Here is a 922,746-nt window from a genome sequence, read left to right on the forward strand (position 1 = left end):
ACGGGTCCGTCCCGTTGCCCAGGTTCACGCACTCGAAGCCGTAGAAGCAGGCGTTCCCGTCGGCGTCGAAGCGCCTCGGGGGCGGTGTGCGCCGCTCCTCGATGACGGCCCGCAGGACGTCCGGGTCGCCGCCCCGGCGTGGTTGGCGCGCCCGCAGCCGACGAGGTGGATCCGGGCGTCCTTGCCCACCACCCCGTGGCACAGCGGGCCGGGCAGGGAGTCGGTGCCTTCCCAGCAGAGGCGGACGGTGTTCTCCGTGCCGGTGGTGGCCGTGTGGTGGACGATGATTCCGTGGACCGGACCCCACGGCCCGTGGCCGGCCCGGTTGTGGGTGCGCCAGCCGGGCACCTCGACGACGGTGGAGCCCTCCGCTCGCAGGACGGCGAGCAGTGTCCCGGCGGACATGGGTGCGGCCACGGCCTGTGCTCCTCGGTGGTTCCGGTGGCGCACGCCCTGTCGTATACGCCTGAATGGCCCCGTTCTACCGAAAAGTTCGCAGGTTATCGGGGTGTTCGGATATCGTGCGAGCCGATTCGGCCGCAGGCCGGATGTCGCACGTCGGTACGGAGACAGAAAGCGCACGCCAGTGGACTACCAGGCCGTCCTCGAAGAGGTAGCCGCGTTCGCGCGCCCGCTGGTGGGCCGCGGCCAGGCCGCCCAGTACATTCCGGCCCTGGCGGGGATGGACACCGGCCAGTTCGGAATGGCGGTCGCCGACGTCTCGGGCGGCGTCTACGGCGTGGGGGACTGGGAACGGCCGTTCTCCGTGCAGTCGATCTCCAAGGCCTTCGGGCTGGCGCTCGTCCTGGCCGAGGGCGGGGACAAGATCTGGGAACGGGTCGGAACGGAACCGTCCGGAAATGCCTTCAACTCCCTCGTGCAGCTCGAATACGAGAACGGCATCCCGCGCAATCCGTTCATCAACGCGGGAGCGCTCGTCGTCACCGACCGGCTGCAGACGCTGACGGGCGACGCCAGCACCACCATGCTGGAGTTCCTCCGCGCCGAGAGCGGAAATCCGGAGGTGTCCTTCGACCCCGCCGTGGCGAGGTCGGAGTCCGAGCACGGCGACCGGAACGCGGCCCTCGCCCACTTCATGGCCAGCTACGACAACCTCGACAACCCGGTGCCCACGGTCCTGGAGCACTACTTCTGGCAGTGTTCCATCGAGATGAGCTGCCGCGACCTGGCCCTGGCGAGCGGCTTCCTGGCCCGCCACGGGCTGCGGGCCGACGGCACCCGGCTGCTGCCGCGCCGGGAGGCGAAGCAGATCAACGCCGTGATGCTGACCTGCGGCACCTACGACGCCGCCGGCGATTTCGCCTACCGGGTGGGTCTGCCGGGCAAGAGCGGGGTGGGAGGCGGCATCATCGCCGTCATACCCGGGCGCTGCACGCTGTGCGTCTGGAGCCCGGGACTGGACGCGCGCGGGAACTCGGTGGCGGGCGTCGCCGCGCTGGACCACTTCACCACGCTGACGGGCTGGTCGGTGTTCTGAGGGCGGCCCCCGGCGCCGGTGGCGCCCCTTCGGGGCCGGGCGCATCGTGGAGCACGGGGAGAACCAGGAGGAGGCCGTATGGAACACGAGTTGCGCGCCGAATACGCGGACGGCAGCTCGCCGGACGACATCGACCCCGCGGTCAGGACGTGGCACGTGGTCCGTGAAGGCGACGGCCTGACCGGGATGTGCGGCCGCGAGCTCGACCCGGGCGCGGCCATCCGCTCCGTCGACCTCTGGGGCACCGGCAAGGTTCCCATCTGCCACTCCTGTGGAGCGCTCTACCTCCGGGAATCGCCCTAGTGTCCGAAGTGCCCGACGCTTCGGCGGCCTACCGGGAGCGGCCCTCGCGGCGGCTCCCCGGGGCGGTCGTGTGGACCCGGACGGATGTGTCCGCCGAACCGGTGCGCGTCGTCCCGGACGGCTGCATGGACCTGATCTCGGTCGACGGCCGGCTGATCGTGGCGGGCCCGGACACCGGGGCGCATCTCGTCGAGGCGGTACCGGGGGCCGTGTACACCGGGGTGCGCTTCCTGCCCGGCACCGGCGCGGCCCTCCTCGGGGTGCGGGCGCACGAGCTGCGCGACCGGCGGGTCCCGCTGGACGACCTGTGGCCGGGCCGCCGGGCGCGGCTCGCCGCCCGGCGGGTGGCGGAGGCGCCCCTGCCCGGGCGCGCCCTGGAGGACGTCGTCGGCGGAGCCGCGGGACCGGACGCGTACGACCCCGTGGCGGCCGCCGTCCTGGCGTCCGCCCGGCGGGGCGAGCCGGTGTCGCTGCTCGCCGCCCGACTGGGCCTCGGTGAGCGGCAACTGCACCGGCGCTCCCTCCACGCCTTCGGGTACGGGCCGAAGACGCTCGCCCGCGTGTTGCGGGTGAACCGGGCACTGGAGCTGGCGCGGACCGGCGTCCGCTTCGCCGACACGGCCGCGACCTGCGGTTACGCGGACCAGGCCCATCTGGCGCGCGAGGTGCGGCGGTTGACCGGGACGACGCTCGGCGAGCTCGTGCGCGGGCGGTGACCTGGCGTCGCCCCGCAGTGGTGGTCCGCGTCCGTGGCGGCCGGCCGGTGACGGCTAGCCCATCGAGGCCGAAGGGGCCTCCAAGGGGGCGAACAGGTCCACCGCGTTGCCGTCCGGGTCCAGCACGATCGCGTACCGCTGTCCCCAGACCGCGTCCCACGGCGCCTTGTGCCCGGTGTACCCGGCCTTGGCCAGCTCGGCCCAGAGGGCGTCCACCCCGGCCGGGCCGTCGCACGCGAAGCCCAGGGTGACGCGGCCCGGGCCGGTGGAGAGACGGGTGTCGGGGTCGAAGGAGCGGTAGGTCGCGTCGGTGTCCCACAGCAGCCGCAGGCCGTTCGGCAGCACGTGCTCGACGTGGGGCAGGCCGTCCGCCTCCGCCGGGATGTCCAGTCCGAGGCGGCGGTAGAAGGCGAGGGAGGAGGCCATGTCGGCGACGACGATGCCGGTGCAGTCGAAACGAGGTGCCGAAGGAGGGGCCACAGGGGGTGTCGTGCGAGGTGTCATGCGAGCACCGTAGGCAGGGGCCGCGGGGCCGGTCTTGAACGGATCGGACGCCCCCGGAGGATCGCCCTCCCGCGCTGTCGCCCGGTCACGGGCAGCGGATGACCTGGCCCGCGTACGAGAGGTTGCCGCCGAAGCCGAAGAGGAGCACCGGTGCGCCGGACGGGATGGCGCCGCGTTCGACGAGCTTGGAGAGGGCGAGCGGGATGCTCGCGGCCGAGGTGTTGCCGGACTCGGTGACGTCCGTGGCGATCACGGCGTTGACGGCGCCGATGCGGCGGGCGACGGGTTCGATGATCCGCAGGTTGGCCTGGTGGAGGACGACCGCCGCCAGGTCCTCCGGGGTGACACCGGCCCGTTCGCAGACGGACCGGGCGATCGGCGGCAGCTGCGTGGTGGCCCACCGGTAGACGGACTGGCCCTCCTGCGCGAACCGGGAGGGCGTGCCCTCGATGCGCACGGCGTGCCCCATGTCCGGCACCGAGCCCCAGACCACGGGGCCGATACCGGGCTCGTCCGAGGCGGAGACCACCGCGGCGCCCGCGCCGTCGCCGACGAGGACGCACGTCGAACGGTCGGTCCAGTCGACCACGTCCGTGAACTTCTCCACCCCGACGACCAGGGCGTTCGTCGCCGCACCGGCGCGGATGGCGTGGTCGGCGGAGGCCAGGGCGTGGGTGAAGCCCGAGCAGACGACGTTGACGTCCATCACGGCCGGGGCGGTGAGCCCCAGCCGGGCCGCCACGCGGGCGGCGGTGTTCGGGCTGCGGTCGACGGCGGTGCAGGTGGCGACGAGGACGAGGTCGATCACGGCCGGGTCGAGGCCGCTCGTGGCGAGGGCCTTGGCCGCGGCCTCGCCGGCCATCGCGGCCACGGTCTCGCCGGGTCCGGCGATCCGCCGCGTGTGGATGCCCACGCGGGAACGGATCCACTCGTCGCTCGTGTCCACCATCGCCGCCAGCTCGTCGTTGGTGAGCACCTTGGCGGGCTGATAGTGACCGAGGGCGATGACGCGCGACCCGGACATCGGGGGTTCCTCCTGCGGGCGAATGATCCGAACCCCCAGTGTTGACCGCGACCGCCCCCTGAGCGATGAGCATTCCACCAACGTTCCGGCGGGATAACTGGCACAACCCACAGGAGCGCCCGTGGGGCCCGGCCTCCGGGTCCCCCCGGTCGGCCGGGCCCCACGGGCCCGGTGGTCAGCCGGCGTCCGGCCCGACGGCCGGCCCGGTGATCGGTGCGGCGGTCAGCGCAGGGAGAGCGCCGTCCGGATGGTGGTGAAGAGCTCGGTCTGGTCGGTCACGCCCAGGACGCGCTCGGCCAGCGGACCCTGGGCCGCGATGCGGACCTCGGTGCCGGTGTGCTCCTGGGACTTGCCCGGGGTGTTGGTCGAGTAGTTGACCTTGAGCTGCTGTCCCTCGTTGGTGACGAGCGTCGAGGACAGGCCGGGCGGGGTGGCCTCCAGCGGCACGATCTGGCTGGTGTGCCCGTGGTCGGCGGTGGTGACGACCAGGGTGTCGGGGTGCTGGGCCGCGTAGGCGCGGGCGACCTTCACCGCGCGGTCCAGCGCGGCCGTCTCGCCGATCTGGCCGCACGGGTCGGCCGAGTGGTCGCGCTTGTCGATCGAAGCGCCCTCGACCTGGAGGAAGAAGCCCTTCTTGCCGCGCTGCTTCTGCTCCAGGAGCTGGAGGGCCTTCTTGGTCTGCTCCTCCAGGGTGGGCGTGCCGGCGGTGCGCTCCGGGTTGTTCGTCACGCAGCGCTGCGGCGCGGTGCCGCCCTGGGCGGCGGCCTTGCCGGTCCACTCGACCGGGACGTTGCCCGGGGCGAACAGGCCGAGCACGGGCTTGCCGGACCGCGCCTTGCCGAGGCCCTTGACGTCGGTGACGACCTGGTAACCGAGCTTCCGCGCCTGCTCGGTGACGGTCAGCCCCTTGTAGCGGCCCTCGGTGATCTTCTGGTCGAAGCGCTGCTTGCCGCCGCCGAGGAGGACGTCGACCTTGTGGTCGACGCTCTGCTCCGCGATCGAGCCGGGGCCGCCCTTGGCGATCCGGTCGCTCGGGCACGCCTTCATGTCGGCCGGGCCCTGGCAGCTGCGGTCGGTGGCGTGCGAGGCGAGGACGGCCGGGGTGGCGTCGGTGAGTTCCGCGGTGGTGACGCTGCCGGTGGCGAGACCGTTGCGCTGCGCGAGTTCCAGGATCGTGGTCATCGGCTTGTCGGTGCCCGGCGTCTTGGATATCCGGCCGTTGACGGTCTTGTGGCCGGTCGCCCAGCCGGTGCCGCTCGCCGCCGAGTCGGTGACGTAGTCCGGCTTGCCGTTCTTGTCCACGGAGTAGGTGGTGTAGGCGCCGGTCATGGGGAACTTGTCCATGTTCAGCCGGCCCGCGGCGCCCACGGTGTAGTCGCGGGCGAGAGTGATCTCCGAGTCGCCCATGCCGTCACCGATGAGCAGGATGACGTTCTTGGCCTTCTTCGGGCCGTGGGCCTGGGCGGCGACGGCCGACTCGGCCGTCCGGTCCGTGCGGCCGGCGTCGGAGGCGGAGGCCGCGGCCGGCACCGCGACACCGGCGACGAGCAGTGCGGCGGCGCCCCAGGCGAGACGACGCCCGTACGGACGAGAACCCATGGTGATTTCCTTCCTCGTGGGCCGGCGGTGTGCCCGGCCGGAGGAAGCTCACCAAGCGAGGGTGTACGGCAGTGCAATACGAGGTGAAGGCGAGGTCAGCGGGAGCTTTCGACCGTGGTGGGGATAATGGGGTTCGTGTTGCCGCCCGGTGCGGGCGCGGTGGTCCCCGTGGCTTCACCGGAGGTGGAGGCGGCAGCGGCCCCGGGAGACTGGTCCTCCTTCATGGCCCTGGCCTCGCTCTTGAGGATGCGCGCGGACTTGCCGAGCGCACGCGCCATGTCGGGCAGCTTCTTGGAGCCGAAGAGCACGACGAGGACGAGCACCACGATGATGAGGTGCCAGGGTTCGAGGGCGTTGCGCAGCACGGCGGCCACCTGCTTTCTCTGCGTTCTCCGTCCCCGCGGTCGCCGGTCTTCCGCGGGCCAGTCCACTTTACTTGCAGCCTTGCGCAATCAGGCAACCAGAGGTGACTTCCGTCCGTCTTTGGGGATGAGTCTTTGGGGGACATCGGGGAAACGCCTTCGGGAGAGCAGGGCGTGGAGGGGCTGGGGGCTCGGGGATGGGCGGAGGGGGAGGCGGCCGGGAGCGGCGGCACGGCCGGACGTTCGGCGGAGCGTCGCTGGCGCTGCTGATACTGCTGCTGGCCGCGGCCGGCTGGACGTACCTGCGGCTGGACGGCAACCTCGGCGTCTTCGACGCGGACGGCATCGCCCGGGACCGGCCCGGCTCCGCCGCCGGCGACAACGTCCTCGTCATAGGCTCCGACTCGCGCGCCGGCGGCAACCGTGACCTGGGCGGCGGCACCGGCAGCGTCGGCCGCTCGGACACGGCCTTCCTGCTGCACGTGTACGGCGACGGGGACCGGGCCGCCGTCGTCTCCATCCCCCGGGACACGCTCGTCGAGATACCGCCCTGCCGCCTCCCCGACGGCAGTTGGACGGCCGCGCGCGGCGGAGCGATGTTCAATTCGGCCTTCTCGGTGGGCGGCACGGCCGGGGGCAACCCCGCCTGTACCCAGAACACCGTCGAACGGCTCACCGGACTGCGCGTCGACCACACCGTCGTCGTGGACTTCGCCGGCTTCGCCGCGCTGACCGACGCCGTGGGCGGCGTCGAGGTCTGCATGCCGCAGAACGTCTACGAGGGCGACCTCGACCCGAACCGCGGCAGCCGCGGCGACCTCCTCTTCACCAAGGGGCGGCAGACCGTGTCGGGGCGGAAGGCGCTGGACTACGTGCGGGTGCGGCACGGGCTCGGCGACGGTTCCGACATCGGGCGCATCCGCCGCCAGCAGGCGTTCGTCGCCGCCCTGATCAAGAAGGTGCGGTCCCGGGGGCTCGACCCCACGTCGCTCCTCCCGCTGGCGGACGCCGCCACCAAGTCCCTCACCGTGGACCCGGGGCTGGGCTCCGTGCAGAAGCTGGTGTCGTTCGCGCGGTCGCTCAAGGGCATCGACCAGAAGGACATCACATTCGTCACGATGCCGTGGCGGTACCAGGGCGACCGGGTGGCGGTCGTCCAGCCGGACGCGGACGCGCTGTGGGCGGCGCTGCGGGAGGACCGGGCGGTGGCGGGCGGGGGATCCGGCGGCTCCGCGGGGACGGCAAGGGCTCAGGGGACGCCAAGGGGTCGGGGAGCGGCGAGGGGGCGAAGGGCGGGGAAGGCGCGGGCGTCCGGGTCTCCCTCTCCGACGCGACGCACACCGACGGGCTGGCCGCCCGCGCCGCCGCGCTCCTCCGGCGGCACGGCTACACGGTGACCGGCACGCGTACGGCCGAGGCCGGCGACGCGGGCACCACGGTGATCGAGTTCGGCCCGGGGCAGGCGGGCCGTGCCCGTACGCTGGCCCGGCTCTTCCCCGGGGCGTTCGTGCGGGGCACCGCCGATTCCGGCATTTCCGTCACCCTGGGGCGGGACTACGGCACGGCGGCGGAAAGCACGGCGGCGCAGGCCGCGGCGGACGCGCCGCGCGTCTCCGCGGGCACGGGCATCTCCGCCGCGAGGCCGGCCGACGACAACCCCTGTCCCGATCTCTCCTACGGGTGACATCGGGGTGACATCAGAGTGCCGGAGGAGGTGCCAGGGGAACCGAGTGCCCGAATGGCCCGTTGTTTCAGTGAAACGCGGAGTAGGTTCGAGATTCCGACGAAGTGCGCCGCGTCGGCTCTCCCCCGACCCGCCGCAGGCGCCACAGACGTATACATCCGTTCCGTACGCCCCTCCGAGGAGCTCCGTCATGTCCGCCACTCCCAGGGCCTTCCACCGGCCCCTGCCGGCCCTCTTCGCGGGGCTCGTCGCGGCTCTGCTGCTGGTGGCCGGCGGCGCCGCTCTCGCCCCGCCCGCCCACGCCGCCACCGGTCTGAACGAGGTGGCCGAGGGGCTCAAGAAGAGCCCCGTCTACGTCGACCCCCGGGCGTCCTCCCAGCTCCCGTCGGCCGACGCGGACGCCCTCGCCAAGAAGATCAAGGACGCGGGCAAGCCGGTGTTCGTCGCCGTGCTGCCGAACACGCCGGAATTCCCGCAGGGAACCGTCCTGCGTGACCTGCGGACCGAGGTCGGCATCACCGGCGTCTACGCCATCCGCCTCGGCGACAAGTTCACCGCCGGCGCCGACCCGCGCGTGATGTCCGACAACGCCGTCGCCAACCTGCGCGGCTCGGTCCGCCGCAACGACAACGCCAACGCGACCACCGAGCTCAACGCGTTCGTCGACGGCGCGATCAAGAGCGCCCGAGGGCACGCCCCCGGCTCGTGGGGCGGCTCGGGCTCCGGGAGCGGCTCCACCGGGCTGATCGTCGTCGGCGCGGTCGTCGTCGCCGGCGCGGGCGGCGCCTACGCGCTCTACCGGCGCGGGAAGAAGAAGCGCGAGGAGCGCGAGCGCGCCGAACTGGACGCGCTGCGCGTCGTCGTCGACGAGGACATCACCGCGTTCGGCGAGGAGCTCGACCGCCTCGACTTCTCGCCGGGGGAGCCCGGCGCCACGGACGCCATGCGGCACGACTACGAGCAGGCCCTCGACGCCTACGAGGAGGCCAAGCGCCGGATCGCGGCGGCGACCAGGCCCCAGGAGGTCACGGCCGTGACCGAGGCCCTGGACAACGGCCGGTTCGCCCTCGCCACCCTCGCCGCCCGCCGCACCGGCGCGCCGCTCCCCGAGCGCCGGCTGCCCTGCTTCTTCGACCCGCGCCACGGCCCGTCCGTCGAGGACGTCCAGTGGGCGCCCCCGGGCGGCGCGCCGCGTACCGTCCCCGCCTGCCGGGCCGACGCTACGCGCATCGCCGACGGCGAGGACCCCATGTCCCGCACGGTCCAGACCGCCCAGGGCCCGCAGCCGTACTGGAACGCGGGACCCGCCTACGCCCCCTGGGCCGGCGGCTACTTCGGCGGCGGCATCCTGCCCGGTCTCCTCATGGGCACCATGCTCGGCACCATGCTGAGCGGCCCCGCCTACGCGTCGGACTTCGGCGGCGTTCCCACGGACACCGGCCCCGAAGGGGGCGACTTCTCCGGCAGTGACTTCAACTCCGGAGACTTCAGTGGCGGTTGGGACGACGGTGGCGGCTTCGGCGGTGGCGGGGACGGGGGTGGATTCGGGGGAGGCGACTGGTGAGCGCGCCGTCCCGGCCCCCGTACCCCGCCCCGCTCACCCTTCGGCCCGCCGCGCGTACCGGTTCCGCGCGACGGTGAGGGCCGCGCCGTACGCGGTCAGGACGGTGGCGAGGAGCGCGTACGAGACCGGTGGCAGGCCGGTCATGGCCAGGAGCGGGCCCAGCGGCGTCAGCGGCAGGAGGAGGCCCACGACCGCCAGGGCGGTGGTGGCGAGCCGGACGGCGCCGGGGGCACGGCCCTCGGCCAGGTGCCGGCCGGAGCGCAGCACGAGCATCACCATCGCCTGGGTCAGCAGGTTCTCGGTGAACCACCCGGCGTGGAACGCCTCCTGGCCGCCGTCGTCCCCCAGCGACCGCACGGCGAACGTCAGGACGCCGAACGTGGCGAGGTCGGCGGCGGCGTTGAGCAGGCCGAAGACCGTGACGAACCGCAGCAGGTCGCGCGGGCGCAGCCGGGTCGGCCGGCGCAGCGCGGCGGGCGCCGGGCGGTCGAAGGCCAGGGCGAGCTGGGCGGCGTCGAAGAAGAGGTTCTGCACCAGCACCTGGGCCGGGAGCATCGGCAGGAACGGCAGGAGCAGCCCGGCCGCCAGCATGGCGATGACGTTCCCGAAGTTGGACGAGAGCGTGATCCGCAGGTAGGCGGCGATATTGCCGGTGCTGCGCCGGCCCGCCGTCACCGCCCGGTCGAGGGCCGTGAGGTCCTTGGAGGCGAGGACGACGTCCGCCGCCTCGCGCGCGACGTCGACGCCCGCGCGGGGACAGACGCCCACGTCGGCGGCGTGCAGGGCGGCTAGGTCGTTGACCCCGTCGCCCAGGAAGCCGGTGGTGCGGCCGTTCGCGCGCAGGGCGCGGACGATACGGGCCTTGTGGTCGGGGGAGCAGCGGGCGAAGACCGTCGTCCGGGTGGCGAGCCCGGCCAGTTCCGCGTCGGTGAGGCCGTCGACGCGGTCGGCGGTCACCACCTCGCCCGGATCCAGGCCGAGGTCGCGGCAGACGCGGGCGGCCGTGCCCGGGTGGTCGCCGGTGAGGACCCGGACGGCGATGCCCCGGTCCGCGAGGACGGCCAGCGCCTCGGCGGCGGTGGGCGCGACGGCGTCGTGCAGCGCGAGGAAACCGGTGAACTCCAGGCCGTGCTCGTCGGCGGGCCCGTAGGGGCGGGGGCGGGACGGGCGTTCGGCGCGGGCCACGGCGAGCACGCGGAGCCCGTCCGCCGCCAGCTCCGCCGCCCGCCGCGTCAGGCGCGCGCGCTCGGCCGGTTCGAGGGCGCAGCGCTCCAGGACCTCCTCCGGAGCGCCCTTGACGACGAGCACGTGTACCCCCGCGAGGCCGAACCGGGGGTCGCCGGCGCGCCGGACGACGGCGGTGGACAGGGGGCGCCCGGGAGCACAGGGGAGCGCGGCGATCCCCTCGTACTCCTCCTCGGCGTCGAGCAGGGCGGCGTCGCCCGCCGCGTCGAGCAGGGCCTCGTCCAAGGCGTCGGGCGCCGGGAGTTCCGCGAGGTGCAGCGTCCACAGGGCGTTGACGGTCGCCCAGTGCAGCACCTCCTCGCCGTCGCGCCCGTGCGCGTCCTCGGTGTGGTGGAGGACGGGCCGGTCCTGGGTGAGGGTGCCCGTCTTGTCCACGCACAGCACGTCGACGGCGCCCAGGTCGTGGAGGGCGGGGAGGCGCCGGACGATCACGTCGCCGCCGCGCGCGAGGCCGGCGGCGCCGCGCGCCAGCGCCGCCGTCACGACGACGGGCAGCATCTCGGGCGTCAGCCCGACCGCCACCGCCACGGCGAACGGCAGCGTCTCCATCCCGCGTCCGCGCAGCAGCGCGCTCGCGATCAGCACCAGGGGCGCGGTCAGCAGCATGAACCGGATCAGCGTCCAGGTGATGCCGTTGACGGACCGGTCGAACGGCGTCACCCGGTGCCCGCCGCGGCCGGCCGCCGCGCCCGGGAGCGCCCCGGAGAGCCGGGTCGCGGACCCGGTCGCGACGACGACGGCGGTGGCGGTGCCGGAGAGGACGCTGCTGCCCTGGAAGCAGAGGTGGGTGGGGTCGGGGCCGTCCTGTTCGGCGCCTCGGCCGCTTCTTCGGCGGCCGTCCGCGTGTTCCGGCCCGGGGGCCGAGGAGGGGAGCCGGTGCCGAGGGAGCGCCGTCCCGTCGTCGGCCGCCGGGGCGCTCGCCTCGTCGGCCGGTACGAGCGTGAGGCGGCGCGCCGGTGACGGTGCTCTTCGGAGGCCGTCGGCCGGGCCGTCGTGGTCGTCGGCCGGGCCTCGGAAGCGGGACCGGTCGGCGGGGCCGTCCGTCCGGTCGTCGTCGCCCGTTCCGCCGACGGCGTCGTCGGAGTCCGCGTCGGCCGCGAAGACGGGGTCGGACCGGAGCGTGTCCGCCGGGTAGACGGGGTCGGGCCGGAGCGTGTCCGCCGCCAGGTCCGGGGCCCGCTTCTCCGCCGGCGTCGACTCGCCCGTCAGGACGGCCTCGTGGACCGTCAGACCGGTCGTGCGGAGGAGGCGCAGGTCGGCCGGGACGAGGTCGCCGGGGGAGAGGAGGACGACGTCCCCGGGGACGAGCTCGCCGACGGGCAGCTCCCGGTGGGCCGGGGGCGCGTCGGGCGCGGGACGGCGGCGGACGGTGACGGTGGTGGGGACGAGGTCGCGGAGCGCCGCCGCGGCACGTTCCGCGCGGTGCTCGCCGGCGGTCCGGAGCGCGCAGCTGACGGTGACGAGGACGCTGATCACACAGGCGGTGCCCCAGGAGGCGACCGCGGCGGAGACCAGGCCGAGGCAGAGGAGGACGGCGGTGAACGGATCGCGGAGGCCGTGCACGAACCGCCGGAGGGGCCCGGGCGGGCGGCGGCCGGGCAGCACGTTCTCACCGGCGTCGGCCAGCCGGCGGGCGGCCTCGTCCTCGGTCAGTCCGCGCGGGCCGCTGTCCAGCTCCCGCAGCGCGTGAAGGGTGGAGCCGGCCTGGCCGACCTCAGGCGCCCAGGCCACGGAGGCGTCCGGAACCGGCGCCGGACCGGGATCGGGGTGCGGGGTCGGCCTGGCGGTCGGAGAGCTGGTCGACCATGAGGCGGACGATGGTCACCACGTGCGGATCGTCCACCAGGTAGACGACGCGGCGCCCTTCGCGGCGGGACCGCACCAGCCCGGCGAGCTTGAGCTTCGCCAGGTGCTGGCTGATGGCGGGCAGCGCGCCGCCGACCCGTTCGGCCAGCCCGGTCACGTCGCTCTCGCCCTGGGCGAGGGCCCAGACGAGGTGCAGCCGGGCGGGGGAGGCGAGCAGCCCGAACGCGGCCGCGGCCTCGCTCAGCACGTCCGCCGACGGGTCGGCGGCGCTCCGTTCGACGGCCCCTTCGGGGCTCTCGAATCTGCCGACGCCTGCCGTCACTGTCGCTCTCCCGTCCCTGCCGGACGTCGTCACGCCCGAGAGGAACAGTCTAGGCAGAGGGACGGCCGGCTCCCCAGTAGGTTCCGGGCGGCCGGGCTCAGGACAGCTTGCCGTCGTAGTCGGGGAGCTTGACCGTGAGTTCCGCGTGACCACCCGAGAGGTCCGTGGTGTTGTTGCCGATATTGGCGATGATCTTGTAGCCCTTGGCCTCGATCTTCGCGCGCTCGGCGGTCTTGTAGGCGCTCACGTCGCGGAAGAGGTCGGGGAGGCGGCGGACGGAGAGGCCGTCCACCGGGTAGCCGACGCGCTTGAGGTTGTCCTCCGTGAGCGAGCCCAGGAGGCGGGGGCGCGCGGTGACGAAGAAGACGGCCGCACCGCGGTCGTGCGCGTACCGGACCAGCTCGCGGACGGGGGCGACGGCCGGCGTCGGGTACGTCCAGTGGAAGTCGGTCTCCAGCGAGGTGTTGTCGATGTCGAGGACCACGGCCTGCTTCTCGGTACGGGCCTGCGCGGTGCGCTCGCGGACGTACGGCGTCGCCCGGTCGACGGCTGCCTGTACGTCCCGCTGCCAGGCCGCGTAGTCGATGCCCTTGAGGCCGGCGGTGCCCGAGGTGTGCGCGGGGGACGCGGCGGACTGGGTGTCGGTCTGCGCGGGGGCGGCGGTGGCCGTCGTGGTCGTGCCCAGCGTGGCGAGGGCGGCGGCGGTCGCGGAGACGGCCACGGCCGTGCGGCGGGCCCGGATCGATGCGGTCATGCCGGGAACGATCACGTTGTTGTGTGACGGGGGAGGAACGTGAGGTTGGCCGGGGGTGAGGGTTGGGTTCCGTGCGTGGTGGGGGGGAGGGGATGGAGGCACGGGCGGGTGCGGGTGGACGTCGAGGTGGTGGCGAGGCGGAGGTAGGGGCGGGTCGGCCCGGGGTGGTGCGGTGGTGGGGAGGGGCGGGCTGGTGCGGGGCGGGCCGGTCGGGGAAGCCGCCTTGAGGCCGCGGTGCCGCCGTCCCCTCCGCGGCGGCTGCCCGCGACCTCCCCGAGGCTTCCCCTCGTGCGTCGGCCCGCAGGCCCCGGCGGGGTTCAGGCCGCCGGCGTCAGGCTTCCGCCCTCCACTGTCATGGGAACACGAGTGTTCGCCAAGTGGCGGGTGAGGCAGGAGAGTTCGTCAACTGGCGGGGGCGGTGACGTGGTCGGTGTGACGCGTGACGCCGGCGCTGGACCGGACGGACCGGGCCGGGCCGGGGCTGAACCGGGTCCGATCTGAACCGGGTCCGATCCGGACCAGGCCCGAACCGGATCCGACGCCGATCCGACGCTGGCCCAATCCGGGCCCGACCCGACGCCGAATCCGCCCGGGCTCGACCCGACGCCGAACCGGCCCGGGCTCGACCCGACGCCGAACCGGCCCGGGCCCAGCCCGACGCCCCTCAAGACGCGACACGTACGACGCCCCTCAAGACGCAACACGTACCTCGCCCCCTTCCCTCACCTCTCCCGAACCCCACCCCACGCGACCCGCGACCCCAGCGGTACCACCGCCACCAAGGCCAGCAGCCCTCCCAGCCACAGTGCGGCGGACACCGACACCGCGTCCACCGCCCGGCCGCCCAGCAGCGCGCCCAGCGCGATGGCCACGTTGAACACGGCCACGAACAGCGCGGACACCGTCTCCCCGGCCTCCGGCGCGACGGCCGACAGCCAGGTCTGAGTGCCGACCGAGACGCCCCCGTACGCGAGCCCCCACACCACGAGCAGCACGGCGGCCCCCGCCGTCCCGCCGGCCGTCAGGGACACGGCGGGGATCACCGCCCCCAGGGTCACCGCGATCACCGTCAGCACGCGGCGCGGGTGCCGTACGGCCGCCGTGCCGGCCAGGAAGTTGCCCGCCACGCCCGCGACGCCGTACGCGAGCATGAGGCCGCCGACCGTCCCCGAGCCCGTGCCCGGGATCCGTTCCAGCGCGGGGCGGACGAAGGTGTATGCGGCGAAGTGCCCGCACACCAGCAGCAGGACGACCAGCAGCGCGGCGCGCACCCGGCGGGCGCGCAGCAGCGCGGGCAGGGCGCGCGACGGCGCCGCGCCCCGGGGCGGCAGCGGCGGCAGGACGACCGCCAGGACCACCGTCACCAGGAACGCCACCGCTCCCATCACGAGGAAGGCCGCCCGCCAGCCGGCCCGGCCGCCCACCAACGTGCCTGCCGGGACGCCGAGTACGGAGGCCACGGCGATCCCGCTGAAGACGACCGAGGTGGCGCGTCCGGCGGCGCGCGACGGGACGAGGCGCCCGCCCAGCCCGGCCGCGATGGCCCACACCCCGCCGATGCACACACCCACCAGCACCCGCAGCCCCAGCAGTACCTCGATCCCCGGCGCGGCGGCGGAGAGGAGGTCGGCCGCGGTGAGCAGGCCCATCAGCGTCAACAGTAGGACGCGCCGGTCCAGCCGCCCCGCGCAGACCGTGAGGAGGGGCGCGGCCGCGGCGGCCACCAGGCCGGGGAGCGTCATGGTCAGCCCCGCCGTCCCGTCCGACACCCCCAGTCCCGCCCCGATCGGGCTGAGCAGCCCGATGGGCAGCATCTCGGTGGTGACCACCGAGAACGTGCCCGCCGCCACGGCGGCTACGGCCGGCCACCCTCCCACGTTCCTGATCTTCGCCATGCCCCAGCCTCCGCGCGGGCCCGACCGGGAACAACGGCCGGTCCCTCACCGCTCCATGAGCGGGACTCATCGATGGCGGCGGTACAAGACGGCGCCGCGCGGACCGGGGGAGACACGTGGGGGTCATGGTGGGCGGACTGGATCTGAGGGAGCTGGAGTGCTTCCTCGTCCTCGCCGAGGAACTGCACTTCGGCCGTGCGGGCGAGCGGCTGTTCGTCTCGCAGAGCAGGGTCAGCCAGCTGCTGCGCGCGCTGGAACGCCGCGTCGGCGCGCGCCTCGTCGACCGCACCAGCCGCCGCGTGGCCCTCACCCCCCTGGGCAAACGTTTCCTCGCCGACCTCCGGCCCGCCTACGACGCCCTCCGGAGCGCGGTCGGCGACGCGCGCGACGCGGCACGCGGCGTCGAGGGCGTCCTGCGCGTCGGCTTCCAGGGCGTCGCCGGCCCGACGGTCATGGCGGCCGTGCACGCCTTCCGGGAGCGCCACCCCGGCTGTGAGATCGAGATCGCGGAGATCCCGCTCGCGGACCCGTTCGGCCCGGTGCGCCGGGGCGAGGTGGACACGGCCGTCGTCCTGCTGCCGGTCGCGGAGCCCGACCTGACGCCGGGTCCGGTCTTCTCCCGCGAGCAGCAGACGCTCGCGGTGTCCGTACGGCACCCGTTCGCGTCCCGCCGCCGCCTCGACGCCGAGGAACTCGCCGACTGCCCCCTCATCGGTCCCGCCGCCCCGGCCCCCGCCTACTGGCGGGAGGCGCAGGCGCCGACCGTCACCCCGAGCGGCCGGCCGGTCCCCGCGGGCCCGGCGGTGACCACCCTCCAGGAGGGCATCACCCTGGCCGCCGCCGGCCGCGGCGGCATGCTGCTCTGCCGGCCGACCGGGACCTACCAGAGCCGCGACGACCTCGCCTTCGTCCCCGTCGACGGCCTCCCCCGTCCGCCCTCGCCCTCATCCGCCACCGCGACGCGACGACGGCCCGGCTCCGCGCCTTCGGCACGGCACTGGCGGGGGCGGCGGAGGAGACGGCGGCGACCTGACGAACGCCGGACCGGAACGCCCGCCCGCCCTAAACTGGGCGACATGACCGCCAGGGTGAGCTTCCAGATCGTCTATACGCCCGACGAGGGCGGATACAACGCGTTGGAGCCCGTCACGGGCACCACGAGCTGGGGAGCCACGCTCGACGAGGCGCGCCTGATGATCATGGAGGCGCTGGAGCTGTACTTCGCCGAGATCGCGGACGACACGGAGGCGCGGCGGGAGATCGACGCCGCCGTGCACGCGGTCACCGGTTCGGTCACCGTCAAGGTGGCGTGATGCCTCCCCTCCCGCAGGTGGACAGCACCGTGTTGATCAAGGCGCTGACCCGCCTGGGCTTCGTCGAACGGCAGGGCAAGGGCTCGCACACGGTCCTCCGGAACGGCTCGATCGTGGTGGTCGTCCCGCGCCGCGACCCCGTCCCGCGCGGGACCCTCGCCAACGTTCTCCGGCAGGCCCAGGTCACGCCCGAACAACTGCGCCGACTCCTCTGACATCACCCTCTTTTCCGCCTCACCCCTCCCACGGCCACGCCGCGTCCCGGCCCGCCTCCAGCAGCGGGATCGCGCGGAAGGCCGCGTCGTTGAGGCCGCCGAAGGTGTGGCGGCCGCCGGTGCCCGAGGGGGCGTGGGCGGTGCGGTAGCCGGCCAGGTTCCAGGTGTAGACCGGGACGTCGGGCGGGACGGCGGAGGTGGCGTCGTGGGGGCCGCCGGGGGACGTCTGTTCGTCGGTGACGATCACTACGCGGTCGTGCCCGGCGTAGTGCCGGCGGACCGCGTCCGCGGTGTCGGTGCCGCCCAGGTCGCCGAACCGTTCCGTCGCCCGCAGCACCGAGTCGCCGGGGGCCAGCGGGATCCGGCGGCTCGTCGTGCCGAACTCCACCAGGTCGGCCGAGGCCGCGCGGAGGGCGAGGGCCGTGCCGAAGACCGCCGCGCTGTCGGCCCGGTTCAGCCGCGTCCGCTCGCTGATCCCGCCGAACATCGACCCGGACCGGTCGACCAGCACCAGCGTCCGGCCGCTCAGGGAAGGGATGTTGGCGAGCGAGTGGGACAGCGCGCGCTCCAGCGCGTCCGTCCAGCGCGCGGAGCCGGTGTGCCGGTGGGCGGCCAGGTAGCGGAAGGGGAACTGCCGCGAGCGCGCCACCTCCACCGGATCGGCGATCCGCGCGGCGACGGCGGCCGCGGCCTCGTCGCCCACCCCGGCCTCGTCGAAGTTCCGCAGGTTGCGGACCAGCGCCATGGTGCCCATGGACGGGATGACGGCCTCCCAGGCCGCCCGGTCCAGCGGCCCCTGGAGCCAGCCGGCCAGCGCCTCCCACGTCATGCCCGCCGCGGCGAGCCGCTCGGCGCCGCCCGGACCGGTCAGCACGGCCCGCCGCTCCGCCACCGGGACGGCCATCAGCTCCCGGTGCGCGGTCAGCACCGGGTCCGCGGCCGGCGGTACGGCCTCCTCCGGGTGGTGCCGGCGGTCCAGCGCGTAGCGGAACAGCTCCCCCTGCCACGGCTTGGCGGGATCCGGCGCGGGGTGGACGACGTTGAGGACGTCGCCGAAGCGGAAGCCCTTGCTCGCGGTGTCGTACTTGAGCAGCGCCCTGCCGTGGTACAGCCGGCGCACCGCGTCCCCCACGCCGCGCTTGACCGGCTTCGGCACCGCCCGCCCGTACCACGACGTCCAGTAGCCCAGCATCTCGCCCGGCTCGTCCGGCCGGAGCAGGACGGACGCGACGACGCCCCGGTTGCCGTACGGGCCGGCCGCCGGCGCCGCGGCGTCGCCGGCCGCGAGCCGCGCGTGGACGAACTCGGCCGCGCCGACGAGGGACGCGGTCCGCATGCCACCGTCCGCGCGCAGCCAGCCCAGCAGCCGCGCCGTCCACTCGGGGTCCTCGGCCGCCAGCCGGCGTACGAGACCGGCGAACCGGTCGTCACGCTGCCCGCCGCCCTCGTAGAACGTGTCCTGGGCGACGGTGTTGGCGACGGCCAGCAGGAACAGCTCGCCGCGGGCCTCGCGCAGGTGCCCGGTGCCACCCTGGTGGTTGACGGTCGTGGCCCCCGTCGTGGCGACGGGCGACACGGCGGTCTCCCGGCGGCGCGCGCGGGCGTTGAAACGGGACATGAGAAGTGGATCCCCCCTGCTGAGCCGGATGACGGCTCGTGGTGTGTGGCGGTCGGAGGGAGGCCGGACGGCGGTCCGGGGCGCCCGAGATCGAGTGGCCGCGGATCGCCCGCCAGGAGTGGGCGGCACGCCGCCCGTCCCGTGCCGACGGGACGGACGTGTGCGGGAGTTGAACCCGAAGTAGCCGCGGACCGGCGCACCGGACGCCCCGGTGCCGCGCCCCCCGAGATCGGATCCGGCCACGGCGTGCTTATGTCAAAGAAGGAGCCGTGGCCCGCGCACCGGGAGGTGCGTGTGCGGTGGTGCTCGCGTCTCCCGAGATCAGAGGCGGGGACGGTACATGGTGCTCTGCCGTTGAGCTACCGGGGCCCGGAGCCCCGGACGGGATTCGAACCCGCAACCGCCCGTACCGCAAACGAAGTAACCGTCCCCTGCGCACCGGGAGATGCGTAAGCGATGTCCCTGACTCTGCCCGGGCGGCGGACGGGCCGCAACGGGTTTTCGCGCCGCGGCGCGTCCCGGACGAGTGGCGTCCCGGCCTCCGCGCTTCCGGCGGGCCGCGTGGCGAATTTCCCCGCCGGCAAGGGGAGTCGGCCGAGAGCGGAACGCCCGGGCATCCGCGCGAATGCCCGGAGCGGTCCCGAAAGCGGGGCCCGCTCCGGGATTTCCCGGAACTTCACCGAAACCGTCTCCGATATCCGGATTCCGCTTCACCGAGCCCCTTCTGCCGTGAACCCTGCCGACTCCCTCGCACCGGCGGATGCGTAAACTCGGTCGCCGTTTCCGGATTCGGATCCGGAACGGCACCACGGAACAAACGGGGGAAACCTTGCTCAGCCAGTTCGCAGATCTCACCGCCGCGGCACCCCGCCGCGCCGCGCTCACCGCGGGGGCCGTCGTCGCCGCTCTGGCGCTGACCGCCTGCGGTTCTTCCGGCGATTCATCCGACAAGGGGCATTCCGGGAAGCCCGGCGACGCCAAGGCGGACGCCGGAGCGAAGGAACTCGCCGCCGGGCAGCCCAGCCCGGAGGAACAGGAACTGGAGTCCGACAAGAAGAAGGGGAATTTCGTCGTCACCGGCCAGAAGGTGGTGATGGGCAAGCCCGAAAGCCTCCAAGGCGGTTCGGACGCCGCGAAGTTCGCCGGGAAGACCGTCGCCTTCGCCTATCTCAAGGCCAAGCTGGCCGACGGCGATTCCCCCATGAAGCCGCCCATGATGACCACCGACATCGGCACCCTGGTGGAGGGCAATGGGCCCGGAACGCCGCTGCTCACCATCGGCACGCTTCCCGGGACGCCCGACGACTGCCAGGGCCAGGACTATTCGAAGCCGTGGCAGAAGGGCGAGGAGCGCACCATCTGCCGCCCCTTCGTCGTGCCGCAGGGCAAGAAGGTCACCCACATCACCTACCGGCGGGGCTTCTACAAGGAGCCCTTGAAGTGGGTGCTCCCGAAGTAGTCGCGCACCGGGTGCGCGACCGCCGGGGCGCCCGCTCCGCGGCGCGCACCCGTTCCCGTGCCTCGCGTGAGGGCCCTGCCTCGCGTGAGGGCACTGCCCCGCACGACCGTCGTGCACCACATGACCGTCACGTCCCACACGACCGCCGTGCCCGACACGACCGCCGTGCCCCACACAGCCGTCGTATCACCGCACGATCGCCGGACGCCGGACGCCGTATGACTGTCGTACGCCCACGCCCCCCGTGCGCCCATGACACCGACGAGAGGGGCCCGGCCGGAGATCCGGCCGGGCCCCTCGGGTTCCCGAATGCCACCGCACGCCGGTGCGACGCGTCGCGCGCCCCGCCGACGGTGGACGAAGTGGGAGACCTTATGCCTTCTTGGTCTCCCAGAAGATACGGTCGATCTCGGCGATGAGCTCCAGCGCCTTCTCGCCCGTCTTCGGGTCGGTCGACGCCTTGGCGGCGCTCAGCGCCTTCAGGGTGTCATTGACCAGCTGGTGCAACTGGGGGTACTTCTCGAAGTGCGGCGCCTTGAAGTAGTCGCTCCACAGCACCGAGACGTGGTGCTTGGCGAGCTCCGCGCGCTGCTCCTTGATGATCGTGGCGCGGGCACGGAAGTGGGGGTCCTCGTTGGCCTGGTACTTCTCCTGGACGGCCTTGACCGATTCCGCCTCGATGCGGGCCTGGGCCGGGTCGTACACGCCGCAGGGCAGGTCGCAGTGGGCGCTGACCTTCACCTTGGGGGCGAACAGGCGGGAAAGCATAGTGGTGCTGTCCTTCCTCGTGATCGTCTTCTCAGGTGCGAGATTACTCGGTGCGGGAAGGCTTTTCCCGGGTACCCCGTGGGGCTTAGGACGAAAGACCGGTGTCAGGCTGGGACCGGACGGCGAAGGACGGGAGTGAGGAGCCGAGGTGCAGGAGCGACTGGACGAGCCCGGGTACGGGCTGGACCGCGAGCGTCGCGGACTGCTGCGGATCGGGCTGGCCGAGGTCTACAACCCGTCGATGGTCCCGACACTGAACCCGGGCGACCAGCTGGTGGTGCAGTACGGCGCGAGTGTGCGCCCGGGGGACGTGGTGGTGCTGCGGCACCCGTTCCGGCAGGACCTGCTGATCGTCAAGCGCGCGGTGGAGCGGCGCGACGGAGGCTGGTGGGTCACCGGGGACAACCCGCTGGTCGAGAACGACAGCCGGGAGTTCGGCGCGGTGCCGGACGAGCTCGTCGTGGCCCGCGCCTGGGTGCGGCTGCGCCCGCTGCCGCAGGCGGGTCAGCGGTCGGCGGGCGCGCTGCTCTCGTGGGCGGCCTCGGCCGTCCGGCCGGTGCGCTCCTCCGGGCTGCTGGGGCTCCCGCTCTCGCGCCGCTTGCGGGCCCGGTAGGCGGCGACGTTGGCGCGGGTGGCGCAGCGGTCGGAACAGTAGCGGCGGGAGCGGTTGGTGGAGGTGTCGAGGTAGGCGTTGCGGCAGGGCGGGGCCTGGCAGATGCCCAGCCGGTCCACGCCCGGCCCGGTGAGGTGGACGGCGAGGCCCATGCAGGCCGTCGCCGTGTAACCGGCCGCCGAGTTCGCGGCGTGGTCGGCGATGTGCAGGTGCCAGTCCGGGCGGCCGGCCTCGTCACGCTGCTGGTGGCCGGAGATCTGCGGGCTGACGGGGAACTCCATCAGCAGCGCGTTGAGCAGGTCCACGGCCCGTACCTCGTCGCCCTCGGCCGCCGCCTCGAAGACCGCCCGCAGCCGCGTCCGCACGCCGCGCAGCCGGGTGACGTCACCGTCGGTGAGCCGGCGCGCCATCTGCGAGCCGGGGCCGAACATCTCCCGGGCGCCGTCGAGCGAGGTGAGCGTGTCGGTGCCGCGCGCGGGCGCCTCGGTGTTGACCAGCCGGACGGCGTAGTCCGCGTAGGAGGCCAGTTCCACGGGGGGTCCTTCGGTGGTCGGCCCGGGGCCGAGCCCCGATGGGTAATGGATGTGGACGCAACGAGGCTATTACAGCGTACGACGGCTGGGCGGGCCGGACGCGTTTTCCGGCCACACACGCCGTAGGCGAACCGGTGTCCGCAAACGCCGGACGGCGGTCGCGCGGAACCGTGTTCCGTACGACCGCCGTCCGGCGGCGCGCATCCTCGTCCGTCCGGTGGGCGCCTCGCGGGGGAGCGGGAGGGGGCGCGTCCGGCCGGGCACGCCCCATCGGGCGTTTCCTCGCCGGCCGCTCCCCCGGAGGGCTCACAGCACCTTGGACAGGAAGGACTTCGTCCGTTCGTGCTGCGGGTTGGTGAGCACCTCGCGCGGGTCCCCGGACTCGACGACGACGCCGTTGTCCATGAAGACCAGCGAGTCGCCGACCTCCCGGGCGAAACCCATCTCGTGGGTGACCACCACCATCGTCATGCCCTCCTCGGCGAGGTCCCGCATCACGTCGAGGACGTCGCCGACCAGCTCCGGGTCGAGCGCCGACGTCGGCTCGTCGAAGAGCATCAGCTTGGGCTCCATCGCCAGCGCCCGGGCTATCGCGACCCGCTGCTGCTGGCCGCCGGAGAGCTGGGACGGGTAGTTGCCCGCCTTGTCGGCGAGGCCGACCCGGTCCAGCAGCTTCAGCGCCCGCTCCCGGGCGACGGTCTTCGTCTCGCGCTTGACCTGGACCGGTGCCTCCATGACGTTCTCCACGGCCGTCATGTGCGGGAACAGGTTGAAACGCTGGAAGACCATGCCGATGTCCCGGCGCTGGGCGGCGACCTCGCGGTCCTTCAGCTCGTAGAGCCTGTTGCCCTGCTGGCGGTAGCCGACCAGATCGCCGTCGACGTACAGCCGGCCGCCGTTGATCTTCTCCAGGTGGTTGATGCACCGCAGGAACGTCGACTTGCCGGAGCCGGAGGGGCCGATGAGGCAGAACACCTCGCGCGGGGCGACCTCCAGGTCGATGCCCTTGAGGACCTGGACGGCGCCGAAGGACTTGTGGACGCCTTCGGCCTTCACCATCGGGGTGGCGGTCATGCGGCGCCTCCGGCCTGGCGGTTGCCGAACGAGAGCATATTGGCTTTCGCGATCTTCTGTAGCGGGGTGGGCGGCAGGTTCCGGGTCGAACCGCGGGCGAACCGGCGTTCCAGGTAGTACTGGCCGATGCTCAGCACACTGGTCAGGACCAGGTACCAGGCGGCGGCGACGAAGAGCATCTCGACCGTCGCGCCCGAGGTCTGGCCGACGTTGGACGTGGCCTGGAGCAGGTCGTAGTACTGCACCGCGATCACCAGTGAGGTGGTCTTGAGCATGTTGATGAACTCGTTGCCGGTCGGCGGCACGATCACCCGCATCGCCTGCGGCAGCACCACCCGGCGCAGCGTCTTGGCGTGGCTCATGCCGAGCGCGTGCGCGGCCTCGGTCTGGCCCTCGTCCACCGACTGGAGGCCGGCGCGGCAGATCTCCGCCATGTACGCGGCCTCGTTGAGGCCGAGTCCGAGCAGGGCGGCCAGGAAGGGCGTCATGAACGACGACCAGTAGTCCTTGTAGATCGGCCCGAGGTTGATGTACTCGAAGACGAGTCCGAGGTTGAACCAGAGCAGCAGCTGGACGTAGACCGGCGTGCCCCGGAAGAACCAGATGTAGAACCAGGAGATCGAGGAGGTGACGGGGTTCTTGGAGAGCCGCATCACGGCCAGGATGACGCCGAGGACGACGCCCACCACCATGGACAGGATGGTGATGGTGATGGTGTTCCGGACGCCCCTGAGGATGTCACCGTCGAAGAAGTAGTCGGGAACGGTGCCCCAGTTGACCTTGCCCTGGGCGAACGCGTTGATCAGGAGGCCGAGGACGGCGAGGGCCAGGACGGCCGACACCCAGCGGCCGTAGTGGCGTACGGGGATGGCCTTGAGGGTCTCGGAGGCGGCGCCGGATTCCGGACGGGCGTCGCCCGGGCCCTGCGCCTTGTCGGTGTTCACGGTCACGGAGGTGGCCTTTCAGCGAGCGTGCGGTGGGTCAGGAACCGCCGTTGACCTTGGCTTCCTTGATGGCGCCCGCCGAGACGCCCCACTTGTCCATGATCTTCTGGTACTCGCCGTTCTTGACGATGGCGTCCATGGCGGCCTTGATGGCATCGCGGAGCTGGGCGTTGTCCTTGCCGACGGCGATGCCGTACGGGGCCGCCTCCACCTGATCGCCGACGATCTCGAAGTCGTTGCCGCCGCCCGAGGTCTTCACCGCGTAGGCGGCGACGGGGAAGTCGCTGGCACCGGCGTCCGCGCCGCCGCTGCGCAGCCGGGTCTGGGCCAGCACGTCGGTGTCGTACGCCTCGATGGAGATCTTGTTGTCGCCGCACTTCTCGGACTGGGCGTTGGTGAGGTCCTGCGAGACGGTGCCGCGCTGGACCACGACCTTCTTGCCGCACAGATCCTGCCAGCCCTTGATCCCCTGGGTCTTGCCCTTGGGCGTGTAGAGGGAGACGCCGGCCTGGAAGTAGTCGACGAAGTCGAGACCGTCGGAGACCTTCTTCTTGGTCTTGGGGTCGACGCCGTTCTGCCGGTCCTTGGTGTCGGTCATGGCCGACATGGCGATGTCGTAGCGCTTCGAACGGAGGCCCGCGACGAGCGAGTCGAACTTGGAGTTGTTGAACGTGAAGCGGACGCCGAGCTGCTTGCCGAGCGCGTCGGCGATGTCCGGGTCGATGCCGACGGTCTTGCCGTCCTTGACGAACTCCACCGGCGGGTAGGCGATGTCCGAGCCCACCCGGATCACCCGGGAGCCCTTGACGGACTGCGGCAGCTTGTCGAACAGCGGGGCCGAGGCGCCGGCGGACGACGAGCCGCCGTCCTTGTCCTTGTTCTTGGTCTGGTCGCCGCAACCGGTCAGCAGCAGGGCGCCGGCGACCGCGATCGCGCCGGCGGCGGCCAAACGACTCCTGGCGGCAGCCGGGCGGGGGGTGGTGCTTGCGGTCATTGCTGGTTCCTCCTGCGGGTGAGGGGATAGCCGACTCTTCACACGGATCACACGGAATGCACACGAGATGTCGCCGAGGGCGTCAGCACACTTCGCGGGCTGCCGCGACCTCGGGTGATTGGGGCATCTTGCCATCTGGACTACACCGTTCGGGGGCCAGCAATGTCAAAATCGGATAACGGGATGATCGTGTTGCTAAGGAGGGTTGTTCGGGTGGTGTGGGGTTGGCTGACCGCTTCCGTTCGTTCCGGGAGCGAGACGCATCTCACGAGCCACACGTCTCACTCCATGGACTCCGAGCCTCAGTTGACACCGATTTCCGGCCGACATCGGCGCGGCGTGGCAGAGAACGTCGTAACTCACTCGTCGGCCGTAGCGCTCATCCGGTAGAAAGGGCCCTTACCCCGCACCCGGGGCTCACGGCGCGTCGTGCAGCGCGCCCGGTGTCCGCGCTCCCCGCACGCGCCCCCGCGCGCGGGCCGACCGCACGGCGGTCGCACCCGGTCCCGGCCATCCGCCGGGACGTAGCGGACACCCGCCCGGCCGCCCCGCACTCCAGGGGACGGATATACCCTCGATGGACATCTCGACAAAGGGGTCAAGAAAGTGGCAGCGGAGATCGTCAATCCTCTCAGCGGGAGCGGTGCGGAGGAGGGTGCTCGGGAAGAGCCCTTCGATCCGGCCTTCGCGCTGCACCGCGGTGGCAAGATGGCGGTGCGGGCGACCGTGCCCGTGCGGGACAAGGACGACCTGTCCCTCGCCTACACACCGGGCGTCGCCAAGGTGTGCACCGCGATCGCGGAACAGCCCGAACTCGTCCACGACTACACCTGGAAGTCCCAGGTCGTCGCGGTGGTCACGGACGGCAGCGCCGTCCTCGGCCTCGGGGACATCGGCCCCGAGGCGTCCCTGCCCGTGATGGAGGGCAAGGCCATCCTCTTCAAGCAGTTCGGCGGCGTGGACGCGGTGCCGATCGCGCTCGACTGCCGTGAGGTGGACGAGCTCGTCGAGACCGTCGTCCGCCTCGCGCCGTCCTTCGGCGGCGTCAACCTGGAGGACATCTCCGCTCCCCGCTGCTTCGAGGTCGAGCGGCGGCTGCAGGAGCGGCTGGACATCCCGGTCTTCCACGACGACCAGCACGGCACGGCCGTCGTCACCCTGGCCGCCCTTCGCAACGCCGCGAAGCTCACCGGCCGCACCCTCGGCGACCTGCGTGCCGTGATCTCCGGCGCCGGCGCGGCCGGCGTCGCCATCGCGCGCATCCTGGTCGAGGCGGGCATCGGCGACGTGGCCGTGTGCGACCGCAAGGGCATCGTCGCCCGCGACCGCGCCGACCTGACCGACGTCAAGCGGGAACTGGCCGGGTTCACCAACAAGGCCGGGCTCGCCGGGCCCCTGGAGTCCGCCCTCGACGGCGCGGACGTCTTCATCGGCGTCTCCGGCGGCACGGTCCCCGAGGCGGCGGTCGCGAAGATGGCCGACAACGCGCTGATCTTCGCGATGGCCAACCCCAACCCGGAGATCCACCCGGACGTCGCGCACAAGTACGCGGCCGTGGTGGCCACCGGGCGCAGCGACTACCCCAACCAGATCAACAACGTGCTCGCCTTCCCGGGCATCTTCGCCGGCGCCCTCCAGGTGCGGGCCTCGCGGATCACCGAGGGCATGAAGCTTGCCGCGGCCGAGGCGCTGGCCGCCGTCGTCGCGGACGAGCTGAGCGCGGACTGCGTCATTCCGTCGCCGTTCGACGAGCGGGTCGCTCCCGCGGTGACGGCCGCTGTGGCCGCGGCGGCTCGGGCGGACGGGGTCGCGCGGCGGTAGCCCTGCGGGCGGCTGTGCCCCGGTCCCTCCCCTTCGCCGATTCCCGGGGCTCCGCCCGGACCCCGTATCGCGGCTTCGCCGCTCGTCCTCAGACGCCGGACGGGCTGAAGTGCCCGCCCGGGCGCAAATCAAGCCGGTCCGGCGTTTGAGGACAACCGCGCGGAGCGCGGTTTCGGGGGTGCGGGGGCGCAGCCCCCGCAAGAAACTGGGGGCACCTCCCAGCGGTAGCTGGGGGAGAAAGGGCGGGGTCGGGGCCCCCGTGACGCGAGCCGCGTCACACCTCGGCACGGTTCCCCGCGGCAAAGAGCCCCGCTAGGTTCGCACCATGTTCGCCGCCTATGCCGCACGCATCGACAAGGACCAGCCGCTGAACGGGCTCCAGCTGGGCGAACGCCCCGAGCCCGACGTACGCCCCGGCTGGACGACCGTCACCGTCAAGGCCGCCTCCCTCAACCACCACGACCTGTGGACCCTGCGCGGGGTGGGGATCAAGGAGGACGCCTTCCCGATGATCCTCGGCTGTGACGCGGCCGGGATCGACGAGGACGGCAACGAGGTCGTCGTCCACTCCGTCATCGGCCAGACCGGCCACGGAGTCGGTCCGGACGAGCCGCGTTCGCTGCTCACCGAGCGCTACCAGGGCACGTTCGCCGAGCGGGTCACCGTCCCGGCCTGGAACCTGCTGCCGAAGCCGAAGGAACTGTCCTTCGAAGAGGCCACCTGCCTGCCCACGGCGTGGCTGACCGCCTACCGGATGCTCTTCACCAACGCGAACGTCCGTCCCGGCCAGAGCGTCCTGGTGCAGGGCGCCGGCGGCGGCGTGGCCACCGCCGCGATCGTGCTGGGCGCGGCGGCGGGCCTGCGGGTCTTCGCGACCAGCCGGGACGAGGCCAAGCGGCGGCGCGCCGTCGAGCTGGGCGCCGAGGACGCGTTCGAGCCGGGCGCCCGGCTGCCGCACCGGGTGGACGCGGTGATCGAGACCGTGGGCGCCGCGACCTGGTCGCACTCGGTCAAATCCCTTAAGCCGGGCGGCACTCTCGTCATCTCCGGCGCCACGAGCGGTCCCAACCCGTCGGCCGTGGAGCTGACCCGGGTCTTCTTCCTGGAGCTGAGGATCGTCGGCTCGACCATGGGCAGCAAGGAGGAACTGGCGGACCTGCTGGCCTTCTGTGCGGCCACCGGCGTCCGGCCGGTGATCGACTCCGTGCTGCCGCTGGACCGGGCGCGCGAAGGGCTCGAAAGGATGGCCGAGGGCGAGCTGTTCGGGAAGGTCGTCCTGACGGTATGACCGTCGGATGCGGACGAGACGTGTGCGCCGCCCGGGGCCCGTCGTGGCCTCGGCGCTCGCGCTGCTGACAGCTGTCGCACCACTCGCCACTCCGACATCACGCGCCGAAGCCTCTCCGACAATGCGTGCCGAAGCCGCTTCGGCAACACGTGCCGAAGCCGCTTCGGCAACACGTGCCGAAGCCGCTTCGGCATTACGCGTCGAAGCCGCTCCGGCCCAGGCCCCGGCCGCGCCGGGTGACGGCATCCCCCCGTTGACCGACGACGACGGGCGGACCCTCACCCTCCGCGGCTGGAACCTCGCCGACAAGGACCACCGAGCCGACCGGGCCCTGGAGGACATCACCGAGCGCCACCTCCGGGACCTGTCGGCCCGCGGCTTCGACTTCGCCCGGCTCGCGGTGTTCTGGGACGACCTCGAACCCCGGCCCGGCCGCTACAGCGAGCGCTATCTGAGGAAGATCGAACGAATCCTGGACTGGGCGGCCCGGTACCGCGTCCGGGTGGTGATCGACGCCCACCAGGACGTCTACGGGCCCGCGTTCGGCGGCCACCGGGGCATTCCCGAGTGGGCCACCCGCACCGACGGCCTGCCCTACCGGCCGCACCCGGACGACTGGTTCGCCGAGTACTTCGAACCCGGCGTGCAGGCCGCGTTCGAGCACCTCTACGAGGACGCGGACCTGCGGCGGGCCCAGCAGCGGATGTGGCGGGTACTGGCCGGCCGGCTGGCCGGGCACCCCGCCGTGTACGGCTACGACTTGATCAACGAGCCGATGGGCCGGCTGCGTCCGGGCGAGGACCTGCCGGCGGCCGCCCGCCGCGTCGAGGCCACCCAAGTGACCCCCATGTACGACCGCCTCGTCGCGGCGATCCGTTCCGTCGACCGGAAACACCGGATCTTCGTCGAGCCCACGCCCGTCGTCGGCGAGGGCGTCCCGACCTCCCTCGGCCGCGTCGAGGACCCGGCCGGCCGGATCGTCTACACGCCGCACTTCTACGAGACCTCCATGGAGACCGGCGCCGACTACGACCCGGCGGCCCGCTGGATCGAACGCTACGAGGCCGCCGTCGTCCGCTACCCGCGCGAGCGGCGGATCCCCGTCGTGGTGGGCGAGTGGGGACCGCCCGACAGCTCCCTGCCGAACATGGGCCGCTACTACGCGGACGCGCTCGCGTCCCTGGACCGCTACGGCTCCGGCTGGGCGGGTTGGACCTGGTGCTACGGCGGCGGCTACTGCGCCCTGGACCGCGAGGGCCGGTTCCGGCGGCACAAGGAGGAGACGGCCCGGCCGTACGCACCGGCCGTGGCGGGCGACGTACGGCACACGTCGTACGACGCACGGGACGGCGTCTTCCGGCTGGAGTACACCGCCTCGGCGGCGGCCGGCGGCCGGACGGACCTGACCCTGCCGCCGGCCCCGCACGGCTGGCGCGTCACGGTCACCGGGCCGGCCCGCCCCGACGCGACGCGGGTCCGCCCCGGAGAACGCGGACGGCTGACGATCCGCGCCCGGCCCGGGGCGGTGATCGAGGTGGCGGCACGGCGGCTCGGGTCCTGACGGCGTCCGGGTCCTGACGGTGTTCGGACTGTGACGGCGCCCAAGCCCTGATGCATCCAGGCCCTGACGGCGCTCGGGCCCTCACGGCCCTCGGATCCTGACTGCGGCTCCGGCCCTGGCGCGGCGGCCGGGATCCACCGGGCGGGCCCTGGGCGGCACGGGCGGGCCGGGGCCCGCCTCCTCGACCGGGTTGGAGAGGAGGCGGGCTGCGGTCGGACACCTGGTGTTTGGTGGCCGGCTTTGTCGTGACGGGGAGCGGGCGGGCCCGTGACCTCGGCGGGCCAGGGCCCGCCTTCCTGTCCGACCGGCGGTGATCGGGTGGTCGGCCGGATCGCCCCTTGGCGATCGGCGTCGCCGCGCAGGGCAGGGGCGCGCGCCCTTCCCCCCGGCGTTCGTCGGCCGAGGTTCGTGGGCCGGGGGCCGGGGCCGAGTGCGGACGAGGTGGGGCCCGCCGGAGGCCGAGGAACAGCACGGGCCCCTACGTCACTTCCGCAACACCCCTCCCATCCGGATCGCCGCCTCGGCCAAGTGCTCCCGGCACTCGGCGAGTTGCCCGGCCGTCACTCCGTGGTCGCGCGCCGCGTCACGGATCTCGTCGCGGAAACGGTCCAGCAGGCGGTCGAGATCACGGGCCGGGTCGGTGGAGTGGGTGTAGTCCACCGACGCCCACTCGGGCGCGTCCGCGCGCTCGACGCGTACCGTCGGGGCCCCGGCTCCGGCCCCGGCCCCGGTTCCGGACTCGGGACGGCCGCCGCCGGCCAGGGTGCCGAGCTCCTTGGCGAGCGCGGTGACGCCCTCCATGAGCCCGGTCGGCCAGTCGCCGCGCCGGGCGTGCTCGCGGACCTGCTCCTGGACGCGCTCCTTGATGCGAAGCACTTCCTCGCGGGTGTGCTCCTGGGCCTGCCGCGCCTGGTGGCGGGCCTGCTGGGCCTCCTGGTGGGCCCGTCGGCTCTCCTCCTTCGCGCGGCGGGCCTGCTCCTTCCACTCCTCCTTGGCCCGGCGCAGCTCCTCCTTCATCCCGGCGAAGGGGTCGCCACCCTGGCCGCCGGCCCCCTGCGCGCCGTCGCGCAGCCGGCCGGCGGCCTCCCGCAACTCACGGCGCAGGGCGCCGGCCGCGCCGCGGACGTCCTCCTGGATGTCGGCGGCGAGGGCCGTGACGGACTCCTGGATCTCCCGTTCCAGACCGGCCAGTTCACCGGCCCGGTCGGCGAGCTCGGCGCGGCCCGCGTCGGTGATCGCGTACACCTTGCGGCCGCCCTCGGTGGTGTGGGTGACCAGGCCCTCGGCCTCCAGCTTGGCGAGGCGCGGGTAGACGGTGCCGGCGGACGGGGCGTAGAGCCCCTGGAAGCGCTCCTCCAGCAGCCGGATGATCTCGTAGCCGTGGCGCGGGGCCTCGTCCAGCAGCTTGAGCAGGTAGAGGCGGAGGCGGCCGTGGGCGAAGACGGGGGGCATCAGAGGACCTTTCCCTGGGCGGGGGCGTCGGCGGGCGCGTCGGGCGCGGTCGGTGCTTCGGGTGCGTCCGACGCGTCGGGTTCGTCGTGCCCGTCGGGGCCGTCGGTGAAGGCGTCGGCGGCCGGGGGGCGGCGCAGGACGGCGACGGCTCCCGAGACGCTGGTGGCCCGGACCAGGCCGGTGGCCCGGCCCAGCCGGCCGGTGAGGCGCCGGCCGGCCCACTCGCCGGACTGCCGGAGATCGCCGAACGCGTTGGAGACGGCGCCGGTGGCGGTGCCCACCTCCACGACGGCGTCCGTCGAGCCCGGCAGGCGCAGGGCGATGTCGCCGGAGACGGTGTTGAGTTCCAGGGAGGGTGCCGGGCCGGGTACGGCCGCGGCGGGCTCGGCGAGGTCGATGACGATGCCGCCCGTGACCGTATCCGCCTTCACCGTCTCGCTCCGGCAGTCGACGAGGGTGAGCTCGCCGGAGACGGAGTTGTGGCGCAGCGTCCCGGAGAGCGACTGGGCCTCCACATCGCCGGAGACCGTCTCGGCCCGGACCGGGCCGGTCAGACCCACCAGCGTGGCGTTCCCTGTGACGCCGCGGACGTCCGTGGCACCGGAGAGGCCCGAGACGACGGCGTGCGCCCCGACGACGCCGACCTTGACGCGGGTGCCGGTGGGGACGGCCAGCGTGACCGTGACCGAGCGGTGGCGGAGGCCGTGGGCGATCCGGCTGAGGATGTTCTTCCAGGCGAGATCCTCGTATCCGACGGTCAGCTGTCCATCCTTGTGGGTGACAAGGAGGGGCGCCCCCGAGTGCGCGGAGAGCTCCAGGCGGGCGGGGCCCGCGTCGGTGCCGACGATGTTGACGGCGCCGTTCACGAGGCGCACCTCCAGGGAGTCGACCGGCTCCTCGAAGGTCAGGTTCTCGGGTGCGGTCAGCGACCACTCCGGCGGGGTGGGCATGCGGGCCTCCTTGTGCGGCGTGGGCCGGTGGCGCCGGCGCTGGCTCGGACGCGCTCGTCACGACCCGCGGGGTGTGCGGTGACCACCCCACGGTGTATCGCGTCTTATCGCGTCTCTGGTAAACACGATATATCGCGGCTCCGTGAAGTCAAGCCCGTCCCGGTGGCATAGCGTTGGCGCATGTCCGCTACCGATCACATCCCGGCCGCGGGGCTGCTGCTGCTCTGCCGGGCCGCCCCCGACCGCGTACGCCCCGTCGCGCAGCTGCTGCGGCGGCCGATGCTGCTGGCCCCGGCGGGCGAGGGCTGGAGCGTCCTGGTTCCCGCGGCCGAGTCCTGGCGCGAGGCCGGCACCCACCTCGCCGCGGTCGCGGGGGACTGGGCGCACGCCCTGACGGTGGCCGACAACTGGCCGGTCGTCGGCCTGTGGTGGGACGCGGACGGCGCGGGGTTCGTGGTGGCGGCGGGCTTCCGCCGCACCGTCGGCCACACCTGGCTGCCGGACGGCACGCCGCTCGGCGAGGAGGAGGCGCTGACCGCCCTCCGCACCCGGCTCGGGCTCGACCCGGTGCTCGACGGGGCGGCGCTCGACCTGCTGACGCGGCCGGACGCGGAGGCGGACGGTGCCGCCCGTGTCCTCGGCCTCGCCGCCGTCCTGGCCCGGGCGGGCCTCCAGCTCGGCCCGGGCGTCGTCCCCGGACTGGCCGCCGGGCGGCTCTGCGAGGCGGCCGGGGCGCTGCCGGGCGCGGAGCCCGTGGACTGGCCCGGGTGGCGGGCGGCGGTCTGCGGAGGGCTGGGCGCGGCTGAGCGCGGGGCGCTCGGGGCGTGGACCCGGGGGCCGCGGGCCCGGGCTCTGGGTACGGCCGAAGTCGCCGCCGGCGTGGCCCTGTTGGCCTGGTCACGGGCCGGGTCCCGTGGTGGCGGCGGTGGTGGCGGTGCGTGGCCCGGGTGGCGGACGGCGGGGGTCGTGCTCGTCGCCGACGGCGCGTTGACTTTGTTGTACGACCGGTGGCGGGCGGGGCGGTCGGCTTCCTGAGGGCGGCCTTACGGCCGGGGGGTTCCCAGTCCCGCCCTTTCTCCCCCAGCTACCGCTGGGAGGTGCCCCCGGTTTCTTGCGGGGGCTCCGCCCCCGCACACCCCCGCTGCGCGCTGCGCGCTCCCCCAGAGGGGGTGCCCCCAGTCCTCAGACGCCGGACGGGCCGGCGGGGGCGGCGTCCTCAAACGCCGGACGGGCTGAACGCGTCCTACTCGTCGTCCTCGTCGTCCAGCCGCGCCAGCCACGTCGCCAGGCGCTCCACCGGTACCTCGAAGTCCGGGTTGAGGTCGACGAAGGTCCGCAGCTGCTCGGCCACCCAGCCGAGGGTGACCTCCTCCTCGCCCCGTCGGTTCTCCAGCTCCTCGATGCCGCGGTCGGTGAAGTACAACGCTCTCTCCGTCAACAGGGGGTTCGAACAACAGAGGGTTCGAAAAGGTCAGGGCCGCCCTCAGGATAGGCGGCTCCCGGCGGCTCCGGCGCGGGGCGTTGGCCACGGCCTCTCGCGCCCGTCACGTCCGAGGGCTAGCCTGCTGCATCATCGCGGTGACGACGGCGGTGACCGCGTGGTGACAGCGCGACGACGGGGGGACGCGTGATGGACGGGATCACCCAGGTGCGGCTCGACGACGGCACGGTCGTGTGGGCGCGCATCAGCGAGGCGCAGGAGCTGGGCTCGGCCGGCAGCGGCGGGTACAAGGACTCGACGGCGGCGCGCCGCGTCGCCCAGTTGGCGAGCGGGCTCGCCGACACCGTGCGCGGGGTCGTCGACTCGCTGCGCATGGGGGTGGCGGCGGCCCGGCCGCAGGAGGTGCAGGTGGAGTTCGGCATCGAACTGTCCGCCCAGTCCGGCCAGGTCGTCAGCCTGCTCACCGAGGCGGGGGGCAAGGCGACGATCAATGTGACGCTCACCTGGAAGGAGAGCGGACCGCCCGCCGGCGGCGCCCCCGGGGCGCCCACGACCCCGAGTGCTCCTTGAACCCCCATGAAGCCACCGTGCGCCGGTCCGTCGTCCGCGTCTCCGCGGCCGGCGGCGGGCAGGAACCCGACGACGACCGGTTCTGGGGCACGGGGTTCTTCATCGCCCCCGGCTGGGCCCTGACCTGCGCTCATGTGGTGGGGAACGGGGGCGGCGGCGTGCTGGACGGCACCGCGGCCCTCGACGTCACGGACGGCGACGACCGCGTCCACGAGGGCAGGGTGGTGTTCGTCCTGCCGCGCCCGGACGACCCCGAGCGCCCGCCGGACCGCTGGCCGCTGCCCGATCTGGCGCTGGTCGAGGTCGCGGACGCGCACGGCGCCGAGTGCCTCTGGATGAGCGACCGTTCGGCGGTCGTCCCGGCCGACGTGGCCGTCTACGGCTGGTCACGGGAGACCGGCGAGCTGGGCTGGCGCTACGGCACGGGCACCGCCACCGGCGGGGACGGCAGCGGCCGGGCGATGCTGCTGCGCGGCGAGATCCCCGTGGCGGGCTGCTCCGGCGGCCCGGTGGTGGACACCGGCCGGGGCGCGGTCATCGGGGTGAGCAAGGGGCGGGGGCAGAACCACGGGCTCGCGGTGCCGATCACCGCGCTGCGGCGGATCGCCAACGACCGCCCCGGGCGCGACCGCCTGCACTCCGTCGTCCGCGCGCACGACCGCTACCACCTGCGGCACTACCGCGCGGTCGGCACCGGCCGCAGCTGGACGGGCATCCAGAAGGGCCTGCGCCCGGCGGTCGAGGGCTTCACCCCGGTGCTGCGCACCCAGCTGTTCGCCCGCCTCGCCGAGCTGACCCAGCCCCGGACGCCCGGCGAGGTGATGGCCCTGGTGGACCAGGCCAAGAGCCGGGTCGTCCAGGACCCCTACCAGCCGGGCGTCGAGCACGACCCGCGCACGTGGCGCGAGGGCGTCGGCCTCCTCTACGACCTGCGGGACGGCACGGAGGGCCGCGCCGGGCGCACGGGCTGGCCGGGCGCCGGCCCGGGCCCCGGGCGGGACCTGGAGCTGGAGGCGGTCCTGCTGTACGCGGCGTGGGTGGCGGCGGCCGTCAGCAGGCTCGGCGACCCCGCCGACGCCGGCCCGCTGCGCGAGCTGGCCGGCTGGGTGACCGGCAAGGCGGACCAGGTGCAGGACGTCATCCGCAAGGAGGTCCAGCGGATCCTGCACGGCCACTGCGACCCCGGCCCCGACCGGCCGGAGCCGCCGGCCGGCGTCGTCCTGGTCAAGGACCGGCCCGGCCCGGTGGAGCCCGCCGAGGAGACCGACCTCCGGGCGCGGGCCGACGTGCTCGTCGAGGTCGACGCCCTGATGTACGGCGACCGCTACCCGTGGCGCGTCAAACTGCTCGGCCAGGACGACCGGATCACCCCGCTCCGCGACGACGCCCAGGGCGCCCGCCGGGCCGAGCTCCGCGAGGCGCTGCGCGAACCGATAGCGGAGGCGCTGCGCCAGGGCGACGTCGGCGAGCACCTGGCGGCGCTCCAACTCGTGCTGCCGCGCGAGCTGTTCGACGAGCCGGTGGCCGACTGGCGGCTGGTGCCGCCCGGGACGGAGGACGACGGCCTGGACCCGCACACCATGCCGCTCGGCCAGCGCCGCGTCGTGGTCGTCCGCGACCGCCGCCGCCGGGACCGGCGCGACTTCCCGGAGTGGCAGCGGCGGTGGAACGGCTGTACGGCCGGCCCGATGGCCGCCGTACCGCTGCGCGCGGAGGTGCCCGTTCCCGGGCACGGCGCGCGGCGGGCGGAGAGCAGGCACGCGGCGTACGCCCGGCTCTCGGACGCGGATCCGGCCGCCGTCCCGGTCTTCTGCGGGCCGGTCTCGCACGGCCCGGGCGCCATGGCGCTGGACGCGGCGCTCGCCGCCGGGCACGCGGTGGTGATCTGGCGGGGATGCGCCGGGGAGCACCTCGATTGCGCCGAATTCCACGACGAGGTCTCCCGACTGGTGTGCGAGGCGGCCACGGCCGAGGGACTCCACCGCCGGCTGCGCAACCTGCGGATTCGCTGCGCCGATCCCGAACAGCCGGACGAGGAGGCGAGCTGGGCGCGGTCGATCGCCCTGCTCCTGGACCGGCCGGAGCGCCCGCCACCGCCCGGTCCGCCGCTGTCCGCGCCGGGTATGCGCCCGGAAGGCGGGGCGTGAAGGTGTCCCGGCGGAGTGACAGGGAAGTGACAGGGAAACGACGGAGCGAGACGGACGAGACGGAAAGGCTCGGCAGGCCGCGCCCGGACCGGTACCGTCGTCCGGGGAGCGGAAGCGGCGACGGCGGACGCGTGGGGGCCCGGCCGGTGACAGCCGGGAGAGCCACGCCGGCAACGAGGAGCCCGATGTGAACGATTGGCGCATCTACCGGGGAGCCGGCCTGCCGCACGACGGCGTCCGGCGATTGCCGCCGCCGCCCCCCTGGCGCGACTTCGCCGCGGCCGGGCCCGACACCGGTGCCGGCACGGACCCGAGCGCGGCCCGCCGGCTGGGGGTGCAGCGCCGGCTGGTGGAGAACCACCACCCGCGCCCCGAGGAGGTCGAGGCGGTCAACGCCGCGCTCTATCTGCGCCGTCCGCTGCTGGTGACGGGCACGCCCGGAACCGGAAAGTCCACTCTCGCCCACGCCGTCGCCTACGAACTCAAGCTCGGTCGCGTGCTGCGCTGGCCGATCGTCAGCCGCTCCACGCTGCGTGACGGCCTCTACCACTACGACGCCATCGCCCGCCTCCAGGACGTGCAGTTGGAGCGGGCCGGCGCGGACGTCGGCGAGCGCCACTCCATCGGCTCCTACCTGCGGCTCGGCCCGCTCGGCACCGCCCTGCTCCCGGCGGAGCGGCCCCGCGTGCTGCTCATCGACGAGCTGGACAAGAGCGATCTCGACCTCCCCAACGACCTGCTGAACGTGCTGGAGGAGGGCGAGTTCCGGATCCACGAGCTGGAGCGGATCGCCGACCGCGAGCCCGAGGTCGAGGTGGGGACGGACGACGGCGGCCGGGCGGTGGTCCGCGACGGCCTGGTCCGCTGCACCACCTTCCCGCTCATCGTCCTCACCTCCAACGGCGAGCGCGACTTCCCGGCCGCCCTGCTGCGCCGCTGCATCCAGCTCGACCTCGAACCGCCGGGCGAGGAACAGCTGACCGCGATGGTCCGGGCGCACCTGGGCGACGACGCGGTGACGGACGGGAGCGAGCTGATCCAGCGGTTCCTGCGGCGCGAGCCCGGCGAGGTGGTCGCCGCCGACCAGCTGCTGAACGCCCTGTTCCTCACCCAGCACGCCCCCAGCGCGGAACGCGTCACCCGAGAACGGCTCGCCGACATGCTGATGCAACCGCTGGACCGCCCGAGGTGATGAGCGATGACGGCGCCCCCCGAGCCGTGGCTGGAGGAGCTGGTCGGCCGGTTGCGGGCCACCTCCCAGGACGTGACCGCCGAGGAGATAGCCGACGCGGTGTGGCTGGCCGGCCGGATGAACCCGGGCCCCGGGGCGCCCACCCCGCCCGGGGCGGGCGCCGAGCGGCCGGCGGCCGGTGAGACCGACGGCGGGACGGCCGGTGCCGCGGCCGGACGGCGGTCCGGGCTCACGGACCGCGCCCGGGTCCCGGACGCGCCCCGGCTGCCCTCCGCGGGCGGCGGGGAGCCGGCGCCCGAGGGTGCCGTCGGCGTGCGCGTCGACGGCCGCGGGGCGCGTGGGGCGGGTGAGACCGCTGCGGCGGGTGGCCGGGGCACGGGTCCGGCCCGCGCCGCCGACGCCGTCGAGCGGACGTTCCCCGTCCGGGTGCCCTGCGCCGCCTCCCTGCCCGGTCTGCTGGACCTGCAGCGGGCCCTGCGTCCGCTGCGCGGCTACCGGTCGCTCGCCGCGCCCCCGCGCGGGCCGCTGGACGAGGAAGCCACCGCCGACCACGCCGCCCGCACGGGCGTCGTGCACCCCGCCTACCGCCGGGGCGAACGGCAGGCGGCAGCCATGCAGTTGCTGATGGACACCTCCGCCTCCATGGTCGTCTGGGAGCGGATGCTGGACGAAATGGAGCAGACGTGTTCGCAGTTGGGCGTCTTCCGGGACGTCCGGGTGCGGTATCTGCACCGGGCGCCCGACGGCACGCCCGTGATCGCCACCTCGGCGGCCGGCGGCGCCCCCGGATCGTCCCGGCAGCGCCCGCGCCCCGCCGACCAGTTCCTCGACCCTTCCGGCCGCCGGCTCACCCTGGTCATCAGTGACTGCGTAGGCCCTCTGTGGCAGGAGGGGCGCGCCCAGCGGCTGCTGCACCGCTGGTCCGCGACCGCGCCGCTCGCCGTCGTCCAGCCGCTGCCGCCCCGGCTCTGGCCGCGTACCGCGCTGCCCGCCGAAGGCGGGACGCTCACCCGCGGCCCTCTGTCGGGCGGCCGGCTGGGCTTCGAGCCGGACGCCTTCGGCCCGCCGCCCCCGCCGGGCGCGCTGCCCGTGCCCGTCCTGCTGCCCGTCCGTGAGGCGCTGGGCGCGTGGGCCCGGCTGCTGTCCGGCCCCGGGCGGACGACCGTGCACGGCGCGGCCGGCTGGGTGCTCCCGGAGCACCCGGCGTCGGCGCCGCCGCCCCCGGAGGAACGCGAGAACCTGACGGCCGACGCCCGGCTGGCGGCGTTCCGCGCCACGGCCTCGCCCGGCGCCCTGCGCCTGGCGACGCACTTCGCCGCCGTCCCCCTGGCGTTGCCCGTGATGCAGATGGTGCAGCGGGCGATGCTGCCCGACACCGGCGCCATGGAGCTGGCCGAGGTGCTGCTCGGCGGGCTGCTCTGGCGGGTCCCCGCCCCGGCGGGCCCGGACGCGGCCACCGGCCCCTGGTACGAGTTCGCCGACGGCGTCCGGGAGTTGCTGCTCCAGTCCCTCGGCGTGGACGAGGCCACGCTGGTGCTCAAGCACTGCTCCGACTACGTGGAACGGCACTTCGGCCGGAGCGCCCGCAACTTCTCCGCCCTCGCCGTGGCGCGGCTGCGCGGCCACCCGCTGCCCGGCACCGGCGCCGACGACCCCGGCACCGCGGACTCCTCCGACCCTTCCGACCCCTCCGGCGCTTCCGGCTCCTCCGGCTCCGAACCCGAGCTGTTCGCCCGGGTCCCGGCCCGGGTCGTGCGCTGGTACCGGCCGACGCCCCCGGAGACCGGGCCGGTCGGCGAGGCGGCGGGCCTGCTCCGGCTCTGGCACGACCAGGGCGACTCCGCGCTGCTCCACGAGGCGCGCGGCCTCGTCGCCCCCCTGGCGGCGGCCCCCCTCGCCGGGCTCACCGGCGACGGCCGCGACGAGGCGGTCCGCGCCCGCTTCGTGCTCGGCGGCGTCCTGCTGGCCCTGGCCGGCACCGAGGCCGTCCGCGACGATCCGGCCGGCCGCCGCGAGCTGCTGGACCGGGCCGTCGCCCTGCTCGCCGAGGCCCACGCGCACACGCCCCCCGGCACCGGGGAACGCACCGCCGCCGGCACCGACGCGCACACCGCCACCGGCCTCGAACTCGCCGCCGCCCACTGGGCCCGCTGGCGGTCCGACCTCGACCGTGCCGAATCCGCCGACCGCGCCGACCTCGTGGCCGCCGAGACGGTCCTGCGGGCCCTGCCCGCCCGGACCGACCGCCGGCTGCGCCTGGGCCGGGTCCTGCTCGCCCTCGCCGAGTCCGGCACCGAGTCGAGGATCCCGCGCGCCGCCGAGGCCGCCGTCGAACTCCGCGCCGCCTGCGAGCTGCTGGAGGCCGAGGACGCGCCGGACGGACGGCGCTGCGCCGCCCTGCTGGACCTGGGCCGGGCCCTGCGGCTGGCCGGCGAACCCGCCACCGGCACGCTCGCCGTCCTCGACCGGGCCGCCGAGGCCGCCGCGGACGGACTCCAGTCGCTGTACGCCCACCTCGAACGCGCCCGGGTGCACACCGACGCGGGCGACGGGCCGCGGGCCGACGAGGCGTACACCGCCGCCGTCGCCCTCACCGGCCGCGACAGCCCGCGCCGCTGCCAACTGCTCACCGAGTGGGGCGAGTCGCTCCTCCGGCGGGCCGAGGCGGCCGGGCCGGCGGGGGACGCCGGGACGGTCTCCCGCGCGGAGGCGGTCCTGCGCGAGGCGTACGCCGTGAGCCCCGGGCGCTCGCCGCGCCGCCCGCGCCTCCAACTGCTGCTCGGGCGCGCCCTGGTGCTGCGCTACGGCCGGCTCGGCTTCCTGCCCGACCTCTACGAGAGCTGCCACCTGCTGGAACAGGCCGCCCGCCGGGCCGCGGACGGCGACACCCGCGCGGAGGCGTGGCTGGAGCTGGGCACCGCGCGGCTCGCCCTGCGCGAGCGCTCGCCCGGCCTGCCGCTGACCGACGCGGCCGACGCGTTCGCCGCCGCGGCCGAACAGGCGCGCCGCGGCGGCGGGGACGAGCCCGGTTCCGTCGTCGCCGCCCGCGCCTCACACCGTTACGGCGAGGCCCTGGAGCGGATGGGGCTGCGCCGGCAGGCGCTGGCCGCGTACCGGGCCGCGGCGGGGGAGTGGCGCGACCTCACCGCCCGGCTGGCGGACGTCCCCTGGGAGGAGGTCGCGGCCACCCGGGAAAGCGTCGCCCGCCTTTCCGGCGGGTGACCGCCCGCGGTCCGAACGGGTTTCCGGATTACGGCGCATGGGAAGAACCGAGCAGCCGCGAGGGGGCCGCCGACCGGACGTCCGGCGGGAGCGGCGGCAGGAACCATGGCAGGGAGGAGCAGAGGGTGCCCAAGCACAGGAACGCCACCGCGTCGGACCCCGCGCGCGGAGCGGGAGCGGCGCCGCCGCTGCCCGACCTCCGCGGCGTCGGCCTGCGCGGCCTGCGCGGCCTGCGGGATCCCGGTCTGGCCGCCGCCGTCGACAGCACGCTCCGGCGGCCCGCGGAGCTGGACGAGACCTGGTACTCCAGCGGCCACCAAGGGGGTCGCTTGCGGGAGCCGGTGGAGGAGGCGGCCGGGGCGGGCGCGTGACGAGCGGAGAACAGGCCGGGGACCCGGCGGCGGAGCCGCCGCACGGACGGCCGCCGCGCCCCGGGGGAGTTCGGGGCGCGGGGCGGGCGCGCGGGCGCCGGTGTCCGTACGGCCGTGCCCGGACGCGGCGCGGGCCGACGTCGCCCGGGCTGACGAGGCGGCTTGGGCCACCGACGTCGCCCGGCCCGACGACACCGCCCGGCCCGCCGAGACCACTCCGGCCGGCGGCGGCCGGACCCCTGACGCCGCCCGAACTCCCCACGCCACCCCGCCTTCCGGCACCCCCAGGCCCCTGACGCCGTCCCGGTCGCCGGCTCCCCCCGTCCCCCCGCCGTCATCCCTCCCGCCACCCCCCTGCCGCCCGCCGTCCGGCTCGTGGCGCCGGACGCGCTGGAGCGGCTCGCGCGCACCCGGGCCACGGACGATGACCTCGCCCTCCTCCTGCACGCCCTGCACAGCAGACGCCTCGTCCTCCTCAAGTCCCTGCTGACGCGCCTGGAACGGGATCCGCGCGCCGTGCCCGCCGCCGCGCGGGAGCGGTTCGAGGCGCACTGGAGCCTGATGGAGCGCGCGGAAGCGCGGTACGCGCCTGCGGTGCGCGACACCCTCGACTACCCCTCCGTCGGCAACTGGCTGGCCCGCGCCCTGGCCGCGCCCCAAGGCGCCCCCCTCGCCGCCGAGCTGGAGCACTTCGGGTCCGTCGCCGCCGCCGCGGCACTCCGCTCCGGCGCCGCCTTCACCGCCGAACTCGCTGCGCCCGGAGGGACGCTGGCCCTCCCCGGCATCGGCCTGCTGGAGGCAGGCGCCCCCGTCGTCCGGCTCACCGCCCGGGCCCGTACCGCCCGCCTCACCTGGCCCGGAGCGGAACACCGCCCCGGGCCGGTGCTGCTGCGCGGCGCCCGCCGGGTCACCGGCGCAGGGGCGGGCTGGCACGGCCTGCGCAGGCTGCCCGGCGGCGGTGCCGTCCTCGACGACCTCGACCCCTACCGCGCCCCCGCCGCCGGCGTGGGCCGGGCCGCCCTACCGCCCTCCGGCCGCACCGCGGGCGCCGGCCGGCCCTGGACCCGCCGCTGGCGCGCCGCCCTCGGCCTGCTGCGCGCCACCGACCCGCAGCGGGCCGCCGAGACCACCGCGCTGCTGCGCTGCCTGGTGCCCGTCGCCCGCCCGGCGGACGGCGGGGGCGCCGAGGTGAGCGCCACCGTCCGGGCGGCCCCCGGCGCCATACTGGCCACCCTGCCGCATACCGCCGCCGACCTGGCCGAGGTGCTCGTCCACGAGACCCAGCACACCAAACTGGCCGTCCTGCACGACCTCGTCCCGCTGCACGACGCCGGTCCCGCGGCCGTGCACCGGGTGGCCTGGCGGCCCGACCCCCGTCCGCTCGCCGGCGTGTTCCAGGGCACCTACGCGCACCTGGCCCTCGCCGAGTTCTGGGACCGGGCCGCCAACGGGACCGCCGTTCCCGGCGCGGTGCGCGAGGAGGCGCGGGCCCGTCGCGATTCGTACCGCCGACAGGTCGCGGAAGCGGTCCCCATCCTGCTTGAATCCAGTGAACTGACTCCCGCGGGCCGGGAGTTCGCCACGGGCATGGAACGGCTCCTCCTGAGTCTGGGACGAACCGGGCGCATGGCGTCCGGCGTCGCCGGTGCGTCATCATGTGATGACGTACAGTGATGATGCCGCCGCACCGGACCTCCGGGCGGCCGCCCGGACCACGCGGTGCGAAGGAACGAGGGACGCGCATGAACACGCAGCGGTATCAGGCCGGCACCGGTGCGCAGGACCGGGTCGGCGAGCACTTCACCATCGTCTTCGCCGGCTTCTACCGGCCCTGGGCGACCTGGATCTCCCACCGGCTGGAGAGCCACGGCCACCGGACGACCCTCCAGCGCTGGGACCCGCCCCGCGAGGTCCCCCTGGAGGCCGCGCTGGGCGACCTGCTGCTGGCCAGCGGCCGGATCCTGCTGGTGCTCAGCGACTGGTTCTTCGAGCTGGGCCCGCGCCGCGAGGACGAGTGGAACGAGGCCCTGCGCGGCGTCGTCGCCGACAACGTCGACCGGTTCGCCGCCGTCAACCTCACCAACCGGGCGCTCCTCCCCGCCACCGCCGTCCTGGAGCCGGCCGACCTCTGGGGCGTCGGCGCGCCGGAGGCCGAGCGCCGGCTCCTCGCCCGCCTCCAGCTGCCCGAGGGGCCGCCCCGGCGCCCGCTCCCGCCCGGCCCCGGCACCCGCTACCCCAACGACCCCCCGGCCGTCTGGGGCGACGTCCCCCGCCGCAACCGCCGCTTCACCGGCCGCGACGACCTGCTCAACCAGGTCCAGGAGCAGTTGATGGACGCCGACCGCGGCACCGCCGTCTGCGCCCTGGTCGGCATGTCCGGCATCGGCAAGACACAGATGGCCGCCGAGTACGCGCACCGGTTCAGCTCCGACTACGACGTCGTCTGGTGGGTCAACTCCGATACCCGCGGCACCCAGCGCGAGCGGTTCGGCGAGCTCGCCCCCGAACTGCAGCTCGACGTCGGCTCCGAGCCCGGCGAGCGCATCCGCGCGCTGCGCGAGGCGCTGCGCCGCGGCGAGCCCTACAAGAACTGGCTGATCATCTTCGACGGCTGGGACGACACCGACCTCGTCGACGAGATCCTGCCCTGGGGCCAGGGGCACGTCCTGATCACCTCGCGCAACCGCAGCTGGGACCGGTACGGCGCCACCGTCGACGTACCGGGCTTCCAGCGGCACGAGAGCACCGGCTATCTGATGCGCCGCGCCCCCCGGCTCTCCGCCGAGCAGGCGGACGCCGTCGCCTCCGAGCTCGGCGACGTGCCCATCGCCCTGGTCCAGGCCGCCGCCTGGCTCGGCGAGTCCGACATGGAGGTCTCCGACTACCTGCGGATGGTCAGGGACGGCGAGGTGGCCGGCCTGGCCGACCGCGGCGAGTACGACGGCATCCCCACCTCGATGATCACCTCCTGGTCGATACTGATCAACCGGCTCCGCGAGACCCAGCCCCACGCCGTCGAACTGCTCACCCTCTGCACGTCGTTCGGGGCCGGGCGGATCCCGATCGGTCTCATCCGCGTCATGCCGCCCGCCCAGCTGCCCGACAGCCTCGGCTGGCTCGTCTCCGACCTGCCCAGCTGGACGCGGGCGCTGGACACCCTGGTCAACTACTCGGTGTTCACCCGCGAGTCCCGCGACCTGCGCACCACCCAGGCGCACGAGCCCGGCCCCGAGCAGGAGTCGGTGCACATGCACCGGCTGGTCCACGACATCGTCGCCCGCCTCACCTCGCACGAGGAACGGCAGCTGCACCGCCGCATCGTCCGCCGCATGATCGCCGCCGCCGACCCGGGCAACCCCCAGGACAGCCGGCTCTGGCCGCGCTACGCGGAACTCCTGCCGCACCTGGAGCCCTCCGGCGCGCTCGGCAGCCACGACTACCGCGTCCAGGAGACCGTCCTCAACCTGCTGCGCTACTGCATGCACAGCGGCGAGTTCCGCACCGGTGTCGAACTGGCGGAGCAGATCCGCACCCAGTGGTCCGAGATGTTCCCGCCCGAGCACCCCGGATGGTCGAACTCACCACCCAGCAGGGCAACATCCTGCGCGCCCACGGGCTGTTCCGGGCCGCCTACGAGCTCGACCGGGAGTCCCTGGAACGGCTGCGCGCCCTCCCGGACACCGACGCCGGCAGCCTGATGACGGCCACCAGCTGCCTCGCCGCCGACCAGCGCTTCCTCGGCCAGTACACCGAGGCCCTCCAGATGCAGCGCGAAGTCCTCAACACGGCCCTCGAACTGCTCGGCCCCGACGACTACACCACCCTCCTCGCCCAGCACAACCTCGGCGTCGGCCTCCGCCTGCTCGGCCGCTACTCCGAGGCGTACGACATCGACCTGGAGACCCTGCGCGCCCGCGAGAACCAGCTCCGCGCCCGGCACGCCGCCACCCTGGTCTCCGGCATCGCCTGCGCCCGCGACCTGCGCCTGATGGGCCGCTACGGCGACGCGCTGGCCCGCCAGGAGCTCGGCATGCGGCTGCACATCCAGGTCCTCGGCGCCAACCACCCGCAGACCCTGCGCGCCCGCCACAACCTGCTCCTCTGCCAGCGCCGCGCCGGCTCACCGCAGGACCTCACCGGGGCCATGGCCAGTCTCCTCGAACAGATGGAACAGGTCCACGGCCGCCGACACTACGCCACCATGGGCCTCGTCGTGGACTTCGGCAACTACGCCCGCGAGCACGGCGACCTCCGGCAGGCCCGCGAGCTCATCGAGGAGGGCGAGAGCGGCTTCCGCACCCTCCTCGGCCCCGCCCACCCCATCAGCACCGGCATGCTCTCCAACACCGGCCTCGTCCTCCAGGCCGCCGGCGAACGCGCCGAGGCCCTCACCATGTTCGAGTCCGCCTACGCGGGCCTGGCCGCCTCCCTCGGCCCCGACCACCCCTGGGTCCTCGGCTGCGCCCTCAACGCCGCCGCCGGCCGCAACTTCACCGGCCGCCTGGAAAGCGCCACCGACCTCAGCCGCGACACCCTCCGCCGAGCCCGCACCGCCCTCGGCCACGACCACCCCTTCACCCTCTCCTGCGAAGTCGCCCTGGCGGCGGACCTGCGGGCGCTGAGGGAGCACGAGGAAGCGGAAAAGGTCGAGGAGGACGCCCTCCAACGCCTGGCCCGCACCCTGGGCGCCCAGCACCCGCACGCTCTGTCGGCCCGGCAGCGGACGCGGCCCTACTGGGACTTCGAGCCGTATCTGGGGTAGGGGGACACCGCCGGTTGCCCCAGCCGGGTGGTACTGCTGATACCGTGGATACCATGCCTGAACCCAAAGCCATGAGCCTGCGTTTCCCGGACCCCGAGCAGCGCAGGACCATCGAGGCTGCCGCCAAGGAAGCCGGCGTCAGCATGCAGGAGTACATCCTCTCGGCCGCCTACGAGCGGGCGACGGCGATCGAGGCCAGGTTCCTCGAGGCGTTCCGGGACTCGATGTCCCGGAGCGGCGACGCCTTCGCCGGGGAGCCCGCCGTGTGCGACCCCTCTCCCGAGTGGCGTTCCGCCGAAGAGGGGGCCCGGGCCGGTCTGGAGCGCACGGAGCCGGGGCGCGCGGCGTGAGCGACGAGCAGCAGCCGCTGCGGATCGACGTCCCCTTTCTGCTCCACGCGGCGGAGCTCCTGCCGGGTGATCCCCAGGTCGACGACTACGGGCCGCTGTTCGGAGCCGTCGCCCGCATGTACGCCAGAGCGATGGACCGGGACGTCTACGGCTCCCTCCACCTCAAGGCGGGCGCGCTTCTGGTGAGCCTCGTGCGGATGCCCTGCCTGGAGCATTCCAACGACCGCTTCGCCTGGCATGCCACCGAGGCCTTCCTCGCCCTCAACGGGCACAGGCTGGAGTACCGGCCCAAAGAGGCTGTCGCACTCGTCCGGGAGGCAGCCGCCGGAACAGTCGGCGTCGCCCGGGTGGCCCGAGAGCTCCGGTCCTGGACCGTTCACTGAGGTTCACCGCCCGGACCGGTCGACCCGGTGGTCCGGTTGCCGAACGGGCCGGGGCCCGTACCGCCAAGGTAAGCGGTACGGGCCCCGGCCCGTTGTGCGTCGGACGGATCCGCGGATCAGCTGTCGAAGACCTCCGCGACCAGCGCCGCCTGCTCCGCCTGGTGGCGCTTGGCCGAGCCGACCGCCGGGGAGGAGGAGTGCGGGCGGGAGACGCGGCGCAGGCGCTCGCGGGCCGGGATGTCCGCGCCGACCGCCAGGTCGAGGTGGTCGATCAGGTTCAGCGCGATGAACGGCCACGCGCCCTGGTTCGCCGGCTCCTCCTGGGCCCAGATGTACTTCTCGGCGTTGGGGAACTTGGCGATCTCCGCCTGGAGCTCGGCACCCGGCAGCGGGTACAGGCGCTCGATGCGGATGAGGGCGGTGTCCGTGGCACCGCGCTTCTGCCGCTCGGCCTCCAGGTCGTAGTAGACCTTGCCGGAGCAGAAGACGACCTTGCGGACGTCGGCCGCGTTCACCGTGGCGTCGCCGATCACCGGGCGGAAGCCGCCGGTGGTGAACTCCTCCGCCTTGGACGCCGCGGCCTTCAGGCGCAGCATCGACTTCGGGGTGAAGACGATGAGCGGCTTGTGGTGCGGGTTGTGGACCTGCCAGCGCAGGAGGTGGAAGTAGTTCGACGGCAGCGTCGGCATGGCGACCGTCATGTTGTTCTGGGCGCAGAGCTGGAGGTAGCGCTCGATCCGGGCCGAGGAGTGGTCCGGGCCCTGGCCCTCGTAGCCGTGCGGGAGGAGCAGGGTGACGCCGGACGTCTGGCCCCACTTCTGCTCGCTCGACGAGATGAACTCGTCCACGATGTTCTGCGCGCCGTTGGCGAAGTCGCCGAACTGCGCCTCCCACAGGACGAGCGCGTCCGGGCGGGCCAGCGAGTAGCCGTACTCGAAGCCCATCGCCGCGTACTCGCTGAGCAGCGAGTCGTAGACGTTGAAGCGCGCCTGGTCCTCGGAGAGGTAGAGCAGCGGGGTGTAGTCCTCGCCGGTTTCGCGGTCGACGAGCACCGCGTGGCGCTGGCCGAAGGTGCCGCGGCGGGAGTCCTGGCCGGAGAGGCGGACCGGGGTGCCCTCCATGAGGAGGGAGCCGAAGGCGAGGGTCTCGCCCATGGCCCAGTCGATCGTGCCGTCCTCGACGCTGGCCGCGCGGCGCTGCAGCTGGGGCAGCAGACGCGGGTGGACGGTGACGTTGTCCGGCAGGTTGACCTGGGACTCGGCGATCCGCTTGACGACCTCCTGGGAGATCGCGGTGTTCACCGGGACCGGGAACTCGGCCTGCGGGGCCGGGACCTCGGCCGACGCGGGCGCCGAGGTGGCCTCGCGGACCTCGGTGAAGACCTTCTCCAGCTGGCCCTGGTAGTCCTGCAGGGCCTGCTCGGCCTCCTCCAGGGTGATGTCGCCCCGGCCGATCAGCGACTCGGTGTAGAGCTTGCGCACCGAGCGCTTCTTGTCGATCAGGTCGTACATCAGCGGCTGGGTGAACGAGGGGTTGTCGGCCTCGTTGTGGCCCCGGCGCCGGTAGCAGATCAGGTCGATGACGACGTCCTTGTTGAACGCCTGGCGGAACTCGAAGGCCAGACGGGCAACGCGGACGACCGCCTCCGGGTCGTCACCGTTCACGTGGAAGATCGGCGCCTCGATCATCCGGGCGACGTCGGTGCAGTACATCGACGAGCGCGAGGACTCCGGCGGCGCGGTGAAGCCGACCTGGTTGTTGATGACGATGTGCACGGTGCCGCCGGTGCGGTAGCCGCGCAGCTGCGACATGTTGAGGGTCTCGGCCACGACGCCCTGGCCCGCGAAGGCCGCGTCGCCGTGCAGCTGGACCGGCAGGACGGTGAAGTCCGTGCCCGCCTTGCCGATGATGTCCTGCTTGGCGCGGGAGATGCCCTCGACGACCGGGTCGACCGTCTCCAGGTGGGACGGGTTGGCGGCCAGCGAGACCTTGATCTGCTCGCCGTCCAGGCCGGTGAAGGTGCCCTCGGCGCCCAGGTGGTACTTGACGTCGCCGGAGCCGTGCATCGACTTCGGGTCGAGGTTGCCCTCGAACTCCCGGAAGATCTGCGCGTAGGACTTGCCGACGATGTTGGCCAGCACGTTGAGCCGGCCGCGGTGGGCCATGCCGATGACGGCCTCGTCGAGGCGGGCCTCGGCGGCCGCGTCCAGCACCGCGTCGAGCAGCGGGATGACGGACTCGCCGCCCTCCAGCGAGAACCGCTTCTGGCCGACGTACTTGGTCTGCAGGAACGTCTCGAACGCCTCGGCCGCGTTCAGGCGGCGGAGGATCCGCAGCTGCTCCTCGCGCTCCGGCTTGGAGTGGCCGCGCTCGACCCGGTCCTGGATCCACTTGCGCTGCTTGGGGTCCTGGATGTGCATGAACTCGATGCCGGTGGTGCGGCAGTACGAGTCGCGCAGCACGCCCAGGATGTCGCGCAGCTTCATCATCGACTTGCCGGCGAAACCGCCGACCGCGAAGTCGCGCTCCAGGTCCCACAGGGTGAGGCCGTGCTCGGTGATGTCCAGGTCGGGGTGCTTGCGCTGGCGGTACTCCAGCGGGTCGGTGTCGGCCATGACGTGGCCGCGCACCCGGTACGCGTGGATCAGCTCGAAGACGCGGGCGGCCTTGGTGACGTCGTCGTCGTGCGAGGCGTCGATGTCCTTGAGCCAGCGGACCGGCTCGTAGGGGATGCGCAGCGCCTCGAAGATCTCGTCGTAGAACCCGTTCTCGCCCAGCAGCAGCTGGTTCATGATCCGGAGGAACTCGCCGGAGGCGGCGCCCTGGATCACGCGGTGGTCGTACGTCGAGGTCAGGGTCATGACCTTCGAGATGCCCATCTTGTTCAGGGCGTCCTGCGAGGTGCCCTGGAACTCGGCGGGGTAGTCCATCGCGCCCACGCCGAGGATGAGGCCCTGGCCGGGCATCAGGCGCGGCACGGAGTGCACGGTGCCGATGCCGCCGGGGTTGGTGAGCGACGCGGTGACCCCGGTGAAGTCCTCCATCGTCAGCTTGCCGACCCGGGCGCGGCGGACGATGTCCTCGTACGCCTGCCAGAACTCGAAGAAGTTGAGCGTCTCGGCCTTCTTGATGGCCGCCACCACGAGCTGGCGGTCGCCGTTCGGCTTCACCAGGTCGATCGCCAGGCCCAGGTTGACGTGCTCGGGCTTGACGAGGGTGGGCTTGCCGTCCTTCTCCGTGAAGGAGTAGTTCATCGACGGCATCAGCTTCAGCGCCTGCACCATGGCGTAGCCGATGAGGTGCGTGAAGGAGACCTTGCCACCGCGGGCGCGCTTGAGGTGGTTGTTGATGACGATGCGCTGGTCGAACAGCAGCTTCACCGGGACGGCGCGGACGGAGGTGGCCGTCGGCAGCTCCAGCGAGGCGTTCATGTTCTTGGCGACCGCGGCGGAGGGGCCGCGCAGCGTCACGTACTCCGGGCCGGCCGGAGCCTCGGTCGCGGGAGCCGCGGCGGGCTTGGCCGCGGGCTTCGCGGCGGCCGGCTTGGCGGGCGCGGACGCCGGCTTCGCGGCGGGAGCGGCCGGGGCGGCCTGCGCCGGAGCGGCCGGGGCCTGCGCGGGCGCGGCGGGCTGGGCCGCGGCGGGGGCCGCGGGCGGCTGCGGGGGAGCGGCCGGGGCGGCGGGAGCCGTACCCCCGGTCACCCCCTGCTGCACGGCCGGCGCATTAGCGTCCTTGCCCGGCTTGTAGTCGGCGAAGAAGTCCCACCAGGCTCGGTCGACCGAGTTCGGGTCCTGGAGGTACTGCTGGTAGATCTCGTCGACGAGCCACTCATTTGGACCGAACACATCAGCAGGACTCTTGCCCTGCCCGTCTTGGTCGGTCGAAGTGCTCGAGGTGTTCGGGGACTGTGGCGACACGGCGGCAACCGCCCTCTTCCGCTTCCTAAGGTGGTGGACAGCGGGAATAAAGGCTACGCCTGTCCGCTGCCCTGATGCAGGCCACCGGGGCCAGTCGTCGCGCAAGTCACACTCGCTCCCGTGTTTCAGGGCATGACTTGGCGGGAAACACCCGAGGTTTCGCACTCCCCGGCTGCCTCCGACCCCTCCGTGGGTACGCGGAATGGTGCCCCACATCCGTATGAACGTGTGCTTCCGCCTTCGACCCTACGTCAACTCGGATCACGAGGCTCGTCCTGGAAGAGTGACCCGGATCCGGCAGCCCCGGGGGATTCGGCCACGCCGATGCTGCCGCCGTGCAGGTCGACCGCCCAGCGGGCGATGGCGAGCCCCAGCCCCGTCCCCCCGTCGCTGCCCGGCCCGTGCTGCCCGGAGCCGCCCCGGTTGAACCGCTCGAAGACCCGGTGCCGCTCGGCCGGCGGGATGCCCGGGCCCTCGTCCAGCACCTCCAGGTCCAGCGACTGCGGCCCCTCGCCGCGCCGCGCCCGGACCGTCACCCTGCCGTGCGGGGGGCTGTGCCGGACGGCGTTCTCCACCAGGTTGGCGACCACCTGGTGCAGCCGCTCCGCGTCCGCGTGGGCGGTCAGGTCGGGCGGCGAGACGTCCAGGTGCAGGTGGACGTCCTTGCGGGCGGCCCGGGGCGCGGTGCCGGTGCCGCAGGCGATGCTGGTCTCCTTCAGCACCTGCGCCAGGTACGGCCAGACCTCGAAGCCGCGCGCGTGCAGCGGCACGACACCGTTGTCGAGCCGGGACAGATCGAGTAACTGCTCCACCAGCCGCCCCAGCCGTTCGGTCTGCTGGAGGGCAGCCCGCATGGTCTCCGGATCGGCGGCCGAGACGCCGTCCACCACGTTCTCCAGCACTGCCCGCAGTCCGGCGATCGGGGTGCGCAGCTCGTGCGAGACGTTGGCGACCAGCTCCTTGCGGTGGGTGTCCACCGCCTCCAGGTCGGCCGCCATCCGGTTGAAGGCGTGCGCCAGGTCGCCGAACTCGTCCCGCCGCCCGTCCCGCACCCGCCGGGTGTAGTCACCCTGCGCCATCGCCCGGGTGACCTCGGTCATCTCGTCCAGCGGCGCGGTCAGGCCGTGCGCCACGAACTGGGTGATCAGCAGCGAGGCGATGATCGAGAAGACGGTGATGACGCGGAGACCGGTCGCCGACCGGAACGCGACGAACACCAGGAACGTCGTGATCACCACGGAGCCGACCACCAGCCAGCCGAGCGCGGCCTTGACCGACCGGTAGGGATCCAGCGGGCGCAGCGCCTCCCAGGCGCGGCTCAGCAGGCCCGGCCGCGGACAGCCGGTCATCTCGCGTCCGCGTCCCTCGCGCCCGGGGCCGTGAGGCGTCCGCTCGGGGCCGTGACGCGTCCGCCCGGGGCCGTGAGGCGCCCGCCCTCGGCAGAGACGCGTCCGCCCGCGGCCATGACGTGCCCATCCGCGGACACGCGGCGGCCACCCGTGGATATGCGGCGGCCACCCGTGGACACGCTGCGGCCGCCCGCGGTCATGCCGCGTCTGCCCGTGGTCATGCCGCCGGGGTCTCCAGGGCGTACCCCACACCGTGCACCGTCCGGATCCGCTCCGCGCCGATCTTGCGCCGCAGCGCCTTGATGTGGCTGTCGACGGTCCGGGTGCCCGAGGCGTCCGCCCAGTCCCACACCTCGGCCAGCAACTGCTCCCGGGAGAGGACGGCGCGCGGGGTGTTCGCCAGGCAGACCAGCAGGTCGAACTCGGTCGGCGTCAGGTGGACGTCCCCGCCGCGCACCCGCACCCGGCGCTGCGCGTGGTCGATCTCCAGCTCGCCCAGCCGCAGGATCCCGCTGCGCGGGGTGTGCGCGGCCAGCGTCGCCCGCTCCACCCGGCGCAGCAGGACGTGCACCCGCGCCGCCAGCTCGCGCATGGAGAACGGCTTGGTCATGTAGTCGTCCGCGCCGACGCCCAGGCCGACCAGCATGTCGGTCTCGTCGTCGCGCGCGGTGAGCATCAGCACCGGCACCGGGCGGCGGGCCTGGACGCGCCGGCACACCTCCAGGCCGTCGTAGCCCGGCAGCATCACGTCCAGCACCAGCAGGTCCGGCTGCCACGCCTCGGTGGTGTCCACGGCCGCGGGTCCGTCGCCCGCGATCCGCACCTGGAACCCCTCGGCCCGCAGCCGTGCCGCGATGGCGTCGGCGATGGTCCGGTCGTCCTCGACGATCAGTACCCGCCGCTGCGCCCCGGCGGAGGCTGCGGCGCCGCTCGGGCCCGTGTGTGTCTGCTCCATGTGCCCCGCCCCTAGCCGTCGTCCCCAGCGTCTTCCGGTGCCGGTCCTCCCACTGTGGCAAGCAGGGTACGGGCAGGTGGCGGGGGACGGCTACGCGGCGAGGACGGCGAGGTGGACGACGTCGGGGACGCCTCGGGCAACGATGATCTCTTCGGTGGTTACCCCGGCGAACCCGGCATTCCGGAGGGCTTCCTCGAACCGTTCGGACGGCTGTGCGGACCACACCGCGAGCACCCCGCCGGGGCGCAGCCGGGCACGGCAGGCGGCGAGGCCGGTGGGGGAGTAGAGGCCCTTGTTGTCATCGGTGACGGTCCAGTCGGGGCCGTTGTCGATGTCGAGGCAGATCGCGTCGTAGTCGGGGGCGGGGACCGGGGCGTCCAGGTACGCGAGGAGGTCCGCCTCGACGATCCGTACGCGCGGATCGGCGAGCGCCGCGCCGGAGACGGCGGACAGCGGGCCCGCGCGGTGCCAGTCGACCACCGCCCGCTCCCGCTCCACCACTGTGATCCGGCCCCAGCGCGGCTCCGCCGCGGCGTGCGCCAGCGAGAAGCCCACGCCCAGGCCGCCGATCAGCACCGCCGGCTCCGGCCGCCCGGCCGGCAGCGCCTTCAGCGCGGCCTCCACCAGCAGCCGCTCGGAGCGGCCGTCCGAAGTGTCCATCAGGAAGCAGCCGTTCGCGATGATCTCGTACACCGGCGGCGCCCCCTCCGCCGCGCCGCGCCGCCGCAGGACGACCTCGCCGTAGGGGCCGTCGCGGCGGTCGAGGGTGGTCGCTGTGGTGGCTGTGGTCAGTGGGGCCGCGGGATCGTTCGGGACATACGGGACGGGCACGGGAGACCTCCGGAGACCGTTGATGTTCGACGGACGCATCCGAAGGTTAAGAGGTTGACAGGCGTGGCCTTGTTCACGGACCGAAGACGGGTCCGGCGGACGCCGGGGCCCGTACTGTTCTACTGCGGCCCGCCGCCGGGCGGGCCGTCCGGAGCGTCCCGGGAAGGCCCGGGCACGCCCCGGGCACGACGACGGAAGGGAGCCCGGCCGAGTGACCGCCGCTGATCCCGCCGAGGCGAGCGCCCCCGCGCCGGCCGACGGCCCCGCCGCCGGACGGCGGCCGGCGCGCCCGCTCAGAGCCCGGTTCCACGGGCTGCGGCAGCTGGTCCCCACCCCCCGGGCCACGCCCTTCACCTTCTGCTACGGCCTCGTCCTGCTCGGCACCGCGGTCTACGCCGAGCTCGGCGACGAGTCGACCGTCAACCGGCTGCTCCGCGACTCCAGCACCGACGCGGCCCACCTGGCCGACCGGCCGCTGGTCGTCCTGTTCGCCAGCGCCCTGTGGGTCGCCGGCGGGCTCTGGTCCTTCTTCGGCTGGGCGTTCGCGCCGGTGCTCGGCGCGCTGGAACGGCGGGTGGGCGGGCTGCGCACGGCCGGCGTCTTCCTACTGGGCCATGTGCTGGCGACCCTGGCGACCGAGCTGCCGGTGGCCGGCGCGGTCGCCGCGGGCCGGCTCCCGGCCGACTCGCTGCACCGGCTCGACTACGGCATCAGCTTCGGCCTGATGGCCTGCCTCGGCGCGCTGGCGACCCTCCAGCGCCCGCCCTGGAAGTGGGGGCTGCTGGGCGCCGCTTCCCTGATGTGCGCCCAGGACCTGGTCGAACTCGCGGATCCGCTGGCCAGTTGGGGACATCCGATCGCCCTGCTGGCCGGTGCCGCCTGTGAGCTGCTGCTGCGCGGCGACGTCCGCGACGCGGCACCGGCCGCGGGGGCTCCCCTCCGACCCGCACCGGCTGTCGCCGTGGCTCCGGCCGGTACCACTGTCCCGGTCGTCGCCGGTACGGGCGGCCTGGTGGGCCTTTCGACGGGCGCGGGTGTCCCGACGGGCACGGGTGTCCTGACCGTCGCAGAGGTTCCGGCGGGCGCGGGTGCCCCGACCGTCGCGGATGTCCCGACCGGCACGGGCTTCCCGACCGCCGCAGGTGCCCCGACCGGCACCGGTGTCCTATCCGGCGCGGGCCCAGCGGACGGTACGGGCTCAGGTGGTACGCGCGCCTCCTCCGGTGCGGGCTCGGCGGACGGTACACGCGCCCCGTCCCGCACGAACTCAGCGGACGCATCGGACGGTACACGCGCCCCGTCCGGCACGAACTCAGCGGACGCCGCCGTCCCAGCTCCACTCGGCGACGTGCTCCTCCCCGGGCCGCGCGATCCGTCCGGTGGCGCGGAGCAGGGCCCGGCCGGGCTCGTCCTCGTGCGGGACGCCGGGGAACAGCCGGGCGAGGGCGGGGCCGGCGAGCTCGTCCGGCGGGGTCCAGTCGACGCCCAGGCCGGCGGCGATGTCGTGGGTGTGGACGACGGTCTCCACCACGCCCATGGCGGCGAAGCCGGGCCCGTCGGAGTGGCCCCAGGGGTGCCAGGCCCGGTCCTCGGGCGCGGCGGCGCGGACGGCGGCGGTGAGGAACGACGCCGCGACGCGGATGCCCTCCAGGCGGGCTGAGACCGGGGCCCGCGGGTCGAGCGAGGCGAACAGCGTGATGTAGCGGTCCCGCGGCCTGGCGGTGAGCAGCCCCGCGTACCCGGTGACGCCCAGGGCCAGGTGGTCCAGCGTCGCGTGGCAGGACCACTCCGGCCGTCCGGCCCGCCGAGACCAGTCCGCGTCCGGGGCCAGGCCGTCGAGGAAGGCGGTGGTCCGCCCGGCGGCCTCGGTGACCAGGGCGGCCCAGTCGGGGGCGGCGGCCGTGCCCGTCGTCGTCACAGGGCTCACGCGCGTCCCTCCGCCCGGACCAGCTCGACCAGCCGGCCCCAGCTGTCGCCGCCGTGACCGGCGTCGACGCCCCGCTTGACCAGGCCCTGGAACAGCTCGGGCAGACCGGAGGCCACCCCGCGCGCCTCGCTGGTGTGCACGAGGTGCTCGATGGCCGCGAGGTGCACGTCGAGCGTGGCGTCGTCGCCCGGGTAGCCGCGGGCGTCGGCCTGCGGGGCGTACGTGTTCATGAAGAACTCGACGGCCCGCATCCAGCGGCCGGCGACCGCGGTGAAGGCGGCGGCCTCGCCCTCGCCGTCCGTCCCGACGAGCGCCACGCCGTGCGCCCAGCCGGCGAGCGTGGACCACATCAGGCCGAGCAGCGCGGTGTCGTAGAGGGAGGCCAGGGTGACGTCGGTGCCCAGGTCCACCGGGTCGCCGAGGGCGGCGAGTGTCGTGCGGTGCTCGGTGAGGGCCTCCGGGGAGCCGCTGTAGAGGAACATGAAGTCGGGGTTGCCGACACCGGGCGGCGTCGTCATGATCGCGCCGTCGAGGTAGCGGAAGCCGTGCTCACCGGCCCGGCGGGCCGCCTCGGCGGCCTGCTCCGGGGTGCCGGAGGTGAGGTTGACGACGGTCCGTCCGGCCAGGTCGCCGGCCAGCGGGTCCAGGACCTCGTGGACGGTGTCGTAGGTGGCCAGGCAGACGACCACCAGCGGGCTCGCCGCCACGGCCGCGGCGGCGTCCGGCGCCTCGGCGGCGCCCTTCTCCACCAGGGCGGCGGCCTTGCCGGCCGTGCGGTTCCAGACGGTCGTGCGGTGGCCGGCCGCCAGGAACGCACCGGCCAGCGCGGTGCCCATCGAGCCCAGACCGAGGACGGTCACCTTCGTGCTCATGGAAAAGTCACCCGTTTCATACGGAAGTGCTGGAATGCGAAAAGGATTTGGGAGGGAATCGAGAGGGACGTGAAAGGGCGTGCTCTCGTCTGGCCCCTACGTTTCCAGCACCCGCGCGGCCCCGACAGTGGCAGGACTGACCGCATCCGCAAAATTCCTGCCAGTAGGCTCCCCGGCATGAGCGCTGGTTCCGTGGCCGTGGCAGTGATCGACGACGACATCCCGTACTGGGACCTTTACGAGCTGGGGGTGGTCTGCACCGTCTTCGGCATCCCGCATCCGGACCTCGCCGACCCCTGGTACGACCTGCGCCTCTGCGCCGCCGGTCCGTCCCCGGAGCAGCCGCCGCCCGGCCCGCTCGGCTTCACCCTGCGCACTCCCTACGGGCTGGAGGGGCTGGACGGCGCCGACACCGTGATCATCCCGTCCGTCCCCGAGGCGTGCGTCGACGGGGAGCGCGAGCTGCCGGACGAACTCCTCCGCGCGCTCCGGCGCGCCGCCGACCGAGGCGCGCGCATGGTCTCCCTGTGCGCCGGAGCCTTCGCCCTGGCCGCCGCCGGAATCCTCGACGGCCGCCGGGCGACCGCCCACTGGATGCACACCGAGGCCCTGGCCCGCCGCCACCCGGAGGTGGAGGTGGACGACTCGGTGCTCTACGTGGACGACGGTTCGGTCCTCACCAGCGCCGGCGTCACGGCCGGCCTCGACCTGTGCCTCCACCTCGTCCGCCGTGACCTGGGCGCGCACGTCGCCAACCAGCTCGCCCGGCGGCTCGTCGTCCCGGCTCACCGCCCCGGCGGGCAGGCCCAGTTCGTCGAGGTCTCCGTCCCCGAGACGGGCGACGACGGTCTGGCCCCCGTCCTCCAGTGGGCCACCGAACGGCTCGACCAGCCCCTCACCGTCGACGACCTGGCCTCCCGCGCCGGCATGAGCCCCCGCACCTTCTTCCGCCGCCTCCAGGCCGCCACCGGCACCACCCCCCTCCAGTGGCTCCTCTCCCAGCGCCTGTCCCGTGCCCAGTCCCTCCTGAAGTCCACCGCCCTCCCCGTGGAACGCGTCGGCGAACTCAGCGGCCTGGGCACGGCCGCCAACCTGCGCCGCCACTTCACCCTGCACTTCGGCATCACCCCCACGGACTACCGCCGCGCCTTCCCGGGCCACGGCGGCCGAACGGCCCGCCCGGGCCGGACCGCGCGGCGGGTGGGGCACTGAGGGGGGGGCGGGCGCTCCGGGGCCAAGTCCCGCCTGATCGCTCACGGCGAACACGCCGTCGGGAACATCTCCCCGCGCAAGGACATTGAGTCCACATAGCTCAACTTGCCTGCCGAAGGGGAGATCATGGCTGCTGAGGCCGCTGACAGCAACGCCGTCACGACGCTGACCCTGCCCGTGCTGCCGCTCGACGACGAGGTGGTCCTGCCGGGAATGGTGGTCCCGTTGGACCTGACCGACTCCGAGGTGCGCGCGGCCGTCGAGGCGGCGCAGGCCGCGGCGCAGGGGAGCGGCAAGCCGCGCGTGCTGCTCGTCCCACGGGTGGACGGCACCTACGCCGGCACCGGCACCCTGGGCACGGTGGAGCAGGTCGGCCGGCTCTCCGACGGGGATCCGGGCGCGCTCATCCGCGGTGTCCGCCGGGTGCGGATCGGGGCCGGGACGACCGGGCCCGGTGCCGCGCTCTGGGTGGAGGGCACGGTCGTCGAGGAGACCGCCCCCGACCCGCTGCCGGGGGCCGTCACCGAGCTGATGAAGGAGTACAAGGCGCTCGCCACCAGCTGGCTCCGCAAGCGTGGCGCCTGGCAGGTCGTCGACCGCGTCCAGCAGATCGACGACGTCGCCCAGCTCGCCGACAACTCCGGCTACTCGCCCTTCCTCACCGTCGCCCAGCGCGTCGAGCTGCTGGAGACCGCCGACCCGGTCGCGCGGCTGAAGCTCGCCGTGAAGCGGCTCGGCGACCACCTCGCCGAGCAGGACGTCGCCGAGTCCATCGCCAAGGACGTCCAGGAGGGCGTCGACAAGCAGCAGCGCGAGTTCCTGCTCCGCCGCCAGCTGGAGGCCGTCCGCAAGGAGCTGGCCGAGCTCAACGGGGACGCGGGCGGGGAGTCCGACGACTACCGCGCCCGGGTGGAGGCCGCCGACCTGCCGGAGAAGGTCCGCGAGGCGGCCCTGAAGGAGGTCGACAAGCTGGAACGGGCCTCCGACCAGAGCCCCGAGAGCGGCTGGATCCGCACCTGGCTCGACACCGTCCTGGAGATGCCCTGGACGAAGCACACGGAGGACGCCTACGACATCCCGGGCGCCCGGGCCGTGCTCGACGCGGACCACGCGGGCCTGGACGACGTCAAGGAGCGGATCACCGAGTACCTGGCGGTGCGCAAGCGGCGCGCCGACCGGGGGCTGGGCGTGGTCGGCGGGCGGCGCGGGGGCGCGGTGCTCGCGCTCGTCGGCCCGCCCGGTGTCGGGAAGACGTCGCTCGGCGAGAGTGTCGCCAAGGCCATGGGGCGCGAGTTCGTCCGGGTGGCGCTCGGCGGCGTGCGCGACGAGGCGGAGATCCGCGGCCACCGGCGCACGTACGTCGGCGCGCTCCCCGGCCGCATCGTGCGCGCCGTCAAGGAGGCCGGCTCGATGAACCCGGTCGTCCTCCTCGACGAGATCGACAAGGTCGGCTCCGACTTCCGCGGCGACCCCGCCGCGGCCCTCCTGGAGGTCCTCGACCCCGCGCAGAACCACACCTTCCGCGACCACTACCTGGAGGTCGAACTCGACCTCTCCGACGTGGTCTTCCTCGCCACCGCCAACGTCCTGGAGGCCATCCCGCAGCCCCTGCTCGACCGGATGGAGCTCGTCCGCCTCGACGGCTACACCGAGGACGAGAAGGTCGTCATCGCCCGCGACCACCTGCTGCCCCGGCAGCTGGAGCGGGCCGGGCTGGAGCCCGGCGAGGTCACGGTGGACGACGCGGCGCTGCGCCGGCTCGCCGGCGAGTACACCCGCGAGGCGGGCGTCCGCACGCTGGAGCGGTACCTGGCGAGGCTGCTCCGCAAGGTCGCGGCCCAGCACGAACTCGGCGAGCGCGAACTGCCGTTCACGATCGGCGCCGACGAGCTGCGGCCGCTGATCGGCCGCCCGCACCACACCCCCGAGTCCGCCCAGGACCCGGCCGAGCGGCGCACGTCCGTCCCGGGCGTGGCCACCGGCCTGGCCGTCACCGGCGCGGGCGGCGACGTCCTCTTCGTCGAGGCGTCCCTCGCCGACCCGGAGACGGGCGCCGCCGGCCTGACCCTCACCGGCCAGCTCGGCGACGTCATGAAGGAGTCCGCCCAGATCGCCCTCTCCTTCCTCCGCTCGCACGGCGCGGAACTGGAGCTTCCGGTCGGCGACTTCAAGGAGCGCGGCGTCCACCTGCACGTCCCGGCCGGTGCCGTTCCCAAGGACGGCCCCAGCGCGGGCATCACCATGACGACGGCCCTGGCCTCCCTGCTCTCCGGCCGCCGGGTCCGCCCGGACGTCGCGATGACCGGCGAGGTCTCGCTGACCGGGCGCGTCCTGCCGATCGGCGGCGTCAAGCAGAAGCTGCTGGCGGCGCACCGGGCGGGCGTCACCACCGTCGTCATCCCCAAGCGCAACGAGCCCGACCTCGACGACGTCCCGGCCGAGGTCCTGGAGAAGCTGGAGGTCCACGCGGTGTCGGACGTCCGGCAGGTGCTGGAGCTGGCCCTGGAGCCGGCGGCGGCGGTCGTCGGGGGAGGAGTGCCCGTGGCCGCCTGAAGCGGCCGGAGTGACCTCCTGACGGGCCGTCGGAACGCGGGAATGCCGCGCTCCGACGGCCCGTTGTTCGCACCATGACGAACACTCGCACGCGTCTGAACAGCCCCGCCGGCCTCCGCTCCCTCCACCTCGGCGACACCAAGGTGACCTACGTGCCCGACGGCGTCGTCCAGCTGTCACCGCGAGGCTGGCTCCCGGCCACCGCGGACGAGGTGTGGGACGCCCACCCCGAATACCTCGACGCCGAGGGCTACCTGGTGGCCGGCGTGGGCGGCCTGCTGGTGGAGCACGGCGACCGCGCCCTGCTGATCGACGCCGGCTTCGGCCCGGTCACACTGCCGGCCGCGCCCGGCACCCCCGTCGGGAGGATCGAGAGCGGCGCCCTCCTCGACCACCTCACCGCCCTCGGCCGTCCGCCCGCCGCCCTGGAAGCGGTCGCGATCACGCACTTCCACCGCGACCACATCGGCTGGTCCGCCCAGTTGACCGCGGCGGGCGTGACCCACCTGGTCCCGGAGCCGGAGTGGGCGGAGCGGCACCTCGCCGTGGAGCACGGCGTGCCGGAGGAGACCCTCGCCGCCATAGCGACCGACGTGCGCACGGTCGCCGACGGCGAGGAGATCTTCCCGGGCGTCCGGGCCCTGTTCACCCCCGGCCACACGGTCGGCCACGCCGCCTACGTCATCACCGGCGGCGGCCGCGGCCTGATCGCCTTCGGCGACGCGCTGCACACCCCGCTCCAGGTCGCCCACCCCGAATGGTCCGCCGTCGTCGACCACGACCAGCGGCAGTCCGCCGCCTTCCGCCACGACCTCGTCGCCCGCCTCACCGAACCCGACACCCTCGGCTTCGGCATCCACTTCGCCGACGTCCCCTTCGGCCGCGTCCGCCGGACGGAGGACGGCGGGGTGGCGTGGGAGGCGGTGGACGAGTGAGGTGACCGAGCCACGCTGGGCCCGAGATGGCCGCTGTCAGGCCAAAAACGTTACTTGGCGGATGTAGACCCGCTGGTGACGCGGGACGACTTGGTAGACGAACATGCCGTATCCCCGGATGATCTCCTGCTCCATTCGAGGCGACGAGCCCTCGTACTTGGTCCCGTCCAGGTAGAGGGCTGCCGCCGCACGGACGAGCTCGTCAGCCCTCTCCTCGATCTTCGCGACAAAGGCGAGATGGTCAACACCGCCGATGACGTGTTCAGGGGAGGGGTCGTATTCCCAACCCCAGACGTCACTCATCGGTCACTGCGGATCGGGCCTCGTCGTGGAGGGCCAGGCAAGTGTCCATGGCGTCTCGCCACCGCGGATCGTCGCGGTCGAGGGAGTTGGCCGCGTCCAGCGCCGCCTGGTAGCGGGCTGCCAAGGAAGGTCGCCGCTCGATTTCGATCTCGGTGGCCCACTTGATCTGGAAGAACCGGATCGGCTGAAACGAGCCGTCCTGCGTGGCAGCGGTGAAGGCCATGTCACGGTCCGCTTGGAACTCGGCCAGACGGGACGGCGCTACCCGGGCGAGTGCCGCTCTCAAGGCCGGGAAGGTCATGTCCGGTCGAGGAATGAGTTCGGACGGCTGTTCGTCGTGCGCCGTGGTCATGGCTCCTCCGTCTATCCGAGCGTACTGAGAACGGTAGCGCCTTCGCGGTGCTGGGCGGGCGGCCATGCGAGAGGGTGCAGTCCCGAAAGACGAGTGACGCGTCGGCCGGCCGCAGTGTTGTACCCCACGGCCGCCCGCGCCGCGCGGCGGCGGGGGAGAGGAGCACACGGTGACCGACGGGTTGAGTCTGGACACGCTGTTCGCATGGCTTGAACGCATGCCCGTGCCCGAGGGCTGGAAGGTGGAGGTCGTCGAGGGAGCGGTCTGTTTCCGGCCGCAACGGGACAACCACTGGGACCTCACCGCCAACGTCGTCGAGCAGCTCCGCGTGAGGTACCCGCGCCGCCGGCTGTTGTCGGACGTCCGCATCGACTTCCCCGGCCACCTGAACGGTTTCGCCGCCGATGTCGTTCTCCTCAAGGAAGGTGCGGAGAAGAACGCCAAGGGTCGTTGGAAGCATCAGGACGTCGCCTTCGTCGCCGAGGTCATCTCGAAGGACACCGCACGCAACGACTACGGGCCCAAGAAGGACGCCTACGCGGCCGCCGGAGTCCCGGTCCTCCTGATCGTCGACCCGTACACGGGACTCTGCCACGTCTACACGGACCCCGAGGGCGGGACGTACCGCCTGGAGCCCGCCGTGAAGTTCGGCGATCCGGTCGACCTCGCGGGCACGGTCGTCGGACTCGTGCTGGACCGCGGAGTTCGCCCACGAGTGACCGGTGCGGCCCGGCCGCCTCAGCTCCGTGTCCGGGCCAGGAACAGCACCGACTGCGTCGTCAGGCCGACGCGTCCGCCGTGGGCGTCGACGGTTCGGGCGACTTCCGCGAGCAGGCGGCGGCGGGTGTCCTCCGGCTGGACGCGGTAGAAGGACAGGGACGTCAGCAGGGCCGTCATGCCGGTGGCGGAGCGTTCGTGCGTCGTGGAGTAGAGGCGGTGGCCGAGGTCGGTGAAGCCGGGGTCCGCGCGGAGTTCCGCGGCCACCCAGGAGCGTTCGTCGCGGATGGACTCGCCGGGTTGCTCGTCGAGGATCGAGTGCGGGGGGCGTTCGGGGAGGAAGTGGTCGTGGACGGCGACGAGTTCCTGCCGCAGGGGCTTGTCGGTGATGTACCAGTCGTTCCAGAAGAGGGCGAGCGCGCCGCCGGGGCGGAGTACGGAACGGGCGCGTGACCAGCGCACTTCCGGGTCGACCCAGTGCCACGCCTGGGCGGAGAAGAGGAGGTCGAAGCGGCGGCCGGCCGCGTCCCAGGTCTCGAACTCGCCCGGGTGCACGGTGATTCCGGGGCGGTCGGCGCGGTGCCGGGCCAGGATGGCGGCCATGCGCGGGTCCGGCTCGATCGCCGTCACCGAGACGCCGAGCGCGGCGAACGCCAGCGTCGCCTTTCCGGTGCCCGCGCCGACCTCCAGCGCCTCGACGTCCCCGTCCGTGCCCGGCCGCGCGAACTCCAGAATGTCCGCGCACAGTTGCCCGGGGTAGCCGGGCCGGGCGGCGTCGTACTCCTCGGCGGCCTCGCCGAAGACCGCCCGACGGGCGCGGTCCGGCTCGCCGGGCCGGTCGTTGTCGCTGCGCGTCATGGCGGCACTCTACGGGGCGGTCGCTAAGGGCGGTGTCAGATCAGTCGCCCGCCGCCTGTCCCGGCGCGCGGTGCACTCCTGAGCATCGCCGTGCCGCCCCGCGTGCCGACGCGGCGCGGGGCCGGCACGGCGGCCCAGACCCGGAGGGTGGCTCTCAGCGGCCTCAGAGAGCGGGGTCAGCCCGCCAAGTGCGGTAAATGACCTCGCGATAGCGCAGGTGGTCGGGGTGCCGGGTCACATGCCGGAGTGACCAACTGTGGGGCACGGTGAAATCCTCCACGCGCTCGGACGCGGCCCCGCAGGTGGCGCAACGCATCGAGAAAGTGACCGCTGATTCGGCCTCGTACTCGGGCCGGATCGTCGGACCACGTGCCCCGGCAAGGCTGTTCACTCGCCACCCCTCTCGGCCGGGAGCGCGGAGGTTGCTGGAGACCCCGGCCTTTGGACGCCCGCGACGAATGCGCTGGTGACGCGACGGGGCGCCGAAACCCTTTCACGACAGATGCACCGCGACGGGCTGCGGGGGACGATGTCGATGCCGTGTGCGGAAACCCGGACGAAGGGCGCGGTCGGGTCCTCTGTCGGCGGGATCTCGGTCCAGGCCGCTCCGGCAGTCGGGACGCGCACTTCCTGCGGCGGGCGATGGCCGTCTCCGGCGGCGCTGAGGGCCGGGCACAGCTTTTCCCATGCCCGGGAAAGCCAATGGGGGATAGCGTTGAACACGTCGACGCTCCTTCGCAGCGTGGACCGTGCCCCGGGGCGCTGGCAGGCGCCGCCGGGGTGTTATGTGCTGCGACCGTAATACCGGAACATGGAGCGGTGTAGAGCAGCGGGGAGCTATCCACTCATCCGTGTAGCGCTTCCTTGCTCTATGTTGACTGCCATGGCAGGTGAGCAGGGCGCGGCGTCCATCGACCCGACCAAAGCGGTCTACGTCTACATGCAGGTCGCGGACCACATCGCGGCCCGCATCGTCGCGGGTGAACTCAGGCCCGGCGCCAGGCTGGCGGGGGAGCGGGACCTGGCGGAGGAGTACCGCGTGGCCATCGGTACCGTTCGGCGAGCCATCCAGGAACTGCGGGAGCGGGGCTTGCTGGTGACGCTGCCCGCCAAGGGGACGTTTGTCACCGAGCCGACCGAGTAGGCCGTTCCGCCGACGTGTGGCGGGGCGCGGGTTCCGGCGTCGGCGGAGGCGGGTACCAGCCGGGCAGGGAGCCGCGCGGATCTCTGGGAGTCCCGGCGGCTGAAACTTAACCACGCCCCGGAGCCGCCGCCTCCAGTTCGTCGAGGGTGCCGGACATGATGGTCCTGACGTGCCGCGTGATGTGCTCCACCGGCCAGTCCCACCAGGCGACGTCCAGCAGCCGGGCGATGTCCTCGGGCGCGTACCGGTACCGGATGACCTTGGCCGGGTTGCCGCCGACGACGGCGAAGTCCGGCACGTCGTCGACGACGACCGATCCCGAGGCGACGATCGCCCCGTGCCCGATCCGGACTCCGGGCATCACCAGCGAGCGGTAGCCGAACCACACGTCGTTCCCGACCACGGTGTCACCGCGGCCGGGCAGTCCGGTGATCAGGTCGAAGTGGTCGGCCCAGGAGCCGCCCATGATGGGGAACGGGAACGTCGAGGGGCCGTCCATCCGGTGGTTGGCGCCGTTCATCACGAACCGCGTCCCCTCGCCCAGGGCGCAGAACTTGCCGATGACCAGCTTCTCCGGGCCGTAGTGGTAGAGCACGTTCCGGGTCTCGAACGCCGTCGGGTCGTCCGGGTCGTCGTAGTACGAGAACTCCCCGACCTCGATCAACGGCGAGGTCACCAGCGGCTTCAGCAGCACCACCCGGGGCTGCCCGGGCATCGGGTGGAGCACGGTGGGGTCGGCGGGAACGGGTGGCATCTGGGGTCATCCCTCTCACACACGGCGGACCGGGGCGCTCAATGATCACAAATCCCGGCCGGGCGCGGCCCGGTGGGGCGCGCCGGAGCGGCGTTCGTAGCCGGTCCGAGGTGTGAGCCGGCCGGAGGCCCCGGGGGCCGGCGGGGTGTCACGGGAGCGTGAGAACTGCGTCACAGGTCACCGGATCCCTTTCCCGGAGCGGATGCCTCCGCGCGAAGGTAGGGCGAGCCCGGCAGCCGCCGGGCGACAGTCGTGGTCGCGGCGGCCCCACCTGGCCGCCGGGCCGGAAAGCAGAGGTTCCCTTGTCGCGATCCATAGCCCGCCTGGCCGTCGCCGCCGCGTGCGGTGCGGTACTTGCGTCCGCCGTCGCGCCCGCGGCGGTGGCGGCGGAGCAGAGCGTCGCCGCTCGCCCGACCGTCGCGTTCGGCAAGATCCAGTACAAAGGTCCCGGGCGCGACGACCGCTCGAACCGGAGCCTGAACGCCGAGTGGGTCACCGTCACCAACACCGGCGGGAACGCCGTGGACCTCAGCCGCTGGACGCTCACCGACAACGAGCGCCACACCTACCGCTTCGGCAAGCTGCGCCTCGCCGCCCACGCCTCTGTCCGCGTGCACACCGGCACCGGCCGTGACAGCGCCGCGGACGTGTACCAGAACCGCCGCGCCTACGTCTGGAACAACGACCGGGACAAGGCCACCCTGCGCGACGCCGCCGGCCGTACCGTCGCCACCGCCTCCTGGGGCCGTCGCTGACCCCTCCGGGGAGCAGGACCCCGCTGTCGGCTTTTGGAGCCGGCGGCGGGGGTCGCGGTCAGCCCTCGACGGCCATCCGCACGCCCAGCGCCACCAGCACGCCACCCGAGGCCAGTTCCAGCCGCCTGCGCACCCGCTCCCGCGAGATGATCGCCCGCATACGGCCGACGAACCACACGTACATCCCGTAGTACCCCACCTCGAACACCGCCCAGATAGCGGCCAGTGTCACCATCGCCGGCAGGTGCGGCACCCCGTCCGGCACGAACTGCGGCAGGAACGACATCGCGAACACCGCCGCCTTCGGGTTGGCCAGGTTGCACACCAGGCCCGCCCGGTACGCGGACCAGCCGGAACGTTCCTCCTCGGGCTGCCGGGCGCCCGGCACCTCCGTCTTCCCGGTCCCGCGCCGCACCTCCAGCAGCGTCCTGACCCCGAACGTCACCAGCACCACGGCTCCGACGATCCGCATCACGTCGTACGCCACCTGGGACGCCGCCAGCAGCGCCGTCAGGCCGCACGCGGCGGCCAGGCCCCAGACGAAGACGCCGGTCTCGTTGCCGAGCACCGTCATGAACCCCGCCCGTCTGCTCTGCAGCGACTTGCGGATGATCAGCATGGTGCCCGGGCCGGGGGAGGCCGCGATCAGTGTGCATGCGCCGAGGAAGGCGATGAGGGTGGTGAGCATGGGGTTATCGTGCGCCAAGGGGCCAGGGAGACGCCAGTGGGAAATACCCTTGCTCCGCACCGCCTTCGGCGTCCGAGCCCCGGGACGCGAGACCCGACCGGTCGGTCATCTCCCGCGACAGTGCGCTGAACTGCGCCTGGACGGCCGTGAGCAGCTGCCTCCACGCCCTGCCTCCACGCCCTGGCCCCGGCCCGGGCCGAAGGCGTCACGGCCGCGCAACTCCTGCCGTACGCCCGGGGGATCGTGTCACTGCCGGGCCGGATGGTGCCGGTGTACGCGGAGCGGGCCGACGCAGGCGGTCACCCCGGCGACGTCTCGAACGTCACCTCCGTCGCGGCCGACAACGAGCGCGTCGTCCATGCCTCGGCCGCGCGCCGCGGACCGGACGCCGGCGTCCTCGACGCGACCCTCGCCGTCGCGCGCCGGGCGATCGACGAGGGGCACGGCCGGGACGACTTCTCGCGCCTCGTGGACACCGTGCGCGTGGCGTGAATCGGCGCCGGAGGCGCGCGTTTCCCTGCGGAAGGGATGGTTCCGACGGGGAAAGGCCACGGAGTCGGCAACTCCGCTGCCGGAAGCGACAGTTCCGCCCCGCCCGGCCCGGCTCCCGTACCGGCCGAAAAGTGCCCGCGGAATACCCCTCCCCATTGTCCGGCCGCCCGGCTGCCGCTTGCATGTCCCTGCCCTGAAGCAGTCCCACCGGGTCGAAGCCGCCCACCGAGTGGAGCGGTTCGACCGTCCGGCGCGTACCGAGGGGGAGACCTTGCGCAGTACCGGAGCACGTTCAGGCAGAGCCGGCAGATCGAGGACCGGCAGAGCACAGAGCGGCATATCGGGTGCGGCGGCGCTGATCGGCGCCGCCGCACTCGTCGTCTCGGCGGTCCCGGCCCACGCCGACCCGGGGAAGCCGGCGGACGGCCCCGGCCAGGTGATCCCGGGGGCAAGACCGCGACCCCGGCCCTGGTCCGGGGCATCCGCGAGCCCGCCGCCGCGAGCGGCAGCCCCGCCGACGCGGCCCGCGGCCACCTCGCGGAGAAGAAGAGCCGCTACCGCATCGCCGACCCCGGCCGCGACCTGCGACCGGTGCAGACCCTGAGCTCGGGGACGACCGAGACGGTACGGCTCCAGCAGCGGCACCGGGGCGTGGAGGTCCTGGGCGGCCAGTACGTCGTGCGGATGGAGCACAAGGACGGCAAACGCGTCGTCACCGGCACCTCCGGCAAGTACTTCACCGGGCTGAAGACCGCCACGACCCCCGACGTCGACGCCGAACTGGCCGTCGAACGGGCCGTCGGAGCCACCGAGGACCGGCTCGCCGCGCAGCGGGCGGCCGGGCCGCGCGCCGGCGCGGACGACGCCGAGAAGGCGCCCCCGCTCACCGGCACGGCCCGCGGCCTGGTCGTCCTGCCGAAGGGCGAGGGCGTCCTCACCCAGCACGTCACCGTGCGCGGCGCCGACCCGGCCACCGGCCGGCCGGTGCTGCAAGAGGTGTACATCGACGCCAAGTCCGGCTACCCGGTCCTCCAGTACAGCGCCATCAAGACGTTCGGCCCGCCGAGCGCCGACGCGGGCAAGGGCAAGGCCCCGGACGGCTCCCGCACCGCCGCGCGGCGGAGCGCGGCGGCGGACGACGGGCCGCAGGACGGCGCCACCGGCACCGGCGTCCGGCTCGACGGCAAGTCCGTCGACCTCCAGGTCACCAAGGACGCGGAGCGCAACGAGTACGTGATGCGCGACCTCTCCCGGATGCGCGACAGCACCAAGAACGAGCTGTCCACCTGGGACGCCCGCGGAAAGTCCGTCGACAACGTCTCCGGCACCTGGCCCGAGGGCATCAAGGAGTTCGGCTCCGCCGGTCCGGCGTTCGGCAAGGACGCCACCGAGTCGGGCGCGGTCGACGCGCACTGGGCCGCCGGCAAGGTCTACGACTACTACCGGACCGTGCACGGCCGGAACAGCCTCAACGGCCGCGGCATGGCCATCAAGTCCCTGGTGGGCGTGAGTTACTGGGGCATGCCGTACGTCAACGCCTTCTGGGACGGCACCAAGATGGTGTACGGCAACGGCGACGCCGAATACCGGCCGCTCTCCGCCGGCCTGGACGTCGTCGGCCACGAGATGACCCACGGCGTCGTCGAGAACTCCGCGGACCTCGTCTACGCCGGCCAGTCGGGCGCCATGAACGAGGCCATCGCCGACTACTTCGGCAACGCCATCAAGAACGACGCCCGCGGCATCGCCATGGACGACCCCGACTCGGGTCTGCTCGGCGAGTCGCTGTGCCGCACCAAGTCGCCGCGCGACTGCGCGTTCCGCGACCTCAACGACGGGAGGACCACCTCCAAGTCCTTCCTCGGCGTGGGCTTCGGCACCGACAACGGCGGCGTGCACCTCAACTCGACGATCTTCTCCGGCGCCCTGTGGGACATCCGCAAGGACCTGGACAAGACCCTCGCCGACAAGATCGTCTACAAGGCGCTCACCGAGTACATGACCCCGCTGGACGGCTTCACCGAGGGCCGGAACGCCGTGCTGGCCGCGGCCAGGGACCTCAAGGTCTCCGACGCCCAACTGCGCACGGTCGAGCGGTCCTTCAACGGCCACGGCATCGTCCCCGGCTGGGAGCTCGCCATGGGCGTGGACTCCGACCAGCTGCTGGGCCGGGTCAACACCAACGAGAGCCGCGCGGGCGCGGGCGGCGGCTGGTGGGCCGCGTCCAAGTCCAACGACGACGGCACCGAGGCGTACTCCGTCTGGGCCGGCCGCACCGACGGCACCGGCGCGCCCAAGCTGATCAGCCCCAACGACGGCCGCTTCCACGTCAATCCGGTCACCGACGGCAAGACGGTGGTCTGGATGTCGTACAAGGGACGGGACATCCAGCTGCTGGCCCGGCCGCTTGCCGGCGGGCCGGTCAAGGTGCTCGCCACCAGCCGCTACCGCTTCACCTCGCTGGCGGTCGAGGGCAAGACGGTCGCCCTCGAACTGCACGGGCGGCGCGCCTACACCGCGGCGGCGTACATCCGAATGGGCCAGGACGACGAACCGGTCCGCATCCCGCCCTCCGCGGGCACCGGCCGCTTCAACCGTACGAGTTATCCCTCGCTGCACAACGGCCGGATCGCCTTCGCCGACTCGCACCGTGTCAACCAGGCGTACCGGAACGACGTCGGGATCCTGGACGTCGCGAGCGGCGCCCGGACCGCGGTCAAGCTGACCGACGCCGCGGCCGAGGCCGGCCCGACCGCGATCACCGGCAAGCACGTCTTCTGGCTGAGCACGCCGGACTACGAGTCCGGCCTGACCGCGGTGCGCCGCGCGGACCTGGACGGCGGGAACGTCGTCGACATCAGCCCGGCGACGGGCAAGGACGCGCTGCGCGGCGTCCTGCTCACGGCCTCCGACGAGGCGGTGACCGTCCTGGCGCAGACCCCGGACACCCAGTACCGCAACGAGACGCTGTCCAAGCTGTGGCAGTTCTCGCCGGACGGGGCCCGTAAGGGCCGGGTCTCCTGCAACCGCGGCGAGCAGCTGGGCGGCGCGGCGGACTCCGGCACCCGCGTGGTGTGGATCGACGCGACCACCGGGTACACCGACCTGGTGACCCGGCACCGGCCGGCCGGCAACTGCGGCTGACGGCCGTTCGCCGACGCGTGTGAGAGCCGACGTGTGTGAGGGCCGACGCGTGTGAGAGCCGTGCCCCGGTGCCGATGTGCCGGGGGCACGGCCCGCCGTAGGGCCGCGTCGTCAGCCGTCAGCCGTCAGCCGTCAGCCGTCAGCCGTCAGCCGTCAGGCGCCGGCCGTCGGACGTCGGTCTTCACCGTCTCCCGTCTCCCGTCTCCGGTCTCCCGTCACCCGTCGGCCAGCGCCTGGAGGCGGGACTGTGAGCCGTTGAAGCGGTTGTGGTCGCCGACCACCGGCCCGGTGTCGGTGTACTGCCAGAACGTGTGGAAGCTCCAGCCGGCCGGAAGCGTCCCCGGCGAGCCGGCGTACCGCGGGATCCACAGCGGGTTGACGGCGCCGAAGCCGGCGTAGTCGCCGGTGCACCGCTGCCACCAGGCGGTGGAGGTGTAGAGGACGGCGTCGCGGCCGGTGCGCTGCCGGTAGGTGCGGAAGAAGTCGGTCATCCAGTCGACCAGGGCACCGGAGCTCATCCCGTAGCAGGTGTCGCCGTAGGGGTTGTACTCCATGTCGAGCACGCCCGGCAGCGTCCGTCCGTCGGCGGACCAGCCGCCGCCGTGGTCGGCGAAGTAGTTCGCCTGGGCGGCGCCGTCGGCGTGGTCGGGCAGCGCGAAGTGGTAGGAGCCGCGCAGCATGCCGACGTTGTACGAGCCGTCGTACTGCTGGGTGAAGTACGGGTTGGTGTAGCCGGTGCCCTCGGTGGCCTTGACGTAGGCGAAGCGGGCGCCGGAGTTCCACAGGGTGCTCCAGGCCACGTTGCCGTTGTGGCTGCTGACGTCCACGCCCTCGACGGAGGCGGTCAGCAACTGCGGCTCGGCGACGGGTTCGCCGCCCTCGTGGAGGCGGACGGTGGAGCCCATCCAGTCGCGGTCCGGGTGGCCGGGGCGGGGCGGTGCGAAGCCGCCGGCCGCGTGCGCGGTGCCGGGGAGGGCGACGAGCAGGGCGAGCGCGGCGAGCAAGGCGGTCAGGAGGGTGCGGACGGCCGCCGGCGTGGGGGGTCTGCGGCGGGCGTGGGGGCTGGTGGGGCGGGGGAGTGCGGACATGCTGCCTCCGGGACCTCGGTGGGGGAGGATCCGATCGGTGGGCGCCGATTGGCGCGGCCATGACATAGATATGCCCACTCGACAAACTACGCGGGCAGCGGTATCCGGGATAGGGCCCCGGGGTGCCGTCGTTGGTCTAATCCTGCGAAATACTGACGGAGCTGCGGCGACCCGCCGCGACCCGGGCAAAGTTTCACGTACTGGAAAGCCGGAGAGGGCCCCACGTGCACCAGACCACCACGCCGCCTCCCGAGGAGGGCGGTACGGACCAGCGGACCGCCAGTGGTGAGGACCACCCGTTCCTCGCCCTGGAACGCGAGCTCTCCGTGTTCCTGCGCCGCGCCCGCGCCTCCTCGGGGGAGATGGCGCGCGAGGTCCACCCCGAGCTCGAAGCGGCCGCCTACGGCCTGCTGGTCCGGCTGGCCGACGCCGGCCGCCAGCGGGCCACCGACCTCGCCGCGTACTTCGGTGTCGGCAAGGCCACCATGAGCCGCCAGCTGCGCGCCCTGGGCGACCTCGGCCTGGTCACCCGCACCCCCGACCCGGCGGACGGCCGCGCCTCGCTGGTCGCCCTCACCGAGGAGGGGCACGCCCGCTTCAGCCGCGTCCGCGACGCCCGCCGGGGGCAGTACATGCGCAAGCTCGCCGACTGGGACCGCGCGGAGATCGGCGAACTGGCCCGGCTGCTGCACCGGCTCAACACCACTCTGGGCGGCTGACGGCCCCGCCGGCGTCGGCCGGGGCCGCGCGAGCGGATCGTTCATCGGTCTCCCGGGGGAGCGGCGGGTACGGGACGGCGGGCGGCCGTTCCGCACGGGTACCCGCTACAACTCCGCGTACACCGCCGCCGCGTCGTCGTGCACCTTCCCCCGCCGGAACAGCCGCCGGTCCGGGTCGGCCAGTTCCGCCGCCCGCACCCGGTCGACGAGGGCGCGCGGGCCGCTCTTGGCCAGCAGGCCGGCGCAGGCGGTCCAGTCGCCTTCCGCGAAAACCTCCACCCACCGCGCCGCGCCGTCGCTGAGCGCGGCCAGGGCGCGGACCTCCGCGCGCGGCAGGACGCCCGTGACGGCCAGGCCGGCCACGGCCGGGTCGGCGGCGGCCGTGTGGAAGCCGCCCTCGGCGTTGCGGTGGGCGTCCGTCACCGGGCCGAGCGCGGCGAGCCGGGCGATCCGGTCGTCGAGCACGGGCGTCACCGCGCCGTCCGCGCCCTCCACCAGGAGGACGGAGTCCGACAGCACCAGGTACTCCACCCGCTCCTCGTCCCAGCGGGCCGCCACCACGGTGGCCTGCGGGGTGCGGCGGTGACCGAGATCACAGCCGGTCCGGTGGGCGTCCGCGGTGCGGACGATCGCGTCGGCCAGGCACTGGCGCGGCGTCAGTTCGCGCCGGGTGGCGCACAGTTCCAGCAGTGCGCCGCCCAAACGCGCCGTGAACCAGGGAACGCCGTGCTCACAGCCGTCGTCCCCGTCCGGCGGCGGCGTCACGCCGTCCAGCAGCACCAGCGCGCCGCCCCGTCCGGAAGCGGGCAGGACCGCCGACACGTAGTCCTCGTTGGGCCGGGCCGGGTCGCCCGGCCGGGTGGCCAGCTCGATGCGCATGGGGCCAGTGTGCACGAGCCGTGATTTCCGCGGCGGTTGACGCGCATCCTTCCGGCGGGCCGGGCGGTTTACCGGGTGGCGGTTGCCGGGGGCGGCGGACGCGGCGGCACGGCACTCCCACCCACGCGGCGGGGGCGGTGTGCGGCCGGTGGACGATCACGGCAACTTCCGGGACGGAACCCCACACCTTCGGGTGTGGCGGACGGATGACCGGCGCCCGCCCCGCCCCGTGCTGACAAGGTCCAGTCAGCGCCAGGGGTGGGCGGGACCCAGACCGGACGAGAGCGGATTGTGAGCACCGGTGCGGAAGAAGCGGCTTCGGGGCGGGCGACGGGAGCGACAGACCACGGGGGTGCCGGAAGGCACCGCCCGCGCCCGCAACCGGCTCGTCCTCTCCGTCGCGACCGCCTCCCTGGCGGTCCTCGGCGCGGGCGCGCTGGGCGTCGCGGACGCCTACCGCGACGCGGCGGACACCGCGCGGCTCGTCCCCACGGCCGAGGCCGCGAGCGACGCCGTGCGCCTCGCCCACGAACTGGCGGACGAACGCGACGCGGTCACCGAGTACGCGGCGGCCGGCCGCGGCCCCGTACCGGACGCCCTCGCGGCCCGGCGCGCCCGGACGGACCGGCGGCTCGGCGCCTTCCTCACCTCGGCGACGACGCGCGCCGGGCTCCCCGAGGCGGTCCGCACCCGGCTCGACGGCCTGGCGCGCGAGCGGCGCACCGTCCTCGCCGGCTCCGCCGACCCGCTGACCGTCTTCCGCACCTACACCTCCACCGTGCAGGCCCTGCACGGCGTCGCCGGCACCCTCGCCGCCCGGCTGCCCGAACGGGCCGGGACGGGCGACGGGCAGGCCGTGGCGCTGCTCGGCCGCGCGGTCGAGGAGGCGTCCGCCACCCGCGGCCTGCTCCTCGCCTCCTACGCCGCCTCGGCCGCCCACCGCGAACGGCCCGAACTGGCCGCCGCCGCCCAGCAGACCGACACCCGCGAGCGCGCCGCCCGCGCCGACTTCGCCCAGCTCGCCCCGGCCAAGGCCCGCGACGCCTACGGCCGGGAGATGAGCGGCCCGGTCGTGTCCGCCGCCGAGTCCCGGCTGCCCGCCCTGGTCGCCGGGGAGCGGGTGCAGGACGCCGGGCCGGTGCGCGCCCTGCTCACCACCCGCCTCGACCGGATGCGCGGCGTCGAGTCCGACCTCGCCGCCGCCGAGGCCGACCACCTGGCGCGGGTCCACGAGCGCGACGTGACGGCCTTCCAGGTGCGCGCCGGGCTGGTCGCGCTCTGCTTCGCCGCCGCCCTCTTCGGCGGCGTCCGGGCCACCCGCTCGCTGACCCGCCCGCTGGCCGCCCTCCGGCAGGGCGCCCGCCGGGTCTGCGCCGACCCCGGCGGCACCGAACCGGTCGCCTTCAAGGGCCGCGACGACGAGTTCGCGGAGATCGCCCGCTCGGTCAACGTCCTGCACGGCACCGTCGTCCGGCAGCGGGAGCGCATCACCCTGCTGGACGCCGAGCGCGCCCGGCTGGACGCCGCCCGCCAGGACCTCGCCGACGAGCGCGACGCGCTGCGCGCCCGCGACCGGGACCGCGAGGAACGCCTCGCCGGCCTCGCCGGACGCGCCCACACCACCTGCGCCAGCCTGTCGCTGCGCACCCTCGGGCTCGTCGAGCGGCAACTGACCGTCATCGAGGGGCTGGAGGCGCACGAGGTCGACCCCGACCGCCTCGACGTCCTCTTCAAACTCGACCACCTCGCCACCCGGATGCGCAGGCACAGCGAGAACCTGCTGGTCCTGGCCGGCTCCGAGCACGTCGGCGGGCACGCCGGGACGGTCCCGCTGCTGGACGTGCTGCGGGCCGCCGTCAGCGAGATCGAACGGTACGAGCGGGTCCGCATCCACTCCCTCCCGGCGCGCTCCCAGCTCGCCGGCTTCGCCTCGGACGACATCAGCCACCTGGTCGCCGAACTCCTGGAGAACGCCACGGCGTTCTCGCCGCCGGACGTGCCCGTGCAGGTCTCCGGCTGGCTGCTGGAGAACGGCGACGTGATGCTGTCCGTCCAGGACGAGGGCATCGGCATGGCCCCCGACCGCCTGGAGCAGATCAACTCCCTGCTGGCACAGGCCGATCCGGAACCGCCGGGTCCGGCCTCGGCGGGCGTCCCGGACGACGCCGTGATGGGCCTCGGCCTCTACGTCGTCGCCCGGCTCGCGGCCCGCCACGGCGTCCGCGTCCAGCTGCGCGAGCAGCGGCCCGGCGGCATCACGGCCGTCGTGGTGCTGCCCGCCAGGCTGCTGCCCGCGGGCCCGCCGCCCGTCGCCGAGCCGCAGGCCACGCCCCCGGCGCCGGGCGCCTCCACCGCCCCGCCCGTGCGGCTCCCGGGCGCCACCGCCGAGGCCAACTCGCACGTGCTGCCCGGGCGTTCGCGGCGGATGGCCGGGTTCGCGCCCCAGCCGGCGGCCTCCGGGCCGCCGGACGACGCGACCATCCAGCTGATCGTCCCCGAGCGGGGCGCCACCCCCGTCGTCCCGCCCGAGGTGCGTCCCCTCAGCCCGGAGGGCCGCCCCACCGTCCCCGCCCAGCCCGGCGGAAGCGGACGGCACGCCCGGCCCCCCGCCTCCGCCGCCCCGGACCCGTACCCGACGGGCGGCCCGGATCCCTACCCGGCGGGCGCGGCGGACCCGTACCCGACGGGCCCGGACGAAGGCGCCCTCACCGGCAGCGGACTGCCCAAGCGCACCCCGCGCTCGGTGCCGCAGGCGGTGGTGGTGCCACGGGGCCGGCAGGTGCGCAAGGGCGTGGACGCGGAGGCGCTGCGGGCCAAGCTCGCCGGGTTCCAGCAGGGGGCCCGGGAGGGGCGGCGCGACGTCGAGCAGGAGCTCGCGGGGCATGAGGGCGAGCGGCGCCGGGCGGCGGCGCCGCACGCAGGTGGTGACGTCGGTGATGTCGAGGAGGCACGCGGTTGACTGCATTTTCCCGGGGGCGACCCCCGTCACCCCGTCGGAACGCCCGTCGGCACCCCGGGAATCCCCGGCGGCGCCGGGCTGCCCTGCGGCGGCACCGGCTACGGGCTGAGCCACGAGGCCCGCAACCTCCAGTGGCTGCTGACCGATGTCGTCGAGGAGGTGCCCGGCGTCCGGTCGGTGGCGGTCGTCTCCTCCGACGGCCTGCTGCTGCTCTCCTCCGACCCGCGGCAGCGGCCGGACGGCGGCGGCCCCCTGGACGGACCGGGGGACGGCCCCCGGCACTCCAGCGCCGACCTGGCGACCATCGTCGCGGGACTGGGCAGCCTGACCACCGGGGCCGCGTCCCTGATGGACGGGGGCACCGTCAAACAGACCATGGTGGCCATGGAGGAGGGCAGCCTGTTCGTCATGACCATCAGCGACGGCTCGCTGCTGGGTGTCCACACCGCCCCGGACTGCGACATGAGCGTGGTCGCCTACCACATGGCGCTGTTCGTCGGCCGCGCCGGACACGTCCTGACCCCCGAACTCCGGCGCGAACTACGGCAGTCGGTGGAGGCGGTCAGGTGACCGGAGGCTGCGCCGTGCCCGTCCCGCGTCCGGTCCCCGCGCCCCCGCGCCGGGGCCGGACGGCCCGGGTCCGCCCGTACTCCGCCGCGGGCGGACGCGCTCCCTGCGGGCACGTCCTCCAGGTGGAGACGTTCGTGCAGACCCACGAGCGGCGCCCCGGCGAGCCGGGACCCGCCCGGCTGGTCCCCGAGGCGGGCGCCATCGTCGGGCTCTGCCGCGGGCTCCGGGCCGTCGCCGAGGTCTCCGCGCTGCTCAGGATGCCGCTCGGAGTGGTCCGCGTCCTCCTCGGCGACCTGGCGGACCAGGGAAGAATCCGCGTCTACGGCCCCGGTCACGGCACCGGACGGCCCGACCGCGCGCTGCTCGAAAGGGTCCAGTGTGGACTTCGCAGGATCTGAGACGGAGACGATAGCGGCCTCCGAACCCGTACGGGAGCGCCCACAGCACGCCCCGGACGGCCGCACCCGGGCCCCCGCCGCCACGAAGATCGTCATCGCGGGCGGCTTCGGCGTCGGCAAGACGACGTTCGTGGGCTCGGTCTCGGAGATCACCCCGTTGCGCACGGAGGCCGTGATGACGGTCGCCGGCGAGGAGGTGGACGACGCCGTCGCGGTCCCGGAGAAGGCCACCACCACGGTCGCCATGGACTTCGGCCGGATCACCCTCGAACCCGACCTCGTCCTCTACCTGTTCGGCACCCCCGGCCAGCAGCGGTTCTGGTTCATGTGGGACGACCTGGTACGCGGCGCCATCGGGGCCGTCGTCATGTGCGACACCCGCCGGCTGACGGACTGCTTCCCCGCCCTCGACTACTTCGAGAGCAGCGGGCTGCCGTACATCGTCGCCGTCAACCACTTCGAGGGGACGCCCCGGCACGAGCCGGAGGAGGTCCGCGAGGCGCTGTCGCTGACCGAGCACGTCCCGATCGTGATCATGGATGCGCGGAAGCGGAACACGGTCGTCGACTCGCTGCTGATCCTGGTCGGCCGCGCCCTCGACGTCACCCCCGGATGAACGGACCATGCGACGCATCCTCATAGTCGGCGCCGGTCAGTCCGGTCTCCAGCTCGCCCTCGGCCTCCAGGCGCGGGACTACGACGTGACGCTGCTCTCCAACCGCACGCCGGACGAGATGCGCGCCGGCCGGGTCATCTCCACCCAGGTCATGTTCGGCACCGCCCTGCGGCACGAACGCGAACTCGGCATCGGCTTCTGGGAGGAGCACGCCCCCGGCATCGAGGGCTTCGGCTACTCCGTGGCCGGCCCGCCGCTCCCGGTCGCGACCCCGGCCGGGACTCCGGCCCCGGCCGGACGGGTGCGGCGCATCGTCGACTGGGTCGGCCGGCTCGACGAGCCCGCCCGCTCCGTCGACCAGCGGCTCAAGATGGCCGGCTGGCTGGAGACCTTCGCGGCCCGCGGCGGCAAGCTGATCCTGCACGGCGCCACCGTCTGCGACCTGGACTTCTTCGCCAGCCGCTACGACCTGGTCCTGGTCGCCGCCGGCAAGGGCGAACTGGTCTCCCTCTTCGACCGCGACCCCGCCCGCTCCCCGTACACCGCGCCCCAGCGCTGCCTGGCCCTCGCCTATGTGCACGGCCTGGGGCCGCGCCCCGAACACCCCGAGTACGACGCGGTCCGCTGCACCCTCGTACCCGGCGTCGGCGAACTGCTCGTCATCCCCGCCCTCACCCTCTCCGGCCGCGCCGACATCCTCTTCTGGGAGGGCCTGCCCGGCGGCCCCCTCGACGTCTTCGGCGCCGGCGAGAACCCGGCGGAGCACCTGGCCCGCATGCTCGAACTGATCGAACGCTACGCACCCTGGGAGTACGGCCGCGCCACCCAGGTCGAACTCACCGACCCCGGCGCCACCCTGGCCGGCCGCTACACCCCCGTCGTCCGCGACCCCGTCGGCCGGCTCCCCTCCGGGGGCCTCGTCCTCGGCATCGGCGACGCGGTCGTCGTCGACGACCCGGTCACCGGGCAGGGCGCGAACTCGGCGGCGAAGTACGCGGCGGCGTGCCTCGCGGCGATCGTCGAGCGGGGGGACGGCCCGTTCGACGAGGCGTGGATGCGGTCGCTCTCCGACCGCCACTGGACGGCGTCCGCGCGCCACGCCACGCGCTGGACGAACGCGATGCTCGCGCCGCTGCCGCTGCACGTCCAGCGGCTGATCGGGGCGGCTGCCGGCTGCCGGCCGGTCGCGGACCGCTTCGCGAACGGGTACGACGATCCGTCGGATTTCGAGGGGTGGTTCTACGAGGAGGAGCGGGCGGAGGCGTATCTGCGGGAGGTGGGTGGGGGGTGAGCCCCGGTCCCGCCCTTTCGCCGTTTCTTGCAGGGGCTCCGCCCCCGCACCCCCGAAACCGCGCGGAGCGCGGTTTCAAGGGGTCTGGGGGCTTGCCCCAGGAAACGGTGAAAGGGCGGGACCGGGGCACCCCCACCCGGCGCCCCCAGCGCCGCCAACTCCCCGTCCGTGAGCCCGGCCAGCCCCCGCTCCACCTCGTCCAGCCCCCGCCGCGCCTCCTCCCGCCGCCGCTCCCGCCGATCCGCCAGCGTCAGCTGAGCGTCCAGTGCCACCCGTGCCCGCCGCGCGACGACCTCGGCCCGCGCCGCGGACAAGGCGAGCCGCGACAGCGCCCCCGCACGCCAAGCCGCCGCCCGCTCGATCTCGTGCCGCCGGCGAAGCGCCGCCCCCGGGTCCGCGGTGAGCAGAAAGGCGACGGCGGGAGGCAGACCGTCCGCCCCGTCCCGGTACTGCTCCCGAGCGAGCAGCCCCGCCTCGTCACGGCTCCGGACGAGCGCGGTCCGTGCCGAGGCCAGCTCCTCGGCCGTCCGGTCGGCCGACGCCCGCTCCCGCCGCAGCGCCGGCTCCGCCGCCTCGTACTCCTTCGTGGCCGCCTCGGCCTGCCGGTAGAGCGTCCGCAGCCGCGTGAGCAGGGCACCGACCGACCGGTCACCGGAAGGCGGCTCCGCCGGGCCCCCGGGCGGCGGGGCCGCCGACACGACGGCGGCGGCCAGCGCCAGAGCGCAGCAGCAGCGCACCAGCCGTCCTGACACGAGGGCTCACCTCCGGGGCGATCGTGTCACGGACCGGTCGTACTTTTAGGGCATCAGGGGCGGACCCGCCCGATCCGCACACCGTCCGGCCGACGCCCCTCACCCGGACGGCGGCGACTCCCCGGCCACGGGCCGAGGCCGAGGCCGCGACCACGGCCACCGGACCCCCTCACTCCGCCGCCCCTCCGGGTCGTACACGAACTTCCACCCCGCGGCAGCCCCAGCCGCCGCGTCACCCCGGCCTGCGCCCGCCGGTACACCAGGACGGTGGGCGGCCCGCCGGCCGCGTCCGGTACCGGGACCTCGTAGACCTTCGGCGGGTGCCCGGTCGGTCCCAGCAGCACCGGCAGCACCCGCCCGTCGAGGGGCCCGCCCTCGAAGGGCACTTCTTCGCTTCGCACCGTACGAGCGTACGTTCGCCCCGGCCGGGCCGCCCGCCCACGCCCGGAGCGGGCGCCCGGGGCTTCGGGGCGGACGCTCAGAGCAGGTGCCCGGCCTCCGCCAGCACCGGCCCCAACCGCCGTACCAGCCGGGTCACCACCCCGTCCGCCGGCTCCAGCGCGAGAGCCGCCCGCGTCACCCGCGCGGTCTGCTCGTCGCTCGCCGCCGTGGTGACGAGCAGGGCGACGAAGTGGTCGACCAGCCAGTCCCGCAGTTCCTCCACGGGCGGCCGCTTCCCCTCGTCCAGCCAGGTCAGGGACGCGCCCTCGACGGCCGCTATCCACGTCCTGACCGTCATCCGCAGCCGCACCCCGGGCTCGGGCACCTGGAGGTGGGCGAGGATGTGGCCGGCTGCGGTGCGGCGCACCTCGTCCACGATCGCGCCGGTCCGCGACGTCTCGACGACGCTGCCGCCCTGGAGCAGCGCGCCGAATCCGGCCGCGTGCCCGTCGACGAAGGCGAGGTAGCGGTCGAGGGCGGCGGCCAGCCGGACGGTCAGCGGGCCGGTCTGCGGCTCGGCGAAGCACAGCTCCAGCTCGTCCGCGGCGCTGCGCAGCGCCGCCTCGTACAACTGGGTCTTGCCGCCCGGGAAGTAGCGGTAGACCAGCGGCCGGGAGACCTGGGCGGCCGCCGCCACGTCGTCGAGGGACACGTCCTCGGGCGGTCGCCGGGCGAACAGGCCGAGCGCGGCGGTGATCAGCTGGGCGCGGCGCTGGGCGACGCCCAGCCGGCGGTAGGAGGTGGTTCCGCTGCCGGTCATGCAGGGCAGGTTACGGCAGCCGCCGTGCCGGCCGGCCGGTGCCCGCGGCCCGCTCAGGCCAGCAGGCCGGAACTGCGCCACAGCCGGCGTCCGGCCCCCCGCAGCACCCCGATCTCCCCGAGGAAGTCGGTCAGCCGTTTGGCGCCCGCCTGCATCACGTCGCGCCGGTGCCCGCTCGCCCGCACCTGGGCGACCGCCTCGCGCCGGTCGAGCCCGACATTGGTGTAGACGGCCGGGTTGACGAAGGCGACGGAGAAGACGCGGGCGGCCTCCCCGCAGCTCAGCCGGGTGAGCTGCGCCTCCCAGCGCGGACACGTCTTCATCTGGCGGCGCAGCTCCTCCCGGGCGTACCGGACGTGCCGCGCCTCCTCGACGACGTGGATCCGCGTCACGCCGCGCACCAGCGGCTGGACGCGCTCGTCGGGGAACGTCAGCCGCTGCATGTAGTCGAGGATCTCCTCGCCGAGCAGGGTGCAGGCGAACGAACCGGGGGTGGTGGAGATCGTCTTCAGGACGCGGGCGAGGTTGTGGTGCAGGCGGGCGACGGGGTACGCGGGGGCGCCGCCGTGCTGGATCATGCGCGCGAACATCTTGGAGTGCCGGCACTCGTCGGCTATCTCGGTCAGCGCGTAGCGGACGTGGGCGCTGGTCACCGGCTTGTCGTAGATGTGCCGGACGAGCAGCTGCATCAGGATGATCTCGAACCAGATGCCCAGCGAGGCGAGCGAGGCGGCCTCGTGCCGGGCGAGCTCCATCCGCTGCTCCTCGGGCATCCGCCGCCACAGCGGCGTCCCGTAGAGGGAGACGAGCTCCGGGGGCCAGTACCACTTGCCGTCCTCGGGCGGGGCGTCCCAGTCGAGCTCGGTGTCCGGGTCGAAGGAGTGTCTGGCCGAGGACTCCAGCAGGCGCTCGGCGATCCGTTCTCGGTCCTTGAGCGGCCCGAGCGCGTCACGGAGCGCGGGTCCGGCCGTGCCGGCCGGCGTCATCGGGTCTGCTGCCATGCCTGATCCCACCTCAGTCGCGGGTTACCCGGGGTTACCTGCTTATAAGACTGCGTGTCAGCAAGCCCGTCAAGACCCCCGGGGCCCCTGCCGTCCCGTACGACTCGAACCGCTCCGCCTGATTGACCCCCGGTCAAAAACCGTGTGAGCCTGCCCACAGTGGCGAGCCGCGGGGGACAGCGAGCGAAGGAAGCTAAGGAGGCGTCCGATGGCGACGCGACAGCTCTACGCGCACGAGCCCGACGAGCCGCTGTGGGAGGTCCCCGCGAGCGGCGCCGCCCGCTTCGGCTGGGAGTACGAGGAGGGCCGCGAACGGCTCCTCGCCCTCTACCGGAAGGGCAAGGACAAGCAGTGGGACGCCGCCAAGCGCATCGACTGGGACGCGGAGGTCGACCCGTACGACCCGCTCGGCGTCCCCGACGAGAACATGCTGGTGTACAACACCCCCTACTGGGACCGGATGGGCGAGGCGAACCGGCGTGACATGCGCCGCCACTACGCCGCCTGGCAGTTCAGCCAGTTCCTCCACGGCGAGCAGGGCGCGCTGGTCTGCGCGAGCCGGATCACCGAGTCGGTGCCGGACCTCGACGCCAAGTTCTACTCCGCCACCCAGGCCATGGACGAGGCCCGGCACGTGGAGGTCTACAGCCGCTTCCTGCACGAGAAGATCGGCATGCTCTACCCCGTCGACACCAGCCTGCGGGAGCTGCTCGGGGACACCCTGCGCGACTCCCGCTGGGACATGCCCTACCTCGGGATGCAGGTCCTCATCGAGGGACTCGCCCTCGCCGCGTTCGGCATGCTGCGCGACTTCACCGAGAAGCCGCTGCCGAAGCAGATCCTCACCTATGTGATGCAGGACGAGGCCCGGCACGTCGCCTTCGGCCGGCTGGCGCTGCGCGACTACTACGCGCAGCTCACCGACGCCGAGCTGCGCGAGCGCGAGGAGTTCGTGATCGAGGGCTGCCACCTGATGCGGAACCGGCTGCGCGGGGAGGTGGTCCTCACGGACTTCGGCATCCCGGCCGCCGAGGCGGTGGAGCTGAGCGAACGGTCCGACTACGTCCGGGCTTTCCGGAAGCTGCTGTTCAGCCGGATCGTCCCCTGCGTCAAGGACATCGGGCTGTGGGGCGAACGCCTCCAGCGTGCCTACGTCGATCTCGGCGTCCTGGATCTGGGTGACGCCAGCCTCGACCTGTTGATGGCCCAGGACGAGGAACTCGCCGACCAGCTCGACGCCCGGCGCTTCGCCGCCGAAGAGGCGGCCCGCGTCGCCGAAGTGGCCCGAGCGATCGCGGAGGGCGAAGCGCCGGACGTGAAGGAGGACGTCATTCCGGGAGAAGATGGCGGAGGAAGGCCGGAAGAGTGACCGCCGTACGGTGATTGAGGACGTCTCAGGCGCGTGAGCGCCTGCTTTGTCACTGTTTTGTGAGCGATACCGCATAACGGAACGGCTTGCGGTACAAGCACGTCTTCGCGGGCAGGGAACAGACAGGCGTGCGAGGGAGTGGATCGTTCATGACGCGAACTACCGGGCGGGGGCGGCACATCGCGGTGGCGGCCGGGTCGGGCCTTGCGCTCGTGGCGGTGATACTGGGCTCGGTGGCCGTCGCCAACCAGGCGTCGGACGGCGGCGGGAGCACCCACGCCGCCGTCGACGCCAAGAGCCCCTCGGCGAAGGTGCCCCGCGAGCGGGGCAAGGCGGCCGAACCCGACGCGGGCGGACCGGTGTCCGAGGAGATCTCGCACGACAGCGAGAGCTCCGGCAAGGTCGTCAACATCACCATCGACGACGGCCCCGACCCCGTCTGGACCCCCAAGGTGCTGGACCTGCTGCGCCGGAACGACGTCAAGGCGACGTTCTGCATGATAGGTCCGCGCGCCAAGGAGTACCCGTCCCTCGTCAAGAAGGTCGTCGCGGAGGGACACCGGCTCTGCGACCACTCCATGGACCACAACACGTCCATGGACAAACGCCCCGAGTCCTACCAGGCGAGCCAGATCCTGGACGCCCAGAAGCTGATAGAGGACGCCGCCGGGGACGGTGTGAAGGTGCGCTACTACCGGGCCCCCGGTGGTGCGTTCACCCCGTACAGCCGCAAGGTGGCCGCAGCGCACGGGATGCGGCCGCTCGGCTGGCAGGTCGACAGCCGCGACTGGCAGCGCCCGGGCGTCGCCCGCATCGTGGCCAACGTCAAGCGCGAGGTCCCCAGCGGCCCCACCATCCTCTTCCATGACGCCGGCGGCGACCGCAGCCAGACCATGGCCGCGATGGAAGAAACGCTTCCGTGGCTGAAGCAGCAGGGGTACGGCTTCAGCTTCCCGAAGATCTGAAGCGTGGGAAGGGGGGCGCCCTGCCGGCGCCCCCTCCCGCAGGGGAATGCGCACAGGCAGACATGCTCACAGGCAAACAAAAGAGCCCGCTTCGTCGAAACGAAGCGGGCTCTTTGCGGTGCGCTCGGCAGGATTCGAACCTGCAACCTCTTGATCCGTAGTCAAGTGCTCTATCCGTTAAGCTACGAGCGCGGGCTTGCGAGAAATACTTTACACGCCCCGCGGACCCCCGATGACCAGGTCAGGGGGTATCCGGAAAAGAAATCGCTGTGACGGTCGCCACTTTCCCTTGCGGCCCGCCGGAATTCCGGCGCCGGCACCTCACGAACGACTGTCAGTCGCGCCGCCCGCGCCCCGGGGCCGGCGCCCCGGTGGCCGGCGGTGCCGTATCGCCCTGCTCGTCGGGCCGGTACTTCCCGATCCTCGGCTCCTCGATGGTCCCGTCCGCGTTGATCTTCGGCAGGGTCTTCTGCGGTGTGGGCAGCAGCGCCTTCTTCGGGTCGACCGCACCCTTCCCGTCGACGCCGTAGAGCGCGCTGTAGATGTTCCGTACGGCGGGAGCCGAGGCGCCGGAGCCGGTGCCGCCCTGCGCGATCGTCATCACCACCGCGTAGTCGTCGCTGTACGTGGCGAACCACGAGGTGGTCTGCTTCCCGTAGACCTCCGCCGTGCCCGTCTTGGCGCGCAGCGGGATCCGGTCCTGCGGCCAGCCGCCGAAGCGCCAGGCGGCCGAGCCCCGGGTGACGACGCCCGCGAGGGCCTGGTCCATCTCGTCGCGCAGCCGCTTGGTAACGGGCAGTTTCCCGCGCGCCTTGGGGGCGAGTTCCCGCACCTTCTTCCCGTCGGGGCTGATCACCGCCTTGCCGATGGAGGGCGTGTAGAGGGTGCCGCCGTTGGCCAGGGCGGCGTAGACGCTCGCCATCTGGACGGGGGTGACGAGGGTGTCGCCCTGGCCGATGGAGTAGTTCACGGCGTCGCCGGGGCGCAGCAGGTTGCCGCCGCGGCAGTTGTCGTAGGCGATCCGCTCGGCGTAGCTCCCGTCCTTCTTGCCCTGCTTGCACCAGGCGTCCTTGTTGGCCTCCCAGTACCGCTGCTTCCACCGGCGGTCGGGGACCCGGCCCGGGACCTCGTTCGGCAGGTCGATCCCGGTGGTCCTGCCGAGGCCGTAGCGGTGGGCCGTCCGGTAGAACCAGTCGCCGGCGCCGTCCTTCGCCCGGAGCCCGCCGTCCGCGCGCCACTCGTCGTGGGCGAGCCGGTAGAAGACGGTGTCGCAGGAGACCTCCAGGGCGCGGCCCAGGGAGATCGGGCCGTGGTTCGCCGACTCGAAGTTCTTGAACACCTGGCTGCCGATGCGGTACGAGCTGGAGCAGTCGTAGGGCCCTCGTAGGAGTGGCCCGCGTCGACCGCGGCCGTGGTGGAGATCACCTTGAAGATCGAACCGGGTGCCGACTGGCCCTGGATCGCGCGGTTGAGCAGCGGGTGGTGGGAGTCCTCGCCGGTGAGCCTCCGGTAATCGGCGGCCGAGATGCCGCCCACCCAGGCGTTCGGGTCGTACGTCGGGGCGGACGCCATGGCCACCACGCGCCCCGTCCTCGCCTCCATCACCACGACCGCGCCGGAGTCCGCCTTGTAGTTCTCGCCGGTGTTGTGGTCCCACTCCTTGCGGGCGGCCTTCATGGCCTCGTTCAGCTCGTACTCGGCGACCCGCTGGACGCGGGCGTCGATGCTGGTGACGAGGTTGGAGCCGGGCACGGGCGGGTCGCTCTCGGCCGTGCCGATGACGCGTCCCAGCTTGTCGACCTCGTGCCGGGTCACGCCGGCCCTGCCGCGCAGCACCTCGTCGTACTGCCGCTCCAGCCCGGACCGGCCGATCATGTCCGAGCGCAGGTAGGGCGAGTCGGTGTCCTTGGCCCGCGCCACCTCCTCGTCGGTGACGGGGGAGAGGTAGCCGAGCACCTGCGCGGTGTTGGCCTCGCCGGGGGCCGGGTAGCGGCGCACGGCCGTGGGCTCGGCGCTGATGCCGGGGAAGTCCTCGGCGCGCTCCCGGATCTGGAGCGCCTGCCGGGTGGTGGCCTTGTCGGTGATCGGGATCGGCTGGTACGGAGAACCGTTCCAACAGGGCCGGGGCGTCTTCGCGTCGCACAGCCGGACCTTCGCCATGACCTCCTTCGGGTCCATCCCGAGCAGCCCGGCGAGCCGGGTCAGCACCGCCTTGCCGCGGTCCTTCGCCTTCGACAGCTCGGTGCGGGACGCGGAGACGACCAGGCGGCTCTCGTTGTCCGCGAGCGGCACGCCGCGCGCGTCGAGGATCGAACCGCGCACGGCGGGCTGGACGGACCGCTGGACGCGGTTGCCGGTCGCCTCGGCGGCGTACTCGTCCCCCTTGCGGATCTGGAGGTACCAGAGCCGCCCGCCCAGGGTCAGGAGCAGCGAGAACACAAGGATCTGAACGACGATCAGCCGTATGCGGATCCGCTGCGTCCGGCCACCGGTCTCCGGGATGTTGGTCACGCGCGGCATTCCCCCCACAGGAACCGAACAGTCGTACCAACAGCAGAGCTTAGGCGACGCGGGCGGGACGCGACATGCGGGGCCGGTGCCGCGCCGGGACCACCTCTTCGGTCACTGTGGGATCACCCGACCCGGGTGATCCGCGTACCGAAGGAAGGCTCCTTGAGCGCCGACTTCAACACGACGGGCACCTTCCCGGCCGCGGACCCGTCCTCGGTGGTGGCGACCAGCTCGCCGACGACGGTCCCGCGCTTGGCCGTACGGGCGAGGGCCCGGCCGCCGTCGCGGAAGGTGACGCGCACGCGCTGCCCCGGCAGGCCGACGACGGTGAGGTCCTCGGCGGCCACGACGGGCGTCCGGCCGCCGAACCCGTCGTCGACGTGGCCGACGACCTGCCCCTTGCGCACGGCGGTGCCGGTGGTCAGCCCCTTGCGCACGGCCGCGACGACCTTCTTGCTGTTCTCCAGCACCAGGGCGAGGCTGTTGGCGCCGTTCGGGTCCGGGCCGGTGACATGCTGGTCCATCATCGAGCCGAGGACCAGCCGGTCGACACCGCCGATCCTCATCCGCGCGGCCCACGACAGCGTGCCGCCGGCGGGGGTGTTGGAGCCGGTCTTGATGCCCTCGACGCCGAGACCGGCGGTGAGCAGGGGCGCGTTGTTGTTGTCGATGTGCCCGGCACCCGGGATGTCGGCGCCGACCATGGAGACGACCGAGCGGAACGCGTCCGACTTCATGACGGCGTCGGCCAGCTTGAGCTGGTCGACGGCGGTGCTGACGGTCCCGCGGTCGAGGCCGCTGGGGTCGGTGTAGGTGGTGTTCCGCATGCCGAGCGCCTTGGCGGCGTCGTTCATCTTCCGGACGAACGCGGCCTCGTTCTTGGCATGGGTGTCCCAACGGGCAAGCATCCGGGCGATGTTGTTCCCCGACGGGATCATCAGCATCCGCAGCATGTCGAGCTCGCTGAAGCTCTGCCCCTCCTGGAGCCCCTCGACCCGGGACTCGTCCTCGGCCGTCCCGTCCGTCACGGTCTTGGCGTCGATGGTGATCCGCGGCCCTCGCTCACCCTTGGCGAGAGGGTGCTCGCGAAGAATGACGTAGGCGGTCATGATCTTGGCGACACTGGCGGTCGGAACGGGCTTCTCCACCCCGAACGTCCCGACGGTCCCGCCCCCGGCGACCATGACGGCCCCCTGCCCCTTCCCGGGCCACGGAATGGCGAACCGCCCTCCCGGAACGGTGACCGTGGCAGCCGCCTTCCGCACCTCCAACTCGGGCTCGGGCAACGGCCGCACCATCTGCACGACCAGAAACACGACGACGAGCAGCGCGGCAACGCCCCCGGCAACCACACCCGGCCGCCGTACGACCGCCCGCCCACCGCCCCCGACGGGCTCGGCACCCGAACCGGCCTCCTGCGCACGGGCACCACCGTCGACCTTGCCCTTGCCCCCCGCCGGCCCGGGCGCGGGAACGACAACCTTGACCGCCCCACCACCCGCACCCTGAACATCCGCCCCGACCCGATCGCCACCGCCCGCGCTGCCGGCGTTACGGGATTCGGCCTTGGGCTTGGAAACCGCCGGAGGCTCTGCCGCGACCGCGCCCTTGCCCTGGGCGGCGCCGCCACCGTTGCCACCAGGGCTTGCCTTCCTCTCGCCCTTGCTCGCGCCGTTGGACCGAGTGGCGAGGGGTCGACCTTCGGCCCTGTGCTCCTTGCCCTCGCTGCCCGTGGTGTCGGACTCGGATTTGCCGGAGGCGCCGTCCGCCTCTGCCTCACCCTGCGACTCGACGTCGGTTTCGGCTTCGGGATCGACTTCACCCGTACTGTCGAGCTCGGGTCCGGTTCCTGTTGGCGCCTGGCCCTTGGCAGGGGGTTCTGCCCCGGCACCATCCGCGCCCTCGGTTGCGCTGCCGGCAGGGCCGGCCTTGTCCCCGGTGCCCGGCCGGCCTTCGACCGAGGCTTCCGGGTCGGTCGAGGCGCCGATTTCGGCGTCCGACTCCTTCGCATCGCCGGGCTCACCGTCGCTGTCGGACGCGGATCGGGCCTTGCCCTCGGTGCGGGAGGCAGCGGTGGCATCGGCCTCCGTCCCACTGCCCGAGCCGCCGGAACCGGACTCGGCCCGGCCCTCGGTCGTGCCGGCGGACCCGGTTGCAGGGGCAGCGGACTTGTCCTTGGCGACGGTCCCGGCTTTCCCGGACTCCCTGCCGCTTTTTGCCATGTTCATGCTGCCGGACTCGGCCCCGACCGGGGCCCGGCCCGTGGTCTTGCCCGTGGCGCCGGGTTTGGTCCGGCCTTCGGAGGAGGCAGGAGACTTGCGGTCCGCAGAAGCCGGTTCGCCTTCGGCGTTCGCGTTCCCCGCACCGCCGGGCTTGGCAGGGCTCTCCGCAAGGGGCTTGGAGCGCGGGCCGCTCTTGGGCTCGGGGCGGGGAGCGCCTTCGCCACTCGCCCCGGCCTTGTCCTCGTCCGCGGTAGTCGGCGCGGTGGGACCTCCGGCGTCGGCTGAGGCGCTGCTGTCGGGGCGGGACTTGGTTCCGGCCTCGTCCTCGCCGTGAGCGGTAGGCGCACCGTTATCGGTCGCGGCCCCGTCACCCGGTTGGAGGTCGCCCTCGGTGTCGGCGTCGGCGCCGGACATGGGCTCGGCGGTTTCGGCAGCGGAGGCGCGGTCCGCTGCCCGCTTCGCCCCGCGACTCGACTCGCCCGCGGGATCCACGGTGTCCGCATCGCCCTCGGCGGACGCGGTGCCCCGTTCACCAGCGGTGAAGAGCCCGGCCGTTCGAGAGGCATCAGAGGTCTTCACCCCAGTCGACGCGTTCGCGGCAACATCGGTATGGCCATCGACCGCCTGCCTTTCCCCACATGGAGGAGCGGCAGCGACGTCATCCACAAGCGTGTCCGTTTCGCCGCCGGCGGCTTTCTCCGCGTCCCCGCCCGAGTCGTCGACACGGGCCGCGCCCGCTTCTTGACCGTCAGGGGCATCTTTGGAAGCGCTCGGCGCGTCGGCCCGCGCCTCTTCGGAAACGTCCGAGCCCCCCGCGGAACTGCCAACGGCCGCCCCGCGCGCGTCAGGCAGGCTCGCGCCACGGCTGCTCGAGTCACGTACGTCGGAGGAGGCGTCCTTCGGCATCGGCTGCTCGTCGGGTACGTCGGGGGATCGGCCCGGCATCCATGTCTCCTACGTCGCGTGTCCTGGTGCCACGAGCCGGTGCGGTCCCTCGATGATCCGACGGCCCGCGATCCATGGCCGACACTGTCCGGTGCGCCAGAACACCCCGAGCGTGAAAGAGACGTATGGATCGTCACCGGGGCCGGGCTCCGCACCCACCCTTCCCCCAAGGGTCTGGAAGCCGTTCACCGTGTGGCGGCGCCAGCGTAACCGATCACTGTTCGACGCCGACCGGTCAGACCCGGTTGCCGTGACCGGCCGGGTGTTTCTGCCCACCGGTGCAGCGAAGGTTGCACATCCGAATGCAGATACCGGAGGCCCGCGCGCGGTCCGCCTGCACAGTCGAGGGAGCTTGTTCCACCGTCGCGACAACAGCGGCCGAAGGCGGACTGCCTACCGAGAAGGTGGTTACTCGAGCAGGATCTCCTCCGGCCGCCTGTTGGTGACGACGGTCTCCCGCCCGCTCAGGATGCGCTCGATGCAGATCGTCAGATCACCCCCATGGTCGTCCCGGGCCATGCTCTTGAGTTCCCGGGCGAGACCGAGGCCGTTGATGAGGACGATGGGGTACTGGTCTTCCACCATTTCCGTCTGCGCGGGCACGGAGTAGGCCCCGGTCGTGACGTATACGCCTATCCAGCCGCGACGAAGGCGAGCCACCACGCGAGCGATTTGTTCCGCTGTGATCAGACTGTCCGGCTTGATGCACTTGGCCTGGCCGAGTACCACCAAGCTGGTGCCTGCCAATCCGCTGCCGAAGTCCAGGCGCCCCACGAAGTCGGCCCCGCCGTCGCCGGATCTGCGTGTCAGCCAACCCTCGACGTAACTGTTGCCTGCGCCGCGGAGAACACGTGCGGCCACGGCCGAAGCGACGGCCTCGAAGTCGTGTTTCCGTCCGTCGAAGTACTTGTAGATGAGCTCGAGGTCCTTGGCCTCCGTGCTGCCCGCCTCGGGGCGCTGCTCGGCCACCTTCGTGACCTTGGCCCGGGCGACGCGCCGGCGGAGTCGAGGGAGGGCCGAATGGCCGTGTTCGACCCACTCGCGCCAGGCGTGCGGCGCAGAGACGAGCGTCTGCGCAGCGGTTGCAGATTCGTTTCTGCGAGCGTGGATCCAGGCCCAGGAGAGTCGGTCGTCCTCAGTCGTCAGATCGATGAGCGCAATGTCGTAGACGTAGTTGACGAAGTTCGTGTGTTCGCTGCCGCCCCACTGCACCAGTCGCTCGGCACGCTCGATGATGCCCAGGCCGCAGAACTCGACGTGCCCTTTGGGCTTGCCGTTGCGGGATACGGATCGGAACAACAGCAGGGGTGTGGCCGATGCCCGTTCGGTCGGTGTACGTCCCTGGTGTTCGGCGAATGATTCGAGGAGAACCGCGTTTCCCTTGGTGCTTCCGGGTGGGACGGTCATACCGGCCTTGTGGTCACCGAAGTACCGGACGTGACCGTTGTCCATGTCGAAAACGTCGTGCCACGGGGTCTGCTCCGTGCCGGCCTTCCAAGGACTCGACCGGATGAGGATGGCAGGGCGACGCTTGCCGTCCGCGGCGGCGACCTTCGCCATCCCGTTGATTCCGGCTTCCAGCAAGGCTCGCTTGAGACCCGGCGAGTGCGTCACATGATGGAAGTTCGGGTACCCGTCCAGGTCGGCGGGGGCCGGGTCCTTGCTGCTCGCATAGCGAAAAACCTGCCCGACCCGCAATCTGCCACCCATGGCGCCCCCCAGGACACTTCCGTGATTTCCGGATCGAGAATAACGGCAGCGACTGACAGTCCCGACGCCCGAATCGGCCGGTGGTCGTGACGGATCCGAGCGGACAGGTCGAGCGGTGCATTTCCTTGAGCAAACGGGCGGACGGGGGTTCGTACGGTGCCCGTCCGCGAATACAAGAAAGACCCCGCCGTCAGCGACTTGCTGATGGCGGGGTCTTCCGGCACTTCAAGTGAAGTGCCCCCGGCAGGATTCGAACCTGCGCACACGGCTCCGGAGGCCGTTGCTCTATCCCCTGAGCTACGGGGGCGTGTCTTCCGGTCGCGGTCTCGCTCGCGGCGACAGGAAGAACAGTACCAGCTCCGGGCGGGTGATCCGTAACGGGTTCCGGGGCGGGTGCCGGGAGGGCGGGTGGGGCGCTCTCGGGGGTGGAAGTGGGGAAAAGCCGGACGCGGTGCGGTGGGCGCGCCTACCCTCGGGGTGTGCCTGGCTTGCCCGGCCGGGTCCTTGTTGTCGACGACAACAGGGTCATCCGGCAGTTGATCAGGGTCAACCTCGAACTCGAAGGCTTCGAGGTCGTGACCGCGGCCGATGGTGCCGAGTGTCTGGAGATCGTGCACCGGGTGCGTCCCGACGTCGTGACCCTCGACTTCGTGATGCCCCGGCTCGACGGACTGCGGACGGCGGCGCGGCTGCGGGACGACGTGCGGACGCGGGACATACCCATCGCCATCATCAGCGCCTGCACGCAGCTCGAAGCGGAGGGCGGGCCATCCGCCGCGGTGGACGCGTTTCTGGCGAAGCCCTTCGAACCGGCGGAGCTGGTGCGGATGGTGTGGGGGCTGCTCCTGGGGCGCGGAGTGCGTGACGGGGGAGGGGGAAGGCGGGGGAGACGGCGGACGGGGACGCCGGGGCCGGGGCCGTGGTGCGGCCGGCCGGATGACCACGAGGCCGGATGACCACGAGGCCGGTTGACGATGAGCACCGCTGACGATGAGCACCGCCCATGATGAGCACCGCCGATGATGAGCGTCGCCGACCATGCGCACGGTCGGCCCCGAGAGCCGATGTAAGGGGCACGTCCGGCGAACATCGGGGAAACCGGCTGGCGGAGCGACCCGCTTCCTCCCCTAGGCTTGCCCCGTGACCCCAGCGGATCTCTCCCGTACCGTGCTGTGCGCCGTGCGTCGTGCCGTCGACGCCGGCGAGCTGCGCGTCGTGGTGCCGACCGCGGTCGGGGTCCGGGTGCCGCCGCGTCCCGGCAGCGGGGACTACGCCACCAGCATCGCCCTGCGGCTCGCCAAGGAGAGCGGCCGGCCGGCCCGCGAAGTCGCCGAGCTGCTGCGGCGCCGGCTGGTGCGGGAGCCCGGGATCGCCCGGGTCGACATCGCCGGTCCCGGGTTCCTCAACATCACGCTCGCGGGCGCTCCCCACGCGCGGCTCGTACGGGACGTCCTCGCACGGCGGGCGGAGTCCGAGCCGCTGCCCGTCCGGCCCCCCGACGAGCTCGTCCGGCGGCTCGGTGCCGACGCCGCCCGCTGGAGTCTTCTCAGCCCGTCCGGGCTCGACCGTGATCTGCTCCTGGTGCAGCGGGAGGCCAACCCCCTCTTCCGGGTGCGGTACGCCCACTCCCGTTGCCGCGCCCTCGTGCGCAACGCCCGCGACCTCGGGTTCGAGGCCGTCGTCGACGACGCCACGGACGACTTCGGTGCCGGCTCCGGGCCCCTGATAACCGCCCTCGCCGATCACCCCCGCATCGTCGAGGCCCGCGACCCCGAGCGGCTCGCGCGGGCCCTGGAGCGGCTGGCCGACGCCTTCCTCCGCTGGCAGGCGTCGTGTCCGACGCTGCCCCGGGGGACGAGAAACCCTCGGTCGTCCACCGCGCCCGCCTGGCCCTCGCCGAGGCCACGGGCACGGTGCTCGCCGACGGCCTCCACCAGCTCGGCATCACCGCACCCGCACATCTCTGAGACCCGTACATCTCCGAGACCCGCACCTCTCCGAGACCCCCGCGTCTCCGAGACCCCGGATCTCCGAGACCCCCACATCTCTGAGCACCTGAGGAGATCAGCGCCATGAGCCGCTCCGCGCACCCCGCCGGGCCCCGCTACGCCGACGTCCTGCCCGAGGGCCACCACCCGGCGCCCCCCGCCGACCTCAACGCCCTCCACCCGCGCGTCTGGTCGCGCACCGTCTCCCGGAACGAGGACGGCGTCGCCACCGTCGGCGGGCTGGACGTCAAGCGGCTGGCCGAGGAGTTCGGCACGCCCGCCTACTTCCTCGACGAGGACGACTTCCGGGCCCGCTGCCGCGCCTGGCGCGAGGCGTTCGGGCCGGACGCGGACGTCTTCTACGCGGGGAAGGCGTTCCTGTCGCGGGCCGTCGTGCGCTGGCTGACCGAGGAGGGGCTCAACCTCGACGTCTGCTCCGCCGGCGAGCTGGCCACCGCGCTCGACGCGGGCATGCCCGCCGAGCGGATCGCCCTGCACGGCAACAACAAGTCGGCCGAGGAGATCACCCGGGCCGTCGAGGCGGGCGTCGGGCGGATCGTCGTCGACTCCTTCCAGGAGATCGTGCGCGTCGCGCACACCGCCCAGCGGGCCGGGAAGCGGCAGCGGGTGCAGATCCGCGTCACGGTCGGCGTCGAGGCGCACACCCACGAGTTCATCGCCACCGCCCACGAGGACCAGAAGTTCGGGCTGCCGCTGGCCGGCGGCCAGGCGGCCGAGGCCGTCCGCCGCGCGCTCAAGCTGGACGGGCTCGAACTGATCGGCATCCACTCGCACATCGGCTCGCAGATCTTCGACACCTCCGGCTTCGAGGTCGCGGCGCACCGCGTCGTCGGCCTGCTTCGCGAGATCCGCGACGAGCACGGCGTCGAGCTGCCCGAGATCGACCTCGGCGGCGGCCTCGGCATTGCCTACACCCCGGAGGACGACCCCCGCGAGCCGCGGGAGATCGCCACCGCGCTGCGCGGCATCGTCGAGCGGGAGTGCGCGGCGGCCGGGCTCGCGGTGCCGCGCCTCTCCGTCGAGCCGGGGCGCGCGATCGTCGGTCCCACCGCCTTCACGCTGTACGAGGTGGGGACGGTCAAGGAGCTCCCCGGACTGCGGACGTACGTCAGTGTCGACGGCGGCATGTCCGACAACATCCGTACCGCGCTCTACGACGCCGACTACTCGGTGTCCCTGGTGTCGCGTACGTCGACCGCCGGGCCGATGCTCTCCCGCGTCGTCGGCAAGCACTGCGAGTCCGGTGACATCGTGGTCCGCGACGCCTTCCTGCCCGCCGACGTCGCCCCCGGCGACCTCCTCGCCGTGCCCGCGACCGGCGCCTACTGCCGCTCGATGGCCAGCAACTACAACCACGCGCTGCGGCCCCCGGTCGTGGTGGTGAAGGACGGCGAAGCCCGGGTGATCGTCCGGCGGGAGACGGAAGAGGACCTGCTCCGGCTCGACGTCGGCTGACGGAAGCGGAGAGCAGGGCCGAGGCCCCCGCAAGCTGCCCGGAAACCGGCCGGCGGATGACGGAATCTCGGATACTGGACGGGGGAGGGAAACCCTCCGACCGGTGAGTGAGACTGGTGTACCACCCAAGATGTACGAGAAACGAGGTCGGATGATGCGTACGCGTCCGCTGAAAGTGGCGCTGCTGGGCTGTGGAGTGGTCGGCTCCGAGGTGACGCGCATCATGACGACGCACGCCGACGACCTCGCGGCCCGGATCGGCGCCCCGGTCGAGCTGGCCGGCATCGCCGTGCGCCGGCCCGACCGGGTCCGGGCCGGGGTGCCCGCCGAGCTGATCACCACCGACGCGACCGCCCTGGTCAAACGGGGCGACATCGACGTCGTCGTCGAGGTCATCGGCGGCATCGAGCCGGCCCGCACCCTGATCACCACCGCCTTCGAGCACGGCGCGAGCGTCGTCTCGGCCAACAAGGCGCTGCTCGCCGAGGACGGCGCCGCCCTGCACGCCGCCGCCGGGCAGCACGGCACGGACCTCTACTACGAGGCCGCCGTCGCCGGCGCCATCCCGCTGATCCGCCCGCTGCGCGAGTCCCTCGCCGGCGACAAGGTCAACCGGGTCCTCGGCATCGTCAACGGCACCACCAACTTCATCCTCGACAAGATGGACTCCACGGGCGCCGGCTACCAGGAGGCCCTGGACGAGGCCACCGCCCTGGGCTACGCCGAGGCGGACCCCACCGCCGACGTCGAGGGCTTCGACGCCGCCGCCAAGGCCGCGATCCTGGCCGGCATCGCCTTCCACACCCGCGTGCGCCTCGACGACGTCCACCGCGAGGGGATGACGGAGGTCACGGCCGCCGACTTCGCCTCCGCGAAACAGATGGGCTGCACCATCAAGCTGCTGGCGATCTGCGAGCGCGCCGCCGACGGCCGGTCGGTCACCGCCCGCGTCCACCCCGCGATGATCCCGCTGAACCACCCGCTCGCCTCGGTCCGCGAGGCGTACAACGCGGTGTTCGTCGAGGCCGAGGCCGCCGGACAGCTGATGTTCTACGGGCCGGGCGCCGGCGGCGCGCCGACGGCCTCCGCGGTCCTCGGCGACCTGGTCGCCGTCTGCCGCAACAAGCTGGCCGGGACCACGGGCCCGGGCGAGTCGGCGTACGCGCGGCTGACCGTCAGCCCCATGGGCGAGGTCGTCACGCGCTACCACATCAGCCTCGACGTAGCCGACAAACCGGGCGTCCTCGCCCAGGTGGCCACGGTCTTCGCCGAGCACGGGGTGTCCATCGACACCGTCCGCCAGCAGGGCAAGGACGGCGAGGCGGCGCTCGTCGTCGTCACGCACCGGGCCCCCGACGCCGCCCTGTCGGCGACGGTCGAGGCGCTGCGCAGGCTGGACACGGTCCGCGGGGTCGCCAGCATCATGCGCGTCGAAGGTGAGTAGGGGAGCAAGGAAGACCATGTCTGCGAACAACGGCAACGCCGCCACCCGTCAGTGGCGCGGCATCATCGAGGAGTACCGCGACCGCCTCCCGGTCTCCGCGGACACGCCGGTGGTCACCCTGCGCGAGGGCGGCACGCCCCTGGTGCCGGCCCAGGTGCTCTCCGAGCGCACCGGCTGCGAGGTGCACCTGAAGGTGGAGGGCGCCAACCCCACCGGTTCCTTCAAGGACCGCGGGATGACGATGGCCATCACCCGGGCGAAGGAGGAGGGTGCCAAGGCCGTCATCTGCGCCTCCACGGGCAACACCTCCGCCTCCGCCGCGGCCTACGCCGTGCGCGCCGGGATGGTCTGCGCCGTCCTGGTGCCCGAGGGCAAGATCGCGCTCGGCAAGATGGGCCAGGCCCTGGTGCACGGCGCCCGCATCCTCCAGGTCGACGGCAACTTCGACGACTGCCTCGACCTGGCCCGCGCCCTGGCCGACAACTACCCGGTGGCGCTGGTCAATTCGGTCAATCCGGTGCGCATCGAGGGGCAGAAGACCGCCGCCTTCGAGATCGTGGACGCGCTCGGCGACGCCCCGGACATCCACGTCCTGCCGGTGGGCAACGCGGGCAACATCACCGCGTACTGGAAGGGGTACCGGGAGTACGCCGCCGACGGCATCGCCTCCCGCACCCCGCGCATGTGGGGCTACCAGGCGTCCGGCTCGGCGCCGATCGTGCGCGGCGAGCCGGTGAAGGAGCCGCACACCATCGCCACCGCCATCCGCATCGGCAACCCGGCCTCCTGGCGCTTCGCCGAGCAGGCGCGCGACGAGTCCGGCGGGCACATCGACGAGGTGACCGACCGCCAGATCCTCGCCGCCTACCGGCTGTTGGCCGCACAGGAGGGCGTCTTCGTCGAGCCCGCCTCGGCGGCGAGCGTCGCCGGTCTGCTGAAGGCCGCCGAGCAGGGCAAGGTCGATCCGGGCCAGCGCATCGTCTGCACGGTCACCGGCAACGGCCTCAAGGACCCCGACTGGGCGGTGGCCGGCGCCCCGCAGCCGGTGACCGTACCGGTGGACGCGGCCGCGGCGGCCGAGCGGCTCGGGCTCGCGTAGCCCGTCGCGCGGCACGCCGGTCCGACCGCGTGCCCGCACGGAGCCGGGCGCGTACGTACGGACCCGGGCGGCCGTCCCCTCGTGGGGCGGCCGCCAGGCCTCCGGAAAGGCGCGGTCGCCTGCCGGCGCCGGGCGCGACACGACGGGAGCGCCGGACACCGGTCGAAGCGGAGAGCGAAAATTCCGCCCGCCCCTTCGTAATTCGCGAATTCCCAGGTCACAACCCCGACGAAAGTCCGCCAAAATCGACACGGGGCATGGCTTGGCGTGCGACACGCATCGCGCGCCTCCTGTGCGCCCTATGTCGCCACAGAACCTTCCTTCGATAGGCTGTCCTCACTCCGCCCCGTCGCTGACCCAAGCCGCCCTCCATGCGGTACCGCCGTCGCGGCCCTTGCGGATGTCGCACGCCCTACCAAGGCCACATCAAGGAGAGTCATCGAGCGATGGCCGGTCCCGCCTTCCGCGCCGCCGCCGTCCGAGTGCGCACCCCCGCCACCAGCGCCAATCTCGGTCCCGGCTTCGACGCCCTCGGTCTGTCCCTGGGGCTCTACGACGACGTCGTGGTCCGGGTGGCCGAATCCGGGCTGCACATCGACATCGCCGGCGAGGGCGCCGATTCGCTCCCGCGCGACGAGGGTCACCTGCTCGTACGGTCCCTGCGCACCACGTTCGACCTGCTGGGCGGCCAGCCGCGCGGCCTGGAGGTGGTCTGTGCGAACCGCATCCCGCACGGCCGCGGGCTGGGCTCCTCGGCCGCCGCGATCTGCGCCGGGATCGTCGCCGCCCGGGCGGTGACCATAGGCGGGGCCGAGCGGCTCGACACCACGGCGATGCTGGAGCTGGCCACCGAGATCGAGGGCCACCCGGACAACGTCGCGGCCTGCCTGCTCGGCGGTTTCACCCTGGCCTGGATGGACGGGGGAGCGGCCCGCGCGGTGCGGATGGACCCCGCCGATTCCATCGTTCCGGTGGTCTTCGTGCCCGGCCGTCCCGTGGCGACGGAGACCGCGCGCGGCCTGCTGCCGCGCCAGGTCCCCCATGTGGACGCGGCGGCCAACGCCGGCCGGGCCGCGCTGCTCGTCGAGGCCCTGACCAGGCGCCCCGACCTGCTGCTGCCGGCCACCGAGGACCGGCTCCACCAGGAGTACCGTGCCCCGGCGATGCCGGAGAGCGTGGCCCTGGTCAACCGACTGCGGGCGGACGGCGTCCCCGCGGTCGTATCCGGCGCGGGCCCCACGGTGCTCGCGCTGGTCGAGGACAGTGCGGCGGACAAGGTCGCACGGCTGGCGGGCGAGGGGTGGGCGGCCAACCGGCTGTCCCTCGACGCCGGGGGGACGAGTGTGCTGCCGCTCGCCTGACAAGAGGCGGAACGCGGTGGTACGCCGCCGAGGAAGGCCCCGCGGAAAACGCGGTTGCCGGACTTTGAGAGGGGGAATGTTTGTGGGATCCGGTAGTGTTAACCTCAAGTCTGCACCCGAAGCCACGTCGGCTCGGTGCTCTGTGTCCCGATCAGGGACCGCTTTTCTTCCGGGAGCCTCCCAGACTGCCTGAGCAGATTCGAGCACGCTCCGGAAATCGGCGTGGGCGACATGAGTGATGCGATGCGTCTTGTCCTCACTGATTTCCCCACGTCGGCATCAACGCACTGATTCTTCCGCCGTACCGCGGCGGACCACCGCCCCGGCCCGGTCCGCAAGCAGGACCGCAGCCGGACAGCACAACCGGTCGCCGAGCCAGACAGGCCGACGCCCGCTCCAGGGAAGGACCCCTTCGTGAGCGACACCACCGATCTGATGGGCGTGAACGCCGCGGGCACCAAGGGTGCCGCAGGCAATGCCTCCGCGCCCGCCACGGACGCTCCCGCCGCGCCTGCCACCGGTGCTTCCGCCGCCCCCAAGCGGCGACGCTCGGGCACGGGCCTCGACGCCATGGTCCTGGCCGAGCTCCAGCAGCTCGCCTCCAGCCTCGGCATCAAGGGCACCGCGCGGATGCGCAAAGGCCAGCTGATCGAGGTCATCAAGGAGAGGCAGGCCGGTTCCGGCGCCTCCGCCAAGCCCGCCGCCGAGCCGGCCGCGGAGCAGCCGGCGGAGAAGCCGAAGCGCCGCGCCACCTCCCGGGCCCGTACCGGCGAGGCCGCCGAGAAGACCGCCGAGCAGGCACCCGCCGCCCAGCAGCAGATCGAGATCCCGGGCCAGCCGGGCGCCGAGGAGGCGCCGGCCGGTGAGCGTCGCCGTCGCCGTGCCACCGCCCCCGCGGGCTCCCCGGAGCCCACCGCCGAGGCGCGGACCGAGGCCCGTACCGAGGTGCTGACCTCGGAGAAGCCCGAGGCCGCGGTGGACACCGCCGAGGGCCGGGGCGCCAAGGGCGACCGCCAGGAGCGCGGCGACCGCGCCGAGCGCGGTCAGAAGGGCGACCGCCGCGAGCGCGGTGAGCGTGGCGAGCGGGGTGACCGCGGGGACCGCGGTCAGCGCGACCGCCGTGACCGCCGCGGCGACGAGGCCGGCGCCGGCCAGCAGGGCGGCGGCAACCGCCAGCAGCAGCGCGCCGGGCGCGCCGAGGCCCCGCAGGACGACTTCGACGACGAGGCGGGCGGCCGCCGCGGCCGGCGCGGCCGTTACCGCGACCGCCGGGGCCGCCGCGGCCGCGACGAGTTCGCGAACGAGCCGCAGGTGTCCGAGGACGACGTCCTGATCCCCGTCGCGGGCATCCTGGACATCCTCGACAACTACGCGTTCATCCGCACCTCCGGCTACCTGCCGGGCCCGAACGACGTCTACGTCTCCCTGGCCCAGGTCCGCAAGAACGGCCTGCGCAAGGGCGACCACGTCACCGGCGCGGTGCGGCAGCCGAAGGACGGCGAGCGGCGCGAGAAGTTCAACGCCCTCGTGCGCCTCGACTCGGTGAACGGCATGGCGCCCGAAACCGGCCGCGGCCGCCCCGAGTTCCACAAGCTGACCCCGCTCTACCCGCAGGACCGGCTGCGGTTGGAGACCGACCCGGGCGTTCTGACGACCCGTATCATCGACCTGGTCGCCCCCATCGGCAAGGGCCAGCGCGGTCTGATCGTGGCCCCGCCGAAGACCGGCAAGACCATGATCATGCAGGCGATCGCCAACGCGATCACCACCAACAACCCCGAGTGCCACCTGATGGTCGTCCTGGTCGACGAGCGTCCGGAAGAGGTCACCGACATGCAGCGGTCGGTCAAGGGCGAGGTCATCTCCTCGACCTTCGACCGCCCGGCCGAGGACCACACCACCGTCGCCGAGCTGGCCATCGAGCGCGCCAAGCGTCTCGTGGAGCTGGGTCACGACGTGGTCGTGCTGCTCGACTCCATCACCCGCCTGGGCCGCGCCTACAACCTGGCGGCGCCGGCCTCCGGCCGCATCCTGTCCGGTGGTGTCGACTCGACCGCGCTCTACCCGCCGAAGAAGTTCTTCGGTGCCGCGCGGAACATCGAGGACGGCGGCTCGCTGACCATCCTGGCCACCGCGCTGGTCGAGACCGGCTCGCGGATGGACGAGGTGATCTTCGAGGAGTTCAAGGGCACCGGCAACATGGAGCTCAAGCTCGACCGGAAGCTCGCCGACAAGCGCATCTTCCCCGCGGTGGACGTCGACCCGTCCAGCACCCGCAAGGAGGAGATCCTGCTCGGCGGCGAGGAGCTCGCCATCGTCTGGAAGCTCCGCCGGGTGCTGCACGCGCTGGACTCGCAGCAGGCCATCGAGCTGCTCCTCGACAAGATGAAGCAGACGAAGTCGAACGCCGAGTTCCTGATGCAGATCGCCAAGACGGCGCCCGCGCCGGGCAACGGCAACGACTGAGGCGACGACTGATCCGGCGGCCGCCGGCAGTTCCCGGAACCTCCCCGTCACGTCCGTGGCGGGGAGGTTCCGCGTTCCCGCCCGCGTTCTCGTCGGCGTTCCCGTCCGGTTCCCGTCCGGCATCCGTCCGCGTCCCGCCCGCGTTTCCGGAGCCCCGCGCGCCGGGTGCTCCCTTCGTGATCTTGCCGAGTCCTCACCGTGACCTTCTGAGACTTCCGCCACAGGAATCCCCGTCGAACCACGGCGAACGGACACCGACGAGACGGGTGAAAACGCAGGTGACAGCGGGTGTGGGTGGGTTTGTCACGGCGTCCCGTCCGGTCGGTTCATAAGAAGGCGCTCTCACGGCTCCGTGCAACCCTGTCGCAGACCTCGCCGTCTCAAAGTGGCGAGGCACCGCGCCTGATCGGGCGGCAGGGGGGAAGCCGAACCAGCGGAGGACTGAGGAGCGTATGGCGGACGAGACCAGGGGCAGGCAGGCGGGAGCGCGCCGTCGGCGCCCCGGCGGACCCCATGGCCGCAGGCGCAAGCCCCGTGCGCGCCGCACGGGCTGGCGAATAGTCCTCTGGACGGCCGCGGCACTGGTCGTCCTGGGCGGATCCGGGATCGGGTACGTCTACTTCAAGCTCAACGGCAACCTGCACGGCGTCGACATCAACTCCGCGCTCGGCACCGACCGCCCCGAGAACGTGGACAACGGCTCGCAGGACATCCTCGTGCTGGGCTCCGACTCGCGGGCCGGCGACAACGGCAAGTACGGCCGCGACGAGGGCAGCTCCCGCTCCGACACCGCGATGATCGTCCACGTCTACGCGGGTCACAAGCAGGCCAGTGTGGTCAGCATCCCGCGCGACACCATGGTGCCCCGGCCCGAGTGCAAGACCCTCGACGGGAAGACCAGCCCGGCCGTGCGGCGGGCGCAGTTCAACGACGCCTACTCGGTGGGCGGCGCGGTCTGCGCGGTGAAGACCGTCGAGGCCATGACCGGGATCCGGATGGACCACTACCTGGAGGTCGACTTCGCCGGCTTCCAGAAGCTCATCGACCGGCTCGGCGGCGTCGAGGTGACCACCACCAAGCCGATCCACGACAAGTGGAGCCACCTCGACCTCCCGGCCGGCAAGCACACCCTCAACGGCGAGCAGTCGCTCGGCCTGGTCCGCACCCGGCACGGCGTCGGCGACGGCAGCGACCTCGGCCGGATCAAGCTCCAGCAGGCGTTCATCAAGGCCCTGATCGACCAGGTCAAGTCCGTCGGCCTGTTCACCAGCCCGACCAAGCTCTACGGGATCGCGGACACCGCCACCAAGGCGCTCACCACCGACTCCGACCTGGCCTCGGTCCAGAAGCTGCTCTCCTTCGCCAACGGCCTCAAGGGCATCGGCTCCGGGGACATGCACATGGTGACCCTGCCCGTCACCACCGACCCGCTGGACAAGAACCGCGTGGTGCCGCTGGCGGCCGCCAAGGAGATGTGGCGGGCCCTGCACGAGGACCAGCCCATCCCCGCGTCGGCCCTCAAGGACGGCGAGGGGACGAAGACGGACGCGGACGGCGTCGTGAAGTAGTCCGCGGCCGGCCGCGTCCCCCGGAGGGAGCCCGGGAATAACGGGCCCCCGGACCCCGTTTTGGGGGATGCGGCCGGTACTGGCAGACTGGTACGTCGGCCCCGGTTCACGTACGGCAATCCCGCCGCACGACCCGGTGCCCTCCCGAACCTAGGAGAACCCTTGAAGCGCGACATCCACCCGGAGTACGTCGAGACCCAGGTCAGCTGCACCTGTGGCGCCTCGTTCACCACCCGTAGCACCGTCGCGGACGGCACCATCCGTGCCGACGTGTGCTCCGAGTGCCACCCGTTCTACACGGGCAAGCAGAAGATCCTCGACACCGGTGGCCGTGTGGCGCGGTTCGAGGCCCGCTTCGGCAAGAACGCCGGGACCGCCAAGAAGTAGCGACCCGCAGGCGCCGGTCGGCCGTCCCTCCTCGGCGGGGGACGGCCGGACCGGCGCTTTGTCGTCCGGCAGGTCCGTCACTTCCAGCAGCTCCGTCACCTTCGCTTAGGGAATCTTGATGTTCGAGGCAGTCGAGGAACTGATCGGCGAGCACGCCGACCTCGAGAAGCGGCTCGCCGACCCCTCCGTCCACGCGGACCAGGCCAACGCCCGCAAGCTCAACAAGCGCTACGCAGAGCTGACCCCGATCGTCGGTACGTACCGCTCCTGGAAGCAGACCGGGGACGACATCGAGACGGCCCGCGAGTTCGCCGCCGACGACCCCGACTTCGCCGCCGAGGTCAAGGTGCTGGAGAAGCAGCGCGAGGAGCTCACCGAGAAGCTCCGCCTGCTGCTGGTCCCGCGTGACCCCAGCGACGACAAGGACGTCATCCTGGAGATCAAGGCGGGCGCCGGCGGCGACGAGTCCGCCCTCTTCGCGGGCGACCTGCTGCGCATGTACCTGCGCTACGCCGAGCGCGTCGGCTGGAAGACCGAGATCATCGACGCCACCGAGTCCGAGCTCGGCGGCTACAAGGACGTCCAGGTCGCCGTCAAGACCAAGGGCGGCAACGGCGCCACCGAGCCCGGCCAGGGCGTCTGGGCCCGGCTGAAGTACGAGGGCGGCGTGCACCGCGTCCAGCGCGTGCCGGCCACCGAGTCCCAGGGCCGCATCCACACCTCCGCCGCCGGCGTGCTCGTCACGCCCGAGGCCGAGGAGATCGACGTCGAGATCAACCCCAACGACCTGCGGATCGACGTCTACCGCTCGTCCGGCCCCGGCGGCCAGTCCGTCAACACCACCGACTCGGCCGTCCGCATCACCCACCTGCCGACCGGCGTCGTCGCCTCCTGCCAGAACGAGAAGAGCCAGCTCCAGAACAAGGAGCAGGCCCTGCGCATCCTCCGCTCCCGGCTGCTCGCCGCGGCGCAGGAGAAGGCGGAGGCCGAGGCCGCGGACGCGCGCCGCAGCCAGGTCCGCACCGTCGACCGCTCCGAGAAGATCCGGACCTACAACTACCCGGAAAACCGGATCTCGGACCACCGGGTCGGCTTCAAGGCGTACAACTTGGACCAGGTGCTCGACGGCGAACTGGACGCGGTCATCCAGGCGTGCGTCGACGCCGACTCGGCGGCCAAGCTGGCTGCCGCACAGTAGAGATCGCGTACGGAGTTGGTCATGGAGCGCAACAGGAGGAAGGTCCAGTGAACCTGCTGCTCGCCGAGGTGGCACAGGCCACCCAGCGGCTGGCCGACGCCGGCGTGCCCTCCCCGCGCTTCGACGCGGAGGAGCTCGCGGCCTTCGTGCACGGCGTCAAACGGGGTGAGCTGCACCTGGTCGCCGACGCGGACTTCGACGCCCGCTACTGGGAGGCCGTCGCCCGCCGCGAGGCCCGCGAACCCCTCCAGCACATCACCGGGCGCGCCTTCTTCCGCTACCTGGAACTCCAGGTCGGACCCGGCGTCTTCGTCCCCCGGCCGGAGACCGAGTCGGTCGTCGGCTGGGCCATAGACGCGGTCCGCGCCATGGACGTCGTCGAACCCCTGATCGTCGACCTGTGCACCGGCTCCGGCGCCATCGCGCTGGCCCTCGCCCAGGAGGTGCCCCGGTCCCGGGTGCACGCCGTCGAACTGGACGAGGGCGCCCTGTCCTGGGCGCGGAAGAACGTCGAGGGCTCCCGCGTCCAGCTGCACCACGGGAACGCGCTCGACGCGCTCCCCGAGCTCGACGGCCAGGTCGACCTGGTCATCAGCAACCCGCCGTACATCCCGCTCACCGAGTGGGAGTACGTCGCCCCCGAGGCCCGCGACCACGACCCGCAGCTCGCGCTGTTCTCGGGCGAGGACGGCCTCGACACCATCCGCGGCCTGGAGCGCACCGCGCACCGGCTGCTGCGCCCCGGCGGCGTGGTCGTCATCGAGCACGCCGACACCCAGGGCGGCCAGGTGCCGTGGATCTTCACCGAGGAGCGGGGCTGGGCCGACGCGGCCGACCACCCGGACCTCAACAACCGGCCCCGGTTCGCCACGGCCCGGAAGGCCCTGCCGTGACCGCCACGGCACCCCAGACATCTGCCCCGTACGAGGAGGTTGGCTCAATGGCTCGGCGATACGACTGTGGCGACGCGACCGACCGCAGGACCGGTCTGCGTGAGGCGACCGCCGCGGTCCGCCGCGGCGAGTTGGTCGTGCTGCCCACCGACACCGTGTACGGCATCGGTGCGGACGCCTTCAGCCGCGACGCCGTCGGCGACCTCCTCCAGGCCAAGGGCCGCGGCCGGGGCATGCCCTCGCCGGTCCTCGTCGGCTCCCCGAACACCCTGCACGGGCTCGTCACCGACTTCTCCGAGCAGGCGTGGGAGCTCGTCGACGCCTTCTGGCCCGGCGCGCTCACCCTGGTCGCCACCCACCAGCCGTCGCTGACCTGGGACCTCGGCGAGACTCGCGGCACGGTCGCGGTGCGGATGCCGCTGCACCCCGTCGCCATCGAACTGCTCACCGAGTTCGGCCCGATGGCCGTCTCCAGCGCCAACCTCACCGGGCACCCGGCGCCGCAGACCTGCGACGCCGCCCAGGAGATGCTCGGCGACTCCGTCTCCGTCTACCTCGACGGTGGCCCCACCCCGCGGACGTGCCGTCCTCGATCGTGGACGTCACCGGCAAGGTGCCGGTGCTGCTGCGGGCCGGCGCGATCAGCGCCGAGCAGCTCCGCGAGGTGGTACCCGACCTCGAGGTGGCGAATTGATCGCCCCGCAGGGGCGTGGCATAGCGGGACCGGAGACGAGCACCGACACCTTCCGCATCCTCCACGTCAGCACCGGCAACGTCTGCCGCTCGCCCATCACCGAGCGGCTGACCCGCCATGCCCTCTCCGAGCGCCTCGGCGACCCGGACGCGGGCGGGCTGGTGGTGGAGAGCGCCGGCACCTGGGGGCACGAGGGCGCCCCCATGGAGGCCCACGCCGCCACCGTGCTGACCGACTTCGGCGCGGACCCGCACGGCTTCACCGGGCGGGAACTGCTGGACGAACACGTCATCCGGGCCGACCTGGTGCTCACCGCTACGCGTGATCACCGGGCTCAGGTCATCTCGATGGGGCACTCCGCCGGGCTGCGGACCTTCACGCTGAAGGAGTTCACCCGGCTGGTGCGGGCCATTGACCCGACGACCTTGCCCGCCCCCGATGGGGCGGGGGTGTCGTCGAGCGGGCCCGTGCGCTGGTGCAGGCCGCTGCCGCGTTGCGGGGGTGGCTGTTGGCGCCTGACGCGGAGGCGGATGAGGTGCACGATCCGTATGGGGCGCCCATTACGTTCTTCCGCTCGATTGGCGAGGAGATTCAGGTGGCGCTGGATCCTGTGGTGACGGCCCTGACCGGGGTCCCGGGGGTTTGAGGGTGCCCCGGTCCCTCCCCTTCGCCGTTTCCTGGGGCTGCGCCCCAGACCCCCTTGTTCGCGGCTTCGCCGCTCGTCCTCAAACGCCGGACGGGCTGAAAGTCAGCCCGTCCGGCGTTTGAGGACAACCGCGCGGAGCGCGGTTTCGGGGGCGCGGGGGGCGTAGCCCCTGCAAGAAACGGCGAAAGGGCGGGACCGGGGCACCCTGCACGCGCCCCCACCGGGCCTACATTTGGGGGTGAGCACACTGCTCACGCCCACCGCACGGAGCCCCCGATGCCCGTCACCGAAGCAGCGGCCGACGCGCTCACGCGTCAGGATCCAGAGATCGCCGGCATTCTCCTCGCCGAGGCGAGACGCCAGGCCACGGGACTCCAACTGATCGCGGCGGAGAACTTCGTCTCACCCGCCGTGCTGCAAGCACTCGGCTCACCGCTGGTGAACAAGTACGCCGAGGGCTACCCGGGAGCCCGGCACCACGGCGGCTGCGAGGTCGTGGACATGGCGGAGCGGGTCGCCCGGGACCGGGCCGTCGCGTTGTTCGGGGCCGAGCACGCCAATGTGCAGCCGCACTCGGGTTCGGCGGCCGTGCTGGCCGCGTACGCCGCGCTGCTGGCCCCGGGGACCGGGTGCTGGCGATGGGCCTGCGGGAGGGCGGGCACCTCACCCACGGCTCGCCGGTGAACTTCTCGGGGCGGTGGTTCGACTTCACCGGGTACGGGGTCCGCGCGGACACCGGCCGGATCGACTACGACCAGGTCCGGGACCTCGCCCGGGCGCGCCGCCCGCGGGCGGTCGTCTGCGGGTCCATCGCCTACCCGCGCCACCCGGACTACGCCCTCTTCCGGGAGATCGCCGACGAGGTGGACGCGCTGCTGATCGTGGACGCGGCGCACCCCATCGGCCTGGTCGCCGGGGGAGCGGCGCCGAACCCGGTGCCGTACGCGGACGTGGTGTGCGCCACCACGCACAAGGTGCTGCGCGGGCCGCGCGGCGGGATGCTGCTGTGCGGCGGGCGGCTCGGGGAACGGATCGACCGTGCGGTGTTCCCGTTCACACAGGGCGGCGCCCAGATGCACACGGTGGCCGCGAAGGCCGTCGCCTTCGGGGAGGCCGCGACGCCGGCGTTCGCCGGGTACGTCCGGCAAGTGGTGGCCAACGGCCGGGCGCTCGCGGCCGGTCTGGCCGAGCAGGGCCTGGCCGTCGCCACCGGCGGCACGGACACCCACCTGATCGTCGTGGACGTGACCGGGCTCGGGCTGGACGGCGTCCGGGCGCGCGGCCGGCTGGCGGCGGCCGGCATCGTCCTGGACGTCTGCGGGCTGGGCCACGGCACCGCCCGCGGCCTGCGGCTGGGCACGGCGGCGGTGACCACGCAGGGGATGCGCGAGCCGGAGATGGCCCGGGTGGCGGCGCTCGTCGGGACGGTGCTGCGGGGCGCCGGGGAGCCCGCGCGGCTCCGGGAGGCGGTCGCGGAACTGGCACTCGCGTTTCCGCCGTATCCTGCGCTGGCGTGATCGTTTACCGAGCGCTCGCAACCATCAGGGGGTGGTGAACGTCTTCTTCTGCATTCACGGATCCGGTACGGACGCGAATATGGTGTGGGGCTGTGATGGCCGGCGAAATCCCTGGGGCAGCCCGTGCGTGAATACCTGCTGACGCTCTGCGTCACCGTGGCGGTCACCTATCTGCTCACGGGCCCGGTACGGAAGTTCGCCATCGCGGCGGGCGCGATGCCGGAGATCCGGGCGCGTGACGTACACCGCGAACCGACGCCGCGGCTGGGCGGGATCGCCATGTTCGGCGGGCTGTGCGCCGGTCTGCTGGTCGCCTCGCACCTGTCCAGCCTCAAGCACGTCTTCGAGACCTCCAACGAGCCGCGCGCGCTCCTCTCGGGCGCCGGGCTGATCTGGCTGCTCGGGGTGCTGGACGACAAGTGGGGCGTGGACGCCCTGGTGAAGCTCGGCGGGCAGATGATCGCCGCGGGCGTGATGGTGCTCCAGGGACTCACGATCCTCTGGCTGCCGGTGCCCGGTGTGGGCACGGTGGCGCTGACGCCGATGCAGGGCACCCTGCTGACCGTCGCCCTGGTCGTGATCACCATCAACGCCGTGAACTTCGTCGACGGCCTCGACGGCCTCGCCTCGGGCATGGTGTGCCTGGCGGCGGCGGCGTTCTTCCTCTACGCGTACCGGCTCTGGTACGGGCACAACGTGGAGGCAGCGGCCCCGGCGACGCTGTTCGCGGCCATCCTGATGGGCATGTGCCTGGGCTTCCTGCCGCACAACATGCACCCGGCGCGGATCTTCATGGGCGACTCGGGCTCGATGCTCATCGGCCTGGTGCTGGCCGCCGGCGCGATCTCCATCACCGGCCAGGTCGACCCCGACCTGCTGGGCTCGTTCACCGGGTCGGAGAAGGCCACCGTCCAGGCCACGGTGCCGATCTACATCCCGCTGCTGCTGCCGCTGACCATCATCGCGGTGCCGGTGGCCGACCTGCTGCTGGCGATCGTGCGCCGGACGTGGAACGGCCAGTCGCCGTTCGCGGCCGACCGCGGTCATCTCCACCACCGGCTGCTGGAGATCGGCCACTCGCACAGCAGGGCGGTGCTGATCATGTACTTCTGGTCGGCGCTGATCGCGTTCGGCACGGTGGCGTACTCGGTGAACTCGGCGGGCGGCGTACTGCTGTTGATCGTCGCGCTGAGCGCCGTGGGCCTGGTGCTGCTGCTGATGCCGCGCTTCCGGCCGCGGGCGCCCCGATGGGCCGAGCACCTGGTGCCGCCCCGCTACCGGCGTCGCAAGACCGCCGCGCCCGTGCCGGCGGAGGAACGGCCGGAGGAGCCCGGGGAGGCGCTCGACGACGAGCGGGAGCCGGTTCCCGCGGGGCTGCACGGCGCGACCGCAGTGGGCGACCGCTCGCGCTTCCGTCACGCCCGCGACATCAGCGGCCGTCGCTGATCCCGGCGTTAGCAGAGGAACAAGCCGCTCGTCAGCATGACGACGGGCGGCTTGACCCTTGCGTGTGATGGGCGGCACACGATATAGGTAAAGACCTCATCAAATAGTTTGTGATACCGTTCACGAAACCCGTGGCAGAGCCGAAGGACCGTAGTGGAGCGCCCCCCGGCGGTTCCTTCGTCGCGAGGTCGCGCCCACACCCCGGGATACCCTCGTCCCCGACGAATCGTTGCTTCCGACTCCGCCGGAGAGACCCTTCATGCAGGCCAACGACGCCCGAACGCTCCTTCAGTGCGCCGTCCCGACCGCAGCCGCGGGGGTCGTCGCCGTTGCCGTCGGATTCGCCGTCGCGGGCGGCAAGGGGGCCCTCGGGGCCGCGGCGGGCATGCTGCTCGCACTGGCCAGCATGTCCGTGGGGCTGTATATGCTCCAGCGGACCGCACGACAGTGGCCGCAGGTCTTCCAGATGATGGGCCTCGCGCTGTACGCCGTGCAGTGCCTGGTGATCGTGATCCTCCTCGGCGTCCTGAAGGGCACAACGCTCTTCAGTTTCAAGAGCTTTGCCTTCTCCGTGCTTGCCGCGACCCTGGTGTGGGTCGCCGCACAGCTGCGCGCCCACCTGAAGATGAAGATCCTGTACGTCGATCCGGAGGCCGCCGCCGACGCGAAGAAGCCCGCGCCGGCGGAGTCTCCGTCATGACAGGTAGGGCCGGGATAAGCCTCTGTGTGCTCACCTGCTATCGTCCGGTGCCATCTGAGGTGCAGCGGACGCAGACGGCCGAGTCCCCGCTTCCGGCGGGAGTGAATCGGCGGTTCGCGCAGCTGATGCCCGCGATGGCTCCCGGCCTCCGGCCGACCTGCCGCACCCCTAACCGTAAGACCAGTCCAGTGCCGTTCCGTGGCAGCTTGCCGCGCCGACACAACGAGGTTGCCGTACCTATGCGCCACGCTGAAGGAGCTCGCGGTGAGTGCTGACCAGATGCTCGCCTTCGAGACCGATTGCCACATCTTCGACGGGTGCGGCTTCCCGACCCCAGGGCTCCACTCCTTTGTGTTCGAGCCGCTGTTCACCGTCGGCGGTATCGAGGTCAACAAGCCGATGCTCCTGGCCGTCCTGGGCTCGGTCATCACGATCGTGTTCCTCTGGGCCGCTTTCGGCCGGGCCAAGCTGGTCCCGGGCAAGCTCCAGATGGTCGGTGAGGCGGGCTACGACTTCATCCGCAAGGGGATCGTCTACGAGGCCCTGGGGAAGAAGGAGGGCGAGAAGTACGTCCCCCTCATGGTCTCGCTGTTCTTCTTCATCTGGATGATGAACCTCTGGTCGATCATCCCGGTCGCCCAGTTCCCGGTGACGTCGATCATCGCCTACCCGGCGGGCCTCGCGCTGCTGGTGTACCTGATCTGGGTGCCCGTGACGTTCAAGCGGCACGGCTTCATCGGCGGCATCAAGAACATCACCGGCTACAACAAGGAACTCGGCTGGGTTCTTCCGCTGGTCATGGTCCTGGAGCTGTTCTCCAACCTGCTGATCCGGCCCTTCACCCACGCCGTGCGGCTCTTCGCCAACATGTTTGCGGGCCACGTGCTGCTGCTGATCTTCACGATCGCCAGCTGGTACCTGCTGAACGGGATCGGCATCGCCTACGCCGGCGTCTCCTTCGTGATGGTCATCCTGCTGACCGTCTTCGAGATGTTCATCCAGGCCCTTCAGGCGTACGTCTTCGTCCTCCTGGCCTGCTCGTACATTCAGGGCGCTCTCGCCAAGCACCACTGAGCAGACCCTCCCCACAGACCCCCAGACGTCCGGTGGCCAACCCCCACCGGTCCGTGAAAGAGAAGGAAGAAACGGCATGTCCGCTGCTCTCCAGACCCTCGCCGAAGGCATCTCCCTCAAGGGCAACCTGGCCTCCATCGGCTACGGCCTGGCCGCCATCGGCCCCGGCGTCGGCGTCGGCATCATCTTCGGCAACGGCACCCAGGCCCTGGCCCGTCAGCCCGAGGCGGCCGGCCTGATCCGCGCCAACCAGATCCTGGGCTTCGTCCTCTGTGAGGCGCTCGCCCTGATCGGCCTCGTCATGGGCTTCGTCTACGCCAGCTGATCCGTAGACGGTTACCCATTACGCGACGAAAGGCACTGATGTGATCGCCCTGGTACAGCTGGCATCGGAGGAGACGGAACCCGCGTTCCTCCCCCCGCTGCCCGAGCTCGTCATCGGCACGCTGGCCTTCCTCATCGTCGTCCTCTACCTCGGCAAGAAGCTCCTCCCGAACCTGAACAAGGTCCTGGACGAGCGCCGGGCCGCCATCGAGGGCGGCATGGAGAAGGCCAAGGCCGCCCAGGACGAGGCTCAGCAGGTCCTCGACGCCTACCGGGCACAGCTCGCGGAGGCCCGCAACGAGGCCGCCCGGCTGCGCCAGGACGCGCAGGAGCACGGCGCCGCCATGGTCGTCGAGATGCGGACCGAGGGCGAGCGCCAGCGCGACGAGATCGTCGCCGCCGGCCGGACCCAGGTCGAGGCCGACCGTCAGGCCGCCGCGGCCTCGCTCCGCCAGGACGTCGGCAAGCTGGCCATCGACCTGGCCGACCGGATCGTCGGCGAGTCCATGAAGGACGCCGCCCGACAGGAGCGCACCATCGACCGGTTCCTCGACGCGCTCGAGGCCAAGCCGGCCGACACGACGAAGGCTGAGGTCACGCGATGAACGGAGCGAGCCGCGAGGCCCTTGCCTCGGCACGCGAAAACCTCAACGCGCTGGCGGACAGCGCCTCGGTCGACGCCGCGAAGCTGGCCGGGGACCTTGCCTCCGTCACCGCGCTGTTCGACCGCGAGGTCTCGCTGCGCCGGGTCCTCACCGACCCGGCGCAGCCCGGCCAGGCCAAGGCCGAGCTGGCCGGACGCCTGCTCGGCGGGCAGATCGGCGCCGACTGCGCCGACCTGGTCGGCGGCATGGTCCGCTCCCGCTGGTCGTCCTCGCGCGACCTGGTGGACGCCCTGGAGGAGCTCGCGGCGTCGGCCGACCTGGCCGCCGCCGAGCGCGCCGGCCGGCTGGACGACGTCGAGGACGAGCTGTTCCGCTTCGGCCGGATCGTCGACTCCAACGCCGGTCTGCGCGCCGCGCTGACCGACAAGGTCGCCGACCGCTCCGCCAAGGCCGAACTGCTGCGCAGCCTGCTGGGCGGCCGGGCGAACCCGGTCACCGAGCGGCTCGTCGTCCGCCTGGTCACCGCGCCGCGAGGCCGTAGCCTGGAGGCGGGGCTCACCGCCCTCTCCAAGCTGGCCGCCGACCGCCGCGGCCGCGTCGTCGCGGAGGTCACCTCCGCGGTGCCGCTGAACGACCGGCAGAAGCAGCGGCTGGGCGACGCTCTCGCCCGGCTGTACGGGAAGAACGTCCACCTCAACCTGGACGTCGACCCGGAGGTCCTCGGCGGCATCCAGGTACGCATCGGCGACGAGGTCATCAGCGGGACCATCGCGGACCGCCTCGCGGAGGCGGGCCGGCACCTGGCCGGCTGACGCCGGCCGGGCTGGCGGCTGACCAGCCACCAACTCAAGAGCATGACTGACGGCCCGAGTTGGGCCGACGGTGTCCCGCGGGGCAACACCCGCGGGAGAGAAATACTTCGGGCCCAACAAGGAGAGCAGGGAACCCAGATGGCGGAGCTCACGATCCGGCCGGAGGAGATCCGGGACGCGCTGGAGAACTTTGTCCAGGCGTACAAGCCGGACGCGGCCTCGCGCGAGGAGGTCGGTACGGTCAGCCTTGCCGGCGACGGCATCGCGAAGGTCGAGGGTCTTCCCTCGGCCATGGCGAACGAGCTGCTGAAGTTCGAGGACGGCACCCTCGGCCTCGCCCTCAACCTTGAGGAGCGCGAGATCGGTGCGATCGTCCTCGGCGAGTTCAGCGGCATCGAGGAGGGCCAGCCGGTGCAGCGCACCGGTGAGGTGCTCTCCGTGGGTGTGGGCGAGGGCTACCTCGGCCGCGTCGTCGACCCGCTGGGCAACCCGATCGACGGCCTCGGCGAGATCAAGACCGAGGGCCGCCGCGCCCTCGAACTGCAGGCCCCCGGCGTCATGGTCCGCAAGTCGGTCCACGAGCCGATGGAGACGGGCTACAAGGCCGTCGACGCCATGACCCCGATCGGCCGCGGTCAGCGCCAGCTGATCATCGGCGACCGCCAGACCGGCAAGACCGCCCTGGCGATCGACACGATCATCAACCAGCGTGCCAACTGGCGCACCGGCGACCCCAAGAAGCAGGTCCGCTGCATCTACGTCGCCATCGGCCAGAAGGGCTCCACCATCGCGTCCGTCCGCGGCGCGCTGGAGGAGGCCGGCGCCCTGGAGTACACGACGATCGTCGCCGCCCCGGCGTCCGACCCGGCCGGCTTCAAGTACCTCGCGCCGTACACCGGCTCCGCCATCGGCCAGCACTGGATGTACCAGGGCAAGCACGTCCTGATCGTCTTCGACGACCTGTCGAAGCAGGCCGACGCCTACCGTGCCGTCTCCCTGCTGCTGCGCCGCCCGCCGGGCCGTGAGGCCTACCCGGGTGACGTCTTCTACCTGCACTCCCGCCTGCTGGAGCGCTGCGCCAAGCTCTCCGACGAGATGGGCGCCGGCTCGATGACCGGTCTGCCGATCGTCGAGACCAAGGCCAACGACGTCTCGGCGTTCATCCCGACCAATGTCATCTCCATCACCGACGGCCAGTGCTTCCTGGAGTCCGACCTGTTCAACGCCGGCCAGCGCCCGGCCCTGAACGTCGGTATCTCGGTCTCCCGCGTCGGTGGTTCCGCCCAGCACAAGGCCATGCGCCAGGTGTCCGGCCGACTCCGCGTGGACCTCGCCCAGTACCGCGAGCTGGAGGCGTTCGCCGCCTTCGGTTCCGACCTGGACGCGGCCTCCAAGGCGGCCCTGGAGCGCGGCAAGCGCATGGTCGAGCTGCTGAAGCAGACCCAGTACGCGCCGTACGCCACCGAGGACCAGGTCGTCTCGATCTGGGCCGGCACCACCGGCAAGATGGACGACGTCCCGGTCGAGGACATCCGCCGCTTCGAGCGCGAGCTGCTGGACTACCTGCACCAGGCGCACAAGGGCCTGATGACCAGCATCGTCGAGGGCGGCAAGATGTCCGACGACACGCTGCAGGCGCTCGGCGACGCCGTCGCGTCCTTCAAGCAGCAGTTCCAGACCGCGGACGGCAAGCTGCTGGGCGAGGGCTGAGCATGGGTGCCCAGCTTCGGGTCTACAAGAGGCGGATCAAAGCCGTCTCCGCGACCAAGAAGATCACCAAGGCGATGGAGATGATCGCCGCCTCGCGCATCGTCAAGGCGCAGCGCAGGGTGGCCGCGTCGACTCCGTACGCCAGTGAGCTCACCCGGGCCGTGACCGCCGTCGCCACCGGGTCCAACACCCGGCACCCGCTGACGACCGAGGTCGAGCAGCCGACGCGGGCCGCGGTCCTGCTCGTCACGAGCGACCGCGGTCTCGCGGGCGGCTACTCCTCCAACGCCATCAAGGCGGCGGACCAGCTCACCGAGCGGCTGCGCCGTGAGGGCCGGGAGGTCGTCCACTACATCGTCGGCCGCAAGGGCGTGGGCTACTACGCCTTCCGGGAGCGCCCGGTCGCCGGGTCGTGGACGGGCTTCACGGACAACCCGACGTACGCGGACGCCAAGAAGGTGGCCGACCCGCTGATCGAGGCCGTCCTCAAGGACACGGCCGAGGGCGGCGTGGACGAGCTGTACGTCGTCTCCACGGAGTTCGTGTCGATGATGACGCAGACGCCGGTGGACAAGCGGCTGCTGCCGCTGACCCTCGAGAAGGCGGACGACGCGGACGCGGCGGCGAAGGACAAGATCCTTCCGCTGTTCGAGTTCGAGCCGTCGGACGAGGCCGTGCTCGACGCGCTGCTGCCGCGGTACGTCGAGTCCCGGGTCTACAACGCCCTGCTGCAGGCCGCGGCCTCCGAGCACGCGGCCCGGCGCCGGGCGATGAAGTCGGCGACCGACAACGCCGAAGAGCTCATCAAGTCGTTCACGCGGCTTGCCAACGCGGCCCGACAGGCCGACATCACCCAGGAAATCAGCGAGATCGTCGGTGGCGCGAGCGCCCTGGCCGACGCGACCGCGGGGAGTGACCGATAAATGACCACCACTGTTGAGACGGCCGCCGCGACGGGCCGCGTCGCCCGGGTCATCGGCCCGGTCGTCGACGTGGAGTTCCCCGTCGACGCGATGCCGGAGATCTACAACGCGCTGACCGTCGAGGTCTCCGACCCGGCCGAGGCCGGCAAGAAGAAGATCCTGACGCTCGAGGTCGCCCAGCACCTGGGCGAGGGCGTGGTGCGCGCCATCTCCATGGAGCCCACCGACGGCCTGGTCCGCCAGGCGTCCGTGACCGACACCGGCACCGGCATCACCGTTCCCGTCGGCGATGTCACCAAGGGCCGGGTGTTCAACACCCTCGGCAAGATCCTGAACGACCCCGAGGCCGAGAACGAGGTCACCGAGCGCTGGTCCATCCACCGCAAGGCCCCGGCGTTCGACCAGCTCGAGTCCAAGACCGAGATGTTCGAGACCGGCCTGAAGGTCGTCGACCTGCTGACCCCGTACGTCAAGGGCGGCAAGATCGGTCTGTTCGGTGGTGCCGGTGTCGGCAAGACCGTTCTGATCCAGGAAATGATCATGCGTGTGGCCAAGCTGCACGATGGTGTTTCCGTGTTCGCCGGTGTCGGCGAGCGCACCCGTGAGGGCAACGACCTCATCGCGGAAATGGAAGAGTCGGGCGTCCTGGACAAGACCGCGCTGGTCTTCGGCCAGATGGACGAGCCCCCGGGCACCCGTCTGCGCGTCGCGCTGGCCGGCCTCACCATGGCCGAGTACTTCCGTGACGTCCAGAAGCAGGACGTGCTGTTCTTCATCGACAACATCTTCCGCTTCACCCAGGCCGGTTCCGAGGTCTCGACCCTGCTCGGCCGCATGCCCTCCGCGGTGGGCTACCAGCCGAACCTGGCCGACGAGATGGGCCTCCTCCAGGAGCGCATCACCTCGACCCGCGGTCACTCGATCACCTCCATGCAGGCGATCTACGTCCCCGCGGACGACCTGACCGACCCGGCCCCGGCCACCACCTTCGCCCACCTCGACGCGACGACGGTGCTCTCCCGTCCGATCTCCGAGAAGGGCATCTACCCGGCCGTGGACCCGCTGGACTCCACGTCCCGGATCCTGGACCCGCGCTACATCGCGCAGGACCACTACGAGTGCGCCTCCCGCGTCAAGGGGATCCTGCAGAAGTACAAGGACCTCCAGGACATCATCAACATCCTCGGTATCGACGAGCTGGGCGAAGAGGACAAGATGGTCGTCCACCGCGCCCGTCGCGTCGAGCGCTTCCTGTCGCAGAACACCCACGCGGCGAAGCAGTTCACCGGTGTCGACGGTTCCGACGTTCCGCTGGACGAGTCCATCGCCGCGTTCAACGCGATCTGCGACGGTGAGTTCGACCACTTCCCGGAGCAGGCCTTCTTCATGTGCGGTGGTCTCGAGGACCTCAAGAAGAACGCCAAGGAGCTGGGCGTCTCCTGAGCATCGTGATGCTCGCGGTCCGGGGGCGGGGCACTCCCGCCCCCGGACCGCACGTCCCCTATTCTTTGACCCAACGCCCGCCGTGCCCGGCGGGTGGAGACCCGAGGAGCCACGTTGGCTGCTGAGCTGCACGTCGAGCTGGTCGCGGCGGACCGAAGCGTCTGGTCCGGCGAGGCCACTCTGGTCATCGCGCGTACCACATCGGGTGACATCGGCGTCATGCCCGGCCACCAGCCGCTGCTCGGTGTGCTGGAGTCCGGCCCGGTGACCATCAGGACCACCGGCGGCGGCACCGTCGTCGCCGCGGTGCACGGCGGTTTCATCTCCTTCGCGGACGACAAGCTGTCGCTGCTGGCGGAGGTCGCCGAGCTGGCGGACGAGATCGACGTCACCCGTGCGGAGCGGGCTCTGGAGCGCGCGAAGGCGGATGCCGACGGCGCCGCCGAGCGTCGCGCGGATGTCCGGCTGCGTGCGGTCGCGGGCCCTCACTAGCCCACGGCCACACTGAAGTACGTCCCTCAGCCGCGGACCGCCCTGCACCATTCGGGCCGGTCCGCGGCTGAGGCAATACAGGTGCGGTTGCTCTAGATCATGCGAGGAGGTCGGTGGTGATGGTCCTCGCTCTGCTCGTGAGCGGCATCGTCGTTCTGCTGGTACTGCTGGGACTCTTCGTCTTCGGACTGCGCAGACGGCTCATCCAGCGGTCGGGTGGCACCTTCGACTGCAGCCTCCGCTGGGACATCACCGAGCCGGCCGCCGACCCGCCCGGGAAGGGGTGGGTGTATGGCGTCTCGCGGTACAGCGGTGACCGGATCGAGTGGTTTCGGGTCTTCTCCTACGCGTATCGCCCACGGCGGGTGCTGGAGCGGGATGCGATCGAGGTTCTGGAGCGGCGGGCTCCTCATGGGGATGAGGAGTTGGCACTGTTGTCGGATGCCGTCGTCCTTCGGTGTTCTTTGCGGGGCACGCTGCTTGAGTTGGCTATGAGCGAGGACGCTCTCACCGGGTTCTTGGCTTGGCTGGAGGCGGCGCCTCCTGGGCAGCGGGTGAATGTGGCGTAGGGGGGTGTGCCCCGGACCCTCCCCTTCGCCGATTCCTGGGGGCTGCGCCCCCAGACCCCCTTTTCGCGGCTTCGCCGCTCGTCCTCAAACGCCGGACGGGCTGAGTTTTCAGCCCGTCCGGCGTTTGAGGACACCCGCGCGGAGCGCGGTTCCGGGGGCCCGGGGCCGCCGCCCCGGGCCCCCAACCGCGTCAGCGGAGACCGTTGTCCAGCGCGGTCATGAGCGTGCCGCTGTCACCGCTCATCTCCCACACCATGGCCCCGCCAAGCCTCTTCGACTTCAGCCAAGCCGTCTTCTTCCCGATCGACCAGGCGTCGTCGAACGTCCACCACTGCCCGTTGTCGCCGGTGTAGCCGTACGTCGCCACCGACGTCTCGTCGTGGTAGATGGTCAAGTTCGGTACGGAAGCGAGCAGGTTGTCGTAGCCACGCGTACCGGACTCCTCCGGGAACTGGCCCGGTGCGGCGCCGTTCGCCTTCTGCCAGACGCCGTGGACGCCGCCGTCGGTGACCTGCTGCCAGCCGCGGCCGTAGAAGGCCATGCCGAGGACGAGCTTGCGGGAGTCGACGCCGGCGTCGAGGTAGGTCTGGATGGTCTTCTCGACGCTGAACTTGGTGGTGTACGGGTCCTTGGCGTCCGGGTACAGGTTGCCCTGGTGGCCGGTGAGGTTGGGCTCCCAGCTGTTGTCGCTGCCGGAGCCGTGGAAGTCGTACCCCTGGACGTTGGCGTAGTCCATGTAGTCGAACACGCTGGGCGTGCCGTCCTTGGTGGTGATGTCCCAGCCCGCCTCGATCTTGCCCGGGTCGGCCGGGGTGAAGGCGGAGAGCAGGTACTTCTTGCCGTCGGCCGCGCCCTGCGCGTCGAGCTGCTTGCGGAACTCGGCGAAGAGGAGGGTGTTGCCGGCCTTGTCCTCCTTGGAGATGTGGTTGCCGGCGTGGCCGTCGGCGCCCGGCCACTCCCAGTCGATGTCGAAGCCGTCGAAGATCCCGGCCGCGCTGCCGTTGCCGCCGCGTCCGTTGCTGACCGGCAGGTTGCCCTTGATGTACATGTCGATACAGGACTTGACGAACTTCTGCCGGGAGGCGTCGGTCTTGACGACGTCGGAGAAGTACTTGCTGTACGTCCAGCCGCCGATCGACATCATCACCTTGAGCTTCGGGTACTTGGCCTTGAGCTGCTTCAGCTGGTTGAAGTTGCCGGCCAGCGGCTGGTCCCAGGTGTCCTGGGAGCCGTTGACGGACTCGCCGGAGCTGAAGCCCTTCTCGTAGTCGGCCCAGGAGTCACCGGCGCCGTCGCCCTGGTTGGGGTCCTGCGGGTTGGAGCCGGTGGCCTTGGTGACGCCGTTGAGGCAGGTGAGGTTGTTCGGGTCGATGTTGCTGAAGGCGTAGTTGATGTGGGTGAGCTTCGCGGCGGCGCCCGTGGTGTCCAGGGACTTCACCGTGTAGCCGCGACCGTAGATGCCCCACTGGGCGAAGTATCCGGCCTTGATCATGTCGCCGGAGGGCTGGGTGCCGCCGCCGGTGGTGCGGACGGTCAGCGGCGGGCTGGCCGGGCCGGTCTGGCCGGCGGTGTCCCGGGCGACGACGGTGTACGTGTAGTCGGTGCCGGGCTGGAGGCCGGTGTCGGTGTACGCCAGTTTGGCGACGGTCGCGGCCTTCGTCGTGCCGCGGTAGACGTCGTACTCCTTGACGCCCTTGTCGGACGTCGCCGCCGCCCACTTCAAGGCGATGGAGGTGTCCGTGACCGCGGTGGCCTGCGGGGTGCCGGGGGCGGACGGCGGCTGGTCGGAACCGCTCTTCGTGGTGCGGAAGGTGGCGGCGGGGCTCGCGGGACCCGTCTTGCCGTCCAGGTTGCGGGCCACCACCGTGTACGTGTACTCGGTGTCCGCGGTCAGGCCGGTGTCGGTGTAGGCGAGCTTGCCGACGGTCGCGACCTTGGACGTGCCGCGGTAGACGTCGTACTCCTTGATGCCCTTGGCGTCGGTGGCCGCCGCCCACTTCAGCCCGATGCTGGTGGCGGTGACGCCGGTCGACTCCGGCTTGCCGGGGGCGCTGGGCGGGGTGTCGGTGGACGAGCCGTCGCACGCGCCGCCGTTGAGCTTGCAGCCGGCCGGGGTGCCGTTGCCGGTGGCGACGAAGCCGAAGGAGACGCTGCCGCCGGGCGGTATGGAGCCGTTGTACTCCCGGTTCTTGGCGGTGTAGTGCGTGCCCGAGCCGGTGATCAGGGCGTCCCAGTAGGCGCCGACCCCGGTGCCGGAGGGGAGGTCCCACTCGACGGTCCAGCCGTCGATGGCGGTCGTCCCGGTGTTCTTGACGGTCCATTCGCCCTGGTAGCCGGAGCCCCAGTCGCCGGTCTTGGCGAACGTCGCGGTCGCGGCGGCGGCCTTGACGGGCTTGCCGGCCGCGGCCGTCGTCCCGTGGGCCGGGGCGCCGGCCGAACTCGCCGGGGCGGCGAAGCCGATGAGGGCGGCGGCGGGGAGGAGCAGCGCGCCTAGGGCGGCGACGGCTCGGGTGGCGGGCCGTCTGCGTGGGGAGTTGAGGGTGGGGTCCGTGTGATGTCGAGAGGTCTCTGTTGACAAGAGAGTGCTCCTCGATGAGGTCAGGAGATGTGGGGGGTGACGTGGGGGGTGGGGGATGGGGGGTTCCGTGACCTGTGCGCAGCGAGGTGAGCACGCGCGTGGGCGAGAGGGGACGGGCCCGGCGCAGGGGGGTGTGTATCGCGAAGGACGCTCACCACGACTGTGAGGGGAGCGTAAGAAGGTCCGTACCAATGGTCAAGAGGTCTGGACCATCCCCAACTCCTGGGCGAGAACGGCCGCTTGCACCCGGCTGCGCAGCCCCAGCTTGGCCAGCAACCGGCTGACATGGGTCTTCACCGTCGCCTCCGCCATCCCCAGGCGCCCCGCGACCTCCGCGTTGGACAGCCCGCCGCCCAGGCAGGCCAGTACCTCCCGTTCCCGGCGGGTGAGGGTGTCGACCACCGCCGCGTCCCGGTGCGCCGCCGGGTCGGGGGTGCGGCGGGCGAACTCGGAGATCAGCCGGCGGGTCACGGCGGGCGAGATCAGCCCCTCGCCGCGGGCGACGGTCCGTACCGCCGTGAGCAGGTCGGCGGCCTCGCTGTCCTTGAGCAGGAAGCCGGCCGCTCCGGCGCGCAGCGCGCCGAAGACGTACTCGTCCAGGTCGAAGGTGGTGAGGACGAGTACGTCGGCGAGGCTCTCGCCGGCGATCCGCCGGGTGGCCGAGATGCCGTCCAGGCGGGGCATCTGGACGTCCATCAGGACGAGGTCCGGGCGCAGTTCGCGGGCGAGCCGGACGGCCTCCTCGCCGTCGGCGGCCTCCCCGGCGACCTCCACGTCGGGGGCCGACCGCAGGATCAGGACCAGCCCGGACCGCACGGACGCCTGGTCCTCGGCCACGACCACGCGGATCGGCCGTTCCCGCTCGCTCATGTGTTCTTCTCCTCGTCGTCCAGGGGCAGTTCGGCCCGTACTTCCCAGCGTCGGCCGCCGTCGTCCTCGCCGGTGGCCGGCCCGGCCGTCAGCCGGCCGCCCAGCAGGGCGACGCGCTCCCGCATCCCCACCAGGCCCGCCCCGGCGCCCGGGGCACGCGGCTCCGCGGCCCTGCCGGCGCCGCCGCCGAGGGCGCTGGTCACCCGGACGGTCAGGGCCCGCTCCCGGCCGTCCGCGCCGGTCAACTCCACCGTGACCGGGCCGGGGGCCGCGTGCTTGACGGCGTTGGTCAGCGACTCCTCGACGATGCGGTACGCGGCAAGTTCGACCGGGGCGGGCAGCGGCCCGGGGCCGCGGGCGTCGCGGAGCTCCACGGTGAGGCGCCCGTCGGGCAGCGCGGCGCGGGTGCGGTCGAGGAGCGCGTCGAGGCCGTCGAGGGTGGGCGTCGCGCCCGGCTCGCCGGCGTCCTCCGCCCCGCGCAACAGGGCGATGAGACGGCGCATTTCGGCCAGACCCTGGACGCTGTTGCCGCGGATGACGCCCAGCGCCTCGCGGGACGTCTCCGGCTCGTCGATCGACAGGGCGGCCGTGGAGTGGATGGCGATGGCCGACAGGTGGCCCGCGACCACGTCGTGCAGCTCGCGGGCCATCCGCGCGCGCTCCGCGACCACCGCCTCGCGCCGGTCCATCTCGGCCAGCAGCATGGTCCGTTCGGCCGCGAGCCGGGCGGCCTCCGCCGCGTCGCGGTGGTGGCGGACGCCGACGCCCGTCCAGGCCGGGACGATGGTGACGACGGCCAGCGCGAGCCCGACGAGCACCGCCTCCGGCCGGCGGATCAGGGCGAGGGACAGCAGCGTCCCGGCCACCGTGACCGCCTCGCAGGCGCGGGGGAGCAGACGGTACGCGGCCGGAGGGCCGTAGAGCACGGCCGCGTACACCAGGTCCGTGAACATCACCGTGGTCGCGACCAGGTTGCCCGAGCACACGTCGACCGCCAGCGCGGACGTCCCCACGGCCAGCCCCACGAGGGGCCTGCGGCGGCGCAGCAGCTCGGCCGCGGCCATCACGGCCAGTGCCACGAGCGCCACCCGGCGGGGCAGCGCGGCCACCGGGTGGCTGCTCAGCCCCAGCGCGTACAGCACCAGGCCGCCGAGCAGCCCGGACGCCGCGATCAGCAGGTCGTCGCGGTGCGGGAGGGAGCGGGGCATGAGGACATCACAGCACGTGGGAGGTGGTGTCGTCGTCCGCCGTCCGACCGTGGGGCCGAGCGCGGAGTACATCGAAGGATGCAGTCGCGAATCGCCGCCCGTGAGGACGAGACGGCTCGCCGGCGCCGGGAGCCTGGAGGGGAGGGAAGGGAGAAGACGGTGGTCGTCACGCTGATCGTCGCCTGCGAGGTCGCCTTCTGGCTGCTGCTGGCCGGCGGGCTGAGCCTGCGCTACCTGCTGCGCATGCCGCGGGCCGGGGCGGCGCTGCTGCTGGTGGAACCGCTGCTGGAGCTGGTGTTGCTGGTGGTGACCGCGATGGACCTCCGCAACGGCGCGACGGCCGACTGGAAGCACGGCCTGGCGGCCGTCTACATCGGGTTCTCGATCGGCCTCGGTCACTCGACGCTGAAGTGGGCCGACCAGCGCTTCGCCCACCGGTTCGCGGGCGGTCCGCCGCCGGTGAGACCGCCGAAGTACGGGCCTGAACGGACCCGGCACGAGTGGCGGACGGCGGGCCGCTGGATCCTCTCCGCGGTGGTCGCCGCGGCGCTCCTCCAGGCGGCCGTCTGGTACGTCGGGGACGCCGGGGACACGTCCTCGCTGCGGATGTGGCAGACGCGGATGCTGTGGGTGATCGGCATCAACGTGGCCCTCGCCGGCAGCTACTCGCTGTGGCCGCGGCGCGCCCCGGGCGCTTGACGCCGCGTGGCGGCGGTGCGCGCCGGGACTCGTGGACGTCCCCGGCCCTCGGGTCCGGCGTCCGGGCGGGGAGGCCGCGTTGTTCGGTGGGCGGGCGCGGGGCTGAGCGGTTCTCGCCGGGGGCCGACGGCGCGTCCCCGGCCGCCTTGTCCGTCGTCCGCGCCGGGACGCTGCCTCGTCCGGAGCCGGCCCCCGGGCCCGCGGCGGGGTGCGGTGGTCGCGCGTGGAGCTCAGCGGTTCTCGCCCGGCACCCACAGCACGTCCCCGACCTCCTTGTTCGCCGTCCGCGCCAGGATGAACAGGAGGTCCGAGAGGCGGTTGAGGTAGGTGGCCGTCAGCGGGTTCATCGTCTCGCCGTGCGTCTCCATGGCCGCCCAGGTCGAGCGCTCGGCGCGGCGGACCACCGTGCACGCCTGGTGCAGCAGCGCGGCGCCCGGGGTGCCGCCCGGCAGGATGAAGCTGCGCAGCTTCTCCAAGCCGGCCAGGAAGCGGTCGCAGTCGGCCTCCAGGCGGTCGACGTACGACTGCTCGACGCGCAGCGGCGGGTACTTGGGGTTCTCCACGACCGGGGTGGAGAGGTCGGCGCCCACGTCGAACAGGTCGTTCTGCACCCGGACGAGCACCTGTGCGACGTCCTCGGACAGCTCGCCGAGGGCCAGGGCCACGCCGATCGCGGCGTTCGCCTCGTTGGCGTCCGCGTAGGCGGCGATGCGGGGATCGGTCTTGGCGGTGCGGCTCATGTCGCCGAGCGCGGTGGTGCCCTTGTCGCCGGTGCGGGTGTAGATGCGCGTCAGATTGACCATGCCACGAGCCTAGCCGCGGCCTTCGCCGGGGCGGCCGACACGGGTGATCCGGGGGCCGGACGGGTGTGACCCGCGGTACGGAAGTGGCTGGATTGAGCCGTGCGTCCGCACGGCCGCGGTGTCCGGTGTGATGTCCGTCATTTGGGACGTGACGCGCATCTCTCTGCCCCCACCAGCGCGGTGACGAGCGCTAAGGTCCGCAGCGGAGCCGTAAGTGAACCGCCGGTAAGCGCACAGGAATTAAAGGGGACAGCCGTGGCCAAGAAGCTCGCCGTCGTCGGAGCCGGACTGATGGGTTCCGGTATCGCCCAGGTCTCCGCCCAGGCCGGCTGGGAGGTCGTCCTGCGGGACGTCACGGACGCGGCGCTGAAGCGGGGCACCGACGGGATCCGGGCGTCGTACGACAAGTTCGTCTCCAAGGGGAAGCTGACGGCCGAGGCGGCCGACGCGGCGTTCGGGCGGATCACGGCCACCACCGACCTGGACGCGGCCGCCGACGCGGACGTCGTCGTCGAGGCGGTCTTCGAGGACGTCGACACCAAGCGCGACATCTTCCGCGCGCTGGACGGAATGGTGCGCGAGGACGCGGTGCTCGCCTCCAACACCTCCGCCATCCCGATCACCAAGATCGCCGCCGCCACCTCCCGCCCCGAGCGCGTCGTGGGCGTCCACTTCTTCTCGCCGGTGCCGCTGATGCAGCTGTGCGAGCTGGTGCGCGGTCACAAGACCAGCGACGCGACGCTCACCAAGGCCCGCGAGTTCGCCGAGGGCGTCGGCAAGACCTGCATCGTCGTCAACCGGGACGTGGCCGGTTTCGTCACCACCCGCCTGATCACCGCGCTCGTCGGCGAGGCCGTCAAGCTGTACGAGTCCGGGGTGGCCACCGCCGAGGACATCGACACCGCGTGCAAGCTCGGTTTCGGCCACGCGATGGGCCCGCTGGCCACCACCGACCTCACCGGCGTCGACATCCTGATGCACGCGATGGGGAACATCTACACGGAGAGCCAGGACGAGAAGTTCGCCCCGCCGGAGATCATGCGCCGCATGGTGGACGCGGGCGACCTCGGCCGCAAGAGCGGGCAGGGCTTCTACCAATACTGAGCCGTCCGTACAAGCCCGGTTCACCCTGCCGTGTGAATTGGGTAATGGTTCGCTAACGGACGGCAACCTTGGCGTGTGAGAGGCAGTCAGTTCTTTAGAGCCACACCCACACCACGCAGCACTCAGGGGAGCGCATATGCACATCAGGGGCGACCACGCCGAACTGGTCGTCGGGGGCCGCCTCGACGTCCGCAACGCGGCGGACGCCCGAACGGTCCTGCACTCCGCGCTCGACGCCGGCCGGGGCGACCTCGTCCTCGACCTCACCGAGCTGGACTCCTGGGACGCCACCGGACTCGGCGTCATCATGGGGGCCCACCGCCGGGCCGGGCGCACCGGCCGGCGGCTGGTGCTGCGCGGGGTTCCGGACCGGATGCAGCGCGTGCTGGTGGCCACCCGGCTGCACCGGATCCTCGCCATCGAGGACCCCGAACAGCCGGGCCGCGTCGCCCCGCTCCCGGCGTGCGAACGCGCCGGATGAGGCGGGCGTGAGCCGAGTGTCCGGATTGCCCGCACAAGGGTGACGCCCGGGGCGCCGTGGGCGCCCCCGGTCGGCGATACTGTCCCAAGGTCTGTTCGGTTTCCCGTCGCTTTCGCCTTGCAGAAGCCCGCGGGGCGCCGGACCGGTGGTCGGAAGAGCGCGGACAGGCCGGGAGGACACGACGGCACGCCACGCGACTGGGGGGCTTTGAACGATGGACCCGACCAACCGGACACCGGACGCGGCGCGGCCGGGTGAGGGCCGTACGGGCACCGACTCCCCCGGCCCCCGGGTCCCTGCGGCCTCCCCGGCCTCCGCCGCGGAGGACACGGGCCAGAGCCCGGCCCCGGTCCGGGTCGTCCGGCTCGTCGCCGGGGACTACCTGCTCACCGTCAACCCCGTGGACGGCAGCGAGATAGAGCCCTGCCCGCCCGGCCGCATGCCTCCGCCCGCCCGCCGGCACGACCCCGAGGCCCGCGCCGAGCGGGACCGCGCCGCCGTCCCGCCGCCGCCCGCCGGCGCCGCGCGGTCCGGCGCGCCGCTCATCGGCCGCGGCGAGGTCCGCGAACGGCTGGGACGGCTGCTCTCGCGCGGCCGCTCCGTCCGCCTCACCGGCCCCGCCGGTTCCGGGCGCACCGCCCTGCTGGACGTCCTCGCGGCCGACTGCGCCCGCTTGGCGCCCGACGGCGTCGTCCGGCTGAACGGCCGTCACCGCACCACCCCCGACCTCCTCCACGAGCTCTACGCCGCCGTCCACCACGCGCCGCTGCACCGGCCCGACCGGGCCGGACTGCCCGCCGCCGTACGGGAGATCGGCGCGGTCGTCGTCCTGGACGACCTGGAGTTCGGCGGCGCCGCGCTCGACGAACTCCTGGACGCCACCCCGGAGTGCGCGTTCCTCTTCGCCGCCCGGCCCGACGTCCCGGCGCCCTCCGCCGACGCGCACGTCGAGGAGGTCGTCCTCGACGGCCTCGACCGCACCGAGTGCCTGGAGCTGCTGGAGACGGCCGTCGACCGGCCGCTCACCGACGAGGAGGCCGACTGGGCGGCCGACCTGTGGGTCGAGTCGGACGGGCTGCCGCTGCGGTTCGTCCAGGCCGGCGCGCTGCTGCGGCGGCTCGACGGCGCCGCCTCCGACGCGGACGCGGCCGACGGCGAACGGCCGTTCAGCATCCCCGAGGACGGCGTTCCCGGGGGTGGCGCTCCCGGGGAGGGCGCGCCGGCCGGCCGGCGCGAGCCGCTGCCCCGGGGACCGCCCCCGCCGCGGCGCTCGCCGCCCGGCTCGGCGACTCCGCCCGCGAGACCCTGCGGTTCGCCCTCGCCCTCGGCGGCGAGGTCCCGCACCAGGCCCAACTGCCCGCGCTCGTCGGGGACGAGCACGCCGACGCCGCCGTGGGCGAACTGTTCGACGACGGGCTGATCACCGTGGTCGGCGCCCACTACCGGGTGGCCGCCGGGGTCGCCGGGCAACTGTCCGGCACGGACTGGTCCGAGGGCGCGGCCGAGCGGGTCCTGGCCGCCGCCCGGCACTACGCCTGGTGGGCCGGGCACCCCTCCGTCACCCCCGAGCGCATCGCCGCCGAGGCGGACGTCGTCCTCGCCGCGCTCGCCGCCCTGGTGACCTCCGGCGCGCCCGGCCACCCGGCCGCCGCCGTGCTGCTGGCCCGCACGGCCGCGCCGGCGTTCGCGGGCGCCCTGCACTGGAGCGCCTGGGAGCGCGGGCTCCGGCACGGGCAGGAGGCCGCCCGGCTGGCCGGCGAAGTGGGCGAAGAAGCGTATTTCCACCACGAGTTGGGCGTCCTCGCGCTGTGCACCGGGAACCTGGGCCGGGCGCGCGCCGAACTGGAGGCGTCCACCGGGCTGCGCGGGGTGCTCGCCGACAAGCGCGGCGCCGTCGCCAGCCGGCGGGCGCTCGCCCTGGTCGCCGACCGGTCCCGGCCCGCGCCGACGCCCGCCCCCGTGCCCGTCGGGCGGCCCGGCGGTCCCGCCGTACGGCCTCCGGCGCCGGCCGGCGGCCCGCGCGGCTCCGCGGGCGAGGAGGTCCCGGCGGCCCGCAGCGAACAGTCCGCGGCGCCGCCCGCCGGGCCCGTGCCCTTCACCACCGACCCGGACCGCGTCTCCACCGCGGCCATCCACCGCGTTCCCGCGCCGCGCGCCGGGGCGGGCGCCGGCGCGCCCCCGGCGGGCGGCAAGCGGCCGGGTGGACCGCAGGCGTGGGTGCAGAAGCTGATGGCCGGCGGCGGACGCCGCAATCTGGCGGCGGCCGGGGCCGGTGTGGTGCTCGCCGCCGTGCTCGGCACCGTGGTGTCGCTGGGGACGTCCGCGGGGGGTGGCGAGCAGGGGAGTGGTGATCAGGACGCGGTCAAGCCGGACCGGTCGGCGTCCCAGCAGGACGGGGAGCCCGATCTGACCGCCGAGCATCCGGCGGGGGGCGGTGGGCCCGCCCCGATGCGTGGGCGGGGCGGTGGCTCGGAGCGGCCCGGTACGCCGGGGCGGACGGGGGCGCCGTCGGGGACGCCGTCCGGCGACACGTCGCCGTCGCCGTCGGGGACCGCCTCGCCCGATGACTCGCCGTCGCCGACCCGGACGCCCGGTGGCGGGCACTCGACTGGGCCCACTCGTACCCCGGGGGCGGTGAGTCGACCAAGACTCAGCCTCCGACCACTCCGAGTGAGCCGACGGATCATCCTCCGAAGACGGATCCGCCGCCGGTGACGCAGCAGCCGACCCCGCCTGCCGGCGGGGGTGACTCGGCGGGGTCGGGGACGGTCAAGCCGAGCGGCTGACGGGGGTGGGGTGCCCCGGTCCCTCCCCCAGAGGGGGCACCCCCATTCACCGTTTCTTCCAGGGCTGCGCCCCGGACCCCGGCATCGCGGCTTCGCCGCGAGGTCCTCAAACGCCGGACGGGCTGGTTGTCGCGCCCGGGCGCGACAACCAGCCCGTCCGGCGTTTGAGGACAACCGCGCGGAGCGCGGTTTCGGGGTCTGGGGCGTCAGCCCCAGGAAGCGGCGAAGGTGGGGGCACCCCCTCTGGGGGAGGGACCGGGGCGCACCCCCCTCAGAACAGCCGAAGCTTGTCGTCCTCGATCCCCCGCAGCGCGTTGTAATCGAGCACCACGCACCCGATCCCCCGGTCCGTCGCGAGGACACGAGCCTGCGGCTTGATCTCCTGGGCGGCGAAGATGCCGCGCACCGGTGCCAGGTGGGGGTCGCGGTTGAGGAGTTCGAGGTAGCGGGTGAGCTGTTCGACGCCGTCGATCTCGCCGCGGCGCTTGAGCTCGACGGCGACCGTCTGCCCGTCGGCGTCGCGGCAGAGGATGTCGACCGGGCCGATGGCCGTCGGGTATTCGCGGCGGATCAGGGTGTAGCCCTCGCCGAGGGTCTCGATGCGGTCCGCGAGGAGCTCCTGGAGGTGTGCTTCCACGCCGTCCTTGATGAGGCCCGGGTCGACGCCGAGCTCGTGCGAGGAGTCGTGGAGGACCTCCTCCATGGTGATGATGAGCTTCTCGCCCGCCTTGTTGATCACCGTCCAGACACTGCCGTCGCCCTCCTTGAGGGTGCACGGCGGGGACATCCAGTTGAGGGGCTTGTAGGCACGGTCGTCCGCGTGGATCGAGACACTGCCGTCGGCCTTGACGAGGATGAGACGGGGGGCGGACGGCAGGTGGGCGGTGAGCCGGCCGGCGTAGTCCACGGAGCAACGGGCGATGACGAGACGCATGGTGAGCCACGCTACTCGACTCGCGGCACCGGACGCGATTCGCCCTGGATGGGCCCGTTCGCCGGTGGCCAGTTGTAGGTGCGTTCTCCTGGTGGGGCAGCAGTGGCCGGATTACCGTTGAAGCGGGCGGTCGTCGTACGGGCACAGGGCGTCGTCGTCCGCTCGCCCACCCCCAGGACCCCGCCCGGCGGGGCCCGCGAGAGGAGAACTCATGTCGCTCGACGTCTCACCGGCCCTCCTCGAACAGGCCGAGCGAGGCGAGGTCGACGAAGAGGCATTCGTCGACTGCGTCCGGAACTCCCTGCCCTACGCCTGGGAGATGATCAGCTCGCTGGTGGCCCGGCTCGAGGTCGAAGGCGGCGAGTTCGCCGACAACCGGACGCCGCCGCCGGACGAGAAGGCGCGCGGCCAGCTGCTGCGCGCCCTGGCGAGCGACGCGATCCGCGGAGCGCTCCAGCGGCACTTCGGGGTCCGGCTGGCGTTCCAGAACTGCCACCGGGTCGCCGTCTTCCCGCTCGACCCCTCGGCCGACGAGCGGCTGGCCCGCTTCACGTCGGTCCGGGGACAGCTCCTCAACCAGTCCCCGGAGCTGCGCGACTGCTGAACCGGCGCCGCTGCCGCTCCGCGCGCGGGGCGCGGGACGGTACGGGGGCGGCGGCTCCCCGGACCTGTGGCCGGGGAGCGGGGGCGGGTCACGGCGGCGCCCGCGTCGTGCCGTGCGCCGGGGTGGGACGTCACGTCGCCGGTCCGCGTCCGTGCGCCCCCGTGGGAAACGGCCAAAGACCGTCACCGCTCTCAGCGGATCAGCGGCAGTACCTCCGCGCCGAGCCGGCGCAGGTTCTCCTCGGTCGCCGCGAGGTCCCCCGATCCCTCGGCCAGCAGCGCGAATCCGCGTACCCCGGTCCGTTCCGCCGTGGCCGCGAGGCGGTCGGCGCACAGCCGGGGCGAGCCGACCGGGTGGAGGGAGCACAGCAGCTCCGTGTACGCGAGCGGGTCCCGCATCCGGCGCTCCCGGCCGTCGACGGTGACGTGCGCGCCGAGGCCCTGGCGCAGCCAGCCGGGCATCGTCTTCAGCAGAATCTCCGCCGCCTCCTGGCGGCGGTCCGCCACCTGCACCACGCCCGCCGCGACATGCCCGGCGGTCGCCACGTGCTCCGATGAACTCCCGGCTTCCAGGGCGCACTTGCGCCACAGGGACACCATTTCGGCCTTCTCCTCGTCGGTGCTGTGCATGCCGAGCAGCATCGGCAGCCCGTGCCGGGCGGCCAGCCGGACGCCGGCGGGCGAGGTGCAGGCGACCAGCACCGGCGGGCCGGGCCGGTCGAGCAGTTCGTCCGGGCGCGGCACCACCGGCACCTCGCGGAAGGAGAATCGTTTGCCCGAAGCACCGACGCGGGGTTCGCGCAGCCAGCGCATCAGCAGTTCGAGGGATTCCGGAAACGCTTCTTCGTAAGCCTGGACGCCCGCGTTGAACACTTCCAGGTCCACCCAGGGCCCACCGCGGCCCACCCCGAGGGTGAACCGGCCGCCCGAGGCGATGTGCAGCACCGCCGTCTGCTCGCCGAGGGCCACCGGGTGGGTGGTGGGCAGGACGCTCACCGCCGTGCCCACCCGGATCCGCCGGGTACGGCCCAGGAGCAGCCCGGCCAGCGTCACCGCCGAGGGGCAGACGCCGTAGGGGACGAAGTGGTGTTCGGCCAGCCAGACCGCGTCGAGCCCGGCCTCCTCGGCGACCTCGGCCGTCCGCACCGCCCGGTACAGCGCCTCTCCGTGACCCTGGCCCGGGAACTGGGCGGCCAGGACGAACGCTCCAACGCGCATCTCGTGCACCTTCCTGCGCGACCGACCCGACCCCCCGTTGGCAATAACGCCCGACACGTGCCACGAGGTACGGGCCTTCGGGAAGTTTTCATGATGATCGGAGAGGGGCGGGGGTGGTGGCCGGGCAAGGCCGCGGACATCCGGCCGGGGGCGGTGACCCTGACCCGTACCCTGGTCACAGCCCGTAGCTCGTACGACCTCCGAGGTGACCCGTGTCCCCGCGCCGAAACCGCCCCCGAGGCGGCGCCGCCAGCCAAGCCGCCGACTCCGACCGGTACGAGGGCGGCGGGACGCGCTACGGCCTGGAGCAGACGGAGAGCTGGCAGGGCGAGGACTGGTCCGTGCGCATGGTCGGCGGGAGTTCGGCGGGCAAGCGCTACCGCTGCCCCGGCTGCGACCAGGAGATCCCGCCCGGGGTGCCGCACCTGGTGGTGTGGCCGCAGTACGGCGCGGGGGTCGAGGACCGCCGGCACTGGCACAAGTCGTGCTGGAACGCGCGGGACCGCCGGAGCGCGCGGCTCCAGCGGTCCCGTAACGCGCCGCGGTACTGAGTACCGCCCGTCTCAACTGCTTCAGGCGTCCCGCTTGTTCAGCACCAGGTGGGCGCCGGCCGTGGCGGCGGCGGTCAGCGCGAGCATGATCCAGAGCGGCTCCCAGCCGGACGGGCCCCCGTCCACGTCCGCCCCGTAGAGGGTGAACAGCTGCATGGGGATCGAGTACTTGGCGAGCACCTCGCCGATGTCCTTGACGGCGTCGGCCTGGAGGAAGAGCGACAGGAGCGGCGGCAGCAGCACCAGGCCCAGCATGCCCGTGATCGCCCCGGCGGAGTGCCGCAGCAGGGTGCCGACGGCCAGCGCCAGCAGACCGGCCAGCGCGACGTAGAGGCTGACGCCGACGGTCGCCTTGAACCACTGGCCCGCGGTCGGGTCCTCGATGACCTGGTCGCTCAGCAGGGCGGCGCTGATCATGGCGACGAGGAGCGTCGCGACCAGCGTGGTCAGGAAGGTCAGGCCGCCGAAGACGATCGCCTTCGCCGTCAGCACCCGGGAACGGCTGGGGCAGGCGGTGAGGGTGGTGCGGATGAGCCCGGTGCCGTACTCGGAGGAGATGGTCAGCACGCCCAGGGTGAGCACCGGGATCGTGCCGAGCAGCACGCCGACGGCGCCCAGGCCCAGCATGTCCTCACCGTTGGCGAGCTTGTCCGAGGAGGAGGCGACCAGCGACAGCGTCAGACCGAGGCCGACGACGAGCACCAGCATCGTGCCGAGCGTCCACATCGTGGACCGCAGGCTGCGGATCTTCGTCCACTCGGCGACGACGGCGTCCCCCAGGTGCGCCGCGCGCACGGGGACCGGCGAGACGTAGCCGCCCGGCCCGCCGGGGCCCGCCTGACCGGGCCAGTACGGCTGCGCGGGGGCCTGACCGGGCTGCTGCGGCGCGCCCTGCGCGGGCACGGGGTGCTGAGGGGTCGTCGGGGTGGTCATCGGGCGTCCTCGGTGTCGCGCTTGGTCAGGTCGGCGGGTGCTGACGGGGATGAGGGGGCTGTGGGGGCCGCGGATGCCGTGGATGCCGTAGGTGCGCCGGCCGGCGGCTGCGGCGGGGCGGCGGGGGCCGCGTGGTGCTGCGGCGGCGGGGGCGTCTGCGGGGCCGGGGCCTGGGGGGCCGGGGCCTGCTGGGGCCGCGGGGCCGCCGCGGGCTGCTGCCGGGCGTACGGGTTGGGCTGCTCGCCCGGCAGCACCGGGTAGCCGGCCGGCCCGTTCCACCCCTGCGGCACCGGTGCGCCGGGCCCGCCGGGCATCGCGTAGCCGGGGGCCGCCTGCGGCTGGAAGCCGGCCCGGGCGTCGTGGGTCGACCGGTAGTCGACGGCGCCCTGCGTCATCCGCATGTACGCCTCCTCCAGGGACGCCTGGTGGGGGGAGAGCTCCCAGAGGCGGACGTCGTTGTCATGGGCGACGTCACTGATCCGGGGGAGTTCCAGACCGGTGACGCGCAGGGCGCCGTCGGGCTCCGGCAGCACCTGGCCGCCCGCCTCGACCAGCGCGGCGGTGAGCTTCTCGCGCCCCTCCGGCTCGGTGTCGGGGGTGCGGACGCGGGCGAAGCCTGCCGAGTTGGCGGCGATGAAGTCCTGGACGCTCATGTCCGCGAGCAGCTGCCCGCGGCCGATGACGATCAGGTGGTCCGCGGTCAGCGCCATCTCGCTCATCAGGTGCGAGGAGACGAACACCGTCCGGCCCTCGGCGGCCAGCCGCTTCATCAGGTTGCGGACCCACAGGATGCCCTCGGGGTCGAGGCCGTTGACGGGCTCGTCGAACAGCAGCACCTGCGGATCGCCGAGGAGCGCCGCCGCGATGCCGAGCCGCTGGCCCATGCCCAGCGAGAAGCCGCGCGAGCGCTGCTTGGCCACGCCGTGCAGACCCACCACGCCCAGCACCTCGTCCACCCGGGAGCGCGGGATGCCGGCGAGCTGGGCGAGGGACAGCAGGTGGTTGTAGGCGCTGCGCCCGCCGTGCACGGCCTTGGCGTCGATCAGCGCGCCGACCTGGCGAGCGGCGTTGGGCAGTTCCCGGTAGGGGCGGCCACCGATGGTGACCCGGCCGGCGGTCGGCGTGTCCAGGCCCAGGATCATGCGCATGGTCGTGGACTTGCCGGAACCGTTGGGGCCGAGGAAGCCGGTGACGGCACCCGGCCTCACCCGGAAGTTCAGGTTGTGCACGGCCGTCTTGGCGCCGTAGCGCTTCGTCAGGCCGACTGCCTCGATCATTCTCCGCCCCTCGCGAGATGGTCGGGGCGTGTGCCCCCGTTCGGGTTAGGAGGATAACGAGAGGCTGACGGTTCCACGGAATGCCGGGGGAGCGGGACCGCCGGTGTCAAGGGGACAAGTCGGCATGACGGAGGTCGGTCGTCCCGGAACCTGACGGAAGGTCGCCCTCCGGGCGGATCCAGCCCTCCTCGCGGAAGATCCGGGCGCCCTCCGCCCGTACCGTCTCCTCGGCGCGCGCCCGCTCGGTCCAGGCGCGCGGGTCGGGGCCGAGCAGGGTGCGCAGGCGCTTGGAGGAGCGCAGCAGCGCGGAGAGCAGCGCGCCCTGGTCCTCCGCGCCGGGGCGCGGGCGGCCGGTGGCCGGGTCCAGCAGCACGCCGTGCCGGGAGACGTAGAGGTAGGCGCCGCCCAGCGGGTCGCCCGAGGGCAGCGTCATCGGGAACGCCGCACCGGGGAGCAGGACGCGGCGGTAGTGCAGCTCGGAGGCATCCACGGCGGCCAGTTGGTCCGGGTCCAGCCAGCTCACCACCAGCCGGCGCTCGGCGGCCGGGTCGGCGTAGGGGGCCGCGGCCACGTACCCGGCGCGCCCGATGTGGGCGGAGCAGCCGACGCCGATGCCGCGGACGGTCACCGGGACCATGGGGACGGCGGCCGGCAGGCCGTGTGCGGCCAGCTTGTGGCACATCTGGGCGGGGGAGGCGTTGGAACCCACGGCCAGGACGGGGTGGCGGCGTCCGGTGACGAGCCGGCCGAGGGCGGTGAGGACGGCGTCCAGCGGGGGGCCCGCGTCGTCCGGGGCCGCGCCGTCGTCGGTGGCGCCGCCCGGACGCGGCGGCCGGCTGCCGTCGACGACGGGTGGCCCGTTCCCGTCCCCACGGGCCTCCGGCTCGGCTCCGTCGGTACGGGCCCCCGGCGGCCCGGCTCCGTCGGTGTGTGCCCTCACCCCGCGGCCGTCCGTACGCGCCCTCGCCCCGCTCCCGTCCGCAAGCGCCCCCGCGCCCCCGCCGACGACCGGCCACGTCCCGGCCGTTCCGACCGTCCCGGCCGTTCCAACCGTTCCCACCGTCCCGTCCGTCCCCACCGGCCACGCCCCCAGCGGCCGCCCCCGGACGGCGCGCAGCGGCAGCAGCTCCGCTTCCAGCAGCAGGCACGGCTCCGGGGCCGGGCGGCCCGGGTACTCCAGGGGGCGCCGGAACGGGACGGCGTCCAGTCCGAGGTCGCGCAGCGAGCGGCGGCGCATCGGCGGGCTACGCGTCGCGCTTCTTCAGCACCGCGTACCCGCCCACCAGGGCGGCCACCACCCACAGCACCATGATCGCGAAGCCTCCCCAGGGCCCGTACGGCGCGTCGTCGTCCACGAGGACGACCTGCATGATCTTCTGCCCGGCCTTGTCGGGCAGGTACTCGCCGACCTTCTTGGTGGCCGAGACGTTCGCCAGGATGCTGGAGATCAGGAAGAAGAAGGGCATCAGGACGCCGAGCGAGAGCATGGGGCTGCGCAGCATCGCCGCCACCCCCATCGAGAACATCGCGATCAGCGCCATGTAGAGCCCGCCGCCGACGACCGCGCGGAGGACGCCCGGGTCGCCCAGGTGCGCGCCGCGGTCGCCGAGCATCGCCTGTCCGACGAAGAAGGTGAGAAAGCTGGTGATCATGCCCACGACCAGCGCGAGTGCCGTCGCAATTGCGATCTTGCCGAACAGGAAGACACCGCGTTGCGGAACCGCCGCCAATGATGTGCGGATCATTCCGGTGCTGTATTCATTGGCGACCACCAATACCCCGAAAACGATCAAGGCGAGCTGGCCGAGTCCCATCCCCGCGAAACTGATGAATGTCGGGTCGAAGGTGAACCGGTCCTTCGGCGAGAGGTTTTCATAGTCGTTTTTCGCGAGTGCGCTGATCAGCGCGCCGAGTGCGACGGTGACCACCACGCCGGTGCCCAGCGTCCACACCGTGGAGCGCACGGATTTGATCTTCGTCCATTCCGACCGCAGGACCTGTGCCGTCACCGCCATGATCAGGATTCCTTCCCGCGCCAGTCCGTGCCCCAGGCCGGCCGCCCGGCCGGCGACTCGTCCGGCGCCGCCGCCTCGGGCTCCGCTTCCTGCCCGGCGCGCGCGTGGTACTCCACGGACCCGGCCGTCAGCCGCATGAACGCCTCCTCCAGCGAGGCCCGCTGGGGACTGAGCTCGTGCAGCGTGAGCCCGTGCCGCGCGGCCAGTTCGCCCAGGTGCGCGGCGTCCTCCCCGGTCACGTCCAGCCCGCCCTCCGGGCCCGGCGCGGCCGCGATCCCGGCGCCCGAGAGGACGTCCCGCAGCCGCTCGTGCTCCGGCGAGCGCATCCGTACGTACGAACGCGAGTTCTGCGCGATGAAGTCGGCCATCGAGGTGTCGGCGAGCAGCCGGCCCTGGCCGATGACGATCAAGTGCTCGGCGGTGAGCGCCATCTCGCTCATCAGGTGCGAGGAGACGAAGACCGTGCGGCCCTGTGCCGCGAGCCCCTTCATCAGCGTCCTGATCCAGTGGATGCCCTCCGGGTCCAGGCCGTTGACGGGTTCGTCGAACATCAGGATGCGCGGGTCGCCGAGCAGCGCCGCGGCGATGCCCAGCCGCTGGCCCATGCCGAGCGAGAAGCCCTTGGCTCGCTTCCGCGCCACCGACGTCAGACCGACCGTGTCCAGCACCTCGCGCACCCGCGCGGGCGGGATGCCGTTGCTCTGCGCCAGGCACAGCAGGTGGTTGTAGGCACTGCGGCCGCCGTGGATCGCCTTGGCGTCCAGCAGGGCGCCCACCGTCCGCAGGGGGTCGTGCAGTTCGCGGTAGTGCCGGCCGTCGATGCGGACCGTGCCGCTGGTGGGGTTGTCGAGGTCGAGCATCATGCGCATCGTCGTCGACTTGCCCGCGCCATTGGGGCCGAGGAAGCCGGTGACGATTCCGGGGCGCACGGTGCAGGTGAGGTGATCGACGGCGAGCTTGTCGCCGTAGCGCTTGGTCAGACCCTCCAGCTCGATCATCCATTCACGGTACGGGCGTACCGGGGGCCCCGCCACCGGAAGGACGCCGTTCGCGAGGGGCGGGGGAGGGGTACGGGCGCGCGGGACACGTCAGCGCGCCGTATGCCGCCGCCGGATCCTCGGACGGCCACGACGCGCTGAGCGCGGGATCCCCCGAACGAATGTGGTGCTGGGTACTGCTGTTGCCGCTGTGGTGCGTTGCCACTGGCTGTGCGGCTGTGGTGCGTTGCCGCTGTGGTGCGTCGCCGCTTTGGTGCCGCTCTGTACTGTCCGTGCCGCTGACGCGCGAATCCGCCGTACTGCCCTCGTGCGGGTTCCTCGCGGCGCGGTCGCCTCTCGCCGCCGGTGGACCGCCGCGGTTCAGCGGCTCTGCTGGGCCGGGACGCCGCGCGAGATCGGCTCGTCGTCACCGGGCACACCGGCCGCGGCCACCGCGGCGCCGGTCAGCGTGGCCAGCATCTCGCGGACGTTGGTGAGCTGGGCGTTGATGCTGTCGCGGCGGTTGGTCAGCGCCGCCAGCTCGCGCTCGGACTCGCTGCGGATGCGGTCCGCCTTGGCGTTGGCGTCGGCCACGATGTCCTCGGCCTGGCGCTGCGCGGTCTCCACCGTCTGGCGCGCCCGGCGCTCTGCGTCCGTCCGCAGCTTCTCGGCCTCCAGCCGCAGCTGCTCCGCGCGGTGCTCGATCTCCGCGAGCCGCTTCTCCGCCTTCGCCTGCCGCGAGGCGAGGTCCCGCTCGGACTGCTCGCGGCGCTTGGCCAGGTTGGTCTCGAAATCGGCCGCCGCCTGGGCCGCCTTGGCGCGCGTCTCCTCGAAGAGGGCGTCCGCCTCCTCGCGCTTGGACTGCGCGTCCTTCTGCGCCTCGGCCCGCAGCGTCGCCGCGTCCCCCTTGGCCTTCTCGACGATCCGGGCGCCCTCGTCCTCCGCCTTCGCCTTGCGGTCGGCGGCGAACGCCTCGGCGTCGTTGCGGACTTGCTGCGCCGCCGACTCCGCCAGCTCCCGGTGCTGCTCCGCCGCCCGGCGGGCCTCCTCGCGCAGGTCCTTGGCCTCTTCCTCGGCCAGCCGGAGGATCTTCTCGACCCGCGCCCCGAGCCCCGCGTACGACGGTTCCGCGTCATTGATCTGGGCCTGAGCGTTCTGCGTTTCGAGGTGCAACTCCTCGATGCGCTTTTCCAGAGAGGTGATCCGGGCCAGTGCGCTGTCACGGTCGGCGACGAGCTTGGTAATGCGGTCGTCCACCTGGCCGCGGTCGTATCCACGCCGCACGAGCTCGAAGCCGAAGGGGGAGGAAGTGTCGCTCATGGGGTTCCTGTCGAAAGAGACCGGTGAGGTGATAAGGGAATCCTAGGGCGGTGAGCGGCGTCGCATGGAGCAGATCCTCGTACTCGGTTGGCGGATTGGGGAATTGTCCCCTCGAATGAGTGGCTTACTTCTGACTCTGCTTGCCACCCGAACGAGTAGCGCCGGCTCCCGCCGTCGCCTTCACTCCGCCCTCCTTGGAGCCGCTTGCCCCAGGGGACTCAAATGATTCCAACGCCTCCAACACGTCCTGGACACGGGAGATCTCCGCGTTGATGTCCTCGCGACGCCGAACCAGCGCCTCCAACTCCGTCCGGCCGCCCTCGACCAGGCGCCGCGCCTCCTCCTCGGCCTCGGTGCGCAGGCGCTCCGCCTCGCGCGCCGCCTCGGTACGCAGCCGCTCGGCGTCGCGCACGGCGGCGTTCTTCTTCTGCTCGGCCTCCTTCAACAGGCCCTCGGCCTTCTTGACCGCGGCGACGCGGACCTTGTTCGCCTCGCCGCCGGCGTCGGACACCAGCTGCTTCGCCTTCGCCTCGGCCTCCGCCAACTGCTCGGTGGCGGCGGCGACGAGCTTGTCGCAGCGCTCGCCGGCCGACTGCATGGCCTCCGCGGACTCCCGCCGCGCCCGGTCGTGCAGCTCCTCGACCTCGGCCTCGATCCGCGTCCGCAGCTCCTCGGCGCGCTCCCTTATGGCGGTCGCGTCCCCGCGGGCCTCGGCCAGCAGGGTGTCCGCGTCCGTACGGGCCCGCTCCACCAGGGCGTTGCCCTCGCCGTTGGCCTCCGCGACGATCCGCTCGGCCTCCCGGCGGGCGACGCCCACCATGGTGTCCGCCTGCTCCTCGGCCGCGGCGGCGGTCTTCACCGCCTCCTCCTGGGCCTTGGCGATCAGCGCGTCCGCCTGCTCGGCCGCCTCGGTACGCCGCTGGGCCGCCGCGTCCCGCGCCTCGTCGACCGTCCGCTCGGCCTCCTCGCGGGCCTCCGCGCGCAGCCGCTCGGCCTCCAGCACCGCGTCGGCCTTGAGCTTCGCCGAGTCCGCGCGCGTGCTGTTGGCGTTCTCCTGGGCCGCGGCCAGGGCCGCCCGGGCCTCGGCGGCCATCCGCTCGGCCTCGGCCGTCGCCTCGGCGACCAGCTCGTCGGCCTGCCGCGCGGCCTCGGTACGCCGCCGCGCCGCCGCCTCCCGCGCCTCGTCCGCCGTCTCGGCGGCCTCCTGACGCGCCTGCTCCAGCGCCGCCGCCGCGTCCGCCCGCACCCGCTCGGCCTCGGCCTGGGCGTCCGCCAGCGTCCGCTCGGCCTCCGCCGCGGTCTCCGCGCGGTGCGCCTCCGCCGCCTCGCGGGCCTCCTCGACCGTGCGCGCGGCCTCGGCGGCCATCCGCTCGGCCTCGTTCGTCGCCTCGGCGACCAGCTCGTCGGCCTGCCGCGCGGCCTCCGCGCGGCGCTTGTCGGCCGCCGCGCGGGCCTCGTCCAGGATGCGGTCGGCGTCCTCCTGCGCCGAAGAGGTCAGCTCCGCCGCCTCGTTGACGATCCGTTCGGCCTCCGCACGGCCGTCCGCCCGCATCTTGTTCGCGTCCTCGCGGGCCTCGGCCCGGGCGCGCGCCGCGTCCTGCTCGGCCGACGCCAGCGCGTCCGACGCGTCGGTGCGCATCTGCTGCGCCTTCGCCGACGCGTCCGAGACCAGGCGCTCGGCCTCCGCCGTCGCCTTGGCGACCAGCTCGTCGGCCTGCTGCGCGGCCTCCACCCGGTGGGCGTCGGCCGCGTCGCGCGCCTCGTCCATGACCCGCCGGGCCTCGGCGCGCAGCGCCTCCGCGTCGGACGCCGCCTGGGCGCGCTCCGCCTCGGCGGCCTCCTCGGCCTCGTCCAGCACCCGGCCGGCGTCCGCGCGCAGCCGCTCGGCCTCGCTCGTCGCCTCCGCGATCAGCGCGTCCGCCTGCTCGGCGGCGTCCGACCGGCGCTTGTTCGCCGTCTCGCGGGCCTCCTCCAGCACCCGCGCGGCCTCCGCCTGGACGCGCTCGCCCTCGGCGATCGCCTCCTCGACCGTGCGCTCGGCCAGCTCGCGGGCCGCCTCCGAGGCCGACTGGGCCTCGGCGCGGATCCGCACCGCGTCCTCCCGGGCGCTCTCGCGCTCGGCGTACGCCTCGGAGCGGACCCGGTCCGCCTCCTGCTGCGCCTCGGTGACCGTCCGCTCGGCACTGTGCTCGGCGGCCGACCGCAGCCCGGCGATCTCCTCCTCGGCCTGCTCGTGCAGCCCCGCGACGGACTCCCGCACCTGCTGGGCCGTCTGCTCCGCCGCGGCCACCAGCTCGGCGGCCCGCGCCTCGGCCTCCTCGACCAGGCGCCGGGCCTCCTCCTGCGCCTCCGCGACCCGCTTGCGCGCCGAGGCCAGCAGCTCCTCGCTCTGCTCGCGCGCCGCCTCGCGCTCCGCCTGCGCCTCCGTACGGGCGTCGCCGAGCGTCTCCTCCGCCTCACGGCGGCGCCTCGCGGCCTCCTCCTGCGCGGCGGCCAGCTCCTCGGCGGCCTCCGTCGCCGTCCGCTCGGCGGCCGCGTTGGCCTCGGTCCGGATCCGGTCGGCGGCCTCCTGGGCCTCCGACCGCAGCCGCTCGGCCTCCTCGGCGGCCTCGGCACGCAGCCGCGACGCCGTCTCCTGGCCCTCGGCACGGGCCGCGGCCGCCTCCTCGGCGGCCTCCGCGCGCTGCCGCTCGGCGTCCTCCTCGGCCTGCGCCCGCAGCGCCCGGGCCCGCTCCGCGGCCTCGGTCCGCTGCCGCTCGGTCTCCTCGGCGGCCTCCTTGCGCAGCCGCTCGGCCTCCGTACGGGCCTCGCGCAGCGCCTCCTCGGCGGCCTCGACCCGCTCCTCGGCCTCGGTGCGCAGCCGGGCCAGCTCCTCGGCGGCGTCCTCGCGCAGCGCCTCGGCGGCCTCCTCGGCCTTCTCGCGCAGCCTCTCCGCGGCCTCGGCGGCCTCGGTGCGGGTGCGCTCGGCGTGGTCCTCGGCCTCCTCGGCCATCTCCTCGGCCTCGGCCCGGGCGCGCTCCAGCGCCTCCTCGGCCTGCTTGCGCAGCCCGGCGGCGCGCTCGGCCGCCTCGGCCCGCACCCGCTCGCCCTCGGCGGTCGCTGCCGACCGCGTCTCGGCCGCGTCGGACTTCGCCTTGGCCAGCAGCTCCTCGGCGGTCTTCGCCGCCTCCTCGATCTGCTGGAGCGCCTCGCGGCGCGCCTCGGCCCGTACCTTCTCGGCCTCGGCGACGGCGTCCGCGCGCAGCTGCTCGGCCTCGCCGCGCAGCCGCCGCGCCTCCTCCTGGAGCTCGACGGTCTTGGCGCGGTACTCCTTGGTGTCGTCCTTCGCGGCGCCCTTGAGCTGCTCGGCCGACTCCTCGGCCTGCGCCCGCAGCCGCTCCGCCTCGGCCTCCGCCTCCTTGCGGATGCGCTCGGCCTCGGCGGCGGCCGCCTTGGTGGCGGCCCGGGCGTCCTCGGACGCCTTGGACAGCATCTCCTCGGCCGTCCGCGCGGCCTTGGCGAGCTGGGCGGCCGAGTCCTCGGCGGCGGCGCTGCGCGCCTTCTCCGCCGTCTCGGCCAGCAGCCTTTCGGCCTCCGCCGCCGCGTCGTCCCGCAGCTGCTGGGCCTCGGCCCGCAGCGCCTCGGCCTCCTTGGTGGCCTCGCCGACGAGCCGGGTGATCTCGGCGCGGGCGGCGCGGGTGCGCTGCTCGTTGTCGGTCTCGGCCTCGGACAGCCGCGCCTGCGCGGCCTGCGCGGCCTCGGCGACGACCTTCTCGGCCTCGGCCCGCGCCTCGCGCAGCGCCGTCTCCGCCTCCCGCATCCGCGCCTCGGCGGCGCGGGTCAGCTCGGCGGCGGACGTCCTGGCCTGCTCGGCCTCGCCGCCGGCCTCGGTGCGCAGCCGCTCGGCGTGGTCGGTGGCCTCCTGCGCCTGCTGGGACGCGGCGGTCAGCAGCCGCTCGGCGTCCGTGCGCGCCCGGCGCAGGATCGCTTCGGCTTCCGCGCGGGCCTCCTCGGCGGCGGCGCCCAGCCGGGTGCGCGCCTGCTCGGTGAGGCGCGCGGCCTCGGCGCGGGCGGCGCTCAGCGCCTGCTCGGCCTCGGCCCGGGACTCGTCCATCAGCCGCCGGGCCTGCGCCTCCGTACGGGCGCGCAGCTGCTCGGCCCAGGCGACGTTCTCGTTGACGTGCGACTCGACGGTCGACCGGCGCTCGTTGAGCTCCTCGTCCAGCCGCTGCCGGCGGGCCACCGCCTCGGCGTGCAGCTCGGCCTCCATGCGGGCCTGCCGCTCGGCCTGCTCCTGGAGCAGCCGCTGCGTCTGGGCGCGCGCCTCCCGCAGCTCGCGCTCGGCGTCCGCGCGCAGCTGGTCGGCCTGGATCTGCGCGTTGCGCAGCAGTTGTTCGGCCTGGTAGTCGAGTCCGGCCGCGTCATAGGCGGGACGGTGCGCGAGGGTGCGCCGCGCCTCGTGCAGCTTGGCGCGCAACACCTCGACCTGGTAGCCGAGGTCGTCGGCGTGCTGGACCGCCTTCTCCCGCTCCTTCTTCAGCCGCTCCATCTCGGCCTCGAATTGCGAGAGGTGGTCGGTTTCAGCCCGCTGGCTGTCCTGGCGCTCGTAGCCCCGCACTGCGCGGTCCATCCGTCCCCTGGTCGCGTCGGTGGCCGGCCCCGTGCGTGGTGGTGGAACCCGGAGCCCGCCCTTCCGAAGAAATGGTGTCAGATCATCGGCACAGCCTGGGCCGGGCCCCACCCGTACCCCGGCCGAACCTGCACTCTACCGGCCGGGGCAGGTGTGGGTCAGTGCTCCTCGGCCGGGCGGGGCGCCGAGGTGACCAGTTCCGTCAGCACGCCGTGGCAGTCCTTGGGGTGCAGGAAGGTGATGCGCGAGCCCATGGAACCGGTGCGCGGGGTGTCGTAGAGGACGCGGACGCCCTTGTCCCGCACGGCCGCCGCGTCGGCGTCGACGTCGGCCGTGCCGAACGCGATGTGGTGCACGCCCTCGCCGTTCTTCGCCAGCCACTTGCCGACGGGGGAATCCTCCCGGATCGGCTGAAGGAGCTGGAGGTAGGAGGCGCCGCCGTCCGACGTCTCATTGATCTTCAGCATGGCCTCGCGTACGCCCTGTTCCTCGTTGACCTCCGTGTGGAACACCTCGAAGCCGTACGTGGCACGGTAGAACTCGACGGTGGCGTCGAGGTCGGAGCAGGCGATCCCGATGTGGTCGATGCGCGTCAGCATGGGTCCAGTGCACCGCCGCGCGGAGCGGTTACGCAACGTGCGCGCGATCACACCCGCCGCCCGGTGACCGACCGGTGTACCGCTCAGTACATTGACGAGAACCACCGTTAACCGCCTCCGCCGAAGGAGCACCGTCCATGTCTGGTACGAACGGTCCGACCGCCCCCACCTCCGTGATCGTCGCGGGCGCCCGGACGCCCATGGGCCGCCTCCTCGGCTCCCTGCGCTCCTTCTCCGCGGCCGAACTGGGCGGTTTCGCCATCAAGGCCGCGCTCGACCGGGCGGGCATCGGCGGTGACCAGGTGCAGTACGTGATCATGGGTCAGGTGCTGCAGGCCGGCGCCGGGCAGATCCCCGCCCGCCAGGCGGCCGTGCACGGCGGCATCCCCATGAACGTCCCGGCGCTGACCGTCAACAAGGTGTGCCTGTCCGGCCTCGACGCCATCGCGCTGGCCGACCAGCTCATCCGCGCGGGTGAGTTCGAGATCGTGGTCGCGGGCGGCCAGGAGTCGATGACCAACGCCCCGCACCTGCTGCCCAAGTCACGCGAGGGCTACAAGTACGGCGCGATCGAGATGCTCGACTCCATGGCGCACGACGGGCTCACCGACCCGTTCGAGGCCATCGCCATGGGCGAGTCGACCGAGAAGCACAACACCCGGCTGGGCATCGGCCGGGCGGCGCAGGACGAGATCGGCGCCCGCTCCCACCAGCGGGCCGCCGCCGCCCAGAAGAACGGCCTGTTCGACGCCGAGATCACCCCGGTCGCGGTGCCGCAGCGCAAGGGCGAGCCGGTGGTCTTCAGCAAGGACGAGGGCGTCCGCGGGGACACCACCGTCGAGGTGCTGGGCAAGCTGAAGCCCTCGTTCAGCAAGGACGGCACGATCACCGCCGGCACGTCGTCGCAGATCTCCGACGGCGCCGCGGCCGTGGTCGTGATGAGCAAGGCCAAGGCCGAGGAGCTGGGCCTGGAGTGGATCGCCGAGATCGGCGCCCACGGCAACGTGGCCGGCCCGGACAACTCGCTGCACTCCCAGCCGTCCAACGCGATCCTGCACGCCCTGTCCAAGGAGGGCCTGACGGTCGACGATCTGGACCTGATCGAGATCAATGAGGCTTTCGCGGCGGTTCTTGTGCAGTCAATCAAGGATCTGGGGGTATCGCCGGAAAAGGTGAACGTCAACGGCGGCGCCATCGCGCTGGGCCACCCCATCGGCATGTCCGGCGCCCGCACGGTGCTCCACCTCGCACTGGAGCTGCGCCGGCGGGGCGGCGGGGTCGGCGCCGCGGCGCTGTGCGGCGGCGGCGGCCAGGGCGACGCCCTGATCATCCGCGTGCCGGGCAAGTGACGGCACCCGCATACCGGACGAGCGACGGCCGGACCCACCGGACCCCGGCGGAAGGAGCGGCGATGGCGGACGTGACCGCGCTGGTCGAGCAGGCCCGGGCCGGCGGTCCGCGGGCCGTCGCCCGGCTGATCTCGCTGGTGGAGGGGGCGTCCCCGCAGCTGCGCGAGGTGATGGCGGCGCTGGCGCCGCTCGCCGGCGGAGCCTACGTCGTCGGGCTCACCGGCTCGCCCGGGGTCGGCAAGTCCACCTCCACCTCGGCCCTGGTCTCCGCCTACCGGCGGCGGGGCAAGCGGGTCGGGGTGCTGGCCGTCGACCCGTCGTCCCCGTTCTCCGGGGGCGCCCTGCTCGGCGACCGGGTGCGGATGTCGGAGCACGCCTCCGACCCCGGGGTGTACATCCGCTCGATGGCCACCCGCGGGCACCTGGGCGGCCTCTCCTGGGCCGCGCCGCAGGCGATCCGCGTCCTGGACGCGGCCGGCTGCGACGTGGTGCTGGTGGAGACCGTGGGCGTGGGCCAGTCCGAGGTGGACATCGCCTCCGAGGCCGACACCACGGTGGTGCTGCTGGCGCCCGGCATGGGCGACGGCATCCAGGCGGCGAAGGCCGGGATCCTGGAGATCGGCGACGTTTACGTGGTCAACAAGGCCGACCGGGACGGCGCGGACGCGACGGCCCGGGAGCTCAACCACATGCTGGGGCTGGGCGAGGCCCGCAAGCCCGGCGACTGGCGACCGCCGATCGTCAAGACGGTGGCGGCCCGCGGCGAGGGCACCGACGAGGTGGTCGAGGCGCTGGAGAAGCACCGGGCCTGGATGGAGGAGAACGGCGTCCTCGCGGAGCGCCGTGCGGCCCGGGTGGCGCATGAGATCGAGCGCATCGCGGTCACGGCGCTGCGCTCGCGCATCGGCGATCTGAGCGGCGGCCGGGACGTGGGCGTCCTGGCGGCGCGGGTGCTGGACGGGTCGCTGGACCCGTACACGGCGGCGGACGAACTGGTGGCGGGGCTGACGGCGGGGGAGTGAGGCCCGGCCGTCCGCTCCGTGAACGTGAGGCCCGGCCGTCCGCTCCGTGAACGTGAGGCCCGGCCGTCCGCTTCGTAAACGTGAGGCCCGGCCGTCCGCTTCGTAAACGTGAGGCCCGGCCGTCCGCTCCTCGAACCGGAGGAGCGGACGGCCGGGCCTCGGCGTCTTCGGCGTCCCGGGGCTCAGCCCTTGCCGCGCGCGGCGCGCAGGTGCTCCGCCACCGGCGACAGCGAGGAGCTCAGCGCCTTGAGCTCGTCCGGCGACAGCAGGTCGATGAAGTGCTGCCGGACGGACGCCACATGGTGCGGGGCCACCTTCCGCATGATCTCCCAGCCCTGGTCGGTGAGGACGGCGAACAGCCCCCGCCGGTCGGACTCGCAGTTCTCCCGGCGGACGAGACCCGCGTTCTCCATCCGCGTGATCTGGTGCGAGAGGCGGCTCTTCGACTGCAGGGTGGCGGCGGCGAGATCGCTCATCCGCATCCGGTGGTCCTTCGACTCGGAGAGGTTGACCAGGATCTCGTAGTCGTTGTTGGTCAGTCCGAACGGCTGGAGATCCCGTTCGAGCTGATGCATCAGCAGTCGGCTGACGTCCAGGTGGGCACGCCAGGTGCGCTGTTCCTCATCGCTGAGCCAACGTGTGCCGTTCTCGGTGTCCATGGTGAGATTCTACCTAAGAAAGTTGAAAAGCGAACCAATTGGAATGTGGGGGCCGGAACGGGAGGTCAGGCGTTCGATGTCACACTCCGCAGGGTACCGCTCACAGCCCGAAGCGGCGCTGGAGGTCTCCCAACTGGCCGGGCAGCCGGGGGGCGGATGGCTGATTCCCATGCGTCGACGGCGTCCCGCCCGAGGGCACGCCCGCCTCGTCCGGCGGTGCCCCCGTGGGCTGTTCGGCCATCAGCTGCTCACTGGACTGCAACAGCACCGTGCCGGCGCCCACGAACTCGAACTGGTGCTCCTCGCCCGACGTCCCGCCGAACCCGGTGAACATCCGCACCCCGCCCAGCACTCCGCGCATGTACCCGTGGTCGTAGTGGTGACACGGCGACGGGCAGTCCGCCCAGCCGACCAGCGCCTGTGGATCCACCCGGACCGGCGGCTCCACGAAGACCACGGGCCCGTTGGACGCGGCCACGAACTTCCCCGTGCCGATGAGCGTCACGAACCCCGGGATGATCGACTGCTTGAGCGCCAGGGAAGGCTCGAAGGCCAGCAGATTCCCCGACCGCACCGTCAGGTTGCCCTCCTCCAGGTCGTACGAGTTGACGTCGAACGACCGGTCCGCGAGCAGCATCCTGCCCCGCCCCTCGGCCACCACCCAGTCCGCGGCGTGCAACGGCGAGTGGAAGCTGCTCCGGATCAGCCGGTCCAACGGGCCGTGGCCGATGCCGTGGAAGCCGATCTGCCCGAAGTAGGCGATCATCTTCCCCTTCTGCAGGAACCACTGGCCGTCGAGATCCACGCTGAACGCGTAGGGATTGACGTTGTCGTTGACCGGCAGCGAGTGCGCGTCGAAGACGACCGGGCCGTTCACAGCTTCTCCTCCGACGCCTGCACGAACACCGTGCCGTTGCCCGACAGCTCGAGCTGGAACGCCTCGCCCGAACCGCGGCCGATCATCTCCCGCCAACCGATCGCCGTCGACAGCTTGTTGCGCACGTCGCCGCGGTGCGCCACATAAGCCTGCGGGTCGACGTGCACCGGCCGCTCCGGCCGGATCGGCAGCTCGATGAAGCCGCCGTGCGCCATCACCGCCACCGAGCCATGGCCCTTGAGGGTGGTGGTGAACAGACCTTGGCCCGTCACCTGGCCGCGCACCATGCCCATCACGCCGCCCTGCGACCCCATGAACATCGTGCCCTGCTGGAGCGATCCGTCGAACGCCAGCAGCCGGTCCGCCTCCACATAGAGCGTGTCACCGGTCAGTTCGATCACATGGACGTGGTGTCCGCCGTGCCCGAACATCACCGTGCCGCTGCCCTCCACCGTCATCAGCGGCGTGGCCTCGTTGGCGATCCGGCGGCCGATCATCCCCATGACGCCGCCCTGGCCGCCCGTGATGCTGGGGGTGAAGGAAACCTCCCCCTTGTACGCGAGCATCGCCCCGCGCTGGCTGAACAGCCGCTGCCCGGGCAGCACCTGGGCCTCGACCATCCGCGAGTTCAACGAACGGAACGGCATCAGACGTCACCCCCGAACGTGGTGCGCTCGCTCGGCTGCACGTACACCAGCCCGTCGCCCTCGAAACGGATCTGGAACGCGTCGCCGGACCCCTCGCCCAGGAACGTCCGGAAGTTGACGCCGGACTGGAAGTGCTGCCGGAGCCCGCCGGTGTGCGCGATGTACGCCCCCGGGTCGACCGACAGCGGCGTCTGCGGCGTCACCCGCAGCACGATCGCCGTGCCGTCCGAGAGGATCGCCGCCTGGCCGGTGCCCTCCACGGTCGTCGTGAACAGGCCGTTGCCCTGGGACGCCCCGCGCAGGCCGGTGAACGACGTGCCGGTGCGCAGCGCCGCGTCGGTGCAGAGGAGATTGCTCGCCTCCACGTACAGCGTCTCGCCCCGGAGGTCCACCAGGTTGATCTCGCTCGCCCGGTCGGCGAAGTAGCAGGTGCCGTGCCCCTTCACCTCCATGACCGTCATCTGTTCCCCCGTGAGCCGGCGGGTGACCATGCCGCGCAGGCCGTCACCGCCACCGGTCATCTTCTTGAACGTCATGTCGCCCTCGTACGCGACCATGGCCCCGTTCTTGGCCTTGACCGCGTCGCCCGCCATGTCGACGGCGAGGACTTTGCTCCCTTGGAGCCGAAACTGTGCCACGCCCCGACGCTAGCGGGCGGCGACGCCGCTCCGACAGGCCCCCGGCCCCGGAGGGACCCCGGAATCGTCCCTGATAAGACCCCTGGTATGGGCTCGAACACCACCCGGAGCCGGGGCTGTCGGCGGTAACTGCAACAATGGTCAGAACTTGTGAACGCACTCACAAGATCGCTGCAGTGCGTGACCGTCCCGCCACTCCCGACGGAAAGGGTGCCTTCCCGTGGACCTCAAGACCGCCTCCGCCCTGCGCCGACTCCGGCTGATCTCCGCGCCCGAGGCCACGTCGTTCCTGCTGCTGATCACGTGCTCGATCCTCAAGCGGACCACCGACTTCAACGCCGTCCCGGCCATGGGCATGGTGCACGGCTTCCTGTTCCTCACCTACGTGATCTTCTGGGTCGACGCCTGGAAACGGGCCAAGTGGGAGACCAAGACCGCCGTCCTCTACTTCGTCCTCTCCGTCATCCCGCTCGGCGGCTTCTTCGCCGACCGCAAGCTCCGCCGCGAGGCCGAGGCCAGCGTCATGGCCGCCCGGGCCCGCAAGGAAGGCGTGGTCGGCGCGTGATCGTCGCTTTTTCCGTCACCCCCAGCGGTGCCGGTGAGGACGTCGGCGCGTACGTCGCGGAAGCGGTGCGCGTCGTCCGCTCCTCCGGCCTGCCGAACCGCACCGACGCCATGTTCACCTCGCTGGAAGGCGAGTGGGACGAGGTCATGGACGTCGTCAAGCGCGCCGTCCAGGCCGTCGAGGCCCGCTGCGGCCGGGTCTCCCTCGTCCTGAAGGCGGACATCCGGCAGGGCGTCACCGACGGCCTCACCAGCAAGGTCGAGACGGTGGAACGCCACCTGGCGTCCTGACGCGGCGGCGGCCTCGTCCCGTATGACCGGGAAGGCCGCCGCCGCTCGCAACCCCGCCCCGGGGGCCGTCCGAAGTGCGGAACGCCGGCGCCCGCGACAAGGGCGGGCGATAGGCTCATGGCGTGTCCAAGCCGCTCAGCCTCCCCTTCGACCCCATCGCCCGCGCCGACGAACTGTGGGAGCGGCGCTGGGGCGCGGTGCCGTCCATGGCCGCGATCACCTCGATCATGCGGGCGCACCAGATCCTGCTCGGGCAGGTCGACGCCGTCGTCAAGCCGTACGGGCTGACGTTCGCGCGCTACGAGGCGCTGGTGCTGCTCACCTTCTCCAAGGCCGGCGAGCTCCCGATGTCCAAGATCGGGGAGCGGCTGATGGTGCACCCCACGTCGGTGACCAACACGGTGGACCGCCTGGTCACGGCCGGTTTCGTGGACAAGCGCCCCAACCCGAGGGACGGGCGTGGCACGCTCGCGTCGATCACCGACAAGGGGCGCGAGGTCGTCGAGGCGGCCACGCGGGACCTGATGGCGATGGACTTCGGGCTGGGCGTGTACGGCGCGGAGGAGTGCGCGGAGATCTTCCGGATCCTGCGGCCGCTGCGGGTGGCGGCCTCGGACTTCACGGAGGGCGGGTCCGCGGCCGGTTAGAGGCCGGATCCGCGGGCTGCCGAGGCCCCCGCGGGGGTCTCCGCGCGGCGGCGCGACACGCCACCACCCGTCTCACCAGGCACCCTTCACCCACGCCAGGGGTGGCGAAGATCGCCCCGGAAGGTGCCGTTACGCTCTCCCCATGAAGCGCTCCGTCCTGACCCGCTACCGTGCCCTGGCCTACATCACCGGCGTGCTGCTGGTCCTGCTGACGATCGGCGTGATCGCCAAGTACGGACTGGACATGGACGGGGTGGCCGGCCCCCTCCGGGTCGTCGCCATCGCCCACGGCTGGCTCTACGTCCTCTACCTCGTCTTCGCCTTCGACATGGGCTCCAAGGCCAAGTGGCCCTTCGGCCGGCTGGCCTGGATCCTGCTGGCGGGCACCATCCCGACGGCCGCGTTCTTCGTCGAGCGCAAGGTCACCCGCGAGCTGGAGCCCCTGTTCGCCGACGCGGAGCCCGCTCCGTCGCCCGCCGCCTGATCCCCGCCCGGCGGGGTGCACCCCCGAGAACGAACGGCCCCGGACGCCCCTTGTGTCCGGGGCCTTCTTGCGCGACGATTTAGTAGGACGTCCTAGTAGTTTCTCGTGGCTTCTAGTAGTTCGACGTCCCCGGGACGGCCCGCGACGACGGGGGCCGACCGGCGGTCGTAGGCCCGCGCGGTCGCGCGGGAGCGCGGAGAGGCGGACAGCACCACCATGGACGCAGCATCCATCGAAGCGGGACGCGGTCGCTGGCAGGCCCGTTACGACGCGGCGCGCAAGCGGGACGCGGACTTCACCACCCTGTCCGGCGACCCGGTGGACCCGGTCTACGGCCCCCGCCCCGGCGACAGCTACGAGGGCTTCGAGCGCATCGGCTGGCCCGGCGAGTACCCCTTCACCCGCGGCCTGCACCCGACCGGCTACCGGGGCCGCACGTGGACCATCCGGCAGTTCGCCGGCTTCGGCAACGCCGAGCAGACCAACGAGCGCTACAAGATGATCCTGGCGGCGGGCGGCGGCGGCCTCTCGGTCGCGTTCGACATGCCGACCCTGATGGGCCGCGACTCCGACGACCCCCGCTCGCTCGGCGAGGTCGGCCACTGCGGCGTCGCCATCGACTCGGCCGCCGACATGGAGGTCCTGTTCAAGGGCATCCCGCTCGGCGACGTCACCACCTCCATGACGATCAGCGGCCCGGCCGTGCCGGTCTTCTGCATGTACCTCGTCGCCGCCGAACGCCAGGGCGTCGACCCGGCCGTCCTCAACGGCACGCTCCAGACGGACATCTTCAAGGAGTACATCGCCCAGAAGGAGTGGCTGTTCGGCCCCGAGCCGCACCTGCGCCTGATCGGCGACCTGATGGAGCACTGCACCCGCGCCATCCCCGCCTACAAGCCGCTCTCCGTCTCCGGCTACCACATCCGCGAGGCCGGGGCCACGGCCGCGCAGGAGCTCGCGTACACCCTCGCCGACGGCTTCGGCTACGTCGAGCTGGGGCTGAGCCGCGGCCTGGACGTGGACACCTTCGCCCCCGGCCTGTCCTTCTTCTTCGACGCGCACCTCGACTTCTTCGAGGAGATCGCCAAGTTCCGTGCGGCGCGCCGGATCTGGGCCCGCTGGATGAAGGAGGTCTACGGCGCGAAGACGGACAAGGCCCAGTGGCTGCGCTTCCACACCCAGACCGCGGGCGTCTCGCTCACCGCCCAGCAGCCGTACAACAACGTCGTCCGCACGGCCGTGGAAGCCCTCGCGGCGGTCCTCGGCGGCACCAACTCCCTCCACACCAACGCCCTCGACGAGACCCTGGCGCTCCCCAGCGAGCAGGCCGCCGAGATCGCCCTGCGCACGCAGCAGGTGCTGATGGAGGAGACGGGCGTCGCCAACGTCGCGGACCCGCTGGGCGGTTCGTGGTTCGTCGAGCAGCTCACCGACCGGATCGAGGCGGACGCCGAGAAGATCTTCGAGCAGATCAGGGAGCGCGGGCTGCGCGCCCACCCGGACGGGAAGCACCCCATCGGCCCGATCACCTCCGGCATCCTGCGCGGCATCGAGGACGGCTGGTTCACCGGCGAGATCGCCGAGAGCGCCTTCCGCTACCAGCAGTCGCTGGAGAAGGGCGACAAGCGGGTCGTCGGCGTCAACTGCCACGAGGGCTCGGTCACCGGCGACCTGGAGATCCTGCGGGTCAGCCACGAGGTGGAGCGCGAGCAGGTCCGCGTCCTGGCCGACCGCAAGGCGGCCCGCGACGACGCCGCCGTCACCGCCGCCCTCAACGCCATGCTGGCCGCGGCCCGCGACGGTTCCAACATGATCGAGCCCATGCTGGAGGCGGTCCGCGCGGAGGCCACACTCGGCGAGATCTGCGACGCGCTGCGGGACGAGTGGGGGACGTATACGGAGCCGGCGGGCTTCTGACCTGCTGCAACCCCCGATAAAGCGTTAGAGGTGCCTGGTCCCCTCCGGTTAGGGTGTCCGGGCACCGCTCGTGGTGCGGACACGACTCGGGGGGAACGGCAATGCTGTACGACGGACACGTGGACGAGGGCTTCGGGGCCGTCGCGGACGCCTTCGCGCGGAACTTCGCGGAGACCACCGAGCTCGGCGCGGCCGTCACCGTCTTCCACGGCGGCCGCAAGGTCGTGGACCTGTGGGGCGGCACCGCCGACGAGCGGACCGGCCGCGCCTGGGAAGCGGACACGGCCGTTCCGGTGATGTCCGCCGCCAAGGGCGTCCTCGTCCTCTGCGTCCACCTCCTCGTCCAGCAGGGCCTGCTGGACCTCGACGCACCGGTGGCGCGCTACTGGCCCGAGTTCGCCCGGAACGGCAAGGAGGGCGTCACCACCCGCATGATCCTCGCCCACCGGGCCGGCCTCCCCGTCCTCGACGCGAGCCCGGACTTCGCGGAGATCACCGCCTGGACGCCGGTCGTCCGCGCCCTGGAGGAGCAGCAGCCGCTCTGGGAGCCGGGCACGGCGTACGAGTACCACGGCCACACCATCGGCTGGCTGGCCGGCGAGCTGATCCGGCGGATCACCGGCCTCACGCCCGGCGCGTACTTCCGCTCCGCCGTCGCCGACGACCTGGGCCTGCGCACCTGGATCGGCATCCCCGAGGACGAGTACGAGGGCCTCGCCCGCCTCGCGTACGACGGCGAGCCGCCGGCCCTCCCGGGCCCCGACCACCTCTTCACGCGCATCCTCACCATGAACGGCGCCTTCGTCTTCCCGGGCCTCGACCACCCGCGCGGCTGGAACGCCAAGGACTTCCTGACCGCCGAGATCCCCGGCACCGGCGCCGTCTCCACCGCCCGCGGCCTCGCCGCCCTGTACGCGGCGGCGGTCACCGGCGTCGACGGCACGCCCCGGCTGCTCACCGAGGACACGGTGACCGCCGCCCTGCGCCCGCAGACCTCCGGCGCCTCCTGGTCCGGCTTCCCCGACCTCGGCGTCCGCTGGGGCGTCGGCTTCCACCTCGACTCACCCCCGGTCGTCCCCATGCTCGGCCCCCGCAGCTTCGGCCACGACGGCGCGGGCGGGCATCTGGGGTTCGGGGACGACGAGTTCGGGGTCGGCTTCGGGTATGTGGCCAACCGGATGATCGGCGAGGGGGACGAGCGGGCGGGCCGGTTGGTGGCGGCGGTCAAGGAGTGCCTGAAGGGGCGTGCGGGCTCCTGAGGTACGGGCTACGCGCTTATACGGGCTACGGGCTACGGGCTACGGGCTACGGGCTCAGCGCGTACGGGCGGGGGCGAAGGGGATCCCCGAGGCCAGCCCCCGCCCGCCGACCACCAGCGACTCGCCGAGGAAGCTCGCGCCGATGGACAGTTGCAGCGGACGAGCCTCCTCGTGCATGCCCATCGCCACCGCGAGTGCGTTGAAGCCGGCCGCGACCGCCAGGGTGCCGACCAGGGTGAGGAACGTGCGGCCGTCGTACCGCTGCCACAGAAACCCGCCCTTGTCTACGAGCCGGATCGTGGCGCCGCGGAGTGCGCCGAGTGCCGCGCCGAGGACCGTGCCCGCGATGACCCAGATGAGGTCGGTGCCGGTGAGGTCCGTCTTCTTGGCGAGGGAGACGGTGCCGATCACGATCAGGATCACCGGGGCGGCGAACAGGTCGCGCACGCTGACCGGTTCGCCGATGATCCGTCTGATCACGACCGCGATCACCACGGCCGTGACGATCGCGGCGAGCAGCCAGGGGTTCACGTGGGTACCGCCCATCTTTATGGCAAGAGTGTGCTAAAAAATGCTAGCTCGATTGTGCTATAAAGCCAAGGTGCCGAAGATCGTCGATCCCGTGGCCCGCCGGAGGGCGGTGGCGCAGGCCGTCCTGTCCGTCACCGCGCGGCACGGACTGGAGCACGCGTCCCTGCGCAACGTCGCCGAGGAGGCGGGTCTCGCCGTCGGCTCGGTCCGGCACTACTTCGCCGACCACGACGAGCTGGTGACCTTCGCGATGCGCGAGCTGAGCCGCCGCATCGGCGACCGCATCCGCACCCATGCCGAGCGGCTCCTGGCCCCCGGCGGCGGCATCGACCGCCGGGCCGGAACGGAGGAGCTCCTGGCCGAGTTCCTCCCCCTGGACGAGCCCCGGCGTCAGGAGTGCGCGCTCTGGCTCGCCTTCACCGCCGCCGCGCACACCCGCCCCCGGCTGCGACCCTGCGCCGCCGAACTACAGGCCGGTCTGCACGCCTTGCTGACGCGCGTACTGGACGGAGCCCGGCGCGCCGGCGGACTGCCGGGCGGCCTGGACGTCGAACTGGAAGCCGTGAGGCTGTCCGCCCTCCTCGACGGACTCACCCTCCAGGCCGCCCTGCTGCCCGACCGCTATCCGCCCGAGCTGCTCCGCCGGGTGCTGCGAGGGCATCTGGACGCCCTCGGTGCGCAGGGCTGACCCACCGCGTCCGGCCGGGCCGGCGGTCAGGCCTGCGGCGCCGCGGCCGCCGCGGCGAGGCCCCCGATGAGCAACGCCGTGAACCCCCGGGCCCACTCCGCGTCCACCGGCTCCGCGCTCACCAGCGTCCGGTGCACCACCGCCCCGGCGATCACGTCGAAGATGAGGTCCGCGGTGCGTGCCGCGACGGCCGGCTCCTCCTCGCGGGGGAGTTCGCCGCGGGCCTGGGCGCGGGCGCGGCCTAGGAGGACCAGGCCCTTCTGACGTTCGACGATCGCGGAGCGAATGCGCTCACGCAGCACCTCATCCCGAGTCGACTCGGCGACAACAGCCATAAGAGCCGTCTTCGTCTCCGGCCGATCGAGAAGCGCCGCGAACCGAAGCACAACCCCCTCGATGTCAGCCTGCAAGCTCCCCCGATCGGGCAGCTCGAGGTGCTCGTCGAAAAGATCGGCGACGGCGTCGACGACGAGCGCGTTCTTGCCGGCCCAGCGCCGGTACAAGGTCGTCTTGGCGACCCCCGCGCGTGCGGCGACGTCGCCCATCGTCAGCTTGCCCCACCCCAGTTCGACCAGCGCGGCGCGCGTCGCGTCGAGGATCGCGCGGTCGGCCTCGGCGCTGCGGGGGCGGCCCGTGCGGCCGCTCGCGCGGTGTGCGGGGGGCTGCGGGGCGGACGTCATACGGCGACCTTACCGCCGGGTAGCCGCGCGGGTATGAGGCAGATCACGGGAGGCGCCCTGCCGTGGTGATGGAGATCCAGTTACGCTACGACTCGTAGCGAAAGAGTGAGCGACAACCACGGACGCCAGGTGGGGACCCGGCGTCGAATTCGCTGTGTACCGCTGCGTACTTTTCCGATCGCCGCGCGGAGGGGGGAGGATAGGCCCATGCAGCCACGGAACATGTCCATGAGTGGAGTGGTCGACCTCGCCGCGGTGAAGGCGGCCGGGGAAGCCAAGCAGAAGGCGGAGCAGGCGCGGGCCGAGGCGGCGCGCCAGGGCGGTGCGCCCGCGGGCGCGGTGCGCCTGGTCCTCGACGTCGACGAGGCGTCGTTCGAGCACGAGGTGCTCCAGCGTTCGGCCGAGGTGCCGGTCGTCATCGATTTCTGGGCCGACTGGTGCGAGCCCTGCAAGCAGCTCGGCCCGGTGCTGGAGCGGCTGGCCGGGGAGTACGCGGGCCGGTTCGTGCTGGCCAAGGTGGACGTCGAGGCCAACCAGCGGCTGTTCCAGCAGTTCGGCGTCCAGTCCATCCCGGCGGTCTTCGCGGTGGTGGCCGGGCAGGCGCTGCCGCTGTTCCAGGGCGCGGCGCCCGAGGCGCAGATCCGCCAGGTGCTGGACCAGCTCGTCCAGGTCGCGGAGCAGCAGTTCGGGATCGTCGGCGCGCCCGTGGCGCCGGGTGCCGGTGAGGCGGAGGTGCCGGCGCGTCCGGCCGGGCCGTACGACGCGGCGCTGGGCGCGGCCCACGACGCCCTCGACAAGGGGGACCTGGGCGGTGCCGTCCAGGCGTACAAGAACGTGCTGTCCGACGACCCGCTCAACGTCGAGGCCAAGCTGGGCCTGGCCCAGGCGGAACTCCTGCAGCGCGTCCAGGGCATGGACCCCCAGCAGGTGCGCAAGGCCGCGGCCGACGCGCCGGGCGACGTCCGCGCGCAGGTCGCGGCGGCCGACCTCGACCTGGTCGGCGGGCATGTCGAGGACGCGTTCGGCCGGCTGATCGACGTCATCCGGCGGACGGCCGGCGAGGACCGCGACGCGGCCCGCGTCCGGCTGCTGGAGCTGTTCGAGGTCATCGGCCCGGACGACCCGCGGGTGGCGGCGGCGCGGACGGCGTTGTCGCGGGCGCTGTTCTGAACGTCCCGTTCACACGCTTGTCACACACGAAACACCGGTCGCGGTATATCAAATCTTTATAAATGCGGCCGTAGTTACTTGAGGTAAGGGAAACCCGGGCTTCCGCCCGGGTTTTTCCCGTTATGCCGCCACGTATCCGGCGCGACGCCGCTCACGCCGCGTGCCCGCCCGTCGCGGCCCGGACTCCTCGGAGTCGTCCGCGCGTTACTCGCAAGTAATGAACCTCTTGTGCCCCGCCCCGGAATCGACCACGATCGGCGCAACCCGGTCCAGCACCGCGGCCCGGCATCCGGCCGGCGCCCGGCCGCTGGGTCCCCACCGGGACGACCGGCGGCTGCCCGCCGGCCGTGGGACAGGGGGGTCCCCGCCGCCAACGACGGGGCCTGTCCCGGAGGTTGCGCGCACGCGTGGCCACGTGGTTGTCGCTCGGGGGTGATCGCCGGTGTTTCGGTCGCGGCTTGGCGTTGGACGCCACCGCACGCGACGGCGCTCCGCTTCCCGAGGACGTAGCACGTCTCCCACCCCGGGCCAGAAGTCGTCGGCCCGCTCGGGGTGTACGTCCGAGAAGGAGGCAAGTCATGAAGTCCCAGGCACGCGGTGGGACCAGATGGAAGCGGTTCGCGGTCGTCATGGTCCCGAGTGTGGGCGCGGCGGCGGCGGTCACGATGGCGATCGCGCAGGGCGCGCTGGCGGCGTCGTTCCAGGTTTCCGGTCAGCAGTTCCAGGTGAGGGCCCAGCACATCTCCGGCACGGGCTTCACCCAGTACGGCGCCATGGAGGACGTGGACCCGAACGCCAAGGACCACAAGGCGGTCGCGGTCGTCGGCATGGAGAGGGCCGAGATCACGAAGCTCTGCCAGGCGGTCAACGTTCCGACGCCTTTCGGAGCGGTGGGTCTGAAGCTGCGAGCGGGCGGCGGGGACACCAAGGTCGTGGCGAAGCAGCTCTACCTCGACGCCAATCAGATGAATGTCGGGAACGCGGTGTTCAACGAAATCGACATCGGTGTTTCCTCGGACCACATGACCAAGGGTCCCGCGAAGAACCCGGGCGACGCGAAGAAGTCGGTACCGAACTCCTTCGCCCAGCAGGCCAAGTCGGTCGAGTTCGACGATGTGGACCAGAAGGCGTGGGCCACCACGGCCGGCTCGTTCACCCTGCCCGGCCTCGACATGAGCGTCAGCATGGGCGCCCAGGAGTGCAAGAAGGGCGACTGACGCACCGGCACGGCCGGGCACGGGCACCACACCGGCTCCCGTGCCCGTGCCGGCGCCGCGCGCACTCCGCCGCGAGGTAGCGGAACGGGAGCCCGGCAGGGCTCGCACAGCACCAAACCGCCAGTTCCGAGGAGCTGTACATCATGAGCGCCGACACGACGCCACCACAGCCGGCCGACAAGGGCGGCCTGCGCCGCAGGTTCCGGACCTGGCGGGGTGAGCGCCCGTTCTGGGCCGGTCTGTGGACCATGCTCGCCGGTGTGCCGATCATGTACATCCCGTACCAGACCCTGAAGTTCGGCGAGTTGAGCATCCGGCTGTCCACGACGGCGGGCGCGGGCTCACTGATCATCGGGATCCTGCTCATCGTCCTCGGTCTGACGATGTGGTTCCAGCGGCACTCCCGGGTCTTCTCGGGGATCGCGGCCATCCTGCTCGGGATCGTCTCGCTCGTCGTCTCCAACTTCGGCGCGTTCCTGCTCGGGATCATCCCGGCGATGCTGGGTGGCGCGCTCGCCGTCGCCTGGGCCCCGGCCCGGCCGCCGGCGGAGGCCGCGCGAGCCTCGGAGGAGGAGCCGCCGGACCTCCCGATCCCGTCCGGCCCGTCGCTGGTGAAGGAATGAACAGGAGCCACCGTGGCGACTGACGACGACGCGCGCGACCGCGACTGCCCGAGAGCCGGTCCGCGCCACGCCGCGCCCAGGAAACCCCTGCTGGCGCGCCTGCACATGCCCGCGGGGAAGGCCGTCGCGCTGGCGGCCATGCCCACCGCGGTGCTCATGGGCATGGGCTTCACGCCGCAGCTGGCCACGGCCAAGCCGGGGGCGCCCAGTCCGTTCGGCGACGCCTTCTGTGTGACGAAGCCGGACGGGACGCCGACGCCCGACGTACCGACGCCCGGTTCGCCGACGGCGGGTTCACCCACGGCCACGCCGAGCCCGGGCGCGGGCGGGGGCGGAGACGAGGACGCCGGCAAGGAAAAGGGCAAGGGGAAGAAGAAGGACAAGGGCAAGGACAAGGCGACGAACGCGCCTGGCGACGACGGGAAGGACGGCCCGGACGCGAACGGGAAGCGGAAGCCCGCCCCCACACCCACCGCCGACCCGACGCCGGACCCGGCCGTACCGGGCGAGGGCAAGCTGCCGGTGCCGCCCGTGCCGGACGTCCCCTCGAAGCTCCCGACGCCGGCGCCCGGTTCGACGACGTCCCCACCCCGGCCCCGACGACCACCCCGTCCCCGGGCGCGACGGGCACCACCACTCCCACCCCTCCGGTCACTCCCGCGACGCCCAAACCCGGAAATACTCCGGACGGCGCGGGAAAGAAGACGGAGGAGGCGGCCGGAAAGAAGGCGACGCGGCCCACCGCCGACCCTTCCGCCGGCCCGAAGGACGCGACCCCGGACCCGACCCCCACTGCCACCACGACCCCCGGCTCGACACCGTCGAGCACCCCGTCCCCCGGCGCGTCAGCCACGAAGACGCCGCCGCCCTGCCCGCTCACCAAACGGCAGGGGGACCAGGGGCAGGCCGCCTTCGCCGACAACCCCTGGTACCTGGAGGCGAACCGGCTCACGCTGACCGGCCTCACCTACGAGGGGGTCAAGGAGGTCGTCACGGCGGGCGGGCAGAAGAAGTCCGTCCTCAAGTTCACCGCCGACAAGCTGGCGATCGACGACCTGCACGCCCTGGTCAACGACCGGAAGCGGATCTACCACCAGTCCGGCCCGGGCAAGACCTCGACGGTCGACGGCGGCAGGGTGACGATGTACACGGAGCAGCTGAAAGGCAAGCTCCTCGGCAGCACCCTCCCGATCTTCGCCGCCGACTACACCGCCGAACACCCGCCCCCGCTCATCCCGGGCCTCAAGCTCCCCATCCCCATCTTCTTCACCGACGTAAAGATCCGCCAGGCGGGCCAGTTCGGCGGCACCCTCACCATCCCGAACATGCGCGTCTATGTGACGGACGGGGTGTACCCGTGACGTCCACCTGACGGGTCCGGGCGTACGCCCGCGGGCGCACGTTCGAGGCGAGGCCGCTCGGCGGACGGGAGGAACGGTTCCGCCGCCGTCCGCCGTGCCCCATCTGCGCCGCACCTGTGCCGGAATGAGGCGAATGGCCGGCGGACGGGCCCGTATCGGGTCCGCGCCGGAGCCCGCGGTAAACGATCACCGGTGTGCCACCGTCGGGGACGACCGGGCACCGGGAACCGGGGCTCGGGCGTCCGTTCCGGCGAGGGGAGAAGCAACAGGTGATCCGTCGATCGTGGTTCCTGTCGAGCGCCGCGGCCGCCGCCCTCGGACTGGCGTCGGCCGTACCGCCGCCCGCCGCTGCGGCGAACCCGCCGGCCGGTCGGCTCGCCGCGGTTTTCGAAGGCGGTGGCGCGCATTGCTCGGCACGGCCGGAGAACCCGCACTGGTCCTCCGGGGCCGCCGACCGCCGGATCCTGTTCAAGACGCGCGTCGCCTGCACGGGCACCTACCCGGCCGTCACCGTGCGCATCGACGGACAGTTGCTGCGCGGCCCCCTCGTGGGGCCGAAGGGCATCGCCGCCTTCAGCAGCCGGGAACAGACCGTGCGCAACGGGAAGACGGCGACCTTCTACACGCCGCTCGCCGACGCGAAACAGGTCTCCGCACCCGGCTGGTACACCGGCGTGATCCGGGGTCGGATCACCGTGCCGCAGCCGGGGAACCTCGACGACGGCCACACGCAGACCGTACGGCTGGACTGAGCGGTCCGCGATGCGCCACCGACCCTAGGGTGGGCGCATGCTGACGCGTCGCGTGGATCCCAGGGACACCGTCTGGGAAGAGGACCGGGCCGTGTACCGCGTGTACTTCTGGGACGCCGGCTCCCGGCAGTCGCACGAGTACGAGGTGACGGACGGCGACGTCGACGAGGTGCTCGGCTGGGCTCGGGAGCGTGCTGCCGGGCAGGGCTGGACGTACACCGTCTACGCGAGGGTCACCGGGCAGGGGGAGGAGCCGGGGCTGGTGCGGCTGTGCGGCGTGGCGGGCGATCCGTTCCAGTGAGCCGTGAGCCGTGAGCCGTGAGCCGTGAGCCGTGAGCCGTGAGCCATGCCCCGTGCCCGTTGCCCGGAAACGGCTGTGGCCGCCGGCCCCCGAAGGGGTGGCGGCCACAGCCGTCGGGCGTCCGGGGCGCGGGTCAGTTCGCGCGGCCCAGGTGGTGGACGCGGACCATGTTGGTCGTGCCCGGGACGCCGGGCGGGGAGCCGGCGGTGATGATCATGGTGTCGCCCTCGTTGTAGCGCTTGAGCTTGAGGAGCTCGGCGTCGACGAGGTCGACCATGGCGTCGGTGTTGTCGACGTGCGGGACGACGTACGTCTCGACGCCCCAGCTCAGGGCGAGCTGGTTGCGGGTGGCGGCGTCGGTGGTGAAGGCCAGGATCGGCTGGGCCGCGCGGTAGCGGGACAGGCGGCGGGCGGTGTCGCCGGACTGGGTGAAGGCGACGAGGGCCTTGCCGCCCAGGAAGTCGGCGATCTCTGCGGCGGCGCGGGCCACCGAACCGCCCTGGGTGCGCGGCTTCTTGCCCGGGACGAGCGGCTGGAGGCCCTTGGAGAGCAGCTCCTGCTCGGCCGCCTCGACGATGCGGGACATCGTCTTGACGGTCTCGATCGGGTAGGCGCCCACGCTCGACTCGGCGGAGAGCATGACCGCGTCCGCGCCGTCCAGGATCGCGTTCGCGACGTCGGACGCCTCGGCGCGGGTCGGGCGGGAGTTGGTGATCATCGACTCCATCATCTGGGTCGCGACGATCACCGGCTTGGCGTTGCGGCGGCACATCTCGATGAGGCGCTTCTGCACCATCGGGACGCGCTCCAGCGGGTACTCCACCGCGAGGTCGCCGCGGGCCACCATCACACCGTCGAAGGCCATGACGACCTCCTGCATGTTCTCGACGGCCTGCGGCTTCTCGACCTTGGCGATCACCGGGACGCGACGGCCGACCTCGTCCATGACCTGGTGGACGTCGAGGACGTCCTTGGCGTCGCGGACGAAGGACAGGGCGACCATGTCGCAGCCCATCGCGAGCGCGAACTTCAGGTCCTCGATGTCCTTCTCGGACAGCGCCGGGACGTTGACGGCCGCGCCGGGCAGGTTGATGCCCTTGTGGTCGGAGATGACGCCGCCCTCGATGACGATGGTCTTGACCCGCGGGCCGTCGACCTCCGTCACGCGCAGCTCGACGTTGCCGTCGTTGATCAGGATCTGGTCGCCCTTGGCGACGTCGCCCGGCAGGCCCTTGTAGGTGGTGCCGCAGATCGTCTTGTCGCCGGCGACGTCCTCCGTCGTGATGACGAACTCGTCACCGCGCACCAGCTCCACCGGGCCGTCCGCGAAGGTCTCCAGGCGGATCTTCGGGCCCTGGAGGTCGGCCAGGACGCCGACCGCGCGGCCGGTCTCCTCGGCGGCCTTGCGGAGGCGGTGGTACCGCTCCTCGTGCTCCGAGTGGCTGCCGTGGCTCATGTTGAAGCGGGCCACGTTCATGCCGGCCTCGATCAGCGTCTTCAGCTGCTCGAAGGAGTCGACGGCGGGGCCCAGGGTGCAGACGATTTTGGAACGGCGCATGGGGCAGATCCTATCGGTTTGTTTCGGAGCGGAATATTCGAGCTGTGGGAAATGACAGGGGCGGGCCGGGGGTGGAACCCCCGGTTCCATGAGGGTTCAGGCGCTGACCAGGGCGTATGCCTGGGTGGCGATCTCCAGCTCCTCGTCGGTCGGCACCACCGCGACGGCGACCCGCGCGTAGTCGGGGGAGATCAGCCGCGCCGAGTCCCCGCGCTGCGCGTTGAGCTCCGCGTCCACGGCCAGGCCCAGCTCCTCCAGGCCGGCCACGGCGGCCTCGCGCACGGGCGCCGCGTTCTCGCCCACACCCGCCGTGAAGGCGACCGCGTCGACCTTGCCCAGCACCGCGTAGTAGGCGCCGATGTACTTCTTCAGCCGGTGCACGTAGATGTCGAACGCGAGCCGCGCCGCCTCGTCGCCCTCGTCGATCCGCCGGCGGATCTCGCGCATGTCGTTGTCGCCGCACAGTCCGATCAGACCGCTCTTCTTGTTGAGGAGCGAGTCGATCTCGTCGACCGACATCCCGGCGTTGCGGGCCAGGTGGAAGATGACCGCCGGGTCGATGTCACCGGACCGGGTGCCCATGACCAGGCCCTCCAGCGGGGTCAGGCCCATGGAGGTGTCCACGCAGCGGCCGCCCTGGACGGCGGACGCCGAGGCGCCGTTGCCCAGGTGCAGGACGATCACGTTGACCTCGGACGGGTCCTTGCCCAGCAGCTTCGCCGTCTCCCGCGAGACGTACGCGTGCGAGGTGCCGTGGAAGCCGTAGCGGCGCACCCGGTGCGCGTCCGCCGTGGCCACGTCGATCGCGTAGCGCGCGGCGTGCTCCGGCATCGTCGTGTGGAAGGCGGTGTCGAAGACGGCGATCTGCGGCAGGTCCGGGCGGAGCGCCTGGGCGGTGCGGATGCCGGTGATGTTGGCCGGGTTGTGCAGCGGGGCGACCGGGATCAGCCGCTCGATCTCCGCCAGCACCTCGTCGGTGATCAGCGTCGGCTCGGTGAACTGGTTGCCGCCGTGCACCACGCGGTGGCCGATCGCGGCCAGCTCGGGGGAGTCCAGGCCGAGCCCGTCCGCGGCCAGCTCGGCGGCGACGGCCTGGAACGCGGCGGTGTGGTCCGCGATCCGCTCGGTGATCTCGCGCTTGGTGCCGCCGGTCGCCAGCGGGGTGTGGGCCAGCCGCGAGGAGTCCTCGCCGATGCGCTCGACGAGCCCGACGGCGAGCCGTGAGCCGTCGGCCATGTCTAGGAGCTGGTACTTCAGCGAGGACGAGCCGGAGTTGAGGACGAGGACGCGGGTCGCGCGGGAGGTGGCCTGGGCGTTGGCAGTCATGGGGCTTTCCGTGGTGGGGGGAACGTCGGGGAGCGGGGTCGGCGTCACGGCTCGACGCGGTCGCCGCGCTGGTCGCCCTGGGCCTGGATGGCCGTGATGGCGACGGTGTTGACGATGTCCTGGACGAGGGCGCCGCGGGACAGGTCGTTGACCGGCTTGCGCAGGCCCTGCAGCACCGGGCCGACGGCGACCGCGTGGGCCGACCGCTGCACGGCCTTGTACGTGTTGTTGCCCGTGTTCAGGTCGGGGAACACGAGGACGGTCGCCTTGCCGGCCACCTCCGAACCCGGCAGCTTGGTCGCCGCGACGGCGGCGTCCACGGCCGCGTCGTACTGGATCGGGCCCTCGACCAGCAGGTCGGGACGGCGCTCGCGGACCAGCTCGGTCGCCCGGCGGACCTTGTCGACGTCCGCGCCGGAGCCGGAGGTGCCGGTGGAGTACGACAGCATCGCGATCCGCGGCTCCACGCCGAACTGGGTCGCCGTCGCGGCGGACTGGATGGCGATGTCCGCGAGCTGCTCGGCGTTCGGGTCCGGGTTGACGGCGCAGTCGCCGTAGACGAGGACGCGGTCGGCCAGGCACATGAAGAAGACCGACGAGACGATCTGCGCGCCCGGCGCCGTCTTGATGATCTCGAAGGCGGGCCGGATGGTGGCGGCCGTGGAGTGCACGGCGCCGGAGACCATGCCGTCGGCCAGCCCCTCCTGCACCATCAGCGTGCCGAAGTACGACACGTCGGCGACGACGTCGTGGGCCAGCTCCACCGTCATGCCCTTGTGGGCGCGGGCCGCCGCGTAGATCTCGGCGAAGCGCTCGCGGAGCGGCGACTTCTGCGGGTCGATGAGCTGCGCCTCGCCCAGGTCGATGCCCAGCTCGGCGGCGCGCTTGCGGATGACGTCCTCCTCGCCCAGCAGGGTGAGGTCGCAGACGTCGCGGCGCAGCAGCACGTCGGCGGCGCGCAGCACGCGCTCCTCGGTGCCCTCGGGGAGGACGACGCGGCGGCGGGCGGAGCGGGAGCGCTCGATCAGCTCGTGCTCGAACATCATCGGGGTGACGCGGCCGGAGCGGGCGACGGCGATGCGCTCGGTGAGCTCGGCGGTGTTGACGTGCCGCTCGAACAGGCCGAGGGCGGTCTCCGCCTTGCGCGGCGACGAGCCGTCCAGCTTGCCCTCGACGGCGAACAGCTCGCCCGCGGTCGGGAAGGAGCCGCCGGGCACGGAGATCACCGGGGTGCCGGGGGCGAGCCGGTCGGCGAGGGCCAGGATGTCCGGCCCCGGCCGCTCGTCGAGGGTGAGGAGCACGCCGGCTATCGAGGGGGCGCCGGCGCTGTGCGCGGCGAGGGCGCCGACGATCAGGTCGACGCGGTCGCCGGGGGTGACCACCAGGCAGCCGTCGGTCAGGGCCGGGAGGAAGACGGGCAGCATGGCGCCGCCGAAGACGAAGTCCTTGGCGTCCCGGTTGAGCCCGGCGTCGTCGCCGAGCAGCACCTCGGCGCCCAGCTTGCGGACGATCTGCGCCACGGTCGGGGCGGAGAGGGAGGCGTCCTCGGGGAGCGCGTAGCAGGGCACCGGCAGGCTCGCCGACAGTCCCTCGGCGATGGCCTCGCGGTCGGCCGGGGCCACCCGGTTGACGACCAGGGCGACGACGTCGCAGCCCAGCGCCTCGTAGGCGCGGCAGGCGTTGCGGGCCTCGGCGCGGACGGCCTCGGCGGTCTGGCCGCCGCCGCCCACGACGGTGATCACGGAGGCGCCGAACTCGTTCGCCAGCCGCGCGTTGAGGGCCAGCTCGTCCGGCAGGTTGCTGCCGATGAAGTCGGTGCCGAGGACGAGGACGTTCTCGTACTCCCGGGAGACGGCGTGGAAGCGCTCGACGAGCCGGGAGACCAGCTCGTCCGTGCCCTTCTCGGCCTGGAGGGCGGCGGCCTCGGCGTAGCTGAGGCCGTACACGCTTTCGGGTGACTGCTCCAGCCGGTAGCGGGCGCGGAGCAGGTCGAAGAGGCGGTCCGGCCCGTCACCGTGGACGAGCGGGCGGAACACCCCGACCCGGTCCACCTGGCGGGTGAGGAGCTCCATGACTCCCAGCTCGATGACCTGGCGTCCGTCGCCGCGGTCGGTCCCGGTCACGTACACGCTGCGCGTCACGCGTGCTCTCCTTGCTCCATGGCCGTGTGCTGTTCGAGTGGCGTTTGTTCGGCTTGTGAAATTACCCGTTAGGGTGGTCTTGCCCTCTTGACAATACCTGCGACCCTGGATAAGGCGCTCGTCAGGCGAAAGGCGAGGGGCTCGGCGGAAGATCGTCAGTGTGTTGGTTAATGTGCGTTGACGGCCGCCCGTACGAGCGCGGCGCCCCCGGCAGGCCCGTGGAACAATCGGGTCCGGCTCACAGGTCCCACTAGCGACCACCAGAACCAGCAGGAGACACAGCACGATGCGCATCGGAGTCCTCACCGCGGGCGGCGACTGCCCCGGCCTGAACGCCGTCATCCGCTCGGTGGTGCACCGTGCCATCACGGAGCACGGTGACGAGGTCATCGGCTTCGAGGACGGCTTCAAGGGCCTGCTCGACGGCCGGTTCCGCAAGCTCGACCTCGACGCCGTGAGCGGCATCCTGGCCCGTGGCGGCACCATCCTGGGCTCCGCCCGGCTGGAGCGCGCCCGGCTGCGCGAGGCGTGCGAGAACGCCAAGGACTTCTCCCGTGAGCACGGCATCGACGTGCTCATTCCCATCGGCGGCGAAGGCACTCTCACCGCGGCCCGGATGCTGTCGGACGCCGGTCTCCCGGTCGTCGGCGTCCCCAAGACGATCGACAACGACATCTCCTCCACCGACCGCACCTTCGGCTTCGACACGGCCGTCGGCGTCGCCACCGAGGCCATCGACCGGCTGAAGACCACCGCCGAGTCCCACCAGCGCGTGATGGTCGTCGAGGTCATGGGCCGGCACGCCGGCTGGATCGCCCTGGAGTCCGGCATGGCCGGCGGCGCCCACGGCATCTGCCTCCCGGAGCGCGCCTTCGACCCCGCCGACCTGGTGAAGATGGTGGAGGAGCGGTTCGCCCGCGGCAAGAAGTTCGCCGTCATCTGCGTCGCCGAGGGCGCGCACCCGGCCGACGGGACGATGGACTACAAGAAGGGCGCCATAGACCAGTTCGGCCATGAGCGGTTCGCCGGCATCGGCACCAAGCTCGCGGGCGAGCTGGAGCGCCGCCTCGGCAAGGAGGCCCGCCCGGTCATCCTCGGCCACGTCCAGCGCGGCGGCACCCCGACCGCGTACGACCGCGTCCTCGCCACCCGCTTCGGCTGGCACGCGGTCGAGGCCGCCCACCGCGGCGACTTCGGCAAGATGACCGCGCTGCGCGGCACGGACATCACGATGGTGCCGCTGGCGGACGCGATCACCGAGCTGAAGCGGGTGCCGGAGGACCGGATGGACGAGGCGGAGTCGGTTTTCTGACCGGCTGAGGGGCCGAGGGGTTCGCGGGCGGAGGGCTCGTCCGGACGGCTCCGGTTCGCGGCTTTTCGCTTCCCCCGTACGGGGGTTGGCGGGTACGGCGCTTGACGCGGCGGCGTTTACGGTGTGGTGCGGGGGCGCTAGAGTGCTGGTGGCCCTGGGGAGTCCTCGGAATCCTTGGGGCCGGGGACGCCCCATGGCTTCGTCCACGAGTCTTCCTGGGCGAAGTGCTCCCTTCATTTGCAGCGAAGCACAAGAGAAAAAAGAGGCTCTCGCCCCGGAGGTCACCCGAGACGAGAGCCGACACCGCCCTCAACGGACGGCATCCTGACCGTCAGTCCTCAGCTTCTCGGAGGACTGGCGGTCAGGGAGGCGGCGCTCACCGCGTCGTCGCGGTACAACCAAAAAGAGGCTCTCGCCCCTGGGCGGCCACCCGGGACGAGAGCCGACACCGCCCTCAACGGACGGCATCCTGACCGTCAGTCCTCAGTATTCCGGAGGACTGGCGGTCACCGTTCGTTGAGCCACCTCCAGAACTCCCGGATCACTGCCGCGATCCGCTCGTGCAGAGGCCTTTTGCGGTGACGCCCCACGGCGCCCCCCTTCATCGGTTGCGGTCAGAGGACCGGTGACCGCTCCGGAGGGGGCCCGGGTTCGGACTCCCCGCCCGTGGAAGCCCGTGAAGGACCTCCCGGACGAGGACCCCGACGTGCGTGGGTCCCTCGTGAAGGGGGGCGCGTATGCGACGCTGGTCCGTACGCTATCGCAACGCGCTTGCACCCAAAGGCCGTTGAGAGGCCGTTGAGGGGGAGCGTGAAAGCGGCGTGCGGCGCCCGGAGTTCACCGGGCGCCGCACGCCGCTTCTTCGCAACCCCCTTACGCCGGGGAGCCGTTCTACTTCCGCGTCATCATCAGCTCGACGATGCTCGTGAGGTCGTCCGCCCCGTACCCCTCCGCCGTCCGCCGCACCATCAGGTCCTGGAGCGCCGTGAAGAAGACCGGGCGCACCCCCTGCTCCTCGGCGGCGGTGATGAGGTTGTCGAAACCGGCCGTCTGCATCCCGAGGTTCGAGACCACGTGCTGGGAGTGGTCGCCCGTCTCGATCTGCTCGGCGAAGCGCGGGATGCTCGTCGCCATGGCCTCCAGCCAGGAACTGAGCAGCGGGGCGAACTCCGTCGCCGGGACCCCGGCCGAGGACGTCATCGCCAGGGCGTGCATCACGCCCATGAACTGGCCGTACATGCCGCTCAGCAGCGACACGTCGTACAGCGCCCCCAGCCCGGGGTCGGTGCCGACGAAGCGGGCCGCGCCGAGCAGTTCCAGCACCGGCAGGTACGCGTCGAACGCCTCGCGGGCGCCGCTGTAGACGATGAACGCGTGCTCGGTGCCGATGCCCGGCGGGACGGCCATGATGCCGCCGTCGATGTAGGTGATGCCGTGCTCGTCCGCCCATGCCGCCATCCGGCGGGCCTGGTCGGGCGTGCCGTTGGTGAGGTTGACGAGCGTCCGGCCCTTGAGGGCGGCGGCCGCCGGCTCCAGCGTCTCCTTCACCGACGCGTAGTCCCAGATGCAGGCGATCACCAGCTCGCTCGCGCTCGCCGCCGCCACGACGTCGTCGGCGCGGACGGCGCCGAGGGCGACGAGCGGCTCGGCCTTCTCGGGGGTCCGGTTCCAGACGGTGGTCGGGTGGCCGTTGGTGAGGAAGGCGGTGGCCAGCGCCTTGCCCATGGCGCCGAGGCCGAGGACGGTGACGGGGGTGTTGCTCATGATGGGGCTGCTCCTGAAGAGGCGGGGGATTGAATGTGTTCTCGGCTGCGCGCGCCCCTTCAGCCTCGTCCAGGCGGCGGTCCCGCTCAAGTACGCACAATATGGTGGGTACTTACCTGGAGGTGGGGGCCCGCCCGCGGACGGGCCCCCACCCGAGAAGGCCCCGGTCGCCGACGGACCCCCGGTTCGCCGTGTGCCCCCTCACTGCGCCCCGATCGCCTCCAGCATGTCCAGCCGCGCCGCCCGCCGCGCCGGCCACGCCGCGGCCAGGATCCCGACCGCCAGCGCCAGCAGCAGGAACACCCCGATCCGCTCCCACGGCACGACCATCCGGTACTGCGGGAACGAGGTCTTCAGCAGATGCCCGCCGGACCAGGCGAGGAAGAGTCCCAGCCCCACGCCGAGCACCGCGCCGAACATCGCGATCATCACGGACTCCAGGCGCACCATCTGCCGGACGCCCGAGCGGGCCAGCCCGATCGCCCGGAGCATCCCGATCTCCCGGGTGCGCTCGAAGACCGACATGGCGAGGGTGTTGACCACGCCGATCACCGCGATCACCACGGCCACGCCCAGCAGCCCGTACATCAGGTACAGCACGTCGTCGATGTCGCCGGCGGCCGAGCGGCGCAGCTCGTCGCGGCTTTCGACCTTGACGGCCGGGTTGCCGCCCAGGGCCTCCCTGATCCGCGCGCGCAGCCCGTCGGCCTTCCCGGGCGCGGCCTTGACCAGCACCTCCTGGTCGCGCACCCGGTCCAGGTGCGGGTCGACGAAGGAGGGCGCGGCGAGGACGTCGCTCAGCACGTCGTTCTTGGTGTGGACGGCGACGACGCGGGCGGTGGCGCGCTTCCCGTCGTAGAACGTCATGGGCAGCGACGAGCCGACCGTGAGGTGCCGTTTGCGGGCGTAATCCTCGCTGACGGCCACGCGCGTGCCGCGCACGTCGGACAGGGAGCCCTTGAGGACCGTCAGATCGGTGACCTTCCCGACCGCCGCCACGTCCGTGCCCCGGATGCCCGCCGGGTCGCCCGCGGACTCGAAGCCGGTGACGCGGAGCGGGACCGCCGCGTCGACGCCCGGCAGCTTCGCCAGGGTCCGCGCGGTGGCGGGGGCCAGGCCCCGGCCGCCCGCGGTGTCCACCTTGTAGTCGGCCGTCAGGTCCTGGTCGCCCATGCGGTCGATGCCGCGGTCGGCGGAGACCGCCGTGACGGTCAGGCCGGTGATCAGCGTCAGGCCGATCATCAGCGCCGAGGCGGTGGCGGCCGTGCGCCGCGGGTTGCGCAGCGCGTTCCGCCGGGCCAGCCGGCCGCTCACGCCGGAGACGCGCTCCGCGAGCCGCCCGAAGAGGTGGACGACCGGCCGGGACAGCAGCGGGGCCAGCACGATGACGCCGGTGAGGGTGAGCGCCGATCCGGCCATGGGGAGGGTGAGGTCGCGGGCGTTGTCGAGGGTGCTGACGTACAGCATGATCGCGACGCCCGCGCCGGTGAGGACGGCGCCGATGGTGTTGCGTACGACGAGGCTCCGGGTGCCGGCCGGCGCGTCCACGGCGGCGAGCGCCTCCACCGGCGCGATGCGCGCCGCCTTGCGGGACGGCAGCCAGGCGGACAGGACGGTCACCAGGAAGCCGACGCCGAGGGCGGACAGCGCCGACGTGGGCGTGACGACCAGCGGCCCGTCCGGGAGTTGCGCGCCGTTGGCGCCGAGCAGCGACCGCATGCCGACGGCGACCCCGAGGCCCAGGAGGAACCCGGCCGCCGACGCGATCAGACCGAGCAGCCCGGCCTCGATCAGGACCGAGCGCACGACCTGGCGGCGCGACGCGCCCACCGCCCGCAGCAGGGCGATCTCGCGGGTGCGCTGCGCGATCAGCATGGTGAAGGTGTTGGCGACGATGAAGATGCCCACGAAGAGCGAGACCGCGGCGAAGACCAGGAACGTCTTGCGGATCGTGCCGGTCTGCTCGTCGATGGCCTTGGACTGCTCGGCCGCCAGCTCGGTGCCGCTCCTGGCCTGCGCGCCGTCGGGCAGGACGGTACGGACGCGGGCGGTCAGCGCGTTCCGGTCGGCGTGGGGGGCGGCGGTGACGACGAGTTCGTCGAACCGGCCCTTGGTGCCGAGGAGTTTCTGCGCGGTGGCCGTGTCGAACAGGGCCAGGCTGCCGCCGGCGCCGACCCGGGGGTCGTCCGTCTTCACGGTGCCGACGAGCTTCTTGGTCATCACCGGCCCGTCGACGGCCAGCCGCACCGTGCCGCCGATCCGCGCGCCGGTCTTCCCCGCCGTCCTGGTGTCGAGCGCGACCTCCCCGGCGGCGGCCGGGCCGCGGCCCTCGACGAGCGGGTAGCGGCGGTCCCTGCCGTCCGCGCCGGGTACGTAGTTGGCGCCGGTGCTGCCCCATTCGCTGCCCGCGGACTCGTTGTGGCGGTCGGCGACGATGACGGTGCCGGTGACGGAGGGGCGGACGGAGACGACGCCGGGGAGCGCGCGGATCCGGTCGGCCGTACGGGCGTCGAGCCCGGTGGCGTCGCCCGGGCCGCCGCCCGTCGAGGTCACCGAGACGGCGACGTCGTCGAGGCTGCGGGACGTCCGGTCGCGGTACGCCTTGTTCACGGAATCGCTGAAGACGAGCGTGCCGGAGACGAAGGCGGTGCCGAGGAGGACCGCGAGGGCGGTCATCAGGAGGCGGGTCCGGTGCGCCAAGAGGTTGCGCAGAGCGGTACGGAACACGTGGAGTCCTGAATTCTGGTGGTCTGGTCGGGGGCGGCGGGTCGTCGGCTGCCCGCGGGAGGGGCGGGCGCCGGGCGGTCAGCTCGTACGGCCGTGCGCCTCGAACGCCTTCATCCGGTCCAGCACCGCCGACGCGGTCGGGCGCGGCATCTCGTCCACGATCCGTCCGTCCGCGAGGAACAGCACCCGGTCCGCGTACGAGGCCGCCACCGGGTCGTGGGTGACCATGACCACCGTCTGGTCCAGGGCGCGCACCGACTCCCCGAGGAAGCCGAGGAGTTCGGCGCCGGCGCGGGAATCCAGGTTGCCGGTGGGCTCGTCGGCGAAGACGATCTCTGGGCGGGAGGTGAGCGCGCGGGCGACGGCGACGCGCTGCTGCTGCCCGCCGGAGAGCTGGTTGGGCCGGTGGGCGAGCCGTTCCGACAGCCCCAGGGCGTTGACGATCTCCCGGAGCCACTCGGGGTCGGGCCGCCGGCCCGCGATGTCCATCGGCAGGGTGATGTTCTCCTGCGCGGTCAGGGTGGGCAGCAGGTTGAACGCCTGGAAGACGAAGCCCACTTTGTCCCTGCGCAGCCGGGTGAGCTGCCGGTCGCCGAGCTCGGACAGCTCGGCGTCGCCGATCCGGACGGAACCGGAGGAGACGGTGTCCAGGCCGGCCATGCAGTGCATCAGCGTCGACTTGCCCGAACCCGACGGGCCCATAATCGCGGTGAACTCCCCCCGGCGGAAGGCGACGTCGACCGCGTCCAGGGCGGTCACCCGCGTCTCCCCGGCGCCGTACACCTTGCTCAGGCCGGTGGCGCGGGCCACTACGGCGCCGGTGCGGGGGGTGGTCGGGACGGCCGTGGGGACAAGGGGGCTCCTCGGGGACGGACGGGGTTGCCGGTGCCGCGGGGACCGGTGTGGGGGACCGGGCCGGGCGGCAATCGGAAGGGACCCGTCCAGTCTCGGCGCCGGGAGGCCGCCGGGCGTCAGCCGCGAGACCGGAAAGCGGCGTCGCACTTTCGGGAGGGGCGGGGGCGGCGTGTAGTCCTTGAGAGGGACGGCGGTCGTTCTGGGGGCGCACGAGGGTTCCGGGGGGCGTGAGAGCTTCGGGGGCTGCATGAGGGCATGGGACGCATGGGGGGCGGGGAGCGGCGGGGCTCGGGGGCGTGTGCCCTGGCTGGCTCCGGATGGGCGGACGGCCCCTCGCTCGGCCGGACGGCCCCTCGCTCGGCCGGTCGGCCCCCTCGCTCCGGCCGGTCGGCCCCCTCGCTCCGGCCGGCCGGTCAGCCCGTCCCCGTCCGCCCCCGCCCGTCCCGGCCCGTCCCCGTCCGTACGGTCAGCCCTTCACCGCCCCGCCCAGGGCGAACCCGCCGCCGAGCCGCCGGGCGACCAGGGCGTACAGCAGGACGACGGGCGTCGAGTAGAGGATCGAGAACGCGGCGAGTTGCCCATAGGCCACCTGCCCGTGGTTGCCGAAGAAGGTGAAGACGGTGACGGACGCGGGCAGTCGGTCCGGCGACAGCAGGAGCAGGAACGGAACGAAGAAGTTGCCCCACATCAGCGCGAAGCAGTAGACGGCCACGACCGCCGTGCCCGGCCCCATGAGCGGCAGGACGATCCGCACCAGCGCCGTGAACCGGCCCGCGCCGTCCGTCCAGGCCGCCTCCTCCAGCGACGTCGGGACGTCGTCCATGAAGTTCTTCATCAGCCAGACGGCGAACGGCAGTTGGGCGGCGGCCAGGAAGAGGATCGTGCCCGACATGGTGTCGATGAGGTTGATCCGGACGAACAGCCCGTAGACCGGCACCATGACCGCGGTGATCGGGAGGCAGGTCATGAACAGGATCGTCAGCAGGTACGAGTGCCCGAAGCGGGAGCGGAAGCGGGACAGCGGGTACGCGGCGAGCGCCGCGCAGGCCACGGTGAGTGCGGTGGCGGCGCCGCACAGCAGGAGGCTGTTGAGCATCGGGGTGAAGGTGATCTCGTCGGTCAGCACGGCCGAGAAGTTGTCCGCCGAGGGCGCGTCCGGGGCCCGTACGCTCAGACTCGCCCCGGGGTCGACGGACGCCAGGGCCAGCCACAGCAGCGGCACGGCGAAGGCGGCGGCGACGGCGAGCAGCGCGGCGTCGGCGGCCAGACGGCGCCGGGCGCGGCGGGTGAGCGACGGGCGCAGGGCGGGGAGCGGACGCATGGACGACCTCCGGGCGCGCGTGCTCGGAGGATAGCGGGCGGGCGACGGGGCGGACAGGGCGCGCGGAGTGCGTGCGCCCGGCGCGGGGAGCGGGCCCGGTCGCTCCGGGCCCGCTCCGCATCGACTCGTCGTCCCCCTCCGGGTCGGCTCAGGTCTGCGGCGGGGTCGCGTAGACACGCGACGCGAACGCGTGGACCTGGTCCTCGGGGAGGTTGCGGGCGACGTCCGCCTCGCTGATCATGCCGACCAGCTTCTTGTTCTCGATCACCGGGAGCCGGCGGACGTGGTGGCTGCCCATCTCCCGCACCACCTCCTCGACGCTGGCGTTGGCGTCGACCCAGCGCGGTGTGCCCTGCACCAGGTCGGCGGCGGTGCACCGGGACGCGTCATGGCCCTCGGCCACGCACTTCACCACGATGTCCCGGTCGGTGATGATGCCGCACAGGCGCTCGTTCTCGTCGCTGACGGGGAGCGCGCCGACGTGCAGGTCGCGCATCCGCCGGGCGGCGTTGAGCAGCGTCTCCGTCTTGGGGATCCACTGCGCGCCCTCGTGCATGATGTCCTTGGCGGTGGTCATGGTGATACCTCCTGACTGCGCCTTTGTGATCTCCCCCTCGCGCGTGCCCCGTCCGCGTGCGGTGACGTGTGGCGCCGTGACGCGCGCCGCGGGGCATGCGGGGCCGTCCGGCCCCCGTCCGTCCCCTTTTCCCCTCTTCCCATGCTCGCGCGGTCGCGGTGGTGCCGCACGTGGGGCGGCCCGTGCCGTACCGGGCGGCGGTCCCCGGCCGGTGCGAGACTGGGAACGGGGCAGAAGACGGGAAACGCGCCGCGCGAGTGGTACCGCGAGGGGTACGAGGAGAGACGGGGTTCACGGCCATGCTCACCACCGATTTCGTCACCGGTTCGCCCAGCTGGCTCGACCTGGGGAGCCCGGACACCGGACAGGCCGCCGATTTCTACGGGACGGTCTTCGGCTGGGAGTTCCAGTCGGCCGGGCCGGACGCGGGCGGTTACGGCTTCTTCCGCCGCGACGGCGCCACCGTGGCGGCCGTCGGCCCGCTCACCGAGGAGGGCGCCTCCTCCGCCTGGACCGTCTATTTCCGGACGCCGGACGCCGACGCCACCGCCAAGTCCGTCGAGCAGGGCGGGGGCACGGTCCGGGTCCGGCCCTTCGACGTGATGGACGCCGGCCGGATGGCCTGCTTCACCGACCCCGGCGGCGCGGAGTTCGCCGTCTGGCAGCCCGGCCGCGTCGGCGGCCTGGACCGCGCCTCGGCCGAGAACGCGCTGTGCTGGACCGAGCTGCACGTGGCCGACCCGACCGCGGCGTACGCGTTCTACCGCGGCGTCTTCGGCTGGCGGGTCGCGGACATGGAGGTCCCCGGGATGGTCTACAAGGTGCTCTCCACGGCGGAGGGCGACCAGCAGGCCGCCTCGTTCGGCGGTGTGGCCCCCTCCAGGAGGGCGACGAGCCGCGCTGGATCCCCTACTTCGCCGTCGTCGACCCGGACGCGGTGGTCGCGGCGGCGGAGCGCGGCGGCGGCTCGGCCCTGATGCCGGCCGCGGACGTGGCCGGAGTCGGCCGCATCGCCTGGCTCGCCGACCCCGCCGGGGCCCCCTTCGCCGTCATCCGCCCGGACCAGCCGGCGGCGGCCGCCTGACGGGCGCTCCCCGCCCGTTCTTCTCGTACGGCTCTCGATGCGATGCGGCGTAACGGCCGCAGACGGGCGGGTGCCATCACCGGGCTCTGCCCGGACTTCCGGGTTTCCCGGGCATTCCGCGTCTTTCCGGCTCTGCGACGACTACGGGCCCGCGGCGGTGGGGCGCTACGGGCTGGGTCCGTACTCGTACCGGGTGGGCGGGCGTCATCTGGGCGCCCGGCTCCCGTAGTGGGCGTTCACAAACCTGGCAAGGCTTGTTTTTGCCCAGTTTTTGCGTGAAGATCAGCGGCATCCCCGCTTGATCGGCGGCGTCCCCGCGGGTGGCGTCTTCCCGTGTGGGCCGGCGCTTGAGCGGGCCCCGGTGTGCGGCGGGGAATCCGGCGGATCCCGTCCGTCGGACCGCAACCCCTCACTTGTTGCGGGGCGTCTTTTCAGCCGTTGAGCACAGGGCTAACTTCGCGGAGAGCGGCGGCAGCCCCGAAGGGAGAACGTAAACCCGAACGCGGTAACTGACGCCGTATCAACTCCGCCCACTGCCGCCATTTCCCGTCGAAGGACGATCGCATGTTCCCCTCCCGTAACTGATGCATCACTCGCCGTGGACGGCGAATCGGGTTCGGTCACCCCCGTAGGTCGAACCCGAGTCTGATGATGCAGGAGAGATGCGATCATTACAGCGGTCAACTTTTCCTCCGAAAAACTCTCGGACTAAAGCGTCTTCCCTCACGCAGGGAGCCGTGGTAATGGGGGGCAGATGGACAAGGGAGCGCTTCAATGGCTGTTGCGCGAACGACGGGCGCTCATCGCCCCGGAAGAATACGGTTTGAGTAGGCCCTCCAGGCAGGGACGGCGCGCTCCCGGGCTCACGCAATCGCAGATCGATCAACTGTTGCACCGCACTCACGGAACGTACAACAGGCTGGAGACGGGTAACTACCTCAATCCTCCCGAGGACTTATTGCGGGATGTCGCCCGACTTCTGGCGTTCAACGAACACGAGTGGTCGTTGCTTTGGCTCTACACGCTTCACCGGGACCCGCCGACGCCGCTTCATCCGCGGTCCGGCACCGAAGTCCGCGGGGCGTGGCAGGACGTCATCGACGGCATCTCCCATATCGCGTACATCACCGACCAGTCATGGCGGGTGGTCACGTACAACAAGGCGTTCGCCGAGATTTTCCCGAGCGGCCGGGTGCCCACCAACACCATGCGGTGGATGCTCCTGGCACCGGAGGCACGCGAGGTCCTGATGGGCTGGGACGAGCACTGGCTCCCCATGGTGCTGCCGCAGTTGCGCGCCGCCATGGCGGCCCTGCCGCACGACGAGACGCTCGCGGGGATCGAGAAGGACGTCTTGGCGGACCCGGTCGCGGGCCCGCTGTACAAGGGCGGCGGCGGGTCGTACATCCACCCGGACGGTGACGAACGGCCGCTGCTGCACGCCCGGCTCGGACCGGGCTGGGTGTCCCTGTGCACGGCCGAGCCGCTGTCGTCACCCAGGGCCCGCCTGATGGTCATGATCTTCCGGCCAGGCGAGGAACGCCGGCACACCGGACCGGCCATCCTCCGCGCCACATGAGCCCGGACTTACCCGGCCGGGCGGCCGCCGTGCGGAGGCCGCCGCCGGGCGCAGCCCCCCGCACCGACCCCCCGTGGAGGATCCCTTGCCCGCCTACGTCGCGTGGCCCGCCATAGCGCTGCCCGAACACGTCGTCACCACCGACGAGATCTGTGACGACATCCAGTCCCACCACGGCGGCCTCCCGCGCCTGGCCGCCACCCTGCGCATCGTCAGGGCCGCCGGGGTCTCCACCCGCAGGTTCGCCCGCCCCCTCCACTCGCCGACCGTCTCCGGGAACGCCCCCGTCCTGGAACGCAACCAGGCGGCGTTCGACGACGCCTGCCGGCTCGCCGAGGAGGCCGCCCGCGGTGCCCTCGCGCACGCCGGGCTCGCGCCCTCGGACATCGACTGCCTGGTCACCAGCCACAGCACTTCGTGGGCGGTTCCCGGTCTCGACGTCCACCTGGTCCAGGCGCTCGGTCTGCGACCGGACGTCCGGCGCGTCCCGATGGCGTCCCTCGCCTGCTCGGGCGGCGCCCAGGGGCTGGTCCGCGCGGCCGACCTGATGGCCGCACGGCCGGGCAGCCGGTGCCTGGTGGCCGTCGCCGAGACCTTCAGCGCCATCTACCACCAGCAGGACACCTCGGTGGAAGCCATGATCTACAAAGGGCTGTTCGGTGACGGCGCCGGTGCCTGCGTGGTCACGGACGAGCCCCTGTCGCCGGGCCTGCGGATCGACTCCACCTGGGAGTATTTGCTCCCGCACAGCCGAGACCGCTACTGGGCCCACCTGGACGGCAGCGGCTTCCACTTCAACTCCAGCCGCAAGGCCATCGAGGCGGCGGGCGAGGCGATGCCCGCGCTCCGGAAATGGCTGGTGACCGCGGCCGAGGGGGACCGGCCCTTCCTGCCGGAGTGGATCGTCGCCCATCCCGGCGGGCCGCGCATCCTGGACAGCGTGGCCGAGGAACTGACGCTGGAACGGGAGCGGTTGCGGCACTCGTGGGACAGCCTGGCGGCCAACGGCAACCTGGGCGGCGTCGCCGTCCTGGACGTCCTCGCGCGGACCCACGCGGATCCGCCGCCGGCCGACACCCCGGGGCTGCTGCTCGCCTTCGGCCCGGGCTTCGTGGCCGCCGGCGGCGTCGGCGCCTGGCACGCGTGACCCCGTCACGGCGCGGGGACGCACGGCGGGTAGTAGCCGGCGGGGTCGTGGGTGCGCGGATCCGATTCGGGGTACTCCGGGGCGGTCCTCTCGTCCGTGCGGAACATCATCTGGAACTGCCGTAGCCCTGGGAACCCGGAGAGTTCGCTGACGCACATGGTGATGGTGCCGGGGCCGTGCTCCGGGTGGCGCCATGGCCGCATCGCCCCGTCCGGATGCGCGTGTCCGGACGGGACGCTCCGGTACCACCTGCTCAACAGCGGATCGGCCAGGCAGCGGTCCGTCAGCCACTGGAGGACGGGGTCACCCTTGTGCCGGACCTGCGCCAGCCGGAGCTGCGGGACGGCCACCGGACCCCAGCGGTTCTCCCAGTCGAGCAGCGTGGTGCGGGCGCTCTCGTCGAAAAGCATCCAGTGCATGGTGTTGTGCGGGACCCGGCGGCCGGGGAACAACCCGGCGAAACCGCGGCTGTAGGCGTGAACGTTCCAGAGACTGTCGCTGATGTAGGTGACGCCGGGGGACTCGGTGATCACCTCTCGCCAGTGGCGTGGCGTGGTGGTCCGCGAACTGTCCGCGAGAGGGAACGGCGGCTGCTCGCCCCGGGCGTATCCGTAGAGAACGACCCATTCCTGTTCGGTGAGTCCGAGAGTGTGGGCCACATCGCGCAAATACTCGGGCGCCGGATTGTCCAGGACGCCGCGCTCCAGTTTGCCGTAGGTGCCGGGGGCGCGCAGGAGTAAGTGGTCCATGTGTGCCTGCGTCAGCCCCGGGGACTTTCTGCCCCGGGGATCCATCCGTACCAGCCCCAGCCCTTCGGGACTGACGGCCGCCCGGCGTTCGGTGAGCATCTGGCGCAGCACCTCCGCGTCCAATGAACAACTCCCTTCCTACACCGGGGACCTCCGTTTTTCGAGGTGCGATCCGCACCTGTAAAGGCCGGTCGCGCCCTGATGATAGAGCCGGAGAAGTCCGTGCTCCGTCGCGGGTCGCGGAAATGGCAACAAGCGGGCACGCAAGTCCCGTCCTCGGCCGTGGGTGCCGGTTGTGTCGCCCCTGCGGTCGCGTCGCGGCTCGGCCGGATGACGGTGTGTCCGGCTTCGGTCGGCCCGCGTTCGGTCGGCCCGCGTTCGTGGAGTTCCCCGCAGCGGACGGCCGGGCCGGCCACGGCGGTGTAGGGGTTTTCCCCATCGCGGCCGGTACCGGATCTCGGCGGGCGGCTCCCGCGGTGACAAGTAGGAGGTGGTCGAGGACGACCCCCTCCGTCCAGTACCGCCTGAATCCGTCGACGGCGAACGGTGACTTCACCGTCGAGGCAGCCCGGCCGGAGCGCGTGCGCGGTCCCGGACGATCCCCCTCCGCCTTCACTCCTCCCGCAGCAGCCGCAGGTACACCAGCGAGAACAACCCCCGACGAGCAGCAGAAGCAGCGCCACCGCCGTGCCGTAGCCGATCAGGGACTTGAGGAAGGCCTGGTCGTACATGAAGACGGGGAGGGTCTCGCTGCGGTGGGCCGGGCCGCCTCGGGTCATGGACCAGATGAGGCCGAAAACCGACAGTGTCTGCAGGGTGTTGAGCATGAGGTTGGTGCCGATGGTTCGGCGGAGCATGGGGAGGGTGATGTGGCGGAAGCGGCGGAGGCCGGTGGCGCCGTCGACCAGGGCGGCCTCGGTGATGTCCTGGGGGATGCCGTCCAGCGCCGCCGAGTAGACCAGCATCGAGAACGCGGTGCCGCGCCAGACGTTGGCGAAGGAGGGTGAACAGCCAGTTCTGGGTGGGCAGATGCAGGGCGCCCAGGATGGCGTTGAGGGTGCCGCGCCGGTGGAAGAAGGTGTAGAGAAGGAACCCCGCCACGATCTCCGGGACCACCCACGCGGTGATCACGATCGTGCCGGTGACCGCGCGGACCGGCCGGGACGCGTGCCGCATCAGGGCGGCGAGCGCGAAGCCCAGGGTGTTCTGGCCGACGAGCGACGACAGGACCGTGAAGACGAGGGTGAGGGCGACCGCGTTGCGGAAGTCCCCGTCCGCGAAGGCGTGCCGGAAGTTGGCGAACCCGACCCACGACGCCGACGCCTGGCCGGTGAGCCGGGTGTCGGTGAAGGCGATCCCGACGCACCAGACGACCGGGCCGGCCAGGAAGAGGAGCAGCAGGACGGTGGCGGGCGCGAGGGGGAGCCAGCGGGCGGGCGCCGGGCGGCGGCGGGCGGTCATCGGCCGGCCCCCGCCGTGTCGGCGACGGACCGCAGCTCCTCGTCGTAACCCTTCGCCGCCCGCGCCGGCGAGGCGTCGCCCGTGGCCACCTCCTCCATCGCCTCCTGCAACGCCGAGGACACCTGCGGGTAGACGGGCAGGGCCGGGCGGTGGCGGGTGACCGCGACCAGGCCCGTGAAGAAGTCGATGCCCGGCACGTACGTCCGGTAGCGCGCGTCGGCGGCGACGTCGTCCCGGACGGCGATCTGCCCGTCGCGGACGGTCCAGTCGAGGGCGTTCGACCGGGTCTGGAGGGTCTCCAGCACCTTCCAGGCCAGGTCCGCCTTGCGGGAGCGGGCGGCGACGGACCAGGCCCAGCCGCCCGAGAGGCTGACCCGCCCGGGGGCCGCGCCGTGCCGGGTGGGGAAGGCGGCCCGGCCCAGCACCCGCGACCAGGCGGGCCACGGTCTGCTGCCGTCCGGCTGCCAGTTCTTGCCGAGCCAGTTGCCGTCCAGGGCGATGGCAAGCTTCCCCTTGGGCAGCCATTCGGCGGTGACGCGCGTGCTGACATTCGGGTCCAGGGCGTCGGTCGGATCCGGGCCGAGCTTCTCGGCGTAGACGGTGCGGACGAACTCCAGGGCGTCCACGCAGCCTTGGCGGCCGGTCAGCCACTTCTTCCGCGCCGGGTCGTACAGCGGGTCCCGTCCGGTGCCGTACAGCAGCATCTCGAACCCCTGCATGGCCGCCGCCTCCCCGGGGCCCTTGCCCGTGTAGAGGTGGAACGGGATCACCCCGGGGACCCGGTCCCGGACGGCCCGTGCCGCGTCGAGGACGTCGTCCCAGGTCCGCGGCTGCCAGTCGGCCGGCAGGCCGGCCCGCGCGAAGATCTCCTTGTTGAACCACAGCCCCGGGTGTCCGTCCCGTCCGGCACCCCGTACGTCCTGCCGTCCTCCGCCGTCACCAGCGCCTTGGCGGCCGGCAGGTACCGCTTCCAGTCCTGCCAGCCGGCCAGCTTGTCGTCCAGCGGTCTGAGGTACCCCGACTCGACGTCCGAGTCGATGAGGGAGGTGTCCTCGCGGACGAGGTCCGGCGCGGTCCGCGGCGAGCGCATCATCTGCTGCACCTTGACGGCGTAGTCGTCCTGCGCGGCCTGCACGGGGACGAGCTCCATCCTCCGGCCCGGGTGCTCCCTCTCGAACTGCCGCTTCACCCCCGCCAGATAGCCGTCCAGGATGCGGTACTTGTTGTCGGTGCTGCGCTGGTAGACGACCCGGACGGTGTTCGGATCGCCGCCCGGGGCCCCGCAGGCGGTGAGCGGGCCGGCGAGGAGAACGATGACGCTGATCAAGGTTATGCGGGCCGGGTGCACGGGCATGGTGACCTCCAACGGTCCGGAGCCTCGGTGACACTTCGTGGGCTTCCCGGCCTGTCGGGTGCTACGCATCGGCTGATGCGCATTTCCGCCCACCTTCAGCCTGGCGGCTATTCCACGCTCTGCTGGTGCCTGGAAAAACTACCGGTCGTCATGAAGATCGGTTCTTTTCATGCATAAGATGCCGTCTGCGCTTGCCGGAGCGGTGCAACGCCAAACGAAGTGCAAGATTCAAGTATTTCCGGAGGTGTGGATCTTTCTTGCGATGAAGGGCAGGAAGCCCGGTCCGCTCGGGGGTGGGTCAACTGAGCCGAGGACGCGCTTTGACAGGGGAGGGTAAGGAATGCCGACATCACGCCCATTTCGATCCGCGACAGGCAGTGACGTAGGCCAAGTCGAAGAGGGTACTTTCAACGCTGCAACTCCGCTCTATCTGAGGATCAAGGCTGACCTGGAGTGGGGGATGCAGGTGGGGGCGTTCGCCGAGGGCTCTCGTCTCCCTGCGGCTGGAGAGCTCGGGGAGAAGTACGGCGCGAATAAGAACACAGTGTTGCGCGCTCTTCGCCTGCTGAGGAGCGAAGGAATGATCGACTTCGGTCGAGGGCGACCTGCCGTGGTGATCGCCGCTGCGGCCCCCGCAACTGTCGCGGCTGTATACGAACAGCTGCGACAACTCGTCGACGTCGCCGACAGATCCGGGGTCTCGCGCATTGCGATCATCGACGCCGTACGGCGTATCCCGCTTCCCGTGCATGCTCGAACACGGGGCCGTGGGTCGGCCGTCCGTCCGTTAGCTGCTCGGTGCGGGGCGTACGCGAAGGTGCGGGTGCCAAAGGAGCCAACACAGCGCGTGACCAAAGAGCTGGGGAAGCCACATGACTTCGACAGTTCCTGTGTTCGTGGGCAAATGAGTCGGCGCATGCCGGACCAGGGGGGACACCAGTATGCGGTATCCGCTGTCACCCCGTGGATCTCTCTTCGCGCGGCGTAACCATCGTGAGTTCTCCTTGAAGTCGGCTGCTCAGCCAAGAAGGATATGAGGCGGCGGACGAGATGTATGTGGTTCGTCTGCCGAGTGATTTCGGAACGCTGAACGTCGGATGAAGGAGGGGTTCTAAGCGTGAAAAGGACGACAGGTCGCAGATTCGCGATTCTGGCGCTGTCCGGTGTGGCTCTGTTGGGAGCATCGCCAGCATTCGCCGACATCTCCGCGTACTCGCCGAACGGTAGGGCCTGGGCAGCTACGGGATACTCGGACACCCGAGTCTGGTTGCAGCAACTCTCGAGTGGATCTTCTCACGCGGATTACTACCGCGGCGACGGGTCCGAAGGTGCGTACCACTTGTGGAACAAGAGCGGTCCGGGGCAAACGACCTCGAGCGGATCCGGTCAGACTATCTACAAGCTCCGGGTCTGCGAGTGGGTTCCGAAGAACGACGACAACTGCGGTGACTGGCAGTATCGGTAACAGTCCGTACCGCCGTCACCCAGGCAGTCACGGGTGACAGCAGCCGGGGCGGGAGAAAGGCTTGATCGGCCTTTTCTCCCGCCCTGGAGGTGTGCTTTGAGAACGCACAGAAGGGACAATATGGGCGGCGACGGAGATTTCCGTGAATTTGGGTATGGCGATGCGTTGTCGGTCGACGGGCTGTGCTACGAAGTGGCTGGACGAGTGCTCCTGGACGGGGTCACTCTCCAGGTTTCCGCAGGTCATTCCGTAGCTATCGTAGGGCCAAGTGGAAGCGGGAAGAGCACTCTGCTGGGGTGCCTGCTGGGCCTGATCCGCCCGTCGGCGGGAGCTGTGCGGATTGTCGGCAGCGACATCGTCCGAATGCGCCGGCGCGCCCTCGAACGGCACAGAAGTCGCCACATGGGTGTCGTTTTCCAGTTCGGTGAGCTCTTGCCTGAGCTGTCGCCAGTGGAGAATGTGGCACTAGCTGCGTTGTTGTCAGGCGGAAAACCCGACCGCGCCTATCGCAAAGCCCAGGGGTTGCTCGACGACTTGGGTGTCCCGGAGGCGGTGACAACGGCGCAGCTTTCGGGGGGTGAGCGGCAGCGCGCCGCGGTGGCACGTGCCCTCATCAACGAGCCCACCGTGTTGTTGGCGGACGAGCCCACCGGCGCACTCGACGCGGCGACGCGCGACAGCGTCGCCGCGACGCTCTTCGCCGTGCCGCGCCGCTGGAATTGCGCACTGGTTGTCGTCACCCATGACGAAGTAATCGCACAAAATGCCGACATTTGCCTTGAATTGGTCAATTGCAAACTGAAGCCGCGTATCAACGGAGCCAACCGGTGAGGGCGGGCCGCCCAGGCTTGCGCCGACAGCTCCTCCGTATCGGGCGTTCAGCCGGGAAGCGTTCGGGCGGTGGCCGAATACGAATCGTTGCCTTGCTGCTGGCAGGCGCCGTCCTGTCACTGAGTTCGTCAGCGGCAGTCGCTGTCTATGCCGCGTATGACGGCATACACCTCCGCACGGAGAAGCGGTCTTTGCAATTCAGCCCCACGCATCCGGGCCAGCGTCCGGTGGCTCTGGCAATCGATGGCTTCGATAATGTCGGTGGTCTTCAGCACAGCGTCGTCTACCTTCGCCCGCTCTCTCAAGATGCTCCACCGCCGCCGGGTGTCAGTGCCTGGCCCGGGCCGGGGGAAGCGGTCCTCTCGCCGGCACTTGTCCGAGCCTTGCAGGACGCGGGCTCGCCGCGGCGTTTCGGCGTGGTCACCGGGGAGATTGCCGAGGAAGGCCTGGCCAGCCCGGGCGAACGGATGGGGTACGTCAACCCGACCGACCGCCAGATGACCGGCGCTTCGTTCAGGCCTGTCATGGGGTTTGGTGGCCCTCATGGGGATCAGTTCGGCGACGTCATGTTCATCAAGGAGCGAGGGCACCTTATGGATGCCTTGTATTTGCTCTTGATACCGGCCCTTGTCTTGGGTGTGGTCGCGGTCCGCATGGGTTCGGCAGCCAGGGACCAAAGGACGGCACTGGTGAGCGCGCTGGGAGGCACCTGGCGTGCCAGATTCTGGCTGAATATGGGGGAAGCCGCCCCGCCCGTGCTGGCAGGAGCAGTGCTCGGTCTGCTTCCCGGAGCGTTCGTGGCTGCCACCGGCACTGTACGACTGCCGTGGATCGGCTACCGGCTTTCCGCCGCAGACCTGCGGCGCTGGTGGTGGGGGCTGCCCCTCTCGGGAGCATTCGCCGCGGGAGTACTGCTGCTGCTTGTCTGCCTGATGCACCGAGTGAGGGGCCGCCGGAAGGCGCGGTCACCGAGGGCGGGGGTGCTCAGGACCCGAATGCTGCGCTGGGCGGCCATGGCCTGCCCGGTGCTGATCTGCGCAACTGTCTGGGGGCCTGCCCGACTCGACCCGGAGCGGTATGCGAACCTACGGGGGCAGCTGTACGACATCGGCGTCGGCGCCGTCCTGGTCACTTTGCCCTGCGTCGTGGCGCTGGGAGCCGCAGCAGCGGGCCGGAGACTCGCCGGCGCCGCCCGGCGTACCGGCGGTGCCGCCCAGGTGGTGGCGGGGCGGCACGCTGCCGCGCATCCGGGAGTGACAGCTCGCGTTGTGGCGGGAGTGGCGATCGCCTTGGTCGTCGTCAGCCAGATCCAGCTCACCAGTTCCCAGTTCAGCGAGTCGGCCGCACAGGGCAAGGCCACCATGCGAAGGGTGGGTGCCGGTCTGCTTCTGATGGAATTGCGGCCCTCCAAGGTCAGCCGGGAGAGACTCGAAGCCGTGCTCCAAGGCCTGCCCCAGGGCACCGGGACCATAGCAGTCCGCAGCGAGACCGGTTCTTCGGCTCCGCGGACACTGTTCACGGGCCCGTGCGACGCCCTGAGGACGGTACGTCTCAGCTGTTCCGAAACCCGCCACAGGGTCGCCGTGCGTGACGTGCAACTGCGAGTCGCCGAGGCCGTCCGCTGGACGAGTCCCGCGCCGGGTGAGCTGTACGTCCAAGAAGGTCCGGTGTTGTCCGACGGCCCGGTGAGTGTTCCCCCGGCAATCGTCCTGACGTCGTCCAACGGGGATGCGCTGCCTGTCGGTCGCATCAAACAGATATTGAGGGACGACCTGCCGATCGGTTCCGCGAGCGTGGACCTGCTGGGGGCGCGTTGGATCGGCGGCGCCAACCTGGCCGTTGCGCACGGAAGATGGGTGATCTTCTTCGGGGCGTCCGGTGTGTTGGTGCTGGCGCTCGCCTTGGCGCTCGCCAACCTCTCCGAGTTCGTGCGCTTCAGTGCCGTGGTGGCGCCGCTGAGCGTGCTCACCGGCAGGCGAAAGTTGTATTACGGGATGGCCGCTTGGTCGGTGTTGGCACCTTTGCTGGCGGCCATCGGAGTCAGCTTCCTCGTCTCGGTCTGGCTGGCTGCGCCGCAGGAAAGTCCCGACCGGGGCATCACCCTTTCCATGGAGATGCTCACGGGAACTGCTGTTGCCTTGACGGTGCTGTCCGCAGTGATGTGGTGGTGGGGAGCCCGTGCTGCCGTGCGGCAGTCCACACGGTGGCGGCCCTATGGCGACTGAGACCGCACGCGCGTGCTGGGCGCGGCGGCTGGGGATGGCTTGCGTGGCGCTGGCCTTCGGGCAGCAGGGGATGCTTGTTATGGGCAAAGGTGGCTGGCTGCCTGGGTGGCAGCCCTGGCCCTTGCTGCTACTGGCGGCACCTTTGCTCCTGCCGTCCGTGCGTCGATGGTCGGCTCGCGAGGGTTGGCTGGAGCGTGCTGCCAGGCGTGTGCCCGCCTCGACTTGCCTGGTCGGTGTGCTGGCCTTGGCCGCGGCTGTGTGGGCAGCGTTGCAGGACGGCGAGCAATATATGGGACACGAGGAGGCGGTGTACGCGAACAAGGCCCGCTCGTGGCTGGCTGGTACCCCTGACGCCGGATGGGGCCTCTACCGGCCGCCCGGACTGGCCATGCTCGGATATGTGGCCCTCACCGTCCACGACGATGTTGGTGCCCTTCGTGTTGTGGGCCTCGCCTTGCTCCTGTTCACTCTGACCACGACCTATGTCGTCGCCGCCCGGTGGACCACTCCCAAGTGTGCCGTCGTATGCACGCTCCTGCTGCTGAGCGGCCTCGGGTTTCTGCGTCGGGCTCCGGAGTTCCTGAACGACATCGGCAGCACAGGTTTGCTCCTCATGACGGTTCACCTGGTACTACTCAGCCGGGAACAGCCTCGTACACGAGCGCTCTGGGGGCTTCCTGCAGTGGTCCTCGCCGCGTTTTACCTTCGATATGGAGTACTGGGCAGCCTCCTGGCGATGGCGGCGGCGGGGCTGCTTGCCTATGGACCGAGAGCTTGGCGCCTGTGCGGGAGGAGACGGGCGGGAGTCGCCCTTCTGTTGCTCGTGGGTCTTGTGCCGCACGGTCTCCAGGCCATTCGGGCAACGGGGTCGCCGACAGGCATCGTGCTGTTCGCGACGTCCCAGTCCAATCGTGATTTCCTGGGAGAGGGAATCCTCTACTACGGGGCCACCTTTCCCTACCGGCTTGCCGGAGACCTGGGCGCGGTGGTGATGGTCGCGGGGGTTTGGGCCACAGTGGCTGCGGGCTCGCGGTTGTGGGCGGGGCGTCGACGGGGTGGGGGCGTGGTGTCGACCGAACGGGACCGGAGAACGGTCTTCTTCGGTGGAACGGCGATCTTCAATTTTTTCATCCTCGGCTTCACAACCCATGGAGAACCCCGGTTCGTGTACCTCTCCATGTTCCTGCTCACCATCTTGGGAGTCGAACGGCTGGCGACGCTGGCCGGTTGGGGTAGGGCCCGGCTGTTGGTGGGGACCGCCCTCTTGGCGGCGGTCACCGTGATTGGCACAACCCAGGTCATAGCCCACGGTGCCATGCCGGGACCCGGCCGGTTGAGTAAATCGACCGTACCGATCGCGCGCCTACTGGCTGATACCAAGCCCTGCCTTTTGGTCACCGCATACGAGCCGGAGATGGGGTGGTACTCGGGATGCGACGCCGTGACATTCTCCCAGTACCGTAGGCGGGAGCGAGCGCCGTCGCCGATGTCCCAGGTCACCTTCGTGCTCTACGAGCGTGGGCGTCTGCAGCCCGGGCCGGGTTCGCTTCGCAGGGAGGTGGGAGAGTGCGAGGCGACGGTACGAACGATTCCCACGCGTGGTTCGCTCGGCACCGCCACTTTGATCACACTCCCTCGAGCCCGTTCCGGATGTGATTCTCGTGCTGTCAGCCGCGTTGATGCTCCCAGCGGTACCGTAGCTCGGGGCGCCCCACGTTGCCGTACAGCGGCGCCCGTGCCGCCCGCCCGGTGTCGACCAGGTGTTCCAGGTAACGGCGGGCAGTGATGCGGGAGATGCCCACCGTGCCGCCGGCCGTCGTGGCGGAGAGGCCGTCCGGGCCGGCCGCGCGCAGGGTGTCGGTGATCGCCGCCAGGGTGTCGGTGCTCAGCCCCTTGGGCAGGATGGCGGGGCGGGAGGCGCGTAGCGTGCCGAGTGCGCGGTCCACCTCGTCCTGGCCGCTGGCCTCGCCCGTGACCGAACGGAACTCGGCGTACCGTACGAGCCGGTCGCGCAGGGTGGTGAAGGTGAACGGTTTGAGCACGTACTGCACGACGCCCAGTGACACGCCCTCCCGGACCACGGCCAGGTCGCGGGCCGAGGTGACGGCGATGACGTCCGCCGTGTGCCCGGCGGAGCGCAGTGAGCGCAGCAGCCGCAGTCCGTGGCCGTCGGGGAGGTAGAGGTCGAGGAGCAGCAGGTCGGCGGGGGAGCGCTTGAGGAACTGTGAGGCGTCGCCCACCGAGTGCGCCACCCCGGCCACGGCGAAGCCCGGGACCCGCCGGACGTAGAGGGCATGGGCGTCGGCGGCCACCGGATCGTCCTCCACGACGAGTACGCGGATCGGCGGCGCCGGTGGGGCGGGTGCCGTGGGCGGTGGTGGCGGTGCGGGCGGTGTCATGGTCGCTCACCGGCTTCACCCGGCGCCGCGGCGCTGATGCCCAGCGGCAGCCGGACCGTGAACTCCGCGCCGCCGGACGGTCCCCGGCCCGCCTCCACCGTTCCCCCGTTGCGGACCGCCGCCTGGCGGACCAGGGCGAGGCCCAGGCCGTGGCCGTGCGGGGCGTCGCCGGGGGACTTGGTGGACCAGCCGCGGCGGAACACCTCGTCGTCCGTTCCGGGGCCAGTCCCGGGCCGGTGTCGGTGACGCGCAGGAGGAGGTCGTCGCCGTCGGGGCGGACGGTCACGGTGACCCGGGCGGCGCCGGCGGGAAGGCCGTCGCCGGGGCGGGGGCCGGCCGCGTCCACCGCGTTGTCGATGAGGTTGCCGAGGACGGTGACCAGGTCGCGGGTGGGCAGGCCGGGCGGCAGCAGGCCGTCGTCCACGTGGCTGTCGGGGGAGAGCAGCAGTTCCACGCCGTGTTCGTTGGCGTGGGCGGCCTTGCCGAGCAGCAGCGCGGCGAGGACGGGTTCGGCGACGGCGGCCACCACCTGGTCGGTGAGGGCCTGGGCGAGTTCGAGTTCGGCGGTGGCGAAGCCGATGGCCTCCTCGGCGCGGCCGAGTTCGATCAGCGAGACGACGGTGTGCAGCCGGTTGGCGGCCTCGTGTGCCTGGGAGCGCAGCGCTTCGGCGAAGCCCCGGACGGAGTCCAGTTCGCCGCTGAGGGCCTGGAGTTCGGTGTGGTCCCTGAGGGTGACGACCGTGCCGCGGCGCTGACCGCCGGAGACCGGTGAGGTGTTGACGACCAGGGTCCGGTCGGCGGTCAGGTGCAGTTCGTCGACGCGCGGCTCGGGCGCCAGCAGGGCGTCGGTCAGCGAGTGGGGGAGGCCGAGGTCGGTGACGTGCCGGCCGACGGCGTCCGTCCCGCGCAGGCCGAGCAGTTCGCGGCCGCCGTCGTTGACGAGGGCCACCCTGCGCTGCCCGTCCAGCATCAGCAGCCCCTCGCGTACCGCATGCAGGGCGGCCTCGTGGTAGTCGTGCATCCGGGCCAGCTCGGTGGCGTTCATCCCGTGCGTGTGCCGTCGCAGCCGCCGGTTGAGGACGTACGTCCCGGCGCCGCCGAGCGCGAGGACGGCCGCGGCGAAGCCGAGCAGGGCGACGACCTGGCGGCGGTGGCGCGCGCTGATCGCGTCGACGGTGATGCCGGCGCTGACCAGAGCCGTGACCTTGCCGTGCCGGTCCCGGACCGGGGCGACGGCCCGGACGGACGGGCCCAGTGTGCCGGTGTACGTCTCCGCGAACACCCGTCCCGCCAGCGCCGGCCCTGTGTGTCCGAGGAACGGCTCGCCGATCCTGGCCGGGTCGGGGTGCGTCCAGCGCGTGCCGCCCGGGCTCATGATCGTCACGAAGTCCACGTCCGTGTCGCGTCGGACCCGCTCGGCGTACGGCTGGAGCGTGCGCGAGGGGTCCTTCGTCGCGGCCGCCTCGGCGACGGCGGGGGACGCGGCCACCGCCGTCGCCGTCGCGGTCACCTGCCGGCGGGCGGCCTTCTCGGCCTCGGCGCGGTCGGAGAGCCAGGCGAACGCGGCACACCCCGCCACCACCGCGGCCACCAGCACGATCTGCACGGCGAAGAGCTGGCCGGCGAGGCTGCGGGAACGTATGCGAGGTGTGCGCATGGCCGACAGTGTGCACCGCGGTTCATTCGTGAACGTAATGCACGCAAGGGTGACCGCGGTCACAGCGGCGTGCATAGTCTCCGGGACCCCCTTCGTGAGGAGCGGGCTCGTGCACGCGGAACGGGCTCCTCTCCCGAGGGGGAGCGGGACCCGCCGAGCGGACGGGCGGGATCCGCCGAAACGGATGGGCGGGGTCTGACGAAACGGACGGGCGGGGTCTGACGAAACGGACGGGCGGGCCCGCCGAAGGGACGGTCGGGACCCGTTCAACGGATTGTCGGACCCGTTCAACGGTTGGTCGGACCTGTTCAACGGACGGTCGTGCCCGTTCAACGGACGGGCGGAGTCCGCCGAAACGGACAGTCGGAGTCCGCCGAACGAACAAGCCGGGTCCGCCCGCAGGAGCCGCGACGACGAGGAGCCCCACGTGACACCCGTGACGACGACGTCACCGTCCAACCCGCCGGAACCACCGGAACCGTCGGATCCGTCGGATTCGTCGAAGCAGCCGGGACCGCCCGGCCCCCGGGAACGGCCGGTCGGGAAGCCGGCCGGGAAGCGGGACCGGACCCACTACCTCTACCTCGCCGTCATCGCGGCGGTGCTGGCCGGCATCGCGGTCGGCTTCGCCGCGCCCGGCACGGCCGTCGAACTCAAGCCGCTGGGCACGGGATTCGTCAATCTCATCAAGATGATGATCTCGCCCGTCATCTTCTGCACGATCGTGCTCGGCATCGGATCGGTCCGCAAGGCGGCCAAGGTCGGTGCGGTGGGCGGGCTGGCGCTCGGCTACTTCCTCCTGATGTCGAGCGTGGCGCTGGCCGTCGGTCTGCTGGTCGGCAACCTGCTGGAGCCCGGCAGCGGTCTGCACCTGACGGAGGCCCTCCGGCACGCCGGCGAGGCGCAGGCCAAGAGCGCGCACCAGTCGACCACCGCGTTCCTCCTGGGCATCATCCCCACCACCCTGGTGTCCGCCCTCACCGGCGGCGAGGTGCTGCAGACGCTGCTGGTCGCGCTCCTGGTGGGCTTCGGGCTGCAGGCCATGGGCGGCGCGGGGGAGCCGGTGCTGCGCGGCATCGGGCACGTCCAGAAGCTGGTCTTCCGGATCCTGTCCATGATCATGTGGATGGCGCCCGTGGGCGCCTTCGGCGCCATGGCCGCGGTGGTCGGGGCGACGGGCGTCGACGCGCTGAAGTCGCTGGCCGTCATCATGATCGGCTTCTATACGACCTGTCTGCTGTTCGTCGTGGTGATCCTGGGGACGCTGCTGCGGCTGGTGGCCGGGGTGAACATCTTCCGGCTGCTGAAGTACCTGGGCCGGGAGTTCCTGCTGATCCTCTCCACCTCGTCGTCGGAGTCGGCGCTGCCCCGGCTCATCGCGAAGATGGAACACCTGGGCGTCAGCCGGCCCGTCGTCGGCATCACCGTGCCGACCGGCTACTCGTTCAACCTCGACGGCACCGCCATCTACCTGACGATGGCCTCCCTGTTCATCGCGGAGGCGATGGGCACGCCGCTCGACCTCGGGCAGCAGGTCTCCCTGCTGCTGTTCATGATCATCGCGTCCAAGGGTGCGGCGGGCGTCACCGGCGCCGGGCTGGCCACCCTCGCGGGCGGCCTGCAGTCGCACCGGCCCGAACTCGTCGACGGCGTCGGCCTGATCGTCGGCATCGACCGCTTCATGAGCGAGGCGCGCGCCATGACCAACTTCGCGGGGAACGCGGTCGCGACGGTGCTCGTCGGCACCTGGACGAAGGAGATCGACCGGGAACGGGCGCACGAGGTCCTCGCGGGACGGCTGCCCTTCGACGAGAGCACGCTGACGGCGGAGGAGGACGGGCACGCCGGGGTACCGCCGGAGCCACGGGAGGCGGAGCGGGCGTCGGCGGGCGTCTGAAGCGGTGGCCTGAAGCGGTGGCCTGAAGCGGTCGTCTGAAGCGGTCGTCGTCCGGGGCATTCCGAGGGCGCGCCCCGAGGGGACGCGTTCCCGGGTGATGTGATCCGAGGGCGCCGGGCGGAATCGGCCCGGCGCCCTCGGTGCGTTCTCCGGACGGGCGACAGGTCCCCGCCGCGTGTGCCGTTCTCCGGACGGGTGGTGGATCGCCGGCCCGTATGTGCCCTCGTGTCCCCAAGCGTCCTGACGGCGTGTCAGGGATCCCCGCCCTCCGCCGAGATCCGTTCCACCAGCTCCGCCGCCTCGTCCGCCCGGACGCCCGCCGCCGTCAGGACCGTCACGGCGGCCGAGCGGCCCGCCCGCTCCGGCGGCAGCAGTCCGTCGTTGACGGCCTGGAGCAGCCCGAAGAGGATCTGCTCGTGCACGTAGGCGAGGGCCGCCGCGGGCAGGACGGACGTGAAGCGCCCCGCCTCCAGGCCGCGCCGCAGCAGCGCCTCGCTCTCCCGCCGGACCGGCTCCAGCCGGCGCAGGATGCCCTCCACCGTGACGCTGCGCTGCGCCATCGAGACCAGCAGCCGGTAGCCGTCCGCGATCTCCCACACCGCGAGGATCGCGCGGGCCAGCGCCTCCGCCGCGTCACCGGGGTCGCCGACGGTTCGCAGCGCCTCGGCCCGCGCCGCGCCGACCGTCTCCGCCGCGTCGTCCACCAGGGCCGCGACCAGCGCGTCGCGGCCGGGGAAGTGGCCGTACACCGTGCGCCGTACGACGCCGGCCGCCCGGGCGATCTGGTCCATGCTCGCCTCGGGGTCGCGCAGCAGTTCCGCGAGGGCGACGTCCAGGATGCGGCGGCGATTGGCCTCCGCTCTGCCGGTCATGGGTTCTCTTCTCCGTCGGGCCGTCCGGCCCGCCCAGGGCCTTCTGCCCCCTCATTTTGCACACCGCCGTCCACCCCCCTTACATTGCACACCAATGGGTAATTGCACAACCGTGTGCAAGATTGAGGAAAGGAAGGTTGCCATGCGCCTGGGGATATCGCGTCCCGTCGACGCGATGGACGGGCCGTACGCGCGACGCTGGTGGGCGCTGGGGGTGCTCTGCATCAGCCTGCTGATCATCGTCATGGCGAACACGTCCCTGACGGTGGCCGCCCCGGACATGGTCCAGAGCCTCGGCCTCGGCAGCTCCGACCTCCAGTGGGTCATCGACGGCTACACCGTCCCGTACGCCGCGCTGATGCTGATCCTGGGCGCGGTCGGTGACAAGTACAGCCGCCGCGGCGCCCTCGTCCTCGGCCTCCTCGTCTTCGCCGGGTCGTCGGTCGCGGGCTCGCTCGTGGACAGCGCGGCGGGCGTCATCGCGTCCCGCGCGGCGATGGGCGTCGGCGCCGCCATGATCATGCCGGCGACGCTGTCGCTGCTCGCCGCGACCTTCCCGCGCGCCGAGCGGGCCAAGGCCATCACCATCTGGACGGCCACCGCCGGTCTCGCCATCGCCGTCGGCCCGCTGGTCGCCGGCGCGCTGCTGGAGGACCACGGCTGGGCCTCGACGTTCCTCATCAACGTGCCGATCGCGCTGCTGGGCGCGGTGGGTGCGCTGTTCCTGGTGCCGCCGTCCAAGGCGGAGAACGTCGAGAAGATCGACTACGTCGGCGGCCTGCTGTCCGTCGTCTGGGTCGGCTCGCTGATCTACATGATCATCGAGGGGCCGCACTTCGGCTGGGGCGCCAAGGCCATCACCGCCGCGGTCGTGGCCGGCATCGGCCTCGTCTGCTTCGTGCTGTGGGAGCTGCGCCACCCGCGTCCGGTGCTGGACGTGCGCCGCTTCGCCAAGCGGGCCTTCGCGGGTTCGACGCTGGCGGTCGCGCTGTTCTTCCTCGCCGTCTTCGGCGCCTTCTACTACCTGACGCAGCACCTGCAGTTCGTCCTCGGCTACTCGCCGCTGGACACCGGCGTCCGGATGCTGCCGCTGGCCGGCGCGGTGTTCGTGGGCGGCGCGCTGACCGCGTTCCTCACGCCGCGCTTCGGCATGAAGATCACGGTCGCGCTGGGCATGACCGTGGGCACGGTCGCCATCGCGCTGCTCACCCGCGTCGACGCGTCCTCGTCCTACGACGACTTCGTGCTGCCACTGATCATCCTGGGCCTGGCCATCGGCCTGTCCCTGTCGCCGTGCACCAACGCCATCATGGGCTCGTTCCCGGAGAGCCAGCTCGGCGTCGGCGGTGCCGTCAACAGCACCTCCATCGAGCTCGGCGGCTCCCTCGGCATCGCCATCCTCGGCACGGTGCTCGCCAAGACGTACTCCTCCAACCTCGGTGACGCCGCCGCCAAGGCCGCCGCCGCGGGCGGCCCCAAGCTGCCGGAGAAGGCGCTCTCCGCCGCCCAGGACTCGGTCGGCGCGGGTCTCTACGTCGCCAAGGAGGTCGGCAAGCAGGTCACGGCCGGTGCCGCGCCCAAGGTCGGCCCGGAGAAGGCCGCCGCCCTCGGCGCCCAGCAGGCCCAGAGCGTCGTGGACGCCGTCCACAAGGCGTTCGCCGACTCGGTCGCCCACACCAGCGTCGTCGGCGCCGTGATCCTCGGCATCGGCACGGTCGTCGTCGCCCTCCTCCTCCCGCGCAAGGCTTCCCAGCCGCAGCCCGCCACGGCGGAGCGGGCGGAGGAACGGGAGTCCGAGCGGGTCTGACGGCCCTCGGCCGGCTGCCGACGGGGCGGGATCGGGACGGTGTCCCGGCCCCGCCCCGTCGGCTTGAGCGGTTCCGGGGTTTCCTTGGCTTCCCGGTCTTCCGGCCTTGCCCGTCCTCCCGGCCTTGCCGGCCTTCCGGGATGCGACAGGGCGCGTCACCGGTAACGGCGCCGCCAGAACGCGTAGGTCAGCGCCGGTACGAGCAGGCCCCAGGAGCAGACGAACAGGCCGCTGACGACCGAGGCCAGGAGCCGCCACCAACGGTTGGTCCACGGCGCGTCCGTGAAGCCGGCGATGTGGAACGTGCACACCGTCCATTCGGCGAGAAGGAAGAGCATGAGAAGGCTGAAGGCCGTCGCGGGGACGAGCACGGCCACCGGTGGGACGCGTCTCCCGCCGAGCCTCGGTACCCAGTGCGGCAGGGTCTCGCCCCACGGACTCACGAGCCCACGGCAGGCGAACGCGGCGAGTTCGGTGAGCAGGCTCAGCGTGCCGACGTAGGCCACGCCGCCGACCACGCCGAGGGGCGACGGGGCGAGATCCAGCCCCATCTGGTACCCGAAGCCGAACGGAAGCCGCCACAGGCATACCGGGAGGGCGAACAGGGGGAGGAGACGGGCGGCGCCCACCGCCCAGCGGGGGACGGGGCGTTCGGTCGTCATGGTGATGCTGGCGTCCAAGGTGCTCGAGGTGTGCAAGGGATCTCCCGTGAGAGCTGAGAACTCGGAACGGCGCCGCGCCGGCAGGAGACACCGGCGGCGGCCGGGGACGATCACGGACGGCCACGTGCCCGTGCGCCTCGCCAAAGATCCCAAGCGGCCCCGTCCGGGAGCGTCACCACGGGGGAGGAAACGGCTCCGCCGCGCGGCGGAGGGGGAGTACGCCCCGGTGGGGTTACGTCTCGGTCGGCTGGACCTGCTCACCCGCCGAGGGGGCGTGGTCGCCGTCCGTCCGGAACCGGCCCAGCGGCATACTGGCGAGCGTTGTCCACTTCGGGCATGGGGAGCCTGTGGTCGAGTTGCGGTGTGAGGCCGTGCGTCGGGTGGGCGACGAGCCGTCCCGGGGTGGGTGGAAGTGCGGGTCACGGACGCGGCGGGGCGGGCATGGTCGCTGTTCGACAAGACTTCCGCCTTCGACGCCGGGGGTGCGCTCGGCCCGGACGTGTCCTATCCGGTGGACGTCACGGTCGCCTGTGCGGTCCGTGAAGAGCGCGGCGGGGTGGTCACCGTTTCCACGGCGCCGCACGGTGTCGCGACGCCGGACGGGCGGGAGGAGTTCGTGGTGCGGTGGGAGCAGCTCGTCGGTTGATCGCGCGCTGGGGGCACGGCTCCAGGCGGTGTTCCCGGTGTGGATGAGCGGCCCGGGCGAGCGGCCTCCGGACGGGCCCGGCACCTGCGTCGCCTGCGTCGCCGCTCGTTCCGCTGAGCGTCGGCGGCCTCGCCGTCGGCCCGCGCTCTTCGTTCCTCGGCAGCGCCCCCTGACCGACGTCCACAGTAGGCGTGTTCCGCGCGCCCCGTGCCCCCGTTCCACCAGCGCTGGAGAGCCCACCCGCGCCCCATGCCCCACCTTGGCGAGGTGCGTGCCTGCCCGCTTCAGCGGTCGGTCCCTGGGCTGCGGATGCCTGCGGGGCCTTTGACGGTGTGCAGGACCAGGGAGCTCTCGGCGCTCTGGACTGCCGGAAGCCCGGAGACGGTGTCGGTCAGATACTCGTAGAACCCGGGGATGCCGGAGGTGGATATGGAGGCGTACAGATTGCGGGGGCCGGTGACGGCGGCAACGAAGGCCACCTCGGCGTGTCGGGCCAGCGCCCGGCCGGTGGTGACGAGGTCCGTGGGCGGTACCGTCAGCCACAGTTGGGTGCGGATCGGCAGCCCGAGCCGTGCGCGTTCGGTGTCGATGTCGAAGTAGAGCACGCCGCTGTCGCGCAGCTCGGTGATCCGGCGTTGCACTGTGGATGGCGCCAACCCCGTTTCGGCGGCGAGTCGGTTGAGCGGTATGCGGCCGTCGCCCCGTAGCAAGGAGAGGATCCGGTGGTCGGCGTCGTCCAGGTGGACGGGTTCGGCCGGGGCGGACGCCGGTGCGGTGGGCGGGCTGAGTCGGGCGGCCTGTTCGGGGGAGAGCGCGCCCCGTTTGGTGATCAGGCTGTCGCTGCGGCCGAAGAAGACGTGCAGCAGACAGTGGGCGCTCAAGTCGAGGATCCGCGCGCTGCGAGGCAACGCCTTCAGCAGCAGTTCGTCGGCGGGAGTGGGGGCGGAGGTCCGGCAGACCAACTCGGTGCCGCCGGACGTGCGGCTGATCCAGGAGGTGTCCGTCCGCCGGGCGAGCGCGGCCGCGACGTCGCCTGCCGAATCCGGGGTGCAGCGGATCCGCACCAGCCACTCGACGTGGCCCAGCCGGGAGGCGTCGACCAGCCCCCAGATGCGGAGGGAACCCGCCGCGCGCAGCCGGGCGTAACGCCGGGCGACGGTCTGGTCGGAGACTCCGATGACGGAGGCGACCCGGGCGAAGGGCGCCCGTGCGTCCACATGCAGAGCGTGGAGGATCTGGAGGTCGATCTCGTCGTAACGGTCGGATTCCATCGCGATCCCCCGGTGTCGTGTCGGATCCGCCGAGTCTAGGGCCGGTGAACGGACCCGAGTTCGGGCGGCGGACACGATGGAGGCCATGAACGTCGTTTCTCCGATACCAACAGAGCAGGCCACAGTGCTGATTGTGGGCGGCAGCATCGTGGGGGCCTCGGCCGCGCTCTTCCTCGCCGCCCGGGGCATCACCCCCGTGCTCGTCGAGAAGCACCCGGCGGTGTCGACCCGGCCGCGTGCCAAGGTGTTCTATCCGCGCACCATGGAGGCGTACCGCTGCGTGGGGGCCGACGAGGACGTGTACGCCGTCCAGCACGGCCTTCCGCCGGCCGATCACGCCGCGGTGGTCACCTCCCTCGCCGGGCCGGAAGTGCGGCGCTGGCGTCTGCCGGCCGCGGAGGACGCCGGCGACGCCTCGCCGTGTCCCAGCGCGTTCGTCAAGCAGGCCGACCTGGAGGAAGTGGTGCGCGCACACGCCCGCGCCGCCGGCGCCGACCTGCGTCTCGGTCACCGTTTCCGCCACCTTCGCCGGTACGACGACCACGTCGTCGCCCACCTGCTCGACGCGGCCGGCGAACCCTACGCCGTGCGAGCCGACTATGTGCTGGCCGCGGACGGGAACCGCAGCGCCATCCGGGAAGCGCTCGGCATCGGCCGCAGCGGCAAGGAGGCGGTCGCGCACGTCATGGAGATCGGCTTCACGGCCGATCTGCGCCGGGTCCTCGACGGCCGCCGGCTCGCCATGGTCTGGACCGACCTGCCCGAGCGCGCCTATATCTCGTGGAACACGTCACACGACCGCGGGACGGTGTCGGTGGCGTACGATCCCGCGGTTGTCGACCCGGCGACCGCGTTCGACGGCGAACGCTGCCGCGACGTCGTGTCGCACGCCCTCGGACTGCCCGCGTCGCGCTTCAGCGTCACCGGGACCCGGCCGTGGCGGATGGGTGGCTGGGTGGCCGATTCCTACCGCGCGGGACGGGTCTTCCTCCTCGGAGACGCGGCGCACGTCACCCCGCCGTCCGGTGGCTTCGGCGCCAACACCGGCATCCAGGACGCCTGGAACCTCACTGCCAAACTGGTCTCCGTGCTGCGCGGCGACGCCGATCCGACCATCCTGGACGACTACGAAGCCGAGCGCCACGCGGTGGGCGAACTCACGGTCGAACAGGCGCTGCTGCGCTTCGGGAACCGCACCGGAGCGCAGGCCGACAGTCCTCCGACGCTCAGCGAGGCGGCGGTGGCGAACGGCTACCGCTACCTCATGCCCGGCGACGATCCGGGGCACGGCCTGCCGGAGGCGGACGAGCCGGGCCGCTGGCACGGCGAGCCCGGCACCCGGCTGCCGCACGCCTTCCTCACCGGCCGCTACGACGGCCTGTCGACCCTCGACCTGGTCCGCGACGGCCGCCACGTGCTGCTCGTCGGACCCGAAGGGCACCCTTGGGCGCGGGCCGCGCGCGAGGTGGATCCGCCAGGCGCCTTCCTCGACGTGGCCGTGCTGCCCCGGCCTGCCGGTTCCGGAACGGCAGGGGCGGCCGTCGCCTGCGGCATCGGTGACCACGGCGCCCTGCTGGTCCGCCCCGACCATGTGATCGCCTGGCGTACCGCCCATGCCTCTCCGGACGCCACGGCATCCCTGGCCGAGGCGACGCGACGGGCCCTCCGACCCGCCCGTGGCGCAGCATGACCGGGCGCCGACGACGCGAAGCCTGTCACACCGGCCCACGCCTCGAACCGAGCCGGATCATCGCCTGGCCGGCGCTGTCCCGCAGGGTGTAGCCGCCCGCGATCACGCGTGCGTCGGGGGCCGAGGCCATGCACCTGGTGAGCATCGGCCGGCCCTTCGGGGACGGGGCCGCCAGTCCTATGCGGCTGGGGCCGGCGCCTTTCTGGGCGACGTAGAAGCTCACGCCCATGCGGGCGTGCTCGGGGAAGGTGGTGCGCCAGGGGTGGCCGGGGCTGGTGCGGGTGAGGGTGCCGGTGACGACGGCGGTGGGGCCGCCGGTGCGGAGACAGTCGACCTTGAAGTCGCCCCAGTACACCTTGGCTTGCTTTCCGGTGCCGATGGTGTGGGAGAGGCGGAAGGTGCCCCAGGAATGGGGAGTGAGGTCCGGGCGGCCCGCGGAGGTGGCGTGGGCGTCGACGGTGAGGCGGATGTCTTCCGTGGTGACCGGGTACTCCATGCGCCCCGAACCCCGTATCGCGGACGTCAGGGTGCGGCCGGCGCCCGTGGTGGTCGTCGCGGCGTCCGCCACGCCGGCCGTCGCCGTGGTCGTGAGGGCCAGGGCGAGGAGGGCGGCGGTGCGGAAGGTCTTGTGCATCGGTGCTCCGGTTCGGGAGGGAAGGAAGGAGGGAGGGGCGATGGCCGGGGAACACTGTGATCATGGCCCTGCGGTGCGTCCATGTGCCTCCGCCGCGAGGCCCGTTCCGCTCCGTCGTGCGGGTGAAGTCCGGTGCTACCTGAAGGCGATCCGTGCGGCCGACCGCGTCGGCCGTTCGTGGTGCCGCGTCATGCGGGTACGGCGCCGGCCCGCCCTGTGCTGCCGACCAGCGGGCCGATCACGAGGAGTTGGGCGGCCGCCAGGGTGACGCTGACCGTCGCGGTGCCGGTCCACAGTGCCGTGACGCCGGCGTGTTCAAGGGCCTGCGTGGCGGTGATCGGGGCGGCGACCGTGGCGATGCCCCAGCTGATGCCGTACGCGGCCAGGTAGCGGTCGGCGCCGCCGGGTGGCGCCAGGGCCGCCACGACACCGAGGATCCGGCCCAGGACGAGGACGTCGCCCAGGCTCCACAGGACCGTGGCCGCCAGGAACGCGGGCAGGCCATGTGCCGGCGCGTAGCCCGCCAGACCGGCCGCCATCAGGATGTGGCCGAGAGCGAGGGCCGCGGAGTCGGGGAGTTCGGCGAGGCGGCGGAGGCGCAGGGCGGGCTGGGCCGCGATGACGGTCACGGCCGAGGCGCCGAACAGCAGCCCGGCGTCGGATGGTTGGAGGCCGCGGTGGGGGAGGGTCAGCGGCAGCGCCATCGTGATCTGCATGGAGATGAGTGCGAAGACGGTGCCGGAGGCGAACAGGGCCCACAGCGCGCGGTCCCGCCACGGATGGACCGGGTCGGGACGTCCGCCGCGCTCGGCGGTGCGCCGGCCGGGGTGGTCGGCGGGCAGTGCGGAGCGGAGTGTCAGCGCGCAGAGCAGGCAGGTGGCCGCGTCGGCGACGAACAGCCAACGCAGGTCCCAGCGGCCCAGGGCGGCGGCGATCAGGCCGGCGCCCGTACCGCCCGCCGCGAGCGCGGCGTTGAGCAGTCCGTAGGCGCGCACCCGGTCGGCCGGACCGACCGCGTCGGCGATCATCCCCTGGCTCGGGGGTTCGTAGAGCTCGAAGGCGAGGCCGAGGAGGACCGCGAAGACCGCCACCTCGGTCAGGGAGCCGGCGGCCGCGATGCCCCACTGGGCGAGCGCGCAGCCGACGAGGCCGAGCACGATCGTGCGGCGCCGCCCGAGCCGTGTCGCCAGGTGGCCTCCGGCCAGGCGGGACGCGATTGTCGCGAGGCCGAAGGTGGCCGACAACAGCCCCGCCGTGGTGGCGCTCGCGCCGAAGTCGGTGCTGATCAGGACGGTCAGGAAGGGCAGGGAGAAGGCGCCGAGCCGGTTGACCGCCCGCGCCGCCACCAGCAGCCAGACGATGCGCGGCATCCCCGTCGTCGTCGCGCCCGTCGCCATCCCCATCCCCATCCCCCGCCGCCCCGCGTAACTGGCCAAGCCTGTAACGTCGGTTACGGACGCTAGCCTCGGAAGGAGTGACTGGTCAAGTGATGTTCGACAGTCACGTCGCGCTGCTGCTGGACCAAGCCGTAGCGCTCGTGAACACGTTGACCGACGGATCCGCGCGCGGCCGTGCCTACACCGCCCCCCGCGGCGCCGACCTCCGCACCGCGGTCGATGCCGCGATACCCCGCACCGCCTCCTCGCTGCCGCGCGACATCGACGACGAGCAGGCGGCGTACCTGGCCGACACGGCCCGGCGCATGCGGGACGTCTTCCAGGCCATGCAGGACGGGCGGCAGGACGCGGCGGCGGCGGCCGTGAACGGCCTGCTGTGCGACACCGGCGCCCGCCCGCGGCTGGACCGGGGCGCGGGCGAGCCCTGGCAGCTGCACTTCCACGGCCCCGACGACTCCTTCGCCGCGGGGACCGGTGCCGCCTGCGCCACCGCGCTCGCCCTGGCGGTGGGCGGCGGCCTCGCCGGACGGCTGGGTGTCTGCCGCGCCGACCGCTGCGACCGCGTCTACGTCGACCTCTCCCGCAACGCCGCCCGCCGGTTCTGCTCCACCGCCTGCCAGAACCGTGCCAAGGCCGCGGCCTTCCGCGCCCGGCGGGACGCCTGCGGCTGACGCGGTCCCGGCGGGTACGCCTCATGGGGCCGGCGCGCCCTCACCCCTCGGCGGTGGAATCCGCTCCACATACGGCCCGTTCGTGAGGCGGCGGCCCAGGACCGGGGCGCGGGGGCCGGGGGACGGGTCGATGCGGATGACGGTGGCCAGGCCGCGGGCGGGGAGGGGAGCGGGGGAGGCTCCTCGACGGATTGGGGCTGGGGCTGCGGGGGAATCGTGGGGCGGAGTTCGGCCAGGAGGTGGTCGGCGGCGGCGGGGGCGCCGGCCAGGCGGAGGACCTCCGCCAGGGCGCGGGCCTCGGTGCGGGGGCGTTCGCGGGCGGCGAAGCCGAGGACCCAACGGGCGTCCTCGGCACGGCCGGCCGACTCCAGCGACCGGATCAGCGGCGGTACGTCACCGAGGGCGCGCAGCCGGCCGGCGGCCATCAGGACCCGGTAGGCGTCCGAGTGCTGGCCTGCTTCCCGTAGCGCGGCCACCACCTCCAGGACCCGCTCGGCCGACTCCGCGCGGGCGACCGCGACATGGAGGTACGAGGCGTCCTGCGTCCGCCCGGCGCGGAGCAGGGCCGTGAGGACGGCGGGAACCCGGGCGGCGGGACGGGTCCGGGCCACGGCCGTGAGGACGCGCTCGGCGTCCGCCGGCTGTTCGTCGGCGTACAGCAGGGCCACCGCGCGCTGGACGAAGCCGGGGTTGCCGTCCCGGCCCAGGGCGGTGGCCAGGTGCCGGGCCGCCGTGTCCTGGCCGTGGGCGCGGGCGTCGGACAGGGCGCGTACCGCCGCCAGCGGGGAGTTGTCCGGCGGGGGAGCCGTCCGGGCGCCGTCGTGGGGAGCCGGGGACTTGTCCGGGCGCTTGCTCGGCCGGTTGTCCGGCCGGTTGTCCGGTGGTGCTGCCCGGTCCGGAGACCCGATCGCCCGGTCCGGCACCGCGGTTGTCCGGTCCGGTACCGTGGTTGTCCGGGCTGTTCCTCCGGTTGTCCGGGCCGGGTCCCCGGTTGTCCGGCCGTCCGGGCCGGACGGGGAAGCGCGGCGCAGCGCGTCCCGCTCGGCCCGGACGCAGCGCAACTCCTGTGCCAGCAGTGTTCGTCGGGCCTCGCTCCGCTGCAGGCGCCGCTGCGCCCGCCGCAGTTCCTCCGTACGCGCTCCGTCGGCCCGGCCCCGACTCCGGCCCCGGGCGCGCAGCTCGTCCAAGTCCTTCTCCAGCCGGCCGACCGTCGTGAGGAGCAGGACGGACAGCTGGAGCGCCCCGTCCCGCGCGCGCTCCGCCTGGTCGGCCCGGTCCAGCGCTGCGCGCAGCGCCTCGTCGGCCGGCCCGTCGGGGGCCGCGAGGGAAGAGCCGCCCCCGCTCCCGCCGGACCGGCCCCCGCCGGACTGTCCGTCACCGAACCGTCCCTCACCGGCCAGCCCTTCGCCGAACCGCTCCTCACCGGCCAGCCTTTCGCCGAACCGCCCTTCGCCGAACCGTCCGGCACCGGCTCGCCCCTCACCGGCCCGCCTGTCACCGAACCGCCCCGGTTGTCCGGCCCGGTGGCCCCGTTGTCCGGCCCGGTCATCGTCTTGTCCGGCCCGGCCACCGCCTTGTCCGGTCCGGTCGCCGCGCCGAGGCGGGGCCGCCCGGAAGCGCTCCCACACCGGACGCGCCTCGTCGAGCAGCCGGGAGCGCTCCGCGTCGTCCCGGGAGCAGACGTCGGCGACGGCCTCCACGAAGTCCCATCGCGGATTCGCGCCGGCAAGCCGGTCCGAGACCGTGGAGCGGGCGGGCACCCGTCCGTCCGTGAAGTGCTCGGGCTGCAGGGCGCCAGCCAGGTCCCTGACCCGCAGTCCCGCCTTGTCCAGCCAGGAGCGCTGTAGGTCGGCCAGCTCCCGGGCAGGGCCGGAGGGGCCGCGCAGCGGTCCCCAGGGTCGTGTCCGCCTCCTTCCCTCACTCAACGTCCCTCTCCTTGTGTTCGCAACGGCAATGGGTGGCAATCGATGGCAGCAGAAGAAATCGATCTTGTCCATGCTTGTCCGGCCGGACGCCCGGACCAGTGGACCAACGGATTCCGTTGGACGAACCTCGCTCTGGAGGCCCTTCCGCCGGGAGAGTTGATGGATCTCATACTGAATCACGCGTCATGCTCCCGGCGCACCGGGTGGTGGGGCGACTCCGGGTTCGATCAGGGAAAACCCCGAGATGTTTCGCACTGGTGAACGAGGCGGGAAGTGGCCGGACCGGCGCGTCCGGCGCTTCCCCGGATCAGGGGCCTGCACGTTCAGGCCCCGAACGGCGCTTGTACCCATGGAGACCACGCGTCTCCGGCGCCGCATGGGGGATGCCCGGCGTCCCCCCACTCCACACCGATACGCAGTACGGGAGAAGCAGGTGCACCAAGAGAACGCGGCGCGATGGATCGAAGTCGGAGTGGCCCTGCGGGTGTTCGGGCCGGACGTGTTCCGGCTGCTGCGCCGGATGCTCGCCGCCGGCGTCCGGATCGGCATCTCCGGTCTGGCCGGCGGCCCCCGCCACTCGGGCCCGGCGAAGACCTCCTGCAAGCACGGAGGCCGCTGTGGCTGAGGGGACGGCCGACGGGGACGGGGACGGTCCGATGGGACGCTGGCCGGACGCCGACCGGCTGTCGTTCTGGGCCTTCCACCTCGCTCGCAGACGCGACTACATGCGCTTCGCCTACGCGCAGTTGGGATCCGACGCCGACGCGGAGGAGGCGGTGGACCTCGCCTTCGAGGCCGTCATGCACAGCTGGCCCCGCATGCTGCGGATGGCCCACCTGGAGCAGTACGCCTGGACGATCCTCAAGCACCGCATCTGCGACCAGTGGCGCCGCCGCAGGCGCCGCCCCGAGCCCATGGACACCGCCGCCTTCGAGGCCGCCCTCCGCGACCAGGCCGAGGATCCCTACGAACTCCTCGCGGATTGCATACAGTTGAACACCGCCATCGGCAGTCTGAGTGAGCGCCAGCGGGACGCGGTTGTGCTCCGGTACCGCATCGGCTACACCACCTCCGAGGCGGCGGAACTGCTGGGCATCGAGGAGGCCACGGTGCGCTCGCACGTCAGCCAGGCATGCCGGCGCCTGGCCCGGCTGCTGCGGACGGGTGTCACCGGAACACCGCGCGGCGAAGGGGCCCCGGGCACCCCCGGCGTCCCGGAGGCCACGGCCGACACCGCACCGCGGGAGGAGACCCCATGACCGACGACCTCGCGCCCGCGGCCCGGGACAGAGTCGAGCGACTGCTGTCCCTGGTCCGCACCCGGGACCGCTACGCCGACTACGACGTGGCGGCGGCCGAGGCGCGCCTGCGGGCCCGGCTGTCCGCCCGCGCCCGCCGCACCGCGCCGGCCGTCTTCGTCACCTGGTCCCCGGCCTGGACGGAGTCCGCCCCCGGCGCTCCCGGCGCTCGACACATCCCCGGCACTCCCGGCGCTCAAGGCACCGCAGGCACCTCCGGCACCCCAGGTACCCCCGGCACCCCAGGCGCCCCCGACGCCGACCGCGCCTGGTGGGACCTGACGGACATGAGCCTGGCCGTGCTGCGCGCCCCGGATGCCCCCCGCGACCTCGACCGCTTCATCCGCGACCGGTGCGCGGGCCGCACCGGCGCCCGGGTCTTCGCCTGCCTGCTGCACCTGGCCGACCACGGCGACGGCGCCCGCTTCTGGTGGCAGTTCGCGGCCGGCGCGGGCGACGGCACGGCCGAGTACTGCCTGTTCCTTGACCACTCCTGCCGCGGCGAGTACCACGACGCGGCCTTCTGGTGCGGGGAACTGGTCCGGCACGGCTTCGTCCCGGACCGGGTCTGGGGCGACCGGACGGCCGCCTCCATGGCCGCGCGCCGCCTCCCCGGACCGGCCGCCGTCCACTTCAGCGAGCACCACGACCCGGACCTCGGCGCGATCCCGCTCCCCGAGCCCCCCTCGTCCAGGACCTGCGCGCCCTCGCCGCGACGGCTCCCTGAAACGGAGCCCCGCGAAACGGAGCCCCTGAGACGGAGCCCCGCGGAACAGGGCCCAGCCAAACAGAGCCCCGCGAATCAGACCCCTCACACCGGCCGGAACCACACCGTAGCCAGCGGCGGCAGCGTCGGCTCGATGCTCGCCGGGCGCCCGTGCCGACCCACCGGGAGGGCCTTGACGGGGTCCGGGTTGCCGACGCCCCCGCCGCCGTACCGCGCCGCGTCCGTGTTGAGGCACTCCTCCCAGACCGCCGTCCCGGCCGGCACCCCCAGCCGGTACCCGGCCCGGACGACGGGCGAGAAGTTGCTCACCGCCAGCAGCGGCGATCCGTCGGCGGCGAAGCGGAGGAAGGCGAGGACGTTGTCCTCCGCCGCGTCGCCGACGATCCACGAGAAGCCGTCGGGCACCGTGTCGTACTCCCACAGCGCGGGCGTGGCCCGGTAGCGGGCGTTGAGGTCGCGGACGAGGTCCCGTACGCCCCGGTGGTCGGCCCCGGCCGCGTACGTGGAGTCGAGCAGCCACCAGTCCGGCCCGTGCGTCTCCGACCACTCGGCCCCCTGGGCGAACTCCTGTCCCATGAAGAGCAGTTGCTTGCCCGGATGGGACCACATGAAGCCCAGGAACGCCCGGTGGTTGGCCCGCCGCTGCCACCAGTCGCCGGGCATCTTCGACACCAGGGACCGCTTGCCGTGGACCACCTCGTCGTGCGAGATCGGCAGTACGTAGTTCTCGCTGTACGCGTAGACCATGGCGAAGGTCATCTCGCCGTGGTGGTACTTGCGGTGCACCGGCTCCTTGGTCATGTAGTCGAGCGAGTCGTGCATCCAGCCCATGTTCCACTTCAGCCCGAAGCCCAGCCCGCCGAAGCCGCCCGGCCCCACGTGGTGGGTGGCCCGGGTGACCCCGTCCCAGGCGGTGGACTCCTCGGCCACCGTGACGACCCCCGGGCAGCGCCGGTAGACGGTGGCGTTCATCTCCTGGAGGAACGCCACCGCGTCCAGGTTCTCCCGCCCGCCGTGCTCGTTGGGCGTCCACTGGCCGGGCTCGCGCGAGTAGTCCAGGTAGAGCATCGAGGCGACGGCGTCCACCCGCAGCCCGTCGACGTGGTACTCCTCGCACCAGTAGACGGCGTTCGCCACCAGGAAGTTGCGCACCTCCGTGCGCCCGTAGTCGAACTCCAGCGTCCCCCAGTCCGGATGGGCCGCCCGCAGCGGGTCCGCCGGCTCGTACAGCGGGCGCCCGTCGAACTCCGCGAGCGCCCACGCGTCGCGCGGGAAGTGCGCCGGCACCCAGTCGACGAGCACCCCGATGCCCGCCTGGTGCAGGGTGTCCACCAGGTACTTGAACTCGTCCGGGGTGCCCAGCCGGGCGGTCGGCGCGTAGAAGCCGGTCACCTGGTAACCCCACGAGCCGCCGTACGGGTGCTCCGCCACCGGCAGGAACTCCACGTGTGTGAAGCCCAGGTCCGTGACGTACGCGCACAGTTGGTCGGCCAGCTCCCGGTAGCCCAGGCCCGGCCGCCAGGAGGGCAGGTGGACCTCGTAGACGGAGAACGGCGCCGTGTGCGCCGGCCGGTCGCCGCGCCGGGCCATCCAGGCGTCGTCGCCCCACTCGTGGTGCGAGACGTGCACGACGGACGCGGTGGCGGGCGGCGCCTCCGTGCGCCGGGCCATCGGGTCGGCCCGCAGGGTGTGCGTCCCGTCGGGCCGGGTGATGTCGAACTTGTACAACTCGCCCTCGCCGACGCCCGGGACGAACAGCTCCCACACGCCCGTCGCCCCCAGCGAGCGCATCGGATGGGCCGTGGCGTCCCACAGGTTGAAACCGCCCGCCACCCGTACCCCGAGGGCGTTCGGCGCCCACACCGTGAACCGGGTGCCCGCCACCCCCTGGTGCGTCATCGGCCACGCCCCGAGCGCCTGCCACAGCTGTTCGTGGCGCCCCTCGCCGATCAGGTAGAGGTCCAGCTCGCCGAGGGCGGGCAGGAAGCGGTACGGGTCGTCGATCTCGATCTCGTCGTCCTCGTACGTGACCTGGAGCCGGTAGTCGGGGATCTCCCGCAGGGGGAGCACCCCGCCGAAGAAGCCGTCGCCCTCCGGCAGCAGTTCCGCCCGCAGCCCCTTGGCCACCACCGTCACCGCGCGGGCGTACGGGCGGAGCACCCGGAACGCCACGCCGCCCGGGGCGTGATGGGCGCCCAGCAGGGCGTGCGGGTCGTGGTGGGCGCCGCTGAGCAGCCGTGCGCGCTCGGCCTCGTCCGGGCGTGGTGCGGGCCGCACCCCCCGCCCGCCGGCCGGCGCGGGCGGGGAGCCGGGGCGTCGGCGGCCGGGCAGGAAGGTGGCGGGGACGAACCCGTCGGGGGCTCGTAGGACGACGGTCGAGCGGTCACGGGGTCTTCCTCCCGGAGTTCGGACGTGGTGGGCGGGTGCGGTCAGGGCCGCCGGACGCCGTCCGCCCGCTCGGCGAGCCGGCGGATCGCGGACAGCGGCACGGGGAGCCAGTCCGGCCGGTGCCGGGCCTCGTACAGCACTTCGTAGACGGCCTTGTCGGTCTCCTGCGCGACCAGCAGCGGGCCGTCCTCGCGCGGGTCGCGGTGGGCGGCGGCGTACCCGTCGCAGTACGCCTCGCGGGCCCGCGGCGCCCAGTCGGTGCCGGCCGCCCGGCCGACCGCCGCCGCGTAGTCGAAGGAGCGGAGCATGCCCGCGACGTCCTGCTCGACCGGCTGCGGGCGGCGCCGATCGGCCAGCGGCCGGGCCGGCTCGCCCTCGAAGTCGATCAGCGACCAGTTCCCGTCCGGCGTCCGCAGGGCCTGCCCGAGGTGCAGGTCGCCGTGGATGCGTTGGGCGCGGCGCGGCCGGCCGGGGCCCGGCGGGCGGGTCAGTTCGTCGTAGGCGGCGCGCAGCGCGTCCCGGTACGGGCGGAGCGCGGGGACGGCCTCGGCGGTGACGTCCAGCCGGTGGCGCATGGCGGCGGCGATCCGCTCCAGCCTCGGCGGGTCCAGGTCGACGGTCGGGAGGGCGGCGGCGAGGGCGCGGTGCACCTCGGCCGTGGCCTGCCCGAGGGCGCGCGCGGCGGCGGTGAAACCGTCCCCCGCGGCCAGTGCGTCGAGGGCGAGCCGCCAGCCGTCGGCGGAACCGGGCAGGAAGGGCTGGAGGACGCCGAGGGTCACCGGCTCGGCGGCCCCCGGCGGTTCGGCCTCCAACCAGGCCGCGGGGGCGGGCACCCGGGCGCAGCCGGTACGGGCGAGGGCCCGGGGGAGTTCGAGGTCCGGGTTGACGCCGGGGCCCACGCGGCGGAAGAGCTTGAGGATGTACCGGTCGCCGTACACCACCGAGGAGTTGGACTGCTCGACCCCGAGCAGCCGGGGGACCAGGCCCGAGGGCAGCGACGCCCCCGGCTCGCGGGCGAACCGCAGCGGGCCGAGCCGCCCGGGCACCCGCAGCCGCTCCAGCAGCAGCCCGGCCGGCCGGGGGTCGGCCAGCGCCTCGTACACGGCGAGCCCGCGCAGCGGCCCGTCGTCCGGCCGGCCGACGAGCGCGGGCGCGAGGTGCGGCGGCAGTACGCGGCGGACGCCGAGCAGGAGCTGGTAGCAGTCGTCGGAGCCGGTTCCGGACTGCCGGGCGCGGACGAGGAGGTGCAGCAGGCCGGGAGCGCCCCCGGCCGGGCCGACGGGCAGCAGGTCGACGGCGGTGACCGGGGCGAGCCCGGTGACCGGGCTGCCCTTGCCGGCGAACCAGCGCTGCCGGGGCAGCCAGTCGACGAGCGACGGCGCCAGCGAGGACAGCAGCGCCTCGGCGCGGTCCGGCCCGCCCGCGGACGTGAGCGGTACGGGCGGCGGCGCGGCGGCGACGCCGGACGGTGCGGGCCCGGGGCTCGCCGCCCCCGGGGCGGTCCCCCGGCGGGGCGGTACAGCGTCCGACATGGCGTCGCGTCCTTTCCCCGGGGCACACGACGATGGGGCACAGTGTCCCGGATTGCGGCTTTGGCCAGTGTGCGGTGCGTCGGGGCGCTCCCGCCGAAGGCGGCGGGAGTGTCCGGCCAGGATCGTCCGTACGGTCAGTGCGTGCCGCGGTGGTGCCCGGTGCGGCGGCCGTCGGCGGACCGCTGTCTTCAGCGGGCCCTTCGGATCCGGGCCGGCCTGTGCGTAGTAGTGAGGGTGCCCGGGGCGGGGGCGGGAAAACCGGCTGCGGCCCGCGACCGGTCGTCTCGCCCCGCGCGACGGTCACCCCGGCTGGTGGCCCCCGGCGGGAGCGTTGCGGCGCAGCCGGAACCAGTAGAAGCCGTGTCCCGCCAGGGTCAGCAGGTACGGCAGCTCCCCGATGGCCGGGAAGCGGACGCCGCCGATCAGTTCCACCGGGTGCCGTCCGTTGAAGGTCCGCAGGTCGAGCTCGGTCGGCTGTGCGAAGCGGGAGAAGTTGTTCACGCACAGGACCAGGTCGTCCTGGTATTCCCGCAGGAAGGCCAGCACCGCCGGGTTGCTCGACTGGAGCTCGGTGTACGACCCGAGCCCGAACGCCGCGTTCTGCTTCCGGATCTCGATCATCCGGCGGGTCCAGTGCAGCAGCGACGACGGACTGCTCATCGCCGCCTCGACGTTGGTGACCTGGTACCCGTAGACCGGGTCCATGATCGTGGGGAGGAACAGCCGGCCCGGGTCGCAGGAGGAGAAGCCCGCGTTGCGGTCCGGCGTCCACTGCATCGGGGTCCGCACCCCGTCGCGGTCGCCGAGCCAGATGTTGTCGCCCATGCCGATCTCGTCCCCGTAGTAGAGGATCGGCGAGCCGGGCAGCGACAGCAGCAGCGCGGTGAACAGCTCGATCTGGTTGCGGTCGTTGTCCAGCAGCGGGGCCAGCCGGCGCCGGATGCCGATGTTGGCGCGCATCCGGGGGTCCTTGGCGTACTCCGCGTACATGTAGTCGCGTTCCTCGTCCGTCACCATCTCGAGGGTCAGCTCGTCGTGGTTGCGGAGGAAGATGCCCCACTGGCAGCGCGAGGGGATGGCCGGGGTCTTGGCCAGGACTTCGGAGACCGGGTAGCGGGACTCGCGGCGCACGGCCATGAAGATCCGTGGCATCACCGGGAAGTGGAACGCCATGTGGCACTCGTCGCCGCCCTTGGCGTAGTCGCCGAAGTAGTCGACGACGTCCTCCGGCCACTGGTTGGCCTCGGCCAGCAGCACGGTGTCCGGGTAGTGGGCGTCGATCTCGGCGCGGACCCGCTTGAGGAACGCGTGCGACTGCGGCAGGTTCTCACAGTTGGTGCCCTCCTGCGCGAACAGGTACGGCACCGCGTCCAGCCGGAACCCGTCGATGCCCAGGTCCAGCCAGAACCGCAGGGCCGCCAGGATCTCCTCCTGGACCGCCGGGTTGGCGTAGTTGAGGTCCGGCTGGTGGGAGAAGAACCGGTGCCAGTAGTACTGCTTGCGGACCGGGTCGAAGGTCCAGTTGGACGTCTCGGTGTCGATGAAGATGATCCGCGCGTCCTGGTACTGCTTGTCGTCGTCGGCCCACATGTAGTAGTCGCCGTACGGCCCGTCCGGATCGGTGCGGGACTGCTGGAACCAGTCGTGCTGATCGCTCGTATGGTTCATGACAAAGTCGATGATGACGCGCATGCCGCGCTGGTGCGCGGCGTCCACGAACTCGACGAAGTCCGCCAGGTCACCGAACTCCGGCAGGACGGAGGTGTAGTCCGAGACGTCGTAGCCGCCGTCCCGCAGCGGGGACTGGAAGAACGGCGGCAGCCAGAGGCAGTCGACGCCCAGCCACTGCAGGTAGTCCAGCTTGGCCGTCAGTCCCTTGAGGTCCCCGATGCCGTCGCCGTCGCTGTCCTGGAAGGAGCGCACGAGGACCTCGTAGAACACCGCGCGCTTGAACCAGTCGGGATCCCGGTCCTTCGCGGGGGTGTCCTCGAACGTGTCCGCTACGGGCTCGTTGACGATCATGGTGTGGGTGACCCTCCGATCGGTGAGGACGGTCGCAGCGAGAACACGTGCGCGGGCGCGATCGCGCGGCCCGGCTCAAGGCGCACATAGTTGTCCCTGCCCCAGTGGTAGGTCTCGCCGGTGAGCTCGTCGCGCACCGGGAAGGTCTCGTGCCAGTCGAGGCCGAGCTCCGGCATGTCCAACGAGACCGTGGCCTCCTGGGTGTGGTGGGGGTCGAGGTTGACGACCGTCACCACGCAGTCTCCGCCCGGGCCGTCGCAGCGCTTGGAGTAGGCGATGACGGCGTCGTTGTCGACGTGGTGGAAGCGGAGGTTGCGCAGGCGCCGCAGAGCCGGGTGCCGCCTTCGCAGCCGGTTGAGCACGGTGATCAGGGGAGCCAGGCTGCGCCCCGCGCGCTCGGCCGACTCCCAGTCCCGCGGCCGCAGTTGGTATTTCTCGGAGTCCAGGTACTCCTCGCTGCCGGGCTTGGCGGGGACGTGCTCGCACAGCTCGTAGCCGGCGTAGACGCCCCAGGACGGGGAGAGGGTGGCGGCGAGCACGGCCCGGATCTCGAACGCCGCGCGGCCGCCCTCCTGGAGGTAGGCGTGCAGGATGTCAGGGGTGTTGACGAAGAGGTTGGGGCGCATCACGGCGGCCGAGTCGCGGGAGAGCTCGGTGAGGTAATCGGTGAGCTCCTGCTTGGAGTTGCGCCAGGTGAAGTAGGTGTACGACTGCTGGAAGCCGACCGCCGCGAGGGTGCGCATCATCGCGGGCCGGGTGAACGCCTCCGCCAGGAAGATCACGTCGGGGTCGGTGCGGCCGATGTCCGCGATCACCTTCTCCCAGAAGGCGACCGGCTTGGTGTGCGGGTTGTCCACCCGGAAGATCCGCACCCCGCGGGCCATCCAGAACCGCAGCAGCCGCAGCGTCTCCCGCACCAGCCCGTCGAAGTCCGCGTCGAACGCCAGCGGGTAGATGTCCTGGTACTTCTTCGGCGGGTTCTCGGCGTACGCGATCGAGCCGTCCGCCCGGTGGTGGAACCACTCCGGGTGCTTGTCCACCCAGGGGTGGTCTGGGGAGCACTGGAGGGCGAAGTCCAGCGCCACCTCCATCCGCAGCTCGCGCGCCGTGGCCACGAAGTGGTCGAAGTCCTCGAAGGTGCCGAGTTCCGGGTGGATCGCGTCGTGCCCGCCGTCGGCCGAGCCGATCGCCCAGGGACTGCCGACGTCGTACGGGCCTGCGCTCAGCGCGTTGTTGGGGCCCTTGCGGAAGGAGGTGCCGATGGGATGGACGGGCGGCAGGTAGACGACGTCGAAGCCCATCCGGGCCACGGCCGGAAGCCGCTTGGCCGCCGTCCGGAACGTGCCGCTCACCGGTGGCCCGGCCGCCGTCACCACGGCCCCCTCCGAGCGCGGGAACAGCTCGTACCACGAGCCGAACAGCGCCCGCTCCCGTTCCACCAGCAGGGGCAGCGGCCGGGTGGAGGTGACCAGTTCGCGCAGCGGGTGCGCGGCCAGGGCGGCCGAGACGGCCGGGGCGAGCGCGGCGGCGAGCCGGTCGGCCACCGGACGGTCCGTGTCGCGCAGCGCGTCGACCGCGCCCAGCACCGCTTCCCGGCCCTCGCTCTTGGGCACGCCGCCGGCCGCCCGCTCGTACAGCCGGGCGCCCTCCTCCAGCACCAGTTCGGTGTCGATGCCCGCCGGGACCTTGATCCGGGCCGCGTGCCGCCACGTGGTCACCGGGTCGCTCCACGCCTCGACCGCGTACGTCCAGCGGCCCTCCGCGTCCGGCGTGACCTCCGCGCCCCACCGGTCCGTGCCCGGGGCGAGCTCCCGCATCGGCGTCCACGGCCCCGACCGGCCGGCCGCGTCCCGCAATACCACGTTGGCGCCCACCGCGTCATGGCCTTCGCGGAAAACCGTAGCGGTGACCTCGAAGGACTCGCCGACCACTGCCTTCGCGGGTCTGCGGCCGCAGTCCACGAGCGGGGCGAGGTCCAGGACGGGAATGCGACCGATCATGGAATCACCTGGGATCCGAGGGGAAACCGGAGAAGTGCCCGGTTGCCGGCGGGTGCTGACGGGAGGTCTGGCGCGTTCCGTTCTTTCTATCCGCTGCCCCGACGGCCGGGAGGACGCGGGCAGGGCTGCACCTGTCCGCATTCACCCGGCCGGGCGCCGGAAAACCTGCGAAAACCTGACGAGCGGGAAGTGCGGAAAAACCGAGGGGGTCGTCCTGGGGGTGAGCGGACGGGGGCGCGGGGACCCCGCACCGATGGAGCTTTCCCACCGGACCCTGGCGGACATGCCCGCACCGCCCGGCCTACCGGTGCGTAGTTCCCCTGGTACCGCCCGGGTAGGGCGGCGGGGCCTCCGTCACTCGTAGGGAGTCTCCCCGCTGGGCCGACCGTGTGCAATGTGACGACCGGGCGCCGCCGACGGCCGGATGGGGGAACGCCGCGCCCGCCCGGCCTTCGAAGGTCGTAGCGACTTCCGGCCTTCGAACGGCCGGATGTAGGCGTGGCGTATTTCCGCCTCGTACCGGAGCATCAGCGCGCGGTCGGCCCCTGGCGGTCGCGTTCCACGCGCGGGGCGACGGCGCTTTCGGGGGCCCGTGCACCGACGGGCTCCAGAGTCGTCCCCAGCAGCCGCAGCCCCGCCTCCGACGGGCTCCCCGGCTCCGCGCTGAACGTCAGCAGCGACTGCCCCGGACCGTCCGCCACCGGCACCCGCAGCAGCTCGAACGCCAGCGTCAGCGGGCCCACCAGCGGGTGGTGGAACTCCTTGGTGCCCGTGACACAGGCCCGCACCGGATGCCGGGCCCACAGGGACGCGAACTCGGAGCTCTTCATGGTCAGTTCCCCGATCAGCTCGGCCAGCGCCGGATCGTCCGGGTGCTCGCCCGCGGCCAGCCGCAGCGCCGACACCGCCCGCCGGGACTCCAGGTCCCAGCGCGGGTAGAGGTCCCGTACGTGCGGGTCGAGGAAGAGCATCCGCTGGGAGTTGGGGCGGGCGGCGGGGCGGTGCGGCCCGTCGGCGGCCAGGTGGCCGGCGGTCAGGGCGTGGCCCAGGGGGTTCCAGTCCAGCACGTCGTAGCGGTGGTTCAGGACGACGGCCGGGATCCCGTCCAGGGCCGCCACCAGCCGCCGCACCCCGGGCCGCACCCGCGCGGGCCGGGACGCGGCGGCGCGGGGCGCGGGACGGCCCGGACGCGCCAGGTTCCGCAGGTGCGCGTGCTCGTCCGGGCTCAGCCGCAGGGCCCGCGCCAGCGCGTCCAGCACCCCGTCCGAGGCGTTCACCGACTGCCCCTGCTCCAGCCGGGTGTAGTACGCCGTGCTGACCCCCGCCAGCAGCGCCAGCTCCTCGCGGCGCAGCCCGGGGACCCGGCGCTGTCCCCCGTAGGTGGTCAGTCCGACGTCCTCGGGCCGCAGCGCGGCGCGGCGGGTCCGCAGGAATTCGCCCAGGGCGGCAGGGGTGTCCATGGAGGCAAGTCAACCGCGTCCGCGCGGGCGCTGCCTGCCCCTGCCAGGGTCAGGCAGTGCCGGTGGGGTCGGCTCCCGGGAACCGGCGTCCGGCCGGGACCACGCCGACGCGCCTCCGAGGGAAGCGGTTCGAGCAGAAGGAGGCACTTGGCGTCTTGAGCCGCGACCGCGGCCCCCGCGCCGCTACCGTCGTCCCCGTGAAGGCCATTCGTCGATTCAGCGTGCGCCCCGTCCTTCCGGAGCCCCTACGACCGCTCAGCGAGCTGGCGCGCAATCTGCGCTGGTCCTGGCATCCCGAGACCCGTGAGCTGTTCCAGACCCTCGATCCCGAGGGCTGGCGGGCGGCCGGCGGCGATCCGCTGCGGCTGCTCGGCGCCGTGCCGGCCGCCCGGCTGACCGCCCTCGCCGACGACCGCCGCTTCCGCAGGCGGCTCGCCGCGGCCGCCGACGACCTGCACGACTACCTCACCGGCGCCCGGTGGTACCAGGAGCAGCCGCCCGGACTGCCCGCCGCCGTCGCCTACTTCTCACCCGAGTTCGGCATCACCGCCGCCCTCCCGCAGTACAGCGGCGGCCTCGGCATCCTCGCCGGCGACCACCTGAAGTCCGCCAGTGACCTGGGCGTCCCGCTGATCGGCGTGGGGCTGCTCTACCGGCACGGCTACTTCCGGCAGTCCCTCTCCCGCGAGGGCTGGCAGCAGGAGCACTACCCGCTGCTGGACCCCAACGAGCTCCCGCTCTCCCTCCTCCGCGAGGCCGACGGCACACCCGCCACGGTCTCCCTGGCGCTCCCCGGCGGCCGGTCGCTGCGCGCCCACGTCTGGAAGGCCGAGGTCGGCCGGGTGCCGCTGCTGCTCCTCGACTCCGACGTCGAGGAGAACGCGCCGGGCGAACGCGACGTGACCGACCGCCTCTACGGCGGCGGCAGCGAGCACCGGCTGCTCCAGGAGATGCTGCTGGGGATCGGCGGCGTCCGCGCGGTCCGCGCCTACTGCCGGCTCACCGGCCACCCCGCCCCCGAGGTGTTCCACACCAACGAGGGGCACGCCGGCTTCCTCGGCCTCGAACGCATCCGCGAACTCAGCGCGGGCGGCCTGGACTTCGACGCGGCCCTGGAGAGCGTCCGGTCCGGGGCCGTCTTCACCACCCACACCCCGGTCCCCGCCGGCATCGACCGTTTCGACCGCGAGCTCGTCGCCCGGCACTTCGCCGACGGCGCCGAGCTGCCCGGCATCGACGTCGACAGAGTGCTGCGGCTCGGCGCCGAGGACTACCCCGGCGGCGACCCGGCCCTGTTCAACATGGCCGTGATGGGGCTGCGGCTGGCCCAGCGCGCCAACGGCGTCTCCGTGCTGCACGGACAGGTCAGCCGCCGGATGTTCGCGGGCCTGTGGCCCGGGTTCGACGACACCGAGGTGCCGATCACCTCGATCACCAACGGCGTCCACGCCCCCACCTGGGTCGCCCCCGAGGTCTTCCGGCTCGGCGCCCGCCGGATCGGCATCGCCCGCGCGGAGGACGCGCTCACCCTCGGCGGCAGCGAGCGCTGGGACTCGGTGGCCGACATCTCCGACGCCGACGTCTGGGAGCTCCGCCGCACCCTGCGCGAGCAGCTGGTGGAGGAGGTCCGCGAACGGCTGCGCGCCTCCTGGCGGGAGCGCGGCGCGGGCACGGCCGAGCTCGGCTGGATCGACGGCGTCCTCGACCCGGACGTCCTGACCATCGGCTTCGCCCGCCGCGTCCCGTCGTACAAGCGGCTCACCCTGATGCTCCGGGACCGCGAGCGGCTCACCCGGCTGCTGCTCGACCCGGAGCGGCCGATCCAGATCGTCGTCGCGGGCAAGGCCCACCCGGCCGACGACGGCGGCAAGCGGCTGGTCCAGGAGCTCGTCCGGTTCGCCGACGACCCGCGCGTCCGGCACCGCGTCGTCTTCCTGCCGGACTACGGCATGGCCATGGCCCAGAAGCTGTACCCCGGCTGCGACGTCTGGCTCAACAACCCCCTCCGACCGCTGGAGGCGTGCGGCACCTCGGGCATGAAGGCGGCCCTCAACGGCTGCCTCAACCTCAGCGTCCTGGACGGCTGGTGGGACGAGTGGTACGAGCCCGACTTCGGCTGGGCCATCCCCACCGCCGACGGCTCGGCCACCGACGAGGAGCGCCGCGACGACCTGGAGGCCGCCGCCCTCTACGGCCTGCTGGAGGAGCGCGTCGCCCCGCGCTTCTACGACCGCGGGCCCGACGGGCTGCCCGGCCGCTGGATCGAGATGGTCCGCTCCACGCTGGGCTCGCTCGGGCCCAAGGTCCTCGCCGGGCGGATGGTCCGCGAGTACGTGGAGCGGCTCTACGGCCCGGCCGCCGACGCGCAGCGCGCCCTCACCCCCGACGCGGCGCGGGAACTGGCCGCCTGGAAGGCCCGGGTGCGGGCCGCCTGGCCGCAGGTGGCCGTGGACCACGTTGAGGCCGCCGCCGACGGGCCCCTCGACGGTACCGCCGAACTGGGCTCCACCGTCACCCTCCGGGTCACCGTCACCCTCGGCGACCTCGACCCGTCGGACGTCGAAGTGCAGGCCCTGGCCGGCCGGGTGGACGCGGCCGACCGGCTCACCGGCGCGGCGGCCGTGCCGCTGAAGCCGGCCGGCACCTCGGCCCTCGACGGCCGCCGCCTCTACGAGGGCCCGCTCACCTTCGACCGCACGGGCCCCTTCGGCTACACGGTCCGCATCCTCCCCAGCCACCGACTCCTCGCCGACGGCGCCGAGATGGGCCTCGTCGCCGTCCCGGCGGAGGCTTCGGGGGAGGCGGCGGGGGTGCTGATGCGGTAGCGGCCGTCCGGCTCGAACGGTCCCGGCCGGTCCCGGTCGCTCGCCGAGCCGCCGGTCCGCGGCGTGAAGAACGGCGGGTGGCCGCCCGGAGGGGAACTCCGGGCGGCCACCCGCCGTCGACGGCTACGGCACGGTGCCGCCGCCCGTTACTTGACGTTGACGCCGTCCCACGCCGCCTGGACGGTCTTGTACTGCTTGCTCTTGGTGCCGTACAGGTCCCGGGCCGCCTTCAGGGTCGCCGAACGCGCGCCCTTGTAGTCGGTGTTGGTGGTCATGTACGCGGTGAGCGCCTTGTACCAGAGCTTCTCGGCGGCGCCGCGGCCGATGCCGTTGACCTTGATGTTGCCCCAGGTCGGGCTGTTGTACTTGACGCCGTTGATGGTCTTCGCGCCGCTGCCCTCGGCGAGCAGGTAGAAGAAGTGGTTGGCCACGCCGGACGAGTAGTGCACGTCCAGGTTGCCCAGGCCCTTGCGCCAGTAGTCGGCCGAGTGGCCGTCCTTGCTGGGCTTGTCCATGTAGCGGAGCGGCTTGCCCAGCTTCTCGCCGATGAGGTAGTCGCCCTTGTCCTGGCCGTTGCGGGCGTAGAACTCGACGGCGGTGCCGAAGATGTCGGAGGTGCCCTCGTTCAGGCCGCCGGACTCGCCCTCGTAGCGGAGGCGGGCGGTGGCGGAGGTGACGCCGTGGGTCATCTCGTGGCCCGCGACGTCGAGGGAGGTCAGGGGCGCCTTGTTGCCCTTGCCGTCGCCGTAGACCATGCAGAAGCACTCGTCCGACCAGAAGGCGTTGTTGTAGCCGTTGCCGTAGTGGACGAAGGAGTTGGCGGCCTTGCCGTTGCCCCGGATGCCCTTGCGGCCCAGGACGTTCTTGTAGTAGTCCCAGGTCATCGCGGCGCCGTACTGGGCGTCCACGGCGGCGGTCTGGGCCATGCTCTGCTTGCCGTTGCCCCAGACGTCACGGTTGTTGCTGAAGGCCGGGAAGGAGTTGCCGGACTCCTTGTTCTGGGCGTGGAAGGTCGTGTGACCGCCGCGCTGGCCGTCCTTCATGTAGAACCGGCCGCCGGACTTCACCGAGTTGACCGGGACCTTGCCGTTGTACTGGCCGGTGCCCGTGCCGGTGGCGATGGCCTGGAACTCGTCCAGCTTCTTGCCGGTGGTGGCGTCGGTGACGACGTGCAGCTCGCTGGGGGTGCCGTCGTGCTGGAGGCCGCCGACGACGGTCTCGTAGGCGAGGACGGGGGTGCCCTTGGCCGCCCAGACCACCTTGCGCGGGGCCTGGTGGCTGACGAACGCGCCGGCCCCCTCGTCCGCCGACGCCAGCATCGCCTGGCGGCGGGCGACGGGGGCGGAGACCTTCGCCTTGGTGGTGGGGACCTTGATGGTGGCCTCGGTGGCCTTGTCGACGTCCTCGACCTTGCCGTGCTTGTCCTGGTGGACCACGAGGTCGCCGCCGATGACCGGCAGGCCCTCGTAGGTGCGCTCGTACCGGGTGTGGACGGTGCCGTCCTCGTCGGTGACCGTGCCGCGCGGGACCAGCCGCTCCTTGCCGCTGAGGTGCAGGGCCTTGGCGGGGTCCTCCTGGCCGGCCGCCTGGGCCGGGGCCCCGGCGAAGCCGGAGGCGAGGAGGGCCGCGGCGACGGTGGCCGCACTCGCGGCGACGGCGGGGCGACGGGACCCGGAACGGGCTATTCGGGGCGTGTGACGCACGCATGCTCCTGGCAGGTGAGAGTAGAGCGGTCCGCGAGGAACGCGGCCGAGCGTCAGTTTGGTCGAACTCGCGTGCGTCCTGCCGAGAATATCGGGGCTGCTGTGGCGCGGTTTGATAAAGATTTGTGGTTCGTTCAGGGAATTTCCGGGCGAAACGGTCGAATTGGCCATTCCGGTTGTGTTGGGGCGCGGGGCGGCCCCGGCTGAGGGGCACGACGAGAGGCGCCGCCCGGGGGAGTCGATGCTCACCCCGGGCGGCGCCCGGTCCCGCGGAGCCGGCTGCTAGAAGGTCAGCCGCCACTTGTCGATGGTGCCGGAGTCACCCGAGTACACGTCCTGGACCTTGAGCTTCCAGGTGCCGTTGGCGCTCACGGAGGAGGCGTCGACGGTGTACGTCTCGGAGACGTCCGCGGCGGAGTCCCAGGCGTCGGAGTTCTTCAGCCGCCAGGTCTTCCCGTTCGGGGCGACCAGGTCGATCGTGAGGTCACCGCGGTAGGAGTGGGTGATGTTCACGTCCACCTTGAGCGCGGAGGAGCCGTTGCCGCTCCGGGTGACGACGATCGGCGAGGTCACGGCCGCGCCCGCGTCCGGGATGGCCACCTGGGTGGTGTTCTCGAAGACGCTGCCGCCGCCGGTGGTGTTGACCGTCCACTTGAAGGACGTCGTACCGGTCTTGCCGGCGGAGTCCTTGACCGTCACCGTCACGTTGCTGGTGCCCGTGGCGGTGGGGGTGCCGGAGATCAGGCCGGTGGAGGCGTTGATCGACAGGCCGGCCGGCAGGCCGGTGGCCGAGTAGGTCAGCGCGCCGCTCGTCGAACCGGTGGCCTTGATCTGCAGGGAGACGGCCTGGTTCACGATGCTGGTCTGGTCGCCGGGGCTGGTGACCGAGACGCCGGAGGACGCGCGGGGACCGACGTTGATGGCCGCCCAGGCGTTGGCCACGTTGTTGTACGTGTCGCTGTTGACGCCGAACAGCTCGCCGGCCGCCCACAGGGTGGCGTCGCGGGCGCCCTTGTAGTCGGTGTTGGACTGCATGCGCTCGGTCAGCGCCTTGAACCAGATCTTCGCGACGTTGTCCCGGCCGATGCCGGTGACGGGCAGCCCGTCCGAGGTGGGGCTGTCGTAGTGGACGTTGTTGATGTCCTTGGGGCCGCTGCCCTCGGAGGCCAGGTAGAACCAGTGGTTGGCCGGGCCGGACGAGTAGTGCACGTCGATGCCGCCGAGGCCCGAGTACCAGGAGTCCTTGGACGAGCCGTCCCTGCTGGGCTTGTCCATGTAGCGCAGCGGGGTGCCGTCGCCGTTGATGTTGATCTTCTCGCCGATGAGGTAGTCGCCCGGGTCGGCCGGGTTGTTGGCCCAGAACTCCACGGCGGTGGCCATCATGTCCGAGGTCGCCTCGTTGAGGCCGCCGGACTCACCGCTGTAGGTGAGGTTGGCGGTGGCGGACGTGACGCCGTGGGTCATCTCGTGCGCGGCGACGTCGATCGAGGTGAGCGGGATGCCGTTGCCGTCGCCGTAGGTCATGCAGAAGCAGCTGTCGTCCCAGAAGGCGTTGACGTAGTTGTTGCCGTAGTGCACGCGGCTGTACGCGCCGACGCCGTCGCCCCGGATGCCGTTGCGGCCGTGCACGCTCTTGTAGTAGTCCCAGGTGAGCTGGGCGCCGTAGGCCGCGTCCACGCCGGCGGTCGCCGGGTCGGAGTTGGTCCCGTTGCCCCAGACGTCGTCGCTGTCGGTGAACAGGGTGCCGGTGCCCGACGAACCGTGGTTCAGGTTGTACGTCTTGTGGCCGCCGCGCGTGGTGTCGTACATCTGGTACGTACTGCCGGACTTGGTCGTACCGATGGTGACCTGGCCGCTGTGCTGGCTGTTGCCGATGCCCTGCTTGACGCCCTGGAACTCGAAGAGCTTCTTGCCGGTCTTCGCGTCCGTGATGACGTGCAGCTGACTGGGCGTGCCGTCGTCCTGGACGCCGCCCACGACGGTCTCGTAGGCGAGCACGGGCTTGCCGTTCGCCGCCCAGACGACCTTGCGCGGCGCCTTGTCGGCCTTGCCGGCCTTGGAACCCTTGGCGCGCGCGGCCTTGACGGCGTCCTTCTCGGCCGCGGAGGCGGCGAGGGACGGGGTCGTGGTGGCGACCGCGATGCGCTGCTTGGTGGCCTTCGCGGCGGTCTTGACCTGGCCGCTCTGCGTGGCGTCGACCACCAGGTCGCCGCCGAGCACCGGCAGGCCGTCGTAGGTCCGCTCGTACCGCGTGTGCAGGGTGCCGTTCTTGTCCTTGACGACGTCCTTGACGACGAGCTTCTCCTTGGCCCCGAGGCCCAGGTTCTTCGCCGTCTCCGCCTTGGTGGCGTTGGCGTCGCGTATCAGCTCGGCCCGCTGCGACGGCGACAGCTTGACCGGCTCGGCGCCCGGATCGGACTTGTGGATCGACTGCCGGGGGGCCGGCTGCGCGGCCTTGTCCTGCCCGGCACTGGCCGAGGCCGTCTGGACGCCTACGGCGAGCATCGCGGTGACGGCGACGAGTGCGCCGGTCGCTACGGCGCGTCTCTGGGGGGTGGGTCTCACGCTGACTCCTTCTGCGGCGACCACGACCGATGGGTGAGTGGCCGGATGGGCGACCGGGCGGCGTGGGGAGCCGGCCGGCAGTTCACGGCAGAACCAGTGGAGAAGAGAGGAGGAAAACGTCCGGGATACCGGGGAAAGCGGTGGGGAGAGAGATGAGGGTGAGGCTTCCGTGCGAGCCCGAGGGGTGTTCCGGGGCGGTACGGGAGCTTCGGTGCGGGTGCTTCGGAGGTGAAGCCCCGACGGGGAGGCTTCGGCGGTGAAGCCTCGATGCGGAACGTCTGTCTGTGGGGGGTTTCGCTGTGGGGGTGGGGGGTGTTCCGGCGCCGGTTGTGGTGAAGAGTGCCACCGCCCCCCGTCGTATGTCAGGGGCGCGTCAACAAGTTGGCCGGAAAATGTCCGTTGGCCAAAGATCGCTGTCCGAATAGCGGGCGGTATGCCGGGAGTTGGGTGAGGACGGGGCATCCGGGCCGCCGGGCCTGGCCGGAAGACGCCTCGCCCGAAGTCCGGAAGAGGGCGGTCCGCCACGGGCGGCGGGACGGCAGGGGGTGCCGGTGCGTGGCCGGATGTGGTGGGTGCGGGTGCCGCGGTGCGGCTTGGCGGGGTTGGGGCTGTGGTGCGGTTGCCGTCGTACGGCTCGTGCGGTGCAGCTGTTGTGGTGCGGCTCGTACGGTGTGGGTGCGGCTGTGCGGTGCGGTTGCCGCGGTACGGCCTCTGCCGGGGCGAGGGCCGGTTGCCCCGTGCCGCTGCTCCGGCCGCCGGCTTCGGGCCGGCGTGAGCGGGGTTCGGCGCGGGCCGTCCGCGACGTCGTGAGCACTGGTTCCTGCGGAAACACCGCAATCCGTGCGCGGTGAGCGAGAGTTGTGTCGGCTGAGCGTGAGCGATCCGCGTTAGCGGGTCACCGCGCGTGGTGACGATCGGTGATAGCTCTATGGGCTACCGGCTGCTTCACCGCCGGTGCGGGTGCGAGGATCACGCGCCTGACGATGCGGGCGACCTGACGGGCACCCCCGTGACCGAGTTCCCGCAGGCGCGGCGAGAGGCCGTCCGGCGCGGCGGGGCACGCCGCGAGGGCACGGAACCGTTCCGTCAGCACGGACCGCACCGCCGGCTCGCCGGAGCACTCGGCGATCTGCCGGTACACGTATGCCAGCACGACGTCCTCACCGGACGGCCGAAGTCCGTCGACCAGGGCACGGTCGATCACCGACGTCGGCCAGCCGATGACGCTTCCTCCCGGTACGCCGAAGATCTCGGCGTTGAGGATCTGGCTGAGGTTCTGCGGCGGCAGCAAGGCGGTCGGCAGGCCCATCGAGGCGGCCTGAAGGATCGTGGTGCTGCCGGGCGAGGTGAACAGCGCGTCCGCCCGCAGCAGGGCCGCCTCGAAGTCGTACGCGGAGCACGGCCCGACACGAACCGATCCGGGCAGCATGGTGGTCAGTTCGGTGCGTGCCCACTCTGGCAGGTTGCCGCAGACGGCGGCGACCCGGTGCCCGGCACTGATCAGGGCGTCGACCAGTGGGATCAGGACCGCACGCAGGTAGGCGTCGGAAGCGCCGCCGACCAGGTGGCTGTGCAGCCCGCCGACGCTGACCACCGCCCCGGCCCCGCCGCGCCTGCGCCGGGGTGGCGACACGATCGGCTCCACCCAGCGCACGTCGGCGACCCGACGCAGCGGGCTGGCCGGCGGCAGCGCACCCGCGGGGCTGCGCTGAGCGCAGTACATCGTCGCCGCGACCGGTACCTCCGAGCCGGCGGTCCACAGATACGGCAGGCTGTCGACGTAGACCACCGGCGTGCCGGAGCGGGCGATCCTGTCGGCGGACACGGGGTCGTTGATGACAAGGGCCGCAGCCGCAGCCGCCGCCGCGCCGGGGCCGTGAACGAACCGGTGCCGTCCGCCGATGACCTGGGCGGCGAGCTCGGCCGTATTCGACGCGTCGTCCATCAGGAAGTCGAGACCGTCGAGTTCGTCCAGGATCAGTCGCAACTTCCCGATGCTTCCCCAGCCGAAGTCGGTGGTCGACACCAGCAGAGGGCCAGTCGAGTGCACGGTGAGGGACCCCGTTTCCGGACGCCGGTTTCGGTTGGTGAACGAAGTCTCTTCCCGGACAGAGACGGGACGGAATCTGCCGATGAGCGCGGCAACGCCGAACGCCACGGTGGACAAGGCATCGCGCTACGTGCCGGCAACACCGCCTGATCCCGTATCCGACGACGCCACTGGTAACTCCGAGCGTCACCGGGGTTGCTCATGATCACCCGGGTTTGCTCGGACAGTGCTCACGATCCGACGACAGTGCTCATTGAATCGCGTTCCTTACACCAGTGTATCTTCGGCCTGCCCTGCTGATGCGGGGGCGACGGCGCGTGGTGGACGGACTCTCCGTAACTTCCTGGGAAGCGGCGGCGTGATGCGTCAATACTCGTCTCTGATCCCCGTTTCGGTGACCGGGGATCCGCTGATACAAGGTGGCAACGCGTGCGTCGGGGCGGCTCAGGATCGGACCGGTATCCGCTCCGGCATGGCGGCGGCGCATCGCGCTGTCTCTGGATTCCGGGCCGTCAGGCGCGTGAGTCGCCGCCCGATCGCACCGGACTCCGAACCGTCATAGGGGCGCACGTAATCACTGACGGCAGCCGGCGCCCACGGGATGGTGAAAGCATCCAATGGCTGTCCATTCCACGTGGGCAGTGGCCGTCAGGATGCGGAACCTCCACCGGCGCGCCCTCACACCAGGCTCTCCCGCCACGCCCGGTGCAGGTCCGCGAACCTCCCTGTCCCCGCCGTCAGTTCGGCCGGCGAGCCGTCCTCCACCACCCGGCCGTCGGCCATCACCAGCACCCGGTCCGCGATCTCGACGGTCGACAGCCGGTGCGCGATGACCACCGCCGTCCGGCCGCGCAGGACCGTGCGCATCGCGCGCTGGACGGCGCGCTCGCCGGGGATGTCGAGCGAGGACGTGGCCTCGTCGAGGACGACGACGGCCGGGTCGGCGAGGAGCGCCCGGGCGAAGCCGACGAGCTGCCGCTGGCCGGCGGAGATGCGCCCGCCGCGCTTGCGGACGTCGGTGTCGTAGCCGTCGGGCAGGGCGATGATGAAGTCGTGGGCGCCGATGGCCTTGGCCGCGCGCTCGATGTCCGCGCGGGAGGCGTCGGGGCGGCCGACGGCGATGTTCTCGGCGACGGTGCCGGAGAACAGGAACGCCTCCTGTGTCACCATCACGACGTGCCGGCGCAGCTCGGCACCGGAGAGGTCGGTGAGGGGGACGCCGTCCAGCAGTACGCGCCCCTCCGTCGGGTCGTAGAACCGGGCCAGCAGCTTGGCCAGGGTGGACTTGCCGGCGCCGGTGGCGCCGACGACCGCCACCGTGCGGCCGGCGGCGAGGGTGAGGTCGAAGCGGGGCAGGACCTCACCGCCGGTGCGGTAGGCGAAGCGCACGCCCTCGAAGACGACCTCGCGGCCCGGGGCGCCGGCGGGGCGCGGCGGCAGCGGGACGGGCCGTTCGGGCTCCGGGACGGTGGGCCGCTGGGCCAGCAGCCCGGCGATCTTCTCCAGCGAGGCGGCGGCGGCCTGGTACGAGTTGAGGAACATGCCGACCTGGTCGACCGGCTCGTAGAGCCGCCGCAGATACAGCACCGCCGCCGCGAGCACGCCCAGCTCCAGGCCGCCGGAGGCCACCCGGTAGGCGCTCCAGACCACGATCGCGGCCAGCGAGACGTTGCAGATCAGCCGGGAGGTCATCACATAGCGGGCCATGCTGTGCATGGCGTCCACGTTGGTCTCCCGGTGCCCGCGGTTGAGCTCGGCGAAGTGCTCCTCGTTCACGGCCTCCCGGCGGAACGCCTGCACCGGCCGGATGCCGTTCATCGTCTCCGCGAACTTCACGATGACGGCCGCGGTGGCCGTCGACTTGCGGCGGTGCACGGTCAGCGACCGGCGCCGGTACCCGCGCATGACGAGGGCGAGCGGGAGGAAGGACAGGGCCGCCGCCGCGCCCGTCCGCCAGTCCAGCCAGGCGAGGGTCGCGGAGACGAGGACGACCGACGCGGCGATGCCCATGAGCTCCTGGAGCCCGTCGTTGAGCAGTTCGCGGAGCGACTCGACGTCGGTGGTGGCCCGGGAGATCACCCGGCCCGAGGTGTAGCGCTCGTGGAAGTCGACGCTCAGCGTCTGCGCGTGCCGGAAGATGCGGCCGCGCAGGTCGAGCAGCGCGTCCTGGCCGACCCGGGCCGAGACGCGGACGAAGGCGAGCTGGAGCAGGCCCGAGGCCACCGCGCAGACCAGGTAGGCGGCGCCGACGGCGGCGAGCGGGCCGTAGTCGTCCCGGCGGACGGCAGGCACGGCCCGGTCGATGGCGACGGCGACGAGCAGCGGGCCCGCCTGCACGGCCGCCTGCTGGGCCAGCAGCAGAAGCACCGTGAGCCATACGCGTCCGCGCGCCGGTGCCAGCAGGGAGCGCAGCAGCTTCAGCGAGGCGCCCTTGGGCGCGGGCAGGACGTCCTGGGCGACGGGGTCGTCGGCGGCGGGGCCCCGCGGGCCGTCGGCGGGCCCCTCGGTATCGCTCGCGGCCGGCCGGGCGCCGGTGTCCCGCGGCCCGGAGACGGTGGAGGTCACGGTCGGTCGTCCCCTTCCTGGTTCCCCGGTGACACGGCCCGGCCGCACGGCTCCGGCCCGCCGCCGGGGGCGGACATCAGCCACGCGTACTCCCGGTTCTCGCGCAGCAGCCGGTGGTGGGTGCCGACGGCCGCGATACGGCCCTCCGACAGCAGCGCGACCCGGTCGGCGAGCAGCACGGTGGACGGGCGGTGGGCGACGACGAGCGCGGTCGTGGTGGCCAGCACCTCGCGCAGCGCCCGTTCCACCTGCGCCTCGGTGTGCACGTCGAGCGCCGAGAGCGGGTCGTCGAGGATCAGGAACCGGGGGTCGCCGATCACGGCGCGGGCCAGGGCGAGGCGCTGGCGCTGCCCGCCGGAGAGGCTGAGGCCCTGCTCGCCGACCTGGGTGGCGGCGCCCTGCGGCAGCGCGTGGACGAAGCCGTCGGCCTGCGCCACGGCCAGCGCCCGCTCCAGCTCGGCGGGTCCGGCCGCGGCCCCGCCCATCAGCACGTTCTCCCCCACGGAGGCGCTGAACAGGGTGGGTTCCTCGAACGCCACGGCCACCAGTTCCCGTAGCCGCGCGCGGGGGAGCGTGGCGATGTCCCGGCCGTCGAGGGTGATCCGGCCGGCGGTGGCCTCGTGCAGCCGGGGGATGAGCGCGGTCAGCGTCGTCTTGCCGCTGCCGGTGGCCCCGACCAGCGCCATGGTCTCCCCGGGCCGGATGTGCAGGTCGACGCCGCGCAGCACGGGCGGTGCGTCCGGCGGCGCGTCGGGATACCTGAACTCGACGCCTTCCAGGCGCAGTCCGTCCTCGGCGGCCGTTCCCTCCGGAGCGCTCACCGCTGCCGGCGCCTTCCGCGGCACCGGCGCGCTCGCGCGCACGGACGAGCCTGGCGGCACAAGCGCGCCCTCCGGCACGCAGGCGTCCCTTGGCACGGACGCGTTCCCCGGCACCGGAGCACCCGTCGCCGGAGTGTCCCCTGCTGCCGACACGCCTTCCGGCACGGACGCGCCGTCCGGCACAGGCGCACCCTCCACCGGTGACGCGCCCTCCGCTGCCGACGCGGTCTCCCCTGCGGACGCGTTGCCCCGCGCGGGCACGCTTCCCGGCGCGGACGCGCCGTCCCGCACCGGCACGCCTCCCGGCGCGGACGCGCCGCGCGGCACCGGCGCGCCCTCCGACGCGGACACGTCGTCCGGTACCCGGACGTCCAGCACCTCGAAGTAGCGGTCCGTCGCCGTGGCGGCTTCGTTGGACAGCGCCAGCAGGAAGCCGATCGACTCCACCGGCCAGCGCAGCGCCAGCGCCGTCGACAGGAAGGCCACCAGCGCCCCCGCCGTCAGGCCGCCGTCGGCGACCTCGCGGACGCCCAGCACCAGCGCGGCGCCGATCGCCACCTCGGGCAGGATCATGATGACCGCCCACAGCGCCCCGAGCAGCCGCGCCTTGTGCAGCTCCGTCGCGCGGACCCGGCCGGAGAGCGCCGCGAAGGCCCGCTGCTGCCCCCGGTGCCGGCCGAAGCCCTTGATGATCCGGATGCCGAGGACGCTCTCCTCCACCACCGTGGTCAGGTCGCCGACTTGGTCCTGCGCGGTGCGGGCGGCCAGCGAGTAGCGCGCCTCGAAGGAGCGGCAGAGGATGACCAGCGGTATGACCGGGGCGAGCAGCACCAGCCCCAGCGTCCACCGCTGGAGCAGCAGGATGACGAAGCCGATGACGATCGTCAGTCCGTTGACGACGAGGAACGTCAGCGCGAACGCGAGGAAGATGCGCAGCAGCATCAGGTCCGTGGTCGCGCGGGACAGCAACTGCCCGGACGCCCACCGGTCGTGGAAGGCGACGGGCAGCCGTTGCAGGTGCCGGTAGAGCGCGGCCCGCATGGACGCCTCGACCTCGGCGAGCGGCCGCGCCACCAGCAGCCGGCGGAGCCCGAACAGGACCGCCTCCAGTGTGCCCAGCACGAGGATCACCAGCCCGCCGAGCCAGACCCCGGACGGGTCGTGGTCCGCGATCGGGCCGTCGACGGTCCACTTGAGGGCCAGTGGGATCACCAGGCTCATGGCCGAGGCGAACACCGCCATCACCACACCGGCCAGCATCCGGCCGCGGGCCGGCCGCACGAACGGCCACAGGCGCAGCAGCGAGCGCACGGCGGAGCGGTGCGCCTCGGCTCCGGGTGCTTCACGGTTTCCGGTCATCAGTGGGGAGCCTACGACCCGCCACTGACAACGCTCACTCGGATTTCCGCCCTAGGCCGGAGGACGTGCGCCGCCCTCCGCCTCGTCCCCGGTCACCCGCCCCGGCAGTACCTTCCATACCACAACGGACCGCGCTTCCACGGTAATTGGGGCGCCCGCCGGCTGCCGCGCGCCCGGTGCGGCCTCCTGCTCCTCCCGGGCCGTGTCGACGAGCAGTTCGTACTCCTCCGCCCAGGGCGGCCCGGGCAGCGTGAACCGGATCGGCCCGTCCCCGGCGTGCAGGACGACGAGGAAACTGTCGTCCGCGACCGGCGTCCCGTCCGGGCCGCGCTGCGGGATGTCGCCGCCGGAGAGGTACATGCCGAGCGTGGCGGCGGGCGCGTACCAGTCGGACTCCGTCATCTCGGTGCCGCGCGCCGTGAACCAGGCGAGGTCCCGCAGCCCGTCCGACGACTGCGGCCGGCCGGAGTAGAAGGTGCGGCTGCGCAGCACGGGATGGGTGCGGCGGAGCGCCAGCAGCCGGGAGGTCAGGTCGGCGAGGGCGCGCCAGCCCGGGTCCTCCAGCAGCGACCAGTCGACCCAGCCGATCTCGTTGTCCTGGCAGTAGGCGTTGTTGTTGCCGCCCTGGGTGCGGCCCATCTCGTCGCCCGCGACGAGCATCGGCACCCCGGTGGAGAGCAGCAGTGTGGTCAGCAGGTTGCGCGCCTGCCGCCGGCGCAGGGCGAGCACGCCGATGTCGTCCGTCGGGCCCTCCGCGCCGCAGTTCCAGGAGCGGTTGTCGTCGCTGCCGTCCCGGTTGCCCTCCCCGTTGGCCTCGTTGTGCTTCCGCTCGTAGCTCACCAGGTCGCGCAGGGTGAACCCGTCGTGCGCGGTGACGAAGTTGACGGAGGCGTACGGCCGCCGGCCGCCCCAGGCGTAGAGGTCGCTGGAGCCGGACAGCCGGTAGCCCAGGTCCCGTACGTCAGGCAGGGCGCCGCGCCAGAAGTCCCGTACGGCGTCGCGGTAGCGGTCGTTCCACTCCGTCCACAGCGGCGGGAAGTGGCCCACCTGGTAGCCGCCGGAGCCGACGTCCCACGGTTCGGCGATCAGTTTGACCCGGCGCAGCACCGGGTCCTGGGCGATCACGGCGAGGAACGGCGAGAGCATGTCGACATCGTGCATGGACCGCGCGAGCGCCGCCGCCAGGTCGAAGCGGAAGCCGTCCACACCCATCTCCGTCACCCAGTACCGCAGCGAGTCGGTGATCAGCCGGAGGACGTTGGGCTGGACGACGTGCAGGGTGTTGCCGCAGCCGGTGTAGTCGGCGTAGCGGCGGGGGTCGTCCTGGAGCCGGTAGTAACGGCGGTTGTCGACGCCGCGCAGCGAGAGGGTGGGCCCGAGCTCGCCGCCCTCGGCGGTGTGGTTGTAGACGACGTCGAGGATGACCTCGATCCCGGCCGCGTGCAGCGCCCGGACCATCCGCTTGAACTCGCCGACCTGCTGGCCGCGGGTCCCGGTGGCGGCGTAGGCGGCGTGCGGCGCGAAGTAGCCGATGGAGTTGTAGCCCCAGTAGTTGCGCAGGCCGCGGCGGAGCAGGTGGTCCTCGTGGGCGAACTGGTGGACGGGCAGCAGCTCGACGGCCGTCACCCCGAGGCGGACCAGGTGGTCGAGGGCGGCCGGGTGCGCCAGCCCCGCGTAGGTGCCGCGCAGCGCCGGGGGCACTCCGGGGTGGCGCATGGTGAAGCCGCGGACGTGCAGTTCGTAGATGACGGTGTCGGCCCAGGCGGTCCCCGGCCGATGGGCGCCGGCCGGGACGCCGTCGGGGGCGACGACCACGCCCTTGGGGACGTACGGGGCGGAGTCCCGCTCGTCGCGGACGGTGTCGGCGACGTGCTGCTGCGGCCAGTCCCTGACGTGCCCGTACAGCTCCGGCGGCAGCGGCCCGGAGCGGCCCGGCGGGTGGCCGAAGTCGCCGTCGACGGCCCGGGCGCACGGGTCGAGCAGCAGTTTGGCGGGGTTCCAGCGGGCGCCCGTCCAGGGGTCCCAGCGCCCGTGGACGCGGAAGCCGTAGCGCTGCCCGGGAAGCACGCCGGGCAGGAAGCCGTGCCATATCTCGTGCGTCAACTCGCTCAGGAAATGGCGCGTTTCGCGCTGTCCGCCGGGGGCCTGGCCGTCGGCCTCGCCGGCGTCGTCGAACAGGCACACCTCCACCGCCTCCGCGCCCCCGGCCCACAAGGCGAAGTTCGTCCCGGCGATCCCATGGGCGCCGACGCCGAAGGAGGCCCCCAGCGGCTCGGGGGAGCCCGGCCAGACCGCCCCCTCGGCGCCGCGGACCACATGCCGTCCGTTGACGGCGGCGGCCGGCGCACCGGTCGTCGGGGCCGCCGGCCCGGCCTGGGGGCGGTGCCCCGTCTGCTGCTCCGGTGTGCTCGACACGTGTTCGCCTCCGGCGGCTCTGGACGGCGCGCACCGGGCACCCGGCGTCCCTTCCGGGGGTCCGGCGGTGCGGCCTCCGCCCCGCGTCCCGGGGCTCCTTCGGGGTTTCCTTCCCACTCCTGCCCGGTTCCGCGCATGCGCTCACACGTGTGAGCGGGCGCGGCAAGCGAGTGCCGACACGTTTCCCGTGGGGAACCGGGTCGTTGGGACGGATGTGACAGGATTTGCCCTCCCGCGCGCCCTGCGCGGACTGTGCGCCCTCGCCGCCCTCGCCATCCTCTGCGGTTGCGCCTCCGACGCCCCGCGAGCGGCGCGGCCGCACTCCGCGACGTCGTCGTCGGCGGCACCCTCGGACGATCCGCGGCCGGTCGCCGGGCTGATCCGGGTCACCCCGCGCGCCGGCGCCCGGGACGTCCGGGCCGCGGACCGGTTCGAGGTACGGGTGCGGCAGGGACGGCTGGAACGGGTGCGCGCGGTGCGGATCCGGGACGGCGTCCGCGGCCCGGCCGGCGGCCGGATCTCGGCCGACGGACGCCGCTGGCGGCCGGACGCCCGCCGGCTCGCGCTCGCCGCCCGCTACACCGTGGACGTGGTGGCCCGGGACGCGGCGGGCCACCGGGCGACCCTGCACTCGGAGTTCAGGACGTACGTCCCGGCGCACCGCTTCGTCGCGGACGTCGCTCCCGCCCCCGGCGCCACGGTCGGCACGGGCATGATCGTCTCGCTCGCCTTCGACCGGCCGGTCGTCGACCGGGCCGCGGTGGAGCGGGCCGTCCGGGTCACCGCCCGGCCGCGGACCGAGGTCGCCGGCCACTGGTTCGGCGCGTACCGGCTGGACTTCCGGCCGCGCCGGCGCTGGGCCCCCGGCTCCGAGGTCACCGTCGACCTGCGGCTGCGCGACGTCCGCGGGGCGCCCGGCGTCTACGGGCTCCAGCGCCGGAGCGTCGCGTTCCGGGTCGGCCGGGACCAGGTGAGCACCGTGGACGCCGCCACCCACACCATGACCGTGGTCCGCGGCGGCCGGACGCTGCGGACGGTGCCGGTCACCACGGGTGGCCCCGGCACCGAGACGTATTCGGGCCGGATGGTGATCAGCGAGAAGGCGCCGGTGATGCGGATGAACGGGGACACCGTCGGCTTCGGCGGCGCGTACGACATCAAGGACGTCCCGCACGCCATGCGGCTCACCGCCACGGGAACGTTCCTGCACGGCAACTACTGGGTGCCGGCCGCGACGTTCGGCGCCCGCAACGTGAGCCACGGCTGCATCGGGCTGCGGGACGCGGAACACGGCGACGCCGCGACCGCCGCCGCCACCCCGGCCGCCTGGTTCTACGGCGCCTCGCTCGTCGGCGACACCGTCGAAGTGATCAACTCCGGGCGGCGCTCGGTCCTGCCCGACAACGGGCTGGGTGGCTGGAACCTGACCTGGGCGGAGTGGCGCGCGGGCTCCGCGCTGGGCCGCACGACCCCCTCGGCAGGGGCGGATTGACCCGGTCGGCACCCTATGCACCCCCGACCGCGTGCCACTTGGAACGCAACGGTGACCTTCACGGGACCGGGCTGTCCGATCCGTATGGTTATCTATCGCCATGCGCGGAGGACGCGCTTCGGGGCGCCGCGTGGCCGCGGGCCGTGCGATGAGGAGAGACCGTAGTGAACGTGCTGCCGTTGTCCGGGAGAACCGGGACGAGGGGACGCCGCGGAGCGCTGTCCGCCCTGGTGCTGGCCGCGGTGATGACCTTGGCCACCGCGTGCGGAGGCGACGGTGACGGCGCGGACGGCAAGAAGGCGGGCAAGAAGGTCGGCGCCGAGGGCCCATCCCAGGCCGTGGTCTCGATCGCCGTCAAGGACGGCGCGACCGACGTGAAGACCAGCGGGGCGCTCAAGGTCACCGCCGAGCAGGGAAGCCTGACGTCGGTGCGGGTGACGGACGGCAAGGGCGGCCGAATAGAGGGGAAGATATCCCGTGGCGGGTCCCTCTGGGAGCCCGTCGCCCACCTGGCCGCCTCCACCAAGTACTCGGTGGACGCCATCGCCAAGGACAAGGACGGCCGCGAGTCCGCCAAGCACGCGTCGTTCACCACCCTCACCCCGCAGAACACCTTCGCCGGTTACTTCACGCCCGAGGACGGCAGCACCGTCGGCGTGGGCATGCCGGTCTCGCTCACCTTCAGTCGGGGCATCACCGACCCCAAGGCCGTGGAGCGGGCGGTCAAGGTGACCGCCGAGCCCGCCGTCGACATCAAGCCGCACTGGTTCGGCAACGACCGCCTGGACTTCCGGCCCGAGAAGTACTGGGCGGCGGGCACCAAGGTCACCCTCGAACTCGACCTCAACGGCGTCGAGGGCCGCCCCGGCGTGTATGGCACCCAGAACAAGACCGTGAAGTTCACCGTCGGCCGCTCCCAGGTGAGCACGGTGGACGCCAAGGCGCACACCATGAAGGTCGAGCGCGACGGCAAGGTCATCAAGACCGTCCCGATCTCCGCGGGCGCCCCCGGCCACTCGACCTACAACGGTCAGATGGTCATCAGCGAGAAGTACGAAGTGACCCGGATGAACGGCGACACGGTCGGCTTCGGTGGCGAGTACGACATCAAGGACGTGCCGCACGCGATGCGCCTGTCCACCTCCGGCACCTTCATCCACGGCAACTACTGGTCCGGCCACGACACCTTCGGGTCCGAGAACGCGAGCCACGGCTGCGTCGGCCTGGAGGACCAGCGCGGCGGCGGCGACTCCTCGATGCCCGGCGCCTGGTTCTTCAAGAACTCCATGATCGGCGACGTGGTCGTGGTGAAGAACTCCGACGACAAGGTGATCCAGCCGGAGAACGGCCTCAACGGCTGGAACATGCCGTGGTCGGAGTGGACCAAGAGCAGCTGACCCCCCTCCTCTCCGGTACGGCCCGGCGCACTGTGACCAAGTGCACCGGGCCGTCGCCGTTTCCCGGCGTCTAACCTGCTGCCATGACTGTGCATCTTGAGGTCGCGGAGGGCGTCGGCACCGTCCGGCTCGACCGTCCGCCGATGAACGCGCTGGACATCGCCACCCAGGACCGGCTGCGCGAGCTGGCCGAGGAGCTCACCCACCGCGCGGACGTGCGGGCCGTGGTGCTCTGGGGCGGGGAGAAGGTGTTCGCGGCCGGCGCGGACATCAAGGAGATGCGGGACATGGACCACCCGGCCATGATCGCCCGGTCCCGCTCGCTCCAGGACGCCTTCACCGCCGTCGCCCGCATCCCCAAGCCGGTGGTCGCCGCGGTCACCGGTTACGCGCTGGGCGGCGGCTGCGAGCTGGCGCTCTGCGCCGACTTCCGGATCGCCGCCGACAACGCCAAGCTCGGCCAGCCCGAGATCCTGCTCGGCCTGATCCCGGGCGCGGGCGGCACCCAGCGGCTGCCCCGGCTGATCGGCCCGTCCAAGGCCAAGGACCTCATCTTCACCGGCCGCCAGGTCAAAGCCGACGAGGCACTGGCCATCGGCCTGGTGGACCGGGTCGTCCCGGCCGCCGAGGTGTACGAGCAGGCGCACGCCTGGGCGGCCCGGCTCGCCGCCGGACCCGCCATCGCGCTGCGGGCCGCCAAGGAGTCGGTGGACACCGGCCTGGAGACCGACATCGACACCGGCCTGGCCATCGAACGCAACTGGTTCGCGGGCCTGTTCGCCACCGAGGACCGGGAGATCGGTATGCGCAGTTTTGTCGAGGACGGTCCGGGCAAGGCCAAGTTCGTCTGACGGCGGGCTGATTGACAGGGAGTGACCCCCTGGCCCGACCGTGCGTACACGGAGGATCGGGTTCCGGGGGTTGCCTCTTGTGGGGGAATTTCAAGGGCCTTGCGGACCCTTGGTGTTGACCCCGCCGGGTGCCCCCGCCGAACTTCCGCCCATCTGCGGTCGTCGCAGGTCAGTCGTGGTGCGCGGGTGGGAATGAAGCCTCTGGCATATGTCGTCGAGGGCCCTCGGAGTGGCTCCTTCCGGAAAACCGAATCCGAAGGTTCCACTCCCGGACGGCTTTTCGGCCGCCATCATGGGGGGCATGGCGGGTCTGGAGGGAACGGAGCAGCCGCGACGCGGGGTCGGTACGGCCGGGACGCGCTGGGCTCCGGCGGTTGACGACGAACTGGCGCTCAGGGCGCTCGAGCGGTACGGCGACCCTACGGTCCGTGAGATCCGGATGCCCTCCTGCCCGGAGTCCACGGTCGCCGTGCGGCGGCTCACCCGGGCGGTGATCGTCCACCACTGGGGGCTCTCCGAGCGGCTCGCCGAGCACGCGGTGCTGCTGGTCTCGGAGCTGGTCGGCAACGCGGTCCGGCACACCGGCGCCCGGCACTTCGGACTGCGGCTGGTGCGGCGCCGGGGCTGGATCCGCGCCGAGGTGCGCGACCCCTCGCGCGGGCTGCCCTGCCTGGTGCCGGTGGGGGAGCTGGACATCAGCGGACGCGGGCTGTTCCTCGTCGACCGGCTCGCCGACCGGTGGGGTGTGGACCTGCTGGCGCGGGGCAAGACGACGTGGTTCGAGATGCGGGTCGCCGACCGCTGACCGTTTTCCGACCGCGGGCCGCTTTCCGACCGCCGGCCGCTTTCCGGCCGCGGGCTTCCGGCAGCAGGCGTTGAAGCTTCCGGCCGCAGGCGTTGAAGATCGCCTTCCGTTTTCCCCGGTACGCCGAGAGGCCCCGGTCCGTCGTCCTGCGACGGGTGGGGGCCTCTTGCTGGCGCCGCGGAGAAGTGGGGTGTGTTCCGCGGCGTGATGACGACCGAGCCCGGGTCAATGGGGGTCGTGTGCTCCGACTATGGCAGACGGGGTGGTGCCCGGCCAAACCTCAATGGGGATGATATAGGCGGTTTGCGGAAGAAGTCCCATATGGCTCTGGGTAATCGAAGGTGAGTTGTGCCACTCGCCTTCTTTTTCATGAATCAATCCGCTGAGTAACTTATGTTTATACGGCTGCGCGGTTAATAGGTGCAGACCATTCCGGAAACCGGAGGGGGATCCGGGGCGCGCCGGTGCTTGCGCCCCCCGGCCGCTGCGGGTGTCATGTCCCCGTCCGACGTTCCCGCTTCGTGCCTCCTGGAGGCCCCATGGACGCTGAGCCGTTGAACGACGAGCCGTTGAACGACGAGCCGTCGAGCGACGAGCCGTTGGACGCCGTGCCGTTGGGCGGAGTGCCGGCGGACGCCTCGTCGTCGGACGACATGCCTCGGCCCACTCCCACTCCCGCTGCCGCTTCCGACTCCGTCGGCGTGCGGCGCCGCCGCGCTCTCGGCGGCGCCGCCACACTCCTCGGGGCGGCGGCCCTGGGAGCGGCCACCGCCTTCAGCATCGGCCGCCCGGCCGCGTCGGCCGCCTCCCGGCCCCCGGACTCCTACCCGCCCACCCACTGGATCCCGGCGAGCAGCGCCAATTACACGGTCTCCGGCCGCCCCGGCTCGTACCCGGTCGAGTACCTCGTGATCCATGTGACCCAGGAGACCTTCCCGGACACCGTGAAGATCTTCCAGGACCCGAAGTCCAAGGTCTCGGCGCACTACGCCGTCGCCTCGGCCGACGGCTACATCGCCCAGTTCGTCCGCGAGCGGGACATCGCCTGGCACGCCGGCAACTGGGACTACAACACCCGCAGCATCGGCATCGAGCACGAGGGCTGGATCGACCGGCCCGAATACTTCACGGACGCCCTGTACCGCGCCTCCGCCCGGCTCGCCGCCGCCGTCTGCGCGCGCTACGGCATCCCCGCCGACCGCGACCACATCATCGGGCACATCGAGGTCCCCGGCTCCACGCACACCGACCCCGGCCCGTACTGGGACTGGGACCGCTACATGGGACTCGTGACCGGTCACCTCCCGGCGGGCGGGGCCGGGGGCGCCCCGGCGGGCGGCTAATCTGTGCCGGTCAACAAGCCCGCGACGCACGGCGCGCGGCAGATTCAGGGGAGGCCCACATGGCTGACATCGACGAAGCGCGCAAGGTGTTCGCGCAGTTCGACGCCAACGGCGACGGTTTCATCACCGCCGCCGAGTACAAGAGCGCCATGGCCCGGCTCGGCGACCCGTTCGTCACCGAGACCGTCGCCCAGGCGATCATCAACTCCAAGGACCTCAACGGCGACGGCCTGATGTCCTTCGACGAGTTCTGGGCCGCCCAGAACAAGGGCTGACCGGCGCCGCGGGCCCGGCGGCCCGGGGCGGGTCAGCGCCCGCCCCGCCGCTGGGCGCCCGCCCGCCGCCGCGCGTCGTTGCACAGCAGGCAGCGGCCCCAGCCCGGGGGCAGTGGATCCTCCTCGTCCCCGTACAGCGGGTCCACCGCGCCCTTGGGATGCAGCGAGCACCCCGTCGCGCCGTGCGCGGCACCCAGGGCGCGGGCCGCGTCCAGCGCCCGGCGCAGGGCGTCGACGATCTGCCCCGCCTCCTCGGCGGTGGGCTGGGACTCCAGGGCGTACGCGATGTCCGAAGCGGTGTTGAGCGCGCTGTGGAGTTCGCGCAGGTCTGCGTAACTCATGCTCGCGAGCGTACGCGGCACCACTGACAACGGGCTCCGGCCGCCGTGCCGGCAGGGCCCCGGCCGCTCTCCCCGCCGCCGTACCGGAGCGCCCCGCCCCCGAGATACGGTCGGCCCCATGGACGACGCGACGCCCCCGCACCTCGCCGTACTCACCACGGCCCCCGACGAGGAGACCGCCCGCCGCCTCGCCAGGACCGCCGTCGAGCGCCGCCTGGCGGCCTGCGCCCAGATCGACGGTCCGGTGACCAGCGTCTACCGCTGGCAGGACGCGATCGAGACCGACGCCGAGTGGCGCGTCCTCTACAAGACGACGAGCGCCCGCTACGCGGACCTGGAGGCCCACATCCGCGCCGGACACCCGTACGACGTCCCCGAGGTGATCGCCACGCCGATCACGGCGGGCAGCGACGCCTACCTGGCGTGGCTGCACTCGGAGACGAGCGCTTCCTGACGCTCCGCCGCGGTGTCGGCGGGGCGCCGCCGCAGCACGGTCACGGCCACCGCGAGCGCCCCCAGGACGAACAGCGTGCCGACGCGGAAGGCGAGCCGGTAGCCGCCGGCGAGCGCCTCATCCGTAGCGCCGCCGCCGTCCAGGAGTCCGGCCGTCCGGGACGACGCGAGCGTGCTCAGCACCGCCAGCCCGAACACGGCGCCGACCTGCTGCGCGGTGTTGAACAGCCCGGACGCGATGCCCGAGTCGCCGGGTGCGGCGGTGGACATGGCCAGGGTCGCCAGGGACGGCATGGCCAGGGCGAAGCCGGTGCCGAGCGGGAAGAGGGCGGGCAGCACGTCCGTCGCGTACGCGCCGTGGGCCGGCACCCGGCCGAGCAGCGCGAGGCCGGCCGCGATGAGCACCAGCGCGGGTACCAGCACCCGCTCGGGACCGAAGCGGCCGATCAGCCGGGGCGCGGCCGTGAGGGACAGGGCGCCGATCACCACCGAGACCGGGAAGACGCCGAGGCCGGTGCCGACCTGGTCGAGGTGGAGCACTTCCCGCAGATAGAGCACGGTCAGGAACTGGAAGCCGAACATCCCCGCCACCATGAGGGCCTGGGCGGCCAGCGCCCCCGCGGTCCGCCGGGAGCGCAGCACGCGCGGCGGCAGCAGCGGGTCGGCCGCCCTCGCCTGCCGGACCGCGAACCCGGCGAACAGGGCGAGCGCGCCGCCAACGGACCCGAGCGTGTGCGCCGACCCCCAGCCGTGGTCCGCCGTGCCGACGATCGCGTACACCCCCAGCGTCAGCGCCGAGGTGACCAGCAGCGAGCCCAGGACGTCCGTGCGCCCGCCGGGCCCGGGTCTCCGGTCGTCCCGGAGCATCCGCACCGCGAGGACGGAGGCGACGACGCCGACCGGCAGGTTGACGAGGAAGATCCAGTGCCAGTCGAGGGCCTGCGTCAGCGCGCCGCCCGCGAGCAGCCCGGTCGAACCGCCGGCGGACTGCACGAAGCTGTACACCCCGATCGCCCTGGCGCGCTCCCGCGGTTCGGGGAACAGGGCGGTGACCATGCCCAGCGTCACCGCCGACGTCACCGCGCCGCCCACTCCCTGGAGGAAGCGCGCCGCCAGCAGCAGGCCGGGCGTCGTGGCCGCGCCGCACAGCAGCGAGGCCGCGGTGAACAGGACCAGCCCGGTGACGAACACCCTCTTCCGGCCGGCGAGGTCGCCCACCCGCCCGGCGAGCAGCAGCAGGCCCCCGAACGGGACGAGGTAGGCGTTGACCACCCAGGCGAGGCCCGAGGGGGAGTAGCCGAGGTCGGCCTGGATCGACGGCAGGGCCACACTGACGATCGTGCCGTCCAGAACGACCATCAACTGCCCGGCGCAGAGCACCGCGAGGGCTGTCCATCGGGACGGGGTTCCTGGTTGACGCACGGCGTTGACCTCCAAAGGGGCATCACTTGTTACGGGAGCCATGCTCTGTAACCATGAGGCCCTGCGGAAGGAGGCACTTTTATGTCACGCGGTCACACGGATGTGCCCGAGCCGGTCACCGAGGCGTGTCCGATCACCGAGGTGCTCGACCGCGTCGCCGGGAAGTGGAGCATCGGCATCCTGGTCGCGGCGGCCCAGGGGCCGATCCGGTTCACGGAACTGGAACGCACCGTCAAGGGCATCAGCCGCCGCATGCTCACCCTGAACCTCCGCAAGCTCGAACGCGACGGCCTCCTCACCCGCACCGTCCACCCGACCGTCCCACCCAAGGTCGAGTACGCCCTCACGCCCATGGCTCGCGAACTCCACGCCACGCTCGGCGAACTGGTCGGCTGGGCGGAACGGCACCGGTCGGCGATCGCGACGGCCCGGGCGGCGTACGACGACGCCAGGGCGGCGGACTGAGCGGGCGCACCCGCACGCCGGGCCGGGGTTCGCGGACGCGGTGGCGCCCGCACGGGGGATCGCCCCGCTGGAGGCCCCGGCCGACCGGCTCGCCCGGCTGCCGCGGGAGCACACCTGGTGCGAGGTGCGGGCGGTTCCGGCCGGCGAGGCGTACGGCCTCCGCCGGGGACGGCCGACCGGTCGTCCCCGCTGACGCCGCGTGGGCGGGCGGCCTCCACACCACCGATGTCGGACCCGGCCCTTGACGTTGTGCCGCGGGCCGCCGGGCCGTGCACGGCGCTCGTGGACCGGGACCGGCCGTTCGTCCGGGGGCGCGTCCTCCGGTAGCGGGGTGCGTCCTCCGCCAGCGGTGCGGCCCCTGTGGCGTCAGCCGTCCGACGACTCCCCTCCAGATGGTCGTCGGTCGATTGACGTGGGAACGCGAGCCGGACCCCCGTACCCGCTCGCACCCCGTTCCGCGAGGCCCTGATCGGCCGCCGGCGGACGGACAGCGTCCGTTTCCGGCCGCCGCGGCGCCCCGGCCGCTCCAGAGTGCCCAGATCGAGGTGCCCCTGCCCAGGACCGAACGTGCCACCCCCGGCACACGACGCGCCAACATGTCGGAAAATGAACCCATGGTAGAAGCGCTGACGACCCGGACGACGGGTGAGCTGGACTCCATCGTCCTGTCGAAGTTCCTCCTCACCGCGGCGGCCGCGAACGGCGCCGACCCCGACCGGATAGCCCGCGAGGCCGGGGTGCCCGACTGGGCGCTGGCCGAGGACGAGGTGACCATCCCGGCCCGCCGGACGATGCACGTCTGGGAACTGGTGGAACGGGCCCTGGACACCCCGGACTCCCCGGTGTCCATCGCCGGCCTCTACAGCCTGGGCGCCCTCGGCCTCTTCGACTACCTCTTCACCAACGCGCCGACGCTCGGTGCCGCGATGGAGACCAGCACCCGGTACCTGCACTTCATCACCACCAACGGCCGCTTCGCGCTGCACACCCAGGACGAGCGCGAGACGACGTTCTCCTTCCACTACGTGGAGGGCGAGCCCCGGCAGGTGGAACTGGCCGAGCAGTTCGCCCTGGCCGTGCTCTGCGCGCGCTCGCGGGGGGTGACGGGCACGCCCGTGCACCCGCTGCACGTCGGCTTCTCCCAGCCGGCGCCGCGCCGGCACGCCACCCTGGCCGAGGCGCTCGCCGCCGAACGCGGCGTCGACTTCGGCCAGGACCGCGCCACGGTCACCTTCCGCACCGCCGACCTCGCCCGCCCGGTCCTCGGCGCCGACCCGCGCCTGGGCGCCATCCTCGGCCGCTACGCGGCGACCCTGCCACCGCCGCCGCCCGCCGACTGGCGCGACCAGTTCCGCCAGGCCCTGGACCTCTGCCTGGCCGAAGGCCCCCCGGCCCTCGACCCCGTGGCCCGCCGGCTGGCCATGAGCCGCCGCACCCTCCAGCGCCGCCTGGCCGAGTCCGGCACCACGTGGCGCACGGAGCTGGACGCCGCCCGCCGCCGCCACGCCGACCTCGCCCGCCGCACCGGCCGCCCCACCAACGCGGCCCTCGCCGACCGCCTCGGCTACTCGGACCCGCGCTCGCTGCGGCGGGCGGTACGGCGGTGGTCGGCGGAGGAGCGCGAGGCGGGGGAGGAGTGAGGCGGGGGCAGATCGCGGCCCGGCGGAGTAGCCGCTACCGCCCGGTGCGCGTCCGCCTCGGCCGGCGGTCATCCGGGGATGTCAGTGGGGTCTGCGATGCTGCCGGCATGACCCCCTGGAGTTTCTCCGACCTCGACGCGGCCCTGCGGGCGAGCTGGTCCGCCGACACCTGCTCGCCCGACGACCGGTCCGACTGGAGCCCCGCCAACCCCGCTTGGGGGCACTGCGACATCACGGCGCTCGTCGTGAACGACGTCTTCGGCGGCGAACTGGTGGTCGGGGTGGTCCGGCTCGACGGTCGCCGGCAGGGATACCACTGGTGGAACCGGTTGCCCAGCGGCGTCGAACTCGACGTGACCCGCGAACAGTTCCGGCGGGGCCAGACGATCACCGAGGCCCGCGTCGTCGAGCGCCCGCCGGGCCCGGTCCGCCGCTGGGACGCGTACCTCCTGCTGCGCGAACGCGTCACCGGGCACCTCGGACACCTGCCGGAGCCGGCCGCTTGAGCCGGGCCGTGTGGGAAGATGGCCCCCGGGGTGAGGCTCAGCCGACCGCCTTCTCGATCGCCTCGAAGACGTCGGCGTCCGTCTCGCGCTGCCATGCCGGCAGTTCCGGCCAGTCCGCGACATAGCCCGGCTTCGGATCCGCGAAATGCCGGTACATCTGCGCGGTCCAGCAGAGGGCCACGAACCGGCCCTTCTGCTCGCGCGTCTGCCGCGCCGCGTGCCCGTCGCTGACGGCGAGGAACCGCCGCACCTGCTCGTACACCGCTCCCCATGCGGCCCTTTCCCAGTCCGGTGTGTCCTCCCACGGGGTGACGTAGCCGGGCTTGGGCTCCCCGGGAAAGTGCGCGCGCACGCCGGCGATCCACGCTTCGCGGAACAGCCGGGCGCCTTCGTTCTCGGACAAGGGGGTCCCTTTCGGTTCACGTCCCGACGAGCGCGGGGGCGAGGCGGCGCGCCCGTTCGTGGAGTTCCCTCGCGGCGCGGTTGCGCAGATGGGGGCGGAGGCGGGCGTTCAGGGCACGGACGCGGTCGTCCGCGCGGCCGGAATGGACGTCGGGGTAGTCGTCCAGGGCGAGGTGCCAGGTGCGGCAGGCTTCCTCCAAGTGGCCCAGTTCCCACTGCCGTTCGGCGAGGGTGCAGCGGTGCCGTACGCGGGCCCGCCGGAACACTCCCTGCCGCACCCGATCGGACTCCTTCAGCGCGGCCACCGAACCGGAGACGTCCCGGAGTTCGTGGCGGACCTGGCTCACGTGGTACAGCAGTGACGACGGATCGTACGAACCGAACGCCCTCGCCCGGGACTCGGCCTTCTCCATCGCCACCTCCGCCTCCCGGAGGTACGCCAGCGCACCCGCGCGGTCGCCGGTGCGGGCCGCCGCGTGCGCCTGCTGCCCGGCAAGGAAGGCGCGCATCCGAGGGCCGGCCTGCGGGGACGCGGCGGCCGCCGCGTCGGCGAGGCGCAGCGCCTCGCGCCCGTGCCCGAGGTCCACGGCCTGGACGCTCATCCCGCGCAGGGTCGTGCAGTACGTGAGGTGGTCGCCCGCCGCACCGGCCAGCTCCAGAGCCTTGACGTAGTAGCGCTGGGCCAGGCCGTGGAAGCCCTCGTCGACGGCCATGTAACCGGTCAGGTAACACAGGTCGGCGGCGGCCGACATCATCGCCTGCCGTACGGGCTCGGGGGCGTCCGCGCGGAGGTACGGCGCCACGGTGTTGACGAGGAACGCCGCCGCCATCGGCCGCGCGTGGCGCCCGCCGAAACGGTCGTCCAGCTCCGAGATCCGCTCGGTCATCGCGGACACCATGGCGACGTCCGACTCGCCGTACCGGTGCTGCTCGCCGTACCCGACCGCCTCCATGCGGCCGACCACGTCCTGCCAGTGCGGGACGGTCAGCGCGACGGAGAACAGGCCGGCTCCCAGGACGCCGCGCCGCGACGGGTCCATGTCCTGCCGGCCGAGGGCGAGCAGCCCTTCGGTGGTGCCCGCGTCCTCCGTGATCCCCTCGCCGGGAGGGGGAAACCCGGCCTCCGCGTACGCCACCGGCCGCCCCAGCCGCCGGGCCAGCGCCTCCACGACGAGCGGCCGCACGGACTCCTTGGGCAGGTGCCCGGCGAGCCATTGGTGAACCGACGGCTCGCGGTACTTGAGCGGCGTCCCGCGCTCGGTCCCGAGCCGGTTCACCTCCTGCGCGAACCGGCGCAGCGTCCAGCCCGTCTCGCGGTACAGCCTCATGAGGCATGCATTGCCCCGCGGTTCACTCACAGCACTCACGCCCTTGTGCCGGACGGTCATTTAAAGCTCTTAAGTCATGACGCCCTCCCCAACCGTACCGCCGGGGCCGCCCCGTTGGTTCTCTGTACGAGTGACCGCCATGACCCCCAATGGAGACAAATGGCAGACTTCCACGGCAGCGAAACCCCGCACGCTCCCGACCGCCCGCCACTCGTACCGCCGTCCACGGCCGCGGCGGCGCCGGTGCCGCTGGGGCGACTGGTCAAGGACATGGACACGGGAAAGCTGGGACTCGTGAGGGAGACTCAGGGCGGCAAGGTACGGCTTCTGGGAATCGGGGGTACCGGGTCCTGGTGGTGCCCGCGGTACAGGCTGAGCCTCGCGTCGCCGGACGAGCGGCGCGCCCTGGGGCTCAGCCCGGAAGGGGTGCAGGATGACCGGATCGGGTGACGTGAACACGCATGCGACGAGCCCCCGGCGGCCCGACCTGGCGATCATGCACGAGTACGTGGTCACCGTCCCGCACACATCCGGCCCGCCGCCCGTCGCCGTAGGCATGTACTCCCTCCCCGCGGTCTCCCAGCGGCCCCGCCGCCCCTGCGCCCGCTGCGCGTCGCTCCGGGACGCGCTCGCCGGCGCGGTGCGGGCGGGGGACACGGCCGCCGAAGGCCGGATCGCTGGGGAACGGGCCGGGCACTGGCGGCGGGAGCACCGGCGGGTGCACGGCTGACGGCGGTCGAACCGGGCGCGACCGCGTTGGGGGGGCTCAACAAGAGGGCCTGTTCCGGCCGTTCGAGTCCACTCGGCGGTGCGTCGCCGCCGCGTGCGCGTCGCGTCGCGCCGCGCGCCCGATTCGCGAGGGGACCAGTGGACATGCCCGTCACCCGGTAAAAGGAGTTCGATATTCCCAACCCGTCCGGACCGTTTCTTCCGGCCATAATCGGCGGCCACACCGAAAACGCGTTCTCGCGAACCACCGCCCCCTCTTGTTAAGTTGCGGCCCCAACGAGGGGAAGGGGGTGACGCATATGAACGATCACGAGATTGTCGAGTACGAGGCGCCCGAAATGCTGCCCATCGGCGAGTTCTCCGAGGTCACGATGTGGTACGGCTGGGCCAGCAACGACGGCGAGGGTACCGCGATCATCTGATCGCGGTGTACGCATTCGGTCGGCTGGGGGATTCCTTGAGCGCGTCATGGTTCATCGCTTTCCCGGAGAATGCCGATGACGCATGTCCGGTCCACCCCGGGCCGACCGAGAACGCCGAAGTGCTGACGTACGCGTCAGGCCGGACGTGGGTGATCGCGGACTGCTCCCATTCCCGCCTGATCGTCGCGGAAGCCGGCGTCAGACGCCTCGCGCTGTTCGGTGAGACGAGCATCGACGCGGGGCGTCTGGCCTGCCTGCTGGCGCGGCACGACGACGTCGTCGGCCTGATGGCCGCCGCGCACGAGATCTCCGGCAGCTTTCACATCCTCTACGCCGACGGCCGTTCGACCCACGTCCAGGGGAGCGCCTCGGGCCTGCGCCAGGTGTTCTACGCCCGGTGCCGGGACGGCTCGTACGCCGCGTCCGACTCGGTCGAACCGCTGGCCCGGCTCGGCGGCGCCACTCCGCGCATCGAGATGGCGGCCTGGGGGATGTTGCACCCCGGCTTCGACTACGGGCTGACCCACGGCACCTACTGGCACGGGGTCCACCGGCTCCCCGCCGACCGGCGGCTGCGCATGACCGCCGACCGGGCCGAGCTCACCACCTGGTGGCGCCCCCCGGCGCCGGCGCTGTCGGTGGCCGACGGCGCGCCGGGGGTACGGGCCGCACTGGAGGAGGCGGTGGCCGTCCGGCGGGCCACGGCCGGCGGCCTCTCGGCGGACCTGTCGGGCGGCATGGACTCGACGTCCCTCTGCTTCCTGCTGGCCGGCCAGGGCGCCCGCTTCCCGTGCTTCGTCGAGCGGACCGTCGACCCCAACCACGACGACGCCCACTGGGCGGCGATCGCCGCCCGGGAGATCGACCGGCAGCTGACGGTCCTCGGCCCCGAGGACGTCCCCGGCCCGTACGACGGCATCTGGGAACCCGGCCGCGGGCTCGTCGAGGACGTCCCGTACGGACTGGGCGAGCCGTACACCCTGATCCGGAACCGGGCGCGGAAGACCGCGATGGCGAAGATCTTCGCCGCCACCGGCTCGGACACGCACATCGGCGGATTCGGGGGCGACGAGCTGTTCACCGTCGCGCCGTCGCACTTCGCCGACCTCTCCGCGCACGCACCCCTGGCGGCGGTCCTAGGGATCCGCGACCTCGCGCGGCTGAGGCGCTGGAGCATGCCCTCCGTCCTGCGCGCGCTCGCCCGGCGGCAGACGTACCAGGGCTGGTTCGAGGAGCAGTTGCGCAGTGTGCACCTGCCCCGGCCGGACCTCCTCGGCCCCGGCCTGAACTGGGGTCCGCAGGTCCGCGTGCCCCCGTGGTCGACCCCCGCGGGCGTCGACGCCGTGCGCGCGGTCGCGACCGCCGCCGATGCCGGCCGGACCCCGCAGGCCGGCACCCGCTCGGTGCACACCAGCGTCGCGGGACACCGCATCGGCGGACAACGGCTGGGTCCGCTGAGAGCCCTGATGGAACACCACGGCATCACGCTGTCCCTGCCGTACATGGACGACGCGGTACTGGAGGCCGCCCTGTCGGTCTCACGTGCCGAGGCCCTGCCGGGCACCGGGTTCAAGCCCGTCCTGAAGGCCGCCATGCGCGTGGGCGCGCCGCCGGACTCCCGGGCGGGCGCGCTGTCGCGCTCCACCAAGGGCGAGTTCAGCATGTCGGTCCACCGTGGCCTGGCCCGCAACCGCCGTCCGCTCCTCGGCCTGTTCGAGGACTCGCTGCTCGCCGAGCACGGCCTGGTGGACATCGACCGGCTGCGCGCCGGCCTGCGGGACACCATGCGTCCCGAGTACGAGACCAACGCGCTGGAGACGACCGTCGCCGCCGAGGTCTGGATGCGGGCCGTCGCGCAGGCGCCCGCTCCGGCGCCCGAACGCCCCCTCACCCACCGACGACTGGCCTCACCATGCTGAAGATCTCCCCGCACGTCGTCCTCACCAAGACCGAGGACGCGGCCGTTCTCCTGGACAAGAAGTCCGGCACGTACTTCCGGGTCAACCCGACCGGGACGGCGGTCTTCGAGATGCTCGCCGCCGGATGCACACCGGACGAGGTCGTGGGCGAGCTGTGCGCACGCCACCCGGAGGCGGCCGGCCGGATACCCGGCGACGTCGCGAGGCTGATCGACACCATGCGACGCGCGAAGGTGCTGATCTGACGTGACACTCCCCATGACCCTGGAACCCCGCGCCCGGCTGCCCCTGCGCCGGCTGCCCCTGCCGGTGCTGGCCGTCGCGGTGAGCCGCCTGCTGACCCGGCTGAGCCCGCACGCGCTGGAGCGGGTGCTGCGCCTGCTCAGCCGCGGCGCCCGGCCCGCCACCCGCGCCGAGGCCCTCGCCGCGCGCGCCGACGTCGTCTCCGTCAGCCGCCGCGCCGCCGGCCCGTACTGCCTGGAGCGGTCGATCGCCGCGGCCCTGCTGGCCCGCCTGCGGGGCAGCTGGCCCGACTGGGTCTCCGGCGTCAGCCTGCTGCCCTTCGCCGCGCACGCCTGGATCGAGGTCGAGGGCCGGGCGGTCGGCGAGTCCCTGCGGCTGGACGCCTTTCACAAGAACATCGTCGTATCCCGGGCCCCCGCACCGGACGGAGCGGCAGGCCGCACGACCACCCCACCGAGAGCCGAGACGGACGGACACCATGGACACCAAGCGCATAGCGGAGCGACTGGCCGGCCGGGGATACGCGCTGGTGCCCGGCTTCCTGACCGGCGAGGCCCTCGCACGGGCGCAGGCCGCGGTCGCCACCTACTTCCCCGACCCGGAGGCGAACGGGAGCACGCCCGAGGAGGTCAACGGCCTCAAGCACGCGGTCCCGTTCCCCTTCACCAGCAACGACCTCAACCGGCACGCGCTCGACCCCCGGGTCATCGACGTCGTCGAGGAACTGCTCGGCACCACCGACCTGCGGCTGACGAGCTCCTTCATCCAGGCCAAGTACGGCACGGCGTACGGGGAGAGCCGGGACCAGACCCTGCACAACGACGCCTGGGCGGCCAGCAGCCTGGTGCACCCGCGGGCGGACGGCGTCTACCAGCGCGTGTACGGCATCCTCTACCTGACCGACGTGACCGTGGACACCGGGCCCACCTACGTCGTCGACCGCGCCGCGCACCTCGGGCTGCCCCTGCTGACCGACGCGGGCAAGGGCTCGTACGACAAAGCGGATTACCCCGAACTGTACGAGCGGGAGCGGCCGGTGGAAGCCGAGGCCGGCTCGCTCCTGCTGTTCGTCGGCGACATCGTGCACCGGGGGTCGGCCTACAACGGGCGGTACGGGCGGCGGCTGGCGCTCTTCTTCAACATGCACGCCGCGCAGGCCCGTTGGACGGACAAGCACCTGTGGTCGATGCGCCCCGCCCACCCCAACTGGCACACCCAGCACGAGCTCATGGTCGAGCTGAGCCCGCGCCAGCGCCACCTCCTGGGCTTCCCGCCGCCCGGGGACGACTACTGGACCGACGAGACGATCGCGCACCTGGAGCGGATGTACCCCGGGATCGACGCCAAGCCCTACCTGCCGCGGGTCGCCGACGCGGTCGCCCCGTGACGGCCGAGCGGCCCGGCTACGCCGGACTGGCCGTCGACGGCCTGCGCTACCTGGGAGAGGCGTTCGGCCTGGGGAGACGTTTCGACGCGGCGGCCGAGGAATCCGTACGGCACCTCTTCGACGGGTGGGGGCACCGGGTCTCGCGGGACACCGACGGCGGCGGGACCCGGCAGGACGCCGTGGCGACCGCCCCGTTCGAGTACTCCCTCGTACTCGACGGGGACCGCGCCGACGTCCGGATCTTCTTCCGGCCGCTCCCCGCGCGGGGCCCCGCCTCCGCGGCCGGGAGCTGGGAGCGCGGCCTGCGGACGCTGGACGGGCTGGAACGCCTGGGCCTCGCGCGCCCGGAGCGGGCCCGGCGGGTCGCCGGTCTGTTCCGGCCGCGCAGCGGGCGGGCGGCGTTCGGGATGTGCCTGGCGGCTTCGGTCCGCGCCTCGGGGATCGCGCGCCCCAAGGTGTACTTCGACACGCTGGCGGCGGGCACCGAGCGCAGCCGGGAGACCGTCGCGACGGCGCTCGACCGGCTCGGGCAGCGCGGCGCGTGGAGCTGGCTGCGGTGCCACGACCCGCGGGGCATGGCCCACCTGATGCCGGCCTTCTTCGCGCTCGACGTGGACGAGTCCCCGCACGCCCGGATGAAGTTCTACACGACGGTCGCGGAACGCTCGACCGCCGAACTCGAAGCCCGCCTGGCCCCGTTGGGCCCCGCCGCGGCGGCCGCCGCGACGGGCCTGGTGACGGACACCGCCCCGCCGGGCTCGAAGCCGCTCGACATGCCCGGGGTACGCCCGACGCTGTGCTGGAGCATGACGTCGCGCGACGGGACGCGGCCGGACGACGCCACGCTGTACCTGCCGTTCGACCTGTACGCCCCGCGCCGGCGCGAGCCGCACGACAGGCTGCGCGAAAGCCTCGGCCCGGCGCTCCTGGCGGGGGTCGGGCGGCTGGTGGACGACCACGCCGCCGCCGTACCGGAGCGGGCGAACCCGTTCCACTGGGTGGCGGCCAAGCTGGTCCACGGCGGGCGGGCGCTCACCCTCTACGTCTCGGCCGCGGCGGTCGAGACGGCCCGGACGGCCCGGCTCGAACACCGGCGGGTGCACGCCTGACGGCCGCAACGGCGGCGCCCCGCCCGGGAGTCCGGGCGGGGCGCTCGCGAGGTCGGGGGCTCAGCACTCGATGACGTTGACCGCCAGCCCGCCCCGGGCCGTCTCCTTGTACTTGACCTTCATGTCGGCGCCGGTCTCCTTCATGGTCTTGATGACCTTGTCGAGGGAGACGTGGTGCCGGCCGTCGCCGCGCAGGGCCATGCGGGCGGCCGTGACGGCCTTCGCCGCGGCCATGCCGTTGCGCTCGATGCAGGGGATCTGCACCAGGCCGCCGACCGGGTCGCAGGTGAGGCCGAGGTTGTGCTCCATGCCGATCTCGGCCGCGTTCTCGACCTGCTCGGGGGAGCCGCCCATGACCTCGGCGAGGCCGCCGGAGGCCATGGAGCAGGCCGAGCCGACCTCGCCCTGGCAGCCGACCTCGGCGCCGGAGATGGAGGCGTTCTCCTTGAAGAGCATGCCGATCGCGCCCGCGGCGAGCAGGAAGCGGACGACGCCCTCCTCGTCCGCGCCGGGCACGAAGTTCATGTAGTAGTGGAGGACGGCCGGGATGATGCCGGCGGCGCCGTTGGTGGGCGCGGTGACGACCCGGCCGCCGGCCGCGTTCTCCTCGTTGACCGCCATCGCGTAGACGGTGATCCACTCCATCGCGCGGGCCTGCGCGTCGCCCTCGGCACGCAGCTGGCGCGACGTGCTCGCGGCGCGGCGGCGGACCTTGAGGCCGCCGGGGAGGATGCCCTCCCGGGACATGCCGCGGCTGACGCACGCCTGCATGACGCGCCAGATCTCCAGCAGGCCGGCCCGGATCTCGTCCTCGGTGCGCCACGCCTTCTCGTTCTCCATCATCATCGCGGAGATCGACAGGCCGGATTCGCGGGACATCCGCAGCAGCTCGTCGCCGGTGCGGAAGGGGTACTTCAGGACGGTGTCGTCGGGGACGATCCGGTCGGCGCCGACCGCGTCCTCGTCCACCACGAAGCCGCCGCCGACCGAGTAGTAGGTCTTCTCCAGCAGGGGCGCGCCGCTCTCGTCGTAGGCGAAGAGGGTCATGCCGTTGGCGTGGTACGGCAGGGCGCGGCGGCGGTGCAGGATCAGCTGGGTGGAGGCGTCGAAGTCGATCTCGTGGGCCGAGCCGATCTCGGTGCCGAGGAGGCGCAGGCGCTTGGTGGTGCGGATGCGCTCCACCTCGTCGTCGGCGATCTCGACGTCGACGGTGCGCGGCGAGTGGCCCTCCAGGCCGAGCAGGACGGCCTTGGGCGTCCCGTGGCCGTGCCCGGTGGCGCCGAGGGAGCCGAAGAGCTCCGCGCGCACCGAGGCGGTCTGGGCGAGCAGGCCGTCCTTCTTCAGGCGGCCCACGAACATCCGGGCGGCGCGCATCGGGCCGACCGTGTGGGAGCTGGACGGGCCTATGCCGATCGAGAAGAGATCGAATACGGAGATGGCCACGGTGGCAGCTCCTTGGGTCGGGGGTGGTACGAGGGGGTTTACGGCTGTGCGTGACGTGGTGCGGGGCACCGCGCTCACCACCAGTGTGCGCGATGCCCCGTACAACCCGGTAAAACCGGAGGTCCGGTCCTACTTCAGGCCGGGGTACAGCGGGTGCTTGTCCGCCAGCGCGGTGACGCGGGCGCGCAGCGCCGGGGCGTCGTACTCGGGCTTCAGGGCCTCCGCGATGACGTCCGCGACCTCGCGGAAGTCCTCGGTGGTGAAGCCGCGGGTGGCCAGCGCCGGGGTGCCGATCCGCAGGCCCGAGGTGACCATCGGGGGACGCGGGTCGTTCGGGACGGCGTTGCGGTTGACCGTGATGCCGACCTCGTGGAGGCGGTCCTCGGCCTGCTGGCCGTCCAGCTGGGAGTGGCGCAGGTCGACGAGGACCAGGTGCACGTCCGTGCCGCCGGACAGGACGGAGACGCCGTGCTCCTTGACGTCGTCCTGGACCAGGCGCTCGGCCAGGATCTTCGCGCCCTCCAGCGTGCGCTGCTGGCGCTCCTTGAACTCCTCGCTGGCCGCGACCTTGAAGGAGACCGCCTTGGCCGCGATCACGTGCTCCAGCGGACCGCCCTGCTGACCGGGGAAGACCGCCGAGTTGATCTTCTTGGCGAGCTCGGCCGTGGAGAGGATCACACCGCCGCGCGGACCGCCGAGGGTCTTGTGCGTGGTGGTGGTGACGACGTGCGCGTGCGGCACCGGGGAGGGGTGCAGCCCGGCGGCGACCAGGCCCGCGAAGTGGGCCATGTCGACCATCAGGTACGCGCCGACCTCGTCGGCGATCCGGCGGAAGGCCGCGAAGTCCAGCTGCCGCGGGTAGGCGGACCAGCCGGCGATGATCAGCTTGGGGCGGTGCTCCTTGGCGAGGCGCTCGACCTCCTCCATGTCGACCAGGTTGGTCTGCTCGTCGACGTGGTAGGCGACCACGTCGTAGAGCTTGCCCGAGAAGTTGATCTTCATGCCGTGGGTCAGGTGCCCGCCGTGGGCGAGGTTCAGACCCAGGATCGTGTCGCCCGGCTTCAGCAGCGCGAACATCGCCGCGGCGTTGGCCTGGGCGCCCGAGTGCGGCTGCACGTTGGCGGCCTCGGCGCCGAACAGCGCCTTGATCCGGTCGATGGCGATCTGCTCGACGACGTCGACGTGCTCGCAGCCGCCGTAGTAGCGGCGGCCCGGGTAGCCCTCGGCGTACTTGTTGGTGAGGACCGAGCCCTGGGCCTCCATGACCGCGACCGGAGCGAAGTTCTCCGAGGCGATCATTTCCAGCGTGGACTGCTGACGGTGGAGTTCGGCGTCGACGGCGGCGGCGACGTCGGGGTCGAGCTCATGGAGGGAGCTGTTCAGAAGCGACATGAGTTCTTCCTGGCGGGAGGGGCCGGGAGGGGCCGGGGGAAGGCGGGACGCGGGGTCAGCCGGCGAAGTCCGTGTACGCGTCGGCGGTCAGCAGCTCCGCCGGCTCGTCCGTGATCTTCACCTTGAACAGCCAGCCGCCCTCGAAGGGGGCGGAGTTCACCAGCGAGGGGTCGTCCACGACGTCCTGGTTGGCCTCGACGACCTCGCCCGTGACGGGGGCGAAGAGGTCGCTGACCGACTTGGTGGACTCCAGCTCACCGCAGGTCTCGCCTGCGGTGATGGTGTCGCCGACGGCCGGGAGCTGGGCGTAGACGACGTCGCCGAGCGCGTTGGCGGCGAACTCGGTGATACCCACCGTCGCCACACCGTTCTCATCCGTGGCCGACAGCCACTCGTGCTCCTTGGTGTAGCGGAGGTGCTGGGGGTTGCTCATGGGTCGATTCTCCTGTACGCGGATGGATGCTCGTGCAAGGGGTCTTGACAGGTGAGACAGAAGACGGCGGGGACGGCGGGCGGGCTCAGTGCTCCCGCTTGTAGAACGGCAGGGCGACGACCTCGTACGGCTCGTGGCTGCCGCGGATGTCCACCGCGACCCCGGCCGTGCCGGGGGCGGCGTGGGCCGCGTCCACGTAGGCGATGGCGATCGGCTTGCCGAGCGTGGGGGAGGGGGCGCCCGAGGTGACCTCGCCGATGACCGCGCCCGAGGCGGCGTCCACCACCGGGTAGCCGGCCCGCGGCACCCGCCGCCCGGCCGCCACCAGGCCCACCAGCTTGCGCGGCGGGGCGTCCGCGGCGCGCTCGGCGGCGGCCTCCAGCGCCGCGCGCCCCACGAAGTCGCCGGGCTTGTCGAACTTGACGACGCGGCCGAGCCCGGCGTCGAACGGCGTGGTCGCGGTGGTCAGCTCGTGCCCGTACAGCGGCATGCCCGCCTCCAGGCGGAGCGTGTCCCGGCAGGACAGGCCGCACGGCACCAGACCGGCGTCCGCGCCCGCCTCGGTGAGCGCCTGCCACAGCTTCTCCGCGTCGGCGGGGGCGACGAACAGCTCGAAGCCGTCCTCGCCGGTGTAGCCGGTGCGGGCGATCAGCGCCGGGACGCCGGCGACCGTGCCGGGCAGGCCCGCGTAGTACTTCAGGCCGTCCAGGTCGGCGTCGGTGACCGACTTCAGGATGGCGGGGGAGGCCGGGCCCTGGACGGCGAGCAGCGCGTAGTTCTCGCGGTCGTCGCGCACCTCGGCCTCGAAGCCCGCGGCCCGCTCGGTGAGCGCGTCCAGCACGACCTGGGCGTTGGAGGCGTTGGCGACGACCATGTACTCCTGGTCCGCCAGCCGGTAGACGATCAGGTCGTCCAGGATGCCGCCGCGCTCGTCGCAGATCATCGTGTAGCGGGCACGGCCGGGCTTCAGCGCGGAGAGGTTGCCCACCAGGGCGTGGTCCAGGGCCTGGCCGGCCTGCGGACCCGTAAGGGTGATCTCGCCCATGTGCGAGAGGTCGAACAGACCGGCGCGGGTGCGGACGGCCACGTGCTCGTCGCGCTCGCTCCCGTAGCGGAGGGGCATGTCCCAGCCGGCGAAGTCGGTCATCGTCGCGCCCAGGGCGCGGTGCAGCGCGTCGAGCGCGGTACGACGCGGGGCGGCGGTCTCTGAGGGCTGTGAGGTCTCTGCGGCAGACATGATCAAGGCTCCCGGGCAGCGGTCGCGAGGACGCGGGGACGTCGAAGGACGGCCTCCCCATCTGTCATCGGAACCTGAGAGGTTCACCGGGAGCCCCGGAGGGCACGCGGCTTGCACCTTGGGTGGGACCGCCGGGCGGTCCGCTTTTCAGATCTGCCTCACCCTGCGCGGTACGGGGCCTGAGAGATTCAAGGGAGGAACTTGCTCCTTCGGCGCCCGGCATGCGGCGTGCCGCGGTGCGGCAGGCACATGGCCGGAACTCTCCCGCGCGGATTCGAGCGGCCGGTATGCAGTTGTACGCAGGTGCGCGTGTACGCAGGTGGTCGTGCTCTTGGCGCGCACATCATTGCACGTACGGGCGTGCGATGGACCGTTCGGAGCCCATCGCATTGGATTACTTTTCCTTTACTCCGTCCGTATGCGGGTGGGGTACACCGTGGGCACCGGGCGAGGGAGCGGCGGGGCCGCGCGGCGGCGGACGAGGACGGGGGAGCGGTGCGAACGGGCGGCCGGAGGGACGCGGCGGATGCGGCGCGGGCGGCACGGGCGGAGCGGGCCGTCGGGGCGCGGGCGCGCGACCTGCGCGGGGCGGTGCCGGCCGTGACGGAGCTGCGCTGCCGCGCCGGGGACCTGCTGGTCGTCTCCGGCCTGCCCGGCGCCGGGAAGTCCACCCTGATGCGACGGGTCGTGCCCGCCCTCGACGGCCGCGGCGACCCCGTGCGCCGCGTCGACTCGCAGGATTCCCGGGCCCGCCTGGAGCGCCGGCTGCGCGCCCTGCCCGTACGGCTCCCGTACGGCGCCTACCGCCCCCTCGCGCGCCTCGCGCACTACGCCCGCCTGTGGCGCGCCCTGCGCTCCGGCGCGAGCCTCGTCGTGCACGACTGCGGGCAGCGAGCCTGGGTCCGCCGGCTGCTGGCCCGCGAGGCGCGCCGGCGCGGGACCGCGCTGCACGTCCTGTTGCTCGCCGTCGAGCCCGGGACCGCGCTCGCCGGGCAGCGGGCCCGGGGACGGACGGTCTCCCGGGCCGCGTTCGGGCGCCACCGCCGCGCCATGGAGCGGCTGGTCGCGGCGACGGCGGCGGGCCGCTCGCCGAAGGGCGCGGCGAGCGTGTTCCTGCTCGACCGCCCGGCCGCGGCGGCCCTGCGGACGATCACCTTCGCGGGGCCGGGCGCGGCGGGACCGCCCGTCACCGAGCCCGCCCCCGCCGCCCCCCTCGCGCGGCGGCCGCCTCCTCGCCCGGCCGGTACGCCCCTCCCGCCCCCTGACGGGGAGTCGGCCGTTAAGGTGCGGGTGCGAGCGCGACGAGATCGTGGGGAGAACGGATGAGCGGCCCCGAGCTGCACGGCACAAAGCGGGTCCGGGGCGAGGCGCCCGGCTGGCCCGCCAACGAACTGGAGGAGACCCTCGCCGCCTGCGCGGGCGTCCCCGGCACCGGCGAGCGCGTCGTCGAGGCGCTCGGCCGCAGCGAGGTCTGGATACCCCTGCCCAAGGGCGGCGGCCCCGACAGCCGCGACCTCGACCTGCCCACCATCGAGCTCGGCGGCGCCGCGTTCGTGCCGGTGTTCAGCTCCGAGGAGCAGTTCCGCCGCGTCGTCGGCGACCACATGGCCCACGCGGTCGCCCCCGCCGTGGAGTTCGCCCGCGGCCTGCCCCCGCAGGTGGGCATCGTCGTCAACCCCGAGGGCACGGTCGGCGCGCCGCTGCCGCCCGCCGCCGTCGCCGAGCTCTGCCGGGCCGGCCGGCTGCGGCTGGAGGGCGAGCCCACCGGCGGCCGGGTGCGCCTGCACGAGCCCTACTGGCAGGACGAGCCCACCGCCTTCCTGGCCGCCGCGGGCCTGGAGTTCACCGCCGCCCGCGCCGTGCGCACCGCCCGCCGCGCCCTGGCGAGCGTCGAGGGCGGCCCGCCGGAGCTCTTCGTCGGCGTGGAGCTCGACCTCCCCGACGACGACAGCCGCGCCGCCGCCGTGGCCGCGCTGGGCCGCGCCCTGGGCTCCGCCCCCGTCCCCTGGCCGGTCCGCACGGTCTTCCTCGACGTCACCCGCGACCCGGTCGCCGACTGGATGCGGGACCGCGTCGCACCGTTCTACGACCGTGACCGGTGACTGCTCCCCTGCATGCCGCCCCGGCCTCGTAAGCTGGTTGGACGACCGTACGGGAGGCGCGACCGCGCCGTGAGGCAGGGGGCGGACGCGACGCGAGCGTCCGCCGGGAGAAGGGGCGGGATCAGGTGAGCGCGGGCGCGGAGAGCGGCGTGGAGCAGGTGCTGCGCCAAGTGGCGCCCGGGCGGTACGACGTCTACGAATCGCTGCTGCGCGCCGTCGCCGACGGCCGGCTGTGGATGCTGCTCTGGCACGGCCGGCCCGGCTCGCCCGACGCCCAGTACGGGAACATGGAGGTCGACGGCCTCGGCTACGCCCCGTGCGTCACCTCCGAGCGCGAGCTCGCCGCCAGCGGCTGGAACCGCGCCCACGAGGTCGTCACCGGCCGCTCCCTCGCCGCCTCCCTCTACCCCGGCCGCTGGGGCCTGTGGCTCAACCCGCACGCCCCCGGCGGCGGCGTCGGCATCCCCTGGCTCGACCTGCGCCGCATCGCCGGCGGCCTGGACCGGCTGCCCGCGGGCCCCCTCCAGATCAGCGAACCCACCGTCGACATCGCCCGGTTCTACGCCCTGCTCGCCCAGCACGCCCAGCGCACGCCGGCCGTCCGGGCACTGCGCCGCGCCTGGGTGCAGCCGGCGATCGGCGCCGCGTACCTGGCGATCGGCCTCGACCTGTACGACACCTCGCCGCCCGCCGTGGAGTCCGTCCGGGCGATGATGCAGCAGGTGGTGGCCGTGGTGCCGGAGGGGCTGCCGGTGTCCACGGTGGCGATGTCGGACGAGTTCGACCCGGTGGCCCTGTGGATGCGCGCCCACGCCCGCCCGTTCTACGGCCACGCAGCCCCGAGCGGCGCGGCGGCGCCGGGGTACGGGTACCCGCACTAGCGCACCCCGGGCACGCCTTCCCGCGACACGCGCGTCCCCCGCGACGGAATCGCACCCGGGCGCCGCGGGTGACGGACGAGGCGCCCGTCCGCTGCCGTTTCCCCTGCTGAGCGTCAACCCCCGTCCGTATAACGGAACCTCGCATCGCACATCACGGTTGCGCATCCATTGGTTGCCAGGTCTGGCGGGTGATCGTGAACGCGTTGAAGACTCCCGAGCCAAGGACCCGCAGGTCCGGTGTACGACCAGCTCCGCTTGTACTTCCCGCACCACAGCACCGCACAGCACCGCATGTGTCAGTGATGGTCGACCTGCCGCCCCCGGGCGGCCGGCGGAGGCCGGTTCCCCCGGCCGAGAGGGGTCCAGCGAACGATGACGGCACCACTCCCCGAGACGAGCGCGACCGGGACCGCGACCGTCGTCGCCGACGCGGAACTCCCGGTCCCGGGCACGACGATCGAGGGCCGCTCCCCGTGGCGCATCGCCTGGACACGGCTCAAGCGCGACAAACTGGCCCTCGCCGGCGGGATCGTGGTCCTGCTGCTCATCCTGGTCGCGATCTTCGCCCCGCTGATCGTGGACCTGCTGGGCCACCCGCCGAACGAGTACCACGAGGACCAGATCGACCCCCTCTTCGGCACCCCGAAGGGCTCATGGGGCGGCATCAACGGGGACTTCCTGTTCGGCGTCGAGCCGGTCAACGGCCGGGACGTCTTCAGCCGGGTCGTCTACGGCGCCCGGGTCTCCCTCCTCGTCGCCTTCCTCGCGGCCGTGGTCGCCGTGGTGATCGGCACCGTCCTGGGCATCATCGCCGGCTACTTCGGCGGCTGGGTGGACACCGTGGTGAGCCGGGTGATGGACGCGCTGCTGGCCTTCCCGCAGCTGCTCTTCATCATCGCGCTGATCTCCGTCGTCCCCAACGAGCTCTGGGGACTGACCGGTTCGGGCGTCCGGATGGCCGTCCTCATCGCGGTGATCGGCTTCTTCGGCTGGCCCTACGTGGGGCGCATCGTGCGCGGGCAGACGCTCTCGCTGAGAGAGCGCGAGTACGTGGAGGCGGCGCGCAGCCTGGGCGCCGGCCGGACGTACATCCTCTTCCGCGAGCTGCTGCCCAACCTGGTCGCGCCGATCACCGTCTACGCCACGCTGATGATCCCGACCAACGTCCTCACCGAGGCCGCGCTCAGCTTCCTCGGCGCCGGCGTCAAGCCGCCCACGTCGTCCTGGGGGCAGATGCTCTCCAAGGCCGTCAACACCTATGAGGGCGACCCGATGTTCATGGTGATCCCGGGCCTCGCCATCTTCGTCACCGTGCTGGCGTTCAACCTCTTCGGGGACGGCGTACGGGACGCCCTGGACCCCAAGGGCTCGCGCTAGCCGCCCCCCGCACACCCCAACACCACCTTGCGCGGAGTGACTTCACGGACGTGCGGCAGCGGAAACGTACCGCCGCCCGTCCGGTCCTCCGGCATCAGGAGTACGAGCTGAAGGAATCACCCCCATCGCGGTCCGCTCCCCGGCCCGCGACGATCACGGAGGTCGCGACATCTTGGCAACGCACTGGACTTCGAGGCGCGGAACGGCCGCTGGCGCGGCACTGGTGGTCGCGGCCCTTGTCGGGGTCACCGCCTGTGGTGGCGGAGGAAGCAAGAACGACAAGGGCGGCGGGGGCGGCGGCAAGGGCCCCGGCTTCAACGCGGGCGTCGAGAAGGTCGCCAGCCCGTCCGACAAGAAGGGCGGCGAGCTGAAGTTCATCGCCACCCAGGAGTCGGACTCCTGGGACCCCCAGCGTATGTACTACGGCTTCGCCTGGGACTTCGCCCGCTACTACGTCCGCACCCTCGTCACCCCCAAGCCCGCGCCGGGCCACGGCAGCGCCGAGCTGGTGCCGGACCTGGCCACCGACCTGGGCAAGGTCTCGGACGACAAGAAGACCTACACCTTCACCCTGAAGGACGGGATCGCCTGGGAGGACGGCAGACCGATCACCGCCCAGGACATCAAGTACGGCATCGAGCGCACCTGGGCGCAGGACAAGATCTCCGGCGGCCCCACCTGGCTGATGCAGGTCCTGGACCCCGACAAGAAGTACAAGGGCCCCTTCAAGGACGACAGCAAGGACAAGCTGGGCCTGTCCGCGATCGAGACGCCCAACGCCAAGACCATCACCTTCAAACTGGCCAAGCCCAACGGCGACTTCCTCCAGATGCTGGCGCTGCCCGCGGCCAGCCCGGTGCCCCAGGACAAGGACACCGCGGAAAAGTACAGCCTCCGGCCGTTCTCCAGCGGCCCGTACAAGTTCCAGTCGTACGACCCCAACAAGAACATGGTGCTCGTCCGCAACGACAAGTGGAACAAGGACTCCGACCAGGTCCGCAAGGCCCTGCCGGACAAGATCTCGGTCAAGTTCACCACCAACGCGGACGCGATGGACAGCGACCTGATCGCGGGCAACTACGACGTCGACCTCAACGCCACCGGCATGGGCTCCGCCGGCCGCCAGAAGGCGCTGCAGACCGCCAAGAGCAACCTGGACAACCCGCAGACCGGCTTCATCCGGTACGCGGCCTTCCCCAAGTCCGTCGCGCCGTTCGACAACGTGCACTGCCGCAAGGCGGTCATCTACGGCGCCGACCACACCTCCCTCCAGACGGCCCGCGGCGGCCCCGAGGCGGGCGGTGACATCGGCCTCAACATGATCCCGCCGGCCGTCACCGGGCACGACGGGTCCTACGACCCGTACAACCTCAAGCAGGGCGCGGCCGACCCGGCCAAGGCCAAGGAGGAGCTGAGGGCCTGCGGCAAGCCGGACGGCTTCAAGACCACCATCGCGGTGCGGAACAACAAGCCGCAGGAGATCGCCACCGCCGAGTCGCTCCAGGCGTCACTGAAGAAGATCGGCATCGAGACGCAGATCGACCAGTACGACGGCGCCCAGTCGTCGACCGTCGTCGGCGCCCCGGCGAACGTCAAGAACAAGAACTACGGGATCATCGTCTTCGGCTGGGGCGCGGACTTCCCCAGCGGCCAGGGCTTCCTCCAGCCCATCGTGGACGGCCGGTTCATCCTCGACACCGCCAACCAGAACTACCCCGAGCTCAACGACCCCGAGGTCAACAAGCTCATGGACCAGGCCATCGCGGAGAGCGACCCGAAGAAGGCGGGGGCGATCTACCAGGAGGCCGACAAGAAGGTCATGGAGGGCGCCTGGTACCTGCCCTTCACCTACGAGAAGAACATCATCTGGCGCAGCTCCCGGCTGACCAACGTCTACACGACGGACGCCTACAACGGCCGGTACGACTACCAGGCCCTGGGAGTCGTCAAGTGACCGCGCACGGGCCGCAGTCGATCGTCCATCCGCTCCTCCGGCACTCCCGCCGCTAGGCCCGAAGGGCAGGTGAGGGCCGAGTGCGGCGGTCCGGTGGACACCCCGTCCACCGGACCGCCGCCGGGCCGACCGCAGTGTTCGCTTACATCGTCAGGCGACTGTTCGCCGTCATCGTGATGCTGCTCGTGGTCACGTTGGTGACCTTCTTCATCTTCTTCACCATCCCCAAGCTCACCGGGGCCGACCCCGCCGCCATGTACGTCGGCAAGCAGGCGGACCCGCAGACGATCGAGGGCATCCGGCAGAAGCTCGGGCTGAGCGACCCGGTCCTGGTCCAGTTCTGGCACTTCATCAGCGGCATCTTCGCCGGCCGCGACTACACCGGGGGCGGCACCACCGACCACTGCGCGGCCCCCTGTTTCGGCTACTCCTTCCGCACCGAGCAGGCCGTCTGGCCGATCCTCACCGACCGGCTGCCCCCGACCCTCTCGCTCGCCGGCGGCGCCTGCGTCATCTGGCTGCTGCTCGGCGTCACCGCCGGCGTGGTCTCCGCCCTCAAGCGCGGCACCAAGATCGACCGCGGCGCGATGATGACCGCCCTGGCCGGCGTCTCGCTGCCGATCTACTTCACCGCCCTGCTGCTGCTCGCCCTGTTCAAGTACAAGCTCGGCTGGACCTCGTCCGAGTACGTGGACTTCGCCGACGACCCGGCCGGCTGGTTCGGCGGGCTGATCCTGCCCTGGGTCGCCCTCGCCTTCCTCTACGCGGCCATGTACGCCCGGCTCACCCGCGCCACCATGATGGAAGTGCTCGGCGAGGACTACATCCGCACCGCCCGCGCCAAGGGGCTCACCGAACGCGTGGTGATCGGCAAGCACGCCATGCGCTCCACCATGACCCCCATCGCCACCATCCTGGGCATGGACCTCGGCGCCCTGGTCGGCAGCGCGATCCTCACCGAGAGCGCCTTCAACCTGCCCGGTCTCGGCCAGGCCGCGGTCACCGCCATCAACAACCGCGACCTGCCGATCATCCTCGGCGTGGTGCTCATCGCCGCCACCGCCGTCGTCATCGCCAACCTCGTGGTGGACCTGCTCTACGCCGTGATCGACCCCCGTGTGAGGCTCTCATGACCACCACCCCCGAGCCGGCCGTCGAGACGGCCGCGGAACCGCCGGGTGGCGGCCGCGCCTACCTGGACGTCCGCGACCTGCGCATCCACTTCCCGACCGACGACGGCGTGGTCAAGTCGGTCGACGGGCTCTCGTTCCGGCTGGAGAAGGGCCGCACGCTCGGCATCGTCGGCGAGTCCGGCTCCGGCAAGTCCGTCAGCTCGCTCGGGATCATGGGCCTGCACACCGTCGGCCAGTACGGCCGGCGCAAGGCCCGGATCTCCGGGGAGATCTGGCTGGACGGCAAGGAACTGCTCACCGCCGACCCCGAAGAGGTCCGCCGGCTGCGCGGCCGCGAAATGGCGATGATCTTCCAGGACCCGCTGTCCGCCATGCACCCCTACTTCACCATCGGCGCGCAGATCGCCGAGGCGTACCGGACCCACCACGACACCGACAAGAAGACCGCCCGCAAACGGGCCGTCGAACTCCTCGACCGCGTCGGCATCCCGCAGCCCGACCGCCGGGTGGACGACTACCCGCACCAGTTCTCCGGCGGCATGCGGCAACGCGCCATGATCGCCATGGCGCTGGTCAACAACCCCGCCCTGCTCATCGCGGACGAACCGACGACCGCCCTCGACGTCACCGTCCAGGCGCAGATCCTCGACCTCATCCGCGACCTCCAGAAGGAGTTCGGCTCCGCCGTCATCATCATCACCCACGACCTGGGCGTGGTCGCCGAACTCGCCGACGACATCCTCGTCATGTACGGCGGCCGCTGCGTCGAACGCGGCCCGGCCGAGCAGGTCTTCTACGAGCCCCAGCACCCCTACACCTGGGGCCTGCTCGGATCCATGCCGCGCATCGACCGCGACCAGACCGAACGGCTGATCCCGGTCAAGGGCTCGCCGCCCAGCCTGATCAACGTGCCGCCGGGCTGCGCCTTCAGCCCGCGCTGCCCGTACGCCGACGTCCCGGGGGAGGACGTCACCCGGACCGTACGGCCCGAACTCCAGCCGGTGACGGGGGAGAAGAGCCGGGGCCACGTCGCCGCCTGCCACATGACGCAGGAGCAACGGACGCGGATCTGGACCGAAGAGATCGCTCCCAAGCTGTGAAGGACCGAGCTGTGCCTGAAGACAACGACGCGGTCTCCGTGGGAGCGCCGGACGAGAAGGCGCCGGCCGCCGCCTCGGACGCCGGCGCCCGGCCCCTGCTCCGGGTGGAGGGCCTGGTCAAACACTTCCCGATCACCAAGGGGCTGCTCCGCCGCCAGGTCGGCGCCGTGCACGCCGTGGACGGCATCAGCTTCGACGTCCGCCCCGGCGAGACCCTGGGCGTGGTCGGCGAGTCGGGCTGCGGCAAGTCCACCATGGGCCGGCTGGTCACCCGGCTGCTCGAACCCACCGGCGGGACCGTGGAGTTCGAGGGCCGGGACATCTCCCACCTGGGGGTGGGCGGGATGCGCCCGATGCGCCGGGACATCCAGATGATCTTCCAGGACCCGTACTCCTCGCTGAACCCCCGGCACACCGTCGGCACCATCGTCGGCGCGCCGTTCCGGCTCCAGGGCATCACGCCGGAGGGCGGGGTGAAGAAGGAAGTACAGCGGCTGCTGGGGCTGGTGGGCCTCAACCCCGAGCACTACAACCGCTACCCGCACGAGTTCTCCGGCGGCCAGCGGCAGCGCATCGGCATCGCCCGCGCGCTGGCGCTCAAGCCGAAGCTGGTGATCGCCGACGAGCCGGTCTCCGCGCTGGACGTCTCGATTCAGGCCCAGGTGGTCAACCTGCTGGACGACCTCCAGGACGAGCTCGGGCTGACGTACATCATCATCGCCCACGACCTGTCGGTGATCCGGCACGTCTCGGACCGGATCGCGGTGATGTACCTGGGCAAGATCGTGGAGCTGACCGACCGCCGCTCGCTCTACAGCACCCCCATGCACCCCTACACCAAGGCCCTCCTCTCGGCCGTGCCGGTGCCCGACCCGCGGCGGCGGGCCCAGCGGGAGCGCATCCTGCTGAAGGGCGACGTGCCGTCGCCGATCTCGCCGCCGTCGGGCTGCCGGTTCCACACCCGGTGCTGGAAGGCGACGGAGGTGTGCCGGACGCAGGAGCCGGTGCTGACCGCGCTGCGGCCCGGCCACCAGGTGGCGTGCCACCACCCGGAGCAGGTGGAGCCGGCGGAGGGGAAGGCGGAGGGGGCGGCGGCCTGAGCGGGGAGGCCGAGCGGGAGGGCGCCGCGCGGGGGATCCGCCCGGGGGAGGTGCTCAGGGGGCCGGCCCGGGGCCCCATCCCGGGAACCCCGGAGACCTCCGGGACCCTCCCTCGGGCCCCCTCCCCCGGGAACCCTCCCAGGGCGGGACAAGGGGGACACCCTGCCGACCGGTAAGAATGTCGCGTGCTCACCGATCTGTTCTCCCCCTCCGTCCAGCACTGGCTGGACGTCGTCGGGATCTTCGTCTTCGCGATCTCCGGCGCGCTGCTCGGCGTCCGCAAGAACTTCGACGTCTTCGGCATGGCGGTGCTGGCGGAGGTCACGGCACTGGGCGGAGGTCTCTTCCGGGACCTGGTCATCGGTGCCGTCCCGCCCGCCGCCTTCAGCGACCTCGGCTACTTCGTCACCCCGCTGATCGCCACGCTGATCGTCTTCTTCCTGCACCCCGAGGTGGAACGGATCACCAGCGCGGTGAATGTCTTCGACGCCGCCGGCCTCGGCCTCTTCTGCGTCACCGGGACGGTCAAGGCGTACGGGCACGGGCTCGGCCTCACCCAGTCCGCCACCCTCGGACTGGCCACGGCGGTGGGCGGGGGAGTGCTGCGCGACGTCCTCGCCCACGAAGTGCCGTCGCTGCTGCGCTGGGACCGCGACCTGTACGCCGTCCCGGCCATGGCCGGAGCCACGACGGCGGCGCTGATGCTGAAGGCCGGCGTGCTGCACGGCCCCACCAACGCCATCCCGGTGGTCGTCGGCTGCGGGCTGCGGCTGCTCGCCATGCGCTTCCACTGGCGGGCCCCGCGCGCCTGGCACCGGCGGAGCGCGGCGGCGGAGGAAGTGGCGCCCGGGGTCGGGCCGCACGTCACGCCCCGTAAGGCTACCCGTCGGTAACCTACCGGTAGTACGGTGCCCGCATGGCACTGGCAACCATCGGCAACAGCGAGTTCGACCGGGACACCGCGATCACGCCGCGCGCTCCGGGCGGCACCCCGGACGGCACCGCCGAACACGACGTCCGCATCCACCGGGGCTGGACGCTCTTCGGCGCGGCCAACGGCGGCTACCTCCTCGCCATCGCGGCCCGGGCCCTCGCGGACACCCTCCCGCACCCCGACCCGTTCACCGTCACCGCCCACTACCTGAGCGCCACCCGGCCGGGCCCGGCCGTGGTCCGCAGCAGCCGGGCGCACGCCCGCCGGTCGCTCTCGACCGGCCAGGCGAGCCTGTTCCAGACGGCCGACGACGGCACGGAGGTCGAACGGCTGCGGGTGCTCGCCACATACGGTGACCTGGACGCGCTCTCCGGCGACGTGCGCACCACCGCCAAGCCGCCGGAGCTGCCGCCACGCGAGCACTGCGTCGCCCGCGACGACCTCGGCGGCGGCGAGGGCTTCGGCGCCGCCGAGATCGTCGCCCGCCTCGACCTGGCGCTCGACCCCGCCACCGCCGGCTGGGCGACCGGCGGCCCGGCGGGGCCGGGCGAGATGCGCGGCTGGTTCGACTTCGCCGACGGCCGCGACCCGGACCCGCTCTCCCTCCTCCTGGCCGCCGACGCGCTCCCGCCCACGCCGTTCGACATGGGCGTCATCGGCTGGGTCCCGACGGTCGAACTCACCGTCCACATCCGCCGCCGGCCCGCCCCGGGCCCCCTCCGCATCGCGGTCGTCACCCGCAACCTGGCGGGCGGCTTCCTGGAGGAGGACGCGGAGATCTGGGACAGCGCGGACCGGCTGGTCGCGCAGTCGCGGCAGCTGGCGCGGCTGCTGGGCTGAGGGACCCCCGAATCAGTCCACCGAGCGGCCGGTCCGGGCCGCCAGCCGGGTGTGGACGTCCGCGCCCTCCGGAGCCGGCCGGGCGGCGTCGAAGCCGCCCGCCCTGCCCTCCGACGGCAGCGTCTCGGCCACCTTCAGGGCGAGCTCGGACAGCTCCGGGTCGAGCGCCACGTGCCGGCCGAGGGCCTCGTTGAGGTCCCAGGTGTGGACGACCGTCTCCATCACCAGGAAGCTGATCACGCTGTACCCGGGCGACTTGCCCCACGGCACGTCGTACATGGCCGTCAGCACGGACTCGTCGTCCCAGGCGGCGACGAGCCGGTCGCCGGCCTCGTCGAGCGCGGCGACCCAGCCGTCGTCCGCCACCTGCGGGGCGGCGGGCGGCCCGCTCGGCCGGTACCCGCCGCTGGAGGCGACGCCGGCCAGCGTGTGGTCGACGGCGACGACGTGTCCCAGCAGCCCCCGGACGTCGTACTCGGTACAGGGGGTCGGGTCGTCCAGCCGCTCCGGCCGCACGGCGGCGGCGACGGCGGCGAACTGCGCGACGGCCCGGCGCAGCTGCGGGCGCGGGTCGGGAACGTTCTCGGTGTCGGGCATCGGGCGGCTCTCCTCGGTGCGCTGCGGGTGGTGGTGCAGGGCGGATTCCCCCAGCAGAGCCTGCCGCCGAAGGGCTCTGCCTGCCGTGCGCTTTTCGGCCAATGTCCAGCACGGGTGCACCCGAATCAGCCCGTCCGCGCCGCTTACAGCCTGTCCGGCGTATGAGGACCGCGCGCGATGCTCACCCACCCACCCCGCTGCCCACCCACCCCGGCCCCCTCCAGCCCGTCCGGCGTTTGAGGACAACCGCGCGGAGCGCGGTCGCGGGGGTGCGGGGGCGCGGCCCCCGCAGGAAACGGCAAATGGGGGTGCCCCCTCCGGGGAGGGACTGGGCCCCCACCGAACAGCCCCGCACCGCCGGGGACGCCCACCCCCACAACTCGTAGAATCGTCCCACCATGGCCTACCTCGACCACGCAGCCACCACCCCGATGCTCCCGGAGGCGGTACGGGCGATGACCGCCCACCTCCCCGTAGCCGGGAACGCCTCGTCGCTGCACGCCGCCGGGCGGCGCGCACGCCGCACCGTCGAGGAGGCCCGCGAATCGCTCGCCGCCGCACTCGGCGCCCGCCCCAGCGAGGTCGTCTTCACGGCCGGCGGCACGGAGGCGGACAACCTCGCCGTGAAGGGCCTGTACTGGGCCCGCCGCGCGGCCGACCCCGCTCGGACCCGGGTCCTGTCCAGCCCGGTGGAGCACCACGCCGTCCTCGACGCGGTCGACTGGCTGGCGGCCCATGAGGGCGCCACCGTCGAGTACCTGCCGGTCGACGCGCACGGCAGGGTGCACCCGGAGGCGCTCCGGGAGGCGATAGCCCGCGACCCGGCGGACGTCGCCCTGATCACGGTCATGTGGGCCAACAACGAGATCGGCACGATCCAGCCGATCGCCGAACTCGCCGCCGTCGCGGCGGAGTTCGGCATCCCGATGCACGCCGACGCCGTTCAGGCGGCAGGCCAGCTGGACGTGGACTTCGCCACGTCCGGCCTGGCCGCGATGACCGTCAGCGGCCACAAGATCGGCGGCCCGTACGGGATCGGCGCGCTGCTGCTGGGCCGCAGCCACACGCCCGTCCCGCTGCTGCACGGCGGCGGCCAGGAGCGGCATGTGCGTTCGGGCACGCTGGACGTCCCCGCGATCGCCGCGTTCGCGGTGGCGGGCACGCTGGCGGCCGAGCGCCGGGAGGAGTTCGCGCGGGAGGTGGGCGCCCTCCGCGACCGCCTGATCGCGGGCGTTCTGGAGGCCGTCCCCGACGCGGTCCTCGGCGGCGACCCGGACCCGGCGGGCCGCCTCCCCGCCAACGCCCACTTCTCGTTCCCCGGCTGCGAGGGCGACTCGCTCCTGCTCCTGCTGGACGCCCAGGGCATCGAGTGCTCGACGGGCTCCGCCTGCACCGCCGGCGTCGCCCAGCCCAGCCACGTCGTCCTCGCCACCGGCACGGACCCGGAGCTGGCGCGCGGCACGCTCCGCTTCTCGCTCGGCCACACGTCGACGGAGGCGGACGTCGAGGCGGTCCTGGAGGCGATCGGGCCGGCGGTGAAACGAGCGAGAACCGCGGGCCTGAGCTAGCCGCCGCGGCCCCTACGCGGTGGCCCGCCGAATCGGGGAGGGGACGAGATCGCGCCTCCCGTACCCTGGAGACGCTATGACTGACTTCCCGGGTGCACCCGATCCCCAGGCCCCCCGCAAGGGACTCCGCGTCCTCGCCGCCATGTCCGGCGGCGTCGATTCCGCCGTCGCCGCGGCCCGCGCCGTCGAAGCGGGCCACGACGTGACCGGCGTGCACCTGGCCCTGTCGGCCAACCCGCAGTCCTTCCGCACCGGCGCCCGCGGCTGCTGCACCATCGAGGACTCCCGCGACGCCCGCCGCGCCGCCGACGTGATCGGCATCCCCTTCTACTGCTGGGACCTGGCCGAGCGCTTCCGCGAGGACGTCGTCGAGGACTTCGTCGCCGAGTACGAGGCCGGCCGCACCCCCAACCCCTGCCTGCGCTGCAACGAGAAGATCAAGTTCGCGGCGCTGCTGGACAAGGCGCTCGCCCTGGGCTTCGACGCGGTCTGCACCGGCCACTACGCGACGGTCGTCCTCAACGAGGACGGCACCCGCGAGCTGCACCGCGCCAGCGACATGGCCAAGGACCAGTCCTACGTCCTCGGTGTCCTGGACGAGCGCCAGCTCGCGCACGCGATGTTCCCCCTCGGCGACACGGTCACCACCAAGGAGGAGATCCGCGCCGAGGCCGAGCGCCGCGGCCTGGCGGTCGCCAAGAAGCCGGACAGCCACGACATCTGCTTCATCGCCGACGGCGACACCCGCGGCTTCCTGGCCAAGCGCCTCGGCACCTCCGAGGGCGACATCGTCGACGAGACCGGTGCCAAGGTCGGCACCCACGAGGGCGCCTACGGCTTCACCATCGGCCAGCGCAAGGGCCTCCGCATCGGCCACCCGGCCCCGGACGGCAAGCCGCGCTACGTCCTCGACATCTCCCCCGTGAACAACACGGTCACCGTGGGTCCCGCCGAGGCCCTGGACATCTCCGCCCTCACCGCCATCCGTCCCCGCTGGTGCGGCGTCGCCCCCACCGGCCCCGGCCGCTACACCGCCCAACTCCGCGCCCACGGCGGCGAGACCCCGGTCACGGCGGAACTCGTGGACGGCACCCTCCGGGTCGCCTTCACCACCCCCGTCCGAGGCGTGGCCCCCGGCCAGGCGATCGTCCTCTACGACGGCACCCGCGTGGTCGGCTCGGCGACGATCGCGACGACGGAACGGGCCGTCGCGGCCTGACGGGGGGCTTCCCGCTCTGGGGCAGGTGCCCATGCCGACGGCCCAAGTCGCCGTCGGCGCGCGGTGGTTCCCATGGACAGGGTCCGGAGGGGGCCGGGATGTGCCACGTCACCCCGCGGGGCCGCTCCGAGGGACGTCGAGGACGATGTCGGCGGCGCCGGCGATGACCGTGGCGCGGGTGGTGCCGGGGTGGTCGGCGGCGAGGAAGTGGCTGCCGATGGCCGTGCAGAAGGCGAGCAGGGCCCGGGCCTCGACCTCGTCCGGGTCGGCGCAGAAGGTGCCGAGCGCGTCGCGCAGGAGCTGGATGCGCTTGTTGTCGACGCGGCGCAGGCGCTCGGCGACCGTGTCGTCGCGGCGGGACCACTCGCGAACGGCCAGGTCGATGGGGAGCAGACGGTCACTGGAGAAGGTGAGCCGTCCGGCCAGACGGACCTTGTCCCGCACGTCGCCGCTCTCGCGCTCGATCCGGGCGATGACCTCGTCGACGCTCTCGCGCTCCCAGGCGTCCAGCATCGCCGTCAGCAGTGCCTCGCGGTCGGCGAAGTACCCGTAGAAGCCGCCCTTGGTCACCCCCATCGCCTTGGCGAGCGCCTCGACCCGCACCGAGTCCACCCCGCCCGAGGCCAGCGCCTGCAGCCCTGCCTCGATCCACTTCTCCCGCGGTGTGCGCAACGCGCCCATCCGTGACCCACCTCACCCGTCAACCCGATTGTACGTAGCCGTATAACGCTCTAGCTTGGCGTTATACGGTATCGTATAACCGCTGAGGAGGGGCGCCCATGGCGTTCGGATTCGTTGCCTTCCACTACCCCGCCCGCGAACACCTCGACGAGTTCGTCCGCGAGGCCCACAAGGTCGCCGACGCGGCGCGGCACCAGCCCGGGTTCCTGTCCGTCGGGGTCTGGGTCACCCCGGACGAGGACGCCGTCGTCACCACCGGCGCTTATGAATCGGAAGCCGATTTTCTGGCGGCGTCGCGAGTCGGCCGCGAAATGGGCGCGACGCCCGACGGCATCAGCGACCTGGAAATCCGGCCCCGTGAGGTCCACTTCCTCTTTTCGCGCTAGGTCCGGTCTCCTTGGCCGCTGTCGGATCGACCGCTGTCGGATACGGAGGAGTCGCGGAATGCCGAACGGGAGCGGATGCCCCGGCCCGGCGTTCCGCGACTCGATCACCCGGCGGCCCCGCGGGCGGGTCAGCCGATCGGGAGCTCCCGGAGTTCGAGCGCGGTGACCGCTCTTCTGACAAGTCCCCGCACGATTCCCCCTGTTGTCCGACCGGCGTAGGTCATTCCGCTCTTGTGAGCGGCGGCCCGCGCACACTGTAGACAGAGTTTGATCATGTGACGGCGAAGTCCCCGAAGGATTTCGGCGCCCTTGCCCCAGGAGTGGCACACAGCCTTTTCGGGCGCCGCGGACCAGCCCTTACCGGCGGTTCAACGCCGCAAACAAGGAGTGTCGATGGTTGATTCCACGCCCCGTTCGCGGGTTTCCGGCAGGGTGCGCCACGTCCCGGTGCCGCCTGCCGCCCATGCGCTCAGCACGTTGTCGCGGATCGACTACGAGAACGCCGTGCTCGCCGATCTCGGTCCGGCGCCGTACCGCACCGCCGAACAGTGGGCGCGGGCCGTCCTGGAGGACGCCGACGCCGGCACGCGGCAGGCCCTCAGAGAGGGGTGGACGTCGCTCGGCCTGGCCCTCGGCCCGGCCCGGTCCGACGGACACGTGCTCGGCTGGCCGGTGCGCCGCGACACCCCGGACGCCGTACTGCTCGCCGCCGACCCCACCCTCGGACTCCGCGGTGAACTGCTCTTCCAACGCGGCCCTGGCACACTCCTGTTGGCCTGCTTCATCCGACTGGACGACGACGCGGCGCGCGCCCTGTGGGCCTCGGCCGAGAGCCGCCACCCGCAGGTCATGCACCGGCTCCTCGAACAGGCTGTATCCCGGACGACGTGACCGGGCCGCCTCTCCCCGAGCGGGGGCGCCCGCCGGTCCGTCGCCGTCGGACATCTGTCGGCCCCGCACGCGGTCTGTCGGCGGTACGTCGGTGGAGGCTGCGAGCGTGGACGGGTCGGTACCGAGCGCTAGGAGCCCGTCATCGTGTTTTCCGCCTCCCCGAGCCGAGCCTGGGACGTCCGCCGGCTGCCCTCCGCCGAGGACAAGGTCTTCCTGGTCACCGGCGGCAACGCCGGGATCGGGTACTTCGTCGCGGAGCAGCTCGCCGCCACCGGCGCCGTCGTCCTGCTCGGCAGCCGGGACGCCGCGAAGGCCGGCGCCGCCATGGCCTCGATCGGCGCGCGCGTGGCCGGTGCGCGCGTGCGGCACCTGCCGCTGGACCTCGCCGATCTGTCGTCCCTGGCGGCCGCCGTGGACGGGTCGGACCTCGACCACCTCGACGCGGTGGTCCACAACGCGGGGGTCGCGCTCGACGACCCGCCGCGCCTGGAGACCGCGGACGGCCACGAGCTGATGTTCGGCACCAACCACCTCGGTCACTTCGCCCTCACCCGGTGGCTGGCCCCTCTGCTGTCCGCGGCGCCAGCCGGCCGCGTCGTGACGGTCGGCAGCTTCGCGGCGCGGTCCGAGCGGCTGGACCTGGACGATCCGCAGTCGACCCGGGACTACCGGCCCAAGCGCAGCTACGGCCGGTCCAAACTGGCGCAGATGTGCTTCGGTTTCGAACTCGACCGCCGCCTGCGCGCCGCCGGCAGCACGGTGCTCAGCGTGGTCGCGCACCCCGGCGGAGCGCTGGACTCCCTCACCCCGTCCCGCCCGCCGGTACACGTGACGAGCCCCGGCCAACGGCTGCGCGCCCTGCCCGCCGGACTCCTGGTGCAGGGCAAGGAAGCCGGAGCCTGGCCCATCGTCCGCGCCACCCTCGACCCGGACGTACGGGGCGGCCAGCTGTGGGGACCGCGACTCTTCGGCCTGCGCGGCCTCCCACGGCACGAGCCCGTCCCCACCCATATGGCAGACGGGGCCGTGGCCGCCCGCTTGTGGGCGGTGAGTTGTGTGCTGACCGGCACCGAATCGCACCTCGGGTTTCCGGCCCGGTAGGCACGGGGCGCAGCCTGCGCGGGCCCTGCTGCTTCCCGGGGCCGGCGGCACGATCAGGCCCGAGGGGGGGCGTTCACCCTTGGCGGAGCTATGAGCGCCCGGCGGCCCCGACCATCGGTCGCGCGGGTAGGCGCTGTGGGGAGGGGGCGCTCAGTCTTATCCGGCGGATCAGTGAGCGGAAAGCGCTCGGGCTGGTCCGTATGACCCGTTCGGGTTCGGTGTTCTCGCGCAGTGCGATGCCGCTCTTGGCGGCTGCGATCTCCAGGCAGTTGTTCCCGCCGCCCGCGCACAGGGACGAGCGTTGCCAAACGGGATGGCCCATAGAACGGCTCCTCACAGCTCACGTGCGATGGAACGGACGAGTCTCCGCGACGCGGCCGACGGAAGCGCGGTTTCTTCTCGATCCCGCGATGCGTAGGCGACTCGGCGCCGCAAGATATGCACAGGCAAGCACACCGCGTGGACAGACGCGGCAATCGGGACGCCGGCTCTTATCGCGCGTATCAGCGAGTGGAAGGCGCTCGGGCTGGTCCGTATGACCAGTTCGAGGTCGGTGCTCTCCCTTATTGCTATATCAGGCGTGTTCACGCGCACCTCTATGCAGTTGTTCCCGCCTGCGTCGGAGAACGATGACTTGAACCATATCGGCTCAGGCACGAGGCATACCTCTTACAGGTCCTTGACGATCCGATGGATGTAGTCGCGGGAATTCTCCCGACTCAACGCTGTCTGCTCGGCCATGTCCAGGCGCTTGCGGAAGTGTGCCAACTGGGTGGGGGAGTCGACGAAGACCGCCCCGGTGGGGGAGTCCATGTGGACAGTGTCCAAGTGGGCGTTCGGAGCTTCCGCGTACAAGACGGCGGAGTCGCCGAACAAGGGAAAGCCGCCCGCAGCGAAAGGAATCACCAGCAGCGTGACGTTCTCCCATTCGCTGGCTTCCAGAAGGCGGTTGAGCTGGCCCCGTGTGACATCCCTGCCACCGAGTTGCATGCGCAGGGCCGCCTCCTGGATGACTCCCACATAGGGAGTCGGGTTCGTCCCGGTGAGCACCTGCTGACGGGCGAGACGGTGTGCGACTCGGAGCTCCAGTTCCAAGCGGGGCAGCGGGGGTGTGAACAGTTCGAAGACGGCCCGCGCGTGGTCCTCCGTCTGGAACAGCCCGGGCAGATGTGCTGTCTGAACCGAGCGTAACCGCACGGCGTCATGCTCCATTTCGGAGACATCAAGGAATCCGGGAGGAATCTTGCCCCGGTATTCTTCCCACCACCCGCGCTTGCGGCCGCCTGTCATCCGGGCCAGAGCGTCGACCAGGTCTTTGTCGTCACACTCGTAGATGCTCGCCAGTCGGCGAAGACGCTCCTCACTGATACCGAAGCGGCCGGCCTCGATGTTGGAAACAACCGTCCGGGTCGTACCCAACAGATTCGCCACCGTCGGCGCGGACATGTCCGCTGCCTCGCGAAGACGGCGAAGCTCTGCGCCGAACCTGCGTTGACGGATCGTTGGGGCGTGCCTTGGTGCCACGTGCTCACTCCTCACTCGCGCCTAGTGTGCCGACGTGGGCGTACCAGGTCCACCGAGACGGCAAAGTTCACTCGTTCTGGGAAGTCGCGTAGAACTGTTATGTAGTAGCGCGCTACCGTTGTTCGGCGAGCCACCCGCTCCCCGCCCACCACGCCTCCCGGAAGCGCACCGCGCCCACCCCCGCAGCGGCACTGACACCGCGAGGCACCAGAGCTCTGGGCCCGTCCCGAAGAACCTCAACTCGCGCAACCTTCAACTCCGCGCGGCCTCAACGCCGTACAGCAGCCATCGCGCTCCGCATGGAGGTGCCCCCGTGGCCACACGCCCCCCACAGCCCGCTCCAGCCCCACAACCTCTCCCCTTCACCGCCCCCTGGGAGTACGAACTCGTCTTCCCGCACGATCCGCGCGGGCCCGGGATCGCGCGCGTCACCCTTCGCGCCGTACTGACCGTGCACGGGCTTGACGAACTGGCCGACCGGGCCGAGTTGTTGACGTCCGAGCTCACGACGAACTCCGTCCGGCACACGTGGGGGCCGGCCACGGTGCGGCTGGCGTGGGAGTACCCCGTGCTGCGGGTGAGCGTCGCGGACACCGGGCCGTACGTGCCGGCCGTGCCGCCCGATCCGTCGGCCGTGGCGCTGGACGCGATCCGGGGCAGAGGGATGCTGATCCTCGACCTCGTCGCGTACCGGTGGGGCGGCTTCCCGCTGGGCCTGCCCCCGTCGGAGTCGAAGGGGAAGATCGTCTGGTTCGAGCTGAGGCTGGACGCCGAGGCGCCGCCTCCGGGGGCCGTCCCGGCGCTGGTCGCCTGAGTGCGGTGAGCGCGGTGCAACGCAGGGCAGCGCCGCCGCCGGGCGGGGAGGGCCCCCACCCGGCGCCGGGCGCCGCGTCAGCGGGACGTGCGCGAAACGTTCGTCACCGGGCGCTCCAGTTGCAGTGTCATGGCGGGCCCTCCCCTCTGGTCCGGGTCGTCTGCCAGGTTGGCGACGTGGGCCCCGTCCTCGGCTGACGTCGTGACAACCGCGTGGGTTTCGTACAGAGGCACCGAACGATGTGAGCGTGACCGAAGAGGGGGGTTGTTGCATCAGACCACCCGCCAGGGCCGGGCAGCCGTCAGGCCGAGGCGGGCAGGACCGCGCGTACCCGGAATCCGCCGTCCACCGGACCCGCCGTGAACTCCCCGCCGAGCTGTTCGGCCCGTTCGCGCAGGCCGGTCAGGCCGTGGCCACCCGAGGGGAGGGCGGGCGGCTTCGTGCCGCCGTCCTGGGTGGCGGTGTTGGTGACCTCCACGGCGAGGGCGGTCCGGCCCGCGGCCCGGAGGATGCCGACGGAGACCGTGACGGCCGCGCCCTCGGCGTGTTTGCGGACGTTGGTCAGTGCCTCCTGCACCGTGCGGTACGCGGCCTCCTCCACCTCCGCCGGCCACTTCAGGGCGTCGAGGGCGGGCAGGTCGGCGTCCAGGCGGGCGTCGAGGCCGCTGCCGCCGACGAGGTCCGGGAGGGCGCCGAGGCGTGGGCGGAGGGCCGCGTCGCCGGGGGTGGTACGCAGGACGCCGAGCAGGCCGCGGAGTTCGCGGAGGGCGGTGGCGCCCAGGCCGCGTATCACGGAGGCGGTCTCGCGGGCGGCCGGGTCCTCCGTCGTCCGCTCCAGGGCGCCGGCCTGCACGGTCATCAGGCTGACCTGGTACGAGACGACGTCGTGCATCTCCCGGGCCAGCCGCGCCCGTTCGGCGACGACCGCCCGTTCGGCGATCAGCTCCGCCTCCCGGCGGTGGGCACGGGACAACTCCTCGATGTGGTCGGCCAGTTGCCGGCGGGCGCGGCTGAGCTGGCCCATCGCCGTCGGGCCGACCGTCATCAGGGCGGACGAGAGGACGCCGAACAGCAGCACGTCGTCCACGCGGTGCCAGGCGCCCGGTACCGCCGGCCACCAGGGGCCGAGCGCGGTGAGGAAGAACGCCAGGGACCAGCCGTAGACCGTTCGCCGCCGTTCCACGGAGCGCGAGACCTGGTACATCGCCACCATGGGGGCGATCAGCAGGTGCCCGCCGAAGGTGACGGGCAGGGCGGTCACCAGGACGGGGACGGGGAAGCGGCGCCGGACGAAGAGGGCGGCGACGGTCGCGGCGTAGAGGGCGGTCTCCGTCGGGCCGGCCACGGGGTACATGGCCGCCGTCTCGGCCGTCGCCACGGGGAGGAGGAGCAGGTCACGGCGGAAGTCCTGCCATGTCACCGATCGCTGGGGGCCGTTGAGCAGGTGCGCATCGCCGAGCCACCGCCGCCCGCTGAGCCACCGCGCATCGATGAGCCGGCGCGTACCGCTGAACCACCGCGCACCGCCGGGCCGCCGCACACCGTCGAGTCTCGCTCGGAACCGGCTCACGCCGGACCGGCCGCGTCCGGTTTCCCGCCGGGTTCCCCGTCGAGGCGGACCAGGCCGTGGTGGTGGGCGAGGACGGCCGCCTGGACGCGGTTGGCCGCGCCGAGCTTGGCCAGGATCGCGCTCACGTGGTCCTTGGCCGTGGCGGCGCCCATCAGCAGGGCGGCGCCGATCTCGGCGTTCGACTTCCCCCGGGCCAGCAGGGTCAGCACCGCGCGCTCGCGCTCGGTGAGGGAGGCCAGCCGGGCGGGCGGGGCGCCGACGCCGCCGGCGCGCAGGTAGCCGTCGATCACGCTGTCGGCGACGGCGGGCGACAGAATCGTTCCGCCGGCCGCCAGGACGCGGACGGCGCTGGCCAGTTCGTCGGGGACGGTGTCCTTCACCAGGAACCCGGCGGCACCGGCCCGCAGGGCGGGGGCGATGTGCTCGTCGCCGGAGAACGTGGTGAGCATCGCCACCACGGGCGGCTCCGGCAGCGCCAGCAGCGAACCGAGCACCGAGAGTCCGTCCACCTCGGGCATCCGGATGTCCAGCAGGACGACGTCGGGGCGGTGCGCGACCGCGAGTTCCACGGCGCGTACGCCCTCGCACGCCACCGGAACCTCGATATCAGGCTCCGCTTCCAGAATGCTGCGGATCCCCGCGCGCAACAGCTTCTCGTCGTCCACGACCATGACGCGGATCACCATCAACACTCCTGCGCTGGTACCGGTCAGGAAATATAACAACCGCCCGGTCGTTCGGTCCCCGTCGCCCCCGCCGACCGGCGGGGACGGAACCGACGGTCGGCGGGTACCGGAAGGCGCCCCCGGATCGCCACCATGAATGCGAGGGGATGCGGTCCGCGTCGCGCCGGACATTCCGGAAGCGGGCGGGCGGCCGCGCGTTCCACGGGGGGAGCGCGGCCGAGGAGCCGTACGGCCACGGGGGGAACGTACGGCTCCGGGGGCCGTCCCGACAGGGGACGGCCCCCGTCTCCGGAACGGGCCCGCCCCGGCCGCGGTGCTTTCCCGCCCCTATGGGGTCGCCGCCGCCGGGGCGCTCGACCCGCTCCGCCCGCGGGTTCCGGCCCGCGCCGCGTCCGCCGGGCGCCGGTAAGGCAAGCTGGACACATGGCAACACATGTGATCACCGGCGCCGGATCGGGCATCGGAGAGGTACTGGCCGAGCGGCTGCTCGCCCGCGGGGACGAGATCTTCCTGTTCGCGCGCGACGCCGGACGCGCCAAGGAACTGGCGGCCCGGTTCCCCGGCGCCCGCACGCTCGTCGGCGACCTCTCCAACCCCGACCGGCTCTCCTGGGCCCTTGACCACCAGACGCTCCCCGAGCGCGTCGACTCGCTGCTGCACGTGGCCGGCGTCGTGGACCTCGGCGGGGTGGGCGAGCTGACGCCGCGGACGTGGACGAACACGCTTGCGGTCAACCTCGTCGCCCCCGCGGAGCTCACCCGCCTCTTCCTGCCCCAACTGCGGGTGGCGCACGGCCACGTCGTCTTCGTCAACTCGGGCGCCGGCCTCAACGCGGGCCCCAACTGGAGCGCCTACGCGGCCAGCAAGCACGGCCTCAAGGCGCTCGCCGACTCGCTGCGCGCCGAGGAGCACGCCAACGGCGTCCGGGTGACCAGCGTCTACCCGGGCCGGACGGCCACCGCCATGCAGGCGAAGGTGCACCAGCAGGAGGGCAAGGAGTACGACGCGGCACGGTGGATCGAGGCCGGGTCGGTGGCGTCGACGGTCCTGCACGCGATCGACCTGCCGCGCGACGCGGAGATCAACGACATCTCGGTCCGGCCGGGACGCTGACGCGATGGCCCTGGGGCGCCGGGCGGTACGGACCCGCCCCCGCGCGCGGCGCACCGCCCGCGCGCCCCTCCCCGAGGCGCGTCCGCCCGTCGCGCGCCCCCGGGTGCGCCGGTCCGGGCCGGGGGAGTCTCGTACCCTTCCCGGGTGAGCGAGACGATCGAGACCAGCGAGCCCCGTGAGAACCGCCCCTGGGGGCCCGGCGCCGCGACCGGTGTCGGGTCGATGCCGGGAACGGATGCCAGGGAGGCGGCGAAGGCCGTCACCGGGTCCCTGGAGACCCTTCCGTACCTGCCGGAACTGCCGGCGCGAGGACCCGGCGCGGACATGATCGGCCGGACCGCCGGCCTCCTCGTGGAGGTCTTCGCCCATGTGGAGCCCAGCGGCTGGCGGATCTCCGACCGGCCCGGCCGCGACACCCGCCGGGCCCGCTCCTGGCTGCGCGAGGACCTGGACGCGCTGGAGGAGTTCACCCAGGGGTACGAGGGCGCCCTGAAGGTCTCCGCCGTGGGGCCCTGGACGCTGGCCGCGGCGCTGGAACTGCGCGGCGGCGAGGCCGCGCTGGGCGACCCGGGCGCCTGCCGCGACCTCACCGCCTCGCTCGCCGAGGGCCTGCGCGGCCACCTCGCCGAGCTGCGCCGCCGGGTGCCGGGCGCGACGCCCGTCCTCCAGCTCGACGAACCCTCGCTGACGGCCGTGCTCCGCGGTCAGGTCAGGACGGCCAGCGGCTACCGGACGCACCGGGCCGTCGACCGGGCCGTGGTCGAGGGCGCGCTGCGGGAGATCGCCGCGGTCGCGCGGGAGGCCGGCGCACCGCTCGTCGTGCACTCGTGCGCCCCCGGCGTTCCCTTCGCGCTGCTCCGGCGCGCCGGGGCGACCGGTGTCTCGTTCGACTTCTCGCTGCTCACCGAGCGTGAGGACGACGCGCTCGGCGAGGCCGTCGAGGGCGGAACGACGCTCTTCGCCGGCGTCGTGCCCGGCGTGGACGGCCCATTGTCCGACCCTGCCGGTAGCGTCATGGGTGTCAGGACGCTGTGGCGCAGGCTGGGGCTGTCACCTGGGACTCTCGCCGAGTCCGTGGTGGTCGCGCCCGCGTGCGGGATGGCGGGCGCGTCGCCCGCCTACGCCCGCTCGGCCCTCGCCCACTGCGTCCGGGCGGCACGATCACTCGTGGACAACCCTGAGTGACGGCGCCGGAGGGCGCACCAGAGGACAACGGGAGGACGAGACAGTGGCTGTCGAACAGCACGGCGGGCACGGTGGAAGCGGCGAGAAGCTGACCTCGGAGGCGGCGACGCCCGCGGCGGCGCGGGAGAAGCACGCCCTGCTCGCCGAGCAGGTCGAGGAGCACCGCTTCCGCTACTACGTGAAGGACGCGCCGGTCGTCAGCGACGCCGAGTTCGACCGGCTGCTGCGCGAGCTGGAGGCCCTGGAGGAGGAGCACCCCGAGCTCCGCACCCCCGAGTCGCCCACCCAGAAGGTCGCGGGCTCGTACGAGACGGAGTTCACGTCCGTCGAGCACCGCGAGCGCATGCTCTCCCTCGACAACGCCTTCGACGACGAGGAACTGGCCGCCTGGGCCGACCGCATCGCCAAGGACGTCGGCGAGGGCGCGGACTACCACTTCCTCTGCGAGCTCAAGGTGGACGGCCTCGCCGTCAACCTGACCTACGAGCACGGGCGGCTGACCCGCGCCGCCACCCGCGGCGACGGCCGCACCGGCGAGGACATCACGCCCAACATCAAGACCATCTCCGAGATCCCGCACCGCCTCAAGGGCGACCGGATCCCGGAGCTGGTCGAGGTGCGCGGCGAGGTCTACTTCCCGATGGAGAAGTTCCAGGAGCTCAACGCGCGCCTGGTGGAGGCCGGCAAGCCGCCGTTCGCCAACCCGCGGAACGCGGCGGCCGGCTCCCTCCGGCAGAAGGACCCGCGGGTCACCGCCACCCGTCCGCTGCACATGGTCGTCCACGGCGTCGGCGCCCGCGAGGGCTTCGCCATCGACTGCCAGTCGCACGCCTACGAGCTGCTGCGCGAGTGGGGCCTGCCCACCGCCGCGCACGCCGAGGTCGTCGACTCGCTGGACGGCGTGCGGAAGTTCATCGCGCACTACGGGCAGCCCAAGGTGCGGCACTCCATGGAGCACGAGATCGACGGCGTCGTCGTCAAGCTCGACGAGGTGCCGCTTCAGGGGCGGCTCGGCTCCACCGCGCGGGCGCCGCGCTGGGCCATCGCCTGGAAGTACCCGCCGGAGGAGGTCAACACCAAGCTCCTCGACATCCGCGTCGGCGTCGGCCGCACCGGGCGCGTCACCCCGCAGGCCGTCGTCGAGCCCGTCACCGTCGCCGGCTCCGAGGTCGAGTTCGCCACCCTGCACAACCAGGAGGTCGTCAAGGCCAAGGGCGTCCTCATCGGCGACACGGTCGTGCTCCGCAAGGCCGGCGACGTCATCCCCGAGATCCTCGGGCCCGTCGTCGACCTCCGGGACGGCAGCGAGCGCGAGTTCGTGATGCCGGCCGAGTGCCCCGAGTGCGGGACGGCGCTGCGCCCCATGAAGGAGGCCGACGTCGACCTCCGCTGCCCCAACGCCCGCTCCTGCCCCGGCCAGATCCGCGAGCGGATCTACTACCTCGCCGGCCGCGAGTGCCTGGACATCGAGAACTTCGGCTACGTGGCCGCATCGGCCCTCACCCAGCCGCTGGAACCGGCCACCCCGCCGCTGCTCAACGAGGGCGACCTCTTCGACCTGACCATCGAGGAACTGCTGCCCATCAAGTCCTACGTCCGCGACCCGGACACCGGGCTGCCCAAGCACGACCCCAAGACCGGCGAGGAGAAGGTCGTCACCTTCTTCGCCAACCAGAAGGGCGAGCCGAAGAAGAACGCCCTGGCCATGCTGGAGAACATCCAGGCGGCCAGGACCCGGCGGCTCGCCCGGATCGTCAACGGTCTGTCCATCCGGCACGTGGGCCCGGTCGCCGCCGCCGCGCTGGCCCGCGAGTTCGGCTCGATCGACCGGATCGCCGCCGCCACGGAGGAGGAACTGGCCGCGGTCGACGGCGTCTCCGACACCATCGCCACCGCCGTCCGCGAGTGGTTCGCCGAGGACTGGCACCGCGAGATCATCGAGAAGTGGCGGGCCGCCGGCGTCCGGATGGAGGAGGAGACGAGCGGCGACGAGGGCCCCCGTCCGCTGGCCGGCCTCACCGTCGTCGTCACCGGCACCCTCACCTCGTACACCCGCGACCAGGCCAAGGAGGCACTCCAGTCCCGCGGCGCCAAGGTGACGGGATCCGTCTCCAAGAAGACCGACTTCGTGGTCGTCGGTGACAACCCCGGCTCCAAGTACGACAAGGCCATGCAGCTCAAGGTCCCCGTACTGGAGGAGGACGGCTTCGGCGTGCTCCTCGCCGAAGGACCGGAAGCGGCGCGCGCCGCCGCCGTGCCACAGGCGCCCACCCCTGCGGAGTAATGCCCGCAGGGCCAGTGGGAATTACCCCTACAGCGCTTTCCGAACGCCACGCAGGCCGGATCCTGTTCGGGCAACCGCCGCCGATCGCTGCCCGTCGTAGCCTTCTGCGGCCTACTGTTGAGATGTGCGCCTGCCGTGGCGCGGGCACCGCCGGCTGTGAGAGGGACGGGCATGAAACCCACCGACAGCGCCGAACCGGCATCGCGGCTGCGCAGGGATCCACCACCCGCGCTGCCGGTCGTCTGTGTCCCCCTCGCGCTGCTCGTCCTCGCCCTGGGGATCGAGCGGGCCGCCGCCGCGGGCCACGCGGTGTTCCCCGGGCGGACGGTCGGCTGGTCCCTCGCCACCCTCACGGCCCTCATCGTCGCCCATCTGGTCGCCCTGGGCCGTGACCGGTGGTGGGGAGGCTCCGGCTCCGGCGCCGCCCTGACCCTGGCCGTCCTGCTGCTCCACGGCTGGATCCCGGCCGCCGTCATCGGCATCGCCGTCGTCACCTTCGTCACCACGGCCCGGCGGCACCGCTGGCGGCAGGCGTTACTCCACTGCGCCGTCGACGTCCTCGGCGTCGCGGCGGGCGGCGCCGCCCTCGGCCTGCTCGACGTGCACGCCTCCGTCGAACACCCCTGGCTGCCCAGCGGCTGGGAGCCGGCCGACGTCCCCCGGATCGCCCTCGCGGCCTTCGTCTACCTCACCGTCACCCGGGCCCTGCTCTGGCGCCATCTCGCCCCGCCACACTCCGGGTTCGCCGGCGGCCTCGCCCGGGCGGCCCTGCTCCGGCAGGCGCTCGTCGGCGGCGCGCTCCTCGGGATAGCCCCGCTGATCGCCGTCGTCGCCGAACACGCGCCGCTGCTGCTGCCGCTGTTCGCGATCCCCCTCATAGCCCTCGACTCCACCCTGTGGATAGCCCACGCCCGCGCGGAGGAGCAACTCCGCGACCCGCTCACCGGGCTCCCCAACCGGCAGTGGCTCCTCGAACGGACCTGGGCCGCCCTCGACGAGGCCGAGCAGGCCGGCGAGCGGACCGCGCTCGTCCTCATCGACCTCGACCGCTTCCGATCCGTCAACGACACCCTCGGCCACCTGGCCGGTGACCGGCTGCTGCTCCAGATAGCGGCCCGGCTCCGGGACGCCCTCCCACGCGACGCGGAGGCCGCACGCCTCGGCGGCGACGAGTTCGCCGTCCTCCTCCCCGCCGTGGACTCCCTCACCAGCGCCCAGCGCGTGGCCCGCGGCCTCGTCGCCGCCCTCGGCTCCCCCTCGACCTCGACGGCCTCACCCTCGTCCTGGAGGCCAGCGCCGGCGTCGCCGTCCACCCCGACCACGCCCTCGACGCCGAGGGGCTGCTGCGCCGCGCCGACGTGGCGATGTACCAGGCGAAACGTGACCGCAGCGGCGTCGAGGTGTACGAGGCCCGCCGGGACGGCAACACCCCCGACCGCCTCGGCCTCCTCGGCGACCTGCGCCGCGCCCTGGACGCGGGCGAGGTCGAGCTGCACTACCAGCCCAAGGTGGGCTTCGACGGGCACGTCGAGGGCCTGGAGGCGCTGGTGCGCTGGGTGCACCCGGAGCGCGGCCGGGTCTCCCCGGACGAGTTCATCGCCATCGCCGAGTCCTCCGGGCTGATGCCGCGGCTCACCGAGTACGTGCTGGAGACTGCCCTCGGCCAGGTCGCCCGCTGGCGGGCCATGGGCCTGGAGGTGCCCGTCGCCGTCAACGTCTCCCCCCGCGACGTCCACACCCCCGGCTTCGCCGGCTCCGTCGCCGCCCGCCTCGCCCGGCACGGCGTCCCGCCCGGCGCCCTCCAGCTGGAGATCACCGAACACGTCCTCCTGGAGGACCCGCAGCGCGCCGCCGACGCGCTCGCCGGGCTCACCGGGCACGGCGTGAAGATGTCCCTCGACGACTTCGGAACGGGGTACTCGTCGCTGGTCCATCTGCGCCGGCTGCCGGTGAGCGAGTTGAAGATCGACCGGTCGTTCGTGGCGCGGCTCGCCATCGACAACGAGGACGCGGAGATCGTGCGCTGCACGCTCGACCTCGCGCACTCGCTCGGGCTGCTCGTGGTGGCGGAGGGGGTCGAGGACGACGAGACGTGGGAGCGGCTGCGGGATCTGGGGTGTGACGCGGTGCAGGGGTGGTTGGTGGCGGCCGCGATGCCTCCTGAGGAGATGACGGCGTGGTTGCGGCTGCGGGAGGGCGGCTGGCGGCGGGAGGCCCCGCCGGCCGCCGCGCCGGCTCCCGCGGTGACGCCCGCGCCTGCGGCGCCCGCTCCCGCTTCCGCTCCGGCTGTCGCGGAGAAGGCGGCCGACCAGCCGGTGACGTAGGGGGTGTGCCCCGGTCCCGCCCTTTCACCGTTTCCTGGGGCTGCGCCCCAGACCCCTTGTCCTCAAGCGCCGGACGGGCTGAATAGTCAGCCCGTCCGGCGTTTGAGGACAGCGCCCGCAGGGCGCCTCGGGGGTCTGGGGGCTGGCCCCCAGGAAACGGTGAAAGGGCGGGACCGGGGCACCCCACCGCGCCAGCGGACAATCCGTTTCGCGGCGGACGCCCGCCGCGCCATAGGATTGGCCGCGAAACCTACACACTCCACCCTGAGGATCGCTGCATGCCTGGCATCACGCGCGAGGAGGTCGCCCACCTCGCCCGGCTGGCGCGCCTGGAGCTGAGGGGCGAAGAGCTCGACCACTTCGCCACTCAGCTCGACGACATCATCGGCGCGGTCGCCCGCGTCTCCGAGGTCGCCGACCAGGACGTCCCGCCGACCTCCCACCCGCTGCCGCTGACCAATGTCATGCGGCCGGACGAGGTCCGTCCGTCGCTCAGCCCGGAGGCGGCGCTCTCCGGCGCCCCCGCTCAGGAGCAGCAGCGTTTCAAGGTGCCGCAGATCCTGGGTGAGGAGTGACCACGATGACCACCGAACTGATCAAGCTGACCGCCGCGGAGATCGCCGAGAAGATCGCCGCCGGTGAGGTCACGGCCGTCGAGGTCACCGAGGCCCACCTGGCCCGGATCGAGGCCGTCGACGAGAAGGTGCACGCCTTCCTGCACGTCGACCGCGAGGGCGCGCTGAAGCAGGCGCGCGCCGTGGACGAGAAGCGCGCGCGGGGCGAGAAGCTCGGCCCGCTGGCCGGCGTCCCGCTGGCGCTGAAGGACATCTTCACCACCGAGGGCATCCCGACCACCGTCGGCTCCAAGATCCTCGAAGGCTGGATCCCGCCGTACGACGCGACGCTCACCAAGCGCCTCAAGGACGCGGACGTCGTCATCCTCGGCAAGACCAACATGGACGAGTTCGCGATGGGCTCCTCCACGGAGAACAGCGCGTACGGCCCGACCGGCAACCCCTGGGACCTGACCAAGATCCCCGGCGGCTCCGGCGGCGGCTCCAGCGCGGCCCTCGCCGCGTACGAGGCCCCGCTCGCCATCGGCACGGACACCGGCGGCTCGATCCGTCAGCCCGCCGCCGTCACCGGCACGGTCGGCGTCAAGCCGACCTACGGCGCGGTCTCCCGCTACGGCATGGTCGCGTTCTCGTCCTCCCTCGACCAGGGCGGCCCCTGCGCCCGTACGGTCCTGGACGCGGCGCTGCTGCACGAGGTCATCGCGGGCCACGACCCGCTGGACTCGACGTCCATCGACGCCCCGGTCCCGCCGGTCGTCGAGGCGGCCCGCAACGGCAGCGTCGCGGGCATGCGGGTCGGCGTCGTCAAGCAGTTCCGCGGCGAGGGCTACCAGGCGGGCGTCCTCCAGCGGTTCGACGAGTCCGTCGAGCTGCTGCGCGAGCTGGGCGCCGAGATCGTCGAGGTGGACTGCCCCTCGTTCGACCTCGCCCTGGCCGCGTACTACCTGATCGCGCCGTCCGAGTGCTCGTCGAACCTGGCCCGGTTCGACGGTCTCCGCTACGGCCTGCGCGCCGGCGACGACGGCACCCGCTCCGCCGAGGACGTCACCGCCCTCACCCGCGAGGCCGGCTTCGGCCCCGAGGTGAAGCGCCGCGTGATGCTCGGCACCTACGCGCTGAGCTCCGGCTACTACGACGCGTACTACGGCTCGGCGCAGAAGGTCCGCACCCTCATCACGCGGGACTTCGAGAAGGCGTTCGAGCAGGTGGACGTGATGGTCTCGCCGACCACGCCGACCACCGCCTTCGCGATCGGCGAGCGCGCCGACGACCCGATGGCGATGTACCTGGCGGACCTGTGCACCATCCCGACCAACCTGGCGGGCAACGCGGCCATGTCGCTGCCGTGCGGCCTCGCCCCGAGGACGGACTGCCGGTGGGGTTGCAGATCATCGCCCCGGCCATGAAGGACGACAGGCTCTACAAGGTCGGCGCCGCGGTCGAGGCCGCGTTCCGCGACCGCTGGGGCCACCCGCTGCTGGAGGAGGCACCCGCACTGTGAGCACTGCTGGCGAGAACAAGAGCAAGGGCAGCGCGCTGAAGAAGGCCAAGGGCTTCAAGAAGTCCAAGGCCGGCACGTACCTGTCCATCGGCACGACCCTGTTCGGCGCGGTCAGCGTCGTCAAGCAGGCGAAGACGGCGCGGGGTGAGCAGGACACGCTCCAGCTCGTCGACGCGGTCGTCTCGGCCGCCGCCATCGTCACCGGCGTCGCTCTGCTCGTCCGCGAGCTGCGCCGTATGAAGAGCGACGACGTCCTCGCGGGCTGAGCCGGGACTGAGAGGTAAGTTTTCCGTGACCGTCACTGAACTGGTGTCGTACGAGGACGCGTTGGCGTCCTACGACCCCGTCATGGGCCTGGAGGTCCATGTCGAGCTCGGCACCAAGACCAAGATGTTCTGCGGGTGCTCCACGGAGCTGGGCGCCGACCCGAACTCGCAGACCTGCCCCACCTGCCTCGGCATGCCCGGCGCGCTCCCGGTCGTCAACGCCGTCGGCGTCGAGTCCGCGATCAAGATCGGTCTCGCGCTCAACTGCGAGATCGCCGAGTGGTGCCGCTTCGCCCGGAAGAACTACTTCTATCCGGACATGCCGAAGAACTTCCAGACCTCCCAGTACGACGAGCCCATCGCCTTCAACGGCTACCTGGACGTCCAGCTGGAGGACGGCGAGGTCTTCCGCGTGGAGATCGAGCGCGCCCACATGGAGGAGGACACCGGCAAGTCCACGCACGTGGGCGGCGCCACCGGCCGTATCCACGGCGCGTCCCACTCCCTGCTCGACTACAACCGGGCCGGCATCCCGCTGATCGAGATCGTCACCAAGCCGATCGAGGGCGCGGGCGAGCGGGCCCCCGAGGTCGCCAAGGCGTACGTCGCCGAGCTGCGCGAGCTCATCAAGGCGCTCGGCGTCTCCGAGGCCCGCATGGAGATGGGCCAGATGCGCTGCGACGTCAACCTGTCGCTGCGCCCGAACGGCACCGAGAAGTTCGGCACCCGCTCGGAGACGAAGAACGTCAACTCGCTCCGCAGCGTCGAGCGGGCCGTCCGGTACGAGGTCATGCGGCACGCCGCCGTGTTGTCCTCGGGCGGCACGATCGTCCAGGAGACGCGCCACTTCCACGAGGAGGACGGCTCCACGACGGCCGGCCGCATCAAGGAAGAGGCCGAGGACTACCGCTACTTCCCCGAGCCGGACCTCGTTCCGGTGGCCCCCTCCCGCGAGTGGGTCGAGGAGCTGCGGGCGACCCTGCCCGAGCTGCCGCGCGTGCGCCGCAACCGCCTCCGCGAGGAGTGGGGGATCAGCGAGCACGACATGCAGTCGATCCTCAACGCGGGCGCGGTCGACCTGATCACCGCCACCGTCGAGGCCGGCGCCGACTCCGCCGCCGCCCGCAAGTGGTGGATGGGCGAGCTGGCCCGCCGCGCCAACGAGGGCGGCACCGAGCTGGCCGCCATGCCGATCACCCCGGCCCAGGTGGCCCGGGTGGCCGCGCTGGTCGCGGACGGCTCGCTCAACGACAAGCTGGCCCGCCAGGTCATCGAGGGCGTCCTCGCGGGCGAGGGCGAGCCGGACGTCGTCGTGGAGAAGCGCGGTCTGAAGGTCGTCTCCGACGAGGGCGCGCTCGGCACCGCCGTGGACGAGGCCATCGCGGCCAACGCGGCCATCGCGGACAAGATCCGCGGCGGCAAGGTCGCGGCGGCGGGCGCGCTCGTCGGCGCGGTCATGAAGGCCACGCGGGGCCAGGCGGACGCGGCGCGCGTGCGCGAGCTGATTCTTGAGCGGCTGGGCGTCGAAGGCTGACGCCCGTCTCCGGAATCAGAGGGCCGTTCCCCGGAAGGGGAGCGGCCCTCTTCCGTATCCTCCGGCGATTATTGGCTGACAAGTCGCATTTGGCCGGATTCGCTCGATCGCTTCCCCGCCCGCCGGAACGGTCCGGCATGATCCGGTGCAACGGGCCGGACCACGCGCCCGTACTCCATGGCTGGGGGTAGCAATGCGACGGTTGAGCACTGCGCTGGCCGCGCTCCTGCTGGCGGGCGCCGGGCTGGTGACGGCCACGGGGGCGATCGCGTCCGAGCCCGCGGGCGGCGGCACCACGGACGCGGCGGACTGCCGGGTCGGCTGGGGGAGCCGGCCCAGGAGCCACCCCGATTCCGAGTACCACCCGCTGACCGACATCAGAACCGGCCGCCACCGCTGTTTCGACCGGATGGTCTTCGACGTGCACACCTCGCACGGTCACCCGATCGGGTACCACGTGGGGTACGTCGACAAGCTGTATCAGGACGGTTCCGGGGACGTCGTCACCGTCGCCGGCGGTGCCCTCCTGGAGATCCGGGTGGCCGCGCCGAGCCACGACCCGGAGACCGGCGGCCCCCGCTACCCCGGGCGCGCCGGGCAGCAGCTGCCCGGGGTGGACCTCACCGGTTACCCGGCGTTCCGCGAGGCCCGCTTCGTGGGGAGCTTCGAGGGCGACACGATGGTGGGGCTGGGGCTGAAGGGGCGGCTGCCGTTCCGGGTCTTCCAGACGGGCAACCACGTGGTCGTGGACGTCGCCCATTCATGGCACACGTTCCGGTAGGGACCGCTGTGGCGCGGGCACTTCCGGGTCCTGTGGTGTGACCCACAAAAGGGACAAACGATCTCCCGGAGCTGTCAGAGTGGACGGCCGGAGGCCCGCACACTGTGGCCCGTCCGCCCCTCTCCGTCGAAGCGCTCCGAGCCGCGGCTCCCCCGGCGTGCGCGACGCGACACGACCCCCCGGGAAGCAGGGAATGACCGCACTCGCCCGGTGGTGCCTGCGCCGCCGCCTCGCCGTCGTCGTCCTGTGGCTCGTCGCCCTCGCCGGCACGGCCGGCGCGGCGGCGCTGGCCGGTTCGTCCTACTCCGAGGACTACCGCGTCCCCGGCACCGAGTCCGGCCGCGCCACCGCCCTGCTGGAACGGGACTTCCCCGGCCGCGGCGGCGGCGACACGATCGTCTGGCACACCACGTCCGGCACCGTCCGCTCCGCCGACGTCCGGCAGCGGATGTCCCACACCCTCCGCGAGATCGCCGCCCTGCCCGGCGTCGACTCGGTCGACGGCCCGTACACCGGCTCCGGCGGCCGGATCAGCCCCGACGGCCGGACCGCGTACGCCGATCTGACCTTCCGCGACGCCGACGGCGGCGGCGACCCCGACGCCGGACAGGTGCGGACGGTCGTCACCACCGCGCGGGCGGCGGCCGGGGACGGGCTGGAAGTGGCCCTCGGCGGCAGCTCCATCGGCCTCACCGAGGGCGCCAACGGCCACCTCAGCGAGCTCGTCGGCATCGTAGTCGCGGCCGTCGTCCTCTTCGTCGTCTTCGGTTCGCTCGCGGCCTGCCTGCTGCCCATCGCCACCGCGCTCGTCGGCGTCGGCACGGCCGCCGCGGGCACCGTTCTGCTGGGCCACCTCATGCCGGTCGCCGGCTTCGCGCCCATGCTGGGCACCCTCATCGGCCTCGGCGTGGGCATCGACTACGCCCTGTTCATCGTCACCCGCCACCGCAAGGGCCTGCGCCAGGGGCTGTCCGTCCCGGAAGCGGCCGAACGCGCGGTGGCGACGACCGGACGGGCCGTGGTCTTCGCCGGCGGGACCGTCTGCGCGGCGCTGCTCGGGATGCTCGTCCTCCGGCTGGACTTCCTGATCGGCGTCGCCCTCGCCGCGTCCCTCACCGTCGTCCTCACCGTGGCCGCCTCGCTGACCCTGCTGCCGGCGCTGCTGGGCCTCATGGGCCGGCGGGTGCTGGGCCGCCGCGAGCGGCGCTCGGCACTGCCCGCCGGGCCCGGCCCCGACGCCCCGACCGGCTTGGCCGCCCGCTGGTCGGCGCTGGTCGAACGGCGGCCGAAGCTGCTCGCCGCCGTCGCCGCCGCGGTGATGCTCGTCCTCGCCCTGCCCGCGTTCGCCCTCCACCTGGGCACCTCCGACCAGGGCAACAACCCCGCCTCGTCCACCACCCGGCAGGCGTACGACCTGCTCGCCGACGGCTTCGGCCCCGGCGTCAACGGCCCCCTGACGCTCGTCGCCGAACTCGACGGCGCGGGCGAGCGCCTGGCCTTCGACCGGCTGCCCGCGCGGCTGCGCGGCACGCCGGGCATCGCCTCCGTCGGCCCCGCCGCGCACGGCCGCGGCGGCGCGTCCGGCGTCATCGCCGTCGTCCCCGACAGCTCGCCGCAGTCCCGCGCCACCAGCGACCTCGTCCGCCGGCTGCGCGCCGAGACGCTGCCCCGCGCCACCGAGGGGACGGGTCTGCGGGTCCACGTCGGCGGGCCGACCGCCGCCTACGACGACTTCGCCGCCGTCATCCGCGGCAAACTGCCGCTGTTCGTCGGCACGGTGATCGGCCTCGGCTGCGTCCTGCTGCTCCTCGCGTTCCGCAGCGTCGGCATACCGCTGAAGGCCGCCGCGATGAACATCGCCGCCGTGGCCTCCTCGTTCGGCGTGATCGTCGCCGTCTTCCAGTGGGGCTGGGGCAGCGAACTCCTCGGCCTCGGACGCGCCGGGCCCATCGAGCCGTTCCTGCCCGTGGTCATGATCGCGGTCCTCTTCGGCCTCTCCATGGACTACCAGGTGTTCCTGGTGAGCCGGATGTACGAGGAGTGGCTCGCCACCCGGGACAACCGCCGCGCGGTCCGGGTCGGGCTGGCCGAGACCAGCCGCGTCATCAACTCGGCCGCGATCATCATGATCTCGGTGTTCCTGGCCTTCGTGCTGAGCGGCGACCGGGTGATCGCGATGTTCGGCATCGGGCTGGCGGCGGCCGTCGCGCTGGACGCGTTCGTGCTGCGCACGCTGCTGGTCCCGGCGCTGATGCACCTGCTCGGCGGCGCGAACTGGTGGCTGCCGGGGTGGCTGGAGCGACGGCTGCCGCGCATCAGCATCGAACCGCCGGAGCCGCGGCCGGAGACCGTTTCGCCGGCGTGGGCGGGGGCGCGGCCGGAGCGGGAGGACGTACGTCCGGTGGCGTGACGCCTTCGGGCCTGCCGGACGCCGGCGGCCCGTTACGCCGGGAACCGCTGCTCCGCCGCCGTCCGCTCTGCCGCTGCCCGTTACGCCGCCGTCCGTTACGCCGCCGTCCGTTCCGCCGCGCGCCGGACGGCGGCCTCCGCCAGGGCCCGGATCAGGGGATGGGCGCGCGTACCGTCCCCGGCCAGCTCCGGCTGGAAGAGGGTGCCGAGGAAGAACGGGTGGCCCGGCAGCTCCATGATCCGCGGCCGGCCCTCCTCGTCGGCGCCGCTGAAGCGCAGTCCGTGCGCGCGCAGCACGTCCTCGTAGGCCGGGTCGAGGGCGTACGAGCAGCGGTAGCGCTCGACCGTGCGGTCCGTGCCGAGCAGGCGCGCGGCGAGCGTGCCGGGGACGACCGTGACGGGACCCTCGTGGCCGACGAGGGAGCAGGCGAGTGGGGCGATGAGCGGACCGTCGGCCTCCGGCGCGACCTCCGCGTGCGCGGCGTCGCCGAGCCCGCACACCGAGCGCGCGTACTCCAGCAGCGCGTGCTGGAAACCGCCGCAGGTGCCGAAGAACGGCACGCCGCCCTCGCGCGCGGCGCGGACGGCGGCGATGGCGCCCGCCTCGCTGCGGTACGGGCTGCCGGGCAGCAGCCAGACGGCGTCGAACCCGTCGAGCGCGCCCGGGAGTTCGGCGTCCTCGGTGGGGACCCAGTACGGGTCGACCACGACGCCTTCGTGCCGGGCGAGGGAGGCGAGGAGGCCGGGGACGCGGACGTGGGAGCGGACGGCGGACGAACGGTCGCCGACGAGGGCGAGGCGGGCGGCGGGGGCGCTGTGCGCGGACTGCGGAAGGGTCATGCGGGAATCCTGACGCGCCGTCGTGGTTCAGCGCCAACGATGATCCCTGCACTCCGCATCAGAAATACTGATGCGCATGGACCCGCACCTGCTCCGCACCTTCGTGACCGTCGCCCGCCGCCGGTCGTTCTCGGCGGCGGCCGCCGAGCTCGGCTACACCCAGTCCGCGGTCTCGCAGCACATCGCCGCTCTGGAGGCGGACGTGTCGGCGGTGCTGCTGGGCCGCAGGCCCGTGGTCCCCACGGAGGCCGGCAGGCTGCTCCTCGCCCACGCGGGCCCGCTGTTGCTGCGGCTGGACGCGGCCCGGGCGGACATCGCCCGGCTGGTCGCGGAACCCGTGAGCCGGCTGACCTTGGGGGTCACTCCGCTCGCCCTGACGCCCGAGGTGGCGGACCGCCTCGCCGGGCTGCGGGCCGCGCACCCGCGCTGGGAGGTGACGGTCCGCGTCCTGGACCGGGACGCCGTCCCGGCGGCGGTCTCGGCGGGCGACCTCGACGCCGGCCTCACGGACGGCGTGACGGCCCCCAACGACCCGCTGCGCCACCCGGAAACGGGCCCCTTGACGTCGACCGCGGTCGCGGAACGCCCCCTTCACGTCACCCTCCCCACCACCCACCCCCTCGCCCGCCGCGCGGGCCTGCGCCTCCCCGACCTCGCCGACGCCTGCTGGCTGGACGCCCCCGCCACGGCGGCCCCCCTCGCCCACCTCCGCGCGGCATGCGCCCCCGGCACCTTCCGCGCCCGCCTCCGCTACGAGGGCACCGACGTCCACGGCCTCGCGGTGCTGATCGCCGCGGGGGAGGGGCTGGCCCTGCTGCCGGCGCTGGGCGGACCGGCCGGGGTGGCTCAAGTCCCGCTGTCCGAGCCGCGCTTGGTGCACCGCGTGGAGCTGCTGACGGGCGGGGTGGCGAGCGGCCCGGCGGCGGCCTTGCGGGAGGCGCTGGCCGGCCTTCCGGCGCGTTGAGCCGGCCTCGCCGTCAACCGCCACGATCCCGGGTGAAATCGGGCGCTGGGAGTGCGGGCGCCGGCTGCGGGCTGTCCACGGCCCGTCGCGCGGTCCCGCGCGCCCGTCGGGCGAGGTGCCGCTCCGGACTCCGCGCGAGCCCGCTCAGTGGGCGTCAGGACTGCCCGGCCGCCGGACCGGCTCCAGGAACTCGAGCCGGTTGCCCACCGGGTCCTCGGAGTAGAAGCGCTTGTGGCCCGGCAGGTCGTCGTCCCAGACGACCTGCGCGCCGTGCTCCTCCAGGCGGGCGGCGTACGCCTCGATCCCGGTGACCCGCAACCCCGGGTGGGCCTTCTTCGCGGGCCGGAAGTCCGTCTCGATGCCCAGGTGAAGCTGGACCGGGCCGACCCGGAACCAGCAGCCGCCCCGGGCGGCGAGCACGGGCGGCTTGGGGATCTCGGTCATGCCCAGGACCCCCGCGTAGTACCCGCGCAGCCGGTCCTCGCTGCCGGGCGGGGCGGCGAGCTGCACGTGGTCGACGGCAACGAGCATCGGCTCAGGTCTCCTTCTCGCCGGCGGAAAGGAAGCTGACGGCCCGGGTCACATGCCCGGGGGCGAATGTGAGGTCACCCGTGACATGGAAGGCGTTACCCGTCGACGCCGTCAACCGCTGGCCGTCGATTACGGGACCCGGGCACACGTCGCACGTCCTTCCGCGCGTCAGCCAGTGGTCACCACTCGAACAGGACGGCTCCGTGGCAGCCCTTGAGCCCCTGGCCGCCCTTCTTCCCCTGGTCGCCGCTGTCGCCGTTCTGAGCGCCGATCCGGGTGTCCGAGCCCTGGCCTCCGGAACCGCCGGCTCCGCCATCGGCACCGCGAGCCCCGGCTCCGCCGCACCCGAAGGTGCTGTGGCCTTCCGGCCCCGGCGCTCCCTTGCCTCCCCTGCCGCCCCGGCCTCCGACGTAGGAGTGCCCGCCGAAGCCCTGGTCGCGGCCGGAGCCGCCGGCCCGGCCTTCCTCTCCGTCGTCACCGCCCTTGCCCGCCGTTCCGGCGGTCCGCTTCAGCAGAACGCCTTCGCAGGAGGTCTCGTTCAGGCTGCCGCCCGCGCCACCGGAACCGCCCTTGCCGGGCCGGACCCCGGCCGCTCCCTTGCCGCGGGCACCGCTGCCGATACTGGCGTTCGTCCCGCCCTCGCCGCCGCTCCCGGCGGCACTGGCCTTCCCGCTGCCCCCGGGCCGACCCGACGCCGCCTCGGCCAGCGGCTTCCGCCAGTCGGTGGTCTCGTAAACGCGGGTCGACACGGGCTGAACCGCTGATCTCGCGTCCTGGCCACGGGTACCCGCCGTGCCGTCGGTGCCCCCGCCGAAGACGGTTCCTCCGCCTTTGCCCGCCGTGCCGCCGGAGCCCGCGCCCCCGGGAGTGCCTCCCTGTTCCGGCCGGCTCATGAAGATGACGAAGCGGCGGTCCTTCGGAACGGGCATCAGACACCTGATGAACGCGCCTCCGCCGCCCCCGCCTCCCCCTCCGGTGCCGCCTGCCGCGGCTCCGCCGCCACCTCCGCCACCGCCTCCCTCGCCACCGCCGCCACCACCACCGCCGCCGGACCCTCCGGCCGTATTGCCGCCCGTGCCGCCGGCGCCCCACAGGGAGACGGTGACGGCGTCGACTCCCGTCGGTACGCGGAATCCCGCGTAAGCCGCGGTGATTTCCTTCCTGCCGTGCGGTGCCGCCGCGCGGGCGGGGACGGGGTCGGTGAGATCGCCGGTCAGCAGGCCGGCCAGTACCAGTGCCGGTACCACCCAGGCGGCCCGGTGGGACGTGCGCCGCCGCCGGGTGACGTCTTCGGGCGGGGAGGAAACGCTCGGCATGGTGGACTCCAATACGGGTGGGAATCGAGTGGGGGAGCCGTTTTCGGCCCTGCCGGGCCGACGTCCTGGGGTCATCGGAGGCGGGGGCGCCGCTCGCGAAAGGGCGAGTGGTGAGGTGGGCAACGGTGCGACAGGGCGTTTCCCGGGGCGGACGGGCCGGGCCTCAACGGCGGTTGGGAGCGGCACGTTGCCCGGGGTGGGGTGCCTCGCCGAGGCACCTGAGAGCCATCGGTTGAGAGCTATCGGTGTGATCACCGGGAAGTCAAAACCCCGGACCATCACACCGCCGCCCGCCACTCGTACACCGTGCCCACGGCAGAACGCGAGGGCGAAGCAGGGAGCCGCCGGGGGAGGGCCGGACGGCCGGGGGCGGTCCGGGTGTCACCCCAAACCCGCCCGGCGCACCTGACAAGAGGGAACTTCTCCGGCACCGGGACGCCGGACACCCGATCGGGCGGCCCGGCCCTGTTCCCGGCCTCCACGTCCCCCCTGGGGCGTCATGGCGTTCCGGCCTTGACCGCTTCCCCTACGTGACAGCCCGCCCAACAGCGCCCGTAGTCACGCCGGTTCACCGGCAGCCGTCGGCCGGGCGAGTCCCGCGGGCGCCGGCCGGCTGAACACGGCCGCACTCGTTCCGTAAGGAGCCTGAGAGAGGACCATAAGGCGGTCGGCGCCCGGCACCCGCGAATCTAAGGCCCCCTCGGGCCCCCGATATGAGGCACTCACCCGATGTCCCGCCCCCACCTCAGAGACGAGGCTTTTCCCAGGCCGGGAAAACGAGACCGGCCGCGAAGGACCGGATCACTTGAGGGGTCAGCCATGATCGACAACCTGCTCCACCACTTCCGCCTCGTCGAGTTCGCCCGTGACGCCGCCGACCAGCGGCTGCTGGCCGAGGCCCGGATCGCCGAGCGCCTGGAGGCCGGACAGGCCGGACAGGCCGGCGGGGGAACCGGGAGGCGGGTGAGGACGCACACGCTTCTGCCGCTCGTACCGCGGCAGCGGGGCGTGGCCGGGCGGGCCGGACTGTGATCAATTCGGCCGGGCCGTTGTCAGTGGGCTGTGCCATGCTCGGCGATGTGCAGAAGACCTCCGTCAGCCCCGTGTTCGTCGGCCGGACCGAAGAACTGGGCGTACTCGCCGACGCACTCGCCCGCGCCGCCACGGGCGAGCCGCAGTCCGTGCTCGTGGGCGGCGAGGCGGGCGTCGGCAAGACCCGGCTGATCGACGAGTTCCTGGCCGCGGCCGGCGCGGCGGGGGCCGTCACCGCGCTGGGCGGCTGTGTGGAGATCGGCAGCGACGGGCTGCCGTTCGCACCGGTCTCCACCGCCCTGCGCGGCCTGCACCGGCAGCTCGGGGACGAGCTCGCGCGGGCCGCCGCCGGCCAGGAGGGCGAACTGGCCCGGCTGCTGCCGGAGCTGGGCGAGACCGCGCGGGAGTCGGAGGACGGCCGCGCCCGCCTCTTCGAGCTCACCGCCCGCCTCCTGGAGCGCCTCACCGCGGACCGCACGATCGTCCTCGCCATCGAGGACCTGCACTGGGCCGACCGCTCCACCCGCGAACTCCTCTCCTACCTCTTCCGTTCGCTGCACACCGCGCGGCTCGTCATCGTCGCCACCTACCGCTCGGACGACATCCACCGCCGCCACCCGCTGCGCCCGTTCCTCGCCGAGGCGGACCGCATGCGGGCGCTCGGCCGCGTCGAGCTCTCCCGCTTCACCCGGGACGAGGTGCACGCCCAGCTCACCGGCATCAGCGGCAGCGCGCCCGACCACTTCCTCCTCGACCGGGTCTTCGAACGCTCCGACGGCAACGCCTTCTTCGTCGAGGAACTGGCCGCGTCCATCGCCGGAGGCTGCCGTTCCGGCCTCAGCGACTCACTGCGCGAACTGCTGCTCGTCCGCATCGAGGCGCTGTGCGAGGACGCCCAGCGGGTGATCCGCGTAGCGGCCGAGGGCGGCTCGGCGGTGGAGTACGCGCTGCTGCGCGCGGTCGCCGGGCTCGACGAGGACGCCCTGCTGGAGGCGCTGCGGCAGACCGTCGGGGCCAGCGTCCTCGTCCCCACCTCCGACGGGGACGGCTACCGCTTCCGGCACTCCCTCGTCCGCGAGGCCGTCGCCGACGACCTGCTCCCCGGCGAGCGCTCCCGCCTCCACCGGCGGTACGCCGAGGCGTTGGAGGCCCAGCCCGGCCTCGTCCGCGCGGACGAGCTCCCCGCCCGGCTGGCCGCCCACTGGTACCACGCGCACGAGCCCGCCAAGGCGCTGCCCGCCGTCCTGGAGGCGTCCGTGCACGCCCGCCGGCGCTACGCCTACGCCGAGAAGCTCCGGCTGCTGGAACGCGCGCTGGAGCTGTGGGAGGACGTCCCCGAGGAGGTCCGCGCGGCCCAGCGGCCGATCGACTTCGCCGACGTCTACCCGGCGTGCGGCTGCGACGACGAGGCGCTGCACCACACCGACCTGCTGGCCGAGATCGTCGTCGCCGCCAACCTCTCCGGCGACCAGGAACGGGCGCTGGCCGTCGCCAAGAAGGCGCTGCGCAAGCCGGAGATGGACCCGCTGCGCGGGGCCTGGTTCTGGTTGCAGTGCTCCAAGCTGAAGACCGGCCTCGGGCGGGGCGACGGCCGTCCCGAGCTCGACACCGCGCTCGGACTGGTCGCGGACCGGCCGCCGTCCGCCGTGCACGCGGAGGTGCTGGCCCAGCTCGCCGGCTGGGCCGCGCTGCACGACCCCGGGCCCGAGCTGCGCCCCATGGCGGAACGGGCGGTCGAGATGGCCCGGGCCGTCGGGGCGGAGAGCACGGAGCTGAACGCCCGCCTCACCCTCGCCGGCCACCAGGTCGACACCGGTACCGACGTGGACGGCGGCCTCGCCGAGATGGCCGAGGTCTGCGCGCGCGTCGTCGCCCGGGGCGTCGTCGGCGTCGTCGGCCGCAGCCACATCAATCTGGCCTCCGCGCTCCAGGGCGCGGGGCGTTCGGCGCACGCTGCCGAGGTCGCCCGCGAGGGCATCGCCCTCGCCGACCGCTACTGCCTCGACGACGCCCGGGCCTGGGCGCGCGACAACCTGGCGTCCGCCCTCTTCGTCCTCGGTCACTGGGACGAGGCCGAGCAGGCCGCCTCGGAGGCCCGGCGCGAGGCCCGCGGTGTCAAGCCGGCCGGCTTCGCCGACATCCGGCTCGCCGCCATCGCCCTCGCCCGCGGTGATCTGGAGCGCGCGGAGCGCCTCCTCGTCGCGGGCCGTGAGCGGTTCGGCGACCACGATCCGCAGCCGCAGAGCACCCTGGTCCTCGCGCGGTACGCCATCGGGCTGAGCGCGGCCCGCGGCCGGCACGCCGAGGCCCGGGCCGAGCTGGAGCGGGTGCTGGCGGCCGGGCTGCCGAGGGGCGCCAACCGCTACGTCTGGCCGTTCCTCGCCGCGGCCGCCGCGGCCGAGGCCGACGGCCGGGAGCTGCCGGAGACGGCCGCCGGCCGGGCCGCGACCCTGGCCGGGCTCCGCGCGGCGGCCGAAGGACGGTCCCGGTCGATACCCCTCCGCCGGGCCTTCGGCCTGCTGTTCGACGCCGAACTCGCCCGCGCGGAAGGCGTGTCCGACGCCGGCCGGTGGGAGGCGGCGGTCCGTGCCTTCGAACCGCTGGACCGCCCTTTGGAGTTGGCGCGCGCCCGCCACCGCTGGGCGGAGGCGCTGCTCACGGAGGGCGGCCCGGACGCGGAGCGGGCCGCCGGGCAGCTCGCGCGGGCGCACGCGGAGGCCGTCCGGCTGGGCGCCCGGCCGCTGCGCGAGGCGACCGCGTCGCTCGCCCGCCGCGCCCGGCTGCCCCTCGACGGGGAGGCCGTACCGGACGGCCGGACGCCGGGCGCGGCCGACGGCGCCGGCGCGCCGCCCCGGCTCACGCCGCGCGAGCGCGACGTCCTCCGGCTCGTCACCCTGGGCCGGAGCAACCGCCGGATAGCCGAGGAGCTGTTCATCTCGCCGAAGACGGCCAGTGTGCACGTCTCCAACATCCTGGCGAAGCTGGGCGCCGCGGGGCGCGGCGAGGCGGCGGCGACGGCGCTCCGGCTGGGGTTGTTGGACCTCTCCGCCGCCGGTTCTTCCGCGGCCGGTTCTTCGGCGGCCGGTTCTTCGGCGGCCGGTCCCTCCGGGGTCAGCCCTTCCGCGGCCGGATGACGATTCGGCCGGAGTCGAGGTCGACCGGCCCCCTCCCGGGGTCGGCGTCCCCGACGTCGTCCAGGCACAGTTCGTGCCGGTCGCGCTCCTCCTCGGTGTGCCGGCGTCCCGGGGCGAACAAATCGCTGAGCGCGTCGAACATGACAACTCCCGTCGTCCTTGCGGATTTTCCAGTGTAAGCACACGGTTGTGCGACGCTCCGGACGCGCGGGCCTGTCTTGTCGTTGTACCTACTGGTATGTACAGTCGCGATCATGGACACCTCGGAACGCCTCATCGAGAGCACCCGCGCCCTGCTCTGGGAGCGCGGCTACGTGGGCACCAGCCCCAAGGCCATTCAGCAGCGGGCCGGGGCCGGACAGGGCAGCATGTACCACCACTTCACCGGCAAGCCCGACCTCGCCCTCGCCGCCATCCGCAGGACGGCCGAGGAGACGCGCGCCCTGGCCGAGCGGCAGTTCTCCGGGCCGGGGACGGTGCTGGAGCGGATCTCCGCCTATCTGCTGCGCGAGCGCGAGGTGCTCAAGGGCTGCCCGGTGGGCCGGCTCACCCAGGACCCGGACGTCGTCGCCGACCCGGACCTCCGGCGGCCGGTGGACGAGACCTTCGCCTGGCTCCGCGACCGGCTCGCCGGCCTCCTCGCGGAGGGCCGCGACAGCGGCGAACTGGACGCGGCCCTCGACCCCGCCGCGACGGCGTCGGCGGTCGTCGCCGTCCTCCAGGGCGGCTACGTCCTGGCCCGCGCGGCCGACTCCGACGAACCGTTCCGGGAGGCGGTGCGGGGCGTGCTCGGGCTGCTGGGGGCGCACGCCCGGTGAGCCCGGCGCGCGCTTGAGCCCGCGCCCCCGACCCGCGCCGGGACCCCGCCGGACTCGCGCACCGGAACCACACTTACGCGATCACCACACGATCAGAAAGAGCCACCCCGTGTACGCGATGCAGTACGAGGTCACCCTGCCCGCCGACTACGACATGGGCATCATCCGCCACCGCGTGGCCACTCGCGGTCACGCCCTCGACGACCGCGCGGGCCTCGGGCTCAAGGCGTACCTGATCCGCGAACGCGGTCGCGGCGGCTCGCCGGTCAACCAGTACGCGCCCTTCTACCTCTGGCGGGACAGCGGGGCGATGGCGGAGTTCCTCGTCGGAGGCGGCGGATTCCAGGGCATCGTCGCGGACTTCGGCCGGCCCGCCGTCCGGCAGTGGACGGGCGTCGCCTGCCACTCCGGGCCGGCCCGTGGTGTCGTTCCCCGTGCCGCGTCGCGCCGGCTCGGGCCGCTGCCCCTTTCCGAGGACCCGGGTGCGCTCGCCGCTCTCGTGGCCGAGGAGGCCGGCCGGCTCGCCGAGACCGCCGGGCGCGACGGCGTGCACACGGCGGCGCTCGCCTTCGATCCGTGCCGCTGGGAGTTGATGCGGTTCGTGCTGTGGGAGCACGACGTGCCGGAAGGGGAGGGTGCGGCCGAGCGGTACGAGGTGGCGCACCTGTCGGCGCCTCACCTGGACGATGTCGCCGTCGGACGGCAGTGGTGATCCCGCGGGAATGCGGGCGGCGGGGCATCGCGCTGCATCCGGTATGCGGATGGGAGACATGGTGCGGCGGACCGGGGTCGGCGAACGGCTGCTGCGGTACTACGAGGAGCAGGGGCTGCTGACGCCCGCGCGGCTGTCGAGTGGGTACCGCGTGTACGGCGAGGCCGATGTCGTCACCGTCCGGCGGATCCGGGGGCTGTTGGCGGCCGGGCTCACTACTGCCGTGATCGCTCGGGTGCTGCCGTGCCTTGACGGTGATGGTTCGCGCTTGGTGCCGATATGTCCGGATCTCGTCGCCGAGTTGTGTGGGGAGCGGGCGCGGATCACCTCGGCGATCGACGAGTTGCGGGGTGCGCGGGATGTCCTGGACGCGGTGATCGCGGCCGGGCCGCGGGGGTAGGGAGCCCCGGCCCCGCCCCTTCACCATTTCCTGGGGCTGCGCCCCAGACCCCGAAACCGCGCTCCGCGCGGTTGTCCTCAAGCGCCGGACGGGCTGGGTGTGCGCCGGACGGGCTGAACGCGTCCCTCAGTACCACGACCCCAACGCCCTCGGCAGCTCCCCTATCTCCTCCAAGTCCTTCTCCGAGAGCCGCACTTCCGTCGCCCCCGCGTTCTCCACCGCCCACCGCGCCTTCTTCGTCCCCGGTATCGGTATGACGTGCCGCCCCTGGGCCAGCACCCACGCCAGGGCGATCTGTGCCGCCGTCGCGCCGTGGCGGTCGGCGACGCGGCGGAGGCCGGCGACTATGGGCTGGTTGGCGGCCATCATCTCGGCGGTGAAGCGGGGATGCCGGGCCCGGATGTCCTCCGGTTCGAAGCCCTGGCCGGGGGTGAGGGTGCCGCTGAGGAAGCCGTTGCCCAGGGGCATCGCGGCGAGGAGGCCCACGCCGCGCGAGGCGCACCACGGCGCGAGGGCGTCGAGGGCCTCCCGGGACCAGACCGACAGTTCGGCCTGGACGCAGCTGACGGGGAAGACCTGCTGGACGCGTTCCAACTGCCGGATCGTGGCGTCGTACAGGCCACCGGAGAAACGGCGGCGGGTGCGGGCGCCTATGGCGCACCACCCCAGGGCGCGTACCTTGCCCGCCGCGACGAGGTCGGCCATCGCCCCCCAGGTCTCCTCGACGGGGACCTCGGGGTCGGGCCGGTGGAGCTGGTAGAGGTCTATGACGTCGGTCTGGAGCCGGCGCAGCGAGGCGTCGCAGGCGCGTTTCACATAGCCGGGGCGCCCGTTGGCGACGATGTGCTGTTCGCCGACGAGCAGGCCGCACTTGGTCGACACGAACGCCTCGGAGCGTCGCTCCCGCAACACCCGCCCCAGGAGCAGTTCGTTGGTGAACGGGCCGTACATGTCGGCCGTGTCCAGCAGGCTGGCGCCGGCGTCCAGGGCGGCGTGCACGGTGCGGAGCGCGGTCTCGCCGCTCTGCTGGGAGGCGGTGTAGGCCCAGTGCATGGGCATGCAGCCGAGGCCGATCGCCCCCACTTCGAGCGCCGTGGCACCGATTGTCCTGCGCTCCACCGGCCGTATCCCTCCCGTTCCCTCCTGATCGGCGCGCGTCCAACTTAACCTTTGGCGCCCGTCCGTCCGTCAGCGGGCCGCCGCGGGTCGTCGCATAACCTCGCGGCATGAGCGCAGATCACAGCGGTGCACATGCGTCCACGGCCCGGCCCCTGGCCTGGCTGCCGTTCCGCCCCGAGGAGATCGGGGGGCTGCCCGACGGGCTGGAGTACGCGTACTGGGACGGCGGCGGCGACTACCCGACCGACCCGGCCCGGGTCGCCTTCTACGGGGTCCCCTACGAGATCGACGGCAGGCTGGCCCCGGCCGAGGTGTGCCTCCGCCCGCTGCCCCTGATGCGCGGCGTCCGGGTCGTCCAGGCCCTCACGGCCGGTGTCGACCACCTCAAGTCCGCGCTGTCGCTGCTGCCCTCGGGCGCGGTGCTGTGCAACGCGCGCGGGCTGCACGACGCCAGCACCGCCGAACTGGCCCTCACCCTGACCCTGGCCTCCCTCCGGGACATCCCCGGTTTCGTCCGGGCGCAGGACGCGGGGGAGTGGCGGCAGGGCTTCCGGCCGGCGCTCGCCGACAAGGCGGTCCTCATTGTGGGTTACGGCTCGATCGGGCGTGCCATCGAGGACCGGCTTGCTCCCTTCGAGTGTGCGCGGGTGACGCGCGTCGCGCGCTCACCGCGCCACACGGAGCGCGGTCCCGTGCACCCGGTCACCGCCCTCCCGGACCTCCTGCCGGACGCCGACGTGGTGATCGTCGTGACGCCGCTCACCGACGAGACCCGGGGGCTGTTCGACGCCGGCCTGCTGGCCCGGATGAAGGACGGGGCGCTGCTCGTCAACGTGGCGCGCGGGGCCGTCGTGGACACCGGGGCGCTGGTCGCCGAGCTGGAGGGCGGCCGGCTGCGCGCCGCGCTGGACGTCACCGACCCCGAGCCGCTGCCCCCGGGCCACCCGCTGTGGACCACTCCCAACGCCCTGATCACCCCGCACGTGGGCGGCCCGTCCTCGGCCTTCCGGCCCCGCGCGGAAGCGTTGCTCCGCGGCCAACTGGCCGGATTCGTCCTGGACGAGCCTCTGCGAAACGTCGTAGCCACTGCGCTCTGAAGCCACGTACAGATACCGTCTGGCTGCACTGCGTATCCATAATCCCGTAGCTAGTTACGCTATGTATATGAGCTATGTCCCTGAGTGACCAGTCTGGTGTATCGTCCGGACCGGGGGCTGCGCCGGGCACCGTACGGGCGCAGCGAAGTACCGCACTCAAGGGGGGCGACGGGCGATGCACGGCCAATGGACGATCAACCCGACGCGGCTCACGCACCAGCGGCTCACGTGGCAGCGGTCCATGTCGTCGGCGGGGCCGGAGGCGCTCCGGGCCCCGCTCGGGACGGCGGAGCGGTGACCGCGCAGGGAGCCGCCCTGCCCCGGCACGCCGCCCCGCCGGGGGGCCGGGCGGCCGGCCCGCCGGGGCCTCGGGCGTGGTGTCGCAGCTGCTGCTCGCCCTCGTCTGCGGCGGATACGCCACGGGGGCGGCGTTCGGCTGGGGTTCCCCCGATCTCGCCAAGACCATGGGCGACTTCGGGCTCAGCGGGGCGGCGGTCCTCGCCGCCGTCTCCTGCTTCTGGTACGCGCGCACCCGTACCACCCGCTTCCGTCCCGCGTGGCTGCTCTTCGCGGTCTCCTCGGGCATGGCGGGCTTCGGGAACGCGGTCTGGGGCTGGTACGAGGTCGTGCTGCGGGAGCGCGTCCCCACCACCTCGCCCGCCGACTTCGCGTTCCTCCTGTTCGCGCCGCCCGCCATCATCGGCCTGCTGGTGCTGGCCCGCCGCCCGGTCACCCGGGCCGGCTGGGTCTGCCTGGCGCTGGACTCCTGGCTGATCGGCGGCTCGCTGCTGACGCTCTCCTGGAGCCTGGCCCTCGCCCACACGGCGCACTTCGCCGACGAGACGGTGGCGCACGCCGCGCTGTCCCTGGCGTACCCGCTGCTGGACATCGTGCTGGTCTCCATGGTGCTGGCGCTGCACTTCCGACGCTCCTCCGCCAACCGGTCCGCCGTCAACACCGCGATCGCCGCGCTCGCCCTGACGGTGCTGTGCGACGCCCTGTTCACCTCGCCGCTGCTGCGCGAGAACTACCGCTCCGGCCAGATCCTCGACGCCGGCTGGTTCGCGGGCTACATGCTGATGGCCTACGCCCCCTGGGTGACCCGGCAGCAGGAGAACGCGTCCGGCGCGGCGAGCCGCCAGGCCCAGGCCCAGCCGTCGTCCGGCCGGCCCATCGCCGGCTCCCTCGCCGCCCTCACGCCGTACCTCGCGGCGGCCGTCTGCACCCTGGGCATCCTCTACAACGTCCTGGACGGCCACCACGTCGACCGGGTCGTGCTCTTCACCGGCTGCACGGTCGTCCTGGCCCTGGTCGTCCGGCAGGGCATCATGCTGCTCGACAACATCTCCCTCACGCAGGAACTGGCCCAGACGGAGAACCACTTCCGCTCCCTGGTGCAGGGCTCCAGCGACGTCATCATGATCGCCGCGCCGACCGGCGTCCTGCGCTACGTCAGCCCCGCCGCCGCTGGCGTCTACGGGCGCGCGGCGGAGGACCTGGTCGGCTCCGAGCTCGCCTCCCTGATCCACCCCGAGGACCTGGGCCGGGTCGTCCACGAGGTGCGCCGCTTCCTCGCGGCGCCGCCCGCCGACGAGCCGACCACCCGGATCGAGTGCCGCTTCCGCTCCGGCGACGGCGGCTGGCTGAACGTCGAGTCCACCGTCAAGCGGCACCACGGCGGCCTCATCTTCAACAGCCGTGACGTGACGGAACGGGTGCGCCTCCAGGCCCAGTTGCAGCACACCGCCGAGCACGACCCGCTCACCGACCTGCCCAACCGCTCGCTGTTCACCAAGCGCGTCCAGCAGGCCCTGGCCGGCCGCAGAATGACCGACCCCGGCACGGCCGTGCTCTTCATCGACCTCGACGGCTTCAAGGCCGTCAACGACACCGTCGGCCACCAGGCCGGGGACGAGCTGCTCGTGCAGGCCGCCCGCCGGCTCCAGGAGTCCGTCCGCGCCGGGGACAGCACCGCCCGGTTCGGCGGCGACGAGTTCGCCGCGCTGATCCTCGGCGACGGCACCCGCGACCCGTCGGCCCGCGAGTTCCGCATCCTGGAGATCGCCGACCGGTTGCGGCTCACCCTCTCCGAGCCCTACGTGGTGGAGGGCGGCACCGAGGTCCGGGTGGCCGCCAGCATCGGCGTCGCGTTCGCCGAGCCCGGCATCACCCCCGGCACCCTGATGCGCAACGCCGACCTGGCCATGTACCGGGCCAAGCAGGCCGGGAAGGGCCGCGTCGAGCTGTACGAGCCCCGCCTCCAGGCCGAGGTGGTCCGCCGTGCCGAACGCACCACCCGGTGGCGCACGGCCCTGCACGACGGCGAGTTCGCGCTGCTCCACCAGCCCGTGGTGGAGCTCTCCACCGGGCGCGTCACCGCCGTCGCCGCCCAGGCCCGCTGGCGTTCGCCGCAGGGCATCCTGTTCCCGCCGGAGGAGTTCCTGCCCGGCACCGACCCGGACCGCGGCGACGAGAGCGGGCGCACCGCCGAACTCGGCCGCTGGACGCTGGAGAAGGCCCTCGAACAGGCCGAGCGGCGGCGGGCCGCGGGCCACGCGGTGCCGGTGTACGTCCGGCTGTCCGCCGCCCGCCTGGTCGACCGGGCGCTGCCGGCCAAGCACTTCGAGTCCCTGCTCCTCCGGCACGGCATGCCCGCCGGCGGGCTGGTGCTGGAGCTGACCGGCGTCGACTCCCGCGTCCCCCTGGACGAGCTGGAGCGACGGCTCACCTCGCTGCGCCGGTTCGGGGTGCGCATCGCCCTGGACGGCTTCGGCAGCGGCCACGCGGCGATGAGCGCCCTGCGGCGGCTCCCCGTCGACGTCCTCCGGCTCGACCGGGACCTCGTCGACGGCGTGGCCGATTCCGTACGGCTGCGCAAGATCACCGCAGGGCTGCTGAGGATCGCAGGCGACCTCGGCATGCAGTCCGTGGCCGAGGGCGTGGACGACGCCGAACAGGCCCGCGTGCTGCGCGCCATGGGCTGCACCCACGCCCAGGGCTTGGCCTTCTCCGGGCCGCTCGACGAGCACCGGCTGCGCCAGGCGCTCGTCCGCGGCTCCTTCCCGGTCCCCGGCGGACCCCTGGACGGCGACGGCGGCCCCGCCCCGGGCGGGCCGCTGCCGTCGCCCGTGAACAGGCTGCCGGGTGGCGGGAAGCGGGTGCTCCTCGGCGGGCCGGTGCCCGTCAACGTGTTGTTGCCGTCCGCCATCAGGGCCGGGGGCGCGGGGGCCCTGGCCCATGCTCCATTGCGCTCAAATAGTGAGACGCCCATCCCACCCACTTGACACCTCGCCCGTGACAGGGAGAGGGTCGGTCCCATGCGCACCCGAATTCTCGTACTTGGACAGCGCGTCGGCTGAAGCAGGCCGCGGTACCCCGCCTGCTGACCCACACCGGCGCGCTCCCCTCGCTTGCCTTACGGCACGAGGGGTTTTTTGTTGCACCGATACCTCCACCGAGACTCCACCGTCCGACGGGACCGCGACGAAGCGGTTCCCCAGCAGCAGCTCGCGGCGGCCCGACCGGGGCCGCGGTGGCTCCTAGCCCGTCCGAAGCAGTCCGAAGCAGTCAGAAGCGGCCGACGCAGTCGCATCGGTCCCTCGAAGCGTCCGTCCAGCAGCCGTCCAGCAGTACGAATCTCCGAGAAGAGAAGGTCGATGTCCGAGCAGGCCACCGGAGTCCCCCATCCGCAGCCGCGCACCCGAGGCGGCGCGGCGCAGCAGCAGCCCGCCATCGTCGAGCCCGGCGTCACGGGCGCGCAGTCGCTCATCCGCTCGCTGGAGGAGGTGGGCGCCGACACCGTGTTCGGCATCCCCGGCGGCGCGATCCTCCCGGCCTACGACCCGATGATGGACTCCTCGAAGGTGCGGCACATCCTCGTCCGCCACGAGCAGGGCGCCGGCCACGCCGCCACCGGGTACGCGCAGGCCACCGGCCGGGTCGGGGTCTGCATGGCGACCTCGGGACCGGGTGCCACCAACCTGGTCACCCCCATCGCCGACGCCCACATGGACTCCGTCCCGCTGGTGGCCATCACCGGCCAGGTCTCGTCCAAGTCGATCGGCACGGACGCCTTCCAGGAGGCGGACATCTGCGGCATCACCATGCCGATCACCAAGCACAACTGGCTGGTCACCGACCCCGCTGAGATCCCGCGGACCATCGCCGAGGCGTTCCACGTCGCCTCCACCGGCCGCCCCGGGCCCGTCCTGGTCGACATCGCCAAGGACGCCCTCCAGGCGCGCACCACCTTCGTCTGGCCGCCCCACACCGACCTGCCCGGCTACCGGCCCGTCACCAAGCCGCACGCCAAACAGATCCGCGAGGCCGCCAAGCTGATCACCCAGGCCAGGCGGCCGGTCCTGTACGTCGGCGGCGGGGTGCTCAAGGCGCAAGCCACCGCCGAGCTCAAGGTGTTCGCCGAGCTGACCGGCGCCCCCGTGACCACCACCCTGATGGCGCTCGGCGCCTTCCCCGACAGCCACCCGCAGCACGTCGGCATGCCGGGCATGCACGGCTCGGTCGCCGCCGTCACCGCCCTGCAGAAGGCCGACCTGATCGTCGCGCTGGGCGCCCGCTTCGACGACCGCGTCACCGGGCGGCTGGACTCCTTCGCCCCGCACGCCAAGATCGTCCACGCGGACATCGACCCCGCCGAGATCGGCAAGAACCGCGCCGCGGACGTGCCCATCGTCGGTGACGCTCGGGAGGTGCTGGCCGACCTGATCGTCGCCGTCCAGGCCGAGCACTCCGCCGGGCACACCGGCGACCACACCGCCTGGTGGACCGACATCGACCGGTGGCGCGACTCGTACCCGCTGGGCTACGACCGCCCCGAGGACGGCAGCCTCGCCCCGCAGCAGGTCATCCAGCGCATCGGGAAGCTCGCCCCCGAGGACACCGTCTACACGGCGGGCGTCGGCCAGCACCAGATGTGGGCCGCCCACTTCATCACCTACGAACGGCCCGCCACCTGGCTCAACTCGGGCGGCGCGGGCACCATGGGGTACGCCGTCCCGGCCGCCATGGGCGCCAAGGTCGGCATGCCCGACCGGACGGTGTGGGCGATCGACGGCGACGGCTGCTTCCAGATGACCAATCAGGAACTGGTCACCTGCGCCCTGAACAACATCCCGATCAAGGTCGCCGTCATCAACAACGGCTCCCTCGGCATGGTCCGCCAGTGGCAGGCCCTGTTCTACAACGAGCGCTACTCCAACACCGTGCTGCACTCCGGCCCCGAGGCCGACGGCAAGCAGCCCTGCTCCGGCACCCGCGTCCCGGACTTCGTCAAGCTCGCCGAGGCCATGGGCTGCGTGGGCCTGCGCTGCGAGGACCCGGCCGACCTGGACGCCGTCATCGCCCAGGCCAACGCCATCAACGACCGGCCGGTGGTCGTGGACTTCATCGTCCACCAGGACGCCATGGTCTGGCCGATGGTCGAGGCCGGCACGTCCAACGACCGGATCCTCGCCGCCCGCGGGGTCCGCCCCGACTTCGGCGACGTCGTCGACGACTGACACCAGGAGAGAGAAGACCGACCATGACCAAGCACACGCTCTCCGTCCTGGTGGAGAACACCCCCGGCATCCTGGCCCGGATCGCCGCCCTGTTCTCCCGCCGCGGCTTCAACATCGACTCGCTCGCCGTCGGCGTCACCGAGCACCCGGACATCTCCCGCGTCACCATCGTCGTCAACGTCGAGTCGCTGCCGCTGGAGCAGGTCACCAAGCAGCTCAACAAGCTCGTCAGCGTGCTGAAGATCGTCGAGCTGGAGGACTCCGGCGCCGTCAAGCGGCAGCTCGTCCTGGTGAAGGTGCGCGCCGACAACGAGACCCGCTCCCAGATCACCGAGATCGTCCAGCTGTTCCGCGCCAAGACGGTCGACGTCTCCCCGGAGGCCATCACCGTCGAGGCCACCGGCGGCAGTGACAAGCTCAACGCCATGCTCAAGATGCTGGAGCCGTTCGGCATCAAGGAGCTGGTGCAGTCCGGCACCATCGCCATCGGCCGCGGCGCCCGCTCGATCACCGACCGCAGCCTGCGCGCCCTGGACCGCTCGGCCTGACCCCTCTCGCGCCCCTCTTGCCGGGTCCCGGATGGCGGGACCCGGCGACATCCCGCCTTCCCGCCGTCATACGGTGGGACGCAACACCTCGCATTCAAGGAGAAACCACACGTGGCTGCCGAGCTGTTCTACGACAACGACGCCGACCTGTCCATCATCCAGCGCCGCAAGGTCGCGGTCCTCGGCTACGGCAGCCAGGGCCACGCCCACGCGCTGTCGCTGCGTGACTCGGGCGTCGACGTCCGCGTGGGTCTGCACGAGGGCTCCAAGTCCCGGCAGAAGGCCGAGGAGCAGGGCCTCCGCGTGGTCACCCCCGCCGAGGCGGCGGCCGAGGCCGACGTCATCATGATGCTCGTCCCGGACCCGGTCCAGGCCGAGGTCTACGAGCAGTCCGTCAAGGAGCACCTGAAGGACGGCGACGCGCTGTTCTTCGGCCACGGCTTCAACATCCGCTTCGGCTTCATCAAGCCCCCGGCCGGCGTCGACGTCTGCATGGTCGCCCCCAAGGGCCCCGGCCACCTGGTGCGCCGTCAGTACGAGGAGGGCCGCGGCGTCCCGTGCATCGCGGCCGTCGAGCAGGACGCCTCCGGCAAGGCGTTCGAGCTCGCCCTCTCCTACGCCAAGGCCATCGGCGGCACCCGCGCCGGCGTCATCAAGACCACCTTCACCGAGGAGACCGAGACCGATCTCTTCGGCGAGCAGGCCGTGCTCTGCGGCGGCGCCTCCGCCCTGGTCAAGGCGGGCTTCGAGACCCTCGTCGAGGCCGGCTACCAGCCCGAGATCGCGTACTTCGAGTGCCTCCACGAGCTGAAGCTGATCGTGGACCTGATGTACGAGGGCGGCCTGGAGAAGATGCGCTGGTCCGTCTCCGAGACCGCCGAGTGGGGCGACTACGTCACCGGCCCGCGCATCGTCACCGACCAGACGCGCGCCGAGATGAAGAAGGTCCTCGCCGAGATCCAGGACGGCACCTTCGCCGAGAACTGGATGAAGGAGTACAAGTCCGGCCTGCCGAAGTACAACGAGTACAAGAAGGCGGACGAGGACCACCTGCTGGCGACCACCGGCCAGAAGCTGCGCAAGCTGATGAGCTGGGTCGACGACGAGGCGTGATCCTTTAGCGATCCGGGTCCGGTGGGGCCGCTTCCGGGCGGCCCCACCGGACCCTTCCCGCCGCTCCCGGCCCGCTTGTCCACAGTGGCCGGTTCCTCCCGGGTGATCCTTGCGAATCGGAGCAGAACACCGGCCCGTCCGCCGATACACTTCTCCGCAACAAAGCGCGTCAGGCTCACAGCGTCGTGCGTCTCCAACGCGGCTGCGCCCCTTCACCGCCTGCGGCCGTCGGGACGGCCGTCATTCCCCCGTGCCCCCCACGGCACGTCCGGGAAACCCATGGACCAGTGAGGACTGAGGACTCCGTGAGCACTGCTTCGACCCGCAAACCCGTCGTACTCATCGCCGAGGAACTCTCGCCCGCCACCGTCGACGCGCTCGGCCCGGACTTCGACATCCGGCACTGCGACGGCGCCGACCGAGCCGACCTGCTGGCCTCCATCGTGGACGTCGACGCCGTCCTCGTACGCTCCGCCACGAAGATCGACGCCGAGGCGGTCGCCGCCGCCAAGCGGCTGCGGGTCGTCGCCCGCGCCGGCGTCGGCCTCGACAACGTGGACGTCTCCGCCGCCACCAAGGCCGGCGTGATGGTCGTCAACGCCCCCACCTCCAACATCGTCACCGCCGCCGAGCTCGCCTGCGGCCTGCTCATCGCCACCGCGCGCAACATCCCGCAGGCCAACGCGGCCCTGAAGAACGGCGAGTGGCAGCGGTCCAAGTACACCGGCGTCGAACTGTCGGAGAAGACGCTCGGCGTGGTCGGCCTGGGCCGCATCGGCGTGCTCGTCGCCCAGCGGATGGCCGCCTTCGGCATGAAGGTCGTCGCCTACGACCCGTACGTCCAGGCCGCCCGCGCCGCCCAGATGGGCGTCCGCCTCTGCACCCTCGACGAACTGCTGGAGACGGCCGACTTCATCACCGTCCACCTGCCCAAGACCCCCGAGACGCTCGGCCTGATCGGCGACGAGGCGCTGCGCAAGGTCAAGCCGTCGGTGCGCATCGTCAACGCCGCGCGCGGCGGCATCGTCGACGAGACCGCGCTCGCCGCGGCCCTGAAGGAGGGCCGGGTCGCCGGCGCCGGCCTGGACGTCTACGCGTCCGAGCCGTGCACGGACTCGCCCCTCTTCGAGTTCGACAGCGTCGTCGCCACCCCGCACCTGGGCGCCTCCACCGGCGAGGCCCAGGAGAAGGCGGGCATCTCCGTCGCCAAGTCGGTGCGGCTGGCCCTCGCCGGCGAACTGGTGCCGGACGCGGTCAACGTGCAGGGCGGCGTCATCGCCGAGGACGTCAAGCCGGCGCTGCCGCTCGCCGAGAGGCTGGGCCGCATCTTCACGGCGCTGGCCGGCGAGGTCGCCGTCCGCCTCGACGTCGAGGTCTACGGCGAGCTCACCCAGCACGACGTCAAGGTCCTCGAACTCTCCGCCCTCAAGGGCGTGTTCGAGGACATCGTCGACGAGACCGTCTCCTACGTGAACGCCCCCCTCTTCGCCCAGGAGCGCGGCGTCGAGGTCCGCCTCACCACCGCCTCCGAGTCCCCGGAGCACCGCAACGTCGTCACCGTCCGCGGCACCCTGTCCGGCGGCGACGAGGTCTCCATCTCCGGCACCCTCGCCGGCCCCAAGCACCTCCAGAAGATCGTCGCCGTCGGCGAGAAGGACATCGACCTCGCCCTCGCCGACCACATGGCCTTCCTCCGCTACGTCGACCGCCCCGGCGTCGTCGGCACCATCGGCCGCATCCTCGGCGAGGCGGGCATCAACATCGCCGGCATGCAGGTGTCGCGGGCGACGGAGGGCGGGGAGGCGCTGGTCGCCCTGACGGTCGACGAGTCGATCCCGCTGCCGGTGCTCGCGGAGATCGCGGACGAGATCGGGGCGGTTTCGGCTCGGGCGGTGAACCTGGCGGACTGACGTCCGGGGGGTGTCGCCCCGGTCCCGCCCTTTCACCGTTTCTTGCGGGGCCGGCCCCCGCCCCCCCCCGGACGGGCTGACTATTCAGCCCGTCCGGCGTCTGAGGACGAGCGACGGAGCCGCGACAAGCCGGGTCTGGGGCGCAGCCCCAGGAAACGGAGAAAGGGCGGGACCGGGGCACCCCACCCCGACGCCTTCCGCGGCAACGCCGCGATCCGCGCATGGAGCCCCTCCGCCGATTCCCCCAGCACCACCACGCTGATCAACAACTCCAGCGTCAGACAGTCGTGCTCGTCCCCACCACCCCGATACCGCTTCCGGTTCCGCTCCACCACGGCCGCGGTGATCCGCCGTCCCCCTCCGTCCACCGGAGCGAAGGTCGCCTGGAAGATCCCGTGCCCCGTCCAACTCCGGTACAGAGAAACGACATCGCCCTCGGCGAGGACGTCCCATCTCTCGGCCATGTCCCGGGAGCAGCGCCCGCGCCGGATGCGCTCCCAGTCCTCATCCGACCAGATCCGGCCCGGAAGGAGCGGCATCGGCCGGGGAGTGACGATCGGCTGCATGTGACCGGAAAACGAGGACCTGGTCAAGCGCTTGTCAGCGGGCATGCCGCGATCTTACGGATCGCGTCGGTCGCGATTATGTGGCCCAATCGACAGTGGCGAACGCCGGACGGCTGCTCCGGCCCGTCCGGCGTTCGAGGACACAGCGGCGAAGCCGCTTTTCAGGGGGCCCGGGGGCTCAGGCCCCGGGAATCGGTGAAGGGGCGGGGCGGGGGCTCGTCCCGGCGCGCTCCGCGCGCCCTCGCAGCAGTCGTACCGACACCGCCGCCCCGGCGAGGAGGACGAGCGCCGCCCCCACCGCGGCCACGTGCATCCCGTGCACGAACGCCTCCCGCGCGACGGAGAGCACCGCGTCCCCCGACCGTCCCGGCAGCCGGCCCGCGACCGCCGCCGCGCCGGTCAGCGTCTCGCGGACGGTGGCGAGTTCGCCGGGCGGGAGGGTGGGGGAGAGGTGGTCGGAGACGTCGTGGCGGTAGACGGCCATGCCGATGGTGCCGAACACGGCCATGCCCAGGGCTCCGCCGAACTCCTGGCCGGTCTCCAGGAGGGCGGCGGCCGAGCCGGCCTTTTCCGGGGGTGTGGCGCCGAGGGCCAGGTCGGAGACGAGCGCGGCGACGGTGACGATGCCGCAGGCGATGACCGCGCAGGAGATCAGGGTCAGGGCCAGGGAGCGGGTGCCGGTGCCGAGGAGGAGGGCGAAGCCGGCCGCGGTGACGACGAAGCCGGTGGCGATCACGTAGGCGCGGTCCACGCGTTGGGCGGCGACGGTGGCCAGCGGGCCGGCCGCGCCCACGGCGAGGGACGGGAGCGTGCCCCAGAGTGCCGCCTCCAGCGGGCCCTTGCCCAGGACCGACTGGAGGTACTGGGTGGTGAAGTACGAGGAGCCCATCATCGCGAACATCGCGAGGGTGTTGAGGCCGATGCCCGCCCCGAAGGCACGGTCGCGGAACAGCTCGCGGCTGATCATCGCGGACCGCCCGCCGCGCTGCCGCCGGACGAAGGCCACGCCGAGCGCCAGGCCGGCGAGCAGGCAGAGCAGCCGGGGGACGCTGAAGCCGTCGGCCGCCATCTCCTTGACGCCGTAGATCGTCGGCAGCACGGCGCCCGTCGACAGCACCACGCTCGGCAGGTCGAAGCGGCCGGGCCGCGGGTCCTTGAACTCCGGGACCAGCAGCGGCGCGCAGACCAGCAGCAGCACCATCGCGGGCACGTTCAGCAGGAAGACCGAACCCCACCAGAAGTGCCTGAGCATCACCCCGCCCAGCACCGAACCCAGCGCGATGCCGCCGGCCATGGCCGCGGACCAGATGCCGACCGCCTTGGCGCGCTGCGCGTCGTCGCGGAACATGTTGCGCACCAGTCCCATCGTGCTCGGCATCAGCGTCGCGCCGCCGATCCCCAGCATGAACCGCGCCGCGATCAGCATCTCCGCGCTCTGCGCGTAGGCGGCGGCCACGGAGGCCGTGCCGAAGGCGGCGGCGCCCAGCAGCAGCAGTTTGCGGCGGCCTATCCGGTCGCCCAGCGAACCCATCGTCATCAGCAGCCCGGCCAGGGCGAACGCGTAGCTGTCGAAGATCCAGAGCTGCTGGGTGCTGCTCGCGCCCAGGTCCCGGGTGATGGCGGGGACGGCGAAGAAGAGGACGGAGGTGTCCATCGAGACCAGGAGGAGGGGCAGCAGGAGGACGGCGAACGCGGTCCACTCCCTGCGCCCGGCGCGCGGCGGGCTGGGGTACGTCATGCGCTGGACTATACGGCTGTATTAAACGAGTGTCTATGACGTGCGTATAAGACGTTCGTCCATGACGGGCGTATGGGTGCCGGTTACGCTTCCGGTATGGGACATCGCGAAGACCTGCTGGAGGGCGCCAAGCGCTGCCTGCTCGACAAGGGCTGGGTGCGCACCACCGCGCGCGACATCGTGGCCGCCTCCGGCGCCAACCTGGCCTCGATCGGCTACCACTACGGCTCGAAGGACGCGCTGATGATGGCCGCGTTCCTTCAGCTCACGGAGGAGTGGGGGGAGCGGGTGGGGCGGGCGCTGGTCGCCGGCGCGCGGCCCGACGCCTCGCACGACGAGCGGATGGCGGCCTGCTGGGACTCGCTGCTCGACGGGTTCGCGAACGACCGCGCCTTCTGGGCCGCCCAGTTCGAGATGATCGGCCAGCTCCCCAACCGCCCCGAGCTGCGGGAGCGGATGGCGGCGGTGCTGCCGGACGGCCGTGAGGGCATGGTGGCGATCTTCGAGGGCGTCGAGGACGACCAGGTGCCCGCCGTCGCGTCCCGTACCGTCGGCTCCGTCATCCACGCCCTGTTCATCGGGGTGTGGGTGCAGTGGCTCATCGACCCGGCGGTCGCGCCGAGCGGCAAGGACATCGTCGAGGGGATGCGCCGCATCGTCGAGGGTCGGGCGCTCGACCCGGACGAGGCGTAGGCGGGTGCCCGATCCGGACGAGGCGCAGGCGTGAGCGCGGGGCGGGGCGTCAGCGGGGCGTCGGCGTCGGCGTGAGCGAGTCGCGGCCGTACGAGGAGGTGCGGCCGGATAGCGGTCCCGCGTGGCCGGATTCCGGTCACGCCCCATGGACGCCCCATGGACGGGGGCGGAACCCTCCGCTCTAATGGTTGCCCAAGGATACCAGTCCGCTTGTCGGAGGTCGTTCATGACCGAGACCGCGCAACCCCCGCCGTCCACCACCGACTTCACCCCGTCCGCCGCCCCGGGAGCCGAGACCCGGCCCTGGCCGCAGGACCGGGCCTGCCCCTACCACCCGCCCGCCGGCCACCTCCCGGCCCCCGAGGGCCGGCCGCTCTCCCGGGTGACGCTCTTCGACGGCCGGGAGGTCTGGTTCGTCACCGGCCACGCCGAGGTCCGGGCCCTGCTCCGGGACCGCCGCCTCTCCGCCGACCGGCAGCATCCGGACTTCCCCGTCACCGTGCCGCGCCTCGCCGAACAGGCCATCCGGCCGCTCCCGTTGCTCGGCGCCGACGATCCCCTCCACAACCGCCAGCGCCGGACCCTCATCCCGGGCTTCGGCCTCCAGCGGATCACGGCCCTCCGCCCCGCGATCCAGCAGGTCGTGGACGACCTCCTCGACCGCATGCTCGCCGCCGGCCCGGAAGCCGACCTCGTCACCGCGTTCGCCCTCCCCGTCCCGTCCACGGTGATCTGCTCCCTGCTCGGGGTCCCCTACGACGACCACGAGTTCTTCGAGACACACTCGCGGCGGCTGCTGGTCGCGGAGACCGCGGCGGAGGCCGGCGCGTCCCGCGAGGAATTACGGGCGTACTTCCGCGGACTGCTCGACCGCAAGCGCGCGGCGCCGGGCGACGGCCTCCTCGACACCCTTCTCGCGGACCCCTCCGGCACCCTGGACCGCGAGGAACTCGTCTCCATGGCGCTGCTGCTGCTGATCGCCGGCCACGAGACCACGTCCAACATGATCTCGCTCGGCACCTACACCCTGCTCCGCCACCCGGAGCAACTGGCCGCGCTGCGCGCCGATCCGGAGCTGATGCGCGGCGCGGTCGAGGAGCTGCTGCGCTACCTCTCGATCGCCGACTCGCTGGTACGGGTGGCCGTGGCGGACGTCGAGGTGGCCGGGGAGACGATCCGGGCGGGGGAGGGCGTACTGCTCGCCACCCCGGAGGCCAACCGCGACCCGGCCTCGTACGCCGACCCCGACACCCTCGACGTACGCCGCTCCGCCCGTCACCACGTGGCGTTCGGCTACGGGATCCACCAGTGCCTGGGCCAGAACCTGGCCCGCGCGGAGCTCGAAATCGCCTTCTCGTCCCTGTTCGCCCGTATCCCCACGCTGCGGCTGGCCGTTGCCCCCGATGAGGTGTCCGTCAAACCCGGCGGCACCGTGCAAGGACTGTTCGCCCTCCCGGTCACCTGGTGACCGCAGAACGGAGTACCCCCATGCGCGTCAGCATCGATTCGGACCTGTGCATCGGCTCGGGTCAGTGCGCCCTCACCGCCCCCGGCGCCTTCGACACGGACGACGACGGCTTCGGCGTCGTCCGGCCGGAGGGCGAGGGCGGCGCGGACCCGATGGTGAAGGAGGCGGTGCGGGCCTGTCCGGTCCAGGCGATCACCCTCGACGAGGGCTGAGGGCCGCCGGTTCCCGGGACGACCGGGTACGACCGGGTACGACCGGGTACGACCGGGTTCGGCCGGAAGCGGCCGGTGACGGCCGGGCGGGGATCGCGCCCGCCCGGCCGCCCCGGCGCGCCACGGCTCACGCGCCCGGCGGCATGACCTCCTGCGGGTGCGCCGGCGGAGCGATGAGCTGGGCGTGCTTCACCGCCGGGTTGACGTCGCCGTGGATGGCGCGGGCGACGGCCTGGATGGCGTCGATGCCGCCCTGCCAGGTGCGGTTGCCGTGGGTGAGGACGGACATGGTGTACGTCCGGCCGCCGACGGTGAAGGCACCGATGCTGTGCACACGCCACAGGTGGTCCCGGTCGCGCTGCAGCCAGCCGTTCTTGACGTGCACCTTGGTGCCCTTGGGGGCGCCGGCCGGGGTGCCCCAGCGCTGCGAGGAGATCACCTTGTTCATCAGGTCGAGGGCGTAGTCCCGGGACTTGTCGGTGATCAGCTTGTTGCGCGAGGTGAACAGGGCGAGGAGCCGCTGCTCGTCCCGCGCGGTGATCTGGGTGGTGCCCCAGGTCTGGTTGGGGACCGTGCGCTTCATGCCGGCGGCCTTGACGAACGACGTGATCTTCGCCGTGGTGAGGCGGTTGCGGAGCTCCGTCGTGGAGTCGTTGTCCGACTCGGTGATCATCTTGTGGGCGAGCGTCTTCTCACGCGACGTCAGCGAGCGCTTCGCCCGGTCGGCGTCCCACAGCAGGGTGCCGAGGACGATCGGCTTGAAGACGCTCGCGGAGTCGAACTGCCGGTCCGCGTCGTACGTGCAGGTCGTCTTCGTCGCCGGGTCGTCGAACGCGATGCCGGTGTGGCCGGCCCGGCCGCGCAGCGCCGCGGTGATGTCCTTGGTGAGCTTGGCGGCGAGTCCGGCCTTGCCCGAGGTGCAGACGACCTTCGGGCTCGCCGCGGCGGCGGGCTCGGCCACGGCGAGCGGCGCGGCGACGGCCGCGGCGGCCACCGCGGCGGTGAGGGCGAGACGCGGGAGGCGGCGCGGTCTCGGGGTGTCTTCGGGTATCGGGTGTGCGGTCACAACAAGTTCCCCCTGAGCTGGGCAGTGGCGGGTCGTACGTGGTGACGGCACACCGCTTGACCCGCCCTTGAATCGAATGACTGACCGATTCTCGCCCATGTCTCCCCTTGGGAGGGCGGGTGGTCGCCCACCCGCGCCGCCGGGCCGCCCGGAACGCTCTCCTCCGGTACGACGTCCGGCCGTTGGCCGACGGATGGCGGGTGATCAATACAGTTCGCGCATGACCGCGAACCCTCGGGACGAACTCCTCATCGATCTCATCAACCGCACCGACATGGAAGGCGCCGGCCCGCGCATCACGGTGATCGCCGGGGGCGTGGTGCTCGCCGGCTGCCTCGCGGCACACCGGCACTGGGCGGCCCACGTCGCCGGCCGGCTGGGCGACGGGGGCCTCCCCGAGGAGCGCTTCGCCGAGGACTTCGCCCGCGAGGCGGCCGAACTCCCGGCCTACCCACCGGAGTTCATCCACCTCCACGGCTGCCATCTGATCGCCGGTTCCAGTAGTCTGCCCGCACAGCTGGGCGAGTACTTCCGGATACCGCTGGCCGCGGTGAGCGCGTGGAGCGTCTGCTGAGCGACGTCCGCCCGCGGAACATTCGTCCAAGACGGGCCGGCCGGATTCGGCGACCGTAGGGGCATGCGCATGGACGACATGGATCCCGCCCCCTTGGACGGCAGTGCCGACGCCGGAAACGGCTGGGAGGCCGTCCTCGGCGGCACCCGCCTCCCCGGCGTCCGGATGGCGGGGTTCCGGGACCGTGCCGCCGGCGGACTGCACAAGCGGGTGCTCCCCCTGCCCGAAGTGGTCGTCGTGATAGGGCTCGGAGAGGACCCGTTCACGGTCGAGGGCGCCACCGGGCGGCAGTCCGTGCGGAGCTTCGTCGCCGCGTTGGCATCGGGACCGGCCCGCGTCGGCGGGGCACACGTCGAGTGCGTCGAGATGCGCTTGTCGCCGCCGGCCGCCTACGCGCTGCTGGGCGGTGTCTTCGCGCGTGGACCGGACGGGCCGGTGACCGGCCTCGACGAGGTGTGGGGGCGGGAGGGGGAGCGCCTGCGCGAGCGGCTGCCCGAGGCCGCGAGCTGGGAGGAACGCCTCGCGCTGGTGGACGGGTTCCTCATCCGGCGGGCCGCGCGAGCGCCCTCGATGACGCCCGAGGTCGCGGCCGCGTGGGAGCACATCGTGGCCCGCCGGGGCCGGGTGCGGGTCGGCGAACTCGCCGCGTCCTGCGGATGGAGCCGCAAGCGGCTGTGGTCCCGGTTCACCGCACAGATCGGCCTCACCCCGAAGCGCGCGGCCATGCTCGTCCGCTTCGACCACGCCGCCCGGGCCCTCCGCGCGGGCCGCGGCGCCGCCGACACCGCCCTGGCGTGCGGCTACGTCGATCAGCCGCATCTCCACCGCGACGTACTGGCGTTCGCGGGCTGCACCCCGGGCGCCCTGGCCGCCACCCACGTCGACTCACCACCCACCGCATGACGGAAGGAAGAAACCCGTGACGACCAACGAAATCGGGCCGGCGGACGCAGCCGACCGGAGCCTGATCGTCCGCACCGCCTTCGGCAGCATGGCCGCGCAGACCCTGCGCGCGGCGGTACAGCTGAGGGTGGTCGAGCTGATCGGCGACACCACGCGGCCGGCCGACGACATCGCCGCCGAGGCCGGGGCCGACCCCCGGTCCGTGCTCCGGCTGTCGCGCGCCCTGGCCGCCTTCGGCCTGCTGCGGGAACACGCCCCCGGCACCTTCTCGGTGACCCCCACGGGCATGCTCCTGGATCCCCGCCGCCCCGGCTCGCTCACCACGTTCGTGCGCGTGTTCACCGACCCGGTGGCGACGCGCGCCTGGGAGCGCCTGGACGACAGCGTCCGCACCGGCGACGTCGCGTTCGACGCGGTCTTCGGCACGGACTTCTTCGGCCACCTCGCCCGGCACCCTGAGCTGTCCGCGGCGTTCAACTCGGCGATGAGCCAGGCCACCAGGGCGGTCGCCGCCGTGCTGCCGTCCGCCTTCGACTTCGGCCGCTTCACCTCGGTCACGGACGTCGGCGGCGGGGACGGAACCCTCCTCGCCGCCGTCCTCACCGCCCACCCGGGCCTCACCGGCGCCGTCTTCGACACGGCCGAGGGCCTGGCCGGGGCACCGGCGACGCTGGAACGGCACGGGCTCACCGAACGCTGCTCCCCGCACCCCGGGGACTTCTTCGCCCCCGGATCCCTCCCGAAGGGCTCGGACCTCTACCTGATCAAGAGTGTCCTGCACAACTGGCCTGACGAGCAGGCCGTCACCATCCTGCGCCACTGCCGCGAGGCCCTGCCGCCCGGCGGCGGTCGCATCCTGATCGTGGAACCCGTCCTCCCCGACGTCGTCGGCGCGGGCCCCGGGGACAACGCCCCCGACACCGGAATCACCTATCTGAGCGACCTCAACATGCTGGTGAACGTGGGCGGCCGCGAACGCACCCGCGCGGACTTCGAGGACCTGTGCCGCCGGGCGGCCCTGTCCGTCACCTCGGTCACCCCGCTCGCGGGAGCCGCGCCGTTCTCCCTCGTCGAGGCCGCGCCCGGGGCCGCCGCCTGACCGGGGGAGAGGGAGGCGGGTCAGGGCTGCCAGGTCTCGGTGGCGTACTTCGACATCACCTCGGCGATGTCGGCCGGATTCAGGCCCTCCGGGCCCGGCTTGAGGCGCCGCAGGTCGCGGAAGTACTCGATGTACAGGTCGGGCGTGGAAGTGAACAGGATGCTCGCGTCCTGGTCCCGGTCGGGGTTGCCGAAGGTGTGCGGAGTGCCGATGGGCGCGGTGACGAGCTGACCGGGGCCGACGCGGTGGGTGTCGTGCCCGGAGGTGAAGTCGACGGTGCCGGAGAGGACGAAGAAGGTTTCCTCGTGCTCGCGGTGCAGGTGCTGGGGCGGCCCGCTGAAACCGGGGGCGAGCCAGAGTTCGGCGATGCCGAGCCGCTTGCCGGTGCGGGAGCCGTCCTCCAGGATCCGCACCCGGGTGGATCCCATGTCGAGGAGTTCGCCGTCGTCGCGGGTGACGAGGTTGATGGTCATGGCCGGGGACCTCTTTCGTGCGCGGGGAATACGCGGTGAGCCGTACGTGCACAGTTTCTGCCGGTGGGTGGCGGTTGGCGCGCTCACCGACCGTGCGGCGGTGGCGGGGCCGGGGCGGGCCGTGGCGCCGGTACCTCCACGGTAGGAGCCCGCGGAGGGCGGTTTCCCGGGCGAAAGCGGGTGGCCCGGCGGCGTGCGCGCGGGTCCGGCGGCGTGTACGCGGGTCCGGCGTGCGCGCGGGGCCGGCGACGTGCGCGTGGGTCCTGGCGGCGCGCTCGCGGGTCCCGGTCGCGCGCACGCGGGTCCCGTCACGTGTGCACAGGTCCCGTCATGTGCACGCGGGTCCCGGGGCGGGCGCGCACGCGGTCAGCCTTCGGCCCAGGCGTCTTCCTCGGCCCGTGCGGCGTCGTAGGCGCGGCGGGCGGCCTCTACGCGGGCGAGATGGTCCTCGCCCCAGGCGGTGAGGGTCCGGAAGACCGGTGTGAGGGTGTGCCCGAGGTCGCTGAGCGCGTACTCGACGCGCGGGGGGATGTCCGGGTGGTACGTCCGCTCGACCAGCCCGTCCCGTTCGAGCTGCCGCAGCCGGCTGGTGAGGATCTTGGGGGTGATCTCGGGGATCAGGCGCTGCAGGGCGTTGAAGCGCAGGGTGCCGTGGTGACCGAGCGTCCAGAGGATCGGTGTGGTCCAGCGGCTGAAGATGATGTCACCGACCGGGCTGACCGGGCAGGCCAGCACCGCCTCACTCGTCGCACGGGCGGCGTCCGAGGAGGCGCCGTCCGAGGCGGCGGCACCTGAAGAGGCGGGGGCATCCGAGGAAGCGACGGCCTCCGAGGTGGTGGGGGCGTTCGAGGCGGTGGGGGCCTTCGAGGGGGCGGCAGCCTTCGAGGGGGTGGAGGCGGGACGACGGGGCATGGCACAACTCCGGCGAGAGGACGGGACCGGGGAGCGGGTGAGCGGGGGAGTGGCGGGGGGAGGGAAGCGCGGCGGCCTCCCGGCCCTCGCGGTGGGCGGGCTCGGCACGCGCCTCCTGCGAGGGCCTGAGCCCCGCACCTGAGTCCCGCACCTGAGTCCCGGGCCTGAGTCCCGGGCCGAACCCCCGGGCCCGACCCTCCCGGCACTTCAGTTCACAGCACCCCGAAAGGCGCTTTCCCCCAGGAAACCACTATCCCGACGCAAGTAGCGTGGATGGTGCGCCGCGCGCCGGACGTCCGTCCGCGCCGGCCGCCGGGCGCCGCCGCCCCCGACCGGGTGACGGACCGTGCCGCGCCGCCGCCCCCGAGCCCCTGCGGGGCAGGCACCTCCCGAGCGGCTCCACCCCTCCCCGTCCAAGGAGTTCCTTCCCATGCCCAAGGCCATTCGTTTTTCCGAGTACGGCGACGCCGACACACTGCGGCTCACCGACGTCCCCCTCCCCGAGCCCGGTCCCGGGCAAGTGCGCGTCCGCGTCAAGGCCGTCGGCGTCAACGGCATCGACTGGAAGATCCGCAAGGGCTTCTTCGGCGACGGCGAGCCCCTGCGGTCCCCGATGGGCACCGGCAGCGAGCTGTCGGGCGTCGTCGACGCCGTCGGCCCGGGCGTGACCGCCTGGCGGGCCGGGCAGCCGGTGTTCGGCCGTTCCGCGCACCGCAGCGCGGCCGCCACCCACGACCTGGCCGCCGAGGACGACCTCATCGCCAAGCCGGACTGGCTCACCTTCGAACAGGCCGCCGCGCTGCCGATCGCGGTGGAGACCGCCCACCGCGCGCTGCGCGAACTCGGCGTCTCCGCGGGGCAGACGCTGCTGGTGCACGCCGCCGCCGGAGGCGTCGGCCTGACCGCCACCCAGTTGGCGGCCGCCCGGGGCATCACCGTCATCGGCACGGCAAGTGACCGGAACCATCCCTTCCTTCGGAAGATCGGCGCGACCCCCGTCGCCTACGGGGACGGCCTCGTCGAACGCGTCCGCGCGGCGGCACCGCAAGGCGTCGACGCCGTCCTCGACGCCTCCGGACGCGGTGTCCTGCCCGACTCCATCGCCCTCGCCGGCGGCCCGGACCATGTCCTGACCATCGCCGACGTCACCGCCGCCGAGCACGGCGTCCGCTTCTCCGCCACCCCCGGCCCCCTCACCGCCGCCTTCGAGGAGGTCCTGCCCCTCCTCCGCGAAGGCGGGCTCCACATGCCCGTCGACTCCGTCTACCCGCTGGACCGCACCGCCGACGCCCAGCGCCACAGCGAGAACGGCCACCTCCAAGGGAAGATCATCATCAAGGTCGAGGACTGAGCGGCCCACCCCGGCCGCCGTTCCACGAGTGGCGGGGGCGGGGTCCTCACCCGCGCGGGCGGCCTGGCGCCGCCTTGATGCCGAACAGGCGGACAACCGGCCGGTCCGGGCGGACATCCGGCCGGACCGGCCGCCGTCGCAGCCGCGGTTTCGCCCCCTTACGCGCGGAGACCGATGCACGCGCCCGGGCACTCCGCACACCCGGTGGCCGAATGGGCCGGCGGCCGTCGCGCATCCCGGGCACCCCGCGCGTCCCGGCCACCCCGCGCACCCCGCGCGTCGAGCACCGGCATCGCGTATCAAGCCGTGACCGCCGGCCGTGGCCCGGCCCTGACCCACCCACCCGCCCGCCCACCAACCCACCCGTCAGCCCAACCGCGCCGCCTTCAGCGTCATGTGCAGCAACAGCCGGTCCTCGCCGTTGTCCAGATCCAGGCCGGTGAGCTGTTCCACGCGGGACAGGCGGTAGTAGAGCGTCTGCCGGTGGATGCCGAGGGCGGCGGCCGCGCGGCCGGCCTGGCCGGCGCAGTCGAGGTAGACCTCGGTGGTGCGGGCCAGCTCCGTGTGGGAGCGCTCCAGGAGCGGGCGGACGGCGTGGTCGGCCGCCCGGTCGGCGGGGAGGCCGGTCAGGACGCGGTACGGGCCGATGGCCGCCCATTCGGCGAGCGGGCCGAGACGCCGTTCGGCCGCGGCCGCGCGGGCGGCGGACAGGGCCTCCGACCAGGCGTCGGTGAGCTCCGTGAGCCCCTTGCGCGGGGTGCCCAGGCCGGCGGCGGCCAGGCCCGGGCCGCCGTCCGCGCCGGCGCGCGGGGAGTGCAGCAGCCGGTCGGCGGCGGCGCGTGCGGGGGCCGGGGCGCTGAGGGCGCGCAGCCGGACCAGGGCGGCCAGGGCCGCCGAACCGTCCGGCAGGCTGTCCGGCACCGCGCAGAGCGCCGCCACGCCCGACCGGGCGGCGAACGCCGATCCGGGACGGTCGGCCTCCGTGTCGTCGGGGTCCGTCCGCCAGGGCGCCACCGCGAGCAGCGCCAGCGGTCCGTCCGCCGCCGGACCCAGGGCCTCGCGGAGGGCCAGGCGCGCCGCGTCACGGCCCGCCGGGCGGGCGGTCAGCAGGTCCCGCAGCAGTTCCCCCAGCTCGGCGCCCGCGCGGGCCTCCGCCGCCAGCAGGGCGCCGATCCGGGCGGCCGTCTCCATGGCCTGCGCCACGCGCGGGTCCGGCGCGGCGGGGCCCAGGTCGAGGCCGGCCAGGTGCGCGTCGTCCAGCAGCCAGATGTAGCCGTGCACCACGCCCCGGTGGCGTACGGGGAGGCAGATGCGGCCCTTGAACACGCCCGCAGCCGGGTCCGGCGGGATCCGCATCGGCGCCTGCGCCCGGGCGATGCCGAACGCCTCGAACCAGGCCCGGACGGCCGCCGTCGAGCGCCGCTGGAGGATCGAGCGCGTCCGCACGGGGTCCATGGAGACCTCCAGGTCGTCGTCGCCGCCGTGCGCGCCGAAGGCGATCAGGCCGAAGTCCCGGTCCTCCAGGGTCGCGGGGGCGCCGAACACCGCCGAGATCTCGTCCACGAGCTGCTGGTACTCGCCCCGCACGCGCCGCACTCCCTTTCCCCGGATGTTTCGTCCGCTTTGCCCTGTCCTCGCCGTCTCCGGGAACCATTGTCATACATGTGTCTGAGATCCCGGCCACGGATGCGTGACAGGTGTCGATGGCTCCAAGGGTGGCGCGAAACCTACGTTTCACGTCGAGTTGGTTATGCCGTCGTCCCGTGGGGGACCGGCCGTCATCGTGGAGGTGCCCGTGCTGGGTCCCGTCATCCTCGCCGCCTCGCGCAGCGACCGCATGCGTCGTTTCGTGTCGGCCGCCCCGGGCACCAAGCAGGTCGTCGACCGCTTCATCGCGGGCGAGACCGTCGGCCAGGTCATTCCGATCGTCAAGGACGCCACGGCCAAGGGCCTGGAGGTCACCCTCGACGTCGTCGGCGAGGACATCACCACCGTCGAGCAGTCGTACGCGGCCCGTGACGCCTACCTGGAGCTGATCGAGCGCCTCAAGGAGCTGGGCCTCGGCGAGCGCGCCGAGATGTCCGTCAAGCTGTCGATGTTCGGCCAGGCGCTGGAGGGCGGCCACGAGCTGGCCCTCGCCAACGTCCGTCCGGTCGTCGAGGCCGCCGCCGCCATCGGCACCACCGTCACGCTGGACGCCGAGGACCACACCACCCTCGACTCGATGTTCGCCATCCACGAGGAGCTGCGGAAGGACTTCCCGCGGACCGGCTGCGTCATCCAGGCGTACCTCTTCCGCACCGAGGACGACGCCCACCGGCTCGCCGCCGCCGGCAGCCGGGTGCGTATCGTGAAGGGTGCGTACAAGGAACCCGCCTCCGTCGCCTACCAGGACAAGGCCGAGATCGACAAGGCGTTCGTCCGCATCGTCAAGATACTGATGGCGGGCGAGGGCTACCCGATGATCGGGTCGCACGACCCGCGTCTGATCGCGATCACCCAGGAGCTGGCCCGGCAGGCGGGGCGCAAGCTCGACGAGTACGAGTTCCAGATGCTCTACGGCATCCGCGGTGACGAGCACGTCCGGCTGGCCGCCGAGGGCCACCGGATGCGGGTCTACACGGCCTACGGCACCGACTGGTACGGGTACTTCATGCGCAGGCTCGCGGAGAAGCCCGCCAACCTGCTGTTCTTCCTCCGCTCGATGATCACCAAGGGCTGAGACCCTCCAACCCCGATAAGGAAACGAGACTCATGGACGCTGTCACCCAGGTCCCCGCCCCGGTCAACGAGCCGGTGCACTCCTACGCCCCGGGCTCCCCGGAGCGCGCCCGCCTCGAGGCCAAGCTCAAGGAGCTGGCGGGCAACCCCATCGACCTGCCGATGACGATCAACGGCGAGAAGCGGATGGGCGGCGGCGAGCGCTTCGACGTCGTGCAGCCGCACAACCACCGGGCCCGCATCGGCACCTACGCCAACGCCACCGAGCAGGACGCCCAGGACGCGATCGACGCCGCCCTGGCCGCCGCCCCGGCCTGGCGCGCGATGTCCTTCGACGACCGCGCCGCGATCATCCTCCGCGCCGCCGAGCTGCTGGCCGGCCCGTGGCGCGAGACGCTGGCCGCCTCCACCATGCTCGGCCAGTCGAAGACCGCCCAGCAGGCCGAGATCGACACCCCCTGCGAGCTCGTCGACTTCTGGCGCTTCAACGTGCACTTCGCGCGCCAGATCCTCGCCGAGCAGCCGGTCGCCAACTCCGCCGGCGTGTGGAACCGCAGCGACCACCGCCCGCTGGAGGGCTTCGTCTACGCGATCACGCCGTTCAACTTCACGGCCATCGCCGGCAACCTGCCGACCGCCCCCGCCCTCATGGGCAACGTCGTCGTCTGGAAGCCGTCCCCGACGCAGACCCACGCCGCCGTGCTGCTGATGCAGCTCCTGGAGGAGGCCGGCCTCCCCAAGGGCGTCATCAACCTGGTGACCGGCGACGGCCTCGCCGTCTCCGAGGTGGCCCTGAACCACCCCGAGCTCGCGGGCATCCACTTCACCGGCTCCACCAAGACCTTCCAGTACCTCTGGAAGACCGTGGGCAACAACATCGAGAAGTACAAGGGCTACCCGCGCCTCGTCGGCGAGACCGGCGGCAAGGACTTCGTCGTCGCCCACCCGAGCGCCGACCGCGCCATCCTGAAGACCGCCCTGACCCGCGGCTCCTTCGAGTTCCAGGGCCAGAAGTGCTCGGCCTCCTCCCGCGCCTACATCCCCCGCTCCATCTGGGAGGACGGCTTCAAGGAGGAGTTCGCGGCCGAGGTCGACGGCATCACCATGGGTGACGTCACCGACCTGTCGCACTTCATCGGCGCCGTCATCGACGAGCGCGCCTTCGCCAAGAACAAGGCCGCCATCGACCGCGCCAAGGCCGACCCGACCTGCACCATCGTCGCGGGCGGCACCTACGACGACTCGGTCGGCTACTTCGTCCGCCCGACCGTCATCGAGTGCACCGACCCGTCCAACGAGGTCTTCACCACCGAGTACTTCGGTCCGATCCTCGCCGTCCACGTCTACGAGGACGGGGACTTCGACGCGATGCTCCAGCAGATGGAGTCCGTCTCGGCGTACGCCCTGACCGGCTCGGTCATCGGCCAGGACCGTGCCGCGGTGGCCGACGCGATGGAGAAGCTCCGCTTCGCCGCGGGCAACTTCTACATCAACGACAAGTCGACCGGCGCCGTCGTCGGCCAGCAGCCCTTCGGCGGCGGCCGCGCCTCCGGCACGAACGACAAGGCCGGTGCGGCCACCAACCTCCTGCGCTGGGTCTCGACCCGGTCCATCAAGGAGACCCTGGTCCCGCCGACCGACTACCGCTACCCGCACCAGGGCTGACCTGCCCCTTTTCCGGGTTCCCGCCCTCGTCCGGCTCGTGCCGGGCGGGGGCGGCGGCGTTTCCGTCCACGCGGCGTCATGGCGGCGCCACGGCGGCGTCACGGCTGCTAGGCCGCGACGGCGTACGCGGGCGAGCCGAGCCGCAGTTCGGCGAGCGTCCCGCCGCGCGCCGCGTCCAGGGCCGCCTTGACGCGGCGCGCCTGATGCGGGGAGCAGCGCTCGCCGAGCCCGCCGATGGGCACCCAGGCGTAGCCGGCCAGTTCCGGCGTCTCGGGGAGCCGCACGTCGACGTCGCCGTCGTGCGGGACGACGGCGTACACGAAGGTGATGCCGGCCTCGGCCCCGCCGCCCTTCCGTGCCCAGTCGGTGACGAGCAGCCGCGCGGGCCGGACGGTCAGACCGGTCTCCTCCGCCACGGTTCTGGCGACGGCCTCCCAGGCCGGCTCGTCCGCCGTGACCGGCCCGCCCGGCAGCCGGAAGTTGGTGCCTGGCACACCCGGGTGCGAGGGCGACACCATGAGCACGTCCCGCTCGTCCGCGCCGGCGGGGGAGGGACGGCAGATCAGCGCCCGCGCGGTCACCCGCACGCACGGCGCGGGTTCCGCGCGCGCCAGGCCGAGCGTCCGCCGGTGACCGAGCAGTTCCCGGGTGATCATCGCCAGGCTCCGGCAGTACGTGAACGCCGACTCCAGCCCGTTCCCGGGCCCGTGCACCTGGCCCGGTACGTGGCCTCGTCGGCCGCCCGCTCGGCGGCGACCCGCCGTGCGTCGTCCACCGGCAGCGACTCCCGTGCCGCGCCCTTGATCCAGGGCGCCCACTCGTTGATGAAACGGCGCAGCTCCGCCGCCGACGCCTCCATGATCTCCGCGGGCGGTGGCATGGTCGCGGTGAGCACCAGCCCGGCGACGCTCTCGATCTCCGCCTCGGCTTCGGGGCGGAGCGTCGGCGGGGCGGCGCGTCGCCCTCCGTTGGGCGGCATGGCTGTACCGGGCCAGACGGGCATGGGGGTCGGTCTCCTCCGTGGGGGGACGGCTGTCGGGAACCGATACACGCCGGCGCGAACACTGTCGTTCGCTTACGTGTGCGAGGCCGCACGGCGGGCATCACAGTGGGGTCGAACGCGGCGTCGGGCGACGGGAGTTACGTGCCCCGGTTCCGGTCTCCAGTATCCGCCTTGGCCCCTATGCTCACCCTCATCTCAGGGTTGAGTGCTCACCAAGTCGATTGGGGGATGCAACTATGGCTGGTGCTGCTCCACTTGATCCGTACCAGGCGCGCGTGGCCAAGCTTGCGGCGGCGATCCGCGAGTACCGGCTCGCGAAAGGGTGGAAACAGGCGGAGCTTGGTGACGCGGTCGCCTTGTCGAACACCGCGATTTCTCACTTCGAGAAGGGGTCACACGTGCCGAGGCGCGACGTCGCCCGCCGCATCGACGTGGTGCTGGAGGCGCGTGGCCGCATTTGGGAACTCCGTGACGAACTCGACGACAATCCCGACGCCAAGTCGATCCAACGGGCTTTCGGGTACGAGTCACGAGCGATCCGAATCCGTCATGCCAGTGGGGTCATCCCCGCTCTGCTCCAGAATCCCGAGTACGAACGGGCGATCATTGAGAAAAACAACCCGTTCTTCGGTGGCGACGTCGAAGAGAAGCTCATGTATCGGGCGCGTCGGCACGCGATTCTCAAGCGTTCCGATCCGCCCCTGTTCTCCGCGATTTTCACCGAGGCGGCCCTCTATGCGGTGATTGGCAGTGGGTCGATCATGCGGAGGCAGCTCATGGACTTGATCACCGTTTCCCAACGTCCGGGCATCGAGGTGAGGATCGCACCGTTCGACGGCAATGCCGACCTTCTGCAGTCCGTCGGAGAGTTCATGATCATGGACCTTCCCACAGGGAAAACAGTCGTGTACGCGTCGTCCGGTGTGCGCGGAGCCCTCGTCACCAAGCCGGGGGACGTGGCCGGATACGTCGGCATCTATGATCGGCTCCAAGCCGGGGTGCTCGACGCCGAAGCATCAAGGGTACTGATCGGCAAGGTAGTTAGGGAGATTTACGGTGCGCACCGAAACGTCTGACCTGTCCATAGCAGTCTGGCGTAAGAGCTCCCACAGCCAGAACAGCGCCAGCTGCATCGAGATAGCCGACCAGTTCCCCGGCATCCTCCCCATACGCGACTCCAAAACCCCCGACCGCTCCCCGATCGTCGTCCCCCGAGCCGCCTGGGCCTCCTTCGTGACCGCCGTGGCGTCCGGCGGGGGAGTGCCCGTCGATATGGGCTGAGATGCGTACGCAATCGAGCACGCCGAGCACCGCGGAGAGAGCGGTGCCGGTCGGTGCGGGTCAGCTCTCCTCGGTCCTCGCCCTGGGGCGCGAGGGGGTTATGGCTGGGGAGGCGGTGTAGCTGCCGAGGAAAAGCAGGGCCTCCTCGGCAGGACTTCCGGGCGGGGCCGTGTAGACCACAAGGAGGTGGTGAGCGGCGCCGGGGACCTGGAAGGTCTCGTAGTCGAGGGTTATGTCTCCGGCGGCGGGGTGCCGGAAGCGCTTTGATCCGTGGGTCTTCTCGTGCACATGGTGGCCGGCCCACAGCTTGCGGAAAGTTTCGCTGCCCAAGGCCAGTTCGCCGATGAGGCGCACGAGTTGCGGGTCGTGCGGCCGGCGTCCGGCTGCCATGCGCAGCATGCCGACGGTGGTACGCGCGGCTTCGTCCCAGTCGAGGTGAATCTTGGGCGCGTCCGGGTCCAGGAAGACGCGCCGGGCCATGTTCCGCTCGTCTGCCGGGAGGCGGGGGAAGTCGGCGATCAGCGCGGCTGCGAGGTGGTTCCAGGCCAGGACGTCGTTGCGGTCGTTCATGATGACGGCAGGGGCCGTGGGGATGGACTCGACGACCTGCCGCAGGGCAGAACGCAGGACGTCGCTCCGTCCGGTGATCGCTGTCGTCGCGCCGGCACGGCGGGGTGGTCGGGCCAGGTCGTACAGGTGGGCGCGTTCGGCGGGGCCGAGCATGAGTGCCCTGCCGAGTGCGTCGAGGACCTCGTCGGAGGGGTGATCGGCGCGCCCCTGTTCCAGGCGTACGTAGTAGTCGGTGCTGAGTCCGACGAGTTCCGCGACCTCTTCGCGGCGCAGCCCGGGCACGCGGCGGCGGCCGGTTGCCGGCAGGCCCACGTCCGCGGGTGATACCAGGGCTCGTCGGGCCCGGAGGTAGTCGCCGAGACTGTTGACGATCTTGTTCGTGCCGGCCATGCGCTCCAGTATGCGGGCGTGGCCGAGGGGTGCGGCGGCCGAAAGGTGGACCTGTCAGTCCCAGGGAAGCGCGGTCCCTTCATCCGCTGGTGGCCCAGGCGAAGGATCGAGTGCATGTCCACTCACTCTCGCCTCGACGGCTCACGCCGACCCGATCCGTCTCGCACATCCAGCGTCAGCGGTCCCAGGGCCGACCCGTCGCCGGGACCTGCCCCGGTCCGGCTGGGGGACGACGGCGGGCGCGGTTACCGGCCCACGGTGGTCGCGGTCGCGTCCGCCAGCATCATGCTGCCGTTCTCCGTGACCGGGGCCGCGATGGCCCTGCCGAGCATGGCGGCAGACCTGAGCTCTTCGGTCGGCGCCGCGCAGTGGATGCTGAACACCTTCAACATCACCTTCGCTGCCCTGCCGCTGGCAGCCGGCAGCATTGCGGACCGACTCGGCAGGCGCCGCGTACTGCTGACCGGCATCGCGCTGGTCGGCGGGCTGTCCCTCTTGATCACGCTGGCTCCTTCGATGGCCGTAGTCGATGTGGCCAGGGTGATCCAGGGGTGCGGGGCAGCGGCCATATTGGCCTCGGGAGCGGCGGTGCTGGCCCACTCCACCTCCGGACGCCGCCGCCGGTTGGCCTTCGGGATCCTCGGCACCTCCTTCGGCACGGGCCTGGCGATCGGACCGCCGGCCGCCGGGGCCCTGGCCGAAGCGACCGGCTGGCGGTCGGTATTCCTCCTGGTCGCGGCCATGTCCATACCCGCATGGCTGTGCGCGACCCGGGCCCCGGAATCCCGCAATCCCGACCAGCCTGCCCTCGACGTGGCGGGGCTGGTCACCTTCACCGCCGGACTGGCCTGTCTGTCCTTCGCCTTCGTCCAGGCCGGGGGCGCAGGCTGGAGCGCGCCGAGCACCCTGCTGATGCTCGCCGCGGCCGCGGCGCTGGTCGCCCTGTTCACCGTGATGGAGATCCGCCTGGCCGACCGTGCGATGTTCGATGTCCGCCTGTTCCGCAGGCCCGAGTTCGTCGCAGTGGTCTGCCAGCCCTTCACGGTCACCCTCGGCTTCGTCGTCTTGCTGGTCTACCTGCCCGCCTACCTCCAAGGCGTCGCCGGCCGCACCGTCGTGTCCAGCGGTCTGCTCCTCCTGCCGATGACCGCCCCGGTCCTGCTCCTGCCGCTGGCCGCCGGCCATCTGGCCGCGCGCACCTCCGTGCGCACCGTGCTGACCGGCGCTTCGGCACTGATCGTTGCCGGAGCCCTGCTCCTGGCGACCCTGCACGGCAACGGCTCATGGCTGGAGTTGGCCCTTCCCCTGCTTCCCTTCGGCGCGGGAGTCGGTCTGGCCTTCGGGGTCATGGACAACGCGGCCGTCAGCACTGTCCCGGTCGAGAACGCCGGAACCGCGGCAGGCATCTTCAACACCATGCGCATCACCGGCGAGTCCGTCGCCGTCTCCGGCGCCGCAGCCCTGCTCACCACCCTCACCGCCACCCGACTGAGCGGCAGCGGCCTCCCCTCCGATTCCGCCACCCGAATCGCCGGACAGGCCATCCAAGGCCAGGTGGCGGACGTGCATCGAACGGCCCTGGCCGCAGGATTCACCAGCGCATTCCACACACTCGGCCTCGTCCTCGCCGCCCTGTCCGCGCTCGGCGCGGTCCTCACCCACCTCGCACTCGCACCCCACCGAGCCGTCACGCGCCACTGAGCAGCCATAACCCGCCACACCGCACCACGCCCGCCGACCGGAAAGACACCCGTGCCCCATCGCGACGCTCCGTTGTCCGTGGAGGGACGCCGACGGCTCGTCCAGCGCTGCCAACACCGCCCGATCGCTCACGTCGCCGCCGAAACGGGAATCTCCCGTGCCCGCGCCGGCAAGTGGGTCAACCGGTATCGACAGTTCGGCGAGATCGGTCTCGAAGACCGATCCAGTGCACCGCGTCGCCGGCCCACCGCGACACCCGTCGAGGTCGTCAGCCGCATCGAGATGCTCCGTCGAGAGTCGCAAATCGACGGGTTCCCGCGCTGGTTGTGTGTTCTCCCCGACCTCGTCAGCCCTTTTCCGTCTTCCCCGGCAACGCCCGATCGAGGAGGATCTCCGCCGCCGCCCGCGCGTGCCGGCCGTAGTCCGCTTCGTCCAGGACCATGGCGCGGCTGGCCGCCCCGTCCGCGAGGATGGCCAGTTGCTCGGCGAGGGGGAGGGGTTCACGGCAGCCCAGTTCCGTCAGCACCGCGGCGATCAGCTGCACCATGCGCAGTTTCTGCTCCCGGGCGTAGGAGTGCACCGCGCTCTCCGGGTCGGGGAACTCCGCGGCGGCGTCGATGAACGGACATCCGCGTACCGGAGCCGCGTCCGCCGTCGGCTGGTCGAACAATCGGCGGATCCGCTCGCGCGGAGGGATGTCGTCGCGGGTCAGGACGCCTTCCAGAGTGGCCCCTGACTGCGCGAGGTCCCGCAGGTGGGCGATGACCAGATCGTTCTTGGTGCGGAAGTGCGCGTAGAGCGTCCGCTTGGAGACCGGTGCTTCCTCGGCGACCTGTTCCATGCCGGTCGCGCCGATGCCCTGGGCCGCGAACAGTCGGGCGGCGGCGGCCAGGATGCGCTCCCGGCCGCCGCGCCCTCGCCGCTGGGACGCCGCGGGCGGCGTGCTCACGCTCATGTTCATCCAGTAAGTATACGGGCTCGTTTACTTGCCGCGATGTGGCGCGTTAGGCTGGCGCGCATGTAAACGGAAACGTTTACTTAACGGTAAGGAGTCCCCCATGAGCACATGCGTCCCCACTGAGCTGAGCGGCTGCGCGGAGAAGCTGATACGCGGCCGCCGCGCGACCCGCGCGTTCCGTCCGGAGCCCGTACCCGAGGACACGATGCGCAGGATCTTCTCGCTGGCCGGCGCCGCGCCGTCCAACTCCAACGCGCAACCGTGGCAGGTGGAGGTGGTGAGCGGCGCGGCACGTCGGCGCCTGGCCGGTGCCCTGCGGGCGGCCCACGCCGAACGGCGCACCTCGGTGGACTTCCCGTATTCCGAAGGGATGTACGCGGGGGTGCACCATGAGCGTCGGGCGGCGTTCGGTGCCGAACTGTACGGGGCGCTGGGCATCGGCCCCGGCGATCACACGGCACGTGCGGCGTACGCCTCGGAAAGCCTGGGCTTCTACGGCGCGCCACACGCGGCCTTCCTCTTCGTCCACGGTTCCGTCCACGGTGAGGGAGCGGCCCGGTCGGCCGCGGACGTCGGCGCCTACATGCAGACGCTGCTCCTGGCGATGTCCGCGTACGGCGTGGACAGTTGCCCGCAGGGGCTCTTGAGCTTCTACGCCGACACCGTCCGCACCGAACTCGGCGTCACCGGAGGAAAGCTGCTCGTCGGCGTCTCCTTCGGGTACGCCGACGAGACGGCGCCGGTGAACCGGGTGCGGACCGAGCGGGCTCCGCTCCAGGCGACCACGGCCTTCCACGAGTAGGCGGTTCGTGCGAGCCGGCAGGCGGGGCACGGTCGTCCGGGTGGCGGTCCGGCCTGCGGACGGTCACGAGGACGGCCGTGGGGGCGGCCGCCCGCTGCGGCCTGATGCCGACGGGGCCGGCCGTCGCCGGGCGCCCCCGCGGCGGCACCCGGCACCCCCGCCCAGGCGCAGGTGCGGAACGAGGAGCACCGCCGACGCGACTCGCCGAACCAGGCCCTGCTGCCGGACGACGGCCCCACCGGTGGCTTCTTCTCCTGGGACGGAACGCCCGTGCCCTGGTGAGCGGCGCTGAGCCCAGGCGACGGCACTGACGCGCACGCCCCGAAAAACGCATTCCCACAGGCGGCGGTCCTCCGCTGGCAGGGCGCCGACGCGGGCCGGCCGTCTCAGATAGTAGGAAGCCCGAGTAAATACGGCGACAGCGCGGGAATGCTCGCTTAGCGTGGAGGAAGCCGAGCGTTCCGCTCCATCGAGCGACGGCGGACGTGGTCGGGCGCGTGAGCGCAGGTGATCCCTGCGAGCGTCCGGGCCCCCGCCCCTTCCCGGCTCACCTCTCTCACCAGACCGCATTCCTCGATTCCTCGCAGGACTTCTTCCGCAGGACTTCTTCCAGAGGAGACGTGACCCATGGCCGAGACCACCGCCGTCCGCAAGCCCCGCCGCACCCGCCGCGCCGAGCGCGACGCCGACCGCCTCAACGCCGCCGCCGCCCTCCAGCGGGCCCTCGACCGGCGCGACAACGGGGGCCCGGCGGGCCACTAGCCACAGCCGTCGCGTTCGGGGGCGGCTGCGGCGGGGTGGTCGCGGGCCTGCCGCCGCCCCGTCGCAGCCGGCTCCCGTTTCCGCGTGCGGGCGGGATCGTTCGTCAGCTCATGAACCAGCACACCGTCACCGCCGTCCGTGCCACCGGCGTCGTCCTGGCCCTCCTCGCCGGAGTCCAGGCCGTGGCGGCACCGGCGTGGGCCGGGACCGGAGGCGGTGGAACCCCTGCTCCGGTCGCCGGGGAGGACCTCCCCCTGCCCCTGCCTCTGCCCCCGCTCCGGCCCTTGTGCGCACCCGCCTCGGCCGACGCCCCGTCCCCGCCCCCGTTCCCGGCCCTGGTCAACGTGGGTGTCCAGGACATCGGCGTGCTGAGCGACATCGGTCCTCGGACGTGCACCGGCGGCCCGGTCGGCCGGTCCCTCTCGCGCGTCGCCGGCCTCCCGGTCCTGTCGGGGATCGTGCCCGCCGGCCCCTGACCCCGTCGCCGCCCCTTACCGTCCCGCCCGCACCACGTCGAAGTGGTCGACGCGCCTGCCGTTCTCCGCCAGCGCCGTGACCCGCAGCCGGGGGTGCGCTCCCGGCTCGCACTCCACCGCCAGGAAGGAGTGGCCCGTGTAGCGGACGCGCGACCACTCCACTCGTTCGGGGGACTTCACCCGGCCCTTCTTCCAGTGGTAGCTGGCGACGCTTTCGAGGTCGTGGACGTGGCCCTCGTAGCTGTCCGGGACGGGGAAGTCATAGAGGTCCGCGCCCGCGCCGCCGGCGGTGACGTAGACGGTGCCGTCGCGGGACGGGTCGACCGTCGCGCCGATGGGGACGCGGCGGCGGAGCCGGCCCGCGCGGAGGGCGTCCGTGCGTTCGTAGATGTGGTTGTGGCCGTTGATGACGAGGTCCACGCGGTGCTTGTCGAACAGGGGGAGCCACGCGTCGCGGACGCCGCCGTCCGAGGCGTGCGCCTTCGTCGTCGAGAAGGCGCAGTGGTGGAAGAAGACGATGACGAAGTCCACGTCCCGCTGGGCGCGCAGCTCGCGCAGCCGGCGGTCGAGCCAGGTGGTCTGCCGGCCGCCGCTGTAGCCGGTGTTGGCGGCGATCTCGTACGAGACGTCGTTGGCGTCGAGGGCGACGACGCCGACGTTGCCGTGGACGAAGGAGTAGGCGCCCGGCGACCTGCGCGGGTCGAAGCCGTTGGCGGGCAGCGCCCAGCGGGCGCTCTGGCCGCCGTAGCCGTTGGGGGAGTACCAGGCCTCCATGTCGTGGTTGCCGGTGGTCACCATCCACGGCACGCTCCGGGCCACGGACTCCGTCTGGGCGAGGAACTGGTCCCACACCCGCGCGTCGTACACGTCGCCGGGCCGGCCGGAGCCGCTGCTGTCGGCGTAGCAGATGTCGCCCGCGTGCAGGTGGAACGCCGGGTCCTGGCCGAGCAGCAGCTGGTCGTTGCCGAGCGCGTGGTAGCCGACGCCCTGGTCGCCGAAGGCCGTGAAGACGAACCGCTCGGGGTGCGCGGGCGCGGTGCGGAAGGAGGCGACCGTGCCCAGCCGGCGGGCGTCCGCCGGGTCGAAGCCGGTGTGCCCGACGCCGTAGTAGTACGTGGTGCCGGGCCGCAGCCCGTCCAGCGCGACGTGCAGGTAGTACTGGTCGACGGCGGGCAGCTTCCGGACCAGCGGCGGGGTGTGGAGGTGCCGCACCTCCGCCTCGACGCGGCGGCCGAGGTCCCACGGCTTCAGCCCGATCCGCAGGAACGGCTTGCGGACGGCGAAGGGCACCTGCCACGAGACGCGCATCTGGGTCTTCGGGTCGGCGCCGAAGGCGAGGTGCCGGCCGAAGGGGGCGACCAGGGAGCCGTCGACGCGGGTGGTGGCTCTCGCCGTCACGAGGGTGGGGGTGCCCAGGGCGGTGGTGGGCACCGCTCCCAGCAGGCCCGTCCCGGCGACCGCCCCGGCCGTCACCGCGCCCGTGCGCAGCAGGCCGCGCCGGGTGAGTCTGCTCCGCAGGTACTCGTGCTGCTCCGGCATGGTCATGCGCTCGGCGAGCGGACCGGGAATGCCTACGCGTGGAGTGTCCATGCCGGGAACGTGCCAGCAAAGGCCCGTCCCGTCACCCACTTCCGCCGAAATCCGCCGAACTGGCCTCAGCCGGTTACCCCTCGTCCATATGGTGGACGGAGAGTGTCATGCAGTGGGACGACGGAGTACGGTCCCGTCATGTCTCGCAGCATCCGCCTCGCAGTGATCCCCGGTGACGGCATCGGCCCCGAAGTGGTGGCCCAGGGACTCCGCGTCCTCACCACCGTCCTCCCCTCCGACGTGAAGCTGGAGACCCGGGAGTACGACCTCGGCGCCCGGCGCTGGCACGCCACCGGGGAGACCCTCCCCGACGCCGAACTGGAGTCCCTCAAGGAGCACGACGCGATCCTGCTCGGCGCGGTGGGCGACCCCTCCGTACCGTCCGGCGTGCTGGAACGCGGCCTGCTGCTCAAACTCCGATTCGCCTTCGACCACCACGTGAACCTGCGCCCCTCCCGGCTCTACCCCGGCACCACCGGCCCGCTCGCCGGCCGCCCGGACATCGACTTCGTCGTGGTCCGCGAGGGCACCGAGGGCCCGTACACCGGCAACGGCGGCACGCTGCGCACCGGCACCCCGGCCGAGGTCGCCACCGAGGTGAGCGTCAATACGGCGTACGGCGTGGAGCGCGTCGTCCGGGACGCGTACGCGCGGGCCCAGGCGCGGCCGCGGAAGAAGCTCACGCTCGTCCACAAGAACAACGTCCTGGTGTACGCGGGCCGGCTCTGGAAGTCCGTCTTCGACCGGGTCGGCCGCGAGTTCCCCGAGGTCACGACGGACTACCTGCACGTGGACGCGGCGACGATCTTCCTCGTCACCCAGCCCGAGCGGTTCGACGTGATCGTCACCGACAACCTCTTCGGCGACATCCTCACCGACCTCGCGGCGGCCGTCAGCGGCGGCATCGGGACCGCCGCCTCCGGCAACATCAACCCGGACGGTACGTTCCCGTCCATGTTCGAGCCGGTCCACGGCTCGGCCCCGGACATCGCGGGCACCGGCACGGCCGACCCCACGGCGACCGTCCTCTCCGTCGCCCTGCTGCTGCGGCACCTCGGGTACGAGGGGGAGGCGGCACGGGTGGAGGCGGCCGTCGCCGCCGATCTGGCGGGACGGGCGGGGGGCGGCGCCCGCTCGACGGAGGAGACGGGGTCCTCGCTCGTGAATCTGGTCTCCGAGGTACCGGGGGTACCCGCCTGACCCGTCCGCCCCGCGCGCGGCCGGAGTTCCCACCGTTCCACCGGGCCGCGCGCCTCCTCGGCGATCGCACAGGTATTTCGTTCACGCCCCCCTCCGAGCGATAATCGGACACGGGGCCGCGAGAAGATGGCGAAGAAGCTTGGACGTCCGCCAGAGCGGGGACGGCGTGAGCGCGGTCCGCAGCACCCGAAAGTTAAGGACACGCATCCATGACCACGCCCACGATCGAGCTCAAGCCCTCCTCGCAGCCGCTGTCCGACGCGGAACGGGAGCGCATCCTCGCGGACCCCGGGTTCGGCCGTCACTTCACCGACCACATGGTCACCATCAAGTGGGCGGACGGCGTCGGCTGGCACGACGCCCAGCTCGTGCCGTACTCGTCGCTGTCGATCGACCCGGCCAACATGACGCTCCACTACGGGCAGGCCATCTTCGAGGGCCTCAAGGCGTACCACCGCCCCGACGGCGGCGTCGCCACCTTCCGCCCGGACGAAAACGCCAAGCGCTTCCAGGCGTCCGCCCGCCGGCTGGCCATGCCCGAGCTGCCCGTCGAGACGTTCATCGAGGCGTGCGACGCGCTCGTCCGGCAGGACCGCGCCTGGGTGCCCACCTCCGGTGAAGCCTCCCTGTACCTGCGGCCGTTCATGTTCGCCACCGAGGCGGGCATGGGCGTGCGCCCGGCCAAGGAGTACCTCTTCGTCGTCATCGCCTCGCCGGCCGGCGCCTACTTCGCCGGCGGCGTCAAGCCCGTCTCCGTCTGGATCTCCGAGGAGTACGTGCGCGCCGCCCCCGGCGGCACCGGCGCCGCCAAGTGCGCGGGCAACTACGCCGCCTCCCTCGTCGCCCAGGCCCAGGCCGCCGAGAAGGGGTGCGACCAGGTGGTCTGGCTGGACGCGGTGGAGCGGCGCTGGATCGAGGAAATGGGCGGGATGAACCTGTACTTCGTGTACGGGAACCGCATCGTCACCCCCGAGCTGACCGGGTCCCTGCTGCCCGGCATCACGCGGGCCTCGCTGCTGCGGATCGCCTCGGACCTCGGGTACGAGGTCGCCGAGGGGCGGATCTCGGTGGACGACTGGCGGAGCGCGAACGAGGACGGCTCCCTGACCGAGGTGTTCGCCTGCGGCACCGCCGCTGTGATCACGCCCGTCGGGTCCGTGAAGTCCGCTCGCGGGGACTGGACGGTCGGGGACGGCGGGCCGGGGGCTGTCACGATGCGGTTGCGGCAGGCGCTGCTTGATGTGCAGACGGGGGCCGCGGAGGACACGTACGGCTGGATGCACCGGCTGGGGTGATGGGGTGGGGTGCCCCGGGCCCGCCCTTTCACCGTTTCTTGCGGGGGCGAGCCCCCGCAGCCCCGAAACCGCGCTCCGCGCGGTTGTCCTCAATCGCCGGACGGGCTGAATTCAGCCCGTCCGGCGATTGAGGACAAGGGGTCTGGGGCGCAGCCCCAGGAAACTGGGGGCACCTCCCAGCGGTAGCTGGGGGAGAAAGGGCGGGACCGGGGCACCCCCAGCCACCCGGCGACCACAACGCACGGAAGTACGCGGGATCGTTGCCAAGGGCCCCCTTGTCCGAAACCATGCCGTTCCGCCACCGTGCCCCCATGGAACAGCACTGGAAGAAGATCTGGATCGGCTCGGCCGGCAACATGGTCGAGTGGTTCGACTGGTTCGTCTACGCCAGCTTCGCGACGTACTTCGCGGGCTCCTTCTTCCCCGAGGGCAATGACACCGCCAAACTCATGAACACCGCCGGCATCTTCGCCGTCGGCTTCTTCATGCGGCCGGTCGGCGGCTGGCTGCTCGGGCGGGTGGGGGACCGGCGGGGGCGCAAGGCGGCGTTGACGCTGACCGTGACGCTGATGTCCGCCTCGGCGGTGCTGATCGCCGTCGCGCCCACCTACGGGGTGGCGGGGTACGGCGGTGTCGCCGTCCTGCTGGTGGCGCGGCTGTTGCAGGGGCTGTCGGTGGGCGGCGAGTACGCGGCCAGCGCCACGTACCTCACCGAGGCGTCCGCGCCGGGCCGCCGCGGGTTCGCGTCCAGCTTCCAGTACGTGTCCATGACGGCCGGCCAACTCCTGGGCCTGGGGCTGCTGATCGTGCTCCAGCACACCCTGACCTCCGCCCAACTGCACGAGTGGGGCTGGCGGATCCCGTTCAGCGTCGGCGCGCTCGGGGCGGCCGTCATCTTCTACCTGCGGCGCAGCATGCTGGAGACGGACACCTACCAGGAGGCGGACGACACCCCGCAGGGCGACCGCGGCACGGTCCGCGCCCTGCTGCGGCACAAGCGCGAGGCGCTGCTGGTCATCGCGCTGACCATGGGCGGCACGGTCGCGTACTACACGTACACCACGTACCTCACCAAGTACCTCTCCAACACCGCGGGTCTGCCCAAGCAGACGGCCACTCTCGTCAGCTTCTGCGCGCTGCTCGTCTTCGCCTGCCTCCAGCCGCTGGCGGGCGCGCTCTCGGACCGGATCGGCCGCCGGCCGCTGCTGATCACGTTCGCGGTGGGGTCCACCTTCCTCACCGTGCCGATCATGACGCTGCTGAAGCACGCCGGTTCGTTCTGGCCCGCGCTCGGTCTCGCGCTGCTCGCCCTGATCGTGGTCACCGGGTACACCTCCATCAACGCCTGTGTGAAGGCGGAGCTCTTCCCGACCGGCGTCCGCTCCCTCGGCGTCGCGCTGCCGTACGCGATCGCCAACGCCGCGTTCGGCGGCACGGCGGAGTACGTGGCGCTGTGGTTCAAGAAGAGCGGGATCGAGTCGGGCTTCTCCTGGTACGTGGCGGGGTGCGCGGCCGTGTCGCTGGTGGTGTACCTGACGATGCGGGAGACCCGGGACATCGACCTCAAACGGGTCGGGGACGCCCCGCCGGCCGGTCCGGCCGCGGAGCCCGGGGCGCTCGGGGGCGCCCAGGGGGCCGTGCCCGCGCCCTGACGCCCCGAACACGCATCCGGCATCCGGCCCCGCCGCCCGCATGGTGAGACGACTCCCCGGCGGCGGGGGCGGCTGTGCAAGACTCCGTCCCGTGTTCTCGCTCGCCATGATTACGGGCAGCAGGCGCGCCGGTCCGCAGTGACCGTTCCGTACGCACCTGGTACGGCACGGCCACCCTCGTCCCCGACCCGCGCGCAGACCTCTCGCACCCGCGAGGGGTTTTTTCGTTTCCGGCCCACCCTTCGCCGGGAGCGGAGCACGCGGGACCATGGAGGGACGGTGGAGCCGGTCATTCCGGTAGACCGAGATCCCGACAGGAGCTCAGCAGCATGACGGACACCCTCACGGACGCCCCCGAGGCGGCGCCGTCCGACGCGTTCCACGTCTTCGACACCACGCTTCGCGACGGCGCGCAGCGCGAGGGCATCAACCTCACGGTGGCGGACAAGCTCACCATCGCCCGGCACCTGGACGACTACGGCGTGGGCTTCATCGAGGGCGGCTGGCCGGGCGCCAACCCACGGGACACCGACTTCTTCCGGCGCGCCCGGGAGGAGATCACCTTCCGCCACGCCCGGCTCGTCGCGTTCGGCGCCACCCGCAAGCCGGGCGTCCGGGCGGAGGACGACCCGCAGGTGGCCGCGCTGCTCGCGTCCGGCGCCCCGGTCGTCACGCTGGTCGCCAAATCGCACGACCGGCACGTCGAACTGGCGCTGCGCACCACGCTGGACGAGAACCTGGCGATGGTCCGGGAGACCGTCGCCCATCTGCGGGCGCACGGCCGGCGGGTGTTCGTCGACTGCGAGCACTTCTTCGACGGCCACCGGGCCAATCCCGCGTACGCCACCGAGGTGGTCCGCGCCGCGCACGAGGCGGGCGCCGACGTGGTCGTGCTCTGCGACACCAACGGCGGCATGCTCCCCGCGCAGGTGGCGGTGACCGTCTCGGCGGTCCTCGCGGCGACCGGCGCGCGGCTCGGGATCCACGCGCAGGACGACACCGGGTGCGCGGTGGCCAACACCCTCGCCGCCGTGGACGCGGGCGCCACCCATGTGCAGTGCACGGCCAACGGCTACGGCGAACGCGTCGGCAACGCCAACCTCTTCCCCGTCGTCGCGGCCCTGGAGCTGAAGTACGACCGGCGGGTGCTGCCGCCCGGCAGACTGGCCGAGACGACCCGCGTCTCGCACGCCATCGCCGAGGTCGTCAACCTGACGCCGTCCACGCATCAGCCGTACGTGGGGGTTTCGGCCTTCGCGCACAAGGCCGGACTGCACGCCTCCGCGATCAAGGTCGATCCGGATCTCTACCAGCACATCGACCCCGAACAGGTCGGCAACACCATGCGGATGCTGGTCTCCGACATGGCCGGCCGGGCGTCGATCGAGCTCAAGGGCAAGGAACTCGGCATCGACCTGGGCGGCGACCGCGAACTCGTCGGCCGGGTCGTCTCACGCGTCAAGGAGCGGGAGGCGCAGGGCTACACGTACGAGGCGGCGGACGCCTCCTTCGAACTGCTGCTCCGCCAGGAGGTGACCGGCCGGGCGCTCCGCTACTACCGCGTCGAGTCCTGGCGCGCCATCGCCGAGGACCGCCCCGACGGCACCCACGCCAACGAGGCGACGGTGAAGCTTTGGGCCAAGGGCGAGCGGATCGTCGCCACGGCGGAGGGCAACGGCCCGGTCAACGCCCTGGACCGGGCGCTGCGTTCGGCCCTCGAACCCTTCTACCCGCAGCTCGGAGGGCTGGAGCTGACCGACTACAAGGTCCGCATCCTGGAAGGCAGCCTGGGCACCGGCTCGATCACCCGCGTCCTGGTCTCCACCAGCGACCAGGACGGGGAGTGGTCCACGGTCGGCGTCGCCGAAAACGTCATCGCCGCGTCCTGGCAGGCGCTCGACGACGCCTACGCGTACGGGCTGTGGCGCGCGGGCGTCGAACCGCGGGAGTGAGCGCGGGAATGGCCGCCGGGACGTTATGAGAGGCCACGGTGCTTCGCCCCGTTGAAGAATGGGCAGGCACCGTGGGTCAATTGGTGACTCAAGAGGAGGACAGGGCTTCTTCTACTCGGCCCACCAAATCCCGACATTTGGTTGTGTTCTTGAACAGCGGGGCCAGGTAGTTGTTAGGATAGGCTTCCTCGATAGCGGCTGTGAGTGATGCAAGGACTTCTCCGGTGACGAGGTGGACCCTGGAAAGCTCTTTGTCCCAGTTGAACCCCGGGTCGTTGATCTTTTCGAGTCTCACTTGATTGAAAACCAGCTGAAGGATCAGGCGGTTTCCGTGCATGGCGATTGCGTAATTCCGGTCGACGAGTCGGGTGCGGCGGTCCTGCAGGTCGGCTTCCACTCGGCGCATGACCTGTACACATCGCCACACTCTATGAGCGGTTGTGCCAGCGTTGAACAGGTTGGTGTACGGAGCGCGCTCGGTGTTTTCCGAGAGCCTGCCGACCGAGCTCTTGGCCATCACGCTGTAGTAAGGGTTGTTGTGCGCGCAGGCCAACGCGACCAGGGCGTCTTCGACCGTACACCCGTCGGTCTCGGCCGGCGCGTTTTCGCCACGCTTTACCGAGTACTGCTTTTGTAGAGACAGCAGCATGTCTCGCCGAATTCTTTCCTGCTGGCGGTCCAGGGCGACGAAGTCTCTGTTCTCTACGCTGTTCTGCGTATTGGTAGCCCGGGTGACGTCTGTGGCGAACCCGGGCGGGCAGCCCTCAAGGGAAATGAAGCGAACCCATACGCGGGCACCTTCCAAGGCCTCGCTGCCCTTCAGGCCTGCCCTATGGATACTGGCCACTGTCTGCGCGCCATTGACTACGCTTACGCCTTCGATGGCGAAATCGCCGTAGGTGTGCGTAGCTCCGCCTCTTGGTGTCTTTTTTATCGAATCACACAGAGCCGTAATGCCGTTGTTGAAGTACCAGAAGTGCTGCCCGTTGTGCAGGAGAGTGTCCGTCAGCCCTTCGTTCACCTCGGTGTTTCCAAGGGATTTCCGTAGGTTCTGCGAGAAAAGGCGATCGCCGTGCTTTTCGTACCAGGAGGATATCTCGGAAGCCTGGACCAGGCCGTAGTAGGCTTGGTAAGGGACATCCACCGTCCCCCATTGTTCGATGGGTACCGTCAGTTCGATTCTCGGACCGGCGGTGCCTTCGACCACCATGGAGTGGAACTCTTTCAGTCCAAGGACTTCCAAAGAGACCACAGGGTCGTTCTCGTTTACCTCGCGAAGGAAATCGCCGAAGACTGTACTTGCCTCTGTGGGTAGTTCGCTGCGGCCGGTAGTGGCGATGACTATGATGAATGTGACCGCCGGGTCGCTCAAGGCTTTGGCGATCTGGGGCTGGCGAGCCTGAAGCGCAGGGGAGAAGCGGTCGAACTTCATGTTGAACAGATCGCTACAACCGTTGCGAACCTTAAGGGCGTCGCCCTGCGAAAGGCCGGAATCGCCAGAGGAATCCCATTTTGATTGGACGATGACGATGCGGTGGTTGTCCTCATCCACGGCAAGGGCGTCGATGCCGTTGTCGCCGAAGGAATCGACTACGCAGTGCGCTGCTTCCTCGGCAGACAGACTCGTGAATCGCTGGATGGCTCGGGCGGCGAGAGCTCTGCTGAGGAACGCGGAGCGCTCCTGTTTGGTCGATCTCCCCTCGTAATCGGACAGATCGATCTTTTCTTTGAAATCCTGTGACAGTGAATCCTCGATGTGCCTGACACGCAGTGCACGCATGTCATCCCCACCCTTCGATCATTCGTTGACCACGGCAGACTACCGACCGATGGTGGGGTGGGTCACAGCTATGGGTCAATCTGGTTGCTGTGGGGGCTCGGTGCTGCTTGATCGGGCCACTTTGAAGGCGTGGCGCGGACGGCGGAGATGTCGAAGACCAGCTTCACCTTGTCGCTGATCATGACGCCGCCGGCCTCCAGGGCCGCGTTCCAGGACAGCCCCCAGTCGGAGCGCTGTATCTCGGCGCGGCCCTCGAAGCCGACGCGCTCGGCGCCGTAGGCGTCGGTGGCCGAGCCGTTGAACTCCAGGTCGATGGCGACGGGACGGGTGACGTCCTTGATGGTGAGGTCACCCGTGAGGCGGTAGCGCTCGCCGCCGAGGGCCTCGGCGGAGGTGGAGCGGAAGGTCATCAGGGGGAACCGTTCGACGTCGAAGAAGTCCTCTTTGCGGAGGTGTGCGTCGCGGTCCTTCATGCCGGTGTCCACGCTCGCGACGGTGATGTCGAGGGAGGCGGTGGAACGGGAGGGATCGGTTCCGTCGAGGTGCAGCGCGCCCTGGTGCTCGTGGAAGGAGCCACGGACGTTGGTGACCATGGCGTGGCGCACGGTGAAGCCGATGCTGCTGTGGGCGGGGTCGATGGTCCAGTCGCCGGTGAGGGCGGCCAGCGCGGGGTTCGCGGCGGCCGGGGTCTCGGGGGCGGCGGAGTCGGAGGCGGACTTGCGGGTGAAGGGGCCCATGGCGTTCTCCTCGCGGGTCGACGGCCGGCCGGGCGGGGCCGGCGGGGTGGGTCGATCGGATCGCTCGATCCGGTTCCACGGTAATGCGGAATGGTTCATCATTCAACTGAATCGGTGGGGTTCCGGGCGGGATTCTCCGCGCCCGTGCGGACGCTTCGGGAGGGCGTTTCCGGCCGGGGTGCGTGGGTGCGGGGGTGCGGGGGTGTTGGGGTGTCGGCTCGCCGGGGCGTTACGGCGTCGGGGTGCCGGGTCGCCGGGATGCCGGGCCGTGGTCCTCGGGCCCCCGGGCCCCCGGGCCCCGGGCCCGGCTCGGGGGCGGCCCGGCGCGCGGCGAGTGCCCGCCCGCCGCGTCGGTAGCGGACGGTGGCGGGCGGATGCGGTCCGGAGCGGACGGCGCGGAACGGACGGCGCCCGCGCCCGCCTCATTGCGCCGCCCGGGCTCGTCCTGGCACGGTGTGGGCCGTCCCGCGCAGCCCTCCCGCACCGTGAGGACCACCATGCCTCCACCCTGGACCCGCCGCGCCTTCCTCGCCACGGCACTCGCCACCCCCCTCGCAGGCGGCCCACTCGGCCCCGGCGCCCCCTTCACCCCCCTCCGCCACCGCTGGCGCGACCTCCTCCTCGGCACCGGCCTCGACCCGGCCGCCGAGCCGTACCGCGCGGTCCTGCGGCGCACCGGCGAGACCGCCCGTGCCCACCGCGCCCGGATGCGGTCCGCTCCCGGGTCGCTCTGGCCCGACGCCCCGTTCGACCCGCCCGCCGGGATCACCCTCAGCCACGCCCGGCTGCACGTCATGGCGCGGGCCTACGCGCAGCCCGGCACCGGGCTCACCGGCGACGCGGCGCTCGCCGCCGATGTCCTCGCCGGCCTGGACCACGTCCACCGGACCGTCTACCACCCCGGCACCGAGCGGTACGGCAACTGGTGGGAATGGCAGATCGGCACCCCGCGCCTGCTGCTCGACACGCTCACCCTGCTGTACGCCGAGGCCGGGCCCGCCCGGCGCGCCGCCGCGCTCGCGGCCGTCGACCACTTCGTCCCGGACGCGCTGCTCGGCCCGTACACCGGCACCAGCACCGGCGCCAACCGCGTCGACCTCTGCCGCGTCGTCGCCCTGCGCGGCGTCCTGGGGGAGGCGCCGGCGAAGCTCGCCCTCGCCCGCGACGCCCTCACCCCGGTCCTCGCCCATGTCGACCACGGCGATGGGCTGTACGCCGACGGATCGTTCCTCCAGCACACCGCCGTCCCCTACACCGGCACCTACGGCTGGGTGCTGCTCGACGGCCTCGCCCGGCTCCTCGCCCTGCTGCGCGGCTCCGCCTGGGACGTCGCCGGCCCCGGCCGCCGCTTCGTCCACGACGCCGTCGACCGGGCGTTCGTCCCGCTGATCCACCACGGGCTGGTGACGGACACCGTCTCCGGCCGCGCCGTCAGCCGGGGCCTGACCGACGACGGGCCGCCGCAGAGCGACCGGCAGCGCGGCCACGCCCTCGTCGCGGCCATCGCCCTGCTCGCCGAGGACGCACCCGCCGCCGCGCGCGCCCGGTGGCACGGGCTGATCAAGGGCTGGGCCGCCCGCGACCCGGCCGCCCCGCTCCTCGCCGACCCCCAGTTCGACACCGGCGACCTGGCCCGGCTCGCGGCCGTCCTCGCCGGGCCGGAACCCGCGGCGCCCGAGCCCGCCGGGCATCGGCTGTTCCCCGCCATGGACCGGGCCGTGCACCGCCGCCCCGGCTGGACCGCAGCCCTCGCCATGGCCTCCGACCGCGTCGCCCACTACGAGAACGGCAACGGCGAGAACCCGCGCGGCTGGCACACCGGCGCCGGGATGCTCCTCTGGTGGGGGCCCGGCGGCGAGGACCAGTACGGTGACGGCTTCTGGCCCACCGTCGACCCGTACCGCCTCCCCGGAACCACCGTCTCCGCCAAGCGCCTCGCCGACGACGAGGGCGGCGCCTGGGGCAAACCGAGACCCGACGCGCGCTGGGTGGGCGGCGTCTCGGACGGCACGTACGCGGTCCTCGGCCAGCACCTCAAGGGGCTCGGCTCCACCCTGGAGGCGCGCCGGATGTGGGTGTACGCGGACGACGCCGTCGTCTGCCTCACCGCCGGCGTCACCGCCCGCGACGGCACACCCGTCGAGACCGTGCTCGACAACCGGCGGATCACCGGTCCGCCCCGGCTCACCGTGGACGGCGTGTGCCGCACGGGGGACGCCTTCTTCCGCCGGGCGCACTGGATCCACCTGGAGGGGCACGGCGGCTGGGTGCTCCCCGGCGGCGCGCCCGTGCGCGTCCTGGACGAACACCGCACCGGCGCCTGGCGGGACGTCAACTCCGGCGGCTCCGCCCGCCCGCTCACCCGCCGCTACCTCACCCTGTGGCACCCGCACGGCACCGACCCCCAGGGCGCCGCCCTCGTCCACCTGCTGATGCCCGGCGCGAGCCGGGCCGCCGTCGCCGCCCGTGCCGCCGACCACGGTCGGCTGACGGTCCTCGCCAACACCGCGGACCTCCAGGCCGTGCGTCTCGCTACGCCCGCCCTCACCGCGGCTGCCTTCTGGCGCCCCGGCACTGTGGGCACCCTCACGGTGTCCGCCCCCGCCGCCGTCCTGATCCGCCGGCACGGCCGGCGCGCGACCCTCCACCTCGCCGAACCCCCGCGCACGGGTGCTCCGGTGGACCTCGCCTGGGCGCGGCCGGTGCGCCGGGTGGTGTCCCACGACCCGTCCGTACAGGTACGCGCCACCGGGGCCGGACTGCGGCTGCGGATCCGGCCGGGAACCCGGTGCCTGCCCCACCGCTGCGAGGTCGAGACCGGCTGACGCCCCGGCCCGCCCCCGGCCGGGCGGCGGTGTGTCCGAGTGGTTTTGTGGACTACCCACAGCGTGGGAAGACCAGACGAACAGGGGCAACTGGTAGGGGCGCAGTGCGATTCTGTGCTCCTTGCCCACCAAATCGAGCACTACCTTGTGCGGAGTCGACATGATGTTCCGGCATGGGTCCCACGTACCGTCTATCCATGAGCAATCTCGAAGGTGCGCCCGAAGAGGCGAGTGACGTCCGTGGGCGCGTCGCCGAGCTGCACGCCATCCGCGAGCAGGTTCGGCGTGGTCCCAGCGACCGGGCTACCCAGGCACAGAAGGCCAAGGGAAAGCTGACGGCGCGCGAGCGTATCGATCTGCTGCTGGACGAGGGCTCTTTCTCCGAGGTCGAGCCGCTGCGCCGGCACCGCGCCACGGGCTTCGGCCTGGAGGCGAAGAAGCCGTACACCGACGGGGTCGTCACCGGCTGGGGCACCGTCCACGGCCGGACCGTGTTCGTCTACGCCCATGACTTCCGGATCTTCGGCGGCGCGCTGGGCGAGGCCCACGCCACCAAGATCCACAAGATCATGGACATGGCCATCGCGGCCGGCGCGCCCCTGGTGTCGCTCAACGACGGCGCCGGCGCCCGCATCCAGGAGGGCGTCTCCGCCCTCGCCGGCTACGGCGGCATCTTCCAGCGGAACACCAAGGCGTCCGGCGTCATCCCGCAGATCTCGGTGATGCTCGGCCCGTGCGCGGGCGGCGCCGCCTACTCGCCCGCCCTGACGGACTTCGTCTTCATGGTCCGCGAGACCTCGCAGATGTTCATCACCGGCCCGGACGTGGTCCGCGCGGTGACCGGCGAGGAGATCACCCAGAACGGCCTCGGCGGCGCCGACGTGCACGCCGAGACCTCCGGCGTGGCCCACTTCGCGTACGACGACGAGGAGACCTGCCTGGAGGAGGTCCGCTACCTGCTGTCCCTCCTCCCGCAGAACAACCGCGAGAACCCGCCGCGGGTCGTCTGCGAGGACCCCGTCGACCGCACCGGCGAGGCCCTCCTGGACCTCGTCCCGGCCGACGGCAACCGCCCCTACGACATGCGCAAGGTCATCGAGGAGATCGTCGACGACGGCGAGTACCTCGAGATCCACGAACGCTGGGCCACCAACATCATCTGCGCCCTGACCCGGCTCGACGGCCAGGTCGTCGGCATCATCGCCAACCAGCCGCAGTCGCTGGCCGGCGTCCTGGACATCGAGGCGTCCGAGAAGGCGGCCCGGTTCATCCAAATGTGCGATGCGTTCAACATCCCCATCGTCACCCTCCTGGACGTCCCCGGCTTCCTGCCCGGCGTCGACCAGGAGCACGGCGGCATCATCCGGCACGGCGCCAAGCTGCTCTACGCCTACTGCAACGCCACCGTGCCGCGCATCTCGGTGATCCTCCGCAAGGCGTACGGCGGCGCCTACATCGTCATGGACTCCCAGTCCATCGGCGCCGACCTCACCTACGCCTGGCCCACCAACGAGATCGCCGTCATGGGCGCCGAGGGCGCCGCCAACGTCATCTTCCGCAAGCAGATCGCGGACGCCGACGATCCCGACGCGATGCGGGCCCGCATGGTCAAGGAGTACAAGGCCGAGCTCATGCATCCGTACTACGCGGCCGAGCGCGGCCTCGTGGACGACGTCATCGATCCGGTGGAGACGCGGCAGGTGCTGATCCGGTCGCTGGCGATGCTCGCGACGAAGCACGCCGATCTGCCGTCCCGCAAGCATGGCAATCCGCCCCAGTAACCGAAGGACTCAGCAGACATGACTGACACGCTTGTTCGCGTCGAGAAGGGGACGGCCGGGCCCGAGGAGCTGGCCGCCGTCACCGCGGTGCTGCTCGCCCGGGCGTCCGCGGGGTCCTCGGCCCCGGTGCCCGGTCCGCGGCGGTCCGCGGCGTCCTGGCGGCGCCTGGAGCGGTCCGGTGGCTTCACCGCGGCTCACAGCTGGCGGGGCTGACGCCCTGGCCCATGGAAAGGGCCCCGCACTCCGGAAGGAGTGCGGGGCCCTTTCTTCGGCTTCGCCGGGGGATGCCCCAGTCCCTCCCCCAGAGGGGGGACCCCCACTTCGCCGATTCCTGGGGCTGCGCCCCAGACCCCGAAACCGCGCTCCGCGCGGTTGTCCTCAAACGCCGGACGGGCTGAAGTGCCCGCCGAGGCGCGAAATCCAGCCCGTCCGGCGTTTGAGGACCTCGCGGCGAAGCCGCGATGCGGGGGTCTGGGGGCTCGCCCCCCAGGAATCGGCGAAGGGGAGGGACCGGGGCACAGCCCGCCGCAGGCGCTACCGCAGCCGCGCCATCAGCGCGTGCTCCACCAGCGTGATGAGCGCGCTCTTCGCCTCGTTCCGATGCCGAGCGTCCGTCGTGATGATGGGCGCGTCCGGCCCGATCTGCAGCGCCTCGCGCACCTCGTCGGGCGTGTACGGCTGGTGCCCGTCGAAGCCGTTCAACGCGATGACGAACGGCAGCCCGCTGTTCTCGAAGTAGTCGACGGCGGGGAAGCAGTCGGCGAGACGCCGCGTGTCCACCAGGACGACCGCCCCGATGGCACCGCGGACCAGGTCGTCCCACATGAACCAGAACCGGTCCTGCCCGGGGGTGCCGAACAGGTAGAGGATCAGGTCCTGGTCCAGGGTGATCCGGCCGAAGTCCATCGCCACGGTCGTCGTGGTCTTGTCCGGCGCGTGGGTGAGGTCGTCGATGCCCGCCGAGGCGGACGTCATGACGGCTTCGGTGCGCAGCGGGTTGATCTCCGAGACCGCGCCGACGAACGTGGTCTTGCCCACGCCGAAACCACCGGCCACCACGATCTTCGCGCTGGTGGTGGAGCGGGCTGCCTCGCCGCTAGAGGTTCCGAAGTCCACTGAGCACCCTTTCGAGCAGTGTCACGTCAGGCTGGCCGCCGGCGGACGCGTCGCCGCCGGGCTGATGAATGGCGACGAGCCCGGCCTCGGCCAGATCGGCCACCAGGATTCGGGCGACGCCGAGCGGGATGGAGAGGAGTGCCGAGATCTCGGCTACCGACTTGATCTCGCGGCACAGGTGGCAGATGCGCTGGTGTTCCGGCAACTGCCCTTGGAGCTGGGCCGGCTGGGCCGTGGTGTGCACCAGCGCCTCGATGGCGAGCTGGTAGCGCGGCCGGGTCCGGCCGCCGGTCATGGCGTAGGGGCGGACCAACGGGTTGCTCTTGCCACCCGACGGCGACCCCGAACGCCGGTGCTGCGGCCCCTGTCCCGCGTGCCGGCCCTGCCCCGCGGGGGCGGGACGTGGCCGGTCGGGACGTGACCGGGCGGAGCGTACCCGCCGCCGGGCACCGCGTGCGGCGGTGCCGGGGGCTGCGGGGTGTAGGGCACCTGTGAGGGGTGCTGGGCCTCCGACCGGTCCCTGGGGGTGGGCGCGGAGGGGAAGTTGAAGCGGTTCAGCGGCGGGTTCTCCTGCTGGTCATTGCCATACGGGTAACCGCCTGGGGGCGTTGCCACGGCTCCTCCTCCGACTTTCCTGTCTGCTGCTGGTCGCGCCACCGCACCTTAAGGCGCGGTGGCGCGAAACGCACTGTCTCTCTGCTAGTTGAGAAGGCTCCCCTGCAGTTCGGCGCGGAGGTCGGGCGTGAGCACGTTGCCCGCGCGGTCGACCAGCAGGGCCATCTCGTAGCCGACGAGGCCGATGTCGCACTCGGGGTGCGCCAGCACGGCCAGCGAGGAGCCGTCGGAGATGGACATGATGAAGAGGAAGCCGCGCTCCATCTCCACCACGGTCTGGTTGACGGCGCCGCCCTCGAAGATGCGCGAGGCACCCGCGGTCAGGGAGGTCAGGCCGGAGGCCACCGCCGCCAGCTGGTCCGCGCGGTCCCGCGGAAACCCTTCGGACATGGCCAGAAGGAGTCCGTCGGCGGAGACCACGACGGTGTGGGACACCCCTGGGGTGTTCTCCACGAAACTGGTGATCAACCAGTTCAGGTTCTGCGCCGCCTGGCTCATCGGGCTCACACTAACGCTCCTGCTCGTAGGTGCCGCCGGGGCCGAAGCCCTGGTCGTGTTGCTGCTGCTGCTCCTGCGCGGTGATCGCGGGGAACTCCGAGGAGTCCGTTCCCGCGCTGCGCCCCTGCTGGACACCGCGGCGCAGGTTGGCGAGCCTGCCGCGGACGTCCTCGGGTGCCCGGGATATCTGCGGGCCGCCCTGGGAGGTCTCCACCGCCTTGCCCTCGACCAGATTGGCCCTGGGCACCCGGCGCGGGAGACCGGAGGAAGTCGTTCCGTCCGCCTTCGGCACCCGGAGCCGCTCGGCGCGCTGCCAGCGCTCGTCGTTGGCCGACTGCCCGGCGGACGTGTCCCCCTCGTTCCGAGGCCGGGAGATGTCCTGCTGGGACCGGTCCGGTTCTGCGCCGCCCCTCGTGGCCTCCTCGCCCGTCTCCGGCTGCTGCCACTGCCGATCGCGGCGCGGCAGACCGGACCCGGTCAGCGAGGGAGGGCCGCTCGAAGCGGGGCCCGGACGGTCGAACTCTACGCGCTCCGGCTGCGCCGTGTCAGCGGACGGCTGAGATTCCGATTCCGCTCCGTAACCCGACGCGTACCCGTGCTGGTACGGAGTGGCCTCCGGAGCCGTCCCGCCCCACTCGCCTTGGTAGGCGGGGGCGTTGAAGTCGCCGTAGGTCTGCTGGTCGGTGAAGCCCTGTTCGCTGTAGGCGGCTTCCGTATACGGCTGCTCACCCGTGGCCTGCGGGGCGAACGGAGTCTGCTGGTCCTGGTGCGGCGAGACCCGGTCCTGTCCGGACTGCCCGGTGGTGTGCGCCCCGAGGGCGCCCTCCAGGGCGGCCCGCCGCTCCTCGCGCAGCCGCGAGCGGCCGAGCGGGTCGAGCACCGGGGCGCCGGCCGCGCCCGCCTCGTAGCGCGAGTCGTCGAAGCCCAGCTCCGCGGCGGTACGGACGCCGCCGGCCGGCCCGACGGCGCCGGCCTGCTGCTCGGGGACGATCCGGGAGACCGTGAAGTCGTCGCCCGACTGCTCGTCCTCGCCGCCGCCACCATGGGTGATGGGCTCGGGGAGCATGACCAGCGAGGTGGTGCCGGCCTGCTCGCCCGAGGGGCGGAGCTGGACGCGGATGCCGTGCCGCATGGCCAGCCGGCCGACCACGAAGAGACCCATCCGCTGGGAGACCGTGGCGTCCACGGTCGGCGGGTTGGCCAGCTTGTGGTTGATGTCCGCGAAGTCCTCGGGGGTGAGGCCGATGCCCTTGTCGTGGATCTCGACCATCACGCGGCCGTCGGGCAGACGCGTGGCGTTGACGCGGACCTTGGTGTGCGGGGAGGAGAACGTGGTCGCGTTCTCCAGCAGCTCGGCGAGGAGGTGCACGAGGTCGGTCACGGCGAGACCGTGGATCTCGGCCTCCGAGACGCCGTCCAGCTCGATGCGCTCGTACGCCTCCACCTCGGAGGAGGCCGCGCGCAACACGTCCACCAGCGGGATCGGCTGGTCCCAGCGGCGGCCGGGCTCCTCGCCCGCGAGGATGAGGAGGTTCTCGCCGTTGCGGCGCATACGGGTGGCCAGGTGGTCGAGCCGGAAGAGGTTCTCCAGCTGGTCCGGGTCGGCCTCGTTGTTCTCCAGCCCGGTGATGAGCTCCAGCTGGCCCTCGATCAGGCTCTGGTTGCGGCGGGAGAGGTTGGTGAAGATCGCGTTGACGTTGCCGCGGAGCATGGCCTGCTCGGCGGCGAGCCGGACGGCCTCCCGGTGCACCTGGTCGAAGGCGCGGGCGACCTCGCCGATCTCGTCCTTGGTGTCGATCGGGATGGGCTGCACCCGGGTGTCGATCCGGCCCGGCTCGGTGCGCGAGAGCTGGTCGACCAGGGCCGGCAGCCGCTGCTCGGCCACCTCGAAGGCGGCACCGCGCAGCCGGCGCATGCTGCGGCTCATCGAGCGGGCGATGCGCCCGGCGACGAAGAACGCGGCGAGCAGCGCGACGATCATGATCGAGGCGTTGACGATGGCGTCCTGCCGGGCGTCCGAGGCGACCTGCGACGCCTGGTCCACCGCGTGGTCGGCGAGGTGCGACTCGACGTCGCGGTAGGCGTCGAACTTCCCGGTGGCCGTGGTGTACCAGGACTCCGGGGTGATGCCCAGGGTCTTCAGCTTCTCCGGGGACTCGCCGGACATGATGGCGAGCGCCATCTTGTTCTGCTGCTCGACCTGCGCCTTCTCCTTGAAGGTGTTCTTCAGCCGGTCGATGTCCTCCTGGGTGCCACCCGTCGTGTACTCGTCGGAGGCGATGTACTCCAGGAAGTTGTACGAGGAGAAGGAGGTCAGCAGGAAGCGCCGGTCCTTGGCGGACATGTCCGGCTTGGCCAGCAGGTGCGTACCCATGGACCGCTGCAGCGACTCGGCGGCCTTGGCCAGCGAGACGGCGTAGACCATGCGGCCGTACGAGGTGACGGTGCCGGTGCCCAGGCCGAGTTCGTTGGTGAACGCCATCAGCGGACGCTGGATGGAGCCGTACGCGTCCTCGGTCTTCGCGGCCTCGGAGGCGTAGGCGGTCTTCCGGATCTGCGGCAGCTTCTTCTCCGCGTCCCGGACCGCCGCCAGCCGGCGCTGCAGGCTGGGGGTGTCGGGCATGGAGCGGACGGTGTCGTTGAAGGCGGCCTGGGCGGAATCCGTCGCCTCCCGGGCCTTCTTGACGTTCTCGTCCTCGTGCTGCTTCGCCAGCAGGGGGATGACGCTCTTGTCGCGCTCGTCGACGATCGCCTGGGCGTAGTCGGCCGCGGCCCGCACCACGCGGGCGGTGTCGGCCGCGTCCTCGGCCTCGGTCCAGGTGTCGACCGAGTTCTTGATGCCGAGACCACCGAAGACCAGGGCGACCAGCACCGGGATGAGGAGGATCGCGTTCAGCCGGGTGGCCACCCGCCAGTTGCGGGGCGAGAGCCGTCCGCCACCGCCGCTGGGTGCGCCGGGGGTACGGGGAACGTCCGAGGACTCCACCGCGGCCTGCGACGGCGGTGTGAAGTTGCCCCGCGCGTCCTTCGCCTGCTGCGCGGTGCCGGTCTTTCTTCGCCTCACTCGTCCAACAACCTCTCGGCGTCGGCACCGACGTCGGGGACGTCGTGCCGTCTTTCGGCTGGGCCACGACGGCCCAGTTCGGGAAATTCCAGCACGCCGGACCAGTGCGTTCCAAACAGTGGGCAGAACCGACGGCCGGGGGGATCCGCCCGACATAAAACGGGCATTAAGAGCGAGCGGCGCCAAAAGGCGGGCGAAACATGTGCGGAGGGGAACCGGACGGCTGCGGCCCGTGGTGGCGGGCCTGTCGCGCCCCGGTCAATTCTCTGTCGAAACGTTATGAAGCCCGGGGGCGGCCCGTGGCACATCCCACATGGCCGCCCGCTCCCGCCGGCTACTTCAGCCGCGCCATCAGGGCGTGCTCGACGAGCGTGATGAGCGCGCTCTTCGCCTCGTTCCGATGCCGCGCGTCGGTGGTGATGATGGGCGCGTCCGGCCCGATCTGCAGCGCCTCGCGCACCTCTTCGGGGGAGTAGGGCTGCTCTCCGTGGAAGCCGTTGAGGGCGATGACGAAGGGCAGGCCGCTGTTCTCGAAGTAGTCGACCGCGGGGAAGCAGTCGGCGAGGCGGCGGGTGTCGACCAGGACGACCGCGCCGATGGCGCCGCGGACCAGGTCGTCCCACATGAACCAGAACCGGTCCTGCCCGGGGGTGCCGAACAGGTACAGGATCAGGTCGTCGTCCAGCGTGATGCGGCCGAAGTCCATGGCGACGGTGGTCGTCGTCTTGTCCTGGACGTGGCTCAGATCGTCGATGCCCGCCGAAGCGGACGTCATCACGGCCTCGGTGCGCAGCGGGCTGATCTCCGAGACGGCGCCGACGAACGTGGTCTTGCCCACGCCGAAACCGCCGGCCACCACGATCTTCGCGGAGGTCGTGGCGCGACCGGTGGTCCCGCTAGAGCTTCCGAAGTCCACTGAGCACCCTTTCGAGCAGTGTCACATCCGGCGTTCCGCCGGCCTCGCCGCCGCCGCCCGGCTGATGGATCGCCACCATCCCGGCCTCCGCCAGGTCGGCCACCAGGATCCGCGCCACGCCGAGCGGCATGTTCAGCAGCGCGGAGACCTCCGCGACCGACTTCACCTCACGGCAGAGGTGGCAGATCCGCTGGTGCTCGGGCAGCAGATTGCCCAGCTGGGCCGGGTCGGCGGTCGAGCTGACCAGCGCCTCGATGGCGAGCTGGTAGCGCGGCCGGGTCCGGCCGCCCGTCATGGCGTAGGGACGGACCAGTGGCTGGTCGCCTTCACTCCCGTACGGCATGTGGTGCGAGGCGCCGTACGGGCCGGGCGAGACGGGCGGGGTCATGAATCCTCCGGGCGGGACAGCAGGAAGGCAATGATGCCGTCGAGCGGGGGCCGGTGGGAGCTTTCGGCCGTACGGTCGGACGGGGCTTGCGGTGGGTCTACGGTCAGTTCAGCAGGCTTCCCTGCAGTTCGGCGCGGAGGTCGGGCGTCAGCACGTTGCCCGCGCGGTCGACCAGCAGGGCCATCTCGTAGCCGACGAGGCCGATGTCGCACTCGGGGTGCGCCAGCACGGCCAGCGAGGAGCCGTCGGAGATGGACATGATGAAGAGGAAGCCGCGCTCCATCTCCACCACGGTCTGGTTGACGGGCCCGCCCTCGAAGATGCGCGAGGCACCGGCCGTCAGGGAGGTCAGGCCGGAGGCCACCGCCGCCAGCTGGTCCGCGCGGTCCCGGGGGAACCCCTCGGACATGGCCAGCAGCAGTCCGTCGGCGGAGACCACGACGGTGTGGGACACACCTGGGGTGCTCTCCACGAAACTGGTGATCAACCAGTTCAGATTCTGCGCCGCCTGGCTCATCGGACTCAACTAACGCTCCTGCTGGTAGGTGGGGCCACCGTGGTGGCTACCGGTGGCCGGGCTGGTGCCGGCCTGACGTCCTTGCTGGATGCCCCGACGGAGGTTGGTCAGCCGGCCGCGCACGTCGTCGGGCGCGCGGGAGACCTGCGGCCCCTCCGGCAGGGCCTGCTGCTGGGCCGTTCCCTCGACGAGGTTGGCCCGGGGCACCCGGCGGGGCAGACCCGACGAGGTGGTTCCGTCCGCCGCGGGCACCCGGACCTGCTCGGCCCGGCGCCAGCGCTCGTCGTTGGGCGACTCGCGCCAGTCCGGCAGCGGGGTCTGCGCCGTGACGTCGGGGGCGGTGGGGCCGCGGGGGCCTCCGCGCGCGGGGCCCGGCGCGGCAGGCCGCGGGGCGCCTCGGGCTCGGCCGCCGGCTCCGGCGCCCGCTCGCGGGTCTCCTGGTCCTGGAACCAGTGCGACTCCAGCTCCTGGAAGAGCGGTGTCGTCTCCTGGGTGCCGTCGTGGCGCGTGCCGCCGTCCCGCGTGTTGGACCCGACACCGTTCCGGCCGGTGTCGAACTGCCCGGTGTCGAACCGGCCCGTGTCGAACTGCCCCGTCTCGAACTGCCCGGTGTCCTGCCGTCCGGTGTCCTGCTGCCCGAAGCGGCCGGCACCGGCAGGCGGAACGATCCGCCCGGTGCCGTCGGCGTCCGGCACGGGTGCCAGCTGCGGGAAGGCGGCGGTGCTGCCCGGGTCGGCCGGGGAGGCGGTGTCACGGGAGGGCAGCGCGTGCCGTCCGGTGCTGCTGCTCTCCGGCTCGGGCACGGGCGCCAGGCGCGGGAACTGCCCGGTGTGGCCCGGACCGTCCGCGTCACCACCGGGGGCGGTGGGCAGCGCGTGGCGTCCGGTGCTGCTGTTCTCGGGCTCCGGTACGGGCGCGAGCTGCGGGAACTGCCCGGTGGCGGACGGTCCTTCGGCGCGCTCGGGGGCCTCGACGCTGTCGTGGCCGCGCGGGGTGTCCTGCGCGGCGCGCGAGGAACCGTTCGAGGCCAGCGGCCAGTCGTCCACCGGCGCGGCGGGGGAGGGGTCGTTGCCCCAGCTCGGCGCCGGACGGGCCGGCGGCTCGGCGGGGTTGGTCTTGCGGTCGCCGCGCTTGGGCAGTCCGGAGAGCGCGTTGCGCGGGGGCAGGCCGGTCGCGGCGGCGCCGCGCTGGGGCAGGCCGCCGGTGCCGGGCTTCTCCTCGCCGCCGCGGCCGGGCAGTTCGGGCAGGCCGGACGGCGTACCGGCGCCCCGGACCGGGAGCCCGCCGGGCGTGGTCGTACGGTCGCCGCGCTTGGGCAGGCCGCCCTTGCCGGCCCCGCCGGCCTCGTTCCCGCCGCGGACGGGCAGGTCCGGGCCGGTGCCCTCGCCGCGCTGCGGCGCCTGCGGGCGGCGGCCGTTGCCGACCGGCGCGATCACGGCGGGCCGCTTGCCGCGCGGCGGCAGCCCGGACCGGCCGTCGGCGCCCTTGCCGCCGGAGGAGGCGTCGTCACCCGCGCCGGCGTGCGGCGGGGCGTCGAAGAGGCTGGGGCCGCCGGTCGGCGCGCCCGCGCCCGGGGTGGCGCCGGGGACGCGCGTCGGCAGACCGCTCTGGGTCAGGCCGCCGGCCCGCGACGGATTGGCCGGCGGGCGCGGGCCCTTGGGCGGCAGCTGACCGCGGTCGCGGGCCGGCGCCTGCGGGGCACCGCCGGGACCGTTGGGCAGGCCGGGACCACCGGGCAGGCCGGGCGCGGCCTTGCCGCCGGGTATGCCCGGGGCGCCCGGGATGCCCGTGCCGGGCATGCCGCCGGGGGCGCCGCCGCCGGGCAGACCGGGGCCGCCGGGCGCGCCGGGGCCGGGCTTCTTGCCGCCCTGGGCGACGTCGACCGGCAGCATGACGAGCGCGGTGGTGCCGCCGGAGTCCGACGGGCGGAGCTGGATGCGGATGCCGTGTCGCAGGGACAGGCGGCCGACCACGAACAGGCCCATGCGCCGGGAGACGGAGACGTCCACGGTCGGCGGGCTGGCCAGCCGCTCGTTGATCGCCGCCAGGTCCTCCTGGGACAGGCCGATGCCGGTGTCGTGGATCTCGACCAGCACCCGGCCGTCGGGCAGGGCGTGGCCGGTGACCTTGACCTTGGTCTGCGGCGAGGAGAACGACGTCGCGTTCTCCAGCAGCTCGGCGAGGAGGTGCACGAGGTCGTTGACGACGCGGCCGGCGACCTCGGTCGGCGGCACACCGGTGAGTTCGATGCGCTCGTACTGCTCCACCTCGGACGCGGCGGCGCGGAGCACGTCGACGAGCGGGACGGGCCGGGTCCACCGGCGGCCGGGCTCCTCACCGGCGAGAACGAGGAGGTTCTCACCGTTACGGCGCATGCGGGTCGCGAGGTGGTCGAGCTTGAACAGCGAGGACAGCTGGTCCGGGTCGGCCTCGCGGGACTCCAGTTCGGAGATGAGCGAGAGCTGACGCTGGATGAGGCCCTGCGACCGCCGCGAGAGGTTGGTGAACATCGCGTTGACGTTGCCCCGGAGGAGGGCCTGCTCGGCGGCGAGGCGGACGGCCTCGCGGTGCACGTCGTCGAAGGCCGCGGCCACCTTGCCGATCTCGTCGCGGCTGTGCACGCCGACGGACTCCACGGAGGTGTCCACGTCCTGCGGGTCGGCCTCGGAGAGCTGCTTGACCAGCTCGGGCAGGCGTTCCTGGGCGACCTTCTGCGCGGTGTCCTGGAGCCGGCGCAGCGAGCGCACCATGGACCGGGCCACGACGAAGGCGCCGACCAGCGAGATGCCGAGGACGAGGATGATCAGCGCACCGTTGAGGTACGCCTCCTGCTGGGCGTCGTCGCGGAGTTCGAGGGCCTTCTGCTCCATCTCGTTGAGGAGCGTGGTCTCGATCTTGGACATCTCCGCGATCTTGACGCTGTCGCGGTCGAACCAGTCGCGGTAGGTGAGGCTGTCCGCGCCGCGCAGGCCGTCGCCGCGCATCAGCACGCGCTCGGCGTAGGCGTTGGCCTGCGAGATGTCGTAGGTGCCGCCGTTCAGGCCCTGGAGCAGCTCCCGGTCCGTGTCGCCGTGGACGCGGAGGAAGCGCTTGTACGCCTGGTCCTCGCCGGTGAACGCGGACTGGCCGAAGAGGCGGTCGTTCGGGGAGAGGTCGTGCGGCGAGCGGGCGAGGGCGGCGCTGATCAGCGCGCGCTGCATGGACGCGTACTCCTTGGCGGAGGAGAACGAGGCCAGGGCGCGGGTGGAGGCGATCATCTCGCTGTTGCTGGACGCCAGGGCCATGTCCTGGGAGAGCGTGATCAGCGAGCTGACGAGACCGTTGTAGGCGTTGACGGTCCGCGAGATCTGGTTCGGGTCGTCGTACGCGGTGTTGCGGTACTTCTGGATGTCCTGGAGCTGCCGGGAGATCTGCACCAGCGTGGCGTTGACGCCGATCGTGGTGTCGTCGTCCGGCTTGACCCGCTCGGTGAGCTTCTTGAACTCCTCGATCGCCTTGTCGGTCCGCTGGCGCGGGGCCACGACGTCGTCGTTCTTCGGGTCGTGGAGGATCAGCGGGGCGGCGGACCGGTCGCGCTCCTCCTGGAGCGCGTTGGCGAGGTCGGTGGCCACGCTGGTCATGTCGGTCAGCAGCTTCATGTGATCGAGCTGATCGACGTCCTGCAGCGAGCTGTCGATGCGCAGCGCGCCCAGGGTCGTCGCGGCGACGACGGGCAGGGCGAGCAGGGACACCAGACGGGTACTGATTCGCCAGTTGCGCAGGGCTATTCGTGAGCCCGGCCCGCTGGGGGCCTTCGCCTTGCCCTTCGCCTTGCTGCCGTCGGCGGATTCGCCGCCGGCCGGCGCGTCGACGGGCGTGCCGCGGTCGCCGCCTGTCGCCGCACCGTGCGGCTCCGGCTCCGCCGCAGCGCTGCCATCCCTCTTGAAACGTCCCTGCACTAGCGTCGCAACCTCTGGACCAGGCGTTCCCCCGGCGAGCGGAGGAACGGTGTCGAGTCGTGGGGGGACCGCGGTGCCCCCCTGGCGGTCCGTGGAATTCCAGCACAGTGCCGGATGCGCCAACAAGGCCGGTGCGTCCCACCGCGGATCGGTCACGGACGGTAGCTCGTGCCGTCGCTCTCCGTGGAGGGTCCACTCCTATCAATTCGGACTTACGCGGGCGAATGTTCCGCATCTCATCGCGCTGTGCGACCTGTCCCAGTCGCCATGATCAGGAGCGGAACGTCAGCTTCAGTCCGGCGATGTCCGTTTCGTACAGGCAGCGGTGGTGACGGTTATGCGACATTTATCCCAAGGTTCGTGAGGAAACTCACAGGTGACACCTCGCATCCCGCTCGGTATGGCGGGGAAAGGCGCGCCTAGCCTGGATCCTTGCGCGGACGTGACGACGACCTGCCGGCACCCGCGGACGACCCGTGAGGCCGCGGCCGGCCGCCCCGAAGCCCGCGACGACCGCGACGATGAGACCGACGACACCAGAGACAACGCGAGGCAACCGCACAGTGAAGACCACCAGCCCCTCCCGGAAGACCGCCAACCCGCGCCGCACCACGCTCGCGAACCTCGAGGATGCCAAGGCGCTCTTCGAGGCCGAGCGCCCGCAGCACGCGGTCGAGCTCCCCACGGTCACCGCCAACCCGCGCCGCACCATCCTGATGACCGCCCCCGCGCCGGTCCTCGTCGAGGACTGACGGGCCCGCGCCCCAGGAGCCCCCGAGGGGCCCGCCGGATCCGGCGGGCCCCTCGTCCGTCCCGTCCCGGCCGGATCGCCCGGCCGAACGCCGCGCACGGAGCGCGCACGGCCCCCGCGATAGCCTGAAGTGTCAGACTCCGGCCGGATCAGTGAGGGGCTCAGCTTCCCGTGCGCATCGCCAGATTCTCCATCGACGGCAACGTCGGCTACGGCGTGGTCGAGGGGGACGCCTCCACCGAGGGCGGTCCCGTCCTCGACATCATCAAGGGCATTCCCTACGGCGACTTCGAACGCTCCGGCACCAAGGTGCCGCTGAGCAAGGTCCGCCTGCTCCCGCCCGTGCTGCCCAGCAAGGTCGTGGCCATCGGCCGCAACTACGCCGAGCACGCCGCCGAGCTGGGCAACGAGGTCCCCGAGGTGCCCGTCGCCTTCTTCAAGCCGTCGACCTCCGTCGTCGGCCCGGGCGACCCCATCGCGTACCCGTCCTTCAGCAGCGACCTCCACCACGAGGCCGAGCTGGCCGTGGTCATCGGCCGCATGTGCCGCGAGGTCCCGCGCGAGCGCGTCAAGGACGTCATCCTCGGCTACACCTGCGCCAACGACGTCACCGCCCGCGACGTCCAGCAGCGCGAGAAGCAGTGGGCCCGCGCCAAGGGCTTCGACTCCTCCTGCCCGCTCGGCCCCTGGATCGAGACCGAGGTCGACCCGAGCGACCTGGCGATCACCTGCACGGTCAACGGCGAGCTGCGGCAGAGCGGCCGCACCGCCCAGATGCTGCGCTCCGTCGAGGAGCTCATCGTCCACATCACCGAGGCGATGACGCTGCTCCCCGGCGACGTCGTCCTCACCGGCACCCCCGCCGGGGTCGGACCCCTGCACGACGGCGACGAGGTCGCCGTCACCATCGAAGGCATCGGCACTCTCACCAACAAGGTGATCAAGCGTGGCTAACGCGACCCCCCGCGTACGTTTCTGTCCCTCGCCGACCGGCAACCCCCACGTGGGCCTGGTCCGCACCGCCCTCTTCAACTGGGCGTTCGCCCGCCACCACGGCGGCACCCTGGTCTTCCGCATCGAGGACACCGACGCGGCCCGCGACTCCGAGGAGTCGTACGAGCAGCTCCTCGGCGCGATGCGGTGGCTGGGCTTCGACTGGGACGAGGGCCCCGAGGTCGGCGGCCCCCACGCGCCCTACCGCCAGTCGCAGCGCATGGACATCTACCGGGATGTGGCGCGGAAGCTGCTGGACGCGGGCCACGCCTACCACTGCTACTGCACCACCGAGGAGCTCGACGCCCGCCGCGAGGCCGCCCGCGCCGCCGGCAAGCCGTCCGGCTACGACGGCAAGTGCCGGGTCGTGAGCCCCGAGCAGAAGGCCGCCTACGAGGCCGAGGGCCGCCCGTCGATCGTCCGCTTCCGGATGCCCGACGAGCCGATCACCTTCACCGACCTGGTCCGCGGCGAGCTCACCTTCACCCCGGAGAACGTGCCGGACTTCGGCATCGTCCGGGCCAACGGCGCCCCGCTGTACACGCTCGTCAACCCCGTCGACGACGCGCTGATGGAGATCACCCACGTGCTGCGCGGCGAGGACCTGCTGTCCTCCACCCCGCGGCAGATCGCCCTCTACAAGGCGCTGATGGAGCTGGGCGTCGCCAAGGGCGTCCCGGAGTTCGGCCACCTGCCGTACGTCATGGGCGAGGGCAACAAGAAGCTCTCCAAGCGCGACCCGCAGTCCTCCCTCAACCTCTACCGGGAGCGCGGCTTCCTGCCGGAGGGTCTGCTCAACTACCTCTCGCTGCTCGGCTGGTCCCTCTCGGCCGACCAGGACCTCTTCTCGATGGACGAGATGGTCGCGGCGTTCGACATCAAGGACGTCAACGCCAACCCGGCCCGCTTCGACCTCAAGAAGGCCGAGGCCATCAACGCCGACCACATCCGCCGGCTGGACGTGAAGGACTTCGTCGCGGCGTGCGAGCCGTGGCTGCGCGCCCCGCACGCCCCCTGGGCGCCTGAGGCGTTCGACGCCGCCGCCTTCGCGGAGCTGGCCCCGCTGGCCCAGACGCGCCTCACGGTCCTCTCCGACATCACGGCCAACGTGGACTTCCTCTTCCTCGACCGCCCGGTGGAGGACGAGGCGTCCTGGGCCAAGGCCATGAAGGAGGGCTCGGACGCCCTGCTCCGGACCGCCCGCGAGAAGCTGGCCGGCGCCGAGTGGAACGCCGAGGCCCTGAAGGCCGCCGTCGTCGCCGCCGGCGAGGAGCACGGCCTCAAGCTCGGCAAGGCCCAGGCCCCGGTCCGGGTGGCCGTCACCGGCCGCACGGTCGGCCTGCCACTCTTCGAGTCGCTGGAGGCCCTCGGCCGCGAGCGGACGCTGGAGCGCGTGGACGCCGCCCTGGCGAAGCTGGCCGCCTGACGGCCTCCACGCGCGCCCCGAAGGGCCCCGGAAGCCGCGCAGGCGGCCTCCGAGGCCCTTCGCCGCGTCCCGGAGGCGGCCCGGGCACCGGCCCGGGTTATCGATTTTGGTGCCCCGTCCACCTTCGGGTAATGTTCTTCCTGCGCCGCCCGGGAGGGCCGAGAGGCCGGAGCGGAGGGCGCGAGCCGAGCAAGACCCCTTCAGGGGGGTCGAGTTCTGGTGGGGTATGGTGTAATTGGCAGCACGAGTGATTCTGGTTCACTTAGTCTAGGTTCGAGTCCTGGTACCCCAGCAAGAGAAATTCACTGGAAATTCTCTGGCGAATCTACTGATAAAGTAGAAGCCGCGCGAAAGCGCAAAATGCGAAGTGCGAGCCCCCGTTGTGTAGCGGCCTAGCACGCCGCCCTCTCAAGGCGGTAGCGCCGGTTCGAATCCGGTCGGGGGTACTGATCCTGAATCCGTCACCATCCGGAGAAATTCCGGAGGCGATGTCGATGGATCGCTAGGGCCCCCGTTGTGTAGCGGCCTAGCACGCCGCCCTCTCAAGGCGGTAGCGCCGGTTCGAATCCGGTCGGGGGTACTGGTCATCACCATGGGCTATGGTGTAATTGGCAGCACGAGTGATTCTGGTTCATTTAGTCTAGGTTCGAGTCCTGGTAGCCCAGCGCAAGACTTCCGAGTCTGCAAAAGAGCAAGCCCCCGTTGTGTAGCGGCCTAGCACGCCGCCCTCTCAAGGCGGTAGCGCCGGTTCGAATCCGGTCGGGGGTACGCACACGGAAATGCCCCTCGCGATACGCGGGGGCATTTACCGTTCCCGCCCGGTTTTCCCGTTCCCACCCCGTGCGCCCTTCTCGCCCCGGGGCGCCGTCGCCATAATTCCCCGCATGGCCCTTCCCCGTGGCGCGCTCCACCGGACCCCCGTCGGCGACCTCCGGCCCGGTGACCACGCCTGTCTGCTCTTCGCCTCCGACGAGGAGCGGACCGCGGTCCTGCGGGAGTTCGTCCGCGGCGGCCTGGACGCCCAGGACAAGATCCTCTACCTGGCCGGCCGCCGGGACCCCCACGACCCCGCGGCCCTCCTCGACCGGTACCGGCTGCCGTGCCCGCGCGCCGGCGTGGAAGTGGTCCCCCTCGACGAACTCCGCACCGGAGACGGCCCGTTGGAGCCCGCCGCCCTGCGGGACCGGTTACGCGCCGCCGCCACCCGCTCCCGCGCGGAGGGCTACCGCGCCCTGCGCATCGCCGGGGAGCCCTGCCCGGCCCCGCACGACGGCCGCGACGTACGCCGGCTGCTGCGGTACGAGTCCCTGCTCGGCGAGGAGTTCGCCGCCGGCCGCGCGCTGGCCGTCTGCCAGTACGACGTCCGGCGCTGCGCCCCCGAGGCGCTCGACGCCGCCGCCTCGGCCCACACCCGCGGCGTGGGCCCCGACCCGCTGGTCAGAACCCCCGACCTGCTCGTCGTCCGCACCTACCGGCCGCCCGGCCTGCGCCTGGAGGGCCGGGTCGACGCCTCCGCCCACCGGCAGCTGCGGGACGCCCTGCGCTCGGTGGCCGCGGTCCGCGGCGACCTCCGCCTGGAGATGTCCGGCGTCGAGTTCCCCGACCTCGGCGGCCTCCGGCTGCTGATGTCCTTCGCCCGGGCCCGCGCCGCCCGCCACCGCTCCGTCGAACTCACCGGCCTCGCGCCCCGGCTGTGCGAGGTCATCACGCTCATCGGCTGGGACCGGACTCCCGGTCTCCGGCTGCCGGAGTCGGTCGGCTGAGCTCCGCGGGGCCCCCGCCCGCGCCTCCGATGCGCCGCGCCGACTCCTCCCCGTGCGCCAGGCGCCGCAGACTGAGCAGCACCGGCTCGTAGAGCACGGTGAGCGCCACCGCCGCCTCCACCTGCCCGCCCACCGTCGGTTCCGCGAACACCAGGTCCAGGTCGGTGACGGCCAGCTCCGCCGCCAGCCGCCCGTACGGCAGCAGGTGCTCCGTGCCGCACGGGTAGCCCAGCCGGGCCAGGGCGGCGACCGAGTGCAGCAGCGTCCGGTAGGCGGGGGAGACCGCCACCTCCGCCGGATCCCAGCCCAGCCGCGCGAGCAGGCCGTCCACCGCCCCACGGGCGGCCTCCACGGCCTCGTCACCGCCCTCCGGCGCCGGCACCCCCGGAAGGGTCCAGGTGGCCGCTCCCAGGCGCGTGTGGTGGTCCAGGGACGTGTCCTCCGCCGCGGCGATCACCTCCCGCGCGGCGGCCACCGAGACCCCGCCCACCTGGATCAGCGCCCGCACCAGCCGCAGCCGCCGCAGATGGCCCTCGTCGTACACGGCCTGGGTCGCCGACACCCGGTGGCCGGGCTGCAGCAGGCCCTCCCGCAGGTAGTACTTGATCGTCGCGGTGGGAACGCCACTGCGTTCGCTGAGCTCCGCCAGTCGCATGGCTCTTGCGCCCTTCCATGGATAGTGCGACTATCCAAGCATGGATAGCGCCGCTATCCAACGAGTGGTCGTGGGGGGTTGTGACATGAGTACGTCACCGATAACGGGCCGGGTCACGGCGGCGGCGGAGGGAGACGCGGTGGTCTTCCTGATCGGCATGCGGATCAACCGTTGGCGTTCCGTGCGCCACTGGGTGCCGCTGCTCGGCATGATGCGGCGGATGGTGACCGAACTCGACCGGGACCCGGACGCCGGGCTGCTGGGGTACCGGCTGCTGACCGCCGGGCCCCGGGAGTACATGGCGGTGCAGTACTGGGAATCCAGGGAGAAGCTGCTCGCCTACGCGGTCGACGGGCAACGGCTCCACCGGCCGGCGTGGGCCGCGTTCAACCGGCGGGCGCGGAACGCGGCGGGGCGGGTGGGGATCTGGCACGAGACGTACGTCGTGCCTCCGGGGTCGTACGAGACGATCTACAGCGGGATGCCGGCGTACGGGCTGGGTGCCGCGCACGGCGTCGAGCCGGTGGCCCGGCGGGGCGAGCGGGCCGCGGAGCGGCTGGCCGCGCCTGCGGCGGGCTGAGCCCCGGTCCCCCCTTCGCCGTTTGCTGGGGCTGCGCCCCAGACCCCCTCGTCCTCAAACGCCGGACGGGCTATATCAGCCCGTCCGGCGTTTGAGGACAACCGCGCGGAGCGCGGTTTCGGGGGTGCGGGCCCTCTCGCGGAAACGGTGAAAGGGCGGGACCGGGGCACCTCACCCGTTGCGCCGCAACGCCTCCGTCAGCCGCACCGCGGCATCCAGCACCGCCTGGGCATGCATACGCCCCGGATGCCGGGTGAGCCGCTCAATGGGCCCGGACACCGAAACCGCCGCCACCACCCGATTCGAAGGCCCCCGCACGGGCGCGGAGACGGACGCGACGCCAGGCTCCCGCTCCCCGATCGACTGCGCCCACCCGCGCCGCCGCACACCGGAGAGCGCCGTGGCCGTGAACCGGGCCCCCTGCAGCCCGCGGTGCAACCGCTCGGGCTCCTCCCAGGCCATCAGGACCTGGGCGGCGGAGCCGGCCTTCATGGGCAGGGTGGATCCGACCGGGACCGTGTCCCGCAGTCCGGACAGCCGTTCCGCCGCCGCGACGCAGATGCGCATGTCGCCCTGGCGCCGGTAGAGCTGGGCGCTCTCGCCCGTCACGTCCCGCAGGTGCGTGAGGACCGGGCCGGCCGTGGCCAGCAGCCGGTCCTCGCCCGCCGCGGCCGCGAGTTCGCTCAGCCGGGGGCCGAGGATGAAGCGGCCCTGCATGTCGCGCGCCACCATGCGGTGGTGTTCCAGGGCCACCGCGAGCCGGTGCGCGGTCGGGCGCGCCAGGCCGGTGGCCGTCACCAGGCCGGCGAGCGTCGCCGGACCCGACTCCAGGGCGCTCAGCACCAGGGCCGCTTTGTCGAGTACGCCCACTCCGCTCGAGGCGCCACCAGAATTGTCCATGCAACGATACTCGCGTCTCACACTATGAAACGCAAGTTCACGTTTCCCCGGAAGCCGCCAACCTGTATCCCACGGCACCCCGATCCGGAGGGACAGCGATGGGACGCACACTGGCCGAGAAGGTCTGGGAAGAGCACGTCGTGGCGCGCGCCGAGGGCGAGCCCGACCTCCTCTACATCGATCTCCACCTGCTGCACGAAGTCACCAGCCCCCAGGCGTTCGACGGACTGCGCAAGGCGGGCCGGCCGGTGCGCCGCACCGACCTGACCATCGCCACCGAGGACCACAACACCCCCACCCTCGACATCGACAAGCCCATCGCGGACCCGGTCTCGCGCGTCCAGCTGGAGACCCTCCGCCGCAACTGCGCCGAGTTCGGCGTCCGGCTGCACCCGCTGGGCGACGTGGAGCAGGGCGTCGTCCACGTAGTGGGACCGCAGCTGGGACTGACGCACCCCGGCACCACCGTGGTCTGCGGGGACAGCCACACCTCCACCCACGGCGCGTTCGGCGCCCTGGCCTTCGGCATCGGCACCAGCCAGGTCGAGCACGTGCTCGCCACCCAGACGCTGCCCATGTCGCCGTTCAGGACCATGGCCGTCACGGTCGAGGGCGAACTCCCCGAAGGGGTCACCGCGAAGGACCTGATCCTCGCGGTCATCGCGGAGATCGGCACCGGCGGCGGCCAGGGGCATGTCATCGAGTACCGCGGGTCCGCGATCGAGAAGCTCTCGATGGAGGCCCGGATGACCGTGTGCAACATGTCGATCGAGGCCGGCGCCCGGGCGGGCATGATCGCCCCGGACGAGACCACCTTCGCCTATCTGAAGGACCGGCCGCACGCCCCCCGGGGCGCCGACTGGGACGCCGCCGTCGCCCACTGGCGCACCCTGCGCACCGACGACGACGCCGTCTTCGACCGTGAGGTGGTCATCGACGCGTCGGCCCTCTCCCCGTTCGTCACCTGGGGCACCAACCCGGGGCAGGGCGCGCCGCTGTCGGCGGCCGTCCCGGACCCCGCCTCGTACCAGGACGCCTCGGAGCGCTCGGCGGCCGAACGCGCCCTGGAGTACATGGGGTTGACGGCTGGTCAGGCGCTCCGGGACATCCGGGTGGACACCGTCTTCGTGGGCTCCTGCACCAACGGCCGGATCGAGGACCTGCGGGCCGCCGCCGACGTCCTGCGCGGCCGCGCGGTCGCCGACGGAGTGCGGATGCTGGTGGTCCCGGGGTCCGTCCGGGTGGCGCTGCAGGCGGTCGACGAGGGGCTCGACGCGGTGTTCACCGCGGCGGGTGCCGAGTGGCGGCACGCCGGGTGCTCGATGTGCCTGGGCATGAACCCCGACCAACTGGCGCCGGGCGAGCGGTCGGCGTCGACCTCCAACCGCAACTTCGAGGGCAGGCAGGGCAAGGGCGGCCGGACGCACCTGGTCTCACCGCAGGTCGCCGCCGCCACCGCCGTGCTCGGCCGGCTCGCCTCGCCCGCCGATCTGCCGGCCGGTCCGGTCCTCGCCGCCTGAACGGCGCAGGGCACCCTACCCCAGCACTCCACCCAGCGAGGAAGAGCAGCTCATGGAAGCGTTCACCGCACACACCGGCCGGGCCGTGCCGCTGCGCCGCAGCAACGTGGACACCGACCAGATCATCCCGGCGCACTGGCTGAAGAAGGTCACCCGCGACGGTTTCGAGGACGGCCTCTTCGAGGCGTGGCGCAAGGACCCGGACTTCGTCCTCAACGAGCCCGCCCGCGCGGGCGCCTCGGTCCTGGTCGCCGGACCGGACTTCGGCACCGGCTCCTCCCGCGAGCACGCGGTCTGGGCGCTGCAGAACTTCGGCTTCAAAGCCGTGATCTCCGCACGGTTCGCGGACATCTTCCGGGGTAACTCGCTCAAGAACGGTCTGCTGACGGTCGTCCTGCCGCAGGAGACCGTCGAGCGGCTGTGGGAGCTGACCGAGGCCGACCCCACCGCGGAGGTCACCGTGGACCTCGTCGCCCGCCAGGTGCGGGCCGAGGGCATCACGGCCGATTTCAGCCTTGACGAGAACGCCCGGTGGCGGTTGCTGGAGGGGTTGGACGACATCGGGCTGACCCTCCGGCACGAGTCGGCCATCGCCGCCTTCGAGGCCCGCCGACCGGCCCACAAGCCGTCCACGGCCCAGGTCTGAGGCCGTTTTCGGCCCGGCCGGCAACCCGATTTCCCGCCCGTTCGGCCCAGCGCCCGGACCCCGGAGCGACCCTCGATTTCCGCTGTTCACCCCAGGTTTGGCATGATGCGCCCCCTGTCTTCGGACAGGGGGCGCACCGCGTTGTTGAGGCCCTGTGAGGCGACAACTCGCCTCAGATGGCACAATCGGTGCATGGAACGCGACAGCCAACTCGGGCTCTACCGGCTCGTCGCCGACCAACTCAAGGAAGCGCACTCCCGAGTGCGCGCACTGCAAGTCCCGGAGGGCGTACGGATGGCGCTGTCCCGGAAGCTGCTGGCCATCACGGCCGCGGCGAAGCACGATCTCTCAGGCGCGGCAATGCGCCTGGACCGGCTGATGAAGGACCTCGACGAGGGCCGTTTCCCTTCAGAGCGCGGCACCGACGGAACTCCGTGATGGGTCGGGTTCGTTGCGGCACAAGGGTGATTAGACCGTTTCGTGTTTGATTTGCGGTATATATCTGCCTAACGTGCGAAAAGGCTGGAACAAATTCCAGCAGGTGTCTCCGAAGGGGAAGACGTGAACAAGGCGCAGCTCGTTGAAGCGATTGCCGACAAGCTCGGCGGCCGTCAGCAGGCCGCTGACGCGGTCGACGCGGTACTCGACGCGATCGTCCGTGCGGTCGTCGCCGGCGACCGGGTCTCGGTCACCGGCTTCGGCTCGTTCGAGAAGGTCGACCGCCCGGCCCGTTACGCCCGCAACCCGCAGACCGGCGAGCGCGTCCGGGTCAAGAAGACCTCGGTGCCCCGCTTCCGCGCCGGTCAGGGCTTCAAGGACCTGGTGAGCGGCTCGAAGAAGCTGCCCAAGGGCGGCGAGGTCGCGGTGAAGAAGGCGCCCAAGGGCAGCCTTTCCGGTGGCAAGGCCACCACCAAGGCCGCGGCCAAGAAGGCCACCGCCAAGAAGACGGCCGCCAAGAAGGCGACCACGGCCAAGAAGGCGACCACCGCCACCAAGGCCACCACCGCCAAGAAGACGACGGCGACGGCGAAGAAGACCACCGCCAAGAAGACCGCGCCCGCCACCAAGGCGGCAGCGGCCAAGAAGGCGACGCCGGCGAAGAAGGCGACCGCCGCCGCGGCCAAGAAGGCCACGGCGAAGAAGACCGCCCCGGCGAAGAAGGCCACGGCGACCAAGGCTCCGGCGCGCAAGACCACGGCGCGCAAGACCACCGCCAAGAAGGCCGCGGCCAAGAAGAAGTAAAAAGCCGCTGACGGCGTCACGCGCCGGGCCGGGCTCCCTTCGGGGAGCCCGGCCCGCGGTGCGTTCAGGGCGGGAGCACCAGGCCGTAGCGGGCCCGTACGGGCCGCTGTACGGCCTCTGAGGCCCTCCGCGCCCGCTCCGGGGTTCCCGGATGCCGGAGGAGCCAGGGGAGTTCACACCGGCCGCCGGAGGCCGCGGGAGGGCCACGGCCCCGACGGGGGCCGCGCCGGCGTCAGAAGGTCTGCAACGTCACCAACGTCACACGCCGCCGCCCCGGCCCGCCGGTACGCCCCTCCGCCGCGTCCGCGAGCTCGATCCGCACCCGCTGCCCCGGCCGCAACAGCCGCAGACCGCCCGCGTCGAACGCCTCGGCGTCGAACGGCACCGGGGTGCCGTCGTCGAGGAGAACGCTTCCGCAGCGGGTCTCGGGGTCGTAGGTGTACGCGGTGGCCTGCATGCCCGAGAGCCTAGTCCGTCGCCGTCCCGGCGGCCCCGCGCGGCGGCCCGGCGGCCGCCCACGCCCCGGCGGCCGCGGCCGTGCGCGGCCCCACGCCCAGGGCCAGCGCGGCCCGGAGATCCGCCGGCGTGTCCACGTCCCGGCGCACGGAATCCACCCCGGGCAGGCCGATTTCCCGCGCCCCGGAAGCTTGGTGCCGGGCGCGCGAGCGGCCCTCGAACGCCGGCGCCAAAAGCATTCCGGGAGCCGCCGCCAACAGCGTCGTCCCGATTCCCTCGGCATCCGCGAGAAATGCGCGCGGGAATTCCGCCGCCGAATCGAGCACCCGCCCGAGTTCCACCGCGCGCAGCGCCGGGAGATCCGCGTTCAGCGTCGCCACACCCGCCCGCGGGCGGTGCGCCCGGACCGTCCGCGCCCCGTGCGCGAGCGCCGCGTTGAGGCCCCCGCCGCCCGCCGGTTCGGCGACGGTACGGGCACCGGCCGCCCTCAGTTCCGCCCCGGCCAGCGGGTCGTCGGTGACGACCACCACATCGCGTACCGCCGCGCAGGACAGCGCGGCCTCCACCGTGTCCAGCGCGAAGGCCAGCGCCAGCGCGGGCCGGCTCGTACCGGATCCCGCGACCGCCGCCAGCCGGCTCTTGGCCCGCGCCAGCGGCTTCAGCGGCACCACCAGCGTCCAGCGCACGGCACTCCCTCTCTCCTCCGCCCGGGGGCCACCCCGGTCCCCCCGGGCCCCGCCCGGTCGTCACCGGCCCCTGCCGGGCCCATTGTCGCCCTCGGCCGCGCGCCCCCGCCGCGGGACTCCGGCCGCTGCCGCCGGAGGGGCGCGGGGTTACGGTGTTCTCGACAGACCGGGTACCTGGCGCCACACTTGTCCGGCCCCGGGAGAGCAGCAGGCCCGTGGAAGCTTCCAGGTCCCAAGAGAAGGGTGTACGGGTGTCCCGCCACAGAATCGGCTTCTGGTACCGCTTTACGGCGGTGTTGGCGAAACCGCCGCTCGTGGTTCTGTTCAAGCGGGAGTGGCGCGGAATGGAGCACATTCCCGCCGACGGCGGCTTCATCACCGCCATCAACCACAACTCGTATCTGGACCCGCTGTCCTACGCCCACTTCCAGTACAACACCGGGCGCGTCCCCCGTTTCCTGGCCAAGGCCGGCCTCTTCCGCAACGGATTCGTCGGCACCCTGCTGCGCGGTACCGGCCAGATCCCCGTCTACCGGGAGAGCACCGACGCGGCCAACGCCTTCCGCGCCGCCGTCGACGCCATCAACAAGGGCGAGTGTGTGGCCTTCTACCCCGAGGGCACCCTGACCCGCGACCCCGACCTGTGGCCCATGGAGGGCAAGACCGGCGCCGCCCGGGTCGCCCTGCTCACCAAGGCGCCCGTCATCCCGGTCGCCCAGTGGGGCGCCCACGAGGCCATGCCGCCGTACGCCAAGGAGAAGAAGGTCCGCCTCTTCCCGCGCAAGACCCTGCGGGTGATGGCCGGCCCGCCCGTGGACCTCGCCGAGTTCCACGACAAGGAGCCGACCGCCGAGGTGCTGCGCGCGGTCACCGACAAGATCATGGCCGCGATCACCGAACTCCTCGCCGAACTCCGCGACGAGCCGGCCCCCGCCGAGCCGTACACCCTCAAGAAGGCCCGCGCGGCCGCCGCCGCCCGCCGCGCAGCCGGTACCGACCGCCAGGAGGACGGCAAGTGACGCGCTGCGCCGTCTTCGGCACCGGATCCTGGGGCACCGCCTTCGCGATGATCCTCGCGGACGCCGGCTGCGAGGTGACCATGTGGGGCCGCCGCGCCGCCGTCGTGGACGCCGTCAACAAGGGCGCCAACCCGGACTACTTCCCCGGCGTCGAACTGCCCTCCGCCGTCCGGGCCACCACCGACCCCGCCGAGGCCGCCGCCGGGGCCGCGTTCACCGTGCTCGCCGTGCCCTCCCAGACGCTCCGCGGCAACCTCGCCGCCTGGAAGCCGCTGCTGGCCGACGACACCGTGCTGGTCTCCCTGATGAAGGGCGTCGAACTCGGCACCGCCAAGCGGATGAGCGAGGTCATCGAGGAGGTCGCCGGGGTCTCGCCGGACCGCGTCGCCGTCCTCACCGGCCCCAACCTGGCCAAGGAGATCGCCGACCGGCAGCCCGCCGCCGCCGTCGTCGCCTGCCGTGACGAGGACGTCGCCAAGCGCCTCCAGGCCGCCTGCCACACCGCGTACTTCCGCCCCTACACCAACACCGACGTGGTCGGCTGCGAGCTCGGCGGCGCCGTCAAGAACGTCATCGCGCTCGCGGTCGGCATCGCCGACGGCATGGGCCTGGGCGACAACGCCAAGGCGTCCCTCATCACCCGCGGCCTCGCCGAGACCACCCGGCTCGGCCTGACGATGGGCGCCGACGCGCACACCTTCGCCGGACTCGCCGGGATGGGCGACCTCGTCGCCACCTGCTCCTCGCCGCTCTCCCGCAACAACACCTTCGGCCGCAATCTGGGCCGCGGGCTGAGCCTGGCGGAGACCATCGCCGTCACCAAGCAGACGGCGGAGGGCGTCAAGTCCTGCGAGTCCGTGCTCGATCTGGCGCGGAGGCACCATGTCGACATGCCGATCACGGAGACCGTGGTGGGCATCGTCCACGAGGGCAAGCCGCCCATGGTCGCCCTGAAGGAGCTGATGGCGCGCAGCGCCAAGCCGGAGCGGCACTGAGATCCGGCGGGGCCACCAGGTAGTCTCAACGCGATATGAGCAGCGAGAACCCCACCCAGAGCCCCGGCCGCAAGCCGCGCGTCGCGGTCGTCTTCGGCGGCCGCAGTTCCGAGCACGCCATCTCCGTGGTCACCGCCGGAGCGGTGCTGCGCGCGATCGACCGCACCACGTACGACGTGCTGCCGATCGGCATTACGCAGGACGGCCGTTGGGCGCTGACCACCGACGATCCCGAGCGGATGGCCATCTCCGGCCGCACGCTGCCCAGCGTCGACCGGCTCGCCGAGTCGCCGGAGGGCGAGGTCGTGCTGCCCGTCGCGCCCGCCAACCGCGAGGTCGTCTACACCGAGCCCGGCTCGGTGCCCAAGGCGCTCGGCGAGGTCGACGTGGTCTTCCCGGTGCTGCACGGCCCCTACGGGGAGGACGGCACCCTCCAGGGCATGCTGGAACTGGCCGGCATCCCCTACGTGGGCGCCGGCGTGCTCGCCTCGGCCGTCGGCCAGGACAAGGAGTACATGAAGCGGATCTTCATCTCCTACGGGCTGTCCGTCGGCCCCTACGAGGTGATCCGCCCGCGCGAGTGGGAGAACGACCGCGAGGCCGCCCGCCGCAAGGTGCTGGACTTCGCCGACGAGCACGGCTGGCCCCTCTTCGTGAAGCCCGCCCGTGCCGGCTCGTCCATCGGCATCAGCAAGGTGGACGACGCCTCCGGCCTGGACGAGGCCATCGAGGAGGCCCGCCGCCACGACCCCAAGATCCTCGTCGAGGCCCTGCTGCGGGGCCGCGAGATCGAGTGCGGGGTCCTGGAGTTCGAGGACGGGCCGCGCGCCAGCGTGCCCGCCGAGATCCCGCCCGTGGAGGCGCACTCCTTCTACGACTTCGAGGCCAAGTACATCGACTCGGCCGCCGGCATCGTCCCCGCGCCGCTGACCGACGAGCAGACCCGCCGCGTCCGGGAGCTGGCCGTCCAGGCGTTCGAGGCCGTCTCCTGCGAGGGCCTGGTCCGCGCGGACTTCTTCCTCACCGAGGACGGCGAGTTCGTCATCAACGAGATCAACACCATGCCGGGCTTCACGCCCATCTCCATGTACCCGCGCATGTGGCAGGAGAGCGGCGTCGAGTACCCGGAGCTGGTGGACCGCCTCCTCCAGGCCGCGCTGCGCCGCTCGACGGGCCTGCGCTAGGGGGTCTTCGGAGCGGGGGAGTCGTCCGGGTCGTCGGACGGCACCGCCTTCCGGACGGCGGCGGCGAGATCGACGAGCGCGCTCATGTCGCCGCCGCCGCCGGCCACCTCCTTCGGCAGCGTGACCTCGACGTACACCGGCCGCAGAGGGGTGGTGCAGCGGATGCTCCCGTCCGGCAGCCGCTCGGGGGACCACTTCACCCCGTCGATGTCCACGGCCTGCGTCCGTACATCGTTGAAGATCTCCGGCCGCGGCACCCCGCAGCGCAGTTCGATCCACGGGCCGTCGCCCCAGGCGGCGGTGAAGTCCGAGACGGGATCGGTGGCACGGCGCTTCAGCCCGCCCACCTCGTCCGGCAACTCCTTGTGCAGCGCCCGGCAGAGGGCCGCCTGGTGTCCGGACGGGGCGGGCACCGCGGGCCGCGGGGCGTCGTCCGCCGCCGAACAGCCGACGGCCGCGCACAGCAGGGCCGCCGCGACGGACAGGGCGGCCCGCCGGCGCGGCCGGACGGGACGGAGGTGCGGGACGAGTGGGACAGTACGGGCGAACACAGTGCTCACGGGCCGAGCATACGAGGGGCTACAGGTGGACGACCGGGCAGGTCAGGGTCCGGGTGATGCCCTCCACCTGCTGGACCTTGGCGACGACCATCCGGCCGAGCGCGTCCACGGTGTCGGCCTGGGCGCGGACGATGACGTCGTAGGGACCCGTCACGTCCTCGGCCTGGATCACGCCGGTGATCTTCGAGATGACTTCGGCCACGGTCGACGCCTTGCCGACCTCGGTCTGGATCAGGATGTACGCCTGTACCACGGAACCTCCAGGGCGGCTTCGAGGATCATGTGGGGAGAAGAGACGCCACCGTACCGCGCCGCCGCATGGCACGGGGAGACCCGCGCCACCTGCGCGGCGCGCGGTTCCTCGGGAACCGCGAGACCACAGCACCGGATACTCCGAGGAGGAGCGCAGTGAAAGGCACCGTCGGCGAGTTGGGGGAGTTCGGCCTCATCAGGGAGCTGACCTCCCGGCTCACCACCACCCCGGCCGTCCGGCTGGGACCGGGCGACGACGCCGCGGTGGTCGCAGCGCCCGACCGGAGGGTCGTGGCCAGCACGGACGTGCTCCTGGAGGGGCGGCACTTCCGCCGCGACTGGTCCACCGCCTACGACGTGGGCCGCAAGGCCGCCGCCCAGAACCTCGCCGACATCGCCGCCATGGGCGCCGTGCCCACCGCCGTACTGCTCGCCCTCGTCGTCCCGGCCGAACTCCCCGCCACCTGGCCGGTGGAGCTCATGGACGGAATCCGCGACGAATGTCAGGTCGCCGGTGCGGCGGTGGTCGGCGGGGACGTGGTGCGCGGCGAGACCATCACCGTCTCCATCACGGCCCTCGGCGACCTCCGCAACCACGAACCCGTCATGCGCTCCGGCGCCCAGCCCGGCGACGTCGTCGCGGTGACCGGCTGGCTCGGCTGGTCGGCGGCCGGACTCGCCGTCCTCTCCCGGGGCTTCCGCTCCCCCCGCGCCTTCGTCGAGGCGCACCGCCGCCCCGAACCCCCGTACCACGCGGGCCCGGCCGCCGCCTCGCTCGGCGCCACGTCCATGACCGACGTCAGCGACGGACTGATCGCCGACCTCGGGCACATCGCCGAGGCCAGCAAGGTCCGGATCGACCTGCACACGGCGGCCATCGACGTGCCCACGCAGATGTGCGACATCGGGCAGGCCGTCGGCGTCGACCCGTTGCAGTGGGTGCTCACCGGCGGCGAGGACCACGCCATCGTCGCCACCTTCCCGCCGGACGTGAAACTGCCCGCCCGCTGGAAGGTGATCGGCGAGGTGGTCAACCCGTCCGCCCTGCCCCAGGTGACCGTCGACGGCGCCCCCTGGGAGCGGGCGGGCGGCTGGGACCACTTCGGCGACGAGGACCTGCCGGAGGCCGAGGAGGACTGAGCGGCGCGTAGGTTGGTCCTCATGCCGATACCTCCGCGCGTGCTGACCGTCGCCGGCTCCGACTCCGGCGGCGGCGCCGGCATCCAGGCCGACCTCAAGACGATGCTCGCCCTGGGGACCCACGGCATGAGCGTCCTCACCGCCGTCACCGCCCAGAACTCCCGCGGCGTACAGGGCGCCTGGCCGCTGCCCGCGGAGGCGGTACGGGCCCAGTTCCGCAGCGTCGTCGACGACATCGGCGTCCAGGCCGTCAAGACCGGGATGCTGGCCTCGGCGGAGCTGGTGGAGACCGTCGCCGAGTTGCTGACGGGGGTCGGGGCGCCTGTCGTGGTCGATCCTGTGGGCGTCTCCAAGCACGGGGATCCGCTGCTGGCCGCGTCCGCGCTCGACGCGCTCCGTCTGAAACTGCTTCCTCTGGCCACGGTGGCCACGCCCAACCTCGACGAGACCGCGTGGCTCACGGGCGTCCGCGTCACGGGCGAGAACGATCTCCGGCGGGCCGCCGACGCTCTGCTGGCCTTCGGCCCGCGCTGGGTCCTCGTCAAGGGCGGCCACCTGCCCGGCGACGCGGTGGACTTGCTGACGGACGGGACGTCGGAGCACTTGCTGCGTGCTCCGCGCCACGACAACCGGCACACGCACGGGACAGGGTGCACGCTGGCGAGTGCGATCGCCTGCGGGCTGGCGAAGGGGTTGTCCGTACCGGACGCGGTGGGGGCGGCGAAGGAGTACGTCACCGGGGCGATCGCTGCCGGTTTCCCGCTGGGGGAGGGGATCGGGCCGGTGGATCACGGGTGGGCGCTGCGCTGAGGGCGCCTGCGGCGGGTTGGTGCCCCGGTCCCTCCCCTTCGCCGATTCCTGGGGGCAAGCCCCCAGACCCCCGAAGCGCGCTGCGCGCGCTGTCCTCAAGCGCCGGACGGGCTATTCAGCCCGTCCGGCGCTTGAGGACGAGCGGCGAAGCCGCGATTACGGGGTCTGGGGCAGAGCCCCAGGAAACGGCGAAGGGGAGGGACCGGGGCACAGCAAAAAGCCGGCCCCCGAAGGGACCGGCTTCAAGCAACCGGAAAGGGCTGCGCCACTGGCACAAAGCCGCTAGCGCGAGACCTTGCCGGCCTTGATGCACGAGGTGCAGACGTTGAGCCGCTTCGGCGTCGCCCCGACCTTCGCACGCACCCGCTGGATGTTGGGGTTCCAACGGCGGGAGGTACGGCGGTGCGAGTGCGAGATGTTGTTGCCGAAGCCCGGCCCCTTGCCGCAGACGTCGCAGTTGGCAGCCACGGGTTACTCCAAAGACGGGTCACCCTCGCTCACGCGAGGACGACAGGCACGTACGGTGAATCCCTGCGTGCCGAGATCTCAGAGAGTGACCGGCAGTGTCAGGGGGATGGCCTGACTCTCATCAGGCAACCGGAGCAGCATACAACGACCGCTCCAGGACAACGAAACTACCATGACCGGCCCGTATCCCGCCCGGCCGGCCCGGTGGAGCGGCCCGCACGACTACTGTGCCCACCGTCACCGCCGACCGCCACCGCCACCCACCGCCACCGCCGAGGAGGACTCCCAGGTGCCGCATCCCCTCGACGCCGCCGCGGTACGCGCCTGGTGCGCTCTGGCGCTCGACGCCCTGGGCCGGGCCCGCGAGGAGATCGACGCGATCAACGTCTATCCCGTGGCCGACGGCGACACCGGGACCAATCTCTACCTGACCGCCGAGTCCGCCGGCCGCGCCGTCGAGGCCGTCTTCGAGGCGCACGCCACCGCCGGGCCCGGGGCCCGTCCCGGGCTTTCGGAGGCGGTCCGGGCCATGGCGCACGGCGCCCTGATCGGCGCGCGCGGCAACTCGGGCACGATCCTGGCGCAGCTGTTCCGCGGCATGGCGGAAGTGCTGAAGGACAGCGGCGAGAGTGACCAGGGTCACCTGCTGGGCCGCGCGCTACGCCGCGCCGTCGACTCCGCGTACGAGGGCGTCGCCCGGCCCGTCGAGGGCACGGTCCTCACCGTGGCCGCCGCGGCGGCCGACGCCGCGGCCCGTACCGAGGGCGACGCCGCCGCCGTGGCCCGCGCGGCGCACGCCGCCGCCCGTACGGCCCTGGAGGCCACCCCCGGCCAGCTGGAGGCGCTCGGCCGGGCCGGGGTGGTCGACGCGGGCGGGAAGGGGCTGGTGGAGGTCCTGGGGGCGCTCGTGGCGGCGCTGGAGGGCGGCGCCGCGCCGGCCGGCCGGCCGGCACGGACACCTCGTGCCGCCCGGCCCGTCGACACCTGCCCCGCCGGGGCCGCGCACGGCACCGCGCCCGGCGCGGGCCCCGCCTTCGAGGTGATCTACCTGCTGGAGGCGGACGACGCCGCCGTCGCCCGGCTCCGCGCCCGGCTGGACGCGCTGGGGGAGTCGCTCGTCGTCGTCGGCGGCGACGGGCTCTGGAACGTGCACGTCCACGTGGACGACGCGGGGGCCGCCGTCGAGGCCGGCGTCGACGCCGGACGCCCGTACCGGATCCGCATCACCCACTTCGGCGCCGCCGCCGACGGGCGCCCCCGCGCCCCCGAGCCCGTCCAGCGCGCCGTCGTGGCCCTCGTCCCCGGCGAGGGGCTGGCCGCCCTGTGCGCGGAGGCCGGCGCGACGGTCGTGCCGGTCCGGCCCGGGGAGCCGCCCGCCAGCGGGGAGCTCGTCGAGGCGGTCCGGCGCGCGCACGCCCGCGAGGTCGTCCTCCTGCCGAACGACCCCGACCTGCGGCACACCGCCGCCGCGGCGGCCGAGCAGGCCCGCGCCGAGGGCGTCCGGGTCGCCCTCATCCCCACCCGCTCCCCGGTCCAGGGCGTCGCCGCCCTCGCCGTCCACGAGCCCGGCCGCCGCTTCGACGAGGACGTCGTCGCCATGACCTCCGCCGCCGGCGCCACCCGCTACGCGGAACTGACCGTCGCCGAGAGCCGATCCTGGACCATGGCGGGCGTCTGTCAGGCCGGCGACGTGCTCGGGCTGATCGACGGGGACGTCGCCGTCATCGGCGCCGACCTGGCCGCCACCGCCGCCACCGTGCTGGACCGGATGCTCGCGGCCGGCGGCGAACTGGTCACCCTCGTCGTCGCCGACGACGCCCCGGCCGGCTTCGCCGACGGACTGGAACGGCACGTCCGGGACGGCCACCTCGCCGTGGACACCGTCGTCTACCGCGGCGGCCGGCAGCCGGCGCCGCTGCTCATCGGCGTCGAGTAGGCGTCGGGCGGGGGTCGAGAAGCGGTGCTGCCCGGCGTTGTCAGTGCCGTGGTGTGCAATGGGACCGTGCCCGTATCCGACGTCCGGAGAGCCCGGAGAACACTGTGCAGCTCGATCAGCCCCTGAAGAAGATCCTCGGCGGCACCACCGCGAAGGTGATGGCCGAGCACCTCGGCCTGCACACCGCCGGCGACCTCCTGCACCACTACCCGCGCCGCTACGCCGAGCGCGGCGAGCTGACCCGCCTCGCCGACCTGCCGCTCGACGAGCACGTCACGGTCGTCGCGCAGGTCGCCAAGGCCGCGATGAAGACGTTCAACCAGGGGCGCGGGGTCCGGCTGGAGGTCGTCGTCACGGACGGCAGCGGCGCGCTGACCCTGGTGTTCTTCGGGCGCGGCGCCTACGCGCGCGAGAAGGAGCTCGTCCCGGGCCGCCGCGGCATGTTCGCCGGCAAGGTGTCGGTGTTCAACCGCGCCCGGCAGCTGCTGCACCCCGACTACGAGCTGCTCGACCGGGACAGCGGCGCGGACGCCGCCGCCGACTTCGCGGGCCGGCTGCTGCCGCTCTACCCGGCCTGCAAGCAGTTCCAGTCCTGGAAGCTCACCAAGGCCGTGGACACCCTCCTCGACCTCTTCGAGGCCGACGGCTGGCGGGGCCTCGTCGATCCCCTGCCGCCCGCGCTCCGCGAGGGCCGCGGCCTCGCCGAGCTGCCGGACGCCTTCCGCAAGGTCCACCGGCCGCGCACCAAGGCCGACATCGAGGACGCCCGCGCCCGCCTGAAGTGGGACGAGGCGTTCGTCCTCCAGGTCGCCCTCGCCCGCCGCCGGCACGCCGACACCCAGCTCCCCGCCGTCGCCCGCAAGCCCGCCCCCGGCGGCCTGCTCGACGCCTTCGACGCCAAGCTGCCGTTCACCCTCACCGACGGCCAGCGCACCGTCTCCGCCGAGATCTTCGACGACCTGGCCACCGAGCACCCCATGCACCGGCTGCTCCAGGGCGAGGTCGGGTCGGGGAAGACGATGGTCGCGCTGCGCGCCATGCTCGCCGTCGTGGACGCGGGCGGGCAGGCGGCGATGCTGGCGCCCACCGAGGTGCTGGCCCAGCAGCACCACCGGTCGATCACCGAGATGATGGGCGAGCTCGCCGAGGGCGGCATGCTCGGCGGCGCCGACCTGGGCACCAAGGTCGTCCTCCTCACCGGGTCCATGGGCGCCCCGGCCCGCCGCCGCGCCCTGCTCGACCTGGCCACCGGCGAGGCCGGGATCGTGATCGGCACCCACGCCCTGATCGAGGACAAGGTGCAGTTCCACGACCTGGGGCTGGTCGTGGTGGACGAGCAGCACCGCTTCGGCGTCGAGCAGCGGGACGCGCTGCGCGCCAAGGGCAAGCAGCCGCCGCACCTGCTGGTGATGACGGCCACACCGATCCCGCGCACGGTCGCCATGACCGTCTTCGGCGACCTGGAGACCTCCGTCCTGGACCAGCTTCCCGCCGGCCGCTCGCCCATCGCCACCCACGTCGTCCCCGCCAAGGACAAACCGCACTTCCTGGCCCGTGCCTGGGAGCGGGTGCGCGAGGAGGTCGAGGGCGGGCACCAGGCGTACGTGGTGTGCCCGCGCATCGGGGACGAGGAGGAGAACGGGAAGCAGAAGTCCGGTGAGGGGCCGGACGACCCCGAGAAGCGGCCGCCGCTCGCCGTCCTCGACGTCGCCGGGCAGCTGGCCAAGGGGCCGCTGGCGGGCCTGCGCGTGGAGGTGCTGCACGGGCGGATGCAGCCCGAGGCCAAGGACGACGTGATGCGCCGCTTCGCGGCCGGCGAGGTGGACGTCCTGGTGGCCACCACCGTGATCGAGGTGGGCGTCAACGTCCCCAACTCCACCGTCATGGTCATCATGGACGCGGACCGGTTCGGCGTCTCCCAGCTGCACCAGCTGCGCGGCCGGGTCGGCCGGGGCTCCGCCCCCGGCCTGTGCCTGCTGGTCACCGAGGCCGGCGAGGCGAGCCCCGCGCGGGCCCGGCTGGGCGCGGTCGCCGGCACCCTGGACGGCTTCGAGCTCTCCCGCATCGACCTCGAACAGCGGCGCGAGGGCGACGTCCTCGGCCAGGCCCAGTCCGGCGTCCGGTCCTCGCTGCGGATGCTCACCGTCATCGACGACGAGGAGGTCATCGCCGCCGCCCGCGACGAGGCGGCGGCCGTGGTCGCCGCCGACCCCGAGCTGGAGTCCTTCCCGGCGCTCCGCACGGCCCTGGACGCCCTGCTGGACGAGGAACGGGAGCGGTACCTGGACAAGGGGTGACGCCTGTCGGGGCGGCGTTGCCATTCGAGCAACAAAGGTTGCCCGTCCGGCCACGGCGGCCGCAGCCTGATGCCCGGTCCGAAGGGGCCGCACACCACCAGGGAGGCAGACGATGACCGTGCAGGAGAACGCCGCGACCACGCAGGGCACCGACGGGGACGCGCGGCCCAACAACCGCGTCCACCACGTCCGCGCGGGCGAGCTCGACGGCTACGCCGCCATCAGCGGCCACACCGTCGGCTCCAGGAAGCTGTGGATGGGCATGGTGGAGAACCCTCCGCTGAGCGCGACCGACAACCACCACCACGGCGCCTCGGAGGCCGGCATCTTCGTGGTCGGCGGCCACCCGGTGTTCGTCTTCCACGACGGCACGGAGGAGGTGCGGATCACCGCCCACCCCGGCGACTTCCTCCTCGTCCCGCCGTTCGTCCCGCACCGCGAGGAGAACCCCTCCGCGGACGAGACCGTGGTCGTCGTGATCGCGCGCACCACCCAGGAGCCGATCAAGGTCTCGGTCCCCGAGCTCTACCAGCTCACCGAGGTCCCGGCGGAGTAGCGCGGCGGGCGGCGCGGGGGAGAGCCCCGGGCGGGCCCCCGGGGCACGGCCTACGCTGAGGGCAGCGGCGGACCCCCGCCGCCCTCCGCCCGCACCCCGAAGGACCGCACCCCCATGACCCGCGTGATCGCCGGAACCGCCGGCGGACGCCGCCTCGCCGTACCGCCCGGCACCGGTACCCGCCCGACCTCCGACCGGGCGCGCGAGGGCCTGTTCTCCACCTGGACGGCCCTGCTGGGCCCGCTGGAGGGGGCCCGCGTCCTCGACCTCTACGGCGGCTCGGGCGCCGTCGGCCTGGAGGCGCTGTCGCGCGGCGCGGCGCACGCGCTGCTGGTGGAGGCCGACGCCCGGGCGGCGAAGGTGATCCGGGACAACGTCCGCACCGTCGGCCTGCCGGGCGCCGAGGTGCGCACAGGCCGCGCCGAGCAGATCGCGGCGGGCCCCGCCCCCGCCGCCCCCTACGACATCGTCTTCCTCGACCCGCCCTACGTGGTCACGGATGACGAACTCCGGGAGATCCTCCTCACACTGCGCACCGGCGGCTGGCTCGCCGAGGACGCGCTGGTCACCGTGGAGCGCGCCACCCGCGGCGGCGAGTTCCGCTGGCCCGAGGGCTTCGAGGGGCTGAGGGCCCGTCGCTACGGCGAGGGAACCCTTTGGTACGGTCGCGCCGCCTCGGCGTGCGGCACCGACAACGCTCCGAGCACGTCACGCACGCCATGAAAGCACCGGAGAGCGAGGAACCACCGTTGTTGCGCCGCGCCGTCTGTCCGGGGTCGTTCGATCCCGTCACCAATGGACACCTCGACATCATCGCCCGCGCTTCCAGGCTGTACGACGTCGTGCACGTGGCCGTGATGATCAACAAATCCAAGCAGGGCCTCTTCACGGTGGACGAGCGGATAGACCTGCTCCGCGAGGTCACCGCCGAGTACGGGAACGTGGAGGTGGAGTCCTTCCACGGCCTGCTGGTCGACTTCTGCAAGGACCGCGGCATCCCGGCCATCGTCAAGGGCCTGCGGGCGGTCAGCGACTTCGACTACGAGCTCCAGATGGCCCAGATGAACAACGGGATGTCGGGCGTCGAGACCTTGTTCGTCCCCACCAACCCCACCTACAGCTTCCTCTCCTCCAGCCTGGTCAAGGAGGTCGCCGCCTGGGGCGGTGACGTCTCCCACCTGGTCCCGCCGGCCGTGCTGGACGCCCTCACCGGGCGCCTCGCGCGCGACTGACCCGCCACCCGGAACTGACGACTCGTCAGTAGCTGCCGGGCGGCGGCCGACGGCCGTACAGTCGTGGCGTTCGTAGCCGTCGTCCGGGAGAGAGTGGCGATCGTCAAGGTGGACGTCCAGAAGAAGCTCGACGAGATCGTCGCGACGGTCGCCGGGGCCCGTTCGCTGCCCATGTCCGCGTCCTGCGTGGTCAACCGGGCCGAGCTGCTCGGCCTCCTGGAGGAGGTCCGGGCCGCCCTGCCGGACTCCCTCGCGCAGGCGAGGGAGCTGATCGGCGGCCGGGAGCGGATGGTCGCCGACGCCCGCGAGGAGGCCGAGCGGATCATCGAGTCCGCCCGCGCCCAGCGCGGCTCCCTGATCTCCGGCACCGAGGTCGCCCGCGAGTCCCGCGAGGAGGCCGACCGCATCCTCGCGGAGGCCCGCCGGGAGGCCGCCGAGATCCGTGCCCAGGCCGACGACTACGTCGACGGCAAGCTCGCCAACTTCGAGGTCGTCCTCACCAAGACCCGCGGCTCGGTCGAGCGCGGCCGGGAGAAGCTCCTCGGCCTCGGCGACGGCCGCGCCTTCGACGACCCCGACGACCCCGGCGCCGACGTCCCCGAGCGCAGCGGCGACCCCGCCACCCAGCGGCACAACGCCGACGCCTACGTGGACGCCAAGCTCACGGCCGTCTCCGCGGTGCTGGCGAAGACGCTGGAGGCGGTCGGCCGCGGCCGGGAGAAGCTGCTCGGTGCCCGCCCGGCGGACGAACTGGGCGCCCACCTGGCGGCCCAGGACGGCCGCCCGGCCGAGCGCCCCGCCACGGACGCCGACTTCCTCGCGGAGCTCGCCGCCCACCCGGACCCCGCTGCCGGGTCGCGCTCCGACTGGGCCCACCAGGCACCCCCCGCCCACCGGGAACCGGTCCAGGAGGCCGCCGCGTACGGCTGGCAGCCGTACGCGGGCCAGACGGACCCGTACGCGGCCGGCGGGACCGCCGACGGCCACCCCGGCCACCCCGGGCAGACGGCGGACTACGGCTGGCCGGCCCATGACGCGGGCCAGGGGTACGGGCAGGGGCACGGGTGCGGGCAGGGCTATGACCAGGGTTACGGCCAGGGGTACGGTCAGGGTCCCGCTCAGGGCTACCCGCCGGCCGACCCCGGCAGGACGCCCCGCTGGAGGGCGTGGTCGTCGTCCCGCCCCAGAGCGCCGGCGCGCTCGACGAGACCAGCTTCTTCGACACGAGCATGATCGACCTGGAACAGCTCCGGCGCTACGAAGAGGGTCGCTGAGCCCGCCCCGACCGGTCTCGTGGGCGGTCCGGGGCCGGGTCCGAAGTGGGTGCGGAAGGCACGATTGGGCCAGGGGCGGACCGTCCAGTATCCTGACTGTTCGGTCGCGCGTACATTCGCGATCCCGGCTGCCCGCGTCGTGGCGTACGAGGTTTCGTACGGCGCGTGATCACGGGCCGCCTTCGCCGCAGCGTAGAAAGCAGGAAGCCCTGAACGCCCGCCTCGATCACCGTTCCCCCCTCGTGTTCGACACGCACGAGCTGGGCCGGCGTCCCGGTGCGCAGAAGCGGCTCTCCCGCTCGATCCCGGCCCCCGCCGACCTCGGTATCGAGGTCATCGGAGTCCCCGAGGGCGCGACCGTGGAGCTCGGCCTCCGACTGGAGTCGGTCATGGAAGGGGTGCTCGTCACAGGCACCGCCCGTGCACCGCTCACCGGGGAGTGCGTAAGGTGTCTGGAGCCGCTGGAGCGAGAGCTCGAAGCGGACTTCCAGGAGATGTACTCCTACCCCGACGCCGACAGCCGGAACCGCCCCGTTGCGGAGCCCGCTGACGACGACGAGGAAGAGGAGGACACGCTCTTCCTCGAGGGCGACCTGTTCGACCTCGAACCCGTGCTGCGGGACGCGGTGGTGCTCTCACTGCCGCTGCAGCCGGTGTGCCGGGAGGACTGCCCGGGCCTGTGTTCCGAATGCGGAGCGCGGCTCGCGGACGACCCGGACCACCACCACGACGTCCACGACATTCGCTGGGCGGCACTGCAGGGACTCGCCGTATCCGACCAGGACGGCGAGATGGACAACGCACCCCGGTCCGCCGGGGATGACTCACAGGAGAAGTAGCCGTGGCTGTTCCGAAGCGGAAGATGTCGCGCAGCAACACGCGCCACCGCCGGTCGCAGTGGAAGGCTGCGGTCCCCACCCTGGTGGCGTGCGAGCGCTGCCACGAGCCGAAGCAGCAGCACATCGCGTGCCCGAGCTGCGGCACCTACAACAAGCGTCAGGTCCTCGAGGTCTGATCGGCGGGTGACAGGCTCCATGTCAGACGCCAATTCGCCGTCCCGCGGACGCGGGACAGGATCCGGACCGGCGCCACAGGACGCAGCCTCGTCTCACACGCTTCTGGAAGGGCGGCTCGGGTACAGACTCGAGACCGCCCTTCTGGTGCGTGCGCTGACCCACCGCTCCTACGCCTACGAGAACGGCGGTCTGCCCACCAACGAGCGGCTGGAGTTCCTCGGTGACTCCGTCCTCGGCCTGGTGGTCACGGACACGCTGTACCGCATCCACCCCGACCTGCCCGAAGGCCAGCTGGCCAAGCTGCGGGCCGCGGTGGTCAACTCGCGGGCGCTGGCCGAGGTGGGACGCGGTCTCGAACTGGGCTCGTTCATCCGGCTCGGCCGGGGCGAAGAGGGGACCGGCGGCCGTGACAAAGCCTCCATCCTCGCCGACACCCTGGAAGCGGTGATCGGCGCCGTCTACCTCGACCAGGGGCTCGACGCCGCCGCCGAACTGGTGCACAGGCTCTTCGACCCGCTGATCGAGAAGTCCTCGAACCTCGGCGCCGGCCTGGACTGGAAGACCAGCCTCCAGGAGCTCACGGCGACGGAGGGGCTGGGCGTGCCCGAGTACCTCGTCACCGAGACGGGTCCGGACCACGAGAAGACCTTCACGGCTGCTGCCCGCGTCGGTGGTGTCGAGTACGGCACCGGCACCGGCCGCAGCAAGAAGGAGGCCGAGCAGCAGGCGGCCGAGTCCGCCTGGCGCGCCATCCACGGCGCGGCGGAGGCCCGGGCCAAGGCCGCGGAGGCCGAACGGACCGGGAAGCCGGCGAAGGCCGAGAAGGCCGGGAAGGCGACGGCCGAGCAGCAGGACCAGGCCGTCGAGGCCGACGGGACGGCGGCACCCGCCGCGACCGGCACCGCGTCCGCGCGGGAGTCGGCCGTCGACGGGGACACCGAACCCACCACCGGCGGAGCACAGCAGCCCGCCGCGCAGTGAACACCGGCCGGCCCGGGGCGCTTTCCGCGCCCCGGGCCGGCCGTTTCACGTCCCACAGAACCCCGCCCGGAGGAGCGCCGTGCCCGAACTGCCCGAGGTCGAGGTCGTCCGGCGCGGGCTGGCCGCCTGGGTGTGCGGCCGCACCGTCGCCTCCGTCGAGGTCCGGCACCCCCGGGCCGTCCGCCGGCACCTCGCCGGCGCGGCCGACTTCGCCGCGCGGCTCACGGGGGAGCGGCTGGGCCTCGCGCGGCGCCGGGGCAAGTACCTGTGGCTGCCGCTGGAGGGGCCCTCGGGCCGTGCCGTCCTCGCGCACCTGGGCATGAGCGGCCAGCTCCTCGTCCAGCCGGAGGACGCGCCGGACGAGAAGCACCTGCGGGTGCGGCTGCGCTTCGACGACGACGCCGGCACCGAGCTGCGCTTCGTCGACCAGCGCACCTTCGGCGGGCTCTCGCTCCACGACACCGTGCCGGGCGACGACGAGGCGCTCCCCGACGTCATCTCCCACATCGCGCGCGACCCCCTGGACCCGGCCTTCGACGAGGCCGCGTTCCACGCCGCGCTGCGCCGCCGCCGCACCACGGTGAAGCGCGCCCTGCTCGACCAGTCGCTGATCAGCGGGGTCGGGAACATCTACGCCGACGAGGCGCTGTGGCGCTCGCGGCTGCACTTCGACCGTCCGACGGCCGGCCTGACCCGGCCCCGCACGGCCGAACTCCTCACCCACATCCGCGAGGTCATGAACGAGGCGCTGGCGGTCGGCGGCACCAGCTTCGACAGCCTCTACGTCAACGTGAACGGCGAATCGGGCTATTTCGACCGGTCGTTGGACGCCTACGGGCGGGAGGACGAGCCCTGCCGGCGCTGCGGCACGGCCATGCGGCGCAGCCCCTGGATGAACCGGTCCAGCTACTTCTGCCCGCGCTGCCAGCGGCCGCCGCGCGCCTGAGCCGTCAGGCCGGCCGGTGGCAGGTGTCGTACCGCTCCCGCGCGGCGTCGATGTCCGCCTGCCGGGCCTGCACCAGCTCGATCACGCCCATCAGCCGCTCGGCGACCTCTTCGCCCAGCGGCGTCAGGCTGTAGTCCACCCGCGGCGGGTTGGTCGGCTGTGCCGTGCGGTGCACCATCCCGTCCCGCTCCAGTGCCTGGAGGGTCTGCGACAGCATCTTCTCGCTGACGCCCTCGACGCGGCGGCGCAGCTCGTTGAAGCGGAGGGTGTTCTCCAGCAGGGCGGTGAGGGCGAGCGAGCCCCAGCGGCCGGTGATGTCGAAGAGGGTCTCCCGGGACGGGCAGTCGCGGGAGAAGACGTTGAAGGCGAGCGCCTCGGTACAGGTGATCTTCCTGGTCGGTGCTGCGGTGCCGTCGGCTGTCATGAAACCAGCGTACTCGCCCACAGCGCTTCCCCAGGGGTTGCGCTAACCAAAAGTTAGTGCTTTCCTTTGGTTATCGGCGCGGCCCGCAGCGGCCGGTCCGACCCCTCACTTCTGCTTCAGGAGACCCCCATGACCACGCCCGTCGTCTCGATCGCCTTCCACTCCGGCTTCGGCCACACCGCCGTCCTCGCCGAGGCCGTCCGCGCCGGCGCCGCCGAGACCGGCGCGACCGTCCACCTGATCAAGGTCGACGAGATCACCGAGGAGCAGTGGGCGCTGCTCGACGCCTCCGACGCGATCGTCTTCGGCTCGCCGACCTACATGGGCACGGCCTCCGGCGCCTTCCACGCCTTCGCCGAGGCGACCTCCAAGCGCTGGTTCACCCACGCCTGGCGCGACAAGCTGGCCGCCGGCTTCACCAACTCCGGCTCCATGAGCGGCGACAAGCTGCACACCCTGCAGTTCTTCAGCCTCCTGGCCGGCCAGCACGGCATGCACTGGGTGAGCCTCGGCCTGCACCCGGGCTGGAACACCTCCGAGGCGTCGGAGAACGACATCAACCGCCTCGGCTTCTACCTCGGCGCCGGCGCCCAGAGCAACAACGACCAGGGCCCCGAGGGCGTCCACAAGGCGGACGTCGAGACCGCCGCGCACCTCGGCAGCCGCGTCGCCGAGCAGGCCCGCGTCTTCGCGGCCGGCCGCGCCGCCCTCTGACGGCGGCGCCCCCCCACGGCGCCGACCGCTGCCCCCACACGCCGGCGGGCGGACCGCACCCCGGAGATCCGGGACGCGGTCCGCCCGCCGGCGTTCGCGGTCCTCGTCGGGCGACGGCCCCCTCAGTACCCGAAGTCCTGCGTCCACCACGGGCCGCCCGCGCCGTGCCGGACGCCCACGCCGAGGGTCCGGTAGTCGCAGTTGAGGATGTTTTGCCGGTGCCCCGCGCTGCGCATCCACGCGTCGACCACCGCGTGCGCGTCGGCGTGGCCCCGGGCGATGTTCTCCCCGCCCAGGTTCCGCACGCCGTGCCGGGCCGCCCGGTCCCAGGGGGAGCGGCCGTCCGGGTCGGTGTGGTCGAAGAAGCCGCGCCGCGCCATGTCCTCGCTCATCGACTGGGCGAGGGAGGTGAGCCGCGCCTCCGTCCGCAGCGGCCGGCAACCGGCCTTCGCCCGTTCGGCGTTGACCAGGGCGACCACCGTCCGCGCCGCGGCGCTCCGGGTGTCGGCGGCGGCCTCCGCGGACGCCCGCGCGCCCGCCTCGGCGGCATGGTCGGCCCGCAGCCGGGCGGACGCCGCCTGCTCCGCCCGCGCGGCCGCGACCGGTGCCGCGTCCTGCCGGTGCGCGTCGACCGCGATCCGGGCCGCGGCGGAGCCGGGGACGGCGACGGAGGCCGACGCGGCGGACGCGGTGGTCGCGGACGCGGCGGACGCGGTGGTGGAGGCCGTCGTGGTGTCCGCGCCGGCCGCCGGGCGCTCGGCGGGCGCGGACGTCCGGGCGACGGCCTGGACCAGCGAACGGGCACTCCCGCGGTCGTACGCCGTCCCGACCGCCGACCCCGGCCGCGCCACCGGGACGGTCGGGCCGGTGTGCCCGGCCGCCGGCGGCTGCCCGGGCCGGGCGCCGGGCGGCACCTCGATCGGGGCGTCGGCGCGGACCTGGCCGCCGGGGACCCCGCCGCGCCTGCCGCCGCTGCTGTCGCCCACGGTCAGCGGGTTGCCGGGCAGCAGGCCGGAGACCATGGCCACGGCCCTATGGCCACGGCGGCGGAGGCGCCGAGCAGGCCGGTCCGGGCGGGGGCCTTCGCCTTCTGTGCCTTCGGCGGCCGGACGGCACCGCCGCCGACGGCGCCCGCCTTCGCCGCGGCGCCCCGGCCGGGCTCCCGCCTCTCGCGCGCCGCCTTCTTCTCCTTGGGCTGTTTCTCCGGCCGGGGCGCGGACGCCTTGTCCGGCCCCTCATCCGGCCGGTACCGGCCGTTCACGGGCGTCGCGGCCCGCCGTTCCCCGCGCCCGGCCCGGCGCCGGCCGCGATGCCGGCCGGCGGCCGGACGGTGCTCGTCCGGCGCCGCCGCGCCCGGTCCGGTGCGGGCGTCACCGGTAGGGAGGGGGACCTCCACCGGCACCGCCACCGGGAGGGGCACGGTGGGCGCCTCGTCCGGGTCGTACGGCACGACGGCCGCGTGTGAGGGGGACGTCGGGGGCGATGTGACGGCCTTGGCCGGCTCGGTCGTCTCGCTCGTCAGGGGATCCCTGGATGCCCGGGGACTCGCTGTCGCTTCTTCGGAGGTCACGGGGGCAGAGCGTCGATGGCGACCCATCCGCTGCCTTCCTTGGGTGCTCGGCGTCACGGTGCGTGGGGTGTCACTCGTACGGGCTAGTCCTTTTCGAGGCGCGACTGTACGGCACGAAATCCGGGGTCGAAGTGCCGCTTGTCTAATTGGCCGGTTAGCGTGCGGACATGAACGACTGTGTCCGTCTCACCGCCTGGGTTCGTGGTCATGTGCAGGGTGTGGGCTTCCGCTGGTTCACCCGGGAGAACGCATTGCGCATCGGCGGGCTGATCGGTTTCGCCTCGAATCTCGCCGACGGCCGCGTCCAGGTGGTGGCCGAGGGCCCGCGCGCGGCGTGCGAGGGGCTGCTCGACTGGCTGCGCAACGGGGACACGCCCGGGCGTGTGGACGGCGTCACCGAGATCTGGGCCACACCGCGCGGTGGTTACGACGGCTTCGAGATGCGCTGACCGGGTACCGCCGAAAGGGCGGGAGAAGGCGGATCCGGGTAGGCCCAGAGCGCCGTTTATATGCCATTGGCATATGCGCTCAGGGAATATTGCCTGATGGTTGCCAAGACGGCGCCGCCATGGAAGGCTGCACCCCAACGGATGATCTCCCCGCCCTCCGGGCCCGGTCAGCGAAAGGCGCCGCGCATTCGACCGCCGCGCACCGCCGGGACGCCCGTCGATACGCGGTGTGATCGTGTTGACCGTCAAACCATTTGGTGAGACTCTGGAAGCCCCGCGCACCTTAGCTGTTTGGCATGGAAGACACGAGCAAGAGCGAAGGCCAAGCACCGCGGGTGCGAATCCCTCACGACCCACACCGCTTAGGTCGGTCACTCAGTGTGGAGGACCATCCATCATGGCAAAGGCGCTTCTCGGTTACGTCGGCGGCTCCGACCCCCGAGTCCTCTCCGAGATGCGACGGCTTCAGCAGCGAGTCCAGGACCTGGAATCCGAGCTCATCCGGATGCAGGCCGAGAACGACGCGCTGTCTGCCGCCGCTCACCGCGGTGACTCGCTGCTCGACAGCATCGACGTTTCCAAGGCGGAGCCTGCGCTCGCCTGACCGCAACGGCCCCGCTCCGGGGGTCCGGTCGGGCTGCACTGTCAGCCGCTCGAGAATCTGCAAGGGACGCTTCGGCGTCCCTTCGTCGTACCCGCCTCCGCCGACGGCGTCCGCCGCCCGGCCGCCCCGTTCCCCGGGCGTCCCCCGTCGTTCCTTCCGTCGTCCACCGGCGTTCGCCCCCCGTCCCGTACCGCAACTGTGCCCTGCCCGTTCCGGGGTGAAACCACGGCCCGCGGATCCCGTCGCGGCGCGCCAGCGGCCCGAGCGGGCCCGGAACGGCGCAGGACAGAACGGTAAAGTCGGTCCGCGTGCACCTCAAGAGCCTGACCCTGCGCGGGTTCAAGTCCTTCGCCTCCGCCACCACCCTGCGCTTCGAGCCCGGCATCACCTGCGTCGTGGGCCCCAACGGCTCCGGCAAGTCGAACGTCGTGGACGCCCTCTCCTGGGTCATGGGCGAGCAGGGCGCCAAGTCGCTGCGCGGCGGCAAGATGGAGGACGTCATCTTCGCCGGGACGACCGGCCGGCCGCCGCTCGGCCGCGCCGAGGTCTCGCTCACCATCGACAACTCCGACGGCGCCCTCCCCATCGAGTACGCCGAGGTCACCATCACGCGGATCATGTTCCGCAACGGCGGCAGCGAGTACCAGATCAACGGGGACACCTGCCGCCTCCTCGACATCCAGGAGCTCCTCTCCGACTCCGGCATCGGCCGGGAGATGCACGTCATCGTCGGCCAGGGCCAGCTCGACTCCGTCCTGCACGCCGACCCCGCCGGCCGCCGCGCCTTCATCGAGGAGGCCGCGGGCGTCCTCAAGCACCGCAAGCGCAAGGAGAAGGCGCTCCGCAAGCTCGACGCGATGAAGGCCAACCTCGCCCGCGTCCAGGACCTCAGCGACGAACTGCGCCGCCAGCTCAAGCCGCTGGGCCGGCAGGCCGCCGTCGCCCGCCGGGCCGCCGTCATCCAGGCCGACCTGCGCGACGCCCGGCTGCGGCTGCTGGCCGACGACCTGACGGTCCTCCGCGAGGCGCTGCACGCCGAGATCGCCGACGAGGCCGCCCTCAAGAACCGCAAGGACGCCACCGAGACCGAGCTGCGCGAGGCGGCCCGCCGGGAGGCCGAACTGGAACGGCAGGTCGGGGAGCTGGCGCCGCGGCTGGCCACGGCACAGCAGACCTGGTACGAGCTCTCCCGCCTCGCCGAGCGGGTGCGCGGCACCATCGGCCTCGCGGACGCCCGGGTCACCAGCGCCACCGCCGCCCCCGCCGAGGAGCGGCGCGGCCGCGACCCCGAGGACCTGGAGCGCGAGGCGGCCCGCGTCCGCGAGCAGGAGGCCGAGCTGGAGGCCGCCGTGGAGGCCGCGAGCCGAGCCCTGGAGGACACCTCCGCCCACCGCGCCGACCTCGAACGCCGCCTCGCCGACGAGGAGCGCCGGCTGCGCGACGCCGCCCGCGCCCTCGCCGACCGGCGCGAGCAGCTCGCCCGGCTGCAGGGCCGGGTCACCGCCGCCCGCGGCCGGGTGGCCTCCGCCGAGGCCGAGGCCGGCCGGCTGGCGACCGCCCGCGACGAGGCCCGGGAGCGCGCGGCGGCGGCCCGGGAGGAGTACGAGCTCCGGCAGGCCGAGGCGGACGGCACCGACGCCGGCGACGCCGAACTCGCCGGCCGGCTGCGGGCCGCCAAGGAGGCGCTGGCCGAGGCCGACGCCGCGCTGGCCGCCGCCCGCGAGGCCGCCACGGACGCCGAGCGCCGCCGGGCCGCCGTCACCGCCCGGCACGACGCCCTGGCCCTGGGCCTGCGCCGCAAGGACGGCACGGGCGCCCTGCTGGCGGCGGGGGAGCGGTGGGACGGGCTGCTGGGCCCGGCCGCGGAACTGCTCACCGTCGCCCCCGGGTACGAGCTCCCGGTGGCCGCCGCCCTGGGCGCCGCCGCCGACGGCGTCGCGGTCACCGGCCTCCCGGCCGCCGCCGAGGCCCTGCGGCTGCTGAAGAAGGAGGACGCGGGCCGCGCGGTCCTGCTGCTCGGCGGCGCCCCCGGTCCCGCGGGTCCGGAGCGCCCCGCGCCGCCCGTCGGCCGGTACGCCGCCGGCCTGGTCACCGGCCCCGACGAACTGCTGCCCGCCGTGCGGCGGCTGCTGGACGGCGTCGTGGTCGTCGACTCCCTGGAGGACGCCGAACGCCTGGTCGCCGGGCGGCCGGAGCTGACCGCCGTCACCGCCGAGGGCGACGTGCTCGGCGCTCACCTCGCCCAGGGCGGGTCCGAGGGCGCGCCCAGCCTGCTGGAGGTGCGGGCGGCCGTCGACGAGGCCGCCGCCGAGCGGGCCGAACTGGACGAGCGCTGCGCCGCGCTGGCCCGCGCGCAACAGGAGGCGGGGGAGGAGCGCGCCCGCCGCGCCGCCGCCGTCGAGGAGCTGGCCGCCCGGCTGAGCGCCGCCGACCGCGAGAAGTCCCGGTCCGCGCAGCTGCTCGGCGGGCTCGCCGGGCAGGCCCGCGCGGCGGCGGGCGAGGCCGAACGGGCCGCCGCCGCGGCGGCCCACGCGGAGGACGCGCTGGTCCGGGCCCGTGAGGAGGCCGAGGAGCTGGCCGCGCGGCTGGCCGCGGCCGAGGAGCTGGACGAGGACGAACTCGGCGAAACTTTTGACGAGCCCGACACCGCCGCCCGCGACCGGCTGGCCGCCGACGGCGCCAACGCCCGGCAGACCGAGATGGAGGCGCGACTCCAGCTGCGCACCCACGAGGAGCGGGTCAAGGCCCTGGCGGGACGGGCGGATTCGCTGGACCGGGCGGCGCGTGCGGAGCGGGAGGCGCGGGAGCGCGCCGAGCGGCGGCGGGCGCGGCTGCGGCACGAGGCCGAGGTCGCCACGGCCGTCGCTGCGGGTGCCCGGCAACTGCTGGCCCACGTCGAGGTGTCGCTGGTCCGCGCGGACGAGGAGCGGCGGACCGCGGAGGCGGCGAAGGCGGAGCGCGAACGCGAGCTGGTCGCCGGCCGCAACCGGGCCCGCGAGCTCAAGTCCGAGCTGGACAAGCTCACGGACTCGGTGCACCGCGGCGAGGTGCTGGGCGCCGAGAAGCGGCTGCGCATCGAGCAGTTGGAGGCGAAGGCGCTGGAGGAGTTCGGCATCGAACCGGCGGCGCTGGCCGCCGAGTACGGTCCGGACCAGCCGGTGCCGCCGTCGCCCCCGGCGGAGGGCGAGGAGCCGCGGGAGCTCGCGCCCGTCCCGTACGTCCGGGCCGAGCAGGAGAAGCGGCTGCGCGCCGCCGAGCGGGCGTACCAGCAGCTGGGGAAGGTGAATCCGCTGGCGCTGGAGGAGTTCGCGGCGCTGGAGGAGCGGCACAAGTTCCTCTCGGAGCAGCTGGAGGACCTGAAGAAGACCCGGGCCGATCTGCTCCAGGTGGTCAAGGATGTGGACCGGCGGGTGGAGGAGGTCTTCACCGAGGCGTACCGGGACACCGCCCGGGAGTTCGAGGGCGTCTTCTCGCGGCTGTTCCCCGGCGGCGAGGGCCGGCTCGTCCTCACCGACCCCGACGACATGCTGGCCACCGGCGTGGACGTGGAGGCGCGGCCGCCGGGCAAGAAGGTCAAGCGGCTGTCGCTGCTGTCGGGCGGCGAGCGGTCGCTGACCGCCGTCGCCCTGCTGGTGGCGATCTTCAAGGCGCGCCCCAGTCCGTTCTACGTGATGGACGAGGTCGAGGCGGCGCTGGACGACACCAACCTCCAGCGGCTGATCGGGATCATGCGGGAGCTCCAGGAGAGCTCGCAGCTGATCGTGATCACGCACCAGAAGCGGACGATGGAGGTCGCCGACGCGCTCTATGGCGTGTCCATGCAGGGCGACGGTGTCTCAAAGGTGATCAGCCAGCGGTTGCGCTGACCGGATCTCGCCCCTGTCGGTCGGCTGACTGGTGATCGTTCACGCCCCGAACGGCCCCACATTCCGGGCATTTTTCATGATCGCCTTCAAGTATTGAAGGCAAACTACCCCAAAGGTGGGGGATAGTTCTTCGTCACAAAGTATTGACTTCGCCAAATGAAGACATAGGGTCTGCTGCGTCGCTTATGCCTTCAACTGGTGGGCACTTGGATCATGTGACCCACTGGAAAGGCCACCCCCACACCTTTCCCGGCAATGTCGCCGAGGAACCCAGGAGTACACGTTGACCAGCACTGCGATGGCGCAGGGGGCCGAGGGCCGCAAGGCCCAGCCGGACCACCTCGGCCACGTCATCTTCATCACCGCGGCCGCGGCCATGGGTGGCTTCCTCTTCGGCTACGACAGCTCCGTGATCAACGGCGCGGTCGAGGGCATCCGCGGGAAGTACGACATCGGCTCGGCCGCCCTCGCCCAGGTCATCGCCATCGCGCTGATCGGCTGCGCCATCGGCGCCGCCACCGCGGGCCGCATCGCCGACCGGATCGGCCGCATCCGCGTGATGCAGATCTCGGCGACCCTCTTCACCATCAGCGCCGTCGGCTCCGCGCTGCCCTTCGCCCTCTGGGACCTGGCCTTCTGGCGCGTCCTCGGCGGCATCGCGATCGGCATGGCCTCGGTCATCGGCCCGGCCTACATCGCCGAGGTCTCCCCGCCCGCGTACCGCGGCCGCCTCGGCTCCTTCCAGCAGGCCGCCATCGTCGTCGGCATCGCCATCTCGCAGCTGGTCAACTGGGGCATCCTCAACATGGCCGACGGCGACCAGCGCGGCAAGGTGCTGGGCATCGAGGCCTGGCAGCTGATGCTCGGCGTCATGGTCGTCCCGGCCGTCCTCTACGGCCTGCTCTCCTTCGCCATCCCCGAGTCCCCCCGCTTCCTGATCTCCGTCGGCAAGATCGACAAGGCCAAGGCCGTCCTCGCGGACGTCGAGGGCAAGGGCGTCGACCTCGACGGCCGCGTCGCCGAGATCGAGCACGCGATGCGCAGCGAGCACAAGTCCAGCTTCAAGGACCTCCTCGGCGGCAAGGCCGGCTTCCTGCCGATCGTCTGGGTCGGCATCGGCCTCTCGGTCTTCCAGCAGCTCGTCGGCATCAACGTCGCCTTCTACTACTCGGCGACCCTGTGGCAGTCCGTGGGCATCGACCCGAGCGACTCGTTCCTCTACTCGTTCACCACGTCGATCATCAACATCGTCGGCACCGTGATCGCGATGCTCCTCGTCGACCGGATCGGCCGCAAGCCGCTCGCGATCGTCGGCTCCGCCGGTATGGCCGTCTCCCTGGCCCTGGAAGCCTGGGCCTTCTCCTCCCAGGCCGGCGACGGCTCGCTGCCGACCGCCCAGGGCACCGTCGCCCTGATCGCGGCCCACGCCTTCGTCCTCTTCTTCGCCCTCTCCTGGGGCGTGGTGGTCTGGGTGTTCCTCGGCGAGATGTTCCCCAACCGCATCCGCGCCGCGGCGCTGGGCGTGGCCGCGGCCGCCCAGTGGATCGCCAACTGGGCCATCACGGCGAGCTTCCCGAGCCTGTCGGACTGGAACCTCTCCGGCACCTACATCATCTACACGGTCTTCGCCGTGCTCTCCATCCCCTTCGTGCTCAAGTACGTCAAGGAGACCAAGGGCAAGGCGTTGGAGGAGATGGGCTGACATCCCCCCGCCGCCCATCTCCACGGACAGGCCGTCCCGGTTCGCACCGGGGCGGCCTGTCCGCTGTCTACTCTGAGACCGTGCTGTCTGTCATCGTGGCCCCTTACGGCCGCCCCCCGGTGATCGAGCGGAACGCGGACGCGGTGCACTACGCCGCGAGCACCATGAAGGTGGCCGTCCTGGCCGCCCTCCACCGCTCCGGCACCGGCCTCGACCGGCCCGTCCCGGTCGTCAACCGCTTCGCCTCCGCGGCCGGCGGCACGTACGCCATCGACCCCGCCGAGGACAGCGACCGGCTGCCCTGGCGATGGCTCGGTGAGACGGTCCCGCTGCGCCGGCTCGCCGAGCGGATGGTCACCCACTCCTCCAACCTGGCCACCAACCTCTGCCTGGCCGAGACCGGGTACGCGGCCGTGGCCGACGTCTGGCGCCGGGCCGGCGCCACCCGCAGCACCGTCACCCGCGGCATCGAGGACCACCGCGCCCGCGCGGCCGGCCTCCACAACCACGTCACCGCCCGCGACCTCGCCGCCCTCCTGAACTCCCTGGAACCCCAGGTCCTGGCCCTGCTGGAACACAACGCCCACGCCGTCGACCTCGCCGCGGGCCTGCCCCCGGGCACCCGCCTGGCCGGCAAGAACGGCTGGATCACCGGCCTCCGCCACAGCGCCGCCGTCATCCACCCGCCCGACGCCCCGCCCTACACCCTCGCCGTCTGCTACACCGGCCCCCTCGGCTCGGGCGACGACGTCGACGACCCGGCGGCACGGCTGCTGGCACGGGTCTCGGCGGGGGTGTGGGCGCGGAGGCACGAGCTGGGGCGGACGGCGGGGGACTGAGCGCCGGTCGTTACGTCGGGTGACTCAAGGCGCGGTCGTAGGACTCAAGGCGCGACCGCGTGCCTCAAGGCGCGGCTGTACGACTCAGGGCGCGATCGTCCAGCGCTGTCGCGGGCTGTCGTCGCAGGACTCGACCGTCACGTAACCCGATTCCCGCAGCGGCGCCGCCAGGCACAAGTGCGCGGCCTCGTTTCGGAAGCGGAGGGTGCCGTCGCCGTACATCTCGGCCTGCCAGCGGTGGCCCGTGCCGTCCTTCTTGGCGCGGCGGTCGGAGCAGTCGCCCAGGACGGTACGGTCGCCGGGGCGCGGCCGGCCGACGTCGACCAGGTCGACGCACCGCTTGCCGCCGCCGAGTGCCCGGAGCCGGACGAGGTTGTCGCCGAACTCGGCGTACTCGGTGTCCCACCGCTGGGTGGTGACGGCGTTCTTCCGGCGGGCGGTCAGCGGGGTGCCGCCGCGGCCGCTCCCGTTCCGCAGATCCAGGTACAGGCCGTTGAACGCGCGCAGTCGGGTCCGCCCGTCACCGACGCGCCACTCCGGCTCGGGGACGGCGCGGGAGTTGTCCCACCACTGCTGCGCGGGGCTGTCGTCGCAGGGCAGCGCCCCGACCGGGTCCCCGATCCGTCCCGCGGTCAGGCAGAGCTCCGGTCGGCGGGAGTTGCGCCAGCGCAGCGGGCCTCCGGACGCGCCCGGGTCGTCCGGCGTCCACTGCGCCTCGGGCGCGTCGCAGGACCAGGCGAGCACGGACAGCGGGATCAACGGGTTGACGCCGGGGCACAGTTCGTCGTGCGCGGCGTTCCGGGCGGGGGTGCCGGGCTTCCCGGCGAGGGCCCCGGGCGCGACGCGGGGGCTGCCGCCGCGGACCATGCGGTACCAGTGCCCCTGCGTGGTCCGCATCCGGAACCGCTGGTTGGCGTTGTACGCCTGCCGGCGGGTGGTCACCCGGCTGCCGGGACGGTCCGTGACGTCCAGCGCGGCACCGGTCGCGGCGTTCTCCAGGCCGATGGGGAAGGCGTGCACCTGCCCGTCGGGCGCGGCCGGCACGGGCGTCGGGGCCGGTTCGAACTGGACGGGGTAGTGGTCCGAGCCCCGGCCCGCGGGGACGCCCGCGTTGAACCGGGGCATGCCGCGCGTGATCGCGTAGTCGAGCTCGCCGCCCCGCTGGTGGGTGGAGCGGCGGGACCGGACCAGCCGCTCGTCGGCACGCAGGTGGAGGCTCCGCTCCCGGGCCTGCCGGTCGGTGCGGTTGCGGATGTCGAGGTTGAAGTCGCCGACCATCACCCAGTTCTCGCCGGACCGGGTGGCGGCGCGGATCCGCCGGAGCAGCGGGCCGACGTCCGCGCCGCGCGCGTGGACGTTGTAGTAGACGGTGTTGCCGAACCGCACGCCGAGGGCGCGGCGGTAGCGGTACTCGTTCCTGGGCTCGTTCCGGTTGTACAGCGGGTTCTCGATGACGCGGACCTCGTCCGCGCGGGCCTGGGTGACCATGGCGAGATTGACCCGGCCGCCGGTCCAGCGGTCCTGCCCGGTCCCGCTGTGGCGCTGCGGGTCGGTCTGGAGGAAGTACACGTGGCGTCGGTGGTGGCGGTACTCCCACTGCGTGTGGTTCACGACCCCCGGCAGCCCCGCCGGGAACGGATGGGTGATCGGGATCGACACCCCGGTCCCACGCGCCTGACTCGGCTCGGCGGGCGGCCCTGCGCCGACTTCCTGAAGGGCGACGACCTGGTGCCGCATCGACAGCGGCCCCACCTCGCCGGTCCACCGCAGCCCGTTGTCGGAGCCCTGCATGTTGTACGTGGCGAACGGCCGGTCACTGCCGGCCGACTGGCTCGCGGCCCCTTCGTCAGCCCGCGCCGGCTGCCCGTCCGTACCGGCCCCGACCAGCAGGCCGGTCGCCAGCAGCGTGGTGGAGAGGACGGCGGTCAGCCGCGGTCTCCGGGTCCCGACGGAACGGGACAGGGCCCGGGATCGGGGCTGGGGCCCGGGTAATAAGGGTGTGCTCATCGTGGTCTCCTCACGGGAGTACGGGAATGGGCAACCTCGGGAACGATCCGTTCATGTTCGGAAGGTTGGCGTCAAGGGGTGGCTGTGCCACAACTCCCGTGCTTGACAAGGGTTTCGGTCAGGGTGCGGCCTCGTGACACCCTCGCCCCACCGCCAATTGAGGGAGCCCGTCCGCCCCGAGCCTGTCCACCACGGCAAGTACCGACATACGCGTGATTGCACGCTCTACGCTTGCCGTGTCGAGCCGCGCAGAGGAGGGCATCCCATGCCGGACGAGGCCGCCCCGGGCCCGTACGCCCATCCGCTGGTCTTCGGCCAGCGGATGCGGATCCTGCGCACTCGCCGCGGAATGAGCCGTCCGGTGCTCGCCGGGCTGCTCGGGCGGTCGCCGTCGTGGGTGAAGCAGGTGAAGAACGGCGTCCTTAACACGCCGTCCCTGTCGACGATCCTGCGCATCGCCGAGATCCTGCGCGTGCGCGACCTGGGCGAACTGACCGGTGACCCGGCCATGTCGGCCGAGCTGTTCACAGGGTCGGGACACCGGCTCCTCCCCGCGGTACGGGAGGCGATCGACGCGTTTCCGGTCCGGTGCGAGCGCGAGCCGGTGTCCGTCGCGCACCTGCGGCTGCGGCTCGACCGGGCCTGGGCGGCCCGTCATTCGGCGGCCAACCACCGTGAGGCCGTGGGGGCATTGCTGCCCGGCCTGATCCGCGACGGGCAGTGCGGCGCGCGGGCCGCCGAGACGTCGGCCGAGCGGCGGGCGATGCAGGCGATCCTGTCGCAGGTGTACTCCCTGGCCCAGTTCTTCGTGGCCTACCAGCCCGACCCGGCCCTCCTCTGGCGGGTGGCCGAACGGGGCATGGTCGCCGCCCAGGAGTCCGAGGACCCGCACGCCATCGGGGTGGCCGCCTGGCTGACCGTCCAGGCCCACCGCGACGCCGGACACTTCGACGCGGCGGAGACCGTCAACGCGGAGACGCTGCGGTTCCTGGAGCCGCTGCTCCCCGACGCGAGCACCGACGTGCGTGCCATCACCGGGGCCCTGCGTTTCGAGGCGGGGTACACGGCGGCACGGCGTGGTGAGTCGGGGACCGCGTGGGGCTGGTGGGACAGGGCACGTCGGGTCGCGGAAGAGCTGCCACCCGGCTACTACCACCCCGTCACCTCGTTCTCCACCGCCGTGATGGCCGCCCACGCCGTCACCGTCGCCGTCGAGTTGCGTGCGGGCCCCGAGTCCGTCAGGCAGTCCGCTCAGGCGAACGGGGACCTGATCCCGTCCCGCCCCCCGCAGGGCGCGGCACCGCATCGAGGAAGCCCGCGCCCACCACCTCGACGGCCGGCCGGACGCCGCCCTGGCAACCCTCGCCAACGCCCACGCGACGGCACCGGAGACGGTCGCCTACAACGGCTACGCGCGGCGGATCGTGCTGGAGGAAACCGAGTCCCGGAGCCCGGAACGGCGGCGGCGCGCGGGTGAACTCGTCGCGAAACTCAGCCGGGCGGCTGCCTGAGTCCGGAAGGAATGGTTTGCCGGGCTCTTCGCGGACCCTTCCGCCTCCGCGCCGTCGGCTCAGCCGCGTAGGCTGCCTCGCGTGATCGAGGCAGTGGTATTCGACATCGGCGAAACGATCATCAAGGACGACCGGGGCTGGGCCTCTTGGGCCGACTGGCTTGCGGTGCCCCGGCACACTTTGTCCGCGCTGGTCGGCGCTGTCGTGGCACAGGGGCGGGACAACGCCGACGCGATCCGGATGTTCCGGCCGGGTGTCGACCTCGTCGCCGAGACCCGCGCCAAGGAAGCGGCGGGGTTCGGCGAACGGCTGGACGAGTCGGATCTGTACCCGGACGCCCGACCGGCGTTGCGGGCGCTCCGCTCCGCCGGCCTGCGCGTTTTTCTGGCCGGCAACCAGACCGCCCGGGCCGGTGACCTGCTGCGGACCATGGAGCTTCCCGTCGATGCCGTCGCGACCTCGGGGGAGTGGGGGGTGGCCAAGCCGGCTCCCGCCTTCTTCGCCCGCGTCGCCGAGCTGGCCGGGACGTCGCCGGAGCGTACGGTTTATGTGGGCGATCACCCTGCCAACGACTGTGTTCCCGCGGCGGCGGCCGGGTTCCGCACGGCACATCTGCGGCGAGGGCCGTTGGGGCACCTCTGGGCGGACAGCGCGGAGGCCGCTGTGGCGGACTGGCGCATCCAGTCCTTGATGGACCTTACTGGTCTCCTGGTCCGATAGGGCCTTCGCGTGATGTGGAGCCGCGTGGGTGCCGTGGCGGAACGCGTTGCGAAGAGGGGTGGGGGATGCCCACATCACACTCCGGTGTAGGGAAGTACGTCGCGTTTCAGCGTCGCCTCGCCGCTATGACGCAGCAGCAACTGGCGGCGCGGGCCGGCTTGGCTCTCGGTACCCTTCGGAAGATCGAGCGGAACGAACGCGGGGCCAGTGAGACCACCCTGGAAGCGCTCGCCGAGGCGATGGGCGTCGACCTGTCCAAACTGCTGCCGCAACCGTCCCGGGCGGACGCACGCATCCATCTGGCCATGCCGGCCCTTTCCGCGGCTCTGGCCACTTACGACATGCCCGAGGAGGGGCCGGTTCGCTCACTGTCCGAGCTGCGTGAGGCCGTGAACAGGGCGGAAGGGTGGAGGCTTGGTGCTCAATACGTCTTGATCTCCCGGGAGCTACCCGCGTTGCTCGCTGAACTGGCGCGAGCACTGCACAGTGCGAGTCACGCCGAACGAAGGGCCGTCGCGGGCCTTTTGGCCTCCGCCTATCGCACGGCGGATGCGGTGGCTTACAAGTTCGGCGCCAGGGATCTCTCGGCCCGGCTGATCGGCCTGATGGAGTGGGCGGCCGAGCAGTCCGACGATCCCCTGCTGTGTGCGACCGTCGCCTATGTGGCCGCGGAGATCCATTTCGCGGCGCACACTTACCGAGCCGGTCTGCGTCGCTTGGAAGAGGCCATTGATGTCATGCCCCGGCCTCATGACGTCGCATCCGCTGCGGCTGTCGGAGCCCTGCACATGCGTGCCGCGGTCATCGCGGGCAGAGCCGGGGACACCGAGGCAGCCGGCTCCCATCTTGCGGAGGCCGGACATCTGAGCTGCCGTATGGACGAAGGCGTTTACGGAGGCACGGCGTTCGGTCCCGACTCGGTACTCGTTCACCGAGTGTCCGTGGCCGTGAGCCTTGACGGTGAACACCTGCAAGACGCAGTTTCCGTCGCAGACCAATGGACCCCACCACTGGCCATGCCGGCAGAGCGCCGCTCCGCGTTCTACATCGAGTCGGCCCGCGCTCAGCTGTGGACGGGACGCCATGAGGCCGCCTTCGTGTCTCTCAAAACGGCGCGTCGCATCGCTCCGCAGCACACGCGCGAACACCCCTGGGTCAGGGAAGACACCGCCGTCTTGCGTCGGCTGAAGCGTGCCGATGCCCGCGAGATCAGCCTCTTCGCCGAGTGGTGCCGCGCTACCGGATAGTGACACGGCAGTACCCCTCACAGGGGTACTTGTACCGGTCATGGCGGGCCACCATCTCCATGCCGACACACCACAGCGGTGAGGAGAAGCCAGTGGCCAAGAACATTCTTGCGCGGTCGACAGGTGATCGGGCACTGCCCGTTATCCGCTGTGCCGAGCCCCAGTTGACGGCTGACTGCCATATCGGCCTTCACAGGAGTTGCGCGGGCGCTACGACAATCCGCTGGATCTCCGGTGACTCCGATCAGGACCGGAGCGAATCCCTGCTCTGCACATGTCCGTGCCATGAAACACCGCCGCGGTGAGCTCAGGATTGCCGCCCCTGACAGCCAACCCCTTGGCATTTACCTTTCGCCCCCTCAACGGAAAGCCACGCCCATGACCTCTCTCACCCGCCTCCACCCCTGGCTCGCCACCGGCCCCGCCGCCTGGCTCGTCTCGCGGGAGGTGCATCCCGGGGTGGCCCGGGAGGCGTGGGCCAAGGGGCTGCCGGCCACCTTGCGGGCCGGGATCCACTTCGACGCCGTCCACATCTCCGCCGCGCTCGTCGCGAGCCGGGTCGCGAGCCGGGAGCGCGGCGCGGTGGAGGCGTGGTTCCGGGAGGGCGGGATCACCGCGGCGGTGATCGTCTCCCGGCTGCGGGACCGGTACACCGCGCTCGTGCCGCCGGACGCCGCCGTCGGATGGGACTTGGCGCACACGCACTGCCTCGGGGCGACTCGCCACACCCCTTACCTGGCCGTCCCGGTCCCCACGCGCCGCCGGCCGCCGGGCGCCTTCTGGTTGTTGCCCGCGCCGGATGGGGAGGGCATGTTGTGCGCTCCCGACCGGCTGCGGGAGTTGCTCGGGGGTGCGTCGGCGCGCTGAGTCGCCCTGCCTGTGCGTCGGGCGCTGTCGTACATCCCCTGGATGTTCCGAAGCCCTCGCTTCGCCGGTTCGGATGGCGACTCCCGTCACGGCGGGACGCGTGCGCCCGAGCGGAGCGGGCCGGGGCTTCGGCGGCGTGTGAACGGAGACGTTTCCGTAGGGGGCCTGCTCGGGTTCCGCCCGCAGGTGCGGACGGTGAGCGGCCGTCGCGCTCGGACCGGTTGGCCGTCCGATCGTCGCAGCGGTACGCAATCGCGCCGCCGCAATCGCGCCGGCGCGTCGACCGCGGGCCTACGGCCCGGTCCGTCTCGACGCCGACCCCGAGAACCCTCCGGATCGGCAGGGGCAAAGGGGGCCCGTCAGGTTTAGCGGTCAGAAGGCGGGACTGGGGGCGTCCACGGGTGTGGACCGCGCTGGTGGCCGGAGATCGTTGCTGGCGTCCGCCAAGAGCCGTAGCGCCGCGGCGGAGGGGGAGTCGTTGTCGGCGGTGAATATCGCCATGCGTTGATCCGGGTCATGGGACAGCTCCATGAGCTCGTTGTTCAGCGTCATCGAACCCACCAGCGGGTGGCGGAAGAGGCGGGTGGGGGCGATGCACTTGTGAACGGGGTGGGCTGCCCACAGTGAGGCGAACGCCGGGCTCTTCATGGTGAGTTCGCCGACGAGTTCGGTCAGCTCCGGGTCGTCCGGGTGGCGGGCCGCGGTCATGCGCAGATCCGCGACGGTGTCGCGGGCCTTGCTTTGCCAGTCGGCGTACAGCTCGTGTGTGTGCGGGTCCAGGAAGACGAGGCGGGTGATATTGGGCCGCTGCCGGGGATGCTCGGGAGCTTGATAGGGGAGGTGCCCGGCGAGCAGGGCGTGCGCGGTACGGTTCCAGGCCAGCACGTCGGTGCGGCGACCGATGACCAAGGCGGGTACGTCGCCCAGGGCGTCGACCATCGTCTTGGTGCTCTGACGGAGTCGTTCGGTACGGGGACGGCGGCGGGTCTTCGGCTTGTGGCGAGCCAGGCTGTGCAGGTGGGAGCGTTCGGCCTCGTCGAGCCGGAGGACACGGGCGATCGCGTCGAGCACCGCGTCGGAGGCGTTGGGACTCTGGCCTTGTTCAAGGCGCGTGTAGTAGCCGGCGCTGACGCCCGCGAGCTGCGCCAGTTCCTCGCGACGCAGGCCGGGAACGCGGCGTCGGCCGCCGTAGTCGGGCAAGCCGACGTCTCCGGGCCGAAGTCCGGCCCGCCGGGTGCGCAGGAATTCGCCAAGCTGTATGCGCTGCTCCATGACCTCCAGGATGCCGCCTGCTGCCGCATCTTGCCTGGACCTGTCAGGTGTAGCCACGGCAGGGATACCCCTGGCAGAGGGGTGGGGAGCGCGCGACGCGGTGGCACAGGCTGAGGGCGCGGACGCATTCGGCACCGCGATCCCTGTGTCTGTCCATCGACTCTGTTCCCCTGGAGGCAGCCCGTGGCGGCAACCGACGCATCCCGCGCACACCCTGACGCGGATGCCGACGAACTCGGCGTCAGGGATTGGCTGATCCTGCTCACGCTGTGCGGCGCCACTTTTGTCACAGGTCTCGATTTCTCGGTCGTGACCGTTGCCCTGCCGGAGATCGGGCGCGATCTCGGTTTCACGAATACCGGGTCGCTGCAGTGGGTGGCGACGGCGTGCCTGCTGCCGACGGCGAGCCTGCTGCCGCTGTTCAGCCGGGTCTCCGATCTCGTCGGCCGCCGTCGGCTGTTCACGACGGGGATTGCCCTGTTCACAGGGTTCTCTCTGGTCGCAGGGCTGGCCGCGGGCCCTGCCGTCCTGATCGCGGCCCGCGTGGGCCAGGGTGTCTCGGCCGCCATGATCGCGCCGAGCGCCATCGCCTTGATGACGACGGTGTTTCCCGAGGGGCCCCAGCGGACCAAGGCGCTCGGCGTCAACGGCGCGGTGCTGTCCTTGGGATTCGTCCTCGGCACTCTCGGCGGCGGTGTGGTCACCGCTGGTCTGACCTGGCGTGGGAGCATGCTGATCCTGGTCGTCATCGGTGCGCTGGTACTGGCCGGCGCGATGGCCCTGCTCCCCAGGACGATCGACACACGGGTGGCGGTCCGGCTCGACATACCGGGTGCGGTCCTCGCCGGCGGCGGCCTTTTCGCCCTCGTGTACGGGATCTCGACAGGTCCTGAGGCCGGATGGGGCAGCGGATCCACGCTCGCCTCCCTCGCGGTAGCCGTGGCGGCTTTCGGCATCTTCCTCCTGGTCGAGCGAAGGCAGGCGGTCCCGCTGATCCCGTTGGGCCTGCTGAACAGGCCGACGGTCAAGTGGAGTGGGCTGATCGGTTTCATCACGCTCGGCATGTGCGGCGGTACGACGGTTCTGCTGAGCCTCTACATGCAGGACGTGCTGCACTACTCGGCCCTGGCCACCGGCGCGGGCTTTCTCGCGGAGGGCGTCACCGCGCTCATCGGGGGCATGCTCGCCGATCGGGTGATCGGTGCGCTCGGCAAGGCGGGGGCCATGGCCACCGGCCTGGTCGTGCAGGCGCTCGGCACCGGCACGATGTTCCTGCTGCCCGGGACCAACGGACTGGCGATCCTGCTGGTGACGTCGGGTGTCATGGGCTTCGGACATGTACTGACCGTGGTCTCGTTCATCGCCACCATGACGTCCGGGTTGCGGGCCGACGAGCAAGGCGTCGTAGGCGGCCTGTCACAACTGCCGCAATTCCTCGGCGCCATCGGCACCGCGGGCCTGGCGGCCATCGTCACCGCGCGCGTGAAAGCCCTCTCCACTGGTACGAGTCCGACGCTCGCGCTGCTCGGTGGTCTGCACGCGGCGATGTTCACGGCCGGCGTCGTCTGCCTCGTCGGCGCTGTGCTCGCCGTGCTGCTCCTCCGTCGTCCGGCGGCCTGAACAGCCGAAGCCGTACACCCACGCAAGCGACGAGACGCCAAACCTCTCCGCGGCGATTCGCAAGCTCAGCCGCCGGCGCGTCGGCAAGCCGCACCGCTTCATCCACATCAAGCGCTTCATCGACAAGACCGGGAGTAACCCGTGAGCACCAAGAACATGAAGATCGAGGCCCTCCAGCGCTTCTTCACCGCATACGCGGCCGATGACGTGGACGGCATCGCACAGGTGCTGTCCGAGGACATCGAGTGGACGATCCCCGGCCATCACCCGCTCGCGGGCACCAAGCACGGCATCGCGGAGGTGCGATCGTTCTTCGAACAACTCGGCAAGACCGGGTTCCGGGCGGAACCGCTCTTCCTGGAGGCCAGTGCGGAGTACGTCGTCGATGTGCACCACGGCTGGTCAACGGAAGGGATCGGCAAGGTCGAGGGTATCTGGGCGCTGATCTGGCACTTCGGCGCCGATGGCAAGGTCGACCGCGTGGTGAACCTCAGTTCCGACCAGCACCGGATGGACAGCTTCGTCTGGGCCGAATTCAGCCTGGCGGCACTGCCCGACCGTCTCGCGTGACGGCGGTGTCACCGGCTCCCGACCGCACGCGCGACGCCCCCGCACCGGAGGCCGGTGCGGGGGCGTCGTGGACACGGACGGGGGAGCCGTCAGACGGTGGCCTTCGGCCGGGCCGTCTCGTTCTCGCGCTGGGACGGGACCGGGGCGGCGCCCGTCTCGCGCGGGGTGGGGAGGACGGCCATGATGATCGCGGAGATCACGATGGTCGCGGCCCAGCCCAGGCCGTACTTGCCGATGAAGGTGGTGGCCAGCGGGCCGGTGAACCAGGCGCAGTCGGTGAAGCAGAGGCCCGCCAGCAGGGCCACGGCCCAGGACGTCATGGCCTGCCAGCAGAAGCCGCCGACGTACCAGTAACGGCTGGTGCGGCCGGTGTCCATGAGGGCCTCGGGGTCGTAGCGCACCGCACGCGTGCGGCGGCGGAACATGTCGACCGCGTAGACGCCGATCCAGGCGGAGAAGGAGACCGCGAGCAGGATCAGGAAGGTGATGAAGGAGCTCAGGAAGCTCTTCGCCACCAGCATCAGCATCAGGCCGCCGACCAGCGAGATCACCGCGTTGATGCTCACGGCCATGGCCCGCGGCAGCTTGACGCCCATGGTCTGGGCGGTGAAGCCGGCCGAGTACATCGAGAGGCTGTTGATCAGCAGCATGCCGACGATGGCGGTGATCAGGTACGGGACCGCGAGCCAGGTCGGGAGGATGTCGCCGAGGAAGGAGACCGGGTCGGCGGCGTTCGCCAGGTCCGGGGTGGAGACGGCCATCACGGCACCCATGAGCACCATCGGCACCATGACGAGACCCGCACCGGAGATCGTCGTCCCGACGATCTTCTTGCCGGAGGCCGAGTGCGGCAGGTAGCGCGCGAAGTCCGGGCCGGTGGGGACCCAGCTGATGCCGCCGGCGGCGATGGTACCGATGCCGGCGACCATCATGGCCGTCGTGCCCGCGGGCTTCGAGAAGACCTCGTGCCACTTGATGTTGGCGATCAGGTAGCCGAGGACCAGCACGCTGAAGATGCCGAACAGGTACGTCGAGTAGGTGTTGCAGACGTTGAGCGCCTTGCGGCCCATACCGCTCACCAGGAACGTGCACGCGACGAACGCGAGCAGCGTGACCACGATCAGCGCGGTGTTGCTCTTCACGCCGAAGACCAGGTCGAGGACGGTCAGCACGGCGTACGCGCCGGTGACCGCGTTGATCGTCTCCCAGCCGAAGCGGGCCACCCAGAGGATCGCGCCCGGGAAGAGGTTGCCCCGCACACCGAACGTCGCGCGGGAGAGCATCGCGCCCGGCGCGCCGCCCCACTTGCCGGAGACCGACAGGACGCCCACGAGACCGAAGGAGACCAGCGCCGCGCAGGCGGCGACGATCAGGACCTGCCAGAAGTTCAGGGAGTTGAAGACGATCAGCGCCGCGCCCATGGTGAGCAGCAGGACGCTGATGTTGGCGGCGACCCAGGTCGGGAAGAGCTCCCGGACCCGGCCGTGCCGCTCGTGGTCGGGGACAGGCTCGATGCCGCGCGTCTCGATGGCGCTCGCGACGCCGTCGGTGCTGGACACGTTGGCGCCTTCGGCAGCGTTGTCCATGGTGGGGGCCATATCGGGGGCTCCGTGCGGGGTGTGAACAGGGCGGGCCCTGAACAGCGGGGGACAGAAAGGAACAGTCGGACTCTACGCGCGTCGCGCAGCCTCGACCATCGTACTTACTTCCAACTTTGCGCAGTTAGTGCCATTGGTCCTTGTGGAAAAGCACAAGAGTGCCGCGTCGTCGGGCGTTGAGGCACCTTGACGGCAGGGTGGCCGATACTGGGTCCGTTATGGAAATCGTCATCCTTGCTGTAGTCATCGCTGTGGTCGCGCTCGGCGCGATCAGCGGGCTCGTGGTCAGCAGCCGCAAGAAGAAGCAGCTGCCCCCGGCTCCGCCGCCGAGCAGCCCGTCCGTCACCGCGCCGCCCGCCGAGCCCCACGTCGGCGAGGAGGCCGAGACCCCGCGCGAAGAGAAGCGCCGCACCGTCGAGGAGGTCGAGCTTCCGCCGGCCCGCGAAGAAGAGGCGGCCCCCGAGGCGCCCGAGGCGCCGGCGCCCGTCGCGGAACCCGAGGCGCCCGCCGTCGAGGTGCCCGAGCCCACCGCCGGCCGTCTCGTCCGGCTCCGCGCCCGCCTCTCGCGCTCGCAGAACTCCCTGGGCAAGGGGCTGCTCACGCTGCTCTCCCGGGAGCACCTCGACGAGGACACCTGGGAGGAGATCGAGGACACCCTGCTCACCGCCGACGTCGGCGTCGCGCCGACGCAGGAGCTGGTCGAGCGGCTGCGCGAGCGCGTCAGGGTGCTGGGCACCCGTACCCCCGAGGAACTGCGCGCCCTGCTCCGCGAGGAGCTGCTGAACCTCATCGGCACCGACGCCGACCGCGCCGTGCACACCGAGCCCGGCGTGGGCGCCAACGGTGAGGAGAAGCCCGGCATCGTCATGGTCGTCGGCGTCAACGGCACCGGCAAGACCACCACCACCGGCAAGCTCGCCCGCGTCCTCGTCGCCGACGGCAAGTCCGTCGTCCTCGGCGCGGCCGACACCTTCCGCGCCGCCGCCGCCGACCAGCTCCAGACCTGGGGCGAGCGCGTCGGCGCCCGTACCGTCCGCGGACCCGAGGGCGGCGACCCCGCCTCGGTCGCGTTCGACGCGGTCAAGGAGGGCATCGCGGAGAGCGCGGACGTCGTCCTCGTCGACACCGCCGGCCGCCTGCACACCAAGACCGGGCTCATGGACGAGCTCGGCAAGGTCAAGCGCGTCGTCGAGAAGCACGGCTCGGTCGACGAGGTGCTGCTCGTCCTCGACGCCACCACCGGGCAGAACGGCCTGGTCCAGGCCCGGGTGTTCGCCGAGGTCGTCAACATCACCGGCATCGTGCTCACCAAGCTCGACGGCACGGCCAAGGGCGGCATCGTCGTGGCCGTCCAGCGCGAGCTGGGCGTGCCCGTGAAGCTGGTCGGCCTGGGCGAGGGCGCGGACGACCTCGCGCCGTTCGAGCCGGAGGCGTTCGTCGACGCCCTGATCGGCGACTGACGGACGGTTCGCCAAGGCGTGGGAACGGGTTCTGCCGCGGAGACGCGCGGCAGGGCCCGTTTCGCGTTCCGGGGCGGCGGTACGAGGCCGGGGTGCGGCTGCGTGTGGTCAGGGTGCGGCCGTACGGTCCGGGGCTCGCCCGGCGGCGGAGGAGGTGCGGGAGCCGGCGGCGGGCGACTCGGGCGTCAGGCCGCGCCCGAGCGGTGGCAGACGTACGCGAGGGTGCCCAGCAGCAGCCGGGCCTCCGGCGGCCGGTAGGCGGTGTCCAGGGCCGGCGGGCGCAGCCAGCGCATCGGGCCGAGCCCGGCGAAGTCGGACGGCGGCGCGGTGATGTGATCGCCGACGCCGAGGCCGTGCAGGTCGAGCCGGGCGTCGTCCCAGCCCATCCGGTAGAGCAGCTGCGGGAGTTCGGCGGCGGCCCCCGGGGCGACGAAGAACAGGGCGCGGCCGTGCGGGGTGAGGGCGACCGGGCCCAGCGGGAGCCCCATCCGCTCCAGCCGGGCGAGCGCGTGCCGGCCGGCGGCCTCCGAGACCTCCAGGGCGTCGAACGAGCGCCCCACCGGCAGCAGGACGGCGGCGCCGGGCACCCGCGCCCAGGCGGTCGCCGCCTCGTCCAGGGTGGCGCCCGCCGGGACGAGCGGGGCGAAAGGGAGGGGGTGGGCGCCGGGGGAGGGGCAGTCGCCGGCCCCGCACGAACACGAGACCTGCTGCCCCGCGCGCACCGCACGGGCGCCGGGCGTCACGTCCCAGCCCCACAGCCCGGTGCACTCGGCGACCACGGTCACGTCATCGGACGTACGGCCCCGGCGCCGAGAACTCGCACGCAGGTCCCGGATGCCGCCGATTGTGAAGCCCATGCCCCCTCCAACGGGTCCTCTATGCGGTTGGTTACGGGTCGGAGTGTCCTGGACACGTACCGTCGCGGGACCTGCTTCATGGCGGCGCGACGGTGCGCGGCAGGGGGTGTGACCTGCGGCGCGCGCCGTGGCGTGCGCCAGTTCACCCCTTGCCGGATGCCGGTTCCCGTGCCCTCCGGTGCCCATGTCAAGTCAATCGCGCGGCGGGCGTGGCGCGTTCATTCCTTGGGGTGGCGAATGGTGGCGTTTACTGGACTGCACTCGCTTAGACCGTGATCGTAGGATTACTTTCGGTGTGTGAACCGCGGCGGCGCCACGGGGTGCCGCCACCACGTTCGCACCCGTTCTCCCTTTGCCCGTGCGGCCGTTGTGCCGCGACGGTGCGGTGTGGGCGGCGGGCGGCGTGAGCGGCGCGGTGCGCCGGTGGTTCGCGACTCAGCGGTCCCGTGCGGGTGAGTGCGGGAGCGGACGGTCTGGATGGGGGCGTTCCAGTGGACGGCAGCGTCAGCGGCACCGGCGGTGCCGACAGGGCTGAGCAGGCAGGGAAGAAGGCGGAAGACGCGGCGGAGAAAGCCGGGAGGGCCGAGGGGCCTGAGAAGGCCGAGAAGGCGGAGAAGCGCCCCAACGAGCAGCTCAACTCCTGGTTCCTGCGCAGCGGCTGGTCGAAGGGCGAGCTGGCGCGGCAGGTCAACCGCCGGGCCCGGCAGCTGGGCGCCCACCACATCAGCACCGACACCTCCCGGGTCCGCCGCTGGCTGGACGGTGAGCAGCCGCGCGAGCCCATCCCGAAGATCCTCTCCGAGCTCTTCTCCGAACGGTTCGGCTGCGTCGTCGGCGTGGAGGACATCGGCCTCCGCACCGCCCACCTGTCACCCTCCGCGACCGGCGTCGACCTGCCCTGGGCCGCCCCGCAAACCGTCGAGATGATCAGCGAGTTCTCGCGCAGCGACCTGATGCTCGCCCGGCGCGGCTTCCTCGGCACCTCGCTCGCCCTCTCGGCCGGGTCCGCCCTGATCGAGCCCATGCAGCGCTGGCTGGTCCCCACCTCGCCCGTGGGCACCGCGCCGCCCGCCGGCGGCGACCGCTCCCGCCGCGGCCGGCTCTCCAAGCCGGAACTGGACCTGCTGGAGTCCACCACCAAGATGTTCCGTGCCTGGGACGCCCAGTGCGGCGGCGGCCTGCGCCGCAAGGCCGTGGTCGGCCAGCTCCACGAAGTCACCGACCTGCTCCAGGAGCCGCAGGCCGACGAGACGTCCAAACGCCTCTTCAAGGTGGCCGCCGAACTCGCCCAGCTCGCGGGCTGGATGAGCTACGACGTCGGCCTGCACCCCACCGCCCAGAAGTACTTCGTGCTCGCCCTGCACGCCGCCAAGGAGGCCGGCGACCGGCCCCTCGGCTCGTACGTCCTCTCCAGCATGAGCCGGCAGATGATCCACCTCGGCCGGCCCGAGGACGCGCTCGAACTGATCCACCTCGGGCAGTACGGATCACGTGAGACGGCGACCCCCCGCATCCAGGCCATGCTGTATGCGATGGAGGCCCGCGCGTACGCCACCATGGGCCAGCCCGCCAAGACCAAACGCGCCGTCGGCATGGCGGAGGACTGCTTCTCCGACTGCGCACCGGCCGACGGCGACCCCGACTGGATCCGCTTCTTCTCCGAGGCCGAGCTGAACGCGGAGAACGCCCACTCCTATCGCGACCTCGCCTACGTCGCCGGCCGCAGCCCGATGTACGCCTCGCTCTCCCGCCCCAAGATGCTGCAGGCCGTCCACCTCTTCGAGGAGGACGGCGAACACCAGCGCTCCTACGCGCTGAACCTGATCGGCCTGGCCACCGTCGACCTCATGGAGCGGGAGCCCGAGGCGTCCACCGTCCATCTCGGCAAGGCCCTCCGGATCGCCAAGCAGGTGCGCTCCGAGCGGGTCAACAACCGGCTCCGCAAGACCGTGGACACCGCGATCCGCGACTTCGGGGACGTCGACGAGGTCCGCGACCTCACCGAGCAGCTCGCCCTCCACCTGCCGGAATCCGTGGAGACAGCTCCTGCCTGACCCCGCCTGCTCCTGCCCGACCACGCTCCGGGCCCTCGGCCCCGCAGGACGCACCGGCCCCCAGACCCCGGCCGCGGCGACCGTCCCGTACAGCCCGACTCGGCTCCCCCACGCCAGTCAGACGTCGGACGGCCGCCGCGGTCGGCCTTCTCCTCGGAGAGCGCGACCCGGCCGTACGGTCACCCGACCGCGCCCCGGAATCCCCGCGCGCTTCACCCGCCCGTAACACTCCCGCCGCCTTCGTCACCGGCGCGAAACAACCGGCTGCCCTGTCCGAAACCGCGCTGCGTCAGCCTCGAGGCAACACCGGCCCACAGCGAACCCCGCCCGCACGGGGGCACGGGCCCCGCTGCGAGGAGACACGGATCGTGAATGGAGCGGATACCGCGTTCGTACTGATCAGCGCCGCGCTCGTGATGCTGATGACGCCCGGTCTGGCCTTCTTCTACGGCGGCATGGTCCGGGTGAAGAGCGCCCTGAACATGCTGATGATGTCGTTCGTCTCGCTCGGCATCGTCACCGTGCTGTGGGTGCTCTACGGCTACTCGCTCGCCTTCGGTGACGACATCGGCGGAGGGCTGCTCGGAGACCTCGGCCATGTGGGGCTGAAGGGCATCACGCCGGAGACCCTCACGGGCGGCAAGGAGGGCATCCCGGTACTCGCCTTCGTCCTCTTCCAGCTGATGTTCGCGGTGATCACCCCTGCCCTGATGAGCGGCGCCCTCGCCGACCGGGTCCGGTTCAGCGCCTGGTGCCTGTTCATCACCCTCTGGGTGAGCCTGGTCTACTTCCCGGTCGCCCACTGGGTCTGGCACGCCGACGGCTGGCTGTTCAAGCTCAAGGTGATCGACTTCGCCGGCGGCACGGCCGTCCACATCAACGCGGGCGTCGGCGCCCTCGCCGCCCTCCTCGTCGTCGGCAAGCGCATCGGCTTCCGCAAGGACCCCATGCGCCCCCACAGCCTCCCGCTGGTGATGCTCGGCGCGGGCCTGCTGTGGTTCGGCTGGTTCGGTTTCAACGCCGGCTCGGCGCTCGCCGCCAACGGCACCGCCGCCACCATGGCCCTCAACACCCAGGTGGCCACCGGAGCGGCGATGCTGGGCTGGCTCGCCTACGAACGCGTCCGGCACGGCGCCTTCACCACCCTCGGCGCCGCCTCCGGAGCCGTCGCGGGCCTCGTCGCCATCACCCCGTCCGGCGCCGCCGTCAACGCCTTCGGCGCGATCCTCATCGGCCTCGTCGCCGGAACCGTCTGCTCCTGGGCCGTCGGCCTCAAGTTCCGCCTCGGCTACGACGACTCGCTCGACGTCATCGGCGTCCACCTCGTCGGCGGCGTCATCGGCACCCTCCTCGTCGGCGTCCTCGCCGTCGACGGCGTCGGCGGCGCCACCCAGCTCGGCCGGCAGGCCGTCGGCGCGTTCTCCGTCATGGCGTACTCGTTCGCCGTCTCCTGGCTGCTCGCCAAGCTCGTGGACCGTATCGTCGGCTTCCGTGCCACGGAGGACGACGAGGTCGCCGGCCTCGACCGGGCGTTCCACGCCGAAACGGCGTACGACCACAGCGCGGTGGGCGGCACCACGGCCCTCCGCGGCGCGCCCGCCCCGGACCGGCGGCCGGAGGATCCCCTGCCGGATCATGAGCAGGGCAACCAGCCGGACAACAAGAAGGTGGACGCATGAAGCTCGTCACCGCCGTCGTCAAACCGCACCGCGTCGACGAGATCAAGGACGCCCTGCAGCGGTTCGGCATCCAGGGGCTGACCATCAGCGACGTGCAGGGACACGGCAGGCAGCGCGGCCACACCGAGGTCTACCGGGGTGCCGAGTACCGGATCGACACCCTTCCCAAGTCCCGCATCGAGATCCTGGTGGAGGACCCGGACGCCGCCGACGTCGTCGACGTCATCGTCCGCACCGCGCGCACCGGCAAGATCGGCGACGGCAAGGTCTGGGTCGTCCCCGTCGAGACCGTCGTCCGCGTCCGCACCGGCGAACGCGGACCCGACGCACTCTGAACCACCCACCAGGGAGCCCGAGTTGACCGAAACCCACCTGCGATCCGCCGACTCGGGCACCGACTGCTACGCGGCGGCCCGGCTGCGCCTGCTGCACGACCGGACCCGCAGCGGGCCGGCCCTGCGCGCCGAGCTCGCCCGGCTCACCGACGGCTGGCTCGCCGGCCTCCTCGGCCGCGCCCACGGCGTCGCCCTCGCCGCCGTCGGCGGCTACGGCCGCGGCGAACTCTCGCCCCGCAGCGACCTCGACCTCCTGTTGCTGCACGCGCCCGGCGCCGACCCGGCGCACGTCGCCGCCGTCGCCGACCGTCTCTGGTACCCGGTCTGGGACCTCGGCCTCGCCCTCGACCACGCCGTCCGCACCCCGGCCGGCGCCCGCCGGACCGCCGCCGACGACCTCAAGGTCCACCTCGGCCTGCTCGACGCCCGCCACCTCGCGGGCGACCCGGGGCTCACCGCCGCCGTCCGCGCCACCGCCTACGCGGACTGGCGCGACCGCGCCCCCGCCCGGCTGCCCGAACTCCGCGAACTCGGCGAGGAACGCGCCCGCCACCACGGCGACCTGCGCTTCCTCCTCGAACCCGACCTCAAGGAGGCCCGCGGCGGCCTCCGCGACGCCACCGCGCTGCGCGCCGTCGCCGCCACCTGGCTCGCCGACGCCCCCCGCGCGGGCCTCGAACCCGCCCGCGAGCTGCTGCTCGACACCCGCGACGCCCTGCACCTCACCACCGGCCGCGCCACCGACCGCCTCACCCTCCAGGAACAGGACCAGGTCGCCGCCGCCCTCGGCCACCCGGACGCCGACGCGCTGCTGCGCCGCGTCTACGAGGCGGCGGGCACCGTGGCGTACGCGGCCGACGTCGTCTGGCGTGAGGCCGGCCGGGTGCTGCGGGCGCGCTCCGGGCGCCCCCGGGTACGGCGGGTGCTCGGGGGGCGGGGCGGGCGCGGCGGCTTCGTCGAGCCTGAGCGCCTCCCGCTCGCCGAGGGCGTCGTCGAACAGGACGGCGAGGTCGTCCTCGCCCGGACGGCCCGGCCCGAACGGGACCCCGTCCTGCCCCTGCGCGCCGCCGCCGCGGCCGTCCGCGCCGGGCTGCCGCTCGCCGCGCACACCGCCCGCCGACTGGCCGCCGCGGGCCCGCTGCCCGAACCCTGGCCCGCCGAGGCGCGCGAGCACTTCGTCACGCTCCTCGGGGGCGGCCCGCACACCGTCGCCGTCTGGGAGGCGCTGGAGGCGGAGGGCGTCATGTCCCGGCTGCTGCCGGAGTGGGAACGCGTCCGCTGCCGGCCGCAGCGCAACCCCGTCCACCGGTGGACCGTCGACCGGCACCTGATCGAGACGTGCGTCCGCGCCGCCGCCCTGACCCGTCGGGTCGACCGCCCGGACCTCCTGCTCGTCGCGGCGCTCCTGCACGATCTGGGGAAGGGGCTGCCCGGTGATCACTCCGTGACCGGGGAGGCCGTCGCCCGCGAGGTCGCGCCGCGGCTCGGGTTCGGTCCCGGGGACGCGGCCACTCTCGCCGTTCTCGTCCGGCACCATCTGCTGCTCGTCGAGACCGCGACCCGGCGGGACCTCGACGATCCGGCGACGGTACGGGTGGTGACGGAGGCGGTTCCGGACGCGTCGACGCTGCACCTGCTGCACGCCCTCACGGAGGCGGACGCGCTCGCGACCGGGCCGGCGGCGTGGAACTCCTGGCGGGCGTCGCTGGTTTCCGGCCTGGTGCGGCGGGCGGCGGCGGCCCGGGCGGGGGAGTCGGCCGCCGGGCGCGCGGAGGCCCCGGAGCCCTCCGCCGCGCAGGAGCGCCTCGCGGCCGAGGCGCGGGGCTCCGGCTCACCGGCGGTGACGCTGTCCGCCGGGTCCGACGGCGTGGAACTGCTGATGGCCGTCCCCGACCAGCCCGGCGTGCTGGCCGCCGCCGCGGGCGTGCTCGCGCTGCGGCGGCTCACCGTGCGGTCGGCGGATCTGCGGGCCGTGGACGGCGGCGTCCTGCTGCTGCGGTGGCGGGTGGCGGCGGAGTACGGCGATCCGCCGTCGGGGGCGCGGTTGCGGGACGATCTGGTGCGGGCGCTGGACGGCTCGCTTGACGTCGGGGCGCGGCTGGCCGAGCGCGAGGCCGCTTATGCGGGCCGGCGCCGTGGGCTGCCGCCGGCCGCGCCTTCGGTCTCCGTCTGCGACGGCGGCTCCCATGACGCGACGGTCCTGGAGGTGCGGGCCGAGGACGCTCCCGGGCTGCTGTACCGGATCGGGAGGGCGTTGGAGGGGCGGGGGTGTGGGTGCGGAGTGCGCATGTGTCGACGTTGGGGGCGAGTGTGGTGGATGCGTTTTATGTGACGGGGTGGATGGGGGTCCCCTGCGGGAGGCGGGGGTTGTGGCTGAGGCGGTGGAGCGGGCGTTGCGGTAGCGCCTGCGGCGGGCTGGTGCCCCGGTCCCTCCCCTTCGCCGATTCCTGGGGCTGCGCCCCAGACCCCACTCATCGCGGCTTCGCCGCTCGTCCTCAATCGCCGGACGGGCTGAAATAGCCCGTCCGGCGATTGAGGACAGCGCGCGCAGCGCGCTTCGGGGGCCTGGGGGCTCGCCCCCAGGAAAAGGAGAAAGGGCGGGACCGGGGCCACCCCCACCGCCGGTGCGGATACCCTGGAGGGCGATTCCACCGCCCCCGACCCCGAGGACCGACGAGCGCCGTGTTCGATACCCTCTCCGATCGCCTCTCAGCGACGTTCAAATCCCTGCGCGGCAAGGGTCGGCTCTCCGAGGCGGACATCGACGCCACCGCTCGCGAGATCCGCATCGCCCTGCTGGAAGCGGACGTCGCCCTCCCGGTCGTCCGGGCCTTCATCAAGCAGGTCAAGGAGCGCGCCGGCGGCGAAGAGGTCTCCAGGGCCCTCAACCCCGCCCAGCAGGTCGTCAAGATCGTCAACGACGAGCTGGTCGGCATCCTCGGCGGCGAGACCCGCCGCCTCCGCTTCGCCAAGACCGCCCCCACCGTGATCATGCTCGCGGGTCTCCAGGGTGCCGGTAAGACGACCCTCGCCGGCAAGCTCGGACTCTGGCTGAAGAGCCAGGGCCACAGCCCGCTGCTGGTCGCCTGCGACCTCCAGCGTCCCAACGCCGTCAACCAGCTCAGCGTCGTCGCCGAGCGCGCCGGAGTGGCCGTCTACGCGCCGCAGCCGGGCAACGGTGTGGGCGACCCGGTGCAGGTGGCCAAGGACTCGATCGAGTACGCGAAGTCCAAGGTCCACGACATCGTCATCGTGGACACCGCCGGCCGCCTCGGCATCGACGCCGAGATGATGCAGCAGGCCGCGGACATCCGCGACGCGGTGAACCCGGACGAGACGCTGTTCGTCGTCGACGCGATGATCGGTCAGGACGCCGTCAACACGGCGGAGGCGTTCCGGGACGGCGTCGGCTTCGACGGCGTCGTGCTGTCCAAGCTGGACGGCGACGCCCGCGGTGGCGCCGCGCTCTCCATCGCGCACGTCACCGGCAAGCAGATCATGTTCGCCTCCAACGGCGAGAAGCTGGACGACTTCGACGCGTTCCACCCGGACCGCATGGCGTCCCGCATCCTCGACATGGGCGACATGCTCACCCTGATCGAGAAGGCCGAGCAGACCTTCAGCCAGGCCGAGGCCGAGAAGATGGCGGCCAAGCTGGCGAAGGGCCCCAAGGAGTTCACGCTCGACGACTTCCTGGCCCAGATGGAGCAGGTCCGGAAGATGGGCTCCATCAGCAAGCTGCTGGGGATGCTGCCGGGCATGGGGCAGATCAAGGATCAGATCAACAACCTCGACGAGCGCGACGTGGACCGCACGGCCGCGATCATCAAGTCGATGACGCCGGCCGAGCGCCAGGACCCGACGATCATCAACGGTTCGCGCCGGGCACGTATCGCCAAGGGTTCGGGCGTGGACGTCAGCGCGGTCAAGAACCTGGTCGAGCGCTTCTTCGACGCCCGCAAGATGATGTCGCGCATGGCGCAGGGCGGCGGTATGCCGGGCATGCCGGGGATCCCCGGGATGGGCGGCGGCGCCGGCAAGAAGAAGAAGCAGCAGAAGCAGGGCAAGGGCAAGCGGCAGAGCGGCAACCCGATGAAGCGCAAGGCGGAGGAGCAGGCCGCCGCCGCGCGCCGGGAACAGGCGGCGGCCAACCCGCTGGGCCTGCCCGCCGGCGAGGACGCCAAGAACTTCGAACTCCCCGACGAATTCAAGAAGTTCATGGGCTGAGGCGTACGAGCCGAGACCGAACAAGCCCCCGGCCGCCGGCCGGGGGCTTTTCACCTGCCCCCAAGCGCCCCGCCGTTGCTACACGCGTGCGATGAGATAGCGGAACACATTCGGCATCCACACCGTGCCGTCCCCGCGCACATACGGGTGGACGGCCTCGGTGAGTTCCTTCGACACCTGCTCCGGGTCGGTGGTCCGGGTGGCCGCGTCGAAGGCGCCCGTCGAGAGCAGCCCGCGGACCGCGCTCGCCAGATCCGCGTAACCGTACGGGCAGGAGACGCGCCCGGAGCCGTCCGGCCGCAGCCCGGCCATCCGGGCCAGGTCCTCCAGGTCGTCCCGGCCGCTCGGCCGCCAGTGCGCCGCGGTGGCCATCGGGTCGGCCAGCCGGGCCGCGACCCGCAGCGCTCCGGAGGCCGCACAGCGCTCCGGCGGCCCCCAGCCGGCCAGCACGACCGGCGCCCCGTGCCGGGCCCGGGCCGCGGCCTGCCGCAGCGCCTCCGCCATCTCCCGGACGCCGCCGCCCGCGCAGTAGAGCGGGTCGAAGGCGGTGACGAGGGTGAACGGGGGGTCTGCGGGATCCGCGACGCCGTTCACGTCGCCGTGCCCCAGCCGGACCGGCGCGCCGGAAGGGTGGGCCGCCAGCCGCTCCCGGGCCAGGTCGAGCCGGTGTTCGTCCGTGTCGATGCCGCTGACGGTGGCTCCGCGGGAGGCCGCCATCAGCAAGGCGAGTCCCGATCCGCAGCCCAGGCTCAGCAACCGGGTCCCGTCATCGACTTCCAGCCGCTCGTAGACCGCTTCGTACAGCGGCACGAGCATGCGTTCCTGGATTTCCGCCCAGTCGCGGACCCGCGACCGGGGCGGCGACGGGGACGGCCGGTGCCGTCGCACGAGCGTTGGTGTCATCGCATGCGCCCCAATCCGCCGAATTCGGTTTCCTGACCGAAGTGCCGCCCCCCATGTGCTGTCGTGCACGCGGTTGTGCCAAACCGCCCCCCAAGCCAGGGAACCCCGCATCCGCCCGAGAGTCCAGGGGGTACGGCGAGAAGTTCCCCCACCGCCCAAGATGGCATGTGCCGCGCCGGACCGCATGAGATGAATACCCAGCCGCAAACCCTGAACGGGCCGACGACGCGGGGTCGCGGGCGGACGGATTCACACTCGGCCCGACGGGGCCCGTACCATTCGCCCCATGGCAAAGGCTCCCATTCTCACTCCGCAGGCGGAAGACTTCCCGCGCTGGTACCAGGACCTGATCAACAAGGCCGAACTGGCCGACAACGGCCCGGTGCGCGGCACCATGGTCATCCGCCCGTACGGCTACGGGCTGTGGGAGCGCATGCAGCAGGAGATGGACGCGCGGATCAAGGACGCGGGCGCCTCCAACGCGTACTTCCCGCTGTTCATCCCGCAGTCGTACCTCACGCGCGAGGCCGAGCACGTGGAGGGCTTCGCCCCGAGCTCGCGGTCGTCACGCACGGCGGCGGCAAGGAGCTGGAGGAGCCGGTCGTCGTCCGGCCCACCTCCGAGACGATCATCAACGAGTACTTCTCCAAGTGGGTGCAGAGCTACCGCGACCTGCCCCTGCTGATCAACCAGTGGGCGAACGTGGTCCGTTGGGAGATGCGCCCCCGCGTCTTCCTGCGCACCAGCGAGTTCCTCTGGCAGGAGGGCCACACGGCGCACGCGACCTACGAGGACGCGCGCGACTACGCGGCGCGCATCCACCGGGACGTGTACTACGACTTCATGGTCAACGTCCTGGGCATCGACGTGGTCCTCGGCCGCAAGACGCCCAAGGAGCGGTTCGCCGGCGCGATCAACACCCTCACGCTCGAAGGCATGATGCGCGACGGCAAGGCCCTCCAGATGGGCACCAGCCACGAGCTCGGCCAGAACTTCGCCAAGGCGTTCAACACCTCGTACCTGTCCAAGGACGGGCAGCAGGAGCTCGTCTGGCAGACCTCGTGGGGCGTCTCGACCCGCATGGTCGGCGGCCTGATCATGTCGCACGGCGACGACAGCGGCCTGCGCGTCCCGCCGCGCCTGGCGCCGGTGCAGGCCGTCGTCCTGGCGATCAAGGGCGACGACGCCGTCATCGCCAAGGTCCGCGAGATCGGCGACCGGCTGAAGGCCGCGGGCGTCCGCGTCCAGGTCGACGACCGCACGGACACCCCGTTCGGCCGCCGCGCCGTGGACTGGGAGCTCAAGGGCGTTCCGGTCCGCATCGAGATCGGCCCGCGCGACCTGGAGAACGGCACCGCGATGCTGGCCCGCCGCATCCCGGGCGGCAAGGAGCCGGTGCGCATCGAGGATCTGACCGCGCTGCTGCCGAAGGTGCTGGAGGAGGACCAGGCGCTGCTGCTGAGCCAGTCCCGCGAGCGTCGCGAGGAGCGCACCTCGGACGTCTCGACGCTGGAGGAGGCCGCCGAGGCCGCCGTGGCCGGCGGCTGGGCGCGGATCCCGTGGTCCGTGCTGGGCGCCGAGGGCGAGGCCAAGCTGGCCGAGCAGGCGGTGACCGTGCGCTGCCTGGTGACCGAGGACGGCGGGGTGCCGGAGACGGACGACGCCCCGGGCGCGCTGGCCATCGTCGCGCGGGCCTACTGAGGCCCGGACGGGCCCGCTGAGGCACGGACACGGTTGAACCCCGGCCGGGGCGGAACTGACTCATGCGTCAGTTTCGCCCCGGCTTGCGAACAGGTGCACGTACTTCTGCGGCTTCTCCGTACTTCTGTGCAGATCGGGGCACCCGCCCTCGACGCGGCGGGTGGCCCGGTATCGCAGGGATACTGACTGGTACGTGCAAATTATTTGGGATGGCCCGGTATCGGAACACCGGGCGGTCCCGACTCGTTGTCACGACGTGAGCACGACACCACCTGTTCTCGCCGCAGAACTGGCGCAGGCGTGGGCCGACATTCAGCGGTTCCACCCCGAGCTGCCGGATCTCGCCGCGCCCGAATCCTTGATCGGGGAGTCGTCGTCCGCGTGCGGCGCCGAGCTCTCCTTCGAAAGGCTGCTGCACGAGGCAGTGCACGGCATCGCGGCCGCCCGCGGTGTCCGGGACACCTCACGCGCCGGCCGCTACCACAACCGCCGGTTCCTGGCGATCGCCGAGGAGCTGGGCCTCGACCACAGTGACGAGCCGCATCCCAGCAGCGGCTTCTCCCTGGTCGTGCTCAACCCGGAGGCGCGTCGCCGCTACCGCGCCACCATCGACAGACTGCAGCGCGCGCTCAAGGCGCACACGATGGCCACCGCGGCCGACACCGCGCGCACCTTCCGCGGACCCGCCGCCCGGCACGGATCGTCGGGCGGCGGCGTGCGGGTCAAGGCCGTGTGCGACTGCGGGCGGAACGTCCGCGTGGTGCCGTCCGTGCTCGCCCAGGCGCCGATCATGTGCGGGGGCTGCGGCCAGCCGTTTCGCATCCCCGAGGCGATGTCCGTGGGGTGACGGGGGCCCCGGCCGGCGCCCTCCGGCCGGGGTCGGGTGATGTTCGTGCGCCCGGGCGCGTATGGCACAATGGGGGCTGTACCCGACAGTCGTACAGGACCCCTCTCTCCTCCGGCTGACGCGTCCATCGGGCACTCCGAGTACCGCAACCCCACGTGGCATCTTGTTGTGCCCACCACGTCAAGACCAGGAGACACCACTCCAGTGGCAGTCAAGATCAAGCTGAAGCGTCTGGGCAAGATCCGTTCGCCTCACTACCGCATCGTCGTCGCCGACTCCCGTACCCGCCGTGACGGCCGGGCCATCGAGGAGATCGGCCTGTACCACCCGGTGCAGAACCCCTCGCGCATCGAGGTCGACTCCGAGCGTGTCCAGTACTGGCTGGGTGTCGGCGCGCAGCCGACCGAGCCCGTCATGGCCATCCTCAAGGTCACCGGCGACTGGCAGAAGTTCAAGGGCCTCCCGGCCCCGGCCCCCATGCTGGTGGCCGAGCCGAAGAAGGACCACAGCGGTCTCTTCGAGTCCGTCGTGAACGCCGCCGACCAGTCGAAGGGTGAGGCCATCACCCCGAAGGCGAAGAAGGCGGAGAAGAAGGACGAGGCTGCCGACGCCGCCGAGTCCGCTGAGTCGACCGAGGCCTGAGCATGCTGGAGGAGGCCCTTGAGCATCTGGTCAAGGGCATCGTCGACAACCCCGACGAGGTGCAGGTGGCGTCACGCACCCTGCGCCGCGGGCGCGTGCTGGAAGTCCGGGTCCACCCGGACGACCTCGGCAAGGTGATCGGCCGCAACGGCCGTACCGCCCGAGCGCTGCGGACCGTCGTGGGCGCCATCGGCGGCCGGGGCATCCGCGTCGACCTCGTCGACGTGGACCAGGTTCGCTGAACGGGCGGCAGGCATCGGCACGGGCCGGGAAGGGATCCCCTTCCCGGCCCGTTGTCGTGTGGGAGGGGCGTTTCGGGGCGCCCCAAGAACGTGGAGAAGGAACGGAATCGTGCAGCTCGTAGTGGGCAGGATCGGCCGCGCCCATGGCATCAAGGGCGAGGTCACCGTCGAGGTGCGGACGGACGAGCCCGAGCTGAGGCTCGGCCCGGGCGCCGTACTGGGCACCGACCCCGCCGGAGTGGGACCGCTCACCGTCGAGAGCGGCCGGGTGCACAGCGGCCGGCTGCTGCTGCGGTTCGCCGGCGTCCCCGACCGGACGGCCGCCGAGGCGCTCCGCAACACCCTCCTGATCGCCGACGTCGACCCGGACGAGACCCCCGAGGACCCCGACGAGTTCTACGACCACCAGCTGGTGGACCTGGACGTCGTCACGGTCGACGGGACCGAGGTCGGCCGGATCACCGAGATCGCCCACCTGCCGTCGCAGGACCTCTTCATCGTCGAACGTCCCGACGGGAGCGAGGTGATGATCCCCTTCGTCGAGGAGATCGTCACCGAGATCGACCTGGACGCGCAGCGCGCCGTCGTCGACCCGCCGCCCGGGCTGCTGGACGCCGAGCTGGCCGTGATCGCCGGCAGCCGGGACGAGGCCGGCGAAGAGTCCGGTGAGTCCGGTGAATCCGGGGACAAGAGCGGCGACGAGGGTGACCGCTGATGCGCCTCGACGTCGTCACGATCTTCCCCGAGTACCTCGAACCGCTGAACGTCTCGCTCGTCGGCAAGGCCCGCGCCCGCGGGCAGCTCGACGTCCGCATCCACGACCTGCGGGAATGGACGCACGACAAGCACAACACCGTCGACGACACCCCGTACGGCGGCGGTCCCGGCATGGTGATGAAGCCGGAGCCGTGGGGCGAGGCGCTGGACTCCGTCATCGACTCGGGCTCCGGCTCCGGTGACGAGGCGCCGACGATCGTCGTCCCCACGCCCAGCGGCCGGCCCTTCACCCAGGAACTGGCCGTCGAGCTGTCGGCCAAGCCCTGGCTGGTCTTCACCCCCGCCCGCTACGAGGGCATCGACCGCCGGGTGATCGAGGAGTACGGCGAGCGGTTCGACGTCCGCGAGGTCTCGATCGGCGACTACGTGCTGGCCGGCGGTGAGGCCCCGGTCCTGGTCATGGTCGAGGCCATCGCCCGGCTGCTGCCCGGAGTCCTCGGCAACGCCGAGTCGCACCGCGACGACTCCTTCGCCCCCGGCGCCATGGCCGACCTGCTGGAGGGCCCGGTCTACACCAAGCCGCCCGAGTGGCGCGGCCGGGGCATCCCCGACGTGCTGCTCAGCGGCCACCACGGGAAGATCGCCCGCTGGCGCCGCGACGAGGCGTTCCGCCGCACCGACGTCAACCGGCCGGATCTCATCGAGCGCGCCGACCCCGCGTCCTTCGACAAGAAGGACCGCGAGATGCTCTCGATCCTCGGCTGGGCCCCGGGTCCCGACGGCCGATTTGGGCGAGTGGCCCCGGACGTGGAAGAATAAGCCGTTGCCTTGCGTCCGGCGCGCGCCCCTGCCACAGGGGGAACGACGTCCGCCGGGGCAGTACGGCACTCCTCACTTTCCGCACGAATTCCGCCGATGACCTGTGGCATCGGCGAGGAAGAGACGACTCATGTCCTCCCTGCTCGACAACGTCAACGCCGCGTCGCTGCGCACCGACGTCCCGGCCTTCCGTCCCGGTGACACCGTGAACGTCCACGTTCGCGTCATCGAGGGCAACCGCTCCCGCATCCAGCAGTTCAAGGGTGTCGTCATCCGCCGCCAGGGTGCGGGCATCAGCGAGACCTTCACCGTCCGCAAGGTCTCCTTCTCGGTCGGCGTCGAGCGCACCTTCCCGGTCCACAGCCCGATCTTCGAGAAGATCGAGCTCGTGACCCGCGGTGACGTCCGTCGCGCCAAGCTGTACTACCTCCGTGAGCTCCGCGGCAAGGCCGCGAAGATCAAGGAGAAGCGCGACAACTGAGCTTCCGCCCGGCGTCCGGGTCCGGCCGGATAGGCTCTCGGACCGATGGACACCGACGCACAGCTTTCGGAGCGCGACCGCTCTCCCCACCCCGAAGGGGGCGAGGAGCAGCGGTCGCGCTCTTCGCGCATACCGGACCGTTCGACGCTCGCCGGGCTGCCCCGGCGGGCATGGCGGTGGGTGACCGGCGGCGGGCCGCTGCGCAGGGCGGGGGTGCTGCTGGTCTGCTGTCTGGCCGTCGTGATGCTGGTCAGCGCGTATGTGGTGCAGCCCTTCGTGATCCCGTCGGCGTCGATGGAGAACACGCTGCGGCCCGGTGACCGGGTGCTGGTCAACAAGCTGGCCTACCGCTTCGGTGACGAGCCGCGGCGCGGTGACGTGATCGTCTTCGACGGCCTGGGGTCGTTCGTCCAGGAGGAGCCGGCCGAGAACGCGGTGACGAAGGCGGTGCGCAAGGTCGCCTCCTCGGTCGGCCTGATGCAGCCGGCGCCGACGGACTACGTGAAGCGGGTCGTGGGGGTCGGCGGGGACCGGGTGGTGTGCGACCACCGGGGCCGGCTGTCCGTCAACGGCCGTGTGATCACCGAGGACTACCTCTTCCCGGGCGACACGGCCTCGCGGGTGCCCTTCCAGGTGGTGGTGCCGGAGGGACGGCTGTTCGTCCTGGGCGACCACCGCGGCGCGTCCCGGGACTCCCGCGACCACCTGGGGGAGCCGGGCGGCGGCATGGTCCCGGTGGACCGGGTGATCGGCCGGGCGGAGTGGATCGGCTGGCCGCTCGGCCGGTGGACCGCGCTGGACCGGCCGGACGCCTTCGACGAGGTGCCCGAGCCGCGCGGTCATGGCGGGGGTGAGCGTGGGGCACCATAGCGGCCGGCCTCCGCGGCGGACCTGGAGGATGCGCGCGCGATACGGGCGGACGGGCGCGCGGTACGGGCAGACGCGCGCGCGGTACGGCGCCCGGCCGTCGGGTCCCGCGCCGGGCGGGCCGGGTGGACGGGCGGCGCGTCGTCTGGCGGCGCGGCGGGTGCGGCGGAACCGGCGGAGGTCCCTGGTCACCGAGGTGCCCGTGCTGCTGTCGGTGGCGCTGCTGATCGCTCTGGTGCTGAAGACGTTCCTGGTGCAGGCGTTCGTCATCCCGTCCGGCTCCATGGAGCAGACGATCCGGATCGGCGACCGGGTGCTGGTCGACAAGCTGACGCCCTGGTTCGGCGACCGGCCGGGGCGGGGGGACGTGGTGGTGTTCAAGGACCCGGGGCACTGGCTGGGGGAGGCGGGGGAGCCCGAGGAGGGGTCGGCCGGGATCCGGGCCGGGCGGCGGGTGCTGTCGTACGTCGGGCTGCTGCCCTCGGCGGGGGAGCAGGACCTGATCAAACGGGTGGTCGCGGTCGGCGGGGACAGGGTCAAGTGCTGTGACGTGAGCGGCAAAATCATGGTCAACGGTTCGCCGATCAGTGAGCCGTATGTGCACCCCGGAAACCCTCCGTCCGAGCTGCCGTTCGACGTGCGGGTGCCGCGCGGGCGGCTGTTCGTGCTGGGGGATCACCGTTCCGACTCGGCCGATTCACGGTTCCACCTCGCCGGTCCCGGGCACGGTACCGTCCCGGAAGACCTGGTCATCGGGCGTGCGATGGTGATCGCCTGGCCGCCGGGGCACTGGCGCGGGCTGTCGGAGTGACGGAGGCGGCGGCTGCCGCCCGGCACCGCCGGGCCCGTTCCGGAGAGTGAGGACGTTCCGGGGCGGGTGGGGTGAACGGGATGATCCGGACCCCGACCCCTGTGGAACTCCCGCTCGTTAAGTGAGTGGCGGGCCTGCGGCGGATGACGACAGGCGACAGCGCGGAGTGAGGAGTGGATGTGGGGGATGTGGCGGTCGGCGCCCGGTCCGGCCATGGAGAGCCCGAGAAGCGTCCGGACGGTGCCGGGGACCCGGCCGCGGGGGAGCGCGTACCCCCGCCGCCGCCGATGCCTCCCTCGCCTTTGTCGCCTCCTTCGCCCCAAGGGCCCCATGAGAGTTCGGGAGGCCCACCGCCACCGGAGGATCCGGGGCGGGTTCCGGCGGGCGGTGGCCTGCCGGACGGCCGGGATCCCGGGGAGCCGGTGTCATTGCACAAGGGTGGTAAATCCGGCAAGTCTTGCAAGAATGACAAATCGGGTAAGCAGCGGTCCTTCTGGAAGGAACTGCCGATCCTGATCGGCGTCGCGCTGATCCTCGCGCTCTTCATCAAGACGTTCCTCGTGCAGGCGTTCTCCATCCCGTCCGAGTCGATGCAGGACACCCTCCAGCGCGGCGACCGGGTGCTGGTCGACAAGCTCACCCCCTGGTTCGGCGCCGAGCCCGAGCGCGGCGAAGTGGTCGTCTTCCACGACCCGGGCAGCTGGCTGAAGGACACCCCGGGCGAGCAGTCCGGGCCGGTGGGCAACGGGGTGCAGAAGGTCCTCAGCTTCGTCGGGCTCATGCCGTCCGCCGGGGAGAAGGACCTGATCAAGCGGGTCATCGCGGTCGGCGGCGACAAGGTCGAGTGCAAGGGCGGCAACAACCCCGTCGTCGTCAACGGCAAGGCGCTCGACGAGCCGTACATCTTCCCGGGGGACACCCCGTGCAGCGACAAGCCGTTCGGGCCGGTCACGGTGCCCAAGGGCAAGCTGTGGGTGATGGGCGACCACCGGCAGAACTCGATGGACTCGCGCTGGCACCAGGACGAGGACGGCGGCTTCGTGCCGGTGGACGACGTCGTCGGCCGCGCGATCGTCGTCGCCTGGCCGCTGAACCGCTGGGCGACGCTGCCCGTCCCCGACACCTTCGACCAGCCCGGTCTGGGCGCGGCCGCCGCGGCGGCGCCCCCGGCGCTGGGCCTCGCGGGGGCCGTCCCGCTGGTGCTGTGGCGCCGCCGCCGGCTGCTCGCCTCCCGCGCCGCCGACGTGCGGGGCTGACGGGGCGTTCCGGTCCTGGCCTGGTCGGCGGCGCGTTCCGGCCCCGGCCTGGTGGTGTGTTCCGCCCCCCGGCCGCCCGGCCGGGAGGGCTGACGCCGCTCCCGTACCGCGGGTAGGGTGCGATTCCATGCCCCGGCGCGGGGAGCGGATCGTCTACGGGTGGGGGACGCGATGGGCGGAGCGGAACGCGGTGGTCCGGGACGTGCCGGCAGGCTGGTGTCCGGGATCGCCGTGGCCCTCGGCGCCGTCCTCTTCCTCGGCGGCTTCGCGTGGGCGGCCCTCGTCTACAAGCCGTACACCGTCCCCACCGACTCCATGGCGCCGACCATCGCGCGCGGCGCCCGCGTCCTCGCCCAGCGGATCGATGGCGACGACGTCCGTCGTGGGGACGTCGTCGTCTTCCACGACAAGGTGTGGGGCGACATGGCCATGGTCAAACGCGTGGTCGGGGTCGGCGGTGACACCGTCGCCTGCTGCGACCGGCGGGGGCGGATGACGATCAACGGGACTCCCGTCGAGGAACCGTATCTGCACGGTGGCGGCGCCGCTTCCGGCAGTCTCGGCCCGGCCTCCGGCAACTTCTCCGCCACTGTGCCCAAGGGCGAGCTGTTCCTGCTCGGCGACCACCGCGCCGACTCCGTCGACTCCCGCTCCCACCTGGGCAAGGACCAGGGCGCGATCCCGCGCGACGCGGTGAACGCGCGGGTGGACGCGGTCCTCTGGCCGGCCGGTGACCTGGGCGTGCTGTCCCGCCCCGCCGCGTTCGACGCCCTGCCCGGCGGGACGTCGCGGCCCGGCCCGGTGCGGCTGCTGGCCATCGCCGTCGTGGCGGGCGCGGCGCTCATCCTGGGAGGGGCGGCGTACGGGCCGCTCGCCCGGCTGCTGACGCGGCGGACGGCTGCGGGCGGGCCGGCATCCGGCGGTTCGGCATCCGGTGGGTCGGCTTCCGGCGGAACGGGACAGGCGGTGGCTCCTCATGGCTGACGCGGCGGCACGGACGGCGGGAGCCCGGCGGCGGGCGGCCCGCGTCGTCCTGCTCGACGCCCGGGACCGGATCCTGCTGCTGCACGGCTTCGAGCCCGCCGACCCCGGGCGGACCTGGTGGTTCACCCCGGGCGGCGGGCTGGAGGGCGACGAGGACTGGGAGGCGGCGGCCCGCCGCGAGCTCGCCGAGGAGACCGGGATCACGGAGATCGAGCTCGGCCCGCCGCTGTGGCGGCGCACCTGCTCGTTCCCCTTCGACGGCCGCCGGTGGGACCAGGAGGAGCGCTACTACCTGGCCCGCACCCGGCAGAACGCCGCCTGGACCGGCGGCGGGACCGAGCTGGAACGCCGCAGTGTGACCGGACTCCGCTGGTGGACCTGCGGTGAACTCCTCGCCACCCATGAGACGGTGTATCCGACCAGGCTCGCCGAGCTGCTGAGCACGCTGCTCCGAGACGGTCCCCCGCAGGTGCCGGTGCGCCTGGAGACGGAACGCGCCTGACGCACAATGGGGGGACGCACGGCTGAAGGGGAACATGCCATGAGCGCCGAGGACCTCGAGAAGTACGAGACCGAGATGGAGCTGAAGCTCTACCGGGAGTACCGCGACGTCGTCGGTCTGTTCAAATACGTGATCGAGACCGAGCGGCGCTTCTACCTGACCAACGACTACGAGATGCAGGTCCACTCCGTCCAGGGCGAGGTCTTCTTCGAGGTCTCGATGGCGGACGCGTGGGTCTGGGACATGTACCGGCCCGCCCGCTTCGTCAAACAGGTGCGGGTCCTGACGTTCAAGGACGTCAACATCGAGGAGCTCAACAAGAGCGACCTCGACCTTCCGAGTGGCTGAGTTGTCCACAACCGGCGGGTTGTCCACAGCTTTCGACCAAGATCCCCCACCACCGCCCGGAGGCCGCACCGTCGGTCCCGGGAGGTGGTGCGGATGGACGCGCGACGGGCGCTCGGGCGCTACGGGGAGGACCTGGCGGTACGCCGGCTGACGGAGGCCGGGATGACGGTGCTGGCCCGCAACTGGCGCTGCCGCGAGGGCGAGATCGACGTGGTCGCGCACGATCGCGACGCGCTGGTCGTGTGCGAGGTGAAGACCCGCAGGGCGGGCCCCTACCAGCATCCGATGGCGGCCCTCACGGCCGTCAAGGCCGAGCGGCTGCGCCGGCTCGCGGAGCGCTGGCTGGAGCGCTACGGCGGCCCGCCCCCGGGTGGGGTCCGTATCGACCTGGTCGGCGTGGTGCTCCCCGAGCGGGGCGCCCCCGAGGTGCAGCACGTCCGGGGGGTGGCGTGATGGGCTTCGCCCGTACGTGCTCGGTCGCCCTGGTCGGGGTGGAAGGGGTGGTGGTCGAGGTCCAGGCCGACCTCGAACCCGGCGTCGCCGCCTTCACCCTCGTCGGGCTGCCCGACAAGAGCCTCTCCGAGAGCCGGGACCGGGTCCGCGCCGCCATCTCCAACTCGGGTGGCGAGTGGCCGCAGCGGAAGTTGACGGTGGGTCTGAGCCCCGCGTCCGTCCCCAAGGGCGGCAGCGGCTTCGACCTGGCCGTCGCCTGCGCGGTGCTGGGCGCGGCAGAGCGCATCGACCCGCGGCGGATCGCCGACCTGGTGATGATCGGGGAACTGGGCCTCGACGGCCGCGTCCGCCCGGTGCGGGGCGTGCTGCCGGCCGTCCTCGCGGCGGCGGACGCCGGGTACCGGCAGGTCGTCGTCCCCGAGCGCACGGCCGCCGAGGCGGCGCTGGTGCCCGGCGTCGCGGTGCTCGGAGTGCGCAGCCTCCGCCAGTTGGTGGCCGTCCTCACCGACGAGCCCGTGCCCGAGGAGGAGGACCCCGGACGGGACGGCCGCCCCGACCCGCTGCTCGCCGGGCTGGCGGTGCCCGGCGCGGGCCAGGGCATGGGCGCGGCTTCCGGTGGGCACGACGGGCACGCGCCCGACCTCGCGGAGGTCGCGGGCCAGCAGCGGGCGCGCCGGGCGCTGGAGGTGTCCGCCGCCGGGCGGCACCACCTGTTCCTGCTGGGCCCGCCGGGCGCCGGCAAGACCATGCTCGCCGAGCGGCTGCCCGGCCTGCTGCCGCCGCTCACTCCGGAGGAGTCGCTGGAGGTCACGGCGGTCCACTCGGTGGCGGGCACGCTCCCGGCCGGCCAGCCGCTGATCGACCGGCCGCCCTACTGCGCCCCGCACCACTCGGCTTCGATGGCCTCGCTGGTCGGCGGGGGCTCGGGAATGCCCCGGCCGGGCGCGGTGTCCTTGGTTCACCACGGAATTCTCTTTCTGGACTTTTCCAACCACGCTGAGACCGACCGTGTCGCTCGTTTGGGCGCTTCTTCGCCCCATGCCGTTCTCGTTAACCGACTGTCTTCGCTGCGTACAGCACGTAGCGGACTACGTTCGGGGAGGCCGGGGTGGCGCGAAGCCGAGTGGTGCTTGATGACTTTCGTGTCCAAACGCTGCGGCGAGCGGGCGGCGGGGTGTCGTACGCGATCGTCTGGCCGGACTGCTCGGTCGACGAGGAGGCAGATCGCTACCTGCGGCTGTACGAGGGTTCAGGAACTCAAAAGACGTACGCGTATGCCTTGGTAGATCACCTTCGTTGGCGCATCCGGGAAGGGTTGACCAGCGACACCATCACGGTCCTGGACGTGCAGCGCTACATGGGGGCGGTGGGCGCTAAGATCCCGATGCCCTATGGGCAACCGTGGCGGACGCCGCCGAAACGTCCGTACGGGACGTCAGCACTGCAGGTGACGGCCGCGTGCTTGAAGGGTTTCTACCTGCACACATGCTCGCGGAGTGGATCGAATCCCGAGCTGGTGGCAGCGCTCTCGGCGGAGCGACTGCCGACCAAGGCGGACAAGGGCCGCGCCCTGCTGGGGCACGTCAAGAAGACGATGCCGATCAACCCCCTGGCGCCCGCGACGACAGTCCGCCGACGGCATCCGAAGATGCTGCCGAAGCAGGCCAAGCCCGGACTGCGGGACGTGGTGAACACCGCTCGCGACGCCATGGTCGTGCAGTGGCTGGCGGACACCAGCTTGCGCATCGGCGGCCTGACCGGGCTGCATCTGGTCGACCTGCATCTGCGGGACAACGCGGCCTGCAACGAGTGCCAGAGCCCCCACCTGCACGTCTGCCACCGATGGGGCAACCCGAACAGGGCCGCGGCGAAGATCAAGCCAGACTGGAAGATGGTCGACGGAGTGATCACCGGCGGGGAGATCTACCGGGTCAGCCCGGCCATGATCAGCAGCTACTTCCAGTACATGACGACGGAGTACGCGAAGTACGCCACGGGGCACGGCATGCTCTTGATCCAGCTGACCGGACCGAGGCAGGGGGAGCCGTGGACGGCGGATGCCGCCCGCGGCGTGCTCCGGCGGGCCGGCCGACGGGCACAGCTGCCCGGGCGGATTCGGCCCCAGGCGTTTCGCCATCAGTTCACCAACGACGTCATGGATGCCTCCGACGGGGACGCTTTGGTGGCCAAGGCGGCGGGGAACTGGGCCTCGATGCAGATGGTTGACGAGGTCTACGGCCACCCCGACCTGCATTCACCTGCGTTCACCACCGCGCTGAAGACCGTCTGGGGTGAGGAGGAATGAGGTCCCTCCACCTCCTCACCATGACGAGCGGCACCTCGGGCTCGCGGACCACTTCCGATCGCTTGGAGCTGCTACACGCCCTGATCGCGGCACCCACCTTTGACCCGCTCTTCCGGGAAGACGTCATCGTCGTCCCCGGCGACCATCCCACCTACGGCTGGATCTGCCAGGTCGCAGCCTGTCAGCGGGCCGCGGACAACTCCCGGGAGTACTGCCAGGTCCACAAGCGCCAGTGGTCCGAGGTGAAGGCCAAGGGCGGCAACGTGACCGAGTTCCTGCGCGTCGCCCAGCCGTTGGAATCCGCCTCCTGGCATGTCATCCCAGACTGCCTCGTCTGCCCAGACGTCCCGGCGTTCAGCAAGACCCAGCTCTGCTACCTCCACGAGCGTCAGTGGGACGCGCGACGCCGGGACTACGAAAGACGCAAGGGTCATCCGCTTGAGTTCGATACGTGGCTTGCCCGAGCCACGGCCTACCCCGCGTTCGGCGACTGCCAGATCACCGGATGTCCCGAACGCGCGGGATCTGCCCTCCGTCTGTGCTACCGACACGAGCGTCAGTACCGGCGCGAGGGTCGCCCCGGCAATGCTCGGATGCCGACGAACTGGTCCCGAACCCTGGCGAAGGGCGGGCAACCCAAACTCCTCTACACCGACGAGGAACGCTTCCGCATCTGGTGCTCAGAGCCCAAGACACCCACTCGCCGGATCAACGGCAGGCTGTCGCTGTTGGGCCTCCGGCCTTTGGCCAAGGCGGAGCTCCAATGGGTGGCAGTCCAGCACGCCCAGACCGCCGAGGAAGGCGCCAACTGGCCGCTGCTCTGGCTCCAGGCCGCCGCCGACTGCTGCCGGGAACAGGACGTGAGCTCCCTGGTCGATCTTGACCTGGACGCTTGTCCGCACCAAGCCCGACAGCTCATCAAGGCCATGCTCAAGCATCTTCGGTTGATCTACTTCAGCCGCCAGGACACCAAGGACGCTGGCTTCATCGAAACCGACCATTTCGGCGTCCGCTTCCCCCACACCGAAAGCCACATCGACCTCACCGGAATCTCCCAGCGGTGGTTCCGTGACCTGCTCTGGGACAACCTGGCCGCTGAACTCACTACCAAGCCGCCCCGCTCCCGCAACCCATTCGATAGCCGGCGTCGTGGCTGCATCGAGTTGTCCGCCTTCCTGGAGGCCCAGGCTCCAGGCGGCGGCCACGACCCCACCCTCCTCACCGAGAACCACATGGTCGACTTCATCGCCGACCAGCGGCACCGCGCCAAGCACAAACTGTCGTCGCTCGGACTTCGCAGGCAAGGACGCGACGGCACCAGCTTCATGACCGACGGCATCGTCTGCGACAACCTCAACGGAGCACGTCGGTTGCTTCGCGACGCGTTGGAGACCGGGGCAGCGATGCAGATCGGCCTCGACCGCGCCTTCGTCGTCATCTTGCCGCGCTCCCAGAAGAAGGTTGGCCGGCGCAAGCCGTTCTCCGACGACGTCGCCAAGGCCCTGGCCGATCCGCAGAACCTCGACGACCTGGAGGCCATGGACAGCGAGGACCACGGGCTGAGGGACATCTGGGAAACCCTCGCCGTCACCGGCCGACGCTGCAGCGAGGTCCTGGAAGTCCGCCTGGAGTGCATCGCCCGGCACGGCAAGATCCCCATGTTCTGGCATGACCAGACGAAGGTCGGGAACTTCGACGAAGGCATCCGCATCTCCGAACGTTGCTTCCGGCGATTGCAGGAGCGACAGAGCAAGACCATTGACCGCTTCGTCCAGCGAACCGGCCGTCTCCCCTCCGCCGACGAACGGCTGCAACTGGCGCTCTTCCCCCGCCGTCCCACGAACCGACGGGGCCTCAAGGGCGTCTCCTATGGGTGGTTCTCGACCCTGTTCAGCGCCTGGGTCAAAGGGTTGGATCTCGGGAAGGCAGTCCCTCATCAGGCCCGCCACACCCTGGCGACCAATCTGCTCAAGGCCGGAGCGAACCTTACTCACGTCAAGCGCTACCTCGGCCAGATCTCCGAGGCGATGGCAGAGCACTACGTCCACATCGCCAACACCGACCCGAGGCTCAACGCCGCCCTCGAAGCAGTCTGGGTCGGCGGCCCCGGAGCAGCCGAACCCGGAATCCTCCTGGCCGGTGGCGAGCCCCTGAGCCGCGCGGAGGCAGAGGCCCTGGCCATCGACCTCGCCCGCAGATCAACGCCCGCCGAGGGCGGCTTCTGCACCTTCCAGCCGGTCGTCAGCGGCGACGCATGCCCATGGGGCATGAACTGCCACAACTGCCAGGAGTTCGTGATGTCTGGAGCGGACCTCGTCTACTGGCACCGCAAGCGCGAGCAGTGGCGGATGGTGGCCGAAGGTGCCCCCGACAGCAAGACAGCCGACTATCTGCACGAGCTCTTCGAGCCCACGGCCCGGGCCATCGCTGGCCTGGAGAAGGCCCTGGAGAGCTTCGGGCTCCTTGAAGAGGCGCTCGCGCTCGACCTTCGCCGCCCGCAGGACTACTTCGGTCGCGTTTGGAGCACAGCGTTCCGGGCTCGTGAGCTCGCGGAACTCGACGCGGAATCGGAAGAGGCTGCATGAAGCCGCACGCCACGACGGCGGCGATCGAGGCCCGCCGCCGTCAGACAACGCAGAAGCTTAAGCAGGTCGAGAAGGCCATCGGGCAGCTTCGCCGGGAGCGCGGTCGGCTGACGGTCCGGGCCGTCGCCCAGCGGGCAGGAGTGTCCGTCACGTTCCTCTATGAGAACACCGACGCCCGGAAACTCGTGAACAACGCGGTCGACGACGGCCGCACTCGCCAGATCAGAGTGGCCCAGGCCGAGCACGAGCAGATCGAGGCGTCCTGGCGCGAACGCGCGCTGAACGCGGAAGCCGAACTCGGCCGCACGCAGAAAGAGGTCTTTGCCCAGCGGCAGCAGATCGGCGAGCTGATGGGCAAGCTCCGAGACTTCGACCAGATGGTTCCGGGAGAGTCCGTCCAGGCGCTGGCCTCCGAGAACATCACGCTCAAGCGCCGCGTTCAGCAGCTCATGCGGGAGCACCGCAGCCTGCAGGAACGCCTCGAAGGCGCCCGGTCGAACCTGCGCTTCTCCGACAAACGCATCGCCGACCTCGAAGCCCAACTCCTCGAACGGGACCAGCCATGACCGATACCCTCTCCTCCGAGCCGATCCACCTCGACCGCGACCAGGCCGCCTCAGTCACTCGCCCGCCTGCTGCGAGAAGTCGAACGGTTCCTCGACGAGTGCGACGAGAATGTCGAGGAAACCCTTGCCACCCACTTCAGCCTCGATCCCGCTAGCGAGGCGTTCAGCGCCGCACTCTGCTTCCACGCTGACACGATCGAGACCGCCCTCGCCGACGAGCCCGCCACGTCACGGACACTTACGCGACGCATCTGTGCAGCTCACAGCCCACCTGGTCAGTTCAGCGGTCGGTAAACAGGACGAGGCGCCCGAATGCTCCCCTCGTGTCCTGGACGCCCTGCGGCAGCCGCTGGAGTCGGGGCATGTGGTCGTGGCCCGCTCGGGCGGGGTGATGCGGCTGCCGGCCCGGTTTTTGCTGGCCCTGGCCGCCAACCCCTGTCCGTGCGGCCGGCACGGGCTCAGCGGGGACGGCTGCGACTGCTCGCCCAGGACCGTACGGCGCTATCTGGCCCGCCTCTCCGGGCCGTTGCTCGACCGGGTCGACCTCCGGGTGACCGTCGAACCGGTGGCCCGCGCGGAGCTGGTGGGGCTCGGCCCGGGCGCCGAGAACTCCGAGACGGTCGGCGCCCGCGTGCGGGCCGCCCGCGAACGGGCCACCGCGCGGTACGCCGGCACGCCCTGGCGCACCAACAGCGAGGTCCCGGGGCATGAACTGCGCACCCGCTGGCTCGTCGAGCCGGAAGCCCTGCGGGAGGCCGAACGGGACATGGAACGCGGCCTGCTCACCGCGCGCGGGCTGGACCGGGTGCTCAGGGTCGCCTGGACCGTCGCCGATCTGGCGGGCCACGCCCGGCCGTCGGCGGACGACGTCCGCCAGGCGCTGGAGCTGCGCACCGGCGTCCGGCGGGGTGTGGCGGCCGTCGGGGCCGGGATCGAGGCCGGGGGGATGCCATGACGGGGGAGTGGGCCGCGGACGGGGCGCCGGATGGCACCGGGGAGAACGACGGGGAACGGCTGGCCCGGGTCGCGCTGACGCGGCTTACGGAGCCCGGGGACGAGGTCGTGGGGCGCTGGTTACGGGAGTTGGGCGCCGCCGCGCTCGTGCGCGGGCTCGTCGGGGACGGGCCGCCGCCCAAGGGGGCCCGAAGCGAGCGGCTGGCCGGCTGCCGGGCCCGGGCCGCCGCTCTCGACCCGGCCGGCGACCTCGCCGCCGTGGCCCGGCTCGGCGGGCGGTTCGTCTGTCCCGGCGAACCCGAGTGGCCGACGCAGCTCGACGACCTCGGGGACGCCCGGCCGCTCGGCCTCTGGGTGCGGGGCCCTGCCGACCTCCGGCTGTGGGCGCTGCGGTCCGTGGCCGTGGTGGGCGCCCGGGCGTGCAGCGACTACGGCTCGCACGTGGCCGCCGTCCTCGGCGCCGGGCTCGCCGAGCGCGGCTGGGTGGTCGTCTCCGGTGCGGCCTACGGGGTCGACGGCGCGGCCCACCGCGGGGCGCTCGCGGCCGGCGGGGCGACCGCGGCCGTCCTGGCCTGCGGAGTCGACGTGCCCTACCCGCGCGGCCACGCCCAACTGCTCGGCCGCATAGCGGAACAGGGCCTCGTCCTCGCCGAACTGCCGCCGGGCGGCCACCCCACCCGCGGCCGATTCGTCCTCCGGAACCGGGTCATCGCCGCCCTCACCCGCGGCACGGTCGTCGTGGAGGCCGAGTACCGCAGTGGCTCGCTCGTCACGGCGCGGCGCGCCCGGGCGTTGGGCCGGCACACGATGGGCGTCCCCGGCCCGGTCACCTCCGGTCTCTCGGCCGGCGTGCACGAACTGCTGCGCGAGGGCGCCACACTGGTGACCGACGCGGACGAGGTCGCCGAACTGGTGGGCGCCATGGGGGAGCTGGCGCCCGAACGCCGGGGCCCCGCCGTTCCCCGCGACCTCCTCGCCCCCGAGACGGCCGCCGTCCTGGAAGCCGTCCCCGGCGTCGGCGGCGACGCCGCCCGGATCGCCCTCAACGCCGGGCTGAGCAGGGACACCACGCTCGGCAGGCTCTACGAACTGCACGGCCTGGGCTTCGTCGCACGCCGGGGCGACCACTGGCGCCCGGTCGCGCGGGCGTCAACATCCGTCCCCTCCAAGCCCCTCGGACGGCGCCCCTCCATGCGGCGAGGCGGTTCTTGACCTGGGGCGATCGGGTGAAAGGGTTAAGGACATGACCGCCAAGACCGCGGTGAACCCGGCGGCCCCGGCGCCGGGCCGCGTCCCCGCCGGGCCCCGCACGGTCCCGGGGCACGGCCGCCGGCCGAGAGCACGGCCGGTGGCTGTGCTCTCGGCCGGCGGCCGTGCGGACCGCCGAGCGGGCCCGAGGGACACGGTCGCTCCCCGCAGCGCGCCGGTCACGCTACGCTCACGGGATTCCGGCCATGCGGATGGATCCTGTCGCACCTGATCCACGTCACAGCAGAACGGCTCAAGACGACGAATGCCCCAGCAACCCTCCGGATCGGACCGCGCGGCGGCGGCGCCGCCCGCGGCGCGCGGCGCCTCCCGCCCGCCCGCACCCTCGACCCTCGACGAGCTGTGGCGCTCGTACAAGGCCACGGGTGACGAAAGGCTGCGGGAGCAGTTGATCCTCCACTACTCGCCGCTGGTGAAGTACGTGGCGGGGCGGGTCAGCGTCGGGCTGCCGTCCAACGTGGAGCAGGCGGACTTCGTCTCGTCCGGGATCTTCGGACTGATCGACGCGATCGAGAAGTTCGACCCCGCCCGCTCCATCAAGTTCGAGACCTACGCGATCACCCGCATCCGGGGCGCGATGATCGACGAACTGCGGGCCCTGGACTGGATCCCCCGGTCCGTGCGGCAGAAGGCGCGGGCCGTGGAGCGCGCCTACGCCACCCTGGAGGCCACCCTCCACCGGACGCCCTCCGAGGCGGAGGTGGCGGCCGAGATGGGCATCCAGATCGACGAACTGCACACCGTCTTCAGCCAGTTGTCCCTGGCGAACGTCGTCGCCCTGGAGGAGCTGCTGCACGTCGGGGGCGAGGGCGGCGACCGGCTCAGCCTGATGGACACCCTGGAGGACACGGCGGCCGACGACCCCGTCGAGGTCGCCGAGGACCACGAACTGCGCCGGCTGCTCGCCCGGGCCGTCAACACCCTCCCGGAACGGGAGAAGACGGTGGTCACCCTCTACTACTACGAGGGACTCACCCTCGCCGAGATCGGCCAGGTGCTCGGCGTCACCGAGAGCCGGGTCAGCCAGATCCACACCAAGTCGGTGCTCCAGCTGCGGGCCAAGCTCGCGGATGTGGGCCGCTGAGGGCGGGCCGGAGCCGGCCGGGACCGGGCCGGACGCGGTGTCGAACCGCTGCTCCGACCTCGTCTCTTTCCTCCCGGGTCCGTAAAGTGGAACCGTGCCCAGGATTCGAGCGGCCTCAGTGGCCGAGCACCGGACGATGCAGCGCGACGCCCTGCTGGACGCCGCCCGCTCCCTGTTGTCCGAGGGCGGTACGGAAGCGCTCACCTTCCCCGCCCTCGCCGAGCGCACCGGACTCGCCCGGTCCTCCGTCTACGAGTATTTCCGCTCCCGGGCGGCCGTCGTCGAGGAGCTGTGCGCCGTCGACTTCCCCGTCTGGGCGGCCGAGGTCGAGTCCGCCATGGCGATGGCGGATACGCCCGAGGCGAAGATCGAGGCGTATGTGCGGCGGCAGCTGGCGCTGGTCGGGGACCGGCGGCACCGTGCTGTCGTCGCGATCTCCGCTGGGGAGCTGGACGCTGCCGCGCGGGAGAAGATTCGGGCTGCGCATGGCGGGTTGATCTCGATGGTGGGCGAGGCGCTGGTGGCTCTGGGGCATGAGGAGCCGCGGCTCGTCGCGATGATGTTGCAGGGGGTCGTGGACGCTGCTGTTCGGCGGATCGAGCTTGGTGTGGAGGAGCCTGAGCGGGTCACCGCTGTCGCGGTGGGGATGGCGTTGCGGGGGGTTCGGGGCTGAGGCCCCGGGTGGGGGTGCCCCGGTCCCGCCCTTTCACCGTTTCTTGCGGGGGTGAGCCCCCGCACCCCCGAAGCGCCCTGCGGGCGCTGTCCTCAAACGCCGGACGGGCTGACATCAGCCCGTCCGGCGTTTGGGGACAAAGGGGTCTGGGGCGTAGCCCCAGGAAACGGCGAAGGGGCGGGACAGGGGCAACAACCTCGACGGCCCCCGCCGCAGCATCCACCCCGGCAGCAACCCCAACGGATCCAGATACTCCCGCCCCCGCAACAACCCCCAGTGCAGACAGCCCGCGGCGCAATGCCACCGCCCGGGCCCCAGCTCACCCAGCACCACCCCCGCCTCCACCCGATCCCCCTGCCGCACCCCGGCCGCCACCACCGGCTCGTACGTCGTCCGCAACGGCGGATCACCGGTCCCCGCAACCTCCACGGCCACCACGCCCCGCCCCGCGACCGTCCCCACGAAGGAGACGACGCCGCCGGCCGCCGCCCGGACCGGGTCGCCGGGAGCGGCGGCCAGGTCGACGCCCCGGTGGCCGCGGGCCCAGGGCACGGCGGGGGGATCCCAGCCGCGCAGGACCGCCGGCCGGGTGCCCACCGGCCAGGCCCGGGTGGCCGACGGGGCCGGGGCCCCGTCGCCGGCCGCCGCCGGCAGCGCGCAGACGAGCGTGACCGCGGCCACCGCCGCCGCCAGAAGAAGCTGCAAGATCCTTCGCATGGTCATGCGCCCACCGTGGCGGACCCCCGCGATTCCAGGGGATCTTGACCCGTGCCTGTGGACTACTCGCCGGTTGTGGACAAGCCCGTCACCCGCCCCTTCCCCGGTCCCGTACACTTCTCTTGGCGATCCGGGTCACCGGGTCGACTTCGCACGCCCCGCCACCGTCGCGTCAGACCCTTACCGGGCAGCGCGGTGGCCGCGTCCCTCGGTCCGTGAACGGCTTCCCAGCAGGGAAGCGGCGCACGGCGGACGCTTCGGGGCGTCAGGAGCGGCGGCCGGCCGGCCGCCGTGGAAACCGAGTATCACAAGGAGCACGGCCATGGCCGTCGTCACGATGCGGGAGCTGCTGGAGAGCGGCGTCCACTTCGGTCACCAGACCCGTCGTTGGAACCCGAAGATGAAGCGTTTCATCTTCACGGAGCGCAACGGCATCTACATCATCGACCTGCTCCAGTCGCTGTCGTACATCGACCGCGCCTACGAGTTCGTGAAGGAGACCGTCGCGCACGGTGGCTCCATCATGTTCGTCGGTACGAAGAAGCAGGCCCAGGAGGCGATCGCCGAGCAGGCGACCCGCGTCGGCATGCCCTACGTCAACCAGCGCTGGCTGGGCGGCATGCTCACCAACTTCTCGACCGTCTACAAGCGCCTGCAGCGCCTGAAGGAGCTCGAGCTCATCGACTTCGAGGATGTGGCCGCCTCCGGCCTCACCAAGAAGGAGCTCCTGGTCCTCTCCCGCGAGAAGGCCAAGCTGGAGAAGACCCTCGGCGGTATCCGCGAGATGCAGAAGGTGCCCAGCGCCGTCTGGATCGTGGACACCAAGAAGGAGCACATCGCCGTCGGTGAGGCGCGCAAGCTCCGCATCCCGGTCGTCGCCATCCTCGACACCAACTGCGACCCCGACGAGGTCGACTACAAGATCCCGGGCAACGACGACGCGATCCGCTCCGTCACCCTGCTCACCCGTGTGATCGCCGACGCCGTCGCCGAGGGCCTCATCGCCCGTTCCGGTGCCGCGACCGGTGACCAGAAGCCGGGCGAGAAGGCCGGCGAGCCGCTGGCCGAGTGGGAGCGCGACCTGCTCGAGGGCGAGAAGAAGGCTGAGGAGGCCCCGGCCGCCGCCGAGGCCCCCGCTGCCGAGGCTCCCGCCGCCGAGGCCGAGGCTGAGAAGCCGGCCGCGGACGCCGAGCAGGCCTGACCCTGCCGTACCGGACGGCGGGGGCCACGCACAGCGTGACCCCGCCGTCCCTGGTGGATCCACGGCCGGATTCCGTCCGGTGGACGGGGACCGGCCGTCGTGGTGACCTCAAGACGGACCTGCCCCGCCGGGTGCCGAGCGGCACGGCGGGGCACAGTGCACAAGAAGGATTTCAACGATGGCGAACTTCACCGCCGCTGACGTCAAGAAGCTCCGTGAGCTCACCGGCGCCGGCATGATGGACTGCAAGAAGGCGCTCGACGAGGCCGAGGGCAACCTCGAGAAGGCCGTCGAGATCGTCCGCGTCAAGGGCCTGAAGGGCGTCGCCAAGCGCGAGTCCCGCACGACCGAGAACGGCGCCGTCGTCTCCTCCATCGCCGACGACAACACCTCCGGTGTGATCGTCGAGCTGAAGTGCGAGACCGACTTCGTCGCCAAGGGCGAGAAGTTCATCGCCGTGGCCGACGCGCTCGCCGCCCACGTCGCCAAGACCGCCCCCGCCGACATCGAGGCCCTGCTCGCCTCCGAGATCGAGGCCGGCAAGACCGTCCAGGCGTTCATCGACGAGGCCAACGCCACCCTGGGCGAGAAGATCGTCGTGGACCGCTTCGCCGCGTTCGCCGGTGGCTACGTCTCCGCGTACATGCACCGCACCGCCGCGGACCTGCCCCCGCAGGTCGGCGTCCTGGTCGAGCTGGACAAGGAGAACGCCGAGGTCGCGAAGGACGTCGCGCAGCACATCGCCGCGTTCGCGCCGAAGTTCCTCTCCCGTGACGCCATCCCGGCCGACGTCGTGGAGAACGAGCGCCGCGTCGCCGAGGCCACCGCGCGCGAGGAGGGCAAGCCCGAGGCCGCCCTTCCGAAGATCGTCGAGGGTCGCGTCACCGGCTTCTTCAAGGAGCAGGTCCTGCTGGACCAGCCCTTCGCCAAGGACAACAAGAAGACCGTCCAGAAGATCCTGGACGAGGCCGGCGTCACGCTGAAGCGCTTCGCCCGCATCCGCGTCGGCGCCTGAGCCCCGGCAGGGCAGCGATTGACCCGCGACCCGCTAGGGTCGTACGCAGCCGACCGGTCACCGGCCGGCCGCTGATGTGACGAGGAGGCCATTGCCGCACAGGGAACCGAAAGGACCCACCGGCAATGGCCTTCTTCGTATGTGCACGAGGAGAACTCCAATGAATCAGGGTGCGGACGCCCACAGGGCCGCCGACGGCAAGAGCGACGACCACGGGAAACCCCGCCGGTTCCTGCTGAAACTGTCCGGCGAGGCCTTCGCCGGCGGCGGAGGGCTCGGTGTCGACCCCGATATCGTGCACGCCATCGCCCGGGAGATCGCGGCCGTGGTCCGCGAGGGCTACGAGATCGCCGTCGTCATCGGCGGCGGCAACTTCTTCCGCGGCGCCGAGCTCCAGCAGCGCGGCATGGACCGGGCGCGCTCCGACTACATGGGCATGCTCGGCACGGTGATGAACAGCCTCGCCCTCCAGGACTTCCTGGTGAAGGAGGGGGTCGAGACCCGCGTCCAGACCGGCATCACCATGGGCCAGGTCGCCGAGCCGTTCATCCCGCTGCGCGCCGTGCGCCACCTGGAGAAGGGCCGCGTCGTGATCTTCGGCGCCGGCATGGGCATGCCCTACTTCTCCACCGACACCACCGCCGCCCAGCGCGCCCTGGAGATCCACGCCGAGGCGATCCTCATGGGGAAGAACGGCGTCGACGGGATCTACGACTCGGACCCGAAGAAGAACCCCGCCGCGGTGAAGTTCGACGCCCTGGAGTACGGCGAGGTGCTGGCGCGCGGCCTGAAGGTCGCCGACGCCACCGCCATCAGCCTGTGCATGGACAACAAGCTGCCGATCCTGGTGTTCGAGCTGCTCGCCGAGGGCAACATCGCCCGCGCCGTCAAGGGTGAGAAGATCGGCACGCTCGTGAGCGACCAGGGCACGCGGGACTGAGACGCCCGTACGGCCGTCCGCCGCGCCCCCGGGCACCGGCGGACGGCAACCCGGAGCCGTGGGAAGACCACGGCCCGGGGATGGACAACCGCCTGCCGGTCGGACACCGTGCAGGAGAAGACGCGCGCAGGGGCGAGGCTCTGCTTACTGATAACACCAGGAGCAAGTGGTGATCGAAGAGATCCTCCTCGAAGCCGAGGAGAAGATGGAGAAGGCCGTCGTGGTCGCCAAGGAGGACTTCGCGGCGATCCGCACCGGGCGTGCCCACCCGGCGATGTTCAACAAGATCGTGGCGGACTACTACGGTGCGCTGACGCCCATCAACCAGCTGGCGTCGTTCTCGGTCCCCGAGCCGCGCATGGCCGTGGTGACCCCGTTCGACAAGAGCGCCCTGCGCAACATCGAGCAGGCCATCCGCGACTCCGACCTGGGCGTCAACCCCAGCAACGACGGCAACATCATCCGGGTGAACTTCCCCGAGCTCACCGAGGAGCGCCGCCGGGAGTTCATCAAGGTCGCCAAGGGCAAGGGCGAGGACGCCAAGGTCTCGATCCGCTCCATCCGCCGCAAGGCCAAGGACGCCCTGGACAAGCTCGTCAAGGACAAGGAGTCCGGCGAGGACGAGGTGCGCCGCGCCGAGAAGGAGCTCGACGACACCACCGCCAAGTACGTGGCGCAGGTGGACGAGCTGCTCAAGCACAAGGAAGCCGAGCTGCTCGAGGTCTGATGAACGACGCATCCTGGGGAACCCCGCCGCGCGCCGGGCAGTGGGGATCCGCCGACCGGCACACCCCGTTCCCGGCGGGTCCAGTGCGCGAAGCGGCCGTCGCGGCGCAGACTCGGCCCATGCCGATCGTGCCCGACGCAGGCGGAGACCAGGAGGACCGTGACCAGGGGGCCGCTCACCTCGGTGGCCCCCTGTTCCGTGACGAACGCGACGAGCGTGACGTTCACGACCACCGCGACGAACGTGACCGAGGGGAGCCCGTCATCCGGCCGCACGAACCCGCCGCGCCCCAGGCGCCCAAGGCGGGGAAGAAGAGCGCCGGCCGCGATCTGCGGGCCGCGATAGGGGTGGGCCTGGGGCTCGGCGCGGTCATCGTCGCCTCGCTCTTCGTCTACAAGCCCGTCTTCCTCGGCGTGATCGTGATCGCCGTGGTGGTCGGCCTGTGGGAGCTCACCTCCCGGCTCGCCGAGCGCAAGGGCATCAAGGCGCCCCTGGTGCCGCTCGCCATCGGCGGGGCCGCGATGACCGTCGCCGGGTACGTCGACGGTGCCGAGGGCGCCTGGGTGGCCATGGCGCTCACCGCGCTCGCCGTGCTGGTCTGGCGGATGACCGAGCCGCCGGACGACTACCTGAAGGACGTCACGGCGGGCATCTTCGCCGCGTTCTACGTGCCGTTCCTGGCCACCTTCGTGGCCCTGATGCTCGCCGCCGACGACGGTGCCTGGCGGGTGCTGACCTTCCTGGTCCTCACGGTGGTCAGCGACACCGGCGCCTACGCGGTGGGCTGGCGCTTCGGCAAGCGCAAGCTGGCGCCGCGCATCAGCCCCGGCAAGACCCGCGAGGGCCTGATCGGGGCGGTGCTGTTCGCCATGGTGGCGGGCGCGCTGTGCATGCGCTTCCTGATCGACGACGGTGTGTGGTGGCAGGGTCTGCTGCTCGGCTTGGCCGTCGCGGTGAGCGCGACCCTGGGCGACCTCGGCGAGTCGATGATCAAGCGGGACCTGGGCATCAAGGACATGGGCCGGCTGCTGCCGGGCCACGGCGGGATCATGGACCGGCTGGATTCGCTGTTGCCGACGGCGCCGGTGGTGTGGCTGTTGCTCGTCGCCTTCGTCGGCGCGGGCTGACGAGGGCGCCGGTGGTGTGACCGTCGCCGATCGCTTTCGTCAGCGCCGGCTGAACCTCGGCTGACCTGCGTATTCCCCTCGGGCGGGGCCCGTTGTCCACAGGACGGCGGGCCCCGCCCGCACATCTGCGACACTTGAAACATCATGCCTAAGCCCGGAGAACTGACTTTCGTAGCCCCCCGCGGAGCCAAGAAGCCCCCGCGGCACCTCGCCGACCTCTCGCCCGCCGAGCGCAAGGAGGCCGTCGCCGCCATCGGTGAGAAGCCTTTCCGGGCGAAGCAGCTGTCCCAGCACTACTTCGCGCGGTACGCGCACGACCCCGCGCAGTGGACGGACATCCCGGCCGGCGCCCGCGAGAAGCTCGCGGGCGAGCTGCTGCCGGAGCTGATGAGCGTCGTGCGGCACATCTCGTGCGACGACGACACCACCCGCAAGACGCTGTGGCGGCTGCACGACGGCAAGCTCGTCGAGTCCGTCCTGATGCGCTACCCGGACCGGGTCACCATGTGCATCAGTTCACAGGCCGGCTGCGGCATGAACTGCCCGTTCTGCGCCACCGGCCAGGCCGGTCTGGACCGCAACCTGTCGACCGCCGAGATCGTGCACCAGATCGTGGACGGCATGCGGGCGCTGCGTGACGGCGAGGTGCCCGGCGGGCCCGCGCGGCTGTCGAACATCGTCTTCATGGGCATGGGCGAGCCGCTGGCCAACTACAAGCGCGTCGTCGGCGCCATCCGCCGGCTGACCGACCCGGAGCCCGACGGCCTCGGGCTGTCGCAGCGCGGCATCACCGTCTCCACCGTCGGCCTGGTGCCGGCGATGCACCGGTTCGCCGACGAGGGCTTCAAGTGCCGCCTCGCGGTCTCGCTGCACGCGCCCGACGACGAGCTGCGCGACACCCTCGTCCCGGTCAACACCCGCTGGAAGGTCCGCGAGGTCCTGGACGCGGCCTGGGAGTACGCGGAGAAGTCCGGCCGCCGGATCTCCATCGAGTACGCCCTGATCCGGGACATCAACGACCAGGCGTGGCGCGGCGACCTGCTGGGCCGGCTGCTCAAGGGCAAGCGGGTGCACGTCAACCTGATCCCGCTGAACCCCACGCCGGGCTCCAAGTGGACGGCGTCCCGCCCGGAGGACGAGCGGGCGTTCGTCGCGGCGATCGCCGCGCACGGCGTCCCGGTCACCGTCCGGGACACGCGCGGCCAGGAGATCGACGGCGCCTGCGGCCAGCTGGCGGCGACCGAGCGCTGAGCCCCGCCGAGGGCGGGGGAGCGGGCGGGCGCACTGGTACGGTGCACTCGCACCGCTCGTACAAATGAACAATCCGACAGGGGAGCGCACACAGCGCTGAGAGTGCGGCCCGCGCCGCAGACCCTCGGACCTGATCCGGTTAGTACCGGCGTAGGGAGTCAGCTCGACCATGAACACCACCCTCCGGCGTGCCCTGGGCGCCGCCGCCGTCACCGCCCTGGCCGTCCCGGCCCTCGCGGCCTGCGGAGGCTCCGACGAGGCCAAGGAGACGGACGGCGGCAAGACGGTCACCCTCGTCTCGCACGAGTCGTTCGTCGCCTCCCCGGACGTGCTCAAGGAGTTCACCGCACGGACCGGCTACAAGGTCAAGACGCTCAAGAGCGGCGACGCCGGGCGGGCGGTGAACCAGGCGATCCTCTCCAAGAGCCACCCGCAGGGCGACGTGTTCTTCGGCGTGGACAACACGCTGCTGTCCCGCGCCCTCGACAACGGGATCTTCGAGCCGTACGAGGCCAAGGGCCTGGACCGGGTGACGAAGGAGTTCCGGGCCGACGACGCCGAGCACCGGGTGACACCGGTCGACTCCGGTGACATCTGCGTCAACTACGACCGCGCCTACTTCACCGACCACAAGCTGACGCCGCCGAAGACCCTCGACGATCTGGTGAAGCCCGAGTACAAGGGCCTGCTGGTCACCGAGAACGCGGCCACCTCCTCCCCGGGCCTCGCCTTCCAGCTCGCGACCGTCGGCAAGTACGGGGACGAGGGCTGGCAGGACTACTGGAAGAAGCTCAAGGACAACGGCGTCGAGGTCGTCGACGGCTGGGAGCAGGCGTACAACGACCGCTTCTCCGGCTCCGCCGCCGGCCGCAAGGCCAAGGGCGACCGGCCGCTCGTCGTCTCCTACGCGTCCAGCCCGCCGGCCGAGGTGCAGGGCATGAAGCAGCAGCCGAAGTCGGCGGACGAGGCGCCGACCGGCGTCGCGACCGGCACCTGCTTCCGGCAGACCGAGTACGCCGGGCTGCTCAAGGGCGCGAAGAACGCCAAGGGCGGCAAGGCGCTGCTGGACTTCCTGCTGAGCAAGCGGTTCCAGGAGGACGTGCCGCTGAGCATGTACGTCAAGCCGGTGGTGACGGACGCGAAGCTGCCCGAGCTGTTCACCAAGTTCGGCGCGACGGTCGACGCCCCGCAGACGCTCGCCCCCGAGAAGATCGCGAAGAACCGTGATCAGTGGGTCAAGGCATGGTCCTCGATCGTCCTGAAGTAACCGCACCGAAGGACCGCGGAGCGCGGGGGACGGGCGTCCGCCTCGGCCTGATGGCCGTCCCGCTCGCCTTCTTCGGCCTCTTCTTCGCCTATCCGGTGGCCGCGATCGTCACGCGGGGGCTGAAGGCGGACGGGCGGTGGCGGTTCGGGCGGATCGGCGAGGTGCTCACCGATCCGGCGACCGGGCACGTCCTGTGGTTCACCACCTGGCAGGCGGCGGCCTCCACGGCGCTCACGCTGGTGCTCGCGCTCCCCGGCGCGTACGTCATGGCTCGCTTCGACTTCCCCGGCAAGGGGCTGCTGCGGGCGGTGGTCACCGTCCCGTTCGTGCTGCCCACGGTGGTGGCCGGGTCGGCCTTCCTGGCGTTGCTCGGGCGGCGGGGGCTCCTCGACGAGCTGTGGGGCGTCAGGCTCGACAACTCCGTCTGGGCGATCCTGCTCGCCCACGTCTTCTTCAACTACGCCGTGGTCGTCCGGACCGTCGGCGGGCTCTGGGCCCAGCTCGACCCCCGGCAGGAGGAGGCCGCGCGGGTGCTCGGCGCCGGCCGGTTCGCGGCCTGGCGGCGGATCACCCTGCCCGCCCTCGCCCCGGCCGTCGCCGCCGCGGCGCTGATGGTCTTCCTCTTCACCTTCACCTCCTTCGGCGCCGTCCAGATCCTCGGCGGCCCGCGCTACGCCACGCTGGAAGTGGAGATCTACCGGCAGACCGCCGAGCTGCTCGACCTGCCGACGGCCGCCGTCCTCACCCTCGTCCAGTTCGCCGCCGTCGCCGCGCTGCTCCTGGTGCACGCCTGGACCGTGCGCCGACGAGAATCCGTCCTGCGCCTGGTGGACGCGCGCCGCACCGCGCGCCGGCCGCGCGGCGCCGCCCAGTGGGGACTGCTGACCGCCGTCCTGGCCAGTGTGGCCGCCCTGCTCGTGCTGCCGCTCGCGGTGCTCGTGCTGCGCTCCTTCGACGGACCCGACGGCTACGGCCTGGCCTTCTACCGCGCCCTGGCCTCGGCCGGGGACGACGGCGTGCTCGGCGTCGCCCCGCTGGAGACGATCGGCAACTCGCTCGCGTACGGCCTCGCGGCGACCGCCATCGCGGTCGTCGTCGGCGGCCTGGCCGCCGCCGCGCTCACCCGGCGCGAGGGCCGGCTGGTCCGCGGCTTCGACGCGCTGCTGATGCTGCCGCTGGGCACCTCCGCCGTGACCGTCGGCTTCGGTTTCCTGATCGCTCTGGACGAGCCGCCGCTGGACCTGCGGACGTCCTGGATCCTGGTGCCGCTGGCCCAGGCGCTGGTCGGGGTGCCGTTCGTGGTGCGGACGATGCTGCCGGTGCTGCGCGCCGTCGACCCCCGCCTGCGGGAGGCCGCGGCGGTGCTCGGCGCGTCCCCGCTGCGGGTCTGGCGTGAGGTGGACCTGCCGATGGTCGGCCGGGCGCTGGCCGTCGCGGCGGGCTTCGCCTTCGCCGTCTCCCTGGGCGAGTTCGGCGCCACCGTCTTCATCGCCCGTCCCGACAACCCCACTCTTCCCGTGGCCGTGGCCCGGCTGCTGGGCCGTCCCGGGGAGCTGAACTACGGGCAGGCGATGGCCCTGAGCACGATCCTGATGCTGGTGTGCGCCGTGGCGCTGCTGGTGCTGGAACGCGTACGCACCGACCGCACGGGGGAGTTCTGATGCAGCCCGCCCTGAAATCGCCCGCTCCGATGCTGCGCCTGGAAGGCGTCACCGTCCGGTTCGGCGACCGGACCGTTCTGGACGCCGTCGGCCTCGACGTCGCCGAACACGAGGTCGTCTGCGTCCTCGGCCCCAGCGGCAGCGGCAAGTCCACGCTGCTGCGGGTGGTCGCCGGGCTCCAGCGGGCCGACGCCGGGCGGGTCTTCCTGTCCGGCGAGGACGTCGGCGGGGTGCCCGTGCACCGGCGGGGCGTGGGGCTGATGTTCCAGGACCACCAGCTGTTCCCGCAGCGGGACGTGGCCGCGAACGTCGCCTTCGGGCTGCGCACCCGCGGCGCCGGACGCGACGAGGCCCGGCGGCGGGTCGCCGAACTCCTCGACCTGGTGGGCCTGCCGGGCGCCGGGCGGCGGTCCGTCGCGGCGCTGTCCGGCGGCGAGCAGCAGCGCGTCGCGCTGGCCCGGGCGCTCGCCCCGAGCCCCCGACTGCTGATGCTCGACGAGCCCCTGGGCCAGCTAGACCGGAGCCTGCGCGAGCGGCTGGTGACCGAGCTGCGGCAGCTGTTCGGGCGGCTCGGCACGACCGTGCTGGCGGTCACCCACGACCAAGGCGAGGCGTTCGCGCTCGCCGACCGGGTGGTGGTGATGCGGGACGGCCGGATCGCCCAGCAGGGGACGCCCCTGGAGGTCTGGCGGCGGCCCGCCTCGGAGTTCGTGGCCCGCTTCCTCGGTTTCGACAACGTCGTCCCCGCGACCGTCACCGGCGACCGGGCCGACACCCCGTGGGGCAAGGTGCCCGTCCCGGCGGGCGCGGCGGAGGGCCCGTGCTCGCTCCTGGTGCGCCCCGGCGGCGTCCGGCTGGTGACGGACGGCCTCCCGTGCGAGGTCACGGCCCGGACCTTCCGGGGCGACCACGTGCTGCTCTCGCTCCGCCCGGAACGGGGCCCGGCGCTTCAGGCGGCGTGCGCGCTGGCGTGCGCGCCGGAGGTGGGTACACGTACCGGGGTCGCGTTCGACGCCGAGCACGTGGTAGTGCTGGGCAGCTGAGCGATACGGCGAGAAGGCGCCCTCTTTTTTTCTTGACCTTTTCTTGACCCTAGGCAACTTCGGCGCCGCGTTGAACGTCTGGTTCAGGAGCAGGCGGTTCATTGGCGAACGGAGCAATTGGTGATCATCGGCCTGGTGACGGCTGTCGCGGCCTCGGCGTGCTACGGCACGGGTTCGGTCCTGCAAGCCGTCGGATCGCGGAAATCCGCCCTGCGGGAGGCGGCCTCGTCCCCCGAGGCGGGCGTGACCCAGCACGGCGGACCCAGCCTGTCCTCCACCGCCAAGGCCGCCGTGACCTGGGAGTTCATGGTCGGTTCGGTCCTGGACTTCCTCGGCTTCGGTCTCGGCGCCCTCGCGGCCCGGATGCTGCCCCTCTTCCTCTCCCAGACGGTCATCAGCGCCAACCTGATCGTCACCGCGCTGCTCAGCATCAAGCTGCTCGGCGTCCGGCTCAAGCGTCCCGAATGGGCGTCCATCGCCGTCGTCTGCGCCGCTTTGGTGCTGCTCGCGACGGCCGCCGGGCACGAGGGAAGCGGTCATACCGCGCGGTCCACGCACTGGTGGCTGCTGATCATCTCCGTGGTGCTCATGGCCGGTGGCACGGTGGCGGTGCGTCTGATGGGGTCTCGGGCCGCGATCCTCGCCGGTCTGCTGTCCGGACTGGGCTTCGGCGCCATCGGGGTCGGGGTGCGCATCCTCGACGGCATCGACCCGTTCCACCTGCCCACCCTCCTCGCCGACCCGGCTCTCTACGCGATCCTGATCTCCGGTGGCGTGGGCATGTACCTGCACACGGTGGCCCTGCAGATCGGTTCGGTCAACGGTGCGACGGCGGCGCTGGTCGTCGGCGAGACGATTCTGCCGGGCATCATCGGCGTGCTGCTGCTCGGGGACGCTTCTCGGGAGGGGTTCGCCTGGGTGGCCGTCCTGGGATTCATCCTGGCCGTGGCGGGCGCGGTCGCCGTTGCCTGGTTTGGGGAGCCCGACAGTCACGGGGCGACACCGCCCGCTGTGGACGAGGCGAAGGCGCCGGTGCAGCGCGTGTAGGAGTGCCCCGGTCCCGCCCTTTCACCGTTTCCTGGGGCTGCGCCCCAGACCCCCTTGTCCTCAAACGCCGGACGGGCTGAATCAGCCCGTCCGGCGTTTGAGGACAACCGCGCGGAGCGCAATTTCGGCGGTGCGGGGGCGGAGCCCCCGCAAGAAACGGCGAAAGGGCGGGACCGGGGCACCCTCACCGCGTCAGCGGCAACGCCGCCAACTCCGCGACCACCCACGTCAGTGGAGCCAGCACGACCACCAGCGCGGCCATCCGCACGGCGGCGGCGCCGCGCAGCAAAGAGCCCGGCAAGCCGAGCCGCAGCAGCGCCGCCGTGGTCTCGGACCGCACCTGCCGCGTATCCAGCGCCGCCGTGATCGCCGTGGCGGTCGCGCAGGCCATGACCACGGCCGCGCCCAGCCCGGTGAGCGGGCCGAACGGCCGGGGGCCCGCGCCCTCCCAGGCCACCCCGTAGAGCTCGGCGGCGGCCAGCGAGCCCGCGGCGACCGCGCAGAGCACGCCCAGCGGCCGGCCCAGGCGCGTCGCCGCGTCCTGGAGCATCCGCCCGGCCAGCATCCGGACCGGACCGGGCCGGCCGGCCGCGAGCGCGGCCCCGCACCAGTGCGTCAGCCCCGGGCCGGCCAGGACCAGGCCGAAAACGGTGAGCAGCCAGCCGCCGAGGAGGCCGGGGGAGGCACCGCCGTCCTGGCCGGGGAGAGCGAGCAGCCGGCCCGGTTCGGGTACGGGCGCGTGGCCCACGTACGCCACCAACGCCAGGCCGGTGGCGATGACGGCGATGCCCCACGGGAGCCCGGCGTACGAGGGCCGGGGGACGCGCCGCGCCGCGGCGCCGGGGCGCCGTCCGGCTGCGGCCGGGCGTGTGCCGGGCCCGGGCGGCGTTTGCGCTGCTCCTCACGCGGGCGCAGGACGAGGGCGCACACGCCGGCGCTCACGGCGGGCAGCAGGGCGAGCAAGGTCACGGTGGCGGCCCACGGCAGGGCGTGGCCGCCGTCCAGCAGCCGGTTCGCCGTACCGCTCAGCGGGGTGCCACCGAGGTCACCGCGCAGTTCGAGGTAGGCGAGCAGGGCCGCGCCGCTGCCGAGAGCGCAGGTGACGGCCGTCGAGGCGGCCGCCAGCAGGGCGAGCCGCACCGGGCCGAGACCGATCGCGTCGAGCCCGTCCCGGGGCCGGGTGGCGGGGTCCGTCCGGGCCACCGCCAGGGCGAAGTGCACGACCGCCGCGCAGGGGACCGCGCACCACAGCAGCCGCACGACCCCCTCCTCCGGCCGCTTCGGGTGCGCGACGGCGTACCCGAGGGCGCAGAGCAGCAGGAAGGCGGCGCCCGCCGCGGCGGCGGCGACCAGCACGCGCCGCAGCAGGACGAGCGGGTGCGCGCCCCGGGTCAGGCGGAGACTGAGCACGCGGCCCTGCCCTCCCCGTCGGGCGCGTCCGGTGCGGGGATGCCGCCGCCCCGGCGGCCGTCGGCGAGGCCGACCGCCCGGTCGGCGAGCGCGGCGCCCTCGTCGTCCGGCGTCGCGAGGACGACGGTGATGTGGTGCGAGCGGGCCGCGGTGATGAGGGTGCGCAGGACCTGGGCCCGGTCGGTGCTGTGCAGCGGCGCGGTGGGGTCGTCGGCGAAGACGACGCTGGGCTCGCAGGCCAGGGCGCGGGCGACGGAGATCCGCTGGCACTGGGCGCGGGAGAGCGCGGCGGGCCGTTTGCGGGCGCAGTCGCCCACGTCGAGGCGTTCCAGCCACTCGGCGGCGGCCTGTTTGGCCGTGCGGTGGCCGGCGCCCCGGGCGAGCAGGGGGAGCGCGGCGTTCTCCCAGCCGGTCAGCTCGGGCACCAGGTGCGGGGTGCTGTCGATCCAGCCGAACCGCTCGCGCCGCAGGCGCTCACGCCCCGCGCGGGGGAGGGTGTGCACCGGCGCGCTGTTGAACCAGACCTCGCCGGAGTCGGGGACGAGCTGGCCCGAGAGGCACTTGAGGAGGGTGGTCTTCCCCGCGCCGCGCGGCCCGGTGACCGCGAGGACCTCGCCCTCGCGGATGCCGATGGACACGCCTGCGAGGGCGGGAGAACCGTTGTAGGAGTAGTGCAGGCCGCGTGCCCAGAGCACGTCGTTGTCCGGCGGGGCCACCATTTCGAGCACACCTCGGGTCGCTGGAGGGTCCGTTCCCCTGTCCGGGTGAACGAACCGGGGGCCATTGGGTCACTGGCACCGTACGGAACGGGGATCCTGGCCCCGGTCCAGGCTCGGCGCGGGAGTGGTCCACTTTCCTCCCATCGGGCTCATGGCGCGAGGGTGCGAAGAGGGTGTGCGGGTGCGGAAACGGCCTCAAGGGGCGGGAAGGAGCGGACGGCACATCGGCAGGGGCCCGCGCACACCGCCGACGTGGCGCGCGCGGGCCCCCGCCGGACCCGTCAGGACGTCAGATGCGCGTCCACGCCTCGGTGAGGACTCCGCGGAGGATCTGCTCGATCTCGTCGAACGTGCCCTGGTCGGCGATGAGCGGCGGGGCGAGCTGGACGACCGGGTCGCCGCGGTCGTCGGCCCGGCAGTAGAGGCCCTCCTCGAACAGCCGCTTGGACACGAAGCCGTAGAGCAGCCGCTCGCACTCCTCGGGCGTGAACGACTCCTTGGTGGCCTTGTCTTTCACCAGCTCGATGCCGTAGAAGAAGCCGTCGCCGCGCACGTCGCCGACGATCGGCAGGTCGCGCAGCCTCTCCAGGGTGGCGCGGAAGGCCGGCTCGTTGTCGAGCACGTGCCGGTTGAGGCCCTCGCGCTCGAACAGATCGAGGTTGGCCAGCGCGACGGCGGCCGAGACGGGGTGGCCGCCGAAGGTGTAGCCGTGCAGGAAGGTGTTCTTCCCCTTGAAGAACGGCTCGGCGATCCGGTCGGAGACCACGGCCGCGCCGATGGGGGAGTAGCCGGAGGTCATGCCCTTGGCGCAGGTGATGATGTCCGGGACGTAGCCGAACTTGTCGCAGGCGAACATCGTCCCGAGCCGGCCGAAGGCGCAGATGACCTCGTCGGAGACGAGGAGTACGCCGTACCGGTCGCAGATCTCGCGCACCCGCGCGAAGTAGCCGGGCGGCGGCGGGAAGCAGCCGCCGGCGTTCTGCACCGGCTCCAGGAAGACGGCGGCGACGGTGTCGGCACCCTCGAAGAGGATCTGCTGCTCGATCTGGTCGGCGGCCCAGCGGCCGAACGCCTCGGGGTCGTCGCCGTGGATCGGCGCGCGGTAGAAGTTGGTGTTGGGCACCTTGTGGGCGCCGGGGACCAGGGGTTCGAAGGGGGCCTTGAGAGCCGGGAGTCCGGTGATGGCCAGCGCGCCCTGCGGGGTGCCGTGGTAGGCCACCGCGCGGGATATCACCTTGTACTTGCCGGGGTTGCCGGTGAGCTTGTGGTACTGCTTCGCCAGCTTCCACGCCGTCTCGACGGCCTCGCCGCCGCCCGTGGTGAAGAAGACCTTGTTGAGGTCGCCGGGCGCGTAGTGGGCCAGCCGCTCGGCCAGTTCGATCGCCTTGGGGTGGGCGTAGCTCCACACCGGGAAGAAGGCCAGCTCCTGCGCCTGCTTGGCGGCGGCCTCGGCCAGTTCGGCGCGGCCGTGGCCCGCCTGGACCACGAACAGCCCGGCCAGGCCGTCCAGATAGCGCTTGCCCTTGTCGTCGTAGATGTACGTGCCCTCGCCGCGCACGATCGTCGGCACGGGGGCGTTCTCGTACGACGACATGCGGGTGAAGTGCATCCACAGGTGGTCGTACGCCGTCTGGGAGAGGTCCTTGCTCACGGCTATCGGGTTCCCCATGTATAGGTCTGTTTGCGGAGCTTGAGGTAGACGAAACTCTCGGTGGAGCGCACACCGGGCAGCACGCGGACGCGCTTGTTGATGACGTCCAGCAGGTGGTCGTCGTCCTCGCAGACGACCTCGATGAGCAGGTCGAAGGAGCCGGCCGTCACCACGACGTACTCCACCTCGTCCATCGCGGTGAGGGCGTCGGCGACCGGGTCGAGGTCCCCCTCGACATTGATCCCGATCATGGCCTGCCGGCGGAAGCCCACGGTGAGCGGGTCGGTGACCGCGACGATCTGCATCACGCCCTGGTCCAGCAGCTTCTGCACGCGCTGCCGGACGGCCGCCTCGGACAGCCCCACGGCCTTGCCGATGGCGGCGTAGGGCCGGCGCCCGTCCTCCTGGAGCTGCTCGATGATCGCCAGGGAGACGGCGTCGAGGGGCGGCGCGCCGTGGGCGCCCTTCGAAACCGCTGAAACCGCTGAATCCGCGTTGCGAGTGGCCACCCGGCCACTCTGCATGAGGAGTCCGCCGTGTGACAAGCGACCGACGATGAAATCCGTTGTGACCGGCCCCCTGAATCACCGATTCCGTTGCTCCTGGCTGGTGGGTATATCGAAAACGTGGTCCTCCTGGCTAGGCTGGACGTCTCACCCTTCGGACATCTCACAGGAGAGGTGCACACCGTGACCACCGAGCCGCGCCGGTTGCGCAACTACATCAACGGGGAGTTCCGGGACGCCGCGGACGGGCGGACCACCGACGTGGTCAACCCGGCCACGGGCGAGGTGTACGCCACCGCTCCGCTGTCCGGCGCCGCCGACGTGGACGCCGCGATGGCCGCCGCCGAGGAGGCGTTCCCGGCCTGGCGCGACCTGGTCCCGGCCGAGCGCCAGAAGGTCCTGCTCAAGATCGCCGACGCGATCGAGGCGCGGGCCGAGGACCTGATCACCGTCGAGTCGGAGAACACCGGCAAGCCCCTCGCCCTCACCCGCAGCGAAGAGGTCCCGCCGATGGTGGACCAGATCCGCTTCTTCGCGGGCGCCGCCCGGCTGCTGGAGGGCCGCTCGGCCGGCGAGTACATGGAGGGGATGACCTCCATCGTCCGCCGCGAGCCGGTGGGCGTCTGCGCCCAGGTCGCCCCCTGGAACTACCCGATGATGATGGCCGTCTGGAAGTTCGCCCCGGCCCTCGCCGCGGGCAACACCGTCGTCCTCAAGCCGTCCGACACCACGCCCGCCTCCACCGTGCTGCTCGCCGAGATCATCGGCGGCGTGCTGGAGGAGCTCGGCCACCCCAAGGGCGTCTTCAACGTCGTCTGCGGCGACCGCGACACCGGCCGCCTGATGGTCGAGCACCCGGTGCCCGCCATGGCCTCCGTCACCGGCTCCGTGCGGGCCGGCACGCAGGTCGCCGCGTCCGCCGCCAAGGACGTCAAGCGCGTCCACCTGGAGCTCGGCGGCAAGGCGCCCGTCGTCGTCTTCGAGGACGCCGACCTCGCCAAGGCCGTCGAGGACATCGCCATGGCCGGCTACTTCAACGCCGGCCAGGACTGCACGGCCGCCACCCGCGTGCTCGTCCACGAGTCCGTCCACGACGAGTTCGTCACCGCCCTCGCCAAGGCCGCGGCCGACACGAAGACCGGCCGGCCGGACGACGAGGACGTGCTCTACGGCCCGCTCAACAACGCGAACCAGCTGAAGCAGGTGGCCGGCTTCATCGACCGCCTCCCCGCCCACGCCAAGGTCGAGGCCGGCGGCCACCGCGTCGGCGACAAGGGCTACTTCTACGCCCCGACCGTCGTCTCCGGCCTCAAGCAGGACGACGAGATCGTCCAGAACGAGGTCTTCGGCCCGGTCATCACCGTCCAGTCCTTCACGGACGAGGACCAGGCCGTCGCCCACGCCAACGGCGTCGAGTACGCCCTCGCCTCGTCGGTGTGGACCAAGGACCACGCGCGGGCCATGCGGATGTCCAAGCGGCTGGACTTCGGCTGCGTGTGGATCAACACCCACATCCCGCTGGTCGCGGAGATGCCGCACGGTGGCTTCAAGAAGTCCGGCTACGGGAAGGACCTGTCGGCGTACGGGTTCGAGGACTACACGCGGATCAAGCACGTGATGACGTCGCTGGGCTGACGTCCCACGCGTCCGAACGCGGGTTCCGGGACAGGCCGTGTCCCGGGCCCGCGTTTATCGTTTTACCGTGCGGCTGCGCGTACGTACGCGCGGGAGGGGGAGGAGCGGCACGATGACAGTCGAATTGACGGACAGGATCGCCGTGACCGACAACGATGGCCTCAGCCTGGATGAGCTGTTCGACCAGCTGGAGCCGGTCCCCGAGGGATACAGGGTCGAGGTTGTCCGGGGGGTCGTCCACATGTCGCCGCAGCGTCGTACGCACTGGAAGATCATTTTTGAGATCGCCTGTCGGCTCCGTCAGCACTTCGGCGAAGACGCCGAAATCGACTCGGACGTGCGCATCGACTTCCCGGGCTACCTGAACGGGTTCTGTCCCGATCTCGTGAAGATCGCCGACGGGGCGACGCCCGACGGCAAGGGAAGGTTCTCCCCGTCCGACGCGGAACTGATCGTGGAGGTCATCTCCCAGGGAACCGCGGTCAACGATTACGGACCCAAGAAGCAGACGTACGCCGAGGCGGAGGTACCCGTCTACGTGATCGCCGACCCGTACAGCGGGCAGTGCCACGTCTTCACGTCTCCGAAGGGCGACACCTACCGGAGCGAGGTCACCGTCGACTTCGGCGATCCGATCGACCTCACCTGCACCCCGCTCGGCCTGACGATCGCCACCGACAAGTTCCCCCGCGACTGACCCTGCCCCCGGCGTTCCCGTATCATCGACGGCCCGGCGAAGCGTCTGCCGGCACCCCCGGTCTCCGGACACCCCGCCCCTTGTCCGTGAAGATCGCCTCCCCCATCCTGCCGTCATGCGAGAGAAGCCCGTGAAGCACCTGTCCCGCCGCTCCCTGCTGCGCGCGACGGTCGCCGGCGCGGGTGCCGCCGCGCTCGCCGGCTGTGGAGTGCCGGCCGCCTACATCGCCCCCGGCGACCGCGCCGCGAAGGATCGTTCCGCCACCGACCGGCGCCTGTCGTTCGCCAACTGGCCGCTGTACATCGACACCGACGAGAAGCATCCCGGCCGCCGGCCCACGCTGGAGGCGTTCGAGAAGCGCAGCGGCGTCTCGGTGAAGTACACCGAGGAGATCAACGACAACGACGAGTTCTTCGGGAAGATCAGCCCCGCCCTGATGAACCATCAGGACACCGGCCGCGACCTGATCGTCGTCAGCGACTGGATGTGCGCCCGCTACGTCCGCCTCGGCTGGGTGCAGGAGATGGACCGGGCCGCGCAGCCGAACGTCGCCCGGCACCTCGACCCGCTGCTCCGCAAGCCGTCGTTCGACCCCGGCCGCAAGCACACCGTGCCCTGGCAGTCCGGGATCACCGGCATCGCCTACCACCGCAAGAAGCTGGGCCGCGAGATCCGCAGCACGGCCGAGCTGTGGAAGGACGACCTGCGCGGCCGGGTCACCCTGCTGTCCGGGATGGACGAGGCGTTCACCCTGCTGATGCTGGGCGACGGCGTCGACGTCACCCGGTGGACCGCCGACGACTTCCACCGCATGACGGACCGGCTGCGCCGCCTGGTCGCCAAGCGGCACATCCGCCGGTTCACCGGCAACGACTACATCAAGGAGCTGTCGTCGGGCGACGTGCTGGCCTGCCAGGCGTACTCCGGTGACATCATCCAGCTCCAGGCCGACAACCCGGACATCGCCTTCGTGGTGCCGGAGGAGGGCGCGGAGCTGTGGGCGGAGAGCCTGATGATCCCGGACCTCGCCCGGCACAAGGCGAGCGCCGAGCAGCTGATCGACCACTACTACCGGCCCGAGGTGGCGGCGGAGCTGGCCGCGGCGGTCAACTACGTCTGCCCGGTGCCCGCCGCGCGGGACGTGCTCGCCTCGTCGAAGGACAAGGACCTCGCCGAGCTGGCGGGGAACCCGCTGATCTTCCCGACGGACGACATGCGGAAGCGGCTGGCGACGGCACGCGACATCACGGCGAAGGAACGGCCGGGGTTCGCGAAGGAGTGGAACGAGATCGTGGGCCTCTGACACGTCCCGGCCGCGCCGTGCGGGCGGTGTGGTTCAGGAGGCCAGCAGCGACCGGAGGGTGCCCACCCGGTTCGTCGTGATCGAGTCGACGCCGGCGGCCAGCAGGCGCCGCATGGAACGCCGGGTGTCGGCCGTCCACGCGGAGACCAGGTAGCCGTCGGCGTGGTGCCGGGCGACCAGTTCCGGACTCACCAGCCCGAAGCGGTAGTTGAGCCAGTGCGGGCGGACCGCGGCGAGCAGGGTCGCGGGGGGCGGGGTCAGGGTGGTCCGGGTGAGGGCGATCTCCGCCTCCGGGTCGGCCCGCCGCACCTCGCGCATGGAGTCGGTGCCGCCGCAGTAGTAGACGCGGCCGGCGGCCCCCGACGCGTGCACCTCCGCGACGGCCGCGGACGCCGCCGAGGGGTCCGGGAGATCGACGAACAGCCGCCCGGGGCCGTCCTCCGCCAGCGTCTCCCGCAGCGTCGGCACCCCGCCGCCGGTCAGGGCGCGCAGCTCCTCGGCGGTCACCGAGGCGAGGGCGCGGTCGTGGCCCCACAGCCGGCGCAGGGTGGCGTCGTGCAGCAGGACGGGCACCCCGTCGCGGGTGAGGCGGACGTCGATCTCCACCGCCGCCGCCCCGGCCCGCCGGGCGGAGCGGATGGACGGCAGGGTGTTCTCGCGGTGGACGTACGGGTCGCCGCGGTGGGCGACGGCCTGGAAGGCGCGGGTGATCGGCATCCGCCCATTGTGGCCGGAGGGCGCGCGGTCCGCCGGACGGGCCCCGGCGGCCCGGCCGGGCGCCCGCCACCGGTCAGCCCGCGTGGGCCGCCGTGTACGCGTCCGTGTACGCGTCGATCTCCGCGGCGAGCCGCGCCTTGCCCGCCGCGTCCATGAACGACGCCTCGACGGCGTTCTTGGCGAGGTCCGCGACGCCGCGGGCGTCGAGCTCCAGCAGCCGGGCGGCGACCGCGTACTCGTTGTTGAGGTCGGTGCCGAACATCGGCGGGTCGTCGCTGTTGACGGTGACCAGGATGCCCGCGGCGGCCATCTCCCGGATCGGGTGCCGCTCGATGTCGGTCACGGCCCGGGTGGCCAGGTTGGAGGTCGGGCAGACCTCCAGCGGGATGCGGTGCTCGGCGAGATGGGCCAGCAGCCGGGGGTCCCGCGGGGCGCTGGTGCCGTGGCCGATGCGCTCGGCGCGCAGCGCGGTCAGCGCGTCCCAGATGGTCTCCGGGCCGGTGGTCTCGCCGGCGTGCGGCACGCTGTGCAGCCCGGCGGCGATGGCGCGGTCGAAGTACGGCTTGAACTGCGGGCGGGGGACGCCGATCTCCGGGCCGCCGAGGCCGAACGAGACCAGGCCGTCCGGCCGCAGGTCGCAGGCGATGCGGGCGGTCTCCTCGGCCGCCTCCAAACCGGCCTCGCCGGGGATGTCGAAGCACCAGCGCAGCACCACGCCCAGCTCGGCCTCGGCCGCTTTGCGGGCGTCCTCGATCGCCTCGACGAAGGCCACGTCGGGGATGCCGCGCCGCACCGAGCTGAAGGGCGTGACCGTCAGCTCCGCGTAGCGGATGTTCTGCCGGGCCATGTCCCGGGCGATCTCGAAAGTCAGCAGCCGGACGTCCTCGGCGTCGCGGACGAGGTCGACGACCGAGAGGTAGACCTCGATGAAGTGCGCGAAGTCGCGGAAGGTGAAGAAGTCGGCCAGTGCCTCGGGGTCGGTGGGCACCGGGGAGTCCGGGTGCCGGGCGGCCAGCTGGGCGACGATGCGCGGGGAGGCCGAGCCGACGTGGTGCACGTGCAGCTCGGCCTTGGGCAGGCCGGCGATGAAGGGGTCGAGCGCTGACATGCTGGCCTCCGGGGGCTGGTCGGTCGGCGGGTGCCGATCATCGTATGCGGGGGGTCTCGGCCGCCGTCGGGGAGGCCGTAGCATGGCGGGTGAGCAGGGGAGGGTCAGTGTCCGACACGGGCAGTGCGCAGCAGGAGCCGCGGGACCGCGACCCGTGGGCGCCGCCGGAGCGGGGAGCGCCGCTCGACGGGCGCGTCCCGCTCGGCAAGGGCCCGGACGCCGTCCGCCCGCCGGGGCACGCGGCCGTGCCGCCGCAGGCCCCGCCGCCGCAGGCACCGCGGCCGACGGAAGGCGTCGTGCCGCCCGTCCCCCTGGCGCCGACGGGCCCCGGCACCCCGAGCGCATGGCGGCCGCCCGCTCCCTACGGGACGCCGGCCGGCTTCCCGAACGTTCCGCGGCCCGGCGCGCCGTACGGGCCGGCGTACCCGGCGTACGGCGCCGCGCCCCAGGGGCCCGGCCCCTACGCGGGCCCCGGCCCGGCGTACGCCCCGGGCTACCCCGGCGGCCCGGGACTGCCGGTGTACCACGGGCCGGTGGCGCCCATGGCGCCGGCCGTCCCCGACAACGGCTTCGGCACGGCCGCCCTCGTGCTCGGTATCGTGTCGCTCGTCCTCGCGGTCTCCGTGGTGTTGGGGCTGGTGCTCGGTGTCCTCGCCGTCATATTCGGCGCCGTCGGGCGTGCGAAGGCCGTCCGGGGCGTGGCGACCAACCGGGGCCAGGCCCTGGCCGGGCTGATCCTCGGGGCGCTCGGGCTGGCCGCCTCCGTCGCCATGCTCGTCCTGGTCCTCAACACCCCGGACGACCCTTCGCACGACGACCCCTACGGTGACGATCCCGACATCACCGAGATCACCGACGTGACCTACCGGGCGTCCGGCCCGCCCGGCGCTGTCGGCGGCTACGCGGCGGGCGCCTCCGGCCGGGGGCCGCTGGTGCCGTCGGCCAGCCGCTGACGCGCCTCCATCAGGGCGAAGCCCAGCAGGTTCAGCCCGTTCCAGCGGGCCGGGTCCGCGGCGCGTTCGTCGTCCGCGGCGAGACCTATGCCCCACACCCGGTCCAGCGGGCTGGCCTCCACCAGCACCCGGCTCCCGGTGCCGAGCAGGTACGCGCGCAGCTCCGGGTGGTGGCCGAACTTGTGCACGCTGCCCGCCACGACGAGCTCGAAGCGGTGCCGCCGCCACTCCTCCTCGTCGAAGCCGCGTACCGTCCGGCCGGCGTCCTTCGCCTGCTTGGGGTGGCCCGCCGCCAGCACCCGGGCCTCGGCCTCGGCGTCGCCGAACAGCCGGGCCTTGCCCGCCATCATCCAGTGCTCCGCCGTCGCGTAGACCGTGCCGTCCACCGTGAAGGGCGACGGCCACCACTGGCTGAAGCAGCCCGGCCCCGCCGAGCCGTCCCGCCGCGGCCGGTGCCCCCAGAAGAAGACGTACTTCGGGTGCTCACCATGCGTAATGGCCGCCGTCAGCTCCTCGACGGTCCGCGCGCCCGCCACACCCCTGTTCACCATGTCATTCCCCGTTCCCCTCGACATGCCGACCATTCTGGCACCCGCCACTGACAACGCAGAGTGAATATGGCGGCGGGCCGGCGCAAGGAGCACGAGGCGGGCAATGAGAAGATCGTCTCGTCCGGTCCGAGCGCCCGTCCGGCGGTCGATGCCGTACCGACGGCGGACCGGCGGCGACCCGGTGACGTGCCGTCGGGACCGCACCGCGTGACCCTCACCCCGCAGCACTGATTCCGTCGTGGATCCAAATCTCCACGACGGAATCTCTTGTTGTGGCCCGCCTCCTCTGCCAGGATCGGCGATCACATCCGTTAGGAACGACGGCTGGGACCGCTCCGGGCCCGGGCCGGGCGGGCAGCGGAGGAGTGAGCGATGCGGTACCCGCACGGCCCGTACGCGGACACCCCCGTCCGTATGTCACTGTTATGTGCTCTACGCCCCCACATCCGATGGATCCACACCCATGACTGCAACCGCCCCGAGCGGCCCCGGCGGCAGCGGAACCGACGTCCGCCTGGCCGGGATCAGCAAGCGCTACGGCGCGTTCACGGCCGTGCACCCGCTGGACCTCTCCGTCCCCGCGGGTTCCTTCTTCGCCCTGCTCGGGGCCTCCGGCTGCGGCAAGACCACCACCCTGCGCATGATCGCCGGCCTGGAGACCCCCACCGCGGGCAGCGTCGTCCTCGCCGGCCGGGACGTGACCGCCCTGCCGCCGTACAAGCGCCCGGTGAACACCGTCTTCCAGAGCTACGCCCTCTTCCCGCACCTCGACATCCACGAGAACGTCGCCTTCGGCCTGCGCCGGCGCGGGGTGAAGTCGGTGCGCAAGCAGGTCGGCGAGATGCTCGACCTCGTCCAGCTCGGTGACCTGGCCCGGCGCCGGCCGCACGAGCTCTCCGGCGGCCAGCAGCAGCGCGTGGCCGTCGCCCGGGCGCTCATCAACCACCCCCAAGTGCTGCTGCTCGACGAGCCGCTGGGCGCCCTGGACCTCAAGCTCCGCCGCCAGATGCAGCTGGAGCTCAAGCGGATCCAGACCGAGGTCGGCATCACCTTCGTGCACGTCACGCACGACCAGGAGGAGGCCATGACGATGGCCGACACCGTGGCCGTGATGAACGCCGGCCGGGTGGAGCAGCTCGGCGCCCCCGCCGAGCTCTACGAGACCCCGCGCACCACCTTCGTCGCCAACTTCCTGGGCACCTCCAACCTCATCACCGCGGACGTCCTCGACGCCTCCGGCGACGACCTCGTGCTGCGCGCCGCCGACGGCAAGCTCGCGCTGCCCGCCGCCCGCTGCCAGGTCCCCGCGCGCCCGGGCGGCAAGGTCCTCGTCGGCATACGGCCGGAGAAGATCGCGCTCACCCATGCCGACGACGCCGGGACCGTGCCCGAGGGCCGCAACCGGCTGCGCGGACGCATCAGTTCCGCGAGTTTCATCGGCGTCTCCACGCAGTACCTCGTGGACGCCCCGGTCGCCACGGGCGGCACCGGCCTGTCCGTCTACGCCCAGAACGTCGACCGCGACCCCCGGCTGGTCCCCGGCGCCGAGGTGCTCCTGCACTGGAACCCCGGCCACGGCTTCGGACTGGACGCCGCGCAGCGCATCGAGGCGGGCACCGACGTGGACCTGGGGGAGGCCCCCTCATGACGACGGCCGCCCCCGACACCGCCCAGGACGTCACCCCTGCCCGCCCCTCCGGCACAGGCCGGCGCGTCCCCTACTGGCTGCTCCTCCCCGGCGTCCTCTGGCTGCTGGTCTTCTTCGTGGCCCCCCTCGTCTACCAGGCGTCGACCTCCGTCCAGACCGGCTCGCTGGAGGACGGTTTCCGGGTCACCTGGCACTTCGCCACCTACTGGGACGCCCTGAGCACCTACTGGCCCCAGTTCCTCCGCTCGATCGGCTACGCCACCGCCGCGACCGTGCTCTGCCTGCTGCTCGGCTACCCGCTCGCGTACCTCATCGCCTTCCGGGCCGGCCGCTGGCGCACGTTGCTGATGGTGCTGGTCATCGCGCCGTTCTTCACCAGCTTCCTGATCCGCACGCTGGCCTGGAAGACGATCCTCTCCGACGGCGGGCCGGTCGTCGGCGCCCTCGACTCGCTGCACGTCCTCGGCCTGACCGACGCGCTCGGCGTCACCGAGGGGCACCGGCTCCTCGCCACCCCGCTCGCCGTCGTCTGCGGCCTCACCTACAACTTCCTGCCCTTCATGATCCTGCCGCTCTACACCTCCCTGGAACGCATCGACGGCAGGCTCCACGAAGCCGCGGGCGACCTCTACGCGGGGCCCCTCACCACGTTCCGCCGGGTGACCTTCCCGCTGTCCACGCCCGGTGTCGTGGCCGGCACGCTGCTCACCTTCATCCCGGCCGCGGGCGACTACATCAACGCCGAACTGCTCGGCTCCCCGGACCAGAAGATGATCGGCAACGTCGTCCAGTCGCAGTTCCTGCGCGTCCTCGACTACCCGACCGCCGCCGCGCTGTCCTTCCTGCTGATGGCCGTGATCCTCGCGCTGGTCACCGTCTACCTGCGCCGGGCCGGGACGGAGGAGGTCGTCTGATGCGCACCGTCGCCCGCCCGCTCCGCCGGCTCCGCCGCCACCTGGTGGTGATCGCCGGCCTGGGCACCCTCGCCTACCTGCTGCTGCCCAACGTCATCGTCACCGTCTTCTCGTTCAACAAGCCCGCCGGCCGCTTCAACTACGAGTGGCGGGAGTTCTCCACGGACGCCTGGACGCACCCCTGCGACGTCGCCGGCCTGTGCGGCTCGCTCTCGCTCAGCCTCTGGATCGCCCTCTGGGCCACCGTGGGCGCCACCGTGCTCGGCACCCTCGCCGCGTTCGCCCTGGCCCGGCACCGCTTCCGGGGGCGCGGCGGGGTGAGCGGTCTGGTGTTCCTGCCGATGGCGATGCCCGAGGTGGTGATGGCCGCCTCGATGGCCACCCTCTTCCTCAACACCGGGGTCGCGTTCGGCTTCTGGACGATCCTCATCGCCCACATCACGTTCTGCCTGAGCTTCGTCGTCACGGCTGTCAAGGCCCGGGTGGCGAGCATGGACCCGCGCCTCGAACAGGCCGCGCAGGACCTCTACGCCACGCCCCTCCAGACGTTCCTCCGCGTCACCCTCCCGATCGCCGCGCCCGGCATCGCGGCCGGGGCGCTGCTGTCGTTCGCGCTCTCCTTCGACGACTTCGTCATCACCAACTTCAACGCCGGCTCCACTGTGACCTTCCCCATGTACGTCTGGGGAGCCGCCCAGCGGGGCACTCCCGTTCAGATCAATGTCGTCGGCACGGCGATGTTCGCCGTCGCCGTCCTGTGCGTCCTGGCCGGACAGCTGGCCGGACGCCGGAAGAACAGACGAAGAGGCAGCCGAAGGAGCTGAGAACATGGCCGCTCGTGCCATGAACCCTGCCCAATCACTTTCCGACACCGCCCTGCGCCCCTACTGGCTCGACGACCCCGGCCGGCCCGACCCCCGCCCCGCCCTCGTCGGCGACGAGCACTGCGACCTGCTCGTCGTCGGCGGCGGCTACTCGGGGCTCTGGACCGCCCTCAACGCCAAGGAACGCGACCCCGCCCGCGACGTCGTCCTCATCGAGGCCGAGGAGACCGGCTGGGCCGCGTCCGGCCGCAACGGCGGCTTCTGCGCCGCCTCCCTCACCCACGGCGTCGCCAACGGCCTCGCCCGCTGGCCCGGTGAACTGCACCGCCTGGAGGAGCTCGGTCGCCGCAACCTGGACGGCATCGAGGCCGCCCTCCGCCGCCACGGCATCGACTGCGACTTCGAACGCACCGGCGAGATCGACATCGCCACCGCCCCGCACCAGGTGGCCGAACTCCGCGAGGCCGCCGAGGAGTACGCGGCCCACGGCATCACCGGCCACGAGTACCTCGACCGCGACGCCCTGCGCGCCGAGGTCGACTCCCCGACCTTCCTCGCCGGCCTCTGGAACCGCGACGGCGTCGCCATGCTGCACCCCGCCAAGCTCGCCTGGGGCCTCAAGCGCGCCTGCCTGGAGCTCGGCGTACGGATCTACGAGCACACCCCGGGCAGCGGCCTGTCCTCGCGCGGCGCCGGCGTCGCCGTCCGCACCCCCTACGGGCGGGTGTTCGCCCGTAGGGCCGCCCTCGGCACCAACGTCTACCCGTCGCTCGTCAAGCGGCTGCGCCCGTTCATCGCCCCCGTGTACGACTACGTGCTCGTCACCGAGCCGCTGACCGAGGAGCAGCTCGCGGCCGTCGGCTGGAAGCGGCGGCAGGGGCTCAGCGACTCCGCCAACCACTTCCACTACTTCCGGCTCACCGCCGACCGGCGCATCCTGTGGGGCGGCTACGACATCGTCTACCACTACGGCGGCGAGGTCCGGGCCGAGTACGACCACCACCCGGCCACCTACCAGCGGCTCGCCGAGCACTTCTTCCGCTGCTTCCCACAGCTGGACGGCGTCCGTTTCTCGCACGCCTGGGGCGGGGCCATCGACACCTGCTCCCGCTTCTCCGCCTTCTTCGGCACCGCGCACGGCGGCCGGGTCGCCTACGCCCTCGGTTACACCGGGCTCGGTGTGGGGGCCACCCGGTTCGGCGCCGACGTGATGCTCGACCTGCTGGCGGGGGAGCGGACGGAGCGGACCGAGCTGGAGATGGTCCGCAGCAGACCGCTGCCCTTCCCGCCTGAGCCGGTGCGGTCGGTGGGGATCGGCATCACCCAGTGGTCGATGACCCGGGCCGACGAGAACGGCGGGCGCCGCAACCTCTGGCTCAAGGCCATGGACAAGGTCGGGCTGGGCTTCGACAGCTGAGACCGGTCGACGCCGACCGGTGAACCCGGTCGGGGGAATCCCGCCGGAACCGCGTAACCGCCGACCGGCCGCCCCCTCCCACCCGTGGACGCACCCACGCGACACGGAGGAGGAAGGCGTATGAGCGGCGGTACGGGGAGGACGAGCGCGCTGGAGTGGCTGGCGTCGGCCGCGCCCGATCCCGAGAGCTGCCGGTGGGAGTGGGAGCGCAATCCCTTCGGGATCGCCCTGCTGCCCGCCGGCCGGCTCTGGGACGTCCTCATTCTTCCCGGCGGCCTCGGCCGCCCCACGGCGGACGTCCTGGCCGAGCGCGCCGGCCGGCTCGGGCCCGTCCTCGCCGACGAACGGGCCGGCCGGATCGGCTTCCTCGTCCCGCCCGGGACGGCCGCCCGGTGGCTGGCGACCGGGGTGCGCGGTGCCGGGCCCGGCACCTGGATCGTGGTCCCGCACCCGGCCCGCAACGCCTCCCTCGTCCGCTGGCTGGTGCCGCCCGACGGATCGGGGGTGCTCACCGATCCGGTGGTGCTGGAGCTCTCCCTGCACGAGGCCGCCGCCCGGCTCGCCCGCGGCTGAGTGCCCGGGACAGGCACCACAGCACGAGCGCCGCCAGGCACCAGGAGCCCAGGACGTCCAGCGGCCAGTGGTAGCCGCGGTGCACGAGCCCCGCTCCCACCGCCGCGTTGAGCAGCACGTATCCGGCGGCGGCGCGGCGGGAACCGGTGAGCAGCAGCAGCGCGGCGCCGTACGCCACGGCGGCGGTGGCGGCGTGGCCGGAGGGGAAGAAGCCGTCGTGCGGGCCGGCCCCCATCGCGGGCGGGCCCGGCCGGTCCACGAGCGTCTTGAGGGGGACGACCAGGGCGGGCACCGCCGCCATGGCGAGGGCGGCGGCCAAGGCGTGCGACCACGGCCGGCCGCGCCGCAGGACCGCCCAGAGCGCCGCGGCGACCAGCACGGGTACGGCGACGGAGGCGTTGCCGAGGTCGGCGAGGAAGCCGGTGACCGCCCGCGGGAACGCCGTGCCGGCGACGGCGCGCCCCGCCCGCTCGTCGAGCGCGCGCAGCGGGCCGTGCCCGGCGACCTGCCAGGTGACCAGGGCGAACAGGACGGCGGAGAACGCCGGGAGGAGGGCCCTGCGGAGCGGGGACGGCCGAAGGGCCGGCGGCTCCGGAACAGGGGGGAGGTTCCGAGGCCGCCGGCCTGGCCGGCGTGCCGCTCGTCCCGGGGGTGTGGAACGGGCGGCCGTCCGATCGGTGAGGAGCCCCGGGGCCCGCTACTGCCGCGGCCCCGGTCGCGTGCGCGGTGGCACGGCCGCGCCGGCACTGGGGACGTACCGGCGGGGCGTCGTCCGCAGTCCCCTGCGGACGGGGTGTCTCACTCATCTGCAGAAACCGTACGGCAGGGCGGGCGGCGGACGGTAGCCGTGTCACCCGTCCACCACCCGCCCCGCACAGGTTCTTCACGGGCGCCCGTGCAGACGCCCGCGCACGCCGGATCGGAAGGAGCGGGACCGGCGGATCAGAGCTGCCCGAGGGCCGCCTCGATGATGTCCAGACCCTCGTTGAGCAGGTCCTCGCCGATGACCAGCGGCGGCAGGAAGCGCAGCACGTTGCCGTAGGTGCCGCAGGTCAGCACGAGCAGGCCCTCGGCGTGGCACGCCTTGGCCAGGGCGCCGGCCGCCTCCGGGGCGGGGGCCTTGGTCTCCGGGTCCTTGACCAGCTCGACCGCGATCATCGCGCCGCGGCCGCGGATGTCGCCGATGACCGGGAACTTCTCCTGCATGACCGCGAGGCGGGCCTTCATGACCTCCTCGATGCGCTTCGCCTTCGCGTTGAGGTCCAGCTCGCGCATGGTCTCGATCGCGCCGAGCGCGGCGGCGCACGCCACCGGGTTGCCGCCGTAGGTGCCGCCCAGGCCGCCCGCGTGCGCCGAGTCCATGATCTCCGCGCGGCCGGTGACCGCGGCCAGCGGCATGCCGCCCGCGATGCCCTTGGCGGTGGTGATCAGGTCCGGGACGACGCCCTCGTCCTCACAGGCGAACCACTGGCCGGTACGGCAGAAGCCGGACTGGATCTCGTCCGCGACGAAGACGATGCCGTTGTCGTTGGCGAACTGCACGATCGCCGGCAGGAAGCCCTTGGCCGGCTCGATGAAGCCGCCCTCGCCGAGCACCGGCTCGATGATGATCGCGGCCACGTTCTCCGCGCCGACCTGCTTGGTGATCTGGTCGATGGCCTGCGCCGCGGCCTCGGGGCCGCAGTTCTCCGGGCCGGTCGGCCAGCGGTAGCCGTAGGCCACCGGCACCCGGTAGACCTCGGGGGCGAACGGGCCGAAGCCGTGCTTGTACGGCATGTTCTTGGCCGTCAGCGCCATCGTCAGGTTGGTGCGGCCGTGGTAGCCGTGGTCGAAGACGACGACCGCCTGGCGCTTGGTGTACGCGCGGGCGATCTTCACCGCGTTCTCGACGGCCTCGGCGCCCGAGTTGAACAGCGCCGACTTCTTGGCGTGGTCGCCCGGCGTCAGCTCGGCGAGCCGCTCGCACACCTCCACGTACCCCTCGTAGGGGGTGACCATGAAACAGGTGTGGGTGAAGTTCGCCAGCTGTGCCGACGCCCGGCGGACCACGGCCTCGGCGCTGGCGCCCACCGACGTCACGGCGATGCCCGAACCGAAGTCGATCAGCGAGTTGCCGTCCACGTCCTCGATCACGCCGCCGCCCGCGCGGGTCGTGAACACCGGCAGCACCGAGCCGACGCCCCCGGCGACCGTCGCCGTGCGCCGCGCCTGGAGCTCCAGCGACTTCGGGCCGGGGATGGCGGTGACGACGCGGCGCTCCTGGGGGAGGGCCGAGCCTCCGGTCAGTTCGGTCATGGTGGGCTCCCGGGGAAGAACGCGGACTTTTGACCGCAGGCTAAGGGCGGGCCGACGGGCCCGGCATGTTCCGTTCGGGAGAAGTACGGGCGCGCCGTTGTCCGGACGGTACATGGCGGGACCGGCCGCGACCGGCGCCCCGCCGCCCGGGCCCGACCCCGCCGAACCGGGCGGCGCCGTCTCCCGGACCACCCCGAGTCGGCCCCGAGACGACCCGGAGTCACCCCGGAACTCCGCCCGGAGACGCTGAACTCCCCGCTCAGGGCCGCTAGATTGGCCACGCGACGTCGGTCCGGCCGCAGCCGGGCCGCACGGCGGGCAGGCAGCAGCAGTGGTGGCAGCGACGGCAGGACCGGCCGGCGGGGGCAAGGGGCAGCGATGGCGACCGAGGACACGTACGGGGACGCGTACGGCGCACCTCCCTTCCACGGCGGACGGGCGGCCCGGCCCGTCCCGCCGGCGCCGCGCCGGCCGCCGGCACCCGCGCCGGCCGAGGCCGAGCACCCGTTCCTGACCTGGCTGCGCACCCCCCGGCCGGCCGCCCAGCCCGGCGTCTGGCGCTTCGGCCACCGCCCCAAACCGCCGGAGGAGCCCGGCCGCACCCCCGGCCGGCAGCTCGCCGGCGGCGCGGTGATCTCGATGCTGTGCGGCTGGCTCGTCTGGTCCCTGCTGTGGCACGGCTACTTCGGCCCGTACTGGAAGTGGCCGCTGAAGGCCCTGGTCCCCGGCGACTGGGACGAGATGTCCCGCGAGTGGATGCTGTCCTCCTACGTCTACTACGCCCTCTGGTTCTGCGGCCTGGTCGTCCTCTTCGCCCGCATCGGCCGCGTCCCCGAGCTGTGGCGCCGCTACGGACGTCCCGCCTGGTCCGCCCTCAAACGCAGGACGGGCGTCCGGCTGCCCCCCGTCCTGCTCCCCGAGCGGCCCGACCGCATCCCCCGGCCCATGCTCGTCCGCCGCGCGGCCCTGGCGCTGGCCGGCGCCGTCGTCGCCTGGGAGCTCTGCTACGACGTGTTCGGCGAGATCTGGCTGTGGCCGCTGATGCGGGTGATGCCGGTCTCCTGGATGCAGCCGCCGATGTTCTTCTACGCCAGCTACGCCTACTACACCCTCTTCATCGGCCTCTTCCTCACCCTCGCCGCCCGGTTCGGCTGCTGGGGCGAGCTCTGGCGCCGGTACACGGCCCCCGACCGGCCGCCCCGGCTCCCCGGCGGGCCGGCCGGGACCGTCGCCCCCGCCCCCGACGAGGACCCGGCCGACTGGCCCCGGCTGCGCGCCGAGGGCGCCCCCGACGCCGCCGAGCGGCTCGCCGCGGACGCCCGCCGGGGCCTGATGAACGACGTGGACCGGGCCCGGATCGAACGCGCCTGGGAGGCCGTCCGCGACCGGCCCGAGTGGCGGCCCGCCTTCACCGACGCCGTGCTGCGGGCCGGCGCCGCCGCCTGCGCCCACCCCTCCGGCGCCCGCGACCTGCCCGTCCGGGCCGCCCGGCACGACCTGGCCACAGGCCAGGTCCGGATCGGCACCGCCGCCGAGGACCGGCGCAACCCCTACGACCACCGCGGCGTCGGCTGGGCGCTGGAGCCGGGCCTGCTCGGCACCTCCCTGCTCGCCGTCGGCCCGCCCGGCTGCGGCAAGACCGCCGGGCTGGTCCGGCCGGTGCTGGAGTCGCTGTGCCTCCAGGCCCTGGCCGGGCGTGCCGCCGTCGTCGCCGTCGGAGCCGCCGGCACCGACCTGGCGCCCGACGAGGCGTTCGACGTGGTGATCCGCATCGGCCGGCCGGACTCGGCCTACGACCTTGACCTGTACGGCGGCACCGAGGACCCCGACGAGGCCGCGGCGATGCTCGCGGAGGGGCTGGTCGGCGACCTCGCCGCCGCGCTCCCCGGCGGGGACGGACGCCGCGCGGCCACCGCCCTCGCCCAGATCCTCGGCCCGTACCACGGCGCCCACGGCCGCTTCCCGTCCGTCCAGGAGCTGCGGGAGTTGCTCGACGGCTCGCCCGCGGCGCTCGACGCGCTCCGCGACCGGCTCGCGGCCACCGGCCAAGACGCGCTGGCCCGCGAGCTGGACGCCCGCGAGCGGCAGGCGCGACGGCCCGGCGATCCGGCGCCGATGCTCGCCGACCGCGTCGCACTGCTCGACCGCCCGGCGTTCGCGGGCTTCTTCGACACCGGCGACCCCCGGCGCACCTTCTCCCTCCGCACCCTCGAACACCCGTTGCGGGTCCGGATCGACCTGCCGGAACGCGGGCACGCGGAGGCGTCCCGGATGCTGGCCCGGCTGATCCTCGCCCAGTTCACCGAGTCCGCCGCCGCCCGCGCCGACCGCTCCCTCTTCGCCTGCCTGGTGCTCGACGACGCCACCCACACGGTGACGGCCGAGTCGGTGCGCGGCCTCCAGCGGCTGCGCTCGGCGCACGCCGGCGCCGTCCTCACCCTCCGCACGCTGGACGACGTGCCCGAGGCGCTGCGCAGCGCCCTCCTCGGCACCGTCGGCTGCCGGATGGCCTTCTCCGGCGTGACCACCTGGGACGGCGCGCGGTTCGCCGAGGTCTGGGGAAGGAGTGGGTGGAGACCCGCGACGTCACCGACCGCCAGATCATCGCCCACGAGCCGCTCACCCGCGCCCTGCACGTCCTCCGCCGGGTGGTCACCGGCCGCGCGGTCACCGCCCAGTCCGTCACCGTGCGCACGGTGGAACGCGAGCGCTGGTCCGCCTCGGAGCTGGCGCACGGGGTGCCGCCGGGGCACGCGGTGCTGTCGGTGACGTCGGTACGGGGGGCGATGACGCCGCCGGTGCTGGTGAACCTGCGGGACTGAGGGCCGCCCTGCGCGAGACCGCGCCCTTTGCTCCGCTGAGGCAGAATCGGTCACAGCAGTTCATACGGGACGGCCCGGTCGCCGTGCCGTCCCGCTCTGGTCGTTCGGGTTCCTCCGAAGCCGCCCATCCGAAGGTGCCATGCCCCCCACGCTCGCCTCGCTCGTCCACCACTCCTCCCTCAGGCTCACCGTCCTCGCGGGCCGGGAGCGGCTGGACACCCCCGTCCGCTGGGCGCACGTCAGCGAACTGGCGGACCCGGTGCCCTGGATGGAGGGCGGCGAACTGCTGCTGATCACCGCCATGAAGATCGACGCGGCGGACCCGGACACCGTGCGCCCCTACGTCAGGCGGCTGGTCCGGGCGGGCGTCGTCGGCCTCGGGTTCGCCGTCGGCGTCAACTACGAGCAGGTGCCGGCCGCCCTCGTCGAGGCCGCGGAGGAAGCGGGGCTTCCGCTGCTGGAGGTGCCCCGGCGCACCCCCTTCATCGCCATCAGCAAGGCCGTCTCGGCCGCCATCGCCGCCGAGCAGTACCGGGCCGTCACCGCGGGCTTCGCCGCCCAGCGCGAGCTGACCCGCGCCGCCCTCGGCCCCGACGGCCCGGCTGGGCTGCTCGCCCGGCTCGCCGCGTACCTCGACGGCTGGGCCGCCCTGTACGACGCGTCGGGCGCGGTCGTCGCCGCGGCCCCCGACTGGGCCGCCCGGCGCGCCGCCCGCTTCGGCCCGGACGTCGAGCGGCTGCGCGGCCGGCCCGCCCCCGCGAGCGCCGTCGTCGCGCCGGAGGAGGGCGACGACCGGGTCGAGCTCCAGTCCCTCGGCACCGGCCGGCGCGCCCGCGGCGTCCTCGCCGTCGGCACGGGGGCGCCGCTCGGCACCCCCGAGCGGTACGCCGTCCACTCGGCCGTCGCCCTGCTCACCCTCGCCACCGAGCGCTCCCGCGCCCTCCAGGCCGCCGAGCAGCGGCTCGGCGCGGCGGTGCTGCGGATGCTGCTCTCCGGCGAGGCGGAGCACGCGCGGACCGTCGCCGGGGAGCTCTACGGTTCCCTGCTCGACCGGCCGTTCCGGGTGCTCGTCGCCGAGCCGGTGCCGGCGGAGGGCGCCGACCCGGACGCCGGCGACCCGCTCGCCGCGCTCGCCGACGCGGCGGAGGCGGCGGGGAGCCGGGCGGCGGAGCCGGTGCTCGCCGTGCCGGACGGGGGGCGGCTCGTCCTGCTGGCCCCGGACGGCGGGGCTGCGCTCGCCGCTTGCGCGGAGGCCGCGCGGGGGGAGCGCGCCGGTCTGGTGCTCGGCCTGTCCGCCGCCACCGCGCCCGCGGACACCGCCGCCGCCCTCCGCCAGGCGGAACAGGCCCTCTCCGTCGCCCGCCGCCGCGGCAACCCTCTCGTCGAGCACGAGGACGTCGCCCTTGGGTCCGTCATTCCCCTCCTCGGCGACGACGCCGTACGGGCCTTCGCCGACGGGCTGCTGCGAGCGCTGCGGGCACACGACGCGGCAGGGCGCGGCGATCTCGTCGCTTCGCTGCGGGCTTGGCTGTCGCGGCACGGGCAGTGGGACGCGGCCGCCGCGGATCTGGGGGTGCATCGGCATACGTTGCGGTATCGGATGCGGCGGGTGGAGGAGATTTTGGGGCGGTCGCTGGATGATCCTGATGTGCGGATGGAGTTGTGGCTGGCGTTGAAGGCTTCGCCGGGGGCGGGGGAGTAGGCCCCGGACCCTCCCCCAGAGGGGGCACCCCCATTCGCCGTTTCCTGGGGCTGCGCCCCAGACCCCCTTGTCGCGGCTTCGCCGCTCGTCCTCAATCGCCGGACGGGCTGGATTCGGCCCGGGCGCGCACTTCAGCCTGTCCGGCGTTTGAGGACAACCGCGCGCAGCGCGGTTTCGGGGGGTCTGGGGCGCAGCCCCCAGGAATCGGTGAAGGGGCGGGACCGGGGCACCCCCCACCGCGCCGATCCGGCGCGCCGCCCCCGCGCTCCGCTCCACGGCGGACAAATGGCGCGCCCCCGTCCGCCCCCTACGGTGAGGGGGCACGCACCCACCCCCGTCCCGGAAAGGCGGCCCCATGACCACCCCCGCCCCGCACGCGTTCTGGCTGGCCGGCCGCAAGGCCACCGGCGAGGAGACCTTCGACGTCACGAACTCCTGGGACGGCCGCCTGGTCGGCACCGTGAGCGTGCCCACCGAGGCGCAGGTGGAGGAGGCCGTGGCCGCCGCGCACGCGGTGCGCGAGGAGTTCGCGGGGACGCCCGCGCACGTCCGTACGGCCGCCCTCGACCACGTCGCCAAGCGGCTGGCCGAGCGCACGGAGGAGATCGCCCAGCTGATCTCGGCCGAGAACGGCAAGCCCATCAAGTGGGCGCGCGGCGAGGTCGGCCGGGCCGTCTCCGTCTTCCGGTGGGCCGCCGAGGAGGCGCGCCGTTTCAACGCGGGTGACGCGCAGCGGCTGGACACCGACCCGGGTTCCACCGGCCGCCTGGCCCTCACGCGCCGCTTCCCGCGCGGCGTCGTGCTCGGCATCGCGCCGTTCAACTTCCCGTTGAACCTGGCCGCGCACAAGGTCGCGCCCGCCATCGCGGTCGGGGCGCCGATCATCCTCAAGCCGGCCCCGGCGACCCCGCTGTCGTCGCTGGTCCTCGGCGAGCTGCTGGCCGAGACGGAGCTGCCGGCCGGTTCGTGGAGCGTCCTGACCGTTCCCAACGACCGGATGCCGGCCCTCGTCCGGGACGAGCGGCTGCCGGTGATCTCGTTCACCGGTTCCGGCCCGGTCGGCTGGTCCATCCTGGACTCCGTGCCGCGCAAGCACGTCACCCTGGAGCTGGGCGGCAACGGCGCGGCCGTCGTCCTGGCCGACTGGTCCTCCGAGGCGGACCTGGACCGGGCGGCGCAGCGCATCGCGACCTTCTCCAACTACCAGGGCGGCCAGTCCTGCATCTCGGTGCAGCGCGTCATCGCCGACGCGTCGCTGTACGAGCGCCTGGTGCCCAAGGTCGTCGCGGCCGTCGAGGCCCAGGTGACCGGCGACCCGTCGGACGCGGCCACCGACGTCGGCCCGCTGGTCAGCGAGGACGCCGCCAAGCGCGTCGAGTCGTGGGTGGACGAGGCCGTCGCCGCGGGCGCGAAGCTGCTCGCCGGCGGCAAGCGCGAGGGGGCCACCTACGCCCCGACCGTGCTCGCGGACGTCCCGGCCGGTGTGACCATCGCCTGCGAGGAGGTCTTCGGACCGGTGCTGACCCTCTCCAAGGCCGACGGCGAGGAGGCCGCCTTCGGGGCCGTCAACGACTCGCCCTACGGCCTCCAGGCGGGCGTCTTCACCCACGACCTCCAGACCGCCTTCCGCGCCCACCGCGCGCTGGAGACCGGCGGCGTGGTCATCGGCGACGTCCCGTCGTACCGCGCGGACCAGATGCCGTACGGCGGCGCCAAGCAGTCCGGCGTGGGCCGCGAGGGCGTGCGCTACGCGATGGACGACTACACCTACGAGCGGGTGCTCGTCCTGACGGGCCTGGCTCTGTAGGCACGTCAGTGCGCTCCGGGCCCGTGACCCGGAGCGCACTGTTCCCCCGTGCCGTCGGCACGTTCCCCCGATTTCCCCGTGAAGCCCCGGGGTGCCGACGGGAACGACTCTAGGGACCCGGCGGGCGGGACCCATCCCCTCGCCGGTTGAATCCCGGGTCAACCCCTGCGGTATCCCGGCGCCCCGCCTCCACCCGCCGCGGCAGCCGGCACCGCCCGCGCCCGGCCGATGCCGGGTCCGGCCGCGCGCGGGTACGCTGCGGCGGTGCGGACGGCAGGGGCGGCAGGAGCGCGGTCACGCGCGTGGATGCGGGCGCTGGAACGGCGGTCCGCCGCCTGGCCGTTGTGGGTGCGGGACGCTCCGCTGGCGCTGTGCTGCACCGCCGCCACGGCGGTCTACGTCAGTACGCCGTCGCCCGCGAACGACCTCTGGAAGCGGCCCGACGCGCTGGCGTACGCGCTGATCTGCGTCATCAACCTGAGCCTGGCCGCCCGCCGGCTGGCGCCCGTCCTCACGTTCGCCCTGACCAGCACCTTGTGGATGGTGTTCGTCGCCGCGGGGTACTGGCCGATCGTCAACAGCCTCTGCCCGATGGTGACGCTGTACGCGGTCGCGGCCAGCCGTCCCGCCCCGGTGGCCATGGTCTGCGGTGTCTGCTGTGCCGGATGCGCGGTCCTCTCCTCGGTGCTCGGCGACACCGACGATCTGGTGACCACGATCGCCCAGGCCGCGGTGATGCTCGGCATCATCCTGAAGTTCGGCGGCAACGCGCGCCAACTGGCCCAGCGCAACGCCGACTTGTCCCACCTGGCGGCCCAGCTGCGCCGGGAGCGCGAGGAGAACGCCCGCCGCGCCGTCGCCGAGGAGCGGGTCCGCATCGCCCGGGAGCTGCACGACGTGGTCGCCCACCACATGTCCGTGGTGTCGGTGCAGGCCGGGCTCGCCCGCTATGTCTTCACCAGCGATCCGGCCACCGCCCAGGACGCGCTGGGCACGATATCGGCCAGCAGCGGGGAGGCGCTGGAGGAGATGCGCCGGCTGCTGGCCGTGCTCCGCGTCGGCCCGGAGGGCGGGGACGAGAGCGGCCACCCGGAAGGCGACTGCCCGTACCACCCGATGCCCGGCCTGGACCGGCTGGAGGCGACCGTGGAGCGGATGCGGTCGGTGGGCGTCCGGGTGGACCTGCAGGTCACGGGGGAGCGGCGGCCCCTGGCGGCCGGCCCCGACCTGTGCGCGTACCGCGTGGTCCAGGAGGCGCTGACCAACATCATCAAGCACGCGGGCGCCGCCAGCGCGGTGGTCCGCGTCGCGTTCCGCCCGCACGAACTGGAGCTGAGCGTCACCGACGACGGCCGGCCCGCGCCCCGGCGGCGGCGCAACGTTCCGGCCAACCCGGTGCGGTCCGGCGGCCATGGATTGATCGGCATGCGCGAGCGCGCCAGGATCTACGGGGGGAGACTCGCGGCCGGCCCGCGGGCGGACGGCGGCTTCGAGGTCCGGCTGACGCTTCCCCTCCAGTGACCGGCGGGGGCGGAGCGGATCATGACCGGCGAGCACGGCGGCGGTACCGGCATACGCGTCCTCGTCGTCGACGACCAGGTCCTCATCCGCGCCGGCGTCGCGGCCCTGCTGCGCGCGGCCCCCGGCGTGACCGTGGCCGCCGAGGCCGCCGACGGGCAGGAGGCCGTCGACCTGGCCGTCGCCCACCACCCCGACGTCGTCCTCATGGACATCCGGATGCCCGGCCTCAGCGGCATCGCCGCCACCGAGCGCATCCTCGCCGCCGGCCTCGTCCCCGCGCCCAGGATCCTCGTCCTCACCACCTTCGACCTCGACGAGTACGTCTACGCCGCGTTGCGCGCCGGCGCCTCCGGCTTCCTGCTCAAGGACGCCGGGCCGCAGCGGCTGCTGGCCGCCGTCACCGCCGTGGCGGGCGGGGACACCCTGTTCTCGCCCAGCGTCACCCGCCGCCTCGTCGAGGCGTTCACCCGGCCGCGGTCCGCCCCCGAACCACCCCGGAGCGAGGTCCTCGACGCGCTCACCGGCCGCGAACGGGAGGTGCTGCGCCACACCGGGCGCGGCCTGTCCAACGGCGAGATCGCCACCGAGCTCGTCATCAGCGAGGCCACCGTCAAGACCCACCTCAACCGCGCCATGGCCAAACTCGGCCTCTGCAGCCGCGCCCAGGCCGTGGTCGTCGCCTACGAGAGCGGTCTGGTGACGCCCGGCGCACGGTCCTGACGGCCGCCCGGCCCGGCCGGAATCCCGCGCGCGGTCTGGTAGACACCCGGCGGATCGGGTACATACGGACCGGTAGCACCGGTCGGTATCGACCGTGACAACCGCGACGACTGAAGCGGCGAGGTGCCCCATGACCGCACCATCCGTACGGCCGGTCTCCGAGCGTGAGGCCCGCCGGGTCGCCGAGGCGGCCCGCGAGCAGGGCTGGCAGAAGCCCAGCTTCGCCAAGGAACTCTTCCTCGGCAGGTTCCGGCTCGACCTGATCCACCCGTACCCGACGCCCGAGCCGGAGGACGTGCGGCGCGGCGAGGAGTTCCTCGCCCGGCTGCGCGCGTTCTGCGAGACGGGCATCGACCCCGCCCGCATCGAACGCGAGGCGCGCATCCCCGACGAGACGGTCGCGGGCCTCAGGGAGCTCGGCGCCTTCGGAATGAAGATCGACGTCCGGTACGGCGGCCTCGGCCTCACCCAGGTGTACTACAACAAGGCCCTGATGCTGGTCGGCTCGGTCAGCCCGGTGGTCGGCGCGCTGCTCTCGGCCCACCAGTCCATCGGCGTCCCGCAGCCGCTGAAGCTCTTCGGCACCCAGGAGCAGAAGGACGCGTTCCTGCCGCGCTGCGCCCGCCACGACATCTCGGCGTTCCTGCTCACCGAGCCGGACGTCGGCTCCGACCCGGCCCGGCTGGCCACCACGGCCGTGCCCGACGGCGACGACTACGTCCTCGACGGCGTCAAGCTCTGGACGACCAACGGCGTCGTCGCCGACCTGCTGGTCGTCATGGCCCGGGTGCCCAAGAGCGAGGGCCACAAGGGCGGGATCACCGCCTTCGTCGTGGAGACGGCGACCGAGGGCGTCACCGTCGAGCACCGCAACGCCTTCATGGGCCTGCGCGGCATCGAGAACGGCGTCACCCGCTTCCACGGGGTCCGGGTCCCGGCGGCGCACCGCATCGGCCCCGAGGGCGCCGGCCTGAAGATCGCGCTGACCACGCTGAACACCGGACGGCTGTCCATCCCGGCGATGTGCGTCGGCGCCGGCAAGTGGTGCCTCAAGATCGCCCGCGAGTGGTCCGCCGCCCGCGAGCAGTGGGGCAAGTCCATCGCCCGCCACGAGGCCGTCGGCGCGAAGATCTCGTTCATCGCCGCCACCACCTTCGCCCTGGAGGCGATCGTCGACCTCTCCGGCCAGATGGCCGACGAGGACCGCAACGACATCCGCATCGAGGCCGCCCTCGCCAAGCTCTACGGCAGCGAGATGGGCTGGCTGATGACGGACGAGCTGATCCAGATCCGCGGCGGCCGGGGCTACGAGACGGCCGCCTCCCTCGCCGCCCGCGGCGAACGCGCCGTCCCCGCCGAGCAGATGCTCCGCGACATGCGCATCAACCGGATCTTCGAGGGCTCCACCGAGATCATGCACCTGCTGATCGCCCGGGAGGCCGTGGACGCCCACCTGTCGGTCGCCGGCGACCTCATCGACCCGGAGAAGACCCTGGGCGACAAGGCGCGGGCCGGTGCCCGGGCCGGCGGCTTCTACGCCCGCTGGCTGCCCAAGCTCGTCGCGGGCCCCGGCCAGCTGCCGACCAGCTACGCCGAGTTCCACCCGGCCGGCCACACGGATCTCTCCGGGCACCTGCGCTACGTCGAACGCGCCTCGCGCCGGCTCGCGCGCTCCACCTTCTACGCCATGTCCCGCTGGCAGGGACGGCTGGAGACGAAGCAGGGGTTCCTGGGACGCGTGGTGGACATCGGCGCCGAACTCTTCGCCATGAGCGCGGCCTGCGTCCGGGCCGAGCAGCTGCGGACCCAGGGGGCGCACGGCAGGGAGGCGTACGGCCTCGCGGACGCCTTCTGCCGGCAGGCGCGGATCCGCGCCGACGAGCTCTTCGCCCGGCTGTGGACCAACACCGACGCCCTCGACCGCTCGGTGGTGAACGCGGTGACGGCCGGGGCCTGCACCTGGCTGGAGGAGGGCATCCTCGACCCGAGCGGCGACGGCCCCTGGATCGCCGACGCCACCCCGGGCCCGGCCAAGTACGACAACGTGCACCGGCCGGTCCCCTGATCCGAGCCCCTCCGGTCCGCCGGGACCGGAGGGGGCCTGGGCGCCCGGGCCTCCCCAGCCCCCACAATGGGGGGATGACCGACTCCCTCGCTGACCCGCATCTGCGCTACTCCGCCCCCACGCACCGGAGCGGCGGCCCGCGCGAGATCGTGATCCTCGGTTCGACCGGTTCGATCGGAACCCAGGCCATCGATCTCGTGCTGCGCAACCCCGACCGGTTCACGGTGACGGCCCTGTCCGCCGCCGGCGGCCGGGTCGAGCTGCTCGCCGAGCAGGCGCACCGGCTGGACGTACGGGCGGTGGCCGTGGCGCGGGAGGAGGCGGCTCCGGCGCTGCGGGCGGCGCTGGCCGCCCGGTACGGCGCCCGGCCGCTGCCGGAGGTGCTGGCGGGGCCGGACGCGGCCACGGAGCTGGCGCGTAGCGAGTGCCACACGGTCCTCAACGGCATCACGGGTTCGATCGGCCTGGCGCCGACGCTGGCCGCGTTGGAGGCGGGCCGGTCGCTGGCGCTGGCGAACAAGGAGTCGCTGATCGTCGGCGGTCCGCTGGTCAAGGCCGTCGCCAAGCCCGGCCAGATCGTCCCGGTGGACTCCGAGCACGCGGCGCTCTTCCAGGCGCTGCTGGGCGGTGCCCGCAGCGAGGTCCGCAAGCTGGTGGTGACGGCCTCGGGCGGTCCGTTCCGCGGACGCACGAAGGAGCAGTTGGCCGCCGTCACCCCGGCCGACGCCCTCGCGCACCCCACGTGGTCCATGGGCCCGGTGATCACCGTCAACTCCGCGACGCTGGTCAACAAGGGCCTGGAGGTCATCGAGGCCCACCTGCTCTACGACATCCCGTTCGACCGCATCGAGGTCGTCGTCCACCCGCAGTCGTACGTGCACTCGATGGTGGAGTTCACCGACGGCTCCACCCTCGCCCAGGCCACGCCGCCGGACATGCGCGGTCCGATCGCCATCGGCCTGGGCTGGCCGGAGCGGGTGCCGGACGCGGCTCCGGCCTTCGACTGGTCGAAGGCGTCGACGTGGGAGTTCTTCCCGCTGGACGAGGAGGCGTTCCCCTCCGTCGCGCTGGCCCGGCACGTGGGCACGCTGGGCGGCACGGCCCCGGCGGTCTTCAACGCCGCGAACGAGGAGTGCGTCGACGCGTTCCTCTCCGGCGGCCTGCCGTTCAATGGCATCGTGGACACCGTCGCCGAGGTCGTGGCGGAGCACGGCACCCCCGACCGGGGAACCCTCCTCACGGTCCCGGACGTCCTGCAGGCGGAGACCTGGGCCCGCGCCCGGGCCCGCGAACTGGTGGCGCGTACGGCAACCGCGGTCCGTACGGCCGGAGCGACCTCGGAGGCCCGCGCATGACCCTTCTGATGACGGTCCTCGGGATAGTCGTCTTCGTGGTGGGCCTGCTGTTCTCCATCGCCTGGCACGAGCTGGGCCACCTCTCGACCGCCAAGATGTTCGGCATCCGCGTGCCGCAGTACATGGTCGGTTTCGGCCCGACGATCTTCTCCAGGAAGAAGGGCGACACCGAGTACGGCGTCAAGGCGATCCCGCTCGGCGGCTACATCCGCATGATCGGCATGTTCCCGCCCGGCGAGGACGGCAAGATCGCGGCCCGGTCCACGTCCCCCTGGCGCGGCATGATCGAGGACGCCCGGTCGGCGGCGTTCGAGGAGCTCCAGCCGGGCGACGAGAGCCGGCTCTTCTACACGCGCAAGCCCTGGAAGCGCGTGATCGTGATGTTCGCCGGGCCCTTCATGAACCTGGTCCTCGCCGTGGTGCTCTTCCTCGGCGTGCTGATGACCTTCGGCGTCCGCACCGAGACGACGCAGGTCGGCTCGGTCCAGGACTGCGTCGTCAAGGCGTCCAGCGCCACCGACACCTGTCCCAAGGACGCCCCGAAGTCCCCGGCCAACGCGGCCGGCCTGCGGGCCAAGGACAAGATCGTCGCGTTCGACGGCGACCCGACGCCCGACTGGAAGACGATCCAGAAGGACATCCGGAAGACCACCGGACCCGCGACGATCACCGTCGAGCGCGACGGCAAGCGCCTCGACCTGCACGCCAATCTCATCAAGAACCAGGTCCAGAAGTACGACGGCGACGGCAACCCCGTCCGCGGCGAGTACATCACCGCCGGCTTCCTCGGCTTCGCGCCCGCCAGCGGCATCGTCCAGCAGTCCTTCGGCCAGTCGGTGAACCGGATGGGCGACATGGTCCAGTCCGGCGTCGAGTCCCTGGTCGCCCTCCCCGGCAAGATCCCCGACCTTTGGAACGCGGCCTTCGACGGCGGCGAGCGCAAGGCCGACTCCCCGATGGGCGTCGTCGGCGCGGCCCGGGTCGGCGGCGAGGTGTTCACCCTTGACATCCCGCCGTCCCAGCAGATCGCGCTGATGCTGACCCTGGTGGCCGGCTTCAACCTCTCCCTGTTCCTGTTCAACATGCTGCCGCTGCTGCCCCTGGACGGCGGGCACATCGCCGGCGCCCTGTGGGAGTCGGTGCGCCGGATGTTCGCCAAGGTGTTCCGCCGCCCGGACCCCGGCCCGTTCGACGTGGCCAAGCTGATGCCGGTGGCGTACGTCGTCGCGGGTATCTTCATCTGCTTCACCCTGCTCGTCCTCGTGGCCGATGTGGTGAATCCGGTGCGCCTCACGTGAGAGGGGGCGGGGGCTCGCCTCCGTCCCGCGCCCCCGGCGCGTGGAACCCGTCCCGCCACCGTTCGTTCGGGCGGTGTTCGGGGCGGGATGTGCTTCGGGGGAGGCGCTTGCCGTAATCTCGGAAATCTCGGAGACCGGAGCCCGCCGATCTCGGGACCATGATTCAGACCTTGGGGTTGCTCGCCAGATGACCGCGATTTCGCTGGGAATGCCGTCCGTTCCGACCAAGCTCGCCGACCGCCGGGTCAGCCGCAAGATCCAGGTCGGCTCCGTGGCCGTGGGCGGGGACGCGCCGGTGTCGGTGCAGTCGATGACGACGACGCGGACGTCGGACATCGGTGCGACGTTGCAGCAGATCGCGGAGCTGACGGCTTCCGGTTGTCAGATCGTGCGGGTGGCGTGTCCGACGCAGGATGACGCGGACGCGTTGAAGGTGATCGCGGCGAAGTCGCAGATCCCGGTGATCGCGGACATCCACTTCCAGCCGAAGTACGTGTTCGCGGCGATCGACGCGGGCTGTGCGGCGGTGCGGGTCAACCCGGGGAACATCAAGCAGTTCGACGACAAGGTCAAGGAGATCGCGAAGGCGGCCTCCGAGGCCGGGACGCCGATCCGCATCGGTGTGAACGCGGGCTCGCTGGACCGCCGTCTGTTGCAGAAGTACGGCAAGGCCACGCCCGAGGCGCTGGTGGAGTCCGCGCTGTGGGAGGCGTCGCTGTTCGAGGAGCACGGCTTCCGCGACATCAAGATCTCCGTCAAGCACAACGACCCGGTCGTCATGGTCAACGCCTACCGGCAGCTGGCCGCGCAGTGTGACTACCCGCTGCACCTGGGCGTCACCGAGGCCGGTCCGGCCTTCCAGGGCACGATCAAGTCGGCCGTCGCCTTCGGCGCGCTGCTGTCGGAGGGCATCGGCGACACCATCCGCGTCTCGCTGTCGGCGCCGCCGGCGGAGGAGGTCAAGGTCGGCATCCAGATCCTGGAGTCGCTGAACCTGCGCCAGCGTCGGCTGGAGATCGTCTCGTGCCCGTCGTGCGGGCGGGCGCAGGTGGACGTCTACAAGCTGGCGGATGAGGTGACGGCGGGCCTGGAGGGCATGGAGGTGCCGTTGCGTGTGGCGGTGATGGGTTGTGTGGTCAACGGTCCGGGTGAGGCGCGTGAGGCGGACCTGGGTGTGGCGTCCGGCAACGGCAAGGGGCAGATCTTCGTGAAGGGCGAGGTCATCAAGACCGTCCCCGAGTCGAAGATCGTCGAGACACTCATCGAAGAGGCCATGAAGATCGCCGCCCAGATGGAGAAGGACGGCATCACCTCCGGCGAGCCCGAGGTCAGCGTCAGCGGCTGACGTACGCGACCCCGCGGTGGGAGGCCCGTCGTCCTCCCGCCGCGACGGGGTATGCGCCGAACCGGAGAGGTAAAGTGCCAGGAATCTGTTTTCCCGGCTCCCGGCCGCGACGGTGAGGCAACCGCACACGTGTTGACGACGACCACGACCAAGGTCCTGGAACCCGGCGACCTCGACGCCGCCCTCGCGGTACTCGACCGAGACCCCGTCGCCAACGCCTTCGTCGCCGCCCGTGTACAGGTCGCCGGCCTCGACCCCTGGCGGCTCGGCGGCGAGATGTGGGGCTGGTACGTCCTCGGGCGCCTGGAGGCGCTCTGCTACGCCGGGGCCAACCTCGTCCCCATCTGCGCCGGCCCCGAGGCCGTCCGCGCCTTCGCCGACCGCGCCCGCCGGGCCGGCCGCCGCTGCTCCTCCATCGTCGGGCCCGCCGAGTCCACCGCCGCCCTCTGGGCGCTGCTGGAACCGCACTGGGGGCCGGCCCGCGAGGTCCGCGCCCACCAGCCGCTCATGGTCACCCGCTCGATGCCCGCCGACGTCGACCCCGACCCGCTGGTCCGCCGCGTCCGCAAGGACGAGATGGAGCTGATCCTCCCGGCCTGCGTCGCCATGTTCACCGAGGAGGTCGGCGTCTCGCCGCTGGCCGGCGACGGCGGGCTCCTCTACCAGGCGCGCGTGGCCGAACTGGTGGGCTCCGGCCGGTCGTTCGCCCGGATAGAGAACGGCGAGGTCGTCTTCAAGGCCGAGATCGGCGCCGCCACCGCCCGCGCCTGCCAGATCCAGGGCGTCTGGGTCGCCCCCGGACACCGGGGCCGCGGGCTCTCCGTGACCGGTATGGCCGCCGTCCTGGACCACGCCCTCCGCGAGGTCGCCCCGGTGGTCAGCCTCTACGTCAACGACTACAACGCCGCCGCGCGCGCCGCCTACCGCCGGGTCGGCTTCCGGGAGACCGGCGCCTTCATGAGCGTCCTCTTCTGACCCCGGCCTCCCCGGCCCGGCGGGAAGACCGGCCGGCCGGGTAGCCTCCCCGCATGGATGACATCGTGGTCGGCCCGCTGGACCTCGCCGCGCGGGTCGACGACGCGCTGGGCGTGCAGGCCGTGGCCTTCGGGCTCAGCCCCGAGGAGGTCGGCGTCCGGCGCCACATCGTGCTCCGCCACCTCATCAGCCCCGGTGCCCGCGCCCTCGGCGCGACGACGGCGGACGGGCGGCTCGTCGGCTTCGTCTACGGCATGCCCAACGACCGCTGCCACTGGTGGTCCACCGTGGTCGAGCCGTACCTGCGGGCCACCGGGACGGAGGAGTGGCTGGACGACGCCTTCGTCATCACCGAGCTCCACGTCCACCCGTCCTTCCAGAACCGGCGGATCGGCCGGACGCTCATCACCGCGCTCACCGCGGACGCGGCGGAACCGCGCTCGATCCTCTCCGCCATCGACGTGGAGAGCCCGGCCCGCGCGCTCTACCGCAAGCTCGGCTACCGGGACCTGGCCCGGCAGGTGGTCTTCCCCAGCGCCGTCAGCCCGTACGTGGTGATGGGCGCGGAACTGCCGCTGCTCGACTGACGGGCCGGACGGAAAACCCGGTGAGATCCGCCCGGCCCGCCGCTACCCTCCGGGCATGTCACCCGCACAGCGCCCCCTGCGTCTCTCCCGGTCGATGCTCAAGACCCTGCGCGACGACCCGGCCGACGCCGAGACGCCGGGCCACCGGCTGCTCGTCCGCGCCGGCTACGTCCGCCGGAGCTCCGCCGGGGTGTGGACGTGGCTGCCGCTCGGCAAGAAGGTGCTGGACAACGTCGCCCGCGTGGTGCGCGAGGAGATGGACGCCATCGGCGGCCAGGAGGTCCTGCTGCCCGCACTGCTGCCCCGGGAGCCCTACGAGGCCAGCGGACGCTGGACCGAGTACGGGGACCTCCTCTTCCGGCTCCGCGACCGCAAGGGCGCCGAGTACCTGCTCGGGCCCACGCACGAGGAGGTCTTCACCCTCACGGCCAAGGACCAGTGCGCGTCCTACAAGGACCTCCCGGTCACCCTCTACCAGATCCAGACCAAGTACCGGGACGAGGCCCGGCCCCGCTCCGGGGTGCTGCGCGGGCGCGAGTTCCTGATGAAGGACGCGTACTCCTTCGACCTCGACGACGAGGGGCTCGCGGAGTCCTACCGCCGCCACCGCGAGGCGTACTTGAGGATCTTCGGACGCCTCGGGCTCGACCACCGCGTGGTCTCCGCGGTGTCCGGCGCCATGGGCGGTTCCGCCTCGGAGGAGTTCCTGGCCCCGGCCGAGGCGGGGAGGACACCTTCGCCGACTGCCCCGGGTGCGGCTACGCGGCCAACACGGAGGCCGTCACCACGGCCGTCCGGCCCGTCGATCCCGCCGGTCACGGGCCGCTGGAGGAGCTGGACACCCCCGACACCCCCACCATCGACACCCTCACCGCCCACCTGGGCGTCCCCGCCTCGGCGGTGCTCAAGAACGTCCTCGTCAAGGTCGACGGCGAGATCGTCGCCATCGGCGTACCCGGCGACCGCGAGGTCGACCTCGGCCGGATCGCCGAACGGCTGGCCCCCGCCGAGGTGGAGCTCGTCACCGCCGACGACTTCGCCTCCCACCCCGACCTCGTGCGCGGCTACATCGGTCCCCGGAAGCTGCCCGTCCCGTACTGGGCCGACCCCCGGGTGGCGCCCGGCACGGCCTGGGTCACCGGCGCGAACAAGCCCGGCACGCACGCGCGGAACGTCGTCTGCGGCCGGGACTTCACCGTCGACCGCCACCTCGACGCCGTCGTCGTGGAACCCGGCGACCCCTGCCCGCGCTGCGGCACCGGCCTCCGGCTCGGACGGGCCATCGAGATCGGCCACATCTTCCAACTGGGCCGCAAATACGCGGACGTCTTCGGCTTCGACGTCCTCGGCCCCGAGGGCAAGCCGGTCCGCGTCACGATGGGGTGCTACGGCATCGGCGTCTCCCGCGCCGTCGCCGCCCTCGCCGAGCAGACCCACGACGAGCGCGGCCTGTGCTGGCCGCGCGAGATCGCCCCCGCCGACGTCCACATCATCGTCGCGGGCAAGGCCGTTCAGACGGAACTGGCCGACGCCCTCACCGCCCGGCTGTCCGACGCGGGCGTCCGCGTCCTGCTCGACGACCGTGCCGGCGTCTCGGCGGGCGTCAAGTTCGCCGACGCCGAACTGATCGGCGTCCCGGCCCTGCTGACCGTCGGCCGCGCCGCGCCGGACGGCCGGGTGGAGCTCAAGGACCGGCGCACGGGGGAGCGGGAGGAGCTGTCCGCGGACGAGGCGGTGGACCGGATCGTGGCCCGGCGGTAGCCCGTCCCTCAGAGCAACGCCGCGAACTCCAGCAGGAGTTCGCCCGTCTTCCCCGCGCCGGCGGCCCGTTCGCGCAGGCCGTCCGCCACCGCGCGGAACAGGGTCCAGCCGCGCAGCCGTTCGGCGTCCACCTCCAGGGCGTCCGCGAGGCGGGCCCCGCGGCGGCGGACGATCGCCGGCGCGCCGGGGGAGGCGAGGAGGGTGTCCGCGCGGTCGCGGACCAGGCGGGCCAGGTCGTAGGCGCGTTCGCCGGTCAGCGGACGGGGACCCACCGCCAGCCAGGGCAGCCGCTCGCCCGCCAGCACCTTGCCCTGGTGGTAGGCGCCGTGCAGCAGGCTCGGCGGCTCGTCCGCCGGGCCCGGCGCCAGGGCGTCCCGCAGGTCCAGGGCCTCGTCGACGAGGGGCCGGGCGTCCGCCGCCCAGGGCTCCTCCCGCCAGGCGCGCAGGGCGCCGACGAGACTCGCCGTGTGGTCGGCCACCGAGGGGATCGCCGTGCCGCCGGGCGGCGCGACCCACAGCCGCTGGAGCGTCGCCGACGCCTCCAACTGCGCCTTGGCCTCGGCGAGCGAGCGCAGGCCGACGTCCGGGTGCAGCCGCTCCAGCAGCAGCGCGCCCGCCTCCGGAGCGGCCGTCAGGACCCGGACCGCGCCCAGTCCGGCCCAGTGCTCCAACGCGGTGTGCTCGGCCGCCGCCGCGCCGCCGGGCGGGAGGAGTTTGAGCGCCGCCGGGGTGCCGTCGGCCCGGTGCGCCAGGACCACCAGGCCCGAACGCCCGCCCGGTGCCTGCACCCGTTCGGGCGTCAACTCCCAGCGGTCCAGCCACTCCTGGGCCGTCGCCGGGAGCCCGGCCAGCCACCGGCGGGCGGCCTCGGCGCGGGCGGGGTCGGGGTCGGAGCCCAGGGCGTGAACCAGCCGGTCCGGCGGTTCGAGGCGGTCGTTCGCATGGCCCATCCCTGTGCTGTCCCTTTCGTCCGTCAGTCGCTGCCGGTGGGGCGTCCGTGCCGGTGGAGCCGGCCGAGGACGGAGGCTACGCGCCGGCCGGGAGCCGCCCGGCGAGCCCAGGGAAGGCTACGCTGCTGCCCCGCCAGCGCGTTCCCCGCACCGCCGCCTCGCGCAGCGCCGCCGCGGCCTCCCCGCGCAGCGCGCCCTCCGCCGCCGCGACCAGGTCGGCGTAGACGGCCGTCACCCGGCTCTCCAGCTCCGCCGCCAGCCGCACCGCGGCGGGCGCGTCCGGCACCGGGAACGGCAGCGTGTACGCCGCGTCGGCGGCGACCGGCGCGCCGCCCAGGTCGCGGACGGTACGCCGCAGCGCGTCCCGCCGGCCCTGGTGCGCCTCGTACGCCTCACGGGCCTCCTGGGCCCGCTCCTCCCCGGCGCGGGCGCCGACGACCCCGTACCCGTACACCGCCGCGTGCTCGGCGGCCAGGGCCGCCTGTGCCGCCGTCAGCACGGCCGGATCCGTCATGCGTCCGCTCCCAGCAGGTAGGCGTGGGCCGCGCCGGACGCGGCCACCGAGGCCAGCAGCCGGGCGAGTTCGGGCGGGGCCGCGGCGAGGGCAGCGGTGTGGCCGTCGGCCGTACGGCGCTCGGCGGCGGCGAGCGTGGCGAGCGCCTGGTCGGGGTCGTCCGGGACGGCGGGCGGGGGCGCCGAAGAAGAAGGGACGGGGGCGGCGGTGGCGCCGAACGCCGCGGCGTGGCGGGCGGTTTCGGCCCGCAGCGGGCGCAGCCGGGGCGCCAGTCCGGGGTGCGCGGCGAGCGTCGCGTCGTAGCGGGCGAGCAGTGCCGCCGTGTCCCGGACCGCGGCGGCGCGGGTCCGGCCGTCGGCACCGTCACCGTCCCGGCCGCCGGCGCAGCCGGTGAGCAGCAGCGCCGCAGCGCCCGTCAGCAGCGCGCGTCTGCGGGGGCCGCGGGCCCGCGCCGTCGTCGTGAACGCCACGTTCCACTTCCTGCCGGTGGTCGTCGGGGCACCGTCGCGGGACCAGGGGTCGTGATCACCGTTCGTGAGCGTACCGGCGCCCGGCGGGTGTCCCGCGGACGAAGGCACCGAATCGTCAGCCGGGTGCCGGAACGGATAGGCTTTGACCTGACACGCGACTTTCCCACAACAGCACACGCGGCCGAGGAGTCACCCGGATGAGCACCACCCAGAGCGAGCGGCTCCGCGAGCTGCTCGCCCCTCTCGTCAGCGCACGGGAGCTGGATCTGGAAGAGGTCGAAGTGACGCCGGCCGGAAAACGGCGTGTGCTGCGCATCGTGGTGGACTCCGACGACGGCGTCCAGCTGGACGAGTGCGCCGAGGTGAGCCGCGAGATCTCCGCGAAGCTCGACGAGAGCGACGTCATGGGCGGCGCCCCGTACGTCCTGGAGGTCACCTCCCCCGGCGCCGACCGCCCCCTCACCGAGCACCGGCACTACGTCCGGGCCACCGGCCGGCTGATCAAGGCCCGGCTCACCGAGGGCGGCGAGCTGGTGGCACGGATCATCGCCGTCGACGACGAGGGACTGGACCTGGAAGTGCCGGGGGTGAAGGGGCGCAAGCCCACCGCCCGGCGGCTCGCCTTCGACGAGATCGCGAAGGCCCGCGTGGAGATCGAGTTCAACCGACCGTCCGGTGCGGGGGCCGCGCAGGCCGCAGCAGATACCGACGAGAACCAAGAGGAGGCGTAGCCGTGGACATCGACATGAGTGCCCTGCGGGGCCTGGTGCGAGAGAAGGAAATCTCCTTCGACCTGCTGGTCGAGGCGATCGAGTCGGCCCTCCTCATCGCGTACCACCGCACCGAGGGAAGCCGCCGCCGGGCCCGCGTGGAGCTGGACCGGTCCAGCGGCCACGTCACGGTCTGGGCCAAGGAGGACCCGCAGGACCTCGCCGAGGGCGAGGAGCCGCGCGAGTTCGACGACACCCCGTCCGGCTTCGGCCGGATCGCCGCGACCACCGCCAAGCAGGTCATCCTCCAGCGTCTGCGTGACGCCGAGGACGAGATCACTTTCGGTGAGTTCGCGGGCCGCGAGGGCGACGTCGTCGCCGGTGTCGTCCAGCAGGGCAAGGACCCCAAGAACGTCCTGGTCGACATCGGCAGGCTGGAGGCCATCCTGCCGGTGCAGGAGCAGGTCCCCGGCGAGGACTACACGCACGGCACCCGGCTGCGCACCTACGTCGTCCGGGTGGCCAAGGGCGTCCGCGGTCCGTCCGTGACGCTGTCGCGGACCCACCCCAACCTGGTGAAGAAGCTCTTCGCCATGGAGGTCCCGGAGATCGCCGACGGGTCGGTGGAGATCGCCGCCATCGCCCGCGAGGCCGGTCACCGCACCAAGATCGCCGTCCGTTCGACCCGCTCCGGGCTGAACGCCAAGGGCGCCTGCATCGGCCCGATGGGCGGCCGCGTCCGCGCGGTGATGGCGGAGCTCAACGGCGAGAAGATCGACATCGTCGACTGGTCGGACGACCCGGCCGAGCTCGTCGCCCACGCGCTGTCCCCCGCCCGGGTGAGCAAGGTCGAGGTCGTGGACCTGGCCGCCCGCTCGGCGCGGGTGACCGTCCCGGACTACCAGCTGTCGCTCGCCATCGGCAAGGAGGGGCAGAACGCCCGCCTGGCCGCCCGGCTCACCGGCTGGCGGATCGACATCCGGCCGGACACCGAGCAGCAGGACAAGCCGGAGTAAGCCCACGCCCGGCGCGGGCGGACGGAAGCACTCGGGGGCGCGCGGCGAGCAGTCGGCGCCGGTTCACGACGTCGTGCCCCCGGCGCGATCCGCAAGCGGAACCATCGGAAAACCGCCCTCCACGCGCCACGAGTCAAAAAGCATACGTAGCCGATCTGTGCCCCAAAGGGGTGAGCCCGGCTCGGGGAGGTAGACTTAACCAGTGTCTGGCCGGACGCATGCCCGCGCATGCCCTCAGCGCACCTGTGTGGGGTGCCGGGAGCGAGCGGCCAAGGGCGATCTGTTGCGGATCGTGCTGATCGAGGGCGCCTGCGTCCCCGATCCGCGCGGTACGCTGCCCGGCCGGGGTGCCTCCGTGCACCCCACACTGGTCTGTCTCGACCTGGCGGTCCGCCGCCGGGCGTTTCCCCGGGCCTTCAAAAGCCCGGGACCGCCGGACACCGCGGAACTGCGCCGCCACATCGAGACGATCGGGCGGTAAGAAGAGTTGGACCCCGCGTCAGCGGGGATGTCCCAGGCACGGGTACCCGGTACCCGTGCGGTCAGGTACCTCGCGATTTGGAAGTAGGTCGAGATTGCGATGAGCACTCGATGAGTACGCGATGAGTACGCCCATGAAGTAGCGACGGTCCGGTTGACAACCCGGACCTAGAAGGAGCGAAGTGGCTAAGGTCCGGGTATACGAACTCGCCAAGGAGTTCGGAGTGGAGAGCAAGGTCGTCATGGCCAAGCTCCAAGAACTTGGTGAATTCGTCCGTTCGGCGTCCTCGACGATCGAGGCGCCGGTCGTCCGTAAACTGACTGACGCGCTGCAGGGGCCCGGCGGCAACGCCGGCAAGTCCGCTGCCAAGCCCGCGGCGCCGCGCAAGGCGGCCCCCGCGAAGCCGGGCGCGCCCACTCCGGGTGCCCCGCGCCCCGCCGCACCGGCCCCCAAGCCGGCCGCGGCCCCCACCACCCCCAGCACGCCCAAGCCCGCCGGTGGCGCCCCCGCCCCGGGCCCCCGTCCGGGTCCGAAGCCGGCCCCGGCGAAGCCCGCCCCGGTCACCCCGGTGCCCGCCGCGGAGTTCTCCGCGCCGGCTCCGGCCCAGCCCGCCGCCCCGCAGCAGTCCGGCGCCCCGCGTCCGGCCGCTCCCGGCCCGCGCCCCGGCGCGCGTCCGGGCCCGGCGGGTCAGCAGCGTGACGGACGTGACGGCGGCCAGGGCCAGCGTGCCCCCCGTCCGGGTCAGGGCGGTGCCCGCCCCGGCGGTCGTCCGGCCGGTCCCCGTCCGGGCAACAACCCCTTCACCTCCGGTGGCTCCACCGGCATGGCCCGCCCGCAGGCCCCGCGCCCGCAGGCACCCCGCCCCGGCGGCGGTCCGGCCGGTCCCGGCGGCGCCCCGCGTCCGCAGGGCGGTCCCGGTGGTGCTCCCCGTCCGCAGGGTCAGGGCGCTTCCCGTCCGACCCGGGCGGCATGCCCCGTCCGCAGGCTCCCGGCGGCGCCCCGCGTCCCGGCCCGGCGGGCAACCGTCCGAACCCCGGCATGATGCCGCAGCGTCCCGCTGCCGGCCCGCGTCCGGGCCCCGGCGGTGGCGGTCGTGGTCCCGGCGGCGGTGCCGGTCGTCCCGGCGGCGGCACCGGTCGTCCCGGCTTCGCCGGCCGTCCGGCCGGTCCCGGCGGCGGCGGTCGTCCCGGTGGCGGCGGCGGCTTCGCCGGCCGTCCCGGTGGCGGTGGCCCCGGTGGCGGCGGCGGCTTCGGCGGCGGTCGTCCCGGCTTCGGCGGGCGTCCCGGCGGCCCCGGTGCCCGTGGTGGCACGCAGGGTGCCTTCGGCCGTCCCGGCGGTCCGGCCCGTCGCGGCCGCAAGTCCAAGCGTCAGCGGCGCCAGGAGTACGAGGCCATGCAGGCCCCGTCCGTGGGCGGCGTGATGCTGCCGCGCGGCAACGGCGAGACCATTCGCCTGTCGCGTGGTGCCTCCCTCACCGACTTCGCGGAGAAGATCGGCGCCAACCCGGCGTCGCTCGTCGCCGTGATGATGAACCTCGGCGAGATGGTCACGGCCACGCAGTCCGTCTCCGACGAGACGCTGCAGCTCCTCGGCGGCGAGATGAACTACACGGTTCAGATCGTCAGCCCCGAGGAGGAGGACCGCGAGCTCCTCGAGTCGTTCGACATCGAGTTCGGTGAGAACGAGGGCGGCGAGGAGATGCTCGTCGCGCGTCCGCCGGTCGTGACCGTCATGGGTCACGTCGACCACGGCAAGACCCGACTCCTCGACGCGATCCGCAAGACCAACGTGGTCGCGGGCGAGGCCGGTGGCATCACCCAGCACATCGGTGCCTACCAGGTCGCGACCGAGGTCAACGACGAAGAGCGCAAGATCACCTTCATCGACACCCCGGGTCACGAGGCGTTCACCGCCATGCGTGCCCGTGGTGCCAAGTCGACCGACATCGCGATCCTCGTGGTGGCGGCCAACGACGGTGTCATGCCGCAGACGATCGAGGCCCTGAACCACGCCAAGGCGGCCGACGTGCCGATCGTGGTCGCGGTCAACAAGATCGACGTCGAGGGCGCGGACCCGACCAAGGTGCGCGGTCAGCTGACCGAGTTCGGCCTGGTGGCCGAGGAGTACGGCGGCGACACGATGTTCGTCGACATCTCCGCCAAGCAGGGTCTGAACATCGACAAGCTGCTCGAGGCCGTCGTCCTCACCGCCGACGCCGCGCTCGACCTGCGCGCCAACGCGGAGCAGGACGCGCAGGGCATCGCGATCGAGGCCCACCTCGACCGCGGCCGCGGCGCCGTGGCCACCGTCCTCGTCCAGCGCGGTACCCTCCGCGTCGGCGACACGATGGTCGCGGGCGACGCCTACGGCCGCGTGCGGGCCATGCTCGACGACAAGGGCCAGAACGTGGAAGAGGCGGGTCCGTCGACCCCGGTCCTCGTCCTCGGTCTGACCAACGTCCCGGGCGCCGGCGACAACTTCCTGGTTGTCGACGAGGACCGCACGGCCCGCCAGATCGCCGAGAAGCGCGCGGCGCGCGAGCGCAACGCCGCCTTCGCCAAGCGCACCCGTCGGGTGTCCCTCGAGGACCTCGACAAGGTGCTCAAGGCCGGTCTGGTCCAGGACCTCAACATCATCATCAAGGGCGACGCGTCCGGTTCGGTGGAGGCTCTCGAGTCCTCGCTGCTCCAGCTCGACGTCGGCGAAGAGGTCGAGATCCGCGTGCTGCACCGCGGTGTGGGTGCGGTCACCGAGTCGGACATCAACCTGGCGACCGGCTCCGACGCGATCGTCATCGGCTTCAACGTCCGCGCCGAGGGCCGTGCCACCCAGATGGCCGAGCGCGAGGGCGTCGACGTCCGGTACTACTCGGTCATCTACCAGGCGATCGAGGAGATCGAGGCGGCCCTGAAGGGCATGCTGAAGCCGGAGTACGAAGAGGTCGAGCTCGGTACGGCGGAGATCCGCGAGATCTTCCGCTCGTCCAAGCTGGGCAACATCGCGGGTGTCCTCATCCGCTCCGGCGAGGTCAAGCGCAACACCAAGGCGCGCCTCATCCGCGACGGCCGGGTCGTCGCCGAGGACCTCACCATCGTCGGTCTGCGTCGTTTCAAGGACGACGTCACCGAGATCCGCGAGGGCTTCGAGGGCGGTATCAACCTCGGAAACTTCAACGACATCAAGATCGACGACGTCATCGCGACGTACGAGATGCGCGAGAAGCCGCGAGGCTGATGACGCGGCCCGCGCGGAGCGCGGTCCACCAGGGGTGGTGGCCGGGCGACGGGTGGGCAGCTCCTGGGGCCGGTCGACGGGGATATCCCGTCGATCGGCCCCGGCCGTTGCGTGTACGGTTTCGAATGAGCCGTACACATGACGGATCCCCAAGGCCCCCGGGTGGCATGAACCCGCACCACATGTACGTAGGGACGCTGTCCTTCGACCTCCTCCTCGGCGACGTCCGGTCGCTGAAGGAGAAGCGCTCCGTCGTCCGCCCGATCGTCGCCGAACTGCACCGCAAGTACGCGGTGAGCGTGGCGGAGGTCGGAGACCAGGACCTCTACCGCAGGGCCGTGATCGGCCTGGCGGCGGTCTCCGGCGACATGGGGCACCTCACGGACCTGTTGGACCGCTGCGAGCGCTGGGTCGCCGCACGTCCCGAAGTGGACCTGCTGTCCGCGCGGCGGCGGTTCCACGGCGAGCACGACGACTGAAACACCAAGAAGGAGACGGACCAGTGGCCGACAATGCGCGGGCTAAGAAGCTGGCGGACCTCATCCGGGAGGTGGTGGCCCAGAAGCTGCAGCGCGGCATCAAGGACCCGCGGCTCGGCAGCCACGTGACCATCACGGACACCCGGGTCACCGGCGACCTGCGGGAGGCTACGGTCTTCTACACGGTCTACGGCGACGACGAGGAGCGGGCCGGCGCGGCCGCCGGGCTGGAGAGCGCCAAGGGCATGCTCCGGTCCGCGGTCGGCAAGGCGGCGGGGATCAAGTTCACCCCGACCCTGACCTTCGTGCCGGACGCCCTGCCGGAGAACGCCCGGACCATCGAGGACCTCCTCGACCGGGCCCGCAACCTGGACGCCAAGGTGCGCCAGGAGGCGTCGGGCAAGGACTACGCCGGCGAGGCCGACCCGTACCGCAAGCCGGACGAGGACGACAACGGGACCGCCGAGGGCGGCGCCTCCGCATGAAGCGCAAGTCACCGCCCGGCCCCGACGGTCTCGTCATCGTCGACAAGCCGGCCGGCTTCACCTCGCACGACGTCGTCGCCAAGATGCGCGGCATGGCGAAGACCCGCCGCGTCGGGCACGCCGGAACCCTCGACCCGATGGCGACCGGCGTGCTCGTCCTCGGCGTCGAGCGGGCCACCAAGCTCCTCGGCCACCTCGCGCTGACCGAGAAGGAGTACGTGGCCACCATCCGGCTCGGGCAGAACACCGTGACGGACGACGCCGAGGGCGAGATCACCTCGTCGGCCGACGCCTCCGGGGTCACCCGCGAGGCGATCGACGCCGGGGTGGCCAAGCTGACCGGGGCCATCATGCAGGTCCCGTCCAAGGTCAGCGCCATCAAGATCGACGGCAAGCGCTCGTACAAGCGGGCGCGCGAGGGCGAGGACTTCGAGATCCCCGCCCGCCCGGTGACCGTCTCGTCCTTCGTGGTGCACGCCGTGCATCCGGCGGAGGCCGAGGACGGCACGCCGGTGCAGGACGTGCTGGTCTCCGTGGTCTGCTCGTCCGGCACCTACGTCCGCGCCCTGGCGCGCGACCTGGGCGCGGACACCGGCGTCGGCGGCCACCTGACGGCGCTGCGGCGCACCCGCGTCGGCCCCTACGGGATAAGCGAGGCGCGCACCCTGGACCAGCTCCAGGAGGAGCTGGCCGTGATGCCCGTCGCGGACGCGGTCTCCGCCGCGTTCACCCGCTGGGACGTCACCGAGGAGCAGGCGAAGCTGCTCGGCAACGGCGTCCGGGTGCGGATGCCGCTCTTCGAGACCACCGGAGCGGTCGCCGTCTTCGGGCCGGACGGCACCTTCCTCGCCCTGGTGGAGAACCAGGGCGGGCGGGCGAAGAGCCTCGCCCTCTTCGGCTGATCCCGCGCCGGGAACGCCTCGGGAACACCGTGGGGCGGGGACCGCGTCACCGCGCTCCCCGCCCCACGACCCCCCTCCTCCCATCTCTATCCATCTGATACGCACGATTCACCCCAACGGGCAGGCGCTCGGAGTGAACCACGGGGGTGCAAGGGGGCGCGTTCGGCTCGCGATCTGTCCTGCCGATCACCGGCTGCCTACCTTCGGAACGTACGGGCGTACGCACGTACGGTCACGCGGGGAGGTTCGGCGGATGAGCGGTCGGCGGGCCGACGCGGACGAGTCCTTGGTGCGCATCAGGGATCTCGCCGGGCGGCGGCGCGGCACGGGCTTCCCGGTCGACGACAGGTCCACCCTGATCACCAGCCACGAGGCGGTCGACGGCCTCGCCTGTCTGGTGCTGCACGCCGCGGGCGACCGCACGGTGGTGGTCGGCGCCGACGCCGTCACGCCGCTGCCCGACTGCGACCTGGCCCTCGTCCGCACGGAGGGCCTGGACCTGCCGCCGCTCGCCGTCGCCGCGACCGAGCACATCGAGGGCGGCACCGAGGTCCGGCTGCGGGCCGGCCGCTGGCACGACGCCGCGGTCGTCGGCGAACCCCTGGTCACGTACACCGCCACCGACCGCTTCCACCTGCTGCGCACCGCCCTGGAGCTGTCCCTGCCGGAGCGGACGCCGCTGCGGCTGGGGGAGGAGGCCACCGGCGGCCCGGTGCTCGACGCGGGCACCGGAGCGGTCGTCGCCGTCCTCGGTACCGCGCTGCACGCCGAGCGCCGGGCCGGCGGCTACGCGATCCCGCTGCGGGCCACGGCCGCCGCCGACCCCGACGGGCCGCTGGCCAGGCTCCTGGACCGGAACGCGGCGACGGTCCCCGCCTACGGCCGCGACCTCAACCTCGCCGGCGCCCTCCAGCTCACCGGCACCTCCCTCGGCTCGGTGGTCACCCCCCGCACCTGGCGCGACCCCGTCGAGCGGCCCGAGACGATCCGCGAGTTCGACTGCTTCCTGGCCGGCGGGTCGCCCGGCGCGCGGGCCCTGACCCGGGCCGCCGGCGGGCACGGGCCCGGCGGGCCGTACGTCCTCGGCCTGGTCGGCGAGCCCGGCACCGGGCGCACCACGGAGCTGGGCGCCCTCGCCGCCCGGCGCTCGCGCGGCGCGGAGCCGGCGCCGACGCTCTGGCTGCGCGGCGCCGACCTCCGCGCCGACGACGGGAGCCTGCGCGACGCCATCGCCCGCGCGCTGCAGGCCGCCGGCCGCATCGTCACCGCCTCGGCGGGCGCCCAGGGCACCGTCGGCGACACCTCCGCGGCCACCCCGGAGGCCGTCGCCCGGCTCGGGCACCGGGTGGGCCGGCCCCTGCTCGTCCTCCTCGACGGCCCCGAGGAGATGCCGCCGCTGCTCGCCCACGCGCTGCCCGCCTGGACCGCGGCCACCGCCCGCTGGCTGGAGCGGACCGGCACCCGGCTCGTCGTCGCCTGCCGCCCCGAGCACTGGGAGACGGCCGGCGCCCTCTTCCCGCCGGACGCCCTGCACTCCCCGGCCACCGCCCTCGGCACCGGCGCCCCGGCCCTCACCGCCGCGCCGCCGGCCGCGCTGCCCGCCTGCGTCCGGCTCACCGGCCTCACCCCCGAGCTCGCCGAGCGCGCCCGCGCCTCGTACGGCGTCCCGGCGGGCGGGCTCGCCCCGGCGGACGCCGGGCATCCGCTCGCCCTCCGGCTGCTCGCCGAGGTCCACGCCGCGCTCCCGGACGGCGCGGACCGGCCGGAGGGCGCCCCTGCCCCCGACCGGTGGGACGTCTTCGCCGCCCACCTCGACCTCGTCTGCCTGCGCATCGCCGTCCGCCTGGCCGCCGCCCGCCGGCCCCCGCTGCGCGGCACGGCCGTCCGCCGGCTGGCCGCCAAGGTGGCCGGGCAGGTGCACGAGGCGGCCCGGCAGTGCCTCGGCCCCGGCCAGGGGGAGCTGGAGCGGGAGACGTTCGAGCAGCTCTTCCCCTGGCGCACCGGCTGGGCGTCCGCCGTGCTCACCGAGGGGCTGCTCGTCCCGGCGGGCAGCGGCTACCGCTTCGCCCACGAGGAGTTCGCCGACTGGCTGCACGGCACCCACCTCGACCTGGACGCCGCCCTGCACGCCCTCGTCCACCGCTGGTACGAGCCGGAGGGCCCGCCCGCCGAGGCGGCCGTCCGGCTGCCCTCCCGCCGGGGCGGCGGCCCGGCCCGGGCGCCCGAGGGGCACGTACCGCCGCCGCCCGGCTCCCGGCCGCCGACCAGACGCCGGGGCCGGCGCGGCGGCGACCGGCAGGAGCGGCCCACGCTGCTGCCCGTCCCACGGCACCGCATCGGCCCGGTCCTCCAGTCCCTCCTGCTGCTCGGCCGCCGCTCGGGCCCCACCGAACTCTCCCGGCGGCTGACCGCGCTGGTCCACGCCGTGGAGACGCTCTCCGGCCGGGAGGGCGCACCCGCTCCGGCCGCGGACGGCGGGGCGGAAGCCGCCGGCCGGCCGCCGGTGCTCACCGACCCGGCCTGGTGGGCGGCGCACCTGCTCTCCGAGACCCTGCTGCGGGTCCCGGACGCCACCCCGTACCTCGGGGTGCTGCGGCTGCTCGCCGAACGGGTCGCCGAGTGCGCCCGCGCGGCCGGCGGCTTCGACTCCACGGCCACCGAGGCGCTCGGCGGCCTGACCCGGTTCGGCCCGCCGTTCTGGCTCCGGCTGCCTCTGGGCCTCGGGGACCGCCTGGACCTGCTCCGCCGCCTCGTCCCCGCCGACGCCCCGCCGCCCGGCGCGGCCGGCGGGACGCACCAGCCGCCCGCCGCCGACCGCTTCCTCCCGGCGGCGGCCGCCCTGCTGGGCGACGAGCCGTGCGCCGCCCAGGCGCTGATCTGCCGGTGGTTCGACGACGACCGGCCGCTGCTGACCGCGCCGGACGGCGGTGGCGAGTTCGCGGCGCCCACCGTGGCCACGGCCGCCCAGGCCATGCTCCACACCCACCGCAGACGCGCCCTCGACGACCTCACCGATGCCCTCGTCGGCGCCGCCCACCCGAAGGCCGACGAACTGCTGGCCGCCCTCGCCGAGGACGAGCCGTCCGCCGTCTGCCGCGCCGTCGACCGCTGGGCGCACGACGACCGGGTGGAACTGCACGTCGCCGCCGCCGCGTACGGCCTGAAGGCCGTGCCGTACGTCACCACCGAGGCCGACCGCGGACTGCTGCGCTACTCCGCGCTGGCCCTGCTCGCCCGTCCCGCCGAGACCGCCCTGCGCGGGCCGGCGCTGGCCGTCCTGGTCCGCGACCCGCTGACCCGCGCCAAGCACCTGCCGGAGGCCGTCGCCCGGTTCTCCGCCGGCGACCCACAGGTCCCGGCCGCGGCCCTGGCCGCCGCGCTGACCACCCACCCCGAACCGGTGCTCGGCGCCTTCCGCGCCCGCCTCTACCAGCCAGGGGACGGGCCGGCGGACGTCCTGCGGATCCTCGCCGAGGTCGCCGACCCGGCGCTCGCCCGCCGCGCGGCCTCCCTGGTCCGCGAGCACGTCGAGCACCGGCCGGACAGCGCCCCGCACGTGGCCGCGTTCATCGACCGGCGGCTGGAGGACGGCCCGTCCGCCCGCGCCGTCCTCTTCCCGCTCGTCACCCACCTGCTGCGCACCCGCCCCGCGCCCGTCCGCCGAGCCCTCGCCCCGGTGCTCGCCGCGCCCGGCACGGCCGCCTCCCGGGCGCTGCGGCGCGAGCTGCTGGAGGTGCTGCTGGAACGGGAGGAACAGGAGCCGTACGAGCGCGGCGGCGACATCCTCGACGCGCTGCTGCGGGCGGTGGCCGAGGGCGCGTCCGAACGCTCCGAGGCGCGCACCCGCGACCTCGTGCTCCGGGTCGGCGAGCTGCTGGCCCGCACCACGGAGGGCGCGGCCCGCTTCGACCGCCGGCTGGTGCAGCTCGCCGCCGAGATCCCGGCGTTCGGCGCCCGGCTGCGCCGCTGGCTGCGGACCGCGCCCGCGCGGTGGGCGCCGGTGGTGGGCCCCGGAGCGCGGATCCGGCTGACGGCGGGAGGCGGGAGTGACACGCGTGGCGTGGACGATGCGGGGGTCCCGGCCGATGCGGACCGCCGCCAACCGGCATGGCACTCTTAGACCTGCGTAATCGACAGAGACAAGAGTTCGGGTTCGGGCGAGGAGCGGGCACAGTGCAACGCTGGCGTGGCTTGGAGGACATCCCCCAGGACTGGGGGCGCAGCGTCGTCACCATCGGCTCGTACGACGGTGTCCACCGCGGACACCAGCTGATCATCGGCCGTGCGGTGGAGCGGGCGCGCGAGCTGGGGGTGCCGTCGGTCGTGGTGACCTTCGACCCGCACCCCAGCGAGGTCGTACGGCCGGGCAGCCACCCGCCGCTGCTGGCGCCGCACCACCGGCGCGCGGAGTTGATCGCGGACCTCGGCGTGGACGCGGTCCTCGTCCTGCCCTTCACGGCGGAGTTCTCCAAGCTGTCGCCGGCCGACTTCGTGGTGAAGGTCCTCGTCGACAAGTTGCACGCGAAGCTCGTCGTCGAGGGCCCCAACTTCCGCTTCGGCCACCGCGCCGCGGGCACGGTCGCGCTGCTGGAGGAGCTCGGCACGACCTACGACTTCGGCGTCGAGGTCATCGACCTCAAGCTCACCGGCGAGGCGGGCGGCGACCTGCCGTTCTCGTCGACGCTGACCCGCCGCCTGGTCGCCGAGGGCGACGTGGCCGGCGCCATGGAGATCCTCGGCCACCCGCACCGCGTCGAGGGCGTCGTCGTCCGCGGCGCCCAGCGCGGCCGCGAACTCGGCTTCCCCACCGCCAACATCGAGACCCTGCCCCACACCGCCATCCCCGCCGACGGCGTCTACGCCGGCTGGCTCGTCGTCGAGGGCGAATCCATGCCCGCGGCGATCTCCGTCGGCACGAACGTGCAGTTCGACGCGACGGAGCGGACGGTGGAGGCGTATGCGATCGACCGGGTCGACCTGGATCTGTACGGGCTGCACGCCGCGGTCGACTTCCTCGCCTATCTGCGGGGGATGGAGAAGTTCGAGACGCTTGACGCGCTCTTGGAGCGCATGGCGGATGACGTGAAGCGGGCGCGGGAGCTGGTGGCTGCTGCGGGGTGAGGGTGCCCCGGTCCCGCCCTTTCGCCGTTTCCTGGGGCTGCGCCCCGGACCCCCTTTTCGCGGCTTCGCCGCTCGTCCTCAAGCGCCGGACGGGCTGATATTCAGCCCGTCCGGCGCTTGAGGACAACCGCGCGGAGCGCGGTTTCAGGGGGCGCGGGGGCGCAGCCCCTGCAAGAAACGGTGAAAGGGCGGGGCCGGGGCGAATCCCCCGGCCCCGCCGGACCTCACTGCTGCTGCGGCCAGCCCCCGGGCGCGGGATACGGCGGCGCGGGCTGAGCGGGAGGCTGCCCACTCGTCCCCCACAACCCCTGCTGCTGCTGGGCCCGCACGAAGTCCTCGGCCACCATCGCCGACAGAGTGAAGTAGGACTCCCGCGTCTTGGGCCGCATCATCTCCAGGTCCAGCTCCGCCCCCGCCGCGAGGTGCTCGTCGAAGGGCACGACCACGACCCCCGGCAGCGGGTCTCGAAGTGGGACACGATGTCCTCGACCTTGATCATCTTGCCGGTCTCGCGGACCCCGGAGATGACGGTGATGCTGCGCCCGACGAGCTCGCCGTAGCCGTGCGCCGCCAGCCAGTCGAGCGTGGTGCTGGCGCTGCTCGCGCCGTCGACGGACGGGGTGGAGACGATGATCAGCTGGTCCGCGAGGTCGAGCACGCCGCGCATCGCGCTGTAGAGCAGGCCCGTGCCCGAGTCGGTGAGGATGATCGGGTACTGCCGCCCCAGGACGTCTATCGCCCGCCGGTAGTCCTCGTCGTTGAAGGTCGTGGAGACGGCCGGGTCCACGTCGTTGGCGATGATCTCCAGGCCGGACGGCGCCTGCGAGGTGTAACGGCGGATGTCCATGTAGCTGTTGAGGCCGGGGATGGCCTGCACCAGGTCGCGGATGGTCGCACCGGTCTCGCGGCGCACCCGGCGGCCGAGGGTGCCGGCGTCCGGGTTGGCGTCGATGGCCAGGATCTTGTCCTGGCGCTCGCTGGCGAGGGTGGCGCCGAGGGCGGTCGTCGTCGTGGTCTTGCCGACACCGCCCTTGAGGCTGATGACGGCGATCCGGTAGCAGGACAGGACGGGCGTGCGGATCAGCTCCAGCTTGCGCTGCCGCTCCGCCTCCTCCTTCTTCCCGCCGAACTTGAACCGGCCCGAACTCTGCTTCTTCGGCTTCGGCTTGCTCTTGAGCAGCCGCTCGGAGGACAGCTCGACCGCGGCCGTGTAACCGAGCGGCGCGCCGTGCACGGAACGCTGCCGCTGTTCCGGCGTCACCGTCGGCCAGCCGCCGGTGCGCGGGTCGACGGGACCGGCGGGCGACGCGTCGGCGGCCTGGCCGGGATGACCGGGCTGACCGGCTTGTACGGGCTGACCGGCCTGGACGGGCTGTGTGCCGGGAGCGCCCTGGGGGCCGTGGGAGAAGGCGCCGGTGTCGGCGGGGCCGGCCTGCGGCTGGGGCGCGTACGGGCCGGCGGCCGGGGCGCCTTGAGGCGCGGCGGGCGGCTGGGGCTGCGTCTGGGGGAGGGGGTATGCGTGCTGCGCGGGGGACGGGGGTGTCTCCCCGGCGGGGGTCCCGGGATGCGGGAAGCCGTAACCGCCCTGGGGGGCGGCGCCCGTCGGCTGCGGGAACCCGTATCCGCCCTGCGGAGTGGACGCGGGCGCGGGCGCTCCGGCAGTGGGCGCCGCGGGGGGCGGGAAGCCGTAACCGCTCCGAGGCGCTGACGCGGGCGCCTCGGGCGAAGGCGCCGTCGGGTGCGGGAACCCGTAACCACCCTGCGGAACAGGCGAGTTGGCGGGCGCCTGCGGTGCGGCGGCCGGAGCGGGCGGGGCCGGGGCCGCCGCCGGGTCCGGCTGCGGGACGCCGTACCCGCCGTAGCCGCCGTACGCGGGCGGCGGCGTCGGGGCCGTCGGCGCCGGCGGGGGAGTGGGCTGTCCGGCCGCGGGCAGCGTGAAGTCGCCCTGGGCCGGCGCCGCTTCGGTGGCCGGGGCAGGGGTGCTCGGCGCGCCGTACGCCGGGAGCGCCTGCGGTGCGGGCGGGGCGTACGGGCCGGGCTGGGCGCCGCCCTGCGGAGCGGGCGCCGGTGCCGCGGCGAACGGGGTGCCCGGGCTCCCGGCGTAGGGCGCGGCCTCCGGACCGGGCGCCGTCGGCAGCGCGAAGGCACCCGAGCCCTCTGCCACAGCGGGAGCGGGAGTGCCCGAGGTCTCCGCCTGGGCCGCCTGGGGCGTCTGAGTCGTCTGGGTTGCCTGGGCCGGGGGAGCGGTCGGGGCGGCGGGCGGCGCGGACGGCATCGCCGGGGCCTGCGGAACCGCCTGCTGGGCTGCCTGCGGTGTCGCAGGCGGGGCCCACGGGGCGGGCGCGGCCGGCGCGGCCTGGCCGTCGGCGGGCTCGGCGGGGCGGAAGTCCGGCGGCAGGGGCGGCAGGGACGCCGGCGGCACGGAAGGCGGCGTCCAGGACTCGGTGGACGCGCTGGGGGTCTCGGCCTCCGTCTCCGCCTCCTCCGGCGGCACGGAAGCGGAGGGGGAAGCGGACGCCGAGGGTGCGTCCCCAGCCCCCGCCGCCCCCGTCCGGTTGCGTAGCGAGCTCGCCGAGAACCGCATGGTGCCCTCGCTGCACAGGGTGCCGCTGCTGTCGGATTCGCCCGAAACCTCCGCCGACTCCGCCGACTTGTCCGACCCGTCGAATGCCGGGATCGCTCCGGGTTCGCCCGATTCATCGGACTTCGGGGCGTGCGCGGTGATTTCGTCGCGCAGTGCCGCGGCCGAGAACCGTACGGTCGCGGGCGTCGCCGGTCCCTCGGCCGGCGCGGGATCCGTGCCGGCGCCCGTTCCCGAGCCGTCGAGGCCATGTCCGGCCACGGCGCCGGGCCGCGCGTCGCCGCCGCCGTCCGCACTCCCGTCGGCGTCCTTCCCGCCCACGGCGTGAGGGTCGACGACGGGGGCGTCGACGGTCCGCGTGCCGGCGGCGGAGACGTCAGCAGCAGAGGCGCCAACGGCAGAGGCGCCAACGGCAGGGGCGTCAACGGCAGGGCCGTCGACGGCCCGGGTGTCGAAGGCCCGGTTGTCGACGGGAGAGGCGCCGACAGCAGAGGCGTCAACGGCCTGCGCGCCGACGGTGGACGCGTCCGCCGCACCTGCTCCCCCCGCGCCTTCGGCGATGGACGGCGCCGCGTCGGCGCCCGCCCCCGCCCCCGAGGCGGGCGGTGCCGGAGGGGTCGGAGGCGCCGGGGGGACCGCCGGAGCGGGCGGGGAGGTCTGGACGTACCAGGCGGGCGGCGTGTAATCGATGGTGAACTCGCCCGTGTGCTCGACTTCCTGATCCTGGTCCAGCTCGTGGTCGGCGTCGGACCGGTTCTCGCCGCCTGTGGTCCCGGCCGCGCGGATCTCGTTCCGATCGCTGCTCACAATGCCTCCTGCTGGTGTGGTCCGGCGCTTCGGGGAATCGCCTGCCGGCACCGGGCCGTTCCCGGGGCACGACCGCCCGATTCCCCCATACGTCACGCTGCGGGCCCCCGGCGTCGGGTTCTCCATGCGTACGGTCATCAAGACTAATCGTCATCCGTAGCACTGCGGCAGGCCCGCACGCTCCCGCACCATCCCCGCGGGTCACGGCCTGGTATCGCCTCCGATGCCGTCGCCGAGCCCTCGTCACCGGCCCGCCCCCGGCCCCCGTCCACGCAGGACGAACGCATGAGTAGGCTCCTGTGTCCGGCCGCCGTACTCGCGTACGACGGCCATCGGTGCTCGTCATTCCATCAGTGCCGTCGTCCATGCGCACGGCGTCCGCGGGAGGCGACAAGGGGGACCAAGGGAAGGGGCCGGAATGGAACCGCCGCGTCCGGGCGACTCCGGGTGGATCGGCCCGTACGCGGTGCTGGGCCGGCTCGACGCCCACGCGGGCGGTCCGACGGGTGATGTCCCTGCCACACCGCACCGGTTCGTCGCACGCTCCCAGGACGGCGACCGCACGGTGATCCTCACCACGCCCCCTCAAGGCGCCGACCCGGACCGCTTCCGGGGCGAGGCGGAGGCTGCCCGGCGGCTGTTCGGCCCGTGGACGGCCGTGGTCGACGAGGTCGAAGCGACGGGTGCGGCAGGCGAGGGAACCACGGGCGGCAACTCCCCCACCTGGTACACCATCCCGTACCTCCCCGCCCTCCCCCTGCCCATCGCACTGGCCGCGCACGGCGGCCCGCTGCCCGAACGGACCGTCCGCGCGCTCGGCACCGCCCTCGCCGAGGCCCTGGCGGCGGTGCACGCGTTGGGCACGGCGCACGCGGGAGTCTCCCCGGAGGCCGTCCTGCTGACGGCCGACGGCCCGCGCCTCACCGGTTACGGCGCGGTGCGCGCCGCGACCCCGGCGGGAGCGGACGGCGCCGGTCCGGTCGGCCTCCCCCCGGGCACGGTGGCCCCCGAACAGCTCGCCGGGGCGCGGCCCGAGCCGCCCGGCGACGTCTTCGCCCTGGGTGCGGTCCTGGCCTACGCGGCGACGGGACACACCGTCCCGGAACGTGACGAACTCCCCGAGGGCCTGCGCTCCCTCGTCTCCGCCTGCCTCGTCCGCGACCCCGCCCACCGCCCGTCGGTCCACCGGCTGCTGGACGAACTCCCCGGCACCGCGCCCGGTTTCGGCCCCCCGCCCGTCATGGACGGCCCGCCGCGGGCCACCGTGCTGGACGGCGGCCCGGGTCGGGCGGCCGCGCTCCTCGCCCCGGCTGGCTGCCGGCCCGGGCGGTCGCCGAGCTCGCCCGGCAGTCCGCCGCCGTCCTGGCCGCGGAAGCGGCACTCCCGGCCGTACCGCCCCACCCGTCCCCCTCAACCCACCGCGGACCGTCCTGATGCCCCTGCCCCTCCACCACGACGACCCCCGGCAGCTCGGCCCCTACCGGCTCGTCGCCCGGCTGGGCGGTGGCGGCATGGGCACGGTGTACCTCGCCCGTTCCGCGGGCGGCCGGACGGTCGCGCTCAAGGCCGTACACCCCCGGTTCGCGTCGGACGAGGCGTTCCGGGCCCGGTTCCGGCTGGAGTCCGACGCCGCCCGGGTGATCGGCGGGGAGTACGGCGCCGGGGTCGTCGACGCCGACCCGTTCGCGCCCCGGCCCTGGCTGGCCACCGAGTACGTCCTGGGCCCGCCCCTGGACGAGGCCGTCGAGCTGTGCGGCCCGCTCCCCGAGCGGACGGTACGGGCCCTCGGCGCCGTACTGTGCCGTGCGCTCGGCCAGTTGCACCGCTCGGACGTCGTCCACCGCGACCTCAAGCCGTCCAACGTCCTCGTCACCGCCACCGGCCCCAAGGTCATCGACTTCGGGGTGGCGCGGGCGCTCGGCGACGACCGCCTGACCCGCCTCGGCGCCGCGGCCGGCACCCCCGCCTACATGTCACCCGAACAGGCGGCGGGCACCGAGCACACCTCGGCGGGCGACGTGTTCGCCCTCGCCGGCGTCCTCGTCTTCGCGGCGACCGGCCACGGCCCGTTCGGCGGCGGCCAGGCCGCGGACCTCCTCTACCGGGTGCGCTACGCGGCCCCGGACCTGACCGGCCTGCCCCCCGCCCTCGTTCCCACGCTGACCCGCTGCCTGGACAAGGACCCGACCCGCCGCCCCTCGACGGCCGAACTCGCCGAGCTGCTGGCCGAGACGGAGGCGGGCAGGGAGGCCGACGCGGAGGAATTCCGCGGTGCGAAGGGATTCGCTGGTGCGGGGAGGTTCCCCTCCGCGGAGAGATGGCCCACCGCGGAGGGATTCCCCACTGCCCTCCCCGACACCCTCCTCGCCGAAATCGCCCGTCGCGCCACCGAAGTCTGGCGCCACCAGCCACACCGCCTGCCCCCACCCCCGGAGCCGGACGCCACCTCGATCACCACCGGCCCCACCTCACCCTCACCCGCCGCCGCCTCCTCGGCATCGCCGGCGGCTCGACCCTGGGCGTGGCGGCGGCAGGCGCGGGCGGATGGCTCTGGTGGAACAACCGCAAGCACACCGACACCCCTGGGCCCAGCCACTTCGCCCGCCCCGCCAACATCCCGGCCCGCGCCACCTGGTGGACCCGCCTGCCGAACGCCGACGACAGCCGCCCTCCGCTCGTCCTGGGCGACCTGGTGGCGGTGCGGGCCCGCGCGGGCCTGGTGGCCCTCGACGCGCGCACCGGCGAGAAGCGGTGGACGGCCTCGGCCGTCAAGACGCCCTACGAGTTCACCTCGGACGGCACCCGCATCTACACCTACGCTCCCGGCGGACAGAAGGCCATGGGGCTGAAGATCTTCACCGTCACCGGTACGGGCGCCCTGGAGATCGTCGCCGGGCCGTTCGACGACCTGTCGTCCGCCGCCCTCGCCGCGCAACCCGTGGCCGCCGCCGACGGAGTCGTCTATCTCGCCGCCCGCAAGGGCAACGACCCCGACAACGACCACAGCTGGCTCTTCCTCGCCGTCGACACCAGAACCGGCAAGGAGCGCTGGCGGCAGGCGTTCCGCTCTTCCTACCTCCCCGGCTCGACCAGCGGCGCCGCCGCCACGGTGGCCGGCCGGCACTTCGTCTATGCCCGGGCCGGCTCCATGGGCGACCCCAACGTCCTGAAATCCCGTGACACGGCCGACGGCCGGGACGAATGGTCCTGGGACGTCCCGCGGCGACGGCTCGACGAGGGCTTCGTGGGCACCGGCCAGGTCGCCGCCGACGACCGGCGCGTCTACGTCGCCAGTACGGTCGTGCTCGCCGTCACCCTGTCCGACGGCAAACGCGCCTGGGAGTTCGGCGCGGGCCGCGACACCGGGAGCGCTTCCCAGGATTCCAGCCCGTACGGTCGCCCGACCGTCAAGGACGGGGTGCTCTACGTGGCCGAGAGCACGCGCGGCATCGTCGCCCTGGCCGCGGACACCGGCACGCTCCTCTGGGAGACGCCGTTCCCCGACACGCCCCCCACCTCACTCCCTCCGGTGGCCGGCCGGAAGTACCTCTACGTTGCCGCGACGGACGGTGCTCGGGACCGGATCCGGGCCGTCGACCTGCGCAGCCACCGCATCGCTTGGTCCATGGACGTACCGGGGCGCATCGGCGCCCCGCCCGTCGCTCACGAGCGGTCCGGCCGCCTCGTCTGGACGGCCGGCGACTACGTGTGCGCGCTGCCGCTGGAATGACCCTGCGGAGCCGATGGTGTGCGCGGAACGCACACGGCGAGTGCCGGGGCGCGCTGCCCGGTGCCCCGAGGACATCCTGACCGCTCATCGGCGCCGGGCACGTCGCCCACGCGGCAGCGGCCGATGCGCGCGTCGGGCCGCCGACCGCGCGGGAACGCCCGAGACGGCCGCTGCCCGTGGCCCACGCCGGCTGTCGTGATGCTGCCGACAGCGCCCCGAACAACTGCGCCGCTTGGGCGAGCCGCCCTACTCCAACCGCCGCGCCGCCCCCAACAACCCCGCCTCCGGATCCGTCGGCTGCGTGGTGACGTACGTCCGGGACGAGCGCGTGCACCACAGGGTGACGCCGTCGGGGAGGGTGGAGAGGGACTCCACGTCCTCCCGGGGCAGGTTCATGGTGCGGCCGATCCGGACGGCCTCCTCGGGGGCGACCCGCTGGACGCCGACGAGGTCCGCCTGCGACATCAGGCGCGCGGTCGTGGGGCCGGGGTAGGGGAGCAGCGTCAGTACCGGCTGCCAGGGCGCGGAGCGGACGCGGCCGAGCGGCGGGCGTATGCCGCAGTCGCGGATGACGAGGACCGGGCTCGGCACCGAGGGGCCCTGCGGGGGACGCGGCCCACGTCGTGCAGGGTGATGGACTGCTGGCCGGTGTTGGCGGCCTGCGCCAGCGCCGTCCACAGCTGCGGGCGTCCGCTCTCCACGGCGACCCGGGCACCCGTGCCCACCGCGCGCAGGGCGATGACCTGCGCCGTCCAGGCGCCGCCCACCAGGACCACGTCGAACGCGGCCGGGCGGACCAGTCCCAGGACGGCCGGGGCGCCCTGGGCGTCCGTCCCGACGACCACGCCGTCGTCGCCGACCGGCAGGCCGAGCTCCGCGAAGCGGTCGGGGTCCAGCTCGTGCCGCTCGTGGCGGGGGCCGAGCAGCCCGAAGCCGGACGCGGGACGCCGGGCCGGGGAGGCCGGCGGCGCGGGAGCGGACGGTGATCCGGCCGGCGGCGCCGGGGCCCGGCCCGCCCGCGTCGTTCTCGACAGCAGACCCATCAGCGCGTACCTCCCAGCGGCAGTGTGGCGAGAACGCCCGGAACCTGCTCGTGGTCCAGCCGGACGAGCCCGACCTTCACCCCGCGCGCCGTCCGCTCCAGCTCCCGCCGGACCTCGCCCAGTTCGTCGGCGCTGCGCCCGCACACCCGTATGTGCCCGGTGACCGTCGGCACATGTCCGCCGTCCCGGGCGCGCCCGCGGCCGAGGGTCAGGCTCAGCGTCGTCGACAGCGCGGGCAGCGACGTCAGCAGCGCGGCCAGCTGCGGCAGGGACGCCGCACCGGGGCCCAACTGCGGCCAGCGGCCGACCCAGTAGGAGGTGTGCCAGCGGTCGTCGCACCGCCACGTACGGGACGTCTCGGCGGTCCGCCGCGCGCCCGTGCCCGAACGGCTCGCCTGCGCCGTGGCGGCCGGGTTGACGTTCGCCGCGGTCGACAGGGCCGACGCCAGCTCCTCCTCCGCGAGCAGCACCGCCCGGAACCCGGCACTCCGCAGCCGGCTCGTCAGCTGGTCCGCCGCGCGCAGCACACACCGCCGGGCCCCCGGACACCGCCGCCCCGGGCCGCGACGGCCTCCGGGCACAGCTCCGGGTCGAGCTTGAGCGCCACCCAGGTCATCCGGACCGCCGGGGCGCCCGTCAGCGCCTGCAACGGCGCGTAGTTCCGCGCGGCCAGCGCCTGGGCGGAAAGGTGCGGGGCGGGCGAGGGCAGCGCGCTCTGCACCACCTGCACCGACTCCAGCCGGACGTCCGCCGAGTCCAGCGCGTCCCGCAACAGGTCCAGCGGCAGCGCCTTCTCCACCCGCAGCGGGCGCAGCGGCTCGTCCACCGCCTCGACCTGGAGGACGACGGTCACGAACGTCCCGTCGCCCACCACGCCTATGTGCCGGCCCTCGCGGTCCGTGAACGACTCCACGCGCAGCGCCGGTTCGCACTCCACGAGCGGGGCCAGGGCGGGCGCGACATCGGCGGAGCCCGGCGCGCCGGCGGCACCGCGCGTACGGCGGCGCAGCGCCAGGACCGCCCCCAGCCACTCCGATATCGGCCGCTGCCGCCGCCGCGCGAGCGCCAACGCCGCGAGGACTGCGGCCACTCCGACGGCGGGGGCGGCCAGCAGCGGGTCGACGGCGTACCCCACGAGCACCAGTGCCGCCGCGACCTCCAGCAGCACGAGCTGCTGCAGCCGCACCGGGCCCAGCCGGCCCGCCCCGGACCGCCGGCGCACGACCGTGGCCTGCTGCGCCGATCGCGCCGCGGACGCCATACCCGCGCACCCCCCTCGCCGTTGTCAGAACACTTCACCGGAGCCGGCCCCGAGACGCGTCCTGGAACGCGCCCCGGGACATGCCTTGGGACACGTCCTGGAACTCGCCCCGGAAAACCTGACGGAACACCTGCCGGAACACTCACCGGAACCACGCCGAACCGTCCGAGCACCGCGCCCCGCCACGGGCACGGACCGGCCACCGCGGACCCCGGCCCGTACGGCGACCGCACCCGGACGGCACGACCGGATCGTCAACAGGCATAGTAGGGGGCCGGTCTGACAACGCGGACCGAGGGCAGGTCCGACCAGCGGGTCCGGCCGGTCCGACGGCGGGCCCGGCGGCGGGCCCCGGACGGAACCCGGCGACGGAACCCGGCGACGGGGGGAGTACTTCGGCACATGGCAACACGGCGGGACGAGCTCAACGCCTACACCTTCGCGCGCAAGCGCATGGTCGCCGCGTTCCTGCAGCCCTCGGCGGCGGGAACGGACGAGGCGGCGCCGCGCCCGGTGCGCGCCATCCTGCCCGGAATCGTCGTCGGGGCGCTCGTCCTGGCGGGCTTCGGCGGCTGGGGCATCTTCAAACCCAAGGCGCCGGCCGGCTGGTCGGAGCCCGGGGCGCACGTCATCGTGGGCAGCAAGTCGACCACCCGGTACGTCGTCCTCAAGACCGACGGCACCAAGCGGCTGCACCCGGTCCTCAACTTCTCCTCCGCGAAGCTCCTCCTCAAGCCCGAGAAGTCCTCGGTGATAAAGGTCGACGAGGGCGAGCTCGACAACGGGAAGATCCAGCGCGGCCCCACCCTCGGCATCCCCTACGCGCCCGACCGGCTGCCCGCGCCCGAGGACGCCGGCAAGGAGAAGAGCTGGGCCGTCTGCGAACAGCCCGGCAGCGGCGGCAAAACGGTACAGAAGGCCGTCTTCCTCCTCGCCGCCCGCGACGCGGCGAAGGTCGCGGGGAGCGGGAAACTGCGCGACGGCCAGGCCCTGTACGTCGAGGGGCCCACCGGCGACCGCTACCTCGTCGACCCCGGCGGCACCAAACACCTCGTCGGCCTGCCCGACGGCGACCACCCGTCCCCGCGCGACGAGGTGCTGCGCCGCTCCCTGTTCAGCGAGGGCGCCCGCCCGCAGAAGGTCGACAAGGAGTGGCTGGCCACCCTGCACGAGGGCACGCCCATCACCTTCCCCCGGCTCCCCGGCCGGATCGGCGCCCCGGCGGGCGTCGGCAGCCTCGATCCGCGGCTCGACCGGGTCGGCACCGTCATCCGCGCCGTCGCCGGCAAGGGCATGCAGCACTACGTGGTGCTGCCCGGCCGGGTGGCGCCCGTCTCCGACCTCGTCGCCCGGCTGCTGCTCACCAGCCCGGACGCGGTGGTGCTGCACCAGAACGCGCGGGCGGAGGAGGTCGGTCCGCAGTCCTTCACCTCGTCCCCCGACTGGTTCTACGGCCAGTACGGCTGGCCGGGGCTCGTCCCCACCCAGGTCAACGACGCGGGCACCGGTGTCCGTACGGTCTGCAACGTGATGCACGGCGTGGACGGCAAGGGCGTGCCCCAGCTGACCACCTGGGCCGGGGCCAAGTACCCCGCCGAGATCCTGGACGGCGCGACCAGCGCCTACGTCACCCCGGGCAGCGGCCTGCTCTACCGCCAGATCAACGGCTCCTCCACGAGCGTCGGTTCGCTGTTCCTGGTGACCGACACCGGACTGCGGTACGCGGTGCAGACCAACAACGACAGCAGCGCGGGCCGCTCGGGCATCGGCGACGACGACAGGCCGAAGACGCCGGAGGAGCGGGCGGCGCAGGCCAACGAGGCGCAGATCCGGCTCGGGTACAAGGACGTCAAGCCGGTGCCGGTGCCGGACGACTGGTCCGCCTTCCTGCCCAAGGGGCCCCGGCTGGACGTCAACAGCGCCGGCCAGCCGCAGAGCTCGTGAAGGGGGCCGTTCGATGACGGTACTGAGAACGGCCGTGACGTCCGCCATGGCCATGGCCACGGTGCTGACGGTGGTGGGTGTGGGTGCGGGTGCGGCCGGGCCGCGCGCCGGGGCCCCGGGCCCGGCCCTGGTCCTGAACGGCAGCGGCGAGTGCACCTTCCCGATGAAGCAGCAGATATCGGGCATGCCATGGGCCCTGCAGCGGGTCGTCTTCGACCGGCTCTGGCAGGACACCAAGGGCAAGGGCGTCCGGGTCGCCGTCATCGACACCGGTGTCGACATCGACAACCCGCAACTGACCTCCGCTGTCGACCGGTCCGCCGGCCTGGACCTGCTGCCCAAGGACAAGAACGCCCCGCCGGAGAAGGGCGCCCGCACCGACGGCACCACCGACCCGGTCGGCCACGGCACGAAGGTCGCGGGCATCATCGCCGCCCGCCCGCGCGAGGGCACGGGCTTCGTCGGACTCGCTCCCGAGGCCACGATCCTGCCCATCCGGCAGAACGACGAGAAGGGCACCGGCACCGAGCGCACGCTCGCCACCGCCATCCGGCACGCGATCAGCAGGCACGCCCGCGTCATCAACATCTCGCAGGACACCGCGAAACCGCTGCACGCCGACTCGGACCTCGCCCAGGCCGTCCGGGAGGCCCTGAACGAGGACATCGTCGTGGTCGCCTCGGCGGGCAACGACGGACTCCAGGGCAAGGTGAAGAAAACGTACCCGGCGGCATATCCGGGCGTACTCGCCGTGGCCGCCTCCGACCGGAACAACGAACGCGCCGCCTTTTCCCAGACGGGCGATTTCGTGGGAGTGGCGGCCCCCGGCGTCGAAATGGTCTCCACCGTGCCGAAGGGCGGCCAATGCGTGGACAGCGGAACGAGTTTCTCGGCACCGTACGTCGCCGGAATCGCGGCGCTTCTCCGCGCGAAACACCCGAATTGGAAACAGCAGCAGGTCGTCGCCCAGATCGAGCAGACCGCGGAAAGGGCCGTCAAGGGCCGTGACGACTTCGTCGGCTGGGGTGTCGCGGATCCGGTGCGTGCGCTGACGGAGGACGATCACCCCATCGACGCCCCGGTGGCGGACCGCGCCGTCTCGGCCGGCCGTGCCGTACCGAAAGCCGCCCCGCTCACCATCGGCGAGACGCCGCGCGAACGCGACGAACGCCTCGCCACGTACGCGCTGATAACGGCGGGTGTCCTCATCGCGGCGGTCGCGGGAACGGCGGTGGCGCTACGGGATCGGCGACGGCGTGGGTGACGGCCTGAGTGAGTGATGGCGTGGTGACGGCTTGGTTGATGTCTGGACCAATGACCGCCTCACTCGTGTGACGGGAGTGCGCGAACTCACGTCAAAGGCATACCGGTTGGACGCCCTCGTGTGAGTGGCTAGAGTGGCAGCCGACAACTTCGGTCTGATGCAAAGGGGGAGCCGCGCGAAGGGCTCCCGCAGAACATCCGATTCATGGGGGGTAGGTGTAACGATGGCCGACCTTCGGCTTGAAGTAGGAAACCTGGATCAGCTGGTCAAGGATCTGGGGACGATGCACGACACGCTCGAGGCCAAGATCAACAGCCTCAAGGGTGTCGTCGCCACCGTGCAGGGCGGCTGGAAGGGCGATGCGGCGTCCGCTTACCACACCCTCCAGGAGCGTGTGAACGAGGACACGCGCCGGCTGAAGGAGCTGCTGGCCTTCACCAAGGACGCGATGCAGTCGAGCCGTCAGGGCTTCGACCAGGAGGAGCAGGAGCGCCTCAACAGCTTCAAGGGCGTGGGCGACGGCGGCACCACCGGCACGGGCGGCGTCACCGGCGTCCTGGGCAGGTTCCACGGCTGACTGCCGCTTCCCGTTTCCGCATCGCGCCAGGAGGGACAGTATTCATGGAAATCAAGTACGGCACCGTCGTCGAGGCCTCGAACACGGTCAAGTCGACGGCCAACAACATCAAGAGCGAGCTGGAGTCGCTCGACGCCCGCGTCGAGGCGCAGGTCGCCCAGTGGGACGGTGAGACCCAGCAGGCCTTCCACTCCCGCCACAAGAGCTGGAAGAGCAACGTGGACGACATGCACCAGACCCTGCTGAAGATCTCCAGCCTCCTCATGGAAGCCACCGACGGCTACCAGGCCAACGACAAGCGCCAGGCGGCCCGCTTCGGCCACTGAGGCGACCTCGCACTCGTTCTCCGTCCGTGGGCGCGGATGCGGCCGGTTGTCCGCAGACCGCGCCCACGGGCGTTTCCAACTGACTTCATCGTGCATACACATTCACCAACAGGGGGCTGACTCATGGGATCCGGGGATCCGGCACAGCACGGCGGGGGCGGTGGCAGTCCGTCGGATCTGGATGTGGGCGACGAGGACAACCTCCAGGGCCTGAAAAAGCGTGTGGACCGCCTCCTCGGCAAACTGGACAAGTCCGCCGCTTCCCATCAGCACATCGCCAACCAGAAGGTCAGCAAGGAGGCGTTCGGCAGCTTCGGGGAGGCGGAGGCCCTGTCGGACGCGTACGACAGGGTCCATCAGCGGCTGGAACTCCTGTCCCGGATGCTGGGGGACCAGCTGGAGGCCATGAGCCTCGCGGTGGGCATGGCGGACCGCGACTACAAGAACGTCGACCACGAGCACGCGCGACGGCTCGCCGAAATCCAGAAGCGGTCCATCGCGAACTGGGAACAGCAGCAGAAGCTGAAGCAGCAGGACGAGCAGAACAAGAATGGAAAGCCCGGAGACCACTCCGGTGAGGGCGGAGGAGAGGAATCCTCCGATCAGGCCACGCCGTGACGCGGGGGAGGAAGATCATGGGTGACCGTTCCAAGAGCGTGAATGACATGTCCTTCGAGGACATCTATTACTCGTTCATTCACGCCAAGGGCGAGGAACTGAGCGGCAAGGGGCTCGCTCTAGAGCAAGCCAAGCCGGAGATCGAAAGCATCGGCGACGAGCTGAAGAAGCATGTCGGCCGGACGGAGTGGAAGGGCGCCGGAGGCGACGCCTTCCGCGAGTGGGGCGACGCTTTCGCCAAGCAGATCATCAAGTTGGCCCATGTCGCCGGGGCGACGGGCAAGGAAATGGTCGAAGCCGGCGGCGACATCAAGGCTGCCGTCGAAGAGCTCATGAAAACGCCGCCCGGCGACATCTCACAGTGCTACGCGGACGCGGACAAGGAAAAAGCCCGCCTCAAGGCGGTGGCTGACCAGCGCAAAGCACTCATGGGCCATGATGGCGCCGTCAAGAAGGCGGCTGACAAATGCGTGACGGCCCAGAAGACGATCCAGGCGCTGGAGATTCCGGAGTTCCGGCCGATGCCCAGCCTGGACGGCGGTCTCGAGATCGGCGATGAGTGGGACCAGCCGTACGGTAGGTCAGGCGGTTCCACTGCCGCTGGTTCGGGTGGGGGGCAGCCGTACGGCAGCGCGACCGGTGCCGGCGGCGGGAATGGGGCCGGGGGCGGCGCGGGAGCGCAGGCGACCCGTGTCGCGGACCCGGGCGCATCGGGAGCACAGCTCCCGCCCCCGGCGCACGGGGATACCGGAACAGGTCCGGTGCACGTACCGGCAGGTGGACATGATGGAACGGGTTCCGATCAGGGCACGACGGGCACTCGCATCGACAGTGGACCGGCCGCCCCTCCTGCCCCCGCCCCTACGGCCCCGCCCAGCACGGGACCGCAGGGTCCGGCCGACCATTCCAAGTCCTTGCCACCGTTGCCGCCGCTGCCCACGGGGCCGAGCACTCCTGGGTACCCCGTCGAGGTGGCGGCCGACCGGAAGGGCCCGGCGGGCCTGGGGCCCAGCGCACTTCACCCGTCAACACGGGTGGGCCTGGCCGCAGTCCTGGTACTTCCGGCCGTATCGGTGTTCCCGGGATCGGAAAGGTGCCGGCTCCGCCAAGGGTTGACACCGGCGTTATCGGCGGTACCCCTCTGACCGGGCCTGGAGCCGGAAATGGCCGAGGCGTTCCGCGCGGGACGGTCATCGGCGGCGAACCGCAGCAAACGGGACGTGGAATGATGGGCGCGCCGGGGGCCATGGGCGCGGGCTCTCCTTCTCGCGGACCCGGTGGTACCGCGAAGCGATACGCGTCGCAACCGGGTGGCGTAGTGGAAGGTCCTTCAGGCACCCAGGGAGCGCGACGCGAATTCACACCGGGGGCAGCGGACTCGTCCGCGGTGGCGGTGCCGCCGGCATGACAAACCGTCAGGGGGAGAAGGAACGTAAGCGGTCTCAAGGTCCCGGCTACCTGACAGAGGACGAGGAAACCTGGACCGGGGCCGGGCCGGAGAACGTTCCACCCGTGGTCCAGTAATACCCGTAGTGATGCCGGATGGTGAGCAGAGGACACGTGAACAAGACGACAACTAGGGCCATTCGCCGCCGAGCTGCGTTGTTGGTGCCCGCCCTGGGTTCTCTGCTCGCCGTCAGCGGTCTCGTCGCTCCCTCTGCGTATGCCGGCACCGTCCGTGAGGGCCAGTGGTACCTGAAGACGATGCAGGCCGAGCGTATGTGGGAGAAGACCACAGGGGAGGGTGTCACTGTCGCGGTTCTGGACGGTGGTGTGCGTCCGTCCCAGCCGGAGCTGCGAGGCAAGGTGCTGGCGGGGAAGAGTTTCGTACCCGCGGATGCGACTGGGGACGGCCGCCAAGCCAGCGAGTCGCACGGCACCGCCATGTCGACGCTTATAGCCGGTGACGCGCAAGATGACATGCAAGTAAAGGGAATCGCGCCCGGCGCCCGCATTCTCACGGTGAAAGTCTCCACAGGGGGTGGCGGCCCCGAGGCACTTGCCAACGGCATCAGGTACGCGGCTGACAGCGACGCCAAGATCATCAACATGTCCGTGGGCGTTGATGCGGTCTCGACGGACGACAAGCGTAAGGCGTTGATCCAGCGCGCCGTGGATTATGCGATCAAACGGGGGAAGCTCCTCATCGCAGCCTCGGGGAATGACGGAAGCGACACCAATGTAGTTTCCTATCCAGCGGCGGCACGAGGCGTCGTAGCGGTCAGTGCTGTCGACTCACACCTGCGGATGGCGAAGTTCTCGACGCATGGGCAGCAGGTGGTCCTGACTGCCCCCGGGGTCGACATCCCTACGGTATGTGACGGGAAGACGGGATATTGCCGTGGCAGAGGCACCAGCCAAGCCACCGCCATCGCTTCCGGTAGCGCGGCCCTCGTCTGGGCCCTGCACCCCGAGTGGACCGGCAACCAAGTTCTGCGCGTTCTCCTGGGTACCGCCGGCAGGCCGTCGCACGGCAAGGTGCCCAGTGAATACATCGGCTACGGCATGATCCGCCCGCGTGAGAATGTGCTGGAGAACAAGGGCAACCCCGGCCCGCCCGACGTCAACCCGCTGATCGCCGCCGCCGAGAAGTCCGACAAGTCGTCCGCGAAGAGCGCGCCCCCGACCGCCCCGGCGACCCATGAACCCGCAGGCGTGACCGGCAAGAAGCACAAGTCCAAGGGCAAGGACGACAACCTGCCCTGGTTCATCGGCGGCGCCGTGGCCGTCGTCGTGCCCGGGGCCGTGCTGGTGGCGTTGATGGTACGTCGGGCGCGACGCAAGGCCAGGATGCGAAAGCAGCAGGCGCAGCAGATGCAGCCGGCGCAGCAGTCGGCCGCCGCCGGACCGTACGGCGGCACGGCGCCGATGGATCCGTCGTATCCGCAGCAGCCCCCGCAGCCCGCACGCCCCCCGCAGCCTCCGCACCCCCCGCAGAACAGCGGGCGCCCGCCCGGCGGCAACTGACCGTACGCGCGCGTGGCGCGCGCGACGACCGTGGCCCCCTGCCGGCTCCTCAGGAGACGGCAGGGGGCCACGCCGTACCGCCGTCACGCGTCACTCGATGTCGAACTCGCCGTCCCGCACTCCCAGGACGAACGCCTTCCACTCGCTCGCCGTGTACCGCAGCACCGTGTCCGGGTCCTCGGAGTTGCGCATGGCGACGGCTCCGCCCGGGAGGTAGGCGATCTCGACCCGCTCCTTGGTCGGGGTGTCCGGAGCGCTGAGCCATTCCACGCCGGAAATGTCCATGGCGTACAGCTCTTCCGTCTCACGCTGGGTAGCCATCAGAGGAGTTCCTTTCCACACGGATGACGAACACCGCGGGCCGCACCCGCGAGCCCGCGGTCAGGCTACCGGCCACCAGGCCTGCGTCACCGGGCCTTTCGCCAACTGCCGTGGTGGCCGACGGAGGTGTGCGCTCCGCCACGGGCAACGAAATTGAGGACGAACGGATTCTTGCCTAAGGTCGGAGAGCTCGGATCTTGAGCGAAGAACTTGACAGTGTTCTGACGGGGGAACAGAGATGGGAGTCGTCCTACCGGACAAATTGGCCTTCGTGTTCGACCTGATCGGCGTCAACTGGCCGAACGTCGACGAGGACGACTACCGGGAGATGGCCAAGTCGCTCCGCAGCTTCGCGACCGACGTGGACGCGGGCCGGGGAGACTCCAACGTCGCCCTGAACCGGCTCATCTCCACCAACCGCGGCGAGATGACGGAGGCCATCGAGGGGCACGTCCGCAAGCTCAACGGCAAGCATCTGCACAATCTCGCGGAAGCGGGGCGGCTGCTGGCCGGTGGTCTGGACTCGGCGGCGGTCGTCGTGGCGGGTGCCAAGGGTGCGGCCATCGTCCAACTCGGCATTCTGGCGGCGGAAGTGGCGTCGGCGCAGGCCGCGGCGCCGTTCACCCTGGGGCTCTCGGAGCTCGGCGCGTTGGGCGGGGTCGCGGTCACGCGGACGGTCGTCAAGCGCATCCTGAAGGGGGCGGCCGAGGCCGCCGTGCAGGAAGTGATGTCCGTGGTGACGGGGCCGGTCTTCGCCGCCCTGGACTCGATGACGACGGACCTCGTCGTGCAGGTCGTCTCCGACGGGCTCGGCGCGCAGGACGGCATCAACCTCAAGCAGACGCTTCAGGCGGGCAAGGACAATCTGAAGATCGCCAGTGCGGGCGGCGGAGGAGGCGCAGGCGGCGGCCTCGTCCTCGCCAGTGCCGGCGGTGACGGCGGAGGTGGCGGCGACCTCGTCTTCGACGAGCACGAGCACAACACCTTCACCGGCAAGGTGCACGAGCACTCCAAGCACCTGGACGAGAAGGGCGGCAAGCACCTCCACGCCTCCCGCCACCACTTCGGCCGCACGCGCGGACGCGGTTCGCTGGCCAAGGCGATCGAAGAGGTCACCGAGAAGGCGATGAAGTCCCTCGGCGACGCGCACGGGCAGCTCAAGAAGCACCTGAACGACGTCGGCGACGGCCTCTCCGAGGCGGGCAAGGCCCAGAAGAAGCACGACAAGCACGTCCAGGACACCATGGACGGCGTCAAGAACCGCCACCCCGACCAGAAGCCGGCGAACGGCTCGGGGGAGGCAAGGGCGGAAGCGGCTCCGATGGCCACGGGGGCGGTTCCGGCGGTCACGGGGGCGGCTCCGGTGAAGGAGGACCCCAAGGCCGGCGCATCGACCCGCAGCCCAAGGGGCTGGGGAAGACGGCTGGCGACAACCGGTACCACAGCCGGGACGCCCTCGACGTGTCCCATCTGGACCTGGCCCAGCAGGAGAAGGTGCTGGGGCGTGAAGCGCGGCAGCTGGCCGACGACGCCAAGGACGCGCGCGGCGAGCCCGGGCAGGAACTGCCCCAGGACAAATCACGGATGAAGCAAGGCTGTGCGGGAGCCCTGCTGCACAATGGCGTCATCACCAGTCACAGCAGCCTCCAGGCTCCGAAGGTCGGAAAGCACGCCACCGACGAGCAAAAGGCCGAGCACGCGCGTAAATACGCGCCGAAAACCCATCCGGCGGTCGCCGCTCTCTACCAAAAGGTCAAGGACGACGGCCACAAGGTCGGCGTGGGCCATGGAAGGTGCTCCGAAGTGGCCCTGCTTTCCGACCGGCTGCACCAGCTCGATCCGACGGGTACGAAGATACGGACCGCGGACGACGTCAAAAAGGCGCTCGACGGTGCCGTGATCGACACCCGCGTCGTCGTCAAGGCGTGGGATCAGACGAGCGGGACGCAACTCGACCACGGCGCGCACTACCCGCCCTGCGACTCCTGCAAGCACGTGCTGCCCGCCATCGGCGTACGGGTCCACAAGTAGGATGACCGGAGCGAAAGGAGAAGGAAACCCGATGGAGTTCAGGATCACGCCCGAAGAGGTCGACGCCCGGCTGCGGGCCGCGGGCTGGACGCCCGGGCGTGACGCGGGACCGGAGGCGGCGGCCCTGGCCGACGAGATCGCTGCGGCTCTCACCGCCAATGGCTACGAGGTGACGCCCTTCCCCGCCGCCGTCGAATTCATCCGCGAGTTCGCCTTCCTGGAGGTTCCGCACCCGGATGAGCCGAACGCCGAAAAGGGCATCTCCTTTACCGTCCGGTACTTCGACGAGGACTCCGCCGAGTCCGTTTCCGAACTTTCCGAGTGGGCGGAACAGCCGCTCTTCCCGGTGGCCTTCGACAGGTCCGAGTTCGCCCTCGCGCTCATCGACCCGCTGGGCCGGTTCTACCTCACCCACTGGAGCGGTGACTACTACCTGGGCAAGAACAGGTACGAGGCATTCGCCTGTCTCTTCATGGGTGACCACTTCGACCTCACGGAGATGCCCAGTGACAGCTGACCGGACCGCACCCGGCACAGCCGCCAGCCTGCTCGTGCAAGGCAAGATCTTCAGCATGACCAACCTGTCCGGCCCGGGCACCCCCGATCTCCACCCGGCCGTGCGGCACTTCTTCGACACGCTTCCCCCCGAGCTCCGCGAGCCCTACATCGGTTACTGCGCCGAATCCGCCCTCGTCTCCGACCAGTTCTGGGGACTGGACGAGGGACGGAGCGACGGCGGGCACACCACCCTCGACGAGGGGCCGCGCATTTCGCCGGGGCGATGGTGATGTCGGTGAAGATCCGTGAGGAGGGCGACCCGGAGCACGGGGAGACCACCGTGCCGTGCCGCTCCTGCACCGCCCTCCTCGACCGCCTGGGCGTCGGGATCAGTCGCCCATGAGCGGAAGAGGTCGCGAAGCACTGCTCGCGGCGGGTTGGACCCCCGACCGCGACGCCGGATACAACGCCCTGCACGGCATGCTGACGGCGGTCAGCACCGTCTCGCCGGACGGCACCGCCTCCTGGGAGCCCTTCCCGGCGGCGGAGAACGCGCTGCGCTCGTTCCACGGCCTGACCGTGCGGCCGGCCGGCCCCGGGGCCGAGGTGGCGGCGCGTGGCTGCGTCGTCGATCCGGCGCGGGCCCGCTTCACAGTCCGCGCCGCGGCCGACTTCGGCCGGGAGATCGGCGCGCGGTTGTTCCCGCTGGGGGTCACGGACACGGAGACGCCGCTGTTCGTGGACGAGGAGGGGCGGCTGTTCGTCGCCGACACCGGCGGCTGGTGGGTTCTCGGGGACTCCGTGGAGGACGGCTTGGCGGCCCTCGCCGAGGGCCGCGCCCCCCGCCGGATCGCCGCCGTCGACCAGGGCTGGCGGCTCGGCCGCCTGCCGGAAGAGGACGTGGTGGCCGACCTGGTCAAGACGGGCATGGTGCTCGTCTACGTGCTGCACCGGCACGGCCTCCTCGCGACCCGGGCCGTCCGCTTCCGCGTCGTCGGCCTGCGCGGGCACGGACCCGTCCGGCTGGAGGAGGTCTTCCGCCTGGCGCCGGGCTCGCTCGACCACAGCGCGGAAACGCTGCTCGCGAACGTCCGCGAGGCCGTCGGCGAGATCCCGCTCGGCGCGGCCGAGAAGTGCGTCGAGCTCCTCCCCGGCACCTCGGGCAGACGCCCGCACCCCGGCGTGACCTGCACGGTCTCCGCCGGCCGGCAGGGCGCCGAGGGCATCGGCGTACGGCTGACGGCACAGGCCCGCACCGCCCTGGAGAAGGGCGACGGCCTCACCGGCGCCCTCGACGAACTGACCGGCTACGCGAGCCAGCGCGTGCACGCCCCTGCCGGCACACCGGCCGCCACCGTCGCGTCGGGTACGCCCCAGGGCTGACGTGTGCCGGGACAGGACCACCACACCGCGCCCCACGGCCCGTCGTCCGACGACACCACAGCGTGGCTCACGGCCCACGGCTGGTACCCCGGCCGCGACACCGGGGGCACCCTCGCGCAGCACATCGCCAGACGCGTCCGCGACTTCCATGACCAGGGCGAGGAACTGACCCCCACCCATACAGCGGTGACGTTCCTCCGTACGTACGGCGGCCTGTGCCTGCCCCTCTCGGGCCGGGTGCGCCTCGTCACCGAACCGGACGGCGGACACGTCGAGATCGCCGAGGACGTCGCGGAACTCGCGGCGCACCTCGGGCAGCGCCTCTTCCCCGTGGCCTACGAGACGTACGAAGGGTCGGTCCACCTCGTGGACGAGACCGACCGCTTCTTCCTCCTCCACCCCTCCGGCATCTCCTACCTCGGCACCGGAGCCCGGGAAGCGTTCACCAACCGCCGCCGCCACACACTCGTCGACGCCTGGAGCTCGACGCCCGGAGCCCCCACGCCCGCCGGCCCGGGCCCCTGACCCCCGGCCCGGCGGCTCGTGGCACGACCGGATCCGGTCGCCGCTCCCACTCCGCCGCCGCCACTCCTACTCCGTCACCCACCCCGTCTGCACCAGCGAAGCCCCGCCCCGCCGTGACACGAACAACCCCCGCCCCGGCGGCAGCGGGCGCGGCTTGATGTTGCCGAGGAGTTCGCCCTCGCTCGAGTTGCCGGACAGCAGGACGCCCTGGGCGCCGAGTTCCTTGAAGCGCTGGATGAACTGCTCGTACGCGGAGCGGCCCGCGCCCGCGCTGCTGCGGGCGATGATGATGTTGACGCCGGCGTCGCGCGCGTAGGGCAGGTTGTCGACGAGCTGCGCCATGGGATTTCCCGACGAAGTGGCGACCAGGTCGTAGTCGTCGACGATGATGAACGCCCGCGGGCCCTTCCACCAGCTCCGGTCCCGGAGCTGCTGCGGGGTCACGTCCGTGCCCGGGATGCGGCTGCCGATCAGGGTGTTCATGTCGGTGAGGTACTCGTCGAAGGCGTTCTGGGTGGTGGCGTAGCCCACGAGGTAGGACTCCGGCACGCACTCGAGCAGGCTGCGCCGGTAGTCGGCGACGAGGAACAGCGCCTCCTCGGGCGTGTACCGCTCGGTGAGCTGCTTGATCAGCAGCCGCAGCAGCGCCGTCTTCCCGGACTCGCTCTCGCCGTAGACCGCGAAGAACGGGTCGGTGTCGAAGTTGACGAAGACGGGCGCGAGGTTCATCTCGTCGAGGCCGATGGCCACGCCGCGGCCCGGCTGCGCGTGCCCGTCGGGCAGTTCGCGGGCGGACAGCATCCGCGGCAGCATCCGGACCTGCGGCGCGTGCGGGCCGGGCCAGGCGTCCACGGCCGTCTTGACGAAGTCGGCGGTGGCGTCCGAGAGGTCGTCGCCGCCGCCCGAGCCGCCGTCGATACGCGGCAGACCGGCCAGGAAGTGCAGCTTCTCGGCGGTGATACCGCGGCCGGGGACGCCCACCGGGACGTTCACCGCGACCTTCCGGTCGAGTTCGGAGTCGAGCGGGTCGCCGAGCCGCAGCTCCAGCCGGCTCAGGAACTGGTCCTTGAGCGCGGCCCGCATCTCCATGTAGCGGGAGACGGTGACGACGAGGTGCACGCCGAGACCGAGACCGCGCGTGGTGATGTCGGCGATGTACGGCTCCAGCGCCTCGTAGTCCGTCTTGAACGACTGCCAGCCGTCGACGACGAGGAAGACGTCGCCCCACGGCTCGTCGGGCAGCCGGCCGGAGGCGCGCAGCCGACGGTAGGTGGCGATGGAGTCGATGCTGTTGTCGCGGAAGAACTCCTCGCGCCGGTTGAGGATGCCGGTCACCTCGGCGACCGTCCGGCGGATCTTCTCCGGGTCGAGCCGGGAGGCGACGCCGCCGACGTGCGGCAGCCCCTCGACGGCGCTCAGCCCGCCGCCGCCGAAGTCCAGCCCGTAGAACTGCACCTCGTGCGGGGTGTGGGTGAGCGCGAACCCGGCGATCAGGGTGCGCAGCAGCGTGGACTTGCCGGAGCGCGGACCGCCGACGATCAGCATGTGGCCGGCCGCGCCGGAGAAGTCCCGGACCAGCACGTCGCGCCGCTGCTCGAACGGCTTGTCCAGCAGGCCGAGCGGGACCCGCAGGCCGCCGGTCGTCTGCGGGTCCGGGCAGTGCAGACCGCGCTCGGGGGACGCCGTGAGGCGGGGGAGCAGCTGGTCCATGGAGGGCGCCTTGTTGAGCGGCGGCAGCCACACCTGGTGGGCGCCCGGGCCCTGGCCCTCCAGCCGGCGGACGATGACGTCGAGGACGGTGTCGGCGAGCGCGTCGTCGTCCGGCCGCGTCGCGGTGTAGCTGAAGTCGGGGTCCGGCGCCTGGTAGCGGACGGGCACCGGCGCCGCCGTGAAGAGGACCGGACGGCGGTCGGCGGGCAGCGGGCCGGTACGGGTCAGGGCGCCCGCGCCGTTGCGGTACGTGCCCGACACGTAGGCGGCCTTGAACCGCGTCATCTCGTCGGTGCCGAACTTCAGGTAGCCGGAACCGGGGACGGACGGCAGGTGGTACGCGTCCGGCACGCCCAGCGCGGTACGGGACTCGGCGGCGGAGAAGGTCCGCAGGCCGATCCGGTAGGACAGGTAGGTGTCCAGACCGCGCAGCCGGCCCTCCTCCAGCCGCTGCGAGGCCAGCAGCAGGTGCACGCCCAGGGACCGGCCGATGCGGCCGATCTGGATGAACATGTCGATGAAGTCGGGTTTGGCGGTGAGGAGTTCGCTGAACTCGTCGATGACGAGCACCAGCGAGGCCAGCGGCTCCAGCGGCGCCCCCGCGGCCCGCGCCTTCTCGTAGTCGTTGAGGTTGGCGTAGTTGCCCGCGGCGCGCAGCAGCTCTTGGCGGCGCTGGAGCTCACCGGTGATGGAGTCGCGCATGCGGTCGACGAGGGTGAGGTCGTCGGCGAGGTTGGTGATGACGGCCGCGACGTGCGGCAGCTCGGCCATGCCGGAGAACGTCGCGCCGCCCTTGAAGTCGGCGAGGACGAAGTTCAGGTTCTCGGACGAGTGGGTGACGGCCAGGCCCAGCACCAGCGTCCGCAGCAGCTCGGACTTGCCGGAGCCGGTGGCGCCGACGCACAGGCCGTGCGGGCCCATGCCGTCCTCGGCGGCCTCCTTGAGGTCGAGCATGACGGGCATGCCGTCCTCGCCGACGCCGATCGGCACCCGCAGCCGCTCGGCCCGGGACCGCGGCCGCCACGTCGTGGCCGTGTCCACGGAGGCGGCGTCGCCCAGCCCCAGCAGATCGGTGAACTCCAGGTTGGCCAGCAGCGGTTCCTCGTCGTCCCCGGCGGCGCCCAGGCACAGCGGGGCCATCTGCCGGGCCAGCGCCTCCGCGACCGGCACCGGCAGGTCGTCGGGAACGCCCTGGTAGACGGCGGTCGCCGACTCCAGCCGCAGCGCGCCCGGCCGGACGGTGACGCACAGCCCGCCGCGCGGCTCGTCCTCCTCGCCCGGGGCGATCTCCAGGACGGTGACGCCCTGCAGGCCCTCGGGCGAGGCGAGCAGCGACTCCGGCGGCACCGCGCCGCCGTCCAGCACCACCACGACGTGCGGCTGGTCCAGCAGCGGCTGGGCGTCCCGGCTGAACCGGGTGCGGCCCTCCAGCCGCTCGCCCAGCAGCTCCTCGACCTCCGGCAGGTGGTCGCTGAACAGCCGCTTGGTGCCCGCGCCGTCGGCCGTGCCGGGCGCCTGGGTGTGCGGCAGCCACTTGGTCCAGTCCCACTCCGGCGCCGCCTCGCGCTCCGCGACCACCGCGATCACCAGGTCGTCGGGGAGTGCAGGGCGGCCAGGCCCGCCACCATCGACCGCGCGGCGCCCCGCACGGCGTCCGCCTCGCCGGTGACGACCACGTGGTAGAAGGCGCGCATCGACACCGCCACCGGCAGCCCGTCCAGCGAGCCGTGCGTCGCCAGGAACTGCTGCATGGCACCGGCCGACAGCGGCTCCAGCTCGTCCACCGGCGCGGTCGTCGGCGCCACCAGCGGCGTCCAGAGCTGCTGCGGGCCCAGCCCGATCCGCACCTGCCCGAAGTCCTTGTCCGAGGCGCGCCGTTCCCACAGCCGGCTGCGCTCGGCGACCAGCGCCCACAGCTGCTCGGGGCCGGGGTGCAGGTAGAACTGCGCGTCCCGCTGCGCCCGCGCCGTGCGCCGCACCTTCCGCCGGGTCTGCGCCAGGTACTTGAGGTAGTCGCGCCGGCCGTCGACGGCCGCCCCCTGCGAGCCCTTGCGGTAGCGGACGGCCTGCGCGACCGCCATCGCGACCGTCGACAGCAGCATCATCGCGCCCATGATCTTCATGAACGGCTGGGTGCCGGGCATGAAGAAGAAGACGACCGACGAACCCATGCCGAGCATGGGCAGCAACTGCATCGCCATGCCCTCCTGCTGCCCGCGGGGCAGTTCGGGAGGGGATTCGAGCTGCAGCTCATCCGCGTCGGGCTCGGGCGGCAGCACCCGGGGCGGACGTTTGACGACGATCTGACTCACCGGAGTATCAATCCCTCGCGTGCGGACTGGGCGGTTGCGACCGGCGCCCCCCTGGTGGTGGCCTGTCTCCGCGCGACGATGATCCTACGTGCATAACACAGCGGTGGGCCCCGGTATGGTGTCGGCCCGTCAACACGCGGGACCACCGGCGGCAGACCGCGGGACCGGCGGGTGGAACAGCAGGCAACGAGGGGGCCCTCCAAGGTGAGTCCGACCACAACGACCGGTTACAGCCGAGTGACGGTCGTCGCGCCCGACAGCCGGATCGACGTCGCCCTCCCCGACGACGTCGCCGTCGCCGATCTCCTCCCGGAGATCCTCCGGCTCACCGGGCACACCACCGAGGGGACCACGCCGCCCGGCTACCAGCTGGTGGGCACCGACGGCACCGCGCTCGAACCGGCGCGTTCGCTCGGCGCGCAGCGCGTACTCGACGGCGCGCTCCTGCGCCTGCGTCCGTTCACCGAGTCGCTGCCGCCCGCCGTCTACGACGACGTCGCCGACGCGGTCGCCGCCGCCGTCACCCGCGACCGCACCCTGTGGAACGAGCGGCTGCTGCGCGCCTCCGGCCTGGCGGGCGGCTCGCTGCTGCTGGTCCTGCTGGGCTTCGTCCTCTGGTTCGCCGACCCCGCGCGGCACGACATGCACAGCCTGCCCGGCATCATCGCCGCCGCGGTCGGCATCCTGCTGACGGCCCTCTCCGGGGTCCGCGCCCGCGTCTACGACGACCGGCCCTCCGCCGTCGCCATGGGCCTCTCCGCCCTCCCGCACCTGATGATCGCCGGATCCGGCCTGATCGCCCTCCGGGACGGCGAGGGCGTCGGCCGGCTGCAGTTCCTGCTCGGCTGCGTCACCGTCCTCGTCGCCTCCGTGGTGCTCGCCGCGGTCATGCCCAGCGGGGACGCCCCCTTCGTCGCCGCCGTCTTCGCCTCCGCGGTCGGCACCCTCGCCACCTTCTGCGCGATCCTGGCCGGCGCGAGCCCCACCGACACCGCCGCCGTCTGCGCCGTCGTCGCGGTCGGCGCCCTCGCCTTCCTCCCCGGGCTCTCCGCCCGCGTCGCCCGGCTGCCCATCGGTTACGCCGCGCCGCGCTCGGCGACCGCGGGCGACCCCGACCGCGAGCCGGGCGTCCCGGCCGGCGGGCCCGTGGAGCCCGTCAACGCGGACCGCGTGGCCGCGCAGGCCCGCCGGGGCCACGAGATGCTGCTCGGACTGGTCGGCGGCAGCGCGGCCGTCGTCGTCGGCGCCTGTGCCGTCCTCGGCTTCTCCCACGACGTATGGGCGCAGCTGCTGGCCCTGGCGACCGGCGCCGCCATGCTGCTCCGCGCCCGCCTCTTCCGCTACACCGCGCAGGTCGCGGCCGTCCTCACGGCAGGTCTCGCGGGCCTCGGGCTGCTGGTGCTCGGGCTGTCCCTGAACCCGCCGGGCGAGGCGGTCCGGAAGATGGTCATGGAGGGCGACCGCGGCCCGCTCGACGTGCACACCGTGTGGCTGGCGGCGGCCGTCGCCGCCGGGGCGGCGCTGATCGTGGGCATCGCGCTGATCGTCCCCAAGAAGGGGCTGTCCCCGTTCTGGGGCCGCCTCTCCGATCTCGCCGAGAGCGCCTTCCTGCTCGCCCTGGTGCCCCTGTGCCTGGCGGTGCTGGACGTGTACTCCGCGGCCCGGAGCATGACCAGCGGGTGACGCCCCGGTCAGGGCTGCTGGTACGCTGTGTGACGGCCGTATGTGTACGCGCCCCCGGACCGCCCTCCGCGGTGTCTGGGGACAGCGCCCAGCGGACCCCGCCTCCCGAGTAACGGAAGCTCCCCTGAGACCAAGACCAGGGGCACTCGGTGGCCAAACGAGACTCTGAAGGAGTATCGCGTGTCGCTCGACGCCGCTACGAAGAAGCAGATCATGTCCGAGTTCGCCACCAAGGAGGGCGACACCGGCTCCCCCGAGGTCCAGGTCGCGATGCTCACCCGCCGCATCTCGGACCTGACCGAGCACCTCAAGAAGCACAAGCACGACCACCACTCCCGCCGTGGTCTGCTGCTGCTGGTCGGCCAGCGTCGCCGCCTGCTGCAGTACCTGGCGAAGAAGGACATCACGCGCTTCCGCGCCCTGGTCGAGCGCCTCGGCATCCGCCGCGGTGCCGCCGGCGCCAAGTAAGACGTGAACGAGGGAGCGGTTCCCACTTCGGGGGCCGCTCCCTTCGCGTATCTCATGGGACGCGGAAGCTTTGTACTCTGGTCCCACAACGGCACAACGCACGGCATAACGAACACGACGCATGTCAGGAGGAGCGCGGACTCTCCGCCGGTCCTCGGTAGTGGCCCCCGGAACGGGGAATTCCGGGTGCTTCGATCGAAGACCGGCCCGCACAGAGCACAGCGCGCCCCTCCACCACCGTCCCCGCCACACGGGCGCGGACGGCACATGGATCCGACGAGGAGATATCCCTGGTGGAGAACGAGACCCACTACGCCGAGGCCGTCATCGACAACGGCGCCTTCGGCACCCGCACCATCCGCTTCGAGACGGGCCGCCTGGCCAAGCAGGCCGCCGGCTCCGCCGTCGCGTACCTGGACGACGACACCATGGTGCTGTCGGCCACCACCGCGTCCAAGCAGCCCAAGGACCAGCTCGACTTCTTCCCGCTCACGGTGGACGTCGAGGAGCGGATGTACGCCGCCGGCAAGATCCCCGGCAGCTTCTTCCGCCGCGAGGGCCGGCCCTCCGAGGACGCGATCCTCACCTGCCGCCTGATCGACCGCCCGCTGCGCCCCTCCTTCAAGAAGGGCCTGCGCAACGAGATCCAGGTCGTCGCCACGATCATGGCGCTCAACCCCGACCACCTGTACGACGTCGTGGCGATCAACGCCGCCTCCGCGTCCACCCAGCTGGCCGGCCTGCCCTTCTCCGGCCCGATCGGCGGCGTCCGCGTCGCGCTGATCAACGGCCAGTGGGTGGCCTTCCCGACGCACACCGAGCTCGAGGACGCCGTCTTCGACATGGTCGTCGCGGGCCGCGCCCTGGAGGACGGCGACGTCGCGATCATGATGGTCGAGGCCGAGGCCACCGAGAAGACCATCCAGCTGGTCGCGGGCGGCGCCGAGGCGCCCACCGAGGAGGTCGTCGCCGCCGGTCTCGAGGCCGCGAAGCCCTTCATCAAGGTGCTCTGCAAGGCCCAGGCCGACCTGGCCGCCAAGGCCGCCAAGCCCACCGGCGAGTTCCCGGTCTTCCTGGACTACCAGGACGACGTCTTCGAGGCGCTCGCCGCCGCCGTCCGCCCCGAGCTCGCCCAGGCGCTCACCATCGCCGGCAAGCAGGACCGCGAGGCCGAGCTGGACCGCGTCAAGGCGCTCGCCGCCGAGAAGCTCCTGCCGGAGTTCGAGGGCCGCGAGAAGGAGATCTCCGCCGCGTACCGCTCGCTGACCAAGCAGCTGGTCCGCGAGCGCGTGATCAAGGAGAAGAAGCGGATCGACGGCCGTGGCATCACGGACATCCGCACCCTGGCCGCCGAGGTCGAGGCCATCCCGCGGGTGCACGGCTCCGCGCTGTTCGAGCGCGGCGAGACCCAGATCCTGGGTGTCACCACGCTGAACATGCTCCGCATGGAGCAGCAGCTCGACACGCTCTCGCCGGTGACGCGCAAGCGCTACATGCACAACTACAACTTCCCGCCGTACTCCGTCGGTGAGACCGGCCGCGTGGGTTCGCCCAAGCGCCGCGAGATCGGCCACGGCGCGCTCGCCGAGCGCGCGATCGTGCCGGTCCTGCCGACCCGCGAGGAGTTCCCCTACGCGATCCGCCAGGTGTCCGAGGCCCTCGGCTCCAACGGCTCGACGTCCATGGGCTCGGTCTGCGCCTCCACCATGTCGCTGCTGAACGCCGGTGTGCCCCTGAAGGCCCCCGTCGCCGGCATCGCCATGGGCCTGATCTCCCAGGAGATCGACGGCAAGACCCACTACGTCGCCCTCACCGACATCCTCGGTGCGGAGGACGCCTTCGGCGACATGGACTTCAAGGTCGCCGGCACCAAGGAGTTCGTGACCGCCCTCCAGCTCGACACCAAGCTGGACGGCATCCCGGCCTCCGTTCTGGCCGCGGCCCTCAAGCAGGCCCGCGATGCCCGTCTGCACATCCTCGACGTGATGATGGAGGCCATCGACACGCCGGACGAGATGTCCCCCAACGCCCCGCGGATCATCACCGTCAAGATCCCGGTGGACAAGATCGGTGAGGTCATCGGCCCCAAGGGCAAGATGATCAACCAGATCCAGGAGGACACCGGCGCCGAGATCACGATCGAGGACGACGGCACCATCTACATCGGTGCCCAGGTCGGCTCGCAGGCCGAGGCCGCCCGCGCCACGATCAACGCGATCGCCAACCCGACCATGCCGGAGGTCGGCGAGCGGTACCTGGGCACGGTCGTCAAGACCACCACCTTCGGTGCCTTCGTCTCCCTGATGCCCGGCAAGGACGGCCTGCTGCACATCTCGCAGATCCGCAAGCTCGCCGGTGGCAAGCGCGTGGAGAACGTCGAGGACGTGCTCGGCGTCGGCGCCAAGGTCCAGGTCGAGATCGCCGAGATCGACCAGCGCGGCAAGCTCTCCCTGATCCCCGTGATCGAGGGCGAGAACGACGACACCGGCGACGAGACCAAGGACGAGTCCGCCAAGTGACGTCCCGTAGTACACGGAAGACGGCCCGCACCTCCTCGGAGGGGCGGGCCGTCGCCCGTACCCAAACGCTTCTCAAGGGCGAGAACGGCATCGGCACGGTCCGCAGGACCACCCTCCCCGGCGGCCTGCGCGTCGTCACCGAGACGCTGCCGTCCGTCCGCTCCGCCACCTTCGGCATCTGGGCCAACGTCGGCTCCCGCGACGAGACCCCGACGCTCAACGGTGCCACCCACTACCTGGAGCACCTGCTCTTCAAGGGCACGGCCAAGCGCAGCGCGCTCGACATCTCGGCCGCGATCGACGCGGTCGGCGGCGAGATGAACGCCTTCACGGCCAAGGAGTACACGTGCTACTACGCGCGTGTCCTCGACACCGACCTGCCGCTGGCCATCGACGTCGTCTGCGACATGCTCACCGGCTCGCTGATCGACCCGGCGGACGTGGACGCCGAGCGCGGGGTGATCCTCGAAGAGATCGCCATGACCGAGGACGACCCCGGCGACTGCGTGCACGACCTGTTCGCGCACACCATGCTGGGCGACACCCCCCTCGGCCGCCCGGTGCTGGGCACCGTCGACACCATCAACGCGCTGGGCCGCGACCAGGTCGCGCGCTTCTACAAGAAGCACTACGACCCCACCCGCCTCGTCGTCGCCGCCGCGGGCAACGTCGACCACGCCAAGGTCGTCCGCCAGGTCCGCGCCGCGTTCGACCGGGCCGGCGCGCTGTCCCGTACGGACGCCGTGCCCGTCGCGCCGCGCTCCGGCTCCCGCACCATCCGCACCGCGGGACGCGTGGAGCTGCTAGGCCGCAGAACCGAGCAGGCGCACGTCGTCCTCGGCATGCCCGGCCTGGCCCGCACCGACGAGCGCCGCTGGGCGCTCGGCGTGCTCAACACGGCGCTCGGCGGCGGCATGAGCTCCCGCCTCTTCCAGGAGGTCCGGGAGAAGCGCGGCCTCGCCTACTCGGTCTACTCGTACACCTCCGGGTTCGCCGACTGCGGCCTCTTCGGCGTCTACGCCGGCTGCCGGCCCAGCCAGGTCCACGACGTGCTGCGGATCTGCCGCGACCAGCTCGACCAGGTCGCCTCCGAGGGCCTGTCCGACGAGGAGATCGGCCGCGCGATCGGCCAGCTCGCCGGCTCCACGGTCCTCGGGCTGGAGGACACCGGCGCGCTGATGAACCGCATCGGCAAGAGTGAACTGTGCTGGGGCGAGCAGATGTCTGTCGACGACATGCTGGCCCGCATCTCGGCCGTCACCCCGGACGAGGTCCGCGCGGTGGCCCGGGACGTCCTGGGGCAGCGCCCCTCGCTGTCCGTGATCGGCCCGCTGAAGGACAAGCAGGCCGCCCGCCTGCACGAGGCCGTCTCCTAGTGTCACCGTCGAAGGAAGCAGGAACGATGAGCAAGCTGCGCGTGGCGGTCATCGGCGCCAAGGGCCGCATCGGCTCCGAGGCCGTCCGGGCCGTCGAGGCCGCCGACGACATGGAACTGGTGGCCGCGCTGGGCCGGGGCGACGACCTGGAGGCCATGACGGCCGCCGGGGCCCAGGTCGCGGTCGAGCTGACGCACCCCGACTCCGTCATGGACAACCTGGAGTTCTGCGTCCGCAACGGCATCCACGCCGTCGTCGGCACCACCGGCTGGACGGAGGACCGCCTCGCGCGGCTCCGCTCCCTGCTCGACGACTCCCCGTCGACCGGCGTGCTCATCGCGCCCAACTTCTCCATCGGCGCCGTGCTGACCATGGCGTTCGCCCGGCAGGCCGCCCGGTTCTTCGAGTCGGTCGAGGTCGTCGAACTGCACCACCCGAACAAGGCGGACGCGCCCTCCGGCACCGCCACCCGCACCGCGCAGCTGATCGCCGCCGCACGGCGCGAGGCCGGCTGCCCGCCGCAGCCCGACGCCACCACCACGGCGCTGGACGGCGCGCGCGGCGCCGACGTCGACGGGGTGCCCGTGCACTCCGTCCGGCTGCGCGGCCTGCTGGCCCATCAGGAGGTGCTGCTCGGCGACATCGGCGAGACGCTCACCATCCGGCACGACTCGCTGCACCACAGCTGCTTCATGCCGGGCATCCTGCTGGGCGCCCGCCGCGTGCCGCAGAACCCGGGGCTGACCTTCGGCCTCGAACACTTCCTGGATCTGGGCTGATCGACGATGCGCGCGAAGATCGTCTACTTCGGGCTGGCCGCCGTCCTGGTCGTCTACTTCGTCCTGGTCGGCAGCCGCGGCGTGATGCTCATCGAGCAGGGCACGGCGATCACGGTCGCCTTCGGCATCGCCGTCCTGATCCTGCCGTTCATCGGCGCCTGGTTCCTCTACCAGACCACCAAGTTCGCGCGGGACGCCAACCGGCTGGCGCGCGAACTGGAGGCCGAGGGCGGACTGCCCGTCGACGAGCTGGAGCGGACCCCCAGCGGCCGGGTGGACCGGGACTCGGCGGACGCCGTCTTCGCCCGCCGCAGGGCCGAGACGGAGGCCGCCCCGGACGACTGGCGCAGCTGGTTCCGGCTCGCCGTGGCCTACCACGACGCGCGGGACACCCCGCGGGCCCGCAAGGCCATGCAGCGGGCCATCGCGCTGCACGACGGGAAGCCGGTGCGCGCGGCGCACTGAAACCCCCAGGGGTACGGAAAAGGGCCCGGTCGCCTTGTCGACCGGGCCCTTTTCGGGTGAACCGCCCTCAGCGGTTGGACGCCTGAGTGCTCTGCGAGTGGTGGGTGTTCTGCGGGCTGGTGTCCATCGCGGGCATGCCGAACAGAAGCGCTCCGGCCAGCCCGGCGGTGACCGTCAGCCCCATCAGCACCCGCCCGACGATCTGCGAGCGGCTGGCGCGCTGAGGAGGCGGCGTGACGTTGCTGCGATACCGCTCGGCTTCGGCGACGAAGGCGAACGGTACGGGCTCTCGCCGGCCAAACATGCTGGGCTCTCCTAGGAACCTTGAGGTGACTGTCACCCGTAAAGACGCTCGAACGCCCGATTTGGTGCCCGATTTCTGGGACGTCTGTGAAAAATCTCAACCGCCGGACATCTGGCGGGCGGACGCGGTCGGTGCCGTCGGTCCCGGGCCGCCGCCGACCCGGAAGGGGTGTGCCGCTCCGCAGCGCGGGAGCCCGGCCGAGGGACGGGCGCCCCGATGAGCCCCGGTGGCGGGTTGTCCGTATTGCGGGCTTTCGACCTCTTCATTTAGGCTGAATAAACGGACCCGGCACTGTTTGAACCCCCGAGCAGGCAGTGCCGGGATCCATTGCACACTCCCCGAGGGAGTACCTCACGGTGAGCAACGAGTAGCGTGGCCCCCATGGCTCCGATCTCCACACCGCAGACGCCCTTCGGACGGGTCCTGACCGCGATGGTCACCCCCTTCACCTCCGACGGCGCTCTCGACCTCGACGGCGCGCAGCGGCTCGCCGCCCACCTGGTCGACGCCGGCAACGACGGCCTCGTCGTCAACGGCACCACCGGCGAGTCGCCCACCACCAGCGACGCGGAGAAAGCGCAGCTCGTACGGGCGGTTGTGGAGGCCGTCGGCGACCGGGCGCACATCGTGGCCGGAGCCGGCACCAACGACACCCGGCACAGCGTCGAGCTGGCCCGCGCCGCCGAGCGGGCGGGCGCCCACGGCCTGCTGGCCGTCACCCCGTACTACAACAAGCCCCCCCAGGAGGGCCTGTACCGGCACTTCACCACGGTCGCGGACGCCACCGGCCTCCCGGTGATGCTCTACGACATCCCGGGCCGCAGCGGCACCGCGATCGAGACCGAGACGATGGTCCGGCTCGCCGAGCACCCCCGCATCGTCGCCAACAAGGACGCCAAGGGCGACCTGGGCGCGGCGAGCTGGGCCCTCAGCCGCAGCGGACTGGCCTGGTACTCCGGCGACGACATGCTGAACCTGCCGCTGCTGTCCGTCGGCGCGGTCGGCTTCGTCTCGGTGGTCGGCCACTTCGTCGCCCCCGAGCTGCGTGCCCTGCTGGAGGCCCACCTCGCCGGTGACGTCACCAAGGCGACGGCGATCCACCAGCGGCTGCTGCCGGTCTTCACCGGCGTCTTCCGGGCCCAGGGTGTGATCACCACCAAGCGGGCACTGGCCCTCCAGGGCCTGCCGGCCGGACCGCTGCGGCTGCCGCTGGTCGAGCTCGGCCCAGAGCAGACCGAACAGCTCAAGCGCGATCTGGCCGCCGGCGGGGTACAGCTCTAGAAGAGAGGGCGCGCCACCGTCCGCGCCACCGCGCGACGGGCCGCCCGCGGACTTCACAACTGAACAAGGTCGACAACCGAACACCGGTAACCCATAACTGCAAGTGCACGAATGTCACGCGCGCCATGTGTCCCCGGGACATGTGGCGTGCGTGGTGAGGAGAGTCTTTTGAGTCACCCGCACCCTGAACTCGGTCCCCCGCCGAAGCTCCCCGAGGGCGGCCTGCGCGTCACGCCGCTCGGCGGTCTCGGCGAGATCGGCCGCAACATGACGGTCTTCGAGTACGGCGGCCGTCTGCTGATCGTCGACTGCGGAGTGCTTTTCCCCGAGGAGGAGCAGCCCGGAGTCGATCTGATCCTGCCGGACTTCACGTCCATCCGGGACCGCCTGGACGACATCGAGGGCATCGTGCTCACGCACGGCCACGAGGACCACATCGGCGGCGTCCCCTACCTGCTCCGCGAGAAGCCGGACATCCCGCTGATCGGCTCGAAGCTGACCCTCGCGCTGATCGAGGCGAAGCTCCAGGAGCACCGGATCCGTCCGTACACCCTGGAGGTCGTCGAAGGCCACCGCGAGGCCATCGGCCCGTTCGACCTGGAGTTCGTGGCGGTCAACCACTCCATCCCGGACGCCCTGGCGGTCGCCATCCGCACCCCCGCCGGCATGGTGGTGCACACCGGCGACTTCAAGATGGACCAGCTCCCGCTGGACCGCCGCCTCACCGACCTGCCCGCGTTCGCGCGGCTCGGCGAGGAGGGCATCGACCTGCTGCTGGTGGACTCCACCAACGCCGAGGTCCCCGGCTTCGTCCCGCCCGAGCGCGACATCTCCAACGTGCTGCGGACGGTCTTCGCCGGCGCGCAGAAGCGCATCATCGTCGCCAGCTTCGCCAGCCATGTGCACCGCATCCAGCAGATCCTGGACGCCGCGCACGAGTACGGCCGCCGGGTGGCCTTCGTGGGCCGCTCGATGGTCCGCAACATGGGCATCGCCCGTGACCTGGGCTACCTCCGTGTCCCGGCCGGCCTGGTCGTCGACGTCAAGGCACTGGACGACCTGCCGGACGAGCAGGTCGTGCTGGTCTGCACCGGCTCCCAGGGCGAGCCGATGGCCGCGCTGTCCCGGATGGCCAACCGCGACCACCAGATCCGGATCGTCCAGGGCGACACCGTCATCCTGGCGTCGTCCCTCATCCCGGGCAACGAGAACGCGGTCTACCGCGTGATCAACGGCCTGACCCGCTGGGGCGCCAACGTCGTTCACAAGGGCAACGCCAAGGTCCACGTCTCCGGTCACGCCTCCGCGGGCGAGCTGCTGTACTTCTACAACATCTGCAAGCCGCGCAACCTGATGCCGGTGCACGGTGAATGGCGCCACCTGCGCGCCAACGCCGAGCTGGGCGCGCTCACCGGTGTGCCGAAGAACCACATCGTCATCGCCGAGGACGGCGTGGTCGTCGACCTGGTCGACGGCGCCGCGAAGATCGTCGGCAAGGTCCAGGCCGGATACGTGTACGTGGACGGCCTCTCGGTCGGCGACGTGACGGAGTCCTCCCTGAAGGACCGCCGCATCCTGGGCGACGAGGGCATCATCTCCGTCTTCGTGGTCGTCGACTCCACGACCGGCAAGGTCGTCAGCGGCCCGCAGATCCAGGCCCGCGGCTCCGGCATCGACGACGCGTCGTTCAACGCCGTGGTGCCCAAGATCGAGGAGTCGATCGCCAAGGCGGCCGCGGACGGCATCGCCGAGCCGCACCAGCTCCAGCAGCTGATCCGCCGCGCGGTGGGCCGCTGGGTCTCCGACCAGTACCGCCGGCGCCCGATGATCCTGCCCGTGGTCATCGAGGTCTGACGCACCTCCGGTTGACGCCTCGTCAGCCGCACGGACGGCCGCGCCCGCCTCGATTTGCATCCGGGCGCGGCCGTCCAGTACGTTTACGGCTCCACCGCGACGGGAACCCTGAAACGCTTCGGCGTGTGGGGGACAGCGTCAGGCGGTAGGAAAAACCGACCGAATCGGATCTGATAAAGTCGGAATCGCCGGAAAGCGAAAGCAAGAAGGCGAAACCCCCTCTCCAACGGGGATCGGATTTCGAATCCGGGCCGGAAACGGAACGGAAAACGGATCTGGTAAGGTTGGAAACACCGAAGGGAAGCGCCCGGAGGAAAGCCTGAGAGAGTCTCTCGGGTGAGTACAAAGGAAGCGTCCGTTCCTTGAGAACTCAACAGCGTGCCAAAAGTCAACGCCAGACTATAAAACAACCCCGTCCACGGATCCTTGTGGTCCTGGATGAGGTTCCTTTGAAAAACACAGCGAGGACGCTGTGAACGACCGGGCCTATTCCGCCTGGTCGTTCCGCTCAACGCGAGTGTCACCCGATTACGGGTAAACATTCACGGAGAGTTTGATCCTGGCTCAGGACGAACGCTGGCGGCGTGCTTAACACATGCAAGTCGAACGATGAACCTCCTTCGGGAGGGGATTAGTGGCGAACGGGTGAGTAACACGTGGGCAATCTGCCCTGCACTCTGGGACAAGCCCTGGAAACGGGGTCTAATACCGGATACGACTACTGAGCGCATGCTCGGTGGTGGAAAGCTCCGGCGGTGCAGGATGAGCCCGCGGCCTATCAGCTTGTTGGTGGGGTGATGGCCTACCAAGGCGACGACGGGTAGCCGGCCTGAGAGGGCGACCGGCCACACTGGGACTGAGACACGGCCCAGACTCCTACGGGAGGCAGCAGTGGGGAATATTGCACAATGGGCGAAAGCCTGATGCAGCGACGCCGCGTGAGGGATGACGGCCTTCGGGTTGTAAACCTCTTTCAGCAGGGAAGAAGCGAAAGTGACGGTACCTGCAGAAGAAGCGCCGGCTAACTACGTGCCAGCAGCCGCGGTAATACGTAGGGCGCAAGCGTTGTCCGGAATTATTGGGCGTAAAGAGCTCGTAGGCGGCTTGTCGCGTCGGATGTGAAAGCCCGGGGCTTAACCCCGGGTCTGCATTCGATACGGGCAGGCTAGAGTTCGGTAGGGGAGATCGGAATTCCTGGTGTAGCGGTGAAATGCGCAGATATCAGGAGGAACACCGGTGGCGAAGGCGGATCTCTGGGCCGATACTGACGCTGAGGAGCGAAAGCGTGGGGAGCGAACAGGATTAGATACCCTGGTAGTCCACGCCGTAAACGTTGGGAACTAGGTGTGGGCGACATTCCACGTCGTCCGTGCCGCAGCTAACGCATTAAGTTCCCCGCCTGGGGAGTACGGCCGCAAGGCTAAAACTCAAAGGAATTGACGGGGGCCCGCACAAGCAGCGGAGCATGTGGCTTAATTCGACGCAACGCGAAGAACCTTACCAAGGCTTGACATACACCGGAAAGCGCTAGAGATAGTGCCCCCCTTGTGGTCGGTGTACAGGTGGTGCATGGCTGTCGTCAGCTCGTGTCGTGAGATGTTGGGTTAAGTCCCGCAACGAGCGCAACCCTTGTTCTGTGTTGCCAGCATGCCTTTCGGGGTGATGGGGACTCACAGGAGACTGCCGGGGTCAACTCGGAGGAAGGTGGGGACGACGTCAAGTCATCATGCCCCTTATGTCTTGGGCTGCACACGTGCTACAATGGCCGGTACAATGAGCTGCGATACCGTGAGGTGGAGCGAATCTCAAAAAGCCGGTCTCAGTTCGGATTGGGGTCTGCAACTCGACCCCATGAAGTTGGAGTTGCTAGTAATCGCAGATCAGCATTGCTGCGGTGAATACGTTCCCGGGCCTTGTACACACCGCCCGTCACGTCACGAAAGTCGGTAACACCCGAAGCCGGTGGCCCAACCCTTGTGGAGGGAGCCGTCGAAGGTGGGACTGGCGATTGGGACGAAGTCGTAACAAGGTAGCCGTACCGGAAGGTGCGGCTGGATCACCTCCTTTCTAAGGAGCACATAGCCGACTACGAGCGAATGACTCGTACGGTTGCTCATGGGTGGAACGTTGACTATTCGGCACAGTTGCAAGGGACTTGTTAGTACTGCTTCGGCGTGGAACACAGGATCTGACGTGACTGGGTCGGGCACGCTGTTGGGTGTCTGAGGGTGCGAGCGTGAGCTTGTTGCCTTCGGTCCGGCCCCGGTGAAGCGCCAGCTTGTCTGGTGTGTGACGGGTGGCTGGTCGTTGTTTGAGAACTGCACAGTGGACGCGAGCATCTGTGGCCAAGTTTTTAAGGGCGCACGGTGGATGCCTTGGCACCAGGAACCGATGAAGGACGTGGGAGGCCGCGATAGGCCCCGGGGAGCTGTCAACCGAGCTGTGATCCGGGGGTGTCCGAATGGGGAAACCCGGCAGTCGTCATGGGCTGTCACCCGCTGCTGAACACATAGGCAGTGTGGAGGGAACGCGGGGAAGTGAAACATCTCAGTACCCGCAGGAAGAGAAAACAACCGTGATTCCGGGAGTAGTGGCGAGCGAAACCGGATGAGGCCAAACCTTCGACGTGTGATACCCGGCAGGGGTTGCGTCGTGGGGGTTGTGGGATCTCTCTTTCATAGTCTGCCGGCTGTGAGACGAGTCAGAAACCGTAGTGATAGGCGAAGGACATGCGAAAGGTCCGGCGTAGAGGGTAAGACCCCCGTAGCTGAAATCATTGCGGCTCGTTTGAGAGACACCCAAGTAGCACGGGGCCCGAGAAATCCCGTGTGAATCTGGCGGGACCACCCGCTAAGCCTAAATATTCCCTGGTGACCGATAGCGGATAGTACCGTGAGGGAATGGTGAAAAGTACCGCGGGAGCGGAGTGAAATAGTACCTGAAACCGTGTGCCTACAAGCCGTGGGAGCGTCGCGTTGCATGCTTGCATGCAACGTCGTGACTGCGTGCCTTTTGAAGAATGAGCCTGCGAGTTTGCGGTGTGTTGCGAGGTTAACCCGTGTGGGGAAGCCGTAGCGAAAGCGAGTCCGAATAGGGCGACCTGAGTAGCGCGCCCAAGACCCGAAGCGGAGTGATCTAGCCATGGGCAGGTTGAAGCGGAGGTAAGACTTCGTGGAGGACCGAACCCACCAGGGTTGAAAACCTGGGGGATGACCTGTGGTTAGGGGTGAAAGGCCAATCAAACTCCGTGATAGCTGGTTCTCCCCGAAATGCATTTAGGTGCAGCGTCGTGTGTTTCTTGCCGGAGGTAGAGCACTGGATAGGCGATGGGCCCTACCGGGTTACTGACCTTAGCCAAACTCCGAATGCCGGTAAGTGAGAGCGCGGCAGTGAGACTGTGGGGGATAAGCTCCATGGTCGAGAGGGAAACAGCCCAGAGCATCGACTAAGGCCCCTAAGCGTACGCTAAGTGGGAAAGGATGTGGAGTCGCAGAGACAACCAGGAGGTTGGCTTAGAAGCAGCCACCCTTGAAAGAGTGCGTAATAGCTCACTGGTCAAGTGATTCCGCGCCGACAATGTAGCGGGGCTCAAGCGTACCGCCGAAGTCGTGTCATTGCAGCATGAGGGCCAACGCCCGCTGTGATGGGTAGGGGAGCGTCGTGTGCCGGGTGAAGCAGCCGCGGAAGCGAGTTGTGGACGGTTCACGAGTGAGAATGCAGGCATGAGTAGCGATACACACGTGGGAAACGTGTGCGCCGATTGACTAAGGGTTCCTGGGTCAAGCTGATCTGCCCAGGGTAAGTCGGGACCTAAGGCGAGGCCGACAGGCGTAGTCGATGGACAACCGGTTGATATTCCGGTACCCGCTTTGAAACGCCCAATATCGAATCAGGCGATGCTAAGTCCGTGAAGCCGTTCCGGATCCTTCGGGTGATGGAAAGTGGTGGAGCCGACGACCCAGACTTGTAGTAGGTAAGCGATGGGGTGACGCAGGAAGGTAGTCCAGCCCGGGCGGTGGTTGTCCCGGGGTAAGGGTGTAGGGCGCTGTCTAGGCAAATCCGGACAGCATGAAGCCTGAGACCTGATGCCGAGCCGATTGTGGTGAAGTGGATGATCCTATGCTGTCGAGAAAAGCCTCTAGCGAGTTTCATGGCGGCCCGTACCCTAAACCGACTCAGGTGGTCAGGTAGAGAATACCGAGGCGTTCGGGTGAACTATGGTTAAGGAACTCGGCAAAATGCCCCCGTAACTTCGGGAGAAGGGGGCCATGTCCGGTGATGGGATTTACTCCTTGAGCTGGGTGTGGCCGCAGAGACCAGCGAGAAGCGACTGTTTACTAAAAACACAGGTCCGTGCGAAGCCGTAAGGCGATGTATACGGACTGACGCCTGCCCGGTGCTGGAACGTTAAGGGGACCGGTTAGCTCTGTTTCGACAGGGCGAAGCTGAGAACTTAAGCGCCAGTAAACGGCGGTGGTAACTATAACCATCCTAAGGTAGCGAAATTCCTTGTCGGGTAAGTTCCGACCTGCACGAATGGCGTAACGACTTCTCGACTGTCTCAACCATAGGCCCGGTGAAATTGCACTACGAGTAAAGATGCTCGTTTCGCGCAGCAGGACGGAAAGACCCCGGGACCTTTACTATAGCTTGATATTGGTGTTCGGTTCGGCTTGTGTAGGATAGGTGGGAGACTGTGAAGCATGCACGCCAGTGTGTGTGGAGTCGTCGTTGAAATACCACTCTGGTCGTGCTGGATGTCTAACCTGGGTCCGTGATCCGGATCAGGGACAGTGTCTGGTGGGTAGTTTAACTGGGGCGGTTGCCTCCTAAAGGGTAACGGAGGCGCCCAAAGGTTCCCTCAGCCTGGTTGGCAATCAGGTGTTGAGTGTAAGTGCACAAGGGAGCTTGACTGTGAGACCGACGGGTCGAGCAGGGACGAAAGTCGGGACTAGTGATCCGGCGGTGGCTTGTGGAAGCGCCGTCGCTCAACGGATAAAAGGTACCCCGGGGATAACAGGCTGATCTTCCCCAAGAGTCCATATCGACGGGATGGTTTGGCACCTCGATGTCGGCTCGTCGCATCCTGGGGCTGGAGTCGGTCCCAAGGGTTGGGCTGTTCGCCCATTAAAGCGGTACGCGAGCTGGGTTTAGAACGTCGTGAGACAGTTCGGTCCCTATCCGCTGTGCGCGTAGGAGTCTTGAGAAGGGCTGTCCCTAGTACGAGAGGACCGGGACGGACGAACCTCTGGTGTGCCAGTTGTTCTGCCAAGGGCATGGCTGGTTGGCTACGTTCGGGAGGGATAACCGCTGAAAGCATCTAAGCGGGAAGCCTGCTTCGAGATGAGGACTCCCACCCACTTGATGGGGTAAGGCTCCCAGTAGACGACTGGGTTGATAGGCCAGGTGTGGAAGACCGGTAACGGTTGGAGCTGACTGGTACTAATAGGCCGAGGGCTTGTCCTCAGTTGCTCGCGTCCACTGTGTTGGTTCTGAAACCACGAACAACCAAAGTGCCGGTTGTTGAAATTGTTTCATAGTGTTTCGGTGGTCATAGCGTTAGGGAAACGCCCGGTTACATTCCGAACCCGGAAGCTAAGCCTTTCAGCGCCGATGGTACTGCATGGGGGACCGTGTGGGAGAGTAGGACGCCGCCGAACTAAATTTCAGAAAAGCTCTGGTGTTTGAACCTCTGGTTCAGACACCAGAGCTTTTTTGTTTTCCCAAAAAAGTGCGGAGTGTCATGCCCGGTTAACGTCGCACCGCCATCCTGTGGAGGTATGGGCGCAGGGAGCACACAGACCACGGGAACAGGGACGGCGGACCTCCTGGCGGCGGCCGGCGTGGGCTTCGGTGACGAGGTGATCGTGCCCTCGTACGGCACCACCGAGATCGCGGACGCCGTACGGGCCCTCGGGGCCATACCGGTGTTCGCGGACATCGACGCCACGAGCTACTGCCTCGCGCCGGCCTCCGTCGCCGAGGCGATGACCGAGCGCACCGCCGCGATCGTCCCCATCGACCTCTTCGGACACCCCGCCGACGTGACGGCCCTCCAGGCCCTCGCCGGAGCACGGCCGTTGCCCGTCATCCCGCACATCGAACAGCGCCCCTCCGAGTCCGCGGGAGCGCTCCAGCGGCGCCGGTCCAACGCCGCCTACCTGGACGGCCGGCTGACCGGCGTGCTGACACCCCGTACCGCACCCGGTGCCGAGCACCGCTACCACTCCTACGTCGTCCGCGTCCCCGGCAACGGGCGGCCGGACCGCGACGCCTTCGCGCGGGCCCTGCGGGCGCGCGGCGTGCGGTGTTCCGTACCCGTCACCACACCCGTGCACCGAATGCCCGCGTACGCGCGGGACATGACGGACGCGCTCCGGGAGGTGCGCCTCCCCGAGACCGAGCGGGCCGCCGAGCAGTGCCTGGCCCTGCCCGTCGACGCCGGGATGACCCGCCGCGAACTGCACCATGTGGCGTCCGCCTGCAACGCGTTGGGCGGACTGCTGCCGTACGGTGTCGCCGCCTGAACCGGTATCGCCAGGTCGAAGACCGGGGCCGGCGCCCGGATGGTCAAAAGCACGTCCGAACATCCGGTATGCTTTATCTCGTTGCCGGCCCCAATAGCTCAGTCGGCAGAGCGTCTCCATGGTAAGGAGAAGGTCAACGGTTCGATTCCGTTTTGGGGCTCCATAAGAAAAGGCCCCCGCCTCACGGCGGGGGCCTTTTCCATACCCCGGAGGGCTCACTCCGTCGGCCGCTCCGGCATCCGCATGGCCAGGATCGCCATGTCGTCGGACGGCGGCTCGGCCGCGAAGCGCTCCACCGCGCGGAGGATGCGCGCCGACACCGCGCCCGCGTTGAGGCCCGTACAGGTCGCGAGGACGTCGGCGAGACCGTCGTCGCCCAGCATGCGCGAGCCCTCGCGGCGCTCGGTGACGCCGTCCGTGACGCACAGCAGCACGTCGCCCGGATCCAGGGTGACCGGCTGCTCGTACAGCTCCAGGTCCTCCATGACGCCCAGCAGCGGCTGCGGGTCGGCCGCCGGCTCGACCGTGCCGTCCGGGCGCAGTCGCAGGGGCAGCGGGTGGCCGGCGCAGACGACCTTGAGGAGGGCGCTGCCGTCCTCCTGTGGCCACAGCTCGCCGTACAGCAGGGTGAGGAAGCGGCTGCGGGCGCCCTCGTCCAGGATCGCCGCGTTGAGGCGCTCCAGGACCGCCGGGCCGCCGAAGCCCTCCCGGGCCAGCAGGCGCAGGGCGTGCCGGGCCAGGCCGGTGACGGCCGCGGCCTCCGGGCCGGTGCCGCAGACGTCGCCGATGGCGAAGCCGTACGCGCCGTCCCGGATCGGGAAGATGTCGTAGAAGTCGCCGCCGACCTCGTTGCCCTCGCCCGCCGCGCGGTAGATGACGTCCACCTCGACGCCCGGGACGTCCGGCAGGCCCGGCGGGAGCAGGCTGCGCTGGAGGCTCTGACTGATCGCCGTGCGCTCGCTGTAGAGGCGGGCGTTGTCCAGGGCCAGCGCGGCCCGGCGGGACAGGTCCTCGGCGAGCTCGACGATCTCCTGGCGGAAGTGGTCGTCGGTCGGCTTGCCGAGGGTGAGCATGCCGATCACGCGGTTGCGGGCCACCAGGGGCAGCACCACGGTCTCGCCGCCGACGGCCGCCGCCGTGGTGAGCGAGACGCCGGGGGCGGGTGAGGACTCCGGGACGTCGGTGAGCCCCACGCTCCGCAGCGAGCTGCGCAGCGCCTCCGAGTGCGCCGCCCGGGCGGGGGCCGTCCAGATGCGGGCGCCGGGGGTGGGGACCGGGTCCGGCGGGGCGACCTTGGCCAGCAGCGCCTTGAGGCCGTCGATGAGGTCCTCGTCCTCGTGCAGGACGTAGGAGAGCTCCGGCTCGGAGGACTGGTCGGCGATGGTGTAGACGGCGCACCAGGTGGCCAGGGTCGGGACGGTCATCTGGGCCATCAGGGCCAGCGTCTGGTCCCGGTCCAGGGTGCCGGCCAGCAGGTCGGACGCCTCGACGAGGAAGGACAGCGAGCCGCGGCGCAGCCGTTCGAGCTCGCCGAGGCGGGCGGACTCGACGGCGAGGGCGATCCGGTCGGCGGCGAACTGGAGCCGCAGCGCCTCCTCGTTGCCGTACCGGTGGGGGGCCTCGGCGGCGACGCCGAGCGAGCCGGTGAGGCGGCCCTCGACCTTGAGCGGGACGGTGACGACCGAGCGGAGGCCGGTGTCGGTGAGCAGCGGCACGGCCCCGGGACCGCGTTGAGGTCGTCGTGGACGGAGGGCAGCCGGGCGGAACCGTAGCGACCGGTGCCGGCCTCGACCGGGACGCGGGCGAAGCGCTGCCGGGCGGAGGGCAGGCCGGTGGAGGCCCGTACCTCCAGCTCGGTCTCGTCGTCGGTGGCGAGGAGGAGGTAGGCGGCGTCGCCGTCGAGCATGTCGCGGGCGCGTTCGACGGTGCGCTGGAGCAGGCCGTCGAGGTCGTCGGGGGCGGGGGAGCCGATGAAGACCTCGAAGGGGTCGGCGGCGGTGCCGCGGTCCGTCGAGGCGTCGGAGCCGGAGGAGCGCGGCGGGCTGGCGAGCACGGCCCGCTCCTCGTCGCGGACCAGCAGGCAGACCGTCGAAGGCGCGCCCTCGTTGTCGCGGACGCGCAGGTGGGAGGCGTAGACGGGGATGACGCGGCCGTCGGCGCCCCTTATCCCGTACGAGCCCTCCCAGCGGGAGAGGCGGAGGGCCTCGGCGATGCCGGTGGAGGTGCCGGGGGTGTGCGGCCAGGCGGCGAGGTCGGCGAGGGGCTTGCCGGTCACCTGGTCGGCGGTGTAGCCGAAGAGGTGCGCGGCGTCGTCGTTCCAGGCGTTGATGCCGCCGGTGCCGTCGATCTGGACGACCGCGACGCGGACCCGGGGTCGGCGACGGGGAGGGCCTCGACGGGCAGGGCGGGGCCGGCCGACCGGGTGCCGGCGGGGCGGTCGTCGAGGTCGAGGCGGAACCAGACCTTCTTCCGGGTGGCGCCGTATTCGACGCCCCAGCAGGCGGCGAGGGCGGTGCAGAGCATCAGCCCGCGGCCGCCCTCGCGGTCCACGCCGCCGAACTGGCGCGTGGGCGTCTGGAGCGGAAGCTCACGTTCGGGGTAGCGGTCGCTGACCTCGATGCGGATGCCCGCGTCCGTCCTGACGCAGAGGACGTCCGCGGAGGTGCCGGCGTGGACGACGGCGTTGGTGACCAGTTCGCTGGTGAGCACCACGGCGTCGTCGATGACGTCGGGGAACCCCCATCCCTGGAGGGTGTCCCGGACGAAGGCCCGGGCAGCGGCGACCGAACGCCCGACCGGCTCGAAGGTGGCGGCTGCCCGCGCGGTGATCACAGCACTCCCCATTGGCCTCTCATCGCTCCCCCGAGTCCTGTGCCCGATTCCCATGACGACGATTCGTCCGCCAGGCTAAACCGTCGGCAGAGGGGATGGGGAACGATGGGGGAAGGACGGGGAACGGGAGGGGGGAATCCCGTGGGGAATGCGGAGGTGTGGAAGGGGCCCGGAAGGAGCGGAACCGTACGCGCTTTCCCCTTGGAATGGCGGGGGTGCGGAAGCGGTCGGGGGCGGTGTGGTCTGCGGGGACGGCTTCTGGGTAGGGGGCGTATGGGGAAGAGGAAAGTGCCGTCGGTATGTGCGGTTCCGTCGAGGCTCCGGCAAGCGTGGGTCAGGTTTTCCTGTTCATCTTTAACGAGCTGTCCCGTCACCTGGTTACGCTCTGACGGGCAGCCGCTCCGGTGCGCTTGAGTGAAACACTGGGAAAGCTGGAAGCGAAAACCCCTACGAGGATCAGCGACCCTGCGGGAGGGCCACGGTGGAGTCTGGCGGAGCGACGCGAGGCACAAGCGCGCGCGCGAAGGGCGGACGTTCCCGGCCCCAGGGAACGACGGAGGTGGACAGCGCGGCGCTGCACCGCCTGCTGGGGGCGTTGGAGGCGATGCGGGACGGAAACTTCCGGCGCCGTCTGACGATCTCCGGTGACGGGATGATGTCCGAGATCGCGGCCGTCTTCAACGAGGTCGCGGACCGGAACCTCCAGCTCACCGGAGAGCTGGCACGGGTGCGGCGGGTCGTCGGGCGGGAGGGCAAACTCACCGAGCGGCTGGAGGTCGGCTCCTGCGAGGGGGCCTGGGCCGCGGCCATCGACGCCTCCAACGCCCTGGTCGACGATCTGGTGCGGCCGGTGTCCGAGGTCGGCCGGGTGCTGTCGGCGGTGGCCGAGGGCGACCTGGACCAGCGGATGGACCTGCGGTCGCACGCCGCGGACGGCTCCGCGCACCCGCTGCGCGGCGAGTTCCTCAAGGTGGGGCGGACCGTCAACGGGCTGGTGGACCAGCTCTCCGCGTTCACCGACGAGGTGACGCGGGTGGCCAGCGAGGTCGGCACCGAGGGCAAGCTGGGAGGCCAGGCGCGGGTGCGCGGGATGTCGGGTTCGTGGAAGGACCTCACGGACTCCGTCAACACCATGGCGTCGCGGCTCACCGCTCAGGTGCGTGACATCGCGCTGGTGACGACGGCGGTCGCCAAGGGTGATCTCTCCCGAAAGGTCACGGTGCACGTGGCCGGGGAGATGCTGGAGCTGAAGAACACCGTCAACACGATGGTGGACCAGCTGTCGTCCTTCGCCTCCGAGGTCACGCGGGTGGCCCGGGAGGTGGGCACCGAGGGCGAGCTCGGCGGACAGGCCCAGGTGCCCGGCGTCGCGGGCGTCTGGAAGGACCTCACCGACTCCGTCAACCTGATGGCCGGGAACCTCACCGCCCAGGTGCGCGGGATCGCCCAGGTCACCACCGCGGTCGCCAACGGCGACCTGTCGCAGAAGGTGACGGTGAGCGCGCGCGGCGAGATCGCGCAGCTCGCCGAGACCATCAACCAGATGACGGAGACGCTGCGCACGTTCGCCGACGAGGTGACGCGCGTGGCCAGTGAGATCGGCGCCGAGGGCCTGCTGGGCGGCCAGGCGCAGGTGCCGGGCGCGGCGGGGACGTGGAAGGACCTCACCGACTCCGTCAACACGGCGTTCCGGAATCTCACCGGGCAGGTGCGTGACATCGCGCAGGTGACGACGGCGGTCGCCAACGGCGATCTGGGCCAGAAGGTCACGGTCGACGTCTCGGGCGAGATGCTGGAGCTCAAGAACACCGTCAACACCATGGTCGATCAGCTCCAGTCCTTCAGTGGCGAAGTGACGCGCGTGGCGCGGGAGATCGGCGTCGAGGGCGAGCTCGGCGGCCAGGCGCAGGTGCCGGGCGCGGCCGGGACGTGGAAAGACCTCACCGACTCCGTCAACACGGCGTTCCGCAACCTGACCGGGCAGGTGCGCAACATCGCGCAGGTGACCACGGCCGTCGCCAACGGCGACCTCGGGCAGAAGGTCACCGTCGAAGTGTCCGGCGAGATGCTGCAGTTGAAGAACACCGTCAACACGATGGTGGACCAGCTGTCGTCGTTCGCGGACCAGGTGACCCGGATGGCGCGGGACGTGGGCACCGAGGGACGCCTCGGCGGGCAGGCGCGGGTGGACGGGGTCAGCGGCACCTGGAAGGAGCTGACCGACTCCGTCAACTTCATGGCGGGCAATCTCACCTCCCAGGTGCGGCAGATCGCCCAGGTGACCACGGCCGTGGCGCGCGGTGACCTCTCCCAGAAGATCGACGTCGACGCGCGCGGCGAGATCCTGGAGCTCAAGAACACCATCAACACCATGGTCGATCAGCTCTCGGCCTTCGCCGACCAGGTCACGCGGGTGGCCCGGGAGGTCGGTACGGAGGGCCGGCTCGGGGGCCAGGCGCAGGTGCCGGGCGTCGCGGGCGTCTGGCGGGACCTCACCGACTCCGTCAACGGCATGGCCGGCAACCTGACCGCGCAGGTGCGCAACATCGCCCAGGTCGCGACGGCGGTGGCGCGCGGCGACCTGTCGCAGAAGATCGACGTGGACGCGCGCGGCGAGATCCTGGAGCTCAAGAACACCCTCAACACGATGGTGGACCAGCTCTCCTCGTTCGCCGAGCAGGTGACCCGGGTGGCCCGGGAGGTCGGCACCGAGGGCATCCTGGGCGGCCAGGCCGAGGTGAAGGGCGTCTCGGGTACCTGGAAGGACCTCACCCAGTCCGTCAACTTCATGGCCAACAACCTGACGTCCCAGGTGCGGAACATCGCCGAGGTGACGACGGCGGTGGCCATGGGCGACCTCTCGAAGAAGATCACGGTCGACGCCAAGGGCGAGATCCTGGAGCTGGTCACCACGGTGAACACCATGGTCGACCAGCTGTCGGACTTCGCCGAGCAGGTGACGCGGGTGGCTCGCGAGGTCGGCACCGAGGGGCAGCTGGGCGGCCAGGCGCGGGTCCGTGACGTGACCGGCATCTGGAAGGACCTCACCGACAACGTCAACCTGATGGCCAACAACCTGACCAGTCAGGTGCGCAACATCTCCCAGGTGGCCGGCGCGGTCGCCAACGGTGACCTCACCAAGAAGATCACCGTGGAGGCGCGCGGCGAGGTGGCGCAGCTCGCCGACACCGTCAACACCATGGTGACCACGCTGTCGTCGTTCGCCGACGAGGTGACGCGGGTGGCGCGGGAGGTCGGCACGGAGGGCCGGCTCGGCGGCCAGGCGCGGGTGCCGGGCGTCAGCGGCACCTGGAAGGACCTCACCGAGTCGGTGAACTCGATGGCCTCCAACCTCACCGGCCAGGTCCGCAACATCGCGATGGTCACCACGGCCATCGCCCAGGGCGACCTCACCAAGAAGATCGACATCGACGCCCGGGGGGAGATCCTCCAGCTGAAGACGACCATCAACACGATGGTCGACCAGCTGTCCTCGTTCGCCGACCAGGTCACGCGGGTGGCCCGGGAGGTGGGCACGGAGGGGCAGCTCGGCGGGCAGGCACGGGTCCGCGACGTGGACGGCACCTGGCGCGACCTCACCGAGTCCGTCAACGAGATGGCCGGGAACCTGACCCGGCAGGTCCGCGCGATCGCCAAGGTGGCGACGGCGGTGACCCGCGGCGACCTCGACATGCGGATCAACGTGGACGCGGCCGGCGAGATCCTGGAGCTCCAGGACAACATCAACACGATGATCGTCAATCTGCGCTCGACCACCCTGGCCAACAAGGAGCAGGACTGGCTGAAGGGCAACCTGGCCCGGATCTCCGGCCTGATGCAGGGCCGCCGGGACCTGGAGGACGTCGCGCAGCTCATCATGAGCGAGCTGACGCCCGTCGTGGACGCCCAGCACGGCGCCTTCTTCCTGGCGATGCCGGCGGCCGAGGGGGAGAGCGGCGAGGACGCGTACGAGCTGCGGATGCTCGGCGCGTACGGCTACTCGATGGGCTCGATGCCGACCTCCTTCCGGCCCGGCCAGTCCCTGATCGGCACCGCGGCCAAGGAGAAGCGCACGATCCTGGTGGAGAACGTGCCCTCCGGCTATCTGAAGATCGCGTCCGGGCTGGGGGAGGCGCCGCCCGCCCATGTGATCGTGCTGCCGGTGCTGTTCGAGGGGCAGGTGCTCGGTGTCATCGAGCTGGCCTCGTTCAAGCGGTTCACGCAGATCCAGCGGGACTTCCTCAGCCAGATCGCCGAGATGATCGGCACCAGCGTCAACACCATCAGCGTCAACACCAAGACGGAGATGCTGCTCAGGCAGTCGCAGGAGCTCACCGAGCAGCTGCGTGAGCGGTCGGCGGAGCTGGAGAACCGGCAGAAGGCGCTGGAGATCTCCAACGCCGAGCTGGAGGAGAAGTCCGACCGGCTGGCCCGGCAGAACCGGGACATCGAGGTCAAGAACACGGAGATCGAGGAGGCTCGGCAGGTGCTGGAGGAGCGGGCCGAGCAGCTCGCCGTCTCCATGCGCTACAAGTCCGAGTTCCTGGCCAACATGTCGCACGAGCTGCGCACCCCGCTCAACTCGCTGCTGATCCTGGCCAAGTTGCTGGCGGACAACGCGGAGGGCAACCTCTCGCCGAAGCAGGTGGAGTTCGCCCACACCATCCACGGGGCCGGCTCCGACCTCCTCCAGTTGATCAACGACATCCTCGACCTGTCGAAGGTCGAGGCGGGCAAGATGGACGTCAGCCCGACGCGGATCGCCCTGGTGCAGCTCGTCGACTATGTGGAGGCCACCTTCCGGCCGCTGACCGCGGAGAAGGGTCTCGACTTCTCGGTCCGGGTCTCGCCGGAGCTGCCGGCCACCCTGCACACGGACGAGCAGCGCCTCCTCCAGGTGCTGCGCAACCTGCTGTCGAACGCGGTCAAGTTCACCGACACCGGCGCTGTCGAACTGGTCATCAGGCCGGCCGGCGCGGACGTCCCGGACTCGATCCGCGAGCAGTTGCTGGAGGCGGGGGCGCTGCGCGACCCGGACGGCGAGTTGATCGCCTTCTCGGTGACGGACACCGGCATCGGCATCGCCGCGAGCAAGATGCGCGTGATCTTCGAGGCGTTCAAGCAGGCCGACGGCACGACCAGCCGCAAGTACGGCGGCACCGGGCTCGGCCTGTCGATCAGCCGGGAGATCGCCCGGCTGCTGGGCGGCGAGATCCACGCGGCGAGCGAGCCGGGCCGGGGGTCCACGTTCACCCTCTACCTCCCGCTCGACGCGGCCGAACCGGCGGACGAGGGCTTCCCGCAGCTGCCAGGCGGGGAGAGCGCCGAGCAGCGGGCCCTGCCGCCGGGCGGCGGGCCGGCCGCGGAGCGGCACGGCGGCGAGCCGCCGGCGCGCGGTGCGGCCGGGCTGTTCCTGCGCCGCCGGCGGGCCGCGCAGGCGGCGGCCGTCCAGGGTGCCGGGGCGGCGGCGTCTTCCGGGACGGGTCCGACGGGCGGCGGGGGCGTGCCGCAGCAGCCGGCGCCGGCCGCGCCGCACGACGAGTGGGCCGAGGACGGCCGTACGGCGGAGACCCCCGGGTTCACCGGCTCGTTCCACGGTGAGAAGGTGCTGATCGTCGACGACGACATCCGCAACGTCTTCGCCCTCACCAGCGTGCTGGAGCAGCACGGGCTGACGGTGCTCTACGCGGAGAACGGGCGTGAGGGCATCGAGGTGCTGGAGCAGCACGACGACGTGGTGGTGGTGCTGATGGACATCATGATGCCGGAGATGGACGGTTACGCGACCACGGCGGCGATCCGCAAGATGCCGCAGTTCGCCGAGCTGCCGATCATCGCGCTGACCGCGAAGGCGATGAAGGGCGACCGGGAGAAGAGCATCGATGCCGGGGCTTCCGACTATGTCACCAAGCCGGTCGATACTGATCAACTGCTGACGGTGATGAAGCAGTGGATGAGCGCAGAGTGACGATCTCCGGATCGAAGCTTCCTGCTTTGCTGACCGGGAGTGGCCGACGAGGTGTGGGACCGCGGCATTCCGGGAACTTTCACGTCCCGTGCCGCGTTTCCGCTACGTGCACAGTGACATCGCGGTGACAGGGTGTGGTGACAGGCGGGGTGCGGCTACCATGACCGGCACAAGGACGGGCGGCGCAAGGGAGTCGTCCCCTGGGGCGGCGCCCGGTGCACTTCCGGGGCGAGGAGGACGGGCCATGGTGCAGAAGGCCAAGATCCTCCTGGTCGATGACCGGCCGGAAAATCTGCTGGCGCTGGAGGCCATCCTCTCGGCGCTCGATCAGACACTGGTGCGGGCATCGTCAGGGGAGGAGGCGCTCAAGGCGCTGCTGACGGACGACTTCGCGGTGATCCTGCTGGACGTCCAGATGCCGGGCATGGACGGCTTCGAGACCGCGGCGCACATCAAGCGCCGGGAGCGGACGCGGGACATCCCGATCATCTTCCTCACGGCCATCAACCACGGCCCGCACCACACCTTCCGCGGCTACGCGGCCGGTGCGGTGGACTACATCTCCAAGCCGTTCGACCCCTGGGTGCTGCGCGCGAAGGTCTCGGTCTTCGTCGAGCTGTACATGAAGAACTGCCAGCTCCGGGAGCAGGCCGCCCTGCTGCGCCTCCAGATGGAGAACGGCCAGGGCGCCGCCCGCCCCGCCGTCGGCGAACCCCCGGAGACCGCCGGACTGCTCGCCGAGCTCTCCGCGCGGCTCGCCGCCGTCGAGGAGCAGGCCGAGGCGCTCTCCAAACAGCTGGACGAGACGGCCGACGCCGCGGCGGTCGCCACCGCCGCCCACCTGGAGCGCAAGCTCAACGGCCTGCGGCGGGCCCTGGACGCCCTGGAGCCCGGCACGGGCAGTAACGTGCCGCCGGTGGCCTCGCAGAGCTGACGGCCGGTGGCCGGAAGTCGCCTGACGGCATGTCAGCCGTGTCCGTGCGCGGCCGTGACACGAACGGACGAACGGCCGGGCCCACGTGTCCCGTCCGCCCGGCGACGGTAACCTCGGCACCATGGCCTCACGTACGTCCGGCAAGGGTTCCCAGAGCACGGCGGGCACCAGGCAGCGCACCGGACGCGCCGGGGGAGCCGCCAAGCCGTCCGCCAAGAAGAGCGCGGCGAAGCCCGTCCAGAAGCGGCCCGCGGCCCGGCCGGCGCGCAAGGCGCCCGCCAGGAAGGCGGCGCCGCCCCGCCCGTCCATGGCCGGCCGTGCCGGCCGCGGCCTGGCGCACGGCGTCGGCGCCCTCTTCCGGGGCGTCGGGCGCGGCGCCCGCAGCCTCGACCCCGCGCACCGCAAGGACGGCGCCGCGCTGCTCCTCCTCGGCCTGGCCCTGATCGTCGCCGCGGGCACCTGGTCGGGGCTGGAGGGGCCGGTGGGCGAGCTGGTGCGGATGCTGGTCACCGGCGCGTTCGGACGGCTCGACCTGGTCGTGCCGATACTCCTGGGCATCGTGGCGATCCGGCTGTTCCGCCACCCCGAGCGGCCCGAGGCCAACGGACGGATCGTCATCGGTCTGTCGGCGCTGGTCCTCGGTGTGCTCGGCCAGGTCCACGTGGCCTGCGGGACGCCCGGCCGCGGCGAGGGGTCGCAGGCCCTGCAGGACGCCGGCGGGCTCATCGGCTGGGCCGCCTCCAAGCCCCTGGTCTTCACCGTCGGTGACGTCCTCGCCGTACCGCTGCTGGTGCTGCTCACCGTTTTCGGCCTGCTGGTCGTCACCGCCACGCCCGTCAACGCCATCCCCCGGCGGCTGCGGCAGCTCGGCATACGGCTCGGGGTGATCGAGCCGCTGCCCGGCGAGTACGCGGTTCCCGCGGAGGACGAGTACGACGCCGAGTGGCGTGAGGCGCCGCCCAAGCGCCCCCGCCGCGCCGCCGCGAGCCGGTCCGCCGCGGAGGCGGACGGCGTCGAGGCCGCCGAGGAGGCCGCGTTGGAGGGGCGCAAGCGCGCCCGGAAGACGCCCGCCAGGAAGTCCGGCCCGGACGCCGTGGACCTCGCGGCGGCCGCCGCCGTGGACCTGGACGGCGCGGTGCTGCACGGCGTCCAGCCCTCACCGCTCGTCGCCGGGCTCAGCAGCGGCATCCGGCAGGACGCCGAGCGGACGCTCCCCGTGCCCTCCGGCCGGAGCGACACCGCGCCCACCGTGGCCGTCCCCGACCTCACCAAGCCCGCCCCCGAGCCGCCCGCCGGCCTCCCCCCGCGCGCGGAGCAGCTCCAGCTCGCCGGGGACATCACCTACGCCCTGCCCTCCCTCGACCTGCTGGAGCGCGGCGGGCCGGGCAAGGCGCGCAGCGCCGCCAACGACGCCATAGTGGCCGCCCTGACCACGGTCTTCGCGGAGTTCAAGGTCGACGCGGCCGTCACCGGCTTCACCCGCGGCCCGACGGTCACCCGGTACGAGGTCGAGCTCGGCCCCGCGGTCAAGGTCGAGCGCATCACCGCCCTCACCAAGAACATCGCCTACGCCGTGGCCAGCCCGGACGTCCGGATCATCAGCCCCATCCCCGGCAAGTCCGCCGTCGGCATCGAGATCCCCAACACTGACCGCGAGATGGTCAACCTGGGCGACGTGCTGCGGCTCGCGGAGGCGGCCGGCGACGACCACCCGATGCTCGTGGCGCTCGGCAAGGACGTCGAGGGCGGCTATGTGATGGCCAATCTGACGAAGATGCCGCACGTCCTGGTCGCCGGTGCCACCGGCTCCGGCAAGTCGTCCTGCATCAACTGCCTCATCACCTCGCTGATGGCCCGGGCCACCCCGGAAGAGGTCCGGATGGTGCTGGTCGACCCCAAGCGCGTCGAACTGACCGCCTACGAGGGCATCCCGCACCTCATCACGCCGATCATCACCAACCCCAAGCGGGCGGCCGAGGCCCTGCAGTGGGTCGTCCGCGAGATGGACCTGCGCTACGACGACCTGGCCGCCTACGGCTTCCGGCACATCGACGACTTCAACGCCGCGGTGCGCGAGGGCAGGCTGACCCCGCCGGAGGGCAGCGGACGGGAGCTGTCGCCGTACCCGTACCTGCTGGTCATCGTGGACGAGCTCGCCGACCTGATGATGGTGGCGCCGCGCGACGTCGAGGACTCCATCGTCCGGATCACCCAGCTCGCGCGGGCCGCCGGCATCCACCTGGTGCTGGCCACCCAGCGGCCGTCCGTGGACGTCGTCACCGGCCTCATCAAGGCCAACGTCCCCTCCCGCCTCGCCTTCGCCACCTCGTCGCTCGCCGACAGCCGCGTCATCCTCGACCAGCCCGGCGCCGAGAAGCTGATCGGCAAGGGTGACGGCCTCTTCCTGCCGATGGGCGCCAACAAGCCGGTCCGCCTCCAGGGCGCCTTCGTCAGCGAGGCCGAGGTCGCCGCCGTCGTCAAGCACTGCAAGGACCAGATGGCCCCGGTCTTCCGGGACGACGTGACGGTCGGCTCCGCCCGGAAGAAGGAGATCGACGAGGACATCGGCGACGACCTCGACCTGCTGTGCCAGGCGGCCGAGCTGGTGGTCTCCACCCAGTTCGGCTCCACCTCCATGCTGCAGCGGAAACTGCGTGTGGGATTCGCCAAGGCGGGCAGACTCATGGACCTGATGGAGTCGCGCAACATCGTGGGCCCGAGCGAGGGGTCGAAGGCCCGGGACGTGCTCGTCAAGCCGGACGAGCTGGACGGAGTCCTCGCACTGATCCGCGGGGAGACCGCGGGCTGACGGACGCCCGGGGCGGGCGCGCCGCCCCGGACCGGCCCCTCTCCCCGGGGCGTGCCCGGCGTTCCCCGGGGCCCGCGCGGCGCCTGCGGGAAGGAGGGACGATGTGCCACGGCCGGTACGGCAGAGCCGCCTGATACCCGGGTCTTCTGATGGCCTACAAAGACCGGCTTCCCGCTTGCCGGACCCTTTTGCGTCCCCCCTAGACTGAACTTCCAGCAGGTGGCTGCACGCTCGAAAGGCGCCCACGTGTCCATCGGCAACTCACCCCCGGAAGACGACCGGCCGTCCGTCGGCCGCGCTCTCCAGCAGGCCCGGATCCAGGCCGGGCTGACCGTCGACCAGATCAGCACGACGACCCGCGTGCGCATCCCGATCGTGCACGCGATCGAACAGGACGACTTCTCCCGCTGCGGCGGGCACGTCTACGCCCGAGGACATATCCGCACGCTGGCGCGCGCCGCCGGCCTCGATCCCGCCCACCTCGTCGAGCAGTACGACGCCGAGCACGGCGGGCGCCCCCGGCCGAGCCGGGCGGCCCCGGTCTTCGAGGCGGAACGGATCAGGCCCGAGCCGCGGCGGCCCAACTGGACCGCCGCCATGGTCGCGGCGATCGTCGCCGTCGTCGGCTTCGTCGGCTTCACCCTCTTCAACGGGGGCGCCGGCGGCCGGGACGACGCGGTCGAGGCCGGACAGGCGACGGCCAAGCCGTCCAAGGCCCCCGCGAAGGCGCCGCCGAACCGGCCGGCCGACGCCAAGCCGGAGCCGTCCGACAGCGCCATCGCCGGCGCCCCCGCGAACAAGGTCACCGTCAAGCTCACCGCCGAACGCGACCAGACCTGGATGTCGGCGAAGGACCACAACGGCAAGCTGCTGGAGGAAGGCGTCCTCCAGCGCGGGGCCTCCAAGACCTTCACCGACAGCAACCGCATCGACCTGGTGCTCGGCAACGCCGGGGCGGTGCAGCTGTTCGTCAACGGCAAGGAGATCAAGAACGTCGGGGACGACGGCCAGGTGCAGCGGCTGAGCTACACCAAGGGCGACCCGGCGGCCGGCTGACCGGGCCGCCGGGCCCGTCCCGGTGCGGAGAGCCGGCGGGTGACCAGGCTCTCCGCACCGGGCGGCCACTCGGCAGCGGAAGCGGCGCCCGGACAAAGTAGGCTGAGCCCTATGCCCGAACGCCGTACCGTCGCTCTTGTCACACTTGGCTGCGCCCGTAACGAGGTGGACTCGGAGGAGCTGGCAGGCCGTCTGGCGGCGGACGGCTGGGACCTCGTCGAGGACGCCGCCGACGCCGACGTGGCCGTCGTCAACACCTGCGGCTTCGTCGAAGCCGCCAAGAAGGACTCCGTCGACGCCCTTCTCGAAGCCAATGACCTCAAGACCGCGTCCTCCGAGGGGCGCGGCGGCCGCACCCAGGCCGTGGTCGCCGTCGGCTGCATGGCCGAGCGGTACGGCAAGGAGCTCGCCGAGGCCCTGCCCGAGGCCGACGGCGTGCTCGGCTTCGACGACTACGCCGACATCTCCGACCGGCTCCAGACCATCCTCTCGGGCGGCGTCCACGCCTCCCACACCCCCCGCGACCGCCGCAAGCTGCTGCCGATCAGCCCCGCCGCGCGGCAGGACGCCGCCGTCGCGCTCCCCGGCCACGCGCAGGAGGCGCCCGCGCCGGCCCCCGAGGACCTGCCCGAGGGCGTCGCCCCGGCCTCCGGACCCCGTGCGCCGCTGCGCCGCAGACTCGGCACCAGCCCGGTGGCCTCCGTCAAGCTGGCCTCCGGCTGCGACCGCCGCTGCTCCTTCTGCGCCATCCCCTCCTTCCGCGGCTCCTTCGTCTCCCGCCGTCCCTCGGACGTGCTGGGCGAGGCCCGCTGGCTCGCCGAGCAGGGCGTGAAGGAGGTCATGCTGGTCTCCGAGAACAACACCTCGTACGGCAAGGACCTGGGCGACATCCGGCTGCTGGAGACGCTGCTGCCGGAGATCGCGGCGGTGGACGGCCTGGAGCGGGTGCGCGTCAGCTACCTGCAGCCCGCCGAGATGCGGCCGGGCCTGATCGACGTCCTGACCTCCACCGAGAAGGTCGTCCCCTACTTCGACCTGTCCTTCCAGCACTCCGCCCCCGGCGTGCTCCGGGCGATGCGGCGCTTCGGCGACACCGAGCGCTTCCTGGAGCTGCTGGACACCATCCGCTCCAAGGCTCCGCAGGCCGGCGCCCGGTCCAACTTCATCGTCGGCTTCCCCGGCGAGACCGAGGAGGACGTCGCCGAGCTGGAGAAGTTCCTCACCGCGGCCCGGCTGGACGCCATCGGCGTCTTCGGCTACTCCGACGAGGACGGCACCGAGGCCGCCGGGTACGAGGGGAAGAACGACCCCGAGGTCGTCGCCGAGCGGCTGGCGCGCGTCTCGCGGCTGGCCGAGGAGCTGACCGCGCAGCGCGCCGAGGAGCGGATCGGAGAGACAATCGAAGTACTGGTCGACCGCGTCGACGACGAGGACGGCGTGATCGGCCGGGCCGCGCACCAGGCGCCGGAGACCGACGGCCAGGTCAGGCTGCTCACCGAGGGCCTGGACAGCCCGCCGGTGCTCGGACGTATGGTCGTGGCCACGGTCGTGGCGAGCGAGGGGGTCGACCTCGTCGCCGAGCCGGTCCGATACGGCGGACGTACCGAGGAGGCGGGCAGATGAGCGGAGTCCCGGCATCGGCCGCGGGCCGTCCCGCCCCGGCGCCGGGCGTGCGGCGGGTCAGGCTGTGGAACATCGCCAACATCCTGACCATGGGGCGCCTGTTCCTGGTGCCCGGTTTCGTGCTGCTGATGCTCCACAACGGCGGGTACGACCCGGCCTGGCGCTCGTTCGCCTGGGCCGCGTTCGCCATCGCCATGATCACCGACCTGTTCGACGGGCACCTGGCCCGGACGTACAACCTGGTCACCGACTTCGGCAAGATCGCCGACCCGATCGCCGACAAGGCGATCATGGGCGCGGCGCTGCTCTGCCTCTCCGTCCTGCACGACCTGCCCTGGTGGGTCACCGGTGTGATCCTCGCCCGCGAGATCGGCATCACGCTGATGCGCTTCTGGGTGATCAAGCACGGTGTGATCCCGGCCAGCCGCGGCGGCAAGATGAAGACGCTCGCCCAGGGCGTGGCCACGGGGATGTACATCCTCGCCCTGGAGGGACCGCTGGCCACCCTCCGCTTCTGGGTGATGGCGGTGGCCGTCGTCTTGACGGTCCTCACCGGGCTGGACTACGTACGGCAGGCGATCGTGCTGCGCCGCGACGCCGGGGCCGCGGGGTCCGGGCGGTGAGCGCCGGGGTCCCGCGGGAAGCGGAGCGGGCTCTGGCCGCGCTGGTCTCCCGGGACCGGACGGTGGCGGTGGCCGAATCGCTCACCGGCGGACTGGTGGCCGCCGCGCTGACCGCCGTCCCGGGCGCCTCCCGCGCGGTCCGCGGCGGGGTCACCGCGTACGCCACCGACGTCAAGCGCGAGGTGCTGGGCGTCGACGGCGGGCTGCTGGCCACGCGCGGAGCGGTCGACGCCGAGGTCGCCCGGGGAATGGCCCGGGGCGTCCGCGCGCTGCTGGCCGCGGACTGGGGTCTCGCGACGACCGGCGTCGCCGGACCCGACCCGCAGGACGGCAAGCCCGTGGGCACGGTCTTCGTCGCCGCGGCCGGCCCGGACGGGACGTGCGCGGTGCGCGAGCTCGCGCTGGATGGCGGCAGGGAAGCGATCCGGACAGAAAGCGTGCGCGCCGTTCTCGGCCTGCTGCTCGACGAATTGACGGGGAACGCGGGGGCAAAGGATACGGAACACAAGGGGGGAATGGATGTTTGCAGCCCTGAGTGAACACGACATAGCTCCCCGCACGGCCGCACCCCGAGGCGGTACGGTGGGGCGTGAAGGATCCGGATTCGCGGTCCAAGGAGGGAGCCACCGATGATTCTGCTCCGTCGCCTGCTCGGTGACGTGCTGCGTCGGCAGCGCCAACGCCAGGGCCGCACTCTGCGCGAGGTCTCCTCTTCCGCCCGGGTTTCGCTCGGCTATCTCTCCGAGGTCGAGCGGGGGCAGAAAGAGGCGTCCTCCGAGCTTCTCTCCGCAATCTGCGACGCTCTGGACGTCAGGATGTCCGAGGTCATGCGTGAGGTGAGCGACGAGCTGTCGCTCGCCGAGCTGGCGCAGTCGGCGGCGGCGAGCGAGCCGGTACCCGCGCCGATGCGGCCGATGTTCAACCCGGTGTCCGTGACGTCCGTGACCGGCGTACCCGGCGAGCGCGTCACCATCAAGGCGCCCGCCGAGGCCGTCGACGTGGTCGCGGCGTAGCGCGGGGCGGCGGGGCGGGCCCTCCCGGCCGGCTGTCCCGTCCGTTTTCGACTCCCCGGTCCCCGCAGACCCCCGTGGTCTGCGGGGACCGGTGCGTTTACCGTTTCGTGGCCGATGCCGGGCATTTCCCGATGTGGCGTATCACTCCGCATTTCCGGCCCGTTTCGAGTGGCTGTGGGATGGTAGGTGCAACGGAGGAAAGCGAAACGACGTCGACGGTGAAGGAGCAGCGCATGTCTGTCGTCAAGAGCCCTCTGTCCGAGCAGGACCGCAAGACCGTCGGTGACGCCCTTCAGGGGGCCCTCGTCGATCTGGTGGACCTCTCGCTCGTGGCCAAGCAAGTCCATTGGACTATCGTGGGCCCGCGCTTCCGCTCGGTGCACCTTCAGCTGGACGAGGTCGTGACCACGGCCCGGCAGCACGCCGACACCGTCGCCGAGCGCGCCTCCGCCCTGGGGATCGCCCCGGACGGCCGCGCCGAGACGGTGGCCAAGACCAGCGCCATCGACACCGTGGGCGGCGGCTGGAACAAGGACGTCGAGGCGGTGCGCATCATGGTCGAGGCGCTGGGCGCGGTGATCACCCGGATGCGCGAGCGCATCCGCGACACCGACGAGCCGGACCCGGTGACCCAGGACATCCTCATCGGGCTCACGGCCGATCTGGAGAAGCACCATTGGATGTTCCAGGCGGAGAACGCCTGAGCGGGGGCGCGGTGTTGACCGCCCGCGGACGCGGGGCGGTGCGGGTGAGGGCCTTCCGACCGGATGCCGGTCGGGGGCCCTCCGGCCTGCTTCGGGGCTGTTCACGGTCATTCCCAGGGGATGGGGATGGTCGGTGTGCGCGTGTGTCCCTCTGGGACGACATGCACTCCTTCGGAGGGTTTCGCCGCACGACGGCGGTCACGCGCGGTCAGGCCGTGGACCATGGTGCGGAGGGTGCCGTCGTCGCGAGTGAGTGCCGCGCAGGTGTGGAACGTGTGGTGTCGGCTGCGGAAGTACCGGGGTGCGCCGATGTCCTCGACGGGCAGTCGGGGACGAGGAGTTGGCGGGTGCACCGGAGGGCACTGCGGCACGACTGGGGCCGTACCGGCGCGGTCGACGGCGTCGTCGGGAGTGGCACGGGGAGGGCGCTGCGGCGGCGGATGCGGGGTGCGGGGCGGGGCTGCGGCGGGGCGGTCAGCGGGACGATGGGTGGGGCGATGGGCGGGGTGATGAGTGGGGTCGTCGGGCCGGAGACCGGGGTCGCGTTCCAGCGGTTCGCCGGCGCCTGCGTCACTGGGTGCCGGCAGGGGATCGTCGTGTGAGGCGAGGCGGTGCGGTCGTGTGAGGTGTGGCGTGTGAGGTGAGGCGGTATGGCGTGTCCTGCGCGGGGCCCGGCGGGCCGGGGGCGAATCCGGGTGAGGCGGTGGTGGCGGGAATGCGAGGCCCTAATGTGAGACGCATGTCTGCCGACCCCGCGGACGGGCCCTGTCCCGCCGAGGAGATCAACCGCGCCATCCGCGCGTTCCTGACCGACCGCGACGGCCGGCCCCTGACCCCGGCCGAGCGGCGGCAGTACGAGCAGTTGCGGGCGCGCTGGCTGGAGGCCGTGCGCCGGCGCAGGGGGTGTGCGGCGCCCGCGCCTTCGCCTTCGCCCGCCTCGCCTTCGTCCTGAAGGGGCCGGCGTGCGGCGGTTCGGCGGGGCCGAGGACGCGGGCGGGTGCCTGGGCGGGCCGCTCGGGTGGCGGAGCGCGGCGCGGCGGGGTCTCCTGGGGGCATGGACGAGCACCCGGTGATTCGGTTCACGAACGAGCTCATGGTGGTGTCGGAGCTCGATCAGCGTGCCGCCGGCGCGTTCGTGCGCAGCGTCTACCAGGAGGGTGCGCGCGAGGGCGAGCAGCGGGTGATCGTCGAACTGCACCGGCGCGACCGCAGGATCGCGGAGCTCGAAGGGGAGCTGGCGCGGCTGCGCGGCGAGGACGGGGAGACGGCCGGCTGACGGGCGGCGCCCGATGGGCGCCCCGCCGCGGGGACGCGGGTTCCGGCGTCCCGCCGAAGGAGGCGGCATGCTCTGGCGCGGGATACGCGAGATACGGCGGCGGCGTCCGCTCCTCCGGCTGCTGCCCTTGGCGATGGGCGGGGTGTGGTGGTGGGCGGTCTGCCGACTGGTCGACGAACCGGAGCGGGCGGGCTCCGTGGAGGGGCTGGTGGTGACCGGGGGTGGGGGCTGAGCCTGCTGCCCGTGCACTGCGTGCCGTGGACACGGGGGCGACGGGGCGGGACGCGCACCCGCAGGGAGGAGGGGGAGAAGCGGGGACGGGGGACGAAGGGCGGTAGCGATGAAGGGGGGTAGTGGGGCGGTCGGTACGGACCCGGGTCACCCGTATGGGTGAAGGACTGTGGTTGGGGGAGGGGGTACGAGGAGCGTGCGCGCCGGCTTGGCCGACCCGTTGGGGGCGACTGGGTCTGTCGGGTTGTCTGGGGCTGCCCGGAGCCGCACTTCTTCGGACGCGGTGGGCGTGCGGTCCGCTCCGGCGGGCTCGGCGGATCCGGTGGGGCCGTCCGACCGGCCGGGCTGGGTGCGGTGGTTGGGGCGTCCGGGGCTCGCATTGCCTCGGCCGGACAGGCATGCGGTCCGGCCGGCACCGGCCCGCGTGGGCCGGTGCCGCGGTGCTCAGGGTGCTCGTAGCCGCATCCCCTTCGGTGTCGCGTGGAAGCCCGCCGACTCCAGCAGCGAGCCCAGCGGGGAGCCCAGGGCCGGGGATCCGTTGATCCGTTCCACGGTGACCGTGCCGAGGGCCCCCGCGCGGGCCGCGCCGGCCAGGGACTCGGCGGCCTCGCGCAGGCCGGGGTCGTCGGCGTCCGCCGGCTCCGCGCCGTCCCCGCCCGCCGTGCCGGGCCAGGCGAGGAGCGTCTTCCCGCCGCGTTCCATATACAGGGCGAGCGCGCCGTCGAGGAGGACGACGAGCGAGCCCGCCTTGCGGCCCGGTTTGTGGGTGGCGCCGGACGGTGGGTCGGGCCAGGGGAGTGCGGCGCCGTACGCGTTGGCGGGGTCGGCGGCGGCCAGGACCACCGCGCGGCGGCGGGCCGGACGGCCGGGCGCGGCCGGGGCGGGACCCGCCGCGCCGCCCTCGGCGCGCTCGCGGGCGGTGGCGACGGCGCGCAGCCGGTCGATCGCGCCCTCCATGGCGAACTGGGCGGCGCCCAGGCCCTCGACGACATAACCGCGGCGGGCCTGGCCGCTGTCCTCGAAGGCGGAGAGCACCCGGTAGGCGGCGGAGAAGCCGCCCGCCACGCCCTCGGCGGCGACGGCACCGCGGGTGACGACGCCGTGCCGGTCGAGGAGGGTGCGGGCCAGGGCGTGGGCGCGGTGGGTGGTGTCGCCCTCGGGCTCCGGGAGCAGCGACCAGCGGCCGGCGACGGTCGGGGGGCCGCCGCGCGAGGCGGTGGGGCGGCCGGTGGCGGCCAGGGCGGTACGGGCGGCGAGCGCGCCGTAACGCCCGCGCGGGACCGCCCGTTTGGCGCGGTGCGCGGTGGAGCCGGCCGTCCGGCCGGAGCCGAGGAGCGCGCGCAGCGGCGCGAGGGTGTCGTTGGTGAGCCGGCCCGACCAGGCCAGGTCCCAGAGGGCGTCGGCCAATCCGGCGTCGTTCGGCGGCGTTCCGTCGGACTCCTGGTGCACCGCGCGGACGCGGTCGGCGATCTGGCGGAAGAACAGGCCATAGCCGCCGGAGAGCGCGTCCAGTACCGCCCGGTGCAGCGGCGTCAGCTCCAGCGGGTGCGGGTCGGGCAGCAGCAGCGGTGCCGTGTCGGCCGGCAGCAGGGAGACCCAGCCGTCCTTGCCGGGGAGCGCGCCGGCGCCGGCCCAGACCACCTCACCGGCGGCGGTGAGTTCGTCCAGCAGCGCCGGTGAGTAGTCGGACACCCGCGCGGGCAGGACGAGCTTCTCCAGGGCGGACGCGGGGACGGGCGCGCCCTGCAACTGCTCGACGGCGCGCAGGAGTCCGTCGACGCCGCGCAGCTCGTGGCCGCCGATGTGCTGCCACTGGGGGAGGAAGGCGGCGAGCGCCGTGGGCGGTACGGGCTCCAGCTCCTGCCGGAGCGCCGCGAGCGAGCGGCGGCGCAGCCGGCGCAGGACCGTGGCGTCGCACCACTCCTGGCCGGTGCCCGCGGGGTGGAACTCGCCCTGGACGACCCGGCCCCCGGCCGCCAGGCGCTGCAGGGCGCCGTCGGTGACCGCGGGCCCCAGGCCGAAGCGGGCGGCGGCCTCGGCGGAGGTGAACGGGCCGTGCGTGCGGGCGTAGCGGGCGAGGAGGTCGCCCAGCGGGTCCTTCACGGGCTCGGTGAACGCCTCCGGGACGCCCACCGGGAGCGCTGTGCCCAGGGCGTCGCGGAGCCGGCCGGCGTCCTCGATCGCCGCCCAGTGGTCCCGGCCGGCGATCCGTACCCGCAGGGCGCGGCGGGCGCCGGACAGCTCCTCCGCCCACGCCGGGTCGGCGCCGCGGGCGGCCAGCTCGTCGCCGGTCAGGGGGCCGAGGATCCGCAGCAGGTCGGCCACGCCTTCGGCGTCCTTGACCCGGCGGTCCTCGGTGCGCCACTGGAGTTCGGCCTCCAGCTCGGCGAGGACGTCGGCGTCCAGCAGCTCGCGGAGCTCGGCCTGGCCCAGCAGTTCGGCGAGCAGCCGCGAGTCGAGGGAGAGGGCGGCGGCGCGGCGCTCGGCGAGCGGGGAATCGCCCTCGTAGAGGAACTGGGCGACGTAGCCGAACAGCAGCGAGCGGGCGAACGGAGACGGCTCGGGCGTGGTGATCTCGACGAGGCGGACGCGGCGGGCCTCGATGTCGCCCATGAGCTCGGTGAGTCCGGGGACGTCGAAGACGTCCTGGAGGCACTCGCGGACGGCCTCCAGGACGATGGGGAACGATCCGAACTCGCTCGCCACCTCCATCAGCTGGGCGGCCCGCTGGCGCTGCTGCCACAGCGGGGTGCGCTTGCCGGGGTTGCGGCGCGGCAGCAGGAGCGCGCGGGCGGCGCATTCCCGGAACCGCGCGGCGAACAGCGCGGAGCCGCCCACCTGTTCGGTGACGACGCCGCCGATCTCGCCGCGGTCGAAGACGACGTCGGCTGCACCGACGGGCGACTGCTCGGCGTCGTACTCGGTGCCGGGCCGGGCCGGGTCGGTGTCGAGCAGGTCGAGGCCCAGCAGGTCGGCGTCGGGCAGGCGCAGCACGATGCCGTCGTCGGCGTGCATGACCTGGGCGTCCATGCCGTACCGCTCGGCGAGGCGGGCGCCGAGGGCCAGCGCCCAGGGGGCGTGCACCTGGGCGCCGAACGGGGAGTGGACGACGACCCGCCAGTCGCCCAGCTCGTCGCGGAACCGCTCGACGACGATCGTCCGGTCGTCGGGCACGTGGCCGCAGGCGCGGCGCTGTTCGTCGAGGTAGGCGAGGACGTTGTCGGCCGCCCAGGTGTCGAGGCCGGCGGCCGTGAGCCGGGCGCGGGCGTCCTCCGGGCGGGCGCCGCCGATCTCGCGGAGGAACGCGCCCAGTTCCCGGCCCAGTTCCAGCGGGCGGCCCAGCTGGTCGCCCTTCCAGAAGGGCAGCCGGCCGGGGACGCCGGGGGCGGGGGTGACGAGGACGCGGTCGCGGGTGATGTCCTCGATGCGCCAGGAGGTCGTGCCGAGGGTGAACACGTCGCCCACCCGCGACTCGTACACCATCTCCTCGTCCAGCTCGCCCACCCGTCGCCCGCCACCACCCCGAGTGGAAGTGCTGCGCGCTGCCGTATCCGATGGGCCGCCGCCCTTCTTGGGATCCGTGCCGGCGAGGAAGACGCCGAACAGGCCGCGGTCGGGGATGGTGCCCCCGGAGGTGACGGCCAGCCGCTGGGCACCCGGGCGGCCGGTGACCGTACCGGCGACGCGGTCCCAGACCAGGCGGGGCCGCAGCTCGGCGAAGGCGTCGGAGGGGTAGCGCCCGGCGAGCATGTCGAGCACCCCGGTGTAGGCGGACTCCGGCAGCGCGGCGAACGGGGCGGCGCGCCGCACCAAGGCGAGCAGTTCGTCGACGTCCCAGGTGTCCATGGCCGTCATGGCGACGATCTGCTGCGCCAGCACGTCCAGCGGGTTGGCGGGGACGCGCAGCGACTCGATGGCCCCCTGGCGCATCCGCTCCGTCACCACGGCCGCCTGCACCAGGTCGCCCCGGTACTTGGGGAAGACCACACCGGTGGAGACCGCGCCGACCTGATGCCCGGCGCGGCCGACGCGCTGGAGGCCGGAGGCGACCGACGGCGGCGACTCGACCTGGACGACGAGGTCGACGGCGCCCATGTCGATACCCAGTTCCAGGCTGGAGGTGGCGACGACGGCGGGCAGCCGGCCCGCCTTGAGGTCCTCCTCGACGAGGGCGCGCTGCTCCTTGGAGACCGAGCCGTGGTGCGCGCGGGCGAGGACCGGCGGGGCGCCGTGGGCGGCGCCGGACTGGGCCATCAGCTGGGCGGGGGCGTGGTGTTCGGGCAGCGGCTCGCCGGTGGCGCGCTCGTGGGCGATCTCGTTGAGCCGGTTGCACAGCCGCTCGGCCAGGCGGCGGGAGTTGGCGAAGACGATGGTGGAGCGGTGCGCCTGGACGAGGTCGGCGATGCGCTCCTCGACGTGCGGCCAGATCGAGGGCTTCTCCCGCTCGTCCCCCTCCTGGACGGGCGAGGCGCCCAGCTCGCCGAGATCCTCCACCGGGACGACCACGGAGAGGTCGAACTCCTTGCCCGACGGCGGCTGGACGATCTCCACCCTGCGCTGCGGGGACAGGTAGCGGGCCACCTCCTCCACCGGGCGGACGGTGGCCGACAGGCCGATGCGCCGGGCCGGGCGCGGCAGCAGGGTGTCCAGCCGCTCCAGGGACAGGGCGAGATGCGCGCCCCGCTTCGTACCGGCGACGGCGTGCACCTCGTCGAGGATGACCGTCTCCACCCCGGAGAGCGCCTCCCGCGCGGCGGAGGTGAGCATCAGGAACAGCGACTCGGGGGTGGTGATCAGGATGTCCGGAGGCCGGGTGACCAGCGCGCGGCGCTCGGCGGCGGGGGTGTCGCCGGAACGGATGCCGACCCGGATCTCCGGCTCGGGCAGCCCGAGCCGGACGGCCTCCTGCCGGATGCCGGTGAGCGGGCTGCGCAGGTTGCGCTCGACGTCGACCGCCAGGGCCTTGAGCGGTGAGACGTACAGGACGCGGCAGCGCTTGGCGCGCTCGGCGGGCGGCGGGGTGCTCGCCAGCCGATCCAGCGAGGCGAGGAAGGCGGCGAGCGTCTTGCCCGAGCCCGTGGGGGCGACGACCAGCACGTCCGAGCCCGCGGAGAGGGCCCGCCAGGCGCCGGTCTGGGCGGCCGTGGGCGCGTGGAAGGCGCCCGTGAACCAGGAGCGGGTCGCGGGGGAGAAGCCGTCGAGGGCCGCGTCCCCCGCCGGGGCCGCCGCCGGTTCCGTCGAGTCGGCCGGTTCTTCCGTCATGCCCCCCATCGTGCACCGGGGCACTGACAATGCCCCTGAAGCGCAGGTCAGGCCATGTCAGAGCTGATCGGCGCAGATCCGGGGGGAGGGGAGAGAGGCGCCGCGGCCGTGGGCGCGCAGGGTCAGGAGTGCGTCGATGGTGGCCATCGGGCGGCCTTCGAGGGCGGTGCCGGGCGCCCAGGCGCGCCGCCGCAGCGGCCAGCCGCCGTCCTCCTGCTGGGCGGCGGCGAGGTGGTCCAGCGACCGTTCGAGCTCGGCGTCGGTGAACCAGGGGCGGGCCCGGGAGTCGGGGCTTCGCGCGTAGTCGTGCGGGAAGTGCGCCGGGGGCCGGGTCTGCGGGCTGCCCTCGCCCGGTCCGGCGCCGGACCGGTCCGGGTCCAGCACGGCCAGCCGCTGTTCCCGGACCACCCGGCCGAGCCGGTCCGCGGCGGCCTCGGCCCGCTTGCGGTCGGGGACGCCGTCGAGGAAGGCCACGGCCGCCTCGATCTCGTAGGGGTGCGGGCGGGCCCCGGCGGACAGCGCGTCGATCGCGGCCCAGCAGAAGTCCGTGGCGCGGAACAGCCAGGCGTGCCACACGGCGTTGCGGTGCAGCAGGCCCACCACCGGCCCGGTGGTCAGCAGGGAGCCGGTGCCGGCCCGGGCGCCCGCGGCCGGGTGCCAGGGGGCGGCCGGCCAGCCGGCGGACGCGGGGTGCAGGGCGGGCAGGGCGCCGTCGGGGGTGGAGATCGCGGTCAGGAACCGGCAGACGGCCTCGGCCCGGCGGTCCCCGCAGCGGCCGATCTCGTCCAGGACGCGCAGGGCGTGCGCGGTGTGGTGCGGCTGGCTCACCGGACCGCGGAGATCGGGGTCCAGGGCGTGCCCGTAGCCGCCATCGTCGCCCCGGTAGGCCGTGAGCGCCGCCTCGACGGCGTCGGGGCTGCCGTCGCGGAAGTGGAAGGCGAATCGGCGCTGTTCGAGGACGCGGGCGGTCAGCCAGACGAAGTCTTCGGCGCGGGCTGCGGGGGATGCTCCGGACGGTGCCATGGAACAGACCGTAGGGCCCGGAACGCCGCCGGTCAGCGGCTCGTGCCCGGCTGCACCCGCAGGGGCGGCGGACGGGAGGCGCGCGGTTGACGGGCGGGGGCCGGAGGGCGCCCGGGTGGACTGTTCCGGGGGGTTCTAGGATCGGGAACCCTCGGGGGCGGAAGGGGCGGTCGTGGACGAGGGACGAGCCGTGGTGTCGGTGCTGGCGAGCGCCGCCGCGGACGGACGCGCGGCCTCCGCGATCGGGGCCGGGAACGCCGTCGTCATCCTGGGGATCACCGGGCTGGTGCTGTTCCTGCAGTTCCGGGCCCGGCGGGTGCGGGCGGTGATGTTCGTCTGGGTCGCCCTGCTGACGGCCCGCGGCCTGCTGCCCCCGGGGCCCGCGCGGACGACCGCGGCCGGCCTGGCGTTCCTTGCGGTGGGGCTCGTCGTCTCCGCGGTGTTCGGGTGGCTGCGGGGCCGGACCATGCCGCTGTGGCGGGACCGCGACGGGGTGGTGTGGCGCCGGGGCGACTCCGTGACGCTCCGGCTGTGGCTGCTGACCATCGGCGCGCGGTTCGCGCTGACGGGCGTGGAGTACGCGCTGTTCGACGAGCCGTTCAACGGCGGTTCCTTCCTGCTCGGCTTCGGGCTGACGCTGGCCGTCCAGCAGGTGGTCCTGATGCGGCGGGGCCGGGCGTCGGCACCCGGCGGGGCGGACGCGCGGGGCGGCCTCGGTCCGGCCGGCGTGCTGGGCTCCGTCGGGTGACGCCTTACCCTGCGTACATGCGGTTGACGGACTTCTGGCGGCGAATGGCCGACCACTTCGGGGCGGCGTACGCCGACTCCTTCGCACGCGATCACGTGATGTCCGAGCTGGGCGGCAGGACGGTGCGCGAGGCGCTCGACGCGGGCTGGGACGCCAAGGACGTGTGGCGCGCGGTGTGCCGGGCGATGGAGATCCCCGCCGACCGGCGCTGACCGTCGCCGCCTTCTCGGGCGCCCTCGCCCGGCCCCGTCCACGCACGGGACTTCCGTTCCCTCCGACCCGCGTGGCGCGTTTGACACAAAAATCGAACATCCATTCTCATGGGTGGACCGGGCCTGTGGGGAGAAGGCGTTTTTCCAGGTCAGCGCGGTGCCCGGGCCCGTTGTCAGTGGCAGGCGCTAGCGTCGTGGACGTGAAGCGATCGACTCAAACGAACCGGGTGGAACCCATGGCAGGCACGGACCGCGAGAAGGCGCTCGACGCCGCACTCGCGCAAATCGAACGGCAATTCGGCAAGGGCGCCGTGATGCGCCTCGGTGAGCGTCCCAACGAGCCCATCGAGGTCATCTCCACCGGGTCGACCGCTCTCGACGTCGCGCTCGGCGTCGGCGGGCTGCCGCGCGGCCGCGTGGTGGAGGTCTACGGTCCGGAGTCCTCCGGCAAGACGACCCTCACCCTGCACGCGGTCGCCAACGCGCAGCGGGCCGGCGGCACGGTGGCCTTCGTCGACGCGGAGCACGCGCTCGACCCGGAGTACGCCAAGAAGCTCGGCGTCGACATCGACAACCTGATCCTGTCCCAGCCTGACAACGGCGAGCAGGCGCTGGAGATCGTCGACATGCTGGTCCGCTCCGGCGCGCTCGACCTGATCGTCATCGACTCCGTGGCCGCCCTGGTGCCGCGCGCGGAGATCGAGGGCGAGATGGGCGACTCGCACGTGGGCCTCCAGGCCCGGCTGATGAGCCAGGCCCTCCGAAAGATCACCAGCGCGCTGAACCAGTCCAAGACCACCGCGATCTTCATCAACCAGCTCCGCGAGAAGATCGGCGTGATGTTCGGCTCCCCGGAGACCACGACCGGTGGCCGGGCGCTCAAGTTCTACGCCTCGGTGCGGATCGACATCCGTCGCATCGAGACCCTGAAGGACGGCACGGAGGCGGTCGGCAACCGCACCCGCTGCAAGGTCGTCAAGAACAAGGTCGCGCCGCCCTTCAAGCAGGCCGAGTTCGACATCCTCTACGGCCAGGGCATCAGCCGCGAGGGCGGCCTCATCGACATGGGCGTCGAGCACGGCTTCGTGCGCAAGGCCGGCGCCTGGTACACGTACGAGGGCGACCAGCTCGGCCAGGGCAAGGAGAACGCCCGCAACTTCCTCAAGGACAACCCCGACCTCGCCAACGAGATCGAGAAGAAGATCAAGGAGAAGCTGGGCGTGGGCGTGAAGCCCGAGGCCCAGGGCGGCGAGCCGGGCGCGGACGCGGCGGGTGCCGCGGCCGAGCCCGCCAAGGCCGTGCCCGCCCCGGCCGCCAAGGCCACGGGGAAGGCCAAGGCCGCGGCCAAGGGCTAGCCGCCCATGACACGGCGAAGCGACTGGTCTGAGCAGGCCGTTGAGCACCGTGCCGGCCGCGGGGACCGCGGCGACCGTACGGGCGGTGGTGCCGCGTCCCCGTCGAGGGCCGGGGACGGGGCACCACCGCCGCCGGAGGAGCAGGCGCGGGCGATCTGCCTGCGCCTGCTCACCGGGAGCGCGCGCACCCGGAAGCAGCTCGCCGAGGCGCTGGCCAAACGCGGGATTCCCGACGAGGTGGCGGAGGAGGTGCTGTCCCGCTTCGAGGAGGTCGGGCTGATCGACGACGCCGCGTTCGCCGGCGCCTGGGTGGACTCCCGGCACCGCGGCCGGGGCCTGGCCCGCCGGGCCCTGGCCCGCGAGCTGCGCACCAAGGGCGTCGACGCGGCGCTGGTCGACGAGGCCGTCGGCCGGCTCGACGCGGACCAGGAGGAGCGGACCGCCCGCGATCTGGTCGAGCGCAAACTGCGCACGACCCGCGGCCTGGACCGGGAGAAGCGGCTGCGGCGGCTCGTCGGCATGCTCGCCCGCAAGGGCTATCCGGAGGGCCTCGCCTTCCAGGTCGTGCGACGGGCGCTGGAGGAGGAGGGCGACGACCCCGAGACGCTGGACGCGTACCTGCCGCCGGGGGAGTAGGGAGCGGAGCGGCGGTGGCGCCCGTACCCCCGGCTCTCCGGACCGTTCGCTCCCCGGCCTGTTCGCGACCTCGGAACTCGAATCTCGGGCCTCGGACCTTTGACCTCGTACCGCGCGGGCGCGCCGCCGGGCCGCCGGGGGAGTGGTCGGCGCGGACGTGCCCCGTACCTCCCGCTCCCCGGCCCGTTCGGCCCATGGACCCCGTATCGCGCGGGCGCGCCGCCGGAGGAGTGGCCCGCACGCGCCCGTACGCCCGGAGCCGTGGGGTCAGCGTGCCACCGGCAGGCCCGCCGCCCGCCATGCCCGGAAGCCGCCGGCCAGGTCGGTGGCGCGGCGCAGGCCCAGCCGCCGCAGGGAGACGGCGGCCAGCGACGAGGCGTACCCCTCGTCGCAGACGACCACCACCGGCAGGTCGTGGCCGGTGGCCTCCGGCGCCCGGTGCTCGCAGGCCGGGTCGAGGCGCCACTCCAGTTCGTTGCGTTCCACGATCAGGGCGCCGGGGATCGTACCGTCGCGTTCCCGGAGGGCGGCGTAGCGGATGTCGACCAGCAGTCCGCCGCGTGCCTGGACGTCGGCGGCCTCGGCCGGGGACAGCCGGTCCAGTTCCGCGCGGGCGGCGGCGAGCAGTTCCTCGACCCTCATGCCCACTCCTCCGGCCACTCGACCTGTTCGAGCCGCAGCACCGGCCCGGTCCTGCTGTAGCGCCGCATCATCGGCAGCGGCGGGTGGTAGGCGTGCGCGGACACCGCGTGCCCGGCCTCCGCGTTGAAGACCTGGTGGACGTGGTGCGGGCCGAACGCCCGGCCGTCCCGGTCGGCGAGCCGGCGTTCGCGGTCGACGCCGTCCGCCAGTTCCAGCGTCTTCCACCCCTCGGTGGGCAGCCGGGCGGCGAGCGACTGCTCGGTCAGGACACCCCGGGCGGTGACGAAGGCGCCGTGCGAGCCGCCGTGGTCGTGCCAGCCGGTGCCGGCGCCGGGCGGCCAGCCGATGAGCCACGCCTCGCAGCCGCCCGGCCCGTCCAGCCGGATCCAGGTGCGGCCGGCGGGATCGAGGGGGAGTGAGGAGACGAGGGCCGCGTCGGCGGCCACCTCACGGACGAAGTCGAGGAGTTCGGCGGCGGAGGGCCCACCGGCCTGGGCGGCAGGGGAGGTTGAGGCGGAAACAGACAACGGAACCGTCCTGGAAGATCGCGGAGGAGCGCGCCGCGGCCCGGGGTACGCACGGAACGGGCACCCGGGCCGTCGGTCGGCGGCGCGCGATGGCAGCGGATCAGCGGGACGGACGACAGACACAGCCCGCGTAGCGGAGCAGGTCGACATGGACCCTCCGCCAGAAACGCGCGCCTCCGTCAGTCATGCCCCGGAGTGAACCACCGACCGTCCACCCCGGTCAACGCTTGGCCGAAGCCTCACGGGTGGCCGCCTCCACGGCGCCCTCCCCCTCGCTTCCCGAAGTCCCCGGAGCGCCGCCGGCCGGCTCCTTGACGAGGTCCGTCCCCGTCGCCGGGGCCGGTTCCGGGGCGCCGCCGCGGGTGGCGTCCGCGCATGCGGAGAGCTCGGCGGCCCGCACCCCGGAGAGCGCGGCCACCAGGTACCCGTCCGGCCGCACCACCAGCACCGTGTGCGCCGCGGCCCCCGGATACTCCTCCGCGACGAGCAGTTCGGCCCGCATCGGCAGCCCCTCCACGGCGGCGGCCAGCCCGGGCATCAGCCCCGCGCCGAGCCAGTGCCGGCGCTCCCAGACCCCCGTCCCCGGGGCGATCAGCACCACCAGCAGATCGCCGTCGAGCCGGTCGTGCAGCCGGACCGACGACCCGTCCGGCGCGGTCACCGGCACGTCCTCCACCGGGGCCCCCACCGGGGTGCCGACGGGCACCGAGCCGGCGGGCGGCGCGGGGGGCGCCAGGGGCGTACGGCCGTACAGCACCGGACCGGCCAGCTCCCCCCGCCCGAGATGCCCCTCCGTCAGGATCGCGTCGGAGGCGCGCACCGAGCCCGGCACGACGCTCCGCCGGACCGCGCGCCAGCCGCCGGTGCCCCGGACCGCGGGCAGCGCCCGGTCGGCGGACCGCAGCAGACAGCCGACCGCCTCCCTGCGCTCCTCCTCGTAGCTGTCGAGGAGCGCCTCCGAGGCGCCGTGGTGCCAGGCCAGGGCCAGCTTCCAGGCGAGGTTCCCGGCGTCCCGCAGGCCCTCGTCCAGCCCCTGGGTGCCGAAGGTGCCCAGCAGATGGGCGGCGTCCCCGGCGAGGAAGGCGCGCCCGACGCGCCAGCGGCGCGCGAGTCGGTGGTGCACGGCGTGCACGCCGGTGTCCAGGAGCTCGTAGGGGGGCACGTCCCCGCACCACGCCCCCAGCGAGTCGTGAATGTGGCCCAACAGGGTTTCGGGCGTGACCAGTCCGCCGTCCGGCGGCAGCAGCCAGTCGAGCCGCCACACCCCGTCGGGCAGTGGACGGGCCGTCACTTCGACGCCGCGCAGCGGCGACCGCTGCAGTACGGCCTCGCCGGGCCACGGCAGCTCGGTGCGCAGCGCGGCGACGGCGTACCGCTCGACGTTGGTGCGCCCGGGGAAGCGCGCGTCCAGCAGCTTGCGCACGGTGGACCGCGCGCCGTCGCAGCCGACCAGGTGGCTCGCCCGCCACGCCACCCCGCGCTGGGTCTCCACGGTGACCCCGGCACCGTCCTGCCGGAGCGCCGTCACCCGGCTGTCCGGGACGATCCGTACGGTCTCGTGTGCGGCCAGCGCCGCCCGCAGTTCGCGGACCAGCGCGTGCTGCGGCAGGTGGAGGGGCGGCGGCTCGCCGGGGCCGCCGTCGGGTACCTCCCCGTCGGGCGCGCGCTCGTCGTCGGGGGCGAACACCCCGTCCTCCGCCGGGACTTCCTTGCCCGCGTCGGGCCCGGTGAAGGCCACCCGGGCGACCGTCGAACGCCGGCGCAGGGTGCGCCAGCCCGTCCACCGGGCGCCCTCCGCCGTGGTGCAGCCGAGGCGCTCCAGCATCGCGGCGGTGTCCGGCCGCAGCACGGCCGTCCGGGCGAGCCGCCGCTCGCCGAGGTCCGCGTCGCCGGCCGGTCTCTCGTCCAGGACGACGACGGGCACCTCGTGACGGGAGAGGGCCAGGGCGAGCGCGAGGCCGACGGGGCCGGCCCCGACGACGGTCACCGGGTCCACGGCGCGAGGGTGGTGAGGAGACGGAGCGCGATCACAGAACGTATGCAACCCATTGCCGGTGCTTGCGTCAAGTGATCAGTGGTCCCCCGGCGGCGCGCCGGTGGCGTACGCCCCCCGGTCCGCGGTGGGACCGGGAGCCGTCGTGCGCCACCGGGGCACCACCCGCTCAGGCGGCCGGACCTGCCCCGGCGGCGCTCCCGAGGTCCGCGGTCACGGGGGAGCGGGAGGGGCGCCCTTGCGGGAGCGCTTCGTGCGCCGTTCGATCCAGTTGGCGATGCCGGACAGGGCGAGGCAGAGCAGGATGTAGATCGAACCGAAGACGATGACCATGGGGATGAACGGGTAGACCCCGCCCACCGGCACCTGCTGCTGTGCGAACGACTTGCCCACGAAGAGCAGTTCCTCGTAGAGGATGATGAAGCCGAGTGAGGTGTCCTTGAGCGTCACCACCAGCTGGCTGATGATCGACGGCAGCATCGAGCGGACGGCCTGCGGGACGAGGATGCCCGTCATCACCTGGGTCTTGCGCAGCCCGATGGCGTAGGCGGCCTCGCTCTGGCCCTTGGGGAGGGCCTTGATGCCGGAGCGGAAGATCTCCGCCTGGACCGAGCCGTTGTACAGGGTCAGGCCGATGACCAGGGCCCACATGGGTTCGGTGGTGAAGAACGCCGCGTACAGCAGGAAGATCATGATGAGCAGCGGCATCGCGCGGAAGAACTCCACCAGCACGGTGGCCGCCCAGCGCACCGGCGCGTGGTCGGAGAGCCGCCCGGTGGCGAGCAGCGCGCCGAGGGCGAGCGAGAGGACCGCGGCGATGGCGAACGTCTTGAGGGTGGTCAGCAGGCCCTCGACGATGCGTTCCTGCGTGTCGTTGTACTGGTAGGTGTCCCACAGGCCGTGCTGGAACTGCCCGGTGACGTCCAGTCGGTGCAGGATGAACGCGATCAGGCCGAGGATCGCGAGGGCCGCGAGGACGCCGTAGACGCGGTTGCGGACGCGGGCCTTGGGGCCGGGGGCGTCGAAGAGGACGTTGGTGCTCATCGGGCCACCGCCATCCGGCTCTCCAGCAGCCGGAAGAGGCCGCTGATGGCGAAGGTGACGATGAGGTAGCAGAGGGCGATCCAGAGGAAGATGACGTAGATGTTGTACCCCTCGTCCGCGTTCAGCTGCTTCTGGAGGGCCCCGAGTTCGGCCACGTTGAAGCCCGAGGCGATGGCCGTGTTCTTGGCGAGGGCGATCATCAGGCTGCCGATCGGGGGTATCGCGGTCCGCAGGGCCTGCGGGAGGACGACCTGGCCCAGCGTCTGGCTGAAGGTCATCCCGATCGAGCGGGCGGCCTCCGCCTGTCCCATCGGCACGGTGTTGATGCCGGAGCGGATGGCCTCGCAGATGAACGCCGAGGTGTAGCAGCCCAGCGCCAGCACGGCGAGCCAGAACGAGTCCCAGCCCTTGAGGCCCAGCGCCGGCAGGCCGAGGGTCACGGCGAGGAAGAGGAGCACGAGCGGGGTGTTGCGCAGCAGCGTCACCCAGGTCGTGCCGAAGACGCGCAGCGCGGGCACCGGAGAGACCCGGAACGCGGCGATCAGGGTGCCCAGCACCAGGGCCAGCAGTGCGCTCAGCACCGTCAGTTCCACGGTGTTGAGGAAGCCTTCGCGGAACTCCGCGAAGTGGTCCGTCAGAACGTTCAAGTCACTTCTCCGGAATCGCGTGGCGGTCGTCCCCGGGGCCCCGGCCCCCGCTCAGGGGGCCGGGGCGGCCCGGCGGGCGGCAATCGGTGGCGTCAGTACCGGTCGACGGCGGGCGGCTCCTGGGCGGCCGCGCCCGACTGGCCCAGGGTGGCGTCGTACGCCTTCTTCCAGTCGCCGTTCTTCATGTGCGCCTCAAGGGCGTTGTTCACCGCGTCGCGCAGCGCCTTGTCGCCCTTCTTGAGGCCGACGCCGTAGGGCTCCTTGGAGAACGGGTTCCCGACGACCTTGAGCGCGCCCTTGTTCTGCGCGGCGTAGCCCTTGAGGATCGCGTCGTCCGTGGTGACCGCGTCCACCGTGCCGTTGATCAGCTCCTGCACGCAGAGCTGGTAACCCTGCTGCGCCTTGACCTCCTTGGCGCCGTACTTGGCCTCCTTGATCCGCTTCAGCGGGGTGGAGCCGGTGGCCGAGCAGACCTTCTTGCCCTTGACGTCGTCCGGGCCCTTGATGTCGCTGTCCTTCTTGACGAGCAGGTCCTGGCCGGCGATGTAGTACGGGCCGCCGAAGTCGATCTGCTTCTTGCGCTCGTCGTTGATCGTGTACGTGCCGACGTACAGGTCGACGCCGCCGTTGGCGATCTGGGTCTCGCGGCTCTCCGAGGGCACCGTCTTGAACGTGATGTGGTCCTTGTCGAAGCCGAGGTCCGCCGCGATCATCCGGGCGATCTCCACGTCGAAACCGGAACGTGTCTTGTCGCTGGGGTTCTCGAAGCCGAGGAAGGGCTGGTCGGCCTTGGTGCCGATGGTGATCTTCTTGCCCTTGATCTTCTCGAAGACCGGCGAACCCTTCACATCGGCGGCCGTGTTGACCTTGTAGGTCGGGACCGCCGGGGCCGAGGAGCCGGCTCCGGGGTCGGCCTTCTTGCCGTCGTCGGTGTCGCGGTCCTTGCCGCAGGCGGTCGCGGACGCGGCCAGCGCCACCACCACGGCGGCCACGGCGGCGGTCTTCCGGAGCTTCATCGTGAACATCCTTTGTGTCGGCGGGTGTTCGCCCTGCGGGAGGACGGCGTGGGGGTGGCGGGGAAAGGGCTCAGTGGTGGAGGATCTTGGAGAGGAAGTCCTTGGCGCGGTCGCTGCGCGGGTTGCTGAAGAAGGCGTCCGGCCGCGCCTCCTCGACGATGCGGCCGTCGGCCATGAAGACCACGCGGTTGGCGGCGGAGCGGGCGAAGCCCATCTCGTGGGTGACGACGACCATCGTCATCCCGTCCCGGGCGAGCTGCTGCATCACCTCCAGCACCTCGTTGATCATCTCCGGGTCCAGGGCGGAGGTCGGCTCGTCGAAGAGCATCACCTTGGGGTCCATGGCGAGCGCGCGGGCGATGGCCACGCGCTGCTGCTGGCCGCCGGAGAGCTGGGCCGGGTACTTGTCCGCCTGGGCGCCGACGCCCACCCGGTCGAGGAGGGCGCGCGCGGTGGCCTCGGCCGACTTGCGGTCCTTCTTGCGGACCTTGACCTGACCCAGCGTCACATTGTCCAGGACGGTCTTGTGCGCGAACAGGTTGAAGGACTGGAAGACCATGCCGACGTCGGCGCGCAGCCGCGCCAGCTCCCGGCCCTCCTGGGGCAGCGGCCGGCCGTCGATGGTGATCGACCCGGAGTCCGTCGTCTCCAGCCGGTTGATCGTCCGGCACAGCGTCGACTTCCCGGAACCCGACGGGCCGATGACGACGACCACCTCGCCGCGGGCGATGGTGAGGTCGATGTCCTGAAGGACGTGCAACTGCCCGAAGTGCTTGTTGACCTTGTCCAGGACGACCAGGGGGTCCCCCGCGGGGGCGGTGCCCTCGGCGGCCGTGGCGTCCTTGGTCACCGGTGCTTCGCTCATCGGCGTTCCTCGCTCCGTCCTCCTCGAATGAGAGGACAGTAGTGAGCCGCCCCGACCAGCGTCATTACATCTGAGCTGAAATTGAGCATAACGATCCGGCCGCGACCGGACACCGAGGGTGAAGGGGGGCGCGAAGCGCGCGCGGGGCGTACCGGGTGCATAACGGAAGCCCCCGGCCGGGCCGCACCCCCTTGACGCGCGCCGCGTCCATCGGAGTGGATGCGGTGTCGCCGCACAAGGGCGCGCGGCACGACGGAGGGCGACGAGGACGAGTGAGACTGCTGCTGGTGGAGGACGACGACCACGTCGCCGCGGCCCTGTCGGCCGTACTGGCCCGGCACGGCTTCGCCGTCACCCACGCCCGCAACGGCGAGGAGGCCCTGCAGGCCCTGCTGCCGGGCGACGCCGCGCCGTTCGGCGTCGTCCTGCTAGACCTCGGCCTGCCCGACCAGGACGGCTTCGAGGTCTGCGGCAGGATTCGCAAGCGCACCGGCACCCCCGTCATCATGGTGACCGCGCGGGCCGACACCCGCTCCAAGATCCACGGTCTGAACCTGGGGGCCGACGACTACGTCGTCAAGCCGTACGACACCGGCGAACTGCTGGCCCGCATCCACGCCGTCGCCCGGCGCACCCCGCCGGGCCCCGGACCCGGCCCCGGCCCGGGCCCGGCCCCGAGCCGGACGACACCCTGCGCCTGGGCGGCCTGACCATCGAACTCCCCACGCGGCGCGTCTCGGTGGACGGCCTGGCGGTCCCGCTCACCCGCAAGGAGTTCGACCTCCTGGCGCTGCTCGCGCAGCGGCCCGGCGTCGTCTTCCGCCGGGAGCAGATCATCAGCGAGGTGTGGCAGACCAGTTGGGAGGGGACGGGCCGGACGCTGGAGGTGCACATCGCGTCGCTCCGGGGCAAGCTCCGCATGCCCGCCCTGATCGAGACGGTCAGGGGCGTCGGCTACAAAATCGTCGTCCCCTCGGCGTGACGGCCGGCCACACCCGTGCGCGCCCGACTCCTCCCCCTGCTCATCGTCCTCATGGCCGGCGTGCTGCTCGCCCTCGGCCTCCCGCTCGGCGCCGGCCTCGCCAATGTGCAGCAGCAGCGCCTGGTGGTCGACCGCATCGACGACACCGCCCGGTTCGCCTCGCTCGCCCAGTACGTCGCCACCCGGCCGTTCGAGACGCCCGCCGACGTGGACGAGCGGCTGATCACCCTGCAGGCCGAACTCAACCGCTACGAGGACCTCTACGACATACACGCCGGCGTCTTCAACCGGAACGGCAGCGCCATGGCCGCGGCCCCGCGCGGCTGGGAGGGGCCGCCCGACGCGGAGGGGCGGCGGGCGTTCCAGGAGGCGCTGGCCGGACGGCGCAGCCACGACCCCGATCAGGTCTGGCCCTGGGACCACCGCCGGATCACCGTCGCCTCCCCGGTGATCCGCGACGGCGACGTCGTCGCGGTCGTCGTCACCGACTCGCCCACCGGGGCGATGCGCTCCTGGATCCTGCGCAAGTGGCTGCTGATCCTGGCGGGGGAGTCGGCGGCCATGCTGCTCGCCGTCGCCGCCGCGTTCCGGCTCACCGGCTGGGTGCTGCGGCCCGTCCGCACCCTGGACGCCGCCGCGCACAGCATGGCCACCGGCCGCCTCAACTCCCGGGTGGTGGCCGATCAGGGCCCGCCGGAACTCCGGCGGCTCGCCCGCTCGTTCAACGAGATGGCCGACAACGTGGAGGAGTCCCTGGAGCAGCAGCGCGCCTTCGTCGCCGACGCCTCGCACCAGCTGCGCAACCCGCTCGCGGCACTGCTGCTGCGGATCGAGCTGCTGGCGCTGGAACTGCCCGACGGGCACGAGGAGATCGCGTCCGTGCGCACCGAGGGCAAGCGGCTGGCCCGGGTGCTGGACGACCTCCTGGACCTCGCCCTCGCCGAACACGCTGCCAGTCATCTCCGGTTGACGGACGTCGCGGAGCTCGTCGCGGACCGGGTGGGCGCCTGGTCGCCGGTGGCCGAACGGGAGGGGGTCGCCCTCGCCTACACCGGCCCGGCGGCGGCCACGGGCTGGGCCGACCCCGTCGCGCTGTCCAGCGCGCTCGACGCCGTCGTGGACAACGCCGTCAAGTTCACGCCGGAGGGCGCGCGGGTCGAGGTGTCCCTGGAGGCGGCCGGGGACCGCGTCGTCGTCACCGTCACCGACGAGGGGCCCGGCCTGACGGACGAGGAACTCACCCGCGTCGGCGACCGCTTCTGGCGCAGCGGCCGGCACCAGAACGTCTCGGGGTCCGGCCTCGGCCTCTCCATCGCCCGCACCCTGCTCACGGCCGGCGGCGCGGGCATCCGCTACGGGCGCAACGATCCGCACGGGCTGCGGGTCGTCATCGACGTACCGCGCGAACGTCCTTGAGGGCGCCGGGCGTCAGGGCTTCGACGACACGTAGTACCGCCGCGCCCCGGAGTGCAGCGGCAGCGGATCGGTGAAGACCGCCGTGCGCAGGTCCACCCGCTGCGCCGCGTGCACCACCTGGCCGATCCGGTCCCGGCTCGCTATCACCGTGCGGGTCACGCCCTCGGTGAGCCGTGCGTCGGTGTCCTCGGTGGTGATGAGCAGGTTCGCGACCGCGATGGTCTTCACCACCTCGGTGGCCCGCATGGCCGGATAGGCGTCCGCCGGCATCACCGCGGCCCGGTAGAACCGCGTCTCGCGGCCCAGGGTGCGCAGCGGGCCGATCATGTCGCCGAGCTGCACGAGCCGTACCGGCATCCGCTTGCTGAGCGACAGGACGGCGCTGGTGGGCAGCCCGCCCGACCAGAAGAAGGCGTCGATGTCGCCCTTCTCCAGGAGGTCCGGCATGCGGTCGATGCCGACCTGGACGGGCGTGACGTCCCTGGTGAAGTCCATCCCGGCGGCCTGGAACAGCCTCTTGGTGATCAACTGCACCCCGGAGCCCTCGGCCCCCACGCCGACCTTGAGCCCCTTGAGGTCCCGGATCGACTGGGCCGGGGCGTCCCTGGGCACCACCAGCTGCATGTAGTCGTCGTAGAGGCGGGCGCAGGCGCGCAGCCGCCCGCTGCCCGGACGCTTGTTGTCGACGTAGTCCGCGGCGGCGTCGGCGGTCGCGATCGCGAAGTCCGCGTCGCCGTCGGCGAGCCGGCGCAGATTGTCGACGGAGCCGGTGCTGAGCCGCAGGCGGACGTCCAGCGCCGGGAGGTCGCGGTGCAGATCCTCCTTGAGGAGCGCGCCGTACTTGGCGTAGACGCCGGTCGGCACCCCGGTGGCGACGGTGATCCGGCCGCCGGGCACCGGGTCCTCCGGCGGGGCGGCCAGTGACCAGGTCAGCAGCGCGAGCAGGGCGGCGGACAGCGCGCCCGCCCATACGGTGCGGCGCCTGCCCAACGGGGTACGGGGGCCATGGGCGGATCCTGCCAGCGCGCGCCGGGGGGCGCCAGGCCCGTGCGGGGCCGGTGCCGGCTCTTCGCGGGAGGGCACCGTCCGCTTCGCGGGAGGGAACCGTCAGCGGTACGGAACCGCCGCGGACCCGGAACGGAGGGGGATGTTCCGGCACGGAAGAGGTCCTCCGGGACACCGCCTACCCTTGTGTGCATGACCAGCAGCGACCGGAGCCACGACGTGCCCTCGACCAAGACCTACCTCATCCGCACCTACGGGTGCCAGATGAACGTCCATGACTCCGAGCGGCTCTCCGGCCTGCTGGAGGACGCGGGCTACGTCCGCGCCCCCGAGAACACCGCGGAGGGCGACGCCGACGTCGTCGTCTTCAACACCTGCGCCGTCCGCGAGAACGCCGACAACAAGCTGTACGGCAACCTCGGCCGGCTGGCCCCGATGAAGACCCGGCGCCCCGGCATGCAGATCGCCGTCGGCGGCTGCCTGGCGCAGAAGGACCGCGACACCATCGTCAAGAAGGCGCCCTGGGTCGACGTCGTCTTCGGCACGCACAACATCGGCAAGCTGCCCGTGCTGCTGGAGCGCGCCCGCATCCAGGAGGAAGCGCAGGTCGAGATCGCCGAGTCGCTGGAGGCGTTCCCGTCGACCCTCCCGACCCGGCGCGAGAGCGCCTACGCCGCGTGGGTCTCGATCTCCGTCGGCTGCAACAACACCTGCACCTTCTGCATCGTCCCCGCGCTGCGCGGCAAGGAGAAGGACCGCCGCCCCGGCGACATCCTGGCCGAGGTGGAGGCGCTGGTCGCCGAGGGCGTCAGCGAGATCACCCTGCTCGGCCAGAACGTCAACGCCTACGGCTCCGACATCGGCGACCGCGAGGCGTTCTCCAAGCTGCTGCGCGCCTGCGGGAAGATCGAGGGCCTGGAGCGCGTCCGCTTCACCTCGCCGCACCCGCGCGACTTCACCGACGACGTGATCGCCGCGATGGCCGAGACGCCCAACGTGATGCCGCAGCTCCACATGCCGCTCCAGTCGGGTTCGGACACCGTGCTGAAGGCGATGCGCCGCTCGTACCGCCAGGAGCGCTTCCTCGGCATCATCGACAAGGTGCGCGCCGCCATGCCGGACGCCGCGATCTCCACCGACATCATCGTCGGCTTCCCGGGCGAGACCGAGGAGGACTTCGAGCAGACCATGCACGTGGTCCGCGAGGCCCGCTTCGCCCAGGCGTTCACCTTCCAGTACTCCAAGCGCCCCGGCACCCCGGCCGCGACCATGGAGGGCCAGATCCCCAAGGAGGTCGTGCAGGCGCGCTACGAGCGGCTGGTGGAGCTCCAGGAGCAGATCTCCTGGGAGGAGAACAAGAAGCAGGTCGGCCGGACGCTGGAGATCCTGGTCGCGGAGGGCGAGGGCCGCAAGGACGACGCCACGCGGCGGCTCTCCGGCCGGGCGCCCGACAACCGGCTCGTCCACTTCACCAAGCCGGAGGAGCCGGTCCGGCCCGGCGACGTGGTCACCGTCGAGATCACCTACGCCGCCCCGCACCACCTGCTGGCCGAGGGCGCGGCCAAGGGCGTGCGCCGCACCCGCGCGGGCGACGCCTGGGAGAAGCGCAACGCCGCCGCCGCGGAGAAGCCGAAGGGCGTGCTGCTCGGCATCCCGACGATCGGCGCCCCCGCGCCCTCCCCGGCGCCGGCCGCCGCGGGCTGCGGCTGCGACTGAGCACGGGAAGAGCGTTAAGGTTCCGAGCATGCTCGTCGCCGCCGCCGTGTGCCCCTGCCCGCCGCTGCTCGTACCCGAGGTCGCGGCCGGGGCCGCCCCCGAGCTCGACCCGCTGCGGGCCGCCTGCCTGGACGCCGTCGCCGTCCTGGCCGCCGCCCGGCCCGACCGCCTCGTGGTGGTCGGGACGGCGCCGGAGGACGGCGCGGGCACGTACCCGGCGGGCGCCCGCGGTTCGTTCCGCGGCTTCGGGGTCGCCCTCGACGTCCGGCTGGGCCGGGACGACGACGGTACGGCCGGGCAGCCGCTGCCACTGTCGCTGGCCGTCGCCGCCTGGCTGCTGGAGCGCACCGGCTGGTCGGCCGCCCCGGTCACCGGCCTCGGCGTGGCCGAGTCGCTCGCCACGGCCGACTGCCTCGCCGCCGGCCGTGAACTGGCCGTTCCGGAAGGCCGCCTCGCACTGCTGGTCATGGGCGACGGCAGCGCCCGCCGCACGGTCAAGGCGCCCGGCTACCTCGACGAACGGGCGGAGGGCTTCGACGCGGCCGCGGCGGCGGCCCTGGGCTCCGCCGACACCGCCGCCCTCGCCGCCCTCGACCCCGCCACGGCCCGCGAGTTGCAGGCCGTCGGCCGGCCCGCCTGGCAGGTGCTCGCGGGCGCGGCGGAGGACGCCGGCCTGAGCGGTCGGCCGCTGTACGAGGACGCGCCGTACGGCGTGGGGTACCACGTCGCGGTCTGGTCCTGAGCGTCCGGTTCTGAGCGTCCGGTTGGGGCAGGGCATCCGGGCGCGTCCGGGTGGGGTGAGCGCCGCCCCACCGACGGCCCGTACGGCGTCCCGCCCGTACGGCGACGGCCGCGGAGCGAGCTGCTCCGCGGCCGTCGCCGTTCGCCGTACATCGCTGGTACATCGCCCTACAGGGCGTCTTCCCAGGCCCAGGCCGGACGACATTCGACGAGATTTGACGAGACCCGGGTCAGACGGTCAGGAGGCCGGGGAACCGGCACCGCCCTTGGGACCCTCGGGCTTGGGACCCTCGGACCCGGGCTCCTCGGCGAGCCGGCCGAGCGCCTCCTTGGCCTTGCCGGCCCCGGTCCGGATCTGGTCGCTGTACTTGCCGTCGGTCTTGGAGTCGACCACCCGCGCGGCCTTGTCCAGCCCCTGCTCGATCTTGTCCCCGTGCTGCTGCACGAGGTCGCCGACCTTGTCCTTCACCGGACCGATTTTGGCCTTGAGATCATCGAACAGGCCCATGGGCACCTACCCTCGCTTCGTTCCGCGCGCGGTCCGCGCACTACTGGCGGGCGCCCTCACCGGCCTCGCTGTCCGCCGCCTCGTCCGCGGACTGCTGCTTCGGGATGTCGACGCCCTCGACGCCCTCGCCCCCCTCGGCAGCTTCGGCCGCCCCGGTCTCCTCGGCGGAGCCGGCCTCGGCGGCCTTGGCGGCCGTCGCGGTCCCGTCAGCCGCCTCGTCCGTCCCGGCGCCGCCGACCGGTTCCGCCGTCAGGGTGTCCGTCGCGGCCTCCTCCGTTGACGCCTGCGACGGCTTGCGGCGAAGCCATGAAAACACGCCCATATCTACTCCATTACCTTACTGGTGTGAGCGAAATCCCGGGTCGCCCGGAGCGTCCCATTGCGCCGCTCGCGGGCTCCGGCCCGTGAACCGGCGGTCGGAACCTCGCAACAGGCAACGAGGGCGGGAGCGTCGCGTCACGTCGCTCGTTCGAGGGGAGGCCCGGTGTTTGCGAGACTGGTGGGGTGAGAAACGCAGCCCCCGCACCGCAGGTCATCGCCGTCGTAGGCCCCACCGCGGCCGGCAAGTCCGACCTCGGCGTCGCGCTCGCGCGGCACCTCGACGGCGAGGTCGTCAACGCCGACTCCATGCAGCTCTACCGCGGCATGGACATCGGCACCGCCAAGCTGACGACCGAGGAGCGGCAGGGGATCCCCCACCGGCTGCTCGACATCTGGGACGTCACCGAGGCGGCGAGCGTCGCCGAGTACCAGCGGCTGGCCCGCGCCGAGATCGACCGGCTGCTGGCCGAGGGCCGCACCCCCGTGCTCGTCGGCGGCTCCGGCCTGTACATCAAGGGGGCCATCGACGCCCTGGAGTTCCCCGGCACCGACCCGGCCGTCCGAGCGCGCCTGGAGGACGAGCTGGCCGAGCTCGGGCCGGGTTCGCTGCACGCCCGGCTGGCCACCGCCGATCCGGACGCGGCCCGCGCCATCCTCCCCGGCAACGGCCGCCGCATCGTCCGGGCGCTGGAGGTCATCGAGATCACGGGGAAACCGTTCACCGCCAACCTGCCGGGGGAGACGGCCGTCTACGACGCCGTGCAGATCGGCGTTGACGTCGAGCGGCCCGAGCTCGACGAGCGGATCACCACGCGCGTGGACGTCATGTGGGAGGCCGGACTGGTCGACGAGGTGCGCGAACTGGAGCGGGCGGGGCTGCGCGAGGGGCGCACGGCGTCGCGCGCGCTCGGCTACCAGCAGGTGCTCGCCTTCCTCGCCGGCGAGTGCACCGAGCAGGAGGCGCGCGACGAGACCGTACGCGCCACCAAGCGCTTCGCGCGCCGCCAGGACTCCTGGTTCCGTCGGGACTCCCGCGTCCACTGGCTCAGCGGCGCCGCCGACCGGCGCGCGGAACTCCCGGAGCTCGCGCTGGCGTTGGTCGAACGGGCGGTCACAGCCTGATCACGTGATGGCATCGGGACGCGCCACCTGTCATCGGGGTCTGTCCGACCGTGCCATCATCAGTCTTCGATCGAGCCGTGAAGTCCGGTTGGGAGGGCGCGTGGCGATGGAGGCCGGCCCTCGTGACAGACCGCAGCAGCCGCTCGAGGACGGGCCGGGCGGCCTCACCCCCGACGGCCCGGACGCCACGGACGGCACCGTTCCCGAGCCGGGCGCCGACGGTGCGGCGGAGTCCTTCCGCGAGCTGCGGCCCCCGCGCCGGCTCCGCGTCTGGCAGCTGGCGCCGATCGTCGTCCTCGCCGTGACCGGCTCCCTGATGTTCGCCTTCCCGCTCGCCTTCGAGGTCGGCGACGGCGGCCCGGTCGTCGCCATGCTCGGCCTGCTGATCTGCGGCTGCGCCGCGGGCTGGGGCGTGATGGCGGCCCGCCGCGTGGGCTACACCTGGCCCGGTTTACCGCCGCGCGGCTCCGGGCGCCGTCCTGACTGGCGGTACGTGGCCGCGTACGCCGTGCTGGTCGTCCTGGTGACCGTGCTGGCCGTCTGGCGCGTGGCGCGGCTGCGCTGACGGACCCGGCGGGTCCGACGGCCGGGCGGGCCTGACGAGCCGTCGCGCGGGCCGTCCGGAAGGGTCCGGGGCCTCGCGGGGGGCGGGTCGGCCGCGCTCGTCGTACACGGCCGTGATCACCCCGTCGTCCGCCGGCCGGAGGTGCCCGGCGGGTGGTCCGAGCGCCGCGCGCCCGTCGCGGGCGAAGGCCGCCGGGGCGCTCCGGGGCCCCGGCAGGGACCGCGAAGGATCTCCGGGCCCGCCCGCGCGGGACCGCCGGACGGCAGGGGCGCCGCCCGCCGTACCATCGACACGTGAGCACCGCGCAGACCGCCTTCCTCAAGGGCCACGGCACCGAGAACGACTTCGTGATCATCCCGGACCACGACGGGCTGATCGACCTCTCCCCGGCCGCCGTCGCGCGGCTGTGCGACCGCCGGGCCGGCATCGGCGCCGACGGGGTGCTGCGGGTCGTCCGGTCCGCCGCGCACCCCGAGGCGCGGGCCATGGCCGGCGAGGCCGAGTGGTTCATGGACTACCGCAACAGCGACGGCAGCGTCGCCGAGATGTGCGGCAACGGCGTCCGCGTCTTCGCCCGCTACCTCCAGCGGGCCGGGCTCGCCGAGGCCGGTGACCTGGCCATCGCCACCCGGGCGGGCGTGCGCCGCGCGCACCTCGCCAAGGACGGCCCCGACGGCGAGCCGGGCCCCGTCACCGTCTCCATGGGCCGGGCGGCCCTGCCCGCCGGCGAGGTGACCGTGACCGTCGGCGACCGCAGCTGGCCCGCGCGCAACGTCAACATGGGCAACCCGCACGCCGTCCTCTTCGTCGAGGACCTCGCGCACGCCGGGAAGCTGTTCGACGCCCCGGCCGTGAGCCCGGCGGACGCCTACCCGGACGGGGTCAACGTCGAGTTCGTCGTCGACCGCGGCCCCCGCCACGTCGCCCTGCGCGTCCACGAGCGCGGCTCCGGCGAGACCCGCTCCTGCGGCACCGGCGCCTGCGCGGTGATGGTCGCGACGGCCCGCCGCGACGGCTTCGACCCGGCCGCCGACGGACGGCCCGTCACCTACACGGTGGACGTTCCCGGCGGGCGGCTGGTGATCGGCGAGCTCCCGGACGGCACCGTCGAGATGACCGGCCCCGCCGTGATCGTCGCCGAGGGGCACTTCGACACTTCCTGGCTGACCGCCTCCTGACGGACCGGAGCCCGGTGACGGTATCCGCTTCATCGGTTTTCCGGATGAACGCCTCCCTCGAATGGGTGATCCGGTTCACTCTGCGCGAGAGGGGGTGAGCGGTGCGTGATGGGCTCGGTAGCATCAAGCACCGGCCCGGACGGCGTGAGCCGACCGCCGGTCGACGCTGCCGGAGGTGCCCATGAGCGCAGAGGCCACGAACGAACGCCCCAGCCGCCGCAAACGCGGCCCCCGGATCGACCTGAGACGCCTGGGCCGCGCGGCGCTCGGCGGCTCGGGGGCCCGCGGCCGGCTCCCCGACGCCCTGGAGCACGTCGCGAAGGCGCACCGGGCCCACCACCCCGGCGCCGATCTGGACATCCTGCGCCGCGCCTACCTGTTCGCGGAGTCCTCGCACCGGGGGCAGACGCGCAAGAGCGGCGGCCCGTTCATCACCCACCCGCTCGCCGTCACCCTGATCCTCGCCGAACTCGGCGCCGAGACCACGACGTTGACGGCCTCCCTGCTGCACGACACCGTCGAGGACACCGAGGTGACCCTCGACCAGGTGGGCGAGCTGTTCGGCGCGGAGGTGCGGTTCCTCGTCGACGGGGTGACCAAGCTGGAGAAGGTCGACTACGGCGCGGCGGCCGAGCCCGAAACGTTCCGCAAGATGCTGGTGGCCACCGGCAACGACGTCCGTGTGATGTCCATCAAGCTCGCCGACCGGCTGCACAACATGCGCACCCTCGGTGTCATGCGCCCGGAGAAACAGGCCCGGATCGCCAAGGTGACGCGGGACGTGCTGATCCCGCTCGCCGAGCGGCTGGGTGTGCAGGTGCTCAAGGCCGAGCTGGAGGACCTGGTCTTCGCCATCCTCCACCCGGAGGAGTACGCCGCCACCCGGGAGGCCGTCCTCGCCCACGCCGGCCGCCCGGATCCGCTGCGGGCCACGGCGGCACGGGTCCGCGAGGTGCTGCGGGAGGCCGGCGTCACCGCCGAAGTGCAGGTCCGGCCCCGGCACTTCGTCTCCGTGCACCGGGTGCGGCTCAAGCGCGGCGAGGTGACGGGCTCAGACCTGGGGCGGCTGCTCGTCCTCGTCGGGGAGGACGCGGACTGCTACGCGGTCCTGGGCGAGCTGCACACCTGCTTCACCCCGTACATCTCGGAGTTCAAGGACTTCATCGCCGTCCCCAAGTTCAACCTGTACCAGTCGCTGCACACCGCCATCGCCGGCGAGGCCGGCCAGGTGGCCGAAGTCCTCATCCGCACCCACCAGATGCACCGGGTCGCCGAGGCCGGTGTGATCGCTCTCGGCAACCCCTACGCCGCCGCCGAGGACGCCGACGCGGCCGAGGGGGAGCGCGTCGACCCCACCCGCCCCGGCTGGCTCTCCCGCCTCCTGGAGTGGCAGCGGTCCGCTCCCGACCCGGACACCTTCTGGACCTCGCTCCGCGACGAGCTCGCCCAGGACCGGGAGATCACCGTCTTCCGCGCCGACGGCGGCACCATCGGCCTCCCCGCCGGCTCCAGCTGCGTCGACGCCGCCTACGCGCAGTACGGGCAGGGGGGCCACACCTGTATCGGCGCCCGGGTCAACGGGCGGCTGGTCGCCCTCGGGACGGTCCTGCGCGACGGCGACACCCTCCAGCTGCTGATGTCCCCGGACACCGCCTCCGGCCCGTCCCCCGACTGGCGCGAGCACGCCCGTACGCCCGCGGCCCGGATCGCCATCGGCCGCTGGTTCGCCACCCACCCGGCGCCCGACCCGGCGGCGGACCACGGCCCCGCGGGCCCTGTCGGCCCCGCGCTGCCGCTGCCCACCGCCGCCCGGCCCGGCGTCCGCGGCCCGGCCCCCGCGGCCCGGGAGCCGGTCGTGCTCGGCTGCGCCGAGGCGGGCCTCACCGACGCCGGCGCGCGGCTGGCCGGATGCTGCACCCCCGTGCCCCCGGACGAGGTCACGGGCTTCGCCGTACGCGGCGGCGCCGTGACGGTGCACCGCGCCGAGTGCCCGGCGGTGGCGCGGATGACCGCGGCTGGCCGACGGCGGATCGCCGTACGCTGGCGCCGCCCCGACGGCTCCGGGCCCGGCGACTTCCGCGTCACCCTGCGCGCCGAGTCGTTCAGCCGCCCGCACCTGCTCGCCGACCTCACCGAGGCCATCGCCGCGGAGGGCGTCGCCGTCATCTCGGCGGCCGTCGAACCACCCCACGAGCAGCGCGTCCGCCACACCTACACGCTCCAACTCCCCGACGCCTCCCACCTGCCGGACCTGATGCGCGCCATGCGCCGGGTGCCCGGCGTGTACGACGTGGGGCGCGCCGGGCGGCCCGCCGCCGCGCCCCTGTGACGGGGGCGTACGCGCCCCCGGCGCACCGCCCGTACGGGTGGGGCCGCGCGCGCCGCGCCCCGGAGACGCCGGCGCGCTGATAGCGGTACACGCATGCCGCACTCTCCCGGGGCACGCCCCCCGCAGCACCGCCGCAGGCTCCGCCGCGCCGCCCTCGCCGCCACCGTGCCGCTGCTGCTCCTGACCGCCGCCGCGCCGCCGCCCGTCCCGCTGGGCATCGGCGACCGGCTCTTCCCCTACCTCGGCAATCCGGGCTACCACGTCACCGACTACGCCCTCGCCTTCGACTACCGGGGCAACGACAGGCCGCTGGACGCCGTGACCACCATCGAGGCGCGGTCCACCGAGCGGCTGGAGCGGTTCAACCTCGACTTCGCCCGGGGCACCGTGCGCTCGGTCGAGGTGAACGGGGCACGCGCGGAGTTCACCCCCGTCGAGGAGGACCTCGTCGTCACCCCGGCCCACCCGGTGCTCCGCCACACGCCGTTCACGGTCACCGTCCACCACACCAGTGACCCCCGGGGCGGGGACGGCGGCTGGGTCCCCACCAAGGACGGGCTGGTCATGGCCAACCAGGCGGATGCGGCGCACCGCGTCTTCCCGAGCAGCGACCACCCCTCCGAGAAGGCGGACTTCACCTTCCGGATCCGCGCCCCCAAGGACCTCACCGTCGTCGCCAACGGCGTCGCCGCCGGGCACACCACCCGGGGCGCCACCACCACCTGGACGTACCGCACCCGCCACCCCATGGCCACCGAGCTGGCCCAGGTGGCCATCGGCCGCTCCGCGATCCTGGAGTCCACCGGACCGCACGGCCTCCCGTTGCGCAGCGTCGTGCCGGCCGGCCGGCGGGACGGGCTGGCGCCCTGGGTCGCCAAGACCCCGGAGCACCTGGCCTGGCTGGAACGCCGGCTCGGCCCGTACCCCTTCGAGAACTACGGCGTGCTGCTGGCCGAGGCGACGACCGGATTCGAGCTGGAGACCCAGACCCTCTCCCTCTTCGAGGCCGACCTGTTCACCAAGCGGTCCTTCCCCGCCTGGTACCTGGAGTCGGTCATGGTCCACGAGCTGGCGCACCAGTGGTTCGGCGACAGCGTCACCCCCGCACCTGGGGCGACCTCTGGCTCAACGAGGCCCACGCCACCTGGTACGAGTCCGAGTACGCCGAGGCCAAGGGCGGCCGCAAGCTGGTCGACCGGATGCGCCGGGCGTACGCGTACTCCGACCTGATGCGCGCCGACGCCGGCCCGCCCGCCGCCCTCAAGCCGCCCGCCCCCGGCAAGAAGGTCGCCATCTTCCGGCCCGTCGTCTACGACGGCGGCGCCCTGGTGCTCTACGCCCTCCGGGAGGAGATCGGCGCCCGCGCCTTCGAGGAGCTGGAGCGCGCCTGGGTCGACCGGTACGCGGACCGGACGGTGACCACCGCCGACTTCGTCGCCCTCGCCTCGAAGACCGCCCACCGCGACCTCTCCGGCTTCCTGCGCCCCTGGCTCTACGACGCCACCACCCCGCCCATGCCCGGCCACCCCGACTGGAAGGTCGCCGAGAAACCCGCGTGACGGCCCCTTCGCGGCATGGGACCATCTTCGGGTCGGCCGGCACGGCGCGGACCCGGGAATCACCGGGGAGCGTCCGGCGTTGTCGACATGTGGGTCCCCGCCCGGGGACGCCACCGTGCGGGACGAGAGTGTGCGCCCGGCACGACCCGACGAAGCAAAGGATCACATGACCTCCACTTCTTCCCTTCCCCAGGACCGGCAGAGCCTCCCGGAGAGCCTTCGGGCCGACGCCCTGATGGAAGAGGACGTCGCCTGGAGCCACGAGATCGACGGGGAGCGGGACGGGGACCAGTACGACCGCTCCGAGCGCGCGGCGCTGCGCCGCGTCGCGGGCCTGTCCACCGAGCTGGAGGACGTCACCGAGGTCGAGTACCGGCAGCTGCGCCTGGAGCGCGTGGTGCTGGTCGGCGTCTGGACGTCCGGCACGGTGCGGGACGCCGAGAACTCCCTGGCGGAGCTCGCCGCGCTCGCGGAGACCGCGGGCGCCCAGGTCCTGGACGGCGTGGTCCAGCGCCGCGACAAGCCGGACCCGGCCACGTACATCGGCTCCGGCAAGGCCCAGGAGCTGCGGGACATCGTCCTGGAGTCCGGTGCCGACACCGTCGTCTGCGACGGTGAGCTCAGCCCCGGCCAGCTCATCCACCTCGAGGACGTCGTCAAGGTCAAGGTGGTCGACCGCACCGCCCTGATCCTCGACATCTTCGCCCAGCACGCCAAGTCCCGTGAGGGCAAGGCGCAGGTCTCCCTCGCGCAGATGCAGTACATGCTGCCCCGGCTGCGCGGCTGGGGCCAGTCGCTGTCCCGGCAGATGGGCGGCGGCGGTTCCGGTTCCTCGGGCGGCGGCATGGCCACCCGTGGTCCCGGTGAGACGAAGATCGAGACGGACCGGCGGCGGATCCGCGAGAAGATGGCGCGGATGCGCCGGGAGATCGCGGAGATGAAGACCGGGCGCGACCTCAAGCGCCAGGAGCGCCGCCGCAACAAGGTGCCCTCGGTCGCCATCGCCGGCTACACCAACGCCGGCAAGTCCTCGCTGCTCAACCGCCTCACCGGCGCCGGTGTCCTGGTGGAGAACTCGCTGTTCGCCACCCTGGACCCGACCGTCCGGCGGGCCGAGACGCCCGGCGGCCGGCTCTACACCCTGGCCGACACCGTCGGTTTCGTCCGTCACCTGCCGCACCACCTCGTCGAGGCGTTCCGCTCCACCATGGAGGAGGTCGGCGACTCCGACCTCATCCTGCACGTGGTGGACGGCTCGCACCCGGCGCCGGAGGAGCAGCTCGCGGCGGTCCGCGAGGTGATCCGGGACGTGGGCGCGCTCGACGTGCCCGAGATCGTCGTCGTCAACAAGGCGGACGCGGCCGACCCGCTCGTCCTCCAGCGCCTGCTGCGCGTCGAGCGGAACGCGATCGCGGTCTCGGCCCGCTCCGGCGAGGGCATCGACGAGTTGCTCGCGCTGATCGACGAGCAGTTGCCGCGCCCGGCGATCGAGCTCGAGGCGCTGGTGCCGTACACCCAGGGCGCGCTGACCGCCCGGATCCACTCCGAGGGCGAGATCCTGTCCGAGGAGCACACGGCGGAGGGCACCCTGGTCAAGGCCCGGGTGCACGAGGAACTGGCCGCGGAGCTGCGGCCGTTCGTCCAGGCCGCCTGACGCGGTACGTACATACGGTGAAGGGCCCGCCCCCCTCGGGGACGGGCCCTTCACCGTTGCGCCCGTCGTCAGCGCCTGGCCGCGAACTTCCTGCTGACGGCCTGGTAGATGCCCTTGGCCTCCGGGCCCAGGTGCGGCCCGGCGAGCCAGCGGCTGTCGGACGGGCCGACGGAGGTGTTCGACACCAGCACCGCCTTGCCGCCCGGGCCCACGCGGAACCAGCCGCCGCCCGAGGAACCGCCGGTCATCGTGCAGCCGATGCGGTACATGGTCGGCTGGGTGCTGTCCAGGGTGAGCCGGCCGGGGCGGTCGACGCAGTCGTACATCCGCTGGCCGTCGAAGGGCGGCGCGGCCGGGTAGCCCCAGGCGCCCATCGACGAGATGGACTTCACCTGCGGGGCGTCGAAGTCCACGGCCAGCGCGGTGCCGACGGTCTCCTCCAGCGACTTGCCCGACCCCTGCTCCGGCTTCACGTGCAGCACGGCGAAGTCGTACGGGGCGCCCGCGCCGCCGCTGGACGCGCCCTGGGCGATCCACTGGCCGGACGTCTGCGCCCAGTCCGCCCACCACACGCCGTACGGCGCGACCTGCTGCACCGGCGCGCTGTTGACCTGAGAGGAGGGCAGGCCCTGGTTGTTGTAGGACGGCACGAAGGCGATGTTGCGGTACCAGCCGCCCTTCTGGCCCGCGTGCACGCAGTGGCCTGCCGTCCACACCAGGTTGGACTTGCCCGGGTGTGCCGGGTCCTTGACGACCGTCGCCGAACAGACCATGTGGCCCTGCGGGCTGTCGAAGAAGACCTTGCCGACCGGGGCGGCGTTGTCGCTGTACGGCCGCTTCACCTCGCGGGCCTTCACCGCCTGCGGCTCCGGGTCGGTGACCCCCTGGTCGCCCTGGGACGAACCGCCCGGGGGAGTCCCCGGCGCGTCCTTGACGGTCTTGTCACTGGATCGGGCGTCCTTCATCGAGTCGGGCTTCCAGTGCCCCTCGATGATCGGGTTGATGAAGTCCCGGGCCTCCCGCAGCCACCGGTCCTTGTCCCACTTCTTCCAGGCGCCGCCCTTCCACTTCTCCAGGTCCTGGAGGGTGAGCCCCTTGGGGAGCTTGAACCCGTCCAGGCCCTGGGCGCTCGCCGACGCGGTGGGCTTGTCGCCACCGGCCGCGTCGTCGTCGGACGGGCCGCAGGCGGCGGTCAGCGCCAGCACGGACGCGACGGCGACCGCGGCCAGGGTGCGCGGCCCCCGCCGGCGGGCGACGGGCGGGCGTTGGGATGACATGGAGTGTTCTCCCCCGTTCGGTGACACAAGTGCGGGTGCGTGACCGCGTCCGCGGAACCGGCCGCGCGGACTTGTCATGCACCGCCCCGGTGGCGGGGCAGGGACACCCTACGCCGACGCCGCGGGGGACGGGTCGGGGCGGCACGCCGCCGACCGGTGTGGCACGCGCCGCACCTTCCCTCCCGCGCACCCGTGATCCGGACGGCCCCGCGTCGTTGGTACGTACGGGGACGTCCGGCGTTCAACAGGAGGAGGACACAGGTCGTGGCCTTGACCCAGCCACCGGCGGTGCTCTCGGCGGGACGCGGCGCCCCGCGCCGGGAGCCGCCCGCCCGCGCGCACGCCTGCCCGCTGCCCGTCGTCCCCGCGCGCGCCCGGGGCCTGACGGTCGAGACGGCCGACGGCCGCCGCTACCTCGACTGCTTCCCCGGCGGCGGCGCGCTCGTCCTCGGCCACCACCACCCGGTGGTACGCGAGGCCGTCCGCTCCGCGCTCGCCCGCGGCGTCCCGCCGGCCGAGGTCTTCGCCGACGAACTGCGGGCCACCCTCCCCGGCCGGCCGGCGGACCTCGCCCGCCTCCACTTCTGCCCGCCGACCCGCGCGGCGGCGCTCGCGGCGGCGCGGGCGCTGGCGGAGGGCGCCGGAAGGCTCGTCGAGATCGTCCCCGGCCGGGACGGAGCCGACGGTTCCGAGGGTGGCGGTGTTGTCGGCAGCGCGGGCTTCTTCGGAGCGCACGGTCTCGCGGCGGGCCGCCCGGCGGCCGGGCGCGACGCCGCCGCGGCCCGGGTGCTTGCCGGCGGTTCCGGGGGCCCTGCCGGCGCGGTGCCCGGCGGGGGCGGACGAGGCGGCACGCCGGCCCACGACCCCGCCGCCGCCCGGGTGCGGCCCCTGGGCCCGCCCGGAACCGACCCCGAGGCCGGTCACACCCTCCTCATCGCCGACGAGACGCGCACCGGCCTCGGCCGGACCGGCGCCTTCTGGGACGTGGAGCACACCGGCCGCGTCCCCGACGTCATGGTCCTGGCCGGCGCGATCGGCGGCGGACTGCCGCTCGCCCTCCTCGTCCACGGCGCCGACGTGCCCGCCGCCCTCCCGGAGCGGGACGCCCGCGGCAACCGGCTGGCCATGGCGGCCGGCGCGGCCACGCTGCGGTACGTCCGGGAGAACGGCCTGGCCCCACGGGCCGCGGACCTGGGCGCGCGGATGCTCTCCCGGCTCCGCCGGGCCGTCGCCGACCGGGCCCCGGTCACCGGCGTGCACGGCCGCGGCCTGCTGCTGGACGTCACCTGCGCCGACGCCACCGCCGCCGAGGCGGTCCGCCGCGCCTGCCTCCGCCGCGGTCTCCTCGTCGGAACGGACGACGACGAGCCCCGCCTGCTGCGCCTCCTGCCGCCCCTCACCCTCACCGACGAACAGGCGGAAGCCGTACTCGACCGCTTCACCGACGCGGTCGGCGCCGTGCGCGGGGGCTCCCGGGCGGGCGGACCGGTGGCGCTCGCCGGCGCGGGCCCGGCACCGCTCCGGGACGACGCCCGCCCGTACGTGCCGGAAACGATCGCCGCCCCAGGGAAGCCCGCCGCCCCACGGAAGGAGGCAGGCGCGGCCCCGGCCTGACGGCCCGGCCCGCCGCACCGTATGAACGCACGCCCCGCCACGTCGTCGATCCCCGCCCCAGCCCGTCCGAGCGCACCGGTCGCCGCCGTGCCGCGCCCCGGCGGGCAGCCCCGGACGGCCCCCGGCGCTCCGGCCGACCCCCTCGACCACCCCGACCCCGCGACCGCCGCCGACAGCGCCGCCGTCGACGCCCTCCTGCGCTGCTGGGTGCGCGAGCACGACGTCGACCGGCCGCCGGGGCACTGCCTCCAACTGCCGCTCGCCATCGACGGGAACGTCCTCCACGTCCCCGTCCGCTACTGGTCGCCCACCGGGCGGCACCGGTTCGGCGCCCCGACGCTGCTGAACGCCCCGGACGGCGCCCCCGCCCTGGACGCCGTCACCCTGGCCGCGCTGCTCGGCCGGGAGGCGGCGTACGGCGGGGGCCGGGGGCACGCGGCCGGTCTCGCCGCGCTGGTCGGCCGGGTCGCCGACTCCGTGCGGCGGACGGCGGTGTTCGTCGAGGAGCGCCGGGCCCGCCCGGCCGACCCCGCCACCGACGCCCTCTTCCTGCACGGGGAGCAGGCGTCGTTCCTGGGCCACCCCTGGCACCCCGCGCCGCACAGCCGCGAGGGCTTCTCCGCCGCCGAGTCCCCGCGCTACGCGCCCGAGTGCCGGGGCGCCTTCCCCTGCACTGGCTGGCCGTCCACCGGTCCGTGCTGGCCGCCGACTCGGCCTGGACGGAACGCGGCCGGCCCGTCGAGGCGGCGACCCTCGCCGCCCGCCTCCTCGCCACGGAGCCAGCGCCGCACCTCCCGCCCGACACCGTGCCGCTGCCCCTCCACCCCTGGCAGGCACGCGACGTCCGCTGCCGTCCCGCCGTCGCCGAACTCCTCGGCGCCGGGCTGCTGCACGACCTCGGGCCGCACGGCGCGCCCTGGTACCCGACCTCCTCGGTCCGCACCGTGCACCGGCCCGACGCCCCGGTGATGGTCAAGCTCGCGCTGGGCGTACGCCTCGCCGGCCGCACCCGTGAGCCGGGCCGGGCGGAACTGCGCCGCGGCGTCGCTCTGCACCGGCTGCTGCGCGGCGGCCTCGCCGAGCGCTGGCGCGCGGCCTGCCCCGGCGGTCTGGGCTTCGACGTGATCCGCGACCCCGCCTGGCTCGCTGTCGACACCCCTGGCGGCGGCCCGGCGCCCGGCCTCGCCGCCGTCCTCCGGCACAACCCCTTCGGCCCCGGTGACGACGCCGTCTGCCTCGCCGGCCTGACCTCGCTCCGCCCCTGGCCGGGCCGCACGACACCGGCCGGGCACCCGGCCGTCTCCTCCCGGCTCGCCGAGACCGTCCACCGGCTCGCCCGGCGCACCGGCCGGCCGCCGGCGGTGATCGCCGTCGAATGGTTCCTGCGCTATCTCCACGCGGTCGTCCGCCCGCTCCTCTGGCTCGACGGCGAGGCGGGCGTCGTCCTCGCGGCGCACCAGCAGAACACCCTCGTCCTGCTGGACCCGGACGGCTGGCCGGTCGGCGGCCGGTACCGGGGTGGGCAGCACGCCGGATTCCGGGAGTCCGCGCGGGACGCGCTCACCGCCCGGCTCCCGGCCCTCGCCGCGGACGGCGAGGAGGCGTTCCTGCCGGACGGCACGGCCGACGAGCGGTTCGCCCACCACCTGGGCTGCGACAACGTCCTCGGGCTGATCGGCGCCTTCGGTTCCGGGCGGCTCGCCGACGAGCGGATCCTGCTGGCGGCGCTCCGCCGGTTCCTCGCCCGCGTCGCCACCGGTCCGGACGCCACCCGCTCGTCCCTGCCGCGCCGCCTGCTGGACGCGCCCACCCTGCGCTGCCCGGCCCACCTGCTGGGCGAGCCGGCCGGGGACGGTGCCGGGCCGCCGTACGTCACGATCGCCAACCCCTTGCGGCGCCCGGGCGATGAGCGGGGCGGAGGCGGTGGCGAGGGGTGGCGGAGCGGGGCGGTTGTCGTGGACGGGGCCCGTGATGTCGGTGCCGCCCCGTAGGGTGGAAGGGCTATGACTGCCACCCCCGCGCCCTCCGCGTCCCCCGCCCCGTCCGGGTCCCGGCCCGACCTCACCGCCCTGCTGCACGCGGCCGTCACCGCGGTCGGCGGCACCGAGCGCCCCGGCCAGGTGGCCATGGCCGAGGCGGTGGCCGAGGCCATCGACGGCACCTCGCACCTGCTGGTCCAGGCGGGGACGGGCACCGGCAAGTCCCTCGGCTACCTCGTGCCCGCCCTGGCGCACGGGGAGCGGGTGGTGGTCGCCACCGCGACGCTCGCGCTCCAGCGCCAGCTGGTCGAGCGCGATCTGCCGCGGACGGTCGAGGCGCTGCACCCGCTGCTGCGCAGGCGCCCCGAGTTCGCCATGCTCAAGGGCCGCTCCAACTACCTCTGCCTGCACCGGCTGCACGAGGGCGTGCCGCAGGAGGAGGAAGACGGCCTCTTCGACCCCTTCGAGGCGGCGGCCCCCACCAGCAAGCTCGGCAAGGACCTGCTCCGCCTGCGCGACTGGTCCGACGAGACGGAGACCGGCGACCGGGACGACCTCACGCCCGGCGTCTCCGACCGTGCCTGGTCCCAGGTGTCGGTCACCTCGCGGGAGTGCCTGTCCGCCTCGAAGTGCGCCTACGGCGCCGAGTGCTTCGCGGAGGCGGCCCGGGAGCGGGCCAAGCTCGCCGACGTCGTCGTCACCAACCACGCCCTGCTCGCCATCGACGCCATCGAGGGCGCCCCGGTCCTGCCCCAGCACGAGGTGCTGATCGTCGACGAGGCGCACGAGCTGGTCTCCCGGGTCACCGGCGTGGCCACCGGCGAGCTCACCCCGGGGCGCGTCAACCAGGCCGTCCGGCGCGCGGCCAAGCTCGTCGACGAGAAGGTCGCCGACGCGCTCCAGACGGCGGCCGAGAGCTTCGAGCGGCTGATGGAGCTGGCCCTGCCCGGGCGGCTGGAGGAGGTCCCCGAGGACCTCGGCTACGTCCTGGTGTCGCTGCGGGACGCGGCGCGGACGGTCGTCTCGGCGCTCGGCACGACGCGCGACAAGTCCGTCCAGGATGAGGACGCCGTCCGCAAGCAGGCGCTCGCCGCTGTGGAGAACGTGCACGCGGTCGCCGAGCGCATCGTGGCGGGCTCCGAGTACGACGTCGTCTGGTATGAGCGGCACGACCGCTACGGCGCGTCCCTGCGGGTGGCCCCGCTCTCGGTCTCCGGGCTGCTGCGGGAGAAGCTGTTCGGCGAGCGGTCCGTGGTGCTCACCTCCGCCACGCTCAAGCTCGGCGGCGACTTCAACGGCGTCGGCGCCTCCCTCGGCCTCGCCCCCGAGGGCGTCACCGGCGAGGACCTGCCCGAGTGGAAGGGCGTGGACGTCGGCTCGCCGTTCGACTACCCCAAGCAGGGCATCCTCTACGTCGCCCGGCACCTGTCCCAGCCCGGCCGGGAGGGCGGCCGGGCCGACATGCTGGACGAGCTGGCCGAGCTCATCGAGGCGGCGGGCGGGCGGACGCTCGGCCTGTTCTCGTCGATGCGCGCCGCGCAGGCCGCGGCCGAGGCGCTGCGCGGCCGGCTCGACACGCCGATCCTGCTCCAGGGCGAGGACACCCTCGGCGAGCTGATCAAGAACTTTTCGGCGGATCCGGCGACGTGCCTGTTCGGCACGCTGTCGCTGTGGCAGGGCGTCGACGTGCCGGGGCCGAGCTGCCAGCTCGTCGTGATGGACCGGGTGCCGTTCCCGCGCCCCGACGACCCGCTGATGAGCGCCCGGCAGCGGGCGGTGGAGCAGGCGGGCGGCAATGGCTTCATGTCCGTCGCCGCGACGCACGCCGCCCTGCTGATGGCCCAGGGCGCGGGCCGTCTGGTCCGGGCCACGGGTGACCGGGGTGTGGTGGCGGTGCTCGATCCGCGGCTGGAGACGGCGCGCTATGGGTCGTTCCTGCGCGCTTCCCTGCCGGATTTCTGGTACACGACCAACCGCAATCAGGTCCGCCGCTCGCTGGCGGCCATCGACGCGGCGGCGAAGGCGGAGAATCGCTGAGCGGGTATTTCCGTTCGCAATGCGGGCGTTCGCAATGCGAACGGGGAATTCGGGTGTGCCCCGTTACCCCGCCGCACTCCCGGACCGGTCGGGGAAAGAGCGGGGTGAACACCGGACCGGTCGCGGACAGCGGCGAGCCCCGGAACCGGCGCAGTGATTCCGGGGCCCGGTCTCGGTCCGCTCAGACCCGCCGCAGGACGGCCACGACCTTGCCCAGGATGGTGGCCTCGTCGCCGGGGATGGGCTGGTAGGCGGAGTTGTGCGGCAGCAGCCACACATGGCCGTCCTCGCGCCGGAAGCGCTTGACCGTCGCCTCCCCGTCGAGCATCGCGGCCACGATGTCACCGTTCTCCGCGACCGGCTGGCGGCGGACCGTCACCCAGTCCCCGTCGCAGATGGCGGCCTCGATCATGGAGTCGCCGACCACCTTGAGGACGAACAGCTCGCCGTCGCCCACCAGCTGCCGGGGGAGGGGGAAGACGTCCTCGACCGACTCCTCCGCGAGGATCGGGCCGCCCGCGGCGATCCGGCCGACGAGCGGCACGTAGGACGCGGCGGGCTTGCCGGTGGTGTCCGTCGGCTGGGAGCTGGGCTGGTCGGAGCCGCGTACCTCGTAGGCGCGGGGACGGTGGGGGTCCCGGCGGAGGAAGCCCTTGCGCTCCAGCGCCATCAGCTGGTGAGCGACGGAGGAGGTGCTGGACAGCCCCACCGCCTGGCCGATCTCGCGCATGGACGGTGGGTAGCCGCGCCGCTGCACCGAGTCCCGGATGACCTCGATGACGCGCCGCTGCCGGTCCGTGAGGCCGGAGCTGTCCGCGCGGATTCCGGGTGGCCGCCCGGGGAGCGCACGGGCCGGCTTCTGCCCGTCGTTGTTCATGCCGGTGTCGTTCATCGGGTGTGTCTGGTCGAGTCGGCTCTGGGAGCGGTCCTGGGCGGTGATGGTGGCGCTGTTTGCGGTGGTGGTCACGTCGGCCCCTCTCGAAATGTTCTCCCTAGCTGGACAACGGTAGTTGCTTTCGAAAGGTTGCGCCAAACACACGTTCGAGTGAAATATCGCTGATTCGCTGACTTGATCAGGCGTGAGGGTGTACGAGCGAAGATCAATTCCGCTCGCGACCGTCCCCGGCCGACTTCGCACCGTCCGTGGCGGGCGCGTGATTCCGCGGAATTCCGGGATTCCCGGAGTCCGGGGCCCGCCCTTCCGCGACCCGCTCGCCCCGCCGTTCCCGGCCGCGCGGGAATTCCCGCAATTCACGGCTCCGGCGAGACCGCGTTCGACGGGACGGGGTGGAACGCCCCGCCGCGTGCCCGGGCCGGCGACGCGCCCGGAGACGGCGGTGCGTTCCCGGGCGACGTGTGGTGCGTGGTGGCACCAGTGTGGCATCCGCCCCGACGCCGGCGCCCCCGAGGGTCCGCCGCCGCGCCGCTCGCGTACCCTCGACGTCGGCCCCGCCGAGTCCGGCGTCCGGCCCCGCCGCGACCTTCGGCCGCTCTCCGTCGCCGACCTCGCGGACGGCCGCCGGGCGTCTCCGGCCGACCCCGCGGACGGCGCTCCAAGCGCCTCGCGGCGAGCCGCGCGCGCCACGCCCTCCGCCGCGTTCCGACGGCCTCCAGACGGCCGTCCGGCGCGTCTCCGGAGGCCCTTCGCCGGCCTCCGCCCCGGGCCGCGTTCCGCGACACGCGCTGGGCCCGCTTGGCGACCGGACACCAGATCTAGTGGTTTGATGGCGGCAGCCGCCCACAAGTTGTGGTCGGTGGCCGATCCCGGTCATCCCCACCCATGGCCATCGCCTATGCTTGGGGCTGCTTCGCGGGGCCCTGCCTTCAGGGCCGGCCGGAGCCGTGGATCGTGCACGTCCCCCGGGTCTCCCGGGGATCTCGTCGAGGGTGAAGGAAGGTGGAGAACCATGCACTGCCCCTTCTGCAGGCACCCCGACAGCAGGGTCGTCGACAGCCGGACCACGGACGACGGCTGCTCGATCCGCAGGCGCCGCCAGTGCCCCGACTGCTCCCGCAGGTTCACGACGGTCGAGACCGCGTCCCTGATGGTGATCAAGCGGAGCGGCGTGACCGAACCGTTCAGCCGCACCAAGGTGATCTCCGGTGTGCGGAAGGCGTGCCAGGGCCGCCCCGTCACCGAGGACGCCCTGGCCAAGCTCGGCCAGCGGGTCGAGGAGGCCGTGCGCGCCACCGGCAGCGCCGAGCTCACCACGCACGACGTCGGCCTGGCCATACTCGGTCCGCTGAAGGACCTCGACCTCGTCGCCTACCTGCGGTTCGCGTCCGTGTACCAGGCGTTCGACTCGCTTGAGGACTTCGAGGCGGCCATCGCCGAACTGCGCGGCGGCGCTCACGTCGCCGGCCAGGAGGGCCGGGACGGCCCCGCGAAGGACGCCGGCGGTCGCGGCGGGGACCTCGGTGTCCCCGCGCCCGCCACGGCCGCCGACTGAGCGGCCCCATACGAGACCTGCCCGGTGCGCCCCCGCGCACCCGGGCGAACGACACACATCGCGCCATGGAAGAAATGTGCGCACAAGGGCGTTTTCGCCCGGTAGAGGGAGGCGTGGCATGACAGAGACGACGAGCGGCCCGGCACGAGGTTCCCGCTCCAAGGGGAACAAGGGCGGCAAGGGCCTGCGCATCGAACGCATCCACACCACCCCCGGCGTGCACCCCTACGACGAGGTGGTCTGGGAGCGTCGTGACGTCGTCATGACCAACTGGCGCGACGGCTCCATCAACTTCGAGCAGCGCGGCGTCGAGTTCCCCGACTTCTGGTCGGTGAACGCGGTCAACATCGTCACGAGCAAGTACTTCCGCGGCGCGGTCGGCTCCCCCGAGCGCGAGGCGAGCCTCAAGCAGCTCATCGACCGCGTGGTGCTCACCTACCGCAAGGCCGGTGAGGAGCACGGGTACTTCGCGTCCCCCGCGGACGCCGAGATCTTCGAGCACGAGCTGACCTACGCCCTGCTCCACCAGGTGTTCAGCTTCAACTCGCCGGTCTGGTTCAACGTCGGCACCGCCCAGCCGCAGCAGGTCTCCGCCTGCTTCATCCTCTCCGTCGACGACTCCATGGAGTCGATCCTCGACTGGTACAAGGAAGAGGGGATGATCTTCAAGGGCGGCTCCGGCGCCGGCCTGAACCTCTCCCGCATCCGCTCCTCCAAGGAGCTCCTCTCCTCCGGCGGCAACGCCTCCGGCCCGGTGTCGTTCATGCGCGGCGCCGACGCCTCCGCCGGAACCATCAAGTCCGGCGGCGCCACCCGCCGCGCGGCCAAGATGGTCGTCCTCGACGTCGACCACCCGGACGTCGAGGCCTTCATCGAGACCAAGGTGAAGGAGGAGGAGAAGGTCCGCGCCCTGCGCGACGCCGGGTTCGACATGGACCTGGGCGGCGACGACATCACCTCCGTCCAGTACCAGAACGCCAACAACTCCGTCCGCGTCAACGACGAGTTCATGAAGGCCGTCGAGACCGCGTCGAAGTTCGGCCTGCGCTCCCGGATGACCGGTGAGGTCATCGAGGAGGTCGACGCCAAGGCGCTGTTCCGCAAGATGGCCGAGGCCGCCTGGGCCTGCGCCGACCCGGGCATCCAGTACGACGACACCATCAACCACTGGCACACCTCGCCGGAGTCGGGCCGCATCACCGCGTCCAACCCGTGCAGCGAGTACATGCACCTGGACAACTCCTCGTGCAACCTCGCCTCGCTGAACCTGATGAAGTTCCTCAAGGACGACGACCAGGGCAACCAGTCGTTCGACGCCGAGCGCTTCGCCAAGGTCGTCGAGCTGGTCATCACGGCGATGGACATCTCCATCTGCTTCGCCGACTTCCCGACCGAGAAGATCGGCGAGACCACCCGCGCCTTCCGCCAGCTGGGCATCGGCTACGCCAACCTCGGCGCGCTGCTGATGGCCACCGGCCACGCCTACGACAGCGACGGCGGCCGCGCCCTGGCCGGCGCCATCACCTCGCTGATGACCGGCACCTCCTACCGCCGCTCCGCCGAGCTGGCCGCGATCGTCGGCCCGTACGACGGTTACGCCCGCAACGCCGACGCCCACCAGCGCGTCATGAAGCAGCACGCGGACGCCAACGCGGTCGCCACCCGCATGGACGACCTGGACACCCCGGTCTGGGCCGCGGCCACCGAGGCGTGGCAGGACGTGATCCGCCTCGGCGAGAAGAACGGCTTCCGCAACGCCCAGGCGTCCGTGCTGGCCCCCACCGGCACCATCGGCCTGATGATGGACTGCGACACCACGGGCGTCGAGCCGGACCTGGCCCTGGTCAAGTTCAAGAAGCTCGTCGGCGGCGGCTCGATGCAGATCGTGAACAACACGGTCCCCAAGGCCCTCAAGCGCCTGGGCTACCTGCCCGAGCAGGTCGAGGCGATCGTCGCCCACATCGCCGAGCACGGCAACGTGATCGACGCCCCGGGTCTGAAGGCCGAGCACTACGAGGTCTTCGACTGCGCCATGGGCGAGCGCGCGATCTCCGCCATGGGCCACGTGCGCATGATGGCCGCCGCGCAGCCGTTCCTCTCCGGTGCGATCTCCAAGACCGTCAACCTGCCCGAGACGGCCACCGTCGAGGAGGTCGAGGAGGTCTACTTCGAGGGCTGGAAGATGGGCCTGAAGGCCCTCGCGATCTACCGCGACAACTGCAAGGTCGGCCAGCCGCTCTCCGCCAAGAAGAAGGAGGAGGAGAAGAAGGCCGAGGCCGTTCCCGCGGTGGCGGAGAAGGTCGTCGAGTACCGCCCGGTCCGCAAGCGCCTCCCGAAGGGCCGCCCGGGGATCACCACCTCCTTCACGGTCGGCGGCGCCGAGGGCTACATGACGGCCAACTCCTACCCGGACGACGGCCTGGGCGAGGTCTTCCTCAAGATGTCCAAGCAGGGCTCGACCCTCGCGGGCATGATGGACGCCTTCTCCATCGCCGTCTCCGTCGGCCTCCAGTACGGCGTGCCGCTGGAGACCTACGTCTCGAAGTTCACCAACATGCGCTTCGAGCCGGCCGGCATGACGGACGACCCGGACGTGCGGATGGCGCAGTCGATTGTCGACTACATCTTCCGCCGCCTGGCGCTCGACTTCCTGCCGTTCGAGACCCGCTCGGCGCTCGGCATCCACTCGGCCGAGGAGCGCCAGCGCCACCTCGACACCGGCTCCTACGAGCCGGCCGACGAGGACATGGACGTCGAGAGCCTGGCCCAGTCCGCCCCGCGCCAGGTCGAGGCCCCGAAGGCCGAGTCCACTCCGGCCGCGGCCGCCGTCCCGGCGCCGAAGCAGCCGCACAACTCCACCGAACTGATGGAGATGCAGCTCGGCCTGAACGCGGACGCCCCGCTCTGCTTCTCCTGCGGCACCAAGATGCGCCGCGCGGGCAGCTGCTACCTGTGCGAGGGCTGCGGCTCGACGAGCGGCTGCAGCTGACACCCGGCGCGGGTGTGACAGCTGACGCGTAGTCAGACGGAGGGGACCGGCCACGCGGCCGGTCCCCTCTGGCGTTCCCCCCGGCGGAGGTGCGCCGGGCGCGATGACAAATGTCATGGGCGAACAAGGGGCGATCTCACTGCTCGGGCGCCGATGCCCGCGAAGACGATGGTGGGTATGGATAAGCAGCAGCCCGGCCCCGTACCGGAGGCAGACCTTCGTCATCCCGTCAGCCGGAAGGCGTTCCGCACCGTGAAGGTGCTCGTCGGGGGGTATGTGGTCCTCAGCGTGCTGACGCTCGTGGCCATCGCCCTGTTGCGCGACGACGCGGACGCGGTGAACTCCGCCGTCTGGGTCCGCGCCGGCATCGTCGTCGCCAGCGCCCTGTTCACCCGCGCCTTCGCCGTCCGCGCGGCACGCGGCTCGCGCGGGGCGTACCGCAGGCTGCGTGTCGTCTCCGGCGTCATGGTGATCGCCATCATCGTGATCGTCGCGCTGCCCGGGACGTTTCCGCTGTGGCTGAAGACCGAGCAGGCGGTCTGCGGGCTGTTGCTGTCCGGCGTCGTCCTGATCGTCAACGGGCGGCACCTGCGCGCCCTGTTCGCGGCCCGGTGAACCACGTGACCGGACGGTGTTAGCGTGCCCGGCATGGGCGACGTCGCGGAGGCACGCGGAGGAGGCGTGCCAGGGGGTGACCCGCTGCGCTGGACGCGGGGCTGGCGGCGCACCGTCCTCGCGTCCGGGATGCTCGTCTATCCGGGAGTGACGGCCTTGGGCGTCGCCCAGTACGCGACGGGCGGCACCGCCGTCGTCGGCTACGCCGTCGTGGCCGCCTTCTGCGGGGGGTACGCCCTCGCGGGCGTCTCCTTCGTCTCGGGCCACCGGGCGCGGACGGGGGCGCTGCTCTGGAGCATGGCCGTGCTGTGCGCGGCCGAGGTACCCGTCGCCCGGAACTACGCCTTCTTCCTCGCCGCCGTGGTCGTCTCCTTCGCGGCCATGGCGCTGCGCCGGCACCGGGCCCTCATCGTGACGACCGGCGCTCTCGCGGCGCTCGTCGTGCCCTGGGCGGTGCGGCCGTGGCACCGCGGGCCCGGCTGGGGGGAGGCGCTCGTGATCGTCTTCACCAGTCTGATGGTGCTCGGGTACTCCGAGATCGCGACCGCCCACCGCGCCCTGCTGGAGGCCCGCGCCGAGGTCGCGCACCTGGCGTCGGAGGCCGAACGGGCCAGGATCGCGCGGGACCTGCACGATCTGCTCGGGCACTCGCTCACCGTCGTCGCGGTCAAGAGCGGCCTGGCCCGCCGCCTCGCCGAGAGCGGATCGCCGGGGGCGGTGGAGGAGATCACGGCGGTCGAGGGCCTGGCCCGGCGGATGCTCACCGATGTGCGGGCGGCCGTGTCCGGCTACCGCGAGGTGACGCTCGCCGGCGAACTCGCCCGCGGCAGGGAGCTGTTGCGCGCGGCGGGCGTCACGGCCGACCTGCCCACGGCCACCGACGTCGTCGACGCGGCGCACCAGGAGCTGTTCGGCTGGGCGGTCCGGGAGGGCATCACCAACGTCGTACGCCACGCCCGGGCCACCCGGTGCACCGTGCGCCTGGCCCCGGACGGCGTCGAGATCCGCGACGACGGGACCGGCGCCGGCGCCGGCACCCCGGCCCCCGGCGGCAACGGACTGACCGGCCTGCGGGAGCGGATCGCCGCCGCCGGGGGCACGGTGGCGGCGGGCCCGGCCGCCCCGCGCGGCTGGCGGCTCCGCGTCACCCTCGCCCGTCCCGGACCACCGGAACCCCGCCGCACCACGAAGGGCGCCTCCTCATGACGATCAGGCTGCTGCTCGCCGACGACCAGGACCTGATCCGGGGCGCCCTGTCCGCGCTGCTGGGACTGGAGGAGGACTTCGAGGTCGTCGCCTCCGTGGACCGCGGCGACAAGGTCGTCGCCGCCGCCCGCGCGCACCGGGTGGACGTGGCCCTGCTCGACATCGAGATGCCCGGCCTCGACGGCCTCGCCGCCGCGTCCGTCCTCGCCGAGCAGGTGCCCGAGTGCCGGGTGGTGATCCTCACCACCTTCGGCCGCGCCGGATACCTGCGCCGGGCGATGACGGCCGGCGCCGTCGGCTTCGTCGTCAAGGACGCCCCGCCCGAAGCCCTCGTGGACGCCATCCGCCGCGTCATGCGGGGCGAGCGCGTCATCGACCCCGCCCTCGCGGCGGCCACCCTCGCGGCGGGCCGCTCCCCGCTGACCACGCGGGAGACCGACGTACTCAACGCCGCCCGCTCCGGCGCCACCGTCGCCGAGATCGCCGCCAGGCTGTACCTCTCCGAGGGAACCGTGCGCAACTACCTGTCGGCCGCGATGGCGAAGACGGGCACGCGCAACCGCGTGGCGGCGGTGCGCGCCGCCGATGAGCGGGGGTGGCTGTGACTCTCCCGCGCCTGCGTTCCCAGGCGGAGGAGCACGTAGGCAGGCGTCGCGCGCTCCTCCATCGCGCGGGGCGCGTTCCCGCCCGCCGGAGGGGGCGGTCTCTCGTTATCGGCGCATTCGCGTCGGCCGGGTGTCTACGGGACGTTGTGCAGCGGGCGGATGCGGAGTCGCGAGGGGCGGTGGCGGGGCCGGGGAGTGCTCCGGTGGCGCCGTCGCCGAACGGTGAGGTTCGGGACGGGAGTTGACGCCGGGGGCCGAGTCGTGCGGATGGGCGCGGACGGGGGCCGGTGCGCCGCGCGGGCCGCCCGGTGGCGCTCGTTCGCGGCGTGACGCGGGCCACTTCGGGCGCCGTACGATGAGCCGGTGCTGATCAAGTGGATTCGCTGCGTCGTGGTGGACCGCCGGGGCTTCGACCGGGCGCAGCGGAAGTGGGCGGGGCTGCTGGGGGAGCCGGGATTCCTGAGTCAGGGCGGCGGGACGAGCCGGAGCCGTCCCGGTGTGGCGCACCTCTTCTCCTTCTGGGAGAGCAGGGCGTTCTACGACTCCTTCATGGCGCGATCGCACGACAGGCTGGCCGCGGCACAGGCGGGCACGTACAAGGACCTCCGGGTGCGGCTGTTCGAGCACTGCCTGGACGTGAAGGTGGGATTCCGCCCGGAGTTCACGGACGCGGACGTGGTACGGATCGCGCACTGCCGGGTCCGGGAGGAACGGGAGGAGCACTTCCGCACCGTGCAGGAGAAGGTGTGGAACCCGGCGATGGCGGGCTCGCCCGGGATGCTGCGCGGCATGCTCGGCGTCGCGCCGGGCCCGGAGTTCCTGATCCTCTCGATGTGGAACTCCGAGGCCGAGCACGGGAAGTACCGCGCGGAGCGCGTGGAACGGCTGGCGCTGCGCGCTCAGATGGAGGCGGACGTGCGGGCCGTCGACGGCGACGTCGTCGGGGTGGAGCCGTCCTGGACCGTGTGACCGGGGCCGATCGCCCGGGTGGTCACGCCGTTCGTCCGCCCGCGGTGTCCGCGGTGGCGGCGTACACGCCCGCCCGGGCGGCGGCGAGGGCCGCGGCCGCGGCCTGGTCCGCGGCGGCGGCGTCCACGGGCTCCCGGGTGATGAAGAGGCGGAGGAACAGGGGGGCGCCGACCGCCCGGACGAGCGCCCCGGGGTCGGTGCCGGCCGGGATCTCGCCGCGCTCCGCGGCGCGGGCGACGAGCGGGGCGCAGCGCCGGAAGCGCTCGTCGTAGAAGCCGCGGAGGGCCCGCGCGGCACGGTCCGACTGGAACGCGGCGGCGATGAAGGCGGCCGGGGCCGCCGCCGTCGCCGGGTCGGTGAAGGTGTCCAGGATCTCCTGGGCGAGGGCTCGCAGGTCGCCGTCGAGGGAGCCGGTGTCGGGCGGCGTCCAGGTGTCCTCGCCCGCGAGGTCGAGGGCGTCCGCGAGCATTCCCTCCACTCCGCCCCAGCGACGGTAGAGCGTGGTCTTGTGGACGCCCGACCGCTCGGCGACGTACTCGACGGTGAGACCCGGATAACCGTGTTCGACCAGGCCGGTGAGCACGGCGTCCCGGACGGCGGCGCGGGTGCGCGCGGTGCGGCCGCCGGGCCGGACGGTGCCCGGGGTCGGGGACTGGGCGGGGGGCGGGGCCGGCGCCGGAGTCCCGGGGGAATGCTGATCCGCAGACAAGTGCAACTCCAGTTGTATTAGGCGGCGGGCCGTGTCATGCTGTCAGGGTAACGCCATCGAAGTTGCGTTTGGCGGTCTGTATGCCGCCGGAGGGGGAGATCCGCATGCCTGCTCAGCTTTCCTTGTGCGAGGTGTCCGTGTCCCGGGGCGACCGGCCCCTGCTGGAGCGTGTGTCCATGACCGTGCGGCCGGGGGAGCGCGTCGGTCTCGTCGGCGAGAACGGGGCGGGCAAGTCCACGCTCCTCAAGATCCTCGCGGGCGTCGAACCGCCCGACGAAGGCTCGGTCGTGGCCCAGGCGGACGGCGGGATCGGCTACCTCCCGCAGACACCCCGGTTCCCGCCCGGCGGGACGGTGGCGGACGCCGTCGACGAGGCGCTGGCCGAACTCCGGGCGATCGAACGCGCGTTGCGCGAGCTGGAGCCGACCCTGGCCACCGGGGACGCCGGAGCGCTGGAGGAGTACGGGCGGCTGCTCACCGCCTTCGAGGCGCGCGGCGGCTACGAGGCGGACGCCCGGGTGGACAAGGCGCTGCACGCCCTCGGCCTGGCCGACGTCGGCCGCGACCGGCGGCTGGACACGCTGTCCGGTGGCCGGCAGGCGCGCCTCGGCCTGGCCTGCCTGCTCGCCGCCGCGCCCGAGACCATGCTCCTGGACGAGCCGACCAATCACCTCGACGAGACGGCCCTCGCCTGGCTGGAGGACACCCTCCGCTCCCACCGCGGCACCGTCGTCGTCATCTCGCACGACCGGGCCTTCCTCGAACGGGTCGCCACCGCCATCCTGGAGGTCGACGCCGACCGGCACACCGTCGTCCGCTACGGCGGCGGCTACGCCGGCTACGTCGCCGAACGGCTGGCGGCCCGCCGCCGCTGGGAGCAGGAGTACGAGCGGTGGTGCGCCGAGACGGAGGCGCTCGCCGAGGCGGCGGCGGAGACCGCCCGCCGCGTCGCCCCCGGCCGCGCCATGAAGGACGGCAACAAGATGGCGTACGACCGGGCCGGGGGCCGCGTCCAGGCATCGGTGGCCGGCCGGGTCCGCAACGCGCGGGAGCGGCTGCGCAGGCTCCGGGCCGACCCCGTCCCCCGGCCCCCGGAGCCCCTGCGCTTCACCGCCCGTCCGGTACGAGCGGAGGCGGACGGGCTGCTGGCGACCCTCGACGGCGTCCGGGTCGGCGACCGCCTGCGGGTCGACTCGCTGCACGTCGAGGCCGGCGGCCGGCTGCTGGTGACCGGCGCCAACGGGGCCGGCAAGTCCACGCTGCTGCGGGTGCTCGCCGGCGAGACCGACCCGGACGCGGGGACGGTGACCCGGCGCGGCCGGATCGCCCACCTGCCGCAGGAGATTCCCACGGGCCGGCCCGCCGACCGGCTGCTCACCGCCTACGCGCGCGACCTGCCCGGAACCCCCGACGAGCGGCGCGAGGCCCTGCTGTCCACCGGCCTCTTCCGGGAACGCGACCTGCATGTGGCGGTGGGCTCCCTCTCGGACGGCCAGCGCCGCCGGCTCGCCCTCGCCCGCCTGCTGGCCCGCCCCGCCGACCTGCTGCTGCTCGACGAGCCCACCAACCACCTGGCGCTCGCCCTGGTCGAGCAGTTGGAGGAGGCGCTCGCCCAGTGGACCGGGGCCCTGGTCGTCGTCTCCCACGACCGGACCCTGCGGGACCGCTTCGCCGGGCGGCGCTGCGAGATACGGGACGGCCGGCTGCTGGACGCCCGGTGAGCCCAGGCGGGCGCCCGGTGCGCCGCTTCCCGCCATAGGGTGGCGTCATGGCACGGCCCCGGCGCATCGTCCTCCTCCGCCACGGCGAGTCGGAGGGCAACATCGACGACACGGTCTACGAGCGCGAACCCGATCACGCCCTGGCCCTGACGGCACTGGGCCGCCGACAGGCGCAGGAGGCCGGGGTCCGGCTGCGTGAGCTCTTCGGGGACGAACGGGTCTCCGCCTACGTCTCCCCCTACCGCCGGGCCCACCAGACCTTCCGCGCGCTGGGACTCGACCCCGCCCGGGTCCGGGTCCGCGAGGAGCCCCGGCTGCGCGAGCAGGACTGGGGGAACTGGCAGGACAGGGAGGATGTACGCCGGCAGAAGGCGTACCGCGACGCCTACGGCCACTTCTTCTACCGCTTCGCCCAGGGGGAGTCCGGGGCCGACGTCTACGACCGGGTGGGCAGTTTCCTGGAGAGCCTCTGGCGCAGCTTCGACGACCCCCGGCACCCGCCCAACGTCCTCCTGGTCACCCACGGGCTGACCATGCGGCTGTTCTGCATGCGATGGCTGCACTGGACCGTCGCGGAGTTCGAGAGCCTGTCGAACCCGGGCAACGGGGAGAGCCGGATGCTCGTCCTGGGCACCGATGGGCGGTACCACCTGGACCGGCCGTTCGAGCGTTGGTGTACCCCTGAATCGTATGGCTTCACCGATTAGAGTTCGCTGCGATGACCGCTGACCGATTCCCCCGGGCCCTCGCCAGCCTGCGCGGGCTGGCCGTGGGCGACGCCCTCGGCTCCCAGTTCTTCGTCCCCGCCAACTACCCCTCCCTCAAACGCCGCGCACTGCCGCCCGCCCCCTGGCAGTGGACCGACGACACCGAGATGGCCTGCTCCGTCGTGGCGGTCCTCGCCGCCCACGGCCGCGTCGACCAGGACGCCCTGGCCCGCTCCTTCGCCGACCACCACGACTTCGACCGCGGCTACGGCCCGGCCGTCGGCCGGATGCTCCGGCTGATCAGGGAGGGCGGCGACTGGCGCGAGCTCGCGGCGGCCCTCTTCAAGGGGCAGGGCTCCTGGGGCAACGGCGCGGCCATGCGCATCGCCCCGCTCGGCGCCTGGTACGCGGGCGACCCGGAGCAGGCCACGCACCAGGCGGAGATCTCGGCCTATACGACCCACCAGCACCGCGAGGCCGTGGCGGGCGCCATGGCCGTGGCCGCCGCCGCCGCGGTCGCGGCGGAGGCCGACGGCACGGCGGCCACCGGCGAGCGGCTGCTCGACGAGGTGATCGCCCTCGTCCCGCGCAGCGCCGTGCACGCCGGGCTGCGCAGGGCGCGCGACATGCTCGACTACGACGACGCGACGACGGTCGCGGCCGTGCTCGGCTGCGGACGCCGGACCAGCGCGCACGACACCGTGCCGTTCGCCCTGTGGTCAGCGGCCCGCCACCTGGGCGACTACACGGGCGGTTTCTGGACGACGGCGTCGGTCGGCGGGGACGTCGACACCACCTGCGCCATCGTCGGCGGAGTGATCGCCGCGGCCGACCGCGGCGCACCGCCTACTGCCTGGCAGGACGCCACCGAGGCCCTTCCCGGCTGGCTGCCGGCCGCCCCGGAATGATTCCGCCGACGGGCCCGCCGGGCGTCGCCCCACCGGCCCGCCGGCGTCTGCGAACCGGCCCGCCGGCCGCCCCGGACCGGCCCGCGAAGGAGGAGTGAGGGGGCCGGGGCGGCGATGACCGCTTCCGGGGCGTACCCTTGCTGGCGCCATGCCCTACGAACCGCCTACCCACAGCGTCGAGCGCTCCCTCCGGGCGACGACCGGAGCCAAGATCGTCGCCGGCGTCGACGAGGTCGGCCGGGGCGCCTGGGCCGGCCCGGTCACCATCTGCGCGGCCGTCACCGGCCTGCGCCGCCCGCCGGAAGGGCTCACCGACTCCAAACTGCTGACCCCAAGCGCCGCCGGGCGCTCGTCGGACAGCTGGAGTCGTGGGTCACCGCCTACGCCCTCGGTCACGCCTCCCCGAGGAGATCGACGAAATGGGCATGACGGCGGCGCTCCGGCTGGCGGCGGGGCGGGCCCTCGACGGCCTCCCGGTGCGGCCCGACGCCGTCATCCTCGACGGCAAGCACGACTACCTCGGCGAGCCGTGGCGGGTCCGCACGGTCGTCAAGGGAGACCAGTCCTGTGTGGCCGTCGCGGCCGCGTCCGTGATCGCCAAGGTGCGGCGCGACGCGATGATGGCCGAACTGGGCGCGGACCACGCGGAGTTCGGGTTCCCCGACAACGCGGGGTACCCCTCGCCCGTCCACCGGGACGCCCTGGAGCGGCTGGGACCCACGCCGCACCACCGGCTGTCCTGGGCCTATCTGGACGCGCTGCCCCGGTGGCAGCATCTGAAGCGGACGCGTCTCGCGGCCGGGGGCCCGGAGGGTCCCGCGGGCCGCGGAACGGCCGCCCTGGAAGCCGGCGGTCAACTCGGTTTCGAGTTCTGACCGCGGAAGTGCCACCCGCCGATGCGACTCGCACCGGCGTTTGATAGACATCGACCTATGCCTCTCATCCCCGAGGAGCCTCAGATTCACGAGAGTGTCCCGGGTCCCCGCGCTGTTCCGGCCGCCGGCCGCACCGCGTCGACCCCCCGCCCCGTTCCCGGCCCCCGCCCGGCCCCCCGGCCCGGCCCCCGCGCCGCACGCCCGGTGCCCGCGCCCCCCGGCCCGCGCACCCCGCCCCCGGCGGCACCCGCCGCCCCCCAGGTCCAGCTGATCCCCGTTCCGGCGGAGGGTGCCCTGGACGCCGCCGACGAGGCCGTCGACCTGCTGCTCGACAGCGGCCGCGCCCCCGGCGACGTCCTGGTGCTGACCACCGGGGAAGCACACCCCTGGGCCGCTCACGAGCTGTCCTTCGGCGAGGCTTCCTACTGGGCCCAGCACGATGCCGCGGACGACGTGTTCTACGCCGACGCCGGTGCCGACCGCGTGACGGGACGCCCCGTCGTGGTCGTCGCCGTCAACGGCGGCCCCGACGCGGCGGTGCAGCGCGCACTGCCCGCGGCCCTGCGGCGTGCCGGTGCCCTGCTGGTCGTCTGCGGGGACAGCGCCCGCGTCAACTCCGCTCTGTCGGCGGCCGTCTGACCCGGCGCCTCCCCGAGGCGCCGGTCCCGGCCGCACGGGCCCGGCGCCGGGTGACCCGTGTGCGTCACCCGGCCGCGGCGTGCCGCAGCGCCGGCGCCGGACGGACGGAGCCGGCCGCGGCGGCGCGGTGCTCGGCGGAGCGGGGACTGCGCCCGTTCCTGCCCTCGCCGAGGATCCGCCAGCCGTCGTCCGTGAGCGTGATGTACGCCCCGCAGCGCAGCCCGTGGAGCACGCAGGCGTCGCGCAGGGCCCACATCCAGGCGCCGTCCTCCACGGTCCAACGGCCGTCCCCCTCACGGCAGTAGAGCAGTACCGCCGTGCGCACCGGGGAGCGTCTGCGCAGGTCGTGCGGGATCACCCGGCGCAGCCGCGCCAGCAGCGCGTTGCGCAGCTCCCAGCCGTCCCGGACCGCCGCCCGGCGGGTGAAGGAGGCGCTGGCCACCAGCCGTTCGTCCGGATCGAGGACGGCGACCACGGCCGTGCGAGGCGTCGGCAGATGCCGGGCGTGCAGCCCGGTGACGACCTCACGGGGGCTGCGCAGCAAGGGAATTCCGGCGGCGGCCCACTCAGCGGGCTCCACCACGCGGACCGGCCGCCCGGGGGCGAGCCGGGACAGGGACGGGACCGGGCCGAAGGCCATGACTCTCCCTTCGCCTGCGCACCCGCGGCGGCCGCGGGGGTCGGCAACGAGGAACAGCAGACGGCAGCCCAGCGGGCCGTGGGGGACGGGAGCGGGGAGCCGGTCCCATTCTCGTGGCCCCACCCGCCGCACGGCAACGATCAATTGACGTCACCGGCCGGAACCGGGCGGCACTCCTTCCGCTTCCCGTGTAGCCACACCCCCCTCCTCCGTCAGCCCTGCACGGCCAGCACCAAGGGGAACACCTGGGACGCGCCCGCCCGGCGCAGCAGCCGCGCCGCCACCGCCAACGTCCAGCCGGTGTCCGCCAGATCGTCGACGAGCAGCACCGGGCCGCGTGCCTCCGCCAGCCGGGCCGCGAGCTCCGGCGGAACGGTCAGCGCCCCGTCCAACGCCCGCAGCCGCTGCGCGCTGTTGGTGCGCGGCACCCGCGAGTCCTCCGCGTCCGCGCGGTAGGAGACGGCACCGAGGAACGGCATCCGGCCGACCGCCGCGATGTGTTCGCCCAGCGAGCCGATCAACTTCGGCCTGGTGCGCGAGTCCACGACGACGACGCCCACCGGCCGGTCCGGCGCGTCCGGCGCCCCGGAGGCCCAGCCGCCCGGCCCCTTGGCCCAATCGGCGAGCACGGTCACCACGGCGCCCGCCACATCGTCCGGAACAGGACCGTCCGGAGCCTGCGCGGCCAGCAGCGGACGCAGCCGGTTGCCCCACCCGATGTCGGAGAGCCGCCCCAGCGCCCGGCCGGGAGCCGCCTGCTCGCCCGCCGGAATACGGCCCTTGAGGTCCACCCCCACCGCCGGCATGCCGGTCGGCCACATCCTGCGCGGCTCCACCTCGACCCCGGGCCGCCCCAGCTCGCCGCGCGAGGCGTCGAGCGCCTGCCCGGACACCTCCGCGGAGAACCGGGCCCCCGCGCAGTTGTCGCAGCGCCCGCAGGGAGCCGCCTGTTCGTCGTCCAGCTGACGGCGCAGGAACTCCATCCGGCACTCCGTCGTCGTCGCGTAGGCCCGCATCGCTTCCTGCTCGGCCTTCCGCTGCCGCGCCACCCAGGCGTAGCGCTCCGCGTCGTACGTCCACGGCCGGCCGGTCGCCGTCCAGCCGCCGCGCACCCGGTGCACGGCCCCGTCCACGTCCAGGACCTTGAGCATGGTCTCCAGCCGCGACCGGCGCAGCTCCACCAGCGGCTCCAGGGCCGGCAGCGACAGCGGCCGGTCCGCCGCCGCCAGGACGTCCAGGGTGCGCCGGACCTGCTCCTCGGGCGGGAACGCCAACGAGGCGAAGTACTGCCAGATCGCCTCGTCCTCCCGGCCCGGCAGCAGCAGCACCTCCGCGTGCTCGACCCCGCGCCCCGCGCGGCCCACCTGCTGGTAGTAGGCGATGGGGGAGGAGGGCGAGCCCAGGTGGACGACGAAGCCGAGGTCGGGCTTGTCGAAGCCCATGCCGAGCGCGGACGTCGCGACGAGGGCCTTCACCCGGTTGGCCAGCAGATCCTCCTCCGCCTGCTGCCGGTCCGCGTTCTCCGTCTTGCCCGTGTACGCCGTCACCACGTGCCCGCGCCGGCGCAGGAACGCCGTCACCTCCTCCGCCGCCGCGACGGTCAGCGTGTAGACGATGCCCGAACCCGGCAGCTCGTCCAAGTGGTCGGCGAGCCAGGCCAGTCGGTGCGCGGCGTCCGGCAGGCGCAGGACGCCGAGGCTCAGGCTCTCCCGGTCGAGCGGCCCCCGCAGGACCAGCGCCCGCTCGGCGCCCTCGCCCGTCCCCAGCTGCTCGGCGACGTCGGCGGTGACCCGGGCGTTGGCCGTCGCCGTGGTCGCCAGCACCGGGACACCGGGCGGCAGTTCGGCCAGCATCGTGCGCAGCCGCCGGTAGTCCGGCCGGAAGTCGTGGCCCCAGTCGGAGATGCAGTGCGCCTCGTCGACGACCAGCAGCCCGGTCGCGGCGGCCAGCTTGGGCAGCACCTGGTCCCGGAAATCGGGGTTGTTGAGGCGCTCGGGGCTCACGAGGAGCACGTCTACTTCACCGGCGGCGACCTCCGCCTGGATGGTGTCCCACTCCTCCGGATTGGCCGAATTGATCGTGCGGGCGTGGATGCCGGCCCGCGCCGCGGCCTCCACCTGGTTGCGCATCAGCGCCAGCAGCGGGGAGACGATCACCGTCGGGCCGCTGCCGCGCTCGCGCAGCAGGGCCGTGGCGACGAAGTAGACGGCGGACTTGCCCCAGCCGGTGCGCTGGACGACCAGCGCTCTGCGGCGGTCGGCGACCAGCGCCTCGATCGCCCGCCACTGGTCCTCGCGCAACCGGGCTCCGCCGGTGGCATCACCCACCAGCCGGGCGAGGACGGCGTCGGCGGCGGTACGGAGCGCTTCGTTGGTCATGGACCCATGCAACACGAGGCCACTGACATCGCGCGACCGAGGTCCGTCGGCGGCCGATATCCACAGGCATTCGTACGATGATCTGCCGTGTGTCCACAGGGCTGGTGGACCCGGAACGTCCTGCGGGACGCTCGGCGCATGACCGACCACGACGCATCGGCCGGCCCTCCGCGGCCGCCCGCCTCCGACCGGGAGCCGTCGGCTCCCACGCACGTCACCCTCCGCAGCCCGGCGGAACTGGCCGACGCGCTGCCCTACCTGCTGGGCTTCCACCCGAACGACAGCATCGTCCTCATGGCGCTGCACGGCGAGGGCAGACGCTTCGGCGGCCGGCTGCGCCTGGGCATCCCCGTGCCGGACGACTGGCCCGACGCCTCCGACGAGCTCGCGGAGACCCTCGTCACCGGCTGCCTCAGGCGCGGCACCCGGCCCGACGGGATCGTCCTCTACCTCTGCCAGGACCCCGCGGACGGCGAGACGTCCGCGGCCGTGATGGAACGCCTGCGCCCGCTCGCCCAGCGCCTGCGGATCGCCTGTGGGGCCCTGGACGTCCCCGTCGTCGAGGCGCTGTGCCTCTCCGACGGCCGCTTCTGGTCCTACTGCTGCTCCGACCCCCGCTGCTGCCCGCCCGAGGGCACGCCCCTGGCACTGCCCGGCACCACGGTCATGGCCGCGGCCGCCGCCTACGCCGGCATCCGCGTGCGAGGGACCCTGCGCGAGATGGAGGCCCGTCTGAGCCCGCGCACGGGCCGGTGGGACGAGGAGCAGCGGCGTGCCCTGGACACCGCCACCTCCCGCCTGCTCCCCCGCGTGATCGCCGGCGAATGCGAGGTGACGCGCCAGGAGACCCTGGACCTGGCGGAACGGCTGATCGACCGCCTCCACGAGACCCCGGCCACGGCCGACGGGGCGGAGGCCGACGCCCGGGACGACGCGCTCCTGACGACCGAGGAGACCGCCACCCTCGTCCTCGGCCTGCAGGACCGCGTCGCCCGGGACCGCGCCGCCGAGTGGATGGAAGGCCCGCGCACCCAGGCGGTGCTGCGCCTCTGGCGCGCCCTCGCCCGGCGCTGCGTCCCGCCGTACACCGAGCACGCGGCCGCACCGCTGACCCTCGCCGGCTGGGTGGCCTGGTCCAGCGGCGAGCAGGCCGAGGCGAGGGTCGCGCTCGGCCGCGCCCTGACCGCCGACCCCGACTACCTCTTCGCCCAACTCCTCCACCACGCCTGCAACGAAGGGCTGGACCCGGAAGCCCTGCGCGAATGCCTCCGGCAGGAACGCGCCGACCGCGCCGTCTGCCAGGCCGCCCGCGCCGCCGCCGATACGCGGCCGCCCGCCGGGGAGGCGGACGGGACCCGGTCCGCCGCACCTTCCGGAGGGAAGGCATCCGTGCCGCGGGCGCGCCGGCGCAAACCGGCCGACGACGCCACGCATCCGAAGCGGGCGGCCGGCGGCGCCGCCGCCGGCGGTCCCGCGGGCAAGCCCCGGGCGCGGCGGCAACCGGCCCGCCGCACCACCCGCGAGCGCCGGTGACGGTGATCGCGCGCCCACCGCCGTGACCTCGGCGGCGCCGCCGCCGTTCACCTGTGTGGCCCTCCTTCCCGTCCGACGTCCCGGCCCGTGACTCCCAGGGAGCGCAGACCCGTGCAAGGCACCGCCGCCCATGCCCAGCCCGCCCCCCGCCCGGCCGCGCCCCGGCGCCCCGGTGACGCCCGCCCGCAGGGGCCGCGCCCGGTGCACACGGCACTGATCTGCGTCGCCCTGCCCGCCCTCGCCATCTCCGAGGAGCACGGGCAGCTCACCGGCCACGGTCTGGACGGCTTCTACCGCAACGGCCACCGCCTGCTGGCACGTTGTGTGCTCCGGGTGGACGGGACCGAGCCGGTCCCCCTCCAGGGCCGGCTGGTCGACGCCGGGCGGGCGCGGTTCGTGGCCGGCCTCCGCACCCCGGTGGACGAAGGGCCCGACCCCGCCGTCACGGTGGAGCGCGTCCGGGACGCCGAGGGCGTCGAGCGGGTCACCCTGCGCAGCGCGGCGCCGCGCGAGGCCCGGCTCCGGGTCGAGATGTCGCTCGGGACGGACCTCGCGGACCTCGGCCTGATCGCCCACGGCACGGCGGCCCCCGAACTGCCCGCCGCCGTCCATGGATCCGGCCTCCGCTGGACGGCACCCGGCCTGCACACCGTCGTGACCGCCGACCCGCCGCCGGACGACGCCCTGGCCTCGGCCGGACTGCTCTGCTGGGAGATACGGCTGCCGCCCGGCGGCACGCGCAGCGTCGAACTGCGCGTCCGCCCCGAGATCCCCGGCAGGCCCCGCCCGCCCGAGGGCCCCCGCACCCGGACACGCGCCCCGGCGCCCTGGGGTGACGCCCAGGCGGAGGGCGACGACCCGCGGGCCGCCGCCCTGCTGGCCGGCAGCCTCGACGACCTCGGGGCCCTGCTCGTCCGCGACCCCAAGATCCCCGGAGATGTGCACGTCGCCGCCGGCGCCCCCTGGCGCTGCGGCGGCCTCGCCCCCGCCGAGGCCCTGTGGGCCGCGCGGATGACCCTCCCGCTCGGCGTCCGGCTCGCCGCCGGCACACTGCGCACCCTCGCCCGCACCCAGCTCCCCGGCCCCGGCCCGGAACGGGGCCGCGTCCCCGGTGCCCTCCGGCACACCGGGGCGCACCTCCCGCCCGGGTGCACCGGGATCGAGGCCACCCTGCTGTTCCCCACCGTCCTCGCGGAGGCCAGGCGCTGGGGGCTGCCCTCCCAGGAGATCGAGCCGCTGCTCCCGGCGGCCGAGCGCTGCCTGGCCTGGCTGCGTTCGGCCGCCGACGACCGCGGCTACCTGGCGGACCCGGTGCCCGGCGGCCCGTACCGGTGCGAGGTGCAGGCCCACGCCCACCGGGCCGCCCTGCTGGGCGCCGACCTCCTCGCGGCCCACGACCGCCCGGGGGCGGACGAGTGGCACGCCTGGGCCGCCGGTCTGAGGCGCCGCTTCCGCGAGGACTTCTGGGCCGACGACCGCGGCGGCGGCCGCCCGGTGGCCGCCCTGGCGCCGGACGGCGAACCCGTTCCGCACCTGGGCTGCGCCGCCGCCCACCTCCTCGACACCGGCCTGCTGGGCGAGGGCGAGTACGCCCCCGGCCTGCTGGACCGGGCCCGCACCGAGCAACTGGCCAGGCTGCTGGGCAGCCCCGCCCTCGACTCCGGCTGGGGCCTGCGCAGCCTGGGGGTCAAGGAAGGCGGCCACAACCCCTTCGGCCACCGCGGCGGAGCCGTGCGCGTCCACGAGACGGCCGTCGCGGTCGCGGGCCTGGCCGCGGCCGGTTTCGAGAAGGAGGCGGGCTCCCTCGCCCGCGGCGTACTGGACGCCGCCGAGACCTTCGGCCACCGGCTGCCGGAGATGTACGCGGGCGAGCAGCGCACCGCCGGGAGCGCCCCGCTGCCCCATCCGGCGGCCTGCCGTCCCGCGGCCGTCGCGGCGGCAGGCGCCGTCCAGTTGCTGACGGCGTTCGCGGGAGTGCGGCCCGACGTCCCGGCGGGCGGCGTGACGGTCCGCCCGCCCGGTTCGGCGCCCCTCGGGGCGCTGCGGTTCACCGGGCTGAGGGTGGCCGAGCAGCCGTTCGCCGTACGCATCAGCCGGCTCGGCCTGGGCATGGTCGAGGAAGCCGCCGACGGACTGCAGCTGGGAGTGTGAGCGCCGTGCGCGCCGTTCCGCTCGAAGGGCCCCGTGGCGCCTCCGGTGGCGCCGTGTTCTCCACCGCGGCTCACGTGGGGCAAGAACCTGTTTATCGTCAGGCAGACGACTATGATCGCGTCATGCCCTACGACCCGTCGGCCTTCCCGCCCTTCGCCGTCACCGTCGACCTGGTCGTGCTCACCGTGCGGCGGCACTCCCTGTGCGCGCTGGCGGTGCGCCGCGGCGAGCCGCCCTTCCAGGGCCGATGGGCGTTGCCCGGGGGCTTCGTCCGGTCCGACGAGGACCTGGCGACGGCCGCGGCCCGCGAGCTGGCCGAGGAGACGGGGCTGCACGTCCTGCACGACCCCGCCTGCCCGGCCACCGCCCACGCGGCCCACCTCGAACAGCTCGCCACCTACGGCGATCCCAAGCGCGATCCCCGTATGCGCGTCGTCAGCGTGGCGCACCTGGCGCTCGCTCCCGACCTGCCCGCGCCCCGCGCCGGCGGCGACGCGCACAGCGTGCGCTGGGCCCCCGTCGAGGACCTGCTCGACCAGGACGGCCACGCCCGGGACGGCGAACAGGCCGCCCCGCTGGCCTTCGACCACGCCCGCATCCTCGCCGACGGGGTCGAACGCGCCCGCTCCAAGATCGAGTACTCGTCCCTCGCCACCGCCTTCTGCCCCCAGGAGTTCACCGTCGGGGAGCTGCGCCGGGTCTACGAGGCCGTCTGGGGCGTCGCCCTCGACCCCCGCAACTTCCACCGCAAGGTCACCGGCACCCCCGGTTTCCTGGTCCCCACCGGCGGCACGACGACCCGGCAGGGCGGACGCCCCGCACAGCTCTTCCGCGCGGGCGGCGCCACGCTCCTCAACCCGCCCATGCTCCGCCCGGAGGCGTAGCGCCCGGCACGTTCTCCCCTCGGGCGCGGGACGGGACACGCCGCCCGCCCCGCTGCGTAGCAAATAGGACATATCGGGTTACGGTGCTGCGGTACGTCCCGTGCTCCCGCGCCACCCTTCCCCTTCCGCGCGGGACCGTCTCACGCCCCGCGAGGGAAGTCATGATCCAGGCCATCGGACTGACCAGCGTCCCCCGCCGCAACCGGCCACCCGTCGTCGACGACCTGACCTTCGAGGCCCGCCCCGGGCGCGTGACCGTCCTGCTCGGAGAGGCGGGCGCGGGTAAGACCAGCGCCCTGCGCCTCATGCTGCGGCTCGACCCGGGCCGCGGCGTCGCCCTGTTCCGCGGCCGCAGCCTCGACCGCGTCGCCCACCCCGTGCGCGAGGTCGGCGTGCTCCTCGGGGACGTCCCGGGCCACCCCGGCCGCACGGCCCGCGGCCACCTGCGCATGCTCAGCGCGGCCGCCGGGGTCCCCGCCGCCCGTGCCGACGAGGTACTCGACGTCGTGGGCCTCAGCGGGCTGGCCGACCAGCGCATCGGGGACTTCTCCCGCGGCATGGACCGCCGGCTGGGCATCGCCGCCGCCCTCCTCGGCGACCCGCACACCCTCGTCCTGGACGAGCCGACCGGCGGCCTCTCCCCCCGGGAGACCTCCTGGCTCCACGGGCTCCTCCGCGGCTACGCGGCCCAGGGCGGGGCCGTGCTCGTCACCTCGTCCTCACCCGGAGAAGCCGCCCGCGTCGGCGACCAGATCGTCACCATCCACCGCGGACGCCTCGTCGCCGACCAGGAGACCGCGGTCTTCGCCCGGGCCCGCCTCCGACCACGGGTCGCCGTCCGGTCACCCTCGGCGGCGCGGCTCGCGCACATCATCTCCGCGGAGGCGCAGGCCGCCTGCCCACCGCCCGAGGCCCCGGCCGTGGAGGTCGTCCACGAGGGCGGCAGCGCTCTCGCCGTCTACGGCAGCAACTGCGCCGCCGTGGGGGAGACGGCCTACCGGCACGGCATCCTCGTGCACCGGCTCGCCGAGGAGGTCGAGTCCGGGCCCGTCCCCCCGCTCCAGCGCGCCGACGGCCGCCGGCCGGCCGACGCCGCGACCACCCCCGACGCCCCGGCGGGCGTCCCCGCCGCACCGGGGCGCGACGCACCCGAGGGGCCGCTCTCCCGGGTGCGGCCGCCCCTGCCGGCGCCCGGCCCGGCCTGGCCGCTGCGCTACGAACTCCACCGCTTCACCGGAGTGCGCACCGGCTGGGTCGTGGCGGGCACGGCGCTGCTGCTCTCCCTGCTCGCCTCGGTCCTGCTGGCCCGTGCCGGGGCGCCGGAGCCCGGCCTGCTCGCCGGGTGGCCCGCGCCGCTCCCGCTGCCGCCTGCCGCGCTCGGCGCGGGGGTGCTGGGAGCGCTGGCCTTCGGGCAGGAGTACCGCTACCCGGCGCTGGCGCCCGACGCGGGGGCCGTCCCCCGGCGGCTGGCGCTCCTCGGCGGCAAGCTCACGGTCACGGCCGCCGCCGCGCTGCTGCTCGCCCTCGCCTCGGTCGTCCTGGACGCCGTGGTGGTGCGGCTCCTCTTCGGGCGGTCCGTGGCGCTCTTCCCCGACGCCTGGCCGGGAGCCCTCACCGGATGGCTCGCCCTCGCCCTCGGCTGCGCGTGGGCCGGGCTGCTGGCCGCGGGCCTGTTCCGGTCCACCCTCCTGGGGCTCGTCGCCGTACTGGTGGTCCCGACGCTGGTGGTCCCGGTGGTGAACGCCGTGCTCGCCCGGCCCGCGGCCCGGTCGCTTGCCGGGCTGCCCGGAAGGCTCCGCTCCACGGCACCGCTCCAGTGGCCGGCCGGACTGGACGAGGGCGTCTCGACGGCCTTGCGGCTGGTGTCCCAGCCCGTCGGCTGGGCGCTCGCGCTGTCCCTGACGGGGCTGCTCGGGGCCTACGTCCTCACGGTGTTCCGGGGGAGGCCACGGTGAGCCGTGTGCTAGGGCGTCACCGACTCGTCGCGAGCCGGCCTCCGGGTGCGGGGGATACGGAGCGTAGCCGCCGGTCGGCCGGGCCCGCGGAGAACGTGGACGTCATCGGCGCACCCCGCGTCCGCCGGTGCCCGTGGGGAGACGTCCTACGACACGCTCCGGAACCGGGCCTCTATAGCCGTCCGTACGCGCTCGACCTCGAAGAGTGCCCAAATCTGTCCGTTTGGACGTCAATTGTGAGGTAATGGGCGATCACCCTTTCGTGTGCTTTTCACCAAAGACCTCAAGGCCCGTCGGCCCGTCGCCGACAAAGGAAGCGTGAGTACCCTTGCGCACACCATGATGACCGCGGCTCGCCCCGCCGACTCCGGCCTGACGGGCCCGGGCGAGCTCGACCGCTACTCCTACGCGGAGGCCCCCGGGGCCGACCGCGGCTCCGCGCACGTCTGGGACGGTGACGCGGAGCTGGGCCGCGCCGGCCGCCGGGCGGCCGGCAGCCGCGGCCGGGGGCTGCACGGACAGCTCGTCCAGCAGCTGGGGCAGATGATCGTCTCCGGCGATCTCGGTGCCGACCGGCCGCTCGTCCCCGAGGAGATCGGCCAGCGCTTCGAAGTCTCCCGCACCGTCGTCCGGGAGTCGCTGCGCGTCCTCGAGGCCAAAGGTCTGGTCAGCGCCCGCCCCAACGTCGGCACCAGGGTCCGTCCGGTCAGCGACTGGAACCTCCTCGACCCGGACATCATCGAGTGGCGGGCCTTCGGGCCCCAGCGCGACGACCAGCGCCGGGAGCTCTGCGAGCTTCGCTGGATCATCGAACCGCTGGCCGCACGGCTCGCCGCCGGACACGGCCGCGAAGACGTCCAGCAGCGCCTCGCCGACATGGCGGAGATCATGGGGCACGCCCTGGCCCAGGGTGACTCGCTCACGTTTTCCCGCGCCGACGCCGAGTTCCACGCCCTGCTGCTCCAGGTCGCGGGCAACCGCATGCTGGAGCACCTGTCGGGCATCGTCTCGGCGGCCCTGCACGTCTCCGGCGCCTCGGCCGGCGGGTGCGACCGCCCCACGGACGCGGGCGTCGGCCACCACCTCCGGATCGTCGACGCCGTCGGGGCGGGCGACGCGGGCGCCGCGGAATCCGCCATGCGTCAGCTGCTCGTCTCGCACCCCGAGGTCGAGCGGGCCGTGCCCGCGCCACGCGAGCACTGATCCGCGGGAACGGGCCGTACGGGCAAGGAGAGGTGCGCGCGGGACTGTTCGTCCGCCCCGCGCGTGCGACCGCGCGGGGAGTCGCAGAACCGCGCGGGGCGATCCGTACAGGCGCGTGCGAGAGGAAATGCGCCGCCGGTCTTGGGTCGAGCTGCGGAGGAGCGCGTCGTTCTGTCCCGGTCAGTGGCATTTCACACCCGTATGGGGTGTGACTCGGGCCACGGGGATTGGGCGTAACGCTCCCTGAGGCAGCGCGATGACTTAAGAGGTGGTGGCCGTGGAGGGAATACAGGCCTCGAACGAGGCGCTGTGTTGCTACCGCACTATCGCCCGCGCCGTCGGTTCATCCTTGCCGACGGTCGTCGGCTCCGATCCCCAGTGGATGGAGCCGGAAGCCGTTTCCATCGTTCCGAGAGGTTGTTCGTGTCGGCCAGCACATCCCGTACGCTCCCGCCGGAGATCGCCGAATCCGAGTCTCTGATGGCGCTCATCGAGCAGGGAAAGGCCGAGGGGCAGATCGCCGGCGACGACGTGCGTCGGGCCTTCGAGGCTGACCAGATTCCGCCAACCCAGTGGAAGAACGTTCTGCGCAGCCTCAACCAGGTCCTCGATGAGGAAGGTGTGACGCTGATGGTCAGTGCGGCAGAGGCGCCCAAGCGCACCCGCAAGAGCGTCGCAGCGAAGAGCCCGGCGAAGCGCACCGCCACCAAGGCCGTCTCGTCCAAGACGGTCACGTCCCGCCCGTCGTCCACGGCCGCCGCCACGTCCGCCGCGGGCTACGGCGACGAAGCGGGTGACGAGGCCGTGACGCCCGCCAAGAAGGCCGCCGCGAAGAAGACGGCCGCGAAGAAGACGGTGGCCAAGAAGGCCACCGCCAAGAAGACCACGGCCAAGAAGGCCACCTCGAAGAAGGACGCCGACGAGCTCCTCGAGGACGAGCTCGTCGACGAGACCCCCACCCCCGGCAAGGTCGACGAGGAGGAGGAGACCGGCGAGAACAAGGGCTTCGTCCTGTCCGACGAGGACGAGGACGACGCCCCGGCGCAGCAGGTCGCGGTGGCCGGTGCCACCGCCGACCCGGTCAAGGACTACCTCAAGCAGATCGGCAAGGTCCCCCTCCTCAACGCCGAGCAGGAGGTGGAGCTCGCCAAGCGGATCGAGGCCGGTCTGTTCGCCGAGGACAAGCTGGCCAACGCGGACAAGCTCGCTCCCAAGCTCAAGCGTGAGCTGGAGATCATCGCCGAGGACGGTCGGCGCGCCAAGAACCACCTGCTGGAGGCCAACCTCCGACTCGTGGTCTCCCTGGCCAAGCGCTACACCGGCCGCGGCATGCTCTTCCTGGACCTGATCCAGGAGGGCAACCTCGGTCTGATCCGTGCGGTCGAGAAGTTCGACTACACGAAGGGCTACAAGTTCTCGACCTACGCCACTTGGTGGATCCGCCAGGCGATCACGCGAGCCATGGCCGACCAGGCCCGCACCATCCGCATCCCGGTGCACATGGTCGAGGTCATCAACAAGCTCGCGCGCGTGCAGCGCCAGATGCTCCAGGACCTGGGCCGTGAGCCCACCCCGGAGGAGCTGGCCAAGGAACTCGACATGACCCCCGAGAAGGTCATCGAGGTCCAGAAGTACGGCCGTGAGCCGATCTCCCTCCACACCCCGCTGGGTGAGGACGGGGACAGCGAGTTCGGTGACCTCATCGAGGACTCCGAGGCGGTCGTCCCGGCCGACGCGGTGAGCTTCACGCTTCTGCAGGAGCAGCTGCACTCGGTTCTGGACACGCTCAGCGAGCGCGAGGCCGGCGTGGTGTCCATGCGCTTCGGTCTCACCGACGGTCAGCCGAAGACGCTCGACGAGATCGGCAAGGTCTACGGGGTGACGCGTGAGCGCATCCGGCAGATCGAGTCGAAGACCATGTCCAAGCTGCGTCACCCCTCGCGTTCGCAGGTGCTGCGCGACTACCTGGACTGATCCTCGACGTCCCGGTCGCAGGGCCCGGTTCCTCTTCGGAGGGGCCGGGCCTTCGCCGTTCGGCGGGTGCGGCGGACGGCGGACTCCGGATGCGGTGGACGGTGCCCGGGTTGACTCTGGGAAGGCAAGTGCTTCCGCTGCGTCAGGAGACCGTATGCGCGCCCTGGGCTGTTCGCTGACCGCCGCCTTCGCGCTGCTGCTCGCGGTGCCGAACCCGGTGGCGGCCGACGAGCGGCTGGTCGTGGGAGGGCAGGAGGTGAAGACGGCGGACGCGCCGTGGGTGGTGGCCCTGGCGAGCCGGGAACGCTTCGGCGCGACGCGCTCGGGGCAGTTCTGCGGCGGCGTCGTGGTGGGGCGCAGCACCGTTGTGACGGCCGCCCACTGCCTGACCCGCGAGGTGCTCGGTACGGAACCGAGCGCGGCCTCCGACCTGCGGGTCATCGTCGGCCGTGACGATCTGAAGGGGAAGGCCGGGTCCGAGCTGGCCGTCAAGGAGGCCTGGGTCAACCCGGGCTTCGACGCGGGGACCAACGCCGGGGACGTCGGCGTCATCACGTTGGCGGAGCCGCTTCCCGACGGCCGCGCGATCGCGATGGCGCAGCAGGGCGAAGCGGTCTACGCGGCGAATACGCCCGCCATGGTGTACGGCTGGGGCGACACCCTGGGCAACGGATCGTACTCGGACACGCTGCGCGCCGCCTCGGTGCTCGTGCTCGGCGACGAGCTCTGCGAGCAGGCTTATCCGGGCGGGCTCGAAGGGGCCTACGACCGGAAGACCATGCTCTGTGCCGGCTGGCCGGAGGGCGGGAAGGACGCGTGCCAGGGCGACAGCGGGGGCCCGCTGGTGGCGGACGGACGGCTGGTGGGGCTGGTGTCATGGGGGAGCGGATGCGCCCAGCCCGGCCGTCCGGGGGTCTATACGCGCATCTCCGCCGTTTCCGCGTTGGTCACGGCGCACAGTGTCGACGCGAAGCCGCACGCCTCTCAGGGGCCCGCACAGCTCGCGCGTCCGGCGGTTCCGTCGTGAGGGCGGAACCGGGCCCGACGAGGACGGGCGGCCGCCCCCGGTGGGGGCGCCGCCCGTCGCTGCCCAGCCCACAGGGGTCGGACCTCGCTCGTCGTGGATGCGATGTGCCAGCGTTCCAGCGGTGGACTCAGCGGTCCTCGGGAGGACCTCAGCGGTCCTCGTCGGACGCGGAGGCCGGGACGGCCGTCAGTCGCTCGGTCTCGTCCTGTATCTCCGCGGCGATCTTCTTGAGCTCCGGCTCGAACTTGCGCCCGTGGTGGGCACAGAACAGCAGCTCACCGCCGCTCAGGAGAACGACGCGCAGGTAAGCCTGAGCGCCGCACCGGTCGCAGCGGTCAGCGGCCGTCAGCGGGCTCGCGGGGGTCAGAACAGTAGTCACGTCGCCTCTTCTCTAGCTCGACGAGCTGTCGTACCAGGGTCAACATCCAACCAGGCCGAAAACGTTCCCGCTCGTGGCTTTTCCTCGAAACTTCCTTCCGAGTGAGCCGGATCTTGACGTTTGGCGGCGAATGAGCCGTATTGCGTGGGTCTACGGTTTCACATCGCTGAGGTTCTCATCATCGGGGGGTGCGTCCACCCGGCCGGCTTGCCGGGTTGTTCTTCAGGACGTGCCCGGAGCCTAAATGGTTCATGCCTCCAAGGGAACGTGATGTGCACGTCACCCCATCGAGTCATCGAACGCTTATTCGAAATTCGACTAGCATGGTCGGCGCCGCGGGTGGCGGCACAAAGGCTCTACCGGGCCTCGGTACCCTCTGAACGGCGAACGAGCCAGCCATGCGCCCGCAGACGGGTGACAGAGAAATTCAGCGAGGAGCGAACCGCGTGACCGCCGATACGTCCGTGCCGTCCACCGCATTGCTGACCGGGGCAGACCGGGACGGATCCAACTACACCGCGCGGCACCTGCTCGTCCTCGAAGGACTGGAAGCCGTCCGGAAGCGTCCCGGCATGTACATCGGGTCGACGGACAGCCGCGGCCTGATGCACTGCCTCTGGGAGATCATCGACAACTCCGTCGACGAGGCCCTGGGCGGTTACTGCGACCGGATCGACGTGATCCTGCACGACGACGGCTCCGTGGAGGTCCGCGACAACGGCCGGGGCATCCCGGTGGACATCGAGCCCAAGACGGGGCTGTCGGGCGTCGAGGTCGTCATGACCAAGCTGCACGCGGGAGGGAAGTTCGGCGGCGGCGCGTACGCGGCCTCCGGCGGCCTGCACGGGGTCGGCGCCTCCGTCGTCAACGCGCTCTCCGCGCGACTGGACGTCGAGGTGGACCTCCACAGCAGGACCCACACGATCAGCTTCCGCCGCGGCGTGCCGGGCATCTTCACCGAGTCCGGTCCCGACGCGCCCTTCGACCCGGCCAGTGGGCTGCTCAAGGGCAAGAAGGTGCCCAAGAACCGGACCGGCACCCGGGTCCGCTACTGGGCGGACCGCCAGATCTTCCTCAAGGACGCCAAGCTGTCCTTGGAGACGCTCTACGGGCGCGCCCGGCAAACGGCCTTCCTGGTGCCCGGACTGACCATCGTGGTGCGGGACGAGCGCGGCCTGGACGGCGCGGACGTCACCGAGGAGACGTTCCGCTACGACGGCGGGATCAGCGAGTTCTGCGAGTTCCTCGCGCAGGACAAGGGCGTCTGCGACGTGTTGCGGCTGAGCGGACAGGGCACGTTCAAGGAGACCGTGCCCGTCCTCGACGAGCGCGGGCACATGATGCCCACCGAGGTCACCCGGGAGCTCGGAGTCGACATCGCGCTGCGCTGGGGGACCGGTTACGACACCACGATCAGGTCTTTCGTCAACATCATCGCCACCCCGAAGGGCGGCACGCACGTCACGGGCTTCGAGCGGTCCGTCACCAAGACCGTCAACGACGCGCTGCGCGCGAGCAAGCTGCTGCGCGTCGCTGAGGACGACGTCGTCAAGGACGACGCCCTGGAGGGCCTCACAGCGGTGGTGACCGTGCGGCTGGCCGAGCCGCAGTTCGAGGGGCAGACGAAGGAGGTGCTGGGCACCTCGGCCGCCTCCCGGATCGTCGCGAACGTCGTGGCCAAGGAGCTCAAGGCGTTCCTGACGTCGACCAAGCGCGACGCGAAGCAGCAGGCGCGGGCCGTGCTGGAGAAGATCGTCGCGGCGGCCAGGACGCGGATCGCCGCCCGGCAGCACAAGGAGGCGCAGCGCCGCAAGACGGCACTGGAGTCCTCGTCGCTGCCTGCCAAGCTGGCCGACTGCCGCAGCGACGACGTGGAGCGCAGCGAGCTGTTCATCGTCGAGGGAGACTCGGCCCTGGGCACCGCCAAGCTGGCGCGGAACTCGGAGTTCCAGGCGCTGCTGCCGATCCGCGGCAAGATCCTGAACGTGCAGAAGGCCTCGGTCTCGGACATGCTCAAGAACGCCGAGTGCGGGGCGATCATCCAGGTGATAGGAGCGGGGTCCGGCCGGACCTTCGACATCGACGCCGCGCGCTACGGCAAGGTCATCTTCCTCGCGGACGCCGACGTCGACGGAGCGCACATCCGGATCCTGCTGCTCACCCTCTTCCAGCGCTACATGCGGCCGATGGTGGAGGAGGGGCGGGTGTTCTCCGCGGTGCCGCCGCTGCACCGGGTGGAGCTGACCCGCCCCAAGAAGGGGCAGGACAAGTACATCTACACCTACTCCGACAACGAGCTGCGGCAGACGTTGCTGGAGCTGGAGCGCAAGGGCATCCCGTACAAGGACTCCGTCCAGCGCTACAAGGGTCTGGGTGAGATGGACGCCGACCAGCTCGCGGAGACCACGATGGACCCGCGCCACCGCACCCTGCGCCGGATCAACATCAGCGACCTGGAGGCCGCCGAGCGCACCTTCGACCTGCTGATGGGCAACGAGGTCGCGCCACGCAAGGAGTTCATCACCAACTCGGCGGCGACGCTCGACCGCTCGCGGATCGACGCCTGAGTCTCCACCCCGGGTGGAGAGAGGATCTCCACCCGGGCTCCACCCCTGATCCACCCCTGCTCCGATCCGTGCCGGGCGCCGGGTCCGTAGCGTCGGATGTGTCGGCCGGCAGCGTGTTCATCCGCGGTCGGCCGCCGTGTCCACGCTCAACGGAGGGGCCTTCCATGTCCGCTGTGATCGACGCAGGGGTGATCGTCGCTGTCGTCGCGCTCGTCGTCGTGCGGCAGTTCAAGCCGCAGAAGGTGACCTCGGGTGAACGACGGTGGTGGATCGTGCCCGCGGTGCTGGTCTTCGTGGCCGCCAGGGAGCCGGGGATGGTGGACGCCGGGCATCGGGCGGCGTCCGTGGGGCTGTTGGCGGCGGGGGTGGTGGTCGGGCTCGTGACCGGTGCGGGCTGGGCCTGGACCACACGAATATGGACCGACAAATCGGGAGCGGTCTGGGCGCGGGGCACGAAGGCCGCGGTGGCGATCTGGGCCGGCGGGCTGGTGCTGCGGCTGGGGCTGTCCGGGATCGGCGCGCTGATCGGCGTCCATCAGGGGACCGCGGCCACTCTGGTCACGCTCGCGGCGATGCTGCTGGCCCGCACCGGGATCGTGGTGCTGCGGGCCCGGCAGACGCTTCCGGCGTACGGTGTCGTTGCCGGTGGCTGAGACCGCGATGTGTCGGACCGCTGTGCGTCAGACCGCGGTGCGTGAGGCCGGAGCACGGGTGAAGGAGCCGGACGTGCCCAGGGAGAACTGGACCGCGTGGCCCGCCCGGGAGGCGCTCGCCCGGACCGGTGTGCCGCGCCGTCGCCAGGTGCTGACGTGGATCGTGCGCGCCGTGCTGGTCGGGGTGTTCTTCGCCGGCGTGGTGCGGGAGCACACGCTCAGCGGCTGGGAGTACGCCGTGGTGGCCGCGGGGTTCGCGGTGTGCGGCGCCGCGATCTGGCGGTGCTACACCACGACGCTCGACCGGCGGCTGTGGGCCTCGGTCGGACTGCTGGCGGTGCCGGTCGTGGCGGGCATCCCGGCCGAGTGGGCGGGGACGCATGTCACCGCCGCCGGACTGTGGTGCATCTCCGCGGTCGTGGCGGTGGAGCGGCTGCCGCTCGGGCCCGGCCTGGGGCTGGCGGCGGCCCCGCTGGGGGCCTATGTCCTGACGACGCGGGACTCCTGGGCCGGAACGGCCGGGACGGTGGCCATGGTGCTGCTCATCGGGTACTCGCTGAGGCTCGACGAGGAGGCGCGCGGGGCCGGGTTCCGGATGCTGGCCCAGGAGCGGGCCGCGCGCCGGGCGGAGGCGGAGACGGCGGCGCTGAACGAGCGGGCGCGGATCGCACGCGAGATCCACGACGTTCTCGCGCACAGCCTCTCGGCCCAGCTGGTGCACTTGGAGGCCGCGCGGCTGCTGGTCGAGAGCGGCGCGGAACACGAGCGGATCCTCGAACGGATCGTGTCGGCACGGGGGATGGCCCGAGAGGGGCTGGCCGAGACCCGGCAGGCGCTGTCCGCGCTCCGGGGGAGATGACACGCCCGGAGGAGTTCCTGCGGGACCTCGCGGCCGCGCAGGGGGCCGACCTCCGGGTGACCGGCGAGCCGCGCCGGCTTCCGGCGGAGGCCGGGCTGGCGGTGCGCCGGGTCGCTCAGGAGGCGCTCACCAATGTGCGCAAGCACGCTCCGGGGGCGCGGGTGGAGATGGAGTTCTCCTATTTGGAGGGAGAAGTGGAGCTGGCGGTTCATGACGGTGGGGCGCGGGGGAAGAACACCGAGCTGGCCGGTTCCGGCGCCGGGTACGGACTGCTCGGCATGCGGGAGCGGGCCGAGCTGCTGGGGGGCAGTCTGGAGGCCGGTCCGGTGGCCGAGGGGCGTGAGGGCTTTGTGGTGCGCCTGAGAGTGCCGGCGTGATGAGAAGCATGGGGAGTGTCAGGTGGGGGGAGTGGGAGTGGTTCCGGGAGGCGGGAGCGGTGTGAGCGGAGCAGGTGAGGCGGAGCGGTCGCCGGCGCGGGTCCTGGTGGTGGACGACCAGACCGTGGTGCGTGAGGGGATCGTGATGCTGTTGGGGCTGTTGCCCGGCATTGAGGTCGTCGGGTCGGCGGCTGACGGGCTGGAGGCCGTGCGGCTCGTCGCCGAGCACGCCCCGGACGTGGTGCTGATGGATCTGCGCATGCCGCGCTGCGACGGCGTCGAGGCCACCCGGCGTATCCGTGAGAACCACCCGGACACCCAGGTCGTGGTGCTCACCACCTTCGGGGACGACGACTCGCTGTTCCCCGCCCTCCAGGCCGGGGCGCGGGGGTATCTCACCAAGGACGCCGGAGGGGAGGAGATCGTCCGGGCGATCGAGGACGTGAGGTCAGGGGCGGCGGGGCTCTCGCCGCAGGTGCAGCGGAGGCTGCTGGAGCGGCTGGCGACGGCGGCGCCCGCCAAGGCGCCAGGGGCGTATGGCGCGTTGGCGTCGCCCGGTCCGTACGCCGATCGTCGGGCGGCGGGGCCCGGGGGAGCGCCGGAGGCGCTGCCCGACGGGCTGACCGCACGGGAGGCGGAGGTCCTGGCGCTGGTCGCGGAGGGGCTGTCGAACACGGAGATCGCCCGGCGGCTGCACGTCAGCACGGCCACGGTGAAGACGCACATCAACAACCTCTTCGCCAAGACGGGGGTACGGGACCGGGCGCAGGCCGTGCGGTACGCGTTCCACCATGGCATCGCGGGGCCCCTCGGGCCGGGGGCCCGGGGCTGAGGGGGTGGAGGGGGGCGTCGTCCGGGGCAGGTCGGTCAGCGGCCGGACCAGGTGTAGCGGTGTTCGGGGCGGCCCGTGGAGCCGTAGCGCAGGGTCAGACTCAGTCGGCCGGACGTCTCCAGGCGCTTGAGGTAGCGCTGGGCGGTGGAGCGGCTCAGTCCGGCGCGGGTCGCGACCTCGTGGGCGGACAGGGGATGGGCGGCGTCGCGGAGCACCCGGCGAATCAGTTCCGCCGTCGGGGCGGAGTGGCCCTTGGGCAACGGCGGTGAGGCGGCGGCCGTACGGAGGGTGGAGAAGATCCGGTCCACTTGTTCCTGCTCGGCCTCCTCGGTGCCGTCGAGGGCCAGTCGCAGCCGGGCGTATGCCTCCAGCTTCGCCCGCAGACCCGGGAAGGAGAACGGTTTGACGAGATACTGCAGGGCTCCGTAGCGGATGGCCGTGCGGACGGTGGCGATGTCCCGGGCCGCGGTCACCATGATGACGTCCGTCGGATGCCCCGACTGCCGGACGCGGCCCATGAGTGACAGGCCCGTCTCGTCGGGCAGGGAGTGGTCGAGCAGCATCAGGTCGACGTGCTCGCGTTCCAGAACGGCCATGGCCTGGGCCGCGTTGTGGGCGGTGGCCCGTACGCGGAAGCCCGGAACCCGTTCCACGTACGCCGCGTTGACCTCCGCCACACGCAAGTCGTCGTCCACGACGAGGACTTCGAACATGGTGCACCCCTTCGAGCGGTGTGGCCGGACGGCCTTCGGCTCCGCCGTCTCGCGGCCCCGTCGTACCGTCACCTGTTCTAGCGTGCGCAGAACGAGCAGAACAGGGTTCGGGTGCTCAAGCGGCACAACGCGCGGAAGGCCCGGCCTCCGGAGCTCCTCAGGTGAGCGGGACGACGGCGACGACGTCCATGCGGGCCGGAGAGCCGAGGGCCCGGCCGCAGCTCTCGGGGCGGGGCGGTTCGGCGGCGCCCTGCTCGACGACGACCCGCCAGGAACGGCCGTCGGTGTGGGTCACGGTCACCTCGTGGCGAGGGGCGGCGCCGCTGGTGGCGGTGGTGCCGGCCACGTCCAGGGCGTTCGCGTCCGTCTCGCCGGTCAGGGCGCGTACGGCCAGTTCGGCGGCCTGGGCGGGGCGGTCCCAGGCGGACCGGCCGCGGCAGTTCGCGGTCACCATCCGGCCCTCGCGCGCGGCCTCCAGTACCTCCTTCACGCCGTGCGCGGTGGCCCGGCCGTACGCGTAGCCGAAGGGCAGCACGAAGAGGGTCGGCGCGAAGCGGTGGCCGCCGATGTGGGTGACCTCCCAGACCCCGGTGCCCCCGGCGGTCGTCAGCTCCGCGGCGAGCGGGCGGCCCAGCAGGGCGCAGCAGCGGTCGCGCTTGCCGTTGGTGCACACCAGGGCGAGCGGATCGCCGGTGTACGGCTCCCACAGTCCGTCGTGGCGCCCGGCTCCCAGGGCGGGAAGGTCGAGGTCCAGGAGGAGCGCCGGGTCGTCGAGTTCGGTGGTGCGGATCCAGGAGCGGCCGGGGGCCGTGTGCGCGACGAAGATCCGGCGGCCGGCCGGTGGGCGGCAGTCGGCGTGTCGTCCGGGGCGGCGGATCAGGGCGGCCCGGACGCCCGTCCCGGCGGTCGCCCGCTCCAGGGCCCGGCCGACGGCGGGGTCGAGGCGGCTGCCGGTGAGGGCCTTGGCTCCCCAGGGGCCGGGCTGTTCGATCAGCAGCCAGGTGGGGGCGGTGACGGCGGTACCGGCCAGGGGCTCGGTCAGCAGTCGGGAGGCGGTGGCGCACGTGCTCACATAGGTGAGCCTAACCTGGGGCGGAGGGCGCTGCGCGCCCGGTCGGTCCCGGCTTCCGGTACGACCATATCCTGGGGCGGGCGGGACGCAGGGGCCCGCCGTGCTCTCCGACCGGCGGCGGAAAGAGCACGGAAAGACAATGGAAAGGCGCTCGGGTGGCCAGACGACAGATCCCCGTCATCGTGCTCGCGGGCTTCCTCGGCTCGGGCAAGACCACGCTGCTCAATCATCTGCTCGCGCACAGCGGGGGCAGCCGGATCGGTGTGGTGGTCAACGACTTCGGCAGCATCGAGATCGACGCCCTGAGCGTGGCCGGCCAGGTGGACTCCATGGTGTCGCTCGGCAACGGCTGCCTGTGCTGCGCGGTCGACACCAGCGAGCTGGACGGCTTCCTGGAACGGCTGGCCCGTCCGGCGGCCCGGATCGACGTCATCGTGATCGAGGCCAGCGGGCTGGCCGAGCCGGAGGAGCTGGTCAGGATGATCCTGGCCAGCGAGAACGAGAGCATCGTCTACGGCGGTCTGGTCGAGGTGGTGGACGCCGCCGAGTTCGGCCGGACCCGTGAGCGGCACCCCGAGCTCGACCGGCACCTGGGCATCGCGGACCTGGTGGTGCTGAACAAGACGGACCGGGTGACCGACGCCGAGCGCGAGGAGCTGGAAGCGGTCCTCACCGGGCTGGCGCCCGGCACCCCCGTCGTCGCCTCCTCGCACGGCCGGGTCGACCCCGAGCTGCTCTTCGACCGCAAGCCGCGCGAGGACCGCCTGGAGGCGATCCGGCAGCTCTCCTTCGAGGACCTGGCCCACGAGGAGCACGACCACGACCACGGGCACGACGGGCACCTGCACGCGGCGTACGAGAGCGTCGAGTTCGTCTCCGACGACCCCCTGCACCCCCGCCGTTTCATGGAGTTCCTGGACCGCAGGCCGGAAGGGCTCTACCGGATCAAGGGGTTCGTGTACTTCGGGGTGCCCGGGCACCGGCAGAAGTTCGCCCTGCACGCGGTCGGGGACTTCCTGCGGATGTACCGGTCGCCCTGGGCGCGGTCGGAGCGCCGCCTCACGCAGCTCGTCATGATCGGCAGCGGCATCGACGGGGGCGCGCTCCGGGCCGGCCTGGACGCCTGCCGCAACGAGGCGCCACAGGACGCCGACGACCACAGCATGTGGGGCGTCCTGCGGTACACCCAGGGCTGAGCCGCGTCAGCCCCGGGTGTACCCGGCCGGTCACACCGGTCCGGCCACCACCGCGACCGGCTTGGCCAGCGGCGTGCCCGAGCCGTCGCGGCGCGGGTCGGGCTCCGGCAGGACCGTGGGCGTGCCGTTGGCCGTGGCCGCCCGGGCCGGAGCGGCGCCGGCCCAGGCCAGGACCAGGCAGTCCTCGCCCTTGAGGAATCGCTGGCAGCGCACGCCGCCGGTGGCCCGGCCCTTGCGCGGGTACTGGTCGAACGGCGTCAGCTTCGCCGTCCCCTCGGAGGCCGCGCCGGGCAGGCCGCCCGTGGCCCCGGCCACCGTGAAGACCACGGCGTCCTCCGCCGGGTCGACGGCGGTGAAGGAGATCACCTTCGCCCCGGAGGACAGCTTGACGCCCGCCATGCCGCCCGCGGGCCGGCCCTGCGGACGCACCTGCCCGGCCTGGTAGCGCAGCAGCTGGGCGTCGTCGGTGATGAAGACCAGGTCCTCGTCACCGGTCCGCAGCTCGGCCGCGCCCACGACGCGGTCGCCGTCCTTGAGGGAGATGACCTCCAGCTCGTCCTTGTTGGCCGGGTAGTCGGGGACCACGCGCTTGACGACGCCCTGTTCGGTGCCGATGGCGAGGCCGGGCGAGGACTCGTCCAGCGTGGTCAGGCAGACCACCCGCTCGTCGTCCGCCAGCGAGAGGAACTCCGACAGCGGCGCGCCGCCGGCCAGGCTGGGCGCCGCGGCCGTCTCCGGCAGCTGCGGCAGGTCGATCACCCGCACCCGCAGCAGCCGCCCGGCGGAGGTCACCACGCCGACCTCGCCCAGCGCGGTGGCGGGCACCGCCGAGACGATCACGTCGTGCTTCACGCGCTTGGTCTCGCCCGCGCCGGGCGCGAACGGCTCGCCGGTGGCGGTGCGGGCCAGCAGGCCGGTCGAGGAGAGCAGCACCCGGCAGGGGTCGTCGGCGACCTGGAGCGGCACCGCCGACGCCGTGGCGCCCGCCGACTCCAGCAGGACCGTGCGCCGGTCGGTGGCGAACTTCTTGGCGACGTCGGCCAGTTCGGAGGAGACGAGCTTGCGCAGCTCGGCGTCGGAATCGAGGATCTTCGTCAGCTCCTCGATCTCCGAGGTCAGCCTGGTCCGCTCGTCCTCCAGCTCGATCCGGTCGAACCTGGTCAGCCGGCGCAGCGGGGTGTCGAGGATGTACTGCGTCTGCACCTCGGAGAGGGAGAAGCGCTCGACGAGTGACGCCTTCGCCGCCGCGGCGTTGTCGCTCGATCGGATGATTCTGATGACCTCGTCGATGTCAACGAGCGCCACCAGCAGACCCTCGACCAGGTGAAGCCGGTCGCGCCGCTTGCCGCGGCGGAACTCGCTGCGCCGCCGGACCACCTCGAAGCGGTGGTCGACGTAGACCTCCAGCAGCTCCTTCAGGCCCAGCGTCAGCGGCTGGCCGTCCACCAGCGCGACGTTGTTGATGCCGAAGGACTCCTCCATCGGGGTCAGCTTGTAGAGCTGCTCCAGCACGGCCTCGGGGTTGAAGCCGTTCTTGATCTCGATGACCAGCCGCAGGCCGTGCGCCCGGTCCGTGAGGTCCTTCACATCGGCGATGCCCTGGAGCTTCTTCGAGCCGACCAGATCCTTGATCTTGGAGATGACCTTCTCCGGGCCGACCGCGAAGGGCAGCTCGGTCACCACCAGGCCCTTGCGGCGGGCCGTCACGTTCTCGACGGCGACGGTCGCGCGGATCTTGAAGGTGCCGCGGCCCGTCTCGTACGCGTCCCGGATGCCGCTCAGCCCGACGATCCGGCCGCCCGTGGGCAGGTCGGGGCCGGGGACGTACCTCATCAGGGTGTCGAGGTCGGCGTTTGGGTGCTTGATCAGGTGCCGGGCGGCGGCGATCACCTCGCCCAGGTTGTGCGGCGGCATGTTCGTCGCCATGCCGACCGCGATGCCCGTGGCGCCGTTGACCAGCAGGTTCGGATAGGCGGCCGGCAGGGCGGCCGGCTCCTGCTCGCTGCCGTCGTAGTTGGCCGCGAAGTCGACCGTGTCCTCGTCGATCGACTCGGTCATCAGCGAGGTCGCGGACGCCATCCGGGCCTCGGTGTACCGCATGGCGGCCGGCGGGTCGTCGTTGCCCAGCGAACCGAAGTTGCCGTGCCCGTCGACCAGCGGCACGCGCATGGAGAACGGCTGCGCCATGCGTACCAGCGCGTCGTAGATGGAGGCGTCACCGTGCGGGTGCAGCTTGCCCATCACCTCGCCGACCACGCGCGCGCACTTCACGTAGCCGCGCTCCGGCCGGAGGCCCATCTCGTTCATCTGGAAGAGGATGCGGCGCTGCACCGGCTTCAGGCCGTCGCGGGCGTCGGGCAGGGCGCGGGAGTAGATGACGGAGTAGGCGTACTCGAGGAAGGAGCCCTGCATCTCGTCGACGACGTCGATGTCGAGGATGCGCTCCTCGAACTCTTCCGGCGGCGGGGTCTTCGTGCTGCGGCGGGCCATCGCGGCTGCGGCTCCTTCGGTCGATTGCCGGGGGCGGACTGACGCCGACCATTGTGGACCTCCCCACTGACAACGCCGACCGCGACCCGTCCGCGGCGTCCGCGTCGTCCGTGGGGAGGCCCCGGGAACTTCGCCGGATGTCGGTGCGCTTGCATACAGTGACAGCAGTGTTCATCACGCGAGTCGTCGCGGGCGCCGCGGGCGGGTAACGGCGGCGCGGGATGCAGCGAGATATCGAGCGATCGAAGGGACGTACATGCCCATGGGTCACACGGCCGCGCAACAGGCCGGCACCGGCGGCCTGACAGCGACCGAGCACCGCCTGGCCAACGGCTTGCGAGTGGTGCTCTCGGAGGACCACCTGACCCCGGTCGCGGCAGTCTGCCTCTGGTACGACGTCGGCTCGCGCCACGAGGTCAAGGGCCGCACCGGCCTCGCCCACCTCTTCGAGCACCTGATGTTCCAGGGCTCGGCGCAGGTGAAGGGCAACGGCCATTTCGAGCTGGTGCAGGGCGCCGGCGGCTCGCTCAACGGCACCACCAGCTTCGAGCGGACCAACTACTTCGAGACCATGCCCGCCCACCAGCTGGAGCTGGCGCTGTGGCTGGAAGCCGACCGGATGGGCTCGCTGCTCACCGCGCTCGACGACGAGTCCATGGAGAACCAGCGCGACGTCGTCAAGAACGAGCGCCGCCAGCGGTACGACAACGTGCCCTACGGCACCGCGTTCGAGCGGCTGACGGCGATGGTCTACCCCGAGGGCCACCCCTACCACCACACGCCCATCGGCTCGATGGCCGACCTGGACGCCACCTCCCTGGAGGACGCGCGGGAGTTCTTCCGCACGTACTACGCGCCCGGCAACGCCGTCCTCGCCGTGGTCGGCGACATCGACCCCGAGCAGACGCTGGCCTGGATCGAGAAGTACTTCGGGTCCATCCCCGCCCACGACCGCAAGCAGCCGCCGCGCGACGGCGCCCTGCCCGACGTCGTCGGCGAGCAGCTCCGCCAGGTGGTCCGCGAGGAGGTGCCCTCGCGGGCCCTGATGGCCGCCTACCGGCTCCCGCACGACGGCACCCGGGAGGCGGACGCCGCCGACCTGGCGCTGACCGTCCTCGGCGGCGGCGAGTCCTCCCGGCTGCACAACCGCCTGGTCCGGCACGACCGCACCGCCGTCGCGGCGGGCTTCGGCATGCTGCGCCTGGCGGGCGCCCCCTCGCTGGGCTGGCTGGACGTCAAGGCGTCCGCCGGTGCCGAGGTCGCCGACATCGAGGCGGCCGTCGACGAGGAGCTGGCCCGCTTCGCCCTGGAGGGGCCCACCGCCCAGGAGATGGAGCGCGCCCAGGCCCAGCTGGAGCGCGAATGGCTCGACCGGCTGGCCACGGTCAGCGGACGCGCGGACGAACTCTGCCGTTTCGCCGTCCTGTTCGGCGACCCGCAGCTCGCCCTCACCGCGGTCGAGCGGGTCCTGAAGGTCACACCGGAGGAGGTGCGGGCCGTCGCCCAGGCGCGGCTGCGCCCCGACAACCGCGCGGTGCTCGTCTACGAGCCGACCGGGCCCCAGACCGCGGGCGCCGACGAGGCCGACGTCATCGACGGTGCCGTCGCGCAGGAAGCCGACGCCAACGCACAGGAACAGGAGACGGCCCAGTGAGCGAAGCCGCAGTCGTGGGCGCCACCGGCACCGCCGAACCCACCATGCAGTTCCACCCGCGGCCCCGGCCGGGCACGGCCACCCCGTGGAACTTCCCGGCCCCGGCCGTGACCGGCTGCCCAACGGCCTGACCGTGCTGCGCTGCCACCGCCCCGGCCAGCAGGTCGTCGCCGTCGAGGTCAGCCTCGCCGCGCCGCTGGAGGCCGAGCCGGCCGGGCTGGAGGGCGTGGCCACGATCATGGCCCGCGCCTTCTCCGAGGGCACGGACAAGCTCAGCGCCGAGGACTTCACGGCCGAACTGGAGCGCTGCGGCGCCACCCTGGACGCCCACGCCGACCACCCCGGCGTCCGGCTGTCCCTGGAGGTCCCGGCCTCCCGGCTGGCCAAGGCGCTGGGCCTGCTCGCCGACGCCCTGCGCGCCCCGGCCTTCCCGGACAACGAGGTCGAGCGCCTCGTCCGCAACCGCCTGGACGAGATCCCGCACGAGCTCGCCAACCCGGCCCGCCGGGCGGCCATGGCGCTCTCCGCCGAGCTCTTCCCGGCCGGCTCGCGGATGTCCCGGCCCCGGCAGGGCACCGAGGAGACCGTCGAGCGCATCGACGCCGCCTCCGTCCGGGCCTTCTACGAGGCACACGTCCGCCCGGCCACCGCCACCGCCGTGATCGTGGGCGACCTGACCGGCGTCGACCTCGACGAGGCCCTGGCCGACACCCTCGGCGCCTGGACGGGCTCCCCGGCCGAGCCCCGGCCCGTCCCGCCCGTCTCCGCCGACGACACCGGCCGCGTGGTCATCGTGGACCGCCCCGGCGCCGTCCAGACGCAGCTGCTCATCGGCCGCGTCGGCGCCGACCGGCACGACAGCGTCTGGCCCGCCCAGGTGCTCGGCACGTACTGCCTTGGCGGCACGCTCACCTCCCGCCTGGACCGCGTGCTGCGCGAGGAGAAGGGCTACACCTACGGCGTCCGCTCGTTCGGCCAGGTGCTGCGCTCCGCCCCCGACGGCACCGGGATCGCGATGCTCGCCATCAGCGGCTCCGTGGACACCCCCAACACCGGTCCCGCGCTGGCGGATCTGTGGAAGGTGCTGCGCACCCTCGCCGCCGAGGGGCTGACGGACGCCGAACGCGATGTCGCCGTGCAGAACCTGGTGGGCGTCGCACCGCTCAAGTACGAGACGGCGGCGGCCGTCGCGGGCACGCTGGCCGACCAGGTCGAGCAGTACCTCCCGGACGACTTCCAGGCGCGGATGTACGAACGCCTCACGGAGACCGGGACGGTGGAGGCCACCGCGGCCGTCGTGAACGCCTTCCCGGCCGACCGCCTGGTCACCGTGCTGGTCGGGGACGCCGCGGAGATCGCGGAGCCCGTCCGGGCGCTCGGCATCGGCGAGGTGACGGTCGTTTCGGCCTGACGGGAGCTCAAGCCTCCGCGTGCGCCCCGGCGCACGCGCGAGGGCGGAGAGGCGCGTGGTTCCTTCGGGGGCCACGCGCCTCCGTTATGCCCGATTTATAGGAGCGGTTGCATCGTTCTCGTGTGGCGTGCGTCACTAAAACGGGGTTCCGTTTGCCGTTCGAATCTGACGGCGATTAGCTTCAGGGCGGCAGTCCGTCGGATCGGAGCCGCAACCGCGGCCCCGGGCAGCCATCGCCGAGTCCCCGTACGGCGCGAGCCAGGGGAGCCGGGGAACCACATGTTCCCTGGGGTGAATCGGGTCCCTCTCCGGAGGGAGCCGTAGGAGACCTTCCTGCTCCGAACCCGTCAGCTAACCCGGTAGGCGAGAAGGAAGGAAAGGAACAGCCGCAACCATGGCGTTCACCCGTGCCACCGGGAAGCACCGTCGTCCGAGCCGTGCCGTGCGAGTCGGCGCCAACGTCGCCGGCATAGCCACCCTGAGCGCCGCGGGCGTCGTCGCCGGTGTCGCCGCCCCGGCCTTCGCCGCCTCCTCTCCCGACGACGCTCCCCGCGCGCAGGACACCGGCCTCACCCAGGCCGTCGTCATCTCCGACCACCTGGCGCACAGCGTCGACGAGCAGGCGCAGATGCAGCGCGGCGTGGCCGAGCAGGACGCCGCCACCCAGAAGGCCGAGGACGCGGCCAGGGCGCAGGCCGCCCTGGTCAAGAAGCGCGCCGACGAGGCCAAGCGCAAGGCCGACGCCGAGCGTGCCGAGAAGGAGCGCGCGGCCCGTGAAGAGGAGCGCAAGCGCCTCAACACCTTCGTGATGCCGATCACCGGCTCCTTCGTCTCCACCCAGTACCACGCCTCCAGCGGCCTGTGGTCCTCCGGCAGCCACACCGGCGTCGACTTCCACGCCGACGAGGGCACCAGCGTCCACGCCGTGGGTGCCGGCACCGTCGTCGAGGCCGGCTTCGGCGGCGCCTACGGCAACAACATCGTCATCAAGCACAACGACGGCACGTACACCCAGTACGGCCACCTCTCGTCGATCGGCGTCAGCGTCGGCCAGACCGTCACCCCCGGCCAGCAGATCGGCCTCTCCGGCTCCACCGGCAACGTCACCGGCCCGCACCTGCACTTCGAGGCCCGCACGGCGCCCACCTACGGCTCGGACATCGACCCGGTCGCGTACCTGCGCGCGCACGGCGTCGCCATCTGACCGCGGCCGTCCCCTTCCTTCCGCCGAGCCCCGCCCGGACCACGCGTCCCCGGCGGGGCTTTCGGCCGTCCGGAGGTGGAAGGCTTTTCCCGTTCTCTCGGCTTGTCCCCGCTCGCTCCGCTTGGCCAAATCATTTCCATGGCCTTCCGGTGGCCATCGGAAATCGCGGGGGGTTGCCATAGAGTCGAGCGAATCCTGAAGAAGCGTCCCCCGCCCGCGAACCGTCGCTTATGCGCGATGCCGCGCCGGGGTCGATCCGGAGGTTCGTCCAATGCGGGGACGTTTGTGAACGGCGGGACCGAAGCGGTTCCCGACAGCCGCCGTGTTTCCGCGCAGGCGGTGTGCACGGCCATTCGCGACGACATCGTCTCCGGCGCCTTCCCGCCCGGCAGCCGGCTCATCGAGGAATTGCTCGCCCGCCGGTACGGGGTCTCGCGCGTCCCGGTGCGGGAGGCGCTGCGCACCCTGGCCTCCGAGGGCTTCGTGACCACGCGCCGGCACGCGGGCGCCTGTGTCGCCGAGCCGACCGAGCAGGAGGCGGCCGACCTGCTGGAGGTGCGGGCGCTGCTGGAGCCGCTGGGGGCCGCCCGGGCCGCTCAGCGGCGGACCGAGGCGCATCTGAAGGTGCTGCGCGGACTGGTCCGGCTGGGCCGGGAGCGCGCCCGCGCGGGGCAGCCGGGCGAGCTGTGCCCGCTGGGCGACTGGTTCGACGAGACGCTCGCCCAGGCGTCCGGCAGTCCGAGCCTGGCCGCGCTGCTCACCCAGGTGCGGCGCAAGATCGCCTGGATGTACGCGCCCGAGCCGCCGGCCCGGCCCGTGGAGACCTGGGAGACGCACGCGGCACTGGTCGACGCGGTGGTCAGGAGGGACGCGGGACGCGCCCGGGAGATCGCCGCCGGACGGGTCGGGCGGGCACCCGGGGAATTCCGGTTCCGGCGGGCGGTGCCGGCTTCTTCCGTGCCCCCGGCCGTCGTTCGGAAACGCGCCGTTCACACGGCGGGCGCCGGAATGTGACGGCCTTCCGGCATTCCGGGGCCGATGAATAATTCACCGATGCGGAACGCCCGGTGCTTTCCGGCCGGAATGAGCGCGCGGGACGAAACGCGCGAGCGGGGCCGCGGGGGCCGGGTTCACCGGCCGCCACGGCCCCGCTCGCGCCCCGCCGGAAGCCTGCCGGAACCGGCGGCTCCGCGGGGCGAGGGCTCAGACGGTCTCCGGAAGCTCCTCGAGCCCCTCGGCGACCAGCTTGGCCAGGCGGTCGAGCGCGGCCTCGGCACCCGCGTCCTCCGAGGCGAGGACGATCTCCTCGCCGCCCTGGGCGCCCAGGCCCAGCACGGCCAGCATCGACGCGGCGTTGACGGGGGTGCCGCCGGCCTTGGCGATGGTCACGGGGACGCCGGCGGCGGCGGCCGCACGGACGAAGATCGACGCCGGACGGGCGTGCAGGCCGTCGGCCCAGCCGACGTTTACACGGCGCTCAACCATGGTGTTGCCCTTCGAGTCGCGAATGGGGTTGTCTAGACCAGTGTCGCACGGTGCGGGCAGTGCTCCGCCGCGCCCATGGCCCTGTCAGTGGCCGGTCGTACGCTGATCCCATGCAGACGCCGTCCGAGCACGCGTACCCGGCCCACTGGGAAGCCGATGTCGTCCTCCGCGACGGCGGGACCACCCGCGTCCGGCCCATCACCCCGACGACGTCCAGCGCCTGGTCAGCTTCTACGAACAGGTCTCGGACGAGTCCAAGTACTACCGCTTCTTCGCGCCCTACCCCCGGCTGTCCGACCGCGACCTGCACCGCTTCACCCACCACGACTACAACGACCGGGTCGGGCTGGCCGCCACGATCGGCGGCGAGTTCATCGCCACCGTCCGCTACGACCGCATCGACTCCCGCGGCCGGCCGGCCCACGAACCGACCGACGAGGCCGAGGTCGCCTTCCTGGTCCAGGACGCCCACCAGGGCCGCGGGGTCGCCTCCGCCCTGCTGGAGCACATCGCGGCCGTCGCCCGGGAGCGCGGGATCCGGCGCTTCGCGGCCGAGGTGCTGCCCGCCAACACCAAGATGATCAAGGTGTTCACGGACGCCGGCTACACCCAGAAGCGGAGCTTCGAGGACGGCGTCGTCCGCCTGGAGCTCGACCTGGAGCCGACGGACCGCTCGCTCGCCGTCCAGCGCGCCCGGGAACAGCGCGCCGAGGCCCGCTCGGTGCAGCGCCTCCTCGCCCCCGGCAGCGTCGCGGTCTTCGGCACCGGCCGCGAGCCCGGCGGGATGGGCCGGGCCGTGCTGCGCAACCTGCTGGCCGGCGGGTTCACCGGCCGGGTCCTCGCGGTCAACACCTCCTTCCCCGACGGCCTCACCACGCTCGACCCCGAGGGCGTCCCGGCCCTCCGCTCGCTCCGCGAGGCCGAAGGGCCGGTCGACCTCGCCGTCGTCGCCGTGCCCGCCGACCGCGTGCCGTCCGTCGTCGAGGACTGCGGGGAGCACGGGGTCCAGGGCCTCGTGGTGCTCTCCGCCGGGTACGCGGAGGGCGGGGCCGACGGCCGGGCCCGCCAGCGCGAGCTGGTCCGGCAGGTCCGGTCGTACGGCATGCGCATCATCGGCCCCAACTCGTTCGGCCTGGTCAACACCGCCGCCGGGGTCCGCCTCAACGCCTCCCTCGCCCCCGAACTGCCCCCGCCCGGACGGGTCGGCCTGTTCAGCCAGTCCGGCGCCATCGGCATCGCCCTGCTCTCCGGACTCCAGCGGCGGGCGGCCGGGCTGGCCGGCCTCGCCTCCGTCTCCACCTTCGTCTCCACGGGCAACCGCGCGGACGTCTCCGGGAACGACTTCCTCCAGTTCTGGCACGACGACCCGGACACCGACGTCGCCCTGATGTACCTGGAATCCATCGGCAACCCGCGCAAGTTCACCCGCCTCGCCCGGCGCACCGCGCGCCACAAGCCGGTCGTCGTCGTCAAGGGCGCGCGGCACGGCGGCGTCACCCCGGCGGGGCACACCGTGCCCACCACCCGCATGCCCGACGCCACCGTCTCCCACCTGCTCCGGCAGGCCGGCGTGATCCGCGTCGACACCGTCACCGAACTCTCCGACACCGGGCTGCTGCTCGCCGCCCAGCCGCTGCCCGCGGGCCCGCGCGTCGCCATCCTGGGCAACTCCCAGTCCCTGGCGCTGCTCACCTACGACGCCTGCCTCACCGACGGCCTCCGCCCGCTGCCGCCGCAGGACCTCACCACCGCCGCCGGCCCCGAGGACTTCCGCCGGGCGCTCGCCGCCGCCCTGGCGGACCCCGCCTGCGACGCCGTCGTCGTGACCGCCATCCCGCGGGTCGACGGCGAATCGGCCGCCGGGCTCGCGACCGCCCTGCGCGACGCGGTCGCCGCCGCCCCCGTGGCCAAGCCCGTCTGCGTCGTCCACCTGGAGATCCCCGGTCTCGCCGAGGCCCTGGCCGCCCCGCCGGACGCCGGCGCGCCCGCCGGCCGGGGCTCGGTGCGCGTCCCCGCCTACCCCGCCGCCGAGCGGGCCGCCCGGGCCCTGGCCCAGGCCGCCCGGTACGCCGAGTGGCGGCGCCGCACCGAGGAGCGGCCCGGACGGGTCCCCGAGTACGAGGACATCGACGAGGCGGGCGCCGCGGCCGACATCGAGGTGCTGCTCGCCGCCCACGGCGTCACCGAGGGCGACCCCGGCGGCCCCCGCGCCGTCACCCTGTCCGCCGCCGACACCCAGCGCCTCCTCGCCCGCTACGGCATCGCCGTCCTCCCCGCGCTGCCCGCCCCCGACCCGGACGCCGCCGTGGCGGCGGCCCACCGGCTGGGCTTCCCGGTCGCCCTCAAGCCCACCGCCCCGCACCTGCGGCACCGCGCCGACCTGGGCGGCGTCCGCCTCGACCTCGGCGGCGAGGCCGAACTGCTGCGGGCCTACAGCGAGTTGACCGAGCTGCTCGGCAAGCCCTCGGCGACCCGCCTGGTGGTGCAGTCGATGGCCCCGCGCGGCGTCGACACCGTCGTCCGGGCCACGATCGACCCGGCGGCCGGGGCGGTGCTCTCCTTCGGCCTCGCCGGAGCCCCCTCGCTGCTGCTCGGCGACACCGCGCACTGCCTCGTCCCGGCCACCGACCGGGACGCGGCCGAGCTGATCCGCTCGGTGCGCACCGCGCCGCTTCTCTTCGGCTGGCGCGGCGCCGCCCCCGTCGACACCGGGGCGCTGGAGGAGCTGCTGCTGCGCGTCTCCCGCCTGATGGACGACCATCCGGAGGTCGTCGGCGCCGACCTGGAGCCGGTGATCGTCGCCCAGCACGGCATCCACGTCCTGGGCGCCTCCATACGGCTGGCGCCGCCCCCGCCGCGCACCGACCTCGGGCCGCGGAGCCTGCCGACGTACTGAGCGGGGCCCGCCCGGGCACCGGGGCGGCTCGGCCCGGATCACGGGCCCCGGCCCGGGCATCGGCGGCGGCAGGGGTCCGTACGCCCCGTAGGATGGGCGTATGGCGAAGACCGGTACGACGACCCAGGGGCTGCGCGCGGCGATCGAGCGCAGCGGCTACTACCCGGCCCTCGTGGCCGAGGCCGTGGAGGCGGCCGTGGGCGGGGAGCCGGTCGTGTCGTACCTGGTCCACCAGGAGACCACGTTCGACTCCAACGAGGTCCGCCGCCATGTGACGGTCCTCGTCCTCACCCGGACCCGGTTCATCGTCAGTCACACCGACGAGCAGGCGGCCGACGGCACCTCGCCGTCCCCGTACGCCACCACCTCGACGGAGTCCGTGAAGCTGGACCGGATCTCGTCGGTCGTCGTGAGCCGCGTCGTGGCCAACCCCGAGTCGTACACGCCGGGCGCGCTGCCCCGCGAGGTGGTCCTGACCATCGGCTGGGGCGCGGTCTCCCGGATCGACCTGGAGCCGGCCGCCTGCGGCGACCCCAACTGCGACGCGGACCACGGCTATACGGGCTCCTCGACCGCCGACGACCTGAGCCTGCGCGTCAGCGAGGCGGGCGACGGCCCCGACAGCGTCCGTCAGACCCTCGCCTTCGCCCAGGCGATCTCCGAGGCGACCGCGGTCACCGGCCGCTGATGTCCTACCCGAGCACCGCGGGCGCCGCCTGGCACGAGCCCGCCACGCTGGACCCCCGTACCGCGCCGCTGCCGCGCTACGGCTCCGGCGCCCTCTCCGACCTGCTGCCCGCCGCGGTGGCGGGCATGGGCGTCCCGGGCTTCCGTTCCGGACTGGAACTGGCGCCCGCCGACCGGGTCTGCGTCTTCCTGATCGACGGCCTGGGGTGGGAGCTGCTGCGCGCCCACCCGGCCGAGGCGCCGTTCCTCCACTCGCTGCTCGGCAGTTCGCTGAACGGCACCGGCGCCCCCCTGACATCGGGCTTCCCGTCCACCACCGCGACCTCACTGGCCTCGGTGGGCACGGGCCTCCCGCCCGGCACGCACGGCCTGCCCGGGTACACGGTCCTCGACCCGGCCACCGGCGAGCTGATGAACCAGCTGCGCTGGCGCCCCTGGACGGACCCGCACCACTGGCAGCCGTACCCCACCGTCTTCCGGCTCGCGGACGACGCGGGCGTCCACACCTGCCAGGTGTCGGCCCCCGACTTCCAGCACACCCCGCTGACCCGGATCGCCCTCAGCGGCGGCACCTTCCACGGCCGGCTGTCCGGCGAGGACCGGATGGACCTCGCGGCCGCGCAGCTCGGCGCCGCCGACCGCTCGCTCGTGTACACGTACTACAGCGAGGTGGACGGCAAGGGCCACCGCTTCGGCGTCGACTCCGAGGAGTGGCGCGGGCAGCTGATGTACGTGGACCTGCTGGCCCGGCGGCTCGCGGAGCAACTGCCCCCGCGCTCGGTGCTCTACGTCACCGCCGACCACGGCATGATCGACATCCCGTTCACCCCCGAGGCCCGCATCGACTTCGACGAGGACTGGGAGCTCCGCGCCGGCGTCGCGCGGCTCGGCGGGGAGGCCCGGGCCCGGCACGTCTACGCCGTACCGGGGGCCGCCACCGACGTCCTCGCGGTGTGGCGCGAGGTACTGGGGGAGCAGATGTGGGTCGCGGGACGCGACGAGGCCATCGAGGCCGGCTGGTTCGGCCCTCCCGGGTCGGGCGTGGACGACCGGGTGCACGCCCGGATCGGCGACGTGGTCGCCGCGGCCCGGGACGACATGGCGATCGTCGCCACCGAGACCGAGCCCAACGAGTCCAAGATGGTGGGCCTGCACGGCTCCATGACGCCCGTGGAGCAGCTGGTGCCGCTCCTCGAAGTCCGCACCTGAGCACCACCCCGTACCTTTTCCCGCCCCACGAAACGAAAGGCGTTGGCCTTCCCATGCCCGAGCTGGTGTTCTTCTCCGGAACGATGGACTGCGGAAAGAGCACCCTCGCTCTGCAGATCGAGCACAACCGCTCGGCCCGCGGTCTGCAAGGGATGATCTACAGTCGCAACGACCGCGCGGGCGAGGGCAAACTGTCGTCCCGGCTCGGCCTGGTGACGGACTCCGTCGAGGCGGGCGAGGGGTTCGACTTCTACGCCCATGTGGTCGGCCGGCTCTCCGCGGGCGGCCGGGTGGACTACGTCATCGCGGACGAGGCCCAGTTCCTCGCCCCCGAACAGGTGGACCAGCTCGCCCGGATCGTCGACGACCTCGAACTCGACGTCTTCGCCTTCGGCATCACCACCGACTTCCGCACCCGGCTCTTCCCCGGCTCCCAGCGGCTGGTCGAACTCGCCGACCGCATCGAGGTCCTCCAGGTCGAGGCCCTCTGCTGGTGCGGCGCCCGCGCCACCCACAACGCCCGGACGGTCGGCGGGCAGATGGTCGTCGAGGGCGCCCAGGTCGTCGTCGGGGACGTCAACCAGCCGGAGGCGGTGGTGGGTTACGAAGTGCTGTGCCGCCGTCACCACCGCCGGCGTCTCACCGCGGCGGCGGCCCGGGCCGCCGCGCTCTCCCCGGACGTCCTGCCCGTGGACCCCGAGCCGGTGGCCCCCGAGCCGGCGGGCGGCGCGGCTAACGAGGTGACCGCACCAGCGTGAGGACGGCCCCCTCCGGGTCCGCGACCGACGCCGTCCGCCCCGCCGGCCCGTCCTGCGGGGGCTCCAGCATCCGCCCGCCCAACTCCTCCGCCCGCCGGACGGCGGCGTCGGTGTCGGCCACCTCGAACCAGGTCGTCCACCGCGGGCGCCGCACCGCGGCCCCGACCCCGCGCACGGAGGCGACGGGCCGGCCGTCCAGGTGCAGGGTGAGCCGGTCGGAGTCGACGGAGCCGGCCGGCTTGACCTCGTAGGGGAAGAGCGCCTTGTAGAACTTCACGGCGACGGCCGCGTCATGGGTCAGCAGCTCGTGCCACACGGCCGTCCCGGGCACCCCGGGTGCCGTCGGCGCCGGGGGCTCGTGCGGCTGCCGGACGCCGAAGGGGGCGCCGGCCGGGTCGGAGGCCAGCACCAGGCGGCCCACGTCCCCGGTGGCGAGCGGGCCCACCCCCACCGTGCCGCCCGAGCAGCGGATCCACTCCGCCGTCACATCGGCGTCGGAACTGGCCAGATAGGTGGTCCACTCCCTCGGCAGCCGCCGGTCAGGCGGCAGTTCGCCGAGCCCGGCGACCTCGCGGCCGTCGAGCACGGCGCGGACGCAGGGGCCGAGCCGGCACGGCCCGGGGTTGTCGTAGCTCCAGCCGAAGAGGCCGCCGTAGAACTCCTGCGTCGCCCCCAGGTCGTGCACCAGCAGGCTCGTCCAGCAGGGAGTGCCCGGGACGTGCCGGACCTGCCCCTCGCTCCGCTGCGGGGCGGACCCCCATACCTCGGTCATCGTCGCTCTCTCCTCGGACCATCGTGGTGGCCGCGCGGCGCTCCCATGGCCTGACGGCACGGGCGGAACTCCCGTGGACCGCGGCGCGCGGGGTGGTGCGGGACGGTGCCTGGACAGATCGTTGCACCACCGGTCGTGTCATGCCCCCCGGCCGCGCCGGATGACACTGGTTCCCGCGGGATCCAGCAGGAAGAGGCCGGAAATCGTGTTTCGCTTCCGTTTCGGGGCCCTTGCCGTCCAGTATCGATCGGTCGTGCGCTGTCCCGCCAGGGTGCCTGTCGGACGCAGAGGTGACTACGCCAGGATGGCCCGCATGAATCCGATCATCAGCGCAAGGGAATTGGCGGAGCTGTCGGCGGCGGGGGAGCGGCCGCTCCGGCTGCTGGACGTCCGTTGGCAGTCCGGCGGCCCGTCGTGCCGCCCCGAGTACGCCGCCGGTCACCTCGCCGGGGCCGTCTACCTGGACCTGGAGGAGGAACTGACGGGCCCCAAGGTCCCCCCGGGCACGGGCTGCCGCCACCCGCTGCCCGACCCGGCCGCCTTCGGGGCCGCGATGCGCCGCGCCGGCGTCCGCGCGGACGACGACGTGATCGTGTACGACGGCGGCCAGAACTGGGCCGCGGCCCGCACCTGGTGGCTGTTGCGCTGGACGGGTCACCGGTCGGTACGCGTCCTCGACGGCGGCGTGGCCGCGTGGACGGCCGCGGGCGGCGAACTCACCGACGAGGTACCGGAGGTCGCCGAGGGCGACTTCGTCCCGGCGCCGGGCGCGGTGCCGCTGCTCGACGCGGACGGCGCCGTGGCGCTCGCCCGCCGGGGCGTGCTGCTGGACGCCCGCGCGGCGGAGCGCTACCGCGGCGAGGTGGAGCCGCTGGACCCGGTCGCCGGGCACATCCCGGGCGCGCTCTCCGCGCCGACCACCGAGAACGTGGCCGCGGACGGGCTGTTCCGGCCGGCCGCCGAGCTGGCCGAGCGCTTCTCGGCGCTCGGCGCGGTGCCGGGGGCCGAGGTGGGCGTCTACTGCGGGTCCGGGGTCTCCGGGGCGCACGAGGTGCTGGCGCTGGCCGTGGCGGGCGTTCCGGCCGCGCTGTACGCCGGTTCGTGGAGCGAGTGGACGGCGGACCCGTCCCGTCCGGTGGCCACGGGGGCACAGCCGGGCTGAGCCGGGCTGAACCGGGCCGCGCCGGGCTCCCGGGCCGAGCAGGCCGATCGCCGGGCGCGGCCGCCCGGCGATTCAGGCAAAAGGGTTACGGGGGTTCGATCGCAAGGAACCACGCGAAAGGGGCGGACCGGCGGAATCAGGCCGCCCGGTCCGGCCTCAGTCCTGTTTCTTGCGCCGCGTCCCGAAGACGATCTCGTCCCAGCTCGGGACCGCGGCCCTGCGGCCCGGCCGGACGCCGTCCGCCTCCGCCTGCCGGTCCGTGGTGCCGACCAGCCGCTCCCGGTGCCCGGCCACCGACCGGGGCATCAGCACGTCCGCGTACGCCGAACCGGCGCTCGCCGCCGGAGCGGGCGGCTCCACGGCCTCCGCCTCCTCCGCCGGGACCTCGACCGGCGGTGCCGACGGCGGCTCGGGTACGACCATGTCGCCCCGGAAGCTGGGCACGGCCTCCAGCAGGCTGGTCAGGGAGTCGCGTTCCTTGGCGGCCTCCTCGGCGGCGGGCGCCGCGACGGCCGCCGGGGCCTCCACGGGCTCCGGCGCCGGGCGGTCCTGCGGCCGCTCCCGGGGCAGCCGGGCGATGCGCGGGACGAAGGGGAAGCTGGGCTCCGGGGTGTCCTCGGTCTCGCCGATCAGCGCCCGCGCCTCGTCGTCCAGCGCAGAGACGATCCGGCGCGGCGGATCGTAGGTCCAGCTCGCGGCACGCGGCTCGCCGGCCATGCGGTAGACCAGCAGCACCTCCCAGGTGCCGTCGTCGCGCCGCCACGAGTCCCACTGCGCGGAGTCCTTCTCGGCGCCGCGCAGCAGCAGCCGCTCCGCCACGGCCTCGCCGAGCTGCGGCCCGGTGCTCTCGCCGAGGCGGCGCACGGGGGTCTTGCGGGCGCGCTCGGCCATGAAGGCGCGCTCCGCGAGGACCGGGCCCTCGAACCGGCGCACGCGTTCGACGGGGATGCCGGCCAGCTGGGCGACCTCCTCGGCGGAGGCGCCGGCCCGGATCCGGGCCTGGATGTCACGGGGCCTGAGGTGGCTCTCCACCTCGATCTCGATCTGCCCCAGGCGTGCGCGGTCGTTGCGCACGGCGGCGCGCAGCCGCTCGTCGATGGGAAGGGTGTACTCCGTGCTGTCCGCAGCCTTGAGCACCAGCCGTGTGCCGTCGTTGGAGACGGCCACGACACGCAGTTCGGGCATGGGGACCTCCCGGGTGGTGCCTGCCGACGTCACGTGCGTCGCTGCTTCCGCTGGTCGAGTGTGGCCTGCCCGGGTAGCAGCCTGCCACAACATTGCCGAGTTGACGGGGCGAGAGCCGCCCGGGCCCCTCCCGTTGGGTCCGGGCAACCGGACGGGATACCGGGGCCGGGCTCGCCACAGTACTCCATTCGGACCACTGGGGGTGGAGCGGCGCGCCATCGATGTTCACGTCCGGCAAGGGAGTTGATTGCCCCCTCTTGCGCCGGAGACCTTCCCACGGGTGGTGAGGTTCACACAATCACCGGATTCGGAACTGTTCGTTACGCTCGAATGTCCTTTCTGAGTGCAAGAGGCGCGAAAGGATCGACAGAGGCTGGAGATGGACGACAAAGCCGAAAGTGGCGCAAAAGCCAAGGGCAAACGCCTGGACTTGAGCGTCGCCCAGGTGGCGGGCAGCGCGCTGGCCGCGGTGGTCGCCGCCCTGCTCGCCGGCAAGCTCGGTGTCTACGGCACGGTGATCGGCGCCGGTGTCGTCAGCGTGGTCGCCACCACGGGCGGCACGGTCTTCCAGCACCTGTTCAGAAGGACCGGCGAGCAGGTGCGGGACGTGGCTGTGCAGGCCGCGCGACCGAGGCTGCGCCAGGTCCCGCTGGGCGACGCGGAGCGCGCCGTCGGCCGGGCGCGCGCCGCCGACACCTCCGACGCCACGGCCGGGCACCCGGGCGCGGCGCTGCCGCCGGACCCGGACCGGACCGCGCTGTTCGCGCGGATCGGCACGGACCGTGACGAGGATGCGACGCGGATGCTGCCGGAAGCGCACGCCGGTGCGTACCCCGGCGCGTACGACAGTGCGCACCCCGTTCACGGCTCCGAAGCGTTTTCCGGGGAGTTCTCGGCCGGTACGACGCACGGCACCCGGTGGCGCGGCTGGAAGCGGCCGTTTCTGGCCGCCGGCGCGGTCTTCGTCCTCGCCATGGGCGCGGTGACGGCGGTCGAGCTGGTGTCCGGGGAGAGCGCCGACGGCACCAAGGGCGGGACCACGATCATGCGCTCCTTCCAGCAGGACAAACAGGAGAAGGGGAAGGAGCCCAAGGGCCCCGAGAACGACGGCAAGCGGGGGACCGGCGGCGACAACGGCCGGGACGGCTCCCACGGCACCGGCCCCGGGACCGGCGAGGGGACGGACGGGCGTCAGGACCCGTCCCGTTCACCGGGCACGGACGGCGGCGAGGGCTCGGACAAGAGCGGGGGCGCGACGCCGTCCCCCGACGCCTCGCGGCCCGCCGGCGGCTCCGGCGGGCAGACGCCGGACCCGGGGAAGTCCCCGTCGGGCGGCGCCTCGCCGAGCCCGGACCGGACCCCGGACCCGGGCGGCTCGCCGGACGCCGGCAAGGGCGGCACGGCCGAGGGCAAGGGCGGCGCGAGCGCGCCGCCGGCCCAGGGAAAGGGCGGCGGCGCCTGAGCCGGCGTGCGCCCCGGCGGCTCAGTCCCCGAGCACCCGCCGCAGATACGGGTTGCCGAACACCCGGTCGGGGTCCAGCCGGTCCCGTACGGCCGTGAAGTCGGCGAACCGCGGGTAGACCCCGGCCAGATAGGCGGCGTCCCGGCCGTGCAGCTTCCCCCAGTGCGGCCGGCCGCCGTGGGCGAGCATGATCTCCTCCGCCGCCGAAAAGTACGCCCGGTGCGGCGCGCGCCGGTACATGTGCACCGCGAGGTAGACGGTGTCGCGCCCGGAGGCGGTCGACAGCCAGACGTCGTCGGCGGGCGCGGTCCGGACCTCGACGGGGAAGGCGACCCGCAGCCGCCGCCGCTCGATGACCGCCCGCAGCTCGCGCAGCGCCGGCACGGCGGCCTCGCGCGGCAGCGCGTACTCCATCTCCACGAAGCGGACCCGCCGGGGGCTGGTGAAGACCCGGTAGGGGATGTCCGTGTAGGTACGGGCGGACAGGGCGCGGCCGGTGACGCGGGCGATGGAGGGCACCGCCGGGGGCACCGCCCGGCCGACCGCGCACACCGCGCCGAACAGCCCGTTCGACAGCAACTCGTCGTCCACCCAGGCGCCGAGGCGGCCGAGCGGCGCGGCGGGGCCCTGGCTGCGGTTGTTGCGTTTGGTGGTGCAGCACTCGGTGTGCGGGAACCAGTAGAACTCGAAGTGCTCGTTCTCCGTGGCGAGCCGGTCGAACTCGGACGTGACCTGTGCGAAGGACATCGGTTCCTCGCACGCCGTGAGCAGGAACTCCGGCTCCACGGCGAAGGTGATCGCCGTGATCACGCCCAGCGCGCCGAGGCCCACCCGGGCCGCCGCGAACACCTCCGGGTGCTCGGCCGCCGAGCAGGAGAGCACCGAACCGTCCGCGGTGACCAGTTCCAGGGCCGTGACCTGCGCGGCGATCGAGGCCGAGTCGCGGCCGGTGCCGTGGGTGCCGGTGCTGACGGCGCCGGAGACCGTCTGCTCCATGATGTCGCCCATGTTCGTCAGCGACAGGCCCCGCGCGGACAGCGCCCGGTTCAGGTCGGCGAGCCGGGTGCCGGCCCCGACCGTCACCGTGCCGGCCGCGCGGTCGACGGACCGTATCCCGGCGAGCCGGTGCGGGCGGACGAGTATCCCGTCCGTCGCGGCAGCGGCCGTGAAGGAGTGACCGGAGCCCGCGGCCTTCACCCGCAGCCCGTCGGAGGCCGCGGACGCCACCGCCCGGGCCAGTTCCGGAACCGTGTCCGGAGTGATCGTCCGCAGTGGGAAGGCGGTGACGTTCCCCGCCCAGTTACGCCACACGCTCGTCTTTGCCGGCGTCCTTCCCGGCGTCCGCGCGGGCGTCCTTGATGCTGTCCTCGCTGGTGTCTCCGTCATGTGCGCCAGACCCTCCCCTAGGCCGCGGGACGGACGTCCCGGTGCGCCGGGACACCCGCTCCGGCGCCGACCGCAGTCGGCGGTACCCGAGGAACGCCCCGACGGCCGCCAGCGCTCCCGCCACACCGGGCACCGCGTACCCCGTGCCGGCGCCCGAGGCGTCCACCACCGCTCCGGCGGCGGACGAGCCGAGTGCCGCCCCGACCGCCATCCCGGTGCTCGTCCAGGTCATGCCCTCGGTCAGGTTGGCGCGCGGTACGTGCTGCTCGACCAGGGCCATGGTGGTGACCATCGTGGGTGCGATGGCCAGGCCCGCGAAGAAGAGCGCGACGGTCAGGGACGGCAGGTTCCCGACCAGTTGGAGGGGGATCATACTCACGGCCATCACGCAGACCCCGACGAGCCAGCGGCGGGCGGGATCGCCCTTGGGGCGCAGCAGGCCGAACACCGTGCCCGCGATGCAGGAGCCGAGCGCCCACACGGCCAGGACCACGCTGGACAGCGCCTTGTGACCCAGTTCCTCGGCGAACGCCACGGTCACGACCTCGATGGAGCCGAACAGGGCGCCCAACGCCACGGCCGTCCCCACGAGGACCCGCAGCCCGCCCGAGCGCAGGGCGGAGCCGCCCCCGCCGTGGGCCGTCCCGGACGGCGGGGGCTCGGTGGCGTGCTGGGCGGTCAGCCAGAAGACGCCGAGCAGCAGGAAGACGCCCCCCAGCAGCGGTCCGGCCTCCGGGAACCAGCCGGTCGACAGGCCGATGGCGAGGAGCGGGCCGACTATGAACACGAGCTCGTCGATCACGGACTCGGCGGAGTAGGCGGTGTGCAGGTGACCGGGGGAGTCGCGGTAGAGGGCCGCCCACCGGGCCCGCACCATCGCCCCCACGCTCGGCACCGCGCCCACGCCGATCACTAGGACGAAGAGACTCCAGTGCGGCCAGCGCAGCCGCGCGCCCAGCAGCAGGCAGGCCGTCGCGGCCACCGAGAACAGGGTGGCCGGCCGCAGCACGCGCCGCTGCCCGTACCGGTCGACCAGCCGCGAGACCTGCGGCCCCATCGCCGCGGTCGCCAGGGCGAGTGCCGCGGAGAGCGCCCCCGCGAGCCCGTACTCCCCGGTGATCTCCGAGATCATCGTCACGATGCCGATGCCCATCATCGACAGCGGCATACGGGCGAAGAGACCGGCGGCGGAGAAGCTCTTGGCACCGGGTGCGGCGAAGATCGCGCGATACGGACTGGACAAGCCGGCTCCGCCCTGAGGAAGAGGAACGAGGGGTTCATGACGAGGGTGCCGCAGGTGCCTTCGATGGCCCATACAGGTTACGGGTGAACCTCTGTTCGCCGCGTGGTATTTCCCGCCGTCCCCAGGAGGCCCGGCGCACCGGCCCGCCGTGCCGGGTGACGCGGCTGTCAGTGGGGGTGGCAGGATCGTAGCCATGTCGGATCAGCCAGCCCACGCCCCGTACGACGCCCTGCTGCTGCTCTCCTTCGGTGGCCCCGAAGGCCCGGACGACGTCGTCCCGTTCCTGGAGAACGTGACGCGCGGCCGGGGCATCCCCCGCGAGCGGCTCAAGGAGGTCGGGCAGCACTACTTCCTGTTCGGCGGCGTCAGCCCCATCAACGACCAGAACCGCGAGCTGCTGCGCGCCCTGCGCGAGGAGTTCCCGGCGAGCGGCGTCGACCTGCCGGTGTACTGGGGCAACCGCAACTGGGCGCCGTACCTGACCGACACCCTCCGCGAGCTGGTACGCGACGGCCGGCGCCGGGTGCTCACCCTCGCCACCAGCGCGTACGCCTCCTACTCCGGCTGCCGCCAGTACCGGGAGAACCTGGCCGACGCGCTGGCCGCCCTGGAGGCCGAGGGGCTGCCCGTCCCGCGCGTCGACAAGCTGCGCCACTACTTCAACCACCCCGGCTTCGTCCGCCCCATGACCGACGCCACCCTGGCGGCCCTCGCGGAGCTGCCCGAGGAGGCCCGGGCCGGGGCACACCTCGCCTTCACCACCCACTCCATCCCCACGGCCGCCGCCGACACCTCCGGCCCGCCCGAGGACCACGGCGACGGCGGCGCGTACGTCGCCCAGCACCTCGACGTGGCCCGGACCATCGCCGACGCGGTGCGCGAGGAGACCGGGACCGACCGGCCCTGGCGGCTGGTCTACCAGTCCCGCAGCGGCGCCCCGCACATCCCGTGGCTGGAACCCGACATCTGCGACCACCTGGAGGCGGTGCACGCCGAGGGCGCCCCCGCGGTCGTGATGGTCCCCATCGGCTTCGTCTCCGACCACATGGAGGTCAAGTACGACCTCGACACCGAGGCCAAGGCCAAGGCCGTCGAGCTGGGCCTGCCCGTCGCCCGCGCGGCGACCGTGGGCGCCGACCCGCGCTTCGCCGCCGCCGTCCGCGAGCTGGTCCTGGAGCGGGCCGCCGCCGAGCGCGGCGAGCGGCCCGAGCGCTGCGCGCTGGGCGCCCTGGGCCCCTCGCACGACCTCTGTCCCGTCGGCTGCTGCCCGGCCCGGGCGCCGCGCCCCGCCGCCGCGGGCGCGGACAGCCCCTACGCGTGACCCCGCCGCGCCACCCCTACCAGGCAAGGAGCACCCGTGAACGCCCCCACCGACGCCCTCAAGGCCGAACTGCTGTCCGTGGCCCTGGAGGCCGCAGAGCGGGCCGGCGCGCTGCTGAGGGACGGCCGCCCCGCCGACCTCGGGGTGGCGGCCACCAAGACCAGCCCCATCGACGTCGTCACCGAGATGGACCTCGCCTCCGAGAAGCTGATCACCGGCTTCCTCGCCGAGCACCGGCCCGACGACGGCGTCCTGGGCGAGGAGGGCGCCAGCACCCCCGGCACCAGCGGGGTGCGCTGGGTGGTCGACCCCCTCGACGGCACGGTCAACTACCTCTACGGACTGCCGTCCTGGTCCGTCTCCATAGCCGCCGAGTACGCCGGCGAGACGGTCGTCGGCGTGGTGGCCGCGCCCCTGCGCGGTGAGACCTACCGGGCCGTCCTCGGCGAGGGCGCCTGGCTCGGCGACCGCCGGCTCCGGGTCCGTCCCGCGCCCGCCTTCGAGCAGGCCCTCCTCGGCACCGGCTTCGGCTACCTCACCGCCCGCCGCACCGCCCAGGCCGAGGTGGTCCGCCGGCTGCTGCCCGAGGTCCGGGACATCCGGCGCGGCGGCTCCGCCGCCATCGACCTCTGCGACGTGGCCTGCGGCCGGCTCGACGGCTACTACGAGCGCGGGCTCAACCCCTGGGACCTCGCGGCCGGTGACCTCGTCGCCCGCGAGGCGGGGGCGCTCACCGGCGGCCGCCCCGGCGCGCCCGCGTCCGGCGAGCTCGCCGTCGCCGCCCCGCCCGGCTTCTTCGAGCCCCTCCAGACCCGCCTGGAGGAACTGGGCGCCTGGCACGACTGATTCCGGCGCCTCCGGCGTACGGCGGCACACACGGCGGAGCGCCCCGGCGCACGAGGCACCGGGGCGCTCCCCCCGTTGGGCCGGGTCAAGGGTCAGGCGGCGCTGACCTCGACGCCGTGCTCCGCGGCGAGGCGGTGCAGGTCCTCCAGCTCCGCCTGTTCCATGTCGACGAGAAAGTCGTCTCCGCTGCGGCGGGCCCGGTCGAGATCACTCCGCGTGGTCTCTATGCGCTGCAGAATGCCGGCGGTGAACGCGTCCATGCTGCGCCCCCTCCTGGGTCGGCTCGGTGGCACGGGGGTGTGCCGGGGGTTCCCCGGACGGTGGCCGGGGAAGACGATCACGTGCGTGGTGGTCCCCCGCGGTGCCGCGTGGTCATGGCGCACCACGGGATGGGGGTCGTGATCGCGGGTGTGCAGACGTCTTCCCCACCCCCGTCCGCGCGGAAACCTCCCGTCCGCAAACGGACGGGAACCCGCCTCCGGCGGCGGCCCGGGAGCCCCTTACAGCCGGTTTATCGGTGTTCGGGGCAGGATGGAGGGCATCACCGGTGGCCGCCCCGGCCTGCCCGCGGGGCCGCCGGAACCACCCCCGAACCCCCAGGCCCGTCGGGCCCTTGAGGAAGGAAGAGCCCCGTGCGCGTACTCGTCGTCGAGGACGAGCAACTGCTCGCCGATGCCGTCGCCACCGGACTGCGCCGGGAGGCCATGGCCGTCGACGTCGTGTACGACGGAGCCGCCGCCCTGGAGCGCATCGCCGTCAACGACTACGACGTGATCGTCCTCGACCGCGACCTGCCGCTGGTCCACGGCGACGACGTCTGCCGCAAGGTCGTCGAGCTCCAGCTGGCCACCCGCATCCTGATGCTCACCGCCTCCGGCGACGTCAGCGACCGCGTCGAGGGCCTGGAGATCGGCGCCGACGACTACCTGCCCAAGCCCTTCGCCTTCAGCGAGCTGATCGCCCGCGTCCGGGCGCTGGGCCGGCGCACCACCGTCGCCCTCCCGCCCGTCCTGGAGCGGGCCGGCATCCGGCTCGACCCCAACCGCCGCGAGGTGTTCCGCGACGGACGCGAGGTGCAGCTGGCACCCAAGGAGTTCGCGGTGCTGGAGGTGCTGATGCGCAGTGAGGGCGCCGTCGTCTCCGCCGAGCAGCTGCTGGAAAAGGCGTGGGACGAGAACACCGACCCGTTCACCAACGTCGTCCGCGTCACCGTCATGACGCTGCGCCGCAAGCTCGGCGAGCCGCCCGTGATCGTCACGGTCCCCGGCTCCGGATACCGGATCTGACCCGATGGCCTCCACGCCCCCCTCCTCGGCGAGCACGCCGCCGGCGGCCTCCCAGCCCCCTCCCCGGCCGACGGCCCCGCCACGGCCCGCCTGGGACCCGCGCCAGCCCGTCGTACGCCCCTTCCCCTGGCTGCGGCCCACCATCCGGATACGGCTCACCCTGCTCTACGGCGGGATGTTCCTGATGGCGGGCGTCCTGCTGCTCACGATCATCTACCTGCTGGCGGCGGACGCCATGCGGGAGGGCAGCTATCTGCCGTTCCGCTTCATCGACGGCAACCTGGAGAGCACCAGCAACGCCTGTCCCTCCCTCCGCCCCGGCCGAATCGACGCCCGGGAGCTGGAGAACGCCGTCCAGGTGTGCATGAACCACCAGCGCGCCATAGCCCTCAACGGCCTCCTCCGGCGCTCGCTGCTGGCCCTGCTCGGCCTGGCCGTGATCGCGTTCGCCTTCGGCTACGCCATGGCCGGACGCGTCCTCTCGCCGCTCGGCAAGATCACCCGCACCGCCCGCCGGGTGGCCGCCACGGACCTGACCCGGCGCATCGAACTGGGCGGCCCGGACGACGAGCTGAAGGAGCTCTCGGACACCTTCGACGAGATGCTGGACCGGCTGGAACGGGCCTTCACGGCGCAGCAACGTTTCGTGGCCAACGCCTCGCACGAGCTGCGCACACCCCTGGCGATCAACCGGACGCTGTTGGAGGTCCACCTCTCCGATCCCGGGGCGTCACCCGAGCTCCAGCAGCTCGGCAAGACGCTGCTGGCGACCAACGAACGCAGCGAGCAGCTCGTGGAGGGCCTGCTGCTGCTGGCCCGGAGCGACAACGAGATCGTGGACCGCAAGCCCGTCGACCTGGCCGAGGTGGCCTCGCAGGCGCTGGACCAGGCCCGCGGGGAGGCCCAGGCCAAGGGCGTGGAGCTGCGGGGCGAGCGGCTGCCCGCCGTGGTGCAGGGCAACGGCGTCCTGCTGGAGCGCGTCGCGCTGAACCTGGTGCAGAACGCCGTCCGGTACAACGTGCCGGAGGGCGGCTGGGTGGAGGTGACCACCGAGTCCCGGCCCGGCGAGGCCGTGCTGGTGGTGGAGAACACCGGTCCCGTGGTCCCCGCCTACGAGCTGGACAACATCTTCGAGCCGTTCCGCAGGCTGCGGACCGAGCGCACCGGCAGCGACAAGGGGGTGGGTCTCGGCCTGTCCATCGTGCGGTCGGTGGCCAGGGCCCACGGCGGCCGGATCACGGCGGAGCCCCGCGAGGGCGGCGGGCTCGTCATGCGGGTGGTGCTGCCCGCCTGAGAGGAACGCGCCAAGGCCGTGGCAGGCACCTGACAGACTCCACGCGTCGCGGAATTCTGCGACAATGGCGCGGACACGGGTTCGCTTTGGGCGGAATTTTCCTGGTCTGATGAACGCTGTCTTCGTGTGTGATCGATCACACGGAGGGACATCCGGCCATCCACTCTCCGTGATCGGATCCCCTGGGGGAACGCCTGGAAAATGGGGGTTTCCGGGGGTCTTGATCACGGGAAGTACAGGAGATGGCGCTGCCACGAGCGGCCTGCGGACCGTGTACGGTCCCGTTCGCCACCCGATCCCATCACCTCTTCAGGTGTGCGGTTGGGTGTCGATTGAGTAACAGACCTTGATGTGAGGCAAAATCTCCGCCTTGGGTCGGGCACAAGTCCGGCCTCTCGCGCGTTACGTGCGCTGGAGACACCGCAGACACCCAGAGGGGGAGAGCGACATGGCAACGGACTACGACACCCCACGCAAGACCGACGATGACGTCAACGAGGACAGCATCGAGGAACTGAAGTCCCGGCGGAACGACAAGTCGGCCTCGGCAGTCGACGTCGACGAGTTCGAGGCCGTCGAGGGCCTGGAGCTGCCGGGCGCGGACCTTTCCAACGAGGAGCTGTCCGTCCGCGTCCTGCCCCGACAGGCCGACGAGTTCACCTGCATGAGCTGCTTCCTCGTGCACCACCGCAGCCAGCTGGCCGGAGAGAAGAACGGCCAGCCGATCTGCCGCGACTGCGAGTAGGCAAGGGTCTGCGATGGCAGGCTCGGAACCGTTCCGTAAGCGGCTCGCACGGCGGTCCGGGGCTCTTGGGCGTACGGGGGACGCCACCGGGCCGGACCGCGCCGTGACGGGCGCGCACGAAGCGGCCGGCGCGCACGCCGAGCGGGGCCCGGGGCCTCGCTCGCCGCCGCGGGCGGCCGCGGTGAAGGGCCGTCCCAAGAGGCGGGTCCTTCCAAGGGCAGGGCCGGACGGTGGAGCCGGGGCGCGCGGGCGGGTCTGACCGCCGTCGTCGACCGGATCATCGCCACCGCGCCTCGCGTCCAGGTACGCGATCTGGCGACCCTGCGCCGTCAGTTCCCGGGCCTCGGCCCGGAGGAGATCGCCGACAAGCTGGTGACCGGCGCCGCCAACGGCACGTCCACCGTGGGAGCCGGCATCGGGGCGGCGGCCATGCTGCCCGTCCCGCCGGCCATGCCGGCCGAGCTCGCCGCCGAGATCGTCGGCGTCGCGGCCGTGGAGCTCAAACTGATCGCCGAGCTGCACGAGGTCTACGGACTCCGGGCGCCCGGCACACTGCGCCAGCGCACGTTCGCCTACCTCGCGGCCTGGGCCGACGAGCGCGGGGTGGACGTCACCAAACCGACCAGCGTCAACGCGGCGCTCGGCGGGCAGCTCCGCCGCGAACTGCGCCAGCGGGTCCTCAAGCGCACCTTCCGCAACCTCCCCAACCTCACGCCGTTCATGATCGGCGCGACCGTCGGGGCCGTCATGAACCGCCGGGACACCCGCAGACTGGCCGAGAAGGTCCGCGCCGACCTGCGCCGCCACCAGGTGCCCTGGGCCGCGCTCCCGGCGCCGGAGGGCCCCCAGGACGCGCCCTGAGCCCCGCCCGGGGGACCTGGGGAACCTCCGGCCGGCCCGGGCCGGCTCCTCGTCAGCCTTGGATCAGCCCTGGTCGGCCTTGGCGGCCGACTCCCGCCCCGCCGCCACCGCCGCCGCCAGCCGCTCGGGGGAGCGGGTCGACAGGTACAGGTACGGCGTCGGGTCGGCCGGGTCCGTGACCTCGATCCGCAGGGCGGTCGGCACATATCCGCGCAGCAGCATGAACGCCCGGCTGTCGGCCTTGTGGCTGCGCCAGGCCCGCGCCTCCTCCGGGTCCAGGACCTCGGCGGCGCCCAGCACCGCGCACGGGATCCGCGCGTCCCCGGCCAGCAGGGTGTCGCCCACCACCCGGATCCGCACCGAGCCGTAGGCGCTCACGGCGATCGTCGCCAGCGCCCCGCCGACGACCAGTCCGCCGAGCATCGGGATGGTGCCGAGCGGCAGCGTGATCAGGGCGCAGGCCACCCCGATCAGAACGGCGATGGTCCACCAGGAGCGCGGCGCGGTCAGGCGTTCTTCGTAGTGCTGCATGGGCTCAAGCTTGGCACGGGCGGGACCGGGCACCGCTCGCGCGGGTAAGGTCAGCCCCTGTGAGTGGACGAACGACAGCGCTGACACCGCCGGCCGACGCCGGGCCGCCGGTGCGGCACCCCGAGGCCCCCGCGCCGGGCGAGGTCATCGGGGCGCACTACGAGAACTGCTTCGGCTGCGGCCAGGGCGTGCCGCACGGTCTGCACCTGGAGGTGCGGGCCGGCGAGGGCGTGGCCGTGACGGCCGAGTTCCGGGTCAAGGAAGCGCATCAGGGAGCCCCCGGCCTGGCGCACGGCGGCGTGCTGGCGACGGCGCTGGACGAGACCCTGGGGTCGCTGAACTGGCTGACCCGGGTCATCGCCGTGACCGGCCGGCTGGAGACGGACTTCCTGCTGCCCGTCCCCGTGGACAGCGTGCTGTACCTGGAGGCGAAGGTCCTCGCCGTCCACCACCGCAAGATCTACTGCACGGCCACCGGGCGGCTCGGCGGTCCGGACGGGCCCCTCGCGGTCCGCGCGGACGCCGTCTTCATCGAGGTCAAGGTGGAGCACTTCATCGACAACGGCCGCCCCGCCGAGATCAACGCGGCGCTCGCCGACCCGGATCAGGTCAAGGTCGTCCGAGCCTTCGAGGTGAACCCGTGAACCGTCCGCCCGTCGACGTCCTGCTCCGCCGCCTCGACCCCGAGGTGCCGGTCCCCGCGTACGGTCACCCCGGTGACGCCGGCTGCGACCTCGTGACCACCGAGGCGGCCGTGCTCGCGCCCGGGGAACGCGCCGTTCTCCCGACGGGGGTGTCGATCGCGCTGCCCGATGGGTATGCGGCCTTCGTGCATCCACGTTCGGGTCTCGCGGCCCGGTGCGGGGTCTCCATGGTGAACGCCCCGGGGACCATCGATGCCGGGTACCGTGGAGAGATCAAGGTGATTGTGGTCAATCTGGACCCGCGCGAGAGCGTGCGGTTCGAGAGGTTCGACCGCGTTGCCCAGTTGGTTGTCCAGCAGGTCGAGAAGGTCCGCTTCCACGAGGTGGCGGAGCTTCCCGGCTCGGCGCGGGGCGAAGGGGGCTTCGGGTCCACCGGGGGCCACGCCGCCGTGGGGCATGGATTCGCTTCGGTCGCCTCTGACCGGGAAGGACAGTGACGTGTTCGGTCGTCGCCGCAAGCGCAGCGAGGACGCCGTCGAGCAGTTCGACGACGTGACCTCCGAGGAGTCCGCCGAGGGTGCGGAGTCCGCACAGGACGCCGCGGCCGAGAGCCGGGTCCGGCTGGAGCCGGAGCCGCGTCCGGACGGGCCGTGGGACGTCTCCGAGGTCCACGCGCCCGCCGAGGGCCGGGTCGACCTGGGTGGCCTGTTCGTGCCGGGCGTCGAGGGAATGGAGCTGCGGGTCGAGGTCGCGGGGGACGCGATCGTCGCCGCGACCGTGGTGCTGCGCGACAGCGCGGTGCAGCTCCAGGCGTTCGCCGCCCCAAGCGCGAGGGCATCTGGCACGAGGTGCGGGACGAGATCGCCGGCGGCATCACCCAGCAGGGCGGTGTCGTGGACGAGGTGCAGGGCCCGCTGGGCTGGGAGCTGCGGGCACAGGTGCCCGTCGCCCTCCCGGACGGGACGAACGGGGTGCAGCTGGTGCGCTTCGTGGGCTGTGACGGGCCGCGCTGGTTCCTGCGCGGTGTGATCTCGGGCCAGGGCGCGGTGCAGCCGCAGACCGCCGGCATGCTGGAACAGATCTTCCGGGACACCGTCGTGGTGCGCGGCGAGTCGCCGATGGCACCCCGCGACCCGATCGTCCTGAAGCTGCCCGACGACGCCCAGATGGTCGCCGAGGGCATGCAGGACGACGAGCAGCAGGGCTCCCGCTTCGCCGGGGGCGTGGAGCGCCTCCAGCGCGGTCCGGAGATCTCCGAGGTCCGCTGACACCCCGCGTCAACGGCCGTCGTCAACGGCCTGATTACGACCCTCCACCGGGCCGGAACCCTTCCCCAAGGGTTCCGGCCCGGTGGCGTTTCCGCAGGTCCCCGGCGCTTCCGTATGGAACTCGTCAAGGGGGTGCTAATGGCCGTAAGGGAGGCGTCAACGAACGCCCCGCGCACCGATCGCGGGGGTTTCCTCTAGAGGTCCGTTCCTGTCCGATCTCTCTAGGAGCACACGATGGCCGACGCGGCCTTCGTCGCCACCGCGATCGCGGTCTTCGCGCTGGTGGCTCTCGTCGCCAAGGGGGTGACGAAGCTGTGAGCACCGAGAACATCGTCGGCCTGATCGTGGCCGTCGCCCTGCTGGGCTACCTGATCCTCGCCCTCGTCTTCCCGGAGAGGTTCTGAGCACAGTCATGAGCCCCGTCCTCTCCGGAGTCCTCCAGCTCACCGCGGTCGTCGCGGCGCTGGCGCTGGCGTACCGCCCGCTCGGCGACTACATGGCCGGCGTCTACAGCTCCGAGAAGCACCTGCGCCCCGAGAAGTGGATCTACCGCCTGATCGGCGCGGACCCGCGGGCGCAGATGCGCTGGCCCGCGTACCTGCGCGGCGTGCTGGCCTTCTCGCTGGCGAGCATCCTGTTCCTCTACCTGCTCCAGCGGATCCAGGGCGTCCTGCCCGGCCGGCTGTCGCTCGGCTTCACCGCGATCGCGCCCGACCAGGCGTTCAACACCGCCGCGTCGTTCGTCGCCAACACCAACTGGCAGTCGTACAGCGGCGAGCAGGCCATGGGCCACGCCGTGCAGACGCTCGGCCTGGCGGTGCAGAACTTCGTCTCCGCCGCGGTCGGCATGGCCGTCGCCATCGCGCTGGTCCGGGGCTTCGCCCGGGCCCGCACCGGTGAACTGGGCAACTTCTGGACCGACCTGGTGCGCGGCACCGTCCGCATCCTGATCCCGATATCCGTGGTCGGCGCGCTGGTCCTGGTGGCCTGCGGCGCGATCCAGAACTTCGCGGGGATCCACGGGATCGGGCAGCTCACCGGCGGCACGCAGCAGGTCAACGGCGGTGCCGTGGCCTCGCAGGAGGTCATCAAGGAGCTGGGCACCAACGGCGGCGGTTACTTCAACGCCAACTCGGCCCACCCCTTCGAGAACCCGAACGCGTTCTCCAACCTCTTCGAGATCTTCCTGATCCTCGTCATTCCGTTCGCACTCACCCGCACCTTCGGGAAGCTGGTCGGCAACGTCAAGCAGGGCTACGCGATCCTGGCCACCATGGGCCTGATCTGGCTCGGCTTCACGGCGCTGATGATGTGGACGGAATACGCCCACCACGGCGCCGCGCTCCAGGCGGCCGGCGGGGCGATGGAGGGCAAGGAGCAGCGGTTCGGCGTCGGGGCGTCGGCGATCTTCGCTACCACCACGACCCTCACCTCGACCGGCGCGGTGGACTCGTTCCACTCCTCGTTCACCGGTCTCGGCGGCGGGATCACGCTGCTGGGCATGATGCTCGGCGAGATCGCGCCCGGCGGCGTCGGCTCCGGCCTCTACGGCATGCTCGTCATGGCGGTCATCGCGGTGTTCATCGCGGGCCTGATGGTCGGCCGGACGCCCGAGTACCTCGGCAAGAAGATCGGCACCCGCGAGATCAAGCTCGCCGCCTGCTACATCCTCGTCACGCCGACGCTGGTGCTGGGCTTCACCGCCCTGTCCATGGCGCTGTCCTCGCCGCCGGAGTCGATCCTCAACACCGCGGGGAACTCGGTGCACGACAGCGGGGCGCACGGCTTCTCCGAGGTCCTGTACGCGTTCACGTCCGGCGCCAACAACAACGGCTCGGCCTTCGCCGGCCTCAACGCCAACACGCCCTGGTACAACACCACGATCGGCCTCGCCATGCTGCTCGGCCGCTTCCTGCCGATGGTCTTCGTCCTGGCCCTGGCCGGCTCGCTCGCCGAGCAGCAGCCCGTGCCGGAGACCGCGGGCACCCTGCGCACCGAGAAGCCGCTGTTCGCCGGGCTGCTCGTCGGCGCGATCATCGTCATCACCGGCTTGACCTACTTCCCGGCCCTGGCCCTTGGCCCGATGGCGGAGGGACTCTCATGAGCACGACCACCCCTGTCCGTACCGCCTCCGAAGGCCCGCAGGGCGAGGAGGGGGCGCCGGGACCCGAGGAGCACGGCCGGGTCTCCGGCGGCCTCTTCGACCCCGCGCAGCTCGTCAGGTCGCTGCCGGACGCGTTCCGGAAGCTCGACCCCCGGGTGATGGTCAAGTCCCCGGTGATGTTCGTGGTGGAGGTCGGCTCGGTGGTCACCACCGGGCTGGCGCTGAAGGACCCGGGCGACTGGTTCGGCTGGACGATCACCGTCTGGCTCTGGCTGACCGTCCTCTTCGCCAACCTCGCGGAGGCCGTCGCCGAGGGCCGGGGCAAGGCGCAGGCCGACACCCTGCGCAAGGCCAAGACCGACACCGTGGCCCGCCGGCTGAACGGCGCCGACGAGGAGTCGGTGCCGGGCACCGAGCTGCGCGTGGGGGACCTGGTCGTCTGCGAGGCGGGGGACGTCATCCCGGGCGACGGCGACGTCGTCGAGGGCGTGGCCTCCGTCGACGAGTCGGCGATCACGGGCGAGTCGGCGCCGGTGATCCGGGAGTCCGGCGGCGACCGCTCGGCGGTCACCGGCGGCACCAAGGTGCTCTCCGACCGCATCGTCATCAAGATCACCACCAAGCCGGGCGAGACCTTCATCGACCGGATGATCAACCTGGTGGAGGGTGCGGCCCGGCAGAAGACGCCCAACGAGATCGCGCTCAACATCCTGCTGGCCTCGCTGACCATCGTCTTCCTGCTGGCGGTGGTCACCCTCCAGCCGTTCGCGATCTACGCGGGCGCCGAGCAGACGATGATCGTCCTGGCGGCCCTGCTGGTCTGCCTCATCCCGACCACGATCGGCGCCCTGCTGTCGGCGATCGGCATCGCCGGCATGGACCGGCTGGTGCAGCGGAACGTCCTGGCGATGTCCGGGCGCGCGGTGGAGGCCGCGGGCGACGTCTCGACGCTGCTGCTCGACAAGACCGGCACCATCACCTACGGCAACCGGCAGGCCGCCGAGTTCGTGCCGGTCAAGGGCACCATGGCGGCCGAGGTCGCGGACGCGGCGCAGCTGTCGTCGCTCGCCGACGAGACGCCGGAGGGCCGCTCGATCGTCGTCCTCGCCAAGGAGAAGTACGGGCTGCGTGAGCGGCACGAGGGCGAGCTGGTCGGCGCCGAGTGGATCCCGTTCACGGCGCAGACCCGGATGTCGGGCGTGGACGTCGAGGGCCGGAAGGTCCGCAAGGGCGCGACCGGTTCGGTCATCGCCTGGGTCGAGGAGCGCGGCGGCACCGTCGCCTCGGACGCCCGGACGCTCACCGACGAAATTTCGCAGGCCGGCGGCACGCCGCTGCTCGTGGCCTTGGAGGACGACAAGGGCGCGCGCGTCCTGGGCGTCATCCACCTCAAGGACGTCGTCAAGGACGGCATGCGGGAGCGGTTCGAGGAACTGCGCCGCATGGGCATCAAGACCGTCATGATCACGGGTGACAACCCGCTGACGGCCAAGGCCATCGCCGAGGAGGCCGGCGTCGACGACTTCCTCGCCGAGGCCACCCCCGAGGACAAGATGGCCCTCATCAAGCGCGAGCAGGCCGGCGGCAAGCTCGTCGCGATGACCGGCGACGGGACGAACGACGCGCCCGCGCTGGCCCAGGCGGACGTCGGCGTCGCCATGAACACCGGCACCTCGGCCGCCAAGGAGGCCGGGAACATGGTGGACCTGGACTCCGACCCCACCAAGCTCATCGAGATCGTCGAGATCGGCAAGCAGCTGCTCATCACGCGCGGCGCGCTCACCACCTTCTCGATCGCCAACGACGTCGCGAAGTACTTCGCGATCATCCCGGCGATGTTCGCGGTGGCCTATCCGGGCCTGGACAAGCTCAACATCATGAGCCTGCACTCGCCCCAGACGGCGATCCTGTCGGCCGTGGTCTTCAACGCGCTGATCATCGTGGCGCTGGTGCCGCTCGCCCTCAAGGGCGTGCGCTACCGGCCGATGAGCGCGGACGCGATGCTCCGCCGCAATCTCCTGGTCTACGGGCTGGGCGGCCTCGTCTCCCCGTTCATCGGCATCAAAATCATCGACCTGCTCATCTCCCTCATCCCTGGCATCGGGTGACGACACCATGAACATCTCCGTACGCAGCGCCGCCCGGGTCGCGGGAGCCGGGCTCCGGGCCCTGCTCGTCCTCACCCTGGTCTGCGGCGTGATCTACCCGCTGGTCGTCACGGGCCTGGCCCAACTGGCCTTCCACGACAAGGCGAACGGCTCCGAGGTGACGGTGGACGGCAAGTCCGTCGGCTCGGCGCTGCTCGGCCAGAGCTACACGCTCGACAAGAAGGACAAGGACGGCAATCCGCTGCCCGACCCGAAGTTCTTCCAGCCGCGCCCCTCGGCGGCCGGGCCCAACACCGAGAACACCAAGTACAGCCTGCTCGTCTCGGGCGCCTCCAACCTGGCGGCCGACAGCAAGGTGCTGCTGGAGAGCGTCGAGAAGCGCCGCGCGGACGTCGCGGCCTTCAACGGGGTCTCCCCGTCGGCGGTCCCGGTGGACGCCCTCACGGCGTCGGCCTCCGGCGTGGACCCGGACATCTCCCCGGCGTACGCCCGGCTCCAGGCGGCCCGCGTCGCCAGGGCCAACGGCCTCTCCGCCGGCGCGGTGGAGCGGCTGGTGAAGGACCACACGGACGGGCGGCAGCTGGGCTTCATGGGGGAGGAGCGCGTCAACGTCCTGAAGCTGAACGTGGCGTTGAAGGAGCTGGCCGCCTCCCGGTGAGACGGCGTCGAAGGGCCGCGCCGGATCCGTCCGGCGCGGCCCTTCCGCGCGTTCCGGCGGAGGCGTTCCGTCAGCGCGTGGTGTAGCCGCCGTTGACGAACAGCGTCTGCCCGTTGAGCCACCAGCCGTCCGTGAGCAGGAACTTCACATACGGGACGATGTCCTCGATCTTCGTCAGATCGCCGTTCATGGCGGACGACTTGTGGTACGCGATGGAGTCGTCCGTCTCGGCCGGGTAGAAGAAGCCGGTGTCCATGGGGCCCGGGGCGATGTTGTTGACGGAGATGTTCCGGCCGAACAGCTCCTTGGACAGGGCGCGGGTGAAGTGCTCGACGGGCGCCTTGCTGCCGGCGTACACCGAGTACAGGCCGGTGTAGGCGGCCAGCAGCGAGGTGACGATGGTGATGATCTTCCCGCCGTCCTCCACGCGCTTGGCGGCCTCGCGCATCATGAAGTACGCCGCCTTGGTGTTGACGGCGAACATCTTGTCGAACTCCTCCTCGGTGGTCTCGGTCATCGGCTTCTTGATGACCATGCCCGCGGTGTTGACCACGCAGTCGACCCTGCCGAACTCCCGCACCGCCGCGTCGAAGAGCTTCTCCACCTCGGCGACCCGGGTCAGGTCGCCCTGGTGCGTGACGGCCTCGCCGCCGGCCTTCCTGACGTCCCCGGCCGTCTGTTCGGCCTTGTCGCGCGAGGAGTCGCTGTTGTAGTGGACGACCACCTTGGCGCCGTCCGGAGCGATCTCGCGCGCGATCAGGCCGCCGAGGTTGCGGGAGGCGCCGCCGATCACGACGACCTTGTCCCGGAGTGTGCGATCGGGTCGAGCGGACATGTGTCCTCCTCGTCGTGAGGGTCGTGAGGGTCGTGAGGGTCGTAAGGGTCGTGAGGGTTATGAGGGTCGTGAGAGGCCGTGAAGATCTCGAAGGTCTTGTGAGGAGAGCTGTGGGCGATACCTTCACGTTATTCCGGAACGTCCCGGTACGCCCGCCGGTGCGTCCGCACCCCGCCCTCCGGGCCGGGCAGGCGTCAGAGCTGCGTCAATACCCGGCACACGCTCCCCGCACGCCCGATATGTCCGGACCGCCCGCCGTAAGCTTCCCCTGCGCGCCGGTGCGGCACCCAGGACGGAGAACCGGCCCGGTCCCCGGCGCGACGCTGAAAGACAATGGGGCCATGGGACGCGGCAATCTCCGGATCTACCTCGGTGCGGCACCGGGCGTCGGCAAGACCTACGCCATGCTCTCCGAGGCCCACCGACGGGTCGAGCGCGGCACCGACGTCGTCGTGGGGTTCGTGGAGCACCACGGCCGCCCGCGCACCGAGGTCATGCTGCACGGCCTGGAGGAGGTGCCCCGCCGGGAGATCCCCTACCGGAACGGCGTCTTCACCGAGATGGACGTGGACGCCGTCCTGGCCCGCCGTCCCGCCGTCGCCCTCGTCGACGAGCTGGCCCACACCAACGTCCCCGGCTCGCGCAACACCAAGCGCTGGCAGGACGTCGAGGAGCTGCTCCAGGCCGGCATCGACGTCGTCTCCACCCTCAACATCCAGCACCTGGAGTCGCTGGGCGACGTCGTCGAGTCGATAACGGGCGTGCGCCAGCAGGAGACCGTCCCCGACGAGGTCGTCCGCCGCGCCGGCCAGATCGAGCTCGTCGACATGTCGCCACAGGCGCTGCGCCGGCGCATGGCGCACGGCAACATCTACAAGCCGGACAAGGTCGACGCGGCCCTCTCCAACTACTTCCGCCCCGGAAACCTCACCGCCCTGCGCGAGCTGGCCCTGCTGTGGACCGCCGACCGGGTCGACGAGTACCTGCGGCAGTACCGCTCCGACCACGACGTCTCGACGATATGGCAGGCCCGCGAGCGCATCGTCGTGGGCCTCACCGGCGGCCCCGAGGGCCGCACCCTCATCCGGCGGGCCTCCCGGATGGCGGCCAAGGGCTCCGGCAGCGAGATCCTCGCCGTCTACATCGCCCGCAGCGACGGGCTGACCGCCGCCTCGCCCAAGGAACTGGCGGTCCAGCGCACCCTCGTCGAGGACCTGGGCGGCACCTTCCACCACGTCATAGGCGACGACGTGCCCGCCTCCCTGCTGGAGTTCGCGCGCGGCGTCAACGCCACCCAGATCGTCCTCGGCTCCAGCCGCCGCAAGACCTGGCAGTACATCTTCGGCCCCGGCGTCGGGCAGACCGTCGCCCGGGACTCGGGCCCCGACCTCGACGTCCACATCGTCACCCACGAGGAGGTCGCCAAGGGCCGGGGGCTGCCCGTCGCCCGGGGCGCCCGGCTCGGCAAGGGCCGCATCGTCGCCGGCTGGCTCGTCGGCCTCCTCGGGCCCGTCCTGCTCACCCTGCTGCTCACGCACGTCCTGCCGGACCTGGGCCTGGCCAACGACATGCTGCTGTGCCTGTGCATGACGGTGGCCGCGGCGCTGCTGGGCGGACTGCTGCCGGCGCTGGCCTCGGCGGCCTTCGGCTCGCTCCTGCTGAACTGGTTCTTCACCCGGCCGCTCCACGAGCTGACGATCACCGATCCCAAGAACATCGTGGCCATGGCGATCTTCATCTTCGTCGCCGTGTCCGTGGCCTCCGTCGTCGACCTCGCCGCCCGCCGCACCCACCAGGCGGCCCGGCTGCGCGCCGAGTCCGAAATACTCTCGTTCCTGGCCGGCAGCGTGCTGCGCGGCGACAACAGCCTGGAGGCGCTGCTGGAGCGGCTGCGGGAGACCTTCTCCATGGACTCCGTCGCCCTCCTGGAACGCGCCAGCGACGTCGACCCCTGGACCTGCGCCGCGAGCGTCGTCGGCAACTCCGGCAAGCCGCTGCTGCGCCCCGAGGACGGCGACGTGGACATGCCCGTCGGCGACACCATGGCGCTCGTCCTCGCCGGGCGCGTGCTGCCCGCCGAGGACCGCCGGGTGCTGGCCGCCTTCGCCGCCCAGGCCGCGCTCGTCCTGGACCGCCAGCGGCTGGTCGGCGAGGCCGAGCGGGCCCGCAGGCTGGACGAGGGCAACCGGATCCGCACCGCCCTGCTCGCCGCCGTCAGCCACGACCTGCGCACCCCGCTGGCCGCCATCAAGGCCGCCGTCAGCTCGCTGCGCTCCGACGACGTCGCCTGGTCCGAGGAGGACGAGGCCGAGCTGCTGGCCGGCATCGAGGACGGCGCCGACCGTCTCGACCACCTCGTCGGCAACCTCCTCGACATGTCCCGCCTCCAGACCGGCACCGTCACCCCGCTCATCCGCGAGATCGACCTCGACGAGGTCGTCCCGATGGCCCTCGGCGGCGTCCCGGAGGGCAGCGTCACGCTCGACATCCCGGAGACGCTGCCGATGGTCGCCGTCGACCCGGGCCTGCTGGAGCGCAGCGTCGCCAACATCGTCGAGAACGCCGTCAAGTACAGCCCGGCCGGCACGCCCGTCCACGTGGCCGCCAGCGCCCTCGGCGACCGCGTCGAGGTACGGGTGGCCGACCGCGGCCCCGGCGTCCCCGACAGCGCCAAGGACCGCATCTTCGAGCCCTTCCAGCGCTACGGCGACGCCCCGCGCGGCGCCGGCGTCGGGCTGGGCCTCGCGGTGGCCCGTGGCTTCGCCGAGGCCATGGGCGGCACGCTCGCCGCCGAGGACACCCCCGGCGGCGGCATGACGATGGTGCTCACGCTGCGGATGGCGGCGGGACGTCCGCCCGTGCGCGCGGACCTGCCGGCGCAGGCGACGACGTGAGCCGCCGCGCGGGCCGTCCGGCCGCTCCCCGTCGATTTCTTCCCGGGCCCCAGGGCGGGGCCCGCTCGAACAGCAGAGGTGGTTCCGCATGAACCGGGTGCTCGTGGTGGATGACGAGCCGCAGATCGTCCGCGCTCTTGTGATCAACCTCAAGGCCCGCAAGTACGAGGTCGACGCGGCCCCCGACGGCGCCACCGCCCTCCAGCTCGCCGCCGCCCGCCACCCCGACGTCGTCATCCTCGACCTGGGCCTGCCCGACATGGACGGCGTCGAGGTGATCAAGGGGCTGCGCGGCTGGACCCGGGTGCCGATCCTGGTGCTCTCGGCCCGCCAGACCTCCGACGAGAAGGTCGAGGCACTGGACGCGGGCGCCGACGACTACGTCACCAAGCCGTTCGGCATGGACGAGCTGCTGGCCCGGCTGCGCGCCGCCGTCCGCCGCGCCGAGCCCACGGGGGCCGCGACCGCGGGCGACGACGCGATCGTCGAGACCGGGGCCTTCACGGTCGACCTGGCCGCGAAGAAGGTCAACCGCGGCGGCCGGGACGTCCGGCTCACGCCGACGGAGTGGCACCTGCTGGAGGTGCTGGTCCGCAACACGGGCCGGCTCGTCAGCCAGAAGCAGCTGCTCCAGGAGGTGTGGGGGCCGTCGTACGGGACGGAGACGAACTACCTGCGGGTGTACATGGCGCAGCTGCGGCGCAAGCTGGAGCAGGATCCGTCGCATCCGAAGCACTTCATCACCGAGCCGGGGATGGGGTACCGGTTCGAGCTGTGAGGCGGCGGGGCCGGGGCTCCTGAGTCCTTCGGGAAAGCCGTGACCGGAGACTGCAAGGGCCCCGCCCGGCCCCGGTACGCTGGGTTCATGAGTGCCGTATCCCGTTCCGACAAGCCGACCGGCCGCTTCCGCCGGATGCTCGACCGGCTTTCCACCTCGCAGGAGGAGCTGCACGACGCGGAGCTGCAGCAGGACGCGGAAGCGGTGGGCTGCACCAAGATCGGCGACTGTGGTGACCGGCAGATCGTCAAGGTCACCGGAACGCTGCGGACCGTCACCCTGCGCCCCCGGGCCGGGGTCCCCGCCCTGGAGGCCGAGCTGTTCGACGGCTCCGCCGCCCTCGACGTCGTATGGCTGGGGCGCCGTTCCATCGCGGGGATAGAACCGGGCCGTAAGCTGATCGCCTCCGGCCGGATCTCCATGAGCCGCGGCCGGAGAGTGCTGTTCAACCCCCGATACGAACTCCGACCGCTCGGACAGGAGTAGCCCTTGTCGTCTCTCGACGAACCGATGGACCGGCCGACCGGAAAGCACCGGGACGACGGTTCCCGATCGGCCACCGAAGCCGCTCTGTTCGAGGCGTTCGGCGGGGTGCGGGGCATGGTGGAGACCACCGTGCCCGGCCTGGTGTTCGTCGCGGTCTTCACCGTCAAGCGGGACATCCACACCGCGGCCATCGCCGCCCTGGCGCTGTCCCTGGTGCTCGGTGTCGCCCGGCTGGTCCGCAAGGACACCCTCAAGCACGCCTTCGGCGGCGTCTTCGGCGTGGCCTTCGGCGCGGTCTTCGCGATGATGTCCGGCGACGCCAAGAACTTTTACCTGCCGGGCATGCTTTACAGCCTCGGCCTGGCGGTCGCCTACATCGTGACGGCCGTGCTCGGCTGTCCGCTGCTGGGCCTGATCCTGGGGCCGGTGTTCAAGGAGAACCTCTCCTGGCGCACCCGCAACCCCGGCCGCAAGAAGGCGTACACCAAGGCCAGTTGGGCCTGGGGGCTCATCCTCCTCGCGAAGTCCGCGATCCTCTTCCCGCTGTACTGGTGGGGTGACGCGACTCAGCTCGGCTGGGTCAAGGTGGCGCTCGGCATCCCGCCGATGCTGCTCTCCGTCTATCTGACCTGGATCTTCCTGGCCAAGGCGCCGCCGCCGATCGACGTGTTCGCGGAGATGGAGGCGGCGGAGGCCGCCGAGCGCGAGGCGAAGGCCGCGGGGAGCACCGCGGAGGACAGGGTGACCTCGTGACGCCGATGACCTCATGGCGCCGGTGACCTCGTGGCGCCGGGCACCCCGTGACGTCCGCGGCGCCCGCCGCCCGTACCACCGCGAGCACATGTGTGAGAGCCCCCGGGACACGTCGTCCCGGGGGCTCTCGCACACCGTGCTCAGTCCGTGGGCTCCTCGCGCCGGACGGACAGCAGGTCCTCCAGCTGCTCCTCCCGCGCGGGCGCCGCGACGAACAGCAGCTCGTCGCCGGCCTCCAGGGCGTCCTCCTTGTTGGGGGTGAGGACGCGGTTGCCGCGGATGATGGTGACCAGCGAGGTGTCCTCGGGCCAGTCCACGTCGCCGACGCGCGTCCCGGCCAGCGCCGCCTCCGGGGCAGCGTCAGCTCGACCAGGTTGGCGTCGCCCTGGCTGAAGCGCAGCAGCCGGACCAGGTCGCCGACGCTCACCGCCTCCTCGACCAGCGCCGACATCAGGCGCGGCGTCGAGACGGCGACGTCCACGCCCCAGGACTCGTTGAAGAGCCACTCGTTCTTGGGGTTGTTCACCCGCGCCACGACGCGGGGGACCCCGTACTCCGTCTTGGCGAGCAGCGAGACGACGAGGTTGACCTTGTCGTCACCGGTCGCCGCGATGACCACGTTGCAGCGCTGGAGCGCCGCCTCGTCGAGCGAGGTGATCTCGCAGGCGTCGGCCAGCAGCCACTCGGCCAGCGGCACCCGCTCCACCGAGATGGCGGACGGCGCCTTGTCGATCAGCAGGACCTCGTGCCCGTTCTCCAGCAGCTCGCCGGCGATGGAGCGGCCGACGGCGCCCGCTCCCGCGATTGCGACGCGCATCAGTGGCCACCTTCCTCGGGGCCCTGCGCGAACGCGGCCTCCACCGTCTCGACCTCGTCGGTGCGCATCATCACGTGCACCAGGTCACCCTCTTGCAGCACCGTCGAGGACGACGGGAGGACCGCCTCGCCCAGCCGGGTGAGGAAGGCCACCCGGACCCCGGTCTCCTCCTGGAGCTTGCTGATCCGGTGCCCTATCCACGCCTCCGCGACGGGGATCTCGGCCAGCTGGACGCCCCCGGTGGGGTCGCGCCACAGCGGCTCCGCGCCGGACGGCAGCAGGCGCCGCAGCATCTGGTCGGCGGTCCAGCGGACCGTGGCCACCGTGGGGATGCCCAGCCGCTGGTAGACCTCCGCGCGGCGCGGGTCGTAGATGCGGGCCGCGACGTTCTCGACGCCGAACATCTCGCGCGCCACGCGGGCCGCGATGATGTTGGAGTTGTCGCCGCTGCTGACCGCGGCGAAGGCGCCGGCCTCCTCGATGCCCGCCTCGCGCAGGGTGTCCTGGTCGAATCCGACCCCGGTCACCCGTCGCCCGCCGAAGCCGGAGCCCAGGCGCCGGAAGGCGGTCGGGTCCTGGTCGACGACCGCGACCGTGTGGCCTTGCTGCTCCAGGGTCTGGGCCAGGGCCGAGCCGACCCGCCCACAACCCATGATCACAATGTGCACGACGCCTGCCCCGTACTCCGGAATTCCGCGTTGACCTGCACCAACACCCTGCTCACTTCTTCCTGCTCATCCGAGCCCCTACGGCGTCCCCCGGCCCGCCGCTCCCCCTGCGGGCGGCCGGCGTCACCGGTTCGACCGCGCCCACGGGTGTCTCGTCCCCGTCGGCGCACGCCACCACGGTAGCCGCAACGTCCCGCCGCCCGGTCCCCCGGACCCGCCGACCGGCCGCACGGGCGTCGTCCGCCGGGGCGCGGCCGGGGCCGGCCCAGGGGCGCGGCGGCTCGGATACGCCCCTGGGGCCGCGCCGCGCGCCCCTGCCGTCCCCTCCGCGCCGCCCCGTCCCCTCCGCGCCCTCCCCATGCCCTCCACGCCGCCCCGATGCCCTCCGCGCCGCCCCGATGCCCTCCGCGCCGCCCTGGTGGCCGGACCACCTCCCGGCGGGCCCACCGGGTGCCCGGCACACCTGTGCCCGCCGGGGGCCCTGGGGTGAGGGTGATGACCGGACCGGCCGCCGCACGACGGCGCCGGCGGCACGACGAGGCGGGGGACGGGCACATGGGCGGGACGGCCGCGGACACGACGGGTGCGCACATGACGGCTGTGCGTCCGATCACGGCCGGACGGCGACCGCCGGTGCCCGGACCGGACGCGGGTGAGCCGGTGTCCGGACCGGACTCGCGTGGGCCGATGCCCGGACCGGACGCGTACGAGCCGGTGCTCGCCGACCTCGGCGCGTCCCTCTTCGCCTCCCTGCCCCGCACCGACCAGCGCCGGCACGGAGAGGTGTACCTGCGCGGGCTGCTGGGCGCGCGGGGCCGCAAGTCCATCCGCAACATCGCCGCGCAGGCCGGCGGCCCGGCCGCCGAGCAGAGCCTCCACCACTTCGTCGCCGCCTCCCCCTGGGCGTGGGGGCCGGTACGCCGCGAGCTGGCGCATTACGTGGCGCGGGCCGCGCCCCCGCAGGCGTGGGTGGTGCGGCCGATGACCATCCCCAAGGCCGGCGACAACTCCGTCGGCGTGGAGCGCCGCTTCTGCCCGGGCGCCCGCCAGGTGCTCAACTCCCAGCAGGCCGTGGGGGTCTGGGCGGCCGGGGCGGGCCTCGCCGTCCCGGTCGGCTGGCGGCTGCACCTCTCCGGCGCCTGGCTGGACGACCCGGCGCGCCGGCGCCAGGCCGGCATCCCGGACTCGGTCACCGAGGAGACCTGGGGGGAGTGCGCGGTCGAGGCGTTCACCGGCATGACGCGGGGGTGGGGCCTGCCGGTGCGGCCGGTGGTCCTGGACGCCCGGGAGGCGGACACCCTGGCGGCGCTGCCCAGGCTGCGGGCCGTCGGGGTGCCGGTGCTCGCCCGGGTCGGCGGCTGCCTGCGGCTGACGCTGTCCGAGCCGACGCTGCCGGGCCGCGGCGGCACGTTCACCGCCCAGCACGTCATGGCCACCGCCCGGGACCTGCGGCGCCCGGTGCTCTGGCGCGACGGGACCCCCGGGGCGCCGGGGGCCGCGCGGACCGCCCTGACGGCCGCCGTGCGCGTCGGACTGCCGGTGGCGCGGGCGGGGGCGGGCGCGCCCGTCCGGCGCCGGGAGATGCTGCTGCTGGGCATCGGGGACGGGTCCGACCGGGACGGCCGGTGGCCCTCCGAACTGTGGCTCACCGACCTGCTGAACGCGCCGCCTGCCGCGCTGCTCCGGCTGACCCGGCTGCCGGCGCGGGTGGACCGGGACTTCCACGAGATCTCGGACCGGGTGGGCCTCCGGGACTTCGCCGGGCGCTCGTTCGCCGGCTGGCACCGGCACACCACGCTCGCCTCCGCCGCGCACGCGGTCGTCGCGCTGACGCGACGGACGGAGGCGGGCGGGGCGGCGGCGGAGGTGCGGCTGGAGCGGGCCTCCTGAGAGGTCAACCGCCTTGCGATGGGCCCTCCGGGGAGCGGTCCGGCCCGGCCAGGCTGTTCCGGACGCGGAAGACGCGCAGGGCGAGCCGCACCTCCAGGGCCCGGTCCGGCTCCTGCCAGTCCGGTCCCAGCAGCTCCCCGATGCGTTCGAGCCGCCGGGCGACGGTGTTGGGGTGGACGTGCAGCCGCTTGGCCGCGTTGGTCGGGCTGCCGCCCGCCTCGAAGTACGTCTCCAGGGTGCGGGTCAGGTCGGTGAGCCGCCGCGCGTCGTAGTCGATCACCGGGCCGACGGTCGCGTGGACGAAGCCCTCGACGTCGTGGTGGTCCGACAGCAGCACCCCCAGGAAGCCCAGGTCGGCCAGGGACCCGGCGCGCCCGGTGGCGCCCAGCGCGGTCATCGCGTCCAGGCAGCGCAGCGCCTCCCGGAAGCCATGCCGGACCGACGCCGGATCGGCGACCGGCCCCGCCGCCCCCACCGTCACCGGGTGCTCCAGCAGCGGCGACAACTCCGCCGCGACCGCGCGGGCAGCCGCTCCCGGGTCGGAACCCGGCAGCAGCAGCACCGCGCAGCCGTGGTGCATGGCCTTCAGCCCCTTCTTCCGCGAGGCGTACGACGAGGCCCAGACGGCGGGCCGGCCGCGCGCCTCGCCCTCGGGGCGGGCGACGACCACGACGTGGTCCGCGCGGAGGTCGATCCCCAGCCGCCGCGCACATTGCTCCAGCTGCCGGGACGGGCGCGCCTCGCCGAACAGCAGCCGCCCGAGGAAGTCCTCGCGGGCCTGCCCCCGGGTGACCGAGGCCCGGCTGCTCTCCACCAGCAGCTGTACGGACACGACCTGGGCGACCAGCCGGACCAGCCGTTCCTCGGCGGGCGTCCACGGACGCCGGGGCCGGCGCGGTCGCAGCATCAGGGTGCCCAGGGGGCCGGCGCCCGCGGCGAGCGGCACGGCCCAGAACCCCGGGGCCACCTCGACCGGTTCGCGGGCCGCGTGCGCCCCCAGGCCGGACAGCAGCACGTCGTGGGCCCCGCACGGGGGCGGGTCGCCGGCGGTGGTGAGCGGGGTGCCGTCGGCGCCGAAGACGCGGACGTCGGCGTCCAGTTCGCGGCGCACCTCCTCGGCGAGGGCCGTCAGATCGCCGCCGTCCAGAATCAGTTCGATCAGCCGGTGGTGTGTCTCGGCGAGCCCGCGGGCACCGCGCAGCCCGGCCTCCACGCTGGTGGTACGGCGTTCGAGTTCCGCGATGAGCGACGCGTTGCGCTCGGCCGGCCGGGCCTGTTCGACGGCGGCCGCGGCCAGGTTGGCGAGCGCGCCGGCCAGCGTCACCTCGGCGGGCGTGTAGTGCCGCACGTTGCGTTCCCCCAGGTAGAGGACGCCCACCGGGCGGGTGCCGTGCACCATCGGCACGGCCAGGACGGCGCGCAGCCCCTCGGCCCGCACCACGTCGTCGACCTCCCGCCTGTGCTCGATGCGCCCGTCCGGGAGGTAGTCGGGGGTCCAGAACGGGGAGGGGTTGCCCCGGCGGGTGGCGGCGGAGCCCAGTCCGGCGCCGCGGGCGATCCGCAGCCCCATGTTGCGGTCGGTGACGTGGCCCTCCGAGGCGCGGACGACGTGACAGCCGAGCTCGTCGTCGCCCAGGCCGATCCAGGCCATGTCCGCGCCGAGCAGCAGGCGCGCCCGCCGGGCGACGACCTTCAGCAGGGCGCCGAGGTCCTGCTGGGAGGCCAGTTCGGAGGCCGTGTCGAGCAGGGCGGACAGGTCGTTGGCCCGCTGCTGCTCGGCCTCGATCCGGGACCGGACCGCCAGGCCGAGGCGCACGGCCCGCTCCAGGGCGGCCGACCGCGCGGGGGCGGCCCCGGCCCGCCGGGCGTCCGCGAGCAGCGCTTCGTAACGGTCCGGCGGCGCGCCGCCGTCCAGCAGTTCCAGGATTTCCAGGATCTCCGGGATTTCCTGGACCTCCGGGATTTCCGGGATATGCAGGACCTCCGGGACCCCCGGGACGTCGGGTGTCCCGTCGTCCGCCGTGCCCGGTTGCCCCGATGTGTCCGGTAGCCCGACCGCCTCCGGTGTCCCCGATGTGTCCGACGACACGTGCCCCTCCCTGGTACCGACCGCACCCCGACGGACGGGTCGCGCGTCGGCGGGCGCGGCATGGCGCGGGCCGCAGGTGCGCGGAGGTCCCCCGTAATCCCCGGACCCCGGTTGCGGCACCTACACGGCCAAGGCGCCAAGGTATGCGGAGGCATACAAGTGATGCAAGGGTCAAGGGTGGCTCGTGGGGCCGAGCTTGGGGTATGCGGGGGTGGCTACGGCCTGGAGGCACCCGGAGGCGCTCGGCGGAGGGCGGCGAGGGCCGCGGGCGCCCGGAGACGGCGCCGCGGACCCCTTCGGCGGCCCGGACGGGACGGGCGCGGGGCGGCCCGTAGCCAGGACGGCGTGTCGAGCCAGGGCGGCCCGGCATGCGGGGGACGGCCCGTCGAGCCAGGACGGACCGAGATGCGTGGACGGTCCGCCGAGCCAGGGGGAAGCGTCCTCGGCGGCCAGGGCGCGCAAGGGGCTCCCGGCCGTGCCGGACACGTGCCCCGCCATGGACGCGGCCTCCCCCTGGGGTCCCGCCGGGTGCTCCCGGCGGCGACCGGAGCCCGCGCCCGGCTCCGCCCAACTCCCGGTCCCCGCAGGCGCGTCAGAGAGGGCGTGCCTCGCCGGTGATCGGTCCGTTCCCGCTTCGTCCGCCACTCCGTCGCATACCGGTCCGTGCGGCGTCGGACACGGACGCGGCCGACGCGCCGCAGAGTTGACGTGGTGCGTGGCGCGGTCCGCCCTCGGCCCGTCGCCGTCGTCTCGCCCCGAGGAGCGCGATCGACCGCGGCGAGGCGTGGGCCGCTCGCGTCGAGGCGCGTGGTGTTCCCGGGGCGGCGGTGGCGGGCCCGGGCCGGCGGACGCCGCGCGGCATCCGGTTCCAGGGCGGGCCGGTCAACGCGGCGGTGTCGTCCTCCACTTCGACTCGACCGAATCCCGTACGGCGCGAGCGACGCCATCGGCGACGTCCCGGGCGGCGTCCTTCCGAACGGCCGGGCCTTCTGGTGGACGCTCGCGGCGCAGTGAATTCCGGCCGGATATCGGCCGGAAACCCCCTGTCACCTCCCGCTCGCCCTTCCAGGAGCGGACGGGAGGCGTTCGTGTGTTCGCAATTCGAGAAGGGGACCGGACTCGGGGTCACAGGTGTGGTTGGATGATCCGCGTATTCCGCTTTTGGACGGGAGGTCGGGACGCCGTGACCTGCTGACCTGTCCTGCCGTACGCGTACCCCGGTGTCCAAGAGGAATTGATGTCGCATCACATACCGGAGGCGGGGGTCTGGTGCCTGATCGTGGCACTGGCCGCCGTGGTGGTCCTGCTGGTCCGGCAGCGGACGGTCACCACCGCGCTGCGGGCCCGCGCCGCCGCACTGGAGGAGAACGTCCGGGCGCGTGACGAGGAGGCCGCGCGGCTGGTCGACGTGCGCCTGCCCGCCGTCGCCGACTCGATGGACAGGTCCGAGCCACTGCCCGGCCTGCTCGACGAGCGGCTCACCGGCACCGCGTTCGCCCACAGCCTCCAGGCCGTGATGGAACTCTTCGCGCAGTCCGTGGACAAGGCGCAGGAGCGCGCCGACCAGTCCGCCAAGGCGGCGCTCCGCGCGTCCATGCGCGCCCTGCAAGGGCTGGCGCACGAACAGCAACAGGCCATCTCCGGCATGCAGGAACGGCACGACGACCCCGCCGTGCTCCGCGACCTGCTGGAGATCGACCACACCAACTCGCAGTTCGGACGGCGCGCCCAGGCCATCGGCGTGCTCTGCGGCTCGTGGCCCGGACGGCAGCGCGTCGCCTCCCCGCTGACCGACGTCGTCCGCGGCGCCACCTCCCGCATCCGCGACTACCGTCGGGTGCGGGTGCACGGCGACGGGGAACTGGCCGTCGTCAGCCGGGCCGTGGAGCCCGTCGTGCTCGCCGTCGCCGAACTCCTCGACAACGCCGCCCGCCACTCGCAGCCCAACACCACCGTCGAGGTGAGCCTCCAGCCGGTGCACAACGGCGCCTGCGTCCTCATCGACGACGCCGGCGTCGGCATGGACGGCCAGGAGATCGAACGGGCCGTCGCCCTGCTCTCCGGACGCCGCGCGGTGGACGTCTCCCGGCTCGGCGACCCCCCGCAGTTCGGCTTCCCCGTCGTGGGCGTGCTCGCCGCGCGTTACGGCTTCAGCGTCTCCGTCGACACGCGCTCGCCCTACGGCGGCGTCCGCGCGGTCGTCTTCCTGCCCACCGCGCTCCTCACGCACCTGGAACTGGACGGGCCGGGCACCACACCGCTGGTCGCGCCGGGGCGCGCGGCGGGCGGGGAAGCGGCGCGCGGGGGAGCGGTGCGCGAGGGCGCAGCGCGTGGACGGGGCCGGGCGCCGGGCGGTTCCGACGGGACGACGGCCGGTGGTTCGGGTGCTCTCGGAGCACCCGGTTCGTCGGGGGACTTCGGTGGCCCGGGCGGTCTTTCGACGTCCGGTCCGGGGCGCTCGGCGTCCGGGGCTTCGGCGTCCGGTCCGGGCGGTGTTCCGGCGTCCGGCGCGGAGGGTGGGCGGCGCCCGTCCGCCGCGGGCACGCCGGCCTCCCGGCAGCCCGCTTCCGGGCCGTCCGGCCCCCGGACGTCCGACTTCCGTCCGTCCGCCCCCGGAGCGTCCGGGCCGTCCGGGCCGTCCGGGACCGATGTCTTCGGCGCCCGCCCCGGCGCCGCATCCTCCCCGGCCGCGCCCGCCGAGTCGCCGGCCCCCTCCGCCGGGACCACCGCCGGCGGCCTGCCCAAGCGCCGCCGACGCCGTCCCGCCGGGCCGCAGGCCGGCTCGGCGCCCCTGCCCCCCGAGACGCCGGCACCCGCCGCCCCGGAGCGCACGGCCGAGGAAACCGCCCGGCGCATGGGCGCGTTCGCCCGCGGTACGCGCTCCGGGCGCGCCGGCCGGTCCGCCGGTGCCGCCGCCGGCACGGCCGGGTCCACGGAAGGCGCCGGCCGGTACCCCGAGGCCGGCGGCTCTCGTCCCGCCGAGACCGCGTCCCCGGCCGCCCAGGACCAGGCACGTCCCCAGGGCCCGGCGCGTCCCCAGGACCAGGTGCGCCCCCAGGGCCAGGCGCGTCCCCAAGACCACGCGCGGGACCGGGCGCCGGGCAATGCGCCGGAGCACTTCTCGGGCCGCGCCACGGGCCGGGAGCCGGGCCGTGCGCCGCAGCGCCCCTCGGACCGCGCCACGGGCCGTGAGCCGCTGCCCGGCCAGGCCCCGGCCGTCCGGCCGCTCCGGGGGTGTACCCCGCCGCCCAGGACCCGTACGCCGGGTCATCCGGCCCGCACGCCGGTTCCCCCGGCTCGTACTTCGGTGCCCACGACCCGCACTCGGGCTCCCCGGTCCCGCACTCGGGCTCCCCGGTCCCGCGCCCGGGCTCCCCGGTGCCGCCCTCAAGCTCCCCGGACCCGCACCCGGGCGCCTCGCACCCGCACCCGGGCTTCCAGGGCCCGCACCCGGCCGCCCCGCGCCCGTACCCCGCCGCGCCGGTCCGCCCCGTCGGCGCCCCCGACCCGTACTCCTCCCCGAGCCCGCAGCCGCACCCCGAGCGCCGCTCCCGGCCGCACCACGCCTCAGACCCGCACTCCGCAGCCGCCCCCGCCCCCGAGCCCGCAGAAGACGAAGGGAACCCGCACGCGTGAACGACCACCTGAACAACGATCTGGCCTGGATGCTGGACGAGGTCGTGAAGATCCCCGAGGCCCGCCACGCGATCCTGCTCTCCGCCGACGGCATGCTGCGGGCCCACTCCGCGGGCATCGCGCGGGACGAGGCCGAGCGGCAGGCGGCGGCCCTCTCGGGGCTGCAGTCCATCAGCCGTTCCACGGCGGACTTCTGCACCCACCCGGCCCGGCACGAGACGCCCTGGCGGCAGACGCTCATCGAGTTCGCGCACGGTTACGTCTTCCTGATCGCGGCCGGGCCCGGCGCCTACCTCGCCGTCTCCGCGACCGAGAACGTCGACATGGAGGCCGTCACCTACCGCATGCAGAAGACCGTCGACCGGCTCGGCAAGGAACTCGTCAGCCCGCCGCGGCACGACGCCCAGTGGCAGGGCGGCCCGGGCAGCCCGGCGTGACCCCGGCCGTGCCCCGGCGCGACAAGGGGCTGGTACGGCCGTACGTCGTCACGGAGGGCCGGTCGCACCCGACCCGCAACACCTTCGACCTGGTCACCCTGGTCATGGCGCACGGCGACCGGCCGCTCGACGGGCTCAGCCCGGAGAAGTACCGCCTCATGGAGCTCTGCCTCGGCGGCGCCCTGTCCGTCGCCGAGATCGCTGGCCATCTCGAACTGCCCGTCAGCGTCACCAAGGTGCTGCTGAGCGACCTCGTGGACAGCGGCCACCTCAGCACCAGGGCGCCCATCCCCTCGGCACAACTGCCCGAGGCCCAGATCCTCCAGGAGGTGCTCGATGGACTCCGCGCTCGCCTCTGACACCGGCGTTCCGCACAGCGGCGTCTATCTGCGCGGAACCGTCCGCACCGCGGCCAAACTGCTCGTCGTCGGCCACTTCGGCGTGGGCAAGACGACGTTCGTCGGCGCGCTGTCCGAGATCCGGCCGCTGCGCACCGAGGAGACGATGACGCAGGCCGGCGCGCACGTGGACGACCTGGCCGGGCTCGACGGCAAGACCACCACCACGGTCGCCATGGACTTCGGCCGGCTCACCCTCAGCGACAGCCTCGTCCTCTACCTCTTCGGCGCCCCCGGCCAGCAGCGCTTCACCCGCCTGTGGCTGGACATGATCCAGGGCGCCCTCGGCGCGCTCGTCCTCGCCGACACCCGCCGGCTGGACCACTCCTTCGACGTCATGGGGCTGCTGGAGGAGCACGGCGTGCCGTACGCCGTGGCCGTCAACCACTTCGACGACGCGCCGGTGTTCCCGGAGGAGGAGATCCGCGAGGCCCTCGACCTGCTCCCCGAGACCCCGCTGGTCACCTGCGACGCCCGGGACCGGATCTCGGCCACCCGTGCGCTGATCACCCTCGTGGACCACCTGCACGCCCGCACCGCCCAGGAGCCCATGTGACCCGTGCTACCCCTGCGACCGGAGCGAACTCGGTGGCCGGAGCGAGCCATGTGACCGGCACGAGCGCTGTGACCGGTGTGAGCGCTGTGACCGGTGTGAGTGGGCAGCCGGCCGCCGGCCCGCCCGCCGGCTGCCCCGCCCACCAGGGCGCGGCACCCCTTCACGAGGGCACTCCTCTCCACGGCCCGGCCCACGAGGTCACCCCCCTTCACGGCCCGGACTTCGCCGCCGACCCGCACGCCGTCTACCGGCGGCTGCGCCGGTACGGGCCCGTCGCCCCCGTCGAACTCGCGCCGGGCGTCCGGGCCCACCTCGTCACCGACTACCGCGCCGCCCTGGACGTCCTGCGCAGCCCCGAGGCGTTCGCCAAGGACGCCCGCCGCTGGCGCGCCCTGGCGGACGGCCGCGTCGCGCCGGACAATCCCGTCGTGCCGATGATGGCGTACCGACCCAACTGCCTCTTCACCGACGGCGAGGCCCACCGGCGGCTGCGCCAGGCGGTCACCGACAGCCTGGCGCGCATCGACCCCAACGCCCTGCGCGGCTACGTGGAGCGCAGCGCCGACGTGCTCGTCGACCGGTTCACCACGGCCGGCGAGGCCGACCTGCTCGGCGACTACGCCAAGGTGCTGCCGCTGCTCGTCTTCAACCAGCTCTTCGGCTGCCCGCCCGCGCTGGGCGACCGGCTCGTCGAGGGCATGTCCGGCATCTTCGACGGGGTCGACGCCGAACGCGCCAACGCCCTCGTCACCAGCACCTTCACCGAGCTCATCGCCCTCAAGCGGCGGCAGCCCGGCGCGGACGTGACGTCCTGGCTGATGGCCCATCCGGCCGGGCTCACCGACGAGGAGATGATCCACCAGCTGGTGGTGCTCATGGGCGCGGGAACCGAGCCGCAGCAGAACCTCATCGCGGGCGCCCTGCGGCTGCTGCTCTGCGACGACCGGTTCGCGGGCGACCTCGCCGGCGGCAGCATGCCCGTCGACGACGCCCTCGACGAGGTCCTCTGGCTCGACCCGCCGATGGCCAACTACGGCGTGCACTACCCGACGGCCGACCTCGACTTCGCGGGTGTACGGCTGCGCGCCGGCGAACCCGTCGTCGTCAGCTTCGCCGCCGCCAACACGGACCCCGCCCTCCGCCCCGAACACCACTCCGGGCAGCGCACCGGCAACCGCGCCCACCTCGCCTGGAGCGCCGGCCCGCACCACTGCCCGGCCAAGGACCCGGCCCGGCTGATCGCCTCCGCCGCCGTGGAACGGCTCCTCGACCGGCTGCCCGACCTGGAACTGGCCGTCCCCGCCGACCGCCTGGTGTGGCGGCCCGGCCCCTTCCACCGGGCCCTGACCGCGCTGCCCGTCCGCTTCCCGCCGCAGCCCGTGCCCGCACCGGCGGCCGCGTCGGCGCCGGCCTCCGCTTCGGCGTCCGGTCCGGCTTCGGCCTTCCTGCCCGGGCGGCGTACGGGAACGGCGGGAGGCCGCCCCGGCGGTGACCCCGCGCGTACCGCCCCGCAGCCCTCCGCGAACGCTTCCGCTCCCGTCCCCGCTCCCACCCCCGAGACTTTTGGAGACCGCAGATGGAACGTCCCACCTGCCCCGTCACGATCGACCCCGCCGGCCGGGACATCCACGGCGAGGCCGCCCGCATACGGGCCCACGGGCCGGCGGTCCCCGTGGAGCTCCCTGGGGGCGTGGTGGCGTGGGCGGTGACCTCCCAGGCCCTGCTCAAGCGGCTCCTCACCGACCCCCGCGTCTCCAAGGACCCGCGGCGGCACTGGCCGGCCTGGATCAACGGTGAGATCTCCCCGGAGTGGTCCCTCTACACCTGGGTCGCCGTGCAGAACATGTTCACCGCCTACGGCCCCGACCACCGCCGCCTTCGCTCCCTGGTCGCCAAGGCGTTCACCGCCCGCCGCACCGCCGCCCTGCGCCCCCGCGTCGAGAAGATCACCGCCGAGCTGCTGGACGGCCTGGCCGCCGCCGCGCCCGGCACGGTCGTCGACCTCCGCGAGGGCTACGCCTACCCGCTGCCCATCCGCGTCATCTGCGAACTGATGGGCATCGAGGACGAGGCCGCCCGCGAGGGCCTGCGCCGCTGCGTCGACTCGATCTTCCACACCTCCGCCGACCCCGCCGAGGTCACCGCCACCTACACCGAGATCTACCGGCTGCTCGGCGAGCTTGTCGCCGCCAAGCGCGAGAAGCCCGGCGACGACATGACCAGCGTCCTCATCTCGGCCCGCGACGACGAGGACGGCACCCGGCTCAGCGAGCAGGAGCTGGTCGACACCCTGCTGCTGGTGATCAGCGCCGGCCACGAGACCACCGTCAACCTCCTCGACAACGCCATCCACCTGCTGCTCACCCACCCCGAGCAGCTCGCCCTCGTCCGCTCCGGACAGGCCGGCTGGGACGACGTCGTCGAGGAGGCGCTGCGCGTCGAGGCGCCCGTCGCCAACCTCCCGCTCCGCTACGCCGTCGAGGACATCACGCTCGACGACGGGACCGTCCTCCGCGCGGGCGACGCCATCGTCGCGGGCTACGCGGGGGCGGGCCGCGATCCGGAGCTGTACGGCGAGGGGGCGGCCGTGTTCGACGTGACGCGCGCCGTCAAGGACCACCTCTCCTTCGGCCACGGCGCCCACTTCTGCCTCGGCGCCCCGCTGGCCCGGCTGGAGGCGACCGTGGCGCTGCCCGCCCTCTTCGCCCGCTTCCCGGAGCTGCGCCTCGCGCCGGCGGCCGGCGGCGGGGAGGCGGGCGGCGGCGCAGCGGGTGGCGGCGAAGCGGGTGGCGGTGCGGCGGGCGTCGGCGAAGCGGGTGGCAAGGAGACCGGCGGCCTGGAGCCGGTCGACTCCTTCATCTCCAACGGACACCGGTCCCTCCCGGCGCTCCTGCACGGCTGACCGGCCGCCCTCCCCGGGACCGCGATCCCACCCCCCGCCCGCCTCCCACCAGCCCGTTCGCGGCCCCGGTGGGTGGCGGGTGGGCGACCGGGGGACCGAACGCTTACGATCCTCTGCGTGTCCAAATTGACCGACCTGCCGAAACGGATCCTGATCGGGCGGGCGCTGCGCAGCGACAAGCTGGGAGAGACCCTTCTCCCCAAGCGCATCGCCCTCCCCGTCTTCGCGTCCGACCCTCTCTCCTCTGTGGCGTACGCGCCGGGCGAGGTCCTGCTCGTCCTCTCCGTGGCAGGTGTGTCGGCCTACCACTACAGCCCATGGATCGCCGTCGCGGTCGTCGTGCTGATGTTCACGGTGGTCGCCTCGTACCGCCAGAACGTCCACGCCTACCCGAGCGGCGGCGGCGACTACGAGGTCGCCACCACCAACCTGGGCCCCAAGGCCGGACTCACCGTCGCCAGCGCCCTCCTCGTCGACTACGTCCTCACGGTCGCCGTCTCCATCGCCTCCGGCATCGAGAACCTCGGCTCCGCGATCCCGTTCGTCGTCGAGCACAAGACCGCCTGCGCCATCGCCGTCATCGTGCTGCTGACCCTGATGAACCTGAGAGGCGTCAAGGAGTCCGGCAAGCTCTTCGCGATCCCGACCTACGTCTTCGTCGGCGGCGTCTTCCTGCTGATCGCCTGGGGCGTCGTCCGGGGCGTGTTCATGGGCGACACCATGAAGGCGCCCACCGCCGACTACACCATCAACGCCCAACACCAGGGCCTGGCCGGCTTCGCGCTGGTCTTCCTGCTGCTGCGCGCCTTCTCCTCCGGCTGCGCCGCGCTCACCGGCGTCGAGGCGATCAGCAACGGCGTGCCCGCCTTCCGCAAGCCGAAGTCGAAGAACGCCGCCACCACGCTCGCGCTCATGGGCGGCCTGGCCGTCACCATGTTCTGCGGCATCATCGCCCTGGCCATGGCCACGCACGTGCGCATGGCCGAGAACCCGGCGAGCGACCTCCTCAAGGACGGCAAGCCGCTCGGCGAGGGCTACACCCAGAACCCGGTGATCTCGCAGGTCGCCGAGGCGGTCTTCGGCCACGGCTCGTTCCTCTTCGTCGTCCTGGCCGCCGCCACCGCGCTCGTCCTGTTCCTGGCCGCGAACACCGCCTACAACGGTTTCCCGCTGCTCGGCTCGATCCTCGCCCAGGACCGCTACCTGCCGCGCCAGCTGCACACCCGCGGCGACCGGCTGGCGTTCTCCAACGGCATCGTGCTGCTGGCCGGCGCCGCCATCGTCCTCACCTACATCTACGGGGCCGACTCCACCAAGCTGATCCAGCTCTACATCGTCGGCGTCTTCGTCTCCTTCACCCTGAGCCAGATCGGCATGGTCCGGCACTGGAACCGGCACCTGGAGACCGAGACCGACCCCGGCAAGCGCCGCCACATGGTCCGCTCCCGGGCGATCAACACCTTCGGCGGCTTCCTTACCGGCCTGGTGCTGGTCGTCGTGCTGCTCACCAAGTTCACCCACGGCGCCTGGGTCGCCCTGCTCGGCATGGTGATCTTCTACGCGACGATGACGGCGATCCGCCGCCACTACGACCGGGTCGCCGACGAGATCGCCCTCGAGGACGAGCCCGGCGAGGCGGCCGTCCGGCCGTCGCGGGTGCACTCCATCGTGCTGGTCTCCAAGGTCCACAAGCCGACCCTGCGGGCCCTCGCCTACGCCAAGCTGATGCGCTCGGACACCCTGGAGGCGCTGAGCATCAGCGTCGACCCGGCCGAGACCAAGGCGCTGCGCGAGGAGTGGCACCAGCGGGGCGTCGACGTCCCGCTGAAGATCCTCGACTCGCCGTACCGCGAGATCACCCGGCCGGTGATCGACTACGTGAAGTCGCTCCGCAAGGAGAGCCCGCGCGACGTGGTCAGCGTCTACATCCCCGAGTACGTGGTGGGCCACTGGTACGAGCACCTGCTGCACAACCAGAGCGCCCTGCGGCTCAAGGGCCGGCTCCTCTTCACCCCGGGCGTGATGGTCACCTCGGTGCCCTGGCAGCTCGACTCCTCCGAGGTCGCCCGCCGCCGCGCCCGCAAGCGCGCCGAGTGGAACGCGCCCGGCTCGGTGCGGCGCGGCCCGGTCGCCCCGCCGCAGAAGAAGGAAAAGGCCGCGGCGAAGAAGTAGAGGCTGCGGCGGGGCAGTAGAGGCCGCGGCGGAGAAGGAAGGCCGCCGCGGAGAAGAGGTGGTGACCGCGGCGGAGCGGTGGCGGTCACGGGGGCGGTGCGGCGGGACGTAGACTGGACGGCTGTTGTCCCGCCGCACCACCGAGCCCCTCAGGAGCCCTCCCCCCATGCAGACGGAACCGACGAAGTCGCTGGTCGGCGAGGAGTACGAGGTCGAGGTCGGCCCGGTGGCCCACGGCGGCCACTGCGTCGCCCGGACGGAGGCGGGCCGCGTCCTCTTCGTCCGCCACACGCTCCCCGGCGAGCGGGTGATCGCCCGGATCACCGACGGCGAGGAGACGTCCCGCTTCCTGCGCGCGGACGCGGTGGAGATCCTGGAGCCGGCCAAGGACCGCGTACCGGCCCCCTGCCCCTTCTCCGGCCCGGGCAAGTGCGGCGGCTGCGACTGGCAGCACGTCAAGCCGGGCGCCCAGCGCCGCCTCAAGGGCGAGGTCATCGCCGAACAGCTGCAGCGCCTCGCGGGCCTCACGCCCGAGGAGGCCGGCTGGGACGGCACCGTGGCGCCGGCCGAGGGCGACAAGGTCCCCGCCGGCCAGGTTCCCGCCTGGCGCACCCGCGTCCAGTACGCGATCGACGCCGAGGGCCACGCCGGCCTCCGCAAGCACCGCTCGCACGAGGTCCAGCCCATCGACCACTGCCTGATCGCGGCCCCGGGCGTGAGCGAGCTGGGCATCGAGAAGCGCGAGTGGCCGCAGATCGCCTCGGTGGACGCCATCGCCGCCTCCGGCTCCGCCGACCGTCAGGTCGTCCTCACCCCGAAGCCGGGCGGCCGCCTCCCGATCGTCGAACTCGACAAGCCGGTCTCGGTGATGCGCGTAGGCGAAAAGGACCAGCGGATCCACCGCGTCCACGGCCGCCCCTTCGTCCGCGAGCGCGCCGACGGCCGCACCTACCGCGTCGGCGAGGGCGGCTTCTGGCAGGTCCACCCCCAGGCCGCCGACACCCTCGTCAAGGCCGTCATGCAGGGCCTCATGCCGCGCAAGGGCGACATGGCCCTCGACCTCTACTGCGGCGTCGGCCTCTTCGCCGGCGCCCTCGCCGAGCGCGTCGGCGACAAGGGCGCCGTCCTCGGCATCGAGTCCTCCAAGCGCGCCGTCGAGGACGCCCGCCACAACCTCCAGGACCTCGACCGCGTCCGCATCGAACAGGGCAAGGTCGAGGACGTCCTCCCGCGCACCCGCATCGACAGCGCCGACATCATCGTCCTCGACCCCCCACGCGCCGGCGCCGGCCGCGCCACGGTCCGCCACCTCTCCACCCTCGGCGCCCGCCGCATCGCCTACGTCGCCTGCGACCCGGCCGCCCTCGCCCGCGACCTGAAGTACTTCGCGGAGGAGGGCTACCGCCCGGCGACGCTGCGGGCGTTCGATCTGTTTCCGGTGACGCATCACGTGGAGTGCGTGGCGATTTTGAAGCCGGTGGCTAAGGACGCCTGACCTGCGGTTTTGTGGGCGCGCGTTATGTGCGGTGTGGGCGTTACGGGCGATATCTTGACGCTGAAATGACGCTCGTTCTGATGGGTCGTCAGGCGCCCTGCGTCGCTGGTCAGGCGATTTGCTGGCTACGTGGTTGTGGTAGGGCGCCGGGGCCTTCGTGGTGCTTTGCTAAGCGGTCTCGCCGATCCACGTGTGCCCAACGCCGAACAGGTTCTGTGACCTTGCTGCGGCCGCGAACGTGTTGGCGAACCGGGGTCTCTCGGCTGGCCACTGACAGCCCGGCCGGTACCCCGTTCCCAGGTAGACGCCCCCCGTATCATCCTCTGAAAGGCCGTCCGGTTCGGCAGAAGCCACTTTCATCAGACTGGACCACAACCACTCTGAAAGCAGGTGCGCCGGCTGCCGTGCCAAGGTGCCTCACCGAGACCTGCTCGCGCGCATGCTCGGCCCAAGCGGGTAAGTTCCACCAGGACCCGTGGAATGAAGCCTAGTGCTGTGACTGCATAGGTTCGCCGGTTTCGTGGTCAGGCTGCGGCTTGTAGTGGCCTGCCACCCCAGCGGATTCCTTTCTCGCTGCGGACGCGTGCGCGTTCGCGTCGTTGGGCGGCCAGGACGTCGGGGTGGCGGGCGTTCTGGTTGCGCCAGCGGAGGTAGGCGTGCAGGGCCCGGGTCTGGGCGGTGTGGTGGGCGTGGTGGGAGTTGGCGAGGGTGAACTGCCGCAAGGGTCCGAAGTGGGCTTCGATGGGGTTGGCCCAGGACGCGTAGGTCGGGGTGAAGCACAGCTCGACCTTGTTCCGCGCCGCCCACCTGCGAATTCTCCAGTTCGCGTGGGCGGAGAGGTTGTCGAGGATCACGTAGATGGGGGCGCCGTCCGGGCGGGCCGCGCGGATCGACCGCAGGGCCGCCCAGGTATGGCCGATGCCCTTGCGCCGCCGGACCACCCCCAGAGCCGGTCGTCACCGACGGAGTAGCAGCCGTGAAAATAGGTGACGCCGTGGGTGCGGCGGTAGGTGGCGGGCTGCCGGTCCGGGTGGCCGGCCGGTGCCCAGCACGAGCCGCCGGTCGGACGGATGCCGAGCGGGCCGAACTCGTCGAAGGCGAAGGTGTGGTCCGGGCGTTCGTTGAGGGCGTACTCGATGCGGTCCAGCTTGGCGTCGAAGGATGGGTCCGGGGATTCCTTCCAGGTCTTGGTGCGTTGGAAGGAGATCCCGCGGCGGACCAGCAGGCCGCGGAGGGCTTCACGTCCGATCCGGACCGGCCGGGCGGTGTTGCGATGCAGGTGGTCGGCGAGCTTGCGCAGCGACCAGTGCGTGAACGGTTTGCCCAGCATGGTCGGGCGGGTGGTGGCCATCTGGGCGACGAAGTCCTCGTCGTCACTGCCCAGCAGGCGGGGACGGCCTCCCGCCCACCGAGGGTCCAGGCAGGCCAGCCCGGTCTCGTTGAACCGGTGGATGACGTCGCGGACGGTGTCCTCGTCGGCCTGGACCAGGCGCGCGATGACGGGGACGGTGTTCCCGCCGGCCGAGGCGAGCAGCATCATCGCCCGCCGGAACCGCACCGCGCTGGTGGTGCCTCGCCGGACGATCCGCTGGAGCTTCTGACCTTCCTGCTCGGTCAGCCTGCGGACCCTAACTGGTGGTGCCATCCCCGCCCCTCACTGGTCGTTGCTTCCGACCAGCACAACGAGCAACCCGGCCAACCAATGCGGTCACAGCACTAGGAGGCTCTCCACCTCGCTATCGGTCACCAGGTCGGTGGGAACGTGGGTGTCTCGTAGATCGCGAGCGCTGGGGTACTGACCGTTGTCCTTGCGAGAATAACTGCTCGGGTGTCATCCGCTCCTCGCCCAACAGAGCGTCTGAGGAGATCGGTACCCCGAAGACCTGAGCCGCTACCTTCAGGATGGAGCCGGGGTCAACCTCGGGCCCGCCCTCGCCGAGGGGCGCCGAAGTCGCCACCGGCAATGGCTGATCGCGAATGATTTCGGCCAGCGACGGGTCAGTGACTGGCCATAGCCGTCGAGTGCACCGTTCGACAGCGACAGACTCACGTACGGTCTTCGGACCTGTGGGGCGATGTTGGGGGAGCGGTGTACATGACCGGGGCGGGGCGGCCTTATCCCGTCGAGGAGCTTCTAACGGCGGTGCGCGCCGAGATCCTCGCCGAACTCCGAAACGACGCCGAGGGCGCCATGAAGGTCGCTCTTTCTAAGGGGCGCCTTCTCTCGCAATCTGGGGGGACACGCGAGTATCTCTTCGAGTGCCGCACCTGGCACGACGGCCTGGACGGTGTTTCGGTCCTCGCCCGGCCGTCACGTTCCCGGAAGGCGTGGGACCCGGCCGAGGCGTCTCGCGCTCCGGACGGGACCGTCAGGCTCGTGACGAAGGCCGATCTCGGGGCGGCGCCCGCGAACATCCAGATCCGCAAGGACGACTCCGCGAACTGGGCCGCGCTGGCCGAGCGCTTGGAGACGGTCGGCGGTCAGGACAGCCCCGTCGACGCGGACCACGCGGGCTGGCTGGTCGGCCGGGGTACCCCGCGCACCTGCCGTGCCGAGAACCCGGGGCAGTGGGTGGCGAACTGGGCGGGGCTCCAGCTGAACCCACGACAGCGCGACGCCGTCGCACAGGCCCTCGCCAGTGAGGTGCTGTTCCTGTGGGGACCGCCCGGCACCGGGAAGACGGACGTCGTCGCTCACATCGTCGAGGGCAGCTTCCGCCAAGGACTCAAGGTCCTCTTTCTGGCCCCCACGAACATCGCGGTGGACCAGGCCCTTGAGCGGATGTGCTCCCTGCTGGAGCACGAGGAGGGCTTCGCAGAGGGGATCGTCCAGCGGGCAGGGGTCATCGTTCTGCCGTCGCTGCGCAGCCGCTACGGAGACCAGGTCGACCCGGCCCGGATTGCCGCCCTGCTCGTGGAGAGCATCGACCGACAGATCAGCACGGCGACCGACCAGCTCAAGGGCGCGAGGGCGGCGCTGGCCCTGCACGACCGGATCCGGGACCTGGAGTCGGACCTGGCCACCGGCACAGAGGAGATGGCGGAGGCCGACCAGGACCACGCCGCGGCGGCGAGGAAGGTCGCGGCCGCGGACACCCTGGCCGCGCAGCTGCGGCGGAAGATGGAGAAAGTGGGGCCACCGACCGGATTCCTCGCGGAGCGCAGAACGGCGAAGCTGAGCGACCTCTGGTCCGCCCTGGCGCACGAGGAGGACGAGGCGAAGCGGGCCAGGGCGGACGTGGCGCGCGCGGCCCGGCGTCGCACGGCGGGCGAGAAGCAGGCGGCCGAGGCCCGCCGAGCCCTCCCCGCAGCCTATGCCGCCGTCGTAGGGATCCCGCCCAGACAGATTGTCGCCGAGTCCGCTGCCTCGCTTCAGGAGCAACTTAACGAACTCGGGCGGAAACGCAAGCAGATCCAGGACGAGGTTCGCTCCCACTGCCGGGTGCTCGGAGCGACCGTGGCCAAGGCCGTCCAGTCGAGAAAACTGCTTGACGAAGTCGACGTCGTGGTGATCGATGAGGCCGGGATGGTCAACCTGCCGTCGGCCTGGTTCGCTGCCGGTCTCGCCCGCAAGCGGGTGGTCGTGGCGGGCGACTTCCGACAGTTGCCCGCCGTGACCAAGGGCGACGGTGACCGGGAGGCGAGCGAGGAGGAGCGCACCCACTCCCGCGAGTGGACCGCGCGGGACGCCTTCCACGCCGCCGGACTGGTCGATCCTTCCGGTCGGGTGCGCCAGGACCCTCGCCTGGTGGCGCTCGACACCCAGTACCGAATGCGAGAGCCGATCTGCGCGGTCGTCAATGAAGTGGCGTATCCGGACGCGCCGCTCAGGACCGGGCGCGGGAACACCAGCCGCCTGCCGTTCGCCCCGCTCATCGACTCCCCAGTGATCCTGATCGACACGTCCGGCCGCCGGATCCCCGGTGGCGGCCGCAAGCCCCACATGACGAACGCCGTCCACGCCGCGGTCATCCACGAACTGGTCCGAGGGCTCCAGTACGAGGGAACCCTGCCCGCACGCAAGTGGCCGGAGGTACCCGAGGGGGAGCGGGCGACCGACCGGCTCGCCGTCATCTCCCCGTACCGGGAGCAGGTCAAGGTCCTCAAGAGCAGCCTGGCCCACCGGTTTGGGGAGGACTACGACGGCCTTGTCGACACCGTGCACCGGTTCCAGGGCAGCCAGCGCCCCGTAGTGCTCCTCGACACGGTGGCGGGCGCCGGCAAGGATCCCGGCTTCTTCTACAGCGGAACGGGACTGTCCTCGCAGACCTGCCGCCTCCTGAACGTCGCTCTCAGCCGGGCCCAGGACCACCTGGTCGTCGTGGCGGACGTCGCCTTCCTGCGCAAGCACCTGGCCCCGCACAGCGAGGCACTGGCAATGGTTGACCATCTGGAGGCGCACGCGCAGACCATCTCCGCCGACCAGCTGATCCCGATCCGCGACGCGGACCAGCTGGCCACCCTGTCGGAGGAGGAACTGGCGCGACCCGCATTCTTCGAGCACAGCGAGGTCTTGGGGGCGGTGGCCTGGGATGTGGAGCGAGCACAGCGCAGCATCGAGCTGTACTCGGCGTTCATGGACGCACCTCCCGTCCGCCGGTGGGCCCGGATGCTCGGCCCGAAGGCGGCTGAGGGGCTCCAGATCACGGTCTTCACCCGCCCGCCGGAGGAGCAGCAGGAGCACTCCCGCGTGGCGCGGCACCGGGAGCTCGTCGGGCAGCTGGAGGCCGTCGGCTGTCGCGTCGAGTTTCGCGATCGTATGCACGAGAAGGTTCTCATTTTGGACGGTTCGGTCCTGTGGCACGGCTCGAAGAACCTGCTCGCCAACATCGGGCCCACGGACCTGATGATGCGCTATACCGACCCCGCCTCCTGCGACCGTGTACGGCGGCTGATGGAGCGCACCCGCATGGAACGCCCGGCACGAGGGCTGTGGCGTCCCGCCAGAGAGACGGCTCCAGCGTCCGAGATGCCTGCCCAGCGAGCCGAGGCGCAGGACGGCAAGGTGTACCCGGGCCTTGTGCGGGACGGCCGTTTGTACCTCGACGTCCCGTACGAGCAGAGGAACGAGGCCAAGCGCCTGCTCAGAGCCCAGTGGGACAGGGAGGCCCGGCACTGGTGGGTCGACGCGGACCGGATCACCCGGGAACAGGCGGCGCGCTGGCTGCCGTAGTGGCAGCTCACCACGAGCTGCGAGGGACGTTCGCCGCCAGACGCTTCCGGCCGCACCCTCAGGCTGGCCGGGCTGCCTCAGGGACGACTTGGTAGCTGGATCAACTGCGTCGGCGCGCCAGTGCGAGAGGCTGCACTTCCCACGGAGGGCTTGCCGGTGCGAACGCGTATGGCGGCGACCGCCAATCTGGTGAATGGGTCCTGTTCGGCCTGACAATGGGAGCGTACAGAGGGAGAGGCTGTCGTACTCATCTCGGAGAGCAGCTTGCAGGTGCCTGCCTAACTATGAGCAGTGCTCGAGCGGCTGTCCGGTGCAACGGCGAGCCCTTCGTGCCTGTCGCGATCAAAGGTGAGGTCTGTAGTCAGCCGGTTCTGAGGGGCTGGCCAGGCGGAATCGTTTGACGCTTGTTTGACGCTCACAGGGGGTCGCGGACCGGTGGGTTCGCCCGAAGTGCCGCCTGACCTGGGACGTTATGATGATCCGATTTTGAGACCTGTTTCCGGTGACGCATCACGTGGAGTGCGTCGCGATCCTGAAGCGGGTGGCGCAGGATTCCTGACCCGCGGTCTTGAGCGGGCGGGCGCATGATGTGCGGCGTGAGCGACGCGGGGCGGTACCCCGACGCTGAAAGGCCGTCCGCCTAGACCTATTTGACGCTCGTCCTGATGGGGTGCCAGGCGGCCTGCCGGACAGGCCGGCCCTGTCGGGGCGGCGTCTGTCGATGGAGGCCGGGTAGGCGGCGCTGAGCGCGGATCCGTGGAGCCCTGCCGCCGGCCGAGTGCTGGTAGGGACCTCGGCGAGTTCGGCAACACCGCGTGGTGGGACACCATCCACTGTCGAGCGGGCCGTCGGCAAGTAGAAGAACTCCCGGGCCGTTGCCACCCGGTACGAGAAGCGCGGTTGGGTTGTCTCGGCTCCGTCACCGTCGCCGCCCTGGTCATCGGGCCTCGCGCCGGGACAACTCGCCATGTGGGCGGGTCAGGGTTGGGCAGTGCCCTGCTCTCCTCCGGCCAGCCGACGGGCCCGCTGTTCGTCCGGCTCGTGACCCGGGGTCGAGCTCATAACCTTCCTTCGGCGGTCCGGACCACCAGGCCAGTCGAGTGCGTGGAAGGGGTACTTCTGCGATAGCGCCTCTGTCAGGCGCCCAACTCTTGGCGGCGATCGGCCGGACGGCTCCCAGCGGGTGCGTCAACTGGCCCCGGCGGCAGAAGCGGGCAGTCCAATGACGAGGATGTGGGACGAACTCCCCTGGAATAGCCTGGCGTTTCAACCACTGGGCGGCGGGTGGCTCGTGGGGTGAGTGATCGGCGGCTGAAACGAGGGATCGAAGCCCGAAGCTCAGCATCGAGAAGTTCGCTATTCATATGTCCAAGGATTAAGGGAAGGTTGGCGTGATCCCGTCGGTCCCTGCTTTGGGTTGTGAGGTGGTGTCAGGTGCATGTGACCGCTACTGTGGCGATGGGCTCGACGGGCCCGCATTCACTGGGGGTGGATAGTGCTCTGGCTTCGTGCCAATTTACGGCGCTCGCGCGGTGCGTTGTGCACGGCAGCACTGTCCACTTTGCTGACGCTTGCACCTGTGCAGGCCGTTGCCGTGTCCGGCGATGAACCCCCGAACGGCCCTCGGCTGGTGCTTGATAATGGCAGGTCGTATGAAGTCGGAGACGACGTCGGACCGGTCATCGAGGGAATGGCCGGCCCGTGGGACGACGTGGTGGTCACTTCGCCTGCCCTGGTCAAAGCCCAACACTTGCACCCGAAGAGCAAGGGCGCGTCGCGCTCCGAAGATCCTGTCGGGCCCGGGATGAGAGTCAGCATTCGCAGCGACATTGCTCCGGGGAACTATCCGGTCACCGCGACGCTGAACGGGAAGACCGTGGCGACTGCGCAGATGAAAGTCGTAGCACAGAGGCCGGCCGAGATCCGGCGGTTCGCCATCGAGCCCAGGGACAAGAAGGTCCGCCCCGGCGAGAGCGTGGTGGTCGTTCTCTCGGACGACCATGCCGCACCGGATGAAGACTCAGTGGCCGTCAACTCCCCTGCATTCGAGGGCTCACAGCGTATAAAAGTGGACAGTCCCGATGACCCGGCCTGCAAGTGTGACGATGGCGCCACGGTCTATGCCGCACGCATCACCGTCTCGAAGGGTACGGGTACGGGAACCTACCGCGTCACGGCCGTCAGTCACCATGGCCGAACGGTATCGGTAGCGAAACTTACCGTGGCCGGTGATGAGAAGGGCTCCGGTGCCTGGGTGCTCTGGTCTTTCGTCGGTGGCACTGGGTCGGCTGTCGTGGCGGCGGGGGCGTGCCTCGCCGTGTCGAGTCGACGCCGCCGTGCGGAAGTTGGCTCCGACTGATCCTGTAGCTCCTTCTCTGCAATGGCTTACTGCTTTCAGGATTCCGCCCTGTGTCAAGTAGGGCGGTGACTCCGCATTTCCATTGGAATGCCGGAAATGCATCTCGCATGGAGGTGAATCTTGCACATGTTACGAATACGCCGCGTGGTGGTTGCGGCGGTCTGTGGCTCGCTGATCACCATCGGCGCTGCCGATATCGCTTCGGCGAATCCAATACCGACACCGACGAGGCCGGGCAGGGCGGTGCACCACCAAAGACCTGGGGTGCCGGGCCAAGCCACCTCACCGAGAACGCACACCGGCTTGCCGAATTCCGTCGGAGCAGACGAGGGTGACAGATGGACGCGAGAAGACGCCCTCCGCTTCTGGACTCCTGAGCGCATGGCTGCCGCGACCGATCCCGGACCTTTCGGTGAGGAGGCTCCGGCCCCCAACCCATCGCTGGTGAAGCCAGGTTCCAAGAAGCCGTTGCCGAAGCCCAGGGGCCCTCGCCAGGGAATCACGCACGAGGACTCCCACCACTTCGGAGGTATCAAATCGGTTGGCGCGCTCTACACGAGTGAGAAGGCCAAGACCCATCACTGCACAGCCTTCGTGGTGGATAGCCCAGGACGCGATCTCATCCTGACCGCGGGGCATTGCAAGGGCGGCAACGGGATGTTCATCCCCAAGTACGACAAGACGAAGCCCCTCAAACAGCAGCCTTATGGCTTCTGGATCGTCAACAAGTGGTACTGGGACGGCAACTTCCAGGCGGACACGTCAAGGGACGTATCCGACCTGGACTTCGCATTCGGCCGTGTTGACAAGTACGACGGCAAGAACATCCAGGACGTCGTCGGCGGCAACACCCTGCAGAGGACCTCGGGAGCCAAGCACCACGTGACGGTCATCGGGTACCCGATGACGAAGTATGACCCCGCCGACACGGCGATCAAGTGCAATACCCAGACCGGCGCTCTCCCGGGCTTCAACCAGATGCGCATCGACTGCGCCGGCCTCTGGGGCGGTGTCTCGGGTTCTCCGTGGTTCGCGTCGGTGGATTATGACCGCGGTGTCGGGACGGTCATCGGTAACGTGGGGGGTGCCAACAACGGCGGGCCCAATGTAGGAGCTGACAACCCGCTGTACAACCGCCTGACCTACAGCCCGATGTACATGGACCGGCTCTTCCTGCTGTACGAGGACGCCAAGAAGAACAGCGACGCCGGCCACGGCTCGTACCGCCAGCCCACGCCGCCGTACTCCGTCGGCACAGCAGCTACCTGGAAGCACGCCAAGCTCATGGCGGCCGGAGACTTCAACGGCACCGGCATGAGCGACCTGGTCGTCGTCTGGACGGATGGCGAGGTCACCCTCTACAACAGCGACCGCAACGGCGACTTCGCCTCCGAACGCCAGTTGACGTCGAAGAACGGCACCTGGGCCGATGCTCAGGCCGTCACCGCCGGCGACTTCGGTGGCGACAGTCAGTTCGACCTCCTGGCTGTCTGGCCCAACGGGCAAGTCGAATTGTTCACGGACATCGGCCGCAACGGCCTGGGCAATTCCAAAGAGATGGCTCCCAAAGGATCCATCTGGTCACACGCCATGTCGATCGCCGCGGGCCGGTTCAACGCCGACAAGTACGTCACGGACCTGATGGTGCGCTGGTCGGACGGCGAACTCACGCTCTACACCAACGTCAGTCCCGGTACGTTCGGCCAAGAGCATCAGCTCAAAGACCCCAAGAAGACGGACACTTGGAAGCACGCCAAACTGCTCACCGCAGGCGAGTTCTCGGGCAATTCCAAGTGGGATCTTCTGGTGAGCTGGACGGACGGCGAGGTCGACAGCTACGTCGGCACCACCACCTCGGCCCTGGGCGGCGAGCACCGCTTGCTGGACCCCAACGGCACGTGGGAGCACAACATGGCGATGACCACAGGCAGGTTCGTGTCCGGTGACCGGACCAACGACTTGCTGATCCGCTGGTCGGACGGTGAGACCACGATTTACAACAACACGCAGCCCGGCCGCCTCGGCACGGAGAACACATTGGTGTATCCGGTGATGTAAACCTCTGAGCACGCCCGGGGGTGTACGGATGGTCTCCGTACACCCCCTCGACTGCGTGCGAAACCAGCCCCCCGAGATTTCCATGGCCCGGCCTGGGGTGATGCGGCGTGCCTGTCCGAGGCGAAGGAACAGACGAGGGCTGGCACATCGCCGGTCAAGTGGGTCACCACGATGGCGGATGTCGCACGGCGTCAAGGCTGGAGTGCCGGGCGTGCGGGGGAGCTGTTCGTCCAGGCTGTGTCGAATTGCTCCAGTGCTATGGAGTAGAGGAGACCGGGGGCCTGGACGTATAGGCAGGGTGAGTTCCTTCCGTGAGCGGAGCTGCTGTAGAAGGTGAGGTAGGCGGCCTGGTCCGTCGCGATCACGCGGCAGGTGTGGGGCAGGTCGAAGCTGTGGAGGTCGACGTGGTGGAGGTCGCGGGTCGCGTGGGCCAGGTACTCCGTGTTCGCCCGGACCTGGCTCCTGAGCAGGCCGGGGGAGTAGCCGGGATCGAACCGGCACAGGTCCCGGGAGCGCCGGTCGAGCCAGGAGTCGCCTGGGGCGTCCGGGTCGGGCAGGAGTACCCGGACGAATTCGGGGGCCAGTTCGCCCGACCAGAGGGGTGAGAAGGTCTCGCGCGTGAGGAGGTTTCCGCGCCCCGCCAGGACCTTGACCCAGCGGGCCCGGCGCAGGTCGCGGGTGATGTCTTGTTCGGCGGACGACTGACGGCGGTACACGCGGCCGAGCCCGGTTCCGGTCCAGCGGGAGCAGACGGACACCACCCACCACAGGGGGCGTGAGCCGCGGAGGAGGCCGAGGACGAGTACGGTCGCGCTGGCTGCCAGGGAACTGAGGATCCCTAGAAGGAAAGCGGTCATGCGAGCCATCTCCCTTGGGGCGGGTGGTGCGCGTTTCCGGGCTCGCGGTCAGCGGAGGTGGGTAAGCAACCGCGCCAGGACGTACGCGGCGTTCCTGGCCGCCAGTTCGTGGTACGCGTGGCCCTTGTTCTCGTCGGCGTTGTCGGACACGCCCCGGATGACGATCCAGCCGGGATTGTGCTCGCCGGATACGGAGTTCTCCTGCCAGTACTGGCTCAGTCCTCCGGCTTCCATGTCCACCGCCAGGATCTTCTCGTGGTAGGTCTTGAGGTAACGCCGTTCCTCGGCGTCGCTGTCGGCGATGACCGCTTCGCCGGAGCCGATCACCCCCGGGTGGACCTCGAACTGCTCGGCGGCGTATGCGGGCAGTCGGCCGTTTATGCGCGCCGGGTTTCCGTGTTCGGTGAAGAAGGCGTTCATGGCGTGGACGACCGCCGCCGGAGCCTGCCGGTGCTCGCCGCGACGGCGGACGTCGCCGTTCGGATTGATCTTGCGGTTCTCGTAATAGACGATGTCGGTGGAGACGATGACGTTGCCGACGCGGGCGTACTCGTCGTGGATACCGCCGCCCACGCCGACCAGGACCCAGAGTCGGGGATCGTAATGGTGACGGAGGTTGCTCAGCGCGGCCATCGCCGAACGCTGTCCCTGGCTCTGGCTCTGGGTGGCCACGATCCGGAGGGGTGAATGCGATGTGCCGTATTCGCCCTCGTAGAAGTACAGGCCATTGGGCTTCTTCCGGCGTTCGAGCCGCAACTCGTCTTTGACCGCGCGTAGTTCCTCGCTGAGGATGGTCACCACTCCGACATCCCACATCGTGGCCCGCGCGTCGGCGGGTGCGTAAGGAGCGGGAGTTGGCGTGTTGGGGGACGCGGCGGGAGCTGATACGTGGGCGTGGTCCCCGATGGCGTTGTTGCTGAAGTTGTTGTTGTTTCCGTGGCTGATGATGCCTCGGTTGTCGATCATTGACTTCCTCCGCCATTGGCGTTGTTGGGACTGGCCGACTGGTCCGCCGTGCCACCGACTTGAGCCGCCTCCCCGACGGCATTGTTATTGAAGCTGTTGTTGTCACCGAAGTTGAAGATGCCGCTGTTGATGATTTTCAGTGCACGGTCGTCGAAGGCGGAAGTGTCCACCCCTCGGGCGGAGAGGAAGTCGCCGGCGGCCCGGAGCAGCCGCTCCTCTATGGTCTTCATCCGGCCCAGGATGTCGCTCTTCTCCAGCTGGACTTTGGACCACGCCTGAGACGATTCCTCGCGTATGCTCACGCGGCTGCCGATCAGGACGTTGCGGATCGGTGTCGAGGTGAGGTCATGGGGGAGGACGGCGGCCTTGGCCACGGCGTAGAAGTAGCGGACGACCCGCCATGCGCGCTGGATCTCCAGAGGGAGGGCGGACAGCTCACGGAACGCCGCCCATACGACGGCCACGGCTCCGTGCTGGCCGAATTCGTCCGTTCGTTGGAACGACCGCGGCGTGTGGGCGAGGACGCAGGCCGCGGTGGAGATAATCAGAGTGCGGCCACGCAGGCTCACATGCAACAGAACCGTCGCGACGAACTCCGAGCCCTCCACGGGTGTGGTCACTTCGAGGAAGTGGTGCTGCCGGGTCCCCGGCGTGTTGATGACGGCGCGAAGGCCGGCCTCGTCGAAGCCCTGGGGGAGGAGGGAGGGGTCCACCGCGACGTCGGTCTCCGCCACGTAGACGCGGTCGCGAACCTGGGTGGGAAGCCGGACGTCCACGCTGTCGGTGTCCAGCAGGCGTACGGCATCCCGAAGGTGGTCCACCAGTTCGTGTGCCTGGAACGGGGGTACGACATGCTCTCGCTCGTGCAGTGGCTCCTTGTCGTCGCCGGGGCGCAGCAGCTGGATGTTCATCGGCGGGTTCCACTGGTAGACGAGTTCTCCCGCGCCGATGAACGGTGACTTGTCCCCGAAGAGCGTGAACATGGTGAGGTCGTCCTCGTCCTCGCGTTCCTCCTCGCTGTGGCGTGGGCGGCGGTAGACGGTGCACACGTGGCGCTGCTGTGCGTCGGCCGCCCGTTGCCGGCCGGACAGGTGCGTGGGGCGGAGGGTCGGCGCGCGTCGTATGCGGTTGAGCATCAGCTGGCGTGTGGCTCCGACGCCGAGGTACATGAGCACGATGCCCGCGGCCACGTGGAGAGCGGTCGCGGCGTGGTCCGGATGCACGAGGGCGACGGTCAGGCCGGTCAGGCTCAAGGAGAGCGCGGTGACGCCGACGCGTCTGAACGCGCGCTGCCTTCTCGGATCGATCGGGCGTGTGAGCGGCCAGAAGTGGGTCTGGGGGTCCGGTGTCGTGCTCGGGCGGCGGCGTCGGCGGGTGCGCCGGGGCTTCGGCGTCCAGTCCGCGTCGCGGATCATGAGGGCGCGGTGCAGCAGCCACAGCAGGGCGAGGCCGCACGCGAGCAAGATGGTGACCGGCGCGGCACCCGCGCAGGCCGGCACGACCACCGACCCCAGCAGTGTCATGCGGAGGAGCGCGGTCAGCGCGGCGGCCCGCCAGGCGTGGCGCATGACGGGAACGATGTCGAACCCGTACGACGGGGCGACCCGTCGGTACGGCTTGGTGCACACCTCGTTGATCACGAGGTCGCGGAACCACTCGTCGACGTATACGCCCGAGCACAAGTGACGGGTGGCCGCGGTCGGCTCGCCGGTCACTTTCTTGGCCGGTGGTGCGGACGGTGCGACTGGTGCTGGTGGCGCATGGGACGTGGTCATGACCTTGCCCTCGCCTAGTAGCGTTATGGTCCGTGAGACCATAAGTCCCGGGGGAGTTCAAGTCAATGAGACCTTTAGGGGCTGTGGTGGATGACTGGCTGAAAGACTCCGCTGAGGTGGAGGCGTCGTGGGTGACCGTGGACTTGGTCATCTTCACCCTCAGGGACGACGGGTTGCGGGTGCTCCTGATCGAGCGCGGGGTGGAGCCCTTCCTCGGGTGGCCCGCCCTGCCCGGCGGCTACGTCCAGAAGACGGAGACCCTGCGGCAGGGCGCGCTGCGCGAACTACGGGAGGAGGCCGGGATCGACGGCAGTCGGCTCCACCTGGAGCAGCTCGGCGCGTATGGGGACCCCGGGCGCGACCCCAGGGGAAGGGTGGTCACCGTCGCCTACCTCGCCCTGGGACCGGATCTTCCCCTTCCGGTGGGCGGTACCGATGCCAGGCACGCCTACTGGGCCGCTGTCCCTCAACCTGGTGTCGAGGCGCCTGACTTGGCGTTCGACCACTCGGTCATCCTCGCTGACGCCTTGGAGGAGATCCGGAGGAAGCTCGAGTACACCGCTGTCGCCACGGTCTTCTGCGGAGAGTCGTTCACTCTCAGCGAGTTGCGCACGGTCTACGAAGTGGTCTGGGGGCAGTGCCTGGACCCCAGTAACTTCCGTCGCAAGGTGCTCAAGACCGCCGGGTTCGTGGAGCCCACCGGAGAGCAGCGCTTGCCGCCGACCGGGCGTCCGGCCGCCCTCTACCGCAGGGGGAGTGCGTGGCCGCTCAGCCCGCCCTTGCTGCGCGGAATGGGGAATTCCGCAGAATAGGGAACATCGCATAGCCGCCGGCTGCGGGGGCGGCCGGCCTGGGCGAGATGCGCCGATCACGGTGTGGCCGCGGGAGGGCCGCCCGACTCCCGCCCGCCTCCCGGGCGCCCGTCCGTTCAGTCCTCGCCACCTTGGTCAGTCCTCGCCGCCTTGGCGCTCGCGTACCGCCCGCTCGATGAACTCCACCAGTTCCGCGTGGGAGTTGCCGGACCGCCCGGCCCCCGTGATGTCACCGGAGTGCAGGGCGATGAGGTAGCGGAGGCGGAGGGCTATCTCGTTGACGATCTCTTCTCTGCTTCGCTGGAGGAAGAGGGGGTCGACGCCGAAGTAGTCGGCCAGCGCTGATAACCGGGCGTCCGTGGTGGCCACTTGCTCGCCCTTGCGGAGTTTGCCGAGCGTCACGTGAGAGATGACCGTCTCGCCTGCCTCCTTGTTGACGGCGTCGGCGATGTGGCGGTCCGACGGCGGTTCCGTGCCGTCGGGGCCGCCTCGCGACCGCAGGTACTCCAGCTTTTGCGCCAGGGGCAACGAGGCGGCGGCGCAAGCGGAGTTCGCGTCTTTCATGACCACCTTTTTACTCGGTTGCCGACGGTTACCTATAGGTCTGGTCCAAAGCTGTGGGGATGGTCACCGGATATTGGTGACAATTTGGTCATGGAAGGTTGCCTTCCGGTTGGTAGGTGTAGGCGGGAGAGGGGAGGGGGCGTGGGTGGACTGTGGTGTTCCGCTTATGGGGCAACGGAGTTGACTGGCATTCAGCAGCGCGGCGGGTATCGACACCGTGTTGTGCCGCGCGGGCAGCGGTCGGTCGAATCTCAGGGCTCTGGCGGGCGGTGTCGCGAAGAAGTGGCACCTACTGTCTGGTTGACCGCTGAACGGATACTGACCGGTTGGTCTAATGCCGTCCGGGGCGATCTTGCATTCTCGGCCCGGACTGCCTAAGCTCACCGGCGTTAAGTGGGGTTAACAGCCTGACTCGCCACGCTCACCGGGTAACGGGAGCGTGCGGGAGTGGGCATACGGGGGAGAGTCTTGAAAGGTATCGGGCCGGAATCCGTCCTTACGGGGATTCCAGGGGGATGTGCCTCGATCAATGAGCGGCCGAACGGGGCCGGCCGGTGTCGTGTCCCGGCTGTGGAAGTTTTCCGTTCCGCTCGTGTTCACCGTTCTTGCGGGGCGCCGTCAACGCGCCCGCCGCACGCCGATCTCCTCGCGCCCGGCGCGGGGGGCTAACTCATCGCCGATCCGGGCCCGTTAGGGCGGCTTCGGCCTGCCCTGCGGCGCCCGGATTCGGCAGGAACTTCTCATCGGTCAAGTCGTCGTCGATCCGGTGTCGTCCGGTTGCGTCGCGTTGCCGAATTCCCACGCCGATTCGTGCTGCCCGCATGCCGACCGGCGTCCCGTGTTCACGACGTCATGCGGTCATTCGCCGCGCCAAGGGGGACCTTTCGCATGCTCACGCAAGCGATGCCGAGTCGAGGAATCGGGGGAGTGCTCGACACCATCGGCGGCACTCCTCTGATAGAACTCGACAGGATCTTTCCGGACCATCTGTTCCGCGTCTTCGCCAAGCTGGAGAAGTTCAATCCGGGCGGCAGCGTCAAGGACCGGGTGGCGCTCAACATGCTGCTGGGCAAGGTGAGTTCGGGTGAGCTGGTGCCCGGCCGGTCTGCGGTCGTGGAGTCCAGCTCGGGTAATCTGGCGATCGGTCTCGCTCAGGTCTGCCGGTATTTCGGGCTGCGGTTCATCTGCGTCGTGGATGCCAAGACGACGGAGCAGAACATCGCCATCATCCGCTCCTACGGGGCGGAGGTGGAGGTCATCACCGAGCCCGATCCGGCGACCGGTGAGTATCTTCCGAGTCGTATTCGGCGGGTGCGGGAACTGGTGCGGACCGTGCCCGACGCCTACTGGCCCAACCAGTACGGGAATCCGCTCAACGCCGCCGCGCACGAACTGACGATGCATGAGATCGTGGAGGCGCTGGACGGCCGTCTGGACTACCTGTTCTGCGCGACGAGTTCATGTGGCACACTTCGTGGCTGCGCCGACTACGTAAGGAAGTCGGGACTGTCCACGAAAATCGTCGCGGTGGATGCCGTGGGCAGTGCGATATTCGGCGGGCAGTCGCCAACCACCAGGCTTCTGCCGGGACATGGCGCCGCCCTCCGGCCCGCCTTGTTCGACCCGCGGGCGGCGGACCACGTGGTGCACGTGTCGGACCTCGAATGCGTGAGCATGTGCCGGCGCCTGGTCGACCGCGAGGCCATTCTGGCCGGCGGCTCTTCCGGGGCGGTCATCGCGGCCGTCGACCGGATGCGCGACGCGATACCGGACGGTGCCCGGGTCGCGGTCGTCTTCCCGGACAGCGGCGAGCGTTATCTGGAGACCATCTATTCGGATTCCTGGGTCGCCCGGAAATTCGGTGACGTCTCCCATCTGTGGCAAGAGAACCCGGGCCCGGTGCCCGAGACCGTAGGAGCAATTCCGTGCTGATCGCCAGACACGCCGACGTCCACGAGGTGCTCGCCGGACGCGAGGAGGAGATCCTCGCGCTCGTCCAGGAGACCTACGGGGTCCACGAGGACGGCCGCACCGCCGTCCCGCACTCGACCTTCCTCCGCTTCCCCGGCGACGACCGCAACCGCATCATCGGGCTGCCCGCGTTCGCCGGCGGCGACCACCCGGTCGCCGGCATGAAGTGGATCGCCTCCTTCCCCGGGAATCTCGACGAGGGACTGCCGCGCGCCAGCGCCGCCATCGTGCTGAACTCCCTGGAGAACGGCTTCCCGGTGGCCCTCCTGGAGGGTTCGCAGATCTCCGCGAAGCGCACGGCCGCGAGCGCCGCCCTCGCCGCCCGGCTGCTCACCGAGGGCGACGAGCCCACCGGCGTCACCCTCGTGGGCGGCGGCGTCATCAACACCGAGGTGCTCCGCTTCCTCCTGGTGGCCCTCCCCACGCTGCGCGAGGTCACGGTCTTCGACCTCGACGCCGGGCGCGCCGAGGCGTTCGCCGCCCGCTGCCGCGAGCTGGGCCCGGAGCTGACGGTCGACGTCGCCACCGACCGTCCCACCGCGCTCGCCCGGCACGGCCTGGTCTCCCTCGCCACCACCAGCGGCACCCCCCACCTCGGCTCCGACGAACTGCGGCCCGGCACCGTGGTGCTGCACGTCTCGCTGCGCGACCTGCACCCCGAGGTGATCCTCGGCGCGCAGAACATCGTGGACGACGCCGACCACGTCTGCCGCGAGCGCACCTCCCTGCACCTCGCCGAACAGGAGGCGGGCCACCGCGAGTTCGTCGACGCGAGCATCGGCGCCCTCGTCCGCGGCACCGTGCCGTTCACCCGCGACCCCGGGCGGATCACCGTCTTCTCGCCGTTCGGCCTGGGCATCCTGGACATGGCGCTGGCCGAGTACGTCCGCGCGCAGGCCGCCGAGCGCGGTCTCGGCGTACAGATCGAGGGCTTCCTCGGGCACGGCGTGACGGGCTCCGGCCACGGTGCGACGGGATCCGGACGGTGAGCGGCGGCCCCACGGCGTCCTCGCCCTCTTCCCCGGCCAGGGCAGCCAGGTCCCCGGCATGGGCCGGGCCTTCGCCACCGCCCGCCCGGAGGCGGCGGCCGTCTTCGACGAGGCGTCGGACGCGCTCGGCCTCGACATGCGCGCCCTGTGCTGGGACGCCCCGGCGCCCGAACTCGCCTCGACGGACAACGCCCAGCCGGCCCTGCTGACCGCCTCGGTCGCGGCCTGGCGGGTGCTGGCGGCCGAGGGCGCGGCCGCGGCCGCCGCCGCGGGCCACAGCGTCGGCGCCGTGGCCGCCCTGGTGGCCACCGGGCGGCTGGAGTTCGCCGACGCCGTGCGCCTGGTCCGGCTGCGCGGCGAGCTCATGGCCGCCGCACCCGGCAAGGGCGGCATGTGCGCCGTCCTCGCCACCGGTGACGACCGCGAGAAGGCGCTGGCCGAGGCCGCCGAGCGCGGCCTGGACATCGCCGCCGACAACAGCCCGCGCCAGTTCGTCGCCTCCGGCGACCTGGCCGCGATCGAGGAGTTCGCAGCGGCCGTCGGCGCCCGCGCCAAGCCGCTGGAGGTCTCGCACGCCTTCCACAGCCGGCTCATGGCGCCCGCCGCCGCCGACTGGGAGGCGGCCGTCGCCGAGGCCCGGCTGCGGCCCGCCACCGCTCCCGTCGGGCTCATCACCACCGGCGCGTTCGGCACCGACGACGCCGCGGTGCGCCGCGACCTCGCCGACGCGCTGTGCGCGCCCGTCCGCTGGCGGGAGCTGATGGACGCGGCGGCCGGCCGGCCGGAGCCCGCCGCGCCGCTGGTGGCCGTGGGGCCCGCCAAGGCCCTCGTCGGCCTGGCCAAGCACTTCGCCGCCAAACCGCAGGTGTCCCTGGTGGACACGCCGACCTCCCTCACCGCGCTGCTGCGCCGCCTGGGGGCCTGACAACAGTGAGTACAGCCATGCAGTTCGAACCGTCCACCGTGGCCCTGGTCACCGGCGCCTCCCGGGGCATCGGCCGGGCCTGCGCCCTGGCCCTGGCCGAGGCCGGCTGCGACGTGGTCGTGCACTACGTCTCCCGGTCCGAGGCCGCCGAGGAAGTCGCGGCGCAGGTACGGGAGATGGGCCGCCGGGCGCTGGTGGTCCGCGCGGACGTCGGCGTCGAGGCCGAGGTCAAGGCGATGTTCCGGACCATCCGCGCCGAGTGGAAGCGGCTCGACGTCGTCGTCGCCAACGGCGGCATCACGGCCGACGGCTTCCTCGCCACCATGAGCCTCGACAAGTGGCAGCGGGTCATCGACACCAACCTCACCGGCGCCTTCCTCACCTGCCGCGAGTCGGTCAAGATGATGCACCGCACCGGCGGTTCGATCGTCCTGATGGGCTCCACCAGCGGCGTCACCGGCCAGCCCGGCCAGGCCAACTACAGCGCCAGCAAGGGCGGTCTGATCAGCCTCGGCAAGGGCCTCGCCCGCGAGGTCGCCGAGCGCGGGATCCGCGTCAACATCGTCGCCCCCGGGTTCACGGACACCGACATGGTGCGCGACATGCCCCCCGCGGTGCGCGAGCGGCTGATCGGCACGGTGCCCATGAAGCGCGCCGGCACCCCCGAGGAGGTGGCCTCGGCGGTCACCTTCCTGGCCTCGCCGGCCGCGAGCTACATCACGGGCAAGGTCCTCGTCGTCGACGGCGGACTCATCCCGTAACTCCCGGCAAGCCACCCACCACTAGACACAGGAGTACCGCCATGACCGCCACTTACGAGGAACTGCTGGCCACCGCCGAGGCGCGCACCGCCCTCAACAACCACGTCAAGACCCAGCTCGTGGAGAGCCTGGGCCTGGAGATCCGCCCCGAGCTGATCGGCGACGACCAGCCGCTGTTCGGCCGCGGCCTGGAGCTGGACTCGCTCGACACCCTGGAGATCGTCGTCATGGTCGAGGAGCAGCTCGGCGTGACGATCAGCGACGACGACCGCTCCGCCTTCGGCTCGGTCAACCGCCTCATCGACTTCGTCGTCGCCGACCGTGGCGAGATCCCCCAGGTGGAGGCGGCGTGACCACCCCCGGCTTGACCACCTCCGGCTCGACCACCCCCGGCGGGGCCGCCCCCGCCGCCCCACCCCCCTCAGCTTCGACGCCAACGCCATCCGGGCGCTGCTGCCGCACCGCTGGCCGATGCTGCTCGTCGACCGCGCCTACGACGTCATCCCGGGCAAGTCCGGCTACGGCATCAAGAACGTCACCATCTCGGAGCCGTACTTCGCCGGCCACTACCCGGACCAGTCGATCATGCCGGGCGTCCTCATCGTCGAGGCGATGGCCCAGCTGACGGCCGTCGTCTACGCCTCCGCGTGGCTCGCGGAAAGCCAGGAGAGCGGCGAGGCCGAGGTCGCGGCCCGGGTCGGCTACCTCGGGGCGATCCGGCAGATGAAGTTCAGCCGGCTCGTCGTGCCCGGCGACCGGCTCACGATGAAGGTCGAACTCGGCCGCGCCTTCGACCGGCTGACGCCCGTCACCGTGCAGGCCAGCGTCGACGGCGAGCTCGCCGCCAAGGGTTCGCTGACCGTCAGCGAACGCACCGCGGGGGACCCCAGTGGACTCCAGTGAGCTGGTGATCCGGCCCTACGAGGAGTCGGACGCGGCGGCGATCGCCGAGCTCTACAACCGCTACCCCGACGTCCCCAACCCGGTGGACCGGAAGCTCGACGCGGAGCTCGTCCGCGGCGAGCTGGCCGAGCGCGGCACGCGGCTGTTCCTCGTCGTCGAGGTGGACGGCGAGGTGCACGGCACCATCGGCTTCTTCCAGGGCAGCGTCCGCCGGGCGTACGCCCCGGGCGAGGTCTTCGGGGACATGTTCTTCCTGAGCCCCGCGCTGCGCGGCGGCTCGGTGGCCGGCCGGATCTTCTCGCAGGCCATCCGCACCCTGCGGCTGTCCGGCGTCGAGGTCATCCGGCTCACCGCCAACCCCGGCAACAAGCTGGCCTTCCCGCTCTACCGGCAGGTCGGCTGCAGTGTCACCGGTCCGGTGGAGGCCACCGAGGACGGCAACATCGAGCTGGTCAGCTACATGCCGCGGGTCATGGCACGGCTGCGCCGCGACTACGCCCACCTCATCCCGCAGTCGCTGCAACTGAACGCCAGCTGGCGGTACATGGTGGGCGGCGGGGACCGCGCCCTCGGCGACGACACCGAGGAGCTGGGCGGACGCACCGTCCTGCGCACGCGACTGGCCATCGAGGGCACGGTGTTCACCGTCCTGCTGGACCCCGAGGACGGCGAGGTGCTGCACGTCGGCACGGACCCGGACGAGACGCCGGCCCTGGCGCCCAAGTCCGCGCCCGAGCCGCCGGCCGTCAGCACGGTCGAGGCGGACGGCCTCCGCCTCGAACTGCACCACGGCGACGGCCGGATCGAGCTGCACGGAGCGGGTCACCTCGGCCCGCTGCTGCGCGAGACCTGGCCGGTCTTCGGCCCGCCCTACGTCACCGGCTTCCGCCGCGCCCTGCGGCGGGAGGACGGGCTGACGGTCACCCCGCTCGACGGCGGCTGGCTGGTCGCCGAGCGGCACCCCGAGGGCGTGCTGCACCGGGAGACCACGCTCGTCGGCGGCGTCCTGGAGAACCGTTTCCGCTGGGAGGGCGGCGAGCCGCCCGCCGGCACCCTGCGCACGCTCGTCGAAGGCGGCCTCCGCAAGGGGCTGCTGCTGACGGACGACGGCCAGGTGCCGGCCGGCCGCGGCCTGCACCCCGTCGACGCCACCGAGTTCGCCACCGCCGGTGCCGAACTCGCCCCGGGCGCCCGGGTCGGCTGGTGGGACGAGGAGTCCGCCACCGGCCTCGACGTCCGGCCGGGCGACGCCCGGGCCCGGCTCGTCACCGACGCGCTGCTGCTGCTGGACTTCGCCCCCGGGCACGGCCACGCCGTGGCGGTGGGCGCCGAGTGGCCCGGCGGTGCCCCCATGACCGTCGACGGCCTGGAACCGCTCGCACCGCGCACCCCGGAGACCGTTCAGGCCCCCGCCCCCCTGGGAGAGCGGGCGGACTGGACGGCCGGCCTGGTGGCCCGCCGGCCGGTCCACCGGGCCGCCGTCAGCGAGGACACGCTGCTGGTCAGCGCGGAGGCCGGCGGCATCGCCGCCTGGCGCTCGGCGGGCCGGTCCGTGCTGGCCACCCCGTTCCCCAAGGAACGCGTCTTCGGCAGCAACCCGCACTGGCGGGCCGGCCTCTGGGTCACCCGCCAGGGGCCGCGCGAGGACGCCGACCGCGGCCTCGGCTGGGGCGCGGAAGAAGCCGAGTGGCGCTTCGACGAGCCGGCGGGACGGCTGCGCTCGGCCGGTCTCGACTGGTCCGTCGAGGCCCCCGCCGCGGGCCCCGCCGACCGGCTGGGCATCGACCTGCGGGCCGAGCCGCGGGACGACGAGAGCGAGGCCGTCGTCTGGCTGACCCCGGCCGCCCCCAAACGGCCCGAGGTCCTGGTGCCCGGCCGCCCCGGCGACCTCTGGCTGATCCGGAAACCCGGCGCCTGGCAGCGCTGGACCGGCCGGCTCGCCCTTGGGCTGGCCGACGGCCGCTGGCTGGCGGTCGTCCCGCGGGACGGGCACGGCACCGAGATCCTCCACCGCAACACCAAGGCGGGACCGCTGCTCGGGCTGGTCGCCCGGCAGCCGCGCGGCACGGCCCTCGCGGCCGGCTGGTCGCTCGCCGTCCTGCCCGGCCCCGACGCCGCCGACGCGCTGCTCCGCACCGCCGCCGGCCGCTGAGACCGCCGCCCCGGGCCCAACCCCCGGCCCGGGGCGGCCCCCGACTTCGCACCACCCCCGACAACCCACACCCGAACACCCCAAGGAGACGACATGAGCAGCGCCACCCCGGAGACCGTCGCCGAGCAGTACGCGCACCTGCGCACCACCGTCGGCGTCTACACCCCGGGCGCCGGCCTGGTGGCCCTCGGCGGCCTGGAGCGCGGCGAGGTCCTCTCCGGCGCCCTGGCCCGCGACAGCGAGTACGTCGAGCCGGACACCGCCCGCGAGACCCTGATCCTCGACGAGGACGCCGGCGTCTGGGACGCCGTCACCCACATCGAACTCGACGACACCAGCTGGCTGCTCGCCCACTCCCGCGACGACCTGGCCGGCCTGCTGGAGAAGACGGCCGCCGACGCCGGCGTCCAGGACGTCGAGATCACCGACGCCGCCGCCGACCGCGTCGCCGTCGCCTTCGAGGGCCCCAAGTCCTGGCGGATCGCCGCCGACCTGCTGGACTTCGAGATCTCCAGCCTGGTGCTGCACGGCGCCACCACCGTCACCCTGCCGGGCGCGGACGGCGCCGAGGGCGTGCTCGCCCGCATCGGCACCACCGGCGAGTACGGCTACCTCCTGATCGCCCCGGCCGGTGCCGGCGCCGCCGAGTGGGTCGCCGCCCGCGCCGCCGAGCTGGACGGCGGCCCGGCCGGCGCCGAGGCCCTGCTGCGCGCCCGCACCGAGGTCCGCCACCCGCAGATCCCCGCCCAGTCCGAGGGCCTGACCGTCCGTGAGGCCGGCCTGGAGTGGCTGGTGAGCTGGGGCCGCGAGGACGAGTTCCGCGGCGGCGAGGCCCTGGCCGCCGCCGAGGAGGTCGGCCGCGGCCTGATCACCGTCCTCGCCGAGGCCGGGCAGGCGCCCGCCGCGGGCAGCCCGGTCGAGGCCGGCGGCCGCGCCGTGGGCACCGTCCACCTGGTCGCCCCGCTCGCCGGCACCGACCAGGAGATCGCCCTGGCGCTGCTCGACAAGCCCTTCGACGTGCCCGGCCTGGAGCTCACCGGCCGCACCGCCGACGGCGCCGCCGTCACGCTGCGCACCGCCGCCTCCCCGGTCGTCATCCCGCAGTCCTGGAACGAGCGGCTCGGAGCCTGACCATGCGCATCGTCATCACCGGCCTGGGCATGATCTCGGCCGTCGGCTCCACCGCCGACGAGTGCTGGAGTGCCATCCGGGCCGCCCGCAGCGGCATCGGCACGGTCACCGCGGTCGACACCACGGGCCTGATCACCACCCAGGGCGGCCAGTCGCCCGTCAAGGACGTCCCCGGCGTCGACCGCTGCCTGACACTGGCCGTCACCGCCGCCACCGAGGCCGTCGAACACGGCCGCCTCGCCGAGGCCGGCTACGACCCCGAGCGGGTCGGCGTCGTCATCGGCAGCAGCCTCGGCACCAGCCGCAGCGTCGGCACGTTCCACCAGCGGTGGATCCGCGACGGCCTGCGCAAGGCCGACGTCCGGCTCCTCAAGGGCTACGCCCTGCACAGCGTCGCCGACGCCGTCGCCGAGAAGCTGAGCCTGGCCGGCCCCCGTTCGCTGCTCTCCAACGCCTGCGCCGCCGGCGCCGTGGCCATCGGCTACGCGCTGGAGCTCATGTGGAGCGGCGAGGCCGACGCCGTGCTCGTGGGCGGCGTCGACCCGCTGGCCGAGCTGTCCTTCAACGGCTTCAACTCACTGGGCGCGCTGGACTCCGGCGGCTGCTCCCCCTACACCCGCTCCGAGGGCCTCAACCTCGGCGAGGGCGCGGGCTTCCTGCTGCTGGAGAAGGCGGACGCCGCCGCGGCCCGCGGCATGACCGCCATCGCCGAGGTGGCCGGCTACGGCCTCTCCGCCGACGCCTACCACCAGACCGCGCCGGACCCCGGCGGCGAGGGCGCCCAGCGCGCCATGGCCGCCGCCCTGCACAGCGCCGGGCACACCGTCGAGGACGTCGACTACATCAACGGCCACGGCACCGGCACCCCGACCAACGACAAGGTCGAGCCCAAGGCGATCAAGACGCTCTTCAAGACGCCGCCGCCGGTCAGCTCCACCAAGTCGATGATCGGCCACACCCTGGGCGCTGCCGGCGCGGTCGAGGCCGTGGTCTGCGCCCTGGCCGTACGCGACGGAGTGCTCCCGCCCACCGCCAACACCGGCGGCGCCGAGGCCCCCAGCGGCCTCGACATCGTCGCCGAGGCCGCGCGGGAGCAGGACGTCGACGTCGTCGTCTCCAACTCCTTCGCCTTCGGCGGCAACAACGCCGCCCTGGTGATCCGGCACCCCGAGCGCGTCACCACCGAGCCGCCGGCCGCCGCCGCGGCCGCCGCCGGCCGGGACGTCGTCATCACCGGCGTCGCGGGCATCGCGGGCACGGCCACCGGCAACGACCAGCTGTTCGCGGCCCTCGCCGAGGGCACGCCCGTCTACCAGGGCGAGGTCGACGTCGACGGCTACGGCACCCGCCGGGCCGGCACGGTCGACTTCAAGGCCATCGCCGCCGGCATCAACCCGGCCGTGCTCCGCCGGATGGACCCCACCAGCCGGCTGGCCGCGGCCGTCGTCGCCGAGCTGCACCGGGCGTACGGCAAGCCCAGCCGCCAGGAGGCCGCCCAGACCGGGCTGATCTTCGCCACCGGCCTGGCCCCGATCACCCCGGTCCAGGAGTTCGACAGCGGTGTGGTGCTCGCCGGCGGGCCCGCCGGCGCCAATCCGAAGTTCTTCCCGAACACGGTGGTGAACGCCGCCGCCGGGCACGTCGCCATCCTGCACCGCTTCAAGGGCATCACCGCCACCGTCTGCAGCGGCGGCACCAGCGCCCTGAGCGCCCTGCACTACGCCTACCGGCTGATCGCCCGCGGCGCCGCCGAGCGCATCGTCGTGGTCGTCGCGGACGAGTGCCCCGACGCCCTGGTCGCCGGGCACGTCAAGGTCCCGGGCTTCTTGGGGAGTTCGGACGTCCGTCCGTTCGCGGGCGGCGGCACGGTGCTGTCCGCCGGCGCGGTCGCCATCGCCCTGGAGTCCACCGACGCCGCCGAGGCGTCCGGCCGCCCGGTCCTGGGCCGGATCGCCGGCTTCGGGCTCACCGGCGACGACAGCGGCATCGCCGGCCTCCGGCCGGACGGCGCCGCGTGGGCCCGGTCGATGACCGAGGCGATCCGCGCGGCGGGCCTGACGCCCGAGGACATCGGCCTGGTCGCCTCGGCGGCCATGGGCCGCGCAGCCGTCGACGACGCCGAGATCGCCGCGCTCCGCGCCGGCGGCCTGGCGGAACGTCCCGTCACCGCGACCAAGTCGGTGTTCGGCGAGACCTACGGCTCCGCCCCGGGCCTGGCCCTCGCCGCCGCGCTGCGCGCGATGCACGACGGCGTGCTCCCGGGCACCGCCGGTGTCCCGGACGCGCCGGACGCACTGCCCGGCCTGATCACGCGGGGCGGACGTCAGGGGAGCGTCGACCACGCCCTGATCTCCAGCTTCGCCTACGGCGGCAGCTATGTGTCGCTCGTCGTCTCCAAGGCATCGAAGGGGGAGAACCGATGACCGTCACCGCGACGGCCACGCCGCCCGGCGTCCGGACGGACGACGTCCTCACCGCCACCGGCCTGGTCAAGAAGTTCGGCGACCGCGCCGTGGTGGACGGGGTCTCGCTGCGCGTCGGCACCGGCGAGATCCTCGGCTTCCTCGGCCCCAACGGCGCCGGCAAGTCGACGACCATCGCCATGCTGACCGGCGCCCTCAAGCCCGACGGCGGCACCATCCGGGTGGACGGCGCCGACTTCGCGGCCGGCCCGATGCGCGCCAAGGCGCTCATCGGCGTCGTCCCGCAGGAGATCGCGCTCTACCCGACGCTCAGCGCACGGCAGAACCTGACCTTCTTCGCGGGCGCCTACAAGCTCTCCCGCGCCGAACGCCGCGAGCGCATCGACTGGGCGCTCGACGTGGTCGGGCTCACCGACCGGGCCGGCGACAAGGTCGCGTCCTACTCCGGCGGCATGCAGCGCCGCGTGAACATCGCGGCCGCCCTGCTGCACATGCCCCGGCTGCTGTTCCTGGACGAGCCCACCGTGGGCGTGGACGCGCAGAGCCGCAACCAGATCTTCGAGACGGTGCTGCGCCTGCGCGCCGAGTTCGGCATGTCGGTGGTCTACACGAGCCACTACATGCCCGAGGTCGAGCAGCTCTGCGACCGCATCGTCATCGTCGACCACGGCAAGGTCCTCGCCGAGGGCACCCAGGAGGAGCTGCTCCGGCCGCTCGGCGCGGGTCTGCTCGAATGGGCGCCCACCCGCGAGGAACTGGAGCGGCTCCAGGGCGGCATGACGTGGCTGGAGAAGCGGTTCGCGGGCCACGGGCACCTCTCCGTGACCACGGCCGGGGACGGCACGTCCGTGCTGCGGATCCGGGTCAAGGACATGCCGACCACCCTCCGCGAGGTCTCCGACATCGCGGCCGGGACCGGCCTGGGCCTGGGCGGCATCCGGCTCGGCCGACCCGACCTCGAATCCCTCTTCCTCGACCTGACCGGCCGCCAGATCAGGGATGGTGCCTGATGTTTGCAATGATCCGTAAGGAGTTGCTGGTCCTGCTCCGGGACCGCGCCTCCCTGATCACCCTGTTCGTCTCCCCGATGCTCTTCATCACCGTGATGAGCCTCGCCCTGTCGAACTCCTTCGACACGCTCGGCTCCGCGCCGAAGATGAACATCGCGATCGTCGACCAGGACGGCGGCACCGCCGCCAAGAACGTCGTCAAGGCGCTCGGCGGCAGCGACGAACTGAAGGTCACCACCGGCCTGTCCGGCGACGCCGCGGACAAGCGGGTGCGCTCCGGCAAGGACTCGTTCGCCGTGGTCATCCCGGCCGGCTTCGAGAAGGAGGTGGAGAGCGGCCGGAAGCCGCACTTCTCCTTCGTGGTGGACCCCTCGTCGTCCCGCCAGGCCGTCGACCCGCTCCAGGCCGCCATCCGCAGCGCGGTGCTGACCGTCACCTCCAGCACCCGCACGGCGGTCTCGCTGGAGAAGCAGCGCGCCGCCGAGCACGACCCGGTCCGCAGGGCCCAGTTGCAGAAGCAGATCGACAAGATCGACGAGACGTGGAGCGGGGTGACCTCGACCAGCACCTTCCCCAAGGGCATGTCGGGCGTGAAGTACCCCTCGGTGTACCAGCAGAACGTCCCCGGCTACACCGTGATGTACGTCTTCTTCATCGTCACCGTCATGGCGGGCTCGATCATGATCGAGCGCCGTGAGGGCACCTTCCGACGGCTGCTGTCCGCGCCCGTCCCGCGCTGGCAGCTGCTGCTCGGCAAGGTGCTGCCGTACCTGTTCGTCGCGGTGGCGCAGGTGGGCGTGCTGATGGCCTTCGGCAAGCTCGTCTTCGGCATGGACCTCGGCGTCCACCCGCTCGCCCTGGTGCCCATCACCGTGGCGCTGGGCTGCTGCGCGGTGGCGCTCGGCCTGCTGCTGGCCTCGTTCGCCAAGAGCGAGTCCCAGGTCAACGGCATGGGCACGATCGTCATCCTGGTGCTGGCCGCGCTCGGCGGCTGCATGGTGCCCGGCGTCTTCATGCCGGAGTTCATGCGGAACATCGCCGAGTTCACCCCGCACGGCAAGGCGCTCAACGCCTTCCAGGAGGTCATGGTCAAGGGCGCCGACCTCCAGACGGTGCTGCCGGCCAGCGGCTTCCTGCTCGGCCTGGCCGCGCTGTTCTTCGTCCTGGCCGTACCGCGGTTCCGGTTCGTCAAGTGAGGCCCGCCGGGGGACGGACCGGAACGCTGTACGTCCGCCTCACCGCCGCCCCTCGGCTCCCACGCGACACCTTCGGCCGCCGCTCCAGCCCGTCCGGGCGGACGCTGCTCCGGGCGGCGGCAGAGGCGGTGGAGGCGGCAGAGACGCTGGAGGAGGTGGAGAAGGCGGAGGAGGGGGCGGCAGCGGCCGTGGCCACCGGCCTCCACGAGCCGCCGGAGCGGCTGCCGGACGGCCGCTGGCACTGGCCGGACTCCGGCTGGCGCGGCTCCGCCTCGCACACCGGCGCCCTGGGCCTGGCGGCCCTCGCCCGCGGCACCTGGGTCGGGGCCGACGTCCAGGAGCACCGCGAACGTCCGGCCGCCCTCCGCTGGCTGGCCCGCGTCCTGGGCCGGCCGCCCGGGTCGGCGGCCACGCTCCGCGAGTGGACCGAGGTCGAGGCCCTGCTCAAGGCCCGGGGCACGGCGGGCGTCCGGCCCGAACGGCTGGACCCGCTGCCCGCCTGGCGGCCGGGCTGGCGGGACGCGGGCGACGGGTGGTGGCTGTGGAGCGCCACCCTGACCGGCGCCCACGCCGGGACCTGGGTCGCGCTGGCGGCCCAAGTCCCGCTGTGCATCCGCCCGCTGCCGCCGGAGGGGCCGGGGGAGCGGTGGCCCGTACCGGAGTACGCGGCCGGGGGCATGCGCTGGTCCCGGAGCGCGTGGCCGGGGGGCATCCGCTGGTGCCGGCGGAGTACGTGCCCGCGGGGCACCCGCCCGTCCCCGAGCACGCCGTCGCCGTCGCGGGGCACCCCGAGCGCGCCACCGGGAGGCACTCCGAGCACGTCACCGGGTGGCACCCCGAGCACGTGCCCGGTGAACGCCCCGAGCCCCGCCACCCCGTCGGCGCCTCCGCTCCCACCCCCGCCCCTGCCCCCGCCCGCGCCTTCGCCCCCGCCCCCGACCCCGTCCCCGAAAGCCTCACCGGAACGAAAGGAACGCAGCGATGACCGCCGTCAGCCGCGCACGCCGCGCCGACGCCGGCTACAGCCGGCCGATCTCGCCCACCGAACGCGGGTATCTCGCCGGCGCGCTGGTGACACCCCCGATGGCCATCCAGATCTTCGTGGAGGGCCGGGGCGGCGTCACCGCCGAGGAGCTCCGGCGCGCCGTCGCCGTGGCGTCGGAGGCGTGCCCCGGCGCCCGTCTGGTCAAGCGGGGCAACCGCTGGGTGGACAGCGGGATCACCCCGCCCGTCGTCGAGACGGACGGCACCGCCCTCGACCGCCGGGCCTTCGACACGGCCGGCAGTGAGGTGCTGCGCCGCCCGTTCAGCCCGGTCAAGGGCCCCAACTGCGAGGTGCTGCTGCTCTCCGGCGAGCCCGCCACGATCGTCTTCCGGGCCTTCCACGCGGTCATGGACGGCAAGGGCGTGATGACCTGGGCGCAGGAGGTCTTCCGCGCCCTGCGCGGCGAGGAGCCCGAGGGCGCGCCGTCGGTGGAGACCGAGTCGGGCGTCGTCAAGCGCTTCGGCACCGCCGCGCCCGCCCCGGGCCCGGCCCCCGAGTGCCGCAACCCCTTCGACCGGCTGCCCGCCGGCCAGGACACCGGGGCCGCCTCCGACGTGCCCTGGGTGTGGCGCCGGAGGACCGTCGAGGGCAACCACAACGCCGTGGTGGCCAGGACGGCCGCCGCGATGTGCGCGCTGATGCCGGACGAGGACTGCCGCTTCATGGTCCCCGTCAACATCCGCCGCCACGACCCGTCGATCGCGTCCACGGCCAACCTCAGCCTGCCGCTGTTCGTCGACGTCCCGGCCGGCGCCGGCCGGGCGCAGATCCAGGGGCGGCTGCTGCGGGCCATGTTCGAGCGGCAGGAGCTGTCGTCGATCGGCGCGTTCCCCGTCACGTCGTCCGGCATGGCGCCCACGCTGGGCGCGGCCCGGGCGACCCGGGAGCAGCGGCAGACCTACCCCTGCACGCTGGTCGTCTCCGACCTGGGCAAGGTCGACGTGGACGCGCTCTCCGGCGGCGGCTTCACGGCCGTGACCGCGTACTCGCTGCCCATGCACGTGCCGTACGCCCCGGCCTTCCTCACCGTCTACCAGCCGCCGGGCCGCACCGAGATCGGCCTCTCGTGCCGCAACGAACCCGGCATGGCGGCCAGGGCGGACGCCCTGCTCGACCTGATCGAAGAAGAACTGACCGGTCTGCCGGCCCGGACCGGCTGACGAAGGAGTGACCACCATGGGGGACAACGGGCACCGCCCCGGGGAGCAGTGGGACGCAGTCGTCGTCGGCAGCGGTTTCGGCGGCCTGGTCTGCGCCGGCTACCTGGCGGCCTGCGGACGCCGGGTGCTCGTGCTGGAACAGCACGACGTGGCCGGCGGCAACGCCCACGCCTTCCGGCGCCGCCGCGCCTACGAGTTCGACGTCGGCCTGCACTACGTCGGTGACTGCGGACCCGGCGGCATCCTGCCCGCCATCCTCTCCGGCCTCGGTCTCGCCGACCGCGTGGCCTTCCGCGCCCTGGACCCGGACGGCTTCGACGAACTCGCCCTGCCCGGCCTCGGCCTGCGCGTCCCGGCGGGCTGGGACCGCTACCGGGAGCGGCTGAAGCGGGCGCTGCCCGGGGACGCCGAGGGCATCGACGCGTTCGCGGCGATCTGCGCGGCCATCGGCGAGGAGAAGCACGCGGCCCTCCTCGCCGACATGGACCTCGACGACCCTCGGATGCTCAAGCTGATGCCCCTGACGGGACGTTGGGGACGCCGCACGCTCCACGACCTGTTCGACCACTGCGGGCTGTCGCCGCGTGCCCGTACGGTGCTCGCCGCCCAGTCCGCCAACTACGGCTCGCCGCCCAGCACCACCTCGGTCTTCACCCACGTCTCGGTGCTCGACCACTACCTGCGCGGCGCCTACTACCCGGTGGGCGGCGCCCAGGGGCTGGTGGCGGCGCTCGTCGAGGCGCTGGAGGCGCGCGGCGGCGAACTGCGCACCCGCAGCCGGGTGGAGCGGGTCCTGATTGAGCGCGGCACCGCGCGCGGCGTCCGGCTCGCGGACGGTACGGAGATCGAGGCGCCCCTGGTCGTCTCGAACGCCGACTACCCGCGCACCATCCTGGAGCTGGCCGGCGCCGAGCACTTCCCGCCCGCCCTCGTCAAGCGCACCCGCAACGCGACCATGCGACTGCCGGTCGCGGTGCTGTACGCGGGTCTGGACCGCGACTTCTCCGACCGCCCCAACGCCAACCTCTGGTGGCACAACGGCTGGGACGTCGAGGCCGCCTACCGCGAGGTGGCCGAGGGCTGCCCGTCCGGCGAACTCCCCTTCGCCTTCCTCTCCTTCGCCTCCCTGAAGGACCCCGAGTCGCCCCACGTCTGCCCGCCCGGGCACACCAACCTCCAGGTCATGGCGCCGCTGGCGTTGCGCTACGGTGTTCCGGAGCAGGGCGGTTACCGGCGTGACCCCGGTTACGCGGCGGAGAAGGAACGCGTCACCGAGCTGCTGCTCACCGCCGCCGAACGGGCCCTCGGCCCGATCCGCGACAGCGCCGTCCACCTGGAGACGGCCACCGCCCTGACCCACCAGCGCTACATCTCCTCGACCGGCGGCACCCCGTACGGGCTCGCCTCCTGGGGGCCGTTCGGCATGCGGCCGGAGGCCCGTACCAGCGTCAAGGGGCTGTACGTGGTCGGCCAGAGCAGCCGTTACGGCAGCGGCATCGCGGGCGTGGCGATCAGCGGCATCCTGTGCGCGGCCCGGGTGACCGGCCGCCGGCTGCTCGCCGAGGCCCACGCGGGCGCGGTGTTCACCGACCCCGCGCTGCTGCCCGAACGCCCGGCCGACTGGGACCCGATGGCGGTGTCCCGCGGCGCCGCCCGCCGGGACCGCTCGGTCGCCCGGGCGGGACGGGGGGTCCGTGCCGCAGCCGACACCCGGACCTCTTCCGACACCCGTGCTCCGGCCGTGAGTCACGCCTCGACTGAAACCCGTGCCCCGGCCGCGAGCCTCACCCCGACCGTCACCGGCACCCGCACTCCAACCGGAACCCGCACCCAAACCGCCACCCGCACCCCAACCGACAACCGACCGGCCACCGTGGGGGACCAGCCGACATGAGCAACACACCCGTCTACGACCTCCTGGCCAGGGCGGCCGGGGAGCACCCCGACCGCCCGGCCGTCCGCGACGCCGCCGGCCGCTGGAGCTACGCCCAGCTCGCCGCGCACAGCCGCCGCGCCGCCGCGTGGCTCGCCGGGCGCGGCGTCGGGCACGGCGACCGCGTCATGGTGCGCCTGGCGAGCGGCCGGGAGTACCTGGCGCTGCTGTACGGCACGGTGGCGCTGGGCGCCGTCCTCGTCCCGGTCAACCCCGCGATGAAGGACTTCCAACTGCGGGGCGTCGTCGAGGACTCCGAGCCCGAGCTGATCGTCACCGACCCCGCGCACGCCGAAGCGGTCCGCGCCCTCACCGCGCGCCCCGTGCTCGGCCTCGACGAGGCGTGGCGGGAGATCTCCGCCCAGGAGCCCGCCCCCGTCGCCACCGCCGCCATCTCGCGCGACGTGGCGCTCCTGATGTACACCTCGGGCACCACCTCCCGGCCGAAGGCCGTCGTCTCCGAGCACGCCCAGGTGCTGGCCGCGACCCGGGCCGTCGCCGCCCGGCTGCGCTACCGCGTCGACGACGTGGTGTACTGCCGGCTCCCGCTCTCCTTCGACTACGGCCTCTACCAGGTCTTCCTCGCGGCCCTGGCCGGCGCCGAACTCGTCGTGCCGGGCGAGGTCCCGGACGTGATGCTGCTGCGCGGTGTCCGCGAGACCGGGGCGACCGTCGTCCCCCTCGTGCCGTCCCTGGCCGAGATGCTCGTCCGGCTGGCCGAGCGCGACCCGGAGCCCACGTCCGTCCGGCTGTTCACCAACACCGGCGCCGCCCTGCCGCCGCCCTCGGTGGCGGCACTCCGCGCGGCCTTCCCGGGCGCCGCGGTGTCGCTGATGTACGGCATCACCGAGTGCAAGCGCGTCTCCGTCCTGGAGCCCGACGAGGACCTGGACCGCCCCGGCTCCGTCGGCCGCCCGCTGCCGGACACCCAGGTGCTGGTGGTGGACGACGAGGGCCGGCCGCTGCCGCCGGGCGAGACGGGCGAGTTCGTCGTCCGGGGACCGCATGTGATGTCGGGTTACTGGCGGGCCCCCGAGCAGACGGCCCAGCGCTTCCGGCGGTGCGAACGGACCGGTGAGGTCCGGCTGTTCACCGGCGACTACGGCCACCAGGACGCCGACGGTCACCTCTACTTTTCCGGCCGGCGCGACGACATCTTCAAGCGCCTCGGCATGCGGGTGAGCACCCTGGAGATCGAGGCCGCCGCCCTGGACGTCCCGGGCGTGCGGGAGGCCGTGGCCCTCGCGCCCGACGGCACCCGGGACCTCACCCTCTTCGTCGTCGGAGAGCCGGAACCGGCCGTCGTGCGACGTGAGTTGCGTAACCGCCTGGAGGCCGCCAAGGTCCCGGCCGCCGTCCTGGCCGTCCCCGCCATCCCGCTCACGGGGAACGGCAAGCCGGACCGCAAGGCACTCGCCGCACAACTGAGCTGACGAGCGGCACACACATGGGCAACAAGCAGTCACCGAACGAACAGGAACCGTACATGAGCACGCAGTGGGACGACCGTTTCGAGCAGGTCCTGCGCCGCAACCTCCCCGACCTCCCCGCCGAGGAGGCTCTCCTCCCCGAGGCCGACCTCATGGACCTGGGCCTTGACTCCATGGGCATGATCAGCCTGCTGATGGACCTGGAGACCGAGTACGGGGTGCGCATACCCGAGTCCGAGCTGACCTTCGAGGCGTTCGCCTCGGTCGCCGGCCTGTGGGCCGTCGTCGGCGCCGTCACCTCCTCGGCCGCGTAGGGGGCACCCGGATGACGACGACCACCCCGCCGCGGCCCGGCGACCGGCACCTCGCCCGGATGGCCCGCGGCGCCGAGGGCATCAAGCCCTCGGAGATCCCCACCCTCTTCGCCGTGCGCGGCCGCGCCGACGTGGTGTCGCTCGCCGGCGGCATGCCCAACCTGGAGGGACTGCCCCAGCGCGCGATCGGCGAGGAGACGGCCGGACTGGTCTCCCTCGGCGGCAAGGTCGTGCTCCAGTACGGCTCCGCCCAGGGTCTGCCCAAGCTGCGGGAGCAGATCTGCGAGGTGATGAGCCTGGAGGGCATCACCGCCGACCCGGACGACGTCGTCGTCACGGTCGGCTCGCAGATGGCCCTGGACATGGTCACCCGCATCTTCTGCGACCCCGGTGACCTCGTCCTCACCGAGGCCCCCAGCTACATCGGCGCCCTCGGCGTGTTCGCCTCGTACCGGGCGGACGTCGTCCAGGTGCCGGTCGACGACCAGGGGCTGGTCCCGGACGAGCTGCGCGCCGCGCTGCGGGAGGCCGAACGCGTGGGGCGGCGGCCCAAGTTCCTCTACACCGTGCCGAACTTCCACAACCCCGCGGGCGTCACGCTCGCCGTGGAGCGGCGCGCCGAGGTACTGGCGATCTGCGCGGAGCACGACGTCCTCGTCGTCGAGGACAACCCGTACGGCATGCTCGCGCTCGACGGACGGACGTTCCCCGCGCTCCGCTCGCTCGACGCCGAGAACGTCGTCTACCTGGGCTCGTTCTCCAAGACCATCGCCCCCGGACTGCGCATCGGCTGGGTCACCGCCCCGGCCGCCGTCCGGGAGAAGCTGGTGCAGGCCGCGGAGTCCACGACTCTCTGTCCGCCCGCCTTCACCCAGGCCGTCCTCTCGCGCTACCTGGCCCGGCACGACTGGCGGGCGCAGATCGAGACCTACCGGGACAGCTACCGCGTCCGCCGCGACGCCATGCTCGCCGCGCTCGCCGAGCACCTGCCCGAGGGCAGCCGCTGGACCCGGCCCGAAGGCGGCTTCTTCGTCTGGGTCACCGTCCCGGACGGCGTCGACACCGACGCGCTGATGCCGTACGCCGAGCGGCACAAGGTCGCGTACGTCCCCGGCAGCGCCTTCTACGCGGAGGGGAGCGGACGCGGCCGGAGCGAACTGCGGCTCTCCTTCAGCTACCCCACCCCGGAACGCATCGCGGAAGGGGTCCGCCGGCTGGGCCTCGCGATCACCGAGTACCAGAACCGGTAGACAGCCGGCCCCTCGGCCGAACGACCACTTCACAACCCCAGAATCGGGTGAACAACCACCATGTGCGGAATTGCAGGCTGGCTCTCCTACGGCCGCGACCTCGAGCGCGAGCGCCCCACCGTCGAGGCGATGACGGCGACGATGGCGCTGCGCGGCCCCGACGCGTACGGCGTCTGGACGGACCGCCACATCGCGCTGGGCCACCGGCGCCTGTCCATCATCGACCTGGAGGGCGGCAAGCAGCCCATGGTCGAGGAGACGCCCGCCGGCACCGTCGCCCTCACCTACAGCGGCGAGGCGTACAACTTCACCGAGCTGCGTGACGAACTGGGCCGCCGCGGCCACCGGTTCCGCACGACCAGCGACACCGAGGTCGTCCTCCACGCCTACCTGGAGTGGGGCGAGAAGGTCGCCGAGCACCTCAACGGCATGTACGCCTTCGCGGTGTGGGACGGCCGCACGGAGAAGCTGGTCCTGGTCCGCGACCGCCTCGGCATCAAGCCGCTCTACTACTACCCGACCGCCGACGGCGTGCTGTTCGGCTCCGAGCCCAAGGCGATCCTCGCCAACCCGCTGGCCGAGCGCGTCGTCGACGTGGCCGGCCTGCGCGAGCTGCTGACCTTCACCAAGGACCCGGGCCAGGCCGTGTGGGCCGGCATGTCCGAGGTCAAGCCGGGCACGATCGTGACTGTCGACCGCAACGGGCACCGGGAGCACACCTACTGGCGCCTGGAGGCCAACCGCCACACCGACGACACCGACAAGACCGTCGCCCGCGTCGGCGAGCTGCTGGAGGACGCCGTCGCCCGCCAGCTGGTGGCCGACGTCCCGCGCTGCGTCCTGCTCTCCGGCGGCCTGGACTCCAGCAGCATCACCGCCCTCGCGGCCGGGCACCTGAGCGCCAAGGGCGAGCGACTGCGCAGCTTCGCCGTCGACTTCACCAGCCACGACGAGAGCTTCACCCCCGACCAGCTGCGCGTCGCCCGGGACACCCCCTTCGCCCACGACGTGGCCGGACACGTGAACTCCGACCACACCGACATCCTCATCGACCACCGCCAGCTCGCCGACCCCGAGCTGCGCCGCGCCGTCGTCGCCGCCCGCGACCTGCCCGCCGGCATGGGCGACATCGACATGTCCCTGCTGCTCCTCTTCCGCGCCGTGCGCGAGCGCTCGACGGTCGCCCTGTCCGGCGAGTCCGCCGACGAACTCTTCGGCGGCTACCGCTGGTTCCACGACCCGGCGGCCCAGCAGGCGGACTTCTTCCCCTGGCTGATCAACCTCGGCGAGAACGGCGACTACAGCCCCCTCGGCGTCGTCCGCCCCGAGGTCCTCGGCGCCCTCGACCTCGGCGGGCACCTGCACGAGAGCTTCGCCCGGGTGAGCGCCGAGGTCGGCACCGTCGAGGGTGAGAGCGACTTCGAGTACCGGATGCGCCGCAGCTCGTACGTCCACCTCACCCGCTTCGTCCGCACCATGCTCGACCGCAAGGACCGCATGAGCATGGCGGCCGGCCTGGAGGTCCGGGTGCCGTTCTGCGACCACCGCCTGGTCGAGTACGTCTACAACACCCCCTGGTCGATGAAGACGTTCGACGGCCGGGAGAAGTCCCTCCTGCGCGCCGCCACCCGCGACCGCCTGCCGCGGTCCGTGGTGGAGCGGGCGAAGAACTTCTACCCCTCCACCCAGGACCCGGACTACGTCAAGGCCCTCCAGAAGCAGGCCCGCGACCTCCTCACCGACTCCGGCCACCCGGCCTTCCAGCTCGTCAACGAGGGCTGGCTGCGCCAGGTGCTGGCGATCGACGCCACGGAGATGCCGCTGGGCGCCCGCAACGGCATCGAGCGCGCGCTGGACGTCGCGGTCTGGTTCGACCTCTACAACCCCGAACTGCGCCTGGCCTGACGGCAGCGGGGGCGCGCCGGGACGACGGCGCGCCCCTCCCTCCCCTTACCCGACACAACCGGACTCGCCCATTCCGGCCGACGATAGGATCAGGCGCGTGACCAAGCTCGACAGAACCAAGCTCCGCATCGGCGACGACGAGCGCGAGGAAGCCCTCGATGCTTTGACCACGCACAGCCGCCAGGGCCGGCTGACCATCGACGAGTACGGCGAGCGCGCCGAGGCCCTCAACGAGGCCCGCACCCAGGCCGACGTCCAGGCCCTCTTCAAGGACCTCCCCGAACCCCACCCGTCCTTCACGAACACCACCCCGAACACGCCCCCGGCCTCCCGCCCCACCACCCCACCCCCTCACCGCGGCCCCCTCGGCCTCCCCACCCGCACCGACTCCGCCCGTCCGGCCCGCACCGACTCCACCCGTCCGGCCCGCACCGACCGCTTCACGGGCACCGTCCTGGGCGTCCCCATAGGCGCCATCGCCGCCGCGGGCGTCAGCTACGCCACGGGCAACTGGCTCTTCATGTTCCTCGCCCCACCCCTCGCCTTCGCGGCGGACCGGCTGTCGCGACGGGGGCGGAGGGGCTGAGATCACGCCACAGGTCCGGCTGGAAGCACGGCGGCGACGGCTGTTGTCCAACTGGTTGGTTCCACTGACCGGTGGCTCGGCCGGTTCGGTCTTGGGCAGTATCGCTTGGGACGTTGAACGAACCGGAGGGGCGGAGATGGATATCAGGGTTCTTCCAGTGACGGGTGAGCAACCAGAACTGCTGGGGGCCGCCATTTCTCTGGGCGATCGATACACCAAGTGGCTTGGACTGCTCACACCCCCGCATACCGCAAGTACGCAGATGACGGCGGGCTGCTCGTCGCAATGGCTGACGAAGAACTCGTCGGCTATGCGCTCTTCGGCCTGCCCAAGCGAAGTCAGCACGTGCGGCTGGTCCACCTCTGTGTGGCCGAGGAGCACCGGGGCAACGGGATCGCACGGATGTTGATCGCCGAGCTTCGCCGTCGTCAAGGACACCGGCTGGGGATTCGGGCCAGGTGCCGACGCGACTACGGGCTCAGCACCATGTGGAGCGGTCTGGGCTTCGTCCCGAAAGGCGAGGGCATCGGCCGGGGCGGCGACAAGGAGACCTTGGACACCTGGTGGCTGGACCTTGGCCACGAGCATCTGTTTCAGGAGGCGCAGAGCGACGCTCTGCTCGTCGTGACCGTCGATCACACCGTCTTCGCCGGGCTTCGTGGTTCGGGCGATGAGCGTGATGTCGATGAGTCGCGCGCTCTTGAAGCCGGCTGGCTCGCCGACCTTGTCGAGCTGGCCTACACACCGCAGCTCCTCCTTGACGTAAGAGAGGTGGAGGGCCGGGAGGAGCGGAACCATCAACGTGCCGGCCTTTCCCAACTGCGCGAGCTGCTGCCCGACGGGGGCATGGTCTCGGCCCGCCTGCAGGAGCTGCTCACAGCGGTGAGCCGAACCCTGCCGGAAGTCGTGCAGGATCGGAGGCTGCGCGGCCGCTTGCGATACGTGGCGGAGACTTCCTGCTCGGGACTTCAGGTATTGGTGACGCGCGACCCCGAGTGGGCTGATCTCGCCGGGCTCGCTTGGGACGTGGCCCGGGTCAAGGTCGTGTCACCGGCGGCGGTGACGCTTCATGTGGATGAGCTTCACCAAGCCCAGGTCTACCGTCCCGCCGACCTCATGGGCACGGCCTTCTCCGCCGAAGAGGTTGAGCCCGGAAAGGAGGAGGAGTTCGTCACCTTCTTCGACCAGTCCGGCAGCGACCGGGGAGCCGCGTTCATATGGCGCCTGAAGGACCTGTCTCGAAACGATGTGCTCTGGCGTCGAGAGCTGCTGCGGGACGGCGAGGGGAATCCCGTGGCCCTCTATGCCTGGGCGTTGGACGGTCGGACTCTGCACGTTCCGATTCTGCGGACCGCGTCCCACCCGCTGGAGGAGACCCTCGCTCGACACCTGCTCTTCATGTTCAAGCGGCTCGGGCGAGAGCGAGAGGCCGAGAGCGTACGCATCTCGGACCCGTTCCTCTCCCCGGCCGCGGTGGCCGCGGCCGCACCCGACGGTTTCACCGCTGACGAGACGGGCTTCGTGGCCCTGCTGGTGGACGTATGCACGACAGCTGAAATCGTTTCCGCGACCGCGGCGACGATTGGGGCGGGACTCGGGAGAAGGACGCCGTGCCTTGATGCCTCGATCTCACCGGAGGTCGCGAGTGTAGCCGAGCGTGTCTGGTGGCCTGCGAAGCTCGTCGACACCGCCCTCCCCTCGTTCATCGCACCGGTAAAGCCTCGTTGGTCGACGGAGCTCTTCAACGTGCCGGCCATGCTCGTGCCGCGCGACGACGTCCTCGGCATCAGCCGGGAGCACGTCTACTACCGATCCGCCGGCCGTCGAGGGGAGAGTGCCCCTGCCCGGCTTCTCTGGTACGTCAGCGGAGGAAAAGGCGGCAGGCAAGGCAAGGTGGTGATCGGCTGCTCACGGCTGGACGAGGTAGTCATCGACGCCCCTGACACCCTCTTCTCGCGATTCGAACACTTGGGCGTATATGGTCGTGCCGAACTGCGGGCGAACGCCGGGCCGGCAGGCAGGGTCATGGCGTTGCGGTTCTCGGACACGGAGCTTTTCCCCGTGCAGGTGACGCATGCGCGGTTGACCGCACTGGCCAAGGAGCTGGGGCTACGGTTGTCGCTGATGTCGCTGTCGAAGATCAGTAGCGCGCTGTTTCAAGCTGTCTATCAAGAGGGGCACCGAAAGTCGTGAGCGATCCGGAGCGCGCGATGCTGCTGTCCGTCCACCCCCGGTTCGCGGCGGCGATTCTGGCCGGGACGAAAACGGTGGAGGTTCGTCGCCGGCGCGTCGCAGCACCACCTGGGATTCCTGTACTTCTGTATGCGACGGCGCCGACGATGGCCATCGTCGGCGCGGCGCGGATCGCCTCGGTTCACGTGGCTTCCCCCCGTGAGGTCTGGTCGGCCGGTCGCGCGAGTGCCGGCATCAGTCGACGCGAGTACGACGAGTACATGTCCGGCGCCGCGCGGGCCAGCGGTCTGACGCTGGAAGGGGCCGTGTCCTTCGAGTTTCCCGTACCCCTCGCGGCGCTGCGAGCCTCCGGGGCGTTCCATCCGCCGCAGAGCTACCGGTACTTGACCGGAGACGACCTGCGGATGGTGGCCGCTGCCGTACCGCAGGGCAGCGTGGCGATCGAGAGTGCTTTGGGGGATTTGGCTCCGGCAAAGGCCGCCGTGTAGCCCTGGGGCGGCTCCGGGCGCCGGGAGGGCCGACAGGTTGATCACACTATCGTGTGAGTTGCTGCCGCGATCAGTGTCTCTCCGTAGTAGAGAACGTTTCCCTGGCGACGTTTCCTACGACAAGGGGAATTTATGACCAACAAGCCACGCTTCACTGCTGCCGAGCGCGCGGCCTTCGCGGACGAGGTCATCGACGGGCGTCGTATGGTCCGTGAAGTCGCCGACGAGTGCGGGGTTCCCCGGCAGACCGTGCAGAACTGGGTCAAGAGCCGCAGGATCGAGCGCGGTGTTCCGGTACCGCGGCGCAAGGGCGGGCTGTCGACGCCGGAGCGTATGGCTGCTCGGCAGGAGAAGCTGGAGAAAGCCAAGGCTGAGTCCGAGGCCCGCGCGGAGAAGGCCGAAGCGCGAAACGCGGTCTTGGAAGCGATGGTGTCTCGGCAGCGTTCCGCTATCGCGGCGCTCAAGCAGACTTTGCACCTATACATGGACCCGGATGGCTTCGACAACGGCCCCACGCCGGCCTGACAAGTGGATGCCCCGGGCGTGGTGCTCATTCGTGCCGCGCTCGGGCCAGTTGCCTTGTGCCGATGTCTTCCGTCGACCAAGGTGTTCCTCGCCGCCGACCGCTCGGCCGCTACGCGGAGGTAAGGTGAAGGCGTTCAGGGCCAGAGGCACTCGGCACGACACGAGAGTGAGGGCGACGAGGCGAGATGGCCGCGCTGGAGGACAGCAGCCAGGGGCGCACGCGGGACCGACGGTCGGTCTATGAGCGGTACCAGGATGTGGCAGGGGAGCAGGGAGCCGTCGGTTCCGACGACGCCTATGCCCGGGAGACCGCATCCGACGGCCAGCCCACCGACGTCGAGCGGGAGGACACCGACGAGGGTGCCGACCGGATCACCTCACCCTTTGATCCCGAGCACATTGATATCGAGACTCGGACGACCACTGTCGACCTGCTGCTCTCCCGGCTCCGGAACGAGATGATCGACCTCGCGCCCGACTTCCAGCGCCGGGCCGGCATCTGGACGGATGAGAAGCAGAGCCGCCTCATCGAGTCCCTGCTTCTGCGTATCCCCATCCCGTCCTTTTATGCGGCCGAGCAGAAGGACGGAAGCTGGGCCATCGTCGACGGTATCCAGCGCCTGACCTCCATCGCTCGTTTCTTCGATGCCGAGACAGTCAAAGCGGAACCGTTGAAGCTATCGGGCCTGGAATACCTTCGTAACTTCACCGGAGCCAATCTGGCGGACCTCTCCGGAAAGCTGCAGATCCGGTTGCGCGAGACTGAGGTCGTCGTGCACGTCATCCGGCGCGGCACCCCGGAACCAGTGATGTTCAACATCTTCGCGCGTATCAACACTGGCGGGGAGCCGCTGACCCGCCAGGAAATTCGGCACGCGCTCATTCCGGGGCGTGCTCGCACCTTCCTCGCCGAACTGGCCGGATCCGAGGAGTTCCGCAGCGCCACCGGCCACAGCGTGGTCGGCGATCGGATGGCCGACCGCGAAATGGTTCTTCGCTTTCTCGCCTTCCGTCTCACTCCGCCAGACGGATACCGCACCGGCGACTTCGACGGCTTCCTCGCGGACGCCATGCACCGCGTCAATCGTCTGCAACCAGAAGAACTCGACCAACTTGGACGTGACTTCACCAGGGCAATGGGGGCAGCCGAGGAGATCTTCGGGGCCCACGCCTTCCGGAAATACCGTCGACATCAGCAGCGTAAATCGCCCATCAATAAAGCCCTGTTCGAGACGATCGCCGTGAACCTGGCCGACCTCCGTCCGGACCAGCAGAGCAAGCTGAGACAACTGGATGCTCTCAGCGCCTTCTCGGATCTCATGGAGGACACCGAATTCGAACGGTCTATCTCTGTGGCCACTGGCGACCCCAAGAAGGTACGGATGCGATTCGGTGCCGTACATGCGCTGTTCGGTGACATCCTCGAATACGGAGACGGCCTGCAGTGATCAATCGACTCACACTGGTCAACTTCAAGGCGTTCCGCCGTCTGGAACTCCCCCTCGGACCGTTGACTCTCCTTACCGGCCTAAACTCGTCCGGAAAGAGCAGCGTCCTCCAGGCCCTCGCTCTGCTCCGTCAGTCATTCGGTGACGGTCGTGTGACTCTCCCGCAGGAGGGCTTGCTGCTCAACGGCGAGCTGGTGGAACTGGGGACGGCCCGGGACGTTCTGCATGACGACTTCGGTCATGCGGACGACCTGCTCGCCACGGAGGCGCCGGTCGTGGGCTTCGTACTCGAAGAGGACGCGCCCGGCCGTTTCATCGCCCGGTACGACCTTGAGCAGCCCGATGAAGACGCGATGGAGGCGTACGACTTCCCCGGCGACGTGTCCTTGCTGGAAGCGCCCTTTCAGTACCTCCATGCCGACCGAATCACTCCGGCGGTCACTTACCCACGCTCCCGCCAGATCGCCATTGACCGAGGGTTCCTCGGGGTGCGGGGTGAGCACACTGTCAACTACCTCCGGCATCACGCCGACCGCGAGATTCCGGACGGGCCGCTCCGTCACTCCGAAGCCACCTCTTCTCGGCTGCTCGATCAGGCCGTTGCCTGGATGCAGGAACTGTGCCCCGGGGTGAACGTCCAGGCCTCCGCAATCGAGGGGACCGATTTTGTCCGCCTCTCGTATGGCTTCGGCGGCACCGCCGGAATCAATGCCACACGTCGTCGTCGCCCCACCAACGTCGGCTTCGGGCTCACCTACGCTCTGCCGATCGTGGTGGCGTGTCTCACTGCGGCCCCTGGAAGTCTGATCCTGCTCGAGAACCCCGAGGCCCACCTGCACCCCAAGGGGCAGAGCAGGATGGCGGCACTGATCTCTGCGGCCGCGGCCACCGGGGCCCAGATGGTCGTCGAGACCCATAGCGACCATGTCCTCAACGGCATTCGCATCGCCGTCAAACGAGGAGCTTTGCGCCCGGATGACGCGATCATCCACTTCTTCCGCGGTAACGGTGCGGGTGCAGAGGTCATCACCCCTCGCGTCGACGAGGAGGGCATGCTCGCGCAATGGCCGGCCGGTTTCTTCGACGAGTGGGAGAACTCGCTCGAGCAGCTGCTTGACTGAGGGCGGGGAGATGGAAGTGAGGGGGAGCACGTGCCGCTGCTGTTCTTGAACGAGAAATCCTGGGCGACGGCCTGCGACCGGCCGCGTGCCGATGCCGCCATGGCGGGCTTTGTCGACGTGGTGCGTGCCGTTGCGAAGGAGGACCCGACGGATACCTCCTTGGTCAGCGAAGTGGATCTCAAGGCTCTGGAGGTAGCCGAGGGTTACTCGATCGGCAAATGGATCGGCAGCAGCCCCAAGAACCACGCTCGATGGCAGCGTCTTCTCAGCCTTCGGAACAGATCTCCGATCCGCAGCGTTTATCCGGCGCCGGACGCTGACGGCAATCTCGAATACCGTCACCATGGTGACGTGGCCCTGGGGCTGGGGGCCGCGCATTTCATGGACGGTATGGCCGTCAGCCTGCCGGTGGCCCCCCAGTGGGAAGCACCCTTCGTCATTCTCGACCGAAGTGAACTCGTCGAACTCGACGACGGAACGCTGAAGGTCGAACATGCGAATGTGGAAGCCCGTCATTTGTCCGCCGTTCCGCATGCCGACGATCACCGGTCCTGGATCCGAGAGTCGAGCCTGGCGAGAGCGGCCACTGGCCGCCAGATCTGGGAACGCAAGGACGGCCTGTACCCGCATCTCCAATTCCTGCCGTGTACCGAGGCTATGCTCACTGGCCTTGACCCGCACTGGATCGTGCCCGTCCGGCGCTGTTTGGAGCGTCTGGAGGCCGCTGTGGCTCTGTGGGACCCGGAGACAAGGCCCGAACCGGAGTGGCAGACCAAGGTCACTCCGGAGAGCCGGACACGGAAGAAGGTCTGCTGGTTCAGCGACATGGACGGCTTCACTCGGCTCTTCGAGCTGCATGCGCGCTTCACGCCGGGCATGGGCCGCGTTTACTTCCGTCTGGTTCCGGAAGAGCGGGGGATCCGGCTCGCACACATCGGCAGCAAGATTCGCCCCGATCTCTGACCCTCGTGGATAGCGCCTCTAGTGGCGCTGCGACATCCATGCCTCCGATGATGAAGAACCTGCGGCCGCCGGCAGTGTTGGTGGAAACGCACACGCGAGGTGTCAGAGAAGGTCCCTGAGCAAAAAGGCCAGAGCGATCTCTTCTTCCACCCGCACCCCGAGCTCCGTCAACGTCTGTGCCAGGGCAGGATCCCAAGGAGACGTGACCGGTACGCCTGTCAGGGGAGGCAGTCGGGGTGTGGACGTGGCAAGGATGCGGTAGGCGGAGGCTGTGTAGCGCCATGGGTGCCAGGGCACCTGTCTGAGCAGGACGTTGGCGATACGGAGGCCGCCCCAATCGAAGTCCCCGTGGTAGAGCACGCGCGTGCCGCCCGCATGGAGCCGGCGGAGCAGGGTCAGGGCCGCGGCGGAGGGTTGGCCCTGGAGGCAGATCAGCGGGGGGCAGTCGGCGCCCTGGGTTTCGGCTGCCGCCGCCAGGACGGCCGGGTTCTCACAGACCCGTACCACCGGGGGCGCCGCGACGAGGGAGCGGCCGGTGAGTTGGCGGAGGGTGAGGACGGTGGGTTCTCCGGTGTCCGCCAGCCAGTCCAGGGCCGGGGTGCCGCGCAGGTTCAGGGTGAGGACGGTGGAGGACAGGTCGTCGCGGAGCAGTCCCGCCGAGGCCCACGCGCCGCGCCGCCATTCCGCGCCGCTGCCGTCGGGGTGCCCGGTGAGGGCGCGGATCCCGGACAGGGTGAGGGTGGCCAGGGGCGTCCCGTCGTCCAGCGCGTGCGCGCTGCCCAGCACGCGGGCGGCAAAGGCCGGCAGGGAGACGGCGGGTTCGGCGGGGAGGAGCCGGAGCACCTTGGCTACGTCGGCGACCAGCGGGCCGGCGGCCCGGGGGGTGCGGGCGAGACGCCGTACGAGGCTCTCCGTGCGAGGCTCGGCGGCCCACTTGGCGAGGCCGGGCCGCTCGTCGGCCAGTGTACGGAGCGGACGGCACGCCTCCTGCCAGGCGCGGGATTCGTCCTCGCGCGCCCGGCGGAGCGGGGTGACGGTGCCCGTCAGCGCCTCGACGGCCGCGGCCAGACCGTCAGGGCTCACCCCTGAGCGGCGAAGGACCTCGTCCACGGCGTCGAACCGGACGGTCAGCGTCTGGCCCCCGCCCGGTGCGCGGCCCAGCAGCCGTTCGACGGCCGTGCGTTGCTCCTCCGTCGGGGACGCGAGCGAGACGGGTCCGGTGAGCGGCTGCTCGCGTGCGATGCGCCGACGGACGCGGTCGACCAGCCACACGAGCGCGGGGTCACCGAGCAGGCGGCGGAGGCGGTCCAGGTCCAAGTTCCGCTCCGGATAGGTGCTTTCGGCCGAGGGCGCGCTCATGTCCACAGCAGGTCCTGGCCGTTCGCCTCGGCCGCCGGCCGGCCGGACTCCCTCGCCGCGCCGTCCTCGGCGGCATCCCAGCAGCCCGTCTCCGCAGCATGCTCCCGCGCCACCTCCGGATCCTCCCCACGCATCCGCACCGACCCGTCCCACTCCCACCGGGTGACCAGGACCGCCGCCACCTCGTCCGTCCGGGAGAGCTGGGCGATGGCGATGCCGGGCACCTGCGGGTAACAGGCCCACTCCCGTTCACTGGTCATCACGACGTCCAGATCGAAGGCGTGCAGCAGGCCAAGGCACTTGGCCCGTGAATCGTCGTCGACTCCGGCGAACGCCTCGTCGAGGGTGACCAGCCGGGGCGCGTGCGGGTTGCCGGCGCTCGCGTAGTGCGAGGACGCGGCGGCGAACAGTGGCACCGACACGGCGAGGACGCGCTCGCCGCCCGAGGCCGGTCCGGTGGCCGGGACCCAACGCCCGTGCTGGTGCCGCTCGATGCCGAACTCGTGCCAGCCGCGGTAGTCGAGGGCGCTGGTGAGGTGTTCGAGCCAGCTCCCGGCGGCGTCGCCGGTCTGCTGTCGGGCGATCTGCGCCTGGAGGAACTCGCCGACCGCCGCCCGGTCCTCGGGGGTCCAGGCGTCGGCGGACTGCCGCAGCCGTTCCCGCGCCCGGTCGAGACCCGCCGGGGCCTTGCGGGAAGCCCGCCACACGAGGCGCAGCTTCATGCCCGTCGAGGTCGGGCGCTCCTCCAGCTCGGCGTTCATGGCCCGGACCTGCCGCTCCGCCGCGCCGATCAGCTCCTGGAGCGTGCCCGCCACCTCGGTGACCAGGTGGGTCTCGAGGATCTCCCGCTCATGGGCGGACAGGATGCGGGTGAGCTCGCCGACCTCGGTGGCGAGGGCCTCGGCCAGTTCCGGCACGGCGCGTTCCCGCCCTTGGTAGACGATGTCGACGACCATGCCGTCCTCGATCATGCGGGCCGACGCGGTGTGTCCGTGCCGGGACAGGGCGTCCTGGAGGGTCTTGAGTTCCTCGCTGAGACGTCGCTGTACGCGCTCCCAGGCGCCGTCCGAGTCGTCCGTCGCGGCCAGTTCACTTTCCATGGCCCGGGCCAGGGCGATGGCCGGGGTGGCCGCCCACGGTCCGTCGCCGGCCGGAGGCACGGCCAGGTCGGGCAGGGCGACGGCGATCAGGCCCGTGCCGGCGAACCGCTGGAGTCCGGCGATGGCCTCCGTCCGGGCCGACGCCGCCTCGGTGATCGCGTTCTCCAACTGCTCGATGCGGCCTTCGGCCCGGCTGGCCCGCCGGTCCGCCTCGGTGTGCTCCTCCCGTGCCCGGCGCTGCCCGTCCGTGCACATGCGCAGGGAAGTGGTGGTCTCGGCGAGGCGGCGCTGGAGTTCGGCGACGGCCGCGCCGACCGTGGAACGCAGGGTGGCGTGGCGCTCGGCGGTGGCGGTTGCCTCCCGGGCCGCTTCCTCGGCCCGGATCGCGTGCTCCGCGGCCCGCTGCCCGGCCTGTTCGGCCTCGTCGCGCTCGTCCGCGGCCTGCCGGGCCGCCTCGGCGCGCTCGCGCAGGGCGGGCCACAGGTCGGCGAGGACGAGGGCGAGGCCGGTGAGGGCCTGACGTACGGCGGCAAGCGCGCCGCGGTCGAACGGCAGGCCCACGTCGGCGGCGGTGGAGGTGAACTCCTCGGAAACCCGCTCGGCCTCCTCGGCGGCCCGGGCCAGGAGGGCGGCCCGCTCGTCGCGGCGGGCGCGGTCCCGGCGTACGGTCTCGGCCGCGGCGGACACCTGGGCGTACGCCTGCCGGAGCGGCGCGTCGTCGGGTACGGCGGACAGCTCGGCGTCCAGCGCGCGTCGGCGCGCGGCGACGGACGCCGACTCGGCCTCGGCGACGGTTAGTTCCTCCCGGAGCGAGCCGAGTTCGGCCTCCAGGGCGGTCATACGGGCGCGGCGCGCCTCCTCGCGGGCGCCCTCGCCGACGTACTCCGCCTTGGGTTTGGCCCAGCGCCCCGTGAGTGCGCCGACGCGGAACCGCCCGTCGGGGGCGACCCAGTCCGTCGCGTTGCCTTCCCCATCCCACCCGGTGCCCAGCCCGATCGCCGTGAGCAGCCGCGTCACCGTCGCTTCGGTGACGGCCGCGGCCCGCGGGTCGCCGTGGTCCAGGGCCGGGCGCAGCGCGTCGGCCAGGGTCGGCCCGGGGGCCGGTCCCGTCCGGGGCGCGAGCAGGACGTCGTGCCCGTCGGCACTGACGGCCGTGCCGTCCGGGCGTACCCAGGCGTCCAGCAGGCCGGACGCCTCCAGGGCCGCTTCCAGGCCGGCGCGGTCCGTGTCCCCGAGTTCGTCGCGGAAGTCGACGAGGCGCCACAGGGGGGCGCCTTCCGCGTGCTCCCGCAACTCCGGGTCGCGGGTGTAGGGGGCGCGCGGGCCGCGCTGCCCGCCGGTAGCGAGCGCGGTCAGCTCCCCTTCCGTGCCCGTGATCCGCGTCCGGAGGCCGGCCTTGCGCTGTGTCAGGCCGGCCGCCTGGTCGGCCAGCCGCTCCGACGCGGCGCGGTGGGCGCGCGAGGCGTGGGCGCGGGCCGGGTACGGGCCCTCCAAGTGCCGTGCCCAGTCCTGGAGTTCGTCCAGAACGCCCACCGGATCCTCGTAGACCAGCTCGCGGCACTCGCCGGCGTGGAGCCGCACCGCGTCCAGCAGGGCCTGCCCGGCCTCCGCCGCGTTCTCCTCCGCGCCGTGCCGCGCCTCCTCCGCGACGGCGAGGTCGGATTCCGCTTCGTCGAGCCGCTGGGCGGTCACCCCGCGTTTGTCGGCCGACCGGTCGGCCAGATCGGCGAGTTGTTCCACATGGGCCAGCGTGCGCCCCCTGCGGTCCATCGCCTCCTCGGCCGCCTCGCGGGCGGGTTCCTCAGGCAGGACGACCAGGGCCTCGCCGGCCGCCTCCCGAGCCCGGGCGAGCAGACCGTCCGCCCGGCGTCCGGCCGCGTTCAGCCGGTTCTCGGCCGCGCCGAGCCGGTCCAGGGCCCGCCGGTGGAGGCCGGCGGCCTGCCGGTGGTCGTCGTCCGCGCGCTTCCGCTCCTCCGCCGTACGGTCCGCCTCCCCGGCCGCCCGCTCCAGTTCCCGGGCGCTGCGCATCTCGGGCCCCGCGCGCAGGGCCGCGTCCTGGGCGCGCAGCCGGGTCTCGGTCTCCTCCAGCCCGGCGAGGCGTTCGGCGGCGGCGGACCGCTCCTCCTCAGCGCCGGTCCGGTGCGCCTGTGCCTCGGCGAGGTCGCGCTGGAGACGCTCGTAACGGGAGTGCTCGGTGCGGGGGAGCCGGGCCCGCCGGCGGGAGGCGATCCGGGCGTACCGGCGGTAGTGCTCCAGGAACGCCGACGCGGCGCGCTCGGCCTCGGCGGCGGCCCGCAGCTCCTCCTTTTCCTCGTCGAGGGAGCGGAAGGCCTCGGCTGCGTCGGCGACCACCGCCTGGTCCATGGGCGGCAGCGCCTCGGTGAGCGCCCGGGAGAGGGCGGCCTCGTTGGGCCGCTTGGACAGCTGGGGCTGACGCAGTTGGATCAGCAGGTTCACCAGCGCCGCGTAGCGCTGCTCGCCGAGCCCGAACAGCGCCTCGTCGACGGCTCTCCGGTACGTCCCGGCCTGGTCGTAGACCATCCCGTGCCCGGCGACGGCCTCGGCGAGCCGGTCGCGGCCGAGCGCGGTGCGGGTGGCGTCGAGGAGGCTGAGGTCCCGGCCGATCCGCTGGTCGGTGACCGCGTACCAGTGCCGGGCGATGCCCCGCCCGGCGACGGCCTTGAGCCCGCATGCGAGGGTACGGAAGTGGGTCTCGCCGGTCGTCGCGTCCCGGCGGCCGAACTCGATCCAGGTGTAGCCGAGCCGCTCGGAGTGCGGGTGTTCGCCGCCGAGGAGCAGGTTCCATTCCATGCGTTTGCCCGGGTCGCCGTCGGGCTCCACGCGGCGCGGGGTGAGGTCGCCGTCCAGCAGGAACGGCAGCGTCAGGGCGAGCACCTTGGACTTGCCGGTACCGTTGTTGCCACGCAGCAGCAGCCGCCCGTCGCGGAAGTGGAACTCCTCCTCCTCGTAATGGAAGAGGTCGACGAGGCCGATGCGCAGCGGCTGCCAGCGGGTGCGGAGGGGTACGGGGAGGGCGGTCACTTTCGGCCGGCCTTTCGCTGCTCGGGCATACGGGACGTGCGGGGCTCTCGGACGACGGCCTCGCCGACGGAGTACCGGGCGAGCGCCGGGCGGGGCGTGACGGTGTCACCCTGGCGGGTGATGAGGCCGAGGGCGGTGAGCTTGGTGAGCGCCTGCTCGACGAGTTCGCCTTCCGCGCCCGGCTCCTTGGCGGTCTTCGACCAGAACCCGCCGTACCGCTCGGCGAGTTCACGTACCTCGCGCCGGAGTTCGGCGACGGTGACCGGCCCGTCGGCCGCGGCCAGATGCTCGGTGAGGAGCAGCGTGACATGGCCGTGGGTGCCCTGTTCGGGCATCCGGACGTCGGTGAGGTCGTCGTCGGGGTCGACCATGGCGATGCCCTCGGCCCGTACCTCGGGGACCAGCCCGGTCAGTTCGGTGATGCGGGCGGTGAGGAAGCCGCGCTGGCGGGTGAGGTAGGCGAGTTCGGCGTCGCTCAACCGGTCGTAGTACAGCACCGGATCGTCGAGCAGGCGGCGGGTCAGCGAGCGGCGCATCGCGAGGAACCGCAGGTCGTCGCTGTCGAGCGCGGTCTCGGCGACGAGTTCGTCCAGCCGCTCGGTGAAGGGCTCGGCGAGTACGGTGGACGGCCCCCGGCGGGTGGCGAGCAGACCGGCCAGCACCCGGCGCTCGACGTCGTACAGCACGTCGCCCGCACCGTTGACGTACGCCTCCTCGTCCCCGGCCACCCGCCGCAGCACCCCGAGCTTCAGCAGGAGGCGGACGACGGCGGCGAGATCGAGGCGCTCGTCGCGGCGGTCCAGGGTGAACCGGATCCCGGCGGCGACGAGAGGCGGATCCGCCGCGTCCAGCACGACCTGATCGGCGAGCCGACCGAGGGCCACCTGCGCCTCACCCCGCTCCAGGGCGGCGAGTGCGAGACAGAGCAGCACATACCGTCGGCGGGTGAAGGGAGCACCGGCCCGGCCGACCTCCCGCGCGGGATGCGTGGGATCGGCGGGATGACCGGGGACCTTACGAAGACGGGCAGCCTCGGCGTCCACATGAAGGGCCCAGCCGGTATTGCGGTCGAACCAGGCGCGCAGCTCCGACGCATGCCGCCGGACCAGCCGGAACTCGTCCGCACACGGCCCGCAGGCAAGCAGCAGTGGCTCCTTGAGCAGCGCGCGCGCCGCCTTACGCAGCTCGGCGGCGTGCTGACCGTCCAGAACCTCAGCGAGCGGCGTGGTCATCGCCCGGCGTCCCTCTCTGTCAGGTCGATGATCTCGACGGTGTGGTCGGGTCCGCGGAACGTGCCCCCCGGCGTGGTGATCTCGGCGGTCGTGCCGTCACCGAGAGCGCTGAGGCGGATCTCCATTGAACCGTCGTTGCTCGTCGCGGACGTCCGCGTCATCCCCGGTCGCCAGGTGGCCAGGGCATCGCCCAGAAGCTGGAGGAACAGCCCGAACGCGAGCGGGTCCAGCTCGCCGAGGGCCGAGAGCCGCGTGGCGCCGTCGGTGGCCAGCCGCGCCCGTGCGGCGGCCGTCTCCGCGGCCTGCTTCGCGGCGATCTCGGCGAGATAGCGGCGGGCTTCGGACCGGTCTTGCACCTTGCGGGGTTTGCCGCGCCGTTCGTAGCTGCCGGTGCGCCGCAGTTGGGGGCTGATGCGCAGCGGCTCCGCCTCGGCCCAGGACATACCGGCGGGTACGGGGTGGGCGGCACGGCCGGCGAGGGTTTCGGCGTCCACCGTGAGGTGCCGGGCGGGGTAGAGCCCGAACGCGGTGCGCCACAGTCGGTGCCGGGCCTCGTCGTCGGGCGCCTCGGCGAACCAGCGGGCAAGGGTACGGAAGTCGGCGGACCGGTCGGAGCGGCCGGCCCTGCGCTCGTTCAGTACCCGGACGACGGCCAGCAGCTGGGGTATCGCCCCGAGCGCCCGCCCGCGCAGCAACCGAGCCTGCGACTCCCGCCCGTCCCTGCTGAGAAACCAGGCGGCGAGCCCGTTCCACCGCCCGACCCACCGCGCGTGCGCCTCCCGCTCGGCATGCCCGACGTCTTCGGGAGCGGCGTCGGCGGCCTCCCGGGCGGCGGCACCGCGCAGCAGCGGGGTGATCGTGCCGCCGTCCTCCAACTCCACAATGAGCTGGGCGATCCGCCCGCCAAGCGTGATCAAATCCTGAATGAACCGCTCCAGATACTGGATGAGGCGGTCCTTGTAGGCGAGGAAGACCTCTTCCTCGACATCATGCAGGTCAATGGTCCGTTGCAACGACCCCATGAACGCCCGCGCGTTCTCCGCGAGAGCCGCGAACCGGCTGGTGAGCGCGTCCAGCGCGAGATACGTCTTGGCCGGGTCCGGTTCCTCCTCGCCCGCCAGGACCAGCAACGCGCGCAACTGCGTGACGATGTCGCGCAAGGCCACCGCCTGCAGCGCGCCCCGCCTCCCGAGCGCCTCGTCATACGCGGCCAGTGCTTCCTCCGCCGCCTCCCCGGCCTGCGTCAGCTGATACACGAACCGTTTGCGGTAGAAATCCTCGACGGCGGTGACCCGGGCCGTATCCGGGTCGGCCCGCAGGTTGCCCCACTCGACGAGGCTGTCGAGTGCGTTGACGACGGCGTCGAGCCCGACCGGTAACCCGCCGGTGACAAGCGCCGCCTGCACGTCTTCGGGGCGCAGGTGCACCGCGAAGCGTTCCTTGGCGCTGAGGAAGGCCCGCATTGTCCGGCGGTACAGCGCGGAGTTGGGCGCGGCGAGATGAGCGAAGGGGGCGTAACCGGCCGGGGGCGGGGCTGGGGCCGGACGGTCGGGCGTCGGAGTCATTGCCGGGCCATTGTGTCGGATGGTCGGGGGTGCTGACAGGGGAAGTCGGAACTCTCACGGATCACAAGCGGTCACCTCTCCTACCGCATCCGATCGCACGTACGTGTACCGTGTCAACGGGTTACGCTCTTTGTTTTTTCGCTACACGTGTACAGTGGGAAGCATGTCAGACACGGCCTCGCCCCAGCCGGAACCCCTGGTCTCCGCATCCGAGATCGCTCGTCTCGCCGGAGTCACGCGAGCCGCGGTCTCCAACTGGCGCAGACGTTACGACGACTTCCCGGACCCCGCGGGCGGCGGCGCGGCCAGCCCACTCTTCGCGCTCTCCGATGTCCAGACATGGCTTCGTCGGCAGGACAAGGGCCAGGCGATCTCAGGCGAGGTCCGGCTCTGGCAGGCCCTCCGGGCCACCTACGGGGAGAAGATCGTCACTGGTGTCGCGGACGTCGCCCGGCATCTCGCATGCGCGGAAGGAGCGGAAGGAAGCGGCGTAGTACCCGAGCTGCCCTCCGACGCGGCCCGCCTGGCGGACGACCTCGCACACGCCGACTCCGCCGGCGCCGTGGTCGAAGCGCTGATCGCACGGTGCGTGACCGCCACGGGCCGCTCCGGGGCCGACCAGATGACCTCCGAGGGCATCGTGCGGGCCGTGCGCCACCTGGCGGCGGACCTGCCGTCCGAGGCCACGGTCTTCGACCCCGCCTGCGGCGTCGGAACGCTGCTGCTCGCCGTCGGGGCCGAACACGGACCGAAGAGGTACGGACAGGAGAAGGACCCGCGGAGCGCCTCCCTGGCACAGCTCCGGGCCGGCCTTTCCGGGCGCGAGGACGTCACCGTCGTCACGGGCGACTCCCTGCGGGCGGACCAGTGGCCAGGGCTCCGCGCCGACCTGGTCGTCTGCGACCCCCCTGCGGGGGAAACCGACTGGGGCCGCGAGTCCCTGCTGCTCGACTCCCGCTGGGAATGCGGCACCCCACCTCGCGCCGAGGCCGAACTGGCCTGGCTGCAGCACGCCTACGCCCACACCGCTCCCGGCGGGCAGGTCCTCATGGTCATGCCGGCCTCGGTCGCCTACCGCAAGCCCGGCCGCCGCATCCGGGCCGAGCTCGTCCGCCGCGGCCTGCTCATCGAGGTCGTCGCCCTCCCCCCGGGGATCGCCGCGGCGCACGCCCTCCCCGTGCACGTGTGGCGGCTCCGGCGCCCCCGGATGCCCGGCGACGTGCCGGCCTCCGTCCGCCTGGTCGATCTGACGGCCAACCGCCCGGACGGTGAGCTGGAACCGGCCCCGCATCAGATCACGGACGTCCCTCTCGTCGATCTGTTGGACGACCTCGTCGACCTCACCCCGGGCCGTTACACCCAGGCGACGCACCGCGACTACCAAGCCGAGTACGCGACCCTGTGCGAGCGGCTGGAGCGGGAGACCGCGCACATCGCCGCGCTGCTGCCCACCCTGGCCCGAGGGCCGGGCGCCGGGTCGCTCGACGGGGCGACCGTGAGCGTCGCCGAACTGGTCCGGGCCGGTCTGGTGGAGTACGGAGATCCGGAGCCCGCATCGGTGAGCGAGCAGCTCGACACCGACTACCTGCGTGGCTTCCTGCGCAGCACGGCGAACGTGAGGCGTTCGACCAGCGCGACGGGCACCTACCGGTTCGATACCCGCGGCGCCCGCGTACCCCAGCTGGCCATCGGGGAACAGCGCGCCTACGGGCGGGCGTTCCGGGCACTCCAGGAGTTCGAGGAGCGGATGCGCACCGTGGCGGAGCTCAGCCGCCGGATCACGGAGCTGGCGCGGGACGGACTGGGCAACGGAGCCCTTGCCCCGGCCGACGCGGACGAACGCGCCTGACTCAGCGCTCCCCGGAGAAGGGGACGAAGGAGCTGGGCGCCCCACTCCAGGAGACGGACAGTGCTTCGCGCGCCCGGGTGCAGGTGACGAAGAGCAGGCAGCGTTCCCGCAGCAGGTCCGACTCGTGCTGCAAGGCGTCGAGCGCAGCCGGAGTGACCTCCCGCGCGAACGGCAGCGCGCTCGCCGTCACTCCGAGCACGGCCACCGCGCGGAACTCCAGCCCCTCCATCGCGTGCATCGTCACCAGCCGGACCCCGTCCACGTCCGGCCCCGGCTGGTCAAGGACCTTAACCACGGGGATTCCCGCCGCGGACAGCTTCTCGTACACCTTGCCGAGCAGCAGGTTGAAGCGCGCGCAGACCCCGATCTCGGAGGGCCGGATTCCCTGGGCGATCCAGTCCCGCACCCGCTCGACGAGCGCCTCGGCCTCCGCCTGCTCGGACCCGTGCCCCTCCACCCGGGGAGCGCGGCCGTGCAGCAGCGAGCGGTAGCCGGCCAAACTGCACCGCACATGGCGGCCGTCCCCGACTCCCTACTGCTCCGCGGGTGACAGGGTTCGTCAGCCGTGCCTCCGGCTCAGCGGCGGCTCGGACACGTCGCTCCGTGTCGTTGCCGCCTGCCTGTCAGGCGCCACTGTGCCGTCGGTGCCCCAAAGAAGGTGTGGTGAATCGTGCTACTGGAGAAGTCCCGGCCTTGGAAGATCGGAGCGTCCTGTGTCCCACCACTGATGTAATTGCGCACATTGCCGCCGCCGGTGACGACGGGATGGGCGCGCTGCCACCACTCGTCGAGGTCACGGCGGAACTGGGCGTCCAAGGCGGCTCGGAGGCCCAGGGCCGTGGCCAGGGCCTGGGCGCGGGCCGGGTCGGCGGGGGCGTTCTGGGAGGCGGTGAGTTCCGGTTCGGCCGTGCTCACCTGGAGCGTGAGGGTCGGCTCCGGGGCGTTGTTGCGTGGAACGGGAGGCGTATCAGGGCGGCCAAGCTCTGCCGCATCTGGCGGCCGGTTTCTCCGCCCGCCCCGCCCGCGAGGGCCGCGAGTGCGCTCGCGGAGATCGGATCCATGGTGGCGATGCCCGGGTCGGTTGTGAAGGGACGCACACCCTAGGGCGTTCGGTGACGCCTCGACAGGGGCGCCGGTCGATGGTGGACCGAAACCGGGCGCAGCTTGCCGTTCGACCGTCAGATCCGTCCCGTGCTCGTAGAGTTTGCTTGTGGCCGACGATACGTACAACAGCGTGGACGGACAGGCGCAGCTGGGCTCGGTCGTTCAAGCCCGCGACATCGGTGCGGTGCATCACCATGTGCACGCCGCTCCGCCGCCGCCCGCGACGGTTCCGTATCAGCTGCCTCCTGCCTTCGTCCACTTCGTGGACCGGTGGAACGAGCAGCAGCGCATTCTGCGGGCACTGGACGGGCGTTCGGGTCGTGAGGACGGGCCGTTGGTCGTCGCGCTGACCGGGATCGGCGGGGTGGGGAAGACGGCGCTGGGGTTTCATGTCACCCGGCGGATCAGTGACCGGTTCCCGGACGGGGTGCTGTACGTCGATCTGGACGATCTGCGGCGGGACGGGGTGGTCGAGGTCGCGGACGTCCTGGGCGAGTTGCTGTCCGGGCTCGGGGTCGCCGCCGAGTGGCTGCACCGGTCGTTGGCGGGGCGATCGAAGCAGTATTGGACGCAGACGCGGGGCAAGCGTCTCCTCGTGGTGGTGGACAACGCGCGGTTCGCCCAGGAAATCCTGCCGCTGCTCCCGTCGTCCGGTGCCGGTCTGGTGATCGTGACGAGCCAGGGGCGGCTGCACGACCTCGGCGGTGTGGCCGCGCTGGAGGTGCCGATGAGTCCACTGGCCGTCGAAGACGCGGTGCGGTTGCTGCGGCACATCGTCGACGACGCGCGACTGACGGAGGAACCGGACGCCGCCGTCGAGCTGGCGCGCGGCTGCGGCGGGCTGCCGGTGGCGCTGCACGTGGCCGGCCGGTGGATCCGCAGACACCGGCGGCGTAGCCTGTCCCGGCTGGTCGCGGAACTCTCGGCGGAGTTGCACGAGAAGGGCGTCCCGATGGTGGAGGCGATTTGGGACGCGGCGTACGAGGGGCTGGGTGCGGAGGCGGCGCGATTGTACCGGCTGCTGCCGGAGTTCCCCGCTCCGGTCCTCACGGTTCCGGCCGCCGCCGCCCTGCTGGGCGACGGCACGCCGGCGGCCGAGGACGCTCTGGACGAACTGGAGGGCGCGGGCCTCCTGGAGAGCCGGCCCGAAGGGCCGGGCATCCACGACCTGGTGCGTGAACACGCCGAGCGCCGGTCCCGCGAGGAGGACCCCGTCGGAGGCAGCCGGCAGGAGGCCCGGGAACGGCTTGTCCGCTGGTACCGGCGCCAGGCGATCCATGCCGACCTCCTGGCGGCCGGCCCGCGTATGACGTTCGCCGAACCCGGCGATGCCCTCCCCGGCGTCCCCGACGTCGAGTTCGGCGGGAAGGCGGAGGCGCTGCGGTGGATGGAATCCCAGCGGCTCGCCCTGTACGGCTGCGTCAGGGTCGCCTATGAGAGCGGGCTCGACGAGGACGCGTGGGCGCTGTGCGAACCGCTGTGGACACACTTCCTCGACCATCCGCACTACGCGGACGTCACCGACGCGTTCGGCAGGGGACTGGCCGCCGCGCAGCGCATCGAACACCTCCCGGCGGCGATCCGCATGCGCTGCCAACTGGCCCGGCCCCTCTGGGAGCAGGAGCGGTACGAGGAGGCGGCCGAGCAACTGCGCCACGCCGTGAGTGCCGCCGGCGCCCTCGGCGACTCCGAGAAGGAGCGGAAACTCAAGGCGTCCGTGGTGGAGTTCCGCGGCAAGCTGGCGTCCGTCCAGGGTGACTGGGCGTCCGCCGTCGCCGACTTCGAGAGCGCCCGCCGGGAACACGCGGCCATCGGGAACGCGTACGGGGTCATGCTCCAGACGTATCTCCTCGGCGGCACCGCACTCGACATGGGCGAGTGTGGGCGGGCGGTCGGCCTGCTCACGGACGCGCACCGCATGGCCCGTGAGCTGGGCAGGGAGCGTATGACCGCTCGTACCGGCTTCGCGCTCGGGCGCGCGCTGCGCCACGCCGGGCGCGCGGCGGAGGCGTTCGCGCTGATCCGGGCCGCTCTGGACAACGCCCGGCGGCGCGGTTCTACCAGCGACGAGGCGCGGGTCCTGGAGGAGCTCGCCCGGCTCGCCGACGGGGTCGGCAGGGCGGAGGAGGCGGAGGAGCACCGGGCGGCGGCGCGGCTGCTGGCCGAACGCGGCGGGGGGCTGCCGAGCGTGGGCCAGAGCTCGTAGCCGCGCATCAGAGGACGTAGCCAGGGCCGGAGTCCGTAGCTGTGGTTCACAGCTCGTGGACGAGGTCGCAGTCCTCGGCGGGGGACACGACGGCGCGGACGGAGAACGGGCCGACGTCACACACCAGCGTGACCGGAAGCATCGGTTCCGGCTGGGTGCCCAGCCACGAGTGCACAGCCGACACCACCGCCGCCGGATCCGCGCGCAGGACGCGCCCGTCCGTCCGGTGCGGCTCGACGCGGACGCGGAACGTTCCCGCCGCGCGGTGCCGCAGCAGGCACCGTTCCGGCGTGAGGATCGCGGCCGCGGTGCCGCAGTACGGCAACTCGTCCAGCATCCGGGCCGTCCAGCCGCCCGCCGTCCACCTACTCGTGTGGGGGGTTCCGGGGGCGGGCCGGGAGCGGCGCCACAGCACCGCCGCGCTCTGCGTCTCGCGCGGCCCGGCGTGCGGGGACTCGGCGGCCAAGTAGTGCGTCGGCAGAGGGGTGTCGGCGGGGAAGCGCTCGACGGTGACCCGCCGGCCGGTCACTCCGGTTCGTACCGCGTAGGCCGCCGGGCCGTGCGGCATGGCCGGCCTCGTCGGGGGCGGCAGGGGACGCGGCCTTACCGGCACGGCCCGCGGCCGGAGGTCCAGCAGCCGGTACAGCTCGTCGCGGAGCCGCGGAAGCGACTCGCCCGGCAGGTCGAACGCGGCGTCGGCGCACTTGCGGATCTCCTGCGCCGAAGCCGCCCGCAGGGCCTCCTCCAGGCCGGCGGGGGCCTTCAGCCGGGGTGCCCGTTCGAGCAATGCGGCCATCGGGCTGCCCGGTATGAGCTCGTTCCCGCCGTCGTAGGCGCCGACGACGGGCCGGCCGAGGGCGGCGGCGTAGAGCGCCGTGGAGCCGTGGTCGGTGACCACGGCGTCGCAGGCGATCAACAGGGCGGCCCACTCCTCGTGCGGCCCGGCCAGCACCATGCCCGCGCGCAGGGCGGGTGCCAGGTGCCGCGTGAGGTCGTACGAACCGAGTCGGCTGTGCTCGTTGGGGTGCAGGACGAGCGCGAGCTGGTACGTGTCGTGGGGGAGGACGCGCGCGAGCGCGGCGGGCAGCTCGGGCCGCCGGGCCAGCAGCGACTCGCGGCCCCAGGTGGAGGTGAGGACGACAAGGCGGCGCTCCCCGGTGCCCAGGGCGGCGCGGTAGTCGTCGCGGTGGGGGAACGAGGCGAGGACGCGGTCGAGCGTCGGGTCGCCCACGACCGTGGCCCGCGCGGCGGCCGGTGGGCAGTGGGCGGCGAGGCGGTCGAGCTGGTCGCCGTGCGCGAGCGCGTGGAGGGCGGCCCAGGGCCTGCCGTCGACGAGCAGGTAGTGGGGGTCGAGGCCGGACGGGAGATGTGGCGACCCCTCGTCGGGCAGCGCCTTGTTGAAGCCGGCACCGTGCGGGAGCAGCACGTGCGGTCCCGGGAGGACGCGGATCGCGCCCTTGGGGCTCGCGGTCAGGACCAGGTCGTGCGCGCCGGAGCGGGCATCGTCCCAGGTGACGAAACGGGCGCCGGAGCGGTCGAGGGCGGCGAGGGCGTCCACGTCGAAGTCCGAACCGGGGACGAGGGTGAAGCGGCTGACGACGCGGTCATCGCCGTCGAAGACCGGCAGGACGTCGAGAAGCCGGTGCAGCGCGCCGGCCGAGCGCACGGCGAACAGCACACACGCCTCCGGCCCCTGCTGCCTGCTGCCTGCTGCCTGCTGCCTGCTGCCCGCTGCCCGCTGCCCGCTGCCCGCTGCCCGCTGCCCGCTGCCCGCTGCCCGCTGCCCGCTGCCCGCTGCCCGCTGCCCGCTATCAAAGCTTGTCATCGTACTGGGTGCTCCAGAAAGGAACAAATCGCCCATATCGATGCCAGGGGGCTAGTGAGGGGTCCGGTGTGCATGCTCGCGATCGTACTTGCGGACGGATCGGCCTCTCCTGGCTCCCCATGTGTGACGCGGCGGTCGGGCGCGCGGGGGAGGTCCTCGGGCAGTCGACCGCGACCGCCGGGTGGCCGGCCGGCCACCCGGTGATGCGGAAACGGTTCTCTCTGCCTCGCTACCCGACGTAACGCGACGGCTCCCGCCGGGGCGGCCCGCAGGGCGGTGAGCCTGACGTGGTGGCAGGGGTTGGTGAGGCGTCGCGGAGTCGACGCAGGAAGAGCAGGAGGCGGCCGAACGGCCGAGCGGTGCGGGGCTGCGGCCGCGCCGGCTCCGGAGCGGTGAGGGCGAGGGACGGTTCAGGGGCGGGAAAGTGCGCTTCCGTGGCGGTTTCCGGCCGTTCGCGCCAAGTGATGAACGGATCGGCGAGCGGGCGCGAGGACTCGGACTCGCTGTGTGAATCCGGCCCTACATCGGCACGGGAGGCGGAACGTGGATCCGCCAACGTCCCGGAACCGCCGTAAACGGAAGGGGAGTCGGCGGAAGATGGACGGAATTGATCGCGGTACGCCTGGGCGCGCAAATAGGCGCTCACGGCCCGCGCGGGGTCGAGCGGCATGACGTCTCTGCTCTCCTGCTCACTTGCCGGTGGTCGAGGGACGCGACGGCGCCGCCGCACGGCAGGGCGGCGCGGGTCACCTCAGCAGCGCAGGACGGCGTTCCGTGTGAGCCGCGGCGGGAGCGGGGGCGTGGTGGAGCTCGGGACGGCGGGACGGTCCGGGGTGACGTCGGAAGTCGCGGCGAGGGCGCCCCGCTCGACGCGGTGGCGGCGCTGCACGCCCGTCGACGCGTCCTCCGGGGTGACGGCGTCCACCGTGCGGTCGTCGGAGGCGCTGAACTCCGTGGAGGCGGAGCTTTCTTCCCGCCCCCGATCGTCCGCCGCGAGGGCGGGAGCGCCACCGGACAGCACCAGCAGCAGAGAGACCAGCACGGCGGTCACGGCCTGCAGGACAGGCCGTGTGCGCGCGGAACCCCACCGAGACATGCACGCATAGTAATCGCGCAACTACTCTGGCCGCAGTCCCTCCATCGGGTGAGAGGGTCGGACCTTCCATCCCGTCAGGTGTGCTCCAAGGCCACGACGATGACCGCGCCGGCCTCCAGGGCCTGGCAGAACGCGGGCACCCTTCTCGGCGCACTGGCCGGCCGGACGGTGGGCGACGCCAGCACCCTGGGGCTCGACGCCGCCGAACCCGTGGTCCTGCTGGCCCTGGTGCTCCCCGCGCCGCGCGAAGCCGGCCCCCGACGGGCCGCGTCGGTCGGCGCCGCGTTAGCGTTGGCCGATGTGCCCTTCTTGCCGGACGGTGTGCCGGTGCTGCTGGCGCTCATGGGGCTGCTGGCTGCGTTGTGGAGGGTGCCGTGGCCGGCCCGGAGCACGGCGCCCGTACGCGGCGCGGCACCCGCGCAGACCGCCCCACAGGCCATGCGCGCCCCACAGGCCACGCGCATCCCACACCGCGCGCGCCCCCGGCTGCGCGGGCCGGGCGCGCCCCGCCGGCGTCCTCGTCGGCGCGGTGCTCGCGCTCCGGAAGGTCTCGTTCCTGATCGTCGTGATGGCGGCAGCGGCCACGACCGCGTCACTCCGGTTGCTCGGAGTGAATTGAGGGGCGGCAGGCGTCCGCCGGGGCCCACGGGACAGGACTCGTAGCGCCCGGCGAGGCGCCACGCGTGTCATTGGGCCGAATGGAGGCGCCCTTTTCCCTAGAATCGCCGGATGTACATAACGAGCGCGTTCCCCGGAGGGGTGATCCGGTGAACAGGTCAGAGGCCACCGACGAGCAGTGGGAGGGGCTGGCCGAGGTCGTGCCCTTGCGCGGTCATCACACCTGGCCGTCCTGGTCCAACCACCGGTCGCTCCCCGAGGAGGAGCCGGAGACGGAACCGAACCAGCGGAGGCTCGTGGTCCTCCGGGTGCAGATCTTCGCGGACGCCCGCGAGGTGGCGGAGCACTTGATCAACGGCACGCCGGTGCTCCTCGACCTCACCAGCGCGGACACCGACGTCGCCAAGCGAATCCTGGACTTCTCCAGCGGCGTCGTGTTCGGGCTGGGTAGCGGCATGCACCGGGTCGACACCAATGTCTTCCTGCTGGCGCCGGAAGGTACGGAGGTCGCCTCGACGTACTCCGATCGTAGGAAGAACGACAGGCTGAAACGGTTTGGCTGATCCACCGCGCCATACGGTCCGGGCATGTCCGTCGCATCCCACGGCCCGGTCGCCGAGACGCGGGACGCGCGCGGCACCGGGTCCGCCGCCGAACAGCGGCCCCGGCGCCCCGCCGTCACCGAACTGCGGCTCTCCGCCTTCAAGTCGCACCGCAACGCCACCTTCGCGCTGGCTCCGCTGACCCTCTTCCGGGGCGCCAGCGGCAGCGGGAAGTCCAGCGTGCTCCAGGCGTACGAGGTGCTGGCCCGGCTCGCAGGCGGTGACGGGCTGGCCGAGGCCCTGGCGCCGGTGGCGGGCGGGGCCCCGGCCTGCGTGCCGCACCGGGCGCGCCCGGACGCGCAGGGGAGGCGGGGGTTCCGGATCGGCTGCACGGTCGACGGACCCGTCGGCCCGGTCCGGCTGGACCTGGCCGTCCAGGCGGAACCGGAGGTCCGGGTGGTCGGCGAACGCCTGACGGGTGCCGGACGGACGCTGCTGACCACGGCGCTGCGCGACCCCGGGCTGCCGACGGTGGAGGCGGCGTGGCACACGGCCGGCGCGGTCCCGGTCACCCGGGCGCCCCTGCCGGGCGACCGGCTGGGTACCTCGCTGCTGCCGCTGCGGGTGGCGGGCAAGACGGCGGGGCAGCGGCTGGTGCTCGAAGCGGCGGAGCAGGCCGTCGTCGCCCTGCGCTCCGTCTTCCCCTGCGACCCCCGGCCCGAGTTGATGCGGATGCCCGTCGCCGCTCGGGACGGCTTACTGCGGAGCGCCTGTGACAACGTTGCCGCCGTGCTGGGCCGTACCGCGAGCGAGTGCTCGATCCGGCACGCGGCCCTGGTGAAGGCGGCGGACGCGGGCTGCCGCGGCCGGGTCGAGGGGGTGGAGGCGCGGAGGCTGGACGGCGGCTTCGTCCGGGCCGTCCTGGCGCGGGGCGCGGAGGCCGCGACCGCGCTCGAACGGCTCGGGGACGGCGAACTGCGCTACCTGGCCCTGTGCTTGGTGTTGCTGACGGGACCCGACGTGCTTGCGGTGGAGCCGGCCGCCGAGGTGCTGTCCGCCCTGCAGACGCTCACCGTGCTGGCGGACGGTCTGGATCGGTGCCTCGATCCCTGTCAGTCCAGGGAGTTGGTGGAACTCGCGGCGCGCATGTGTGAGCGGGGGCATATCAGGCTGGTGGGCACGGTGGGGCGGGAGATGGCAGAGGTGGCGTCGGGGCTGTCGGGAGTCTCGATGGTAGACCTGGGGGCATGACCGAGCACTACGACTCCGACCGGGACCTCGACGCCCTGCGGCGCCGGCTGGCGGACTTCGCCGCCGCGCGCGACTGGCAGCCCTTCCACACCCCCAAGAACCTCGCGGCGGCGCTCAGCGTCGAGGCGTCCGAACTCCTGGAGATCTTCCAGTGGCTGACGCCCGAGGAGTCCGCGCGCGTGATGGCGGACCCGGAAACGGCGGAGCGGGTGAAAGACGAGGTCGCGGACGTGCTCGCCTACCTCTTGCAGTTCTGCGACGTGTTGGGGGTCGACGCCCTGGCCGCGCTGTCCGCCAAGATCGAAAGGAACGAGCGGCGGTTTCCGGTAGCGGGGGAGCGGTCGAACATCCGTCAGGGTTCGCCGAATCGTCACTCTCCGGAGTGATTGAGTTGTCCACAGCCGATTTGGTATCCACAGATTTCTGAATTCCCCTGGCTTTTCCGGCGGTTACTCATCACTCTGGGTAGTGAGAGCGCACAGGCGGAAACTGGGGGACCGGCAATGGACGCACTGCGGTTGATCGAGGCCACCCGGCTCGCCCTGGCCGAAGCCAGGACGATGCAGGACATCGTCGCCGAGGCATGGCAGACCCAAGCCTTGGCCCAGGCTGTGGGTGGTCATCTGGCCGCACACGGTCCCTTCGAGGCGCGGGCCGCGGCGTGCGGGCTGTGTGAGGCCGGCGGCCGGGCCTCCGGGGCGCTGCGGCAGGTCGCCCTGCGCTCCGGAGGCTTACGCGCGGCGCGGCTCTCGGCCGTCCGCGACCCCTGGCGGGTGCTGACGGGCCTCGCCGCGCTCCTCGGTGACGTGGGTATCGCCCTGGTCGGCGTGGCCTGTGCCTGCGAGGAGGACGGCCTCTACTGGCAGTGCATCGAGGCGATAGACGCGGCCGACGAGACCGGGGACCGGGTGGGCGGGCTGCTGAGACGGCTCGCCCTGCGGGAGAGAGGGGGCGCCGCATGAGGTACGGCGCGGGAGTCCGGCCGGGGCGCGGCCGGGGATACGGGACGGGGCGCGGGGGATCAGCCGTCGGCGGTGTCCTCGCGGGAGGTCGCGGGCTTCTCGGCCGAGGACTGCAGGTCGGCGTCGAGCCGCGACAGATCGGCGTTCAGCGCCGCCATCAGCTCCTCCATCTGTTGCAGCAGGCCCTTGGGCGGGTCCTGGCGTGGGGCGGCGGCTTGTGGGGGCACCGCCTCGGCGGGCACGGCTTCCTGGTGCATACGGCCTCCTCGGCCCTGGGCTCCTCCCGGGTGGAGGAGCGGTGTCGCGGACGTCGCCTCCGGTGGGGAAAACCGGTGCGCGGGCCGGGCGGTCCGGCTCCGCCGAAGCCAACGATCACCATGCGGGCCGGACACTGGCCGGTGCCCGGACGACCGGTGTCACCGGGGGAGATTCACCCGGGAGGGGCTGGTGCGGCGACGCGGGGGCGGTGCGTTGACCTGTGTTCGAAGGTGCAGGATGGACGGTATGGACCTGCGCATCTTCACCGAGCCCCAGCAGGGGGCGAGCTACGACACCCTCCTCACCGTCGCCAAGGCCACCGAGGACCTCGGCTTCGACGCCTTCTTCCGCTCCGACCACTATCTGGCCATGGGCTCCTCCGACGGGCTGCCCGGACCCACCGACGCCTGGATCACCCTGGCCGGGCTGGCCCGGGAGACCCGGCGGATCCGGCTCGGGACGCTCATGACAGCGGGCACCTTCCGGCTGCCGGGCGTGCTGGCCATCCAGGTGGCGCAGGTCGACCGGATGTCGGGCGGCCGCGTCGAGCTGGGGCTGGGCGCGGGCTGGTACGAGGCGGAGCACACGGCGTACGGCATTCCCTTCCCCAAGGAGAAGTTCGGGCGCCTGGAGGAGCAGCTCGCGATCGTCACGGGACTGTGGGGAACGGAGGTGGGCGCGACGTTCGACTTCGACGGTAAGTACTACCGGTTGGCCGACTCGCCGGCCCTGCCCAAGCCCGCCCAGCCCAAGGTGCCGGTGCTGATCGGTGGCCTCGGGGCGTCCCGGACGCCGCGGCTCGCCGCCCGCTACGCCGACGAGTTCAACGTGCCCTTCGCGTCCGTGACGGACAGCGAGCGGCAGTTCGGACGGGTGCGGGCGGCCGCGGAGGAGGCGGGACGCGAGCCGGACGACCTGGTGTACTCCAACGCCCTGGTGGCGTGCGTGGGCAAGGATGACGCCGAGGTGGCGCGGCGGGCGGCGGCCATCGGGCGGGAGGTCGACGAGCTCAAGGCCAACGGCCTGGCAGGCTCTCCGGCCGAGGTGGTCGACAAGATCGGCCGGTACGCGGAGATCGGAGCGTCCCGGGTCTACCTCCAGATCCTGGACCTGGACGACCTCGACCACCTGGAGCTGATCTCCGCCGAGGTGCAGGCGCAGCTGGGCTGAGACCGGAAGGAGGAGAGACGGGCGCAACTCCGGCAGCACCCGGAGCGCTGAGAGCCCGGGCGCTGAAGATCCGGGGTGCCGCAGGCCCGGAGCGCTGGAGATTCGGGCACCGGAAGCGCCCGGAGCACCCAAAGGCCCGGAGAACGAGGACCGTACGCGATGACCCCACCCCGCACACCGCTCGCCGCAGCGCTCGCGCGCGGGCCGCTCGTTCTCGACGGCGGGCTGTCCAACCAACTGCAGGCTCAGGGCTGCGACCTGTCCGACGCGCTCTGGTCGGCCCGGCTGCTGGCGGACGGGCCGGAGCAGATCGAGCGGGCGCACACGGCCTATGTGCGGGCGGGCGCGCGGGTGCTCATCACCGCGAGCTACCAGGCCACCTTCGAAGGGTTCGCCCGGCGGGGCGTCGGCCGGGAGGAGGCCGCCGGGCTGCTGCGGCGCGGCGTCGCACTGGCGCGGCGGGCGGCGGCCGAGGGGGAGCGGGAGGTGTGGGTCGCCGCGTCCGTCGGACCGTACGGGGCGATGCTCGCGGACGGCAGCGAGTACCGGGGGCGGTACGGGCTGGGGGTGGCGGAGCTGGAGCGCTTCCACCGGCCGCGGATCGAGGTGCTGGCCGCGGCCGGGCCGGACGTCCTGGCGCTGGAGACGGTGCCGGACGCCGACGAGGGGCGGGCGCTGCTGCGGGCCGTGCGCGGGTGCGGGGTGCCGGTCTGGCTGTCGTACAGCTGCGCCGGCGGGCGGACCCGGGCCGGGCAGCCGCTGGCGGAGGCGTTCGCGCTCGCCGCGGGGAACGACCAGGTCGTCGCCGTGGGCGTCAACTGCTGCGACCCGGGCGAGGTGGAGGACGCCGTGCGGGTCGCGGCGCGAGTGACCGGGAAACCGGTCGTGGTGTATCCGAACAGCGGGGAGGGATGGGATGACGAGGCACGGCGGTGGCGGGGGCGGCCCGCCTTCGACGCCGGGTGGGTGGACGCCTGGGTGGCCGCGGGGGCGCGGCTCGTCGGTGGCTGCTGCCGCGTCGGGCCGGGGCGGATCGCGGAGCTGGCCGCCCGGATGGAGGGGCGGGACTGAGGGGCCGTCGGCGGAAGGCGGGCGCAGGCCGGCGAGCGGGTGGGGTCGGAAAACGGGTGGGGAAGAGGGCGGACCTGCGGCGATACTCGGACGCGTGTTCCTCACCATCAGTACGACCGGCCATGACGACGTTCCCGCGACCGACCTGGGTTTCCTGCTGCACAAGCATCCCGGGCGGGCGCAGCGGTTCTCGACCTCCCACGGCACCGCGCACGTCTTCTACCCGGAGGCGACGGCGGAGCGCTGCACGGCGGCGCTGCTGCTGGAGGTGGACTCCGTGGCGCTCGTGCGGCGGGGCGGCGGCAAGGGGCGCGGCGGTGCGCCCGACGCGGCGCTGGCGCAGTACGTCAACGACCGGCCCTACGCCGCGTCCTCCCTGCTGGCCGTGGCGCTGGGCGGCGTCTTCTCCAGCGCGATGAAGGGGAAGTGCGCCGCGCGGCCCGAACTGGTCGACCGGCGTTGGCCTTTGCGGATCGAGCTGCCCGTGGTGCCCGCGCGCGGCGGTGCCGGGCTGGTGGAACGCCTCTTCGCGCCGCTCGGCTGGACGGTGACGGCACGGCCGCTGCCGCTGGACGAACGGTTCCCGGAGTGGGGCGACTCCCGGTACGTCGCGCTGGTGCTGGAGGGCGAGCAGCCGCTCGCCGACGCGCTGCGGCAGCTCTATGTGCTGCTGCCGGTGCTGGATGACGCCAAGCACTACTGGGTCGCCCCGGACGAGGTGGACAAACTGCTCCGCTCCGGCGAGGGGTGGCTGGCCGGCCACCCCGAGCGGCGGCTGATAGCCGACCGGTTCCTCGCCCGCCGCCGCTCCCTCGCCAGGGACGCCCTCGAACGGCTCGCCCTGGCCCGGCTCGCCGAGGCCGAGGGCGCGGAGCCCGAGGAGCTCGACAACGCTGTGGACGAGACGGTGGACACCGAGGAGAAACCGGTGCCGCTGGCCGTCCGGCGCCGCGAGGCCATCATCGGCGCCCTGCGCACCGCCGGTGCCGCCCGGGTGCTCGACCTGGGATGCGGACAGGGGCAGTTGGTGGGAGAGCTGCTCAAGGACACCCGGTTCACGGAGGTCGTGGGCGTCGACGTGTCGATGCGCGCGCTGCGGGAGGCGTCGCGGAGGCTGCGCCTGGACCGGATGCACGAGCGGCAGGCCGCGCGGGTGCGCCTCTTCCAGGGTTCGCTCGCCTACACCGACCGGCGTCTGGCCGGTTACGACGCCGCCGTCCTCAGCGAGGTCGTCGAGCACGTCGACCCGGTGCGGCTGCCGGCGCTGGAGCACGCGGTGTTCGGGTCCGCGCGCCCCGGAACCGTCGTCGTCACCACCCCGAACGTGGAGTACAACGTCCGCTGGGAGTCCCTGCCCGCCGGGCACGTCCGGCACGCGGACCACCGCTTCGAGTGGACGCGCGAGGAGTTCCGCGGCTGGGCCGGCGCGGTGGCCCGGCGGTACGGCTACCGGGCGGAGTTCCATCCCGTGGGCCCCGACGACCCCGAGGTCGGGCCGCCGACCCAGATGGCGGTCTTCCGGCGCGACGCGTCCGGTGACCCGAACCCTGACGAAACCCCCACCGGTCCCGACACGACCCCGAAGGAGCCGAAGGCCGCATGAGCACCACCGTCACCCCGCACAGCGCACCGGACGCGGAGGTGCGCACCCTCGCCGTGCCCGACCTTTCCCTCGTGGCCCTCGTCGGCGCCACCGGCTCCGGCAAGTCCACCTTCGCCGCCCGGCACTTCGCGCCCACCGAGACGCTCTCCTCCGACACGTGCCGGGGGCTGGTCAGCGACGACACCAACGACCAGGCGGCGACCGCCGACGCCTTCGACGTCCTGCACTACATCGCCGGCAAACGGCTCGCCGCCGGGCGGCTCACCGTGGTGGACGCCACCAACGTCCAGCCGGAAGCACGCAAGCACCTGGTCCGGCTCGCCCGCGAGCACGACGTGCTGCCCGTCGCGATCGTCCTCGACGTCCCCGAGGAGGTCTGCGCCGCGCGCAACGCCTCCCGTCCGGACCGTGCCGTGCTCCCGCGCCGCGTCATCCAGCGCCACCAGCGCGAGCTCCGCCGCTCCCTCCGCCACCTGGAGCGCGAGGGGTTCCGCAAGGTGCACGTCCTGCGCGGCACGGAGCAGGTCGAGGCCGCCGAGATCGTCCGGGAGCGCCGCTTCAACGACCTGCGCCACCTCACCGGCCCCTTCGACATCATCGGCGATGTGCACGGCTGCCGCGCGGAGTTGGAGAGTCTGCTCGTCCGGCTCGGCTACCGCGTCGAGCGCGACGACCGGGGCCGGCCGGTGGACGCCGTGCACCCGGCGGGGCGCACCGCCGTGTTCGTCGGCGACCTGGTCGACCGCGGCCCGGACAGCCCCGGCGTGCTGCGCCTGGCGATGGGCATGGTCGAGGCCGGGCACGCCCTGTGCGTCCCGGGCAACCACGAGAACAAGCTCGGCCGCCACCTGTCCGGCCGCACCGTCCGGCACACCCACGGCCTGGCGGAGACGATCGAGCAACTGGAACGGGAGGAACCGGAGTTCCGGGAGCGCGCCCACGCCTTCATCCGGTCGCTGGTCAGCCACTACGTGCTGGACGGCGGGGCGCTCGTCGTCTGCCACGCCGGACTGCCCGAGAAGTACCACGGCCGCACCTCCGGCCGCGTCCGCTCGCACGCGCTGTACGGCGACACGACGGGGGAGACCGACGAGTTCGGCCTGCCCGTGCGCTACCCCTGGGCCGAGGACTACCGCGGCCGGGCCGCCGTCGTCTACGGCCACACCCCCACCCCCAGTGCCACGTGGCTCAACAACACCATCTGCCTCGACACCGGGGCCGTCTTCGGCGGGAAGCTGACCGCGCTGCGCTGGCCCGAGCGCGAGCTGGTGGACGTGCCCGCCGAACGGGTCTGGTACGAGCCGGCCAGGCCGCTGGCCCAGGACGCGCCGGGCGGCACCGACGGCCGGCCCCTCGACCTCGCCGACGTCACCGGGCGCCGCGTGGTCGAGACCCGGCACATGGGCCGGCTCGCCGTGAAGGAGGAGAACGCCGCCGCCGCGCTGGAGGTGATGAGCCGCTTCGCCGCGGACCCGCGCCAACTGTTCTACCTGCCGCCGACGATGGCGCCCTGCGCCACCTCCCGCGAGGACGGCTACCTGGAGCACCCGGCCGAGGCGTTCGCCGCCTATCGCGCGGAAGGCGTCCGTCAGGTCGTCTGCCAGGAGAAGCACATGGGGTCGCGGGCCGTGGTCCTGGTCTGCCGGGACGCGGCGACGGCCCGCGAGCGGTTCCACACGCCGGAAGGCGTCCCGGGGGCGATCGTCACCCGCACCGGGCGGCCGTTCTTCGACGACCGGGAGACCGCGCGCCGGCTGCTGACCCGCGTGGCGCGGAGCGCCGAAGGCGCCGGGCTGTGGCAGGAGCTGGGTACGGACTGGCTGCTGCTGGACGCCGAGCTGATGCCCTGGTCCCTGAAGGCGGGCGGACTGCTCCGCAACCAGTACGCGGCCGTGGGCGCCGCCTCCCGCGCCGTCTTCCCCGCGGCGCTGGCCGCGCTGGAGAGCGCGGCGGCCCGCGGCGTGGACGTCGACGGCCTGCTCGGACACCAGCGGGAACGCGCGGCGGACGCCACGGCGTTCACGGAGGCGTACGGACGGTACTGCTGGCCCGTCGGCGACACGACGCGCGGTTGGCCCGGCGAGCCGTCCCCCGACGAACTGCCGCGTCCCGCCGGCACCCGGCGGACGGACGGGCTCGACGGCATACGGCTGGCGCCGTTCCAGATACTCGCCGCCGAGGGCCGGTCCCTCGCCCGGCTGCCGCACGACGGGCAACTGGGCATGATCGACCGGATGATCGAGGCCGAGGAGACCGGCGCCGCGCTCAACAACCAGCCCTGTGGTTACCGCGGCCCGTGGGTGAACCGCGTCCTCACCCCCACGCGCCGGCTCGTCGTCGACACGGAGGACGAGGCGTCCGTGGCCGCCGGCGTCCGGTGGTGGCTGGACCTCACGGCCGACGGCGGCGAGGGCATGGTGGTCAAGCCCCTTCAGGCGTACCTCCGCAAGGAGGACGGCGGCCTCGTCCAGCCGGGCGTCAAGTGCCGGGGCCGGGAGTACCTGCGGATCATCTACGGCCCCGAGTACACCCGCCCGGACAACCTCGCCCGCCTCCGCAGCCGCCACCTCGGCCACAAGCGGTCGCTGGCGCTCCGCGAGTACGCGCTGGGCCTGGAGGCCCTGGACCGGCTGGCCGACGGGGAGCCGCTGTGGCGGGTGCACGAGGCGGTGTTCGCGGTGCTGGCTCTGGAGTCGGAGCCGGTCGACCCGCGGCTGTGAGGCGACGGGCGGGGTTCGGCCGGGGTGGGTTGCCCCGGCCCCACCCCTTCGCCGATTCCTGGGGCTGCGCCCCAGACCCCTAAGCGCGCTGCGCGCGCTGTCCTCAAACGCCGGGCGGGCTGAATGGTGCCCTAGCAAGGGGAGGCGCCCGTTCTACGCCGCCCGCCGGGCCCGGAACGTCCTGCGGTAGTCGTTCGGGGGCACGCCGACCGCCTTGGTGAAGCGGCGCCGGAGGTTGGCTGCGGTGCCCAGGCCGCAGAGTTCGGCCACGCGGTCCACCGACGCGTCGCTCGCCTCCAGCAACTCCCGTGCCCGGGTTATGCGCTGGGCCTGGAGCCACTGCATGGGTGTCGTCCCGGTCGCCGCGTGGAAGCGGCGGATGAGGGTGCGGGGGCTGGTGTGCGCCTGGCGGGCGAGGTCGGCGACGGTCAGGGGTTCGGCGAGCCGCTGCACGGCCCAGTGGAGGAGGGGTGCCAGGGAGTCGTCGGTGCGCTCGGGCAGTGGCGCCCGGATGAACTGCGCCTGCCCGCCCGGCCGGTGGGCGGGCGCGACCAGCCGGCGGGCCACCGTGTTCGCGGCCTCGACGCCGAAGTCCTGGCGCACCAGGTGCAGGCAGACATCGATGCTCGCGGTCGCCCCCGCGCCGGTGATGACGTCGCCGTGGTCGACGTAGAGCACGGACGGGTCCACCCGCACCGCCGGGTAGCGCTCGCCGAGCAGCCGCGCGTACCCCCAGTGCGTCGTCGCCGTCCGGCCGTCCAGCAGTCCCGTGGCCGCGAGCGTGAACGCGCCCGAGCACAGGGACACCACCCGCGCGCCCCGCCGGTGCGCCTCGCGCAGGGCCTCCACCAACTCCCCCGGTGGGTCGGCGTGGACGTCGGCGGAGGCCGGGACGAGGACCGTGTCCGCGGTGACGAGATCGTCGACGCCGTGCGGGGTCCGCGCGCGGAACCACGAGCGGGCGCGCGCGTCGCCCTCCGCCGTACCGATGGCGCAGACGCGCAGGTCGTACCAGCCGTCGGGAGCGACGTGGCGGTTCCACCCGGCCTCGTCGATGTCGGGACCATCTATGTCGGAACCGCCCATGTCGGGGCCATCCATGCTGGAATCGTCCATGCCGGAACTGAGCGAGCCGCCGCTGCCGAAGATGTCGGTCCCGAACACATGGCAGGGGATGGCCAATTCGAAGAACGGCATGCCATCAGTGGCTGCCACGGCGATCGAGGGCATGGCAGTAATGTACCGGGCGTTGTCGTTGCTGCCACTCGTGGTGGTGTGCCGTCCCTCCGATGCTGGGGTGCATGAAGTCCCTGCCGGAGCACGTGAAGTCGCTCGACCCGCCGTCCGCACCCCATCCCGCAGCCCGCCCCGCAGTCCACCCCTCACCCCGCCCCGTCCCAGCCGGTGCCCGCCGCTGGCTGGTTCTCGCCGTCGCGTCGGCCGCCCAGTTCCTCGCCGTGCTCGACGTCTCCGCGATCAACATCGCCTTCCCGGTGATCGGCGAGGACTTCTCCGCTGCCTCGGCGGCCGGGCTCTCGTGGGTGCTCAACGCGTACACCATCGTGCTCGCGGCACTGCTGATCCCGGCCGGGCGGCTGGCCGACGTCGTCGGCCGGCGGCGGTCGTTCCTCCTCGGCCTCAGCGTGTTCGGACTGGCCTCCGTCGGCTGCGGAGTCGCGCCGGGGCTCGGCTGGCTGGTCGCCGCCCGGGTCGTGCAGGGCATCGGCGCGGCCGTGCTCGTCCCCACCTCCCTCTCCCTCGCGCTGCCCGCGTTCCCCGCCGCCGAACGCGCCACGGCCGTCGGCGTCTGGACGGCCATCAGCGCCGTGGCGGCCAGCGCCGGACCGGTGCTCGGCGGGCTGCTCGCGGCGTCCGACTGGCGGTGGGTGTTCCTCATCAACGTCCCGGTCGTCCTGGCCGCACTGGTGGCGGGTGTCCGTCTGCTGCCCCGACCCGCTCCGGCCGGCCGGCAGAGCTGGGATCCGCCGGGGACGGCGCTGGTGTTCGTCGCGGTCGGCGCCCTGACCACCGCCGTCGTCGAGGCCGGCGACTGGGGCCGTACGTCGCCCGCCACCCTCGGCGTGCTCGCCGCCGGGATCGTCGCGACCGGGCTCGGCGTCCGGCACGTGCGGCGCGTCCCGGAGCCGGTCGTCGATCCGGCGCTGTTCCGCACCCGGGGCTTCACGGCCGCCGCCCTCGGGCTGTTCGGTTACTTCCTCGCTTACTCGGCCATGCTGCTCGCCGCCTCCGTGCTCTGCTCCGACGTCTGGAGCTGGTCGGTGCGGCGCTCCGGACTCGCTCTCGCGCCCTGGCCGTGCACGGTGCTCGTGGTCTCCTCCCTGGCCGGCCGCATCGTCCGGGCGCTCGGGGAGCGGGGAGCCGCCACCCTGGGCGCGGTCTGCTTCACGGCCGCCCCGCTGTGGTGGCTGACCAGCGTGAACGCCGCAGACCCGGGTTACGCCGGAACGCTCCTGCCCGGGCTCGTCCTCGCGGGCGTCGGCACGGCGCTCTGCCAGTCGGTGATGTTCGCGGCGGCCGGGCGGCTGCCGGAGCACCGGATATCCCTGGGGTCGGGGGTCCTCATGGTGTCCCGACAGGGCGCCACGGCCCTCGGGGTGGCCGTGCTCGTCGCCCTGGGCGGCGGCGCCCACCGCCTCGGGCTGGGCGCCCTCCGCGCGGGATGGGTCTTCGCGGCGGCGACCGCCGGGCTCGCCCTCGTCGCGTGCCTGACGCTCCCGCGCCGTGAGGCGCGTGCCTGACGCTCCCCCGCCGTGAGGCGCGTGCCTGATCCTGCCCAGCCGTGAGGCGCGTGTCTGACCCTCCCGCGCCGTGAGGCCCGTGCCTGACGCTCCCGCGCCGCGAGCCCCCCGCCGCCACGATGCGCGCCTGAGGCCCCACCGCGCGCCTGAGGCCCCACACCGCGCGCCTGAGGCCCCACACCGCGCGTCCGAGCCGCCCATCCGACGTTCCGCCGCGCCACTCGGGGTGATCTCGCCTGAATCAGGTGAGGATGGAGGGATGGGATTTCATGTCGATTCCGAGGCCGGGCGGCTGCGGCGGGTCATCCTGCACCGCCCGGACCTGGAGCTGAAGCGGCTCACCCCGTCCAACAAGGACGCCCTCCTCTTCGACGACGTGCTCTGGGTCCGCCGCGCACGCGCCGAGCACGACGGCTTCGCCGACGTGCTGCGCGAGCGCGGCGTCGAGGTGCACCTCTTCCGGGACCTGCTGGAGGAGAGCCTGCGGGTGCCCGCCGCGCGCACGCTCGTCCTGGACCGGGTCTTCGACGAGAAGGAGTACGGCCCGCTGGCGACCGGCCCGTTGCGCGCGGCCTTCGAGCGGATGCCCGCCCCCGAGCTGGCGTCCTGGCTCGTCGGCGGGATGACCAAGCGGGAGTTCCTGGAGAGGCACGCCGAGCCCGTCTCCGTCCGCTTCCACGTGATGGACCTCGACGGCTTCCTGATCAACCCGCTGCCCAACCACCTCTTCACCCGCGACACCTCCGCCTGGATCTACGACGGCGTGTGCATCAACGCCATGCGCTGGCCCGCCCGTTGGCACGAGACCGTGCACTACGAGGCGGTCTACCGGCACCACCCGATGTTCGCGGCGGACGACTTCCACGTCTGGTCGGAGGGCCAGGCCGCCTATCCGTCGACCATCGAGGGCGGGGACGTGCTGGTCATCGGGCGGGGCGCGGTGCTGATCGGGATGAGCGAACGGACCACCCCGCAGGCCGTGGAGATGCTGGCCCACCGGCTGTTCGCCACCGGTTCCGCCCGGACGATCGTGGCGCTGGACATGCCCAAGCGCCGGGCCGTGATGCACCTGGACACGGTGATGACCATGGTCGACGGCGACACCTTCACCCAGTACGCCGGGCTGGGCATGCTCCGCTCGTACACCATCGAGCCCGGGGTGGGCGAGCGGGAGCTGAAGGTCACCGACCACCCGCCGGGCCATATGCACCGGGCCATCGCCGCCGCCCTGGGGCTGGACTCGATCCGGGTGCTCACCGCGACGCAGGACGTCCACGCGGCGGAACGGGAGCAGTGGGACGACGGGTGCAACGTGCTGGCGATAGAGCCGGGCGTGGTCGTGGCGTACGAACGCAACGCGACGACCAACACCTTCCTGCGCAAGCATGGGATCGAGGTCATCACCATCCCCGGCAGCGAGCTGGGCCGGGGTAGGGGCGGGCCGCGCTGTATGAGCTGCCCGGTGGAGCGGGATCCCGTCGCCTAGCGCACGGTGTGCGAGTCCCGTCCCGCCGGAGTGGGTAGTGGGGCTGGAGGGCCGGTGGATGCTCATGAGACGATGAGTGCATAATATTGCGATCAAGCGCATATGATTCCAGCGCGGAGGCGCCGGCAACGCGCCGCACTCGGAGCGCACGGACGGCATTCAGGGAGCCCTCATGGCCACAGACCTCGCGGGCCGCGGCCTGCTCAAGGAGACGGATCTCAGCCCCGAGGAGTTCCACGCCCTCGTCGAGCTGGCCGCCGAACTGAAGGCGGCCAAGCGGGCCGGCACCGAGGTGCCCCGGCTGACCGGGCGCAACATCGCGCTGGTCTTCGAGAAGACCTCCACCCGCACCCGCTGCGCCTTCGAGGTCGCCGCCGCCGACCAGGGCGCCCGCACCACCTACCTGGACCCCTCCGGCTCCCAGCTCGGCCACAAGGAGTCCGCCAAGGACACCGCCCGGGTCCTCGGCCGGATGTACGACGCCATCCAGTACCGCGGGCACGCCCAGGAGACGCTGGAGGAGCTCGCCGCGTACGCCGGGGTGCCGGTCTTCAACGGCCTCACCGACATGTGGCACCCCACCCAGATGCTCGCCGACATCCTCACCGTCTCCGAGCACACCGCCAAGCCCCTGGAGCACGTGGCCCTCGCCTACCTCGGCGACGCCCGCTACAACATGGGCAACTCCTACCTCGTCACCGGCGCCCTGCTCGGCATGGACGTCCGCATCGTGGCCCCCGAGGAGCTCTGGCCCGACCCGGAGATCGTCGAGCAGGCGCGGCGGCTCGCGCGCTGGAGCGGCGCCCGCGTCACGCTCACCCAGGACGTCGCCGAGGGCGTGGCGGGCGCCGACTTCGTCGCCACCGACGTCTGGGTCTCGATGGGCGAGCCGCGCGAGGTGTGGGACGCGCGGATCGCGCTGCTCGCCCCCTACGCCGTCACCATGGACGTCCTCCGGGCCACCGGGAACGCGGCCGTGAAGTTCCTCCACTGCCTGCCCGCCTTCCACGACCTGGGCACCTCGGTCGCCCGGGAGATCCACGAACGGCACGGCCTCACCTCCCTCGAAGTGACCGACGAGGTCTTCGAGTCCGTCCACTCCGTCGTCTGGGACCAGGCGGAGAACCGGATGCACACCATCAAGGCGCTCCTCGTGGCCTGCCTGGCCCGTCCCGAGGAGTCCGAGGCGCCCGGAGAGGCCGCGGTGCCCATCGCGCACTCGTGACGACAGTCACACATCGGTGATAACTTCGCCGGGCAGGCACCAGCCCACCCGGCTGAAGGAGGCCGCGCCCGATGAGCCCGTCGCACATGAGCCCGTCGCACCCGCCGAACACGCCGCACCCACCGAACACGCCGCCCCCGCCGGACACGTCACATCCCACGAACCCGGCGAACCCCTTCACCGGCTCGGCGGCCACGACCGACGCATGGCGGCACCTGCGTCTGACCGTGGACTCCGGCGTCGCCACCGTCACCCTCGCCCGGCCGGACAAGCTCAACGCCCTCACCTTCGGCGCCTACGCGGACCTGCGCGACCTGCTCCCCGAACTCGCCCGGGACGGCTCGGTACGGGCCCTGGTCCTCGGCGGCGAAGGGCGCGGGTTCTGCTCCGGCGGGGACGTGGACGCCATCATCGGCGCCACCCTCGCCATGGACACCCGCCGGCTCCTCGACTTCAACCGCATGACCGGGCAGGTCGTCCGGGCCCTGCGCGAGTGCCCATTCCCCGTCGTCGCGGCCCTGCACGGCGTCGCCGCCGGTGCCGGGGCGGTGCTCGCCCTCGCCGCCGACTTCCGCGTCGCCGACCCCACGGCCCGGTTCGCCTTCCTCTTCACCAAGGTCGGCCTGTCCGGCGGCGACATGGGCGCCGCCTACCTGCTGCCGCGCGTCGTCGGCCTGGGCCACGCCACCCGGTTGCTGGTGCTGGGCGACACCGTCCGCGCCGCCGAGGCCGAACGCATCGGCCTGATCAGCCAGTTGGTGCCGGAGGGGGAGGCGGCCGACGCGGCCCTCGCCCTGGCCCGCCGGCTGGCCGACGGGCCCGCCCTCGCCCACGCCCAGACCAAGGCCCTGCTCACCGCCGAGCTCGACATGCCGTTCTCCGCCGCCGTCGAACTCGACGCCGCCACCCAGGCGCTCCTGATGAACAGCGCCGACTACGCCGAGTTCCACGCGGCGTTCACCGCCAAGCGGACGCCGCGCTGGCGGGGCGTCTGACGTGCGCGTCGCGGTCATCGGCGGCGGGCCCGGCGGGCTCTACGCCGCCGCCCTGCTGAAACGTCAGGATCCCGGGCGCGAGATCACCCTCTGGGAGCGCAACGCCCCCGACGACACCTTCGGTTTCGGTGTCGTCCTCTCCGACGAGACGCTCGGCGGCATCGAGAGCGCCGACTCCGACGTCCACGCCGCGCTGCGCCGCTCGTTCGTCCGCTGGGAGGCCATCGACGTCGTCCACCGGGGCCGCGCCCTGCGCTCCGGCGGCCACGGCTTCGCCGCGCTCGGCCGCCGGCGGCTGCTGCGGATCCTCCACGAGCGCTGCCGCGGCCTCGGCGTCGACCTGCGGTTCCGTACGGAGGCGCCACCCGCCGCCGAACTCGCCCGCGACCACGACCTCGTCGTCGCCGCCGACGGGGTCCACAGCGCCACCCGCACCGCCCACGCCGACCACTTCCGGCCCACCCTCACCACCCACCGCTGCCGCTACATCTGGCTCTCCGCCGGTTTCGCCTTCGACGCCTTCCGCTTCGAGATCGCCGAGACCGAGCACGGCGTGATGCAGCTGCACGGCTACCCCTACGCGCCCGACGCGAGCACGGTGATCGTCGAGATGCGCGAGGAGGTCTGGCGCCGGGCCGGCTTCGACCGGCGCACCGAGGGGGAGACGCTCCGGGAGTGCGCCGCCCTGTTCGCCGACGCGCTGGGCGGGCGCCCCCTGCGCTCCAACCGCTCCACGTGGACGGCCTTCCGCACCGTCGTCAACGCCCGCTGGTCGTACGGCCGTACCGTGCTGCTCGGCGACGCCGCGCACACCGCCCACTTCTCGATCGGCTCCGGCACCAAGCTCGCCGTCGAGGACGCCTTGGCCCTCGCCGGACGGCTCGCCGGGCCGGGTGGCCCCGAAGACGTCCCGGCGGCCCTCGCGGCGTACGAGGCCGAGCGCCGCCCGCTCGTCGAGTCCACCCAGCGCGCCGCCCGGGCGAGCCTGGAGTGGTTCGAGGAGCTGGAGTGGCGCCGGGACCGGACGCCGCGCCGCTTCGCCTTCGACCTCCTCACCCGCAGCCGCCGCGTCACCCACGACAACCTCCGGCTCCGCGACCCGGCGTTCGTCGCCGCCGTCGAGGCGGAGGCGGGCGTTCCGCCCGACACCCCGCCCATGTTCACCCCCTTCACCCTGCGCGGACTGACCCTGCGCAACCGCGTCGTGGTCTCCGCGATGGACATGTACTCCGCCACGGACGGCACACCCGGCGACTTCCACCTCGTCCACCTCGGGGCGCGCGCCCTGGGCGGCGCGGGGCTGGTGATGACGGAGATGGTCTGCGTCAGCCCGGAAGGGCGCATCACCCCCGGCTGCACCGGCCTCTACGCACCCGAGCACGAGGCCGCCTGGCGCCGGATCACCGACTTCGCGCACACCGCGGCCTCCGGCACGGCCGTCGGCGTGCAACTCGGCCACTCCGGCCGCAAGGGCTCGACGCGGCTGATGTGGGAGGGCATCGACGCCCCCCTGCCGGAGGGCGGCTGGCCGGTGGCGGGCCCGTCACCGCTGCCGTACCGGCCGGGCGTCAGTCAGGTGCCGCGGCGGCTCGGCACGACCGAAATGGGCGTCATCCGGCAGCAGTTCGCGGACGCCGCCGCCTCCGCCGCCCGCGCCGGCTTCGACCTGCTCGAACTCCACTGCGCCCACGGCTATCTGCTCTCCTCCTTCCTCTCCCCCCTCACCAACCACCGCGACGACGCCTACGGCGGCGACCTCCCGCGCCGGCTCGCCTACCCCCTGGAGGTCTTCGACGCGGTACGCGCCGTCTGGCCCGCCGACCGCCCGATGACCGTCCGGATCTCCGCGACCGACTGGGCCCCCGGCGGCACCACCGCCGACGACGCGGTCGCCGTCGCCCGTGCCTTCGCCACCCACGGCGCGGACGCGGTGGACGTCTCGACGGGCCAGGTCGTCCCCGACGAGCGGCCCGCGTTCGGCCGGTCGTACCAGACGCCGTTCGCGGACCGCATACGCAGTGAGACGGGCGTCCCGGTGATCGCCGTCGGCGCCATCTCCTCCTGGGACGACGTCAACTCGCTGATCCTCGCCGGCCGCGCCGACCTGTGCGCGATCGGCCGGCCGCACCTCTACGACCCGCACTGGACGCTGCACGCGGCGGCCGAGCAGGGGTACGCCGGGCCGGGGGTGTGCTGGCCGGTCCAGTACCGGGCGGGGAGCCGCCCGCCGCCGGTCGGGCGGCGAGTGTAGGGGGTAGGCGCATGGGCTGCCGCGCTGTACGCGGGCGCACGCCCAACCGCCGCGCACGCCCGACCGCCCCGCCGCACACGCCCAACCGCCCCGCGTACCCGCCCGGCTTGGGCGCGCCCGCCCCGCCGGCGCGCCCGTCTCCCTGGCGCGCCCCGTCCTGTTCGGGCACACCGGTCCGGCCCGGCGCGCCCCTTGGGACCAGGCGCCCAAAGAGAAACCCGGCGCCCATAGAGAGACCCGACGCCCATAGAGAAACCCGCACCCATAGAAAAACCTGGCCCCCACAGGTAAACCGGCGCCCATCGCCCGTCTCACTCTTCCCCCCTCAACACCCCCGCCACGAACTCCCCACCCCTGTCCCGCAGTCTCCGATGCAACGCTGTGAACACCCGCGCCGACCGCACCCCCGGCCACCCCGCGGGCAGGACGGCCGCCGGCAGGCCCGGGTCGGCGTACGGCAGGCGGCGCCAGGAGTCGAGCGCCGGCAGGTAGTCCCGGTACGCCTCCTCGGGCGGTGTCGGGCGCCGCCGCGCCCAGCGGCGCAGCACCGGCTCGTACACCTCCAGGAACGCGTGGTGTCGGCGGGCCAGCGCGTCCAGGTCCCACCAACGGGCCACCGCCTCCGCGGTCGGCTCGAAGCCGAGGTGCCGGCCGCGGAACAGGTCGACGTACGGGGCCAGGCCCAGCCGGTCGAGCGTGTGCCGGGTCTCCTCGTACACATGGGCCGGGGCGATCCAGACGCCCGGCGCCGCAGTTCCGAAGCCCAGCCGGGACAGTCGCGAGCGCAGCAGGTGCCGCTTGTGCCGCTCCTCCTCCGGCACGGAGAAGACCGCCAGCAGCCAGCCGTCGCCGGGGCGGGCGGCGGGTCGGCCGAGGATCCGCCGGTCGCCGTCGTCCAGCAACTGCCTTGCCGCATCCGACAGTCCGTAGCCCGCCGCGCCGTCCGCCGTCCGCCCGGAGGTCAGCAGGCCGCGCCGCTTCAGCCGGGAGACCGCCGACCGCACCGAGGGCGCGTCCACGCCCACCGCGCCGAGCAGCCGGATCAGCGCCGCGACCGGCAGCGGGCCGGCCGGTCGCCCGGCGGCCCCGCGGCCGTACGCACCGTAGAAGGAGACGATCAGCGAGCGGGGGGTGTGGGACGGCTGGTGGTCAGTCACGGGGAAACTGTAAAGCTCCCGAACGCAGCCGGAACCGCTGGAGTTTGCCGGTGGGCGTGCGCGGCAGCGCGTCGAGGAACACGATCTCGCGAGGGCACTTGTAGGGGGCGATCTCCTTTTTGGTGAACTCCCGCAGGTCGTCGGCGGTGTGCCCGGTGCGCGGGACACCGGCCCGGAGCACCACGTGGGCGACGACGGCCTCGCCGCGCCGCTCGTCCGGCCGCCCGGTGACGGCCGCCTCCAGGACGTCGGGGTGGCGGAGCAGCGCCTCCTCGACCTCGGGGCCCGCGACGTTGTGCCCGCCCGAGACGATCATGTCGTCGGCGCGGCCGAGGAAGGTGTGGCAGCCGTCGGGGTCCCGGACGTAGCGGTCGCCGGTGAGGTTCCAGCCGTTCCGGACGTACGTCGTCTGCCGCTCGTCGGCGAGGTAGCGGCAGCCCACCGGGCCGCGGACCGCCAGCAGGCCGGGCGTGCCGTCGGGCAGCGGCCGGCCCGCGTCGTCGACGATCCGCGTCTCGAAGCCGGGCACCGGGCGTCCGGTCGTGCCCGGGCGGGACGTTTCGCCGTCGGCGGCGAGAAAGATGTGCAGCATCTCCGTGGCACCGATCCCGTTGATCAACGGCAGCCCGGTGGCCGCCCGCCAGGCGTGCCAGAGCGCGGCGGGCAGGTGTTCGCCCGCGGAGACGCATCTGCGGAGGGACGACGTGTCGTACGAGCCGATCCGGTCGAGCATCGCCCGGTACGCCGTCGGGGCGGTGAACAGCACGGACACGCGCTGCCGTTGCACGTCCGCGAGCAGCTGTCCGGCGCCCGACCAGCTCGCGAGGACGGTCGAGGCGCCGGCCCGCAGCGGGAAGACCAGCAGCCCGCCGAGGCCGAACGTGAAGCCGAGCGGCGGGCTGCCGCCGAAGACGTCGTCCGGCCGGGGCCGCAGCACCCGCGCAGAGAAGGTGTCGGCGATCGCCAGGACGTCCCGGTGGAAGTGCAGGCAGCCCTTGGGTGGTCCGGTGGTCCCCGAGGTGAACGCGATCAGCGCGACGTCGTCCGCCGAGGTCGCCACCGCGGCGTACGATGGTGGTTTCTTTGCCGACAGCCGCAGCAGATCGCCCGGCGAGCCGCCGCCGAACGGCGTCGTCCGCAGCCCGGGCACGGCCGCCTTGACGAGCTCGCCGGTGGAGCGCGCGTCGCACAGCGCGTGCCGTATGCGGGCGATGCGGCAGATGTCGGCCAGTTCGCGGGCCCGTTGGGCGTCGGGCACGGTCACGGCGACCGCCCCCGCCTTCATCACCGCCAGCCAGCAGGCGGCGAGGAGCGGGGTGGTGGGGCCGCGCAGCAGCACGCGGTTGCCGGGGACGACGCCCAGGTCGGTGGTGAGCGTGTGCGCGAACCGGTCCGCACGCTCGCGCAGTTCGCCGTACGACCAGACGCTGCCCGCCTTGTCCCGCAGCGCCGGCCGGTCCTGGCCCAGCCGCGCCGCGGTCGCGTCCAGGAGCTCCGCGCCGCAGTTGAGCCGGTCCGGGTAGCGCGGGACGTCCGGTCCGGACGGCAGGTCCGGCCACCGGTCGGGCGGCGGGAGGCTGTCGCGGGGGAAGGTGTCGACGTGGGCCGACGGCATGAGCTCCATGACGGGTCGCGCCCCCTCGTGCCGGGGAAGGGTGGAGGTGCGGGGACCGCCGGCGGTGCGCGGGGGCCGGCGGTGGTGCGGGAGGTCTTGCCAGCCGTACGGATGCGCTGCCAGCGTAACGAGACCGTGACGACAGTCAACAGAGCGCGACAACGACGGAATGCCTCCGAAAGGACCGACGACGATGCCATCCGCCCAGGACGCCCCCGGGGAACGCCCGCCGGGCCGAGCCCCGCTCGCCTCGCTCACGCCCGAACAGCGCGCCTGGACCGCCACCTTACGCACCCTGGCCGCCCGCCGGCTGCGCCCGCTCGCCGAAGCGGCCGAACCCGGGCGCGTCAACCGCCCGCTGGTGGCCGCCCTCGGTGAACACGGGCTGCTGGCACGGCTGTTTCCCGCCGACGGAGTGGTCCGCGCCGTCGACCTCTGCCTGCTGCGCGAGGCGCTCGCCCAGGAGTGCACCGAGGCGGAGACCGCCCTCGCCCTCCAGGGCCTGGGCGCCCATCCGATCGCCGCGTCCGGCACGGAGGAGCAACGCGCCCGCTGGCTGCCGGAGGTCGTCGCCGGGCGGGCCGTCGCGGCCTTCGCGCTGAGCGAGCCGGAGGCGGGCTCCGACGCCGCGGCCCTGAGGCTGCGCGCCGAGCCGGTCGGCGCGTCCGGGCCACCAGGGCCGTCCGGGGCGTCGAATCCATCCGGCTGGACGCTGCACGGCGAGAAGCAGTGGATCTCCAACGCCCCGGAGGCCGACTTCTACACCGTCTTCGCCCGGACCCGCCCGGACGCGGGGGCGCGCGGCGTCACGGCGTTCCTGGTCCCGGCCGACCGGCCGGGCCTCGGCGGCCGGCCCCTGCGCATGCTCGCCCCGCACCCCGTCGGACTGCTCACCTTCGACGGCGTGCCCGTCGGCCCCGACGACGTCCTCGGCGAGGTGGACGGCGGCTTCGGAGTCGCCCTGCGCACCCTCGACCTCTTCCGGCCGAGCGTGGGCGCGTTCGCCGTCGGCATGTCCCGCGCCGCCCTGCGCGTGGCGCTTGCCCACGCCGGCGAACGCCACGCGTTCGGCGGCCCGTTGAAGGACCTCCAGGCCGTCTCCCACCAGCTCGCCGACATGGCCACCCGCACCGAGGCCGCGGCCCTCCTCGTGCACGCCGCCGCCACCGCGTACGACGCCGGCGAACCGGGCGTCGCCGGCCGCTCGGCCATGGCCAAGCTCTACGCCACCGAGACCGCCCAGTACGTCATCGACGCCGCCCTCCAGATCCACGGCGCCCGCGGCCTGGAACAGGGGCACCTCCTGGAACACCTCTACCGGGAGGTCCGTGCGACGCGCATCTACGAGGGCGCCACCGAGGTGCAGCGCACGATCATCGCGAGGGAGCTGTACCGGTGAGCGGGGCGGACGGGGATCCGGCCCGACCGACGCGCGTCAACCCGCCGGAGCTCTCCCCACCCCGGGGCTTTTCGCACGCGGTGGTGGCGGAGGGCGGCCGGCTCGTCTTCCTCGCCGGCCAGACGGCCCTGGACGCCGAGGGCCGTCTGCTCCCGGCCGACCTCCCCACCCAATTCGAACGTGCGCTGGCCAACCTCCTCACCGCCCTGGCGGCCAGCGGCGGTACCCCCTCCGACCTGGCCCGCGTCACCGTCTACACGACGGACGTCGCGTCCTACCGCGTGTGCGCGGGGGAGCTGGGCCGTGTCTGGCGCCGACTGGCGGGACGCGACTACCCGGCGATGGCGGTGATCGGCGTGGTGCGCCTATGGGACGAGGAGGCACTGGTGGAACTGGACGGGGTGGCGGTGCTGCCGCGACCCCCCGGATCCCGTGCCCGCCCCGGTTGTGGGAGAAATCCGGCCGTCCCGGACGTTGCGCTTCATACGGGTCCGGATGGGTCCTCCTCAGCGACGCACCGGTGAGACCGGGCCGCGCGGGCCGGCACATCTTCGACGACGGCGCCCACGTGAGCCTCGGCTCCCTGAAGGGCAACAAGGGCGACCAGAACTACGCCCTCCCACGGGACCTGGACCTCGACCGCTACACCAGCGTCAGCATCTGGTGCGACCGCTTCGACGTCTCCTTCGGAGCGAGTGCCCTCATGAAGACATGACAGCCACGACAGCCACGACAGCCACGGCAGCCACGGCAGCCACGGCAGCCACGACAGAAACGTACAAGACGACGCGGCGGGCCCCCGCCGAGACTCGGACCATGAACGACACCGAGCCCGTCAACCTCACCAAGGCCCTCGCCTCCTTCGACGACGTCTACAGTCCGCGCATCGTCGCCCGCATGAACGACTACGACGTCCGCGTCGCCCACACCCGAGGCGAGCACGTCTGGCACGTACACGAGGACACCGACGAGTTCTTCCTCGTCCTGGACGGCCGCTTCGACATCGCCCTCCGCGACTCCGACGGCACGGAACGCACCGTCCGGCTCCACAAGGGCGACACCTTCGTGGTCCCCAAGGGCACCGAACACAAGCCGTCCTCCCCGGGCGCCTCCATCCTCATGTTCGAACCCACCGGCACCCCGACGACGGGCGACCGCCACGAGGGCGAGATCCCGGCCCACGTGGACAGCACGACGGGCCACGAGCTGTAGCGACCTTCGAGGTAGGGGGGCCTTCGAGGTGGGGGGGAGGAGAGCCGGGCCCCGGCCCTCCTCCCCCCGCTCATGTCACGGCCAGCCCTGCTTCACCTTGTCGGGAGCGGTGTTCCAGCCCTTGGGGATGAAGGTGACCACGTAGGCTCCGCGGTCGAAGTCCGAGTAACCCGCCGACCAATTGCGGAACTTGCTCTCGTAGACGTGCATGGCGCCCAGGCTGCCATTGGGTGCGTGGTAGTGGTTGCCGTGGGTCCAGACGGTCTTGTCGGCGTCCGCCTCCGTCTGGGCGCCGAACCAGCCGTAGTCGAAGTTGACGAATCCCTCGCCGGGGCTGGTGGGGCTGCGCGGAATGTTCCTGTCCCTCGACATGTCGACCAGGCCGGTGCCCTGGTCGGGGCGGAAGGCTTCCGAGTCGCCGTATTTCCTCTTGTCGGCCGAACCCGACCGGTCCTGGCCGCTCCAGAAGTGCTTGGAGTAGATGACGGCCTTCATCCTGGACGGGTCGTGGTTGCCGCCGTTCCGCTCGTTGAAGGACGGGGTGTTCCGCAGCGCCGAATAGAACGGGGAACGGGCGTCCTCGTGGCGCAGGGCGTCGTTGCCGTTCGCCAATTCCTTCTTGAGGTTGTCGAGGTAAGCACTCTCGTCGTGGGCGTTCTCCAGGGCCCTGTTCATGACGGACGCCACCTCACGCGCTCGCTGGAAGCCCTTCTCCTCGTCGAAGCTCTCCTTCGCGACGCGGCCCTCGAACTCCGCCCGCGTTTCGCCGGACCGGGGCCTGCCGTTCTTCAGCTCGTTCCTGTACTTGTCCTCGTCGAAGGACGCGAAGGCCAACCTGTTCGTCGGGTACTGGCCCGAATTGACCCACGTGACACCGACGCAGCCGTAGGACAGCCACTCCCGCTGTTCCTCGGTCATCTGCTGTTTCTTGCCGTCGCGGTGGCTGTAGACCTGCTGCCACTTGCGTATGTAGTTGTTGACGATCGTCTCGGCTCTGCCGTACGAGGGGCGGTACGGGTCGGGCATCCTGTCGAGCGGTTCGGCAGGAGGCGTGACCCTGTCGTCGGAGTCGGGGGCCCGGAACGACGGGCCGGCGGCCGGGGCGGCCGGAGCGCTTTCGTTGAGCGCGTTGATGCTCGCGACGTCATCCGCCGAGAGGCGGTAGGTCTCGGCGTAGGACTTCGTCCCTTCCTCCGCACCGTTGCCGGCGGCGGCCTCGCTGGCCGACGGCATGAATCCGGCGGTGCATAACACCGCGCTCAGAGTGGCGAAGACGAGGGCTCTCCGGCGTATGCGCATGGAAAACTGCAACTCCTTTTTCCTGGGACGTCGTTGAACGCGGCCGTGCGGAAGCACGGCGCGGTGAAAGGGGTTCGTTACGCGATGCCGCGCATTCGGCGGCGGAAGGACACGGCCGGGAGGTGGGAAGAAGCGCGGGCGAGGCAGCCGCAGTCGATATCAGGCGGGGCGGGACCGGACGTGACCGCCCGCCCGGGGGGCCGGGGGGCCCGGATCGGATTCCGGCCGAGGCCCCGGCGCCCGCGTTACCGGGAGGCCGTCACCGAGGCGGCGAGGCGGGCCCGGGCCGAGTGGCCGTGTGGGGCCGTCCGTGCGAGAGGAAGAACGTGGGCCGCCGCCACGGCGACGGGGGTGGGGACGCGGACAGAGGGACGGCGTAACACTTCTCGACTCCCGGATGTGTGATCGGATGGATACGAGACGTGATCATGTCTTCGGTCCGGTTCCCCGGCAACACCATGGCGGTAAATCCGGCCAACCCGTCACAAGGGCGATATCCGGTCGCGCACCCGGTCCGGCACTTCACCCACACAAGCGAAGGGCGCCGCCGCACCCCCTCTTCCCGGCCCGCATGGACACGGACGGGGACGGGTGGCACGGCGGCGCCCTTCGCGCAGGCTCCTCCGACTGCCTCGGACTTCCTCGGACTCCTCGGATTACCTCCGGCGCCTCAGACGTCCCGGAAGAGGCCAGTCGGCGCCGTGACCTGCTTCACGAGTCGCTGGACGACGTCCTCGCCCTACTCCTCGGGTGTCTGTCGGTGGAGCAGCGGCGCGGCCCCGGCATGCCGCCCGGCAGGATGGCGGCGCCGGCCTGCGACAGCCTCCGTCCGGGGCGGGGGGTGACGAAACTGCCCCCGAGGCCTCGGGGTCCGGCGTGACGGAACCGGGTGTGCGGTCTGTGGCGGTTCGCTGTCCGCCGCCCGTACGGGCCGTCCCGCGCGGTGCTGTTCCGCCGCCTGTCGGCAGAAGACGCATCGCGAGCGGCGGCTGGGCGTGCTCCGGGGGTCGTCCGCGCAGCCGTCGTGGTCCCGCCGTCCAAGGCCGTTCCGCTCACGCGATTTGTGGTGCAAGCTGTTCCATAAATCGGTCGGTGAACGGAGGCGTCGAGCCATGGCGAGAAGTACCACCAAGGCAACTACCAAAAAGACCGTCAAGGAGAACGGCCGCCCGGGGCGTGGTCCCGATCCACGGGCGGAGCGCAGCAGGGCCGCGGCGCTGGCGGCCGCAGGTGATCTGCTGATCGAGGGCGGGTGGGCCGAGGTGACGCACGTGGCCGTGGCGGCGCGCAGCGGCGTAGGGCGGACCACGCTGTACCGGCACTGGCCGGAGCCGGCGATGCTCATCCAGGAGCTGCTCGCCGATATTTTCTCGGTGGACCACAGCGAACGCACGGGTGATCTGCGCAGCGACCTCCGCAGCGAAGTGGAGGTGATCGCCGCGATGTTGTGCAACCCGAAGCAGGAGCGGGCGCTACGGGTCATCATCGATCAGGCGCCCCTCGATCCCCGGTATGCGGAGGTTCTGGAGTCCTGCACCCGCAAGGGAATGTCGGCGCTCCGCGAGATTCTCGCGGAGGGCAGCGCACGGGGCGAGCTTCCCGGGTCGCTCGATATCGACGTGGCCGTGGACCGGCTCATCGGTCCGCTTGTCTTCCGGCGGCTGGCGGAGGGGGGTGACTTCGCCGGAGGCTATGTCGCCGAGCTGGTCGACGTCTTCCTGAGGGGGCACGCGGCCAAGAAGTGACGGCGTTGGCCGAACTCCCCATTCCGCGATCTTGATTGGCTCTCCAGCGGGACACCTGTGGCGCACCTGCGGGGCACCAATGGCCCGGCGGAACCTCAGGCATCATCTGTGGAACATCTTGTGCCACGGAGTGGGCCGTCGATGATTCGGCGGAGTGTATGGGGGCGAGGGGCACGGGTGGTCGACGCGGCATCCCCGGATGACGCGGTACCCGGACAACACAGCCCACTTGGGTGGCACAAGCCAACGAGGGGAGTTTCCGCGTGAGCCAGCTGATGGATTGCGGTGTCCGCGAAGAAGTGCGCGTGTGCCACGTACCGCGGCCATGCCGGGAGGCGCGGTTGTTCCGTGCACCGCGGCTGTACGGAAGGGAGGGGGACATCGCCGAGGTATCCCGGCTGCTGCGGCAGCCGGGAGTGCGGCTGCTCACCGTCACCGGCCCGGCCGGGGTGGGCAAGAGCGTCCTGGCGGAGGCGGTGGTCGCGGACGCCGTCCCGCAGGTCGCCGACGAGGTCGTCCGGGCCGACCTGGCCGCCGTCGGCAGCCTCACCGATGCATGGCGCGAGATCGCAGCCGCGCTGGGCCTGCCCGGCGCCGAAGGGGACGCGGCGCACGCGGCAGTCCCGGACACCGTCGCGGAGTGCATCGGCAACCGCCGGGTGCTGCTCGTCCTGGACAACTGCGACACGGTGGCGAGCCTGCTTGCCCCCGATCCCCCCTGCCTGCTGACCCGTTGCCCGCGGCTGCGGCTGCTGCTCACCAGCCGGTCCGCGCTCAACGTCTACGCGGAACACCTCCATCCGCTGGCCCCGTTGCTCGTCCGGACCCGCGACCGGGGCGACGGGAGCTCCGCGGCGGCGCAGCTCTTCCTCGACCGGGTAGGGGCGCACTACCGCAGCGATGTCCTCCAGGGCGCGGACCTGCGGAACATCGACGAGATCTGCGAGGTCCTCGACGGGCTGCCGCTCGCCATCGAGGTGACGGCGCGGTCCGTGGGCGCGATGAGCACGGGGGAGCTGCTGCAGGCGCTGCGCAGGGGCGAATACCCGTACCACAGTCGCTTCCTGGACGTGCCGACCAGGCATCACTCACTGTCGAGTGCACTGTCCTGGGGGGACGCGACGCTCACCGCCGACGAGCGGCTGCTGATGCAGCGGCTCGCCGTCTGCGAGTCCACGATCGACCTGCTCACGGTGCAGCGGCTGGGCCGCCTCAGCCGCATGCGGGCGGCCCGCCGACTGGACTCGCTGGTCCACAAAAGCCTGCTGGTGAGCGCCAAACGGCGGGACGGCGACCCGGAGTTCCGGATGCTCACCGTGGTACGCGACCACTACCGGCGCCAACTCGCGGCCGACACCGAGGCGTTCGCCGAGGCCCGGGAGCTTCACATCGACCACTGCATCCGGTTCGCCGCCGCGGCGCGGACCGGCCTGCGCACCGCTGATGACCGCTCCCGCCGGCTGGACCTGGTGCTCACCCGCATGCCGGACCTCCGTACGGCCGTGCGCGGGCTGCAGGCCCGCAGCCGCCACGCCGACGCGGTACGGATGCTGCTGGCCGTGGACGACGCCCTGACCGTGCACGATCTGCTGCCCGAGGCGGCCGCGCTGCTGCTCGGCTCCCTCGACGCGCTCGCGGCCGGACCGGACGAGGGCCCCGACGGGGCCCCGGACACCCTCTTCGCCGACGCGCTGGCCGCGGCGGGCCGTTGGACGCTGGCCGGCGACGACATGGAACGGGCGAGCGGGCTGCTCGACCGGGCGGCCGCACTCCACGAGGCCGCCGGGGACGCCGTCGGAGGCGCGGGCGTCGCGGTCCACCGCGCGGAGGTACGGCGGCGGGCCGGGGACCTGCGGGGCGCGGTGGCCCTCGCCCAGCAGGCCGTCGCGGTGCTCGATGCCCGGCGCGAGGTCGGGGGCGCCGCCGCCGCGCGGCGGCAACTCGGCCTGGCCCTCGCCGGCCAGGGCGCCGCGGAGGCGGAGGCACCCCTGCTCAGAGCGGTCGACGACCTGCGGTCACTGGACGATCCGCACGCCCGGGCGCTGGCATTGATCGACCTGGCCCGGGTCAGGGTCGCCCTGGGCCGGTGTGCGGCCGCGCACGCCGCCGTACGGGAGGGCATGGACCTGCTCCTGCTGCACTCCGGCAGCCCAACGGAGGTGGCGCTGGCGCTGGAGACCACGGGACGCGCGGTGGCCGGCCGGGGCGAGGCCGACCAGCGGGTGGTCCGCCAGGTGCTGGCCGCGGCCGCGGCGCTGCGCGGGCGATACGGGGCGGGGGCGGAGCAGGCCCGAACCGCCCCGCCGGAGGAGTGCCCCTCGCCGGGGTCGGCGCTCACCCTCGCTCTCTCCCTGCCGGTGGCCGCCCTGGAGGCGGAGCACCGGGCGGCGGCTGCGGGCGGGCCGGACGCCGAGCCGCCCGCAGGGCTCACCCCGCGCCAGTACCAGATCGCCGAGCTGGTGGCCGAGGGCATGACCAACCGGCAGATCGCCCGGACCCTGGAACTGTCGGAGTGGACGGTGGTCAACCATCTCCGTCAGGTGATGAACAAGCTGAAGTGCCCGTCACGGGTGCACGTGGCCCGGGTGATGCAGCAGCGGGCCGGCGCGGCGGGGTGACGCCGGCCGGGGCGGTGGGCCAGGGGGCCGCCCACCGCCCCGGCCGACGGGCTCGACGGGCCGGCCCGGCACGCCTGGTCAGCGCGTGGTCACCGGGGACCGCCAAGGCTGCCCGGCATGGCGAAGACCACGTCCTCCTCCACCGTGGTCAGGGTGTCCACCCGGTCGTAGCCCAGTTCGCCGAGCCGGTCGACGAGTTGCTCCACCAGGATCTCCGGGGCACTGGCGCCGGCCGTGACGCCCACCGAGTCGACGCCACGGAGCCAGCTCTCGTCGAGCCGGGAGACGTTGTCGACCAAGTGAGCGCGGACGCCGTGCCGTTGGGCTACCTCGACCATGCGGATCGAGTTGCTGGAGTTGTCGGAACCGACGACCAGAACCAACTGTGCCTTCGAGGCCAGCTCCTTGACCGCGTTCTGCCGGTTCTGGCTCGCGTAGCAGATGTCGTCGGATCCCGGCCCCTTGATGTCGGGGAAGCGGCGGACGAGCTCCTCGGTGATGTCGCGCGTCTCGTCGAGCGAGAGTGTGGTCTGCGTCAGATAGCTCACCGAAGTGCCCTCGGGGATCCGCACGGTGCGGGCGTCCTCGACGGTCTCGACCACGATGGTGTGCTCGGGGGCCTCGCCGACCGTGCCCACCACCTCCTCATGGCGGGCGTGGCCGATGAGCAGGATGGTGTGGCCGGTGGTGGCGAACCTTCTGGCCTCCTGGTGCACCTTCGACACCAGGGGGCAGGTCGCGTCGATGACGTCGAGCCGACGGGCCGCCGAGTTGTCCCGCACGCGGGGCGAGACCCCGTGCGCGGAGAAGACGCACACCGCGCCCTCGGGGACCTCCTCCTCCGATTCCACGAAGACGGCGCCCTTCTTCTCCAGGGACCTGACCACGTACTTGTTGTGGACGATCTCGTGGCGGACGTAGACGGGTGCGCCATGGATCTCCAGGGCGCGTTCGACCATGCCGATGGCGCGGCGCACCCCCGCGCAGAAGCCGCGTGGTTCGGCCAGGATGATGCGCTTGCGGGCGGGGTCCGGGATACTCACGGCACTCACGACGCTCGCGGCACTCACCTCATTCACGGCGTTCAGGTCTCCCTTCCCCATGGACTCAGGGGATCGATTCTGTGCGGCCGGTGCCGGGCGCAGAAGCGGCTGATTCTTGCTAGCCGGGACAGCCGCCAACTCAGGTAATTGTCAGGGCGCTTGTCATGGCCGCCGGGCCGGACCGGTTCCTATTTTGGGGAGCTCTCTGCGATCTCTCTCAAGAACGTTGCAATGGAAGGGGCCCGATGGGAAGGGCTGGAATACCGTTCCGTAAACATCCGACAAGTCTGGGAATGCTGTTCGACTGGCATGCGGAGGCGGACCGCCAGACCGTTGCCTGCCTCGACCGGCCCTTCGACATCGCCCCCGACCGGGGAACGTTCTACACCGGCAGCCAACTGGCCGAGCTGGTGCAGGAGTTCTCGGCGCAGTTGTATGCGGCGGGGGCGCGCCGCGGCGACCGGGTGGCGATCCTCAAGGACAACCACCTCGACATGGCCCTCGCCGCTGCGGCCGCCGCGCGGTTCGGTGCGTTGCCGGCGACGATTTCGGCCGTGAACTCGCCCGAGGTGCACCGGGCGTTGCTGGCCCGGCTCGACCCTGCCGTGCTCGTGATCTCGCCGGGGCCGCTCGCCCGTGCCGTCGAGGCCGGGGTGGAGCTGGTGGGGCCGCGCACCCGGGTGGTGTTGCTGGGCGAGCGCGACGAGGGGACGCCCGAGTCCGTGCTGACCCGGGCCGATCTGGCGGGCGGCCCGGTGCCGCCGGCCGCTCCCGCCGGGCGGGACGAGCCGATGCTCGTCATGCACAGCTCCGGGACGACCGGGGTGCCCAAGCTTGTCGTCCACTCCGCCGCCACGATGCTCGGCGGCATCGCACGGATGGAGCGCATCAAGTTCCCGGTGCTGGCGAGCAAGCACCGCGATGTCGCGGCGACGTCGGTGTCGTTTGCGCACGGCCGGATCGTGTCGTGGCTGATGGGCCAGTTCGTGCTGGCCCCCGGAAGATCGTGATCATCTCGAGGCATGAGCCGGAGGTCGCCGAGCGGATGCTGGCCGAGCACCGTCCGACGACGCTCGAGGCGTGCCCCAACATCTTCCAGCGGTGGGAGGGACTCGCTGTTCGGCGCCCGGAGTTGTTCCGCCGGGTGCGGCTGTACGTGGGGACGTTCGACGCGGTGCATCCGCGCACGGTGCGGACGTTCCTGACCGCCAGCAGGCGGCCGTTCCCGGTCTGGCTCCAGGGGTGGGGCCAGAGTGAGGTGGGGCCGGTGTGCTTCACCTTGTTCACCCGGGGGCAGATGCGGGGTGCGGCCGACGGATCGTCCGTGACCAGCGACATCGGCTGGCCCTCGCCGGGGTTCAACCGGGTCCGGGTCGTCGATGCGGAGACCGGCCGCCGGGTGAGTCGGGGCCGCCCCGGGATCATGATGGTCGCCACCAAGGCCCGCTGCCTCGACTACCTGGGGGAGAGCGACCGTTGGCAGGAAAAGGTCCGGGGAGCGTGGTGGAACACCGGCGACATCGGTGAGCTTGGCCGCTTTGGCCGGCTCCGGCTGGTCGACCGCGAGGTGGACATCATTCCGGGCACGAGCGGGATCGAGCTGGAGTCGGTGCTGCTGGACCGGCTCCCCCTGGTCTCCGATGTGACGGTCCTCGGGGTGCCCGGGCAACTGCCGGTGCCGGTGCTGTCGACGGAGGACGGCCGGCTCGACCCCGAGGAGTGGCGGCAGGCCGTCCGCGGCCTGCCGGAGCTGGCGGAGCCGCGGCTGATCCCCTTCGAGGAGGTGCCGCGCACGGCGACGTGGAAGGTGCGGCGCCTGGAGCTGCGCGAAAAAGTGCTCGGCGACAAGTCGCACATCGGCACGGGCCGTTGGACGTAACACCCCCCCGGTGGTGGGCGGTCGTTCCGCCAGGGGCGGAACGGGTGGGCGCCACCCGGCCCACCGGGCCGCACCCGAGAGGGGTGCCCCGGACCCGCCCCGACCCTCTTCTGCGGGGGCGAAGCCCCCGCGTCCCCTGTTGCGGGGGCTTCACCCCCTGCACCCCCGCAATCGCGCTTCGCGCGATTGTCCTCAAACGCCGGACGGGCTGAGTAGTGGGCCACCCGGCCCCCAAGGAGGCATGGAGACAGTGACCGATATCGACGTCGCCGTCGTCGGCGGCGGCATTGCCGGGCTGACCACGGCGTACCGGCTGAGCCGCCGCGGCCACCGCGTCGAGGTGTTCGAGGCCGCGGATGAGCCGGGCGGCCGGATGCGGTCCAGCCGGGTCGACGGCTGGACCATGGACACCGGAGCCGAGACGATCTCGCCCTACGGCTACCCGGCAACCTGGGAGTTGATCAAGGAGCTCGGCCTGGAGCAGGCCGGAGCGCTGCACCGGATCCGGCATCCGGTGGGCCTGTGGCGGGGCGGCCGTACCCACCCCTGGGTGGGCCACCCCCGCTCGTTGCTGGCCGGCGCCGGCATGACCGCCCGCGGCCGGGTGCAGCTGCTGCGGATGATGCTGGCGAGCGCGACCCGCTCGGGCCGGGTCGATCCGGACCGGCCGGAGGACTCGGGGTTCGGTACCCGCACTCTCGCCCAGTACGGTGCGGAGCACGGCCGTGAGCTGCTCGACAACCTGCTCGCGCCCGTCTCGTCCGCCGCTTTCGGCTGGCTTCCCGAACGCAGTTCCGCAGCACCGATGTTGGCGATCATGCAGGGCACGCATGGCATCTATCGGTGGCAGACCTACCGCGACGGGCAGGACACCATGGCGCGGATCCTTGCACAGCATGTCAAGGTGCATCTGTCCCGCACGGTGACCGCGGTGGAGCGGGACGGCCGGGGGGCGCGACTGGCCTTCGCGGACGGCACCGGGCTCACCGCGCGGGCGGCCGTCGTCACCCTTCCCTCGCCGGAGATTCCGGCGCTCCGGCCCGATCTGGAGGAGGGGGAGCGGGAGTTCCTCGAGGCGTCGACCTTCACGACCATGATCCGGGTCTGTGTCCGGCTCGACCGGCCGCTGGAGCCGCGACGGACCGCTGGGCAGCCGCGGCTGTACGCCTTTGTCATGGGCCCCGGTGAGGACTCCCTGCTCTCCGGTGGCACGGTGGAGCACAACAAGTGCCCGGCCCGCGTCCCGTACGGCAAGGGGCTGGTGACGCTGCTGATCTCGCCCCGCCGGGCCGCCGAGGTGTACGACCTCCCCGACGGCCAGGTGATCGACCGTGTCCTCGACGAGGGGGAGCGGTTCATCGACGGGCTGCGTGCGGCGTATGCGGGCCATGAGGTGGTGCGGTGGCGCAATGGCCTGCCGGAGGCGCCGCCGGCCGCGCTGGCGCTGCGGAAGGCGTTCGTCGGTCGTGCGCCGGGGCCTGTGGAGTACGCGGGCGACTGGATCTATCTGCGGCCGAGCAGCGAGGCCGCGATCGCGTCCTCCCGCCGGGCGGCCTCCCGGGTCGCCGCCTGGCTCGCCCGCTGACCGCGGACGCCGCGCTCGGCATGACGAAGGGCCGCCGACCGGTAACCGGTCGGCGGCCCTTCGCTGTTCGGGCCGCACGGGCCGTGCGGGCCGTTCGGGGCCGTGCGGCTCAGGAGCGGCTGCCCGCCGATGCGGGGCTGACCGCGGCGGCCCGCGCCGGCTCGGGCGCCGACTCGCTGATGCCGTACCGGTCGTGGAAGCGGCGCAGCGGGCCGGGGGCCCACCAGGTGGCTCCGCCGAGGAGGCGCATGGCGGCGGGGAGCAGGATGCCGCGGACCAGGGTGGAGTCCATCAGGATGGCCAGCGGGATGCCGAGACCCATGGCCTTCAGGTAGCTGATGCCGGAGCTGATCATCACGATGAAGACCAGGGAGAGGATGACGGCGGCGTAGGTGACGACCTTGCCGACCTTCTCCAGGCCGGTGGCGACGGAGAGTTGGTTGTCGCCGGTGCGGTCGTACTCCTCCTTGACGCGGGAGAGGATGAAGACCGCGTAGTCCATGGAGAGCCCGAAGGTGATGGTGGTGACGAGGATCGGGACGGTCCAGGTGATGGAGCCGGTGTTGATGAAGTCACCGACGAGCCACTTGAGATGGCCGTCCTGGAAGACGTAGACCAGGGAGCCGAAGGTGGCGCTGAGGCTGAGGAAGCTGAGGATCATGGCGATCAGCGGCAGCAGCAGGCTGCCTGTCAGCAGGAAGAGCAGGAGGTAGGTGCCGAGCGCCAGGATGCCGAGGGCGAGCGGGAGTTTGTCCTTGAGCAGGTCGAAGGTGTCGACCGAGGTGGCGGGCTGGCCGCCGACGGTGACGGGGAACGGGGCGTCCTGCGTACGGATCCGTTTGACGATGTCCTCGCCCTTGGAGCCGAGGCCGTCCACGGCGGGGACCACGGAGAGATAGGTGGAGTCGGCGGCGCCGTAGTGGCGGGAGAAGTCGGTGGCCGGGGCCACCTGCTTGCCTTGGACGTAGGAGCCGGTGAGGGCATCGACCCGGGCCACGTCGGGAAGGGCGGAGAGCTTCTCGGCGTACGAGCCGATCTGCTGTTCGTGTTGCGCGGGGTTGCCGATGTCCCGCGCGACGACGGTCATGGCCTGGGCCTCGCGGTTGTTGAACCCCTTCTGGATGATCTTGGCGACCTGGGCTGACTGGGAGCTCTTGGGGAGCATCTGCTCGTCCGCGAGGCGCATGTTGAGGTCGACGACGGGCGAGGCGAGGAAGGCCATCAGGGCGAGCACACCGACCACCAGGGGGTGGGGCGGCGCATCACCAGCAGGGCCAGCCGGTGCCAGTAGCCCTGGCCCTCGGCGGCCTCGGGGCGCGGCTTGCGGCGGATGAGCCGCAGCTTGTCGATGCGCGGGCCGGCCCAGACCAGCAGGGACGGGACGATGAAGAGCGTGGCTGTCGCCGCGATCAGGGTGGTGATGGTGCCGCCGATGCCGATCGTCTGGACCATGCCGAAGGGGATGGCGAGCAGGGAGAGAAAGGCCACGGCCAGGGTGACGGCGGAGAAGGTGATGGTCCGGCCGACGGTGCGCATCGTGGTGCGGACGGCCTCCTGGACATCGGCGCCGCGCCCCAGCTCCTCGCGGTAGCGGGTGATGAACAACAGGCTGTAGTCGATGGCCAGGCCGAGGCCGAGGAGCGTGGTGATGTTGGACAGCAGGTTGTTGACGTCGGCGACGAACGTCAGGGCGAAGACCAGGCCGAAGACGAGCAGCAGGGTGGCGAGCGCGACGGCCAGCGGCAGTGCGGCGGCCACCAGCGAGCCGAAGATGATGACGAGGACGATGAGGACGAGGGGGAAGACCATGCCCTCTGCGGTCGAGGCGTCCTTGGCTGCCGTCTCGGTGTTCTCGAGGTTCATCAGCGCCATGCCGCCGAGCTTGATCTTCAGCCCGTCGAAGTCGCCGGTGTACTTCTTCTTCAGGCCCTTCACACGGTCGTTGACCTGGTCGAAGTTGCCCTGGATGGTGCCGTTGACGAGGGCCTGGTCGCCCTTTTCGCTGCGCAGCGAGGCGACCTTGCCCAGGGACCAGTAGGACGTGACGCCGGCCAGGTCCTTCTCGGCCTGGAGCTCCTGGGTGAGGTGGAGGCCGGCCTTGGCGGCATCCGGGTCGTCGACGCCCCGGTCCGCGGTGACGACGATGGAGAGGTTGGGCCGGCCCTGCTTGAACTCCTTCTCCAGCGTCTTCTGGGTCTCTGCGGCCTCGGTGCCGGAGTTCTCGTAACCACCCATGGACAGGCGGTCGTTGAGTCCGGCCGCGGCGCCGCCCACACAGAGAACGATCACCAGCACGGCCAACAAGATTTTCTTGGGCCTGGGGAGGATGAGCCTCGCCAGTCTGTCGAGCATGTCGGTATCTCCTGTCAGGCGGCGGCCCGTCGGGGGCGGGCACTCGCACACGAGTTATGGCACAAGCTGTTTCAGAGTTGTGGAACAGTCTGCATCCGTCGAGCTTTCGGTGCAAGGTGTTCCACATCTCTGTCGGTACCTCACGAACCATGCAGCGCAAGCAGGTTGGCGATCATCAGAACGGGCACGCCCCAGCGGTGCAGCTTGATGCCCATGACGCGGGCCACCAGGACATCGCCGCGCACCAGGCCCGCCCGGGCCTGCCGCACCCGCAGCGCCAGCAGCGGCAGCACGAGCAGCGTGAACCATGCCGGTGCGGCACCCACGGCGACGGTGGTCGCCACCACGGCGGGTTCCACCAGGTGGAACCCGGCAACGACCCACCGGTAGGCGGCCGCCGAGGTGAGCGTGGCGAGGTTGCGCCGCCCCGCGAGGCGGTCCCCCGCCACGTCGTTCATGTTCGAGTAGGCCGACACCAGCAGGCTCCACAGCCCGAACAGGCAGGTCTCCGCGATGACGAGCCCCGTCGCCCGGCCGGTGAGCAGCGCGTACGGAAGGAGCACCGCCAGCCCCGGCGTCAGCAGGACGAGCTCCTGCCCGCCCCGGTAGCTGACCTTGAGCCCGTACGAGTACTGCACATTGCTGGCCAGCACCAACGCCAGCACGATGCAGGCCCACAGCGGACGGTGCGGGGCGACGGTCAGCGTCAGCGCCCAGACGGCCGCGCCCCACAGCGCCGCCCCCCAGCCGAACAGCTCCGCCTGCCGTACGGTCAGCGCGCCGCTGAGCAGTGGCTTGCGCGAGCGGTCGCGCAACGCCTCGTCCTCGGGCGAGTAGTTGCGGGCGTCACTGCCGTCCCGGATGCCGGTGACGTCGTCGAGGGCGACGGTCGCGGCGACCACGCCCACATAGCCGAGGATGTACAGCAGCAGGACCGCCCAGGTGCGCCCGGCCCACAGCCGGTCGCCCGGCAGCGCCGTCCAGACGACGAAGGCGCTCAAGTAGTAGTCGTAGAAGGAGAGTTTCCCCAGCTTGGCGTAGATCTTCAGGCGACCGGCGCGCCAGGCGGGCGACGATGTGGTGACCGTGGTCATCAGCGACCCGTTCCCTTGCGGCCGAAGGTCGAGATGAGCACCTGTGACAGCCAGCGGTGAGCCGGGTCGGCCATCTCCAGCAGCGCCTCGTCGATGCGCTCCCCGCTCACCCGCCCCTCGGCGACGATGCGCGGGCGCATGAACTCCAGCCACAGCATGTAGTGCCTGGCCTGCACCGAACCACCCTGCACCAGCACCGCCCGGCCCTCGGCCGAGACGTCCTCCAGCCCCGCCGCCAGGGCCGCCGCGACGTCGAAGTGGCCACCGCGCGGCTCATGGCCGGAGCGGCGCATCAGGTCGTACCCCGCCACCCGGACGTCCTGGAGGAAGTCCTCGGAGACGGCACTGCGGAACAGCGTCAGGGAGTCGGTGTCTTCGAGGAACAGCCACCCCCCGGGCTTGAGCGCCCGTACCAGCGCGGCGACGGCGCCCTCCCGGTCCTCGAGGTGCTGGATCACCATCCGGGAGTGCACCAGGTCGAAGGTGCCGGTGGGGAGTTCACCGGAGCGGATGTCGACCCTCGCCACCTCGACGTGCGGCGCCTCGAGCCAGCCGAGCCGCTCGGTCGACAGATCCGCCGCCACCACCCGGCCGGAGGGGCCGACCCGTTCGCCCAGCCAGTGCGCGATCGAGCCGGAGCCCGCACCGACCTCGAGGACGGACCAGCCCTCGCCGACACCGAGCCGCTCCAGCCGCTCGACGGTGCCGGGATCCCAGATCGCCTCGTTCGTCTTCAGCCGCTCCGTCTCCCGTTCCCAGGCCGGGTCGAAGACGTACTCATTCGCTTCCACGGTCATGGCAGCTCCCGCCGTTCGTCGCAATCCTGGTGCCACGCTAGGAACCGGCCGGGCGCAGGGACATGACAATTGAGTGCGGCTCCGCACACCGTCAGACAGTTATCTGCTACGGACCAACCACTCCGCTCCGCCTAGCGTTGGGCCCTCCACAGACGTGAAAGCCGGGAGGGTTCCCGTGTTCCACACCTTGCTGATCGGCCTCGGACGATCGGGGCGCGAACTCCACCTGCCCGTCCTGCGCAGGCTGCGCGCGGACCGGGGGACGACGGGAGCCGGCGACACCTGCGTGTTCGCACCGGACGACCCCTCGGCTACGACATCCGGCCCGAGGCCCGCCGGGCCGAGCCCGGACTGCGCACCGTCGGCTCCCTCGCCGGGGCCCGGGACCGCCTCGACCCCGCCACCACCGTCGTCCACCTCTGCAGCCCGCCCACCGAACGCACGGAGATCCTGCGCGACCTCGCCGGACTCGGCTTCCGCCGCTTCCTCGTGGAGAAACCCATCGGCGTCGACACCGTCGTCGTCGAGGAGCTGCGCACGCTGCGAGACAGCTACGGGCTGCAGCTCGCCGTCGTCGCGCCCTGGCTGCACAGCACCCTCACCGAACGCCTCGACGGACTCGTACGCTCCGGCAGTCTCGGCCACCTCCGCCGCATCGACGTACGGCAGCACAAGCCGCGGCTGCACCGCTCGCTGCACACCCCCAGCCATCCCACCGCGTTCGACGTCGAACTACCGCACTCCGTCGGGGTGGTGCTCCGCCTCGCCGGTGCCGCCCGCGTCACAGGAGCCACCTGCACCGACGCCCGCGTCGGCGACACCGTGGTGCCCCGCATGGGCAGCGCCGCGGTGACCCTGGACCACGGCAGCGGGGTGACCAGCCGGATCACCACCGACCTCGCCTCTCCCCTGCGCGAGCGCCGCATCGACCTCGTCTTCGACGCGGGCACCGCCGTCGGCCACTACCCCGTCGGCAGCGACGACCTCTACGCCCACCTCCGCGTCACCCCGATCGGGCTGCCCGAGCAGTACGAGATCTTCCCCGACGCGGCACTCGACGCCTGCATCCTCCGTGCCTACCGCGGCTTCCGCCAAGGCGCCGACCTCCACCCCGAGTTCACGCTTCAGGCGCAGGTCGTCGAGGCACTCGAACAGGCCAAGCGGCACGCGGCCGGCAGGACCGCGGAAAGGAGCAGCGCCCATGTCCTGGGCCGATAGCAACGCATGGGCCGACAGCGACGGCTTCACCCTGTGCGGTATCGGCGACGAGGCAGGTGCCGCGCTCGCCGACCAGACCACCGCCCTCACCACCCTCGGCTGGTCCGCCATCGAGCTGCGCAGCGTCGACGGCACCGCCCTCGCCGACCTCGACGACGCCGCCTTCGACCGCCTCACCGACCACCTCGCCGACGCGGGCCTGCGCGTCGCCTGCGTCGACTCCCGCATCGCCAACTGGGCCCGCCCCGTCACCGCCGACCTCAAGGACGACCTGCGCGAGCTGGAGATCCTCGCCGGGCGCTGCGCCCGGCTCGGCACCCGGATGATCCGCGTCATGTCGTACCCCAACGACGGCCTGGCCGAGACCGAGTGGCGGGCCGAGGTGTTCCGGCGGCTGGCGGAGCTCACCGCGCGTGCCGAGGATGCCGGGGTGGTGCTGGTGCACGAGAACTGCGCGGGCTGGGCGGCCTCCAGGGCCGACCGGATGCTGGAGCTGCTCGACCACCTCGACAGCCCCGCGTTCCGGCTCCTCTTCGACATCGGCAACGGCGTGGCGTACGGGTACGAGGCGTACGACCTGCTGCCCGACATCGCGCCCTTCGTCGCCCATGTGCATATCAAGGACGCGCTCGGCACCTCCGAGGAGACCCGCTACACGCTGCCCGGGCAAGGCCGCTGCCGCGTCGTGGACGCCGTGCGGCTGCTGCGGGACCAGGGGTATGCGGGGTTCCTCTCCATCGAGCCGCACCTCTCCGTCCGCCCCCACGAGGGCGGCACCGCCCCGGACGGCGGCCTTGTGGCCGAGTTCGTCGCGTACGGGCGCGAGCTGGAACGGCTCCTCGCGGGCCATGGGACGGGCGCGTGACGGGCCGCACCGAACTGCTGCACGCCGAACGGGAACTGCTGCTCACCCTCCTCGAACTCCCCACGGCCGGGCCGCTGGAGACCGGGACCGACGGTCCCCGGCCGCTGCTGTGGGAGGCGCAGGCCACTTATGCCGAGGCGGCGGCCCGGCTGGGGTTCACCGTGGTCCACCGGGCCGCCCCCGACCCGTCCGTCCTCGACCGGGAAGGGGTGCCGGTCACGGTCCGCGAGGCCGCCGAGCGGATGCCGGGGTTCCTGGACTGCCAGCCCAGCACGGTGCTGCGGCTCGGGCCGGAGCTGCCGCGCGAGCGGACGGTGATGTTCAACGTGCACCTCGACACGGTGGCCGGCGGAGAGCCCCCCCGCTACCGGGACGGGCGCTTCCACGGCCGGGGCGCCATCGACGCCAAGGGGCCCGCCGTCGCCCTGCTCGCCGGGTTGCGCTCGGCGGTGGACGCCGTGCCGGGCCTGGGCCGCGACACCGGGGTGCTGGTGCAGCTCGTCTCCGGCGAGGAAGGCGGGGCCATGGGCGTCTTCGGCACCCGGCCCCTGGTGGAGAGCGGCTGGACCGGCCGGCTCAACCTGTTCTGCGAACCCACCCGGGCCGCATGGTGCCCCGGTCCACCGCCGCCGCGACCGCCCTGATCGAGGCGGCGGGGGAGGACGCCATCGACGACCACCCGGAGGCCGGCCACAACGCCACCGTCCTGCTGGGCTTCCTCGCCCAGCACCTCGCCGGGCGGCTCCCCGGAGGCGTGCCCGGCGCCCGGGTCTGCGTGGCCGGGCTGCACACCGGCGACCTGCACAACAAGGTGTACGGCGCCGGACGGCTGCTGCTGAACCTCGCCTACCCCACCACCGAGGCCGGGCACGCCCTCACCCGGGCCCTGGAGGACGAACTGGACTCCGGCCTCGCCGAGTTCGCCCACCGCTTCGCCGACCGCCCCGCCCTGGCCCGTACGGCCGCCGAGGCACGCGACGTGACCGCCCTGCACTGGCTCAAGCGGGGCCTGCCCGCCCTCGACGCCCACGACCCATGGGCGGAGCGGCTGCTCACCGACGCGGGCATCCCGTACGCCGCACCGGACGAACCGGCGTGCACCTGCGATGCGATCTGGATGCACGGCGTGCCCGACGCCTACACCGCCGTCTACGGCCCGGGCGACCTCGAAGCCAACCACGCCCATGCCGCAGGCGAGTTCGCCGACCTGCACGACCTCGAAGCATTCGCCACCGGCGTCGCCTCACTCCTGGAGCGCTTCGCCCGGGCGGCCTCACATTTTTAGGGAATCGTCATGACACCCACGATGAAACCGGCGACAAGCACCGCCACCACGGTGCGCATCCCGCACGGTGCGCTCACCGACTTCGCGACCGAGGTCCTCACCCGGCGCGGCGTGCCACCGATACGCGCCCGGACGGCCGCCGAGGCCCTGGTCTACGGCGACCTGACCGGTCTGCGCTCGCACGGCCTGGCCAACCTCACCCGCCTCTACCTCCCCCTCTTCGACTCCGGGCGGGTCCGGCCGGACGCCGAGCCGAAAGTGCTCGCCGACCGGGGCGCCTCGGTCCTCCTCGACGCCGGCCTCGGCCTCGGCCTCTGGGTGGCCTCCGAGGCGCTGGACCTCGCGGCCGAGCGCGCCGCCGAGCACGGCATCGGGCTCGTCTCCGTGCGCAACGCCACCCACTTCGGCTGCGCCGGCCACCACACCGGGCGGCTCGCCGAACGCGACCTCGTCGCCGTCCTCGCCTCCAACTGCGGCCGCCAGCGCATCGCCCGGCCGCCGGGCGGCCGGTACGCCATGCTCGGCACCAACCCGCTCAGCATCGCCGCCCCCGCCGGGCCCGAACTGCCGCCGTTCGTCCTTGACATGAGCACCACCGCCGTCCCCACCGGAAGGATCCGCCAGGCCGCCAGGGCCGGGCAGGAGATCCCCGAGGGCTGGCTCGAGGACGCGCACGGCCGGCCCGTCACCGACCCCGGCGCCCTCGACCGTGGCGAGGGGTACCCGCTCTGGCTCGGCGGCCGCCCCGAGACCGGCGCCTACAAGGGATACGGGCTCGCCCTGCTCGTCGAGGTGCTTGCCGCCCTGGTCCCCGGCGCCGGGCTCGGCCCCGCCCCGGAGGCGTACACCGGCAACGGCGGCCCCACCGGCCGCGACGACGACATCGGCTTCCTCGCCCTCGTCATCGCCCCCGGCGTGCTCCGCCCGGTGGACGGCTTCCTCGCCGACGCCGAGGGAATGTTCCGGGCTCTCACCGACTGCCCGCCGCTCGACGCTGCCGCACCCGTGGCCTACCCGGGCGTCCGCGAGGCCGAGCTCGCCGCCGCCGCGCGCGCCGACGGCGTCGTGCTCGACGCGGCGCTGTACGACGAACTCAAGGCGGTAGCCGGTGACCTGGGCATCAGCGCCCCCGAAGGGAGGCACGCATGACCGCGCTGCGCATCGGGATCGTCGGCCTCGGCGTCATCTCACGCTTCTATGTGGCCGCCTTCGATGAACTCCCCGACCTCGAACTCGCGGCCGTCTGCGACCTGCGGCCCGAGGCGCTGCGCCCCTTCGAGGGTCGCGCCGCCTGCTTCACGGACCACCGCACCATGATCGCCGAGGCTGAGCCGGACGCCGTCGTCGTCAACGTGCCCAACGACGCCCACGCCGCCGTCTGCACCGACCTCCTCGCCGCCGGCCTCGCCGTCTGCGTGGAGAAGCCGCTGGCCACCACCGTCGAGGACGGCCGGGCCCTGGTGCGGCTGGCCCGGGAGCGGGGGACGGTGCTGTTCACCTCGTTCCACCGCCGCTACAACGACAACGCCCTCGCCCTGCTCGACAAGATCAGCGGCACCCCCGTGTCCTCGCTCACCGTCCGCTACCTGGAGACGATCGAGGAGCACGCCGGGACCGATCGCTGGTACCTGGACCCGGCCCGCTGCGGCGGCGGCTGCGTCGCCGACAATGGCCCCAACGCCTTTGACACCGTGCGGCAGTTCCTCGGCCCCGTCGAGGTCACCGATGCCACCGTCGTCCGTGACGGCGACGGCATCGACCGGCAGGCCACCGTCCTGCTCCGCGCGGCGGACGGTGCCACCGCCCGGGTCGAACTGGACTGGTCCCACCCCGGGGAGACCAAGGACATCGAGGTCCGCCTCGCCGACGGCACCGTGCACAGCGCCGACATGCTCGCCGGGCACCCCGCCTTCAAGCAGTCGCTGTGGCACGAGTACGCCGGCGTGCTGAGCGACTTCGCCACCGCCGTGCGGGCCGGCGAGGACCGCTCCGAGGGCGGCCTCGCCGCCCTCGAACTCGTCGCCGAGACCTATCGGAGGGAACGGCGGTGAACCCTGCCGAGGACGGCGCCAAACGACCGGTCACCGGCGCCCTTGTCAAGGTCCTCACCCACCGTCGCGACGACCGGGGCATGCGCCTCGAGGAGTTCGCGAGCCGCTGCGTCCGGCGCGGCGAGATCCACGAACTGGTCACCACCGACCAGCACGACACCACACCCGGCGCGGTCGTCGACCGGGTCGGCTTCCTCGGCTTCGTCGAGATCGCCGCGGGCGGCGTCATCGACCGGGGCGACGAGGTACGGGCCGAAGGCCGCCTCATCGGCACCGTCCTCGGCTTCGACGCCTGCCACTTCCCCAACCACTACAACGTGCTGATCGCCGTCGATGCGACGGTCACCGGCCCCGAGGTCGGGCTCGGCCCCGAAACGGAGGTGCGCTTTGACCCCCCGAACTGAGACCCCACTGCTCCGTTCCGTGCGCGGCCCGGCCGACCTCCGTGGACTCGCCCCCATGAGCTGCCGCGACTGGCAGCCGAGATCCGGGAATTCCTCGTCGAAGCGGTCTCCCGCACCGGCGGCCACCTCGGCCCCAACCTGGGCGTGGTCGAGCTGACGATCGCCCTGCACCGCGTCTTCGACTCCCCCCGCGACCGGCTGCTGTGGGACACCGGGCACCAGGCGTACGTCCATAAACTCCTCACCGGACGTCAGGACTTCTCCGCGCTGCGCAGCCGCGGCGGGCTCTCCGGCTACCCCTCCCGCGCCGAGTCCGACCACGACGTGATCGAGAACTCCCATGCCTCCACGGCCCTCTCCTACGCGGACGGCCTGGCCCGCGCCCACCGGCTGCGCGGCCGCACCGACCGCCATGCCGTCGCGATCACCGGCGACGGCGCCCTCACCGGCGGCATGGCCTGGGAGGCGCTCAACAACATCGCGGTCGCCGACGACCTGCCGCTCGTCATCGTCGTCAACGACAACGGCCGCTCCTACGCCCCCACCCGGGGCGGCCTCGCCGAGCACCTCACCGCCCTGCGCACCAACCCCGGCTACGAGCGGATCCTCGCCCGCGGCAAGGACCTACTCGAACGCACGCCGGTCGTGGGCAAGCCGCTCTACGAGAGCCTGCACGGTGCGAAGAAGGGGCTGAAGGACTTCGTCGCCCCCCAGGGGCTCTTCGAGGACCTCGGCCTGAAGTATGTCGGGCCGGTCGACGGGCACGACATCGCGGCGCTGGAGACGGCGCTGCGCCGGGCCCGCAGGTTCGGCGGTCCGGTCGTGGTGCACTGCATCACCAGCAAGGGCAAGGGTCATGCCCCGGCCGAGCAGCACGAGGGCGACCGGTTCCACGCCGTCGGCGCGACGCCCGTCGCCACGAGCACCCCGTCCCGGCCGTCGTGGACGTCCGTCTTCGCCGACGAGATCGTCAAGGTGGGCGGAGAGCGGGAGGACGTCGTGGCCCTCACCGCCGCGATGCGCGAACCGGTCGGGCTCGAGCCCTTCGCCGCCGCCTACCCGGAGCGGGTGTTGGACACCGGCATCGCCGAGCAGCACACCGTGACCTCCGCCGCCGGGCTCGCCCTGGGCGGCCTCCACCCGGTCGTCGCCCTCTACGCCACCTTCCTCAACCGCGCCTTCGACCAGGTGCTCATGGACGTGGCCCTGCACGAGTGCGGCGTCACCTTCGTCCTCGACCGGGCGGGCGTCACCGGCAACGACGGCCCCAGCCACAACGGGATGTGGGACCTGGGGCTGCTCCAGCTCGTGCCCGGCCTGCGCATCGCCGCCCCCAGGGACGGCGCCCGGCTCCGCAGACAGCTGCGGGAGGCGCTGGACGTCGACTCCGCGCCTACCGTGGTCCGTTACCCGAAGGGTCAGGTCGCTCCCGATGTGGAACCCGTCGCCACGGTGGCCGGGATGGAGGTGCTGGCCCGCCCCGAGGGCCGCAGCGAGGTGCTGCTGGTCTCGGTGGGGGCGATGGCGCAGCCCTGCCTCGCCGCCGCCGAGGCGCTGCGCGGGCAGGTCGGGGTGACCGTGGTCGACCCCTGCTGGGTCAAGCCCGTCAACCCCGCCCTGGTCGACCTGGCGGCGGAGCATCGGCTGGTGGTCACCGTCGAGGACGGCGGCCGCACCGGCGGCGTCGGCTCGGCCGTCGCCCAGGCGCTCAGCGACGCCGGGGTGCCGGTCCCCGTCCGGGTGCTCGGACTCGACCAGCGGTTCTACGCGCACGGCAGCCGGGGCGAGGTCCTGGCCGAGGCGGGCCTCACCGCCGACGACATCGCGGCGGCGATTGCCGGCGCACGCCCCGACCGCCTCCAGGAGGTCTCGTGACCGCGCTCGCCCTCGGCATGCCCACGGTGCCGCCCCGGCTCGCCCCGCGCCGGAAGAGCCGGCAGATCCAGGTCGGTTCGGTGGCCGTCGGCGGTGACGCACCCGTGTCCGTGCAGTCGATGACGACCACGGTCACGGCGGACGTCGGCGCCACCCTCCAGCAGATCGCCCAACTCACCGCCTCCGGCTGCCAGATCGTGCGGGTCGCCTGCCCCTCGCAGGACGATGCGGATGCGCTGAAGGTGATCGCGGCGAAGTCGCAGATCCCGGTGATCGCGGATATTCACTTCCAGCCGAAGTACGTCTTCGCCGCGATCGATGCCGGGTGTGCGGCGGTGCGCGTCAACCCCGGTAACATCAAGCGCTTCGACGACAAGGTCGGGGAGATCGCCGCGGCTGCCTCTGCTGCCGGGACGCCGATCCGGATCGGGGTCAATGCGGGGTCGCTGGACCGGCGGCTGCTGGCGAAGTACGGCAAGGCCACGCCCGAGGCGCTGGTGGAGTCGGCTTTGTGGGAGGCGTCCCTCTTCGAGGAGCACGGCTTCAGGGACATCAAGATCTCGGTCAAGCACAACGACCCGGTGGTGATGGTCAACGCCTACCGGCAGCTGGCCGCCGCCTGTGACTACCCCCTCCACCTCGGTGTCACCGAGGCGGGGCCGGCCTTCCAGGGGACCATCAAGTCCGCCGTCGCCTTCGGCGCGCTGCTGTCGGAGGGCATCGGCGACACCATTCGTGTCTCCCTGTCCGCGCCCCCGGCCGAGGAGGTCAAGGTCGGCATCCAGATCCTGGAATCGCTGGGCCTGCGGCAGCGGCGGCTGGAGATCGTCTCCTGCCCGTCCTGCGGCCGCGCCCAGGTGGATGTCTACAAGCTGGCCGATGAGGTCACGGCGGGTCTTGAGGGTATGGAGGTGCCGTTGCGGGTGGCGGTGATGGGGTGTGTGGTCAACGGTCCGGGTGAGGCGCGTGAGGCGGATCTCGGGGTGGCCTCGGGCAATGGCAAGGGGCAGATCTTCGTCAGGGGCGAGGTCATCAAGACCGTGCCTGAGTCGCAGATCGTCGAGACCCTCATCGAAGAGGCGATGAAACTCGCCGAACAGCTGGAGAAGGAGGGTGTCCCCACGGGCTCGCCCGAGGTCACCGTGGCCTGACCATTACTCGGAAGAACACGGCCCCCGTTACGGCGCGAAATACCGCAACGGGGGTTTCCGCATGCCATGGGTCACCTCGCCCGATTATTGCCAACTCCCCTGTCATGCAGCAAGTTCTTGCCCGTGGCGGCGCGACTCCACGGCTCCGTATGGTCTGTGCATGCCGCTCCCGCTGCAAACGGACCGACGCGGGCACAGACCGAGAATTCGAGGTGAACGGGTTTGGCAAGCACGGCACTGGAAAACTCGGCGGAGCCGATCCCCTTTTTCGACCAGGCGGAATCCTTCGCCTCACTCTGGCCCCTCACCGCCCGCCACACCGACGACGTCTTCGACCGGGGGAAGTTCTCGCACGGCCGCAAAGTGGCCGAGCTGGAGCGGGCCATCGCCGAATACACCGGCGCCGCCCATGCCGTGGCGGTCAACAGCGGAACGGACGCGCTGGTGATCCTCTTGCGCGCCGCCGGGATCGGGCCGGGCGACGAGGTCATCGTGCCCACCTTCTCCTTCTTCGCCACGGCCTCCTCGGTGAGCATGGCGGGCGCCACCCCGGTCTTCGCGGACATCACCGCCGACGGGGACTACGGGCTTGACGCCGCCTCCGCCGAAGCGGCGATCACCGAGCGCACCCGGGCCGTGATGCCGGTCCACCTCTTCAGTCAACTCGCCGACCTGGGCGCCCTGTCGGAGCTGAGCGCCCGCCATGACCTGCTGCTGCTCGAGGACAGCGCGGAGGCCATCGGGATGCGGTGGGACGGCACCCACGCAGGGCTGATCGGGGCGGGCGGCGTCCTGTCCTTCTTCCCCACCAAGACCCTCGGGGCGCTGGGCGATGCCGGCATGGTACTCACCCAGGACGACGCCATTGCCGAGCAGGCCGCGGTGCTGCGGCACCACGGCCGCATGGGCAAGACCATCGACCACATCGCCGGTATCTCCAACCTCTCCGGGGTCTCCGGCACCAATAGCAAGATGGACGACGTTCAGGCGGCCGTGCTGCTCGCCAAGCTCTCCCGGCTCGACGCGGACATCGCCCGACGGCGCGTCCTGGCCGAGGCGTACACGGAGCGGCTGCGCGGCGCCGACGGGGTGCCGGCCGTGCCCCGGATCGTGGAGCGCGCGGTCCCCACGGACCCGGTCTGCTACGTCTACCTGGTGGAGGTCGAGCGCCGCGACGAGCTGGTGGCGCACCTGGCCGCGCGCGGCATCGGCACCGAGACGTACTACCCGCGCCCCCTGCACCTCCAGCCCTGCTATGCGGACCACCCGCAGCACCGCCCCGGCCTCTTCCCCCACGCCGAGGCCGCCTGCGAGCGGACCCTGGCGCTCCCCCTCTATCCGGACCTCACCGAGGAGCGGCTGGAGACGGTGTGTTCCGCGATCTTCGACTTCTACGCCGGGAGGCGGTGACATGGCCACCATCCCCTTCTTCCCGCCCGACCTCTTCGACTCGGACCGGCAGGCGTTCAAGGACCTGCTGTACGAGGTGGGGACCGACCCCGAGCAGCGCTTCATCCTCGGCAGGCGCACCGCCGAGCTCGAGGAGGAGCTGCGTCGCAGCACGGGCGCGGAGCATGTCGTCGCCTGCTCCAGCGGCACGGGCGGACTCAACCTCGCCGTGCAGGCCCTGGGAGTCGGCCCGGGCGACGAGGTGATCGTGCCGGCGTTCTGCTGCCAGCCGGTGGCCAGTTCGGTGGCGAACCTCGGGGCGACCCCGGTCTTCGCCGACGTCGATCCGCACACCATGGTCATCGACCCGGACGACGTGGCCCGGCTGATCGGGGAGCGCACCAAGGCGATCATGCCCGCCCATGTCTTCTCGATCATGGCGGACATGCCCCGCATCAACGAGATCGCGAAGGAGCACGGGATCCCGGTCGTCGAGGACGCGGCGGTGGCCGAGGGCGCGGTGCTCGCCGGGGTGCCGTCCGGGCGCTGGGGAGACCTCGGGGTCTTCTCGTTCTTCCAGGTCAAGGCGTTCGGCACGGCCGGGGAGGGCGGCGTCGTCCTCACCGACGACGCGGAACTGGCCGCCCGTGTACGGCGGTTGCGCAACCATGGCCAGGACGGCGTGCACCGCTTCCTCCACCACGAGATCGGGCAGAACAGCCGCTTCGACGAGATCGTCGCCGCGTTCCAGCTCCACCGCCACGCCGGTTTCGAGGAGCGCCTGGAGCGCCGGGCCAGGATCGCCGACTACTACACCGAGCGGTTCGCGCCGCTGGCCGACCGGGGGCTGCTCGCCCCGCCCGCGGGGCGCGACGGCCGCTGCTACTACGTGTATTCCCTGCTCGTCCGGCGCCGTGGCGACCTGCGGGCGTGGCTCACGGAACAGGAGATCGGCAGTCATGTCTACTACCCGGTCCCGCTGCCCGGGCAGCCCGCATTCGCGGCGTACGCCCCGGAGGGCGCCGAGTGGCCGGGTGCGCGGCACGCCAGTGACCACAACCTGGCCATCCCGATCTGGCCCCATCTCACCGATGCGCAGGTCGAGTACATCGCCGACGCCGTCTGTGACTTCTTCAACTGACCAGGGTTCAACTGACGAGGGAGAGAGCCAATGACCACCAAGCTGGTTGTCATAGGCCAGGGGTACGTCGGTCTGCCGCTGGCCGTCGCGGCGGCCGAGCACGGCTACCACGTCGTCGGGTACGACACCGACGTGTCACGGGTGACCCGGCTCGCCGCGGGTGAGTCGTACGTGGGGGACATCCCCGCCGAGCGGCTGCGCGCCGTGCTCGACGGGGGCACGTACCAGCCGAGCGTCGACCCCGACGACCTGGACGGGTTCGACATCGCGGTCATCACCGTGCCCACCCCGCTGCACGAGGGGGTGCCGGACCTCTCCTACATCGAGCAGGCGGGCGAGGAGCTGGCCTCCCGGCTGACGCCCGGGGCCACGGTGGTGCTGGAGTCCACCAGCTACCCCGGCACCACCGAGGAGGTTCTCGCCCCGATCCTGCAGAAGGGCTCCGGGCTCGGCCCCGGCCTCGACTTCCACCTCGGCTACAGCCCCGAGCGCATCGACCCCGGCAACGCCGAGTGGACCTTCGAGACCACCCCCAAAGTGGTCTCCGGGGTGGACGAGGAGTCGCTGCGGACCCTGGAGGCCTTCTACGGCTCCATCGTCCGGCAGACCGTGCCCGCGCCGTCCACACGCGTCGCGGAGCTCGCCAAGGTCCTGGAGAACACTTTCCGGCACGTCAACATCGCCCTGGTCAACGAGCTCGCCACACACGCCGCCGGCATCGGGGTCAACGTCTGGGACGCGCTGGAGATCGCCTCGACCAAGCCGTTCGGCTTTATGCGGTTCACCCCGGGCCCGGGCGTGGGCGGCCACTGCCTCCCCGTCGACCCGCTCTATCTCTCCTGGCGGGTGGAGCGGACCCTCAGCAAGCGGTTCCGGCTGGTGGAGCTGGCGGACGAACTCAACAACCAGATGCCGGAGTACGTGGTGCAGCGGCTCACCCGCGGCCTCGACCGGCGGCGGCAGACCGTCACCGGCTCCCGCATCCTCATGCTCGGCCTGGCCTACAAGGCGAACACCGGTGACGTCCGCGAATCCCCGGCCCTGCCCATCGCCCGGATGCTGATCGAGGCGGGCGCCTCGGTCCGGGTGGCCGACCCGTACGTCACCGAGAGCGTCGGCATACCGGGCATCACGCGGGTCGACCTGACCGAGGAGGAACTGACGGAGGCCCACGCCGTTCTGCTCACCACCGACCATGACGCCTTCGACTACGCCGCGATCGCGTCCTCGGCCCGCTACGTCTTCGACTGCCGCAACCGGCTCCGGTCCGCGGGGCCCGCGGAAAACATCGAATCCCTGTGAGCCGGGCCGGCGTCGGAGAGCCTGACCGGCGCCGACCCGGCACGGGCGAAGACGGTGTCCGGCCCGTCGTGTGCGTCGAGCACCGGATCGCAGAGCAGTATCGCCCGGTAGAGGTCGTGGATGCGCGGCGACGGCTCGAGGCCCAGCTCGTCGTGCATCACCTGCCGCAACTTCTGTGCGACGCCCAGCGCCTGGGTGCGCCGCCCCGACCGGTAGAGGGCCAGCATCAGCTGGGCGTGCAGATACTCGTGCGTGGGGTACTGCGCGGCAATCACGCTGAGTTCGCCGTTGAGGTCGCGGTAGCGGCCGAGGCGCAGGTCGGCGTCGACGCGCTGCTCCAGGGCACTCACCCGCTCCTCGTCGAGCCCCGCGACATGGGCCCGCAGCACCGGCCCGCCCTGCACATTGGACAGGGCCGGACCCCGCCACAGGCTCAGGGCGTCGCCCAGTGCGGCGGAGGCCGCCGCATCGTCGGCGCGCAGCAGGGCACGGCCCTCCCGCACCAGTGCGGCGAAACGCTTCAGGTCGAGCTCGTCATTGCGGACGATCAGGAGGTATCCGCCGTCCCGCGTCGCCAGGACGCCGCGTGCCGCCTGTGCACTGCCAATACGTGGAACGGTGCTGAGCGCTTTCCTGAGTTGGAGGATGTACGACTGGACGGTGGAGAGCGCCGAGTTCGGCGGCGAGTTCTCCCAGAGCTCGTCAATACAGGTGCTGGTGGGCACCACTTGGTTCGCGTTGAGCAGCAGGAGCGCGAGGAGTTGCCGCTGCTTGGGCGCCGTCGGTGTGCAGTCATGGCCCTGTTCACTCACGCGCAAGGGGCCCAGAACGGAGAATTCCATTGTGTCTTCGCGCACCTTCCGAGGCGGGCTAGACGGAGCGCCTCGGTCCGTGAAGCGCGTGATCTGGCCGGTACTGGCAGGAAACTGTCGGGCCTGCTGACAGGTCAGTGGAGATCTCTGGACTCTAGGGCAAGCAGATCGGCTTTTCAATGATCCACTGGCTTGCAGCCAGTAAACGAAAGGAAGTTGAGGATTGATCTGCGAACGGAATCCTCCGTTCAGTAACGGACCGATAGTGCAGAACGCCGATATCGGGGAAGCCAGATGGTGTGAAAGGCCAGGCGCGCGGCGGGGGAGAGCAGATTCAGGACATACCGGCGGGTGGATTCCGGCGCCCCGTCCAGCAGCCAGGGGTAGTACGGCGCCGAGCCGTCCCGGCGCATCCTGCGGGACTGTTCTGTCGTGTATGCCTGCCACTCGGCCGGGCTGAGCACGGCCAGGGCCATGGGGAAGATCTCTGTCTCCTCCTGGTCGAGGTGGCCCAGTAACGAGATACAGAAGTCCTCGCCGTAGCGGCGGAGATGCGACTCGTTGTGGACGGCCAGTGCGGTGCTGATCCCCAAGGCCAGCGAGCGCAGCCGCTCACGCTCCCGCACCAGCGCGGTGAGCGATGCCGCCTCGCCGCCCGTGCGGGCCGGCTCGATCCGCAGGGCCGGCCATAACGCGGCCGCCTCGGTGGTGTGGTGGAGCGCCAGATAGCACTTGAACGTCTCCCAGCCCGCCCGCACCCCGGGCCGCTGTGCGGCCCGTTGCTCGCCGATCGCGGCCATGAGCCGTGCCGTGTCCCGCCGGAACGCATCGTGTATCGCATAGACGATGGCCAGCGGGTGATCGGTCCGGGCGCGGTCGGTGGGGCCGGCAGTCATCGGTCGAATCCTCAGGGTCTTGAGGCCTTGTGGGCATGGCTGAGAACGAGGGGTGTGTCCGCACGGAACCAGTGCGGAGCCTCGCTTCCGAGTATCCGCCGCCGCAGACTCTGGGGCAAGCTGTTCCATAGATGTCTCCGCCCTCTGGCCTCGCTGTTCGGTTGCCGTGGTCAGGCGGGTAGTTGATCTCGTTCGATGGGTGTGCGGCTTGGCACTTGTAGGTGGGCATGGCTGTGTCCCGACGCTGCGGCCGGGGTCTCCGGAGTCCTTCGGTCGTGGGCAGAGACGGCAGCGGGTCAGGCTGCTGAGCAAGGCAGGATGGCGAGTCGGCCAAAGGCTCTGGCCAGGTCGTTGCGCCAGGGCCGGCCGGCGGAGATCCGCAGATGCGGGCGACGGGCACCTTTGGTGATGCGGGCGGCGGTGTGCGGCAGCCGGTAGCGGAGCCTTTTCGGCTCGGCTGTGGTCGACGCGCCGTCCAGCAGGAGGATCTGTGTCCAGGCGAGCAGGTCGATGGCGGCCAGGGACAGCTCCAGCCATGCCTGGTTGACCGGGTAGTGGCGGGAGGGGAAGCGGCCGAAGCCGGTGGATGTGCCGCAGCGGATGCGGTCTTCGACGCGGGCATGTGCCCGGTGGCGGGCCTCGAACGGTTATAAGGAGCCATGGCCGTATGGGGTGTCGGTGAGGAAGGACCTGCTCAACGCTCCTCCTCAGGAGCGATCCACCCGATGCGCGAGCGTCTGACACCCCAAGTGCCGTAGAGCGCCGTCTCTATCACCTTCCTAAAGGAGCTTCACCTGCCGGGCTACAGAGAAGACCGATGGCTGAAGAAGCGACCCGACTCGACCACCGGTAAACGCGAACGCACGGCGATGTACGGAAAGTGCACCCGCTATCGGGTCAAGGGCATTCCGGGCGTCAAGGACCGTCCGTTCGATACGCTTCAGGACGCCAAGACGTGGCTCGCTCAAGCTCAAACCGATGCCAGTCGGGGCGAGTTCGTCGATCCGCGCGACGGTGCCGTGTCCCTCAAGGAGTACATCGAGACGCACTGGTGGCCCACACGGAGCGGAGACCCGTCCACCATCGAGCACATCGAGCAGAGGGTGCGCCGTCACATCCTTCCGCACCTCGGTTCCCAGCCGCTGAACGGCATCGGCACCGAAGTCCTGCACAACTGGAAGAAGCGGCTGGAGAAAGCCCCTGGTCCAACCTCGATCCCTCTTGTCTGGGCGACGCTGTCCAACGTCCTCCAGGCCGCCGTCGAGGACCGTCGCCTCGGACGCAACCCGTGCCGGTCCAGCAGCGTCGGCCCTCCGGCCGCCGCACCCGGCAGGGTCGAGGCGTGACCGCAGGAACGGGTACTGGCGGTACGGGCGGCCATGCCGGACCGCTACCGGCTGCTCGTCTTGATCGGTGCGGGCCTTGGGCTCCGGCAAGGAGAGGCGCTCGGGCTCTCGGTGGACGACATCGACTTCGACAAGGAAGTCGTCCACGTCCGGCGGCAGGTCAAGTGTGGCCCGGGCCATCCGGCAGCACACGGACCGGTTCGCGCCGGTGCCGGTCACGCTGCCCTGGGACGACCCGCGTCCTGTGGAGACGCCGGTGGAAGCCAAACGCCGGCGGCCCAGGACCTACAGCCCTCCTGGTGACGGGCCGCGAGCGGAAGGCCATCAACCGGAACTACTTCACCTCCTACGTGTGGAAGCCGGCTCTGGCCGCGGCCTGCGTGATCGCTCCGCTGGAGGAGGCCGGCGCCAACGGCGCTCGTGTGTGGGAGCCGTCCCGGGAACGTGGCTTCCACGCCCTGCGCCACTTCTACGCCTCCGAGGAACTGGAGGCCGGCGAATCGATCGTCTCCCTGGCGCGCTGGCTGGGGCACTCCGACCCCGGGTTTACGCTGCGGAAGTACTCCCACTTCCCGCCTCGCGCGGGAGCACGGGGCAGCGCCGCGATTGACGCGATCTTCGCGTAACACAGCCGGACGGCACCAAGTGGCTTGCAGGGTCCGCCGCGGGCGCAAAGTCCCAGAGAAGTCCCACGGATGCCGCCGCACCCCTCCCTGACCCGCTAAGTAGCAGGTCAGGTGGGGTGTGGCGGCATTCGCGCATCAGATGTCCCGAAAGATCTCGATCTGCGCCCCGATCGAGTTCAGCCGGTCCGCCAGGTCCTCGTACCCCCGGTTGATCACGTACACGTTGCGCAGCACGGACGTGCCCTCCGCCGCCATCATGGCCAGTAGGACGACGACCGCGGGGCGGAGGGCCGGGGGGCACATCATCTCGGCGGAGCGCCAGCGGGTGGGGCCCTCGACGAGGACGCGGTGGGGGTCGAGGAGTTTGACGTCGGCGCCGAGGCGGTTGAGGTCGGTGAGGTAGATGGCGCGGTTGTCGTAGACCCAGTCGTGGATGAGGGTCTGGCCCTGGGCGAAGGCGGCGATGGCGGCGAAGAACGGGACGTTGTCGATGTTGAGGCCGGGGAACGGCATCGGGTGGATCTTGTCGATGGGGGCCCGGAGCTTGGAGGGGCGGACGGTGACGTCCAAGAGGCGGGTGCGGCCGTTGTTGGCGCGGTATTCGGGGCTGCGCTCGTGGTCGAGGCCCATCTCCTCCAGGACGGCCAGTTCGATCTCCATGAACTCGATGGGCACCCGGCGGATCGTCAGCTCCGACTCCGTGATCACCGCCGCGGCCAGCAGGCTCATCGCCTCCACCGGGTCCTCCGACGGCGCGTAGTCGACGTCGCGGTCGATGCGGGCCACGCCATGGACGGTGAGGGTCGTGGTGCCGATGCCCTCGACCTTGACGCCCAGCTCCTCCAGGAAGAAGCAGAGGTCCTGGACCATGTAGTTGGAGCTGGCGTTGCGGATGACGGTGACGCCGTCGTGCCGGGCGGCGGCCAGCAGGGCGTTCTCGGTGACCGTGTCGCCGCGCTCGGTCAGGACGATGGCGCGGGTGGGGGAGACGCTGCGGTCGACCTTCGCGTGGTACGTGCCGTCGGTGGCGGTGATCTCCAGGCCGAAGTGGCGCAGGGCCGTCATGTGCGGCTGGACGGTACGGGTACCGAGGTCGCAGCCGCCGGCGTACGGGATGCCGAACTGGTCCATGCGGTGCAGCAGCGGGCCGAGGAACATGATGACGCTGCGGGTGCGCCGGGCGGCCTCGCGGTCCATCGCGTCCAGGTCGAGGTCGGCCGGGGGAATGATCTCCAGGTCGTTGCCGTCGTTGATCCAGCGGGCGCGGACGCCGATGCTGCCCAGCACCTCCAGGATCCGGTAGACCTCCTCGATCCGGGCCACCCGCCGGAGGGTGGTGCGGCCGGCGTTCAGAAGGGTCGCGCAGAGCAGCGCCACGCAGGCGTTCTTGCTGGTCTTGACGTCGATCGCGCCGGACAGCCGGCGCCCGCCGACCACCCTCAGGTGCATGGGGCCGGCATAGCCCAGGGACACGATCTCACTGTCCAGCGCTTCACCGATACGGGCGATCATATCAAGACTGATGTTCTGATTTCCCCGCTCGATGCGGTTGACCGCGCTCTGACTGGTACCGAGCGCGTCGGCGAGCTGCGACTGGGTCCAGCCCCGATGCTGCCGGGCGTCACGGATGAGCTTGCCGATGCGGGCGAGGTAAGCGTCTGTCATGAGGTAGACGGTATCTCAGATATGAGATCTTTCGCGGGATCCCTCAATGATCTATCTTTGTTCTATTGGCATGCGAACAATTCGTCATCGAGTCATTGAGAGGTGGCCGGTGAACCTTCCCCTGCGCACCGCCGGGCGGCCCTGGCGCCCAGCCCTCCTCGTGCTGCCCTACCTCCTGGCGGCCACCGCCTTCCTCCTCCTCTTCGAACGCCGGCGCGACCGGCTGCCGGACCGGCTGGCCACCCACTTCAGCGGTTCCGGCCACGCCGACGGCTTCACCGCCAAGAGCTCCTTCGCCTACGAGGGCCTCACCCTCGTCCTCTCCCTCGCCGTCCTCTTCGCCGCGCTCGCCTTCTTCCTCGAACTCGAAGTCCTCTCCTGGCGCGCCCTCGCCGCCACCGCCTACGCCGCGGCCGCCCTGATCGGCTCGCTCATGATCTGGACCGTCCTCTGCAACGCGTCCGCCGACGCCCCCGCCGACGCCCGGCTCGGCCTCGCCACTCTGGTGACGGCCTTGCTCTCCGCCCTCGTGGCGGGCGTCCTCGGCGTCCTGCTCGCCGGCCTCACCGCCCCGCGCGCCCGCCAGGCGGCCGCCACCACCGCTCCCACCGCTCCCCGCCTGCCGCTCGGCGCCACGGAAGGGGCGGCCTGGACGCGGCCCGTGGTCTCGCGCCCGCTGCTCGGCCTCGGCGTCGCCCTCCTGGTCGTCGCGGCCGGATTCGGCTTCGCGGGCGGCTGGGCGGCCGGGCTGGGGATCGCGGTGGGCGCCGTGCTGGTCCTCCCGCTCTCCGGCGCCCGCGTCGCCGTCGACCGCCACGGCCTGACCGTCACACCCCTGTGGGCGCCCCGGCCCCGGCTGCGGATCGGGCTCGACCGCGTCGTCTCGGCCGACGGCCGCGCGGTGGACGCGTTCCGCGAGTTCGGCGGCTGGGGCTACCGCGTCCGCTCCGGCCGCAGCGGGCTCGTGCTGCGCTCCGGCGACGCCCTCGTGGTCCGGCTGACGAGCGGCGGCGAGTTCGTCGTCACGGTCGATGACGCCGCGACCGCCGCCGCCCTGCTCAACACCCTCGCCGACCGCGCCCGTCGGCGCGCGGGCACCGGGGCTGACGTGCTCGTCCGACTCGACCACGGGTCGCCCGTACCGCTCGGCGACCAGATCGCCGCCTCCGTCCGTGGCGCGGTCGCCGACGGCTCGGTGCGCCCGGGGGAGCGGTTGCCCGCCGCCCGCGCCCTGGCCGACTCGCTCGGGGTCAACGTGCACACCGTGCTCCGCGGCTACCAGCGGCTGCGCGAGGAAGGGATCATCGAACTCCGGCGCGGCCGGGGCGCCGTGGTCACCGCGGGCGACGCCGTCGCCGACCGCGCCCGGCTGCTCGCCGCCGCCGGCCGGCTCGTCGCGGAGGCCCGCTCCTCCGGCCTGGGCGACGAGGCCATCCTGAACCTCGTCCGGACCAGCCTCGACCCCGCCTGGTCCGGTGGTGGAGGTTCCGTCTGATCCCGGCGCGGAGAACCCGCCTGGTCCCGACACGGAGGACCCGTCTGATCTTGAGGCGTTGGAAGCGGAGTTGACGGTACCGCCGGACCGCCGTCCGGCGGGCCTCCTCCCGGCTCACCCGGCCCGATGCGCGACACTGGAAGGAAAGCGAAGGCCAGAGGTGACGGGAGCCGACCCATGACCGAACGCAAGCCGCCCGGCGTGGACTTCGAGACCTGGGCGGACCTGCAGATCCGCGAGGCGACGGAGCGCGGGGACTTCTCGGACCTCCCCGGCTTCGGCAAGCCGCTGCCCGGCCTCGACCGCCCCTACGACGCCATGTGGTGGGTCAAGGAGAAGATGCGGCGGGAGAACCTGTCGTTCCTGCCGCCCTCCCTCGTCCTGCGCAAGGAGGCGGAGGACGCCGTCGAGGCGGCGTCCCGGGCGGGCTCGGAGCGCGAGGTCCGGCGCATCGTCACCGCGATCAACGAAAAGATCACGGAGGCTCTCCGACGTCCTCCGGAGGGGCCTCCGCTCCGCCTCAAGCCCTTCGACGTGGAAACCGTGGTGCGCGAGTGGCGGGAGCGGCGAAGCGAGGCGTAGGAAGCGGGGGTGTCCGGCCCGTCGTTCACCTATCCGGACGTACCCCTCCCCACCGATTGCGCCGGTCGTCACCTGCGAGGATCGGGAGCGGCGGGAGCGACCCACGCGCGTACGGCAAGGGTGACGCCACACCGGTCGTCCTGCTCCCCGGGCTGAACGCGACACCGGCCGTCTGGGTCCCTGGTCGGGACAGCTGGGTCCCCGGCCGGAACAGCTGAATCCCTGGTCGGGGCAGGGGGCAGACCTAGGATCAACCGCCATGACCACGACATCAGAGGACGCTCCTGACGTCCCCCGCTGGATGAACGTCGTCTCGGTGACCGCCGACGTCCTCCTCTCCCTGTTCAAGTCCGTGAGCCGGGGGAGCGGCGGCCATGGCGGTGGCGGCGGCACGGGCGACGGCGGCGGGGGCGACGCCGGGTGACCCGACGCGCCCGGATCCACCGATTCCGCGGCCCGCTGCCCTGTCGAAACCGGGAAGCCGTTCCGGCGGGGGCCGGAAGTGGCCACCGTGAACCATGAGGTCGTTCAGAGCCCAACTCCGGTAGCCGCGTTCGCGTTCACCGGTCGATACCCTATGCACCAGATGTCCCCTCTGTGATTGCGACCCCGATGCCCGACCCCCGCCGACCGCTCCTGTCGTCGCGACTGCACTGGACCGTGCACCTCGCGCCCTGGGTCTTCCCCATCGACTACGACGGGCGCAAGTCCTGGACCTGGTGGAACCCGCGCTTCCTCCTGGTGCTGCTGCTGGGCCCCTGCCTGTTGATCGGGGCGCTCAACCCGCTGGCTTCCCTCTCCTGGCGGTACCGGGCCCTGGGAGGGCTCGCCGGGGTGGCCGTCACCGCGCTTCTGGCGCTCTGCGTCACCGGCTACCGGCGGCTCGCCGCGTTCGTGGACGAGGAGGAGCGCCGGGCGGCCGCCGCCGCTGCCCCCGGCTCCCCCGATGAGGCGGCCCGCGCCTGACCGGCCGACCGGCCTGCCGGCGGAGCGGGCGGCACTCCGGGCATGACCGATCCCCGGTGATGTACTAGAGTTATCTCGACATCGAGATATATGGCGAGAGAGGCGTACCGCTGTCGCGCCACTAAGGCTTGCCTAAGTTAGGGCAACCTTAGCGGACCGGCGCGACGTTGTCGCGGCAGGATGGCCGCAGTACGCGCGTACGCGCATTCATGCAATGAAGGAGACTGTCGTGTCGGCGAACAGCTTCGACGCCCGCAGCACGCTGCAGGTGGGCGACGAGTCGTACGAGATCTTCCGGCTGGACAAGGTCGAGGGCTCCGCTCGCCTTCCCTACAGCCTCAAGGTGCTGCTGGAGAACCTGCTCCGCACCGAGGACGGCGCCAACATCACCGCCGACCACATCCGCGCGCTGGGCGACTGGGACTCGCAGGCCCAGCCCAGCCAGGAGATCCAGTTCACGCCGGCCCGCGTGATCATGCAGGACTTCACCGGCGTTCCCTGCGTCGTCGACCTCGCCACCATGCGCGAGGCCGTCAAGGAGCTCGGCGGCGACCCGGCGAAGGTCAACCCGCTCTCCCCGGCCGAGCTGGTCATCGACCACTCCGTCATCGCCGACAAGTTCGGCACGAAGGACGCCTTCGGCCAGAACGTCGAGCTGGAGTACGGCCGCAACAAGGAGCGCTACCAGTTCCTGCGCTGGGGCCAGACCGCCTTCGACGACTTCAAGGTCGTCCCGCCGGGCACCGGCATCGTCCACCAGGTGAACATCGAGCACCTCGCGCGTACGGTCATGGTCCGCAACGGCCAGGCGTACCCCGACACCCTCGTCGGCACCGACTCGCACACCACCATGGTCAACGGCCTCGGCGTGCTCGGCTGGGGCGTCGGCGGCATCGAGGCCGAGGCCGCGATGCTCGGCCAGCCGGTCTCGATGCTCATCCCGCGCGTCGTCGGCTTCAAGCTGACCGGTGAGCTGCCCGCCGGCACCACCGCCACCGACCTCGTCCTCACGATCACCGAGATGCTGCGCAAGCACGGCGTCGTCGGCAAGTTCGTCGAGTTCTACGGCGAGGGCGTGGCCGCCACGTCGCTGGCCAACCGCGCCACCATCGGCAACATGTCGCCGGAGTTCGGCTCCACCGCCGCGATCTTCCCGATCGACGGCGAGACCCTGAACTACCTCAAGCTCACGGGCCGCAGCGAGCAGCAGGTCGCGCTCGTCGAGGCGTACGCCAAGGAGCAGGGCCTCTGGCTCGACCCGGCCGCCGAGCCCGACTTCTCCGAGAAGCTCGAGCTCGACCTGTCGACGGTCGTCCCGTCGATCGCCGGCCCGAAGCGCCCGCAGGACCGCATCGTCCTCGCGAACGCCGCCGCGCAGTTCGCCCAGGACGTCCGCAACTACGTCGACGACGTCGACGAGGCGGGCAAGGAGTCCTTCCCGGCCTCCGACGCCCCGGCCGTCTCCGCCGGCGTCCCGTCGAACCCGGTCACCGTGACCGCCCCCGACGGCTCGACGTACGAGCTCGACCACGGCGCCGTCACCGTCGCCGCGATCACCTCCTGCACCAACACCTCGAACCCCTACGTCATGGTCGCCGCCGCGCTCGTGGCCAAGAAGGCGGTCGAGAAGGGCCTGACCCGTAAGCCGTGGGTCAAGACCACCCTCGCCCCGGGCTCCAAGGTCGTCACCGACTACTTCGACAAGGCGGGCCTCACCCCGTACCTCGACAAGGTCGGCTTCAACCTTGTCGGTTACGGCTGCACCACCTGCATCGGCAACTCCGGCCCGCTGCCGGAGGAGGTCTCCAAGGCCGTCAACGACCACGACCTCGCCGTCACCTCGGTGCTCTCCGGCAACCGCAACTTCGAGGGCCGGATCAACCCCGACGTCAAGATGAACTACCTGGCGTCGCCGCCGCTGGTCGTGGCCTACGCGATCGCCGGCTCGATGAAGGTCGACATCACCAAGGACGCCCTGGGCACCGACCAGGACGGCAACCCGGTCTACCTCAAGGACATCTGGCCCTCCGAGGCCGAGGTGAACGACGTCGTCGCCAACGCCATCGGCGAGGACATGTTCAACAAGTCCTACCAGGACGTCTTCGCGGGCGACGCGCAGTGGCAGGCCCTGCCGATCCCGACCGGCAACACCTTCGAGTGGGACGCCGAGTCCACCTACGTCCGGAAGCCCCCGTACTTCGAGGGCATGACGATGGAGACCACCCCGGTCACCGACATCGCCGGCGCCCGCGTCCTCGCCAAGCTGGGCGACTCGGTCACCACCGACCACATCTCCCCGGCCGGTGCGATCAAGGCCGACACCCCGGCCGGCAAGTACCTCACCGAGCACGGCGTCGAGCGTCGCGACTTCAACAGCTACGGCTCCCGCCGCGGCAACCACGAGGTCATGATCCGCGGTACGTTCGCCAACATCCGCCTGCGCAACCAGATCGCGCCGGGCACGGAGGGCGGCTTCACCCGCGACTTCACCCAGGACGGCGGTCCGGTGTCGTTCATCTACGACGCCTCCCGCAACTACATCGAGCAGGGCACCCCGCTCGTCGTCCTGGCCGGCAAGGAGTACGGCTCCGGCTCGTCCCGCGACTGGGCCGCCAAGGGCACCGCGCTCCTCGGCGTCAAGGCCGTCATCGCCGAGTCCTACGAGCGCATCCACCGCTCCAACCTCATCGGCATGGGCGTCCTCCCGCTCCAGTTCCCCGAGGGCGCCTCGGCCGACTCCCTCGGCCTGACCGGCGAGGAGACCTTCACCTTCACCGGCGTCACCGAGCTCAACGAGGGCCGCACGCCGCGCACGGTCAAGGTCACCACCGACACCGGTGTCGAGTTCGACGCGGTCGTCCGCATCGACACCCCCGGTGAGGCGGACTACTACCGCAACGGCGGCATCATGCAGTACGTGCTGCGCAGCCTGATCCGCAAGTAAGCGGCAGGGCGCTTCGCGCCCGAGGGCCGCATTCCGTGTTCGCGCACGGGGTGCGGCCCTCGGTGCGTTCGGGGGCGGTTAGAGGGCGCCTTCGCCGACCGCGCCGACGAACGACTCCCAGCTCGCTCTCGTGAGGCGGATCGAGGTGCGCTCGGTCGCCTTGCTGTCACGGACGCGAACGGTATTGGGGACTTGGGCCGCTACTTCGACGCAGTTGCCGCCGGTTGTGTTGCTGTACGACGAGGCGCGCCATTCCTGTGCGCATATGTCAGATGTGGAGTCCATGCGTCGCCCAATCCTTCGCCGCTGATTCGATCAGGGCCATGGATGCCGCTGGGGAAAGCGCGTTAGCCCTGGCCAGATCGTATGACCGCTGGCATTGGGCGACCAGGAAGGGATCCTCGATGAGCTGACCCGTATCTGCGCCTTCGTCATAGACGACAGGCGGTGCGTCGCTGAAATCCATCAGCGAGACCATGGTGTTCAGGAAACGATGCGGACCGGCGGTGAAGGGCATCACCTGGATGACGACATTGGACATGGTGCGCATCACCTCGGCAAGGTGACTGAGCTGCTCACGCATGACCTCAGGGCCGCCCACGGCGACGCGGAGAGCTGCCTCGTGGATGATCGCCCAGTAAACGGGCGCGGATGGGCCCTCCAGCAGTTTCGCCCGTTCGACTCGGGCCTGTACGAGTCGCTCCACCACATCCGGCGAGGTGAACCGCTGCCCAGACCGAATCGCGGCCCGTGCGTACGCCTCGGTCTGCAAGAATCCCAGCACATACATCGACGAGAACTCGCTGATCGTCTGTGCCTGCCGCTCCAGCTCCGCCGCGTCGTCGAAGTAGTGGGCGACCTTGAACCTACGGGCGAGCCTGCACAGCCGTTGCATGTGCTCACCGGTCCCGAAGATCTCGTCGAACCGCTTCGACAGCTCCAACTGCGGAATGCGGAGGGCCGACTCGAACTGGCCGATGTACGAACCCGAGCAGAACGCCCGTGTCCCGAGCCCGGTCTGTGACAGGCCGGCCTCGTTGCGCAGGCGCTCCAGCTCGGAGCCGTAGAACGCGCGCGGGTTGGCGTACGGGTCCTTGGACTTGGTCGCGCTCACGCACCCAGCGTATCCATATGGGACCGCTGGGTTAGGTGAGTTCCGGGAGCGTCACTCAGAAGAGCAGCCGGTACTGGTTCCAGCCCGACTTCCCCACCAGCACCCGGGACTTGAACGGCGCGGAAGCCCGCCCCGTCCCCTTGTACAGCCACAGCGCGCCCTTGCCGTCCCGGGCGAGCAGGTCCGCGTGGCCGTCGAGGTCCACGTCGCCGGTGCCGAGCAGGGTGTTGAACTGGTTCCAGCCGTCACCGATGCGGGTGCGGGCCTTGAAGGGGCGGGACGCGTCGCCGGTGCCCTGGTAGAGCCAGAGGGTGCCCTTGCCGTCGCGGGCGACGATGTCCGTCCTGCCGTCGCCGGTGAGGTCGCCGCGGCCGGTGATCGCCGTGTACTGGCCCCAGCCCGGGCCCACCTTCTTGCGGCCCGAGAGGGAGCCGTCGGCCTTGGCCAGGTAGAGCCAGAGCACGCCCGCGCGGTCGCGGACGAGGATGTCGGACTCCTTCGAGCCGCCGAGGGTGCCGGGGGAGAAGAAGCTGTCGTACTGACCCCAGTCGGTGGCGACTTCCCGGGCGCCCTTCCTGGTGATGTACCCCACCGAGTCGTCCGGCCCGATGGCGTAGTTGGCCTCGAAGACCCCGTCGCGGTCGTGGTCGACCGCCGTCGCCGCCTTGATCGCGTTCCAGCCGTCGCCGGCGGACTCGCGCGGCGCCAGCCCGCCCTTGCCGTCGGGCAGGTAGCTGAAGTAGCCGCCCTTGCGGTCGACCGCCTGGACCGGGAAGAAGGGCGCGTCCGGCGACAGCCGGGCGTCGGCCCGGAGGGCCGGCGCGGCCGGTGCCGACGGCGGCCGCACCGCCGGGACGGACCCGGGGCCGGGGACGTCCGCCGACGCTGTGCCCGCCGTGACGGCGGCCAGGGCGACGGCGGTCGCGGCGGTGACGGCGCGCGAGACGGCGCGGCGACGGGAACGGCCGGGAAGGTGGGGCACGTAGGGCTCCGAACGGTAGGCGTAGGGGAACGGCACGACGGAGGTGTCACGTGCGTACCGCCACGCCCCCCCGCGTGATCAGGATGCTGCCACACCGCCCCCGTGCCCCGGAGCCGAGGTCCCCTTACGCTCGCGCGGAGTCCCCGAGGGACGGTTCCAGCAGGTTGAACGCGCGGACCGCCTCCGCTCCCACGACCTCGGCCACTTCGTCGTCGCCGTGTCCGGCCGATGTGAGGGCCTGGACGCGGCCGAAGAGGACCCGGTGCACGCCGCCCGGCACCGCGGCGGCGGCGCGTCTTCTTGGCGACGCGTGCGGCGTCCGCGATCTCGGCGAGGGCGGCCTTCGGCGGCCGGCCGGCCGGCGCGGCGCGGGGGAGTGACGCCGGACGGGCCCTGACGCGCCTGTGGCGCCCCTCCGGGTGGAGGGGCGCCACAGGCTGCCGTTGGAGCTGACGGTACGTCAGAACATCAGGCGGTACTGGCCGAAGCCCGTCCCCACCTTCACCGAGCCCTTGAAGGGCTCGTTCTGCTTGCCGGTGCCCTTGTAGAGCCACAGCGCGCCGGACTTGTCCCGCGCCAGCAGGTCCGCGTGGCCGTCGCCGTCGACGTCGCCGGTGCCGACCAGCAGGTCGAACTTGTTCCAGCCACCGCCGATCTTCGTGCGGCCCGCGAAGGGCTTGTTCAGGTCGCCGGTGCCCTTGTAGAGCCAGAGCGTGCCGGACTTGTCGCGGGCGACGATGTCCGTCTTGCCGTCACCGGTGAGGTCGCCGCGGCCGGCGACCGCCGTGAACTGGCCCCAGCCGCCGCCGACCTTCTTGCGGGCGGACAGCTTGCCGAGGATGTCGGCCTGGTAGACCCACAGGACGCCGGACTTGTCGCGCGCGAGCACGTCACCGTAGGCCGAACCGCCCAGGTTGCCCGGGGAGAAGACGGTGTCGTACATGCTCCAGCCGGTGCCGACGCGCTCGGTGTAGCCCTTGTCGGCGTACCACGCCTCGTTGTTCTTCTGGACGTAGTAGTGGCCGTCGCCCTCGCCGAACCGGTCGTGCCGCTGGGTCGCCAGCCGCATCTGCTTCCAGGCGTTGCGGGAGGCGTTGGTGTTCTTGCCCGCCTTGCGGGAGGTGAGGCCGCCCTTGCCGTTGGGCTGGTACGAGTAGTAGTCGCCCTTGTTGTCGATGGCGTTGAGCACCAGGAAGGGCGCCGCGCCGCTCGGGTCGGCGACGGTGGCCTTGGCGGTGGCCTTGGTGGCCGTCGCCGTGGAGGCGAGCCGGCCGGCCGGGGGCGCGGCAGGCCCGTCGGCCAGCGCCGTACCGGCGGTGCCGGCCACGAGGGCGGCGGCGATCGCCGTGGTGACGACGCGGGGGAGCGCGCGGCCGCCGGAGCGGCGGCCGTTGGTGTGGGTCATGTAAGACTCCGTACGAAAAATCCGAAGAACGAGAAAGTGTCTCAGAAGACCAGGCGGTACTGGTTCCAGCCCGACGCGTCGATCTTCATCCGCGACTGGTAGGGGGAGGACGCCTTGCCGGTGCCCTTGTAGAGCCAGAGGGCGCCCTTGCCGTCGACCGCGAGCAGGTCGGCGTGGCCGTCCCCGTTCACGTCGCCCGTCGCGACGAGCTTGGTGAACTGGTTCCAGCCGCCGCCGATCTTCGTCCGGGCGGCGAAGGGCTTGTCGATGTCGCCGGTGCCCTTGTAGAGCCAGAGCGTGCCGGACGTGTCGCGGGCGACGATGTCCGCCTTGCCGTCGCCGGTGAGGTCGCCGCGGCCGGTGATCGCGGTGAACTGGCCCCAGCCGCCGCCGACCCGCTTGCGCGGGGCGAGCTTGGCGTAGTCGCGGCCGAGCTTGCCGTTGGCCTGGTGGACCCAGAGGACGCCCTGCTTGTCGCGGGTGAGGAGGTCGGAACCATAGGTTCCGCCGAGCTCACCCGGGGTGAAGAAGGTGTCGTAGCCGCCGAAGCCGCTCGCCATCTTGCTGGAGTGGCCGGCGGTGCCCTGGTACGTCACGTCGCCGTTGTCGAGGAGGCTGTAATCGCCGTCGACGCGGCCGTCGCGGTCGTGGTCGACGAACGTCTCCGCCTTGGTGTGCGCCCAGTTCGCGGCAGTGTTGTCGCCGAGCGGCTTCAGACCGCCCTTGCCGTTGGGCAGGTAGATGCGGGCGACGGACTTGCCGACGGCGCCGACGGGCAGGACCGGCGCGGCACCGGTCGGCTTCTTGGCGGCGGCGGCAGCGGAAGCGACCTGCGCGCCCGAGGTCTGCGCGGCGGCGACCCCGGCCGTCCCCCGACCAGGGCCACGGCGACGGCGGCCGTGACGAGGCGCGAGAGACCGCGCCCGGAAACGCGCGGAACGTGAGAAACGCGCGAAGCGGTAGTCATGGAAAGTTCCCCCCAACCATGAAAAAAGCACTGCAGTGCTGCCCGCCGCACACCGGCGAGCAGCACTGGATCTTCACAGACTCTACACAGGCTTCCCGGCCTCAACTACCGCTGGGGCGACCCCAACAGCTCCATCTCGGCCAAGCTCGCCTCGCCACCCAAGACTTTCAGCCGGTAGTGGCGGTAGGCGACCGGAGCGCGCAGCGAGAACACCCGCGTCTGCCGGTCCCATGTGAAGGACTCGCCTTCCCGTCGATCGGTTGCGGTCCAGTCCCGCCCGTTGTCGGAACCTTCGAGCACCCACCCGCGCGGTGCCCGGGCCCGGTCGGCGGAGGTGAGGGTGTACGAGGTGACGCGGGAGCCGGCGGTCACCTCCAGTGGGACGGTGGTGACGGTGGCGGCGGTGCGGGAGGTGTTGTCGGTGAGGGCGGAGCCGTCCGGGACGGTGACGTCGGACAGCGGTGCCGGGACCTTGTCGTCCCGGGTGATCGAGGTGGGCCCGGCGTTCTCGCCGGAGGCCCAGGAGGACGGCTCGGGGCCCATGTCGAATTCGAGCGTGGCGCCGTTCGCCACCACCGAGTGCGGCAGCGCCGTCGAGTTCCAGGGCTTTCCGTCCACGGTCAGCCCCTGCACGTACACGTTCCGCGCGCTGTTGCGCGGTGCCTTGACCACCAGGTCGCGGCCGTTCTCCAGGTGCACGGTCGCCTTGGTGAACAGCGGCGACCCGATCGCGTACTCGCCCTGTCCCATCACCAGCGGATAGAAGCCGAGCGCGCTGAAGACGTACCAGGCGGACATCTCGCCGTTGTCCTCGTCGCCCGGGTAGCCCTGCCCGATCTCGCTGCCCAGGTACAGGCGGGAGAGCACCTCGCGCACCTTCGCCTGCGTCTTCCACGGCTGCCCGGCCGCGTCGTACAGGTAGGCGATGTGGTGGGAGGGCTGGTTGCTGTGTCCGTACATGCCCATGCGGACGTCCCGGGCCTCGGTCATCTCGTGGATGACCCCGCCGTACGAGCCGGCGAACTCCGGCGCGCCCGACTCCGGGGTGGCGAAGTAGGCGTCGAGCTTCTTCGCCAGCCCGGACCGGCCGCCGTACAGCGCGGCGAGGCCGCGGGTGTCCTGGGGGGCGGTGAAGGCGAAGTTCCACCCGTTGGTCTCGGTGTAGTCGTGGCCCCAGACCCGCGGGTCGTACGCCTCGGGGGACAGCCGCCACGAGCCGTCCTCGTTCCGGCCCTGGAAGAAGCCGATCCGCCGGTCGAACAGCTTGACGTAGCCGCGGGCGCGGTTGAGGAAGTACTCCGACTCCTCCCGGTACCGCTCCTTGTGCGTCTTCGCGTAGAGCGACTGGCCCATCCGCGCCAGCCCGAAGTCGTTGAGGTAGCCGTCCAGCGCCCAGGACATGCCCTCGTGCGTCTTCGTGCTCGTCCAGCCGAGGAAGACGGACGTGTCCATGCCCTTGCGGCCGGTGCCGGGGTCGGTCGGCGCGACCGTCGCGTTCTTCAGCGCCGCCTCGTACGCGGCCTCGGCGTCGAAGCGGACGCCCTTCGCGTGGGCGTCGGCGAAGGCGATGTCGGAGCTGGTGCCCGTCATCAGGTCGGCGTAGCCGGGGGAGGACCAGCGCGAGACCCAGCCGCCGTCCTTGAACTGCTGCACGAAACCGTCCACCATCCGCCCGGCCTGCCCGGGGGACAGCAGGGAGTACGCGGGCCAGGTGGTGCGGTAGGTGTCCCAGAAGCCGTTGTTGACGTAGACCTCGCCGTCGACGATCCGGGCACCGGTGCGGGTGGGGGTGGACGCGCCGGTGGGCGGGGAGAACGGGCTGGCGTAGCGGTACTTGGGACGTTCGGTCGAACCGGTGTTCTCGAAGCCGGAGTTGGGATACAGGAAGAGGCGGTAGAGGCCCGAGTACAGGGTGGTGAGCTGGTCGGCGGTGGCGCCCTCCACCTCCACCCGGCCCAGCAGCCTGTCCCAGGCGTCCCGGGCCCGGTCGTGGACGCGGGCGTACGGCGTCCCGGCCGGGATCTCCTGCTCCAGGTTGGCCTTCGCCTGGTCGGTGCCGATGAGCGAGGTGGCGATCCGCAGGGTGACCGTGCGGTCGGCGCCCGGCCGGAACCGCAGATAGCCGGTGACGTCGCTCCCGTCCCCGGCCCCGCCGCGCCCCAGCTTCCCGCCGCCGGTCACCGGGGCGTCGAAGGCGCCGTACACGTACAGCCGGCCGGCCCCCGTCGACAGTCCGCTCCTGACGTCCGACCAGCCGGTGAACGTCCCGTGCGCGGTGTCCAGCGTCAGGCCGCCGGCGTTGGTGACGTTGTCAAGGATGACGTTGGCGTTTTTCACGGAATCAGTCGGAAAGGTGAATCGCATCATCGCCGCGTGGTCGGTGGGCACGATGTCGGCCTTCAGCCCGTTGTCGAAGGTGACGCCGTAGTGGTGGGGCGTGGCCGTCTCGCGGGAGTGGTGGAAGGGGAGGGCTCGGGCGGTGCGCGAGGCGTCGGGGGTGCCGGCCGCGACCGAGGGCATCACCTGGAAGGTCTGCCGGTCGCCCATCCAGGGGCTGGGCTCATGGCTCGCCGAGAACGCCTGCAGGGTGGGCAGGTTGTCGGCGTTGTTCGCCGCCGCGTACCGGTAGAGCCAGCTGGTGGAGCCCGCGTCGGTCACGGGCGTCCAGAAGGTGAAGCCGTGCGGGACGGCGGTGGCGGGGAAGGTGTTGCCGCGGGAGAAGGAGGAGCTGGAGAGGGTGCCGCGGGTGGTGAGGGCACGGTCCGCGGGGTGCGCCGGGGTCTTCTCCTCGGGCGCGGGGGCCAGGGACACGTCGTCGATCCAGCCCCGGAACGGCGCGGGGCCGTCGGGGGCGTCGTAGGCGACGAGGACGCGCGCCACGGTCTTGCCCGCGGCGACGCGTCCGATCGCCGCCTCCTTGTTGTTCCACTGGTTGACGTACAGCGTCTTGGAGTCCGCCTGGCCGCGCGGTGTCAGCGGCGCGCCGTGCTGGTCCCGGGCGTCCAACTGGCTGAGGTAGGTGCCGTCGGTGAAGGCGAGGTCGAGGGAGACATGGGTGGCGGGGTAGCGGGGGTCACGCTCGGCCATGGCGGGGAAGATCCTGTACGCCAGCCGGGTGCGCGCGGTGACCCGCACGTTCACGGCGAAGACCTTGTTGTAGGCGTAGGCGCGGCCCTTGGCGCGGTGGGTGCCGCCGTAGCGCAGGGCGTGCTTTCCGGTGAAGCCGGCGCGCGGCTTGGCCGTGGGGGAGGCGGACGGGCCGGTGTCGGGGTACGTGCGCATGGCCGCGGGCGGGGGAGTGCCGGGGTCCGCCGTGGCGAACTGCACCTCGGCGAGCTGGGTGAGCTCGTCCCCGGCGTTGCCCGTGATCTCAAGACGGAAGTGGCGGTAGGGGGAGCTGCTTGCCAGAGTGAACTGCCGTGTCTGGAGCCGTTTTTCGAAGTCCTCGCCGTGCCGGGTGTCGAGGGCCGTCCAGCTCTTCCCGTCCGCCGAGCCGCGCAGCGTCCAGTCCCGGGGATCGCGGCCGGGGGCGTCATTGGCGGAGGTGAGGGCGTAGCGGGCGACGGCGACCGGCTCGGAGAGGTCGAACTCCAGCCAGGCCGTCCGCTGCCGGACCAGCCACTTGCTGCCGGGCTCGCCGTCGACCAGGTTCTCCTTGATCTCGCCGCCCTCGGCGTTCTCGCCGCTGGCCCGGACGGTGGTCACCTTGTCGGTGGCGTTGCCGGGGATGCCCTGGCCGTCGCCGCCGTCGACCCCCGACGACCTGGCCCGGCCGTCCGGGCCGGTCTCGGCCGTGTTGCGCCAGTCGGGGCGGGGGTCGCCCGGTTCGAAGGAGGACGCGAAGCTTTCCTCCGCCCGTGCGCCGCTTTCCTCCGTCTGCGCGCCGCTTTCTTCCGCACGTGCGCCGGCCGCCGTGTCCGCGGCCCTCCCGGTGGGCGCCGCGGCCGCGCCGGACGGGGCGATCTGAGGGGCCGTCACCAGTATGGCGGCGACCAGGAGGGCCGCGGGCCGGGCGAGCGCCCGCCGGCGACGTCTGAGTCTCTGTCTCATCCCTTGCCTCTCCCGAAGGCAGACAACGTTGTCACCCGGATCGCGCTCTGTTAAGTAGGGCGTGAGGCTCCAGTGCTGTCAAGGGTCACGGGGCTGGTGTCGCCCGGTGTCGGAGAGGTCTCAACTCGGGAAAGACTGACGGTCAAAGACGCTTCCGATCTTGCCCAGTTGGTGAGAAGTGGACTATACCTGTCGGCGTCCGGGGCGACCCCGCGTCGCCGTGGCCGGAACCGGGGGAACACCGGGGCCCATCGAGGGGGCGAGCCGACGGCTCCGCCCGGGCGCCTCCCCCGGCGTACACCCAGCGCACCCAGCACGTCCTGCACGCTCAGCACATCCAGCACGCCCAGCTTCCACCGAACCGCGGTGTCGTGCCCTACGTCGAGCCGACTGCACAGGGGAGACCGCCACACCGCCTGAGTCCTGGAGAAGGCGAGGACTTGAGCATGGGATCCACCTCGGAATTCAGCCGGCGCGACCTCATCAAACGCGCCGCGGCGCTCGGCCTGGTGGCCGTACCGGCGATGAGCGCGCTCAGCGCCTGCGCGTCCGGCGGCGACGACGATGACGCCAAGCCCGACAAGCCGGCCGGCGGCGGCGGTGGCGCGGGCGAGATGAAGCCGCTGAAGGTGAACGCCTCGGCCCCGCTCGACGTGGTCATCTTCGACGGCGGCTTCGGCCAGCAGTACGCCAAGGACGCGGAGGCCGAGTACAAGAAGGCGTACCCGCAGGCAGAGATCAAGCACACCGGCACCCAGGACATCGCCCCGCAGATCCAGCCCCGCTTCAACGGCGGCACCCCGCCCGACCTCATCGACAACTCCGGTGCCAAGCAGATGGACCTGGGCACCCTCGTCGGCCTCAAGCAGCTCACCGACCTCAACGCCCTGCTCGACGCGCCCTCCCTCGACGACCCCAAGAAGAAGGTGCGGGACACCCTCCGCCCGGGCGTCGTCGAGATGGGCCAGTTCGACGGCGACGAAGTGTGGGTCTTCTACTACGCCTACACCGTCTACGGCGTCTGGTACTCGAAGACCAATCTGGAGAAGCTCGACGCCCAGTACCCGGAGACCTGGGACGAGATGCTCAAGCTCTGCGAGAAGGCGAAGAAGAAGGGCATCGCCGGCTGGACGTACGCGGGCCAGCACCCGTACTACATCCCGTTCAGCCTCTACCCTTTCATCGCCAAGATCGGCGGCACCGAGGTGCTGGACCGCATCGACAACCTGGAGCCGGACGCCTGGAAGCACCCGGCCGTCAAGGCCGCCTTCGAGGCGTACTACGAGCTCTACAAGAAGGGCTACATCCTGCGGGGCACCGCGGGCCTCGACCACATCCAGTCGCAGACGGCGTGGAACGAGGGCAAGGCGCTGTTCATCCCGAACGGCTCGTGGGTGGAGAACGAGTCCAAGAAGATGACGCCGAAGGACTTCCGGATGGCGGTCGGCGCGCCGTCCAGCCTGGACAAGAGCGACAAGATGCCGTTCGGGACCATCTGGGCGTCCGGCGGCGAGCCGTTCATCGTGCCGAAGAACGCCAAGAACGCGCAGGGCGGCATGGAGTTGCTGCGGATCATGCTGGGCAAGAAGTCCACGCAGAACTTCATCAAGGCGGTCTCCTCCCTCACCTCGCTCAACGGCGGCACTGAGGGCCTCACCCTGCCGCCCGGGCTGGCGTCGTCCCAGGAGGCACTCGCCAAGGCCGGCCGGAACGTGGTCAACCCCCGGCTCCAGGACTGGTACGTCACCCTGGAGAAGGAGAAGATCGGCAAGGCGGCGCTCGGCCTGATGATGGACGGCCGGCTCACCCCCGACGAGGCCATCAAGAAGATCCAGAAGTACACCGACGAGACCCGCAAGGACGACTCCGTCAAGAAGTACAAGCACAAGTAACCCGTCACGCACCGTCCCGCGCCAAGGCGGCACCCGTCACGGAAGATCGGGGTCCGAGGTCATGCAGCACGGTAAGTACCGTTTCATCGCCGGGTTCCTGCTGGTCCCCCTGGCGATCTACGGGGTCTTCGTCGTCTCGCCGTTCGTCCAGGCCATCTACTACTCCTTCACCAACTGGACGGGCTTGAGTTCGAAGTTCAGGATGACGGGACTGAAGAACTACCAACGCCTCTGGGACGACGAGCTGTTCTGGAAGGCGCTGGGGCACAACCTCCTGCTGCTGCTCCTGCTGCCCTTGGTGACGCTGGGACTCGGCCTGTTCTTCGCCTTCATGCTCAACGTCGGGGGCCGCCGCCGGAGGAACGCGGCGGTGGCCGGCGTCCGCGGCTCCGGCTTCTACAAGATCGTCTACTTCTTCCCGCAGGTGCTGTCCATCGCCATCGTCGCCCTGCTGTTCAAGTTCGCCTACAACCCCAACAGCGGGGCGATCAACTCCTTCCTGGACGAGATCGGCCTGGGCTCCCTCCACCCGGACTGGCTGGGCGACCCGGACCTGGCGCTGTGGTGCGTGACGGCGGTGATGGTCTGGAGCAACGTCGGCTTCTACGTGGTGCTGTTCTCCGCCGCGATGAGCGCCATCCCCAAGGACTTCTACGAGGCCGCGCTGCTGGACGGCGCCAACCGGGTCCAGACCTTCTTCCGGATCACCCTGCCGCTGCTCTGGGACACCGTCCAGACCGGCTGGGTCTACATGGGGATCATGGCCCTGGACGGCTTCGCGGTCGTCCAGATCATGATGGACGGGCCGGGCCCGGACTACTCCACCGAACTGCTCACCTACTACCTCTACACCAAGGCGTTCACCGACGGGCAGGCCGGCTACGCGACGGCCCTGGGCGTGGCGCTGCTCATCGTCACCATGCTGTTCGCGGGCATCGTGATGAAGCTCGGACGGCGCGAACGGCTGGAGTACTGATGCGCGCGCCCGGCCCCGTCCGTCCGCCGGTGACGCCGGCCGTCCGTCCGCACAACCACCCGGGGGTGGCACCGTGACCGTGCAAGCCGAGCCGTCGGACCGTCCGGACGCCCCCGCGCCGGCCGCCCCGCCGGAGAAACGGACGCGGGGCGCGGGCGGCGAGCGCGAGGGCGGCGTCCTGAACGTCTTCTCGCACGGCGTCCTCGTCATCTGGGGCCTGATGGTCACCCTGCCGCTGCTCTGGGCGGTGATGAGCGCCTTCAAGACCGACAAGGAGATCTTCTCCTCGCCCTGGTCGCTGCCGAAGAGCCCGGACTTCGGGGCGTGGAGCCGCGCCTGGTCCCAGGCGCACATGAGCGAGTACTTCCTCAACTCGATCGTGGTGGTGGCCGGTTCGCTGTTCGGCACCATGCTGCTGGGTGCGATGGCCGCCTATGTGCTGGCCCGCTTCGACTTCCCCGGCAACCGCTTCGTCTACTACCTGTTCGTGGGCGGGATGAGCTTCCCGGTGATCCTCGCCCTGGTGCCGCTGTTCTTCGTGATGAAGAACATGGCGCTGCTCAACACGTATCACGGCCTGATCCTCGTCTACATCGCCTATTCGCTGCCCTTCACCGTCTTCTTCCTGACCGGTTTCTTCCGGACGCTGCCTTCTTCGGTCGCGGAGGCGGCGATGCTCGACGGCGCGTCGCACACCCGGACCTTCTTCCAGGTGATGCTGCCGATGGCCAAGCCCGGCCTGATCAGCGTGGGCATCTTCAACTTCCTCGGCCAGTGGAACCAGTACCTGCTGCCGGCGGTGCTCAACGTCGGCGACGACGACAAGAAGCTGCTGCCCCAGGGCCTGGTCGCGCTGGCGGCCAGCCAGCGGTACAAGGGCGACTGGTCGGGTCTCTTCGCGGGCCTGGTGATCGCGATGCTGCCCGTCCTGGCCGCGTACATCGTCTTCCAGCGCCAGGTGCAGTCCGGGCTGACGGCCGGCGCGCTCAAATAGGCGCGGGGGTCGCGGGCCCGGCTCCCGCCGCCCCGGCCGACGATACGATCATGCGCGTGACCCAGCTCGACAGCACCAAGCTCCGTATCGGCGACGACGAACGCGACGAAGCCATCGAAGCCCTGACGACGCACAGCCGCCAGGGTCGGCTGACCATCGACGAGTACGGGGAGCGGGTGGAGGCCCTCAACGAGGCCCGCACGCGGGCGGACGTCCTGGCCCTCTTCGAGGACCTCCCCGAGCCCCGCCCGGCCCTCGCCGGCGCCGCCCCGGGCACCGCCCTCGCCCGGCCCGGCTCCCCGGCGGCCCCGGCCCCCGCCCGGACCGCGGCCCCGGAGGCCGCCGACCGCCCCGGCCGCTTCACCGGCGCCTTCCTCGGCGTCCCCGTCGGCGCCGTCGCCGCCGCGGGCGTCAGCTACGCCACCGGAAGCTGGCTCTTCATGTTCCTCGCCGGGCCGATCGCCTTCGCGGCGGACCGCCTCTCCCACCGGATGCGGCGCGAGCGGGACTGAGCCGCGCCCGGGCGCCGCCGGAGAGCCCCGCCCGTCCGCCCCGACCGCCTCCGAGCGGTGATCCGTACCATGGGAGGGCCCCGCCCGACGCCGTCGCGGTGTTCGGAGCCTTGACGCGTTCCCGGGTGTGCGGCTGAGCTTAGAGTTCATATGTTGTACGGATACCGGGCTCCACTGTCGCAGCCCGGTGGCCGGGGCGGCGGTCGTGCCGTGCCGACGAGGCGGGAGTGGATGGGCGTGGAGACTCCGGGGTCGCAGTCGTCGCTGCACCGGGCCAACCTGGAGCGGGTCGTCCGCGCGGTGCGCAGGTCGGGGGCGCTCACCCAGGCGGAGATCGCCCGGACCACGGGACTGTCGGCGGCCACCGTCTCCAACATCGTCCGTGAGCTCAAGGACAACGGCACCGTCGAGGTGACCCCCACCTCCTCCGGCGGCCGGCGGGCCCGCAGCGTCTCGCTCTCGGGCGACGCCGGGATCGTCGTCGGCGTCGACTTCGGCCACACCCACCTGCGCGTCGCCATCGGCAACCTGGCCCACCGGGTGCTCGCCGAGGAGGCCGAGCCGCTGGACGTGGACGCCTCCGCCACCCAGGGCCTGGAACGGGCGGAGCACCTGGTCAAGACGCTGATCGCGGCCACCGGCATCGAGCCCGGGAAGATCGTCGGGGTGGGCCTGGGCGTCCCCGGGCCGATCGACGAGTCCGGCGTCCTCGGCTCGACGGCGATCCTGCCCGGCTGGGCCGGCACCAACCCCCGCGACGAGCTCGCCACCCGGCTCGACGTCCCCGTCCACGTCGACAACGACGCCAACCTCGGCGCGCTCGGCGAACTGGTCTGGGGCGCCGGCCGCGGGGCCGCCGACCTCGCGTACATCAAGGTCGCCAGCGGCGTCGGCGCCGGTCTGGTGATCAACGGACAGATCTACCGGGGCCCCGGCGGCACCGCGGGCGAGATCGGCCACATCACGCTGGACGAGTCCGGGCCCGTCTGCCGCTGTGGCAACCGCGGCTGCCTGGAGACCTTCACCGCCCACCGCTACGTCCTGCCGCTGCTGCACTCCGCCCACGGCCCGGACCTCACCGCGCCGCGCATGGTCCGGCTCGCCCGCGACGGCGACGCCGGCTGCCGCCGGGTGATCGCGGACGTCGGCCGGCACATCGGCAGCGGCGTGGCGAGCCTGTGCAACCTGCTCAATCCCAGCCGGGTGGTGCTCGGCGGCGACCTCGCGGAGGCCGGGGAACTCGTCCTCGCGCCGATCCGGGAATCGGTCGGCCGGTACGCGATCCCCAGCGCCGCACGGCAGTTGGAGGTCGTGCCGGGCGCGCTCGGCGGCCGGGCCGAGGTGCTCGGCGCGCTCGCCCTCGTACTCAGCGAGATGGGCGACTCCTCGCTGCTGGACGGATCGCCGGCGGCGGACGCGCCCGGTCACCTCTGATCGCTGTCCGGGTGCTTTCCACAACACGCCCCTTGAGTTCACGCACATAACGCATGGCATCGTTGCCATCTCGTTAAGGATTGACTTCTTGACGCCTCTTTGCGGTCCGAGTTGACTTCCGGTCACCTCGGCCGCAACGGCGCGGCCATGTCAGGGAGGTATCCGTACGTGAACACGCAACTGCGTCGCGCCGCGGTGGCCGTCGTCGCTCTGTCGACGGCCGTCACCCTCGCCGCCTGCGGCAAGGCCAAACAGGCCGGTGACAACGGGGACAAGAAGGAGAAGAAGGGGTCGCTCACCATCGGGCTGCTCCTTCCGGAGAACCAGACCGCGCGGTACGAGCGTTTCGACAAGCCGCTGCTCGAAAAGAAGATCAAGGAATTGGCGGGCACCAGCGCCACCGTCCTCTACGAGAACGCGAAGCAGGACGCCTCCGTCCAGCAGCAGCAGGTCGACACCATGATCACCAAGCGGGTCGACGCGCTGATCGTCGACGCCGTGGACGCCAAGTCGATAGCGAGCTCGGTGAAGAAGGCCCACGACAAGGGAATCCCCGTCGTCGCCTACGACCGGCTCGCCGAGGGCCCGGTCGACGCCTACACCTCCGTCGACAACGAACGGGTCGGGAAGATCCAGGGCGAGTCGCTGCTCAAGGAACTCGGCGACAGCGCCGGCAAAGGGCAGATCGTCATGATGAACGGATCGGTCACCGACCCCAACGCCAAGATGTACAAGGACGGCGCCCATTCCGTGCTCGACGGAAAGGTGAAGATCGGCAAGGAGTACGACACCAAGGAGTGGAAGCCGGAGAACGCCAACGAGAACATGAAGGGCGCGATCTCCTCGCTCGGCAAGGAGAACATCGTCGGCGTCTACTCGGCCAACGACGGCATGGCGGGCGGCATCATCACCGCGCTCAAGAGCGCCGGCTTCGACAGACTCCCCCCGGTCACCGGCCAGGACGCCGAACTCTCCGCCGTCCAGCGGATCCTCGCCGGCGAGCAGTTCATGAGCGTCTACAAGCCGTACGTACCCGAGACGGAGGCCGCGGCCACCATGGCCGTCGCGCTCGCGCAGGGCAAGAAGCTCGACGGCACCGCTAAGACCACCGTCGACAGCGGCAGCGAGAAGAAGATCCCCGCGATCATCGTCGACCCCTTCGCCCTCACCAAGTCCGACATCCCCAAGTACGTCGGCAAGGAGGGCTTCTTCACCCTCCGCGAGATCTGCACCGACAAGTACAAGTCCGCCTGCGACACCGCCGGCCTCAAGTAGGGCGCGCGCCCGAGGAGCTGATCCACATGTCCGCTGCGCCCGTACTGGCGTTGCGCGGGATCTCCAAGCGGTTCGGTGCCGTCCAGGCGCTGACCGACGTGGAGCTGGAGATCCGTCCCGGTGAGGTGGTCGCCCTGGTGGGCGACAACGGCGCCGGCAAGTCCACCCTCGTCAAGACCATCGCGGGCGTCGCGCCCGCCGACGACGGCGTCATCGAGTGGGAGGGGCGGCCCGTCACCATCGACCGGCCGCACACCGCCCAGGAGCTCGGCATCGCCACCGTCTACCAGGACCTCGCCCTCTGCGACAACCTCGACGTCGTCGGCAACCTCTTCCTCGGCCGCGAGATCTCCCGCGCCGGAGTGCTGGACGAGGTCGGGATGGAGCGCCGGGCCCGCGAGCTGCTCGCCGCCCTGTCCATCCGCATCCCCAGCGTCCGGATCCCCGTCGCCGCCCTCTCCGGTGGCCAGCGGCAGACCGTCGCCATCGCCCGCTCGCTGCTGGGCGAGCCCAAGGTCGTCATCCTCGACGAGCCCACCGCCGCGCTCGGCGTGGAACAGACCGCGCAGGTCCTCGACCTGGTGGAACGGCTCCGCGAACGGGGCCTCGGCGTGATCCTGATCAGCCACAACATGGCCGACGTCCAGGCCGTCGCCGACCGTGTCGCGGTGCTGCGCCTCGGCCGGAACAACGGGGTCTTCGCCGTGCGCGGCACCTCCCAGGAAGAGATCGTCTCGGCCATCACCGGCGCCACTGACAACGCTGTCACCCGCCGGAAGGCCCGCATCACGGAGGACCGGGCATGACCACCGACCTCTCCAAGAGCCCCGACGGCCCCCAGCCCGTCGCGCCCGCCGCCGTCACCCCCGTCGACCCCCGGCTGCTGGTCCGCGAGGAGGGCTTCGCCGGCTACTGGTCCGAATTCGTCCGCAAGCTGCGCAGCGGCGAACTGGGCTCGCTGCCCGTCGTCGTCGGCCTCATCGTCATCTGCCTGGTGTTCCAGCTCCAGGACTCGGCCTTCCTCGGCGCCGAGAACCTGTCCAACCTCTTCATCACCGCCGCCGGCACCGGCCTGATCGCCGTCGGCATCGTCTTCGTCCTCATCCTCGGCGAGATCGACCTCTCCGTCGGCTCGGTCAGCGGACTGGCGGCGGCCGTCTTCGCGGTCCTCAACGTCAACCACGGCATGCCCGAATGGCTCGCCCTGATCCTGGCGATCCTCACCGGCACGGTCGCCGGGGTGCTCCACGGCTTCTTCTTCGCCCGGATCGGCGTCCCCGCGTTCGTCGTCACCCTGGCCGGCCTGCTGGGCTGGAACGGCCTGATGCTGGAGGTCCTGGGCGCCAACGGGACGATCAACCTCGACGACTCCGGGCTGGTCGCCAAGCTCACCAACCACTACTTCGAGGACATCTCGGCCGCCTACGGACTGGCCACCGCCACCGTCCTGGCCTACTTCCTCGTCGCCTGGCGGGACGCCCGCCGGCGGGCCGCCGCCCAGGTGCCCAGCCGCCCGCTGCCCGAGATCGTGCTGCGCACGGGCGCCCTGGCGGTGCCCGCCTACGCGGTGGCCTGGGTGTTCAACCAGTACAAGGGCCTCCCGCTGGCCGTGGTGATCTTCCTGGGCATCGTCGTCGCCCTCGACCTGGTGCTGCGCCGCACGCGCTACGGCCGCAAGGTCTTCGCCGTCGGCGGCGGCGTCGAGGCGGCCCGCCGGGCCGGCATCGACGTGGGCGCCGTCCGGATCTCCGTCTTCGCCCTCTCCGGGACGATGGCGGCGCTGGGCGGGATGTTCCTGGCCTCGCAGATCAACGCGGCGAACCAGTCGTCGGGGGCGGGCAGCCTGCTGATGAACGCGATCGCGGCGGCGGTCATCGGTGGGACGAGCCTGTTCGGTGGGCGGGGGAAGACGTGGTCCGCGCTGCTGGGTGTGTTGGTGATCCAGTCGATTGCTTCCGGGATGGCGCTGCTGGGCATTGCCTCCGCCGTGCAGTACATGATCACGGGTGCGGTGCTGCTGGCCGCGGTCGTGATCGACTCGGTGTCGCGGCGGACGCAGCGGACGGCGGGGCGGGTGTAGCGCCTGCGGCGGGCTGTGCCCCTGGCCCGCCCTTTCACCGATTCCTGGGGCGCTGCCCCAGACCCCGAAACCGCGCTCCGCGCGGTTGTCCTCAAACCCCGGACGGGCTGAAAGCAGCCCGTCCGGGCATGCTTGCACCAGACACCCCCGGTCCGGCCCCGCCGGTCGCGGGCCGTCCGGGTGACATACAACCCCTCACCCGTTCACCGCCACGCCAAGCGGAAGATTAGACTCGACCGACCGGCAAAGCTCGACAGCTTAAGGAGGCACGGGTGGCCCTGCTGACCCGCATCAGGGAACCGCGCGATCTTGACCGGCTGAGCCCCGAGCAGCTCGACCGGCTGGCCGCGGAGATCCGCACCTTCCTCGTCGACGCCGTCTCCAAGACCGGCGGCCACCTCGGCCCCAACCTCGGTGTGGTCGAGCTCACCATCGCCCTGCACCGCGTCTTCGAATCGCCCAAGGACAAGGTCCTCTTCGACACCGGGCACCAGTCGTACGTGCACAAGCTGCTCACCGGCCGCCAGGACTTCTCCCGGCTGCGGGCGAAGGACGGCCTCTCCGGCTACCCCTCGCGGGCCGAGTCGGAGCACGACGTCATCGAGAACAGCCACGCCTCCACCGTCCTCGGCTGGGCCGACGGCCTCGCCAAGGCCAACCAGGTCCTCGGCCACGACGACCGGCACGTCGTCGCCGTCATCGGCGACGGCGCCCTCACCGGCGGCATGGCCTGGGAGGCGCTGAACAACATCGCCGTCGCCAAGGACCGCCCGCTCGTCATCGTCGTCAACGACAACGAGCGCTCCTACGCGCCCACCATCGGCGGCCTCGCCAACCACCTGGCCACCCTGCGCACCACCGACGGCTACGAGCGCTTCCTGGCCCGCGGCAAGGACCTGCTGGAGCGCACCCCGGTCGTCGGCAAGCCGCTCTACGAGACGCTGCACGGCGCCAAGAAGGGCCTCAAGGACTTCATCGCCCCCCAGGGCATGTTCGAGGACCTCGGCCTGAAGTACGTCGGCCCCATCGACGGCCACGACATCGAGGCCCTGGAGTCCGCGCTCCAGCGCGCCAAGCGCTTCGGCGGTCCGGTGATCGTCCACTGCCTCACCGAGAAGGGCCGCGGCTACCAGCCCGCCGAGCAGCACGAGGCGGACCGGTTCCACGGCATCGGCGTCATCCACCCCGACACCGGCCTGCCCGTCGCCGCCTCCGGCGCGAGCTGGACGTCCGTCTTCGGCGACGAGATGGTGGCGCTCGGCCGTGAGCGCGAGGACATCGTGGCGATCACCGCCGCGATGATGCAGCCGGTCGGCCTCGGCAAGTTCGCCAAGGAGTTCCCCGACCGCGTCTACGACGTCGGCATCGCCGAGCAGCACGCCGCCACCTCCGCGGCCGGCCTGGCCACCGGCGGTCTGCACCCGGTCTTCGCGGTCTACGCCACCTTCCTCAACCGCGCCTTCGACCAGGTCCTCATGGACGTGGCCCTGCACCGGTGCGGCGTCACCTTCGTCCTCGACCGCGCGGGCGTCACCGGTGACGACGGCGCCTCGCACAACGGCATGTGGGACATGTCGATCCTCCAGGTCGTCCCCGGCCTGCGGATCGCCGCCCCGCGCGACGCCGACCAGGTCCGCGCCCAGCTCCGCGAGGCCGTCGAGGTCGACGACGCCCCCACCGTCGTGCGCTACTCCAAGGGCACGGTCGGACCGGCCGTCGAGGCCGTCGGCCGGGCCGGCGGCATGGACGTGCTGCGCCGCCCCGCGGACGGCACGAACCGGGCCGACGTCCTGATCGTCTCCGTCGGCGCGCTCGCCCCGATGTGCCTGGAGATCGCCGACCTCCTCGACAAGCAGGGCATCTCCTCCACCGTCGTCGACCCGCGCTGGGTCAAGCCGGTCGACGAGGCGCTGCCCGGCCTCGCGCGGGAGCACCGCGTCGTCGTCACCGTCGAGGACAACGGCCGGGTGGGCGGCGTCGGTTCGGCCGTCGCCCAGGCGCTCCGCGACGCCGGCGTGGACTTGCCGCTGCGCGACTTCGGCATTCCGCCGCGCTTCCTCGACCACGCCTCCCGCAAGGAGGTCATGGCGGAGATCGGGCTGACCGCCCCGGACATCGCCCGCCAGGTCACCGGCCTCGTCGCCAAGCTCGACGGGACGTCCGTCGCGGTCGGCGTCACGGAGGCCGCCGAGGCCGCCGTGCTCCCGGGCGCGGACGAGCCGGGCGAGCCCGTCCGCGACTGACCGGGCCACCGGACCCCGACGAGGGCCGGTCGGACCATCCTCCCGGGTGGTCCGGCCGGCCCTCGCGCATACCCCCGGCCGCCCTCCATCGGGTGAATCCGGGGCAGGGAGGCTGTGGCCCCCGGGCCGGGCCCCGAACATCGCGGACACTCGCTCAGTTCAGGGACGACGCGGGGCGGCGCCGACGCGGCGCGCCCGCGGGGCGGCGCGAGCCGCGACTGGTGGAGGTGGGCCGATGACCACGGAGCGACCGACCCGGAACGACCGCGGCAGGAGCGGGGTGTTCCGGACCAAGACGGTGGAGCAGTCCATCCGGGACACCGAGGAACCCGAACACGTCCTCAAGAAGTCCCTCTCCGCCCTCGACCTCACCGTCTTCGGCGTGGGCGTCGTCATCGGCACCGGCATCTTCGTCCTCACCGGCAAGGTCGCCAAGGAGAGCGCCGGCCCGTCCGTGGCCCTGTCCTTCGTCCTCGCCGGCATCGTCTGCGCGCTGGCTGCGCTGTGCTACGCCGAGTTCGCGTCCACCGTGCCGGTGGCCGGCTCCGCGTACACCTTCTCGTACGCCTCGCTCGGCGAACTGCCCGCCTGGATCATCGGCTGGGACCTGATCCTGGAACTGGCACTGGGCTGCGCCGTCGTCTCCGTCGGCTGGTCCGGCTACATCCGCTCGCTGCTCGACACCGCCGGCTGGCACTTCCCCGCCGCCCTCTCCGGGCCGCACCACGGCGCGTTCGGCTTCGACCTGCTCGCCTGCGTGCTGGTGCTGGTGCTCACCGCGGTCCTGATCGGAGGGATGAAGCTGTCGTCACGCGTCACCGCCGTGGTGGTCGGCGTGAAGGTGACGGTGGTCCTCATCGTCATCATCGCCGGCTCCTTCTTCGTCAGCGGCGCCAACTACGACCCGTTCATCCCGCCCTCCCAGGGCACCGCGGGCGGCAGCGGCCTGGCCGCCCCCCTCTCCCAGCTCCTCTTCGGGTTCACGCCGTCCCACTTCGGCGTCATGGGCATCTTCTCCGCCGCCGCCGTGGTCTTCTTCGCCTTCATCGGCTTCGACATCGTCGCCACCGCCGCCGAGGAGACCCGCAACCCGCAGCGCGACGTGCCGCGCGGCATCCTCGGCTCGCTCGCCATCTGCACGGTGCTGTACGTGGCCGTGTCCGTCGTCGTCACCGGCATGGAGAAGTACAGCCGGCTCTCCGTCGACGCACCGCTCGCCGACGCCTTCAAGGACGCCGGACAGCCCTTCTGGGCCGGGCTGATCAGCTTCGGCGCGGCCGTGGGCCTCACCGCCGTGTGCATGATCCTGCTGCTCGGCCAGAGCCGGGTGTTCTTCGCGATGAGCCGCGACGGGCTGCTGCCGCGCGTCTTCTCCACCGTGCACCCCCGCTTCGGCACGCCCTACCGCTCCACGCTTCTCCTCGGCGCCGTCGTGGCCGTCGTCGCCGGGTTCACCTCCATCGACGTGCTGGCCGAACTGGTCAACATCGGAACCCTCTTCGCCTTCGTCGTCGTCGCCCTCGGCGTCATCCTGCTGCGCCGGGCCCGCCCCGACCTGCCGCGCGCCTTCCGCACCCCGTTCGTGCCCGTCGTGCCGGTGCTGTCCGTGCTGGCCTCGTTCTGGCTGATGCTCAATCTGCCGGCGGAGACGTGGCTGCGGTTCGCCGTGTGGATGGCTGTGGGCGTCGTCGTCTACTTCGCGTACGGAAAGCGGCACAGCAGGGTGGCGGCGGAGGCGGCGCGACCGGGGCCGGGAGGACGGTGACGGGGGCCCCGCCGAATCCACAGCCGTCCCCGCACCCGTCCCCGTCCCACCCCGTCCCCGATTCCTCCCCGGCGGCCCCGTATGTCACCCGCCGCCGGATCGGACCGACCCCTAGGTTGGCCGCATGCCCGCCGTCCAGCACGTCGCCGTCCCGGCCCCCGCGGCCGTCCCGCGCCCCCGCGCGAGCGCGGAGCCGCCGTCCGCGGGACCCCGGCGCGGGCTGCCCTTCTGGTGCGGACTGCTGCCCGTCCTGACCGCCCTGGCCCTCACCACCCGGCTGCCGTCCTTCCTCCGCCCGCTGTGGAACCCGGACGAGGGCTTCCTCGCCACGCAGGCCCGGATGCTCGCCCAGGGCGCCGTCCTCTACCGCACCGTCGTCGACCGCAAACCGCCCCTGCTGCCCTGGCTGTACGAGGCGTGCTTCCGCGCGTTCGGCGACGGCTCGCTGCTGCCCGTCAAGGGGCTCGCCGTGGCGGCCCAGCTGGTGACGGCCGTGCTGTTGGCCTCGCTCGCCCGCCGCCGCTGGGGCGAGCGCGCCGGGCGCACGGCCGGGGTGCTCTACCTGCTGGTCTCCATCGGCCTGGAGCCCGAGGACGCGCAGGCCGCCACCTTCGAGGTGTTCGCGGTGCCGTGGACGGCCGCCGCCATGTGGTGCGCCGACCGCGGCCGCTGGGGCCGGGCCGGCCTGGCCACGGCCGCGGCCCTGCTCACCAAGCAGACCGGGGGAGCGGTCCTGGCGCCCGTCCTGCTCATGCTCTGGATCGTCCGGCCCGGCGCGCTCAAGGGGCAGGGCCGCCGCGGCACGGCCGCGCTCGCGGCCGGCCTCACGCTGCCCGTCGCCGCGGTCGCCTGGGCGTGCGGCCCGGCCCGGCTGCTGTTCTGGTGCGTGACCGGCTCCGGCACGTACGCCTCGGTGGACGGCACCGTCGGCGCCTCGGCCGCCCGCGCGCTCACCAACGCCGGTGTGATGACCACCAGTTGCGCGGGCCTGCTCGCCCCCGTCTGCCTTCTCCTGCTGACCCGCCGCCGGGTCGCGCCGCCCGAACTGTGGCTGTGGCTGATCGCCTCGGCGGTGGCCGTCACCACCGGCTTCCACTTCTTCGGCCACTACTACCTCCAGCTGATCCCGCCCCTCACCCTGCTGGCCACCGCGGCCCTGCACACCCTCCCCGAGGCGGCCCGGCGCGTGGCCACCGGACTGAGCGCCCTGTCCTGTGCCGCCTTCCTGACCGCCGGACTCGTCGTCACCCCGCCCGAACTCCCGCACTCGCTACGGGTCGCCGACGCGGTACGGGCCCGGACCGCCCCCGCCGACCCGGTGCTGATCTGGGGCATGCACCCCGAGCAGTACTGGTTCGCCCACCGCCCGCCCGCCGGCCGCTTCCTGACGGCCGGACTGCTCACCAACTACAGCGGCGGCCGGGACGCCTCGGCCGTCGGCGAGGCGTACGGCGTACCGGGCGGCTGGCCCGTCCTCCGCCGCGAACTCCGGGCGCGCCCGCCGGCCCTGGTCGTGGACGACTCCCGCGGCCGGCCGTACGCGGTGGCCCGGGTGCCCTCGCTGCGGGCCTTCCTGCGGGGCGGGTACGCGCGGGTGGGGAGCGTGGAGGGGGCGGTGCTGTACGCGCGGCGGTGATACCGCCACGTCGTCGGGGCCGACGTCAGGGGCGTACCGTCCGCGGCCCCACCGTCTCCGCGCCCAGCGCCGCGACCCGCTCCCGCAGTTCCCGGTCGGCGGTCGCCACCACGCACCGCCGCCCCCGGGCCCGTTCCCCGGCCACCACCTCGACGATCCGGTCGTCCCCGCTGCCGTCCGCCGCCTCCACCCGCACCCCGGGCACCGGCTCGGTCCCGCGCGCCGCGCCCTCCACCACCAGGACGACGTCCAGCGGCCCGGGCAGCGGCGGCAGGACGTCCGGCAGCCCGTCGGACGCGTACCCGACCAGGGCGTCGCGCAGCCGCTCCGTGGCCCCGCGGCGGTCCCGCCACCAGCCGTCGGGGACGCTGCCCACGACGTTGGCGGCATCGACGACGAGGAGGGGCCCGGGCCCGGCCGCTTCGGCTGTCCTACCGGCGTTCATACCCACCAGGCTCGCACGCCGGGAGCGAACCGGAATGCGCTCACCTGCGCAATGTTATTGTCGGGGGTCGGAAATCGCCGGTGAAACGGCTCCGCGCGAAGCGGAATTGGGGCAGAGAGAGGCTGGCAGCGAGTCATGGCACGGACGGCCACCCCCACGACCGGCTGGCTGCTGCGGGGACAGGACGGTCGGCTCACGGCCTACGCGCCCGCCGCCAACGGCCTGCTGCGCTGGACCGAGACCGCTCCCGGCGGCCCCGACTGGACGGGCCCCGAGCGGATCACCGTCCCCGGCCTGGAGCCCCACCTCTCGCTCTGCCGCACCCCGCAAGGGTACGTGTACCTGTTCGGCGTCCGCACCCGGGAGACGGACGACGGCCGCACCGAGACGGACGTCGTCTACGCCACGCAGTTCCAGCCGGGCCGGGCCCTGACGCCCTGGCGCTCCATCGGCACCCCCTACGGGCAGGACCAGGAGCGCGCCGCCCGCATCGGGGCCCCCGCCGCCGTCGTGGACAAGAACGGCCCGCAGGTCTTCCTCCGGAACGCGGGCGGCGGCGTCTGCGGCCGGCGCCAGGACGCCAAGGGCGTCTGGGGCCCCTGGACGGACATGAAGGGCAGCAACGTCCTCGACTCCCTCGCCACGACGGTCACCGAGGACGGGCGCGCCGAACTCCTCGCCCCCTGCGACGGCAGCGTCCAGAGCTGGCGGCAGGAGGAGCCCGGCGGGCCGCTGAAGCGGGTGCGCAACATCACCGCCGAGCCGCTGGCCGGCTCCGCCGCCTGCCTCGCCGCCGGCGAGGGCCGCGTCAGCCTCTTCTGGCGGGACGTCGCCGACTCCGCCCTCCGCGTCCACACCCGCGCCCTCGGCGATCCCGAGGACGACGTCACCCCCGTCACCCTCGGCCCCTCCGACGACGAGGGCACCGGCCCCGTCGCCGCCCTCCGCACCACCATCGACGGCCACGACTGCACGGTCCTCGCCCAGCGCACCGCATCCGGCCTGCCGGCCGTCGCCGCGTACCCGACGGGGGACGAGAAGGCGGGCGCCTTCTGGTCGGAGACGGGGGAGGCGTGCGTCGGAGCGCCCGCGATGGCGCTCGATGCGGCGGGGCGGGTCGTTCTCGCCGCGTTCGCCCCCGATGGTGGGCTGTGCGTGACGCGGCAGAAGGATGAGGCGGGGCTGGCGTTGGGGCGCTGGGTGCGGGTGTAGCGCCTGCGGCGGGTTGTGCCCCGGTCCCTCCCCTTCGCCGCTTCCTGGGGCGAGCCCCCAGACCCCCTTTGTCCTCAAACGCCGGACGGGCTGACCAGTCAGCCCGTCCGGCGTTTGAGGACAAGAACGCGGCCGAGGGCCGCACGGACTCCGTCCGCACGGCCCTCGGCGCGAAAACCCGGCGTTACGCCGGCACGCTCGCGACACCCGGCTCCAGGAACCGCTTGCCGTTGACCCGCTCGGAGACGCCCTCACGGTCCAGGTAAGGCGTCACACCGCCCAGGTGGAAGGGCCACCCGGCTCCGGTGATCAGGCACAGGTCGATGTCCTGAGCCTCCGCCACGACACCCTCGGAGAGCATCAGGCCGACCTCCTCCGCCACGCCGTCCAGGACGCGCGCGCGGACCTGCTCCTCCGTCAGGACCGTGTCGCCCTGCTTGAGGAGGGCGGCGACCTCGGGGTCCAGCTCCGGCTTCCCGGAGTCGTAGACGTAGAAGCCGCGCTTGCCCGCCTTGACCACGGCGGCCAGGTTGGGGGAGACCTTGAAGCGGTCGGGGAACGCGCCGGCCAGCGTCTCGGAGACGTGCAGACCGATCGCGGGACCCACCAGCTCCAGCAGCACCAGCGGCGACATCGGCAGACCGAGCGGCTCGACGGCCTTCTCGGCGACGGCGACCGGGGTGCCCTCGTCGATGACGTTCTGGATCTCGCCCATGAAGCGGACCAGGATGCGGTTGACGACGAACGCCGGGGCGTCCTTCACCAGCACCGCGGTCTTCTTCAGCTTCTTGGCCACACCGAACGCGGTGGCCAGCGCCGCGTCGTCGGTCCGCTCGCCGCGCACGATCTCCAGCAGCGGCAGGACCGCGACCGGGTTGAAGAAGTGGAAGCCGACGACCCGCTCGGGGTGCTTCAGCTTCGACGCCATCTCGCTGACGGACAGCGACGAGGTGTTGGTGGCGAGGATGGTGTGCTCCGGCACGACCGCCTCGACCTCGGCGAACACCTGCTGCTTGACGCCCATCTCCTCGAAGACGGCCTCGATGACGAAGTCCGCGTCGCCGAAGGCGGCGGCCTTGTCGAGGGAGCCCGTCACCGCGGCCTTGAGGCGGTTGGCCTTGTCCTGGTTGACGCGGCCCTTGAGCAGCAGCATGTCGATCTGGTCGTGGACGTACTTCACGCCCTTGTCGACGCGCTCCTGGTCGATGTCGGTCATCACGACCGGCACCTCCAGGCGGCGGGCGAACAGCAGCGCCAGCTGCGAGGCCATCAGACCGGCGCCGACGACGCCCACCTTGGTGACCGGGCGGGCCAGCGACTTGTCCGGGGCCCCGGCCGGGCGCTTGCCGCGCTTCTGCACCAGGTTGAAGGCGTAGATGCCGCTGCGCAGCTCCTCGCCCATGATGAGGTCGGCCAGCGCCTCGCTCTCGGCGTCGAAGCCCTGCCGCAGGTCGCCGTTCCTCGCCGCGGAGATGATCTCCAGGGCGCGGTAGGCGGCGGGGGCGGCGCCGTGCACCTTGGAGTCGGCGAAGGCCCGGCCGCGCTCGACGGCCGCGTCCCACGCCTCGCCGCGGTCCACCTCGGGGCGGGAGACCTGGAGCTCGCCCTTGAGGACGGCGGCGGTCCAGGCCAGCGACTGCTCCAGGAAGTCGGCGCCCTCGAAGATCGCGTCGGCGATGCCGAGCTCGAAGACCTGCTTGCCCTTGAGCTGCCGGTTCTGGTTGAGCGAGTTCTCGATGATCACCGAGACCGCGCGGTCCGCGCCGATGAGGTTCGGCAGCAGGACGCAGCCGCCCCAGCCGGGCAGCAGGCCGAGGAAGACCTCGGGCAGCGAGAAGGCGGGGATCGCCTTGGACACCGTCCGGTACGAGCAGTGCAGCCCGACCTCGACACCGCCGCCCATCGCCGCGCCGTTGTAGTAGGCGAACGTCGGGACGGCGAGGGAGGACAGCCGCTTGAAGACGTCGTGCCCGCCCTTGCCGATGGCCAGCGCGTCCTCGCGGGTCTTCAGCAGCTCGACGCCCTTGAGGTCGGCGCCGACGGCGAAGATGAACGGCTTGCCGGTGACGCCGACGCCGACGATCTTCCCGGCCTTCGCCTCAGCCTCGACCTGGTCGATCGCCGCGTCGAGGTTGGCCAGCGACTGCGGGCCGAAGGTGGTCGGCTTGGTGTGGTCCAGGCCGTTGTCCAACGTGATCAGCGCGAACGTGCCGGCACCCAGCGGGAGGTCGAAGTGGCGCACGTGCGCCTGCGTGACGACCTCGCCGGGGAACAGCTCGGCCGCACCCTTCAACAGTTCGGTGGTGGTGCTCACTTGCCCTCCCAGTGGGGGTTCTCCCAGATGACCGTTCCGCCCATGCCGAGGCCGACACACATCGAGGTGAGGCCGTAGCGGACGTGCGGCTGCTCCTCGAACTGCCGGGCCAGCTGGGTCATCAGCCGGACGCCGGACGAGGCCAGCGGGTGGCCGAACGCGATCGCGCCGCCGTACTGGTTGACGCGCGGGTCGTCGTCCGCGATGCCGTAGTGGTCCAGGAGCGCGAGCACCTGCACGGCGTACGCCTCGTTGAGCTCGAACAGGCCGATGTCGTCGATCGACAGGCCGGCCTTCGCCAGGGCCTTCTCGGTCGCCGGGATCGGGCCGTAGCCCATGACCTCGGGCTCGACGCCGACGAAGGCGTACGAGACGAGGCGCATCCGGACCGGCAGGCCCAGCTCGCGCGCCACGTCCTCGGCGGCGATCAGCGAGGCCGTGGCACCGTCGTTGAGGCCCGACGCGTTGCCCGGGGTGACCCGGCCGTGCGGGCGGAACGGCGTCTTGAGGTTGGCCAGGCCCTCCATCGTGGTGCCCGGACGCATCGGCTCGTCGGCCGTGACCAGGCCCCAGCCCAGCTCCCCGCCCTCGGGCGTGGTGCGGCGCACGGAGATCGGCACCAGGTCGGCCTGGATCTTGCCGTCGGCGTACGCCTTGGCGGCCTTCTCCTGGCTGCGGACCGCGTAGGCGTCCGCGCGCTCCTTGGTGAGCTGCGGGTAGCGGTCGTGCAGGTTCTCCGCCGTCATCCCCATGACCAGGGCGGACTCGTCGACCAGCTTCTCCGAGAGGAAACGCGGGTTGGGGTCGACGCCCTCGCCCATCGGGTGGCGTCCCATGTGCTCGACGCCGCCGGCGAGGGCGACGTCGTACGCGCCGAAGGCGACACCGCCGGCGACGGTCGTCACGGCGGTCATGGCACCGGCGCACATCCGGTCGATGGACATGCCGGGCACGGTCTGCGGCAGACCCGCGAGCATGCCGGCCGTACGGCCCAGGGTCAGGCCCTGGTCGCCGATCTGCGTGGTCGCGGCGATGGCGACCTCGTCGATCTTGGCGGGGTCCAGGTTCGGGTTCCGGCGCAGCAGCTCACGGATGCACTTGATGACGAGGTCGTCGGCGCGGGTCTCGTGGTAGATGCCCTTCGGGCCCGCCTTGCCGAACGGGGTGCGGACGCCGTCGACGAAAACGACGTCCCTAGCGGTACGAGGCACGTTGGCTCTCCTCCAGGTGCGGATCGCTGCGCGCGGGCATGCCGGTACGGCTCCGCCGCGGTGCGGGCTGACAACCTCATGCTACTTACGGGTAACCAAGCTGCACAGTCCCCCCGGCGGGAGCGGTGAAGGTCACACCTGGGGCTGCGCCCCAGACCCCTTTGTCCTCAAACGCCGGACGGGCTGACCAGTCAGCCCGTCCGGCGTTTGAGGACAGCGCGCGCAGCGCGCTTCGGGGGGTGCGGGGGCGGAGCCCCCGCAAGAAACGGTGAAAGGGAGGGACCGGGGCGCCACCCCTCAGGCAGAAGCCTCCCGTAGCGCGCGGACGAGCACCGGCGTCACCTGCTCGACCTGCCAAGGCCGCGCACCGTGCGCAGCGAGCGCCGCCGCCACCGAATCCGCGTCGAGGGACGACGGCGGCTCCCAGCAAACCCGCCGCACCGTATCCGGCGTGATCACGTTCTCCTGAGGCATCGTCAACCGCTCCGCCAGCTCCGACACCGCGGCCCGCGCCGCCGACAGCCGAGCCGCCGCGACGGGATCCTTGTCGGCCCACGCGCGCGGCGGAGGCGGCCCGGTCAACGGCTGTCCGGGCTGCGGGAGCTCGGACTCGGGCACGGCCCGCGCCCGGTCCACCGCCGCCTGCCACTGCTCCAGCTGACGGCGGCTCATCCGCGGCCCGAAGCCGGGCAAGGCGGCCAGCGCGTGGGCGTTGGGCGGCATGTTGAGGGCGGCCTCGATGATCGCGCCGTCGCCGAGCACCTTGCCCGGCGAGACGTCGCGCTTCTGCGCGACCTGGTCGCGAGCGGTCCACAGTTCGCGGACGACGGCCATCTGCCGCCGCCGGCGCACCTTGTGCATGCCGGAGGTGCGCCGCCACGGGTCCTTGCGGGGCGGGGCGGGCGGCGCGGCGGCGATGGCGTCGAACTCCTGGTGGGCCCACTCCAGCTTGCCCTGCCGGTCGAGTTCCTTCTCCAGCGCGTTGCGCAGGTCGACCAGCAGCTCGACGTCGAGCGCGGCGTAACGCAGCCAGGGCTCGGGCAGCGGCCGGGTGGACCAGTCGACGGCCGAGTGCCCCTTCTCCAGCGCGTAGCCGAGGACGTTCTCGACCATGGCGCCGAGCCCCACCCGCGCGAACCCGGCGAGCCGTCCGGCCAGCTCGGTGTCGAAGAGCCGGGCCGGTGTCATCCCTATCTCGCGGAGGCAGGGCAGGTCCTGGGTGGCGGCGTGCAGGACCCACTCGGCGTCGCCGATGGCCTCGCCGAGCGAGGAGAGGTCGGGGCAGCCGACGGGGTCGATCAGGGCCGAGCCGGCCCCTTCGCGGCGCAGCTGGACGAGATAGGCGCGCTGTCCGTACCGGTAGCCGGAGGCGCGCTCGGCGTCGACGGCCACGGGGCCGCGGCCTCCGGCGAAGGCGGCGACGACGGCGGCCAGGGCGTCGCGGTCGGCGACGACCGGCGGGATGCCCTCACGTGGTTCCAGCAAAGGGATCGGCGCCGATTCGACGTCGTCCGGGGGCCGCCCCCGGTGGTTCGCAGTGGTGGGTCTGCTGCGGTGTCTTGGGCGTCGGTCACCGGTCAAGGGTATCCGGGGATGACGGAAGCCCGCCGACGGAACGTTCCGTCGGCGGGCGTGGGGGCGGGCGGGGTCAGTGGATGATGCCGGTGCGCAGCGCGACGGCGACCATTCCGGCCCGGTCGCCGGTGCCCAGCTTGCGGGCGATGCGGGCGAGGTGGCTCTTGACGGTGAGCGCCGAGAGTCCCATCGAGACGCCGATGGCCTTGTTCGACTGGCCCTCCGCAACCAGCCGCAGGACCTCGACCTCGCGGCCGGACAGTTCGCGGTAGCCGCCGGGGTGGCCGGGCGCGCCGGGAGGGCGGCGCTGCATCCGCGCGGCCGCGGCGCCGATCGGGGAGAGCCCGGGACGGCCGGGCACGCCGAGGTTGGTCCGGGTTCCGGTGACGACATAGCCTTTGACGCCGCCCGCGAGGGCGTTGCGCACGGCGCCGATGTCGTCGGCGGCGGAGAGGGCGAGCCCGTTGGGCCAGCCCGCGGCGCGGGTCTCGGACAGCAGGGTCAGGCCGGAGCCGTCGGGGAGGTGGACGTCGGCGACGCAGATGTCGCGCGGGCTGCCGATGCGGGGGCGGGCCTCCGCGATGGACGATGCCTCGATCACGTCCCGCACCCCCAGGGCCCACAGGTGGCGGGTGACGGTGGAGCGGACGCGGGGATCGGCGACGACGACCATGGCCGTCGGTTTCGTCGGGCGGTAGGCGAGGCTCGCAGGTTGCTCGAGGAGAACGGACACCAGGCCTCCAGAGGGAGTGGCGGGGACGGGTGCCGACTTTTGGGTAAGCCGGGGCGATCCGTACGGGAAGGGTCACAAGTCCCTTCGGCAGACAAACCGCCCGGCTTTAGGGAATGATCACGAATTGATGAGTAACAATTCGGGCAATTCCGGCCTGGGGGTGGTCGCCCCGACGGTCACCCCGATGGCCGCATCGGCGCACGCCGGGCTCACCCCCCGGCGCGGCACTCCGTCTCCGTCCCCCCGCCGTCAGCGGCTCTGCGGCCCCCGGCGCTGCGGCAGCGTCACGATCCCGGCCTCCGGCGCCCCGCCCGGCGGCAGCCCCGCGATCTGGCAGAGCAGGTCGCACCAGGCCGACAGGTGCGCCGCCGTGTCCGGGACGGCCCCCTGCCCGCCCGGCTCGATCGGCGACCACGACGCGCGGATCTCGATCTGCGTGGACGGCGGACGCTCCCGCAGGCCCCCGAAGTAGTGCGAACCCGCCCGCGTCACCGTGCCGCTCGGCGCCGCGTACGGCACCCGGCGCGCCTCCAGCGCCCCGGTCAGCCAGGACCAGCACACCTCCGGCAGCAGCGGGTCCGCCGCCATCTCCTCCTCCAGATCCGCGTGCACCAGCGTGACCAGGCGGAAGGTCCCGCCCCACGCGTCGTGCCCGGCCGGATCGTGCAGCAGGATCAGCCGCCCGTCCGCCAGTTCCTCGTCGTCCACCACGACCGCCGCCTCCAGTGCGTAGGAGAAGGGGGCCAGCCGCTGGGGCGGCGGGGTGGCGTCGAGTTCGATCTCGGGCCGCAGGAGCACGCCCTGCAGCCCGGCGACCGCCTGCCGGAAGACGGACGGGGAACCCTCCCCACCCACGTCGTCCGGACTGTCCTCGTGGTGTCCGTGCGCCGCAGCCATGCCCGGAAGACTAGGCGGAACGGCCCCCGGTTCCGGGTAGGGACACCCACATGCGCGGGTCACTCGTTCGGCCCGTGCGAAGATTTGGGGCATGAGTGAGATGGGCGAGCAGCAGACGGGCCGCGGCGCGGCATACGATTCGGCGTTCCTGCGGGCGTGCCGGCGCGAGCCCGTGCCGCACACACCGGTGTGGTTCATGCGGCAGGCGGGCCGCTCGCTCCCCGAGTACCGCAAGGTCCGCGAGGGCATCCCCATGCTGGAATCGTGCATGCGGCCCGAGCTGGTCACCGAGATCACCCTCCAGCCGGTGCGCCGGCACGACGTGGACGCCGCGATCTTCTACAGCGACATCGTGGTGCCGCTGAAGGCCATCGGCATCGACCTCGACATCAAGCCCGGCGTCGGCCCGGTCGTCGAGCGGCCGATCCGCACCCGCGCCGACCTGGAGCAGCTGCGTCCGCTGGAGGACGGCGACGTCTCCTACGTGACCGAGGCCGTCCGGATGCTCACCGCCGAGCTGGGCGCCACCCCGCTCATCGGCTTCGCCGGCGCGCCCTTCACCCTGGCCAGCTACCTGGTCGAGGGCGGCCCCTCGCGCAACCACGAGCACACCAAGGCGCTGATGTACGGCGACCCGGAGCTCTGGGCCGACCTGCTGGACCGGCTCGCGGACATCGCCGCGGCCTTCCTGAAGGTCCAGATCGAGGCGGGCGCCTCCGCGGTGCAGCTCTTCGACTCCTGGGTCGGTGCCCTGGCCCCGTCCGACTACCGCCGCCACGTGATGCCGGCCTCCGCCAAGGTCTTCGACGCCGTCGCCGGCTACGGCGTGCCGCGCATCCACTTCGGCGCGGGAACGGGCGAACTGCTCGGCCTCATGGGCGAGGCGGGCGCGGACGTCGTGGGCGCCGACTGGCGGGTGCCGCTGGACGAGGCGGCACGACGCGTCGGGCCCGGCAAGGCGATCCAGGGCAACCTGGACCCGGCCGTGCTGTTCGCCCCGCGCGAGGCGGTGGAGGCCAAGGCGGCCGAGATCCTGGAGGCCGCCCGCGGTCTGGAGGGCCACGTCTTCAACCTCGGCCACGGCGTCCTGCCCACCACGGACCCGGCCGCGCTGACCCGCCTGGTGGAGTTCGTGCACGAGCGGACGGCGCGCTAGCGGACACTCGGGGCGCCGGCCCGGCGGCAGGGTGCGCGGCGCGTGGTGCCCACCGCCCCCGCCGGCCCGTCGGACGGCCCGTCAGATGAGGGGCGTGTCCATCGGCAGCCCCGCGTAGTTCTCCGCGAACTCGGCCGCCGCGGCGGTGGGCCCGGTCAGCCGGTCGAGCCGGGCCGTGCGCAGCCGCCGCTCGTAGGCGTCGGCGTCCGGCGCGGCGTGCAGCAGGACGGTCATGGCGTGCGAGAACTCCTGCACCTGCCACACCCGCCGCAGGCACAGCTCCGAGTAGCGGTCCAGGAGCGCGGCCGAGCCGGTCCGCCGCCGGTGGGCGAGGCCCCGGGCCATCGTGACGACGTCCGCGAAGGCCAGGTTGAGGCCCTTGGCGCCGGTGGGCGGGACGAGGTGCGCGGCGTCCCCGGCCAGCAGCAGCCGCCCGTACCGCATCGGTTCGACGACCTGGCCGCGCAGCGGGATCACGGCCTTGGCCGTCACCGGGCCGTGGTGGAGGGGGTGGCCGGGGACGGCCAGCCGGGCGTCGAGCTCGGCCCACATCCGGTCGTCCGGCCAGTCCTCCGGCGCGGTGCCGGCCGGCACTTGGAGGTAGAGCCGGGAGACCTCCGGCGACCGCATGCTGTGCAGGGCGAAGCCGCGCTCGTGCCCGGAGAGGATCAACTCGTCGGAGGCGGGCGGCGCGTCGGCGAAGACGCCCAGCCACGCGTACGGGTAGACGCGCTCGCGCAGCCGGGCCGCGCCGGTGGCGAGCAGCGCCCGGCGGCCGGTGCCGAACGAGCCGTCGCAGCCCGCCACGTAGGAGCACTCCAGCGTCTCCTCGCGGCCGTCGCGGGTGTACCGGAGCACCGGCCGGTCGCCGTCGAGCCCCTCGACCGCGGTCACCGGGGAGTCGAACAGCAGGGGTGTGCCGTCGGCCGTCACCAGCGCGATCAGGTCCTTGACGATCTCGGTCTGCGGGTAGAGCGTGTTCGCCCGGCCGCCGGTCAGCGCCGCGACCCCGAACCGGTGCCGCCGCCCGCGGTGCCGCAGCTCGAAGCCGTCGTGCCGGACGCCCTCCCGGTCCAGCCGGTCCCCCGCGCCGCAGGCCCGCAGCACGTCCACCGCGCCCTGCTCCAGCAGCGCGGCCCGCTGCCGCCGCTCGACGTACTCCCGTTCGCGTGCCTCCAGCACCACGCAGTCCACGCCCGCCCGGCGCAGCAGCCGGGCGAGCAGCAGTCCGGCCGGGCCGGCTCCGATGATGCCGACGGTGGTGCGCATGCGGGGATCGCCTCTCGATGAGCGGAGGGGCGGATCAGCGCTCCAGCACCAGCGCCTGCCCCTGCCCCACGCCGATGCACAGCGCCGCCACCCCGGTACCGGAACCGGCCGCCGCGAGCTGGTGGGCCACCGTGCCGGCGAGCCGGGCGCCGGAGCACCCCAGAGGGTGCCCGATCGCCAGCGCCCCGCCGTGCCGGTTGACCAGGGCGGGGTCGAGTTCCGGCCACTCCGCGAAGCATCCCAGCACCTGGGCGGCGTACGCCTCGTTGAGCTCGAAGTGTGTCAGGTCGGCGAAGGAGCGGCCGGCCCGCGCGAGGGCCCGGCGCACCGCCTCGACCGGGCCCAGCCCGTACAGGTCGGGTTCCGTGCCGGTGACGGCCGACGCCCGGACGCGGGCCAGCGGTTCCCGGCCGGTCGCCCGCAGCCCCTCCTCGTCGCAGAGCAGCAGGGCCGCCGCGCCGTCGTTCAGCGGGCAGGAGTTGCCCGCCGTGACGGTACCGCCCGTCGGCCGGAAGGCGGGCTTCAGCCGGGCCAGCGCCTCCTCCGACGTGGCGTCGCGGATGCTCTCGTCGCGGGTGAGATCCACGTCCGGCGGGAAGACCACCTCGTCGGCGAAGGCGCCCTCCGCCCAGGCCGCGGCCGCCTTCCGGTGGGCGGCCAGGGCGTACGCGTCCTGCTCGGCGCGGGAGATGCCGTGCTTGTCCGCGATCCGCTCGGCGCCCTCGCCCAGCGACACCGTCCACCGCTCCGGCATCGCCGGGTTGGTCATCCGCCAGCCGAGGGTCGTCGAGTACAGCTCCTGGTGGCCGGCCGGAAAGGCGCGGTCCGGTTTGGGCAGCACCCAGGGCGCGCGGCTCATCGACTCCACGCCGCCCGCCACGACCACCGACGCGTCCCCGACGGCGATGGCCCGGTACGCCTGGACGACGGCCTCCAGCCCGGACGCGCACAGCCGGTTGACCGTCGATCCGGGGACGGTCACCGGCAGCCCCGCGAGCAGGACGGCCATCCGGCCCACGTTCCGGTTCTCCTCGCCCGCGCCGTTGGCGTTGCCCAGCACCACCTCGTCGATCCGCGCCGGGTCGAGCGCGGGCGCCCGGGCGACCAGGGACCGGACGACGTGGGCGGCCAGGTCGTCCGGGCGGACGCCGGCGAGCGCGCCGCCGTAGCGGCCGAGGGGCGTGCGGACGGCGTCGACGACGTAGACGTCGCGGATGCGGTCGTTCATGCGGTCTCCGTAAGCGGTCGGGCGGACGGCGGGAGGGGCCGAACGGACGTCGGGCCTCGGCGAACGGCCCCCGAAGGCACCGACTGACCGTTCGGTAGAGAGTCTTGGCGGGGTCCCCGCCGCATGTCAACGGGGTGCGGAGCGGCGGTCCGGCGCCGTCTGAGACAGTGAGCCCATGAGCAGCGAAGCCCACACCCGCGCACCCCATGTGGCCGTCGTCGGCGGCGGCGTCTCCGGACTGGCCGCCGCCCTCCGGTTGCTGGAGGGGGGTGTGCGCGTGACGGTCCTGGAAGGCTCCGGCCGGGTCGGCGGCAAGCTGCTCGCCGGGGAGATCGCCGGCGTCCCCGTGGACCTGGGCGCCGAGTCGATGCTCGCCCGCCGCCCCGAGGGCGTCGCGCTCGCCCGCGCCGTCGGCCTCGGCGACCGCCTCCAGCCGCCGGCCACCGCCACCGCCGGCGTCTGGACCCGCGACGGCCTCCGGCCGCTGCCCAAGGGCCAGCTGATGGGCGTCCCCGGCGACCTCAACGCGCTCGCCGCCTCCGGGGTGCTCTCCCCGGACGGTCTGGCCGCCGCCGCCCGCGAGGCGGACCTGCCGCCCACCGAGCCGGGCGAGGACGTCGCCGTGGGCGCCTACGTCGCCGAGCGGTTCGGCCCCGAGGTCGTCGACCGGCTCGTCGAACCGCTGCTCGGCGGCGTCTACGCGGGCGACGCCTACCGCACCTCGATGCGCGCCGCCGTCCCCACCCTCTTCGAGGCCGCCCGCGGCCGGCGCTCGCTCACCGAGGGCGTCCGCGCCCTGATCGCCGCCGCTCCGCCGAACGCCGGACCGGTCTTCGCCGGCATCGACGGCGGCATCGGCAGGCTGCCGCTCGCCGCCGCCGACGCCGTGCGCGCGGCCGGCGGCGACATCCGCACCGGCACCCCGGTGGCCGGCCTGCACCGGACCGCCGACGGCTGGCGCCTTGACCTCGGCGACGCCCACCTGGCCGCCGACGGCGTCGTCCTCGCCACGCCCGCGCCCGCCACCGCCCGGCTGCTCGCCGGCACGGCGGACACCGCCGCGGCCGAGCTCGCCGGCGTCGAGTACGCCTCCATGGCCCTGGTCACCCTCGCCTTCCGCCGCTCCGACGTGGCCGGGCTCCCGGCCGGCAGCGGCTTCCTCGTGCCGCCCGGCGACGGCCGGCGGATCAAGGCGTCCACCTTCGCCAGCAACAAGTGGGGCTGGATCGCCGCCGCCGACCCGGACGTCTTCGTGCTGCGCACCTCCCTCGGCCGCCACGGCGACGACGACGACCTGCACCGCGACGACGCCGACCTGGTCAAGCTGTCCCTCGCCGACCTCCACGAGGCGGTCGGCCTGGACGCCACGCCCATCGCGACCCGCGTCACCCGCTGGGACCAGGGCCTCCCGCAGTACCCCGTCGGCCACCTCGACCGGGTGGCGCGCGTCCGCGAGCGGGTCGCGGCCCTGCCCCGGCTGCGGGTCTGCGGCGCGGCCTACGACGGCGTGGGCATCCCGGCCTGCGTCGGCGGCGCCCGCCGCGCGGCCGAGGAGCTGATGGCCACCCTGCCGCAGGGCGCCGGGGACGCGGGGGGACAATAGGGGGCATGACGACTGACGACCGGAAGACCCCGAACGCCGGCAAGAAGGCCAAGGACCTCAACGAGGTCATCCGCTACACCCTCTGGTCGGTGTTCAAGCTGCGCGACGTGCTCCCCGAGGACCGCTCCGGCTGGGCGGAGGAGGTCGAGGAGCTGTTCGCGGCCCTCGCCAAGGAGGACGTCACCGTGCGCGGCACGTACGACCTCTCCGGGCTCCGGGCCGACGCCGACGTGATGATCTGGTGGCACTCGGAGACCTCGGACGCGCTCCAGAGCGCCTACAGCCGCTTCCGCCGCACCCGCCTCGGGCGCGCCCTGGAGCCGGTGTGGTCGAACATGGCGCTGCACCGCCCCGCCGAGTTCAACAAGTCGCACATCCCGGCGTTCCTCGCGGACGAGAACCCCCGCGAGTACGTCAGCGTCTACCCCTTCGTCCGCTCGTACGACTGGTACCTGCTGCCCGACGAGGACCGCCGCCGCATGCTGGCCGACCACGGGAAGATGGCCCGCGGCTACCCGGACGTCCGGGCCAACACGGTCGCGTCCTTCTCGCTCGGCGACTACGAGTGGATCCTCGCCTTCGAGGCCGACGAGCTGCACCGGATCGTCGACCTGATGCGCCACCTGCGGGCGTCCGAGGCGCGGATGCACGTCCGCGAGGAGGTCCCGTTCTTCACCGGCCGCCGCAAGGCGGTCGCGGACCTGGTGGCCGGGCTGGCCTGAGCCCTGTGACGGCGTCCTGTGACGAACGTCCTGTGACGGCGTCCTGTGAGGGCGTCCTGTGACGACGAACGGCCGCCGGCCGGGCTCCCGTGGCCCGGCCGGCGGCCGTTCTCGTCGTCGCCTGTCAGGTGGCCCGCGGCTCCGGGCGGCCCGCGCACGTCACGTTCCGCGCCGGCACCTCGCCCGTGAGCAGGTACTTCTCGAAGTACCCGTTGACGCAGGCGTTCGGCCCGCCGCCGATCCCGTGCGTTCCCGCGTCCCGCTCGGTGACCAGGGCCGCCGAGCCGCGCAGCCGGTGAAGCAGCTCCAGCGCGCCCGCGTACGGGGTGGCCGCGTCCCGTTCGGCCGCCAGCAGCAGGACGGGCGGCAGCGCCTTGCGGGCCGTCCCGACCTCGAACGGCCGCTGCCGCGGCGCCTTCCAGTAGGCGCACGGCAGGTTCATGAACGCGTTGCTCCACGTCTCGAACGGCGCCCGCCGGGCGAGCTGTTCGTTGTCGCGGTTCCACCGTGACCAGTCGCGCGGCCAGGGCGCGTCGTTGCACTCGACGGCCGTGTAGACGGCGTTGCCGTTCTCGGCGGCCACGCCCCCGGAGGCACCGGGCCCGGCGAGCGCGACCAACTGCCCCTCGTCGCCGCGCAGATACGCGGCGAGCGCCCCCGCCGCCCGCGCCCAGGCGGTGTCGGTGTAGCCGGCCTTGAGGAAGAGGGCCTGGAGCTGCGCCGGCCCGACCTTCCCGCCCGCCGGCCGGCGGCGCAGCCGGTCGACGGCCTTGTGGTACGCGGCCAGCACCTCGTGTTCGGTGCGGCCCAGGTGGTACACGGCGTGGTGCCGGGCCGCCCAGCGGCGCCAGTCGTACCAGCGGCGCTCGAAGGCGGCGGACTGGTCGAGGTTGTTCCGGTACCAGATCTTGCGTGGGGACGGGTTGACGACGCTGTCGAAGACCATCCGCCGGACGTGCCCGGGGAAGAGGGTGGCGTAGACGGCGCCGAAGTACGTCCCGTACGACGCCCCGATGAAGTTGAGCCGCCGCTCGCCGAGGGCCGCGCGCAGGACGTCGAGGTCGCGCGCGTTGTTGCGGCTGGTGAAGTGTCTGAGGTCGGGGCCGGCCTTGCGGAGGCAGCCCCGCGCGTACGCCTTGGCCCTGGCGATCCGCTGCCGCTTGTACGCGGCGGTGGGGTGCTCGGGGGCGTCGCTCGGGCCGCGCTCGAAGTGGGCCGGGTCCACGCAGGACAGCGGCGCGGAGCGGCCGACGCCGCGCGGCGCGTAGCCGACGAAGTCGTACGCCTCGGCGAGCCTCTTCCACGCCGGGAGGCCGGCCAGCAGCGGGAAGATCATCCCGGAGCCGCCGGGGCCGCCCGGGTTGAAGACGAGTGCGCCCTGCCGGAGCGAGCGTTCGCCGGTGGCGTGGCCCCTGCTGACGGTGAGGCTGATGTGCTTGCCGTTGGGGCGGGCGTAGTCCACCGGGACGGAGAACGTGCCGCACTCCACGGGAGCGGGCAGGCCCTCGGCGGCCGGGCAGGCCCCGAACGCGATGCCCTTGGCCGCGGCCCGCTCGGCCGCGAGCGCCACGCCGTGGGCCTCGGCGGGGCTGTCGGCGACGGAGGGCGCTGCGGGGGCGGCTGGGGCTGCGGGGGAGCGGAGTGTTCCGGTGCCGTGGGCGGCCGGGGCGGTGGCGAGGGTGGTGAGGCCGGTGAGGAGGAGGGATCCGACGGTTCCGTAGAGGGCGACTGCGCGCACGGGCGTCCCTTCATATCTAATTGCGACAAAAGGGATATTCGATTCGCGGACCGGCGAAGTAAAGCACCGGGGGAGATGTCGGGGGAGTTGGGCCCGATGGGCTCCGGACGGACCCTGTGCGCGGCCCGCGGCGCGTCAGTAGCGGTGGGCCGCCAGCGTCTCGGCGAGGGCGGCGCGGAGCTCCGGGTCGCGGAGGGCGCGGCGGCCGTGGACGGCCAGGGAGGTGAGCAGGCCGACGTCCTCCTGCCCGGCGTCGCCGGCCGGGCGGGCCACCGGCGCCTGGTCGAGGAGCGCCCGGCCGGCGGTGGAGGCCCAGAGGGTGTCGGGGTTCACCTCGTACCGCGCGATGGCCAGGCAGCCGGCGGTCAGCACCAGCGGCACGGCCAGCCAGCCGGCGGTCCGCCCGAACGCGGCGCCGTCGGGCAGCGTCAGCAGCGTGGCCACCCCGGTGAGCAGCGACAGCACACAGGCCGCCCGGACCTGCCGGACGGCGCCCGCCACCTCCTGGCGGACCCGCGCGGGCACCGCGAGACCGGCGGCCGTGAGCCGTTCGGCGAGCGCGTGCACCGCGTCGGCCGTGCCGTGCGCGGCGCGTATCCGGGGGACGGGGGACTGCCCGTCGGGCCCCATCGCGGTGATCACCGACCGCTCGACCTCGTCCCGGCCCACCGGGTCGACGACGGTCGCCCACCCGGTGTGGGCCAGCAGCAGCCGCCGCTGCCGGGCCATCGCCACCAGCGTGAGGTCGGTGACCCGATGCGGGCCGCCGTTCAGGAACGCCGTCTCGTACAGCGTCAGGGCGTCGAATCCGGCGGCGGCCGGGCCGGGCGCGGGGCCCGCCGCCGCCATCGCGGCCTGGCACAGACGGGCGCAGGCGGCGACGGCGACCACACACGTCACGATCAGCAGAACGACCCACATACGGGTGTTCTACTCGACCGCCCGCCTCTCGCGCACCTCCATGCCCGGAATACGGGCTTTGGCGGCGGGGTGCGAAGGTTCCGCTTCCGACCCGGCGAGCGGCGTACGGGTCCGGCGCCGCCGTCCTGCGGCAAGATGGCGGGTGGGGGTGATGGGCGTGCGCGAGCGGCCGGGAACGGGAGCCGGAGCGGGTCATGGGGCGAAGGGCGGGGCGGTCGGCCGGAGGTACGACCCGGACCGGTTGTTCCTGCCGCCCGACGACGACCTGGCGCCCAACCGCCCCGGCGAGACCCTCCGCGCCCGCCTCGACGCGTCCCGCGCCGGCCGCTGCACCCTCCTGCTGGCCCGGCTGCTCGGCCGCCGGCCCGTGGAGGACCGCTGGCGCCGGGCCCTGGCCGCCGAACAGCAGGTCGGAGCGGCCCTGGACGGGCTGACCGCGGGCGGCTGGGAGGTACTGCACTCCGTCGTCCTGCCCGGCGACGCCGTCATCCCGCACCTGCTCATCGGCCCCGGCGGCGTCTTCGCCGTCCTCGTCGAACCGACCCGGCGCACCCCGGCGCGGACGGACGACGCCGTGATCCGCCTCCCCCGCGAACGCCACCCCCGCCCCACCGTCCGCCACGCCCGCCAGACCGCGGCCCGCGCCTCCCTCGTCCTCACCCGCGGCTGCGGCTTCCCGGTCCCGGTCGGCCCGGTCGTCGTCCTGACCGGCGCCACGGAGGTGCACGACGAGTCCGAGCGCGGGGACGTCCGGGTGCTGATGATGCGTCAGGTGGCGGGGCTCGGGGTGCTCGGGGGCGTCCTCCACCCGGACCGGGTGGACCGGGTGCACACGGTGGCGCGCAACAGGCGGCTGTGGTCGGGGTGTTGAGGGGCCGCCGACGGCGGTGCGGTCAGACCGCCGCGTACGCGTACGCGCGGCCCCGGGGTGTCCGGGTGAGCACGCGCTTGCCGTGCAGGCGGCGGAGGATGATCACGACGGTGCAGTAGGTGAGCGCGCCCGGCAGTTCCCGCTGGACCTCGCGTGGGGTGAGTGGGGTGCCGGCCCTGCGCAGGGCCGCGAGGACCTCGCACTCCAGCGCGCCGCTCGCGCGGCGGCGGCCGCGGCGTACCGCGGTGGCAGGTGTGCCCGCTCCCATGTCCTCGGTTCCTCCGCTGTACGACGTGCATGACGTGATCACGTGATGCAGGGGTCCGGTCACGGACCCGACAGACGAGTGTAAGGGGCCGCCCGGGAATGCGGCGGAACGGAGGGGGAGCGCCCGGGCGGCGCGGTCGCCGCGCCGGCGGGTCGCGTCACCGGTGTCCGCCGCCCTCCGGAGGGCCCTCCGCCCGGGCCCCGCCCCCGGTCAGCGTCCGGCGGACGGCCTGGCGGAGCCAGCGGTGGGCCCCGTCGGCGGCGTGGCGCGGGTGCCAGGCCATGCCCATGGTCACGGGCGGCAGCTGCAGGGGGATGTCGAGGAGGCGGAGGCCGAGGGCGGTGGCGGTCCGGGTGAGGGGCGAGGGAGCGGCGCCGGGGAGGGCGGCGGGGACGAGGCAGACGACGTCGCTGTGGGCGACGAGGTGCATCGCGGCCAGGTGGCTGGGGAGGACGGCGGTGACGCGCCGGCGGAGGTCCCGCTCGGCGAGGGCGGCGTCGAGGGGCCCGGTGAACCGGCCGCGGCGGCTGACCGTGACGTGTTCCGCGGCGGCGAGCCGGGCCGGGGTGAGCGGCTCCCCGGCGAGCGGGTGGCCGGGCCGGACGGCGGCGGCCATTCGTAGGGTGACCAGTTCCTCGACGCGGGTCTCGGGGTCGACGTGGTCGATCACACCGACCTCCAGGTCGATCCGGCCGTCGCGGAGGGCCGGTCCGGCCTCCAGTTCCTCGGCCCGCAGCCGCAGTGAGACCCCGGTGCCTCCTCCCGGGCCAGTCCCAGCAGCCCGGGGGCGAGCGCCGCGCCGACCAGGTCGGCGGCCTGGAGGGTGAAGGTGCCGCGCAGGGAGGCCGGGTCGACCTCCGTGCCGGGACCGAGCAGCGCTCCGAGGCGGCGTACGACGTCGGCGGCCTCGTCCCGCAGTTCCTGGGCCCGCGGGGTCGGCACCATGCCCTGTCCTGCCCGGACGAGGAGGGGGTCCTGGAGGACCCGGCGGAGGCGGGCCAGCGTACGGCTCATGGCGGCGGGCGAGGTGTGCAGGCGGGCGGCGGCGCGGGTGACGCTCCGCTCGGCCAGCAGGGCGTTCAGGGCGACGGCGAGCTGGGCGTCGATCACCGGTTCAGGGCTGTTCACCAGGGTCATTCCGTTCCGGGCAATGATTCGTTGCCGAAGTTCCCATTGTGGCAACAGGGTGCCACTTCCCAGGATGAGAGGCGTACCGATCCGGCAATGCCCATCCGACAAAAGGAATCACCGTGTCCACTCAGGCAACCGAAGCCCCCGTCACCGCCTTCATGCTCGTCAAGACCACGCGCGCATGGCTCGACAAGACCCCCGAGGAGCGGATGCACGCCCTCACCACCGAGATCGTCCCCGTGATCGAGGCCAGGACCACCGGCGTCCGGTCCCGCTTCTTCGACACGGAGTTCTACTCGACGCGCGTCACCGACGTCTGGCTCTGGGAGGCCCGCGACCACCAGGCGTACCAGCTCCTGATCGACGCGCTGCGGGAAACGCCGTTCTGGGACCACTACTTCGAGGTCGTCGACCTCCTCGTCGGCACCGAGAACGGCTACGCCCGCACGTACGGCTTCGACACCGTGGCCACCATCAGCACCTGACACGCGGGCCGGTGCCCCCTGAACCCCAAGGGGGCAGGGGCACCGGCCGGGTGGCGCGGCGGGCGACGCCGAGCGGGGTGGCCGCGGACAGCGGCCGCCCGAGGGCGCCCGGTTGCCGGGGACGCTCAGTTGCCGAGGGCGAGCTGCGCGATGCGGACGACGACCAGAACCACCGCGGCGACCAGGTAGACGCGCAGGGCGGTGAGGCCGACCTTGCGGCCGGTCGAGATGAGGGGCCGGGGCAGCTCGTGCAGCGGCGGCATCCGCCAGCTCTCCTTGCCCGCGCGGTCGACGGGCCCGGCAGGGGCCCAGCCCTTGCGGCGGCGGCGCGTCTCCGCGTAGCCGAGGGCGAGGATGCCGGCGACGCCGCAGACTCCCATGATGTCGAGGATCGCGGTGGAGCCGATGTCCGGGAAGAGGACGGCCGCGGTCAGGATGACGGACAGGGTGACGAGGACGGCGACGACGAGGGAGGTGAACACGTTCATCGCGCGCCCGTTGACCCAGGGCCCGAGGACGGCCTTGTCGTTGCAGAGCAGCAGCAGGAACACCGAGGCGGAGGGCAGCAGGACGCCGGCGAGGGTCTGTACGCCTTCGGTCAGCAGGCCCAGCGGTGAGCCCGGGATGACCACGATGACCGCGGCGGTGAGGATGAGCCCGGCGAAGACGGCGTAGAAGCCCTTGGCGCCCCTGATGCCGCGGTGCAGGGAGTGCTTGAGGCCCATGACGTCGCCGATGGCGTAGGCGGTGGAGAGGGAGACGGCGGAGGCGCCGATGATCGACGCGTCGAGCAGCGCGATGGCGAACAGCACGCCGGCGGTCTTCCCCGCGTACCTCTCCAGACCGGCCGCCACGTCACCGGCGTCGGTGAAGTGGCCGAACTCGCCGTGCCCGCCGAACGCGGCGGCGCAGAAGCCCATCATGGCGGCGGCGCCGATGACGACGATCCCGATGCCCAGCCACAGGTCGGCCTTCTCGTACCGCATGAAGCGCGGCGTGATGCGCTTGTCGATCACGTACGACTGCTGGAAGAACAGCTGCCACGGCGCCACCGTCGTACCGACGATCGCGATGATCAGCAGCATGACGTCCGACATCCGGGCGTGCTGCGGCATGCCGGGGACGACGAGGTCGTGCGCCATCCGCCCGGTGGCGGGGTGCACGATGAAGTAGACGGGGATGAGCAGCAGCGAGCCGGCGCACAGGAGGATCGCGGTGCGCTCGAAGCGGCGGAACGAGCCGGTCGACGCGGCGGCCACCACGATCACGGCGGCCAGCAGCACGCTCGGCACCTTCGGCAGACCGAGGTAGCCGACGGCCAGGGTGATGCCGATGAACTCCGTGACGATCGTGAGGGCGTTGAGCAGGAACAGGTCGATGACGGAGAACGCGCCCCAGAACTTGCCGAACCGCTCCAGGATCAGCCGCGCGTGCCCCACCCCGGTGACGGCGCCGAGCCGCAGCACCATCTCCTGGTTCACGTACAGCACGGGTATGAGCAGGACCAGGGTCCACAGCAGGCTGGTGCCGTAGTCCTGCCCCGCCTGGGTGTAGGTGCCGAAGGCGCCGGCGTCGTTGTCGCCGACCATCACGATCAGGCCGGGGCCGACGATCGCGAGCAGCGTCTTGAGCTTGGCGGACAGGCCCCGGCGCGGAGCCGTGTCGTCCAGCTTGATGGTGCCCAGGGCGCCGCGGATGTCGCCGACGTGGGCGTCGTCGAGCACGGCGGCGGTGCGGGGCGCGGGTACGGTCGGAGCGGTGGTGGTGACGTCGGTCATGACAGCCTCCCGGGTTCCCCCGTCGGGGGAGGTCTGGGCACGCGACAGCGATCCTCCCTGCGAGCGGGCAGCACGAGGACCCGGGGCGGCGGGGTGCCGCGACGGGAGCAGGCCGCGTCGGCTGTTGCGCGGGTGAGCGCGCAGGGAAGGTCGTTACCGTGTGCCGGAGGTCAACGAGGACATACGGATGAGGGGCCTACTGTGGCCCGGACTGTGACTGTTGCCGTCCATGTCTCTCGCCTCCTCCCGGCCGGGGCGCACGCGGGCGCCATAACGGACACGGCAAGGAGCCAGCCGGCCCGGCAGGACCGGCTCACCCCAACTCGTCAGAGCTTTGGCACTCCACGGCGTAATCCCCTGGTACGGGCAGCCACTTGGGATCACCCCTTAGGCCGGGGAGATCTGTCCTGACCCTGGGCGTCTCTCGACGTCGTGGGGTCAGTGGCCTGTGTCCGTGAAGACGCCTCACCGAACGAGGTGCCTCAAACGTTGTCGAACGTCCAGCAGCATAGCGCGACACTTGCGTCCATACGCAAGTGTTTGACCCAACCTTGACGGTGGGGTGCGGGGCGGGGTCCGCGGGGGCGGCGTCAGGGCAGAGCGAGGGGGCGCGACGCCGGGGTGATCGACAATAGGCCGTCCTCCAGGCGCAGGGCGAGCGGCACGGGCTCCGCGGTCGGTGCCGGACGGAGATCGTCGGGGAGGTAGTCCATGGTCGCCAGCCGCTGCGCGTAGTGGAGGAAGCGGTGACAGCCCACCGTGTCCAGCGCGGAGCCACGGGCGGCGGCCACCACTTCCGGCAGCCGGAACCCGCCCGGGCCGTCCGCCTGGATGATCTCGGCACTGTTCACATGCCGGTGACGGATCCGGCCGGGGAAGAACCGTGCGGCGAAGTGCCGGTAGAGCACGTATTCCGAGGCGCCCGTCCACTTGTCAGGGGCGGCGGTGGCCAGAAACGCCTGCCACAGGGGCACGCGGTGAGCGTGCCGGGCACGCCGCGCGAGGTCGGCCAGGACGAGGCGGTCGAACATCATGTGGTGCTGCATACCGCTGTAGGCGTCGACCGGACTCCAGCCGGGGACGAGCCGGGCAGCGGCCTCCACGGCCGAGTGACGCGCGGGAAGCCGGTGTTCGAGGGTGCCCGGACGCCAGGAGAGCGGATACCCGTAGGGCAGCAGGGAGCGCCCCCGTACGTCGGTGAACGCCACGTCGTGCAGGAAAGCGAAATCGGCGCCGACGACCAGGACGCGATCCGGTACGTGCGCCGGCAGGGTGTCGAAGCACAGCAGCTTCACCACCTGCTGGAAGTACCACGACGCGTTCGACGCGTCCCGCCCCAGAGCGTGCAAGAAGGCGCCGATGTCCCGGGCGCCGGGCGAGCAGCCGCGCTCGTCCCTCCAGACGACCGGCGCGCCGGGCACGCGGAACGGCGGGTCCGGTGCGCGCTCGGCCACCACCAGGACCAGGGCGACCGGGTTCCGGCAGTGGGTGAGCACGCCCTCGACACAGAGGCCCAGCCCGGGCAGGTCTTTCTCCGCGGCGAGGATCAGGACGCCGATCGGCGGAAGGCCGCCCCCTCCCGCCCCCTCGCATGACGCGGCCGTCATCGGTGCCGAAGGAACACGGAAACCTCCAGGCGAAGGTCTTGTGCGATCCCGGCGGCTACCGGGATTCCCCTGGCGGGCACCAGGGCAGCACAGCCGGGCGTGTCTGACCAGAGCCGCGTTCGGCACTTCACCCCAAAGAGCCGCCTGGGGTGCCGGTTTGGATCGCTTCGAGCCCGCCCACCGCTCGCTTTGCTTCGCGTCCTCGGAAGCGCGCGACGCCGTCAGCGTGGCTGTGCGGCGCGCGAAGACAGAGGACGGCAGGGCGGCCGTCGGCTCCCGCACGTTCCGAGCGAACACATCCGGCCACCGGCGCACCCGGCCACGGACGGACCCGTCCCTGGACACACCCGGCATTCGGGGAGAAGAACCGGACCCGCCCGCTCACGGGAAGCCAAGCCCGCCCCCGCTTTCGGCGCTCACCCTTCTCACCGCTGCCCTCTCGTTGTCCGGCCCGTCAGTTGACCGAGGCGGCCCTCACCCGCAGACGCCCGACGCACCAGGATGTCGGTGGTACGCGCTCACTCATGAGTCAGGGGAAAGAGATGACGAGAAACCGAGGCAAGTGGAGACTGACGGCCCTGCTCGGCACGGTCGCCGCGGCCACGCTGATACTGCCGTCCTCGGCACACGCCACGGCGGCGAGCGATCACGCCGCCACTCGGGCGGCACTCAACGCCTTCCAGGCCATCGGCGGGCCGGGTGCCGGACTGTACGCCGGCGACCGGACCGGCTCGTGGAGCCTCAGCGCGGGCACCGGCACCAACGGCGCCAACAAGCCCGTCCAGCCCGGCGACCACTTCCGCGTAGGCAGCCAGACCAAGACCTTCACGGCCGTCGCGGTGCTGCGACTGGTGGACGAGGGCAAGGTCGACCTCGATACGGCGATCGAGCGGTACCTGCCCGGCGTCGTCGACGGCAACGGTTACGACGGCAACGCCATCACCGTCCGCCACCTCCTCCAGCACACCAGCGGCATCCCGACCAACACCCCCAACCCACAGGCGGAACCTGACGGCACCTACACCCTGGCCGCGCTGGTACGCGACGGGCTCAGCCACGCCCCGGCCTTCCCGCCGGGCACCTCCTTCCAGTACAGCAACACCAACTACGAGATCCTCGGCATGCTCATCGAGAAGGTCACCGGCATGCCGGTGGGTGACGTGATCACGAGCCGCGTCATCCAACCGCTCGGCCTGACCGAGACCCGCTACCCCAAGCCGGGTGACCGCTCCCTCGCCGAGCCCGCGGTCCACGGGTACCGGGGAGTTCGGGTCGGCCCGTTCTTCCACTGGACGGACGTCACCGCGTCCCTGGAGCCGTCCCTCTTCCACAGCGCGGGGGCGATGACCTCCACCGAAAGCGACTTGGCCGCGTTCTACCAGGCGCTCGTCGACGGCAAGCTGCTCTCTCAGGCGAGCCTGGAGGCGATGGAGACGCCGGGCGCCCACGCCCCGTACGGCCTGGGGCTGGACCGGCTGCCATTGCCCTGCGGCGGGGTGGCGTTCGGGCACATGGGAGGCGTGCCGGGCTACCTGTCGTTCTCCGCGGCGACCTCCGACGGCCGGCGTGTGTCGCTGATGACCAATTCCGAAGTCTCGCTCAACAGCGAGGCGGCGATCGGCAAAATGACCGCCGCGGCGTCCTCCGCCCTCTGCGAGAACCGCTGACCCGGGCTCCTGTCCGCCCCGGCCGGGGCCAACGGCCCCGGCTGACCGGCTGACCGACTGACGTCCGCCCTGACCCGGTTCGGCCTGTACGGAGACCGGTTGCTCCCGCGATCCTCGCCGGTCGCCCGCGCATCCCGGGAACTGCGCGACGCCTTTCCGGCGACGGCTTCGGGCGGGCCGGCGATCGTCCTGCCCGGTCTGAACGCCGCACGGTCCGCCCGGGCCCTCGACGCGTACGCGCGTCGGCTCTCCCACGTCCCCGGCGTACGGCGGCTGGACACCGCGACCGGCATCTACCGTCAGGGGCGGCGCTCGGCGCTCCCGGCGGCCACGGCCGGCTCCTTCACCGCCGAAGCGGCAACGTGGCTGTCCGTCGTGCGGTCCTCGCCCGACCCTCTCACCCCGGAGGGCAGCCGGCTGGCCGAGAGGCTCCGCCGCGTCCCCGCACCGGTACCGGCGCTGGTCGGCGGGGGGGGTGCCCCTATGGGTTTCGTCAACCTGTGGGGGCGGGTTTGGGGTCGTAGAAGGTGCCGTCGCGGAGCATGGCGAAGAGGACGTCGGCTCGTCGTCGGGCGAGGCAGAGGAGGGCTTGGGTGTGGTGTTTTCCCTGGGCGATCTTTTTGTCGTAGTAGGCCCGGGAGACCGGGTCGGCCAGGGCGGCGAATGCGGAGAGGAAGAAAGCTCGTTTGAGCTGTTTGTTTCCTCTCCGGGAGGGTTGTTCGCCGCGGATCGAGGAGCCCGAGCTGCGGGTTGCCGGGGCGAGGCCCGCGTAGGCGGCGAGGTGGGCGGCGGAGGGGAAGCTGCTGGCGTCGCCGACGTCGATGAGGATCCGTGCTCCGGTCCTGACGCCGATCCCCGGCATGGACGTCAGGACCTTGGAAAGAGGGTGGGCCTCCAGCAGTTCCTCGATCCTTGATGCGAGGAGTTTTCGCTGGTCAAGCACTGCTTGGAGCGAGCCGGCGAGGCTAGGGACGATCAGTGCGGCCGCCTCCGTGCCGGGAACGATGACGGTCTGCTCGTCCAGGGCGGTGAAGATGTCCTCGACCAGCCGCTCGGCCATCCTCGGTGCCTTCGGGCGGATCAGGTTCACCAGCCGGCGCCGTCCGGCCTTGCGGATCAGGGCCGGGGAACCGAACTGGTCCAGGAGCTTGAGCACGGCCGGGTGCTGCACTCGTGGCCCAGCACCCGTTCCAGCGAGGGGTGGATCTGGGTCAGCAGGCCGCGGAGCCTGTTGCTGATGCGGGTGGCTTCGCCGGCCAGGTCGTCGTCGAAGCCCGCGATCATCTCCAGCTCGGCCACCGTCTCGTCGGCGGGCTCGATCGCCCGCAGGGTGTGCGGCATCGAACGGGCCGCGTCGGCGATGACGAACGCGTCGCGGGCGTCGGTCTTGGCCTCGCCCGGGTAGAGGTCGGCGATCCGCCGCATCGTCAGGCCCGGCAGATAGGCGACTTCGCAGCCCGTGTCGCGGGCCACCGCGAGTGGCAGGGCCCCGATCGAGGCAGGCTGATCGACCACGACCAGCACCGTTGCGTGCTTGGTCTTGAGCTTGGCGAAGACCTCGCGGAGCTTGGGTTCGCTGTTGGGCAGGCGCTTGTCGAAGGCTTTCTTCCCGGCCGGGGTGACGGCGGTGGCGTGGTGTTCGCCCTTGCCGACGTCCAGGCCGAGGAAGGCGCCGATCCCGCTGATGTCGATCACGTGCGTCCTCCGGTCGTCCTCGCCCGGCCGTCCCACGGCACCGATCGCCACATCCACATTACGAAGAGCCTCCCGACCTGTGGAAAGGCCGGTGGTCATGCCCCTAATCAGCGGTCTGTCGATGCCTCCGAAGCCGGTGACATCACCCCCCAGGCCATGCGTTCGACAGGGGGAGAAAGTCATGCCAACTCCGGAGGCCGGGCGCCCCATTGCGGGGCCACCAAGAAGGTAATGGGGGGGCTCAACTCGCGGACGTCCGGCACGCCTTGGCCGGCCGGCTGCCGCTCGCGGTCGCGTTCACCATCTGCTCCACGTTCGCGCTGCTGCTGCTCTTCACCCGCAGCGTGCTGATCCCGGTCAAGGCACTGTTGCTCAACGCCCTGGGACTGGCCGCCACCTTCGGCGTACTGGTCGCGTTCTTCCAGGAGGGATGGCTGGGCGGCGGGCCCACGGGGGTCACCGACGTGATCGCGCCCCTGATGTTCTCGGTGGCGTTCGGCCTGTCGATGGATTACGAGGTCTTCCTGCTGTCGCGGATCGTCGAGGAACACCGCCGGGGGAGCCCGACCCCGGTGGCCGTGGCCATCGGCCTGCAGCACAGCGGCCGGCTGTTCACCTCGGCGGCGGTCGTCTTTGCGACGGCCATGGCATCGCTCGCGCTCTCGGAGCTGCTCCGGCTCCAGGTGGTGGGCACCGGCCTGGCGGTCGCCGTCCTGCTGGACTGCACGCTCGTCCGCGCGCTGCTGGTGCCCGCCGTCATGCACCTCGCGGGCCGGGCGAACTGGTGGCTGCCCCGGCGGCGGAGAGCGAGCGCGGACGACGGTCCGGGTGCGGCGTGCGGCATACGGCGTCAACGCAAGAGCACCGGCAACGACTTGACGCCGTAGACGATCGAAAGCTTTCGGAACGCGATGTCCCCGTGATCGATCGCCAACCGCATGGAGGGAAAGCGCCGCACCAGGGCGGGATACGCCGCACGCAACTCCATGCGCGCCAGCTCGGCGCCGACGCACCGGTGGATGCCGTGGCCGAAGGCCAGATGAGGAGAGGGGCGGCCGGCCGGATCGAACCCGCGCGCGCCGGGGACGAGCGAGGGGTCGCGGTTGGCTGTGCTGAGCGAGCACAGCACAAGGTCCCCCCTGCGCATCTGGAAGGCAGCGACTTCGTCTCCGTCCACCTCGCCCTGGGCGACCGCACCCGCGGCCTGGTCGGTGCCGCCGAGCTGGCCCGGATGCGTCCGACCGCCTATCTGGTCAACACCTCACGGGCCGCCATCGTCGACCAGGACGCCCTGCTGTCCGCCCTGCACGCCGGGACCATCGCCGGCGCGGGGGTCGATGTCTTCGACACCGAACCGCTGCCCGCGGACCACCCCATGCGCACCGCGCCCCGCCTGCTGGCCACGCCGCACCTGGGCTACGTCACCCGGGCCAACTACGAGAGGTACTACGGCGAGGCCGTCGAGGACATCCAAGCCTTCCTGGCGGGCTCGCCCGTCCGCCTCCTCGGCTGAACCCCCTTGTCACCGACGAGCTTGTCACCGATGAGTCGTCCCGCACTCGCACGCACCGGGCCGCCCCTCCCACCGCCCACCCGTTCCCACCGGAGGACTCTGTGAGCACACCCCGTCGCATGATGAACCTCGGTGCCTTCCTGCCGGCGCCCGGACACCACGTGGCCGCCTGGCGGCACCCCAACGCCCGCCCCGACGAGGGCCTGGACTTCGCCTACTACCGCTCCCTGGTCCAGACCGCCGAGCGCGGCAAGTTCGACATGATCTTCCTCTCCGACGCTGCACGCCATCAGCCGGAACCGGGGTCGGATCCGCCGGATGCCTCCTTCGAGGCGCGGCGGTACTCGGCGTTTATGCGCTGGGCTTCCTCGAGCTGGTCCTCGAGGATGACGATGCGGCAAGCGGCCTCGATCGGGGTGCCCCGGTCGACGAGTTCGCGGGCGCGGGCGGCGACCCTCAGTTGGTAACGGGAGTACCGGCGGTGTCCGCCCTCCGAGCGCAACGGAGTGATCAGACGAGCTTCGCCGATCGCCCGGAGGAAGGCAGGGGTCGTGCCGAGCATCTCGGCGGCCCGGCCCATGGTGTACGCGGGATAGTCATCATCGTCCAGGCGGTCGCTGAGCGGTGTGTCTGCTGTCATGTCACCTCGTTGTGCAACGCGTCGAGGGGCCCTGGTGCCGTACGGCACCAGGGCCCCGAAGGAAATTCAACACCATCCGTCGGCCCTAATGCTCTGCCGACCTACTGTTTCCGCTACCCGGTCCCGTGAGGGGAGGGGTGCGGGGATCGCGGCTGCGTGACCGGGGACCACCATCCAATCGGGGGTCTTGCGGTACCCGGACCGAGGGCTTCCCGGGCCGGGCGATCCTGATGGCGTCTGCTCCTCCGTCCTTCTTCCGAACCGAACACTGGTGAAACGGGTACTGCGGTACTGCTTCGGTGATGCCGGTGGCGGCCCCTGGACCTGCGGGCCGCCCAGTGCGGTTCCCAGCCCCGTCGCCGTCCTGCGAACACCTTGGCTTCGGAGCTCCGGAGCCGCACCGACCTGCGAACTTCGGATGTCGCTACCCGCCAGTTCATGTCTGCCGGGTCTCACTTGACCGTGTCGATGTGAAAAAGAGTAACCACGCCGGGAGGCAATGTCTACTCCGACAAACACAGATTTTGGCGTTCGAGCGACGCAGGCATCGGTGGCCTGCGACAACGGCATCGCGGCCCCGAGCCGCCGGGGCCGCGAGAAAAGCGTGAGGGCCCTGCCGACACGTGTCGGCAGGGCCCTCACAGAGCTCTGGTGGCGGTCGACCGCCCGTCCTCACACCCCCGGGGAGGCGACGCCTCCGAGCAGCGCCGACGCGGCCTGGAGCGCCGACGCGGCCTGGAGCGCGGCGGGGACCTCCGGCGGCGCGGCCGCGGGGCGATCGTGGCAGGTGAAACCGAGGCAGGCCATGGCCCGGACCACTTCGCCGCTGGTGAAGTCGCGGCGGTCCTGCCGGGTGATGACCTGGCCCACTTGCTTGACCGGGTAGCGGCGGCGGCCGATGGTCACGGACGCGTCCGTGACGAGCTCGGGCGCGACGCCCTTCATCGAGGCCACCACCCCGCTCTTGGTCAGCTCGAACGGGTACCGGGCGATGACACAGCGCATGATGCCTCACAGCGAAGAGGACGGGCCGACTGGCGAGGTGGAGGGGTCAGCGGGCGAGGGCGAGGACGTCCGGGGCACGGCCGTGCCCGCCGACGGCCCCGGTCCGGGCGCCGGGCGGGACGAACGGTCCGGCGAGGACGTCCCGCAGGCGGAGCCGGTCCGTGTAGGTGAGGCTGCCGCGGAGAACGGCGAGCCGGGCCAGGGTGATCAGGCCGGTGCTCTGGTCGTCCCCGTCGCAGAGGACGAGGTGATCGACACCGGCGCCGGCCATGAGGGCCAGAGCCACCTCGACCGTCATGTCGTCACGGACCCTCGGTCCGGACGCGTTCCTGTCATCGGCCATGGCCACGGCCATGGCTTCGGGGGAGGGATCCACTCCGTGCTGCTGCGTTCGCGACGGTGTCATACGCGCCTCCTGGCGGACAGCGGAAAAGGGGGCAGTCGTGAGCACGGCGGGTGCTACGCGGCCGAGCCGAAGCCGGTCCGCCGCCGTGACCCACGGGACCCCGCTTCGCCGGCGGGACGGCCCTGGCCGGCGTGGCCACGGCGCCCCCGACGGCTCTGGGACGAAGACGGTCCACGGCGGCGTTCCACCTCCGGCGCGGTGATGACGACCGGGACACCGGAGGGAGCCTGGGCGCCTGTGATGCGGCTCAGCTCGGCCTCGCCCGAACGCACCTGGGCGACATGGGGGGTGATGCCCGCCGAGACCATCAGCCGGTTCATCTCGCGGCGCTGACCGGGGGTCACCAGGGTGACGACGCTGCCGGACTCGCCGGCGCGGGCCGTGCGGCCGCCGCGGTGCAGGTAGTCCTTGTGGTCGCCGGGCGGATCCACGTTGACGACCAGGTCGAGGTCGTCGACGTGGATCCCGCGCGCCGCGACGTTGGTCGCCACCAGGACCGTCACGTGCCCGCTCTTGAACTGGGCCAGGGTCCGCGTGCGCTGCGGCTGGGACTTGCCGCCGTGCAGGGCCGCGGCGCGGACACCGCTGCTCAGCAGGTGCTTGGTCAGCCGGTCCACCGCGTGCTTGGTGTCGAGGAACATGATCACTCGGCCGTCCCGCGCCGCGATCTCGGTGGTCGTCCGGTGCTTGTCCGCGTCGTGCACGTGGAGGATGTGGTGCTCCATCGTGGTGACCGCGCCCGCCGACGGGTCGACGGAGTGCACCACCGGGTCCGTCAGGTAGCGGCGGACCAGCAGGTCGACGTTGCGGTCCAGAGTGGCCGAGAAGAGCAGCCGCTGCCCGTCGGGACGCACCTGGTCGAGCAGGGCGGTGACCTGGGGCATGAAGCCCATGTCGGTCATCTGGTCGGCTTCGTCGAGGACCGTGACGTCGACGTCGTCCAGCCGGCAGTCGCCCCGGTCGATGAGGTCCTTCAGCCGCCCGGGCGTCGCGACGACCACCTCGGCCCCGGTGCGCAGCGCACCGGCCTGCCTGCCGACGGACATCCCGCCGACGACGGTGGTCAGCCGCAGGCCCACGGAACGGGCGTACGGGCTGAGCGCGTCGGCGACCTGCTGGGCGAGTTCCCGGGTGGGGACGAGGACGAGGGCGAGCGGCTGCCGCGGCTCGGCGCGCCGCCCCGCCGTACGGGCCAGTACGGCGAGACCGAAGGCGAGGGTCTTGCCCGACCCGGTGCGGCCCCGGCCGAGCACGTCACGACCGGCCAGGGAGTTCGGCAGGGTCGCCGCCTGGATCGGGAACGGCACGGTCACGCCCTCGTGGCCGAGCGTGGCCAGCAGCCGTGCGGGCATGGCGAGGTCGGCGAAGGCTCCGACGGCGGGCAGCGCGGGAGTGACCGTCTCCGGCGGCGCGAACTCGCCCCGCACGGCCTGTCGATTTCCGTGGGCCTTGGAACGGCGCGGGCCACCGGAGCGGTTGGCGGCGCCTCCTCCGAAACGGTCGTACGCGTGGGTGGGACGGGAACGCTTCATGCGGAACCTTCCTTGACGGGGCGCGTGGCAAGGAATTCCCGCAGCAGGCGATCGGCGCAGAGAATCTCGAGAGACGAGCCGTATGTGAAACGGGCCGGGCCGGACCGGTGGGAACGCGTCACCGGCCGGAAATGCGGAGGAGTCCTCCGCCGTGTGCCCTGAAAAGCGGCGAGCCGGGGCCCGCACCCCAGTGGTGCGGGCCCCGGCTGCGAAGTACGTCGGTGCCGGTGTCAGGCGATGACGATGTTCTCGGCCGTCGGGCCCTTCTGGCCCTGCGCGATGTCGAACGACACCTTCTGGCCTTCCAGCAGCTCGCGGAAGCCCTGGGCGCTGATGTTCGAGTAGTGGGCGAAGACGTCGGCGCCGCCGCCGTCCTGCTCGATGAAGCCGAAGCCCTTTTCCGCGTTGAACCACTTCACGGTGCCACTGGCCATGTCATTCTCCTCGGGAGACGGTGTCGGGAATTCACCCTGCGTGAATTCCGTGTCGCCGTGATGATTACCCCGTAGGAAATGAACCTTCTGGCAACCACACCTGCAACCGAGATCGACGGTAGCACGGTGCGATCGGCCTTGCACGGTCGATAATTTTGCCCGGGTCGGCGGTCGAAAAATATGCGAGAAGCCCCGCGCCCATTTTCTCGTGTCACGGGAACAGATATCGGTCCCCGTGGGCGCGGCCTTTTCTGCCCCGTGGCGTCCGCGCACCCCTGTGACCTCCGCCGACGGGAGACGTGCCGCCGCCCCGGCCGTCGGCGGATGGCGCGGTGGACGGACCCGCGAGACGGCCCGTCGAGAGGAGCGTCACATCGCCGACGGGGCGTGCGACGGCCGGTGTCCGGCACGCGTGGACACCTGTTTGTGGTGCTCGCGTCGGCATCCGCCGTCGGGCAGGGCGGGGGGCGTACCCGGCTACGGTCGGTGCGGGTGCGGTCAGCAGCGGCCGCGTAGTGCCGGGTGGTCGGCGATGACCGTTGCCGAGCCGGGGGCGATCTCGTTCACGTGCGGATGTTGCATTGTGTTGCAACCTACATACTATCTGTAATCAACTCGTGGCTGTGGACGTGTGGGGAGCTGGTCCTCAGAGGGGCGATGGGCAGGTTGCTTCGTTGGAACCGCAACGTGTCGGCTCTTCCCAGGCGGTGGTCGTCCGCGAGGAGTTGGGAAGGGCCGATCCTGCCGGTCGCGGGTGCGATGATCGACCGGTGATGAGATGGGTGGGGGCTCCTCTGGCTACACGTCACAGACGGCAAGCAGATGAGGCGATACGGAAGCTACGCGCGGACGTCGATGTGCTCGGCATCGGTCCTGTGCCGGGACCTGTTCGGGTGGCCCTACGGCACTACCACCAGCGCAAGTTGCGGACGTGGGTGCTGTGGGGCGTGTTCGCTTTCGTCTGCCTCGGGGTGGGCGGCAATGCGCTGTCGATCTATGTGAAGCAAGCAGACGAACATGCCGAGCAGGTTCCGTACTACAGTGACGCGAAGGCTCTCGCTACTTGGTTCATCGGCGATATCGGGGCAGGCGCTATTGCCTTGCTGCTGCTGGCATACCCTCTGTGGTCGCTTCTGGCTCATGTTGCCCGGATGTGCGGTGCAGGGGGTTACACCTTCGAGCGCGTAGACGTCTGGGCTCACTTGATCGGGCAGTGTGCGGACATTGTGCGCTCTTCCAGCAGCCGCGATGTGTACCTCCGGAACCTGTCCTTGCGGCTTCCCGTGATGCGCGTGCGAGGTGCTCGGATGGCCAGGGGGACTGTCCCTCTCTTCTCGCGGCGTAACGGACCGTTGAAGAGTCACGCCAGCCAGGTGGTGGGGCGTTGCGGGCTGCTGAGGCCGAACTGGACAAGGATGCGCGAAAGGCGGCGCGTGACCTCGCGCGTATGGCGTTGACGATCAGTGAGCGGTATGCCCTGGGGCAGGTTGGAGCGCTCTTGGACGAGCGTGACCTCAAACCACCACGCCGGATGGGCGACGCGTTGCGCCTGTCTCTCACTGCTGTCCTGGTAGCGGCGATGGTCATTGCGGCAGAGCGGCAGGGGGTGCCCGAGCCGGCCGCGATTGCCGCCGCTGTGGTGATCGCGGCGATCATCTATAGGAACGCTGCCGCTGGTGGAGTCGCTGGTATCGGCTTGATCATCCTCGAGCTCCTGCTGGGCTTCTTCTTCCCCGGCAAGTAGCGACTCTCGGGTGACATACAGGTCCTGCGCGGCGGCCGTCAACTGGGTCACTCCGCTGCACCGCCCATCGGTGGCGGAGCGGCGTTGAGGGCCGGGACCGCCAGGAAGAATAGAGCGTCCCCGGCCAGAATCGCGGTCGGCACCCCCTCCTGGACCACAGCGCGGGCCGCCCGCGGCGTAACCGGTCACCGCCGATGAGGTCATCGTGCAGCAAGGAGGCGTTGTGGACCAGTTCCACCGCCATCGCCGCCGGCAGCGCCAGGGCCAGCGCGGGTCGCACCATCTTTCCCGCTGCCGCCTCCACCGGCGTCCCTGTCGCATCCCACGAGCCGAAATGACTCCCACCGCGTGCCGGATACGGGATGGCAGCCCCTCAACCGTCTCCCGCAGCACCGGCAACGTCGCCATCCCGGCATCCGCCAGTACCTGTTATGCGCTGCGCGCCGGCCGCGCCGATCTCGATCAGGCCCGCGTCGTCGAGCCGGTGCAGGACCGCCTCGTGCAGCCGGCCGCAGACGCCGGCACGCGACCAGATCGGGAACCGCCGATGGGCGGTCGACTTCGATATGCCGAAGCACGGCGGCAGCGTCCGCCAGGCGCACCCGCTGACCAGCACGTAGACGATCGCGGCAAAGACCGTCTCATCAGGCGTGTCCTGCTTCCCCCCGCCCTGCGGCCGCACCTTCGACGCCGGGATCAGCGGCTTCGCGATCTCCCACAACCTCTCCGGCACGACCCAATCCCACGTTCCCCGCCCCATCCCCTGAACGACGACGCCTCACCACATAGGACACGGTCTTGACCGAGCGCTCACAAGGCGATGGGCTTGTTCGCCAGCGAGCGCTCCCCCTGCCAGCGCTCCACGCGCTCCAGGAACATACGCCCCACCGAATGTGCCCCGCATGTGTATGCGAGCCAGTACAGCTGCTCGCACCCGACCACCGGCTCACCACGGGTGTCGACCCAAAGGCTGACTGTCCCGCCGTCCGCCGACTCGGTCACGTCCCACCACAGCCAGCTTCTGTTCTCCGGGTCGAAGGTGAACAGCCACTCCTGCAGCCCCCACCGCTCCTCTTCCCGCTCGGACACGTACACGGAGGCGCCAGCCTCAGCGACCGCGTCGTCCGGACCGGGCTTCCGGCCGGCTCCGCGGCCGTGCTCACCGGACACTTCAGCGAACCAGTCCGGCACCGTCTCCGTCGGCAGTTCGTCCGCCTCCTCGAAGCCCGGGTCCCCGGCGATGTTCAGCGCCGCCCAGAGAACCGACCTCAGACGGCGGGCGTAGTCCTCGGGGGCGCCGTCGACAGCCACCTCGAAGCGGCCGAGGAGCCGTCCGGAGTCTTCCTCCGACGGCCTCTCGTGAACCCTCCGCAGTTCAATTTCCCTTTCCCGCCTGGTCACGAACCGTCTCCCTTGAGTACTTTCCCGGAGCCTGGGACTATCGCCTTCTCAAACTCTTCGAGCATGTTCGGGGGTATGCCGTACAGACCGGGAGATACCTTGGGGTCGGCTATCTCCGGATGCGTCCGCCGGTAGATCTTCCATTCCTTCGCGCTGAGGTGCTTGAGGTCCTTGGGCTGACGCTGCGGAACTGCCGAGTCCCGGATCTTCTGAACGTACGACTCCGGGAGATCGAACGCAATCACCTCGCCCGTGCCGCCGCGGAACGTGAGCGAGTGCGATATGTCGCCACTCAGGTTGACGTAAAGCTGTCCGTCCCCTTTGAGGCTGACGTTCCCGCTTGAGTCGACCGACAGTCGTTGACTGTCCGGATGTTCCGACTGTGCACGGTATCCAGGGGTGCAGGGCGTGAGACCGAGGGGGTCCACCCAAGCGAAGGGATTGTCTACGTACGCCTTCGGGTTGGGAGCGGGATCGAGGCCCAGAGGGTCGTGGGTCAGATAGCAACCTGTCTCCGGGTCGTAGTGACGGAAATAGTTGTAGTGCAGGCCGGTTTCGGCGTCGTAGTACTGGCCGGGGAAACGCATGGGACACTCGGTACCGGAATCCGGCGGAGTGGGAAGATGGGTGCCCCACAGACCGGTGCGGCGCTGCCAGACCAGCTCGCCGTCCGGCGTCACCAACTCCGTCGGCGTCCCGATCAGGTCCGTGACGACCGCGTGAAAACGCGTGCCTCCATCACCCTCGGAATTCCCGGAGAAGTGAGAGATCAGAGACTTCTCCGCGGCACAGGTGACCACCACTTGGTGATCGGTCTGGGCCAGGGGCCGATACGTGCCCGGGACGTAGTCCCACGTGGTGGTCCGGCCGTCCGCAGCCGTCTGCTCGGCGAGGCGCGTGCCCTCCCATGCGAACGCGACCGCTTCCGCCGTCGAGCCGTCGTCCGACAAGCGGTGCTTGGACATGCGGCGGCCGAGCGGGTCGTACGCGTACCGCCACTGCTCGCCGTTCGGCGTGACCACCGACGTCAGACGGTCCTCCGCGTCCCAGCAGTACGTCCACGTGCGGGACTGGCCACTGAGGAGCTTGCGGGTCTTGCGTACCAGCCGGCCTTGAGCGTCGTGCTCGTACGTCGTGCGGCCGGCCCGACGGACCACGCCGGCCTCGAAGTCCCGCTTGCCCGGCGCGCCATGGGCGGGGGCGGAGGCATGAGTGAGGTTGCCCGCCGTGTCGTAGGCGTAGGTCTCCGTCCAGCCGTGGGCCCGTACGCCGGTGACACGGCCTGCGGTGTCCAGGTCGAAGCGACGGGTGCCCGACGTCAGTTCACGGATCTCGGCGAGGTGACCGTCCTCCCGGTACGCGTAGGAACGGTGCTGGAGGAGGCGGTCGGCCTCCGGGTGGTGGCCGGTGATGCTCTGCGCGGTCAGGCGGTCCGCCGAGTCCCACGTCTGGGTGAGGGTCGCCCCCTCACCCAGACGGCGTTCCGTCTCACGGCCCACCGCGTCGTAGGCGAAGGTCAGGGAACCGGCCTCGCTGCGCAGCCCGGTCGCACGTCCCGCCGCGTCGTACGTCCACTCCGTCCGCAGGCCGGACGGCGTGGTGCGCTGAGTTCGGCGCCCCAAGAGGTCATACGCGTAGAGGAACGCCCGGCCGTTGACGGCTTCCGACACCACGCGGCCCAGCGCGTCGCGCTCGAAGACGATCTCGGCTTCCCCGTCGGCCGTCCGGGTCAGCCGGCCCGACCCGTCGTACGCATAGGTGGTGACGCTCTGCTGTGACCCCGCGCTCTGCTCGATGGTGCGGCCGAGCACGTCCCTGCTGAAGCGGATCGTCTCGCCCGCGCCGTTGGTGCGGGATTCCAGTTGCCCCGCCGCGTCGTGGACATAGGTGAGGCGGCGGCCGCTGAAGTCGGTCTCAGCGGTCAGACGACCGGCTTCGTCGTACTCGTACGACCAGCTGAACGCTTGTGGGTTGGTCACGCTCACGAGACGCAGTTCGGTGTCGTAGGCGAAGTCATACGTCGCACCGTCGGGTCCGGTTCGAGACGTGGGCAGGTCGAAGGGGCCGTAGGCGTGCTCGGTGGCGTTACCCGCCGGGTCGGTGTGGGTGAGGAGGTTGCCCTCGCCGTCCCAGGTCCAGGTCTCACGCCTGCCGTCGGGGAAGACGCGACTGCGTGGCTTGCCCTCGGTCGTCCACTCCATACGCGTCGTCTGGCCCAGGGAGTCGATGGCCTCGGCTATCCGGCCGAAGGCGTCGCGGCGGACCGTCATGACGTTGCCGAGGGGGTCCGTAACGGTCAAGGGCAGACCGGCGGCATCGCAGGTGATGCGGCGGGTGTGGCCCAACGCGTCGGTGACGGAGACGAGCCCTCCGGACGCGTCGTACGCATAGTGCGTCTCGGCGCCGGTCGGATCGGTCGTGGTGAGGCGGTTTCCCCTCTCGTCGTACGCGTGGCGCCAGGTGGCGCCGCCTGCACCCGTGACCTCGATCGGTCGGCGGAGATCGTCGTGAGACGCCAGGACGGTGCTTCCGTCAGGCAGGGTGATCTCGGCCAGGTTGCCTGTCTCGTCGTAGGCGTAGCGGGTCGTACGACCGAGCGGATCGGTGCGGGAGAGGATGTTTTCGCCCCGGGAATCCCACTCGGTGCGCGTGGTGTGCCCCAGCGGGTCGACTTCCTCGACGACATGGCCGTCGGCGTCCCAGCGATAGAAGCTCTGCCGGCCCAGCGAACTGGTGACCGTCGTCGTCCGCGACCCGTCCCCGTACTCCAGCGTTCCCGAAAGGAAGCCGTCGCTGCCCTCCGTGCGCACGACGCGCCCGCGCTCGTCGTAGACGTAGCTGTACGACGCGCCGTTGCGGTCGGTCCACGAGGTGACGCGGCCCTCGGCGTCGTACGTGAACCGCAGCGGCTTGCCGCTGGAGTTGACGACCTCGGTGAGGTTGCCCGCGTCGTCGTAGCCGTAGCGGACCAGGAGCGTGCCGCCGCCGGGCGTCTGCTGGGGCTCGTACTGCGACGGTGCCTGGTCGAGCAGCCGCAGGGCGGTGACGCGCGGGCCGTCGGTATCGACCGCCACGTAGTAGCCGCCCGAGTGCCGGATGGCGGTCGGGGTGCCGCTCAGGGTGCGCTCGATGTCGACGCGCATCCCGTTGCGGTCCTGCACGCTCTCCAGCGGCAGCTGGGCCGCGCCCGGGACCGCGCAGGGCGCGGGGTGGGCGAAGGTTCGGATGACGCCGCTGTACGGGTCGGTGACGGTCATCATGCCGTCCGGCGTGCCGTCCCACTCCAGGGCCCAGCGCGGGCCCTTGACCGGCAGGACCGGCTCGCCGGGTACGGGAATCGGATAGACGAGCCGCATGCCGTCGGCGGCCGCGAAGACCACGCCCTCGGGGTCCAGCTGGACGCGCTCGTCGAGCGTGGAGGCCCAGGTCGGGCCGAACCAGTTGCCGGCCCGGTACGACGACACGTGCGTGCGCTCGACGACGAGCGGCAGGGCGCCTGGCAAGGTGACGTCGGTCTGCGGCAGCAGCATCGCGCCGGTGGCGACGTCGATGGGGTCGAGTTCGCACTTGATCTGCGAGGGGAGGCGGGCCGCCGCACCGAACTCCTCCGCGAGGCCGGGCCGGACGCCGTTGAGCAGGTTGCGGACGCCTCCCGCCTCGGCCGCGTTCTTCGCGAAGCTTCCGGCACCGCCGAACGCGCCGCCGAAGAGCATGCCGTCCTTGATGGACGTGTCGGCCTCGCCCCAGTCGAAGTCCTTCTGCAGGCCCAGGGAGATCTTCATCGGCTGGGCCACCGCGAGGTCCACGGTCACTGCTTCCAGCCCGCCGAACGCGGCCGCGGCCAGTGTGAATCCGGCGATCTCGGCCACCGTCGTGGTCACCGCGATCCCCACGGACGCGCCGCCGGCGATGATCACCTCGGCGGCGGCAGCGGCCGCACCCGACAGGGCACCTCCGGTGGCTATCGCCAGGGCGACGCCCGTCGCCAGCACCGCCAGGTCGACGGCGATCTTCTCCCACAGCTCTTTCACCGCGTGGTCGATCGCGGCGGCCATCTTGTCGCAGGCCTTCGCCATCTCCTTGGCGGCGTCGGAGACGTCGCTGAGCCATCCGGCGTCCTTGCCCTTGGCGTAGCGACCCCAGAAGGTCTCGAACGCCTCGATCGCCTCACCCTTGTTGTTGTGGATGAGGGCGCCGGCCGTGTTGTTGACCGGGCCGCGGATGTCGTCGACGCTCTCCGCGAACGCCCGCCACGCCTTCGCGGCCTTACGCAGCTTCGCCGCGTCCCCGTCTGGCCAGTACAGACCCATGTGGTGGACGAGGAAGCTCTGGACCTTGTGCTTGAGACTCATTCGCCGGACTTGCCCGCGTCCTGCCGGCCGCCGTCCTTGACGCCCTTCTTGCTGAACATCGAGCCGATCAGCTTGTCGTTGTCGACGTGACCGTCGGACATGTCCGCCATCGCCTCGTGGATGCTGGCGAGTCCGTCGATGAGGATCTTCGTGGCGTTCTCTATCTTCTTGCGCGCCGGCGTGTAGCCCTTCGCGAATTGCTTGCCCTGTTCGTCCTCACCCCACGGCGCCCCGAGGCCGTCCAGTGTGGTGGTCAAAGTGGTCAGAGCCTCGCGAAGCTTTCCACTCTGTTCACTGAACGTCGGCGCTGAGGACTTCAGGTCCTCCGCCTTGATGTCCAGGACCTTTCCGCTGCCGGCCTCGCTCACGGCAGTGCCTCCCCGTTCGATGCCCCGTGATGGGACCATCAAGACTAAGGTGTTGCCGATCAGCCCTCGATCATTCAACAGCGAATAGCGAACAAAGAACGATATGTGCGGTGTGATACCCGGCACATGAGGACTCGGCCCCTGGGCACGCCATGCATGGCCCCGCCCCGGGGGTGCGCCATGCCGACGCCGAATCCCCCGGGGCCGGCTTTCGGCGGCGCCTTTTTCCGTGGGAGAGAGCGTGGCGGACGCCCCGAAGACCCGCCATGGGAAGGGACTTGCTACGAATTTGCGGCCGGCCTTCCCGAGGGCCCGCCCCCGGGCCTCTTCCGAGGTCCCTCTAAAGCTCGTGATGCTGTAATCAGTGGCTGAGGGCGAGGTTGTGCGTGTAGGCGATGCCGCTGGTGGCCCAGAAGACGCCGTCGCCCGTGAGACGGCAGTCCCGCAGGGTCTTCCAGTTCTTCATGCGGGCGAAGGCGTGCTCGACGCGGGCCCGGACCCGCCGGTGAGAGGTGTTGTGCCGTTCTTTCCAGTCGGGGGTAGCCGGTCCTGCCCGGCCTGACGGCGGTGGGGCATGCGGGCGCCGGTGTCCTGGTAGCCGCCGTCGGCGAGGACGGTCGCGTTGCCGCAGGCGTCCTTGATGCCGGAGTCGGCGAAGGCGGTGCAGTCGGCCGCGCATGCTCGGTGCCAGTGACACTGCGAGTGTCTGGCGTCCGCACTCACGAACGGCGCCGGCACTCCGGCGGTCGGTCTCGGTACTGTCGCAGGACGATCAGGCCGCACCCCCAGCTTCTTCTCCAGACGCACAGGTGACCCCCTACGGTCGCCGCAGGCGCCCGACCGGGCAGTAGCGCTCGCCGCCCTCGACCGCAACAGTCAGCCCGGGGGCGATCTCCGTGAAGCCGGCGTCGCGGACGAGTGGGAGGCCGCTTGACGTCAGTTCCGTCCAGCCGGCGGGGGCGGCGGTGCGTACGGAGAGGGGGAAACCGTCCTCGCGCCACGCCTTGCGGGCCGGGTCGTCCAGGCGCCACCAGGCCAGTTGGGCGCCGTGTCCGGCCTGGGCCATCGTCTTGCCCGCGGACATCTCCAGCTCCGGGTTGAGCCAGAGGACCGGCCCTCCGGGGTCGGCGGGGCCGGGTGCGGCGGGGTCGTCCAGGTCGGTGCCGGACACCTGGAGCTTCACCAGCTCCGGCGGCCAGCCGTCGAGCGGGACCGGCGGGAAGACGCGTACCTCGGCCGTCTCGCCCGTCACCGTGATCCCGGGCAGGGCCGAGGCCCGGCGCCACTCCGCGCCCCGGGCCCGGCGGACGACCTTGCGGATGCGGGCGTCCTGCCAGTCCCGCACGGCCCGGGCCCACTCGCCTTCCCCGGTGGAGCGCTCGTCCGACAGCAGGACCAGCACCGCGCGGGCCGCCGTCTCCAGGGCGTCGGTACGGGCCGGCGGGGCGGCCTTCTCGATCCGTACCACCAGGGGCAGGACGAACTGCGGCGCGGCGTCGCGGGGATCCGCGGAGTCGGTCGGGATGCCGGTCTCTGAGCTGGTCACGGAGCCAGTCTGCCAGCCGTCCGCCGGGGCCCCGGGGCCGCTATGGTGATCCGGGAATCGGGGGTGTCGGGGAGGGGTGGGGATCCTGTGGAACTCCGGGACGTCGGCCGCCGTTACGGCGTGCGCGGCCGGTGGGTGCTCAAGGACGTCGGACTACGGGTGCCGGGCGGCGCGCTGTTGAGGGTCGAGGGCGGCAACGGCAGCGGCAAGTCGACGCTGCTGCGGCTGCTGGCCGGCATCGACGCCCCCAGCGCCGGACGGATCACCGGCCGGCCCCGCACCGCGTACGTCCCCGAGCGCTTCCCCGCGGCGCTGCCGCTCACCGCCCTCGGCTACCTCACCCGACTCGGCCGTATCCACGGCCTCGGCCGGCGCACGGCCGACCGCGCCGCCCGCGACTGGCTCGAACGCTTCGACGCAGGCCGGTACGCCCATCGCCCGCTGCGGGAGCTGTCCAAGGGCACGGCCCAGAAGGTCGCCGTCGCGCAAGGTCTGGTCGGCGCGCCCGAGTTGCTCGTCCTCGACGAGGCGTGGACCGGCCTGGACGACGACTCCCGCCGCGTCCTCGACCGGGCCGTGCTCGATCGCGTCGCGGGCGGGGGCGCCGTCGTGTTCGTCGACCACGATCCGCGCCGGCTGGCGGGGAAGTGCCGGTCGGTCCACCGGGTGGAGGACGGACGGCTCGTGGCCGTGGCCGCGGGCCCCCGGGCCCGTGTCCCACGCGTCCGCGTCGAGGCGGAGGGCGCCGGGCCGCCACCGGACGGGCTGCCCGGCGACCCGCTCCTCGAACGGCTCCCCGGCGCCGTCCGGCTCACCGTCGCCGCCGCCGACTCCGACGCGCTGCTCCACGCCCTGCTCACCGCCGCACCGCCCTGGCACATCCGCTCGGTGACCGCCGCGCCCGCCCCGGAGGAACCGCACCGATGACCGCCCTGCTGCGCTACCAGGCCGCGCTGCTGCTCCGCTCCCACCGCTGGCTCCCGCCGCTGATGCTGTACGCCGTCCTCCTGACGATCGGCGTACGGACAGGCGAGCCCGTCCTCGACTCCTTCGGGCTCGCCGCCGGCCTCCTGCTGCCGGTGGCCGCCTGGCTGGTGCGCGTCTGCGTCACCAACGAGCCGGACGCCGCCCGGGACTGCGCCGCCGCGGCGGCACGGCCGTGGCGCGTCCACCTGGCCGGGGTGCTGACCGGCCTGGGGGCCTCGCTCGTCCTGGCGGCGGCCGGGACCGCGGTCGTGGCGCTGATATCCGATCCGCACAGCTCCGGCGGGCGGGTGGCCGTACCGCTGGGTCCCGCCGCCGGCGCGGGGTTCACGGCCGCCGTGAGCTGCGCCCTGCTCGGCACGGCCGTCGGCGCGCTCTGCAACCGGCCGCTGCTGCGCAGCGCCGCCCGGTCCGTACCGGCCACCGTGCTGGCCGTGTTCCTGGTGCTGCTGCCCGGCGGCTCGCCCGCCAACGCCGCCGTCACCGAGCTGGTCAGCGCCTCACGCAGCGGAGAGGTCAGCTGGCCGCTGCTGCCGCTGGCCGTCGCGGCGGTGTTCGCGGCGGGGGCGGCGGCGGTGGCGTGCGCGCTGAGCTCGCGGCGGTGAGCGTCCCCGGCCGTCAGCCGCCGGCGATCAGGTCGGAGACGCGGACGAGCTCGTAACCGCGCTCCCGGAGCCGGGGGACGATCGTCCGGACGGCCGCCTCCGTGGCCGGGGCCGCGCTGCGGGTGCAGTGCATCACCACGACCGAGCCGGGACGCGCCTTCGCCAGCACCTCGTCCGCCACCGGCCCGGGCCGCTTGGCGAACGCGTCGCCGCTTATCACGTCCCACTGCACGGCCGTCACCTTCGCGGGACCCAACTCCTTGAGCACGGCGGGGTTGTGACACCCGCCCGGAAAGCGGAAGTACGGCACTGTTCTTTGGACGCCGGCGCGCCGGAACGCGGCGAACGCCTTCTCCACGTCCGCCCGTGCCCCGCCCGGCTTCACCGCCGGGAGGCCGTAGCAGGGGGACGCGAACGCGTGGTGGCTGTAGGAGTGGTTGGCGACCTCGAAGAGCGGGTCCGCGCCGATCGACCGCGCCTGGTCCGGGTATTGCTCGGCCCACCGGCCGGTCATGAAGAGGGTGGCGGGCACCTTGAGGCGGCGGAGGGTGGCGATGAGGGCCGGGTTGTCGAAGTGTTCGCCGCGGGCGGCGCGGGGGCCCTGGTCGGAGGTCATGTCGGCGTCGAAGGTGAGGGCTAGGCGTTTGCCGTGGTCGCGGCGGCCGTGTGCGAAGAGAGGGGCTGCGCCGCTCGGGCCAGGGGCGAGCGTCGGGGCGGCTGTCGGCGACGGTTTCGCCGTGGCCGCCGCGACGGGTGTCGGCTTGCTGCTGGGGCCGGCGGCCTCCGTCGCGCCTTCACCGCCGCCGCAGGCGGTTGCGCAGCAGAGGAGGGCGAGGGTGGGGGCGAGGGTGCGGGGTATGCGGGGCACGGTTGGGACGTTACCCCGGTGGGGGGTGCCCCGGGCCCGCCCTTTCGCCGTTTCCCGGGGTTGCGCCCCGGACCCCCTTGTCGCGGCTTCGCCGCTCGTCCTCAAACGCCGGACGGGCTGGAAAACCAGCCCGTCCGGCGTTTGAGGACAACCGCGCGGAGCGCGGGTTTCGGGGTCCGGGGCGCAGCCCCGGGAATCGGCGAATGGGGGTGCCCCCTCTGGGGGAGGGACCGGGGCACCCCACCCCTCAGCCGTCCGCCAAGGACTTCGCGTCGCGCGCCAGCGCCGTAAGCCGCGAAATGGCCCGGAAGTACTTCTTCCGGTAGCCACCCGCGAGCATCTCCTCGCTGAACAGCCGGTCGAACGGCCGTCCGGACGCCAGCACCGGCACCTCCCGGTCGTACAGCCGGTCCGCGAGGACGACGAGTCGCAGGGCGGTCGACTGGTCCGGTACCGGCTCGACGCCCGTGAGGCAGACCGCGCGGACGCCGTCGCAGAGGGCGCCGTAGCGGCTCGGGTGCACCTGGGACAGGTGTCCGAGCAGGGCGGGGAAGTCGTCGAGCGAGGCGCCCTCGACCGAGTGGGCCACCCGCTTGACGGTCTCGTCGTCGTAGGGCGCCGGTGCCTCCGGCAGGCCCCGGTGGCGGTAGTCCTCGCCGTCGATGCGCAGGGCGCGGAAGTGGGCCGAGAGGCCCTGGATCTCGCGGAGGAAGTCGGCGGCGGCGAACCGGCCCTCGCCGAGCTTGCCGGGCAGCGTGTTGGAGGTCGCGGCGAGCGCGACGCCCTGTTCGACGAGCTTGCCGAGCAGGGTGGAGACGAGGACGGTGTCGCCCGGGTCGTCCAGTTCGAACTCGTCGATGCAGAGCAGCTCGTGGCCGCCGAGCGTGCGTACGGTCTGCTGGAAGCCGAGGGCGCCGACCAGGTTCGTCAGCTCGACGAAGGTGCCGAACGCCTTCCGCTCCGGGGCGGCCGGCGCCGCGTGCCAGAGGGAGGCCAGCAGGTGCGTCTTGCCGACGCCGTAGCCGCCGTCGAGGTAGACCCCGCGCGGGCCGGCCGGCGCGGGCTTGGCCTCCCGCCTGAACCAGCGCTTCCGGCCGCTGCCGCCGGCCGGCGAGCCGAGCCCGGCCGCGAAGCCGGACAACACCCGTACGGCCTCGGTCTGGCTGGGCTGGTTCGGGTCCGGTATGTAGGTGTCGAACCGCACCGCGTCGAAGCGCGGCGGCGGCACCATCTCGGCGACCAGGCGTTCGGCCGGGACGTGCGGGGTGCGCGAGGTGAGCGCGACGGGCTGCTCGCCCGCCGGGCGGGCTTCTGCGGATGCTGCGGTGGAGGACGACACAACTCTCCAGGGTAGTTCGCCGACGGCCGCGGGACGGCCGGGAGCGGAGCGAGGCATGTCACACCCGGGGCGGCGAGCCGTGTCACACTGCGGCCTATGCGACGCCTGTTCCCCTCGCCCACCACCCCCGCCGACCTCGAAGACCGCGAATGGGGGCTCGACGAGCTGGCCGACCTCTACGCCTACCCCGGGACCGTCGAGGAGGGGCGCCCCTGGCTGCGCGCCAACATGGTCTCGTCGCTCGACGGCGCCGCCCACCACGAGGGCCGTTCGCAGCCGCTGTCCTCCGCCGCGGACATGCGGATCTTCGGTACGCTGCGCGCGCTCGCCGACGCCGTCGTGGTCGGCGCCGAGACCGTACGGCAGGAGGGCTACCGCCCGGCGCGCGCCCGCGAGGCGTTCGCCGCCCGGCGCGCCGGGCTCGGGCAGTCGCCGGCGCCGGTGATCGCGGTGGTGAGCGCCGGGCTCGACCTGGACTTCTCGCTGCCGCTGTTCGCCGAGCCGCTGGTGCCGACCCTGGTGCTGACCGGCGAGGCGGCCCCGGCCGAGCGGCGGGACGCGGCGGCCGCGGCGGGCGTCGAGGTCGTGGTGGCCGGCGAGGGGAGGACGGTGGACGTGGCGCGCATACCGGAGCTGCTGGCCGCCCGCGGGATGACGCGGCTGCTGACGGAGGGCGGGCCGCGGCTGCTCGGGCAGTTCACGGCGGCCGGGGTGCTGGACGAGCTGTGCCTCTCGCTCGCCCCGATGGTCGCGGCCGGGGTCGCGCCCCGGATCGCCGGCGGGCCCCCGCTGGAGGTGCCGCGGCGGTTCGCGCTGGCGTCGGTGCTGGAACAGGACGGGTTCCTGTTCACCCGGTACCGGGCGGGGACGGGCGGGGCGGTGGCCGGGACGGCGACTGGGGCGGCGGCCGCCGGGACGGCGATCGGGACGGTGCCCGGGACGGCAGCCGGGGCGACGATCGGGACGGCGTCCGGGGCCTGACGGCCGGGGCCGATGGCCGGCATCCGACGAATCGGCATCTGACAATCGGCGGAATCCCCTGTTCCGCTTATCGTCCGACGGGCAGAATTGTGTCGGACGCTCCCCCGGGGGCACGGGTTCGAAACAGCGAGCTCCGAGGGAGCACGCGCAGGATGGTTTCTGTGTGGGCCCGGGCCCACGGAGGAGAAGGGCGCCGACCGTGTTCACGAGCGTATTGATGATCGAACAACCGCTGTCCGCGACGGACGTCGATTTCGTCACCGGCCTGCACGACGACGAGATGTCCTTCGTCGTCCTGATGCAGCCCAGAGGCGCCGAGGACCGGCTGCTGCGCGCCATCGACGACGTAGCCTTGGGCGAGCTGGAACAGGCCGTCCACGAGGCGGACGAGCCGGAGGGCGAGGCCGCGCTGAGGCCGGCCGCCCTCGCCCTGGAGCACTCCCTGCGCCTCCTGCGGGGGCCGGCAGCGAGGCCGTCGGCCAGATCATCGACGACCACCCGCTGGACCTGCTCCGTTCCGTCGTCGAGCAGACCCACGCCGACGAGGTGATCGTGCTGACCGCACCCCACCTCGTCGAGGAGTTCTTCCACCGCGACTGGGCCTCGCGCGCCCGCCACAAGGTCGGCGTGCCGGTCCTCAAGCTGTATGCGCACGCGGACGCGGACGAGAACGAGGAGCGGCCCGCGGCCGACGCGGAGTAGGCGTCAAACGGGACCGTACGCCCGCCGCCATCCGGACAGGTGAGTTTCCGCCGGACGGGCTGACCGATCGGCCCGTCCGGCGTCTGAGGACTGGGGGCACCCCCTCTGGGGGAGCCCGCGGGGCGCTTCGGGGGTGTGGGGTCGGAGCCCCCGCGAGAAACGGTGAAGGGGGGTGCCCCCTCCGGGGGAGGGACCGGGGCACCCCGGCCGAAGGCCGCCCTGTCGGCACCGGGTGCGAGAATCGGCGCAGTCACCGTCCCCGGACTCCCGGGACGACAGCAGCCGAGAACAACCAGGGAGCACCGCACATGGCACCGGCCGTCCCCACGACGATGGACCGCCCCCACTTCATCGGCATCGGCGGCGCCGGCATGTCGGGCATCGCGAAGATCCTCGCCCAGCGCGGCGCCCGCGTGGCGGGCAGCGACGCGAAGGAGTCCGCGACCGCGGCGTCGCTGCGCGCCCTCGGCGTCACGGTCCACATCGGCCACGCCGCCGGGCACCTCGCCGAGGACGCCACCTGCGTGGTCGTCTCCAGCGCCATCCGGCAGGACAATCCCGAGCTGGCCGCCGCCGCCGAGCGCGGCATCCCGGTGGTGCACCGCTCGGACGCGCTGGCGCGGCTGATGGACGGACTGCGCCCGATCGCCGTCGCGGGCACGCACGGCAAGACGACCACCACGTCGATGCTGGCCGTGGCGCTGGACGCGCTCGCGCTCGACCCGTCGTACGCGATCGGCGGCGACCTGCACGGCCCCGGCACCAACGCCCGGCACGGCGCGGGCGAGATCTTCGTGGCGGAGGCGGACGAGAGCGACCGCAGCTTCCACAAGTACGCGCCCGAGGTCGCGATCATCCTCAACGCGGAGCTGGACCACCACGCGAACTACGCCTCGATGGAGGAGATCCACGAGTCGTTCGAGATCTTCGTGGGCCGGATCCGCCCGGGCGGCACGCTCGTCGTCTCCGCCGACCAGGAGGGCGCCCGGGAGCTGACCCGACGCCTCGCCGGGCGCACCGGCGACGTCCGGATCGTCACCTACGGCGAGTCCGAGGACGCCGACGTGCGCGTCCTCGACGTCACCCCGCGCGGCCTGACCAGCGAGGTCACCGTGCTCCTCGACGGCCGCGAGCTGTCCTTCGGCGTCTCCGTCCCCGGCCGGCACTACGCGAACAACGCGGTCGCCGCCCTGGCCGCCGGCGTCGCGCTGGGCATCCCGGCCGACGACCTGGCCGCCGCGCTCGGCAAGTACACGGGCGTGGGCCGCCGCCTCCAGCTCAAGGGCGAGGCCGCCGGCGCGCAGGTCATCGACTCGTACGCGCACCACCCCACCGAGATGACCGCCGACCTGGAGGCCATGCGCGGCGCCGCGGCCGGCTCCCGCGTCCTGGTGGTCTTCCAGCCCCACCTGTTCAGCCGCACCCAGGAGCTCGGCACCGAGATGGGGCAGGCGCTGGCCCTGGCCGACGCCTCCGTCGTCCTCGACATCTACCCGGCCCGCGAGGACCCGATCCCCGGCGTCACCAGCGACATGATCATCGACGCGGCCCGCGAGGCCGGCGCCGACGTGCGCGCCGAGCACGACATGGCCGCCGTCCCCGACGTCCTCGCGGGAATGGTCCGCCCCGGCGATCTCGTTCTCACCATGGGCGCGGGGGACGTCACGGACCTCGGTCCGCGGATCCTGGCCCGCCTGGAGAGCTGACTCCCGAGAGCCCCGAGAGGACGTACGGCCCATGCCCTACGAGGTCGAGAAGACGGACGAGCAGTGGCGCGCGGAACTGTCGCCGGCGGAGTACCAGGTGCTCCGCCGCGCCGGGACGGAACCGGCGTTCCGCGGTGAGTACACGGACACGACGACGGCCGGCGTCTACTCCTGCCGCGCCTGCGGAGCCGAACTCTTCCGCTCCACCGAGAAGTTCGCGAGCCACTGCGGCTGGCCGAGCTTCTACGACCCCAAGGACTCCGACGCCGTCGAGCTCCTGGAGGACCGCTCGCACGGCATGGTCCGCGTCGAGGTCCGCTGCGCCCGCTGCGGATCCCACCTCGGCCACGTCTTCGAGGGCGAGGGCTACCCGACCCCGACGGACCAGCGCTACTGCATCAACAGCATCGCGCTGCGCCTGGAGCCGGCGGAGGACTGAGCCGGCTGGGGGCGGTACGGCGGTCGTCGGCGGTCTTCGGTAAGGGGGCCGGTACGGCGACCGGCGCGGGAAGTGGACCGGCCGGAGCCGGCCGCCGGCGACGGGGGGGCGCCGACGGCCGGCTCCGGCCGGTGAACGAACGGGGGCCGTGGCCGGGACCGGCCGGCCGGGCGGGTGAGGGATGGCCGGCCGGCCCCGACCACGACCAGGGACGGCATTCCCCGGTCGGTCACCCACCACCTTGCCCTGCCCGCCCGCCCGCGTACGGGGGCCGAACGGGCCGTTCGGGGACCGTTCGGCCCCGGGACGGCGGGGTGACGGCCGGGTGACGGCTGCCTCCCGGCTCCCTCCCCGCTCACCCGCTCATCCACCAGTCCGCAGGACCGCCGCCGACTCCGGGGGCAGGTGGAGCAGGCCGTTCTCGTCCGGGGGCGGGAGGGGTCGCCACGCGGCGAGGACGCGGGTGCCCGGGGGACGGGGAGTCCGGCCGGGGTACGGGCGAGGTTGGCGGCCACGAGGAGGGGGCCGCGGTGGTAGGTGACGCAGCGGTCCGGGTGCACGGCCGGGTCCGTGTCGGTCCAGTCGGGGGCGGTCAGGGACGGTTCCGCGTGCCGGAGGGTGATCAACTGGCGGTGCCAGGCCAGGAGTTCGGCGTGCGGGGTGCGGCTCGGTTCGTCCCAGTCCAGGCAGGAGCGCAGCCGGGTGGCCGGGTCCTGGGGGTCGGGGATCCGCTCCGCGGGCCAGCCGTGGGCGGCGAACTCGCGGCGCCTGCCCCGGCGTACGGCCTCGGCCAGCTCCGGGTCGGTGTGGTCGGTGAAGTACTGCCACGGCGTCCGGGCCCCCCACTCCTCGCCCATGAAGAGCATCGGCGTGAACGGCGCGCACAGCACCAGCGCGGCGGCGCAGGCCAGGAGGCCGGGGGAGAGGCGGGCGGCGAGGCGGTCGCCGAGGGCCCGGTTGCCGATCTGGTCGTGCGTCTGGGCGTAGCCGAGCAGGCGGTGGGCGGGGGCGACGGCCGGGTCCAGGGGACGGCCGTGCGGGCGGCCGCGGAACGACGAGAGGGTGCCGTCGTGGAAGAAGCCGCCGCGCAGCGTCTTGGTGAGGGCGTACTCGGGGTCCGCCGCGAAGTCGGCGTAGTAGCCCTGGGACTCGCCCGTCAACGCGGTGTGCAGGGCGTGGTGGAAGTCGTCGTTCCACTGCGCGTGCAGACCGAGGCCGCCGGACGGGCGCGGGGTGATCGTGGCCGGGTCGTTGCGGTCGGACTCGGCGATGAGGAAGAGGGGGCGGCCGAGGCGCTCGGCCAGGTTGTCCACGGCCTCGGACAGGTCGGAGAGGAAGTGGCGCGGGCCGTCGTCCACCAGCGCGTGGACGGCGTCCAGCCGCAGGCCGTCGAGGCGGTAGTCCGTCAGCCAGGCCAGGGCGCTGCCGATGAGGTACGCCCGGACCTCGGCCGATCCCGGGCCGTCGAGGTTGACCGCCGCGCCCCACGGGGTCTGGTGGCGGTCGGTGAAGTACGGGCCGAAGGCGGGGAGATGGTTGCCGGACGGGCCCAGGTGGTTGTGCACCACGTCCAGGACGACGCCCAGGCCGTGCCCGTGCGCCGCGTCGACGAGGCGGCGCAGCCCGTCCGGGCCGCCGTACGGCTCGTGGACGGCCCACGGCGCCACCCCGTCGTACCCCCAGCCGTGCCGGCCGGGGAACGGGCAGACGGGCATCAGCTCGATGTGGGTGACGCCGAGGGCGGCGAGGTGCGGGAGGTGGCGGGTCGCCGCGTCGAAGGTGCCTTCCCGGGTGAAGGTGCCGGTGTGGAGCTCGTAGAGGACCGCGCCGGGGAGGTCGCGGCCCGGCCACGGGTGCTGCCATTCCCAGTGGGCCGGGTCGACGACGGCCGCCGGGCCGTCGGGGCCGTCCGGGAGGCGGCGGGCCCGGGGGTCGGGGAGGGGCGGGCCGTCGTCGAGGGCGAAGCCGTAGCGGGTGCCTTGGGTGCCGGGGGCTTCGCGCTTCCACCAGCCGGGGCGGGTGGCGTCGGTCGTCATGGGGTGGGTGCCGTCGTCCGTGTGCAGCGTGACGTGTGTGGCGTGCGGGGCCCATACCTCGTACAGCACCGGCGGCTCCTCGGGTCGTGGACGGGGCGGGTGCCCCATGGGGAGGTTGCCCCGGCCCCGCCCTTTCACCGTTTCTGCGGGAGGGCCCGCGCCCCGCAACCGCGCTTCGCGCGGTTGTCCTCAAACGCCGGACAGGCTGAATCAGCCTGTCCGGCGTTTGAGGACGCGCGCCGCAGGTGCGCTCGGGGTGCGGGGGCTTGCCCCCGTAAGAAACGGTGAAAGGGCGGGACCGGGGCACCAGCCCGCCGCAGGCGCCCTCCGCTCAGACCTGGTGCAACCCCCGCCCCGCGAGGGAGAGCATCACCTCGCCCACCGCCTCCGACAGCGTCGGATGCGGATGGATGTGCTGCGCCACATCGGACGCCTCCGCGTCCCAGCCGACCATCAATTGCCCCTCGGCGATCATTTCGGAGACGTGCGGGCCGACGAGGTGGACGCCGAGGACGCGGCCGCTCTTGTCCGCTACCGCCTTCACCATGCCGCCCTGGCCGTGGACCATCCCCTTCGCGGTGCCGGTCAGCGGCATGGAGTTGACGGTGACGTCGTGTCCGGCGGCGACGGCCTCCTCCTGGGAGAGGCCGACGGACGCGGTCTGCGGACTGGAGTAGGTGACGCGGGGCACGGCCGCGTAGTCGACCGGGCGCGGGGAGCGGCCGGCCAGGGTCTCGGCGACGAGCAGGCCCTCGGCGAACGAGGCGTGGGCCAGGCCGAGGGACGGCGGCGGCAGCAGGTCGCCCACGACGTGGACGCCGGGCACCGCCGTCTCCAGGCGCGCCCAGTCGGCGGGGCGAGGAAACCGCGGGCGTCGGTGGACAGTCCGGCCGCGGCCAGCCCCAGACCGTCCGTGACCGGCACCCGGCCGACGGCCACCAGCAGCCGGTGGACGGTCAGTTCGAGGGTCTCGCCGCGGGCGGTGCGGACGGTCGCCCGTACCCCGCCCTCGAAGGGGCGCGCGTCTTCGAGGCGCGCGCCCGTCCGGACGTCGATGCCGCGCTTCTTCAGGCCCCGGGTGAGGTGCCGGCTCACGTCGGCGTCCTCCAGCGGAAGCAGCCGGTCCGCGGCCTCCACCAGCGTCACGCGGGCGCCCATGGAGCGGTGCAGCGAGGCGTACTCGACGCCGATCGCGCCGCCGCCCAGCACCAGGACGGACGCCGGGAGCCCCGGTGCGAAGAGGGCGTCGTCGCTGGTCACGACATGCCGGCCGTCCGGCTCCAGGCCCGGGAGGGTGCGCGGGCGCGAACCCGTGGCCAGCACGACGCCGCGCCGGGCGCGCCACTCCGTACCCGCCTCGGCGCCGGTGTCCACCCGGACCGTACGGGCGGACGTGAGGGAGGCGGAGCCGCGGACGACGCGGACGCCCGCTTGGGACAGGTGGTTCTCGACGCCCTGGTGGTTGCGGCCGACGATGTCGTCGCGGGTGGCGGTCAGCGCGGCCCAGTCGACGGACTCCAGCGTGGTGCGCACGCCCCAGCGCTCGCGCGCCTCCGCGATGCCGTCCACCAGTTCCGCCGCGTGCAGCATCGCCTTGCTCGGTATGCAGCCCCGGTGGAGGCAGGTGCCGCCGACGAGGTCGCGCTCGGCGAGCACCACGTCCAGTCCGAGGTGCGCCGCGCGCAGTGCGGTGCTGTAACCGCCGGTGCCGCCGCCGATGACGATGACGTCTGTCTCATGCATGGCTCAACCCTCCGCCCGGCAGCGACTATGAGTCCAACGCAAGGTTTCGATCGGAACGATGAGAGATGTTCATGGGGGAGTCGTGAGTCTGCGGCAGATGGAATATCTGGTGGCGGTGGTCGAGGAGCGGTCCTTCACCCGTGCCGCCGAGACGCTCAACGTCACCCAGTCCGCCCTGTCCCACCAGATCAAGGCGCTCGAACGGGAGGTGGGCGGCAACCTGCTGGAACGGCTGCCGCGCGGGGTGGGGCTGACGCCGATGGGACGGGCCTTCCTGCCGCACGCCGAACTCGCCGTCCGCAGCGCGGGGCTGGCCCGCCGAGCGGCCAGGGCCGCGGCCGGGGCCGAGGGCGGTGAACTGCACATCGCGACGCTGCACGCGCTCGCGATCGGCGCGCTGCCGCCGGTCCTCGCCCGCTGGCGGCGCGAGTTCCCCGACGTCCGGCTTCACCTGCACGAATACCTGACCGCCGACGAACTGCGCGATCACGTGGACCGGGGTGTCGCCGACCTCGCGGTCGGCCCCCGGCCCGAGCGGTGGGAGGGACCGGTGGTCTCCCTGGGAACGGAAGAGATCATGATCGTCGTCGCCCGGGACGACCCCCTGGCGGAGCGTACGCGTCCGGTCCGCCTCTCCGAACTGGCCGACCGGGCCTGGGTGCGCTGCGTCCTGGAACCGGTGATCGGCGGCCAACGGTGGCTCGACCGCGAGTGCGCGCGACACGGATTCCGCCCGCTGACCGCCATGGAGGTACAGCACGCGTCCACGGCGGTCCGGCTGGCGGTGGCGGGCGTCGGCATCCTCGCCTGCTCGGTGGAGGTGGCCCGGGCGACGGCGGGGGCGGTGGCCGTTCCGGTGGAACCGGCGTGGCGGCAGGAACTCACGGCGTACGCACGCGTCGAACTCACGGGCGCGGCGCTGCGGTTCACCGAGATGTGCCGGGAGAACGGGCGGCGGGCGGAGGGGTCGGCGCCGGGGGCGCCCGCGCCGGAAGCACCGAGGTCGGGAGCGTCCACACCGGGAGGGCCTGCGCTGGGTGCGCCTACGCTGAGTGCGATTGCGCCGGAAACCGCCGCACCGGCCGTCGACCGCGCCGCCGCCGTCCTTCCCGCGCCGGGACGGTGAACAGGACGCGGGAGTACGACGCGTCGACGGGTTGTCCGACAGCATGACGCCGCTCGTCAGCGGCGTCGACGAACAGCCGACGGCGGAGATGCCGCCCTCTGGCTCGGGTGCGGATAATTCCTTGGAGGGAGGCGGCGCCTGCACCATTCGGCCTTCGAAATCTCGGATGCCTGGGCGAGTGAAGGGCCGCCAAAATGGTGAGATGCGGTTGCCCGAGCTCACTGAGGATGAATATGAGAGAACTGTCGAAAGTCTGCGCGGCACGCGCCTCGTAGAGGTGACCTACTACCCACTGACGTGGGGGACGATGGCACCGAGATCGAAGAGTGGGACTTCGGCGCATGGCACCAGCCCACCATGGGAATCGGCCTGCTCGCCGAGAACGGCACGCAGTATTCAGCGGTGTGGGGCCGTGGTTTCGGCGACTACGGCTTGGAAATCTTCCGAGAGCCCATGGTCGGCCTGCTGGTCGTGATCGGACAGCCCGGAGGGCCGGCGGCCGTGGCCGTAACAGGTCATCCCTCATGGTCGGGGCTCATCGGAGTGCCGCTGGTGGGCGCCGAAATCCATTGGGCCGAGGACGACTCGGAAATTCGGGTGCCGGTTGCCGTAGAGCTTCGTGCACCTGCTGCCACGGCGTGGCTTGTCTCGGGCCGTCCGGCACAGTGGCCGCCAGACGGTCGTTTCCACCTCGGAACCGACGATGTGATGACCGCTTTCACCAACGAGGCCGTTACTGCCATGGGTCTCTCTCGGGAAGGCGCAGAAGACTGGCTACGACCAGGGGCGCCGGTCGTGCGGCACGGTGAAGGCGGTGCAGGACCGAGCGCCAGGGAGTAAACGAGCGTGTGGGACGGGCCCTTCTTTCGGGTCGAATGCGCCGGCGTCCTCACTCCCGTGTCAGCAGTGCCACCGGATACCGGTGCAACAAACGCCCCAGCAGCACCCGTTCCTCGCACGCCCGGCCCGTCAGCAGTTCGCGCCAGCCGCCGCGCCCGCCTCCCGGCAGTGTCAGCGCCGTGTCGGCCCAGCCGCCCGTCGCCTCCAGCCCGCGCGCCAGCCGTGTCACCACCGTCACCACCTCGTCCGAGCGGGCGAAGGCGACGCAGTGGTCGGCGGTGGGGCCGGTGGCGGGCAGGGGGGTGTAGGTGGCGTCCGGGCCGAACCAGTTGGGGTGGGCGTGGCGGAGGCGCAGGGTGGTTCGGGTGAGGTGGAGTTTCTCCGCTGCCAGGCCGGTCGGCTCCTCGGCCGCGAAGTCCGGCGGGCGGCGGTTGTCGGGGTCGACGAGGGTGCGGGAGACGCGTTCGGTGCCCATGTAGACGTCGGGGACGCCGGGCATGGTGAGGTGGAGCAGTGCCGCGCCGAGCGTGTTGGCCCGGACGGACGCGGCGGCGGTGGCGGCGAAGGCGGTGAGCTCCTCGTGGGCCGGGCCGCACGGCCCCGCGACGACGAAGCGCTCGACCGCCTGTTCGTACGCCGTGTCGGGCTCGGTCCACGTCGTCCGCAGCGCCGCCTCGCGGACGGCCTTGAGGATGGCGGGGACGAGCCGCAGGGCGTCCGGTTCGCCCAGGCCGAAGGCGGTCTGCCAGGCCGTCCAGGCCACGTGCGGCTCGGGCGCGGGCAGCCGTTCCGCCAGCCGGGCCAGCAGCCGTGCCCACTCGTCCGGGTACTCGGCGAGCACCGCTATCCGCGCCCGGACGTCGGCGCCGCGCTTGGTGTCGTGGGTGGACAGGACGGTGCCGGCGGCGGGCCAGTCGCGCTGCAGCCGGGCGCAGAAGGCGTGGAAACCGCCGGGTGTGACGGCGGGCCGGCCGGGGGAGCCGCCGACCTCAGTGGCCGACAGCAGGGGCGCGTAGCGGTAGAAGGCGGTGTCCTCGACGGACTTGGCGTGCAGGGCGGCGGCGGTCTGGGCGAACCGGGCGCAGAAGTCCCGGTGTTCCGGCCCATCGCCGAACCGCCCCAGGGCCGCGTCCTTCACCACGTCCACCGCGTCCGCCTCCTCCGGCACGGCGAACGCCGCCCGTGCCTCCCGCGCCGCCTCCTCCAGCAGGACGGCGTCGGCGGGCGCCACGGGTGCGCCGGGCCGGGCGTAGGGGCGGTAGACGGGCAGCCGGACGAGGATCTCGCAGAGGGCGGTGCGCAGCGCCCAGGGGGCGTGGTCGCGGAGCGGCAGGGCGCCGTCGCAGATCCGGCCGGCGACGCGGACGAGGCGTTCGACCTCCGTCACCAGCTCGTGGGAGACCATCCGCCAGGCGGCCCGGCGGGCCGTGGCCGGCCAGTCGCCGCCGCGGTCGGGCGGCGGTGCGGCGAACGCCCGGTAGGCGGCGGTGAGCCGCTCGGCGCCGGCCGGGTCGGTGAACAGGCCGTCGATGTGGTGGAGGGCGTCGTAGCCGGTGGTGCCGGCCACCGGCCAGTCGGCGGGCAGCGCCTCGTCCCGGGCGAGGATCTTCTCGACGACCGTCCAGCGGCCTTCGGTGGCCTCGTGCAGCCGCCGCAGGTAGCCGGCCGGGTCGGCGAGCCCGTCCGGGTGGTCGATCCGCAGGCCGTCGGCCACCCCTTCGCGCAGCAGCTGGAGGACCTTGGCGTGGGTGGCGGCGAAGACCTCCGGGTCCTCGACGCGGACGGCGATCAGCTCCGAGACGGTGAAGAAGCGGCGGTGGTTGAGCTCGGTGCGGGCCAGCCGCCACCAGGCCGGCCGGTACCACTGCGCGTCCAGCAGTTCGGGCAGCGGCAGTTTCTCGGTGCCGGGGCGGAGGGGGAGGACGTGGTCGTAGTAGCGCAGGGTGCCGTCGTGGACGGTGAAGCGGTCGAGCTCGTCGCCGAGCCGGCCGGCCAGCAGGGGGAGCAGCACCCGGCCGCCGTGCTCGGCCCAGTCGATGTCGAACCAGCGGGCGTAGCGGGAGACCGGCCCGTCCCGCAGCACCTCCCACAGCGGGCCGTTGAGGTGCTCGGGCGCGGGGACGGCCATGTGGTTGGGCACGATGTCGAGGATCAGGCCGAGGCCGTGGGCGCGGGCGGTGCGGGACAGCGCGCGCAGCCCCTCCTCACCGCCGAGCTCGGCCCGGACCGTCGTGTGGTCCGTCACGTCGTATCCGTGCGCGGAGCCGGGGACGGCCTCCAGGACGGGGGAGAGGTGCAGGTGGGAGACGCCGAGGGCGGCGAGGGCGGGTACGGCCCGCTCGGCCGCGGCGAACGGGAAGGCGGGCTGGAGCTGGAGGCGGTAGGTCGCCGTCGGAGGCGCCGGGCTGTCGCGCTTCATGGGAACATCCGTACCCAGCCTGAGGGCTCATCTCGCAATCTCAGAGGGGGCGTTGCAGGACGGCCATGCTCCGGTCGGTCAGGGTGAGCCGGTCGCCGGCGGCGAGCTTCCGCCCGTCGTCCGTCACCCCGTCCGGGAGCGCCGTGTCGACCACGACCTGCCAGAGCCGCCCGTGGTCCGGCGGGATGACGAAGTCCAGCGGGCCGTGGTGGGCGTTGAACAGCAGCAGGAACGAGTCGTCGGCCACCCGTTCCCCGCGCGGTCCCGGTTCGGAGATGGCGCCGCCGTTGAGGAAGACCGTCAGGGACTTGGCGTACGCGGCCTGCCAGTCGGCGTCCCGCATCTCCTCCCCTTCCGGGGTGAACCAGGCGATGTCGGACAGCTCGTTGAAGGTGCCCTGCTCGGGGCGGCCGTGGAAGAAGCGGCGGCGGCGGAAGACCGGATGGTCGCGCCGGAGCCAGATGATGGCGCGGGTGAAGGCCAGCATGCGCCGCGCCCGCTCGGCCGCCGTGCCGTCGGGGCCCGGCCAGTGCACCCAGGACAGCTCGCTGTCCTGACAGTAGGCGTTGTTGTTGCCACGCTGGGTGCGGGCGAACTCGTCGCCGTGACTGATCATCGGCACGCCCTGGCTGAGCAGCAGGGTGGCGATGAAGTTGCGCATCTGCCGCTCACGCAGGGCGAGCACGGCCGGGTCCTCGGTCTCGCCCTCGGCGCCGCAGTTCCACGACCGGTTGTGGCTCTCGCCGTCCCGGTTGTCCTCGCCGTTGGCCTCGTTGTGCTTCTCGTTGTACGACACCAGGTCGTGCAGGGTGAAGCCGTCGTGGCAGGTCACGAAGTTGACGGAGGCGAGCGGGCGGCGGCCGTCGTCCTGGTAGAGGTCGGAGGAGCCGGTCAGCCGGGAGCCGAAGTCCGCCAGGGTGGCCGGTTCGCCGCGCCACAGGTCCCGGCAGGTGTCCCGGAACTTGCCGTTCCACTCGGTCCACAGCGGCGGGAAGTTCCCGACCTGGTAGCCGCCCTCCCCGACGTCCCACGGCTCCGCGATCAGCTTCACCTGGCTCACCACCGGATCCTGCTGCACCAGGTCGAAGAACGACGACAGCCGGTCCACCTCGTGGAACTGCCGGGCGAGCGTCGCCGCCAGATCGAACCGGAACCCGTCCACCCGCATCTCGGTGACCCAGTAGCGCAGCGAGTCCATGATCAGCTGAAGCACATGGGGACTGCGCATCAGCAGTGAGTTCCCGGTGCCGGTGGTGTCCATGTAGAACCGCGGGTCGTCCGCCAGCCGGTAGTACGAGGCGTTGTCCAGACCACGGAACGAGAGCGTCGGCCCCAGGTGATTGCCCTCGGCCGTGTGGTTGTAGACGACGTCCAGGATCACCTCGATGCCGGCCTCGTGCAGCGCCCGCACCGCCGACTTGAACTCCAGCACCTGCTGCCCCCGGTCACCCCACGAGGCGTAGGCGTTGTGCGGGGCGAAGAAGCCGATCGTGTTGTAACCCCAGTAATTGGCCAGGCCCAGGTCCACCAGGCGGTGGTCGTTGACGAACTGGTGCACCGGCATCAGCTCGATCGCCGTCACCCCCAGATCCTTGAGGTGATCCACGATCGCGGGATGCGCCAGCGCCGCGTAGCTGCCCCGGACGTCCTCCGGCAGCTCCGGGTGAAGCATCGTCAGACCCTTGACGTGCGCCTCGTAGATGACCGTGCGGTGGTACTCGGTGCGCGGCGGCCGGTCGTCGCCCCAGTCGAAGTACGGATTGACGACGACGGACGTCATCATGTGCGGAGCGGAGTCCAGGTCATTGCGGGCGTCCTGGTCGTCGAAGTGATAGCCGTAGACCGCCTCACACCAATCGACGGCACCGCTTACCGCTCGTGCGTACGGATCCAGGAGCAGCTTGGCGGAGTTGCACCGCTGCCCCCGCTCGGGGGCGTACGGGCCGTGGGCCCGGAAGCCGTACCGCTGGCCCGGCATCACCCCCGGCAGATAGGCATGGCGCACGAACGCGTCGCTCTCCCGCAGCTCGATCGCCGTCTCCGAACCGTCGTCGTGCAGCAGGCACAACTCGATCCGCTCCGCCGCCTCGGAGAAGACCGCGAAATTGGTGCCCGCACCGTCATAGGTGGCACCGAGGGGATACGCCTGTCCCGGCCAGACCTGCATAGGCTCGACTCTCTCGCGTCTCCGGCTCTCCCGGGCACCGTTGCCCTGGACCGTCGAGATACAGATCTTCCCCAAAAGCGCCGCCCCCACCGCCCGACGGACCACGTCCACTCGGGTGACGGGCCGGATTTCCCCCTCGGACCCACGCCCTCCGCAAGCAGGTTTCGGCCTTTCTCCGTGCTCCGTGCCGCATATCACTATGAGTCAGGTCACTACCGCCCCGGCGGCCGTGGACAACCGCCTCATGCGGCAGGCGAGTTCACCGGGCGGCCATCCGGCCCGTGTGCGCCGCCTCCCGCGGGCGCAGTAGTCTGCCTTGATCATTGAACGGGGGGCGGAAGGCGGTGGACTGGTGAGCTCGGGCGGGCTGGAGCTGCCCCCTGCGGACGGCGACGCGGGGGAGGAAGTGCCCGGCGGTACACCCCTCGGCGCGGTCTCGCTGGTACGCCCCGGTGAGATCGGGGCGGAGCTGGACTGGGACGCCGCCGCGTGGAGCGAGGTGCGCACCCGCGCCCGCCGCGCCGGCCGTGCCTACATCTGGCTGAATCTGGTCGAACAGCGGCTGCGCGCCGTCGTCGCCGCCGTGCTGCGTCCGGTGTACGAGCCGGTGCACGGCGAGGACGAGTGGGTCGTCGCCGCGGCCGGCCCCGCCGGACAGGAGTGGGTGCAGCGGGCCGTCGCCGTCCGCGAGGTCAGCCGCCGCAAGGGCTACCTCCTCGACCCGGCCGACGACAACGTCCTCAGCTTCCTCACCCTCCCCCAGCTGCGGGAACTCCTCGTCCAGCACTGGCCGTGCTTCGAGCCGTACCTCGACGACCGGCGCGAGCTCGAACTGGCCCTCGACGAGCTGGAGGTCACCCGGAACGTCGTCTCCCGCAACCGGGCCCTCTCCCGGACCGTCCTCGACCAGGCGGAGCGGGCGTCCACCCGGCTGCTGGACATCCTCGGCAGCGGCCCCGGCGGGCACTCCGTCGACCGGCTGCCCGTCGACGCGGTCGAGGACCTGGTCGGCGACCGGTACGCGGACGTCGTCGGCGTCCACCCCGACCGGGTGCGGCTCCAGCGGCAGCTGCCCGTCGAGGACCTCTTCGGCAGCGCCCGCCGCCTCGACGCGGTGGGCATCGGCCTGAACCTGCTGGTGCAGAACTACTCGGGGCGGCGGCTGGTGCGGCTCGCCGAGCACGGCTGCCGGGCACGGCTCCTCTTCCTCAACCCGGCGAGCAGCGCGGTCCGCCGCCGCGAGCGCGAGCTCGGCCTGAAGAAGGGCGAGATGAGCCGGTCCGTGGAGATGAACATCATGCACATGCGGCGGGTGCGCGACCGGCTGACCGACCCCACCGCGTTCGAGATCCGCGTCTTCGACGAGACGCCGCGCTTCACGGCCTACCTCGTCAACGGGGACGGGCCCGACGGGCTCGCCGTCGTCCAGCCCTACCTGCGCAAGGCGCGCGGGATGGAGGCGCCGGTGCTGGTGCTGCGCGGCGGCCGGCGCACCGAGGCGCGGGCGCAGGCGCCGGACGAGCACGGGCTGTTCGACACCTATCGCGAGGAGTTCGAAGGGGTCTGGCAGGACTCGCGGCCGGTCTCCTGACGTTCTGCCGCTTGCCTGGCGCCTCCTCCTCTTCCGCCTTGCCGGCCTTGCCTGGCGTCCCCGTGCTCGGTGCTCCCTTGCCTGTCAGCAGGCATGACCCGGCCTCAGCCCATTGTCAGTGCCTCGTGCGAGGCTGGTAATCCAACGGGGAAAGCACCACCGAGGGGGGATGTGCCATGGGCTGGCACGGGGAGCTGCTGGTCGGGTTCGACCTGGAGACGACGGGGACGGATCCGGCGGAGGCGCGGATCGTCACGGCGGCCATCGTGGAGACCAAGGCCGGTGAGCCGGTGGGCCGGAGGAGCTGGCTCGCCGATCCGGGCGTACCGATCCCGGCCGAGGCCGCCGCCATCCACGGCATCACCGGGGAACGGGCGGCGGCGGAGGGCCGGCCCGCGTACGAGGTGGTCGCGGAAATAGGGCGGGCACTGGCCGCCCACTGGGCGGCGGGCACCCCGGTCGTCGCCTACAACGCCGCCTTCGACCTCAGCCTCCTCGCCGCCGAGCTGCGCCGGTACGGCCTGCCACCGCTGCTGCCCGAGGGGCTCGGCCCGGTCGTCGACCCCCTCACCATCGACCGCGCCGTCGACCGTTACCGCAAGGGGCGCCGCACGCTCGGCGCGGTCTGCGCCGAGTACGGGGTCGTCCTGGACGCCGCCCACGAGGCGGGAGCCGACGCCCTGGCGGCGGTACGGGTCGCCCGCGCGATAGCCGAGCGGCACCCGAGCATAGGGGAGGCCGACTTGGCGGACCTGCACCGCAGCCAGGTGCGCTGGTACGGCGAGTGGGCCGCGGGCTATCAGGCGTGGCTGCGGAGGCAGGGGCACGAGGGGGCCGTGGTGGACGGGAGGTGGCCGTTGCGGTAGGCGGCGGCGGGGTGGTGGTGGGCGGTGTGGTCCGGCCGGGTGCTACGGGCGGGCGCTACGGGCGGGTGTCCCGGTCGGCGTCGCGGTCTGTGCCGCGGTCGGTGTCGCCCTGGGGGTCCGCGTCGGTTCGCTCCGGGGCCGGTGTCTGGGGCGGGGCTGGGGTCGGGGCCGGGGCCGGGGCCGCTCGGGTGTGGAGGATCTCGCGGGCCTGTTCCGCAGCGCGGGCGATGCTCTCGGAGACGAAGTCCAGGAAACGGGCGATGTTCTCCATGCGGTTCCCGGCCGGGGTGCCGGAGCCGAGGACGCCGACACCCTCCCGCGCGGTCTCGACGAGCTGGGCCGTCGACCGGGCACTGGCCATCATCGACTGGTACCAGACGTCGTCGTCGACGACATAGCGCTCACGGCGGCGCTCGTCGCGTTCCCGGCGGACGAGTCCCTGACTCTCCAGGAACCCGACCGCCTTGGAGACGGACGCCGCACTCACCCGGAGGCGCCGGACGAGGTCGGACGCGGTGAGGCTGCCCTCGTCGGTGAGGGTGAGCGCGGCCAGCACTCGGGCCGTCATCCTGGGCATGCCCGACTGCATGAGGACGGTGGTGAGCAACTCCTCGTACGCACTGACCGCCTCGGCGTCCCGTCCGTGCGCCTGCGGCGGCGCCTCCGCCGCCCGTGACGCGGCCTGGCCGCGCCGCCGGGCGCGGTGCTCGGTTGCGCGGTGGGCCAGGTCGGCGCGGTAGGCGGTGGGCCCGCCGTTGCGCATCACCTCGCGCGTGACCGTCGAGGTCGGGCGGTCGAGACGGCGGGCGATCTCCGCGTAGGCGAGGCCGTCGGCCAGCCCCAGCGCGATCTGCCGGCGTTCCTGCTGGGTGAGCCTGCCTCCCGGCATCACGGTCTCCTTCGCGGTCCTCGATCTTGGGTCATGAAGGCCGTCACCATAGCGTTCGCCTTCATTTCATTGCAACGAAAGGGTGGCTGATGTTGCGTTAGCTTCTAGGCTGATTGCAATGATTCATTGCGTCTGAGCTGCGGAAATGGGCTTTAGATGCAATGCGATCATTGCGGGAGATGTGAATGCAACGTAGCGTTTCATTCATCGGAAAGAGCACGCACAAGGAGAGCGCCATGCAGAAGTTCGCCACCCCCGCCCCCGTCGCCGCCGTCCTCGACATCCCCGCCGCACACGTCCGGTTCATCGCCGCCGACCGCGCCGACACCGTGGTCGAGGTCCTGCCCGCTGATGCCTCCAAGGGCCGCGACGTCAAGGCCGCGGAGCGGGTCGAGGTCGCCTACGCCGACGGTGTCCTGCGGATCGCGGCCGCGCCGGCGAAGAACCCGGTCCTCGGCAGCTCCGGGTCGGTCGAGGTGACTGTCCGGCTGCCCGCCGGTTCCCGGGTCGAGGCGAAGACCGCCGACGGTGAACTCCGGGGCGTCGGACGGCTCGGCGACGTCGCCTTCGAGAGCGCGCGGGGCGAGGTCAAGCTCGACGAGGCCGCGAGTGCCCGCCTCGTCCTCCAGGCCGGTGACGTCTCCGTCGGCCGCCTGGGCGGCGATGCGGAGATCAGCACCCGGAAGGGCGACCTCCGCGTCGCCGAGGCGGTGCGCGGCACGGTCGTGCTGCACACCGAGGCCGGTGAGGTGTCGGTCGGCGCCGCCCGTGGCGTCTCCGCCTCGCTGGACGCGGGCACCGCCTACGGCCGGATACACAACGCGCTCAAGAACAGCGAGGGCGCGGCCGCCGGCCTGACCATCCGGGCGACCACCTCCTACGGTGACATCACCGCGCGCAGCATCTGAGGCCGTACCCGGGGCCGCGTCCGGCGCCGCGTCCGGTGGAGTGCGGGTCGGGGCCCGTCGGCGGGGGCTCGTCGGCCCGTCGGCGGTCATCGGCCGGGCCGCGTGCGACGTGCCCCGGGTCCCCGGTCCCCGGGTCCCCGGCCGCCGGCCATCGGAAAGGCCGCGTCGCAAAGGCAGCCCCGGAAAGGCCGCCTCGTAAAGGCCGCCCCGAGAAGGCAGCCTCGGAAGGGCGGCCCGGAGAAGCCGCCTCAGAAAGGTCGCCAGCGCACCGCCGGGTCGCCGTCCCGCAGCGACGCGACCCTGCGGCGGAACTCGGCCAGCGCGGCCGGATTGCCCGGCGCGTGCTGGGCGACCCAGGCGCAACTGGCCGTCTCGCGCGCCCCGCGCAGCACCGCGCAGCCGTCCCACTCGCGGACGTCCCAGCCGTAGGCGCGGACGAAGGCGTCGTAGGCGCGCGGGTCGAGGCCGTAGCGGTCGCGGCTGAGGGCCATCACGACCAGGTCGTGCTCGCGCAGGTCCGCGGCGAAGGTCTCCAGGTCGACCAGGACGGGCCCGTCCGGCCCGACATGGACGTTGCGGGGGAGCGCGTCGCCGTGCACCGGGCCCGGTGGAAGGTGCGGGACGAGCGCGGCCGCGGCCGCGGCGAAACCGTCGCGGCGCTCGCGCAGGTACGCGGCGTCCGCCGGGTCGATCGCCTCTCCGGCCAGCAGCAGCCAGCGCTCGACGCCGTCGAGCAGTTCGCGCGGCGGCAGGCCGAAGTCCGGGGCGGGCAGGGCGTGGACGAGCCGGAGCAGCCCGGCCAGGTCCTCGGGGGCGGCGGGGCGGACGGCGTCGGGGAGGCGGTGCCAGAGCGTCACCGGGTGCCCGTCCGCCGGCACCACGTCCGCCTCGGCGGGACGCACGGCCGGGACCCCGCTCTCCGCCAGCCAGGCGGCGACGCGCAGTTCGCGGCGCGCGCGGTCGGCGAGCGAGGCGTGCCGCCCGACCTTCACCACCAGGCCGCCGGTCGCGAACACCGCGTTCTCGCCCAGGGCGAGCAGCGTCGCGTCGCGCGCCGCGGGTTCCGTCACCCCGGCCCGCGTCAGGAGGGCGCGCGCCCGCCGCTCCGTGAATGCCGCCTCCGACACGTCGGCCACCGTCCGTACCCTCGCTCTCGTTCCGTCCCCTCGGCCCCGCGGACGCGGGTGTTCCGCGCCCGGTGTTCCGGCGAGGGGTGTCCCCGGGCATTCTGCCGCCTGCCGGCACCGGGACCCGCACCGGCAACCCTCCGTGGGGGCCGCCAGCCGTCGAACGTCCGTCCCCGTGGACGGATCGCCGAGGCGCGGAAGGAACCGAACGCCGCCGCCGACCCCGTCGGACGCGCCCCGCGGTGCGCGGACCGCACGGAGCGGGCGGATCCGGGCCGTCCGGCCGCCGGCGTTCGGACGCGCGGGGTACCGACCGCCTGGTACGGTCCCCTCGGCCGCCGTGCCTCACCCCCACGGGGCACGGCGGCCACCTCCGTCACCGGAGGCTTGCGAAATCGCCGGCGCCCGTCCCTCCGGGCCCCATTAGGCTCCGATCACCGACGTGTGACTGGAGTGCTGCATGACGACCGCGATACTCGGCTTCGCCCTCTTCTCCCTCCTGGTGACGGTCTCCCCGGGCCCCGACCTCGTGCTCGTGCTGCGCAACTGCCTGCGCGGCGGGCGCCGCGCAGGCGCCGCCACCGGCCTCGGGGCGGCCGTGGGGTCGCTGGGCTGGGGCGTGGCCGCCGCGTTCGGCCTGGCGGCGGCACTGCAGCGATGGGACGCGGCGTTCACGTTCGTCAAACTCGCCGGTGCCGCCTACCTCGTCTTCCTCGGTGCCCAGGCGCTCTGGGCGCAGCGCCGCGCCGTCGCCCTGTCCAAGGAGCCGCCGGCCGTGGTGACCGAGGACGACGAGCCCGGAGCGCTCGGTGCCGGCGCGGCCTTCCGGCAGGGCGTGCTGAGCTGCCTGCTCAACCCCAAGGTCGGCGTCTTCTTCGTCGCCGTCGCCCCGCAGTTCCTGCCGGACGGCGCGTCCCCGCTGACCACCACCCTCCTCTTCGGGGTGATCGACGCGGTCATCGCCGCCGCCTGGCTGCTGCTCGTGACCCTCGGCGCCACCCGCTTCATGGCCTGGCTGCGCCGCCCCCGCGTCCACCGCAACCTGGAACGCGCCACGGGCGGCGTCCTGTTGGCGCTGGGCCTCGGGACGGCCGCCGAGTCGGTGGTCTGATCCCCGGCGCGCCCGGGCGTGACGTCCGCTCGGGCGCGAAGCCCGTTCAGGCGGTGAAGTCCGCCGCGTGTGCCTCGGCCCACGCCGCGAACGTACGGGCCGGACGCCCGGTCAGCAGCTCGACGCCGGCAACGACCTCGTCCCGAACCGGCCGCGGCCCCCGGCTCCCTTGTTACCGTCCGCACCGCGCGGGACGAACCGAGCCGGGCCTTCGCCGAGCTCCCGGCCGGCCGCATCGACGACGAGCCCGCCGTCATCCGCGACTACCTCCGCCGCGTTTCGGAGGTGGGCCGCGCCCCGGCCGACGCCTGCGAGCGGAGGCGACCGGCCGGAAGCTCGGCGTGCCCGGCCGGGCGGTGAGCCGGGCCATTACCCGTGAGGTCATCGACAGGGCGGCTCGGCGCCGCGGAAATTGGGGGCGGCCGTACTCATCCGCACGCACGGGAAGGGACACCGTGGCCGACGTCGGCACCTCACGGACCGTACGCGAACAGCAGGCGACCGGCCTACCCGGTCCGCTCGCCCTGCCGGTGATCCTGGCCGGCACCTTCATGGTCGTCCTCGACTTCTTCATCGTGAACGTGACCGTCCCCGCCCTCCAGCGGGAACTCCGCGCGGGCACTGACCAGGTACAGCTGATCGTGGCGGGATACGGCCTGGCCTACGCCTGCGGGCTCATCACCGCCGGACGGCTCGGCGACCTCTTCGGCCGGCGTCGCCTCTACGCGAGCGGACTGCTGCTGTTCACCGTGGCGTCGCTGGGGTGCGGGACCGCGCCGAACGCCTCGGCCCTGGTGGCCGCCCGGGTGGCGCAGGGCGTGGGCGCGGCGGTGCTCTCGCCGCAGGTGCTGACCATCCTCGGCGTGACCTATGCCGGCCCCGCGCGGGCCCGGGCCTTCACGGCGTACGGCATGGTGCTCGCCTCCGGTTCCATCGGGGGGCAGTTGATCGGCGGAGCGCTGGTCCAGGCCGATGTGGCCGGCCTGGGCTGGCGCGGCTGCTTTCTGATCAACGTGCCGGTCGGCATCGCGGCGTTGCTGCTCCTTCCCCGGGCGGTCCCCGAGTCGCGTGCTCCGGAGAGCGGCCGGCTCGACATCCCGGGCGCGGTGCTGGTCACCCTCGGTCTGGTCGCGGTGGTGCTGCCGCTGGTCGAGGGGCGCGAGCGGGACTGGCCCCCGTGGACGTGGGCCTGCCTGGCGGCGGCGCTGCCGCTGCTCGGGGCGTTCGCCTGGCATCAGCGCGGGCTGCGGGCGCGCGGCGGCTCGCCGCTGGTCGACCTCACGCTCTTCCGGCGGCGCGCCTTCACCGTCGGCCTGGCCGCGGTGCTCCTCTTCTACGCGGGGGTGACGTCGTTCTTCCTGGTGCTCGCGCTGTACCTGCAACAGGGCCTGGGGCTCGGCGCTCTGGATTCCGGTCTCACCTTCACCGTCATGGGAGTGGGCTTCTTCGTCACCACGGTCTCGGCCCGGAGGCTCGGCGCCCGGTTCGGGCGGCAGGCGTTGGTGCTCGGCGGGATCACGCTCGCCGTCGGTCATCTGTGGCTGTCGCTGACGGTTTCCCGCATCGGTGCCGGCGGGCATACCGGAGCGCTCGCACCCGCTCTGCTGACGGCCGGCGCGGGTCTGGGCATGGTGATGGCACCACTCAACGCGACCGTGCTCGCGGGCGTCGAACCCCGCCTGGCCGGCGCGGCCTCCGGCGTGCTGACCTCCGTGATGCAGGTGGGCAACGCCCTCGGAGTCGTGCTGATCGGCATCGTCTACTACGGCGGCGGCGACGGTACGCCGCAGGGCACGGCCGAAGGGCTGCGGGCCGGGCTGGTGTACCTGATCGTGCTCGCGGCGGCGACGGCCTCGGTCGTCCGGCTGCTGCCCGAGGGACGCTCGGACGGGACGGCGTGACGAGCATGGCGTCACGCCTCCGCTCGGCTTCGGCCTCTGCCCGTCGCGGGCGTTGCCGGCGGAGGCGTCGAACGGCCGGGTGCGGTTCAAGCCGCCGCGCGCACCCCGTTCGCCCCGGCGGCCGCCGCGGCCCCCTCTTCGTACCGCCGCACCAGCAGCGTCACCACCTCCCGTACCGCGCCCAGTGGTTCCGCCACCGTGTCGGCGCCGGCCGTGGCGGCGCCCGCGGCGATGCGGTCCGGGAGGCGGCCGGGGGCCAGCATGTAACGGGCCACGGCGATGTGCCGGCAGCCCTGGGCGCGGAGGGTGCGGATGGCGTCTTCCGTGCGGGGGCCGGTGGCGGAGGCGTAGGCGGGGTGGACGGTGTGCCAGCCGGTGGCCTGCCAGATGTGGGCCAGGGCTTCGATGGTGGCGGTGGCCGTCGGGTCGGAGGAGCCCGCGGCGGCCAGGACGACGCCCGTGGTGCGGCGGGCGTGTACGGGGGCGCCCGCCGCGCGCAGGCGTCTTTCCAGGGCGGAGAGGAGGAGGGGGGACGGGCCCAGCACCGGCGCCTGGTGGACGGCCAGTCCTGGCGGGGTGGCGGTGCGGAGTACGTCCGGGATGTCCGTCGACGCGTGGAAGGCGTGCGTCAGCAGCAGCGGTACGGCCACCGCCGTCCGTACCCCGTCCTCCGCCAGGCGGGTCAGGGCCGTCGGGACGTCGGGAGTGCGGAGGTCCAGGAAGCCGGCCGTGACGCGGACACCCGGGAGGCGGGCCGCGACCCGGGTGCGCAGGGCGGCGACGGTCGCCGCGTGGCGCGGGTCGCGGCTGCCGTGGGCGACGAGGAGCAGCGCGGGAGGGGTGTCCGTCACTTCGCCGCCAGTCCCCGGGTACGGAGCACCCGGCGTTCGAGGGGGCTGAAGACCGCCAGGTCGATGGCGATGCCGACGAAGAGGATCAACAGGATGCCGAGCAGCACCCCCGGCATGTCGGAGTCGGTGCGCGCGTTCTCCAGGTACTGGCCCAGGCCCAGGCCCAGGTCGGGGGAGGACGCGATGAGTTCGGCCGCCATCAGGGAGCGCCAGGAGAACGCCCAGCCCTGTTTGAGGCCCGCGATGTAGCCGGGCAGTGCCGCCGGCAGCAGGACGTGGCGTGCGCCCCGGGCCCCCGTCGCGCCCAGGGTGCGGCCGGCCCGCAGGTACAGCGGCGGCACTTGGTCGATGCCGGACACCAGCCCGTTGGCGATCGACGGGACGGCGCCCAGCAGGATCACCGCGTACATCGCCGCGTCCGTGATCCCCAGCCAGATGACCGCCGCCGGCACCCACGCCACCGAGGGCAGTGACTGGAGGCCGGAGAGGATGGGGCCGAGGGCGGCCCGGACGAAGGGCACGCGCGCCACCAGCAGGCCCAGCGGGGTGCCGAGGGCGAGTGCGGCGAGGAAGCCGAGCAGGCCGCGCGAGACGCTGGTCCAGATGATGTCGAACAGCGTTCCCTGGAGCCAGAGTTCGCGGAGGCTGTGCCAGACGGCGGACGGGTCGGGCAGCTTGTAGTCCTCGGTGACCCCGGCGACGACCAGCAGCTTCCAGACGGCGACGACGAGGACGACGGCCGTGACCGGTGGCAGCACCTTGTGCAGCAGTACGCGGCGCAGCGGCGGCCGTTCGACCGGGACGGCGTCCAGGGCGTCGAGCCCGGCCTCCAGCCCGGCCAGGTCGGAGGAGGCGGTCTCGGTGGCGGCGGTCCCGGTGGCGGCGGCCCCGGTGGCGGCGGTCTCAGTGCTTGCCATGGCGGCGGATCTCCCCACGCAGTTCCTCGGTGATCTCCACGGACAGGTCGGCGACCGCCGCGTCCTCGATGCGGCGCGGCTGCGGGATGCCGACCGTCCACTCCCGCGCCACCCGGCCCGGCCGGGACGACAGCAGCACCACGCGCTGTCCCAGCCGCACCGCCTCGCGCACGTTGTGCGTGACGAACAGCACCGACAGCGCGGACCCCGACTCCGACTCCGTCGACTCCGACCAGATCCGGGTGAGTTCGTGGTGCAGCACGTCCCGGGTGATCGCGTCGAGGGCGGCGAACGGCTCGTCCATCAGCAGCAGCCGGCTGTCCTGGGCCAGCGCCCGGGCGAGGGCGACGCGCTGCCGCATGCCGCCGGACAGCTCGTGCACCCGCTTGCGGTGCGCGCCCCCGAGGCGGACGAGGTCGAGCAACCGCTCGGCCTCCGCCCGCCGGTCGGCCCGCGGCACGCCCCGCAGCCGGAGCGCGAGTTCGATGTTGCGGCCGGCCGTCAGCCACGGGAACAGCGCGTGCTCCTGGAACATCAGCGCCGGCCGGCCGCCGGGCACCTCGATGGTGCCCGCGGTGGGCCGGTCCAGCCCGGCGACCAGGTTCAGCAGCGTGGACTTCCCGCAGCCGCTGGCCCCCAGCAGGCAGACGAACTCCCCGGGGCGGACGTCGAGCGTGATGTCCTCCAGGACCGGGCGGCCGTCGCCGGACCGGCCGAAGTTCTTGTGGACGCGGTCGATCCGGACGGCGGGCGGCGCGCCGCCCGCCGGTGCGAGGGGGGTGCCGGTCGCGCCGGTCGCGCCGGTCGTGTCGGTGGTCGTGGGGGTCGTGGTCGGGGCCATCCGGACCTCCTGGTGTGCGGTCGGTGGTGCGGGGACGTGTCGTACGCCTGCTGCCGGCGTCGTGCCGTTCCGGCGCCGGCGACGTACCGCCTACTGCCGGCCGAGCCCCGCCGCGTCGACGGGCGGCCGGCCCTCGGCCTTGAGGACCTTGTCGAGCGGAGCGAGGTCGTAGATGCCCGACAGGTCGGGCTTGTTCAGCAGGCCGGCGGCGACCGCGTGGTCGGCCTCGGCCCGCAGGGTGGCCGCCAGCGGGTCGTCGGTGGTCCGGATGGACGCCCACGCCGGATCGAGGACGTCGGCCGGCAGCGCCTTGCCGGAGAGCTTCTTCAGCGCCGCGTTGGCGGACGCCTTCGCCTTCGCCGGATTGGCCGCGATCCAGGCGTTGGTGCGCACCGAGCCGCGCAGCACGGCCTCGACGACGTCCGGGTGCCGGTCGAGGAACTTCCGCGACACGATGACGTTGGTGATCACGAACTTCCCGCCGGGCCACAGCGACGACTCGTCCAGCAGCACCTTGCCGCCCTCGGACACCAGCTTCGACGCCGTCGGCTCCGGCACCCACGCGCCGTCCACCGAACCGGACTTGAACGCGTCCGGCGTCACCTTGTTGTCCGTCCGCACCACCGACACGTCGCCCTTGCCGCTCTGCGGATCGACCTTCCAGCCCCTGCCCGCGATCCAGTTGAGGAAGGCCACGTCCTGGGTGTTGCCCTTCTGCGGGGTGGCGATCCGCTTGCCCTTGACGTCGTCGAGCGTGCGGATCTTCTTGGGGTCGACGACGAGCCTGACGCCGCCGGACGCCGAGCCGGAGACGATCCGCAGGTTCTCGCCCTTGGCCTTGACGTAGCCGTTGATCGCGGGTGAGGGGCCGATCCAGCCGATGTCGATCGAGCCGGCGTTGAGCGCCTCGATCTCGGACGGGCCCGCGTTGAACGTGGTCGACTTGAGCTTGGTGCCGCCGAGTTCCTTCCGCAGGATGCCCTCCTGCTCTCCGACCAGCGGGGTGGCGTGCGTGATGTTGGGGAAGTAGCCGATGGTGACGGAGTCGGCCGACAGCTTCGCCGCGCCGGCGGCGGCCTGGCCGGCGGGGCGCGTGTCGTCCTTCGCGGAGCCGTAGCCGCAGGACGTCAGGGCGAGGAGGAGGGAGAGGGCCAGGGCCGGCAGGGGGACGGCGGCCGCGCGTGGTCGGCGGCGGGCGGAGGCGGGCATGGGGGTGGTTCCTCTCGGCGGGGCGGCGGCGCGGAGCGCGGGGAGGGGGAGCGGAGGAGCGGTGGGGGCGGCGGGGGCTTGAACAGGAGGTTCCGGCAGGGGCGTTGCGCGGGTGTTGCACGGATATTGCGGGGCGGTGCGGGGTGCGGCGACGACGGGCAGGGCCGCCGTGCCGCGCGGGCCTCGCGGCCCGCGTGGTCCGGTGCGGCGGCGACCGTACGGGCGCCGGGCCGGTGCGGCACGGCGGTCCCCTGCCCGGAACCGGGCGCCGTCGCCGACCGGTCGGCACCGGACGCCGGGCGCGTCGCACGCGTGGCGGTACGGCGGTCGCTGCCGGAGGCCGGGGCCTCCGCGTACCGCGCGTCCGGCGGGACGGACGGCCCCCGGCGCCGGAGGCGCCCCGGACGGCGGCCGGTCGCGGGTGATGGACGAGCCCCCGCCACGCCCGTCACCCGGCCTCTGCGGAAGCGGCCTCCGCCGGAGCGGCCTCCACGAGGGCGGCCTGCGCCGAACCGCCCGCCGTCACCCGGCGTACGCCACGGGCCGCCCGCCCGCACATCGCGCGACGCCGCCCCTGCCGCTGCCGAGCGTCCCGCCGCCGACCCGGCCGCCCAGGCGCCCGAAGGTCGCAAAGACACCCGGAACGGGCTCCGGGCCCTCCGCCGCCGGAGAACCCGGCCGACGGCCGGGGCCCGACGATTCGTGACCGTCCGCGCTTGGGCCGCGCAGGCCGCTGCCGTCCGGCGCCGGAAGCCACGGGTCTTGGCCGGGGCCTGACGGTTGGTGGCCGTCCGTGCTCGGTGCCCGTCGGCCGCCGCCGTCCGGCGTCGGGAGGCCGGGCCGGGGGCCGGGGCTCCATGGTTGGTGATCGCCTGCGCCGGGCCTGCGTCGGCCGTTGCCGTCCGGCGTGGGAAGCCACGGGTCTTGGCCGGGGCCTGGCGGTTGGTGGCCGTCCGTGCTCGGTGCGCGTCGGCCGCCGCCGTCCGGCGTCGGAAGCACAGGCCGGGAGCCGAGGCTCCACGGTCCGTGACGGCCCGCGCCGGGGCCGCGCCGGCTGTCGCCCTCCGCCGTCGAATGTTCCGGCCGGCGGCCGGGAACCCGCCGGTCCCGCCTCCGTCCGCCCGGGCGCGGTTCGCGTCGGTCTCCTTCGCCGGGCATCAGAAGTCCCAGCCGTCGTCCGCGGCCGGGGGCGCGGCGTTCGGGCCCGGCCTCCCGGCCGCCGCCGCGAACGCCGGGCCCGCCATGCCGGCGGTCAGCGTCGTCCCGTCGGCCGGGTCGATGAGCAGGAAGGCGCCGGTGCTCCGGGACGCCGCGTAGTCGTCCAGGGCCAGCGGCTCGGCGGTGCGGAGTACCACGCGGCCTATGTCGTTGGCGGCCAGCTCGCCGGGGGACGGGCGAAGCGCCAGCTCCGCCGGGTCGAGTCGGGAAGGCAGCGCCTTGACCACGGCCTTCACCGTGCGCGTGGTGTGCTTCAGGAGGACCCGGTCGCCTTCCCGCAGCGGCCGGTCGGCGACGTGGCAGACGGTCGCCTCGACGTCCCGGACCGGCTCCGGCGCGCCCGCCGTCGGGGCGATGAGGTCGCCGCGCGCGACGTCGAGGTCGTCGGCGAGCCGCACGGTCACCGACTGCGGCGCCCACGCCACGTCCACCGGCGTGCCGAGCGCGTCGATCGCGGTGATGGTGCTCGTCCGGCCGGACGGCAGGACGGTGACCGGCTCCCCGACGCGCAGCACGCCGGAGGCGATCCGTCCGGCGTAGCCGCGGTAGTCGGGGTGGCCGGCGGTCCGCGGGCGGATCACGTACTGGACGGGGAACCGGGCCGGGTCGCCGGTGGGGTCGGCGATCACCGGGACGGTCTCCAGGTGCTCCAGGACGGTCGGACCGCCGTACCAGTCCAGGTGGGCCGAGGGCGTCACGACGTTGTCGCCCGCGAGCGCCGACACCGGGATGGCGGTCACGTCGGGGACGCCGAGCGACCCCGCGTAGGCCGTGAACTCCTCGGCGATCCGGGCGAACACGGCCTCGGACCAGTCCACCAGGTCCATCTTGTTGACCGCCAGCACCAGGTGCGGCACGCGCAGCAGCGCGGCCACGGCGGCGTGCCGGCGGGTCTGTTCGACGACGCCGTGCCGGGCGTCGACCAGGACCAGGGCCAGTTCGGCGGTGGACGCGCCGGTGACCATGTTGCGGGTGTACTGCACGTGCCCGGGGGTGTCGGCGAGGACGAACCGGCGGCGGGCGGTGGCGAAGTAGCGGTAGGCGACGTCGATGGTGATGCCCTGCTCGCGCTCCGCCCGCAGCCCGTCGGTCAGCAGCGCCAGGTCGGGCTCGTCGTGGCCGCGGTCGCGGGAGGCGTGCTCGACGGCCTCCAACTGGTCGGCCAGGACCGACTTGGAGTCGTGCAGCAGCCGTCCGACCAGCGTGGACTTGCCGTCGTCGACCGAACCGGCGGTGGCGAAGCGCAGCAGCGAGGTGGCGGCGGCGGGCTCCGTGGTGATGCCGGCGGTGCCGGTGGTGCTGGAGATGCTCATGATCAGAAGTACCCCTCGCGCTTGCGGTCTTCCATCGCGGCCTCCGACAGCTTGTCGTCGGCGCGCGTCGCGCCCCGCTCGGTGAGCCGGGAGGCGGCGATCTCCTCGATGACCCGGTCGACGGTGACGGCGTCCGACTCGACGGCGCCCGTGCAGGACATGTCACCGACCGTCCGGTAGCGCACCACGCGTCTCTCCACCCGCTCCCCGTCCCGGGGGCCACCCCACTCACCGGGGGTCAGCAACATCCCGGACCGGGCGAAGACCTCGCGCTCGTGGGCGTAGTAGAGGGAGGGGAGTTCGATGCCCTCGCGAGCTATGTACTGCCAGACGTCCAGCTCGGTCCAGTTGGAGAGGGGGAAGACGCGGACGTGCTCGCCGGGGGAGTGCCGACCGTTGTAGAGGTCCCACAGCTCCGGCCGCTGCCGGCGCGGGTCCCAGCCGCCGAACTCGTCGCGCAGTGAGAACACCCGCTCCTTCGCCCGCGCCTTCTCCTCGTCCCGGCGTCCGCCGCCGAACACCGCGTCGAAGCGGTGCCGTTCGATGGCGTCCAGCAGCGGCACGGTCTGCAGCGGGTTGCGGGTGCCGTCGGGGCGTTCGCGCAGCCGTCCGTCGTCGATGAACCGCTGGACGGACGCGATGTGCAGCCGCAGCGCGTGCCGGGCGACGACGCGGTCGCGGTAGGCCAGCACCTCGGGGAAGTTGTGCCCGGTGTCCACGTGAAGCAGCGCGAACGGCAGCGCGGCC

718 protein-coding genes, 8 tRNA genes, 3 rRNA genes, 62 pseudogenes and 4 riboswitches (2 of these 795 cut by a window edge) are annotated in these 922,746 nt (G+C 72.5%); of the genes and pseudogenes, 512 read left to right on the forward strand and 279 right to left on the reverse strand.

What is annotated here, in order from left to right; genetic code table 11:
- Positions 1-405 (reverse strand): annotated as a pseudogene (locus ACQEVS_RS22565) (N-acetylmuramoyl-L-alanine amidase); it reaches 173 nt to the left of the window's first position.
- 181 nt (positions 406-586) lie between these two features.
- On the opposite strand from ACQEVS_RS22565, the gene ACQEVS_RS22570 reads away from it, so the two are divergent.
- The 3 genes from ACQEVS_RS22570 to ACQEVS_RS22580 all read left to right on the forward strand — a co-directional run bounded on the left by ACQEVS_RS22570 (position 587) and on the right by ACQEVS_RS22580 (position 2,517).
- Positions 587-1,498, forward strand: coding sequence for a glutaminase (locus tag ACQEVS_RS22570; protein WP_433023101.1), 912 nt, complete (start codon positions 587-589; stop codon positions 1,496-1,498).
- A gap of 78 nt (positions 1,499-1,576) precedes the next feature.
- Positions 1,577-1,801: a hypothetical protein gene (locus tag ACQEVS_RS22575; protein ID WP_433023103.1), complete on the forward strand. Its 225-nt coding sequence runs from the start codon at positions 1,577-1,579 to the stop codon at positions 1,799-1,801.
- Positions 1,802-1,809: 8 nt separating this feature from the next.
- Positions 1,810-2,517 (forward strand): helix-turn-helix domain-containing protein, encoded by a 708-nt coding sequence (locus ACQEVS_RS22580; protein WP_433023105.1) that lies wholly within the window; start codon positions 1,810-1,812, stop codon positions 2,515-2,517.
- Positions 2,518-2,571: 54 nt separating this feature from the next.
- Here the strand turns inward: ACQEVS_RS22580 and ACQEVS_RS22585 are convergent, their stop codons facing one another.
- The 4 genes from ACQEVS_RS22585 to tatA all read right to left on the reverse strand — a co-directional run bounded on the left by ACQEVS_RS22585 (position 2,572) and on the right by tatA (position 6,009).
- A complete protein-coding gene (locus ACQEVS_RS22585; RefSeq protein ID WP_433023107.1) occupies positions 2,572-3,021 on the reverse strand; it encodes a VOC family protein in 450 nt (149 codons plus the stop codon).
- Between the two features lie 85 nt (positions 3,022-3,106).
- A complete protein-coding gene (locus tag ACQEVS_RS22590) occupies positions 3,107-4,045 on the reverse strand; it encodes a beta-ketoacyl-ACP synthase III (protein WP_433023109.1) in 939 nt (312 codons plus the stop codon).
- Between the two features lie 222 nt (positions 4,046-4,267).
- Positions 4,268-5,644, reverse strand: a complete 1,377-nt coding sequence (locus ACQEVS_RS22595) for an alkaline phosphatase (RefSeq protein WP_433023111.1) — start codon at positions 5,642-5,644, stop codon at positions 4,268-4,270.
- A gap of 95 nt (positions 5,645-5,739) precedes the next feature.
- On the reverse strand, positions 5,740-6,009 hold the full coding sequence (gene tatA / locus ACQEVS_RS22600) for a Sec-independent protein translocase subunit TatA (protein ID WP_433023113.1): 270 nt from the start codon (positions 6,007-6,009) through the stop codon (positions 5,740-5,742).
- A 194-nt stretch (positions 6,010-6,203) separates the two neighbouring features.
- Between tatA and ACQEVS_RS22605 the strand changes: the two are divergent.
- Both ACQEVS_RS22605 and ACQEVS_RS22610 read left to right on the forward strand, forming a co-directional pair.
- Positions 6,204-7,690: pseudogene (locus tag ACQEVS_RS22605) on the forward strand (LCP family protein).
- Positions 7,691-7,880: 190 nt separating this feature from the next.
- On the forward strand, positions 7,881-9,254 hold the full coding sequence (locus tag ACQEVS_RS22610; RefSeq protein ID WP_433023115.1) for a hypothetical protein: 1,374 nt from the start codon (positions 7,881-7,883) through the stop codon (positions 9,252-9,254).
- A gap of 33 nt (positions 9,255-9,287) precedes the next feature.
- Here the strand turns inward: ACQEVS_RS22610 and ACQEVS_RS22615 are convergent, their stop codons facing one another.
- The 4 genes from ACQEVS_RS22615 to ACQEVS_RS22630 form a co-directional block, all read right to left on the reverse strand.
- Complete coding sequence (locus ACQEVS_RS22615; RefSeq protein ID WP_433023117.1) at positions 9,288-12,230, reverse strand: HAD-IC family P-type ATPase; 2,943 nt, start codon at positions 12,228-12,230, stop codon at positions 9,288-9,290.
- The gene (locus tag ACQEVS_RS22620) at positions 12,214-12,627 is read right to left on the reverse strand and encodes an ArsR/SmtB family transcription factor (protein WP_433023119.1); all 414 of its coding nucleotides are present in this window, start codon (positions 12,625-12,627) and stop codon (positions 12,214-12,216) included. The genes ACQEVS_RS22615 and ACQEVS_RS22620 overlap by 17 nt, the downstream gene beginning before the upstream one ends.
- Before the next feature lie 97 nt (positions 12,628-12,724).
- The gene (locus tag ACQEVS_RS22625) at positions 12,725-13,381 is read right to left on the reverse strand and encodes an HAD family acid phosphatase (RefSeq protein ID WP_433023121.1); all 657 of its coding nucleotides are present in this window, start codon (positions 13,379-13,381) and stop codon (positions 12,725-12,727) included.
- Positions 13,382-14,103: 722 nt separating this feature from the next.
- Positions 14,104-15,276 (reverse strand): MFS transporter, encoded by a 1,173-nt coding sequence (locus tag ACQEVS_RS22630; protein ID WP_433023123.1) that lies wholly within the window; start codon positions 15,274-15,276, stop codon positions 14,104-14,106.
- 125 nt (positions 15,277-15,401) lie between these two features.
- Here ACQEVS_RS22630 and ACQEVS_RS22635 point away from each other — a divergent pair, with 125 nt between their 5' ends.
- Together ACQEVS_RS22635 and ACQEVS_RS22640 are read left to right on the forward strand one after the other, a co-directional pair.
- Positions 15,402-16,589 carry a LysR substrate-binding domain-containing protein gene (locus ACQEVS_RS22635; RefSeq protein ID WP_433023125.1) on the forward strand — a complete coding sequence of 396 codons (1,188 nt, stop codon included), beginning with the start codon at positions 15,402-15,404 and terminating at the stop codon, positions 16,587-16,589.
- Positions 16,589-16,804, forward strand: a complete 216-nt coding sequence (locus ACQEVS_RS22640) for a type II toxin-antitoxin system HicA family toxin (RefSeq protein ID WP_433023127.1) — start codon at positions 16,589-16,591, stop codon at positions 16,802-16,804. The genes ACQEVS_RS22635 and ACQEVS_RS22640 overlap by 1 nt, the downstream gene beginning before the upstream one ends.
- A gap of 19 nt (positions 16,805-16,823) precedes the next feature.
- Here ACQEVS_RS22640 and ACQEVS_RS22645 read toward each other — a convergent pair whose 3' ends face one another.
- On the reverse strand, positions 16,824-18,422 hold the full coding sequence (locus ACQEVS_RS22645; RefSeq protein WP_433023129.1) for a TROVE domain-containing protein: 1,599 nt from the start codon (positions 18,420-18,422) through the stop codon (positions 16,824-16,826).
- 829 nt (positions 18,423-19,251) lie between these two features.
- On the opposite strand from ACQEVS_RS22645, the gene ACQEVS_RS22650 reads away from it, so the two are divergent.
- On the forward strand, positions 19,252-19,881 hold the full coding sequence (locus tag ACQEVS_RS22650) for a hypothetical protein (RefSeq protein WP_433023131.1): 630 nt from the start codon (positions 19,252-19,254) through the stop codon (positions 19,879-19,881).
- Positions 19,882-20,253: 372 nt separating this feature from the next.
- On the opposite strand, the gene sodN is transcribed toward ACQEVS_RS22650, so the two are convergent.
- Entirely contained in the window at positions 20,254-20,649 is a 396-nt protein-coding gene (gene sodN / locus ACQEVS_RS22655) for a superoxide dismutase, Ni (protein ID WP_004937667.1), read from the reverse strand.
- A gap of 148 nt (positions 20,650-20,797) precedes the next feature.
- On the opposite strand from sodN, the gene sodX reads away from it, so the two are divergent.
- Positions 20,798-21,262, forward strand: a complete 465-nt coding sequence (gene sodX, locus ACQEVS_RS22660; RefSeq protein ID WP_433023133.1) for a nickel-type superoxide dismutase maturation protease — start codon at positions 20,798-20,800, stop codon at positions 21,260-21,262.
- On the opposite strand, the gene ACQEVS_RS22665 is transcribed toward sodX, so the two are convergent.
- The 4 genes from ACQEVS_RS22665 to ACQEVS_RS22680 all read right to left on the reverse strand — a co-directional run bounded on the left by ACQEVS_RS22665 (position 21,154) and on the right by ACQEVS_RS22680 (position 24,807).
- Positions 21,154-21,795 carry a CGNR zinc finger domain-containing protein gene (locus ACQEVS_RS22665; RefSeq protein ID WP_433023135.1) on the reverse strand — a complete coding sequence of 214 codons (642 nt, stop codon included), beginning with the start codon at positions 21,793-21,795 and terminating at the stop codon, positions 21,154-21,156. The genes sodX and ACQEVS_RS22665 overlap by 109 nt on opposite strands.
- A 306-nt stretch (positions 21,796-22,101) precedes the next feature.
- Positions 22,102-22,869 carry an amino acid ABC transporter ATP-binding protein gene (locus tag ACQEVS_RS22670; RefSeq protein WP_433023137.1) on the reverse strand — a complete coding sequence of 256 codons (768 nt, stop codon included), beginning with the start codon at positions 22,867-22,869 and terminating at the stop codon, positions 22,102-22,104.
- A complete protein-coding gene (locus tag ACQEVS_RS22675) occupies positions 22,866-23,819 on the reverse strand; it encodes an amino acid ABC transporter permease (protein WP_433023139.1) in 954 nt (317 codons plus the stop codon). The genes ACQEVS_RS22670 and ACQEVS_RS22675 overlap by 4 nt, the downstream gene beginning before the upstream one ends.
- A 31-nt stretch (positions 23,820-23,850) precedes the next feature.
- Positions 23,851-24,807 (reverse strand): ABC transporter substrate-binding protein, encoded by a 957-nt coding sequence (locus ACQEVS_RS22680; protein ID WP_433023141.1) that lies wholly within the window; start codon positions 24,805-24,807, stop codon positions 23,851-23,853.
- Between the two features lie 606 nt (positions 24,808-25,413).
- On the opposite strand from ACQEVS_RS22680, the gene ACQEVS_RS22685 reads away from it, so the two are divergent.
- From ACQEVS_RS22685 to ACQEVS_RS22695, 3 genes are all read left to right on the forward strand, one after another.
- A complete protein-coding gene (locus tag ACQEVS_RS22685; protein WP_433023143.1) occupies positions 25,414-26,628 on the forward strand; it encodes an NAD(P)-dependent malic enzyme in 1,215 nt (404 codons plus the stop codon).
- Between the two features lie 325 nt (positions 26,629-26,953).
- The gene (locus tag ACQEVS_RS22690; RefSeq protein ID WP_433023145.1) at positions 26,954-27,916 is read left to right on the forward strand and encodes a zinc-binding dehydrogenase; all 963 of its coding nucleotides are present in this window, start codon (positions 26,954-26,956) and stop codon (positions 27,914-27,916) included.
- A gap of 7 nt (positions 27,917-27,923) precedes the next feature.
- Positions 27,924-29,477 (forward strand): cellulase family glycosylhydrolase, encoded by a 1,554-nt coding sequence (locus tag ACQEVS_RS22695; RefSeq protein WP_433023147.1) that lies wholly within the window; start codon positions 27,924-27,926, stop codon positions 29,475-29,477.
- A gap of 483 nt (positions 29,478-29,960) precedes the next feature.
- Here ACQEVS_RS22695 and ACQEVS_RS22700 read toward each other — a convergent pair whose 3' ends face one another.
- Both ACQEVS_RS22700 and ACQEVS_RS22705 read right to left on the reverse strand, forming a co-directional pair.
- Positions 29,961-30,929, reverse strand: a complete 969-nt coding sequence (locus ACQEVS_RS22700) for a helix-turn-helix transcriptional regulator (RefSeq protein WP_433023149.1) — start codon at positions 30,927-30,929, stop codon at positions 29,961-29,963.
- Positions 30,929-31,879, reverse strand: a complete 951-nt coding sequence (locus ACQEVS_RS22705) for a DUF4097 family beta strand repeat-containing protein (protein ID WP_433023151.1) — start codon at positions 31,877-31,879, stop codon at positions 30,929-30,931. Before ACQEVS_RS22705 ends, ACQEVS_RS22700 begins: the two co-directional genes overlap by 1 nt.
- Before the next feature lie 180 nt (positions 31,880-32,059).
- Between ACQEVS_RS22705 and ACQEVS_RS22710 the strand changes: the two genes are divergently transcribed.
- Positions 32,060-32,914, forward strand: a complete 855-nt coding sequence (locus ACQEVS_RS22710; RefSeq protein ID WP_433023153.1) for a hypothetical protein — start codon at positions 32,060-32,062, stop codon at positions 32,912-32,914.
- 208 nt (positions 32,915-33,122) lie between these two features.
- Here ACQEVS_RS22710 and ACQEVS_RS22715 read toward each other — a convergent pair whose 3' ends face one another.
- The gene (locus tag ACQEVS_RS22715; RefSeq protein ID WP_004937694.1) at positions 33,123-33,302 is read right to left on the reverse strand and encodes a DUF6104 family protein; all 180 of its coding nucleotides are present in this window, start codon (positions 33,300-33,302) and stop codon (positions 33,123-33,125) included.
- A gap of 207 nt (positions 33,303-33,509) precedes the next feature.
- On the opposite strand from ACQEVS_RS22715, the gene ACQEVS_RS22720 reads away from it, so the two are divergent.
- From ACQEVS_RS22720 to ACQEVS_RS22760, 9 genes and pseudogenes are all read left to right on the forward strand, one after another.
- Complete coding sequence (locus ACQEVS_RS22720; RefSeq protein WP_433023155.1) at positions 33,510-33,890, forward strand: CU044_2847 family protein; 381 nt, start codon at positions 33,510-33,512, stop codon at positions 33,888-33,890.
- Between the two features lie 17 nt (positions 33,891-33,907).
- Complete coding sequence (locus tag ACQEVS_RS22725) at positions 33,908-36,037, forward strand: trypsin-like peptidase domain-containing protein (protein WP_433023157.1); 2,130 nt, start codon at positions 33,908-33,910, stop codon at positions 36,035-36,037.
- Positions 36,038-36,224: 187 nt separating this feature from the next.
- Positions 36,225-37,229 carry an AAA family ATPase gene (locus tag ACQEVS_RS22730; RefSeq protein ID WP_398264604.1) on the forward strand — a complete coding sequence of 335 codons (1,005 nt, stop codon included), beginning with the start codon at positions 36,225-36,227 and terminating at the stop codon, positions 37,227-37,229.
- 6 nt (positions 37,230-37,235) lie between these two features.
- Positions 37,236-40,451 (forward strand): SAV_2336 N-terminal domain-related protein, encoded by a 3,216-nt coding sequence (locus ACQEVS_RS22735; RefSeq protein WP_433023160.1) that lies wholly within the window; start codon positions 37,236-37,238, stop codon positions 40,449-40,451.
- A 125-nt stretch (positions 40,452-40,576) separates the two neighbouring features.
- Positions 40,577-40,822 carry a hypothetical protein gene (locus ACQEVS_RS22740; RefSeq protein WP_433023162.1) on the forward strand — a complete coding sequence of 82 codons (246 nt, stop codon included), beginning with the start codon at positions 40,577-40,579 and terminating at the stop codon, positions 40,820-40,822.
- A 375-nt stretch (positions 40,823-41,197) separates the two neighbouring features.
- The gene (locus ACQEVS_RS22745) at positions 41,198-42,496 is read left to right on the forward strand and encodes an aKG-HExxH-type peptide beta-hydroxylase (protein ID WP_433023164.1); all 1,299 of its coding nucleotides are present in this window, start codon (positions 41,198-41,200) and stop codon (positions 42,494-42,496) included.
- Positions 42,497-42,564: 68 nt separating this feature from the next.
- Positions 42,565-45,584, forward strand: a pseudogene (gene fxsT / locus ACQEVS_RS22750) (FxSxx-COOH system tetratricopeptide repeat protein).
- Positions 45,585-45,637: 53 nt separating this feature from the next.
- Complete coding sequence (locus ACQEVS_RS22755; RefSeq protein ID WP_433023166.1) at positions 45,638-45,934, forward strand: DUF1778 domain-containing protein; 297 nt, start codon at positions 45,638-45,640, stop codon at positions 45,932-45,934.
- The gene (locus tag ACQEVS_RS22760; protein ID WP_433023168.1) at positions 45,931-46,317 is read left to right on the forward strand and encodes a fic family toxin-antitoxin system, toxin component; all 387 of its coding nucleotides are present in this window, start codon (positions 45,931-45,933) and stop codon (positions 46,315-46,317) included. Before ACQEVS_RS22755 ends, ACQEVS_RS22760 begins: the two co-directional genes overlap by 4 nt.
- Before the next feature lie 116 nt (positions 46,318-46,433).
- On the opposite strand, the gene ACQEVS_RS22765 is transcribed toward ACQEVS_RS22760, so the two are convergent.
- The 4 genes and pseudogenes from ACQEVS_RS22765 to ACQEVS_RS22780 all read right to left on the reverse strand — a co-directional run bounded on the left by ACQEVS_RS22765 (position 46,434) and on the right by ACQEVS_RS22780 (position 53,369).
- Complete coding sequence (locus ACQEVS_RS22765) at positions 46,434-50,234, reverse strand: multifunctional oxoglutarate decarboxylase/oxoglutarate dehydrogenase thiamine pyrophosphate-binding subunit/dihydrolipoyllysine-residue succinyltransferase subunit (RefSeq protein ID WP_433023170.1); 3,801 nt, start codon at positions 50,232-50,234, stop codon at positions 46,434-46,436.
- Between the two features lie 261 nt (positions 50,235-50,495).
- Positions 50,496-51,583, reverse strand: a pseudogene (locus ACQEVS_RS22770) (sensor histidine kinase).
- 217 nt (positions 51,584-51,800) lie between these two features.
- On the reverse strand, positions 51,801-52,538 hold the full coding sequence (locus ACQEVS_RS22775; RefSeq protein WP_433023172.1) for a response regulator transcription factor: 738 nt from the start codon (positions 52,536-52,538) through the stop codon (positions 51,801-51,803).
- Positions 52,539-52,628: 90 nt separating this feature from the next.
- A complete protein-coding gene (locus ACQEVS_RS22780; protein ID WP_433023174.1) occupies positions 52,629-53,369 on the reverse strand; it encodes a spermidine synthase in 741 nt (246 codons plus the stop codon).
- Positions 53,370-53,580: 211 nt separating this feature from the next.
- On the opposite strand from ACQEVS_RS22780, the pseudogene ACQEVS_RS22785 reads away from it, so the two are divergent.
- Positions 53,581-54,213 (forward strand): annotated as a pseudogene (locus ACQEVS_RS22785) (rhomboid-like protein); the annotation flags it as partial.
- A gap of 468 nt (positions 54,214-54,681) precedes the next feature.
- Here the strand turns inward: ACQEVS_RS22785 and ACQEVS_RS22790 are convergent.
- Positions 54,682-55,296, reverse strand: coding sequence for a maleylpyruvate isomerase N-terminal domain-containing protein (locus tag ACQEVS_RS22790; protein WP_433023176.1), 615 nt, complete (start codon positions 55,294-55,296; stop codon positions 54,682-54,684).
- Complete coding sequence (locus ACQEVS_RS22795; protein WP_433023178.1) at positions 55,293-56,168, reverse strand: NAD(P)-dependent oxidoreductase; 876 nt, start codon at positions 56,166-56,168, stop codon at positions 55,293-55,295. The genes ACQEVS_RS22790 and ACQEVS_RS22795 overlap by 4 nt, the downstream gene beginning before the upstream one ends.
- Positions 56,169-56,345: 177 nt before the next feature.
- Here ACQEVS_RS22795 and ACQEVS_RS22800 point away from each other — a divergent pair, with 177 nt between their 5' ends.
- The 3 genes from ACQEVS_RS22800 (at position 56,346) to ACQEVS_RS22810 (ending at position 60,868) form a co-directional block, all read left to right on the forward strand.
- The gene (locus ACQEVS_RS22800) at positions 56,346-57,380 is read left to right on the forward strand and encodes a helix-turn-helix domain-containing protein (protein WP_433023180.1); all 1,035 of its coding nucleotides are present in this window, start codon (positions 56,346-56,348) and stop codon (positions 57,378-57,380) included.
- A gap of 126 nt (positions 57,381-57,506) precedes the next feature.
- Positions 57,507-59,933 (forward strand): endopeptidase La, encoded by a 2,427-nt coding sequence (lon, locus tag ACQEVS_RS22805; RefSeq protein WP_433023182.1) that lies wholly within the window; start codon positions 57,507-57,509, stop codon positions 59,931-59,933.
- Positions 59,934-60,007: 74 nt separating this feature from the next.
- Complete coding sequence (locus tag ACQEVS_RS22810) at positions 60,008-60,868, forward strand: MBL fold metallo-hydrolase (protein ID WP_433023184.1); 861 nt, start codon at positions 60,008-60,010, stop codon at positions 60,866-60,868.
- 36 nt (positions 60,869-60,904) lie between these two features.
- On the opposite strand, the gene ACQEVS_RS22815 is transcribed toward ACQEVS_RS22810, so the two are convergent.
- The gene (locus tag ACQEVS_RS22815) at positions 60,905-61,171 is read right to left on the reverse strand and encodes a hypothetical protein (RefSeq protein ID WP_433023186.1); all 267 of its coding nucleotides are present in this window, start codon (positions 61,169-61,171) and stop codon (positions 60,905-60,907) included.
- Positions 61,164-61,523, reverse strand: coding sequence for a hypothetical protein (locus ACQEVS_RS22820; protein WP_433023188.1), 360 nt, complete (start codon positions 61,521-61,523; stop codon positions 61,164-61,166). Before ACQEVS_RS22820 ends, ACQEVS_RS22815 begins: the two co-directional genes overlap by 8 nt.
- 217 nt (positions 61,524-61,740) lie before the next feature.
- On the opposite strand from ACQEVS_RS22820, the pseudogene ACQEVS_RS22825 reads away from it, so the two are divergent.
- Positions 61,741-62,157: pseudogene (locus ACQEVS_RS22825) on the forward strand (Uma2 family endonuclease); the annotation flags it as partial.
- Between the two features lie 104 nt (positions 62,158-62,261).
- Here the strand turns inward: ACQEVS_RS22825 and ACQEVS_RS22830 are convergent.
- Positions 62,262-63,098, reverse strand: coding sequence for a class I SAM-dependent methyltransferase (locus tag ACQEVS_RS22830; RefSeq protein ID WP_433023190.1), 837 nt, complete (start codon positions 63,096-63,098; stop codon positions 62,262-62,264).
- Positions 63,099-63,981: 883 nt separating this feature from the next.
- Between ACQEVS_RS22830 and ACQEVS_RS22835 the strand changes: the two genes are divergently transcribed.
- Complete coding sequence (locus ACQEVS_RS22835; RefSeq protein WP_433023192.1) at positions 63,982-64,242, forward strand: GntR family transcriptional regulator; 261 nt, start codon at positions 63,982-63,984, stop codon at positions 64,240-64,242.
- A 106-nt stretch (positions 64,243-64,348) separates the two neighbouring features.
- Here ACQEVS_RS22835 and ACQEVS_RS22840 read toward each other — a convergent pair whose 3' ends face one another.
- The gene (locus ACQEVS_RS22840) at positions 64,349-64,996 is read right to left on the reverse strand and encodes a CatB-related O-acetyltransferase (RefSeq protein ID WP_433023194.1); all 648 of its coding nucleotides are present in this window, start codon (positions 64,994-64,996) and stop codon (positions 64,349-64,351) included.
- Positions 64,997-65,298: 302 nt separating this feature from the next.
- On the opposite strand from ACQEVS_RS22840, the gene ACQEVS_RS22845 reads away from it, so the two are divergent.
- On the forward strand, positions 65,299-65,751 hold the full coding sequence (locus tag ACQEVS_RS22845; RefSeq protein ID WP_433023196.1) for a lamin tail domain-containing protein: 453 nt from the start codon (positions 65,299-65,301) through the stop codon (positions 65,749-65,751).
- 58 nt (positions 65,752-65,809) lie between these two features.
- On the opposite strand, the gene ACQEVS_RS22850 is transcribed toward ACQEVS_RS22845, so the two are convergent.
- Positions 65,810-66,439 carry a LysE family translocator gene (locus tag ACQEVS_RS22850; RefSeq protein WP_433023198.1) on the reverse strand — a complete coding sequence of 210 codons (630 nt, stop codon included), beginning with the start codon at positions 66,437-66,439 and terminating at the stop codon, positions 65,810-65,812.
- Positions 66,440-66,661: 222 nt separating this feature from the next.
- Between ACQEVS_RS22850 and ACQEVS_RS22855 the strand changes: the two genes are divergently transcribed.
- Positions 66,662-66,931 carry a hypothetical protein gene (locus tag ACQEVS_RS22855; protein WP_433027819.1) on the forward strand — a complete coding sequence of 90 codons (270 nt, stop codon included), beginning with the start codon at positions 66,662-66,664 and terminating at the stop codon, positions 66,929-66,931.
- 591 nt (positions 66,932-67,522) lie between these two features.
- Positions 67,523-70,075, forward strand: a complete 2,553-nt coding sequence (locus ACQEVS_RS22860) for a M4 family metallopeptidase (RefSeq protein WP_433023200.1) — start codon at positions 67,523-67,525, stop codon at positions 70,073-70,075.
- Between the two features lie 215 nt (positions 70,076-70,290).
- Here ACQEVS_RS22860 and ACQEVS_RS22865 read toward each other — a convergent pair whose 3' ends face one another.
- Positions 70,291-71,163: a lysozyme gene (locus ACQEVS_RS22865; protein WP_433023202.1), complete on the reverse strand. Its 873-nt coding sequence runs from the start codon at positions 71,161-71,163 to the stop codon at positions 70,291-70,293.
- A gap of 224 nt (positions 71,164-71,387) precedes the next feature.
- Here ACQEVS_RS22865 and ACQEVS_RS22870 point away from each other — a divergent pair, with 224 nt between their 5' ends.
- Positions 71,388-71,882, forward strand: a complete 495-nt coding sequence (locus ACQEVS_RS22870) for a MarR family winged helix-turn-helix transcriptional regulator (RefSeq protein WP_185940188.1) — start codon at positions 71,388-71,390, stop codon at positions 71,880-71,882.
- A gap of 105 nt (positions 71,883-71,987) precedes the next feature.
- On the opposite strand, the gene ACQEVS_RS22875 is transcribed toward ACQEVS_RS22870, so the two are convergent.
- Entirely contained in the window at positions 71,988-72,761 is a 774-nt protein-coding gene (locus tag ACQEVS_RS22875; protein WP_433023204.1) for a protein phosphatase 2C domain-containing protein, read from the reverse strand.
- Positions 72,762-73,113: 352 nt separating this feature from the next.
- On the opposite strand from ACQEVS_RS22875, the gene ACQEVS_RS22880 reads away from it, so the two are divergent.
- The 5 genes from ACQEVS_RS22880 to ACQEVS_RS22900 all read left to right on the forward strand — a co-directional run bounded on the left by ACQEVS_RS22880 (position 73,114) and on the right by ACQEVS_RS22900 (position 78,595).
- Positions 73,114-75,720 carry a nitrate- and nitrite sensing domain-containing protein gene (locus ACQEVS_RS22880; RefSeq protein ID WP_433023206.1) on the forward strand — a complete coding sequence of 869 codons (2,607 nt, stop codon included), beginning with the start codon at positions 73,114-73,116 and terminating at the stop codon, positions 75,718-75,720.
- Positions 75,721-75,798: 78 nt separating this feature from the next.
- Positions 75,799-76,290 (forward strand): roadblock/LC7 domain-containing protein, encoded by a 492-nt coding sequence (locus tag ACQEVS_RS22885; RefSeq protein WP_433027822.1) that lies wholly within the window; start codon positions 75,799-75,801, stop codon positions 76,288-76,290.
- Complete coding sequence (locus ACQEVS_RS22890; RefSeq protein WP_433023208.1) at positions 76,287-76,688, forward strand: DUF742 domain-containing protein; 402 nt, start codon at positions 76,287-76,289, stop codon at positions 76,686-76,688. The genes ACQEVS_RS22885 and ACQEVS_RS22890 overlap by 4 nt, the downstream gene beginning before the upstream one ends.
- A gap of 10 nt (positions 76,689-76,698) precedes the next feature.
- Positions 76,699-77,304, forward strand: coding sequence for a GTP-binding protein (locus tag ACQEVS_RS22895; RefSeq protein WP_433027825.1), 606 nt, complete (start codon positions 76,699-76,701; stop codon positions 77,302-77,304).
- 7 nt (positions 77,305-77,311) lie between these two features.
- Positions 77,312-78,595 carry a styrene monooxygenase/indole monooxygenase family protein gene (locus ACQEVS_RS22900; protein WP_433023210.1) on the forward strand — a complete coding sequence of 428 codons (1,284 nt, stop codon included), beginning with the start codon at positions 77,312-77,314 and terminating at the stop codon, positions 78,593-78,595.
- Here the strand turns inward: ACQEVS_RS22900 and ACQEVS_RS22905 are convergent.
- The 4 genes and pseudogenes from ACQEVS_RS22905 to ACQEVS_RS22920 all read right to left on the reverse strand — a co-directional run bounded on the left by ACQEVS_RS22905 (position 78,544) and on the right by ACQEVS_RS22920 (position 81,549).
- Positions 78,544-79,347, reverse strand: a complete 804-nt coding sequence (locus ACQEVS_RS22905) for a hypothetical protein (protein ID WP_433023212.1) — start codon at positions 79,345-79,347, stop codon at positions 78,544-78,546. The two genes, ACQEVS_RS22900 and ACQEVS_RS22905, sit on opposite strands and share 52 nt — an antisense overlap.
- 99 nt (positions 79,348-79,446) lie before the next feature.
- Positions 79,447-79,748 (reverse strand): annotated as a pseudogene (locus tag ACQEVS_RS22910) (hypothetical protein).
- Between the two features lie 77 nt (positions 79,749-79,825).
- Positions 79,826-80,548: a TetR/AcrR family transcriptional regulator gene (locus ACQEVS_RS22915; RefSeq protein ID WP_433023214.1), complete on the reverse strand. Its 723-nt coding sequence runs from the start codon at positions 80,546-80,548 to the stop codon at positions 79,826-79,828.
- A gap of 53 nt (positions 80,549-80,601) precedes the next feature.
- Positions 80,602-81,549, reverse strand: a complete 948-nt coding sequence (locus ACQEVS_RS22920; protein WP_433023216.1) for an AurF N-oxygenase family protein — start codon at positions 81,547-81,549, stop codon at positions 80,602-80,604.
- Between the two features lie 208 nt (positions 81,550-81,757).
- Here ACQEVS_RS22920 and ACQEVS_RS22925 point away from each other — a divergent pair, with 208 nt between their 5' ends.
- Both ACQEVS_RS22925 and ACQEVS_RS22930 read left to right on the forward strand, forming a co-directional pair.
- Positions 81,758-82,918 (forward strand): ferritin-like domain-containing protein, encoded by a 1,161-nt coding sequence (locus tag ACQEVS_RS22925; RefSeq protein ID WP_433023218.1) that lies wholly within the window; start codon positions 81,758-81,760, stop codon positions 82,916-82,918.
- A gap of 149 nt (positions 82,919-83,067) precedes the next feature.
- Entirely contained in the window at positions 83,068-83,883 is an 816-nt protein-coding gene (locus tag ACQEVS_RS22930; protein ID WP_433023220.1) for a polysaccharide deacetylase family protein, read from the forward strand.
- 119 nt (positions 83,884-84,002) lie between these two features.
- Here the strand turns inward: ACQEVS_RS22930 and ACQEVS_RS22935 are convergent.
- The 5 genes and pseudogenes from ACQEVS_RS22935 to ACQEVS_RS22955 all read right to left on the reverse strand — a co-directional run bounded on the left by ACQEVS_RS22935 (position 84,003) and on the right by ACQEVS_RS22955 (position 91,578).
- A tRNA-Arg gene (locus ACQEVS_RS22935) sits at positions 84,003-84,075 on the reverse strand.
- A gap of 142 nt (positions 84,076-84,217) precedes the next feature.
- A pseudogene (gene mrdA / locus ACQEVS_RS22940) lies at positions 84,218-86,394 on the reverse strand (penicillin-binding protein 2).
- A 122-nt stretch (positions 86,395-86,516) separates the two neighbouring features.
- Positions 86,517-89,030, reverse strand: a complete 2,514-nt coding sequence (locus tag ACQEVS_RS22945; RefSeq protein ID WP_433023222.1) for a D-alanyl-D-alanine carboxypeptidase — start codon at positions 89,028-89,030, stop codon at positions 86,517-86,519.
- Between the two features lie 939 nt (positions 89,031-89,969).
- Positions 89,970-91,271, reverse strand: a complete 1,302-nt coding sequence (locus ACQEVS_RS22950; RefSeq protein ID WP_433023224.1) for a restriction endonuclease — start codon at positions 91,269-91,271, stop codon at positions 89,970-89,972.
- A 235-nt stretch (positions 91,272-91,506) separates the two neighbouring features.
- Positions 91,507-91,578, reverse strand: a tRNA-Arg gene (locus tag ACQEVS_RS22955).
- A gap of 172 nt (positions 91,579-91,750) precedes the next feature.
- On the opposite strand from ACQEVS_RS22955, the gene ACQEVS_RS22960 reads away from it, so the two are divergent.
- The 25 genes and pseudogenes from ACQEVS_RS22960 to ACQEVS_RS23080 all read left to right on the forward strand — a co-directional run bounded on the left by ACQEVS_RS22960 (position 91,751) and on the right by ACQEVS_RS23080 (position 118,106).
- The gene (locus ACQEVS_RS22960; protein ID WP_433023226.1) at positions 91,751-92,227 is read left to right on the forward strand and encodes a response regulator; all 477 of its coding nucleotides are present in this window, start codon (positions 91,751-91,753) and stop codon (positions 92,225-92,227) included.
- Between the two features lie 184 nt (positions 92,228-92,411).
- Entirely contained in the window at positions 92,412-93,347 is a 936-nt protein-coding gene (locus ACQEVS_RS22965) for an ArgS-related anticodon-binding protein NrtL (protein WP_433023228.1), read from the forward strand.
- Positions 93,344-94,735, forward strand: coding sequence for a diaminopimelate decarboxylase (lysA, locus tag ACQEVS_RS22970; protein WP_433023230.1), 1,392 nt, complete (start codon positions 93,344-93,346; stop codon positions 94,733-94,735). The genes ACQEVS_RS22965 and lysA overlap by 4 nt, the downstream gene beginning before the upstream one ends.
- Before the next feature lie 151 nt (positions 94,736-94,886).
- Positions 94,887-96,179, forward strand: coding sequence for a homoserine dehydrogenase (locus ACQEVS_RS22975; protein WP_433023232.1), 1,293 nt, complete (start codon positions 94,887-94,889; stop codon positions 96,177-96,179).
- Between the two features lie 16 nt (positions 96,180-96,195).
- Positions 96,196-97,278, forward strand: a complete 1,083-nt coding sequence (gene thrC, locus ACQEVS_RS22980; protein ID WP_223768353.1) for a threonine synthase — start codon at positions 96,196-96,198, stop codon at positions 97,276-97,278.
- Positions 97,279-97,724: 446 nt separating this feature from the next.
- Positions 97,725-98,639 (forward strand): homoserine kinase, encoded by a 915-nt coding sequence (thrB, locus tag ACQEVS_RS22985; protein ID WP_185940173.1) that lies wholly within the window; start codon positions 97,725-97,727, stop codon positions 98,637-98,639.
- Between the two features lie 414 nt (positions 98,640-99,053).
- Positions 99,054-101,105 (forward strand): transcription termination factor Rho, encoded by a 2,052-nt coding sequence (gene rho, locus ACQEVS_RS22990; RefSeq protein WP_433023235.1) that lies wholly within the window; start codon positions 99,054-99,056, stop codon positions 101,103-101,105.
- 452 nt (positions 101,106-101,557) lie between these two features.
- Positions 101,558-102,673, forward strand: coding sequence for an LCP family protein (locus ACQEVS_RS22995; RefSeq protein ID WP_433023237.1), 1,116 nt, complete (start codon positions 101,558-101,560; stop codon positions 102,671-102,673).
- Positions 102,674-102,835: 162 nt separating this feature from the next.
- Positions 102,836-103,060 carry a 50S ribosomal protein L31 gene (gene rpmE / locus ACQEVS_RS23000; protein WP_223768356.1) on the forward strand — a complete coding sequence of 75 codons (225 nt, stop codon included), beginning with the start codon at positions 102,836-102,838 and terminating at the stop codon, positions 103,058-103,060.
- Between the two features lie 118 nt (positions 103,061-103,178).
- Positions 103,179-104,258: a peptide chain release factor 1 gene (gene prfA, locus ACQEVS_RS23005; protein WP_433023239.1), complete on the forward strand. Its 1,080-nt coding sequence runs from the start codon at positions 103,179-103,181 to the stop codon at positions 104,256-104,258.
- A gap of 47 nt (positions 104,259-104,305) precedes the next feature.
- Positions 104,306-105,151, forward strand: a complete 846-nt coding sequence (prmC, locus tag ACQEVS_RS23010) for a peptide chain release factor N(5)-glutamine methyltransferase (protein WP_004953292.1) — start codon at positions 104,306-104,308, stop codon at positions 105,149-105,151.
- A gap of 47 nt (positions 105,152-105,198) precedes the next feature.
- A pseudogene (locus tag ACQEVS_RS23015) lies at positions 105,199-105,845 on the forward strand (L-threonylcarbamoyladenylate synthase).
- Positions 105,842-106,491: pseudogene (locus ACQEVS_RS23020) on the forward strand (protein-tyrosine-phosphatase). Before ACQEVS_RS23015 ends, ACQEVS_RS23020 begins: the two co-directional pseudogenes overlap by 4 nt.
- Before the next feature lie 276 nt (positions 106,492-106,767).
- Positions 106,768-108,008 (forward strand): annotated as a pseudogene (glyA, locus tag ACQEVS_RS23025) (serine hydroxymethyltransferase).
- Positions 108,009-108,131: 123 nt separating this feature from the next.
- A complete protein-coding gene (locus ACQEVS_RS23030; protein WP_433023242.1) occupies positions 108,132-109,454 on the forward strand; it encodes an MraY family glycosyltransferase in 1,323 nt (440 codons plus the stop codon).
- A 259-nt stretch (positions 109,455-109,713) separates the two neighbouring features.
- Positions 109,714-110,154, forward strand: coding sequence for a hypothetical protein (locus tag ACQEVS_RS23035; protein WP_433023244.1), 441 nt, complete (start codon positions 109,714-109,716; stop codon positions 110,152-110,154).
- A 279-nt stretch (positions 110,155-110,433) separates the two neighbouring features.
- On the forward strand, positions 110,434-111,228 hold the full coding sequence (gene atpB / locus ACQEVS_RS23040; protein WP_433027828.1) for a F0F1 ATP synthase subunit A: 795 nt from the start codon (positions 110,434-110,436) through the stop codon (positions 111,226-111,228).
- Between the two features lie 76 nt (positions 111,229-111,304).
- Complete coding sequence (locus tag ACQEVS_RS23045; RefSeq protein WP_223768363.1) at positions 111,305-111,553, forward strand: F0F1 ATP synthase subunit C; 249 nt, start codon at positions 111,305-111,307, stop codon at positions 111,551-111,553.
- Between the two features lie 40 nt (positions 111,554-111,593).
- The gene (locus ACQEVS_RS23050) at positions 111,594-112,157 is read left to right on the forward strand and encodes a F0F1 ATP synthase subunit B (protein ID WP_433023246.1); all 564 of its coding nucleotides are present in this window, start codon (positions 111,594-111,596) and stop codon (positions 112,155-112,157) included.
- A complete protein-coding gene (locus tag ACQEVS_RS23055; RefSeq protein WP_433023248.1) occupies positions 112,154-112,969 on the forward strand; it encodes a F0F1 ATP synthase subunit delta in 816 nt (271 codons plus the stop codon). Before ACQEVS_RS23050 ends, ACQEVS_RS23055 begins: the two co-directional genes overlap by 4 nt.
- A gap of 138 nt (positions 112,970-113,107) precedes the next feature.
- Positions 113,108-114,679, forward strand: a complete 1,572-nt coding sequence (gene atpA, locus ACQEVS_RS23060) for a F0F1 ATP synthase subunit alpha (RefSeq protein WP_433023250.1) — start codon at positions 113,108-113,110, stop codon at positions 114,677-114,679.
- 2 nt (positions 114,680-114,681) lie between these two features.
- The gene (locus ACQEVS_RS23065; RefSeq protein ID WP_433023252.1) at positions 114,682-115,602 is read left to right on the forward strand and encodes a F0F1 ATP synthase subunit gamma; all 921 of its coding nucleotides are present in this window, start codon (positions 114,682-114,684) and stop codon (positions 115,600-115,602) included.
- Positions 115,603-117,045 carry a F0F1 ATP synthase subunit beta gene (atpD, locus tag ACQEVS_RS23070; RefSeq protein ID WP_433023254.1) on the forward strand — a complete coding sequence of 481 codons (1,443 nt, stop codon included), beginning with the start codon at positions 115,603-115,605 and terminating at the stop codon, positions 117,043-117,045.
- A 114-nt stretch (positions 117,046-117,159) separates the two neighbouring features.
- On the forward strand, positions 117,160-117,537 hold the full coding sequence (locus ACQEVS_RS23075) for a F0F1 ATP synthase subunit epsilon (protein ID WP_433023256.1): 378 nt from the start codon (positions 117,160-117,162) through the stop codon (positions 117,535-117,537).
- A gap of 113 nt (positions 117,538-117,650) precedes the next feature.
- Positions 117,651-118,106, forward strand: coding sequence for a DUF2550 domain-containing protein (locus tag ACQEVS_RS23080; protein WP_433023258.1), 456 nt, complete (start codon positions 117,651-117,653; stop codon positions 118,104-118,106).
- A gap of 190 nt (positions 118,107-118,296) precedes the next feature.
- Here ACQEVS_RS23080 and ACQEVS_RS23085 read toward each other — a convergent pair whose 3' ends face one another.
- The 3 genes from ACQEVS_RS23085 to ACQEVS_RS23095 all read right to left on the reverse strand — a co-directional run bounded on the left by ACQEVS_RS23085 (position 118,297) and on the right by ACQEVS_RS23095 (position 122,762).
- On the reverse strand, positions 118,297-120,684 hold the full coding sequence (locus ACQEVS_RS23085; protein ID WP_433023260.1) for a glycosyl hydrolase family 18 protein: 2,388 nt from the start codon (positions 120,682-120,684) through the stop codon (positions 118,297-118,299).
- A 195-nt stretch (positions 120,685-120,879) separates the two neighbouring features.
- Positions 120,880-121,554, reverse strand: a complete 675-nt coding sequence (locus tag ACQEVS_RS23090; protein ID WP_433023262.1) for a response regulator — start codon at positions 121,552-121,554, stop codon at positions 120,880-120,882.
- Complete coding sequence (locus tag ACQEVS_RS23095; protein WP_433023264.1) at positions 121,551-122,762, reverse strand: sensor histidine kinase; 1,212 nt, start codon at positions 122,760-122,762, stop codon at positions 121,551-121,553. The genes ACQEVS_RS23090 and ACQEVS_RS23095 overlap by 4 nt, the downstream gene beginning before the upstream one ends.
- A gap of 159 nt (positions 122,763-122,921) precedes the next feature.
- Between ACQEVS_RS23095 and ACQEVS_RS23100 the strand changes: the two genes are divergently transcribed.
- On the forward strand, positions 122,922-123,461 hold the full coding sequence (locus ACQEVS_RS23100; RefSeq protein ID WP_433023266.1) for a hypothetical protein: 540 nt from the start codon (positions 122,922-122,924) through the stop codon (positions 123,459-123,461).
- Positions 123,462-123,691: 230 nt separating this feature from the next.
- On the opposite strand, the gene ACQEVS_RS23105 is transcribed toward ACQEVS_RS23100, so the two are convergent.
- Positions 123,692-124,264: a cob(I)yrinic acid a,c-diamide adenosyltransferase gene (locus tag ACQEVS_RS23105; RefSeq protein WP_433023268.1), complete on the reverse strand. Its 573-nt coding sequence runs from the start codon at positions 124,262-124,264 to the stop codon at positions 123,692-123,694.
- A 255-nt stretch (positions 124,265-124,519) separates the two neighbouring features.
- Between ACQEVS_RS23105 and ACQEVS_RS23110 the strand changes: the two genes are divergently transcribed.
- From ACQEVS_RS23110 to ACQEVS_RS23125, 4 genes are all read left to right on the forward strand, one after another.
- Positions 124,520-125,368 (forward strand): 3-hydroxyacyl-CoA dehydrogenase family protein, encoded by an 849-nt coding sequence (locus ACQEVS_RS23110; protein WP_433023270.1) that lies wholly within the window; start codon positions 124,520-124,522, stop codon positions 125,366-125,368.
- Between the two features lie 136 nt (positions 125,369-125,504).
- The gene (locus tag ACQEVS_RS23115; protein ID WP_433023272.1) at positions 125,505-125,849 is read left to right on the forward strand and encodes an STAS domain-containing protein; all 345 of its coding nucleotides are present in this window, start codon (positions 125,505-125,507) and stop codon (positions 125,847-125,849) included.
- 214 nt (positions 125,850-126,063) lie between these two features.
- Positions 126,064-127,269 (forward strand): ATP-binding protein, encoded by a 1,206-nt coding sequence (locus ACQEVS_RS23120; protein WP_433023274.1) that lies wholly within the window; start codon positions 126,064-126,066, stop codon positions 127,267-127,269.
- Positions 127,242-128,564, forward strand: a complete 1,323-nt coding sequence (locus ACQEVS_RS23125; RefSeq protein ID WP_433023276.1) for a hypothetical protein — start codon at positions 127,242-127,244, stop codon at positions 128,562-128,564. Before ACQEVS_RS23120 ends, ACQEVS_RS23125 begins: the two co-directional genes overlap by 28 nt.
- A 342-nt stretch (positions 128,565-128,906) precedes the next feature.
- Here the strand turns inward: ACQEVS_RS23125 and nucS are convergent, their stop codons facing one another.
- A complete protein-coding gene (nucS, locus tag ACQEVS_RS23130) occupies positions 128,907-129,569 on the reverse strand; it encodes an endonuclease NucS (protein WP_398264434.1) in 663 nt (220 codons plus the stop codon).
- A gap of 211 nt (positions 129,570-129,780) precedes the next feature.
- Here nucS and ACQEVS_RS23135 point away from each other — a divergent pair, with 211 nt between their 5' ends.
- Positions 129,781-130,173, forward strand: a complete 393-nt coding sequence (locus ACQEVS_RS23135; RefSeq protein WP_433023279.1) for an SCO5389 family protein — start codon at positions 129,781-129,783, stop codon at positions 130,171-130,173.
- 191 nt (positions 130,174-130,364) lie between these two features.
- On the opposite strand, the gene ACQEVS_RS23140 is transcribed toward ACQEVS_RS23135, so the two are convergent.
- Positions 130,365-131,390: an LLM class flavin-dependent oxidoreductase gene (locus ACQEVS_RS23140; protein ID WP_433023281.1), complete on the reverse strand. Its 1,026-nt coding sequence runs from the start codon at positions 131,388-131,390 to the stop codon at positions 130,365-130,367.
- 212 nt (positions 131,391-131,602) lie between these two features.
- Between ACQEVS_RS23140 and ACQEVS_RS23145 the strand changes: the two genes are divergently transcribed.
- A complete protein-coding gene (locus tag ACQEVS_RS23145) occupies positions 131,603-131,941 on the forward strand; it encodes an ATP/GTP-binding protein (protein ID WP_433023283.1) in 339 nt (112 codons plus the stop codon).
- A 21-nt stretch (positions 131,942-131,962) separates the two neighbouring features.
- Here ACQEVS_RS23145 and ACQEVS_RS23150 read toward each other — a convergent pair whose 3' ends face one another.
- The 8 genes from ACQEVS_RS23150 to mce form a co-directional block, all read right to left on the reverse strand.
- Entirely contained in the window at positions 131,963-132,874 is a 912-nt protein-coding gene (locus tag ACQEVS_RS23150) for an ABC transporter permease (RefSeq protein ID WP_433023285.1), read from the reverse strand.
- The gene (locus ACQEVS_RS23155; RefSeq protein ID WP_433023287.1) at positions 132,871-134,151 is read right to left on the reverse strand and encodes an ABC transporter ATP-binding protein; all 1,281 of its coding nucleotides are present in this window, start codon (positions 134,149-134,151) and stop codon (positions 132,871-132,873) included. The genes ACQEVS_RS23150 and ACQEVS_RS23155 overlap by 4 nt, the downstream gene beginning before the upstream one ends.
- Before the next feature lie 106 nt (positions 134,152-134,257).
- Positions 134,258-135,388 carry a hypothetical protein gene (locus tag ACQEVS_RS23160; protein ID WP_433023289.1) on the reverse strand — a complete coding sequence of 377 codons (1,131 nt, stop codon included), beginning with the start codon at positions 135,386-135,388 and terminating at the stop codon, positions 134,258-134,260.
- A 7-nt stretch (positions 135,389-135,395) separates the two neighbouring features.
- On the reverse strand, positions 135,396-136,166 hold the full coding sequence (locus tag ACQEVS_RS23165) for an ABC transporter permease subunit (protein WP_433023291.1): 771 nt from the start codon (positions 136,164-136,166) through the stop codon (positions 135,396-135,398).
- Positions 136,167-136,168: 2 nt separating this feature from the next.
- Complete coding sequence (locus ACQEVS_RS23170; RefSeq protein ID WP_433023293.1) at positions 136,169-137,164, reverse strand: ABC transporter ATP-binding protein; 996 nt, start codon at positions 137,162-137,164, stop codon at positions 136,169-136,171.
- A 360-nt stretch (positions 137,165-137,524) separates the two neighbouring features.
- Positions 137,525-138,463 (reverse strand): cellulose-binding protein, encoded by a 939-nt coding sequence (locus ACQEVS_RS23175; RefSeq protein WP_004952125.1) that lies wholly within the window; start codon positions 138,461-138,463, stop codon positions 137,525-137,527.
- A gap of 124 nt (positions 138,464-138,587) precedes the next feature.
- The gene (gene scy, locus ACQEVS_RS23180; RefSeq protein WP_433027831.1) at positions 138,588-143,060 is read right to left on the reverse strand and encodes a polarized growth protein Scy; all 4,473 of its coding nucleotides are present in this window, start codon (positions 143,058-143,060) and stop codon (positions 138,588-138,590) included.
- A gap of 170 nt (positions 143,061-143,230) precedes the next feature.
- Positions 143,231-143,671, reverse strand: coding sequence for a methylmalonyl-CoA epimerase (mce, locus tag ACQEVS_RS23185; protein WP_152262407.1), 441 nt, complete (start codon positions 143,669-143,671; stop codon positions 143,231-143,233).
- A gap of 173 nt (positions 143,672-143,844) precedes the next feature.
- Here mce and ACQEVS_RS23190 point away from each other — a divergent pair, with 173 nt between their 5' ends.
- Together ACQEVS_RS23190 and meaB are read left to right on the forward strand one after the other, a co-directional pair.
- Positions 143,845-145,020, forward strand: a complete 1,176-nt coding sequence (locus tag ACQEVS_RS23190; protein WP_004950827.1) for an acetyl-CoA C-acetyltransferase — start codon at positions 143,845-143,847, stop codon at positions 145,018-145,020.
- A gap of 62 nt (positions 145,021-145,082) precedes the next feature.
- Positions 145,083-146,042, forward strand: coding sequence for a methylmalonyl Co-A mutase-associated GTPase MeaB (gene meaB / locus ACQEVS_RS23195; RefSeq protein WP_433023296.1), 960 nt, complete (start codon positions 145,083-145,085; stop codon positions 146,040-146,042).
- Positions 146,043-146,224: 182 nt separating this feature from the next.
- On the opposite strand, the gene ACQEVS_RS23200 is transcribed toward meaB, so the two are convergent.
- The 4 genes from ACQEVS_RS23200 to ACQEVS_RS23215 all read right to left on the reverse strand — a co-directional run bounded on the left by ACQEVS_RS23200 (position 146,225) and on the right by ACQEVS_RS23215 (position 148,863).
- Positions 146,225-146,701 carry a MarR family winged helix-turn-helix transcriptional regulator gene (locus ACQEVS_RS23200; RefSeq protein WP_433023298.1) on the reverse strand — a complete coding sequence of 159 codons (477 nt, stop codon included), beginning with the start codon at positions 146,699-146,701 and terminating at the stop codon, positions 146,225-146,227.
- 100 nt (positions 146,702-146,801) lie between these two features.
- The gene (locus ACQEVS_RS23205) at positions 146,802-147,578 is read right to left on the reverse strand and encodes an AIM24 family protein (protein ID WP_433023300.1); all 777 of its coding nucleotides are present in this window, start codon (positions 147,576-147,578) and stop codon (positions 146,802-146,804) included.
- Positions 147,575-148,225, reverse strand: a complete 651-nt coding sequence (locus ACQEVS_RS23210; RefSeq protein ID WP_433023302.1) for an AIM24 family protein — start codon at positions 148,223-148,225, stop codon at positions 147,575-147,577. The genes ACQEVS_RS23205 and ACQEVS_RS23210 overlap by 4 nt, the downstream gene beginning before the upstream one ends.
- Positions 148,225-148,863 (reverse strand): AIM24 family protein, encoded by a 639-nt coding sequence (locus tag ACQEVS_RS23215; RefSeq protein ID WP_433023304.1) that lies wholly within the window; start codon positions 148,861-148,863, stop codon positions 148,225-148,227. Before ACQEVS_RS23215 ends, ACQEVS_RS23210 begins: the two co-directional genes overlap by 1 nt.
- A 220-nt stretch (positions 148,864-149,083) precedes the next feature.
- Between ACQEVS_RS23215 and ACQEVS_RS23220 the strand changes: the two genes are divergently transcribed.
- The 4 genes from ACQEVS_RS23220 (at position 149,084) to ACQEVS_RS23235 (ending at position 150,849) form a co-directional block, all read left to right on the forward strand.
- A complete protein-coding gene (locus ACQEVS_RS23220) occupies positions 149,084-149,428 on the forward strand; it encodes a DUF3817 domain-containing protein (protein ID WP_433023306.1) in 345 nt (114 codons plus the stop codon).
- Positions 149,425-149,718: an MTH1187 family thiamine-binding protein gene (locus tag ACQEVS_RS23225; protein ID WP_433023308.1), complete on the forward strand. Its 294-nt coding sequence runs from the start codon at positions 149,425-149,427 to the stop codon at positions 149,716-149,718. The genes ACQEVS_RS23220 and ACQEVS_RS23225 overlap by 4 nt, the downstream gene beginning before the upstream one ends.
- 122 nt (positions 149,719-149,840) lie before the next feature.
- Positions 149,841-150,365: a MarR family winged helix-turn-helix transcriptional regulator gene (locus tag ACQEVS_RS23230; RefSeq protein ID WP_433023310.1), complete on the forward strand. Its 525-nt coding sequence runs from the start codon at positions 149,841-149,843 to the stop codon at positions 150,363-150,365.
- A 142-nt stretch (positions 150,366-150,507) separates the two neighbouring features.
- Positions 150,508-150,849, forward strand: coding sequence for a DUF3817 domain-containing protein (locus tag ACQEVS_RS23235; RefSeq protein ID WP_433023312.1), 342 nt, complete (start codon positions 150,508-150,510; stop codon positions 150,847-150,849).
- 92 nt (positions 150,850-150,941) lie between these two features.
- On the opposite strand, the gene ACQEVS_RS23240 is transcribed toward ACQEVS_RS23235, so the two are convergent.
- Positions 150,942-151,067, reverse strand: coding sequence for a hypothetical protein (locus ACQEVS_RS23240; protein ID WP_433023314.1), 126 nt, complete (start codon positions 151,065-151,067; stop codon positions 150,942-150,944).
- Here ACQEVS_RS23240 and ACQEVS_RS23245 point away from each other — a divergent pair.
- Both ACQEVS_RS23245 and ACQEVS_RS23250 read left to right on the forward strand, forming a co-directional pair.
- Positions 151,066-152,766, forward strand: coding sequence for an acyl-CoA mutase large subunit family protein (locus ACQEVS_RS23245; RefSeq protein ID WP_433023316.1), 1,701 nt, complete (start codon positions 151,066-151,068; stop codon positions 152,764-152,766). The genes ACQEVS_RS23240 and ACQEVS_RS23245 overlap by 2 nt on opposite strands.
- Before the next feature lie 101 nt (positions 152,767-152,867).
- Positions 152,868-154,025, forward strand: a complete 1,158-nt coding sequence (locus ACQEVS_RS23250) for a serine hydrolase domain-containing protein (RefSeq protein ID WP_433023318.1) — start codon at positions 152,868-152,870, stop codon at positions 154,023-154,025.
- A 54-nt stretch (positions 154,026-154,079) separates the two neighbouring features.
- Here ACQEVS_RS23250 and ACQEVS_RS23255 read toward each other — a convergent pair whose 3' ends face one another.
- A complete protein-coding gene (locus ACQEVS_RS23255) occupies positions 154,080-154,571 on the reverse strand; it encodes a DUF1453 domain-containing protein (RefSeq protein ID WP_433023320.1) in 492 nt (163 codons plus the stop codon).
- A 55-nt stretch (positions 154,572-154,626) separates the two neighbouring features.
- Between ACQEVS_RS23255 and ACQEVS_RS23260 the strand changes: the two genes are divergently transcribed.
- A complete protein-coding gene (locus ACQEVS_RS23260) occupies positions 154,627-155,244 on the forward strand; it encodes a TetR/AcrR family transcriptional regulator (protein WP_433023322.1) in 618 nt (205 codons plus the stop codon).
- 26 nt (positions 155,245-155,270) lie between these two features.
- Here the strand turns inward: ACQEVS_RS23260 and ACQEVS_RS23265 are convergent, their stop codons facing one another.
- Entirely contained in the window at positions 155,271-155,924 is a 654-nt protein-coding gene (locus ACQEVS_RS23265) for a TetR/AcrR family transcriptional regulator (RefSeq protein WP_433023324.1), read from the reverse strand.
- A gap of 207 nt (positions 155,925-156,131) precedes the next feature.
- Here ACQEVS_RS23265 and ACQEVS_RS23270 point away from each other — a divergent pair, with 207 nt between their 5' ends.
- From ACQEVS_RS23270 to ACQEVS_RS23295, 6 genes are all read left to right on the forward strand, one after another.
- The gene (locus ACQEVS_RS23270) at positions 156,132-157,094 is read left to right on the forward strand and encodes a tetratricopeptide repeat protein (protein ID WP_433023326.1); all 963 of its coding nucleotides are present in this window, start codon (positions 156,132-156,134) and stop codon (positions 157,092-157,094) included.
- A gap of 578 nt (positions 157,095-157,672) precedes the next feature.
- A complete protein-coding gene (locus ACQEVS_RS23275; protein ID WP_433023328.1) occupies positions 157,673-158,311 on the forward strand; it encodes a DUF6230 family protein in 639 nt (212 codons plus the stop codon).
- Positions 158,312-158,454: 143 nt separating this feature from the next.
- Positions 158,455-158,934, forward strand: coding sequence for a DUF6114 domain-containing protein (locus ACQEVS_RS23280; protein WP_433023330.1), 480 nt, complete (start codon positions 158,455-158,457; stop codon positions 158,932-158,934).
- 1,136 nt (positions 158,935-160,070) lie between these two features.
- The gene (locus ACQEVS_RS23285; RefSeq protein WP_433023332.1) at positions 160,071-160,295 is read left to right on the forward strand and encodes a hypothetical protein; all 225 of its coding nucleotides are present in this window, start codon (positions 160,071-160,073) and stop codon (positions 160,293-160,295) included.
- A 269-nt stretch (positions 160,296-160,564) separates the two neighbouring features.
- A complete protein-coding gene (locus tag ACQEVS_RS23290) occupies positions 160,565-161,047 on the forward strand; it encodes a hypothetical protein (RefSeq protein WP_433023334.1) in 483 nt (160 codons plus the stop codon).
- Positions 161,048-161,084: 37 nt separating this feature from the next.
- A complete protein-coding gene (locus tag ACQEVS_RS23295) occupies positions 161,085-161,348 on the forward strand; it encodes a hypothetical protein (protein ID WP_433023336.1) in 264 nt (87 codons plus the stop codon).
- A 133-nt stretch (positions 161,349-161,481) separates the two neighbouring features.
- Here the strand turns inward: ACQEVS_RS23295 and pyk are convergent, their stop codons facing one another.
- The 3 genes from pyk to pta form a co-directional block, all read right to left on the reverse strand.
- A complete protein-coding gene (gene pyk, locus ACQEVS_RS23300; RefSeq protein ID WP_433023338.1) occupies positions 161,482-162,906 on the reverse strand; it encodes a pyruvate kinase in 1,425 nt (474 codons plus the stop codon).
- Between the two features lie 96 nt (positions 162,907-163,002).
- Positions 163,003-164,232: an acetate kinase gene (locus ACQEVS_RS23305; protein WP_433023340.1), complete on the reverse strand. Its 1,230-nt coding sequence runs from the start codon at positions 164,230-164,232 to the stop codon at positions 163,003-163,005.
- Positions 164,233-164,276: 44 nt separating this feature from the next.
- A complete protein-coding gene (gene pta / locus ACQEVS_RS23310; RefSeq protein ID WP_433023342.1) occupies positions 164,277-166,373 on the reverse strand; it encodes a phosphate acetyltransferase in 2,097 nt (698 codons plus the stop codon).
- A 286-nt stretch (positions 166,374-166,659) separates the two neighbouring features.
- Between pta and ACQEVS_RS23315 the strand changes: the two genes are divergently transcribed.
- On the forward strand, positions 166,660-167,685 hold the full coding sequence (locus ACQEVS_RS23315) for an ATP-dependent 6-phosphofructokinase (protein ID WP_004950879.1): 1,026 nt from the start codon (positions 166,660-166,662) through the stop codon (positions 167,683-167,685).
- A gap of 891 nt (positions 167,686-168,576) precedes the next feature.
- Here ACQEVS_RS23315 and ACQEVS_RS23320 read toward each other — a convergent pair.
- From ACQEVS_RS23320 to ACQEVS_RS23340, 5 genes are all read right to left on the reverse strand, one after another.
- Positions 168,577-169,449, reverse strand: coding sequence for an NAD(P)-dependent oxidoreductase (locus tag ACQEVS_RS23320; protein WP_433023344.1), 873 nt, complete (start codon positions 169,447-169,449; stop codon positions 168,577-168,579).
- Positions 169,450-169,650: 201 nt separating this feature from the next.
- A complete protein-coding gene (locus ACQEVS_RS23325) occupies positions 169,651-172,176 on the reverse strand; it encodes an ABC transporter permease (RefSeq protein ID WP_433023346.1) in 2,526 nt (841 codons plus the stop codon).
- Positions 172,177-172,254: 78 nt separating this feature from the next.
- Positions 172,255-172,986: an ABC transporter ATP-binding protein gene (locus ACQEVS_RS23330; protein WP_433023348.1), complete on the reverse strand. Its 732-nt coding sequence runs from the start codon at positions 172,984-172,986 to the stop codon at positions 172,255-172,257.
- 511 nt (positions 172,987-173,497) lie between these two features.
- Entirely contained in the window at positions 173,498-174,352 is an 855-nt protein-coding gene (locus ACQEVS_RS23335) for a carbohydrate ABC transporter permease (RefSeq protein WP_433023350.1), read from the reverse strand.
- Between the two features lie 148 nt (positions 174,353-174,500).
- Positions 174,501-174,929 (reverse strand): CBS domain-containing protein, encoded by a 429-nt coding sequence (locus ACQEVS_RS23340; RefSeq protein WP_433023352.1) that lies wholly within the window; start codon positions 174,927-174,929, stop codon positions 174,501-174,503.
- Positions 174,930-175,228: 299 nt separating this feature from the next.
- On the opposite strand from ACQEVS_RS23340, the pseudogene ACQEVS_RS23345 reads away from it, so the two are divergent.
- The 3 genes and pseudogenes from ACQEVS_RS23345 (at position 175,229) to ACQEVS_RS23355 (ending at position 178,739) form a co-directional block, all read left to right on the forward strand.
- A pseudogene (locus tag ACQEVS_RS23345) lies at positions 175,229-176,013 on the forward strand (VOC family protein).
- Positions 176,014-176,767: 754 nt separating this feature from the next.
- Complete coding sequence (locus ACQEVS_RS23350) at positions 176,768-177,592, forward strand: helix-turn-helix domain-containing protein (protein ID WP_433023354.1); 825 nt, start codon at positions 176,768-176,770, stop codon at positions 177,590-177,592.
- Between the two features lie 73 nt (positions 177,593-177,665).
- Complete coding sequence (locus tag ACQEVS_RS23355) at positions 177,666-178,739, forward strand: type III polyketide synthase (RefSeq protein ID WP_433023356.1); 1,074 nt, start codon at positions 177,666-177,668, stop codon at positions 178,737-178,739.
- A 5-nt stretch (positions 178,740-178,744) separates the two neighbouring features.
- On the opposite strand, the gene ACQEVS_RS23360 is transcribed toward ACQEVS_RS23355, so the two are convergent.
- From ACQEVS_RS23360 to ACQEVS_RS23370, 3 genes and pseudogenes are all read right to left on the reverse strand, one after another.
- A complete protein-coding gene (locus ACQEVS_RS23360) occupies positions 178,745-179,611 on the reverse strand; it encodes an XRE family transcriptional regulator (protein ID WP_433023358.1) in 867 nt (288 codons plus the stop codon).
- Between the two features lie 489 nt (positions 179,612-180,100).
- Positions 180,101-180,949: pseudogene (locus ACQEVS_RS23365) on the reverse strand (carbohydrate ABC transporter permease).
- Positions 180,946-182,303, reverse strand: a pseudogene (locus tag ACQEVS_RS23370) (extracellular solute-binding protein). Before ACQEVS_RS23370 ends, ACQEVS_RS23365 begins: the two co-directional pseudogenes overlap by 4 nt.
- A gap of 340 nt (positions 182,304-182,643) precedes the next feature.
- On the opposite strand from ACQEVS_RS23370, the gene ACQEVS_RS23375 reads away from it, so the two are divergent.
- The 3 genes from ACQEVS_RS23375 to ACQEVS_RS23385 all read left to right on the forward strand — a co-directional run bounded on the left by ACQEVS_RS23375 (position 182,644) and on the right by ACQEVS_RS23385 (position 186,824).
- Complete coding sequence (locus ACQEVS_RS23375) at positions 182,644-183,291, forward strand: GntR family transcriptional regulator (protein WP_433023360.1); 648 nt, start codon at positions 182,644-182,646, stop codon at positions 183,289-183,291.
- 597 nt (positions 183,292-183,888) lie between these two features.
- A complete protein-coding gene (locus tag ACQEVS_RS23380; RefSeq protein ID WP_433023362.1) occupies positions 183,889-184,599 on the forward strand; it encodes an ABC transporter ATP-binding protein in 711 nt (236 codons plus the stop codon).
- Between the two features lie 92 nt (positions 184,600-184,691).
- Positions 184,692-186,824 carry a hypothetical protein gene (locus ACQEVS_RS23385; RefSeq protein ID WP_433023364.1) on the forward strand — a complete coding sequence of 711 codons (2,133 nt, stop codon included), beginning with the start codon at positions 184,692-184,694 and terminating at the stop codon, positions 186,822-186,824.
- Between the two features lie 1,667 nt (positions 186,825-188,491).
- Here the strand turns inward: ACQEVS_RS23385 and ACQEVS_RS23390 are convergent.
- Positions 188,492-189,223, reverse strand: coding sequence for a response regulator (locus ACQEVS_RS23390; protein ID WP_433023366.1), 732 nt, complete (start codon positions 189,221-189,223; stop codon positions 188,492-188,494).
- Positions 189,220-190,880: pseudogene (locus ACQEVS_RS23395) on the reverse strand (sensor histidine kinase). Before ACQEVS_RS23395 ends, ACQEVS_RS23390 begins: the two are co-directional and overlap by 4 nt.
- A 427-nt stretch (positions 190,881-191,307) precedes the next feature.
- Here ACQEVS_RS23395 and ACQEVS_RS23400 point away from each other — a divergent pair.
- The gene (locus ACQEVS_RS23400; protein ID WP_433023368.1) at positions 191,308-192,777 is read left to right on the forward strand and encodes a cation:dicarboxylate symporter family transporter; all 1,470 of its coding nucleotides are present in this window, start codon (positions 191,308-191,310) and stop codon (positions 192,775-192,777) included.
- Positions 192,778-193,028: 251 nt separating this feature from the next.
- Here ACQEVS_RS23400 and ACQEVS_RS23405 read toward each other — a convergent pair whose 3' ends face one another.
- A complete protein-coding gene (locus ACQEVS_RS23405; RefSeq protein WP_433023370.1) occupies positions 193,029-193,649 on the reverse strand; it encodes a TetR/AcrR family transcriptional regulator in 621 nt (206 codons plus the stop codon).
- A 142-nt stretch (positions 193,650-193,791) separates the two neighbouring features.
- On the opposite strand from ACQEVS_RS23405, the gene ACQEVS_RS23410 reads away from it, so the two are divergent.
- Positions 193,792-195,456 (forward strand): MFS transporter, encoded by a 1,665-nt coding sequence (locus ACQEVS_RS23410; protein WP_433023372.1) that lies wholly within the window; start codon positions 193,792-193,794, stop codon positions 195,454-195,456.
- 155 nt (positions 195,457-195,611) lie between these two features.
- Here the strand turns inward: ACQEVS_RS23410 and ACQEVS_RS23415 are convergent, their stop codons facing one another.
- Complete coding sequence (locus tag ACQEVS_RS23415) at positions 195,612-196,154, reverse strand: hypothetical protein (protein WP_433023374.1); 543 nt, start codon at positions 196,152-196,154, stop codon at positions 195,612-195,614.
- 376 nt (positions 196,155-196,530) lie between these two features.
- On the opposite strand from ACQEVS_RS23415, the gene ACQEVS_RS23420 reads away from it, so the two are divergent.
- Positions 196,531-196,764 (forward strand): hypothetical protein, encoded by a 234-nt coding sequence (locus ACQEVS_RS23420; protein ID WP_433023376.1) that lies wholly within the window; start codon positions 196,531-196,533, stop codon positions 196,762-196,764.
- Between the two features lie 284 nt (positions 196,765-197,048).
- Here the strand turns inward: ACQEVS_RS23420 and ACQEVS_RS23425 are convergent, their stop codons facing one another.
- Positions 197,049-198,035, reverse strand: a complete 987-nt coding sequence (locus ACQEVS_RS23425; protein ID WP_433023378.1) for an Lrp/AsnC family transcriptional regulator — start codon at positions 198,033-198,035, stop codon at positions 197,049-197,051.
- Between the two features lie 85 nt (positions 198,036-198,120).
- On the opposite strand from ACQEVS_RS23425, the gene ACQEVS_RS23430 reads away from it, so the two are divergent.
- Positions 198,121-199,725 carry an FAD-dependent monooxygenase gene (locus ACQEVS_RS23430; RefSeq protein ID WP_433023380.1) on the forward strand — a complete coding sequence of 535 codons (1,605 nt, stop codon included), beginning with the start codon at positions 198,121-198,123 and terminating at the stop codon, positions 199,723-199,725.
- A 25-nt stretch (positions 199,726-199,750) separates the two neighbouring features.
- Here ACQEVS_RS23430 and ACQEVS_RS23435 read toward each other — a convergent pair whose 3' ends face one another.
- The gene (locus tag ACQEVS_RS23435) at positions 199,751-200,359 is read right to left on the reverse strand and encodes a hypothetical protein (RefSeq protein WP_433023382.1); all 609 of its coding nucleotides are present in this window, start codon (positions 200,357-200,359) and stop codon (positions 199,751-199,753) included.
- A gap of 188 nt (positions 200,360-200,547) precedes the next feature.
- A complete protein-coding gene (locus tag ACQEVS_RS23440) occupies positions 200,548-201,795 on the reverse strand; it encodes an MFS transporter (RefSeq protein WP_433023384.1) in 1,248 nt (415 codons plus the stop codon).
- Between the two features lie 53 nt (positions 201,796-201,848).
- Here ACQEVS_RS23440 and ACQEVS_RS23445 point away from each other — a divergent pair, with 53 nt between their 5' ends.
- Positions 201,849-202,427 carry a CGNR zinc finger domain-containing protein gene (locus ACQEVS_RS23445; protein ID WP_433023386.1) on the forward strand — a complete coding sequence of 193 codons (579 nt, stop codon included), beginning with the start codon at positions 201,849-201,851 and terminating at the stop codon, positions 202,425-202,427.
- On the opposite strand, the gene ACQEVS_RS23450 is transcribed toward ACQEVS_RS23445, so the two are convergent.
- Positions 202,322-204,352 (reverse strand): hypothetical protein, encoded by a 2,031-nt coding sequence (locus tag ACQEVS_RS23450; protein ID WP_433023388.1) that lies wholly within the window; start codon positions 204,350-204,352, stop codon positions 202,322-202,324. The two genes, ACQEVS_RS23445 and ACQEVS_RS23450, sit on opposite strands and share 106 nt — an antisense overlap.
- 433 nt (positions 204,353-204,785) lie before the next feature.
- On the opposite strand from ACQEVS_RS23450, the gene ACQEVS_RS23455 reads away from it, so the two are divergent.
- Both ACQEVS_RS23455 and ACQEVS_RS23460 read left to right on the forward strand, forming a co-directional pair.
- Positions 204,786-204,977, forward strand: a complete 192-nt coding sequence (locus tag ACQEVS_RS23455; RefSeq protein ID WP_433023390.1) for a hypothetical protein — start codon at positions 204,786-204,788, stop codon at positions 204,975-204,977.
- Positions 204,970-205,611 (forward strand): RNA polymerase sigma factor, encoded by a 642-nt coding sequence (locus tag ACQEVS_RS23460; RefSeq protein WP_433023392.1) that lies wholly within the window; start codon positions 204,970-204,972, stop codon positions 205,609-205,611. Before ACQEVS_RS23455 ends, ACQEVS_RS23460 begins: the two co-directional genes overlap by 8 nt.
- An 850-nt stretch (positions 205,612-206,461) precedes the next feature.
- Here ACQEVS_RS23460 and glgB read toward each other — a convergent pair.
- The 5 genes from glgB to ACQEVS_RS23485 all read right to left on the reverse strand — a co-directional run bounded on the left by glgB (position 206,462) and on the right by ACQEVS_RS23485 (position 215,779).
- Positions 206,462-208,654 (reverse strand): 1,4-alpha-glucan branching enzyme, encoded by a 2,193-nt coding sequence (gene glgB / locus ACQEVS_RS23465; protein ID WP_433023394.1) that lies wholly within the window; start codon positions 208,652-208,654, stop codon positions 206,462-206,464.
- A gap of 152 nt (positions 208,655-208,806) precedes the next feature.
- On the reverse strand, positions 208,807-210,297 hold the full coding sequence (locus ACQEVS_RS23470; RefSeq protein ID WP_433023396.1) for a maltokinase N-terminal cap-like domain-containing protein: 1,491 nt from the start codon (positions 210,295-210,297) through the stop codon (positions 208,807-208,809).
- A 300-nt stretch (positions 210,298-210,597) separates the two neighbouring features.
- Positions 210,598-212,319 (reverse strand): maltose alpha-D-glucosyltransferase, encoded by a 1,722-nt coding sequence (gene treS, locus ACQEVS_RS23475; protein WP_433023398.1) that lies wholly within the window; start codon positions 212,317-212,319, stop codon positions 210,598-210,600.
- On the reverse strand, positions 212,316-214,319 hold the full coding sequence (locus ACQEVS_RS23480; RefSeq protein WP_433023400.1) for a maltotransferase domain-containing protein: 2,004 nt from the start codon (positions 214,317-214,319) through the stop codon (positions 212,316-212,318). Before ACQEVS_RS23480 ends, treS begins: the two co-directional genes overlap by 4 nt.
- Positions 214,320-214,846: 527 nt before the next feature.
- A complete protein-coding gene (locus ACQEVS_RS23485; protein ID WP_433023402.1) occupies positions 214,847-215,779 on the reverse strand; it encodes a helix-turn-helix domain-containing protein in 933 nt (310 codons plus the stop codon).
- Between the two features lie 197 nt (positions 215,780-215,976).
- Here ACQEVS_RS23485 and glgP point away from each other — a divergent pair, with 197 nt between their 5' ends.
- Positions 215,977-218,604, forward strand: coding sequence for an alpha-glucan family phosphorylase (gene glgP, locus ACQEVS_RS23490; protein WP_433023404.1), 2,628 nt, complete (start codon positions 215,977-215,979; stop codon positions 218,602-218,604).
- A gap of 146 nt (positions 218,605-218,750) precedes the next feature.
- Here the strand turns inward: glgP and ACQEVS_RS23495 are convergent, their stop codons facing one another.
- From ACQEVS_RS23495 to glgX (ACQEVS_RS23520), 6 genes are all read right to left on the reverse strand, one after another.
- On the reverse strand, positions 218,751-220,307 hold the full coding sequence (locus ACQEVS_RS23495; protein WP_433023406.1) for a M4 family metallopeptidase: 1,557 nt from the start codon (positions 220,305-220,307) through the stop codon (positions 218,751-218,753).
- A gap of 282 nt (positions 220,308-220,589) precedes the next feature.
- A complete protein-coding gene (locus ACQEVS_RS23500; RefSeq protein ID WP_433023408.1) occupies positions 220,590-222,872 on the reverse strand; it encodes a M4 family metallopeptidase in 2,283 nt (760 codons plus the stop codon).
- Between the two features lie 895 nt (positions 222,873-223,767).
- The gene (locus tag ACQEVS_RS23505; protein WP_433023410.1) at positions 223,768-224,898 is read right to left on the reverse strand and encodes a hypothetical protein; all 1,131 of its coding nucleotides are present in this window, start codon (positions 224,896-224,898) and stop codon (positions 223,768-223,770) included.
- Positions 224,899-225,600: 702 nt separating this feature from the next.
- On the reverse strand, positions 225,601-227,487 hold the full coding sequence (locus ACQEVS_RS23510) for an ABC transporter ATP-binding protein (RefSeq protein WP_433023412.1): 1,887 nt from the start codon (positions 227,485-227,487) through the stop codon (positions 225,601-225,603).
- Positions 227,484-229,667, reverse strand: a complete 2,184-nt coding sequence (locus ACQEVS_RS23515) for an ABC transporter transmembrane domain-containing protein (protein WP_433023414.1) — start codon at positions 229,665-229,667, stop codon at positions 227,484-227,486. The genes ACQEVS_RS23510 and ACQEVS_RS23515 overlap by 4 nt, the downstream gene beginning before the upstream one ends.
- 51 nt (positions 229,668-229,718) lie before the next feature.
- Positions 229,719-232,082, reverse strand: a complete 2,364-nt coding sequence (gene glgX, locus ACQEVS_RS23520; RefSeq protein ID WP_433023416.1) for a glycogen debranching protein GlgX — start codon at positions 232,080-232,082, stop codon at positions 229,719-229,721.
- A gap of 214 nt (positions 232,083-232,296) precedes the next feature.
- Between glgX (ACQEVS_RS23520) and ACQEVS_RS23525 the strand changes: the two genes are divergently transcribed.
- The 6 genes from ACQEVS_RS23525 to ACQEVS_RS23550 all read left to right on the forward strand — a co-directional run bounded on the left by ACQEVS_RS23525 (position 232,297) and on the right by ACQEVS_RS23550 (position 238,245).
- Positions 232,297-233,574 (forward strand): Ig-like domain-containing protein, encoded by a 1,278-nt coding sequence (locus ACQEVS_RS23525; protein ID WP_433023418.1) that lies wholly within the window; start codon positions 232,297-232,299, stop codon positions 233,572-233,574.
- 164 nt (positions 233,575-233,738) lie between these two features.
- Positions 233,739-234,971, forward strand: coding sequence for a L,D-transpeptidase (locus ACQEVS_RS23530; RefSeq protein ID WP_433023420.1), 1,233 nt, complete (start codon positions 233,739-233,741; stop codon positions 234,969-234,971).
- Between the two features lie 83 nt (positions 234,972-235,054).
- A complete protein-coding gene (locus ACQEVS_RS23535; RefSeq protein ID WP_433023422.1) occupies positions 235,055-235,822 on the forward strand; it encodes an enoyl-CoA hydratase/isomerase family protein in 768 nt (255 codons plus the stop codon).
- A gap of 301 nt (positions 235,823-236,123) precedes the next feature.
- Positions 236,124-236,627 carry an ATP-binding protein gene (locus ACQEVS_RS23540; RefSeq protein ID WP_433023423.1) on the forward strand — a complete coding sequence of 168 codons (504 nt, stop codon included), beginning with the start codon at positions 236,124-236,126 and terminating at the stop codon, positions 236,625-236,627.
- 539 nt (positions 236,628-237,166) lie between these two features.
- A complete protein-coding gene (locus tag ACQEVS_RS23545) occupies positions 237,167-237,970 on the forward strand; it encodes an N-acetylmuramoyl-L-alanine amidase (protein ID WP_433023425.1) in 804 nt (267 codons plus the stop codon).
- A 59-nt stretch (positions 237,971-238,029) separates the two neighbouring features.
- Positions 238,030-238,245 (forward strand): EF-hand domain-containing protein, encoded by a 216-nt coding sequence (locus tag ACQEVS_RS23550; protein ID WP_433023427.1) that lies wholly within the window; start codon positions 238,030-238,032, stop codon positions 238,243-238,245.
- A gap of 32 nt (positions 238,246-238,277) precedes the next feature.
- Here the strand turns inward: ACQEVS_RS23550 and ACQEVS_RS23555 are convergent, their stop codons facing one another.
- A complete protein-coding gene (locus ACQEVS_RS23555; RefSeq protein WP_433023429.1) occupies positions 238,278-238,586 on the reverse strand; it encodes a hypothetical protein in 309 nt (102 codons plus the stop codon).
- Between the two features lie 118 nt (positions 238,587-238,704).
- Here ACQEVS_RS23555 and cutA point away from each other — a divergent pair, with 118 nt between their 5' ends.
- Entirely contained in the window at positions 238,705-239,040 is a 336-nt protein-coding gene (cutA, locus tag ACQEVS_RS23560; protein ID WP_433023431.1) for a divalent-cation tolerance protein CutA, read from the forward strand.
- Here the strand turns inward: cutA and ACQEVS_RS23565 are convergent.
- Entirely contained in the window at positions 239,001-240,398 is a 1,398-nt protein-coding gene (locus ACQEVS_RS23565; RefSeq protein ID WP_433027835.1) for an MFS transporter, read from the reverse strand. The two genes, cutA and ACQEVS_RS23565, sit on opposite strands and share 40 nt — an antisense overlap.
- A gap of 144 nt (positions 240,399-240,542) precedes the next feature.
- On the opposite strand from ACQEVS_RS23565, the gene ACQEVS_RS23570 reads away from it, so the two are divergent.
- The 4 genes and pseudogenes from ACQEVS_RS23570 (at position 240,543) to ACQEVS_RS23585 (ending at position 243,072) form a co-directional block, all read left to right on the forward strand.
- The gene (locus ACQEVS_RS23570; RefSeq protein WP_433023433.1) at positions 240,543-240,926 is read left to right on the forward strand and encodes a winged helix-turn-helix transcriptional regulator; all 384 of its coding nucleotides are present in this window, start codon (positions 240,543-240,545) and stop codon (positions 240,924-240,926) included.
- 7 nt (positions 240,927-240,933) lie between these two features.
- A pseudogene (locus ACQEVS_RS23575) lies at positions 240,934-241,092 on the forward strand (ATP-grasp domain-containing protein); the annotation flags it as partial.
- A gap of 448 nt (positions 241,093-241,540) precedes the next feature.
- Positions 241,541-242,566, forward strand: coding sequence for an AraC family transcriptional regulator ligand-binding domain-containing protein (locus ACQEVS_RS23580; RefSeq protein WP_433023435.1), 1,026 nt, complete (start codon positions 241,541-241,543; stop codon positions 242,564-242,566).
- Between the two features lie 107 nt (positions 242,567-242,673).
- Positions 242,674-243,072 (forward strand): YunG family protein, encoded by a 399-nt coding sequence (locus ACQEVS_RS23585; RefSeq protein WP_433023437.1) that lies wholly within the window; start codon positions 242,674-242,676, stop codon positions 243,070-243,072.
- Positions 243,073-243,109: 37 nt separating this feature from the next.
- Here ACQEVS_RS23585 and ACQEVS_RS23590 read toward each other — a convergent pair whose 3' ends face one another.
- Together ACQEVS_RS23590 and ACQEVS_RS23595 are read right to left on the reverse strand one after the other, a co-directional pair.
- Positions 243,110-243,475, reverse strand: coding sequence for a hypothetical protein (locus ACQEVS_RS23590; protein WP_433023439.1), 366 nt, complete (start codon positions 243,473-243,475; stop codon positions 243,110-243,112).
- Positions 243,476-243,491: 16 nt separating this feature from the next.
- Positions 243,492-244,802, reverse strand: coding sequence for a tetratricopeptide repeat protein (locus ACQEVS_RS23595; protein WP_433023441.1), 1,311 nt, complete (start codon positions 244,800-244,802; stop codon positions 243,492-243,494).
- 433 nt (positions 244,803-245,235) lie between these two features.
- Here ACQEVS_RS23595 and ACQEVS_RS23600 point away from each other — a divergent pair, with 433 nt between their 5' ends.
- The 7 genes and pseudogenes from ACQEVS_RS23600 to ACQEVS_RS23630 all read left to right on the forward strand — a co-directional run bounded on the left by ACQEVS_RS23600 (position 245,236) and on the right by ACQEVS_RS23630 (position 250,611).
- Positions 245,236-245,532 (forward strand): hypothetical protein, encoded by a 297-nt coding sequence (locus tag ACQEVS_RS23600; RefSeq protein WP_433023443.1) that lies wholly within the window; start codon positions 245,236-245,238, stop codon positions 245,530-245,532.
- A gap of 298 nt (positions 245,533-245,830) precedes the next feature.
- A complete protein-coding gene (locus tag ACQEVS_RS23605) occupies positions 245,831-245,953 on the forward strand; it encodes a lasso RiPP family leader peptide-containing protein (protein ID WP_433023445.1) in 123 nt (40 codons plus the stop codon).
- Positions 245,954-246,072: 119 nt separating this feature from the next.
- Complete coding sequence (locus tag ACQEVS_RS23610; RefSeq protein ID WP_433023447.1) at positions 246,073-247,872, forward strand: asparagine synthase-related protein; 1,800 nt, start codon at positions 246,073-246,075, stop codon at positions 247,870-247,872.
- Entirely contained in the window at positions 247,866-248,117 is a 252-nt protein-coding gene (locus ACQEVS_RS23615; RefSeq protein ID WP_433023449.1) for a lasso peptide biosynthesis PqqD family chaperone, read from the forward strand. Before ACQEVS_RS23610 ends, ACQEVS_RS23615 begins: the two co-directional genes overlap by 7 nt.
- Positions 248,118-248,130: 13 nt before the next feature.
- Positions 248,131-248,496: pseudogene (locus ACQEVS_RS23620) on the forward strand (lasso peptide biosynthesis B2 protein); the annotation flags it as partial.
- A 97-nt stretch (positions 248,497-248,593) separates the two neighbouring features.
- The gene (locus tag ACQEVS_RS23625; protein WP_433023451.1) at positions 248,594-249,502 is read left to right on the forward strand and encodes a phytanoyl-CoA dioxygenase family protein; all 909 of its coding nucleotides are present in this window, start codon (positions 248,594-248,596) and stop codon (positions 249,500-249,502) included.
- On the forward strand, positions 249,499-250,611 hold the full coding sequence (locus ACQEVS_RS23630) for a hypothetical protein (protein ID WP_433028187.1): 1,113 nt from the start codon (positions 249,499-249,501) through the stop codon (positions 250,609-250,611). The genes ACQEVS_RS23625 and ACQEVS_RS23630 overlap by 4 nt, the downstream gene beginning before the upstream one ends.
- A gap of 60 nt (positions 250,612-250,671) precedes the next feature.
- On the opposite strand, the gene ACQEVS_RS23635 is transcribed toward ACQEVS_RS23630, so the two are convergent.
- The 4 genes from ACQEVS_RS23635 to gcvT form a co-directional block, all read right to left on the reverse strand.
- A complete protein-coding gene (locus ACQEVS_RS23635; RefSeq protein WP_433023453.1) occupies positions 250,672-252,054 on the reverse strand; it encodes an L-serine ammonia-lyase in 1,383 nt (460 codons plus the stop codon).
- A 129-nt stretch (positions 252,055-252,183) separates the two neighbouring features.
- The gene (gene glyA, locus ACQEVS_RS23640; RefSeq protein WP_433023455.1) at positions 252,184-253,446 is read right to left on the reverse strand and encodes a serine hydroxymethyltransferase; all 1,263 of its coding nucleotides are present in this window, start codon (positions 253,444-253,446) and stop codon (positions 252,184-252,186) included.
- A gap of 55 nt (positions 253,447-253,501) precedes the next feature.
- Positions 253,502-253,879, reverse strand: a complete 378-nt coding sequence (gcvH, locus tag ACQEVS_RS23645) for a glycine cleavage system protein GcvH (RefSeq protein ID WP_004949856.1) — start codon at positions 253,877-253,879, stop codon at positions 253,502-253,504.
- A gap of 85 nt (positions 253,880-253,964) precedes the next feature.
- Entirely contained in the window at positions 253,965-255,116 is a 1,152-nt protein-coding gene (gcvT, locus tag ACQEVS_RS23650) for a glycine cleavage system aminomethyltransferase GcvT (protein ID WP_433023457.1), read from the reverse strand.
- Positions 255,117-255,274: 158 nt separating this feature from the next.
- Positions 255,275-255,393: riboswitch (glycine riboswitch) on the reverse strand.
- Between the two features lie 218 nt (positions 255,394-255,611).
- Here gcvT and ACQEVS_RS23655 point away from each other — a divergent pair.
- From ACQEVS_RS23655 to ACQEVS_RS23700, 10 genes are all read left to right on the forward strand, one after another.
- On the forward strand, positions 255,612-256,442 hold the full coding sequence (locus ACQEVS_RS23655; RefSeq protein ID WP_433023459.1) for an AAA family ATPase: 831 nt from the start codon (positions 255,612-255,614) through the stop codon (positions 256,440-256,442).
- Positions 256,439-257,218: an enhanced serine sensitivity protein SseB C-terminal domain-containing protein gene (locus ACQEVS_RS23660; protein ID WP_433023461.1), complete on the forward strand. Its 780-nt coding sequence runs from the start codon at positions 256,439-256,441 to the stop codon at positions 257,216-257,218. The genes ACQEVS_RS23655 and ACQEVS_RS23660 overlap by 4 nt, the downstream gene beginning before the upstream one ends.
- Positions 257,219-257,343: 125 nt before the next feature.
- Positions 257,344-258,099 carry an enhanced serine sensitivity protein SseB C-terminal domain-containing protein gene (locus ACQEVS_RS23665; protein ID WP_433023463.1) on the forward strand — a complete coding sequence of 252 codons (756 nt, stop codon included), beginning with the start codon at positions 257,344-257,346 and terminating at the stop codon, positions 258,097-258,099.
- Between the two features lie 372 nt (positions 258,100-258,471).
- Positions 258,472-259,476 carry an ABC transporter permease gene (locus ACQEVS_RS23670; protein ID WP_433023465.1) on the forward strand — a complete coding sequence of 335 codons (1,005 nt, stop codon included), beginning with the start codon at positions 258,472-258,474 and terminating at the stop codon, positions 259,474-259,476.
- Positions 259,477-259,648: 172 nt separating this feature from the next.
- Positions 259,649-261,430, forward strand: a complete 1,782-nt coding sequence (locus tag ACQEVS_RS23675) for an ABC transporter substrate-binding protein (protein WP_433023467.1) — start codon at positions 259,649-259,651, stop codon at positions 261,428-261,430.
- Positions 261,431-261,564: 134 nt separating this feature from the next.
- The gene (locus tag ACQEVS_RS23680) at positions 261,565-262,563 is read left to right on the forward strand and encodes an ABC transporter permease (RefSeq protein WP_433023469.1); all 999 of its coding nucleotides are present in this window, start codon (positions 261,565-261,567) and stop codon (positions 262,561-262,563) included.
- A complete protein-coding gene (locus tag ACQEVS_RS23685; RefSeq protein ID WP_433023471.1) occupies positions 262,560-263,663 on the forward strand; it encodes an ABC transporter ATP-binding protein in 1,104 nt (367 codons plus the stop codon). The genes ACQEVS_RS23680 and ACQEVS_RS23685 overlap by 4 nt, the downstream gene beginning before the upstream one ends.
- Before the next feature lie 38 nt (positions 263,664-263,701).
- Entirely contained in the window at positions 263,702-264,763 is a 1,062-nt protein-coding gene (locus ACQEVS_RS23690; protein ID WP_433027838.1) for an ABC transporter ATP-binding protein, read from the forward strand.
- Between the two features lie 185 nt (positions 264,764-264,948).
- Positions 264,949-265,656 (forward strand): trimeric intracellular cation channel family protein, encoded by a 708-nt coding sequence (locus ACQEVS_RS23695; RefSeq protein ID WP_433023473.1) that lies wholly within the window; start codon positions 264,949-264,951, stop codon positions 265,654-265,656.
- Positions 265,657-265,679: 23 nt separating this feature from the next.
- Positions 265,680-266,537 carry a thioesterase family protein gene (locus ACQEVS_RS23700; RefSeq protein ID WP_433023475.1) on the forward strand — a complete coding sequence of 286 codons (858 nt, stop codon included), beginning with the start codon at positions 265,680-265,682 and terminating at the stop codon, positions 266,535-266,537.
- Positions 266,538-266,549: 12 nt separating this feature from the next.
- Here the strand turns inward: ACQEVS_RS23700 and ACQEVS_RS23705 are convergent, their stop codons facing one another.
- The gene (locus tag ACQEVS_RS23705; protein WP_433023477.1) at positions 266,550-267,134 is read right to left on the reverse strand and encodes a TIGR03086 family metal-binding protein; all 585 of its coding nucleotides are present in this window, start codon (positions 267,132-267,134) and stop codon (positions 266,550-266,552) included.
- Between the two features lie 398 nt (positions 267,135-267,532).
- Between ACQEVS_RS23705 and ACQEVS_RS23710 the strand changes: the two genes are divergently transcribed.
- Positions 267,533-268,702: a cysteine desulfurase family protein gene (locus ACQEVS_RS23710; RefSeq protein WP_433023479.1), complete on the forward strand. Its 1,170-nt coding sequence runs from the start codon at positions 267,533-267,535 to the stop codon at positions 268,700-268,702.
- A gap of 76 nt (positions 268,703-268,778) precedes the next feature.
- Positions 268,779-269,921: a tRNA 2-thiouridine(34) synthase MnmA gene (gene mnmA / locus ACQEVS_RS23715; RefSeq protein WP_433023481.1), complete on the forward strand. Its 1,143-nt coding sequence runs from the start codon at positions 268,779-268,781 to the stop codon at positions 269,919-269,921.
- Between the two features lie 108 nt (positions 269,922-270,029).
- On the opposite strand, the gene ACQEVS_RS23720 is transcribed toward mnmA, so the two are convergent.
- Positions 270,030-270,602, reverse strand: coding sequence for a TetR/AcrR family transcriptional regulator (locus tag ACQEVS_RS23720; protein ID WP_433023483.1), 573 nt, complete (start codon positions 270,600-270,602; stop codon positions 270,030-270,032).
- A 98-nt stretch (positions 270,603-270,700) separates the two neighbouring features.
- Between ACQEVS_RS23720 and ACQEVS_RS23725 the strand changes: the two genes are divergently transcribed.
- The 3 genes from ACQEVS_RS23725 to ACQEVS_RS23735 all read left to right on the forward strand — a co-directional run bounded on the left by ACQEVS_RS23725 (position 270,701) and on the right by ACQEVS_RS23735 (position 272,980).
- Positions 270,701-270,988 carry an antibiotic biosynthesis monooxygenase gene (locus ACQEVS_RS23725; protein ID WP_433023485.1) on the forward strand — a complete coding sequence of 96 codons (288 nt, stop codon included), beginning with the start codon at positions 270,701-270,703 and terminating at the stop codon, positions 270,986-270,988.
- Positions 270,989-271,381: 393 nt separating this feature from the next.
- Positions 271,382-271,879 (forward strand): hypothetical protein, encoded by a 498-nt coding sequence (locus tag ACQEVS_RS23730; protein ID WP_433023487.1) that lies wholly within the window; start codon positions 271,382-271,384, stop codon positions 271,877-271,879.
- 144 nt (positions 271,880-272,023) lie between these two features.
- The gene (locus ACQEVS_RS23735; protein WP_433023489.1) at positions 272,024-272,980 is read left to right on the forward strand and encodes an SDR family NAD(P)-dependent oxidoreductase; all 957 of its coding nucleotides are present in this window, start codon (positions 272,024-272,026) and stop codon (positions 272,978-272,980) included.
- An 88-nt stretch (positions 272,981-273,068) separates the two neighbouring features.
- Here ACQEVS_RS23735 and ACQEVS_RS23740 read toward each other — a convergent pair whose 3' ends face one another.
- Genes ACQEVS_RS23740 through ACQEVS_RS23750 form a run of 3 tightly spaced genes read right to left on the reverse strand, consistent with a single transcriptional unit; the run spans position 273,069 to position 274,480 of the window.
- Entirely contained in the window at positions 273,069-273,302 is a 234-nt protein-coding gene (locus ACQEVS_RS23740; RefSeq protein WP_433023490.1) for a DUF397 domain-containing protein, read from the reverse strand.
- Between the two features lie 11 nt (positions 273,303-273,313).
- A complete protein-coding gene (locus ACQEVS_RS23745) occupies positions 273,314-273,637 on the reverse strand; it encodes a DUF397 domain-containing protein (RefSeq protein ID WP_433023492.1) in 324 nt (107 codons plus the stop codon).
- Between the two features lie 12 nt (positions 273,638-273,649).
- Positions 273,650-274,480: a helix-turn-helix domain-containing protein gene (locus ACQEVS_RS23750; protein WP_433027841.1), complete on the reverse strand. Its 831-nt coding sequence runs from the start codon at positions 274,478-274,480 to the stop codon at positions 273,650-273,652.
- Between the two features lie 337 nt (positions 274,481-274,817).
- Here ACQEVS_RS23750 and ACQEVS_RS23755 point away from each other — a divergent pair, with 337 nt between their 5' ends.
- Entirely contained in the window at positions 274,818-275,318 is a 501-nt protein-coding gene (locus ACQEVS_RS23755; protein ID WP_433023494.1) for an ATP-binding protein, read from the forward strand.
- A 301-nt stretch (positions 275,319-275,619) separates the two neighbouring features.
- Here the strand turns inward: ACQEVS_RS23755 and ACQEVS_RS23760 are convergent, their stop codons facing one another.
- A complete protein-coding gene (locus tag ACQEVS_RS23760) occupies positions 275,620-276,858 on the reverse strand; it encodes a sensor histidine kinase (protein ID WP_433023496.1) in 1,239 nt (412 codons plus the stop codon).
- Between the two features lie 26 nt (positions 276,859-276,884).
- Positions 276,885-277,571: a response regulator gene (locus tag ACQEVS_RS23765; protein WP_433027844.1), complete on the reverse strand. Its 687-nt coding sequence runs from the start codon at positions 277,569-277,571 to the stop codon at positions 276,885-276,887.
- 426 nt (positions 277,572-277,997) lie between these two features.
- Between ACQEVS_RS23765 and ACQEVS_RS23770 the strand changes: the two genes are divergently transcribed.
- From ACQEVS_RS23770 to ACQEVS_RS23815, 10 genes and pseudogenes are all read left to right on the forward strand, one after another.
- Positions 277,998-278,687, forward strand: coding sequence for an SDR family oxidoreductase (locus ACQEVS_RS23770; RefSeq protein ID WP_433023498.1), 690 nt, complete (start codon positions 277,998-278,000; stop codon positions 278,685-278,687).
- A 144-nt stretch (positions 278,688-278,831) separates the two neighbouring features.
- On the forward strand, positions 278,832-279,872 hold the full coding sequence (locus ACQEVS_RS23775; protein WP_433023500.1) for a methionine synthase: 1,041 nt from the start codon (positions 278,832-278,834) through the stop codon (positions 279,870-279,872).
- Positions 279,873-279,960: 88 nt separating this feature from the next.
- On the forward strand, positions 279,961-282,156 hold the full coding sequence (ligA, locus tag ACQEVS_RS23780) for an NAD-dependent DNA ligase LigA (RefSeq protein WP_433027847.1): 2,196 nt from the start codon (positions 279,961-279,963) through the stop codon (positions 282,154-282,156).
- A gap of 171 nt (positions 282,157-282,327) precedes the next feature.
- Positions 282,328-284,480 (forward strand): annotated as a pseudogene (locus ACQEVS_RS23785) (putative bifunctional diguanylate cyclase/phosphodiesterase).
- A 278-nt stretch (positions 284,481-284,758) separates the two neighbouring features.
- Positions 284,759-285,055, forward strand: a complete 297-nt coding sequence (gene gatC, locus ACQEVS_RS23790; RefSeq protein ID WP_433023502.1) for an Asp-tRNA(Asn)/Glu-tRNA(Gln) amidotransferase subunit GatC — start codon at positions 284,759-284,761, stop codon at positions 285,053-285,055.
- Between the two features lie 5 nt (positions 285,056-285,060).
- Positions 285,061-286,556, forward strand: a pseudogene (gene gatA / locus ACQEVS_RS23795) (Asp-tRNA(Asn)/Glu-tRNA(Gln) amidotransferase subunit GatA).
- Complete coding sequence (locus tag ACQEVS_RS23800; protein WP_433023504.1) at positions 286,553-286,822, forward strand: hypothetical protein; 270 nt, start codon at positions 286,553-286,555, stop codon at positions 286,820-286,822. The pseudogene gatA and the gene ACQEVS_RS23800 overlap by 4 nt, the downstream one beginning before the upstream one ends.
- Positions 286,823-286,847: 25 nt before the next feature.
- Positions 286,848-288,356, forward strand: a complete 1,509-nt coding sequence (gene gatB / locus ACQEVS_RS23805; RefSeq protein ID WP_433023506.1) for an Asp-tRNA(Asn)/Glu-tRNA(Gln) amidotransferase subunit GatB — start codon at positions 286,848-286,850, stop codon at positions 288,354-288,356.
- 193 nt (positions 288,357-288,549) lie between these two features.
- A complete protein-coding gene (locus ACQEVS_RS23810) occupies positions 288,550-289,137 on the forward strand; it encodes an AMIN-like domain-containing (lipo)protein (protein WP_433023508.1) in 588 nt (195 codons plus the stop codon).
- 193 nt (positions 289,138-289,330) lie between these two features.
- Complete coding sequence (locus ACQEVS_RS23815; RefSeq protein ID WP_433023510.1) at positions 289,331-291,547, forward strand: MMPL family transporter; 2,217 nt, start codon at positions 289,331-289,333, stop codon at positions 291,545-291,547.
- Between the two features lie 95 nt (positions 291,548-291,642).
- Here the strand turns inward: ACQEVS_RS23815 and ACQEVS_RS23820 are convergent, their stop codons facing one another.
- Entirely contained in the window at positions 291,643-292,386 is a 744-nt protein-coding gene (locus ACQEVS_RS23820; protein WP_433023512.1) for a CTP synthase C-terminal region-related (seleno)protein, read from the reverse strand.
- A gap of 76 nt (positions 292,387-292,462) precedes the next feature.
- Here ACQEVS_RS23820 and ACQEVS_RS23825 point away from each other — a divergent pair, with 76 nt between their 5' ends.
- On the forward strand, positions 292,463-293,350 hold the full coding sequence (locus tag ACQEVS_RS23825; RefSeq protein WP_433023514.1) for a LysR family transcriptional regulator: 888 nt from the start codon (positions 292,463-292,465) through the stop codon (positions 293,348-293,350).
- Between the two features lie 144 nt (positions 293,351-293,494).
- On the opposite strand, the gene ACQEVS_RS23830 is transcribed toward ACQEVS_RS23825, so the two are convergent.
- Positions 293,495-293,881 carry a VOC family protein gene (locus ACQEVS_RS23830; RefSeq protein WP_433023516.1) on the reverse strand — a complete coding sequence of 129 codons (387 nt, stop codon included), beginning with the start codon at positions 293,879-293,881 and terminating at the stop codon, positions 293,495-293,497.
- A 179-nt stretch (positions 293,882-294,060) separates the two neighbouring features.
- The gene (locus ACQEVS_RS23835; protein WP_433023518.1) at positions 294,061-295,197 is read right to left on the reverse strand and encodes a hypothetical protein; all 1,137 of its coding nucleotides are present in this window, start codon (positions 295,195-295,197) and stop codon (positions 294,061-294,063) included.
- 819 nt (positions 295,198-296,016) lie between these two features.
- Between ACQEVS_RS23835 and ACQEVS_RS23840 the strand changes: the two genes are divergently transcribed.
- Together ACQEVS_RS23840 and ACQEVS_RS23845 are read left to right on the forward strand one after the other, a co-directional pair.
- The gene (locus tag ACQEVS_RS23840) at positions 296,017-296,229 is read left to right on the forward strand and encodes a hypothetical protein (RefSeq protein WP_433023520.1); all 213 of its coding nucleotides are present in this window, start codon (positions 296,017-296,019) and stop codon (positions 296,227-296,229) included.
- A gap of 35 nt (positions 296,230-296,264) precedes the next feature.
- Positions 296,265-299,363, forward strand: a complete 3,099-nt coding sequence (locus tag ACQEVS_RS23845) for a helix-turn-helix transcriptional regulator (protein WP_433023522.1) — start codon at positions 296,265-296,267, stop codon at positions 299,361-299,363.
- Here ACQEVS_RS23845 and ACQEVS_RS23850 read toward each other — a convergent pair.
- Positions 299,341-299,505: a DUF6191 domain-containing protein gene (locus tag ACQEVS_RS23850; RefSeq protein ID WP_433023524.1), complete on the reverse strand. Its 165-nt coding sequence runs from the start codon at positions 299,503-299,505 to the stop codon at positions 299,341-299,343. The two genes, ACQEVS_RS23845 and ACQEVS_RS23850, sit on opposite strands and share 23 nt — an antisense overlap.
- A gap of 112 nt (positions 299,506-299,617) precedes the next feature.
- Between ACQEVS_RS23850 and ACQEVS_RS23855 the strand changes: the two genes are divergently transcribed.
- From ACQEVS_RS23855 to ACQEVS_RS23865, 3 genes are all read left to right on the forward strand, one after another.
- Positions 299,618-300,181 carry a TetR/AcrR family transcriptional regulator gene (locus tag ACQEVS_RS23855; RefSeq protein WP_433023526.1) on the forward strand — a complete coding sequence of 188 codons (564 nt, stop codon included), beginning with the start codon at positions 299,618-299,620 and terminating at the stop codon, positions 300,179-300,181.
- 109 nt (positions 300,182-300,290) lie between these two features.
- Positions 300,291-300,893 carry a DUF4865 family protein gene (locus ACQEVS_RS23860; RefSeq protein WP_433023529.1) on the forward strand — a complete coding sequence of 201 codons (603 nt, stop codon included), beginning with the start codon at positions 300,291-300,293 and terminating at the stop codon, positions 300,891-300,893.
- Positions 300,894-300,936: 43 nt separating this feature from the next.
- Complete coding sequence (locus ACQEVS_RS23865; protein ID WP_433023531.1) at positions 300,937-301,293, forward strand: MerR family transcriptional regulator; 357 nt, start codon at positions 300,937-300,939, stop codon at positions 301,291-301,293.
- Positions 301,294-301,419: 126 nt separating this feature from the next.
- Here the strand turns inward: ACQEVS_RS23865 and ACQEVS_RS23870 are convergent, their stop codons facing one another.
- Complete coding sequence (locus tag ACQEVS_RS23870; protein ID WP_433023533.1) at positions 301,420-302,412, reverse strand: aldo/keto reductase; 993 nt, start codon at positions 302,410-302,412, stop codon at positions 301,420-301,422.
- A 107-nt stretch (positions 302,413-302,519) separates the two neighbouring features.
- On the opposite strand from ACQEVS_RS23870, the gene ACQEVS_RS23875 reads away from it, so the two are divergent.
- The 6 genes from ACQEVS_RS23875 (at position 302,520) to serA (ending at position 312,599) form a co-directional block, all read left to right on the forward strand.
- Complete coding sequence (locus ACQEVS_RS23875) at positions 302,520-303,509, forward strand: 2-hydroxyacid dehydrogenase (RefSeq protein ID WP_433023535.1); 990 nt, start codon at positions 302,520-302,522, stop codon at positions 303,507-303,509.
- Positions 303,510-303,883: 374 nt separating this feature from the next.
- Positions 303,884-306,793 (forward strand): putative bifunctional diguanylate cyclase/phosphodiesterase, encoded by a 2,910-nt coding sequence (locus tag ACQEVS_RS23880; RefSeq protein ID WP_433023537.1) that lies wholly within the window; start codon positions 303,884-303,886, stop codon positions 306,791-306,793.
- A 372-nt stretch (positions 306,794-307,165) separates the two neighbouring features.
- Complete coding sequence (locus ACQEVS_RS23885; protein WP_433023539.1) at positions 307,166-309,028, forward strand: acetolactate synthase large subunit; 1,863 nt, start codon at positions 307,166-307,168, stop codon at positions 309,026-309,028.
- A 23-nt stretch (positions 309,029-309,051) separates the two neighbouring features.
- Positions 309,052-309,576, forward strand: a complete 525-nt coding sequence (ilvN, locus tag ACQEVS_RS23890) for an acetolactate synthase small subunit (RefSeq protein ID WP_433023541.1) — start codon at positions 309,052-309,054, stop codon at positions 309,574-309,576.
- 111 nt (positions 309,577-309,687) lie between these two features.
- On the forward strand, positions 309,688-310,689 hold the full coding sequence (ilvC, locus tag ACQEVS_RS23895; protein WP_433023542.1) for a ketol-acid reductoisomerase: 1,002 nt from the start codon (positions 309,688-309,690) through the stop codon (positions 310,687-310,689).
- A 305-nt stretch (positions 310,690-310,994) separates the two neighbouring features.
- Complete coding sequence (gene serA, locus ACQEVS_RS23900; protein ID WP_433023543.1) at positions 310,995-312,599, forward strand: phosphoglycerate dehydrogenase; 1,605 nt, start codon at positions 310,995-310,997, stop codon at positions 312,597-312,599.
- A 744-nt stretch (positions 312,600-313,343) separates the two neighbouring features.
- On the opposite strand, the gene ACQEVS_RS23905 is transcribed toward serA, so the two are convergent.
- Positions 313,344-314,903 carry an MFS transporter gene (locus ACQEVS_RS23905; RefSeq protein ID WP_433023544.1) on the reverse strand — a complete coding sequence of 520 codons (1,560 nt, stop codon included), beginning with the start codon at positions 314,901-314,903 and terminating at the stop codon, positions 313,344-313,346.
- A gap of 96 nt (positions 314,904-314,999) precedes the next feature.
- On the opposite strand from ACQEVS_RS23905, the gene ACQEVS_RS23910 reads away from it, so the two are divergent.
- The 3 genes from ACQEVS_RS23910 to ACQEVS_RS23920 all read left to right on the forward strand — a co-directional run bounded on the left by ACQEVS_RS23910 (position 315,000) and on the right by ACQEVS_RS23920 (position 317,276).
- Entirely contained in the window at positions 315,000-315,596 is a 597-nt protein-coding gene (locus tag ACQEVS_RS23910) for a TetR/AcrR family transcriptional regulator (RefSeq protein ID WP_433023545.1), read from the forward strand.
- A gap of 226 nt (positions 315,597-315,822) precedes the next feature.
- Positions 315,823-317,064, forward strand: coding sequence for a cytochrome P450 (locus ACQEVS_RS23915; protein WP_433023546.1), 1,242 nt, complete (start codon positions 315,823-315,825; stop codon positions 317,062-317,064).
- A gap of 20 nt (positions 317,065-317,084) precedes the next feature.
- Positions 317,085-317,276, forward strand: a complete 192-nt coding sequence (locus ACQEVS_RS23920; RefSeq protein WP_185941221.1) for a ferredoxin — start codon at positions 317,085-317,087, stop codon at positions 317,274-317,276.
- Positions 317,277-317,403: 127 nt separating this feature from the next.
- On the opposite strand, the gene ACQEVS_RS23925 is transcribed toward ACQEVS_RS23920, so the two are convergent.
- Positions 317,404-318,342, reverse strand: a complete 939-nt coding sequence (locus ACQEVS_RS23925; protein WP_433023547.1) for a serine hydrolase — start codon at positions 318,340-318,342, stop codon at positions 317,404-317,406.
- Positions 318,343-318,562: 220 nt separating this feature from the next.
- On the opposite strand from ACQEVS_RS23925, the gene ACQEVS_RS23930 reads away from it, so the two are divergent.
- From ACQEVS_RS23930 to ACQEVS_RS23940, 3 genes are all read left to right on the forward strand, one after another.
- The gene (locus ACQEVS_RS23930) at positions 318,563-318,916 is read left to right on the forward strand and encodes a hypothetical protein (RefSeq protein WP_433023548.1); all 354 of its coding nucleotides are present in this window, start codon (positions 318,563-318,565) and stop codon (positions 318,914-318,916) included.
- A 63-nt stretch (positions 318,917-318,979) separates the two neighbouring features.
- The gene (locus tag ACQEVS_RS23935) at positions 318,980-319,819 is read left to right on the forward strand and encodes a helix-turn-helix domain-containing protein (RefSeq protein WP_433023549.1); all 840 of its coding nucleotides are present in this window, start codon (positions 318,980-318,982) and stop codon (positions 319,817-319,819) included.
- Positions 319,820-319,835: 16 nt separating this feature from the next.
- Positions 319,836-320,918: a methyltransferase gene (locus tag ACQEVS_RS23940; RefSeq protein WP_433023550.1), complete on the forward strand. Its 1,083-nt coding sequence runs from the start codon at positions 319,836-319,838 to the stop codon at positions 320,916-320,918.
- A gap of 20 nt (positions 320,919-320,938) precedes the next feature.
- Here ACQEVS_RS23940 and ACQEVS_RS23945 read toward each other — a convergent pair whose 3' ends face one another.
- Both ACQEVS_RS23945 and ACQEVS_RS23950 read right to left on the reverse strand, forming a co-directional pair.
- Complete coding sequence (locus ACQEVS_RS23945; protein ID WP_433023551.1) at positions 320,939-321,391, reverse strand: cupin domain-containing protein; 453 nt, start codon at positions 321,389-321,391, stop codon at positions 320,939-320,941.
- Positions 321,392-321,757: 366 nt separating this feature from the next.
- Positions 321,758-322,303, reverse strand: coding sequence for a winged helix-turn-helix transcriptional regulator (locus ACQEVS_RS23950; protein WP_433023552.1), 546 nt, complete (start codon positions 322,301-322,303; stop codon positions 321,758-321,760).
- Between the two features lie 430 nt (positions 322,304-322,733).
- On the opposite strand from ACQEVS_RS23950, the gene ACQEVS_RS23955 reads away from it, so the two are divergent.
- Positions 322,734-323,654, forward strand: coding sequence for an NADP-dependent oxidoreductase (locus tag ACQEVS_RS23955; RefSeq protein ID WP_433023553.1), 921 nt, complete (start codon positions 322,734-322,736; stop codon positions 323,652-323,654).
- Between the two features lie 366 nt (positions 323,655-324,020).
- On the opposite strand, the gene ACQEVS_RS23960 is transcribed toward ACQEVS_RS23955, so the two are convergent.
- The gene (locus tag ACQEVS_RS23960; RefSeq protein WP_433023554.1) at positions 324,021-325,241 is read right to left on the reverse strand and encodes a PucR family transcriptional regulator; all 1,221 of its coding nucleotides are present in this window, start codon (positions 325,239-325,241) and stop codon (positions 324,021-324,023) included.
- A 208-nt stretch (positions 325,242-325,449) separates the two neighbouring features.
- On the opposite strand from ACQEVS_RS23960, the gene ACQEVS_RS23965 reads away from it, so the two are divergent.
- Positions 325,450-326,376 carry a proline dehydrogenase family protein gene (locus tag ACQEVS_RS23965; RefSeq protein ID WP_433023555.1) on the forward strand — a complete coding sequence of 309 codons (927 nt, stop codon included), beginning with the start codon at positions 325,450-325,452 and terminating at the stop codon, positions 326,374-326,376.
- A 32-nt stretch (positions 326,377-326,408) separates the two neighbouring features.
- Positions 326,409-328,040: an L-glutamate gamma-semialdehyde dehydrogenase gene (gene pruA / locus ACQEVS_RS23970; protein ID WP_433023556.1), complete on the forward strand. Its 1,632-nt coding sequence runs from the start codon at positions 326,409-326,411 to the stop codon at positions 328,038-328,040.
- Positions 328,041-328,147: 107 nt separating this feature from the next.
- Here the strand turns inward: pruA and ACQEVS_RS23975 are convergent, their stop codons facing one another.
- On the reverse strand, positions 328,148-328,696 hold the full coding sequence (locus tag ACQEVS_RS23975) for an NUDIX domain-containing protein (RefSeq protein ID WP_433023557.1): 549 nt from the start codon (positions 328,694-328,696) through the stop codon (positions 328,148-328,150).
- A complete protein-coding gene (locus ACQEVS_RS23980) occupies positions 328,693-329,043 on the reverse strand; it encodes a DUF6415 family natural product biosynthesis protein (RefSeq protein WP_433023558.1) in 351 nt (116 codons plus the stop codon). Before ACQEVS_RS23980 ends, ACQEVS_RS23975 begins: the two co-directional genes overlap by 4 nt.
- 275 nt (positions 329,044-329,318) lie before the next feature.
- On the opposite strand from ACQEVS_RS23980, the gene ACQEVS_RS23985 reads away from it, so the two are divergent.
- Positions 329,319-330,119, forward strand: a complete 801-nt coding sequence (locus tag ACQEVS_RS23985) for a helix-turn-helix domain-containing protein (protein ID WP_433023559.1) — start codon at positions 329,319-329,321, stop codon at positions 330,117-330,119.
- Positions 330,100-330,324 carry a DUF397 domain-containing protein gene (locus ACQEVS_RS23990; RefSeq protein ID WP_433023560.1) on the forward strand — a complete coding sequence of 75 codons (225 nt, stop codon included), beginning with the start codon at positions 330,100-330,102 and terminating at the stop codon, positions 330,322-330,324. The genes ACQEVS_RS23985 and ACQEVS_RS23990 overlap by 20 nt, the downstream gene beginning before the upstream one ends.
- A gap of 60 nt (positions 330,325-330,384) precedes the next feature.
- Here ACQEVS_RS23990 and ACQEVS_RS23995 read toward each other — a convergent pair whose 3' ends face one another.
- Positions 330,385-331,284: a helix-turn-helix transcriptional regulator gene (locus tag ACQEVS_RS23995; protein WP_433023561.1), complete on the reverse strand. Its 900-nt coding sequence runs from the start codon at positions 331,282-331,284 to the stop codon at positions 330,385-330,387.
- A 258-nt stretch (positions 331,285-331,542) separates the two neighbouring features.
- Between ACQEVS_RS23995 and ACQEVS_RS24000 the strand changes: the two genes are divergently transcribed.
- Positions 331,543-332,985, forward strand: a complete 1,443-nt coding sequence (locus ACQEVS_RS24000; protein WP_433023562.1) for an MFS transporter — start codon at positions 331,543-331,545, stop codon at positions 332,983-332,985.
- Between the two features lie 51 nt (positions 332,986-333,036).
- A pseudogene (locus tag ACQEVS_RS24005) lies at positions 333,037-333,282 on the forward strand (helix-turn-helix domain-containing protein); the annotation flags it as partial.
- A 49-nt stretch (positions 333,283-333,331) separates the two neighbouring features.
- On the opposite strand, the gene ACQEVS_RS24010 reads toward ACQEVS_RS24005, so the two are convergent.
- A complete protein-coding gene (locus ACQEVS_RS24010) occupies positions 333,332-333,946 on the reverse strand; it encodes a TetR/AcrR family transcriptional regulator (protein WP_433023563.1) in 615 nt (204 codons plus the stop codon).
- A gap of 97 nt (positions 333,947-334,043) precedes the next feature.
- Between ACQEVS_RS24010 and ACQEVS_RS24015 the strand changes: the two genes are divergently transcribed.
- From ACQEVS_RS24015 to ACQEVS_RS24025, 3 genes are all read left to right on the forward strand, one after another.
- The gene (locus ACQEVS_RS24015; protein ID WP_433023564.1) at positions 334,044-334,745 is read left to right on the forward strand and encodes a nitroreductase family protein; all 702 of its coding nucleotides are present in this window, start codon (positions 334,044-334,046) and stop codon (positions 334,743-334,745) included.
- 627 nt (positions 334,746-335,372) lie between these two features.
- On the forward strand, positions 335,373-335,507 hold the full coding sequence (locus ACQEVS_RS24020; protein ID WP_398264157.1) for a hypothetical protein: 135 nt from the start codon (positions 335,373-335,375) through the stop codon (positions 335,505-335,507).
- 110 nt (positions 335,508-335,617) lie between these two features.
- Positions 335,618-335,983 (forward strand): hypothetical protein, encoded by a 366-nt coding sequence (locus ACQEVS_RS24025; protein ID WP_433023565.1) that lies wholly within the window; start codon positions 335,618-335,620, stop codon positions 335,981-335,983.
- Between the two features lie 15 nt (positions 335,984-335,998).
- On the opposite strand, the gene ACQEVS_RS24030 is transcribed toward ACQEVS_RS24025, so the two are convergent.
- Positions 335,999-337,573 carry a purple acid phosphatase family protein gene (locus ACQEVS_RS24030; protein WP_433023566.1) on the reverse strand — a complete coding sequence of 525 codons (1,575 nt, stop codon included), beginning with the start codon at positions 337,571-337,573 and terminating at the stop codon, positions 335,999-336,001.
- A 138-nt stretch (positions 337,574-337,711) separates the two neighbouring features.
- On the opposite strand from ACQEVS_RS24030, the gene ACQEVS_RS24035 reads away from it, so the two are divergent.
- The 4 genes from ACQEVS_RS24035 (at position 337,712) to cimA (ending at position 343,672) form a co-directional block, all read left to right on the forward strand.
- Entirely contained in the window at positions 337,712-338,773 is a 1,062-nt protein-coding gene (locus ACQEVS_RS24035) for a 3-isopropylmalate dehydrogenase (RefSeq protein WP_433023567.1), read from the forward strand.
- Between the two features lie 209 nt (positions 338,774-338,982).
- Positions 338,983-340,068 carry a branched-chain amino acid aminotransferase gene (locus ACQEVS_RS24040; protein ID WP_433023568.1) on the forward strand — a complete coding sequence of 362 codons (1,086 nt, stop codon included), beginning with the start codon at positions 338,983-338,985 and terminating at the stop codon, positions 340,066-340,068.
- A gap of 311 nt (positions 340,069-340,379) precedes the next feature.
- Complete coding sequence (locus tag ACQEVS_RS24045; protein ID WP_433023569.1) at positions 340,380-341,720, forward strand: MFS transporter; 1,341 nt, start codon at positions 340,380-340,382, stop codon at positions 341,718-341,720.
- 329 nt (positions 341,721-342,049) lie between these two features.
- Positions 342,050-343,672 carry a citramalate synthase gene (gene cimA / locus ACQEVS_RS24050; RefSeq protein WP_433023570.1) on the forward strand — a complete coding sequence of 541 codons (1,623 nt, stop codon included), beginning with the start codon at positions 342,050-342,052 and terminating at the stop codon, positions 343,670-343,672.
- Between the two features lie 88 nt (positions 343,673-343,760).
- Here the strand turns inward: cimA and ACQEVS_RS24055 are convergent, their stop codons facing one another.
- Together ACQEVS_RS24055 and ACQEVS_RS24060 are read right to left on the reverse strand one after the other, a co-directional pair.
- Positions 343,761-345,452 carry an AIPR family protein gene (locus ACQEVS_RS24055; RefSeq protein WP_433023571.1) on the reverse strand — a complete coding sequence of 564 codons (1,692 nt, stop codon included), beginning with the start codon at positions 345,450-345,452 and terminating at the stop codon, positions 343,761-343,763.
- A gap of 68 nt (positions 345,453-345,520) precedes the next feature.
- Complete coding sequence (locus ACQEVS_RS24060; RefSeq protein ID WP_433023572.1) at positions 345,521-346,189, reverse strand: YceI family protein; 669 nt, start codon at positions 346,187-346,189, stop codon at positions 345,521-345,523.
- A 497-nt stretch (positions 346,190-346,686) separates the two neighbouring features.
- Here ACQEVS_RS24060 and ACQEVS_RS24065 point away from each other — a divergent pair, with 497 nt between their 5' ends.
- The 3 genes from ACQEVS_RS24065 (at position 346,687) to ACQEVS_RS24075 (ending at position 351,008) form a co-directional block, all read left to right on the forward strand.
- Entirely contained in the window at positions 346,687-349,014 is a 2,328-nt protein-coding gene (locus ACQEVS_RS24065) for a polysaccharide lyase 8 family protein (protein ID WP_433023573.1), read from the forward strand.
- A 197-nt stretch (positions 349,015-349,211) separates the two neighbouring features.
- Positions 349,212-350,795, forward strand: a complete 1,584-nt coding sequence (locus ACQEVS_RS24070) for an acyl-CoA carboxylase subunit beta (protein ID WP_433023574.1) — start codon at positions 349,212-349,214, stop codon at positions 350,793-350,795.
- Between the two features lie 18 nt (positions 350,796-350,813).
- Positions 350,814-351,008 carry an acyl-CoA carboxylase subunit epsilon gene (locus ACQEVS_RS24075; RefSeq protein WP_433023575.1) on the forward strand — a complete coding sequence of 65 codons (195 nt, stop codon included), beginning with the start codon at positions 350,814-350,816 and terminating at the stop codon, positions 351,006-351,008.
- A 321-nt stretch (positions 351,009-351,329) separates the two neighbouring features.
- Here ACQEVS_RS24075 and ACQEVS_RS24080 read toward each other — a convergent pair whose 3' ends face one another.
- From ACQEVS_RS24080 to ACQEVS_RS24115, 8 genes and pseudogenes are all read right to left on the reverse strand, one after another.
- A complete protein-coding gene (locus ACQEVS_RS24080; RefSeq protein WP_049717346.1) occupies positions 351,330-351,911 on the reverse strand; it encodes a GTP-binding protein in 582 nt (193 codons plus the stop codon).
- Positions 351,892-352,526: pseudogene (locus ACQEVS_RS24085) on the reverse strand (DUF742 domain-containing protein). Before ACQEVS_RS24085 ends, ACQEVS_RS24080 begins: the two are co-directional and overlap by 20 nt.
- 84 nt (positions 352,527-352,610) lie before the next feature.
- On the reverse strand, positions 352,611-353,033 hold the full coding sequence (locus tag ACQEVS_RS24090; protein ID WP_049717348.1) for a roadblock/LC7 domain-containing protein: 423 nt from the start codon (positions 353,031-353,033) through the stop codon (positions 352,611-352,613).
- Between the two features lies 1 nt (position 353,034).
- Positions 353,035-356,088 carry a nitrate- and nitrite sensing domain-containing protein gene (locus ACQEVS_RS24095; protein WP_433023576.1) on the reverse strand — a complete coding sequence of 1,018 codons (3,054 nt, stop codon included), beginning with the start codon at positions 356,086-356,088 and terminating at the stop codon, positions 353,035-353,037.
- 334 nt (positions 356,089-356,422) lie between these two features.
- On the reverse strand, positions 356,423-357,004 hold the full coding sequence (locus ACQEVS_RS24100; RefSeq protein ID WP_185941252.1) for a GTP-binding protein: 582 nt from the start codon (positions 357,002-357,004) through the stop codon (positions 356,423-356,425).
- Positions 356,985-357,392, reverse strand: a complete 408-nt coding sequence (locus tag ACQEVS_RS24105) for a DUF742 domain-containing protein (RefSeq protein WP_185941253.1) — start codon at positions 357,390-357,392, stop codon at positions 356,985-356,987. The genes ACQEVS_RS24100 and ACQEVS_RS24105 overlap by 20 nt, the downstream gene beginning before the upstream one ends.
- A gap of 103 nt (positions 357,393-357,495) precedes the next feature.
- Positions 357,496-357,909, reverse strand: coding sequence for a roadblock/LC7 domain-containing protein (locus tag ACQEVS_RS24110; protein WP_433027850.1), 414 nt, complete (start codon positions 357,907-357,909; stop codon positions 357,496-357,498).
- Positions 357,910-358,016: 107 nt separating this feature from the next.
- Entirely contained in the window at positions 358,017-361,847 is a 3,831-nt protein-coding gene (locus tag ACQEVS_RS24115; RefSeq protein WP_433023577.1) for a nitrate- and nitrite sensing domain-containing protein, read from the reverse strand.
- A gap of 563 nt (positions 361,848-362,410) precedes the next feature.
- Here ACQEVS_RS24115 and ACQEVS_RS24120 point away from each other — a divergent pair.
- From ACQEVS_RS24120 to ACQEVS_RS24160, 9 genes are all read left to right on the forward strand, one after another.
- Complete coding sequence (locus ACQEVS_RS24120) at positions 362,411-362,599, forward strand: hypothetical protein (protein ID WP_433023578.1); 189 nt, start codon at positions 362,411-362,413, stop codon at positions 362,597-362,599.
- Positions 362,600-362,769: 170 nt separating this feature from the next.
- A complete protein-coding gene (locus ACQEVS_RS24125; RefSeq protein WP_433023579.1) occupies positions 362,770-363,552 on the forward strand; it encodes a fumarylacetoacetate hydrolase family protein in 783 nt (260 codons plus the stop codon).
- Positions 363,545-365,017: a glutamate--tRNA ligase gene (gltX, locus tag ACQEVS_RS24130; protein WP_433023580.1), complete on the forward strand. Its 1,473-nt coding sequence runs from the start codon at positions 363,545-363,547 to the stop codon at positions 365,015-365,017. Before ACQEVS_RS24125 ends, gltX begins: the two co-directional genes overlap by 8 nt.
- A 220-nt stretch (positions 365,018-365,237) precedes the next feature.
- A tRNA-Gln gene (locus ACQEVS_RS24135) sits at positions 365,238-365,309 on the forward strand.
- 81 nt (positions 365,310-365,390) lie between these two features.
- A tRNA-Glu gene (locus tag ACQEVS_RS24140) sits at positions 365,391-365,463 on the forward strand.
- Positions 365,464-365,524: 61 nt separating this feature from the next.
- Positions 365,525-365,597, forward strand: a tRNA-Glu gene (locus ACQEVS_RS24145).
- A gap of 13 nt (positions 365,598-365,610) precedes the next feature.
- Positions 365,611-365,682: transfer RNA gene (locus ACQEVS_RS24150), tRNA-Gln, on the forward strand.
- A 30-nt stretch (positions 365,683-365,712) separates the two neighbouring features.
- Positions 365,713-365,785, forward strand: a tRNA-Glu gene (locus tag ACQEVS_RS24155).
- 116 nt (positions 365,786-365,901) lie between these two features.
- Complete coding sequence (locus tag ACQEVS_RS24160; protein ID WP_433023581.1) at positions 365,902-366,780, forward strand: MEDS domain-containing protein; 879 nt, start codon at positions 365,902-365,904, stop codon at positions 366,778-366,780.
- Here ACQEVS_RS24160 and ACQEVS_RS24165 read toward each other — a convergent pair.
- Entirely contained in the window at positions 366,728-367,435 is a 708-nt protein-coding gene (locus ACQEVS_RS24165) for a MerR family transcriptional regulator (RefSeq protein ID WP_433023582.1), read from the reverse strand. The two genes, ACQEVS_RS24160 and ACQEVS_RS24165, sit on opposite strands and share 53 nt — an antisense overlap.
- 85 nt (positions 367,436-367,520) lie before the next feature.
- Between ACQEVS_RS24165 and ACQEVS_RS24170 the strand changes: the two genes are divergently transcribed.
- The gene (locus tag ACQEVS_RS24170; RefSeq protein ID WP_433023583.1) at positions 367,521-368,015 is read left to right on the forward strand and encodes a DUF4188 domain-containing protein; all 495 of its coding nucleotides are present in this window, start codon (positions 367,521-367,523) and stop codon (positions 368,013-368,015) included.
- 171 nt (positions 368,016-368,186) lie between these two features.
- Here the strand turns inward: ACQEVS_RS24170 and ndgR are convergent, their stop codons facing one another.
- Entirely contained in the window at positions 368,187-368,915 is a 729-nt protein-coding gene (ndgR, locus tag ACQEVS_RS24175) for an IclR family transcriptional regulator NdgR (protein ID WP_040889156.1), read from the reverse strand.
- A 98-nt stretch (positions 368,916-369,013) separates the two neighbouring features.
- Between ndgR and leuC the strand changes: the two genes are divergently transcribed.
- From leuC to ACQEVS_RS24195, 4 genes are all read left to right on the forward strand, one after another.
- Positions 369,014-370,435, forward strand: a complete 1,422-nt coding sequence (gene leuC / locus ACQEVS_RS24180; RefSeq protein ID WP_433023584.1) for a 3-isopropylmalate dehydratase large subunit — start codon at positions 369,014-369,016, stop codon at positions 370,433-370,435.
- 52 nt (positions 370,436-370,487) lie between these two features.
- Complete coding sequence (gene leuD / locus ACQEVS_RS24185; protein WP_433023585.1) at positions 370,488-371,081, forward strand: 3-isopropylmalate dehydratase small subunit; 594 nt, start codon at positions 370,488-370,490, stop codon at positions 371,079-371,081.
- 192 nt (positions 371,082-371,273) lie between these two features.
- Complete coding sequence (locus ACQEVS_RS24190; protein WP_185941263.1) at positions 371,274-371,519, forward strand: hypothetical protein; 246 nt, start codon at positions 371,274-371,276, stop codon at positions 371,517-371,519.
- A gap of 123 nt (positions 371,520-371,642) precedes the next feature.
- Positions 371,643-372,323 carry an HU family DNA-binding protein gene (locus ACQEVS_RS24195; protein WP_433023586.1) on the forward strand — a complete coding sequence of 227 codons (681 nt, stop codon included), beginning with the start codon at positions 371,643-371,645 and terminating at the stop codon, positions 372,321-372,323.
- A 232-nt stretch (positions 372,324-372,555) separates the two neighbouring features.
- On the opposite strand, the gene ACQEVS_RS24200 is transcribed toward ACQEVS_RS24195, so the two are convergent.
- Both ACQEVS_RS24200 and cofC read right to left on the reverse strand, forming a co-directional pair.
- The gene (locus ACQEVS_RS24200) at positions 372,556-372,780 is read right to left on the reverse strand and encodes a hypothetical protein (RefSeq protein WP_433023587.1); all 225 of its coding nucleotides are present in this window, start codon (positions 372,778-372,780) and stop codon (positions 372,556-372,558) included.
- 10 nt (positions 372,781-372,790) lie between these two features.
- Positions 372,791-373,465 carry a 2-phospho-L-lactate guanylyltransferase gene (gene cofC, locus ACQEVS_RS24205; RefSeq protein WP_433023588.1) on the reverse strand — a complete coding sequence of 225 codons (675 nt, stop codon included), beginning with the start codon at positions 373,463-373,465 and terminating at the stop codon, positions 372,791-372,793.
- Positions 373,466-373,716: 251 nt separating this feature from the next.
- Here cofC and ACQEVS_RS24210 point away from each other — a divergent pair, with 251 nt between their 5' ends.
- The 3 genes from ACQEVS_RS24210 to ACQEVS_RS24220 are packed head-to-tail and all read left to right on the forward strand — an operon-like array spanning position 373,717 to position 376,663.
- On the forward strand, positions 373,717-374,484 hold the full coding sequence (locus tag ACQEVS_RS24210; protein ID WP_433023589.1) for a lysophospholipid acyltransferase family protein: 768 nt from the start codon (positions 373,717-373,719) through the stop codon (positions 374,482-374,484).
- On the forward strand, positions 374,481-375,479 hold the full coding sequence (locus tag ACQEVS_RS24215) for an NAD(P)H-dependent glycerol-3-phosphate dehydrogenase (RefSeq protein WP_433023590.1): 999 nt from the start codon (positions 374,481-374,483) through the stop codon (positions 375,477-375,479). The genes ACQEVS_RS24210 and ACQEVS_RS24215 overlap by 4 nt, the downstream gene beginning before the upstream one ends.
- A gap of 35 nt (positions 375,480-375,514) precedes the next feature.
- On the forward strand, positions 375,515-376,663 hold the full coding sequence (locus ACQEVS_RS24220) for a D-alanine--D-alanine ligase family protein (protein WP_433023591.1): 1,149 nt from the start codon (positions 375,515-375,517) through the stop codon (positions 376,661-376,663).
- On the opposite strand, the gene ACQEVS_RS24225 is transcribed toward ACQEVS_RS24220, so the two are convergent.
- Positions 376,660-377,223, reverse strand: a complete 564-nt coding sequence (locus tag ACQEVS_RS24225) for a DUF3515 domain-containing protein (protein ID WP_433023592.1) — start codon at positions 377,221-377,223, stop codon at positions 376,660-376,662. The two genes, ACQEVS_RS24220 and ACQEVS_RS24225, sit on opposite strands and share 4 nt — an antisense overlap.
- A 19-nt stretch (positions 377,224-377,242) precedes the next feature.
- Positions 377,243-377,476, reverse strand: coding sequence for an Lrp/AsnC ligand binding domain-containing protein (locus tag ACQEVS_RS24230; RefSeq protein WP_433023593.1), 234 nt, complete (start codon positions 377,474-377,476; stop codon positions 377,243-377,245).
- Between the two features lie 155 nt (positions 377,477-377,631).
- On the opposite strand from ACQEVS_RS24230, the gene ACQEVS_RS24235 reads away from it, so the two are divergent.
- Both ACQEVS_RS24235 and thiD read left to right on the forward strand, forming a co-directional pair.
- Positions 377,632-378,615 (forward strand): thiamine-phosphate kinase, encoded by a 984-nt coding sequence (locus ACQEVS_RS24235; RefSeq protein WP_433023594.1) that lies wholly within the window; start codon positions 377,632-377,634, stop codon positions 378,613-378,615.
- A gap of 21 nt (positions 378,616-378,636) precedes the next feature.
- A complete protein-coding gene (thiD, locus tag ACQEVS_RS24240) occupies positions 378,637-379,425 on the forward strand; it encodes a bifunctional hydroxymethylpyrimidine kinase/phosphomethylpyrimidine kinase (protein WP_433023595.1) in 789 nt (262 codons plus the stop codon).
- A gap of 282 nt (positions 379,426-379,707) precedes the next feature.
- Here thiD and rpmB read toward each other — a convergent pair whose 3' ends face one another.
- Positions 379,708-379,893 (reverse strand): 50S ribosomal protein L28, encoded by a 186-nt coding sequence (gene rpmB / locus ACQEVS_RS24245; protein WP_004942804.1) that lies wholly within the window; start codon positions 379,891-379,893, stop codon positions 379,708-379,710.
- Between the two features lie 289 nt (positions 379,894-380,182).
- On the opposite strand from rpmB, the gene ACQEVS_RS24250 reads away from it, so the two are divergent.
- The 10 genes and pseudogenes from ACQEVS_RS24250 to mutM all read left to right on the forward strand — a co-directional run bounded on the left by ACQEVS_RS24250 (position 380,183) and on the right by mutM (position 390,131).
- Positions 380,183-381,829, forward strand: a complete 1,647-nt coding sequence (locus tag ACQEVS_RS24250; RefSeq protein ID WP_433027853.1) for a DAK2 domain-containing protein — start codon at positions 380,183-380,185, stop codon at positions 381,827-381,829.
- A gap of 104 nt (positions 381,830-381,933) precedes the next feature.
- Positions 381,934-384,126: an ATP-dependent DNA helicase RecG gene (recG, locus tag ACQEVS_RS24255; RefSeq protein WP_433023596.1), complete on the forward strand. Its 2,193-nt coding sequence runs from the start codon at positions 381,934-381,936 to the stop codon at positions 384,124-384,126.
- 112 nt (positions 384,127-384,238) lie between these two features.
- The gene (locus tag ACQEVS_RS24260; protein WP_433023597.1) at positions 384,239-384,682 is read left to right on the forward strand and encodes a cupin domain-containing protein; all 444 of its coding nucleotides are present in this window, start codon (positions 384,239-384,241) and stop codon (positions 384,680-384,682) included.
- Positions 384,683-384,796: 114 nt separating this feature from the next.
- Complete coding sequence (gene rsmD, locus ACQEVS_RS24265; RefSeq protein ID WP_433023598.1) at positions 384,797-385,405, forward strand: 16S rRNA (guanine(966)-N(2))-methyltransferase RsmD; 609 nt, start codon at positions 384,797-384,799, stop codon at positions 385,403-385,405.
- A 29-nt stretch (positions 385,406-385,434) separates the two neighbouring features.
- On the forward strand, positions 385,435-385,914 hold the full coding sequence (gene coaD, locus ACQEVS_RS24270; RefSeq protein WP_433027856.1) for a pantetheine-phosphate adenylyltransferase: 480 nt from the start codon (positions 385,435-385,437) through the stop codon (positions 385,912-385,914).
- 108 nt (positions 385,915-386,022) lie between these two features.
- Positions 386,023-387,188 (forward strand): annotated as a pseudogene (locus tag ACQEVS_RS24275) (cell division initiation protein).
- Positions 387,189-387,430: 242 nt separating this feature from the next.
- On the forward strand, positions 387,431-388,027 hold the full coding sequence (locus ACQEVS_RS24280; RefSeq protein ID WP_433023599.1) for a YceD family protein: 597 nt from the start codon (positions 387,431-387,433) through the stop codon (positions 388,025-388,027).
- A gap of 2 nt (positions 388,028-388,029) precedes the next feature.
- A complete protein-coding gene (gene rpmF / locus ACQEVS_RS24285; protein WP_003951102.1) occupies positions 388,030-388,203 on the forward strand; it encodes a 50S ribosomal protein L32 in 174 nt (57 codons plus the stop codon).
- Positions 388,204-388,222: 19 nt separating this feature from the next.
- Complete coding sequence (rnc, locus tag ACQEVS_RS24290) at positions 388,223-389,185, forward strand: ribonuclease III (protein WP_433023600.1); 963 nt, start codon at positions 388,223-388,225, stop codon at positions 389,183-389,185.
- A 79-nt stretch (positions 389,186-389,264) separates the two neighbouring features.
- Positions 389,265-390,131, forward strand: a complete 867-nt coding sequence (mutM, locus tag ACQEVS_RS24295) for a bifunctional DNA-formamidopyrimidine glycosylase/DNA-(apurinic or apyrimidinic site) lyase (RefSeq protein WP_433023601.1) — start codon at positions 389,265-389,267, stop codon at positions 390,129-390,131.
- Positions 390,132-390,135: 4 nt separating this feature from the next.
- Here the strand turns inward: mutM and ACQEVS_RS24300 are convergent, their stop codons facing one another.
- Complete coding sequence (locus tag ACQEVS_RS24300) at positions 390,136-390,555, reverse strand: winged helix-turn-helix transcriptional regulator (protein ID WP_433023602.1); 420 nt, start codon at positions 390,553-390,555, stop codon at positions 390,136-390,138.
- Positions 390,556-390,684: 129 nt separating this feature from the next.
- Here ACQEVS_RS24300 and ACQEVS_RS24305 point away from each other — a divergent pair, with 129 nt between their 5' ends.
- On the forward strand, positions 390,685-391,269 hold the full coding sequence (locus ACQEVS_RS24305) for a flavodoxin family protein (RefSeq protein WP_433023603.1): 585 nt from the start codon (positions 390,685-390,687) through the stop codon (positions 391,267-391,269).
- A gap of 122 nt (positions 391,270-391,391) precedes the next feature.
- Here the strand turns inward: ACQEVS_RS24305 and ACQEVS_RS24310 are convergent, their stop codons facing one another.
- Both ACQEVS_RS24310 and ACQEVS_RS24315 read right to left on the reverse strand, forming a co-directional pair.
- Positions 391,392-392,291, reverse strand: a complete 900-nt coding sequence (locus ACQEVS_RS24310; RefSeq protein WP_433027859.1) for a CAP domain-containing protein — start codon at positions 392,289-392,291, stop codon at positions 391,392-391,394.
- Positions 392,258-392,719, reverse strand: coding sequence for a hypothetical protein (locus ACQEVS_RS24315; protein ID WP_433023604.1), 462 nt, complete (start codon positions 392,717-392,719; stop codon positions 392,258-392,260). Before ACQEVS_RS24315 ends, ACQEVS_RS24310 begins: the two co-directional genes overlap by 34 nt.
- 287 nt (positions 392,720-393,006) lie before the next feature.
- On the opposite strand from ACQEVS_RS24315, the gene ACQEVS_RS24320 reads away from it, so the two are divergent.
- The 5 genes from ACQEVS_RS24320 (at position 393,007) to ACQEVS_RS24340 (ending at position 400,299) form a co-directional block, all read left to right on the forward strand.
- Complete coding sequence (locus tag ACQEVS_RS24320; protein WP_433023605.1) at positions 393,007-393,288, forward strand: acylphosphatase; 282 nt, start codon at positions 393,007-393,009, stop codon at positions 393,286-393,288.
- Positions 393,289-393,685: 397 nt separating this feature from the next.
- The gene (locus ACQEVS_RS24325; RefSeq protein ID WP_004944922.1) at positions 393,686-393,892 is read left to right on the forward strand and encodes a hypothetical protein; all 207 of its coding nucleotides are present in this window, start codon (positions 393,686-393,688) and stop codon (positions 393,890-393,892) included.
- Between the two features lie 308 nt (positions 393,893-394,200).
- On the forward strand, positions 394,201-397,758 hold the full coding sequence (smc, locus tag ACQEVS_RS24330) for a chromosome segregation protein SMC (protein ID WP_433023606.1): 3,558 nt from the start codon (positions 394,201-394,203) through the stop codon (positions 397,756-397,758).
- Between the two features lie 283 nt (positions 397,759-398,041).
- Positions 398,042-399,460 carry a sugar porter family MFS transporter gene (locus ACQEVS_RS24335; RefSeq protein ID WP_433023607.1) on the forward strand — a complete coding sequence of 473 codons (1,419 nt, stop codon included), beginning with the start codon at positions 398,042-398,044 and terminating at the stop codon, positions 399,458-399,460.
- An 80-nt stretch (positions 399,461-399,540) separates the two neighbouring features.
- A complete protein-coding gene (locus ACQEVS_RS24340; RefSeq protein WP_433023608.1) occupies positions 399,541-400,299 on the forward strand; it encodes a serine hydrolase in 759 nt (252 codons plus the stop codon).
- Between the two features lie 84 nt (positions 400,300-400,383).
- On the opposite strand, the gene ACQEVS_RS24345 is transcribed toward ACQEVS_RS24340, so the two are convergent.
- Positions 400,384-402,306 (reverse strand): ricin-type beta-trefoil lectin domain protein, encoded by a 1,923-nt coding sequence (locus tag ACQEVS_RS24345; protein ID WP_433023609.1) that lies wholly within the window; start codon positions 402,304-402,306, stop codon positions 400,384-400,386.
- Between the two features lie 265 nt (positions 402,307-402,571).
- Here ACQEVS_RS24345 and ACQEVS_RS24350 point away from each other — a divergent pair.
- The 4 genes and pseudogenes from ACQEVS_RS24350 (at position 402,572) to ACQEVS_RS24365 (ending at position 406,651) form a co-directional block, all read left to right on the forward strand.
- Positions 402,572-403,817: pseudogene (locus ACQEVS_RS24350) on the forward strand (helix-turn-helix domain-containing protein).
- An 81-nt stretch (positions 403,818-403,898) separates the two neighbouring features.
- Complete coding sequence (locus tag ACQEVS_RS24355) at positions 403,899-404,537, forward strand: HAD family hydrolase (RefSeq protein WP_433023610.1); 639 nt, start codon at positions 403,899-403,901, stop codon at positions 404,535-404,537.
- Positions 404,538-404,602: 65 nt separating this feature from the next.
- Entirely contained in the window at positions 404,603-405,784 is a 1,182-nt protein-coding gene (locus tag ACQEVS_RS24360) for a helix-turn-helix domain-containing protein (protein ID WP_433023611.1), read from the forward strand.
- Positions 405,785-406,162: 378 nt separating this feature from the next.
- A complete protein-coding gene (locus tag ACQEVS_RS24365) occupies positions 406,163-406,651 on the forward strand; it encodes a hypothetical protein (RefSeq protein ID WP_433023612.1) in 489 nt (162 codons plus the stop codon).
- Between the two features lie 372 nt (positions 406,652-407,023).
- Here the strand turns inward: ACQEVS_RS24365 and ACQEVS_RS24370 are convergent, their stop codons facing one another.
- Positions 407,024-407,923, reverse strand: coding sequence for a helix-turn-helix transcriptional regulator (locus ACQEVS_RS24370; protein WP_433023613.1), 900 nt, complete (start codon positions 407,921-407,923; stop codon positions 407,024-407,026).
- 183 nt (positions 407,924-408,106) lie between these two features.
- On the opposite strand from ACQEVS_RS24370, the gene ACQEVS_RS24375 reads away from it, so the two are divergent.
- Both ACQEVS_RS24375 and ACQEVS_RS24380 read left to right on the forward strand, forming a co-directional pair.
- Positions 408,107-409,543 (forward strand): MFS transporter, encoded by a 1,437-nt coding sequence (locus ACQEVS_RS24375; RefSeq protein ID WP_433023614.1) that lies wholly within the window; start codon positions 408,107-408,109, stop codon positions 409,541-409,543.
- Between the two features lie 141 nt (positions 409,544-409,684).
- Positions 409,685-410,113, forward strand: coding sequence for a nuclear transport factor 2 family protein (locus tag ACQEVS_RS24380; protein ID WP_433023615.1), 429 nt, complete (start codon positions 409,685-409,687; stop codon positions 410,111-410,113).
- Between the two features lie 89 nt (positions 410,114-410,202).
- Here ACQEVS_RS24380 and ACQEVS_RS24385 read toward each other — a convergent pair whose 3' ends face one another.
- Positions 410,203-411,711, reverse strand: a complete 1,509-nt coding sequence (locus ACQEVS_RS24385) for a purine-cytosine permease family protein (RefSeq protein WP_433023616.1) — start codon at positions 411,709-411,711, stop codon at positions 410,203-410,205.
- 218 nt (positions 411,712-411,929) lie between these two features.
- Here ACQEVS_RS24385 and ftsY point away from each other — a divergent pair, with 218 nt between their 5' ends.
- A complete protein-coding gene (gene ftsY / locus ACQEVS_RS24390) occupies positions 411,930-413,171 on the forward strand; it encodes a signal recognition particle-docking protein FtsY (RefSeq protein ID WP_433023617.1) in 1,242 nt (413 codons plus the stop codon).
- A gap of 185 nt (positions 413,172-413,356) precedes the next feature.
- Here ftsY and ACQEVS_RS24395 read toward each other — a convergent pair whose 3' ends face one another.
- The gene (locus ACQEVS_RS24395; protein WP_433023618.1) at positions 413,357-414,028 is read right to left on the reverse strand and encodes a bifunctional DNA primase/polymerase; all 672 of its coding nucleotides are present in this window, start codon (positions 414,026-414,028) and stop codon (positions 413,357-413,359) included.
- Between the two features lie 473 nt (positions 414,029-414,501).
- On the opposite strand from ACQEVS_RS24395, the gene nsdA reads away from it, so the two are divergent.
- The 5 genes and pseudogenes from nsdA to ffh all read left to right on the forward strand — a co-directional run bounded on the left by nsdA (position 414,502) and on the right by ffh (position 422,323).
- Entirely contained in the window at positions 414,502-416,082 is a 1,581-nt protein-coding gene (nsdA, locus tag ACQEVS_RS24400) for a transcriptional repressor NsdA (RefSeq protein ID WP_433027862.1), read from the forward strand.
- Between the two features lie 368 nt (positions 416,083-416,450).
- Positions 416,451-417,761, forward strand: coding sequence for an ammonium transporter (locus ACQEVS_RS24405; RefSeq protein ID WP_433023619.1), 1,311 nt, complete (start codon positions 416,451-416,453; stop codon positions 417,759-417,761).
- The gene (locus ACQEVS_RS24410; protein WP_433023620.1) at positions 417,758-418,096 is read left to right on the forward strand and encodes a P-II family nitrogen regulator; all 339 of its coding nucleotides are present in this window, start codon (positions 417,758-417,760) and stop codon (positions 418,094-418,096) included. The genes ACQEVS_RS24405 and ACQEVS_RS24410 overlap by 4 nt, the downstream gene beginning before the upstream one ends.
- 22 nt (positions 418,097-418,118) lie before the next feature.
- Positions 418,119-420,498 (forward strand): annotated as a pseudogene (locus ACQEVS_RS24415) ([protein-PII] uridylyltransferase).
- A 280-nt stretch (positions 420,499-420,778) separates the two neighbouring features.
- Entirely contained in the window at positions 420,779-422,323 is a 1,545-nt protein-coding gene (gene ffh / locus ACQEVS_RS24420) for a signal recognition particle protein (RefSeq protein WP_433023621.1), read from the forward strand.
- A gap of 78 nt (positions 422,324-422,401) precedes the next feature.
- Here the strand turns inward: ffh and ACQEVS_RS24425 are convergent, their stop codons facing one another.
- Positions 422,402-423,226: a class I SAM-dependent methyltransferase gene (locus tag ACQEVS_RS24425; RefSeq protein WP_433023622.1), complete on the reverse strand. Its 825-nt coding sequence runs from the start codon at positions 423,224-423,226 to the stop codon at positions 422,402-422,404.
- A gap of 286 nt (positions 423,227-423,512) precedes the next feature.
- Between ACQEVS_RS24425 and proS the strand changes: the two are divergent.
- The 18 genes and pseudogenes from proS (at position 423,513) to ACQEVS_RS24515 (ending at position 439,352) form a co-directional block, all read left to right on the forward strand.
- Positions 423,513-424,927, forward strand: a pseudogene (proS, locus tag ACQEVS_RS24430) (proline--tRNA ligase).
- Between the two features lie 256 nt (positions 424,928-425,183).
- Positions 425,184-425,774: a hypothetical protein gene (locus tag ACQEVS_RS24435; protein ID WP_433023623.1), complete on the forward strand. Its 591-nt coding sequence runs from the start codon at positions 425,184-425,186 to the stop codon at positions 425,772-425,774.
- 204 nt (positions 425,775-425,978) lie between these two features.
- A complete protein-coding gene (gene rpsP / locus ACQEVS_RS24440) occupies positions 425,979-426,416 on the forward strand; it encodes a 30S ribosomal protein S16 (protein WP_433023624.1) in 438 nt (145 codons plus the stop codon).
- A gap of 2 nt (positions 426,417-426,418) precedes the next feature.
- Positions 426,419-426,658 carry an RNA-binding protein gene (locus ACQEVS_RS24445; RefSeq protein WP_004944869.1) on the forward strand — a complete coding sequence of 80 codons (240 nt, stop codon included), beginning with the start codon at positions 426,419-426,421 and terminating at the stop codon, positions 426,656-426,658.
- A gap of 109 nt (positions 426,659-426,767) precedes the next feature.
- Positions 426,768-427,373: a ribosome maturation factor RimM gene (gene rimM, locus ACQEVS_RS24450; protein ID WP_433023625.1), complete on the forward strand. Its 606-nt coding sequence runs from the start codon at positions 426,768-426,770 to the stop codon at positions 427,371-427,373.
- Positions 427,373-428,194, forward strand: a complete 822-nt coding sequence (gene trmD, locus ACQEVS_RS24455; protein WP_433023626.1) for a tRNA (guanosine(37)-N1)-methyltransferase TrmD — start codon at positions 427,373-427,375, stop codon at positions 428,192-428,194. Before rimM ends, trmD begins: the two co-directional genes overlap by 1 nt.
- Positions 428,195-428,324: 130 nt before the next feature.
- A complete protein-coding gene (gene rplS / locus ACQEVS_RS24460) occupies positions 428,325-428,675 on the forward strand; it encodes a 50S ribosomal protein L19 (protein WP_004944863.1) in 351 nt (116 codons plus the stop codon).
- Positions 428,676-428,720: 45 nt separating this feature from the next.
- Positions 428,721-429,545 carry a signal peptidase I gene (gene lepB / locus ACQEVS_RS24465; RefSeq protein WP_433023627.1) on the forward strand — a complete coding sequence of 275 codons (825 nt, stop codon included), beginning with the start codon at positions 428,721-428,723 and terminating at the stop codon, positions 429,543-429,545.
- A 28-nt stretch (positions 429,546-429,573) separates the two neighbouring features.
- Entirely contained in the window at positions 429,574-430,353 is a 780-nt protein-coding gene (lepB, locus tag ACQEVS_RS24470; RefSeq protein WP_433023628.1) for a signal peptidase I, read from the forward strand.
- Between the two features lie 188 nt (positions 430,354-430,541).
- A complete protein-coding gene (gene lepB, locus ACQEVS_RS24475; protein ID WP_433027865.1) occupies positions 430,542-431,609 on the forward strand; it encodes a signal peptidase I in 1,068 nt (355 codons plus the stop codon).
- Positions 431,610-431,780: 171 nt separating this feature from the next.
- Positions 431,781-432,593, forward strand: a complete 813-nt coding sequence (gene lepB, locus ACQEVS_RS24480) for a signal peptidase I (protein WP_433027868.1) — start codon at positions 431,781-431,783, stop codon at positions 432,591-432,593.
- The gene (locus tag ACQEVS_RS24485) at positions 432,586-433,095 is read left to right on the forward strand and encodes an NUDIX hydrolase (RefSeq protein WP_433023629.1); all 510 of its coding nucleotides are present in this window, start codon (positions 432,586-432,588) and stop codon (positions 433,093-433,095) included. Before lepB (ACQEVS_RS24480) ends, ACQEVS_RS24485 begins: the two co-directional genes overlap by 8 nt.
- Positions 433,096-433,134: 39 nt before the next feature.
- Positions 433,135-433,443, forward strand: a complete 309-nt coding sequence (locus tag ACQEVS_RS24490; RefSeq protein ID WP_004944840.1) for a DUF2469 domain-containing protein — start codon at positions 433,135-433,137, stop codon at positions 433,441-433,443.
- 93 nt (positions 433,444-433,536) lie between these two features.
- Positions 433,537-433,896: a YraN family protein gene (locus ACQEVS_RS24495; protein ID WP_433023630.1), complete on the forward strand. Its 360-nt coding sequence runs from the start codon at positions 433,537-433,539 to the stop codon at positions 433,894-433,896.
- Positions 433,896-434,879, forward strand: a pseudogene (locus ACQEVS_RS24500) (ATP-binding protein); the annotation flags it as partial. The gene ACQEVS_RS24495 and the pseudogene ACQEVS_RS24500, both read left to right, overlap by 1 nt.
- Positions 434,880-435,412: 533 nt before the next feature.
- Complete coding sequence (locus tag ACQEVS_RS24505) at positions 435,413-436,201, forward strand: tyrosine-type recombinase/integrase (protein ID WP_433023631.1); 789 nt, start codon at positions 435,413-435,415, stop codon at positions 436,199-436,201.
- Between the two features lie 20 nt (positions 436,202-436,221).
- Positions 436,222-438,786, forward strand: a complete 2,565-nt coding sequence (locus ACQEVS_RS24510) for a tyrosine-type recombinase/integrase (protein WP_433023632.1) — start codon at positions 436,222-436,224, stop codon at positions 438,784-438,786.
- On the forward strand, positions 438,783-439,352 hold the full coding sequence (locus ACQEVS_RS24515) for a DUF6262 family protein (RefSeq protein WP_433023633.1): 570 nt from the start codon (positions 438,783-438,785) through the stop codon (positions 439,350-439,352). Before ACQEVS_RS24510 ends, ACQEVS_RS24515 begins: the two co-directional genes overlap by 4 nt.
- Before the next feature lie 54 nt (positions 439,353-439,406).
- Here ACQEVS_RS24515 and ACQEVS_RS24520 read toward each other — a convergent pair whose 3' ends face one another.
- On the reverse strand, positions 439,407-439,538 hold the full coding sequence (locus tag ACQEVS_RS24520) for a hypothetical protein (protein ID WP_433023634.1): 132 nt from the start codon (positions 439,536-439,538) through the stop codon (positions 439,407-439,409).
- A gap of 67 nt (positions 439,539-439,605) precedes the next feature.
- On the opposite strand from ACQEVS_RS24520, the gene ACQEVS_RS24525 reads away from it, so the two are divergent.
- The 4 genes from ACQEVS_RS24525 to ACQEVS_RS24540 all read left to right on the forward strand — a co-directional run bounded on the left by ACQEVS_RS24525 (position 439,606) and on the right by ACQEVS_RS24540 (position 443,332).
- A complete protein-coding gene (locus ACQEVS_RS24525; RefSeq protein ID WP_433023635.1) occupies positions 439,606-440,307 on the forward strand; it encodes an ATP-binding protein in 702 nt (233 codons plus the stop codon).
- Positions 440,304-441,518 (forward strand): DNA-processing protein DprA, encoded by a 1,215-nt coding sequence (gene dprA / locus ACQEVS_RS24530; protein WP_433023636.1) that lies wholly within the window; start codon positions 440,304-440,306, stop codon positions 441,516-441,518. The genes ACQEVS_RS24525 and dprA overlap by 4 nt, the downstream gene beginning before the upstream one ends.
- A gap of 301 nt (positions 441,519-441,819) precedes the next feature.
- Positions 441,820-442,659, forward strand: coding sequence for an RNA polymerase sigma factor WhiG (gene whiG / locus ACQEVS_RS24535; protein WP_433023637.1), 840 nt, complete (start codon positions 441,820-441,822; stop codon positions 442,657-442,659).
- Positions 442,660-442,777: 118 nt separating this feature from the next.
- Positions 442,778-443,332, forward strand: coding sequence for a TetR/AcrR family transcriptional regulator (locus ACQEVS_RS24540; RefSeq protein WP_433027871.1), 555 nt, complete (start codon positions 442,778-442,780; stop codon positions 443,330-443,332).
- Positions 443,333-443,446: 114 nt separating this feature from the next.
- Here the strand turns inward: ACQEVS_RS24540 and ACQEVS_RS24545 are convergent, their stop codons facing one another.
- Positions 443,447-444,049: a M23 family metallopeptidase gene (locus ACQEVS_RS24545; protein WP_433027874.1), complete on the reverse strand. Its 603-nt coding sequence runs from the start codon at positions 444,047-444,049 to the stop codon at positions 443,447-443,449.
- Positions 444,050-444,371: 322 nt separating this feature from the next.
- On the opposite strand from ACQEVS_RS24545, the gene rpsB reads away from it, so the two are divergent.
- The 10 genes from rpsB to ACQEVS_RS24595 all read left to right on the forward strand — a co-directional run bounded on the left by rpsB (position 444,372) and on the right by ACQEVS_RS24595 (position 455,328).
- On the forward strand, positions 444,372-445,250 hold the full coding sequence (rpsB, locus tag ACQEVS_RS24550; RefSeq protein WP_433023638.1) for a 30S ribosomal protein S2: 879 nt from the start codon (positions 444,372-444,374) through the stop codon (positions 445,248-445,250).
- Positions 445,251-445,428: 178 nt separating this feature from the next.
- Positions 445,429-446,265 (forward strand): translation elongation factor Ts, encoded by an 837-nt coding sequence (gene tsf, locus ACQEVS_RS24555; RefSeq protein WP_398264007.1) that lies wholly within the window; start codon positions 445,429-445,431, stop codon positions 446,263-446,265.
- A gap of 160 nt (positions 446,266-446,425) precedes the next feature.
- Positions 446,426-447,205, forward strand: coding sequence for a UMP kinase (gene pyrH / locus ACQEVS_RS24560; protein ID WP_004944811.1), 780 nt, complete (start codon positions 446,426-446,428; stop codon positions 447,203-447,205).
- Positions 447,206-447,374: 169 nt separating this feature from the next.
- Positions 447,375-447,932: a ribosome recycling factor gene (gene frr, locus ACQEVS_RS24565; protein ID WP_433023639.1), complete on the forward strand. Its 558-nt coding sequence runs from the start codon at positions 447,375-447,377 to the stop codon at positions 447,930-447,932.
- A complete protein-coding gene (locus ACQEVS_RS24570) occupies positions 447,932-449,059 on the forward strand; it encodes a phosphatidate cytidylyltransferase (RefSeq protein WP_433023640.1) in 1,128 nt (375 codons plus the stop codon). Before frr ends, ACQEVS_RS24570 begins: the two co-directional genes overlap by 1 nt.
- Before the next feature lie 144 nt (positions 449,060-449,203).
- A complete protein-coding gene (gene rlmN, locus ACQEVS_RS24575) occupies positions 449,204-450,310 on the forward strand; it encodes a 23S rRNA (adenine(2503)-C(2))-methyltransferase RlmN (RefSeq protein ID WP_433023641.1) in 1,107 nt (368 codons plus the stop codon).
- 68 nt (positions 450,311-450,378) lie between these two features.
- Positions 450,379-450,484: riboswitch (TPP riboswitch) on the forward strand.
- Positions 450,480-451,577: a thiamine ABC transporter substrate-binding protein gene (locus tag ACQEVS_RS24580; protein ID WP_433023642.1), complete on the forward strand. Its 1,098-nt coding sequence runs from the start codon at positions 450,480-450,482 to the stop codon at positions 451,575-451,577. Its footprint overlaps the riboswitch before it by 5 nt.
- Positions 451,553-453,238 (forward strand): ABC transporter permease, encoded by a 1,686-nt coding sequence (locus tag ACQEVS_RS24585; RefSeq protein WP_433023643.1) that lies wholly within the window; start codon positions 451,553-451,555, stop codon positions 453,236-453,238. Before ACQEVS_RS24580 ends, ACQEVS_RS24585 begins: the two co-directional genes overlap by 25 nt.
- Complete coding sequence (locus ACQEVS_RS24590; RefSeq protein WP_433023644.1) at positions 453,238-454,281, forward strand: ABC transporter ATP-binding protein; 1,044 nt, start codon at positions 453,238-453,240, stop codon at positions 454,279-454,281. Before ACQEVS_RS24585 ends, ACQEVS_RS24590 begins: the two co-directional genes overlap by 1 nt.
- 120 nt (positions 454,282-454,401) lie before the next feature.
- Positions 454,402-455,328, forward strand: coding sequence for a hypothetical protein (locus ACQEVS_RS24595; RefSeq protein WP_433023645.1), 927 nt, complete (start codon positions 454,402-454,404; stop codon positions 455,326-455,328).
- Positions 455,329-455,943: 615 nt separating this feature from the next.
- Here ACQEVS_RS24595 and ACQEVS_RS24600 read toward each other — a convergent pair.
- The 4 genes from ACQEVS_RS24600 to ACQEVS_RS24615 form a co-directional block, all read right to left on the reverse strand.
- Positions 455,944-456,738, reverse strand: a complete 795-nt coding sequence (locus tag ACQEVS_RS24600) for a hypothetical protein (RefSeq protein ID WP_433023646.1) — start codon at positions 456,736-456,738, stop codon at positions 455,944-455,946.
- Complete coding sequence (locus ACQEVS_RS24605) at positions 456,720-457,457, reverse strand: ABC transporter ATP-binding protein (protein ID WP_433023647.1); 738 nt, start codon at positions 457,455-457,457, stop codon at positions 456,720-456,722. Before ACQEVS_RS24605 ends, ACQEVS_RS24600 begins: the two co-directional genes overlap by 19 nt.
- Before the next feature lie 289 nt (positions 457,458-457,746).
- Positions 457,747-459,126 carry an aspartate aminotransferase family protein gene (locus tag ACQEVS_RS24610; RefSeq protein ID WP_433023648.1) on the reverse strand — a complete coding sequence of 460 codons (1,380 nt, stop codon included), beginning with the start codon at positions 459,124-459,126 and terminating at the stop codon, positions 457,747-457,749.
- On the reverse strand, positions 459,111-459,632 hold the full coding sequence (locus tag ACQEVS_RS24615) for an Lrp/AsnC family transcriptional regulator (RefSeq protein ID WP_433027877.1): 522 nt from the start codon (positions 459,630-459,632) through the stop codon (positions 459,111-459,113). The genes ACQEVS_RS24610 and ACQEVS_RS24615 overlap by 16 nt, the downstream gene beginning before the upstream one ends.
- 165 nt (positions 459,633-459,797) lie before the next feature.
- On the opposite strand from ACQEVS_RS24615, the gene ACQEVS_RS24620 reads away from it, so the two are divergent.
- The 3 genes from ACQEVS_RS24620 (at position 459,798) to ACQEVS_RS24630 (ending at position 463,249) form a co-directional block, all read left to right on the forward strand.
- Positions 459,798-461,249 (forward strand): gamma-aminobutyraldehyde dehydrogenase, encoded by a 1,452-nt coding sequence (locus tag ACQEVS_RS24620; RefSeq protein ID WP_433023649.1) that lies wholly within the window; start codon positions 459,798-459,800, stop codon positions 461,247-461,249.
- A gap of 112 nt (positions 461,250-461,361) precedes the next feature.
- Positions 461,362-461,946, forward strand: coding sequence for a Uma2 family endonuclease (locus tag ACQEVS_RS24625; protein ID WP_433023650.1), 585 nt, complete (start codon positions 461,362-461,364; stop codon positions 461,944-461,946).
- A 139-nt stretch (positions 461,947-462,085) separates the two neighbouring features.
- Positions 462,086-463,249, forward strand: a complete 1,164-nt coding sequence (locus ACQEVS_RS24630; RefSeq protein ID WP_433027880.1) for a polyamine ABC transporter substrate-binding protein — start codon at positions 462,086-462,088, stop codon at positions 463,247-463,249.
- 33 nt (positions 463,250-463,282) lie between these two features.
- On the opposite strand, the gene ACQEVS_RS24635 is transcribed toward ACQEVS_RS24630, so the two are convergent.
- Together ACQEVS_RS24635 and ACQEVS_RS24640 are read right to left on the reverse strand one after the other, a co-directional pair.
- Entirely contained in the window at positions 463,283-463,966 is a 684-nt protein-coding gene (locus ACQEVS_RS24635; RefSeq protein ID WP_433023651.1) for a glycerophosphodiester phosphodiesterase, read from the reverse strand.
- Between the two features lie 73 nt (positions 463,967-464,039).
- On the reverse strand, positions 464,040-465,074 hold the full coding sequence (locus tag ACQEVS_RS24640; protein WP_433023652.1) for an adenosine deaminase: 1,035 nt from the start codon (positions 465,072-465,074) through the stop codon (positions 464,040-464,042).
- Positions 465,075-465,181: 107 nt separating this feature from the next.
- On the opposite strand from ACQEVS_RS24640, the gene ACQEVS_RS24645 reads away from it, so the two are divergent.
- Complete coding sequence (locus tag ACQEVS_RS24645; RefSeq protein ID WP_433023653.1) at positions 465,182-466,027, forward strand: DUF4190 domain-containing protein; 846 nt, start codon at positions 465,182-465,184, stop codon at positions 466,025-466,027.
- Here the strand turns inward: ACQEVS_RS24645 and ACQEVS_RS24650 are convergent.
- The gene (locus ACQEVS_RS24650; protein WP_433023654.1) at positions 465,973-466,578 is read right to left on the reverse strand and encodes an NADAR family protein; all 606 of its coding nucleotides are present in this window, start codon (positions 466,576-466,578) and stop codon (positions 465,973-465,975) included. The two genes, ACQEVS_RS24645 and ACQEVS_RS24650, sit on opposite strands and share 55 nt — an antisense overlap.
- A gap of 463 nt (positions 466,579-467,041) precedes the next feature.
- Between ACQEVS_RS24650 and ACQEVS_RS24655 the strand changes: the two genes are divergently transcribed.
- From ACQEVS_RS24655 to ACQEVS_RS24675, 5 genes are all read left to right on the forward strand, one after another.
- Positions 467,042-468,226 (forward strand): ABC transporter ATP-binding protein, encoded by a 1,185-nt coding sequence (locus ACQEVS_RS24655; protein WP_433023655.1) that lies wholly within the window; start codon positions 467,042-467,044, stop codon positions 468,224-468,226.
- Complete coding sequence (locus ACQEVS_RS24660) at positions 468,223-469,140, forward strand: ABC transporter permease (RefSeq protein ID WP_433023656.1); 918 nt, start codon at positions 468,223-468,225, stop codon at positions 469,138-469,140. The genes ACQEVS_RS24655 and ACQEVS_RS24660 overlap by 4 nt, the downstream gene beginning before the upstream one ends.
- Complete coding sequence (locus ACQEVS_RS24665; protein ID WP_433023657.1) at positions 469,140-469,964, forward strand: ABC transporter permease; 825 nt, start codon at positions 469,140-469,142, stop codon at positions 469,962-469,964. The genes ACQEVS_RS24660 and ACQEVS_RS24665 overlap by 1 nt, the downstream gene beginning before the upstream one ends.
- Before the next feature lie 4 nt (positions 469,965-469,968).
- Entirely contained in the window at positions 469,969-471,381 is a 1,413-nt protein-coding gene (locus ACQEVS_RS24670; protein ID WP_433023658.1) for an NAD(P)/FAD-dependent oxidoreductase, read from the forward strand.
- Between the two features lie 120 nt (positions 471,382-471,501).
- A complete protein-coding gene (locus tag ACQEVS_RS24675; protein ID WP_433023659.1) occupies positions 471,502-471,954 on the forward strand; it encodes a hypothetical protein in 453 nt (150 codons plus the stop codon).
- On the opposite strand, the gene ACQEVS_RS24680 is transcribed toward ACQEVS_RS24675, so the two are convergent.
- On the reverse strand, positions 471,890-472,333 hold the full coding sequence (locus ACQEVS_RS24680; protein WP_433023660.1) for a phosphatase PAP2 family protein: 444 nt from the start codon (positions 472,331-472,333) through the stop codon (positions 471,890-471,892). The genes ACQEVS_RS24675 and ACQEVS_RS24680 overlap by 65 nt on opposite strands.
- Positions 472,334-472,896: 563 nt before the next feature.
- On the reverse strand, positions 472,897-474,249 hold the full coding sequence (gene gabT, locus ACQEVS_RS24685; protein WP_433023661.1) for a 4-aminobutyrate--2-oxoglutarate transaminase: 1,353 nt from the start codon (positions 474,247-474,249) through the stop codon (positions 472,897-472,899).
- Positions 474,250-474,627: 378 nt separating this feature from the next.
- On the opposite strand from gabT, the pseudogene ACQEVS_RS24690 reads away from it, so the two are divergent.
- From ACQEVS_RS24690 to ACQEVS_RS24745, 12 genes and pseudogenes are all read left to right on the forward strand, one after another.
- A pseudogene (locus ACQEVS_RS24690) lies at positions 474,628-477,071 on the forward strand (ATP/GTP-binding protein).
- Positions 477,072-477,210: 139 nt separating this feature from the next.
- Positions 477,211-478,773: a PucR family transcriptional regulator gene (locus ACQEVS_RS24695; protein ID WP_433023662.1), complete on the forward strand. Its 1,563-nt coding sequence runs from the start codon at positions 477,211-477,213 to the stop codon at positions 478,771-478,773.
- A 355-nt stretch (positions 478,774-479,128) separates the two neighbouring features.
- Positions 479,129-480,580 (forward strand): aldehyde dehydrogenase family protein, encoded by a 1,452-nt coding sequence (locus ACQEVS_RS24700; protein ID WP_433023663.1) that lies wholly within the window; start codon positions 479,129-479,131, stop codon positions 480,578-480,580.
- Between the two features lie 264 nt (positions 480,581-480,844).
- Positions 480,845-482,101 (forward strand): sensor histidine kinase, encoded by a 1,257-nt coding sequence (locus ACQEVS_RS24705; RefSeq protein ID WP_433023664.1) that lies wholly within the window; start codon positions 480,845-480,847, stop codon positions 482,099-482,101.
- Positions 482,102-482,122: 21 nt separating this feature from the next.
- Positions 482,123-482,821 (forward strand): response regulator, encoded by a 699-nt coding sequence (locus tag ACQEVS_RS24710; protein ID WP_433023665.1) that lies wholly within the window; start codon positions 482,123-482,125, stop codon positions 482,819-482,821.
- A gap of 130 nt (positions 482,822-482,951) precedes the next feature.
- Positions 482,952-484,886, forward strand: a complete 1,935-nt coding sequence (locus tag ACQEVS_RS24715; RefSeq protein WP_433023666.1) for an acyl-CoA dehydrogenase family protein — start codon at positions 482,952-482,954, stop codon at positions 484,884-484,886.
- A 74-nt stretch (positions 484,887-484,960) separates the two neighbouring features.
- Positions 484,961-486,241, forward strand: coding sequence for a 1-deoxy-D-xylulose-5-phosphate reductoisomerase (gene dxr, locus ACQEVS_RS24720; protein WP_433023667.1), 1,281 nt, complete (start codon positions 484,961-484,963; stop codon positions 486,239-486,241).
- The gene (locus ACQEVS_RS24725) at positions 486,238-487,539 is read left to right on the forward strand and encodes a M50 family metallopeptidase (protein ID WP_433023668.1); all 1,302 of its coding nucleotides are present in this window, start codon (positions 486,238-486,240) and stop codon (positions 487,537-487,539) included. The genes dxr and ACQEVS_RS24725 overlap by 4 nt, the downstream gene beginning before the upstream one ends.
- Before the next feature lie 187 nt (positions 487,540-487,726).
- Positions 487,727-488,884 (forward strand): flavodoxin-dependent (E)-4-hydroxy-3-methylbut-2-enyl-diphosphate synthase, encoded by a 1,158-nt coding sequence (gene ispG, locus ACQEVS_RS24730; RefSeq protein ID WP_433023669.1) that lies wholly within the window; start codon positions 487,727-487,729, stop codon positions 488,882-488,884.
- Between the two features lie 129 nt (positions 488,885-489,013).
- Positions 489,014-489,859, forward strand: a complete 846-nt coding sequence (locus tag ACQEVS_RS24735) for a GNAT family N-acetyltransferase (RefSeq protein WP_433023670.1) — start codon at positions 489,014-489,016, stop codon at positions 489,857-489,859.
- Between the two features lie 53 nt (positions 489,860-489,912).
- The gene (locus ACQEVS_RS24740) at positions 489,913-490,446 is read left to right on the forward strand and encodes a GNAT family N-acetyltransferase (RefSeq protein WP_433023671.1); all 534 of its coding nucleotides are present in this window, start codon (positions 489,913-489,915) and stop codon (positions 490,444-490,446) included.
- Between the two features lie 55 nt (positions 490,447-490,501).
- A pseudogene (locus tag ACQEVS_RS24745) lies at positions 490,502-492,207 on the forward strand (proline--tRNA ligase).
- An 8-nt stretch (positions 492,208-492,215) separates the two neighbouring features.
- Here the strand turns inward: ACQEVS_RS24745 and ACQEVS_RS24750 are convergent.
- The 3 genes from ACQEVS_RS24750 to ACQEVS_RS24760 form a co-directional block, all read right to left on the reverse strand.
- The gene (locus ACQEVS_RS24750; protein ID WP_433023672.1) at positions 492,216-493,157 is read right to left on the reverse strand and encodes an aminoglycoside phosphotransferase family protein; all 942 of its coding nucleotides are present in this window, start codon (positions 493,155-493,157) and stop codon (positions 492,216-492,218) included.
- A gap of 76 nt (positions 493,158-493,233) precedes the next feature.
- Positions 493,234-493,671 (reverse strand): ferritin-like domain-containing protein, encoded by a 438-nt coding sequence (locus ACQEVS_RS24755; RefSeq protein WP_433023673.1) that lies wholly within the window; start codon positions 493,669-493,671, stop codon positions 493,234-493,236.
- Positions 493,668-494,141, reverse strand: coding sequence for a hypothetical protein (locus tag ACQEVS_RS24760; RefSeq protein ID WP_433023674.1), 474 nt, complete (start codon positions 494,139-494,141; stop codon positions 493,668-493,670). Before ACQEVS_RS24760 ends, ACQEVS_RS24755 begins: the two co-directional genes overlap by 4 nt.
- 197 nt (positions 494,142-494,338) lie before the next feature.
- Between ACQEVS_RS24760 and rimP the strand changes: the two genes are divergently transcribed.
- The 9 genes and pseudogenes from rimP (at position 494,339) to ACQEVS_RS24805 (ending at position 506,569) form a co-directional block, all read left to right on the forward strand.
- A complete protein-coding gene (gene rimP, locus ACQEVS_RS24765; protein ID WP_433023675.1) occupies positions 494,339-494,872 on the forward strand; it encodes a ribosome maturation factor RimP in 534 nt (177 codons plus the stop codon).
- 2 nt (positions 494,873-494,874) lie between these two features.
- Complete coding sequence (nusA, locus tag ACQEVS_RS24770; protein WP_223772366.1) at positions 494,875-495,867, forward strand: transcription termination factor NusA; 993 nt, start codon at positions 494,875-494,877, stop codon at positions 495,865-495,867.
- A 202-nt stretch (positions 495,868-496,069) separates the two neighbouring features.
- Entirely contained in the window at positions 496,070-496,348 is a 279-nt protein-coding gene (locus tag ACQEVS_RS24775) for a YlxR family protein (RefSeq protein WP_433023676.1), read from the forward strand.
- A 181-nt stretch (positions 496,349-496,529) separates the two neighbouring features.
- Positions 496,530-499,582 (forward strand): annotated as a pseudogene (gene infB, locus ACQEVS_RS24780) (translation initiation factor IF-2).
- Positions 499,583-499,764: 182 nt separating this feature from the next.
- A complete protein-coding gene (locus ACQEVS_RS24785) occupies positions 499,765-500,061 on the forward strand; it encodes a DUF503 domain-containing protein (RefSeq protein ID WP_433027883.1) in 297 nt (98 codons plus the stop codon).
- Between the two features lie 23 nt (positions 500,062-500,084).
- Positions 500,085-500,546, forward strand: a complete 462-nt coding sequence (gene rbfA / locus ACQEVS_RS24790; RefSeq protein ID WP_433023677.1) for a 30S ribosome-binding factor RbfA — start codon at positions 500,085-500,087, stop codon at positions 500,544-500,546.
- Positions 500,543-501,448, forward strand: coding sequence for a tRNA pseudouridine(55) synthase TruB (truB, locus tag ACQEVS_RS24795; RefSeq protein WP_433023678.1), 906 nt, complete (start codon positions 500,543-500,545; stop codon positions 501,446-501,448). Before rbfA ends, truB begins: the two co-directional genes overlap by 4 nt.
- Positions 501,449-501,701: 253 nt before the next feature.
- Positions 501,702-505,568: a serine protease gene (locus ACQEVS_RS24800; RefSeq protein WP_433023679.1), complete on the forward strand. Its 3,867-nt coding sequence runs from the start codon at positions 501,702-501,704 to the stop codon at positions 505,566-505,568.
- 53 nt (positions 505,569-505,621) lie between these two features.
- Complete coding sequence (locus ACQEVS_RS24805) at positions 505,622-506,569, forward strand: bifunctional riboflavin kinase/FAD synthetase (protein ID WP_433023680.1); 948 nt, start codon at positions 505,622-505,624, stop codon at positions 506,567-506,569.
- Positions 506,570-506,805: 236 nt separating this feature from the next.
- Here the strand turns inward: ACQEVS_RS24805 and ACQEVS_RS24810 are convergent.
- Positions 506,806-509,246, reverse strand: a pseudogene (locus tag ACQEVS_RS24810) (AAA family ATPase); the annotation flags it as partial.
- Between the two features lie 564 nt (positions 509,247-509,810).
- Positions 509,811-510,095 (reverse strand): annotated as a pseudogene (locus tag ACQEVS_RS24815) (SCO5717 family growth-regulating ATPase); the annotation flags it as partial.
- 1,373 nt (positions 510,096-511,468) lie between these two features.
- Here ACQEVS_RS24815 and ACQEVS_RS24820 point away from each other — a divergent pair.
- Together ACQEVS_RS24820 and ACQEVS_RS24825 are read left to right on the forward strand one after the other, a co-directional pair.
- Positions 511,469-512,119, forward strand: a pseudogene (locus ACQEVS_RS24820) (serine/threonine-protein kinase); the annotation flags it as partial.
- 155 nt (positions 512,120-512,274) lie between these two features.
- Positions 512,275-513,687 carry a PQQ-binding-like beta-propeller repeat protein gene (locus ACQEVS_RS24825; protein ID WP_433023681.1) on the forward strand — a complete coding sequence of 471 codons (1,413 nt, stop codon included), beginning with the start codon at positions 512,275-512,277 and terminating at the stop codon, positions 513,685-513,687.
- A gap of 246 nt (positions 513,688-513,933) precedes the next feature.
- Here ACQEVS_RS24825 and ACQEVS_RS24830 read toward each other — a convergent pair.
- Together ACQEVS_RS24830 and eccE are read right to left on the reverse strand one after the other, a co-directional pair.
- Positions 513,934-514,730: pseudogene (locus ACQEVS_RS24830) on the reverse strand (hypothetical protein).
- A pseudogene (gene eccE / locus ACQEVS_RS24835) lies at positions 514,730-515,991 on the reverse strand (type VII secretion protein EccE). Before eccE ends, ACQEVS_RS24830 begins: the two co-directional pseudogenes overlap by 1 nt.
- A 402-nt stretch (positions 515,992-516,393) precedes the next feature.
- On the opposite strand from eccE, the gene eccB reads away from it, so the two are divergent.
- The 7 genes from eccB (at position 516,394) to ACQEVS_RS24870 (ending at position 523,687) form a co-directional block, all read left to right on the forward strand.
- Complete coding sequence (eccB, locus tag ACQEVS_RS24840) at positions 516,394-517,935, forward strand: type VII secretion protein EccB (protein WP_433023682.1); 1,542 nt, start codon at positions 516,394-516,396, stop codon at positions 517,933-517,935.
- A gap of 13 nt (positions 517,936-517,948) precedes the next feature.
- Entirely contained in the window at positions 517,949-519,199 is a 1,251-nt protein-coding gene (gene mycP, locus ACQEVS_RS24845; RefSeq protein ID WP_433023683.1) for a type VII secretion-associated serine protease mycosin, read from the forward strand.
- A gap of 223 nt (positions 519,200-519,422) precedes the next feature.
- Positions 519,423-519,776, forward strand: a complete 354-nt coding sequence (locus ACQEVS_RS24850; RefSeq protein WP_433023684.1) for a WXG100 family type VII secretion target — start codon at positions 519,423-519,425, stop codon at positions 519,774-519,776.
- Positions 519,777-519,820: 44 nt separating this feature from the next.
- Positions 519,821-520,102: a WXG100 family type VII secretion target gene (locus ACQEVS_RS24855; RefSeq protein ID WP_433023685.1), complete on the forward strand. Its 282-nt coding sequence runs from the start codon at positions 519,821-519,823 to the stop codon at positions 520,100-520,102.
- Positions 520,103-520,285: 183 nt separating this feature from the next.
- On the forward strand, positions 520,286-520,720 hold the full coding sequence (locus tag ACQEVS_RS24860; RefSeq protein WP_433023686.1) for a hypothetical protein: 435 nt from the start codon (positions 520,286-520,288) through the stop codon (positions 520,718-520,720).
- A gap of 17 nt (positions 520,721-520,737) precedes the next feature.
- Positions 520,738-521,865 (forward strand): hypothetical protein, encoded by a 1,128-nt coding sequence (locus ACQEVS_RS24865; protein ID WP_433023687.1) that lies wholly within the window; start codon positions 520,738-520,740, stop codon positions 521,863-521,865.
- Between the two features lie 415 nt (positions 521,866-522,280).
- A complete protein-coding gene (locus tag ACQEVS_RS24870) occupies positions 522,281-523,687 on the forward strand; it encodes a S8 family serine peptidase (RefSeq protein WP_433023688.1) in 1,407 nt (468 codons plus the stop codon).
- A 90-nt stretch (positions 523,688-523,777) separates the two neighbouring features.
- Here the strand turns inward: ACQEVS_RS24870 and ACQEVS_RS24875 are convergent, their stop codons facing one another.
- Positions 523,778-524,008, reverse strand: coding sequence for a DUF397 domain-containing protein (locus ACQEVS_RS24875; protein ID WP_433023689.1), 231 nt, complete (start codon positions 524,006-524,008; stop codon positions 523,778-523,780).
- A 271-nt stretch (positions 524,009-524,279) separates the two neighbouring features.
- Between ACQEVS_RS24875 and ACQEVS_RS24880 the strand changes: the two genes are divergently transcribed.
- From ACQEVS_RS24880 to ACQEVS_RS24910, 7 genes are read left to right on the forward strand one after another with little or no spacing between them, the layout of a single operon-like run.
- On the forward strand, positions 524,280-525,596 hold the full coding sequence (locus ACQEVS_RS24880; RefSeq protein WP_433023690.1) for a hypothetical protein: 1,317 nt from the start codon (positions 524,280-524,282) through the stop codon (positions 525,594-525,596).
- A complete protein-coding gene (locus tag ACQEVS_RS24885) occupies positions 525,593-526,039 on the forward strand; it encodes a YwqJ-related putative deaminase (RefSeq protein ID WP_433023692.1) in 447 nt (148 codons plus the stop codon). The genes ACQEVS_RS24880 and ACQEVS_RS24885 overlap by 4 nt, the downstream gene beginning before the upstream one ends.
- Positions 526,040-526,070: 31 nt before the next feature.
- A complete protein-coding gene (locus ACQEVS_RS24890) occupies positions 526,071-526,556 on the forward strand; it encodes an SUKH-3 domain-containing protein (RefSeq protein ID WP_433023694.1) in 486 nt (161 codons plus the stop codon).
- Between the two features lie 55 nt (positions 526,557-526,611).
- Complete coding sequence (locus tag ACQEVS_RS24895; protein ID WP_433023696.1) at positions 526,612-526,827, forward strand: YwqJ-related putative deaminase; 216 nt, start codon at positions 526,612-526,614, stop codon at positions 526,825-526,827.
- 5 nt (positions 526,828-526,832) lie between these two features.
- Positions 526,833-526,940 carry a YwqJ-related putative deaminase gene (locus ACQEVS_RS24900; protein WP_433023698.1) on the forward strand — a complete coding sequence of 36 codons (108 nt, stop codon included), beginning with the start codon at positions 526,833-526,835 and terminating at the stop codon, positions 526,938-526,940.
- Positions 526,937-527,920 carry an SUKH-3 domain-containing protein gene (locus tag ACQEVS_RS24905; protein ID WP_433023700.1) on the forward strand — a complete coding sequence of 328 codons (984 nt, stop codon included), beginning with the start codon at positions 526,937-526,939 and terminating at the stop codon, positions 527,918-527,920. Before ACQEVS_RS24900 ends, ACQEVS_RS24905 begins: the two co-directional genes overlap by 4 nt.
- A gap of 3 nt (positions 527,921-527,923) precedes the next feature.
- Complete coding sequence (locus tag ACQEVS_RS24910; RefSeq protein ID WP_433023702.1) at positions 527,924-528,445, forward strand: SUKH-3 domain-containing protein; 522 nt, start codon at positions 527,924-527,926, stop codon at positions 528,443-528,445.
- Positions 528,446-528,511: 66 nt separating this feature from the next.
- Here ACQEVS_RS24910 and eccCa read toward each other — a convergent pair.
- Positions 528,512-532,467 (reverse strand): annotated as a pseudogene (eccCa, locus tag ACQEVS_RS24915) (type VII secretion protein EccCa).
- A 204-nt stretch (positions 532,468-532,671) separates the two neighbouring features.
- Here eccCa and eccD point away from each other — a divergent pair.
- From eccD to ACQEVS_RS24945, 6 genes are all read left to right on the forward strand, one after another.
- Complete coding sequence (eccD, locus tag ACQEVS_RS24920) at positions 532,672-534,150, forward strand: type VII secretion integral membrane protein EccD (RefSeq protein ID WP_433023704.1); 1,479 nt, start codon at positions 532,672-532,674, stop codon at positions 534,148-534,150.
- 180 nt (positions 534,151-534,330) lie between these two features.
- Positions 534,331-534,618 (forward strand): 30S ribosomal protein S15, encoded by a 288-nt coding sequence (gene rpsO, locus ACQEVS_RS24925; protein ID WP_185945964.1) that lies wholly within the window; start codon positions 534,331-534,333, stop codon positions 534,616-534,618.
- A gap of 293 nt (positions 534,619-534,911) precedes the next feature.
- Entirely contained in the window at positions 534,912-537,137 is a 2,226-nt protein-coding gene (locus ACQEVS_RS24930; RefSeq protein WP_433023706.1) for a polyribonucleotide nucleotidyltransferase, read from the forward strand.
- Positions 537,134-538,513, forward strand: a complete 1,380-nt coding sequence (locus tag ACQEVS_RS24935; protein ID WP_433023708.1) for a M16 family metallopeptidase — start codon at positions 537,134-537,136, stop codon at positions 538,511-538,513. Before ACQEVS_RS24930 ends, ACQEVS_RS24935 begins: the two co-directional genes overlap by 4 nt.
- A gap of 26 nt (positions 538,514-538,539) precedes the next feature.
- The gene (gene dapB / locus ACQEVS_RS24940) at positions 538,540-539,292 is read left to right on the forward strand and encodes a 4-hydroxy-tetrahydrodipicolinate reductase (RefSeq protein WP_433023710.1); all 753 of its coding nucleotides are present in this window, start codon (positions 538,540-538,542) and stop codon (positions 539,290-539,292) included.
- Positions 539,293-539,298: 6 nt separating this feature from the next.
- Positions 539,299-539,757 carry a hypothetical protein gene (locus ACQEVS_RS24945; protein ID WP_351509957.1) on the forward strand — a complete coding sequence of 153 codons (459 nt, stop codon included), beginning with the start codon at positions 539,299-539,301 and terminating at the stop codon, positions 539,755-539,757.
- Between the two features lie 67 nt (positions 539,758-539,824).
- Here the strand turns inward: ACQEVS_RS24945 and ACQEVS_RS24950 are convergent, their stop codons facing one another.
- Positions 539,825-540,061, reverse strand: coding sequence for a hypothetical protein (locus ACQEVS_RS24950; RefSeq protein ID WP_433023712.1), 237 nt, complete (start codon positions 540,059-540,061; stop codon positions 539,825-539,827).
- Between the two features lie 381 nt (positions 540,062-540,442).
- Between ACQEVS_RS24950 and dapA the strand changes: the two genes are divergently transcribed.
- The 7 genes from dapA (at position 540,443) to ACQEVS_RS24985 (ending at position 549,886) form a co-directional block, all read left to right on the forward strand.
- Positions 540,443-541,342, forward strand: a complete 900-nt coding sequence (gene dapA, locus ACQEVS_RS24955; RefSeq protein WP_433023714.1) for a 4-hydroxy-tetrahydrodipicolinate synthase — start codon at positions 540,443-540,445, stop codon at positions 541,340-541,342.
- A gap of 168 nt (positions 541,343-541,510) precedes the next feature.
- Entirely contained in the window at positions 541,511-543,196 is a 1,686-nt protein-coding gene (locus tag ACQEVS_RS24960; RefSeq protein WP_433023716.1) for a ribonuclease J, read from the forward strand.
- Positions 543,197-543,737: 541 nt separating this feature from the next.
- Positions 543,738-545,263, forward strand: a 16S ribosomal RNA gene (locus ACQEVS_RS24965).
- 276 nt (positions 545,264-545,539) lie between these two features.
- Positions 545,540-548,662, forward strand: a 23S ribosomal RNA gene (locus ACQEVS_RS24970).
- A 77-nt stretch (positions 548,663-548,739) separates the two neighbouring features.
- A 5S ribosomal RNA gene (gene rrf, locus ACQEVS_RS24975) occupies positions 548,740-548,856 on the forward strand.
- Together the 16S, 23S and 5S rRNA genes form the textbook arrangement of a ribosomal RNA operon.
- Positions 548,857-548,976: 120 nt before the next feature.
- The gene (locus tag ACQEVS_RS24980; protein WP_433023718.1) at positions 548,977-549,723 is read left to right on the forward strand and encodes a DegT/DnrJ/EryC1/StrS family aminotransferase; all 747 of its coding nucleotides are present in this window, start codon (positions 548,977-548,979) and stop codon (positions 549,721-549,723) included.
- Positions 549,724-549,810: 87 nt separating this feature from the next.
- Positions 549,811-549,886, forward strand: a tRNA-Thr gene (locus ACQEVS_RS24985).
- 52 nt (positions 549,887-549,938) lie between these two features.
- Here ACQEVS_RS24985 and ACQEVS_RS24990 read toward each other — a convergent pair.
- Positions 549,939-552,567 (reverse strand): annotated as a pseudogene (locus ACQEVS_RS24990) (SpoIIE family protein phosphatase).
- 469 nt (positions 552,568-553,036) lie between these two features.
- Between ACQEVS_RS24990 and ACQEVS_RS24995 the strand changes: the two are divergent.
- The 13 genes from ACQEVS_RS24995 to ACQEVS_RS25055 all read left to right on the forward strand — a co-directional run bounded on the left by ACQEVS_RS24995 (position 553,037) and on the right by ACQEVS_RS25055 (position 568,793).
- Positions 553,037-558,523, forward strand: coding sequence for a HAMP domain-containing protein (locus ACQEVS_RS24995; protein WP_433023720.1), 5,487 nt, complete (start codon positions 553,037-553,039; stop codon positions 558,521-558,523).
- Between the two features lie 244 nt (positions 558,524-558,767).
- Positions 558,768-559,457, forward strand: coding sequence for a response regulator (locus ACQEVS_RS25000; protein WP_433023722.1), 690 nt, complete (start codon positions 558,768-558,770; stop codon positions 559,455-559,457).
- 121 nt (positions 559,458-559,578) lie between these two features.
- Positions 559,579-562,266, forward strand: coding sequence for a DNA translocase FtsK (locus ACQEVS_RS25005; RefSeq protein ID WP_433023724.1), 2,688 nt, complete (start codon positions 559,579-559,581; stop codon positions 562,264-562,266).
- A 246-nt stretch (positions 562,267-562,512) separates the two neighbouring features.
- Entirely contained in the window at positions 562,513-563,322 is an 810-nt protein-coding gene (locus tag ACQEVS_RS25010) for a helix-turn-helix domain-containing protein (protein WP_433023726.1), read from the forward strand.
- A gap of 111 nt (positions 563,323-563,433) precedes the next feature.
- Positions 563,434-564,945 carry a 30S ribosomal protein S12 methylthiotransferase RimO gene (gene rimO / locus ACQEVS_RS25015; RefSeq protein WP_433023728.1) on the forward strand — a complete coding sequence of 504 codons (1,512 nt, stop codon included), beginning with the start codon at positions 563,434-563,436 and terminating at the stop codon, positions 564,943-564,945.
- Positions 564,942-565,568 (forward strand): CDP-diacylglycerol--glycerol-3-phosphate 3-phosphatidyltransferase, encoded by a 627-nt coding sequence (gene pgsA / locus ACQEVS_RS25020; protein ID WP_433023730.1) that lies wholly within the window; start codon positions 564,942-564,944, stop codon positions 565,566-565,568. The genes rimO and pgsA overlap by 4 nt, the downstream gene beginning before the upstream one ends.
- Positions 565,565-566,107, forward strand: a complete 543-nt coding sequence (locus ACQEVS_RS25025) for a CinA family protein (protein WP_433023732.1) — start codon at positions 565,565-565,567, stop codon at positions 566,105-566,107. The genes pgsA and ACQEVS_RS25025 overlap by 4 nt, the downstream gene beginning before the upstream one ends.
- Before the next feature lie 90 nt (positions 566,108-566,197).
- A complete protein-coding gene (locus ACQEVS_RS25030) occupies positions 566,198-566,581 on the forward strand; it encodes a helix-turn-helix domain-containing protein (protein ID WP_004955592.1) in 384 nt (127 codons plus the stop codon).
- Positions 566,582-566,814: 233 nt separating this feature from the next.
- Positions 566,815-567,285 carry a Dps family protein gene (locus tag ACQEVS_RS25035; protein ID WP_433023735.1) on the forward strand — a complete coding sequence of 157 codons (471 nt, stop codon included), beginning with the start codon at positions 566,815-566,817 and terminating at the stop codon, positions 567,283-567,285.
- A gap of 278 nt (positions 567,286-567,563) precedes the next feature.
- A complete protein-coding gene (locus ACQEVS_RS25040; RefSeq protein ID WP_433023737.1) occupies positions 567,564-567,887 on the forward strand; it encodes a hypothetical protein in 324 nt (107 codons plus the stop codon).
- Between the two features lie 137 nt (positions 567,888-568,024).
- Positions 568,025-568,237, forward strand: coding sequence for a hypothetical protein (locus tag ACQEVS_RS25045; RefSeq protein ID WP_433023739.1), 213 nt, complete (start codon positions 568,025-568,027; stop codon positions 568,235-568,237).
- Between the two features lie 102 nt (positions 568,238-568,339).
- A complete protein-coding gene (locus ACQEVS_RS25050) occupies positions 568,340-568,561 on the forward strand; it encodes a hypothetical protein (RefSeq protein WP_185943360.1) in 222 nt (73 codons plus the stop codon).
- A gap of 67 nt (positions 568,562-568,628) precedes the next feature.
- Positions 568,629-568,793, forward strand: coding sequence for a hypothetical protein (locus ACQEVS_RS25055; protein ID WP_433023741.1), 165 nt, complete (start codon positions 568,629-568,631; stop codon positions 568,791-568,793).
- Between the two features lie 443 nt (positions 568,794-569,236).
- Here ACQEVS_RS25055 and ACQEVS_RS25060 read toward each other — a convergent pair whose 3' ends face one another.
- Both ACQEVS_RS25060 and ACQEVS_RS25065 read right to left on the reverse strand, forming a co-directional pair.
- A complete protein-coding gene (locus ACQEVS_RS25060) occupies positions 569,237-574,054 on the reverse strand; it encodes an ATP-dependent helicase (protein ID WP_433023743.1) in 4,818 nt (1,605 codons plus the stop codon).
- A 57-nt stretch (positions 574,055-574,111) separates the two neighbouring features.
- Positions 574,112-575,077, reverse strand: coding sequence for a hypothetical protein (locus ACQEVS_RS25065; RefSeq protein ID WP_433023745.1), 966 nt, complete (start codon positions 575,075-575,077; stop codon positions 574,112-574,114).
- 172 nt (positions 575,078-575,249) lie between these two features.
- Between ACQEVS_RS25065 and ACQEVS_RS25070 the strand changes: the two genes are divergently transcribed.
- The 4 genes from ACQEVS_RS25070 (at position 575,250) to recX (ending at position 578,028) form a co-directional block, all read left to right on the forward strand.
- Positions 575,250-575,825, forward strand: coding sequence for a hypothetical protein (locus tag ACQEVS_RS25070; protein WP_433023747.1), 576 nt, complete (start codon positions 575,250-575,252; stop codon positions 575,823-575,825).
- A 17-nt stretch (positions 575,826-575,842) separates the two neighbouring features.
- Positions 575,843-576,037, forward strand: a complete 195-nt coding sequence (locus ACQEVS_RS25075; RefSeq protein WP_004945405.1) for a DUF3046 domain-containing protein — start codon at positions 575,843-575,845, stop codon at positions 576,035-576,037.
- A 236-nt stretch (positions 576,038-576,273) separates the two neighbouring features.
- The gene (gene recA, locus ACQEVS_RS25080; RefSeq protein WP_433023750.1) at positions 576,274-577,392 is read left to right on the forward strand and encodes a recombinase RecA; all 1,119 of its coding nucleotides are present in this window, start codon (positions 576,274-576,276) and stop codon (positions 577,390-577,392) included.
- Positions 577,393-577,398: 6 nt separating this feature from the next.
- A complete protein-coding gene (gene recX, locus ACQEVS_RS25085; protein WP_433023752.1) occupies positions 577,399-578,028 on the forward strand; it encodes a recombination regulator RecX in 630 nt (209 codons plus the stop codon).
- A 267-nt stretch (positions 578,029-578,295) separates the two neighbouring features.
- On the opposite strand, the gene ACQEVS_RS25090 is transcribed toward recX, so the two are convergent.
- From ACQEVS_RS25090 to ACQEVS_RS25125, 8 genes are all read right to left on the reverse strand, one after another.
- The gene (locus ACQEVS_RS25090; RefSeq protein ID WP_433023754.1) at positions 578,296-578,670 is read right to left on the reverse strand and encodes a rhodanese-like domain-containing protein; all 375 of its coding nucleotides are present in this window, start codon (positions 578,668-578,670) and stop codon (positions 578,296-578,298) included.
- A complete protein-coding gene (locus tag ACQEVS_RS25095) occupies positions 578,667-579,197 on the reverse strand; it encodes a cysteine dioxygenase (protein ID WP_433023756.1) in 531 nt (176 codons plus the stop codon). The genes ACQEVS_RS25090 and ACQEVS_RS25095 overlap by 4 nt, the downstream gene beginning before the upstream one ends.
- Before the next feature lie 100 nt (positions 579,198-579,297).
- Positions 579,298-579,384: a putative leader peptide gene (locus tag ACQEVS_RS25100; RefSeq protein ID WP_433027886.1), complete on the reverse strand. Its 87-nt coding sequence runs from the start codon at positions 579,382-579,384 to the stop codon at positions 579,298-579,300.
- A 33-nt stretch (positions 579,385-579,417) separates the two neighbouring features.
- On the reverse strand, positions 579,418-581,193 hold the full coding sequence (locus ACQEVS_RS25105; protein ID WP_433023758.1) for an FAD-dependent oxidoreductase: 1,776 nt from the start codon (positions 581,191-581,193) through the stop codon (positions 579,418-579,420).
- Positions 581,194-581,403: 210 nt separating this feature from the next.
- The gene (locus ACQEVS_RS25110; RefSeq protein WP_433023760.1) at positions 581,404-582,234 is read right to left on the reverse strand and encodes an amino acid ABC transporter permease; all 831 of its coding nucleotides are present in this window, start codon (positions 582,232-582,234) and stop codon (positions 581,404-581,406) included.
- Entirely contained in the window at positions 582,231-582,881 is a 651-nt protein-coding gene (locus ACQEVS_RS25115) for an amino acid ABC transporter permease (protein ID WP_433023762.1), read from the reverse strand. Before ACQEVS_RS25115 ends, ACQEVS_RS25110 begins: the two co-directional genes overlap by 4 nt.
- A gap of 92 nt (positions 582,882-582,973) precedes the next feature.
- Positions 582,974-583,897, reverse strand: a complete 924-nt coding sequence (locus tag ACQEVS_RS25120) for a glutamate ABC transporter substrate-binding protein (protein ID WP_433023764.1) — start codon at positions 583,895-583,897, stop codon at positions 582,974-582,976.
- Positions 583,898-583,967: 70 nt separating this feature from the next.
- Positions 583,968-584,762, reverse strand: a complete 795-nt coding sequence (locus ACQEVS_RS25125; RefSeq protein WP_433023766.1) for an amino acid ABC transporter ATP-binding protein — start codon at positions 584,760-584,762, stop codon at positions 583,968-583,970.
- Between the two features lie 272 nt (positions 584,763-585,034).
- Here ACQEVS_RS25125 and ACQEVS_RS25130 point away from each other — a divergent pair.
- Together ACQEVS_RS25130 and ACQEVS_RS25135 are read left to right on the forward strand one after the other, a co-directional pair.
- Positions 585,035-585,744: pseudogene (locus ACQEVS_RS25130) on the forward strand (response regulator transcription factor).
- Between the two features lie 15 nt (positions 585,745-585,759).
- Complete coding sequence (locus tag ACQEVS_RS25135) at positions 585,760-587,160, forward strand: ATP-binding protein (protein ID WP_433023768.1); 1,401 nt, start codon at positions 585,760-585,762, stop codon at positions 587,158-587,160.
- A gap of 12 nt (positions 587,161-587,172) precedes the next feature.
- Here ACQEVS_RS25135 and ACQEVS_RS25140 read toward each other — a convergent pair whose 3' ends face one another.
- On the reverse strand, positions 587,173-588,150 hold the full coding sequence (locus tag ACQEVS_RS25140) for a TAXI family TRAP transporter solute-binding subunit (protein ID WP_433023770.1): 978 nt from the start codon (positions 588,148-588,150) through the stop codon (positions 587,173-587,175).
- A 207-nt stretch (positions 588,151-588,357) separates the two neighbouring features.
- Between ACQEVS_RS25140 and miaB the strand changes: the two genes are divergently transcribed.
- Complete coding sequence (gene miaB, locus ACQEVS_RS25145; RefSeq protein ID WP_433023772.1) at positions 588,358-589,881, forward strand: tRNA (N6-isopentenyl adenosine(37)-C2)-methylthiotransferase MiaB; 1,524 nt, start codon at positions 588,358-588,360, stop codon at positions 589,879-589,881.
- A gap of 28 nt (positions 589,882-589,909) precedes the next feature.
- Entirely contained in the window at positions 589,910-590,623 is a 714-nt protein-coding gene (locus ACQEVS_RS25150; RefSeq protein WP_433023774.1) for a class III extradiol dioxygenase subunit B-like domain-containing protein, read from the forward strand.
- Positions 590,624-590,860: 237 nt separating this feature from the next.
- Here ACQEVS_RS25150 and ACQEVS_RS25155 read toward each other — a convergent pair whose 3' ends face one another.
- Together ACQEVS_RS25155 and ACQEVS_RS25160 are read right to left on the reverse strand one after the other, a co-directional pair.
- Positions 590,861-591,130 carry an antitoxin gene (locus ACQEVS_RS25155; protein ID WP_433023776.1) on the reverse strand — a complete coding sequence of 90 codons (270 nt, stop codon included), beginning with the start codon at positions 591,128-591,130 and terminating at the stop codon, positions 590,861-590,863.
- Positions 591,131-591,170: 40 nt separating this feature from the next.
- Positions 591,171-591,452, reverse strand: coding sequence for a hypothetical protein (locus ACQEVS_RS25160; protein ID WP_433023778.1), 282 nt, complete (start codon positions 591,450-591,452; stop codon positions 591,171-591,173).
- Positions 591,453-591,634: 182 nt separating this feature from the next.
- On the opposite strand from ACQEVS_RS25160, the gene miaA reads away from it, so the two are divergent.
- The 6 genes and pseudogenes from miaA to hflX all read left to right on the forward strand — a co-directional run bounded on the left by miaA (position 591,635) and on the right by hflX (position 599,858).
- Positions 591,635-592,573 (forward strand): tRNA (adenosine(37)-N6)-dimethylallyltransferase MiaA, encoded by a 939-nt coding sequence (miaA, locus tag ACQEVS_RS25165; RefSeq protein WP_433023780.1) that lies wholly within the window; start codon positions 591,635-591,637, stop codon positions 592,571-592,573.
- Between the two features lie 106 nt (positions 592,574-592,679).
- Positions 592,680-593,138 carry a hypothetical protein gene (locus tag ACQEVS_RS25170; protein ID WP_433027889.1) on the forward strand — a complete coding sequence of 153 codons (459 nt, stop codon included), beginning with the start codon at positions 592,680-592,682 and terminating at the stop codon, positions 593,136-593,138.
- A 293-nt stretch (positions 593,139-593,431) separates the two neighbouring features.
- Entirely contained in the window at positions 593,432-594,316 is an 885-nt protein-coding gene (gene dapF / locus ACQEVS_RS25175) for a diaminopimelate epimerase (RefSeq protein ID WP_433023782.1), read from the forward strand.
- A gap of 181 nt (positions 594,317-594,497) precedes the next feature.
- Entirely contained in the window at positions 594,498-596,645 is a 2,148-nt protein-coding gene (locus ACQEVS_RS25180) for a RelA/SpoT family protein (RefSeq protein WP_433023784.1), read from the forward strand.
- Positions 596,646-596,738: 93 nt separating this feature from the next.
- A pseudogene (locus tag ACQEVS_RS25185) lies at positions 596,739-598,204 on the forward strand (M1 family metallopeptidase).
- Positions 598,205-598,370: 166 nt separating this feature from the next.
- Positions 598,371-599,858 (forward strand): GTPase HflX, encoded by a 1,488-nt coding sequence (hflX, locus tag ACQEVS_RS25190; RefSeq protein WP_433023786.1) that lies wholly within the window; start codon positions 598,371-598,373, stop codon positions 599,856-599,858.
- 68 nt (positions 599,859-599,926) lie between these two features.
- Here the strand turns inward: hflX and ACQEVS_RS25195 are convergent, their stop codons facing one another.
- A complete protein-coding gene (locus ACQEVS_RS25195; RefSeq protein ID WP_433023788.1) occupies positions 599,927-601,135 on the reverse strand; it encodes a trypsin-like serine peptidase in 1,209 nt (402 codons plus the stop codon).
- Positions 601,136-601,399: 264 nt separating this feature from the next.
- Here ACQEVS_RS25195 and ACQEVS_RS25200 point away from each other — a divergent pair, with 264 nt between their 5' ends.
- From ACQEVS_RS25200 to ACQEVS_RS25210, 3 genes and pseudogenes are all read left to right on the forward strand, one after another.
- Positions 601,400-602,749: an aminotransferase class III-fold pyridoxal phosphate-dependent enzyme gene (locus ACQEVS_RS25200; protein WP_433023790.1), complete on the forward strand. Its 1,350-nt coding sequence runs from the start codon at positions 601,400-601,402 to the stop codon at positions 602,747-602,749.
- Positions 602,750-602,770: 21 nt separating this feature from the next.
- Positions 602,771-604,740 (forward strand): annotated as a pseudogene (locus ACQEVS_RS25205) (IucA/IucC family protein).
- A 12-nt stretch (positions 604,741-604,752) separates the two neighbouring features.
- Positions 604,753-606,765: an ATP-dependent DNA helicase gene (locus ACQEVS_RS25210; RefSeq protein WP_433023792.1), complete on the forward strand. Its 2,013-nt coding sequence runs from the start codon at positions 604,753-604,755 to the stop codon at positions 606,763-606,765.
- A gap of 181 nt (positions 606,766-606,946) precedes the next feature.
- Here the strand turns inward: ACQEVS_RS25210 and lexA are convergent, their stop codons facing one another.
- Positions 606,947-607,732 (reverse strand): transcriptional repressor LexA, encoded by a 786-nt coding sequence (gene lexA / locus ACQEVS_RS25215; RefSeq protein WP_433023794.1) that lies wholly within the window; start codon positions 607,730-607,732, stop codon positions 606,947-606,949.
- 940 nt (positions 607,733-608,672) lie between these two features.
- Here lexA and nrdR point away from each other — a divergent pair.
- The 6 genes from nrdR to ACQEVS_RS25245 all read left to right on the forward strand — a co-directional run bounded on the left by nrdR (position 608,673) and on the right by ACQEVS_RS25245 (position 615,599).
- The gene (nrdR, locus tag ACQEVS_RS25220; protein ID WP_433023796.1) at positions 608,673-609,215 is read left to right on the forward strand and encodes a transcriptional regulator NrdR; all 543 of its coding nucleotides are present in this window, start codon (positions 608,673-608,675) and stop codon (positions 609,213-609,215) included.
- Positions 609,216-609,333: 118 nt separating this feature from the next.
- Positions 609,334-612,204, forward strand: coding sequence for a vitamin B12-dependent ribonucleotide reductase (locus ACQEVS_RS25225; protein WP_433023798.1), 2,871 nt, complete (start codon positions 609,334-609,336; stop codon positions 612,202-612,204).
- Between the two features lie 177 nt (positions 612,205-612,381).
- Positions 612,382-612,819, forward strand: coding sequence for a hypothetical protein (locus ACQEVS_RS25230; RefSeq protein ID WP_433023800.1), 438 nt, complete (start codon positions 612,382-612,384; stop codon positions 612,817-612,819).
- A 33-nt stretch (positions 612,820-612,852) separates the two neighbouring features.
- Positions 612,853-614,025 (forward strand): sensor histidine kinase, encoded by a 1,173-nt coding sequence (locus ACQEVS_RS25235; protein WP_433023802.1) that lies wholly within the window; start codon positions 612,853-612,855, stop codon positions 614,023-614,025.
- Complete coding sequence (locus ACQEVS_RS25240; RefSeq protein WP_433023804.1) at positions 614,022-614,630, forward strand: response regulator; 609 nt, start codon at positions 614,022-614,024, stop codon at positions 614,628-614,630. Before ACQEVS_RS25235 ends, ACQEVS_RS25240 begins: the two co-directional genes overlap by 4 nt.
- A 363-nt stretch (positions 614,631-614,993) precedes the next feature.
- Complete coding sequence (locus ACQEVS_RS25245) at positions 614,994-615,599, forward strand: YdbC family protein (protein ID WP_433023806.1); 606 nt, start codon at positions 614,994-614,996, stop codon at positions 615,597-615,599.
- Positions 615,600-615,621: 22 nt separating this feature from the next.
- On the opposite strand, the gene ACQEVS_RS25250 is transcribed toward ACQEVS_RS25245, so the two are convergent.
- Positions 615,622-616,308, reverse strand: coding sequence for a TetR/AcrR family transcriptional regulator C-terminal ligand-binding domain-containing protein (locus tag ACQEVS_RS25250; protein ID WP_433023808.1), 687 nt, complete (start codon positions 616,306-616,308; stop codon positions 615,622-615,624).
- Positions 616,309-616,412: 104 nt separating this feature from the next.
- Here ACQEVS_RS25250 and abc-f point away from each other — a divergent pair, with 104 nt between their 5' ends.
- The 5 genes and pseudogenes from abc-f (at position 616,413) to ACQEVS_RS25275 (ending at position 621,158) form a co-directional block, all read left to right on the forward strand.
- Positions 616,413-618,029, forward strand: a complete 1,617-nt coding sequence (abc-f, locus tag ACQEVS_RS25255) for a ribosomal protection-like ABC-F family protein (RefSeq protein WP_433023810.1) — start codon at positions 616,413-616,415, stop codon at positions 618,027-618,029.
- A gap of 47 nt (positions 618,030-618,076) precedes the next feature.
- Positions 618,077-618,736, forward strand: coding sequence for a histidine phosphatase family protein (locus ACQEVS_RS25260; protein WP_433023812.1), 660 nt, complete (start codon positions 618,077-618,079; stop codon positions 618,734-618,736).
- Positions 618,737-618,747: 11 nt separating this feature from the next.
- Positions 618,748-619,644 (forward strand): ADP-ribosylglycohydrolase family protein, encoded by an 897-nt coding sequence (locus tag ACQEVS_RS25265; RefSeq protein WP_433023814.1) that lies wholly within the window; start codon positions 618,748-618,750, stop codon positions 619,642-619,644.
- Positions 619,645-619,792: 148 nt separating this feature from the next.
- Positions 619,793-620,519: pseudogene (locus ACQEVS_RS25270) on the forward strand (ribonuclease HII).
- 57 nt (positions 620,520-620,576) lie between these two features.
- Positions 620,577-621,158, forward strand: a complete 582-nt coding sequence (locus ACQEVS_RS25275; protein ID WP_433023816.1) for a hypothetical protein — start codon at positions 620,577-620,579, stop codon at positions 621,156-621,158.
- Between the two features lie 64 nt (positions 621,159-621,222).
- Here the strand turns inward: ACQEVS_RS25275 and ACQEVS_RS25280 are convergent, their stop codons facing one another.
- Complete coding sequence (locus ACQEVS_RS25280) at positions 621,223-621,798, reverse strand: hypothetical protein (protein ID WP_433023818.1); 576 nt, start codon at positions 621,796-621,798, stop codon at positions 621,223-621,225.
- A gap of 212 nt (positions 621,799-622,010) precedes the next feature.
- Positions 622,011-624,176, reverse strand: coding sequence for a RecQ family ATP-dependent DNA helicase (locus ACQEVS_RS25285; protein ID WP_433023820.1), 2,166 nt, complete (start codon positions 624,174-624,176; stop codon positions 622,011-622,013).
- A gap of 138 nt (positions 624,177-624,314) precedes the next feature.
- Here ACQEVS_RS25285 and ACQEVS_RS25290 point away from each other — a divergent pair, with 138 nt between their 5' ends.
- The 7 genes from ACQEVS_RS25290 to ACQEVS_RS25320 all read left to right on the forward strand — a co-directional run bounded on the left by ACQEVS_RS25290 (position 624,315) and on the right by ACQEVS_RS25320 (position 634,903).
- Entirely contained in the window at positions 624,315-625,709 is a 1,395-nt protein-coding gene (locus ACQEVS_RS25290) for a DUF4192 domain-containing protein (RefSeq protein WP_433023822.1), read from the forward strand.
- 111 nt (positions 625,710-625,820) lie between these two features.
- A complete protein-coding gene (locus tag ACQEVS_RS25295) occupies positions 625,821-627,860 on the forward strand; it encodes a glycogen debranching N-terminal domain-containing protein (protein WP_433023824.1) in 2,040 nt (679 codons plus the stop codon).
- A 122-nt stretch (positions 627,861-627,982) separates the two neighbouring features.
- Positions 627,983-628,744, forward strand: coding sequence for an NUDIX hydrolase (locus ACQEVS_RS25300; RefSeq protein ID WP_004949054.1), 762 nt, complete (start codon positions 627,983-627,985; stop codon positions 628,742-628,744).
- Positions 628,745-628,905: 161 nt separating this feature from the next.
- Positions 628,906-630,699: an ATP-binding cassette domain-containing protein gene (locus ACQEVS_RS25305; RefSeq protein ID WP_433023826.1), complete on the forward strand. Its 1,794-nt coding sequence runs from the start codon at positions 628,906-628,908 to the stop codon at positions 630,697-630,699.
- Between the two features lie 264 nt (positions 630,700-630,963).
- Entirely contained in the window at positions 630,964-631,902 is a 939-nt protein-coding gene (locus ACQEVS_RS25310; RefSeq protein ID WP_433023828.1) for a FadR/GntR family transcriptional regulator, read from the forward strand.
- Positions 631,903-632,319: 417 nt separating this feature from the next.
- Entirely contained in the window at positions 632,320-633,876 is a 1,557-nt protein-coding gene (locus ACQEVS_RS25315; protein WP_433023830.1) for an RNA polymerase sigma factor, read from the forward strand.
- Positions 633,877-634,030: 154 nt separating this feature from the next.
- The gene (locus ACQEVS_RS25320; protein WP_433023832.1) at positions 634,031-634,903 is read left to right on the forward strand and encodes a S1 family peptidase; all 873 of its coding nucleotides are present in this window, start codon (positions 634,031-634,033) and stop codon (positions 634,901-634,903) included.
- 148 nt (positions 634,904-635,051) lie between these two features.
- On the opposite strand, the gene ACQEVS_RS25325 is transcribed toward ACQEVS_RS25320, so the two are convergent.
- Positions 635,052-635,282 carry a DUF7455 domain-containing protein gene (locus ACQEVS_RS25325; RefSeq protein ID WP_004949045.1) on the reverse strand — a complete coding sequence of 77 codons (231 nt, stop codon included), beginning with the start codon at positions 635,280-635,282 and terminating at the stop codon, positions 635,052-635,054.
- A 446-nt stretch (positions 635,283-635,728) separates the two neighbouring features.
- On the opposite strand from ACQEVS_RS25325, the gene ACQEVS_RS25330 reads away from it, so the two are divergent.
- The 4 genes and pseudogenes from ACQEVS_RS25330 (at position 635,729) to ACQEVS_RS25345 (ending at position 640,570) form a co-directional block, all read left to right on the forward strand.
- Positions 635,729-637,849 carry a DNA gyrase/topoisomerase IV subunit B gene (locus ACQEVS_RS25330; protein ID WP_433023834.1) on the forward strand — a complete coding sequence of 707 codons (2,121 nt, stop codon included), beginning with the start codon at positions 635,729-635,731 and terminating at the stop codon, positions 637,847-637,849.
- A 164-nt stretch (positions 637,850-638,013) separates the two neighbouring features.
- Entirely contained in the window at positions 638,014-638,502 is a 489-nt protein-coding gene (locus ACQEVS_RS25335) for a DUF1453 domain-containing protein (protein WP_433023836.1), read from the forward strand.
- 73 nt (positions 638,503-638,575) lie between these two features.
- Positions 638,576-639,738, forward strand: a pseudogene (locus ACQEVS_RS25340) (sensor histidine kinase).
- A 61-nt stretch (positions 639,739-639,799) separates the two neighbouring features.
- Positions 639,800-640,570 (forward strand): response regulator, encoded by a 771-nt coding sequence (locus tag ACQEVS_RS25345; RefSeq protein WP_433023838.1) that lies wholly within the window; start codon positions 639,800-639,802, stop codon positions 640,568-640,570.
- A 35-nt stretch (positions 640,571-640,605) separates the two neighbouring features.
- Here the strand turns inward: ACQEVS_RS25345 and ACQEVS_RS25350 are convergent, their stop codons facing one another.
- Both ACQEVS_RS25350 and ACQEVS_RS25355 read right to left on the reverse strand, forming a co-directional pair.
- On the reverse strand, positions 640,606-641,283 hold the full coding sequence (locus ACQEVS_RS25350; RefSeq protein WP_433023840.1) for a response regulator: 678 nt from the start codon (positions 641,281-641,283) through the stop codon (positions 640,606-640,608).
- A 157-nt stretch (positions 641,284-641,440) separates the two neighbouring features.
- Complete coding sequence (locus ACQEVS_RS25355) at positions 641,441-642,355, reverse strand: sucrase ferredoxin (protein ID WP_433023842.1); 915 nt, start codon at positions 642,353-642,355, stop codon at positions 641,441-641,443.
- Between the two features lie 155 nt (positions 642,356-642,510).
- On the opposite strand from ACQEVS_RS25355, the gene ACQEVS_RS25360 reads away from it, so the two are divergent.
- The gene (locus tag ACQEVS_RS25360; RefSeq protein ID WP_433023844.1) at positions 642,511-643,551 is read left to right on the forward strand and encodes a CobW family GTP-binding protein; all 1,041 of its coding nucleotides are present in this window, start codon (positions 642,511-642,513) and stop codon (positions 643,549-643,551) included.
- A gap of 30 nt (positions 643,552-643,581) precedes the next feature.
- Here ACQEVS_RS25360 and ACQEVS_RS25365 read toward each other — a convergent pair whose 3' ends face one another.
- A complete protein-coding gene (locus ACQEVS_RS25365) occupies positions 643,582-646,041 on the reverse strand; it encodes a DNA gyrase/topoisomerase IV subunit A (protein WP_433023846.1) in 2,460 nt (819 codons plus the stop codon).
- Positions 646,042-646,303: 262 nt separating this feature from the next.
- Here ACQEVS_RS25365 and ACQEVS_RS25370 point away from each other — a divergent pair, with 262 nt between their 5' ends.
- The 4 genes and pseudogenes from ACQEVS_RS25370 (at position 646,304) to ACQEVS_RS25385 (ending at position 651,324) form a co-directional block, all read left to right on the forward strand.
- On the forward strand, positions 646,304-647,695 hold the full coding sequence (locus tag ACQEVS_RS25370) for a M16 family metallopeptidase (RefSeq protein ID WP_433027892.1): 1,392 nt from the start codon (positions 646,304-646,306) through the stop codon (positions 647,693-647,695).
- Between the two features lie 44 nt (positions 647,696-647,739).
- Positions 647,740-649,106, forward strand: a pseudogene (locus ACQEVS_RS25375) (M16 family metallopeptidase).
- Between the two features lie 224 nt (positions 649,107-649,330).
- Positions 649,331-649,486, forward strand: a riboswitch (cyclic di-AMP (ydaO/yuaA leader).
- A gap of 14 nt (positions 649,487-649,500) precedes the next feature.
- Positions 649,501-650,310: a M23 family metallopeptidase gene (locus ACQEVS_RS25380; protein WP_433023848.1), complete on the forward strand. Its 810-nt coding sequence runs from the start codon at positions 649,501-649,503 to the stop codon at positions 650,308-650,310.
- A 339-nt stretch (positions 650,311-650,649) separates the two neighbouring features.
- A complete protein-coding gene (locus ACQEVS_RS25385; RefSeq protein ID WP_433023850.1) occupies positions 650,650-651,324 on the forward strand; it encodes a GntR family transcriptional regulator in 675 nt (224 codons plus the stop codon).
- 189 nt (positions 651,325-651,513) lie between these two features.
- Here ACQEVS_RS25385 and ACQEVS_RS25390 read toward each other — a convergent pair whose 3' ends face one another.
- Positions 651,514-651,795, reverse strand: a complete 282-nt coding sequence (locus tag ACQEVS_RS25390) for an HPr family phosphocarrier protein (protein WP_152263926.1) — start codon at positions 651,793-651,795, stop codon at positions 651,514-651,516.
- A 110-nt stretch (positions 651,796-651,905) separates the two neighbouring features.
- Here ACQEVS_RS25390 and ACQEVS_RS25395 point away from each other — a divergent pair.
- The 4 genes and pseudogenes from ACQEVS_RS25395 to ACQEVS_RS25410 all read left to right on the forward strand — a co-directional run bounded on the left by ACQEVS_RS25395 (position 651,906) and on the right by ACQEVS_RS25410 (position 657,345).
- Positions 651,906-654,691 (forward strand): annotated as a pseudogene (locus ACQEVS_RS25395) (GNAT family N-acetyltransferase).
- Between the two features lie 100 nt (positions 654,692-654,791).
- A complete protein-coding gene (locus ACQEVS_RS25400; protein ID WP_004949338.1) occupies positions 654,792-655,379 on the forward strand; it encodes a DUF5998 family protein in 588 nt (195 codons plus the stop codon).
- A complete protein-coding gene (locus ACQEVS_RS25405; RefSeq protein ID WP_433023853.1) occupies positions 655,379-656,587 on the forward strand; it encodes an alkaline phosphatase family protein in 1,209 nt (402 codons plus the stop codon). Before ACQEVS_RS25400 ends, ACQEVS_RS25405 begins: the two co-directional genes overlap by 1 nt.
- 53 nt (positions 656,588-656,640) lie before the next feature.
- Positions 656,641-657,345 (forward strand): thymidine kinase, encoded by a 705-nt coding sequence (locus ACQEVS_RS25410; protein WP_433023855.1) that lies wholly within the window; start codon positions 656,641-656,643, stop codon positions 657,343-657,345.
- Here the strand turns inward: ACQEVS_RS25410 and ACQEVS_RS25415 are convergent.
- Entirely contained in the window at positions 657,320-658,117 is a 798-nt protein-coding gene (locus ACQEVS_RS25415; RefSeq protein WP_433023857.1) for a VOC family protein, read from the reverse strand. The genes ACQEVS_RS25410 and ACQEVS_RS25415 overlap by 26 nt on opposite strands.
- A gap of 313 nt (positions 658,118-658,430) precedes the next feature.
- Here ACQEVS_RS25415 and ACQEVS_RS25420 point away from each other — a divergent pair, with 313 nt between their 5' ends.
- Positions 658,431-659,279 (forward strand): sulfurtransferase, encoded by an 849-nt coding sequence (locus tag ACQEVS_RS25420; RefSeq protein WP_433023859.1) that lies wholly within the window; start codon positions 658,431-658,433, stop codon positions 659,277-659,279.
- A 156-nt stretch (positions 659,280-659,435) separates the two neighbouring features.
- On the opposite strand, the gene sepH is transcribed toward ACQEVS_RS25420, so the two are convergent.
- Positions 659,436-660,497, reverse strand: a complete 1,062-nt coding sequence (sepH, locus tag ACQEVS_RS25425; protein ID WP_433023861.1) for a septation protein SepH — start codon at positions 660,495-660,497, stop codon at positions 659,436-659,438.
- 346 nt (positions 660,498-660,843) lie between these two features.
- Between sepH and ACQEVS_RS25430 the strand changes: the two genes are divergently transcribed.
- Positions 660,844-661,926: a hypothetical protein gene (locus ACQEVS_RS25430; RefSeq protein ID WP_433023863.1), complete on the forward strand. Its 1,083-nt coding sequence runs from the start codon at positions 660,844-660,846 to the stop codon at positions 661,924-661,926.
- A gap of 21 nt (positions 661,927-661,947) precedes the next feature.
- Here ACQEVS_RS25430 and ACQEVS_RS25435 read toward each other — a convergent pair whose 3' ends face one another.
- Together ACQEVS_RS25435 and ACQEVS_RS25440 are read right to left on the reverse strand one after the other, a co-directional pair.
- On the reverse strand, positions 661,948-663,312 hold the full coding sequence (locus ACQEVS_RS25435; protein WP_433023865.1) for a D-arabinono-1,4-lactone oxidase: 1,365 nt from the start codon (positions 663,310-663,312) through the stop codon (positions 661,948-661,950).
- The gene (locus ACQEVS_RS25440; RefSeq protein WP_433023867.1) at positions 663,227-664,555 is read right to left on the reverse strand and encodes an MFS transporter; all 1,329 of its coding nucleotides are present in this window, start codon (positions 664,553-664,555) and stop codon (positions 663,227-663,229) included. The genes ACQEVS_RS25435 and ACQEVS_RS25440 overlap by 86 nt, the downstream gene beginning before the upstream one ends.
- A gap of 193 nt (positions 664,556-664,748) precedes the next feature.
- Between ACQEVS_RS25440 and ACQEVS_RS25445 the strand changes: the two genes are divergently transcribed.
- Positions 664,749-665,876, forward strand: coding sequence for a ferrochelatase (locus ACQEVS_RS25445; RefSeq protein WP_433023869.1), 1,128 nt, complete (start codon positions 664,749-664,751; stop codon positions 665,874-665,876).
- Between the two features lie 36 nt (positions 665,877-665,912).
- On the forward strand, positions 665,913-666,722 hold the full coding sequence (locus tag ACQEVS_RS25450; protein WP_433023871.1) for an inositol monophosphatase family protein: 810 nt from the start codon (positions 665,913-665,915) through the stop codon (positions 666,720-666,722).
- A 92-nt stretch (positions 666,723-666,814) separates the two neighbouring features.
- Here ACQEVS_RS25450 and ACQEVS_RS25455 read toward each other — a convergent pair whose 3' ends face one another.
- A complete protein-coding gene (locus ACQEVS_RS25455; RefSeq protein WP_004949318.1) occupies positions 666,815-666,982 on the reverse strand; it encodes a hypothetical protein in 168 nt (55 codons plus the stop codon).
- A 372-nt stretch (positions 666,983-667,354) separates the two neighbouring features.
- Between ACQEVS_RS25455 and ACQEVS_RS25460 the strand changes: the two genes are divergently transcribed.
- From ACQEVS_RS25460 to ACQEVS_RS25475, 4 genes are all read left to right on the forward strand, one after another.
- On the forward strand, positions 667,355-668,008 hold the full coding sequence (locus ACQEVS_RS25460; RefSeq protein ID WP_004949316.1) for a response regulator transcription factor: 654 nt from the start codon (positions 667,355-667,357) through the stop codon (positions 668,006-668,008).
- 4 nt (positions 668,009-668,012) lie between these two features.
- Positions 668,013-669,302: a sensor histidine kinase gene (locus tag ACQEVS_RS25465; RefSeq protein WP_433023874.1), complete on the forward strand. Its 1,290-nt coding sequence runs from the start codon at positions 668,013-668,015 to the stop codon at positions 669,300-669,302.
- Between the two features lie 448 nt (positions 669,303-669,750).
- Positions 669,751-670,047, forward strand: a complete 297-nt coding sequence (locus ACQEVS_RS25470) for a DUF4193 domain-containing protein (protein ID WP_004949312.1) — start codon at positions 669,751-669,753, stop codon at positions 670,045-670,047.
- Positions 670,048-670,419: 372 nt separating this feature from the next.
- Positions 670,420-670,908, forward strand: a complete 489-nt coding sequence (locus tag ACQEVS_RS25475) for a hypothetical protein (RefSeq protein WP_433023876.1) — start codon at positions 670,420-670,422, stop codon at positions 670,906-670,908.
- A gap of 63 nt (positions 670,909-670,971) precedes the next feature.
- Here the strand turns inward: ACQEVS_RS25475 and ACQEVS_RS25480 are convergent, their stop codons facing one another.
- Complete coding sequence (locus tag ACQEVS_RS25480) at positions 670,972-671,439, reverse strand: DUF3093 domain-containing protein (protein WP_433023878.1); 468 nt, start codon at positions 671,437-671,439, stop codon at positions 670,972-670,974.
- A 59-nt stretch (positions 671,440-671,498) separates the two neighbouring features.
- Here ACQEVS_RS25480 and ACQEVS_RS25485 point away from each other — a divergent pair, with 59 nt between their 5' ends.
- The 7 genes and pseudogenes from ACQEVS_RS25485 to kdpC all read left to right on the forward strand — a co-directional run bounded on the left by ACQEVS_RS25485 (position 671,499) and on the right by kdpC (position 678,221).
- Positions 671,499-672,083, forward strand: a complete 585-nt coding sequence (locus ACQEVS_RS25485) for a PaaI family thioesterase (protein WP_433023880.1) — start codon at positions 671,499-671,501, stop codon at positions 672,081-672,083.
- Positions 672,080-672,580 carry a dUTP diphosphatase gene (gene dut, locus ACQEVS_RS25490; RefSeq protein ID WP_433023882.1) on the forward strand — a complete coding sequence of 167 codons (501 nt, stop codon included), beginning with the start codon at positions 672,080-672,082 and terminating at the stop codon, positions 672,578-672,580. Before ACQEVS_RS25485 ends, dut begins: the two co-directional genes overlap by 4 nt.
- Position 672,581: 1 nt before the next feature.
- Positions 672,582-673,351: pseudogene (locus ACQEVS_RS25495) on the forward strand (DUF3710 domain-containing protein).
- 314 nt (positions 673,352-673,665) lie between these two features.
- Positions 673,666-673,755 (forward strand): K(+)-transporting ATPase subunit F, encoded by a 90-nt coding sequence (kdpF, locus tag ACQEVS_RS25500; protein WP_433023884.1) that lies wholly within the window; start codon positions 673,666-673,668, stop codon positions 673,753-673,755.
- A gap of 8 nt (positions 673,756-673,763) precedes the next feature.
- Complete coding sequence (kdpA, locus tag ACQEVS_RS25505) at positions 673,764-675,455, forward strand: potassium-transporting ATPase subunit KdpA (protein ID WP_433023886.1); 1,692 nt, start codon at positions 673,764-673,766, stop codon at positions 675,453-675,455.
- The gene (kdpB, locus tag ACQEVS_RS25510) at positions 675,452-677,563 is read left to right on the forward strand and encodes a potassium-transporting ATPase subunit KdpB (protein WP_433023888.1); all 2,112 of its coding nucleotides are present in this window, start codon (positions 675,452-675,454) and stop codon (positions 677,561-677,563) included. The genes kdpA and kdpB overlap by 4 nt, the downstream gene beginning before the upstream one ends.
- Positions 677,564-677,570: 7 nt before the next feature.
- Positions 677,571-678,221 (forward strand): potassium-transporting ATPase subunit KdpC, encoded by a 651-nt coding sequence (gene kdpC, locus ACQEVS_RS25515; RefSeq protein WP_433023890.1) that lies wholly within the window; start codon positions 677,571-677,573, stop codon positions 678,219-678,221.
- 70 nt (positions 678,222-678,291) lie between these two features.
- Here kdpC and ACQEVS_RS25520 read toward each other — a convergent pair whose 3' ends face one another.
- Positions 678,292-679,056, reverse strand: coding sequence for an SDR family oxidoreductase (locus ACQEVS_RS25520; RefSeq protein ID WP_433023892.1), 765 nt, complete (start codon positions 679,054-679,056; stop codon positions 678,292-678,294).
- A gap of 341 nt (positions 679,057-679,397) precedes the next feature.
- Between ACQEVS_RS25520 and ACQEVS_RS25525 the strand changes: the two genes are divergently transcribed.
- The 4 genes from ACQEVS_RS25525 to ACQEVS_RS25540 all read left to right on the forward strand — a co-directional run bounded on the left by ACQEVS_RS25525 (position 679,398) and on the right by ACQEVS_RS25540 (position 683,967).
- A complete protein-coding gene (locus ACQEVS_RS25525) occupies positions 679,398-681,950 on the forward strand; it encodes an ATP-binding protein (RefSeq protein ID WP_433023894.1) in 2,553 nt (850 codons plus the stop codon).
- Between the two features lie 88 nt (positions 681,951-682,038).
- Positions 682,039-682,728 (forward strand): response regulator, encoded by a 690-nt coding sequence (locus ACQEVS_RS25530; protein WP_433023896.1) that lies wholly within the window; start codon positions 682,039-682,041, stop codon positions 682,726-682,728.
- An 87-nt stretch (positions 682,729-682,815) separates the two neighbouring features.
- Entirely contained in the window at positions 682,816-683,214 is a 399-nt protein-coding gene (locus ACQEVS_RS25535) for an OB-fold nucleic acid binding domain-containing protein (protein WP_004949291.1), read from the forward strand.
- A gap of 3 nt (positions 683,215-683,217) precedes the next feature.
- Entirely contained in the window at positions 683,218-683,967 is a 750-nt protein-coding gene (locus tag ACQEVS_RS25540; protein WP_433023898.1) for a DUF3159 domain-containing protein, read from the forward strand.
- Positions 683,968-684,107: 140 nt separating this feature from the next.
- On the opposite strand, the pseudogene ACQEVS_RS25545 reads toward ACQEVS_RS25540, so the two are convergent.
- Together ACQEVS_RS25545 and ACQEVS_RS25550 are read right to left on the reverse strand one after the other, a co-directional pair.
- Positions 684,108-684,784 (reverse strand): annotated as a pseudogene (locus ACQEVS_RS25545) (potassium channel family protein).
- A complete protein-coding gene (locus tag ACQEVS_RS25550; RefSeq protein WP_152263938.1) occupies positions 684,784-685,452 on the reverse strand; it encodes a potassium channel family protein in 669 nt (222 codons plus the stop codon). The pseudogene ACQEVS_RS25545 and the gene ACQEVS_RS25550 overlap by 1 nt, the downstream one beginning before the upstream one ends.
- Positions 685,453-686,139: 687 nt before the next feature.
- On the opposite strand from ACQEVS_RS25550, the gene ACQEVS_RS25555 reads away from it, so the two are divergent.
- Positions 686,140-687,342 carry an IS701 family transposase gene (locus ACQEVS_RS25555; protein WP_433023901.1) on the forward strand — a complete coding sequence of 401 codons (1,203 nt, stop codon included), beginning with the start codon at positions 686,140-686,142 and terminating at the stop codon, positions 687,340-687,342.
- A gap of 4 nt (positions 687,343-687,346) precedes the next feature.
- Here the strand turns inward: ACQEVS_RS25555 and ACQEVS_RS25560 are convergent, their stop codons facing one another.
- Positions 687,347-689,431, reverse strand: a complete 2,085-nt coding sequence (locus ACQEVS_RS25560) for a helix-turn-helix domain-containing protein (protein WP_433023903.1) — start codon at positions 689,429-689,431, stop codon at positions 687,347-687,349.
- A gap of 1,237 nt (positions 689,432-690,668) precedes the next feature.
- Between ACQEVS_RS25560 and ACQEVS_RS25565 the strand changes: the two are divergent.
- The 8 genes and pseudogenes from ACQEVS_RS25565 to ACQEVS_RS25600 all read left to right on the forward strand — a co-directional run.
- Positions 690,669-691,691 (forward strand): annotated as a pseudogene (locus ACQEVS_RS25565) (ATP-binding protein); the annotation flags it as partial.
- Positions 691,692-693,096: 1,405 nt separating this feature from the next.
- Positions 693,097-693,504, forward strand: coding sequence for a roadblock/LC7 domain-containing protein (locus tag ACQEVS_RS25570; RefSeq protein WP_398278398.1), 408 nt, complete (start codon positions 693,097-693,099; stop codon positions 693,502-693,504).
- Positions 693,501-693,863: a DUF742 domain-containing protein gene (locus ACQEVS_RS25575; protein ID WP_433027895.1), complete on the forward strand. Its 363-nt coding sequence runs from the start codon at positions 693,501-693,503 to the stop codon at positions 693,861-693,863. The genes ACQEVS_RS25570 and ACQEVS_RS25575 overlap by 4 nt, the downstream gene beginning before the upstream one ends.
- The gene (locus ACQEVS_RS25580) at positions 693,841-694,458 is read left to right on the forward strand and encodes a GTP-binding protein (RefSeq protein ID WP_433023905.1); all 618 of its coding nucleotides are present in this window, start codon (positions 693,841-693,843) and stop codon (positions 694,456-694,458) included. The genes ACQEVS_RS25575 and ACQEVS_RS25580 overlap by 23 nt, the downstream gene beginning before the upstream one ends.
- Positions 694,459-694,535: 77 nt before the next feature.
- On the forward strand, positions 694,536-696,167 hold the full coding sequence (locus ACQEVS_RS25585; RefSeq protein ID WP_433023907.1) for a cytochrome P450: 1,632 nt from the start codon (positions 694,536-694,538) through the stop codon (positions 696,165-696,167).
- On the forward strand, positions 696,164-697,360 hold the full coding sequence (locus tag ACQEVS_RS25590) for a cytochrome P450 family protein (protein WP_433023909.1): 1,197 nt from the start codon (positions 696,164-696,166) through the stop codon (positions 697,358-697,360). Before ACQEVS_RS25585 ends, ACQEVS_RS25590 begins: the two co-directional genes overlap by 4 nt.
- Positions 697,361-697,477: 117 nt before the next feature.
- Entirely contained in the window at positions 697,478-699,532 is a 2,055-nt protein-coding gene (locus ACQEVS_RS25595; protein ID WP_433023911.1) for an APC family permease, read from the forward strand.
- Between the two features lie 166 nt (positions 699,533-699,698).
- Positions 699,699-701,027 (forward strand): class I SAM-dependent RNA methyltransferase, encoded by a 1,329-nt coding sequence (locus ACQEVS_RS25600; protein WP_433023913.1) that lies wholly within the window; start codon positions 699,699-699,701, stop codon positions 701,025-701,027.
- Positions 701,028-701,551: 524 nt separating this feature from the next.
- Here ACQEVS_RS25600 and ACQEVS_RS25605 read toward each other — a convergent pair.
- Positions 701,552-702,672 (reverse strand): annotated as a pseudogene (locus ACQEVS_RS25605) (IS630 family transposase).
- A gap of 732 nt (positions 702,673-703,404) precedes the next feature.
- On the opposite strand from ACQEVS_RS25605, the gene ACQEVS_RS25610 reads away from it, so the two are divergent.
- The 3 genes from ACQEVS_RS25610 to ACQEVS_RS25620 all read left to right on the forward strand — a co-directional run bounded on the left by ACQEVS_RS25610 (position 703,405) and on the right by ACQEVS_RS25620 (position 710,617).
- The gene (locus ACQEVS_RS25610; protein WP_433023915.1) at positions 703,405-706,200 is read left to right on the forward strand and encodes an AAA domain-containing protein; all 2,796 of its coding nucleotides are present in this window, start codon (positions 703,405-703,407) and stop codon (positions 706,198-706,200) included.
- A 1,579-nt stretch (positions 706,201-707,779) separates the two neighbouring features.
- On the forward strand, positions 707,780-708,559 hold the full coding sequence (locus ACQEVS_RS25615) for a hypothetical protein (RefSeq protein WP_433023917.1): 780 nt from the start codon (positions 707,780-707,782) through the stop codon (positions 708,557-708,559).
- A 381-nt stretch (positions 708,560-708,940) separates the two neighbouring features.
- Positions 708,941-710,617 carry an FG-GAP-like repeat-containing protein gene (locus tag ACQEVS_RS25620; RefSeq protein ID WP_433023919.1) on the forward strand — a complete coding sequence of 559 codons (1,677 nt, stop codon included), beginning with the start codon at positions 708,941-708,943 and terminating at the stop codon, positions 710,615-710,617.
- 191 nt (positions 710,618-710,808) lie between these two features.
- Here the strand turns inward: ACQEVS_RS25620 and ACQEVS_RS25625 are convergent, their stop codons facing one another.
- From ACQEVS_RS25625 to ACQEVS_RS25635, 3 genes are read right to left on the reverse strand one after another with little or no spacing between them, the layout of a single operon-like run.
- Positions 710,809-711,474: a hypothetical protein gene (locus ACQEVS_RS25625; protein WP_433023921.1), complete on the reverse strand. Its 666-nt coding sequence runs from the start codon at positions 711,472-711,474 to the stop codon at positions 710,809-710,811.
- Positions 711,475-711,522: 48 nt separating this feature from the next.
- Positions 711,523-712,440, reverse strand: a complete 918-nt coding sequence (locus ACQEVS_RS25630) for a hypothetical protein (RefSeq protein WP_433023923.1) — start codon at positions 712,438-712,440, stop codon at positions 711,523-711,525.
- Positions 712,437-714,215, reverse strand: coding sequence for a hypothetical protein (locus ACQEVS_RS25635; RefSeq protein ID WP_433023925.1), 1,779 nt, complete (start codon positions 714,213-714,215; stop codon positions 712,437-712,439). Before ACQEVS_RS25635 ends, ACQEVS_RS25630 begins: the two co-directional genes overlap by 4 nt.
- Before the next feature lie 65 nt (positions 714,216-714,280).
- On the opposite strand from ACQEVS_RS25635, the gene ACQEVS_RS25640 reads away from it, so the two are divergent.
- Entirely contained in the window at positions 714,281-715,027 is a 747-nt protein-coding gene (locus ACQEVS_RS25640) for an NUDIX hydrolase (RefSeq protein ID WP_433023927.1), read from the forward strand.
- A gap of 135 nt (positions 715,028-715,162) precedes the next feature.
- Here ACQEVS_RS25640 and ACQEVS_RS25645 read toward each other — a convergent pair whose 3' ends face one another.
- Positions 715,163-715,591, reverse strand: coding sequence for a hypothetical protein (locus ACQEVS_RS25645; RefSeq protein ID WP_433023929.1), 429 nt, complete (start codon positions 715,589-715,591; stop codon positions 715,163-715,165).
- Positions 715,592-716,479: 888 nt separating this feature from the next.
- Here ACQEVS_RS25645 and sbnA point away from each other — a divergent pair.
- The 25 genes from sbnA (at position 716,480) to ACQEVS_RS25770 (ending at position 745,413) form a co-directional block, all read left to right on the forward strand.
- Entirely contained in the window at positions 716,480-717,523 is a 1,044-nt protein-coding gene (gene sbnA, locus ACQEVS_RS25650) for a 2,3-diaminopropionate biosynthesis protein SbnA (protein ID WP_433023931.1), read from the forward strand.
- Complete coding sequence (gene sbnB / locus ACQEVS_RS25655) at positions 717,517-718,551, forward strand: 2,3-diaminopropionate biosynthesis protein SbnB (protein ID WP_433023933.1); 1,035 nt, start codon at positions 717,517-717,519, stop codon at positions 718,549-718,551. Before sbnA ends, sbnB begins: the two co-directional genes overlap by 7 nt.
- On the forward strand, positions 718,529-719,476 hold the full coding sequence (locus ACQEVS_RS25660) for an ACP S-malonyltransferase (protein WP_433023935.1): 948 nt from the start codon (positions 718,529-718,531) through the stop codon (positions 719,474-719,476). Before sbnB ends, ACQEVS_RS25660 begins: the two co-directional genes overlap by 23 nt.
- A gap of 17 nt (positions 719,477-719,493) precedes the next feature.
- The gene (fabG, locus tag ACQEVS_RS25665) at positions 719,494-720,237 is read left to right on the forward strand and encodes a 3-oxoacyl-ACP reductase FabG (RefSeq protein WP_433023937.1); all 744 of its coding nucleotides are present in this window, start codon (positions 719,494-719,496) and stop codon (positions 720,235-720,237) included.
- 41 nt (positions 720,238-720,278) lie between these two features.
- Positions 720,279-720,590 carry a phosphopantetheine-binding protein gene (locus ACQEVS_RS25670; RefSeq protein WP_433023939.1) on the forward strand — a complete coding sequence of 104 codons (312 nt, stop codon included), beginning with the start codon at positions 720,279-720,281 and terminating at the stop codon, positions 720,588-720,590.
- The gene (gene fabZ, locus ACQEVS_RS25675) at positions 720,559-721,140 is read left to right on the forward strand and encodes a 3-hydroxyacyl-ACP dehydratase FabZ (protein WP_433023941.1); all 582 of its coding nucleotides are present in this window, start codon (positions 720,559-720,561) and stop codon (positions 721,138-721,140) included. Before ACQEVS_RS25670 ends, fabZ begins: the two co-directional genes overlap by 32 nt.
- On the forward strand, positions 721,127-723,292 hold the full coding sequence (locus tag ACQEVS_RS25680; protein WP_433023943.1) for a GNAT family N-acetyltransferase: 2,166 nt from the start codon (positions 721,127-721,129) through the stop codon (positions 723,290-723,292). Before fabZ ends, ACQEVS_RS25680 begins: the two co-directional genes overlap by 14 nt.
- Before the next feature lie 93 nt (positions 723,293-723,385).
- A complete protein-coding gene (locus tag ACQEVS_RS25685) occupies positions 723,386-724,423 on the forward strand; it encodes an aminomethyl transferase family protein (RefSeq protein ID WP_433023945.1) in 1,038 nt (345 codons plus the stop codon).
- Between the two features lie 2 nt (positions 724,424-724,425).
- Positions 724,426-726,846, forward strand: a complete 2,421-nt coding sequence (locus ACQEVS_RS25690) for a beta-ketoacyl synthase N-terminal-like domain-containing protein (protein WP_433023947.1) — start codon at positions 724,426-724,428, stop codon at positions 726,844-726,846.
- Complete coding sequence (locus ACQEVS_RS25695) at positions 726,843-727,856, forward strand: ABC transporter ATP-binding protein (RefSeq protein WP_433023949.1); 1,014 nt, start codon at positions 726,843-726,845, stop codon at positions 727,854-727,856. The genes ACQEVS_RS25690 and ACQEVS_RS25695 overlap by 4 nt, the downstream gene beginning before the upstream one ends.
- A complete protein-coding gene (locus tag ACQEVS_RS25700; protein ID WP_433023951.1) occupies positions 727,856-729,052 on the forward strand; it encodes an ABC transporter permease in 1,197 nt (398 codons plus the stop codon). Before ACQEVS_RS25695 ends, ACQEVS_RS25700 begins: the two co-directional genes overlap by 1 nt.
- Before the next feature lie 646 nt (positions 729,053-729,698).
- On the forward strand, positions 729,699-730,037 hold the full coding sequence (locus ACQEVS_RS25705; RefSeq protein WP_433023953.1) for a hypothetical protein: 339 nt from the start codon (positions 729,699-729,701) through the stop codon (positions 730,035-730,037).
- A complete protein-coding gene (locus tag ACQEVS_RS25710) occupies positions 730,034-731,257 on the forward strand; it encodes a hypothetical protein (protein ID WP_433023955.1) in 1,224 nt (407 codons plus the stop codon). Before ACQEVS_RS25705 ends, ACQEVS_RS25710 begins: the two co-directional genes overlap by 4 nt.
- A gap of 16 nt (positions 731,258-731,273) precedes the next feature.
- Positions 731,274-733,151, forward strand: a complete 1,878-nt coding sequence (locus ACQEVS_RS25715) for a phytoene desaturase family protein (protein ID WP_433023957.1) — start codon at positions 731,274-731,276, stop codon at positions 733,149-733,151.
- Entirely contained in the window at positions 733,148-734,623 is a 1,476-nt protein-coding gene (locus ACQEVS_RS25720) for a class I adenylate-forming enzyme family protein (RefSeq protein ID WP_433023959.1), read from the forward strand. Before ACQEVS_RS25715 ends, ACQEVS_RS25720 begins: the two co-directional genes overlap by 4 nt.
- A 53-nt stretch (positions 734,624-734,676) precedes the next feature.
- A complete protein-coding gene (locus ACQEVS_RS25725; protein ID WP_433023961.1) occupies positions 734,677-734,934 on the forward strand; it encodes an acyl carrier protein in 258 nt (85 codons plus the stop codon).
- 11 nt (positions 734,935-734,945) lie between these two features.
- The gene (locus ACQEVS_RS25730; RefSeq protein WP_433023963.1) at positions 734,946-736,184 is read left to right on the forward strand and encodes a PLP-dependent aminotransferase family protein; all 1,239 of its coding nucleotides are present in this window, start codon (positions 734,946-734,948) and stop codon (positions 736,182-736,184) included.
- Between the two features lie 60 nt (positions 736,185-736,244).
- Positions 736,245-738,089 (forward strand): asparagine synthase (glutamine-hydrolyzing), encoded by a 1,845-nt coding sequence (asnB, locus tag ACQEVS_RS25735; protein ID WP_433023965.1) that lies wholly within the window; start codon positions 736,245-736,247, stop codon positions 738,087-738,089.
- A 97-nt stretch (positions 738,090-738,186) separates the two neighbouring features.
- The gene (locus tag ACQEVS_RS25740; protein WP_433023967.1) at positions 738,187-738,675 is read left to right on the forward strand and encodes a DUF1707 domain-containing protein; all 489 of its coding nucleotides are present in this window, start codon (positions 738,187-738,189) and stop codon (positions 738,673-738,675) included.
- Positions 738,676-738,894: 219 nt separating this feature from the next.
- Positions 738,895-740,868 (forward strand): GNAT family N-acetyltransferase, encoded by a 1,974-nt coding sequence (locus ACQEVS_RS25745; RefSeq protein ID WP_433023969.1) that lies wholly within the window; start codon positions 738,895-738,897, stop codon positions 740,866-740,868.
- A complete protein-coding gene (locus tag ACQEVS_RS25750; RefSeq protein WP_433023971.1) occupies positions 740,865-741,356 on the forward strand; it encodes an ASCH domain-containing protein in 492 nt (163 codons plus the stop codon). The genes ACQEVS_RS25745 and ACQEVS_RS25750 overlap by 4 nt, the downstream gene beginning before the upstream one ends.
- Positions 741,357-741,488: 132 nt before the next feature.
- Positions 741,489-741,881: a transposase gene (locus tag ACQEVS_RS25755; RefSeq protein WP_433023973.1), complete on the forward strand. Its 393-nt coding sequence runs from the start codon at positions 741,489-741,491 to the stop codon at positions 741,879-741,881.
- Positions 741,882-742,066: 185 nt separating this feature from the next.
- A complete protein-coding gene (locus ACQEVS_RS25760; RefSeq protein ID WP_433023975.1) occupies positions 742,067-743,329 on the forward strand; it encodes a DUF262 domain-containing protein in 1,263 nt (420 codons plus the stop codon).
- Positions 743,326-744,450 carry an AAA family ATPase gene (locus ACQEVS_RS25765; RefSeq protein WP_433023977.1) on the forward strand — a complete coding sequence of 375 codons (1,125 nt, stop codon included), beginning with the start codon at positions 743,326-743,328 and terminating at the stop codon, positions 744,448-744,450. The genes ACQEVS_RS25760 and ACQEVS_RS25765 overlap by 4 nt, the downstream gene beginning before the upstream one ends.
- A 30-nt stretch (positions 744,451-744,480) precedes the next feature.
- Positions 744,481-745,413 carry a hypothetical protein gene (locus tag ACQEVS_RS25770; protein WP_433023979.1) on the forward strand — a complete coding sequence of 311 codons (933 nt, stop codon included), beginning with the start codon at positions 744,481-744,483 and terminating at the stop codon, positions 745,411-745,413.
- A 102-nt stretch (positions 745,414-745,515) separates the two neighbouring features.
- Here the strand turns inward: ACQEVS_RS25770 and ACQEVS_RS25775 are convergent, their stop codons facing one another.
- The 4 genes from ACQEVS_RS25775 to ACQEVS_RS25790 are packed head-to-tail and all read right to left on the reverse strand — an operon-like array spanning position 745,516 to position 753,711.
- Positions 745,516-746,772, reverse strand: a complete 1,257-nt coding sequence (locus ACQEVS_RS25775; RefSeq protein WP_433023981.1) for a TIGR02679 family protein — start codon at positions 746,770-746,772, stop codon at positions 745,516-745,518.
- Positions 746,769-750,914: a TIGR02680 family protein gene (locus ACQEVS_RS25780; protein ID WP_433023983.1), complete on the reverse strand. Its 4,146-nt coding sequence runs from the start codon at positions 750,912-750,914 to the stop codon at positions 746,769-746,771. The genes ACQEVS_RS25775 and ACQEVS_RS25780 overlap by 4 nt, the downstream gene beginning before the upstream one ends.
- A complete protein-coding gene (locus ACQEVS_RS25785; protein ID WP_433023985.1) occupies positions 750,911-752,146 on the reverse strand; it encodes a TIGR02678 family protein in 1,236 nt (411 codons plus the stop codon). Before ACQEVS_RS25785 ends, ACQEVS_RS25780 begins: the two co-directional genes overlap by 4 nt.
- On the reverse strand, positions 752,143-753,711 hold the full coding sequence (locus ACQEVS_RS25790) for a TIGR02677 family protein (protein WP_433023987.1): 1,569 nt from the start codon (positions 753,709-753,711) through the stop codon (positions 752,143-752,145). Before ACQEVS_RS25790 ends, ACQEVS_RS25785 begins: the two co-directional genes overlap by 4 nt.
- Positions 753,712-753,874: 163 nt before the next feature.
- Here ACQEVS_RS25790 and ACQEVS_RS25795 point away from each other — a divergent pair, with 163 nt between their 5' ends.
- Entirely contained in the window at positions 753,875-755,560 is a 1,686-nt protein-coding gene (locus tag ACQEVS_RS25795; RefSeq protein ID WP_433023989.1) for an N-6 DNA methylase, read from the forward strand.
- Position 755,561: 1 nt separating this feature from the next.
- Here the strand turns inward: ACQEVS_RS25795 and ACQEVS_RS25800 are convergent.
- Both ACQEVS_RS25800 and ACQEVS_RS25805 read right to left on the reverse strand, forming a co-directional pair.
- Positions 755,562-756,062 (reverse strand): annotated as a pseudogene (locus tag ACQEVS_RS25800) (3'-5' exonuclease); the annotation flags it as partial.
- A 74-nt stretch (positions 756,063-756,136) separates the two neighbouring features.
- Positions 756,137-756,475: a hypothetical protein gene (locus tag ACQEVS_RS25805; protein WP_433023991.1), complete on the reverse strand. Its 339-nt coding sequence runs from the start codon at positions 756,473-756,475 to the stop codon at positions 756,137-756,139.
- A gap of 295 nt (positions 756,476-756,770) precedes the next feature.
- Here ACQEVS_RS25805 and ACQEVS_RS25810 point away from each other — a divergent pair, with 295 nt between their 5' ends.
- The gene (locus ACQEVS_RS25810; protein ID WP_433023993.1) at positions 756,771-758,870 is read left to right on the forward strand and encodes an NB-ARC domain-containing protein; all 2,100 of its coding nucleotides are present in this window, start codon (positions 756,771-756,773) and stop codon (positions 758,868-758,870) included.
- Between the two features lie 46 nt (positions 758,871-758,916).
- On the opposite strand, the gene ACQEVS_RS25815 is transcribed toward ACQEVS_RS25810, so the two are convergent.
- The 3 genes from ACQEVS_RS25815 to ACQEVS_RS25825 all read right to left on the reverse strand — a co-directional run bounded on the left by ACQEVS_RS25815 (position 758,917) and on the right by ACQEVS_RS25825 (position 762,135).
- On the reverse strand, positions 758,917-760,695 hold the full coding sequence (locus tag ACQEVS_RS25815) for a translation initiation factor 2 (RefSeq protein ID WP_433023995.1): 1,779 nt from the start codon (positions 760,693-760,695) through the stop codon (positions 758,917-758,919).
- 751 nt (positions 760,696-761,446) lie between these two features.
- Entirely contained in the window at positions 761,447-761,746 is a 300-nt protein-coding gene (locus ACQEVS_RS25820) for a hypothetical protein (RefSeq protein ID WP_433023997.1), read from the reverse strand.
- A gap of 119 nt (positions 761,747-761,865) precedes the next feature.
- The gene (locus ACQEVS_RS25825) at positions 761,866-762,135 is read right to left on the reverse strand and encodes a hypothetical protein (RefSeq protein ID WP_433023999.1); all 270 of its coding nucleotides are present in this window, start codon (positions 762,133-762,135) and stop codon (positions 761,866-761,868) included.
- A 423-nt stretch (positions 762,136-762,558) separates the two neighbouring features.
- Here ACQEVS_RS25825 and ACQEVS_RS25830 point away from each other — a divergent pair, with 423 nt between their 5' ends.
- The 4 genes from ACQEVS_RS25830 to ACQEVS_RS25845 all read left to right on the forward strand — a co-directional run bounded on the left by ACQEVS_RS25830 (position 762,559) and on the right by ACQEVS_RS25845 (position 765,164).
- On the forward strand, positions 762,559-762,972 hold the full coding sequence (locus ACQEVS_RS25830) for a cell division protein SepF (RefSeq protein WP_004948117.1): 414 nt from the start codon (positions 762,559-762,561) through the stop codon (positions 762,970-762,972).
- Positions 762,973-762,996: 24 nt separating this feature from the next.
- A complete protein-coding gene (locus ACQEVS_RS25835) occupies positions 762,997-764,202 on the forward strand; it encodes an AAA family ATPase (RefSeq protein WP_433024001.1) in 1,206 nt (401 codons plus the stop codon).
- The gene (locus ACQEVS_RS25840) at positions 764,199-764,588 is read left to right on the forward strand and encodes a nucleotide pyrophosphohydrolase (protein ID WP_433024003.1); all 390 of its coding nucleotides are present in this window, start codon (positions 764,199-764,201) and stop codon (positions 764,586-764,588) included. The genes ACQEVS_RS25835 and ACQEVS_RS25840 overlap by 4 nt, the downstream gene beginning before the upstream one ends.
- 117 nt (positions 764,589-764,705) lie before the next feature.
- Positions 764,706-765,164 (forward strand): DUF6099 family protein, encoded by a 459-nt coding sequence (locus ACQEVS_RS25845; RefSeq protein WP_433024005.1) that lies wholly within the window; start codon positions 764,706-764,708, stop codon positions 765,162-765,164.
- A 59-nt stretch (positions 765,165-765,223) separates the two neighbouring features.
- On the opposite strand, the gene ACQEVS_RS25850 is transcribed toward ACQEVS_RS25845, so the two are convergent.
- The gene (locus ACQEVS_RS25850; protein WP_433024007.1) at positions 765,224-765,421 is read right to left on the reverse strand and encodes a hypothetical protein; all 198 of its coding nucleotides are present in this window, start codon (positions 765,419-765,421) and stop codon (positions 765,224-765,226) included.
- Between the two features lie 247 nt (positions 765,422-765,668).
- Between ACQEVS_RS25850 and ACQEVS_RS25855 the strand changes: the two genes are divergently transcribed.
- The 4 genes from ACQEVS_RS25855 (at position 765,669) to ACQEVS_RS25870 (ending at position 771,986) form a co-directional block, all read left to right on the forward strand.
- Positions 765,669-766,592 carry an LLM class F420-dependent oxidoreductase gene (locus ACQEVS_RS25855; RefSeq protein ID WP_433027898.1) on the forward strand — a complete coding sequence of 308 codons (924 nt, stop codon included), beginning with the start codon at positions 765,669-765,671 and terminating at the stop codon, positions 766,590-766,592.
- 159 nt (positions 766,593-766,751) lie between these two features.
- A complete protein-coding gene (gene mmuM, locus ACQEVS_RS25860; protein WP_433024009.1) occupies positions 766,752-767,663 on the forward strand; it encodes a homocysteine S-methyltransferase in 912 nt (303 codons plus the stop codon).
- Between the two features lie 94 nt (positions 767,664-767,757).
- The gene (locus ACQEVS_RS25865; protein WP_433024011.1) at positions 767,758-769,266 is read left to right on the forward strand and encodes a 3' terminal RNA ribose 2'-O-methyltransferase Hen1; all 1,509 of its coding nucleotides are present in this window, start codon (positions 767,758-767,760) and stop codon (positions 769,264-769,266) included.
- Positions 769,263-771,986, forward strand: coding sequence for a polynucleotide kinase-phosphatase (locus ACQEVS_RS25870; protein WP_433024013.1), 2,724 nt, complete (start codon positions 769,263-769,265; stop codon positions 771,984-771,986). Before ACQEVS_RS25865 ends, ACQEVS_RS25870 begins: the two co-directional genes overlap by 4 nt.
- A 153-nt stretch (positions 771,987-772,139) precedes the next feature.
- Here ACQEVS_RS25870 and ACQEVS_RS25875 read toward each other — a convergent pair whose 3' ends face one another.
- Positions 772,140-773,216, reverse strand: coding sequence for a helix-turn-helix domain-containing protein (locus ACQEVS_RS25875; RefSeq protein WP_433024015.1), 1,077 nt, complete (start codon positions 773,214-773,216; stop codon positions 772,140-772,142).
- 71 nt (positions 773,217-773,287) lie between these two features.
- Here ACQEVS_RS25875 and ACQEVS_RS25880 point away from each other — a divergent pair, with 71 nt between their 5' ends.
- The 5 genes from ACQEVS_RS25880 (at position 773,288) to ACQEVS_RS25900 (ending at position 780,702) form a co-directional block, all read left to right on the forward strand.
- Positions 773,288-774,745, forward strand: coding sequence for an MFS transporter (locus ACQEVS_RS25880; RefSeq protein WP_433024017.1), 1,458 nt, complete (start codon positions 773,288-773,290; stop codon positions 774,743-774,745).
- Between the two features lie 259 nt (positions 774,746-775,004).
- Positions 775,005-776,231, forward strand: a complete 1,227-nt coding sequence (locus ACQEVS_RS25885) for an arginine deiminase (RefSeq protein WP_433024019.1) — start codon at positions 775,005-775,007, stop codon at positions 776,229-776,231.
- Positions 776,232-776,403: 172 nt separating this feature from the next.
- Positions 776,404-777,456: an ornithine carbamoyltransferase gene (argF, locus tag ACQEVS_RS25890; RefSeq protein ID WP_433024021.1), complete on the forward strand. Its 1,053-nt coding sequence runs from the start codon at positions 776,404-776,406 to the stop codon at positions 777,454-777,456.
- Between the two features lie 71 nt (positions 777,457-777,527).
- Positions 777,528-778,451, forward strand: coding sequence for an enoyl-CoA hydratase family protein (locus tag ACQEVS_RS25895; protein WP_433024023.1), 924 nt, complete (start codon positions 777,528-777,530; stop codon positions 778,449-778,451).
- Between the two features lies 1 nt (position 778,452).
- The gene (locus tag ACQEVS_RS25900; protein WP_433024025.1) at positions 778,453-780,702 is read left to right on the forward strand and encodes a bifunctional salicylyl-CoA 5-hydroxylase/oxidoreductase; all 2,250 of its coding nucleotides are present in this window, start codon (positions 778,453-778,455) and stop codon (positions 780,700-780,702) included.
- Positions 780,703-781,013: 311 nt separating this feature from the next.
- On the opposite strand, the gene ACQEVS_RS25905 is transcribed toward ACQEVS_RS25900, so the two are convergent.
- Entirely contained in the window at positions 781,014-781,859 is an 846-nt protein-coding gene (locus tag ACQEVS_RS25905) for a PaaX family transcriptional regulator (protein WP_433024027.1), read from the reverse strand.
- Positions 781,852-783,483, reverse strand: a complete 1,632-nt coding sequence (locus ACQEVS_RS25910; RefSeq protein ID WP_433024029.1) for an AMP-binding protein — start codon at positions 783,481-783,483, stop codon at positions 781,852-781,854. The genes ACQEVS_RS25905 and ACQEVS_RS25910 overlap by 8 nt, the downstream gene beginning before the upstream one ends.
- 184 nt (positions 783,484-783,667) lie before the next feature.
- Between ACQEVS_RS25910 and ACQEVS_RS25915 the strand changes: the two genes are divergently transcribed.
- The 4 genes and pseudogenes from ACQEVS_RS25915 to ACQEVS_RS25930 all read left to right on the forward strand — a co-directional run bounded on the left by ACQEVS_RS25915 (position 783,668) and on the right by ACQEVS_RS25930 (position 786,085).
- The gene (locus ACQEVS_RS25915) at positions 783,668-784,873 is read left to right on the forward strand and encodes an acyl-CoA dehydrogenase family protein (RefSeq protein ID WP_433024031.1); all 1,206 of its coding nucleotides are present in this window, start codon (positions 783,668-783,670) and stop codon (positions 784,871-784,873) included.
- Positions 784,870-785,289: pseudogene (locus ACQEVS_RS25920) on the forward strand (RidA family protein); the annotation flags it as partial. The gene ACQEVS_RS25915 and the pseudogene ACQEVS_RS25920, both read left to right, overlap by 4 nt.
- A gap of 83 nt (positions 785,290-785,372) precedes the next feature.
- Positions 785,373-785,588 (forward strand): annotated as a pseudogene (locus ACQEVS_RS25925) (DM13 domain-containing protein); the annotation flags it as partial.
- A 101-nt stretch (positions 785,589-785,689) separates the two neighbouring features.
- Positions 785,690-786,085, forward strand: a complete 396-nt coding sequence (locus tag ACQEVS_RS25930; RefSeq protein WP_433024033.1) for a cupin domain-containing protein — start codon at positions 785,690-785,692, stop codon at positions 786,083-786,085.
- Between the two features lie 75 nt (positions 786,086-786,160).
- Here ACQEVS_RS25930 and ACQEVS_RS25935 read toward each other — a convergent pair whose 3' ends face one another.
- Positions 786,161-787,384 (reverse strand): protein-glutamine gamma-glutamyltransferase, encoded by a 1,224-nt coding sequence (locus ACQEVS_RS25935; protein ID WP_433024035.1) that lies wholly within the window; start codon positions 787,382-787,384, stop codon positions 786,161-786,163.
- Positions 787,385-788,496: 1,112 nt separating this feature from the next.
- Between ACQEVS_RS25935 and ACQEVS_RS25940 the strand changes: the two genes are divergently transcribed.
- Positions 788,497-789,129, forward strand: a complete 633-nt coding sequence (locus tag ACQEVS_RS25940; RefSeq protein ID WP_433024037.1) for a TetR/AcrR family transcriptional regulator C-terminal ligand-binding domain-containing protein — start codon at positions 788,497-788,499, stop codon at positions 789,127-789,129.
- Between the two features lie 341 nt (positions 789,130-789,470).
- On the forward strand, positions 789,471-791,747 hold the full coding sequence (locus tag ACQEVS_RS25945; protein ID WP_433024039.1) for a LuxR C-terminal-related transcriptional regulator: 2,277 nt from the start codon (positions 789,471-789,473) through the stop codon (positions 791,745-791,747).
- Positions 791,748-791,836: 89 nt separating this feature from the next.
- Here the strand turns inward: ACQEVS_RS25945 and ACQEVS_RS25950 are convergent, their stop codons facing one another.
- Positions 791,837-792,799 carry a 4-hydroxy-3-methylbut-2-enyl diphosphate reductase gene (locus ACQEVS_RS25950; RefSeq protein WP_433024041.1) on the reverse strand — a complete coding sequence of 321 codons (963 nt, stop codon included), beginning with the start codon at positions 792,797-792,799 and terminating at the stop codon, positions 791,837-791,839.
- A gap of 284 nt (positions 792,800-793,083) precedes the next feature.
- Here ACQEVS_RS25950 and ACQEVS_RS25955 point away from each other — a divergent pair, with 284 nt between their 5' ends.
- The 3 genes from ACQEVS_RS25955 to ACQEVS_RS25965 all read left to right on the forward strand — a co-directional run bounded on the left by ACQEVS_RS25955 (position 793,084) and on the right by ACQEVS_RS25965 (position 796,254).
- Positions 793,084-793,800 carry an AMP-binding protein gene (locus ACQEVS_RS25955; RefSeq protein WP_433024043.1) on the forward strand — a complete coding sequence of 239 codons (717 nt, stop codon included), beginning with the start codon at positions 793,084-793,086 and terminating at the stop codon, positions 793,798-793,800.
- Positions 793,797-794,669, forward strand: a complete 873-nt coding sequence (locus ACQEVS_RS25960; protein ID WP_433024045.1) for an AMP-binding protein — start codon at positions 793,797-793,799, stop codon at positions 794,667-794,669. The genes ACQEVS_RS25955 and ACQEVS_RS25960 overlap by 4 nt, the downstream gene beginning before the upstream one ends.
- Before the next feature lie 241 nt (positions 794,670-794,910).
- A complete protein-coding gene (locus ACQEVS_RS25965) occupies positions 794,911-796,254 on the forward strand; it encodes a protoporphyrinogen/coproporphyrinogen oxidase (protein ID WP_433024047.1) in 1,344 nt (447 codons plus the stop codon).
- A 109-nt stretch (positions 796,255-796,363) separates the two neighbouring features.
- Here ACQEVS_RS25965 and ACQEVS_RS25970 read toward each other — a convergent pair whose 3' ends face one another.
- The 4 genes from ACQEVS_RS25970 to ACQEVS_RS25985 all read right to left on the reverse strand — a co-directional run bounded on the left by ACQEVS_RS25970 (position 796,364) and on the right by ACQEVS_RS25985 (position 800,497).
- The gene (locus tag ACQEVS_RS25970; protein ID WP_433024049.1) at positions 796,364-797,488 is read right to left on the reverse strand and encodes an MMPL family transporter; all 1,125 of its coding nucleotides are present in this window, start codon (positions 797,486-797,488) and stop codon (positions 796,364-796,366) included.
- Entirely contained in the window at positions 797,476-798,606 is a 1,131-nt protein-coding gene (locus ACQEVS_RS25975; protein ID WP_433024051.1) for an MMPL family transporter, read from the reverse strand. Before ACQEVS_RS25975 ends, ACQEVS_RS25970 begins: the two co-directional genes overlap by 13 nt.
- Positions 798,607-798,746: 140 nt before the next feature.
- Positions 798,747-799,700 (reverse strand): UbiA family prenyltransferase, encoded by a 954-nt coding sequence (locus ACQEVS_RS25980; RefSeq protein ID WP_433024053.1) that lies wholly within the window; start codon positions 799,698-799,700, stop codon positions 798,747-798,749.
- Entirely contained in the window at positions 799,700-800,497 is a 798-nt protein-coding gene (locus ACQEVS_RS25985) for a class I SAM-dependent methyltransferase (protein WP_433024055.1), read from the reverse strand. Before ACQEVS_RS25985 ends, ACQEVS_RS25980 begins: the two co-directional genes overlap by 1 nt.
- A 489-nt stretch (positions 800,498-800,986) precedes the next feature.
- Here ACQEVS_RS25985 and ACQEVS_RS25990 point away from each other — a divergent pair, with 489 nt between their 5' ends.
- From ACQEVS_RS25990 to ACQEVS_RS26045, 12 genes and pseudogenes are all read left to right on the forward strand, one after another.
- Positions 800,987-801,715, forward strand: coding sequence for a hypothetical protein (locus ACQEVS_RS25990; protein ID WP_433024057.1), 729 nt, complete (start codon positions 800,987-800,989; stop codon positions 801,713-801,715).
- On the forward strand, positions 801,699-802,580 hold the full coding sequence (locus ACQEVS_RS25995; RefSeq protein WP_433024059.1) for a sugar phosphate isomerase/epimerase family protein: 882 nt from the start codon (positions 801,699-801,701) through the stop codon (positions 802,578-802,580). Before ACQEVS_RS25990 ends, ACQEVS_RS25995 begins: the two co-directional genes overlap by 17 nt.
- The gene (locus tag ACQEVS_RS26000; RefSeq protein WP_433024061.1) at positions 802,577-803,224 is read left to right on the forward strand and encodes a M20/M25/M40 family metallo-hydrolase; all 648 of its coding nucleotides are present in this window, start codon (positions 802,577-802,579) and stop codon (positions 803,222-803,224) included. Before ACQEVS_RS25995 ends, ACQEVS_RS26000 begins: the two co-directional genes overlap by 4 nt.
- Positions 803,188-803,865 (forward strand): hypothetical protein, encoded by a 678-nt coding sequence (locus ACQEVS_RS26005; protein ID WP_433024063.1) that lies wholly within the window; start codon positions 803,188-803,190, stop codon positions 803,863-803,865. Before ACQEVS_RS26000 ends, ACQEVS_RS26005 begins: the two co-directional genes overlap by 37 nt.
- A 9-nt stretch (positions 803,866-803,874) precedes the next feature.
- Complete coding sequence (locus ACQEVS_RS26010; RefSeq protein ID WP_433024065.1) at positions 803,875-805,014, forward strand: Ldh family oxidoreductase; 1,140 nt, start codon at positions 803,875-803,877, stop codon at positions 805,012-805,014.
- A complete protein-coding gene (locus ACQEVS_RS26015; RefSeq protein WP_433024067.1) occupies positions 805,011-805,916 on the forward strand; it encodes a Gfo/Idh/MocA family protein in 906 nt (301 codons plus the stop codon). Before ACQEVS_RS26010 ends, ACQEVS_RS26015 begins: the two co-directional genes overlap by 4 nt.
- Entirely contained in the window at positions 805,913-806,320 is a 408-nt protein-coding gene (locus ACQEVS_RS26020; RefSeq protein WP_433024069.1) for a DUF6917 domain-containing protein, read from the forward strand. The genes ACQEVS_RS26015 and ACQEVS_RS26020 overlap by 4 nt, the downstream gene beginning before the upstream one ends.
- Positions 806,304-808,195 (forward strand): annotated as a pseudogene (dxs, locus tag ACQEVS_RS26025) (1-deoxy-D-xylulose-5-phosphate synthase). The gene ACQEVS_RS26020 and the pseudogene dxs (ACQEVS_RS26025) overlap by 17 nt, the downstream one beginning before the upstream one ends.
- Positions 808,192-809,346, forward strand: coding sequence for a flavodoxin-dependent (E)-4-hydroxy-3-methylbut-2-enyl-diphosphate synthase (gene ispG, locus ACQEVS_RS26030; protein ID WP_433024071.1), 1,155 nt, complete (start codon positions 808,192-808,194; stop codon positions 809,344-809,346). The pseudogene dxs (ACQEVS_RS26025) and the gene ispG (ACQEVS_RS26030) overlap by 4 nt, the downstream one beginning before the upstream one ends.
- Positions 809,347-809,568: 222 nt before the next feature.
- A complete protein-coding gene (locus ACQEVS_RS26035) occupies positions 809,569-810,756 on the forward strand; it encodes a DegT/DnrJ/EryC1/StrS family aminotransferase (RefSeq protein ID WP_433024073.1) in 1,188 nt (395 codons plus the stop codon).
- 1 nt (position 810,757) lies between these two features.
- Positions 810,758-811,876: a DegT/DnrJ/EryC1/StrS family aminotransferase gene (locus ACQEVS_RS26040; protein ID WP_433024075.1), complete on the forward strand. Its 1,119-nt coding sequence runs from the start codon at positions 810,758-810,760 to the stop codon at positions 811,874-811,876.
- A 30-nt stretch (positions 811,877-811,906) separates the two neighbouring features.
- The gene (locus tag ACQEVS_RS26045) at positions 811,907-813,178 is read left to right on the forward strand and encodes a nucleotide sugar dehydrogenase (RefSeq protein WP_433024077.1); all 1,272 of its coding nucleotides are present in this window, start codon (positions 811,907-811,909) and stop codon (positions 813,176-813,178) included.
- Here ACQEVS_RS26045 and ACQEVS_RS26050 read toward each other — a convergent pair.
- The 3 genes and pseudogenes from ACQEVS_RS26050 to ACQEVS_RS26060 form a co-directional block, all read right to left on the reverse strand.
- The gene (locus ACQEVS_RS26050) at positions 813,112-814,020 is read right to left on the reverse strand and encodes an AfsR/SARP family transcriptional regulator (protein ID WP_433024079.1); all 909 of its coding nucleotides are present in this window, start codon (positions 814,018-814,020) and stop codon (positions 813,112-813,114) included. The two genes, ACQEVS_RS26045 and ACQEVS_RS26050, sit on opposite strands and share 67 nt — an antisense overlap.
- Positions 814,021-814,238: 218 nt before the next feature.
- Complete coding sequence (locus tag ACQEVS_RS26055; RefSeq protein WP_433024081.1) at positions 814,239-814,886, reverse strand: hemerythrin domain-containing protein; 648 nt, start codon at positions 814,884-814,886, stop codon at positions 814,239-814,241.
- Between the two features lie 296 nt (positions 814,887-815,182).
- Positions 815,183-815,566, reverse strand: a pseudogene (locus ACQEVS_RS26060) (transposase); the annotation flags it as partial.
- A 189-nt stretch (positions 815,567-815,755) separates the two neighbouring features.
- Here ACQEVS_RS26060 and ACQEVS_RS26065 point away from each other — a divergent pair.
- Positions 815,756-816,232, forward strand: a complete 477-nt coding sequence (locus ACQEVS_RS26065; RefSeq protein WP_433024083.1) for a hypothetical protein — start codon at positions 815,756-815,758, stop codon at positions 816,230-816,232.
- A gap of 299 nt (positions 816,233-816,531) precedes the next feature.
- Positions 816,532-816,858 carry an integrase gene (locus tag ACQEVS_RS26070; protein ID WP_433024085.1) on the forward strand — a complete coding sequence of 109 codons (327 nt, stop codon included), beginning with the start codon at positions 816,532-816,534 and terminating at the stop codon, positions 816,856-816,858.
- Between the two features lie 135 nt (positions 816,859-816,993).
- On the opposite strand, the gene ACQEVS_RS26075 is transcribed toward ACQEVS_RS26070, so the two are convergent.
- Positions 816,994-818,523: a helix-turn-helix domain-containing protein gene (locus tag ACQEVS_RS26075; RefSeq protein WP_433024087.1), complete on the reverse strand. Its 1,530-nt coding sequence runs from the start codon at positions 818,521-818,523 to the stop codon at positions 816,994-816,996.
- Positions 818,524-819,631: 1,108 nt separating this feature from the next.
- Here ACQEVS_RS26075 and ACQEVS_RS26080 point away from each other — a divergent pair.
- From ACQEVS_RS26080 to acnA, 5 genes are all read left to right on the forward strand, one after another.
- Positions 819,632-820,018, forward strand: coding sequence for a GntR family transcriptional regulator (locus ACQEVS_RS26080; protein WP_433027901.1), 387 nt, complete (start codon positions 819,632-819,634; stop codon positions 820,016-820,018).
- A gap of 177 nt (positions 820,019-820,195) precedes the next feature.
- Complete coding sequence (locus ACQEVS_RS26085; protein WP_433024089.1) at positions 820,196-820,600, forward strand: DUF1992 domain-containing protein; 405 nt, start codon at positions 820,196-820,198, stop codon at positions 820,598-820,600.
- A 259-nt stretch (positions 820,601-820,859) separates the two neighbouring features.
- Positions 820,860-821,024 carry a hypothetical protein gene (locus ACQEVS_RS26090; RefSeq protein WP_433024090.1) on the forward strand — a complete coding sequence of 55 codons (165 nt, stop codon included), beginning with the start codon at positions 820,860-820,862 and terminating at the stop codon, positions 821,022-821,024.
- A gap of 188 nt (positions 821,025-821,212) precedes the next feature.
- Complete coding sequence (locus ACQEVS_RS26095) at positions 821,213-821,566, forward strand: hypothetical protein (protein WP_433024092.1); 354 nt, start codon at positions 821,213-821,215, stop codon at positions 821,564-821,566.
- A 229-nt stretch (positions 821,567-821,795) separates the two neighbouring features.
- Positions 821,796-824,510: an aconitate hydratase AcnA gene (gene acnA, locus ACQEVS_RS26100; RefSeq protein WP_433024094.1), complete on the forward strand. Its 2,715-nt coding sequence runs from the start codon at positions 821,796-821,798 to the stop codon at positions 824,508-824,510.
- Positions 824,511-824,588: 78 nt separating this feature from the next.
- On the opposite strand, the gene ACQEVS_RS26105 is transcribed toward acnA, so the two are convergent.
- The 7 genes from ACQEVS_RS26105 to ACQEVS_RS26135 all read right to left on the reverse strand — a co-directional run bounded on the left by ACQEVS_RS26105 (position 824,589) and on the right by ACQEVS_RS26135 (position 833,028).
- A complete protein-coding gene (locus ACQEVS_RS26105) occupies positions 824,589-824,795 on the reverse strand; it encodes a DUF397 domain-containing protein (RefSeq protein WP_433024096.1) in 207 nt (68 codons plus the stop codon).
- Positions 824,779-825,624 (reverse strand): helix-turn-helix domain-containing protein, encoded by an 846-nt coding sequence (locus tag ACQEVS_RS26110; RefSeq protein ID WP_433024098.1) that lies wholly within the window; start codon positions 825,622-825,624, stop codon positions 824,779-824,781. Before ACQEVS_RS26110 ends, ACQEVS_RS26105 begins: the two co-directional genes overlap by 17 nt.
- Positions 825,625-825,679: 55 nt before the next feature.
- Positions 825,680-826,642 carry an FG-GAP repeat domain-containing protein gene (locus ACQEVS_RS26115; protein WP_433024100.1) on the reverse strand — a complete coding sequence of 321 codons (963 nt, stop codon included), beginning with the start codon at positions 826,640-826,642 and terminating at the stop codon, positions 825,680-825,682.
- A gap of 88 nt (positions 826,643-826,730) precedes the next feature.
- Complete coding sequence (locus ACQEVS_RS26120; protein ID WP_433024102.1) at positions 826,731-826,874, reverse strand: hypothetical protein; 144 nt, start codon at positions 826,872-826,874, stop codon at positions 826,731-826,733.
- Positions 826,875-827,066: 192 nt separating this feature from the next.
- Positions 827,067-828,011, reverse strand: a complete 945-nt coding sequence (locus ACQEVS_RS26125) for an FG-GAP repeat domain-containing protein (protein WP_433024104.1) — start codon at positions 828,009-828,011, stop codon at positions 827,067-827,069.
- A gap of 41 nt (positions 828,012-828,052) precedes the next feature.
- Positions 828,053-828,994 carry an FG-GAP repeat domain-containing protein gene (locus ACQEVS_RS26130; protein ID WP_433024106.1) on the reverse strand — a complete coding sequence of 314 codons (942 nt, stop codon included), beginning with the start codon at positions 828,992-828,994 and terminating at the stop codon, positions 828,053-828,055.
- Between the two features lie 89 nt (positions 828,995-829,083).
- Positions 829,084-833,028 (reverse strand): GH92 family glycosyl hydrolase, encoded by a 3,945-nt coding sequence (locus ACQEVS_RS26135; protein ID WP_433024108.1) that lies wholly within the window; start codon positions 833,026-833,028, stop codon positions 829,084-829,086.
- Positions 833,029-833,474: 446 nt separating this feature from the next.
- Between ACQEVS_RS26135 and ngcE the strand changes: the two genes are divergently transcribed.
- From ngcE to ACQEVS_RS26190, 11 genes are all read left to right on the forward strand, one after another.
- Positions 833,475-834,920 carry an N-acetylglucosamine/diacetylchitobiose ABC transporter substrate-binding protein gene (ngcE, locus tag ACQEVS_RS26140; RefSeq protein WP_433024110.1) on the forward strand — a complete coding sequence of 482 codons (1,446 nt, stop codon included), beginning with the start codon at positions 833,475-833,477 and terminating at the stop codon, positions 834,918-834,920.
- A gap of 61 nt (positions 834,921-834,981) precedes the next feature.
- Positions 834,982-835,896, forward strand: a complete 915-nt coding sequence (locus ACQEVS_RS26145) for a carbohydrate ABC transporter permease (RefSeq protein ID WP_433024112.1) — start codon at positions 834,982-834,984, stop codon at positions 835,894-835,896.
- Between the two features lie 73 nt (positions 835,897-835,969).
- Positions 835,970-836,890 (forward strand): carbohydrate ABC transporter permease, encoded by a 921-nt coding sequence (locus tag ACQEVS_RS26150; RefSeq protein WP_433024114.1) that lies wholly within the window; start codon positions 835,970-835,972, stop codon positions 836,888-836,890.
- 56 nt (positions 836,891-836,946) lie between these two features.
- Positions 836,947-837,402: a DUF1707 SHOCT-like domain-containing protein gene (locus tag ACQEVS_RS26155; RefSeq protein WP_433024116.1), complete on the forward strand. Its 456-nt coding sequence runs from the start codon at positions 836,947-836,949 to the stop codon at positions 837,400-837,402.
- A 231-nt stretch (positions 837,403-837,633) separates the two neighbouring features.
- Positions 837,634-838,836, forward strand: a complete 1,203-nt coding sequence (locus ACQEVS_RS26160; RefSeq protein WP_433024118.1) for an ROK family transcriptional regulator — start codon at positions 837,634-837,636, stop codon at positions 838,834-838,836.
- Positions 838,837-839,004: 168 nt separating this feature from the next.
- Positions 839,005-840,111: a substrate-binding domain-containing protein gene (locus ACQEVS_RS26165; protein ID WP_433024120.1), complete on the forward strand. Its 1,107-nt coding sequence runs from the start codon at positions 839,005-839,007 to the stop codon at positions 840,109-840,111.
- 26 nt (positions 840,112-840,137) lie between these two features.
- Positions 840,138-840,917: an ATP-binding cassette domain-containing protein gene (locus tag ACQEVS_RS26170; RefSeq protein WP_433024122.1), complete on the forward strand. Its 780-nt coding sequence runs from the start codon at positions 840,138-840,140 to the stop codon at positions 840,915-840,917.
- Positions 840,914-842,191 (forward strand): sugar ABC transporter permease, encoded by a 1,278-nt coding sequence (locus tag ACQEVS_RS26175; protein WP_433024124.1) that lies wholly within the window; start codon positions 840,914-840,916, stop codon positions 842,189-842,191. The genes ACQEVS_RS26170 and ACQEVS_RS26175 overlap by 4 nt, the downstream gene beginning before the upstream one ends.
- Positions 842,192-842,463: 272 nt before the next feature.
- Complete coding sequence (gene dxs, locus ACQEVS_RS26180) at positions 842,464-844,434, forward strand: 1-deoxy-D-xylulose-5-phosphate synthase (protein ID WP_433024126.1); 1,971 nt, start codon at positions 842,464-842,466, stop codon at positions 844,432-844,434.
- A 235-nt stretch (positions 844,435-844,669) separates the two neighbouring features.
- On the forward strand, positions 844,670-846,199 hold the full coding sequence (locus ACQEVS_RS26185) for an amino acid permease (protein ID WP_433024128.1): 1,530 nt from the start codon (positions 844,670-844,672) through the stop codon (positions 846,197-846,199).
- A 124-nt stretch (positions 846,200-846,323) separates the two neighbouring features.
- Positions 846,324-847,835 carry an ArnT family glycosyltransferase gene (locus ACQEVS_RS26190; protein WP_433024131.1) on the forward strand — a complete coding sequence of 504 codons (1,512 nt, stop codon included), beginning with the start codon at positions 846,324-846,326 and terminating at the stop codon, positions 847,833-847,835.
- 25 nt (positions 847,836-847,860) lie between these two features.
- On the opposite strand, the gene ACQEVS_RS26195 is transcribed toward ACQEVS_RS26190, so the two are convergent.
- Positions 847,861-848,280, reverse strand: coding sequence for an NTP pyrophosphohydrolase (locus ACQEVS_RS26195; protein ID WP_433024133.1), 420 nt, complete (start codon positions 848,278-848,280; stop codon positions 847,861-847,863).
- Positions 848,281-848,415: 135 nt separating this feature from the next.
- On the opposite strand from ACQEVS_RS26195, the gene ACQEVS_RS26200 reads away from it, so the two are divergent.
- Complete coding sequence (locus ACQEVS_RS26200) at positions 848,416-849,492, forward strand: hypothetical protein (protein WP_433024135.1); 1,077 nt, start codon at positions 848,416-848,418, stop codon at positions 849,490-849,492.
- 184 nt (positions 849,493-849,676) lie between these two features.
- Here ACQEVS_RS26200 and ACQEVS_RS26205 read toward each other — a convergent pair whose 3' ends face one another.
- From ACQEVS_RS26205 to ACQEVS_RS26225, 5 genes and pseudogenes are all read right to left on the reverse strand, one after another.
- Complete coding sequence (locus ACQEVS_RS26205; RefSeq protein WP_433024137.1) at positions 849,677-851,806, reverse strand: 3-hydroxyacyl-CoA dehydrogenase NAD-binding domain-containing protein; 2,130 nt, start codon at positions 851,804-851,806, stop codon at positions 849,677-849,679.
- A complete protein-coding gene (locus tag ACQEVS_RS26210) occupies positions 851,803-853,017 on the reverse strand; it encodes a thiolase family protein (RefSeq protein ID WP_185943213.1) in 1,215 nt (404 codons plus the stop codon). The genes ACQEVS_RS26205 and ACQEVS_RS26210 overlap by 4 nt, the downstream gene beginning before the upstream one ends.
- A 297-nt stretch (positions 853,018-853,314) precedes the next feature.
- Positions 853,315-854,591: pseudogene (locus ACQEVS_RS26215) on the reverse strand (HRDC domain-containing protein).
- Between the two features lie 74 nt (positions 854,592-854,665).
- The gene (locus ACQEVS_RS26220; protein WP_040891381.1) at positions 854,666-855,325 is read right to left on the reverse strand and encodes a response regulator transcription factor; all 660 of its coding nucleotides are present in this window, start codon (positions 855,323-855,325) and stop codon (positions 854,666-854,668) included.
- 249 nt (positions 855,326-855,574) lie between these two features.
- On the reverse strand, positions 855,575-856,222 hold the full coding sequence (locus ACQEVS_RS26225; RefSeq protein ID WP_185943211.1) for a DUF3000 domain-containing protein: 648 nt from the start codon (positions 856,220-856,222) through the stop codon (positions 855,575-855,577).
- 100 nt (positions 856,223-856,322) lie between these two features.
- Between ACQEVS_RS26225 and hemE the strand changes: the two genes are divergently transcribed.
- Positions 856,323-857,378: a uroporphyrinogen decarboxylase gene (hemE, locus tag ACQEVS_RS26230; RefSeq protein WP_433027904.1), complete on the forward strand. Its 1,056-nt coding sequence runs from the start codon at positions 856,323-856,325 to the stop codon at positions 857,376-857,378.
- A gap of 81 nt (positions 857,379-857,459) precedes the next feature.
- Here hemE and ACQEVS_RS26235 read toward each other — a convergent pair whose 3' ends face one another.
- The gene (locus tag ACQEVS_RS26235; protein WP_433024140.1) at positions 857,460-858,647 is read right to left on the reverse strand and encodes a 4-hydroxybenzoate 3-monooxygenase; all 1,188 of its coding nucleotides are present in this window, start codon (positions 858,645-858,647) and stop codon (positions 857,460-857,462) included.
- A gap of 34 nt (positions 858,648-858,681) precedes the next feature.
- Entirely contained in the window at positions 858,682-859,875 is a 1,194-nt protein-coding gene (locus tag ACQEVS_RS26240; RefSeq protein WP_433024142.1) for a thiolase family protein, read from the reverse strand.
- Positions 859,876-860,050: 175 nt separating this feature from the next.
- Between ACQEVS_RS26240 and hemG the strand changes: the two genes are divergently transcribed.
- A complete protein-coding gene (gene hemG / locus ACQEVS_RS26245) occupies positions 860,051-861,478 on the forward strand; it encodes a protoporphyrinogen oxidase (RefSeq protein ID WP_433024144.1) in 1,428 nt (475 codons plus the stop codon).
- Between the two features lie 5 nt (positions 861,479-861,483).
- On the forward strand, positions 861,484-862,200 hold the full coding sequence (hemQ, locus tag ACQEVS_RS26250; RefSeq protein WP_398270618.1) for a hydrogen peroxide-dependent heme synthase: 717 nt from the start codon (positions 861,484-861,486) through the stop codon (positions 862,198-862,200).
- A gap of 124 nt (positions 862,201-862,324) precedes the next feature.
- On the opposite strand, the gene ACQEVS_RS26255 is transcribed toward hemQ, so the two are convergent.
- A complete protein-coding gene (locus tag ACQEVS_RS26255) occupies positions 862,325-863,938 on the reverse strand; it encodes an alpha/beta hydrolase (RefSeq protein WP_433024146.1) in 1,614 nt (537 codons plus the stop codon).
- Positions 863,939-864,073: 135 nt separating this feature from the next.
- Positions 864,074-864,859: a TIGR04222 domain-containing membrane protein gene (locus tag ACQEVS_RS26260; protein WP_433024148.1), complete on the reverse strand. Its 786-nt coding sequence runs from the start codon at positions 864,857-864,859 to the stop codon at positions 864,074-864,076.
- A gap of 151 nt (positions 864,860-865,010) precedes the next feature.
- Here ACQEVS_RS26260 and ACQEVS_RS26265 point away from each other — a divergent pair, with 151 nt between their 5' ends.
- On the forward strand, positions 865,011-865,730 hold the full coding sequence (locus ACQEVS_RS26265; protein WP_433024150.1) for a nuclease-related domain-containing protein: 720 nt from the start codon (positions 865,011-865,013) through the stop codon (positions 865,728-865,730).
- A gap of 22 nt (positions 865,731-865,752) precedes the next feature.
- Here ACQEVS_RS26265 and ACQEVS_RS26270 read toward each other — a convergent pair whose 3' ends face one another.
- Positions 865,753-865,998 (reverse strand): BlaI/MecI/CopY family transcriptional regulator, encoded by a 246-nt coding sequence (locus ACQEVS_RS26270; protein ID WP_004950054.1) that lies wholly within the window; start codon positions 865,996-865,998, stop codon positions 865,753-865,755.
- Between the two features lie 157 nt (positions 865,999-866,155).
- A pseudogene (locus ACQEVS_RS26275) lies at positions 866,156-867,135 on the reverse strand (LysR family transcriptional regulator).
- Positions 867,136-867,248: 113 nt separating this feature from the next.
- On the opposite strand from ACQEVS_RS26275, the gene ACQEVS_RS26280 reads away from it, so the two are divergent.
- The gene (locus ACQEVS_RS26280) at positions 867,249-867,614 is read left to right on the forward strand and encodes a darcynin family protein (protein WP_433024153.1); all 366 of its coding nucleotides are present in this window, start codon (positions 867,249-867,251) and stop codon (positions 867,612-867,614) included.
- A 125-nt stretch (positions 867,615-867,739) separates the two neighbouring features.
- Here the strand turns inward: ACQEVS_RS26280 and ACQEVS_RS26285 are convergent, their stop codons facing one another.
- Both ACQEVS_RS26285 and ACQEVS_RS26290 read right to left on the reverse strand, forming a co-directional pair.
- The gene (locus ACQEVS_RS26285) at positions 867,740-869,392 is read right to left on the reverse strand and encodes an NRAMP family divalent metal transporter (RefSeq protein WP_433024155.1); all 1,653 of its coding nucleotides are present in this window, start codon (positions 869,390-869,392) and stop codon (positions 867,740-867,742) included.
- A gap of 310 nt (positions 869,393-869,702) precedes the next feature.
- Positions 869,703-869,876: riboswitch (M-box (ykoK) riboswitch) on the reverse strand.
- Between the two features lie 106 nt (positions 869,877-869,982).
- The gene (locus tag ACQEVS_RS26290; protein ID WP_433024157.1) at positions 869,983-870,999 is read right to left on the reverse strand and encodes a hypothetical protein; all 1,017 of its coding nucleotides are present in this window, start codon (positions 870,997-870,999) and stop codon (positions 869,983-869,985) included.
- 542 nt (positions 871,000-871,541) lie between these two features.
- Here ACQEVS_RS26290 and ACQEVS_RS26295 point away from each other — a divergent pair.
- The gene (locus tag ACQEVS_RS26295; protein ID WP_433024159.1) at positions 871,542-872,666 is read left to right on the forward strand and encodes a serine hydrolase domain-containing protein; all 1,125 of its coding nucleotides are present in this window, start codon (positions 871,542-871,544) and stop codon (positions 872,664-872,666) included.
- Between the two features lie 493 nt (positions 872,667-873,159).
- Here ACQEVS_RS26295 and ACQEVS_RS26300 read toward each other — a convergent pair.
- Positions 873,160-874,361 (reverse strand): annotated as a pseudogene (locus tag ACQEVS_RS26300) (IS110 family transposase).
- Between the two features lie 209 nt (positions 874,362-874,570).
- Between ACQEVS_RS26300 and ACQEVS_RS26305 the strand changes: the two are divergent.
- Complete coding sequence (locus ACQEVS_RS26305; RefSeq protein ID WP_433024161.1) at positions 874,571-875,248, forward strand: MMPL family transporter; 678 nt, start codon at positions 874,571-874,573, stop codon at positions 875,246-875,248.
- Here ACQEVS_RS26305 and ACQEVS_RS26310 read toward each other — a convergent pair.
- Positions 875,212-875,526 (reverse strand): annotated as a pseudogene (locus ACQEVS_RS26310) (cytochrome P450); the annotation flags it as partial. The gene ACQEVS_RS26305 and the pseudogene ACQEVS_RS26310 overlap by 37 nt on opposite strands.
- Here ACQEVS_RS26310 and ACQEVS_RS26315 point away from each other — a divergent pair.
- Positions 875,509-875,874: pseudogene (locus ACQEVS_RS26315) on the forward strand (NAD(P)-dependent oxidoreductase); the annotation flags it as partial. The pseudogenes ACQEVS_RS26310 and ACQEVS_RS26315 overlap by 18 nt on opposite strands.
- A gap of 289 nt (positions 875,875-876,163) precedes the next feature.
- On the opposite strand, the gene ACQEVS_RS26320 reads toward ACQEVS_RS26315, so the two are convergent.
- The 13 genes and pseudogenes from ACQEVS_RS26320 to ACQEVS_RS26380 form a co-directional block, all read right to left on the reverse strand.
- Entirely contained in the window at positions 876,164-876,514 is a 351-nt protein-coding gene (locus ACQEVS_RS26320; RefSeq protein WP_433024163.1) for a helix-turn-helix domain-containing protein, read from the reverse strand.
- A gap of 672 nt (positions 876,515-877,186) precedes the next feature.
- Positions 877,187-877,519: an SCO5918 family protein gene (locus tag ACQEVS_RS26325; protein WP_433024165.1), complete on the reverse strand. Its 333-nt coding sequence runs from the start codon at positions 877,517-877,519 to the stop codon at positions 877,187-877,189.
- Between the two features lie 46 nt (positions 877,520-877,565).
- Entirely contained in the window at positions 877,566-877,925 is a 360-nt protein-coding gene (locus ACQEVS_RS26330; RefSeq protein WP_433024167.1) for a CBS domain-containing protein, read from the reverse strand.
- 53 nt (positions 877,926-877,978) lie between these two features.
- The gene (locus ACQEVS_RS26335; protein ID WP_433024169.1) at positions 877,979-879,457 is read right to left on the reverse strand and encodes a DEAD/DEAH box helicase; all 1,479 of its coding nucleotides are present in this window, start codon (positions 879,455-879,457) and stop codon (positions 877,979-877,981) included.
- 230 nt (positions 879,458-879,687) lie between these two features.
- On the reverse strand, positions 879,688-879,891 hold the full coding sequence (locus ACQEVS_RS26340; protein ID WP_185943992.1) for a cold-shock protein: 204 nt from the start codon (positions 879,889-879,891) through the stop codon (positions 879,688-879,690).
- A 1,360-nt stretch (positions 879,892-881,251) separates the two neighbouring features.
- Positions 881,252-881,686, reverse strand: a complete 435-nt coding sequence (locus ACQEVS_RS26345; RefSeq protein ID WP_433024171.1) for a hypothetical protein — start codon at positions 881,684-881,686, stop codon at positions 881,252-881,254.
- The gene (locus tag ACQEVS_RS26350) at positions 881,592-881,918 is read right to left on the reverse strand and encodes a polyprenyl synthetase family protein (protein ID WP_433027907.1); all 327 of its coding nucleotides are present in this window, start codon (positions 881,916-881,918) and stop codon (positions 881,592-881,594) included. The genes ACQEVS_RS26345 and ACQEVS_RS26350 overlap by 95 nt, the downstream gene beginning before the upstream one ends.
- Before the next feature lie 171 nt (positions 881,919-882,089).
- Positions 882,090-882,395 (reverse strand): annotated as a pseudogene (locus ACQEVS_RS26355) (transposase); the annotation flags it as partial.
- A gap of 50 nt (positions 882,396-882,445) precedes the next feature.
- On the reverse strand, positions 882,446-883,036 hold the full coding sequence (locus ACQEVS_RS26360) for a hypothetical protein (protein WP_433024173.1): 591 nt from the start codon (positions 883,034-883,036) through the stop codon (positions 882,446-882,448).
- Complete coding sequence (locus tag ACQEVS_RS26365) at positions 883,033-887,388, reverse strand: DUF6531 domain-containing protein (RefSeq protein WP_433024175.1); 4,356 nt, start codon at positions 887,386-887,388, stop codon at positions 883,033-883,035. Before ACQEVS_RS26365 ends, ACQEVS_RS26360 begins: the two co-directional genes overlap by 4 nt.
- Complete coding sequence (locus tag ACQEVS_RS26370; RefSeq protein WP_433024177.1) at positions 887,385-887,756, reverse strand: hypothetical protein; 372 nt, start codon at positions 887,754-887,756, stop codon at positions 887,385-887,387. The genes ACQEVS_RS26365 and ACQEVS_RS26370 overlap by 4 nt, the downstream gene beginning before the upstream one ends.
- A gap of 361 nt (positions 887,757-888,117) precedes the next feature.
- A pseudogene (locus ACQEVS_RS26375) lies at positions 888,118-888,410 on the reverse strand (transposase); the annotation flags it as partial.
- Positions 888,411-888,573: 163 nt separating this feature from the next.
- Positions 888,574-889,302, reverse strand: coding sequence for a peptidyl-tRNA hydrolase (locus ACQEVS_RS26380; RefSeq protein ID WP_433024179.1), 729 nt, complete (start codon positions 889,300-889,302; stop codon positions 888,574-888,576).
- 87 nt (positions 889,303-889,389) lie between these two features.
- On the opposite strand from ACQEVS_RS26380, the gene ACQEVS_RS26385 reads away from it, so the two are divergent.
- Both ACQEVS_RS26385 and ACQEVS_RS26390 read left to right on the forward strand, forming a co-directional pair.
- Positions 889,390-890,229: an ABC transporter ATP-binding protein gene (locus tag ACQEVS_RS26385; RefSeq protein WP_433024181.1), complete on the forward strand. Its 840-nt coding sequence runs from the start codon at positions 889,390-889,392 to the stop codon at positions 890,227-890,229.
- Positions 890,226-890,891, forward strand: coding sequence for an ABC transporter (locus tag ACQEVS_RS26390; protein ID WP_433024183.1), 666 nt, complete (start codon positions 890,226-890,228; stop codon positions 890,889-890,891). Before ACQEVS_RS26385 ends, ACQEVS_RS26390 begins: the two co-directional genes overlap by 4 nt.
- 13 nt (positions 890,892-890,904) lie before the next feature.
- Here ACQEVS_RS26390 and ACQEVS_RS26395 read toward each other — a convergent pair whose 3' ends face one another.
- Together ACQEVS_RS26395 and zapE are read right to left on the reverse strand one after the other, a co-directional pair.
- Positions 890,905-891,759, reverse strand: coding sequence for a polysaccharide deacetylase family protein (locus ACQEVS_RS26395; RefSeq protein WP_433024185.1), 855 nt, complete (start codon positions 891,757-891,759; stop codon positions 890,905-890,907).
- A 247-nt stretch (positions 891,760-892,006) separates the two neighbouring features.
- Complete coding sequence (zapE, locus tag ACQEVS_RS26400; RefSeq protein ID WP_433024187.1) at positions 892,007-893,098, reverse strand: cell division protein ZapE; 1,092 nt, start codon at positions 893,096-893,098, stop codon at positions 892,007-892,009.
- 96 nt (positions 893,099-893,194) lie between these two features.
- Here zapE and ACQEVS_RS26405 point away from each other — a divergent pair, with 96 nt between their 5' ends.
- From ACQEVS_RS26405 to msrB, 4 genes and pseudogenes are all read left to right on the forward strand, one after another.
- Complete coding sequence (locus ACQEVS_RS26405) at positions 893,195-894,079, forward strand: pyrimidine reductase family protein (protein ID WP_433024189.1); 885 nt, start codon at positions 893,195-893,197, stop codon at positions 894,077-894,079.
- Between the two features lie 199 nt (positions 894,080-894,278).
- Positions 894,279-894,781: pseudogene (locus tag ACQEVS_RS26410) on the forward strand (indole-3-glycerol phosphate synthase).
- 308 nt (positions 894,782-895,089) lie between these two features.
- Positions 895,090-896,487, forward strand: coding sequence for a UDP-N-acetylmuramate--L-alanine ligase (gene murC, locus ACQEVS_RS26415; protein WP_433024191.1), 1,398 nt, complete (start codon positions 895,090-895,092; stop codon positions 896,485-896,487).
- 31 nt (positions 896,488-896,518) lie between these two features.
- On the forward strand, positions 896,519-896,926 hold the full coding sequence (gene msrB, locus ACQEVS_RS26420; RefSeq protein WP_185944005.1) for a peptide-methionine (R)-S-oxide reductase MsrB: 408 nt from the start codon (positions 896,519-896,521) through the stop codon (positions 896,924-896,926).
- A 363-nt stretch (positions 896,927-897,289) separates the two neighbouring features.
- Here msrB and treZ read toward each other — a convergent pair.
- Both treZ and lpdA read right to left on the reverse strand, forming a co-directional pair.
- Positions 897,290-899,031, reverse strand: a pseudogene (treZ, locus tag ACQEVS_RS26425) (malto-oligosyltrehalose trehalohydrolase).
- 262 nt (positions 899,032-899,293) lie between these two features.
- Positions 899,294-900,705: pseudogene (gene lpdA / locus ACQEVS_RS26430) on the reverse strand (dihydrolipoyl dehydrogenase).
- Between the two features lie 97 nt (positions 900,706-900,802).
- On the opposite strand from lpdA, the gene ACQEVS_RS26435 reads away from it, so the two are divergent.
- Together ACQEVS_RS26435 and ACQEVS_RS26440 are read left to right on the forward strand one after the other, a co-directional pair.
- Positions 900,803-901,831 carry a LysR family transcriptional regulator gene (locus tag ACQEVS_RS26435; protein ID WP_433027910.1) on the forward strand — a complete coding sequence of 343 codons (1,029 nt, stop codon included), beginning with the start codon at positions 900,803-900,805 and terminating at the stop codon, positions 901,829-901,831.
- 297 nt (positions 901,832-902,128) lie between these two features.
- Positions 902,129-902,671 (forward strand): hypothetical protein, encoded by a 543-nt coding sequence (locus tag ACQEVS_RS26440; RefSeq protein WP_433024194.1) that lies wholly within the window; start codon positions 902,129-902,131, stop codon positions 902,669-902,671.
- A 49-nt stretch (positions 902,672-902,720) separates the two neighbouring features.
- Here the strand turns inward: ACQEVS_RS26440 and treY are convergent, their stop codons facing one another.
- Complete coding sequence (treY, locus tag ACQEVS_RS26445) at positions 902,721-905,090, reverse strand: malto-oligosyltrehalose synthase (RefSeq protein WP_433024196.1); 2,370 nt, start codon at positions 905,088-905,090, stop codon at positions 902,721-902,723.
- A gap of 40 nt (positions 905,091-905,130) precedes the next feature.
- Positions 905,131-907,257: a glycogen debranching protein GlgX gene (glgX, locus tag ACQEVS_RS26450; protein WP_433024198.1), complete on the reverse strand. Its 2,127-nt coding sequence runs from the start codon at positions 907,255-907,257 to the stop codon at positions 905,131-905,133.
- Between the two features lie 352 nt (positions 907,258-907,609).
- On the opposite strand from glgX (ACQEVS_RS26450), the gene ACQEVS_RS26455 reads away from it, so the two are divergent.
- Positions 907,610-908,848: an SAV2148 family HEPN domain-containing protein gene (locus tag ACQEVS_RS26455; RefSeq protein ID WP_433024200.1), complete on the forward strand. Its 1,239-nt coding sequence runs from the start codon at positions 907,610-907,612 to the stop codon at positions 908,846-908,848.
- Between the two features lie 176 nt (positions 908,849-909,024).
- Positions 909,025-909,714 (forward strand): 3'-5' exonuclease, encoded by a 690-nt coding sequence (locus tag ACQEVS_RS26460; RefSeq protein ID WP_433024202.1) that lies wholly within the window; start codon positions 909,025-909,027, stop codon positions 909,712-909,714.
- Between the two features lie 55 nt (positions 909,715-909,769).
- Here ACQEVS_RS26460 and ACQEVS_RS26465 read toward each other — a convergent pair whose 3' ends face one another.
- On the reverse strand, positions 909,770-910,603 hold the full coding sequence (locus tag ACQEVS_RS26465; protein ID WP_433024204.1) for a MarR family transcriptional regulator: 834 nt from the start codon (positions 910,601-910,603) through the stop codon (positions 909,770-909,772).
- Positions 910,604-910,839: 236 nt separating this feature from the next.
- Here ACQEVS_RS26465 and ACQEVS_RS26470 point away from each other — a divergent pair, with 236 nt between their 5' ends.
- Complete coding sequence (locus tag ACQEVS_RS26470; protein ID WP_433024206.1) at positions 910,840-911,511, forward strand: DUF4097 family beta strand repeat-containing protein; 672 nt, start codon at positions 910,840-910,842, stop codon at positions 911,509-911,511.
- 248 nt (positions 911,512-911,759) lie between these two features.
- Here the strand turns inward: ACQEVS_RS26470 and ACQEVS_RS26475 are convergent, their stop codons facing one another.
- Entirely contained in the window at positions 911,760-912,638 is an 879-nt protein-coding gene (locus ACQEVS_RS26475) for a phosphotransferase enzyme family protein (protein WP_433024208.1), read from the reverse strand.
- A 460-nt stretch (positions 912,639-913,098) separates the two neighbouring features.
- Between ACQEVS_RS26475 and ACQEVS_RS26480 the strand changes: the two genes are divergently transcribed.
- Both ACQEVS_RS26480 and ACQEVS_RS26485 read left to right on the forward strand, forming a co-directional pair.
- Positions 913,099-913,749: a LysE family translocator gene (locus ACQEVS_RS26480; protein WP_433024210.1), complete on the forward strand. Its 651-nt coding sequence runs from the start codon at positions 913,099-913,101 to the stop codon at positions 913,747-913,749.
- Between the two features lie 455 nt (positions 913,750-914,204).
- Positions 914,205-915,650, forward strand: a complete 1,446-nt coding sequence (locus ACQEVS_RS26485; protein WP_433024212.1) for an MFS transporter — start codon at positions 914,205-914,207, stop codon at positions 915,648-915,650.
- 86 nt (positions 915,651-915,736) lie between these two features.
- Here ACQEVS_RS26485 and ACQEVS_RS26490 read toward each other — a convergent pair whose 3' ends face one another.
- The 6 genes from ACQEVS_RS26490 to cysD form a co-directional block, all read right to left on the reverse strand.
- Positions 915,737-916,501, reverse strand: a complete 765-nt coding sequence (locus tag ACQEVS_RS26490; protein ID WP_433024214.1) for a sirohydrochlorin chelatase — start codon at positions 916,499-916,501, stop codon at positions 915,737-915,739.
- Positions 916,498-917,418: an ABC transporter permease gene (locus ACQEVS_RS26495; protein WP_433024216.1), complete on the reverse strand. Its 921-nt coding sequence runs from the start codon at positions 917,416-917,418 to the stop codon at positions 916,498-916,500. Before ACQEVS_RS26495 ends, ACQEVS_RS26490 begins: the two co-directional genes overlap by 4 nt.
- A complete protein-coding gene (locus ACQEVS_RS26500) occupies positions 917,405-918,259 on the reverse strand; it encodes an ABC transporter ATP-binding protein (RefSeq protein ID WP_433024218.1) in 855 nt (284 codons plus the stop codon). Before ACQEVS_RS26500 ends, ACQEVS_RS26495 begins: the two co-directional genes overlap by 14 nt.
- A 90-nt stretch (positions 918,260-918,349) precedes the next feature.
- Positions 918,350-919,468 (reverse strand): aliphatic sulfonate ABC transporter substrate-binding protein, encoded by a 1,119-nt coding sequence (locus ACQEVS_RS26505; RefSeq protein WP_433024220.1) that lies wholly within the window; start codon positions 919,466-919,468, stop codon positions 918,350-918,352.
- Positions 919,469-920,625: 1,157 nt separating this feature from the next.
- Positions 920,626-921,999 (reverse strand): sulfate adenylyltransferase subunit 1, encoded by a 1,374-nt coding sequence (locus ACQEVS_RS26510; protein ID WP_433024222.1) that lies wholly within the window; start codon positions 921,997-921,999, stop codon positions 920,626-920,628.
- 2 nt (positions 922,000-922,001) lie between these two features.
- A protein-coding gene (cysD, locus tag ACQEVS_RS26515) for a sulfate adenylyltransferase subunit CysD (RefSeq protein ID WP_433024224.1) crosses the window boundary here: on the reverse strand, positions 922,002-922,746 show its 3' portion. Its footprint extends 173 nt past the window's final position; 745 of the gene's 918 nt are visible here — the last part of the coding sequence; its start codon lies beyond the right edge, outside the window; its stop codon occupies positions 922,002-922,004.

Origin of the sequence: Streptomyces sp. CA-181903 (assembly GCF_050937075.1) — a bacterium.
Classification (GTDB): domain Bacteria; phylum Actinomycetota; class Actinomycetes; order Streptomycetales; family Streptomycetaceae; genus Streptomyces.

What these genes read in the sequence shown, in the direction of transcription:
- ACQEVS_RS22575 (WP_433023103.1), top strand. Translation starts at nt 1,577, where the DNA reads ATGGAACACGAGTTGCGCGCCGAATACGCGGACGGCAGCTCGCCGGAC.
- ACQEVS_RS22585 (WP_433023107.1), bottom strand. Translation starts at nt 3,021, where the DNA reads ATGACACCTCGCACGACACCCCCTGTGGCCCCTCCTTCGGCACCTCGT.
- ACQEVS_RS22590 (WP_433023109.1), bottom strand. Translation starts at nt 4,045, where the DNA reads ATGTCCGGGTCGCGCGTCATCGCCCTCGGTCACTATCAGCCCGCCAAG.
- ACQEVS_RS22595 (WP_433023111.1), bottom strand. Translation starts at nt 5,644, where the DNA reads ATGGGTTCTCGTCCGTACGGGCGTCGTCTCGCCTGGGGCGCCGCCGCA.
- ACQEVS_RS22610 (WP_433023115.1), top strand. Translation starts at nt 7,881, where the DNA reads ATGTCCGCCACTCCCAGGGCCTTCCACCGGCCCCTGCCGGCCCTCTTC.
- ACQEVS_RS22625 (WP_433023121.1), bottom strand. Translation starts at nt 13,381, where the DNA reads ATGACCGCATCGATCCGGGCCCGCCGCACGGCCGTGGCCGTCTCCGCG.
- ACQEVS_RS22630 (WP_433023123.1), bottom strand. Translation starts at nt 15,276, where the DNA reads ATGGCGAAGATCAGGAACGTGGGAGGGTGGCCGGCCGTAGCCGCCGTG.
- ACQEVS_RS22635 (WP_433023125.1), top strand. Translation starts at nt 15,402, where the DNA reads ATGGTGGGCGGACTGGATCTGAGGGAGCTGGAGTGCTTCCTCGTCCTC.
- ACQEVS_RS22640 (WP_433023127.1), top strand. Translation starts at nt 16,589, where the DNA reads ATGCCTCCCCTCCCGCAGGTGGACAGCACCGTGTTGATCAAGGCGCTG.
- ACQEVS_RS22645 (WP_433023129.1), bottom strand. Translation starts at nt 18,422, where the DNA reads ATGTCCCGTTTCAACGCCCGCGCGCGCCGCCGGGAGACCGCCGTGTCG.
- sodN (WP_004937667.1), bottom strand. Translation starts at nt 20,649, where the DNA reads ATGCTTTCCCGCCTGTTCGCCCCCAAGGTGAAGGTCAGCGCCCACTGC.
- ACQEVS_RS22670 (WP_433023137.1), bottom strand. Translation starts at nt 22,869, where the DNA reads ATGACCGCCACCCCGATGGTGAAGGCCGAAGGCGTCCACAAGTCCTTC.
- ACQEVS_RS22680 (WP_433023141.1), bottom strand. Translation starts at nt 24,807, where the DNA reads ATGACCGCAAGCACCACCCCCCGCCCGGCTGCCGCCAGGAGTCGTTTG.
- ACQEVS_RS22690 (WP_433023145.1), top strand. Translation starts at nt 26,954, where the DNA reads ATGTTCGCCGCCTATGCCGCACGCATCGACAAGGACCAGCCGCTGAAC.
- ACQEVS_RS22695 (WP_433023147.1), top strand. Translation starts at nt 27,924, where the DNA reads ATGCGGACGAGACGTGTGCGCCGCCCGGGGCCCGTCGTGGCCTCGGCG.
- ACQEVS_RS22700 (WP_433023149.1), bottom strand. Translation starts at nt 30,929, where the DNA reads ATGCCCCCCGTCTTCGCCCACGGCCGCCTCCGCCTCTACCTGCTCAAG.
- ACQEVS_RS22705 (WP_433023151.1), bottom strand. Translation starts at nt 31,879, where the DNA reads ATGCCCACCCCGCCGGAGTGGTCGCTGACCGCACCCGAGAACCTGACC.
- ACQEVS_RS22710 (WP_433023153.1), top strand. Translation starts at nt 32,060, where the DNA reads ATGTCCGCTACCGATCACATCCCGGCCGCGGGGCTGCTGCTGCTCTGC.
- ACQEVS_RS22720 (WP_433023155.1), top strand. Translation starts at nt 33,510, where the DNA reads ATGGACGGGATCACCCAGGTGCGGCTCGACGACGGCACGGTCGTGTGG.
- ACQEVS_RS22735 (WP_433023160.1), top strand. Translation starts at nt 37,236, where the DNA reads ATGACGGCGCCCCCCGAGCCGTGGCTGGAGGAGCTGGTCGGCCGGTTG.
- ACQEVS_RS22755 (WP_433023166.1), top strand. Translation starts at nt 45,638, where the DNA reads ATGCCTGAACCCAAAGCCATGAGCCTGCGTTTCCCGGACCCCGAGCAG.
- ACQEVS_RS22775 (WP_433023172.1), bottom strand. Translation starts at nt 52,538, where the DNA reads ATGGAGCAGACACACACGGGCCCGAGCGGCGCCGCAGCCTCCGCCGGG.
- ACQEVS_RS22795 (WP_433023178.1), bottom strand. Translation starts at nt 56,168, where the DNA reads ATGAGCACGAAGGTGACCGTCCTCGGTCTGGGCTCGATGGGCACCGCG.
- ACQEVS_RS22800 (WP_433023180.1), top strand. Translation starts at nt 56,346, where the DNA reads ATGAGCGCTGGTTCCGTGGCCGTGGCAGTGATCGACGACGACATCCCG.
- lon (WP_433023182.1), top strand. Translation starts at nt 57,507, where the DNA reads ATGGCTGCTGAGGCCGCTGACAGCAACGCCGTCACGACGCTGACCCTG.
- ACQEVS_RS22810 (WP_433023184.1), top strand. Translation starts at nt 60,008, where the DNA reads ATGACGAACACTCGCACGCGTCTGAACAGCCCCGCCGGCCTCCGCTCC.
- ACQEVS_RS22815 (WP_433023186.1), bottom strand. Translation starts at nt 61,171, where the DNA reads ATGAGTGACGTCTGGGGTTGGGAATACGACCCCTCCCCTGAACACGTC.
- ACQEVS_RS22820 (WP_433023188.1), bottom strand. Translation starts at nt 61,523, where the DNA reads ATGACCACGGCGCACGACGAACAGCCGTCCGAACTCATTCCTCGACCG.
- ACQEVS_RS22830 (WP_433023190.1), bottom strand. Translation starts at nt 63,098, where the DNA reads ATGACGCGCAGCGACAACGACCGGCCCGGCGAGCCGGACCGCGCCCGT.
- ACQEVS_RS22835 (WP_433023192.1), top strand. Translation starts at nt 63,982, where the DNA reads ATGGCAGGTGAGCAGGGCGCGGCGTCCATCGACCCGACCAAAGCGGTC.
- ACQEVS_RS22840 (WP_433023194.1), bottom strand. Translation starts at nt 64,996, where the DNA reads ATGCCACCCGTTCCCGCCGACCCCACCGTGCTCCACCCGATGCCCGGG.
- ACQEVS_RS22850 (WP_433023198.1), bottom strand. Translation starts at nt 66,439, where the DNA reads ATGCTCACCACCCTCATCGCCTTCCTCGGCGCATGCACACTGATCGCG.
- ACQEVS_RS22865 (WP_433023202.1), bottom strand. Translation starts at nt 71,163, where the DNA reads ATGTCCGCACTCCCCCGCCCCACCAGCCCCCACGCCCGCCGCAGACCC.
- ACQEVS_RS22875 (WP_433023204.1), bottom strand. Translation starts at nt 72,761, where the DNA reads ATGCGCATCGAGCTGGCCACCCGGCCGGGCGACCCGGCCCGGCCCAAC.
- ACQEVS_RS22900 (WP_433023210.1), top strand. Translation starts at nt 77,312, where the DNA reads ATGCGACGCATCCTCATAGTCGGCGCCGGTCAGTCCGGTCTCCAGCTC.
- ACQEVS_RS22915 (WP_433023214.1), bottom strand. Translation starts at nt 80,548, where the DNA reads ATGACCGGCAGCGGAACCACCTCCTACCGCCGGCTGGGCGTCGCCCAG.
- ACQEVS_RS22920 (WP_433023216.1), bottom strand. Translation starts at nt 81,549, where the DNA reads ATGGCAGCAGACCCGATGACGCCGGCCGGCACGGCCGGACCCGCGCTC.
- ACQEVS_RS22925 (WP_433023218.1), top strand. Translation starts at nt 81,758, where the DNA reads ATGGCGACGCGACAGCTCTACGCGCACGAGCCCGACGAGCCGCTGTGG.
- ACQEVS_RS22930 (WP_433023220.1), top strand. Translation starts at nt 83,068, where the DNA reads ATGACGCGAACTACCGGGCGGGGGCGGCACATCGCGGTGGCGGCCGGG.
- ACQEVS_RS22945 (WP_433023222.1), bottom strand. Translation starts at nt 89,030, where the DNA reads ATGTCCGGCGCCGACGCCGACACCGAGGGCGACCTCCAACCGGGTGAC.
- ACQEVS_RS22950 (WP_433023224.1), bottom strand. Translation starts at nt 91,271, where the DNA reads ATGGGTGGCAGATTGCGGGTCGGGCAGGTTTTTCGCTATGCGAGCAGC.
- lysA (WP_433023230.1), top strand. Translation starts at nt 93,344, where the DNA reads ATGAGCCGCTCCGCGCACCCCGCCGGGCCCCGCTACGCCGACGTCCTG.
- ACQEVS_RS22975 (WP_433023232.1), top strand. Translation starts at nt 94,887, where the DNA reads ATGATGCGTACGCGTCCGCTGAAAGTGGCGCTGCTGGGCTGTGGAGTG.
- thrC (WP_223768353.1), top strand. Translation starts at nt 96,196, where the DNA reads ATGTCTGCGAACAACGGCAACGCCGCCACCCGTCAGTGGCGCGGCATC.
- thrB (WP_185940173.1), top strand. Translation starts at nt 97,725, where the DNA reads ATGGCCGGTCCCGCCTTCCGCGCCGCCGCCGTCCGAGTGCGCACCCCC.
- ACQEVS_RS22995 (WP_433023237.1), top strand. Translation starts at nt 101,558, where the DNA reads ATGGCGGACGAGACCAGGGGCAGGCAGGCGGGAGCGCGCCGTCGGCGC.
- prfA (WP_433023239.1), top strand. Translation starts at nt 103,179, where the DNA reads ATGTTCGAGGCAGTCGAGGAACTGATCGGCGAGCACGCCGACCTCGAG.
- ACQEVS_RS23035 (WP_433023244.1), top strand. Translation starts at nt 109,714, where the DNA reads ATGCAGGCCAACGACGCCCGAACGCTCCTTCAGTGCGCCGTCCCGACC.
- atpB (WP_433027828.1), top strand. Translation starts at nt 110,434, where the DNA reads ATGCTCGCCTTCGAGACCGATTGCCACATCTTCGACGGGTGCGGCTTC.
- ACQEVS_RS23045 (WP_223768363.1), top strand. Translation starts at nt 111,305, where the DNA reads ATGTCCGCTGCTCTCCAGACCCTCGCCGAAGGCATCTCCCTCAAGGGC.
- ACQEVS_RS23055 (WP_433023248.1), top strand. Translation starts at nt 112,154, where the DNA reads ATGAACGGAGCGAGCCGCGAGGCCCTTGCCTCGGCACGCGAAAACCTC.
- atpA (WP_433023250.1), top strand. Translation starts at nt 113,108, where the DNA reads ATGGCGGAGCTCACGATCCGGCCGGAGGAGATCCGGGACGCGCTGGAG.
- ACQEVS_RS23065 (WP_433023252.1), top strand. Translation starts at nt 114,682, where the DNA reads ATGGGTGCCCAGCTTCGGGTCTACAAGAGGCGGATCAAAGCCGTCTCC.
- atpD (WP_433023254.1), top strand. Translation starts at nt 115,603, where the DNA reads ATGACCACCACTGTTGAGACGGCCGCCGCGACGGGCCGCGTCGCCCGG.
- ACQEVS_RS23090 (WP_433023262.1), bottom strand. Translation starts at nt 121,554, where the DNA reads ATGAGCGAGCGGGAACGGCCGATCCGCGTGGTCGTGGCCGAGGACCAG.
- ACQEVS_RS23095 (WP_433023264.1), bottom strand. Translation starts at nt 122,762, where the DNA reads ATGCCCCGCTCCCTCCCGCACCGCGACGACCTGCTGATCGCGGCGTCC.
- ACQEVS_RS23105 (WP_433023268.1), bottom strand. Translation starts at nt 124,264, where the DNA reads ATGGTCAATCTGACGCGCATCTACACCCGCACCGGCGACAAGGGCACC.
- ACQEVS_RS23115 (WP_433023272.1), top strand. Translation starts at nt 125,505, where the DNA reads ATGCACATCAGGGGCGACCACGCCGAACTGGTCGTCGGGGGCCGCCTC.
- ACQEVS_RS23120 (WP_433023274.1), top strand. Translation starts at nt 126,064, where the DNA reads ATGGACCCGACCAACCGGACACCGGACGCGGCGCGGCCGGGTGAGGGC.
- nucS (WP_398264434.1), bottom strand. Translation starts at nt 129,569, where the DNA reads ATGCGTCTCGTCATCGCCCGTTGCTCCGTGGACTACGCCGGCCGGCTC.
- ACQEVS_RS23135 (WP_433023279.1), top strand. Translation starts at nt 129,781, where the DNA reads ATGTCGCTCGACGTCTCACCGGCCCTCCTCGAACAGGCCGAGCGAGGC.
- ACQEVS_RS23140 (WP_433023281.1), bottom strand. Translation starts at nt 131,390, where the DNA reads ATGCGCGTTGGAGCGTTCGTCCTGGCCGCCCAGTTCCCGGGCCAGGGT.
- ACQEVS_RS23150 (WP_433023285.1), bottom strand. Translation starts at nt 132,874, where the DNA reads ATGACCACCCCGACGACCCCTCAGCACCCCGTGCCCGCGCAGGGCGCG.
- ACQEVS_RS23155 (WP_433023287.1), bottom strand. Translation starts at nt 134,151, where the DNA reads ATGATCGAGGCAGTCGGCCTGACGAAGCGCTACGGCGCCAAGACGGCC.
- ACQEVS_RS23160 (WP_433023289.1), bottom strand. Translation starts at nt 135,388, where the DNA reads ATGCGCCGCCGCTCGCTGCGCGACCTCGGACTGGACGCCGTCCCGTTC.
- ACQEVS_RS23165 (WP_433023291.1), bottom strand. Translation starts at nt 136,166, where the DNA reads ATGGCGGTGACGGCACAGGTCCTGCGGTCGGAATGGACGAAGATCAAA.
- ACQEVS_RS23170 (WP_433023293.1), bottom strand. Translation starts at nt 137,164, where the DNA reads ATGATCGAGCTGGAGGGTCTGACCAAGCGCTACGGCGACAAGCTCGCC.
- ACQEVS_RS23175 (WP_004952125.1), bottom strand. Translation starts at nt 138,463, where the DNA reads ATGAGCGACACTTCCTCCCCCTTCGGCTTCGAGCTCGTGCGGCGTGGA.
- mce (WP_152262407.1), bottom strand. Translation starts at nt 143,671, where the DNA reads ATGCTGACGCGCATCGACCACATCGGGATCGCCTGCTCCGACCTCGAC.
- meaB (WP_433023296.1), top strand. Translation starts at nt 145,083, where the DNA reads ATGGCGGACGTGACCGCGCTGGTCGAGCAGGCCCGGGCCGGCGGTCCG.
- ACQEVS_RS23200 (WP_433023298.1), bottom strand. Translation starts at nt 146,701, where the DNA reads ATGGACACCGAGAACGGCACACGTTGGCTCAGCGATGAGGAACAGCGC.
- ACQEVS_RS23210 (WP_433023302.1), bottom strand. Translation starts at nt 148,225, where the DNA reads ATGCCGTTCCGTTCGTTGAACTCGCGGATGGTCGAGGCCCAGGTGCTG.
- ACQEVS_RS23235 (WP_433023312.1), top strand. Translation starts at nt 150,508, where the DNA reads ATGAAGCGCTCCGTCCTGACCCGCTACCGTGCCCTGGCCTACATCACC.
- ACQEVS_RS23245 (WP_433023316.1), top strand. Translation starts at nt 151,066, where the DNA reads ATGGACGCAGCATCCATCGAAGCGGGACGCGGTCGCTGGCAGGCCCGT.
- ACQEVS_RS23240 (WP_433023314.1), bottom strand. Translation starts at nt 151,067, where the DNA reads ATGGTGGTGCTGTCCGCCTCTCCGCGCTCCCGCGCGACCGCGCGGGCC.
- ACQEVS_RS23250 (WP_433023318.1), top strand. Translation starts at nt 152,868, where the DNA reads ATGCTGTACGACGGACACGTGGACGAGGGCTTCGGGGCCGTCGCGGAC.
- ACQEVS_RS23255 (WP_433023320.1), bottom strand. Translation starts at nt 154,571, where the DNA reads ATGGGCGGTACCCACGTGAACCCCTGGCTGCTCGCCGCGATCGTCACG.
- ACQEVS_RS23265 (WP_433023324.1), bottom strand. Translation starts at nt 155,924, where the DNA reads ATGACGTCCGCCCCGCAGCCCCCCGCACACCGCGCGAGCGGCCGCACG.
- ACQEVS_RS23270 (WP_433023326.1), top strand. Translation starts at nt 156,132, where the DNA reads ATGCAGCCACGGAACATGTCCATGAGTGGAGTGGTCGACCTCGCCGCG.
- ACQEVS_RS23275 (WP_433023328.1), top strand. Translation starts at nt 157,673, where the DNA reads ATGAAGTCCCAGGCACGCGGTGGGACCAGATGGAAGCGGTTCGCGGTC.
- ACQEVS_RS23280 (WP_433023330.1), top strand. Translation starts at nt 158,455, where the DNA reads ATGAGCGCCGACACGACGCCACCACAGCCGGCCGACAAGGGCGGCCTG.
- ACQEVS_RS23295 (WP_433023336.1), top strand. Translation starts at nt 161,085, where the DNA reads ATGCTGACGCGTCGCGTGGATCCCAGGGACACCGTCTGGGAAGAGGAC.
- pyk (WP_433023338.1), bottom strand. Translation starts at nt 162,906, where the DNA reads ATGCGCCGTTCCAAAATCGTCTGCACCCTGGGCCCCGCCGTCGACTCC.
- ACQEVS_RS23305 (WP_433023340.1), bottom strand. Translation starts at nt 164,232, where the DNA reads ATGACTGCCAACGCCCAGGCCACCTCCCGCGCGACCCGCGTCCTCGTC.
- ACQEVS_RS23315 (WP_004950879.1), top strand. Translation starts at nt 166,660, where the DNA reads ATGCGCATCGGAGTCCTCACCGCGGGCGGCGACTGCCCCGGCCTGAAC.
- ACQEVS_RS23320 (WP_433023344.1), bottom strand. Translation starts at nt 169,449, where the DNA reads ATGAGCAACACCCCCGTCACCGTCCTCGGCCTCGGCGCCATGGGCAAG.
- ACQEVS_RS23335 (WP_433023350.1), bottom strand. Translation starts at nt 174,352, where the DNA reads ATGCGTCCGCTCCCCGCCCTGCGCCCGTCGCTCACCCGCCGCGCCCGG.
- ACQEVS_RS23340 (WP_433023352.1), bottom strand. Translation starts at nt 174,929, where the DNA reads ATGACCACCGCCAAGGACATCATGCACGAGGGCGCGCAGTGGATCCCC.
- ACQEVS_RS23350 (WP_433023354.1), top strand. Translation starts at nt 176,768, where the DNA reads ATGGACAAGGGAGCGCTTCAATGGCTGTTGCGCGAACGACGGGCGCTC.
- ACQEVS_RS23375 (WP_433023360.1), top strand. Translation starts at nt 182,644, where the DNA reads ATGCCGACATCACGCCCATTTCGATCCGCGACAGGCAGTGACGTAGGC.
- ACQEVS_RS23380 (WP_433023362.1), top strand. Translation starts at nt 183,889, where the DNA reads ATGGGCGGCGACGGAGATTTCCGTGAATTTGGGTATGGCGATGCGTTG.
- ACQEVS_RS23390 (WP_433023366.1), bottom strand. Translation starts at nt 189,223, where the DNA reads ATGACACCGCCCGCACCGCCACCACCGCCCACGGCACCCGCCCCACCG.
- ACQEVS_RS23405 (WP_433023370.1), bottom strand. Translation starts at nt 193,649, where the DNA reads ATGACCGGCAGAGCGGAGGCCAATCGCCGCCGCATCCTGGACGTCGCC.
- ACQEVS_RS23410 (WP_433023372.1), top strand. Translation starts at nt 193,792, where the DNA reads ATGCGCCTGGGGATATCGCGTCCCGTCGACGCGATGGACGGGCCGTAC.
- ACQEVS_RS23425 (WP_433023378.1), bottom strand. Translation starts at nt 198,035, where the DNA reads ATGGAATCCGACCGTTACGACGAGATCGACCTCCAGATCCTCCACGCT.
- ACQEVS_RS23430 (WP_433023380.1), top strand. Translation starts at nt 198,121, where the DNA reads ATGAACGTCGTTTCTCCGATACCAACAGAGCAGGCCACAGTGCTGATT.
- ACQEVS_RS23435 (WP_433023382.1), bottom strand. Translation starts at nt 200,359, where the DNA reads ATGCACAAGACCTTCCGCACCGCCGCCCTCCTCGCCCTGGCCCTCACG.
- ACQEVS_RS23445 (WP_433023386.1), top strand. Translation starts at nt 201,849, where the DNA reads ATGTTCGACAGTCACGTCGCGCTGCTGCTGGACCAAGCCGTAGCGCTC.
- ACQEVS_RS23470 (WP_433023396.1), bottom strand. Translation starts at nt 210,297, where the DNA reads ATGTCGGACGCTGTACCGCCCCGCCGGGGGACCGCCCCGGGGGCGGCG.
- treS (WP_433023398.1), bottom strand. Translation starts at nt 212,319, where the DNA reads ATGATCGTCAACGAGCCCGTAGCGGACACGTTCGAGGACACCCCCGCG.
- ACQEVS_RS23480 (WP_433023400.1), bottom strand. Translation starts at nt 214,319, where the DNA reads ATGATCGGTCGCATTCCCGTCCTGGACCTCGCCCCGCTCGTGGACTGC.
- ACQEVS_RS23485 (WP_433023402.1), bottom strand. Translation starts at nt 215,779, where the DNA reads ATGGACACCCCTGCCGCCCTGGGCGAATTCCTGCGGACCCGCCGCGCC.
- ACQEVS_RS23515 (WP_433023414.1), bottom strand. Translation starts at nt 229,667, where the DNA reads ATGACCGGAAACCGTGAAGCACCCGGAGCCGAGGCGCACCGCTCCGCC.
- ACQEVS_RS23535 (WP_433023422.1), top strand. Translation starts at nt 235,055, where the DNA reads ATGACTGTGCATCTTGAGGTCGCGGAGGGCGTCGGCACCGTCCGGCTC.
- ACQEVS_RS23540 (WP_433023423.1), top strand. Translation starts at nt 236,124, where the DNA reads ATGGCGGGTCTGGAGGGAACGGAGCAGCCGCGACGCGGGGTCGGTACG.
- ACQEVS_RS23545 (WP_433023425.1), top strand. Translation starts at nt 237,167, where the DNA reads ATGGACGCTGAGCCGTTGAACGACGAGCCGTTGAACGACGAGCCGTCG.
- ACQEVS_RS23550 (WP_433023427.1), top strand. Translation starts at nt 238,030, where the DNA reads ATGGCTGACATCGACGAAGCGCGCAAGGTGTTCGCGCAGTTCGACGCC.
- ACQEVS_RS23555 (WP_433023429.1), bottom strand. Translation starts at nt 238,586, where the DNA reads ATGAGTTACGCAGACCTGCGCGAACTCCACAGCGCGCTCAACACCGCT.
- cutA (WP_433023431.1), top strand. Translation starts at nt 238,705, where the DNA reads ATGGACGACGCGACGCCCCCGCACCTCGCCGTACTCACCACGGCCCCC.
- ACQEVS_RS23565 (WP_433027835.1), bottom strand. Translation starts at nt 240,398, where the DNA reads ATGGTCGTTCTGGACGGCACGATCGTCAGTGTGGCCCTGCCGTCGATC.
- ACQEVS_RS23570 (WP_433023433.1), top strand. Translation starts at nt 240,543, where the DNA reads ATGTCACGCGGTCACACGGATGTGCCCGAGCCGGTCACCGAGGCGTGT.
- ACQEVS_RS23580 (WP_433023435.1), top strand. Translation starts at nt 241,541, where the DNA reads ATGGTAGAAGCGCTGACGACCCGGACGACGGGTGAGCTGGACTCCATC.
- ACQEVS_RS23585 (WP_433023437.1), top strand. Translation starts at nt 242,674, where the DNA reads ATGACCCCCTGGAGTTTCTCCGACCTCGACGCGGCCCTGCGGGCGAGC.
- ACQEVS_RS23595 (WP_433023441.1), bottom strand. Translation starts at nt 244,802, where the DNA reads ATGAGGCTGTACCGCGAGACGGGCTGGACGCTGCGCCGGTTCGCGCAG.
- ACQEVS_RS23600 (WP_433023443.1), top strand. Translation starts at nt 245,236, where the DNA reads ATGACCGGATCGGGTGACGTGAACACGCATGCGACGAGCCCCCGGCGG.
- ACQEVS_RS23605 (WP_433023445.1), top strand. Translation starts at nt 245,831, where the DNA reads ATGAACGATCACGAGATTGTCGAGTACGAGGCGCCCGAAATGCTGCCC.
- ACQEVS_RS23615 (WP_433023449.1), top strand. Translation starts at nt 247,866, where the DNA reads ATGCTGAAGATCTCCCCGCACGTCGTCCTCACCAAGACCGAGGACGCG.
- ACQEVS_RS23625 (WP_433023451.1), top strand. Translation starts at nt 248,594, where the DNA reads ATGGACACCAAGCGCATAGCGGAGCGACTGGCCGGCCGGGGATACGCG.
- glyA (WP_433023455.1), bottom strand. Translation starts at nt 253,446, where the DNA reads ATGTCGCTTCTGAACAGCTCCCTCCATGAGCTCGACCCCGACGTCGCC.
- gcvH (WP_004949856.1), bottom strand. Translation starts at nt 253,879, where the DNA reads ATGAGCAACCCCCAGCACCTCCGCTACACCAAGGAGCACGAGTGGCTG.
- gcvT (WP_433023457.1), bottom strand. Translation starts at nt 255,116, where the DNA reads ATGTCTGCCGCAGAGACCTCACAGCCCTCAGAGACCGCCGCCCCGCGT.
- ACQEVS_RS23660 (WP_433023461.1), top strand. Translation starts at nt 256,439, where the DNA reads ATGAGCGGCCCCGAGCTGCACGGCACAAAGCGGGTCCGGGGCGAGGCG.
- ACQEVS_RS23670 (WP_433023465.1), top strand. Translation starts at nt 258,472, where the DNA reads ATGACGGCACCACTCCCCGAGACGAGCGCGACCGGGACCGCGACCGTC.
- ACQEVS_RS23685 (WP_433023471.1), top strand. Translation starts at nt 262,560, where the DNA reads ATGACCACCACCCCCGAGCCGGCCGTCGAGACGGCCGCGGAACCGCCG.
- ACQEVS_RS23700 (WP_433023475.1), top strand. Translation starts at nt 265,680, where the DNA reads ATGGCACTGGCAACCATCGGCAACAGCGAGTTCGACCGGGACACCGCG.
- ACQEVS_RS23705 (WP_433023477.1), bottom strand. Translation starts at nt 267,134, where the DNA reads ATGCCCGACACCGAGAACGTTCCCGACCCGCGCCCGCAGCTGCGCCGG.
- ACQEVS_RS23710 (WP_433023479.1), top strand. Translation starts at nt 267,533, where the DNA reads ATGGCCTACCTCGACCACGCAGCCACCACCCCGATGCTCCCGGAGGCG.
- mnmA (WP_433023481.1), top strand. Translation starts at nt 268,779, where the DNA reads ATGACTGACTTCCCGGGTGCACCCGATCCCCAGGCCCCCCGCAAGGGA.
- ACQEVS_RS23720 (WP_433023483.1), bottom strand. Translation starts at nt 270,602, where the DNA reads ATGGGCGCGTTGCGCACACCGCGGGAGAAGTGGATCGAGGCAGGGCTG.
- ACQEVS_RS23725 (WP_433023485.1), top strand. Translation starts at nt 270,701, where the DNA reads ATGGCGTTCGGATTCGTTGCCTTCCACTACCCCGCCCGCGAACACCTC.
- ACQEVS_RS23730 (WP_433023487.1), top strand. Translation starts at nt 271,382, where the DNA reads ATGGTTGATTCCACGCCCCGTTCGCGGGTTTCCGGCAGGGTGCGCCAC.
- ACQEVS_RS23740 (WP_433023490.1), bottom strand. Translation starts at nt 273,302, where the DNA reads ATGGGCCATCCCGTTTGGCAACGCTCGTCCCTGTGCGCGGGCGGCGGG.
- ACQEVS_RS23770 (WP_433023498.1), top strand. Translation starts at nt 277,998, where the DNA reads ATGGCAACACATGTGATCACCGGCGCCGGATCGGGCATCGGAGAGGTA.
- gatC (WP_433023502.1), top strand. Translation starts at nt 284,759, where the DNA reads ATGCCTGGCATCACGCGCGAGGAGGTCGCCCACCTCGCCCGGCTGGCG.
- ACQEVS_RS23810 (WP_433023508.1), top strand. Translation starts at nt 288,550, where the DNA reads ATGCGACGGTTGAGCACTGCGCTGGCCGCGCTCCTGCTGGCGGGCGCC.
- ACQEVS_RS23815 (WP_433023510.1), top strand. Translation starts at nt 289,331, where the DNA reads ATGACCGCACTCGCCCGGTGGTGCCTGCGCCGCCGCCTCGCCGTCGTC.
- ACQEVS_RS23820 (WP_433023512.1), bottom strand. Translation starts at nt 292,386, where the DNA reads ATGACCCTTCCGCAGTCCGCGCACAGCGCCCCCGCCGCCCGCCTCGCC.
- ACQEVS_RS23825 (WP_433023514.1), top strand. Translation starts at nt 292,463, where the DNA reads ATGGACCCGCACCTGCTCCGCACCTTCGTGACCGTCGCCCGCCGCCGG.
- ACQEVS_RS23830 (WP_433023516.1), bottom strand. Translation starts at nt 293,881, where the DNA reads ATGCTCGTTGCCGTCGACCACGTGCAGCTCGCCGCCCCGCCCGGCAGC.
- ACQEVS_RS23835 (WP_433023518.1), bottom strand. Translation starts at nt 295,197, where the DNA reads ATGCCGAGCGTTTCCTCCCCGCCCGAAGACGTCACCCGGCGGCGGCGC.
- ACQEVS_RS23840 (WP_433023520.1), top strand. Translation starts at nt 296,017, where the DNA reads ATGATCGACAACCTGCTCCACCACTTCCGCCTCGTCGAGTTCGCCCGT.
- ACQEVS_RS23845 (WP_433023522.1), top strand. Translation starts at nt 296,265, where the DNA reads ATGCTCGGCGATGTGCAGAAGACCTCCGTCAGCCCCGTGTTCGTCGGC.
- ACQEVS_RS23850 (WP_433023524.1), bottom strand. Translation starts at nt 299,505, where the DNA reads ATGTTCGACGCGCTCAGCGATTTGTTCGCCCCGGGACGCCGGCACACC.
- ACQEVS_RS23855 (WP_433023526.1), top strand. Translation starts at nt 299,618, where the DNA reads ATGGACACCTCGGAACGCCTCATCGAGAGCACCCGCGCCCTGCTCTGG.
- ACQEVS_RS23865 (WP_433023531.1), top strand. Translation starts at nt 300,937, where the DNA reads ATGCGGATGGGAGACATGGTGCGGCGGACCGGGGTCGGCGAACGGCTG.
- ACQEVS_RS23875 (WP_433023535.1), top strand. Translation starts at nt 302,520, where the DNA reads ATGAGCGCAGATCACAGCGGTGCACATGCGTCCACGGCCCGGCCCCTG.
- ACQEVS_RS23885 (WP_433023539.1), top strand. Translation starts at nt 307,166, where the DNA reads ATGTCCGAGCAGGCCACCGGAGTCCCCCATCCGCAGCCGCGCACCCGA.
- ilvN (WP_433023541.1), top strand. Translation starts at nt 309,052, where the DNA reads ATGACCAAGCACACGCTCTCCGTCCTGGTGGAGAACACCCCCGGCATC.
- ACQEVS_RS23905 (WP_433023544.1), bottom strand. Translation starts at nt 314,903, where the DNA reads ATGACGTACCCCAGCCCGCCGCGCGCCGGGCGCAGGGAGTGGACCGCG.
- ACQEVS_RS23910 (WP_433023545.1), top strand. Translation starts at nt 315,000, where the DNA reads ATGGGACATCGCGAAGACCTGCTGGAGGGCGCCAAGCGCTGCCTGCTC.
- ACQEVS_RS23915 (WP_433023546.1), top strand. Translation starts at nt 315,823, where the DNA reads ATGACCGAGACCGCGCAACCCCCGCCGTCCACCACCGACTTCACCCCG.
- ACQEVS_RS23920 (WP_185941221.1), top strand. Translation starts at nt 317,085, where the DNA reads ATGCGCGTCAGCATCGATTCGGACCTGTGCATCGGCTCGGGTCAGTGC.
- ACQEVS_RS23930 (WP_433023548.1), top strand. Translation starts at nt 318,563, where the DNA reads ATGACCGCGAACCCTCGGGACGAACTCCTCATCGATCTCATCAACCGC.
- ACQEVS_RS23935 (WP_433023549.1), top strand. Translation starts at nt 318,980, where the DNA reads ATGCGCATGGACGACATGGATCCCGCCCCCTTGGACGGCAGTGCCGAC.
- ACQEVS_RS23945 (WP_433023551.1), bottom strand. Translation starts at nt 321,391, where the DNA reads ATGACCATCAACCTCGTCACCCGCGACGACGGCGAACTCCTCGACATG.
- ACQEVS_RS23950 (WP_433023552.1), bottom strand. Translation starts at nt 322,303, where the DNA reads ATGCCCCGTCGTCCCGCCTCCACCCCCTCGAAGGCTGCCGCCCCCTCG.
- ACQEVS_RS23955 (WP_433023553.1), top strand. Translation starts at nt 322,734, where the DNA reads ATGCCCAAGGCCATTCGTTTTTCCGAGTACGGCGACGCCGACACACTG.
- pruA (WP_433023556.1), top strand. Translation starts at nt 326,409, where the DNA reads ATGGACGCTGTCACCCAGGTCCCCGCCCCGGTCAACGAGCCGGTGCAC.
- ACQEVS_RS23975 (WP_433023557.1), bottom strand. Translation starts at nt 328,696, where the DNA reads ATGATCACCCGGGAACTGCTCGGTCACCGGCGGACGCTCGGCCTGGCG.
- ACQEVS_RS23980 (WP_433023558.1), bottom strand. Translation starts at nt 329,043, where the DNA reads ATGCCCGTCTGGCCCGGTACAGCCATGCCGCCCAACGGAGGGCGACGC.
- ACQEVS_RS23995 (WP_433023561.1), bottom strand. Translation starts at nt 331,284, where the DNA reads ATGGCCGGCACGAACAAGATCGTCAACAGTCTCGGCGACTACCTCCGG.
- ACQEVS_RS24010 (WP_433023563.1), bottom strand. Translation starts at nt 333,946, where the DNA reads ATGAACATGAGCGTGAGCACGCCGCCCGCGGCGTCCCAGCGGCGAGGG.
- ACQEVS_RS24015 (WP_433023564.1), top strand. Translation starts at nt 334,044, where the DNA reads ATGAGCACATGCGTCCCCACTGAGCTGAGCGGCTGCGCGGAGAAGCTG.
- ACQEVS_RS24020 (WP_398264157.1), top strand. Translation starts at nt 335,373, where the DNA reads ATGGCCGAGACCACCGCCGTCCGCAAGCCCCGCCGCACCCGCCGCGCC.
- ACQEVS_RS24025 (WP_433023565.1), top strand. Translation starts at nt 335,618, where the DNA reads ATGAACCAGCACACCGTCACCGCCGTCCGTGCCACCGGCGTCGTCCTG.
- ACQEVS_RS24030 (WP_433023566.1), bottom strand. Translation starts at nt 337,573, where the DNA reads ATGGACACTCCACGCGTAGGCATTCCCGGTCCGCTCGCCGAGCGCATG.
- ACQEVS_RS24035 (WP_433023567.1), top strand. Translation starts at nt 337,712, where the DNA reads ATGTCTCGCAGCATCCGCCTCGCAGTGATCCCCGGTGACGGCATCGGC.
- ACQEVS_RS24040 (WP_433023568.1), top strand. Translation starts at nt 338,983, where the DNA reads ATGACCACGCCCACGATCGAGCTCAAGCCCTCCTCGCAGCCGCTGTCC.
- ACQEVS_RS24045 (WP_433023569.1), top strand. Translation starts at nt 340,380, where the DNA reads ATGGAACAGCACTGGAAGAAGATCTGGATCGGCTCGGCCGGCAACATG.
- cimA (WP_433023570.1), top strand. Translation starts at nt 342,050, where the DNA reads ATGACGGACACCCTCACGGACGCCCCCGAGGCGGCGCCGTCCGACGCG.
- ACQEVS_RS24055 (WP_433023571.1), bottom strand. Translation starts at nt 345,452, where the DNA reads ATGCGTGCACTGCGTGTCAGGCACATCGAGGATTCACTGTCACAGGAT.
- ACQEVS_RS24060 (WP_433023572.1), bottom strand. Translation starts at nt 346,189, where the DNA reads ATGGGCCCCTTCACCCGCAAGTCCGCCTCCGACTCCGCCGCCCCCGAG.
- ACQEVS_RS24065 (WP_433023573.1), top strand. Translation starts at nt 346,687, where the DNA reads ATGCCTCCACCCTGGACCCGCCGCGCCTTCCTCGCCACGGCACTCGCC.
- ACQEVS_RS24070 (WP_433023574.1), top strand. Translation starts at nt 349,212, where the DNA reads ATGAGCAATCTCGAAGGTGCGCCCGAAGAGGCGAGTGACGTCCGTGGG.
- ACQEVS_RS24075 (WP_433023575.1), top strand. Translation starts at nt 350,814, where the DNA reads ATGACTGACACGCTTGTTCGCGTCGAGAAGGGGACGGCCGGGCCCGAG.
- ACQEVS_RS24105 (WP_185941253.1), bottom strand. Translation starts at nt 357,392, where the DNA reads ATGACCCCGCCCGTCTCGCCCGGCCCGTACGGCGCCTCGCACCACATG.
- ACQEVS_RS24110 (WP_433027850.1), bottom strand. Translation starts at nt 357,909, where the DNA reads ATGAGCCAGGCGGCGCAGAATCTGAACTGGTTGATCACCAGTTTCGTG.
- ACQEVS_RS24160 (WP_433023581.1), top strand. Translation starts at nt 365,902, where the DNA reads ATGGCCCTTCCCCGTGGCGCGCTCCACCGGACCCCCGTCGGCGACCTC.
- ACQEVS_RS24165 (WP_433023582.1), bottom strand. Translation starts at nt 367,435, where the DNA reads ATGCGACTGGCGGAGCTCAGCGAACGCAGTGGCGTTCCCACCGCGACG.
- ACQEVS_RS24170 (WP_433023583.1), top strand. Translation starts at nt 367,521, where the DNA reads ATGAGTACGTCACCGATAACGGGCCGGGTCACGGCGGCGGCGGAGGGA.
- ndgR (WP_040889156.1), bottom strand. Translation starts at nt 368,915, where the DNA reads ATGGACAATTCTGGTGGCGCCTCGAGCGGAGTGGGCGTACTCGACAAA.
- leuC (WP_433023584.1), top strand. Translation starts at nt 369,014, where the DNA reads ATGGGACGCACACTGGCCGAGAAGGTCTGGGAAGAGCACGTCGTGGCG.
- leuD (WP_433023585.1), top strand. Translation starts at nt 370,488, where the DNA reads ATGGAAGCGTTCACCGCACACACCGGCCGGGCCGTGCCGCTGCGCCGC.
- ACQEVS_RS24190 (WP_185941263.1), top strand. Translation starts at nt 371,274, where the DNA reads ATGGAACGCGACAGCCAACTCGGGCTCTACCGGCTCGTCGCCGACCAA.
- ACQEVS_RS24200 (WP_433023587.1), bottom strand. Translation starts at nt 372,780, where the DNA reads ATGCAGGCCACCGCGTACACCTACGACCCCGAGACCCGCTGCGGAAGC.
- ACQEVS_RS24220 (WP_433023591.1), top strand. Translation starts at nt 375,515, where the DNA reads ATGAGCAGCGAGAACCCCACCCAGAGCCCCGGCCGCAAGCCGCGCGTC.
- thiD (WP_433023595.1), top strand. Translation starts at nt 378,637, where the DNA reads ATGCCGATACCTCCGCGCGTGCTGACCGTCGCCGGCTCCGACTCCGGC.
- ACQEVS_RS24260 (WP_433023597.1), top strand. Translation starts at nt 384,239, where the DNA reads ATGACCGTGCAGGAGAACGCCGCGACCACGCAGGGCACCGACGGGGAC.
- rsmD (WP_433023598.1), top strand. Translation starts at nt 384,797, where the DNA reads ATGACCCGCGTGATCGCCGGAACCGCCGGCGGACGCCGCCTCGCCGTA.
- rnc (WP_433023600.1), top strand. Translation starts at nt 388,223, where the DNA reads ATGTCAGACGCCAATTCGCCGTCCCGCGGACGCGGGACAGGATCCGGA.
- ACQEVS_RS24300 (WP_433023602.1), bottom strand. Translation starts at nt 390,555, where the DNA reads ATGACAGCCGACGGCACCGCAGCACCGACCAGGAAGATCACCTGTACC.
- ACQEVS_RS24305 (WP_433023603.1), top strand. Translation starts at nt 390,685, where the DNA reads ATGACCACGCCCGTCGTCTCGATCGCCTTCCACTCCGGCTTCGGCCAC.
- ACQEVS_RS24310 (WP_433027859.1), bottom strand. Translation starts at nt 392,291, where the DNA reads ATGGTCTCCGGCCTGCTGCCCGGCAACCCGCTGACCGTGGGCGACAGC.
- ACQEVS_RS24320 (WP_433023605.1), top strand. Translation starts at nt 393,007, where the DNA reads ATGAACGACTGTGTCCGTCTCACCGCCTGGGTTCGTGGTCATGTGCAG.
- ACQEVS_RS24325 (WP_004944922.1), top strand. Translation starts at nt 393,686, where the DNA reads ATGGCAAAGGCGCTTCTCGGTTACGTCGGCGGCTCCGACCCCCGAGTC.
- ACQEVS_RS24345 (WP_433023609.1), bottom strand. Translation starts at nt 402,306, where the DNA reads ATGAGCACACCCTTATTACCCGGGCCCCAGCCCCGATCCCGGGCCCTG.
- ACQEVS_RS24360 (WP_433023611.1), top strand. Translation starts at nt 404,603, where the DNA reads ATGCCCACATCACACTCCGGTGTAGGGAAGTACGTCGCGTTTCAGCGT.
- ACQEVS_RS24365 (WP_433023612.1), top strand. Translation starts at nt 406,163, where the DNA reads ATGACCTCTCTCACCCGCCTCCACCCCTGGCTCGCCACCGGCCCCGCC.
- ACQEVS_RS24370 (WP_433023613.1), bottom strand. Translation starts at nt 407,923, where the DNA reads ATGGAGCAGCGCATACAGCTTGGCGAATTCCTGCGCACCCGGCGGGCC.
- ACQEVS_RS24385 (WP_433023616.1), bottom strand. Translation starts at nt 411,711, where the DNA reads ATGGCCCCCACCATGGACAACGCTGCCGAAGGCGCCAACGTGTCCAGC.
- ftsY (WP_433023617.1), top strand. Translation starts at nt 411,930, where the DNA reads ATGGAAATCGTCATCCTTGCTGTAGTCATCGCTGTGGTCGCGCTCGGC.
- ACQEVS_RS24395 (WP_433023618.1), bottom strand. Translation starts at nt 414,028, where the DNA reads ATGGGCTTCACAATCGGCGGCATCCGGGACCTGCGTGCGAGTTCTCGG.
- ACQEVS_RS24410 (WP_433023620.1), top strand. Translation starts at nt 417,758, where the DNA reads ATGAAGCTCGTCACCGCCGTCGTCAAACCGCACCGCGTCGACGAGATC.
- ACQEVS_RS24425 (WP_433023622.1), bottom strand. Translation starts at nt 423,226, where the DNA reads ATGACACCAACGCTCGTGCGACGGCACCGGCCGTCCCCGTCGCCGCCC.
- ACQEVS_RS24445 (WP_004944869.1), top strand. Translation starts at nt 426,419, where the DNA reads ATGCTGGAGGAGGCCCTTGAGCATCTGGTCAAGGGCATCGTCGACAAC.
- trmD (WP_433023626.1), top strand. Translation starts at nt 427,373, where the DNA reads ATGCGCCTCGACGTCGTCACGATCTTCCCCGAGTACCTCGAACCGCTG.
- rplS (WP_004944863.1), top strand. Translation starts at nt 428,325, where the DNA reads ATGTCCTCCCTGCTCGACAACGTCAACGCCGCGTCGCTGCGCACCGAC.
- lepB (WP_433023627.1), top strand. Translation starts at nt 428,721, where the DNA reads ATGGACACCGACGCACAGCTTTCGGAGCGCGACCGCTCTCCCCACCCC.
- lepB (WP_433023628.1), top strand. Translation starts at nt 429,574, where the DNA reads ATGCGCGCGCGATACGGGCGGACGGGCGCGCGGTACGGGCAGACGCGC.
- lepB (WP_433027868.1), top strand. Translation starts at nt 431,781, where the DNA reads ATGGGCGGAGCGGAACGCGGTGGTCCGGGACGTGCCGGCAGGCTGGTG.
- ACQEVS_RS24485 (WP_433023629.1), top strand. Translation starts at nt 432,586, where the DNA reads ATGGCTGACGCGGCGGCACGGACGGCGGGAGCCCGGCGGCGGGCGGCC.
- ACQEVS_RS24490 (WP_004944840.1), top strand. Translation starts at nt 433,135, where the DNA reads ATGAGCGCCGAGGACCTCGAGAAGTACGAGACCGAGATGGAGCTGAAG.
- ACQEVS_RS24495 (WP_433023630.1), top strand. Translation starts at nt 433,537, where the DNA reads ATGGACGCGCGACGGGCGCTCGGGCGCTACGGGGAGGACCTGGCGGTA.
- ACQEVS_RS24510 (WP_433023632.1), top strand. Translation starts at nt 436,222, where the DNA reads ATGACGAGCGGCACCTCGGGCTCGCGGACCACTTCCGATCGCTTGGAG.
- ACQEVS_RS24515 (WP_433023633.1), top strand. Translation starts at nt 438,783, where the DNA reads ATGAAGCCGCACGCCACGACGGCGGCGATCGAGGCCCGCCGCCGTCAG.
- dprA (WP_433023636.1), top strand. Translation starts at nt 440,304, where the DNA reads ATGACGGGGGAGTGGGCCGCGGACGGGGCGCCGGATGGCACCGGGGAG.
- whiG (WP_433023637.1), top strand. Translation starts at nt 441,820, where the DNA reads ATGCCCCAGCAACCCTCCGGATCGGACCGCGCGGCGGCGGCGCCGCCC.
- ACQEVS_RS24545 (WP_433027874.1), bottom strand. Translation starts at nt 444,049, where the DNA reads ATGCGAAGGATCTTGCAGCTTCTTCTGGCGGCGGCGGTGGCCGCGGTC.
- rpsB (WP_433023638.1), top strand. Translation starts at nt 444,372, where the DNA reads ATGGCCGTCGTCACGATGCGGGAGCTGCTGGAGAGCGGCGTCCACTTC.
- tsf (WP_398264007.1), top strand. Translation starts at nt 445,429, where the DNA reads ATGGCGAACTTCACCGCCGCTGACGTCAAGAAGCTCCGTGAGCTCACC.
- pyrH (WP_004944811.1), top strand. Translation starts at nt 446,426, where the DNA reads ATGAATCAGGGTGCGGACGCCCACAGGGCCGCCGACGGCAAGAGCGAC.
- ACQEVS_RS24570 (WP_433023640.1), top strand. Translation starts at nt 447,932, where the DNA reads ATGAACGACGCATCCTGGGGAACCCCGCCGCGCGCCGGGCAGTGGGGA.
- rlmN (WP_433023641.1), top strand. Translation starts at nt 449,204, where the DNA reads ATGCCTAAGCCCGGAGAACTGACTTTCGTAGCCCCCCGCGGAGCCAAG.
- ACQEVS_RS24580 (WP_433023642.1), top strand. Translation starts at nt 450,480, where the DNA reads ATGAACACCACCCTCCGGCGTGCCCTGGGCGCCGCCGCCGTCACCGCC.
- ACQEVS_RS24585 (WP_433023643.1), top strand. Translation starts at nt 451,553, where the DNA reads ATGGTCCTCGATCGTCCTGAAGTAACCGCACCGAAGGACCGCGGAGCG.
- ACQEVS_RS24590 (WP_433023644.1), top strand. Translation starts at nt 453,238, where the DNA reads ATGCAGCCCGCCCTGAAATCGCCCGCTCCGATGCTGCGCCTGGAAGGC.
- ACQEVS_RS24605 (WP_433023647.1), bottom strand. Translation starts at nt 457,457, where the DNA reads ATGGTGGCCCCGCCGGACAACGACGTGCTCTGGGCACGCGGCCTGCAC.
- ACQEVS_RS24610 (WP_433023648.1), bottom strand. Translation starts at nt 459,126, where the DNA reads ATGGGGAACCCGATAGCCGTGAGCAAGGACCTCTCCCAGACGGCGTAC.
- ACQEVS_RS24615 (WP_433027877.1), bottom strand. Translation starts at nt 459,632, where the DNA reads ATGCAGAGTGGCCGGGTGGCCACTCGCAACGCGGATTCAGCGGTTTCA.
- ACQEVS_RS24625 (WP_433023650.1), top strand. Translation starts at nt 461,362, where the DNA reads ATGACAGTCGAATTGACGGACAGGATCGCCGTGACCGACAACGATGGC.
- ACQEVS_RS24635 (WP_433023651.1), bottom strand. Translation starts at nt 463,966, where the DNA reads ATGCCGATCACCCGCGCCTTCCAGGCCGTCGCCCACCGCGGCGACCCG.
- ACQEVS_RS24640 (WP_433023652.1), bottom strand. Translation starts at nt 465,074, where the DNA reads ATGTCAGCGCTCGACCCCTTCATCGCCGGCCTGCCCAAGGCCGAGCTG.
- ACQEVS_RS24650 (WP_433023654.1), bottom strand. Translation starts at nt 466,578, where the DNA reads ATGGTGAACAGGGGTGTGGCGGGCGCGCGGACCGTCGAGGAGCTGACG.
- ACQEVS_RS24655 (WP_433023655.1), top strand. Translation starts at nt 467,042, where the DNA reads ATGACTGCAACCGCCCCGAGCGGCCCCGGCGGCAGCGGAACCGACGTC.
- ACQEVS_RS24660 (WP_433023656.1), top strand. Translation starts at nt 468,223, where the DNA reads ATGACGACGGCCGCCCCCGACACCGCCCAGGACGTCACCCCTGCCCGC.
- ACQEVS_RS24665 (WP_433023657.1), top strand. Translation starts at nt 469,140, where the DNA reads ATGCGCACCGTCGCCCGCCCGCTCCGCCGGCTCCGCCGCCACCTGGTG.
- ACQEVS_RS24670 (WP_433023658.1), top strand. Translation starts at nt 469,969, where the DNA reads ATGGCCGCTCGTGCCATGAACCCTGCCCAATCACTTTCCGACACCGCC.
- ACQEVS_RS24675 (WP_433023659.1), top strand. Translation starts at nt 471,502, where the DNA reads ATGAGCGGCGGTACGGGGAGGACGAGCGCGCTGGAGTGGCTGGCGTCG.
- gabT (WP_433023661.1), bottom strand. Translation starts at nt 474,249, where the DNA reads ATGACCGAACTGACCGGAGGCTCGGCCCTCCCCCAGGAGCGCCGCGTC.
- ACQEVS_RS24695 (WP_433023662.1), top strand. Translation starts at nt 477,211, where the DNA reads ATGCCCCCCACGCTCGCCTCGCTCGTCCACCACTCCTCCCTCAGGCTC.
- ACQEVS_RS24700 (WP_433023663.1), top strand. Translation starts at nt 479,129, where the DNA reads ATGACCACCCCCGCCCCGCACGCGTTCTGGCTGGCCGGCCGCAAGGCC.
- ACQEVS_RS24710 (WP_433023665.1), top strand. Translation starts at nt 482,123, where the DNA reads ATGACCGGCGAGCACGGCGGCGGTACCGGCATACGCGTCCTCGTCGTC.
- ACQEVS_RS24715 (WP_433023666.1), top strand. Translation starts at nt 482,952, where the DNA reads ATGACCGCACCATCCGTACGGCCGGTCTCCGAGCGTGAGGCCCGCCGG.
- dxr (WP_433023667.1), top strand. Translation starts at nt 484,961, where the DNA reads ATGACCGACTCCCTCGCTGACCCGCATCTGCGCTACTCCGCCCCCACG.
- ACQEVS_RS24725 (WP_433023668.1), top strand. Translation starts at nt 486,238, where the DNA reads ATGACCCTTCTGATGACGGTCCTCGGGATAGTCGTCTTCGTGGTGGGC.
- ispG (WP_433023669.1), top strand. Translation starts at nt 487,727, where the DNA reads ATGACCGCGATTTCGCTGGGAATGCCGTCCGTTCCGACCAAGCTCGCC.
- ACQEVS_RS24740 (WP_433023671.1), top strand. Translation starts at nt 489,913, where the DNA reads ATGGATGACATCGTGGTCGGCCCGCTGGACCTCGCCGCGCGGGTCGAC.
- ACQEVS_RS24750 (WP_433023672.1), bottom strand. Translation starts at nt 493,157, where the DNA reads ATGGGCCATGCGAACGACCGCCTCGAACCGCCGGACCGGCTGGTTCAC.
- ACQEVS_RS24755 (WP_433023673.1), bottom strand. Translation starts at nt 493,671, where the DNA reads ATGACGGATCCGGCCGTGCTGACGGCGGCACAGGCGGCCCTGGCCGCC.
- rimP (WP_433023675.1), top strand. Translation starts at nt 494,339, where the DNA reads ATGAGCACCACCCAGAGCGAGCGGCTCCGCGAGCTGCTCGCCCCTCTC.
- ACQEVS_RS24785 (WP_433027883.1), top strand. Translation starts at nt 499,765, where the DNA reads ATGTACGTAGGGACGCTGTCCTTCGACCTCCTCCTCGGCGACGTCCGG.
- truB (WP_433023678.1), top strand. Translation starts at nt 500,543, where the DNA reads ATGAAGCGCAAGTCACCGCCCGGCCCCGACGGTCTCGTCATCGTCGAC.
- ACQEVS_RS24800 (WP_433023679.1), top strand. Translation starts at nt 501,702, where the DNA reads ATGAGCGGTCGGCGGGCCGACGCGGACGAGTCCTTGGTGCGCATCAGG.
- ACQEVS_RS24825 (WP_433023681.1), top strand. Translation starts at nt 512,275, where the DNA reads ATGGCCCACCGCGGAGGGATTCCCCACTGCCCTCCCCGACACCCTCCT.
- eccB (WP_433023682.1), top strand. Translation starts at nt 516,394, where the DNA reads ATGGCAACACGGCGGGACGAGCTCAACGCCTACACCTTCGCGCGCAAG.
- mycP (WP_433023683.1), top strand. Translation starts at nt 517,949, where the DNA reads ATGACGGTACTGAGAACGGCCGTGACGTCCGCCATGGCCATGGCCACG.
- ACQEVS_RS24850 (WP_433023684.1), top strand. Translation starts at nt 519,423, where the DNA reads ATGGCCGACCTTCGGCTTGAAGTAGGAAACCTGGATCAGCTGGTCAAG.
- ACQEVS_RS24855 (WP_433023685.1), top strand. Translation starts at nt 519,821, where the DNA reads ATGGAAATCAAGTACGGCACCGTCGTCGAGGCCTCGAACACGGTCAAG.
- ACQEVS_RS24865 (WP_433023687.1), top strand. Translation starts at nt 520,738, where the DNA reads ATGGGTGACCGTTCCAAGAGCGTGAATGACATGTCCTTCGAGGACATC.
- ACQEVS_RS24875 (WP_433023689.1), bottom strand. Translation starts at nt 524,008, where the DNA reads ATGGCTACCCAGCGTGAGACGGAAGAGCTGTACGCCATGGACATTTCC.
- ACQEVS_RS24885 (WP_433023692.1), top strand. Translation starts at nt 525,593, where the DNA reads ATGAAGCAAGGCTGTGCGGGAGCCCTGCTGCACAATGGCGTCATCACC.
- ACQEVS_RS24890 (WP_433023694.1), top strand. Translation starts at nt 526,071, where the DNA reads ATGGAGTTCAGGATCACGCCCGAAGAGGTCGACGCCCGGCTGCGGGCC.
- ACQEVS_RS24895 (WP_433023696.1), top strand. Translation starts at nt 526,612, where the DNA reads ATGACCAACCTGTCCGGCCCGGGCACCCCCGATCTCCACCCGGCCGTG.
- ACQEVS_RS24905 (WP_433023700.1), top strand. Translation starts at nt 526,937, where the DNA reads ATGAGCGGAAGAGGTCGCGAAGCACTGCTCGCGGCGGGTTGGACCCCC.
- dapB (WP_433023710.1), top strand. Translation starts at nt 538,540, where the DNA reads ATGAGCAAGCTGCGCGTGGCGGTCATCGGCGCCAAGGGCCGCATCGGC.
- ACQEVS_RS24945 (WP_351509957.1), top strand. Translation starts at nt 539,299, where the DNA reads ATGCGCGCGAAGATCGTCTACTTCGGGCTGGCCGCCGTCCTGGTCGTC.
- ACQEVS_RS24950 (WP_433023712.1), bottom strand. Translation starts at nt 540,061, where the DNA reads ATGTTTGGCCGGCGAGAGCCCGTACCGTTCGCCTTCGTCGCCGAAGCC.
- dapA (WP_433023714.1), top strand. Translation starts at nt 540,443, where the DNA reads ATGGCTCCGATCTCCACACCGCAGACGCCCTTCGGACGGGTCCTGACC.
- ACQEVS_RS24980 (WP_433023718.1), top strand. Translation starts at nt 548,977, where the DNA reads ATGGGCGCAGGGAGCACACAGACCACGGGAACAGGGACGGCGGACCTC.
- ACQEVS_RS25000 (WP_433023722.1), top strand. Translation starts at nt 558,768, where the DNA reads ATGGTGCAGAAGGCCAAGATCCTCCTGGTCGATGACCGGCCGGAAAAT.
- ACQEVS_RS25005 (WP_433023724.1), top strand. Translation starts at nt 559,579, where the DNA reads ATGGCCTCACGTACGTCCGGCAAGGGTTCCCAGAGCACGGCGGGCACC.
- rimO (WP_433023728.1), top strand. Translation starts at nt 563,434, where the DNA reads ATGCCCGAACGCCGTACCGTCGCTCTTGTCACACTTGGCTGCGCCCGT.
- pgsA (WP_433023730.1), top strand. Translation starts at nt 564,942, where the DNA reads ATGAGCGGAGTCCCGGCATCGGCCGCGGGCCGTCCCGCCCCGGCGCCG.
- ACQEVS_RS25030 (WP_004955592.1), top strand. Translation starts at nt 566,198, where the DNA reads ATGATTCTGCTCCGTCGCCTGCTCGGTGACGTGCTGCGTCGGCAGCGC.
- ACQEVS_RS25035 (WP_433023735.1), top strand. Translation starts at nt 566,815, where the DNA reads ATGTCTGTCGTCAAGAGCCCTCTGTCCGAGCAGGACCGCAAGACCGTC.
- ACQEVS_RS25045 (WP_433023739.1), top strand. Translation starts at nt 568,025, where the DNA reads ATGTCTGCCGACCCCGCGGACGGGCCCTGTCCCGCCGAGGAGATCAAC.
- ACQEVS_RS25050 (WP_185943360.1), top strand. Translation starts at nt 568,340, where the DNA reads ATGGACGAGCACCCGGTGATTCGGTTCACGAACGAGCTCATGGTGGTG.
- ACQEVS_RS25055 (WP_433023741.1), top strand. Translation starts at nt 568,629, where the DNA reads ATGCTCTGGCGCGGGATACGCGAGATACGGCGGCGGCGTCCGCTCCTC.
- ACQEVS_RS25060 (WP_433023743.1), bottom strand. Translation starts at nt 574,054, where the DNA reads ATGACGGAAGAACCGGCCGACTCGACGGAACCGGCGGCGGCCCCGGCG.
- ACQEVS_RS25065 (WP_433023745.1), bottom strand. Translation starts at nt 575,077, where the DNA reads ATGGCACCGTCCGGAGCATCCCCCGCAGCCCGCGCCGAAGACTTCGTC.
- ACQEVS_RS25075 (WP_004945405.1), top strand. Translation starts at nt 575,843, where the DNA reads ATGCGGTTGACGGACTTCTGGCGGCGAATGGCCGACCACTTCGGGGCG.
- recA (WP_433023750.1), top strand. Translation starts at nt 576,274, where the DNA reads ATGGCAGGCACGGACCGCGAGAAGGCGCTCGACGCCGCACTCGCGCAA.
- recX (WP_433023752.1), top strand. Translation starts at nt 577,399, where the DNA reads ATGACACGGCGAAGCGACTGGTCTGAGCAGGCCGTTGAGCACCGTGCC.
- ACQEVS_RS25090 (WP_433023754.1), bottom strand. Translation starts at nt 578,670, where the DNA reads ATGAGGGTCGAGGAACTGCTCGCCGCCGCCCGCGCGGAACTGGACCGG.
- ACQEVS_RS25100 (WP_433027886.1), bottom strand. Translation starts at nt 579,384, where the DNA reads ATGACTGACGGAGGCGCGCGTTTCTGGCGGAGGGTCCATGTCGACCTG.
- ACQEVS_RS25110 (WP_433023760.1), bottom strand. Translation starts at nt 582,234, where the DNA reads ATGAGCACCAACGTCCTCTTCGACGCCCCCGGCCCCAAGGCCCGCGTC.
- ACQEVS_RS25120 (WP_433023764.1), bottom strand. Translation starts at nt 583,897, where the DNA reads ATGAAGCTCCGGAAGACCGCCGCCGTGGCCGCCGTGGTGGTGGCGCTG.
- ACQEVS_RS25125 (WP_433023766.1), bottom strand. Translation starts at nt 584,762, where the DNA reads ATGAGCGAAGCACCGGTGACCAAGGACGCCACGGCCGCCGAGGGCACC.
- miaB (WP_433023772.1), top strand. Translation starts at nt 588,358, where the DNA reads ATGACCAGCAGCGACCGGAGCCACGACGTGCCCTCGACCAAGACCTAC.
- ACQEVS_RS25150 (WP_433023774.1), top strand. Translation starts at nt 589,910, where the DNA reads ATGCTCGTCGCCGCCGCCGTGTGCCCCTGCCCGCCGCTGCTCGTACCC.
- ACQEVS_RS25155 (WP_433023776.1), bottom strand. Translation starts at nt 591,130, where the DNA reads ATGGGCCTGTTCGATGATCTCAAGGCCAAAATCGGTCCGGTGAAGGAC.
- ACQEVS_RS25160 (WP_433023778.1), bottom strand. Translation starts at nt 591,452, where the DNA reads ATGGGCGTGTTTTCATGGCTTCGCCGCAAGCCGTCGCAGGCGTCAACG.
- ACQEVS_RS25170 (WP_433027889.1), top strand. Translation starts at nt 592,680, where the DNA reads ATGGAGGCCGGCCCTCGTGACAGACCGCAGCAGCCGCTCGAGGACGGG.
- ACQEVS_RS25180 (WP_433023784.1), top strand. Translation starts at nt 594,498, where the DNA reads ATGAGCGCAGAGGCCACGAACGAACGCCCCAGCCGCCGCAAACGCGGC.
- hflX (WP_433023786.1), top strand. Translation starts at nt 598,371, where the DNA reads ATGACCTCCACTTCTTCCCTTCCCCAGGACCGGCAGAGCCTCCCGGAG.
- ACQEVS_RS25195 (WP_433023788.1), bottom strand. Translation starts at nt 601,135, where the DNA reads ATGTCATCCCAACGCCCGCCCGTCGCCCGCCGGCGGGGGCCGCGCACC.
- ACQEVS_RS25210 (WP_433023792.1), top strand. Translation starts at nt 604,753, where the DNA reads ATGACTGCCACCCCCGCGCCCTCCGCGTCCCCCGCCCCGTCCGGGTCC.
- nrdR (WP_433023796.1), top strand. Translation starts at nt 608,673, where the DNA reads ATGCACTGCCCCTTCTGCAGGCACCCCGACAGCAGGGTCGTCGACAGC.
- ACQEVS_RS25225 (WP_433023798.1), top strand. Translation starts at nt 609,334, where the DNA reads ATGACAGAGACGACGAGCGGCCCGGCACGAGGTTCCCGCTCCAAGGGG.
- ACQEVS_RS25230 (WP_433023800.1), top strand. Translation starts at nt 612,382, where the DNA reads ATGGATAAGCAGCAGCCCGGCCCCGTACCGGAGGCAGACCTTCGTCAT.
- ACQEVS_RS25235 (WP_433023802.1), top strand. Translation starts at nt 612,853, where the DNA reads ATGGGCGACGTCGCGGAGGCACGCGGAGGAGGCGTGCCAGGGGGTGAC.
- ACQEVS_RS25240 (WP_433023804.1), top strand. Translation starts at nt 614,022, where the DNA reads ATGACGATCAGGCTGCTGCTCGCCGACGACCAGGACCTGATCCGGGGC.
- abc-f (WP_433023810.1), top strand. Translation starts at nt 616,413, where the DNA reads ATGCCTGCTCAGCTTTCCTTGTGCGAGGTGTCCGTGTCCCGGGGCGAC.
- ACQEVS_RS25260 (WP_433023812.1), top strand. Translation starts at nt 618,077, where the DNA reads ATGGCACGGCCCCGGCGCATCGTCCTCCTCCGCCACGGCGAGTCGGAG.
- ACQEVS_RS25265 (WP_433023814.1), top strand. Translation starts at nt 618,748, where the DNA reads ATGACCGCTGACCGATTCCCCCGGGCCCTCGCCAGCCTGCGCGGGCTG.
- ACQEVS_RS25275 (WP_433023816.1), top strand. Translation starts at nt 620,577, where the DNA reads ATGCCTCTCATCCCCGAGGAGCCTCAGATTCACGAGAGTGTCCCGGGT.
- ACQEVS_RS25280 (WP_433023818.1), bottom strand. Translation starts at nt 621,798, where the DNA reads ATGGCCTTCGGCCCGGTCCCGTCCCTGTCCCGGCTCGCCCCCGGGCGG.
- ACQEVS_RS25285 (WP_433023820.1), bottom strand. Translation starts at nt 624,176, where the DNA reads ATGACCAACGAAGCGCTCCGTACCGCCGCCGACGCCGTCCTCGCCCGG.
- ACQEVS_RS25290 (WP_433023822.1), top strand. Translation starts at nt 624,315, where the DNA reads ATGACCGACCACGACGCATCGGCCGGCCCTCCGCGGCCGCCCGCCTCC.
- ACQEVS_RS25300 (WP_004949054.1), top strand. Translation starts at nt 627,983, where the DNA reads ATGCCCTACGACCCGTCGGCCTTCCCGCCCTTCGCCGTCACCGTCGAC.
- ACQEVS_RS25305 (WP_433023826.1), top strand. Translation starts at nt 628,906, where the DNA reads ATGATCCAGGCCATCGGACTGACCAGCGTCCCCCGCCGCAACCGGCCA.
- ACQEVS_RS25320 (WP_433023832.1), top strand. Translation starts at nt 634,031, where the DNA reads ATGCGCGCCCTGGGCTGTTCGCTGACCGCCGCCTTCGCGCTGCTGCTC.
- ACQEVS_RS25335 (WP_433023836.1), top strand. Translation starts at nt 638,014, where the DNA reads ATGTCCGCTGTGATCGACGCAGGGGTGATCGTCGCTGTCGTCGCGCTC.
- ACQEVS_RS25350 (WP_433023840.1), bottom strand. Translation starts at nt 641,283, where the DNA reads ATGTTCGAAGTCCTCGTCGTGGACGACGACTTGCGTGTGGCGGAGGTC.
- ACQEVS_RS25365 (WP_433023846.1), bottom strand. Translation starts at nt 646,041, where the DNA reads ATGGCCCGCCGCAGCACGAAGACCCCGCCGCCGGAAGAGTTCGAGGAG.
- ACQEVS_RS25370 (WP_433027892.1), top strand. Translation starts at nt 646,304, where the DNA reads ATGGGTCACACGGCCGCGCAACAGGCCGGCACCGGCGGCCTGACAGCG.
- ACQEVS_RS25380 (WP_433023848.1), top strand. Translation starts at nt 649,501, where the DNA reads ATGGCGTTCACCCGTGCCACCGGGAAGCACCGTCGTCCGAGCCGTGCC.
- ACQEVS_RS25390 (WP_152263926.1), bottom strand. Translation starts at nt 651,795, where the DNA reads ATGGTTGAGCGCCGTGTAAACGTCGGCTGGGCCGACGGCCTGCACGCC.
- ACQEVS_RS25400 (WP_004949338.1), top strand. Translation starts at nt 654,792, where the DNA reads ATGGCGAAGACCGGTACGACGACCCAGGGGCTGCGCGCGGCGATCGAG.
- ACQEVS_RS25405 (WP_433023853.1), top strand. Translation starts at nt 655,379, where the DNA reads ATGTCCTACCCGAGCACCGCGGGCGCCGCCTGGCACGAGCCCGCCACG.
- ACQEVS_RS25410 (WP_433023855.1), top strand. Translation starts at nt 656,641, where the DNA reads ATGCCCGAGCTGGTGTTCTTCTCCGGAACGATGGACTGCGGAAAGAGC.
- ACQEVS_RS25415 (WP_433023857.1), bottom strand. Translation starts at nt 658,117, where the DNA reads ATGACCGAGGTATGGGGGTCCGCCCCGCAGCGGAGCGAGGGGCAGGTC.
- ACQEVS_RS25420 (WP_433023859.1), top strand. Translation starts at nt 658,431, where the DNA reads ATGAATCCGATCATCAGCGCAAGGGAATTGGCGGAGCTGTCGGCGGCG.
- ACQEVS_RS25430 (WP_433023863.1), top strand. Translation starts at nt 660,844, where the DNA reads ATGGACGACAAAGCCGAAAGTGGCGCAAAAGCCAAGGGCAAACGCCTG.
- ACQEVS_RS25435 (WP_433023865.1), bottom strand. Translation starts at nt 663,312, where the DNA reads ATGACGGAGACACCAGCGAGGACAGCATCAAGGACGCCCGCGCGGACG.
- ACQEVS_RS25445 (WP_433023869.1), top strand. Translation starts at nt 664,749, where the DNA reads ATGTCGGATCAGCCAGCCCACGCCCCGTACGACGCCCTGCTGCTGCTC.
- ACQEVS_RS25455 (WP_004949318.1), bottom strand. Translation starts at nt 666,982, where the DNA reads ATGGACGCGTTCACCGCCGGCATTCTGCAGCGCATAGAGACCACGCGG.
- ACQEVS_RS25465 (WP_433023874.1), top strand. Translation starts at nt 668,013, where the DNA reads ATGGCCTCCACGCCCCCCTCCTCGGCGAGCACGCCGCCGGCGGCCTCC.
- ACQEVS_RS25470 (WP_004949312.1), top strand. Translation starts at nt 669,751, where the DNA reads ATGGCAACGGACTACGACACCCCACGCAAGACCGACGATGACGTCAAC.
- ACQEVS_RS25480 (WP_433023878.1), bottom strand. Translation starts at nt 671,439, where the DNA reads ATGCAGCACTACGAAGAACGCCTGACCGCGCCGCGCTCCTGGTGGACC.
- kdpA (WP_433023886.1), top strand. Translation starts at nt 673,764, where the DNA reads ATGAGCCCCGTCCTCTCCGGAGTCCTCCAGCTCACCGCGGTCGTCGCG.
- kdpB (WP_433023888.1), top strand. Translation starts at nt 675,452, where the DNA reads ATGAGCACGACCACCCCTGTCCGTACCGCCTCCGAAGGCCCGCAGGGC.
- kdpC (WP_433023890.1), top strand. Translation starts at nt 677,571, where the DNA reads ATGAACATCTCCGTACGCAGCGCCGCCCGGGTCGCGGGAGCCGGGCTC.
- ACQEVS_RS25520 (WP_433023892.1), bottom strand. Translation starts at nt 679,056, where the DNA reads ATGTCCGCTCGACCCGATCGCACACTCCGGGACAAGGTCGTCGTGATC.
- ACQEVS_RS25525 (WP_433023894.1), top strand. Translation starts at nt 679,398, where the DNA reads ATGGGACGCGGCAATCTCCGGATCTACCTCGGTGCGGCACCGGGCGTC.
- ACQEVS_RS25530 (WP_433023896.1), top strand. Translation starts at nt 682,039, where the DNA reads ATGAACCGGGTGCTCGTGGTGGATGACGAGCCGCAGATCGTCCGCGCT.
- ACQEVS_RS25535 (WP_004949291.1), top strand. Translation starts at nt 682,816, where the DNA reads ATGAGTGCCGTATCCCGTTCCGACAAGCCGACCGGCCGCTTCCGCCGG.
- ACQEVS_RS25555 (WP_433023901.1), top strand. Translation starts at nt 686,140, where the DNA reads ATGCCCGGACCGGACGCGTACGAGCCGGTGCTCGCCGACCTCGGCGCG.
- ACQEVS_RS25570 (WP_398278398.1), top strand. Translation starts at nt 693,097, where the DNA reads ATGCTGGACGAGGTCGTGAAGATCCCCGAGGCCCGCCACGCGATCCTG.
- ACQEVS_RS25580 (WP_433023905.1), top strand. Translation starts at nt 693,841, where the DNA reads ATGGACTCCGCGCTCGCCTCTGACACCGGCGTTCCGCACAGCGGCGTC.
- ACQEVS_RS25600 (WP_433023913.1), top strand. Translation starts at nt 699,699, where the DNA reads ATGCAGACGGAACCGACGAAGTCGCTGGTCGGCGAGGAGTACGAGGTC.
- ACQEVS_RS25620 (WP_433023919.1), top strand. Translation starts at nt 708,941, where the DNA reads ATGGCTGCCGCGACCGATCCCGGACCTTTCGGTGAGGAGGCTCCGGCC.
- ACQEVS_RS25625 (WP_433023921.1), bottom strand. Translation starts at nt 711,474, where the DNA reads ATGACCGCTTTCCTTCTAGGGATCCTCAGTTCCCTGGCAGCCAGCGCG.
- ACQEVS_RS25630 (WP_433023923.1), bottom strand. Translation starts at nt 712,440, where the DNA reads ATGATCGACAACCGAGGCATCATCAGCCACGGAAACAACAACAACTTC.
- ACQEVS_RS25635 (WP_433023925.1), bottom strand. Translation starts at nt 714,215, where the DNA reads ATGACCACGTCCCATGCGCCACCAGCACCAGTCGCACCGTCCGCACCA.
- ACQEVS_RS25640 (WP_433023927.1), top strand. Translation starts at nt 714,281, where the DNA reads ATGAGACCTTTAGGGGCTGTGGTGGATGACTGGCTGAAAGACTCCGCT.
- ACQEVS_RS25645 (WP_433023929.1), bottom strand. Translation starts at nt 715,591, where the DNA reads ATGAAAGACGCGAACTCCGCTTGCGCCGCCGCCTCGTTGCCCCTGGCG.
- sbnA (WP_433023931.1), top strand. Translation starts at nt 716,480, where the DNA reads ATGCTCACGCAAGCGATGCCGAGTCGAGGAATCGGGGGAGTGCTCGAC.
- fabG (WP_433023937.1), top strand. Translation starts at nt 719,494, where the DNA reads ATGCAGTTCGAACCGTCCACCGTGGCCCTGGTCACCGGCGCCTCCCGG.
- ACQEVS_RS25670 (WP_433023939.1), top strand. Translation starts at nt 720,279, where the DNA reads ATGACCGCCACTTACGAGGAACTGCTGGCCACCGCCGAGGCGCGCACC.
- ACQEVS_RS25685 (WP_433023945.1), top strand. Translation starts at nt 723,386, where the DNA reads ATGAGCAGCGCCACCCCGGAGACCGTCGCCGAGCAGTACGCGCACCTG.
- ACQEVS_RS25690 (WP_433023947.1), top strand. Translation starts at nt 724,426, where the DNA reads ATGCGCATCGTCATCACCGGCCTGGGCATGATCTCGGCCGTCGGCTCC.
- ACQEVS_RS25695 (WP_433023949.1), top strand. Translation starts at nt 726,843, where the DNA reads ATGACCGTCACCGCGACGGCCACGCCGCCCGGCGTCCGGACGGACGAC.
- ACQEVS_RS25700 (WP_433023951.1), top strand. Translation starts at nt 727,856, where the DNA reads ATGTTTGCAATGATCCGTAAGGAGTTGCTGGTCCTGCTCCGGGACCGC.
- ACQEVS_RS25710 (WP_433023955.1), top strand. Translation starts at nt 730,034, where the DNA reads ATGACCGCCGTCAGCCGCGCACGCCGCGCCGACGCCGGCTACAGCCGG.
- ACQEVS_RS25715 (WP_433023957.1), top strand. Translation starts at nt 731,274, where the DNA reads ATGGGGGACAACGGGCACCGCCCCGGGGAGCAGTGGGACGCAGTCGTC.
- ACQEVS_RS25720 (WP_433023959.1), top strand. Translation starts at nt 733,148, where the DNA reads ATGAGCAACACACCCGTCTACGACCTCCTGGCCAGGGCGGCCGGGGAG.
- ACQEVS_RS25725 (WP_433023961.1), top strand. Translation starts at nt 734,677, where the DNA reads ATGAGCACGCAGTGGGACGACCGTTTCGAGCAGGTCCTGCGCCGCAAC.
- ACQEVS_RS25730 (WP_433023963.1), top strand. Translation starts at nt 734,946, where the DNA reads ATGACGACGACCACCCCGCCGCGGCCCGGCGACCGGCACCTCGCCCGG.
- asnB (WP_433023965.1), top strand. Translation starts at nt 736,245, where the DNA reads ATGTGCGGAATTGCAGGCTGGCTCTCCTACGGCCGCGACCTCGAGCGC.
- ACQEVS_RS25755 (WP_433023973.1), top strand. Translation starts at nt 741,489, where the DNA reads ATGACCAACAAGCCACGCTTCACTGCTGCCGAGCGCGCGGCCTTCGCG.
- ACQEVS_RS25760 (WP_433023975.1), top strand. Translation starts at nt 742,067, where the DNA reads ATGGCCGCGCTGGAGGACAGCAGCCAGGGGCGCACGCGGGACCGACGG.
- ACQEVS_RS25775 (WP_433023981.1), bottom strand. Translation starts at nt 746,772, where the DNA reads ATGAGCGCGCCCTCGGCCGAAAGCACCTATCCGGAGCGGAACTTGGAC.
- ACQEVS_RS25785 (WP_433023985.1), bottom strand. Translation starts at nt 752,146, where the DNA reads ATGACCACGCCGCTCGCTGAGGTTCTGGACGGTCAGCACGCCGCCGAG.
- ACQEVS_RS25790 (WP_433023987.1), bottom strand. Translation starts at nt 753,711, where the DNA reads ATGACTCCGACGCCCGACCGTCCGGCCCCAGCCCCGCCCCCGGCCGGT.
- ACQEVS_RS25795 (WP_433023989.1), top strand. Translation starts at nt 753,875, where the DNA reads ATGTCAGACACGGCCTCGCCCCAGCCGGAACCCCTGGTCTCCGCATCC.
- ACQEVS_RS25815 (WP_433023995.1), bottom strand. Translation starts at nt 760,695, where the DNA reads ATGACAAGCTTTGATAGCGGGCAGCGGGCAGCGGGCAGCGGGCAGCGG.
- ACQEVS_RS25825 (WP_433023999.1), bottom strand. Translation starts at nt 762,135, where the DNA reads ATGAGCGCCAGCAGCACCGGCACACCGTCCGGCAAGAAGGGCACATCG.
- ACQEVS_RS25835 (WP_433024001.1), top strand. Translation starts at nt 762,997, where the DNA reads ATGTCCGTCGCATCCCACGGCCCGGTCGCCGAGACGCGGGACGCGCGC.
- ACQEVS_RS25840 (WP_433024003.1), top strand. Translation starts at nt 764,199, where the DNA reads ATGACCGAGCACTACGACTCCGACCGGGACCTCGACGCCCTGCGGCGC.
- ACQEVS_RS25845 (WP_433024005.1), top strand. Translation starts at nt 764,706, where the DNA reads ATGGACGCACTGCGGTTGATCGAGGCCACCCGGCTCGCCCTGGCCGAA.
- ACQEVS_RS25850 (WP_433024007.1), bottom strand. Translation starts at nt 765,421, where the DNA reads ATGCACCAGGAAGCCGTGCCCGCCGAGGCGGTGCCCCCACAAGCCGCC.
- ACQEVS_RS25855 (WP_433027898.1), top strand. Translation starts at nt 765,669, where the DNA reads ATGGACCTGCGCATCTTCACCGAGCCCCAGCAGGGGGCGAGCTACGAC.
- mmuM (WP_433024009.1), top strand. Translation starts at nt 766,752, where the DNA reads ATGACCCCACCCCGCACACCGCTCGCCGCAGCGCTCGCGCGCGGGCCG.
- ACQEVS_RS25870 (WP_433024013.1), top strand. Translation starts at nt 769,263, where the DNA reads ATGAGCACCACCGTCACCCCGCACAGCGCACCGGACGCGGAGGTGCGC.
- ACQEVS_RS25875 (WP_433024015.1), bottom strand. Translation starts at nt 773,216, where the DNA reads ATGCCCTCGATCGCCGTGGCAGCCACTGATGGCATGCCGTTCTTCGAA.
- ACQEVS_RS25880 (WP_433024017.1), top strand. Translation starts at nt 773,288, where the DNA reads ATGAAGTCCCTGCCGGAGCACGTGAAGTCGCTCGACCCGCCGTCCGCA.
- ACQEVS_RS25885 (WP_433024019.1), top strand. Translation starts at nt 775,005, where the DNA reads ATGGGATTTCATGTCGATTCCGAGGCCGGGCGGCTGCGGCGGGTCATC.
- argF (WP_433024021.1), top strand. Translation starts at nt 776,404, where the DNA reads ATGGCCACAGACCTCGCGGGCCGCGGCCTGCTCAAGGAGACGGATCTC.
- ACQEVS_RS25895 (WP_433024023.1), top strand. Translation starts at nt 777,528, where the DNA reads ATGAGCCCGTCGCACATGAGCCCGTCGCACCCGCCGAACACGCCGCAC.
- ACQEVS_RS25910 (WP_433024029.1), bottom strand. Translation starts at nt 783,483, where the DNA reads ATGGAGCTCATGCCGTCGGCCCACGTCGACACCTTCCCCCGCGACAGC.
- ACQEVS_RS25915 (WP_433024031.1), top strand. Translation starts at nt 783,668, where the DNA reads ATGCCATCCGCCCAGGACGCCCCCGGGGAACGCCCGCCGGGCCGAGCC.
- ACQEVS_RS25930 (WP_433024033.1), top strand. Translation starts at nt 785,690, where the DNA reads ATGAACGACACCGAGCCCGTCAACCTCACCAAGGCCCTCGCCTCCTTC.
- ACQEVS_RS25935 (WP_433024035.1), bottom strand. Translation starts at nt 787,384, where the DNA reads ATGCGCATACGCCGGAGAGCCCTCGTCTTCGCCACTCTGAGCGCGGTG.
- ACQEVS_RS25940 (WP_433024037.1), top strand. Translation starts at nt 788,497, where the DNA reads ATGGCGAGAAGTACCACCAAGGCAACTACCAAAAAGACCGTCAAGGAG.
- ACQEVS_RS25955 (WP_433024043.1), top strand. Translation starts at nt 793,084, where the DNA reads ATGCTGTTCGACTGGCATGCGGAGGCGGACCGCCAGACCGTTGCCTGC.
- ACQEVS_RS25965 (WP_433024047.1), top strand. Translation starts at nt 794,911, where the DNA reads ATGGAGACAGTGACCGATATCGACGTCGCCGTCGTCGGCGGCGGCATT.
- ACQEVS_RS25975 (WP_433024051.1), bottom strand. Translation starts at nt 798,606, where the DNA reads ATGCTCGACAGACTGGCGAGGCTCATCCTCCCCAGGCCCAAGAAAATC.
- ACQEVS_RS25980 (WP_433024053.1), bottom strand. Translation starts at nt 799,700, where the DNA reads ATGACCACGGTCACCACATCGTCGCCCGCCTGGCGCGCCGGTCGCCTG.
- ACQEVS_RS25985 (WP_433024055.1), bottom strand. Translation starts at nt 800,497, where the DNA reads ATGACCGTGGAAGCGAATGAGTACGTCTTCGACCCGGCCTGGGAACGG.
- ACQEVS_RS25995 (WP_433024059.1), top strand. Translation starts at nt 801,699, where the DNA reads ATGTCCTGGGCCGATAGCAACGCATGGGCCGACAGCGACGGCTTCACC.
- ACQEVS_RS26005 (WP_433024063.1), top strand. Translation starts at nt 803,188, where the DNA reads ATGGTGCCCCGGTCCACCGCCGCCGCGACCGCCCTGATCGAGGCGGCG.
- ACQEVS_RS26010 (WP_433024065.1), top strand. Translation starts at nt 803,875, where the DNA reads ATGACACCCACGATGAAACCGGCGACAAGCACCGCCACCACGGTGCGC.
- ACQEVS_RS26015 (WP_433024067.1), top strand. Translation starts at nt 805,011, where the DNA reads ATGACCGCGCTGCGCATCGGGATCGTCGGCCTCGGCGTCATCTCACGC.
- ACQEVS_RS26040 (WP_433024075.1), top strand. Translation starts at nt 810,758, where the DNA reads ATGGCCACCATCCCCTTCTTCCCGCCCGACCTCTTCGACTCGGACCGG.
- ACQEVS_RS26045 (WP_433024077.1), top strand. Translation starts at nt 811,907, where the DNA reads ATGACCACCAAGCTGGTTGTCATAGGCCAGGGGTACGTCGGTCTGCCG.
- ACQEVS_RS26050 (WP_433024079.1), bottom strand. Translation starts at nt 814,020, where the DNA reads ATGGAATTCTCCGTTCTGGGCCCCTTGCGCGTGAGTGAACAGGGCCAT.
- ACQEVS_RS26055 (WP_433024081.1), bottom strand. Translation starts at nt 814,886, where the DNA reads ATGACTGCCGGCCCCACCGACCGCGCCCGGACCGATCACCCGCTGGCC.
- ACQEVS_RS26065 (WP_433024083.1), top strand. Translation starts at nt 815,756, where the DNA reads ATGTACGGAAAGTGCACCCGCTATCGGGTCAAGGGCATTCCGGGCGTC.
- ACQEVS_RS26075 (WP_433024087.1), bottom strand. Translation starts at nt 818,523, where the DNA reads ATGACAGACGCTTACCTCGCCCGCATCGGCAAGCTCATCCGTGACGCC.
- ACQEVS_RS26085 (WP_433024089.1), top strand. Translation starts at nt 820,196, where the DNA reads ATGACCGAACGCAAGCCGCCCGGCGTGGACTTCGAGACCTGGGCGGAC.
- ACQEVS_RS26090 (WP_433024090.1), top strand. Translation starts at nt 820,860, where the DNA reads ATGACCACGACATCAGAGGACGCTCCTGACGTCCCCCGCTGGATGAAC.
- ACQEVS_RS26095 (WP_433024092.1), top strand. Translation starts at nt 821,213, where the DNA reads ATGCCCGACCCCCGCCGACCGCTCCTGTCGTCGCGACTGCACTGGACC.
- ACQEVS_RS26105 (WP_433024096.1), bottom strand. Translation starts at nt 824,795, where the DNA reads ATGGACTCCACATCTGACATATGCGCACAGGAATGGCGCGCCTCGTCG.
- ACQEVS_RS26125 (WP_433024104.1), bottom strand. Translation starts at nt 828,011, where the DNA reads ATGACCCACACCAACGGCCGCCGCTCCGGCGGCCGCGCGCTCCCCCGC.
- ACQEVS_RS26135 (WP_433024108.1), bottom strand. Translation starts at nt 833,028, where the DNA reads ATGAGACAGAGACTCAGACGTCGCCGGCGGGCGCTCGCCCGGCCCGCG.
- ngcE (WP_433024110.1), top strand. Translation starts at nt 833,475, where the DNA reads ATGGGATCCACCTCGGAATTCAGCCGGCGCGACCTCATCAAACGCGCC.
- ACQEVS_RS26145 (WP_433024112.1), top strand. Translation starts at nt 834,982, where the DNA reads ATGCAGCACGGTAAGTACCGTTTCATCGCCGGGTTCCTGCTGGTCCCC.
- ACQEVS_RS26160 (WP_433024118.1), top strand. Translation starts at nt 837,634, where the DNA reads ATGGGCGTGGAGACTCCGGGGTCGCAGTCGTCGCTGCACCGGGCCAAC.
- ACQEVS_RS26170 (WP_433024122.1), top strand. Translation starts at nt 840,138, where the DNA reads ATGTCCGCTGCGCCCGTACTGGCGTTGCGCGGGATCTCCAAGCGGTTC.
- ACQEVS_RS26175 (WP_433024124.1), top strand. Translation starts at nt 840,914, where the DNA reads ATGACCACCGACCTCTCCAAGAGCCCCGACGGCCCCCAGCCCGTCGCG.
- ACQEVS_RS26185 (WP_433024128.1), top strand. Translation starts at nt 844,670, where the DNA reads ATGACCACGGAGCGACCGACCCGGAACGACCGCGGCAGGAGCGGGGTG.
- ACQEVS_RS26190 (WP_433024131.1), top strand. Translation starts at nt 846,324, where the DNA reads ATGCCCGCCGTCCAGCACGTCGCCGTCCCGGCCCCCGCGGCCGTCCCG.
- ACQEVS_RS26195 (WP_433024133.1), bottom strand. Translation starts at nt 848,280, where the DNA reads ATGAACGCCGGTAGGACAGCCGAAGCGGCCGGGCCCGGGCCCCTCCTC.
- ACQEVS_RS26200 (WP_433024135.1), top strand. Translation starts at nt 848,416, where the DNA reads ATGGCACGGACGGCCACCCCCACGACCGGCTGGCTGCTGCGGGGACAG.
- ACQEVS_RS26225 (WP_185943211.1), bottom strand. Translation starts at nt 856,222, where the DNA reads ATGGCTGCGGCGCACGGACACCACGAGGACAGTCCGGACGACGTGGGT.
- hemE (WP_433027904.1), top strand. Translation starts at nt 856,323, where the DNA reads ATGGGCGAGCAGCAGACGGGCCGCGGCGCGGCATACGATTCGGCGTTC.
- ACQEVS_RS26235 (WP_433024140.1), bottom strand. Translation starts at nt 858,647, where the DNA reads ATGCGCACCACCGTCGGCATCATCGGAGCCGGCCCGGCCGGACTGCTG.
- ACQEVS_RS26240 (WP_433024142.1), bottom strand. Translation starts at nt 859,875, where the DNA reads ATGAACGACCGCATCCGCGACGTCTACGTCGTCGACGCCGTCCGCACG.
- hemG (WP_433024144.1), top strand. Translation starts at nt 860,051, where the DNA reads ATGAGCAGCGAAGCCCACACCCGCGCACCCCATGTGGCCGTCGTCGGC.
- hemQ (WP_398270618.1), top strand. Translation starts at nt 861,484, where the DNA reads ATGACGACTGACGACCGGAAGACCCCGAACGCCGGCAAGAAGGCCAAG.
- ACQEVS_RS26260 (WP_433024148.1), bottom strand. Translation starts at nt 864,859, where the DNA reads ATGTGGGTCGTTCTGCTGATCGTGACGTGTGTGGTCGCCGTCGCCGCC.
- ACQEVS_RS26265 (WP_433024150.1), top strand. Translation starts at nt 865,011, where the DNA reads ATGGGCGTGCGCGAGCGGCCGGGAACGGGAGCCGGAGCGGGTCATGGG.
- ACQEVS_RS26270 (WP_004950054.1), bottom strand. Translation starts at nt 865,998, where the DNA reads ATGGGAGCGGGCACACCTGCCACCGCGGTACGCCGCGGCCGCCGCCGC.
- ACQEVS_RS26285 (WP_433024155.1), bottom strand. Translation starts at nt 869,392, where the DNA reads ATGACCGACGTCACCACCACCGCTCCGACCGTACCCGCGCCCCGCACC.
- ACQEVS_RS26290 (WP_433024157.1), bottom strand. Translation starts at nt 870,999, where the DNA reads ATGACGGCCGCGTCATGCGAGGGGGCGGGAGGGGGCGGCCTTCCGCCG.
- ACQEVS_RS26295 (WP_433024159.1), top strand. Translation starts at nt 871,542, where the DNA reads ATGACGAGAAACCGAGGCAAGTGGAGACTGACGGCCCTGCTCGGCACG.
- ACQEVS_RS26320 (WP_433024163.1), bottom strand. Translation starts at nt 876,514, where the DNA reads ATGACAGCAGACACACCGCTCAGCGACCGCCTGGACGATGATGACTAT.
- ACQEVS_RS26325 (WP_433024165.1), bottom strand. Translation starts at nt 877,519, where the DNA reads ATGCGCTGTGTCATCGCCCGGTACCCGTTCGAGCTGACCAAGAGCGGG.
- ACQEVS_RS26330 (WP_433024167.1), bottom strand. Translation starts at nt 877,925, where the DNA reads ATGACACCGTCGCGAACGCAGCAGCACGGAGTGGATCCCTCCCCCGAA.
- ACQEVS_RS26335 (WP_433024169.1), bottom strand. Translation starts at nt 879,457, where the DNA reads ATGAAGCGTTCCCGTCCCACCCACGCGTACGACCGTTTCGGAGGAGGC.
- ACQEVS_RS26340 (WP_185943992.1), bottom strand. Translation starts at nt 879,891, where the DNA reads ATGGCCAGTGGCACCGTGAAGTGGTTCAACGCGGAAAAGGGCTTCGGC.
- ACQEVS_RS26350 (WP_433027907.1), bottom strand. Translation starts at nt 881,918, where the DNA reads ATGGTGCGACCCGCGCTGGCCCTGGCGCTGCCGGCGGCGATGGCGGTG.
- ACQEVS_RS26365 (WP_433024175.1), bottom strand. Translation starts at nt 887,388, where the DNA reads ATGAGTCTCAAGCACAAGGTCCAGAGCTTCCTCGTCCACCACATGGGT.
- ACQEVS_RS26390 (WP_433024183.1), top strand. Translation starts at nt 890,226, where the DNA reads ATGACCGCCCTGCTGCGCTACCAGGCCGCGCTGCTGCTCCGCTCCCAC.
- ACQEVS_RS26405 (WP_433024189.1), top strand. Translation starts at nt 893,195, where the DNA reads ATGCGACGCCTGTTCCCCTCGCCCACCACCCCCGCCGACCTCGAAGAC.
- murC (WP_433024191.1), top strand. Translation starts at nt 895,090, where the DNA reads ATGGCACCGGCCGTCCCCACGACGATGGACCGCCCCCACTTCATCGGC.
- msrB (WP_185944005.1), top strand. Translation starts at nt 896,519, where the DNA reads ATGCCCTACGAGGTCGAGAAGACGGACGAGCAGTGGCGCGCGGAACTG.
- ACQEVS_RS26435 (WP_433027910.1), top strand. Translation starts at nt 900,803, where the DNA reads ATGGAATATCTGGTGGCGGTGGTCGAGGAGCGGTCCTTCACCCGTGCC.
- treY (WP_433024196.1), bottom strand. Translation starts at nt 905,090, where the DNA reads ATGAAGCGCGACAGCCCGGCGCCTCCGACGGCGACCTACCGCCTCCAG.
- glgX (WP_433024198.1), bottom strand. Translation starts at nt 907,257, where the DNA reads ATGCAGGTCTGGCCGGGACAGGCGTATCCCCTCGGTGCCACCTATGAC.
- ACQEVS_RS26460 (WP_433024202.1), top strand. Translation starts at nt 909,025, where the DNA reads ATGGGCTGGCACGGGGAGCTGCTGGTCGGGTTCGACCTGGAGACGACG.
- ACQEVS_RS26465 (WP_433024204.1), bottom strand. Translation starts at nt 910,603, where the DNA reads ATGCCGGGAGGCAGGCTCACCCAGCAGGAACGCCGGCAGATCGCGCTG.
- ACQEVS_RS26470 (WP_433024206.1), top strand. Translation starts at nt 910,840, where the DNA reads ATGCAGAAGTTCGCCACCCCCGCCCCCGTCGCCGCCGTCCTCGACATC.
- ACQEVS_RS26480 (WP_433024210.1), top strand. Translation starts at nt 913,099, where the DNA reads ATGACGACCGCGATACTCGGCTTCGCCCTCTTCTCCCTCCTGGTGACG.
- ACQEVS_RS26495 (WP_433024216.1), bottom strand. Translation starts at nt 917,418, where the DNA reads ATGGCAAGCACTGAGACCGCCGCCACCGGGGCCGCCGCCACCGGGACC.
- ACQEVS_RS26500 (WP_433024218.1), bottom strand. Translation starts at nt 918,259, where the DNA reads ATGGCCCCGACCACGACCCCCACGACCACCGACACGACCGGCGCGACC.
- ACQEVS_RS26505 (WP_433024220.1), bottom strand. Translation starts at nt 919,468, where the DNA reads ATGCCCGCCTCCGCCCGCCGCCGACCACGCGCGGCCGCCGTCCCCCTG.
- ACQEVS_RS26510 (WP_433024222.1), bottom strand. Translation starts at nt 921,999, where the DNA reads ATGAGCATCTCCAGCACCACCGGCACCGCCGGCATCACCACGGAGCCC.